Origin of the sequence: Puia dinghuensis, from assembly GCF_014642875.1 — a bacterium.
Taxonomy (GTDB): Bacteria; Bacteroidota; Bacteroidia; order Chitinophagales; family Chitinophagaceae; genus Puia; species Puia dinghuensis.
In genome coordinates, this window is the sequence record NZ_BMJC01000005.1 from 1 (window position 1) to 779,812 (window position 779,812).

Consider the following 779,812-nt stretch of genomic DNA (forward strand, 5'->3'; position numbering starts at 1 on the left):
CGGGTCGTGTCGCTGATCGTCCAGTTGCCGCTGCCATCGGCCTCGAAGCTGGTATAGGCAAAATTATGGGTGGGACCTGTATTGGTAATCTTTGCAATGGGGTATAGTCCACTATAATCCCATAGGTACCCTGAGGTCAGGTCGCTCGAAAGCGAGTCCAGCAGGAGATTCTGGTACGCATCGTAAGCAATGAATGCCTGCCGGGTCTCCACGGGATTTGATCCGACCTGGAGTTCGACATATTGGGGCATGGCCGTATTATTACTCCAAATAGTATAATCATTCCGGACCCTGCTGGCCTGAAAGCTTCCTTTAGTAACCGTTTGTTCCAATAAAGGGGAGAGCCTTCCCGCGGCGAGCAAATTTCCTTTAGCTGTTTGTGCGGATGAAGATAGCCCGGTAAGACTATCACAGGGATACTTATTGCTGGTGGTAATGGCTTGACCGATGCTATTGGTGGTTATAGCCGTCTGTTGTAAATAGTTAGCCGTATCATAGGTGTAGATCGTGGAATCTATCACGGGGTTGGTGCCATTTACATCATATCGGGTATGATATTCCCCCGCCATCAGGAATGGGTAGGTATAATTCTTATAAGAAGTTCCTTCACAAACAAATTGGTTGGAGTTATCGCAAGTGGTATAGACGCTGGCTTTAACTGCCCGCACGTAATTCTGGTTGAGGGCGAAATATCCGAATGAATCCACATTTACGATTTGTCCGCTGGTGTTATAGGTGGTCTTCTTGACCAGCTTGCCCCGTTCAAAGGCCTTGCTGGCATAGGGCTCATACGGTGACTTAGTGCGTTGCAGGTTGTTGATAAAAGACTCATCCATATGCCCGTTATCGAAATTGGTAAACTGATAATCCACCAGGCTGCCGTCCGCATATTGTTCCTCGACCTCGCTATATCCGAGATGAGACCCGGCAGTATTCTCGCTCATGGGCATGACCGATTGAGTAGAAAATATCTGCTCTGTATACACCTGGTTGGGATCAATATCCGACACGGTAGTATAAGTGTCCCAATAATATTGCGATTTTCCGCCCAGGATGCCGCTGGACGCACCGGTAAGGCCGGTAGACGGGCTATAATTTTTAAAATAATAGTATTGCCTTATCAGCGGGCTATTGGGGTAGTTCACGTCATAACTGGTGATCTTTTTTATCCGCAAGCCGCCGGCCAGCTTGATCGTGCTGCCATAGTCAATGAGGGGACTACTCCGGAAAGTGTCCAGTTCCATGGAATACATGTTCGCTTCATAGGCCAGATCGGTTATTCCGCCTGTGGGATAGGTGACTCGCACCAGTGTTCCGGCCCGTAGATAATTGGAGTCGGCCTGCCGGTAATTGTAATAGGTGGACAGGGTATCCAGGGAATGGGTGGCATCCTTCCCGTTATAAAACCCCCAATGATCCGTCCACCCGGTAGCCGTCAGGTAATTCGGAAGGGTGTGGGAAGAGTCATAATAAAACCGATAAGGAGACGGCGAAATGGTCTGCTGGTTCATCGACAATTGCTGAAAGCTTTGCAGCATGAGTCGTTTGGTGGTGTCATGTGTATAACCAAAGGCATATTCGTTTAAGAGGGTATTTGTTCTCTTATTGGTTACGTAGATACTATCCAGCTCCAGCCATTGCAGATTATTGAAGCGGGCATTGCCGCCCGTTCCGCCACCTCCGTTGCAAAAAGCATTGCCGCCACTTACTGGATATAGGAAATAATAATAATCGTCGATGGTCGAACCCTGGGAGATTTTATAGCTATCGAAATAGGTATACGCGATAAGACCTATCCGCAGCTCGGTTGTGATGGAAGTTTTAAAACTCACGCTGGCATAGGAGGAGTTGATCTGGCTCAAATACAAGGGTGCAATCAGCTTGCCTGTGAATTGTCCCGTAGGAGGAATTCCGCTGGTACTGTTGGAACAGCTTGGGGTTAGAAAATTGTTTGCAGATGCTAAGCCGAAGGTCTCAATAAACCAAAAATAATTGGTCGTATTTTGGGGATATACCTTTTTATTCCGTATCTCAATAGAATTGGTGATCTGGCTGACCAAGGGCCCACGAGTGTAAGTAAAGGTGACCACCCGACCGTAGGCGTCTTGTATCCTGGAGAGATTCCAGGAATTGGCGATCCACGTATCCGTGCCTTGCGCATAAAAATTTATGCTGTACTCGATATGCGAGGTGTCACCGCCGAAAGTGTACTGAGTACCATCCTCTGTAGTCAGGATAAATCCTGAAAAGCTGCTTGGATACCCGGTATGCCAGGGATTGTTTAGCGTGCAAGAGCCGGGGCTGTATGGGGGAGACAGGGCCAGGCTTTGAGTTGGATGGCTGGGGTCAGGTATAAGGGTCACTTTTATTCGTTGGTCGCATTGCACCTGCCAGGTATTGATGGCCGTATCCAGGAAGAATTTGCCGGAATACCCCAGGAAGCTAAAATCGAACTCATCCGGCTCCGTATCGTATTTATAGGTGATGCCTTGATTACAAATCGTATCCCGTATGTAAGAGACGCTGCTCCAATTCCCATGCAATATGCAGGTATTATTAAAATAATACCCGGCCCCGTTTACGCTCCTGCCCTGGCATAATGGCTGACTTCCCAGTATTTCATTGTCATCATCCGGAATATCCTTTACGATACGGGTAATGGCCCCTCCGGCACTCAGGTTCCAGTTCAGGCCAACCCAGCCGGGATGCTGATCCGGGCGAACGCCGCTAGCATGATAGTCTAATGAAATGGGCACTTTGATGCCTCCTTCTTCTACTGTGTAAATGGGTATATTTATCTGAGGTAATCCAGCGTATAAAGACACGGGAACCTCACCGAATTTTCCCAGCGAAGCGGCATTTGGGCTGGATATCGCAACAGGGTCTTTTCGGATCTGGCAAAAGATTTCTTTGAAAAAAAGATTGAAAATAAGGAGTGCCAAAACCGTTTTTTTCATATTTCGCATAAAATGATTCATCATGGAATGATCGTTAGAATGAGTACCCTAATCGATAAACAATTGCTGGGGTTTGAGGCCTTTGCCGGTAACTGAGAAAGTCCCACAGCAAGCTCAGCTTCGTCTTCTTGAATACCCGGCTCTTCACCGACACGGTCTTGGTGATTCCGATAAGCCCGCTGGTCGTCCAACCGGACAGCCGACGGATATCCTGGTACGACCGGAGGGCCGAAGTGTGATTGTATTCCAGTCCGCCGCTGGCGAAGAAGCTCCCTTTAAGCACAATGTCCACGTAGCTGCGCAGGCTCGCACCGCTCGCCGTCAGCGCCATATGCCGGAAATCGCTGCCCAGGCCGATCTTCAGACTGGTCCCCACGCCGATGGTGCTTTTGTCCGTGAGCCGGTAACCGAGTGAGCCGCCGAGATCCAGGACATTGGGGTAATAGCGATTGGTGCGGCTCGTCTGCAAATTGACACCGGCTTCGAGTCGCCGCCACAGGCTTTTCGTCCGCTGTCCATTGGGTTTGAAGTTGGGCATATCGATGTCGCCGCTGCCACTCCCAAGATGGTTCAGTTTGTCCTTGAACCCGTCCAGCTGTTGCTCGGCCGACTGGAGATTTTGATGCAGCGCGCTCAGCGCACCCTGTCCGCCCGTTGCCAGCTGGCTCTGGATAGCTTGCGTCACCTGGTCGCGGGTCTGCAACCCTGCCAGCGCTGTGGGCGAGCCGTAACCCGCGGGGACACCGAACAGCCCCGCGAGCTGACCATTGTTTTTCATGAACTGCCGGAAGGCAGGCAATTGCCCTAAAAGCGATAGGGCCTTTTTCTCCAGCCGGTCAGGGTCGTTTAACAATTGCTTGTACTCCCGCACCTGCTCCGCATAATAATACGCCTCCCGGTTGAGCCCCTGGTATTCGCCAGCGATGCCGGGTGGCAGGTTCGTATACCGGCTGAGATATTGTTTGATGGCTTCTTTCCGCTGGCGGATGAAGGCCTTTATCTGGTCGGCATCCCCCAGCTTTGCCTGCAATTGCTGGAACTGGGCCATCGATCCTTGTACTTGCGCCAGTTGCGTGGGCGAAGCTGCCCCCACCCACTGTGGATTTTGTTGGAGGAAAAAAAGGCTACCCTTCAGGGAGTCGACATACGGTAGGTACTCCCCGCTGAGCGGGATCGCAACACTCCCCGAATCCATGACGATACTTCGGGCCAGGGCCGCATACTGCTCTGCCGAACCGGCAAAAAGGCGTTGCGCGCTTGCGCTATCAATGCGGGAGAGCCTGCGGCGTAGCCGCTCTTCCCGCCTCGCCATTCGCTCAAGCATCTTGTCCGTCTGCCGTGCAAGCTGCCTGTCCAGGCTGGCTGTCTTGCCCTGTATCCGGCTGAAGAGCCTCGCCGGAAAGCGAATCACCTTCTCCGTAAGCGAGTCGGCTACCTGGCCATGGGAAATAGTCCGAAACAAGAGCATCCCGGCCAATAAGCATAGCAGGCATTTAAGGGAAAGCATGGAAGAATGATTTATTGCTTGACTAATTTTTCCAGCCGTTCGATCCTTTCTTCAAGGGCTTTTACTTGTTGTTCCTGCGCCTTTGCCTGCTCGTCCTGCGCTTTGAATTTTTCCTTGTATTCCTGTATGGTCTTGTCCTGATCGATAAGGTACAAAGTCAGCTCTTCGATCTTCTTGAGCAGCGCCGCCTGGTTGCCGCCGATATCGATGCCCCTCTTCGCAACCGTCTCCGCAGAAGGCACCTCCGGAAGATGGCTGTTGGCCGCTATGTACCTTGACACGCTGTCCAGGCTGGGCAGCCGGTAATCCTTCCCAAATACATAATCAGGCCAGTTGGGATACGGCTTTATCCATGCGGCGGTGAAAATAGCCGACCCATTCACCGCTAACGCATATCCCTGTGCGTTCGTCGTGTTAATGCACACGCCGCCAGTAGCGGTAATCCGCATCCGCTCCGTATTGTTCGTGATGATTGGCAGATCGTAATTGTCGATGGTGCCGATGGTCTTAACAGCGCCGACTGTATTGCCGCCCAACACCCAGCCGGACGAAGAACCTGCCGTTTGCCAGGTGGCATTGCCGTTCCCGTCCGATGTCAGCACCTTTCCCGCAGCCGCACCGGTGGGCAGCACCAAACCGGTAGCCCACAAATTGCCGTTCACCTGCAATAAGTTGCCATTATCCGACGTCTGGCCAATAGCGACATTCCCGCCCCCGAAGACGCGCAAACGTTCCATATTATTCGTCCCCAACACCAACGGCTGTGCCGTCAGGGTTCCAACGCCCAGACCTAAACTGTTTGCTCCCTGAGTCACTAAATTGGCTCTGTTGGCGGGGGAAAGGCCAAAAAAGTTTGAATAGGGGTTTGTCGAACCACCAACAGATAACGAAACGGTGGAACTAAGACCACCAAGATTGTTCTCCATAAGCAGCGTAGCGAATCCGTTTGCGTTGGTATTCTGTATATAGATCCCTCCGCGGCCTCCCCCACTGCCTGTAATACCGAGGATATCATTGACAGACCCAACCAAATGCAATGGAAAAGTTGGGCTACTCGTCCCGATCCCTACATTTCCGCTATTGGTATTGTAAATATTATTCCCGCTGGTCGACCATTGCGACAGCGCGGTCTGCCAGGCCAGAGCGGCGAGGCAAAAGAAGGAAAGTCGTTTCATTTTATTTCAAAACGGTTTGGGTTCCACAATTGATTTTTATAGAAATAAGGGGTTACTTGCCGGCTGCGTAGAATAGATACGCAGTCGGACACCAGCTATTCAAACAAAGGTTATAGGACATAGCATCACGCTACTAAGATGCGACAAGGTCCGTGGGTCGGGTACTGGTTAGAGTTGAGAACAGCGAGAGAAATGAATACAGGTCCAATCTAAATACTTTCTTTCTAAATTACAAGCGTCAACCCTCATAAACGGATAGAAAAGTCCGGAAACCGTTTTTACACCTATTTTTGATGGACGAAGAGAACATGTCCTTGTTTTTTCGTATATGCAATAAATCGGCAAAAAGATTTATCTTTTGGATAAAACCACCGCCGCATGAGGAAGCTCTCTCTTTATTTGTTGGTCTTCTTTACACAAGGAATTTTCACCGCAGCCCCCGCCGCCCCCGCCACCGACACCACCGGGATGCGCCAGGAGATAATGGCCGTCTTCTCCCAACAACCCCAGGCAACCTATGCCGTCGCCTTCCACGATCTCTCCACCGGAACGCAATTCTTCATCAACGAACATGCCTCTTTTCATGCAGCCAGTACCATGAAGACCCCCGTCCTCATAGCGGCGTATAAGCTCATCTCCGAACATAAACTCTCGCTTCGCGACTCCATCCTCATCCACCAGGATTTTATCAGCATCGCCGACAGCAGCCGGTTCATCCTCGACTCAGCCACCGACAGCGAGAAAGACCTCTATAGTCTCGTAGGGAGCAAGCTGCCCTTGCAGCGCCTCCTGTACAAAATGATCACGGAGAGCAGTAACCTCGCTACCAATCTGGTGATAGAGCTCGTGGGCCCTAAAAACGTAATGGCCACCATGCGGTCGATGGGCGCTAATGATATCCGGGTCCTGCGGGGTGTGGAGGACAACAAGGCCTTCGATCAAGGACTCAACAACACCACCACGGCCTACGACCTGATGCTGCTCTTCAGCCAGCTCGCTCTAGGAAAGGCCGTCGATCCCGCTTCCTGTGAGGCAATGATCGCCATCCTCAAGGACCAGCATTTCAAAGAATCCATCGGGGGAAAATTACCCGCCGATGTCCAGGTGGCCACCAAAAGCGGTTGGATCACGGGCATCTGTCATGACTCGGGCATCGTTTTCCTCCCGGATGGCCGCAAATACGTCCTAGTACTCTTATCAAAAGGCATCGATGATGAAAAGACAGCCCAGGACCTTCTGTCCACCGTTTCAAAGATCATCTACGACCACGTCACCCAAGATATCACCGCCGCCATCCCCACTATCGACCGGCTGTATAGATCATACGCCCAACACAACCACTACCCCGCCCTCGTCTATGGCATCGTCGCTGGTGGAAAACTCCTCCACACCGGCGCCACCGGCTTTAGCAACCTGCAAAAAAAGATCGCCGCCGATTCCACCTCCGACTTCCGCATCGCTTCCATGACCAAAAGTTTTACGACCGTGGCTATCCTCCAACTCCGCGATGCAGGGAAGCTAAAGCTGGACGATCCCGCCTCCCTTTACATCCCCGGGCTAACTCGTCAAAACAGATCTAATTCTGATGCACCAGCAATCACTATTCGTAATTTGCTGACCCATTCGGCGGGTTTCCCCGAAGACAATCCCTGGGGCGACAGACAGCTCGAAGCCACGGATGATCAGCTGATGGCCCTCGTGCAACAAGGAATATCTTTTTCCAACAGCCCGGGGATATATTATGAATACAGCAACCTGGGATTTACCCTGCTCGGGCATATCATAAAAAAGGTCACCGGCCAGCCTTATGAAGAATACATTACCGATCATATCCTGAAGCCACTGGGCATGACCCATACCTATTGGGAATATACCCGCGTCCCGGCGGACAAGCTGGCGCATGGCTATCGCTGGCTCAACGGCGATTGGGTAGAGCAGCCGATGCTCCATGACGGCGCTTACGGCGCGATGGGCGGACTGATCACAACCATGGAAGACTTTGCCAGGTACACCACATTTCAACTGGCGGCCTGGCCTTCCCGTGATGGCGGCGATGAAACCGTGCTCAAGCGCAGCTCGCGCCGCGAAATGCAACAACCCTGGATGTTCAACAATTTAAACGCTGGCTTTAGTTACAATGGTGTCGATGTCTGCCCCATGGTCTCGATGTATGCCTATGGCATCCGCTGGTCGAAGGACTGCAAAGGCCGGACGATGGTCGGCCACACAGGAGGCCTCCCTGGTTTTGGCAGCAACTGGATGATCCTCCCCGACTATGGCGTCGGCGCCATCTGCTTTGCCAATCTCACTTATGCAGCAACGGCCGGTATCAATATGCAGGTGTTGGATACGCTCATCACGCTGGCTCATCTGAAGCCCCGTGCCGTACCGGTGTCGGCGATCCTGCAGCAACGGCAAAAAGAGCTGGTAGCGCTGCTGCCCGGCTGGGACAAGGCAAGAGAAAGCGACATCTTTGCCGTCAATTTCTGGCAGGACTATTTTGTCGATTCACTACGGCAGGAGGCCACCGCCTTGTTTGCCCGCGCCGGCAAGATCATCCGCATCGGCGAGTTCCATGCCGAGAACAACCTGCGGGGCTCGTTCCTGCTGATAGGAGAAAAAGCCGATCTCGAAGTGCGGTTCACCCTGACACCCGAACATTCCCCCCGCATCCAGGAATACCACATCCGGTGGGCGGGAGGACGATAAGCGGGCAATGCCCGGCGCTATCCTTTTTCAATGATTTTCTTTTCTCCACCGTCAGTCAACAAGAATTGGATCCTGTTGCCACTTTTCCTGGTTTCCAGAATGCCTTTTGATACTAAGTAATTTAAGTCAGTTCGGGCCGTCTGATTACTCACTCCAAATTTATTTTGTACCTCCTGCACCGAAAAAACAGCTTTCTTATTATTTATTATTTCCTCGATGAGCACTATCTGTCTATCGTTATAGGTTGTATTCCTTAGGAGGGCGAGAATGTTCTTTTTCTCGCGGTTTTTTCTTTCTATATATTTTTTTAGCTCATTCAAGGAATTTTCAATGCATTTGAGATTATAAAGGATAAAATAGGTCAGGTCATTCCCGTCCTTTTCAGTATATTGATAAGCGCGAGCGTATTGGGCTTTAGACCCCAGTATTATTCTTGAGACAGACATGTATTCTATCAACCAATATCCCTTTTTAATGAGATACCAATAGAACAGTGCCCTGGCTGTTCGTCCATTGCCATCTGCAAAGGGATGGATATATCCGATTAAAAAATGGACAATGATCGCCTTTGATATAGGATGCAGGAAGAAATCTTCCTTTTGTGTGTCATTGATGAATTTGCAAAGCTCAGCCATCAAACTTTCCAGATCTTCTTGTGGAGGGGGCGTATGTAAGATGGCTCCTGTCTGTACATCTACAATACGAACATCGTTCGATCTACGAAATGCTCCTTCTTCATGTTTGTCAGCCAGGGTATTGGTAGTTATGATCCGATGTATCTGAAGGATGGTTTCTGCATTGACGGTTATATCTTTATTCTTTACGATCCATTGCATCGCCGCGTAATTGTTAACAATCATTTGTTCGGAGACGTTCCTTGGTTTCCTATTGCTTTCGAGCATCTCTTTTGCGACTTTTCTTGTCGTGGCTGCCCCTTCCAACTGACTTGATGCTATTGCTTCCTCCATTAAGGAGCTGATCAGGTACCGGTGCTTTTCTTCGGTTGGAATGATGTCATTGGCACTGAGGTTGCCGCCAAGACTCAGATCAAGCTCGTGCAATTTCTGCTGTACAACAGATGGAGTATTTATGTAAAGATTGAATTTGCCACTACTATTAAATTTGATTCGCTTTTGTGTGAGGCTGCGCTTCACTTTTACGATCTTCCATAGCGTTTTGGCGGCACATTGCCAGTCCTTCGCCAGGTATTTCCATTTTTCCCAATAAGGATAGGTAGAATCGTTTATTTCAGATATTTCTGAAAGCTTAACTTGAGGAATAAGCCCATGCCGTAATTCAATAAATTCCCATGTTTCACTTAGGAATGGGGGGGGTTCCACTTTTCTCATTTTCTCCTAATTTTGTGCAAATTAGGATATTTTGATAATTTTACTCCTAATTTTTGCACTTTTAGGAGTCTTTGGCATTTATTTATTAATTGAAAATCAATATATTAACAAGAATGTGGTTCAAAAAAACCAGAATCGCACCCACCCCCAGCGGATTCTTACACGTGGGGAACATATTATCCTTCTCCCTCACCGCCGCACTCGCCAGAAACAACGGCGCCTCCATCCTCCTGCGGATAGACGACCTCGATCGCGAAAGAGCCGACCCGCAATATGTAGAAGATATCTTCGAAACGCTGCGTTTTTTGAACATCCCCTGGGATGAAGGCCCGACCGACGCCGCCGGCTTCGAAAAAAACTACTCCCAGCTCCACCGGATCACCTTGTACGAAAAGGCATTGCAGCTACTCAGATCCACCAACTCCATCTACGCCTGTTCCTGCAGCCGTGCACAACTACTCCGGGCCGGCAATGTTTGCACCTGCCGCGACAAAGGAGGCTCACTCGATGCCCCCGACGTAAACTGGCGGCTACGAACCCCACCCGATGCAAACCTCCCACCCGAATTGCATGATTTCGTCGTGCGGAAAAAAGATGGCTTCCCCGCCTATCAACTATCTTCAGTTATAGATGATCTCCATTACGGGGTCGATCTCATCGTTCGCGGAGAAGACTTGCGCGATTCAACGCTTGCACAGTTGCACCTCTCGACCATCCTGGCAGCAGCAGGCTTCAACGAAGCAGCAGCCTTTAAAAAGATCACCTTCTATCATCACTCCCTATTGACAACGCTCACCGGTGAAAAGCTCTCCAAGTCCGCCGGGGCAACATCCATCCAGCATCTGCATAAGCAGGGTCTCACACCCGCAGCTATCTTTTCCCTTATTGCACAGTTGTCAGGTCTGGCTGAGCCGGCTGAGGATTGGGCGAGTCTAGCCAGACTACTTTTTGCTCGGCAACATGCGGCTGGCCAATAATGTCTTTGTAGAGTTCAGGCCGGCGCGCCTGTCTGTAGCGGTACCCACCCGAAAGTCGGAGTTTTTCCGGCGTCAGCACCGCCAGGGCGATATCGTTCCCGAGATGCCGGCATTCGGCAATAATGTCCCCAAAAGGATCGACGATCATCGAACAGCCGTTCTTCAATTGATCGTCATCCATACCAATGGCGTTGGAGAAGATGGCATAGATTCCATTATCGTAAGCCCTCGCAGGCAACCATTTCATCAGCCAGGCACGCCCCTTCAGTCCATCGAATTCGATCCGCAGCGGTGTCGGGTTCGTCTCCCTCTCCACCCAGAGTTTCGGGTCTACAAAACCGGCGCCGGGACGGGTGGAGGGCGTACACATGGTGACATGCGGCATAAAGATGATGTCGGCGCCAAGCAGCGCGGTAGCCCTTACATTCTCGATGATATTGTTGTCATAACAAATGAGGATGCCGCATTTCCAGCCTTGCAGCTCGAAGACGACATATTCATTGCCGGGATTGATATATGGATTGATAAAGGGATGAAGCTTCCGGAATTTTGCAATAACCCCATCAGCGCCCACGGCCACATACGCTTTGTAGATGCTATCCGTCTCGTCTTTTTCAAAAAGCCCGGCCAGAACGACGATCTTGTTCTCCCGGGCGATCGCTGTCAGCGCCCGAATACTGGGCCCATCGGGGATCATCTCGGCCAGGTCGATCATTTCCTGTATCGACAACCGCCGGGCAAAAGTATACCCGCTGATACTACATTCATGGAAGGCGATGGCGTCGGCCCCCGCAGCGGCGGCCTTCGCAGACAAGTCCCGGATGATGGAAAGGTTATACTCTTTGTCACCGTTGGCCATCTCGAACTGTGCCGTAGCAATGGTGATATTTTTCATGCTATAAAAATAGGCTTTTTGTCTCAAGCCCGACTGCGCTCACTTGCCTCAAACCCGACTCCGCTCGTTCGTCTCAAACAAGGCAGCACCCCTTCATCTCAAGCCAGGCTCCCCTCCGCTCGTACCTGCGGCTGTAACAGCGCATCGACACTCCAGCGATAGCCCGGCAACGATGCAAGCAGCAGGCTGGCCGCGCTCACGGCAAATACCGAGTAACCAAGCGGCGATGTAATACCTTCCGTAATCGCCATACAGATACCAAAGCAAAAGGAGAGCCCACAGCTGGCAAATGCAGCCCAGCGAGTGAAGAGACCGATCGTCAGCAGGATGCCACAGCTTATCTCGAACATGGTAGCGACGACGGCGAACGTCTCGGCGACACCATAGGGGAGAAAGAACATCAATTGATGGGCGCGGGCGGAGAAGTGCTGCCAGTCGCCCCAGCTGACCCAGGGTTTCCCATAAGGACCCCAGACCCCGAGTCTGTCGAGTCCGAAGACGGTATAACTTATGCCCATGGCAAGGCGTAGATAGAATTTTGCGAAGGAAGGAAGCATGATCGTTGTTTTTGTAACACAAATATCCCTGTTTCCCGCATGCCTTTAGTACGCCAGAACCAAGAAACCAGGTAGGCCAGTGGGACATACCAGGCCCAAACCAGCGCCGCGCCTACCCCTTGTAACACAAAAACACCGACTCCTTCTCCTGGATGGCGTGCCCGCGAAACACCGCAAGGTCCTCAGGGCTAAGGACCCGGACCTTGAAACCAGCCGTTTCCAGGCGACGGACATAGTCGGCAAAGCTATAGATCCGGACATGATCCCTTTGACCATAAAGCGCCGCCTGCCGCCTGGGGTCGTCGATACCGGGGTCCTCTATTGTCGTAGCAAGCGTGGTGGAATAAGGAACCTGAAGGATGGCGACCCCACCTCCCGCCAGCACCCGGTGTATCTCCCGCATAGCCTTGGCGTCATCAGGGATATGTTCCAGAATGTGGTTGGCGATGACAAGCTCAAAACTATTGGCCCCAAACGAAAGCTGCGTGGCATCGGCATATCGAATCTGCTTATCGATAGAAGTATAAAAGCGCGGCGCAATATCCACGCTGGTCACGGCCGTCTGCCCACGCAGCCAGCGATGCAGATGTTTCTCCGGTGAGAAATGAAGGACACGGGCAGCCTCCCCCAAAACAACATATTTCCCAATAACGGCTTTAACAAGCCGCTCCCGGTTTTTGCTAAGACACTGGGGGCAGTATACATTCTCCCCAAATCCGGCAATAACATGATTATCGTTGATGGCCCCGGCAATAGCAGACCCCGGATATTCAGGAACAAACCTTCCATAAGTGGCCCCACAGTAATTGCAGGTATACCCGCGGCCCTTATAACGACCATAGCCCACCCTGTAATATTGCTTCGCGATGAAGCTGCGGCCTCCCCGGTAAGCGGTTTGTAAAGGATAATAAATTCCCAGCTTTTGCAAGAGAGACTTGAGCCGCGCTTTCATTCCCCAAGATACGGATTTTACCGAGCCGCATCGCCCCGACCGAAACCGCCTCACCCCGAGCCGCATCAACCCGACCCGAGCCGCATCACCCCGACGGGAACCGCGTCACCCCGACCAGCACCGCATCACCCCGACCCGAAGCCGCGTCGCCCCGGTCCGCTCACAGCCCGTATCTCTTCAGCACCTCCGGCGGCACCCCCTCCCATTTACCCGGCGAATTCCCTTTATAACCCAAATCCTCGATCCCCATCTTACTCGTAAAAAATCCAATCGCCGTCAGTTCCCGCATCTTATTAAAGAACGTAACCCCCGGCTGCATCCCAGGCCCCGCCTTAAAAGGATACGCAATATCATTCAACACCTCGATCCGCTGCTCCGGCGTGCAACCCACAAAATCCTTTCCCCACCTGTCCAGACATTCCATATCCAGCCAGCGAAGCCCACCCCGCATCGGCAACTGGTGCTGCGGCTCGTCCTTGACGATGAACTCGATAAAGGCAGGCACACCCGCATCAGTTGCGCTGCCGCTCTTTTCATCCCGCGGAATGATAATATCAGCCAGCATAGCGATAGTCGCCATCTCTTTAGCGTCAAAAAATCGCTCACCCACAAGTGTCTTATCCCGCGCGATCTCAAAGTCCTGCCTGCCCGTCGTGTCGGCAACCGGGTGATTCCCGGTGCCACTGGAGGCCGCCGCCTCAGTCGTCCCTGACTTGCACGCCTCAAGCAAAGCCGTTGCCGAAATGGCACTAAGGCCGATCGCTTTTATACTATCACGACGGTTCATATATTTTGCTTTTTACGTTGATCAATAAGATATTCAGTGGTGCGCATCGCCAACGCGAGAATCGTCCACGTAGGGTTCTTCTCCGACTGCTGCGTGAATACCGATCCATCCGTTACAAAGAGATTCTTGCAATCATGCGCCTGCCCCCATTTATTCAGCGGCGCTTTTTTGGCATCGTCCCCCATCCGAATCGTGCCCACTTCGTGTATACCTTTACCAGGTTTATCAAGGCCATAGTTTGTTTCAGGCCCCGCCGGCACGCCAAGCGGAATACCCCCCATCCCCTTGATTATCGCCTGGGCCGTCTCCTGCATATGTTTCGCTTGGGCGACATCATCGCTGTTCCACTTATAACGAAACCGTAGTACCGGGATTCCGTATTTGTCCACTACGGTCGGATCTATCTCGCAGTAATTGTCTTCCCTCGCCGTGGAAGCCCCATGACAGCCTACCCCCGCCATCGTACCATATAGCCGCCGGTAGTCATTCTTGAGGGCGAGGCCGAATCCCCCGGCGGGCTTTGTCTTACCATCCGCCCCGGGAAGATATCCATTCAGATACGGAACGATGGCCCCTTCGAAGCCAAAATACCCGCCATAGCCCGGCATAAACATCCCGCCGAATATCTCGAGGTGATAGCCGCGGGTAAAGCCCTGCTTTTTGCTGTCCAGCCACCACGGCGCATAGAGGTGGAGACTCCCGACGCCGTCTTCATTAAAACGCGGCCGGTCGAGCAATTGCGGAAGCACCGCTGCACCACCACCCTGCGTGGAATCATGGAGGTATTTACCCACGGCATTGCTGCTGTTGGCAAGACCGTTAGGATGTCGCGCAGATTTGGAGTTCAGCAGTATCCGCGCAGATTCACAAGTGCTCGCAGCAAGGATGACGGTCTTTGCCTTGACCCGGTATTCCTGCATATCGTCTTTGTTGATATAGGAAACGCCGCTGGCCAGACCCTCTTTGTCGGTAAGGATCTCGCGGACCACGGCGTTGGTCACCACCGTGAGGTTACCGGTCTTCATCGCTGGGATCACGAGACAGGACGAGGAGGAGAAGTCACCGTATATCTTACAGCTCCGGTTGCACTGACCGCAAAAGAAACACGCCTGCCGGTCACTGTTCCCCGGCAGGGGCGCCGTAAGCACAGAGCCGCGACCGGCGATAACGGGGATGCCAAGACCGGTGGCGGCTTTTTTTACAAACAACTCGTTGAGCCGGGGCTGTGGCGGTGGGAGGAATATCCCATCCGGATCGTTCTCCAGCCCTTCCATCGACCCATAAACACCGATAAGCCTGTCCACCCGATCGTAAAAAGACTTTATCTCATCATAGGTAACCGGCCAGTCATCGCCAACCCCATAATTTGTCCGGCATTTGAGATCCTTTGGTCCCATCCGCAACGCGATCCTCGCCCAGTGGTTAGTGCGGCCTCCGAGCATCCGCGAACGAAACCATTGGAATTCCGAACCCTCTTTTTGCGTGTAGGGTTCGCCATCTATCTGCCAGCCGCCATAGGCTGCATCAAAATCGCCCATGGGCCGGGTAGCATTACCTCCGCGACGGGGCGACTGGTACGACCATTTCAGTTGTTGTGAATCCTTGGCAGGGTCAAAAAACGGACCCGCTTCAAGCATCAATACCTTGACACCAGCGTTGGCAAGGACATAACCCGACATGCCGCCGCCTGCGCCGCTTCCGATGATGACCACATCGTATACAGTGGAAGATTGGATGAGTTGCATAAGTTTACCCTTTTTGTCCGGCCAACTCGACTAACTTCTTCGTAGCAGTCGTGCCGGCATAATCATCGAGATATTTATTGTCTTTCGTATACATCTTGAACAGCCCGCCTTCATATTCGATGCTCACCCAACCCGAAAAGCCCGATTCTTTAATGATCTTGAACATACGGTAGAAATCCGTTTCCTGGTCGGTGCCGTCAGCATTGAAAAGATGGCTCTTCGCATGAACGCCTTTTGCATACGGCATCAATTCGGTTATACCCTTATACCGATCGTATTCTTCGAGACATTTCGTCTTCATATACCCCGCGATATCCATCGTCTCTGGTTTTGTGCGATTGATACAGAAGTTGCCAAAGTCGGCGAGTGTGCCGCAATGCGGGTTGTTCAGTTGTTTCATCACCCCGGCCAGCCAGGCGGCGTTGCACGAGATGCCGATATGGTTCTCGACGATGACATCGACATTTTGCTTGCGGCCGTAGTCGATGAGGCGACCCAGGCTGTCCACCGCGGCGTTGGCAACTGCTGAAGGCTCACCCTCTCCTTCTACATTGACCCGGATCATGGGACACCCCAGCATGGCAGCAGCATCTATCCATTTATAATGGTTCTCGATCGCCTTGGCGCGCGTCCCTTCGTTGAGGTCACCGAGTACCCCTTCGCCATCGACCATAATGCGCAGGTTATAAGTACCCGCGTCGGCCGAACGTTGTTTCAATTGGGTCAAGAAGGACTGGTCCTTTGCCTTATCGGCAAAAAACATCGAGCAATAGTCCAGACCGGGGATGCCCAGCTCTTTTGCCTTCGCCGGGAAGTCGAGTGGTTTCAGCTGCTGGGTCCAGAACTGGCTGGCAAAGGAAAATTGCGAAACGGCAAGTTTAAAGAAGAGGTCGCCCTCCGCCCCACCCGCAAAAAATCCCGGCAGCGAAGCGCCAAACCCCACCCCCATGGCGCCAAAGGTGCCACTCTTAATAAAGGTTCTTCTATTCATATGCAAGCATTATTTAGTAAATTTTACAAAATGAAGATAAGTAAAAGGCTCTATATTTAGTAAGATTCACTAAATAATTTATTTTTACCCAATGAACATAAATGAGGAATTGAAGGAATTCATCCTACACGGTTACCGGCAGTATATCCCGCATGTATCGATAGACTGCGCCATATTTGGCTATCACGATCGGCAGTTGAAAGTCCTTCTCATCAAGCATAAGTTCTTGAATGGCTGGTGTTTGCCCGGAGGATATATAAAAAGGACGGAAAAGCTGGTCGAAGCAGCCGGCCGCAACGTAAAAGAACGGACAGGCATCGAAGGCTTATTCCTCCAGCAGTTCAAGACCTTCGGCGACCCGAACCGGGCAAACACGGACAAGTTCGACGAGGAGAAGTGGTTTGCGCTCACCGGTATACGGATGACACCGGATAACTGGCTTGTTGACCAAACGATTTCCGTCGGTTTTTATGCGATCACGGATTTTTCCCTTTCCGTCCCCCAGCCGGGCATCATGGCCGAAGCCTGCACCTGGTTTGACATCCATGCCATCCCCCATCTCGAATTCGACCATGATGAAATGGTAAAGGAAGCCCTTCATACGATGCGGGTGCAATTGTATCATTACCCCATCGGCTACAACCTGTTGCCGGAGAAGTTTACGCTGTCGGATATCCATTCTTTATACGAAACGCTCCTGGAGAAAAAACTGGACATCAGCAATTTTCCTAAAAAGCTGATCACGCTGGGCCTGCTGAAGAAAACAACCGAGAAGCGAAACATCGGCGCGCATCGTTCGCCCCATTTATACCGGTTCGATAAGGCCCGCTACGACCAGGCCCTCAGCGAAGGCCTCGTCCTCAGCTGAAGGACAAACCCCCACATCCCAGGGACAGAAAGGTGGCCGTCCCCAAATCCACCGGCAGGAAGATGCCGTAAATTTAGGGTAACAAGCAATTGCCGTGCGCCATATAAGGTTCAGCCATTTCTATCCGGTCTTCTTCATCGCTGTTGCTTTTACAGCAGGTCATTGTTATAAACCCCCTCCACTTCCCCTCGGGATCAGGCATCCTTTCAGCAGCGACTCTGCCGCGATAGGGTTCATCAACAACTTATACCTGAATTGGGACGCTGCCCTCTCGGGAGCAAACCTCTCCGTGCTCGCGGGGTTGTCCGCCGACGAACTGATCGCATCTCCCACGGCTACCCGGCAGTATCCGGCCTATTATCTCAATGTCCTGAATGAAAGGACATATGGTTTTGAGTTCTGGCGGCTCTTTTACCGGAATATTGCCACAGCCGACAGCGTCATCATCGGGGTCGATTCTGCAAAGGCCCTGTCGACCATGGCAAAGACCCAGCTATTGGGCGAAGCCAAATTCGTGCGAGCCCTAAGTTATTTCTACCTGGTCAACCTCTATGGCGACTGTTCCCTCGTGACCGATACGACCGTCAACCGTCTGCCACCCCGCGCACCGGCAGCGCAGGTCTGGGCACAGATAAAGGCAGATGCGAACGATGCCCTGCATTTGTTGAGCGCGGACTACCTGGGTGGTCCCACACTCAGCCCAACGACCGAACGGACCCGGCCAACCAAATGGGTGGCCAGTGCGCTGCTTGCCAGGGTCTATCTGTATACGGGGGAATATGACAGCGCCGAAGCGGCGGCGACTGCCGTGATCGGCAATTCGGTCACCTTCAACCTGGCGCCACTCCATTCCGTATTTGTAAAGAACAGCAGCGAAGCCATCTGGCAATTGCCGCCGGCAAACACCACATCTGTCCCAACTGATGCCCTCTATTTTACCCCCTCCTCTTCAGTCAACATGCCGCAAGTCTATGTCTCGGCGCAGTTGCTGGCGGCTTTCGAACCCGGCGATCAGCGGCGGACGGAGTGGCTCGACAGCATGACCATCAGCGCCACCCGGTATCTCTACCCTTACAAATACAAAGTGATGGTTCCACCATTCACGGAATATGAAACGGTGTTTCGGCTCGCCGAGCAATACCTTATCCGGGCCGATGCCCGGGTCCATCAGGGCAATAACCTCAGCGCGGTCGCCGATCTGAATGTGATAAGAACCCGGGCCGGGCTTCCTGCTTACACCGGTCCCCCGGACGCGGCATCGATCTTCAACGCGATCCGGCACGAACGCCGGGTAGAACTCTTTTCCGAATGGGGACAGCGCTGGTTCGACCTGAAGCGAACGGGAAAGATCGATTCCATAATGGCCGTATACGCACCGTTGAAAGGCGGAGTCTGGAGCCCTGACTGGGCGTTATACCCGCTTGCGCTTGTCGATCTGCAAAATGACTCTTACCTTACGCAGAACCCGGGGTACTGAACAAAAAGGCAACCTTCCTTTTATTTTCAGCGTTTCGGGATTTTAACTAACCTGATCGTTTGACTGCCTGAAGCAAGTCTGCACCTATGAGCGTAAAGAAAGTTGTCAAATGAATAAGGACCAATTCGAGTTTGAGTTTATACTGTGCGGCCTGCGGTATCGCTGCCATGCCACTTGTCTAAGGGACGGCTTACATTTCCAATATGCAATAGAGTTTACCCTCAACGGCCAGGCCGGCCCCTGCAGCCGCATCTTCGTCCGCCCCGCACTTAATGACTCCGAGAATTGGCATTTCACCTGCGAGAACGGCGAAAATGCAGCATGTCACTATCCGCTCACCCTACTCGAACGCTTCGGAGTAGAAGTCGACAAACACAATCTGCAATCCCTCATCTAGCCGTCGCCCCCCGCCCCCCCTCATCTAACGGCCCACACTATAAGTGAGATGACTCACCAGTGGCGTATGACTGGCGCCGATCGTCTTCAAAGAAAAGGTAGTCCTGTCGATCCCATCAAAAAACCGGATGCCGCTGCCGAGCAGAACCGGCGCAACATGGATCGTAAACTCATCAATATACCCCCCATTAAAATATTGCCAGATAAGATTGGCCCCACCCTGTACCCGGATATCCTTCTTCCCCGCGCTGGCGCGTGCCTTTTCAAAGGCGCTTTCCATACCATCGTTGATAAAATAAAAAGTGGTCGACCCTTTTTGCACCCAGGGTTCCCGCTTTTCGTGGGTCAGCACATACACCGGGGCCATGAAAAGATCTTCCGGCCAGCTGACTTCCCCTTCTTCGAACATCCGTTTTCCCATGATGTAGGCGCCTGTGCGGGCGAATACCTGGCGGATGCGATCCCCGTCTTCCGTGTCTTCTTCACCACCTGTTGTCTTCAGATGTTCCCAAAAGGCCTTTTGGTTAAACATCCACTGATGAATGGCCGGAGCAACACCCCCCATGGGATTTTGAGGGCTCCGGTTCTCCCCTGCGATGAACCCGTCCAGGGACAGGCCAATGTCGAAAAATACCTTGCTCATGGTTGAACTTTTCACAAAAGTATTCCATTCCGGCTAACGGAAAAACCTCCCGTTCCGACATTTCCCGGGGGTCATTGCGACAGTTTGCAGCCTGCTAACGCAGGCGAGTCGTGCCCCCTCCTCCCGCAGCTTCTCCCACGACTCACCCAACGGCCAACCACCAGCGATTTCCACATTGATAACTAACCGATTAATTTCTCAGGACGTCCGCATATACTGTTTGGCCCTCTTCCCCTGTATATTAGTTCAAAAAAAACATGGCACCAATCAAAGGACGGCCCAAACAGGCCAAAAGACAAGAGAAGTTCCTCGGCTTCTTCGTTACGAAAATGCAGGACTTCGTCATCCAGCAAAAAGCGGCGAAAGCCGGAGTGACTATTTCCGACTATATGCGGCAAGTCGCCATCGACAGCCAGATAAAGCCCCGGTGGACCGAGGAAGAGCGCAGCATGGTCAAACGCCTCATCGCGATGTCGGGGGATATCCAAAAACTGGCGGCGGAAGCCCGGAAGGAGGGGGCGCTGAGGACAGCGTTGTCGTTTGCGAAGTACGGCGAAGCATTAGATGAAATCTTAAATAAGTTGTGCCATGATCGCTAAAACATTTCTTACCGGCCAAACCTTTGGCCGAACCTGCGAATATCTCTGCCAGGACCAGTCCCGGGCAGAAGTTCTGGCAGCAGAAGGCGTCAGGATGCATGACTATCGCTTAATGGCGGCCGATTTCGAATGGCAGCACCGGTTGATGCCGGGAAAGGAAAAGCCCGTATACCACTGTGCACTGACCTTTCCTCCTGGTGAACAGGTGCCCGACGAACAGCTGGTGCAGCTGGGGCAGCGGTTCCTGGAAAAGGTCGAGCTGGTCAATACGCAATACGCTTTTGTCAAGCACACCGATAAAGAGCACCTGCATATGCACGTGATTGCCAACAAGGTGGACAACGATGGCGCACCTACCGGCAAGGGGCTCATCATCGAACGCGGGATAAAGGCAGCGGCGCAGCTCACCGCCGAGTATGGCCTTCGGCAAGATGCGGGCAAGCATCTCGATCAGACCCACCGCGAGGCCTTGCACGAGCCGGATGCCAAACGGTACCGCATCTACGAGGCCATCCACGGGCAATTACCCCAATGTCATACCCTGGACGATCTCGAGAAGGCCCTCCTTCAGCAGGGTATCACGGTGAGGTATCGCTGTCATCCGGACACCGGTGAGCGCCAGGGCATCAGTTTCCGGCTCGAAAACCGCAGCTTCAAAGGTAGCCGGGTGGACGAGGAGTATTCACTCGGCGGGTTGCAGCGGACCCTGGCCTTGCAGGAGCAGCAGCGGCAGGAAGAAGAACTGCGCCAAGGCCACCGTCACGGCATGCGCCACGGGTTCTAAAACAATTGTAAACAAGTAAAACTTCATTTTATGCAAGTGAACAGTAAACCAATGGAGGCAACGGGTGTATCCATGGAGAAAGAAGAAGTATTAAAGGCATTGGTCGACAAGGTCGTCGAAAATGGGTCAGCCATCCGCGAACTGAATGAGCTTCTCCGCAAGCAGGCCCAGCCAGACCCGGCTGCGGCCGAACTGCACCAGCGCCTCGGCGAACTCGAAAGCCACATCGGCGCCATCGGCAAGGACATCACAACGCTGACCATGCAGGTCGGCCATCCGGCCAACCCGCTGCTCTCGGGTATGCATAGTCTGCAAAACAGCCTGGAGCAATGCAGGGACTTTTTTTCACAACCGCTGAGAAAGGAGGTGCATTACAAACACATGCTCGGCTGGCCGCTGTGGGTCTTGTTCGGGCTGCTGATCATCGCAGGACTCGAGTTGGCGGGATTGACCAGCGCGAATAACAAAGCGGACTTGTACCAGCAGAATGACCTCTTATGGCGGGCGGTGCGGTTGTCCGAGGATTCGCTGGTCACTCACGCGTTGGATAAGACGGTACGCGATTATCAGGCTAATCCCGATCAGTTCAGAAAGGATGTGGCCGCCGAGGAAGAGCGGCTGGCCGAACTGGCCGAACGATTGCGACAGGAGCAGGACAATATGGGGCACATTCACGAACTCCAACGGACAAAGAAGCGCTAAGGCGCCCGCTTGGCCTGCAGCTCGTGGACCTTTTTTTCTGCCGCAGCAGTAACGGCCCGAAGCCCGGCAGCATGCGTGAATTCAGCGAGATTGGTTAGCACCGAGATGAGATTCTCGATCTCGTCCGACGTGTGGCATTCGTAAAGGCCTTTGCGATAATCCCTCAGCGTCTTCAGCCAGGTCTCTACCCCTTTGCTGGTGAGGGCCCGGAAAAACTGGGCCTTCGCCAGCAAATTAATGGGCGGGTCGAGAGCGATGCGGTCTATAGGAGGTGATTGGGCCAGGAGATCGAAGAAGATCAGCACCTGCCTCTTGGAGAACACGTCCTTCTCCTTTCCGGCGATCGCCTTATCGGGGGCGCCGGGGACGGTCTCTTTGATGATCACCTCCTTCACCATCGTCTCTTTCTCAACGATGGGATGAATGTTCAGTTCGTTGTGGGCATCGGTTATCATGTTGTGTTGGTCTACCTGCACGAAGAGGCTCGAATGCTGATGCTGCGTGAGGGCTGCGGTGTTCAGGAATTCGGGAGAATAGATCTGGTCGATAGCACGCCCGAACGCTTTTTCGAAATCAGCGTCCGCACTCGCCAGAAACTCATAAAGGATGGCCGCGCGTTCGTAGAGCAGCATCTTGTTGATGGCGTATATCTCGATAGTCCGATCCGGAAACCCCAATATGGCCGGAAATCGCGAAAATAACGTAGCGAGGCGGAATTTTATCCCGTTGGAGGCGCGGTATTGCAGGATATAGCCGTGGATAGGCGGGACGTCTCTCGATCGTCCGTAGCGGTGCTTCCTATATAATTGGTAAAGCCGGTAATGCCCCAGCAGCCGCAGTCGAACCGAACTGGTGTACCATCCGGTCCATTCCAGCAATCGGCAAGGCTGCAACCGTGTCCACGAGTTCAGCCGGTCAAACGTTTTGAATTTGAAGTTGTGCTTCGTGTTTTCAGTCGGTCGGAAAATTCGTACGTCCATCAACGATAAGGTTTCCCCTGAAATTAAGAAAATTTTTTAAACACTTTAAACCTATTTACTATGTCAATCAGATTAAATGTAAAAAAGAGCGATCGGAAACGGATAGCCGAATTGGGTGCCATTTTATTGCAGGATGGCAAGACCTGGGTGATCCCGGATACAATAACCGATATTAACCGTTTTATGCCCTGGCTGCCCGCAACAGAAGGCCATATCGTTCAGCGGCCGTATTTTTCTGTAAGGGCAAAATGGCCCTGCTGGAAATGCGGCCAGGAGACCCCGATAGTGGGCCTGGGGGCCAGGGCATTTCAATCGCTGGAATTTCAGAAGGATAACCCGGTCTGGATCAAGGATGAAGGTCCTTTGCTGTATACGGAGATCCAGCGCATGGATGACGAGGTAGCCGAATTGATGAAAAGCAATTATCCTTTCTTTCAAAAGCCCTATTCCGGGAAGCTGCGAAAGAAGCAATGGGGTAATTGTTGCGTCCATTGCGGGACTCTGCAGGAGGAAGACGATGACTACAGGTTTGACTTTGGAGGACCGTTTTTCCCCGATTCTGCGGAAGCCGCCCGCGAAATAAGGATCATCTACTTTAAGCTGCAATTCGATTACTATATCGACGCCTGCTATGGGTTAAACCCCTTTTACCTCGAGATCTTTAAATGAATGCCATGACTCATCTTCCTTTTTTTGGTCGTTCCCCGCCGCCTCATTGGGACGCTTGTTATTTCGACTCTTCTACAACATAAGCTAATTATGCGCTTGGCTAATTATGGCCGCTGTTACCGGCGGTAACGAATGCTGCCAATCTTAAAGTGGGGAATGCCTGCCCATAGTCCCATTACTTCCAGTCCTTAGCCGCCACCCCGCCTATCGCGAAGACGCCGACGACTAGGCCCCGCGCCCCCGGAGATCATCACTTCTTACTCAGTTGTTCGACCAGTTGCTCCAGCCGGTCGATCCTTTCCTTCTGCGCTTTTAGTTGAGCATTCTCCTCCTTCAGCGTCTCTATCTCCTTCTTCTGGTCTATCAGGTAAAGCGTCAACTCTTCTATCTTCGCCAGCAGCCGGGTCTGGTTGTTCCCCAGGTCGACACCTTTCAGTTGCATCTCGCCAGCCGGTGCGATATCCGGAAGGTGGTGATTGGTCTGGATATATTTTTGCAATTCAAACAGGGATGGCAGGTGATAGGCGGAATCGAAGACGAAGTCTGCGCCGCTGGTATTCACCACCACCTGGTTGAAGCGGCCGTTGCCGTTGACGTCGAGAATGTAGCCGGAATTGGTTTGCGAGGTCTTACCGATGAGCACGTTGCCGCCCGTGAAATACGTTGTACCCTGCGCATTAAGCTGAAGGGTAACCACGTTGGATGTGTTATAAAGAGAGGCTATCGCTCCGACGGAATTGTTTCCGCCAACCTGCATCACGTTATAAGAATTTCCGGTGGGATCCGATCTCGTAAACGAGACCGCAGTTCCCCATCGGGTACTGTGAAGATCCAGGTTTGACGTTCCATTATCAGAGGTATTGAACTGAAAGGACGGAACCGTAGTCTGCGACCCGCCCCAGTTGCCCAGACTCAACGGGTTCTGCGTAGCCCCTGTCGTGTTGCCGTTGGCCAGGAACAGGCTGGACGTAGGCAAACTGGATGCCGCTTGCCAAGTGGCGTTGCCACTGGCATCCGACGTGAGCACCATGCCCGCCGCTGCTCCGGTAGGCAACACAAACCCCTTGGCCCAGAGGCCGCCGTTCACCTGTAAGAGATTGCCATTGTCCGACGTCGTCCCGATAGCGACATTCCCACCTCCAAAGACACGCATGCGTTCGGCATTATTCGTCCCAAATACCAACGGAGTCGCCGGCAACGTCCCAACACTCAGGCCTAAATTGGATGGCCCATCTGCAATTAAAAATGGCCTGTCGGCACGGGAAAGGCCAAATATGTTGGAAGAAGTGTTTGTCGAACCGCCAATACAAAACGCAGCATAGGAAGCAAAAGAACCATGATTGTTCTCAATGATCAGATCGGCGTTTGAACCTGAGTTGGTATTTTGAACATAATAACCCCCTCGCACTGGTCCGTTGGCAAGGATGCTTACAATTTCAGTGGTGCTGCTACTTATTTGCAGCGGTGCAGTCGGACTCGTAATCCCGATGCCCACGTTGCCTGTTGTACCGTCTATACGCATACGCTCAAGATTATTCGTCCCAAATACCAACGGCTGCGCCGTAAGAGTACCCATTCCCAATCCTAAACTGGTAGCTCCGTCCGCGATAAAAAAACCCCGGTCAGCCCGGGAAAGACCAAAGAGACTGCTATAGGCATTGCCCGACCCGCCTTGTAAAAACCCGCAATACGAGGAAAATGAACCCCGGTTGTTGTCCGCATAACTGGTGGCTTGCCCACTGGCATTGGTATTCTGAATATAAATGCCGCCACGGCCCGAACCACTGCCGGTAACACTGATGAGATCATTGACAGTTCCGCTTACGTGTAACGGTGAGATCGGACTCGTCGTACCGATCCCCACATTCCCGGTATTGGTATTGTAAATATTATTCCCGCTTGTCGACCACTGCGACTGCGACCGGGCCGAAAGACAAAGAAAACAGGCAAAAAAGCACCAGGCTAATTTTTTCATAACACAGTTGGAGTTTTATATGTGTAAAAGAGATCAGCAACTCGACTTACCGAAATAATGAAATCTTTTCATGATTTCACAAGGGCAATGGTCTCCCCATCTCACAAATAACAATTCGGTTACACATAAAGGACACACCACTAAACAATCGGCCTGCGCATAATCGATCCTGCGTGTGTTGAAATCCCAAAAACGCGTGCGTATAGTGGAATGGCCGTGCACCGCATCATTACTCCGAAAAGGAAAGCCTTAGTCGCTTTACTACAAAAAATACCGTTAAAACACCCATGTCATTAAGTTAAAAGACGGTATTCTATTATTGTGGGGAAATCCAAGGCGTTAACGAGACATTACAACCCTACCGGCGGCTGGCCCGCTACTTTTGTGTACAACTTACTGGGAATGAAAAACACCACCACTGTCCTGCTGTTTGGACTTTTTGTACTTGCGGGCTGTACTACAACCGGGGGCCATTTATTTGTGAAGACCAGCATAGCCTGTCCTCCCCTGTCTGACACGGTTATGTTTGTCCTACTTCCAAAAAGACCTAAAGGACCTATCGACGGTATCAAGATCGGCAGGGCCTTCTACGCGGAGCGACTACATTACTCCATACCCACCTCCTGGACACGCGACCTGTTTGTCGACAGCCTGCGGAGCTTAGCACTGCAACATGGCGCCAATCTCGCCAAGGTCACCGGATTCATGTGGGCGACTATGCGCGATGGAGAATATTTCGACGTCGATCTTTACCGAGTACCCGATATACAACGCTATAAAAATGACGATGAGCTCGACTGGTCGACTCGTCATCAACTGCGTTTCGACGATTTCAAATTTCCAGGACCGATCCTGGACGACCCGTCGATCGGACAAAGCAGGGGTACCTACGAACTCACCACCGTCGCCAAATTCCATTGCCAAACCAGCTGGATCAACAGGGCGTCCAAAGACTCCGCGGAACTGCTGCTGCATGAACAGGGCCTTTTCGATTTGTGTGAGATCTATTGCCGCCAATACCGATATGCGATACTAAGGCAAAACGACTGGTGGCCAACTGAGTTCGATAAGATAAATAAAGCCTGGATGGCGAAACGGTCCCAGTATGAATGGCAGACCTTTCACGGTCTGGACTCGGCTCGGCAGGCTGAATGGACGGCAAAGATCAACCATGCGTTGCTATATGGGACGGGCGGGTCCGACGCAGACTTTAAAGTGAATTAGCTTCCGCAATCAATTCATCCGTCATACATATTCCCCCTCAATCTCCTCCCTCATCTTCCGCACAAACATCCTCAACCATTCCGCATTCTTCTCCGCCAGCCGCCGGCCGGTAGCCGTATTCATCATCGCAGGCAATTTCAACAGCTTCGCCTCGAAATGATCGAGCGCAAACCTTTTGTCATCCAGCTCCCGCGCCTCCGCCATCGGGTCCCCGGCATGAAATAACTGCGCATTCATCTGCCCCGCTATATAGAAAGTCCGGGCAGCCCCGATCGCTCCAAGCGCCTCCATCCGGTCGGCATCCTGCAGGATCTTCGCCTCCAAAGTCGTCGCCTCAACTCCCGCGGAAAAACTATGCGCATGAATAGCATGCTGCACCCCTTCCACCTTCGTGGCCGGGAAACCGGCAAACACGTCCGTCAACAACTCCCCCGCCGCTACAGCACTAAGCCGCGAAGACTCCCGGCGTTGCGGATGATCTTTGGGCAACGCCACCCAGTCATGAAAATAGGCGGCCGCAATCAGGATCAACTCATCGGCCTTCCCGCCTTCTTCCCTGTTGATAAACCGCGCCGTCTTCCACACTCGCTGAAAATGGCCGAGATCATGCGAGCCGTCCTTCTTATCGCCATGCTGCCGGATATACGCAGTAAACTGCGCCTCCCATTCTGCCAAAAACCGATCTTCCGTATTCATTCAATCCGTAATTTTAAATGTAAAGGAGAAGCAAAGATCATGGGGCTGCAGGAAACATCCATCATTTTTCAAAATATTCGTCACCGGCATTATTATCTCTGTGACTATCTTCCGCTTACTTCCGGTATCGACCCCGTCTCCCGCAGCCTGCTGAAATTCAAACGCGGTGTCCAACCCGATCTCGACAACTGGCTCAGCAAAACACGCTGCGCCCTTCACACAAAACCACTCACCCTCCCACCCGATACTATAATTATCCGCGCCCTCCATCACAAGGAGACCCGCGCTGCACAAGACCGCCCCTCCACCCTCGACCTGCTGGGACAAACCCTCTCCGGCCATTTCCATTTTCCCTACCATCCCCAACTCCTCCATAAAACCCGCCCCACCAACACCGTCCAGGGCCTCACCCGCCGCCAGCGCCAGGCCGAACTACAAGACGTCTACCAGGTAAACCTCCCCGTCACCATAAACATCACCACCAACCTCCCGGCCGCCGCACCCCCCACCTCCCTCCTCCTCATCGACGACATCCTCACCACCGGCACCACCATCCGCATGATCATCAAAACCCTCCACTCCACCCTCCCCAACTCCACCATAACTATCTTCACCCTCGCCAAAGTCGCCACCGCTCACCCCCACCCAATCCCCGACTGGCTCCTCATCTGATCCCGCACCCAAGACCCCACCCGCAAATCACCGCACCTCCATACTCCCACACGCCACGAGCGCACTCACCCGCGCTAAAAAGCTAAAAATCCATCCACTACATATGCTAATTCCTTTTAGCCCAAAAAGAGTCGTTTTTCTTGCAGCAAAAACCCGCAACTGACTGTCCATACCGATAAGCACCAATAATTTAGATCGGACAAAATAAATTTGTTAAGTAAAATTTAATTTTTTTACCTTCGATCAATAATTGCTAAACTTTTGCTTTATGACCATTCAACGACTGCTTGCCAAATCGGTAAGTCTCCTGCTGCTTTGTGTACTTTTCACACAATCGGCTTTTTCCCAAACAAAAACAATTACAGGTAAGATCTCAGACGACAAAGGCGCCCCCATTCAAGGCGCAACCGTCACAGCTAAGGGTACTAAGCTAGGAGCCTCTACCGGCGCCGACGGTACCTTCTCCCTCTCCGTCCCCTCGACAGTAACAACCCTGGTGATCAGTTCCGTCGGATTCTCCACCCAGGAAGTGTCCATCGCCAGCCAAACTTCGATCAACATTTCCCTCGCCGCCGCCCAAAACAACCTTAATGAGGTCGTTGTCGTCGGTTACAACACCGTCAAACGAAAAGACCTCACCGGTTCGGTCACGACGGTCTCCGCGAAAGAGTTCAACACCGGCGTCATCACCTCTCCTGACCAGCTGCTCCAAAACAAGGTCGCCGGCCTGGAGATCATCAACAACAGCGGCCAGCCGGGTTCGGCTACCACGGTTAAGATCCGCGGTAACACTTCCATCCGCGGCCTCAGCAACCCCATCTATGTCATCGATGGCGTTATCCTCGACGGGAGAAACGCCCGTCCTTCGGTCAATCTCAACATCGGCGGTTTCGGAACTACCCCGGACGCCAATCCGCTGCTCTTTATCAACCCTTACGACATCCAGGACGTCACGATCCTCAAAGACGCCTCGTCTACCGCAATTTACGGCTCCCGCGGCGCCAACGGGGTCATCGTCATCACCACCAAGAAAGCTTCCGCCGGACCGGCAAAACTGGAAGCGGGCGTCTCCGAAGGCTGGAACATCGGGTATATGCAGAAATTTGACATCCTCAACACCAGCGAGTTCAGGTCCGCACTGACGAAATATTCCATCAACAACCAGGATAAAGGCAGCAACGTCGATCCGCTGCATGACATCACCCAGCACAGCACCATCCAGAATTACTACCTGGCCATGAGCAGCGGAAATGATGTCGGCAAATTCCGCGCCTCTGCGCTGGCCTCCAAAACGCCTGGCTTCGTCAAGACGAACAACCTTAACAAATACATCGGGAATTTGGGCGGAAGCTATAAATTCCTCGATAAGCGGGTAACGCTCGATTTCGACGTGATAGCCGGCCGCACCGAAGAGAACATCGTCAACATCTCCAATACCGCCGGTTCCCAGGGTAACCTCATCAGCGCCGCCCTCCAATGGAATCCCACGGCGCCCTATTACGCCGCCAACGGGATGTTCAATGTGTTGGGCAATGGCGTCGGTAACCCGATGTCCCTCATCGCAGCTTATAACGATATTGCCTATGTCAATACCGTCCTCGCTAATATGTCGGTTACGGTGAATATCATCAAAGGACTCGACTACAAATTCCTCTACTCCATCAACCAGAGCGATGGCACCCGTAATACGAATATCGATGGCTTCCTCCGCGGCTTCAACCCCATCGATGGAAATGGCCTGGGCATCCATTCCGAGGCAAACCTCACCTCCCAGATCATGACGCACACCCTCAACTACCACGTCAATTTAACGCCCGACCTCACCCTTAACGCCCTCGCCGGTTTCGAATATTGGAAATCCAATTTCGGCAACAGCAGCTACAGTGGCCAGGGCTTCAACTTCAACCTCAACGAACTGCAATTGACCGACGCTCAGTATACCGATATCCTCGGCAACGCCAAGACCGTCGGTCAACCCAGCGTCTTCCGTGACATCACCACCGAAGTACAATCCCTGTTTGCAAGGGCGGAATTGAATTACAAGGACAAGTATTACCTCACCGGTACCATTCGCGATGATGGTTCGAGCAAATTCGGCTCCAACAATAAACACGGCTATTTCCCCTCCTTTGGCGCCAAATGGAACATCGCCAACGAAGACTTTATGAAGAATGGTACCGCTTTCTCCCAACTGGGTCTTCGGGCCACCTGGGGCATCACGGGCAGCCAGGACTTCCCTGCCGGTTCGGCCATCAACCAATTCGAAGTTCTTGGCTACAACTCGGTAGCCCAGGTGAACGCGGGCAATCCCAACCTGAAATGGGAACAGACCACACAATTCGACTTCGGCCTGGACTTTGGTCTCATGAATAACAGGATCTACGGTTCGATCGACTATTATAACAAGAACACGACCAATATCCTGTTTCAGAACGTTGCCATTCAGCCGGGTCCCGCCGCCACCTATTGGATAAACCTCCCCGGTCATCTGAAGAACAACGGAGGCGAATTGACCATCGGTGCAGCAATCGTTAAAACCAACGACCTCGATTGGAACCTCACCTACAACATGGCCTATAACAGCAATAAGATCACTGACTTTCCCACCGGCCTCAGCATCTACACCGGTCAGATCAACGGTCAGGGTGTCTCCGGAACATTGGGCCAGATCATCACGAACAACCAGCCTGTCGATGAGTTCTATCTGAAGCAATTCACCGGCTTCGACCAGAAAGGCAACCAGACCTACGCCAATAACCCCAGCTTCCAGGGTGACCCCAATCCGAAATGGCTCTTTGGCGGATCCACCACCGTGCGCTATAAAAAAGCGACGCTCACCCTCAGCGGTGGCGGTTCCGGTGGCTTCCTGATCCTCAACAACACCGCTATCTCGGTGACCAATCTCGCAGGCATCGCCAACGGCCGCAACGTCGACAAGTTGGCCTATAACTCGGCTGAACAACCCGGCAGCCCGGTTGCCGCCAACTCACGCTTCCTGGAAAAAGGCAACTTCTTCAAATTGCGCAGCGCCAACCTCAGCTACGCCATCGGGAACATCGGTCAGTACATCAAGAACGCCAGTGTCTTCGTAGCCGGGTCCAACCTGTTCGTCATCACCAAATTCTCCGGCTTCGATCCGGAGGTCAACATCGACAAGCAGAATAACGGCTATCCTTCGCAGTCGATCGAATACATTCCCTATCCCACGCCACGGAGCATTGTAGTCGGCTTAAACTTCACACTCTAACACACTATTTAAACAACAATAGATTATGAGAACTTTCAAATATAAAACGCTAACCGCCATCCTCCTGGCAGCAATGGCGATCGGTGGTTGTACCAAACTCAACGAAGGCTATCGACAGACGGTGACCCAGTCAGAAGCCGCCCAGGCCTTCGCGGCCTCCTTGTTCCTCCAAACCGCCTATAACGATATCCCCACACCTTTTGTCAACCAGGACCGCGTCTTCTCTCTCGAGGAGAACAGCGCCGATGAATCCCTGGTTCCCACCCGCGGTGGTGACTGGGATGACAACGGTGTTTGGCGCGTCGTGCATAACCACACCTGGAATGCCGATCACGATCAGGTGCTCCAGGTATACAACCTGCTCAACAAGATGAATTTTGACGCTACCAATGTGCTGCAATTCAACCCTTCCAAAGAGCAGATCGCAGAAGCCCGGTTCCTCCGCGCCTTCGCCCTGTACTACCTGTTCGATCTCTACAACCAGTTCCCCTTCCGTAATCCCGGAGAAAACCTGCTCAATCCGCCGAAAGTTTATTTTGGTGACAGCGCGGTCCAATTCATCATCAGCGAATTGACTGCCGCATTGCCAGACCTTGGCACGAGCAACACCATGACCCAGGCCAACCAGGATGCCTGCAAAGTACTGCTCATGCGCTGCTACCTCAACCATGGCGCCTTCCTCAACCGCGCCCATCCGACCTTTGCCGATGCGGATATGCAACAGGTGATCACCCTGGGCAATTCGATCATCAATGGCGGGAAATACAAATACATGGCCAACTACTTCGGCAACTTCAGTTACCAGAATGGGAATTCGACGGAAGGCATCTTCGCCTTCCCTTCCTCTTCCGGCCTGACAGTCAATAACCCCAGCCTCCAGGCCCGCTGGATGATGACCTTCCACTATAATGAGTACGATGGTCAGGCGCCCAATGCCGGCTGGAACGGCTTCTCCACCATCAGCGATTTCTACAACGCCTTCTCCGTCGGTGGAACGACCAACTACTCGCTGGCTGATACCTTGCTGGATACCCGCATCGGCCGCAGGTGGACCTCCGATGCCACCGGGACCGTTACTCTCAACTCCGGCATCCGCCCCGGCTTCCTGGTCGGCCAGCAATATGACCAAAATGGCGTGGCCCTGAAGGACAGAAAGGGAAATCCCCTCGCATTCGACCCGAACATCGCACCCGACATGAAGGAAACAGGCTCCAACCTGGAAGTCACCGGTATCCGGATAGCAAAATATTATCCTGACTTCTCCGACCCCGGCGGTAAGTATTTTTCTTCTACCCCCGGCAACTGGCTGATGCTGATGCGCTACTCCGAAGTAGTGCTGATGGTAGCCGAAGCTAAGATGCGGGCAGCTGCCCCCGACAATGCCGGCGCACTGACCCTCATCAATGGCCTCCGAACCGCCCGCGGCGCATCTGTCGTCACCTCGATGCCCCTGGTCAACACCGCCAATTCCGAAGACCCTAAGACCCTTCTTGCAGAGCTCGGCCGGGAATTCTACTGGGAGTCGCACAGAAGGACCGACCTCATCCGTTTCGGCGTCTTTAACAACCTCTGGCAATACAAGCCCGCCGACGACCCGAAATACCTGGTCTTCCCCGTACCCAACCAGGCCCTCGCCGTCAACCCCAACCTGAAACAAAACCCCGGATATTAACATTCCGGATTTAAAAGGAATCGATAAATTGCCGAAGGCCATTTCCCAATGGCCTTCGGTTTTTTTGTATGAGCAATACCATCTTTAAAGTCGCCATCATTGCCTGCTTCCTCTGCTCCTGCCATCATGAACAGACCCCGGCACTCTTCACCCTGCTCGACAACACCGGCATCGATTTCAACAACAAGGTCGTAGACGGCAAACTGGCCAACAGCTTCCTCTTTCGCAACTTCTACAACGGCGGCGGCGTAGCCATCGGCGACATCAACAACGACCACCTCCCCGATATCCTCTTCACCTCCAACATGGGCGAGAACAAACTCTATCTCAATAAAGGTAACTTCCAATTCGAAGACATCACCGAAAAAGCAGGCCTCCGCCAGGACAGCATGTGGAGCACCGGCGCCGTGATGGCGGACGTCAACGGCGACGGCTGGCTCGACATCTACATCTGCAACTCCGGCCACATGAAGGACGGCTACCGGAAGAATAAACTCTATATCAATAACCACAACGGCACCTTCACCGATTCCGCCGCCCAATACGGTCTCGATATCTCCGCCTACACCACGCAGGTGTCTTTCTTCGACTACGACGGCGACGGCGACCTGGACTGCTTCATGATAAACAACAGCCCCATCCCCGTCAATACCCTCAACAATGCCAACCGGCGCGACCTCCCCGACGCACAATGGCCCGTAGCGCCATTCCTCAAAGGCGGCGGCGACCATCTCTACCGCAACGATCACGGCCATTTCACCGAAGTCACCAAAGAAGCCGGCATCCACGGCAGCCTCATCAGCTTCGGCCTCGGCGTCTCCGTGGGCGACATCAATGGCGACGGCCTGCCCGATATCTATGTCTCCAACGACTCCTACGAAAGGGACTACCTCTACATAAACCAAGGCAACGGGACATTTAAAGACGAGCTAGAAGATCGCATCGGCCACACCAGCTTCAGCTCCATGGGCGCCGACCTCGCCGACATCAACAACGACGGCTACCCCGAGATCTTCACCACCGACATGCTCCCCGAAGATGACAACCGGCTAAAAACCCTTGGCGCCTTCGACAACATCGATCTTTACAACGCCAAACTCAAGGCAGGCTTTTATCATCAGTACATGAAGAACTGCCTGCAGCTCAACGATGGCACCGGCCACTTTATGGACATCGCCAACTACAGCGGCGTCTCTGCCACAGACTGGAGCTGGGGCGCGCTCATCTTCGATATGGACAACGACGGCCTCAACGACATCTTCGTCTGCAACGGGGTCAACAAAGACGTGACCAACCTCGATTTCATGGATTTTTTCGCCAACGAGGTCATCCAGAAAATGGTCCTCACCGGTAAAAAAGAGGAGATCGACGAGATCCTTAATAAGATCCCCGTCAACCCCATGCTCCACAAAGCCTATTGTAATAAAGGCAACCTGCGCTTCGAAGACGCCTCGGCCACCTGGGGCTTTACCCGCCCCTCCTTCGCCAACGGCGCCGCCTACGCAGACCTCGACAATGATGGCGACCTCGATCTGGTGATAAACAACGAAAACGGACCGGCCTTCATCTACCGCAACAACGCCCGCGAGACCAACGGCAACCATTTCATCGCCTTCTATCTAAAAGGCAAAGCCCCCAACACCTTTGCCATCGGCGCCAAGATCAGGGTCTATGGCCCCAACGGCCTCGCCTACCGCGAACTCATCCCCAGCCGGGGCTTCCAGTCATCCATGGACTACAAACAAGAAATAGGCATCGGCAAGGAAACCCGCATCGACTCTGTGCTCGTTATCTGGCCCGATCAGACCTTCACCCGCCTCGACCAGCCGGCCCTCGATAGCACCTACACGCTCTCCCAGGTCAACACAACCCAACACATTCCGCCTCCCGTAAAACCCGACAGCGCCAGCTTTCTACTCCAAAAAACAACCAGCTCTTTCGACAAACACACCGAGCACGAGAACACAGATTTCTACTATGAGCTAAACCTCCCGAAAATGCTTTCCCGCGAAGGCCCGCATGCCGCCGTCGGCGACCTCAATGGCGACGGTCTGGACGATATCTTCATCGGCGGCGCAAAAGACCACCCCGGACAAGTATACCTGCAGCAACCAAACGGCCGCTTCATAAAGAAACCCGAACCCGCCCTCAACGCCTTCCCGGATTTTGAGGATGGAGCAGTCGTCTTGATCGACGCCGACAAAGACGGCGATCTCGATCTCTTCATCGGCCCCGCCGGCAATGCCGATCAACCCGACACCCGCCAGATGCAGTTCCGCCTCTTCAAAAACGATGGCAAAGGCAATTTCACCCTGGCCCCGGACGCCTTTTCAAACGTCACCAACGGATGTAACACCAGCGTAGCCCTGGCCGCCGATTTCAACAACGACGGATTCCCCGATCTCTTCATAGGCGGACGTAGCGTGCCCCGCGAATACGGCTCCACCCCTGCAAGCCGCATCTTTATCAACGACGGCAAAGGACACTTCACCGACATCGCCCCGGCAAAAAACCCGGATATCGCCGCCCTGGGCATGGTCACCTCCGCAGCCTTCACCGATCTCCAGGGAGACAAAGAGCCAGAACTCCTCATCGCCGGCGAATGGATGGCCCCGCACATCTTCACATGGCAAAAAGACCACTTTGTCGAAAGGCCAACCAACCTCAGTCATCTCTTTGGCTGGTGGGAATCCCTGGCCGTTAAAGACGTCAACGGCGATGGAAAACCCGATCTTATTCTCGGCAACATCGGGGAGAATTTCTATCTCCACCCCGACTCCGCCCATCCGGTCAAACTCTGGATAAATGATTTCGACCACAACGGCATCCCGGATATCATCCTCACCCGATCTGTCGACGGCAAAGACGTGCCCGTCTTCCTAAAGCACGAAATGGAACGGCAGCTGCCCATGCTGAAAAAAGAGAACCTCAAACACGCCGACTACGCCCAAAAGACGATCCGCGATCTTCTTCCCGCCGATCTGCTCGACAACGCTCTCGTCCGGCAGTTCAACTACTGCGCTTCCATCATCGCCATTAACCAGGGCAACGGCCGGTACGTGGTCCAACCCCTCCCCAACATGGTCCAGTTGTCGTCGGTCAATGCCATTCAGTGCACCGATATCAATTTTGACGACATCCCCGATCTCGTCCTGGGCGGCAACGAATTCGGTTTCCTGCCCCAGTTCGGCCGCCTGGACGCCAGCAAAGGCCATATCCTGCTGGGCAACGGCAAAGGCCAGTTCACCTGGATACCACCCTCCCGGTCAGGACTGCAACTGCCCGGCATGATCCGCGATATCGAAAAAGTCCCTATGGAAGCAGGCCAGCCCCCGGCGCTCCTTTTCCTCCGGAATGACGAAGTACCCGTATTATACCGCATCAACCCCGGAATCCAACACCCATGACCAGTCGCACACTTCACCTGCTCACCGCGGTCCTGTTCCTCCTCATCTCCTGCAATCAAAAACAGGCAGGCCCTCCACCCCTGTTCCAATTAATGACCAACACCGGCATCGACTTCCAGAACAAAGTGGTCAATACCGACTCCGCCAACATCATCAACTACCGCAACTTCTACAACGGCGGTGGCGTAGCCATCGGCGACATCAACAACGACGGCCTGCCCGACATCTTCCTCACCTCCAACATGGGGCCCAATAAACTCTATCTCAACGAAGGCAACTGGCATTTTAAGGACATCTCGCAAGAGGCCGGTTTCCCCGCCAACAAACAACAATGGAGCACCGGCGTCGTAATGGCGGACGTCAACGGGGACGGCTGGCTCGACATCTATGTCTGCAATGCCGGACATATGGAGAACGGCGCCCTCCGGAAAAACCAGCTCTTCATCAACCGGCACGACAATACCTTTATTGACTCCGCCGAAGAATACGGCCTGGCAGATTCCGGCTATACGACACAAGCCTCCTTCTTCGACTATGACGGCGACGGCGACCTGGACTGTTTTATCATCAACAACAGCCCCATGGTCAATACCCTCGACTACGTCAACCAACGGCAGATGCCCAACTTCGCCCCGGCGGCCGCAAACTCACCCGCCGCCCGCCGAACCACCGGCGGAGGCGATCACCTCTTCCGCAACGACAACGGCCACTTCACCGAAGTCACCCACGAAGCCGGCATCCACGGCAGCCTCATCAGCCTCGGCCTGGGCGTCATGGTTGGTGATGTCAACGGTGACGGCTGGCCGGATATCTACGTATCCAACGACTTCTTCGAACGCGACTACCTCTATATCAACCAGCGCAACGGCACCTTCCGGGACCAGCTGGAAGACTGCATGCAACATATCAGCCTCGCTTCCATGGGGGCCGATATGGCCGATATCAACAACGACGGTTACCCCGACATCTTTACCACCGACATGCTGCCGGATGATGATTACCGGCTGAAAACGACCTTTTCCTTCGAGACCGAGGACGTCTACCGGCTAAAACAGGAAGCCGGATTCTACCACCAGTTCTTCCAAAACGCGCTACAGCTCAACAACAGAAATGGCAAATTTCTCGACATCGCCTGCTATAGCGGCGTCAATGCCACCGATTGGACATGGGGCGGACTACTCTTCGATATGGACAATGACGGTTACAACGATATTTTTGTCACCAACGGCATCGCGCAAGATCTGATCAACCAGGACTTCCTGGACTTCTTCGCCAACAATATGGCCCGGGAAATGCAGTCCACCGGCAAAAGGGCCGACCTCCATGCACTCCTCGACAAGATTCCCGCCCATCCCCTGTTGAAAAAGGTCTTCCACAACAACGGCCACCTGCAATTCGCTGACAGCGCCCGCCCATGGGGCTTCACCACACCCTCCTTCTCCACCGGAGCCGCATATGGCGATCTGGACAATGACGGCGACCTTGACCTCGTCGTCAACAACGTGAACCAGCCCGCCTTCATCTATCGTAATAACACCACCGAAACGACCCACCATCACTATCTCGCCCTCAACCTCAAAGGCGCCGGGAAGAACCGCTTCGCCATCGGCAGCCGCATCCGGGCCTTCCGCAAAGGCGATGTGCTTTACCGGGAGCTGATGCCCGCAAGAGGGTTCCAGTCCTCCGTCGATTACCACCTGATCATCGGACTTGGCACAAACCCCCAGATAGATTCCCTGGTCGTCGACTGGCCTTCCGGCGCCACCACCATCATCCACCACCCCCGCGTCGACACGTCACTCACGCTCGACCAGCCACCATCACCCCCGAAAACTCCCCATCCACTCGCCCCCACCGCGGACATCCCGACCCAGCCCAAAAGCTCACCCCGAACCTTGCTCACCCCCATACCCTCCGCCTTCCAACGCCACCAGGAAGACGACAACATCGACTTCTACAACGAACACAACCTTCCCAAAATGCTCTCCCGCGAAGGCCCGAAAGCAGCTGTCGGCGACATCAACGGGGACGGCCTCGAAGACATCGTCATCGGCGGAACGCAAAACCACCCGGCCCAGGTCTATCTCCAAACCCCCGGCGAAAAATGGATAAAAAAACCCATCCCATCCATCGACCAGTTCACCGATTTTGAAGATGGCGCCGTCTTACTCTTCGACGCCGACGGCGACGGCGATCTCGATCTCTTCCTCGGCCCCGGCGGCAACACCGCCCCACCCTACAGCCGTCAACTCCAGTTCCGGCTCTTTAAAAACGACGGCAAAGGAAATTTCACCCTCGACCCCGACGCCTTCCCGGCAAACGGCAACAACTCAAACACCTCCGTGGCCATCGCCAACGATTTTAACCACGATGGTTACCCCGATCTGTTCGTAGGCGGCAGGTGCATCTCCCGGGAATATGGCGCCACTCCAACAAGTTACCTGTTTATCAACGACCGAAAAGGCCATTTCAAAGACATCGCCGCCACTAACAACCCCGACATAGCTAACATCGGCATGGTCACCGGCGCAGCCTGGACCGACCTCACCGGCGACACCGCAAAAGAGCTCGTCATCGTCGGCGATTGGCTCACTCCCCGCATCTTCACCTGGCAAGGAGATCGCTTCAAAGAAATACCCACCAACCTTTCGCAACTATCCGGCTGGTGGAACACCGTCGCAGCTACCGATCTCGACGGCGACGGCAAAACCGACCTCATCCTCGGCAACCTCGGCGAGAATTTCTACCTCAAGCCCGACAAAGAGCACCCAGTCAAACTATTCATCGCCGATTTCGACGGCAACGGCATCACAGATAAGATCCTCACCCGCACCATCGACGGAAAAGATATGCCCGTCTTCCTCAAAAAGGACATGGAAACACAATTGCCTTCCCTCAAAAAAGAAAACCTTAGATATTCAGAATTCGCCGGCAAGTCCATCCAGCAGTTACTCGGAGCCACCGCCCTGGAACATGCAAAGACCCTGCTATTCAACTACCCTTCGTCCATCGTTGCGCTCAACAGGGGAAATGGGCAATTCGATATCCGCCCCCTCCCGGCGACGGCCCAATTCTCTTCCGTCAACGCCATCCAATGCCTTGATCTGAATGGAGACGGCATCACCGACCTTGCCCTCGGCGGAAATGAATATGGGTTCCTGCCCCAGTTCGGCCGGCTCGATGCAAGCCTGGGCCAGGTGCTGCTCAACGATGGTAAAGGAAAGCTGACAGCCATCGGCACGGAAACTTCAGGCCTCAACCTCACCGGGCAGGTCAGGGATATCGTCCGGATAAAAGGAAAAGACCACGTATTTTTACTCTTCTTACGCAATGACGATTCGCCGCAACTATATCGATTACCATGAGCATTAAACAATATATCGCCTTCCTATTCACCGTACTGCCGGTCACCCTTCGTTCATCCGTCGCCCTGCTCCTGCCGGTCGCCCCTCGCCTCCCCATCACCCTGCTCCTGGCGCTCACCCTGCTTGCACAAGGCTGCCATTCCCCAAATCCGGCGACACCGCCAGTCCCGCCCCCCTTCAAAGCCCTCGATCATTCCAACACCGGTCTCAATTTCAGCAATACCCTGCACCCCACCACCGGGTTCAACGTATTCGACTACATGTATTTTTACAACGGCAGCGGAGTAGGCGCCGGCGATTTCAACAACGACGGCCTCATCGATCTGTTCTTCGCTTCCAACCAGGGAGACAATAAGCTGTACCTCAACACCGGCAACCTCCGGTTCCGCGACGTCACCGACAGCGCCCGCATCCCGCAGGACCATGGCTGGTCTACAGGCGTTTCCGTAGTAGACATCAACAACGACGGCCTGCTGGACATCTACATCTGCAGAGTGGGCCAGTTAGAGGGACTGCCCGCAAGCCGCAACCAGCTCCTCATCTGCCAGGGCATCGGCAAGGATGGTATCCCAATCTACCGCGACGAAGCCGCCGAATACGGCCTGGATTTTTCCGGCTTTAGCACCCAGGCCGCCTTTTTCGACTATGACGGTGATGGCTATCTCGATATGTTCCTCATGAACCATTCCATCCATCAGAACGGTACTTTCGGACCGCGGCAAGAAAAACTCGCCACCTTTAACCCCCTTTCCGGCGACCGCCTCTTCCGCAATCAGGGCAACGGCAAATTCGTTGACGTGACAAAACAAGCAGGTATCCATAGCTCGGTCATCGGGTACGGCCTGGGCCTCGACATAGCCGATATAAATCTTGACGGCTATCCCGATATCTACGTAGGTAACGATTTTCACGAGAACGATTACCTCTATATCAACCAGCACAACGGCGCCTTCCACGACGAAGGCACCGACCGGATGATGCACACCAGCCAGTTCTCCATGGGCGTGGACATCGCGGACGCCAGCAACGACGGCTTCCCCGAGATCATCACCATGGATATGCTTCCCTACGATCCATACATCCTCAAACGATCGGAAGGCGAGGACACCTGGGACATTTTCAATCTGAAGATCAGCTATGGCTACAACTATCAGTATACCCGCAATAATCTTCAGTACAACCGGCGCAACGGCCACTTCAGCGAGATAGGCCTGTACTCAGGCGTGGCCGCTACCGACTGGTCCTGGTCCCCGCTATGGGTCGATTTCAACAACGATGGGCTGAAAGACCTTTTCGTCTCCAACGGCATCCCCAAAAGACTCAACGACATCGACTACATAGATTTTGTCCTCGACGACGAACTGCAACGCAAAATGGCAAACCGCGATCTCACCGATAAGGACCTTGCCATGATCAACAAATTCCCGGAAATAAAACTGCCAAGCAAATTCTTCGACAATACAGGGCAGATGCAGTTCACGGACATCAGCAACACCGTCCAGGGGATACAGCCATCCTTCTCCAACGGAGCCGTCGCCGTCGACCTCGACAACGATGGCGACCTCGATCTCGTTGTCAATAATATCGACCAGCCGGTGACCGTTTACCAAAACCTCCAGAACGAACACGCATTCCGGCCCGCAGCCGAGATATCCCTCCGTGGTCCTCAAAACAACATCAATGCCCTTGGCGCCAAACTTTTCCTGTTTACAGGCGGCGAGATCCACTCATATGAGAAGTACCCCGTCCATGGATTTCTCTCCAGCGCCGAAACCCCATTGCATGTAGGACTCTATGGCATCCACCCTGATTCGGTCTTCCTCGTCTGGCCCGACAACAGCTTCCAACGGATAAGCCTGCCTGCCAAAGGCGGCAAACTCAACTTCACATATACCAAGGGGCTGCCGCATTTTGATTACTCCATCGTAACCAACTTCCGGAAGAACCCTACCCGTCCCATGGAAGATATCACCAGCAAGACAAATCTCCTCTACCGGCATGAAGAGAACCAGTTCCCGGAATTCGACCGCGAACCCCTCATCCCCCACATGCTGTCTACCGAGGGACCGGCAGTAGCCGTTGGCGATCTCAACCACGACGGCCGGACAGACGTCTTCATCGGCGGCGCCAAATGGAAAAAGCCTGCGGTGTTCATCCAGGATGCAGCAGGCAGATATAGCCGCCTCCCCGAGCCCGATCTCGACACGGACAGCACATACGAAGCCGCCGATGCCTGCTTCACCGATGTCGATGGGGACGGAAATCCCGATCTGGTCGAAGCGCCCGGCGGAAACGAATTCTATGGGCAGGAGCCCTGGCGCCGGCCACAGGTATACCTCAACGATGGAAAAGGCGGGCTCCACCGGTCCGAACAGGCCTTCCCGGACATCTGGCTTAACGCGTCCTGCGTGGCGCCCTATGACTTCAACAAGGACGGCGCAGTCGACCTGTTCATCGGCGGCAGGTCCGTGCCATTTAATTACGGTCAGATCCCTCAAAGCTACCTGCTCCGCAACGATGGCAAAGGACACTTCACCGACGTCACAGCCAGATACGCAAAAGAACTAGCCAACATAGGGTTCGTCACCTCAGCCCAATGGTTCGACCTGGATAATGACGGTACAAAGGACTTGCTGCTCAGCCTCGAATGGGGCGGCATCATCGCCTTTCTCGACAAAGGCGATCACTTCGAAAAAAAGGTGCTTTGTGACAAAAAAGGCTGGTGGAACTTCATTCTGCCGGTTGACCTCGATCGCGATGGCAATGTCGATCTGGTCGTTGGCAATCTCGGCCTCAACAGCCGGCTCACAGCCTCCCCCGGGCAACCTGTACGGTTATATTATTACGATTTTGACGGCAACGGGAAGAAAGAACAGGTTCTCACCTACTACCTGGCAGGCCGCGAACTCCCCTTCGCCAATAAGCAGGAACTGGAAAAACAAATGCCTGGCCTCAAAAAGAACTTCCTCTACGCGGGAGATTTCGCAAAAGCTACCCTGGAAGACATGTTCACGCGCAGCAGCCTGGAAAAGGCGGATACCCTCACCGCCGAATATTTTGCCAATGCCATCCTCGTCAACCAGGGCAATCTCACCTTCAACCTGCAAGCCATGCCCTGGGAAGCCCAACTGTCCTCCTTCAGGGACGCAGTAGTTGTCAATGCGAACAACGATAGCCTCCCCGACCTTCTGCTCGTAGGGAATTACTTTGAGAATAATATCCAGATGGGCCGCTACGACGCCGACTACGGCACCATCCTCATCAACCATGGCAAGCACAGCTTCTCCGCAAACCCGCTCAACGGCCTCGTGTTGAAGGGACAGGTAAGACATCTCCGGGAGATCGACGCCATCGGCAAAAAAGCCTGGCTTGCCGTCCGCAACAACGACAGTGCATTCATCTTCCGGTTCACCCCCTAAGCAGTCGCCCGCCGCCCCCCAAATCACATTACAGGGTAATAAATCCTCGTCATCCACCGCGAACTATCCGTCTCCTGCTGCCTGTCGGTGACCAGCGATTGAAAAGGTATCGCCATCACCGTCCGATCGTAGTCCCGGATATAATCCTTCATCCCGGCCAACGCCGCGGCCACCGTAGAGTCACCACCCTTCACATCCGCCACCAGGTATTTCCCGGGTATCAGCCGCATATACGTAATATCTCCCTTACCTGCCAACCTCGCCCCGACAGGAAGGGCGACCATCAACCGATAAGCCCCCTGCTTGTCAGCAGAAGCCGTAACATTCACCATCGGATACCCGGTCTGCGACACATGCTCCTCCTTGATATAGTTGACCAGCCTGCCTATCTGAACATAGATATCCGCGTTGGTGGGGTAGCCTGGTTTCTCTGTTCGGGTAACGACAAGTAAAGTGTCGGTCGTCGAAGTTTCCCGGATGTCAACGCCATATACATTCTCCTTCTTTCCAAGGAATGCACTGGCATGAAGCAGTATCTCGTCCATCACCCCCGCAAGCCGCCTGGCCTCCCGGTATCGACTGACCCGCTCCACCGGGTTCCATCCCGATCGCAATGCTGTTTTCCACTCAAGCAGCATCGAATCCCGGTTGTTCATAGGCAACAGGCTCAGCTTGCTCGGCAATTCCTGCTGGCCCTCCCGGATACCGATATCGACATTCTGATACGAAAGCCCTTCGATGCGGAATCCCATCTCCTCACCCGCCGCCAGATGGTCCGGCCACCACGTCTTCCACTTATGCTCATCACTGAAAAAAGGAAAAGCGGCTACCGCCCTGCATCGCGCAGGTACTACCCGAACCACCTCAAGCGTCGAAGGAATAAATAACTCTACACCAACCACCGCGATCACCAAGATCGCAAAAAATACAAGACCCAACTTTTTCATATAGCGTACTAAAAGCTAAAAATAAACAATAATGTGTAAATTGTACCCATGCGTGCCATCATCCTTCTTCTAACGATTTGCCTCAGCCTCCCCGCCATTCTCCCGGCGCAATCCAACACCGACACCTGGACCATCCATGCCGACACCATCAACCCCACTAACTACTATGGCGTCACCGTCGCCAACGGCATGGTCGGCCTCGTCTCCTCCACCGACCCCTTCCGCGCAAAAGACGTCGTCCTCAACGGCGCCTTCGACCTCTATGGCCGCGGCCGCGTCAGCAACATCCTCAAAACATTCAACTTCATCAATCTCTATCTCGACATCGACGGCCGCCGCATCGACAACTTCAAACAGACCACCCACCTCCGGCAGACCCTCGATATGCGACGCGCCTGCCTCACCACCACCTTCGACTACCAGGACAAAGCAACGGTCACCTACACCTGGTACGCTCTCCGTCAATTGCCCTATACGGCCCTGGTAGACGTCACCATCACCGCACATAAAGACATAGATATCGTACCAGCCAGCGTAATGGAAGCCCCCGACATGCTCAAAGACGTCGAGAACTACTACAACGAGATCGACCGGCCCCATGTCACCATATCGCTCCTCACCTCCACCGCCAAAAGCCCCACCGGCCGCCTGCTCATGGCCGCCTCCAACAGCATCCTCTTCGACGAACCCCACGGTTCCGAACCCAACGTCATCCACGAGATGTGGGATAACAACATGCATCTCGTCAAATTCAAAAAGAACCTCAAAGCCGGCACCACCTATCATTTCGCCGTCGTCGGCTCCACCCTCACCTCTGCCCACAACGACGACCCCCTCAACGAAGCCGAACGCCTCACCCTCTTCGCCACCCTCCAGGGAAGCCAACAACTCATAAAAGCACACGAACAGGCCTGGCAACAACTCTGGCAAAGCGATATCGTCATCGATGGCGATGACACCCTGCAACGCGACATCCGGCTCATGCTTTACCACCTCTACTCCTTCGCCCGCGAAGGCACCGCCTACAGCCTCTCCCCCATGGGCCTCAGCGGCCTCGGCTACAACGGCCACACCTTCTGGGACACCGAGATCTGGATGTACCCTGCCCTGCTGCTGTTGCAACCCAAGATCGCCGCTTCGCTGATGGAATACCGCTACCAGCGCCTCCCCGCAGCCCTCAAAAACGCGGCCAGCCACGGCTATAAAGGCGCCATGTTCCCCTGGGAAAGCGCCGCCAGCGGCAACGAAGAAACCCCGGTATGGGCCCTCAGCGGCCCCTTCGAACACCATATCACCGCCGACGTAGGCATCGCCGCCTGGAATTACTATTGCGTCACCCGCGACAAAACCTGGCTGAAAGAAAAAGGCTACCCAATTCTCGAGGCCACCGCCGACTTCTGGACAAGCCGGGTAGAAAGAAAGGACCCCGGTCATTATGACATACGCAACGTCGTGGCCGCTGACGAATGGGCCGAAAATGTCGACAACAACGCCTATACCAACGCCGCCGCCCGGGCCAATCTACAGGACGCCACCGAAGCCGCCCGCGTCCTCGGACTCACTCCCAACCCCGACTGGATCAATGTCCGCAACAATATCCCCATCCTCCGCTTCCCCGACGGCGTCACCCGCGAACACGCCACCTACAACGGCGAATCGATAAAACAGGCCGACGTCAACCTGCTCTCCTATCCGCTAAAAGAGATCACCAGCCCCGCCGACATCCGCAGAGACCTGGACTATTATCAACCTCGCGTAGGCGAAGGCCCCGCCATGACCCACGCCATCTTCTCCATCCTCTACGAACGCCTCGGACTACCCGCCAAAGCCCTCTCCGTCCTAAAAGAGGGTTATACCCCCAATCTGCGACCACCCTTCGGAGTGATAGCAGAGACCGCAACGGGTAATAACCCTTATTTCGCCACCGGCGCCGGCGGCGTCCTCCAGGCCATGCTCAATGGCTTTGGCGGCCTGGACATCACCAACACCGGCATCATTCAGCTCCCCACTCACCTCCCCACCGGCTGGAAATCGGTAAAGATCACCGGCGTTGGTCTAAATCGACTTACATTTGTGGTTAAATCGACGAATTAAGACAAATAAGAGCAAATACTAGTATTTGTACTAGTGTGGAAATAATAATAATTTGATTAAACGTTATAGTCCCGTACTTATCCAATATCAAAATCCTTTAAGACCAACCGATGCGGTATCCTAGACTGATCCTCAGAAACCTGCGCAGGAATGCCTATTTCCTGATGTTCCTTAATGGTTTCCTCTTATCTTCACTGATTTATTTCAAAACGCAATCTTCTTACGAAGACGGCCTTTTTGCATCTATAAAAGCCAGCGTCAACGAAAGCCTCGATAGCAACGACAACGCCGACTCCATCGTCGTAAAAGCCATGAATACCTGCTATCACCTGATGAGCCCCCGCCTGAACACCTTTGCCGGCATGTCCTCCGCCGAACTGGGACTCCAGGCCGGCATCTTCCGCTCCGCTGCGGTCGATCTCATGACCACCGACGGTGCCTGCGGCAGCTATTCCATGGTACTGGCCCGCGTCCTCGAAACCTACCACTACCCCGTACGCATCGGGCAAATGGAAAACAATGGGAAATACGGGGTCCACATGATCGTAGAAGTTAACACCGGCACAACATGGAAAGTCCTCGATCCCACATACAATCTCTATTTCACAAGACCCGACGGCCGCCTCGCCTCCTTCCAGGACGTTGAACAAGACTGGAACTACTATGCACACCAGGTTCCGCCCGGTTACGATCCCCACTATCGCTATGAAGGTGTCCGCTACACCAACTGGAGCAAAATACCCGTCATCATGCCGGGCATCAAAAAGCTCTCGACCCTCGTCTTCGGCGCCGAAGAGACCAACAGCTTCTCCATGCGCACCCACTTCCTCAACACATTTAAGATCTGGTTCAATATTCTCCTGATCCTCGAGATCGGCCTGGCCCTCTATACGTTCAAACAAATGACCCGCAACTCCAAATGGCAGCCATTTCGTTATTTTAACCTCGACCTGTCCACGGAGCCCAATCCCCTCAATAGCGCCAGCGCCCACGAACCCGGCAAACAGGACCCCGCCCGCCAACGCACATAAGCCCCCGGGCGTCCACTCCTTTATAAACACCACTCCGGACCCCCACCCAATAGCTGTCCCGGTCCATCGCCTTCTCATTGTCTATTCACCAGAATACCGTAGGTTTGACCCCGGAACAAAATGTAATAAATGCTTAAAGTCGGGGTTTTTGGAGTCGGTCACCTGGGAAAATTTCATCTGAACAACTGGAAAGAGATCAAATCGGCACAACTGGTAGGGTTCTATGACCCCGACGACGACATGGCCCGCCTCGCCACCGAAAAATACCAGATACCCCGCTTCACCGATGCCGACGCACTCATCGACTCCTGCGACCTCATCGACATCGTCGCCCCCACCCCACAACATTTCCGGCTTTGCGAAAAAGCCATCCGCAAGGGGAAACACGTATTCGTCGAGAAACCCCTCGCCAATACCATGGACGAAGCCCGCACCCTCGTAAAACTAGTCCGGGAATCCAACGTAAAATTGCAGGTCGGCCATGTCGAACGCTTTAATCCAGCCTTTCTCGCCGTAGATTCCATCCCGCTGAGCCCCCTGTTCATCGAAGTACACCGTCTCGCCCAGTTCGATCCCCGCGGCACCGAAGTCAGCGTCATCCTCGATCTCATGATCCATGATATCGACATTATCCTCAGCCTGGTCAAAAGCGAAGTCAAAAGCATCTCCGCAAGCGGCGTCGCCGTCCTCACCGACACCCCCGACATCGCCTCCGTTCGCATCGAATTCAACAATGGCTGCGTAGCCAACCTCACCTCCAGCCGCATCTCGATGAAGCGGATGCGAAAAATGCGATTATTCCAGAAAGATGCCTATATTGGCATCGATTTCTTAAACAAAAAAAGCGAGATCATCAAGCTGAAATCGCCACAAGACCTGGACGTCTTTGCCTTCGATATCGAGACCCCCAACGGGAAAAAAACAATCGCCCTTTCCAACCCCGTCGTCCCAGAGGTCAATGCTATCCGATTGGAATTGGAAAAGTTCTGCGAGGCCATCCTGACAAACACTCCAACCCAGGTCTCCGAAGTAGACGGATTCAGGGCCATGGATATTGCTCACCAAATCCTGCAAAAGATAAAACACAACACGATCAACACCTGATAGGGGCATGCCGGCGTCCAAAAAAACACATACCATCTCCACCCTTTGGTATATCCTCAGCGACTATCTCGCCGCCCTGCTGTCTGCCAATATTTTCCACTTCAGCCGCCGGTTCCTGCTTTCGGAACCTATCTTCGTCGACCATCATCTCCTGCTTACCCAACGGTTCTGGCTGGGGACTTCGACCATCCCGTTCGGCTGGCTCATCCTCTTCACCATGGTGGGGTCCTACCGCTCCCTCTATCAGAAATCCCGGCTCAACGAGATCACCAATACCTTTGTCTATTGCCTCATAGGGTGCACCATCATCTTCTTCGCCATCGTCTTCAACGACCCCGTCAAGGACTATCATTACTTTTATCAGACCTATTTCATCTACCTGTTCGCCCAATACCTGCTCACCCTCACCGGCCGCATCGCGATCCTCAACATCGTCCGCAGGCAGGTACGCCGGGGAAAGGTCGTCTTTAACGCTCTGCTGGTCGGTAGCGACGACATCGCCACAAAAATATACAAGGACACCTGGGAAGCCCTGTCTTCCTCCGGGTATCGCTATAAAGGCTATGTCACCAACCACAACCAGCAAAACAATGGCATCGCCCACTACCTCACCCACCTGGGTGACTCCGAAGACATAGAAAAGGCCATCGATCAGCACCATATCGAACTCGTCGTCGTCGCACTCGAAGGCAGCGCAAGGGAAGAAGTTGGCGCAATCGTCGAAAAGCTAAGCAACAAGGATGTCCGGATAAAGATCATCCCAAGCACCCTCGACATCCTTTCCGGATCGGTAAGGACAAACAACGTCCACGAAGCCATCCTCTCCGACATCTATACCAGCCCGATGCCCGAATGGCAGCTGAACATCAAACGCGTCATGGATGTAGGCATCTCCGTGACAAGCCTCGTCCTCCTTTCTCCCCTCATGCTGTACTCCGCCATCCGCGTCCGCCTATCTTCTCCCGGCCCCGTCTTCTATCAACAGGAAAGGATCGGCTACAAAGGAAAAAAATTCCAGATCTATAAATTCCGCTCCATGCTCCGCGACGCGGAAAAAGAAGGCCCCGCCCTGTCCTCCCTCCAGGACACCCGCATCACCCCCTGGGGAAAGACTATGCGCAAATGGCGCATCGACGAGCTTCCCCAACTCTGGAATATCCTCAAAGGCGAAATGTCCCTCGTAGGTCCCCGGCCCGAACGCGAATATTACATCGAACAACTATATCATCGCACCCCCTATTTTCGTTATCTCCTGAAAGTAAAACCCGGTCTCACCTCCTGGGGAATGGTGCAATTTGGTTACGCGGAGAACATCGAGGAAATGATCGATCGAATGAAATATGATCTCATGTACATCGAAAATAGTTCATTGCTTGTCGACATGAAGATCATGCTATATACCCTAAGGATCATCTTCCTGGGACAAGGTCGCTAAACCACACCATGAAAAAACTCATCCTCTTCCTGATCATACTCCCGTATACCCTCATAGCACGGGCCCAATCCTACTTTCAACAACAGGTCGGCTACACCATCGACGTCACCCTCAACGACGCGGATAAAAGCCTCGATGGCTTCGTCCGCATGGAATATACCAACAACTCCCCCGACACCCTCACCTTCCTCTGGATCCACTGCTGGCCCAACGCCTACAAGAACGACCGCACCGCCTTCAGCGAACAGCTGCTCGCCAACGGCCGAACCGATTTCTACTTCGCCGATAAACAACAACGCGGCTATATCAACCGCCTCGACTTTCGCGTCGACGGCCAGGAAGCCAAAATAGAAGACCATCCCAGCTACATCGATATTATCAAGGTCGTCCTGCCAAAACCCCTCCTCCCGCAACAAACGATCACGATAACTACCCCCTTCCACGAAAAACTCCCCTACAACTTCTCCCGCGGCGGCTGGACCTACACACCCCCAACCACCTCCTACCAGATAACCCAATGGTACCCCAAACCCGCCGTCTACGACAATAAAGGCTGGCACCCCATCCCCTACCTCGATCAGGGCGAGTTCTACAGCGAATTCGGCCGCTTCGACGTCCGCATCACCGTCCCCAACAAATACATCGTCGCCGCCACCGGCGAATTGCAGGACACCACCTATCCATCCGCCAACACAAAAACATTTCATTATAAACAAGACCGCATCCACGACTTCGCCTGGTTCGCCGACCCCCGCTTCCACACCGAACACGATACCCTGCAGCTTCCCTCCGGCCGCATCATCGACATCTACTCCTACTATACTCCTGCCGCTCCAAAAGGGTTCGTCGGCAGCACAGCCTTTATAAAGGACGCCGTCCGCTTCCGCTCCGCCCTCATCGGCGAATACCCTTACAACGTCGTCACCGCCGTCGAGACAAAAATGGGGTTCTCCGGCGGCATGGAATACCCTACCATCACGGCGATCAATACCCCCGGACCGGCAAAGGACATCGACCTCACCATCGAACACGAAGTAGGCCACAACTGGTTCTACGGTGTCCTCGGGACAAACGAACGCCGCTACCCCTGGATGGACGAGGGCATCAATACCTATTACGACAACCGCTACACCGCACAGAAATACCCGCCCGAAGCCGATGGCAGCCTCGCCTCCCTATTAACCCAGGCCGTCGAAAAGAAAGATCAGCCCATCTCCACCACTTCCGAAGACTTCACCGTAGAGAACTATTTCGACATCGCCTACACCAAGACTGGCGCCTGGATGCGGATGCTCGAAGACACGCTCGGGACGGCGCTGTTCGATAGCTGTATGCGACAATATTTCCGCGAGTGGCAATTCAAACACCCTTATCCCGCCGACTTCAAAGCCGTCATCACCAACACCAGCGAAGGCGCCCCCGACAGCACCAGTCGCTCCTTCATCACCCGCCGGCGTGCCCTCGACACCCTCTTTGCTCTGCTCGACCGGAAAGGCCCCCTGCCGCCGATGCCCGCCCATCGCAAACTAAAACCCACCTTCCTGTTCAACACCCAATCGACCGACAAATATCACTATCTCGGACTCGCACCGGCCTTTGGCTATAACTTTTACGATCGGTTCCAGATCGGAATGCTCATCCATAACTTTAACCTGCCCCCCGACCCGTTCCAGTTCATCCTCATCCCGCTCTATGCCACCACCAGCCACCAGCTCAACGGCGCCGGCGGATTCATCTACACCTGGTATCCCGACCACGGCCTGCAAAAGATCCAGGCCACCATCGGCTTCCAACGCTTCTCCACCATGAGTGGCACCGACAGCAATGGCAACCGGCTCACCGGCGGCTACTATAAGCTCACCCCTGGCCTCCGCATCGTCTTCCCAAAAGCCTCTCCCCGCAGCACCCTGGAAAAAACCCTCGAATGGAAGACCTACCTCATCGGCGAGAAGAACCTGGACAACTATGTACTAAAAACAACGGACTCCCTCTACTACCCTACCCCCGGCAAATACAGCTTCCGCTATCTCAACCAGCTGAGCTTCGATATCCGCGACACCCGGGCGCTCTACCCCTATAGCGTCCGTCTCCAGGTGCAACAGGCCGCCAACTGGTATCGCGTCAACTTCACCACCAATTATTTCTTCAACTATGAAAAAGGCGGCGGCCTCGATCTGCGCGTCTTTGGCGCCAAATTCGGCTACCTCGGCAGCCGCTCGATATACGAAGACCTCTCCCGCTACGAACCAAAACTCACCGCCCTGCGAGGTAATGAAGACTACACCTATAATAATTTCTTCGTCGGCCGCAATGAATTCACCGGCGCCGCCAGCCAGCAGGTCCTGATGCGCGACGGCGATCTGAAGCTGCGCACCGATCTCTTCCAGGGACTCCAGGGCCGCTCCGACAACTGGGTAGCCTCCATCAACCTCCGCAGCACCCTGCCTCGCAGCATCGCCCCGGAATGGTTCCCCCTGCGCCTCTTCTTCGATGCCGGAACATACGCCGAAGCCTGGGAGAACAATCCCCCCACGGCCCATTTCCTGTACACCGGCGGCATCGAACTCTCACTGGCCCACGACGTCGTCCGCATCTACGCGCCCCTGGTATACAGCAGCGATTTCTCCACCCAGCTCAAGACCGTTCCCGACCAGAACACCTTCTGGCAAAGAATATCTTTTAGCATCGACGTACAAAACATTGACTTCCGGAAGCTTTTTGGTAATATGCCGTTATAATGATCACCGGCTCCATATCCGCATGACCACTACCGCCCATATCCGCTATCTGCAACGGCAGGCGATCGACGTCGCCCGCTGGGACGCGTGTATCGAACGGTCGGCCAACCGGCTCATCTACGGTTTTCATTTTTATCTCGACCATCTCACATCGGGCCAATGGGCCGCCCTCGTCCTGGAAGACTACAAGGCCGTCATGCCCCTCACCTGGCGCCGCAAATGGGGAGTCACCTATCTCTGCCAACCCGCATTCACCCAACAAACCGGCATCTTCTTCACCGAACCGATCTCACATGATAGCATAAATTCCTTCCTGGGCATCCTCACCCGGCACTATCGCTTTGCAGAGATCTATCTCAACTACGCCAGCGGCCTCCCCACCCTTCGCATCCATGATAACCTCATCCTCCCCCTCGAAAGACCCTATCCCCAGCTGGAAGCCCGGTATAAAAAAGACCTCGTGCGCAACCTCCGGCTGGCAGCCCGCAGCGGCCTCACCTATACGCCGGATATCGATCTCGACACCGCCATCGAAGCCTATCGCAGCCAGTATGCCGCCCGCCACCCCGCTATCCGCCCCGAAGACTATAGCCGCTTCCGGAAACTCTGCCTCCACCTGCAGCCGAAAGGACAGCTCATCCTCAGGGCCGCATTCGCCGGCGACCAACTACAAGCCACCGCCCTGCTCGTCCGCGACGCGTCAAGGCTCTATCTGCTCCAATCCACCACCCTGCCCGCCGGCCGCATGACAGGCGCCAATCATTTCCTCATCGACCAGCTCATCCGCGAATGGGCCGGCAGCGGACTCACACTCGACTTCGAAGGTTCAGACATTCGGGGCATCGCTTACTTTTACGCCAACTTCGGAGCCCTCCGCGAACCCTATTTCTTCTATCGTCATAACCATCTACCCTGGCCCTGGAGACTGTTAAAATCTTGATCGCCCAACCCCCATACGGCCCAACACTATGAACACCCAAACTCCACATACCCGCACGCTCTGGCCGGCGATAGCCGAACCCCGCCGCACCATCCTGCTCCTGTCAGCCGCCAGCCTGCTGCTAAGCCTGCTTTATTGCCCCCCGGTCGATCTCTTCTATGACGATACCGAGATCTTCCGCTACTTCGGGCGGCTCATCGTTGCGGGCGGCGTTCCCTACCGGGATGTATTCGATCACAAACCGCCGCTCATCTTCTTTTTCTGCACGGCCGGTCCCTGGGGACTCTGGCTGCTCAATACCGCGCTCGTCCTCACCGCCACCCTGCTCTTCCTCCGCCTCTGCCGCCGCTGCTCCCTGCCCTGGCCCTGGCTTCCGCCGCTGTTCTTCAATTTGCTGATCCGCAATTACATGATCTGCATCGGCATTACCATGACCAGGGCCTACACCGCCATCTTCCTCCTGCTGTTCTTCTGCCTGATGCTCGACGACAACCGCCGCTACCGCCACTACTGGTTGGGCCTCCTCGCCGCCGCCACCTTCTTCATGCAACAGGATGGCCTCATCGTCCTCCTACCCCTCCTCCTCTACGCCTTCCTCCCCGCCCCGAACCGAGCCCCGACTACGCTCATCCGCACCGCCTGGTTCCCCGCCCTCGCCGGCGCCGCAACGATCACCCTCCCCCTTTTAGGATACTTCGCCGCCCACCACGCCCTCACACAACTATGGCAGGACGCCTTCGTGTTCAATTTCCGCTGGTACATGTCCAAACCCACACCTGGCGAACATTTCAGGGTCGTCAAACAAGCCCTGCAAGACACCGATCTGCAGATGCCCTTTATCCTCGCCACCGTCCTCGGTGCTTGCGCCCTTCTGTATAAGCATAAAAAAAAGCGGCTGCTCGTGGCCGCGCTGGCTACCCTCATCCTCTCCTTCGCCGCCGAAGGCCTGTCGGGGATGCTGGAATATGGGCACGCATTCTGGTACTACTTCCTGCCCCTCTCCGTCTCCCTGCCCATCCTGGTATTCGTCGTTTGGGCATATACGGAAGAAAGCTGGCTGCGGGAAAAAAAGAGCCAGCTGCTCTATGGCTTCCTCCTTTGTTGTATGCCCCTCTATGATGCGGGCCAGCACGCCACCCATCTCGCGAATAACCACAGCGGCTGGGTCACCGATCTACCCGAATATCGATACCTCCGGCAGCACCGCCCCACCGATCGGCAGCTATATGCTTTCGGCGACAACAACTGGGTCCGCGCCTATAATGAATTTGGAATTTTTTCGCCCTGTCATTGGATCTATCACCATTTCTGGGGCTGGTATCCGGGATGGGACCCCGGTCATAAGCAACTCTCGCGCATAGAGACCGACCTCCTGCACTACCATACAAAATATCTCATCTATAACCCTGCCATCAATTACTTCAAAGACGCATCCGCCCGCACCGAATGGGAATCTTTTCTGGCAAAATACTACCGGCTCCAACTCCTCTCCGGTTCTACCCCGTCACACCTCTGGATATCCCTTACAGATTCATCTCCAGCACAACCCGCTCCGCAAACACCAGATCTGCCGGCAAAGTGATCTTTATATTATTCACCTCTCCCTCCACCAGGTGCACCGGATGCCCCGCCGCCTCCACCACCGTCGCCTCATCCGTAAACCCTGCACCCTCACCAACCCGCTCAAACGCCCCCATCAAAATAGAACTCAAAAACGTCTGCGGCGTCTGCACCAGTTTGATCCGATCCCGATCCAACGGCTTGCTGCCCTCTCCTTCCACCCACCGCACGCTGTCCTTGCAATCCACCACGGGAATAGCCGATCCCATCCGCATAGCCTCCTCGAAACACCGCCGCACCAATCCAACGCTCGCCAGGCACCGCACCCCATCATGAACGGCCACAACAGACTCTCCTTCCACCAGCTTAAGCCCGTTCCGAACGGAATGAAACCGCGTCTCCCCACCCACCACTATCACCACCCTCTCCGGCGCGATCGTCGAGCCGGCAATCGCCTGCGCCGCCTCCCAATACGCCGCCGGCACGACCAGCACGATCGCGCAATCATCATAAGCCGACAAAAACGTATTCAGGCTGTACCACAGAACAGACTTGCCCTGCAATAACAAAAACTGCTTGGGAACAGGCTTTCCCATCCTCGAACCCGACCCACCGGCAACAATGACCGCATATTTCTTCATGCCCGCGAATCTACCGAATTTCCTACTTATATATCGCAACTACATTCGCCCCATCGCTGCTCTTATACCCCCGGTACATCCCCTGGCTGTTGAACACCAGGGCCGCATTCCCCTGCGCATCCACCCCGATCATCCCCCCTTCGCCATCGATAGCGATCAGCTTCTCATGCACCACGATATCCATGGCCTCCTGAAGACTCAGCCCCTTATACTCCATCAGGCAGCTGACATCATGCGCAGCCACCGCCCGGATAAACAGTTCGCCATGTCCCGTACAGGAGATGCCGCAGGTCTTGTTGTTCGCATAGGTTCCCGCGCCGATGATCGGGCTGTCCCCGATGCGGCCATATTTCTTATTGGTCATCCCACCCGTACTGGTAGCCGCGGCAATATTACCCGCCTGGTCGCAGGCCACGGCGCCAACCGTACCAAATTTCTTGTCCCGCATCATTTCTTCCAGCGCCTGGTGCGTATGATCCAGCGAATACGTATCCGAGTCGCGAATGGACTTCCATTGATCATACCGAAATTGAGAAAAGAAATATTCGTCGGGTTCCAGCTTTATCCCCTGCTTGATCGCAAAATCCTGCGCCCCTTTGCCGCTGAGGAACACATGGTTGCTGTTCGTCATCACCTCCATCGCCAGCTCTATCGGATTGCGGACATTACGGACACCTGTAACCGACCCGGCATCCAGCGTCCTCCCATCCATGATAGCCGCATCCATCTCCTGGACACCCTTCTTGGTAAACACGGACCCGCGTCCCGCATTGAACAGCATATTGTCTTCTAAAATGACGATCGTCGCCTTGATGGCATTTATCGCCGATCCGCCCTGCTCAAGAACGGCAAAGCCGGCATTCATCGCCTGCTGCAGGCTGTCAAAATAAGCCTGCTCCAGCTCCGGGGTCATATCCTCTTTCAGGATGGTGCCTGCCCCGCCATGGATTGCGAGTGTATATCTGGACATAGCGCGAAGCTACTCCAAATAGCGACTAATATTTTTGAAGATTATTTGCAGATGTTTAAACAGCCGCTAACAGCCGCCGTTCTTTGTTCGAAACTCATCAACGCAGCAACCTCCCACACTCCTCCATCAACCTCACCCTATCGATAGCCGCCGTCCCCACCTCCTCACAAACAAGTCCCCCGGCAATATTAGCGATCTCCGCCATCAGCCGCACATCCCGTGTAACGGCATAAACAAGCGAAGCCACCGCTATCACCGTATCTCCGGCGCCCGACACATCCGCAATATTGCGCAGATGCGAAGGTATCTGCTCAGCCTGCTCCCCATTTTGGAAAAAGACCCCTTTCTCCGACAACGTGATAAAGGATATCTGATGCTGCAATCGCTCCATCAGCTGCTCATGTATCTTCCGCAACACCGGCAGCTGCACTTCATCCAACAAAAGGTTCAATCCTTCCTTCACCTCCTTGAGATTAGGCTTGAAAATGGTCACCCCTTCATAGGAAAAAAAATTCTTTCGCTTCGGGTCCACCGCCGTAATCACCTCATGCCGCCGGCACAAGGCCACCGCCTCACGAATCACCCGCTGCGTCAATACCCCCTTGTTATAATCTTCGAAGATCACCACCTGTGGCCGCTCCATCTCGAGATAACGGCGCAACTCTCCAAGCAGTTCATCCTCGGCGCCAGCCGTCAGATCGACCGTCATCTCCGAATCCAGCCGCAGCATCTGCTGATTACGGCCCATCACACGAGCCTTGGTCGTCGTGATCCTGTCCCTGCTGGTGATCAGATAGCTCGTGTCGATGCCTTCTTCCCGCAACAATCCCTCCAGCTGTTCCCCATCCGGATCCGCACCGATCACCGAGAAAGTAGTCACCCGGGCCCCAAGCGACGCCAGGTTCAACGCCACATTACCCGCCCCCCCGATCCGATGCTCCCGCCGCTCCAACGCCACCACCGGCACCGGTGCCTCCGGCGAGATCCGTTCCACGTGCCCCCATAAATAGGTATCCAGCATCATATCGCCGATAACACCCGCCTTCACCTGCTGGAACTGTTCAAACAACTTATTTAGATTCACCATAACAGTCATTAATTTATCGCCTCCACTCCACCCTTCCTCCTCGCCACCGCGATATAATACAAAGGTATGCCCGCCAGTACAATGGCCAAACCCCACGTCGCATAGGTAGGCTTCTGAATGATCAGCGCCACACAAAACACCAACGCCAGTACGATATAGACTATTGGCAGTACAGGATAGCCAAACGCCTTGTACGGCCGCTCCATCGCCGGCTGCTTCTTACGCAGCACAAAGATCCCCAACACCGTCAGGGCATAGAAAGCGACGGCAACGAACGCGATCATATCCAGCAAATCTCCATATCTTCCACTCAGACAAAGGACACAGGCCACCACGCATTGCGCCCAAAGCGCCCACCCCGGCACGGCATTCTTATTCAACACACCCGCCTGCCGGAAGAAAAGACCGTCCCCCGCCATCGTGTGATACACCCTTGCCCCCGCCAGGATCAGCCCATTGTCGCATCCAAAGGTCGAGATCATGATCATAATGGCGATAACGTAGGTTCCCGCATTACCGAAGATCACATTTGCCGCAGCGACAGCCACCCGGTCCTGCGGCGCCGTAGCGATCTGGTTCAGCGGCATCACGCTCACATACATGAGGTTGGCGGACACATAAATGATCGTAATCATCAGCGTCCCCAGGAAAAGGCTCAGCCCTATATTCCGCTTGGGATTCTTCATCTCCCCCGCGATAAAAGTCACATTGTTCCAGGCATCGCTGGAAAAGATCGACCCGGTCATCGATGCCGCAATGGCCCCTACCACCGCCAGTCCCACCACCGGGCTGGTCGTCGCAAATATGTCGTTCACATTCAATTTATGCATATGCCAGGCATTCGTCCAGTTCGCCTGCCATACGTTATGCTTCGCGCCAAGCAAAAAGCCAAAGACGATCAGCCCAAACAGCGACACGATCTTGGTCATCGTAAATATCCGCTGTATCCACTTCCCGCCCTCGAGTCCCCGGGTATTGACATACGTAAGAAAAACAATTAATACGATCGCGACCAGCTGCGCCCAGTATACCTTGAAGCCGCCCAGCATAAAGACGACATTCGCATCGGTTAGCTCCAGCGACGGAAAGAAATAACCCGCAAACTTCGAGAAAGCCACCGCCACGGCAGCAATGGTTCCCGTTTGAATGACGGCAAAAAAGCTCCAGCCATACAAAAAACCTGTAAGGGGATTATACGCTTCTTTAAGGTAGACATATTGACCGCCGGCCTTGGGATACATCCCGCTCAGCTCCCCGTAGCTCACCGCTGCCGTGATGGTCATAAAACCGGTTATCAGCCAGACGAAAATGAGCCAGCCGGCACTACCGACATTACGCGTGATATCGGCGCTCACGATAAAGATACCCGACCCGATCATCGACCCGGCGACGATCATGGTGCCATCCAGCAAACCAAGGGTCGGTCTAAAGGAGGAGGTTGTTTTGGTTGATTCTGCCATAATGCCTCAATATAGGAAAAATTCCCTAACGCACCTCCGCGGGGCCTCCATCCCATGTGCCCCACCGCCAGCCCCTACTTCTTCTTATAAGCCGCATTCAACCCATCCACAAGGTCGGAGGTAATATTGTAAAGGCTGTCCTTGGCGTAAATAAAGGAATTGGCGTCGTATTGGATAATATAAGAAAAGCCCTTTTGCTTATTGTACTCCTTAAGAAAGTCCTCTATCTTTTTCCGCAAATTGGTCTTCAGGTCCTCCGTACGCTTATACAAGGCCTGTTCCAGCTCCTGCTTGCGGCTCGCAAACTGCTGCTGCATCTCCTGGTATTCCCGCTGCGCCTGCTCCCCCTCCGCCTGTGTCATCGTATTCGACTGCTGCTTCTGCCGCCAGCCATCTATCTTCTTCTGGTTGGAACGGTCAAGGCTGCTCAGTTCCTGCGTCATCCTGTTATCCTGCTCCTTCACCTGTGCCTGCGCATCCCTGAACTCTTCATAATGCGTCTCCAGGCTGTCCATATCGAAATAGGCCATCTTGAACCCGATGCCGGGATTCTTCGGCTCGCCACCCGTATTCTTCTTCATCTGCTCCAACTGACGGGTCTGCGTAAGGTAAAGAACCGCAACAAGCCCCAAAGCAACAACACTTAAAATGGTAGAGATGTACTTCATAACCGCGAATATAAAAAAGTAGGAGGTTATTAACCTCCTACATCACACTTTTTAACATTCTTATAAATGACTGTATCTTATTCTTCCTCATCGAATTGCATAGCCTCACGGGTCGTTTGCAGCAGTTCGTACTCTTCCTTGCTGCCTACGATCATATTCTCGAAGTCACGCAGGCCTGTACCCGCCGGTATCGGATGACCCGTGATGACATTCTCTTTCAGTCCGAGCATATCATCACTCTTACCCTGGATGGCCGCAGAAGACAACACCTTCGTCGTTTCCTGGAAGGAAGCCGCGGAGATCCAGCTTTGTGTACCCAGCGAAGCTTTGGTGATACCGAGCAGCAGCGGCGCCGATGTAGCAGCCCTCGCATCCCTGAACTCTGCCAGTTTTTTGTCATTTCGACGTAAGATCGAATTCTCTTCCCTTACTTCCCGCAGACTCACGATCTGGCCGGCCTTCAGCTTGCCGGACTCACCCGGATCGGTAACGACCTTCTTGTCGAAGATCCAGTCATTTTCTTCCAGGAACTCGAATTTATCCACCGTATCTTCTTCAAGGAAGCGGGTGTCACCCGGATCGACGATCGTCAGCTTACGCATCATCTGGCGAACGATCACCTCGATATGCTTGTCATTGATCTTCACACCCTGCAGGCGATACACTTCCTGTATCTCGTTCACTACGTATTCCTGAACGGCAAATGGCCCCTTGATCGACAAAATATCCGCAGGCGCCACCTGGCCATCCGACAACTGCGCGCCAGCCTTGATAAAGTCACCGTCCTGGGCAAGGATCTGCCGCGTCAGCGGAACCAGGTATTTCTTCACCACCCCATCCTTTGCTTCCACGATGATCTCTCTGTTACCACGCTTGATGTTACCAAACGCGACCACACCATCGATCTCGCTCACAATGGCAGGGTTACCCGGGTTACGCGCTTCGAACAGTTCCGTTACGCGGGGCAGACCACCCGTGATGTCCCGCAGCTTGCCAAGCACCCGCGGTATCTTCACGATAACCTGACCGGCTTTCACCTCTTCGGCTTCTTCGATGACGATGTGCGAACCAACCGGCAGGTTGTAGCTCTTCACCTCTTTCGCACCCTCGATATTGATAGAAGGTATCTTCGTCTTATCCTTCGTTTCGATAACCACTTTCTCGCGGTGACCAGTCTGTTCGTCGGCCTCTTCCCGGTAGGTGATACCTTCCAGGACGGCATCGAATTTGACGCTACCGGCGATCTCGGAGATCACGACGTTATTGAAGGGGTCCCAGGAACAGATCACATCGCCCTTCGCTAACTTCTGGCCATCCTTCACGCTGAGCGTGGCGCCATACGGAACGTTGTTAGTGATCAGCAGCCGGTCGTTCTTCACATCCATGATCCTCACCTCACCCGTACGGCCGATAACAACCTGTATCTTGTTACCCTCGTTGTTCTCTGCAGTTACCGTCCGCAGACCATCGAACTGGACGGTTCCTTCGAATTTGGCGATCATTGTCGACTCGACCGAGGCGCTACCCGCAACACCACCCACGTGGAAGGTACGCAGGGTAAGCTGGGTTCCCGGCTCACCGATGCTCTGCGCAGCGATGATCCCGACGGCATCCCCCTTCTGGGTCGTATAACCCGTCGCCAGGTTCTTACCATAACATTTTACACAAACCCCACGCTTGCTTTCACAAGTGAGCACCGACCTGATCTCCACGATTTCGATACTGGCATCCTCTATCGCTTTGCCGATCTCTTCGGTGATCTGGTCACCAGCCGCCACGATCAGCTTGTCGGTCTGCGGGTCATATACATCATGCAGCGACGTACGCCCCAGGATTCGATCGTATAAAGGTTCTACGATGTCTTCATTGTCTTTCAGCGCCGAAGTAGCGATGCCGCGCAGCGTACCGCAATCCTCTTCGGTGATCACCACATCCTGGGCCACGTCCACCAGACGACGGGTCAGATAACCGGCATCCGCCGTTTTAAGCGCCGTGTCGGCAAGACCCTTACGGGCGCCGTGCGTGGAGATGAAGTAATCCAATACGTTCAATCCACCCTTGAAGTTGGACAGAATGGGGTTTTCGATGATCTCGCTCCCCGTAGAACCCGACTTCCTCGGCTTGGCCATCAGACCCCTGATACCGGCAAGCTGCTTGATCTGCTGCTTGCTGCCACGGGCGCCGGAGTCCAGCATCATGTACACCGAATTGAAACCCTGTTTGTCCGAGCTCAGCTCATGGATAAGGGTCTCCGTGATCCGGGTATCCACACGCGACCAGATATCGACGATTTGGTTATATCGTTCGTTGTTCGTGATAAGACCCATATTGTAGTTGTCCCAAACTTCATCAACCTCACCCTTCGCATTATCCAAAAGCTCTTCTTTTGTATCGGGAATGATCAGGTCATTGATATTAAAGGACAATCCACCACGGAAGGCCATCCGGAAGCCCAGCTGCTTGATATCATCCAGGAATTTCACCGTCTTCGGGATATTTGTCCACTTGATGATGTTACCGATAATTTCCCGCAGCGACTTCTTCGTCAGCAGGGCATTGACAAACCCTACTTCAGCAGGCACAAACTGGTTGAACAGGACGCGGCCAACCGTCGTCTCGAGCAGCTTGTTCTCCAGCGTATCCTGGGGGGTGCGTACCCGCGTCTTCACCTTGATATAAGCGTGAAGATCGACCCGGCCCTCGTTATAGGCGATGATAACTTCTTCTGCACTGTAGAAGATCTTGTTTTCGCCTTTCACTTTGTCGGCGCCGGCCGTCTTCTTGCCTTTGGTGATATAGTAAAGCCCAAGCACCATGTCCTGCGAAGGCAGGGTAATAGGCGTACCGTTCTGCGGGTTGAGGATATTGTGCGAAGACAACATCAACAGCTGCGCTTCCAGGATGGCGGCGCTGCTCAACGGAACGTGCACGGCCATCTGGTCACCGTCAAAGTCGGCGTTGAACGCCGTACACACCAGCGGGTGCAGCTGGATAGCCTTACCTTCGATCAGCTTAGGCTGGAAGGCCTGGATAGACAGCCGGTGCAGCGTAGGGGCCCGGTTCAACATCACCGGGTGGCCCTTCAGAATATTTTCGAGGATATCCCAAACGATAGCTTCCTTCTTATCGACCAGCTTACGGGCGCTCTTCACCGTCTTGACGATACCGCGCTCGATAAGCTTCCGGATGATAAAGGGTTTAAACAGCTCAGCCGCCATATCTTTCGGCAGGCCGCACTCGTGCAGCTTCAGCTCAGGGCCTACCACGATAACGCTACGACCAGAGTAGTCGACACGTTTACCAAGCAGGTTCTGACGGAACCGGCCTTGCTTACCCTTCAACACATCACTCAGTGACTTCAACGCCCGGCCGCCCTCAGCCTTCACGGCATTGGACTTACGGCTGTTGTCGAACAGCGAGTCGATGGCTTCCTGCAACATCCGCTTTTCGTTACGAAGGATCACCTCGGGGGCCTTGATCTCCAACAGCCGCTTCAACCGGTTGTTCCGGATGATCACGCGCCGGTAAAGGTCATTGAGGTCCGAAGAGGCGAACCGGCCACCATCCAGGGGAACCAGCGGACGCAGCTCGGGCGGGATCACAGGGATATATTGCATCACCATCCACTCGGGACGGTTGGTGATACGCGAATTGGCGTCCCGGAAAGCCTCCACCACGCTCAGCCGCTTCAGGGCGTCGGCCTTACGTTGCTGAGAGGTCTCATTGGCGGCAGCATTCCGCAGATCGAACGACAACTGGTCGAGCTCGATCCGCTCCAGCAGATCATGAACGGCCTCAGCACCCATCTTGGCGATGAATTTGGCAGGGTCCTCGTCCGGCAGGTACTGGTTATCCTTGGGCAGCGTGTCCAGGATTTCCAGGTACTCTTCTTCCGTCAGCAGATCGCCATAATTCTGCCCCTTATCCGTCCTGATCCCGGGCTGAATTACCACATACCTTTCATAATAGATGATGCTCTCCAGTTTCTTGGAGCTCATCCCTAAAAGATAGCCTATTTTATTGGGCAGCGATTTGAAATACCAGATATGAACTACGGGAACCACCAATTTAATGTGGCCCATCCTCTCCCGTCTTACCTTCTTCTCCGTCACCTCTACACCGCAACGGTCACAAACGATACCCTTATACCGGATACGCTTGTACTTTCCGCAGGCGCACTCATAATCCTTTACGGGACCAAAAATACGCTCACAAAACAGGCCATCCCTTTCCGGCTTGTACGTGCGGTAGTTAATGGTTTCGGGCTTCAAAACCTCCCCATAGCTCCTTTCCAGGATGCTGTCAGGTGAAGCGAGACCGATAGTGATTTTTGAGAAAGTGGCTCTTGGACGATTTTCTTTTTTAATAGCCATATTGCAATATGCGGTTTTTATACTTGGCCTAAACCCTTCAAAAACAAAAATTTACATCACCCGACGAACCATCGGACAACGTAATTGGAAATCAATATTTGCTTGTTGGGCCCAAATCAAGGAGGGCAAAGGTACGATTTTATGTTGAAAAAATTGTTTTTTCTCGGGTAATACCAGGCACTAACACAACCCTACGTACAATTTCTTTTTTTTATACGTACAATTCCCCTTACCTTTACACCCAATCCACCAACCACACCCCCCCACATACAAACCACAGCTTAGAATATCAATATGTATGGACAGCAAAGTCACACTCAGCTTTGATGAAGAGGTCATCCGCCAGGCCAAGGAATATGCCGCAAGTCAGGGCATCAGCCTGTCCCGTCTGGTAGAACACCTCCTGCGCCAGGCAACCATGGAACAAAATGGTTCATTGGAAGACTTTCCTATTGCAGACTGGGTAAGACAGGTCTCAGAAGGGCCCGCCGAATACCGCACTCGCAAAAGGAGCCGTAAGAATTCCAAAGACGATTTCTTTTCTTCCAAAAAATGAAGGCCTTCGTCGACGCTAACATACTAGTCTCGGTAATCAATAAGGAATACCCGCTTTTCCCTTATACATCCCGCATCCTGAGCCTGGGAGATAAAAGACATTTCCGCATCTATACGTCACCCATATGTCTGGCCATCGCCTTCTATTTCGCCGAAAAAAAATACAAGGCCGCCACAGCCAAAGAAAGAATACAGCTGCTTTCCATGAATATAGAGATCACCGATACAGATACCCTCACAGTACGCCGCGCTTTTGCTGATCCTGCCGTATTAGACCTCGAAGACGGTCTCGAATATTATTCTGCCCGCGAAGCCGGATGCAGTTGCATCGTCACCGAGGACAAGAACGATTTTCATTTCTCAGAGATAGAAGTACTGTCAACCATGGAGTTCTACGAAAAATATATGATCCGAAAGGCCTGATCCCACCTCTTCCCGGTGAGCCGGACAACCCGGGCTATAACCTCGATCTTATCACCGACAGCCCCGCCCCCGTCGCCGAATAAATAGTCGTCCCCCGCAGCACCGATCCATACACCAACTCGGTCCCCAGCCCGATATCGGCGGTAATAGTCGCAAAATGTGCCCCGCCATCCAGCGAATAAGAAAGCCCGCCATTGGTCCCTACCCAAATCACTCCATCCTGCACATCCACCCCATTCGTCCAGTTCGCCCCCAGCCCGGCGGCCGAATAATAATTGGTAAAACTCACCCCACCGTCGGCAGACACCGAAAAACCCCCGATCGTGGCAACATACACATTCGACCCCTGCACGGCAAGCCCGTTACACTGGTATTGCCCGCCAAGGCTGCCAAGCCCGTTATTGGTATAGTTCGTAAAGGAAACACCGCCGTTTGGCGAGATAGCCAGCCCATTAGCCGTCCCCGCATACACCGTACTCCCCCGCGCATAGACCGCCAGCGTTTCCCGGTTGCCCATCCCCACAACGGAAGTAGTATAGTTCATCCCCCCATCCCGCGAGATATATACCCCGCCATCCGTACCGGCATAAACCGTATCTCCCTGCACATACACGGAATAAACCGGGTTCCCGCCTAAAAGATGATTCGTAAAATGCTGCCCCCCATCCGTCGAGACCGACAAGCCACCCACCGTGGCCGCATAGATCACGCCACCCCGCACATATACCCCGTTCACGATCGAATCCCCAAGCCCGTTGCTGGGCAGCAGTATCGAAAAATGCCCCCCGCTGTCGGCCGATACATACAACCCCGCGGAAGTCGGTATATACAAGGTGTCGCCCGCAAAAAATACCCCCCGCGGAAAGGCCTGCACCCCACCCGTCATCAGCGGCTGGGTGGAAAATACATAATCATACACGATGGCGTAGGTTCCCGAATTCCCGTTCGCGGCGGTCACCGTCACAGAAACAACCTTGTTCCAGCTCAGCGTGACACTCGCGCTCCAGGTAGAATCATCCATCTGGTTACCCAGACTGCTCCGCGCGCCCTTCGGGATATGCAGCTCGACAGGCAAAAGGATACAGGCCTGCGGATTGTTCAACCGCACCACAAAAGTATCGGTCGCGCCCAGCCGGCTCACACTGCCAAGCGCAGCATCGACCGTAACAGTCAGCTGAAAACTGCTTTCAGGCGGTGCATTATGCTTCGTGCAGGCAGCCGCGCCGGCCAGCAACAAAAAAAAGCAAGCAATATATCTCATCAGCTCCCCCTTCTTTTCCCACTCAGGTATTTCTGGCGGATCACATCCTGCACCGGCACATCCTGTATCTTACTCTCCAGCCAGGAAATAATATCCAGGTACATAAAAGCCCGCGTCTCGAACCGGTTCTTCTCATGCCTCTTCAACTTCTCCAGCAGGTTCTCAAACTCCGGCTTCAGCTGCCCCGGTGACAAATTGATCGACTTCCTTAAAAACCGGAAGACCTCCTCCTCCACCAAACTAAGGTTCTCCATCTTCGCCATAAACCGGTACACCGACTTGGTCAGATACTCCAGCAAATCGAAATTCCCCAGTTCATAATGCGCGATCAGGTGCAGCAGCCGCGAATAACACTGCAGATCGGTACGCAGATCCATCTTCCAGTTAATGATCTTATTCAGATAATCGATCGTCGCCCCATAATCTCCGCTGCCGAAATAAAGACAGGCGATCTTGTAATAGAACACCAGTATCCGGTGCCGGTCAAGATAGATCCAATATTCCTTCAGCTTCTCCTCGATATACGGCACAAGCGACAAACCTTCCGTGAACGTTCCATAAATAAAATGCTGATTCAGCTTGGAGATATAGAGGTAAACAAAGGTCTGTATCTTGTTATTCACATTATTTCGCACGATCTCCGACTCCGAAAAATCCTCGAACTGCTTCAACGTCTCCGCAAACTTCTGGTCGTTCAGCAGATCGAAATGCGCCCCCAGCAGGTTATGCATCCCCTTGATATAATGTGAACTCTCGATCCCGATCATAAACGGCTCCCTCTCAAAAAGATCGACCCACTTCTGCGTATACCGGTAATATAGCAAAAAATCCTGCCGGATAAAAGCATACCAGCAATAGCTCTGGTATTGATAAAGCCGCTCATAAAACCCCACGCACTTTCCAAGATCTTCCGGCAGGTTCTTCTCGAAGAATTCCTGCACCGCCGCTTCATCCTTCTCATTCCGCGCCACACCATGGCGGATATACCAGCTATAAAGCTCGAGCGACAAATTCGACCAGCTGCTGATCAATTGCATATGCTCATTCACCTGGTTCACCTCCGTGGCCAGCTGCTCAGCCCGGTCCTGCATGCTTCGCGTAATATGCAACGCCTCGATCGTCTTTTCGAAGAACAATATCTGCAACAGGAAAGTGACCTGATTCCGCGCCCTGGCATTCTCCTTTATCTTGTCCAACGTCCGCAAACTCTGCAGGTAAAGCCCCTTGTTATACAGGATACGCGCAAAATCAAGCTGCTCATGTAATTGAATATCAATGTTTTCTTCTTGCCTTATAAGCCGCAGGCTGGAAAGTATCTCCCGGTACAGGTGCGCCTTGGCGTTCGAAAGCTGCTGTTTGCGTAAATTTTTGTTTTTATTTAACAATTCCGCCTCGTCATACTCCTCCATCTTGTCGATGGCATCGAATAACTGGATGCTTTTCAGGTTCTCACTGCTGGAATTTCGCTTGATATACAGCTTAAAATTCCTTTTTTCGGACTTTTCCAAAGACTTGATCAACTGAAAGAGAGCATCTGACGATCGGTTGGGCATCGTAATTTAAAATTGTAAGATTCGCAACAGTAGCGGGTTTCAGGCGATTTGACCCCTATTAAGGTGCGTAAAACTCTCCTTATTATGATTTTAGAGGAGAAATTTCCAATGCTAAATTTAGCCATTATTAAATTAAGCGCATGCCCGATCAAAAAATCTTCATCTTCGACACCACCCTCCGCGATGGCGAACAGGTACCCGGTTGCAAGCTAAACACAAAGGAAAAGATCGAATTGGCCCTGCAGCTGGAGGCCCTCGGAGTCGACATCATCGAGGCCGGCTTCCCTATCTCGAGCCCCGGCGATTTTCACTCCGTGGAAGAGATCTCCAGGATCATTAAAAACGCCAGCGTGTGCGGCCTCAGCCGCGCCGTTCAAAAAGACATCGAAACAGCCGCCCAGGCGCTCAAGCACGCCCGTAGGCCCCGTATCCACACCGGCATCGGAACATCAGACTCTCATATCAAAAGCAAATTCAACTCCACCCGCGAAGAAATTCTCACCCGCGCCGTCCAAGCCGTAAAATGGGCCAAAAACTTTGTCGACGATGTCGAGTTCTACGCCGAAGACGCAGGCCGCACCCAAAACGACTACCTGGCCCGCGTCATCGAAGCCGTGATCGCCGCCGGCGCTACAGTCGTCAACATCCCCGACACCACCGGCTACTGTCTCCCCGATCAATATGGCGAAAAGATTGCCTACCTGGTCAACAATGTTCCCAACATCGACAAGGCCGTCATCTCCTGCCACTGTCACAACGACCTCGGCCTGGCAACCGCCAACTCCATCGCCGGCATCCGCAACGGCGCCCGCCAGATCGAATGCACCATCAACGGCCTCGGCGAACGCGCCGGCAACACTTCCCTCGAAGAAGTAGTGATGGTGATCAAACAACACAAAGACCTTGGATTCTACACCGGCATCAACACCAAAGCGTTAAACCCCATGAGCCAACTCGTTTCGGATACGATGCGCATGCCGGTACAACCCAATAAAGCCATCGTCGGCGCCAACGCCTTCTCGCATTCCTCCGGTATCCACCAGGATGGATTCCTGAAAGACGCTTCCACCTACGAGATCATCAACCCTGAAGAAGTCGGCGCCGAAGGCTCCAAGATCGTGCTCACCGCCCGCAGTGGCCGCAGCGCCCTCGCCTTCCGCTTGCACAAGATCGGTTACTCCTTCACCCGCAACGATATCGACACCCTTTACGAACGCTTCCTGCAGGTAGCCGACACAAAGAAAGAAGTAATGGAAAACGATCTGCATGAATTAGCAAAAACATACCAGGCCTCGGCCGTAGCAGTATAGATAGTAATAAATCACACGCATGCCAAAAACATTATTTGAGAAGATCTGGGACCGTCACGTCGTCAAAACCATCGAGGGCGGCCCTTCCGTGCTCTACATCGACAAGCACTTTATCCATGAAGTAACCAGCCCCCAGGCCTTCAAGGGGCTCGAAAAACGCGGTCTCGAAGTCTTCCGACCCAAACAGATCGTAGCAACCGCCGACCATAATGTCCCCACCATCGACCAGCATCTTCCCATAAAAGAAGAACTGTCCCGCATCCAGGTACAGGCGCTGGTCGACAATACAAAAAAGCATCATATCGATCTATACGGCCTCGGTCATCCCTACCAGGGCATCGTTCACGTCATCGGACCCGAACTGGGCGTCACCCAACCCGGTATGACCATCGTCTGCGGTGATAGCCATACGTCAACACACGGTGCTTTCGCAACGATATCTTTCGGCATTGGTACATCAGAGGTGGAAATGGTCATGGCTACCCAATGCCTGCTACAAAGTAAACCGAAGCTAATGCGTATCAATGTCGAGGGGACTCTCAACAAGGGAGTGACTTCGAAAGACATCATCCTCTACATCATCGCTCACATCTCCGCCAGCGGCGCCACCGGCTACTTCGTCGAATATGCAGGCTCCGCCATCCGCAGCCTCTCCATGGAAGGCCGGATGACCATCTGCAACATGAGCATCGAAATGGGCGCCCGCGGCGGCATGATCGCCCCCGATCAAACGACTTTCGATTATCTCGAAGGCCGGGAATTTGCACCCGAAGGCGCCGAATGGGAGAAGAAGCTAACCGAATGGAAACAGCTCCATTCCGATGAAGACGCCCTCTTCGACAAGGAGATCACCATCGCCGCCGCCGACATCGAACCCATGATCACCTATGGTACCAACCCGGGCATGGGCGTCAGCGTCACCGGTCGCATCCCGGCAGAAGCAGACCCCAAATCCCTTGCCTATATGGGCCTTCAGGCCGGCGCCGCGATAAAAGGCAAAAAAGTAGACTATGTCTTCATCGGCAGCTGCACCAACTCCCGCATCGAAGACCTTCGCCTCGTCGCCTCCTTCGTCAAAGGCCGGAAAAAAGCAGATAATGTCGAAGTATGGGTAGTACCCGGCAGCAAGCAGGTAGAACAACAGGCCATAAAAGAAGGTATCGACAAGGTCTTCGCTGAAGCCGGTTTCAATCTGCGTCAACCCGGCTGCTCCGCCTGTCTGGCGATGAACGAAGACAAGATCCCCGCAGGGAAATATTGCATCTCTACTTCCAACCGCAACTTCGAAGGCCGCCAGGGACCAAACGCCCGCACGCTGCTGGCCAGCCCGCTGACAGCAGCCGTCGCAGCCATCACCGGCGAAGTAGCCGATATCCGAGAATTTATCTAAGCCAAAATCATGTCCAAAAGCATCAATAAAATAACATCCACCGCCGTTCCCATCCACCTGGAGAACATCGACACCGATCAGATCATCCCTGCCCGCTTCCTAAAGGCCACCAGCCGCGACGGATTCGGAGACAACCTCTTCAGGGACTGGAGATACAACGCGGACGGTACCCCCAAAAAAGATTTCATCCTAAACAACCCAACATACTCCGGCCGCATCCTCGTAGCTGGCAAAAACTTCGGCTGCGGCTCCAGCCGCGAACACGCCGCCTGGGCCATCAAGGACGCAGGGTTCGACGTCGTCGTCAGCAGCTTCTTCGCCGACATCTTCAAGAACAACGCGCTAAATAACTTCCTCCTCCCGGTCACCGTAAGCGAGGAATTCCTGCAGCAAATATTCGCCGCCATCGAAAAAGACCCGAAGACGAACATCAGCGTCGACCTGGAAGCCCAAACGATCACCCTCGGCGGAAATATCACCTCATTCGATATCAACAACTATAAAAAAACCTGCCTCCTCAACGGCTATGACGACATCGACTACTTGCTGAGCATCCGGCCGGAGATCGAAGCTTTCGAACAAAAACCGCAAACTATCCAATAAAAAATTTACCCTTACCCAACAACAAAATCTATGCAAAAGAACATCGTAGTCATTGAAGGTGACGGCATCGGGCCCGAAGTGACCCGACAGGCGGTGAAAGTGCTGAATGCCGTTGCAGAACAAGGCGGTCACGAGTTCAACTATCACTACTGTCTGATGGGCGCATGCGCTATCGACAAGACCGGCACCCCCCTTCCTGACGAAACCATCGAAGCCGCCCTCAACAGCGACGCCATCCTGTTCGGCGCCATCGGTCATCCCAAATACGATAATGACCCCACGGCAAAGGTTCGCCCTGAACAGGGACTCCTCAAACTGCGGAAATCCCTTCAGCTGTTCGCCAACATCCGTCCCGTCACCACCTACCCGTCCCTGCAGCATCTCTCCCCCCTGAAAGGAAAGATCCTCGAAGACGTCAACTTCATCATCTTCCGCGAACTCACCGGTGGCATCTATTTCGGAAAGAAAGAGCTCAATGCGGAAGGTACCCAGGCATCCGATGAATGCATCTATTCCCGCGAAGAGATCGAACGCATCGCCCACCTCGCATTCAAACAGGCGCAACAACGCCGTAAGAAACTGACTCTCGTCGACAAGGCCAATGTATTGGAAACCTCCCGCCTCTGGCGCAAGGTCGTCCAGGACATCGCAAAACAATACCCCGATGTAAAGGTTGACTTCCTGTTCGTCGACAATGCCGCCATGCAGATCATCCTCAACCCAAAACAATTCGACGTCATTCTCACGGAGAATATGTTCGGGGACATCATCAGCGACGAAGCCAGCGTCATCAGCGGCAGCCTGGGCCTGCTGCCCTCCGCCTCCATCGGCAAGGGCTCCGCGCTCTTCGAACCCATCCACGGCTCCTATCCCCAGGCCACCGGAAAGGACATCGCAAACCCCTTGGGTAGCATCCTCTCCGCAGCCATGCTGCTGGATCACTTCGGGCTACGCACCGAAGCAAACAAAGTGCGGGAAGCAGCCAACTGGACCCTGCAGAATGGCTTCGTAACAAAAGATATCGATCCCATAAATTTCTATTTCACCTCCACCATCGGCGAACTCATCAGCGACTACGTCAGCGGTAAGACGCCGGGTGATATCCATCGGGATAACATCGAGTTGAGGAAATCGACTATAATATAAAATAGTCACCTAGTTCTTTGTTTTTTTCAATTGACCGGAGTATATTCGCAAAACAGAACATCCTCCGTGAACAAACGAGTAATAAATATCACCAAGCGACTTTTGACCGCAATAATTATTGTGGTAGTGGTGATTATTATTCCTGCATCTCTGGGAGGAGGGTGGTAAAATAGCATAAACTAAACAACAATACCGCGGCCCGCCTCCCAAAGGCGGGCCGCTTATTTTTTAATAACTATATATGGCATCATACTATAACGAACACACGGTCCTCTGGCTCGACGGCAAGATCCTCAAGGCCGCGGACACAAAGACAGACCTCTACGGTCAGTCCCTCCACTACGGCTACTCCGTATTCGAGGGCATCCGCTCCTATCGCACCGCCGCCGGAAAAACAAAGATCTTCAAGGCAATCGAACACTTCGACCGCCTCCAGCGCTCCGCGACAACCCTCAACATGCCCTATCGCTACACTACCGAAGAGCTCATCAAAGCCTCCTACGACGTCCTCGAAAGCAACAACCTACAGGACGCCTATATCCGTCCCGTCGTATACGGCCCCGCCAACATGAGCTTCAACCCCAACACCGAATCGTTCACCGTCATCCAAACCTGGGAAATGGCGCCCTTCCTCGGCGAAAAGCTCCTCAGGGTAATGACCTCATCCTTCCAGCGCCCCAATCCAAAAGGCTTCAAGATAGAAGCAAAAGCCGCCGGTCACTACGTCAACTCCATAATGGCAAGCCACGAAGCAAAAGGCAAGGGCTTCGACGAAGCACTGCTCACCGATATGAACGGTTTCATCGCTGAAGGTCCCGGCGCCAACATGTTCTTCGAAAAAGCCGGTCGGCTACACACCCCCGCCACAGGCAATATCCTGCCGGGTATCACCCGCGCCACCGTCCTCGAACTCGCCGAAGACCTTGGCATCCCCGTCGAACAAGGCCAGTACACCCCCGCCGACCTCAAACAAGCCGACGCCGCCTTCTTCTGCGGCACCGCCGCCGAAGTCATTGGCTGGCATTCTATCGACGACTACACTTTCCCGATCAGCTGGAAAGACACCCAAAGCAGAAAGATCCAACAAGCATATAAAGACTTAGTCATAGAAAAACAACCCAAACTCGAAACGATATAATGGCAACGGTACTCAACAAATACAGCAAGACCCTCACGCAAGACACGACACAACCCGCCGCACAGGCGATGTTGTACGGCATCGGACTGACAGACGAAGACCTCGCAAAAGCACAGGTCGGCATCGCCTCCATGGGCTATGACGGCAACACCTGCAATATGCACCTCAACGACCTCGCCCGGATCGTAAAAAAAGGCGTCTGGGAAAAAGACCTCGTCGGCCTCATCTTCAACACCATCGGCGTCAGCGATGGCATGGCTAACGGAACGGATGGCATGCGCTATTCCCTCGTCAGCCGCGACATCATAGCCGACTCCATCGAAGCCATCTGCGGCGCACAATACTATGACGGCATCGTCGCCATCCCCGGCTGCGATAAGAATATGCCCGGCTGCATCATCGCCATGGGCCGGCTCAACCGCCCCGCCATCATGGTCTACGGCGGCACCATCGCCCCCGGTCATTATAAAGGACAAGACCTCAACATCGTCTCCTCCTTCGAAGCCCTCGGACAAAAGATCGCCGGCAAACTCGACGAAGCCGACTTCAAAGGCATCGTCCGCAACTCCTGCCCCGGCGCCGGCGCCTGCGGCGGGATGTACACCGCCAACACTATGGCCGCCGCCATCGAAGCACTGGGCATGAGCCTCCCCTTCTCCTCTTCCAACCCCGCCCTCAGCCAGGATAAAAAAGCCGAATGCCACGCCGCAGGCGCAGCCATCCGCCACCTGCTGGAAAAAGATATAAAACCCCGGGACATCATGACCCGCAAAGCATTCGAAAATGCCATCACCACGATCATGATCCTCGGCGGCAGCACAAACGCCGTACTCCACCTCATCGCCATGGCCAAAAGCGTCGGCGTCCCCCTCACCCAGGACGACTTCCAGGCGATCAGCAACCGCATCCCGGTACTCGCCGATTTCAAACCCAGTGGCAAATACCTGATGCAAGACCTTCATGAGCATGGCGGCATCCCCGTCGTAATGAAATATCTACTGGAAAAAGGCTTACTCCACGGCGATTGCCTCACCGTCACCGGCAAGACCCTGGCAGAAAATCTCAAGGATATCCCATCCCTCGATTTCAAGAAGCAAGATATTATTAAGCCTCTTGAAACCCCCATCAAAGCCACCGGTCACCTCCAGATCCTCTACGGCAACCTCGCCGAAGGCGGCAGCGTAGCCAAGATCAGCGGCAAAGAAGGCGAACGCTTCGAAGGCACCGCCCGCGTCTTCGACGGCGAACACGATCTTATCAACGGTATCAACACCGGCAAGATCAAACCCGGCGACGTCGTAGTCATCCGCTACGTCGGCCCCGTCGGCGCCCCCGGCATGCCCGAAATGCTCAAACCCACCGGTGCCCTCATCGGAGCCGGCCTGGGTAAAAGCGTCGCCCTCATCACCGACGGCCGCTTCAGCGGCGGCACCCACGGCTTCGTCGTCGGTCACATCACCCCCGAAGCCCACCTGGGCGGCGCCATCGCCTTCGTCAAAGACAACGACATCATCGAACTCGACGCCGTAAAAAATACGATCACGCTGAAAGTACCCGCGGACGAACTGGCAAAACGTAAAGCCGCCTGGAAACAACCGCCATTGAAAGCAACAAACGGCATCTTATTTAAATACGCAAAACAAGTCAAAAACGCCGCCGAAGGCTGCGTCACCGACGAACTATAAAAAAAATCGTATGAGCAATACAACCGCAACTCCCGCGAAATCGCAATCCAAGCCAAAGACCGACGGCGAAGCCGTCGCAAAAAAGGCAGTACCACGCGAGTTGACCGGGTCCGCCGCCGTCCTCGAAGCCTTCCTCGCCGAAGGCGTTGACACCATCTTCGGTTACCCTGGCGGTGCGATCATGCCGATCTACGACGCCCTCTATGACTACCGCGATCGGCTGAAACACATCCTCGTCCGCCACGAACAGGGCGGCATCCATGCCGCACAAGGTTATGCCCGCACATCCGGCCGCACCGGCGTCGTCTTCGCCACCAGCGGCCCCGGCGCCACCAACCTCGTCACCGGCCTCGCCGACGCAATGATCGACAGCACACCCGTGGTTTGTATCACCGGGCAAGTATTCGCCCACCTCCTCGGCACCGATGCCTTCCAGGAGACCGACGTGATCAACATCACCACACCCATCACCAAATGGAACTACCAGGTCACCGACGCCACGGAGATCCCGGCAGCCCTGGCAAAGGCATTTTATATCGCCGGCAGCGGCCGTCCCGGACCTGTACTCATAGACATCACCAAGAACGCCCAGGTGCAGAAATTCAAATACGAAGGGTATACCAAATGCGAACACATCCGCAGCTACCGGCCCAAACCCATCGTAAGAAAAGAATACATCGCAAAAGCGGCAGAACTCATCAACGAAGCAAAGAAACCTTTCATCCTCTTCGGCCAGGGCGTCATCCTCGGTAAGGCCGAACAGGAATTCAAAGCATTCGTAGAGAAGAGTGGCATCCCCGCTGCATGGACGCTCCTCGGTCTCAGCGCCCTGGCTACCGACCACCCCCTTAATGTTGGGATGCTCGGCATGCACGGCAACTACGGCCCCAACTTACTGACAAACGATTGCGACGTACTCATCGCCGTCGGCATGAGATTCGACGACCGCGTCACCGGCCGCCTCGACAAATACGCCAAACAGGCCAAAGTGGTCCACCTGGATATCGACCCGGCCGAGATCGATAAGAACGTAAAAGCCACCGTACCCGTCTGGGGCGACTGCAAAGAGACCCTGCCCCTGCTCACGGAACTGGTCGAACGCAAGACCCATCCGGAATGGCTCCAACGCTTTAAGGATTGCTACAAACAGGAAGAAGAGGCCGTTATCAATGACGAACTGAATCCCACTACAGCAGACATAACCATGGGCGAAGTGATAAAGACACTCAACGAGCTCACCGGCGGCGACGCCGTCATCGTCACTGACGTCGGCCAGCACCAGATGGTCGCCAGCCGTTATGCCCGCTTCAACCAGTCCAAGAGCAACGTCACCTCCGGCGGCCTCGGAACGATGGGCTTTGGCCTGCCCGCAGCCATCGGCGCCAAATACGGCGCACCCGATCGCACCGTTGTAGCCATCATCGGCGACGGCGGCTTCCAGATGACCCTGCAAGAACTCGGCACCATCATGCAATTCGGCGCGGAGGTAAAGATCCTCATCCTCAACAACCGCTTCCTCGGCATGGTACGCCAATGGCAACAGCTCTTCCACGACAAACGCTACTCCTTCGTGGACATCACCAGCCCGGACTTCGTCACGCTGGCAAGCGCCTACCATATTGAAGGCAATAGCATCACCGATCGTAAAGATCTCAAAGCGGCCCTGCAAACCATGCTCGACCACAAAGGCTCCTACCTGCTGGAAGTCTTCACCGGGAAAGAGAACAACGTCTTCCCCATGGTTCCCCAAGGCTGCAGCATAAGCGAGATCAGGTTAAAATAGCAGAACATGAAAGCCACATCACACGATACACACTGGAACGCCAGCCTCTACGACGACAAACACAACTTCGTCTTCAAATACGGCGAAGACGTCGTCCAGTTGCTCGCACCCCAAATCGGCGAACGCATCCTCGACGTCGGCTGCGGCACAGGTTACCTGACTAATCTCATCGCCAAAGCCGGCGCTCGCGTCATCGGCATCGACAAATCTAAATCCATGGTCGACCGGGCCCAGGCCGTCTACCCCGATCTCGACTTCCGGGTGATGTCCGCCACCGACTTCGGGTTCGACACCCCCTTCGATGCAGTCTTCTCCAACGCCACCCTCCACTGGGTGCTTGACAAAGAAGCAGCCGTCGATTGCATCGCCCAGGCCCTCCGCCCCGGCGGCCGCCTCGTCCTCGAAATGGGCGGTAAAGGCAACGTGGAAGAGATCGTAGTGGCCACCCGCAAAGTGCTGACCCGCCATGGCTATTACAGCAACGCCGCCACCCAGCTCTGGTACTTCCCGTCGCTGAGCGAATACACCACGCTGCTGGAGAAAAAAGGCTTCCGCGTCCGTTTCGCCGCTCACTTCGACCGGCCAACCGAACTCAAGGATACCGAAAATGGCATCAAAGACTTTATAAAAATGTTCGGCAATGCCTTCTTCACCGATATCCCCGATACGGAAATAGAAACCATCCTCACCGAGATCCAGGACGCCGTCCGCTCCACCAACTATCGCAACGGCAGCTGGTACGGTAATTACAAACGCTTGCGCATAGCAGCAGTAAAAAACTAAGAAATGAACAACCAAGAGTATACCATCACCGTCTATACGGAAAACCAGATCGGCCTCATCAACCGCATCGCCATCCTGTTCTCCCGCCGCAAGATCAACATCGAAAGCCTCAACACCTCCCCCTCGGAAGTGGAAGGCATCCACCGCTTCACCATCGTCATCAACGAAACCGAAGAAGTGGTCCGTAAACTGTGTCGGCAACTCGAAAAACAGGTCGAGATCCTGAAAGCCTATTACAACACCAACGACGAGATCATCTGGCAGGAGCTTGCCCTCTATAAGGTTCCCACCGACGAGATTGCCGAAAAGGTAAAAGTGGAAAGGCTGCTCCGTGAATATGGCGCCCGCGCCGTTGTCATCCGCAAAGACTACACCGTCTTCGAGACCACCGGTCAGCGCGAAGAGATCGACCGGCTCATCACCGTGCTCGAACCCTACGGCCTAATCGAATTCGTCCGCAGCGCCCGCGTAGCCATCATAAAGGAAAGCGCAGGGTTCCATAAAAAACTAAAAGAATTCGAACTCACCGAACCCGGCGAAGAGGTAGTGGAAAACCAATACCTCAACAACCAAGAGGAAATATTCACCATGTAAAAGTCCGGTCCCGAAGGGGCCGCAAAAACAGTCACTTAAAAAACCAAATAAAAACGGTAAACAATGGCAAAACTCAATTTCGGCGGCGTGGAAGAAAACGTAGTCACCCGCGAAGAATTCCCCCTCGCCAAAGCACAGCAGACACTGAAAAATGAAGTGGTAGCCGTCATCGGCTATGGCGTACAGGGCCCCGGCCAGGCGCTGAATCAGAAAGACAACGGCATCAATGTTATAGTCGGTCAACGCAAGAACTCCAAAACCTGGGACAAAGCCGTCCGCGATGGCTTCGTTCCCGGCGAGACCTTATTCGAAATAGAAGAAGCCCTCCAACGCGGCACCATCATCTGCTACCTGCTCAGTGACGCCGCACAGATCGCACTGTGGCCCACGGTGAAAAAACACCTCACCCCAGGCAAAGCCCTCTATTTCTCCCACGGCTTCGGCATCACCTTCAACGAACAAACCGGCATCGTCCCCCCCAAAGACGTGGATGTATTCCTGGTGGCGCCAAAAGGCTCCGGCACCTCCCTGCGCAGGATGTTCCTCCAGGGCCGCGGTCTCAACAGCAGCTACGCCATCTTCCAGGACGCTACCGGTAAAGCAAAAGACCGCGTCATCGCCCTCGGCATCGCCGTCGGCAGCGGTTACCTCTTCGAAACCGACTTCCGCAAGGAAGTATATAGCGACCTCACCGGCGAACGCGGTACCCTCATGGGCGCCATCCAAGGCATCTTCGCAGCCCAGTATGAAGTCTTACGTAAGAAAGGTCACACCCCCTCCGAAGCTTTCAATGAGACGGTGGAAGAGCTTACCCAATCACTGATGCCCCTGGTCGCAGAGAATGGTATGGATTGGATGTATGCTAACTGCTCCACGACAGCGCAGCGAGGAGCCCTCGACTGGTGGAAGAAGTTCCGCGACGCCACCCTGCCCGTCTTCACCGAACTGTATGAAAGTGTCGCCGCCGGCAAGGAATCCCAACGCAGCATCGACTCCAACAGCCAGCCCGACTACCGTGAAAAACTGGAAGCCGAACTCAAAGAACTCCGCGAAAGCGAACTCTGGCAGGCCGGCAAAACTGTTCGCAGCCTCCGTCCCGAAAATCAACCCGCCAAATCAAGCAAAAGTGAACCAGTCGCCTAGCATACCAATAAATTCCAACCCCTTGCGGGGTTGGAATTTAGATTTCCATGCCGCTGCCCACCGGCTCAGCAAGGTCGTCTACCATACCCCCCTTTCCTATAACCATACCCTGTCAAAAAAATACAATTGCCGCGTCTACCTCAAACGCGAAGACCTCCAGGTCGTCCGCTCCTATAAGCTCCGCGGCGCCTACAACATGATGGTCTCGCTCCCCTCCGGCCAACTCCGCAAAGGCGTCGTCTGCGCCAGCGCCGGCAACCACGCCCAGGGCTTCGCCTGGTCCTGCCGCAAACTCGGCGTCCGGGGCGTAGTCTTCATGCCGGTCATTACCCCACGGCAAAAGATCAACCAGACCCGCATGTTCGGCGAAGACTTCATCGAGATCGTCCTCACCGGCGACACTTTCGACGATTGCGCCATCGCCGCCCGCAAGTACACCGAAGAAAAAGGCCTCACCTTCATCCCACCCTTCGAAGACCTCCGCATCATCGAAGGCCAGGGCACCGTCGCCGTGGAGATCCTCGAAGACCTCCCCCCGGACGAAGCCGGCATCGACTACCTCTTCGTACCCGTCGGCGGCGGCGGTCTCGCCTCCGGCGTCGGCGCCTGCTTCAAAACCTATTCCCCCGCCACCCAGGTCATCGGCCTCGAACCCGAAGGCGCTCCCTCCATGGTAGCCGCCTTCAAAGCCGGTCACCCCGTCACACTCGACAACATCGATCGCTTCGTTGACGGCGCCGCCGTCAAACGCGTCGGCGACCTCACCTTCAGCATCTGCCACGAAGTCCTCGACGGAATGACCACCGTACCCGAAGGCCTCATCTGCTCCACCATCCTGCAGCTCTACAACGAGAACGCCATCGTCGTCGAACCAGCCGGCGCCCTCAGCATCGCCGCGCTCGCCCATCACGCTGCACTCATCGAAGGCAAAACCGTCGTCTGCATAGTCAGTGGCAGCAACAACGACATCGACCGGATGCAGGAAATAAAGGAAAGGTCCCTGCAATACGAAGGGCTGAAACACTATTTCCTGGTCACCTTCGCCCAACGCCCTGGCGCGCTCAAAGAATTCGTGAACCATGTCCTGGGCCCCCACGATGATGTCACCCGCTTCGAATACATGCAAAAACACAACAAGGAAACCGGACCGGCCCTCGTCGGCATCGAGCTCTCCGACAAAGAAGATTATAAAACCCTCATTCACAACATGAAAAAATACAATATCCAATACACCGAACTGAATAAGGATAACACTCTGTTCAACTATATTGTATAGATCACATAATCCACCAATCCTATGGACAAATAATAACAAGAAATATTATCGAAAAATTAATTTAAATTGATTTTTTCCGTAATTTTAGCGACTTGATCACTGCTAATGCCATAAGAAAATCTAACAAAACAACATTTTTTTTGCAAAACGTCTAATCTTGCTAGCAAAAATGATCAACGAAGGATTATACTCACCTGAATTTGAACGCGATGCGTGTGGCATTGGCTTTGTCGCCAACATTAAGAGCAACAAGTCTCACCAGATCGTTTCCGACGCGCTGACCATCCTCGAGAACATGGAACACCGCGGTGCCTGCGGTTGTGAGAACAACACCGGCGACGGCGCCGGCATCATGATCCAGACACCCCACGAATTCTTCTTCGACGAATGCGTGCGTCTCGGCATCCACCTCCCCGCCTATGGCAAATACGGCGTCGGCATGCTCTTCTTCCCCCGCGACATCCGGCTGAAAGAAGAATGCCGCGACATCTTCGCCCGCAGCGCCGAAAAACTCGGCCTCGAGATCCTCGGCTTCCGTAAGGTTCCCGTCAACCCCGATGGCATCGGCGCCACCGCATTGTCCGTCGAACCGGAAATGGAACAGGTATTCATCGCCTGTCCCGACCACATCAAACAACCCGACGATTTCGAACGCAAACTGTTCCTGCTGCGCAACTACGCCAGCAACACTATTTTCAATACGATAAAAAGGGATGCCATTGGATTCTATGTCGCATCTCTCTCTTATAAGACCATCGTATACAAAGGCCAGCTCACCAGCGGCCAGGTCCGTAACTATTTCCCCGATCTCAGCAACAAACGCGTGGTCTCGGCCTTCGGCCTCGTCCACTCCCGCTTTGCTACCAACACCTTCCCCTCGTGGAAACTCGCTCAACCCTTCCGCTATATCGCCCACAACGGCGAGATCAATACCTTACAAGGTAACCTCAACTGGCTGAAGACAAGCATAAAAGGCTTTACCACCCCCTACTTTACAAAAGAGGAAATGGACATGCTCCTGCCCCTCATCGCGGAAGGTTCCTCCGACTCGGCCTGCCTCGACAACGTCATCGAGCTGCTCACCCTCTGCGGCCGCAGCCTGCCCCACGTGATGATGATGCTTATCCCCGAAGCCTGGGACGGCAACGACCAGATGGACCCGGTAAAGAAGGCATTCTACGAATTCCACGCTTCCATCATGGAACCCTGGGACGGCCCCGCCTCCATCTCCTTCACCGACGGTAAGATCATCGGCGCTACCCTCGATCGCAACGGCCTCCGCCCGTCCCGCTACTGCGTGACAAAGGACAACCGCGTCATCATGGCATCCGAAACCGGCGTCCTGCCCGTCGATCCCAGCCTGATCATAGAAAAAGGCCGGCTTCAACCCGGCAAAATGTTCATCGTCGATCTCGAACAGGAGCGAATCATCAGCGACGACGAACTAAAGTCAAAGATCTGCTCTCAGCAACCCTACGCGGAATGGCTGAATAAATATAAGATCCGGATGGAAGAGTTGCCCGAACCCCGGGTCCTCTTCACCCATCTCGAACACGAACAGATATTCAAATACCAAAAAGCCTTCGGCTATTCCACCGAAGACCTCGATACCCTCATCGCCCCCATGGCGATCGATGGTAAAGAACCCGTTGGCTCGATGGGCACCGACGTCCCACTCGCGGTCCTCAGTGATCAACCTCAACATTTAAGCAGCTATTTCAAACAGCTCTTCGCCCAGGTGACCAACCCTCCCATCGACCCCATCCGCGAACGGCTGGTCATGTCCCTGGCAAGCTTCGTCGGCGGCAACGCCAACCTGCTCGAAGAAGACCCGCTCGCCTGTCATAGCGTGGCCCTGAAACATCCCGTCCTGAGCAATCACGAACTGGAAAAGATCCGCTCCATCGACACCGGCATCTTCCAGGCAAAGACCTTACAAACCTACTTCCGCGCCGACGGGAAACCCGGCTCCCTCCAGGCAGGCATCGACCGCCTCTGCCGCTACGCCGTAGACGCCGTGGAAGACGGATTCGAAGTGCTCATCCTCACCGATCGCGCCATCGATTCCGACCACGCCCCCATACCTTCCCTGCTGGCGTGCTCCGCCGTCCACCACCACCTCATCCGCAAAGGCTATCGCGGACAAGTGGGTATCATCGTGGAAGCAGGCGACGTTTGGGAAGTACACCACTTCGCCTGTCTCATCGGCTTCGGCGCCACTGCTATCAACCCCTACCTGGCCATGTCCAGCATCCGGGATATGAAGCTCGCCGGCAAGCTCCAGACCGAACTCGACGCCGAACAACTAAAGAAGAACTATACCAAAGCCGTCTGCGACGGTCTTCTGAAAGTCTTCTCCAAGATGGGCATCTCTACCCTGCAATCCTACCAGGGCGCGCAAATATTTGAGATCATCGGCCTCAACCGCAGCGTAGTCGACAAATACTTCACCGGTGCCACCTCCCGCATCGAAGGGATGGGCCTCGACGAGATCGCCAAAGAAACCCTGGCAAAACACTTCTTTGCCTTTAGCAAGAAAGACATCCCTGTCGAACGCCTGCCCGTCGGCGGCATCTATCAATGGAAACGGAAAGGGGAATTCCACCTCTTCAATCCCAACACCATCCACCTGCTGCAATACTCGACCCGGACAAACGACTACAACACATTCAAGAAATATTCCCGGCTCGTCAACGACCAAAGCGAGAAAGCCGCGACCCTGCGCTCCATGATCACCTTCAAGCGCAACCGCCCCGCCATCCCGTTGGAAGAAGTAGAACCCGCCGAGAACATCTATAAAAGGTTCGCCACCGGCGCCATGTCCTTCGGCTCCATCTCCCACGAAGCCCACTCCACCCTCGCCATTGCGATGAACCGGCTGGGTGGAAAAAGCAACACCGGCGAAGGCGGCGAAGACGAACTGCGCTACGAACCGCTGCCAAACGGCGACTCCATGCGCTCGGCGATAAAACAGGTAGCCTCCGCCCGCTTCGGGGTGACGAGCCACTACCTCACCATGGCCGACGAACTCCAGATCAAAATGGCGCAAGGGGCAAAACCCGGCGAAGGCGGCCAGCTGCCCGGGCATAAGGTCGACGAGTGGATCGGCAAGGTACGCCACTCCACCCCCGGCGTTGGTCTCATCTCCCCGCCACCACACCACGATATCTATAGTATCGAAGACCTGGCACAGCTCATTTTCGACCTCAAGAACGCTAACCGCGCCGCGCGCATCAGCGTAAAGCTGGTGTCCAAAGCCGGTGTCGGCACCATCGCCGCCGGCGTCGCAAAAGCAAAGTCGGATGTCATCCTCATCTCCGGTCACGACGGCGGTACGGGTGCATCCCCCATCAGCTCGATCCGCCACGCCGGCCTGCCCTGGGAACTCGGCCTCGCCGAATCCCACCAGACCCTGGTGCGGAACAAACTGCGCAGCCGCGTCGTCCTCCAGGCCGATGGCCAGATGAAGACCGGCAGGGACATCGCCATCGCTACGCTACTGGGCGCCGAAGAATGGGGCCTTGCTACCACCGCGCTCGTTGTAGAAGGGTGTATCATGATGCGCAAATGCCATCTCAACACCTGCCCCGTCGGCGTCGCCACCCAGGACCCCGAACTGCGCAAACGCTTCACCGGTGATGCCGACCACGTGGTCAACTTCTTCAAGTTCATCACGCAGGAGCTGCGCGAGATCATGGCCGACCTCGGCTTCCGCACCATCGAAGAAATGGTCGGCCAGGTCGACAGCCTCGAGATCCGCGATAACATCACCCACTGGAAATACAGCAAACTGGACCTCTCCCCCATCCTGTACAAAGAACCGGCTTCCCTTTACACCGGTCTGCACAAAATGGAGGATCAGGATCATGGCCTCGAGGCAGTGCTCGACTGGAAATTGCTGGAAGCCGCAAAACCCGCCATCGAACACCGGCAAAAGGTTTTTGCAGCCTTCCCGATAAAGAACACCGATCGCACCGCAGGTACCATCCTCTCGAACGAGATCACCAAGAAGTACAAATCGGCCGGTCTCCCGGACGACACCCTGCACTTCAAGTTCACCGGTACCGCCGGCCAGAGCTTCGGGGCCTTCAACACCCACGGGGTTACCCTCGAACTCGAAGGCGACGCCAACGACTACTTCGGTAAAGGCCTCTCTGGTGCAAGACTCATCGTCTATCCAAGCCAGAACGCCGGGTTCGTCCCCGAAGACAACAGCATCATCGGCAACGTCGCCTTCTATGGCGCCACCTCCGGTGAAGCCTTCATCCGCGGCAAGGCCGGCGAACGCTTTGGTGTCCGCAACTCCGGTGTCAAAGCCGTAGTAGAAGGGGTGGGCGATCACGGATGTGAATACATGACCGGCGGACGCATCGTCATCCTCGGCAACACAGGCCGCAACTTCGCAGCTGGTATGAGCGGTGGCATCGCCTATGTATACGATGTACGCGGCGTCTTCAACCGCAATGTCAACAAGGAGATGGTCGACCTCGATCCCGTCACCGGCGACGATATCGTCGAACTGAAGGACATGATCCAACGACACTATGCCTTCACCGGCAGCACCGTCGCCAAATTCGTCCTCGACGACTTCGAGAACCAGCTACAACATTTTGTAAAGGTCTTCCCTACAGACTATAAAAAAGTATTATTGGAAAAAGCAGCCCGGCCACAGAGAACTACTCACAAGTAGAAACGCTTGAGAACGCGGAGTAGGCTCTCATGTGTGACTCAGCCACTCCGTTGTTCTCTGTGACCGTGCGCCAATCCATCAACTACTAACAATACAAACAGCAATATAGAAAATGGGCAAACCCACAGGATTCTTAGAATTCAATCGCGAACTTCCTTCCAAACGCCCCGTGCACGAGCGCAAGACCGACTATAAGGAATTCGTCAACACCTACAACGGCCAACAGCTCAACCACCAGGCCGCCAGGTGTATGAACTGCGGCATCCCCTTCTGTCATAGCGGCTGCCCCCTGGGTAACGTCATCCCCGAATTCAACGACGCGGTCTATCGCCAGCAATGGCAGGAAGCATACGAGATCCTCACGTCGACCAATAACTTCCCCGAATTCACGGGCCGCATCTGCCCCGCTCCCTGCGAAAGCAGCTGTGTACTGGGCATCAACCAGCCCCCCGTCGCCATCGAAGAGATCGAACGCCATATCATCGAAATTGCCTTCGACAAAGGCTTCGTAAAGGCCAACCATCCTGCCCTCCGCACCGGGAAAAAAGTAGCCGTCGTCGGCTCAGGTCCTGCCGGCCTCGCCGCCGCCGATCAGCTCAACGCAGCCGGTCATTCCGTCACCGTCTTCGAACGTGATGACGAACCCGGCGGCCTCCTCCGCTATGGAATCCCCGACTTCAAACTCGAAAAATGGGTCGTCGCCCGGCGCATCAAATTGATGGAAGAAGCCGGCATCGTCTTCAAATGCAACGCCGAGGTCGGCGCCAACATCAGCATCAACGATCTGCTAAGGGAATTCCACGCCATCGTCCTGGCCGGGGGCTCCACCATCCCCCGTGACCTGTCCATCCCGGGCCGGCAGCTCAAAGGTGTCCACTTCGCCATGGATTTCCTCAAACAACAAAATAAACGCGTCAGCAACCTGCCCACCAACACCAGCTACCCATCCGCAGGTACCGCCCACCTCGAAGACATCTTCGCCACGGGTAAGAACGTCGTCGTCATCGGCGGCGGCGACACCGGCAGCGACTGTGTAGGCACCTCCAACCGGCACAAGGCGGCATCCGTCACCCAGTTCGAACTGATGCCCAAGCCGCCCCACACCCGCACCGACTTTATGCCCTGGCCCACCTATCCCATGATCCTCAAGACCTCTTCCTCACATGAAGAAGGGGCCGATCGCCACTGGGCCATCGCCACGAAAGAATTCGTCGGCGACGACAAGGGCAACCTCAAAGGACTAAAAACCGTAAAGCTCGAGTGGAAAATGACCGAGGACGGCAAAGCCGCCCAGTTCACCGAAGTCGCCGGCAGTGAAGAAGAGCTTCCGTGCGAACTCGCCCTGCTTGCCATGGGCTTTGTCCATCCCCAGCACCACGGACTACTCAAAGAACTCGACATCGAACTCGACGAACGCGGCAACGTAAAAGCCTCCGATCGCGGCTACCAGACTAATATTCCCAAAGTCTTCGCAGCCGGCGACATGCGCCGCGGCCAGTCCCTCGTGGTATGGGCCATCAGCGAAGGCCGTGAATGCGCCCGCAAAGTCGACGAATACCTCATCGGCGCCTCCCTGCTCGAAAGAAAAGACCAAAGCTTAATAGCCCTTTAGAACGTTTGCACCCCCAATAAAGAGGCCGGCTCCTGATGGAGCCGGCCCTTCTCTTTTCAAAGGGTATTATTCAAAACCGCACGATCAAATCCATCGCCGCCGTAAACTGATCCTTCTTCGCCCCATTATCATATGGCGTAACCCCGGACGCATACGCCGTCTCATACCTCACTTCCGGACGTATCCGGATAAGATCGGTGAAATAATGGACGAAGCCGATAGTATGGCTCGTATACAAAGTATTGAAGCCCGTCCTGTTCCCCTGCGGGTCATTCAGCAAGTCGTTGCGGATCGACAGATAGTTCTTCTTATCGATCAGCATCTGGAAATAATTCACCAGGCCAACCGCTGAAGAGGTACCCGGGACCAACGTGCCCGGTCCCACTCCCTCCAGGTAATAATGACTCGGACCGTTGATAACGGTACCACCCTGCAGCGCATTGAACTGCCACATATAGTAGGCCTCCGTCATCATGTGAAAGGTCTCGTTGAACTTATGCCCCCAGGTGGCGACCACCATCTGCAGGTCATCATGCTGGTCTTTATACTGTCCCGAACCCAGCGAGTTGATCCCACCGTAAATGGAGTTTTTGTTGTTCTTCGACACCCAGCGGGCCATCAGCAATCCATTCAGCTGTGCTGATTTGCTCCAGGGCGCCATATCGTTCCCCGCATGGGCGCCTACTTCCAACTGCCAGTAAGAACCAAGCTTGAACGTTGCCTGTACCCCTGTGAACGTATACGGGTCAACCGTAAACATCAGCGAGTGCGAGTACAGGTAATTGTCCGGGGCCCATTGTGCCTCGATATCTGCGGGAGAAATAAACCGGCCCGCCTTGAGGATCATCCCATCCGCGATCTTTGGAAAATACAACAAAGCATACAGCTCGGCGGGGTCAAACCCATACAGCTGGTTATGCGCCAATAACTGGTTGCTGAACCAGCCCTTGGCCGTAGTATACCGGTAATCCGTACCAAAGATGGTGGTAGAAAGAAAACCCCAGTCGAAATGATCGGTTTGAACAGTATTAGGATCCTTCTCGATCTTGATCGCCGCCTGGTCCAGCTGTACCGAATTCGGAACGATATCATAGGAAGTCGGTGCATTGGAATTCTTCGAGGTGCTGGCATTATAGCCAAAATCCACCCAACCATATATTTTTACCTTGTGGTTGCTGAGACCCAAGGCCTTCGTCAACGGGTAATTAGGCGGAGTAGCATCGACCCCGATCAGCGGCGCGCCATCCCAATCCGAGGTGGGAAAAGGCGGATTGGGCAGCGGCGAGGGTAACGAACGGTATACAGTATCCTTCTTCGAATGTGAAAGGGTGTCCTGGCTATACCCATGTATAACGGCCATGAACACACTAAAACAAATAAGTAATCTCTTAACCATACATTTAATATTGTACCCCCACCTTTGCCAATCGCATACCATATCGTCATGATTTATCTAAGTCATCGACTATCAAGGATTAAGAGATTCTAATCAGCTCAAATCCGCCCCAATCACCTCATCAATTTGAAAAAGATTACCAAAACAAAAGGGATGAACCATAACAGCTCATCCCAAAACATTTCAGCTCATCCCTAAACATTTCAGCTCATCCCTAAACAAAAAGCCGGCTCATTTGTATATGAGCCGGCCTCCATTTGAAAGAAATTATTTCTTCGCTAAAACCTTACCAACAGCGCGAGAATGATCCGCGACTCCGAATTCACCATATCAGGCTGCCATCCACCCCAACTGCTCAACGGCGGCGCAATCGACGCCCCATTCGACGCATACGTATAGGCGCCACCCGGTCCGCTCGTATTGGTATAGCCCGAAGGCGAAGTCACCCCGCCATGGCCGGCAAAGTAACCCGTCAACTGCGACCCGGGAGCACTCGCATCCGCGGGGCTTATCGCATTCACCTTCCGGTGTACAAATTCGCACTTTATCGTAATGTTATCCTTCGGCATATAATCCAACGATGCAGAATAATCCCAGGCATCGAAAGTCGAACCCGGACCCGTCTGGTTCTGGAACAACGTATCGGCATAGCCCGTCGGCGCCAGCACCAGGTACTGACCTGGGTTGTGCATATACCCGCCGCCTACCGTAACCGCAAATTTCTGGTTGTCGCCCAGCCACAGCCGGTTGTAGATCATCCCGCTGATGAAATTCTGTGCCGGCTTGTAGTCGGCCTTACCCTTCAAACCACTGCCAAACGGACTCACCCCATCCCCATTCTCGATCCCGATGTCGCCGGTGATCGAAAAGGCCGCCTTCGTCACAAACCCATGCTTGCGGTTGATGTAGCGCAATTGATAGCTGTTGTCGCTATGGAAACGATAGCGGTGGGGCGCACCCTCGTCATCCTTCCCATAGTAGAAGTTGGAGACATAATCCACCGTTTCCTTCGGCCGGTAATAGATCGAGAAACCCAAACCCGGCGAATGGTTGAATGTCCCATAGCTCTGCCAGCCGTTGATCAGCCACAACTCCACCTTTAACTTATCGGTGGGGAAGGTCTGCAACCGCAAGCCGTTGAAGAACCAGGGCGTATTGTCGGAAGTATAGGAAGGCTGGTAACCCCAGTTCTCGGTATTGTTATAAGAGAACAACCCGATATAGGACATGAAGATACCCGCATCCAGGTTGATCCCGTGCCAGGTGTCCCAGTGGTAACCTGCATACGCCTCGCTGATATACCGGTAAATGGTCTGCAGGTCATACTGACCCTTGTACGAGCTTCCGTCATTACGCGGAACCACCGTACTCCGGGTTCCATACTGCATCATCACCCTGCCCCGGACGTTGTTGACGTGGATGTCCCCGCCAAAACCCAGGAAGGAAAGCTGAAGCTCGTTGTTCCGGGACAAGGCCGTACTGCCTACTACGGTATTATCTATCGGATCGTTATACGAGTGCGTAAAGTTCAGGTCGAACGTAACATCACTGGTAAACCACTTGCTGTCGATCAGCGGCGGACTCGTCTTCCGGCTCTGTCCATTCAGCCAGGAAAAATCCCCGAAGGCAAAAGGCGCACTCGCCGGCGTACTCGCCTCGATACCCGCCGTATCCTTTTTCTTGAACAAACGCTGGAGAAATCCCGGTTTCGCTCCACTCCCCCTGACCGTCGAATCCGTCTTGGTTAAAAATTCTGTTTTCGTAGTCGTGTTTTGGTTCATTGCCAGAAATGCTCCGGACGTGGACCCCTTATCCTGGGCATGTCCGTAACAAACAGCTAATTGTGCACACAAGCAGATGATGATTCTCTTAAGCATACTGAAAGTCTGGTTTTAATTGTAAATAATGACAGGCAAGCAAACCGATAGTATGTGCGGGCAATGCCCTTCGAAAAAAAATGGGGCATTCCCCGCAAAGCGCTTATGTCGGTCCTTTGGACAAAGGGCCTCCGGCGCCTTTAGCAGTCACGCAAACTATCCCAATCCCATACCATTTAGGGCGTCTTCGGCTGCGAAAAACTACCAAAAGCCCGGCCCGCCAGGGTTTGGCATTAATTTTTTCTAACCCTACCCTTAAGCGAAAACCACCGGAACACTACCCATTTGAAAAAATCATTTCATATAAAAAATTAGATTATATGTGTTTACGCCGAATTTAATTTTTCGAAAAAATTAAATTCTCCCTCTTAGAGTGTACTCCAAAATATATTATAAATAAAATGCATAATATATTTTAGAAAATGTTCAACATGTAACATTTACACTCTATCCAAAAAAACTAAATATTATTATTTATTTTAATGCACCCCTTCCAAAATGGAAAAAGCCTCCTCCCGCCGGTTCCGGCGCCAATCCTCCTGCTTCTCCGGGTCGAACAACATCGCCGTACAAAGGCAACGCTTCCTCCCCTGGCCCTGCAAAACAGGATAATTCACACACGCCTTACACTGATCCCAAAACCTTTCGTCGGTCGTGATCTCCGAATACACAACCGGCTCAAAACCCAGCCGGCTGTTCATTTTCAAAATGGCAGCCCCGGTAGTGATACTGAAGATCTTCGCACCCGGGTACAACCGTCTCGCCAAATCAAAGATCTCCTGCTTCATTGCCGAAGCCACCCCACCATTGCGGTAAGCCGGATTGACGATCATCCCACTGTTGGATACAAACTCTCCGCCACTATATACATCGAGATAGCAAAAGCCGGCCCACTGCCCATTGTCGGCAACAGCGATCACCGCCTTCCCATCATAGATCTTCTGACAAAGGGTCTGCGGCTTACGCTTCGCGATACCCGTCCCTCTGGCCTTGGCGCTACGTTCCATCTCTTCGAGGATAGGATATACATACTTGATATCGGCGGGTACGGCAATTCTTATGCTGATGGCCCCGCCTTCGGGTTCTTCTTCCATGATCAATTTGTTTCCCCCATAGAGGCCAAACCCGTTCCAAAACAATCAAACCATTGATAATCAACAATCTAAAATCGGGCGCCCGAAACTCCACCCCTCTATTTTGAAAAACTTTTTCATTCCTGCATACCTGCTAACCCCCTCAACCATCCCTTCCCCGTTTAAAACCCCGTTTGGCATCTCCTTTGGCATCCTCTATATACAATCATTATAACTATGTTCTCGCAACAAGAAATGCCCGCCCTCATCCAGCTCCTCACCGACTTCACAAAAAGAATGGCGCTGGAGCACGACTTTCAAACCGTAAGAAAATGCATGACCCTAATGGGAAGACTCTATGAGAAAGGCAATATGCAAACCCGCAACGCAATAGAGAACATCTTCATCTACTCCTTCTCGACGATGATGTGCAGTTGTAATATTGTGGAATGGAAGGTCATCCGGGCCGCAATGCCCGAACCCCTGTACGCCCTCTACGTCCAACAGGTCTCAAAACCCTAGGGCTTTCCCCTTCGGGTCGGGTGTTCAGCTCATAGTCCTCGCCTTGCTCCGGGCTATCCGCTTCACCCCCTAACGCAGGCCGCGCAGAACTTCGTCGGGCCTGCTTCGCCACGGTCCTCCTCGTTCGCAACCTTCGCCTAAGGGCTCGGTTGTGCTGTAGCCTCGACGCTAATTATCCGGGCTGCCGCTTCGATCGCTAACGCTCCGTCGCTTCTTGCCGATTATTGCTTATTTTGGGTGCCTAACAACCTGTGTCTCACCCAATGCAAGATACTTTTATAATCCCCCAAGACTTTACCCTCGGCGAATGGTATAGCTTCGCCTACGCCTCCCTGTACAAGTCAAGATGGATGCGAATGGTGCTCCTCTTCATCACCGGCATCAACCTGATACCGCTGGCGCTTGAGATCCCGTCAATAGTACTGGAAGGAAAATTCCACCCGGCTGACATTTTAACCGCCTTCATTGGCCCGCTCTTCTTTCTCGCCTTTATGTGCGTGGGCCTGCTCGTAGGGGGGCCGCTTATCTTTACGACCAAACCGGAACTGGTTCATGACATCACCAACCGGTTCACCCACTGGGGACTGGAAATAGATACAAAGACAAAACAAACCTCCATTCCCTGGCGCAATCTGGACAAGCTGAAAGAAACAAAGAATTTCTATTGGCTGGATGGGAAAAAAGGCAAACCCCCAGTCCTCATCGTCATCCAGAAAAGAATGTTCGCCTCAGAAGAACATCGCGCCGCCTTCAAAGCATTCGTAACCCAAAACCTTACGCCGCCATAACGCCAGGCCCCTACTCACACCTCGGGCGTTCCCCTTCGGGTCGGGCCAGGAACGGCAGGAAGCCGTTCGGCCGAAGGCCAATCATTAGACTCGCTGTAGTCCCGCTCGGGCTGCCGCTGCGATCCCTAACGCTACGCGCTATTCCTGGCGGCATTAATAATCCCAAAAGAGCTCCTCATAATCAGCTTCTCATACACCTCCTTCATCGGCTTATTATCACCGCTCTTCTCTATCGCCTGGAATTTCGTCAGCGCATATTGCTGTATCGTATTCAACGGCAGTGCGATCCTCTCCCTCATCTGGATGGACAATTGCTCCACCGGGTAGTCCGCCATCAGCTCATTCTTACCCGAGAGCTTGAAGATATATTTTTGTGTCAGCTCAAACTCATCATAGATCAGCGTCCATATCTCCCCATACACCGGATGCACCGCAAAATGCTCCGTCAGCGGAAAGAAACATTTCTTCATCGCCATCTCACAATTGTCCAGCAGCGTCTTGAAGAACAGCGAATTCTCATACAACCGTTTCACCCCCGCCCACTTCCCCTGCTTGTCCAGGCACTGCAAGGCCTTGCCCACGCCATAATAACCGGTGACATTCTGCTTCAGCTGACTCCAGGAACCAACAAATGGAATGGCCCGCAGGTCCTTCAGCTCCAACCGCCCGCCGCTCTTTCGCTTCGTAGGCCGGCTGGCGATATTGGTCTCGCTGTAAAACCGCAGCGGACTCACCTCATTCAAATAGGACAGAAAATAGGGGTGCTCCTTCAGCTTCGAATACGCCTTATAACTCTCCACCGACAACGCCTGCAACAACTCCTCCTCGTCCGGCTGCAACGTCACCTCCTTCGAAGAGAACAGCTCATTGGATATCCCCGCGTGTATCAGTTGCTCGATATTATACTGCGCCGAGTCGATCGTCCCGAAATTGGAGCTCACCGTCTGTCCCTGGATGGTCAGCTGTATCTGCTTATTGGCGATATTCTTCCCCATCGAAGCATAAAACTTGTGCGTCTTGCCACCGCCACGGGCAGGAGGACCGCCACGGCCATCAAAGAATACCACATCCACCCCATACTCCTTCGAAATAGCCGTCAGCTCTTCCTTCGCCTTATAGATCGCCCAATTCGCCATCAGGTAACCGCCATCCTTCGTCCCGTCCGAAAAACCGAGCATTATCGTCTGCGTATGTCCCCGCCGCTGCAGGTGCTGGCGATAATCCTTGTGCTCATACAAAGTCTTCATCACCCCCGCGGCCGCCTGCAGATCATCCACCGTCTCGAAAAGCGGCACAATATCGACGGTCAGCTCTTCTTTTGTCCAGCCGCAAAGCAGGTACAGCCCCATCACCTCCAACACATTCACCGCACTCGTGCACTGGCTGATGATATACCGGCTACAGCCATTCTCTCCGTTCATCCGCTGGATGGTCTTCATAGCGGCGATCGAATCCAGCGTATCCTTCACCAGCGGGTCATCATACAGCTCAGCCTTCACCTCGCCACTCAATTCCGTCAACAGCTCCAGCTTTCGCGCATCCGGCAGTGAAGCATAATGCTCCGGCACCAGCCGTTCCTTTGCCGCAATAGCCATTAGTACCCCGCCATGCACACTGCTATCCTGGCGGATATCCAGCGTAGCGAAATGCAACCCAAAGATCATCACCTTCCCGATCAGGTTATCCACCAAACCCAGGAATAGACTATTATGTTGATAAATAATTATCTCCCTTATCTGCGTCAGTTGCTCCAATATCTCCTCCCGCGTCAGCTCCGTCTGTAGTCCCGGCACAAAAATATTATTGTACAGCTTCTGCTCCAGGTCCGCGACAAGCACATCCACCCCCTTGAAGGTAAGCCTGCGCTTCAACCTGCGCACATCGAGATAATAACACTTGACTATCGCCCCACGCAAGGCCTCCGCCACCCGCAGCGTCGTATCGGCTTTCACAAAAGGATTGCCATCCCTATCACCGCCAGGCCAGAAACCCATCTTGATCAAGGCATTGTTCTTATTCACCGCATCCGGGAATTGATCTTTCAACGCGGATATGATCCTCCCGCTCGCCTGGTAAAAGACATTCTCCAGGTACCAGATCAGGCTTATCGCCTCATCATAAGGCGTTGGCCGCTGCTTCTTCAAAAAGGGAGTCTTCCCCAATTGCTGGAGATAAAGATTGATGTCAGCCGCATTATTCTCGATCACCGCCCTCGACAGATCGTTGATGATCCCCAGCACCGCCCCGGGGTAGAATTGCGTCGGATGCGCCGTCAACACCAATCGCACGGAATAATCGGTCAATTTCTCCGTCAGCTCTTCTTCCTTCCCCGTCTGTATCACTTCCGACAACAGATGCTTCATCGTCCCCGCGCCACTCATATCATTTACAAAACGAAATGCCGCATCCTCCAGCGCGTCGAAAAGCACGATCTGCCTTTCGACATACTGCACAAAACGAAAAAGCGTATCCGCCTTCTCCCGCTCACCCACACAAGCCGTATGCTTCCGGAAGAAATCTTCCAGGATTTGCTCCGGACTCTGCTTCTTCTTATACCCGTCCTCGCAGATCGTCAGCAACAGCGACAACAGTATCCCCGTTTTCTCTATTCGATGAAACGGCAGGGAAGTGAACAGGCTGTTGTATAACTGGAATTTGATACCCACCAGGTTCTTGAATTGCGCCAACCCCTGGGACGGTTGATAATTCATAAAAGGAAATTAATACTGTTCAAAGAATGCAGCCAACGGCCAATAACCATTCAAAACAATCGCAAAATTACTTCATTCACGCTAAGAAATAAGGAAAAAATTGTTTTTACATTCATTTCTTCCTACCTTAGCAACGTGATCCTACATCACCATCATATCGCCCCCTCATCCATAGTTGTTGAAATTACAACTATTATCTCCTCCACAACCCGTTAAGGGTTGCCAATTTCCATATTACCCCCGGGATTTCCTTCCATCATTTACAAAACTCAACTATTGTATGCAGGTTCTAAAATTCGGCGGCTCTTCCGTAGCAAACGCCGAAAACATAAATAAAGTAATAGCATTAGTCAAACAGGCACTCGCAAAAGACAAAACCATCCTCGTCGTTTCCGCATTGGGTGGCATCACAGACAAACTCATCCAGGCCGCCCAATCCGCAGCTACCGGCGACGAATCGTATAAGGAAAAACTCCAGGAGATAGAAAACCGCCACATCGAAACAGTCCGCGCCCTCCTGCCGCTCACCGGCCAGAGCAGCGTCCTCAGCGCAGTAAAGACCCGTTGCAACGAGATCGAAGACATCTGCAGCGGCGTATTCCTGCTCGGCGAACTCTCCGCCCGCACCCAGGACAAGATCGTCAGCTATGGCGAACTGTTATCCTCCTTCATCATCGCCGCCCGCTTCGAATCCGCCGGCATCGCCAACGCCTGGAAAGACTCCCGCGAACTCATCCGCACCGACTCCCGGTTTGGCCACGCCGCCGTCGACTTCGTCACCACCAACGCCCGCATCCTGGGGTACATCCTCGAGAACCCGGCCGTCAACCTATTCATCCTGCCCGGCTTCATCGCCAGCGATAGCCACAACGTTACCACCACTCTCGGAAGAGGTGGCTCAGACTACACCGCCGCCATAGTAGCAGCAGCCCTCGACGGGCATACGCTCGAGATCTGGACAGACGTCTCCGGTATGATGACCGCCGACCCCCGCCTCGTCTCCAACCCGCGGCTCATCCCCAACATCTCCTACCAGGAAGCCATGGAGCTGTCCCACTTCGGCGCCAAGGTCATCTATCCGCCAACCATCCAGCCCGTGATGCGAAAAGGCATCCCCGTCTGGATAAAAAATACGTTCGCCCCGGCCGACCCGGGCACCGTCATCGAATTCGAGACCACAAACAACGGCAGCAGCATCCGCGGCATCTCAAGTATTGCCAAGGTCGCTCTCCTGAGCCTCGAAGGCAGCGGGATGGTCGGCATCCCCGGCTTCTCCAAGCGCCTCTTCGAAGCCCTCTCCGGCCAACAGATCAACGTCATCCTCATCACCCAGGGCTCTTCCGAACACAGCATCTGCGTAGGCGTCGATGAAAATAGCGCCAGCGCCGCCAAACAGGCCGTGGACAATGCCTTCGACTATGAGATCAACACCGGCATCGTCGAACCGCTCATCATCGAAACCGGCTTGGCCATCATCGCCCTCGTAGGCGATCACATGAAAAGCCACCCCGGCGTCAGCGGCAAAATGTTCGGCGCCCTCGGCCGCAACGGCGTCAACGTCCGCGCCATCGCCCAGGGTAGCTCGGAAAGAAATATCTCCGCCGTCGTCGCCGCTGACGATGTCCGCAAGGCCATCAACGTCCTCCATGAAGAATTCTTCGAAACCTCCTATAAACAAATAAACCTTTTCATCACCGGCACCGGCAATGTAGGCCACCGCCTCATCGCCCAGCTCCTCCAGCAAAGATCCTACCTCCAGGAACACCTCCGCATCCAGATCCGGATCATCGGCCTCGCCAACAGCCGCAAAATGGTCTTCAATAACGAAGGCATCTCCCTGGACAACTGGCAGCATCATCTCGACAACGGTCAGCCGATGCAGCTCGACGAATGGATCGCCGGCATCACCAGCCGCAACCTGCGCAACACCGTCTTCGCCGATGTCACCGCCAACGCCGACGTTGCCTCCCGCTACGCCGCCCTCCTGCAAAAAAGCATCTCCGTCGTCGCCTGCAACAAAATAGCCTGCTCGTCTATCTACGGCAACTATAGGCTGCTAAAAGACCTGGCGCGGGAATTCAACGCCCCCTTCCTCTTCGAAACAAATGTCGGCGCCGGCCTCCCCGTCATCGGCACGCTCAACGACCTGCTTCGCAGCGGCGACAAGGTCCGTCGCATCCAGGCCGTCCTCAGCGGCACCCTCAACTTCGTTTTTAACAACTACAACGGCCAGCGCCCCTTCTCCGACGTCGTCCGCCAGGCCCAGGAAGAAGGCTACACCGAGCCCGATCCGCGCCTCGACCTCAGCGGCACCGACGTCATGCGCAAGATCATGATCCTCGCAAGGGAATCCGGCGAAAAGACGGAAATGGAAGACATCGGCAACCGTAGCTTTATGCCCGCCTCCTGCATGCAAGGAAGCGTAGCGGACTTCTATGCCGCCATGACCAAAGAAGAAGCCCATTTCAAACAGCTCTACCAGGCCGCGGCCAGCGAAGGAAAGAAACTGAAATTCGTGGCAAGCTATGACAACGGCAAGGCCTCCGTCGGCCTCGAGCACATCGGCCCCGAACACGATCTTTACCATCTCTATGGAAAGGATAATGTAGTACTGTTCTATACCGATCGCTATCCCGAACAACCCCTCGTCGTAAAAGGCGCCGGCGCGGGTGCGGACGTCACCGCCTCCGGGGTATTCGCCGACATTTTACGCGCTATCAATTCTTAACCGTGAAGCAGCACACCATACACGTGAAGCAGGACACCATACATATGCAGCAGCACACCATACAATTATGAATAAGGTCACTATACAATCTCCGGCCACCGTCGCCAATCTCGTATGCGGGTTCGATATCCTCGGCATGGCGCTCGATCAGCCCTATGACATCATGGAAGTCCGCAAGCTGGACAAGCCCGGCGTCATCATCACCAGCCTGGACGGCTTTCCACTCCCCGCCGACCCCGCAAAGAACACCGCGGGTGCCCCCCTCATCGAGATGCTGGCCGAACTCGACCAGCCCATCGGCTTCGAAGTCATCATCAACAAACAGATAAAACCCGGCAGCGGCATCGGAAGTAGCGCCGCGTCAGCGGCCGGTGCAGTGGTCGCCGCCAATCACCTCCTCGGCAACCCGTTCTCCAAGGAAGACATGGTCCGCTTTGCCCTCTTTGGCGAAAAAGTCGCCTCCGGCGTCAAACACGCGGACAACATCGCCCCCTGCATCTATGGAGGAATCACCCTCATTCGCTCCATCTTCCCCCTCGACATCGTCTCTATCCCCGCTCCACGCCTCTACGTCACCGTGGTACATCCACAGATAGAGGTCCGGACATCCGACGCCCGGCAGATCCTGCGCAAACAGGTATTGCTGAAGGACGCCATTCGGCAATGGGGCAACATCGCCGGCCTGGTGGCCGGCTTTGTCAAGAACGACTACGATCTCATCGGCCGCAGCCTCGAAGACGTCATCATCGAACCTGTCCGCAGCATGCTCATCCCCGGCTTCGACGAAGTAAAAGCAAAATGCAAGGAAGCCGGCGCCCTCGGCGGCGGCATCTCCGGCTCAGGACCCTCCATCTTCATGCTGAGTAAAGACCTCGCCACCGCCCAACAGGTCGAAACCACCATGAAAGCGATCTACACCCGCATCGGGCTCGATCACCACACCTACGTCACCACCATCAACCAACAAGGAGTAAAGATCATCGAACATGCAATACTATAGTCTAAATAATCCTACAGGCGCCCCCGTCAGTTTCAAAGAAGCCACCATCCAGGGTCAAGCCCCGGACAAAGGCCTCTACTTTCCCCAGTCCATCCCTGCCCTCCCCAAAACCCTTCTCGATAACATCGACACCCTGTCCCGCGAAGAGCTCGCCTACCAGGTGATCCGCCCCTACACCGGCGACACCATTCCGGAACCAGAACTCCGCCGCATCGTCGCCGAAACCATCAACTTCGACTTCCCCCTCGTCCCCATCTCCCCGGCATCATCTACCCCCGGCGAACGCCCCATCGCCACCGTATCCCCCGGCGAACCCCTTCCGGCATCCGCCAACCCCGCCACCACTCCCTCCGCCGCCGCATCCTCAGGCAAAACCCCCGCCACCAATAGCTGGGCCCTCGAACTCTTCCACGGCCCCACCCTCGCCTTCAAAGACGTAGGCGCCCGCTTCATGAGCCGCTGCCTGGGTTACTTCGTCCGCGACACCCACCGCCCCGTAACCGTCCTTGTCGCCACCTCCGGCGACACCGGCGGCGCCGTTGCCAGCGGCTTCTATGACGTCGAAGGCATCAACGTCGTCATCCTCTACCCCTCGGGAAAGGTCAGCAGCGTCCAGGAACTCCAGCTCACCACCCTCGGAAAAAATATCACTGCCCTCGAAGTAAATGGCAGCTTCGACGACTGCCAGCAAATGGTAAAAGAAGCATTCGCCGACCAAAGCATAAAGCAAAAACTCTTCCTCACCTCCGCCAACTCCATCAACGTCGCCCGCTGGCTGCCCCAGCAGTTCTATTATTTCTTCGCCTGGCAACAATGGGCCGATAAAGCCCATCCCCCCGTCATCTGCGTTCCCAGTGGCAACTTCGGCAACATCTGCGCCGGCATCCTCGCCCACTGCTCCGGCCTCCCCGCCAGCCACTTCATCGCCGCCTGCAACGCAAACGACGTCATCCCCATGTTCCTCCAAACCGGTGAATTCCAAACCAAGCCCTCCGTGCCCACACTCTCCAATGCCATGGACGTCGCCAACCCCAGCAACTTCGTCCGCATCCTCGAACTCTTCGGGAAACACCTGCCCTCCCTGCAAAAAACCCTCACCGCCTACAGCATCTCCGACGAGGAAACCATCACGGCCATCCGCCGCCTCTTCACCGATCACCACTATCTCGCCGATCCCCATGGCGCCGTAGGCTGGCTCGCGCTACAGCGATTCCTGGAAGCCCACCCCGGCGAAAAAGGCTACTTCCTCGAAACAGCGCACCCGGTAAAATTCTACGACACCGTAGAACCCATCATCGGCCAACGGATACCCTTACCCGACTCCGTCGCCCCATTGCTCGACAAACAAAAACAAAGCAAAAAGATCGAAGCGCACTACACTATTTTGAAGGATTTCCTGTTATCTTAGAGCAAGCTCTTGGCGATCTCCCCGGCGACGATCATCTCCGGGCCCCGGACATCATCGTCGCCGTACTGGCCCTATACCTCGATCATCTCCGGGCCCTGGCCATCGCGCCTGCTCACCTTCACCGCCGTCTACCTCACCCAAAAACACCTCACCCACAAACCCCTCATCCATCTCACCCTCCAATTATTACGACCATCCCTAGGTAACAATACTTACCTCCCCTTTTTTGCGGGTGCCGGCGTGGCCTTTTTAGGCGGCTGGCTACTCCATATTATAGTCGAAAAATCGTTCCTCTGGCTTCGCGATCGCCTATTGTCCAAACCCGTCGAAAATTCCTTGTCCTCAGCTATGAACTCTCGATAATTTTTATCATTTTTCGGCGTTTCACAAAGTATCCAATGAAAAGCCGCCCCAACATCCTCATCACCTGTCTGCTAGGACTTCTGACCCAATGTTCCTTTGCCCAACCCATCTGCGGGTTCGACGGCGCCCATGCCCAATTAATGAAGGAGAACCCTCAATATCTCCGAAACGTACAGGAAGGCGAAGCCTCCCTCCGCACCTACATCCAGCAGCATCCCGAACTCATGATCCGGCGGAATTCGCGCAAGATCGTCACGGGCGGCCGGGGCGCATATACGCTCAGCAGCCCCTACCAGATCCCCGTTGTCGTACACGTGATCCACACCGGCGGTGATGTCGGAACGATCTATAACCCCTCCGACGCCCAGATCCTCGGCGCTCTCAGCTACCTTAACCAGGTCTACAACGGCACCTGGCCCGGCACCGTCACTACTGGCTATGGAGCCGGCAACCTGGGCATCCAGTTCGTCCTCGCCCAACGCGATCCCACCTGCAACCCTACCAATGGCATCAACCGCGTGGACGGCTCCGGCGTCGCAGGCTATGTCGCGGGTGGGGTCAACCGAAATACCACCAATGGCGCTCCCGAGATCAACATAAAAAACCTCAGCCGCTGGGACAACACCCAATATTATAATATCTGGATCGTCAACAAGATCGACGGCAATGACGGCACCCGCGGTCAGTTCATCGCCGGCTATGCCTATTTCCCCGGCGCCCCATCCACCCTCGACGGCATCGTCATGCTCGCCACCCAGATGGTCGCCGGTCAGAAGACCCTTCCCCATGAGATAGGCCACGCTTTCAATCTATATCACCCCTTCCAGGGTTCCACCGATGCAAGTCTATGCCCCGCCAGCACCGGCAACTGCGCCGCCGATGGCGACCAGATCTGTGACACCGACCCCATCTCCGAAAATATCAATTCCGCCACTGGCGTAGTCGACTTCACCTGCCGCACCGGCACCAATCCCTGCAGCGGCAACCCTTACACCATCGCCACCGAGAGCAATTACATGAACTATACAAATTGCTACACCCTCTTCACCCCTGGCCAGTCGGCCCGGATGCAGGCCTCCGTCATCAGCGTCAACCGCGCCAGCCTCACCACCTCTCTTGGTGGAACGCCGCCCGACGCCAGCTGCACCCCCAAGATCGACTTCCAGCTCCAGGGTGATAGGCAGACCGAAGCAACGGCTGCTACCACCGGCTGCCGCTCCTATAAAGATTATTCGTATAATATGGTCATCGGCGTCGCACCCTCTGCCAACGCCACGGCAACCCTCGCCGTCAATGCCGGCGGCACCGCCACACAGGGCATCGACTTCGACATCACCACCAACGGCAGCTTCACCAGTCCAAGCCAGCAGCTCACCTTCGCCGCCGGTTCGACGTCATCGCAGCCCTTCACCGTCCGCATTTATAACGATGCCAGCGTCAAAGGTACCCGCAGCGCCACCCTCAGCTACACCCTCAACAACGGCGGCGGCAATGCGGTAGTAGGCGACGGCCGGCCCAACTTCGTGCTGACCATCGACAACAACAACAAAGCCCCCTATGGCCCCACCACCGACACCGCTGCCATCGGCAGCGACCAGGGTACCCTTCAAAGCCCATTCATGGCCGCCAACGCGCAGAACAAAACGCAGGTGCTATACTATGCAAGTGAACTCACTGCCCAGGGTGTCAAGGCGGGCAATATCGTAGGCCTTTCCATGCTCATCGATAAGAATAGCGGCTCATCCTTCGTTTACCAGGGCCTGACGATAAAAATGGGCCTCACCACCGCAACCGCGGCATACAACGGCGCTCCCCTCAATGACGCCGCATTCACCACCGTCTATAGCTCCAACTATACCACCACCAACGGGTACAACTGGTTCACCTTCTCCACCCCCTTCACCTGGGATGGCACGTCCAATATTGCGGTGGAGATTTGTTACAGTGGAAGCACCACCGACAACAGCGACTATGTAGAAGGTTACGTGGACGGCTCCGGCAACACCAACTTCATCTTCTCCCCGGTTTCCTGCTCCGCCGCCTTCGGCGGCCTCAGCGGCTATACCGGTGGGGTAAAACCTCTCATCAAGTTCGCTTACCCCGACCCCGGAACCCTGGTCCAAACGGTCGTCAACTCTTCGCAATCCCAATGGCTAGGCCCCAACCAGGACATCTATTTCTACGACCAGACCAATGGCGAACTGATGGCCCGCATCCAGAACCTGAGCAGCTTCGACTACGGCTGTACCCAGGTCGTCATCGATCGCGCGGGCGCCAGCACCACGCAGTTTTGGAATAACACCCCGGCCAACTACCTGATGAATAAGACTTTCCACGTCATACCCACGACGAATAACCCATCGGGCAGCTACAACATCACCCTCTACTATACCCAGGCCGAAGTGCAGGGCTGGCAGACCGCCACCGGCCAAAGCATCACCAGTATCCAACTGGTAAAGACGCCGAATCCGATCTCGCTGGTCACCCCGTCCAACCCCAATGCCGCGGGTACCGTCACCATCGTTACGCCAACCATCACCAGTCTCGGCACGAATACCGGCCTCACCTATAATTTCACCAACGGCTTCTCCGGGTTCGGGGCAGGCGTACCCAGCCTCTCCGTGCTACCCGTAACCTTGTTACAATTCAATGGCCGCCTCGTCAATGGCAACGCCGTACTCACCTGGTCAACCGCCACCGAACAGAACAGCGCCGGCTTCGAAGTCGATCGGTCCGCGGATGGCACGCATTTCTCGAAGATCGGTTACGTCCCCGCCGCCGGCAACAGCAGCACCCAAAAGGACTACACTTTCACCGATCCATCCATCACCGGAGACAGCATCTACTATCAGCTAAAAGAGATCGACCTCGATGGAAAAGGCACGTATAGTAATATAGTCCTCTTAAGAGACCCGTACGCTACGCCGGCCATCACCATCTTGCCCAACCCCTTCACCACCGGCCTCGACATCCTCTTCAGCCATGTCCAGCCAGGCCCCGTCGAGATCCGGCTGCTCGACATCACCGGCCGCGAACTCCTCCGCCAATCCGGCGTCCAGTCAGACGGCAGCCGCCTCCACCTCGACCTCTCCGGCTCCCGCCTCGCCTCCGGCGTCTACCTGCTCCAGGTCAACTCCACCACCGGCACCCATATCCAACGCGTCATCAAAAAATAAGAAAAAACAAACGCCCGCGGCCTCCGGCCGCGGGCTGTTCTCCCAACTCATTCAGCATTATTCCTAACTCATTCGGCCTCACCGGCCGCATGATGCCTTATGGTATTCAATTCCTCCAGCTTCATCGTTTCTCCCTCTTCCAGATCATAATCATCCTGCAAACCCAACCAAAACCTTGGAGTAGTCCCAAAAAACCTCGACAAACGCAATGCCGTATCGGCAGTGATTCTTCGCTTGCCCTTTATAATCGCGGAGACCCTGGTCTGCGGAATAGCAAGTTCCCTAGACAGCCTATAAGCAGTAATATGCAACGGACGAAGGAATTCTTCCAAAAGAACCTCCCCCGGATGGATGTTCTTAAGCTTTTTCGCGGCACTCATTTTATTATAGTTTATTAATTTATTTGTGATAATCCAATATCTCCACCTCCAACGCATTACCCTTATCCCATTTAAAAACGATCCTCCACTGGTCATTTATCCGAATAGAATAAAAATCCTTCCCTTTACCCGATAATTTTTCCAACCTGTTTGCTGGCGGTATGCTTGCGTCGATCAAGTTTTGGCAGTTATTGAGCATTCTTAACTTCCGCCTTCCAATCTGTTGTATCTCAATAGGTAAAGATTTGACTCTAAATCCATTCCAAATGTTCTCCGTTTCTTTGGACCCAAAAGACAGAATCATACTACCGTTTTACGTTACTAATGCTAAAGGTAAGTATTTTCCCGATTACAAAAAAACGATCCTTTCCACAAAAAAAGCCACCCGCAAGGGTGGCTTTCCTTTTATATACATAAATAGGATTAATCGAACTTCAGATCCAGACCCAATCCCCTCAACTCATGCACAAGCACGTTGAAGGACTCAGGAATACCCGCCCTCGGAATATTATCCCCCTTCACGATCGACTCATAGGTCTTCGCACGACCGATGATATCATCCGACTTGAGGGTCAGCAATTCCTGCAGGATATTCGACGCACCATAGGCTTCCAGCGCCCACACTTCCATCTCACCAAACCGCTGGCCACCGAACTGCGCCTTACCACCCAACGGCTGCTGAGTGATAAGACTATACGGCCCGATGCTCCGGGCGTGCATCTTATCGTCAACCATGTGGTGCAGCTTAATGATATAGATGATCCCCACCGTCGCCTTCTGGTCAAACCGCTCACCGGTCTCCCCATCATACAGATAGGTGTGACCAAAACTCGGCAGACCCGCCCTCTCGATATGCTCGGCAATTTCTTCCACCGTCGCTCCATCGAATATCGGCGTGGCAAATTTCACCCCCAGCTTCTCGCCGGCCCAGCCAAGCACTGTCTCATAGATCTGACCCAGGTTCATACGCGAAGGTACACCCAGCGGGTTCAGCACTACGTCCACCGGCGTCCCATCCGACAGGAACGGCATATCCTCAGCTCTTACGATCTTCGCAACGATACCCTTGTTACCGTGCCGGCCGGCCATCTTATCCCCTACCTTCAGCTTACGCTTAACGGCCAGGTAAACCTTCGCCAGCTTCAATACACCTGCGGGCAACTCATCACCGATCGAGATATTGAACTTCTCCCGCTTGTAACGGCCCAGTTCCTCGTTGTATTTGATGCTGTAGTTGTGCAACAGAATATTGATCGAATCGTCGGTCTTCGCATCACCCGTCCAACCCAGGGGGTTCACGTTCAAATAATCGATGCCACTCAAATTCTTAGCGGTGAACTTCGCGCCCTTGCCGATCTGCACCTCGCCGAAGTTGTTGTTGACACCGGCAGATACATGCTCTTTCAGCAGCACCGTCAGCTTGCTGAGCAACACCTCCATCAGATCAGCCGTATTCTTCTCGTGCACCTTCTCGATCTTTTCAAGCGCAGCCTTCTCGCGCACCTTCGCATTCTTATCTTTCTTGGCGCGTTGGAACAGCTTCTTGGAGATAACCACGCCTTCCGTTCCACTCGGAGCCTTCAAAGAAGCATCCTTCGCATCACCGGCCTTGTCGCCGAAGATCGCGCGCAACAGCTTCTCTTCCGGGGTCGGATCGCTCTCGCCCTTCGGCGTGATCTTACCGATGAGGATGTCGCCTTCCTTGATCTGGGCGCCCACCCGGATGATCCCGTTCTCGTCCAGGTCCTTCGTAGCTTCTTCAGAAACGTTGGGAATATCGGGCGTCAGCTCTTCTTCGCCCAATTTCGTATCCCGAACTTCCAATTCGTATTCGGAAATATGAACGGAAGTAAACAGGTCTTCCTTCACCACCTTCTCGCTGATCACGATCGCGTCCTCGAAGTTGTAACCCTTCCAGGGCATGAACGCCACTTTCAGGTTACGCCCCAGCGCCAGCTCACCATCCTGAACGGCATAACCTTCGGTGAGGAAGTCGCCCTCTTTCACCTTCTGGCCCTTCTTTACTGCCGGCTTCAGGTTGATACAAGTCTCCTGGTTGGTCTTGATGAATTTCGTGAGTCTATATACTTTCAGGTCTTCCTCGAAGGAGACGAGCTTCTGCCCTTCGCTGCGGTCGTAGCGAACATGGATCTCGTTGGCATCCACGAATTCTACTACCCCGTCGCCTTCGGCATGTATCTGTATCCGTGCATCGCGGGCAGCCTTTGCTTCCAGCCCGGTACCGACTATCGGCATCTCAGGACGGATCAGCGGCACTGCCTGCCGTTGCATGTTCGATCCCATCAGCGCACGGTTGGCGTCATCATGCTCCAGGAAGGGGATCAACGAAGCACTCAGACCCACGATCTGGTTGGGCGCAACGTCCATGAATTCCACCTCGTGCTTGTCGAGGATGGGGAAGTCACCCGTTTGCCGGGAAACGATCTTATCTTCAACGAAATTCCCCTTTTCATCCAAGGCTATGTTCGCCTGTGCGATCTTCGCTATATCTTCCTCTTCGGCGCTCAGGTACGTCAGCTTCTTCAGATCGACCTTACCATCCGACACCTTACGATAAGGCGTCTCGATAAAGCCCATCTCATTGATCTTCGCATGAACACAAAGCGTCGAGATCAATCCGATATTCGGTCCTTCCGGCGTCTCGATCGTACAAAGCCGGCCATAGTGAGAGTAATGCACGTCACGAACTTCGAAGCCCGCCCGCTCACGGGACAGACCACCAGGTCCGAGTGCGGAGATACGACGCTTATGCGTGATCTCACTCAGCGGATTGGTCTGGTCCAGGAATTGTGACAGCTGCGACGTCCCAAAGAAGGAATTGATAACCGAAGACAATGTCCGCGCATTGATCAGATCCACCGGAGTGAACACCTCATTGTCACGGACGTTCATCCGTTCCCTGATGGTACGCGCCATACGCGCCAGGCCCACGCCAAACTGCGCATATAATTGTTCACCTACCGTACGCACCCGGCGATTGCTCAGGTGGTCGATATCGTCGATCTCGGCCTTGGCGTTGGTCAACCGAACGAGATACTTGATGATCTCGATCATGTCTTCCTTCGTCAGCGTCTTCTGATCCAGCGGCTGGTTCAGGTTCAGCTTGCGGTTGATCTTATACCGGCCTACTTCGCCAAGATCATAGCGCTTGTCGCTAAAGAATAATTTATCGATAATACCCCGTGCAGTCTCGTCATCCGGAGCGTCAGCACCGCGCAGCTGGCGGTAGATATGCTGGACGGCTTCCAGTTCAGAGTTGGAAGTATCTTTATTAAGCGTGTTGTAGATGATTGCGTAGTCACCGCCGACATCCTCCTTCTGGATAAAGATGCTCTTCACCTCCATGTCCACTACCATCTCTATGGCTTCATCATCGAGTATCGTATCCCGCTCGAGCACGATCTCGTTACGCTCGATGGACACAACCTCACCCGTATCCTCATCGACAAAGTCTTCCACCCAGGTGCGCAACACACGGGCGGCAAGCTTCTTGCCAAGGTATTTCTGGAGTGATTTTTTATCTACTTTAACCTCGTCGGCCATGCCGAACAGTTCGAGGATATCCTTGTCGGTCTCATAACCGATGCTCCGCAACAGCGTCGTAACCGGGAATTTCTTTTTCCGGTCGATATACGCATACATCACATTGTTGATGTCTGTTGCAAATTCCATCCACGCGCCCTTGAAGGGGATCACGCGGGCAGAATAGATCTTCGTGCCGTTCGGGTGGATCGACTGGCCAAAGAATACACCGGGGCTGCGATGCAGCTGGGAGACGACGACACGCTCAGCGCCGTTGATGACGAACGTCCCGCGCGGCGTCATATAAGGAATGTTACCAAGGAACACATCCTGGACTATCGTCTGGAAGTCCACATGTTCCTCATCGTTACAACTCAAACGCAACTTCGCCTTCAGCGGAACCGCATACGTCAGACCACGTTCCATACACTCTTCGATAGTGTAACGGGGCGGATCGATGAAGTAATCCAAAAATTCCAGCATGAAAATGTTCCGCGTATCAGTGATCGGGAAATTCTCTTTGAAAACCTTGAACAAACCTTCGATATTGCGTTTGTCCGGCGTGGTCTCTAACTGGAAAAATTCTTTGAAAGATTGGATCTGCACTTCCAGAAGGTCAGGAGTTTCGGCAAGATGCTTGATTTTACCAAAGTTGACCCTGTTTTGCAATTTTGTTGAAGACATATATGTAAAAACCGGTTTTTTAATGTTTCGAACGTCCAGCTCGCCTGTCTAAACAATAAATCCAACTCATTGACTATCATCTACTTACATGCGTAATAGATTATCAATGAGTAACTTAGCTACGGGAAACGGACCGCAAAAATAGCACTTTTTCAGTTCCCGACAAAAAAATAACCCCGACTGGCGTCGGGGCTACAAACCGTTCGGTTATCGCAAAGATTACTGCATCTCAACTTCAGCACCGGTCTCCTTCAGCTTCGCAACAAGTGCTTCAGCGTCAGCCTTGCTGATACCTTCCTTGACGGGCTTGGGAGCGCCATCAACCAGGTCCTTGGCTTCCTTCAGACCGAGGCCGGTCAGGTCCTTAACAACCTTCACAACGTTCAGCTTGTTGGGGCCAGCGGCTTTCAGGATCACGTTGAAGGAAGTCTTTTCTTCAACAGCAGCGGCGCCACCACCAGCAGCAGGACCAGCAGCAACCGCTACAGCAGCAGCCGCAGGCTCGATACCATACTCTTCTTTCAGGATCTTTGCTAATTCATTTACTTCTTTTACAGTCAGCCCAACCAGCTGCTCTGCAAATGCTTTTAAATCTGCCATAATTGTAAATTTTTTCCGCCTTCACTGCTTTGTTTACGTCGCTCCGGCGGAGAGTTTAAAAAAATTTGTTCCGTTCCGGTCAACAGCCCCCGAAACCTGGGCTTTATCTTGGTAGGAACCTCCCGGCCCCCAACAATTCTTAATTCGCTGCCCCAGCGCGATCTTCCAGCGCCTTGATCAACCCTGCCAGCTTCGCACCCGCATTCAGGCCGCTGATAACATTCTTCGCCGGCGACTGCAACAACCCGATGATCTCGCCGATGAGATCGTGCTTGCTCTTCAGCGTAGTCAGCGCCTTCAGCTGATCGTCACCCTCGAACACATCCCCGTCGATAAAGGCCGCCTTCAGCACGGGCTTCTCCGTGTTGGCATCCTTACGAAACGCAGAAATGATCATCGCCGGCTCCTTCGCATTCTCGGAGAACAGCAGGGCAGTAACGCCGTTCAGGGACTCATACACCCCCGTAAAGCGGGTGCTGTCGATCGATTCCAGCGCCTTCTTGATCAGCGTATTCTTAGCCACCTTCATCTCCACCTTCTTGTCGAAGCAGATGCGGCGCAGCTTGCCAACCTGTTCTACCGTCAGCGACTCCGTGTTGGTGACGTAGAAGTTGTTATATTGATTGAACTTGTCTTTCAACAGCTCAATGACTTCATTTTTTTGATCTTTGTTCATAACTTTTTCTTTGCGGACCACCTAAAGCGAGGCCCCATTAATCAATTATTGGATGAATGCTTTAGCGTCCAATGCAATACCGGGACTCATCGAGCTCGCCATGAACACGCTCTTTACGTACGTTCCCTTGGCGGTAGCCGGCTTGGCCTTGATGATCGCGTTGATCAGCTCCTGGCTGTTCGCGACCAGCTTGTCCGGGGAGAAACTTACCCGGCCGATCGAAGCATGGATGATCCCTGCCTTGTCCACCTTAAAGGCGATCTTACCGCCTTTTACCTCATTTACGGCGGCAGCGACATCATTGGTCACCGTCCCCGTCTTGGGGTTGGGCATCAGGTTACGGGGACCCAAAACCTTACCCAGTTTACCGATCTTCGGCATGACAGAGGGCGTGGCGATGATAACATCCACATCCACCCATCCGCCTTCGATCTTCTGGATAAACTCATCCAGGCCAACAAAATCGGCCCCTGCTGCCTTGGCGTCGGCCTCTTTATCAGGGGTGCAAAGCACCAATACCCGTTTGGTCTTACCCGTGCCATGCGGCAGGTTAACCGTTCCACGGATGGACTGATCGGCTTTCTTCGGGTCCACACCCAGGCGGACATGCAGATCGACGGAAGCGTCGAACTTAGTGGTATTCACCTCCTTCACCAGCGTGGAAGCCTCCTTCAGCGTATAAAATTTATTCTTATCAACCTTCGCAGCGGCTGCTTTTCTTTTTTTAGTAATAGCCATATCGCAATGTTTTTGTGTGCGTCGGGTCTGGCTTGTTTCGCAAAATAACCCATCCCCTCTGCACCGTTAATGATTGGCCTTTCGGCCAGCGGTCCTCCGGTCCGCTAGTTAGGATTTAACAGGAAACGGGGCAGTACCCTCGACAGTGATACCCATGCTACGGGCCGTACCGGCAACCATACGCATCGCACTTTCGACAGTGAAGCAGTTCAGGTCGGGCATTTTGTCCTTCGCGATCGCTTCTACCTGCGTCCAGGTAACTTTTCCAACTTTGTTACGATTAGGCTCCTTCGAACCGCTGTGCAGCTTGGCGAGTTCCAACAGCTGAACGGCTGCAGGGGGAGTCTTAATAATGAATTCGAATGATTTGTCCGTGTAAACCGTGAGGACAACGGGGAGGACTTTTCCCATCTTATCCTGGGTCCTGGCATTGAACTGCTTGCAGAACTCCATGATATTCACGCCTTTAGAACCCAATGCCGGACCAATGGGAGGTGCAGGATTGGCTTGACCGCCTTTCACCTGCAACTTGACATAACCGGAAATCTCTTTTGCCATGTTACTTGTTTTTGGTGTTAACGTCCCCTGCATCCCGCTAAGGACCGGCGAACTCCCAAACCAATAATCTTAATAAGAACTTCTATTTGGGGACGCAAAGTTAAGTAAAATCCCCACAAAAAGGAACAAAAATCCCAAAAAATCTCCGGGCTTTCCCCGCCGCCCCGCCCACAAAGTCTGGCCAAGGCCGGGGCGGCGGGTCGGGTGTTCCGCTCATAGTCCTCACTTCGCTGCGGGCTATCCGCTTCACCCCCTAACGCAGCCTCACCTCCCTCAACCAAACCCAGTTCCCAACCCCCAACCACACCCCACCTCTCGCCTTCCCTCACCCGAACCACCGCAAGCGCTCTCGGTTATCCACTTCGGTGCGAAGCTTTTATAAAGAAATTTCCGCCTCATTTTTTTATAATTCGAATTTTCTACCTAACTTTTGCACTATTAATCCATTACAATTCTTACTAACAACTTAAAACGCTCAACAAACTATGGCAAAGTCTAAAAAAGCGGCCAAAAAAGCGCCCAAAAAGGCAGCCAAAAAAACTGTGAAAAAAGCAGTAAAAAAAGCGGCTCCTAAAAAGGCTGCGAAAAAGAAAGTGGCGAAGAAAAAAGCTGCTCCTAAAAAAGCCGCGAAAAAGGCCGCCAAAAAAGCAGTGAAAAAAGCTGCTCCCAAAAAAGCTGCGAAAAAAGCTGCTCCGAAGAAAAAAGCTGCTCCGAAAAAAGCTGCTGCGAAACCTGCTCCGAAAAAATCAACTCCCAAAAAACCTGCAAAGAAAAAACCGGCTCCAAAACCCGTAGTGACTTCTATGCCAGCGCCAATGCCGGAACCCACTTCAACTCCGTTTGAAGAATCTCCCGCGCCTCATTTCGATTTCGACAATGACAATGGCAATTAATTAATAAGCTACCAGCACAAAAAAACCTTCCAGCAATGGAAGGTTTTTTCTTTTTCAGGCGAAGCGATCCATTACGAGATCTTCTCCACCTGCATATAATTCAGTTCTACCGGTGTACTCCGGCCGAAGATCTTCACCGTCACTTTCAGTTTCTTCTTCTCATCATTCACCTCTTCGATGATCCCATTGAAATCATTGAACGGCCCTTCGATGATCTTTATCGTCTCACCGATGATGAACGGCTCGCTCATGCTCATGCTGCCCGACTCCGCCATCTCATCCATCTTCCCAAGCATCTTGTTCACCTCCGCCTTACGCAACGCGATCGGATTCTCCTTTCCAAGGAAATGAATGACACTATTCGTATTCTTGATCACCTCTTTCAGATCATCACCCAGCTTCCCTTCCGTCACTTCCACCATTACATAACCCGGGTAATAGTTACGCTCACGCATAACTTTTTTACCGTTCTGAACCTTATAAACCTTCTCAACGGGCAGGAACACCTGCTTCACAATTTCGCTCCACCCGCCACGGGAGATCTCCTTATCAAGGTATTCCTTCACCTTGCGCTCTTTCCCGCTTACGACCCGCAGAACATACCATTTGGTTTCCGGCTGGGTCTTTGTTTCCTGTTGTTGATTGACTGTTTCCGTCATATGTAGAGTTTTATCCACGCTACCTAGGAGCCGAATAAAGAATAGACAAAATGCAGAATGCTGCTCGAGATCATATCCATGATCCAGACAACCAGGGTGGTCAGCAAAATAGCCACCAGCACGATCACTGTCGATTGCTGCAATTGCGACCAGGAAGGCCAGGTCACTTTTTCCAGCAACTCCCTGTACGACTCCCTGAAATAGGTCGTGATTTTGTTCATGTTTTTCAATTTTCGCCGGTCCGCTCAGCCTCATCGGCCGCCACAGCCCCGACCATCGCACGGGTACTAGGATTCGAACCCAGACTGAAGGTTTTGGAGACCTCTGTACTACCGTTATACTATACCCGTAGAAGCTAAGAGCTATTCCGAATAGTCGGAACAGCTCTTATTAATCACAAAGATATAAAAAATCTGCAGATTTTGATCCGCATCTTTTACTTCAGAATCTCAGTCACCTGACCTGCACCAACCGTACGGCCGCCTTCGCGGATAGCGAATTTCAGACCCTTTTCCATCGCAATCGGCTGGATCAGCACAACATGCAGGGAAGTGTTGTCACCAGGCATCACCATCTCGGTACCGGTCGGTAGGGTAACCTCACCGGTTACGTCCGTAGTACGGAAATAGAACTGGGGACGATACTTGTTGAAGAACGGAGTATGACGACCGCCTTCTTCCTTGCTCAGTACATAAACCTCACCCTTGAACTCGGTGTGCGGAGTGATCGAGCCGGGTTTGCAAAGTACCATACCACGGCGGATCTGGGTCTTTTCAATACCACGGAGCAGCAGACCTGCGTTGTCACCAGCTTCACCCTGATCCAGCAGCTTGCGGAACATTTCAACACCGGTTACAGTAGAGCTCAACGGAGCGTCCTGCAGACCTACGATCTCGATAGCCTCACCAACCTTGATGCGGCCACGCTCGATACGACCCGTAGCAACAGTACCACGACCCGTGATGGAGAATACGTCTTCGACAGACATCAGGAAAGGCTGATCGACAGGACGGGGAGGCAGGGGAATATAGCTGTCAACGGCTGCCATCAGCTCGTCGATCTTCTTTACCCACTTGTCTTCACCAGCAAGGGCGCCGGTAGCACTACCCTGGATGATCGGCGTATTGTCGCCGTCAAAACCATAGGTAGACAGCAGCTCGCGGATCTCCATCTCTACCAGTTCCAGCAGCTCGGGGTCATCAACAAGGTCAACCTTGTTCATGAATACCACGATACGGGGAACACCTACCTGACGCGCAAGCAGGATATGCTCCTTCGTCTGGGGCATCGGACCATCAGTGGCAGCAACTACCAGGATAGCGCCATCCATCTGAGCAGCACCGGTGATCATATTTTTTACATAGTCAGCGTGACCGGGACAGTCCACGTGAGCATAGTGACGGTTAGCTGTCGCATATTCAACGTGTGCTGTATTAATAGTGATACCCCGCTCCTTCTCTTCCGGCGCAGCGTCGATCTCGTCATATTTTTTTGCCTCCGCCAAACCTCTCGAAGAAAGGATGGTGGTAATGGCAGCAGTCAAAGTGGTCTTACCATGGTCAACGTGACCAATCGTACCAACATTAACGTGGGGTTTGTCCCTCTTGAAGGTCTCTTTTGACATTGTTATCTGTTTTTAAAGTTGTGTTTAAAGTTGCAATTTAAAATTTTAGCAGGTCCCCCACCCCCTTCAAGGCGACGAAACCTGTTGATTCATCATCTATAATCCAAAAACTTGAGCCGTTGATGAGAATTGAACTCACGACCTCTTCCTTACCAAGGAAGTGCTCTACCCCTGAGCTACAACGGCGGTTCACTCAAAACGGCCTCACGTTGAGCGGAAGACGAGGTTCGAACCCGCGACCTACAGCTTGGAAGGCTGTCGCTCTACCAACTGAGCTACTTCCGCAGTTTAACATTACTGCACAATACTTTACTCCACTTTGCTCTACTTCACTTTACCGTGTGGGCAAGGATGGATTCGAACCACCGAACTCCGAAGAGGACAGATTTACAGTCTGTTGCCGTTGGCCACTTGGCTACTTGCCCGGCTATCAACACTCGGGAGGTCGCACCTCCCATGAGCCAGAGAAGGGACTCGAACCCCCGACCAGCTGATTACAAATCAGCTGCTCTACCAACTGAGCTACTCTGGCTGGTAACTCACCCCACCTCTTATCACACTGATCTACTGCTTTTTTTGGGAAGGCAAAGGTAGGTAAAATCATCAACTTCAAAAATTTTCAACCCCTTTTTTTAACTTATTCCTTTCCACCGCCCCCCAATAGCACCCATAAACAAAAAAAGGCCCCCTAACGGGGGCCTTACTTATATTTCTGCGCCGGAAATCCATCCGGTTTACGCAATCTGCTTTTCTTTTTTCTTTTTTACCTGATTAACCAGCGACTCAAACGCGCTGTCAAAGGACTCTTCAAATGATTTAGAGGAACATTTCACGAAAAATTGGTGTTTGGGAACATGGACCCTGATCTCCGCGATCTTGTCCTTGATGTTGTGAACCACATTGTCTAATTTGAGGAAAACGTCTACTTTGATGATCCTGTCATAAAACGTGTTTAATTTGGACATTTTTTTGTTTACATACTCAACTAACTTACCGTCTGCATCGAAGTGCACAGTTTGAATGTTTACGTTCATACATCCCAAATTTTAATCAGTGAACAATAAATGAAAGAACTACTTCTGCCGCAGGATAAGGTTCTGTATTTCGCGGTACCTGAAGCCGCATTACAGTAGACAATGAAGTTAATCTTTCGAAAGGGGATTTCCAAACAAAACGCAGCATTTTTAACAGTCGTCAACTCTACATTTTAACTATCACGCTACGCTAAAATTTAGTACCCCATCCCGCCACTTCACACCGCATCCGCTCTACGTTTCCCGCCGTGCACTCCCCTACGCTTTAGGATGCGCTTTCTTATAGATATCCTTCAATTTTTCGATCGTATTGTGCGTGTAAACCTGCGTCGCCGCCAGACTCGCATGCCCTAACAACTCCTTCACCGAATTGAGCTCTGCTCCCGCATTCATCAAATGAGTAGCAAACGTATGCCGCAACACATGCGGACTCTTCTGATCTATCGTCGTCACCTGCGCCAGATAGGCATGCACCACCCGATACACATATTTGGCATACAATTTCTTCCCCTTTCGCCCCACCAGCAGAAACTCCACATCCGGCGCCTCCAGCTCCACCCGCTTCAAGTGCTTATATTCCTCGATCATCGCCATCAACACCGGACTCACCGGTATCACCCGCTCCTTATTCCCTTTACCCAAAACCTTTATCGTCCTGTTGCCCGTATCCGCCTGCCGCTCCCGCAAATTCACCAACTCACTGAGTCGCATTCCCGTATGATAAAGTATCGCCAGCAACAACCGGTCCGTCCACCCCTCCCAATCATCCGGAAACTGTATACCGGCAAAAAGCTGCGCAATATCCCCCTCCTCCACAAAAACCGGCAAGCGCTTATTTTGACGCGGACCCACGATCGCCCCCATCGGCGACACCTCCACCGCCCCCACCCGAAGCTGGTATTTGTAAAAGCTGCGCAGCGAAGAGATCTTCCGGTTCACCGATCGGGAAGAAAGCCCCCCATCCTTCAACGCCGCCAACCAGGTCCGCACCACCGCCGGCGTAATCTCCCTCAACCCCATCTCCCCAAACTCATCCCGCAGAAAGACAAAAAACCCCTCCAGGTCATCCCGATACGACCGGATAGTATGCGCCGAATAGCGCTTCTCAAACTTCAGATAGTCAATGAAAGGGGATATAATAGCCTCCATCTCACTAAATTACAAACAAAAAAGGCTGTCCCCCTCGACAGCCCAAAAAAAAGGCTGTCGAGTCATATAGACTCGGACAGCCTCGAAGAAAAATATGTAGAGTACTACTTTTAATCAAGCTTGCCGCTGGCAATCTGTTGCTTGTAGACCGCCTTCAACACTACTTCGCGCCGGCGCACGGACGGCTTCGTATACGACTGGCGCTCACGCAGTTGTACCAATACTTTCGCTTTCTCGAACTTCTTCTTGTACTTCTTAAGCGCTTTGTCAATGTTTTCGCAATCTTTGGAATCGATGATCAGCATAATTTTTATATACCTCCTTTGGGATGGCAAAGATAAAAAAATCTTCCGAAAAACCTAAATTTGCCCACTATGTTCACCGGAATCATCGAATCGCTCGGCAAAGTCCACTCCATCGAAACCCTCGGCTCCAATAAGATCTTCTGGATAGAATCTTCCATTTCTCCCGAACTAAAGGTCGACCAAAGCATCTCCCACAACGGCGCCTGCCTCACCGTCGAAGAGATCATCGAAGGCCGCCATCGCGTCACCGCCATCGAAGAAACCCTCGAAAAAACAAACCTCGACACCTGGCAACCCGGCCACCTCGTCAATCTCGAACGCTGTATGGTCCTCAACGGCCGCCTCGACGGCCACATCGTCCAGGGCCACGTCGACACCACCGCCGTCTGCATCAACCGCCAGGACCAGAACGGAAGCTGGGAGTTCCGCTTCGAATCCCCCAAAAAATACAGCCACCTTATCATCGAAAAAGGCTCCATCAGCCTCAACGGCATCAGCCTCACCATCTTCAACGTAAAAAAGTCGAAATTCGACGTCGCTATCATCCCATATACCTTCGAACACACCAACATGCAGTCGATCGTCCCCGGCAGCATCGTCAACCTCGAATTCGATATGATCGGCAAGTATGTCCACCGAAATCTCGACACCCACGCGCGCCGTTAACCCCCCGGGCAGAACCAGCAGTCCGGCGGCCACCGCAGGCATCGTTATAGGCTGGCTCCTGGTCAACGGCCTCTTCCTGCTCAAGAATGGCATCGTCACCACCGGCGAAGCCGCAAAATACATCTGGCAGGCACAGGTATTGACAGGCACACACCATTTCGAAACTCCCAACTTCGTCTTCTATTCGGTCATCATCCTACTCATCTCCGCGTGCCTTAAATTCCACCTGAGTTTCGCCTGGATAGTGGCCATCCAAGGCGGCTTCGCCCTGGCCGCAACACTCTATTTTCACAAGACCGCCCTCCAGTTGCTCAGATCCCCCGGCGCTGCCCTCATCGCCACCTCCCTGCTCATCCTAAGCTTCCCCTACCAGGCATTCAACACCTTCCTGCAGACCGAATCGCTCTTTCAAAGCCTCAGTCTGCTGCTCGTCTGCCGGCTCATCCGGCAAACCGCCTGGTCGGGCCGGTTCATCATAACGCTGATTTTTGGGCTGATCTTCCTGTCGCTGCTAAGACCCACCGGCCTGCTCTACTGGCCCCTGGCGGGCATCTATGTATTTGGCTTCGTCCTCGCAAAAAAGTCCACCGCAACAAAGCTCATCACGGCATCGGTCGCCGCACTGGTACTAGTATATGTGATCGATCTGGCCATGAACAGCGGCGGCGAACTGGATTTTACCCGCCCCTTCCGCCAGGAACATATCATCTGCGGCGTCCCCACCCTGCTGACCCCCACAACGATCACCCCGGCAGTCAGCTCAGGCAACCAGCTGTCTGCCCTCATCACCTGGCTCTACCATCATCCCGGCCGTTTCTTCCGCCTCGCAGGACTAAAGACGCTCTCGTTCTGGGGCATGTACAGAAGCTACTACAGTCTTCCCCACAACCTTTACCTCATCGCTTATTTCTGTCCTATCTCGATCCTGGCACTAATGGCTATCCCATCCTGGCGGCGCAATGGACTCCTGCCCTTCTTCTACCTCGCAACACCGGTCCTCATCACCTGGCTAACCGTCGTCTTCACCTGTGACGACTGGTCCAATCGCTTCTTCCTCAGCATCTCCCCCTTCCTCATCCTGCTAGGCGCCCGCATCTATGCCCGGAAGCCCCAGTCATCCCGCTAATCCCGGTCCACCAGTTAACTATTTCATGAGATACATCTTCCCATATCCGTTGTTAAAGAACTTATCCGTATTGTCACCCGCGGCAGTATACTTGGACAACCCCTTCCCGTTCAGGTTGGTCACCACATGGTAGAGATACACCCCATTCGCTAGCCGCTGCCCATACATATCCGTCCCATTCCACTTGAACTCGGTGATGTTCCGCCCCACATGCAACGGCCCAAGCTCTTCCTTCGTTATCTCCCGCACCACCTTCCCGGTAATGGTAAGTATCTGTATCTTGATATTCTGCGGAACCTCACTGCCCGTGATCGTAAACACAAAGGCCGTGGAAGTAGTAAACGGATTGGGATAGTTCAGCATGTTCGAGATCATCGGCTTCGAAATGATCTTGAAGCTCACCCGGTAAGGCGTGAGACCCGCCTGGTTGCCCAACATATCCTTCCCCGAAACGATCAGCGTGTACACATCCCCATTGGGGTTTATCTGTTTCAGGAAAGCGGGGAGGAAGTCCACAGTAGCCGTATTGTTCGTTCCGTTCGTCGCCGGCGTGAACCGCAACGTGTCATTGGAAAAATTATACTTGTGAAGCGATCCGTCGGGATATTGCACCTGTACGTTCACCAATGACGTGTCGGTAAGCAGGATATACTGCGACTGGCTTTTCAGCCTTATCTGGATATGCGGCTTCGCCGAAACAATATCCTCATTGAGGATATGCACATTGTCGAAAGTGACATCCAGCTGCGGACCCCGGGCATCCCCATTCACATAGATGCTCTTGTACAGGAAGTTATTGAACAGGTATTGCTCCGGCTGTGCAAAGTTGGGATTGAAGTCCATATAGAGCGTATTGCTCCCGCTCAGACTCTTGGTGTTGATAGGGAACACCACTTTCACCGTATCCCCGCTCACCAGCGGCTTCGTTTTCGGCAACACGATCGTATGAGGCGTATTGGTCCTATCCGTGATCACCGCCTTCACCTGAATGCTGTCAAACGGCGTCGGACTCACGTTCTTGAAGGCAATCCCGAAATTCACCGTCTGGCCCAGGGCTACGGTATCCTGGGATTGCAGGAAGAGGTTCGGTGCAAGCGCTCCCTCGGGCACCGGGTCATAGTTGAGCCGCCAGTACTTCAGCTGATACGGCGAAGCGTTTATCGTGTCGCTGGTAGCAAGCCTCAGCTGCAGCCAGGGATACTTGGTGGCGCTGATACTCGAAATATCTACATCCTGGCTCGCCGTACTCAGGGAGAACAACGGCGCCGAAACATTACCCGAAGTATCTACCCCCAACACCTGCACCTGGATGGAATCCGTGGACGGCGCCTCCTCGCTGTAGCCCCGCCAGTGCAACATTCTCCACTTCTTGGCCGGACCCAGCTGCGGCGAAAGCATCACTCCAAGCGTATCCGGTGTATAGGTAGTGGCCTGCAAAGAAATATGATCCGACACCCCCTGGCTGAATGTAGACCTGGGAGCGAAATTCGCCGCGTTATTCTTCTGGTAAATAAAGATGAACGCCCTTGGCCGGTTAAAGGAATCGATATTGGCGAACCCCTGCGCAAACAGTCGCTGGTACATCGAATTGCCCGATCCGAGATAGGAAGTATCGCCTTTCCAGTCACTCGCATAGGTGTTCGACGCCTGATAATCGCCGCTACAATTATTCACCACCACATAGTCCCCGTTGGGTATCGCATCCATCAGCCGCACTACCCCTCTGCGTTGAGCAGTATCGAGGATATTGTACATAAACTGGTACTCCCGGCTCGATCCGCAAGGCGACAAGCTTCCATATCTCCCAGGCGTACCGGTAAGCGCATTATACCAGGGATGGAAAGTATTCTTGTCGATCACGGTAAAGATCACTTCTCCCGCTCCGCACACACTCTGGGTATTGTTATTGTTGCCGTTGATAAGCACCGAGATGTCCTGGGCCACCTGGTCTGCCTCAGGATATACCCCGCACTTCACCGACAAAGTATTGGTCAGCTGGTCGAACTTGAACTGCCGGCCGGTGGTATCACCCACAAGCCCGGCCAGGGTCGATTGAGTATGCTGATAGAAATGGGACATGTTCTCACCGGTGCTGCTGCTCGCCGGGTCGATATACACAAACGAAGCTCCGTTCCAGTTGTAGCTGTCGCCGGAAGTAGTCGGCACCCTGGATACCCGCCAGTAATATACCACGCTATCCATGAAGCTGATGCCCGGGTCGAACTCGAGCAGTCCGCCCGACGAAGTAGCGGTCCTCGTCACCAGCAGAGGAGAATTGAACAACGTGGTCGTATCCAACTGCATGGCGTATTGGCTCGTGGTAACAAAGGGGTCGGCCGTCGAAGCGAACAAATGTTGCGTATTCGTATTGATGATCGCATAATTGTACGGATACGCCGGCGTCGCGCTGTTGTCGTAGATGAACACCGGCGCCGTGACGCTGTTATTGGCCGTCGTCACCTCCGTTACGGTGTTGTCGGAATTGACGGTCACCGTAATATAGTTCTGCCCCTTGTCACGGGTCGCCACAATGGGGACATTGATGGTCACCGAATCGCTATACCTGATCCCGGGTATCTTCTTCTTCAACAGCACCGTGCTGGTGCCATTCGGATATTTCCGCGTGAACAATACCGATATTGAATCCCCTACCGCCTTGCCAAGATTATAAAACCTTGCCTTGACGGTGAACGAATTGTTCGCCACCGTCACAAGCGTGGGGCTTATAAATATCTGTGGGATCTCGATATCATAATCCGGCAGGTTCGACGTATTCAGCCGAAGCGCAGGGTCCCCGCCAATATCCATCTGCTCTGCGTGCTGCCTGGCGAAGAAATCACCCGGCACGGCATTGACCATCTGGGTCAACGCATCCTTTTCCAGGATCCCGATCGATTTCCCATAATCCTGCCCGTCCATGAGGATATACTGCGCGTTCAGCAGGATGTTCAGGTAGTTGACGATACCAAAGCTCGTCGCAGCCACAACGGCTATCGACCCGCGCTCCGGCGCCAACGTATAGTTCTCCGAAATGGTATTTGTCGAGCTCATCCGCTGCGAACCATATACAAAGAAATTCCCGGCGTCACACCCGTTGAGATAGAATACGGGATACTTGCCCGGGTTGTTATACACAAGGGGGTTGTCCAGGTCATAGCTCAATACGGAATTGGAAGAGTGCCCGAAATAGTTCAGGATGCTAAACCCTTCGTTGAACAAGGTGCTGATAAAGCCACTCGGTACCTGGGCCACCGCGGAAGCATTTCCATCACACAACATATAGGTATTGGCGCCATACAAGGTGTCGGCGATCAGTTGCCGGTAATAACCCATATAGTTACAAATGATGGTGCCCAGGTAGGGCTCGCTCACCCCCGTCAGATGCAGTGCGTTCTTCATCCACAACCGGCCGTCGACCGTATTGGGTGACGTTGCCTGCGCCTGCTCATATTCCTTCAGCTTGCTCAGGTAGATCTCTATTTCCGGACCCGACACCACCGACAAGCGGCCTATCGGGGTCACCGGCGTCGCGTCGACGCCATTGTCGGCGCTTAGCTTGTTATCCGAACCCGGATAACCAAAGGTAGGCACCAGGTTCAGTTGATCGGCCAGCGGCTGGTGCAGGGCCTCGCTGTAGTGGTAGTAATCCGTATACATCAATCCATGCCCGATCAACAGCACATATTGCGGCTTGGCCGCCCAGTTGGCCCGGGCATACCGCAGGAAATTCTGAATGGACAGCGGGTGCTTCTTGATACCAAAAGCAAACTGATCCTGCAGCTCGTTGATATCATATACCTGCGCGTTGAAGCTACCCCCCGCAGAACTGCTCCGGTAATTCTTGTAATCCACCACCGGGTTGTTGCCGCTGCTTCCGGTATACAACACCGGGTTGCTGATAATAATATAATTCCCCTGGTTGGCGGGATTGGCAAAGTTGACAAAGGTCTTGGAAGTCAGCCCCGTCACCGTCTTCACGATCGATGGGTCCTCGTTCACCAGCACCAGGTTCGTGTTCGTCGAAGAACCGTTTAGCGCGAATTCAAGCGTACTGCCGTTGAGCACCGCCGTATACCGCAATCCGTTGGTAAGATCATAAAGCACGGGGGTCGCGCTGCCGGATATCGAAAAATTGGTGATATTCAACAGGTAACCCGCCGACCTTGCCGGCAACTGAAAGGCAAAGGTCGACTGGCCGCCGAAATTGAACTGCCGCGGATACGTAAATTCAATTACGGATGCCATCATCCTGTCCGTACCCACCGTAGAATTATCGATAAAAGCAAACGGAACAGTACTTCCGCTCATCAGGCTCAACGGAACAGGGCGGGTGGTCAGCAGGTCATTGAAACTGTTCATCGTCGTGTCAAGCACCACATTCCCACTTACGGCCAGTTGCACTGTTCTCGGGTTGTCCGCCGTACCCACCATGCCCACTTTGACGCTGGCTGCCGGCCCCCCGCTATACACAAAAAGGTTTCCAAACGCATCGCTGATGGGTGCCCCCGGACTGGCGGGGCCGTACGACCAGAATTCACCAATATCATAGGAAGAGGAATAGATATACTCGCCTACCACCTGCGCAAACCCCGGGTTCATTGTCACGTGATAATCCGCCGCAGCAGTATATATGAAATACGGCTCCACGGGCAGGCTGCTGCCGGAAACATTGTTGGGGGTGTTCACGATGCGAAGAGGAGTACTCGTCGTAGTATAGGTGAGAAAGTACACCGCCGTATCCGATTCCAGGCTCCACTTGGTCGTATGCTGATAGGCAGGATTACGGTACAACCGCTGGTCAGGCACCCCGTCGTTCATCAGCCCCCAGAATTCGATATAATCGCTGCCCCCCATCACCCCGCTTCCATTGGTTACATAGATCGGCACCTCCTGGCCATTCCGGAAGAGCTGGAATTGCTCCGCCGGTATACTGCCAAGCCCCGCGCTCGCCAACGTGGACTGGGGGATGCGGTAGACACCGTTACTGCCGACCTTGAACTTATAGTAGGTCTTGCTGAAATCGATCCACTCGTTATTGTAGGCCTGGGCGGCAGCACCCAATGTCAGCACCAACAAGAAACAAAAAGTAAATAATCTTTTCATACCTTTTAGGGTTTATCCCGCTTTATCACCTTTTCTTCTCCTTCCTCCGAAGGTCGATCCGAAGTGAAAAAACATGGGTATACAACGGATACGATTGGTTCGCCAGATTGACGAAGGCATAATCTATCTGTACATCTCCTACCTTAAAACCGGCGCCTACACTGGGCTGATATATCCATATCTTCTTGTGATTAAGTGTATCCCGGTCGTCCAGCACCTGCTGGAAATTATTGATCCCGCCTCTTACAAAAAATACATCCCTGAAGGAAAGCTCCAGGCCCGCACGCGGATCGATGCTCACCGGGTTGCTGCTGATCAGCGTATTGCGCCTGCCGTCAAACGTCACATCCAGATCGGCTTCCGCCAGCAGGTTCAGCTTCCTTCCCACCCGGAAATTATACGAACCGCCCACCAGCAGCTGGGGAGCGGTCAACTCTATCGATTTCCCGGGTATCTCGTTCTGCGTCTCGTAGAACACCTCTCTGATAGCCTGGTCAAGCGTAAACGACCAGGCATTGAAGGTTGTCGTTATATCCTTGGCGACGATCCCCACCTTCCAGCGATTACCCGTTATCTGTGTCGCCGCGTCAAACCCAAAACCCCAGGCGCTGGCAAAACTCCCCGCCTGCCGGTGGATGATCTTGGCGTTGACGCCAAAATTTATCTGCTTGTCCCCCCACACCTTCTCCCGCTGCGCCAGCGAAAGGATAAAGGCATAGTCGGCCGAAGAAAAGGTGGAGATATTGTCAAAATTCACCGTCCCATCCGGCTGCACAAGAAATATCGTGTTGGGGATATCGTCCACCGCAAACCGCAGCAACGTAAGCCCCAGGGTTCGTTTATTGTCCTTCAGGGGCAGGGCCAGGCTCGCAAAATCATACTTGCCCACCCCCGCATAATATTCGGCGTGCATCAGGCTCAGCTGGGGATTGTCCCGGATATAGGTCAGCGCAGCCGGGTTCCAATAGCCCGCAGTTGCATCCGAAACCGAAGCCACCTGGGCGCTGGCCATGGCAAGCCCCCGGGCCCCGGCGCCGATATTTAAAAACTCATTGGAATATTTTGTGAATTGGGTATACGCAGACGAATGAACCAATAAACCCGCAATCATCAGTAAAATGGAGCAGAGGGTACTACCCCGCATTCTTTTCAACATAAGCCAACGGTTAAGGTATTTATACTCATAGCCTTCAACGGTGCGGATCATCTGGATATAACGTCCCTTTAATCACAATATTGTACCATTGACATCCCCCAACACAAACTGCAAGGAATCCTTTACTTTTGCGAAAATTATGAACCTCATAGCAGAACTTAAATGGCGCGGCATGCTCCAGGACATCATGCCGGGGACGGAAGAACAGCTGGCAAAAGAAATGACCTCCGCATACATTGGCTTCGACCCTACCTCCGATAGCCTCCACATCGGCTCTCTGGTGCCCATCCTGCTGCTCGTACACCTGCAAAAGGCTGGGCATAAGCCATTTGCACTCGTCGGCGGCGCCACCGGCATGGTCGGCGACCCCAGCGGAAAAAGCGAAGAACGAAACCTGCTCAGCGAAGAGACCCTCAACCACAATCTTTCCTGTATAAAAAACCAGCTCGAAAAATTCCTCGACTTCAACCCAGCCCTCCCCAATAAGGCCGAAATGGTCAACAACTATGACTGGTTCAAGAACATGCGCTTCCTCGACTTCATCCGGGATGTCGGCAAACATATTACAGTAAATTATATGTCTGCCAAAGACAGCGTAAAGAAGCGGCTGGAAGGCGAAAATGGCATGAGCTTCACCGAATTCTCCTACCAACTGGTACAGGGCTTTGACTTCTACTGGCTATACACCCATAAGGGCTGTAAGATGCAAATGGGCGGCAGCGACCAGTGGGGTAATATCACCACGGGTACCGAACTTATCCGCCGCATAGGCGGCGGCGAAGCCTTTGCCTTCACCTGTCCCCTGTTGACAAAGGCCGACGGCGGGAAGTTTGGCAAGACAGAGAAAGGCAATGTCTGGCTCGACCCTCAAAAAACCACCCCCTACCAGTTCTACCAGTTCTGGCTCAACGCAACCGATATCGACGCCGAAAAATGGATAAAGATCTTCACCTTCCTTCCGGCTTCGGAGATCGAAGCGCTCACCCGCGACCATGCCGCCCGGCCCCAGGACCGGCTGCTGCAAAAAACGCTGGCCCAACATGTCACCAGCTTTGTCCACGGCGAAGAAGGATATAAGAAGGCGTTGGCCGACACCGAAAAAATGTTCGCCAACCAGTCGGCGACCGCCGAATCCCTCAGTGAAGAAGACCTCCAATCCCTGGATGGCGTCACCCGCTTCGATTTCGCCGCCGGCAAAGTAGCCGCTGGCATCGATGTCGTCAGCTTCCTCGCCGAGACCGGCATCGCCCCCTCCAAGGGTGAAGCGCGCAAACTCATCCAGGGCGGCGGCATCAGCATCAACCGGAAAAAGATAGACAACATCAGCCACATGGTCGATGCATCACACCTCCTTCATAACAAATATATCCTGGTCCAAAAGGGAAAGAAGAATTACTATCTCGTCACCGCCGCCTAACCACCCGCTCCACCCCCAACCAATTTTATTTTGCCCTAATTATTTTTATTCCTTACCTTCACACTAACAGTACGCACCACGCTACCCATAAGAACAGCGTCCCAGGGTGCGTCTTTTGCTTTTAACCCATATGAATTCGCTATACCCTCCCGAAAATGTACTCCAAGCCCGTCACCACCATAGCTCAGCAAATTCAGCAATTAAAAGATAGAGGTCTGTCGATTCAGGATGACGGCAGTGCAGAGCATTTTCTTTCCAATATCAGCTACTATCGCCTGGCAGGTTATTGGTGGCCCATGCAATCCGATAAAATAAATCACATTTTTAAGCCCAACAGCAAATTCGACGATGTCATTGCACTATACAATTTCGATAGGGAGCTCCGGATTTTGCTGTTTGATGTTATTGAAAGGATTGAAATTGGACTCCGAACTCGAATGATCAATCATCTGTCGTATGAGCACGGATTCTGGTGGTTTCAAAAAACGGAAATATTTTCCAACACCAGGCAGTTGATTGTGACCTTGGCCAGTCTGGAAGAAGAATTAGAAAGATCCAAGGACACTTTTATCAAGGAACACAAGAAAAAACATGCAGACGATCTCCGGTTCCCACCCTGCATTAAAACCCTGGAAATCGCAACCTTTGGAAGCCTTTCACGACTATACGGAAACCTTAAACCTAATGTCGCATCCAAAGATATAATTGCATCTGAGCTGAAAACAGTCAATCATACTTACTTGCATAGTTGGTTACAGTCGATATCCCAAATCAGGAATATCTGCGCTCATCATGGGCGCTTATGGAATAAACATCTGACTATTAAACCCAATCTCTTACCCAAACCACCTGCGCCCTGGATTGGATACGTACCACCTGTAACCGAACACCATAAGCTATACATTCATGCCTGCTGTATGAAATACCTGCTGGATGTGGTCAGTCCCGGTCATCATTATAAAGTAAAACTTGCTCACTTGTTTGACAAATATCCGAGCATTGACTTGATGGCACTCGGCTTTAACACACAGTGGCAGCTGGAACCATTGTGGAATTAAGTCCCGCCAATCCGCCGCCAGCCCCCGCAGCCGCCGCCTAACTCAGCAACGCCGGCTTCTCATGATATAGTTTAAGCACAAACTCCCCAAAAAGAGTATTGGCCCAGGCAAACCACTTGCGCGTGAAATTCGCCGCATCATCCTTATGGAAGGACTCATGCATAAAGCCCGTCCCCGCATGACTCTGCTGCAGCATCTTCAGGCAATGCGCCATCTCCTGCGAATCATGGCTCGTCAGGCCGCGGATGATAATGCTCAGCGGCCAGATCATCTCCGTGCCCACATGCGGCCCCCCGATCCCTTCCCCGGCCTTGCCTTTGAAGAAGAACGGGTTTGATTCGCTAAGCAGCATCCGGCGCGTATTCTGGTAAACGGTATAGCCCCGCTGCTCGGGATGAATTACCGACAACGGACCCGTAAAATGACTTGACTGAAGATAAGGTAATCCCAACAGGCTGGGAACATTGGCATCATCCATAAACGTGTGATTGCCGAACCCATCCGCTTCATACGCAAACACCTCCCCGAACACCGGATGTGTCACTATCGCATGTTCGGTGAGCGCAGTGCTCACCTCTTCTATCAACTTATAGGCCGCATCATCCGCCGGCTTCCCATGCATCCCGATCTCCCGGAACAACGTACGCATATCCGTAAGGCTATTCACCGCAAACCAGTTGGAAGGGATCAGGAAAGGATAGATCGTCGCGTCATCACTCGGCCTGAACATCGAATGGATAAGCCCCACCTTCTTCGTCGGATACCCATACCCTTTCATCGGAATGCTGTCCGTCGCAAACTGGCTCTTTCGCTGGAAGGTATAGGGACCCACACCCTCTTTCCGCTGCTGTTCCTTGAAGGTCTGCACGATCCTGCCCATCGCGGCAGCCCAATCCGCATCGAAGGGCGAAAGATCGCCCGTCGCCGCCCAGTAACCATGTGCCAAACGAATGGGATAACAAAGACTGTCGATCTCCCACTTCCGTTCGTGGATGCCCGGCTTCATATCCGTCAGGTCGGTAGCCTTCCACTCGCTCACCCTCGTCGAATCCTTATAAAAAGCGTTGGCATACGGGTCGAGCAGGATACACTTCACCTGGCGGCGGATAACCCCACGGATCAGCTGCTGCAAGTCCTTGTCCTGCTTGCAAAGCGGGAGATAAGGCCACACCTGCGTGCTGCTGTCGCGAAGCCACATCGCATCGATGTCGCCCGTGATGACATACGTATCGGGCTTGCCATCCGGCACCCCGAAATCTACCGTCGTATCCAGCGTATTGGGAAAACAGTTCTCGAAAAGCCAGCCGACCTCTTTATTGCCGACTGTCGTCCGCACCTCATGAATCACCTTTTCTATCGTCTGGCTCTTGAATTTCCGCTGCGCCTCCGCCACCCGCACCACCGGGAAATCGGTGTTAACCGCCGCCGAATCCACGGCCGCGGCTCCCATCGCCATTCCTTTCCGGGCCATCATCACTCCCGCCGAAGCAAGCATACTTTGTTGAAGAAATCTTCTGCGTTTCATCATATGGAACAAACTTTCCGCCGAAACTACGTTATTTTCTTTTTAGCACCCGCGAGCCACGTATCCCGCGCCACAAAAAATACCACCGTCCCGAAACCCATCAAAAGCAGCCCCAGCAGCGCGGCCAGCCCGGTGGAGAACCAGACGAAAAGCCATATGGAGATAGACAATATCACCGGCAACGGATAAAGCCACATCCGGAAAGGCAGACCTTCCGTTCCCTTTCGTCGCCGCAACAGCACCACCCCAATCGCCTGCGCGACAAATTGCACCAGGATACGCATGGCCAATATCGCATTTATCGCATCTTCCAATCTCAGCAGCAGGCTGCACACAAAACCGAGTCCCCCCACAAACAGCAGTGACACATAAGGGAAATCCTTACGCGGATGCAACCGGGCAAACCAGGGAAAGAAATTTCCATCCGCCGCCGCGGCATAGGGAACCCGCGAATAACCAAGCACCACTGCAAACAGCGAGGCAAAGGCGATCCACAGCACCAGCATCGTCGCCACCTGCGCCGTCCGCGTACCATACATCTTTTCCATAAAAAGGCTGATGGCGAACTTCGAATGCATCGCCTCCTGCCAGGGGATGACCCCGACGACGCTGAAATTCATCGCCAGGTATAGCACCCCGATACACACGATCGAAATAAAGATACTGCGGGGGATATTCTTGCCCGGATCGCGGATCTCCCCACCCAGGTGGCAAACATTGTAATACCCGAGAAAACTGTAGATCGTCTTCACCGACGCATGGCCCAGAAGGAGCATAAACGACCAGTTGAACATTGCCCCGCCTTTTTCCGGCAGCGGCGAATAGGCCACCCGGTGATGCGTAAAACCGCTTATGATGATCCACAACAGGATGATGATCACCCCTGCCCAAAGGAACACCGCCATCTTCCCGATGGTGCGGATATTCCGGTATAACAAGGCGGTGATGACGATCACCAGCAGGCCGGAAAGCGCTTTTTCTTCCCAATACGTAAGGGGGATCAGGTAGTTGAAGTATTGCGAAAAGCCTATCGCCGCCGACGCTACCACCAGCGCTGATTGCAGACAGGTCTGCCAGACGAAGAGAAAGGACATCAGCGGTCCGCCCTTCTTCCCGTAAGCCTCCTTTAGAAAATTGTAGCTGCCACCCGCCAGGGGATATGCCGCACCCAGCTCACTCCAGATCATCCCGTCGATCAGCGCCGTTACCGCGCCGAATACCCAGGCCCAAAGGAAAAGGTTGCTGCCTACCAGGCGGATCACCAGGGAGAACATCACAAAAGGCCCGATCCCCACCATATCGATCATATTGATGGAGGTAGCCTGCAACAAACTTATTTCCCGCTTCATTCCCTGGCTCATGCTTTCGCGTACTCCCCTATCGCAGTGATCAGCTTGTCGAGATCTTTGGTGGTGGTATATACGTTGGGGGTGATCCGCACTCCATGGACGTCCTGCCAATCGATATGGACAGAATGTATCCGGTATTGGCCCCACAAATAATCGTCCAGGTCACTCGGCTTCTTGCCTTCGATGCCGACTACCCCGATGGCGCAGCCGAAACCCGGTTTCATACTGGTATAGAACTTTACTTTGGGGATGTCCTTCACCGCCTTCATCCAATAACTCTTCAGGTAAAAGAGCCGCTGCTCTTTCCTTGCCGCCCCGATCATATCGTAAAAATTGATCGCCTTCCCGATCGCCGCCTCGATAAAAAAGGGCCGCGTGCCAAGGTTCTCGAATTTCCGGATATCGTTCGCCTTTGCGTCGGGTGCGGCCATCAAGGGATACAAGGGGGCGATCTTGTCTTTTCTGACATAGAGCATCCCCGTGCCGATGCCGGCTGTCAGCCATTTGTGCAGGCTGGTGCCAAAATAATCCGCACCCGTGGCAGGAATGGTGAATTCCAATTGAGCAAAAGTGTGCGCCCCGTCAACGATCACCTCGATACCCCGCTGGTGGGCGGCGTCCGCGATCCTCCGCACCGGGAGTATCTGGCCGTTCCAATTCATCATGTGCGTGACATGAACCACCTTCGTCTTTGCGGTAAAGGCCTTTGTATATTGGCTGACAAGATAATCGTTGTCTTCACTCGGTAAGGCAAGCTCTACCCATACAAGCTTGATGCCCTCGCGCTGCTCCCGCTGCTTCCAGGCATTCATGCAATTGGGGTAATCGTATTTGCAGACTACCACCTCGTCGCCGGCTTTGAGGTCCAGGCCGAAGATCACCGTCTCCAGCGCCTCGGAAGCATTGCGGTGAATGGCGATCTCTTCGGCAGAGCAGCCGGAAATGCGTGCCAGGTCGGTGCGCAACGGTTCGCGTGCCTGATCGACTATCCGCCACATATAGTAGCTGGGCCCTTCGTTGGAAAGATCGGCAAGCCGCTTCATGGCCTCCTGCACCACCTTCGGCGCGGGCGATACACCCCCATTGTTGAGGTTGATCATCTCAGCATTCGTGGCAAAAGACTGCTGTACAAAATACCAGAAATCTTCATCTCCCGCCAGTTCCTCGGGCGTCCTGCTTTCTGCATGCATCAGCGCCTTATCCAGGTTGCGGCTCCAGGCGGGTTTGGTAAGGGTTGCCAGAAAGGCAGTGGCAGAAAAGGTTCCTAGCGCATCCAGGAAGGACCGGCGATTGTAAACAGGCATAATTGTGTAGCAGGGCGGGTTAGGCTCCGCCTCAGGCGGGACAAGATAAGAAAAAACTATCTTTGCCCCACATGAAGTACTATATCATTGCCGGCGAAGCCTCCGGCGACCTGCACGGCAGTAATCTCATAAAAGAATTGAAAAAACAGGACGCGCAGGCCGACATCCGCTGCTGGGGGGGCGATCTGATGCAGGCAGCCGGCGCCACCGTCGTCAAGCATTACAAAGACCTCGCCTTTATGGGATTTGCCGAAGTACTCATGAACCTCCGTACCATCTTTCGCAATCTCGACTTCTGCAAACAGGATATCCTCGACTATCAGCCCGACGCCCTCATCCTCATCGACTATCCCGGCTTCAATATGCGCATCGCCAAATGGGCCCACCAGCAGCGCTTCCGCACCACCACCGCCCCCACCCCCGCCACCACGCAGGGCTCTCCCGCCGGGGGCCCCGCCTTCCGCATCATCTACTACATCTCCCCCCAGGTCTGGGCCTGGAAGGAGAACCGCGTAAAGCAGATCCGCGAATGCGTCGACAAAATGCTCGTCATCCTGCCGTTCGAAAAAGAATTTTACCGAAAATGGAACTATGATGTCGAATACGTCGGCCACCCTCTCGTGGAAGTCATCGATGGCTACCAGGCCCCGGCCGGCGCCATCCCCGCTTTTTCAAAACCCGTCATCGCCCTGCTGCCCGGAAGCCGCAAGCAGGAGATCCTCAAAAAGTTGCCGGTTATGCTAAAGGTGAGCGAAAGCTTCTGTGAATATCAATTCGTCGTCGCCCAGGCGCCCGGCCAGGACCAAAACTTCTATAACGAACTCCTGGCTCCCTACCCCAACGTGGCTACAGTCACCAACCAAACCTACGCCCTGTTACAGACCGCCCAAGCGGCCTGCGTCACGTCCGGCACCGCAACCCTCGAAACCGCCCTCTTCGGCGTCCCCGAAGTCGTCTGTTATAAAGGCAGCAACATTTCCTACCAGATCGCCCGCCGCCTCATCAAGGTAAAGTATATCTCCCTCGTCAATCTTATTATGGACAAGCTGGTGGTTCGCGAACTCATCCAGGACGACCTCACCCCAGCCAACCTCCGGCGCGAACTCAACACTCTCCTGCAGGACAACAGCCGTCGCCAGCAGCTCGCCAGCGACTACCGCGACCTCAGGCACCTGCTCAGCCAGGGCGGCCACGCCTCCGCCAACGCCGCCCGCAGCATCCTCCACTATCTCCGCGAGCTATCCACCGCGAACCATCCACCCCGGCCCACTAGCCTCCCTTAACATCCACCCCTAGCCCAATCACCTCATAACCTTCCCCGCTAAGGCGCGTTGGCCCCCGTTCTTCCCGCCCCGCTAGCCTCCCTCAATGTCGTTTGAAAACAAAAATCTTCAGGATCAAAAGAATAAGCCCCACCAGGAACATAAAAATGGATATCCGGTTAATCCCATGCATATACCGCATCCACTGGGTATTCGGCGCTTTCGGGTCCCTTTTCTTAATGTAGAAGTATTCCGCTATCTGTCTCCAGACTCCCATACATGCAAGTAACACCAATTTTTTTGAATTGTTTTGACCAAAAATCCTCTATATTTGCACTCCCATTTCCGATCTCACGATCGGCCCACACACTCGGGGAATTAGCTCAGTTGGCTAGAGCGCTTGCATGGCATGCAAGAGGTCGTCGGTTCGACTCCGATATTCTCCACCCGCAATTGCAATGCCTTGTACAACTCCGTACAAGGCATTTTTTTTAAAGCGTCCCGGGTGTTACATCAACAAAATTCCCATCGGTCAGCCTGTAGATCAACCCATGGATTTTGATAGTCTCCCCCTCCTTTAGCTCCGAAAGCCTGTAAATATCTTCTTCGATCAAATGAAGGGACCCCTTCGTATCCCTTGCTAATTTCAGATAGTCTTTATTGATCCTGTCAAAGACGCCACATAAAATAACTTTCACCGGTCGGTGATAACTCGAAAGAAGGGATATATCCTTTATCGGCGCCCAATTATCGGCGATCATAACGATCGAATCACAGCCCTTACAAACCTTTTCGCTTTCCAGCAAGGCCTCGATATTGTTCTCGGGCGCATCACCACCACTCCCGTTCTCCATTGCCCTGATGATCGTTTTTTCAACCCGGTCATATTCGTTCGTATACACCGGGTAAATACCTCCCGTCCTCCCGATAACCTTCTTATCGTCGTCCTTATTATCGCCATCATTGAAAAAAACAAAATACCTGTTTTCCTTATCCGTAAGGGTAAGTTGCACCCATTTCAACAGTTGAGCCGAATACGGATACATACTACCGGTGACATCCGCTACTATAAGGGAATGACTCCATTTGTGTCTTTTGAGCACCTGCGTGACGGTAGAATCTGGCAGATCATAGATGGAATAATCACCAAGATCACATCCACCATCGCGCTTGTCCTCGATGCAAAAAACAGTGTCCATCAACTTTTTGTATTCTTTTGCCGTTTCTTTTTCCAGATACCCACGGGAAACCGCATCCTCTACAGAGATCCTTGTGATCTCCCTTGTGTAGTTGGCCGGCAGATCCGGCAACGTGGCCCCGGCCGTATCTCCCATTATCATACTTTCCGAAAACCAGACAGTACTGCTCGAGTCGCGCGCGGGCCTCTCCAGCGAGGTATCCATCAACAACGATTTTAAGACGCGCGCCTCTTTTTCCCCGGAAGTCTTTGTCGGCAAAGGCCGGAAGTAAATAAAAAACCCATGTTGCAAACCGGCGGCTACCGCTTTGGTTGTCGCTAACGTTTGCCTGATCTTTCTGAATTCAATGTTCTTGTCGGAAAAGATCGCCGGCAGCATCTTTTGCAACGTCTCAAGCCTTCTTTTGGTCAGCAGCGAAAAATCCGCCTTGGCAGGATAGTCCGAATAAACCAGGTCTACCCGCACCACAGTCGCATTTTTCAAACTCTTCACCGCCGCTTCCTGCTTATAGGAAAAAGCCGATCTGCCGTAATTCATCGGAAGATACAGCACCTTGCCGCCTGCCGACGTCATTTCATAATAGGGAGTAAAGATCTCCCGCTGCCGGACTATGGACGATAGGCCGCTTTGACAAAAAGCGCTGCCCGGGATACAACTTATCAGGATAACAAAAACAAGAATTTTCATCGGTTACAGGGTTTAGAAAGGAATATGACAATAAGATGCAAGATCGCGGACATTTGCATAATTCTTTCCTTCAATCCGCCTATTTCAACCCCAACCCCGGATTACAACCTCACACTCAACAACTCTCGCCCCAAATCATGCAACCCCTTCTCAATCTTCTGTTTCTGCTTATCAGAAGCTAAGGTATGCCCAGTCTTATACTGCCGCAATAAAGAAGGATTCATCCCAATCTTTCTCGCCAATCCCGTCGCATCCAGCATCCCAAAATGATTGAATATACTGGCAATATCATACTTAAAGGAAAACTCCAGGTTACCCCCATTCAAAGCCGGATCAGGCTTTTGCCCCTCTTTCTTATAATGATCCAAAACATCAGCAATAGCACTTTCCAGATCTTTCTTGGCAGCGTCAACTGTCTCACCATATGCCGTCACAGGAAAGTCTTCACCATAAATACCAAATCCGGTGGAGGAAGCTTCAATAACAAGGTTCACTTTCTTCTTTTTCATTTTATTATAATTTAAAGAGCAGCTATTATTTCAATCCAGCCTGTTTCAAAATCTTATTAGCTGTACCATAGGGAACCTCTTTTGTTCCATGTTTGCCCAAAGGAATGACACCAGGTTTTGTCGGATGAACATAGATCAAATGGCCGCTCTTTCGCTTAACATACCACCCATCCCTTTCCAGGAGACGCTGCAATTCCGAAAATTTCATAAGGAAGCTGGTTTAAATCGCTTCCCCAAATATAACATAAACGTTATTATTTAAGCCATTTTTTATAACATTTTTGCAATATTTCAGACCAGTCTCCTTGGACGCTTGCAGGATGCAGCTCATCTTCCCCCACCCCCCGCACACAAACAGGGGTACCCCCCGGAGTACCCCTGCCTGATCATAAAAATAAAAGCTTAGATGTCCGAAGCCAGAATACCGGCTGCCTGGCGGTTAATATTATCTTTTACATGCTGTTTCAAGCTCAAGTTGTTGAAATGTGTCGAAATATCCCTTGCCGCCATTTCCGCAGCCTGAACATCTCCCGATCGCTGGTATGACTTCGCCAATATATGCATCGCCTTGTGGTGGTTGATATTGTCCAAACCACCTCCTACCTTGGATTTACCAATGACGGCCTTAAGCAATGCCTGTCCCCATTCAAAATCGGGCTGGCGCACCCTGATCTTCTTATCGGCCGTCATCGTCTTGAATGTGCGTAGCGCGTTGACGCCTTTTATATACTGCACGAATACGGCAAGAGGATGATCCTTAAACTTGTCGCTAAGTAATAGATCCAACGATTCGTTGGCCTTTTGCAGATACGGGGCATCCGATCCCATAAATGCCAAAAGATAGCCGACATCATTGTTTAGCATCAGGCTGGCTATTTCATTGTCATCGGCATTCGTCGGGTTGGCTACACGAACAGCCAATGTATCGGAAACGATACGTGATCCATCGCGATGATAGTAAACAGCCCGCAATTGGTATGTACCTGTCTGATCAAAGATGAATCCATCCTTACCAAAACCAATATACGAACTTTGATAGATCGCGGGATTGGAAGCATTCAAAACGGTATAAGTAGGTTCTGCATCCATTTCTGCTACCGGCTCATACACCACCACCTCGCCGCCGGGTTTCCTTATACCAATGGTAACAAATCCAAAGTCTGCTTGCAGGTTGCTGATCACCTGTTGATCCAGCATGCTGGTCGTTTTAAGTTGTGTTTCGAGGTAAACTGGTTCACCTAGGAGAAATGCCCGTTTCGATTCCAGCTTTAACATCAGGTTCGAATTGTTCTCGATGTTGTCTTCAAATAAAGCGCCGACATCGAATGACGAGCCTGCCGGCGTGAATGGGTTTCTCTTTCTGATCAGATATGGCCTGAAACCATGACGCAGATGTGTCAATTCAACCGGATCGAACTGGAAGGAAAACGTATTCCAGAAAGCAGAAGCCCCGCCCGGATAGAACCGCGGATAATTCATCCATGAAAGGGAATCGGCCATATTAGGCTTTGGCGGCGTGGCATAGCTCTTTTGCCAGGTGTGCTGCAGGTTAAAGCAATGTCCCAGTTCGTGGATGCAGGTATACAACTGTTGCCGTTGCATTTCGGGAGTCGCACCCATCATATTTTTGTAAAATATTGCACAGCCGTGTCTTTGCAACCCCGTCTGGTCGAACATTATTCCCCGCAAAGATGGACCATGGCTATGTTCACAGGCATGCAGCAGCCATATGGCCCATTCAGGTTTTTCTTCATAAACACTGAAATGATTCACCATCGCATTATGCAACTCGGCATTCGTCCACCTGGCTTCGGGGCCTGTCGGGTCCAGATGGATGACATTGGATATTCCCGATGTAACCATATCGATCCCTGCTTCCTGCCAGACTGAATTGATGGAAAGTACCCGGTCGGGCCCTCCCGAAGGCAGTGATGCCGTATTGTAGGAGATCGTTGGGATCACACCTTCAATACAATCCTGTTCCAACTGTGCCGTGCGGAATGCCCTGCCGGTGTTGTGGCATACATACATGGCGCCCGGAGTATTGGTGCTTTTATGATACCACTGAAGCATAGCTGGAGAAAGCGCCTGGAAAACGGATGTTTGCTTGATGGCAATGCTGAGTTTGGTAAACGACGTAGGCCAGCTTGTTTTTGCAGTGGTATTGATCGTGATCATCCCATCCACCACTTTGGCGGTAATGCTATCGGCAAGGAACGAACCAAAATAGGATTTGGTTTGTCCGGAGATCAAAAAATAATCACCGCTTACCTTAAGCAATGGATTGAATCCATCGATATCGACTCTCAATACTATTTCAAAAGGCCCGAACTGACCTGTATAACGGCCAAACACTTTGTTTTTCTCGATAAGTAGGGGAATTTGTCTTTCAACGATCATCTCCGCGGTTTCCAGCCCTTCTTCCATTTCGATCTCCGGTTCAGTTAATGTCGGTGTCAGTGTTTCCTCTTGTTCACGAAAAACGGGTCGTTTTCGTCTTTCCGCTGATTCTTTTTCTTCCCTTGTGGGAGTCCTTACTTTTTGAGGTGTGGAAAAAGTCCCCGTAATGGCGGCAGCTACTGATGATTGAGTAGGAGAGTTGGGCTCCGCCAATGCGTTGGTGTGCCCATTGGTTTGAAGATAACTCATAGGTAACTTATTTGGAAATGAACAAACTCTACACCACTTCGCAGGTGAGATTTACGCTTCATTTCAGGAGAATGAAGAACCATCAGAAATCACCTTTAGTAGGATGCGGGATGCCTTGCCTGTAGGAGTAGGAGTAAAAGGAAGGAGTAACAATTATACCCCGCAAAATTAATATCAAAATGAGGCCAGATGCAAAAATACTTTTGCACTGTCAATGCCGGAAATGCGCTCGCCAACCGCCTATTTCCCCGCCCGCTCTCCCATCGCTCACTTCCCCGTTCGCTCCACCGGCGACACCTTCGCGATAAAGAACAACCCGTCAAAAACCTCCGGCCATATCCCCCTCGCCTCGCCATAATCAGCCAGCGTCGCCTGCTGCAACTGTCGCAACGGCCCCGTCGCCCGCCTGTAATCCACAAAAGCATAGGTATAACCCGCGCCAGCCAATGTCCCTTCGATACTGCCGGCCGGTCTGGCCGCAACGTTGACTATTTGGTCGTTCACATAATTCATATAACTTCCTTCCGATCCCGAAAAACCGATGCAATAGGCCCGGCTGCCAAAATAATGATGGATCGTCGCCCCCATCGGTACAAAAGCATCCTCACCCTTGGGTGGTGGCTGGCTGCCCGTCACAAGACTGCTCATACCCTTGGCTACATGGCCATTGTGCGCCCATACGATGATCTTTTTACCCGGATACGCCTTCTCCGCCAGCCAGATCAGGTTCTTTGCCATCTGCAGGTCGCGGACACTCACCTCGTTGCCGGTCACCATCTGCCAATACCGTGTCGTTTGCGATTCGATGCTGTTCAACACCTGGTACCAGAACCCCATGCTGCTTGTCAGCGAGTCGGTAACCTTGCCGTCCTCGTTCAACAACCGCTGCAGCGCTGTCAATTTCGCAAAGAACCGCGATCGCTCCACGAGTGAAGGCCGGTAATCCCGTGAAGCAAAAGTCGCGATGCTCACCCGTCGAAACAGGTCCCACTCTTCATCGAGCGCCGCCGGCTGCTGTTTTCGCATGAATCGTTCAAAGTCATCGAACAATTGCGTCTTTGCCTTGACACCCGTATGCTGGCTCTCAAAACCCGTCAGCACCAGCGGCTGCGCGCCATGCAGTCCCCCCTGCCTCCCATTCGCCCCCGGCTGCCCATGCAATCCCGGCTGCCCCCCATCCGCCCCCGACTGACCTCCATGCCACTCCGACTGGACATAGTCGAACAACGGTTGCATCTGCACGCTCGTCGCATACATATAGAACAAGCTGCCGATCACCTCCTGTGACAACGCCCCTCCCTGCTCCACATTTTCCCAGATGCGTGCACAGTCATAGAACCCGCTCTCGAAGGCCAGGACATCAAAACCCATCTTCTCATGCAGGAATTTTATCAACCTGATCTTTGCCCCGAACGTCGACCCTTCACCATGCGTCTGCTCCCCAAGCAGCACGATCCGGGCCCCGCCGATAGCCGCGCGCAAGCCGTTCAGGTCGGAATAATCACTATCGTCCGGCGCAATCGATCGCACGCTCGAAGTACAATGCCGGAGGCTCGCCGCCAGATCCTGCGCCCGCGCCGCAACAGCAAAACACAAGACAAATAAGAACACGAACATCTTTTGCATAAAATCGTGCATTTAGACAACGAAACAACCAACTCCACCCGACTCTGCCAACAGCGCAGTTGCTAATAATTAGTTAATCTGGACTACTTACTATTTCCAATCTGGCCGCCCATGATTGCCCATAGCCATCGTATTTTCGACACCGCATAACCACCAAACGCATGAACATTCAATACAAATCCGGCCACACCCCCTCCGCCGCGGAAGTGATAGCCGTCTACGACAGTTCCGGCATCAGGCGGCCGACAGACGACCCCGCCCGCATCGGCGAAATGTACCGCAACTCCAATTGCATTCTCACCGCCTGGGATGGCGACCTGCTCGTCGGTGTCTCCCGCGCCATCACCGATTTTCATTTTTGCTGCTATCTCTCCGATCTCGCCATCAGGAAAGAATACCAGCATCACGGCATCGGCAAAAAACTGGTGCAGCTGACAAAGGAAGCCATCGGCCCGCGCTGTATGCTCCTTCTCCTTGCTGCGCCCACTGCCATGGAGTATTATCCAAAGATCGGGATGGAAAAACTCGACAACGCCTTCATGATAAAACGTGAGCAATAAAGCCCGCGTCCGCCATAACCGCATCCGCAGCGGAGCCTTCATCCGCATCACCGCAACATCCGCCACGCCCGCCCATACCCTTCATTCGCGCAATTGCTGCCGCAGCCCCGCTGTCGCAATTCACCCCAAATTCGTCTTATTCCCCACCCGACGCCAACAAAATTTCTCGTTAGCTTTATATCATCATTGCTAACAGTAAAAAATCATCCATCATGGCATCCTTTAACTTCTATTTGAATTTTCCCGGCAACACCGAAGAGGCTTTCAACTTTTACAAATCCGTATTCGGTGGCGATTTTTTGACGATCATGCGCTTTGGCGACAACCCCGGTCCTATGGAGATACCTCCCGCGGTAAAGAACAAAGTTATGCACATCGCCCTTCCCGTCGGAAATGGAAGTCTCCTGATGGGTACCGATGCCATCGATGGATTCGGACCCTATAAATATGCTGCCGGCAACCACATGCATATCAGCGTTGCGCCCGACAGCGAAGCGGAGACCCGGAGGATATTCAACGCCCTTTCCGCTGGCGGCACGGTCACGATGCCCCTCGAACAGCAATTCTGGGGTCTCTACGGTGCCTTCACCGACAAGTACGGCATCAACTGGATGGTGAACTACGCTCCCCAGCAACAACAATAACCATTATTCGCGGCAGCGCTAATCCTGCCGCAAACACTACCCCGCGTATACCGCCCCCGCTCACACCGGCATCACCCCCACCGGCACGAGCGGGGCTTCCCCCCGGCAAAGTCCCTTTGCCGGACATAATGTAAAAAAGCCCTGCCCACTTTTCCTGATAGGCGGGGCTTTTTATTCTCCACCTTTGTCCGTAAATTGTAGCAGATAATGTACTCGTCGTGAAAGTTTATTGTACCTCCGGCATTGGAGCCGACTACAGGCTGTTTACCCATCTCCGTCTACCTGAAGGATTCGAAGTAGCCTATATTCATTGGATCCCACCGGTGGAGAATGAAAAACTCCCCGCCTACGCCCTTCGGCTTACTCAGCAGATCGATACATCAGAACCCTTCATCCTCCTGGGGCTATCCCTCGGCGGCATCATGTCCGTTGAAATGGCCAAACACCTCCATCCGGTCTGCACTATCATTATCAGCAGCGTTCCGGTATCAGCCCAGTTGCCCCGCTTCTACCGGATGGCCGGCAACCTGGGCCTGGGCAAACTGGTCCCCGCCTCGCTGTTAAAAGCCGTCACCACGGTAAAACATGCACTTATGATGCGACCGGCTGTCAATCGGCAGCTGATGATGGACGTCATCCGCGACGGGGACGATCAGTTTATACGTTGGGCCTTAACCGCCGTGCTGGAATGGGAGAACACCGAGATCCCCCAACCCCTCTTTCACCTCCATGGCACCCGGGATGAGGTCTTCCCCTTCCGCCTCACCACCCCCACTCATATCATTAAGAAAGAGGGTCATATGTTCTTGGTTAGTAGCCCGGACATTGTCAACCGCATCCTCAGCGACATCCTGCTCCCTTTCGCGGCCGCCGCTTCGCCCGGTTCGGCATTGCCATCCATCCAAAACCGGACACCGGCCTGATCAAAACCGGACGGTCTTCCCATAGCAAAAAATACATATAATTGATTTTCAATGCCACCGCTTTATGGCATCGGGCTGGCATTTCCCCTATCGTCCCCGGCAGCCACCCAATCAACCCCCGGCGACACAAAAACATTCAATTATGAACCCGTCTAATATATACCATCACACCCGCCACGACTTCACCAACCGCCCCGTCAGCACCCTGGCACATCAATCAGCCCCCGTGCCCGCCAACACCCCGACCCACCCGATGAGCGCCCCGGCCCCGAATCAGCCGGCCAACCCCGCCGTCCGAACCCCTAACAACCTCACCGTCAACCCATTCGCCCTCATATCCGCCAGCACCCCGGCCCTCTCCGCAGCCCAGCCGACCCACATCGTCAGCACCACGGCCAACCTCGAAAACCCGGCCGCCAACACCCCGACCTACCCCAAAAATACCCCGGCCCCCCAACCCGAACCCCACGAAAAAAACCCTTCATCCCGCTTTTCCTACCGTCCAAAACAGTATTATGCCTTTCACGGTACTATGTATTGTAAAGTACCTGCCACAAGCACTATCTTTGTTATGCAAACAATCAGTAATCAACCAACATTAAAACGTAAGTATATGTCACTCGCAATCCAAACACTCCGCCAGACCATCATAAATGGGAGTAAAACAATCGCCCTCGCAACAGCCCTGCTCCTGACAGTCGGCCTCAGCAGCAGCTTCGCCACCCCCACCGGGAAACATGACATCGTAAAGACCTCCTTCAAGAAGGACTTTAAAAAAGCCGAACTCATGGAAACCCAGGAAGGACGCAACTTCACGAAGATCACCTTCAAAATGAACGACGTCATCATGTACGCCTATTATTCGGAAAACGGTGAGCTCCTCGCCGTCACCCGCAACATCACCTCGAACCAACTGCCTATCCAGTTGCTGCTGGAAGTAAAACGTAGCTACTCCAATTACTGGATCTCCGATCTGTTCGAACTCACCGGTGACGGCGCAAGCAACTACTACATCACCCTCGAAAACTCCGACACCCGCGTTACCCTGCGCTCCATTGGCACCGACGCATGGGAAGTCTACAGCAAAACCGCAAAGGACTAGCACCCGGCAGCCGAATCAACCCGGCCGTCCACGCAACCGGCGCCACGCAAACAATCATCCGTCACCCAACCGCCGCACAACAACCCGGCGTCCACCCAACAGTTCCCAGCCGTTGCTAACAGCGCCAAAACAACCACACCTATCCATATACCAATCCCGGCTCCGCATCACCGCGGGGCCGGCTGGTTTTATCCCCCGCCCACACACCCTTGGCCCCGCACTGCAAAAACTTACTTACAGGTAAGTAAGGAAATTTTTTTCAAAAACACACCCCCGCCCGACCCCCCGCCACAGTCCCCGCACAGAACACCAGGCCCCGCAGAACACCAAGCCCCGCAAAAGCCCCGCAAGCCCCACCCCTAATACAACTCCTTATTCCCCTTCTCCCGCCAAAGCCCAAACAACTCCCGCGTCTGCTCCACAGGCGCATGCACAAACGGTATCTTCCGTTCATCCCCCGGTAAGTTGATCTCCCGATAAATAAAGTCATCATCAAACCCCGCCTCTGCCGCCTCGTTCCGGGTAGCCGCATACACCACCCGCCGCGGCCGCGCCCAATACAACGCCCCCAGACACATCGGACATGGCTCACAGGAAGCATACACATCACAATCCGTCAGCTGAAAATGTCCCAACCGCTGACAAGCTTCCCGAATAGCTACTATTTCGGCATGCGCCGTCGGATCGTTCGTAGACGTCACCCCATTACACCCCTTTCCCACTACCTCGCCATCTCTGACGATCACACACCCGAAGGGTCCGCCCCTCCCCTCCTCCACACCGGCACGCGCCAGCGCAATCGCCTGTTTCAAATACAGAATATCCGTTTCAGTAATCATACTCAAATTTATAATCCGCAATGCTCCATCGCCCGATCCCTCACAGCAATCCATTTTGCATCTTGAACAGCAGCTCCAGCCCAAACCCGCTGATCAGCAGCCGCTCCTTCCTGTTCTCCAACATCCGCTGCGTCCAATCCACAAAACCGCCATCCGCAATCTCCCACTCCACCCCATTCACGGTGATATATAACTTAAACTGAAGCCCCTTATAATATTCATTCGCCGCCGGCACATCTTCCCGCTCAATAACTACTTCCCGCCCTCCAGCCACCCCACCCAAATGTGCGCGCAACGCACCCTCCACCCGGTCAACCAGGGCCCCATCATCTCCCCCGCGTCCCCCATCGTCTCCTCTTTCCCGCTCCATCAGGGCCCCCTCATATCCCCCGCGCCGCTTCAACACCAGCCGAATATATGCCGGAAATGCGTTGCCGGGAAAATAACGCATTTCCGGCAAAGCGAGAACTTCGCCCTTGCCACCGGCAAGGCCTCGTTCGCAACCTTCGCTTCGCTCAGTTGTGTCTGAGGCCTTCGTCGGGCCTGCTTCGACACGGCCCTCCTCGGTCGCAACCTTCGCTAGCGCTCGGTTGTGGTCGAGCCGCGTGTCCCGCGGCTCCCGCCCAACCCCATACACCTCCCGCAGCAGATCGATATAACTCCCAATATGCTCAACCAGCCCCTCACACTCAAAAGCATAACCCCCGGTATCCCTCCCCCCGGAAACCATGCAACCGAGAACAAAGTGCGGCAAATATCGCGGATTCGCAAACGCCTGCGTCCGTACATGCCGGTGCACCGTGCTCAAACGTATTAGCCCCTCCTCCCCACACCTCCGCCTCCCGGCAATAACCAAAGCAAGGGCGTTAGTTGCATCCGCCACGATCTCCGTCCCCCTAACGGCAGAAACAACCTTATCCTGGCTCACCGCCGCTACCACCGAACAGCTCCCCAGTGCAGCAACCGGCGACAACTCCACCGGCAAAAAACCGCGCTCACGAAAAAACCGCAACACAGCTAATGATGACTCCATCAGCGCGATCATATCCAAAGGCGCAGGCTGCACCAGCCGGTTCTGCCGGAACTGCGCCAGCAAGTCAGCCGGCTTCAACCGATCTGTCTTACGCCGGTATACCTCCAGCAACAGCGAACTCAACTCGCTCCCCGACAACCGGTCCGCCAGCAGCGAACCGATACCCGCAACCCCGATCTTCTTCTCGATCCCCGCTAAAACGTTTTCATGCATACTAACGGTCCTCCCTCTTCTCAATATAGGAATTTCCCCCGGCATTCGTCCCATCTGCGTATATGCTGAGGAAATAACTCTACACCCGTCTACAAGATTCCTCAACTTTTACCGCGCCAAAATCCCCGCTCCCGTTTAGCCGCCACTTGGACCATCGTTTGCGGTGTTATCTTGGCTTTTAATAGGATATTGGATTTTAGCAACGGCCTGGATTTTTATCTGGGCTTCTTTTTTTATTTTATGGGCGTTACCCTCGGGCTCGTCCCTCGCCCTTCGGGTCGGGCCAGGAACGGCGGTAGCCGTTCGGCCGAAGGCCAATCATTTGACTCGCTACAGTCCCCGTCGGGCTGCCGCTCCGATCGCTAACGCGGCTTCTCTCCCAAACGCGTATCTTTGAGCACCAAAACTACTCCTAACAACGTGCTCAGCCGAATCCTTCTCCTCCTCATCTGCATAAATCTCCTCCTCACCGCAAAGTGCCAGGATAACACAGCACCCGGCTCAGCCAACCTATCCACCCTCAACACCGCCATCGCCTCCTCCCCAAAATATGACACAGCCAAACAAGCCGTCATCCAACAGCTAAAAAACACCCTCGCCGCCACCCCAAAAGACAACCTCCCGGCGCAATTCGAAGATCACCGCCGGCTTTACGAAGAATACAAGGTTTTCAAATATGATTCTGCCTTCACCTATGCCCGGGCGCTCCGGTCGATAGCCCTGAAACTGGACGATCCCGTCAAAACTACCTATGCCCGGCTACAACTTGGTTTCTGCCTGCTCTCTTCCGGCCTGTTCAAAGAGACCCTCGATTCGCTCGCGGAAATTCAAATCGGCACAGCACCCGATAGCCTCCAGGCGGAATATTATGCGCTCATGGGAAGGTATTACTACGATCTGGGCGACTTTGACAACGACAGCTACAATACCCCCGTCTACACCCAAAAAGGCAACGTCTATATTGATTCAGCCCTGCACCGCTATCCGCCAGGCTCCTTTAATGCATCCTACTACAAAGGTCTCAAGGATATCAAGTCGGGCGAGAGAGCCCGGGCCCTCGCCGAATACCGGCAACTGCTCCGCCGCCCCGATCTCACCCTTCATCAATTAGCCGTCACCACCTCCACCCTCAGCGACATCTATATCACTAATGGTCAGCCGGACACCGCCATACAACTACTCATCCGCGCCGCCATCGCCGATATCGAGTCCTCGACAAAGGAGACCGCCGCCATCTTCAATCTGGCCCAGCTGCTCTACAAGAAAGGCGACGTTCGCAACGCCTCCAACTATATCGAAACCGCCATCCGCGACGCTGTGTTCTATGGTGCCCGCCAGCGGAAGGTACAGGTCAGCGCCATCCTCCCCCTCATCGAAGGCGAAAAGGTCCGCCGGGTCGAAGACCAGAAAAGCATCTTCGTCACCTGGTCCGTCATCGCCACCATCCTCCTGGGGGTCGTCGTCGTCCTCGCCATCACCGTCTACCGCCAGGTAGGCCGGCTCAAAGCGGCGCAGGCCATCATCACCCAGGCGCATATAAAGGAACAGGCGATCAACCAGCGACTGCTGGAAACCAACAACAAACTCTCCGAAGCCAATAAGATCAAGGAAGAATACATCGGCTACTTCTTCAACGCCGACTCGGAATCCTTTGCAAAAATTGAAAAGTTCAAGCGATCGCTCGAGCAAAAGATCGCCTACCGCAAGTGGGACGAGATCATCGCCCTCGTCAACAACACCAACTTGAAAAAAGAAAAAGAAGAAATGATCCACAACTTCGACATGGTCTTCCTCCGGCTCTTCCCCGATTTCATCAACCGGTTCAACGCCCTCTTCCGCCCCGAAGACCAGGTAGAACTAAAGGACAACCTCAACACCGATCTGCGCATCTTCGCGCTCATCCGCATGGGCATCCACGAGAACGAAAAGATCGCCCGCATCCTCGAATACTCCGTCAACACTATCAATACCTACAAAACAAAGATCAAGAACCGGTCCATCGTCCCCAACGAAGAATTCGAACAACGCATCATGGAGATCAAAACAGTCTGATGGGCGTTCCCCTTCGGGTCGGGCTCTTCGGTCCAAGTCCTCAGGCCTTCGTCGACGCTGCTTCGACACGCGTCTCCTCGCCCGCAACCTTCGCCTAAGGGCTCGGTTGCGTTCCGGGCTTTCCCCTTCGATCCCTAACGCGGCCCCTACAGCGGCCTTATACTCACCGCCGCTCCACCCCCCGGCGCCAGCTGCACCCTCAACCGGCCCTTACTATCCACCGTCATCGTCTCTATCGCATACGCCTCTGGATTGGTCTTCCAATCCGCCCCCACGCCATCCTTATAAATGGTCGCCTTATACTTCCTCCCGGGCTCTAAAAACGCCAGCGGCACATCCACCGTCCGCGCATTCTCATCCGTGATCGCCCCCAAAAACCAATTGGCCGCCCCCTTCTCCTTCCGCGCAATCGTCACATAATCCCCAGGCTCCGCCTCCAATATCTTCGTATCATCCCAATCCACCGGCACATCCCGGATAAACTGAAACGCATCCATATGCGCGGCATAATTCTCCGGCAGATCGGCCGCCATCTGCAACGGGCTGTACAAGGTAACGTACAAGGCCAGCTGCTTCGCAAGAGTCGTATGCACCTGCCGGCCCGCAACGGTAGAATACCCCCGAAGCCGGAAGATCCCCGGCGTATAATCCATCGGCCCGCCCATCAGTCTCGTGAACGGCAGGATAGTCTCATGCTCCGGCGCATTCCCGTCGCTAAAAGCATTGTATTCATTGCCCCGCGCCGCCTCACACGCCAGCCAGTTCGGATACGTGCGCTGCAAACCCGTCGGCCGCACCGGCTCATGCGCATCGAGCATAATATGGTAAGCCGCCGCTATCGAAGCCACCCGTACATAGTGCTCCGCCATCCATTGGCCGTCATGATGTTCCCCCCGCGGGATGATCCGCCCGACATACCCCGTCTTCACCGCCCCATACCCCCAACCCTTCATAAACCGAAAAGCCGTATCCATCTGTCGCTCGTAATTCGTCGCCGACCCCGAAGTCTCATTATGCATGATCATCGCCACCCCCTTCGACGCCGCATACGCCGTCACCTCCCGCACATCAAAATCCGGGTAAGGCGTCACAAAATCAAAGACGTTCTCCTTCCAGTTGCCGAACCAATCCTCCCAGCCCACATTCCAACCCTCGACAAGCACCCCCCCAAGATGATTGGCAGCCGCAAAATCGATATACCGTTTGACATTCGCCGTATTGGCGCTGTGACGACCACTCGGGATCAACTGCCCACGCGCATCCACGCTGTCCGGATAATCCGAATAGCTCCACGTCCCCTTACCCGTCTGCATCTCCCACCATACTCCGCAAAACTTCATCGGATGTATCCAATCGGTGGAAGCCAGCTTCGACGGTTCATTCAGGTTCAATATCATTTTGGAAGCAAGGATATCCGCCGCCTTGTCGCTGACAATGATCGTCCTCCACGGCGTGGCAAAAGGGGCATGCAGATACGCCTTATTACCCACACAATCCGGCACCAGCGAAGCCCTCAACGTCAATGAAGCGTGGTCCACATGCAGCTGCATGGCGGGGTACCCCACCAGCGCAGCCTCATGGATATTCAAATAAAGCCCATCGGCGCTCTTCATCATCAACGGCGTCTGCACCGCATACCGGTCCGGCGCCACCCTCACGGCAATAGCCGTCGACGCCGCCACCAGCGCCGCATTGTCCACCGAACTCAGCGACGAGGTCGTGTAGGGGTACTCGTTGGTATCATAGTCTCCCGGGATCCAAAACGTCTTATGGTCACCCGCCATCCTGAACTCCGTCAGCTCATCCCCAACCACAAAATACCGCAACCCCGCCTGCTTCGGAAATACATAGCGGAATCCAACCCCATCGGCAAACACCCGGAACACAATGTCCAGCCAGCGCCCCATTCTCTCCAAATGAACAGTCAGCTCCTCATAATGATCCCTTATCGCCGCCACCTCCCCCCACACCGGCCGCCATACCGTATCCACCACCCGCCGCTCCTGGCCCCGCAACACGAAACCGGTAAAAAAGCTGCTGTCCGCCGACAGCACAAATCCAAGCCGCGACGGCAATACTACCGGCCGGCCCGCATAACTGACGGAATAAACCGGGCGCCCCTCTCCATCCAACACAAACGTCAACCCCACCCTCTCCAACGACACGGTCAGTCGCTGCTGCGATCTGACCGTGTAACAAAAAATACAAAAGCAAAAGCAAGCAATAATCCTTCTAATCATAATGTGTTAAATATACATAATAGAACCCGCACTCCCCAAAAATTCCCGCACCCCCACCGCAGTTCTCACCCCACACCTCACCCGCACCCCCACCGCAGCCATTCTCCCGGAAAACGCCGTAAACTCAATACCCCGGATTCTGCTGCCCCGCAATCTTCGCATTCGCATTCACCTCCTGCAGCGGTATCGGCCACGCATAACTCTTATCCGGAAAAGCCAGCGCCGGCGTCGCCATATCACTCCCATAAAAACTCGCCTCCGACGCCCCCAAATGCCACCGGCATATATCTATCCACCACTGCCCCTCATTGAACAACTCCGCCCACCGCTCATAATACAACGGATTATGCCCCAACACCGCATCACCCGCCGCCGCCGCACTCGTCGCACTCGTCAGCGAAGCATAATCCACCGGCGACGCCCCATTCACCGGATACCCATACGCCCGCCGCTTCACCTTATTCAGATACTCCAACCCCGTCACCCCATCATTCGTATTGATACTCGCCTCGGCATACAACAAATACACATCCGCCAGCCGCAACAAATAAATATTCGCCCCATCGGCCTGACCACCCGGAACATTATTGACATTGGAATATATAGGCGCATACTTCCGGAAACTCCATTGATAAGCATTGGCCTTCGTAGGCCCACTCGGCCGCGACACCGGCACAAAACCTGCCGTCGGTATCGTCCCCGGGATATAACCCGCCGCAGGCGTATTGATCGCTGAATCCACCCACGGCTGCAAACAGCTCACAAAAAGCCGCGGATCACAAGTCTGATTAGCCCGCACCTGCAACGATGCCGTCTTATACGCCGGGTCCATGATCATCGCCGGATTCGCCGGCGACGCAGGCTTAGAAGAGTTATACGCCGGATTGGCGACAAGACTGTACGGCCCCAGCGGGAACCCAAACCGCAGGATATTCTTGTCATGAACTACCTCATTTCCATACCCCAGCGGTATCGCATCCGTCTCCGCGCCATCCGTACCAAGCACCCACGGACTCCAGATCAGGCCGTTGATACTCGTGGAATTGGGCGCACCCCCATACACCCCATAATCTCCATTGGACGCATAATCGATATTGAGCTCGAACAGCGATTCCTCATTGAACTCATTCGCGCTGATCCCGATAAAGGCATTGCGATACTTCGCATACGGCATCAGTGACTTGCCGCTATTCGTGATCACATCCAACAGCGTAGTCTTCGCATCGGCATAATCCTTCGAATACACATACGCCTTCCCCAACAGCCCCTTCGCCGCCCACTCACTGGCCCGCCCCTCTTCATTACCGGTCCACACCTGGCCATGCAGCAAGGCCGCCGCCTGCTTCAGATCGCTCTCGACGAGCGCCCACACATCCTTTGCCGGACTGCGGGCCACCTGCGAACCCGCCAGGCTCGTAGGAAGAACGGTATCAATAGGCACCCCAAGCCCCGACCCGCCACTGGGCACAAAATCCTGCCCGAACAAGCTCTCCAGCCATAGGTAGTAATAGCCGCGCAGACAATAGGCCTGACCGCGTATCAGATTCACCGGGCCCCCATCATTGGGCGAAGCATACTTAGCCATATACACATTGCAAGCCTGCAACACCGCATTGCAATTCTTTATCCCCGCATAACAAACCGCCCATGCCCCCTGCGCATACGAATTGGCCGCGGTAAAGCTGGTCTGGCACATCTCCACCCAGCCCGCATCGTAACCCCCGTCATCGGCGGCATGCGTGCAATTAGCCATCGCCTTGGGCAGGAAATTGAACCCGAACATATTCGCATCCCGCATCGCCGAATAGGCCGTAGCCAGCACACTGTTCAACCCATCGATCGTATTAGGATAGGTCGATACCGAAAACAGGTTCGTAGGCGCCACCTGCGAAGGGTCTTTCGAACAACCGGCAAACAAAACCACCGGTATCATAAAGGCAACAATCTTCTTGATCATTTTTATATATTTTATACTTCCCCGGCCTACCGGCCAGGGCGAATAGTTTAAAAATTAAAATCCACACCCGCCGAATAGATCCTCGTCTGCGGATACTGCGACACCCCATCCAACCCCCGCGTCGTCACCCCAACAGAATTGCCTACATAACCGCTAAGTGAAGCATGCGAAAACCCGCTACCCACCTCCGGATCCAGCCCCGAATAGTGCGTAAGCACAAACAAATTATTCGCCATCACAAAAAGCCGCGCACTCTTGATACTGGCCTTCTGCAACAACGCATCCGAGAACGTATACCCCACCTGCACATTCTTCAGCTTCACATAACTGCCGCTCTCGACGAAATAACTGTTCACCTTAGTATAATTGCCATTCGGATCATACACAAACGTCCCACCTGCACCTACAACCCCCATCCGCGGCTGCGAAGTCAGTCCATTGCCGCCGAAATACGAATCGTTCAACGCCTTCGTCGTCACATTCGCATCACCCGTAAAAGGATACAACTCATAAGCCTTCACCCCATTGAACAGATCGACACCAGCCACGCCGTTGAACAGCAACGCCGCATCGAAACCCTTATAGGTAAGCCGGATATTGACCCCGTACACCAGTTTGGGATTGGGATTGCCGATCACCTGCTGATCCTTCGAACTCAGCGTAGCGCCATTCTTGGTATCATGCGCAAAGATCAGATCGCCCGCATGCGCATTGGGCTGCGCACTCGCCGCCGCCTCTGCATCGGTCTTGAACATCCCGATCGCCTTATATCCATAAAAAGACCCGAAGGGCAGCCCGTTCCTGGTAATCGTTATCGGCTGGTTAGCCATCACCCCATACCCCTCATTGCCATTGTTGTAATAATTGTAGCCGTCGTATAACGCATCCGTCGCAATCCCGTCGAGATTGGTCACCTTGTTCGTATTGAAACCCGCCGTCACACTCACATCATACCCCAGCTCGCCCGCCTTGTCACGATACCCCGCGAGCACATCGACCCCCTTGCTGCTGACACTGCCGATATTGGTAAAGAACGGCGAAGAAAAACCCGAGTTCAGCGGCAGCGGCAGGGCATACAACATGTCCTGCGTCGTCTTGTTATACCATTCCACACTGAAATAGATCCTGCCCTTCAGCAACTCTCCATCCAGGCCGATATTCGTCTCCTTCACCGTCTCCCAGTGCAGGTTGGGATTGGCGAGCGTGTTGATGGAAGACCCGATATACAAAGGGGCGCCCGGAGCGAAATTCGCGGCGTTCACCGAGGTGTTCCCAAAACCCGCTATCCCGGAATAGGGCCCATAGAACGATGCAAACGTGTATGCCGGAACATTACTGTTGCCCAGCGTCCCATAGCTGCCGCGCAACTTCAGCAGGTTCACCACCGGCAGCGCACCCGCGAAGAAAGCCTCATCACTGATCGTCCAGCCCGCCGAACCCGCCGCAAACACCCCACGCTGTTTATTCGGTCCAAAGACAGTAAAATTCGCATCCTGCCGGATGCTGCCCGACAGATAATACCGCTTGTCATAGTTATAATTGATCCGCCCAAACTCCGACTTGATCAGTCCATTCCCATCATAACTCCCCGTAGCCGTCGTCGTCGACTGCGACGTCGTGATGATCGAATAATCCGGTAGCCCATTGGCCGACACCGTCGCGTTAAGGTTATTGAACTTCGTCGTTATCTGCTCATAACCCGCCACCGCATTGATCGTATGCTTACCGAACTCCTGCTCGTACGTCAGCACATAGTTATCCAGCAACTGACCGCTCTGGACATACAACTTATTCAACGCGTTCGTCGAATTCACCACCGCCCCGAAATTGAACGGCGACTGGTAAAAATCCATGGTTTCCAAATAGTAGGAATATCCATGCGTCGTCCTGAAATTCAAATGCAAAGGCAGTTTTATCTCCGCATACACATTCCCCTGGAAGTTATTCTGGAAATCAATCGCCGTAGCCGATTCTGCCGCCCCATAAGGATTGGGCGCCCCGAACTGGATCCCATAACCAGGCGGCACAGTGCCCCACGTTCCATCCTCGTTACGTATCGGGATAACAGGCGAAGTACGGAACGGCGCATTATGCAGCTGCGCTTCATCCCCCACCAGCGGCGCCGTCTTCCGTTGCGAAAAAGCGATCTGCTCGCCCACCTTGATCCAATTGCCCAGCTTATAATCTGTGTTGATCCGCGCTCCGCCGATATTCGAATAGTTGCGGACAAATATCCCCTTCTGCGCATTGTAGAAACCCGAAAAAAGGTAGTTCACCGCCGGCGTGGACCCTGACACCGACAGGTTATAGTTCTGTTCATACGCATTTCCATACAAAGCATGCACCCAGTCCGTATTGGCCAGCGTATCCGTATGTGCCGCCCCCTTGAAATAGGAGGGATTGATAACATTCTCGAGCTTCATATAGTCATCCTTGCGCAGCAGATCAGTCACCAGCTTGGGATGGGTGACGCCATAGCGCATATTGAAATTGACCACCGGCTTCGCGCCTGCCCCCCGCTTCGTCGTGATGAGGATAACGCCGCCTGCGGCGGCCGACCCATAGATAGCTGCCGCACTGGCATCCTTGAGGATGTCCACCGTGGCAACGTCCTGGATATTGATATTGTCCCCCGGCACCCGCACCCCGTCGACGATGTATAAAGGCGCCGGCTGGTGCAGCGAAGAAAGTCCCCTGATAATGATCTCCGGAGTCGAGGCGCCCGGCTCACCGGAATTATTGATCACCTCCACCCCCGCTGCCCTACCCTGCAACGCCGCTGTCAGACTGGTCACCGGCTGCTCCTTGATGGCCGATCCGCTCACCGACGCGAGACTCCCCGTCACATCCTTGCGTTTCTGGGTGCCATACCCCACTACTACCACCTCGTTCAGGTTCGACCTGCCGGGCGCCATCGCAACAGTCAGCTCCACCCTGGTGCCAGGTCTCACTAATTGCGTTTCAAATCCCACATAGGAAACCTCCAGCACCGCCCCCGCAGCAGGCACCCGCAGGGAAAACCTCCCGCCCGCATCCGTCGTCACGGCGGCAGCACTGCCTTTAACTTTTACCGTCGCACCCACCAGTGCAACACCCTTATCATCGGTGACTGTCCCGGATAACCTCCTGTCCTGCGCCCGGGCATAAAAGAAGAAGAGTGAAAAAATGCCAAGTAGCATTTTGCACAGCAATCGTTGTTTTGTCATAAACAGTATTTAGGACGAAACAACAAATTGGCGCAGAGGCATAAAAGTTATATTCGGTTTGTATAAGAAATATCCCCGAAATCTGGCGCGCACGCCAAACTAACAACCTGTATCCCAAATCCTTAAAAACATATTAAAAAATTGAAAATATAATGCATTTGTAAGCCTCACCCCACCATTCCCCCGCCCCAGGGGGCCCCGCCTCGCCCCATCATTCCCCCGCCCGCCTCATCACCCTCACCCGCCTCATCACCCTCACCCGCTTCACCCCATCACCCCTCATGGCCCTCCCCGCGCGAGCCACCCCCCTACACCTTAAAGATCTTATCGATCAGCAGGTTCAACACCTCCAAAAACACCAGCACAATAATGATCCACTCTAAAAACGTACTGTTCCTATACTGCAGCAGATCTTTAAACAACTCCAGATTCTCTTTAATAATCTCCAGCCCCTCCCGCACATCCCGGTAGCGCTCCTGCAGGTCGAACGTTCGCTTGAGCCCCACGTCTATCCGGTTAAGGTTCTCATCCTCCCAGGTCTCGGGCGGCGAGTCGAAAATATACAGGTTCTCCGAAATACGATTCTTTAGGTTCAACGTCTTACCTATATACTGCTTCAGCGACTTCCCCGTGATATCCAGCCGCCCCTTCCGCTCCAGGCTGTTCGTATGACTGTTCGTTTCCTCCAGGAGCACGTTCGTCAACTCCGCAAAATAATCCAGTGACACCGACTGGCTCACATTCAACATGATCAGCCGAAACACCTCGATATCCGGCTGCACGATCTCTATCTTATTGTACCCGAACTTATTCTCCCGCGCATTCGTCTCCACCTCGAACTCTTCGCTCAACTTCAGCTCGAAGCTGTTCTTGCAAAATGGAGCGATCCGTTGCAAAAAAGCCTCCCGCTCCGCCTCATTATAATTAAGGAAACAAACCACCCCGTATTTGAAGACATAGACAAAGGCCTCTTCCCCGGTCTTATAAAACAGCTCGTCGGCATCGTAGTGGTGAATGCCCTCTTTATAGCTTGACCTGAACGCCCTTACGTCGATACTGTCAGCTATTTGGTAAGACACAACGTACAGCATAGACCTTCAAGGTAAGCGATCTGCCCTCCAAAATAAAATACTAAAATAATTACCATATTGACTAACTATTTTAGTATATTGGCCCCAAAACCAACAACCATGCAATCCCTTGCTCCCAACATCTTCGTAAAAGACATCAACGCTACGCTCGACTTCTATCGCAACCTTGGCTTTCAGCTCACCATGTCCGTCCCCCAACCCGGCGAAGGCGATTTTGTCTGGGCCATGATGACCAATGGCAAGGTCACGATGATGTTCCAAACCATCGAAAGCCTGGGCGACACCCTGCCGGCCATCAGCCGCACCGCCGACGGCGGCTCCCTGCTGCTCTATATAAACCTGGAGAACATCCGCGCTTTCTTCGATAGCATCAAGGACAAGGTCACCATCCTCCAGGGCCTGGAAAAGACCTTCTACGGCGCCACCGAATTCTCCATCCTGGATAACAATAATTACGTCCTCACCTTCGCCGAACACGAATAGCCCTCATCACATAAAATCTCCACCGTCCCCCGTCCTTCTCCACCGTCCCCCCGTCCCCCCATCCTCCACCAAACACGCTAACCGATCGGCAATTTCCCGCAAATCGGTTAGCTTTACGGCATGACAGGCCGCATACACCCTCTTTTTCTCCACCTCGCCGGATGCGTGCTGTTCCTGTCCCTGCCCATTCTCTTCTCACCCGAATCCTTACCCCTCAAATCTTATCTGTCCAACCCGCCCACCCGGCGCGAACTCCTCATCTATGTACTCGTGCTGGGTGTCTTTTACGCCAATTACTTCCTGCTCATCCCTGCTTACTATTTCACCCGGCGTTACCTGGCCTTCGCCTTGTTCAACCTCCTTTGCTTCGGGCTGCTCACTTTCATGCCCCTTTTACTCGCCCCCATCTCCCCCTTACCCCGCCCCGGATTCAACAATACTCCACCCCACACCGCCGCACCCAACAGGCCCGAATACTCCCCGCCCCCTATCGACCATCCACACGGGCGCCCCATCTTCCGCGACATCAGCCAATACCTCTTTCTCTTCCTCGTCGTCCTCTTCCTGGCCCTGCTGCTGAAGATCCGCGATCGCTGGCGGCACGCCGAAGAAGAAAAGCTCCACGCCGAACTCGCCTATCTGAAAGCCCAGATCAACCCCCACTTTCTTTTTAATATCCTCAATAGCATTTACGCCCTCGCCCTCGAACGATCCGACCGAACCGCAGGCGCCGTCGTCAAACTCTCTTCGATGATGCGCTATGTCCTGCTCGAAGCCGGCCAAAACCGGGTCCCCCTCGAACAGGAGATCACCTATCTCACCGATTATATCGAATTACAGCAAACCCGCTTCGAAGACGAAGACACCCTCCAACTCGACTTCACCGTCACCGGCCAGCCCGAAGGAAAGACCATTGCGCCACTCCTGCTCATCCCCTTTGTGGAAAACGCCTTTAAACATGGGATCAACCCCGAACAACCCTCCGCCATCCGCATCCGTATAGACATTGGGGAAAAAGAGTTACGACTGGCGGTCACCAACAGGAAGGTAGCCCCCAAGCTGCTCCCTACCGGACCGGCAGGTCTTGGCATCAACAACACCCGCCAGCGCCTGGGCATCCTCTATCCCGCGCAATACACCTTATCCATCGAAGACAACGCAGATGATTTCCATGTTTTGCTAACTTTGCACCTGACATGATCAAAGCCATCGCAATAGACGACGAAGCGCCGGCCTTAAAAGTGATCGAGAATTTTTGCGACCGGACGGATACCATCACCCTCGAGCGGACCTTTCGCCGGCCCGCCGAAGCGCTGGGCTACCTGCAACAATCGCCCGTCGACCTGCTCTTCCTCGACATCCATATGCCTTCCCAGTCGGGGCTCGAACTCTACAAGACCATCGGCCCATCCACCCTTGCCATCTTTACGACGGCCCATAGCGAATATGCGGTAGAAGGCTTCAACCTCAACGCCATCGACTACCTGCTAAAACCATTCACCTTCCAACGGTTTCAACAGGCCGTGAACAAGGCCGCCGATTACCTCGCCTTCCGCAGCACCCAGCAGAACCAGGGGCAATATTCCGAAGCCCTGCTCATCCGCTCGGACTACAGCCTCATTCGCATCAACACCGCCGGCATCCTCTTCATCGAAGCCGCAGACGACTATTTAAAAATATACCAGGAAAACAAACCCCCGCTCACCGTTCGCATGACCATGAAAGGCCTCATCGGCATGCTACCCCCCACCGATTTCATCCGTATCCACCGCTCCTATATTATCTCCCTCCGCCGCATTGACAACGTTCGCAACAAAACCGTCTCCATCAACGGCCGCGACCTCCCCATCGGCAACAACTACGAAGCCGCCTTCTTCAAACACTTCAGCCGCTGACCCACCCCGGCCCCCCACTGCCCCGGCCTCCTGATCACCCGCCTCCGCCGTGGCGCCCCTACTTCTCCTTCAACTTCTCCAACTCAGCCGGACTCAACTTCTCCTTCTCCATCAAATCGATATCATGATTGATCATCACCATCTCCCCCGCCCCAAGCGTCTCCGGCTCATTATCCGTGTCGGAATGATACGACTTCGTTGCCCGTAACCGGCCCTCCAGCAGATCGACCTCCTCCCCCGGTTTGGACCGGTACGCATCCGCATGAAACCGCGCACCGCCCCCCGCGCTGTCCAGCACCTCGACCATCAGGTCACGGGTATGAACGATAAAAGGTCTCCCCGGCATCCCCACCACCTCGAACACCGCCTCTCCATCCAGCTGTATCTCCCGGTTATCCTTGCCAAACCCCTTCGCCACAAAAACGCTTGTCCCCGGGTTCAACACCACAGTACTGCCATCCGGCAGGCCGAACGTCCTCGGATAGCCCGCCCCGACATGAAAAGAAGTTCCTTCACCCAAAGCACTTCCCTGTCTCCCATGACAGGCCGCAACCACCAGACCCATCACCAGAGTCGAATAGACCAAACCGTGTCGTATTGTTCGCATAGCATTCAACAGTTAATGAACATTTGAATCACCGCTATCGGTTTCTTTACGTGTGAGGTGTACCCTTTGTTTCATCAACAACGCCTCCGGAATTACGACCTCATTGGATTCCACCAGAATGACGCAGATCTTCTCGTACTTTATCTTCACATCGTTCAGCCTGATCGGTTCCTCTTTTTCAAGATGATCCAGCAAGGAATAGATATCCTTCTCGAATGCATCGTTCTTTTCAAACAGTCGAACGCATGTTTTCCCGATCTTCCCGTCCTTATCGAATTTCATATCTGCAAATATCCATCCGCTATAGTCACTGTAGTTGCGCCGTTTTAGGATATTTTTGATTCCCTGGTCAATCTCAGCGAGAATGTGTTCCGATCTCGTAAAAGGTGATCCTCTCATGCGTTTCCCGTACGCCTCGCAAAAGTCGTCCTGCGTATATTGGTCCAGGCCTTTATACAGGGGTAAATTTTCGAACCGGCAGAAATACTCCTCGTAATAATCGCGTGTGCCTGTAAGCGAATACGAACGCCCCTTTTCAAACCGACCGTTAAAGAATATTTCGATATTGGCAGGTCCGCTGAGATACTTGTTGTACATCTTCCACTCACCCTCCTGCAAGCCGTCTTTGACATCACCCTCCATATCGCACTCCTGGGGGCTCGTAGCCGTACCAAACAGCACTTTGCCTTTAAAATGCCCGTTGCCATTCCTCACCAGGGCGTGCCCATTTTCCGTGAAGTATTCCAGTAGGAATGTCCCTGAATCCGTAAAGTTGATGGTCTTGGCCTTTTGACCATTCTCATAATAGTAAACCCAAATGCCTTTCTTCTCATTTTTTATGTACGCGCCATCCTCCCGGATATGTCCATTCTTGTAATAGAACACGCAAGGTCCATCCAATTGCCCGGCCTTATACTGGAGAGTGGCTGCCAGAGCGTCATTTGCTACATAATGATCCGTAGCCGGCCCATCCAATTGATAGTATTTATTGATCCTTGCCTGACGATAGAACACTGCACAGCTACGGTCGGACAATCTTGAGGCATATTGATTCAGATAGAAAAAGATATTATCCCCATCTACAAAAGCCAGTTGTCTGCAAAAGAAAAGCGAGTCGGCCGGGATGACGGTGGAATCAACCGGCTTCATCTTATTTTGAATCGTTCCATCCACCTTGCCTGACAGCGAAGAGATGAACAAAAGACATAGAGTAAGGCTACCAAGGAATCCAGTCGTTTTCATTATTAGCAGATAATTTACAAAAGCTAGGTCACATCAAAGACCAAGATAAGCTATCTCGGTATATAATCGTAATCTGACCTCTAAGTCCTACCCTGACCTTATCCCGCCCAATTGCCTTACCTTTACCCCCATGATCCGCGTCGGTGAATACAACACACTAACGGTAAGAAAGCAGCTCGCCTTCGGCCTCATCCTGGAGGACGGCAAAGATGGCATTCTCCTGCCCAAACGTTTTGTTCCCAAAAACGCAAAACCGGGCGACGAACTCACCGTCTTCCTCTATCATGACAGTGAAGACCGCCTCATTGCCACCACCCAACACCCCAAAGGCATCCTCGGCGACATCGTCCTGCTCCGCGTCGTCAGTCTCACCCCCCAGGGCGCCTTCCTCGACTGGGGACTCATGAAAGACCTCTTTGTCCCCAAATCGAAACAGCTCAGCGGCATGAGACTCGGCGGCGACTATCTCGTAAAGATCTACCTCGACGAACAAACTGGCCGGCTCGCCGCCACGGAGAAAATAGAACCCTTTCTCAGCAACGCAGACATCACCCTTAAGGAAAAAGACCTCGTCGACCTCACCGTATACCGCCGCACCGACATCGGCTATCTCGTGATCATAAACAACCGGCACACCGGCGTCCTTCACTTCAACGAGATCTTCCGCGACGTAAAGTCCGGCGACCGCTTCCCCGGCTTTATAAAGAACATCGTCCCGCCCGATCGCGCCGCCTCCGGCGAAACCGAGATCGACGTCGTCGCCGGCAAACCCGGTTACGAACGTACCGAAGACGCCGCCGCAAAGATCATCCGCCTCCTGAAAGAAAATAAGGGCCGGCTGCCCTATCATGACAAATCCGACCCTGAAGCCATCTATGCCTTCTTCGGCATGAGCAAAAAGACCTTCAAAATGACCACCGGCCGGCTCTACAAGGAAAAAAAGATCCTCATCACCGACACCGGCATCAGCCTCATAACACCCTGATCACCTCACCCCACCGCTGACTCCGACCCCCGCCCCATCTTACGGCCCCACCGTCCGCGTCCACACCTCCGTCCGCCCCAGCAGCGATATCCCCACATATCCCCGCACCTTCAATGTATTCATATCTTTCAACGACATCGTACAACTATACGTCTTCCCACTCTGCGGATCATAGATCTTCCCCCCGTTCCACTCATCCTCATCGAACTTGAACCCGCTCAGCAACCCCAGCCCTAGCAAAGGCCGGCTCCGAAGCCGCTCATCCGGGTTATTCTTATCTACCCTCGGCTTCCCGTTATCTTCATTAGGAAACTGCAGATACACTATCTTCCCAAAATACTGATCGCCGCTGCGATAGATCTGAATCTTCGCCGGCCTATCCCCATGCGTCATCCACACCCCCGTCACATCATCCGGCTTCACCGGCCCGGTAGCCACCACCCCCACCACCAACAACAACCCCATCCATCCCTGCCGCTCCACACTTCCACTGCGCGCAGCCTGCCCCACCACGCTCGTCTCCCGCGCCTCACCAGTCCCCGCCACGCCGGCCTTCCGCCCAGAACTTCGTCGAAGCTCCGGGCCCTCGCTTCGGCCTTCGTCGGAACTGCTTCGCCACGTTCCTCCTCGGTCGGGTCCTTCTCTTTCGCTCGGACCCGTTCGCAACCTTCGCTCGAGAGGCTCGGTTGCTTCCGCAAACGACTCATCATAGTCCTTCCGCAGCGTCCCCATCATCCGGTCCCAAAAAAGAAAATACAATCCATAGTTACCCTTGAAATATCGGTGGTGCAGATTATGACTCACCGAAGTATTGATCCACTTCCCCAGCCAGTTCCGGCTAAAGGAAGCAGGATACAACTCGAACCCCAGGTGGCCGTATACATTGTATACAAGGCTGATCACAAAAAACGCAAACAAATGCCACCCGTTTATCGGCAGCGTAAAAAGAAAGATAACAAAGATCAGCGATTCCAGTACAGCCTCCAGTGGGTGGAAGGCATACGCCGCCCACGGTGAAGGATTCACGCTCCGGTGATGGACAAGATGAAACAGCTTGAACAGCCGCGGGTGATGGATCAACCGGTGCATCCAGTAAAAGTAAGCGTCGTGTATTACCAGCATCAGCGGAAAGGCAGCAAAGAAATACCCCCACCCATACCGGGAAACATCGGCATAATAAGTCGTATGCGGCCGCAGGCTGTCATTCTCCACCAGCAACAGCGGCGGCAGCGCAAAGATCACGATCGAAATGGTAGAGAAAACTATCTCCCGCACATAATCCTTCCTCGCGGGAAACTTCGTCTGTATCTTCTTCCACGTTATCCGCTTCCTCAACAGGACATAAAACACCAGGAAAGCAATCCCGGCGATGATATAATATTTGTCGGCAACATCCAGCAGCGATCGGAAAAAGGTTGGCCAGCTCATATCAGTGGTTTAATAGACCAAATTTACTCGCCCCACCCCAAAAAATCGTTAACCCCGGTTAATTTCTGGACGTTCCCCGGCGCCGCAAACCAAAGCGAAGCGCCGGGCCGGGCAGACCTTCGTCGAAGCTCCGGGCACTCGCTTCTCCTCGGTCGCAACCGCTGACGCTAGGTTGTACTATAGTCCTCGCCCCCGCTTAACAACTCGGGCTCCGGGCTGCCGCAGAACTTCGTCGAAGCTCCGAGCCCTCGCTTCTCCTCGTTAGAGCTTCGGCCCGCAACACCGTTGCGGCCTCTCGCTCGCATCCTTCGCTTCACTCGGATGCCTTCACTGGCGTTCGGATGTCCCTAACGCACCCCCACATTCTACTTACATGTAAGTAAGGAAATTTTTTCCAAAAACACCCCCTCCCCTTCCCACCCGCGAATGTCCTGCCACCATAACGAAAAAGCGCACCTTTAGTTAAACGCCGAACTATATTTATAGATAAATTCAGCGAAACTGGTTGGTCTTATGCCCAATCGCCTGTGGGTGTCGAGCTTGACATAAGACTCGGTGCACCTCATTCTTCCTTTCGATAGTTGGTTCAGGATTTCGATCCCTGCCGGTGATATGCCCAGTTTGGTCAGCAGCTCGTGGTACTCGACGAAGCCGATAGGCATATAGCTTATCTTTTTACCGATCACATTCGAGATGATCTCAGCGGCTTCATACATCGTCATGGCATCTGGCCCTGTCATCTCGTAATATTTTTTGTCGTGCCCCGGCTGACTAAGGATGGCCACACAGGCCTTGGCCACGTCTTCGATAGCGACGGGAGTTTCCATTGCGTCCCCTATCGGGAGCATCAATGCATGCTGCTGCATGTTGACGCCTGAATGCGTGCCGGGCAGGTACAGCTGCATGAATTGGCTAGGCCGGACGATGGTCCATTTTAGCCCTGAGTCGATCAGGTAATCTTCTATTTTTTCATGGTCGAGCCCGGGCTTAAAATTGTATGTCTTGAACCCTATGCCTGCCGCTGCCCCGGAATACTTGACGACATGCGGTATGCCGGCCATTTTAGCGGCATCGATAAATGTCTCCTGTGTTTCCACCATTTTTTCAAAGGCCGAAGATAGCAATAGCGCTTTTTCCACGCCCTCGAAGGCCTTATGCAAGCTACCCGGCTGAAGCATATTCCCTTCCACTATTTCCACATTCGGGTGGCCCTCAAACCAGCGTGCCTTTTCGCGATTTCTGACGAGCGCCTTAACAGGAATGCTCTGCCTGATGAATTCCTTGATTACCAATGATCCGCTGAGGCCGGTGGCGCCGGTAACCAGGATCTTTGCTTTTGATTTGACATCATTTGACATTTCCATTGTTTTGTTTTTACAAAGGTATGGCATGAAAATACCACCAATGGGGTGTGAATTTTACAACTTAAGGGGTGATTTGTTTCATTTGCGCCCTAACTTTACCCCCATGAAGCAAGTCAGCATTTTATTAACGGAGGGCATGCTAAAGCCGAGCTCCTTGTTTACGGCTATAGAGATCTTTGAAAAGGCAAATGAGTTCTATGCCAATTCGGGAAAGCCCGATTATTACGATGTACAAATTGTGGGGCAGGATATAAACCAAAGCCTACTGAATGCCCATTTTACGATCAACACGATAAAAAACATTTCCGACATCCGGAAAACCGATTTGATCCTGATACCCGGTTTTCATGACAAGGACGACTATGCCATTGCAGGGAGCAGCCAGGCGATCGCGTGGATGATCGACCAGTACAAGGAGGGGGCGGAGATAGCCAGCTTATGCACCGGGACCTTTTTGTTGGCGGCGACCGGCCTCCTGAAAGGCAAGGAATGTTCTACCCACTGGAAGGCCGGGGATTCGTTCAGGAAAATGTTCCCGGACCTGAAATTGCGTACCGACAAGATCATTACCGACTGCAAGGGGCTTTATACCGCGGGCGGCGCTATTTCGTGCTTGAACCTCGTGCTGTACCTGGTGGAAAAATATAACGGGAGGGAGGTAGCCCTGTATTGCGCAAAAGTGTTGCAGATCGAGATCGAGCGAAACTCCCAGTCGCCTTACATCATTTTCAAGGGCCAAAAGAGGCACGATGATGAAGAAATAAGAAGTGTGCAGGAATTCATTGAAAATAATATTGAAGAGAAAATATCGGTGGATTCTCTGGCCGATAAATGCAGCATGAGCAGGGGGACCTTTATCCGGAGATTTAAAAAAGCCACCAAAAACGCCCCGGTAGAATATATACAACGGGTCAGGATCGAAGCGGCAAAAAGGAGCCTTGAAGCGAGCAGGAAAAATATCAAAGAGGTGATGTATGCCGTCGGGTATACGGATATGAAGGCTTTCAGGACGACTTTTAAGAAAATAACGGGGCTCACCCCGGTAGAATATAAAATGAAGTTTAGTAAGAATTAAAACGGTTCCCGGCAGCAAAAACTCAAGCAGAGGCTCATTTCCCCGCCAGCCTCTTCCTCATCCTGCTCAAACTCGGCGCCGCTACCCCCAGGTAACCCGCAATAAACTTCAGCGGCACCCGCTCCAACAGCTCAGGATGCGTAACCATCATCTTCACATACCGCTCCTCCGCCGACTGCATCTGCTTCTCCTGCGCATACAACATCATCCGGTGCAAGTCCTCCAATATCACCCGGTTGAACAACGTCTCAAAGGCCGGATGGATGGCAAACACATCCGGCAGCTGGCTCTTGTTCAATAGCAACACCGAACAATCCTCCAGTGCGACAAAATTCTTATGGGAAGGAATATTGTCGTTGATACTCTCCACATAGGTAAAGAACTCATTCTCAAAACAAAAATTACAAATCACCTCCTTCCCCAAATCATCATGCAGCGTCACCATAATAAGCCCCGAATTCAAGAACCCGATGAAGGAGCAATACTCCCCAGCCCGCAGGATAACCTCCCCCTTAGCAAATCGAACCTCCCTGCTAAAAAGAAACGCCCTCCCCAGCGCCTCATCGGACACGACCACCCTCCGCCTGATATATTCCGTCACCCTATCGTACATAGAAAATAATTTACGCCAGCGCTCAACTAAACAAATACGCCACATCCTCACTCGTCAGCTGCTTCACAAACCCCGCCTCATCGGCCACCAGGTCCGCCGCAAGGCTGCGCTTCTTCTCCTGCAGCTGCAATATCTTCTCCTCCACCGTATCCTTACAGATCATCCGGTACGCAAACACCTTCTTCACCTGCCCGATCCGGTGACTCCGGTCGATGGCCTGCTGCTCTGCGGCAGGATTCCACCACGGATCGACAAGGTACACATAATCCGCCGCCGTCAGCGTCAACCCCACACCCCCGGCCTTCAGGCTGATCAGAAACACCCGCATCCCCTCTTCCTCCTGAAACCGCTGCACCGACTCCCGCCGCTGTTCCGCCGCCACACCCCCGTCCAGGTACAAATACGGCACCCCCATCTCCTCCAACGCCCCCCGGATCAACCCCAGCATCGACGTAAACTGTGAGAACACCAGGCACTTATGGTTACCCGTATTCTCCGTTATCTCCCGCACCAGCTCCTCCAGCTTCACACTCACATTCGGAAACGGATCGGCAAGCAACGCCGGGCTGTCACATATTTGCCGCAGCTTCGTCAAACCCTCCAGGATATAGATACTACTCTTTCCCATCCCGGCTGAAGCAATCCGTTCGAGCAGGCTCTCCCGGTAATGGTCCTTATGGCTGTCATAGATCTTCCGCTGCTCTTCTCCCATCTGGCACCAAAGGATCATCTCCGTCTTGTCGGGCAGATCGCGCGCCACCTGCTCCTTCGTCCGGCGCAGGATAAAAGGATAGATCAGCTTACGCAGCCGCAAAGCCGCTTCCCTGTCCCCGTTCCGGTCGATCGGCCCGGCAAACTCCGCCCGGAAAAAATCCGCGCTTCCCAACATCCCCGGGTTAAGGAAATCCATCTGTGCATACAAGTCGAACGTATTATTCTGCACCGGCGTCCCGCTCAGCGCCAGCCGGTTACGCGCCTGCAGCTGTTGAATCGCCTTACGCACCTGAGAACCCGGGTTCTTTATCGCCTGACTCTCATCGAGGATAACATATCCAAACCGCCACCGCGAAAAATGCTCGATATCATTGCGCACCATCCCATAGCTGGTAATGATAATATGCGCCCGCCGAAACCGCTCCTCATCCAATTCCCTGTCGGCTCCATAGTGCAGGTAATAGTCCAGCCCCGGTACAAACTTGCGAAGCTCCCCTTCCCAATTATAAAGTAACGACGTCGGGCACACCACCAAATGCGTTTCCTCCGGGTACCGCTCCACAACGTGCTGTAAAAAGCTCAACGTCTGTAAAGTCTTTCCCAGCCCCATATCATCCGCCAGGCAGCCACCCCAGCCCATCTCATCCAGCAGGCACATCCAATGAAACCCGGCCAACTGGTAATCCCGCAACGTTGCCTTAACGGCAGCCGGCACCAACCACTCCCTCCCCGTATCGAGCGAAGCCCACCTCCGCTTCTTCTCTTCCAGCTCCCGCTCCAACGCCTCATCCGCCGAACCCCCACCCGCCTCAGCCAATATCGTCCAGTGCAGCGCCGGTAGCCTGACTCCACCCTCCCGCAACTGCCCCATCCGCAGCAGCAACGAATACTTGTCCAGCCACTCCTTCGGCAACATCCCCAAGCTCCCATCCGACAACAGGATATACTCCTGCCGCCCCAAAATAGCCTTACGCAACTCCGCCAATGGCACGACAAGCTCGCCATAACTCACCCTTATCGAAAGATCGAACCAGTCGATCCCCCTGCCCGCCACCATCTCGAACGTAGGAACGTTCGTATTGTACTTGAACTTCCGCAAAAAATTCATCCCCAGCACCGGGATATCCATCTCCTGCATCCGCTGATAGAACCGCAGAAACCAGCTCTTCTCCAACGCCTCCTTAAAATTCAGGTAGAAATACCCGTTGCTCTGGCTGCCGAACTTCGGATGCAATTCCCGAAGCGCCTCCATCAGCCTCGCCTCTTCCTCTTTTCGACGGGCAACCACCAACACCCGGTCCTCTTGCTCCACCCTTGTCTCCAGATCTTCATCATCCTCCACCTCCAGATCAGCATACAGCCACTTGGGCCTTATCATCAAAAAATTCTCATTCAGCTCACTTACATACACCCGGCCGGAAGGCAACTCTTCGATCCGCTCCATTCGGATCACGGCATCCATATTCACCGGATAATGTTCCGCAAGCGGCCGCACCACCGTCGCCATAAACCGCGGCATCCCCTCTTCTCGCGCCTCCAGCTCCCCAGCCCGATGCTGCTCCAGCACCTCCCGGTCTTCCTTCTTCAACAGGAAGAACTCATTACCGCTTTTGAGGAAATAAGGCCATTGTTGAAAATCAGCCAAAGGAAAAATGCCGCTACCCACGACCACCATCACCCGCAAATGCAGCATTCCCGTCTCTTTCTCCAGGCGAAACTGCAAGCCTGGGGTGGCGGTACTTAGAGAAGCCGGGCGAATCGCCGTGGAATGATACGCCTCACCCGGCGGCAGGTAGAAGAAATACTTCATCGCCGGCGCCAATGGCTTCAGCGCCTGCAGAACATCCGCCATCCACTGGCGCAGCAAGGTATAATGTCGATCATCCAGCAGCTCAAAAGGCTTTTCCGTATCCCGCAGCCAGCCAAATCCGCTCCGCACCAACTGCTCGATAAGCGCTTCATCCGCCGCCCGGCGCACCACCGCGGCCACCGGCGCCGGCAACCCCTGCAAATAAGCTTTGTAATGACCTCCCGTCAGCGGGATCCGCTGATAACTCCGCCCCTCTTTCTTCTCCATCACCAACAGCAGCTCGAGGGCAAGTCCTCCCCTTTTTTCCTGGTTGAAATTCAATAAAATACCCGTAGTCAGTTCCCTGGGCAAAATGACGGTCTTCTTTGATGGCTCCAATTTTGCTTTTTGTTAATTAATTGTCAACGGCCCAAAAAAAATCATTCAGGCCGAACACAAAAATAATAACAAATCGTTGTAGTATATTTGTACCCAGATTGCCCTTGCCAGCTAACCGTAAAAATTTAATGTTATGAACTCTGTAGTAAGCAAGCAATCCACCATCACCTCGAAGGTGAAAACAATCTTCCACGAAAAATTAGGCATCGACGAAAGCGCCATGGCCGACACCGCCAACTTCCACACCGATCTCGGCCTCGACTCCCTCGATGTGCTCGAAACATTTATGGCGCTCGAAAAAGAATTCGGCATAAAAATAAGTGACGAAGACGCCGAAAAGCTTACCACCGTCGGCTCCGTCATCGAATATATCACCCAACACGCCCACTGATGCGGGTCATCATACGCATATTAAAAGCCATCTTCATCCGTAAAAAAGAGTGCTGTAAATAATACCCGGGCGTTCCCCGCCGCCGCAAACCAAAGCGAGGCGGCGGGTCGGGCTCTTCGTTCCAAGTCCTCGGCCTCGTTTAACAACTCGGCCTCCGGGCTTTCCACTGCGATCCCTAACGCGCGCCCTACCAGCCCAAAATTGTCGTTTCTCCTTCTGTGAGCAATTTTGTATATTCGTTCAAATTGCTAGAAAATGAATACCGTTATTATTGAAAATAAATCCTATGTGGTTGTACCTGCGGAAAGCTATCATGCGCTGCAAAAAAAGGCTGCTTTGAAGGCACGGCCAGAAAAAACATTGACAATTAAAGAGGCAAGAGCCCATAGCAAAAAGTTGATCAGAAAGTGGGCCACAGGGAAATAATCATCAAGGAATCCGTCGCTGATAGCATCGCCGAAATAGCATGGTATATTGAATCGAAGGGCTTGGTGTCTACTGCCGAAAAATTTGCAGACGGAATCTACGATTTTCTTATCAAATTGGCCGATTCGCGCAGAAACCATGCCATCTGCCGGGACCCTGAACGAGCACTGATAGGATACAAGTGCATTCCATATAAACGAAAATACACCATAGTTTTCCTGGAATCCGACGACGAATTGATCATCTGCGAATTTCTTCCTTCAAAAAATATCCATTGGTAGAATTTACCAATACACCGTATACAACGTGATCAGCAGCGCGCAGATTACCAGCGCGCCAATCGCAAACGACTTATTCACCCTGAACATACTCGGATCCACCACCAACCCCTTGTTCTCAACTCCCCGCCGGTTCTCAAAGAAGTTGATGATCGCCATCCCTATAAAACAAAACACAAACACAAAACCCATCCTGTCGATGAAGGGAATCTCATATTTCCCCTGATTCTCCGGGTTAGCCTGGTAAAACCCGTACGGCGTCAGCCACGACAAGTTCACCCACATCGGCAGGAATTTCAGGATACAGCTCATGACAAATCCACCGATCGTCGCAAAAAGCGCCGCATTGGAGGTAGTCCGTTTCCAGAAGAACCCCAGCAGGAACATCGCCAGAATACCCGGCGAGAAAAAGCCCGTATACTCCTGGATATACGTAAACCCTTGCTTACCCTCACCCATCAGTTTCTCCCCGATCACCAGCGACAGCAGAATCGCCAGGAGCATCGATACCACCACCGCGATCTTCCCCGTGGAGACAAGATGCTTCTCATCTGCATCGGGCTTCAGCGCTTTCTTATAAATATCAAGGGTGAAGATCGTAGCGATACTATTGGCCTTACCCGCCAGCGAAGCGACGATGGCCGCCGTCAAAGCCGCAAACGCGATCCCCTTGAAACCCGCAGGCAGCAGGGTCATCAGGTTGGGATACGCCTTGTTCACATCCACCGCTCCCGAAGAACTCAGCATCGTAGTATGGAACATCCCATGCTGGTACAACACATACGCCCCGATACCCGGCAATACCACGATCACCGGCATCAGCAGCTTCAGAAAAGCCGCAAAGAGGATACCGCTGCGCGCCGTTGGCAGGTCGGCCCCAAGCGCCCGCTGGGTGATATACTGGTTACAGCCCCAGTAGTTGAGATTGACGATCCACATCCCGCCAATGAGCACTGACAGTCCGGGCAGGCTCACATAATTGGGCGAATCCTTCTTAAAGATCATATGGAAATGGTCACCCGCCTGCGACGTCATGATCTTGAAACCCTCCAGCAACCCCGAATGACCCGACTTCTCGGCCAACAAATGCAAAGCTATATAGGTAGCCACAAGCCCGCCCAGGATCAGGAAGAAAACCTGGATGACATCCGTATAACCGATCACCTTCATCCCGCCAAGGGTGATGATGACGGCGAAAACCGCCAACGCGATGATACAAGTGTAGATACTGATCCCCGAAATACTGCTCACCGCCAGCGCCCCCAGGTAAAGGATGGACATCAGGTTCACCACGATGTACAATGCCAGCCAGAAAATAGCCATGATCATCGCCACCGTATCGTTATACCGCCGCCGCAGGAACTGCGGCATCGTATAGATCTTGTTCTTCAGATACACCGGGATAAAAAAGATCGCCACGATCAGCAGCGTCGCCGCCGCCATCCACTCGTAGGTCGAGATCGCCAGCCCCAGCTTAAAACCCGATCCGCTCATCCCGATCATCTGCTCTGCCGAGATGTTGGAAGCGATCAGCGAAGCGCCGATAGCCCACCAGGTAAGGGCCCCCTCGGCAAGAAAATAATCTTTGGAATTGGTCTGCGCAGCCTTTTTCCGGTTGTAGATCCAAAAACCATAAAGCGCAACGATCACGAAATAGATGAGGAAAACGACATAGTCCAGCGGTTGTAACATCTGCATATGGCAAATAATATTATTATAACGCCCCCCGCGCTAGCGAGGGGCTACCAAAATCTAAATATAGCGATTTATCAGATTCTCCAAATATTCCTGCCGTCCGCTGCTCACTTTCGGCTCGCCGTTAGCAACGGCATAATTCCGTAAGTCTTCCAGGCTTAGTTTTCCCTTCTCGAACGCTGCCCCATCACCCCCATCGAAAGACGCATACCGCTCCGCGCGCACCTTCCAATAGTCCGATTTCTGGAGAATGGCATCCGCCACGAGCAGCGCCCGGGCAAACGTATCGATCCCCCCGATATGCGCATAGAAAAGGTCTGCCATATCGGTAGAGTTCCGCCGACGCTTGGCGTCAAAATTGATCCCGCCACCCTGGAAACCACCACCCTCGAGGATGATCAGCATCGCCTCCACCAGTTCGTTGATGTTGTTCGGGAACTGATCGGTATCCCAGCCATTCTGGTAATCCCCCCGGTTGGCATCCATCGAACCCAGCATTCCGGCATCCACCGCCACCTGCAGCTCGTGGGTGAATGTATGACCCGCCAACGTAGCATGGTTCACCTCGATATTCAGCTTGAAGTCTTTCAGCAGGTCATACTGCCGCAGAAAACCGATCACCGTCGCGGAATCATAGTCATACTGGTGCTTGGTCGGCTCACAGGGTTTAGGTTCGATGAAGAAGGTGCCGGTAAATCCCTGCTTGCGCGCATAATCCTTAGCCGTATGTAAAAAGCGCGCAAGATGCTCCTGCTCCCGCTTCATATTCGTATTCAGCAGGCTCATATAGCCTTCGCGACCGCCCCAAAACACATAGTTCTCGCCACCAAGCGCAATCGTCGCGTCAAGCGCCGCCTTCACCTGTGCGCCCGCATGCGCCAACACATGAAAATCAGGGTTGGTGGCCGCGCCATTCATATACCGGCGATTCGAGAACAGATTCGCCGTACCCCACAACAACTTCACCCCGCTGGCCGCCTGCTTCTCCTTTGCATAAGCCGTCATCGTCTGCAACCGCTTCTCGTTGTCGGTAACATCATTCGTATAATCCACGACATCCACATCATGAAAACAATAGTAAGGCAGTCCCAATTTGGTGATGAATTCAAAAGCAGCATCCATCTTATCCTTCGCCCTGCCTATCGCATCGCTCTTCTCATTCCAGGGATAGAGATGGGTCGGCTCGCCAAAAGGGTCCGCGCCATTACCGACAAAAGAATGCCAATAGGCAACCGCAAACCGCAAATGATCTTTCATCTTCTTTCCGGCCACAACCTTGTCCGCATCATACCAACGATAAGCAAGTGGATTGTCCGAACCCGGTCCCTCGTATTTAACAGCCCCTATTCCTTTGAAAAATTCCATAACAATGTGTTTTATATAAATAAAGATAAATGTTCCTTCCATTCTCCATACAGCTCATCATACACCGCGGCCCTGGCAGGCTCGATCAGCTTCACCGGCTTCAGTCCCGCAAAAGCCTCCCGCCCATCCCGGTAGATACCCGCACCCATACCCGCACCAATTGCCGCCCCGATGCTGCCATCGCTGTTATACAGCTCCACCGGCACATTCGTAGTATTGACAAACGCTTCGACAAAAACCGGGCTTTTGAACATATTCGCATTCCCCGCCCGGATAATACCCGGGTTCATCCCGCTGCCCCGCATAATATCGAGGCCATAACGAAACGCAAAGGCAATCCCTTCCTGGCCCGCCCGGTACAAATGCGCTTCACTGTGCACATTCAAATCGACATCCAACACCTGCGCCCCCACGATCTTGTTGTAAAAAATGCGCTCCGCGCCATTCCCAAACGGCAGCACTTTCAACCCCGCACTCCCCGGCTCCACGGCACTCGCCACCGCATTCAACGCTTCATAATCTCCCCCGGTAATATCCCGAACCCAACGGTTCAGGATACCTGTTCCGTTGATGCAGAGCAACACCCCCACCCGCCGCGCCTCCGACACCCCCACCTCCGACACCCTCACTCCCCTTGCCTCCGATGAAGCAGCGGTATAATTGACATGCGCAAAACTGTTCACCCGCGAACCCGGGTCATAGGTCAGCGCATCGCTCACGCCATAGATCACCCCCGACGTTCCCGCCGTAGCCGCCACCTCACCGGGTTCCAGCACATTAAGCGACAATGCATTATTGGGCTGATCCCCGGCCTTGTAACTCACAGGGATGCCCTTCTTCAAACCAAGGGCCGCCGCAACATCCGCGGTCACCCCGCCATGCGCGCCGAACACCGGGCGAACCGATGGCACAACCCCTTTATCAAAACCAAAATAACGGAAAACGTCATCCGAAAGCGTATCGGAAGCAAAATCCCAGAAAATACCCTCCGACAAGGCGGAAATGGTCGTCGTCGCCTCACCCGTCAGCCGCAGCGCGATAAAATCGCCCGGCAGCAACACCTTATCTATCTGTTCATACACGAAAGGCTCGTTCTCCTTCACCCAGGCCAGTTTCGCCGCCGTAAAATTTCCCGGCGAATTCAGCAGCCGCTCCAGGCTCCGCTGCTCACCGATCGCCGCAAACGCCCGATCCCCATAAGGCACTGCACGGCTATCACACCAGATGATGCTATCCCGCAACACCCGCTGCTCCTTGTCCACCAGCACAAGGCCGTGCATCTGATAAGCGATGCCGATCGCCCCTATGTCCATCGGATCGTAGTCCCCCAAAGCATGAGCGCGACGAATCGCCTCCTGCACATACTCCCACCACAAGTCGGGCGACTGCTCGGCCCAACCCGGTCGTTTCGACACAATAACAGCCTCCGTATCCGGATACTGCGCAGTAGCCAGCACCCGGTGCGTAAGCGCATCCGTAACAGCAACTTTGATGGAAGAAGTACCCAGGTCAATGCCTAATAACAACATGCAGCAATCATTTAATTAATTCCGGCTTATCGGCCCCACCCATCTCATCCGCCCCCCCAAGACGCTATCCCCACCGCACTCACCAGGCGCACCTCCAAACCCTAAACCCGGCAGCCCGCCCCCACCGCGCTCACGCTCACCAAGCCAGCTCCGCCGGCTTTGGCCGGTAAATATACCCCCCTTTTTCGAAATTGTAACCGATTGCATAAATTTTTTTAAAATCCTTAATTTTAAGCACTTATTTTCGGTCCGGCATCCCTGGATCCCTGGCGCCGCTCACTTAACCGATCCGCTTACTTATGTTGGGAAAAAAAGACATCACCATCTATGACATCGCAAGAGTCCTCGGCCTCTCCCCCGCTACCGTCAGCCGGGGCCTCAAGGACCATCCCGCCATTAATATAAAGACCCGCAAACGCATCATGGATACTGCCCGGGAAATGGGTTATCGTTCCAATAGCTTCGCTTCCAACCTCCGGATGCAAAAAACCAATACCATTGGTATCATCGTCCACGAACTGAAAAGTCAGTTCATCAGCTCCGTCCTCGCCGGCATCGAAAAGGTCACCACAGAAGCCGGGTACGATCTCATCATTGGTCATTCGTCCGAAACCTGGCGCAAAGAAGCGTCCAACGCCCACAACCTCTTCCACAAACGCGTCGATGGGCTCATCGCCAGCCTTGCCTTCGACACCCGCGACATGGATCACTATGATCCCTTCGTCCAAAAAAATATCCCCATCGTCTTCTTCGATCGGGTGGAAGACTTCGCCTACGGCACCCGGGTCGTCATCGACAACAACAAAGCCGGCTACGAAGCCACCGCCCATCTTGCCGCCCAGGGCTGCCGCCGCATCGCCCACATCACCGCCAATCTCGCCAGGAATGTCTATGCCGATCGGCTCAAAGGCTACCAGCAAGCGCTCGCGGACTTTGGCCTGTCCTATGATGCCGAATTGGTCATCGTCAACGATCTCAGCGAAGCCGCAGCCATCCGCGCCGCCCGCCAGATCATCGCCATGCCCCAGCCCCAGCGTCCCGATGGCGTCTTTGCAACAAATGACTTCTTCGCCGCCGTCTTCCTGCAAACGCTAAAGGAAGGAGACGTCCGCGTACCCGAAGACATCGCCATCGTCGGCTTCAACAACGACGCCATTGCCCGGATCATCCAGCCAAAACTCACAACGATCAACTATCCCGGCGAAGAAATGGGCGAACAGGCAGCCCGCAGTCTCCTGGAGCAACTGGCCGGTCTCTCCGCTGCCCGCACCACCGACACCATCATCATCCGCAGCGAACTCATCATCCGCGACTCCTCCCTCCACCGCAAGGTCTAACGGCCGCCCATGGATCAGCTCATCAAAATATTCACAGTAGGTCCGGCAGAATCGGAGAAAATAGCACACTCCGTCAACGAACCGCATAACCATGACTTCGAAGAGCTCATCGTGGGAAAAGCGGGGCAATTGGAACATTTCATCGATTTCCGGTCGCAGCTCATGGATGCTCCCTTTGTCAGTTTTGTTACCCGGGGTAAGATCCACCGGTTGCAGCCTTTGCCAAAAGACGGCAGGTGCGATATGTGGGTCATCCGTTTCAAGAGTGAATTTGTCCCCGAAATGGCCTTTCAGCTGTACGCCTCTTTTCACAACGATGGGCATATCGGCATGCAGCCCGATTTCCGCTTCGAGCGGCTCGATGTCTTATGCAGACTCATCTTCCAGGAATATCAACAGCCGTCCCCGGACTATTCGGTGATGCGGCAACTGCTCACCACCCTCCTCACCATCATCGAATCCGAACGGAGAAAACAAGGGCCTGATGAAGCAAAAAAAACGCAAAACACCACCTTCATCAACTTCCTCCGCTTGCTGGAAGAGCATTACAAAACAAATGAAAGCGTCGGCTTCTATGCAGAGAAATTGTTCATGACACCCCGAAATCTAAACCTCATTTGCCAGAAGATTCTACACCAAAGCGTTTCGGAGATCATCGAGACCCGTTGTCTCATCGAAGCCAAGAATATGCTGGTCACTACCAGTCTAACCGTTTCGGAGATCGCTTATCAACTGGGCTTCAAAGAAAAGACCTACTTCACCCATATCTTCAAAAAGAAGGCCGGGCTAACGCCCACCGAATTCCGGGAGGAAATGGCACGGCTGATTTCCTGAAAACACAACAGTTCTTCCGATAACTATTACCACCCGGCCGGGTGGCTTACCGAACTTTGTATCATTAATACTTACAATGATGCAAACATCAATGCTCAAAAAATCGGCTATTACTATCCTGGTTATCACTGGATTATTTACTTCTGTCAACGCACAGCAGAAGGAAAGTAAGGAAGACCTCTTAAAGCAGGTAAAAGCGCTCACGGCGGCCAACGCGGCGATCCAGAAAAACCTGCAGGTCTTCGATACCCTGGATTTTACCGTATTCAGCAATCGGGATTGGCGACGCCTGCATGAAAGCCATGCCAGGGATATCCTCGTGCATTTCCCGGACGGGCATGTCGAAAAAGGGCTTGATCAACACATTAAGACCCTGGACGCCATGTTCGTGTATGCTCCCGACACCCGTATTAAGGAACACCCTATCCGCATCGGCAGCGGGAACATCACCGCCGTAATGGGGTGGATGGAAGGTACCTTCACCGAACCTATGCCTGCGGGGAACGGTCAATTCATCCAACCCACCGGTAAAAAATTCCGTATCCCCATGGCCACCATCGGCATCTGGAAAGATGGGGTCATGACCGAAGAATACCTGTTTTGGGACAACAAAACCTATATGGATCAAATCCTCGGAAAATAACTCCCTTCATTTCGCCGCCAAAACGCCCGGTCCCCGGGCGTTTTTACCCTACACCCTCACCCTCAACACCACCCCCCACTTCTTCAACAACCGCATCAACTCATCCAGCCGCACCGGCTTGCTGATATAATCATCCATACCCGCCCGGATACATTCCTCCCTATCCCCGCGCATAGCATTCGCCGTTAATGCAACAATCACCGGCCGCCCCCACCCATGCCCATTCGCCCGCGCAACTCCATTACCCGACCCCGTCACACCCCCAAAACCCGCCGCCGCATCCCGCGAACCCGACCCCCGCCCATCCGGAGCCTCCGCACCCCGCGCACCCGCGGCGTCCCTCCTGATCCTCCTCGTCGCCTCCAACCCATCCATCTCCGGCATCTGCACATCCATCAATATCAGATCATACTCCTTCTCCCCCACCGCGGCAACCGCCAACTCCCCATTCTCCACGCAATCCGGCTCATATCCAAGATTCCCAAGAATCTGCCTTATCAGCTGCTGATTGATAATATTGTCCTCCGCCACCAATATCCGCAGCGGAAACGCCACCGCAAAATCCTTGCTCATCACCTCACTACCGCCGCCACCCTCGGGCGCCTGCACCACACCCGGCTCACCAGCCCGGCTCATCAAAGTAAAACTAAACACCGTCCCCTGCCCCGGCCGGCTCTTTACCGTTATCTCGCCACCCATCAGCGACACCAGCTTCTCTGTTATCGCCAGCCCCAGGCCCGTCCCGCCATACTTACGCGTAGTCGACGAATCCACCTGCGAAAAAGATTTGAACAGCATCCCGATCTTCTCCTCCGGTATCCCGATACCCGTATCCTTCAACTCGAAACAAAGCTGTAGCCCGCCCGAATCGTCCTCCCGTAATAAATGAACGCGCAAAAATATCTCCCCCTCATGCGTAAACTTCACGGCATTGCTCACCAGGTTCATCAATACCTGTCGCAATCGCAACGCATCTCCCACGATAAAAGACGGAACCTCGGCCCCGATATGGTACCGCAAGGTCAGCCCCGACTGCGCAGCCTTCTCATAGAACAGTCCAAGCACGCTCTCGATACACTTCAACAACTCGAAGGACTGCTGCTCTATCTCCATCTTACCCGAATCTATCTTGGAATAATCGAGGATATCGTTGATCACATTGAGCAGGCTCTCGCCGCAACTCAGGATCGTGGAATTATATTCCCGCTGCCGCGGTGTCAACGACGTCTCCGCAAGCAAAGACGCCATCCCGATAACGCCGTTCATCGGCGTGCGTATCTCATGACTCATCGTCGCCAGAAAGATACTCTTCGCCTTGTTAGCCGACTCCGCCTCCTGCCGCGCCTTCCGCTCTTCCTGCGTAAGACTGGAAAGCCGCTCGGTCCGCTCCTGCACCTGCCGCTCCAACTCCCGCGTCAGCGAGTTCATCGTATTGATGCGCAGCCGGTAGAAGACGATCACACTCCCGATGACAATCATCACCAACATGATCCTGAACCACCAGGTCATCCAGAAAGCAGGCGTAATCCTTATCTGCAGGCTAAGCACCCTCCCCGACCACGCCCCGTCATTGGTCAGCCCCTTCACCTTGAACGTATAATCACCCGGATCGAGATTAGTATACGTCGCGCTGCGGTCAGTACCCACATAGTTCCAGCCCTTGTCAAAACCCTCCAGCATATAAGCATACTGCTTCTTCTCCTTATTGGTATAGTTAAGCGAAGCAAACGAAAAAGAGAATACGCTGCTCTTGTACGGCAGTACCACTTGCTGCGTCTCCGTAATAGCCATGCTCAGCGGAGAAGCCGCCTTGCCATTACCCCCGATCGGAACCTCCCGGTTGAATATCTGGAAACTTGTCATCACCAGCGGAGCATCAAACGGCTCTATGGGTACATGGTGCGGATCGATAACATTAAACCCGTTCACCCCGCCAAAATATAACAGCCCGCTCCGGCTCTTACAATACGCATTCTCCTTAAACTCATTAGCCTGCAACCCATCCGCGACGTCAAAATTCTTCATCCGGTGATGCGCCAGATCCCAGTGGCAAAGCCCCTTATTCGTGCTGACCCAGAGACTGCCAACCGAATCCTCGATAACGCCAAAGATGACATCATCGGGCAACCCATCCTTAACGGTATAAGAAGTAAACCGGTTCGCATTCACCTCGTAATGGCTCAACCCACTCGCCGTACTGATCCAGAGATCGCCGGCCCTGTCCTCCGCAATATTGTTGATATAATTGTTGCAAAGGCTGTTCTGGTCATCCGTATGCTGGTGATGGGCAAAAGTTCCCGTTAGCTCATCGAAAAGGTCCACCCCGCCCCCATCCATCCCGATCCACAATCTGCCCTTACTATCCAGCATCAACGCATGTATCTTGTCGTTAGCCAGGCTGTGCACATCGTCATCCCGGTGACGGTAATGGACAAATGTTCCCCGATCGGGGTCATAACGCTCCAGGCCCCCGCCATACGTTCCCAGCCAGATCTGGTGTTGCCGGTCCTCGCAAATCGCCCAGACATTATTGCAACTCAACCCCTTGGGATCATCCGGGTTCGCCCTTATCTGCTTGAAAGTATGATGGAGCCGGTTAAAGATCGTCAACCCGTCCGCCCAGGTGCCGAGATACAGGTTGCCCCGGCTATCCTCCATCACCCTTAGAATATAATTCCCGCCGATACTCCGGGGATTGGCCGGATCATGCTGGTAATGCGTAAACCGCTCCGTCTTCCGGTCAAAAAGGTTCAGCCCACCCCCATCGGTGGCGATCCACAGGTTGTTGTGCGAATCTTCGTAGATGCAAAGAATACGGTTGTCACTAAGACTATAGGGGGAAGAACTATGCCGGTAAACGACAAACTTCCGCACGTCCCGGCTGACCAGTTCGATACCGCCGGCAAAAGACCCGATCCACATATTCTTCTTGGAATCCCGGTACATCCCATAGAGGGAGTTCGTCCCCAGACTGGCGTGATCCACATCGTCGTGCAGGAAGTGATGCAACACACCCATCGTGTCGAGGACGACAAGCCCGTCATTCTCCGTCCCGACCCACAGGTTGCCCTCCCCATCCTCGGCCAGAGAGTTGACCGTCTTGTCGGTGATCTTCACCTGCTCGTGGCCCCAGCTCTCCTTCTCGTAATGAATAAAACTCCCCGTCTGCCGGTCAAAACGATCGAGCCCGGTCATCGTGCCGACCCAAAGCCGGTGATGGCTATCCTCCAAAAGCGCAGAAATGGAATTATTGTTCAGCGATCGGGGATCATGCGGGTCATGTGCATGATGACGAAACGTCCCGGTCGGCCGGTCTAATTGATCAAGACCGCCGGCCAGCGTCCCGACCCATATCTGGTGATCCGCATCTTCACAAAGCGCCTTCACACTATTCTCGGAAAGACTGCCCGCATCGCCGTCCCGGTGTACAAAATGCACAAACTGCCCCGTGGAATCCATCCGGTCCAGCCCACCCCCCTCCATTCCCACCCAGAGAAACCCCCGGCTATCCAGCAACAAGGAAAGAACCTGGTTATCCGCAAGGCTGGCCGGGTTGCCGGGGTCGTGCCGGAAATGGACAAACTCATCGGTCTTTCGGTCATAGCGGTCTAATCCCCCACCCCAGGTACCGATCCACAGATACCCCTTCGCATCTTCGACGATCGAATTCACCAGGTTATTAGCCAGGCTCTTATCATCCCCCGCCTTGTTCTTGTAAACGGTAAACGTGTAGCCGTCATACCGGTTCAACCCCTCCCGCGTCCCAAACCACATAAATCCCCGGCTATCCTGCAACGTGCAGATAACATTGCTGTGAGAAAGCCCCTGGGCCGTCCCCAGATGCTCAAAAGAGAGATGCATACTTTGAGGGTGGACAACAACCGAAAGGAACAAACACGACAAACACCATAAAAATCGTCTGGACTTAGTCCAGTTTCGGGGGCGCGGCAAAAACATAGTAGGAATACGACCGGGTTCGAAACAAAACGGAACACCGATCGTATTTATTGTAATTTTTTACTCCACATCATACGTCACCCGTATGAAATCATCCCCTCAATACTGAAACCCCAATTTCACCACCGCCACACCCCCATCCGACCCCTGCCCATAGCTGGCCGAAAGCACCAGCCTGCTCAGCGGGCTTATCCAAAACCCACCCCCATACCCATCATGCCACTGCTTGCTCGCCTCCCCCTGCTGCCACACCCGACCCACATCATTGAACAGGATCAGCCCAAACGAACCCGGAAATAAGTAGGTATTAAACTCCGCCAGCTTTATCCGCAAATCGATGTTGTGATAAAACAACTCTCCACCCGCAAACCGGTCCTTATGATACCCCCGCAGGTTCTCCAGCGTCCCCAGAAACTGAGCCTGGTAGAACTGGTAATCCCCAAAATTCTTACCCCAGCCCACCCGATTGGCGACAACCACATTCGCCCGCGTATTGAAGCTCGTATACAAAGACAAGTCGGTATTCAGCTGCGAATACGCATGACTGTTACTATTCAATCCCCCGTAACTGCCAAACTTCGTCTCCCACAGGATACCCCTGGATGGCTGCAAGACATCATTACGATCGTCGACCACCACATTCACCCTGCCCCCGGCATAGGTCCTGTCCTTGTACAAAGTGGCCGCATCCAGGCCATTGATCGCCGTCTGATTGATAAACCGGCTGAAATTGCTGGCACTGTCCATCGTAAAGTACTGGAATACCGGACCCGCCGCCATCGAAAACACCCTGCCAAACCGCTTCCGCAGCTGCACATCCACATCATAGCTGTTATACCGCGCCCGGTAATAAGCCACCCCTTGCTTCCCATGTTTGTCGAAGACCGTCTCATTGCCATACCCGAAGAAATTGATCGTATTATTCGGCGCCCGCACCTCCGCATGCGCCAGCAGGTCCAGAGACCCGATAGCCTCGGTCGCCTCGAACGCATATTTGAAGACATACGCCTTCGTCGACAACGAATGCGCCGCCGACACCGTCTGCATGGTCTTGAAAGGCTCCTTGTGAAACCCATGCGTCGTATACCGGAAACCCGCGCCAATGAACACCCCGTCGTCAGGGTTGTAGGCCACGCTCACCAGCGGCGCCAGGATGTTGTAGTGGAAACCCAGTGTGGAATTCCCGATATACCCATGTCGCACAATAGCATTCACAGCGGGGTCGCTGGATAAGAACTTTCGTTCCGCACCGTTGCCTTCAAACGTATTCTTCTCCGTGTTGAGATCATAGATCTTTGTCTTCCCCGCTGGTGCGCTTACTTCGTTTCGGAAGTCATCATTGCCCGGGCCGCCGATGATCCGTACTACCGTCCTTCCCCCGTCCTGGCCATGGATATAGAACCGGTCGTCACCACCCTCTCCGTAAAGCCTGATCTCCTTCGTCACCTCCGAATAAAAGGTCCGGCTATAAAGCTTCTTGCCCGCCTCCCCTTCTTTATTCAGCTTATAGACATTCACGATGATCGAATCCCCGCTCCGCCGGTCGACGTCGAACAACTCCCGCTTGTCGCTGCCATATACGCTCACTACCTTCGAAATAAAAGCATAATAGCGCATCACCTCATCAACGTAATAATGCCGCCGCGCTTTCAATGTCGCAATGATCGCATCCATCGAATACCCATGGATGGCGGGCGGCTGCAGCCGCAGCGCCGCCTCGATCAGCGAATCCGTCATCGTTGCCACCACCGCCTCCGCCGCATCACGCCACTCTGTCGAAGTCAGCTCGTTGAGATAATTCCGGTCGAAATTCCGCGGCGCATAATTGAAGCCATAGATATTCCTCGCCTTCGGCCGGAAACCTTGCAACTGCGAAATGGCCCAGGAGGAGGCAACCAAATAGGAGAGCGCGCCATTGTTGATAAAGAACGGCTGGTCCCGGTCTCTCGGCACCGGGGACAGCGTCTTTCCCTTCCCGTTGTCGACCGCCAACCATCGCCACTGATCCTCATGCCGGTCGAAATCCATCACAAACATATCCAGCAGCCTTGCCCGCAACGTCGCGGGCTGGTCGATAGTATTGTCATTATCCTCCTTCAGCAGGCTCTCCAGGTCCCACATATTGTACGTCTTCTTCCCGTTGCCCGGCTCGCGCTCTTCCAGAAAGGCGAGGAGATTGCCAAAATCCGCACGAAACCGGCCCAGCCGGGGATCATCCGGGATATACACAAGCTGCGGAGTGGCGTGCGGTACACCCAGCGCCTGCGCCAGCGGAGGAATCGACAGGCAAGCATAAGGATACGAGGCCGATACCCCGTCACTCACGATATCCCTGACAAACTGATCCCCATGCAAGGCCTCCGGAAGCGCCAGATCGCTGACATGTTTTTTCACCCCGCGCAGAACATATTGACCGCCATCGGGACTCTTTATGCGCAAGGAAAGCGTCTGGGTGCCCCCTCCCCGCTGTAGCGGCGTCCAGCCCGTCATATCGAAAACCTTTGCCTTCACCGGCACCGACCACTCCTTCCGGTAGTTGGCGCCCAGCAGCCACCGGTGAAACCCACCCGCCAGAAATTCGGAATCGGCCACCACGGTCACGCTATCCGGGAAGCGCCCCACCACAACCGAAGTAGCCACAGGTTGTGGTAATGGCGCAACAGCAGCCGCATAGAACGCCTGGTCCAACCCCGTTGCCCCCACGTTGTAAAAACGGATCTCGCTCTTGCCACTGGCATGCATTTCTATCGTCGCAAACCCCAATTCCTCCTTGGCCATCAGCGAATGCTGACCCATTTTCACCCTCGTCTCCTTCGACCCCGCCCCGCTCACGACATAATACACACTATCGTGCTGCAATAGCTGCAACGTATGCTCATGACCCGCGACATCGATAATATTGCTGTGCCCCTTGATAACATCCTCTATCGCCTCCCGCATCTCCTTATACCGGGGATTCTTCGTGTCCTGCACATTCCCGAACACTCCCCGCGATATGGGATAGATAGACCCGATCACCGGCAGGGGAATATATAACCCCGGATTCAGATCGGTCAGCGGAAAGATATGCTGCTTCAACGTATAGTAACCGCCATGCTCCCCATGCGTATAGAAAGGATGATGCATGGCCAGAACGATCAGCTTGTCAGGATACAAGCCGACGATATCCTTTAGGGCATCCACGATCGTCTTCTGGTCCTTGCACTCACACGAAGACTCGAGTCCCGGCCTGTCCCGCCGGTCCTGCAGCCACCACTCGCTGTCCATACACACCAGCACCATCTTGTCACCAAGCGGTACCGCCACCGGTCCCGGACATCCCTCCCCCGGCAAAAGCGCCACATTAGCCAGCCCCAGGCCCTTGATATAAGCCTCTTCATTCCGCACCTGCTGCCAGCCACCGGGCTTCCCCTGTTTCCAGTCGTGGTTCCCTGGAACGAAAAAGACCCTCGCCCTCTTCCCTGCCACCACCGACACCTGGTAATCTAATATCCTGCGGGCCTCATCGTAACCCGCAGCCCCATCCGGCGGCATCCCCATCGGGTAAATGTTATCCCCCAGGTACACAAGGACATTACTGCTGTCATCCCAGTCGACATGTGTCTTAAGCCAATCACAAACGGGATGGTGCCCGTCTTTCAGCTGCCCGGCATCGCCCACCAGGAACATCCGTTGCACCACCGGGTCGGTCTGCCCATACCCACTGAAAATTCCTCCACTGGCAACCAAAACCAGGCTGATGATTCTTAGTATTCTTCTCATAAACGTTGTTTTAAGGTCCTGTCCGGCCCCTATGGCCGATAGGCAAAATACAACACATTCGCATTCCCCTGCTGCCCCTCATTGGAAATATACATATTACCCTTCGCATCGAATGCCAACCCCTCCGGCTGTTTGAACAGCATCGGGTCCAGCGGATACCATCCCTTCACCTTCCACTCATCATCCAGGGTGATCAGCACCTTGTTCACGGACGAAACGATATACCACTCCTTCGTCAACGGATGGCGCGAAATAGCGGACGGATGAAATTTCACCTTCTCATGGATACTCGTCAATTTCTCCCCGGGCACCGTCACCAGGAAATGATCCGTCACCCGCAGCACATGCTGCTGATCATACTGCAACACAAAACCTGACACCTCGACAGACTGATTGTCACCGGGACAATTCTTGCACAAGGCGATAAGCCGGCCGCCCTCATCCCCATACAAGCCCTCGTATTCCCCCTTCGGCAGAATATGAATATAACTCTTCACCCCTTTGTTGTCCCCTTTCCCCACCATCACCACCGGAATAACAAACAAGCTCCCGTCACTGCGCAGCACCACAAATTCATTATGGTTCAGCACCGTCACATCCTCATAGTCGCCATGCTTCCCAAACTTCCAGGATGGATATCTCCCGTCACCCAAATGAAAATGAAAAAGCCGCCCATGCTCGTCTTCGATCGCATAAAGCGTATCCACGTCATTACGCAGGAAACTCATCCCCGAGATCTCGTGCAATGGTTCGGGCAATACATATTTTTTGGGCGACCCAAGGTCATACCCATGCGGCGAAGGCACCGCCGTGGCAGCAGCTTTCACCACCCCCGCCTTATCCTTCTCCTTCGGCGGTTGCTGCCCTCCCCCGCAGGAGCTGGCCACCATACCAACCAGCACCAAAAGGATTATCATCATTCGATTCATCATCATTCTCATGTCCCCCGCGACCTCACCAGATCACCCCCACCCGCAACGCCCTCAGCCCGCTCACCCCCTGCAACTCCTCCAGGTCGAGTCGTTCTACCTCCCCGGTCAGGACATTCAACTCCTGCAAATACTTGATATACCCCTCATATTCCTCCGCCTCCCGGTCATTGAAATAAATGATCGCGACCTTCCCTGGTTGCGTCAGCCGCTCATTCGTATCCTGTACCCGCACCTTGTCGATCCGCTTCTTCACCACCTGGTAGCGGATATTATATCCACCTTCGACATCGAACCGGCGTTCGTCCTTCCGGAAGCTGATATCTATCGGCGAAGAATGGACAAAGATCAGCTGCGTGGTCTGCAACGCCTCAGGCAGCTCCGGCAACAGCTCATGCGTCCGCCGCGCCACCATCGCCATCGACTTCAACTGCCAGAGCCGGAGATTACGCAGATACAACAGGTCGAAAGAATGAGTCGGGGCGATCGATGCGCCGATATAGACATCATACTCCACCCCATCCGTCCTGAACTTCTCAAAATAGAACGGATAAGATTTTTGCAGCTCGACCATCGAATCCTCCAGCAGACCGTTGATCGTCTTGTTGACAAGCTGTATCGAGTTCTCCAGCTCACGCCGGTATTTGAACGCTTCCCCCGCCGTCTCTTCTATCGCCGCCAGGTAAGGCGTTATAAGCCGTTCAAGATCGGGCCTCGTCTCCTTGAAATGCGTCAGAAAATGGCCCGCCTTATCCCGGAGAAAGAGATTCAGGTTCAGCTCGTCGGCCGTCGTTAGCGCCCCATTCAACGCCTGCACCCATTTCTGGGTCTGGTGCAGCAATCCTTCCAGCAATTCCAGGTTCGCCGCCGCCTGTAAGGCCGACAGTGTCTCCGTCAATAACCTGAACTGCGTCTGCAGATCCCGCCGCAACGCGCCGTTCCGCTCCATCGTGGAATTCCGGATATCCACCGCCCCATATAAAGGATACACATCTTTAAAATAGATGGTCTCCACCGAAGGTAGCTCCAGCTCCGGGGAAGGCGCCGAACCGTCCTCCACCATCCGCTCGTAATGCCACGCCGCTTCATTGAACTTCCACTCCACCGCCGGCTGGATCGAGGTAAAGTTCTCCTTGACGATCGCCTTTATGCGCGCATCGAACTCATCGATACCGCGCCGCAACAACTGGGCCAGCAGGGGGATCACAACGTCCAGCCGGTCCAGCAGCTCCTCACTCACCGGCCCCTGCTTGCGGGAAGAGACCTCCAGCACCCCCGAAAGCCGGTTATTATGATACACCGGCACAATCCCATAGGAGGCCATACCAGCCCGCCGCAAGGTCTCCAGGAAGAAAGGCTCCCCTGGTTCATGCGCAGGAATGGTCTCGTACAAAATAAGGCGCGGGTCCTTGACATAGCGGTCCGCCAGGCACAGATAAGTCTTCTCCATCACCGCGTTGCTCCCGGCCGCCTCCCAAAGGATACTGCTGTTACATGTCAAAGCCGAATACACCGGCCGCCCGTTCACCATCAGCAGGGGCAACAGCCCAAAATGCAGTTCGCTGCACCCCACCAGGATATTCAAATAGCGTATCACCTCCTGCTGCAAGGCCGCCTCGTCACTGTGATCGGGATTTAGAATAAGATTCTTGATACTATCCACTACATATTCCCTTGTAATATCCGTCACCGTGATCGCGGAGATCCCTTCGAAGCGAAAGGCGCTCAAGGGCAGCTGTTCCAGCAGCCACTGTATCAGCTGTGGCCCCGGGTGCCGCCGCTGCAGCTCTTCAGGGTCCAACGGCGGAAGCTCACCCTTCGGCACCACCTCCATAAACCGGCTGTCGACATTCAGCTTGTAATAGCTGGGCAGCCCCGTCGCCACATTATGCATGCTTCGGATCATGGAATTGCCGGCCGGCAGGTCATATCCATACAAATGTTGCAGGACAATGGAATAGATCAGCTCCAGGTTCATCTTCGTCCGCTCCTGGTTCTGATCATCGATCATACAGGCCCTGATCTTGTGCGTCACCGGGTCCCGCAGCTTGTCATAGAAGGCATCCGTGCCATAAAAGACCACCGGCTTCACCGGTACCCCCAGGGCCCAGGCGAAATCCCGCTCGTCGGCCACCACCGGGAAGGCCGCGGTATAGACCAGTTCCAGCAGATCGGCGTACTGGCTCATTTCCTCCTCTTCGAAATAACGCTTTCCTCCAAGCCGCTCCTCGAAATAATGGATCATATAATCCAGCATTTTCACCCGCATGGTCGTATCTTCCGCACGCCGCCGCTGCAGGAAATGGACGAATCCGTCGAAGGAAAGCCGGGAGTCCAACTGCCCCGCCCCCTCCAGCTCTTTAATTATATAGATAACAGAGTTCTGCATGACTAATAAGGTTTACCCCCCGAACGACCGGCCGGGGCTCGTTCTCACTTGGACGGAAAAGCAAGCGCCCCGATCAGAAAGGCCACCACCGAAGCGATAAGCCCCCACATGAACACGTCATACGAAAGCCGCAACCACCGGTACTTCTTCCCAAGCGCGATACCCTGAAAATACACATCCCTGATCAGGCTGCCGTATAAAAAATCTGAATCATCCATCATCACCAGCATCCCGCTGGCATACTGCTCCAGGCTCATCCGGTAGTAATTACCAAAGAACAACAAGTTCACCTTTTTTTCATCCAGGTCCGCCTGGTTGAACGTCCCCGGCGGAATATGCGGCCGCGTGGCCAGAATAGAGAAGATTATCGTAACAAGGTTCACCGTCAGCAGCATTATCGCCGGTATCGTAAGATTCGTATACTCCTCGATCCTCCTCAGCAGCACGCTCAGCACGACGGAAATAATGATCGCGTTCACCTGGATGAGAATATGCGCCTTGCTATCCGCCTGCGAACTCAGCCGCTGATTATTATTGGAAGTAATGCGAAACACCGTGTCGATCCCCCTGCCCGGATCCTTCTTCTTGTCTTTTTTATCTTTCGTCACCGGCTTATGCTCCGCTTCATCATCCACCCCATGCTCGTGCAGCAGGGTATCGAGGGAATTACCCGGACCCTCCGGGTCCTTTGCCCGCAACTTCATCAGATTCTCATGCTGCTTTTCATTCAACAGCAGCCGGCAATAGTCCGTATAATACCGGTGAGCTTCCAAAAACCGGATCGTGCTCCGCCGCCACTCGTCCTTGCTGATCTTCCGGCCCGAAATCTCCTCCGCCTCCTTACGCATCAGCTTATTACGCTCGCTGAAATCATCCGTCCCCAGGTGAAAGAGGTCGGCATCACAAACGATCTGCTCGGTCAACCCAACCGCCCGCTGTGGCAGCTGCGTAGCGATGATACAACGGCTGACAGCTTCGATGATGGGGTGCTCCAGCCCCGTACCCTCCAGGTAACTCTGCGCCATCCGTGCACCCCGCTCTTCATGCCCCGTCCCCTCACCGGTGAGATATCCGATATCATGAAACCACGCCGCCACAACGACAGTGAAAAAGTCCACATCGTTCAGCTGGTAATGCTGCGCGATCTGTGTCGCCGCCCCCACCACCTTCTCCGTATGCAGCAGGTTATGATAATGCAATTTCTCATTGACATGCGTGCCAAATAAACTCCGTACGTAATGCTGCGCCTGTTCTAATGTGCTTCTATAATCCATGCAGACAAATTTACTCTTTTTCTACGCCCGCCGCCTCACCCTCAGCATCCATCCCCTTACCCCCCGCATCCATCCCCTCACTCGTCTTCGCGCCCCTCACCTCACCGCTCCCCCGCACATCTCCCGCCTCCGTCCGCACCCCCGCCACATCCTTCCCACCCAGCTTCACCCCCACCGCCGCCGCCACCTTCTTCCGATACTTCACCAGGTTGATCAGCAACACGCTGGTCAATATCACCACCAGCCCCAACAACTGCACCGGCGATAGGCTCTCCCCGGCAAAGAACACCCCGAGCAAAATTGCCACCACGGGGTTGACATAGGCATGCGTGCTCACTTGCGTGGCGGGCCGCACCTGCAACAGCCAGACAAAGGCGCTATATCCCGCCAGCGACCCCATCGTCACAAGATAGGCGATCGCCAGCCAGGACGAGACCGGAACATCCCGAAAATGGAACCCCGTCCACTCGCGGCTGACCAAACTCGCCGGAAGGAACACAAGCCCCGCCAGCAACATCTGCCAGCCCGCATTCACCGAATTCGACACCGGCGCACTATGATATTTGGAATAAAGCGAACCCGCCGCCCAGGAGATCGACCCGACGACAAGCACCCCCAACGCAATGGAGCTAATACCCGGCAATCCCGTACCCGCCCCCGCAACTCCCGAAGCCCCAGCAACACCCGAAGCCACCGCTCCCCCCTTCAGCCGCTCGGAAAAAAGCAACAGCACTCCGATGAACCCGATCACCAGCCCCGCCAGCGTGCTCCGGCTCCGGAAATTCACCGCCCACTGCCGCTTGTCCAGCAACACAAACCAGATAGGCCCCGACGCCAGCAACACCGCCGCCAGACTGCTCGGAACATACTGCTCGGCCCAGATAAGGATCCCATTACCGCCGCAAAGCAAAAAGAAACCCGACACAAAAGCCGGCCCGACAACCCCGCGTGAAAAAATATTCTCCCCCCGCACCACACACCACGCCAACAACAGGATACCCGCAAACAGATAGCGCAACACCCCCACCAACATCGGCGGAATATGCGCTACCGAAAGCCGGATAAAAAAATAAGTCGAGCCCCAGACAAGATAGACGGTGGCAAAGGCTATCACCACCATCATCATCGGGGCGGGTCTCTTCACAACATCGGCAGCAGGTCCATTCTCAACAGTTGCCATAGGCCTAAATTTTATGTGTCCCTTGCATCGTCTGAGTCCCTTCCGTCACAGCCGCCACTACCCCCTCCGCCCCCGAAGCATGACTCCCCCGCCCGCGCCGGTGACTAATATAATGAATAACCCGATGCTCCAACCAATGATGCAGCGGCACCAGTCCCGCCGCAAGCACGATCTTGATACAAAGCACCTTCCATGGTTCCTCATGCGTCCACGCCTGGATGGTCCTGTCCAGCAGCAGAATGATAAACTCAAAGAGGAAAATAAAGGACAAGAACACCACCGTACGAATCACCCCCACCGACACCGGCAGCCGCCCCAGCATAACAATAGTGATAAACAGCAGCACCAGCCCCGCCGTGAACCCCATATACTGAATATTATGGCGGCGCTCCTTATTCAGCTCCTCGTCCCGCGCCTGTCGCTCCTTACGCCGGTTCTCCGTCTCCACCTCCAGCTTCATCAGCTCCGTCTCCTGCGTCTTCGCCCGCAGGCTGTCTCCCTCCGCACTCGCCAATCGGTTATATACAAGGGCACTCCGGTAATCCCCCACCTGCTCGTACAACCGCTGCAGCGAGTCCGCAAACCCTTGCTCGTTATCGAGGTCCTTCTCCGCAGCCACCAGGTCAAAAGCCTTTCTGTAATAACCAATCGCTTCCGGGTATTGCCGCCGTTTGATATAATAGTCGCCGAAAGACTGGCAGAACCCGGCCTTCACCTCGATATTCCCCCGCTCGGAGACCAGGGGCTCGGCCAGCCGGAAATAATACATCGCGCTGTCATACCGGCCCTCCTCAGTAAAGGCCACCGCCTTTATCTGCATGAGATAAAAACCATACCCGAAATGCAGGAGGTAATCGAACAGCACCCGCTGCCCGAGAAGATAATGCAACGCTTTTACATACTCCCTGGTCTGAAAATAATACAGGTTGAATATCCGGAAATAGGAAGTGATCTTCAACAGGTCATAATGCAACGTGTCCGCCAGCGCAAGCGAATGCTCATACACCTGCAGCGCCAGGTCATGCTGCTTGTTATTCCCAAACAGCTCGCCAAGCCGGTTGAGGTCCATCAGCATATTGCTCCCGTCCCATAGCCGGCGATCCACTTCATACGCCTGCATCATTTCATCTATCGCCTTCCCGTATTCAAGCATCGCGCCATAAAAGTAGGATAACCCCAGGTACACGCGCCGCAACAGCCGGCCATCCCTGCTTTCTTCCGCAAGCGACAAGGCTTCCGAATAATGCTCGAAAGCCATCGGCATATTCTTCATGTCCCGGTATACATCCCCCATGGTAGCATAGGCCGTCACCTTCGCACTGTCGTTGTCCGTATTCACCGCAGTGGCCATCGCCAGGTTGCTGAAAGAAAGCGCCTTCTCATTGTCACCCTTTATCCGCCACATCCGCGAAAGTCCGGCATAACTCTCGGTCAGCAGCCGCAAAAGACCATCCTCCTTTGCGCCCTGCTCTGCCAGCTCGAAACAATGTTGAGCCTTTTCCAGGTTGCCCTCGAGCCCCTGGATGTTAAGATAGCGCTCCCCATTGCGCAGGTAGGTCGTGGCCATCAACCGCCTGTCGCGGCTCAGCTCCGCATCGGTCACCGCCTCCCTGGCATAGACCTCCGCCTGCATCGAATCCGGCGCAGTAGTCGCCAGGTCCATCAGAAAATGAACCTTGTCGGCGGTCGTTTGCGCCCCCGCCAGCCGCTTCTTCAGGCTGTCCCCGAAAAACGCGGACGAGTCCTGCGCAAAGCCAACCAGCCCCATCCGCAACAAAAGAATAAGGAATAGATATCGCATGCCCTAAAGATACCATCCTCCAGGGAGTTCAGTTCCCCTTCCCGTCACATTATAAAAACCGCAATGCTTCAGCGCTCCACACCACCCCATAAAATAATCAGGAACGGGGAGTTTGACCCACAATAAGACAATTTTTAAGGCTGCTGTCAGATCACTCGTGTAGGAATCAACAACTCCCGGATATCCACATCCAGTGCCAGGGCAATCTCCCGAAGTAATTTTAGTGTAGGTTGAAATTCGTTGTTGCAAATCCTGGTAACACTGTTGGGCGCAATGCCGACTCTGATCGCCAACTCCTTATGCGATATATCTTTCTCTGCTAAGACGGCTTTGATCCTGTTGATCTTAAGTTTTTTTTCCATTTTCTCCAGCGGTTTGAGGGGTAAGACAATTTAGGTTATTTCTCGTATAACCAACACGCAAAAGCGAAGATAAACTTCTAGGAATCAATGCCTTTTAGATATATCAAATACTTCTAAAGTATTTTTTAATCACTATACCGTATTATAAAATAATTTTTACGTATTTTACACGGTCTGATAAATTTGGTTAAGGCTCTGGCATTTTATTTTGCGTAATGTATCCGAAGATGGCCCCTCAGCCCATCTTCGGATTTTTTTATATGCGATCTCCACATCCTCCTGCAAAAAACCGGCCCACCCCCTTCCCCGCAGCCATACTGCACCGAAACTTCCCCCACTCCACCCCCACATCAGCCCCCAATCCCCCCTTACCACCCCGGTTCTTTCCCACCGCAGACCCCACTCCACAGAATTACAACCTTTCCCCGGCATCCGCCACCCACACAAATCAAAGTGCCAACCCATCGAGGCTTTTCTCCCCCATCCCTCATCCCCCATCCATCATCCCACTGAACCCCCGCATACAACCTCCCATCCCTCATCCCGCAACACCCCTGCATACTACCCCTCATCCCTCATCCCGCAGCGCCCACACATACTCCCCGAAATATATTTTTAAAAACAAAAAATTAAATGTTATTTTGACAAGTCTTCGTCAAAAAAATGCCGAATACCGCAACCAGCCATATGGGAAAAGATCAATTCGTTATAGGAGTAGACTACGGCACAGACTCCGTCCGTTCACTCATCGTCAACGCCGCCAACGGCAACGAGATCGCCTCATCCGTCTTCTTTTACCCACGCTGGAAGGACGGACTATACTGCAACCCCGCGGAAAACGTCTGGCGACAACATCCCCTCGACTACATCGAAGGACTCGAATCCACCATAAAAGCCTGCCTGCAGCAGGCCGGCGCCGCCGTAGCCCAAAACATCCGGGCCATCTCCGTAGACACCACCGGCTCCACCCCCGTGGCCGTCGACGAATCGGGCACCCCACTGGGCCTGCTACCCGGATTCGAACAAAACCCCAACGCCCAGTTCGTCCTCTGGAAAGACCACAGCTCCATAAAAGAAGCCGCCGCCATCAACACCCATTCCGCCACCTTCGACGTCAACTATCTTCAGTTCGTCGGCGGCATCTACTCGTCGGAATGGTTCTGGGCCAAGTTGCTGCATATCCTTCGGGTGGACGACTCCGTTAGAAAAGCCTGCTACTCCTGGGTAGAGCATTGCGACTGGATCCCCTTCCTGCTCACCGGCGGCCGTCATGCCGCCGCGATGAAACGCGGGGTCTGCGCGGCAGGCCACAAAGCCCTCTGGGCAAAGGAATTCAACGGCTACCCGCCCGACGAATTCTTCTCATCCCTCGATCCGCTGTTAAAAGCCTTCACCACAAGACTGCCCAAAACAACCTACACGGCCGACCAGGCCGCCGGTCCCATATCACCCGAATGGGCCCAACGCCTCGGTCTGAACCCCAACGTCATCATAGGTGTAGGCGCCTTCGACGCCCACATGGGCGCCGTCGGCGGCCAGATCGAACCCTACCACCTCAGCAAAGTGATGGGCACCTCCACCTGCGACATGCTCGTCGCCCCGCTGAAGGAAGTAGAAGGACTGCTGGTAAAAGGCATCTGCGGCCAGGTCCCCGGCTCCGTCATCCCCGGCATGATGGGCATGGAAGCCGGCCAATCGGCCTTCGGCGACGCCTACGCATGGTTCCGCAACCTCATCGCCTGGCCCCTCCAGCTAATCGACAACCCCGCCGCATCCGGCAACTCCGCCACAAACAACGTCGACGCCATCATAGATAAGATTATCCCCCAACTCAGCCGCCACGCCGCCGCCCTCCCGCTCGAACCCAACGACGAACTGTCCCTCGACTGGTTCAACGGCCGCCGCACCCCCGACGCCAACCAATTGCTAAAAGGGGCCATCACCGGCCTTTCCCTGGGTAGCGACGCCCCCAGGGTCTTCCGCTCCATCGTGGAAGCTACCTGCTTCGGCGCCCGCACCATCGTCGACCGCTTCATCAGCGAAGGCGTCCCCGTAAAAGGACTCATCGGCCTCGGCGGCGTAGCAAAAAAATCGCCTTTCATCATGCAGATGATGGCCGACGTCATGAACCGACCCCTGCGCATCCACTCCTCCGAACAAACCTGTGCCCTGGGCGCAGCCATGTTCGCCGCCACCGCCGCCGGTCTCTATCCAAAAGTAGAAGAAGCCATGAACGCTATTGGCCAGGGCTTCGACGCCACCTATACACCCGACCCGGCCCGCGCCGCCATCTACGAACTCCGCCTCCGCAGATATGGGCAATTGGGCCAATTCGTTGAACACACAACAAAAGACTATGAGTAAATACGATCATATCCAGGAAGCCGCCTACGAAGCCAACAGGCAGCTTCCAAAGCTTGGCCTCGTTCTCTTCACCTTCGGCAACGTCAGCGCCGCCGATCGCGATCTGGGCGTCTTCGCCATCAAACCCAGTGGGGTCCCCTACAGCGATCTCTCCCCGGAGAAAATGGTCATCGTCGACTTCGAAGGCAAGACCGTAAAAGGGAAATTGCGCCCCTCATCCGATACCCTCACGCATGCCGTGCTGTACAAACATTGGCCCAACATCGGGGGCATCGCCCACACCCACTCCACCTATGCCACCGCCTGGGCCCAGTCCCAACGCGATATCCCCATCTTCGGCACCACACACGCCGATCATAACACGGTAGACATTCCCTGCGCCCCGCCGATGAATGACGAGATGATCCTCGGAGATTACGAATACCAGACAGGCTTCCAGATCCTCAACGCCTTCCGCGACAGGGGCCTCAACTATGAAGAAGTGGAAATGGTCCTCATCGGCAACCACGCCCCCTTCACCTGGGGTAAAACACCGGAAAAAGCCGTCTACAACAGCGCCGTCCTCGAGTCGGTGGCCCAAATGGCCTATCTCACCGAACAGATTCGCAACGACGCCCCCCGGCTAAAAGATTCCCTGATAAAAAAACATTACGAAAGAAAGCACGGCCCACACTCTTATTACGGACAATAACCAACAATATTCCACCTCTACCATCAACTTACACATGGACTTAAAAAAACTCGAGGTCTGGTTCGTCACTGGCAGCCAACACCTGTACGGCGAAGAAACCTTAAAACAGGTAGCCGCCCATTCCCAAACCATCGCAAAAGCCCTCAATGACGCCTCACAGATCCCGGTAAAAGTCGTCTTCCGCCCAACCGTCAAAACCCCGGAAGAGATCTATCACACCTGCGTCGAAGCCAATACCACCCAAAACTGCATCGGCATCATCGCCTGGATGCACACCTTCTCCCCCGCAAAGATGTGGATCGGCGGCCTCCGCACCCTCCAAAAACCCCTCGTCCACCTGCATACCCAGTTCAACCGCGACATCCCCTGGGGCGATATCGATATGGACTTCATGAACCTCAACCAAAGCGCCCACGGCGATAGGGAATTCGGGTTCATCATGAGCCGCATGCGCCTCAATAGAAAAGTAGTCACCGGCCACTGGCAGGACCCCGAAACCCTTGCCCACCTCGGTGCCTGGTCCCGCGCCGCCGCCGGCTGGCATGACTGGCAAGGTGCAAAATTCGTCCGCTTCGGCGATAACATGCGGCAGGTAGCCGTCACCGAAGGCGACAAAGTAGAAGCTGAAATGCAATTCGGCTACTCCGTCAACACCCATGGCGTAGGCGACCTCGTCACAGTGATCAACTCCATCGCCGGCAGCGCCGTCGATACCCTCATCAACGAATACGAACAACGCTACCAATTAGCCGACACCCTCCGCAAAGGCAAGTCGCAACACGCCTCCCTCCGGGAGGCCGCCAAAATCGAGCTTGGCATAAAAGCCTTCCTCGAAAACGGCAACTTCAAAGGTTTTACCGACACCTTCGAAGACCTCCACGGAATGGTACAGTTGCCAGGCATCGCAGCCCAGCGCCTCATGGCCGCCGGGTACGGCTTCGCCGGTGAGGGCGACTGGAAAACAGCCGCCCTTGTCCGCGCCATGAAAGTAATGGGCAGCGGACTACCCGGCGGCAACTCCTTTATGGAAGACTACACCTACCACTTCGAACCCGGCAACAACCTCGTCCTCGGCGCCCATATGCTCGAGATCTGCGAATCCATCTCCACCGGCCCCGTCTCCTGCGAGATCCACCCGCTGGGCATCGGTGGCAAAGCCGATCCGGTGAGACTCGTCTTCAACTCCGCCGCCGGCCCGGCCCTCAACGCCTCCATCATCGACATGGGCAACCGCTTCCGCCTCCTGGTCAATGAAGTGGAAGCCGTGGCGCCAACCCATCCCCTGCCAAAACTGCCCGTCGCCCGCGTCCTCTGGAAGCCCTACCCGGATATGAAGACCGGCTGCACCGCATGGATCCTGGCAGGCGGCGCCCACCACACCGGCTACAGCCAAAACCTCACCGCCGAACACCTGCGCGACTTCGCCGACATGGCCGGCATCGAATTCGCCCTCATCGGCAAACAAACCGAACTATACCAGTTCCGCAACGAACTCCGCTGGAACGAAGCCTACTATCGGCCCTAAATCCTTATAACCAGAACCGCAACGCCCATCGCAAAACCATCACACCCACCAACCACCGCAAAACCACCGATTGCTCATGAACAAAAGTCTCGTCGCCGCCGACTACATCGTCTTTCTCATCTACTTCGCCCTGGTAGCCTCCTACGGATATTGGATCTATCGCCGGAAGAAAAAAGCCGTCACCGATACCCATGACTTCTTCCTCGCCGAAGGCTCCCTCACCTGGTGGGCCATCGGCGCCTCCCTCATCGCCTCCAATATCTCCGCCGAACAGTTCATCGGCATGAGCGGTGACGGATTCTTCGCCGGCATCGCTGTCGCGGCCTATGAATGGATCGCCGCCATAGCCCTCATCATCATCGCCATCTGGTTCATTCCGGTCTACCTGAAGAACAAGATCTATACGATGCCGCAGTTCCTCAAAACACGCTACAACGAGACGGTCGCCCTCATCATGGCTATCTTCTGGCTGCTGCTCTATGTCTTCGTCAACCTGACATCGATCCTCTATCTCGGCGCCGTCGCCATCAATGGCCTCGTTGATGGTCAGCATCTCCACACCATCATGATCGGTCTCGCCATCTTCTCCCTTCTCATCGCCCTCGGCGGCATGAAGGTCATCGGCTTCACCGATGTCATACAAGTAGGCGTCCTCATCATCGGCGGCCTGGCCACGACCTATCTCGCCCTCACCGTCGTGTCGGAAACCTTCGGCCTCGGCTCCAACGCGCTCGCCGGCTTCACCGCGATGTTGAAAGACGCCCCCGAACACTTCAAGATGATCTTCGACAAACCCGGTCCCACCACCAGTCAGCTCGAGATCAACAAATACCTCGTCCTGCCCGGCATCTCCATGTATTTCGCCGGCCAATGGATCGTCAACCTCAACTACTGGGGCTGTAATCAGTATATCACCCAACGGGCGCTGGGCGCTAACCTCCAGACCGCCCGCACCGGCATCCTCTTCGCCGGCTTCCTCAAACTGCTCATGCCCATCATCGTCATGCTCCCCGGCATCGCAGCCTTCGTTCTGTACAAACATGGACACCTCAACCTCGCAGGCGGAAGCAAAGACTACGCATACTCCGCTATGCTCGGCTTCCTGCCCGCAGGCCTCAAGGGGCTCTCTATCGCCGCACTCACCGCCGCCATCGTCTCTTCGCTGGCAGGAAAGATCAATAGCATCTCCACCATCTTTACACTGGACGTCTACAAGAAATATATCAGGAAGGACGCCGACGAACAGAAAATGGTGTGGACCGGCCGCGCCGCCATCATCGTCGCCTTGCTCGTCGGCATCATCTTCACCTGGAAAGACCTGCTCGGCATCAGCAGCAGCGGCGGCTTCACCTACATCCAGAAATACACCGGCTTCATCTCGCCTGGCGTACTCGCCATGTTCTTGCTCGGCATGTTCTGGAAACGCACCACCGGCGCCGCCGCCGTCGGAGGCCTCATCACCGGCTTCGTCCTCTGCGTCTTCTTCAACGAATTCGCCCCGCAGGTGCTCGGGCATGAGAACTTCCTCTACACCGCTTATCCTACACAGGAAGTAGTCAACGGAGTCCTCACCACGGTATGGGAGATCCCCTTCCTCATTTGCATGGGCCTGGCTTTCCTCTTCACGATGATCGTCATGATCGGCATCAGCCTCGGCGGCCCCCGCATCAATCCAAAGGCCTTCCAGCTCGATAGAGCCATGTTCAAGGTCAAACCCTCGATCATGGCCCTCATCGTTGCAACCCTTATCATCCTAATGGGTCTCTATGTAAAATTCTGGTAGTTGTTGGTCTAAAAATACTATATTCACAAAAGCGTAATATTCACACTAACTACACTTAAACCATTCTAACTAAATGACTCGATACACGGGGGAATCCCGCATGCTGGTAGCCGTAGACTGTATCATCTTCGGATTCGACGGAACAGACATCAAACTCCTGCTCATCCAACGCGGCCTCAAACCCGAAAAAGGCAAATGGAGCCTCATGGGCGGCTTCCTCCAGGAAAACGAAAGCCTCGAACAAGCCGCCAACCGTGTCCTGAAAAAACTCACCGGACTCGAAGGTGTATATATGGAACAGATGAAGGCTTACGGCGAACCCCTCCGCGACCCCGTCGAACGAGTCCTCAGCATCGCCTACTTCGCCCTCATCGATATCCACCAGTACGAAAAACAGCTGAGCACCGAATACCACGCCGAATGGGTGCACATAAAAAAACTGCCCGAACTCATCTTCGATCACAAAAAGATGGTGGAGAACGCCAAAAAACAACTCCGCTACAAAGCCGCCCTGCACCCCATCCTCTTCGAATTGCTCCCCGCAAAATTCACCATCCCGCAACTCCAGATCCTCTATGAAGGCATCTATGACACCACCTTCGACAACCGCAACTTTAGCCGCAAGGTGCTCTCCACCGAACTCCTCATCAAACAAAAAGAAAAGGATAAAGCCAACTCGAAAAAAGGCGCATTCTATTACAAACTGGACAAACGGAAATACAAGGCCAACTTCCAGGCCTTCCTCAACTTCATCCCCAATCCGGACAAATTACTACTCTGATACGGGCATCCTCTTACTCCCAAACACTATTCCCCTCCCCACAAACAATGCACATCCCCTCCCCACAAACGGTGTACACCCCCTCACCCCTATCACCGTACCCCCTAACCACAACCTGTGTACACCCCCTATCACTGCACCCCTCCCCCTAACACTGTTAGCAACTAATGCAAACGTTTCCGTAACGTTAATTCGCGCGCAGGCAAATGCGTAGCAAGTACGCAAACCCTTAATTTTCATGCTAAAACCCGTAATTTAATATGCCGGAGATTTGTATAATCCAATGAGAATGGTAAATTTGACAGTTATCTGACTCGACCAACAAATTAATCTTCTTCTATATTTTTAGTTTTGAATGGTCACAAAAGTCGTGACGCGAGGGCAATTTCTATTGCCCTCTTATTTTTACCCCACCCCAAGGGCCAAAACAAAAAACCCTCGCCCATCGGCGAAGGTTAACTATACTGTCCCCATCACTATTATCAGTATCTTGAGCATAATATTAAAAAACATCTCCAACATCTCCCTAACCCGAATATGCACTCCCTGTGCATAACACCCGCACACCGTCCTCCATCACCACCTTCTGCCCCTTCAGGAAAAATTCCAATTCTGAGGAAAAATTCAACAAAATTTCAGTTTCATAGAAGTTAATAAACTTCTTTGACATTATTAAGAAATAATCATTACCAAAAAATTATCCTACAGTTAACATAGTCTTATCAATCAAAGAACGCCTTTTTCCCTCTCTTCCTCCTTCTACTTTTGCGAAAACTTATTTTGAAATGCTTATGATAAAAAGGACGCTCCTCTCCTTCGTAGCAATCTGCCTCGCATTCATCTCTCAAGCAGGTACGATCAAAGGAAAAATTCGCGACTCCAAGACGGGTGAACCGATGACCGGCGCCACCGTCACCCTGGCCAACACCCGTTATTGGACAACCGTTCAACTCGATGGTACCTTCACCTTCCGCCACGTCCCGGCAGGTAAATACCAACTCACCGCAAGCGCAGTAGGCTATCAGCGATCCACACCCGTAGAAGTTGTTCTCTCATCCGACAACGATGAGAAGGACCTCGCTCTTAGCCTCTCCGTCTCTACCACCACGCTCGAAGAAGTACAGATCTCCGCCGCAAGCGGTGGCTCCGACAACACTGCCCGCCGCATCGAACAGCGCTCGGACATGGTGCAGAACATCCTGTCCGCCCGCACCATCGAGATCTCTCCCGACATCACCGTCGCCAACGCCCTCCAACGCGTCAGCGGCGTCGTCATCCAGCGCGACAACACCGGTGACGGCCGCTATGCCATCATCCGCGGCATGGACCAACGGTATAACAACACCCTCGTCAACGGCATCAAGATCCCCAGCCCCGACGACAAATACCGCTTCGTTCCGATGAACATCTTCCCCGCAGAAATGCTCGAAAGACTGGAAGTCATCAAAGCACTTACTCCCAACATGGAAGGCGATGCCATCGGCGGCACCATGAATCTCGTCATGAAGAACGCCCCCGATAAATTCATCTTCAGCGCCAATGGCTCACTCGGCTATTCTACCATCTTCAATGACAATCCCTTCGTTGCCTTCCCTCATGCGGGCATCAATAAGCAATCACCCGCAGAGATCCACGGCAATGACTATGGAGCGGCTGTTTCCGACTTCACTACCAACAACCTGAAGTTCTACAACAGGGCCACCCCCATCAACAATACCCTTGGTTTCACCATCGGCGATCGCTTCCTGGATAAGAAACTGGGCATCATCCTTTCCGCCAGCTATCAGGATCTGTACAAAGGTGCAGTATCCGAACGCCTCGTCCCCGACGCCCAACCGCTGCCAAGCCCTGACCCCAATACCCTCAATCCTTCGGACTCCTATGTCAGAACATATAGCACCCGGACCAACCGCATCGGCTTACAAAATAAGATCGACTATCTCTTCAACGATCGCAACCGCATCTCCCTTTTTAACCTCTACCTCCACCAGGACCAATTCGAGACCCGCTATACCCCTGACAGCAGCTCGGCCGGTCTCAACTCGACGGCTACGCAAACCCTGGTCAAACCCGAGTACCGCAGCCGCTGGCAGATCCAGGACATCTACAATGCCACCCTTCAGGGCAACCACCAGCTCAGCAATAAGGTAAGAGTGGATTGGAGCGGCGTCTACTCCATCGCCAAACAACAGATCCCTGACATGGCTTCCTATACCTGGGACCAGGTCGTCTATCGCGAAGCTTCCGGCAAGACCGATAGCATCCGCAACACTATCCCTCAGGGCACCTCCAACGCCGTCACCCATCGCTGGCAGCATAACAAAGACCAGGATTGGGCCGGCTATGGCAACGTAGAATACAAACCCTCCCTCTTCCAACGCGAATTTGCTTTCCAATTGGGCGGCCTCTATCGCTATAAGACCAGGGATAGCTACAACAACGACTACGCCTTGCAAGCCGTCAACGGCGGCGCTCCCTACTCCGGCCTCGATGGTGAGGAACTCTATTTCCAGGCCACCGGCCAAAACAAGGGCAGCTACACCGCCATCAATGCGCAGAGCTACACGGCACATGAAAAGGTAGCCGCCGGGTACATCATGACAAGATTCTTGCTGGTCCCCAAATTCCAGGTTCTCGGTGGGGTACGCGTAGAGAATACCCAGGACGACTATACCACGGTGCTGCCTAAAACCTCTACCATCGGTGCATCCGGCACCATCCACTACACGGATGTCCTGCCCAGTGTGCACCTCAAGTATAGCCTCCAATCCAACCAGAACCTGCGTCTGTCCTATTTCAAATCCATCAGCCGCCCGGGCTTTGGTGACCTGGTTCCCATCACCGACAATTCCAACGAAGAATTCACTTTCCTTGGCAACCCCTACCTGAAACACGTAAGGGCGGACAATCTTGATCTCCGGTACGAACTCTTCCCGGGGCTGGCCGACCAGTTCCTGGTGGGCGCATTCTACAAGCATCTCACCAATCCCATCGAGTACTATGTAACCAACGTCAACGGTCCCAGCTCTCTCTATCTGAGACCCCAGAACACCAATGAAGCCACCAACTATGGCGCTGAGATCGTCTTCACCAAATATTGGGGCGTATTCGGCATCTCCGCCAACTACACCTATACACACTCCGAGGTGACAACGACCAAACGTCTCTACGGCCTTGTCTCAGGTAGCATCCAGACCCAAAACATCAATCAATCCCGCCCCCTCCAGGGCCAGGCAGACCATGTCGGCAATTTCTCGCTCCTGCTGAAAGACCCGCGCTGGGGCCTCGATGCGCAGTTGGCGCTCGCCTATACCGGCACCCGCATCGTCCAGGTATCTCCGTACTATGGTCTCGACATCTGGGGAAAACCTATCGCCCAATTAGACCTCTCCGTGGAAAAACGCCTCTACCGCCGCCTGGTCTTCTTTGCCAAGATCAACAACCTGACCAATTCTCCGAACAAGGAATACATCAAATTCCCGTACACCAAGGTTAATGCCAACCTGCCGAGCGGATACACCATCCCCTTCCAGGACGGTGGCAGCAATTACACGGTCGCGCAAAAGGATATCTACAAGATCAGCTACCTGGGTGGCCTCCGGTATAAATTCTAATAATGAAAACAAACACATTTAACAATACGACTATGTATAAAATAAATCTTGCTCTTCTCATCCTGTCCAGCGCCCTGGTCTTCTCCGGTTGCACCAAATGGGCGGAGGACAAACAGAACATCTATGTCTACCAGGCCCCGCCCCCGCCAGGCGGCGCCATCCCCACCAACACCCCACTCTGTGGCTCCATCAAAGGCGTTATGCAGACCGGCCAGACCTATGTCCTTGGTTGCACGATCAACGTTCCCAAGGGTGACACGCTTATCCTCGAGCAAGGGGTAACCGTTTATGCCGACACCACCTCGGGCATCATCGTCCACGGCACCCTGATCAGCCTCGGCACCCAGGCGCAACCCAACGTCTTCACAGTTAAAGGGATTACCAAAGACAATACGCCCAACCTGCCGCTGAACCAGGACCCGGCACACAAAGGCCTTTGGAAGGGCATCATGTGCGACACCAGCTGCCGCCTGCTGGTGCTTAAATGGACCCACCTCGACTTCGCCGGCGCATCTTATGGCAATGTCGACGGCCCCGCCGTGGAAGAAAGCTCCGGCACCTCCTTCAACATCGTTTTCCAAAATCCCAATGGCTATTGCATCATAGAAGACTGCTGGTTCTATGGCGGCACTGATGACTGTATGCGTATCTCCAACGGCAAGCTCCACATCTTCCGCAACACCTTCGAGAAATGCGGCGGCAGCGGCGGCGACATCGTCAACTGCAAAGGTGGGTCCGTTGGTACCATCGCTTACAACTTCTTCATCGGCACGGCCTACAACGGACAAAAAGCCTCCAATAAAGGACAGCCCGTCGGTGCACCACAATGTAACATCGTCATGTACAACAGCACCTTCGTCAACGGCGGCGTCCGCATCACGGCCGGGTCAAGGGCAGGTGGCATCGACTACGAACAAGGCGCAGAAGGTGCTTTCTATAACAATGCCTTCATCAACTGCCGCGTAGGCTATCGCGTGGTCAATAACCCCGTTGCCGACACCCTGCACCTCACTTACGGCAACAACTACCAATGGGCCGACTCGCTGGTCATCGCCGACCAGTTCTTCACCTATGGAGGTGTATGTACAAAACCGCAGCCCACCGACATCCCCAGGCCGTCGCTCTACCTGCCGGCCAATTTCTATTATCCCAACCCGCCGGCCAATGCTTATGACGGTACTCCGGTGGTCCAATACGAGAACCCCAAATTCGTCAACTATCCCCTGCCGGTAGTAGGTCAGCCCCTGTTCGCCTACACCTCCATCGGATCGTTCAACTTCCACCTGCTGCCCGGCTCATCGCTCATCGGCAAGGGCAACACTACTATAAAACCGCTGGTAGTCGTACCTATCGACCCCATTTATGGCGCGACCGAAGTAACACCTCCCGGTGCCGACATTGGCTGCTACCAGATCAACGGATCAGGCAACCAGCATTAACAAGCTCCCAAACCCACCCAACAAAAATCCCCGCTGCGGCGGGGATTTTTCATTCATTTAAACACCACAAATCTTCTAGTCGTATTGCCCCCCTCATCACGCAGAAAATAAACTCCGGGCGCAACATCGCTCATCGACACACTATTTCTACCCGCAACAAGCGTAAGCGTCTTCAACAGCTGCCCGGATGCCCCCACGATCGCCGCCCGGCTGGACTGCTGCACCGTAACCTGCAATTCTTTTCTGTCGGCATCAAAAAAGAAGCGCAGCCCACTCGTCACCTGCGGTTGTATGGCTATGATAGAGGAATAAGTATAATGATCGTCGTCGGTGAACAGCTTAAGCCGGTAAAAATTAGTATTGGCAATGTCAGCCTCATCGCTATAGGTAAACGAACCGGTATCCCCCGCCGGTCCCGATCCATCCACGCGGCCAATATCCGCAAACGTGCTGCCATCCGTACTTCGTTGGACTTCAAAATACCGGTAATCATCCGCCGCGGAGGTTGTCCATACGAGATCGATCATTCCGCCGGCAACGAAACCCCGGAAGCTGGTCAAGGCAACGGGCAAGACAACATTGCTCAATCCCGTAGTACCGCAAAAACAATAGATCCCTGTACGCTGGGAAACCGGGTGAGCGCTGCCGAATATTCGGAAGTAATACAGTTGCCCCGGCTGAAGACCAGTAAGGTTTAATTGAACACCACTACTGGGTCCGCCTGCCAATGCACAACCGATCTCGGTCAGTGAGCCGCAGGCCGGCCCTCCCGAGAAAGCCTGGATACCGATCACAAGGGAAGAATTCTGAAAACAGGAGATCGTCGCAGTAGGGCCGAGCGGATAAAATTTGAACCAGATATTCGACGCATTATAGGCTATAGTACCGCAGGACGGCGCCGGAGCGCAGGCATCCATTGCTGTAGTGGGCTGACAGGAGGTTGTATTATCGAAGTGTACACCACCGTTGCAGGATGTGCCCGTATTACAACCATAGATCCAGTTAGGGTCGAAGGTTACAGCGGAGGAAAAATCAACTCCACCCCCGGGGCACATCTGAGCCACAGAAGGCAGGCTCAGCAGAACAGATATCAGGTAAAGCAGGATTTTCACAAGGATCGAATTTCTCTTCCTTGTAAAACAAAAAACATCCGCCCGCAATTGCGCGGCCGGGATAGTGTACTTATTTTTTTATAGGTAACTACTTATTGAAATAAAGCAGATTGTCATAAATCCGGGGAAAATGCCCTCCACGGTTACGTAATGCCCCTCACGGCCGGATATGATACGCCTTCGGTTGCACAAACGCCCTTATCCCCTGGTAACTCAGCGTCATCCCAAGACCCGAATGCTTCCTCCCGCTCCACGGCAACGCCGCACTCACCCGGTCGCAACAGTTCCAATACACCGTCCCCGTATTCAACTGCCGCATCACCTGTTCTGCCCGTTCAAAGCTCTTCGAATACACTGCGGCCGTCAACCCATATTCCGTATCCCCCATCAGCGCCACCGCCTCCGCATCATCCTTGACGCGCTGAATACCAACCACGGGCCCAAAAGACTCCTCCGTCATCAGCTTCATCCGGTGATCGACATCCACCAAAACCGCCGGCTCGATAAAATATCCCCGGCGATCCACGCGGTGCCCGCCAAACAGCACCTTCGCCCCCTTCGCCACCGCATCGTCTATCTGCCCCAGTAAGAACTCCAGCTGTCCCGAACGCGTCAAAGGTCCCACTTCCGTCGTCCCCTCCATCGGGTCTCCCACCACAAGGCGACGCGCCTGCTCCGTATACGAAAGCACAAAAGCATCATAAACCCCTTCCTGTACATAGATCCGCTCCACCGCACAACAGCTCTGGCCGTTGTTATACACCACACCCTCCAAAGCCGCCGCCGCAACCGCCTCGATATTGGAAACATCATCCATCACATACAACGGGTCCTTACCCCCAAGTTCCAGCTGGCAGGGCACCATCTTCCCCGCCACCCGCTCGGCAATAAACCGCCCCGTCCGGTAACTGCCGGTAAAAAAGTAGCCATCCAGCGGCAACTGCAGCAGCCACTCGCCCGCCGTCCCCTTACCGACCACAACCGCGAACACCTCTTCCGGCACGCCGCTCTTATACAGCAACCGCTGGATATGCAATCCTGTGAGCGTAGCGTATTCCGAAGGCTTATACAAAACCCCGTTGCCTCCCAGCAAGGCCGGGATAAACACATTCACCCCCACCAGGTAAGGATAATTCCAGGCGGAGATATTGGCGATGATGCCCAGCGGCTCGTAAACGATCTTTTCGCGTGTAGCCCCCTCCGTTACTATCCACTCTTCTGCCAGCCACCGCGCCGTATTGTCCAGGAAAAACTTTATCCGTCCCCTCGCCCCGTTCAGCTCGTTATACGACTGCTGCAACGGCTTGCCCGACTCACTCGTCAGCGTCTCCGCCAACACCTTTTTCTCCTCTTCCAACGCCGCATAAAACTTCCCGATACAAGCCAGCCTTTCCTCCACCGTCCTCGCCGCCCACGCCGCCTGCCCCGCCCTCACCAACTCATACTTCTCCTTCACTGTCTCCTGGGTGTCTTCTGTTACTTCTGCGATAACCTCTTCCGAAGCAGGATTAATGATCTGCATAGTATTTCAAACTATTTTTTATGGAAAATATCTGTAAATTTCCTTCCGGCCTAATACGCGTACTAATTCAATAGTCTCCTTTTCAAAAAGAAACCCGATCCGATAGGTTCCCATTCGAATTCTATACGCATTCTTATATCCGGATAACTTCTTACAAGATGAAATCTCCGAAAGCTGTTTCGCCTGGATCAACGTTTCAATTAATTTGCTAAGCTGCACCTGCATAGGAGCCGGAAGTCTCAAGGCATCCTTTTCAAAAGACTTGCGAATCTCAATATTCACTTGGCGTGCTTTAACCGCTTTAGGAAAGCAGTCTTCTCGGTTTTAGTAAGCAAGGCGGTCTTACGCCCCTTTTGCATCGCATTCACCAAAGCTGCATCTTCCTCAGCCTCAGAATAAAAGCCGATGTTAAGGCTACTCAAAAACGCCTTTACCACCTTTTCCTGTTGCTTATTACGGGGATTGATTATTAGTGCCATTCGGTAAATTTACAAATTTTTTCCCTTCCCCACCTCCCTCACAAACCGCTCCCTTATCGCCGCATACAATGCCGCATCCCCCACCCCATTCACATACATCCGCTCCGGATGCCACTGCACCGCCAGCAAAAAGGACTTGCCCCCTGGCTCCGCCCATTCCAGCCCCTCGATCGTCCCATCCGCCGCCCGGCAATTCACCCGCAACCCATTTCCCAGCCTGTCCACACTTTGATGATGCGCACTGTTCACCACACCCTCCCCTTCACCCACGACGGCACGCAACACCGTTCCCGCATCCACCACTACCGTATGCTGCTTATCATCCGGTGTGTTCTGGTGAACGGCATCCCCCACAGGCCCCAGGTCTTGCACCAGCGTCCCCTTCCGATAAACATTGATCAGCTGCAGCCCCCGGCAGACCCCCAGCACCGGTACCGCCTTGGCAAGCGCCGTTTCCAGCATCTCCAACTCGAAGGCATCCCGCTCCGGCTTCCATCCGCCACTCCCCGGATAATCCACGCCCCCTTCATAAAAACCGGGATAGATATCCACTCCACCTGACAACACCAGCCCGTCACAACCGATCATCGATCCGCCGCCACCGGCCTCCAGTCGCACCACCTCGATCGCCTCATCCCCCGCCTTCAACCAGCGGACATAATTCTCATGCTTCCAGTCTGTTCCCGTATACGTCAACCCGATCCTCATAATAGTTGTCTTTTTACAGCCCTCCTTCGTCGGACCTGAAGGGCCTCCTGTCGGGCCTAAAGGGCCTCCTTATACAATGTAAAAAAATCATCCCTGCTCACCGGCTTCGGATTATTCGGATGCGCAAAATCCGCAATCGCCAGATCAGCAAGCGTCTCCAAATGCTCTTCCCGCACTCCCACATCCCGCAACCGCGTCGGCAGCCCCAGCCACTTGTTCAATTCGAACAACCTCTCCACCACCGCCTCACCCGCAGCCCGTCCCGCACTAGCCGCCGCAATAGCCTCACCCGCAGCCCGCCCCGCAATAGCCTCGTCCGCAGCAGGCCGGCCGCCGCTGCCCCACCTTTCCGCCATAGCCCTGGTCCCGGGACCTTCATCCACCGGCAACTCCATCACCTGCGCGATCACCCTGAACTTCTCTTCACACCCGCCAATATTAAACCGCATTCCATATGGAAGGTTCACCGCATTGGCCAGCCCATGATGGGTATCCAGCAAAGAAGACATCGGATGCGCCAGCGAATGCACAACTCCGAGCCCCTTCTGAAACGCCACCGCCCCCATCAGCGAAGCGATCATCATCTGGCTGCGAGAGGCAAGATCAGGCCGGTTTGTCGCCTGCACGATGCTGCCACAGATCAGCCGTATCCCCTCCAATGCTATCCCTTCAGCCATCGGATGCCACATTTTAGCCAAATAAGCCTCCAGGTTGTGCGTCAGCGCATCCATCCCCGTGGCCGCCGTGACAAAGGGCGGCAGCTCCATCGTCAGCAAAGGGTCGGCATACACCATCTTGGCTAACAACTTCGGAGAAAACAGGATCCGCTTCCTATGCGTCTCATCTTCAGAAATAATCGCGCTCCGGCCCACCTCACTGCCCGTCCCGCTCGTCGTCGGAACGGTAACAAAATAGGGCACCTCCTCCGTCACATACACATCACCCCCGATGAGATCATCATAGTCAAAGAGGTCCCGGTGATGATTTATCCGCAAAGCAATAGCCCGCGCCACATCCATCGCCGCACCACCGCCGATACCGATGATACTGTCCCGGCCCGTAGTCGTAAAGGCCACACCCCCCTTCTCCACATCGGACTTCACGGGATTCTTGTGGATGTCCGAGAACACCTCCACGGAAAGCCCCTTCGCTTCCAGCTGCTTGCGGAGTCCGCTAAAAAAATCCAGCTGCGCCACCATCGGGTCCGTCACCAGCAACGGGCGGGATAACCCCACACCCCGCAAATGATCCGGCAACTCGGCAATAACACCCGGGCCAAACCTTATCGTCGTCGGAAAATTGTACTGTCTTATGGTCGTAAAATCTATCATATATTTTGCGCCTTCGGCCAAAAGACCTCCGGTCTTTTTTCATATTATTTCAAGATACCGCTGCAACTCCCAATCCGTCACCGCCTGCCCAAACTGCCTCCACTCCCACTCCCTCGTCCGCACAAAATGATCCGTAAACTCCGCCCCAAAAAGCTCCACCGCCAGCGGCGACGCCCTCATCGCCTGCGTCGCCTCCCACAAATTGCGCGGCAACACCCCATGACTCTTATCGGCATATCCATTCCCCTTCGTCGCCGCCCGCAAAGGTAATCCATGACGGATCCCATACAACCCCGCAGCCAGACATGCCGCCATCGCCAGGTAAGGATTGGTATCCGATCCCACAACCCTCGTCTCCAGCCGCGTCGATGTCGACCCACCCGGCAACGACCGCAACGCCACCGTCCGGTTATCGATGCCCCAGGTCAGCGTCGTCGGCGCCCAGGCCCCCTCCACCAATCGCTTATAACTATTCACCGTCGGCGCCATCATGGGTAAAATATGCGGCAGACAATGCAGCTGCCCCGCAATATAACACTCCATCAACACACTCATACCCGTCTCGCGGTCCGCGTCATAAAACAGGTTGCGGCTCCCATCTATCGACCAAAGACTTTGGTGTACATGACCGCTACACCCCGGCAACGACTCATTGATCTTCGCCATAAAGGTCGGCAGGATCCCACGGCGGTGACCGATCTCCTTCACCGCCGTCTTGAACAACACCGCCCGGTCGGCCGCCTCCAATATATCGGCATACATAATAGCGGCTTCATACACTCCCGGACCCGTCTCCGTATGCAATCCCTCCAGTGGCACGCCAAATCGCCCAAGGTTGTCAAAAAGGTCATGAAAAAAAGCACTCCCCTGCGACGCCCGAAGAATAGAATATCCAAACATCCCTTGTGTCATCGGCCGCAGATCGGCAAAAGACCATCCCCCCGCCATCGCCCCTCCGGTCGGCGTCCCCCCAGCCATCATCCCTCCGGACACACCCGGCAACTCCCCTGCCACACCCGGCACTCCCCTCGCCATCGTCCCCCCGTTCGGCGCTCCCCCCGCCACAGCCGGAGCTATAAAATTAAACCACTCGAACTCCTGCGAAAAAAACGCCGAATACCCCGCTTCACTCGCCTGCCCGATCACCCGCTTCAACAAACTCCGCGGACAAACCGGCGCCGCCCCCGCACTCACCGCCGCACCTCCAGCCGCCCCAAACTCACCCCCGGCATCTGCCCGCGCAGCCCCCCCAAACTCACCCCCCGCTTGCGAACGCGCCGAACTAAAATCTGCCAGGAAAAAAGGCAGCCCCCCCTCCCACGGCACCCGTCGCATCGTATGCACATCCACCACCGCCACCGCATCCGGATAACCCGTATGCCAGCCCGTAAACGCCCCATTATCATACGCCCGATCTGCCGAATCCCAGCCAAAAACAACATCACAAAACCCAAAACCCTTCGAAGCGATCGCCTTGAACTTCTCAAAGCTGATCACCTTACCCCGCAACACCCCATCGATGTCCGCAATAGCCAACTTTACCTTTTCAATTTTTTCCTCACCCATCCGGGCAAGCAGCTCAGGAAGCGATTGATCGTTGCGCATCATTCATAAATTTTAATGTCCGCCCCTCGTTCGCGGCGGCCGGAAGCCGTCAGGCGAAACCAAATATAACTCACCAACAGAACGCAAAAATAGATAAGAAATAATTTAATGTTAAGACTCACCATCGCCACCAGGCACACCGCCGCAATCGCCAGCGCCACCACCGGGAAAACCGGATACCACGGCACCCGGAACGGCCTCACCAGCTCCGGCTCCTTCCGCCGAAGCACCAGCAGCGTCACCATCGACAACACATACAACGTCAGCGCCCCAAACACCGAGATCGTAATAATATCCTCCGTCCTGAACAACACCAACACCACGATCCCGATCACCATATTCGCAAGCAGCGCAGTGGCCGGCGTTCCACGCCGCTTATGCACCCGACCCAGCACCGCCGGCAGATAACGCACCCGCCCAAACTCCAGCGTAGCCCGCCCCGCCGCCAGCACAAGCCCATGAAACGACGCCACCAGTCCCATCAACCCTATCGTTATCAACATATGATAGACCCATCCGCTCGTCCCCGTGATCTTCCCCAGCGCCAGCGGCAGCGGCGAATCCGACGTATCGGTGGCTCCCGGTACAGGATACACGATGGCCTCCCACCCGGCAACACCCACCGCGGCAACGAACACCAGCACACACAAAATGATAAGGGTAAAAAGCGCCGAACCAAAACCAAGCAACACATCCCGCTGTGGCCGCTTCGCCTCCTCCGCCACATTCGCCACCCCTTCCAGTCCCAGGAAGAACCAGATGGCGAAGGGCACCGCCGCCCACACCCCCGTCCAGCCATGCGGAAAAGCATTCCTGTCCAGGTTTTTCCAGGAAAAATGCGGAAAGCAGACCCCCGAAAAGAGCAGCAACTCTGCGACGGCAAGGATGGTCACCACCAACTCGAAGCCCGCAGCCGCCTTCACCCCGTAGATGTTGAGGGCCGTAAAAATAAAATAGGCGCCGATGGCAATCACTGTCACCGGCACCCCTGGTAAAAAGATATGGAAATAAGCGCCAATCGCTGCAGCTATCGCCGGCGGACCGACCACAAACTCGATCAGCTGCGCCATCCCGGCCACGAACCCCCAATCGCGGTTAAGCCCCCGCGTGGCATAGTCGAAGACACCCCCCGCCCGGGGAATCGCGCACGCCAGCTCGGTATAGGAAAACGTAAAGGTGATGTACAGCACGATCACCGCGGCCGTCGCGATCGCCAGCCCCAGCGTCCCCCCTTTCGCCAACCCAAGGTTCCAGCCAAAATACATCCCGGAAATAACATAACCTACTCCCAGGCCCCATAACATCAGGGGGCCCAGCGTGCGGGTAAGCGAAGTCTGTTGGTCCATCCTTAAAGATAGCCATTTTCCCGAGCTTCTCACCCGGACGCGCCCCTCAGTCTCCCATCTCACCCGGGCGTTCCCCTCAGGCTCGTCCCTCCCCCGCGGGTCGGGCTCTCCATTACAAGTCCTCGCCCTCGCTTAACAACTCGGGCTCCGGGCTTTCCACTGCGATCCCTAACGCGGCTCCAGCAACCCGCACCACCCGGCAGCCCAGGTGTACTTCAAAAATTAAGAAAAAAATGACGAGGAAGTAGATATATTGCTTCAATGAAAACGACCTTATTTCTATTCTCCCTTTTAATCTCTATTGCAAGCAAGTCTCAGCTGACAGATTCTTCCTGGTTAGTCACAAAATACCTTCCCCGATTTTATACTGACACAGGAAAATACCTCCCTGACACCAGGTTTATTGACACAAATCACAATGAAAAAACCCTAAAAGACTATAAAGGCAAAATTTTGTATGTAGACATTTGGGCGACATGGTGCGGAAGCTGCCTGGTTAAATTCCCATATGAAGCGCAGCTCCTGAAACGACTAAAAAACATCCATCTTGACTCCTTAATTCAATTCATTAATATCAACATAGACGATTCTGAGCGGCAATGGACCAACGCTCTAAAAAAGTATGGTCCGGTCGGCATCAACCTTTACTGTAACGACACAGCACTTCTTACCAAATGGAATCTTGCAGCAGTACCTGTCTATATACTTTTAGACTCATCCGGTAAAGTGTTAGGCAAAAATATCTCTCAGCCGGATGAAGCCGGAACGATTGATTATATTCTTTATGCCGCTACAAAAGGCTTACATCCCGTACAAGCATTATGGAAAATGAACGAACAGCATCAACTAATGGCGAAATACCGAACATCCAAAGCATTTACTGATCCAGAGTACGCAGAATGGTTTAGTATGACTATACAATCATTTATTGAATTTCAAGAGTGGCGGCAGAAACTGCATAGCCGCTAACCGCAGCTAGCCCCATGCACCAAAACGACCCATACCTCATTTATAAACTGACAAGGCAGCATTGCTACTGCCTTGTCCAGTTTAGTCACCCCTACGCGCCCTCGCCTAACGGCTCGGGCGCCGCAGGCGCCCCCTACCTGCTAAACAACCACATATAAGTCGCCGAATTCCCACTCACGATAAGATTCTGCCCCGTATTCGTCGAAGCACTCACAATCGCCAAAGGCAACGCATAACTATGATGCGCCGGAAACTGGCTCATATTAAGGACAACATCCAGCCGCCCCACCCGGTAACCCGGATTCACCGTAGCCGTGGTCTTCAATGTATACAAATTGGAAGGCAATACCGTAAACGAAGTACCATTCGCCGTATTATAAGCGGAGATCTGCGACGTATCCACCTTCACCGTCACCGTCACCGTACTGCTCAGCACCTGCGGCGAAGCCACCACGACAGCCACCGCAGTATCGATATTCGCAGAGGGACCACCCACCGAATCCGGAACATACGCAAAAGGCCCCGTAACCCCATTCGCCGGACTCAACCCAAACTCAATTATCGGCTGGGAATTGGAGACATCGATATAGGGAGTGTCCTTCAGGCACGAACTCATTCCCACCGCGAAGCAGCAGCAAAGGCAGACTATAATTAAATTCTTTATTTTCATAATTCGTTTTTTAAGTGTTAAATCCAGGAAACATCATTCGCTCCCCGCAATCACTGCCCCCAAAATATTTTCGTCCAGAGATCCGAAGCCTGCTGATGCTGCGCATCCACATTCGCCGTATTCTGCGTATACTCCGTTTCTGGATAAAGCAGCCGCTTAGGCATAGGCGTACCCGGCACCGCTTGAGAAGGCGTAGCGATCACCGGATAACCCACCCGCCGGTAGTCGCAATACGCCTCAAACCCATCCAGCTCACACTCGGCTACCCATTTCTGGTAAAATATCGTCTGCAACGGACTGGGCGAAGTAGCAATATTCACATACTGACTCGTCGAACCCGCAATAAATGCATCCGCCGACGCCGTCGGATTGGCCACGCCCAGGTAACGGAACGACTCCTCCACCCCCTTCTGAAACAGCGTCTGATAATTACCGGTCATCAACCCACGCTGCACCGCTTCCGCCTGCATAAAATAGGACTGAGCGGCCGAGAACAACAACGCCGGCATCGCAGCGCTTTGCAGGATGCCTGACCCTATCGAACTCAGCTGAGGCGTAGAAGTAAGCCCGCTGCCGAAGAAGTTCCCGCCAAAACCACCCACCGAATTCTTGGTATAGAAATAACCGATCCGCGGGTCGTTCGTCGAGGTCAGGAAATTCAGCATGAAGGTATTCGCAATGAAAAAGTTGTTGTTCTGCGTAGGCGTCGTCGTGCCGGGCAGGAACCCATAGTTCGCCCAAAACGGATTCTGCTTCAGGTTCTGATCCACAAAACCCGGATTGATAAGCGCATCCTGGCCTGCGCCAAGAAAACCGCCCCCCTGCGCTACGATTGAACTGATCACCGACCCTGCATACGTCTGGTCGCCATTGGGCACCAGGCGCAGCGCCATCCGTAATTTTATCGTATTGGCAAACTGGATCCACAGCGTCTTGTTCCCCTTGAACATGATGTCGGCCGCATCGTCTGCCGTGGACTGGGAAGCCGACAGCTGCGTAATAGCCGAATCGATCTGTGTCACCAGCGACTTATAGATAGTCGCCGCGTCATCATAGGCCGGCGTGATCGTGACACTGGGCTGGCAGGCCTGGCTATAAGGAATATTGCCAAACTGGTCCACCAGGTTCTCGAAGAGCATGGCCCGCATCACCCGGGAAGCACCAGGCAATACAGAATGAGCGGTACTGTTGGCCATCACAAAATTGAAGTCATAAATATTGTGGTAATTGGACGCCCAGTTGCCATCGGAAAAGCTGGTGGTCAGGCCAAACGTCTCCATCTGCTCCTGCGACCCCGATGGCGCAAAAGAAGTGGTCCTGGCAAAGTACTGCATCCACTGCGTCGCATAGTCATAATTGTCGGTAGCGTCCGATATATTGAACCCCAGTTTATCCTGAGCCACCGTCACCATCGCCTGGGCAAAAACGTCCGCTCCCTTCAACTGCGCAATTGGAAGGCCATTCGGGTCGGTCTGGTTCGTATTGAGCTCCTTATTGCAGGAGGCAGCCGCAATGGCCACCACACAAATAAATAACAATTGTTTTCCCATATAATATGTTTATCGGATTAGAAGATATTAGCCGTCAACGAAAAGCTGATGATCCTCGTCGGCGGTGTCTGGAACTCTGTCGTATAGCCCACGGCATTCCCCGCGCCATTCGTGCTGAACTCCGGATCCGACCAGATATTCGTCTTCGGTCTCCACATAAACAGGTTCCGGCCGATAGCCGACAGTTGTAACCCCCTGATCACCTGCTGCGTTCCAAGCCACTTCTTCGGGAAGTCATAGGTAAGCGAAAGCTCCCGCAACTTGATGAAAGCAGCGCTGACAGTATAAGGCGTCCCTATCTGGTTAAGATAATTCGCCCACCAGAAGATCGAATTGGGCAAACCGGGGAACCCCGACGTGATGGGAACATTCGTATTCGGAGTATACTTCCCCGGCGAGGTCTGGATCACCGAATTCGGATAGATAAAGGCCTGCCGGTTCTGCGCGTCGAAGGAAGAGATGCCCGCGAAATCCATCGCATTGCCTTCCTCGTTCAAGATCTTGGCGCCTCCCCGGTAGTCGAACACCGCATGCAGCGAAAAGCCCTTATACTGAAGCGTGGGTGATATCCCCACGAAATATTTGTAGTTGGTGTTCCCGGCATCGATCAGGTCCGGGCTGAAGGAAGGCAGCCCCGTCGTCCCATCCACGATCACATGGCCGGTGGGGTCTCGTTTGAAATCCGTTAACCGCAGCTGGGCATAATCCTTGCCCGGCACCGCAAATACCCCACCAAGCACCACCGTCCCAAAGTTGATCTGGTCCAGCTCGGCCTGGCCCCCTGCAATACTCACCACCTTCGAATTCTGGTAAGCGAAATTGGCCGAAATATTCGCCCGGAAATCGCCTATTCTGAACAAGGGCGTCAGGTTAAGGTCTATTTCCACCCCGTTGTTATCGATCTCCCCGGCATTGGTTAAATAGGAATTGATGCCCGCCGCATTCGACGTCTGCAGGGGGATGGTCTGATTCTTGGCCTTCTGGTCATAGTAGTTGACTTCCAGGTTCACCCGGTTGGCAAACAATCCCAACTGGAAACCGCCTTCGAAGGATTCGGTCTTCTCAGGCTGCAGGCCGTTCTGCACCGCTGCCGTACTCTGCGAGAACCCGCGCAGCGCCCCGTAGGGAAACCCGCTTCCCACCGTCGTGATCGGATAGATAGAATAGGCGCCAAAATTGGGCAGCGCCACCGAATATCCGCCAAGATTCTTACCACCGGCGATATTGCCCATGACACCCAACTCATTATAGCCCTCCAACGAAACATTACCCGTCCCGGCATATCCCACCCTCACCTTCAGGAAGGACACCGTGTTGCTGTTGTGCAGGAAAGCCAGCTTGTCGCTCAACACCGCAGACATATCCACCGAAGGATAGCTAAAGCTCCTGTTCCCCGGAGAAAGAATGGACGTCCAGTCATTCCTGAACGATCCATGCAGGAAAAGCCAGGAGTCATACCCTATGGACAGATCGCCATAGACAGACTGGTCATAACGTTTGTAGCTGAAGATCGCATCCGCGCTGCCATCACCATGCGTAGTCTTGGTATAGAAAGAAGGAATGAGGTTCTGCCCTACCACAGGTCCCGAATTCACCTGGTTGGAATTCCAGTCGCCATAGCTCGACCTGCGCCGCCAGTTGCCGCCCGCAATAAGCGTGAACTTGAAATGATCCGTTTTCCTGACAGCCGTCAGGAACCCATCCACATTCCCGTCGTCATAATGCGAAGTAATGTCCTCCTTTTGGTATCCTACATTTCCGGGGAAGACCGCCAGGTTGCTGAATCCCCAGGGACCCCCACTGGCCGATAGCCAGGAGGGGAAGTTGATGCTGTCTATAAAGGCCGGCGCATCTATCGTAGTCCGGCTGTAGCCCCCTCTCGCCGTCAACGTAAGCCACGGGTTCACCTTGTAGCTCACCGAAAGATTGCTGATCAGCTGATCGGTCTTTTTCTTCGATCGGGCATCGAACACCTGCACCCAGGGGTTGGGGAAATATGCGTCCACAAAACCCTGGTTATAAGCGAAATCGTTGATATTCTTTATACTCTTCAGGTCTACGCTCGGCAGCATGTTCATGACGTTCCAGTACACCGGCCTGTTCTGGAAGTAGGAGTTGCCGGCAATGTCGGTCTGTACACTATTATAACTGACACCCCCGCTGAGCTCGAACCGCCCGGCATGCAGGTTCCCATTGATCCGGCCACCATCCCTTGAATAAGTATCATATGGCACAACCCCCTGCTTGCTGGTGTGCTCGCCCGAAAAATAGACCCCGCCGATCTTCGCATTCCCAAAGGAACCAGACAACTTGTTCTGGTCACCTACCCCCGTTTGGAAGAAATCCTTTCTGCCGTTAGGCACCGACCGGTACGGGATAAACCGCCAGGTCTGATTCGCATTCTCTCCTATCGGAATGGAATCCAGGTGGAAATCCTTGCTGTTATAGGCTTCCCCAAAACTTTCATTCTCGAATGGCACGGTCTGCACCAGACCGGTCCAGGGATTGATAAACTGGATAGTGCCCCCCGTGGACGGATTTGGCCATGTGCCCGGCGGCTCACCACCCCAGCCACTATATTCATTTTGAAGCGATGGGAAATAAGAAATAGATTCGAAACTGACGGTGTTCTGGTAAGTCAGCGACAACTTACCCCTTCCTTTTCTCGTTGTAATGGCCATCACACCGTTGGACGCCGCCATTCCATAAAGAGCCGCTGCATTAGACCCCTTCAGGATGGTCACATCCTCGATATCGCTGGGGTTCAGGTTCGCCAGATAGGTCTGGTCAACCGGGATACCATCTATGACGATCAGCGCCGAATTGCTGCCTTCGATCGACCGGCTTCCCCGGAAGGTCACCTTTACCTGCGGGTCTACTCCATTGTCCGCCAGCCGGATATCCACACCGGACACCTTGGCGGCAAGCCCCGTCGCCGTGTTCACCACTGCCGCCTGGTTAAGTTCGGCCGTTTTTATAGAAGTGGTCGCATAACCAAGCTCCCTGGCCTGCCTTCGGATGCCCAGCGCCGTTGTAACGGTGACTTCCGACAGATTCTGCGTCTGGGGAACAAGCCGCGCATCCATCCGGAGCGCCTGGCCCACCCTTAATTCCTGGCGCGCCATCCCCGTCGACGTGACGACAAGCACCTCCCCGGGCGCTACTTTAATAGCAAATTTGCCGTTGGCGTCAGCCACGGCCGTAGTCTTCGTTCCTTTCACTTGGATTGTTGCAAATGGAATGGGTGTCCCCGCGGTATCCGTGACCGTCCCGGTCACTTCCCGGGTCTGGGCATGGAGCACGCCCGCAACCCCCATCCAACCGCAGAATAGCAGCAGTAGTCTCAGCAGCAGTAGTTTTCTCATTTCCGTTCGGTTTAAATAGTAGATAAATAAATGTTTTCTTTACCGGCTTTTGGCCGGTAACAGCAGTCTCAGCTGTTAACTTTACAAGAGAGACAAAAAAATTTAGCGAAAGATTGCAAACGAGCACTCGGTTTCTAACCGAAGCAAGAAAATTGAAAACCCAATGCTGATTTTCACCTACCGAAATGGCGAAAGAAACACCTACTCTCCGTTCGGCCGGCAAATAAGAGCGAGTCCCCGACGATACCGTTGAAGAAAACCGCCGAACGGTTGAAACGAAAACGCAGATGGAATTAGATGAATGGCACTCGGTCGAAAAAGAAGGTGGAAAAAAGAGCAGGTGGTAGAAACCACCTGCGGGTCACATGAGAAAACTTCTAAGGACAACTCGTAATTGAATCCGGGGAAGTTGCCCGTTAGTGAAATACCTTTCCCCCGGAATAAGTTTTATTAACACGGAAAGATAATCACATTTCACACGGGCAATCGGGTAAACTGACTCAAACGGGAAATTTCCGTGTCCAATGGTTCTATTGGCGGTATGAACGTCCCGCCGCTCAACCCTCTGCTTGTCCGCTCGTACCTCGCTTAAATTCCTTTTGCAATTAATTAACTTTTCTATCACGTCACAAATTGATTACTTGCCGTTATTCCATTCTACTACACCGCCGTTTCAACCAAAGGAGAGGAATCCGCAGCTTACCCAACTTCCAAATTATCAAAAAGCATTTGCTCAGGCTTCGCCGCCAGGGCCCCAACCTGCTATGAATAAAAAGATCGTTTTGAACGACCGTGTTGTCAAGTCGATAGGCATCCCTGCCCTGGGCCTGTTTATCCCTAACCTATCCGGTCTCATCAACAATCGCCTCTACACATACTCCGAACTCGCCGCCTGCTACCTCTTCTTCATCGTCGTCGCCTTCCTCGTATGGGAAGGCAACGTCCGCCTAATGTACTTCATCCGCGAGCGATTCCCCTGGTCAAAAAAATCATACTATAAGATCATCGTCGCCCTCTTCTTCGCCAACATCGTCTATTCCGGCGCCATCTCCCTGCTGCTGCTCCGCCTCTGGCAGTACTGCTCGCGCGAAACACAAGGCGACAACCAACATCTCATCAACACCGTCCTGATCATCATCATCGCCGCCTGCTTCATCACTAACATCTATGAGATCCTCTTCCTCAATCTGGAAAAGGAATACAACGAATCCCGGGTCGAACAGCTCAACGTCGCCAAAGCCCAGGCCGAACTGGAAGCCCTCAAGAACCAGATCGACCCCCACTTCATCTTCAACTCCCTCAACACCCTCTCTTTCCTCATCACCCGTGACCCCAAAAACGCCCGGCTATACAACGACACCCTCGCCCGGGTCTACCGTTATATCCTCAGCAATAAGGAAAGAGACCTCGTCCTGCTGCGCGAAGAAGTAGAGTTCATCAGCAATTATTTCTATCTCCTGAAAATCCGATTCGCTGATGCAATAAGCATGTCTATTGAAATAACTGACCTGTCCGCTGAAAATTTCCTCATCCCCCCGATATCCCTGCAGGCCCTCGTGGAAAACGCCATCAAGCATAACGAGTTCAGCGAAAAAAAACCATTGGCCATCGATGTCTCCATTTCGGCCGATTATGTCATCGTCCGCAACGTCATGAATCGCCGCAGCAACCCACAGCCAACGTCCAAAATAGGACTGAGCAACCTCGACAACCGCTATAAGCTAATAACCAAACGAAATATCCAGGTAGAGAACAATTTTGAATCGTTCGTTGTTAAGCTGCCGATCGTCAGGTTCTAGAACCGATCGCCCCGCAGCATTATATTAATCTCGTCCCCGGTGCAACATTTCCCTATGTGACTACGTCTTATAATTACTCCTTGGCTCCCCTTTACACCAACGGTAATTAAACCAATAGAATAGTAATTAATTTTGAAAATCAAAACCACGCCACATGAAAGTCCTTATCGTCGAAGATGAACGCCCCGCCTCGGAGAATCTGGTGGAAGAATTGCAGGCCATCGATGACAAGATAGACGTGGTCGCTGGTTGCAACAGCGTCGATGAGACCATTCGGTGGTTAAACAAAAACCCCGCCCCCGATCTCATCCTGATGGATATCCAACTGTCCGACGGACTCTCTTTTAATATTTTCAAAGCCTGCGACATCACCTGCCCCGTCATCTTCACCACAGCCTATGATAAATACCTCACCCAGGCCTTCGAATATAGTAGCATCGACTATTTGCTAAAACCTATTAGCCAGGACAGATTAAAACACGCGATCAAAAAATACAAGGCCCTCCGCAACCATTTTGTAACCAATCACGAACAATGGGCTAACGGAACCAACGGCGACTACGGGCACCATAGCGTAAGATCCCGCATCCTCGTCAGAAAAGGCGTGGAATTCCAGGCCGTCCGCGTCGAAGACACCGGCTACTTCTTCACCGAACATAAGTTGGTCTTTTTGGTAGACAAAGAGAACCGGAAATACATGGCGGAAAAGAACAACCTCAGCGAGCTCGAGGAAGAGCTCGATAAGAATATCTTCTATCGGGCAAACCGTAAATTCATCATCAACGCCAACTATATCAAACGCTTCAAACCCATGGAAAGAAGCAAGATCAGCGTCGAGCTCACCCTCCCGGTCAGCGAAGAGATCATCATCAGCCAGGAGAACGCCGCCTCCTTCAAAAAATGGATCGCGCAATCCTAAAAGTGCAGCAAAAACGAGCTCCCCACCCCCTCGATCGACTGAACCTGTATATTACCTTTATGTAATAAGAGTATCTGTTTACAAAGGGATAAGCCGATCCCACTGCCCGTCTTCTTCGTACTAAAGAAAGGAATAAAAATATTGTCCATCACCTCCGGCGACATCCCCATCCCATTATCCGCCACCTTGATGATAGCCCGGCCACCCGCACCCGCCGTCGCCGACAACGTGATCGTCGGCTCCGCACTCTCCTTCACCGCATCGATCGCATTCACCACCAGGTTGATCAACACCTGCTCGATAAGACTGGAATCCGCCTCCAGCGTCAGATCCGGATCAGGCAGGATAATATCCATTTCGATATGCTTCTGATCCAGTGTAGGCTGCATCAAATGATGCAGATTCTCGAAGAGATCACGCGCATACACCTTCTTAAGATTAAGCGTCGTTATCTTGTTCAAATTCCGGTACGTCTCCGCAAACTTCAACAACCCTTCACTCCGTCGCCGGATGGTGCCGATACCCAGCTCCAGGTCCTCCAACGCCCCGGCCTCGCCATCCCCCTTCAACAACCTCGCCGACTCCTGCAGCCGCACCAGCATCGTCTCCGCCAATGAGGAAATAGGCGCCACCGAATTCATGATCTCATGCGTCATCACACTCAACAGCTTCTGCCACGCCTTGGACTCCGTCTCATCCAACGCCTCATTTACATCCTGAAACGCAATAAGCTTATACACCCGTCCATCCGTCTGAAAGGCCGTCGCCGCCATCAAGGTCTTGAACACATTCCCCGCCCTCGTCAGCGAGACGATCTTGTTGCTCCCCGGCCGCAGGTTCAAGATCTCCTGGTACAATACAGGATCCCGCCGCTCCAGCGAACCGATCGTCTTCAGATAAGGCACCCCAAGCATATTCTTGATGGCCTCATTCATCCAGCCAATCTCCCCACTCTTATGCTCATAGGAAAGAATACCCGTATTCACCAGCTCCAATATCTTCTGCACATACTGGAATTGCGTCTCCTTCTCGCGGCTTATCAGCTTGAAAGTAGAGTTTATCTCGTTGAACCCCCGGCGCAATACCTGCAGCTCCAACGGCGCTTCCTTGACATCGAAATAGCGTGAAAAATCCCGGTAGTGGATGGACTCCACAAATTGCTCCACCTCCTGCTGCGCCTTCCGGTGAAAATTGTAAAAATCTATCAGCTGGAAAATGATGACCACGATTACGGGCACCAGCTTTTCATACATCCCCTTCACCAGCAGGAAAGAAGCCAGGGACAATGTCAGGAACATCAATAGCACCCGGAGCAGTATCCTCTCCTGGTAGCGTTTAAATATCATAGCAAATGCATTAAATGTCGTATTTACTAAGCCGCCGGTACAACGCCGTCCGGGTCAAACCCAATTCCTTGGCAGCCTTAGAAATATTTCCATTGTGTTTTTCAATGACTTTCAAAATGGCGTTCTTCTCTATCGTGCTCAGCTTCAGCTCCTGCGGCTCGTCGGCCTGCGGCTGCACCGACTCTATCGGCGAGAAAATAAGATCCTTCGCCTGCAACACATCCCCCTCCGCCATGATCACCGCCCGCTCGATCGTATATTGCAGCTCCCGTACATTGCCGGGATAATGATACGATCGCAGCTTCTCAATCGCCTTGCTGTCAAAATCATGCATCGGCTTCATATACTTATTCGTATATATCCGGTCGAAATGCTTCGCCAGCAGCACGATATCATCCTCCCGCTTCCGCAGCGGCGGCACCACTATCTCCACCGTATTTATCCGGTAAATAAGGTCCTTTCTGAACCGCGCCTCGTTGGCAAGCTCCGTCATCGGCACATTCGTCGCGCAGATAAGCCGGATGTCGATAGGCACGGCCTGATTGGTCCCCAACCGCGTCACCTGGCGGTTCTGCAACACGCTCAACAGCTTCGCTTGCTGATGCAGCGAGATATTCCCTATCTCATCCAGGAAAAGCGTCCCCCCATTACCCGACTCGAAACGCCCTACCCGGTCCTCCCGCGCATCCGTAAAAGCCCCCTTCTTATGGCCAAACAGTTCACTCTCGAACAGGGTCTCCGTCAGCGCGCCCACATCCACCTTGATATAAGGCTTCTCGGCCCGCAGCGAATGCTGGTGGATGGCCTTCGCGATAAGGTCCTTCCCGGTTCCGTTCTCCCCAAGGATAAGGATATTCGCATCCGTCGGCGCTATCTTGGAAATTTTAAAAAAGATATCCCGCATGATCTCCGACTCCCCCAGCAACTCGCTCCCGATCACCGAATCCGACACCTCCTCATAACCTGCCTTCTTGGGATCATTCCTTTTCAACGCCTCCTTGATGGTCGTGATCAACCGCTCGTTATGCCAGGGCTTCACCACAAAATCCGCCGCCCCCTCCTTCAACGACCGCACGGCAAGATCGATATCCCCATAGGCCGTGATCATGATCACCGCCGCATTCGACCCAAACTCCTTTATCTTCCGCAGCCAGAACAACCCCTCGTTGCCCGTATTGATACTGCTGTTGAAATTCATATCCAGGAGGATAAGATCAAAACTCCGCTTCGAAAGAATCGAGCGCATATTCTCCGGGTTCTTCTCGGTCACCACATCCGCCGCCTCGGTCTTTAATAATAAGCGTACAGCCGTCAGGACATCCGGATCATCGTCGATAGCTAGTATGGAAGCATTTTTCAAATTCATAAAATTAATGTTGTTTGAATGCAACATTTGCCAACTACAAGTATACCTTAAATATAAAAGTATGGCAATTAATTTTTTACATATTCCGGCCTATAAAACCAAGTGTATCAAAAACGGACACTTCTTGTATCAAAAATGAACTACAAAAACAGCCTGACGTGTCTAAGAAACTGTAAATCACTGGTATTGCATTCTGGCATGTCTTTGATATATTCCTGATAAGAATTTTTAGAATTTTCTCATGTGTAGTCTCCCGGTATCTTTATACCGGGGGGTTTTTTCAAAAAGATCAAAAACAAAATTAAATTCTTTATCGTGGACATAGCTAGACCTAAAAAAACTTGGACGACAAAACGCCTAATGACCATCGGAGGAGTGGTAGCCCTTGCCCTGCTCATCGCCGGCAGCTTTTACTTTACCTCTGGGAAATCAAAATATAACGTTGATTTAGATCGTGTTACAATTTCAGACATAACCAAAGGCCGCTTCCAGCAATCCATACCCATCAATGGCACCGTATTGCCGCTGACCACGCTTTACCTCGTCAGCACCGACGGGGGCCGGGTAGAACAGAAATATGTCGATGACGGCGCCATCCTGAAAAAAGGCGACCCCATCCTCCGGCTGTCCAACCCCGAGGTGCAATTCCAGTTGGCCGGCCAGACCACCCAGGTATCCACCATGCTTGCCAATATGCAGCTGGCCCGTGTCAACGCCGAACAGAACACCGTACAAAAACTCAGCGCCATGGCCGATATCGAAGGGCAATTTATCGAAGCCGAACGCCTGTATAACGTCGACAAAAAGCTCTTTGCCCAAAAGGTCATCGGCTCCCAGGAAATGCAGACGGCAACCAACAACTATAACTACCTGAGGCAGAAAAGAGACCTCCAGGCGCAGATCCTTCACCAGGATACCGTTTCCCGTACCCAGCAGGAGCAGCAGGACCAGGAATCCTTCACCCGCGCAAAGAATACCCTGCAGATCCTCCAGCAAAAGGTCGATGCGCTCATCATCCGCGCCCCGGCTGACGGCCAGCTCACCTCCCTGGATGCGGAAATAGGCCAGTCCCGTACCCCCGGCTACCAGTTAGGCCAGCTCGACGAGCCGGATGGCTACAAAGTAAGATGCTCGGATGTCGACGAACACTATCTCAACAATGTCATCGTCGGCCAGACAGGGACATTCTCACTCGGTGATTCCACTATCTATACCCTCAAGGTCTCCAAGGTCTTCACCGCCGTAGCCAACGCCCGCTTCCAGATCGATATGGTCTTCGTTGGTAAGCAGCCGCCCAAAGGCATGCTTCGCAAAGGTCAGACCCTGCAGATCACCCTGGCCCTCAGCGACGAAACGACAGCCGTACTCGTGCCCAAAGGCGGGTTCTACCAGCAAACCGGCGGCAACTGGATCTTCAAGGTCTCCGAAGACGGCAGAAGAGCATATAAGGTTCCTATCCAGCTCGGCCGCATGAACATCGACTACTACGAAGTGCTCGATGGCCTGAAACCCGGCGACAAAGTAGTCACCAGCAGCTATGAGAACTATGGAACTATCGAGGAATTAGTGTTTAAAAAGTAATATTTTGTAGCAACCCGTAACAGACACTCCCAATTGAGCGTCTATTACAAAAAACCAACTATATGCGCCTGCGACTCCTCTTCACACTTGGCCTCGTCCTCGCACTGAGTACGATCGCCACCTCGAATGAATGCCGCCGTTTCTGTGGCTGCCCCCACGCAAGCAAGGCATCCATCGGAAGCGCCACCAGCCGCGACAAGACCGCTGCCCCGGCCCCGGCCGCGAATGAAGAGTATTCCATGCTTCTCACAAGCAAACTCCTATACATATAATCTAATTACACATCAAATTCTAAACAGCTCATCGTTTATGATCAAGATCACCGAACTCCAAAAAACATATCGCACCGAAGAGGTGGAGACCATCGCTTTGAACAAACTCAGCTTCGAAGTAAAAGAAGGTGAATTTGTCTCCGTCATGGGCCCCTCGGGTTGTGGTAAATCTACCCTGCTCAATATCCTCGGCCTGCTCGACGACCCCGATGGCGGCAGCTTCCTGTTCAACGGCATCGAAGTCGCCCACTTCAACGAACGTAAAAGGGCCGACCTCCGCAAACGTAACATCGGCTTCGTTTTCCAGAGCTTCAACCTCATCGATGAGCTGACCGTATTCGAAAACGTCGAACTCCCCCTCATCTACCTCGGCGTAAAAGGCCCCGAAAGAAAACAACGCGTGGAAAAAGTGCTCGACAAGATGCAGATCATGCACCGTCGCAACCACTACCCCCAACAACTCTCCGGTGGTCAACAGCAACGTGTCGCCGTAGCCCGCGCCGTCGTCAATAACCCCAAACTCATCCTCGCGGATGAACCTACCGGTAACCTGGACTCATCCAACGGCAACGAAGTAATGACACTGCTCACCGATCTCAACGAACAGGGCACCACCATCATCATGGTCACCCACTCCGAACACGACTCCCGCTACAGCCATCGCATCATCCGCATGCTGGACGGCCAGACCGTGACGGAGAACATATTAATTTGATTCAAGCCCCGTGTACCGACCCTAGCAAGCCGGCGCACCCCAGCGTCAACCAACGCCGCATAAATGATCTTTGTACTGGCCGGTAACGGCCCAACCCAATCGCCATGCTTAAAAACTATCTCAAGATCGCCTTCCGCAACCTGACCAAGTACAAGTTCATCTCGTTTATCAACTTATTCGGTCTCACCATCGGCATCACCTGCTGCCTGCTCATCCTCACCTACATCGTCCACGAGGAAAGCTACGACCGCTATAACACCAAAGCCGACCGCATCTGGCGCGTCACCCGCAGCTTCAACAACAAGGAAGGCATCGTCTCTCTCCACCTCGGAGCCGTAGCCCCGCCCTTCGCCCCCTACCTGCAAAACGACTTCCCCGACATCCAGAAGATCACCCGCATCCTTCCCAACGGCACATCCGCTTTTCACTACGAGGACAAGATCTTCAACGAAAAAGACATCAACTTCGCGGACAACAACCTCTTCAGCGTCTTCGACGTTCCGCTGATAAAAGGCGACCGAACCACCGCCCTCGAACAGCCCTTCACCATGGTGATGACCGAAGCCATCGCCAAAAAATACTTCGGCGACGCCGACCCCATCAACAAGGTCGTCCGCCTCGACAACCAGTATAACTTCAGGGTCTCCGCCATCATGGCCCCCCTGCCCGAGAACTCCCACTTCCACGCCGACATTCTCCTGTCCTTCAATACCCTGAAGGACTCCGCCATCTACGGTGAAAAGGGCCTCATGACCAACTGGGGCAACAACGCCTTCTACACCTACCTCCTCTTCCCGGAGAACTACCCGGCCAAGACCCTCGAAGAGCGCTTCCCCGCCTTCCTCGATCGTCACATGGCGGGCGACGACGGTTACGGCAAAGGTTCCAAACCCTCCACCCTCACCAGGCTCTACCTGCAGCAGCTAACCGACATCCACCTCCACTCGCACCTCGATGAAGAGCTCGAGCAAAACGGCGACAGCGGCCGTGTCACCATCTTCGGCGCCATCGCCCTCTTCATCCTCCTCATAGCCTGCATCAACTATATGAACCTCTCTACGGCCCGAAGCACCCTCCGGGCCCGCGAAATCGGCATCCGCAAGGTCTCCGGCGCACAACGCGGGGAAATTATTACCCAATTCCTCACCGAGTCCGTCCTCATCTCCTTTGTAGCTACCCTCCTTGCCGTCGTCCTCACCATCCTCACCCTGCCCTCGATCAACGACCTCACCGGGCTCCACCTGTCCGCGCATATCCTCCAACAACCAACCATCATCGCCCTGCTAGTGGTCACCCCCATTGTCGTCGGCATCCTCTCGGGCCTCTACCCCGCCCTCTTCCTGTCCTCCTTCCAGCCTGTCAAAGTGCTGAAAGGCCTGTTCAAAGCCGGCAGCAACACCGTCAATTTCCGGAAAGTGCTCGTCGTCCTGCAGTTTGCCATCTCCATCGTCCTGCTCATCAGCACGGCCATCGTCTTCCAGCAGCTGCATTACATGCAAAACGCCGCCCTGGGCTTTGACAAAGAACATATCCTCACCATGGGCTATCCCAACGGCCTGTATAAAAACTACGAATCCTTCCGCACCACCCTCCTGCAGGACCCCCATGTCCTGCAGGTCACCCGCTCCTCCCGCATCCCCACCGGCCGCCTCCTCGATGAACAAGGCGCCTCCACAGAAAGCGGCGACTCCCTCCGGCCCGTCACCGCCGACATCAAATACGTAGCCGTCGACCACGACTTCCTGAAGACCTATGGCATCCCCGTCGTCGCCGGCCGCGACTATTCCCGCGACTACTCCACCGACAGCACCGGCTTCCTCCTCAACGTAGCGGCCACCAAAGTTCTCGGTGTAAAAACCCCGCAGGAAATGGTCGGCAGACACTTCTCCTACGGCGGCGTAAAAGGCAGGGTCGTCGGCATCATGAGGGATTTCAACTTCGAATCCATGCACCAGGCCATCCTGCCCATCATCTTTATCATTCCGTCCGCAGCCCAGGCCGCCAACAACTATGGCAATATCTCCATAAAGCTCGCCGGCAGCGATATCAAAGCCTCCGTCGCCTATGTGGAAAAGACCTGGAAACGCTTCCTCCCCGAGACGCCTTTCGAATACACTTTCCTCGACGATCGCTTCGACAAACTCTATAAATCCGAACAACAACAGGGCTCGCTCTTCACCACCTTCGCCGGCATCGCCATCTTCATCGCCTGCCTGGGATTACTGGGCCTCAGCGCCTTCTCCATCTCCCAACGGATAAAGGAGATCGGCGTCCGCAAAGTCCTTGGCGCCAGCACCGGCAGCATCGTCACCCTGCTGTCGACCGACTTCCTCCGGCTCGTGGCCATTGCTTCCCTCATTGCCTTCCCCATCGCCTGGTATGCGATGCACAACTGGTTACGTGATTTTGCCTATCGCATCTCCATCGAATGGTGGGTCTTCCTCGGAGCCGGCATCCTGGCAGCAGCCGTAGCCCTGGTCACCATCAGCATACAAGCCATAAAAGCAGCCGTGGCCAACCCCGTGAAAGCATTGCGTTCCGAATAAGGTGATGCGCGGCCGGAGGCCGCGCAACTCCCCCGCAGTATACGAATCAACGCCTCCGCATATGTTCAAGAACCACCTGAAGCTCGCCTGGCGCGGCCTCCTGAAAAGGAAAGGCTATTCCGCGCTCAACATCTTCGGTCTCACTATCGGCATCACCTGCTGCCTGCTCATCTTTAACTATGTCGCCTACGAACGCAGCTACGACACCTTCCAGCCCAACAGCGGCCGCATCGTCCGCCTCCGGATGGACTCTTACCAGGAAGGCAAGCTAGCCTGGAAGTCCGCCACCGTCTACCCCGCCATCGCCCCCGCGATGAAAAAGGAATTCCCGGAAGTAGAAAAATTCTGCCGCCTCATCGACGCCAACCTCCTGCTCACCAACCCGGAAAAGACCGTAAAATTCAACGAGCTCAAAGGCTACTACGCCGACCCCAGCGCGCTGGACATGCTCGATATCCATCTCACAAAAGGTAACCCCGCCACCGCCCTTGACGGCCCCGGCAAGATCCTCCTGTCGGAATCCATGGCAAAGAAATACTTCGGCAACGAAGACCCCATGGGCAAACGCCTGACAGGCCAGGGCGGGTTCGGCGGCGGCCTGGAAACCTACGAAGTCACCGGCGTTTTTAAGGAATACCCCGCCAACTCCCACCTCATCCTCCACCACCTCGTATCCTACTCCACCCTGGGCAAGATCACCCGCGAACAATGGCACGACTCCACCAATCTAACCGAAACCTCCTGGGGCTGGTATGACTACTACGACTACGTGCAGCTACGGCGCGGCGCCGACTGGAAAGCCCTACAGGCCAAACTCCCCGCCTTCGCCGATCGCCATATGAACAACGAGCAATGGCACAAAAAGAACAATGTCCGCTCCGAACTCTACCTCATCCCGATGCCCGACATCCACCTCTGGTCCAACTACAACCAGGAAGCAGAGGTCAACGGCAACGGCAAAGCGGTCGGATTCCTCTTCCTCATCGCCTTCCTCATCATCGCCATCGCCTGGATCAACTATACCAACCTCGCCACCGCTCGTTCCCTCGAGCGGGCAAAAGAAGTAGGCCTCCGCAAAGTCCTCGGCGCCATCCGCATCGACCTCATCAGCCAGTTCCTCATCGAAAGTTTCCTGCTCAACACCCTCGCCCTCGCACTCGCCATCCTCCTGTCCATACTCCTGGCGCCCTCCTTTGCCACCCTCATCGGCAGTGACGCCGGCCCGTTCAGCTTGCCCGCCCCCTACGCACTCGGCTTTGCAGGCATCTTCCTCCTTGGCTCGTTTTTATCCGGCCTCTATCCCGCCTTCATCCTCTCGGGCTACCACCCCATCACCGTACTCAAAGGCCTCTTCCGCAACACCACCCGCGGCCAGGTGCTCCGCAAAGGCCTCATCATCGGGCAATTCGCCGTCTCCGTCATCCTCATCACCGGCACCATCCTCGTCTATCAACAGGTACAATACATGCGCCGCCAGCAACTCGGCTTCAACATCGACCAGACCCTCGTCCTCGACGGCCCCGGCTCCTCCCAGCAGGACTCCACGTACAAGACCATCTTCCAGCCCTTCACGACCGGCCTCCTGCAGCAGACCGGTATCAAAAGCATCACCGCCTCCTCCAACGTCATGGGCCAGGAGATCTATTGGACCAATAGCGTCAACCGCGTCGGCGCCAGCACAAAATCCGCCATCACCCTCTACATCCTTGGCATCGACTACAATTTCATCCCCGACTACAACCTCCACCTCGTAGCCGGCCGCAATTTCTCGCCCGACTACCCAACCGACAAGCAAGCCATCCTCATCAACGAAACCGCCCTCCCCCTCTTCGGCTTTAAAAATGCAGCCGACGCCCTCAACGGAAAATTAGTATGGGGCGACACCGGCCACATCATCGGGGTTGTTGCCGACTACCACCACCAGGGACTGCAAAAAGCCATCAACCCCCTGCTCATCCGGTGCATCCCCGATATGCGCAATTACTATTCGATAAAATTCACTTCCACCGACGTCCACCAGACCATCACGGCCATAAAAAAGGCCTGGGACCGCTACTTTCCCAACGACCCCTTCAACTATTTCTTCCTCGACGAATCCTTTAACCAGCAATACAAATCCGATACCCGCTTCGGCGCCACCTTCGGCATCTTCGCAACCCTTGCCATCATCATCGCCTGCTTCGGCCTCCTGGGCCTTTCGGCCTATAACGTCCTGCAGCGCACCAAGGAGATCGGCATCCGCAAGGTCCTCGGCGCCACCGAACAAAGCCTGGTATTTCTCCTGTCAAAGGAATTCCTCTACCTCGTGTTGATCTCCCTCGTCATCGCCATCCCCCTCGCCTGGTGGGTCATGCACTCCTGGCTGCAGGACTACGCCTACCGCATCTCCATCCAATGGTGGGTCTTCGCCCTCGGCGGCCTCCTCGCCCTCGCCATCGCCCTCACCACCGTCGGCATTCAGGCGTTACGGGCGTCTCTCGCTAACCCCGCAAAATCTCTGCGAACTGAATAACACCCCAACACCGCCACCCAAAAACACAACATCCAAACCATCCAGCCATCACCAAACCACCACCCATGCTCACCAACTTCTTCACCATAGCCCTGCGAAACCTCCTCAAACACAAGATATTCTCGATCATCAACATCGCAGGCCTCGCCATCGGCATGGCCGCCGCCCTCCTCATCTTCCAATATGTCCGCTTCGAGCTCAGCTACGACAAATTCGAAGCCCATGCCGCCGACATCTACCGTATCCAGATGGATCGTTACAACGAAGGCAAACTCTCCACCCGCTGGGCCGCCGGTACCGCCGGCATCGGTCCCGTCGTAAAAGACGCCTTCCCCGAAGTCACCTCCCTTGCCCGCCTCTATGACTGGCGTGGCGTCATGTCCTACCAGGACAAGGAATTCCGCGAAGAGAACATGTACTTTGCCAACGACGGCTTCCTGCCCATGTTCTCCTCCGCCACTACACAAGGTTCCATCACCGGCGCCCTAAGCAACGTCAATACCGCAGTACTCACCACCTCGGCTGCCCGAAAATACTTCGGTAGCGAGAACCCCATCGGGAAGAACCTCCTCCTGAACAAAAAAGAGCCCTTCACCGTCACCGCCGTCGTACCCGATCCCCCCGCCAACACACACCTCAAATTCAACATCCTCCTTTCATGGCCCACCTGGGTAAAATGGGTCGGCGACCCCATGACCACCCAGTGGGGCTGGGACGGATTCTTCGCCTATATCCAGCTCCGCCCCGGCGCTGATCCGCATCAGCTCGAAAAAAAGATCCCCGCCGTCATCCAGGCCAAATGGGGTGAAGAAATGAAAAAATCAAAGGAAGGAATAGTCGTCCACCTCCAGTCCCTCGGCAACATCCACCTGTCCCCCAACTACATGCTGGAAGCCGAGGCCAATGGTGACGGAAAAGCCGTCAAATTCCTCTCCATCATCGCCCTCTTCATCATCGCCATCGCCTGGATCAACTATATCAACCTCTCCACCGCCCGCTCTATCGAGCGGGCAAAGGAAGTAGGCATCCGCAAAACCCTCGGCTCCATCCGCCGCGACCTCATCGGCCAGTTCCTCTTCGAATCCTTCCTCATCAACAGCTTCGCCGTCATTCTCGCCCTGTTGCTGATCCTCGCCTGCCTGCCCATTTTTAACGCCGTAGCCGGCCAAAGCCTCAACCTGTCGATGCTCAGCACCGCCAGCTTCTGGTCCATGCTCATCGGCATCTTCCTCGTCGGAACCGTGCTGTCTGGCCTCTACCCGGCATTCGTCCTGTCTTCCTTCAAACCCATCGCCGTATTAAAAGGCCGGTTAGCCACGACTTCTCATGGCTCCCTCCTGCGCCAGACCCTCGTAATCGGACAATTTGCCGCCTCCGTCCTGCTCATGGTCGGAACATTCACCGTCTACCGGCAGCTGAATTATATGCAACACCAGGACCTGGGCGTACAGATCACTCAGACCCTCGTGCTCAAAGGCCCCCGCGTCATGGATTCCACCTATGACAACAAGCTCACCGGGTTCCGGGATGAAGTACTGCGCGTCCCGGGCGTGAACAGCATCAGCGCCTCCACCGAAGTGCCGGGACATAAAGTAGGCTGGAACGCCGGCGGCATCAAAGAAGTAGGTGCCGACGCCACAAAGGCCCGCCAATACCGCGTCATCGGCGTCGACTATGACTTTGCCACCGCCTTCGGCATGCATTTCCTCGCCGGCCGCAACTTCTCCCGCGACTTCCGCTCCGACACCGGCGCCGTTCTCTTCAACGAATCGGCCGTAAAGAACATGGGCTTCAACAAGCCCGAAGACGTGCTCAACAAACGCATCGATTTCTGGGGGAAACAATATACCATCGTCGGCGTCGTCTCCAATCACCACCAGGAATCCCTCCGGGAATCCTATGACGCCCACATCTTCCGGCTCATCCCCGACGCCAACACCTACTATTCCCTAAAGCTCACGGGTAGCCGCGACAGCTGGCCCGCCACCATCACCGCCGTAAAGACCCAATACAAAAGCTTCTTCCCCGGCAACCCCTTCGACTACTTCTTCCTCGACGATCGCTTCGCCGAACAATACAAGGCCGACCAACAATTCGGCGAAACCTTCGGCATCTTCGCCGGTCTCGCCATCTTCGTTTCCTGTCTCGGCCTCCTGGGCCTGGCCGCCTTCGTCACCAACCAGCGGACAAAAGAGATCGGCATCCGCAAGATCGCCGGAGCCAGCGTAGGCAATATCCTTTCCCTGCTTACCAGGGACTTCATGCGCCCCGTCCTCCTGTCCTTCCTCATCGCCATACCGCTAACCTGGTATGCCCTGGAAAAATGGCTGGATAACTACGCCTTCCGCATCTCCCTCACCCCCTTGCTGTTCATCGGTCCGGCCCTGCTGATCCTGGCCATCGCCCTGCTGACGGTCACCACCCAGACCCTGAAAGCCGCCAATACCAACCCCGCCCGATCACTCCGTACCGAATAAGATAAGGGCGTTCCCCGCTGCCGCGGGTCGGGCTCTCTGTCGCACATGGTGCTCCTGCCGATCCCTAACGCGAACCCACCAAAAAACCTTAGTTTTAATTATGAACACACTGATAAAACCTGCCCTCCGCCAACTAAAAAGATACCCCGTATTCTCCCTGATCAACCTGGGCGGCCTGGCCATCGGCATCGCCGCATCCTTCATCCTCCTCGTCTACACCCAACGCGAACTCAGCACCGACCACCATTTCCGCGACGCCGATCGCATCGCCCGCATAGGCACCGACTTCTTCCAGCTCGGCCCCTTCGCCTTCAGCCAGCCCATGCTCCGCCCCCTGGCCATCGCCTCCTGCAAAGACGTCGAAGACGCCACCGGCTTCGACACCAAGAGTGACCCCGTCCGCACCAACCGCCAGGACAGGGCCTTCACCGGTATCATCAGCTACCTCATCGACTCCTCCTTCTTCCATGTCTTCTCCCACGAAGCAGCCGCCGGCGCCCTCCCCCAAAATGGTCTCGCCCCCGGCCAGGCCATTCTCTCGGCATCCCAGGCACAAAAATTCTTCGGCGGCAAACAAGCCGTCGGCCAAACCATCTATGTCGGGAAAGACCTCACCCCCTACACCGTCGTAGCCGTCCTCAAAGAGACCTTCGCCAAATCCACCATCGACCCCCAGTTGCTGCTGCCCCAACCCCGACGGACAGCCGAAGAAACCTCCTCCTGGTGGAACGTCAAAACCTATAACTATGTCAAGCTAAAACCCCAGGGCTCTCTTGCCGGCCTCAATGCCTGGCTCGAACGCCTCCGTCAAAAGGTCGTCTACCCCGCCAGCGGCTCCACCGACACCTACGCCCAATGGAAAACAAAAGGCACTTCCGTCTTCTTTTATACCGAACACCTCACCGACATCTACTTCCACTCGAACCTGAAATTCGACGATAACCCCGGCGGTAACCTCACCCAGGTCCAGCTCCTCAGCGCCATCAGCATTCTCCTCATTTTGCTGGCCATCATCAACTACATCAACCTCGTCACGGCACGCTCCTCCATCCGCGCAAAAGAGATCGGCCTCAAAAAAACCTTCGGCGCCCCCCGCCGGACACTCATCGCCCAACTCCTCAAGGAATCACTGCTCTTTAGCACATTAGCCATGCTCCTGTCCTGCGGGCTCATCCAGGTCATCCTCTTCCTCTATCAATATTCGACAGGCGCCGCACTCACCGGCCCCATCCCCTTCCTCTCAGCGAATTACCTTTGGCTCATTCTCTTCTCTGTCGCCATCGGTCTGCTCGCCGGCATCTACCCCGCCATCTATCTCACCGGCTTTCGGGCTGGCCTCACCGTTCGCTCCACGGCAGGCAGCGGCAGGAATACGCCCCGCCTCCGCAATAGTCTCGTGACCCTCCAGTTCGCCATCGCCATCGGCCTCCTCTTCGTCTCCCTGGTCGTCTACAGCCAGTTGCAATACATGAAGAACAAGGACAAAGGCTTCCGCTCCGACGGCGTCATCCTCCTGCAGGACGTCCAGGCCCTCAACAACCTCGACATCACCCGGAAATTCCAAACGCTCCGCCACCTCATCGACCAGCAATCCCAGGTAACGAGCACCAGCCTCTGCGCCGGCGCACCCACTGGCAGCACATTGATGCGGGGTAGCTACCGCACCGCAGCCATGCAAAAAGAAGTACTCCTCCAAACCTTCCCGGTAGATGAACGCTATATCACCACCCTCGGACTCCACCTCACCGACGGCCGGAATTTTGATAAGAACCTGCTCTCCGATACCAACTCCCTTATCCTCAACGAATCGGCCGTCGCCGCCATGGGCCTGTTCAAACCCATCGGCGCCCTCCTCAACGGCAGCGAACGGGTCATCGGCGTCGTCAAAGACTTCAACTACACCTCCCTCCGGGATAAGATCGGCCCGGCCGTGCTGCGCTTCAGCCCCCAGGGCAATTCCATCCTCGCCATCCATATCGCCGGCGGCCACCCCGCAGCCTTCCTCGACTGGCTGCAACAGACAGAACAGAATATCCTCCCGGGTGAAAACCTCGAAACCAGCTTCATCGACGACAACTTCGGCCGCCTCGCCGCAAAAGAAAAACTCCTGGGCCAGGCCATCAGCTTTTTCACTGTTCTGGCGATCCTTTTGGCAACATTGGGCCTCATCGGGCTCACCCTGTTCACCATCGAACGCCGGACAAAGGAGATCGGCATCCGCAAAGTCCTCGGCGCCGGTAATGGAAATATCCTCCGCCTCATATCGGGCAACTTCATCCGCCTGGCGCTCATCGCCTCGGCCATCGCCCTGCCGCTCAGCTGGTGGCTCATCCACCGCTGGCTGGATAACTTCGCCTACCGGGTCACCATCAACGCCGGCCTCCTCCTGCTCACCGAAGGCCTCATACTGTCCATCGCCTTCATCGTCATCGGCGCTCTCACCCTCCGCGCCCTTGCCGCCAACCCCGTAAAAAACCTGCGAACGGAATGACCACGCCACTCAATACCCGAACTGTATCAAAACCGTACACTTCTTGTATCAAAATCGCACTACAATGAGGCCCACACCCTCACAAAAACATAATTATCAAACACTTATAAACCGGCACACGGTTGCAAGTATAGTAAACCCAAGTACAAATCTCTAACAGAAGAAACTATGATCGATCTCAAGCGCATCTCGAAATGGGTAAATGTCGGCGGAAAACCCAATTTCATCCTCAAGGACATCAACCTGGATATAAAAGAAGGGGAATTCGTCTCTATCATGGGGCCCTCCGGCTCCGGCAAATCGAGCTTACTCAACATCATCGGCATGCTGGACGACTCCTCCGAAGGCGAATACTTCTTCCTGGGCCAGGGCGTCCATGGACTAAAAGAAAAACAACGCTCCCAACTGTACAAACAATACATCGGCTTCGTCTTCCAGGCCTACCACCTCATCGACGAACTCACCGTATACGAAAACATCGAAACACCCCTCATCTATCAGAATATAAAAGGCTCCGAACGCCAGGCCATGGTCGCAGATATCCTCGACCGGTTCCAGATCGTCGGAAAAAAAGACCTCTTCCCCACCCAGCTGTCCGGTGGCCAGCAACAACTCGTAGGCATCGCCCGCGCCCTCATCGGCAAACCCAAACTGCTCCTGGCCGACGAACCTACCGGTAACCTCAACTCCCGCCAAGGCGAAGAGATCATGGATCTGTTCAAACAGCTTAACAACGAAGGCGTCACCATCATCCAGGTGACTCACTCGGAAAAGAACGCCGCTTACGGCTCACGGATCATCAATCTGCTGGACGGCCGCATCGATAATTTTAATTGACCGCCCGCGACCGCCCGGCACAGATAATATAATAACAACTATGCGCTATTCATCTTTTTCTCTCCTGCTTCTGTCCTTTGCCCTATGCACCACAAGACTGGATGCCCAATCCCCGGCAGCGGACTCCATCGGTTCTCTGCTTACGCTGCACCAGGCCGTGGACATCGCCATCCGTAACAATCTCGTGGTCAACCAGGCCGACCTCCAGTCACAAACCTACAAGGTCGCTTTCGACCAGTCCTGGGAATTGATGCTGCCCACCCTCGGCGCCAACGCCGGCCAGGGTATCAACTTCGGCCGAAGCCTCAACACCACCAACTATACTTATGTCACCGCTCAGACCGGTAACGGCAACTATAACCTCAACGCCGGGCTTACCATCTTTGCCGGCCTGCAACTGCAGAACGGGATCAAGCAGGCCCGGTATGTCTATGACGCCAGCAGGCTCGACCTCCGATACCAAAAAGATAATATCACTCTCAGCGTCCTGCTGGCCTATCTTTCGGTCCTGAGTGCCCGCGACCAGCTGGCCACCATCCGCGAACAGGAGAACGCCGATACCGTTCAGCTCAGCCGGCTCGAGAACCAGAACAGGGAAGGCGCCCTGCTGGTGGTTTCCGGACTCACCGATCTCCGGGGCCAGGTGGCCCAGGACGAGGTCAATATCGCCACCGCCGTCAATAACCTGGAAGCAGCCAAGGTCAATCTTTTCCAATTGATGAACGTCCCTTACAAACGGGATATCGATTTCGAAAATAGCGTTGCCACCGCGAACATCACCGACTACCAGGCTTCACCCGACAGCATTTATAACAGCGCCCTGCAAACCGTTCCCAATATCCAATCGACATCGTTAAAGGTAATGGGGTTTCAAAAAGCCCTTGCAGTGGCAAGAGGCGCATACTTCCCCACCCTGAGCTTCAATGGTAATGTCAATTCTTACTACAACAGCGCGGCCACGGCACTCAACAGCAACAACAAGATCCCCTGGGGCACCCAATTCCACGACAACCGGTCCGAGTACGTTGGTCTCTACCTCAACATCCCGATCCTCAACGGCTTTAAAGTGCGCAACAATGTCCGCAACGCAAAGATCAACCTGAAAAATGCAGAGCTCACCGCGGGCAATACCCGCCTGGCCCTGCAACAGTCCGTTGAGCTCGCCTTCCAGAACATGATCGCCGCCTATAAAAGTTATAAATTTTACACCGACCAGGCCACTGCCTATGCCGAATCCTTCCGCATCCAGAACATCCGGTTCACCGAAGGCGTGATCACTGCCGACGTCTATATTCCGTCCAAGGCACGCAGCGACCAGGCAGCTATCAACCTGGCAGCCGCCAAATACGCTTACATCTTCCGAACAAAAGTGCTGGATTACTATCAGGGAAAACTGCAGATCCCCTAGCGGGTCACATAACTTCTAACCAGCCGATAGCCAGTCACGCAGGTGATTGGCTATTTTGTCTCCCTCCACCATAAACCCGTCATGGCCATAGGCCGAATCTATCTCGATAAACCGCGAATCCGGCAGATGCTCGGCCATATGCCGCTGCTCCGCCACCGGACAAAGGATATCGCTCGTGATCCCGATGATCAGGGTCTTCTGCTTCATACCGCGCAGCACCGCCTCCACATCCCCCCCTCTTTCCCTACCAATATGATGACTATCCATCGCCTTCGTCAGCAGCCAGTAACAATACGCATTGAATCGCTCCACTAGCTTCTTCCCCTGGTACTCGATATAGGAAGCAGCCCGATACCCATCCAGCTTTTCAGCATCCATATCCGTCTGCTTCTGCACCATGATACCATAGTTACGATAAGTGAGGATACCGATGGCCCTCGCCGCCTTCAATCCCTTCTGCCCCGCCTCCGGCGACCGGTCACGCCAACTGGTATCCGCTTCTATCGCCAGCCGCTGCGCAGCATGCACCGCGATCCCCCAGGCGCTCTCCGTCGGGGAAGTGGCGATAAGGAACAAACGCTCGATCACCCCCGCCTCTATCACAGCCCACTCCAGCGCCTGATAACCACCCATGCTTCCCCCCATCAATAAATGTACCTTCCCGATCCCCAGATGCTTCCGCAACAAAATATGCGCCCGCACCATATCCCGGATCGTGATCATCGGAAACGCACTATACAACGCCCGCTCCCCCCCATTTTCCGGCCTCCCCACCCCATTCTCCCCAACGCCGGGACCCGCGCCAACCGGTCCCGTGCTCCCATAACACGACCCCAATATATTCGCACAAACAATAAAATACTCCTCCGGCCGGATGGCCCCATGCTCCCCCACCACCCCCGGCCACCAGCGGGCAACATCAGAGTTGGCAGTCAGCGCATGACAAACCCATACTACATTGCTGCGGTCCGCATTCAGCCGTCCATAGGTATGATAGGCTATCGTAATCCCGGGCAGAGACCCGCCCGCTTCCAACACAAAAAGGTCTTCAGAAATAAAATAATTCATTAAGCCAATCTTCAATTTTAATTTCGGCAAAAAATGGAGAAAAAATAATTTTTTGCCGCAATTCGCATAATGTCTGTTCATTTCGGCCTCCGGCCTCGTGAACAAAATTGGACTCCGTCCAATTTCGCTGCAAAATAAGGCCTTAACACCCGTAAATTTGCAAAAATCTTCCAATTATGACTAGGATCGAGCTGGATAGGGTTAGCGGAGACTTCGGTTTCGAAGCAAAAGACGCCTTTGGACATACCGTACGCTTGGATAGCAGCCCTGAAACCGGTGGCGCCAACTTCGGCGTCCGCCCCATGCAACTACTGCTGATGGGCCTTGGCGGCTGCAGCGGCATCGACATCGTTTCCATCCTCAACAAACAACGACAGGCCGTAGAAGACTTTCATATGACCATAGAAGGCGAACGGGAAAAAGGCAAAGAACCCACCCTCTGGGAAACCGTCCACATCCATTTCGCCCTCAAAGGTGACATAGACCCCGATAAGGCAAAAAAAGCCTGCGAACTGTCCATGGACAAATATTGCTCCGTCGCCGCCACTCTCCGCGAAGCCCGCTGCATTATCACCTGGCAGGTGAGCGTCAACGGCGAAACCGTCTATAATAACAATACGCTTCACCACACCAAATAAATTACATGTCCACTCACCGCATAACTCAAGCCATCCGCATCCGTGCCGGCCAGACCCCCGAAATGGAACATACTACCCCCCTCTTCCTCACCAGCAGCTTCTGCTACGAAGATGCCGAAGAGATGCGGGCCGTCTTCGCCGATGAGAAAGAAGGCAACATCTACAGCCGTTTCAGCAACCCCACCGTACAGGAATTCACCGACCGCCTCGCCGCCCTCGAAGGCACGGAAACCGGTTTCGCCACCGCCTCCGGCATGAGCGCCATCGTGGCCTCCTTTCTTAGTTTCCTGAAAAAAGGCGACCACCTGCTCGCCTGCAACGCCATCTTCGGCAGCACCCACACCGTTATTACCAAATACCTCCCCAAATACGGCATCGAATATTCCTATGTAAGCACGGATACATCCACCTGGGAAGCCGCCATCCGGCCAAACACCCGCATGATCTTCCTGGAGACACCTACCAACCCCGGTCTCGATATCGTCGACCTGGCCGCCGCCGGCGCCATCGCCCGTAAGCATAACCTGCTTTTCAACGTCGACAACTGCTTTGCCACCCCCATCGGCCAAACCCCCATCGACTACGGCGCCGATCTCATCATCCACTCCGCCACTAAATGGATCGACGGCCAGGGCCGCGTCCTCGGGGGAGCAGTGCTCGGCCGCAAAGATCTTATCAAAGAAGTCTATCTCTTCTGCCGCAGCACCGGCCCTTCCCTTTCCCCCTTCAACGCCTGGATCCTCAGCAGAAGCCTCGAAACCCTCGACGTTCGGATGGAACGGCATTCGGCCAACGCCCTCTACCTCGCACAAGCCCTCGAAGACCATCCCGCCATCGCCAGCCTCCGTTATCCCTTCCATCCCGCCCATCCCCAGTACGACATCGCCCGCCGGCAAATGAAGAACGGCGGCGGCATCGTCTGCTTCGAATTGAAAGGCGGACTCGAAGCAGGACGGAAATTCCTCGACAACCTGAAGATGCTGTCCCTCACCGCCAACCTCGGCGACACCCGCAGCATCGCCTCCCACCCCGCAAGCACCACCCACGCCAAACTCACCCCCGAAGAACGCGCCGCCGTGGGCATCTCCCCCGGCCTCATCCGCATCTCCGTCGGCCTCGAACACCGCGACGACATCCTCGCCGACATCCGCCAGGCCCTCTAGCCAGCCCGCGGCAAACCATCCCGGCCCCCCAAAGGGCCACACGCCCTTTGGACGTAAGCCCTAGGCCCTTCAAAGACCCGGCCCCAACGCAAGAGCGGCCGTCTCACTTAATTAGGAGACGGCCTTTTCGCCGCGGAGGAAGCGTTGATTTTTTGAGTTTGGATGTTTTGTATATACAAATCATAATTTTTGGGCGTCAGGCATCGAGGGCTTGGCAGCAAAGGTTGAAAATGAAGGATTTCGCGGGTAGGCCTCCAACTGAGTTATTGGATTTCTTGATTTGTATATACAAAACTTGAAAATCGCATTTTGCACCCCCTATTAAAGAGTGAGGCTGTCTCCTATGTTTGCAAGAACAGTACCTCTTTTTCATAGATTTGTAAAAATCTTCAAATGGAAAAGCCTATCTATAAGCATGTAAGGTCCGAATTTTCGGAGCCTCAATTCACTGGTGAGTTTAAGGGTCAGGGTGCGCCATTCTTAACATTCATAAGAGCTGTGAACCAAGAAGGAATTCCGGCAATAGTCCAGTTAACGTTAAATTATGAGGTCCAGGGTGTCGGAAATTCTTTCCATTTTAATTGCAGCAGCATAGCCTTATTTGAGGTTTATCAATCTGAAAATCTACGTTTAAATGAAGTTTACGAGATGCACACGATCATAGTAAATGGTCTGGAAGCTTATCTAAAGGAAAAGATAGGGAGAAATGGCGCTTTGCCTGTCGTTGTTCCGAAGCCCACAATTGAGCAACTGCAAGATGAATTACATGCCTTTATTTTCAGGTATCACTTCGGGCCGCAAGCCACCAATCAATTAAATTAATTTATTATGTTATCGGATGCAGAAAAACAAAGGGAAATTTCTAATCAGCTTGCATTACTTCCTTATTTTGGTGGAGATATGTCTAAACACATATTGGTTGAAGTAGGTCCTTACGGGAATGAACAGGATGCTGAAGTAACAGCTTTGAGATATAGGATAATTTCTGACCTGAAACATCAGCCGGGGGTCTCAGACAAAATATTTGAGGCGCTTACTAAGGCTGCTCATAAATTAGGCATTTCAGTTGTAGCCTCATTTTGAGGATAATTAATCCTTGAACGATGAATCATTCATCTTCTGGCCCGGTAAATAAGAAATCCCTTGCCTCAGAATTGATCAACATACCATTGGAAAAAGCCCCAAATTGGCTCAAGTGGATTCTCATTTTACCTCTGTCTATATTGACGTTTGCCATCTGGTTTGGAGCACTATCATGGATAATAAGGACATTTTTCCGCGAGATATTTAATTGGAAAAGTCAATTGGCAATAAATATTTCTGAAATGTTGCCAGCCGTTTTAGGAGCCTACTTTTATATCCACACTGGCTTTACGGTTGCACCAAAATACAAACGCGCAAGTGCTTTAATCCTGTTGGTATTGTTGATTTTTATAATGTCTGGGCTTATTTTCGAGCAAATTGACCTTTTAAATAGGGCCAATTCCTTTCAGCCTTATGAACTAATCCGCTATGTTATTACCTGCGTTGGGACAATCATTGGATATCTATACTTACCGAAAGATTAAAATAAGTTGATTTTCAAACCAAAGTTCAAAATATATGCCGATCAATCCACAAGATGTCATTTATCCAATGAATCGTATTAATAGGGTCATTAGAGTTCTTCATGATGGAACCACCAATGAACCTTTCGAATTCTCTATAGCCGAATTGGAGTTTCATGACGGGTCAACTGCCTTTGGGATCAGACACAATGTCAATGAATGGAACGAAGAAAATCCAGATTTGGGATATCCCACCTGTAGACCTGGAAACCCCACATGGTTCATTCTGCCAGACCCGGAAACATTGCTACCAGTTCTACAACAGTATTTTGGCAATAATCATCCCGGCTGAATTTCAAAATGAGACATTACCTAAAAGCGGGACATTTGGTTTTATTAATTAAGACAATTCGTTTTGCCGATTATACCATATAAAACCAATACACCCTATGATAAAAAGTATTTACAGAAACAGGAACCAGAAAATGGGCAGCAGCATAAAATAGCCGAATAAAAATTAGGGAGCAGCCGAAGCTGCTCCCTAAACAGGCTGGCTTAAAACCGCCTAAAAGACAAAATTAGAAAAAATAAAATTAATTGGGTCTTAACACAGGATCTCATAATTAAGAGAGACAGTTTCTCCAAATTTCTTTCCAGGTACCCACCGGCCCCCTACTCCCCCCAAATCTCCCCTTCTCCCTTCAACCAATCCTTCACTAGTTCGGTTGTCACGGACTTTGGCCGCTCCAGCGGGAAACCCAACGCCCGGTCCCAGCAAAGACTCGCCAACACCCCAAGCGCCCGGCTCACCCCAAACAACACCGTATAAAACTCATATTCCACCAACCCATAATGCACCAGCAATGCGCCACTATGCGCATCCACATTGGGCCAGGGATTCTTTATCTTTCCAAGCGACTGCAGAATAGGCGGCACCGTCTCATAGATGTTCCACACCGTCTGGACGAGCGGATCATCCGGTAAATGCCGCTTACCAAATGCCATCTGCGCCGAAAACCGCGGGTCCGTCTTCCGCAGCACCGCATGCCCATAACCTGGCACCACGCGGCCTTCGCTCAGCGTCTTGCGTACATACGCATCGATCTGCGCACTCGAAGGCAGCTCAACACCCAGCTCCTCCCGCATCTCCAGTATCCACTTGATCACCTCCTGGTTGGCCAACCCATGTAAGGGCCCCGCGAGACCGTTCATCCCCGCGGCAAGACACAAGTACGGATCGCTCAACGCCGAACCCACCAGGTGGGTCGTATGCGCACTCACATTACCCCCCTCATGATCGGCGTGTATCGTCATATAAAGCCGCATCAATTCGCGGAAAGTCTCATCCTCATATCCCAGCATGTGGGCAAAATTCCCCGCCCAGTCCAGCAGACCATCAGGATGGATATGATCCTCGTCCTTATACTTCCGCCGGTAGATATATGCCGCTACCCGGGGCAGCCGGGCGATCAGGTCCATCGAATCATCAAATACAGCCTCCCAGTAATCCTTTTTGGCCATCCCCTTGGCATATCGGTCGGCAAACTTGCTTTCGGTCTGCAACGCCATGATCGCGATGACAAACTGCGTCATCGGATGAGAATCCTTTGGCAAAGCCTCTATCGCGGCAAATACATGGTTCGGCACGTGGCTGCGGCGCTGCCAGTTTGCCGTAATATCGTGCACATCTTCTTCCGTAGGCAGCTCACCAAGCAACATCAGGTGAAACAACCCCTCCGGCAGCGGCTCCGTCCCGCCATTCGCCTTCGGCAGCTTCTGTTGCAGCTCGGGGATGGAAAAACCACGAAAGCGTATCCCTTCCTGGGCATCGAGCAGCGACGTCTCCGTCACCAGACCCGTGATACCCCGCATACCCTGGTAGATCTGCGAAAGCGTAACTTCTCCAATCTTCTTACTGCCATGCTCCTTCAGAATATCCTTTATCTCGGCAGCCACGCCATCGGCCTTCTCTTTAAACCTTTCTTTCGTATTTGCCATGAAAACTCGTTTATCGGTTAAAGGTACTGTACGAAATATTGAGTAACAAATGATTTCTCCGTGAATTCTACTTCGGTGTCTTCACATATAATATACCCGCCACCCCGCTGAAAATGATATTCGGCAGCCAGGCCGCCAGCACCGGCGGCAGGTTCCCCTTCGTGGAAAAGGTCACCGCAAACTTGTCCATCACCACGAAGATCGCCGCCAATACGATCCCCACCGCCAGGTGCACCCCACTGCCTCCCCTTATCTTGCGGCTGGCGATAACGGCTCCTATCAACGCCATGATGATGACGGAGAAAGGCGTCGCATCCCGGTGATACAGCTCCACCTTGAAGGTATTGAGTCCTTCCGACCCCCGCACCTCCTCCATATGAATAAATTGCTGCAGTTCCGGTGTCGTCAGCTTGTCCTTCAGGTAATCGTCCCGTCGCAGCTCCTTGGGCTGAACATTGAGATTGACATGCATCGTATCATCCCGCTTCATCGTCTCCTTCAACCCATCGATCGTCCGCTCTATCACCGTCGTCAGCTTCCAGTCTTTCCGCGCAGGGTCCCACCGCACCGACTCCGCCCGCACATTGTAATACACCTTATTCCCCTTCAATTTCTGCAGGAAAAAATTGGTCGCCACCTTGTTCGCGGTATCATAATAGCGAAATCCGACAAACGTAACGGGATCCACCCGCAGATAGAAGTTATTGTTTCGGTAAGGGTCCCCGTTGTAGCTGCTGTTACGGTCCACATACACCGCCTGGAAATCGGTCCTTATCTCATTGGCCCTGGGCACCCAATACTGCGAAGCAAGCCAGAAGATGAGTGAAAGAAAAGCGGCCCCTATCAGGAAAGGCCTTAGCATCCGGTTGTATCGCACCCCGCCCGCCAGGATGGCGATGATCTCCGACCGGCCCGCCATTTTACTGGTAAAATAGATCACCGCGATAAAGACCATCAGCGGATAGATCATCGACATGATAAAGGGTACGAACCCGATATAATAGTTCATGATCAATTGCTTAACGGTCAGGCCACTACGCACCATATCATCGGCCTTCTCGCTCGTATCGATCACCACCGCAATGGACGTGATCACTAACATCGTGAAAACAAAGGTTCCGAGAAATTTTTTTAATATGTATCTATCAAGCAATTTGATCATACGAAGGCAAACCCTTGGTCCGCCGTGGCCGCAAGTTACTGCATCTCCCCCATTTTCCTCCGCTGCAAAATCCTAAAACCCGGCCCGGGGTATGGAAATTGCTGTTAAAAATTGTATATTGAGTTATCCTCACTTCTTTCGGCCACTTCTCCCGCTAACATTGCCCGCCTCATCTAACATTGTCTGCATCATCCGTCACCCCATTTTCCCTATCGATTGCCTGCGTCACCTTTTAAAAATCTGACAAATGCAAAAAACTTTGTTAATCCTATGGGGTATCTACCTCGCCTATCAGGTATTCCTCGCCTCCTATCTGGTGCAACCATTCCTCCTGTTGCTCATCTACTCTGTATCCAAGGCCCTCGGCATCCGGCCACGATCCACCCCCTACGAATCCGTCACCCGCGACTACCAGTTCGGCATCATCATCACCGCCCACCAGTCCACTGAATTCATCCCACCCATCGTGGACTCCCTGCTGAAACAGACCTACGACAAGTTCAACGTCTACGTCGTCGCCGATGACTGCGATGTCCGGCAACTACGCTACTTCGACCCCCGTATCCACATCCTCGTCCCGCCTGCGCCCTTACACGACCAGGTGGCCTCTCTCGAATACGGCCTCCGGCAGCTCAGCAATAACGATGAGGTCGTGGTCATTTTCGATCCGGACAACCTCGCCCACCCCGATTTCCTGCGGGTGCTCAACGTCTGGTACAACAATGGATTCCGGGCAGTCTACGGCCATATGCAATCGAAGAACAAAAGCACCACCTATGCCCAGATAGACAATTGGGGAGCAGCGTTGAGTAATTTCATGGAACGGGACATGCGTTCCCTCCTCGGCCTTTCCGTCAACATCTCTGGCAGCGGCATCTCCGTCCACAAAGCGGTCTACGGAAACATTCAATACGATCAGCGGAGCCGGACAGGTGGCTTTGACAAGCACCTCCAGATCGATGTCGCCAAAGGCGTCGATCGCATCGCCTTCGCCCGCGAAGCCATCTTCTACGACGAAAAGGTCAGCGACGCGGGCAACTTCGAACGCCAGCGCATCCGGTGGATTGCCGCCCACTTCAAATTCCTCGGCAATGCCTTCGGCCTGCTCTTCACTGGCCTGCGTCGATTCGACTTCAATCTTATTTACTTCGGCTACAACCTCATCCGGCCACCCTATTTCCTCCTGATGGCCCAGTCCTTCGCCTGCATGGTCATCGACTGGTTCATCCTTCGCTCGCTCAGCGTGGCCTGGTTCATCGCCTTCACCCTCTTCGCCCTGTCCTTCCTGGTCATCGTCGCAAAGGAAAGCAAGGGGAGATCCATCATCGATACTATCCAATTTATTCCCCGCATCTTCTACCGGCAACTACGCGCCCTGCTCAAGCTGCGTGTCAGTAAAAAGAAGCTCCTTAAAACCGAGAACACCCATGTCGTATACATCGATGAGGTCATAGTCGCGTCTTCAGCAGCTCCACCTGTTCGCGCTTCCAGCTAACAAAGTCGCCCTGAAGGATATGCTTCCGCGCCTCCCCCACCAAGTGGAGGTAAAAGGCCAGATTATGTACACTGGCGATGGTCAGGCCAAGGATTTCCTTCGCCTTTATCAGATGCCGTAAATACGCCTTGCTGTAATAGTTGCTGACGGCGCAATCGATGCCGTCATCGATGGGCGAAAAGTCCATCTCCCATTTCTTATTGTCGATATTGATCACCCCCTTCGAGGTAAAAAGCATCGCATTCCGTCCGTTGCGGGTCGGCAGCACACAATCGAACATATCCACCCCCAGGGCGATGCACTCCAGGATATTCCAGGGCGTACCCACCCCCATAAGATAACGGGGACGGTCCACCGGCAGTGCCTCGCAGCACAATTGGCAGATATCGTACATCTCCTGCTCCGGCTCGCCCACGCTAAGCCCGCCGATAGCATTCCCCACGGCCCCCTTGCCGGCGACATACGCACAGGAAGCCTTGCGCAGATCGGGGAATACACTTCCCTGAACGATGGGGAACAAATTCTGCGTATACCCATACTTGTCCGGCGTCTCATGAAAATGCTCCCAGCACCGGTCAAGCCAGCGATGCGTCAGATGCATCGACTTATTGGCGTATGCATGATCGCTTGGATAAGGCGGACACTCGTCGAAAGCCATGATGATATCTCCCCCGATGCTCCGCTGGATGTCCATCACCTTCTCGGGGCTGAAAAGGTGGCGGCTGCCATCGATATGGGACTGGAAAACGACCCCCTCCTCCTTTATCTTCCGCGTACCCGAAAGCGAGAACACCTGGTATCCCCCGCTATCGGTCAGTATCGGCCGGTCCCACCCGTTAAACCGGTGCAACCCGCCCGCCTTTTCCAACACCTCCAAACCGGGCCGCAGATAAAGATGATAGGTATTCCCAAGGATTATCTGTGCCCCCACATCCTGCTTCAGCTGCTGCTGGGTCACCGCCTTGACGCTGCCCACCGTCCCCACAGGCATAAAGATCGGGGTCACTATCTCTCCATGATCGGTAGTGATCCGCCCCGCCCGCGCCGCCGACTGCGGACACGCCCCCTCCAGTGCAAATTGTAATACAGCCATACTCGTTCGAACCGCTTCCAGCGGTTTGGGCCGCAATTTACATTAACAATCCTATACCACGTAAGTGGTATCCCTTGGGTTGGTGATCTCCGCCGAAAATGTGTACTTTCGTACGGCAAACCACTTATGACTAAATTGTTTTGGAGTTTCCCCTGGCTCGAACTGTTTTTTATTGTTTTTTGCCTGATCACCCTGGTACAACTATTCTACTACGGTTGGTTCTTCAGAAGGCTGGCCTTCTATTCCCCCCCGCCAAAAGAACACTCCCAGCAACACCCCGTCAGCGTCATCATCTGCGCCCGTGACGAAGCCGCCCGTCTCGTCACCCACCTGCCCGGCGCCCTCGTACAAACCTACCCCAGTACCCACGAAGTCATCGTCGTCAACCACAACAGCCAGGACGACACCCGTTTCCTCCTCGATGAGTTCAAAAAAACCTTCAAGGGGCTGCATGTAGTCAACCTCGAATACGAAGCCATCGGCATCCCCGGTAAGAAATACCCGCTCAGCATGGGCATCAAGGAAGCCCGCCACGAGATCGTCCTGCTCACCGACGCCGACTGCGTACCCGCCAGCGAATTCTGGCTCCAGAAAATGCAGGACGGCTATCGCGACGGCATTGAAGTGGTCCTCGGCTATAGCCCCTATAAGAAAGGCCCTGGCTTCCTCAACAAGATCATTCGCTTCGACACCTTCCACACTGCCCTCCAATATCTCTCGTATGCCCTCGCCGGATACCCATATATGGGGGTCGGCAGAAACCTCTCTTATAAAAAAGACCTCTTCTTCCGCAATAAAGGATTCTCCGCCCTCAACCATGTACCCGGCGGCGACGACGATCTCTTCATCAACAAGGTGGCAAAAAAAGAAAATACCGCCATCGTAGTGGACCCCGACACCTTCACCCTCTCCGAACCCAAAAAAACGTTCTCGGAATGGTACCGCCAGAAGGCCCGTCACTACACCACGGCTAAATATTACAAGCCCCTGCACAAATTTCTGCTCGGCCTCTATTCCTTCTCTCACCTGTTGTTCTATCCCCTGCTGGTCGTCAGCCTGTTCTACGACTGGCGCATAAGCCTCATCCTGTTTGGCGTCCGTTTTCTTATCCAGGGTTTCATCTACAACAGGGCCATGCGCCGCCTCGGCGAAGAAGACCTCTTCCCCTGGTGGTGGCTGCTCGACATCTGGATGTTCGGCTATTATCTCATCTTCTCTTCGACGGTATGGAAAAGACCCCGGAAGGCCTGGAAATAGTCCTGCAATACTTTGCAGACTTCACCCCGGCGCAACTCGAACAGCTCACTGCCCTCGGCCATCTCTACACCGAGTGGAACGCGAAGATCAACGTCATCTCCCGTAAGGACATCGACAGCCTCTACGAAAAGCACGTCCTGCATTCCCTCGCCATCGCCGCCGCCTTCACCTTTACGCCCGGCATGGAAGTCATCGACATCGGCACCGGTGGCGGCTTCCCCGGCATCCCCCTGGCCATCTTCTTCCCCGACACCCGCTTTCACCTAGTCGACAGCATCGGCAAAAAGATAAAGGTCGTCGACGCCGTGCGCGAAGGCGCCGGCATCCGCAACGTCACCACCCAACACGCCCGCGCCGAAGAAATAAAGAACCGCAAATTCGACGTCGCCGTCTCCCGCGCCGTCGCCCCGCTGAAAGAGCTCCACACCTGGTCGCGCCCCCTCCTCCGCAAACCAAAACACACGCACCAAACCACCAACCCCTCCGGCCCATACGCCCCCAACACTGATCCCGACGCCCCACACGCCCCCACCACCGCCAACCCCTCCGGCCTCATCTGCCTAAAGGGTGGCGACCTCACCACGGAAATAGCCGAAAGCAACACCCGCCCCCGCATCATGGAAGTCTACGAACTCTTCCCCCTCGACGACTTCCGCGACAAATACCTGCTCAACGTCCCCTACTAACCCTCGCCCCATCACCCTCACTACTAACCCTTCACCCTCCCCACTAACTTTCGCCTCTCCCAACCCTCACCCGCCACACCACAACACCCACACCCCCAGCCGCTAACACATTCACCAAAACTACCCCCTCCGGGTTCGCCCCCCTGCGCGCAACGCATATAAAACTACCACAATGTGGTATTGTCATCTCGCCAAAGCAGCAGAACTTTGCTGCATGACAATATCTGTTTGCATTGTAGATGATAACAAAGACATCCGCTCTGCCCTCGAACAGATCATCCTGATGGCAGAAGGCTACACATTGGCTGGCTCCTATGCAGACGCAGAAGAGGCCCTGGCGAAAATACCCGCGGCAATGCCAAATGTAGTCCTGATGGACATCAACTTAGGAGATGGAGAGAGTGGCATTGATTGCGTACGTCAACTGAAACCGCAATACCCGGAGATCCTTTTCATGATGTGTACCATCTATGAAGAAGACGAAAAAATATTCGAAGCCCTGAAAGCCGGCGCCAACGGCTACATTCTGAAAAAGACAGCCCCCAACAAACTCCTGGACGCCCTGCGCGAACTACACGAAGGCGGCGCCCCCATGAGCAGCCAGATCGCCCGCAAGGTCGTCAACGCCTTCCAGGTAAAATCCCCCGCCGACCCCGCTGGCAGCCCCAGCGCCGCCGGCAAGGCCATCAGCATCCTGTCCAACCGGGAGAACGAGATCCTCCAACTCCTGGCCCAGGGCATGCTCTATAAGGAGATCGCCGGCCGGCTCTTCATCAGCCAGGAAACCGTCCGCAAACACGTCTATCACATTTACGAAAAACTACATGTGAACAACCGTGTCGAGGCCATTAACAAATTCTACGGTAGATAAGGGCTTACCCTATCCCTCACTCCTATCCGAACTACCACAAAGTGGTATTGTTTCACCTTCCGGGAGCATCTACCTTTGCCTCCGGGCTGTCTGCTAATCAAAGCCGTTAGTCATTATAACCTTATCGCATTGAAGAATTAATTTGCTAAAAAAAAGAGGCCTTGTGGCCTCTTTTTTATTACCAGTTCAACTCTAATTTATTATTCTTTCGATCCACATCCGCCATCCGCTGTGTCGGATCGATCTCCACTACCTTCATATCCAGTAATTTCCGGTTCACCGAAAACGTATACGTCGGACTCGTCCACTTCCAGGGTTCAGCCACCGTCCTCGGCATCGAAGGGTCTTCCACCGGCTTCTCCCCGAACATGATATACTGCGGAATATACACCATCTCCTTACTGCCATCCTTGTACTGTATCACCACATCCAGCGGCATCGGCATATACCCTATCATCTTCAACCGGATATTCGACTTCCCATTGTCCTCCCAAAGGCTGTCGATGCCATAATCTATCGTCTTGGTCGTATTCACCCAGTACTCCTTATACCAGTCCAGCTTTATCCCGCTCATCTTCTCTGCGATCCGCACGAAATCATTGGCTTTCGGATGCTTGAACCGCCACTCCCGGTAATACTCCAGCAGGATATTATCCCGCGTCGCATCCCCTACAATATACCCCAGCTGCTCCAGGAACATCGCGCCCATGGAATAGGAGGCAGTGCCGTAGGCATAGTTCGTATTGAAATGATCCGCATGCGTCGTGAGCGGCTCCTGCAGCCCGCTCTTCACCAGGTTGAAATAGGACGCATACGAATTATACTGATTCAGCGGCAACTGTGTCCGGTCCCGCTCCACGATGTCCTGCAACCCCTGGTTGCCGGGATGCAGCTTCAGCATCTCTTCATAATAATAGGCGCTTACATTCCCTTCTGCCCAGGTGGTCATCCCTTCGTCCATCCAGGGATACACCGACTCATTGGTCCCCAGCATCCCCTGGTACCAGCTGTGCATCCACTCGTGGAAGGCGCCACCAAGCGACGGACCGACAAGCAAGGTGCTCATCGGGTATTCCATCCCGCCATCACCCCCATGGATAAAAGAATATTGTTTGTAGGGATATTTTCCAAAATGTTTCTCTATATACGGCAGCACCAGCACCGCGGCATCCGCCAGCGTAGTCCAAAGCGTATCCTGGCGCGCATCGCCCGACTGGTTCTTGTACAACACATGGATCACCGGTCCACCCGGTATCCGCCGTACGAGGTGCTTGTAATCCGGGTCCGCGGCCCACATAAAATCATGGACGTTTGGCGCATTGAAATGCCACACCAGCCGGTCACCAGCCGGCCGCACCACCTGCGTCCCCGGCGACTCATAGCCATACCCGACGGCGGAGGCGTTCTCGAGATATCCCGTCCCGCCAAGGATATAATGCTTGTCGATGGAGATCGTCACATCGTAGTCGCCCCATACCCCGTAGAACTCCCGCGCCACATACGGCGTGGGATGCCAGCCCTCATAGTCATATTCACATAGCTTCGGATACCACTGGCTCATCGAATACCGAACCCCCGTCTCCGGGTTGTCCCTGCCGCTACGGCGTATCTGCAACGGAACCTGCGCCTCGAACTTCATCTGGAACACCACCGTCGTATGGGGCAATATCGGCCGGGTAAGCTTCACCTGTAAAATAGTCTCTTCCTCTTTGAAGGGCTGTGCCACCCCGTTCATCGTCAGCGACAACACCTTCTGATAGCCGATCTCATCCGGTTTCAGGTTCAGAATGCGGTCCCTCACCCGGGAGTCCCAATCCTGTTGTTGCCCCCCGCCGCGCCTGCCCGAGGAATACACAATCTTCCCCAGTTCGCGGCTGCGCGTATCCATCATGCTGTTCGGCTGAAAGGCGTTCCAGTAAAGGTGGTAAAAAACGGTTGTCAGGGTGTCCGGCGAATTATTCGTATAGGCCAGGGTCTGGTTGCCCGTAAAGCGGTTGGTGTTCACATCCATTAGCACATTCATCGTATATTTCACCCGCTGCTGCCACCGGTCGGGTTGCGCCGATACCCACGGGCTCACCCCCAGGCATATCGCCAGGAGCATCATGCCCGCAAGCGCCCTGTCCCGCCGCCGTATCCCCCCGAGCCCGATCCTCCCCGCGGCCCCCCAACCCTTCGTCGCCTTTCCCGCCGGCTGCATTTCCGCCGACCCACGGCCCGCCATGTCCACCCGCCGCGCGTAATTTGCTCGTATCATATGGCTTGTGCGGTTAAATGGTGCTGGAGTCTTTTAACAATTGCCCCTCACTGCTGAACAGCAGATGCTTCTGATTGATCCCGCTCTTCTTAACGAGAATCTCATACTGCACCACAGTGCCAGGCAGAAACTTCATCGTCACCTCCTTCACCTCCCATTCCGAACCCGCATACTTGCTCTTGGCCAGACCGTCCTTCACCGGCGCCGGGAGATCGTTTTGTGTGATCTTCTTCGTCGAATACTGCCATACCCCCTCGTTGTTGAACCGTGCCGTATACTTGTCCTTGTCCATCGTAAAGGTCGCCACGAACGCACCCGCAAGCATCTTATCCGACCAGCTCACCGCCGTCGCACTCGGATAGCGGGCCTTAAAGGAATCGGTCACAGCAGCCGGAACACTACGAAACTGCGCCTGAGCGCCCCCGGCCACAAACAAAAAACCGCAAACAAAAAGCATTTGCAATAGCTTTTTCATAAAAACATATATTTAAGTTAATATTCACAAACCTCACTCGCCAGCCTCATCCCCCACCTCATCCTCTTCCTCCGGTCCCGGCAAATCCTCACCCGCCGGCCTCATCCTCCCACGTCCATCCACCCCCTCCACAACAATAACGATCTCCCCCTTCACCCCCTTCTCCCGGTAATGCGCACACACCTCCCGTAGCGTCCCCCGGCGATTCTCTTCATATAGCTTCGATAACTCCCGGCTCACACAACACTGCCGCTCATCACCGAAATACCCGGCCAGTTCCTCGAGCGTCTTCACCAGCCGCAGCGGCGACTCATAAAAAACCATCGTCCGCTGCTCGATAGCCAGCTGCTTCAACAACGTCTGCCGTCCTTTCTTCACCGGCAAAAAACCTTCGAAACAAAACCGGTGCATCGGCAAGCCACTGTTCACCAGCGCCGGAACAAACGCCGTCGCTCCCGGCAAACACTCCACCTTTACACCGACCCGGATACATTCCCGCACCAATAAAAAAGCCGGGTCTGACACACCCGGAGTACCCGCATCCGTCAACAGCGCTATCTTCTTGCCCTGCACCAGCTGATCTGCCAGATGATGCAACACCTTATGCTCGTTGTGCTGGTGATACGGTGAGAGGGGCTTGATTATCTGATAATGGTTCAACAACCGGGAAGAATTTCGCGTATCCTCCGCCAGGATCAGATCGACGCTTTTCAGCACATCCAAAGCCCTCAACGTAATATCCTGCAGATTGCCGATAGGAGATGGAACGATATATAACATTAATTCACTGAGATCTCAAAGTATTCCATAACAGGATTGGCCAGCAGCTTCTGCCCCGCCTCTTCCGCAATCTTCTTCGCCTCTTCAGCAGAACCCGCCTCTATCTGCAGGTAGATATTCTTCCCGATCCGCACATCATTCACGCTCCTGATCCCCAGATTCTGCAAACCACCCATCACCGCCTTTCCCTGCGGGTCTAATAATTCCTTTAACGGCATAACCTTCACCTGAACCGAATACGTCATAGTTTTTTTATTTATGCCCCCCGACAGGTTGCTTTGGTCCCTCGAGCTCCTGTTAAAAATACCTCTCGGGCCCAAAGCATCTAATGATTGGCCTTCGGCCCGCGAACCTGTGGTTCGCGTTGGGGTTGGGCGACCACCAAAGATACAATAATATAAATGACGAACACCACCGGCACCGCCAGCCATCGCAAAAACACCGCCGCCAGCAAGGCCAGCACCAGCAGCGCCAGCTTCGGCAGGTTGTTCCGCAGGCCATAATCTTTAAATTTCAACGCCATCAGCGGCAGCTTGCTCACCATCAGCCAGCCCACCACCACGATGAGGCCATATAACACCCATTTGTTAACGATCAGGGCCGCCACCGTCGGGCTCGTCGTATACCAGGAGATCAGTGGCAGCGACGCGATCAGCAGACCCGCAGCCGGCGCCGGCATACCCTTAAAACCATAGGCCTGCGACTCGTCGATGTTAAAGCGCGCAAGCCGGTACGCCGTACAGCAGGGGAAGAGCAATGCCGGTAACAACCAACCCACCGATACATCGAGCCCATCTTCCTGGCTGGCGAAGCTCAGGCGCAACAACTGGTACAGGATCATCCCCGGCGCCACACCAAAGCTCACCAGGTCGGCCAACGAATCCAGCTGCTTGCCAAGCGGCGAGGTCGCCTTGAACAAGCGCGCCACCAGTCCGTCAAAAAAATCTACCAGTCCCGCCAGACCGATGAAAAGCGAGGCCATCCCTACCCGCTCCGGCATGCTGATATACTGCGATCCATCCGGGTTGTACAACACCGCAATCCCGTTCTGCAGGATGAGGATCACCGCAATACATCCAAAAAACAAATTCAGCAAGGTGAAAAGGTTCGGTATATAATGCTTCATGCCTGAAAATTATGACTTTATTTGGATCGCGCCTCCGGTTTCCCCACCGAAAATAAACCTCCGGCGCGCCCGATCTATTTGTCCGACCTTCGGTCAGCGGCCCCGTGGTCCGCTCTGATGCGCCATCACTCCCTCTATCTCCTCCACCGTAATCGGCACCTTCTTCATCAGATCCACCACCCCATCCGCCGTGATCCACACATCATTCTCGATCCTTATCCCCATCTGTTCCTCCTCGATATAGATACCCGGCTCCACCGTCAGCACCATCCCTTCGCGAAAAGGCTCATGGCGCGGCCCCAGGTCGTGCACATCGATGCCCAGGTGATGCGAAACGCCATGATACATATACTTCGTATGCGCCGGACTCTCCTGCCCCCCATTTTTAACATCTGCTTCTGTTAACAAGCCGATGCGAACCAGCTGACGCGCCGTCTCCTCCCCCACCTGCCGGACATAATCCGCCGGCAACAACCCGGGCCGCAACAGCCCCTTAGCAAACTCCTGAACGGCAAGGCAAGCATTATACACCTCCGCCTGTCGCCGCGTGAACCGCCCGTTCACCGGTACCGAACGTGTCAGATCGGCGCTATACCCTCCAAACTGCGCGCCAAAATCCATCAGCACCAGCTCCCCATCGCGGCACTCGCCGTTATTAGCAATGTAATGTAGCGTTCTTGCCGAATCCCCGCTCGCAATAATACTTTCGTACGCCGGCCCCGGGCTGCGCCGCGAAATAAAGCCCCGCCAGATCTCCGCCTCGATCTCATACTCCATTACTCCCGGCCGGATAAAATGCAACAAATGGCGGAACGTCTCCCCCGTGATATCCGCCGCCCGCTGCATCAGCGCCACCTCGGCCGCGCTCTTTATGGCCCGCAATCGCCGAAGCACCGGAGCCGCGCGCCGGACATCGTGAAGCGGAAACTTTTCCTTCATCTCCCGGATGAACCGGTATTCTCGCGTAATAAGAGGTCCTCGCTTCCTGTCATTCTCATTCGTGTTCAGGTAGATACTATCGGCCATGTGTATCCACTGTTGCAAAAATCCCTCTATAGTATCCGTCCACAACACCGTCCCGACGCCCGATATCGCCCGGCCCTCTTCGGCGCTAAGCCGTTTCCCATCCCACTTCTCTTTCATCGGGTTCGGCCGCGCGAGCACCAGCACCTCCCGGTATCTCGGCTCGGGGTGGCCCGGGAAAAGGACGAGCATCGTATCTTCCTGCCAGACACCCGTCAGCCAAAACAGATCGCTGCTCTGGCGAAACGGGTAATGCGAATCCCCATTCGCCGGCATCTCATCGTTGCTGACAAACACCGCAACCGACCCGGGCTCCATCGCCCCCGCAAACCTGCCCCGGTTGGCCGTAAACAGCTCCGGATCATTTGGAAAATATCTCATAGTACTATCTTTTATTGGGCGCCCCCTCCGCCGCATCCCCGCTATCCCAAATCCCCGCATCTCCCCCGTCAGCCCTCAAACCCCGCGGCTCCGGGCCGGGCTCTCCACTATAGTCCTCGCAGCCCTCCACTTCGTTCCGTTCTGCTCCGGGCTGCCGTTCCGATCCCTGGCGCGGGCGACAAAAATACAATTGATCAACAAATTCCCCCATTTCGCCAAATCTCCCCAAAACTAACGCCCGTTAGTTTAGCAATATTTTAACCAAACCTACCCTAAATTTAATAATATCTAATTTCGCACCCCCACAGCCCCATGCTATAAAAAAATTTATTTTAGCTTTGCGGTAAACAAACGATTGCCCTCTATGTCAGTGCCTGTTTTCGCAATCCCCACGGACCACCTGGTTCGCCTGGGGCTCAAGATCTCCGACTCTCTACACTATCAGTTGCAACCACACGAACTCGTGCGCCACAGCCTCCGCCGCAAAGAAGGCGTACTTAACGATACTGGAGCGCTGGTCATCCGCACCGGCGCCTATACCGGCCGTAGCCCCAAAGACCGTTACATCGTCAAAGATGAACTGACATCAGGCTCCATCCACTGGAACGACTTCAACCAACCCATCGACGAAGTCCATTTCAATCGCATCTTCGACTCCATCACCGCCTATCTCAACCTGCTACCCGAACTCTTCGTCCGCGACTGCTACGTCTGCGCCGACACCCGCTTCCGGCTCAACATCCGCGTCATCAACGAACTAGCCAGTACCAACCTCTTTGCTTACAACATGTTCCTCCGGCCTACCGAGGACGAACTGGAAAACTTCCACCCCGACTGGCAGATCCTCTCCGCCCCCGGCCTGCAGCTCGACGCCGCCCATTGCGGCGCACGCAGCAACATCGCCGTCGTCATCTCCTTCCAACACCGGCTGATCCTCATCGCAGGAACAGGCTACACCGGCGAAACAAAAAAGGCTGTCTTCACCATCCTCAACTACCTTCTCCCCCACGAGAAAAAGGTCCTCAGCATGCACTGCTCGGCCAACAGAGGACCGAAAGGCGATACCGCCATCTTCTTTGGCCTCAGCGGAACGGGTAAGACAACCCTCAGCGCCGACCCCCGCCGCAGCCTCATCGGCGATGATGAACATGGGTGGACCGCCGACAACGTCTTCAACTTCGAAGGCGGCTGCTACGCAAAATGTATCAATCTCAAGGAAGAGAAAGAGCCCGCCATCTTCCGCGCCATCCGGCCCGGCGCCCTCGTCGAGAATGTCAAATTCTTCCCCGGTTCCGATCGCATCAATTTCGATGACGGATCCATAACGGAGAACACCCGCGTCTCCTACCCCTTGCATTATATCAGTAATGCCCTCGAACCCTCCCTCGGACCCACACCAAAAAATATTTTCTTTCTCACCTGCGACGCCTACGGCGTCCTGCCACCCATCTCCCGGCTCACCCCCGGCCAGGCCATGTACCAGTTCATCTCCGGTTATACGGCAAAGGTTGCCGGAACCGAGACCGGTATCACCGAGCCCAAACCCACCTTCAGCGCCTGTTTTGGCGCCCCCTTCCTCCCCCTGCACCCCGGCCGCTATGCCGAACTGCTGGGAGCAAAAATGCGGCAGCATGGAGTGAAGGTCTGGATGGTCAACACCGGCTGGTCGGGTGGCGTCTTTGGAAAGGGCAGCCGTATCCCCCTGGCGTATACCCGCGCCATGATCACCGCCGCCCTGGAAGGCGCGCTCGACGAGGTGGAATACACTTCGCATCCCGTTTTTGGAATGGCTATGGCCCTCTCCTGTCCCGGCGTGCCCGACCAGCTGCTGCACCCTCGCAACACCTGGCCCGACCCGGCAGCCTATGACGAGATGGCGGAAGAAGTAGCCGGCTGGTTTATCCGCAACTTCGAAAAATACGCCGACGGCGTCGACCCAGAGATCCTGGCCGCCGCCCCACGGGTAGCCGGAAAAAAATAGGACGCACCCCGTCTGGCAAAGAGCCCACCCGGCCTGGCGATTCGCGCCCCCCGGTTGCGGCAATCCGTTCCCCCAGGGTCCGGTAATCCGCTCCCCCAGGTGTCGGCAATTCGCTCCTTCCGGTTATGGTAATTCGCTCCTCCCGGTCAGGGCAATTCGCTCCTCCCGGTTGCGGCAATCCGTTCCCCCAGGGTCCGGCAATTAGCTCCCCCCGGCCCCGGCAATCCGTTCCCCCAGGTGTCGGCCAAAAAAAAGTAGCTAAAAAAGTGGTTAAAAATTTTGTTTATTCGGGAAAAAACCTGAGCTTGGCAGCACTTTTTTTTGAAGGCCACGTGCCTCTCAGGTCTTCGATTGTTTGCCAAAACTAACTCCATCCCACGGTGGAGTTTTTGTTTTTGCGGCCACCCCTAATGATGGCCCTACGGGCGCCGGCCTCCGGCCGGCCAGGCTAACGCCTACCTGCCCCACCCCTAAAAAAGTCCATACAACTGCGAATCTATCCGCGTAATAATCTCCCCCAAATGCTCCTCATTCTCCGGAAACTTATTCTTATCGATATCCACTATCAACAGCGGCCCCTCTTTATACCCCTCTATCCACTTATTATAAAAGTCATTCAGACGCTTCAGATAATCCAGCCGGATATTCTCCTCATACTCCCTTCCACGCTTCTGTATCTGCGCCACCAGCGTCGGCACCGACGCCTGCAGATAGATCAGCAGATCGGGCGGTTGTACCATCCGCTTTAAGGTCTGGAAGAACTGGAAATAGTTGTTGTAGTCCCGCTTGCTCATCAACCCCATCTCATGCAGGTTGGGCGCGAAAATATGTGCATCCTCATAGATCGTGCGGTCCTGTATCACCGTCTCCGTACCCGTATGTATCTCCAGCAGCTGGTTGAGGCGGCTGTTGAGAAAGAATATCTGCAGGTTAAAGGACCAACGCGGCATGTCCTCGTAAAAATCATTCAGGTACGGATTATGGTCCACATCCTCAAACTGCGGTATCCACTTGTAATGCTTGCTCAGCATCTCGGTCAGCGTCGTTTTGCCGGCGCCAATATTGCCCGCTACGGCGATGTGCTTGGGCTTTTTATTCTTCGTCATAGTAGAAAATTCAATATGCTCTCTCCGACGCCCCAGGGTCTATTCCCTCACCGAACCCACAGGCCTAGCCCTCGAATCCCCGGCACCTGTCCCCTCACCGGTCTCTTCAGGCCTACCCCCCGGTCTCCCCCGGCGAAACCCAGCCCCCCGGCTCCCCCGCCGGGCCAATCAATAATAATTCAATCCGATCGCATCCTTCACCAGACCGATCGTCACCTTCGCGCTCGACCGCGCCTTGGCCGCCCCCTCCTCCATCACCCGCCGCAGGTAGGCGTCATCGTTTTGAATGGCCTCCGCCTTCTCCCGGATAGGGGCAACAAATCGCACCATCCCCTCCGCCAGCTCTTTCTTCATATCCCCATAACGGATCGTACCCGCTTCATAGTCTGCGGAAAATTTCTGCACCACGTCTTCACTGCTCACCAGCCGCAGCAACAGGAAGAGATTCGCCACACTTTCCGACATTGGAATACCGGGCATCATTCCCCGCTGCACCGCCCCGGACTTTCCTCCCGACCGCCCCGCTCCGGATTCCCCTCCCGACTGCACCCCGGACGCCCCGGACTCTCCTCCAGGCTGCACCACCCCGGACGCCCCGGACACCGCCGGCCCACTATCCGTCTTCGCCTTGGCGATCTTCTTTCTGATCGTAGCATCATCATCGGCAAGATAGATCGTCGCCATCTGGTTCTCGCTCTTGCTCATTTTACCCGCCCCATCCAGGCTGGGAACCTTGATCAGCGCCTCCCCGAAGTTGAAGGCATACGGCTCGGGAAACACTTCCCCATATCGGCCATTGAACCGGTTCACATAGTTCCGCGCGATCTCGAGGTGCTGCTCCTGGTCCTTCCCCACCGGCACAAGGGTAGCCCGGTGCAAAAGGATATCTGCCGCCTGCAGGACAGGATAGGTCAGCAGCCCTGCATTCACGTTCTGCGGCTGCAACCGAACCTTCTCCTTAAAGGTCGGCGTCTTCTCCAGCTCACCCACATAGGCAAGCATATTCAAAAGGAGGTAAAGCTCAGAAGTCTCCGGCACGTGGCTCTGACAGTAAAAGGCAACCCTCTCCGGGTCCAGCCCCGAAGCAATATTCTCCGCCATCACCCGCCGGACATGCCCCTTCAGCTCCCTGGTCTCGTTCAGCGTGGTCAAAGCGTGAAGATCGGCGACCATAAAGTAGCAGGTATAAGCATCCTGCATCCGGACATAATTGCGCACCGCACCAAAATAGTTCCCCAGGTGGAGGAATCCCGTCGGCCGGATGCCGCTCATAACAATATCTTTCTTTTTTTCCATCGGACCGCGAAGATAGCTATTTTTGTCCCAAAGCACCGGCATGGAAGTCAACGACGCACTCATCGATAATCTGTCTAACCTCGCCCGCCTGGAATTCAACGCCAGCGAGAAAGAATCCATAAAAAAGGACCTCGAAAAGATGATCCATTTCGTGGAAAAGCTGGGCGAACTGGATACTACCGGCGTCGAACCCCTGCTGCACATGAGCCCGGAGATCAACGTCCTCCGGGAAGACATTCCCCAGGGCTCCGTCAGCCGCGAAGCAGCCCTGTCCTGCGCCCCCGTCACCGACGGCCAGTATTTTGAGGTCCCTAAAGTTATCAGAAAATAACGCTTATCCTGCATAATGACACCCACTCGCATCATACACCTTGAAAATATCCACAAAAGCTATTACATGGGCAAGCAGGCCCTTCCCGTACTAAAAGGCGTTTCCCTGGATATCCTCAAAAACGAATATGTGGCCCTCATGGGGCCCTCAGGCTCCGGTAAGAGTACCCTCATGAACATCCTGGGCTGCCTCGACACCCCCACCTCCGGAGTATATGTCCTCAACAACCAGGATGTCAGCGAGATGTCCGACGACAGTCTTGCCGATGTCCGCAATGTCGAGATCGGGTTCGTCTTCCAGCAATTCAACCTCATGCCCCGCCTCACGGCAGCAGAGAATGTCGCCCTGCCCCTGGTCTATGCCGGCGTACCAAGAAAACAGCGGATGCAACGGGCCATGGACGTTCTGGAAAAGGTCAGCCTCACCGATCGCAGCCATCACAAACCCAATGAGCTCTCCGGCGGCCAGTGTCAGCGCGTAGCCATCGCCAGGGCCCTTATCAATAATCCTTCCCTTATCCTTGCCGATGAACCCACGGGTAACCTCGATACAAAGACCTCCATCGAGATCATGGACATCTTCAGCAGCATCCAGGCCGCAGGCAACACCGTCGTTCTCGTCACGCATGAAGAGGATATCGCCAACTACGCCCACCGCATCGTACGGTTGCGCGACGGGGAGATAGAAAGCGACCGCCGCCGCCACGCACAGGCAGTAATGCCCTGACATCTCCAACCATCCTAACCGCAACCGCTCCAACCATCCTGACCCCAACCGCCGCAACCAAAAACACAAAGGTCCCAAACCAGCCGGAAACCATAACACCAATACCCAGCCCCGCGACCCAACCGGAAACCATAATACCATGGCTATAAGAATCTATACCAAAACAGGGGACAAAGGAACCACCTCCCTTATTGGCGGCACAAAAGTCTCCAAGAGCAACCTCCGCATCGAAGCCTATGGCACTGTTGATGAACTCAACTCCTTCATCGGGTTGCTTAGCGATCAGCTACACACCGCCACTGCAGCCCATGCCGCCGCTGCCATCCTCGCCGGCGCCTCCAACCCCGAACCCCTCTTCTCCGAAGCCCAAACCATGCTCCGCGAGATTCAGGATCGGCTCTTCACCGTCGGCTCCTCCCTCGCCTGTGACCCGGAGAAAGAGCCAAAGTTGAAAATACCCGATCTCTCCGAAGACGATCTCCAACTGCTGGAGGCTACAATAGATGCTATGGAAGCCGACCTCCCGCCCATGAAGTCCTTTCTCTTACCGGGAGGCCATCCTGCCGTCTCTACCGCCCATATTGTTCGATGTGTCTGCCGCCGCGCCGAGCGATGCTGTGTCCGGATGCAGGACGAACAACTCTTCCTCGAACCCCTCGTCCTGCGCTATCTCAATCGGCTCAGCGACTACTTCTTCGTACTCGCCCGCTTCATCGGCCACCACCTCGGGGTCCCGGAGATCCCCTGGAAGCCCCGCGTATGACCTGGGCGTTCCCCTTCGGGTCGGGCTTTCCGCTACAAGTCCTCGCTTACAGCTCCGGGCTTTCCGCTTCAATCCCTAACGCATCCTCTCCCGCAAGAGCCCCATAAAAATTTGATTATCAATTAACAATCATCCCATCCTTCATGTGGAGTACCCGGTCGCTCATAGTGGCCAGCTCTTCGTTATGGGTGACGATAAGAAAGGTCTGTTGAAACCGGTTGCGCAGGTCGAAGAAAAGCTGATGCAGCTCCTTCGCATTTGCCGTGTCCAGGTTGCCGGTCGGCTCATCGGCGAATACGATATCCGGGTTGTTGATAAGTGCCCGGGCCACCGCCACCCGTTGTTGTTCCCCGCCGGATAAGGCCCCGGGCTTGTTCTCTATGCGATGGTCGACACCGAGTACCCGCAGCAATTCGAGTGCCTGTTCTTCTACCTCCCGTTTCTTTCGGCCGGCGATCCACCCCGGAATACACACGTTTTCGAGGGCGCTAAACTCCGGAAGCAGGTGATGGAACTGGAATACAAAACCGATGTGTTTATTACGGAACGCCGCCAGTGGCCTGCCTTTGAGGTCATGGATCTTTTTATTTTGCAGGAATATCTCACCCGAAGCCGGTTCATCCAGGGTGCCGAGTATATGCAGCAGGGTACTTTTTCCTGACCCGGAAGGGCCGACAATGCTAACGATCTCGCCTTTTGCAATATTCACCGTTACCCCCTTCAAAACCCACAGATTCCCATAATATTTTTGTATTCCCTTGGCTGTTAACATACTATTAATTTAGTCGCGGCGTTGTACGATAGCCGGCGGCAAAAAATTGCAAAATAAAATAATTTTTTGCCTTGGCACCTCTAATGTCGGTCCACTTCATGGACGAACCGGACTCCGCCCGGTTAGGACATGCGGCGGCTGCACCGTAAACGCATAGCACAAACGTACAAGTTAGCCCTCAGAATCGATAAAAAATTTACACATAGGCCTCCGTTGGTCAAAATAGGAAAGGAGAAATTTGGAGAAATCATTTTAAAAATTACTTTTGCGAAAAATTAAGAACGATGTTTTGGACGCTTGAATTAGCCAGCTACCTGGAAGATGCCCCCTGGCCGGCTACCAAAGATGAATTGATCGATTATGCTATTCGTTCCGGTGCCCCCATCGAAGTAGTAGAGAATTTACAGGAGTTGGAAGACGAAGGAGAGATTTACGAGGGAATAGACGATATCTGGCCCGACTATCCCAGTCAAGAAGATTTCTTTTTCAACGAAGACGAATATTAACAAAGTGGCGCTCCTCCGGAGCGCCACTCTTTTTTTATTTCTCCATCTGATTGATCACCGCTTCCGTCACACCGATCGATGAGAACCCGCCATCATGAAACAGGTTCTGCATCGTCACCATTTTCGTCAGATCGCTAAACAAGGTTACACAATAGTCGGCACACTCGTCGGCCGACGCATTCCCCAACGGACTCATCTTCTCCGCATAGGTAATAAATCCGTCAAAACCCTTTACTCCGCTGCCCGCCGTAGTCCGCGTCGGTGACTGCGAAACGGTATTGACCCGTACTTTCTTCTTCATTCCATAATTATATCCAAAGCTCCGCGCCACACTCTCCAGCAGGGCCTTTGCATCAGCCATTTCATTGTAATCCGGGAAAACCCGCTGAGCGGCGATATAGGTCAGCGCAACCACGCTGGCGCCTTCATTCAGCGCATCCATATCCCAGGCCGTCCGCAACACTCGGTGCAGGGACATCGCCGAAATATCCAGCGTCTTCTTGTTCCACTCATAATCTATCTCCGTATAGCTCTTCCCCTTCCGCACATTCAGACTCATTCCGATGGAATGCAGCACAAAATCGATGCCCCCGCCAAAATGTTTCATCGATTCCTCAAACAGCTTCTTCAGATCTTCCATGCTGGTGACATCAGCACCGATGACAGGAGCTTTCACCTCTTCGGCTAATTTGTTGATCTCGCCCATCCGCAAAGCCACGGGCGCATTCGTCAGTACCAGCTGCGCACTTTCTTCGTGACATCTCAAAGCCGTCCGCCAGGCAATGGACTTTTCGTCCAACGCGCCGAATATGATTCCCTTTTTCCCCTTAAGCAGGTTATATGCCATAGATTGAATTTTGCGCCAAATATATACAATTATCGCCCAAACAACCTCACCATCAGTCCAACGATAAGAACGGTATACACCACGATGAGTATAAAATTCGAAAAGAGGAAGAGGAAGAATCTACCCGCCGATTCGCGGGGCCGCATCACCCCCTGCAACCAGCGATTGAGATAGTACACCGGAACCAGCGCCAGCCCGATGATCAGTAATATAAGTAAGGAACGAAATTTCATAATCTCATCCAGGCATGATCCGCCAGCCATCATCCCAACACCATTTCCCGGGCATTTTCCAACGCCGCCGCCGTAGGCTTCTCCCCGCTTAGCATCTGGGCGATAGCGGTGATCCGCTCATCCTGATTCAACAGGCGTATATTGGTTTTAATGGCTTCCCCTTTGACAGCCTTGTATACAAAATAATGCGCATCGGCCTTCCCGGCAATCTGCGGCTGATGGGTGATACAGATCACCTGCCGCTTCTTCGCCAAACCTTTTAAAATGACCCCGACCTGCCTTGCCGCTTCTCCGGAAATACCTGTGTCGATCTCGTCAAAAATAAGCGTCGGCAGATCGATGGATTCTGCCACAAGGGATTTGATGCAAAGCATCAGGCGGCTCAATTCACCACCGGAAGCTACTTTGCGGATGGGTTCATATCGCTCGCTCTTGTTGGCGTCAAAAAGGAATTCGACAGCATCCGCGCCAAAAGCATTGAGCTCGGCCGGCGCCACCTGAACTTTCAACCGGGCATTGGGCATACCCACCTGCTTGAGCAGCTTATTCACTTTTTCCTCCAACGGTGTGGCCTGCGCCTGACGGCTCTTGGACAACACCGCGGCCTTTTGCTGCACCTCCTTCAAAATCCTGGCGACTTCCTTCTCACCGGCCGCTATACCTGCTTCTACCTGCAGGGTGTCCTGCAGCTTATGTTCCAGTTGCCCGTATATATCCAGCAAGGCGCCGGTAGTTTGCACCCCATGTTTCTTTAATAGCTTATACCCGGTAGAAAGTCGTTCGTTTATCTCTTCTATCCGGCGCGGGTCATAGCTTACTTCTTCATTTATCCGGTCTACCTCTCCCGCAATATCCTGCAACTCTATCTGCACCGACGACATCCGTTCGGCCAGCGCGGACAGTTCCGCATGATACCCCGCATAGGTCTGCAGGGAATGAAGAAGGCTCCTCAGCTGTTGTACCAGCGGCTGCTCGCCTTCCTGCAGATCGTAATAGATTTTGGATAATGCCGTCTTGATCCCCTCCGAATTATTCAACAGCTTCAACTCCTGATCCAGCTCTTCCAATTCGTTTTCTCGCAGACTCGCCTCGTTGAGCTCATCAAAAAGGAATTTGTTATAGTCCAGCTCTTTATTGAACTGTGCCTGTTGTTCCCGCAGGGTCGCCAGCTCCCGGGCCGCAGCCTGCCAATTACGGTACAGCCCACGGTATTCCTCCAGTACGGTACCCTGACCCGCAAGCGCATCCAACACCTCCCTTTGAAAATCCGATTCACCCAGCTCCAGCGTATCGAATTGACGATGCAGATCGACTAATAACGAGCTCAACCCCCTCAGCTGTTCGAGATTCACCGACGTGTCGTTTACAAACGCCCTGGACTTACCCGAAGGTGCTATCTCCCGCCTGATCACCACCTCATCTTCGACGTCCAGATCATTAGCCGTAAAAAAAGCCGCCACTTCTTTCTTCCCGCCAAGCGCAAAGACGCCCTCCACCACAGACTTCTTATCGCGCTGAAGCAGCACCGCCGTGTCGGCCCGGTCGCCAAGAATCAGCGAAAGTGCACCCATCAGGATGGATTTACCCGCGCCTGTCTCGCCCGTGATCACATTCAGCCGTTGCGAAAAATCGATATTCAACGCATCGATGATGGCGTAGTTCTGTATTTGCAACCTTTGTAGCATACGTGTAGGCAAATTAAAGAAAATTCTTTCTATTCACCTTTACATCTGGCGATGCCGGCCTTCGCCCGCTGGTCGAGCGAATTCTTATAGTCATGATCCTTAAGGGAAAGGCATTTTTCGAAGAAGGAGATCGCCCGCATTTTATCCCCACGCTGTTCATAAATATATCCGATCTGCAACGCCGACCTCGCCGCATAGTACTCCCTCAGCTGTTCGCCTGTCTTGATGGTTGTGAGATAGGCTTGAATAGCTTCATCGCTGCGGCCCAATCCATCATAGATACGTGCCAACCGGTAGGAATATTCACATTTTTCCTCCGCCGTCGCAAAACCCGCCGGATTGGTTCCCTGCAACAAGGATAAGGCTTCCGTAAAATAACCACCGTCACTCAACAGCCGCGCCCGCAACAGCTGCTTGTTGGACCACTGCTGGCTCCGCGCCTCCTTCAGGGCCTGCCGGTCGGCATCGGATTCCGTATTCCCCCTTCGCAGCACCAACAGCCGGAAACTATCGGCCTTCGATTGGTCTCCCTTCAGATAGTAAAACCAGGACAGCTTTAACAGGGCATCCTTGACATAGAACCGGCCTTGAAATCGCTGTAGGAATCGCTCCAGGTAGACCGCGGCCCCCGGCTCCAGGTGGTTGACACAGGCATAGCCCATTTCCAGGTCCCAGACAGGCATATCCAGGTAACCCGGGGCATTGCTCTTCTGGCTCATTATCTGTATTGCCAACGCGCTCCGGTGATCGTTGATACACAGGTTCGCATACAGATAGGTGTAAAGATGGTTATGCTGTACATCCAGCTGGTGCTGCCGGATATAGGCAAATACTTCCTCCCGCTTGTTCTCGATATAAAACTTCAGATAGAGATAGTAAAAAATAGCCTCATCCCGGTAGAGCCGGGCCCATTCATCATTGGAAGCCAGAAATCGCTCCAGCTGTTGCATTCCGGCCGTGATACTGCCCCTGATGCCCAGCAGGCTGCTAAGCCATTTATACCCGTCAGGAATCGTCCCTGCCACCACCTGCATGGCCCCGCTAAGCATAGTGGCTGCAGCAAAATCCGGAAACTGTTTTGCACAATCCCGGCTTTGCAGGAAACTGCGGCGGAAATCCCAGCCCGCATCCCAGTTGTTACCAAATTTTATCCGGATAGCCGCCCATTGAAAATGGATCACGCTTCGCGTAAAGAGATTCCATGGTGAGGACTCCGGCCCCTGGCTCATCAATTCCAGCCGCTGGTCCAGCCGGTCCTTCCAGGCTTCATACTGCCTGGCATCCTCATTAAAAAAGAGTTGAAAAAAATCGATGTAGTTATCAAGGAAAAAAGGGATCAGATTATTCGGATCCCTTTTCTTTTCATTTTGCAGAAGCCGGCTGCCATCTTCCAGCCGCAACTCGATGATGGACTGGTAAGCCTGCCGGCAGGTATTGTTGAAATCGTAATGCTTTTGCCCGACGCTTAAAATAGGAATCAAGAGGCAGGCCGCAAGCGCGATCCTATTTAACCTCGATGGCATCGTTCAGCTCATTGTCGACCAGGATACGGCCGCAGTTTTCGCAAACGATGATCTTCTTACGCTGGCGAATCTCACTCTGACGCTGGGGCGGGATAGCATTAAAGCAGCCGCCGCAGGCATCACGCAACACCGGCACCACGGCCAGCCCATTGCGGTAGTTGCTCCGGATACGGTCGTAAGAATGCAACAACCGGGGCTCGACCTTTTCCCGTGCTTCGCCGGATAATTTGGTGAAATGCTTCTCTTCCTTCTCCGTAGTAGCGATGATCTTGTCCAGCTCGTCCTTCTTGTTCTTCAAAACGGACTCCTTGCTGCCGATGTTCTTCTTCGCCTTCTCCAGCAACAACACCTTCTCGGCAATCTCTTCATTGGCGTCCTTGATATGCTTCTCGGCAAGCTTAACCTCCAGCTGCTGCATCTCGATCTCCTTATTGATCGCCTCGAATTCGCGGCTGTTCTTTACGTTCTGGCTTTGTTTATCGTATTTCTTGATCAGCGCATCGGCTTCTTTGATAGCCTCTTTCTTTTGGTTGATGAATTCCTGGATGCCGTTGATCTCTTCCTCCACCCGGGTCTGACGGGAATGCAAACCCGTGATCTCATCTTCCAGGTCGCTTACTTCCATCGGCAGTTCGCCTTTCAGGATCTTGTACTCGTCCAACTTCGATTCGACCTTTTGGAGGGTCACCAGAGAGATGAGCTTTTCCTCCACAGAGAATTCTTTTACGCTTGACATAGTTGAGTTTAATAAAAATATTTTATCGGATTCGTTTTGACCACCGATTTAAGGACCGCAAAATTACGAAATTTTTCCCGCAAAACGTCAAAAAGCAGATCGACAGTGAATTGCTCGCTTTCAAAATGCCCTATATCGGCAATAACCATCTGGTCATTCGCATCAAAAAACTCATGATATTTAACATCCGCCGTAATGTAAAAGTTGGCGCCAGCCGCTAAAGCCTTGGAAATGAGAAAACTACCTACCCCTCCACAAACCGCTACCCTTTTCACCGGCCGCCCCGTCAGCCGGGTATGGCGGATCACCGGCACCCCAAAAGCCCGACGCACCAGTTCCAAAAAGGCATTTTCCTCCATTTCCACGGGCAGCTCACCCACCAGGCCAGACCCCACCCCCGCGTCGGTATTGGCTAGGGGCACAAGATCATAGGCTACTTCCTCATAGGGGTGGGCCGCGATCATGGCCCGCACCACTTCCCGGCTAAGATGTGCCGGGACGATCACTTCCAGCCGTGCCTCCTTCTCCGTATGGCGGCTCCCCAACTCCCCTACAAAGGGTTGCGCCCCTTCACCGGCTTTAAAGGTGCCCAGGCCCTCAACGGTATAGCTGGCCTCGCTGTAATTCCCGATATGCCCCGCACCGGCGGCAAACACCGCCGCCCGAACGGCTTCCAGGTGATTCACCGGTACAAAACAAAACAACTTCTGCAGCGTCCCAACCCTCGGCAGCAGGGCCCTGCCCCCCATGATGCCCAACTTCGCAGCTATCCGCCCGTTGACGCCTCTGACTACTACATTATCCAGGTTGGTATGGATGGCATAGATGGCAATATCACGTTTGATCGCTGCGATAACCGTCCGCTCCACGTAGTTATGTCCGGTGATCTTCTTCAGTCCGCCAAAAATGATGGGATGGTGGGCGACAATGAGATTAGCCCGGCAGGCAACAGCCTCCATCACCACCTCTTCGGTGGCATCCAAAGTCGTAAGTACACCCGTGCATTCCCACAGCCCGCTGCCCGTAAGCAACCCGGCATTGTCATAAGACTCCTGCCAGGCCGGCGGCGCCAGCGTGTCCAGGAAACGAACAATATCTAAAATTTGCGTACTCATTGCACGATCTGTTCGATATGCGTCAGCTTTCCATCCTCGTTAAATCCTTCCAGCACAATCCTCAGCTTCCTGGTGATATCGTTATTGAAGAAATCGACGTTGACATGTCTGTTGTCCTTATCCGTCAGCACATAAGGCTTCCAGTAGAGGGTCGTCCGCAAATCTTCACCCTCATTGCGCGGATCGTTCTCCAGGTAGTTGGGCGAATAGAATTCCTTCGGCATGGAATACCCTAACAGGATGGCCCTGTCCAGCCCCTTGAAGCTGGGATCGTTGCCCCTCTTCTCATCGCCTCCCTTCTTGGTATAGATAGCGATAGTCCCGCCCGAACCACCACCAAAGCCGACACCCGATCCCGGGCGGAAGACCTTCACCATGGCGACATCCGTCACCGGGGTGCTTTGAAGTTGCTGGGCATCCACTTGCATTTCGTTGAGATAGAGCCCGGGTCTGCCACCCCGCCAGGAAAGCGAAGGCGTCCCTCCGGGACCATTGCCCGGCGTGATCTGCAACCCGGGTACCTTCCCCTGCAGGTAGGTAAAGATGTCCGGATAGGCCGACGCAAGATTGTCATTCACCAGGTCGAAGGTATACGCATCCCCACCGGAAAACATTCCCGAAGCATACTTCTCGTCCAGCTTTTCGGCATCGGTCTTTACACGCGCTGTTTTCGTCACCGTAGCCAACGTCTTCACCTTCTGATCCTCTATCGGTTGCACCCTGGCTTCCTCCTGTACAATATACCGGTTGCGCCGCAGATAGGCGGAGTCTTCTGCCGTCCAACCCTCAAAAGCATTCGTCAACGGCTTGGCCGCCCTCATCCCCGGCACCAGTCCGGTGTTGAAGGTCACTGCTGCCTGGCTGGACAGGGAATGGTTGACATTGAACATATAAAAGGCTTTCACCGTATCGTAAAAGACAAGACCCGTCACACCGAATTTCGACCCCGAAATATGCGGGATGGAATACATTTGGGTGCTCGAATCCTTCCTGCTCATGATGACATTAAGGGACTCATCCTTGGCAATCTTATAAGGGTCTACTCCCAACACCTCTACCCGCATCGAAAGATAATCCTGCTCAGGGTTCTTGATCACCGGCACCTGTCCCCGCACAAGCGACTCCCATTTAAACCGGCGCCAGCCATGCGTCAGCATGACGAGATCGAGTTGCGACATCAGGCTATCGGCAGTACCGGAAAAATAATAATACGGATCATGTATTATCCCCCGCAATTCCCCCGTCACCAACAACCGGGAAACGATATTGTCTTCATCGGGGAAATCCCCATCCGCTGTGGCATCCGTCACCGAAAGGGAAAGGTTGCTGCGCAGCGTATCCGGGACATCGATCATCAGGCTGTTCTTCCCCCGCCGGGTCACACTTTTCATTTGCATCCCGATCTCAGGCTTGAACAGGTATTCGTGGTTGTTGACAAACACCACCCGCTCGGCCACAGGCATCAGATCAGATCTGAAGACAGTGAGTTGCAGGACGCCACTGGGCAGCTGCCCGGTCGGGATGGTGCCTCCACTCATAAAATTATCTTCCAGGTTGATCTTTGCCTTATACACGAGATGCTGATGCATATGGGCGATAATGATAAGATGTTTGTATTCCGGCCCCCCTTCGGCGCTGCGGGCCACGGAAAAAAGGACTTTCTGGTTGCCCGAAATAGCCCTCATCACCACCCCGATGGACTTCACCGCGGGCAACGGCGTGCGATGCTCGATCCCTTTCTCATCCTGCCATACGGCCGTCAGGGAATCGCCTTTGTCCGGCGTAACAGGAAAGCGGCCCATCCCATCATGTTCCGACGTAAAGTTCATCACCTCCTTCCCGGTCTTATCCTGAATCGTCCCCTTTACGTTCACCGGCAGCCCAAACTGGTCATCCGCTTTGAATGCCACCATGCCCTCTACTCCCGCGACAAGATCACCGCCTTCGGGAAAGAACTGAAGCCGCGTCTGCCGGGGGACAATGGTCACCGTAAGGACGCTGTCTTTTTTATCATAGATACGGATATCCTTTTCAAAATAAAAAGCAGTATCGAAATTGGTCATCCACGTAGTATAACCCCTGAAATGCAAATGCCGGCCCTTTACTTCTTTTGGCAGATCGAAATTACCCGCCGTGCTCGACTCCGAAATGGGATAGACCTTTCGCTGGATGATGGCGCCCGAAGCATCCGACAGCTCGGCATAAAAATTTTTACTATATAAGGAAGGATCGGCGCCTGAAAAAATATAGGCCTTAAACCAGATGGTTTCTCCCGAATTATAAAGATTCTTGTCAAAATGAACATATACCTTTTCCTGGGGATAATGGTCAGCATACACATTCATCATGGAATCCAGCTTTTGCGCATGCATCAACAGGGGGGACAACAACGGCAGGCAGAACAAAATGGATTGCGCCAAAAGGCAGCGAATTTTTTTCATACTATATTCAAAATGAGATTAATTTCGGAATGTTTTCCCTCTTCGAGGGCGAAAAAATTGTTAAAATGGTTTTAACAAAGTCATCCCAAGAGCTCTACAGCGAATATACAGCTCGAATGCAAAAGATCGCCGATGTAAAATTTTCGGCAGCCGTTCTCCAATGGGACCAGGAAACCTATCTCCCGCCAAAAGGGGCGGAATTCCGTGGCCGGCAACTGGCTACCCTTTCCGAGATAGCGCACGAATGGTTCATCGACCCCCAGCTTGGCCAGCTGCTCGAAGAGCTGCATTCCCGGCACGATTTGCAGGACGATCAGCAACGAAACGTTGCCCTGAGCCTGGAAGACTATAACAAGCAAAAGAAGTTCACCCCAGCCTTTATCCGGCAGCTCAGCGAAGCCAGCTCCCGCTGCTTTCATTCCTGGCTGCAAGCCCGGTCGGCCAATTCTTTTGCCCTCTTCAGCGCCGACCTGGAGCACATGGTACAGCTGAAAAAAGAAGAAGCCCAATTAGCCGGCTACAAGGAACATCCCTACAACGCCCTTCTCGACCAATATGAGAAAGGCGCTACCGTCGCGCTCCTCGACAGGGTCTTCACCGAAGTACGCCAGCCCCTGAAAGACCTGCTCGGGCGCATCGCCGGCGGCCAGTCCGTCGATGATCGTTTCCTACGCCAGGATTACCCCAAACAAAAACAATGGGATTTCGGTATGGAGCTCATCCGGCGAATGGGGTTCGATTTTGACGCAGGCCGCCAGGATATCTCCGAACACCCCTTCACGACCAACTTCAACAGCCTTGACGTCCGAATAACCACCCGCATTGACGAGCATGATTTCAACCACATGACCTGGAGCTGCATCCACGAAACCGGGCACGCCCTTTACGAACAAGGCCTGTCTGCGGATTACTATGGCCTGCCCCTGGGTGAATTTGCCAGCCTCGGCATCCATGAGTCCCAATCCCGGCTGTGGGAGAACAATGTCGGCAGAAGCTATAATTGGTGGCAGGCGATCTACCCCCGCTTACAAAGGGTCTTCCCTACACAGTTGAGCGACGTTTCCTTGCAACAGTTCTACCGGGCCATCAATAAGGTTCAACCCTCGCTCATCCGCACCGAAGCCGACGAGGTTTCTTACCACTTTCACGTCATGATCCGCTACGAGTTGGAAAAACGGCTCATCGAAGGCAGCCTGGCCGTTGCCGATATCCCTGCCTGGTGGAACGAACACTATGCCGCCTGGCTGGGTGTCACCGTCCCCGACGATAAAAGAGGCTGCCTGCAGGACGTACACTGGAGCCATGGCAGTTTCGGCTATTTTCCCACCTATAGCCTGGGCAGTTTCTATGCCGCTCAGTTCTTCGCAGCCGCTGAAAACCAGCTTCCTGGGTTGCATGAGGCCATCGGCGCAGGAAATACGGCCCCGCTGCTCGCCTGGCTGCGGGAAAATATCCACCGTTGGGGCCGCCGCTATACCAGCGAGGAATTATGCCAAAAAGCGACCGGAAAAACTCTGGAAATCAGGTATTTTTTAGACTATTTACTTGATAAATACGTTAATATTTATAAATTTTAACCTGTAAGAAACTGCTAAAACGATAGCCTATGAAGCGTCTGATCTTGATAGTCCCCGTGCTACTCGCCTTTTGCACCTTTTCCTGTAAAAAGTATATCCAGCAACAGGAGCAGAATGCGGCCACTGCCGCCATTACCAACGGGTTATGGTATGTGTCTGACTATAAACAAAATGGTAGCGATATCACCACAGCTTTTTCAGGTTATCTCTTTAAATTTGACCCCAATAGCACGGTAACGGCGTTTACAACCAGTATCACGGTCACCGGCCAGTGGTCAGATAACATCATCGCCCGCACCGTAACTGCTAACTTTCCCGGCGCAGGCGCTCCACTGGTGTACCTCAACGAAACCTGGAAAATCACCGATAGCTATACCGACAGTGTCGCGGCAAACTGCACCGATACCGTCAACCATACAACCAATATCCTACAGTTGAAAAAGCAGTGATCCGCCCCTTCGAATGCTTCCCTAATTTCCTATTCTAAACGGTCGGCCGCCGGTCGATCGGGAATAACCAGCTACTATTCGTTTACCTAAACACACGTGTTGTTGAAGCGAAGACCTTTTATTGCCTTTTGCGGTCTCTTTCTGCTTTTATCCATGAAAGTGAGCGCACAGGCACCCGGAACCGACTTCTCCGCTACCCCTACCTCCGGCTGCGGCCCTCTCGTCGTCCAATTTACCGATCAATCCTCCAACGGCCCCTTGTTCTGGGCCTGGGATTTTGGCAACGGTCTAACCTCCAGGCAACAAAATCCAACCACCACTTACACTTCACCGGGATCCTACACCGTCACCCTCATCGCCCGCAATAAGGATGGCGCCAATGCCATGCGCAAGACAGGATATATCACCGTCTTTCCCTATCCTACCGCACAGTTCGGCTCAAACCTGACCCTGGCCTGCGCTCCTGCAGATATCCAGTTCAACGACCAATCCACCCCCGGACAGGGTTCCATCACCTCCTGGAGCTGGACTCTCGGCGACGGCTCCACCTCCAACCAGCAGAATCCCACGCATGCTTATAGCCAAACCGGCTATTATACGATAAGCTTAAAAGTCACCAATTCCGGCGGCTGTTCCAACACACAAACCGCCGCCCGCTATCTGCGCGTTGTCGACGGAGTACAGCCCAATTTCAACTATCAATTGGCGTCAGCCTCCTGCATTGCCCCCTTCCTGGTCAATTTCATCGACCAAACCGCCGGCCCGGGTACGCTCACCTATAACTGGACGCTGGGCAACGGCGCCACTCCGGCCAACTCCAACAGTCAGAATCCTTCCGGCGTCACCTATCCCGCCAGTGGCAGCTACAACGTTTCGCTACAGGTGCAAAGTAGCCTGGGCTGCAGCCAGACAGTTCAAAAGACCCTGTCCTTCAACAACAATACCGCCGTGCTCAACGGCCCGGACTCGGTCTGTGTCAATTCCCCGGCCACCTTCACCAACGGTTCGGCCCCGCCACCTGCATCGATGGCCTGGAATTTTGGCGACGGCACGACGGCAAAGACAAGCCCCGCAACCAAGACCTGGTCCACCATCGGCAGCTATAGCGTCAAATTGGTCAACCGATACGCCACCTGCGCCGACTCCACTACAAAGACTGTGTCGGTAGTCAACCCACCAACAGCAGCCTTCATGGCCAGCCCCACTTCTGCCTGTAAGCCTAGCCTCACCGTCAACTTTACCGATCAGTCCACCGGCGGCCCAACTTCGTGGCTCTGGGATTTCGGCGACGGTCAGACCTCCACCCAGCAAAGTCCCAGTCATACGTATACGACCAGCGGTACCTTCGACGTAAAACTAACGGTCTCCAGCGCCAGCAACTGCTCCAATACCATGACGAAGACGGGCTTTGTTACGATCAAGGCCCCCACCGTCACCATCAATGGGGGAGGCCGCCTGGGCGCCTGCATCGCCAGCTATTCGTCTTCCAACACCGTCAACCCCACCGCAACAGTAAATACCGTAGACAACATCTCTGGCTACAACTGGTCGGCGCCCGGCTCCAACGAGGGTAGTTCCACCGCTACTAACCCCAGCTTCACCTATAACACGCAGGGCAACTATACCATCAGCGTCACCGTCACCACCAGCGGCGGCTGCACCGCCACCGGCTCCGCCCCGGTGGCAATCGGCACCCCCACTACCCCAAGTTTCACCATCAGCAGCCCCGATGGACCCGCCTCCGTCTGCGGCCGGCATTCCGTCAAATTCACTGCCAGCGGTATACCCGCCGATAGCTATTCCTGGAATTTCGGCGACGGCGACACGGCGACGGTTCCGGCAAGCCAAACAGCGATTTCACATACCTACAGCCAACCTTTCAATCCCGCCACCGTCACCCTTACCCTGAGCAATCACGGCTGCCCCACCACCGCCTCAAACTTATTGGTTGTCAAACCACCCTTCCCCAAATTCGGCTACAAGGTCAACTGCCCGGCGTATAATTCCGTCACCTTTATCGATTCTTCGCTCGTCGATGCCGGTGCTTCCAACTACACCTGGAATTTTGGCGACGGCAGCCCAGCACAAACCACCCCTCCCAACACGGGTACTTCCCACATCTATCCCACCGGGGGCGCATATCCTGTCATCCTGGGCATGTCCGACGGCGCCTGTGCCACACAGTTTGATACCGTGACCATCACGCTCGCCCAGGTAAATCCAGTTTTCGTCGTCATCGGGACCCCACCCGGGAACCAGCCCACCGAATGCAAACACAAAACATTCGAGCTGACATCCCAGACAACCACCAACCCGAACCCTCCCACTGCCGCGAATTTTATCAGGGCCTATGTCTGGCAGATCACCAAGCAGCCGTCGGATACCACCACCGCCCCGACATTTGCTACTATTATCGATACCAACGGCGTCTATAACGCAACCCTCACCACCATCGACATCAACGGCTGCACCAACACAAGCGCAGCCGTCCCCATCCGGATCATCGGCCCTACCGCCCATTTCAATCCACCATCACCCGATGGCGGTTGTATGAACAGCCCTACCAGTTTTACTGAAAATTCCGCACTCGACCCTGCCGGCGCCAACATCACCACCTGGAACTGGAATTTCGGCGACAACCAGTCCTCCAGCCAGGGCCCAACCACCACCCACGCCTTTACGGACACCGGCTACTATTTTGTCCACCTAACCGTCATTGACAACAACACCTGCTCCGACACCTATACCCAGCCGGGTCCTATCCAGATCACCTCGCCCCAGGCCAACTTCGCCGGGCCCGACAGCTTCTACTGCCCCGGGGTACCCCTCAACTTCATCGACTCCTCCCAGGGTTATGGCCTGACGGAGAACTGGTCCTACGGTGACGGAAATTCGGGCTCCATTCCCACGCATACCTACGCCACACCCGGGCAGACCTACAATGTCACCCTCAAGGTCACTGACAAATACAACTGCACCAACTCCATCACAAAGACCGTCAACATCCAGAAGCCCGTCGCCGCCTTCGACATCGCCGACACTACGGCCATCTGTACCCCCCTGCAAACGCAATTCACCTCCCGTTCGCAATACTACGATTCCCTATACTGGAATTTTGGCGATGGCTCCACCTCTACCCTGCCCGTTACCTCGCACTTTTATAATACGTACGACACTTTCACCGCAAAACTCTATGTACAAGGCCCCGGTGGATGCCTCGATTCCGCCAGCCACCGCATCCTGGTATTGAACCCCAACACCACGACACAGTTTTCTTACATTCCCCTGCAGGCCTGTGACTCTGTATACGCCAAATTCACCATTGTCCCGCCGGGTTATACCACCTTTACCCTCCAATACGGCGATCTGACGGGAGACTCGTCCGGGAACAACCCCAGTTTCCACATGTATCGCGGCGTATCCACATACAGGCCCATCCTCACCCTCACGGATGCTACGGGCTGCGTCGTGACGATCAACGGCAACAGTTTCGTCACCGTATTGGGAGCCATCCCCTTCTTCACGGCCGACAAACATGCCTTCTGCGACAGCAGCATCGTCAATTTCACCGACTACACCATCACCAACGATGGCTTCTCTACCGAGACGTACTCCTTCAGCGACGGCTCACCTTCCCAAACCCAATCTCCGGGTAATGGCCAGTTCAACGTCTCCAATGATTTTACCAGGATCGGCACCTGGCTGGCGACCTTGAAGGTGACCACCACCAACAATTGTACAGAAAGCTATACCGATACGATAAAGGTTTTCGAGACCCCACACCCCGCTATCTCCATTTCCAGCCTGCTTTGCGCCGGTATGATCCAGTTCGACGGGTCGACCACTAACCAGCAGGTCGATAGCATCACCTGGGCCTGGAATTTTGGCAACAGCCAAACCTCCAGACAACAAAACCCGTCCATCCACATGGACCCTGGTAGTTATACCGTTATCCTTCAGGCCTCCACGGCTTTGGGCTGCACCGATACCGTATCCGACCATTTCACCATCAACCCTATACCCGTCATCAAGGGCCCCAAAGAGATCACCACTCCGCTGGGCATCCCCGTCACTCTGCCCTTCACGTACAGCAGCGGCATCGTCAGCTATACCTGGACACCGGCAACAAACCTCGACTGCCCCACCTGCCCCAACCCGATTGCAACGCTGATCCTGAGCACTCAATACGAGGTGACCGTTTCGGATAGCAACAAATGCACCGCGTCGGATACCATTCTGGTCAAAACACTTTGCACGGATAAGAATTATTGGCTGCCGAACACCTTCTCGCCAAACGGCGACGGCGTCAACGATTATTTCTACCCGCGCGGCACCAGTCTGTACAATGTCCAGTCATTCACCGTATTCAACCGCTGGGGACAAATGGTCTTTCAGCGCAAGGATTTCCCGGCCAACACCCAGAGCATGGGTTGGGACGGCAATTTCAACGGCCGGCCCGCTCCGGCGGACGCCTATGTATATATAGTGGAAGTGGTTTGTGACAACGCACAGGTCGTAGCCATACATGGCTCGGTTACCCTTGTGCGATAGCGGCTTTAGTAAACGAATAATATTATTTCGCTTGAGAAATTTTGTACGGTATAGCCTTGTTCTCCTTTTCCTTGGCGCCTCTGCCCGGGCGCAGGACATTCATTTCTCCCAATTCTATGAAACACCGCTGCTCCGTAATCCTTCTCTTGCAGGCATCTTCACCGGAGACTATCGCATCCAGACCGTTTTTCGCGACCAATGGAACAGCTTCGCCGACGCCTATCGCACCGGCTCGCTCAACGCAGAGATGAAATGGCCCGTAGGTCAGCAGGACGATTATTTCACCACCGCTCTCCAGGTGCTCTACGACAAAGCCGGCACCGCCGCCCTGACGACAACCGAACTGCTCCCGGCCATCAACTACCACAAATCCCTGAGCAATGAAAGACCCATGTACCTCGCCGTAGGGTTTATGGGCGGACTGGTGGAAAAAACACTCGATCTCTCCAAGGTAACCACCAACAGCCAGTACAACGGCACGGCCTATGACCCCGCCCTCCCCAATGGAGAGACCATCCTCTCCCCGAATGTCCACTACCTCGATGGCAGCCTCGGCATCAGCTTCAATACCGCCTTCGGTACCGACAATGAGAATACGATGTATTTCGGCTTCGCCTATCATCATCTCAACCGGCCCAAAAATTCCTTTTATAAAAACCCGGCCATCGAACTCGATCCTAAATACGTCTTCTCCTTCGGCCTCAAAACCGTTGTCAACGACTTCTCCTACTTTACCTTCTACGCCGACTACTCCCACCAGGGCCCCGCGGAAGAAGGCATGGGCGGCGTCCTCTATACGTACAAAATGGGAAATGACCCCGACAATTATCCTTATGCCATCACCCTGGGCACCTTTGTCCGCTGGAACGATGCCCTCATCCCCGTCGTGAAGCTGGAGATGAATTCTTTCAACGTCGGCCTCAGCTACGACGTCAACATATCTCCCCTCAATACGGTAAGCAACAGCCGCGGCGGCTTCGAATTGTCCATTTCCTATTCGGGCCTGCTAAACAATCGCGACCACGACAGAAGCCGTAACGGAAAATATCACGATCCGAGATTTTAGCCTACATTTATCGCCTAAAATCGAACTATGAGCACTCCATCCATTCAGGTGGGCCAGCAAGCCCCTGATTTCACTCTCTTCAACTCCGAAAAAGAAAAGGTTACCCTTAGCGACTATAAAGGCAAAAACGTCCTGCTCCTATTCTTCCCCCAGGCCTTCACCGGAACTTGTACAAAAGAGCTCTGCAACACTCGCGACAACATCGCCCTCTACAACAATGCCAATGCCGTCGTCCTCGGCATCAGTGTAGACTCCGTCTTTACCCTGGCCAGGTACAAGGATGACCAGCAGCTCAACTTTCCTCTTCTCAGCGATTTCAATAAAACGGTCTCCTCCGACTACGGCACCCTCTACGACACCTTCGTATTTGACATGAGAGGCGTCGCCAAAAGATCGGCTTTCGTCCTGGATAAAGCTGGTATCGTCCGCTATGCGGAAGTCCTGGAAACGGCCAGCGACCTGCCCGATTTCACTGCGATCCAGAAGACCCTCGGCGACCTCAACTAAGTATAAATCAACTACTTACGAAAATGACCGGCGCCAGCCGGTCATTTATTTTGTTGCATTATTCTCAGGGCTAATTTGTATCTTTGAAAAGATATGACTATTTTGGGTTCACAGGTAAAATTTACCTAAAGCATGAAGGTTTTTTACATCCTGTTATCCATTATTCTACTGACATCCACCCAGGCTAAAAGCCAGGCAAGGGGCCCGTTGTCCGAACCCGAGCATAAGGTCATAAAGTTCTATCCTAACCCTGCAGTCTCTTATATAACCTTCGAGCTAACCAAAGAAGCGAACAAGACCTATACGCTGCAGATCTATAGCTTTCTGGGAAGGAAAGTGAAAGATGTGCCAGATGTGGCCGATAAAAAAACGGTCAACCTGAGCGACCTTACCCGCGGCCTTTATACCTTCCAATTGAAGGATGAAGATGGGCGGGTCACCGACTCAGGCATCTTTCAGGTCAATAAATAAATGATAGACACCCTATCATCTTTTCCACCTCACTGTGAAATTCCCGTAGATCCAAATCCCTGAACGATCTTGATTGTTTAGAGCATCACCCTTTTATTCTATACCCCTAAGCCAGCGTATCATGAAACGTAATTTGCAGCACATCGATGAGATCCGTTTTCTCGTCATTCACATCGTACTGATCAATCACTGGAACATTAACCTTTACCTGTCCCATGCTCAATACGATCGTAAGATCTTCGATATCTGGTTCGATTTTACCTCTCCCTGCCTCGCGATATTATCCGGATATCTCTTTTTCTATAAAACAAAGGATAGCTTCCCCTATTTCAAAAAGCTGAAGAATCGCTTTCACAGCCTCGTAGTACCCTATCTTTTCTGGTGCCTGTCTTTCTTTGTGGTCTACATCGTGATAAAGGATGTTTATGTCCGCATCTTCCACTCTACCTTCTGGTATGCCCCGGAAGAATCCCTCTCTTTCAAGAACATGCTCAGCAATTTGCGCAATCCAACCCTATCCAACTTCTGGTACCTCCAGAACCTGATCCTGATACTGCCCTTCAATTTCTTCATCTATTATTTGTTGAAAAACAGGTGGGTCTATCTCGCCTTCTTCCTCCTGGTACTCTCCTGCTATTCCTTTAACTGGATCGATCTCGAGTCGTATTTCCATTCCCGCTTCCTCCCCTACTATCTCATGGGCTGCTACTTTGGATACAACGAGAAATATATGCCCCGCGTGCCGATCAGCAAATTAGGCGCCATCATCCTGATCCCGGTGCTCGTATGGGTGACGTTGTCCAGCTCCTTCTGGAAAGACAATGTATTTCCCTTCCTGGAAATAAAAATGTGTATCGCGATGCTCTTCCTGTTCTCTGTCTACAATCTGGTGGATAGTAATCAGAATAGTCTTGCCTTCAAATACCTGGCGAAATACAAGCCCTATTCCTTCTTCCTCTTCGCCATCAATATGTTCCTATTCACCCTGATACAGCGCGGACTCCTGAAACTGGGTGCGGAAAGATACCTCCACTACGAAGGCTTCCTTTGGCTATTCCTTGTAGGTTCGTTTCTCGCTGTGATCGTTCTGGCCTTCGGGATTGCGGCCCTGCTGAAGCGGTATAGTCCGAAATTTTTCTATACCATCACCGGCCGGTAGTCGCTTACAGCACCTGTACGATAAGGAATTTCAGGTAATTGGTATTCTCCCACCCGTCGATGATGGGATGGTCGCTCGCCTGCGCCTGGAAGGTTACCTGGCGTAACCTGCGCCGCGCATCTTTAGCTGCAAGATGGATGGTCTCGAGGAACAACTCCGGCTGCACAAGGTTGGTACAGGAAGACGTCACCAGAAAACCACCCTTCTTCACTAATTTCATACCCCGAAGGTTGATTTCCTTATAGCCGGTAATAGCCTTTTGTATCGTCTCCCGGCTCTTGGTGAAGGCAGGCGGGTCGAGCATCACCACATCATACTGCCGTCCATCCTTGCTCCATTGCTTGAGGGCATCAAATGCATTCACGGCCTCATAACGGCATACCTCGCCAAGGCCATTCAACTCCGCATTACGCCGGGCCTGCGCCACGGCATTCTCCGAAATATCGAGTCCCAGTACAGACCTGGCCCCATAAAAACCCGCATGGGTCTCAAAACTCCCCGTATAACAAAAAGCCCCCAACACATCGCCATCTTTGACGATATGCCGGATAGCGCGGCGGTTATCATGCTGGTCAAGAAAATAGCCCGTCTTCTGACCATTCTCCAGGTCTACATGCAATCGCAACCCATTCTCTTGAATAATGATCTGCGTATCAAAAGGCGCAGACAAAAAGCCCTTCTGCTGGGGCAACCCTTCCAATTCCCGCACAGGCACATCATTACGTTCATAGATACCCTTTGGCTGGAAGATCCGCTGCAAGGCATCGACGATCGCCGGCTTCCACCGGTCCATCCCCAACGCCAGCGTCTGCAATACAAAATAATCGTTGAATTTATCGATGATGAGGGCAGGCAGATAGTCCGCCTCGCCAAACACAAGGCGGCAGTTCTCCGTATAACCCAATTTCTGCCGGTAAGTCCAGGCCTCCTTCAGGCGGGAATAAAAAAAGGCATCGTCGATGGTCTCGGCCTTGTCCCGGGTCAACAGTCGCACCGCAATCTGGGATTGCAGGTTGATATAGCCCCTTCCCAGCAACTTCTTATCATGTGTATAGACGTCTACAATACTGCCCCCGGCGCTGTCTCCTTCCACCGTCCCCACCTCATTACCAAATATCCACGGATGCCCATTCTCCACCCGCCGGCTGATCTTTTTCTTCAAATATACCTTTGTCATGGCCGCAAAGGTACGACGCGGCGCGGGCACCAGCAAACTACCACACATACGTCCCCACCGCACCCGCATTCAGGGAGGTAGAGAAGTTCTTTCCATTGAATTGCACGGTAAACGTCTGCGCAGCAGTGTTATCGTTCAGCACGATCAACACCTTCTTCCCCGCCGGCGTCATAAACGCCACATTCTGCAGGTTGCCGGTGAGATTCGAACTTATCCGGAGAGAACCCGGCCGCACAAATTTGGAGGCATGCGCAATGATATAATAGGAAGTATTCCGGCCCACCGATGATCCGTCGATGGTAAACGCGCCCTGGCAAACGGTACACCCTCCAACGGTATGTGGCCCATAATTGGGATCGGCCGCCATATTCCACTCGAGCACATTCCGGCTCCAGTTGCGCGAAGCGCCGACAATAAGATTTCGGATCGCCCAGTCCAGGTCGCTGCCGAAATTACCCGGACCAGCGACATACTGTTCCGTGAAATATACATTCTTGTTCGGGTAGGCATTGTGAACTGTGGAAAGGGCCGAAATATCTCCCGCATACAGGTGAAAAGCGCTGCCATCCACATATTGCGCCGCATTCGCATCCGCAAGTATCGTCAATGGATAAGAAGCCACATCACAGTTGTGATCCCAGATAATGATCTTCGTAGTAATGCCGGCCGCCTTGAATGCCGGCCCCATCCAATCCCGGACAAACCGCTCTTCCGACGTATCCTGCATCACCATGCTGGGCGTGTTATAAGGGTTCAATGGCTCGTTCTGCGGCGTCACGGCATCGATCGTAATACCATTGGCCTTCATCGCCTGGATATAACGGACAAAATAGTTAGCATATACTCCGTAATACTGCAACAACAGCGACCCCGCCTTGCTGTTGTTATTGTTCTTCATCCACAGAGGCGCACTCCAGGGGCAGCCCAGTATCTTGATGGAAGGATTTATGGCCAGAATCTCTTTCAACAACGGCACCAGATACGTTTTGTCATCGGCGAGATCAAAGTTGGCCAGCGTCGTATCCGGCTGTGAGGGACTGGCATTGTCATCATAGGAAAAGACCCGCGCACTCATATCGGACGCGCCGATGCTCACCCGAAGATAGCTCACCCCGATGTGCGTGGTGTCCGTCCCGAAGAGTTCCTGCTCCAACGCCGTCCGTTGCGCCGCCGGCAGGCTATAGATCAGCTGCGCACTTCCCCCCGTCAGGGCATACCCAAAGCCATCGATGGTCTGATAGGTTTGGGTCGAATCGACGGTGATCACCGGCTCCACGGCAAGACCACTGCCAAAGTTCAAGGCAACGTTCTGTTGCTGGAACAGCGCGGTCTTGTCGGGATTTGTCAACCAGAACGCCACCTGGGAATTCACCATCGACTTTGTGGTATCCGCTGGCGGCGTCACCGGTGGAGCCGGATTATTGCTTCTTTTGCTACAGGCGGTGATCCCGCCAAGGTACAGGATAGAAATCCCAAACCATATCTTCGTGATGGTTTTCATATAATGCGTTTATTGAAACACTCGCACATAATCTACATACATCCGCTGGGGGAAATTCGTCGTCCCATCGGGCGATCCTGGCCAGTCGCCACCCACCGCTACATTAAATATAAAGAAAAAGGGGCTGTTAAAGGGATAGGTTCCGCTCGTAACATTAGCCGAACTTCCATTCACATACACCTGGTCATCCACCAGGAATTGCACGCTGTTGTTCTGCCAGACGATGCTAAAGACATGGAATTGCTGGGAGAAATCCTGCCCCGACGGGAGGAAATAATTGTTATTATACGTGCCCTCGCTGCCCCCCGCCTGTTGCCAGTGAAGCGAACCCGTCACCCGGTTGGGATTACTGCCCACCAATTCCATAATATCCGTCTCACCACAGCCGGGCCAGGGCACACTCGAAATATCGGTACCCAACATCCATAAGGCGGGCCACATCCCCTTCGCCACCGGCAGCTTGGCCCGGATATCGATCCGCCCAAATGTAAAAGATCGCTTACCCTGTGTCGTTAGCCGTGCCGAAGTATAATTGCTACCACTATAGGACTCCTGCCTCGCCTCGATGATCAGATTCCCGGCCGACACAAAAGCATTCTGGGTGCGGTTGGTATAGTTTTCCAGTTCGTGGTTGCCCCAGCCGTTGCCCCCCTGCTCATAGTTCCAATCCCCCGTATTGAGGGAATTACCATTAAACTCATCGCTCCACACAAGAGTGTATCCGGGATAGCTCTTGGGAGTTCTGTACCCCGTCGTATCTGTCGGCAAGTACAACAGGTCGGAATTGATGATGGTAGCCGTAGCCTTGGACGTCCCTAGGGTACTGTTGACGGGATTGCTCAATTGCATGTAGAAAGTCTGGTCGGCCTGTCTCAGGCTATCGCCGGCGACGGATACGTCGACATACACCTCCGTCTGACCAGCGGGGATCGTCACCGTCCCCGAAGCCGCCGTGTAATCGGCGCCCGCCTTTGCCGTGCCATCCGCCGTCGTGTAACTGACAGTAACAGCCTGCTGACTGGCGGTGCTGAGGTCGATATAGAACCGGAATGCCGAAGCCTGTGTCTGCCGGGCCTGCGTCACATCGCTCACCTTCACCGAAGGCTGATTGCCCGTCGTGCTACCGCCACCGCTGCTGCCCTTCGAACAGGCTGCCACGCCAAGGACAAGGAATATCCAAAGAAATCTCATATTAACGTGAAGGCTTGTTTAATCCAATATTCGTGAAAGTGACCCCGCCCGTGCCAAGGCTACCGCCTGCACTACCGGCCTTGATCACCAGGTACACCGTTCCGCTTTGGGCAAAAGTGATCTGCCCGCTTTTGGGGCCGGAACCCGAACAACTCAAAGAATCAATATTTCCGCTAAAAGCGCTCTTACCACACCCCGACCAGGTATTCAGCGACCAAAGCTTGGTATCGGTATAATCCTTGCCCTGCGTCGGCTGCGTCCATCCGATATAAACCTCCACCCAGGTATTCGTCGCCCCCGCCCCCTGCACATTGGCGTGGAAGGTATAGGGCTTTCCCGCAATGACAGCCACCGGCTGGTAAACACCGCTATTGGTAAAACCGCTGTTCGGAGGGTTCGACAAATTCAGGCCCGGTGCATTCAGGGTAGTGGTAGTCACCGGCGCCCCCGTATTCAGCTTCGTCCAGGCCGTATTCGAGGTAAAGGTCGTATCCTGCAGGATATTGATCCCCGGGTCGTTGGCCGCTACCTGTACGATCTGCGACACCGTATCATACCCGCCTTGACCCAGCACCAGGAGGGTCACGCGGTAATTGCCCGCCTTCGCGTAATACAACGTGTCATTGGCTGTACCCTGCGTCCGTTGCGATCCATCACCGGGATCCCAAAACCAGGAAAAAACACCCGACGTCGAAGCCGTCGCGGCAAATAAATTCACCGCCCCGCTGACAGGCGCAACAGTAAAGCTGGCCTTGGGTAAAGCGCCCAAACTGGCAGAATTTTTATCAGGGGTACAGCCGCTGAACCAGGCCGTCCCAATCAATACAAGAGAAAAAAGAACAGTTCGCATATGGCAAAAATTTACTCTTTGTTTTAATATTCCCGGTCGTGAGCCGCCTCCGGCGGCTCATTCAACACAATTAATTGTAGCCCGGGTTTTGTACCAGTTTCGTATTATTCAGCTCCTGCAGCGGAATCGGCAATATCTCATTCGTCCCTGCCTTGAACCCTTTCTTTGCCAGCACCGTCGGCGCCTGCCCGGTACGCACCAGGTCGAACCAGCGATGGCCTTCCGTGGCCAGCTCCAGCCGCCGCTCGTTGTAAATATTGTCCAGCGTGGCCGGTACCGACGCCAACCCTACTCGCGCTCTCACCGCATCCAATAACGATTGCGCCCTGGCCTGGTCGCCTCCGCCCCTCACCTGGGCCTCGGCTTCCAGCAGATAGGTGTCGGCAAGCCGGATCTCGATCTCATCATTCGGCCAGTTCAGTTCGATATTGCCTACCGTACCCTGGTTTGCCGTCAGCGGCGCATATTTCCGAATGAAATAACCAGTGTTCATATAGCCCGGAGTGTAGGTACATTTCCCGGCCTTGGCCAGACTGTCGATATTCGCAATGGTCGCGGAATACCGTGGATCACCCTTCATCGCAGCGACCAAGTCGGGCGTAATCGGGCAGAAGCTCCAGCCGGCTGCAGCCGATTCGAAGGTCGGCCCACTATAGCCGCGGGGACCTACCATCTGCACACCCACATTGCCATCGAAATTGGGCCAGTTGCCCCAGGATTTCCCGCCGGCGGAGGTATGCACGATCTCAAAGATCGATTCCGAATTGAACTTATTGTTCGGGTCGAAGATGCTCGCATAGTTGGCCAACAGGGCATAGTTGGGCGAGGTGTTCACCTGCTTCAGATCATTCGCGGCCTCCTGCATCCTGGAAGTATTATTCTCGTAAATAATGGCCTTACCCAGCAGCGCCTGTGCGGCCCCCTTGGTAGCCCGCCCGCCGTCCGTGGCAGTGTTCACGGTTGCCGGCAGATTGGGAATAGCGGCATTCAGGTCCTTCTCTATCTGCGCATAGATGTCCGCCGGCTTGGCCTGCACCTGTGTGAACCATTCACTTTGGCCCAGGACATGCGTGATCAGCGGAACATTCCCGAACAGCCGTACGAGGTCGAAATAATAGTAAGCCCGCAGAAACTGCATCTCCGCCGTATACCTCGTCTTAAGATCGCTGGTGAGTCCGGGAACGTTCCCGATCTTCTCCAGCATTGTATTGACCCTGGCAATACCCGTAAAATTGCGGCTCCACAAATCGGCCAGGATATTCGGCGTAGCCGAACTCAGGGTGTAGGTGTTCCACTGTTGAAAACCCGTCATGTCCGACGACGAACCCCCGCCCGCATAGGCCTCATCCGAAGCCAGGGTCAGTTCCACCGTCAAAGGTGAGTACGAGCTGACTACCGTCCAGCCCAGCGGATTATAAGCTGCTACCATCCCCGCATAGGCCTGGGCAGGGGTTTGGTAATAATCGCTTTCGAGGGTCGTTCCTTCCGGTTTTGCGGTCAGGAAACTCTTCTTACAGGCGGTGCCGCCCAATACTACACCTGCCAGAAGAAAGGAATATAGAAAGTGTGTTCTTTTCATACAATTCGTTTTTTTAATCGTTAGAATCCGACACTCAAGCCTGCCTGCAGGGTCCGGGCCTGCGGATAAAAGCCCCGGTCGATACTTGTATTTTTGCCGCCGCCAATCTCGGGATCGTAACCGGTATAGTGGGTAAACGTCACCAGGTTATAACCAGTCAGGTATACACGAACTTTCTGCAGGGTCCACCGGCGCAACAGGCTCTGCGGAATGGTGTACCCGAGCTGCAGGGTCTTGATGCGGAAATAGGCGCCCGGTTCCAGGTAGAAACCGGAAGGATTGGTAAAGTTGCTGTTGGGATCACCGTCCACCAGTCGGGGAAAGCTGTTGGTGCTTCCGGGTCCGGTCCACCGGCCTAATGCCTTAGTGGAATAATTGGCGCTTTGGATATCCAGCCGGCGCAAGCCCTGGAAGATCACATTGCCACCTGCCCCCTGACCGAATACCAGGATGTCGAAGCCCTTCCAGGCAGCAGTTGCCGTAAATCCATACGTATAGTGAGGCGTGGGATCACCGATAAAGGTCCGGTCTTTTGACGTTATCTGCCCATCCCCATCCAGGTCGGCCCATTTAAAGTCCCCAGGCTTGGCATTGGGCTGGATCAGCTGCCCGCTCTTGTTGACATAATTATTGACATCCGCTTGGGTCTGGAAAATGCCCAGGGTCTTGAAGCCGTAGAACGATCCGATGGCATGTCCGGGAGTATTCCGGCTTATCTCATAGGCGCTGCTTTGGAAAGTTGAAACCACCGTGTAAGGCGTGACTCCCATAGAGTTGATCCGGTTCTGCAGCAGGGAGCCGTTGGCTCTGAATCCCAGCTGTACCTGGCCCACCTTCTTGGTATAGCCCAGCTCGAGTTCCAGGCCCTTGTTGGTCATGTCAGCGACATTACCCGTCGGCTGCCCGCTGGCGCCTACATACTCCGGCAACTGCTCGGCCAGCAGCATACCCGTCGTCTTCTTATTATAGGCATCGAATGTAACGGTGATATTGTTCATCACCACGGCATCGAAACCCACATCCGTCTGCTTCGTCTGCTCCCATTTCAGGTTGGGATTGGGCGGCGCATTGGGGCTGTAGCCAATGGCGTAACCGTTACCCATCATATAGTTGCGGCCGCCACTCACTGTCGACTCATACAGGAAATCCCCGATATTATCACTACCGGTGACCCCATAGCTGCCGCGGACCTTCAGGAAAGTGATGGGATTTCTGTCAGTCGGGAAGAAACTCTCCCGGGACACCACCCAGCCGACGGATCCACCGGGGAAATACCCATACTTGTTGTTCGGGCCGAATTTGGTGGACCCATCCCTCCTGATCTGGCCTTCCAGCAGGTACCTGTCATCATAACTATAGACCACCCGGGCAAATTCCGAGCTTACATGATGGACGATGCCATCATAACCGTTGGCGACCTTGTCGGCATTGGGCAGACTATAGTTCGGCGTGGCCTGCCCCAGGGTGTTCACCGGCATGTACTGGAAACTACCGCTGATCCCCGTGCCCTGGTTGTTCTCCCAGGCACTGGTACCGATCAACGCCGTGAGGTTATGCAGCCCGAAATGCCGGTTGTACGATGCCGTATTCTCCCAATCCCAGATGAAAAGGTTCTCATTATCCCGGTTAAAGGTCGGAATGGCATTGCCGGTCGAACCGTTGAGATAAAAGGAATCCGTGAAACTGTTGGAGCCCCAAAAGGCCAGTTTCGTGCCGATGGAGGTCCGCAGTTCGAGACCCTTGATGGGCATCACCGCGAGATAGCCGTTGGCTACGATATTGTGCGACCAATTGTAGCCTTGTTGTGTCTTGATATAAGCCAGGGGATTGGTCTCTTCCTGACCGACATAGTTGGATATGGCATAAGGCCTTCCCAGCGCGTCCCGCTCCACTGGCTTCCTGTTGTAAATGCTGTTTTGATCGTTCAGGATGGTCGGATCGGTGATCACCACCGGCGTCACCGGATCGAGATTGATGGCCGAGCTCAGCGGCCCGCCGAACTCACTGTTCGTATTCCCGAGCCCCTGGTTCTTGATATAGGAATAGCCGATGTTCTCCCCAAAGCTGAGCCACGGGTTTATCTTGTGAGACCCGTTGAACCGTGCGGTGAGCCGCTTGTACCAGGAAATGGGATCGGCAACGATACCATTCTGATCGAAATAACCCAGCGATGAAAAGAAGGTGCTCTTGTCCGTTCCGCCGCTGAAACTCAGTTGATGGCTCATTTCACTGGCGCTGTTGTCAAAGATCTGGCTCTGCCAGTCCGTGCCCTGACCCAGGGACGCAGGATTGGCAAAAATGATCCCATGCCCGGGCCCGGCCGCGAGTGAAGACTCATTACGCAGCGTGGCATATTGCGTAGCATTCAGCAAATGCAGCTTTCTCGACGGAGCCTGTGTACCGTAATAACCGTCATAGGCTACCCGCATCGTCCCCGCCTTGCCTTTCTTCGTCGTCACCAGGATAACGCCGGCAGCCGCACGCGCCCCATAAATGGCCTGGCTTGCCGCATCCTTCAACACTTCAATAGATTCGATATCGGCCGGGTTGAGGTAATCCAATCCGCCCCCGTCCAACGGCACTCCGTCCACTACATACAACGGATCGCTGTTATTGATAGAGGTCGTGCCCCGTACCCTTACCTGCTCCGAAGAGCCCGGCTGACCGGAATTGGCGGCAATGGTCACCCCGGAAGTGCGGCCTTGCAACGCATCTTCCAAACGGTTGACAGGCTGGTCTTCCAGGTCACTGGACTTCACGCTGGAAATGGCCCCCGTAACCACGCTCTTCTTCTGTGTACCATATCCCACCACGATGACTTCATTGAGCCCCTGGCTCTGTGTGGCGAGGGTAAGCTGAATATCCGTCTGCCGGCCCACCAGCTCTTCCTTTGTCTGGTAACCGACAAGCGAAAAGACAAGCACGGCATTCTCATTCTGGACATCCAACCGGAAATTCCCCTCCTTATCCGTCAGGGTTCCCTTGTTCGAGCCTTTGATCGTTACGCTTACTCCTTCCAGCGGCGCCCCCTTTTCATCGACCAGGCGCCCCGTGACGACGATCGACCGGGCATCCGCTCCGCTGGTATGCAACAATTCGGTAGTCATCTCTGTATTCCCATGGACAAGACCGGAGACGAGCTTCTTCAACTCCGTATTGCTGGAATAGATGACATAGGCCTTGGCCAGCACCTTCTTGTATTTAAGGTTATAGGGCCTCAGTAATTCATCCAGGAAATCCTCCACGGTCTTGTATTTCTCCACATCTATCACCAGCCGTGCTTCAGGCAGGATCCGGGACTCATAGATGAAATCCACGTCGAACACCTTGCGGGCATCGGCCAGAATATTGGAGATACTACGAGCCTGGGCTCGGGGTTCCTGTGTCTGATTGGCTACACTCAAACTCACCTGTGAATAGGAGGTGAGCCAGGCATTTGTCTGCGAACGGGCGTTCATCAGGTTGCTGCCTCCAAGAAAGAATAGTACAAAAAACAGCAACTTACCTGTAAAAGGTCTTCTTCTCATATGGCGTTATGTTTTACTAAAAACTTTTAATGAAACGTTACGTAAATAGTTTTATCCTTGATCCGCATTGCATAACCCGAGGATGCTGCGAGTACCCGCGTCATCTCTTCGACATTTTGTACCCGCACATCTCCCGATACCTTGTACTGGGACATGGTGGCAGAGTCCTCCATTTCCATCTTATATCCATAGGTGTCTTCCACAATATGGGCCACCTCTTCCAGTGAAGTATTATCGAAATGGAATTCATGCCGCGTCCAGCCGGAATGGGTCGTCACTGCCTTTTCCTCGTTGAGCGTGGTCTGCTGCGCCGAATTGACGACAGCCACCTGGCCCGGCCGCATCACCATCGACGTCTTCTGGCCTACAACCGTAGCACCGGCGCTAAGTACCGACAACCGCACCTTCCCTTCTTCCAGCGAAACCACCGCCTGCTGCCGCCGGGTATTGACGTTGAACCGCGTCCCCAACACCTCCACATCCACCTGCCGGGTATGAACGACAAACTTTTTCACCGTAGCAGGCTGCTTCTTCACCTGGAAATAAGCCTCCCCTTCCAGCCAGACCTGCCGGTCGGCGGCCTCCGTCCATTGTTCAGGGATGGTTAGGGAAGAATTACTATTGAGAATAACAACCGAACTGTCGGGCAGAACGATCGTCTTCATCTCGCCGAATCCAGTCATCTGTTTGGCATATTGCGGATGACCCGTGCGCGTACCGATCCACCAGATGCCAAAAGCAAAGGCGATAAGCGAAGCCGCCGCCGCAAACACCCGTACCAAACGGACGACCCTTCTCCCTGTACGCCAGCTTTCATCCACCGGCATACCTTCCGATTGCCGGATAGCTTCTTCCACCGCTTTCCAGTTCTTCTCCCGCAGCTCATCACTCACCGGCCGGTGGCGAAAACCAAAAGGAAACTCATCCTTATTGTTCTTTGTAACCTCGTCCATGAAGCACGTTTATCCCAGAAGACACGCAAACGGGATTTTCATACTCTCTTTTCTCAAAAAATCTTTCCGTACCAACGATAAAGGGCCGCGAGCGTTAACAAGACCTGGAGTAAATTGGCCTGTCGCAGTTTCTGCAAGGCCTTTTGTGTGAGATTCAAGACTGACTGATAATTGATCCCCATCACCTCTGCTATCTGCGAGTAATCCATTTCTTCAAAGTAATGGAGGTAGATGACTTCTTTCTGTCGCTTGGGCAATTCATTCAGCAAAGCGGCGATCCTGTCCTGCAAGGTTTCATACTCTTCATTGCGCACGACGATCTCCTCCGGGGAAAAATCGATATCCGGCGAAGACAGCCCACTGATTTTCAGGGCTCTCACCTGGTTATCCCGCAATTGGTTGAGCACCTGCCGCCGCAAGGCCGTAAAAAAATAAGGCTTCACCTTTCGCATCTGGCCAATGCTCGCCCGCCGTACCCAAAGACGGACAAATAGCTCTTGCACGGCATCACTGGCCAACTCTCCATCCTGCAATAATTTCAAAGCATAATTGTAAAGGCCCTTAAACAGCTCCCCGTGGATACTTTTAAAGGCATACGTATCCCCTTCCAAGGCCCGGATCCACCATTGCTCTAATTGATCTGTATGTAAAGGATTAGTATCCATTCAGTTAATGGCCTATCACCACCACTCTGGCAATCATTTTTCACATAAGCAGCAGCAAAAATAACCACTTACAGAGCAACAAGATAACTTTTAGGCCCGAGCATTGTAACTAAATTTATCGCAATCGATTACGAAGAATCTTTCGACCTGTCAGCCGGCACTTTTTTTTAAGACATTTTGTCTTTAAATCCGGCTTGGCAGGAATATTGACAATCTTACCTTTGTGCCAATTTTATAGCTATGATAAATCCCAATATAAACGATCAGGACCGAAACGACCCGGATAACATGAACACCGATGAAAATATAGCGGGTACCACCCACCTCGACGAGCTTAGCGCCCGGGAGGAAGAGCTGGACAAGCTAAAGGAAGAGCTTCAGGATCAAAAAGACAAATACCTGCGTCTCTTTGCCGAATTCGACAATTTCAGGAAACGCAGCGCACGGGAAAACCTCGAATTGCGGCAAACCGCCGGAAAAGAGGTCATCATCTCCCTGCTTGATGTGCTGGATGATTGCGACCGCGCCGAAAAACAATTACTGGCAGCGGACGACAGCCCCCTGAAAGAAGGCGTACAACTGGTCTTCTCCAAGTTGCGCTCTGTGCTCCAGGGCAAAGGACTCAAACCCATGCAAAGCATCAACACGGACTTTGACGTCGAAAAACACGATGCCATCACCGAGATTCCTGTTCAGGACCCCGCCCTCAAAGGCAAAGTCATCGACGAAGTACAAAAAGGATACTACCTCAACGACAAGATCATCCGCCATGCTAAGGTCGTGGTAGGTAAATAAAACCCCAACATCCCTGTCAAAGATTATGTCAAAAAGAGATTATTATGAAGTTCTGGGGGTAGCAAAAGGAGCCGCTGCCGACGAGATCAAGAAGGCCTACCGCAAAGTGGCCATGCAGTTCCATCCCGACCGCAACCCTGGTGATAAGGCCGCCGAAGAAAAATTCAAGGAAGCTGCCGAAGCCTATGAAGTTCTCAGCGACGCGGACAAAAGAGGTCAGTACGACCGCTATGGACATGCCGGCCTCTCCGGCAATGGTCGTGGTGGATTCAGCGGTGGCAGCATGAACATGGATGATATCTTCAGCCAATTCGGGGACATCTTCGGCGACGATCTTTTCGGCAGCTTCTTTGGTGGTGGCCGCAGAGGCGGTGGCGGTGGTCGCGCCCGTGGCGTCAGAGGCAGCAACCTGCGCGTAAAGATCAAGCTCAACTATGAAGAAATTGCCAAAGGCGTTTCCAAGAACATCAAGGTAAAGAAATACGTCGGCTGCACCACCTGCAACGGCAGCGGCGCAAAAGATAGAAACAGCGTCCAAACCTGCTCCACCTGTGGCGGCAGCGGCCAGGTACGTCGGGTCAGCCAGACCTTCCTTGGCCAGATGCAAACCGTCACCACCTGCCCAACCTGCAACGGCGAAGGCTCCATCGTTACGGCAAAATGCTCCGTCTGTAAAGGCGAAGGCCGCGTCTACGGCGAAGAAACCGTCAGCATCGACATCCCCGCCGGCGTCCAGGAAGGCATGCAACTGAGTGTCAGCGGCAGAGGCAACGCAGGCGAAAGAGGCGGCCCTCCCGGAGACCTCATCATCCTCATTGAAGAAGAACAACATCCCGACCTGCACCGCGACGGGCTCAACGTCGCTTACGAACTCCATATGTCTTTTACCGACGCCGTCTTCGGTCTCCAGGCCGAAGTACCCACTATCGACGGGAAAGCAAAGATCAAAATACCCCCCGGCACCCAAAGCGGTAAGATATTCCGCCTGAAAGGCAAAGGCTTCCCGGGCGTCAATTCTTACGAAAGAGGCGACCAGCTCATCCATGTCAATGTCTGGACACCCCAGCACGTTACCCCGGAAGAAAAGGCCATGTTGGAGAAATTGAACGACTCACCCAACTTCCAGCCAAAGCCGGATAAGAATGAGCGTAGCTTCTTCGATAAAGTAAGGGAAATGTTCAGTTAATAGCCCGGGCAGCTCGCTTTAACCCCGGCGCTGCGCCGCGGCCAGCCCCGTTAGTCATCATCCTTGCGATGATGCTTGCTGCGCCCATAGATCTTGCGCGCTTTCTCGATAAGGGAGATAAATTCCTGTTGAAGCCCATCCTGCGGATCACTCGACTCATGGGCTATTTCGATGGCATCCTTCCAGTCCGCCTGGCGGGTAAACCGCGATCGCTTCAGCAATCCGCCAAATAAAGCGATGGAAGAAGCAAACCGGTAACAAGGCTGCAGCTCATTAAAGGGAATCGGCTGGTTCTCGCACTCATATACACTGGTCTTCGTCAGGGAATCACGCGGCAAACGGTAATTCAGCTGGACATGCGCCAGCCACCCCTCATCCTCAACCTCCTCACTGCCCTGCTCAGTTGGGATGATCTCGAACAAGGCCAGCAAGGAATGCCCTGACCCCACTTCCCCGCCTTGTATCTGGCTCAGGGAATCCGATAAAACCTTTGCCTTATTGTCGAACCCAATAAGCCGGTAGTCTTTCACCAGCGTCGGGTTGAACCGGATGTTCAAAAAAGCGTCATCCGCCACCGCATACACGGTCTGCGTAAACTCCCGCACCAACACCTTCTCCGCCTCCCGTTCATCATCCAGGTAGGCAAAATTGCCGTTGCCTTTCTTTGCCAGTATCTCCAGCTTGGAGTCTTTATAATTGCCCATCCCCACCCCCAAACACGTCAGATAGACCCCCCAATCCTTATATTGCAAAACCAGTTTCTCCAACTCTTCTTCCGAGGTCTCGCCCTCGTTGAAATCCCCATCCGTAGCCAGGATCACCCGGTTATTACCCCCCCTGATAAACTGGCTCTTCGCTACCCTGTAAGCCGCCCGGATACCCGCTTCACCCGGTGTGGACCCACCCGGCGCCAGACTGTCGATAGCTTCCAATATCTTATTCTTGTCCTTTCCCGAGGTCGGCTGCAGCGCCACTGCCACCCCACCGCCATAAGTGATGATCGAAACCGTATCAATCTGTCGTAAGTTATTGATTAACAATCCAAAAGCCGATTTCAACAAGGGCAGCTTATTGGGCAGATCCATCGATCCGGAATTGTCTATTAGCAACACCAGGTTGGCTGGGGGTATCTTGGCCGCATCGATCTTGCGCGCACTCACCTGTAAAAAAAGCAGCCGGCTATCGGGGTTCCAGGGACAGTCGGACAACCGCGAATGGAAGGCAAAACAACTGTCTGCCGGCGGATCAGTATACCCAAAATTGAAATAATTGAGCAGCTCTTCTATCCTCACCGCATCAGGCGGGATCGTACTGCCCATATTCAGAAAACGACGAACATTACTATAAGAAGCCTTGTCGATGGTGACGGCAAAACCCGTCTCGGGAAACCTTTTAGCAGGAATAAAATCATTTTCAACAAGCGAACTGTAGGTCTCAGCACCAACAGTCCATCCCTTCCGGTCGGAAGCCTTTAGATCCTTGGTAAATGATAAAAGGCCCTTACGCGGCGGTGGGGGCAGGGAAGAACGGCTTAGTTGCCGCAAATGAAGATTTTGATATTGTGTGGCGTCAACGGATACAACCAGCGTCTGAAAACCGTCCGCAGAAAGCGTCAGCGTATCCACCGCCGCGGGGACAGGGATCCCAAAAGCCCCCGAACTACCCGAGTGATACAAGTACCCGCTCGAATGAACCAGTATCCGCACATCTGGCAATAGGCTGTTGTTCTCATCTTTCACTTCTCCGCGCAAATAGAACTGGGCATGCGCAGAGATCAATACCAGAGAACAAAGAAGCCATAGTATTGCACGTTTTATCTCCATCTCACTCTACCAACTGATAAATCGACGGAATATTGCGTCCTAACCCATCATAATCAAGCCCGTAGCCCAGCAGAAACTTGTTAGGAACCGAAAATCCGAGATAATCCACCGCAATCGGATATACAGTAGCCTCCGGCTTGTGAAGCAGGGCTGCAATTTTCAGCGATGCCGGCTGCTGATGCTCCAGTTGCGGCAGAAATTCACTCAGGGTCTTCCCCGTATCTACGATATCCTCCACAATGACGACATGCCGCCCGTGCAGATCGGTATCCAGCCCGATGGCCGTGATCACCTGCCCCGACGATTTCGTCCCCTTATACGAAGCTAATTTGATAAAGCTGATCTCCGCCTCGATGGTGATCTTCTTGAACAGATCGGAGGCAAACATAAAAGCCCCATTCAGGATAGCGATAAATAACGGTTTCTTGTCCGCATAATCCCGGTTCATCGCATCTGCGATAGCTTGTATCTTCCCGTCAATAAGCTCTTCTCCTAAATAGGGACCGAATTCTTTGTCATGCACCCGAATAATGGACATATGGTGGAAATAGTTTTATCGTTGACTGTCTGTTACCAATCTCGGCCGCGATGGCGCCGACCGCTGCAAATAGATCCGCTCTCCTGCCACCGGCTTCGAGTCGGAACTCAGCTGATTCAGTTCGAGCAGGTCTTGCAGGCGAATACCCTCCGCCTGGCAAATATCATATACACTCTCGCCATCTCTCACCACGTGAATTTCGATGGAGCCCGTCCGCCGCTTCCGTTGCAGGAAGATCAGCTGCCCCTTCACCAGGACATCCTGCTCCCGCATATCGTTAAATTCCAGTAGCCGTGGCAGCGACAGGTCGTATCGATTGGCGACAGCCAATAGGGATGTTCCCGCCTGCACATAGACCACTTTTGTCCGGTTGATCGCAAATTCTCCCTCGGGATATGCCACATCGGTCACCTCCGTACCCGCACCACCCGCAGCCCGCCCCAAGCCGCCGCCCCCTGTGGAAACCGTTCCACCCCCCGAAGCCGTGCCACCGGCGGCCACTTCCACCGGCTTCACGATAGGCGCACCAGGCATCGTCAACACCACCTCCTCCGACGGCTTCATCTTACCCATCGCTATCAGCGTATATTGTTGCAGGTTATAATCCTTGATGAGTTTAATAAGGATTTGGGAGTATCTGATATTCGTGGCATATCCGGCCTTCCTCAATCCATAGGACCAGCCTTCATAATCCGTAGGGTCCAGCTGGAAAAGAAAGGCATACCGCGTACCGCGGCGCAGGAAATCGGAATGGTCCCGGTAAGAATCCGCTGCCGTAGCATAGCTGCGAAAACATTCCTGCCGGGCGTCATCGTCATGATAGACCACCGGCCCCTTCCAGTCATCTTTGCATTTTATGCCAAAATGATTGTTCGATTGCTTCACCAGCTCACTGGTGCCGGCTTCCGATTCATGCAAGCCCTGCGCCAGGATGATCGCAGCGGGTATCCCCGACCGCTGCATTTCCGCCATCGCAATCTCCTTGTAGGTATTGACATAGATAACCCCGTTGACACTCATCTGCGCCGGCAGCTGCTTCACCGCCACCATCAACAACAATCCCGCTGCAATATTTTTTATTGGCATCCTCCGCTTATTTCTTATTTCTTCCGGATAAAAAACAATCCATCCCGCACCGTTAGCATCACTTTTTCTACCCGATCGTCCGCCGCCACCATTTCATTAAAGGCCTGAATAGCCCTGGCGCTCTTCCCCTTCACCTCCTTCTCGAGCACTTCACCATGAAAGAGCACATTGTCCGCGATGATCAGGCCCCCGCTTCGCACCCGGGGGAAAACCAATTGATAATAATCCATATATCCCACCTTGTCCGCGTCTATAAAAACAATATCCCAGACCTCATCAAGGGCTGGGATGATGGCTAACGCATTTCCCCGGTGCAATATTATCCTGTCCTGCCAATTTGCCCGACGGAAGTTTTCCTCTGCCCTGTCCGCATCTTCGTCGCGCAATTCGATGGTGTGCAACCTGCCATCCCGGGTCAGACCAGCCGCGAGACAGAGGGCACTATACCCCATAAAGGTTCCGATCTCCAATACCCGCCGCGGCTGGAGCAAATGGCTTATCACTTCCAGCAGCTCGCCTTGCAGCGGCCCACTAAGCATATGGGCTTCGGGATGATTCGCCGCCGTATAAGCCGCAATATCCTGCAGCAATGGATTCAGTTTGGAAGAATATTTTTCCGCGTATTCCTGAGCGCGGGCATCGATAAGTTCCATAGTGGCGCAAATATACACCTATCCTTTCTTCGACAATCCCCACAACCCTAAAAACGTCAGCAATCCATTGATAACCAACAACTCCAACCCGATTTGGAATCCCCCAAACCACTTGGCGGAATACTGGCTGAGGAAATAACACCCGACGGGCGCCAGCAGGCAGAGCACCGTGATCATACCCGTATTGGGCAATACCCGCTTTGTAAAGATACCAAAGGCAAAAAGCCCAAGCAAAGGGCCATAAGTATACCCGGCCAATTCGAGGACGGTATTGACGATGGATTTATTATCCACCCATTTGAACACAAGAATGCAAAGCAGGAAAACGACGGCAAAACTGATATGAACGGTCATCCGGACACGCTTTTTCTGCGCCTCGCTCAGATCATCCCGCCCCTGCAAACCCAACAGGTCGATGCAAAAAGAAGCAGTCAAAGCCGTCAGGGCGCCATCCGCACTGGGAAACAGGGCCGAGATAAGCCCGATGATAAAGATGATCGACACCGCGGCAGGCAGATAATGCAGGGCCATGGTCGGAAACAGATCGTCTCCGATGACATTCTTCCCTCCCAGCATCAGGGCATGTCCCTCGTACACCGCCCCCTGCTGCAACGAATACAGGTAAAGCAATCCTCCCAGCAGCAAAAACAGAAAACTCACCAACACCATGATAAAACTAAAGGTCATGACATTCTTCTTGCTGTCATGGACATTCTTTACACTGATATTCTTCTGCATCATCTCCTGGTCGAGCCCCGTCATGGCAATGGCGATAAACATCCCGCCAAGGATTTGCTTGCCCCAAAATCCCTTGCTGTTGACATCTCCGTTAAAGACATGCGTAAACCCTCTCACGTTCAACGCCTGAAAAGCCCCGCCCAGGGAAAGATGAAGATGTTGCAGGATATAGACGGTACAGACACAAAGCCCCAGCAACATAAATGTAGTCTGCAATGTATCGGTATACACGATGGTCTTTACCCCGCCTTCGAACGTATACAAAAGTATCATCAGCAGGATGACCAGAGTGGTTAGCCCGAAAGGAATTCCAAGGTCTTTGAGAATAAAGATATGCAGTACATTGATCACCAGGTAAAGGCGCGCCGTGGCGCCCACCGTGCGGGATATGATGAAGAACAATGCTCCCGTACGATAGGCCACCGAACCAAACCGGGTGTGCAGGTACCGGTAGATAGAAGTCAGCTGCAGGCGATAATACAACGGCAAAAGGATAAAAGCGATCACCAGGTAGCCAAACCAATAACCGATGATCACCTGGAAATAAGTCCACGCCTTATGAGCTTCTCCCGCCCAATCCCCCACCGTACCCGGCACACTGACAAACGTAACCCCCGAAAGACTGGTCCCGATCATCCCAAAAGCAACCAGCATCCAGTTCGATTTGCGGTTGCCGATGAAGAAAGCCTCGTTGTTGGAATGACGCGACGTCCGCCAGGCTACAGCCAGCAACAATAGGAAATAACCGATGACAAAAGCAAAAAGCAGGAAAGTGGGCATCTTTCAAAAATAAAAAAAATACCTATCTCTTATGCAGGTAAAAGTCAAATCCCGCCCGTATCACCGGCAACGGATGCCCATAGACATCGTTATAGGGGGAGTTCTTGTTGTCAAGAACGTCGAATAGCAAGGCAATATAAAATCCACTCTCCCCTACCATGCGCCGCCCATATCCTACCCCCAGCAGCAGACTCGGCGCATTGGCATTGTATTTATACGTTGTCCCCGAGGTCATGTCCGTTTCCTTGACATTGGTCCAGTTGAATTCGGGCTGCGCCGTCAGGAAAAGAAAAGGCAGCACATAGGCCCGGCCAAACAGCCCGCCGCCATAAGTAAATTGCTTGCTGCTGACATTGAGGTTGTAGACAAGGCTGGGGTCGGCCTTGACGCTGGTATAATTGAAATTCACCACCGCTCCTACATCCAGCCACTGATTCAGTGAATATCCTACTTCCGGATTGACGCCAACATCGAAATTATACGAACCAAGACCAAGCCCCAGGCTGCCACCCAGAAAAAGGTTCTGTTTCAAAAAGCCCGTTCCGGGGCCCTCATCCGAATACGTATAGGTACGGTTTGGCATATGATCCTGCGCCATTCCTGCCAGGGACACCATCCACAAGCTGAGCGCGATTACGACCTTTCTTGTCATTATCAATTATTGGTTTGTTTTATCGAATATCTTCCCCGCATTCAGTATCCCGTTAGGGTCGAACACGGCCTTGATCCCCCGCATCAGCTCCAACTGAACATCAGTAAACACAATATCGAGATACCCTTTCTGCACAAGCCCGATGCCATGTTCCCCGCTGATCGTTCCACCAAGCTCCTTTACCAGCCGAAACAGCGCCCGCAGGCTCTCTACTATCAACGGATCGTCCTGGCTATTCGTACTTCCCGCCTTTTTGATCCGGATATGCAGGTTGCCATCTCCGGCATGCCCATAACAAACGGCCTGAAACCCATATTGCTTCCCCAACTCCTTCACTCCCCTGATCAATGCCGGCAAGGCCGCCCTTGGAACGACGGTATCCTCCTCTATCGTATATCCGGCCGCCTTCACAGCCTCGGCTACCCGCCGCCTCACCTTCCAAAGCTCAGCCTTCTGTGCAGCATCCTCCGCCAGCAGCATGTCTTCACCGGCGCCAAGATCACTAAGCAGGACAGCTATCGCTTCTATATCCTTCATCAAGACTTCCGGGTCATTCCCATCCACTTCGATGATCAGCTGCGCCTCGATATCCTCCGGCACCGGCAGGGTACTGTCCAGATAGCGGGCCGTGATCCGCAACGCATCCACTTCCACCAATTCCAGGCCACTGGGGGTAAACCCCGCCCGGAATATAGCCGCCACCGCCTCACCCGCCTTCTCCAAACTCCGGAAAGGCGCCAGTAGCAACCGGTCCAGACGCGGCAGGGGAATCAGCCTGAGAACGATCTTCGTCACGATGCCAAGCGTCCCCTCACTGCCAACTACCAATTGCGTTAGATTGTATCCCGTAGAGTTTTTCAACACATTGGCGCCCGTCCAGATGATGTCCCCGGTTGGCAGGACAAGTTCCAGATTTAAAACGTAGTCCTTCACCACTCCGTATTTCACAGCCTTGGGGCCGCCGCTGTTCTCCGCGATATTTCCGCCGATAAAACAACTACCCCTGCTGCTGGGATCCGGCGGATAAAACAAGCCCTTCTCCTTCACCGCATCCTGTAATACTTCCGTGATCACACCCGGCTCGGTCATCACCTGTCCGTTGCGCTCATCTATCTCGAGGATGGAGTTCATCCGCTCTGTCGAAATAACCACACCTCCCAGATGCGGTAGCGCTCCGCCACTCAACCCCGTACCCGCCCCCCTGGGCGTCACCGGTATCCGGTGCTCATTGCAAAGTCGCATAATCGCACTGATCTCGGCCGCCGTCCTGGGCTTTAACACAATATCGGGCAAAAAGACCAATTCCTCCGTTTCATCATGCGCATAGCGCTGCAGCGGCTCCGCCTCTGTCACGACATTGGCAGCCCCGACTATTTTGCTGAATGCATCAGCCAGCGATGGATCGACTATCCCCATTTGTTTAATTTCCGCAAAAATAATGGAATTCTGCCGCCGCCCATCCCTTGGCATCTCATGGTTTGAAATTCGGGCACAGCGACTGGCGCTTGTCCCCATTGTATTGACTGTAAAAGCCCTGGTTGATCAATGCAAACTCCCAGGAGCCATAGCCACCATCATAATGTTTCAATCCCGATGTGGTGACATCATAGGTGAAGCTTAACTTGATATTCTTGTAAACAAACCCGACCATCACGATCAATGCATCTCCTGGCCGCATATACAGCCCCCCAACCACCTGCTGGTCGCCCTCATCCTGGAGATTGAACTGGGCATTCATTCCAATCACCATCTCATTGGCGCCCGCCATCTGGGTATAATACCCCATCGGATTGAGGATCACCTGGTCACTATACTTTATACTGGCATTGACAAAACCCGTATACCGGGGCGCGATGCGGCTGTCATAACCCACCGGGTCGGTATTGAAAAAAGATTCCCGCGGCCGGTTGATATGCTGCACCGAAAACCCGCCGTTGAGATAGATTTTGTTCGTGGGAAAATAAGCATAGTTCATCCCGATCTGCATATCGAAGAAATTATCCGACGGATGATCGATGATGACACTCGTCGGCAGCGTATTGTCAAAGAATTTCCCGTCAAATTGATCCGGGAATTTCAGGTTGGCGGTATTGATCCGTTTGTTCACCCAGCCGGAATTGAACCCAAGCGTGATCAGACTCGCATAACCCACCATCTGGTGATAGGCCACCGAGCCGTAGACAGAGGTCGAGGTCAGCGTGCTCGTTCCGGCATCATCCCGCAGGATTACCCCGCCAAGCCCCATCCAGCCGTTCTCTATCCGGTTGCGAAAAACCTGCGCATCCCCCCAGATGCTCATCGTCCGGTAAGGCGCCGCCATGATGGCCGACCATTGGTCCCGGTAATTGGCTCCCAACCGGTAATCGGCGTCGGGAATAAACCCGGTATTGGCAGGATTGGTTAACAGGGGGGCATTGAACCACTGCGAAAAGTGCAAATCCTGGCCGTAGGCCCCCAGTATCCCCAGGGTGAGCCCACAGCTCAGCAGAACTATCGTTTTCAATCCCCTCATTGTTTGTATTAACGTAGGTTACCTGATTTTGGTTGTCCATTCACCACCCATTAACAGGAGCCGCTGGAAGCGGCTCGACCCTTCCGCCCCCTATCCGCAACTACCTTACCAAAGTTATGTCTCCTTTCTTGGTTACATGCTTCCCATCCGAAAATTCTGCTTCCAGGGTATATGCATAGACATCCATCGGCTGCGGCACTCCCAGGTAATTACCATCCCATCCCACATTGGGACTGTCAGACTCGAAAACCAGTTTACCCCATCGGTTATATATTCTAAAATCCATATGTAAGATACCAAAGCCCACCACTTTCAGAATAGCGTTCTGCCCAAACCGACCGGGGGTAAAGGCATTGGGCACATCCAGCAGCGGATTGATCAGGGTCGCCACAGGATGACAGACCGTATCGGTACAACCAAACTGGTTGGTCGTCATCAGGCAGGCCGGGAAGCTGTCCGTCGCATTATACAAGTGCTGCACCGTATCAGTCGTCGTCGTCACTGTAGAATCTCCGTCACCAAACTGCCAGACGTAACTGACACCCCCCTGCGACCCGTTGGTAAACACAATCGGCACATTCGCTACCGGCGGTGAAGGCGCAAAAGTAAAAGCAGCCTTCGGCTTGACGCTCACCGTAATGGTAAAGCTGGTGTCCGAAGTCTTGTTACAGGTGGTCGGGTCTTCCTCTTGAAGGGTGATGGTATAAGTTCCGGGATTCTGGTATAGGTGCACCGGGTTCACGTCATTGGACGTATTGTTCACGCCACTGGCCGGGTCCCCGAAATTCCAGGTAAAGGTGATACCACCAAGGGACGTATTGTTAATGATGGCTGTATAGGGCGCACAACCCGTCGATGGCGTAACAAACTGCGCTTTGGCTGTCGGCGATACCCGCAAGGCCTGCGTCGCCGTGTCGGGATAGTTGCAATAGGAAGTGTCCACCAGTATCAGGCTGACAAGATAGGTTCCCGGGCTTTTATAGCTGTAGTTCACCGGGCCATTCCCCGTGGTAAGCGGCGGTGATCCATCCCCGAATTCCCAGGTAAACGAACTTGGTCCAAAAGGCTTGCCCACCGGGGCAAGGGATGTATTGGTGAAATCATAGTCCAGCGAGGTACAAGGCGCATTCGGGTCCTTCATAAAGGTAAAGCTCACCGGCGCCTTATCCGTCCGGGCAATGACATGACGATAGGTGGTGTCGGATACATTACAGCTGTTCGAATCGATGGCGATCATCATCACTTTATACACACCCGGGTTGGGATAGGTATGATCCACCGCATAATTGGTAGTAGCCAACTGCGGGCTGCCATCGCCAAAATCGAAGATATACTGCTTGGCATTACGGACAGTATCCTGCAGATAGGCGTCCATCGGAATACAACCGGAGGTATCCCCCTGCCGCCCGTTCACCGAAACCCGCAGCCCACCCGCGACCCCGGCAAAATTAAAAGCGATCTTTATCGCCGCCATATTACAGCCGTTGTTGCCGGCTCCGTTCACCGGCGCCCAGACACCCGGTGTCGTAGGATACCGCCCCGTCGCCTGCGGACCCATGCAATTCGCACAAATGGCCTGGTAGATCACCCCATTCTGGTCGTACCGGCTCGTCCCCCCATCCACATGCTCGCTGATACTCTTGGAATTGTCGTTCTCCCCAAAGAAAGTCCCATACAATAGTCCCGCACAATTCTTCGAGAGCACGATAAAATAAAAATCCCGGTTGTCACTAAGCCGTTTATAGGCATCCGGCGTAACCGCCATCCCCGCCGTCCCGGCCAGCCCATACGGATCGGTCTCGTTGCCGATGATCCAGCCACCCCAGCCGCTGACATAGACATTCTCACAACGGTCGACAAGAAAAGCCACCGGCGAAATGTTCGGTAAACCCCGCGCCAGTCCCGAAGGAGTGCCAAAAGTGGTAGAATAGATATACCCCGAAAGATCGGGCTTCAACTTGCTGATGAATTGCCGGGCCCCACCTACAGAATAAGTCACGTTCATCACCGGCCAGGTGCCATTGGTAGTCCCCATCACATAAGGGAACCCCTTTTTATCAAACTGCAACCCGTAAATGGCCTCGCCCGCATCCGTCCCCAGGTAGGTGCTCCGGATAACCCTCGTACCATCGGCCGACAACTGGGCCACATACCCGTCAGAAGAGCCACCGGCATAATTGCTCTGGATCACCCCACCCGCATTGCGGCCGGGAAAGTCCGAACTGGTAGTGGCGCCACCTACATAAATATCTCCCGTCATCGGGTCGGATTTAAGCACAAAGGCGGCATCCGATCCCGTGCCACCAAGAAAACTCGACCAGATGAGATGATTACACGTTGGGTCTATCTTCAACACGACACCATCTTGCCGGCCACCGGCAAAGGCCGGCTGGAACACCCCGCCAGTCACCGGGAAATCCCGGCTTTGCGAAGACGCGGCGACAAGAATATTATTCTGTCCATCCAACACCACTTCACTGCGGGAATCATCGCCATAATTGCGCACCAGCGAATCGGCCCGCTCATAATGGGTCCTCACCTGATCTTCCATATTCACACAATCGTCAGCAGTACCGCCGATACGCATAGACCCGAGCAACTTTGTTCCGCTCGCATTGAGCCTGGCGACAAACATATCCGCCCCGCCTCCCGGGCCTACCGAGGTAAGAACGGGGAAATTACTGGAATAGGTTCTGCCCAGCATCACCAGGTTACCCTGAGCGTCACAGATAAGGCTATGCGGAGTCTCCGAATCATCGCCGCCGAGATAGGTCGCATACACCTTGTTCGAGCCGCTGGAATTCAACTTGACTAAGCCCACATCAAACTGCCCGCCGCCATAACCAGGTTGGATGGCGCCCGTGGTAAAAGGAAAGGCCGACCCAAAAACGATACCCGCAAAAAAGAAGCCGCCGTCAGGCCCCGGCGTCGCCGTAAAACCCCAATTACTCACCTTACTGCCCGAGAAAGAACAGAAAACCACCGTCGGGTCGATGATCAGCGTAGCGCTCGAATCATGATCGGGCACATCGAAGCTCACCGTATTCCCATTGTGAATAGTATACCGGCAACGGATATCCGTCCGCCCCTGCTGGTTATAGAGATAGGAATACGGCGACAGATTGGTCACCGCGCCCACCGAGGTTGCTACGACCAACTGGCCCTTGCGGATGCTCAACCGGTCGGCGCCTTCATAATGCATCCTGATCCGCCGGACATCGCCGCCGGGATGGACAATAATATCATATTTTAATTGCCCCTCATTGGTATAATACCGTACATCGATGTTGGGATAGAGATTCCGGTAGGTTACCCCCTGAAAGACCCTGCAGTTAGAGGCCCATTTGCTTTGGTCATTCCCTATGAAATAGTTATTATACCCGGGAAGTATCTTGTCCGGAACGATGGTCACATCATCACTGGCATCGGCAAAGCTCACCCGGTAGGCATGCGCCCGCAATTGGTCCACCGGCGCAATCCCGGCCGCACCGCCTTTTAGCGCCGCACCCACGGAAGCAGCCATCTTCTGATTCTTGGTGTCGGCGCCCATCATCCCTCCTTGGATCCCATGATGCGCTTCCGACAGCCGCTGCAGGTCATCAGGATGGTAGAGGACAGCCGAAAAACCCTTCTTCTCCAGGAATAAGGCACCCGTAGGCAGCTCTCCTTTAAACTGGACACGAGGATCCCACTGACCTTTGTTCTCTACAAACTCAATGTTGGAAGCTCCCGGCTGAGCAACTGCCCTAAGCACGGTCGCCGTCAAAATAACGATATAGAACGCTCGCTTTTGCAAACAGTGTATTTTACAATGTACAAAAATCCTGGCGTAACTCACCGGATCAACGTAATATCTCCTTTCTTCGTCGCATGTGTCCCATCGGAAAACTCTGCCTCCAGGGTATATGCATAGACATCCATCGGCTGCAACGTCCCATGATAAATGCCGTCCCAGCCGACATACGGATCGATGCTCTCGAAGACCAGCTGTCCCCAGCGGTTATATATCCGCCATGTCATATGCGTGATGCCGAATCCGACCACTTTGATCACCCCATTCACCCCAAACCTGCCGGGAGTAAAGGCATTGGGCACATCGAGCAGCGGATTGATCACCGCCGGCACACTGTGACAGGCTGTATCCGTACACCCCGACGCATTCGTAACGACCTCGCACACCTCAAACGTATCCGTCCTATTATACTGATGGATAACAGTATCCGGCGTGGTCTTCGTTTCTTCCGTCCCATCCCCGAAAAACCATTGATACTTCACCGCGGGGGTAGATTCGTCCGTGAATATCGTTGGCGTATTCGGCGGCTGCGGCGGCACAGGTGTATAGGTAAAGCCCGCTGTTGGCTTACCCTGCACTGTAATAGTAAAGGAATAAGTGCTGGTGATATTACAGGTCGTCGAGTCCACCGCTGTCAGTGTCACCGGATACGAACCGATATTCGAATAGAGGTGCATGGGCGAGATATCGACACTGTCTATCGGACTTCCATCTCCAAAATTCCAGTAGAAGGTCTGGCCCGCTATCGACGTGTTGGTAAAGACCGCCGTATAGGGGGCACAGCCATATTTGGGCGTAGTAAACCGCGCCGTATCGTTCTGCGCAACATACAGGATGCGGGTGGTATCCAACGGGAAATTACAATAGGACGTATCCATCAGCGTCAGCGTCACCTTATAAGGCCCCGGCGCCGCATAAGAATGGGTGGGCTTGCTCGTCAGGCCCTGCCCCCGCAACACCGTCCCATCCCCAAAACTCCAGGTAAAGGCCGTGTCGCTAAAAGGCGGCGAGGTCTGCCCCAGCGTCGAGAGATTGGTAAATACATAATTGAAGTCCTGGCAGGGGCCTGTTTTATCATATCGGAAGTCAAGAAAAGCAGGGTCATTCTTCATCTCTACCAAATGAGTCACGGTGTCGGCTACATTACAGGTATTGCTGTCGATGGCGATGAGCGTCACCTTATAAGTGCCGGCACTGGTATAAGTATGATTCTCCGTATAGCTGGTGGTGTTGTTGATCACCGTGCCATCCCCGAAATTCCAGATATAGGATTTGGCGTTGCGAATCGTGTCGGAGAAGGTCGCCGTCAGCGGCACACAACCCACGCTGTCACCGCGCCCATGCGTGACCACCTTTAGCCCGGCCGCTACTCCCGCATAATTAAAGGCGATCTTCACACCCGCCTCATTACAGCCAAGCCTGCCCGCGCCATTGGTCGATGCCCATACCCCCGGGGTAGTAGGAAAAGTGGCGCCGAGATAACAATTGGCACACACCCCCTCATAAATAACTCCCTGTTGGTCAAACCGGCTGGTGCCACCATCCACATGGTCGCCAAAGTTGCCGTACTGCTGCCCGAAATAGCTCCCGTACAACTGGCTCGCAGCATTCTTCTGCAAAACGAAAAAATAAAAATCCTCCCCGTCCGTGATCGTCTTTAGAGCGCCGGCGGTGATCGGCAGATTCCACGTTCCACTGTTGGCATAATGGTCGGTACTATCCGGTCCCCCACCCCAGCCGGCCACATACACATTCTGGCAGCGATCGACAAGAAAAGCAGTAGGGGATATATTCGGATGACCAACATTGCCGGGACCAAAATTCGCGGAATACACGACACCGGAAAGGTCTTGCTTCAGCTTGGTGATGAATTGCTTGCCGTTGGATTGGCTGGGAGTGTTGTTGTTAAAGGGAGAAGCCACTACGGGGACAACCCCGTCGGTGGTGCCTACGATATAGGGGAAACCATATTTATCAAAATCCAACCCATAGATCATATCGTTGGCCGTCGTCCCGAAATAGAGGGTCTTCAACACCGTACTCCCATCATTACTGATCTGCGAGATAAACCCGTCAATACCGCCATGATTACCGGCCACCCGGGTGTTGCCCGTGCCCATCAGATCGTTGCTCAGCGTCCCGCCCGCAACCCATATGGTATTGTCCAGTGGATTGAGCGCCAGCACAAACGCGGCATCAGCACCTGATCCACCGAGATAACTGCTGAAGATGACTGTGCCCAAATCCGGACTCAGCTTCATCAGAACGCCGTCCTGCCCGCCGCCGCTGCTGCCCTGGAATACGCCACCTGTCACAGGGAAATCCGCAGACTGCGTACAGGCAGCGATATAGACATTGCCGGCATTATCAAGAATCACCTCGCTTCTGCCGTCATCACCATAATTCAGCCGCAACTGCTGCGCCCCCTCAGGGTACTGTCCGTTGATAAGATACTTCGGACCAAAATTCACTCCGTCCCAGCCACTACCGCCGATGCGCCTGCTCCCCAGCAATGCCGTTCCGTTGGAATTGAACTTGGTGACAAAAAGATCGAAGCTTCCGCCACTGGGGTTACCCGATGTATTCGGAAAATTGGGAGAGCTGGTCCTGCCCGTTACGATGAGGTTACCGCCGTTGTCGACGATCATACTGTGCGGCTGCTCATCTCCGCTGCCCCCCAGATAAGTAGCAAATACCCTTTTGGTACCGCTGGAATTCAATTTCATGATCGCCACGTCGTAGTTGTACCCGTCCCCCTCACTCCCGTCACCGCCTTGAAAGGTGGTCTGGAAAGCCCCGGGACTCGCCAGCCAGCCCGAACCGTTGGGTCCCTGGTAATTCTGGTCGCTCTCGTCCAGCACAATGCCCCCCATGTAGAAATTCCCCCCACGATCATACGTGGCCGTATATCCCCAATTGTCCGATCTGCTACCGGTGAACGAACAGAACACTTCCGTGGGGTCGATCACCAGCGTAGCGCCGGGAGAATGATTTTTTACTTTGAATTGGATCCGGTTGCCACTCAACAACGAATAACTGCATTCCACATCCGTCCGCCCGCTGTCACTCACCTGGTAGCTGCGGGGCTCCAGCTCGGTCACCGTACCCACCGAGGTCTGAACATAGATCTTGTTCTTACGGATGCTCAGCTTATCCTGCCCCTCATACTTCAAAATGATCTTGCTGGGGTCCGCCCCCGGATGCACGACAATATCGTATTTGACAAATCCCCTGTCGGAATAATAATGGACATCGATGCCGTCATACATGTTGCGATACCAGATGCCCTGGAATATCTTGCACTGGGCCGCCCAATGCTTCTGGTCTCCGATGAAATAGTTGTTGTAGGAATCGAGCACCTTGTCGCCTGTGATCTGAACCCCGTCATTCGCATTCTCGAAACTCACCCGGTAGGCATGGGAATGCAAGAGGAAAGGATCACCTCCATTTCCCGGGTTACCCGGCTTCACGGGGTAATTCATACCGGGCGATATCGACGCCGCCTTCTTCCCCCCTCCATACCCTGAATACGTCTCCGTCACCCCCGCCGCAGCAAGATCGCCATGCATCACAAGACCTATGCGCTTCATATCATTCGTATCGTGAAGTAATACGGTAAAACCCTTCCGCTGCATGAACAGATTCCCTGTCCCGATGCCGGCATTAAACCTGATCGTCGTATCCCACTGTCCCTTGTTCTCAATAAACTCAAGATTAAAATTGCCCCCGGACTGTGCTGCAAGCTGTACAACCGATAAGAAAAGAGAGCTAAAAAATAGGCTTATTCTTAGCAAGGGGGCTAATTTATATTATGAAATCTTACTCCAGGCCGTTTTACCATGCTGCGATTGCAGAAAAGCCTTCAACGCTCTATTCTCTTCCATCGCCAGGTCGGGGTCCTTATCCAGCAGCTCCATGACCCTGTCCCGGGCCAGTTCGAGCCAATACTTGTCCTGAACAATATTAGCGAGCTTAAAGTTCAATAACCCGCTCTGCCGGGTTCCTTCTATATCGCCAGGTCCCCGGATTTCGAGATCCTTTTCAGCAATTTTGAAGCCATTATTGGTCTCAGTAAGAATGCTCATCCGCTCGCGTGCCTCCTTTCCCAATCGGGGACTCGTTAATAAGATGCAAAAGCTCTTCTCCGTACCACGCCCTACCCTCCCCCGCAACTGGTGCAGCTGGGACAACCCGAATTTTTCCGCACTTTCGATAACCATCACCGTCGCATTCGGTACGTTGACCCCGACTTCGATCACCGTAGTGGCTACCATGATCTGTGTATCTCCCTTGAGAAAACGTTGCATATTCGTATCCCGCTCTTCATTGCTCTGCCGTCCATGCACCATGCTGATCCAATACTTCGGCTCGGGAAACCAGGCTTTTACATTTTCATAGCCTTTCATAAGGTTCTCATAATCCACCTTTTCTGACTCCTCGATAAGCGGAAAAATAACATACACCTGCCTCCCCTTCCCGATCTCGTGCCGGATGAAATCCATCACCTGCGGCCTCCTGTCTTCGTAACGATGAACGGTGGATATTGGTTGCCTTCCGGGGGGCAATTCGTCCATGACACTATAGTCCAGATCGCCATAGGCCGTCATCGCCAGGGTACGTGGAATAGGGGTAGCCGTCATCACCAGAACATGCGGCGGGACAGCCGCCTTATTCCAAAGCCGCGCTCGCTGCGCCACCCCAAAACGATGCTGCTCGTCGACGATCGCCAACCCCAGCCGCTGAAACTGCACCGCCTCTTCCAGCACCGCATGCGTCCCGATGAGGATATGCAGCCTGCCCTCACTGGCCATCCCCAACACCTCCTTCCTGCTCTTCGACCTCGACGACCCCGTCAACAACCGTACTTCCACCGGCATGTCCTTTAACAAGGCCGCAATACCTTCATAATGCTGGCGCGCCAAAATCTCAGTGGGCGCCATCAGACAAGCCTGAAAACCATTGTCCAGCGCCAACAGCATGGACAACAAGGCGACCATGGTCTTTCCACTGCCGACATCCCCCTGCAGCAACCGGTTCATCTGCCGCCCGCTGCCGGTATCCCGCCTGATCTCCTTCAACACTCTTTTCTGCGCACCCGTCAGCTCGAAAGGTAAGTAATGTGTATAAAACCGGTTGAAGAATTCCCCCACCTGTCCAAAAACAACTCCATGCGAAGACCGGTGCCGCTTCGACTTTATCAGCCCCAACCGCAGCTGGGCCATAAACAATTCCTCGAATTTGAGCCTGTCCACGGCCTGTCGAAACAACATCGGCTGAGTCGGAAAATGAGCCTGCCGGTAAGCCTCATACCGCGAAAGGAACCCCATCGGCCGGCCCGTCTCAGGGTCTGGCCAGGTCAAGGCAGAGGCCGGCAGATTCTCAGGCAAATCTTTCTCTTTCAACATATTGAAAAGAGTCTGCGTAAGCTTGCCCAATTGCCGCCCCCCAAGACCCCGAACCTTCAGCTTTTCCGTCGTCGGATACACCGGCTCCAGGAAATCCGGCGGGGTCACATGCTGGCCATGTAAGACCTCGATCTCGGGATGCGTCAGCTGCGGACTACCCTGGAAAAAACTCACCCGGCCATAAACAAGAAATTCCCCACCCACCTGCACCAGCTTCTGTACTCCATGGATACCCTGAAACCAAACTAGCTCGAGCACACCCGAACTATCCCGCAGCCCGGCCACCAGTCGCCGGCTCCGTTTGTCGCCAACCAGGTCCACACTAACGATCCGGCCCACCACTTGTATAAACTCCGTCGATGCATCTATCTCCCGGATGAGATTGATCTTTGTCCGGTCGACATGGCGATAGGGGAAATGTTCCAACAGGTCTTGGAAAGTATGAATTCCCAATTCCTTTTGCAGCAGCTCAGCCCGCAATGGACCTACGCCTTTGAGATATTCTATCGGATTCGAAAGTATGGATGCCAACGTGCTGATGTAGCGGAAAATTTACACAAAAATAAGTTATAACTATTGTCGTTTTGTTCGTATTTTGACACATAATTTATTGTTTTGGTGTACCTTAAACTGCTAAGACCGAAAGACTGGGCAAAAAACCTGTTTTTATTTATTCCTCTCTTTTTTGCGGGTGAATTTCTCGACCGGACAAAGCTTTTACACCTCCTTTTCGGCTTTTTCGCCTTTTCCTTCATTGCCAGCAGCATCTACATCATCAACGATTACCGCGACCGGGAAGACGACCGCAAGCATCCCACGAAGTGCAAACGCCCCCTGGCCTCCGGCGCCGTATCCCCCACCACCGCCATCGTCATCTGCATCCTGCTCATCATCGCCGGCTTTGGCATCGCCTGGGCAACCCGCCAGGAATTCGCGATCGTCCTGGCCGTCTACTTCCTGCTCAACCTCGGCTATTGCTTCGGCCTGAAGAATATCGCCATCCTCGACATCTTTATCCTGGCCGCCGGCTTCGTGCTCCGCATCAAATCCGGCTCCGTCATCGCCGATGTCCCCCTCTCCGAATGGATCATCATCATGGTGCTGCTCCTGGCGATCTTCATGGCCATCGGCAAACGCCGGGATGACGTGCTGCTAAAGGTCAGCTCCGGCATGGACATGCGCAAATCCATAAAAGGCTACAACCTCGAATTGCTCAATGTCCTGCTGGCCGTCGTTTCTTCCATCATTGTAGTATGCTACCTGATGTATACAATGGATCCCGACGTGAAAGTAAGACTCGGAACGTACCGGCTCTATTACACCGGCGTATTCGTCCTTGCAGGCCTCATGCGCTACCTGCAGCTGATCTACATCTCGGAAGACTCCGGATCCCCGACCAGGATCCTTTACAAAGACCGGTTCATCCAGATCACCCTCATTCTTTGGATCATAAGCTTTGCGATCATCCTGTATTTCAAAGATGTTCCTATTTTTAATATTTTAAGGAACCTATTCTAAATAATCTTTCATGCCTTCTCTTTTATTACTCGGAGCTACATCAGATATGGCTACCGCCCTGGCGCGGAAATTCGCTTCTACAGGATATGATGTGTTACTCGCGGCAAGAAATACCCACCGGCTTGAACCACTTCGCTCCGACCTCGCCATCCGTTATGGAATTACGGCATCCCTCCTGGAGTTCGATGCCCGCGGCTTCGACTATCACGCCGCTTTCTGGGAAGCCCTGCCCGTCAAACCCGACCTCACCATTTGCGTCTTCGGCTACCTGGGTGAGGAAGCCATTGCAGAATCCGACTGGGCCGAATGCCGCAACATTCTCGAAGTAAACTACGTCGGAGCCGTATCCATCCTCAACATCGTTGCAAATGATTACATCACCCGTGGCAAAGGCGCCATCGTCGGCATCAGTTCGGTAGCCGGTGAAAGAGGTCGCCAGAGTAATTACCTTTATGGCAGCGCCAAAGCCGGCTTCACGGCCTATCTGTCCGGCCTCCGCAACCGCCTGTTTCATCATGGACTGCACGTCCTGACAGTGAAACCGGGCTTCGTTTATACCCGGATGACGGAAGGCCTGACCCTGCGACCCCTGCTGACAGCAACCCCCGAACAGGTGGCTACATCAGTCTGGAAAGCCGTAGAAAAAAAGAAGAATGTCGTCTACGTAAAATGGTTCTGGCGCTGGATCATGCTCATCATAAAAAGCATACCCGAATTCCTGTTTAAAAAACTCAAAATGTGAATCGACGCATCGCCTTTTTTGATTTTGACGGCACCATCACTACAAAGGATACTTTGCTCGAGTTTATCCGCTTCAGCAAAGGGACGATGCGCTTTGCCCTGGGATTCCTGCTCAACAGCCCCTGGCTCGTTGCCATGAAGCTAAAACTAATTTCCAACCAGGCAGCCAAAGAGCGGATCCTTACGTTCTTTTTCGGAAAGCAAACCCTATCCTTATTCGAACAACAATGCGCTGCCTTCTCCAGCGATATCCTGCCGGGCCTCATCCGTCCAAAAGCGCTCGCCGAGATCAATCGCCTCCGGGAAGGGGGAGCCACGGTCGTCATCGTTTCCGCCTCACCAGAGAATTGGATAAGGCAGTGGGCTTCACAAGTGGAAGCAGACCTCATCGCCACCCGCCTTGGCATCTTCACCGACAAAAAAGGGGAAACAAGACTCACCGGCAGCATCGATGGCGCCAACTGTTACGGCGAAGAAAAAGTCGACAGGATTCGCCAACGATTTGCATTGCCTGATTATACGGAAATTTATACCTATGGAGACACCGGCGGCGACAAACCGATGCTGCTATTGGGAACGGTTTCTTTTTATAAACCCTTCCGCTGACAACCGGTCGACCATAAAAAACAAAACTATGGATTTTGTAATCGTAGGTCTGCAGGCCTGGTACTATGAATTGGGAAGCAATTGCAAGAATATTGCACTCGAACTATCCAAACAACACCGCGTCTTATATATCAATATGCCGCTCGACCGGCGTACCATCTTCCAAAAAAAAGACGACCCCCGCATTGCCAAACATCTCGACCTCGTCCGCCGGCGCCATACCGAAGTCGTACAACTGGGCCCCAATCTATGGAACTATTCTCCCACCACCGTCCTGGAATCCATCAATTGGCTGCCCTCTAACTTCCTGTTCCGCTTCTTCAACAAGATCAACAACCGCCGGCTGGCCGCCGATATCCGCAAGGCAGTGGATATCCTCGGTTTCAAAGATTATATCCTGTTCAACGACAACGATATCTTTCGCTCCTTCTACCTGAAAGAGCTGCTCCAACCAAAATTATACATCTATTATAGCCGCGATAACCTCCTTGCCGTCCCCTATTGGAAGAAACATGGCACGGCCTTCGAACCCCCGCACATCGCAAAAGCCGACGTCGGTGTCGCCAACTCCATCTACCTGGCCGGCTACCTCCGCCAATACAATCCGAAAAGCTACTATATCGGCCAGGGTTGCTCGCTGGCCGTCTTCAATCCGAATGCAAGTTACCCGCTGCCGGACGATTTGCAGGGCATCCCCCATCCCATCATCGGGTATGTAGGAGCCATCGTCAACATCCGCATCGATATCCGCATCATCCTCGAGATAGCCCGAACCAGGCCGGATTGGCACATCGTAATGGTTGGACCCGAAGACGATTTCTTTGCCGGCAGCACCCTGCACACCCTTCCCAATGTTCACTTCCTGGGACGAAAGGACCTGGCCACCCTGCCCGCCTATATCGCCCACTGCGACGTCTGCATTAATCCACAGCTCATCAACGAAATGACTATCGGCAACTACCCCCTGAAGATCGATGAATACCTCGCCATGGGCAAACCCGTGGTCGCCACCCGCACCGTCACCATGAAATTATTCGAAGCGCATACCTATCTCGCGGACACCCCCGAAGAGTATGTCCCGCTCATCGAAAAAGCCATCACCGAAAATAACGCCACGCTTCAGGCAGAAAGGATCCGGTTTGCCAATGAACATACCTGGGAGAATGTTTTAAAAGAATTCTACCGCGTCATCTCAAACCACCACGCCTATGAATAAGACTTCGGGAAAGACTTCGGGTGCCCTGGACCAAAAAGAGGCGCTCATCTTTATTCTCATCGTCGGCTTCCTCCTCCGGGTGCTCATCACCTTCTTCACCTGGCTGCCAAACATGCAGATGGACAGTTATGAGTACTACAACCAGGCAGACACCCTGCTTTCCGGTGGCTACACCAATTACTTTCCCAACGGCTATCCCCTGATGATCGCCATCGCCAAATTCTTCACCTCCGGCGATAGCGAAATCCTGCTGTTGTGGATCAATGTCGTTTTTTCCACCCTCATCATCTGGTTCATCTACGACATCGGCAACAGAGTATACGCCAGCCCGCGGATTGGCCTGGTAGCAGCCGCCATCCTGGCCGGCTTTCCGGCGCAGCTCAACTATGTACGGTTGCTCATGACCGAAGTGCCAACCGCTTTTTTCCTGGTGGGCGCCTATTTCTTCTACTATCGGAAACAATACTTTTGGAGCGGACTCTTTTTCGCCTTGGCCATCTTCGTCCGCACCAACGTGGCCCCCATCCCCATCCTGCTGCTCGCTATCCAGACCATCCGCAACAAAAGGGTCCCGTGGCGCCTGCTCACCGGCTGCCTGCTTCCCCTGCTGGCCATCTGCCTCTACTGTCACGCAAAGACCGGAGAGTTTTCCGTCGCCGGCAACAACCAGATCAATATTCTCTATGCCGTCACCGCCAAAGGGAGCTATATAGACTTCAGCCTCAATCGCAAACACCCCGAGATCAATACCAGCGGCAAAGCACTGAGGATGTACGTCGATCACATGAAGGCCGACCCCCTGGGATTCATCGGTCAGAAATGGGCCAATTTCTGGGAGCTATGGGCATTCTACCCCGATTCGGTCCATAATACTCGCGGCGTCGCATCAAGACTCCTGCTGGGGATAGGCCATTTTTTTATGGTGGTATTCGGGATAATAGGCTGGTGGCTTCACCGGCGCTCGCTTTCGTCCAATCTCCTGATGCTGCCCTTCGTCACGGTCACCCTGATACACACGGCCTTGTTCGCCATGTCACGATATACCTATCCCGTAGAGCCATTCATGATCTTGCTGGCCGCAAGCGCCGTCGTATCCTTGACCATAGATCGTAATCGCGCCAGGCCCGTTCGATCCTGACCCATACCCCCCGCATCCGGTACAGCAGGAATAAGACACGGCTATGCTTTTCATTCACCCGCTGAAGCCGCCCATATTCCACATAGTTCTGCTTCCGGGCATCGAATTTGGCTACGACAGCCTCCCAATCCTTATGCGGATCTACCTGTATCTTGGTGTACAGCTCCCCACCCCCCACCGGCAAGGTATGCCGCATCACTACTTCGTCAAATACAATAAGCTGGTCCTTTGGATAACCAAGCATCTTCGACCACACAGAGTCTATCCCCCAGCTGCTGCGATTGCCGGTAAAGGAGGGTAGACAAAGCCGCAGGGCCTCGCTGCTGAAAAGGGGGGCCATCACCTCTATCTGCCCTACGAACCGGCAGAAACTATTGGGTTTCTGGCGGAAGATCGGCCAGCTGCAAAAAGAATCTTTGCTGAGGGAAGCACAACTGATGGAAGTCCGAAAAGCCCGGCTCAGGGCAAAAAGCCGGTTGATCTGCATCGTGTCGATATCGATGTCATCATCCAGGAAATAGAAATAATCATATTGATCCAGCCACTCCGGCCGGATTTTCGTCAAAACTTCATTGAGCATGAAATACTTGAACCCCTTCAGGTGATAGAAATACTCCACCCCTTCATACAATGTCGGGTTATTTATCTGCTCATGATAGAACAGGAGACATACATCAAAGTCCTTTTTCCCCTTTTCCCTCAACCAACTTTCCTGAAAGAGATATGATTTATTACCACAAGGCGCAATGATGATATTCCTCGTTGCCATTAGGTCATTAGTTTAAAAATCGAGGTGTAAGATAGCCAATAAATTTGGAAAAACTAAGGGCTTCCCCCAATGCAGGAAGCCACTCCCACAAGGGGAATGGCTTCTTCTGCTTCATTCACATAAGCGATGAGACGATGTTATTGTTTCATCAACTTTATTTGAGACGTTGTATTGTTACCATAGGAAGCCCGGATGATATACATACCCGCCGCCAGGTTTGATACGTTTATCGTAGTGGTGTTCGTCCCTGGGGTCACGTTTACCTGCATCGCCTCGACGAAATGTCCATGCAAGGTGAAGATGCGGAGGTCCACCGGCCCCGATACGTTACCCGTCATGGTCAGGGTCGTTTGGGTGTGGGCCGGGTTGGGATAGAGGGAGAATTGTTCAGTCAACGAATCCTTGCTTGAAGAAGCCAACCGCGTATTACTCATTACAGTCACTTTCACCGTGGCGCTGGCCGTATCCCCCAGCTGATCTTTCACTGAGAGGCGGAACACATACAACCCGGCTGCCAAGTTGTTCGCCTGCGTGGCAACTGCATCCGGCGAACCCAGCGTCACCTCTGTGGGGCCGCTCACCTGCGACCACGTATAGGTCGAGATCGTACTACCCACATCCGTGGAGGCACTGCCATTCAGATCTACCGAATTGGCCGGCAGGGTGATGATCGTATCCTTACCCGCATTGGCAGTAAGGGTGGAAACAGGCGTAATAACGGTTGCTGCAGTAATGGTTATCGTTATTTCGGCCTGGGCGGTGGAGCCGCTGTTGTCGGTAACCAGCAGGACAAAGACATAGGTTCCGACTTGCAGTCCATGAATGGTTGGCGTCGCCGTATTCGAATTGGCGATGGTTACCCCACCCTTGCCGGATAGCTGATACCAATCATAGGAGACAATGGTTCCATCCGGGTCGTAGGAAGCAGAGCCATCAAGGTTCACCGCCGTATCACTGCCCGTCAGCGTAAAGGTCTGGTTGGGACCAGGATTGGCAATAGGCGGAATATCCACTCCCTTATTGACGGTAACATTGACAGAAGACGTGGCCTGTATGCCATTGTTATCCGTAGCGGTCAGCTGGAAGGTATATTTTCCAACCACCAGGCCGGACACCGTCGTAGAAAGGCTTCCCGCCGAGCCGATCGATGCCGTAGTAGGTCCGGCCGTCTGAGTCCAGGACTCCGAGACAATGGTTGCCCCACCATTACCCGTAGCCGTACCCGTCAGCGTCGTCGCATTGGTCGGTAAAGTGATCGTCTGGTCGGCACCGGCATTCACATTCGGCGCCGCCGGCGCCGGCAATACCGTAACATTCACGTAGGCAGAGGCTATCTGTGCGTTATTATCAGTCACCGTAAGCTCAAAAGAGTAGGTTCCGGCTACCGTAAGGCCCGTTATGGTGGTCTGGGCAGCCGTGCCCGTACCAAAGGTCGCGGCGGCCGGTCCGCCCATCTGTCCCCAGTGGTAGGAAGTAATCGTAGCACCGTTGGTCCCGGAAGCCGTACCAACCAGGGTCACCTGACTGGTGGGCAGCCTGATCGCACTCACCGGAGTAATGCTCACGATCGGCGCCGTCACCGGCACCGGCGATGGCGATACCGTAACATTCACGTAAGCAGAGGCTAATTGCCCATTATTATCAGTGACCGTCAACTCAAAAGAGTAGGTTCCGGCTACAGTAAGGTTCGACACGGAGGTCTGTGTAGCCGTATTGGTTCCCAACGTCGCGGCGGTCGGCCCGCTGATCTCGCCCCAATGGTAAGAAACGATCGTAGCACCGTTGGTCCCCGCAGCCGTACCAACCAGGTTCACCTGACTGGTAGGCAGCGTGATCGCGCTCACCGGAGCAATGCTCACCGTCGGCGGTGTTATCGTCACCGGAGCCGGATTCACCGTAACATTTATATAGGCAGAAGCCAATTGCCCATTATTGTCGGTCACCGTCAACTCAAAAGAGTAGGTTCCGGCTACAGTAAGGTTCGACACGGAGGTCTGTGTAGCCGTATTGGTTCCCAGCGTCGCGGCGGTCGGCCCGCTGATCTCGCCCCAATGGTAAGAAGCGATCGTAGCACCGTTGGTCCCGGCAGCCGTACCAACCAGGGTCACCTGGCTGGTGGGCAAAGTGATCGCGCTCACCGCGGCAATGCTCACGGTCGGCGGCGTCACCGGCGCTGCATTCACCGTTATTGTTACAGTCGCGGATGCCGACTGCCCATTATTATCCGTAGCAGAAAGCTGGAAGACATAATTGCCCTGGACCAGACCGGATACTGTCGTAGACAGGCTGCCGGCGGTACCGATCGTCGCACTGGCCGGGCCGCTCACCTGGGTCCACGCAGTAGAAGAGATGGTCGCCCCATTGTTGCCCGTAGCCGTACCCGTCAGCGTCACCGAATTGGTCGGTAAGGTAATCGACTGTGCGCTGCCTGCAGCCACCGTCGGCGGCGTAGCGGCCGACGCATTCACCGTCACCGTGACGGTAGCAGATGCCGACTGTCCGTTGTTGTCCGTAGCCGCAAGCTTGAAGACATAGACACCCTGCACCAGCCCGGATACAGTCGTAGACAGGCTGCCGGTGGCGCCGATCGAGGCAGCGCCAGGGCCACTGACCTGGCTCCAGGTGGTAGAAGAAATGGTCGCCCCATTATTGCCCGTAGCCGTACCCGTCAGGGTCACCGAATTCGTCGGTAAGGTAATCGTCTGCGCACTGCCCGCAGTCACCGTGGGAAGCGCGGCCGCATTCACCGTAATAGTCACGGACGAGGACGCACTCTGCCCGTTATTATCAGTGGCAGTAAGCGTGAAGGTATAGGTTCCCTGTACAAGGCCGGAAACGGAAGTAGAAAGACTGCCGGCCGCACCGATAGTCGCGGCAGATGGCCCGGCCGTCTGCGTCCATTGCGAAGAGCTGATCGTGGCCCCGCCATTACCGGTGGCCGTCCCTGTCAGCGTCGCCGAATTCACCGGCAACGTGATCGTCTGTGCACTGCCCGCACTCACCGTAGGCGCAATGATCACCGCGGCATTGACGGTAATCGTCACGCTCGAAGACGCCGACTGTCCGTGATTGTCGGTAGCAGTAAGCGAAAAAGTATAGGTTCCTTGTACAAGGTTGGAAACAGAAGTAGAAAGACTGCTGGCCACGCCTATCGTCGCAGCGGAAGGACCCGACGTCTGCACCCATTGTGAAGAGCTGATCGTAGCCCCGCCATTGCCGGTAGCCGTGCCGGAGAGCGTCACCGAATTCGTCGGCAAAGTGATCGTCTGCGCACTGCCCCCACTCACCGTAGGTGGCGGTGTAGCCGCAGCCGCATTCACGGTGATCGTTACCGTGGAAGAAGCCGTTTGCCCATTGTTGTCAGTAGCCGACAGCGAAAAGGTATAGGTACCCTGCACAAGCCCGGATACCACCGTGATCAGGTTGCCAACAGAGACAATGGTCGCAGCGGAAGGCCCGCCCGTCTGCGTCCAGGTGGTGGAAGCAATCGTCGCGCCATTGGTCCCGGTCGCGGTGCCGCTAAGTGTTACCGTGCTGATGGGTAGCGTAATGGTCTGCGCGGCGCCCGCACTCACCGTAGGCGGTGTTAAAGCGGCAGCTAACACGACTACCGTATCAGCTGCAGTACTGGTAGCACCCTGATTGTCAGTTACGGTTAAAGAAAAAGTATAGGTACCTGCCACCATCCCACTGATACCAGTTTTGGCCGCGGTAGGCGTCGCAATGGTAGCGGAGTTGGGTCCGCTGTTTTGCTGCCAGGCGTAGGATGTTAGCGTCCCTCCGTTGGAATCCACAGAAGCGCTGCCATCCAGCGTGGCGCTATTCACCGGAAGTGTAATGGTGATCTTGGAGTTCGTTTTAGCCTTCGGGTATGTCTTTGGAGTGCCGCTGCTATTGACCACAACAGTCACGGTGGACGTGCTCGTCCGCCAGTTGTTGTCCGTCACCTGCAACTGAAACACATATGTCCCCGTAACAAGATTGCTCAGCTGCGCCGTGGGACCCGAAGGCAGGCAGATCAGCGCCGTGGAAGGCCCCGATACCTGCGTCCATAACCAGTAATTGATATAGGTATTGCTGCTCGCCGTCGTTGCCGACCCTGTAAGCGTGGTCGTCGACGTGGTGATATTCTGGTTGGGACCGGCATTGGCGACAGGATTCGCCGCTGCCGGAATCGCATATTCATTACAGGGAGCTCCCGACGGATTCAATACACAATAGGGAGAAGAAGTGAGCGAAAGATGTGGCGAGCCAAACGGATCGACCTTAGTCACCCAGGGTACATCCCAGGAATTGGGATAGATGGACAGGATGTCGCCGGTGGCGTTCATCTCCCCATTGCCCAATACCCCGCCCTTGTTACGGCCCCAGGAATACAGGTTACCGTTTACATCTTCCGCATAGGTGTAGAATACGTCCCCAAGCCCGTTAAAGAGATTGGTAAAAGAGTGCAAACCGACGGCTATCTGTATCGGCTTCGGCACCAGCAGTTCGGCTTCACCCCAGTCCCAGGCATAAGGAGCAAGAACGCCCGAAGAGTTGATGTAGGTAGCCCAATTCAATTGCTGACCGTTGCCGATGGTTCCACACGCATTGTCCCCCCACGCCCAGATCGTACTGTCGGCAAGAAGAACAAAGTTGCTTTCGTTATTGATAGAGATCTGTTTTATCGCCTGCGTGAAACCCAATATCGAGTTCATCTTTGTCGGCGTAAGAGGAGCCGACGCAGTCGCGCCCAGCCCGAGGTAGTTGGCATAATACCCCCAACCGTAGAGATCGCCATTGGCGCAAAGCGCAAAGTTGGCGGTGCTTCCCCCCTCGATATCGACCACCGGGGAAGGAATGGATATCATGGTCGGCGTGGTTATAGAAGGAGTAGGCGTACCTTGCGACAACAGATAAGGAGCTTCATACCCGGTGTTACCACCCCAGGTCCAGACATTGCCATTGGCATCGAGACCCATGGCGAAAATATCCATCTGCACCTTCTTGATCACTACGCCGGCAGGGAAAGGAACCTGCACCGGTTTTGGTGCGGGGCCTCCCATCGTTCCATTACCACGGTTACCCGTGCCGACGCCCCCCCATACCCATACCGTACCATCACCCTTCAGCGCTATGGTTTCATAACCCGAGGCGCTCGCACCAGGAACCACCTGCACAATATTATTAAAAGGATTGCCAAGACTATCTACCGTCAGCTTCGTCGGCTGGGGTATGTTTCCACCAATGGTGCCCAATCCCACCTCACCATACGCATTGTCACCCCAGCAATAGCAATTGCCTGCGTTATCCAGCAGACAAAAGTGATGCAGGGAAGCGGCGACCGAAGTCACTACGGAAGGCTGACCCGGTACAAGCGAAGCCACACCACCAGCCATATCATAGATCTGATGCGTGGCTGTAGGCATAATAAAGCAATTGTATTCCCCCGGCCCAACGATATATTTGGGCGTGTAGGACTGAGAATGTAAGACGGAGGAAAAGAGTAGCGTGACGAGTAGGGCCGTGATTAAATGTAAAATTCTGGCTTTCATGATTTGGATTTTAGCAACAAATAACACAAAGTACTCAAACAGTCGGTTTTGCTTTGATCAAATAGGATTACCAAAAAAACTACAGTAGGATATTACAGTAGTGCCTTAAAAAATACGATCAGAGAAAACCTCGCTTTTAATAGTCTTCGTAATTTTGACAATATTCATGCCAAAACGAATATGTTCAAAATAATATTCCTTCGTTGGGAAAAGTTTCCCATATACTAGGTAAATGTTTTACCATAATGTAAATACGAAATTGTCAAATGTCTGAAGAACAATAAATATTACAACAAAGCGTTATTCGAATGGAAAGTTTTAGAATACCTGAAAACCGGTACGAAAAAATCAATGTTTTTACCGTAAGTTTGGCTCCATACTCCGAGAGGCTTGCCAGATAGCTTTAAAAATTAACCGTTGAAAAAACATTTCTCTTCATACTGGATCCGCTCGGCTTTCTTTTCTATTCTCCAACGCTTTTCTGTCACCCTCTTCGGGCTCATCAATTTCATAGTGCTCATCCGCTGGTCGCTCACCAAAGAACAGATGGGTACATGGTCGCTGTTCCTGGCCATCACCACCATCTTCGAAACGACAAAAAGCGGGCTGCTGAAAAATGCACATATCCGGTACGTCAGTACCAGCAACATCACGGACGAAAAAACGGTCATCGCCTCTTCTTCTTTGTTAATTAACGCTTCCATCAGCATCGTTTTCATTCTCTTGATCGTCTTCTTCTCAGGCAACCTCAGCAACTGGCTCCACACCGGGGCCGAACTGGGTACCACCTTGAAATGGTTTATCCCGGGTCTGGTTTGCATGGTTTTCTTTTCGCATATGGAAGCTATCCAGCAGTCTCATCTCGATTTCAAAGGGGTATTCGCCGGCTATTTTGTCCGCCAGGTACTCTTCTTTGCCCTCATCCTCGGCACTGCCCTGCTCCACATCCCCTTTTCCCTCCCCTGGCTGGCCCTCTACCAGTCGGCGAGCATCGCCGTCGGCGCCATCGTCATCACCATCGATAGCCGGAAATACCTCGTGGGCCGGTTCAACCCCTCCCGCGCCTGGATAAAAAGGATAATCAACTACGGCGGCTTCATCTTCGGTTCGGGACTCGTCGGCAACATCTTTGCCAGCGTCGACCAGTTCATGGTCGCCTCCTTCAAACTGTCCAACGCCTGGGTGGCCAACTACAGCGCCGCCTCCAAGCTCAACCAGGTGGTCGACATCCCTTCCTACGCCGCCGCCGAGGTGCTCTTCCCCAAAGTCTCCAAAGCTTCCGTCGATGAAGGTCTCGTGAAAGTCCGGTACCTCTACGAAAAAATGGTAGCCATCCTCCTGGCCTTCACCATCCCCATGGCCATCTTTGTTATCGCCTTCCCCAAACTCGTTATCCTCGTCATCGCCGGAAAGAACTATATGGCAGCAGCCCCCATCCTCCAGATGTATATGATCACCGGCCTCCTCCGCCCCATGCAGAACCAGGGGGCCAACCTCCTCAACTCCATCGGCAAAGCCAGGCTGTGCTTTATTATTAACGCCATTTCACTGGGAGTTAACCTCCTAATTAATTATATTTGTTTATCCAATATCGGATTCTACGGGTCCGCCGTAGGAACTATGATTACTTGCCTATTAGGAGCCATATGCTGGTATTTCGTTATAAAAAGACAGATCGGAGCGGTTTTGCCCACTATGGCCCGGCACATCGCCGAGTATTATAAAATCTTTTTTATGTACGCGAAAGGCTTTCTCGCAACCCAACCATCCGGTAAATAGATGAGAATAGCACATTTGATTTTGACGCATAAGAATCCGCAGCAATTGGCTCGGCTCATCAGCGTGCTGGACCATCCGGCTTTTGATTTCTATATCCATGTCGACAAAAAGGTCGACCAGGCCCCATTTGACTTCCTTGCGCAAAAAAAAAATGTCTTTTTCATCAATAACCGGGTCCGCATCTACTGGGCCGGCTATGGCACCATCCAGGCCACCCTCAACGGTTTCGAAGAGATTCTGCCCAAGAAATACGATTACATCAACGTCACCTCCGGCCAGGACTTTCCCCTCCAGTCCCCGGATCACATCTACCGGTATATCGCCGATCGTAAAGGCCTGGAATTCATCACTTGCGAATCTATAGAAGACGAATGGAAGGACGCCGCACCCCGCGTCTATAAATACCATCTCATCAACTGGCGCATCCCCGGCAAACACCGCCTGGAGATCCTCACCAATAAAATGCTGGCGAAAAAACTCCTGCCCTCCCGGAAATTCCCGCTGGACTACAAGATCGTCGGCCGGAGCAACTGGTTCACCCTTACCTCCCCGGCCGTCCAGTATGTCTTCGATTTCCTCAAACAGCACCCCAAAGTAGTCCGCTATTTCAAGTTCTGCTGGGGGGCCGATGAGTTCATCTTCGCCAGCGTCCTTTATAATTCTCCCTTTAAAGACTGCATCCGGGACAGCCTGGTCTACGTCGACTGGACAGGCAAGTCGGACGGCCACCCGCGAATCCTCGAAGTCCGTGACTTCGAAAAAATGAAAGCTTCAGGAAAACTGTTTGGTAGAAAATTCGACGCGGACACCGACCCACGCATCCTCGATATGCTGGAAGAATCCATCCAAAAAGCTAACCTAATAACCTGACAGATATGCTTTTTAACTCCCTGGAGTTCCTGATATTCTTCCCGGTAGTTACGCTCCTCTTTTTCCTTATCCCGCACTCCTGGCGCAGCTTCCACCTGCTCGTCGCCAGCTGCATCTTCTACATGGCCTTCATCCCCGTCTATATCCTCATTCTCTTCTTTACCATTATCATCGACTATGTAGCAGGGATCATGATCGCAAAAGCCAGCGGGCGAAAAAGAAAATACTACCTGGTGATGAGCCTCATCGCCAACATCGGCGTACTCTCCATATTCAAGTACTTCAACTTCTTCATCGATAACATCAACACCCTCTTCCATATCGCGCATCTCACCACTTATTCCCTCCCCTTCCTGAACATCATCCTGCCCATCGGCCTCTCCTTCCACACCTTCCAGGCCATGAGCTATACCATCGAGGTCTACCGCGGCCACCAGCAACCCGAAAAAAACTTCGTCACCTATGCGCTCTACGTGATGTTCTACCCCCAGCTGGTCGCCGGACCCATCGAACGGCCACAGAATATCATCCACCAGTTGCACGAAAAAAAGCGCTTCGATTATTACGAAGCCACCGAAGGCCTGAAGATGATGATGTGGGGTATGTTCAAAAAAGTGGTCATTGCTGACCGGCTGGCAAAAGTCACAAGCCCCGTCTTCAACGACGCCCATCATTACTCCCCCACCGCCCTGCTGCTGGCCGCCTTCTTTTTCTCCTTCCAAATCTATTGCGACTTCTCGGGTTACTCCGACATCGCCATCGGCGCCGCCCGGGTAATGGGCATTAAGCTCATGACCAACTTCAACAAACCTTATCGCAGCAAAAATGTAGCGGAATTCTGGCGGCGCTGGCATATATCTCTCTCCACCTGGTTTCGCGACTATCTCTATATTTCATTGGGTGGCAACCGCGTTTCCGTTCCCCGATGGTATTTCAATCTCTTCTTCGTCTTCCTGGTCAGCGGCTTCTGGCACGGCGCCAACTGGACCTTCGTCGTCTGGGGCGCCCTTCACGGGTTCTATCTCATCTTCGCCATCGTCACCCAAAAGATGAGAGCCCGGCTCAATCATCTCACCCTGCTCGACCGCCATCCCCGGCTGCTCGGCGTCCTTCAGATGATCACCACCTTCTGCCTCGTCCTGGTCGCCTGGGTATTCTTCCGGGCCAATACCATCCACGACGCCTTTTATATCCTCGGCCGCTTCCCCGTCGCCCTTGCCGATATTGGCCACTGGCTCATCCGGGCCCATTTCTCCACCGAAAGCTTTAAATCCCTCATCGGGTTCATGCCCGTCTTCGTGATAGATATCCAATTGTCCTTCCTGCTGATCGCCCTGTTACAAGGCATCGAATGGGTGCAAACACACAAAGACCTTTCCGCCCTCATCCGGCAGCGCCCCATCTATATCCGCTGGACCCTATACTACCTGATGATCGCGGTGATCATCTTCTTAGGCGTATACGAAAACCGGCAATTCATCTATTTTCAATTCTAAAGCCTTTATCCCATGACAACCCGCGCTTTTGTCATAAAACTGTTTCTCTTCTCCCTGCCTTTCCTCTTTCTCGTGGGGCTCTATTTCTTTTGGGACCCTTTCAAGGTTTTAAAGCACTACGACCGCTATTACCAATCGGGCAAACCCAGCTACGTAAGCATCAACAAAGACGTGGTCTCCACCGAGAACTGGGTTAACCATTCTCCCGAATTCCAATACGACTCCTACATCTTCGGCAACTCCCGATCGATCTATTACCAGGTGGAGACCTGGAAGAACTGTATCGACCGGGGCGCTTCCCAATGCTATCACTTCGACGCCTCCGGCGAATCTCTTTACGGCATCTGCAAAAAGATCAGCTTCCTCGACAGCAGGAATATCCACATCGCCAACTCACTCCTTGTCATCGACTATGATTGCCTGGAGGGGTACAAGAATTCCGAAGGCCACCTTTTCGCAAAAGACCCAAAGATCTCCGGCCAGAATCCCCTGGCCTTCCAGATGGACTGCCTGAAAGACTTTTTCGACTTCCAGTTCCTCACCGCCTGGCTCGACTTCAAACTCTCAGGCAAGGTAAAAGACTATATGAAAAAGGATTTCCTCCTGGACGACCGGCCATTCATATATGATTATGTCACCAATGAAATGCGCCAGGATTATTTCGAGGAAATGATTAAAAAAGACCCGCAGGAATATTATAACCCCCGGAAGGCCATGTTCTACAACCGCGATACCACCACGCAAAAGATCGCGGAGGCCTCGCTCCAAAAACCCCAGAAAATATTACTCGATACCATCGCCGCCATCTTCAAAAGGAACAGCACAAACTACCGCATTGTGATCAGCCCGCTCTACGACCAGCTAAAGCTCAACCCGGCCGACCTGCTGTTCCTCCGGCAGCGCTTCGGGGAGAATACCGTCTTTGATTTCTCCGGCATCAATGCCATCACCAACAACGAACAGAATTATTATGAGACATCGCACTATCGGCCCCACGTCGCCAATGCGATTATGAAGATCATTTATGGCGGAGAAGGATCTTCTCCTCGTATAGCCGCCCAAAACCCTCCGCCCACTTATCCCAATTGAGCGTTTCTTCAAACCGCTGCCGGCTCGACTGCACAAGGGCATGATAGCTTCCTTTATCCGCCCATATCGCCGCTATCTTCTCCGCATAGGCCTCTCCCCGGGCATCGTAAGGCAGACAAAAGCCATTGACCCCATCCCGAACCACATAAGAGACCCCGCCGGTGTCCGTGGTTATGGCCGGCACCCCATAGGCATTGGACTCACAGGCCACCAGCAGCGAACAGTCCGCCCGCGTGGGCAACAGCAGGAAATGAACGGAAGACAACAGCCCGATGAAACGTTGGTGATCTTCCTCCTTGTTCTTGTTTAAAAAAGGGATCACGGTCATATCCGCATCGGCAAACTCCGGCGGCGGCACCACCCCGCAAACGATCAGTTCTGCATCCACACCCCGCCGCTTCAACGCCTGCAACGTCTCGAAAGCGATCTTTCCGCCCTTTCGCTCCCATTCCACAGCAAGGTATAACATGGTCAACCGCTTATTCTTCTCTTTTTCAAAAATGGACGCCCTGTCCGGTATCCGGTCCATATTGGCGCCAAGCGTCATCAGCACGATCCTGTCCTCAGGGATCCCATAGTCCCTGACAGCGGAATCCGCCGCCCACTGCGAAGAATAGATGATGGCCGCACTCTTCTCCAACGACCGCTTTTCCAGGTGGTCGCCTTCCCAGCGCGAAAAACGACTGATACGCTCAAACTCATTCCTGTAATAGTTGCTTATCAACCGGAAGGTCGTATCCGAAACATACACCATCGGTATCTTACTGTCCAGGTAGGCCACACCGGTAGAAGCCGCCGGCGCCACGATACAGTCATATTGCTTTCCCTTCATCCTCCGCCGGAATTCCCGCCGCGCATACCAGCTGCTTAACAGGTTATACTTGGTAGCATATTCTGTCCGAAAGACCATTCGATTCACCTTGGCCATCCCCCTGAGAACAAGGTCGATCCACCGGGGGAATTTTATTGGCCCGATGAAGTCCACGTCTCCGACGTGTTTGACCAGCGACTGCCCAAGGTAATACGTAATGCCGCTCCACGAACGTTTGTCCAGCGGGTCGTTGATGGTGAGATACGCGATTTTAATCCTTTTCAAACCTTACTGTTTGTCGTAGTTCTTCAATACCGGGTTGCTCACCTCGGTCTTGGTATGCACCGTATGAATAAATGTCTTATTGGCTTTCTTCAAATGCAACAGGGTGCCGAACATGATGAACACCGCCCGCGGAAGATTCAGCAGCGCCCGCCAAAGGTCCTTGTTCACAAGGGTAGAAGGGACGCCCATCACCATCGATAACAAAAAGAGCACCAGCAACACCCCCGAAGCAGTCACCCAGGCCACAGCCGGATGGACAAAAAAGCTCAACGCCACCAGCAGGGGCAACAACACAAATAAGAACGACCGGGGCGGCACTAAATTATGCAGGATGCCAAGATTGAAATAGTTGACATTTCCCCGCAGCAGCTGGCGGATGGATGGCAGGAAATATCTATTGAGATACTGATGCTGGCTCGATACCCAACGCTTACGCTGATCCCCAAACGCCTTGGAATTGCCGATCTTCTCGTCAAATACAAGCCCGTCGTCCAGGTACCGGATCGAATGCCCCCGCTCGACCACCTTCAACTGTAATATTTTGTCAAAGCCGCCGGTGGCATCGATCCCGCTCATGATCTGCCGCATCTCGGCAAAGTCAAAGGCCATCCCCGATCCGATCACCGAAGAAGACAGCCCCAACGCATTCGACCCCTTCCGGAAGATATGATTGCCTATCGCCTCGCTGCAGGCATCCAGTATGGCAAAAGAACTATCCAGGTTTTTGGCTACGCGCTTACCCTGCACAGCCCTCTCCCCCCGGGCGAACTCGCCGTCTATCTTCCGCAGAAAGTCCTTCTCCAGCATATTATCCGCATCGCAAATAAGGGCAATAGTGTGCTCGCGCTCTATCCGGGTAAAGGCGGCATTCAGCGACCTGGCCTTCGTACTCTTGTCAAAAACAACTTCGATCACCTCCACCGGCATTTGCCGCAACTGTTGCAATGTCTCCGGCTGGAAAGAATCGGCCAGAATATATACCGTATACAGCTCGGCCGGATAATCCAGGGCCAATAGGTTCGCGGCCGTGGACAGAATGATCCCATCCTCCTTATACGCCGCCACCATTACCGCAATGTTATTTTTTGGCGTCTCCGCAACAACCGATGGCTTCACACGGCGAAGTTTCCCGGCAAGCGATAGCACAAACAGGTATAATACTGAAAATGCCAGGAACACGAAAAACAGAAGATAAAAGAGATAGACGATTTTTTCTAAAAATGCCACTTACTTATATAATTTTATGCACGATACGCGTTCTGACGGCTCAAAAGTAATACAAAAAAATTAGGACATGCATTCGTGGCAATTGATTTTCTACATCTCCTGTGGACTGGTCTTCTACAACTACGCCGGATATGCCATCATCGTCTATCTCCTTAATAAAATCACCGGCAGCAGACAGCCGGCCGAAGAAGATGCTGCCTTTCGCCCCACCGTTGCCTTCATAGTCGCCGCCTACAATGAGCAGGATGTCATAAAGGAGAAGATAGTCAATTCGTTAGAACAGGAATATCCCAGGGATAGAATAGAGTTCATCTTCGTCACCGACGGCTCTTCCGATCGCACTGCCGAACTGATTACCCAATCACCCGGGGTGCGCCTTTTGCATCGTCCCGAAAGAGGCGGCAAGTCTGCCGCACTCAACAGGGCCGTGGCTGAAACAACCCAGGATATCATCATCGCAAGCGATGCCAACACCCTCCTCAATCCGGACGCGGTGAAGAATATCGTCCGCCACTACCGCTCGGAAAAGACCGGCGGCGTTGCCGGCGAAAAGAAAGTATTATCGTCCACCGACGATGCGGAGGATGTCGGCGCAGGCGAAGGCCTTTACTGGAAATATGAGTCCGCCCTCAAAAAGCTGGATGCGGATTTCTATTCCGTAGTAGGCGCCGCAGGCGAACTATTCTCCCTGCGCAGGACGCTCTACGAACCCCTGCCCGATAACGTCATCCTCGATGACTTTGTCCTTTCCCTCAAAGTCACGCAAAAAGGCTATCGCATCCGCTATGAACCCGATGCGTATGCCATGGAGCTGCCTTCCTTTTCTATGAAGGACGAACAGAAAAGAAAGATCCGCATCGCCGCCGGCGGCTTCCAGGCCATCGGCATGCTGACGCCTTTGTTCGCTTTCTGGAAATATCCCCGCCTCACCTTCCTCTATGTCTCCCACCGCGTGCTCCGCTGGACCCTAAGCCCCCTTTGCCTCATCCTCGCCCTCGTCGCCAACGCTTTCCTGCTCACCACCAACCGCTGGTATATTGTATTCTTTGCCGCCCAGCTCTGCTTCTACGGCCTGTCCCTTCTCGCCGCCCTCTCTCCCTCCATCCGCAACGGCGTCAAACCAGCCAAACTGGCCTACTATTTCACTTTCATGAACGTTTCGGTGATCCTGGGTTTCTTCCGGTTCCTCCGGGGCAGACAGTCCGCCACCTGGGAAAAAGCCCGGCGCTCACTGTCGCCATCACCCGGCGATTAAATCAACCTGGTTGCTAAGCCCAAAAACTTGCACTAAAGAAAATATGGCATTATATTTACAGCTGCAATCTCATAGGTACGCACCAATTTTCCATCCAAGTTCCTATTTCCTTATCATTCAATTATTTACACTAGCATTTTTAAGTTAATGGATTTTCTGTATTATATCCGGGTTGTACTCAAAAGAAAATGGGTTATTCTATTGGTGGGAATCATCGCTGGAGGGGTAGCTTACTATTTTATGCGCAACGAGCCTAAGACCTACAAGTCGGTCTCGCAGATCTCCACAGGCTTCACTATCAACGATGAGTTCAGACTTGGCGATAACAACTTCTCCCTCTTCGATGCCGATGTAAAGTTCAACAACGCCATCGCGACCTTCAACTCTCCCATCGTCATCAATCTCCTTTCCTATACCCTTATCCTTCACGACCTGGAAAACCCCAATCCTTTCCGGGTTCCTACACCGGAAAGCAGAAAACTTCCACTTTACCAGTCCGTCAACCAGGAAAAAGCCCGGAAAGACTTTTCCGACAAACTGGAAACCGTGACCATGCTCAACAGCTTCAATCCCGACGAAAAGAAGCTGCTGGAATTCCTGGCTCTCTATAAATATGACTACAAATCCATCACAAGCAAACTGACGGTCCAGCGCCTGCAGGGGACAGACTATATCCAGATCGAATTCCTTTCGGAGAAACCCGAGCTGTCCGCCTTTGTCGTCAACACCATATTCCAGCAATTCCTCCGGTATTATAATACGACCCGTAGCAACAGGTCGCAGGAAGGCATCGACACCCTCCGCAGCCTGATGGAAAAAAAGAAAATTGAGCTCGATGCGAAGAACGCATTGCTGCGGGGAGAAGCCCCTGTCGGTGCGGCGGCGGATACCCGAAAACTGGCCGACCTTACCAATCTCGAGCGGGCACTCACGGATGAAAAATCCCGGCAGGTGAACCTCTACTCCAACCTCCGGAAAGTAAACCAGCGCCTCGCCAACATGGGCGTCGATGCGCAGGCGACAACGCAGAACACCGCCACCACGACAGACCAGACCAACAGCGAGGTGTTGATCCTGCGCAAAGCAAAGGAACAGGCCTACCTCGACTATGTCAACAGCGGTTCGAGTGATAAGAATCTCCTGGCGAAATACAACCAGCTCAACAAGGAATACCAGAATAAGATCATCAATTCCAACCAGTCTCTTGCCAGAACCGATCCGGGCACGGGCAAGATAGACGATCCGACGACGAAAAAAGCCGACCTCCTGCAGGAAAAAAGCGATATCGATTTCGACATCCAGGAAAGTACAAGATACATCGACTCCCTCCAGACCCGCATCAACATGCTCAGGGGAAATTCCGACCGTGACGCCTCGAAGGAAGTAGCCGTCGAAAGCCTTATAAAGGACGCCGACCAGGCCAATAAAGACTACCTGGAGATCAAAAAGAAATACAACGACGCTATCGACCTCACCAGTTCGTCCCTGAACAATTTCCGGCAGATACTGTTGGGCCAGCCGGCGATCACGCCCGAGCCTTCAAAAAAACTGCTCATTGTCGGAGGGGCTGCTGTAGGCGCCATGGTCACCGCCATTCTCATTATCCTGGTGCTGGCCTATCTCGATTCTTCGGTAAAGACCCCCCGTCTCTTCGCCCGGGTGGTTAACCTGAAGCTCATCAGCATGATCAATTTCATGAACCTGAGACAGAAGAGCATCGCCGAACTGGTTACCACACTCGACACGACCTACGATACCAAGGACAAGATACGCCACAACGTCTTCCGCGAATCGCTGCGCAAACTGAGATACGAGATAGAGACCAGCGGTAAAAAGATATTCCTCTTCACCAGCACCAAAAAAGGCCAGGGCAAGACGACCATCATCCAGGCCCTCTCCTATAGCATGAGCATGAGTAAGAAAAAGATACTCATCATCGATACCAACTTCTGCAACAACGATCTCACCACAGCGCTCGATGCGCCACGCATCCTCGAGAAGATCGTCCCCAACGACCGCACCGAGGATAGCCTCGCCGAACAGATAAGAAACCTTTCGAAGGATATCGGCGTCGATACGGTCTTTATCATCGGCTCCGAAGGCGGTGATTATACCCCCTCTGAAATTCTACCACGCAAACACCTCCTTCAGCACCTGAAGAGCCTGTCCAACGACTATGACTACATCTTCCTGGAAGGGCCGCCCTTGAACGATTTTTCTGACAGCCGTGAGCTGGCACAGTATGTAGACGGCGTCATCGCCATCTTCTCTGCCGACCAGATCATCAAGCAAATTGACAAGGAATCCCTGGAATTCTTCAATGAATTGAACGGGAAGTTCAGCGGTTCCATTCTGAATAAGGTGGACCTGGAAATGGTCAACGTTTCCTGAGCCGTGAGCCGAAAACCATGAATCATACCAAACTCGTATATTCCATGAATCTCAGAGCTTGTTTATTGATCGCCCTGACATTGTTGATCGTTTCCACATCCGTCCGAGCCCAGGTTCAGACCGAAGGTCATCAGGTACAATCACCCTATACGCCGCCTGTCAGCAAACGCCCTATCCGGTCGCTCCCCATCAAGGACACCGGCGTGGAAGAAAAGCTGGTCCAGCTGGCCCTCCAGAATGTCGGCTACGACGCGGTCACCCGCGGGATCACTATTGCCCAGTATAAGGTGAAGAAGGAAAAACTTTCCTGGTTCGATCTGCTCCAGATCTCCTCCCAGTTCAACGACCAGTCTTTCAAACATTATGCAGCTAACAGCAACATAGCTTACATCTATCCCAAATACTTCTACGGCATCACCATCCCCATCGGTACCCTGCTCTCAAAAGGCGGCTCGGTAAAAGCAGCAAGAGAAGAAGTAAAGATCGCCGAAGACAACCAGATAATTGCCGCCCTGAAGCTCAGGACCGATGTTCTTTCCAAATACAAACAATGGCGGTCGAGCAATGCCCTGGTCAACCTCCAGCGACAGGTAGCCGACGACATACACGCCGCCTTTCTACAGGTAGAAAAACGATTCAACGATGGGCAGGTAACCATCGAAGCGTATAGTGACGCCTCGCGCAGCTATACCACCGAAATGACAAAACTTATCACGTTTCAACTACAGGCCGATACGCAAAAGCTGGAGATCGAACAGATCATCGGTGTGCGATTGGAATCAGTCCTCAACTAACATGAAAAGACGTACAGCCATTGGCCGAATCGTGCTCGCCGGCGTCGTTGGCGCAGGAGCCTTCTCCGGGTACAAATGGTACGAATGGAACAGGACCCCTGACATGGACTATCTCGACCGGCGCCGGGCTACCCTCGCCGCGCTCGTCCAGACCATCCTCCCGCCGAGCCCTACCATCCCCGGTGCTGCCGACGCAGGCGTACATGACTATATCATCCGCTACGTAAAAGATTGCGTAGACGCGCACACCGCCAATACCTTTATCGATGGACTGAAAGATGTCGCTCACTATAGCCGGAGCCACTTCAACAAAGAGTACGAAGCCTGCACTCCGGAAGAACAAACCTCCATCCTGCAACACTTCGAAGAAAAAGGCCGCCCCTTCAACGGTGTCCTGGGCAAGGCGGAAACCAAATTCCTGGGCCCGGCCTTCTTCCCTCTCCTGCGCGAATACACTGTGCGAGGCTACTGTACATCAGAAGCGGGTGCAACCAAAGGACTGACCTATGTCCCCGTCCCCGGCAGTTTCCACGGCTGCATCCCGAAAACCCCCGGCCAAAGGGCATGGGCAACCAAATAAAAACGTATGGGCGATCAGCAACAAACTCCGAATCTCAATACAAAAGGCGTCCAGGCAAATACCTATGACGCCATCGTAGTAGGCTCCGGCATCAGCGGCGGCTGGGCCGCAAAAGAACTCTGCGAAAAAGGCCTGAAGACCCTCGTACTGGAAAGAGGACGCAACATCACCCACATAAAAGATTATACCACAGCCTTCATGGCCCCATGGGAATTCCCCCATCACCTGGCCAATACCCTCAAAGACAAAGAAGCGGACCCCGTGGCAAGCGGTGCCTACGATGAAGCCTGCAAACAATTTTTCGTCAGCGACCGCGAACATCCCTACATCCAGGAGAAACCCTTCTACTGGATCCGCAGCTACCAGGTCGGCGGCCGGTCTCTCACCTGGGGAAGACAATGCTACCGGCTCAGCGACCTCGACTTCGAAGCCAATGCCAAAGAGGGCATCGCCGTCGACTGGCCCATCCGGTATAAAGATATAGCTCCCTGGTACGACTATGTGGAGTCCTTCGTCGGCATCAGCGGAAAAGCCGAAGGTCTCCCCCACCTCCCCGACGGGGTCTTCCTGCCACCGATGGACATGACCTGTGTCGAGACCGAATTCGCACAAAAGATCAAAGAGAAATATTCCGATCGCCTCGTCACCATAGGCCGCGTCGCCAACCTCACCGAGGCCTGGAAAGGCCGTGGGCCCTGCCAGTTCCGCAATCTCTGCTACCGGGGCTGCCCCTTCAGCGGCTACTTCAGCAGCAACGCCGCCACCCTCCCCGCCGCACAGGCCACCGGCAATATGACCCTCCTGCCAGACTCCATCGTCATCGAGGTGCTCTACGACAAACAACAACACAAGGCCAGCGGAGTCCGGGTCATGAACGCTCATACCAAAACCGTCACCGATTATTTCGCCCGCATCATTTTCCTCAACGCCTCCACCATCGCCACAGCCTCCATCCTGCTGCAGTCCACCTCCCGCAGCTTCCCCAACGGCCTGGGCAACTCCAGCCAGCAGGTGGGCCATAACCTCATGGACCATTTCAGCAGCACCGGCGCACAAGGCGAATACGAAGGCTTCGATGATAAATACTACTCCGGCAGACGCCCCGTCGGCATCTATATGCCCCGCTTCCAAAACCTGGGCCCCTCCACCGCCCGCAAGGACTTTCTCCGCGGCTACGGCCTCCAGGGCAACGGCTCCCGCCTGCGAGGCATCGATCAGTTACCCGTTCTAGATGGCTTCGGCCCCAAATTCCGCGACCAGCTGGTACAGCCCGGTCCCTGGACGCTATGGCTCGGCGGCTGGGCCGAGGCGCTTCCCTATTACTCCAATAAGATCACCCTCGACCAGAATAAAAAAGATTCATGGGGCCTCCCCCTGGTAAAGATCGACTTCGAATACAAGGAGAACGAGACCAATATGCGAAAAGATATACTGGCCTCCACGGAAGAAATGCTGACAGTCGCCGGTTTCAAAAATATCAGTTCCTACAACCACACCCCCATCGGCGGCGCCACCGTCCACGAAATGGGCACCGCCCGTATGGGCCGCGACCCAAAGACTTCCGTCCTCAACGCCTTCAACCAGATGCACGACGTGAAGAATGTCTTTATCACCGACGGCAGCTGCATGACCTCCGGAGCCTGTCAGAACCCATCCCTCACTTATATGGCCCTGACAGCCCGCGCCTGCGACTACGCCGTCACAGAAATGAAAAAAGGAAATTTGTAGGGCTCACCGGATCACCGCAGTCGCGGCGTTTCCTCCGGAACATAGTTAGCCCTCAGCAGAATCGCTATACAGGGATAAAAGAACTCTACCATAGTGATCTCGCCGATGCCTTCCTGCGCGATATCGCCGACAACAAAGGTGAAGATACAGGCAAGACAGGCCGCTATCACCGTTTTGTTACGATCACTTGGCGCAGTGAAATACTCCCTTATACCCGTCCGCATTACCATGAATAAAAGGATCACGCTGATGATGAGGCCGATCCACCCCATCTCCAGGGCCGTCTTCAGATAATTGTCATCCGTCGCGAAACCCGCCAGATAATGCCCCGGGTTATAGGTTACCCCGTTGGCATTGGTGGTACCAAGCCCGCCGCCTATCGGATGCACAAGGATATAGGGCTGGATCATATGCCGGTTTCGCTCCCGTACCAGATTGGATTCGTCATGCTGGCCTTCGAAACTGGTGCGAAACCGATTGAGCGTAGGACTCCCGTAATAGGGAAGCCTGATCATTATCAGCAGGAGGGCGACAGCCGCGATGGCCAGCATCCGCGTTTCCTTCCTGTCCATCCTCAACAGGACATACAACCCCAAACCCGCCACCATCATGATGTTCGAAGTGCGCGTCCCCGAATAGGTACTGGCAAGCAACATGGGGATCACTCCTATAAGGTAAAGCCGCTTCCGCGCTTTTCTTTTTTCATTCAGCCCGATAATCGTATACAGCACCACCATGGCCGCCATATCCATCCCAAAGGCCGTCGGCCCTGACGTGGTCGAGAATTTCCTCACCTGGCCGGCAAAAAACACCGAGGCGCCCTTGTTCTTAGCGATATACACCATCTCGAAGGGGAACAATCCATGCCATTGCTCGATACAACCATACAGACCGCAAAGGAAAGAAGCCCAGAAAAGCACCAGCAGGAATTCATCTATCCGCTTCCAACTGCTAAAGACGTGAAACGAAATAAAAAGCAGCAAAATAGCTTCCAGATAAAGCCGGAAGGTGGTATACCAGCCAAACAAAGAGTGAGCCAGCGGGTTAAAAAATTCCAAAAGACCCATCAGAAACAGGATAAGGGTCCAGACCATCACCTGCGACCTGAACAAATAGGCCGATGCCTGTCGCAGATTGTCTCTTCTCAATACAAAACCCAGCATGGCTAAAACAAGCAGGGCATCATAGCCGATCCCCGGCTTCGCCACCTGGGCGTCCACGTCCAACAACCGCGGAACGACATATATAAAGTAATTGAAGAAAACGATGAAATACAGCGCTATCCTCGCGCTGGCCAGACAGGGAAGGGCGACGCAAAGCCCAAACACCACTGCAAGAACGACTCCCCCGAGAACCGGCTGCCTGGGCATAAGATAGCCAAGCGTCGCCGCCATCAACCCTAACAGAATGTACCCGAACCAGTTGTTCAATTTCTCGTCGAGAAAGGTCTTCGCCAGGAATTTGCTGAACCGGCCGCTTACCCGCTGTTTCCGCCGAATTGCATAATTGTTGTCCATGGAAAGGTCAGAGAAATACGACTTTTAAAACAATGAAAATAAAGGTTATGACAATACAGGCGACCACCAGTTTCTCATGCGTGCTGACTACCCTATCTGCGGTATTTTTTTGCTTATTCATAAAAGAACCCCTTCATTATCAATCTCCCTGCAAAGGGAATACCAGGCTACCCCCCTGAAGGGTTTAATAATTCATAAAAATATGTATATCTTGGCAAACTTAATAATTGTAAATCCCTATGCTCACCGTAGACCGCCGTACAAACCTCTCTTACGAAGAGTTCAAAAATGAATACCTGATCCCCAGAAAACCCGTCATCATCACCGACGCAACCGCGGCCTGGAAAGCCTCCACATGGACCCCGGAATTCTTCAGGGAAAGATACCCTGACAAAATGCTCTCGACAGACCAGGGCGAAATGCGGATGGGGGATTTCATCGACGCCATCACCAACAACAGCGATACCCCCGGACCATTCCTCCGCGAACAACCGCTAAAAGACGTTTTTCCCGATCTTATAGATCATGTAGAACCTACCCCCTCTTATGTCACGCCCAATTGGCTCGGCGGCAACTATCTCGTCGGCTCCGTAACGCGCCGGCTCAACCGCGAATCGCATATCGAAGTGAATTTCTGCGGCCGCAGGATCTTTCCCTACCTGCATATCGACGACCTGGGTGTCCATGCCTTCATCACCCAGCATTATGGCGACAAAGAGTTGATCATCTATCCCCCCGACCAGGAACCCTTCCTCTACCGGAAACCTGACACCCGCTTCTCCGAGATCGTCGACGTCGACAACCCCGATCTGGAAAAATATCCGCTCTTCGCAAAAGCCACGGCTATCCGCGTCGTCGTCAAAGCCGGTGAAAGCGCCTTCATGCCCTCCGGCTGGTGGCACACCACCCGCGTACCAGGCACATCGCTTAGCACCGTGATCAGCCTTTCCAATGCTTCCAACTGGGCCGACCTGGTAGATTACATGCAAAACACCAGCTACAGCCCCCGACTCTTCCGCATCTATTCTCTCTACCTCAAGAGCGCCGGTTACCTGAAGTCGCGGTTTAGTTAATCCGTTGGAGGATACAAATGGTTCCCGATGCAGCGCCCATCCATCGGCGGTAGGGATATTCTTTCACCACCCGATAACCGGCCACCGGTCCGAAAGAGACCAGCCATTCGTCGTCTTTCACCCACCACCAGCTCTTTCGGGCCGGGTCTTCCTGCCAGTCATAGGTATCATCGAATAAATAGTAGCCGTTGAAAGCCGGTCCTCCATCGATCTTCGTGGGCGGCAGATGCTGCTCGTCCGTCAGGTAATGCAGGGCTTCCCACCGCGCGCGGTTCCAGGAAAAATAATTATACGTCTCGCCCACCGATACTACTGCAAATACCACCAGCACGGTAAGCGCAATTCCGATACTCAACGGCCGGAAGGAGATAGCCGGCGCCAGCCGCATCCCCACAAGCGCACATAACAAGGGCAGCATAGGCAAGAGATAGCGATCGAACGTCCCGCCGACCAGCATGACCCCGAGATAAAGGACCAAAAAAGCTACCAGGAACACAACCCCGGGTTCCGCTTTCACCGTCGCGGTCAACCTACGCAGATACCGTATCGCCTGTACCCCCGCAACCGCCAGCAGCCCCGCCCCGATGGCGCCCGCCACCGTCACCAGCACCCATACGCTATGTGCGATCAAAGGAGTGTTCGGCAAATGCAGGATCATCGTATCCCGCAGATCGGTTACGCCTACGCCTGCCGGATTGATGATATTCCCGAAAAAGGGCATCACCTTCTTCGTACCCACACAATATCCCAGCACAACCAATACCGTCAGCGCATACCAGACCAGCATCCGCCGGCTGACCCTGAACAGGAACAACAGCGGCAGGATAAACAATCCGCTGTAGACGAGTACGCCGAAGACCTGCTTTGTCAGGAAGAAAGGAAGCGGGTATTCCTTATTGGTGAAATTCATCCGGATATGGTTGAACCCCTCATCATACAACAACGGCCGGCCGGAATAATGATAAAGCAGGCTATTGTACACCAGGTAAGAAACAACCACCGCAGCCACACCACCGGCCGCCATCAGCAAGGACTTCCGGCTCCAACTATCTTTCACAACCACCACCAGGGCCCAACTTACGATGACCAGCAGCCCCAGTTGCCTGATCAATGTAGCGCAGATGCAAAAAAAGACGCCCCAAAGGATGTACCTCCGGCCGGCGCCCCTCATCCCCTTCAACAGGCAATACACCGACAACCACAAGGCGGCAGCAAAAGGGACATCCGTCATAAATGAATTGGCAAGATTAAGATAGAGCGGGTTCACCAGCACGATCAGCCCCGTAAAAAAGGCCAATCGATTATTTCCCGTCAGTTCCTTCACGATACCATAGCTGCACAGCACACCAACAAGTCCCAGAACGATAGTGGATAACCGTACTATGAAAAAAGAAAAACCGAACAACCGGCAAAACAACATGCCCCAACCTAATTGGGCGATGAGCGGCATCGAGGTGAAACCACAGATGCTAAAGGAATGAAGCCGGTAAAGATTCTCCAGGCTGCGGGTGTAGGACCAATCGTCATTCAGCGGGAATTCCCCCAGGGGGCGGATAATGATCTCGATCAATATCCATAATAGGATCAAGATCAGAAAATAATTTCTAGCGCTTTGCTTCATCATTTAAGCAAGGAAGATATAGCTTTTTTCGCAGTAAATGTGTAGATTTGTCCTATTCGATATCCTCCTTCCTCCGATATCCCCACACGCCCGATATCCTCCCTTTACACCTGGATAGACACCCAAACATAAACCCCATTATGACCCCATCAAACGACATCCCTAAAACAGGAAGACTCGCCCTTATTGCGGCTTGTGTGCTCATGCTTGTGCTGGCCTTCATCCAATGCTACAACGCTGCTGATGGCATTCATTGGTTCTTCGATCCGGACTATTATCGTGACATGTCCTGCGTTCAGGAAAATCTCTACGGTCATTTTGGCAAAGACCCCAATTACCTCAACAATTATCTTTGGTATAACCCCCTGCTCACCGGGGTCGAGACGCTTATCGTAAAATTCACCGGCCTGCCGCTCAATCTGGCCTTTGCAAAAGCGGGCGTCTATCTCAACCTCCTTGCCCCCATTACTTTCACCCTCATGCTGGTCACACTTTTCGACTGGCGCATAGCTGCTGCCGGGTTGCTGTCCTATCTCTTCCTCGCCTCCGGTAACCACTATACCTTCGACGCAGCTACCTACTCTCCCTGGCTCTACCCGGGGTCCTTCACCCAGGCCATCTTCTACGGCAACGTCATCTTCTGCTATAAGGCCTTCACCACGCAAAAGTTTTACTGGTTCCCCATCCTCGGGGCCACGCTTGGCATCAGCTTCCTCGGCCACACTGCGCCGACGATAATTATCATCCTCATCCTGGTGATCCTTCAAACCGGCAACATCCTGAAAAGCTTCCGCGAAAAAGACTATGCAGCCATAAGAAAATATATTCTGCAGGGAGCCGTCGTCCTCATCCTGTTCGTCCTATTCTCCATGCCCCTGTTGTATTTCATCGTTGGTAAATATCACCTGAAATTTATCAATCGCATACCCTTCGAATTCGTGGAAGACCTGTTCATCTTCCGTAACCTGCCCACCCTTTTCCGCATGAACGTCGGAATCGCCCTCCTCATCGCGGTCATCGGCGTGGTCTGGTTCTTCCGCAACATCCATCAACCCGTGAGCCGAAAGATCTTTCTGGCCTGGCCCGCACTCGCCATCCTGCTCTTCGTCTATTCCACCGCAGTAAGCTCGCTCGACCGCAACTATAATATACACCTGCCCGGCACCGTCCCCGCCTTTCATTATTTCTTTTACCTGAAGGCAGCGCAATCCGTCTTCTATGGCTTTGGTCTGGTGTTCCTCCTGCAATACGGCTTCAGCAGGATAAAAGCCATTCGCGCCCCACAGCTAAAGGACGGACTCCTGGCCTTTGCCGTCCTCCTTTGCGCGATCATCTACTACCCCTTTTACCGCAACCGCCAGGACTTTGTTTTCTATCGTACCCAAAACCTGCTCATGGACAAGGCCACAGACAAGATCCAGACCTATGATTATATTCTAAATAACGTCCCACAGGATAAAGTGATCCTCTGCGAAGAGACAACCAGCATCTTTCCCGTGATGGCGACGGCAAGAAAGATGGTCTCCAACGGCATCACCTACTCCAACCCCTACGTGGATTTCTGGCAACGGGAGAACGCCCGCAACAGCATGTTGTCCTACCTGAAGACGGGACAGCCTTCATCCGCAAAGAAATTGTTCGACGACTACCAGGTCAACTTTATCCTGCTATCTAATGCAACTTTTAGTAATCCTGCTACGCTCTCCGGGTTCGACAGCCGGTTAGTCTATAAAAACGATTCGTACTCGCTATATTGCATAAAAATGTAGCCAGACGGAAAGGCTTACAATACCATGACTACATCTAATCGGCGCTATTGGCTTCAATCCGGGTTCCTGAGCCTGATGATCAATTTCCAGAATCTGCTCTTCGGGTTTGGCAGCTTTTATCTCCTTGTCCGCATGCTGGACAAACATACCTTTGGCATCTGGTCCCTCTTCATCGCCACCACCACGATCTTCGACTCGGCACGCAGTGGCATGATCCAAAACGCACTCATCAAATACCTTTCCGACCACACCGAAAAAGATCATCCCGCCATCCTTTCGGCCTCCTTTTATCTCAGCGGGGCCCTGATGCTGGTTTGCATCATCGTCAACATCAGCATTGCCGGCTACCTGGCCCACATCTGGCATGACAACCAACTCATCGGCATGTTCTATGCCTTCAACCTCGTCTACCTGCTGCAGGGTATCCTTTATCAGTTGCAATGGGTTGAGCAGGCCAACCTCAGCTTCAAAGGCGTACTCACCAGCAGCGTGATCCGGCAGGGCGGCTTCTTCGTCTACATCGTGCTGGCCTTCTTCCTGCATTGGCCCGGAAGATTGATGAACTTCATCTGGGTACAGGCTGCCTGCGCGTTGGTCGCACTGTTCGTTCAATATGGCTTCGTCCGCAAAAACCTGATCCTCACCAGGAAGATCGACTACGCCTGGGCAAAAAGACTATTCGGCTATGGCAAATACGTCTTCGGCACCAACATCAGCGGCATCCTCACCGGCACCATCAACCAGATGATGCTGGGCGCCCTCCTGTCGGCCGATGCGGCAGGGGCCTTCAACGTAGCCATCCGAATCACCACGCTCACCGAAGTTCCTACCAATGCCCTTGGAACCATCGTCTTCCCCCAAAGCTCCAAACGCTTCGCCAGCGAAGGCAAGGGTGCAATAAAATACCTCTATGAGAAATCTGTCGGCACGCTGCTGGCCATCCTCATTCCATCACTCGCCATCCTCTTTTTCTTTCCGGGCTTCGTAGTCCACGTCATCGCTGGTAGCAAATACCCGGAAACCATACCCATCATCCGGCTCACTGTCCTCTATTGCCTGCTGACTCCCTTCAGCCGGCTCTTCGGCACCATCCTCGACTCCATCGGCAAACCCCGCATCAACTTCATCATCATCATCCTGTTCACGACAGTCGAACTGGTTCTCACCTGGTATTTCATCATCGCCTTCGGAATATTGGGCGCCGTATACGCAACGCTCACGGCCTGCATCCTTTTTTTCATCGTGATGCAGATTATCCTCGCACAGCTGCTAAAGATAAACTTCCTGAATACCTTTGTTTACGCAGTCCAGTTCTACCCTGATTTTTATCAGAACTATATAAAAAAAAGAAGTATTTTTCATTCATAAACCCCGCAAAATGGAAGTGCAGCGAGTCGACGACATCACCCCCAAAGAATTTTATAACGAGTTCTACATGACCGGAACTCCAGTCGTCTTTAAGAATGCATCCAAGGTCTGGAAAGCAAATGGTCTCTTTACACCCGATTGGTTCCGCGAAAACTATCCCGATCGCACGACAGAAGTGAAAGGCAAGAACTACACCATGCGCGAAGTGCTCGATCTGGTGCAGAACAGCACCGAACAAAACCCTGCTCCCTATCCCATTATCTTCAATATCCCGGAAACGCTGCCCGAACTCACTCCCCTGCTGCAACCCCTCAGCCTCAACTACGCCGTGCCTAATTGGTTGGAGAGTAAATGGTTCAAAAGAGGCCACTGGGGCGGCGTCACCGAACTCTTCATCGGGGGCCCCGGTGGAAGGTTCCCTTATGTCCACCTCGACTACTATCATCTCAGCGCCTGGATAAACCAGCTCTATGGCGAAAAACGCTTCACCGTTTTCCCCCGCGGCCAGGAAGAATTCCTCTATCCGAAACCCGACGATCCCTGGCGCTCTGATATCAACATCTTCGAACCCGACTTCGGGAAACACCCCAAATACCGCAACGCCACTCCCATCCACTTCACCGTTGGAGCCGGCGAAACGCTCTTCATTCCCTTCGGAACATGGCACAGCGCCTACTCGCTGACGCCAACTATCTCCGTGGCTTTCGATCAGCTGAATCGAAAGAACTACAAAGATTTCATGAAAGATGTTTGGATGTTCAAAAAGCGGCAGGGAACAATGAAGGCGATCACCATGTACAGCTATGCCTGGCTCGCCGGCCAGACGTGTAAACTAGGCGATGCACTGGGGACAAAACGATCTTAGCAATGGTAGCCCCCCGGGGTCTATCATCAGCGCACAAATGATTCCTGGATGTCCATGATCTTCCCGAGCACTTTGCCATACGCCAACACAGCCAGCGCCATAAAGGATGATGTAGCGTTTTCCTTCCGCCGCCACACCTTGGCTTCATCCCGGACATAGGCATCCCAGTTAGCGTGACTTAAATGACAACGCCCAATGGAGATGGAAGGCTCATGTATCTGGGTAATATGCCACCACCCGGTAGGGAATAACAAGGTCTCACCAGGGTATATCGTCACCCGCATAGGCCTCGTTTCCCGAAACAAGGGGAAGCGCTCGTAATCCGGATTCACCGCATCCACCTGCGACACTTTGGGATTGTGCGGCTGCGGATACATATATGGAGCCTGGTCGGGGGAATAAAGAATAAATTCCTTACTGCCATATAACATCGTCGCCTGGTTGTGCAGGTATAGTTCATCGATATGCAGGAAAGGAAAAGCCGCCCCTTTGCCGCCAACAAATATTTCGTACACCTCCGTGCCATGCATCATAAACCGGGGGAGCAGTGGATGGTTGATCCGGTCGATCTTACTATACACGATCTCCGGCTTGAATTCTTTTCTTAATTCGGGGCAATAATACTCCACATTGATACTAAACGGGTAGGGCGCCGGATTCTCGGCAGATGAGACCAATACCCTATCGATCAGGTCGGCAAAACTGTATTCTACCCCCTTGATCTTCTTCTTAAGGTGACCGTAATTTTCCTTGATGAATTCAGGCGTGACCTTCCCCATCCCGGGCCATTTATTTGCAGTGTCCGTAAGGATCACCGGCCGCGAGGGTTCGATATATTCTTTTATCAGCTCTTTCCGGGACAGGTTCTCCCGGCGGTCGATGGACCCGGCGGTCTTGGAAAAGGTTGACTGCTGTACTTTTTCCTGCAGCATAAAAGGGGTTACTGGTTTTGGGTATTCTGTCTACAAGATAGGCATTTTTACTTAATTTTTTATGCCCAAATGAACCAAAAGACTAAAAAAATCGCAATGCAATTCGTATATTTGATAGTCTATCAAAACCCCTAAAATACGCGGCAGACATAGATTCTGCGCGGAGATGCTAACCGCTTTATCGTAGTAGCTATGGAACTGTCCATTCATTCACTGTTTGATCGTCAGTTTCGTCAGACTCCCGGCCTCCCCGCCGTGCGCTTTGGCGATCGCATCCTCACTTACGCAGACCTCGACCGCGAAGCAACCCGCCTTGCACAAGCTATCATCACCCGATCGCCCAACTCCGCAGCCATAGGCATCAGCACCATCCGCCGGCCCGAAATGATCGTCGGTGTCCTCGCCATCCTCCGTTCGGGGAAAGCCTATCTGCCACTCGATCCTTCCTACCCGGTGGATCGCTTACAACAGATCGTTTCGGATTCCGGCATCGACACCTGCCTGTGCATGCGGACGGAAGAAGAAGCCGTTCTCGCTTCCCTGCAAGGGCTGGAGCCTATGCCCTTCGACGCCGAAGCTTCTTCGGCGGCTGATCTAACGGTTACACCTCAGCGTAACCCGTTCCTTGCTTATATCCTCTATACTTCCGGCTCCACCGGCAAGTCGAAAGGCGTCTGCATGGGGCATGGCCCGCTGGTCAACCTGCTGCAATGGCAGCAACGCCATTCCACCGCCACAGCCGGCACCCGCACCCTCCAGTTCGCCCCCCTTACCTTCGACGTTTCCTTCCAGGAGGTATTCGCCACCCTCACAACCGGCGGGACACTGATACTCATCGAAGACGAACTGCGCCTCGACCCACAGAAATTACTCCGTTTCATCGGGACGGAAGGCATCAACCGCATCTTCCTCCCCTTCGTTGCACTTCAATACATCACCGAAGCGGCGGACGCTTCCAACCTTTTTCCTTCCTGTCTCCGGGAAGTAATGACAGCCGGCGAACAATTAAAAATAACTCCGCAGGTGGTCAATTTCTTTTCGGCCCTCCCCGGCGCCACACTCTTCAACCAGTATGGCCCCACCGAGACCCACGTCGTGACGGAATTGGTTCTCCGTGGAGAACCCGCCTCCTGGCCCCCTCTCCCCACCATCGGCACACCCATCGACAACACCGGCGCCTGGATCCTCGATCCTGAAAATGAGCGAAAGCGCCTCATGCCCGACGGCGCCATAGGCGAACTCTGCTTCAGCGGCGACTGCCTCTCCGAAGGCTACCTCCACCGCCCCGAACTCACTGCAGAGAAATACCAGCTGTGGACCCATCCCGAAAAAGGACAACTACGCATATATAGAACAGGCGACCTGGCCCGCTACCTGCCCGACGGCAACATCGAATTCCTCGGCCGCATGGACCACCAGGTGAAGATCCGCGGCTACCGCATCGAACTGGGTGAAATAGAGGTCGTCCTCAACCAGGCGGCAGATGTAGGACAGGCTGTAGTGGTCGCAAGAGAAGATGTCCCCGGAACAAAAAGACTAGTGGCCTATCTCGTCAGCAGCAACGGCAGGAAAGATACCCCCGCTCTACGGCAGCACATCGCCCGCACCCTACCTGATTATATGATGCCGGCAGCCTTCGTATGGCTCGACGAGCTCCCCCATACTACCAGCGGGAAGATCGACAAGCTTTCCCTTCCCAAACCCGAGATCCGGCGACCTGACCTGGCCGTTCTTTATAAAGCACCTGTCTCCAAAACCGAGACCATCATTGCCACCCTCTGGGCCGCCTTCCTTCAGCTGGACAGAATAGGCACGGAAGATAATTTCTTCGAGCTGGGCGGCAATTCTCTGGTGGCGCTGAAGACCGTAGCAGCCCTTCAACAACAACACGGACTCGATCTGCCCATCACCCGGCTCTACCAGTTCCCCACCATAAAGGCGCTCGCCGCCTGGCTGGAAGACGGCGTAACTACCCGGCTGCGGCTGCCCAAAGATCATGGCCGCCGCAACACCGGTAACGCCGCGGATGACGACATCGCTATCATCGGCATGGCAGGCCGCTTCCCCGGCGCTTCCACCATCGAAGAGCTGTGGACCCTGCTGAAAGAAGGGAAAGAAACCGTCTCCTTCTTCACAAAAGAAGAACTGGATGCTTCCATTCCCAAGGACCTCCGCAACGATCCCGACTATGTGCCGGCCCGCGGCATCATCGATGGCGCCGACACCTTCGACGCGGGTTTCTTCGGCATCAGCCCCCGCCTCGCCGAGCTGATGGACCCCCAGCAACGCATCTTCCTCGAAATAGCCTGGGAAGCCCTCGAAAAGACAGGCTATCTCCCGGACACGGATAGATTCTCTGGCTCCATCGGCGTCTTCGCCGGCTCGGGCAATAACAGCTATTATCTCAACAACGTCATCCCCAACAAAGAGCTGGTCGATAGGGTAGGCGGCTTCCAGGTGATGACTTACAACGAAAAAGACTATGTCGCCAGCCGCACTGCATACATCCTCGACCTGAAAGGCCCCGCCGTCAGCGTCCATTCGGGTTGCTCCACTTCCTTGCTGGCCGTCGCCCAGGCCATGGACAGCCTGCGCAAAGGCTATTGCGACATCGCCCTGGCCGGCGGCGCTTCCGTCACCGCCCCCATCCGAAGCGGTCATGTTTACCAGGAAGGCGCCATGCTCAGCCGCGATGGCCATTGCCGGCCCTTCGACGCAGAAGCCCAGGGCACCACCTTTAGCGACGGCGCAGGCGTCGTCCTGCTGAAGACAAGGCAACAGGCCGAAAAAGACGGCGATACCATCTATGCAGTGATAAAAGGCGCAGGCGTCAACAACGACGGCGGCGGAAAAGGAAGCTTCACCGCCCCGAGTGCTGAAGGACAGGCGGGCGCCATCGCTATGGCGATCGCCGAAGCCGGCATCGACGCATCCTCCATCAGCTACGTAGAAGCCCACGGCACCGCAACTCCCCTTGGCGATCCGATAGAGATCGAAGGCCTCCGGATAGCCTTTGGCGAACAGGAAAAACAACAATATTGCGCGCTGGGTTCCATCAAAAGCAACATGGGACACCTCACCGCCGCAGCAGGCGTCGCCGGTCTCATCAAAACAACCCTGGCGCTCTGGCACCGGCAACTTCCCCCATCCATCAACTTCAGCTCGGCCAACCCCGATATCGACTTCCGGCAAACCCCCTTCTTTGTCAATACGACCCTCCGCGACTGGCAAAGCACCGGCCCAAGAAGGGCTGGCGTCAGCTCCTTCGGCGTCGGCGGAACAAACGTACACGTCATCGTAGAAGAGGCGCAGCAACCCGCCCAACCTTCTTCTACCACCACCCGGCCCCTGCAACTCATCACGTTCAGCGCCAGGACCCCGCAAAGCCGCGAAGCCTACGCCGGCCGCCTGGCCGCTTTCGCATCGGCAACCCCCGACCCTGCTACGGCGTCCCGGGAACTCGCCGATATCGCCTATACCCTCCAAACGACCCGTGCCAACTTCGCCGCCCGCCGCTTCATCCTGGCCACCGACGAAAAACACCTGGTCGGCCAGCTGCAACAACCTTCCCCGGCTCCTTCCACTTCAGGGATGCTGGAGGAAGCCCCGGCAGGTGTCGTCTTCCTCTTCCCGGGCCAGGGTTCACAACAAGTGAACATGGGCCTCGAACTCTACCAGCATGAGCCCGTCTTCCGGCAGGCGGTAGACGAATGCGCCCGACTGCTCCAGCCCATCATGGGAGAAGATATTCGGGAGGTCCTCTACCCCGCGCAGGTTACCCCGGAGACGGCCGGCCGCATCAACAATACGCTCTATGCCCAACCCGCGCTCTTCGTTATAGAATACGCCCTGGCATGCCTCTGGAAAAGCTGGGGAATCACCCCCGCCGCCTTCGCCGGGCATAGCATCGGGGAGTTCGTAGCAGCTCATCTGGCAGGAGTCTTCAGCCTCGAAGCAGGGTTACAACTCATCGCCACCCGTGGTCGGATGATGGCCGAACAACCCGCCGGCAGCATGTTGAGCATCCGCGCTCCGCACCATAAGATCACCCCCCTGCTGCCTTCGACACTTTCGCTTGCCGCCGTCAACAGCCCCGAGCTCTGCGTCGTATCCGGGCCAACCGACGAGATTACGGCTTTCTCCATTCTGCTCGAAAACCAGAGCGTCCAAAACAAAACACTCTATACCAGCCATGCCTTTCACTCTGCCATGATGGACCCCGTCGTGGAGCCCTTCCGGCAACTGGTGGCATCCATACCATTAAGCCTGCCCCGGCTGCCCATCGCATCTACCGCCACCGGCAAATGGCTCAGCGACGCTGAAGCCACCGACCCGGCCTACTGGGCAGGACACCTGCGGGCAACCGTCCGGTTCTCCGACGCCATCATCACCCTGTTGGACAACGGCAACCGCCTGATGCTCGAGGTCGGCCCCGGCAAGGTCGCTTCCGTCCTCGTCCGTCAGCACCGCACGGCAAAACCGGCTGCCGCTATAAGCAGCCTCGATACCGAAGAAAGCACCTCTCACTACTACGCCATCCTCAAAGCGCTCGGGCAACTTTGGCTCAACGGCATCCAGCCCGACTGGAAAACCTTTTACACCGGCCAGCACCGCCGCCGACTGGAACTCCCCGCCTATGCCTTCGAAAAACACCCTTGCTGGGTCAACCCGCCGCAACCACCAACTCAGGTGCAGCCGACCATCGAGGCCGCCCCTGCTCAACATACTCCCGCAACCGATAATTCGACTCAACACACCCCCATGCGTACACGAGAACTCCTCCTCCGGAAAGTAAAAGAGATCATGGAAGACGCTTCCGGAATTGAACTGCAAACCGCCGACGCCGACGCAAGCTTTGTTGAACTCGGGCTCGATTCCCTCCTGCTGACCCAGGTGGCCCTCAACCTCAAAAAAAGCTTTAACCTGCCCATCACCTTCCGGCAGCTGAACGAAGAATATGGCAGCTTCAGCCTCCTGGTAGCCTACCTGGACGCCAACCTGCCCCCCGACCCGGTGCAACAACCCCAGGCAACGGCCCCAATGCCACAACCAGTCGCCGCAACCGCCCCCGTGAACTACATCCCTGTGGCCGGCAACAACAACACAGTCATCGGCCTCATCTCCCAACAGATACAACTACTGGCCCAACAGATCGCCCTTCTCCAGGGCGGCGCACCAGCACCGGCCCCCGTCGTTGCGACGCCGCAGGCATCGGCAGCCCCAACATTCACACCGGCTCCATCCACCAATGGCAAACCCAAAACAGACGGCGAGCTCACTGCCGAAGAAGTAGTCGAACATAAGAAACCCTTTGGCGCCACTGCCAAGATCGATAGATCCGCTCGCGAACTCGACGCCAGGCAACAGTCCTTCCTCGATGACCTGGTTGCCCGCTACACCACAAAGACCGCATCCAGCAAAGGCTACACGGCCGAGCATCGTTCCTACACGGCCGACCCGCGTGTGGTCACCGGCTTCAAACCCCAGACAAAAGAGATCGTCTATCCCATCGTCGTCAACCGTTCGAAAGGCAGCCGCCTCTGGGATCTCGACGGCAACGAATACATCGACGCCCTCAACGGTTTCGGCTCTAATATGTTCGGCTATCAGCCCGACTTCATCGTCAAAGCGATAAAAGAACAGATGGACAAAGGTTATGAGATAGGTCCACAACACGAATTGGCCGGCCCCGTAAGCAAGCTCATCTGCGAATTCACCGGCTTCGACCGCGCCGCCCTTTGCAACACCGGCTCCGAAGCCGTCCTGGGCGCTATGCGCATAGCCCGCACCGTTACCGGCCGCAGCACCATCGTCGCCTTCGCGGGGTCCTACCACGGCATCGTTGACGAAGTCATCGTCCGCGGCTCCAAAAAGCTCAAATCCTACCCGGCCGCCCCCGGCATCATGCCCGAAGCAGTACAGAATATGCTTATCCTCGACTATGGTACGGAAGAAACCCTCCGCATCATAAAAGAACGGGCACACGATCTCGCAGCCGTCCTGGTAGAACCTGTCCAAAGCCGCCGCCCCGAATTCCAACCCGTGGAATTTCTGCAACAGTTGCGTACCATCACCGAGAATGCAGGCGTTTGCCTCATCTTTGACGAGGTGATCACCGGCTTCCGGATGCACCCCGGGGGGGCCCAGGCCCTCTTCGGCGTAAAAGCCGACCTCGGAACATACGGCAAGGTCATCGGCGCCGGCATTTCCATCGGGGTCATCGCAGGTAAGAAATTGTATATGAACGCGCTGGACGGCGGTGACTGGAAATATGGCGATACCTCTGTTCCGGAAGCGGGAGTTACGTATTTTGCTGGTACCTTTGTACGACACCCGCTGGCCCTGGCCGCCTCCAAAGCCTCGCTGGAATATATGAAGGCAAAAGGCCCGGCCTTGCAACAGTCGCTCACCGACAAGGCAAAATACCTGGCCGATGCCTGCAACGCCATCTGCCAGCATCATGGCCTGCCGCTGTTTGTAGCTCAATTTGGCTCTCTCTGGAAGCTTAAATGGAAAGAAGATATCTCCTATGCCGAACTGCTCTTTACCCTCATGCGAGACAAAGGTATCCATATCCTCGACGGTTTCCCCTGTTTCCTCACCGAAGCGCACAGTCGGCAGGACGTGGACACCATCATCGAAAAGTTCGGGGAAAGCATCGCCCAACTCATCGACGCCGGCTTTCTCCAAACCAAAATTACCAATCCAACGGTCCTTTCAAAGAACCCTGACATTAAAGTAGAAGAAACTTCGTTGATCCCCGGCGCCAGATTAGGCCGGGACAAAGAAGGTAACCCCGCGTGGTTCATCAACGATCCTGATCGCCCCGGGAAGTATTTGCAAGTGAACTAAATAGTAACCATTGGACCAGGGAAATTTAACTAACGACCTTTTGCCGGTAGAATTCGACCCATTCAGCGGACCCGAGATACTCCGGATATTGCCTGCCATCGAGCCCCAACTCGAGATCTACATCTCCTGCCGCCTCGGTGGCGAGGACGCCAACCGATCATACAACGAGTCGGTGTCCCTGCTGCTCACCGGTGCCTTCGACCGCGAAGCCATGGACCGCGCCCTGCAAGATATCATTGCCCGGCATGAAGCCCTCCGCTCGGCTTTCAGCCCCGACGGCCGCAAGATCATCGTCTTCAGGCAGCTGCCGGTCAACCTTTATTTCGAAGACCTGTCCACCCGCTCGAAATACGAGCAACAGGCCTTCATCGACAACTTCTCGCAGCAGGAGGCATGCAAAGCCTTCGATCTGCTCAACGGCCCCCTCTTCCGGATGGCCTTGTTCCGGCTGGGCAACGAAGAACATTTCTTCAAGCTCACAGCCCATCACATCATCTGCGACGGATGGTCCCTGGGCATCCTCCTTCAGGATTTGGGTAAGCTCTATTCCGCTTATGCAAAAGGTCTCCTTCCCAACCTGCCGGAAGCCACGCGGTTTAGCCAATACGCACTCGAACAATGGGAATCCCTCGAAAGCCCGGAATATATCGGGACGGTGCAATACTGGCTCGACCAATATAAAGGCAGCATTCCCGTCCTCGATATGCCCACGGATTTCCCCAGGCCCACCCTGCGCACCTATAAAAGCCAGCGGGACGATTACCCCCTCGAAGGGTCGCTGGTGCAATCCATAAAGAAACTGGGCGCCGGCGCCGGCTGCAGCATCGTCATGACCCTCATGGCCGCCTTCGAGGTCTTCCTCCATCGGTTGACAGGGCAGGAAGACATTATCCTTGGCCTCCCGGCCGCCGGCCAATCCAACTCCGGCTACCAAAACCTGGTCGGTCATTGCGTGCACCTCCTGCCCCTGCGAAGCCAGCCAAAGGGAGATATCTCCTTTCTTGCCTACCTCCGGCAACGGAAACCAAAGATATTCGACGCTTACGACCACCAGCAGTTCACTTTCGGTAGCCTTCTGAAGCGGCTGCCCATCGCCCGCGATCCTTCCCGCATCCCCCTCGTCCCCGTCGTCTTCAACATCGACATGGGGCTCGACAACGGAGTGGCCTTCCATAACCTTCATTACCGGATGACTTATAACCCCCGGGAATACGAGAGCTTCGAGATCTTCCTCAACGCCTCGGGCTCCGAACAGGCCCTCACCCTGGAATGGTCTTACAATACCCAGCTCTTCAAACCCTCTTCCATCAGCAGGATGATGGACGGTTTCGAACACCTGCTGCGACAGCTCACCACCCAGCCCGATGCTCTCATCAGAGACCTGCCGGTGATGGATTCCTACGCCCGTAACCACCGGCTCGATACCCTCAACGATACTTCGGTCGACTATCCAAAGGATAAGACCCTCTACGCCCTCATCGACCAACAGGCCGCGGCAACCCCCGATCACCCGGCCCTGCTTTTCGAGGGCATCAGCATCAGTTATAAAACCCTGGCCGAAAAGTCCAGCCGCCTGGCGCACTACCTCCAATCCTGTGGCGTCCATAAAGGCGATGCCGTGGGTCTCGCCCTCGACCGCTCGGCGGAGATGATCATCGCCCTCATCGCCATCTGGAAGGCAGGCGCCGCCTATATCCCCCTGGACCCCGCCTACCCCGACGAAAGAATCGAATTCATGTTAAAGGACGCCGCAGCCGGCATCCTGCTCACCACCAGTAAATACCGCACCCGGTTCCACTCCCAGGCAAAAAGCCTCACCCTCGAAGATTGCTGGGATAAAATAGCGCATAACCCGGCAACCCCACCCGTCACGGGCACCGGAGCAGACCTGGCCTACATCCTCTATACCTCGGGGTCTACCGGCACACCCAAAGGCGTGGAGATCGAACACCACAACCTGGTCAACTTCCTGCTCAGCATGCAGCGTGAACCCGGCATCACCGGCGCCGACCGCCTGCTGGCCGTAACGACCATCTCCTTTGATATCGCCGGACTGGAATTATACCTGCCCCTCATCAGCGGCGCCACCCTCGTCCTGGCAGACGCCGAGTCGGCAAAGGACGGCCGTATCCTGCTGGACATGGTCCGCATGGAAAAGATCACCATGATGCAGGCTACCCCCTCCACCTGGCGGATGATGCTGGACGCAGGCTGGAACAATCACCTGCCCCTGAAAGCGCTTTGCGGCGGCGAAGGCCTGCCAAAAGACCTGGCAGAGACCCTCGTAACTAAATGCAGCTCCCTGTGGAATATGTACGGTCCTACCGAGACGACCATTTGGTCCACCCTAAAACAGATTCAGCCCGGCGATGATACGATCACCATTGGCCGGCCTATCAACAATACGCGTGTTTATATGCTGGATGAATCCGCCAAACCCGTGGCCCTTGGCGCCATCGGCGAGATCTACATCGGCGGCGACGGCGTAGCCCGTGGCTATCACAACCGCCCTGCCCTCACGGCCGAGCGCTTCTTGTCCGATCCCTTCGCAAAAGACGGCTCGAAGATGTATCGCACCGGTGACCTCGGCCGGCTCCTCGAAACCGGAGACATCCTTTGTCTCGGCCGCATCGATCACCAGGTGAAGATCCGCGGCCACCGCATCGAACTGGGCGAAATAGAACACAGCCTCGTCAAACAACCCGGAATAAAAGAAGCCGTCGTCATCGCCCGTGAAGACCGGCCCGGCGATCAGCGTCTTGTCGCCTATATCGTTCCGACAGGAAACAGCCTTCCCGAAGGCAGCCATTTCCCCTTGAACGAGCAACGCGAATGGGAAAAAGGCCTGCACAATCTGCTGCCCGCCTACATGATCCCCAACGACTTCATTGCAATGCAGCAGTTGCCGCTGACAGCCAACGGGAAGATCGACCGTAAGGCCCTCCCCCGCCCCGTGGCAAAAACAGGCGCCCTGCCAAAAGAATACACCCCTCCTGCCACCGAGCTGGAAAAGATAATCGCCGCCTCCTGGATCCAATCCCTCGGACTCAGCAAGGTCAGCGTCCACGACGATTTCTTCGAACTGGGCGGCCACTCCATGATCGCCATCCAGGTAATGACCCAATTGGAAAAAACGCTGGACAAACGCCTGCCGCTGACGACACTCGTCGAATGCCCCACCATCGCCCAATTGGCCGGACGGCTCGAACAAAAAGATAAAGACCTGTCCTGGAGCTCCCTCGTTGCTATCCGGGCAGAAGGCTCCAAAACCCCGCTTTACATCGTCCATGGCGGCGGTCTTACAGTGCTCATCTTCCATGCCCTGGCTATGAGCATGGACCCAGACCAACCCGTCTATGGCCTGCAAGCAAAAGGACTCAACGGCATCGACGAGCCCCTCGACAATATGGATGCCATCGCCGCTCACTATGTTGCGGAGATCCTTGAACATAACCCGGATGGCCCCTTCTGCCTGGCCGGCTACTCCTTTGGCGGCTTCATAGCCTTTGAAATGGCGCGCCAGCTCCAGGCCATGGGAAAAGAGGTAAAAATGCTGGGCATCTTCGACACCGCCGCCGACAATACCTCGGTACAGTTCGATCCGCTGTGGAAGAGAATGCTCCGCAAGTTCGGCCGCCAGTTTCCAAAACTGCTCTTTATCCTGCAGTCCCTGGGCAGGCATCCCGGTCAAACGATAAAATACCAATCCTCCTTCTTCCGGCGGAAAATGCGTGTTCCCCTGGAAAAAGTGGGGCTCCTTCACCATATGCCGAACGAATTGAACACCCTCGAAAATGCCGGTAAGGTCAATGAAAAGATAGAGATCGCCTATCGCGATTATAAGATGGAGCCACTCAACATTTTAGTCGACCTCTTCAAGGTAAAGACCCGGCTCTATTTTGTAAGCGACCCCGATTGCCTCAGCTGGCGGCCCTATGCCCTGAAAGGCGTTGCTGTCCATGAGGTTCCGGGTGACCACAAGACTTTCCTGATGGACCCGCATTACCGCGAAATGGCTGGCATCCTGCAAAGATGCCTCGATCAGCGCACGGCGGCTCCCCGCAAGGAACAAAAAGACCCCGTAACCCTGCGGCCCATCATCACCTCCCGCGGAAAGCTTACTGGTTCTTAGCCTTTTCCCAAACGGAGACAAAGCCACCAGTCAGCTGGTAAGGCAGCACTTCCGCCAGGGCGCAATCCCACTTTTGCAGGATCTTGATCTTTTTGGTAACAAAAGAGAAAGGGAATACATCTTCGATAAAATTGGTCTTTCCAAACCGGACGATACGGAACGTATTGTCACTGGCCAGCTTCTCCAACGAAGGCCGGGTGAAGAATTGAATATGCGTAAGGTCGTCGGCGTCAGACTGCACCGTCGTCCCCTTGTAGCCCATGGACTGTTTGAAATTGTTGACGGTCCGCCAAAGCCAGCCGTTCTTCTTCTGCATCCGCTGCACCGGCTTCGTCACCAGGCTCTCCCGCGGCCCCTTGCCGTTGGGAACCGTCACCACCAACACGCCATCGTCATGCAATATCTGGTGCAACACCTTCAACAGCTTCCCGGGATCATTCAAATGTTCCAAAACCTCGCTGCACACCACCGCATGATAGCGTTGCCCGTCGGCAACCAGTTGCTCGGCGCTGACCACCTCAAACCGGACATTGGGGAAAGTGTTAAGACTACGCGCCTTCTCGATGGCCTTGGGACTGACATCCACTCCCCGGACAACAAACCCCTTCTCGCCAAGATATCGCGAGATCACCCCGTTGCCGCAGCCCACATCCAACACCTCGGCCCCTTCGGGCAGGTTGGCCTTCAAGGCATCCACAATAAAGTTCACCCGCTTGATATCGACAGCTTTTTTAAATTCCATTTTATGCTAGAGGTTTATTTAACACATTGGTATATATATCTTCTATCTCCCGGGCCATCCGGATTACGTTAAAACGCCCGCTGATCGTTTCTATGGCCCTTTGTTGAAATTTTTTCTGCATCTCCCGGTCGTGGCCCAATTGCACCAGCGCCTCCGTCAGGGAAGGCACCAGCTCCCCGGTCTGCACCAGCAACCCGTTCTCCCGGTGCTTAAGCACTTCTCCCGTCCCATCCACATCCGAAGCAATGATTGCCTTTCCCATAGCCATGGCCTCCAGCAACCCGATCGGCAGGCCTTCCCAAAGCGAAGGCAATACAAAAATATCAGCCGCCGCCAGAACATCGGGTACATCCTGCCGGAAGGTCTGGAAAGTGATCCTGTCCCCAAGCCCCAGGTCGGCGCTGAGCCGCAGGGCTTCCTCCCGCAACTCTCCATCCCCCACCATCAACAGGTGCATCCCCGGCACGGCATCTGCCGCCTCCTTAAAAGCCCTGATCATGGCCAGCGGCTGTTTCTGCTTGGTAAACCGGGCAATAAAAAGCACCAGCAGGGCGTCGGGCCCGATGCCCAATTCTACCCGCACATCCTTGGAAACACTGGACGGAGAGAATTTTTTCTGATCAATTCCATAATTCACCAGCACCGACTCGAATCCCTTTATATGCTGCTTCCCCGAAACCTGGTTGGCCCGGGATACCGAGATGTTCACCGCCGTCCGGGAGGTAATATAGGTCTCCCCCGCTATCCGCATCCGCCGTAATAACGTCTGCTGATCGGGGTGAAACGACCAGCCATGAATCGTATATACAACGGGAATCCCAAGCGACCTCGCAGCCCAGAGAACATTGCTGGCGGCACGCGTACCATGCGCATGAATGAGATCGACCTTCTTCTCCTTTAACAGCTCCTTCACCTTCCTCCACTTGGTCAGGTCGAAGGGCTTTTCCGTATAAATAACATCCGTCCCAACACCCATCTGCTGCAACCGGTCGATCATCGGCCCCTGGGTAAAAGATAACACCACAGGCTCAAAACGACTCTTGTCGAGGTATTCTACCAGATTCAGTAAATGTGACTCGCCGCCGCCGATCTTCCCCTGCCGGATACATTCCAATACCCTTATTTTATTGCCCATAGTTACAACTTTTCAATCCAGCGATCATACCACAATTGAAACATCAACACCTGCCACAGCTTCTGGTAATTCACCTTTTTACCTGCTAAATATTCGTCACGTAATTGAATGATCGGGCCATGTGCAAATACCCCGGTCGCCGAAAGACAGCGCTCACTAAGATAATAACGCAGCTGTTCTTTGAGGTCTTCCCTGAACCAGACCATCAGCGGTGCGATAAAGGGCCGCTTGGGCCTTTCCATCAGCGCTTTGGGGATATACCGGTGCACCACTTCCTTTAACAGCCACTTGTTCACCCCATTCCTGATCTTTAACGAAGACGGCAGCTGCGCCAGGAATTCGATCACCCGGTGGTCGAGCATCGGCTCACGTCCCTCCAGGCTCACCGACATAGTCGCCCGGTCCATCTTCACCAGGTTGTTATCGACAAGAAAAGTCTTGTAATCGATGGCCAGCAGGCGGTTGACGGTGCCGTCATTATGCTCCAGCAGCCTGCCATCCTCGAAGAAGGTATGATAGCGCTCAAAAGACTGACCAAGAAATGACTCGGCTTCTTTCTCGGTGATGTACTGGCTGATATACTTGACGGCGCTCACGGGGTCATGGCTCTTCCAGATGAGCCGCATCTTCTCATAGCGCGTCGCAAAGTTATATTTACTGTTGAAAAAGGGAATATACTGGGGATTGATCAGCGACATGGTCCCGCTGAGCAGACTCTGGACAAAAGGCGGCATCTGGCTGGTATAGCGCTCCGCCTGGTTGAACTTGTTATAGCCGCCAAAGATCTCGTCTCCTCCGTCGGCACTGAGCGCTACCTTCACCTGCTTGCGCGCAAGCACGCTCACCAGCACCGTCGGAACAGTGGAATTGTCCGCAAACGGCTCGTCATATATCTCCGGCAGCCGGTCGAGCACGCTTCCCGCTTCCTTTGCCGTGAGATACCATTCCGTATGATCCGTCCCGAGATATTCGGCTATCTTCTTGGCCTCGGGCGCCTCGTTGAATTCATTCTCGTGGAATCCTATGGTAAAGGTCTTCAGCTTCTCGGCCCGGCCCGTCTGGAGCAACGCGGCCACGCTGCTGCTGTCATAGCCACCGCTGAGAAATAGCCCCACCGGCACATCGGCCACCATCCGGTATTCATAGGCATTCTTCAGCAGCTTATCGGTCTGTTCTATCGCTTCCGCGTCGGACAACGATAGTTTGGGCTTATTATAATGATCGAATACCTCCCAGTATTTCGTCAGCTGCTGCCGGCGGCTGGAAAGATCGATCGTCAGGTAATGACCGGGCAGCAACTTGAACGTCCGGTGAAAGACGCTATGCGGGGCCGGGATATAGCTGAATTGCAGGAAAAGCGCTACACTGTTGACGTCTATCTTCTTCTCGAATGCCGGATGGGCATACAAGGCCTTCAGCTCGGAGCCGAATAACAGCACTTCCTCATTCCAGTAGTAATATAAAGGCTTCACGCCCGCCCGGTCGCGCAACAGGATTATCTGTTGCTTCCGCTTGTCATAAAGGGCAAAGGCGAACATGCCGATAAACTTTTGCACTACATCGATGCCCCAGCAATCATATCCCTTCAGAATAACTTCCGTGTCCGACCAGGAAGTGAAAGTATACCCCTTTTCCTCTAGTTCCTTCCTTATCTCCTTGAAATTATAGATCTCCCCGTTGAAGTTGACGATGAGGTCGCCAAAATGCATCGGCTGATGTCCCAGGGGGGACAGATCGAGGATCGACAACCGGCGCTGACCAAAGCCGATGGCCGCTTCCGGCGCCTCATACACTTCACAGCCACCGTCATCAGGTCCACGGTGAAGCAGCGCATCCGACATTTTGCGCAACACGTCGATGCCGCTATTCTTTTTAAAATCCACAAAGCCGGTGATTCCACACATAGATTGTCAGTTAAAGGTAATGGTGCGATTGAATTGCCATAAAATGCCTTTCCAGAAGGAAGTCAGATGTGCCTTCTGGCCCTTCACCAGGAAACTCAGGGTATTCTTGGGTATGGTGAAGCAAACAAAGTAGAGGATAAACAGGGAAAACGCCAGCGGAGGCGTATTGCGGCGCATAAACAGGATGCGGTTGCGCGTCAGGTAAAAAGTTTTCAACGGGCTCGACTTACCCGTCGTCATCGATTCCTTATGATAGATCAGCGACTTGGGTTGGTAATAGACCTTATAGCCCTGCCGCTTTATCTGTTCGGACCAGTCGAACTCCTCATAATACAGGAAGAATTCCTCCGGCATGGCGCCTACTTCGTCGATGATCCGTCTCGGCACCATCATGGCGCCGCCATGGGCATAATGCGTCTCCTTCATCTGGTCGTACTGGCCATGATCCTTCTCCCGGCACCCGATCATACTGTTGCGCCCGGTGAAAATATTCACCGGGTAATAACCGGCATATTCGATCGTCCCTTTGTCGAAAAAGTAATGGAATTTGGGGCAAACGATCCCCGCATCGGGATGCTCCCGGTACGCCTCCAACAGCCCTTCCAACAGGCCCGGAGTGAATTCAGTATCGTTATTGACAATAAAAAGATAGTCGCCGGATGCTTGCCGGATACCCGCGTTATTACCCGCCGAGAATCCAAGATTGGCGGAATTGCGAACGATCTTTGCCTGGGGACACACGTCAAGGAAGGCCGCGGTAGGGTCTTCATTCGAAGCGTTATCGACCACGATGATCTCGATGTGGGGATAGGTGTTCTGCTCCCGGATGGATACAAGAAAATCACACGTTATTGCGGTATTGTTCCAATTCAGCGCAATAATGGATATTAAAGGGTTATCCCTCAACATGATTGAGACTTTCTTTTAGCTAAGGTACGGTTCTTATTTCTTATACATTTTCCCAGGCGACCGAAAAGGGAGCCTTAGACATTTTCTTTCTGCAGGAGGGCGCCGGGAGTATTAGCGATTATCCAGAAATCGGTGGCAAAATTACAGTTGGTGGCATAGTCGATATCCAGGGAAATCCGCTCTTCTACCGACATATCCTTTGTCCCTCTCTTCTTCACCTGCCAGAGTCCGGTGATCCCCGCCGGCGCCATGAAACGCGCGGCATAATGGTCCGTAGTCAACGTTTCGGCCTCATACAACGGCAGGGGCCGGTTACCGACAAGAGACATATCCCCCAACAACACATTCACCAGCTGCGGCAATTCATCCAGGCTGCTATTCCGCAGGAAACTACCCACTTTCGTGATCCGCGGGTCATTGTTGATCTTAAAGAAGACCGGGCCTTTTACTTCGGCATTATACTGGTTCAGATGGGCCAGATCGGTGATCTTCTTGTCGGCCCCATGAACCATCGTACGAAACTTGTAGAAGTTGAATATCTTATAACCACGGCCGGCACGCTTTGCGATATAAAAGATAGGGCCGCGCGATTCCAGCCGGATGGCAAGGGCGATCAACAGAAAAAGGGGACTCAACAGCAAAAGGGCGACGGAAGCAACCAGGATGTCGAAGGCACGCTTGGTCATCAGGCCAAAACGCAGACTCCGCAGCGACTTCTCCTCGATCTTCGGCGCGACAGTCTCCACATTGGTTTGCGCCTTCATCTTGCGAAGGAAGCGGATCTTCGATACCAGATCCATCTTTTCACAATCTTCCACGAACAGCATCTCATCTGGCCTGACATGCTTGCGGTAAAGCAGCACATCCCTCTCCCCTAACCCGGAGATATCCAGGATAAAAGGGATCGAACGGAGCACAGCATGCTGACGCAGAAATTGATTGAAATGGCTGATAGTGGCAAAATCAAAACGTGCTTCACAGAGGATGACCTCGGGTAACTTGTTCCTACCCTGCTCCACAGTTTTCAGGAGCTCGGCCTTTGTTTTCTCCAATCCTTCCAATACGGATCCTTCTTTGTAAAGCTCTACCAACTTCATAATGTTGGCGCTGTTTCTTCCAATATAGCAGAAGCCGCTGAATTGGAAGTTGCCTGTCTGAGGCAGGTGATAGGACCTAAAAATTACCCGTGAGGAAATTTTTTTGGCCTTTTGTACAGTTTGGGGTGTTAATAATAAATCCATACAACAGGTTTATGTAATCATATATACGGTGGCTCAGAAATACGAAGCTGACTTTCTCATGGCAAGAATAAAATCCGCTTCTTTTTACGATTCAGGGTTATGTTTGCTGTACGCTTTTAATGGGATTAGATTTACCGGTTGAGAACAACCGAGCCCAGGAAGCGAAACTTCCCGGACATTGTGAATCTAACTCGCTAATACGCGATCTTTATCGAACTGTCCGCTGTTCACCAGGTCTTGTATGGCTACCACCAACTCAACCGGGTTAAACGGTTTCATGAAATATTTCAAGACCCCATATTCGACACACCTGGCATCTGTTTCCTTCACATCTGCACCGGATAATACCACAACAGGTATGTCTCCGTACATTCCGCTGCTTGCCAGCTGCTGAATCAGTTCCCAATTCTCCATATCCGGCAACTGGGGGTCTGCTATGATCAGATCGGGTTGTTCCCGATGAGATAAGTAATACATCGCTGAATATCCATCAGGTACTGTCACCACCTGGTAGTCTCTTCCTAATACGGTCTGCAGCAAGAATCTGATAGCTTTGCTATCATCGATAGCCAAAATTTGTTTTTTCATGTCCACTGTGCATTTTGAGGGTTCAAGTAGTTACTTGATCTTTCAAGGATGGCAATGGAAATACTCCGGCTAACACGAGGTATTGGCTTCAAGAAAAATGCTTCTGATAAGTTAGAAGCTGGCTTTACAAAATAGCAATGTGGATTATGGCTTTCTTACTAATTCCAGACCTACTTTAAGATCACGGGAATTTCAAGGATGGTGGGTTGATCAAAAGCTATACATGAAAGAGTTATAATTAGCCCAATATTCAGAGGATTATTAGAATATGGCAGGCGTTAATAGTGAGGTGAAGGTACACATTACTTTTTTACTTTTCAAATTATTTGGTGAATATTTTTGGTTTCGAACGCTAAATTGGGACTTTTTCCCGAATTGAGGAATACCCTGTTTAGAGTATTTTTTTCTACAATATGAGTGGGTTCAAATCCGACATCGCCAGCCTTCCGGGCGGCAGCCCGCTCAACCACATATTCAGCTCGTTCACCTGCGCAGGATGCACCGGCTGCGCAACCCTGGCGCCATCCGCCATATACGTAATCGTCATCATCTCCCGCCGCCGGTCGGACAGATTCGCCGAAGTATGGTGCACCGTATTCCCATAATGCCACGTGGCATCGCCGGCCCTCATCCCCGCCGCCCGGCTAAGGGGAAAATGCTGTTCGCGGATATATTTCCGATAGGTAGAGTCCGGTTCGGACGATAGCTTGGGGTCCATAATCGTGCCATACTTATGCGAACCCGTAGCAAAAACAAACATCCCCATTTCGATACTCTGGTCCGTCAGCGCCATCGCCATCGTCACGGTATCAGCCGTATCCAGAGGCCAATAATATTGGTCCTGGTGCCAGTACGTAGCGCCGCCCCCTGCCTCCTTGAACAATGCATGGTCATGATAGATTCTCACATTAGCCACACCAAGCAAATCTGCTGCCACCTTGCCCAGTCGTTTCGAAAGAACCAGCTGCCGCACCCCTTCATCATGTCGCCACAGGTTCACCATCTGGCCAAATGCCCGCCCATAGATGCCCTTCTCCGGCAACCTCCGCTTCTCCCGGCTCTGCCTCTTCACCGCCTCCACCACCTGTTGGCGGTAGACGGCAACCTCTACTGTGGAAAGGACACCCCGAACCCGCACATGCCCATTATTGCGGAATTCATCCCGTTGTGCCGTGGATATCTCCCGGAAGCCCTCCAGGGAAGGTATGGTTTTCACCTGCGCCATATCGGCTTGTAAATTAGCCTATCCTTATTTCATTTGCAACACCGTGTCCCAATCCTTCCACACCGCATCATACCCCTGCCGCCGGATCATCGCAGCAATCTCGGCCGGGCTCCGGTGATCATGGATCTCAAATTGCTCCAACGACGCCCGATCCACCGCATAACCACCCGGGTTCGTACGTGACCCGGCACTCATCGACGTAATCCCCAGCCGCACCACATGGTCCCGGAATACCGGGCTTTCCCGCGTAGACAGGGAAAGCTCCACCTCCTCGTCAAGCAAGCGGTAGGCACAGATGAGTTGCACCAGCTCCCGGTCGGACATCTCCACCTTTGGCGTAATTCCCCCGGAAGAGGGCCTCAACCGCACATCCTCCTCCCCCGCATGCGGCCGTAACCGCGGAAACGAGATCGAATACCTCGTCCGCCAATACCTGTTCTCCAGGTACCGCAAATGCAACCCCGTAAACCAGCTGTCAGTCCGCCAGTCCTCCAACCCGATCAACACGCCAAGCCCCATCTTGTAGATCCCGGCCTTCCCCAGCCGGTCAGGCGTCTCCAGGCGGTAGCCAAAGTTGGATTTCCTGCCCCTGGGATGATGCAGCCTATAGTCCTCCCGGTGATAGGTCTCCTGGTAGACCAGTACGGTATGCAGCCCGTGTTCCATCAACAGGGAATACTCCGCCTGGTCCAGGGGCTGTACTTCCATGGACAAATGCGCGAAATGGGGTCGCACGACATCCAGGGCCCTTACAAAATAATCCACCCCAACAGTCTGGTTGGCTTCGCCGCTGACCAATAACACATGCTCATATCCCATCTCCTTAATAGCCGACACCTCGGTAAGCAATTCCCCCGCGCTAAGTGTACGTCGGGCAATCCTGTTCTCATAGCTGAACCCGCAATAAGTGCAAATATTCTGACACTCGTTGGAGAGATACAGCGGGATATATAGCTGTATCACCTTCCCAAAACGTTTTTGCGTCACCTGCTGGCTCAGCCGTGCCATCTCTTCCAGGTAGGGGGCCGCGACAGGCGAAAGCAACGCTTTAAGGTCCTCCAGGTCACGCGCCGGCTTACCCAACGCCCGCTCTACATCCCGGGCCGTCTTGCTGTAGATGTCCTGCTTTACACGGCCCCATTCATACTTATCAAATACTTCCGAAAACATACGCAGTTGATTAATCCAAAAATGCCGTCAGCGGGCTGCTCGCCACGGCTTCCGTAGCAACTGGAGCCAGCCGGGCCTCGAAAGCCATCCGCCCGCTCTCTACCGCAAGACGAAAAGCTGCTGCCATCTTCACCGGGTCGGCACTCACCGCAATAGCCGTATTCACCAGCACGGCGTCTGCACCCATCTCCATCGCCCTGGCCGCATCGGAAGGCGCCCCGATACCCGCATCTACCACCACCGGCACCCGGCTCTGGGCAATAATGATCTCCAGAAAATCAGCCGTCTTTAATCCCTTATTGCTGCCGATAGGCGAACCAAGCGGCATCACCGCCGCTACCCCTACTTCTTCCAGCCGCTTGCAAAGCACCGGATCGGCATGGATATACGGCAGCACCACAAACCCTCGCTTGACCAACTCTTCCGCCGCGATGAGGGTTTCCACCCCATCAGGCATCAACCAGCGTGGATCAGGATGTATCTCCAGCTTGAGCCAATTGGTGCCAAGGGCTTCACGCGCCAGCTCAGCCGCGAACACCGCCTCCCGGGAATTACGCACCCCCGAAGTGTTGGGCAACAAATGCAGGCGCGGATGCCGCAGGTATTTTAACAGCTGGTCTTCCTCACTCCCATTCTTATGTGCTCGTGCATCTACCCGCCGCAACGCCACCGTCACCAATTCACTCCCGCTGGCCAGCAACGCTTCCTCCATAATAGCAAGCGCTCCGAATTTCCCGGTACCCGTAAACAACCGGGAATGAAATGTTTTATCTGCTATGGTCAACATCATCGTATAGTTTAATTTCTTCCTCCAATGTCCTGACAACCTGCCGCCGGTCGCCCGCATGCACCAGCATCCCCGAAAAAGCAATGCCATGCAAACCCGCCTTCAACAGCGGAACAGCATCCTTCATCCCGATGCCGCCGATGGCCACCACCGGCAGATGCATCGCCTCCTTCCTCATCTGGTTCATCGTCCGCTGGTAACCCTCCAACCCAAGCGTCGGGCTAAGATTCTTCTTGGTGGTCGTATAACGGTAAGGACCAAGACCGATATAGTCCGCCCCCTGCCGCAAGTGCTCCCGGATGTCTTCTACCGTATTGGCCGTCCCGCCGATGATGGCACCTCCACCCAGTATCCGCCGGGCCTCGCTAACCGCCATATCCTGCTTTCCAAGATGCACGCCATGCGCCCCCACCTCCGCTGCGACGGCCACCCGGTCGTTGATGATCAGGACGGAATCCCAGTCGGAACATATCTTCTTCGCCGCCCGCGCCGCCGCCAATACTTCCTCATCCGAAGCCAGCTTCATCCGCAGCTGTATCCACCGGATACCCGCCTGACAAGCCTCTTCCACCTGCCGGACATGACCCACCGGCACATCATCCATCGTCAAAAAATGTAATCGGGCGATCATTGGTGCCATCCTAACAAACTTTTATTACTGCTTAGAAATCGTTCGACATATTCCTTGGCCTTCGCTGCCGCCTCGGACAATGGCCTCTCCAACGCCAGGTTCGCGGTCAAAGCAGATGCCAGCACACACCCCGAACCATGTTTGGGATGAACCGCCAGGCCACCCACCGGCTCCAACACCTGCACCGCCCCGCCGGCGAACAAATAATCCCTGCCCGGATGCTCAGGGTGATGCCCGCCCTTCAAAAACACCCGGCAACCCGATTGCGTCGTTAACATCCGGCATCGCTCAAGCACATCGCCATCGGCATACAACCACCCCATCTCCTCCCAATTGGGCGTCATCAGGTAACATTGCGCCGCCACCTCCTCCCAACCCGCAGTCTTCCTCCAGAAATCAGTTCCACTACTGGCCCTGATCACCGGGTCCCAAACTACCCGCACCGAGGGATTATGCTGCTTCAAATGCCGGATGATGCTCCCCGCCGCCTCTGTGGAATCGGTGATCCCCATCTTCACCCAGTCAAAACCGGCTGCGTCAAAACAAACATCTATTTGTTCAAACACGCTTGTCTCCGGCAGCCAATCCACCCGCCGGATCACCCGTTCGTTCTGGAAGGTCATCGCAGTACATACCGCATAACCATAGACGGCATGCGCTTCCAGCGTCTTGACATCCGCCAGCACACCCGCCCCGCCACTGGGGTCATAACCCGCCACCACCAAGACTCTTGGCCGCTCCATCTATCGCTGTTTTTAATTGTTCGTAACGCTGCACCGCCTTCCCCGGCTCCTCCCATATCCAACCCAACACCGCCGCACCCTGCCATCCCCGCCGCACCAGCTCTCCGATGGTCTTCGCCCCAATCCCGCCAAGCCCGACAGGCTTGCAGGGTAGCGCGACCGCCGGAATCGACAACAAGGCCGGATTCGCCCGATAACCTTTTTTGGAAATACTATCGAACAAGGGGCTGATAAAGGCATACTCCAGTCCATCCGGCAACACGCAAAACGCTTCCCAACTATGCACCGACATGGACGCCCGGAGCCCCATCCCCTCACCGATACCCACCGGTCCATGAATTTGAGGGACACCAAAACGTACCGCTAGATCCGGCTCATAATGCAACACAAGCCGGGAAGCCCACCGCGGCGCCAGCCGCTCCACCAACCGCGTTAATTCCACCTTGCTCATCTCTGGCTTGCGCAGATGCAATCGCTCCACCCCCGCTTCGAGTAATTCCTCTAACCGGTCGGCCTCTCCTTCAAAACTTCCCGGCAAGGTCAGCACCGCTATAAAAAAGTTACTGCTCAGCATACGCTCTCACTTCCTGGGTGATTTGCATACTACAGAAATGTGGCCCGCACATCGAACAAAAATGTGCAATCTTCGCGCCTTCCGCCGGCAACGTCTCGTCATGAAAGCTCCGCGCCGTATCCGGATCCAGTGAAAGATTGAACTGATCCTGCCAGCGAAACTCAAACCGGGCCTTACTAAGCGCATCATCCCTCAACCGCGCACCGGGATGCCCTTTCGCCAGATCGGCAGCATGCGCCGCTATCTTATAGGCAATGACGCCATCCTTTACATCCTTCTTATTGGGCAACCCCAGATGCTCCTTTGGCGTCACATAGCAAAGCATCGCCGTCCCATACCAGCCGATCATCGCTGCCCCGATCGCCGACGTGATATGATCATACCCCGGCGCAATATCCGTCGTCAACGGCCCTAACGTATAAAAAGGCGCTTCCTGGCAAATTTCCAGCTGCTTGTCCATATTCTCCTTGATAAGATGCATGGGGATATGCCCGGGTCCCTCGATGATCACCTGGCAGTCCTGCTCCCAGGCCTTCTTCGTCAATTCTCCCAGCGTTTCCAGTTCGGCAAACTGCGCCGCGTCATTGGCGTCGGCGATAGAGCCGGGCCGCAATCCATCTCCCAGCGAGAAAGAAACATCATAGGCCTTCATGATCTCGCAGATCTCGCCAAAATGCGTATAGAGAAAGCTTTCCTTATGATGGGCCAGACACCATTTGGCCATGATAGAGCCCCCACGCGATACAATACCCGTCACCCGCCTGGCCGTCAGCGGGATATAACGCAACAGGACACCCGCATGTATCGTAAAGTAATCCACCCCCTGCTCGGCCTGCTCGATCAGCGTGTCGCGATAGATTGGCCAGGTAAGTTCCTCGGCCTTGCCGCCTACCTTTTCCAACGCCTGGTAGATCGGCACCGTACCCACCGGCACCGGCGAATTACGCAGTATCCATTCCCGGGTCTCATGGATTTCCCGCCCGGTGGAAAGGTCCATAATCGTATCCGCCCCCCAACGACAGGCCCACACCGCCTTTTCTACTTCTTCCTCGATGCTCGAACGGACAACCGAATTACCGATATTGGCATTTATCTTCACCAAAAAATTCCGCCCGATGATCATCGGCTCGGTCTCCGGATGGTTGATATTGGCAGGGATCACCGCCCGCCCCCTCGCAACCTCGTCCCGAACAAACTCCGGCGTGATACCGCCTCCCTCACGAACAGCAATGTACTCCATCTCCGGGGTAATGATCCCCTTCCGCGCGTAATGCATCTGTGTCACATTCCCTCCACCCCTTCTTTCATTCACCCACGCTTCCCGCACCTTCGGCAACCCCTTGTTCACATCGATGTCGATGTCAGGGTCTGTATACGCGCCACTGGTATCATACACCGTTACAGGTCCATCACCTGTCTGTATCTCTCGCATGGCCACCTGCATAGGATGCAGCTTCCCGGGGACATAAATTTTCCGCGATGCGGGAAAGGGCTCCCGGCTGATGATTGTTTGATTCATATCGATAAAATTTGTCAGCCCCCCTGCGTCGCCCTGATGACAAAAACCCTATCCCCGGCCTGCAACCGATAGTTCACCCACTCCGGACGGGGCACCACCATCTCATTGACGGCAATAGCTATTCCGTCCGCTTGCACGATCTGCAAAAGCGGGAGCACATCGGCGACTCGGCCGCCATCAGGTAACTCGAAGGACTGCTGATTAATAAACACCTCTGGCATAGAAAAGGCATAAAATAGAGGTGCTGCGAAACGCAAAAAGAGGAAGTCCGTCTTTTCCCTTCGCCGGTATTATCCGGATCAGGTTTTGAGGGTATCATCTCAGCCCGAGTAAACGAGCACCCCTAAAGTACGCCCTAAAGGTAGGGAAATCTTACTAACGAGAAATAATTTTTAAAAGTGCACATCCATGTGCAGGCAACATCCGCTGATACCGCTTCCGAAATACTCCCACATCCTGCTGCTGCCAGCAATCATGCACCATCACCGCATGCCGGAAGCCTAACATAGTCATATCCACTCCTACTTCCTTCGCGGTATCACTGATATTGAACAATCCAACATACTTTGTCCCGGCATCCCCATCGGATACCCACACCATCTTCCCATCCGCTTTCTCCACCTGCCGCGGATTCGACCCATGCTGGTTCACCTCGACAACTTCTCCATTGCTGAACAATCGTTTCTCCACGTCCCTATTCTCCGGCAGATTGCCCCCGATGATCAACGGCGACCGGTAGATACACCAGAACGTAAAATGTGTCATCAGTTCATCCTCCGTAAACCGGCTATATCGCTCTGGCCCTACCGGTCCACGCTTCGAGACCTTCCCTATCTGCAACATATCGCAATCCGGCCAATGACCCGGTCCACCAACCCCCTGCCACTTCCTGGCATAATCGAACATCTTCAACATCTCCGGCCAGCTGTCCCAAAAATCATCCGCCATCCGCCACATATTCCCAAATGTCTTCACATGCACCGAGTCAGCCAGCGGAGTCTCACCCGGCGAAAGGCTAAGGGCAATAGGTCTCCCGCAGGCAGCGATCGCCTTCCGGTATCCTTCAATCTCAGCTGCGCTGTACGGCCTGGAAATATCATCCACCTTGATAAAATCGACATCCCACCCGGCATAAAGGGCCAGCAAAGAATTCAGATATTCCTGTGCCCCCGGCTTCCGCATGTCCAACCCATACATGTGATTCATCCAGGGACATTTCGAATTGGTATCCGCAATCGCATCGGCCGTAATACCACCTGCTCCCATCACCGGGCTATGCGCCCATACAGCCTGGCGCGGAATACCCCGCATAACATGGATACCGAATTTCAATCCCAGCGAATGCACATAATCCGCCAACGGCTTAAAACCCTTGCCGCCAAATGCAGAGGGAAATTTGTCGACATGCGGCTGCAACCGCCCCCATTCATCCATGGCCAGCCAGGGCACATAACTTCCATCCTGTAACCTCAGTTGAAAGGGATTACCGATATGGCTTCCCGGCGGGTTATCATACGCCCAGAGGAAGTCGACCACAATATATTGCCAGCCGAACCGGCTCAGGTTTTGCGCCATATACTCCGCATTGGCCCTCACTTCGTCTTCATGCACCGCCGAGCCAAAACAATTATAGCTGTTCCAACCCATCGGCGGGGTCATCGCCACCTGTGCCTGCACGCGGGTCGCAAACAATAATAAAAACAACCAGCTCCACTTTCGCATAGCATCTTATTTCAATTCCAGGACTACTACCGACATGGCCGGCAATTCTACTACAAGGTCTGCCCCTTCTTTCTTCGCCCCGTTGAATACCGCCGGCTTCACCCGGTTGGGGTCATCAAATGTATTGACATCGGTAAATTTGGCGGAAGTAAGTACCTGCCCTTCCACCGTCTTGAAGGCAATACCCGGCAGATTGACCCGGACATTGATCTTTTTCGCCGGGTCCAGGTTGACGAAAGAGACATGCACCGTCCCGCTGCTGTCCTTGGAAGCAGAGGCATTCACAGCCGGGATCTTCTCCCCGCCATGCACATAGTCGGGACTCCACAAATGTATCGGTAACGACCGTGCATCCTGGTGTATTTTGTAGAGGTCGAAAACATAGTAAGTAGGAGTCAACACCATCTTATCCTTCTCGGTCAGCACCAGCGACTGCAGGACATTCACCGTCTGTGCCAGGTTGGCCATCTTCACCCTGTCCGCATGGTTGTTGAAAATATTGAGCGTCGTGCCCGCGATGAGTGCGTCCCGCAAACTGTTCTGCTGATAGAGGAAGGCGGGATTGGTGCCCGGCTCCGCATCCGTCCAGATGCCCCACTCATCGACGACAAGCGCCATCCGTTTGCGGGGATCGTACTTGTCCATGATGGCGGAATGCCGGCTCACGATCGTCTCCATCCGCAGACAAGCGGCCATGGCCCGGAAATACAGGTCCTCATTGAACTGCGTTGCCGAACCCTTATGCTCCCAGCTGCCCGCCAGGGTATAATAATGCATCGAGATGCCCCAGGTGTGCCCACGGTTGATATTCTTCATCACGGTCTCCGTCCAGTTATAATCGTCGCTGTTGGCCCCGCTGGCGATGAGCTTCAGCTGGCTGCCGGGATAGTTTCTGCAGAACTCGGAATACCGGTTGTATTCACCCGCATAATACTCGGGCGTCATACCGCCGCCGCAACCCCAGCTCTCATTTCCCACACCCCAGAAAGAGACATCCCAGGGCTGATCCCGCCCGTTCTGCCGGCGCAGGTCGGCCAGCGTACTCTTTCCGCCATAATTGAGGTATTCCAGCCAGTCGGCCATTTCTGCAGGCGTACCGGAGCCTACATTCCCGGCGATATAGGGTTGACAGCCCAGCAGATCGCAGAGCTGAAGAAATTCATGCGTGCCAAAACTGTTGTCTTCCGAGACCATGCCCCACGTGGTGTTCACCGTGTGCTTGCGCTGATCGCGCGGACCGATGGCATCCCGCCAGTGGTACATATCCGCGAAACAACCTCCCGGCCAGCGCAACACCGGAACCCGAATTTTCTTCAACGCCTCCACCACATCCATCCGGATATGATCACCCGTCCAGAATCCATCATAAATACATCGCCCGAGATCTTCGGAAAAATGCCCATAAATATTACGGCTGATCACCGGCCCCGAAGTATCGCGTATCGTCACTCCTGCGCCATTCTGCGCGAAAAGCCCGACGGAAAAGAAAAGAAACAAAAGGGAGAAAAGGTTCCTGGCATGTTTCATATGCATGATCGTTTTAGGAACCCTAAATTAATCGTTTTTTTGACAATTAATAATTTTTTTCTGCTGGCGGCTCACCCCCTTATCTGCCCCGTCCCCCGGATGATCCATTTCTCCGTCACCAGCTTCTCCAATGCAAACGGCCCGCGCGCATGCAGCTTCTGTGTCGAAATGCCGATCTCCGCCCCAAGCCCGAGTTCCTCCCCATCGGTAAACCGCGTGGATGCATTCGCATACACCGCCGCCGCATCCACTTCTGCCAGAAACCGCTCACAATGTTGCTTATTCCGCGAAACGATCGCCTCCGAGTGCTTCGTTGAATACGTATCGATATGCTCCAACGCCTCATCTATGTCCTTCACGACCTTCACAGCGCATTTCAGGTCAAGCCACTCCCTTGCATAATCCTCCGCTTTCGCCCGCTGCAGGTGCGGATACCCGGCCAGCAGCCCTGCCGCCTCTTTATCCGCAAATACCTCTACCCCAAACCGGCCGAAAGGCTCCCGCAAAAGCTTCAACAGCTTCGGCGCAATCGCTTTGTCGACCAACAGCGTATCCATCGAATTGCATACGGAAGGTCTCGACACCTTCGCGTTGACGACGATGTCCACCGCCTTGTCCAGGTCGGCTTCTTTCTCGACATAGACATGACAAACCCCCGCCCCCGTCTCGATCACGGGGACAAGGCTGTTGGCTCGCACATAGCGGATCAACCCCTCCGAACCGCGTGGGATAATTACATCCACCCAACGCGTAGCAGTGAACAACTCCTGCACCACTTCCCGTTCGGGCGGCAGCAACGTCACACAATCCGGATTGATCCCGGAGGCTTTCAATGCTTTTTTGATTAGAACCAGCGCCTCCCTGTTGGTATCAGCCGCTTCCTGGCTGCCCTTGAGCAGACAGGCATTACGGCTCCGCAGGCAAAGGGCTGCAATATCGAAAGTAACATTGGGTCGCGACTCATAGATCGCCCCCACTACCCCCAGCGGCACTGCCCGCTTCTCTACCTTCAATCCATTGGCCAGGGTCCTGCTGTCCAGCAGCCGCCCCGAAGGGTCCGGCAACCGGCTCACCTTACGGATACTCTGCGCAATCGCTTTTATCCGCTTCTCATTCAGCAGCAGCCGGTCATTACGTGGGTTGTCGGGGTCCTGGCGCAAGAGGTCCTTGGCATTTGCCCTCATCAGGCCCGCACTATCATCTTCCAGGCTCTTCGCCAGTGATTGTAATGCCGACTTTATCTGCCGGTCACTGGCCCGTCTCAACTCCACGGCCGCACGATGGGTCTTCCTGATCAGCGGCTGTATACTCTTTGTTTCCATATTAAAATAATACTATGTCGTCCGCATGCGCGGCAATCGTATTCTTACTCTTCAGGGTTGCGGTCATCTCACTCACCCCCAACTTGACTTTGGCTACTCCCACAATCTGCTCTTCCTCGTCTTTCAGCTGTACTACCTCCCCGGCTGCAAACTTCCCCTGTAGCCGCCGGATCCCGACACTCAGCAGGCTATGCCGTTGCTCCAGGGCCCGCACAGCCCCCTTGTCCAGGTAAAGGCTCCCAAGCGTGATAGACCCACTGGCCAGCCATTTCTGCCGGGCCCTGAGATTGGACACCCGGGGCGTAAAACTCGTACCCGATCGCCCCGCCAGCGCTTCGGCAAAAGGTTCCACACCGCCAAGCCCACAGATCACCACCCTGATCCCCAGCGATGTAGCCAGTCGCGTAAAGGTTAACTTGGACAGCATCCCCCCCAATCCCAGGCTGCTCTTGCCCTTCTGGACAAATCCCATGATGCGGCCATCTACCTTTTCCACCTGGGGGATTATCTTCCCATCTCCATCCATAAATCCACCTACGGATGTACAAAGCAGCAACGCCTCGGCATCGAACCCGATAGCGGTGAGCGTAGCTAATTCATCGTTGTCGGAAAACTTCAGCTCCACATTGCTGACGAGGTCGTTCTCGTTCATCACCGGCAGAATGCCGTTCTTCCAGAATTCCTCAAAGGTCTCTTTTAATTGCAGGAAACGCGGCCGGCTCGAGAAGTGATGCCGCTCGCACAGGGCCTGCGCCACCGGTATGTTATATGCGGAAAAATGCTTTTGATAATCTCGGATGAGGATGGGATTACCAACCGCCGCCGCAGCCTTCCTTTCAGCCAACGTACCCTTATACCCGGAAAAGAAACCGCGGCCGCTGCCTACTGCCCCGCTCGACACCAGGATCATCCTGTACCTGCCGGTAAGGGCGGCAATCCCCGCCGCCACCTTCTTGATCGTCGCCTGGACGATCTCTCCCTTCTCATTCGTAAGAACCGCCGTACCTAATTTTATAACCAATACAGGTTTTTGCATCCCGCGAAAATAAGCAAAACCCGTTACTTCTGCCTCACCACCACGCCGTTCATGATCAGCGTGCTCCCTTCGTTGGCGACGATATTGTACACGCGCTGCATCCCCCCAGCCGCCTCCGTCTTATCCCAAACCTCGAATTCATCATACCGCCCCGCATCGAGACACAATACCTTGTCCCCAACCTTCACCTCTCCCGCCTTTTTCTCGCCGGCCGCCGTCGACATGGGGTGATTGGGCGTCGCTTCCAACACCCGTGACGACAACACCACTTCCCGCTCCCCCGTCTCCCGGACAGCAACCAGCAACAGCCGCGTAATGGCGTAGTTCTTTGCTTCATGCATCGTCAGCTCCTTCACCACCACCATCTTCTCAAGATGTGTGGCAGGGTCCACCGTCACCACTTCATCCCCGGCTCTGACTTCGGAAAGCGGTTTCTTCAAGCCGCCCGCCAGCACAACCTCCATGTCCCCGGGAAAACAGATGTCATTGCCATATGTTCCGGCCTCCCGGCTCACTTCCTTACCCATGGCGCCCGTCGCGCTCCGGTATAGCTGGTAACCCAGCTCCTTCGACAACACATAAGACAGCTTGAGCACAAAGAACTGCTCCTCCTTATCAATGGCATGAATGTCTTCAAAGTACTTTTCCCATACTTTCCCATCTGCTTTATACCCCGGCAGACAGGCCGTATAACGCTTGCCGTTCTCCGTAGTGTAATAGATGACAGTGCCCAGCTCTATCCGCCCTTCCTTGAGGATCAGCCTGTACAAGTCGATCCGCTTTCTTTTCCCATCATCTCCCGTAATAAAATAGGGCCTGCCAAAACCATTGTGATCGAGGATATAGGCATTTTCAAATTTGACATAGGTGTCTTTGTCGGGATCGCCGACGGCAAAGGTCTTGGCCTTCTCATACTCCGCCATCGTAAGGGCCCGGCTGGCCGCCGAATCCTGGGCGCGCACAGCGATAATGCAGGCCACCAGCAGGCAGCCCGATACAATGAATTTCTTCATCCGATGAATTTAGCTTATTTCCTTAAATGCGGTAGCAAACGCTTCCATCTCGTCCATCCTTCCAATACTTATCCGGCACCATTCCTGGTTATTGAATTTCCAGAAACGCACGCCTACACCCCGCTTCATCATCTCCTCGGTAAATTGTTTGCCTTCCATCTTAATGGGGAAAAGCACAAAATTCGCACTCGAGGGAATATAGGTATAGCCTTCCTTCTTCAACACCTCGTAGAGAAATTCCTTGGAGGTAACGGTCTTCTTCAACGCAGCGTCGAGATATTCCCGATCCTGGTAAGTAGCAATTGCTGCCTGCAGGGTAGTCGCCGTAATCGACATCGAAGCCTCGGTATACAGCGACAGTTTCTTGATGATATCCGGCTGTGTCACCACGTAACCAAGACGCAGCCCTGCAAAGCCGTACAGCTTGGAGAAGGTTCTGGCGACAATGATATTGGGCATCGAATTGGCCATCGGGATCAGGGTCGTACCCTGCGGATCGGGCAAATAATCGATATAGGCTTCGTCGACAAACACCGGCACCCGTTTGGACACCCGCTCTACAAACGCTTTCAGCTGCGCGGTATCGACCACGGTGGCCGTCGGATTGTTGGGATTACAGACATACACAAGACCCGTATTCTCATCGATAGCCTTTTCCATCGCCACCAGGTCGAGTTTATAGTCAGCCGTCAGCGGAACCTTCACCCACTTCTCTCCCATCCGCGTAGCCTTGGTCGGCAGGTCTTCGTATGAGGGGTCGCCGGTGATGATATTCCCTCCCGGCTTACTGTAATACAAGGCCGCCGCCATCAACAAAGGAGAAGAACCCGAAGCCATCAGGATGTTCTCTTCCTTGATACCTTCGAAATCAGCGATCTTCTTGGTCAGATCGGGCATCGAGCGGAAAGGGTATTGGTAACTGGTCGGCAACGCTTCCATAATGGCTTTCTTTGCCTTGTCGGAAGGGCCAAAAGGATTTTCATTGGCAAAGAGCCGGGCCTTCAACGGCGCCGGTGCATTCAGGGCAATCGTTTTTTCTGTCCAGGCTTCTTGGTAAAGGATCGGCGAATCCCCCGGTTTTACGATCACCGGGCTGGCCTGTACTTTGTCCAGCATGCCGGCTCCAAAAGAAAGCCCACCGGCTAATAAAGCGCCCCTCTTAAGAAGGGTGCGACGACTGATTGTGCCCATAAGAGTATATTTTTGGTGGTTGAATACTTAGCTCCCAAAAACCGGATACGAAAATCGCTGCCCCGTCACCCGGCTATGCAGGGCCGCCACTACACTCCGCGCCGACTCCAAAGCCCCCGCCATCCACGCATTCAGATAGGTCATGTGCTCACCAGCGAAATACACCTGTTTGTCCGGTTGCAGCAACGCCTTGTACAACGTCTGACGCTCATCCGCCGAATACAGCGCCCATCCGCCCATATTGTATTTCGTCTTATGCCAGCTCACCGAAAAAGAACGCTCAAACTCCTGCCGGTACTGTGGATGGATCAGGCTGCCCTTCTCCAATGCCAATTGTTCGCGCTGTTCATAAGTCAAATTACCCGTCGCTACTGCCTTCTCATTAAAGTTATAATATCCTATCAAGATTCCCTTACCGCCCAAATAATCGTAGGAGGGATAGAAAATTTGTGTCAACTGGTTGTTGGTATGAGTGATACCACCATAAATACCTTCATCTTCCTCCCAGAAACGGCGCTTAAACTGCAGTCCGATCTTCCCGGTGGACATATATACGATAGAGTCGATGGCCCGGCTGGCGTCGGATGAAAAGTTATGGTCGATATTGCTCAGCACCGGCAGCGGAATCGTACAAATGCAAAGATCGGCCTGCATCGTCTTCTCCCCAGTCTTATCCTTATACCCTACCTGCACCCCCTTCTCCAGGTTACGAATGTGGCGCACCTCCGAGCCCATGCGGATCAGCCGGCCCACCTTCTGCTCGAATGCCGCCGCAATCCTGTCCATCCCACCTACAGCCTGGAAAAGGGTTCCCTGCAATTCATAGGTATATTCCGCCACATTATAAAAATCCGGGTCCAGCAAACCCGACTGCAACATCGCCAGTAACGTCATCGGCTCCCCGATCTTTCCTTCCCGGTCGCCCGGCCCCGGCGATTCGCTATATCCCCGGCGGGCAGACGCTTTATATAATTTGTCGATATCCAACCCGCCTTCCGCTCGCAGGTATTCTATCACCTTCAACGTATCCTCCTTGCTCATCTCTACATCTATCTTTCCGCCATCCATCGCCTTGGCAAGCAATTCCGCCATCCACCCACGCACATCACTATGCGCTTCCCTTACTCTCACCTTCTTATTAGACAAAGGCCCCTTGCCCTCACTGTAGTAATAGGTGTTCTCGTTGACATTATTATACACCTGAATGGGCACACTCAGTTCCTTACAGTAATGCAGCGTCAGCCCATGGTGATGAGGTATCCGCGACGGACCGGCATTGAAATACTGCCCTGCATCGAACCCGGCTGTATGCAGTCCTCCCCCCGTTTCCTCATTCGTCGCTCCCTTGCGGACACTCCAGCAACGCCCGCCTGTCCTTTCCCGGGCCTCCAATATCGTACATCGATAACCCAGCTTATCCAACTCATAGGCTGCCGCCATTCCGGCCAGTCCCGCCCCCAGGATCACCACTTCCTTCCCATCACCACTCCCTTCCAGCCGGAAAGGATGCGCCGGTGCAGCCGGCACCAACCCCATCGCCATCATCGCCGGATAAGCCCCCCCGGCTAAAACTCTCGTTCGCCTGATAAATTCCCTGCGTGTTAAATTCGTCAAATAATAAAATATTAAAATACTTATTTGAAGATACAAAAAAAGCCGGATGCAAATGCATCCGGCTTGCAAAAACCATTTTAGCATATTAGTAACCGGGATTTTGATACATTTTTACCGGGTCAAGTATCGTCTCGTTATAGGGTATTGGATAGTATTCATCCTTTGTACTGAAATTCGCAATCTGCGCCAGCCCCCAATCCGCCTGGTTCTTGGAATGGATATAGGTTACGAGGTCGTTGATGCTGAAGAATCGAAGCAGGTCGAACCATCGATGGTGCTCGAACGCCAGCTCACTCCGCCGCTCATGCAATATCGCCAGCTTCAGATTAGGAAATTTTTGCATATAGTTGGGGTCCGTACTGCTGGAAACCTCATAGGTAGGCAGCCCCGCGCGAGTCCTCACAATATCGAGGTATTGAATGGCCTGCGCCGTTTTGCCATAATACATATTCACCTCCGCCAGCATCAGGATGACATCGGCATACCGCATCATCGGGAAGTCATTACCGCCATAACCATTCTGCCCGGCCGCCGCACTGGTATCCCGGAATTTGGAAACATACCAGTCCTTCACCGTGTGGAAGGTGTCATAGGTCATGTTCCAGGTAGCCCGCGGATCATTCGCCTCGTATTCCTTCACAAGGTCGTGAGTGACATTATACCCTACACCGCTGGACACCCTCTTGAAGTAGACGTTGACAACCTCTCCCTGTGCCTGCGCATCGGCAGCGATATGCGAGTAATAGGTAGGATCACCCTGGATGAAGACGATCTGCCAGATCAGCTCGGGGCATGTCGCCTTCTTGGCTACATTGAAATTATCCGTATAAGGAATACCCGACAGATTGGTAAAGGTCCGCTCATTATAGCAGGTGGTCAGGTAATAGTTGGCACTGTCAAGATCGCTGTTGGGCGCCGCTCCGCTATTGCCTCCATCCAGCGTAGCAAACTTCGTCAGATAAACCTGCCCCAGCAGGAAATTCACCGCCTGCAACGACGCATGCCCGCGGTTGGCCGAAGGCTGCACCACCGGCAGACCACTGTGAGCGGCAGCAGTGAGGTCGGCGATGATTTGATTATACACCAGTGGAGTCTTCACCCGGTAGGTGGAGTCGGTTATCTGGGCCGGCGTAGTCAGCGGAACGGTAGTCATAGGAATATCCCCCCATTTCCTCACCAGATGGAACAGGATCAGCGCTCGCAGGAATTGAGCTTCCGCAGTATACTGCGGCCGGAGACTGTCGGTAAAAGTCACTTTGTTGATATTGGCCAGCACCTGGTTGCACTGGGCAATCACGGCAAACATGGCCTTCCAATGCCCATAGAGATAGGAATTCGTAGGCAATAAAGAAAAATTATTGAACTGAAACGGCTCCCCCGCATTGGATTGGTTGTCGTTGGTGCCGGTGTCATCCGACCGCTGGTCAGTATAGAGATCGCTCTCTTCCCCAAGAGCACTATTACTCCGCATCAGGTTGTAACAGCCGTTGAGGGCTAACAGCACATCCGTCTCGGAAACAAAGTATTGAGATACGGTTATCGCATCAGGGTTGGACTGCTCCAGGAAGCTCTTCTTGCAACTGCAGAAGAGGATGAGGAACATGGCTATCGCCTGGACAAATTTCTGTTTCATCGTATAAGTTTTTTAATACTGGTTCATCAGAATGTTACGTGTACACCCATGTTATAGCTCCTCACCAGGGGATAGATCCCGTAGTCGACACCGGGGGTCAGGTTGGCCGCGGCGTTGTTGATGCTATAGTTATAGTCGACTTCCGGATTATACCCCTTGTATTTGGTGATCGTAAACGCATTATTCACCGTCCAATAGACCCGGATCGCGCTGACGCCCGCCTTGTGTAATACCGTTATATCCGGCAGGTTGTATCCCAGCGCGATATTCGTACACCGAAAGAAGCTGCCATCCTGCAAATAGAAGGAGGAAAGCCGGGTGCTGTTGCTCTGTGTGCCTGCCCGCGACGCCCGATAGACATGGCCATCTCCGGGTTGCGATTCGCTCCGGTAGCGGTTGGCCACCTGTACATACTGGTTGCCCGATCCCTCCATGTTGTAGAGATAATAGTCCTGTCCGTCCAAGACCTGGTTGCCATAAGAACCTGCAAAAGAAGCACTCAGATCGACGGCGCGATAGCTGGCCGACAGATTGAAGCCATACGTAAATTTCGGATAGGGTGTGCCGATAATACTGAGGTCTTTGCTGTTCACCACACCATCCCCGTTGACATCCTGGAAATACAGGTCGCCCGGACGCAGCGGGTTGGTCTGTGCGGTCGACCGGGGCGGGCCTTTCAGCACATACCCCTTGGGGAAGGACTGGGTTGCAGCGTTGTAGTATTGATTGTCGATATTGATATTGGCCGTATCCTTGGCCCGAACCATACCGGCCACCTTATAACCATAGAACATCCCGATGGGCTGCCCGGCTTCCGTGATATGCGTGATATACTGCCGCTCGGCCCCGTTACTGATAATCGTACTGGCCCCGCCCAGGTTGAGTACCTTGTTCCGGTTGATGCTGATATTCCCGCTCACATTGAAGTTGAATCCGCCGCGCTGAACCACCTTCGCGTCCACCTGGAAATCGAAACCCCGGTTCATGATCCGCGAATTCCGCAGATTGGTGAGGATGGTGGGATTACCCGAGACAGCAGAGATATTATTATTGATCAGCAGGTTGTAAGTACGGCTGTCATAGTAGTTGGCGATAAGGGAGATGCGGTCGTGGAAGAAGCCTACGTCGACACCCACATTGTACTGCGAGGTAGACTCCCATTCCAGGTTGGGGTCCACAACATTTCCTTCCTGGTAAGCCTGTGTCGTCCCACCACCAAAAGTCGTAAGGACGGGGGAATTGAACGTTTGCACAGTATTATAGTTCCCGATATTGTTGTTGCCGCTCAACCCCCAGCTTGCCCGGAGACGCATGGATGTATTATCCGCCAGCCACCCTTTGTAGAAGGACTCCTTGGAAATATTCCAGCCACCGCTCACGGAGGGATAAACAGCCCATTTGTTCTTCTCCCCAAACCGTGAAGAGCCATCTGTCCGTAGCGAACCGGCAAGATAATATTTGCCGCCATAGTTGTACTGGGCCCTGCCTAAATAAGAATTCAGCGTCCACGTGGCCGTCGAAGTGCCACCAAACGAAGCCAGCGTAGGGTTACCCGCTGTAATATTGGGGATCAGGTCGTTAGAGAACCCCTTTATGTTGACGGCAAATATATCGTTGCTCGTCCACTGGGCCGTATATCCACCCAGGATATTGATGCTGTGTTCACCGAATTTCTTGTCATAGGTGAGCGTAAATTCTCCCAGCTCATCCTTGAAATTGGTCGTTTGCTCTGTGGCGTTGGCCGCCGCGATAGACTGAGCCGAAAAGGGCGGATTGGTCCCGTTGCTCAAAGAAGAAGGCAGGTAATAGTCATACGTTTCCCCATAGGTCTGCAAACCCAGGTTGGCCTTGAAGACTAAATGGGGGATCAGCTCATAAGACGCAAAAGCATTGTAAGTAGCCCGGTTGCCTTGACGCTTTATCTGCGTAAACTCAGCCGTGGCGATAGGATTCTCGATGGACTGATACCCGTATTGGGCCGACTCGGCATCGGCAAGAAATTGCGCAATGGTGCCGTTCGGGTTATAGGCCGGGAACACGGGCATATAGATCAACGCTCCAAAAGCAGGGCTATGATCCCAACGGCCCTCCTGGGTCTCATGATTGGTGATACCCGTATAGGCGATGCTGGCGCCTACTTTCACCTTGTCGTTGACATCGCCATCGACATTGGCCCGGAAATTCACTCGCGTCTGACCGGTATTCAGCATGATCCCATCCTGGCTTTGGTAGTCGCCGCTGATCATATAGCGCACGCTCTGGTTGCCGCCGGAGAAAGCAAGGTTATGCCGGAGAAAAGCAGCATTCCGGTATAGCTCATTCTGCCAGTCAGTATTGTATTTCTGGGGTATCTCCTTACCGGTGGTAAAATCATACAGCTCTGTAGGAATGCTGATGCTCGAGCCGTTGCCGACCCTGCCCACCCGTGTAGCATTGTTATCGAGATACATATTGTCATTCCATATAAGCCCCTGGTTCTGTACCAGGTCTTTATAGCTATCATTGCGTCCGTCGATGACCAGTTGTGCAAATTGGTCGCCGTTGAGCAATTTCACCTTATGCGCCAACTGGTCGATACCATACTGGTAATCGTATTCCAGTTTGCTTTTGCCGGCTCGGCCACGCTTGGTGGTGATCATCACCACACCACCGGAAGCCCGGCTGCCATAGATGGCAGCGCTGGCTGCATCCTTAAGGATATCGATGGACTCGATATCATTGGGATTGATATAAAGGTCGTTGCCGGCGGGATATCCGTCGATGACATACAGCGGATCTGTGCTGGCATTCAGCGAGCCGACACCACGCACCCTTATCTTAGGACTGGCATAAGGCGACCCGTCCGTCTGCGAAACAACCACCCCCGCTACTTTGCCCACCAGCGACTGACCGACATTAGGCGCAGAGACATTCAGCTCAGCTGCCTTTACGCTGGCGACAGCCCCGGTGAAATCACTCTTACGCATCTTTTGGTAACCGATGAAGACAACCTCGTTGAGGGCATCCGTACCCTGATGCAAGCGTACATCCAGGGGGCCGTTGCCTCTCACTGGCACATCCTGCCGGGCAAACCCTACGGAAGTTACCACCAGGTGCGCCCCCGGATTAGCCATTATCATATAATGCCCCTCCTCGTTGGTAGCTGTTGCAGCCCCCGCTCCCCTCACCTGCACCGTGGCGCCCTTCACCGGTTGGCCATTTTCGTCAGCCACCGTACCCTCGATCTTCCGGGCCTCAGTCATCGGCGCCTCCACCGGCGGAGCCAGGGGAACATATTTCAACGTCACCGTATTGCCATCCATCAGGTAATGCAGTCCATACTTCTTCTGCAGCACCTGCAATGCGTCCTCCAGCCGGCTGGCCTTGAACTGCACCCTGTCCAACTTCACCTTTTCCAACATTTCCTGACTGTAACTGAAATTCATCGAAGGCACCTGTTGTTGCAAGGCCGCCACCACCTTTGCCAGATCCGTTTGTCTAAGATCTAGCCGGATGTTTTGAGCTATTACCCTTTGCCCCATGCCGAGGAACAACAGTAAAAACCCACACACCATAAAGCCGTGTTGAAATTTTCTTATCATACCTTAAGAATTAATTGATTGTTTGGAATTATCTGACATGTATGGTATCGCTTGTCCGGGTGAAATGCATATCCCAACCAAAAGACAAGGACTGAAGCACTTTCTCCAGCGCAGTATTTTCGAACCTGGCCGTAATGGTCCGGTCCTTTATAGTCCGATCATATATGATATGCACCCCATACCGTGCTTCGATCTGAGCCAGCGCCTCCTTCATCGGCGTCTTATAGAACAGCATCCGGCCCGCCGTCCACACATCCATCTCTCCCGGCGCCTGCTGCAACACTTCCCCATTTCTCGACTTCTTATCATAGATCATCAGTTGCCCCGGCAGCAGCGTTTTCTGCTCCGCAGCCCCATATGCGATCGCTATTTTTCCGCTCTTCAACGAAATGCGCAGCTCTCCGGCCTCGGGATAGGCAGATACATTAAAGGCAGTACCCAACACCCTTGTAGAAGAATTCCCTGCCAGCACAACGAAAGGGTGCTCCGCCTCGGACGCCACTTCGAAGAAAGCTTCTCCGCTCAGCCGCACCTCCCGGTGCGTCAAAAAATCCGCCGGGAAAGATAGATGGGTAGCAGAGTTGAGCCATACGATCGAACTATCCGGCAGCAACACCTTGCGCACCTGCTGATAACCGGTAACGATCGTCGTATACTCCATCGCCTTTCGCGACGCCGGCCGATTCCCCCTCCTGTTCCATTGCATCCAGACACCACCGGTGACCATGATCATCCCGGCCCAGACAGCTACAAACCGCAGCGCCCGCCGGCGACGAAGATGAAGAAGCCGGTTCTCCGGTCCCTGCCCGGCGCCTGGCTCCTCTTTCGACCCGATACGCTCCCACAACTCCCGAACCAGCCGGTTTTCCTCGGCCTCCGGCAGCAACCGTGTCGTTCCTTTTTCCATGGCAATCCGGTCATACCATTTTTCCAGCAGGGCAGCCTCTTCATCCGTACACTCCCCTTTGATATACCGTTCCAGCAACTCCTTGATTTGATCTTGATGCATACGCATCTAAGTCTGAAGAATAAAAAGAAAGGACTACTTGCGAAGAAGGAATTAATACTCGCGTAACATTAGAGAAATAAAACCGACAACCGCACTGCGGCATTCCGAAGTCTCTTGCGTATTTTTTGTAAATGATTCTTCACCGTATAGGGACTCACTAACAATTCTTCCGAGATCTCCCGGATACTCTTACCCTGCTCCGCGCTAAGTAAATAGACGCGCCTCATCTGCGCAGGCAACTGCTCCAGCTCGGAAGATACCAGCGCCTCCCGGTTCGCCAGTTCTTCCTCAACAAAAGCCGTCGTAGCCACGGCCTCTTCCTGCATCACCAGGGTCCATGCCCTCAGCTGCTTTTCCGTCAGCTGTTTTGCCCGCAGCCGGTCGAAGATCTTATAGCGGGCCATACTATATAGGTAGGAAAAAACTTCGTTCTTGATCTTGATCTTTGCCCGTTTCTCCCAGAGATCGAGAAAGACTTCCTGCAGGATGTCCTCCGCTTCCCCCGCATCATCCGTCCACTTATAGATCGCTCCCAACAGAGCATGCAGGGTACGCCTGTACAATTGCTCAAATGCAGGTCGGTCGTCCTCCTGCGAAATAAGCCGCCAAAGGTCTTTATCACTGCGCCGCTCGGATTGCATGTCGCCTTACCAGTTTATATCTATAAAATTGACATTCCCCTTCCGGGAAGATGTCACTGCTACTCCTTTTGAAAGGGTGGATAGAAAGGAAAAACCTTCCAGCTCATCCGCCCGGTCGATATTGTCTGCCATCTTCACCACTTCCGCCTTGCCCGATTCCAGGGATTTGTCCAGGTCGACATACGTGAATCGCCACTTGCGCCCTTCCACCTGGTTCTGGATCAGCAACAACAGCCCTTTCTCCGCAATCCACTGCATGTTCTGCACCCAGGGGCCACAGGAGAACTTCTTATACAACACTCCCTTATCAGTGGTCTTTTTGGCATGCTGCAAAATGGCAGGATCATACAACCGCACTTCATTTGCCCGGTTGCCATAGTCCGCCGTAGCCACATACCATTTGTGATGGTATTCTACATATTCTGGCCGGGTGCCCTGGATACAGGCATCATCTTCTATCACATTCATCAGGTTACCGCCATCCAGGGTCCTCGTCCGCTGCAACCCGGGCCAATCGATACAATAGATGATAGCCTTCCATTTGTTGGTTGCTCTGTCGAGCAGGACGCTGTTACCCATAAAGACCGGGTCCTTCCCATGGACGGCAAGCCCGGTGGGATGGTTGATGACATCGGTATCATGAAGAGTGAGTCGATACTCCTCACCAGTATAAAAAAGGGAATCGCCCTGTAATGTGAATTGGCGGATCATACCCACCTCCCTGTCCCCATATAAATAAGCCTTACCCTTCAGCCAGGAGATACCTTGACAGGAGCCCAGGGAATCGATCGTAAACGAATGGGATAATTGCATCTCCGGTCTGCCCGGGTCAAAAGCAACGGGCTCCATAAAAAGCCCGGAGAGCAGCAGAAGAAGTAAAGGTCTCATAAGTTTTGCAAAGATTGCCCATTTTCATTCGCCCCCTGGTTTTGAAGTATTATGATTGGATTAGGGAATGATAAAATAATTATTAATTCCTCCCATCCGGGTAGTTCTTTTTTCTCTTTCGCAGACTACTAAAAAAATCACTAAAAAATTATGAAAGACTTCCTGGCCCTCCTGTTGGCTTACATCATAACATCAGGCCTCTACGCCCAACCCGGCTCGGGCTACCAGAAAGAATACCACTTCCTTCATTCTACTAACCTCGTAGGAGACAAGAACTTTTACCTGCTCACCGTCATAGACCAAACACCTGCTGTTCAAAACCTCCTGGCAGGTGATGCGACCCTGAAATCCATTTTTCTTCGCCGCCTCGATCTGCTAAAAGCACACGTCGCTGACACCTGCACCTGGGCCGCATCTCTCGTCACCGACTTCCGCTTCACAACGACCGACTCCGGCGATGTCGCGAGCGCCCTGCATACACTCTATCAAAATAACAAGGCCGCTTTTGATCAGCTCATCGACCACCACCTTCGCCCCTCCGGCTATTACCAGCGCTTCGTGCCCCTTTCCAATGAAGACCTGCTCCTGCACGCCTGGGGACAGACCGTAACGGGTATCAATTACATCATCGACCAGTTCGGCCTGGGGAAAAAATTACGCTATCCCCGCATCGACTCGGCAAGCTACGACGTCAACGGTCGCTATTATCGCACCGCATTAAAGGATATGTTCGCTTATCTCAGCGAAGCCACCGTCAGCATGTCCGTCTTCTATCATCCCTCCCTGGCCATCGCCCTGCAGTTGATGGACCTCAACGACCGGGATGAGCCGGCCCGCTTCGAACCCATGGAGAAAGGAGAGAACCAGGCCGCCTGCCGCGAGATCCCACACACCGACTGGTCCAGATACAAATACGCTACCATCGTCATCCCCGGCCAGGGACCGGAATTGACCACCACCCCGATAAGTCCTATCAACAAAATGCATTGCTCCATCGCAGCCATGCGTTACAAAGAAGGCTGGGCTCCCTTCATCATCGTCAGCGGCGGCTACTGCTATCCCTTCCGCGGACCTTATTGTGAAGCCATAGAAATGAAAAAATTCCTCATCGAACGTTTTGGCATTCCCGCCCAGGCGATCATCATCGATCCCCATGCCCGCCATACCACCACCAACATCCGCAATGCCGATCGCCTCATCATTCGTTATGGCATCCCGATCACAAAACCCTCTGTCTTCATTACAACCCGGTCGCAGTTGACCATGGCCGCCTCGGATGGCTTCGACCGGCGCAATCTCCACGAACTCGGTTATCTGCCCTACCGGGATAAACAGCAACTGTCCATCCACGATATTTCTTTCTATCCCGTAATGGAATCCCTGCATATGGACCCCTATGATCCCCTTGACCCGTAGGTGTCTCTCCCCAACGCCGCGCCCCCGGATCCACAAATTGCTTACCTTCCACAACTAAAACCTTCTATATGAAAAAGCAGACCTTTTCCATTGCACTTATCCTGTCTTTACTGTCCATTACCTGTACCAAGTATGACAACAAGAGCACCACGTCACAGGCCTTGAGCACCACGCCGGTCAAAACAACCGCAAGTCTCCTGGCAACCGCTCTGACCACTCCTTTCACCACCGCCTATGTGGAAGTCAACTCCAACAGCTTCCACAATCCGGGTTGCTTCACCTATGGCAGCCCGGCCAAACAGGTCTTTGGCTTTGCCGTCATCTTCGCCGCCAACATCAACGCCGATGCCAACGGGAATGCCGTGTTGTATTTCAACCCCCAGGTGCAAAGCACCCTCAATTCGGGCAATATCGCCTACCTGAAGTCCCTCGGTATCAAAGTGCTCCTGACCGTACTCGGCAATCATGAGAATGCGGGCTGGGGCTGCTTCACCACCTATGCCCAGGCCGACAGTTTCGCCGTTCAATGCGCAAAAGCCGTTACCCAATATGGACTCGACGGCATCGACATCGATGACGAATACTCCACTTGCACGACAAACACCAGCTCTCTTGTCATTGCCTTATCCGCCCTTCGCGCCGAACTGGGCACCAGCAAGTACATCACCAAGGCGCTTTTCAACGACACCCAGTATTTCAGCGCCACCTATAATGGCAAAAAAGCCGGCGATATTCTCGACTATGGTTGGGAAATGAGCTATGGCAACACCAACTACTCCGGCCGGCTGCAGCCCTATGTCAGCGCCGGTATGGCAAAAAGCAAATTGGGCATTGGGATAGATATTGGCGGAACGGATGAGGCCACTGCCGCCAAATTCGTAAAGAACAACGGCTATGCCGCCGTCATGGTCTACAATGTCAGCACTACTTCGCAGACCAATCTTAGCAAAGTGACCAATACCCTCTTTGGCAAGGCTACCAACGTGACCGCCAATTGCCTGCAATAGTAGTATCGTCATCTACCAAATCTCCGGTAGAGAAAAATACCGGGGATTTGGTATTTCATGCAGTCCATCTGCGGGATATATTTACCTATCCGCCGATTGGATTACTTTATGAAATTAATACCCCTACCACCAGCCCTGCCGGTATGCCTCTTACTGGCCCTGCATCTTTCCGTACGTGTCGACGCTCAACATACCGATCGCGTCCAGGTCACCCCCCAGCATTGGCGATTCAATTCAGGTATAGACGTCGGAGCATGGTGGGGAGGCACCGGAGTAACGCCCCTATCGGCTGTAGGCAACCCCATGTTGCATTCTAAACTGTCGGTCCAGGCGGCCTATTCGGGTGACTTCTACCTGGAATGGCTGCACAAAAAGGATAAACCCGGGCAGGTGGGTCCCAACATAGGCATCAAGACCAAACTCGTATGGGATTATTTCACCACCAACAACAATGCAGCATCGACGGACAGCTATGAGTCCCTCACGCTCAATTATGTCAACGTCCCTTTGTTATTCGAATATTGTATATCCTTCAAGAACAAGGTTACACGGCCCGCGTATTATGCCCCTACTTCCAACACCAGCACCTATGTATACGATCACGGGTACTACTATCATATCATCAGTAACACGACCACTACGCCTGGCGGATGGACCCCGGGCGGGATACCTTATACGAATGCGATCTTCGTCTATGTCGGACCCCAACTCTGCTATATGGCCAAAGGCTTCCACAATTCCGGGGGCACGGAAACCGTGATCACCGACCCCGCTCTGGAAAAGGCTTATGCAGGTTTCATCGGCGGCTTTTGTTTCTATCTGGCCAACCTGAACCTCGACATCTCTTACCAGCGAAGCCTAACCGACATCTACAGCGGAAGTAACGTGGCCGTCAGCGGATTTCTTTTCCGCGTGGGATTTAACGTGACGCGGAGGAAATTCTAAGGCCCCTTTCACCCCACGCCATTGCCTCATTTCAATCCATTCATCAACGCTGTACCGATCGGCGACCCCCATCCCGTCACCGCGTCATATCCCGGTCCGGCCGAATAGCCACCTATCGACGCCGTATCATTATTTCCAGAAGTGATATCCCGGCAGGCGGATTCGCCCAGCGGCTGTCCATTTGCTCCCGCCTGGTACAAGAGCGGACTCAGATAGCCAACGGGCTTGCCAAGGACGGCGTTAAGCCGCGCTATCAGCGAAGCCCATAAAGGCGCCGCAGCACTGGTGCCACCTGTCGCCCCACCCTGTCCATCTACTACCGTCCAATAACCCGTGTTGGCGCTGGCATCCGCAGACACATCTGGTACCACCCGGCCTACGATCGATCCAGGGTTCACCGAGTCGATATTCACCGTCTGCCAGGAAGGCCGGGCGAAATACGTACTCACTCCGCCGCCGGTGCTACCGCCATTATCTTTTCGCAAACCGTCGCCATCTTTCCAGGCAGTCTCCGTGGTAGACCCTGAACCTGACCGCTTTAATGTCGTACCACCCACTGCCAGCACATAAGGGCTGGAGGACGGGAAATCCACATGCGCATGTCCGTCACCTACTTCATCATCCGACCCGTCATCCCCGGCCGCAACACATATCGTCACTCCCATCAGCGCTGCCGCCTTCAGCGAATCGTTGACGGCATCGAGCGCCGCAGGCGACCAGGCGCCCGTCGCATCTTCCGCATAACCCCAACTGATAGAAAGTACATTCAGTGGGTTCTGTTGATCGTGCACCGCCGTGTCGATAGCAGTGACCCAGCCGCCCTCATCGAAAGTGGAAAAATAAACCACGATCGTGGCCTTCGGGCAGACACCCGCCACCACTTCCACATCCAGCATAACCTCGCCTTCCGCACCATCGCGCTGGTTGGTAGGCGTGTTGTTGACAGATATCGGTTTGACCGTAGGCACATCAACTTTAGCATTCTGACAGAAGGTAGCCAGGTCATCCGGAAAAAAGCCACCTCCGAACTCCAATAGCCCCACCGTCTGCCCCTGGCCATCGCCGGGCGGAAAGGAGTATGCCGTCGCCAGTTCGGCCGGGTAAAACCAGCTCCGGCTCGCCGCTGCCCGCTGCGCCTGTTCCAACGAACTGACACGCCTTCGCAACGGCCGCCTTTTCACCAGCTTCCGGTTATCCAGGCCAAACACCGCTACGATGATGCCCGCCAGCTCAGCCGGCACATGCAGGTCTCCCTTTCTGCCCCGGTAATTTCCCTTTGGATGGGAATAGTGAAACAGCCGCACCTGGAAGATCGATTCTACCACCGCCGCTCTCCCGCCGGCGCGGATGGTACAGGTCATCGCATCTTCTTTCAATATCTTCAATCCGAGTCCCGTGAGCACCGTACTCACTTTCTCCATATCCGCAGGATCAGCGCCATACTGCGCCTCCAGTTCAGCGCGGGTAAGCGGTGCTGCCTGCTTCGCCCCGGAAGCCGTTGCCCCTGCAGCACCCGGCTCGGGTAAGGGTTTCTTCCTCCTCAACTTAATAGTTAACTCCAACCATTCATCGGGATCCGCAACCCCCAAAACCTGCGCCCCGGGCCGCATCTCCCGGCGGCTTCCTGGTAAAAGAACATGTGATCCGGTGTTGCCGGCAGAAGAACCAGCCGGCTGTTGATGTGATTGTGATTTCATACGATGTGTTTTAATAAAGTTCCTTCATTTACCCGTTCACATCCATTAAATAAAAGTTACCTCACTCACTTTATTTATTCACATACCCATTCTCCCCTGCGCCAAGCTCCCTTTCCAATTCCTCTATCGACGGCAAGTCTCCTCTCAGATTCTCTGGAATGGAATCCGAGATCCGATACTCTGCAACCCCTAGCGGATTCAAAATATCCTTTAAGGCATACTCCACGATCACCTTATTCGGCGTTTTACACAACAAGATGCCAATACTTTGCTGATCCTGTTCATGCTTCAACTGCGCATTGACAACATTTAAATAGAAATTCAACTGCCCCGCATGGCCCGGCTCAAAGGCGGTTGCTTTCAATTCCACGACAACATAGCAACGCAAACGCGTGTGGTAAAATAGTAGGTCCAGATAAAAATGTTCCCCACCCACTTCAAGCGGAAACTGCCTCCCCAAAAAAGCAAACCCCTGTCCTAATTCCAAAAGAAAATGCTGAATATGTCCGGCCAAGGCTAGCTCCAAATCCCTTTCTTTCGCCTTGTCGCCAATGGACAAAAAGTCAAAACTATAAGGATTCTTCAGCGTCTCCCTGGCCAGGTCCGCCTGCGGCGCAGCCAAGGCCTTATCAAAATTGTTGATGATCTTGCCGCTGCGCTCATAAAACTTACTTTCTATCTGCATCACCAACACAGCCCGCGACCAGTTATTTTCAATAGTCTTTTGCACGTAAAACAGAGCTTCATGAAGATTCTTGCATTTTGAAATGATTATCACATTATGTCCCCACGGAATTCGTGCAACAACTTGTTGCACTTTTCCCAATCCATCCTTTTGTTGCCTCATCCCAAATAATCCAACAGCTTGTTGGACAATTTCCTCATTCCGGTAGAATTGATACCACTTCTTGATATAGAATAAGTTAGCTCTCGAAAACCCTTTCATCCCCGGAAACGCCGCCGTCAAATCTTTCGCTACCTGCCCGATCAACCCATCCCCCCATTTTGCTCTATCCTGCTTCTCGCAAATCTCCCGGCCCAATTCCCAATATAACTCCAACAATTGCCGGTTAACCGTAACGGCCGCCTTTATCTGCGCCGTCTGAATCCTCCCCTTTAATTCAACGATCCAATCTTTATACTGCTTGTTCGGTAAAAATGTCTGTCCCATAGGTAAGATATTTAGGACAGCAATATACTAATAAAATTAGTATTAAACCCAAAATAATTGGCAAAATAATTTTCGAAAAAAACTATTCCTCCCCCGGATGATACTTCTTCTCAACATGCTGCATCACATCCTCTGGATAGAACAGCACGTCTTTAAACCGCCCGCTCAGATACATCGCCGCCTGATCGGTGAAATGCGCCGACGCCGGATCACTGCCCTCCCCACCGGTGACAATGGTCCTGGCCTTTAACTTCTTTCCAAACTCCACCGCGGCAATAAAACTATTCCCCGAGACGCCATAACGTTTCCTCGTATTCGGCATCACCCGGCTCACAAAAGAAGGCAGCTCGCCAAACGCCGAAGAAACAAGCCCCACTGCAAGGCTCGGTTTCCTGTCATCATAAGTCTCGACGATCTTCCCCGTCAGCCGCTGATAACGACAAATTTCTCCCCATTCTACCTTCCAGCTGCCATAACGCTGCCGCAGATCGCTGATAGCAGCCCTCAACTCCGTCAACTTTTGCTCCGGTGTACTGCTCGCCATTTCCATCCTGATATTGTCCACCTGGTGCGATGCTTCCTCCGGACTCTTTGGCAGGGGCGCATACTGGACCATCCGGGTACCCCATTCCACTGCAAGAGTGGTTGCAACCGACCGAATGGCCGACCGGCGATCCCATTTTTGCAGGATGGCGATGGGTTCCTGCAAAACCTTACGCACACTGTCGGCAGCAGAAGCATACGCGTCGAACAAGGGTGGGAGCATCACGTCAAATGCCGTCAGATAATGATCATACCCTTTGGCGGTGAGGCTGTCCAACGTAAAATCATTGGCGCCGCTGAGCAACTGCATTGCATTCAACGCCCGGAAATTCTCGCCATCGGGCGCCATATAAGCAGGATACTTCTTCCGCTCGGGGCTGCTGTTGCCGGAGACGGAATAGGGTGTGGAATTACAGTTCTCTATCCACCCGGTGGCGGGATTATAAACATGCACCAGCTCATCCAGCTCATGAACGCCTTTCCATTCCGTTGCGGCAATGCTGCCATCTACCGGTTGAGTCCAGTCGTAGGAGCTGTCCCGCCGAGGCATAAAATTCCCATGCCAGTAGGCGATATTACCCCCATCGTCTGCATAGACAGTGTTGTTTGTCGTATTGGCCCGGATGTTCATGGCCGTCCTATACTGCTCCAACGTATTGGCCTTGGTGATCAGCCAGGCTTCCTCCAATGCATCGAGACTCCGGTTATATTCCCGCAGACTAAGCCACCTGCCGTCACGGCCGGCCATCACCGGACCGTGATGGGTATAATAACCCGTCAGCTGCAAGACCTGCAGCTCATCGTTCTTTTTATAATAGATCGTAAAAGGCTTTGCCGTCACCGGTCTGGTCTGTCCTTCATATTCGTAGACCCAGCCTGTACCATCCTGCTTTACTTTTTCCGCATAGACATCGGCCACATCCGCAAAACTGGAGGTATGCATCCAGCCGCAATGAGCATTGAAGCCCTGATAGACAAAGAACTGCCCCCAGGTCACCGCTCCATAGGCATTCAATCCTTCTTCACTCGCTACCTGGCATTCCATCCGGAAATAAAAAGGAACATGGGGATTGATATAGAGTTCGGTCGCTTCCGAAGCAGTCCGGAAACCAGCGAGGGCAAATCCGTTGGAACCTTGTTCGTCTTCATCCTTCGGCCAGTCCTGCGGTCCGCCTCCGCCATCATCATTCACCCCATCCCCGCCCTTCGAAGGAGGCGCGATGCCTCTATCCATCAAAACCATCTGTTCTACCGCCGATACCTCATGCGCCCTGCGCGGATGACCCATTCCTAAAGCGGGTGATTGGCTATAAAAATTGCGGATCTCATCCAGTCTCACTCCACCCGTACTGGTAGCAGATACGCTCCCATCGGTAAACATCAGGGCATACCAGGGCTCGAAGCGCTTTAGCAACAATGGCTTCACCTCCGGATGTTTATACAGATAGTAATTGACGCCATCAGCAAAGGCATCCAATAATCGATGCATCCAGGCCGGGCTCTTTTCATAATCTGCCATCGCCTGCACACTGTCATAGATAAGCCGCATCATAACGTCTGTATAGAGGTAGTTCTCCCCGTAGGCCTCTGCCTGCCGGCCCAGCATCTCCAGGTAGTTCTTCTCTACCCGGCTGAAATCTTCCTGGCATTCGGCATAGAGCAGGCCGAAAACGGCATCGGCATCCGTCTTGCCATAGATATGCGGTATGCCCCAATTGTCGCGAACGATCGTCACCTGCTGCGCTTCCTTTTCACAACGCTGCCGCTCCTCTGCGGAGAGTCCTTGTGCAGAAACGATCATCGGTAAAACAAGTCCGGAAAATAAGGTGAATAATAAACAACGGCGGTAACCCATCCTTCGTCCGCCTTCTCTCATTGACAGTTTATCCATCCCCTAATTTAACGTAATTTTGGATATGCCAGACTCATCCGATAGTTCAACATTGTTATCCGGCATCACCCGGCTCCCCGTGCGAAAGATAGCACCAGACAGCTTCCTGGAGGCAATCGACCCCGTCGTCATCGAGGAGCCATTGGCCATCCGGCTGCAATTTGGTCCGATCGCCGCGCGACTCGAACAGGACATCTCCATCACGATGCGTACCCCCGGCCATGACGAAGAGCTGGCCTTGGGTTTTCTCTTCACCGAAGGCATCCTCCCCGCAACAACAGCCGCATCCACGTCATCCGGCGCCATCCCGGCAAGAACAACCGTCACCACAACCTCCGGCCCCAACGGAAACACGATCACCGTTTCCCTGCCCGCATCTATCAATCCCGATCTCAGCAAATCGGCTCGCCATTCCTACACCAGCTCGAGCTGCGGCGTCTGCGGTAAGACATCCCTGGAAGCCCTCAACATCCCCGGAATACCCAACACGCCCGACGATCTATCTATTCCCGCAAGCATCCTATACGACCTTCCCGCCCTCTTGCGCGAAGGACAAGACCTCTTCGAGATCACCGGGGGCCTCCATGCCGCAGGGCTGTTCGACCGGCAGGGTCATCTCATCGCCCTCCGCGAAGACATCGGCCGCCACAACGCCCTCGATAAGGTGATCGGTCACGCCCTGCAACAGCATTGGCTGCCGATGTCAAAAACCATCCTCCTGCTCAGCGGCCGCGCCTGCTTCGAACTGATCCAAAAAGCAGCCATGGCTGGCATAAGAATAGTAGCAGCTGTAGGTCCGCCCTCGAGCCTGGCCGTTCGGTATGCCGAAGAGTCCGGCATCACCCTGGTTGGCTTTTTGCGGCAACAGCGATTCAACATCTATTGCGGCGGCCACCGCATTCGTTTCTAAAACGTACAACCATGAGCAAAACAAAACACCCTGACATCGATATCAAACCCGATGGGCACCCCAACGGCCACCCATCTGCCGAGAACCCGGACGACCTCACCGGTCTTCACACCGGCAGCATCCGCCATAAAGCCGTCGGACTCCCTGCCATCGTATCCAGCTTCCGCCATGCCATCGGCGAAGCCGGTCTCACCCGCGGCCTCAAAGCTCTTGCTCATGTCAACCAGAAAGGCGGCTACGACTGCCCCAGCTGCGCCTGGCCGGACCCCGACGACGAACGGTCGGGCTTCGCCGAATACTGCGAGAATGGAGCCAAGGCCATAGCCGAAGAAGCAACGACAAAAAAGCTAATCCCCGAATTCTTCCAAAAGCATTCCGTCACAGAGCTTGCCAGCCTGACAGACTACCACCTGGGCAGCCAAGGCCGCATCGCGCAGCCAATGTATTTGCCCAAAGACGCAACCCACTATCAACCCATTTCCTGGGACGAGGCCTTCAGCCTCATTGCTCGCCACCTCAACGCACTTTCTTCGCCGGATGAAGCCGTCTTCTACACTTCTGGCCGCACCAGCAACGAGGCTGCCTTCCTCTATCAGCTTTTTGCCCGCGAATACGGCACCAATAATCTCCCCGACTGCTCCAATATGTGCCACGAATCCAGCGGCGTAGCCCTCGGTGAATCCCTGGGCCTCGGCAAAGGGTCCGTTACCCTCGACGACCTTTACCAGGCGGAGGTGATCATCATCATGGGCCAGAACCCTGGTACCAACGCGCCACGCATGCTCACCGCCCTGCAAAAGGCAAAGCACAACGGCGCCACCATCATCTCCGTAAACCCACTGCCGGAGACGGGACTGATGGCTTTCAACAATCCGCAACAGGTAAAAGGTATCCTCGGCCTTGCCACTCCACTCACCGACCTCTACCTGCCGATAAAGCTCAACGGGGATATGGCCCTGCTACAGGCCATCGAATTATTACTCTGGCTGGAAGAGGAAAAAGCCCCCGGGACGGTCTTCGACATGGATTTCATCCATCAGCGCACCACCGGCTACGAAGCCTTCCTCCAACACCTGCAACAGGTATCGCTACCCGATCTATCGGAAGCCTGCGGCATCCCCATCGCCGATATCGGCAAAGCCGCCAACATCATAAAAGATAAAAAGAAGATCATCTTCTGCTGGGCCATGGGCCTCACCCAACATACCAATGCCGTGGATTCGATAAAGGAGATCGCCAATCTCCTGCTGCTGAAAGGCAGCATCGGCAAACCCGGCGCCGGCACCTGCCCCGTGCGCGGCCATAGCAATGTCCAGGGAGATAGAACGATGGGCATCTGGGAAAAACCCACTCCGAAATTCCTGGACTCCATTGAAAAAGTATTCGGCTTCCAGCCACCGCGCAAACATGGGTATGACGTTGTGAGCGCCATCCGCGCCATGTACGAAGGCAGGGCCTCCGTCTTCTTTGCTATGGGCGGCAATTTCCTCTCCGCCACTCCCGACACGGAGTACACCGCGGAAGCCCTTCGCCGCTGTCGCCTTACCGTACAGGTGTCGACAAAGCTCAATCGCAGTCACCTCGTACACGGCGAAGAGGCCCTCATCCTTCCCTGCCTGGCCCGCAGCGATCGCGACTTCACCGGCGACCGCGAACAATTTGTCTCCTGCGAAAATTCGATGGGTGTCGTCCAGTCCTCCAAAGGCGTGTTGCAGCCCGTTTCATCTCACTTGCTCAGCGAACCCGCCATCGTCTGCCATCTGGCCAAAGCCACACTAAAGGCAAGGCCAGGGGCGACCAAGGTCAACTGGGATGCCTACCTGCAGGACTATGACTTTATCCGTGATGCAATCGAAAGCACCATCCCGGGCTTCGACCATTACAATAAGCGGGTACGTGAACCAGGTGGCTTTTACCTGCCCAACGCACCCCGTGAAGGGAAATTCAATACTCCGGACGGAAAAGCACAGTTCAACATCGCATCACCCGCAACCATCGCTCTCGAACCGGGACAGCTCATGATGATGACCATTCGCAGTCACGATCAGTTCAATACTACCATCTATGGGCTCGACGATCGTTATCGTGGCGTCTTCAACGAACGGCGCGTCATCTTCCTCAACCAGGAAGATATGCACCAACAGGGTCTTCAGCCCCGTGACATCGTAGATATTTATAATGATTATGGCGGCACGCGTCGCATCGCTCATCGCTTTGTCGTCATCCCCTATCCCATCCCAAGGCAATGCGCCGCCACCTACTACCCCGAGACGAATGTCCTCGTCCCCATCGACAGCGTTGCGCAAAAAAGCAATACCCCCGTGTCTAAACTGATCCTCATCCGTCTCCAAAAATCGTCTACTCCACTCCCTTAACCTCCATCCTCAATACATAAACTCCCTCCGATGCAGTGATAAAAAGCGTCTTCCTGTCCTTCCCGCCAAAGCAGAGGTTCGCTGTCCACTTCTCCGGAACGGCAATATGCGCGATCTTCTTTCCCTGCGGGTCATATACCGTCACCCCGTCTCCCGTCAGGTAGACATTCCCACGCGCGTCCAGCGTCATGCCATCGGAGCCTTGTGAACAGAACAGTCGCCGATCCGACAACTGCCCGTCCGGACCTATAGTATACACATACGTCTTCCAATCCCCGATGTCTGCCACATAAAGCAACCGTCCATCCGGCGTACCCACGATCCCGTTAGGCTTGCGGATATCGGCTGCCGCCACCACAGGCTGCTTCGCGCCATGCGGCAGATAGTATACTTTTTCCCCATCCAGATCGGAATGCGTCCGCGTCCAGTAAGGCCGTTGGTAATACGGGTCAGTAAAATAGATACCTCTCCGGGCATCGATCCACAGGTCGTTCGGCCCATTAAGCCGATGCCCGCCGAGATCCCGCAACAGCACTTTCACCTTTTTATCCTTACCGATCGACCACAGCTGCTCATTTTCATCCGCACAGGTCACCAGCCGGCCGTCACGATCGAAATACATCCCGTTCGATCTGCCTGCACTATCCATAAAAATGACAAGCTTTCCAGCCAGGGTATACTCCCATATCTTGTTATTCGGCTGATCGGTAAAAAAAATATTCCCCGCCCGGTCTACCGACGCACCTTCTGTAAAAGCAAACTGGTGTGACACCAGCGTCGGACTCATCGCACCTTCAGCAACGACATGCCCCGAATCAAAAGCAGGCGCCTGCGCATTCACTCTTCCCAACACCAAAAGGCCCACAACCAAAGCAAATAGATACCGCATAAAGGTTATTTTTTCACAAGATAAATCATCCCAACATCCGCTTCAGGAAGGCGCCCAGCATGTTCAATAGAAATACCCGCCACTTCCAGTCGATACTCAAAAAAAGCAACAGGATCAAGGTAATATCACGCATATTATAACAATTTTGTTCTAATTCAGCCCTAAACTAAACAATTTCGCTCTAATAATAAAACATTTTTGTTTAATTTTTTCTTACCTTACATCAAAATTGTTGCAATGGCCGGCATCGCCACCTCTGTAATCCCTTTATTATCAGCATGGGAGAAATATATCAATGAGCACCCAAACGGCGACATGCCAGGATTCGCCCGTTGGGTCCTCGCACAACAACCAACCCAGACGCCTCAACAAGCCCAACCTCCCGCCACCCCACCGGAAACCCTAACCTTCCCCCCCGCTCCTACCCTCCCTACAACCGCCCACCTCGGCCTCCTAATCGATCGCCTTCACCGGTTCCTGGGTCTGCGCTCAAAGCCCATCATAAAATCCCTCGGCTTCACAAAACCTATGGAATTTGCCCTGGTCGCTTACGTCGCCATCCTCGATCACCCCAATAAAAAACAGCTCTGCCAGCAACTGCTCATCGAAAACTCCACCGGTGTCGAGGTCACCAGGCGCATGGCTAAGAAAGGGATAATCGCCGAAGAACCCAACCCCAACGACCGCCGCTCGGCCCGCCTCAGCATCACCGAAAAGGGGAAAAAATTGCTCATGAAGGGAAGCGAACCGTTCACCACGATGCACACGACCTTCTTCGAGGCCCTCACCGGCGAAGAACAAAAACAGCTCGTCACCCTGCTCAGCCGCATCAACCAGTACCAGTCCGCCCGGCTCAACGACATCCCCGATTTAGCTGGAATAGCCCCGTGATTTTTATATCTTTATAGTAGGTAAAAACCCCTACGTCGGTGCTAAACAGAGGAATCATGACACTCGGCCTGCTGGTCCTCTACACCCTCCCCTTTGCGGTGATCGCACAGGGCATACCTCATTTTGTTGAAAAACTCACCACTGCGGAAGGCCTCAGCAGCAACATCATCACCGATCTCGTCCAGGACGACAACGGTTTCCTTTGGATCGCCACCCCCGACGGACTCACTCGCTTCGACGGCACAGAGACCATTCACTACCCCGAGGGCGCCAATTCCCTTCCACACAGCTATGTCTACTGCCTGAAAAAACTCCCGGGCCACTATCTGGCCATCGGCACCCAGGCCGGGCTTAGCTTTTACAACGAGACCACCGGCGCCTTTCAGAATTTCTACTCTCATCACCAGCCTCCACTCGATCTCTACAATAACATGATCATACAGTTGGAGACAGACGCACACGGCAATTGCTGGGCTGCCTCGAACAACTGTATCTACATCTTCAATCCGCAACACAAACTAAAGAAGATCATCTGCTCCCCCTTCACCGTGACAACAGCCCTTAGAGAAAGGATCAGCTTCGTAAGACAGATACTCCCCCTCTCAAGTGGCGATGTCCTTCTCCACTTGTACAACGGCTGGACCCGCTTTTCGATATCAGCGGATACCCTTCTCCCCTTTCGACAACGACCGGCCTTCCTGCCAAAGGTCTCGGAGTCCTTTCTGATCAACCATACCTTCAAAATATTCGACAAACATGTTATTACCATCCCATCGGGCAAAGACAGCCTGATCATCTTCGATGAGACCGGCCGGGAAGAAAGCAGTTGCTACTTCCCCTATAACAAGTACCCCTACATCTTCTGGTCGCAGCAGATCATCCCCCTCGACTCGACCCATCTCCTGCTCCTTTTCCACAACGACGGCCTGGTCATCATACCGGTGCACTGGCAATCAGGTATACCCCTTCTCTCGCCGCTCTCACCCATGCTCTTTGACGGCGCTAAATACAAGACGGCTCTGCGCGACGACCAGGGCAACTGGTGGCTGGCTACGACAAATGAAGGACTCCAAAAGATCTCCCCGTCCCACCAGTATTTCACCGGAACGACCCTCATCGACCAGCAATCCCGAAACCCCATCCGCTATGAGGTCACCTCCCTCATCCGCCAGGGTCGCCGCTTGTGGGTCTCCACCTATGGGAATGGCTTCTTTGATATCGATCTCTCCACCGGGCATCAATCCCAGCACCAGTTGACAGCTACAGGCGACGGGAGGTGGGCAAACTTCGTCTGGAACATCACCCAACAGGAGAAGGACACCTTATGGCTCGGCACGCAGATTGGCCTGTTCTGGTACAACCTCTCCACGGGGAAGCATGGCCGCCTTCCTAACCGATCAGGAAAGCCACCAATCCTCGACTCGGTCGCCATCACGACCCAGTTCCTGGACAGCCATGGCCTCCTTTGGATGGGTCTCGGCAAAGGCATGGGCCTCTGCTGCTACGACCGGCAAAGCCGCCTGTTCACCTGGTATCCGGGCAATACCGCCGGCGCCTACCCGCTGCGATATCCCACCGGTGTCACCGAAGACGGTAAGGGCAACCTTTGGTTTACCAACGACGCCAGCAACCAGCTCGTCCAATGGAACCGCCAGACCCGCCAATTCACCGTCATTTCCGTTCCCTATACCGCACAAAAACACATCGGCGGCCTCGGGGCCATTTGTTGTCAGGCCGATTCCATCCTGTGGCTGGGCGACATCACGGGCGGCCTGATTAGATTCAACACCCGCGACCACACGGCATCCCTCTACAACCAGGACAACGGCCTGAGCAATTGCCACATCAGCGACATTTATGCCGATCGCCAGAAACGGCTTTGGCTCGTAACGGAAGGCGGTCTCGTCTGCTTCGATCCACGACGGACCACCTTTACCAACTACTCGACAAAAGACGGCCTGCCGGTAAGCTACCCGACCGCCAATTTCTTATACGACCCGCAGGACAGCTGTCTCTACACCGGCGGTCATGGCAGCTATTTCTATTTCAACCCGGACAAGGCCTTCCCCGGCCGATCGGCAAAACGGATATTCATCACCGATATGCGGGTCAACGGCGCCCCCTGGCCGCTCAACCAGGCGGAACCCGCCGTCTTTCGTTCGCAGCAAAACGATATCACCATCCAATACGCCGCCGTCGATCTCAGCGACGGCCCCTCCACCCGTTATGCTTACCGCCTCATCGGAGCCGACACGGGATGGATGACGGCCGGAAAGCAGCGCCAGATCAATTTCAGTCACCTCCCGCCCGGCCACTATACTTTCCAGGTGCAGGCCGTCGACGGAAACGATACCGCAAACGCACCGGTAGCCGGCATCAGCTTCCGCATCGATCCGCCCTTTACCCGGACTGCCGGCTTCTATATCCTCCTGCTCCTCGTCACTGCAACGGCAATCCTCATCCTCTACCGCTATCGGTCGAGACAGTTGAACCGCACCCGGCAGATCCGCAGTGAGATATCCCGCAACCTCCACGACGAGGTAGGCGCCAACCTCACCGATATCAGCATCAGCAGCCTGCTGGCGCAACGGCAGCTACACGACGAAGCATCGGTCAACAGGATCCTCGAACGCATCTACCAGGACAGCCAACTGGTATCGGAATCCATGCGCGACATCGTCTGGAGCATCAACCCCGACATCGACACCCTCGGCGAAGCCCTGCCACGAATGTTGCACTATGCCTCCAGCCTGCTGGAAGCAAACTGCATCGAGCTGCAGGCAGAGATCGCCCCGGAAGTGGAACGCCTCCACCTGACGATGAAACAGCGCCGTGATGTTTACCTCATCTTCAAAGAAGCGATCAACAACATGGTCCGGCATTCCAAAGCCACATGCGCCATCGTCAAGTTTTATCTCTCCGGCAAAGCCTTGATCATGAAGATCGCCGACAACGGCGCCGGCTTCGACCCGATGACCCCCACGACAAACAACGGCTTGAAGAATATGCACGAAAGGGCCCGGCAACACCGGTGGAAACTGGAGATCAATTCCCGCCCCCAATACGGGACAACCATCATCCTGAATACCGCCTAGCATAAATATGCTATTGACCGGCGATCATCCGGCCTTAATTTTAGAGAACCTATGGCCATAAGTATTGCGATCTTCGAAGATAATTCCAGGCTGCGCGAATCGCTGACGGTTTTGTTAAGCGGAGTGGAAGGCTATACCGTATGCGGCAGCTATGAGAATTGCGCCCACGCCGCCCGCATCATCCAGGAACATCTCCCCGATGTGGTCATCATGGACATCGATATGCCAGGAGTGGACGGCATCGAAGGGCTGCGCATCATCAAAGAACAGCGGCCTGAGACCTATATCATCATGCATACGGTGCTGGAAGACGACGAGCGCCTCTTCCAATGCCTCTGTGGCGGAGCCAACGGCTACATCCTCAAAAACACCTCCTTTGTCCAACTCCTGGAAGCCATCGAGAACGTACTCCATGGCGGCGCCCCGCTCTCGCCGGTCATCGCCAAAAAGGTGCTGCAGTTCTTCCGTCCCGTCAACCCCGGCCGCATACAATACCACCTTTCCGAACGCGAGAAAGAAGTACTGAAATATCTTGTAAAAGGCTACAGCTATAAAATGATCGCCGGTCATTGCCATATCAGTCTCGACACCGTAAGGGGTCACATCCGCAACATCTATTCCAAATTACACGTCAACTGCGGCCGCGAGGCCGTATCCAAGGCACTTCGGGATAACATCCTGTGAACAGCATCATCATGCCATTGACGCTCTCTGGTCACGCCCCTAATTTTACGCGAAAAGCTACTATGCAACATCACCTCTCCGAATTGAATTCGACAAATCAACGGCGTAAGTTCCTGGGAACGCTGGCCGCCGGCGCCGCCACCCTCGCTGCTCTGAGTTCCCCCTTCAACCTGCCAGCCATGCCCGGCGAGGCCACAACTCCACACACCTTCGGCACATCAGACCCTGACGCCTGGTTCAACCAGCTCAAAGGCAAACACAAACTGATAATTGACGTCCCAGCCCCCCACGAGATTTTTCCCTTCGCCTGGGCAAGGGTATTCCTCATGACCAATATCGCAACCGGGACACCCGAAAAAGAGAACAACGTCGTCATCATCCTTCGCCATGAAGGCATCCCCTATGCCTTCGAAGACCGCCTCTGGGCAAAATACAAGTTCGGAGAATTTTTCAAGGTCACCGACCCCAAGACTAAAGCTCCATCTACCCGTAATCCTTTCTGGAAACCCATGCACGGGGACTTCACTGTGCCCGGCCTCGGCCCCGTGGATATTGGCATCGATCAGCTGCAAAACAGCGGAGTGATGTTCGGCGTCTGTGACGTAGCCATGACGGTGTACAGCGCCGCAATGGCCGGCAACAGCGACCCGGCTGAAGTGAAAAAAGATTGGATGTCCGGTCTGCTGCCGGGTGTAGTACCCCAGCCCTCCGGTATCTGGGCCGTTGGTCGCGCCCAGGAACACGGTTGCAGTTACGTCTTCGCAGGTTAAGCTATGCAACGGGCACTTCTGTATACGGGCCTCCTGGTCATCATAGTCTGTGCCTGCCACTCCACAGACAAGAAAATCTTTTCATGGAAGGTCCCTGACACGGCCCTGATCCCGGCCACCGATGAAGGCAGGCTCATTCGGTACGGCCGGGATCTTATTGCCAATACCTCCCACTATCTTGGCCCAAAAGGGACAATAGCCGTCCTCTCCAACGGCATGAACTGCCAGAACTGCCACCTCGACGCCGGCACAAGACTTTGGGGAAACAACTATAGCGCTGTATTCTCCACCTACCCGAAATTCCGCGATCGCAGTGGCACCACCGAAACGATCCAACGCCGGGTCAACGATTGTATAGAAAGGAGCCTCAACGGTCATCCCCTGGATACCAACAGCGTGGAAATGAAGGCCATCCTTGCCTATATGCAATGGCTGGGACAGGACGTCCCTAAAGGGACAAAACCACAGGGCGCAGGTATCAGGGACCTGCCCTTTCTCGAACGGGCAGCCGACACCGCCAGGGGCCACATGGTCTATCTGCAAACCTGCCAACGCTGCCACGGCGCGGAAGGCAGCGGCCTCTTCAACAAGGACAGCACCGCCTATGTATACCCGCCACTCTGGGGGGATCATAGTTTCAACACGGGCGCAGGGCTCTACCGCATCAGTCGCCTGGCCGGCTATGTCAAGGAGATCATGCCCTTCGACCGGCCCCGCAATGCTCCCCAACTGACAGACGAAGAGGCCTGGGATGTCGCCGCATTTGTCAACAGCCGGCAGCGACCGGAAAAAGCCTTCCCAAATGACTGGCCCAACATCGCCAAAAAACCCTACGACCATCCCTTTGGTCCCTACGCCGATAGCTTCACTCCTCTCCAACACAAATTCGGGCCATTCAAGCCCATCCAGCGCGCACACTGAACTGTTATTTTAATCTTACCAATTACTCCCCCTAAGTGGTTATCACCGCTTAGGCTTATATTTGATATGCAAACCCCACTTATGGTCTGGTACGAAAACGAGGTGCAAAGGCTCGAACAGGAAAGAGCAGCCCTTACCTACGAACCAAAACTGCTTTTTTACGGCAGCTCCTCCATCCGGCTCTGGGAAAGCCTCAACGAGGATTTCGCTGGTTATCAGCCCGTCAACCTGGGTTTCGGCGGCTCTACCCTGGCCGCCTGCGATTGGTTCTTCGATCGCCTCGTCGCACCTTTCCACCCCGAATCCATCATCGTTTACGCAGGAGACAACGATCTGGGCGACGGTCGTCATCCCGAAGAGGTATTCATCTTCTTCCAGCAACTCATCAGCCGCACCCGCCAGCAGTTCGGCGACATCCCCCTCGCTTTTATTTCGATAAAACCCAGCGTCGCCCGCTGGAACATCGTCGACAGTATTCGCTATACGAATAAGATCATTGAAGCAGAGATAAAAAGGCAGGCTAACAACCTGCATTTTATTAACGTCTATAACCGGATGACCGATAACTCCGGCTATCCGAAAAGGGAGTTCCTCGACCCCGACGGACTCCACATCAACGCTAAAGGCTATGCTTTATGGAAAGAGATCATTCTGCAATACCTATCGGCGAGGACCACATGAAACGAGAATATCACAAATGGTTCAGCAAACAGCTGGGCAGGGATATGGAACTGCTGGTCTTCGGCCACGCCGGTGACCCCGTACTCTTCTTTCCTACCCGGACGGCCCGCTTCTACGACTATGAGGACTGGCAGGTCATCGAAGCCATGCGCAAAAAGATTGAAGCAGGCTCCCTCCAGGTCTACTGTCTCGACAGCATCGACAGGGAAAGCTTCTACGCAAAAGACCTGCACCCCGCCCAACGCATCTGCCGCCACCTCGACTACGAAAAATACATCCTATACGAAGTCCTCCCCTTCGTAAAGCAATTGAATCCCCACCCCAGTGTCGTGGCCGCCGGCTGTAGTCTCGGCGCCTTTCATGCCGCCAACCTTGCTTTCAAATATCCCACGCTCTTTCATAAAATGGTCGGGCTCAGCGGCCGCTACGACCTCACCACATCCATGGATCATTTTGATGATCTCTTCGACGGCTACCGCGACGAGAACATTTATTTCAATATGCCGGGGCTGTTCATTCCAAACCTCACCGATCCCATCATCCTCGCCCAGCTCAAGAGCGTCGAGATCATTTTCGTCGTCGGCGAAAAAGACGTATTCCTGGATAACAACAAAGCCATCAGCAATGCCCTCTGGGAAAAAGGCGTCTGGAATGCACTGCACCTCTGGGACGGAGAATCCCATAAGGCCCGCTACTGGCGGCACATGGTGCAGCTGTACTTATAATTTCTTCCTCACCTCCACTGTCCAATCGCCCCCGCTGGAAATCCCATTGGCCGCCGCAAAATTCCCCTGGTTCAAGGCAAACGACAATTGCAACAGGCTATTCAAATAAGCCAGCGGCTTGCCCACCGCCACCGCGCCAAACGTCTCCGTATAAGGCATCTCACCCTGGTAGACGACCTGGCCGCCATGCAATACCCGCACCGCAACCATCGCTCCGAACGAGACTCCAAGCCGCTGAAACAACTCCCCCGGTATATTCGTCCACACATTCCCGTATTGCACGTCCAACACCGGGATCGTCCCCTTGATGGTCGCCCCCTCCATCACCGCATGCTGATAAGGAAGGGCCACCACTTCCTGTTTTGCCAGCAACGGTCCCACCTGTTCAAAAGTGATGACTCCTGCCGCCAACCGGGCCGCCGTATAGGCATACACATCCCGGCCATGAAAAGTATATGATTTTTTGGACTCCTGCCGCCTGTTCACCGTCTCGTCGATCTCTCTGATCGCTCCAATACCCTGCGTCTCGGCGATCAAGGTCAGCGTACCGTTGTCTGGGGTCACAATGTATTGCCCGGTCTTCGTCAACAGGACCACCGACTTCCTCGACGTACCGACACCCGGGTCTACCACCGAGACGAATACCGTCCCTGCAGGCCAGTACGGCACCGTTTGCTGCAACCGGTAAGCCGCTTCCCAGATATTGAATGCAGGAATTTCGTGCGTAAGATCAAAAAGTCTCAACTCTGTCGATACTCCCATCGCTACTCCCTTCATCTCCGACACCGCCCCATCCTTCACCCCAAAATCCGACTGAAACACGACAATCTTTTTCTGTGCAGGGCACCAAAGGCCGAGTAAGAGGACAACGATCAACGCGAATGGTCGAATCATAGCGAAAATTTGCCCCAAAATACACCATCTCACTCGCTCCGCAAACTCCTTACGGGATTTGCCAACGCCGCCTTCACAGCCTGGAAACTCACCGTCATCAGCGCGATACCCATGGCCAGCAGCGCCGCCACGCCAAATATCTCCCACCCGATGGTGATCCTATACGCAAAATCCTGCAACCAGCGATGCATCGCCCACCAGGCCAGCGGGAACGCAATCGCCATCGCCACCAACACCAACCGCAGAAAATCCTTCGACAACAACGAGATAATGCCTCCCACCGAAGCACCCAGCACCTTCCGGATACCAATTTCCCTCGTGCGTTGCTCAGCCGCATAGGCAGTCAGCCCGAACAAACCAAGACAAGCAATAAAAATGGCCAACAGGGAGAAGGAAAGCGATATTCCCCCCATCCGTTGTTCGCTGCGATAAATATTATTGAACTCTTCGTCCATGAAAATATAGGTGAAAGGCTGCGACGGCGCCATTTTCCGCCACTCATCTTCCATCTGCCCCACCAGCCGGTGTATATTGCCGCTATGTACCCGCAGCGCCATCCGCCCATCGTCCGGCCTCAGGAAAAGCATCACAGGCGTGACCACCTCTCGCAGCGAGTTGAAATTAAAGTCCTTCACCACTCCAATGATGTGATATTCCCGCAGCTTCTTGGTCTTTAGATCATCTATCTCATATAGCTTCGACTCCAACGGCTTTTGCCCCTGCATCAGCCGCACCGCCGCCTCATTGACGATTACCGCGTTGGAATCGGTCTTCATATCCCTTGAAAAATTCCTCCCCGCAGACAACTTCATCCCCAACACCGGGATATACTGATCATCCACCGGCCAGGTCTGCATGCTGATCGACTTCTTTATATCCAGATCGGGCGACTCGAAAATAGCATCGTCATTCCGGTTGTCCGAGGTCGGAAGATACCCGGTCATCGTCGCCCCTTCTACCCCCGGCAAATGGAGCAGCTTCTCCTTGAAGACCCTTGCCTCGTCACCCATTACATACGGGTTGTTGATCACCAGCACCTGGTCTCGATTGAAGCCCAGTTCGCGGTTATGGATATACTGTAATTGCCGGTAGATCACCGCCGTCCCCACGAGCAGAAAAATAGAGATGCAAAATTGAAATACGACAAGCGAATTGCGCAGCCAGCTCGTCTTGAAACCCGCAGCAACATGCCCTTTCAATACGAGTATCGGCCGGAAAGCCGAAAGGAACAATGCCGGATAACTGCCGGCCAGCACCCCGACGATCAATACGAGCCCTACCATCGCCGGCAAAAGCCAGGGGCGGGAGAAGAGCCCGATCTCCATTTGCTTGGCCGAAAGCTGGTTAAACACCGGCAATAAAAGATATGCAAGCCCCAACGCCAGCGACATGGCGATAAAGCTGACCACCACCGACTCCATCATAAACTGCGAGATAAGATTTCCCCGCAACGACCCCAACACCTTCCTTATCCCCACTTCTTTCGCCCGGCTGGCCGATCGCGCCGTGGACAAGTTCATAAAATTCACACAGGCGATCAGCAGGATGAAAGCTGCAATAGCCGAAAAAATATAGACATACTGGATATTCCCGTTCGCGTCCAGCTCCGCGGTCTTATTACTATGCAGGTGGATATCTGTTAGCGGAGTGAGTGAGAAACCCACCGTATTCCCCGCCTTGAAAAAATCATCCACAGAGATATTCACCGCACTCCGCAACAACGGCGCAATATATGTCGTGATAATCCCCTTGTTGAGTTTGGCTGCAAACCTCTTCGGGTCCGTCCCCTCCTGCAATAGCAGGTAAGTGTTGAAATTGTTGCTAAGCCAGGCGTCTTCCGACCGTTTCGCCTCTTCGGACTCCGTCAAGGACAGGAAAAAGTCAAAATGAAAATGCGATTGCGCCGGAATATCCTTGATCACCCCGGTGACCTTATACGGGATGGAATCGTTGATCATCAGGGTACGACCAACGACATTGGTAGCATCGAAATATTTTTTAGCGATCTTCTCCGTGATCACCACCGTCCGGGCATCCTTCAACGCCGTATGCGGGTCGCCTTCGATCATCGGCAGCGTAAAAACCTCAAATAAGGTGGAATCTGCCATGACCACCGACTCCTCCTTGATATTCTGGTTGCCCTTCTTCACCAGCCTTCCCCCATTCATCCGGAAACGAACTTCCTTCAACACCTCGGGATAATCCCGCAACAGGGTGGGACCCGCCGGGGCCGGCGCCACGGCAAGGATAAAATGGTTCCCGCCAAACTTTATCTCACCATCCAGCCGGTAGATCCTATCGGCATTCTTGTTATAGCGGTCATAGCTCTGCTCATCCATGACGAAGATCAGAATCAGCAGACAGGTGGCCAGGCCGATAGCCAGACCCACAATGTTGATAGCAGAAAAACCCTTGTTCTTCCAAAGGTTACGAAGCGCAGTCTTGAAGTAGTTACGTATCATGGAGATAGGTTGAACATCTATGACGCCCATCCCCGGCAAAAGGTTACAATCACCTGCCGGGCACGGGGACAACAGGAAGCCCCTCATTACCCGACTCCGACACCGACTGCACCGCAAAAAAGTAGTTATCCTTCGAATAAGGAAGATTCACTTCCGTCCCTGTGACAAAGATCTTCTTCTGCCACACCGGACTAGTCGTCTCCCGCACCAGCACATAATATCCCTTCGCCTTACCTGCCACCGGCACTTTCCAGCCCAGTTGTGTTCCATTCGTCAGATTCCTAACCTCCACTTTCACCTCCTGCGGCATAGCCGGCGACTTGGCAAGATTGGCAAGATTCGCCAGATTGAGGACCGTATTCTTAGTAAGGTACCCAAAATCCATGAATTCCGGCAGATCGCCATAAACAATCCCTTTGTCCGTCCGCACATCCTGGTGCTGGTGATTAAAGTTCTCATTCATCTCCGTGATCCGCACAGCCGCATATCCATTCTCTACATAGGGAGTATGATCACCCCCCCGCAAAAACCGGTCATTACGATAGATCATCACTACTTCCAGGTTGTCGACATACCGCTCGCCTACCTCCTTTACATATCGGGCCAGTTGCCGGGCCTTCCCGTCACTCTCCAACCCCAGCTGCCGGATCCGCTGCGCCTGCTTGTCCAGATCATAGGCCGGCAGTCCCTCACTAAAGACCCTAACCCGGGTATTGTCGATGATATTGGTCTCATTGCTGTTGTTGCTCCCCATGATGTCATTGTTCAGCACGGCCTCGATATTCCAGCCGGCAGCCTTCGCCTTCTTTGCCATATACCCGGAACCCAACAACCCCTGTTCTTCCCCGCTCACCGTCACAAAAATGATCGTCGCCGGGAAAGCATGTTTGCTCATCACCCGTGCACACTCCATGACGGCCGCACTCCCACTGCCGTCATCATTGGCACCTGGCGAATCATTGGTTCCATCCAAGACATTCGTCCGCCGGCTGTCGAGGTGACCGCTGATGATAAATATCCGGTTGTCATTGGGGTCGGCGCCCTTCAGCGTAGCCACTACATTTCCCAGGTTTATGGGCTCCTTCACCCTATTGCCATCCGCTGCATAGGTCGTCGTATCGAGCATCGCGGTTAGCCGCCCCCCTGAAGCCGCCGCCCATCGTTCGAACTGACTGAGCACCCAGTTGCGGGCAGCCCCGATGCCCCTCTTCCGATCGGTGACCGAACTCACCGTGCTCCGCGTACCGAAAGAAACCATCGTCTTGATATAAGATTGCAGGCTGTCCGGGCTCACTTCTTTTATCATGGCTTCTATCTCGGGGTCACGGACAATAGTAGTTTGAGCCTGGCAACAACCAACAGCGCCCGCCAGCAGAACAAAAAGCAACGTCTTTTTCATGAACAGTAGTTTCCGGCAAATTTCATTTTTTTTCACAACTACGTGATTTGTTAGTATGTCGATACTCTAAAATTTAGTAGTCGCTGCAGACAGGCTTCACTTCTTATTTAATATCTTACTTCAACCAACATCAAACCAATAACTACATTATGAGACGACTGCTTTTTGTAGCCGTAGCTATCCTTTTTGCCTGGATGCAAGGGATGGCGCAGCAGGCTATCACTGTCACCGGAAAAGTTACCGACGAAAAGGGCGCCTCCATTGCAGGCGCCACCATCACCGAAAAAGGCTCGCGCAACGCAACCTCCACCAACGCAGACGGCACATGGTCGCTCCAGGTAAGACCCAAAACAAAACTGATCATCAGCTATGTCGGCTATGAGTCCATTGAAACCGAGGCGCGGTCAGGCCTGACCATCAGCCTTACACCGGACGTCAAATCGCTTTCCGATGTCGTCGTCACCGGGGTAGGCGTGGCCACTAACCGGAAAAAGGTTCCGATCGACGTGGCCTCGGTCTCTTCAAAGGATTTCGCACCTAGTGCCACTGCCAACGTCCAGCAGGCCCTGGACGGCCAGGTTGCAGGCGCCTATATCCAGCAGACCAGCGGCACACCCGGCGCAAGCTACAATATCACCCTGCGCGGCATCAACAGCCTGGATGGCACCAACCCCCTCATCATGGTCGACGGGGTGGAAATGGAAAACCTCAACAATATCGACCCCTCCGTCGTGGATCATATCGAAGTCGTAAAAGGCGCCGCCGGCGGTATGCTCTATGGGGCCCAGGGGGCCAACGGCGTGATCCAGATCTTCACAAAGAAAGGCACGCTCAACGGCAAAATGACCATCAATTTCAATTCCAAGGCCAGCATCGACAATATCCTGACAGGCAAACATCCACTCCTGAGTACGCATCATCACTACGTTACGGATAACAATAACAATCTGCTCGATGCAAGCGGCAATCCGGTAGTGAAGGATGCAACGGGATTATGGAGCGATCCACAGGTACCCATCGCCACGGCCCCCGCCAACGCTTTCGTGACGAACGACAAGACGTACAACCTCCCCATCTACGACCACCTCAATCAAGGATTCCGTCAAGCCCTGACCTTCACGAATTCGGTCAGCCTCACCGGTGGGTCCCCGACTTCGGACTATGCCATAACCGCTTCACAGCTCACTCAACAGGACGTGATGAGCAATGCGTTTAGCCGCACCAACTTCGCCGTCAACCTCGGTCTCCATCCCTTTAAAGGGTTCACCTTCCGGACGATCACCCACGGCATCGCCGGCTATGAGAACCTCATCAATGGCAACCGGTTCAATATGCTCACCGCCTACAACTTCATCGACTTTACCTGGAAGGACTCCACGGGCCACTATCCGTTCAAAACGAACAATTCCTCCAACCAATTCAATACCCTCTCGGAAAACCAATGGCACCATCAGAACAAGCAAACGCTCCAGATCTTCGAGGATCTCGATTTCAATTATAAGTTCCCGCGCTTCTTCGAACTGGATGTCAAATACGGTCTGGATTACAACGGCGACGAGGGAACCAATTATTACCTGAATCAGACTGCGAACCTCCAATACATCAAATTCAACACGTATTGGGGACCAAGCGGCAACGGCGCCCTTATGGACTCTACTACCAGGTATTTCAATCAAAACGGGTTGTATTCCGGGTTCTTCCGCACCGACTGGCAGAAAGACTTCCACTCCAATCTCCCGGTAACCACCACCACGGAGTTCGCCTACGACTATCGTAAATACCAGGTAAGACAATTCTATGCCATTGGTATCGGACTCCCCAACTACCCCCCACCCACCATCTCCGGTGCGACCACCAAGCAGGCCGGCGATTACTACCAGGAATCCATCACCTACGGTTTCCTGGTCAACCAGACCATCGATTGGGGCAACCTCTTCGGTATTTCCGGCGGGGTCCGTTCGGATTATGGCAGTGCTTTCGGCGCCGCCTACAAGGCTGCTACCTTCCCCCGCGGGACCGTCTATTTCAGACCTTCGGAGCTCATGACGGCGCAGCAGGGCTGGCTCAAGGACTGGAAGGTACGGGCCGCTTATGGTGCGGCTGGCATCCAACCCAACCCCTACGACCGGCAGATCACGCTCAACTCACCTACGCTGGGCAACGGCGTGGCCCTGGCCCTACAGTCACAGAATACCAATGACAGTCTGAAACTCGCTACCAACTATGAGCTGGAAGTCGGCACGGACGCTACCATCACGCCTTTTGAGGGCGAATGGCTGCCCCGGTTGGTATTCAGTGGCAGCTACTGGCACCGCAAATCAAAGGACATCTACCAGAACGCCCAGGTAGCACCTTCCACCGGCTACGCCACCCGGCTCGACAACCTGAGCACCATTGTCTCTCACGGCGTGGACATCTCCCTCGACGCTTCTGTATATAACGGGCGTAATATCTCCTGGGACCTTAGCGCCCGCTGGGGTTATAGCCGTGCCATTGTGACAAAGGTCGCGAATGGCCAGAGCATTGTCGATTTCGCTTTCGCAGTCAAACAGGGCCAGCCCCTTGGTTTGTTCTATGTACAGACTCCCTTGCACTCCATTACTCAGGTAGGACCGGATGGAAAGACACCCCTCATTCCCGTGGCAAACCAGGGAAAATATTCGCTTACCAGCACCGGCGTTGTGGTGCTCAACAGCGACAACTACGTGCAGTATACGCCATCCTCCGACCTATCGATCATCGGCCACGCCTACCCCGACTTCACGTCCTCATTGACCAATCGCTTTACGTTCTTCAGGAAGTTGAGCCTTTCCTTCCAATTTGATTGGGTCTATGGCAATAGCATCTACAATGTCACCAGGCAATGGCTGTACAGACCCACAGGCGGAACAGGCGGACAAGGTGGTGAATCCCGCGATCTGGACCAGAAACTCACCATCCAGGGCCAGACCGGATCATTTGTCAACTATTACAACTCCCTTTACAACGTCGGTCTGCCCGTCTCGCCCTTCATCGAGAATGGCTCTTACATCCGTCTGCGCGATCTGTCCATTGGCTACGATCTGTCCCGTTACGTTGCCGGCAGCAAGGCCATCAAAAGGCTGACCATTACGGCATCCGGCCGCAACCTGCTCACCTTTACAAAGTATAGCGGTCTCGACCCGGAAAATACCGGGGCATTCGACGAAAATGGGAACGATCTCTCCAGAAGCAGGACCGGGGCCTTCTCAGGGGTCGACTATTACGGCACCCCGAACCTTCGGTCTTATCAGTTTTCATTGAACGTCGGATTCTAATCGATCACTCAAATCTTGAAATAGTATGAAGAAGCAACTATATAGCCCCCGCCTCCTGAAACAGGCCCTCTTGCCGGTGCTGGCCTCCACGCTGCTGCTGGGCGCCTGTAAGAAAGACATCCTGCAGCTCCCCAACCCAAACCTGCCTACGCCACAGAGCTCCCTCGCCACGGAAGGTGGCATCGATGCATATGCCCAGGGGATGTTCTACAAATGGATCGCCTTCGAGACGGGTGACGGCAACCTCAATTTCTTCGATATCGCCTGGTACATGGAGATGAACATGGGCGACGAAGACTTTACCCCCTATTCGAACTACGGCTCCCGCTACCCCATGAATATCGCCAGCATTACCCTGCCGCCGCCGTACAATACGGTGGTCAATAATCCGTCCGGCTTTGCCACTCAGCTGAATATCCTGGAATCTTTTAACAGCCGCAGCGCTGGCGATGGCAACTCCATCCAGTACGAATGGGATTGCTTTTACTATGTCAATGCGCAGGCCAATACCCTCCTGCAGGCGTTGAACAATCCTGCACTCAAGTTCAGCGGCAACGCTACCACCAAGAAACAGCTGCTCACGGCCTGGGCCTATTACTGGAAAGGCTATGCGTATTCGAAGCTGGGTTCGATGTATATCGCCGGGCTCATCGATGACTCTCCCGACAGCACCGCCAAAGGGTTGACCAGCAATGTCTACGTCGCACATGACCAGGTGATCGCCGCGGCCAATCGCAATTTCGATCAGGCAGCCTCCATCTTCTCAGGCATCACCGAGAACAGCGATTATGATACGACGTTCAAGGCGATCATCCCCAGCTTCAACCTGCCCGGTCAGGTGATCACCCCCTCGATGTGGGTCCGGCAGATCCACAGTTTCGAAGCCCGCAATTATCTCGCGAACCATAAGGTGGCCGCCATGCAATCGGCCGACTGGACTACCATTCAGAACCTGGCGGCCTCCGGTATGAACCAGGGTGACTACACGCTCCAGTGGGGGATGGCGCCCGCCGGGGTGCCCGACCTCTCTAAATTCGGGTTCATACTCCACCCCCTGATGCTACACACCAATGTCGGCGGCCAGCTGTCGTTCGTAAGCGAACGGCTGATCCAGGATATTATGCCCGGAGACCAGCGTTTTACAAAATACTTCGAACCGTTCCCCACAGGTACGGTAGTCAACGTGCTCAACCGCGGCATCCAGTTCGGCACCCGTTATGCGGCGGTTGATATCGAGAAAGGCGGGCGATACGCCACCGAGAATTACCAGGGTACGGTTCCCATTGCTCCCACCTGGGAAGAGACCGCCCTCATGATGGCGGAGGCCGACATCAACCTGGGCAACGTCGACGCGGGTCTCCAGTTGATCGACAAGGTACGCGCTTCGCAAGGGGCCGGCCTGCCCACGCTCGCAGGGTCCGGCATCTCCGCGGACTCCGCTCTCGTCCAGCTCCACAGCGAACGTCGCATAGGCCTCTACCTGCACAACGTATCCTGGTATGATGCGCGTCGCTGGGGTATTACGGCGCCCGCATCACAGGGCGGCGGCAGAATCGGAAATATAGTAGTGCCAGGCAGCCTCATCGGCGGCACCGCCGCCAAGGTACTTCCCTGCTTCATCAATTATTCTTTTTCCGACTATTGGAACGTCCCGCAAAACGAACTGGACTTCAACCCCGCAGCCGCCGGCTCGGCACCCATCACCAACTAAAAACAAAATAGCCCCGCAAAAAAATTGCGGGGCTTTCCATATCAAAATACTAGTTAACGAAAACTCACGTGTACACTCCCACCATTCCCATCTACCTTCACCGGGATACCCCCGCCATTTATCGTACCACTAATATGGTGTTCATCCTGGTCTCCACTAAAATTGTTCAGGGCCGTAGCATGTACCTGCTCTCCGCTGATCCGCAGATCCATACCCTGGTTCTGCGGCAATTGTACCGAGATATCTCCGCTGGAATTGGTCAGATGTACATATTTTCCCATCGCCAAAAAGTTGACGCGGATATTACCGCCACTGGTGGCAGCGTCAAGGCTGGCGCTCACATCCGACAGAACGACATTGCCGCCCGAGGTGCCCGCATGCAATTCTCCGGTGATCTGACTGCCATCCACCTGACCGCCGGAAGTCGCTGCGTGGATAATGCCCTTTACACTCATCAGCCCCACATTGCCGCCACTGGTCGTTAGCTGTATCTTCCCATCACACCGAAGGGCATCCATATTCCCCCCACTTGTCGCCAGGTCGATATCATTATGACTATCGCTGATACGTACATTACCACCGCTGGTCCTGCCAACAATCGTCCCGGTGAGATGATCGACATCGATATTCCCGCCGCTGGTCGTGAAATCCTCCTTTCCGGAAAGATCCTTTAATACCAGGTTACCCCCGCTCGTGACAATATGCGAACCCACCACCTCGGGCGTATAGATGCAAAATGAGATTGACAACCCGTGACGCCAATTATCCATATTCCGTTTGGGCCTGGCTATCGCCTTCAATACATTCCCATCCATGGCAACGGTAAGATCATATTGCTCATTGAGCCGTTGCTGTATCTCATCCTTGCTGAGATTCCACCGGCCGTTGTCCGATTGGATATATACCTCCACCCGCGCATCCCCGGACGCCGATCCATAAACGGAAACATTGCCCCCGGACGTCTCGGCAACCAACTGATGTACCGACCCGCGGGGAAAACTTTTTTGTAAAAATGGCTGGTGTTCGTCATGCTGCGCTTTCAGGCCAAGAACAGCGACACCGCTCAGAATTAGCAAGGCTATTTTTTTCATATGTCATGGTTTTATTTTCTATTGCTTTTGTCCATTACCGGACAGTGGTTGTATCAAAAACGAACATTCTATTCCCTCCAGACCACTCAAACTCCCTATAATTCAGCAATTACCGGCCTGGCACTAACTATGTCGCACAATTACCATGCTGAAAAACTTCCTCACCGTCGCCATCCGCAACTTCTTCCGGCAAAAGACCTACAGCTTTCTCAACGTGCTGGGTCTCTCCCTGGGTATCGCTTGTATCCTGCTGCTCGGACTCCACGTAAAAGAAGAGCTCAGCTATGACAAGAATTTCCCAAAACACGACCGCATCTATCGCGTCGTCTCCACCGAATGGTCCAAATCCTCACCGCCCCTGGCAGGTGAAATGATGAAATACTTCCCGCAGATCAGCACCACCGCCCGCTTTAGCGGCGCTGGCCAAAACGTCTGGCACACCACTGACGGGAAAAAAGGCGTCATGCAAGGCTATTTCGCGGACTCCTCCGTCATGCAGGTCTTCGATCTGCAAACAGTGCTGGGCGACCCTTTCAGCGCCCTCTCCATACCCGGCTCCATCGTCCTCACCCGGTCGGCCGCCTTCCGATTCTTTGGAAAAGCCGACCCCATCGGACAAAAACTGGTCTTCGACGACAAAAATGACCTGTTCGTAAAAGCCGTCATCGAAGACCTCCCCGCAAACACCCACCTCCACTTCGACTACCTGATCCCGATGCACTCTTTCTATAACCCGGGCGCAGTCCAAAACAGGAATTGGATGTTCGGCTGGACCTATATCCTGCTCCGACATCCCGAAGACATCCAAAAGGTCAACGCCCGGCTAAAAGATTTTTACACTGCCTACCGTCACGACATGAGCCCCACCGACGCTGCCGCGGATGCCGCCAAAGCCCGCTTGCAGCCTATCACCGATATTCACCTCCATTCCGACCTCATCCAGGAAATGGGGCCCAACAGCAACATCCTCTATATTTATATCTTCATCGCCGTCGCCATCCTCATCGGGCTCATCGCAGGTATCAACTTCGTCAACCTCTTTACCACCCAGGCCCTCAAACGGCTGAAAGAGATAGCCGTGCGTAAGGTGTTGGGCGCTGCCCGCTGGCAGATCACCGGGCAATTCCTGGGGGAAGCACTGCTCCTGACCATCCTCTCCGGCTGCCTCGCCATCCTGCTCGCCCAAATAGCCCTTCCCTTCTACGACGATCTAACCGGCCGGCATGTTACACCCGCCTGGTTTTTCCTACCGGCTAACCTGCTCATCATTGCCACCCTCGTCTCCGGCATCGGGCTGCTCTCGGGGCTGTTCCCCGCCCTGTTTATTTCCGGCTTCGACACAGCCGCTTCTTTAAAATCCAATAAAACCCCAGGCTCCCCCGCCTCCCTGCTTCGGAAAAGCCTTGTCGTCTTCCAATTCATCGCCGCCGGCTTTCTCATCGTCTCCACCTTCCTGGTCTATCGCCAGATGACCCTGTTTCACGACAAGCAGTTGGGTTTTGACAAAGAACAGGTGGCCGTCATCCGCTATTATGGCGATATGAAAGACCGGCTGCTCAGCCATCCCGATTGGTTGAATACAGAATTTCTCAGCAATCCCGACATCCTCGCCGCCGGCACGACGACAAACCTCATCGGTGACGATCTCAGCCAGGAAAGCGTCATGCCCGTCCACCGGGAAGCCGGCAAACAATACCCGGACGTCAACCTGATGCGCATCGATGATCATTACCTCGACGTCTTGCATATTCCCCTGGCAGAAGGCCGCAATTTTTCGCGAAGCTTTCACGACACGACCAACTTTATCATCAACGAAACAGCCGCCCGCGTCCTCGGATTGCAACATCCCCTGGGCGCCGACATTGAAAACACATCGGTAGGTAGAAAAGGAAAAGTGGTAGGCGTCGTAAAAGATTTCAACTTCGCCTCCCTCCACCACCAGATCGAACCGCTGGTAATGGAATACAAACCGGAATGGAACGGCAATCTGCTGGTGCGCATCCGCGCAGGCAGGACGCCGCAAACCATCGCCTGGCTGCGGAATAAGATTGCAAAGATCGCTCCTTCTGACTTGTTTGATTATGGATTCCTCGACGACCGCATTTCCGGTCTCTATCGGAAAGAAGATAATATGAGTACGATCCTGAAAACTTTTTCCATTTTCTCTATTCTCATCTCCTGCCTGGGGCTCTTTGGCCTGGCCGCCTATGCAGCGGAGATCCGCACCCGCGAGATCGGCATCCGCAAGGTCATCGGCGCCAGCACCACCGGCCTGGTCCGCCTGCTTTCCCTGGATTTCATTACCCCGGTGCTAATCGGCAACCTACTTTCCTGGCCATTGTCCTGGTGGGCCATCCATGTCTGGCTCCGGGAATTTTCGTATCGCATCGACGTCGGCTGGTCGGTATTCGTTCTTTCGCTGGTGCTGACCCTGGTGATAGCCTTGCTTACCATCGGGTTCCGCTGCTGGCGCGCCGCCACCGCTAACCCCGTCCAGGCGTTACGCAGTGAATAATTTGTCCCTTCTTCACCCGCAGCATCAACACCCACTCATTTCCTTCCGGCCGGGATTGCTCACCCGTCCCCTCCACTCGCAAGGGCACAGCCGTCCTCACCCGGCAGACGCCATCCACCCGTGGCACGATCGTCGCCTTTACCACCTGTCCCTTATCCCACTCGGCATCCACAACAAACCCGCCGCGCGCCACCAGTCCCCTGAAGGCACCCGTAGCCCACGCCCCCGGCAACGCGGGCAACAAATGAACATCCCCATCCTGGCTCTGCAACAGCATTTCGGCAATCCCCGCCGCCCCGCCAAAATTCCCGTCAATCTGGAAAGGCGGATGCGCATCAAAAAGATTGGGATAAGCGCCCCCGCCGCCATGATACTGTATATCGTTCTCCCGCGTCAGCCGCAACAGGTTTCTAAACAACCGATAAGCGTGGTCCCCATCTTGTAGCCTCGCCCACAGATTCACTTTCCAGGCCATGCTCCAGCCCGTCCCTTCATCCCCCCGCAGTTCCAGCGCCTTCTTCGCCGCTGCTGCAAGGGCCGGCTTTCCACTCACGGAGATCTCGTTGGCCGGATACAACGAATACAAATGCGATACATGCCGGTGATGCGGGTCCGGCGAGGGATAGTCCTTATACCACTCCTGCAGCTGGCCCTGCGAACCCACCTGGTAAGGGAATAGCCAGCGCTGGGCCGCTGTTATTTGCGCTACAAAAGCCGCATCGCCACCAATCACTTTTTCGGCCGCTAATATATTATCGAACAGATCACGGACAATCCCCATATCCATCGTCGTCGCGACCGAAACATCCGCCACTTTCTTGTCTCCATAAATAAAATCATTCTCCGGCGACATCGACGGCGCCGTCACCAACCGGCCCGCACTATCAGGCACCAGCCAGTCGAGAATAAATTCCGCCGCTCCCTTCATCAAAGGATAGGCCGTATCCCGCAAAAAGCCGATGTCACCCGTATACCGGTAATGCTCCCACAGATCACGCACTATCCAGGCTCCGCCCATCGCCCAGTTGGCCCACTTGGGCTCTCCTTTTCCTTTGTCACCCACCGGCGTCGCCAGAGCCCAGATATCCGAATTATGATGCACCACCCATCCCGCGGCGCCATAGAATTCGGTCGCCGCCCGCTGGCCCGTCACCGCCATCGCCTGGATCAACCCGAACACCGGCGCATGCATCTCGGATAAATTACATTCTTCTGCAAGCCAGTAATTCATCTGAACATTGATATTGGTCGTATAGTTGGATGACCATGGCGCCCGCAGTTCCTCGTTCCAGATGCCCTGCAAATTGGCCGGCACACCCGGCGTCCTGCTACTGCTTATCAACAGGTATCGTCCATACTGAAAATACAGCGCTTCCAAACCAGGGTCACTTCCACTCTTCGTATACGCCGCCAATCGCTCGTCGGTAGGCATCCCCTCCGCGGCAGCCACCGTCCCCAGCCGCAACGCCACCCGGTCGAAATATCGGTGCACATCCGCCTCATGATCCGCCCACAACGAAGCATATGGTTTCGCCGTCGCCAGGTCCAGCCACTTCCGCGCCCGCACCATCTCCTGCCCATCCGGACACCGCAAAGCCCCATTAAAACTCGTCGCCATCGAAATATACAGCACCAGCTCGGAAGCCCCTTTCACCGCTATTCCACCCGTATCCACAGTCACCTTCCCACCTTTATTCACTACCTTGGTCATCATCGTCCACCGCATCCCCCTGCAGCTATCGGCATCATCATAGATCACCGGGTTATTGCTGTTCACATAACTTGGCTCCACATGCGCCGGCGCCTTTCCAGCCATTCCCCATAATACCCCCTGCGCCTTCTTCTCACATCGCAACTGACTCGCCCCACCGATGCGCACATCGAGTCCTCCATCCTTGCTGGAAGTCCATCGTACCACCATCACCTGGTCGGGCGCCGAAGCAAATACCTCGCGTGTATACTTCACTCCATTGACGGTATAAACAGTCCTCGCCACCGCATCCCGGATATTCAACTCCCGGTAATACGTCGATGGCGCCTGCCCACCCAGTTCCTGGTGTATCCGCAGATCGCCCAGCGGCAGATAACTCTCCGACCACACGCCTTGCATCATCCGCGCCAGCCGTTCAGCCTCGGGGTAATCCTCCGCCATCACCGCCTTCCGCAAAGCCGGCAGGTATTGTTTTGCATCGGGATTGATCGAAGCCGGTACCGGTCCACCCGACCACAGTGTAGCCTCATTCAACGCGATCCATTCGTCTTCCGCTCCGCCAAATACCATGGCCCCAAGCCGTCCATTCCCCACAGGCAAGGCCTCCGTCCACACCGCCGCCGGCTTCCGGTACCAAAGCCGGTTCTCATTCGACCGGGCCACCCCGCCCATCTGCGCCATCCCCGGGAAGCAAACAAACCAACTCAGGGCAAATACTAACCAACATCTATAGTGCATATATCTTGTCTTTTAAGCCGGGGAAGTTAACCAATATCCGGTACATTTGCAGCTATGTCGTCCAGGATCAAACTATTTATAGTCTGCCTGTTATGCTCGAACACAGGGTTCACCCTCCCGGCCCCCGCCGACATCACGTGGCGTCTCTCTTCCGACACCATCTGGCGTCTCCCTCCCAACACCGGCCACGTCTCATCCACTCCTGAGCAGGCACTTCTGCTGCTGAGAAACACCAAACTCCCCGATTCCAGCATCTGGTGGCCTAATGTCAAGCTGTCCCTTTTCATCGAAAACCTTAAGGCCAATATCAACTTCCCCCTAAAGATCTATCAAGGCAGCAATACCAACTTCTGTGGCTACGCCGCCCTGTCCTACCTCCCGCTGCAGGACGATCCCCTCAGCTATACCCGGTTCATGCTGTCTCTCTATCTCGACGGGAAAGCCACCTGGAACAATATTTCCTTCGAAACTTCACCCGCTATCCACCAGGCGGCGGGAACCCTTCACTTCAAAGGCATCCTCGACATCCGCCACGCAGATCAGATCTGGTTCCTCATCCTGGCCGATCATTTTCGCAGCTATCTCAACTTCTTCAACCGCCGCTTTCACCCCGGCTCAGAAGACACCTTCTGGGCAGCCGTCAACTATGGCAAGTTCAACCGCATGATCCGCCAGCTGCTGGGCTGGCAGGTGGAAGCCCGCGGCTCCGATGTCCTTCGCCCGCATATCCCCCATTTGTTCGACTATCTCACTAACTGCCTCACCACCGGCACGACGTATCTTTATGTCAACAATACCTATCTGCATAAGAAAAACCACAATAAGTTCAAAAGCAGGTTCCCCACCCATTATATCGTCCTCGAGCAGATCCACAGGATCCCCGGCCAGGAAGACTGGGTCGACATCGTATATTGGGATTACGGCGGCAGGACGCTGCGGCAGATGGACCTCCACTTCCTGAAAAGAATCCTCTTCGGCGTCAGCCATTGCACCCCTCCAACGGACAACAAATGACCAACCGCTCTCCATATTACTTCATCATCGCGGCGATGCTCGTCCTGGTAACCTCCTGCACCCGCCTCAACATTACCAACTATTACCATAAACATCACTCTGCCCTGGACAGCATCGAAGACACCTATCGCCGCGCCTATCGCAACAAACCTTTTTCCATCGAATTCACGGACCGCCCCTTCGACCGCGTCTCGCTCGAACTCATCACCGACACCCTCACGTACATCTATGAATACCGCGTAGGCGAACCCCGGCTCCAGGATACCCTGCTGAAATTCGGCTACGATACCGTTCCCGTCAATTGGCTCATCAACCGGATGCGCACAATGGAATGCACCTGGATCGACAAGCTCGACTATTATGTCGAAGACCAGAAACACTCGCTCATTTATCTCTCCCTCTGGCCCCGGGCCTTCAACTCCCCCTTTGTAAATAAGAAATACTACATCCTCACCTACTTCCAGCAACCGCAATATTACGACAGCAAAGGCCGCCTCTTCGCCAGCCGCCGCCGCCGCCACCTCCGCAAGATCAACGCAGAAGTCTTCTTCCGCCTCAACGACAGGGTTTTTTACACCATCTCCGACCGGTTCAGGTAGGATCTAGCTCTTCAAATCAACGATCACATTGATCGTCAACGCCACGATCACCGTATTAAAAAGAAAGGAAAGCAGCCCGTGCACCAGGGCCAGCCGGCGTATCAGCCGTGAAGAGATCTCGATATCGGATACCTGGAAGGTCATCCCGATGACAAAAGAAAAATAGGCGAAGTCAAGATAATCCGGCCACAGCTCATTCGGTATCTGCAGGCCCACAGTATGCTGATCGGGGTCCAACGGATGCTCCCCATAGTACAGCAGGGCATACCGGTAGGCAAACATGATATGCAGCAGATTCCAACTGCAGATGACTCCCGTAATGTAAATAAACGTCTCCATCCCCTTGCTTAGCAGCCAATGTTCCTTGTTCCCCAATAACAACAACACCCCCAGCAGGCTGCCCAAAATAGCCGCCAGCACGATAAGGAATACAATAATCCGCCCGGCATCTTCCTGTTTGGCCAGCACCCGTATCTGCCTCGGCCGCATACTGGAAAAGATGACCACAGAAATAATGATCATGCAAACGCTAAAACAATCCCACCCGATCATGACCCTCGTCATACCTTCCATCGGGATCGACAGTAAACAAGCAGAAATGATTGTGGCGACGACAAGACTGACAATCAGCTTATAAATCGAAGGCAACCGGTGAAACCACTTGGGACAATTCAAATATTCTGCCACGCTAACGAAATTGTGAGTCGCTAAAATAGCACAATTTAGGGTATATTTATACTAAAATCTACGCTATGGCCATCCACTCATTCACTGTTAACAACCGACCTGTCCAGGTGGACGCCGAACCGGATATGCCCTTGCTCTGGGTGATCCGCGATCTACTGGGGTTGAAGGGTACCAAATTCGGATGCGGCATCGCTCAATGCGGCGCCTGTACAGTCCATCTTGGTTCCAGTGCGGTAAGATCCTGCAGTATCCCCGTTTCGGCAGTAGCAGGCCAGAAGATCACAACCATCGAAGGACTCACGGGCAACACCCTGGGGGAATCCGTACAGAAAGCCTGGATAGACGAACAGGTTCCCCAATGCGGTTATTGCCAGTCGGGCCAGATCATGAGCGCCGTCGCGCTGCTCAAACACACGCCAAAACCTACCGATGCCGATATCGACATCGCCATGCAAGGCAATATCTGCCGCTGCGGCTGCTATTCACGCATCCGGAAAGCGATCCACTCCGCGGCTTCCCACCAGGCCCCGCCGGCCTCCCTGAAAAAACCGGTGCTCCATGGCTGACCCCGGTAGCACCCACAAGCCGCGACAAGGGCCGCCCCAAGCCGCAGTCTTATTCACCAACCAAATCGCCAATCATGTCTTCTGAAAAACATACCATTGCCCGCCGCGAATTCCTGAAACATACAGGCCTCTCCGGGCTCGCCTTCATCCTGGGCATCACCGCCGTCGACACAGCAGAAGCCGCCATCACCCGCATCAACGCATCCTCCCTGCCGCTGACCGGCCTGCCCGGCATCGGCAACGCCCCACCGGCAAACGCCAACATCACACCCTATATCATCATTGAACCCACCGGTAAGATCACCCTTATCAATCCCAAGCCGGAAATGGGCCAGGGCACATACCAGTCGGTACCGTCCCTCATAGCCGAAGAGTTGGAGGTGAGTCTCGACCAGGTGACGATCATCACCAGCAGCGGCCAGAAAGATATCCCCGGCCAGTCCGCCGGCGGCAGCTCATCCGTCAGAGGCCAATATGCAAATCTGCGAAAGGTAGGCGCCACCGCCCGTGAAATGTTACGCAGCGCCGCCGCAACCCAATGGGGTGTCCCCGTGGAAGAATGCTATGCAGAAGATGCACAGATCATCCACCGGCCCAGCGGCAAAAAACTGGGATATGGCGATCTGGCCTCCGCCGCAGCAAACCTGCCGGTACCCGCCAATCCAGTCTTGAAAGACCCCAAAGATTTCAAAATACTCGGTAAGTCGGTGGCCCGGCCGGATGTCCCGCTAAAGGTCAACGGCAAAGCAGTCTACGGCATCGATATGGAAGTACCCGGCATGGTCTATGCCTCTGTAGAAAGATGCCCGGTCTTCGGCAGCAAGCTGGTTAGCTACGACGACACCGCCACCCTCAAAGTCAAAGGGGTCATCAAAACGGTAAAGGCTGAACGCGTCCTGGGAAAAAACCGCTACGAAGGCGTGGCCGTCATCGCCGAAAATTATTGGGCCGCCCTCAAAGGCCGCAGAGCCCTCAAAGTACAATGGGACCATCAGGGCTTCGATTCGTTCAATACAAAGGATTACGAACAACACCTCCGCGACCTCGCAGCAAACGACGGCCTCACCGTCAAAGACACCGGCGACTTCAACAAAGCCATGACAGACGCAGATGCCACCCATAAACTGGAAGCCCTATACGAAACACCCGTGGTAGCCCACGCAACCATGGAGCCCATGAACTGCCTCGCTCACTGGCAGGAAGGCGACAAGGTGGATATCTGGACTTCCTGCCAAGGCGCCGACATCGTCAAACGCGAACTGGCTACCACCCTCGGCATCCCCGCCGACAATATCACCCCCCACATCTCTTTCCTGGGCGGCGGGTTCGGCCGCCGGCTCGCTGCCGACTATGCAGGCGAAGCCGCCGGCATCTCAAAAGCCATAGGCAAGCCAGTAAAGGTCATCTGGACCCGCGAAGACGATATCCAATTGGGCCCCTTCCGTCCCATGACCTTCTCCGCGATGAAGGGCGCCGTATCGGCCGATGGGAAAGCTCTCGCCTTCCAGCACAAGGTCATCTCCCCCTCGATAAGCGCGACAAAATCGGACAAATATGATAAGACCAAGCCCGATCGCTCCATGACCGAAGGCATCGCCGACCAGAAATATGAGATCCCCAACATGCATACGGCCTATGTCTTCGCCGATATCCATATTCCCATGCAGCCCTGGCGATCGGTCACCAGCAGCACCCTGGCCTTCGCCCATGAGTGCTTTATCGATGAAATGGCGGTTGCCGCCGGCAAAGACCCGCTGCTGTTCCGCCTGGATATGCTGACACAGGATTCCGACACAAAGAAAGTGCTTAACAAACTCAGAGAGGTATCCAATTGGGATAAACCCTTGCCAAAAGGCTGGGGACGGGGCGTCGCCCAATATGAATTCTTCGCAGGACTATGCGGGCAGGTCGTAGAAGTCTCTACCCGAACGGATGGAAGTATAAAAATCGAAAAGGTCCATTGTGTCATCGATCTGGGAACCGTCGTCAACCCCGACATGGTTCGTCTCAATACCGAAGGTGCCATCATCATGGGCATCATCGCCGCAACAAAGGACGCCATCACCTTCGAAAAAGGTCAGTCGATCCAGACCAACTTCCACAATAACCGCATGCTCCGCATCAACGAAGTACCGCAAGTAGAAGTGCATGTGCTGGCCGACGGCGGACCGAAGATCAAAGGCGTAGGCGAACCCGGCCTGCCACCCATAGCACCGGCCCTCTGCAACGCGGTCTTCAATGCCACAGGCAAGCGCATCCGCAAACTACCCTTCAACCTGGCCAAGGTCTAGCCCGCGGCCTCACCCGCCGCCAGATCGCCCCCGCTGTCCGCGAAACCCGCGCCGGACCACTATTTTAGCAACCCCTTGCTATACGCATACCGCAGCAGCCCGGCCAGGTTGCTCGCACCCGTCTTCTGCATCATATTCTTCCGATGCGTCTCTACCGTCCGGAAACTGATATTCAGCGCATTCGCAATATCATCGTTGGTGTACTCCTGCGACAACAGGTCCAATACTTCTATCTCCCGCCGGGTCAGCATCACCTCCGGCTCTCCCTTCGATGGTTTCTCTGCCTGCGCATAATCATTCAGAATGGAAGTCTGCACCTCATCACTAAAATAAAACCCGCCCTCCGCCACTTTCTTAATCGCATTCACCAGCTCCTGGCGGGTCGAATTCTTCAGCACATACCCCGCCACCCCAATCTGCAACAGCCGGTTGATGATCTCCTTTTCATCATAGGTCGTAAGAATGATGATCTTCACTTCCGGCCGCTCCTCTTTTAACAACCGGGTCGTTTCGATCCCATCCAGTTCCGGCATATTAATGTCCAGCAGGCAGATATCAAAAGGATGACGCCGCACAAGCTCCAGCACCTGTCTGCCGTTGTGGGCGGTGGCCTCTATCGAAAAACTACTCTCTTCCTGCAACAACGCCACCAGGCCGTCCAGCACTACTTTGTGATCATCCGCGATCAATAATCGTATGGTTCTATCAGTTATCATTTTCAACAAGGTATTTCTATTAATACGGTCGTTCCGGTCCCCTCTTTCGAATCGATCTCCATCGTTCCCTTCAGATAGCCCACCCGACTCCGAATATTCCCCAATCCCATTCCCTTCCCCGGCCCCGAACCCTGCGCAGCCCCCAGCCCGACCCCATCATCTTCCACAATAATATTGATATACGCCGGATACTTTATCATCTGGACGGTCAGCAAACTCGCACCCGCATGCTTGATCACATTGTTCACCAGCTCCAGCAAAATTCGGTATACGCTGATCTCCACCTCCTCGGGCAGCCGCTCTTCAAAACCATAAAAGCTATAGCTTACCTTCAATCCCGACGGGTTTGCCAGCGAATCCAACAACCCTTTCATGGCAGCAGGCAAACCTATCTTCGACAGACCCGCAGGCATGATATTATGAGCGACATTCCGCAGCTCGGCCGAAACCTCATCCAGCAACTTCAAACTGGTCCTGTATCGCGGTACCTGATCGGAACGAAGAAAGCCCTCATCCAATGCTGAGAGGTTGAGCTTGGCCGCCGAAAGCAACGACCCCAACGTATCATGGATATCCTGCGCTATCCGCTTCCGCTCGTTCTCCTGGGCCATGATGACAGCGCCAAAAAGATCGTTCCGCTGCCGGCTCAGCTTTACTTCATAATCCGCCCGCTGCTTCAGGCGTCGCCTGTTATACAACAACAGGATAAAAGCGACGAGGAAAACGAAGGAAACCAAAAGTATATTCTTCCAGAGACGCTGCCGGGCCAGCAACTCCTTTTGCAGCGCGATCTCTTTATCCTTCCTGTCCGCCGCATAACGCTCGTGTATCTCCGCAATCTCCTGCCGGCTCCGGTCATTGATGATCGAATCCTTCAACGCCGCATACAGTTTATAATAAAAAAAAGCACTGTCATACCGGTGCTGCCGGGCATAAATGTCAGCCAGCGAACACCAGGCATCCTGCACATCTTCCCGGTGCCTGATCCGCAGGGCAATGGCCAGCCCACGGCGCGTCATGTTCACCGCGCGCGGGAAATCACCCAGGCCTTTGTAGATATCCCCGGCATTGATATAGTAGAGCGCCCGGTCGTATTCATTGTACCAGGGGGCCGTTTCAATATCCTTCAACGTCTTTTCGGAAAAGATCAGCGCCTCTCTATAATTCTGCATCCCCTTGTACACCTGGCTTATCCTGTACGCAGTATGCACCACCCTTTCCGTAGCTCGGAGATACGCATACAGGTCATAGGCCTTGAAAAGGGAGGCCAGCGCCTCGCCAAAGTGATTCCCTTCGGCTTTCAGCTCCCCGATGCTGGAATAGGCATCGGCCATCAGTAAGCTGTCCTTCGCCTTCGCCGACAGGTCGAGGCATAAGGCATAGTAAGCTCCTGACTCGTGGATATTGCTCTGCCGGCTGTAAATAAACCCGATCGTATTATAGGACTTCGCCATCTGCAAGGAGTCGCGTCGCTCTTCGGCCAGCGCAAGCTCCTCGGTAGCCGCCTTCATCGCTGCGGGGTAATCGCCTAAATAGAAATAGATGTTCAGGACTGTCGCATAATCCGTCAGCATTCGCCTATAGGAATGGGCCGCCGCATCGAGCGCAAGCGCCTGCCGGTAATGGGCAAGCGCCGTGGAGTAGTCCCTTTTATCTTCTTGTGCCCGCACCCCCAGTGCATACAGGCATCTGGCTCGTTGACTGTCGGTAGTGGCATGCTCCAGCGCCGCTCTCAACGAATCATCCCGGCCCTGGGAAGAACACACCGCTGTGCCCAGGAACAAACCCAGGCATACCACAAACGTAATCCTGCTTTGGTACGACATCAGGTCATTAAGATAACAAAAAACACCAGAATATCCTCGCCAGGTACACCCGCCAGGGCGCCATACCATATACCCGGCATTTCCGCATACCGGGATTTTGGTATAACTTTCCTGGTCTAAATGACTCCCGATGCGCCGACATTTCATCCGTCTTACCCTCGTCTTCCTCCTGGTTCTCCCTTGCTGGCTGTACGCACAACCATACAACCCGGCCATCGACGTACAGCACTATGAATTCTCGCTCACACTCAGCGACAGCACCAACAATATCCACGGCGAAGCAGCGATCACGCTCACCTTCAGGGAGAATATCCCCGAATTTGCCCTCGACCTCACCCGCCGCAACAGCGAAGGAAAGGGCATGACCGTCACAACTATCAAAGAAGGCAATACTCCGATTCGCTTCACCCAGCAAAGCGAGCAGCTGATCATCCATACCCCGGGCGCTCCCGGCGGGCAGCATACTTATAAGATCAAATACGAAGGTATTCCCGCCGACGGGCTCATCATCTCGCTTAATAAGTTTGGCAGCCGCGGCTTCTTTGGCGACAACTGGCCAAACCGTGCCCACAACTGGCTGCCCTGCGTCGACCATCCATCCGACAAGGCAACCGTCTCTTTCAACATCACGGCTCCTGATCACTATACGGTAGTAGCCAACGGCGAGCTTGCAGGCGAGCAACCCCTCCCCGGTCATCGTAAACTTACCCGCTGGAAAGAATCCCAACCCCTCTCGCCAAAGGTGATGGTCATCGGTGTAGCCGACTTCGCCGTCGATCATCCCGGCGACGCCATGGGTGTACCCGTTTGGAACTATGTCTATAAGGAGAACAAAGACCGGGGTTTTCACAGCTACGCCTACGCGCTGGAAATCCTGCCATTTTACATCAGCCACATCGGCCCCTATCCCTTCGAGAAATGCGGCAACGTCCAATCAAAGACGCGCTTTGGCGGACTGGAGAATGCCAGCGCCATCTTCTACTACGAGGGATCGGTAGGCGCCTCGGACATCGAGTCCCTCATGGCGCACGAGATCGCCCACCAGTGGTTTGGTGACGCCGCCACCGAGACTCAATGGAAACACCTCTGGTTGAGTGAAGGCTTCGCCACCTATATGACCCTCTGCTATCTGGAAAATAAATATGGCGCCGACACGTTGAAAAGCAGTCTCCGGCTCGATCGCCAAAAGGTCATCGACTTCGAGGATCAACGGCTCACCCCCATCGTCGACACCACGGTGAAGAGCGATTACATGCAGCTGCTCAACCCCAACAACTATGAAAAAGGCGGCTGGGTCCTCCACATGCTGCGCCGCACCATCGGCGACAGCGCTTTCTGGAAAGGCATTTCCACCTATTATGCCACCTATCGCAATACCAACGCATCCAGCGCCGACTTCGAGCAGGTAATGGAATCCGTCAGCGGCAGGGACCTCCACGGCTTCTTCCATCAATGGCTGGAAACCCCCGGTCATCCCCGGCTCACCATCGCATGGAAATATGATGCCGGTAAAAAAGCAGTGATCATCGACGTTACCCAACAGGGTGGCTACCTCTTTACCTTCCCGCTCGAATACTCCCTCGACGGCGTCCTCCAACATATCGACATCCACGACAAGACCACCCACGTCGAAATACCCTTCCCCGAAAAACCCGCCAGCCTCATCCCCGACCCAAACACCAATCTCCTGGCAACCTTCGAAGTCATTCATTCCTAAGACTCCTCACCGGACTCACCCTGGCGGCCCTGAGTCCCTGCATCCCCACCGTCAAAAAAGCAATCCCCACTGCAAGCAACCCGGCAGCAGCGAAGAACCACCAGCTAAGCGTGATGCGATAAGCAAAATCATGCAACCACCGGTTCATCGTCCACCATGCAAACGGTATGGAAATCAACAAGGCAAGCACGGCCAGCCGGAGAAAATCGCTGAACAACAACACCACCACGCTGGCGACAGAGGCGCCCAACACCTTCCGGATACCGATCTCCCGCGTCCGCTGCGTCGCCATGAACGCCGCCAGAGCGAACAGCCCGGTGCAGGAAATAAAGATCGCGATCAGCGCAAAATAACGCACCAGTCGGCTCAGGTTCTCCTGCACATTGTACAGCGCGTTGATATTCTCATCAAGAAAACTATATTCAAACATTCGTTCCGGAAAATATCGATCCCACAGCCGGTGGATCTCCCCAATCGTCTCCGGCAAATGATCCGGTCTAACCCGAACGGCAAATGTGGTAAATCTCGGCACATTCACATCCAGTATCAACGGTTGCTGGGGCCGGTCGAGGCGGCCGAAATTGAAGTCCTTTATTACCCCGATGACGTGCCCCTTCTTCCCGTCCTCCATGCTGCCGCGGATCATTGTCTTCCCGATGGCGTCCCCCGCGCTCTTCCAGCCAAAGGTCCGCACCGCAGATTCGTTGATCACAAACGCCTGCAGATGATCCGTACCGGTCGCCTTCGAAAAATCCCGCCCTGCTACAAGCGGCGCCCCGAGGGTCGGAATAAAATCATAATCCACCGATGCCCAGGGGATAAAAATATTATCCTTCTCTGTATGGCCTTCGGGGATGACAAGACCGCTCACAAAAAAATCCCCCGGTAACACCGAAGAAAGGGTGACGGCCCGAATAGCGGTATTGGCCCGCAGGTCGTTCTCAAAAGCTTTCATCCTGGCGCGTAAAGGGCCGTCCACCCCGCTGTTGATCAGCGAAGGGTTCTTGCCGAACAAAGGCAGCACCACCAGCTGCTCCTTATCAAATCCAAGCGGTTTGTTCCGCAGATAGCTCAGCTGCCGTTGGATCACGATCGCGCCGGTGACCAGCGCAATAGCGATCACAAACTGTGTGACGATCAGCGACTGCCGGATACGATTGCCGCTGATCCGGTTGTCCCCCGGCTGTCCTTTCAACAAGGCGGTGAGGCGCATCCGGGTGATAAACACCGCCGGATAGATCCCCGCCAGAAGCCCGCTCCCCAATAACAATCCCGCAAATACCAGCAGAACGCTTACCCGCAACAACACATCCGGCTGCAGGGATTTACCCGTAACGGTATTCAGCAAGCTCAGCCCTGGCAGCGTCAGCAGCAGGGCCACGACAAAGGCGATGCCACTCAGCAAAAGACCCTCACCCAGGAACTGCAACAGCAATTGGCGGCTGTCGGCCCCGGACACCTTCCGGACCCCGATCTCCGCTATCCGCGTCAGCGACTGCGCATTCGACAAATTGATAAAATTGATATTGGCCATCAGCAAGATCAGGAAAGCTATCGCCGAGAAAATATAGATATAGGTAATGCTGTTGGTACTGGGATTACCCTCCACCCCCGAAGCATGCAAATGCATCGCTGCAAGCGGCTGCAGGGAGAAGAAATAGGATTTTTTCAGGCGTTCGTCGCCATATCGCTGGGTCAGCTGTTCAACGGTAGCCTCCGCGGCGGCCAGGGAGGCAGAGGGTTTTAGCAGAACATAAGTTTCGCAGGGGTTATACAACCAGTTGCTCCGCAGGAAGTCGGCAATTCCTTTGGGCTCTACGGTGTAAAGCGTTTCAAAGGAGATTAGTGCGTCAAAATGAATATCGGAATTGGCCGGCAATGCGTCGACAACACCCGTCACCCGCAATAGGGTGCCGTTTTCGTAGGTCATCGATCGGCCTATGACGTCCTGCCTGCCAAAATATTTCCGGGCCAGTTCCTTTGTCAGCACAATGGAATTGGGGGCTTTCAGATCGCCTCCCTGGATGGAGAATACGTTAAAAACTCCCTCATCCGCAAAATAGACCCGCGGCTCCTGGAATCGTTTCACCTCTCCTCCTTCCTTCACCTCCAGGATCCCGCTCCGATTATATAGGCGGCCTACGGCCGCCACCTGTGACACGTCTTTGGCTATCGCCGGCCCTACGGAATTTGCCGACCCCGCCATTACTCTCGTCTCCCCATCTCCATGCTTGACAAAGTTCACGCGATAAATGTCACTATAATGCGGGCAGAAGGTATTATAGCTCAGCTCATCATTGATATAGATAAGGATGAGCATACAGCAGGCCATGCCGATGGCAAGACCCGAAAGCTTCACCAGTGACGCACTCTTGTGTCGCATCAGGCTTCGCCACGCCGTTTTTAAATAGCTTTTAAACATATGGCAGAACGTGTTGAGTTACTTGGGAACAAACTTGGGGGCCATCCGCATCAATAACCGCGGCGCCAGCCGGTTCAGCACCAAAGCCATCTTTTCCGCTCCGGGCTTCCCGATATACGCTTCAAACTTCCCCTTTTCAATCGCCCTGAACATCTTCATCGCCGCCTTGTCGGCTGACAGTCCCTTTTCGATATTCTGCGAAGCTTGTCCCAGCTTCGACCCATCCTTAGTGAGCGCATTCTGGGCAATGTTCGTCCGGATATAGCCAGGTGTCAGCAGGGTTACTTTGATATTCATCGGTGACACCTCTGCTCGCAGGCAATCGAAGAAGCCATGAAGGGCATGTTTCGCTGCGGCATAAGCGCTCCGCATCGGCGTCCCGATCTTTCCCATGACACTGCTCATGACGACAAAATGCCCGGTCTTGCGCTCGATAAAATGCGGCAACAGGGCCTTTGTCAGCGCGACGTAGCTAAAATAGTCCAGTTCCATCACCTGCCGTTGGACGGACAGTTCGGTATCCAGGACAAGTCCCCGCTGGCTGACGCCTCCGTTGTGGATCAGGACATCTATGTGTCCAAAAGCGCCAAGGGCCTCTTTCACCCGCTCGTCGAAGGAAGCGATGTTCAGCAGGTCCATCGGCAGTACTCGTGTCTGGTCGGGATGTGCGCATTGCTGCTTCACCCTTTCTAATTCTTCCGTCCGCCGGCTGGATAACAGGAGCCTGGCCCCTGCGGCCGAATAAGCATAGGCGAGCGCTTCGCCGATCCCCGAGGAAGCGCCAGTGATCCAAACGACTTTGTTGTTCATGCAACAAAAATAAAGAAGCCGCCCGTGCCTGTGCAACGAAAGCGGCCTCTTTATTTTATCAACAAACCCTAGGTATTACCGTCCACCTGCCTGTGAAGACTTATCTTGGTATTCCGGACCGTCACCGGAAGAATTGTTATTGTTCTGTGGCTGATCATTCTGGTTCGGTTGGTTCGAATTGCCGTGATGATCATTGTAATTCCTTCTGCTCCGGTCGAAATAATCATGCCGTGCCTGGACGATAGCATTATCCCGATCCATTTTCAACTGGTTTATCTTATCTCTCTTTTCCCTATGCGTAAGCGCCTTATCATGCCTTACATCCTTGATCCGCTGAGAATAATCGTTCCGGATATCCTGTACCTGCAGCTCCAGCTGGTTGGGCATGGGGCCGTAACCGTAGTAATAGCCGGGATACGGTCCATACCAGGGGCCATACCAGCCATAACCCCAACCCCAATAGGGGTAGCCCCAACCGAATCCTACACCGTAATATGGGCGGGAAACAATGACAGTTCTGCCGCCGCCATAGTAATGTCCGCCGCCACCGACAAAATGGCCTCGCTGAGCCGAAGCGCCAAAGGCGAGGCTGAGCGAGAACAGTAAAATGAAAATCTTTTTCATATCTCGAGTTTTTTTGTTTTTGTATCTACTGTAAGAAAGCAAATTTGGTACAAGGTTAAATCCCCAAATGCGTATATAACTAATCTATAACAATCTATTTACCACTCAATAACGTAAAGTATTGTTAAAACCGCTGCGCTCAGCAACCTTTCGGCCTCCCCTCTGCCGCTCCCGTAATTTTTTTCCACGGCGTCAATAAATTAGCTAACTTTTATGTCCGCCAAACACACCATCGCCATGGGAAAATACACGCTTAACATCAACGGAAAGAACATCTCCATCGAAGCCGACGAAAAAATGCCACTTCTCTGGGTCATCCGTGAAATCATCGGCCTCACAGGCACAAAATACGGCTGCGGCATCGCCCAATGCGGCGCCTGTACGGTGCTGCTCAACGGCAATCCCATCCGATCGTGCTCTATCCCCGCATCATCAGTGGCCGGCCAGCCCATCACTACTATCGAAGGGCTCTCCCCGGACAACTCCCACCCGGTGCAAAAAGCCTGGATCGATGAGCAGGTTCCCCAATGCGGCTACTGCCAAAGCGGCCAGATACTCGCCGCAGCAGCCCTGCTGCAAAAGCATCCACACCCCACCGACGACGATATCAATATGGCTATGCAGGGAAACCTCTGCCGCTGCGGCTGCTACACCCGCATCCGCAAAGCCATAAAAACAGCCGCAGCCTCCGCCAAACCAGCCTCCACACTCAACTAACCAACCATGCAACCCAGAGCTTTGAAATCCCGTCGTCAATTCATACGAGACACCAGTCTCTCCGGCCTTGCGCTCGTCCTCGGCGCCTATCTGCCCGGCTGCAACACCGGCTCAGCTCCAAACATCATCAACGCTTCCGGAGGCACCCTCCCCACCTCCATCGAACTGATGACCTGGATATCCATTGACAGATCCGGCAAGGTGTCGATACTCACCCACCGCGCCGAGATGGGTCAGGGCGCCTACACGGTTGTCCCGCAGATGATCGCCGAAGAACTCGAAGTCGACCTCAAAGCGATCAACATCGTCTTCGCCCCGGGAAACCAGAAAAAATATGGCAGCCAGGTCACCGGCGGCAGCTCCACCGTCCGCGGCTCTTATAAACATCTTCTCCGCATCGGCGCCTCCGCCCGCGAAATGCTCACAGAAGCAGCAGCAAAAAAATGGAACGTCAACCAGGCCGACTGCTACGCGGAAAACGGCAGCATCATCCATAAGCCCACCGGCAAAGCCTTCACTTACGGTGATCTCGTCGCAGACGCCGCAAAACTCCAGCCGCCAAAAGAACCCAAACTAAAGGCCCGCAGTGAATACAGACTTGTCGGCAAACCTCTCCCTCGCAAGGACACTCCGCTAAAGACAAACGGGGCCGCCATCTTTGGCATCGACAAAAAGATCCCCGGCATGCTCTACGCCGTCGTCGAACGCAGCCCCCGCATCCGCGGCAAGGTCAAAAGCTTCGATGACACCCAAACAAAAACCATCCCCGGCGTTCGCCACGTCATCACTGTACAGCGAACGGTCTTCGACCACCTCCAGGAAGGTGTAGCCGTCGTCGCCGACAACCTCTGGGCCGCCATGCAGGGACGCCAACTGCTAAAAGTTGACTGGGATGACAGCGGCTTCGAACACCTCAGTTCCGAACAGCTGTTCGCCCGCATGCACGAAGACCTCAAAAAATCCGGCCTCAACGACCGCACGAGCGGCGACTTCGAAAGGGCCTTCCAAAAAGCAACCACAAAGGTCGAAGCCGTATACGAAGCCCCCTACGAGGCCCATGCCTGTATGGAGCCGCTCAACTGCATCGCCGACGTAAAAGATGACTCGATCACCATCTGGGGACCCATCCAGGGACCCGATTGGGTCCAGTCCGACCTCAGCCAGCGCATGGGCGTCCCCCTTGATAAGGTTACCGTCAACATGACCTTCCTCGGCGGCGGATTCGGCCGCAAAGCTTTCCTCGACTACCCCCATGAAGCTGCCGTCATCTCAAAGGCAATAAAGGCTCCCGTCCAGGTCGTCTGGACCCGCGAAGACGACATGACCCAGGGCCCCTTCCGCCCAGGCGCCGTCTACGCCTGCAAAGCCGGCCTCAGCAAGGAGGGCCGCGTGGAAGCCTTCCATACCACCACCGCCACTCAGAACATGAACCACGAAAACCCGGGTGTTGACCCCCACTCCTTCAACGACAGCACCACCGAGGGCCTGTGCAAACCGTATTTCGACTCCTTCACCAATTACAGCTTTGCCGACATCCCCACCGTTTCGCCTATCCCCGTCATGTGGTGGCGTTCGGTCTATGCCTCCACTAACGGCTTCGCCTACGAGAGCTTCATCGACGAGCTGGCGCATGCGGCAGGAAAAGACCCGCTGGAATTCCGCCGCCAACACCTCGATGACGATCGCTACCAGGCCCTCATCGATCAGCTCATCACCCTTTCGGGCTGGAAAGACCGCGGCAAAAACCAGGGATGGGGCGTCGCCATCACCGAATGCTTCAGCAGCATCGTCGGCGAAGTGGTAAAAGTCTCCCGCAAACCCGACGGAAAGATAAAGGTCGACAAAGTCATCGCCCTCATGGACTGCGGCTGGTATGTCAACCCTGACATCATCCGTCAACAGGTGGAAGGCAGCATCGTCATGGCCCTGGGCGCCGCTACCAAACATGATATTCACTTCAAAGACGGCATGGCCGTGGAAAAAAACTTCGACACCTACAGCATGCCACGCATCCACGAGATCCCCGAAATTGAAGTGCATGTCGTAGATAATGACGAAAGAGCCGGCGGCGTCGGCGAACCCGGACTCCCACCCCTGGCTCCCGCCCTTTGCAACGCCATCTTCGATCTAACCAACAAGCGCATCCGGAGGTTGCCCTTCAACCTGGACGAGGTCTGACCACCCGGCGCCAACCAACGGCTCCACTCCAAGAAGCCTAAAGGGTTCCCTTATGCGCATACCCTTAGGGAGCACACAGCCCTTCCCGTCAGTGTCTATCCTACGATTTGAAGAGCAACTAAGGAGAAACCCCTATAGTGGTCAAATAAACCCAAAAGGCTAAAATACAAGCACCCCCATACCGTTTTCAAATAGATAGACCCCAAGGTCCTTTCCTATGAATTTATATTTTGTTATGCTCTGAAACCCAAGCCGATGCTGTCCATACCCCTTAACACAACGGTACTGGCCTGCCTCTTTCTGTCCTGCTTGTCATACTGGCTGTTCCGCATCAGTCAGCTGAAAAGAAGGACGAGGAGCCTGCAATTACAAGCAGACCAGCAAGCTCGCCTGGCCGAAGAAGCGCTGCGTACAAAAAGCCTCTTTCTTGCCAATATGAGCCATGAGATCCGTACACCCATGAACGGCATCACCGGCATGGCCTCTCTCCTTGGTCAAACCACGCTCACACGAGAACAGAAGGGATACATCGACATCATCCACAGCTGCACCGATACCCTGCTCGCCGTCATGAATAATATCCTTGACTTTTCTACGATGGAATCCGGGAAGATCATCCTGGAAGAAAAAGAGATCGACCTCCGGCTTTGCGTGGAAGAGGTGCTGGAAGTCTTTATGGCCCGGGCGCTAAAAGCCGGCGTCCTGCTCAATAGCCACATCGAAGAAGACGTCCCCACCCATATCATCACCGACGGAAGCCGTCTCCGCCAGATACTCATCAACCTTGTTGGCAACGCCATAAAGTTCACCCCACAGGGAGAGATCCGCATTCGCATCTTCCTCCCTACCACGCCCCTGCCCGCAGATACGCCACCCGGTCATATCCAGATAGGATTCGAAGTAAAAGACACCGGCATCGGCATCGACCCCGGAGAGTTCAGCCATCTCTTCCAGTCCTTCTCACAAGTGGATTCCTCCGTAAGCCGCAGATACGACGGCGCCGGTCTGGGCCTCACCATCTCCGACAAACTGGTGCAACTGCTCCACGGCCACATCACCGTGGATAGCCAACCCGGCAAAGGCTCCACCTTTACGTTCACTATCCTTGCCCACCCCGTCCTGCTTAAGACCACGCCCCCCAACACTGCCAGTCTGCCAAACCTTGCCGCTAAATATCCGCTCTGTATCCTGCTGGCGGAAGACAACCCCATCAACCAGCAGCTGGCGCTGATCATCCTGACAAAAATGGGTTACAATCCTATTCTTGCCGTCAACGGAAAGGATGTACTGCAACATTTGGAGAAAGCCCCTTTCGATCTTATATTAATGGATATCCAGATGCCGGAAATGGATGGGCTGGAAGCCACGCGGCTCATCCGGAAAAGCAACGGTCATCAACCCGTCATCATCGCCATGACTGCCAACGCCACCCGGCAAGACCGTGACGAATGTCTCGCCGAAGGCATGAACGACTACCTTAGCAAACCGGTAGACCTCGAAGAACTTACTTATGTGCTGAAAAAATGGGGCCACCTCATCAATGCCCCTCACAAAGTCTGATCCACAATCCACACTACGAAAAGGCAGGCTGTTGCTGCTGCATATCCTTGAAGCGATAACGGATCAGCAGTTTCATATACATCTTACAAACAAAGAACAGGGTTGTGAGGTTCATGTCCATCTGCAAAGCGCTCTTTGCCTGCGCCAGCGCCTGGTGCGGCTGGTGATAACTGTGGTAGACCATGTCCGACGTCCGGGCAAAATACCTCGAATAATGACGCTTCGCGCGGTCGTACAAAAGCTTGCGCTTATCCGCAGGCAGATAGTCCTGCACAAGCTCTATCGCCCTGGCTATATCCCGGATACTCTGCCCGCTGACAAAATAATTGCTGGTGATGTTCTTCTTGTGAACCCGGTATTTCGCCAGATGCCTGGGCGAATGCACCACCGGGTAATGCGCGGCGATGCGTACCCACATCTCCCAATCCTCCCCATAATGAAAGGCATAAAAGCTTCCTAAGTGCTCATAGACGCTGCGCTTTACAACCATTGCGGGCGTTTGCACCCGCTGACCTTCCGCTATCAGGTTCAACCAGTCCTTGAGTATACCCGGCCGATCGAGCAAGGGATCATTGGGATAAAGCACCTCCGCCCGTTCGTCGACATGCAAATATCCGGTAAAAGCAGCCCCGGCTTCGGGAAACTGTTGGAACAGCGATTCTATCTCTTTGTAAAAACCCGGCTTCACCAGGTCGTCCCCATGTAACAAATGGACCCACTCACCAGTGCTACGGTTCAGGCAGGTCTCAAAATTGCGTAGACTGCCTACATTCCGTTCCTGGCGGAAATATCCTACCCGTCCTTTTCCGATCTCTGCGACAAGCGCCCGGACATCCGCGTCCGTACTGGCGTCATCCACTACTTCTATCTGCATCTGCTCCGCGCCCAGGTCTTGTGCAAGGACACTCGTCAAGGCCTCCCGCAGGTAGTTGCTGCAGTTATAGGTCGGTATCATCACCGAAAACAGAGGTCTGGCGATCCCGGCTTTGACGGGCGCTATGACAGGGGGTACCATAGGTATGCGATCAATACTCATAGGGAGAACATATAGGATAACTGTAAACCTGAACACTAACTCACGCGCATACAAGATAATAACCTTTTTCCAAGTGTTCAAAATGGGGTTGGTTATCATCCTGGAATCACCTTCAATCGGCTATAAACCAACATATTAATCAAACCCCTCAACCGGTTGGCATAATAATTGACAGACAAATACGGTTTGCCGGCGCCTTTATCCCGGCATACATTTGTGTAACAAAAGAGCAAACGGCTTTCTGCCACAATTCAAATCTGAATAATTGCTCGCCCGATTGTCTCCGCCATATCTTCGATTGTCTCCCGCCATCTACTTCAACGCTATTGCCTGCCGACAAATTTTTTTGTTAACAATTTTGTAAAATATAAAATAGTAATAGTATGAAAACTGTAGCAAAGATCATCGCAGTAGCAGTAACCGCCGCCGTAGTTGTAGTTAGCAATCCTCTGGCCTCTTTCGCAAATGGCGGTAAGAACGAAAAAGTAGCTCCTTCTCAGGAACAAGTATCTGTAAAGTATCAGGGCACCACCAACAACACCATCGCCTTCAAAGTAGAATTTGACAACACCACTGGCGAGAAGTTCACCCTGATAATCAAGAACGACAATGGTGACGTAGTTTATCACAACCAGTATAGCGAAGCTCACTTCTCCAAAAACGTATACTTCGAAAACACGGATGCTGATATTCACCCTACCTTCATCATCCGCACGGCTAACAACTCCGAAATCGTTCGTCAGTTCCAGGTTACCAAGACCCTGACCGAGAACACCACTGTAACTCAGTTATAATCAATAATCATATAAAAAAAACCGGGCGATGCCCGGTTTTTTTCATTTCTTCATCTCCGTCGTCCGCCTGAACTTCACATTCAACGCATCGGCCCGCTGGTTACAAGGGTCTGTCACCAAAATAAAGTTCAGCCAATCGCCGTCGATAGTATAGCGGTAAACACCCTCCCCATCCTTACAGGGATATGCTCCATCCAGGTCATTTATCCTCACCGTATCCTTCGCCTGCCTCCAAATCGATCGCACGATCAGCTCCCCCGAACTCGAGGTGCAAAAACTGGTATCGGCGCCGATATGCATAGTCAGGGTATCGTGCAAAGCGTCGACATAGAATTTCCAGGCAGTATTGGTAAGCGATTGAGCCTGCAGGCGGCTACCCCCTGCCGATAAAAAAAGGAAAAGAACAGCAATTACGAGTGGACGCATAAAAAAGAAGGTTTTAATCCGCAAAATAACCGTTCGCCCCCCATTATCCCCTCCGGCCAAAAAGATTAGCGATAAGGTAACAGCCATATCGCTTCATCTATCACTTTCACCGCCTCATCCCGGCACTTCACCGGCATTCCGCCCAAAATAGCCGCCCCACCCTTGTCCCGGCGCGGCTATCGCTTTATCTTAGTAGCATGAATACGCCAACCAGCCAATACCAACCTGTCCTTCGGGTAGAGAACCTGGATGTTCGCTACGGCAGCTTCCAGGCAGTCAAAAATGTCTCCTTCTACGTGCATCCGGGTGAGATCTTTGGCCTGCTCGGTCCCAACGGCGCCGGGAAGACAAGCACCCTCAGCGCCGTGGAAGGCCTTCTAAAGCCCGACAGCGGCACTATCCGCGTGGCCGGTTACGACTACCGCAAGCAGCCCCTCCATGTCCGGGCATCCATGGGCGTACAACTGCAGTCTACAAGCTTTCAACCCGAACTGACGGTCTCGGAGATCATTCAATTATATGCCGGCATTTATGGCATTCCGCTTACCCCCGAAAAGATCGTCGCCATCCTCGCCGGCATCAAGCTGGAGGACTCGGCAAACAAACGCTTCGGCCAGCTCTCCGGCGGCCAACAGCAACGGGTATCCCTGGTCATCGCCACTATCCATCACCCCCCGCTCGTACTGATGGACGAACCCACCACTGGCCTGGACCCGCAGTCCCGGCGACAACTCTGGGAAAGGATAGAAAGCATGCGGGATAAAGGACACGCCATCCTTCTCACTACCCACTCGATGGAAGAAGCAGAATCCGTCTGCGACCGCATCGCCATCATCGACCACGGCCAGATCATCACCACCGATAGCCCGCAGGCCATCATCGACAGCAACCGCGACAAACCCGAAGTCATCCGCGCCTCCCGCAGAGGCAAGATCACTCTCGAAGATGTCTTTATCGGCCTCACCGGCGCCGCCGTCAGGTCCTGATCATAATAACACCAAAAACCAGCAACATGTCATCCACAATAACTTCCACCGCCACCACGATCACCCCGGGTCAAACGATACAACCGCCCGTCAATCTGCCGTCCACCGCCGCGGTTTTCTCCGGCCTCCTGCGCGCCGATCTCACCACGCAATGGCGCAACCGCCGCGCAAGCATCATGGTCATCCTCATCCCCACCATCATTCTAATGGCCTGGAAAGGCCTCGTGGCAAAATTCGGTGGAGCCTTCGTCCTGTCCAATTGCATCACGGTAGGCCTCAACGCCATCGGCCTGATGGGCTATACCAATACCGTCGCCCGTGACCGTGACAAAGGCATCTTCCAACGCCTCCGCGTAACACCCGCCCCGCGCTGGATCATCATCGCCAGCCGCCTGGTCGTACAGCTCGCCATGATCATCATCTCCACCCTCATCCTGTTCCTCATCGGTTATCAATTCGACCATATCACCATGCCGGCTACCGGTTACATATACGCCTTCCTCGCCGCTATCGTCGGCGGCGCCGTCTATCTCAGCCTGGGACAGGTCATCGTCGGGCTGATCTATAACCCCGAGACGGTTCAGGTCACCACTCGCCTGGTGTACTTCGCCTTTATCATGATCGGGATGTTCGCACAATTCGGTATGCTCGGCAAAGAGCTGGGCAACATCGCAGACTGGTCGCCCTATGGCGCGGTAAGAAATATCATCTCCGCATCCTTGAGCCCTGCAACATGGAATAACAAAACATCGACGGCCCTCCTCATAACCTTTGGCTACACCGCCGTCTTCACCATCCTCGGCATCCGCTGGTTCCGCTGGAGCAACAAATAACTACAAACTAAAACTTCCGCCAACGGTATAATACCGGCGATTATCCAGCAGATCAGAGCTCTTGCTGCGCACCAGTCCCCGGCTTTCCACAAAGAGTTCCAGCACCTGCGCATGCGGTAATCTCCACCTGTAATCCATGTAGATATTGGGCACCAGCACGGAGTTAAGTTTCGGCCCCTCCACAGTGTAGTTATTGGCATATATCTGCGTCGGCTGGCCAAAATGGTACAACAGGTCGAGGCCGGCAGTGAAGTCCTGCACCTGCCAGCGGTTCACCCATCCGCCAGTCCAGGACAGGTGCTCATTGTCCAGATCTCCTGTTGGCGGGTACGAGGAATAAGAGAAGAAAAGCGATCCAAAAAAAGGTGGGAATGAGGTATAATTCTTATACTTCACAGCCGTAGCATTGAGCCCTGTCTGCCAAACGACTCCGGTCCGATCCACGACTTTGAACCGGACATCGATATGATGCAGGGTACTTTTCCATTCCAGCAGATTAGCCGCACTACTGTCCGGACCGTTACCGATCGTACCCAATTCCCCCGGCGTGGTAAATTGCCGTCGCTGATAAGTATATCCCAGTTGCCACTGGCCGTTCGCCGTGGTAAAGGTGGCGCCCGCCTCTTCTGTCCAATACACCGGTGGAGGTTGCAACCGGACATAGTAGGTGTTTATCGTCGTACCAAAACCAAAGGACGTATTGACAAATTTCGGATGATTGACATCCGCCAGGGAATAAGGAGCCCCTGCATGGTAAAAATCAGATAACGAATAATCATCCACAAAGACCCGCGGCCGCTGCGCATACGAGCCGAAAAACCGTAGGCTGGCCCCACCGGCCTTCTGGTTGAAACGAAGCACATCCACCCCCAGGCCCACATATGGATACACCGTCCTGCTCCCCGAATCCCGCCCATGGCTCAGGTTCATTTGCACCCCGCCCTGGAGGTCGAACGCCCGCCCAAATCGAAGTTCGGCGCCCGGCGAGAGGTAAAGCAGGTCGCCCTTCTGCTCGTTAAACGAACCCAGCGCCGGTGGTTGCGGCGTCGTGAGATTGCTAAAACCAGCTATTCCGTAATAGCCCGTAGCATACGCACTCTTCTCATGGATGTGCTCATACAAAAAATTCACGGCAGGCACAAAATGCCAGTTGCCTGCCCTCAGGTCATAGCTCAACCGGTCGCGAACCAGCAGCTGACTCACCTTCACCGCCGTCTCTGCTGCAACAAACGTCACCTGGCGCTGCGGGGTAGTAAGTGAAGAATCATACGTCTGATAGGAGAAGTTCTCAGAATGCTCCAAATACTGCGCCTGCAACGTGTTTGTCAGTCCCGGCAACAGATCGCTATACCAGGCCAGGGATGGCATCAGCAGATGGGCAGGTTCATCCCGCGTCACATGATAAGAGGTCTGATAGCTCACAGTATCCAGATCGACCTTCACCGACTGCGGAGCATAGCCCATCCGCAATTCGACGACATTACCCTTCGCCGGCCGCCAGGTAAAATAGCCATTCAAGCGCCAGCGCTGCAGGTTCACCGGCGTCGTCACATGTACCTGCGCCCCATCATGCTCAGGCAACACATCCCGCACCCAATCCGCCGAAACGCCAACGCTCACTTTGTCCAGGTTGCGGTAAGCACCAAGATAATATTGATGGTATGCGCGGTTAAAGGTGTTATACCCATTCCCGTTGGCATTCACAATCCCCGCTTGTCCCGCAACCCGCAAGCCACTCTTCCCCTTCCCCCGCTTCGTAGTGATCACCACCAGTTCTTGCTGCGTGCCGCCATAAGCCGCGGCGCCGGCGGCATGCTCCACCAGGGTCACTTCCTCGATATCGAAAATGGGATAGATATCGACGTCCGTCACCGGATTGCCGTCTACCACATAGGCAACTGTCATCGGTTGGGTATAAGCGCCATAAAACCACGCGGCAATGGCGTCACTAAGGTTTGTGAAAGGCATTTTCTCCAGGGCGGCGCCCTTGATGGTCAGGGTCTGGGTAAGCCCCTTGTCCAGGGATAACCAGCCTATATCTATGCGCGCACTGTCTCGTTGGCTCCAACCGGTCAGGGCAGGAAGCAGGGTCATAAGTAGTAAGGAGGTCTTTTTCATATGCAGTTTTGAGTACGACAATATAGGTCGTATCCCCGATTCCGCAAAACTCCCCCATCCTAATCAGCCGTTAACACCCTTACATACTCTACAAACGCCTCTATTCGCTACGCAAACTCCTCGCCGGATTGGCCAGCCCCGCCCGGATAGCCTGATAGCTCACCGTCAGCAAGGCGATAGCCATCGACAGAACAGCCGCCAGCGCAAATACCCACCATTCTATCTTCACCCTGTAAGAATAATCCTGCAGCCACTTGTACATGGCATACCAGGCGATCGGCGCCGCCACCACGAAAGATACCAGCACCAGCATCAGGAAATCCTTCGACAACAGGGCCGTGATCCCCGCCACCGAAGCCCCCAACACCTTACGCACTCCTATTTCCTTCACCCGGTTCTCCGCCATATAGGTCGCCAGCCCAAACAACCCCAGACAGGAGATAAAGATCGTCAGCACCGCAAAAAGCCCGGCCAGCGTGCCGATTCGCTTCTCTTCGTCGAACTTCTTCGAATAGTCCTCATCGACGAAATGATGTTCGAAAGGATACTGGCGATTGTACTTCTTGAAGATGGCCTCCGCCATCCGCAGGTTGTCTGCCGTCAGCCGCGCCGGATTCAGCCGCATATTAATGACGCTGAACCAGGTCTCCCTGGCTCCCAGGATCACCAGCGGCCGGATAGGACTATATGGCGACTCCATGATATAATCCTTTACCACTCCCACTACATGGAAATGTATAGTATCATCTGTAATGATCTGGCCGATCGGGTCTTTGAAATGCATGGCCTTCACCGCCGATTCGTTCAGCAGGATAGCATTGCTGTCCGTAGGGTACTGTCGCAGGTCCAGGTCTCTGCCCTGAATTAACCGCATACCCGTGGTAGTTACCAACCCCTCGTCTGTCACCACCCGGTTGAAATCGGTCTTGTCGTTGGGATCCTTTCCCGTCCACCCAAACCCCCAGGTGTCACTCCAGCTATCGGTCAGCGGCGCGCTCGTTTTGCACACCGACAACGCCACACCGGAAGATAACAGCTCCTGTTTGATCAGCGCGTAGTTCTTGTATATATCCCCCTCCATAAAATGAAAGATCAGGTTGGCCCGGTTATAACCCACCTCCCTGTCCCGCGCATAGTTGATCTGCTGCGTAACGATTATCGTACAGATGATCAGCGTGATGGCAAAGGTAAACTGCAACACCACCAGCACCTTCCTCGGCGTCACCAGCGCATTCGCCGCCCTAAACGTACCCTTCAGCACCTTCACCGGCTGAAAGGAAGAAAGGAAAAAAGCCGGATAGCTCCCCGCCAGCAGCCCCGTGAACAGGATGAACACCAGCCCCGACAACCAGAACCAGGGATTCCCAAACGGAATATACAGCTGTGCCCCCGTAAGCGTGTTGAAGCCCGGCAGGCTCAGCAGCACGATACCGATCGCCACCAATGCCGCCAGAAAGGATAACAACACCGACTCGCCGATAAACTGACTTATCAACCGGCTCCGCGGCGCCCCCACCACCTTGCGGATCCCTACTTCCTTCGCCCGCCGCTCGCTCCTTGCCGTACTCAGGTTCATAAAATTGATACACGCGATCAGCAGGATAAAACCCGCAATGACACCAAACAACCGGACAAATACGATTAGGCCCCCATCCTCCACCGTCCCCTTGAAACTGGAATAAAGCCTCCAGCGGCTGATGGGGTAAAGAAACATCTCCCAATGCTTCTCCGAACTGTCATACCGCGTTTTCATCACCTTCACTTTTGGCGCCGCGGAAGCCAGCGTGGCGTTGGATTTCAGGAGTACATAGGTACGCGTCGAATTATTCCCCCAGTTGACGTCATCCCCGAATAACCTCCGGTTGTAGCTCCAGGGAAGCAGATACTCGAAGTCAAACCGCGTATTGTGGGGCAGGTCTTTCAACACTCCGGTCACCGTAAAATTCTCCTTATCATCGATGCGGACCACCTTCCCCATCGCCTCTTCCCTGCCAAACAGGGTCCGTGCCAGCGACTGGGTGATGACGACCCCATGAAAGTCCATCAGGGCCGTCGCCGGATTACCTTCCACCAGCGGGAAACTGAATACCTGCAAGAAAATGGAATCCACCACATTCCCCAACGACATTATCCGCTTGTCCCCCACGCTGAACAGCCGATGGTTAGCCCAATCCACCCGGCATGCGTGCTCTACTTCCGGCAGATCGCGCTGCAGGGCCGACGCCAGCACCCTGGGAGTAGTATTCCAGCAATGCATCTCTCCGCTGAATTCCGCCCGGTTCCAGGCCTCGTAGATCCTGTCCCGCTTCTCATGAAAGCCATCATAGCTCACCTCATTATGGATCCATAACAAAATGAGGATTGCGCTGGCCATCCCAACCGCCAGACCGGTAATATTGATAAAAGAAAAACCCTTGTTTTTCCAAAGGTTGCGAAAAGCTACTTTTAAATAGTTCTTAAACATGGGAAAAGCGGTTTCCTATAGGACGGCCGTCAAAATGAAATGTTGCAGCAATTCTAACAAAATCATCACTTTTCATCCTTTAACAAACCCTTCCCCTCTTTCTTTCGTTAATTTGATATACAAACAAAATATCATGAGACTCGCAATCCTGGCTTTCGCCATTCTTTTATCCCTCAGCGTCCTGCCCGCAGCAGCGCAATCAAAAAACCCGAAATATCCCGATCCGCCGGTAGCCACCTCGGCGACAAAATACCCCATGGTCCTCCCCGATGCCGAATGGAAGACCCGCCTTTCTCCCGAGCAATATTATATCCTTCGGCAGCAGGGCACCGAAAGGGCCTTCTCGGGAAAATATGATCACTTCTACGAAAAAGGGACATACTATTCCGCCGCATCCCTTCAGCCGGTGTTCAGCTCGGAGACCAAGTTCAATTCCCACACCGGCTGGCCCAGTTTCTTCGCCCCGATAAACCCCGATGCGGTCCGCCTCGTAAAAGACGACAGCTATGGCATGGAAAGATGGGAAGTAGTGGACAGCAAAAGCGGCTCCCACCTCGGGCATGTGTTCGATGACGGCCCCGCCCCCACCGGCAAACGGTATTGTATGAATTCGGCAGCCCTCATCTTCGTCCCCGAAGGCGGCAAGCCCCCCGTCAGCTCAAAAAATTGATCCAACAACAAGTAACATAACAATGAAAAAATTACTCTTCACACTCAGCAGCTTCTTCCTCCTGGCCGCCTGTGGTAATTCCCAGCCGGTGAACATCCCGGTAAAAGAATCCGACAAGCCATCCCCCAATGAAGCCGTTGCCTATTTTGCCGAAGGCTGCTTCTGGCACACAGAGATCGTCTTTCAAAGCCTTGTCGGCGTTCGCGACGCAGTATCCGGCTATGCCGGCGGAACGGACAAACATCCGGATTACGAAACGGTCTGCACCGGCGCCACCGGCCACGCCGAGACTGTTGCAGTTTACTACGATCCCTCGAAAATTTCTTACTCCACACTCGTAGCCGCCTTCTTCGCCAGCATGGACCCCACGGAGTTGAACCGCCAGGGCCCCGATGAAGGCACCCAATACCGGTCGATCGCCTTCTACCGCAACGAACAGGAGAAAAAGATCATCGAAGCCGAGATCGCAAGGCTCACGGCTGCCAAAACATACCCGCGCAAGATCGTTACCGAGGTGGCCCCCTTCGCCGCATTCTACCCCGCGGAAGCCTACCACCAGGAATACATCAAGAACCACCCCGGCAATCCCTACGTCGAACACGTTTCCATCCCCGACTGGCTCCGGTTCAAAGAAGCCAACAAAGGAAAATTCAACTTCAAATCCTGACGATGGTGGTAGGGGGCGACAGCTCCCTACCACCCTATCCCATAATCCTCCCCATTATTACTACTCCCACCCCATATAGTCCCATGCTTCGCATCGAGAAAAATAGCGTTGATAGGCCCACTCGTACGATCCCCATACGTCGGGATATATCCCATCTGTCGCAACTCTTTCCGCACATAGGGCGGCGTAACATTGCCAAGCAGGATATGCCCCGGCCGGGGCCGCCGGTCTTCCAGCCGCTCGCCGCCAAGCGATAACCACAACTGGTCAGAATTGATATTTGGGGCCTCCGTCGCCTCCTGCACCGTCATCCCAAACTCTGCCATGTCGAGGAAAAATTGCAACAGGTTCTGATCCTGCGTATCCCCACCCTGCACACTAAAACAGAGATAAGGCTTGCCGTCCCTCAACGCCAGACTCGGGGTCAGCGTCACCCGCGGACGTTTATGGGGAGCTACTACATTAAAAGGATCGATAATAGAATCCAACACAAAGCTCTGCATCCGCTGGCTCATCCCGACACCCGTGTGCCCCGCGATACAGGCCGGCGTCCAACCCCCACTCGGGGTCACTGAAATAACCCAGCCATCCTTGTCCGCAGCCTCGATACTCGTCGTCCCTCGCCACAGCCTGTCATGATATAGTTCTTCATCTACCATCGCCGTCTCATTCATCGCCCCACTCGCCCCCGACCCGCCCCGCATCGACGGCTTACCAAACGTTGCCCGTTCTTTCAACAGATCGGTAAAAGGATTCACGCGCCCCTCGAAAGGATAGGGGTCTCCCGGCTGAATATCCGCCGCCACATGATCGAAATTGATCAGCTTCGCCCGCTCTTTCGCATACTCCTTGCTCAACAATCCCTTCATCGGCTGCCCCGTCGAAAAATACGGATCGCCATAGTAGAAATCCCTGTCGGCAAACGCCAGGTTCATCGCCTGGCACACCGTATGGATATACCGGCTGCTATTATACCCCATCCCCTTCAGATCGAAATTTTCCAAAATATTCAACGCCTGCAACATCGCCGGCCCCTGTGTCCACTGCTGCAACTTATAAACTTCGACACCCCGGTAATTGACATGCAACGGTTCTTCTTCCATCGGCTTCCACGCGGCCATATCTTCGAGAGTGATCAATCCACCCTGCTCCTGGCAGCCCCGCACAAATTCCCTGGCGATATCGCCTTTATAGAAACGGTCATACGCCGCATAGATCGCTTCCTTACGCGTCTTCTTATGTTTCAGCGCATCCTGCTCCGCCTCCACCATCCTGGTAAGGGTCTCGAGCAGGTCTTTCTGCACAAAGACCTCCCCCGCCTCGGGCGTTTCTCTTGCCTCTCCGGGATGCGTAAGGAACAAAGCCTTGCTATAAGGCCATTCCTTCAACCGCCGCTTCTGTGCCTCGAAGCTGTTTGCTGTCTGCGCTTCTATCGCATAACCCTTCGCCATTTCCATCGCAGGCGCCAGCACCTCCTTCAGGCTCATCGTCCCATATTCGGCAAGCATATAACAAAGCCCACCCGGTGTACCCGGAGTGACGGCGGCCAGGGGTCCATATTCCGGCGGGAAATTATAACCCTTGCTCTTGAAAAAAGCCGGCGTAGCGCCCGTAGGCGCAAATCCCAGCGCATCGATGGCGATCACCTTTCCCGTCTTTGGATTATAAATAAGGGCCTGCGTCTCCCCACCCCAGCACAACACATCCCACATCGTACACACCGCCCCCAGCATGGCACAGGCAGCATCGATGGCATTGCCGCCCTTCTGAAAGATCTGCGCACCGGCCTCGGCCGCCAGCGGCTTACCGGTCACCGCCATCCAGTGATTGCCATGCACCGGCGGCTTTTCCGTCAACTGCCCACGCGTCACTAAAGATACAAGCAGCAATGCCGCCCAGCTGAGCCTACTTTTGTGCGTCCACATCTTTTAGAAATTTTATAAGTCCCGGAAAATAATGTTGCTGATCATCCCACATGTCACAATGACTCCCCTCAGGACAATATACATAGCTCCCCTGCTTCACCTGGTGACTCATCCATTCCATATACTTGGGGTCCATCGTATCGAATTCCCCGCCGATGGTCAGGGTAGGAACGGTTATCTTCCCCAGGTCTTTACTCCTGTCCCACCTGATCAGCCGTCCCCCCGTCTTGAACTCGCTCGGCCCCTGCATCGTCACATAAATACCCTCGCTTAGATGCTTAAAGAGCCGGTTCAGGGGATCCGGCCACTCCGCCAACCGGCACAAATGCTGCTTGTAATATTCATTAAAGACCAGCGCCTGGTATACACTATCCTTATAAAGCCCCTTGTCTTCATAACGCTTCAGCGAGTCGACAAGCGATTGACGCATCTTCGCCCTCAGAACACCGTTGTATTTCTCATACTCCGGCATGCTGGCCATCATATTGGAAATGATCAATCCCTTCAGATTAGCCTGGTATTTAAAGGCATATTCCATCGCCAGGATACCACCCCAGCTATGACCCAACAGGTAAAAATTATTCTTGTTCAACCCCAGCGCCTGTCGCACCTGTTCTACTTCCTCGACAAAATGCTCCGTCGTCCACAGGCTGCTGTCGTTTGGCTGATCACTATACCAGGAATCCAACTGGTCATAATAAATAAACTCGACCCCCTCCTTCGGCAGGAAGTTCTCGAAACACTCGAAATACTCATGGGTACCGCCGGGTCCTCCATGCAACAACAACAACCTGATCTTCGGATTACTCCCAAACCGCTTGGTCCAGACATGGAATTTCCCCTTGGGCGTGGTGATCTCCACCATCTTTATATTCCCTGCCTGCACCCCGCTATCCTGCGTGGCGAAATAGTCCGCCAACGTCGCTTCCTGCACCGGCTGGGCGCACCGGGTCAGGCAAAACAAGGCCATGGCAAGTAAACAGCAATATCTCATAAGACTCATTTTTTACGTAGTAAAATACAAAATCCTACATTCATCTCTCTAACTACTCCATTTATGAGAAAGCTTCTCCTCCTGCTTCCGGCCCTCCTGCTGGCCGCTGCCCATCTTTCTGCACAGCTGCCTGACTCCACCGAAGTGGACTACCAACTGCCAAACTTCACCTTCCAAAGCGGTGAAACCCTCCCTGTACTCCGGCTGCATTATACTACCTTCGGCAAGCCCATAAAAGACAACACCGGGAAAGTGATCAACGCCGTCTATATCATGCACGGAACAACTGGCAACAGTCATAATTTCACCAACTCACTCTTTGCCGGCCACCTTTTCCAAAAAGGGCAATTGCTCGACGCAACCAAATATTACATCATCCTCCCCGACGGCATCGGCCATGGCAGATCCAGCAAACCCAGCGACGGCCTGCACATGAAATTCCCCCAATACACGTATGAGGACATGGTCAGGGCGGATTATACCGTCCTTACCCAAAAAATGGGTATCAATCATCTTCGCTTAATCATAGGAACCTCAATGGGTGCAATGCATTGTTGGCTCTGGGCGGAGACCTACCCCGATTTCATGGATGCCTGCATGGCCAATGCCAGCCTGCCAATAGCCATCGCCGGCCGCAACCGCATGTCCCGCTACGCAGCCATCCAATGCGTCGAATCCGACCCGGCCTGGAAAGGCGGAGAATATACAACGCCTCCGGTGGTCGGCCTGCGCGGCGCCTACACTTCGCTGTTCTGGATGACAAGCAGCCCCTATAACTTGCAGAAAAGATCACCCACGCGCGAACAGGCGGAAAAAGCCTATGATATCGCTGTTGAAAATTTCATCCGCAGCCAAGACGCAAACGATATGATCTATGCTTTCGATGCCTCGCGATACTACAACCCCGAACCAAAGCTGTCCACGATAAAATGCCCCTTCTTCGCCGTCAACTCCGCCGACGACGAGGTCAACCCGCCGGAATTGGGCGTCATGGAAACAGCCATAAAAAAGGTTCCCAAAGGAAGATATATCCTCATCCCCTGGTCGGAAAGAACTTCCGGCCACGGCACCCACACCAACCCCACTGTATGGGGCGATTATCTAAAAGAATTAATGAACAGCAGCGGACCAAAATAGCCCCGCATCCTACTGCTCGCCGGCCGGTCACCGGAATAGCACCACGGCAAACCCTACCTTCCCATTCGCATTCCCGTTGACATAGATATCATAGGGAATCACCACCTGGTCGGGTGCCACCTGTCTCGACTGCTGGAAGTCAAGCGTATTCTTCAACCCCCAAAAAAGAATACCTTCATTGGTCACCTGCTCGCCGCGCGGGTCGATCACGGTCGTAGAGGCATAGATCTTCTCGCCATGGACAAAACTGTTGTAGAGAAAGACGATCCGGTCTTGCATCGGCACCATCATATAGGAAAGATTGGGGGAATTCAATTCCGTCACCTGCTCCTGGCTGATCATCCCACTCCAGCAGCTGTCTCCCCGGCTGGCGGGGAAATAATAAAGGCTCAGATCGCCGCGATCATGATAAGGCGGGTTAGCAGTCTCACGATAACGCGCATATCCATACCGTGGCCCCGGAAGCCGCATCCGGGCAAAGGATGGCCCCGTATTGGGGTCGGGGATATCATTGGAAGCGAACAGGAAGGCCGGGTCCCACCCATCATCATATGGGTTATCATCCAGTTCCTCATACTGCCTGCCGTATTCTTTCATCAACAAAAAACCCTTCCCCGGCACAGACACAAAATTCTCCTTCACCAGGTTGTCATTCCGCACCCGCTTCCCGCTAAGCGTATTCAATCGGTAGGAAGAATCAAAACTGAAAGTCTTTGTATGCATCGAATAGTGCACCACCTGAACATTCTTCAACGGCGCATAATGGAAGTTCGACAAGATACCCGCTACGGCTTCCCTGGTAGTATTGTCGACAGACAAGCAAACGTCCTCCATCGACGAAGTTCCGGGTAACATGATCTCCTTGTAGGAAACAACCGTATCCAGGGGAGAGAATTGGAAAAGCAGGAAATTACTGTTCTGGCGCGAAGGCGACATCATCAGCCATTCTCCGTTATCGGCCAGTTTAATGGGGGTCTTATTGAAATCCTCCAACGGATAGGTGGAAAAATCGTCCTGTATCATCGGCTGGCTCAGATAGGGATGCCGGTAGATCTTCTGCGAAAGCAAATGCCAGTCCTCATCGTATAAATAAGCATGGAGATAGGGCGCAGAAGAAGCAATGAATTGAAAACCCAACAATAATATCCGCGTCCTGTCCAGGCTCCGCACCAGCATAAAACTGGTGCCTGGTTCGTTAAAGGGAAATACCCCGATAGTATGATCGGGCTCCAGGGCCTCGCCATCAGGTTCATACCGTTGTAGCCGAACCTCAGTTTCTTTTCCATCGGCGGTCAACAGGTTCACCCGGTCGAAATGTTCATCCGTCATCACCAGGTATTCTCTGATGGATTTGTTCGTATAAGGCGGATCATCGATCATCCCCTTCACTCCCATCCGACCGTCATACACGACAAAGTTACGTTCTTCCGTACCCGAAATTTCGTTACCATGACGCACTGCCTTCTTCCGGGTCGTCGCCGACACCCAATAAAAATCCCCCACTTTGCCCATCATCTCCTGTCGCAGCGTAAACCGGTCACTGTATGGCTCACAATACGACACCTGTTGGGCAAACAGGGAAGAACAGCTTAAAAGCAGATAAGTGTGTAGTGTTATCGTCGTCCGCCATCCCATACGAACTCCTTCTTCTTGAAGTTAACGAATTTTTTAATGCATTCCACCAGGTCACATTTCCTTAATACGGATTGCGCCTCCGCCGGCAAGCATTCCGGCAATGGGAAAATTTTTCCTTTCCTGGGAGCAAATTCACCACACTCCGGTGAGAAGAATTTTCCATAACAACTCATCCAAAAATGTAAAGAACTAAAAATCAACCTGCTAAAAAAGTTTTTAAAACCCTCCGCCCCCGGCGTGCCTTCCGGCACGTTGGTTGCCCTACACTACTCGGTTTTTCATAGGATATTGGATTTAAAAACGGGGCTGGATTTCTATCCTGGCCCTTTTTTATTTTGCACCCCGGTCCCTTTTTGTTGTAAGTTTGAAACTTTAATGACCCTTTTTTCATGCGTATCGCGTTGTCCATCACACTGGGCTTACTCCTAACCTTATGCCTCTCCGCCTCTCCCAACGTAAAAACCGGTGCCATTCCCACCTGGCTGTACGCCATCCATCCCGATCTCAACAAGAAACCCGCCCGGGACGAAATCAGCGATGGCTATTATTATCAGCTCTTCGATCTCCAAACCAACCTACCTCTCAAGACCAGGTATACCCATTATATTATAGATATTACCAATGAGTCCGGCGTCCAAAATGCCTCGGAAGTATCCGTAACCTTTGCTCCCGAATTCCAACAGGTCGTCTTCCACCGCATCAGCGTTATCCGTGACGGCGCCGTCCTCAACCAGCTCGATCCTTCCCGTATCAAAATTGTCCAGGAAGAAAAGGAGGCTGGCCAATTCGAATACAACGGACTGAAAAGAGCCTTTCTCACGCTGAAAGATATTCGCACGGGCGACCACATCGACGTCGCCTATTCCGTCGTCGGCTTTAACCCCGTTTTCCAAAACAAATACTCGGACGACTTTTCCTTCAGCTGCTCCACCGCGGTCTCTAATTATTACCGCACCATCCTCACCACCACCGATCGTCCTCTGCATATCCTGCCGTTTAACAACGCGCCGCAACCCACCCAACAACACCTGGGCAATATGCTCATTTACACCTGGGACAATCCCGGATTGGAGTCCGGAGAATCCGGTTTGGACGAACCTTCCTGGTATGCAAAAGCCCCCACCGTCTATGCCACAGAGTACAAGGATTGGGCGGAAGTCATCGACTGGGGTCTCAAGACCTTCAACTATTACCATTTCCCCCTGCCACCCGGCCTCCAACAAAAGATCACCGTCTGGCGCGCCCAGGCAAAAGGCGATAAAGACCTCTTCGCCAACATAGCCAACCGCTTCGTACAAAACGAGATCCGCTATCTCGGCCTGGAGATCGGCGTCAACACTCATCAGCCCCATGCACCCGGCGGCGTTTTCACCCAGCGTTTCGGCGACTGTAAGGACAAGGCGCTACTACTCACCACCATCCTGCAACAAGAAGGCATTCCGGCTTTCGTAGCCCTCGTCAGCACCGAGACCCGCAGGGAACTTGCCAACATCGCACCGTCTCCCGGCGACTTCGATCATGCCATCGTAGCCATCCGGCGATCAAAAGGAGTATATACCTATATAGACCCAACCAATTCCGGCCAACGCGGCGAACTCGCCGATCTCTTCATCCCTGCATATGGCTACGCCCTGGTATTGGAAGAAGGCGCCACCGGCCTCCAACCCGTCACTCCCGGCCACATAAACGACTATACCATCACAGAGCAGCTCGATACGAAGTACTATGACAGCAGCCAGCTCACCGTTACCTCCATTTACACTGGCGGTGCAGCCGACGATATTCGCAGTGCATTCGCAGAGAACAGCATCAAGAGTGTCGGAGATACCTACCGCAAATATTATGCGAATCTCTTCGAAGGCATCCGGCAAACAAGCGCCGTCACCTATAGCGACGACAGCCTTAAGAACCAAATGACGGTGCTCGAACACTACTGCATTCCACAACTCTGGAGCACCGATAAAAAGGGTAAGAAATATTTTGAGTTCACGGCAGGCATTCTCGACCAGGCCTTTCCCGACCCCGCCGACATAGCCAGTGATGCCCCGCTGGCACTCACCTATCCCTATAATGTTCACTACACGCTAAACATCTCTCTTCCCGAAGACTGGGAATTCGGTGGTGGCGAACTGCATGTCAAAAATGACGCCTACGAGTTCGACTTCGTTCCCATCGTCCATGGAAGCAATATGAGCTTGCACTATCTCCTGAAAACCTTTGACGATCACATCCCTGCTTCTGCTCTCCGTCAGTATAAAGAAGATTATAAGAGCATCTCCGGGAAGATATCCTTCCAGCTCTATAAAACCATTTCACCGGAAGGCTCCACACCAGATGAAACACCGGCTTCAAAGGAAGCCGTTTCTACCACCTCCCTCACAAAAGACTGGAAGGTCTGCTGGCCCGCCATCTGGCTAACCTTTTTCTTTTCCCTCTTCTTCTCCCGGCTCTTCGTCTGGCTCAATGCCCGCAGCGAAGAAACCCTCTACGCTGCCGGCACCGGTTATCCGCTGGGCGGGTGGCTCATCCTGTTGGGAGTAAGCATCGGGGGCACCCTGCTGCTCGAAATTGCCCAGCTCATCCGTAGCAACTACTATAGCTATAGCAATTGGGCGGAATATGGCAATGCCGGCGGCTCCCGGCTACAATACTTTCTCATGGCGCAACTGGCCATCCATCTCGGCTTCATCGCCGGCGGCGGCGCCGTCCTGTACTGGTTCCTCCATAAAAGGGACATCTTCCCGCGGATGTTTCTCTGGTATGCCGGCATCTTGCTGTCAGGGCGTATCCTGCTGCTTCTCCTCGCCTCCATCATTCCCATCCCGCCGGCTATGCTCTCCGATTATAAATTCTCACTGACAAGAGATGCCATTCGCACCGGCATTTACATCACCATATGGGTTACCTATATCCTCCGCTCGGGTCAGGTAAAAAGCACCTTCCTCGAACCCTTCCGCGAACGCATCCGCTGACGCGCCGCTGCTGCATACGCTACTTCACCTCGCTGCGAATAGGCTTGAAACTCCTGAAATAAGCATAGATAGCCTCCAGGTCCTTCACCCTCATCCCCGCATACGACTGCCATGGCATCGGCGTATTCACCTCACCCATCGCCAACGGCTTCGGCACATAACCACTATCCGCATATTGCTTAAACTTCCGGACGAATAACTCCTTACTCCAATTGCCGATGCCGGTCTCCCTGTCCGGAGTGATATTCGAGGAAACGATCGTCTTCCCACCCACAATAAATTCCCGCCCCCCGCCAAACTCCGATCCGGCAACAATTTTACCCCTGTCCACCTTGCTGTGACACTCGATACAGCTCGCCATCCTCACCAGGTATCTCCCGTAGGCAATCGCATTGTTACTATCCGGCAGTTGCTCCATCGCCGCACGCGCAGGGATGGTATTGACAATAAAACTCACCGGGAAATCCAGTTCCGTTGCCGGTACTTCATTGGGTATGGAAGGAAGGGTACGCAGATAAGCGATGATGCTGAAGATATCTTCCTGGTCAAGCTTGCCATAGGTCGGATAGTTCATAAGGGGAAAAAGCGCATGCCCGTCGCGGCTTTCACCCGTGGTGATGGCCCGGAAAAGCTCTCCGTCACTCCATGTATCCAAATGATAAGGAGTGAGGTTAGGCGCATAGATGTTCCCCGGGAACCCTTCACTCTTGCTAAACAGTTCGCCACCCTTGCCAAGCGTGCTGTCCTTTATAGGACCCGCATAAAGGCTGGTATCCCGGCTGCTGTGACAGGCCATACAAGCGGCCACATTATTGGCGAGATACTTTCCGCGTTGCACCCTTCCCGGGGTGATCTGTACATGCAGATCGGCAGGTGGCCCCACATTGGGCAATACTTTCTTTACAAACAATCCCAGCGCCACTACGGCGAGAACAAGGATACCCAGAAGGGTTAGGAAGATCTTGGTGGACTTTCTCATAGTATAAGCTATATATGTTAGCCCACCAAGATACTTATTGTTTGAGCAAATATCCAAACAGCCCATCAGCCTGATTCACCGGTCCCGCGGTAAAATACAACCGCATATGATTGACGGCCGTGTCCGTAGTGGGCGGAAAACCAAGGGCCCAAAGCCCGTCGATGACGATGGTCTTTTTGTTACTCTGCAACTGCCCCTTGAACGTTCCATTCTGCAAAAAGACATTGATCCGTCCATCCCCAAGGTTTCCTACCAGGATCACCGGCTCATTCAGATTGCCATTACCTTGATCGTTGTCATCACCTTGATTATTATGACCCTCATCATCGCCTTCATCGTTTCCCATGTCCGCACTCGCCAGGAAATTGGCAGGCGTCATCGTAATCCCCCAGGGCGCATTCAAATCACCACCAGTAGCAAACCGCTTCACAAAAGAACCATCCCCCTTGAAAATATCTACGATACCCAGGCCGACACCGAAGACCGGAAAGCCGCCTGCTTTCACCTTGGCATAGGTTACATACAGCCAGCCGCCCACCGACTGGATATTATAAGGCGCATAACCCATGGGAAGCGACCCATCCGTAAACGTCATGGCCACCGGCTTCCAGGCCGTATCCCATACGACGATCTTCCCTGACAAGATATCGGCAGCATAGATAAAGGTCTGCCCTGCAGCGTTGGAATCGATCGCCAGCCCGGTAAAGACCGAAGTCGAATCGTGCCCGATCTTCTGGGCATTGTTGCCCGAACCCCCGTTCCAGGCCGACAGGACGCCATCCAGGCCTACAAAAATGAAGGCAGCAGGCTTCCCATTGGCGATCCTGAACCCCTTGGTAGAATTGAATACGATACCCGTTGGATTCCCGCCGATCGTATCTCCGGGCGAGGGAATGGCCACCGGTGGGCGCACGATGGCTCCATCCGCCGTATACAATTCACTGACATGCCCCGCTTGCGAATTCACCCAGGCAATACCCGAGGGCGACCAGGCCAGACCCCAGGCGTTCTGCAGGGTCGAGTCGGTGAGCCCCGCGCCATACGAGCTTTTATTGGCCACCAGGTTCACCTGTTGGAAACTCCGGAGATGATGGTTGTTAATGAAGATCAGCTTGTGACAGGCAGTTGCCAGTAGAAGGCAGGCCAGCAGCGGCCAGCGTCTCTGAATGGACGGCAGCCGCATAAGCAATCGTTGAATAGTATTCATAATCAGCAATTTTGACGTTTGACGATCTCCCAGGGGCGCGGGAGTTAAGCAGCGCAAAACCGGCTTTCTACGTAGGGGTCAAAAAATTCTTGTGGAGAGAGGTCTATGCAGGCATGTAGAACAAACGGGGCTTTATAATAGGCGGTTGCCTTGCGGCTTTCTTCATTTAAATACGGCAACCCATGCCCCCAGGATGTTTTCTATCGTATATTTTTTCGCTTCTCCGGACGCAAGCTGCCGCGACCAGCCCAACCCTTGCGGCAGTGGCCCCGCCAGGCCCCGAACTCTCGTATTCAGCATAATAGGCGGTCTTCTCATTCTCCGGGTTTCGCCAGTTATCCCATCCCGCCGGGGCAATATGTTCGCCCATCTCCGTCCGGATATATACCGTCCGGGCAAAAGGTCGCCAGGGCCTCCCAAGAAAAACTTTCTTCGCCGCCGTATCCGCGACAAGTCTACAATCCACAAAAACAAAGCCAAACGCCTGCCGGGGCGTCGTGGCGGCAGCCGGGCTGGCCCATCCCCTGTAAAGCAGCAAACAGGGGCCAAAACAAAAAGGCCATGAGAACAAACTGTTTCATGGCCTAAAAATACAAAGCTATTTATTATCCGCGTCTATCTGGGACGATGGTCACCACCACCGCCGCCACCGGGCCTGCCACCACCACCTTGCGGCATAGGCCGCGACATCTGCGGTTGGGGATGAAATTGCGGTTGCGGGCGAAATTGCTGTGGCTGCGGCCGGCTCATCTGACTAAACTGCGGCTGCGGACGATACTGAGGTTGCGGACGATATTGCTGCTGCGGCTGCGGGCGATACTGCGGCTGCGGCCTGTTCATCTGACCAAACTGCGGCTGGGGATGATATTGAGGCTGCGGGCGATACTGCTGTTGCGGCTGCGGCCGATACTGCGTTTGAGGCCGGTACTGCGGCTGCTGATGAAACTGCTGTTGTTGCGGCCGGTACTGCGGCTGAGCCTGCGGCCTGTTCATCATTGGCGACTGCGGGCGATATTGCTGTTGCGGTCTGCTCATCTGGTTAAACTGCTGCTGCGGTCTGTTATACGGCTGCCGTACCGACGCCGCAGGACGAGTGGTGTTCAAACTCACCGGCCGCGCCGTCGCCATAGTCATCGGCCGGCCGTGGTTCACACTGGCAAAAGCGTTCCGGTCGTGCATAGCCGTCTGCTGATGCTGCAACTGTCCATCCGTACGCTGGATATGCCGTTCGTTCATCGCCATCTGGTCCCGCGCACCCGGCCGGACCTGGATACCGCCGGGACCGCCATTATAGCTTACGCGGTTGTTGACATATACATTATTATTGATCACCGTCCGGTTGATATACGTATTGTGAATGATCGTGGTATTGACATTCGTAATGGCTGTATTATACCGGAAACGACCGCCATACCATTCTCCACCGACATACCCTATACCACCATAACCACAACCATAGTTGATACCGCCATAGAAACCTACGTGCGGACCCCAATAACCGGTGTGCCAGAGATAATAACCTTCTGACCAACCCCAGTAACCAGGCGTCCAAAGAAAACCGATCTCCGGCGGTGCAGCCCAATAACCCGGTACCCAATAATATCCACCATCATCGTCACCATAATAGTCATCATCCCATGCCCAGTAACCGGGTATCCAAATATATCCTTCTACAGGACAGGGCGGCTGATAATAAACAGGTATAGCGGGAGGGGCAAATTCTACGGAAACGCCGAAGCTTACTTGTGCTTTCACTCCTGCAGCCATGAAAATCATGGCTAACAATAAACTGAGTGATAGAATGGTCTTTTTCATATATTTAAATTTGAAGCTCTTATTACATAGATGCAATAACACCGCCAGAGTTTCATAACAAATCCTTACTTGTTGCAAATCATATGTTAATAAGCAAACAACCGATATGATAATCAACGTCTTCTATCAGAGAACCCTGTGTATTTTGTTTGCCTGCATTCTTGCATCCACAGCCCCGGGGCAAAAGATTCTACGCGTGGGAGTCGCCGGACTCACACACGACCACGTCCACAACATCATGCACCAATACAAACGCGGAGAGGTGATCATCGCCGGCATCGCCGAGGCCGATGCACAGCTCATCGCCCGCTATAAGAAAAGCTATCAGTTGCCCGACTCCCTTTTCTACAACAACCTTTCCGACCTCATCACACATACCCATCCCGACGCGGTGCTGGCATACAACGCCATCTCCGAACACCTCGGCGTAGTCGAGACCTGCGCCCCGAAAGGCATCTCCGTCATGGTGGAAAAACCGCTTGCAACAACCGTAAAAGATGCCGAACGCATCGCCGCCCTCGCGGCGCAATACCATATCCAGGTGCTAACCAATTATGAAACCACCTGGTATGATACCAATCAGCAGATCTTTGAAATGGTCAACAGCAACATCATCGGCGTTACCCGCAAAATGATCGTACACGACGGCCACCAGGGCCCGAAGGAGATAGGCTGCAGCCCTGACTTCCTCAATTGGCTCACCGATCCGGTAAAGAACGGCGGCGGAGCCCTCCGCGACTTCGGCTGCTATGGCGCCAACCTCATGACCTGGCTCATGCACGGCAAAGCACCCATCGCCGTCACCGCCGTCACCCACCACATAAAACCATCCATCTACCCAAAAGTAGATGACGACGCCACCATCCTGCTGGAATACCCCGACGCCACCGGCATCATCGAAGCCTCCTGGAACTGGCCTTATAGCATAAAAGATTGGGAAGTATTTGGAACTACCGGCTACCTGCACGCGTTGAATGACAGGCAACTCCTTCAGCGGGTCAAAAACACCTATGACAGCGTCGCCGTCCACCCCGCCGTCTATCGCGATAATATCGCCTATCTTTCCAGCGTCCTCTCGGGCAAGACCGACCCCGGAAACGACCTCTCTTCCCTTGCCAATAACCTCATCGTCGTCCGTATACTCGATGCGGCAACCCGGTCGTCTAAAGAGGGCCGCCGCATCGAACTGCACTAAGGGAAATTTCCTTCTTTGTTCAAAAAAACACCTATCTTAGCGCGTCCACATACGTGCCTCCCCTTATTCCTGGCAACTTCCTCTGTCACCCACAACTGGTAATTGATCCTCAACGCAATCTGGCTTCACCTCATTATACCCCGACCCATACCGGCTGGGATGCTCCGGAGGATATCCGTTGCTGTCCTGGTCGGTTTTTTTATGGTGCGCCCTCCACGCTCACACCTTTCACATCATCAAATACCATCGCCGGCCGAAAACTCTCCTGCTGATGCCGCAGCGTCACCTGCCGCAACTGCAGCCCGCTGACATGCCGGACATAAAGGCCCCATGCCGGCAGTTCACCAAACATAGAGTACTCCGGGTACGCCGATTCATTCTCCGGCACGTAGGCGAGCGAATCCAACCCATACCGGCCCAAACTTTTGTCTTCGACACCCTTGTAAACAATCTCTACATTTTCAAAGACAACATCCTCCACCGGGTGCCCGGGGATCCCGACTATCGAAGCCGGGAAAAAATTATGGGCATAGCCCATTTCCGGTCCTTCCATCTCATACCCCTTGTCCGGCTTCCCCGCAGGGACCTCGACATGCAGGTTCTTAATCGTCACATGCCGGACGCTCCCCGGCGGCAATTGCTGATTGCGATGCCCCAATCGGATAAAAAGAGCATTACCTGTGTTCACCGCCGCCACATTCTCCACCGTCACATTCTCCATGGCGCCCCCGTCGACACACTCCAGCGCAAGAGCGCTCCGGTACGTATCATGAACGGTGACATCCTTTATCGTAATATTTTTAAATCCCCCAAAAGACGCCGTCCCGAATTTGATGCCGCTGGCGCTGCTCCGGACATCACAGTGCGCAACAAGAATGTTCTCACAACGGCTGGCCGGATTGCTCGATTTCAGGCAAATGCCATCATCATCGGCATTCACCACACAACCCGTAATCTGTACGTCCTTACAGTCCACAACGTCGATACCGTCATTGTTCCAATAGGCCGTACTCTGCACCCGCAGATTGGTCAATGACAGATGGTCGCACTCGGTATAGGTCTGCACCCAACAGGCCGCATCCTTCAGCAGCACACTGTCAAGACGCACATTGGTGCAATGGGTAAAATGGATGATCCCCGGCCGGTTGTATTCATTGGGTCGCTTCTGATGCCAGGGGTTCTCCTTCTGCCAGTCGGGGTCCTGCAAGGTACCCGCCTTCAACATCCGGTAAACATCTTCTACCACTTCGCGTCCCTCACCGTCGATGACACCGCCGCCGGTGATGGCAATACCCTGCTGCCCGTCGGCCACGATCAGCGCCGAAGCACGCTCACCGCCATAGTCGCTGCGCCGCGTACTCCCCAGCAACACCGCATCCGCCGCAAGATGCAGTTCCACGCCCGACTTCAGCGTGATCACCCCAGTCAGAAATTTCCCTGAAGGTACAACTACAATACCGCCGCCTGCGGCGGCCGCCGCATCGATAGCCCGCTGAATCGCCCGGGTATTCATCGTCTTCCCATCCCCCTTCGCCCCATAATGGGTAATAACAAAGGAAGGGCCACCGGCAACAGCTACATCCGTCGCCAGCACCAACACAAACATCATCGATAAAAGGCTAAGTCTCATCCACCGAAGATAGCTCAATCCGCCCAAAAAATCAGCGCAAAGCCCGCAACACCTGGGGCACAAATGTATCAGGACTCAATTTGTTCCCATGCTCCATCGCCAGTCGCACTATCACCACATCCCTTGAAGGAATAACCCAGGTATACTGCCCTTCATATCCTTCACTCGAAAAACAATCGGCCGGCAATTCGGGATGACGGCGGCCCTCCACCGGGCCCCGGTTCAACCACCACAACGCGCCATACCCCTCTCCCGACACCGTCCACCTCACCCAGCCCTCCGGAAGCACCCGCTGCCCGTTGAACATTCCATCATGCAGGTACAACAGCCCAAATCGCGTCCAGTCCCGCGCCGTGGCATAACAATACGAGGAGCCAACAAAGGTGCCATTCGCATCCAGCTCCATCACAGCACTGTACATGCCCGTCTTCTCAAACAGCTGCTGATAGGGAAAATGATAATAATCGTCTTCGCCGGCAGCCTTCCGGATAATGGAAGAAAGGATATTCGCCGTCCCGCTGGAATAATTGAAAACGGTGCCCGGGGCATGCCGCGGAAGACGGCGCATGGCATATCCACCCATATCCGCCTCTTTAAAAAGCATCTGGGTGGCATCACTCGGGCCCCCATAGAATTCCCACCAGCGCAACCCACTATTCATGTGCAGCAGGTTCGCCAGCGTAATGTCACGCCGTTCGTCGATCGCCCATTCGGCAACAGGCGCCGGCTCTTCGATATTCAATTTATGCTGCCCCGCCAGGATACCGATCAACGCATTTGTGATCCCCTTTGTCATCGACCAGCCCAACAATCGCGTATGCCGGTCGAAACCCGGTGCATATCGCTCGAAGATCAATCGCCCGTGATACACGATCAGCACGGCCCTCGTCCCCGTCACCGGCGCCCCGCCTTCCCCAAAAGCAAGCCCCAACGCGGCCTGTAGCTGAACCGTGTCGATGTCCGTCAACCCTTTCCCTCCTTCATCAAAAGCAATCCCATTCGTCCTCATCGCCCCGACCCGGTCGCCCATCGGCCAATCGATGGTATCAGTGTTGACAACAGGAGCCGCCCACCGCGGGATATGCTGCTCGCGCAACGATTCCTCACTCACCCCATTGCTCACCAGCGTAGCCCCAAGCTTCCACCGGTAAATAGCCTTACGGCTCGCCAAACCCAACACCGAAGCGGTGACACTGCTATCCTGCAGGTCGACCGTACAGGAAGCCAGGTTTGCCGGAAAAGAAGCAAGGTCCTGCCGCAACACCTGGTTGGGTTGCCGCCCGGCCACAAAAATGCCCGAACAGGCTACCTTCGCCGCATAACCGCTGATGATAGGGAGACTCTCCCATATGAATACAACGATGGCAATCAGGAAAACAAGAAATAAGAATTTGAGGACGAGCTGGATCCGCTCCCGCATCTTTTGATGATTTAATCCTAAGGTAATAATTGTATCCTACTTTTAACCAATAATACTACTGCCATGCGCCGCCTCCCCCTCTTTCTCTCCGCCATCTTCTTCGCCCTCATCACCCAGGGTCAGCAGAGACAAACCTACACCGTCCTCTCCGTGCCCGGCGTCGCGGCCTACACCCACATCGATACGACAGGCGCCAGCATCCTGCCCAGTGGCCGTTTCTGCACACCCGCAGGCCAAACCATCACGCTGACCCATGATCCCTTCGGCATGGCGGTCTCCCCCGATGGCGCTACCACCGTTACCATCCACGACGGCGTATTCACCATCATCAATAATTCCACCCTCGCGAATATAAGAGTTCCCTCCTACGATGGCTCGATCCGCTCGCCCCTCTCCGGCAGTTCGTTCCTGGGCGTGGCCTTCCTCCCCGATTCGAAGACGGTCTACCTCAGCGGCGGTGACAACGGCGCCGTCATCGGCTACGATCTCACCACCCTCCAACGCATAGACTCCCTTTCACTCAACGGTCATAACCCCTCGGACACCGTTGACTATGAAGATAGCTTCACCTCCGACCTGCTCTACAACGCGGACAACAACGAACTGCTGGTGCTCGACCGCGGCAACTTCCGCCTCGTCCGCATCGATCTCGCTACAAAAAAGATCACTGCCTCCATCCCCACAGGCAGACAACCCTTCGGCCTTGCCATCAGCCCGGACCACAAAATAGTGTTCGAGGCCAATGTCGGTATGTACGACTACCCTCTGCTACCCGACATAACCCCGGCCAACTACAACAATAAGGTGATCCCGTTTCATCCCTATGGCGACAACACGCCGGAGTCAAAAAATGGGTATACCTTCAACGGTAGGAAGATCCCCGGCGTTGGCGATCCGCTGGCCCCGGAAGCCATGAGCGTTTATGCCATCGACCTCGCCACCAACACTATAACCGATCGCTACAAACCCGGCCACCAGATCGGCCAAATGGTGGAAGGGGCCGAAGTCGTAGGCGGCGCCAGCCCCAATTCCCTCGCAGTAGGCAGCAACTTCGCCTATGTCACCAACGCCACCAACGATAACATCTCCGTCATCGACTATCGCAACCACCGCATCGCCGCCACCATCCCCATTCACGTCGACCCGGTGATCGACCGCTATCGCGGCCTGCTCCCCTTCGGCCTCACGCTAAGCAAAGACGAAAAGACACTCTACGTAGCCCTGCTCGGCTTCAATGCCATCGCCGTCATCGACCTCCCCACCGGCAAAACCACCGGGCTCATCCCCACCGGCTGGGGCCCCACACGCGTGCTGCTCAGCCGTGACGAAAAACACCTGTATGTCATCTCCTGCCGTGGCTACGGCGCAGGCCCCAACGGCGGTCAACACTTCGTTCGGCCCATCCAGGGAACGTACATCGGCGACATTCAACTCGGAACATACCAAAAGATCGTCACGCCTGACTCCACCCAATTAGCGCTCTATACCCGGCAGGCCATCGCCAATACCTTTGCAAAGACCAGCGTCACCGACGACGGCCGCAATCCCCTGCCGCCTCTCCAGCATATCCGCAAGAGCCCCATCGAATACATCGTCTACATCACAAAAGAAAACCGCACTTATGATGAGGTGCTGGGCCAGATGCCTACTGGCAAAGGCGACTCCACCCTGGCGCGGTTTGGCATCGACGTCAACCTCATCGCAAAAGACAAGACGCTCGTCCATATGAATATTGCGCCCAATCATCTCAAGGTGGCGCGGCAATTCACCTACTCGGACAACTATTACTGTGATAGCGATGCCTCCATCCATGGCCACCACTGGATGCTGGGCGTCATCCCCAACGAATGGGTGGAAGCTAATTCCAGCGTCGATAAGACGGCAAAGATCTTCTCCAAAGCCTCGGGCCGTCGCTTCCCCGGCTCCACCGGAAGCATGGACCCCGAAGACTATGCCGAACGCGGCGGCCTCTGGGAAGCGCTCGATCGCAGCCACATTTCCTTCTATAATTTTGGTGAAGCCAACGAGACGGCCCATGTCCGCGAAGAATGGATGGACACGGCCACCGGCGCCTCCCATGCCGTAATGGTGCCGATGCAAAAGGCGCTCTGGCCCCGCACCAGCCACAACTACGCCGGTTTTAATACCAACATCCCCGATCAGTTTCGTATGGAGCAGTTCGAGTCGGAATTCACAAAAATGTGGCTCGACGGCAAACACAAGATGCCACGGCTGATCACGATGCAGGTGCCCAACGACCACACCGCCCGCCCCCGCCCCGCCGACGGCTATCCTTTCATCCATTCCTATGTAGCCGACAACGACATCGCCGTGGGTCGCATTCTGCACTTCCTGTCCCGTACACCGTACTGGAAGAAGATGCTGGTCATCATCACCGAAGACGACCCCCAGGGCGGAGTAGACCATATCGACGCCCACCGCAGCATCCTGATGATGGCCGGTCCCTACGTAAAACGGGGGTATACCTCACACGTACACGCCAACTTCGGCTCCATCCTGAAAACGATCTACACCATCTTCGACGTCCCCTATGTCAACCAATACGACGCTACGGCAACCCTCCTGCAGGATTTCTTCACCGATAAGCCCGACTTCCGTCCCTACGACCTGATCTTCCCCTCGACCGAGGTCTTCGACCCGCAGGTGGCGATGAAGCGGTACAACAAGACCATCGACTGGCGAAAAATAGAGAAGGGCCCCGAAATGGACGATGAGAAAGAACAGCGCAAAGAACACTATCAGCAGCAGAAGCAAGGCCTCAACTAAACCGCATTTCTTCAATCCTCACCGGCTCATTAAAATTACTATACCGTATCCACTGCGGCCGCACCACAAAGTGTACCAGGCCCTCCCAGGTGGCCGCTCGCTGCCTGCCATCCGGGTAGACAGAGTAGTACACCTCCCGGTACACATCATCCTCCGCACCCGCCAATTCCCTGGCCACCCCCTCATATTGGACAGTCGTTTCATGCTTCCAGCCAATCACTAGGGCCACCCGCGGGCATTCGATCAGGTTGGGATACTTACGCGAACCCCGCACAGTGTCGAATACGATCTCGAGGTCGTCCGTCACCGCAATACCGACAATAGCGGCCTCCGGCTGGTGGTTCCCGGAGGTGGTAGCCAGCGCGGCTATCGAGTGCCGGCGGATGAATTGAACCAGGAATTCGGTCGTCATATGGTCATTAAAATAAAATTAAAAATACTTTTAAACTTTTATCCGCACCCTAAGTCTAAACCCCCACGGTATCATAATGGCTAATTGCTAATCTTCATTGCTATGGCTGCTCCCCCTTCCAGTGGACTGACGCCCTACAATGGCCCATGGACAGACAATGAGGTTACTCACCTGTTGAAGCGTTGCCTGTTCGGAGCCAGCGTATCGGACATCGCGCATTTCAAGAATAAGACGCTGTCGGCCGCCGTCGCCGAATTACTAACCCCCGCCTCTACGGCTCCCCCACCACCCGTAAAAGAATATACCACCCCCGCTACCGCCACGACCCCGGACAATAACATCGCCATGGGAACCACCTGGGTCAACGATGCAAACAATGACGGCAGCGTCGACAGCTACCGGCGGGCGTCTTTCAAAAAATGGTGGATGGGGCTGATGATCAACCAGGACCGCAGTCTGCTGGAAAAAATGACGCTGTTCTGGCACAACCACTTCTCCACCGAGACTACCACGGTCGGCAACTCCCAGTTCGTATACAAGCATCACGCCATGCTTCGCACCAACGCCCTGGGTAATTTCCGCACCCTCGTGCTGCAAGTTACCACTGATCCGGCCATGCTGGTCTACCTCAACGGACAATATAACACCGCCTCGGCGCCGGACGAAAACTATGGCCGGGAATTGCAGGAGCTGTTCACCGTCGGCAAGGGGCCGGGCTCCCAATACACCGAAGCCGATGTAAAGGCCGCCGCCCACGTCCTCACCGGCTGGCAGAACAATTCCACCACCATCTCATCCTTCTTCAATCCTAAAAGGCATGATTCAACAGACAAACAATTCTCAGCCTTTTATAACAATACCGTCATAAAGGGACAGTCGGATGCGAATGCAGGCGCCACCGAAATAGCCGCTCTCATAGATATGATATTGGGCACCGACGAATCCCCAAAATACATCTGTCGGTGCCTCTATCGTTATTTCGTTTACTATGACATCGACGATACAGTCGAAGCAAACGTCATCACTCCCCTGGCCGCCATCTTCCGCGCCAACAACTTCGAACTAAAACCCGTACTCTCGACCCTGCTGCAAAGCCAGCATTTCTTCGACGCCCTTATACCCGGCTCCATGATCAAGAGCCCATGTGACTTCGTAGTAGGCCTCTGCCGGGAGTTCAATATAACCTTTCCCCCTGCAAGCGATTATGCGAGCAACTACGGATTTTTTAATTGGCTGGTCGGCATCGTCACCAATATGGCGCAAAACATCGGCGACCCACCCAATGTCAGCGGCTGGCCGGCCTATTACCAGGAACCCAACTTCTACGAACTCTGGCTCAACTCGGACATCCTGCCCAAACGCAATCAATACTCCGACGCCCTCGTGGTTACCGGCTATTCCCTCAATGGACATAGCATAAAGATCGACTGGGGCGCATTCGCCAAATCCCTGCCCAACCCCTCCGACCCCAACCAGCTGCTGCTGGATTGCATCAACATTCTATATCGTATCCCCCTCTCCGACGACGCCCGGGCAACTATCAAGACCGACATCCTGCTGGGCGGACAGACCAACGACACCTACTGGACCACCGCCTGGGCAGAATATGTCGCAAACCCCGCCGATATGGCCAATACGACAATCGTCCTGGGCCACCTCCGCGACCTGCTGAAATACCTTATGGACCTGTCTGAATATCAATTGATCTAAAGACCGGCCTCAGTCGGCACCGTAATCCAAAATCGGCCCCGGTTCGGGCCGCAAACCAAAATACGCTGATATGCATCGCAGAGAATTCCTAAAGAACGCCGTACCGGCCAGCCTGGCTATCCCTTCGCTGTTCAGAGGCTTTCAACTGTCCGCCCTGGCAGCCGGCCATCCCCTTGTCCGGGCAATGATGGGTCCACCCCAAACCACCGACCACGTCCTGGTCCTGGTCCAGCTTCAGGGTGGCAACGACGGACTCAACACGGTGATCCCCCTCGAATATTACTCGGAATACATCAACGCCCGACCCAATATCTATATCCCGAAGGAAAAAGCGCTAGCCCTCACCGGCGTGGATAAGATCGGCCTCCATCCTGCATTGACTGGCCTGCAAAGCCTCTATAACGAAGGCAAACTGAACATCATTCAATCCGTAGGCTATCCCGCCCCCAGCTTCTCGCATTTCCGGGCGACAGATATCTGGATGACGGCATCGGACAGTGCCACAGTGCTGGACACGGGCTGGAATGGCCGTCAGCTGGACTATGAGTACCCGGGCTTCCCCAACGGCTATCCCAACAACAATATGCCCGACCCGCTCGGCATCCGCATCGGCTCTGTCTCCACCCTCAACTTCCAGGGCCCCAACATCAACATGGCGATGAGCATAACCAACCCTACCAATTTCTATAACCTGCTCAACGGCGTCCAGGACCCCGCCCCAAATACTCCCGCCGGAAAAGAACTCACCTACGTTCGCACCATCGCACAGGAGACCCAGCAATATGCCCAGGTGATCAAGGCCGCCGCAAATAAAGTGCCCCAACAATCCACCTACCCTTCCAACAACCCCCTCGCCGATCAGCTCAAGATCGTCGCCCGCCTCATCGCAGGCGGCCTCCGCACCCCGCTCTATCTGGTCAGCTACGGCAGCTTTGACACCCACTCGCACCAGGTGAATTCCACCGACACCACAACAGGTACGCACGCCAACCTCCTGCAAAACGTCGGGGACGCGATCAAGGCCTTCCAGGACGACCTCAAATATCTCCAGGTCGAACAGCGGGTGCTGGGCATGACCTTCTCCGAATTCGGCCGCCGGATAAAAAGCAACGCCAGTACCGGCACCGACCACGGCAGCGCAGCCCCGGTCTTTGTCTTTGGCAACGGAGTAACCCCCGGCGTCACCGGCAATACGCCTGTCGTACCCGCTAACGTCAACGTCAACGACAATCTCGATTTCCAATATGATTTCAGGAATGTCTACTCTACCATGCTGAATAATTGGTTCTGCGTAGACGAATCAGGGCTGGAAGCCATTATGTATACGAATTATGATCCCCTGCCCATCATCAGTGACAGCGCCTGCCATCCCAGCGCCCCCACCCTCTCGGGGAATGCGCTCATCAGCAATTATCCCAACCCTTTCAGCAATACGACTACCATCTTCTTCAAGACCACGGGCGGCCACGTGTCTATCCGGCTCGCGGACGACGAAGGCCGGTGGCTCGAGACCCTGGTAGATGGCGACTACCCGCCCGGAAATTATTCTATTTACTTCAACGGATCCAGGCTGGGCAACGGGATGTATTATGCGCATTTCCAAAGCGCCAACGGAAAGCAAACACGAACCATCTCTAAGATCAAATGATCTCAACCCACTTTCATCACCCCTGCCTTCGATCCAACCCAATCAGGAAATAATACTTTATCATCGGAGATCCGCAGATGCGCATCCGCCACCGCGCTGAACACACTCCGGAAATCCGTCGTCACCGGCAGGTCACGGCCATCTTCGAGATTCTCCATCGCCAACTCGGGTACATTTCCATAGACCTTGCCCCCGGCAACATTATTACCGAGAATAAAATTGCAGCTGCCGCGGCCATGATCCGTTCCTCCCGTCCCATTCTGATGCACCGTCCGCCCAAACTCCGTCATCGTCATCACCGTCACATAATCCTGGTTGGCGTCGAGATCGCGCCAGAAAGCGGCAATACTATTGCTGAGATCGGCTACATTCCTGGCAAAGATGCCGTTGTCAGTGCCCTGGTTGAAATGCGTATCCCAGCCGTTGGACTCGGTAAAGGCCACCTCTAGTCCTACATCCATCTTGATCAGCTGTGCTATCTGCCGCAGCGAATTGCCAAGTGGACTATTGGGATATACGGCGCCGTTGGCCGGCACATAGTTCCGCAGATCGGCCTGCTGCAACAGTTTCATTGCTTCAAAACTTTCTTTCCCCGCATTATGTAGCAACCCCGGCGAGGTCTGATCGTACAGCTCCTCAAAACTTTTCGCCGCCACATTGGCGCCTGCCGGGTTCCCCTTCAGCTGGATGGCAAAGTCCTGCAGGTTGCTGATGGCCACTGTCGGGTGTTCCCCATAAAACGACCGTGGCAACGCCGGGGTAAGGCTCACTGCAGTGAAAGGCGTCAGCGTATCATGTCCCAGCAGTCCCACAGCCCTGTTGAGCCAGCCGCTGGCAGTCCCCTTGTTGAAAGGAGTACCGGATTCCATATAGTCCTGCGCATCGAAATGGCTGCGGGTATTGTTGGGACTGCCGATGCCATGGACAATCCCCAGCCTGCCCTCCCGGAACAATGGCTCGAATGCCTTCAGACCGGGATGAAGCCCCCAACGTCCATCGAGGTCGATAAGCGAGCTACCCCGCCCGCCCGCAACGGCCGGCAACGACAAGCCAGGCCGCGCCGCTTGCAGCCAGGTATCTGAAAAAGGCGTCACGGCCATCAACCCATCCATCGCCCCACGCTGGAAGATACACACCAGCACCCGCTTCCCCTTATAGAGCATCAGCCTCTTGTCACGCGCCGCGGCTTCCGCCAGAAAACCCGGGATACCACCCATCAGGCCTACGCCAAATAGTGCCAGGCCACTACCCTTCAAAAAACCTCTTCTGGTTATCATATTTACCTCCTTTGAAATTCAGGTGATCCAATAATGATCCCCACCGTCTCCGCCAACCCCTTATCGTAAAGCATCGGCCCCACCCGCTTTTCCGTCGCCGTCAGATCGCGCTCGGGCAGCAATATCCGTCCATACACCTGCAGGGCCGCCTCTGCACTCTCAGGCTCATGGCCATTGTTCAAAGCAAGCAGGTTGATCTGCAACCCCGGTATCTGCCCTTCCGCCAGCGCCAGTCCAAAATTCATCCGGTTCAATAAAGAACCCGTATTGATCCAGTATGTGCCCCGGTCGGGATAACCGGTAGGCGCCATGTAATAATACTCCTTTTCTCCCATCCTTGTAACCCAATTGTACAAAGGCATCGGCTGCCGGATATCCCCATTCAACGCACGCACCGCGCCAATGGCCACCTCGAATGGCGACTTCGTCTTCTCACGTAAGGCCAAAGGACTCCAGAATTCCGGCGCCGACACCATTGTGATCAACACCTGCCGGATATCGCCATTCCGCTCCATAAAGGTCTTTGCCATCCTGTCGATAAGCGAAGCTGGCGGATCGTCACTGACAAATCGAACAGCAATCTTCCGGCTGATAAACTTCGCTGTGGCAGGTTGATGCGCCAGCATATTCAAAAGGTCAACTCCTTCCTGGTATCCGCCGCCCGCCGGGAAGACATGCCCAAGAACCACCTTCTCCCCTTTGTCATGCCTGTTGGCATTGAAGAAGAAATCCCCGTCATGCACAAACCCACGTCGTGCTATCTGCTCATCCGTCCACCGATTCAGCTGGGCCGCTCTCCCGGCCTTCGCAAACTCTCCTATCGGGTAAACACCCCAACCGGTCAACACCCGCGCCGCCTCCGTCACATCCTGCTGGGTATATCCACCATCGACACCAAGCGTATGCAGCTCCATCACCTCCCGCGCATAATTCTCGTTGAGTCCCCGCGCCCGCTGCGCCGATGTGTCGTTTTGGACTGGCGCACTACTGATAAAATTATCCAGATAATAAAGCATCGCCGGCGATTTGGCTGTCTTCAACAACAATTCATTAAACCGTCCCAGCGCGTTCGGCCTGATCACATCCCGCTCGTATGCCGGAATAAATTCAGCACAATCATTCTTGGTAATGGAAACATTGAAATGGTTGAACCAGAAATCCGTCATCACTTCCAGCAACTGGTTCTCGGAGTAGGCCGCCCGCAGCATCTTCTGGCAACAGAACTGCCTGAACAGCTCCTGCTCCCGCTTATAACCCTTCTCCTGCATATAATTTTGTAAAACATCCCGATAGGCCGCACGATCCACCTTTACCGAATCCTTGTCGATCACGCCATCCCGGATGGCCATTCGCAACACCTGCCCGTTGCGCGGATAGGTATTGGCTACTTCTTCGTTGGTAAGAGTCAGGGCATCATACTGTGTCAGCCGCCGGTCAACCGAATCATCCGGCAGCGACGCTTCTAATTGCCGGGCAAACCAGCTTTCCAATCCCATCTGCACAACCGCATCCACTTCACCAGGTCTCGCCCCATAAGTAAACCTGCTCAGCAGGTGCGCCGCCGCCTGCCGCTCCGTAAGCCCCGCCTGACGATAAGGGAAATGATACAGCGGCGGGATCCGGGTCCCGGAAAGCACATGCGGCGATACCGGTACTGCCATAAACCCACTCAACAGGAAATATCCTCCCATTGCCGCCAGGACGACAGCGGCCATCTTGATCACAACTTTCATCGAAAAGGAATTTTGTCCAGTTTGGAAGCTGCCGCTTGCCAAAGGTTTAAAACAACAATGATTAAACCTTTTCGTTAATATTCCATCTTATAGCTGTAAATCTGCTACAAATGAAGCGATCCCTCGGGTTCATTATGTTTGTCCTCGGCCTCAACCTTATCGTTCACGCCCAGGCCCCCGACACAACCGGGCAACCTCAGAAAAAACCTTCCCCTGCAAAGCAGGCAGCTCATCAGCTGCAAATATTGCAACAACAACTAAACCTGTCGGAAGACCAGGTCCAGCAACTCCAGGTCATCCTCATCAACCGCGACGTTGCCCTCGACAGCATCCGGAACAACCCTTCCAGCGATGCGCGCACCGATAACCGCTCCCGCCGCGACATCAACCGCGACGCAGACCAAAAGATCAACGCCCTGCTCACCGATCAGCAGAAACCCTTATACCAGCAGTGGAAACAACAACAAAGGGAAAAAGCACAGGAGAAAGCAATGGAAAAAAGACTCCAGGCAACCCAGCCCCAGCCTGGCTCATAAAGATCAAAAAACGTATCTTTGACCAAACCTGGTTATGAAAATATCCAACCTGTTTTTAGCCTGTATAACCACTATAGCCGTCTATACGGCAGAAGCCCAAACCCCACCACCCGGCAACCCGTCGACGCAAACCACGCAGGTCGTACAGCCGCCAAAAGCGCCACCCACCCAACGCGCCGTCCACCAATTGGAAGCCCTCCAGGAAAGGATCGATCTGTCGCAAGACCAGGTGATCAGCCTCAACTCCGTTCTGCTAGCCGAAAACATCGCCCTCGACAGCCTCCAGGAGCACCCATCCGGGGATCAGAAATTGGATGGCAAAGCCCGCTATGATATCTTTCACGAAGCCGATGTCCGCATCTATAGTTTTCTAAATGACTCCCAACAATATCAATATGTGATTTGGAAACAGGAACAGCGGATGAAGAACCTCGAGAAAAGGAACCAGACCATGCAGGCCGCCCTCGATTCCCTGTCACGGCAACAGCCCCAAAACCATTAATCTTTTCAAAATCTACACTTTACACCTGCGCGCAACCCAAATCCGGATAGCGCTGCTTCATTAAGCTGTGTTTGCTGCGAAGGCGAATCAGGATGGTATAGCTCGTCGATACCCTTACCCGTCGCCCAGGTAAAACCCTTCGCCGCCAACAAAACAGTCAACCATCGCCCCGCACGATATTGCACTCCCAGCTCCCCTTCCACCCCATACCCATCTGCTGTGTGACGAAAGCTGAGGGGATGACTAAAAGCCGAGATCAGGTTCCAATCCGCATCGGCCCGGTAATTCACCTGGTGATAGGTGATCACCCCACTCACCTCCCATTTCCCTCCTGGCGTCCACGACACGACACCTCTCACCAACGGTCCGTACCAGGAGGTCTGATAACTGCTATTGAGAAAATCATACAACCCGCCTGGATCCGTGATCGTAAGATGCTGCCCGCTTACCCCATAGCCAACATACGGCGTAAACCGCCACCGCCCACTCGTCCATAACCGGTAGCCGGCCCCCGCCGCAAATGCATAACTATATCCATTACCACCATTAAAATTCTGGTTATACAACGGAAAGGTGCGATTATTCCCGGCGTAATCCATGTCCGAGACCCGGCCCGTACTGGTAAAGACCCGTGAACCTTCCGCAAAGAACACCCACCGCCGGCCCATCCCATAACGCAGGGCCGCATCGACGGCCAGTCCACCGACATGCCGCCACTTCAGCTCGGAATAAATGTTCGGGTTCGTCCCGGCGCTGTTGCCGGCAATGGACCAGCGCAGGTTTTCCTGGTGATAACCGCCCGTGACGACGGCTTCCACCCCCTGCCCACTGGCCCACTGCCCAGTCAACAACAACAAAAAGCTTATTAATTTACTACACGAAAATCTTCCCATAGACCCGCTGATGTTCGATTACAATTCATCCCTGTCGACGCCCCATTCTCTGACGAAACATAATTTCCATTGCTTCCCTGCAACGAGAATGTTCCGTCCCCATTATCTATCCAGTTAAACTCTTCCCATGCCTGGAATGTCGTCCGGTTACATGTCATCGCCTGCGTCCCGTTCTCCGAAGACACATAATTGCCGTTATTCCCACGCAGCGCGATCTTTCCGTTTCCGGCATCCACCACCGTAAATTGTTCCCATCCCTGTGCTACAGTCCTGTCGCAGGTGATGGGACCCGATCCATTATTGCTGCTCACAAAATCATTGTTGTTCCCCATGATCTTGATCGTTGACCCAATTGGCGGACCGGAATTCGGGTTCATGCTGTACACCCGCACATAATCCACCAGCATCTGCGTCGGCAGGCTGCCGTTATCGATGTTGTTGCCGGGCAGATTCCCGCCGATCGCTAAGTTAAGAATGATATAGAAGGGATTGTGAAAAGCGCCCGTATTATTGATATTGTTCTGAATATTCCCTGTCGAATAGAGGCTGTTATCCACATACCAGCGTATACCATTAGCATCCCATTCTACAGCATAAACATGGAAGCTACCAGGCGTAGTGGTCGTGCTGTTGCTATATTGCACATGCCCGTTGCCGCCATTCCAGTGCATCGTCCCCAGGATGGTGTTGGTGGTGTTGACATGCTCCATGATGTCGATCTCCCCGCAGTCCGGCCACGGCGTCCCCGTGTTGATATCGGTGCCCAGCATCCAGAAAGCCGGCCAGGTGCCCTGCACCATCGGCAGCGCGATCCGGGCTTCGATCCGCCCATAAGTGGTGGAAAACTTGTTGTACGTCTCCAGCTTGGCAGACGTATACGGCTGACCATCCGGGCTCTGCTGGTGTATGGCCGTAATCACCAGATTACCATTGCTCACTGTCGCATTGGCAGACTGATACGACTCCTGCTCGTTGTTGACGTGCGGATTGCCAATGTCGATGTTCCAGTTATTAGTGTTCACACTGCTGCCGTTGAACTCGTCATCCCACACCAGGTTGTAGGTAGTCGCCCGCGGCGTCGTTTTGACATCGGGCGAAGAAGAATGAATATCTTTTTTACAGGAAAAAGTGGCGGTAAGCACCAGGAAAAGGCAGGCACAGGAATGCCCCCATGTGATAGTTTTGAATTTCATAAGCAAACAATTTTTTAATATGACACCCTGATCCTGAAAATCTACCCCAATATTTTTACCTTTTTTTCGTTATCCACCCAACCTATCTGTAAACCTAATGAGCGTTAGTAAGATGCACCTATCTCTCTGCGCCGCCATTGTACTTGTAGCAACCGGCGCTTTCGCACAATCCAATTCCCTGTACTCCTATCAGGACCTGTCCCATTTCTACTATAGCAAACAGCGCGATTCCCTGAAAAAAGCCTGGGTCTGCCCCAACTCCTTCAAAGACAAGGCCGCTCAGAAAAAATACAAAGACATCTGGGACGTACGCACCGACGGCATCGTTGACGCCATCAACAACGACGACTATGTGCATGACAATGAGGTCTATAACTATATTGATGGCATAGTCCGGCAGATAACCGATGCCAACCGGCAGCTGGTGCCGCAAAAACCTTTCCTTCTCATCGACCGCAGCCCCTCGGTCAACGCCTATGCCACAGGCGGCAATGTCCTCGCCGTCAACCTGGGCATCATCACCTATGCCACCACCCGCGAAGAGCTGGCCTTGGCCATCGCCCACGAAATGTCGCATAACATCCTCCACCACGTGGAGAACGCCATGTACGAAAAGGCCGAATGGCTCAGCTCCGACGAATACCGCCAATCGCTCAATGCCGTCATTGACTCCAAATACGAACGCCTGTCCCGGCTGAAAAAAGTAGTAGAAGGTTATACGTTCAGCCGCAGCCGCCACCAGCGTTATCATGAGAGTGAAGCCGATTCCCTGGCCATCATCCTGCTGAAAAAAAGCGGCATCGCCTTCCAGGCGAATTATTTTCTGCGCCTGGACAGCTCCGATCTCGAATACCGGCAGCCACTGAAACACTCGCTCTCTGCCTTTTTCACCGCCTATCACCTCCCTTACGAGGAAGCCTGGACGCAGAAACGGACCCACGGCCTTTCCTCCCGGGCCTACTCCTTCTCGGATACCACCACCCTGGCCGACTCCTTGAAGACCCACCCTGACTGCGTCGATCGGTATAAAAAGACCAACTCCCTCACCACGCTCAACCCCCATCTCACGCCCATCCCGGCTTCCATCCAGGATAAGGCCAATAAGATGCTTCTGTGGAATATGTACTCCAGCATGAGCCTTACCCCCTGCCTCTACCGCATCCTGCTGATAAAGGACAAGGGCAACACCGACATCTGGTATGATTTCATGCTTAGCAACATCTTCGCCGGCCTTTACTACGCCGACCGTATGCTCAACCGATTCAACGCCATAGGCATCGTGCCAAAAGAAGTCATCTCCAAAGACTACTACGGCCTGCAGACCCTGCTCGAACAGATGCCCCGCGACAACCTCAAACAGGCCTGCCAGAACCTGCAGAACGAAGGTTTCTGGAAGAATATGCCCTCAGCCGAAAAAGACCTCAAGTCTTTTGTCTTCACCCTGGCCCTCGACCCCGATGACTCGGATAAGAACAAGGCTCGCGCCGCCCATCTCTTCACTACTGGCAACGGCAATAGCATGTACAATGAACTAGCACAAAATTTCGAAAAAAAATAGCATGAAAACCCTACTCCGCCTACTGACACTCCTGTTGTTAACCGCAACTACAGCGCACGCGCAGACAAAAGTCTTTAAAGCCGTCGCCGAAGACATGGAACAAGAGTCCGAACCCATCATCCAGGACAACAACCTTGTCGGCTACCTCACCTTCACCCAATTGGAAAAAGCCAGCGCCGATTCCTTCAACTACCGTCTCTCCATCATGGACGAGAACCTCAATGACATCGGCACCGTCAATTTCCGGGATGAAAAACTCAACCTCAAAGGGGTCTCCTTCGACCAGGACGTCCTCTGCCTGACGTATATAAAAAGTAATTTCGTAGGCAAAGTATACCGGAATGGAAAGGAATTCCGCCGGGACGTCGACAACGCAAGGACAGCCCTCTTCACCCAATTCCTCAACCTCAGTGGCAAGGTTATCGCAACCAGCACCATAAAAATGGAAATAAAGCCCGAAAGCGACCAGGTGTGGGGCAGCAGCCGGAAAGTGGTTGGCAACGGGAAACTCAAACACGCAGTAGAGCTTAAGAATATCACCGGCAAAGGATTCGCCTGCTTTTATGGCGACGACAACAAGAACAACCTCGTCGTTTTCAACACCGCCGGCCAATTGATATGGCAGAAACCCATAAAAGAGGATGTAACCGCCGTAAATATGCTTACCTCCGGCCCCGAGGTCTCCCTGCTTATAAAAACGAAAGAAGAAATGAAAGAAGGCGGCTTCGCGATTCTCAGCTACAACGTATTCGACTCCACCGTCTATCCCAAATTTCTCCTGAAAGATAAAAAAGGCAACTCCCTCAAACCGCTGGCCTTCGAAAATGACCCCATCACCGGGAAACCCTATGTCGCAGGCATGGTCATCGACCCTCGTCGCGGCAACAAATACGTCGCCGGAAAGGATCTCGCCCGAAGCCCCTATTGTGGCTTCTTTACCATCAATCTCGAAGGCCACACAAAAAAAGATATCAAGGCGCAGTTCTCCTATTGGGATGACGGCGCCCAGAGCATCATGGACAAATACGGCTATTACGCCGAGCCACGCGAATTTGCCTATGTCGAGCGGGCCTTCAAGGATTATGAAGGCAACACCATTTTCGCCGCATCCGGGGTCGTCCGTAAAACCAAATGGGGCACCATCACCGCTGCTGTTATCACCTCACCCCTGATCCTTCCGCCCATTTTCCTGCTCGGTACAGGAACCCATAAATTCGCTGTTCGCGACGTACTGCTGGTCAAACAGGACGCCGCCGGTAAACTAAGCCTGGCAACGACCGTCCCCACCAAACGAAGCATTTACTTCCAGGGCGGAGATGCCATCTACTTTTATGACCCGAACAGCTATTTCAAATTGAACAATTCGGCCACCCGCACCCAATTCCTGGTCATCGATAAGGCAAAGGATATCGACATTTACAATGTCAACCAGAAAAAGGTCGCTCGTACCATCCTCCACAAGGACGGAAATAATCTCGTGGCCGTCCTGCCGGCAAAGGAAGGCTCCATAGCGGTGAGGGAATACAACACAAAAGATAAATCTATCCGCATGTCCATCGAACCACTGTAAATAAAATATTGTATCTTCAGAGCATGAGATTCCTCACGGGCCTCATCCTCTTACTTACGTCACCCTTTCTATACGCCCAGCCGGCCTTCATAAGCCGGCTGGACTCTTTTTTCCACCACCAGCCCGCAGACAGCCCCGGCTTCGTCCTGTCCATCGAAAAGAACGGCCGGCCCCTCTATCGCAACGCCACCCACCCCCTCGACTCCACCACTAACTTCCGCATGGCCTCGGTGACAAAACAATTCACCGCGATGGGTATCCTCCTGCTGGAAAAAGCCGGCGTCCTCCACATCGACGACCCCATCGGCCATTGGCTGCCCGAACTCCCTACCCGCGTCGGCAATCAGGTGCACATCCGCCACCTGCTCACCCATTCCTCCGGCATCCTCGACTACGAAGACCTCATCCCCACATCACAGACCACCCAGGTGCTGGACGCCGACGTGCTCCGCCTGCTCTCGACCCACGACTCCACCTTATTTCCACCCGGAAGCCGCTTCCGTTATAGCAATTCCGGCTTCTGCCTCCTGGCCCTCATCATCGAACGAGCCTCGCACAAATCCTATCCCGAATACATCAGGGACAACATCTTTCTTCCCCTGCACATGGACAGCAGCACCGTCTATGTCCCCGGCGCCCGAATCCCTCGCCGTGCCATGGGCTACCCCAACGATCAAAGCATCACCAGCGCCACAAAAGGTGACGGCGGTGTCTACACTTCCCTAAATGATTATGCAAAATGGACCCGCGCCCTTCAACACAATACCCTCATCAATCTCTCCGCGGCTATCAAAAAACTTCGCTTCCCCATCACCGGCAACCCCGGATCGTACTATGCAGCAGGCTGGTTCCTCACTCCCGGTCCACCCCTCATCCTCTTTCACTCCGGCGGAACATCAGGCTTCACTAATTTCGTCGTACAGCTACCCGGCGACGGACTCAGCATCGCTTTCTTCTCCAATCTCGCCGACAATAGCGCCCCTTTCCGTATCATCGTCAACATCCTCAAAGACTCCAACTTCGCCGACCTCACCCCCATCTTCCACCTCCACGATCTCACCCGATAGCCCACCCCCTGAGCCCTCGCGCCGCTAATACCCCAGTAAGGCCAACATCCCCTGTGCATACCATCGCGCCATATAATCATTGGGATGCAATGGGTTCACCAGGCAATCCTTTGCCTTCTTACGCCGGTAAAGCACATCACTGATGGCATGCATATCCAGGCCTATTACACCCTCTCCCTCCAGCCGGCGCAGTTCCCCGGCATATCCAGCCAGGTTACCCATATAGAAGGCCTTCGAGGTATCAGAGTTAAGTACATAATCCGGGTCGAACCCCATATTCGCCAATAATAGAAACTCCACCCCAGGGTTGCCCTCTCTCACCTTGCGCAGGATAGTCCGCACCGAATCTCCAAATGCCTGCGGCGTCAACCGCCAGAAATCGTTCATCCCAAAATCCACTACGACGACATCGGGTCGCAACGGACAAACATACGGCCTCGCATGCTGCGCACCCCAGGCTACCGTAGAGCCGGGGAGACCGGCATTGTATAGCCGGATAGGCGTGCGGGGATACCGCTGCCGCAACCCCTGTACAAACATATTTACATAAGTGGGCATATATGGCGCTACCCCGTCATAACCACTGACATCCATCCCGCGGGTAATGCTCATCCCATAGGCGACGACCACCAGCGGCCGGCCCGAACGCAGCCAGGCCATCGTCCGGGGCAACCGATCACCGGCATACGAAGGCACCGGCCCCACCCATTTGTCATGATGCGTATAGGTAACTACCACCCATTGGGATTGCAGGTTATACCAGGCCAGGTCCCGCTGACGGTCAAAAGAGCTGTCCGCTCGGAAACGCATAGCCGAACCTGGCAGCCGGGCTATCGAATCCCCCCTCACGCTATAGTCGACACCTTCCCGGTAGATCGTATCCAGCCCATAACTACGCACGGCCAGGATCCGGTCCGGCCGATACAGCAACCGCCCACTGGCCTCCGCCCCTTCTGCCGCGTACAATAACACCGTTTCATTAAAAACGGTATCCCCCTTCCAGAAAGGCCGCAGATACTGCCGCACATCGCACAACGGCTCATGTTTCACCGCCTTCTCTCCAACATCGACAGTCACCTGCACACTGTCCACGGCAGGCAACTGCCCATCTCCGCCAACTCCAACAGTAAGAAATGCTGTTCGCGGCGGTGCCTCGGTATAATCGCCTCCATCCGCCTTGTACTCCAGCAACAGGCTATCCTTCGCATTATAAAACCTGATAAACGACCAGTACCGGCCCTTTCCCTCCTGAAGACGCATTGAATAGCTCACCAGGGACAAAGGCCGCGCATCCACCCGCCGGTACACCCTCTCTCGCTTATCCTCGATCATAACCCGCCCATCTTCCACCCGCAACGGCAACCAGAGATATTCTGAACGCTCCAGATCGGTCTTGTTCCACCGGTCTGCCATAAAAAGAAAGCCCGCCCCCGCCTGGCCCCCGGCGCTCCCGCCCACCGGCAACACGAACGTACTCTGCGAATGAAACGTCGTAGCCGAATCCTCCCCCACACAAGGATTACCCTGCTGCCTCCATTCTCCCAACATACTGTCCGCCACCGCCCATCGTGCCGCATTGGGGTCCCAGCCACTACATAAAGAAGTTATGAGGAAATACCGGCCACCCTGCTTGAAAACAGCGGGCGCCTCGCGTCGCTGACCAATCAATATTCGTTTATAAACAGGCGTCGGCTTCAGGTAATCCGAAGACAGCAGACACACCTGCATCGTATTGTTGTTCTCGGAAGTATACACCAGGTAAGCCCGCCCATCCTCGTCCTGGAAGACAGTCATATCGCGGGACATTTGCCCGTTGGGCCGGCAACTGCCAAGATACCGGTAGGGCCCCTGCGGCTTGTCGCTCACCGCCACCCCCGCCCGCGCATAACTGTAATCATCCTTGTCGATATGCATCCAAAGCACAAACTGCCTGGTGCGCGAATTATAGATCACCTTGGGCCGTTCGATAACCCGGTCGACAAACAAATCACTTCCAGTGTCCCGCGTTTCCGGCGCCAACGCAACCCCCTCATATTTCCAGTGCTTCAGGTCATGCGACGAATAACAGGAGACGCCCCCGGCCTTTACCCGGTAATCCTCCCAGGACTGCCCGGGCACCAACCGCGTCGCCCCCTTCTTGATCTCCCCAAACAAATAGTAAACACCCTTGTAAGCAAGTACCCCCGCCCCGTGGGCATTGATAGTGTGCCCCTCCGTATCTATCAACTGCGCCTCCACTCTAAACCCAATCCCCACAAAAAGTAACAAAATAAATATCCTCATGCACGAAAATTTAATATTCCACCGCATACACCCGCGCCTCCAATCGCAACTCATCCTGCTCGGCCGACACACACTCAACATCTAATGGTAAAGCAGCATCGAACGTACCGGCCGTCAATTCCCCGGCCGCCCACGACAAACCGCTCCAGATCATCTTGTCGTTCTCTATCGCCAGCGGCAAGGCCGCCCCACCCTGCCGCACCCGGATTCTCAACAGCTCATTCATCTTCTTCCCATCGGGCGGCGCCCCACCCCAACTGCGCCTCGGCAGCCCATCGGACCCATATTGCTGAAAAAGTATCCGCAAACCCTTCCCCTTCACCGCATTCACCATCGCCCCCACGCGATTCTTCCCACGAGACTCAAACCGCACATCCACCCGCTCTTGCATCAGCGGAATGCGGACTGTATCATCCGTCCCCAGTGCATATTGCTCACTGGCATAGGCGCCAACACCCACGACAACCAGTTGCTCCGTCCCCATCCTCAACCTCCCATTCTTCACAGTCGGCACAAAACCACCATCGGCATAGAGTACCCGCGTAACGCCTGCAGACGGCAACTCCACTTCCGCCACCTCCTGCGAAGGGTTCACCACCGTATACACCATGCCCTCCAACATCCGGCCACTAAAACCATACGGCTTACTCTCTCCCGGCACCGCGCCAAATACGCTGATTCCATCTGCCCGCTGCAACGGCTCATATAACCGCTGTACCCGCGCAAACCACCGGGCATCATCGGCATTCAACAACTCCAGGTTACCATGATAGACGTTCATCCATCCCCCACGCGCAAGCTCCAATATCAACATGCCTTTCCACGCATGCGTAGCCCGGTAATAACAGGTTCCCGTTGTGCCGATCATAAACGCACAGTTGTCGATGCGCCGCACCGGCAGGCCGTTGAAAGCAAACTGCCGCACCATATGATCGGAATAGTTGTCCTGGCTCCGCCAGATATTCATCATCGGCACATCCGAAAACCGCGGATCACCGCAATACAAGGTATCGAACACTTCCAGCCACCGTTCATCCACCGTCTTGCGAAAAGGCAGGAACGTATTTTCCATCTCCCCGCCAAACCCGTTATAACCGGTGATCAGCACATCCGGGTTTCGCACCCGGAACCGCCGCAACATCCCCATGAATGCAGTCTTATTCTTTTCTTTTATCTCCTCCAACGTAAACTTGCTCTTGCTCGCCGGCGTTACCGCCTCGAAATAGGCAAAGTCGAACTTGAACAGCCGCACCCCCCGATCATACCAAAGCTGCAACGTATCGGCAAGATGCGCCAGATACCCACCTTCGAAGAGACAAAGGATATTGGGGTCGGTGGCTATCGAATCCTTCCACTCGGCCACCGGCTCCAGGAATCGCCCATCATGTGTAGCAATAAGATTAGTCGAGAACCACATACCCGGCCGGATACCATGCTCCCGGCAGTCGGCCAGCCATTTGTCCGGACCGTTAGGCCAGTGCTCCCTGTGCCAGGTGCGATAACCACCCATCTTGTCGAACCAGAAGGCGTCCATCACATAATAATCCAACCTGACACCTCCATCGCGTAACCGCAGCATCTCACCCAATTCCCGCATGGCCAGCACCTCGGTCTGCACCACTTTGTCGGATAGCTCGTCATACGCAGACCAGTTGTTGTAAACAAACACTGGCCGCTTCGGACCGACTATCGGCCCCACCCCCATACCACGCACACCCCGAACCAACGGATGCAAAGCGATGCCCGCCCCAACCGTCTGTTTTATAAAATGTCGCCTTTCCATCTTCTTAAAAATTCGCCCCAACCCGCCGCTCTCCCTTCTTCCACCCCGCACCTACCCCCTTCAACAGCGAACGCCGCGGGTCTACATACATTGCCTTCCCGCCTTCCGCCGCATCGGCATGACGACTATCCTCCCCATGCAGCACCCACCACGCATTCGCCCGAAACACATCGCCACCCCAACGCTGACCCCGGATCAGGCTGTCGCTCCCCACAAAAATGTTGTTATGAAAAACAAATCCCTTGTGCGCGCTCTTCTCGGAAAAACTGACTGCCGCCTCCCTGGTATTGTAAATCGTATTATTATACACCTGGCAATCGTGGAATTGAACGCTGTCTCCACTGCTGTTCCAGATATAAAGCCCCCCACGGGAATCGGAGACGAGGCCGTCATCCTCGCTGATATTATACCGGATGATATTGTCATACCAGGGACTGGCCAGCCAATATTGAAAGATACAATACCCCGCCCCCTGGTTCTCATAGGAAAGACAATACTGAATAATGGAATGGGTTACCCCGCCATCCAGGTCGAACCCGCCGCCGTCAGCGCCGCCTACCGAGGTCTTATTCCGATAGGCCAGGCAGTTTTGAATGGTCACACTGTCGGCTTCATAACACCAAATACCTACCGGGCCGTTCCCGATACGGGGCATATCCCAGCCATTATTAGTAGCCGAACACTGGTCGATCAACAGGTTCGTACAATGACCCGCGACGATACCGTTGCCGCTGTGGTTAGTAAGATTTGTCGGGTCACCGGGATTGTCATCCGCCCGGCAATCGACGATCGTCAGATCGCGGCACGAAAGTTTACCCGCCGATCCCTCCACGTTGATCCCCGCCGCGCCGTTCTCATGGGCATATACCCGCGTGATCGCTACTTCCTTCGAAGCATAGATCAGCAGCCCGGCCTTCTGAAAACCGCTTATATCGACTCCATCGACTTTCACCTGCTCACATTCGATCAGCGCAAGCCCCTCCTTCACATTCCCGCTCTTCCGGCCCGCACCCACCAGCCGCAGTCCCTGCAGCCGGACCCAGACCGCTTTATAACACACCACCGCCGAAGAATCACCGGCCATGATGGTCGCCGCCCCCTGTCCATAAACACCGATCCAGGCGGGATGCGCAGCACTCCCACCCTCGCCTTCCACCCGCAGCACGCCCTCAAACGAGCCTCCGCCCTGGAAGAACACAGAATCCCCCGGCTGGATCCTCAGCTGGTTCACCCGGACAATCGTCTTCCAGGGATGCATCCGGCTGCCATCCGCAGCGTCATCCCCGCCATCGTTGACATAATAATTCCGCCCTGCTGCCATAACCAGCTGGCTCATCAATACCAGCGCTGCTAACAACCCCGCCGGCCGATAATAAAAGTGCTTATACCTGTCAAAAAGACGATTAAAGGTAGGATCATGAAGAGAAGAAAACTCCGAAGAGATCATGGCAGCAATTTTTTAATCATTAGCAATCGAGGGATAAATGTAACCATTTAATACAATCGTTGTATCAAAACCGTACATTCCCCTGTCCGCGCGCATTCTAAACCCTTGATCCTCCGCCGTCTGGTAACCGGCACCGTCTTTGGAGGAAAATCGCATAACCATTCATATGAAAGGAATCGCCGTTCAAAGCAACTTCCAACGCCTCAATCTCATCACCGGCTGGATCGTAGGCCTCATTGCCTGTACCGTCTACATCCTCACCATGGAGCCAACCGGCAGCTTCTGGGACTGCGGCGAATTCGTCGCATCCTGTGATAAGCTCCAGATCCCCCATCCCCCCGGAGCCCCGCTCTTCATCCTCATGGGTCGTTTCTTCATCATCCTCTTCGGCGATAATCCGCATACTGCTGCCCGTGCCGTCAATTGTATGAGCGCTCTGGCCAGCGGGTTGTCCATCCTCTTCCTGTTCTGGACCATCACTCACTTTGCACGCAAACTCGTGCAGACCGATACAACCAAAGAGCCCGATAGCCAACAAACCTTCACCATATTAGCCGCAGGGGCCATCGGCGCCCTCGCCTACACCTTCTGCGACTCCTTCTGGTACAGCGCCGTCGAAGGCGAGGTCTATGCTTCTTCCGCCTTCTTCACCGCCATCGTCTTCTGGGCCATCCTCAAATGGGAACAAAATCAAACCGATAATAAGCGCGGCGCCGATCGGTGGCTCATCTTCATCTTCTACATGATGGGCCTTTCCATCGGTGTCCACCTGCTCAACCTGCTGACCATCCCCGCCATCGTGATGGTCTACTACTTCAAACGCTATCGCCCCACCCGCCTGGGTACCCTGGCTGCCTTCCTCATCGGCTGCGCCATCACCGGCTTCGTGCAGGTAGTCGTCATCCAATATACGATCAAATGGGCCGGCAACTTCGATGTCTTTTTCGTCAACTCCCTCAACCTGCCCTTCTTCAGTGGCTTCGCCACCTTCTTCGTGCTGCTGGCCGCCGCCTTCATAATGGGCATCCGCTGGGCAGTAAGACGCAACAAGTATTATCTCAAAATAGGTCTCTGGGGCGCCGCATTTATGCTACTGGGTTATTCCACCTATTTCACGACGATGATCCGCAGCAACGCCGACACTCCCGTGGACATGTATAACGTAGACAACCCCGTCAGTCTCGTAGGTTACCTCAGCCGCGAGACCTATGGCGATTGGCCCATCCTCTACGGTCCGGACTTCACCGACCCGCCACCCACCGTCGAAGCCGGCGACCAATATGCAAAAGGCGAGAACCGCTACGAGGTCACCGGGAAAAAATACGCCCAGGACTGGGCCCACAGCCCTTCTTCCCACCTCTTCCCCCGGATGTACAGCAGCGACAACACCCGCGGCGAGATCGACACCTATAAAAAATTCTCCGGCATGGTCGATGGGGACAACCCTACCATGGCGGATAATATAAAATACTTCCTCAACTACCAGACCAACTGGATGTATCTCCGCTATTTCCTCTGGAACTTCGCCGGCAAACAAAACGACCTCCAGGGCTTCGGCAATCCGCGGGATAGCAACTGGGTCAGCGGCATCTCCTTTGTAGACAACCTGCTCTACGGCGATCAAAGTAAGCTGCCCGATACCGCGCATAAAAACAACAAAGCATACAACCGGCTCTATATGCTTCCGCTCCTGCTGGGGCTGTTAGGTCTCCTGGTGCAATATCGCCGCAACAGGCGCGACGCACTCGTCACCGGAATGTTGTTCTTTTTCACCGGCTGGGCCATCGTCATGTACCTCAACCAGGCCGGGCTGCAACCCCGCGAAAGAGACTACGCCTTCGCCGGCAGCTTCTATGTCTTCGCCATCTGGATCGGCCTCGGCGTCATCGCCGTCCAACAGCTCATCCAACGGCTCACTCCCCGCATCCCCCGATCAGCCGCCTCCTGGTCAGCCGCCGCCCTCTGCCTGCTCGCCGTCCCCATCCTCATGGCGTCCCAGGAATGGGACGACCACGATCGGAGTAAAAAGACCCTGGCTCGTGACCTCGCCGCCGACTACCTCGAATCCTGCCCGCCAAACGCCATCCTCTTCTCCTTCGAAGACAACGACACCTATCCCATCTGGTACGCCCAGGAGGTGGAAGGCATCCGCCCCGACGTCCGCGTCATCATCAATACCCTCTCCGGCACCGACTGGCTCATCAATTCCTTGCGCTATAAGGTCAACAATGCCGCCCCCGTCGACCCGCTCTTCACACCTGACGAGATCATGGGAGACAAAAAAGCCGTCGTCTACTTCACCGACGCCGTCCCGGGTTTCGACAAGAATGCCTATGGCTATAACAAAGATGCTTACTACGACCTCTACGATACCTTCACAACCGTCCTGGCAAAGGATGATCCGCGTTTCATGGCGGAATCCTCGGGCGGCACGGCCATCAATCTGCTACCGGCCCGCAAATTCTCCCTACCCGTCGACGCCCGGCAGGTGCTGGCTAACGGCATCGCACATCCGGGAGAGCAGGTCGTTCCCCAACTGCACCTCGACATCTCCCCGCAAAAGCGCATGCTAATGAAGAACGAACTGACCATGCTGGCGATCATCGCCGCCAACAAATGGCAACGCCCCATCTGCTTCACCAATACCTCGGAAATAAATGCCCTCGGATTAGGAAAATACGCCCGCAACCGCGGGCTCACCTACGAGCTGACACCGATAGAGGATAGCCACGTAGATAACGATGTGGCCTATAAGAACATCATGACAAAATTCCAATACGGCCATGCCGGCACCCCCGGCGTCTACTTCGATGAAGATAATCGCCGTTACCTCAATTTCATAAAGTTTTCCCACGCCGAGATCGCCAGCAGTCTCGCAGCCGCCGGCCGTAAAGAAGACGCCCGCCGCGTCCTGGAGAACTACGACCACAACGTAGACATCACCAACTTCCCCTACGGCTTGACGAGCAGCCGGGGGAGCTTTGACAACTCATACTCGCTCTACTTCCTCCAGGCCTGCTACGCCGCCGGCGACGACGCCCTCGCAGCAAAGGTCTCGGCCTCGATGAAAAAGGACCTCCAACAGCAAATGCAATACTATCAATCAAGGGGGGAAAGGATGACGGACGAGCAACTCGCCATCAGTGCCCAGCAGGCGCTGGAAGGAAAACCCAACAACTTATCGGACAAACAAGGGGAATTTGCGCAGGATATTCTATCTGCGTACACCCTCCTGCTGCAGATGACTCAATTGGAAAATCAATACAAGGCTTCCTTGATCAAACCATCGATGTAGGCGTTGAAACCCGCCTTGTTTACGCCCGTGGTCTTTTCCAGCGCGGCAAAATAATTTTCGTCACCCACCTCCTTCGGCCCACAACACAACAAGGGCAGGGAGGCGGCAAACCCATTCTCCTTTTCCAGTCTTTGCACGATCAGCGCATTGATGGCATAGGATATCTTGACGACCTTGGGTGGCGGCATCAAATTGACGCCATCCTTATAAAGGGCCAGCCAGTCGGCGCCAGGATGCGCCGTCTTGTAATCTTGTATCATCTTCAGGATATCCTTCCAGCTATAGACTCGCCAGCTCCCCCCATACAAATAGGCCATTCCTTCGTCTACCGGGCGATTGATCTTCGCCACCGGCACCATCCGGTGCAACCGCCCATGCCACCAGTCATGCGGGTCCCAGGCATTGAACCCGTTGCTGGGTTTTTCGCCGGATACAACAACGGTCCGGTTGCCATAGTCCGAAGAGAATTCATCAAATGCTACCCCATTATAGTCCCACCGGTAGTCTACACCAATAAGCTTCATCGCCTCCGTTGAATTGTCACAGCTATAGAAATCGATCGCCGTTGCTCCCGCCCCCAGTCGCCTGTCATAGAACCCTATCCTCTTTACAAATTCAGCGGCCTTCTCCGCATTCAACGCTGTTTTGTAATGGAACAAACAGTTTCCGATGGCTTTGGTCTTCCAGCCCTGCGTATAGGGTTCCAGCATCGATGAGACCACCCACCTGTCACCGACCCGCCGGGTCAGCACCGTACAGCAGGCCCTCAGCATCGGCGTATCCCCCCGCATTTCCATATAGTTCACCTGTGCCAGCCAACGCAAACTATCCAACGACGAAAGATTACCCAGATAACATCGACAGCTTTTCGCACTATCCCGCTTGATATACCAGTCGATGTTACGCAATTCATCCATCAACACGGACATCACCGGCAGTTCTTCCCGCAACAGATAAGCATTCAAACTGTCAGGCTTGTTCCGCTGCTCCAGCCAACCCGTAAGACTCCCAATAAGCCCCGTCCGAACGGCCGGATCCTCCGGCAGCCTGACCCCCGGAGCCACCAGCAATCCCCCGGGTTGCGCCACACCATTAACAACAAAAAGTAAGAAAAGCAGTACAGGAAAGGTTATCTTTTTCATACTCTCAATGTACAAATAATAATGGGATCTGCTCCGGTCACCGGACTAACACTACCGTCCCCTTCCTCCCCTCTACCTTCTTCGTCAACGGGTTGACAAATACCAGCTCCCACACATACACACCCGAAGGCTGAACAGCGCCATTAAATCTTCCATCCCACCCTTCCGCCACATTGGTCGTATAGAACACCTGCGCGCCCTGGCGGTTATAAACAGAAAAAGAAAGTATCGTCACAGGAAAGGCAGGCGGCACCCGGAACACATCATTCCGCCCATCCCCATTCGGAGTAAATGCCCCGGGCATCTGCAAGGGATAATACACCTCCACCCACTCTGCCGCCGAAGCATGACAGCCCTCCGCCGTCGTCACAGTCACCTGGTACAACGTCGTACTCACCGGCGAAGCCCAGGGATCAGCCGCCAAAGCATCATCCAACCCCATGGCAGGATTCCAATCCCACCTCACCACATCCGCACTGACCACCGGCGTCAATCGAACTCTCGTTCCCCCGCCGATCACAACCGCCGAATCCAACCGCACCTCCGGCAAAGGATAAACAGTCATCGCCACAGGCTGATCAGCATTCACCGGCTGACTACAGGTCAGACTGCCGGTCATAATACAGTTCACCACATCCCCATTCTTCAGCCCGGCACTGCTAAAAACCGGCCCGCCACTACCCGTATCCACTCCATTCACCTGCCACTGAAGAGCAGGAGCACTACCGCCATTGGAGGGCACGGCCACAAACTGCACAAGACTATCCTGGCAGATAGACGTCGCCGATGCCTGAATGCTGACCCCTTGCACAGGCACAGCCACCACCGGCAAAGCCAGCGTATTGGACACCGCCATCGGATTCAACACACAAGCGGCATCACTGGTCATGACACACTTCACTGCATCCCCGTTTTGCAAAGCAACGGTAGTAAACCCCGTCGAGTCCGTCCCCGCTGGCTGCCCGTTCACCAGCCATTGATACACAGGCTGCCCACCCCCATCAATAGGTGCAGCGGTGAAGGTTATCGGAAGATTCTGGCAAATGGTAGGCAACGAAGCAGTGATCGACACCACCGGCGACGGTTTCCGGATGACATCGACCATAATAGGTTTAGAAGCCACTTCACAGGTGGAAATCCCGATATTCCCCGTCTGTGCGGCAAGAAGGCGGTACAAATAGACACCCGGCGCAGTGGTACTCCGCGTATACGTATTAGTCGTCGCCCCCGAAATATCGGACCAGCTCGCACCACTATCGGTGCTTTCCTGCCATTGCTCTTGCTGCGAAGGATAGCAGCTCTCCACCAGCGCATTGAAGTTCATCACTTGCTGCGCATAGTCGCAAACCGTGATGCTGTCGCTGGGAAAGCCGGCCGCATTCAGCTGAACCGACGACCCTGCCGTCCGGAAAGTAATATCGTCAAGGCAAAGATCATTGCCGATGCCCCCGGGTGCATTATTGGTCATCCTCAACACCACCGTGGAAATGCCGGGCGGCGTATTGAAATAAAAAGCATACTGGTTCCACACCGGCGTGTTCGACTGCTTGATATCCCCCGTTCCATAGGTCGCCAGCTCCGTACCATCGGTCTTCTCTATGTGAAAGGTAACATTGGGCAATATCTGCCCCGGATGGGCCGCCAGGTTTAATATCCACGCCGCAAACTGATAGCTCGTCCCGCCGCAAAGCCCGTTCACCGTCTGAACATAAAAATCACTGGGCTGATAGGAAGCGTTGATACACATAAAATATCCGGCCTGGTTGCCGGTATGGTCTTGCTGGATGTCCAGCCAGGTATAACCAAAACAACCCGACGTGTGACTCAATATCGCATATTGTCCATCATTGGGGCACTGGTTGTCCACCCACGTCATGTTCGTTATCCCTCCCGCCAGCGGGGGCCCGGGCGCTATTCCCTGCCCGAATGTAATATCTACAATAGGGTCACCCAGCCCTCCGGTACAGGTCTGCGCCATAGCCCCAAAACAGCCCAGCAAACAAAGCGTAAGAACAAAAATTTTCATGACAGGTCTCCCCTCCGATACCAAGACACCAACGGTCTAAATTCCTACTCTACCGATGCAAATTACTCCCGAACGCCGAAGTCTACTCCGCCACGCCCGTATTATTAGCCGGCTTCTCAAAATTCCATTCACTCCTATCCAACATCCGCTGTACCGGATAGATCTCACCACCCGTATTGCCGTCATACAGCCGGCCATTCTTCATAACATACTTCACCGTATTGGTATTGCGGATATTCTCCAGCGGATTCTTATCCAGTATCACGAGGTCGGCCAGCTTCCCCGCCTTCAGACTGCCGAGATCATGGTCAAGCCCCAGCCCCGTCGCGCCAAGGATCGTTGCGACCCGCAACACGTCCATCGGCTTCATCCCACCCGAACCCATGGCCCACATCTCCCAATGATAGCCGACACCCTGGAATTCCCCATGACTGCCGATACCCGCCAGCGCTCCCGCCTCGACCATGGCCTTCATCGATTTCGCATGCTTGGGAAACACCTGCTCTTCCGGCATAAACCAGCCTGCCTTGTCACGCCGTGTCTTCCCCGCCACTTCCTCATAAGGCATGAAGTATTGAACCTTGGGGTCATGATAAGGGTTCTCCGTCTCCCACCAATAGTTTTCCGCAAACGGACCGCCATAAGACACTATCAACGTCGGCGTCACACACATCTGCGCAACAGCGATGGTCTTCACCAGGTCGTTATACAGCGGATAGATGGGAATGGCGTGCTCATGACCTGGATACCCATCCAGCAGGTTGGTCATATTGAGCTTCGTATTCAACCCACCCTCTGTAGTGGGCATCAGCTGCTGGTTCCGCGCAGCCATGATGATCCACTCCCGCTGTTGCCTGTTACCCGTTAAATACATCTTGATATAATGCGTATTGTAATATCTGCTGTACTGGCGCAGGATATCTTCAGCCTGTGCAGAATCTTTGACATTATAATCCCAGAAACCAACGCCCGGACCCGTACTATAAATCCTCGGCCCCTCAACCATCCCCGCATCGACTTCGTCGCCATAAGTCAGGACATCCGTCGTAGCCGTTTGCGGGTCGCGCGTCGTCGTAACGCCATAAACAAGGTTCATCGCATACTTCCACACCTGGCTCTTATGAACGCCCCACTGCGGCCACATGTGAGCGTGAGTATCCACAAAACCCGGAACAATGGTCTTCCCCGCCACATCGATCACCTTGGCCCCCGACGGTACGGACAGCGTCCCCGACGCCCCCATCGCCTTGATCCGGTTATTCTCGACAAGGATATCTCCATTCTCGATCACCTCATCTCCTTCCATGGTAATGATGCGCGCACCCTTCAGCAGCACGGTACCCTGCGGCATGTCCCGCTGATAATATACCTTGACAGCCGTCTCTACAGCTTCATAGGAAGGCTCCTTCTTGGGGCCGGCCGCAGGCTTCTTCTTGGCAGTTGTATCAGCCTTTGCGAGACTATCGGTCTTCGCTTTAGCCAGACTATCAGTCTTCGCCTTCACAGAATCCGCCGCCGTGCCCGGTTTGATGGCCGCCAGGGAATCGGCGATGCGCTTGGCCTCCGCTTTCTTCGCCTGCTTTACGCTGTCCTCAAAGGCCTGGGCCGCGTCCAGGTCATATACAAAATGCGCATTGCCAAGACTCCAATGCACCTTCTTCCCATCAGCCTCCCAGTAGGCAAACTCCCCACCAAGCTTGGTCAGCTTCCGCGCCGGGAATGCTGCACTACCGGCATCGGCAACAGATATCGTCACCATCTTGCCCGTCATGGGGATCGTCGCCATATAGATCTCATTATTTATCTGCGCAATAACCCTCTTCCCCGTAGGCGACATAGTGATCACACCCGCCGGGCTGGGCAGATTCATCTCCATAGCTTCCGCCGCCTGCTCGCTCATCATACAGTTGTCCCCTACTTCCGGCCGGCCATGCTTATAGATGCTGATGCCATAGGTCGTAATGCCGGTAATATGCGCCACCGTCTTTTCATCGGTGCCGTCCCACTTGATGGACAGCAGGTCACCATTGCCATTATTGAGATAGATGCGGTCCTCACCCTGTACAAAATGCGGGTTGCCTCTGCCACCGGCCTTCACGATCGTGGTGATCTCTCCACCACCAGCCTGCATCCAGCATAGGTCTTCCTCGCTATCATCATAGCTCACCTCAAAAGCGTCCTTGTATTTCTGCGCCTGGCTCCGCAAAAAGACGATGCGGTTACCACTGTTGTCAAAAACAGGGCTCTGATAGAGGGCCAACGCCTTCGTCAGCTGCTGCACCGGTCCACCCGTCGCCGCAACCTTATAGACCTGTCCACCCTGCGGCGTCCAGCTCACAAAAACCAGGAATTTACCATCCTTGCTCCACGCAGGCTGCGCCTCGGTAAAATTGTGAGTGGTCAGGCGACGCGCCGTACCCTTGGGATAATCCATCACATAGAGCCGGTCAAGAACGGTAAAAGCCAGCTTCTTGCCATCAGGCGAAGGCACGGCGTCCCTTATCTGCGTAGCCAGTCCATATGCCGAATCCGAAACGGGATATTTAAATTCCAGCCGCGGCCCCAGCTCCAGCCGCAGGTCGACACTAAAAGGTATCTCCGCAGGCGCGCTGCCATCCAGGGGAACCCGATGTATCTTCCCGCCATAGGCCGCAATCACCGCCTTGCTGTCGGGCGTAAAGGCCATCCCGGGTAATACGCCCATCGTTGCAATGGACTCCTGGTCATCCCGCTGTACAGGATAAGCAAGCCATTTCTCATCCCCCGTAGCCAGGTTACGTAAGACCAATCCTGTCTTGTCCTCGAACCGGCTGCCATAGACCAGCCACTGTCCGTCCTTGGACAACACGGGCGTAAAACCACTGCCATATCTGCTGGTGATAGTATTCACCTTGCTGTTCTCGCGATCGTACACACCCACCTGGTACTGTGGCATGGCGGCATTGTACTGCCAGGGACCAAACCGGCGCGAGAAATAGACATACCGCCCATCCGCACTCACCGCCGGATCGATCGTCTTCAGACCCGGAGGCGCTGAGATCAGCTGCGTACCGGCGCCCCCGTCCTTATGCACGAGATACAGCTGTACATTGAGCCTGCCCTTGGAATAGATGATATAGTCGCCATCGGGGGTCCAGGTCGCGCTGGGGAAGTTCTGGTCTCTCTCCTTCGTCACCTGGAAGGTGTCCTTTTTCTCCAGGTCGATCCACCAGAGGTTTTCGGCGCCGCTGCGATCGGAGGAGAAAAGTATTTTTTTGCCATCCGGGCTCCAGCGGGGATGAGAGTCGAAGGCGAGGCCCTGGGTCAGCGGCGTGGCCTTACCACCCGTGATAGGCAGGGTAAAAAGATCTCCCATCATGTCGAAAACAAGGGTCTTGCCATCGGGACTCACATCCAGCGAAGTCCAGGTCCCTTCGGTGGTCGTAAACTGAACCGTCCGTTTAGGCTTCAAGGGAAGGTCCTTGAAAGTGGTATATTTCGTGGTGTCTTTTCCGGTGGAGTCCGCTCCCCGCCAGGAAGCTGACGCCCGCTGGCTAACGACGAAAATGAGCAGAACAGCAATTGTTGTGGTTATTCGGTTCATTGAATGGAGTTGAAGGGAGGAAATTACTAAAAAGGCGAACGCCCCATCCACCCATTCATGTATTTTTTGGGCCAGAACCCCAAATATCAATACTTTCAATGATAAACCAACTGCACATGAGACTAGCAGCCCTCCTTCTCCTGCTTCTGGGCTTCACCACGGCCCAAAGCCAGCAACCCGATGCCTCCATCCCCACCCCAAAATCGCACTTCGGCTTCACCATCGGCGACAATTATCAGTTGGCTACGTACACGCAGACGGAAGCCTATTTCCAAAAGATAGCCGCCGCCTCACCCCGGGCAAAATTCACCATCATCGGCAAGACCGAAGAGGGCCGCGATCAGTTTATGCTCCTCGTCTCCTCCCCTGAAAATATCAAAAACCTCGATCACTATAAGGCCATCTCCCAACAGCTGGCCCACGCAGAGAACCTCACCGACGAACAAGCCCGTGCACTCGCCGCCGAAGGCAAGGCCATCGTATGGATCGACGGTGGCCTCCACGCCAACGAGGTCGTCGGCGCTCATCAGCTCATAGAAACGGCTTATCAGCTGCTCAGCCGCACCGATCCCGAAACGGTCAACATCCTCGACAAAGTCATCATCCTCCTGACCCACGCCAACCCCGACGGTCAGCAGCTGGTCTCCAACTGGTATATGCGAAAACCCTCTCCCGAAAGCCGCTCGCTCGATGCACTCCCCCGGCTCTATGAAAAATACGCCGGCCACGACAACAACCGGGATTTCTACATGCTCAATCTGAAAGAGACCCAAAATATCGCCAGGCAGCTCTTCGTCGAATGGCTCCCCCAGATCATGTACAACCACCACCAGGCAGGCCCCACAGGGACCATCCTCGCCGGACCTCCCTATCGCGATCCCTTTAACTATGTCTTCGACCCCCTCGTCATAACCAGTCTCGACGCCGTCGGCGCAGCCATGGTCAACCGGCTCAACGCCGAAGGGAAACCGGGCTATACCGAACGCACCGGAAGCAGCTACTCCACCTGGTACAACGGCGGGCTGCGCACCACGACGTATTTTCACAACATCATCGGGCTGCTGACGGAGATCATCGGCAGCCCTACGCCTTCGGATGTCCCACTGGTACCCAACCGGCTTATCCCCAATGGCTCCACCCCCTTTCCCGTTACTCCGCAGAAATGGTATTTCCGTCAGTCCATCGACTACTCCATCTCCCTCAACTATGCCGTCCTTGACTATGCCATGCGCTACCGCGACGAGCTGCTGTACAACATCTACCGGATGGGCCGCAATTCCATCGAAAAGGGCCAAAAAGACTACTGGACCCTCTCGCCCAAACGCGTCGACGCCATCAACCAGCTATACACCGCATCCAATCACCGTCGCAATGACTCCGCAACAGGCGCCACCGGCAACGCCATCAACCTCGGCGGCGGACGCGGCGACACCATCCCCGCCCGCTTCTATGACAGCATTCTGAAAAACCCCGCCCTCCGCGACCCCAGGGGATATATCATTCCTTCCAACCAGCCCGACTTCCCCACCGCCACGAGGTTCATAAACGCCCTCATCGGCACGGGCATCGCCATCTCAAAAGCAACCGCCCCGTTCACGGTAAAAGGCATAACCTACCCCGCCGGCTCGTATATCGTCAAGACCGACCAGGCCTTCCGCCCTCACGTCCTCGATATGTTCGAACCGCAAGACCATCCAAACGACTTCGCCTACCCCGGCGGCCCACCCATCGCACCCTATGACGCCGCAGGCTGGACCCTCGCCTATACCATGGGCATAAAATTCGACCGCTTTCCCGATGGGTTCGATGGTCCCTTCGAACGCATCCCGTATGGTCAGTTACAATCCGCCACTCCGCCCTCACCAAAAGAAGGTTGGCTCGACGCGCGCAGCAATGCCGCTTACACCATCGTCAACGATAACCTTAAAGCCAAAAAACCTATCTACCGCAACACCACCAACGGCAATTTCTATGTCGGCGGCAGCCACCAACCCCGCAACGCCGTAAAGCTCACCCCCACCCGCATCGCCCTATGGGATACCTATGGCGGCTCGATGCCTTCCGGCTGGGCGCGCTATATCCTGGAGCAATATCATTTCCCCTTCGATGTCATCTATTCCGCCACCGTCGACTCGGGCCACCTCAAAGAAAAATACGACGTCATCATCTTCGTCTCGGGCGCCATTCCGGCGCTCGCCGGTGAAGGCGGCGGCGGACGCGGCGGCTTCCGCATCGAGCAGCCCAAACCCGACAGCATCCCCGCTGAGTACCGCTCCCTTCTTGGCCGCATCACGGCACAAAAGTCGATCCCTCAGCTAAAAGAATTCCTCCAGGCCGGTGGTCACATCGTTACCATCGGCAGCAGCGCCAACCTGGCCTATCAGCTCGGCCTCCCCGTACACGATGCCCTCGTGGAAATGACGGGCGGAAAAGAAAGGCGCCTGTCAAACGACAAATTCTACATCCCCGGCAGCGTCATGCAAGTCACCCTCGATACCACCAGCCAACCCGCCTGGGGCATGGCAGCGGAAGCCGATGTCTACTTCGAAGAAAGCCCCGTCTTCCATATCAATCCCGAAGCGACCGCAAACGGCAGCGTCCGGCCCATCGCCTGGTTTGCCAGCGACAAGACGCTCCGCAGCGGCTGGGCCTGGGGGCAGGCCTATCTCCGCGACGGTGTCGCCGCCTTCGAAGCAAACATCGGTAAGGGGAAACTCTACGTCTTCGGCCCCGAGATCACCTTCCGCGCCCAGACCCATGGAACATTTAAACTACTCTTCAACCAACTATATTCCTATCATTGATTCACCCTAAACTCTTCCCATCCCTGCGCCACCGGCCGGGTACAAGTCATCGACTTGGTCCCATTCTCACTCGAGATATACAAGGCATTGGTCCCCCGCAATGTGAGGTTGCCATCCGCCGCCGGTATCCAGTCAAACACCTCCCATGTGCCGTAAGCGCTGCGGTTACAGGTAATAGGATTTAACCCATCCTCGGAAGAAACATACATGTTCATACTCTGTAGCGCTACCTTGCCATGACCGGCATCGACGACAAAAAAGTCCTCCCAGGCCTGTGGCGTCGTCCGGTTGCAGTTCATCGCCTTCGTTCCGTCCTCACCACTGACATACAATCCATTGTTACCCTTAAAAGTAACCGTCGTTCCAACCGGCGCATTGGTAGGCACCGCTCCACCCGCATTGACCACCGTATTGATGGCCGCAAGTAGCGAGTTGGCGCCCGTAGCATCCCCGGACAGCTCCCAGATGCCTACACCCCCACCTACACTCATCGCATAGCTGGTCTTGCTTTTCATCGTAAGCAGCCCGTTATACCCGAACGTGCTGAACGCATCGAGACTGGGATTAGCCCCATGCGAAAGAATGGTATTGTATTCCACCTCGGCATTGGGGCCGTTCGGGTCCTGCGAAGAATCATGCCCGTAGAAGGGCACCCCCAGGATAGCCTTCGAAGCCGGGCAGCCGCGACCTTCCCAATAGGCCATACACTGGGTACCCAGCTCATAGGTGGAGTGCAGGAAATTGTTGTCATCATAGGCCATGATCATCACGATATCCACTACATTGAAGATCCCACTGACAATCTGCCCCCCATCATTATCTCCGATAACGGCCACACTCAACACCCGCCCGCTGTTATGCAGCGCGGTCGACAAAGCCGTCATCATCGTCAGAAACTGATTAGCCTGGGTACCCGGATTCGGATACTCCCAGTCGATATCGATCCCATCCAGCCCATACTGATTGCAGAGGTTGATCGTATTGTTGACAAAATTGTCGATGTTCCCCTGACTGGCTACAATCCCGGCAAATCCACCCCCGCCGCCACCGCCGCCTACCGAGAGCAGGGCCTGTACCCCCGAGGCATGCGCGGCGCTGACCATACTGGACAGCTTGGACGTGTTGTCAATGCCCTGATAGCTGCCGTCCGAATTGGGGATGGCAAAGGCATAATTGATGTGGGTCAGATCGTTGAAGGGTATCGAAGAAACGCTCCCCGACCAGGAAGGCAGGTAGCCGATCACCTTAAAGGAGGTCGCCGCCCGGCGGGAGGTCTTCCCGGTGGCGTTACTGGCGATGTCTTTGCGGCAAGAGGTGGCAAACAAAAAAAGGACCGAAACACCGGTCCACGCTAAAGCATTGATTTTTCTCATGGTAGAATAGGTTTATTTCCTTTTAAGACACGCCCCCCCGTTATTATATACCCCCTAAATACCAATAAAAATCCCGGATTTATCTTAATTTTGTTTCCGCCATTCGTAAAGGCCAGGAATGCCATGCCCGAAAACAGTGAGTTCTATCCCCAGGTGATGCAGCGTTATACAACCACGCCCCCATCGCCCGGTGAGCAGACCGAATTTATAAGCGCCCTGTTGCGTGTGTTTGATGAAAAGGTTTTCAACGCCAGGGATTTTGACTCCTTTTCCGTAGAGCTGATCTTGGATTATATCCAAAGAACCCATGTATTTTACTTGGAGAAAAAGCTACCGGAAATAGAGCAAAGCATCCTTTTGCTGTCCGGTCACTATGAGGCACAGCACCCCATTCTCACCGCCTTGCAGAGTTTCTTCCACCGCTATGTAAAAGACCTCTCCGAACACATCAATGCGGAAGAAACCCTCCTTTTGCCCTATATTCAGCTGTTACGCGAAGCCGGCCGCAGCCCCCTCGACTTCTCCCGCTTCCTGCTGCTGCGCAAAGAATATTCTGTAGAGCGCTTCCTCAGCGATCACCACGACACCGAGGATGAGCTAAAGGATATCCGCCAGACCATCCGCCTATACGAGCCGCCGCAGACAAACGAATCTCTCTATCGCATCCTGCTTATGCAGCTCCAGGTCTTCGAACAAGACCTCTGCGTCCATGCGCACATCGAAGAGGAAGTCCTCATCCCCAAGGCCCAAAATATGGAACGGGACCTCAATACGCATCTCGAGATCGTCTCGCCGTTCAACTAAGCATCCCCACCTAATCCACTGGTCTCACAAGGATATTCTTAAAATACACCTTGCTGTTCGGATCATGCCCCTGCAGTGCAAACGTCCCACTCGACAACACCCGGCCCTCCATGCCCTTCGGCCGCTGCACATTCTCGGGTTCGGTATAATCCACCACCGTCTTATCGTTTAGCTTGATCACGATCCGCTTACCCCTCACGCTAACGGACTCGGTGAACCAGACATTATCCGGCACATACACCTCCTTTATGTCCTCTATCGCATACAGGCTCCCCGTCCGACGCCAATCCGTATGCGAATTATTCACCTGCACCTCGTACCCCTTGCTCGGCCAGCCGCCCTCCTGGTATTGGGTATGGATATAAATACCCGAATTGCTCCCCGGCCGGGTCATTACATCGGCCTTGAAATCAAAATCTTTAAAATCATGATGATGCACATCTCCCTCATAAAAAAGATGCGCCGTCTTGCCATGCGCGATAATACACCCGCTGTCGACGGAAAACGTTTCGGCATTCTCACCGACCTTCCAACCGTTGAGGGTCTTTCCATCAAAGAGGGATATCCACTCGGCCTGTTTCGGCCTCGCAGCCAAAAGACTAACGGCTGCCAGTGTCGTAAGGATTATTTTCTTCATATGATTCCACATTAAAATGCTTTAATAAACATGCATTAAATGTATCAAAATCTTCCTTTAGCAAAATAACAATCGCGAACTTTCGTTCCTCATGCAATATCACTATCATGATCTCTTCTAAGCAGTTATACCTAGTCCTGATTGGTGTGAGCCTAAGCGCATCCCTCCACGCCCAGCTCGAAGTCGCCCAGCTGTTTACAAATGGACACTCTCATACCGGGTTCGGTGCTAACCTGCACGTCGGCTTCCCTGTCAACAAAGGCGACGAGATCAGCGGCGAAGTTGGCCTCTACTACTTCGCACCGGACCAAACCCATATGGTCCTTGTCCCCCTCCTGATAGGCTACCGGCACACCTTCAACAACAGCGGCACCGGATTCTACGTCGAGCCCTTCGCCGGCTATAGCGCCGGGGGCACCGACATCCCCCACCTGGATGCCAACGGCAACCCCGTCTATAATTCCGACGGTTCAGCGGTCGATCAGAAGATCTCCGGCGCCACCACCGGCATCGGCTTTGGCTATATCCTCCCCAACCCAAAGCTCCCCCTCAACTTCGGGCTCCGCTACGAACACACCTTCGTGTCCGGCGACCCCTCGCCCAACATCCTGGCCTTACGGGTCTCCTGGTCCCTTCTCGCCGGCCGGCGGCTGTCGAAATAGACTTTAGATGGTCTCCAGGTATACCTTCAACTTCTCAAATTCTTCCTTGTTTGTTGGATTTGCCTCGGCCAACTCCTCTTCATAAATAGAGCGCAATTGGTAATAATCGGGATTTTTAACCAGTCTGGCAGCGATGAGACCCATCGTCGCCTTCAATGGATATATCCAGTTATGCGGTGAGAGATCCCTTGGATGCTCATTGAGCAAGGCATCAGCCCTTTCTACAGAGCTATTCTCATTAAAATAAGGAAGGACATACTGCTTAAAACGTATGGGAATGACTTTCACCAGGGTGTCGACATCGGCCGGGCTCTCGATCACAAATTTCATCGACTTCACTGCCGGGTCCGATCCCTTATCCATATAGTAGATCAATCCCCCCAGGTTATTTTCAAATACATAGGTATCCGGAAAAAACTCTTCCTTTTTAAGCGTAATATGGTGATAAATATCCACTATTTTATCAAGCCGGATGCCCCACCAGGGCTCTACAATGATCTGCGGTTTCCGTTGGTTGACGATCAGATAAAAAATTTGTTTTCCTCCGGGTATGACTCTTTGAAAAGATTTGTCTTCAACATCCAGCTGAAAGCCGACCCCCTGCAGCGAATCCGTCATTCCGGCTATCAGGCTTTTCGTAACATCATTCAATTTCATCATTATAGTTCAATGTAGTGATATTCTCCGGTCAAAAAATCAAGCCGGGTTACTTTGTATGGTGTTGTTTTTGAGCTTATCGTTTGCCCCTTCAAGCCCTTTGGCAGCTTGTCGCCAACAAGGGTCGTTTGCTCCCCGTTCATAGCTCTTACCTGGGCATCACTAAAATTAGCACCTCCTGATTTTGTTTCATTTGTAAAGGATACCTTATTTGTTTTCGTATTATAAACCACGTGATCGTAAACCGTTTCCGTGCCATCGGCAAATTTGCCTGTCACTTGCTCCAGGACGACTTCATCCGCTGATTTTATCGAATTGAGATATTCAGTGGTGATTTGTTCCGCAGTCCTCCCGGCTATCTTATTTGCCTCAAAGATAGCCGCTTTTATATCCTCCGCATGCGCAAGATCTTCCATCTCGAGCCCCAAAAATTCAGCTTCCCCTTTCCCACTTACAAACTCCATTGGATTGCGCAAAAAGGCCGCCGCCGCCCGCTGTGGAATAGTATGCCCCGCATTCCAATTCTTCTTGGCGTTATCCATCATCTCGGCCCACACATTCTGGATATGACCCCACTCATTCCTTGAATTCTCCTTGAATTTATCAACCCTGCCTTTGGCATATTCACTTATGCTCTTCCATAACCAGGAAAGATCGATCGTATCCCCTTGCGGATCACTATACAGAATGGGGTTATTTCCCATCGCAGCATAGGGACTTTCCGCTTCGTTCGGTTTAGGATCGTTCTGCCACCACCTGCCTAATTGCGGATCCAATTCCCGTAAATGTGTCTCGTACATCTCCAACCCCGTTCCATCGGAGAACTCCTGGTGCTGTAATTCCGATCCCTTATTAAATCTGAACTTGTTCTCGGCATAATTTGACTTCAGCGCCTTATCACTGATCCCCGCCATCGCCAACCCAAACGCATAATAATGATTCTCCTCCACCAACGGCCCCCTCGTCTGCACCACCTGCAGATTGTCGAAATATACATCCACCGGACTCTGATTACTCACATATACATAGAGATATCCATTTTTTGTTACGGGGATATTCTGCAGGTCGGCGTGGTGGTCCTTCAAGGCATTATTGATGTCGGTGCTCACCTGGCTGGCACCGCTGCCGGCAGGCCTGAACTGATCGTCGAAGAGGATATAGTTGATATACGCGACGGGCACCGGAGCGCTGTTATTACGGTTCAGGAAGTTGTTCAGTGGGGCGATCGTACCGGCATTATCGGAGCCGATGCTGGCGGCGTCGGCCCCATGGATAATGGCTCCAGCCGTAGGCGTAGCCAGCAGGCTCGAGATCAGGGAGGTAGCGGCAATGGGCACCGGCGAATTGCCCGAACCGGTAGGCGCACTCGTAAACCAGTAGGACTTGCCATAAATGTCGATCTTGTCGCCCGCCATCACCTTCGAGACAAATCCCAGCCCCGTCGGGTTGGCGTTGCCGTTAAGCTTGTACATCGCCAGACTGGTGGCGGTGGAATTGCTGTTAGGATTGTTGTTGAATATCCCGTTGTTGTTGGCATAATTACTCGGGAGGGAGGACGGGTTACCGGTTATTTTCGAGGGGTCGATAGTATAATAGGTCTTTTCCACATCCACGGCAGCCGTCCCGGATCCATAGGTCCCCTCGAGCGTCGCAGCGGGGTAGATATCCTGCTCCAGTTCGTCCGTCAGCACTTCCCGGGTATTGCCAAGATTATCCTTGACGAAATAATCATAGGCAAACGCGGACTGGTTATTGTAAACCGTCGGCGTGATGGGCCGCACCCGGCCTTCCTCCTGGGGAAAAAACTGCAGGGCATTGTTTTCGTATACCCAACCTGCCAGATAACTGTCCGTCGTCTGTTTGGCGACATTATTATTGAAGGAAGATTTCAGTTCGTTCACCCGCTTCTCCAGCTTATTGCCCACTGCATCATAGATATAGGTGATCGTTCCCTTCGGACTGCCGTCACTGTTGGTAAAGCTCATCTGCCAGGGCTGGTTCAGGAAGTTGTAAAGGATACCGCCACCCGAGGCCAGGTCCGGCCCGGTGAGTCCCGTGATCCGCTTATTTAAGTCGGTGATGAGGTTGCCATTCTGATCATAACCATAGTCGTCCCCGGACGTATTGTTGTCAATAAAGTCGCCGAGGTTCTGGCCCGGCGGTTCTGTCGCCGCATCCGAGACCGAGCTCAGCTTGTTGCTGCCGCCCCCCAATTCATAATGATACGTGAGGTTGTCTATCGGTTGACTGGTCAGCTGGTTGCTGGTGAACACCAGGCCGTACTGCTGCAACTGTTGGATATTCCCGTTCTCATCATAAGCCGTGGTAGGGTCCTGGCCATTGCCCAGGATGGTGCTGAAGTTGATGGTGAAGCCGCTGTTGTTGGGGTCCGTCTTGTTCCAATTGCCACCGAAATTCTGGTTGAAGTCTGCAAACAGAAGCCTGTCCGTCGCGTCATAACCATATCCGTAGGCCCGCTCGGCTCCATCCCCGCCACTCATCCACCGCATCCCGGCGATGTTGCCATTATATTGGTTGGTGTTGAAACCCCAATCATAGCTCACGTCCATGCCAAACCACTTGGTGCTATTGTTCACCTGTGCACTGGTAGCGCCGGAAGTAGGGTAGTTCCAGTTGATCCCTTTAAGCCAGCCGCGAATCATATAGCGATAACTGTCATCTTCCAGTGGCGTCGAAGAAGGAGCACTGCCATAAGCAGTCTGTTGACCCACCTGATTTTCCTTTAGCTGTCCCAGAGCATCATAAGTATTCCGCGAGACAAGCCGCTGGGTAGTGTTAAGAGCCGAAGCGTTGGGGTCATTGTTGAGGTTCTTTTTCACTGTCAGCAGCCGGCCCTCATGGTCATAGTCGTAATTCGTCTTCACCGCAAACTGGTTGATACCCGCCAGGCTATTGTTGTGAACCTCATAATTGCATAGCACCCGATCAAAGAAATTATAAAGATGGGTCGTAACATCCACCCCGCCCTTGTAATTGTCCGCCTGATCCTGGATGACCCGGCCCTTGTCGTCATAAAAATCGACGGTTTCCAGCCAGTTGCCCTGCGCAAGATTGCTGGGATTCTCGATGATCCGGATCAGCTTGGAGGTAACCACTCCCTTGGTCATCGTGCTGGCCTGCGACTGTAAAGGGTCCGCATAAGGATTCGCACCGGCATCAAGACCACTGTTTTTAGAGTTGTCATAAGCCTTGGATGTATTGGAATAATCATCGTAATTCGTCACCGTCAGTGCGATAAACGAGGTGCTGGCAGATGGAATGGGATTGTCGGATATGGTCACCGCGTTGGTAAAACTCGTGGGACTCGGGGGGACGATCTGGGCAATGAAATTCGCTCCCGGTTCGGCAGTAAAACCCGGAGCGAACACAATACTATTGCTGGCCTGGTATAAGGTCTGGCCCACCAGCCGGTTAGTGACAGTTAAATTGGCCGATACAGACTGCCCGGTAATCGTACCCGCTACATTCTGAGCCGAGCTCGCATAATTTCCCGTGTTGGCCATCACATAGGCCTCCAGAGAAGCCGGATCGATATTGTATACCATCATGCCCGTCTCGCATTGCCTGTCCAGCAGATCAAAGAGAGTAGTCTGCCACTGGTTGTTAAGGTGCAAATTGGCATCCTGTGCGAATACCATCCGGTTCCGCTGGTCGTAGATCATATAATACCATCCTTTTCCAGGCGCCTTCTTGGCGATCATCCGCTTACGGTCATCAAACTCATATCGGTAGCAAAGCTCGTTGATGATGTTGGCCGTCAGGGTCCAGTTCCCCGCAGTGAGAAGGGCGGCCACAGCCTTCGGTGGAATGACAAAGCGCAACATTCCCCGGTCATCATATACATAGTAGGTGCAAAGAAAACCGGAATAGCCGCTATAATCGCTGGCGATCGTCCCGATCTGAACTTTTCTGAGGACGACATGCCCATCAAAATCCTTGTATTCCACCGTGGCGATGCCCCTCTCGTCGATGGTGACGTTCTTATACAGGGCCCCAGCCGAATAAACGGTCGAACTCGAGGTCGTGGGAATATTCGTAGTTACATCGCTGTTCGCGTAGGTCAGGGCGTTATAGGTGATGCTCCATATCTGCACTTCATTCGCCGCATTGGTCAGATATTGAAACGTGGCAGCTTTTTCTGCACTGCTGCCCTCGCTGCCTGCCCAACTATTGCCCGGCGTAAATTTCTTGGTTATGCGGTTCAGCGGCGAAGACTCGAAATCCGTATGACTATAGTAGAAGGTCTCATTCTGGTAGGCCGGTTGGTCCGCTGGATAAGTGCTGCTGTAGAAGGCGCTCTGCTCGTTGAAGGGACTGTACTTTAAGGTCCCGCTCTGGTTGGAGGAATTGGGCGCATAACTGTAGTTCAGGTAGGCATACTGCTCCCGGCCGAAGGCATCGTAGTACACTGGGGTCACGATATCCTGTTTGGTAGGAGAACCCTGCCATTCCACGGTCTGGATAGGTCTGCCAAGACCATCTACATAGGTCGTGGTAAGCGTCACCTGGGTGATATTGTTTGCACTGGTCACCGCGGCCAACGAAGTATAGGGTTGCTGCGGCACCCATGCGTGGGAATAGTTCAGCGGGGCGCTCGAAGGATAGGCCGGCGGGAGGGCGATGGGGGTCTGGCTTGCCGCCGGAACCATGGAGTTATTACCTGGCACCGGCGAATTGGTCTGGCTGAAAACCTGCCCGGGCAAGAAGAACAAACCCGCGGCTACCATTATTCCTGTCAAAAATGAACCTTTAATTAGCATATAGCTGCTTTTGGGCTTAATTGAAGTAGGATTTGAAGACTATAAACTGCAGCCCACCCTGAACTGCAATGGCTGGGCATGTGGCGTCTGCTGCCCCGCGAGAAAATCATACAGCAGCTGCATACGCCCTTCTTTATGCCGGGAAAGTTGGTATTTCTTAGTAATCCCGAGCAAGGCGCTTTTCTGCCAGGCCGCAATACGTGGGTCGAGTTGCCGCAGGTTCTGGAAGTCCTGATAATAATTGCCCTCGAGTCCGCCGCTGATCCAGATGCTGCCCTTTGCCTTGATATCGACATAGCTGCGGATACCGAGCCCCTGGTTACTGAGCCGGATATGGCTTATGCTGCTGCCCCAGCCAAGCCGGTAACTCCCGCCTATCCCCAGGCTGGCCTTGTCACTGAGCCGGTAGCCCAGGCTCAGACCGAAATCGGTAGCCGCAGGCAACAGGGTCCTCGCACCCTGGGACTGCAGGTTCCAGCCAAACTCCAGCCTTTGCAGGAATTTCTTCGTCTTCTGCCCGTCCGGTTGAAAATTGGGCATAGTCATATTGGTACTGCCACTCGTGGCGCCCAGCTGGTTCAATTTGCCCTTTAGCTTATCCAGCTCTCCTTCCGCCGCCTGCACCTGTTGCTCCAGGTATTGTCCCGCGTTACCCTGGCCGCCTTGACCACCTTGGTCGGCCTGCATTCCCGTGACGCGGCCGATCGCCTGCCGCACCTGGTCGCTGGTTTGCAAACCGGCAAGAGTCTTTTCAGAAGCGGCATCAGCCGGCGCCGGGCAGAGCCTCGCCAGGATTCCATATTTCTGCATGTAGCGCTGAAAGGCAGGCAGCTGGCTGACACCGGCCAAAAGCATCTCCTTCGCCTTTTCGCGGTCGTTTAGCGCCGACTTGTATTGCAGCAGCCTTTGCTGGTAGTAATAGACCTGCTTGTTGATGCCGGTCAGCTCTTTGTCGAATCCATACCTGGAAAGTTGGGCTTTTAACAACTGCTCCCTTTGCCTTACGAAGTCCTGCACTTCATTGGCCGCCTGAACCTTGCCCTCCAGTTGTTGCAGTTGAGAAGAGAGACCTTGCAGCTGCTGCAATTGCCCCGCAGGAAGCGCAGAGCCTTTTGCCAGGAGAAAGCCAACAGCCGTATGCATACTGTCGAGCCCCGGAATATATTCTTTCAGTGGAGTTTTATCGGCGGGAGACTTCAGCCTGGCGGCCAGCCGGCTATAAGCAGTTTCACCCTGCGCCAACAGCTCCCGGGCGCCGGTGCTGTCCCTGCCAGGTAATTTTTTCTGGAGGCGGCTTTCCTTATCACGGAGGTTCTCCAATAAGTGAAGTGATTGCTGATCCAGGTCGTTTCCAAGACTCTGATAGGACGCCTGCAATTTTTTCAAATCGCCGTTGCCAGGTAGATCCTGCGCAGCAGCACCCGGGGATGCAGCTAAATTGCAATACAATGCAAAGAAAAGCACCATACGCTTTTTAAAGAGCAGCTTCATAAGAGAGTTTTAGAGTCTGGTAGTTATTTGATCAAATAAAAACAAAATTTTTTTAATTCCCCTATTAAGATATTGTCAACACAACAGCAAGACACCTATTCTTAGTCGTCATGCGCGTGTGTCGAATCTGTATAATCGTGCAGGATTTTTAAACAGTCGTGAACATTACGGCATATCTGTGCATCCCACAGGCCCACCGCCCCCCCAAAAACTTTTTTTTGGAAACCACCGTCTGGCAACTGTACCTTTACTCCCCCACCAATTTTCTCCATTCTAAAACAAAAGGAGGATTTATGATTTGCCGTCTCACCTACTTCGGCGTCCATCCAAAAGATGCAGAAGAACTCAAAAAAACGTACAATGAAGAAGTCGTTCCCATCATCCGGTCGCAAAAAGGGAACATGGGCGCCTGGCTTCTCGAACCAACCAACGCCCAGGACGATTACATCTCCCTCACCGAGTGGATCACCCAGGAAGATGCCGACGCCTATGAATCCAGCGGAACTTATCACGAATTGGTAAACAGGGTCCGCGGCAGGTTCATTAGCGGACCGTTATTAAAAACTTACACGGCTGTAGACAGCAAGATCATCGCAACCGCCTGATCCCTTTTTCACCTCATCCCTGACCCGGGACCGGTTACCTCCGCCCGGGTTTTTTATTGCCCCGGCCCGGCGCCATCGCCCCGACGTTAAAAATTAGGATAGCCAGATGCCCGAAGGATACTATCGCAGGTTTTCTTGGTGTAAGAACATTTGTTATTTCTAAGCCAGGCCTTAAGCTTTTTTACATCTTCTTCATAAACAGACTTGTCTCTATATCCGACGGTACTACTATATTCCGCTCTCGGAAGAAATCCTGTTATTCTATAAAAGAACATCAAAGAATTTCGATAATCGTCCACGTTCACACTATCCTTTTTCTCTTCCTTTATAATTATTTGGAGTTGTTGATTGTACTCCTTAACAAATTCCTTATCAACCAAACAATGCCTGGAAGAACAATTTCCAAAAAGAAATAAGCAGCATGCTACGATTCCATTTTTCATCACTTTTTTATTAGTTGCTTCTTTGTGATCTCCATTGATTTAGTACCCTCAGTGGCGCTTTCCTGCAAAAGGGAACCATCCTTATTTCTAAAAGTCTTGTAATAAACTCCATTCTGTTGCCATTCCCGTCCCTCTATATAAGGATAGCCATGTATCCTTTCATTACCATTAATTTTATTTTCCAACTCAATACCAGCTTCATGAGCCGCTCTAAAAAATGGGAATTTTTGTTCATCGTTTACAACCTTCTCATGACCAGGTGTCTTTTGGTACTGATACTCTTCCGCTATTTCATGGGCAAATAACCCTTCACTTGTCGACCCATTGTGTCCCGGATCGGAAACCGAATTATATTTTTCCATGTCGCCTATATCTAAACGGTTGCCAGTAAATGAGCCCCAATCAGTATGTTCATCATTTAGAACTACATTTCTCCCGACAACCACGTCATGATCATTCGCTATATCATTTAATCCGGTATAGAATGCTTTCTGGCCTTCGCTAAGCTTCGAAACGTCACCGCCTTTGTCCGTTTTCTCAAAAGTCAACAAGAACCCGTTGCCACTTACACTTTTAAAAACAGCTTTAAACTGTCCGCCTAATCCCTTGTTAATTAATTTTTCCACTTCATCTTTCCCTACAAAGATGTCTTTGCCGTCCGGGCCTGTTTCGCGTTTAAACGTCAGCACAATATCCCGACCATCTTTGTCATTAATTAATACGGGGTTATTGGCGGCATAATTATAGGGAGAGAATCGATTGTATTTATCCGCCATTGGGTCTGGCGTTGTCCATCTGGCGATCTGATCGTCGTACATTCTTGCTCCATAATCATACTCCTCCAACCCGCTTCCATCACTGAACTCCTGATTCTGCAACTCCTTTCCATTATACCGGTATTTATTCGTCGCATACTGCGTCTTGATCGCCTTGTCCGATATCCCCGCCATCATCAATCCAAATGGATAATAATGATTCTCCTCCACCAGCGGCCCACGGGTCTGCTGCAGCTGCAGGTTGTCGAAATACACGTCCACCGGGCTCTGGTTGCTTATGTAGACGTAAATATACCCATTTTTAGGCACGGAGATATTTTGCAGTTCGGCATGATGGTCCTTCAGTGTGCTGATGGTTGCGTTGACCTGGCTGGTCCCGCCGCCGGCAAATCTGAACTGGTCGTCGAAGAAGATATAGTTGATATAGGCCACGGGTGTCGGAGCGCTGTTGCCCCGGTTCAGAAAGGTGTTCAGGGGGGTGATCGTACCCGGACCGTCAGAGCCGATGCTGGCAGCAGTGGGACCATGCATCGAGGCCCCTGCCGTAGGCGCGGCCAGCAGGCTCGTGATGAGGGAGGTGGCCGCGATGGAAACGGGCGAACTGCCCGTACCTGTGGGTGCGTTGGTGAACCAGTAGGACTTGCCGTAGATATCGATCTTGTCTCCCGCCATCACTTTCACCACGATGCCCAGCCCGGTCGGGTTGACGCTCCCGTTGAGCTTGTACATATTCTTGCTGTTGGCGGATGAGTTGCTATTGGGGTTATTGTTGAAGATGCCGTTGTTATTGGCATAGGTCGGTACCTGGGGCGGGGCAGACACGATCTGGGCGGGGTCGATGGTATAATAGTTCTTTTCCACGTCAACTGCAGCAGTCCCCGATCCGTAGGTCCCTTCGAGTGTGGCCGCAGGGTAGATATCCTGTTCCAACTCGTCCGTCAGTACCTCCCGGGTATCCCCGAGATGATCTTTGACAAAGTAGTCAAAGGCAAAGGAGGACTCGTTGTTATAAACCCCTGGCGTGATAGGACGCACCCTTCCTTCTTCCTCCACGAAATATTGCAACGCATTGTTTTCGTATACCCAGCCTGACAGATAACTGTCGGTGGTCTGCTTGGCTACATTGTTATTAAAAGAAGAGGCTTGCTCGTTAACTCTTTTCTCCAGCTTTTCACCTGACGCATCGTAGATATAGGTGATGGTCCCCTTGGGGCTGCCGTCGCTGTTGTTAAGACTCATCTGCCAGGGAAGGTTCATATAATTGTAGACGGTGCCGCCACCCGAGGTAAGGTCCAGGCCGGTGCTGCCATTGATCCTTCTGTTGAGGTCGGTGATGAGGTTGCCGTTCTGGTCATAGCCATAGTCGTCGCCGGAAGTATTGTTTTTAGTGAAGTCGCCCAGGTTCTGGGCCGGCGGTTCTGTCGCCGCATCCGAAACAGAGCTTAGCTTGTTGCTGCTGCCCCCAAGTTCGTAATTGTAGGTGAGGTTGTCGATTAGTTGGCTGGTCAGCTGGGTGCTGGTGAACACCAGCGCGTACTGCTGCATCTGCTTGATATTTCCGTTCTCGTCGTAAGCCGAGGCCACGGTCTGACCATCCCCCATGATCGCACTGAAATTGATGGTGAAATTACTGTTGGACGGGTCCGTTTTGTTCCAGTTGCCGCCGAAGTTCTGGTTGAAGTCCCCGAACAGGACCCTGTTGGTCGCATCATAACCATATCCATATGCCCGCTCAGCGCCGTCCCCACCGCTCATCCACCGCATCCCGGCGATATTGCCGTTGTACTGGTTGGTATTGAAGCCCCAATCGTAGCTAAGGTCCGTGCCAAACCACTTAGTGCTATTGTTCACTTGAGAACTGGTAGCACCGGACGTAGGATAGTTCCAGTTGATACCTTTGAGCCAGCCACGGATCATATAGCTGTAATTGTCGTCTTCCAACGGTGTGGAAGATGGAGCACTGCCATAGGCCGTCTGCTGACCTAATTGCTTTTCCTTGATGAGTCCCAGGGCATCAAACGAACTCCTGGAGACCAACCGTTGGGTAGTGCCCGGAGCCGAGGCATTGGCGTCATTGTTGAGATTCTTCTTCACCGTGAGCAGCCGGCCTTCATGATCAAAATCATAATTCGTTTTGACAGCAAACTGGTTGATGCCCGCAAGGCTGTTGTTGTGCACTTCATAGGTGCAGAGCACCCGGTCGTAGAAATTATACAGATGGGTGTCAATATCTACCCCACCTTTGTAATTGTCGGACTGCCGCTGAATGACCCGGCCCTTGTCGTCATAAAAATCGGCAGTCTCCAGCCAGTTGCCCTGCGCGAGGTTGCCCGCGTTTTCGATGACCCGCACCAGTCTGGAAGTGGTCATTCCCCTCGTCATGGTGCTGGCCTGCGATTGCAAAGGGTCCGCATAGGGGTTCTGATCCGCGTCCAGGCCGCTATTCCTGGAATTATCATAGCTCTTAGCCGTATTGGAATAATTATCGTAATTGGTCACGGTCAGCGGGATAAACGAGCTGCCGGAAGGGATGGGGTTGTCGGATACGGTCACCGCATCAATGAACCCCAAGGGGCTCGGGCTGACTATCCGGGCGGCAAAGTTGGCTCCCGATTCCGATGAAAACCCCGGTTGGAATACAATGCTGTTGCTGGCCTGGTATAAGGTTTGGCCTGCCAGCCGGTTAATAACGACTAAATTGGCCGTTACAGCCTGTCCGATACTAGTACCCGACACACTCTGGGAAGAATAGGCATAATTCCCCGTGTTGTTATTCACATAAGTCTGCAAAGAGGCAGGATTGCCGTTGTACACCATCATACCCGTCTCAATGAGCCTGTTCTGCAGATCATACAAAGTGCACATCCACTGGCTGTTCAGGCGCATATTGGCATCCTGCGTGAATACCGGCCGGTTCCGTTGATCGTAGATCATATACACCCATCCCGCTCCTGGCACCTTTTTGGCGATCATCCGTTGACGGGGATCGAATTCATAACGGAAGCAAAGCTCGTTGATCATATTTGCCGTCAGCGTCCAATTTCCCACGCTGACGAGAGCTGCCACGGCTTTTGGCGAAATTACGAAGCGCAGCAATCCGAGATCGTCATACACATAGTAGGTACAAAGGAAGCCGGAATAGCCGCTATAGTCACTTGCAATGGCGCCTATCTGCACTTTTTTTAAGACCACATGCCCCTCGAAATCCTTATATTCCACTGTAGCATTGCCCCTTTCATCGGTGGTCACCGTCTTATTTAGACTGCCTGCCGGGTAGCCAGCCGAGGTCGTAGGGATATTCGTGGTCACATCATTATTCGTATAGGTCAGGGCACTGTAAGTGGTGCTCCAAATCTGCACTTCATTCGCCGCATTGGTCAGGTATTGGATGGTCACGGCTTTTTCCGCGCTGCCTCCTTCGCTGCCCGCCCAGCTATTGCCCGGCGCAAATTTCTTGCTCACCCGGTTCAGGGGCGAAGGCTCGAAATCTATATGACCATAAAAGAAAGTCTCGTTTTGGTAAGCAGGCTCATCGGCGGGATACGTGCTGCTATAGAAGGTGCTCTGATCGCTGAAAGGGCTGTTCTTAAAAGAGCCCGCCTGGTTGTCGGTATTGCTGGAATTGGCAGGGAAACTATAGGGCAGATAGGTATATTGTTCCCGGTCAAAGGCATCGTAGATCACCGGTGTCACGATGTCCTGCTTGCCCGGCGAGCCCTGCCATTGGACGCTCTGAACAGACCTGCCCAGCCCGTCTATATAATGTGTGGTATGTGTCACCTGGGTGACACTACCTGCATTAGTGACGGCGGACGCCGATGTGTAGGGTTGCTGCGGCGCCCATTCACGAATAAAGTTGATAGTCGCTCCCGAGGAATAGGCGGCCGGAACGCTTACGTGGGTTCCGCTTGCTGCCGGCACCGTGGAGTTATTGCCTGCTACGGGTGTATTGGTCTGGCTAAAGATCTGCCGGGGTAGGCAGAGCAGGCCCGCGAAAACCAGCATTCCTGTCAAAGAAGAACCTTTCATTAGCATAGTGCTTCCTTATTGGTGATTTAAGGTACATTAACGATATAGGGACTGGATAATATCCCACTTGAGCAGTTGGGCCCCGCATTGAGGATCTTTACGGAATACTGTCGTCCCGTATTGGCCACGGTAACCGTCCCGCTGCCATTGCAATTCAATGTGGTCGACGATGTAGCACCTGTCGTCTGATCCGTGACCAGCGCAAGGCAGGTCGTGCTCCCGGTATTATAGGTGTAGCTTATCGTGAGCGTAGCCCCGCTCACGGTGATATTGGTGATCAAAGGCATCATACAGCTTTCCTGGCTATTCCCGTACTCATAGTCGTATTGTTTTACGATATTGCCATTTTGATCCATCACCGTGACCAGCCGTCCATATTGATCGTAGGAGTAATAGTTGAAATGGTCGCTTTTGTCACACACGGAAGTCAGACCGACCACCGGATCATAAGTATAGCTGGTCATCTGTGCGCTGGCAGGGTAGAAGCGCAGCTCATCCACCTGGCCGGAAACGCTGATGGTATAGCTGCCCGTGGTCACGGCGACGACAGAGCTTTGTAGGGTCCAGGTCCCGCCATTCTTTTGCCAGTAGGAAAGATTATAGTTAGTATTAGTCAGGTTGCTCAGCGTGATGCTGTATCCACCCGTACGGCTCAGCTGGCCGGCTTTGGAGTCACCCACCGAACCGTTACCGTCGGTATTCTCGAAACCATTGTAAAAGATGTCTTTTTGCTGGGCGCCGGCAACGGTGGCTACAGGCCGGCTATTATTATAGCCCCAGAGATAACTGGTATAGATGTCATAAGCCGGTTGCGAATAGGTCATGTTGCCGTTAGCATCGAAGTCTACTGCTCCCTTGAGCTGGAACTGCGAAGGCAGATTACCCGAGGGCGCGCTGGAGGTGATATTCTGCGGCGAATTGGTCTCGATCTTATAGACCTGGTTGGGAGTGAGGATATTATCGTGGCTGCGATAGGTAGTATAGGTACCATCGAAGACATTGCCATTCCTTTTTACCAGGGTTTCGATGGGGATGCTGATCATGTTCTGGGCATTCATCTGGGCAATGAACCCCGAGCTGACCCCGGTATAGTCGGGCGCGTAAGCAAAGTCCGTCTCTAGCACCGTCCCATTGCTGCTGGTCATAGTGCTGGTCTGCGGGTCGCCATTACCGTTATAGGTAAACTGTTTGGTCGTTTGCACGGAGCCCCCCGTAGTATAGTCGGTCTCCCTTGTCGTTTGCGTCAAAAGTTTTCCGATCTGTACGGGATAAAAAGAGAACTGGCCGCTGTTGAAAAAATCCGTAATTCCGTCTTCGGAAGATCCGGTCCCCTGGCTACAAGTACCATCCTTACATCCGCCACCATTGTGGTCATGGGTCCGGTATTTAAAGTTCCAATAGGTCTGTGTAAGCCCTATCGTCTGAAAATTGTCGACCTCCCGGAGAGTTTGGCCAGCGCCGTTATAATCTATCTTATGTAGGAGAAAACCATTGTCCAGCTGTGGAGTAGTAGGGGTGCCGGGCAGATAATTATTAAAATCCCCGGCAAAATGGTCCGCATTGCAGACGAAATCGTACTCCGTTTTACCGTTGCTGCCGCCGCTCACGGTCTCGGTGACGGTGGGATAACCGACCGCGCTGCCATTAGCCGAGAGGGAATAGGGTAGCACTGGCGAATTGTACATGTAATCCGTTCGCCACACGCAATTGTAAAAATCGGTGACCTTACTATCCCCTAAACTGTTTGTCACGGTGAAGATATAATTGTCCTGGGAACTATAGTAAAACATTGGGTAGTGCATGATAACCCCGGGGGCATAGGAGAAATCCCTTTCGATGGTCTGATTGGTTAGCGGGTCGAAATTCTTGATGGCATTTACCCGAAGTCCACCGCCGATCGCCTGCTGGCCGGGAGCGGGCGGAACCTGCTGGTAGTAGGACAGGCCGATATCCGCAAACTTGGTGCCGACGCTGCCTGGCGCCTTATTGTCAGGGTAATTGGCCAGCAGTTGGTAGGTCCCCGCTGCCAGGGAAAGGTTAGTGATGGTAAAGACACCGTGCCCCGCCGAAACGATAGGAGTATTCACATCCCAGATAATATAATTACCGTTATTAAGTGGGGCGTGCGTGGTCGGATCCACCTGCGTCAAAGAGACATAAAGACTGTTCGAGGGATTGCCGGCAATGAAGCCCACGCAGTCATAGGTCGTACCGTTGCTCGTATTGTCATCCGCCGAACTGTTACAGAACAAAAGCCCGTTGATATTGACCAATGTAGCGGCGGAAAGCGTGAAATAGGTTGTTTGCGTGCCCACCCCCACGTCGTAAACGGATGCCGTCACCTGTTGCACCTGATTGGCCTGCCCGTACTCAAAATTACTGAAGCTGTTAGATTCATAGTCGAACTCTGTGCTTCCGCCTGTTGGATAGGTGATCTTTTGCAAGCTGCCTTGCACTGCATAGGTTGCATTCACCATCCTGTTGGCCCCGGTGAAGGATTGCAGGTCGGAAGGCAGCGGTTGCACATTGGAGTAAAGCGAGAAATCGGGGATCAGAGTGGTATTGGTAGTCTGGTTGTTGTAATATCCCCAATAATCCTGCTGATAAGAGCTTTTGTAAGGAAGCGTGTACCCATTACTGCCGGTATAGTAAGAGAAAGAATATACACCACCATCTTTCTGGATATAGGAGAGCTGAAGACGGTTAGCGCGGTAATCGGGCGGATAGGCGTTCTTTAGACCGAGATAACTGGTGACATCGAATTGATCGTTGCCCTTCTGCGATGTGAAATAGCCATAGTTGAAATTGATGCTCTTGACCAGGCTGTTGTCCGACCTGTAAATATTGATGGCGTCGAGTTTGGCGCCATAGAGGTCATTGCGGGGCCCTTTCTGAAATTGGATATAGCCGTCATCGAATATTATCTTATCGAGATAGAACTCCTGGTTGTAGGGGCTGTTGAAGATAGGGACGCCGTTGGTGAGGGTCGGGGCCGAGCAATAGGAACCAACCGCGATCGGGTAATCGTTCACATACTGCTCGTTCATATTCGGTAGCTGCGCCACATAGTCACCGTTCTCGAAAATAGTGGCATTGCTCATGCTCTCGAATGCGTTGCTCCACCCGTTATTCGTATAAAGGTTATAGAAGCTGGCATACTGGAAGGTGATCGTCTTACCTTTGGGACTGATTATCTGGGTCAGGTACCAGGCCAGAGTGGTGGGTATGCTGGGATACGCCTGGGAAAGGGTCTTCTCGGGTTGCGCGAAGACATAAGTATATCCATCAGGGGCCACGGCCGTGATGCTCGTACCATTGTTGGTGAACTTTATGTTGTTGTGGTTCAGGTCCACAAGGTTGCCCCCTATACCATTTGTCCAAAAGAATTTACCGGTGTGGCCTCCAAAATTATACAGGTAGAGATCAGGCTCGCAGTCAGTTGTCGAAGGGGCAGAGTTCAACACGGAAAAAAGATTGCTGGCGGTATAAGAATTACCTGAAGGATCGTAAATAGTAGAATTGTACACCCAATCGTTGACCCAGGTAAAAGTAGATTGATAGGTGTTACCTGATGCATAAGGAAAGACCTTATTGTAACAGGATTTTGTCGGTCCGGCCTGCCAATCGTCCAGCCCTTTTACATCGTGGATAATACTGCCCCCGGCATTCAACGTCCAGCCCAGGCCAACCCAGCTCGCCTCTTCGCTGACCTTTATCCCTCCGGCATGATAGCTCAGGGTAATAGGCAGGTCGATGTCTCCTGAACGGATCTCGTAGATCGGCAGCGAGATATCCGGAGTGCCGTTAAAATAGCTCACGGGGTATTCCACATATTTCGCCAGCGAGGCGCCATTTGGAGTCTGCACCGGCGACTGGCTCAGCTGTGAGAAAACATCCGCGGCCGCGGCTTGTGCCATACAGGTCCTGGCAATAAAGATCAGGGCGATCGGCAACAACAATCTCTTTATCATTTTCCTTTTAACTTAATTAAGACGAATGGATTTGAAGACTATAAGCTGCACCCCACCCTGAATTGCAGGGGCTGGGTGCGAGGTATCTGCCGGTCGGCGAGAAAATCGTACAGCAGCTGCATCCGTCCCTCTTTCTTCCTGCCGATATTGTATTTCTTTGTCAGCCCAAGCAGGGCACTTCCCTTCCAGGCCGCTATGCGCGGATCAAGCTGCCGCAGGCTTTGGAAGGCCTGGAAATAATTATATTCCATTCCGCCGCTGATCCAGATGCTGCCCTTCGCCTTGATATCGACATAGCTGCGGAGTCCTAGCCCCTCGTTGCTGAGTTGGATATGATTGATGCTGCTGCCCCAGCCCAGACGGTAGCTGCCGCCTATTCCCAAGCTGGCCTTGTCGCTGAGCCGGTAACCCAGGCTAAGACCGAAATCGGTTGCAGCGGGCAGCACGTGAGATGAGCCCTGAGATTGCAAATTCCAGCCGAATTCCAGCCTTTGCAGGAATTTCTTCGCCTTCTGGCCGTCCGGCTGAAAATCCGGCATGGTCATATTGGTACTGCCACTCGAGGCGCCCAGCTGATTCAGCTTGCCCTTAAGCTTATCCAGCTCCCCTTGCGCTGCCTGTGCCTGTTGCTCCAGGTATTGCCCTGCGTTACCTTTATTGCCTCCATCGGTTTGCACTCCTGTAAGATGGCTGATCTGCTGACGAACCTGGTCACTGGTCTGCAGCCCTGCCAGGGTCTTTGTAGAAGCGGCATCAGCCGGCGCCGGACACAGCCTCGCCAGCATTCCATACTTCTGCATATAACGCTGGAAGCCAGGAAGCCGGCTCACACCACTCAACAGCAGCTCCTTCGCTTTTTCGCGGTCATTCAACGCCGTCTTATATTGCTGCAGCCGTTGCTGATAGTAATACACCTGCCTGTTTACGCTGGTCAGCTCCTTCTCAAACCCATACCGGCCCAACTGCGCTTTCAATACCTGCTCCCTTTGCCGAACGAAGTCCTGCACTTCGTTGGCCCCCTGGATCTTGCCTTCCAACTGCTGCAGCTGGGAGGAAAGCCCCTGCAACTGCGCTAATTTCCCGGCAGGGAACGCTGACCCATTGCTAAGAAGGAAACCAACTGCCGTTTGCATGCTGTCAAGACCCGGGATATATTCTTTCAGCGAAGCGTTAGCGGAGGGAGACTTAAGCCGGGCGGCCAGCCGGTCATAAGCAGATTCAGCCTGAGTCAGGCAAGTTTTCGCCCCTGTGCTGTCACGGCCGGCTAATTTTTTCTGGAAACGGTTTTCCTTTTCACGAAGATTTTCCAATACCTTCAGCGATTGCCGATCCAGGTCATTGCCAACTTCCTGGTAGGAAGACTGCAATTTCTTCAAATCAGCATTGCCGGGCAGTTCCTGTGAAGCCGCTGCCAGCGATGCGGCTAAGCAAGCGATCAGGCCGACAAGCCTCAGACCGGGGTGTCTCATGGGAAGGAGGGTTTAGAAGGTTTATTTTATTGCTTACTATCCAATCTGGCTTGCAATTTCAACAACAACTTCCGCTGCTCTTCCAACATCCGCTGCTCTTCCTGCAGGATGTTCGCCTGCTTCGCATTAGTCTCCTGCAGCTGCTTGATCTGTTCGTCCGCCTTGATGGCATACAAGGTGAGTTCCTCCACCTTTTGCAGTAGTTTTATCTGGTTATTCCCAAGGTCCAGCCCGTTTTTTTCCATCTCCGCAGCCGGTTCAACCTGCGGCAGATGATGATGAGCCTTTACATAAGCGGCAACCTCCGACAAAAGAGGCAAAGCATACCCCGGATCGAATACAAAATCCGCCCCCGTCGTATTGACCGTCATTTCGTTGGCCCTCGCCTGACCACCTACGTCCAGCTTATAGACAGAATTGGTTTGTGTAAGCTTACCGATCAATATATTGCCGCTCCCGCCCAACATGACCAACCCGTCGCTAAACTGACTATGGCTGGTAGGGATCGTACCCGTCTCATTGATATAACTGAGAGCAACATCTGCTGCCATTGGCGAAAATATTCTCGTTCTATATCTGCTGCAAGCGTAATTATAACCCAGGTCGATACCATAATCAAACCATCGATCGCCATATACCAGCAGCCCTGGATTCATATTGACGGATGATCCGGGAATATTGGTATTCGTCACCATGTACGTGCTGAACCCGGTCGAACTGGAAGGCGTCCCCCCGCTTTGGGTTATCGTTCCATTGGTTATAAGTGTGCCGTTGACGGTTAACGTATTGGGAGAAGAAGAAGTGCCCACGGTGACATTACCGATGGAAGGAAAATTATTACCGCCGTTTTGACCAAGTCCGGAAATGGAGAAAAGTAAACAATTGGTTGCAATGCAAAGCAGTATAAGCTTTACGGATGAAGGTCTCATAAGTGAATTTTAGAGTTTAAATGTTACTAATGATCAGGAAAGGTTACACGGGTAGGAATCGAATATTCAAATAAAGAATAATTTCTTCAATTCTCCTAGTAACATTCGCTTAAACCATAAGCAACGTCCTCATTTCTAACCATCATGCGTGTGCCGGATCAATAAACCGCCGTGTGGAAAATTCTGATAACTGCGACAAATATTGTATAACCGCGCAAGCAACGCTCGATAAAAATTTTTTTTCCACATCCCATAAAAATCCGTGCAAATGCCGCCCCGCCCATCCCTCACCTTTCAATACTCAACCCATCCAGGTCATCCAGCCTCGCCACTATACCCCACGTATAAAAATTATTCCCCACCCGCATCATCAGTACATTATCCCCCGCCTGCAACGGGATGCTGAAAGTCGCATTCTCCAGCGACATCCGCCCATTCGGAACTTTCGCTATCGGCGTCCCGAAATAGTTCTTATCGACATAGACCAACCGGTCATTCACAAACACCGCCACATCATCGAGAAAACCCAGCCGCATCTGCACCGTCCTCGCAGCCTCCGCATGAATCGTCGTCTTCAACCAGATACTCCTGTACTGCCTGCCTCCGCCATAAGTTCGACTCAGGTTAACAAACCCCCGGCGCTCGGCATTCATCGGCTTCCAGTCCACCTCCCTTTTAGCCAAACCGGTAACCCTGGCTCCCATCGCCTCCTGCATCGTATCCGGCTCGCCCACCTGCCAGTGCCGCAGATAACGCGGATCGTATTCCGTCTCATCGGGGCCCGCCACCGGCGAAAGCCCCTCCACCTGCCCTGGCTTTAACACCAGGTTGGAGACGATCGCCTCACCCGCAAAAGCCAGCGTACCATGCGTCGTATTACCTTCCATTCGCGTTACCTCGAGCGTCGGCCGCTCCATGTTGTTCACCCACACCCGCATCCGCGCCCCCGACAGCACAATTTTCACATGGTTGGCCGTCTGGTTCTGATAGGTGGCAAAAGTCTGATACTGCGGAAGCGCATCCCACATCATCACCCCCTTCACTATCGGTGTATACTGCACCCCCGTCATGGCATACGGATGCCCCACGCCCCGCGCCGTCCGAAAATAAAAGCATTCAGCCTCCAGGCTGTCCTGCCACCGGAAATAGATCTGTGAAAAAGAGGGATCTGTCGGGATATCGTCAAACTCGATCGTTCCATCCCCAAAATCGACATTTTTCAACACTACATACCCGCGGCCATCCACCACCTTCATCCTTGCCACCCCGGCGCTGTCATCAAATTGCACCGCCCCCGGCCTGTACGTCCAATGTTCGGGCCGCAAGGACACCGGCACCGGCTTCGACTGCGTAACGACTTTTGACTGCGCAACAACCGCCACTCCCCAGGCCAACATCCCCCCGACGAGAAAGAGCATTCTTTTCATAGCTTTTTCTACAAAGTTGCCCTGCTCCTTCCGTCACCCCCGTTCAAACGCGGTTCAAATCCGTTCAACTTACTCCCCGGCATCATTATTCATGCAACACCAGGATCGCCCAAAGAATATCGGTCGCGCTGGCTGCGAGCTTAGGTTCACCTCCCCTATGAATGGAGCCGCCAAGCCGGACAACTTAATTCAACGCCTCTTTATTATACTTATTCCGGTAATCCACAGGCGACATCGACGTCACCTTCTTGAATATATCCCTAAATGCTTTCGTATCATTATACCCCACCTCATACATCACTTCACCCACCGTCTTGCGGCTCATCTCCAACTGTCGCTTGGCCGCCTCTATCTTCACTCGCTGCCAGTATTCCAGCACGGTATTGTTGGTGGCCTTTTTAAACCGCCGCTCAAACGTCCGGCGGGCGATCCCAAACTTCTCACACAACTCATCCACCGTGATCTTATCCTGGTAGTTGGACTCGATAAATTCCTGCACCCGCACGATGTCGGGGTCATTATGGATCTTCTGCCCTTTAAAGATGCTGAAAGGAGACTGGCTGCTACGATCGATATCCAGTACAAAGAATTTGGAAGCCAGGATAGCCATCTCCCGATCGGTATATTTCTCCACCAGGTACAACAATAAATTCCAGTAGGAATTCGCACCGCCGCTGGAATAAAGCCCGTTCTCATCCGTGACGATCTTGTTATCCACCAGATCGACATCGGGATACCGGCTCCTGAATTCATTAGCAAAAAGCCAGTGGGTCGAACAGGATTTGCCATTGACCAATCCGGTCTCGGCCAGGAGAAAAGCGCCAAGGCAAAGACTGGCCACTTCCGCTCCACTCTTATACTGCTCAACTATCCATGGCACAAAATCCCGGTTCAGCCGCATCGCCGTATCCAGGTTGCCGCTGACAGCAGGGATGATGATAAGGTCCGGCTTCCGGGCAGTGGAAAGCACGGCATCCGTGTGAATGGAGAAAAGCCCATCCGTCACCCGCACCTCGGGTGAAAGACCCACCAGCTGCACATAAAAGACAGGAGGCTTATCGGCGCTTTTTAAAAATTCGTTAATGGCCGTAAAGATATAACGGGGATCCGCGACGGCTTCCACTACAGCGGTCTCCGGGACAAGGATGGCAATATGCTTCATAGCGCTCGTTTTTTGAGTTTCATCCGGGGCCCCGGATTCCGGGTGGCCCTGGTCAAGGCACTATAAAGATAGGCCCATTCGCTGGCGCAAACAACCCCTTTAATTGACGGATTTGCACATTTTAAAAGCCATAAGGAGGAACTAGCTTTGATGTAGAAAAAAAACAACAATTTATGGAACCTTTTCACCTGGACAACGACATCCGGCTCTGCTGCGTCTCCGCAAAGAGCTTCCCCGATGGGGTAATGGCCGCCTTTCAGCAGCTCATGAACATCTTTCCCGATCAACAAGGCAAGCGCCGGTTGTTTGGCATCTCCTGGCCCGACGGACATGGCGGAATGGTCTATAAGGCTGCTGTAAATGAAACCTATACCGGCGAAGCGGAAGCATTAGGCCTGGAAACCTACCTCCTGAAAAAAGGCGAATACCTAAGCCTCCTCGTCCACAATTTCATGAGCGATATCCCTTCCATCGGCAAGGCCTTTGGCCAACTGGTCGAGGCGCCGGGCGTACACCCCTACACCGTCGGCGTGGAAGAATATATAAACACCGCCGACGTCCGCTGCATGGTTCCGATGTTCGCCGAAACGGCTCCGTCGAATAACTAAGATCGCCTCATCCTGTAAATCAGCGCCATGCCTACTCAACTCAACGTATACCTCAACTTCAACGGCCGCTGCCGGGAAGCGATGACCTTCTACCAGCAATGTCTCGGCGGCGACCTGGCTCTGCAAAGAATAGCCGAGTCCCCGATGGCGGCGCAGATGCCTTCCGCAGCCGGGGCCAACATCCTCCATAGCAGTCTCACCCGCAACGGTACGCTGTTGCTGCTGGGCTCCGATATGATAGGCGCCAACATAAAGCAAGGCAACTCTGTCGCACTCTGCCTCAACTGCAGCACCGACCAGGAGATCAACACCTTTTTCAATAACCTTTCCGCCGGCGGCGAAATAAGAATGCCTCTCCACCAAAGTTTTTGGGGCTCCACCTATGGCGAACTCACCGATAAATTCGGGATGAACTGGATGCTCAATTACACCAAAAATTAACCATCTCAAGCCCTCAGCGCGGATCCCCAACTTTAAGCAATCGTTTGCATCTCCAAATCCCTTCCGATTCCTTTAAGTTTGACCAAAATAGCCGCCCATCATGAACAGGAAAACGTTCCTCCGCAACAGTAGCATGGCAGCCCTCGCCCTCGCCACAACTCCCACAGCCCAGGCCCTCCCCCGCAATACCCCGGTCTCCACCCCGCAAAAAGACACCCCTCTCCACTTCGAAGGACCGAAGGTGCGTCTCGCCATCATCGGTACCGGGCTGCGCGGTCAAAGCCACCTCCACCTGCTGCTGCGCCGCGACGACGTCGACCTCATCGCCATCTGCGACATCGATGACTATATGCTCTCCCGCGCGAGATCCCTCGTCACAAAAAGCGGTAAAAAGATGCCCCAGGTCTACACCGGCTCTCCATATGCCTGGCAGGATATGCTCAAACAACAACAATTGGATGGTGTCATCATCGCCACTCCCTGGGAATGGCATAAACCTATGATCGTCGGTTCACTGGAAGCCGGAGTGAAATATGTTGCTACTGAAGTCATTCTCGGTATCACCCTGCAAGATCATTGGGACGTCGTCAAAGCAGCCGAAAAATACAACGCCCACGTCATGATGCTCGAGAACGTCTGCTATCGGCGCAACGTCATGGCCGTTCTCAACATGGTGCGGCAGGGCCTCTTCGGCGAGATCATCCACCTGCAAGGCGGATACCAGCACAATCTGCAGGGAATAAAATTCAACAACGGACAACCCGGTGGTGGCGCCGGCTGCGAGTTTGGCGAGAAAGCCTTTTCCGAAGCCCGCTGGCGGACAGAACACTCCGTACATCGTAACGGCGATCTGTATCCTACACACGGCATCGGTCCTCTGGCGCATTATATCGATATCAACCGCGGCAACCTGTTCACCACTCTCTGCTCATTCTCTACAAAATCCCGCGGCCTCCACGATTATGTCGTCAGACATTGCGGTAACGATCACCCCAGCGCAAAAGTGCGATTCAAACTGGGCGATGTCGTCACCACCTCTATCAATTGCGCCAACGGCGAGACCATCCTTCTCCAACACGATACAAACCTCCCCCGGCCATATTCGCTTGGCTTCCGTGTCCAGGGAACAAACGGCCTTTGGATGGATGTTGCGGGTGGCATCTACGTAGAGGGACAGTCAGCAAAGGAAGACGAATGGGATGCGGCAAAAACCTGGCTGGACAAATATGACCACCCCCTGTGGAAGCGCTGGAACAACGAAGCGGAAGGTGCAGGACACGGAGGCATGGACTTCTTCGTCATCCACGCCTTCATCGAGTCCATCAAACGAAAGACCCCGACACCCCAGGATGTATACGATGCCGCCGCCTGGAGTGCCATCACTCCGCTAAGTGAACAATCTATCGAACTGGGCAACATCACTGTCCCATTCCCCGACTTCACCGGCGGACAATGGATGTACCGAAAACAAACTTTTGCCCTCTCGGATGAATACTGACCCGGCCCATCTCACGGCCATTGCGACTCCGGCAACACCGCCCGCATCCACCACCGCCACCCCCATCCCAAAAGCCGCCGCCGGGTCCATCACCGGACCGTATACCACAATCTTCCCCTGAAGCTGAAACTGCCGCCAATAGAGCGCATGCCGCTGCATGATCCCCTTTTCCTCATCGGTCATCGTCTGGACAAAATCCGGCCTGACGGGATTCAGCCGGAGAAAGAAATACATTTTTTGCATAATATCAGCCGGTTTAGTCAACCCAATCTACCCAAATTCCCTTAAAACGCGAAAGGCGGTCCCCTTTAAAAGAGGATCCGCCGATGGCTGAAAGTGAAAACCGTCCGTAATAAGTTTTGTTTAAGGATAGGTGAGCAACGGTACACAAAAGTACCCCACTCATACTTCCCGGAAAATACCACTTTAATGTTATTTTTTCGTTGTGCTCCCCAATCGCCCCCCGCTCGCGGGTCTAAACTCCCAATCCGTCTCCCCGGTTTGGGCTACCTTCATATCATTCATTCATCACAAACCTTAAGCTATGGGAGTCATCATGCAGGCATTCTATTGGGACTGTCCAAAATCAGAAAACCAGGAATATCAATGGTGGATCTATCTCAAACCCCGCATGGCGCCCCTGGCCACCGCCGGATTCACCGCCATCTGGCTCCCACCCTTCTATAAAGCCGCAAACATCGGCGGTCCTTCCATGGGCTATGATCCCTACGACTACTGGGATCTCGGGGAATTCGATCAGAAAGGCAACACCCCCACCTGGTTCGGCACAAAAGACCAGCTCACTGCGCTCATCACCGAAGCCCACACCCATCAGCTCGACGTATATGCCGATCTCGTCTTTAACCATAATTCCGGGGCCGACGCGGAAGAGCTCAATCCCATGACCAAACAGATGGGCTGGACAAAATTTACCCCCGTCAGCGGTAAATTCCCCCGCAACTGGGAATGCTTCCACCCCAGCTACTATGAGACCACCGACGGCTTCACCTTTGGCAATATGCCCGATCTCTGCCATCGTAACCCCGACGTCTATACGGCACTGTTGGAATACGTCCGCTACCTCCTCGAACAGGTCGGCATCGACGGCTTCCGCTATGACTGCGTAAAAGGCTATGGCGGCTGGATGGTCCGTGCCATCCAGGAATTGCGGGGCCTCCGCATCGACCAACCCTACCGCCCCTTTGGCGTCGGCGAATGCTGGGACACCGATCGCGATATCCTCGACTGGCTGGCTGAAACCAACGCCTGGTCAGACAACCCCTGTGCCGCCTTCGACTTCCCCCTGCGCGAACTCTTACGCGGACTCTGCGACGACTACGGCTTCAGCCTGAAAAATCTCGCTCCGGGCGGCGTCACCACCAGCGAGCTCCTGGCCTCGCCAGCACATGCTGCAACTACGGACAGCCAACCGAATCCCGGCGACGGCCAGCCGCATCCCGAGGGCGTCGCCACCACACCGCAGCCCGCCGTCGTCACTACAAGCCGGTCCATCCCCACCGGTCCCGACAACACCGTTCTTGCCAATAACCCCGCACTGGCCGTCACCTTTGTCGAAAATCACGACATTGTTCGCAACAACCCGGTCATCAATGATAAAATGTTGGCGTATGGCTATATCCTCACTCATGAAGGCTATCCCTGTGTCTTTTGGCAGGACTACTACACCTGGAACCTCGCCGGTACCGGCACCCCTAACGGCATCGACGCACTGGTAAAAGCCCATGAGTCCAACGCCGGCGGGCCCACCAATGTCCTCCACGTCGACGACAATCTCTATATTATGCAACGCACCGGCGCCGGCAACCAGCACGGCCTGATCTTCGTGCTCAACAACACCGCCGAATGGAGTGGCGTCAGTGTCAAAACTATCTGGCCCGACACCTTCTTCCAACCCGTCGCCTGGTACAGCCACGATCACACCGCCGCCGCCCCCGAACCAAAAACCACCGGCGCAGACGGCGCCATCGACTTCTGGGCTCCTCCACGTGGCTATGTCGTCTACCTGCCCGTCAATCACCCGAACCCCGCCTGATCCTATTTCACCTTATTCGCTTTCAGCACCCTAATAAAATTTCCTCCCAATATCTTCCTGATATCGGCATCCTTGTACCCCCGCTTCAACAACTCCCGCGTGATCAGCGGGTACGTCGTGACATCATCCAACTGCTGTGGCGGCGACTCTATTCCATCAAAATCCGACCCAAGCCCCACATGATCCGGCCCAATCAATTTCACAATATAATCGATATGATCGATCAGCAGCCACAACGGCGCCCGCAACGAATCGCGCCGATAATTGCTATCCAGAAACGCGGAATAAAAATTCACCTGGATAACCCCGCCATTCTGCCCAATGGCCTTTATCTGGTCATCCTTCAAATTGCGAAATACCGGGCACAGCGCATACACCGAACTGTGACTACAGATCACCGGTTTGTTCACCGTATGGATCACATCCCAGAATGTCTTTTCCCCCACATGCGAAAGATCGACCAGCATCCCCAGCTCGTTCATATGCCGCACAATGGCCTTCCCCCGTTCCGTCAGCCCATAAGGCGTCACCGTAAAAGCCTTCGAGGTCTCATCCATCGCCGACGTCGCCCACGAAGTGCTGTTATTCCAGGTAAGCGTCATATAGCGGACACCCCGTGCATAAAAGCTATCCAGGTAATCCATCCGGTCCTCGATCATATGCCCGCCTTCTACACCCATCATCGCCGCTAGCTTATGCGCCTTCACTGCCCGCTCCAGACCCGCCACATCGGTGACGATAGTCATCTTGTCCGGGTTACGCGCCGCTATGGCATACAACGAATCGATCTCGCGCGTGGCAGCATGAAAAGCGCTCCCCGTCCCAAACCGGTCATCACAGAAGATGGAAAACACCTGCACATCCACACCACCCTTCTTCAACCGCGCCAGGTCGGTATGCGTCTTTCCGGTCAGGTCATTGCCAAAGTCAAGCCCTTGCTCTATGGTCGCCGCCGACAGCACATCATTATGTGTATCCACGACAATCGCCTTCTCATGCAATTGCAGATACGATTGGGCGCCAGCCCTCAGCCCACCCAACAAAGCCGCCACAATCAAAAAATACTTTATCATAAAAAACTGCTTTATTCCCGTCTCAAACCCAAATCCCTCTCTAGCCCCCTCACATCACCCCCTTCAATCGCACATGCTGCAACAGCATGATCGTCTTCCCATCCTTGATCTCCCCGCTAGCGATCATCTCCATCGCCCGCGCAAACGGCAACTCCAACACTTCGATGTCTTCTTCCTCATGCTCCAGCCCTCCACCCTCATTCACTTTCATCAAAGGCGTATACTCCGCAATAAAAAAATACAGCACCTCCGTCACCGATCCCGGTGACATATAGGCCTCGAAAACCTTTTCCACTTCGCCCAACTGATACCCCGTCTCCTCTTCCGTCTCCCGTCGGATGGCCACCTCGGGATGGTCCTTGTCAAGCAAACCCGCACAAGCCTCGATCAGCATCCCCGTCGGATTCCCATTGACATAAGTTGGCAGCCTGAACTGCCGCGTCAGTATCACCGTCCCCTTCTGCCGGTTGTACAACAGGATGGTCGCACCATTACCGCGGTCATACGCCTCCCGCTGCCGGGTCACCCATTCGCCGTTTCGCTGAAATTTGTACGTAAACTTCCGGAGCACATACCAGTTGTCCGAAAGTATCTCCGTGTTCGTTATTTCGATATTCTTCATCTATCTAAGATATCGATAATCCCTTAATGCAACGTTTCAACTTATTCATTTGTCAAATCGCAAAAAAGCATGAAACAAGCCGTCCTTATCCTCGGCGTGATCATCTATTGCACTGCCTGTAAAACCTCCGTCCACGACAACGGCTGCATCATCCGCTATACAGGGCCAGGGGCCTATTCCTATCTCAAACAAGGCCAGCTCGACACCATCCAAAGCCTCTTCAGAGCCAACGGCCTTTCAATGGACAACCTGCAATTCACCTGGTACAGCGGCGATACCGTCGTGGATTCCGGCTTTCACCTGTTCGTCCAATACGCCGACGCCTCCCCCGTTCTCAACGGCCTGCCCGTCTTCTCTTCATACAGATACTGGGCCTTCCGCAACGGCGTTTTTTACAGGCCCAACAGCAACACCGCCCCCTTCCCTCCCACCAGCGGTGATACCACCACCCACCAAACTCTCCTGGGCCTGCGCAGCCTTTTCTTCAAGATCTATGAGGCTGCACTCTTTTCCCTCCAGAATACGGCCCCCCATCTCCGCCGCCCGGGTTACTATTACCGGGATTCCTGCCTCTTTGCCCAACTGGGTTACATCGACGCCTCCAGCCAGCCGGGAAGCGCCACAGCTTATGGTACCCAATTGCTAAAAGTATGGGAAATTGTTCCGCAACAGGAGGCCCTCCCAGGTATCACCGGAGTCCATACGCTTGCACCCACGGTCTACGTCATCGACAGCTCAGGCACTGGCTGGTGTGCGTTTCCCTACTACCCCGGCGACCCCATCCTCATCTACTCGCCTATAGAGTAACCCGCAGCCGATGGATCAATAATCGATCAAAGCTTCAGTATCTTCACCGTACTGTGAATCGATCCATCTTCACTGTATATCCGCACATCATAAACTCCCTTGGGTATGCCTGTAACGTCGAGCACCGACCCGTTCGTCGCATGGCTGAACATCCGCACCTGCCGCCCGCTAAAGTCGGAGATAACTATATCCAGTATAGGATTACTATTGATATTCCAGTAGATATTCAAACTGTTGTGCACCGGGTTGGGGTATAGGTTGATATATTGCCCATTCCCAAGATTAACCAGCCCGTTCGCCACAAACACAAAAGGCGTAGAAACATCCGTCGGACATCCATCCACCGTAGCCTGAACGGTATAGCTACCCGTCTGGTTCGGATGATAGACACTACCCGTCGCACCGGGAATGGCCGTACCATTCAACATCCATTGATTGCCCGTCGAATCGCTCGATAGGAGATTATTACTCTCAAAGGTGATCACCGGCGCGGCGCCGCTCAGGATAGTCACCGTAACGGCAGAGTCGGCAGTAGTAGTGATCCCATTGGCCGTCACCTTCACCGTATATACGCCACTGGCAGTCGCCGTCACCGACGCCGCAGTATCTCCCGTCAACGCCGTGTCATTCTTATACCACTGGTTCCCCGTCGTCGCACTGGACGTCAGCACCACCGACCCCTGTCTGCAAATAACAACAGGCCCCCCGGCCTTTATCTGCGGGATGAACCGGAATCCAGCCAGCGTATCGGCCCCAATCGGAGTCACCACCGTTACATTTCCCGAACTACCACCGGCCACCACCGCTTGGATCGTCGTCGCATTCACCACCGTAAAACTGTCAGCCGGCAATCCGCCAAACAATACAGCACTAGCGCCCGTAAACCCGTTTCCATTGATGGTCACCGTCTGGCCTTTCATTGCACTATCCGGAACAACCGACGTGACCACCGGATCCCCGATACGGTTGCGCCACACCATCATGGTACCCAAAGGCTCGTTAACAGATAGTATGTCGGGTTTGCCATCACCATCGAAATCAGCCACCGCCGTAGATACATCTGAGCTGCCCGGACTAAAATCGACATTATTATCGAAGGAGAACAACCCTACACCGGCGGACGTATTCTGAAACACCGAGAACTTACCCGTTGCCGGTTCTCCCGAACAGAGGTCGATCTTACCGTCTCCGTTCAGGTCGGCGAAACTAAGCGTCGTCGGCGGATGCGTCAGATTCTCCGTCAGGAAAAGCGAGGGATTCCCGGCCGTGCTTGTATTCCGGAAAAGGCTGATGGTATTCAGAGAAAAATTCGAAACCCCCACATCAGGCAAACCATCCCCATCCAGGTCAGCCGTCGCGATATAGGTGGAGTTCGCCCCCGGGGCTAAACTATAATAAGCAGGGCTCCCTAGCACGAGACTACCGCCGGTACTCTGATTCATATACACAGAAATATTGTCCCCGCTGAAATTAGCGGTAAAAAGATCAGGGCGCCCGTCGTTATCCAGGTCGGCCACCGCAAGATGATCGGAATGATTCAACGCAGTAAAGTCGACCTTCGGCGCAAAAGAGATTACTCCCGGCCCCGAAGAATTGTTCAAAAAGATCGAGAAGATGCCCGAATTCCCGCTGGGCACCAGCACATCCGTCTTCCCATCCCCGTTCATATCAGCCAGGACGACATCAACCGAACCGTCGCCGGTCGCAAAATCCACCCGGGGGGCAAAGCTGATAGACCCGCCCGTACTCGTGTTGCGGTATACGGAGAACATACTCTGATTCCCACTATTGAAGAGCACCACTACGATATCGAGCTTGCCATCGCCGTCGAGGTCGCCAAGCGCTACTTTGCCGGGCCCGGACCCTGTCCCCAGATTAAACGGATGCACGAAAAGCACCCGCCCGGGCGAACTGGCATTGGGCACCACCGTTAAGAGATTCTCTGTAGTACTCGAAAACACAATATCGGGCTTGCCGTCGCCATTGAGATCACCCACTGCGACACTCTCAGAACTCCCCGACACCTGGCCGGCCACCACAAACGAGCTGCTGGTAATGGTAGGGTTGGCCACTGTGAAAACAACATGAAAAGGCTGCGACGTATAGGCCGTAAGCCCACGCGTCGTGACACTCACCGGCTGGTAGGTCGCACCTGCCGGCACCGTCACCGTCAACGACGTCGCACTCGCCGCCGTCACCTTCGCCTGTACAGCCCCGAAATAAACAATATTATCCGCCGGAGTAGCCCCAAGATTCGTACCCGTCAGCACCACGCTGCTCCCCACCATACCCGAAACAGGCGTCATCGCCGTAATGGTGGGCACATCAAAGACAAAACCACTCAGCGAATCTGTCCCCAACGCGGTGGTCACCTTCACAAAGCCACTCGCGCCAGCCCCGACCGTAGCCGTTATGCTCGTAGCGGAAGTCACCGTAAAGGAAGTCGCAGCCACCCCGTCAAAGGTGACCGCCGTCGCCCCGGTAAAATTCGAGCCTGTTATCGTCACCACCGTTCCGGCAACACCAATAGCCGGACTAAAGCCACTGATAATCGGACCCGTAAACGTAAATCCCGGCATCGTCACCGTACCATACGGCGTCGTCACACTCACATTGCCGCTGGCCCCGGACGCCACAGTAGCCGCAATACTCGTCGAAGAATTCAAGGAGAATGAAGCCGCAGGCACCCCGCCAAAACTCACCGCCGTCGCGCCGTTCAAATTGACGCCGGTGATCGTCACAGTCGTTCCCCTTGCCCCGCTCGTCGGGGAGAACCCCGTCACCTCCGGCGCCACATTGGCGCCGATGATATTACGCAGGAGACTCACGTTCGTACTGCTGCTGTTGGCCACCAACAGGTCGGGCCGCCCATCGCCATCCACATCCCCGACGGACACCCACAAAGGGTCCTGGTCCACTGCATAGTCGACGTGCGTATCAAAAGTAATGGTCCCGGCGCCGGGGCTGGTATTATGAAAAGCGGAAACGTTATTGCTAAATCGGTTGGCGCACACCATGTCCAGCTTCCCATCCGCATCCAGGTCGCTGATCGCCACACTCTCGGTATAACTGGCATTATAGAAATTCTGCGCCGCACCAAAAACAAGACTGCCGGCGGTCGATTGATTCCGTACCACTACTACCGCAGAAAACGCCGCCTCGGCAATATCGGGCTTCCCATCCCCGTCAAGATCACCAATGGCTATCGTAAACCCTCCGCCCGACGCCAACCCTATTGGCGTTCCGAAAGAAATAGAACCCGTCACCGAAGTATTATGCAACGCGTATAAAGCAGCCCCCGACCCCTGTGTACTTACCACAAGGTCGGCCTTTCCGTCTCCGTCCAGATCACCTATTGCAACGCCATACGGCGCCGGTCCAACGTTAATATCTACCCGCGTTGCAAAGGAAATGGTGCCAGCCACACTCGTATTTCGGAAAAACGATACTTGTGTACCGCCATTGTTGGCAACCACCAGGTCGGGCTTCCCATCCCCGTCAAGATCACCGATCGCAACCCCATAAGGACCGTTCACCACCGCAAAGTCCACTTTCGCCGCAAAAGAGATCGCTCCGCCCGTACTCGTATTGCGATATACCGACACCGAATTGGCGCCGATACCATTTGTCACGACAATATCCGGCTTGCCATCCCCATCCAGATCGCCTACCGCGGCCCCTTCTTCATCTGAAGCGGTCCCCGGCAGGTCCACCTGCGTACCCCAGGCGATAGTCCCCGGCGTGCTGGCATTGGTCACCACGGAATTCACTGACGAACTCCCGCGCGAAACAAACCAATCCGGTTTACCATCACCGTTAAAATCACCCATCACCACACAATGCGGGTAGATCCCGGTGGAATCGGCTTTTTTAGGCATAAAAGAAGTGGAAATAAAGGGACCGCCCGATACAGGTAATTGGGCGAATCCATAGGCGGTTAGTAGGCAGCCGCTCACTAGCAAGACTAATTTTTTCATGAGGCGGTATAGGCAGTTAGATAGTCTATCCAACACCAATTTACTACAAATTGTACCTCTCTTCAAAAAACCGCTCCCACTCCTGAATATATTTATAAAATTCATAATTCGTTCCGCATCCCCGTTCCTCCAGGAAAACAACTTGTTATTTAATAGTTTTTTAATTTGGTGCTACAAATGAAAGACAAGCTCCCCACCATCAAGGAGATCGCCCGGCAGCTCAACGTCTCCATCTCCACCGTCAGCCGCGCGCTCCACGACCATCCGGGCATCGGCCTGCGGACAAAGATGCGGGTGCAGCAACTCGCCCGGCAACTCGAATATGAGCCCAACCAGACGGCCATCTTTTTTAAGCAGCGCAAGACCTTCACCATCGGTGTCGTTCTTCCCAATCTGGGCGAAGAATTCTTCTCCCAGGCCATCAACGGCATAGAAGAGATCGCCACCCAAAACAAATACAGCGTCCTCATCGGCCAGTCAAAGGACGATGTCGCCCGCGAACGCCAGATCGTCACCACGATGAAGAACAACCGTATCGACGGCCTCATCGTCTCTCTCAGTAAGAACACCACCACCTACGATCATTTCACGGCCCTGAAAAAATTCAATATCCCCGTCGTCTTCTTCGATCGCGTCCCCACCTCACCCGACTTCAATAAGGTCTATTCCAACATGAACAGCGGCACCCGTGAAGCCATCGAATTTCTCATCGACAAGGGTCATCGCCGCATCGGCGTCATCAACGGACCGGATCAGATGCGATCGTCCCGCGAACGCACTGAAACCTATAAGCAGGTGCTCATCGCCCGGCGGCTAAAGATCGACCTCCGCCTCGTCACCTCCACCGATCTCACAAAAGAAGGCACCCAGCGGGCCATGCAACACCTTCTCAGCCAGCGGCCAAAACCGACGGCCATCCTCGTCATCAATGACTACATCGCCCTCGACGCCATCCAATATGCCAAACAACAAAAACTAAAGATCAACAAGGATATCTGCTTCGTCAGCTACGCCAACCTCCCTATCACCCACTACCTCGAAACCCCACCGATGGCCTCCGTCGAACAATTCCCCTATAAGCAAGGCGCCAAGGCCGCCGAAGTCCTTATGCAATTGATGGCCAATGACAACAAAAAGGAAGAACCCGGATCCTTCCTCAACATCGTCATCAATGGACAGCTGATCGTCCACTCCCGCCGCTGATCCTCCCCGCCGCCCCCTATTTCACGCAATCGTTTGCATAACGCACCCCTCGCGCCGCCGCATTACCTTTGCCTTTTCAAATCGTCGTGCATGTTGGACTCCGTCCTGAAGGCCTATGGCTTCCCTCCTGATACCTCCGTCACCCCTCATGGCAGCGGCCTCATCAACCACACCTGGTTCCTGAAAACCCAAAAAGGCAAATTCATTCTCCAACGGATAAATCAACAGATCTTCCCCGCACCCGATCTCATTGCCCAAAATATAGAAATGGTGGGCAGCTATCTCTTAACCCACTATCCGGATGCCGTTTTCCCCCGACCAGTGTCCACCAGAACAGGCGACACCCTGGTAGACGCTGGTCCCGACGGCTATTTCCGACTCTATCCTTTCATCGAAGACTCCGTCACCGTCGACATCGCCGACACCCCCGCCCGGGCCTTCGAAGCAGCAAGGCAATTCGGGCTTTTTACCCGAATGCTGTCAGGCTTCCCCGCTGGCAACCTCCACGAAACCCTGCCCGACTTTCACGATCTGCCGCTACGCTACACGGCCTTTCGTCGCTCCTTGCAAAACGGCAACCCCGATCGCATCCGCAAAGCAGGGCAACTCATCGGTTTCCTGGAATCCCACAACCACATCGTCACCGAATACAGCCAGTTGCTCGCCGACCCCGGCTTCAAACGCCGCGTCACGCATCACGACACCAAGATCAGCAACGTCCTGTTCGACGATCAGGGAAAAGGCATCTGTGTCATCGATCTCGATACGATGATGCCGGGTTATTTCATCAGCGATGTAGGGGACATGCTCCGAACCTACCTCTCACCTGTATCCGAAGAGGAAAAGGATTTGACCCTCATCCAGGTACGCGAGCCCTGGTTCCAGGCCATCGTGGAAGGCTATCTCGGCGAAATGAAAGACCAGCTGACCCCGACGGAAAAGAATGCCTTCGTCTATGCCGGGTCGTTTATGATGTATATGCAGGCGCTCCGCTTCCTTACGGACTACTTGTATGAAGACGTATACTATGGCAGCAGGTATAAAGACCACAACTACAACCGCGCCCTCAACCAGGCTGCCCTGCTGGGACAATACCTGGAGAAAGCTCCTCAACTAAAAAACATCGTCCGCAAGGTCATTGCACAACCACCTGCCCGCCTTTCATCACGAAATGCACCTTTAGAATAGCATGAATATCCGTGTCGAGGTCCCCATCTACAGCAATGATATCTGCATAGTAACCCCGCTTTAGCACCCCGATCTCCCTGCTCCAGTTCAATTGCCTGCTACCATTTATCGTGGCAAACTGCAGCACCCGCGGAATAGGAACTCCCGATTCGGCATATCCGATAAGCGTTCGTTTCGAAGGCTCCGAAAAAGGTAGCTTGAAATCGACATAGTCATCCGATCCCGCCGCAACCATCACCCCATCCCGTATCGCCGCCCGCAACCGCGACCCCAGATAACGCCTGAATCCCATCACATTGGCCGCGGCACTCTTGTCATCCGGGTTGGCGATCTGAGCATATCGGACAAAGGTGACGCTATCCCCATCCGTCGGAACAAGTATCGTCCCCTTCCTGGCCATCAGTTGCATCGTCGTATCGTCCATACTATATCCATGCTCGATGCCATCTACTCCACCGATCACCGCATTGTATACCGCTTTATTATCAGTGGCATGGGCCGTAACCCTCAGTCCATAGCGATGCGCCTCCCCAACGATCGCCTTTATCTCGTCCACGCTCAGCATCGTATTATTCGGGGTGTTGTTGGCGTAGATCTTTATTACATCCGCCCCCTGGGTGATATTCTCCCGGACAGCCTGAATAGCATCCTCCGGCCCTTTAATGATCCGGTACTCATCGTCGACAATATCCCGGTGCTTGTAGATAAGGCCCGGAAGCTGGCCGCCTTCGGAAGCAAGTCCCCGGCCGGCACACCGCATTCGCGGACCGGGCGCCAGTCCTTCGTTGATGGCCCGTCGCAAAGCAATATCTCCATATTGACCCGAATTGCCGAGGTCCTGCACCGCCGTGATCCCCGCCAGCAAATAAGCCTTGGCCCGCGCCGCCCCATAAAGCGCCCGGTAAGCGTCTCCCTCCGTCGTCAGCTCCTTTATCAGATCCATCGACTGAACGGTATTTCCCGGGTGAATGACTTCCCGGTACAACAAATGCGTATGTGCATCGATAAGTCCGGGCAGTACGGCGTAGGAAGAAAGATCGACAACCGTATACCCGCTTTTTTCGGCCTCGGTAACTTCCTGTTCGGGTTTCACCGCCTCTATCCGCTGGTCCTTTACGAGAATAACCATCCCGGTCTTGAATTCACCCGTTTCGCTGTCGAAAAGTTTGCCGGCCTTTATCAGGTAAGTAGTATGTGGGTTCTGTGCCATCACCATTCCCGATAACAGTAACAGCAACCCAAAGAAACATTTTTTCATAAACAGAGGATTTAACATCGGCTAAAATAGCAAATCATCCCCACTTACAACGCCGCATCTACCAACTGTACCAATTCCATCTCCCTGTCCTGTCGCCCCTTATTATTCAAATTCACAGTCATAAGAAATGCACAATACCCCCGCGCATTGACAATCCAGGGAAAACTGCCAAACAACCCAGGACTGCTCACAGCCTCGCCCATGATCCATTCACCATAGCCATACCCTACCCCTGCACCCCCGTTCTCCGCCGGCGTATACGCGATCCGTACCTCCGGGCCAAGTCGGTTCACCTGCATCTCGCTGACACTTTGTTCGCTAAGCACCCTGACGTCATGATAAACACCCCGGTTGACGATCATCTCGAGAAAATGGATATAATCTTCCGGCGTACTGCTGGCTCCACCCGCCGGTAAGGCCACCGGCCCCTTCCCAAAATCCGTATGGGTCATCTCCAACGGGCGCGCGATCCGTTCCCCAAACAACGTCTCGAAGGACTCACCGCTCACCTTCTCAAGAATCGCCCCCGCAATCTGTAATCCCGCATTGCTATAATGAAACACCTTCCCCGGCTCACCCTCCATCGGCAGCTTCCCCTCATCTACAAAGGTCATGATAAGGGCAGCGCTAAGCCACTTGCTACAGCTGGCGATAGGCTGTCGCGTCGCCACCGAATAATCATCGAAACTCGCCTCCTGGTGCTGCTGCCGCGCTATCCACCGGTCTACCATCCGCTGCCCCGAACTCATATCATTCACCGACTTCGTATGCACGATCTGCCCATCCTTAGCCACCACCAAAATGGCCCGCCCACCCATGTCCCGCGCATTCTCCTGCAACCACGCATCCACTTTAGCAAACGGCTCCTGCCCCCGGCAAATCCCCAATAGGCCCATGGCCACTATAAAAAATATATATTTCATATCTTGCAATCTATGAAAAATCTTACCCTCTTCCTATCCGCCATCATCGTGCTCCACACCGCCACTGCCCAAACTCCCAACCCTACCCCTATCACTTCCGGCAACCCCATCTTCCCAGGCTGGTACGCAGACCCCGAAGCCGCCGTCTTCGACAACGCCTATTGGGTCTACCCCACTTATTCGGACAAATATGACAAGCAAGTCTTTTTCGACGCCTTCTCATCGCCCGATCTCATCCATTGGACAAAACATCCCCACATCCTCGACACCGCCTCCATCCACTGGGCACACCGCGCCATGTGGGCCCCGGCCATCACCTGCCTTGCCCACCCGCCCTCTGGCTCCCCCAAATATTTTCTCTTCTTCGCCGCCAACGACATCCAGAACGACAGCTCCGTCGGTGGCATCGGTGTCGCGGTCGCAGACAAACCCGAAGGTCCCTATAAAGATTATCTGGGAAAACCCCTCATCGATAAATTCCACAACGGCGCCCAACCCATCGACCAGGCCGTCTTTCACGACAAGGACGGGCAATATTATATGATCTACGGCGGATGGGGCCATTGCAACATCGCCCGGTTGAAACCCGACTTTACGGGCTTCGAACCCTTCCCCGACGGAACGACATTTAAAGAGATTACGCCAAAAGGCTATGTAGAAGGCCCCTGGATGTTCAGCCGCAACGGCAAATATTATTTTATGTGGTCTGAAGGCGGCTGGGGCGGCCCTGACTACTCCGTGGCCTATGCGATGGCCGACACTCCCACTGGGCCCTTCCAGCGCATCGGCAAGATCCTGCAACAGGACACCGCCGTCGCCACCGGCGCAGGGCATCATTCCGTCATCCACATCCCCGGCACAGACGACTATTACATCGTCTACCACCGCCGCCCCCTGGGTGAAACCGACGCCAACCACCGCGTCACCTGCATCGACCACATGGTCTTCAACCCCGACGGCCTCATCCGCCCCGTCACCATCACCAAAGAAGGCGTCACCGCCCGCCCCCTCCACTAACGGCCGGGGTGCATTTCTTTTATCTCAAGACACCTCTGCGGATGAAAATTCTGTTCCTTAGTTCCTCTACCCTTACTGCTATCTCTTTAAAGGAATCATGCATGGCAACTTCGATCCTCTTGACTGCATAAAGCCTGTCTGTAGCATCTAAAATCTTCAAATTAGCTTCCGGCAAATTGTCTTTTTCCCAGTATTGCAATGCCTCATAATATTCTATCTCAGCCTCTGTGAAGTTATAGATAGCAAGGCTGGAATAGTCGAGACCCGCATCTCCACAGAATATCTTAAGCTCTTCAATAGCCCCCCGGGCTTGTTGTAACAGCGCATCCTGAGAAAAATTCATTAAAGCATATTTCCGGGTGCTGGTATCCGCTATTGAATTGCAAAGAGCGATCAGGTTCTTCCGAATAAGCAAACGGGCAAACTCATTATCGACTTCCGCCAGAAGCTTGCCATAGCCATCCTTAGCTTTCTGCTCGAATACCAGGGCATTGGCAAAAAGCGCGATACAAGTCTCTATTGCATCCCCGGTTGCATTTCCCTCTAAAAGGATATCATATGCCTGCGAAACATAGCCCAGCGCCAGGCCATGGCAAAACCGCGGATCGTCACTCTTCGCCAACAATTCATTTCCCATCCTGATTGCCTCTGAAAATTGTTTGTTCCGCCTTAACAACCAAAGAACCACGTAGTCGAACTCCTGGGCGAAAACAATATTTTTCTTCCGAATTTTAATCTTGTTCCCACCGGGCTCCAGCGCTAAATTAATGGCGGCATTTTCCAGAATCCGCTTTTGCTTTCTTAAAACCTCTATTAATTCCAGCTCTTTCGAACTGTTATCTTTCTTTTGACTCGCCCCCGCATTACCGACATCGGTAATCAGATAGAAATAAGTTGTCAGCAGGAATTGTAATGAAATATTTCTTATGTTGTCGCTATCTTTGGATATCTCCTTGAAGATATTGTTTAAGTTAGGGACGATTTCCTGGATATCGGTTTCCTTATTATTGAAAATCTCGCAGATCATCTCCAACACGGGATAAAGATCCCTGGCACATTCCTCTTCACCATCTTGTATCAGCAGCAAAAAAGGTAATTGATGAAAGCTATCCCGGACGATATCCAGTCCGAATCTGATCCTTATCGTGACAATACTTTTGTTACGATTTAGAATGTTGTAGAGTAAATACGTTTGCTTATATTGACTGATATTGAACAGGATATCGCTCCCTTCCGTCATAATATTCTCCTGGTCTATATATCTCCTCACCTTTGACAATATCGAGTTTACTTCACTCATTTTCCCTGATATATTCAAATCGAGAATCGCTTTGTATTTATTGTAGATCTTAAAGTAAAAGTGATTATCGATATTCGCGGAGTATCGACCCAGTATCCGGTCAAGCATATTCATCATCTCATCGTCTCCATAAGCGTCTGCACCTGCTGAATCACTCTTTGAAAGCTGCCTCACCTGCGTGATCAATTTTTCCAGCGACTGAAGTATAAGAATAGGTGTGTCATCATTTGCGTCCGGAAACTCTTCTGTCAATATTTTAAAAAGGAAACATTGAAATATATTTCTATGAAAATTATAATGCAAATATCCGCTCTCATTATCGACATTTTGTTTAAACAAGGAAAAGATCTCTCTCGACTTCAGCGGGGCAGATGACAGATAAATAAAGTTCACCTTTCTTTCCGGGTACTCAAGCCGGAGTTTGTTATTGATGCTATTCAGCCTGTCGATTACTTCTACATCCCGGTAAGAGTTGGACAAATAAGTATATCTATCCGTGTCGGAGTTGAGCCTTGTCAGATAAAAAGCGTTGTTTTCAACAAACAGGTCATATATCTTTTCTACATTGTCCGTTGGCGTTGCATCAGCAAAAACAGTGTTTAAAATGTGGTCTAATTCGCTGTCTGACGTATTGAAATCGAAAACGGAAAGCTTATTTTCTAAAAAGGAAAAGAAATTCCTGTTTATATTCCCTTTGTTTTCGCTCAGTATCAGTAAAAAAAGAACCAGTTCTATATTTTTCCGCAGCTTTTCCTTATCGATGCTCTCACCCTTTTCTAATTTGCCGATCTCCTCGGATAGCCTTTCCATATTCGAGGTAAGAAATCCGCTGTTCTTTATCTGGCGCTCTATATGGTTTTTCGCGGCTAATAATTCTATTTTATACTCATCAAGTACGATAAGCCTGGAAGTCAGGAAGGTGTTGAAAAATTTATCATAGGCAATTGCCCGTTGAGCGATCATGTTCTTGTTCCCCGAATTCAGGAATCCGCTCTCGGTATAAGGCAAAAAATGATTCATGATATCATAGGTATCTATCGCATAAAAGAATTGAAACCCCTCTTTTCGCATCTGAATATCCCGCTTGATATCATGAATCTCTTCAATCCTGAAGTTTACAATAAAATTATTCTTATCCACGATTTTCCCGCTCATATCTTATTGCTTTATGTCTTTTTTTTACATCATCACGCATCCGGTAAATATTATCATTTTTCGCATAATCACCGGTATTCCCCTCCATGGATAGCCTGTGCATCTCATGTTCCATCTGAAAGCTTCTCACAACAGTGGACTGTCCCATCAACCCGGGGTCCAGTCTGTCGGAATAGGTCTTGGAAAGTAGTCGCATGAATACAATATTGTTCAGCCAGGACGTATCTTTGACAAAAATATCCCGCCGGTTGAAGATATCTCTTTCCTGCATGAACGTCGGCTCGCTCTGATACTCGCCCAACACATCCAGCAAAATGATCCTATGATCGGAATTCGCTTCTTCTTCATAAATATATTTAGCTAATACGTCGTTGGAAATTCTGTACTCATTAATGTAAGTGAACCGGTCATTGCTGTAAATGAAATCCCGGTAATTCAGTCGATAGGAAGACCTTATTTTATTAAATAAGGCAATAACTTTTTCCAGGGCATCGTCTATACGTTTCAAATCGCCTTTAATGTCTTTGTGTGCCAGGTAAAGGTCCGGATCAACAGTAAAGACCGGTGAGGCATTCACTTTCCCGATCAATTGATGGGTAATTCCATTGAGTTTAAAAAAGGAAGAAATGATGAGTTTCGAAACATCATTGCCCATTTTATAAGGCAGCGAAGGCACAATTTTTAGAAAAAGTGTCTCGAAGGGCCCTGCCTCGATCCTGCCTTCCTGAGTGACATAGCTAAATATTTCCTCGCCGGATTTTTCAGCCCGCATCTCCTTCCCCGTATATCTCAGGCAATCTTCCAAAGTCAGATCACCCGCCGATTCGAAGTCAATCATCGTTGAATTCCCGGCAGCCTGGAAGAACAATTGCTCATCCTCGTTTATGAAAACACTTTCACAAAACGCATTCACCGGCATAAATGGCCTCATCACACCGTAATACCTCATTTTCACAAATTTTTATATATATCACTTATTTTATTATTCACCTCCTCTACTATATAGTTATAGATAACGTCAGCTGTCCTATCCTCCCGGTAAAGCAGTATCTTCTTATCATATTCGTTACCTGAAAGATGAAACGCACTCATCACCTGTTGCTTGGCCTCTTCTGTAGAACCAAATCTATCCGGAAGTATGATAAAGAGGGGCGTCAACGGCAAGGAATCGACAAATTGTATTTCTATCGTATATGCCTGATCTCCGAATTCTGTCTCCGCCTGACGGTCTTCAAGAAAAGAATACAAATGTTTCAACCATCCTATCGGTGAACACCAGGGATAGTGTTCAGGTTTAATGGTCAACTTCTTCTGCAAATAGTTATCATTACACGAAAAGAGATGCCAGATGAACATCTTGATCTCATCGCTCACTGAATCAGGTTTAATCAGAAATTCTTTCAGGGGCAGATTTATTTTATACCGTTCATAACCGCCGGAATCAAATGGAACGAGCCTTTGGGGACATCGCTGAAACGACTCGAGATCGAAAATAAACCCTATTGGCGGGTTTCGTCTGTCATAGCGGTGGTGTAACTGTTCTTCCGGGATATAGGGCGCCCTGCCGTAAAAGAAAAATAACAAACACTCATTAAATTCCTCATAAAATTCGACAGCCCGCATTTCTTCGTGCTCCAGCATTTTTCTGACAGCTTCGAGATTGGTTGTATGGCAGACGGGCAGCAACGGAATCCTTTTGTAGGACTCTTCCCCCCGATTTCCAAACAGATCCGAAAATTTAACCACCTGTTTCATTTTCTTCAGATTTCGTATAGTTGGTATATGCGTTATCAAGGTCGATGATTGCCCATCGATGATAGGTGGATGCTTTGAATAATACCACCATGGAAAGGGCAATCCCGCCGATAAAATGAAAAATAGTAAAGGATTTTATGGAGACGAGGCATTGAACATCTATACAAATAAGTGCTAAAGCCAGGGATGAGGAAAAATTCTTTAGCACATTCCATTGCTCTACATATCTGAAATTCTCCTTGCTCTTTTCTCTTACGACAATGTATTTTTGTGAGTTACCCGCACTGGAATTTTTTGGTTTTGGTACAGGCCATAACCATTCCTTTAAATTAAGCAGGTAGTTGCCGAAGATGCATAAGATAAAGCCGGTACAATACGCCGCCAGGATGAATAAAAAAGTCACCAGTAAACCGGCATCGCCCAATGCTTCTTTAACATCGTCCGGGGTAGGCCCTGCCGGTGAGTGTGCAGGAATTATAAAAAGGGATGAAATTAATAACCCGCCTGGAATGGCATAGGAAAAGAGATCAAAAAGAGTGTATTTTAAGTTTTCCATATCCAAAGAGGTATTAAAAGCACCTCTTAAGATACTCGATACAATCCGCTGAAAAAACGGGAAAAAAACGGTTTTTTTATCTCAACTATTTCACTACAAAATGCGCCGCGTCGGTAACCACAATCTCCGGCTTCCCCTTATATAGAATAATCTTCCCCGTCGCTTCCACCGTCTTCCCCTCGATGCCGGTATAAGCATCCTTCACATCCCCCTTCAACACCACGGTCAGCAGCTGATTGGGGTACGCCGCACCCAGATTCACCAATGTAAGCCCCTCAAAAGCCTTGTAGCCGTATACCTTCGCGCTTACCACCACATTCTCCCCCACATGCGCCCCGGCATCCGCAACATCAATCCTCACCGCAGCCGAAGAACCCGCCGCACTCACCGCCGCCTCATTCGCAAACAAACTATTCAACACCCCCGCCAGCCGTATCCCCGCCTGCTCCAACCGCTGCTCCACAATACCAATATGCTCCTGGTAATACTGGTCGCCAACCGCCCGGCTCTTCATCGCATCCACCTCCGCATACAGCTTCGATGAGATAGTATAACTCTCCCACATCCACTTGACAAGCGGGTCCTTCTGCCATTGGCTCATCTGTTCCGGCGTAGCATGATCCACCCTCTCGGCCAGCTGCTCATAGCTAAGCCCCAGGCCGTCGATCAGATTCCCATCCCAAACGCTGTGAAGATTTGTCCCATTCCCCTTATAATTAAGCTGAATCGTATTACCACCCCTATCCTCGGCGCGGCTGACATGCATGGGCTGGTGTAAGTCGCCCACAAAATGAACGATAAATTTCAACGCCTCCACCTTCTTCTCCCGTGGCGTCGCCGGATCCGCCACCTCCCGCTCCAACTGGCGCAACGCACTATACACATTCTCCCCGCTCATCCCTTCCACCTGTTGCCGGAATTCGTCATAACTCAGTCCCAGCGGCAGGTTAATATAATGCCAGGGGCTGGTATGCCGGTACTCCGCCTGCCCGCGAACCTCATCCGCCCAGGTGCTGACATCGGCAAGCGTCTCACTGCCCAACAACTCCTGCACCGCCGCTCTCGCCGCAGGCGTCAGGTGTTTCTCGGCTATCTTCCCCACAGTCCGGTGCCCCGTGACACCCCAGGAAAGCAAACCGACAGCAACGATAACAATAGCTAAAATGGCTAACCGCGGTGACTCCATTCGGGCCAGACAAAGTCTCTTTTTCATAGCCGCCAAGATACGACTATTCCCACTTAAACGCCTTCACCGCCCATACCCCAATCCCCACCGTCCACAACAACAATCCTCCTAACTGCACCGGCAACTTCCAAAAATGCATCCCATCAAAAGCAATCTTCCTCAACCCTTCCACAAAAAAAGTTAACGGTAAAATATTACAGAAATCCTGCAACCAATGCGGATAACTCTCGATCGGAAAAAACAACCCACACAGCAAGATCTGCGGCAACGTAAGCGTATTAGCCACCGGCGTCACCGAATGCTCGTTCTGCACCACACCGCTTATTATAAACCCGATCCCCATAAAGATCCCCAACCCGAACAGCGAGAACAACAACATCTCCACCACCGTCGCCCAGCCATTCACCAGCGTAAAATCGAATATAAAATACCCCAACCCCACCATGATCATGAAGCCTATCACGTGAAAGAACAGCCGGCTCAACATTTCTCCGCCGATGATCGTCCGCTTCCGCACCGGCGTCGCCCGCAGTCGCTTCAATACAAAATTTTGCCGCAGGCTGAACAACAGAAAAGCCGACCCATACACCCCCGCCATCAACAACGAAAACCCAAGCTGCCCTGGCAATACGAAATCGATTGTCTTATGCAGGTGCCCCGGCACCCGAACCATCGTAAACGCGGCAAGCGAAGGATTCTTCGGAAAAACCCGCCGGTCCAATTCCCTGATCGTCGCATTGATCACCGGCCGCAACAAGGTCATCCCCCTGGAAGTGGAATCAGTTCCACTCAAGGTAACCCGGTAATGCGGGATCATCGCCCCCACACCTCCATCCGAAACGATATTCAATTCGGTACCGATCGTCCCCTTCTTCATCGCCTCGCTGATCTCCGCCGCCGAAAGTCCCGTCTCCAACCGCACGATCCGTATCTGCCCAATCGCCTTGTAGATAGGATTCACTGTATCACATCCCGGCGCCACGGCCACCTTTATCGGTCCACCACTATCCCCCACAAGCGACCCGAAAACGATAATAAAGAAAATAGGGAACGCCAGCGAGAACACCACCGAAGTAGGACTCCGCAGCGTCGCGATCAGGCTATACTTCGACAATGTCAGCGTAGCCCGCAACTGGCTCACCCTATTGACCGTTCCTTGCATCTGCCCTCGGCTTCATCAGGTACTCATGCGGCGGCTCCGCCCCCATCAGGTTCTTCACAAAATAATCCCACCTCCGCCGCATCATATAAGGCGCCATCGGCCCATATCCATGCGGACTGTTGGGGAAGACCACCAGGTCATAATCCTTATTAGCCCTCTCCAGTGCCTCCACCACCAGCAGGGTGTTATACGGCGGCACATTATTATCCATCATCCCATGCGCCAGCATCAATTTCCCTTTCAGATTCTTCGCATAGTTCTCGTTCGCCCCCTCGGCATAATTATCCGTCCCATCCGCCTTCTTAACCAGCAACCCGTTGTACCGCTCGCCCCAGTCATCCTCATAATTACGATTATCGTGGTTGCCTGACTCCGAGATGCCTACCTTGAAAAAATCGGGGTATCTAAACATCGCACCCGCCGTTGCAAATCCGCCACCCGAATGCCCCCAGATCCCAACCCGGTCGACGTCGATAAACGCATACCGCTGCGCCAGCTGCTGAATGCCCGTTACCTGATCTGCCAACGTATTCGTCGACATATCCCCATAGCTCATATCATGAAAACTCTTGCTCCGGTAAGGATTGCTCGTCCCCTCGATAGCTACTACGATAAAACCGAGTTCCGCCAGCGCCTGGTGGTCGATGCGCGAAGCGGCAAATCCCCAATTGCCTACACTCCCTCCTTGCGGACCGGGATAGATATAATCTATTATCGGATATTTCTTCGAACTATCCATCCGGCTCGGCGTGAACAACAACCCATACAGGTCCGTCTTGCCGTCATGCGCCTTCACCGTTATCACCATAGGCGGTTTCCAGCCCGTAGCCGCCAGCCGCGACACATCCGCTTTCTCCAGCGGCAGCAGCAGCTTCCCATCTACATTGCGCAGCACCGTCACCGGTGCCACATCCGGCTGCGAATAGCTGTCGACAAAATAATCGCCGTTGCGCGAGAAGCTGATCATATGATTCCCTTTCTCCGGCGTCAGCAATTCCATATGTTTGCCGTCAAAACCGATCTTATACAGGTAATTAAAATAAGGGCACCCCGGTTCGCGGCCCGCACCCATAAAATACAGTTCCCGTTTCTTCTCATCCACCCGCACCAGCCGCGACACGATCCATTCTCCTGAGGTGATCTGGTTCTTCACCTTACCCGTCGTCGCGTCACAGAGGTAGAGATGTCCCCAGTTATCCCGTTCGGAATACCAGATTATCTCGTTTGATTTAGCCAGGTATCGCCAATCGATCGTCCCACGGCCCGACTCGAACTGCGTAGGCACATCTTCTTCAAACACCTCCCGCACGTCGCCCGTCGCCGCATTCGCTATCCGGAATTTCTCCTGCTTATGGTCCCGGGAGGTTGAAACAAAAGCTAATTGTGCATCATCCTCCGTCCAATCTACATCGTCGAAGGTTCCGCTGCTGGCAATATCATCACTCAACGTAGCCCGGTGCGGATCCGGTGGCACGTTGAGCGCCACCACCTTCCGGTCATCCACGTCGACGATCACCCGCTGGATCATCGGGATCACGGAATCTCCCGGCAGTGGATATTTCCAGGTCTTCAGCGTAGGCTTACCCACATTCGTCGTCACCAGGTACATATCGGTCACACGGCGTTGATCGTCTTTAAAGGTGGCAATCTTCTTGCCGTCGGCGCTCCAGCGCAGAATGGGTCCGTCCCCGCTCTTCCAGCCGGCATTGTCCGTCGCATAGCCAAAATCCTTTACCCCATCGGTGGTAAGCTGCACCTCCTGGCCTGTTGCTACATCGCGCACCCACAGGTTATAATCCCGGAGAAAGGCCACCCGCTTGCCATCCGGTGAGGGAACCTCGTTACCACCCCCTCTGCCGCCCCTGCCGCGCCGTTCTTCCCCATCGCTCAGCGTTACCGAATTGTGAGTCGAAGTCGCAAGCCCCGAAGCAAGGGCCGCCCGGCTGTGATACACCGTCCGTGTCTTCTTCGCCGCATCTACGAGCACATACTCGCTACCCGTCGGCGTCAGCACCCGGTACCAGAACAAAGCCCCCGGCAACCAAACGGGCATCACATTCGCCCGGTCGACCAGCGGCTCGGTATTATAGCTCAGCATACTTTCAGCGCGGGCATACTCTTCTGTAGTAACAACACGGGTCGATTGCGCCCGCCCGGCCATCATTAAGGCAAGACAAGTCGTCGTCAAAAATATTTTAGTCATAATATGATATGGAAATTAGCAAGGTCACCTGTATATGGTCCAGGCGAAAATAGCGCATTTCGCGCAAAGCACTCTACCGCCCGTCCCCCGGGCTGCCGCTCCTGTCCCTGACGCACCCCTTCCACGATCCCAAAACTCTCCTTATCTTCCAGTTATGAAACACCCCCTCCTCCTGCTACTGACCTTTTACACACTCGCAACCTGTGCTCAAAAAACCGAAAAGTATTATGACTTTGAATGGAAAGAGACTGACGTAGGTCACGCCCGGTTTTATTCCACTGGCGAACTCACTGACTCCGGCTGGCACCGTCAGGATCTTTTTATAAATGGCTTCAAGCTGCAAATGGACGGAGTATACGAAGACAGCACATGCAAGACTCAAAACGGAAAATTCACCTTCGCTTACCCAAATAAAATAGTGGAATCCACCGGTCGCTATCTCCACGGTAAGAAACAAGGGCTTTGGCTCGACTTCCACCCCAATGGAATGATGGCCGATTCGGTAGTCTATGAGGCAGGTAACCCTATCGGGATAAAGCGCGGCTGGTATCCAAATGGATATCCCTCCGATTCGGCCATCTACAATGTCGATGGAAGCGGCATTGAGGTAGGGTGGTTCGACAACGGCAACGTCTCTTTTGCCGGTGTCCTCTCAGCCGGGTTCAAAAAACATGGAAAATGGCAATTCTTCCATAAGAATGGACACATAAGCGCGATCGAAATCTATGTCCACGGACAGCTTAAGGAAAAACAATACTACGATGAGCAGGGTCAGGCCATCGCAGATACCACCAGCAGAGACCGCAAGGTCGCCTTTCGCGGTGGCTCGAAAGATTGGCTAAAATATCTGAATGGCCATCTCTATTGGCCTCCGGATTACAAGATCACCAACACCGATGCCGTTGCAGTCGTCATTTCGATGACAGTCGATGAGGACGGTAAAGTCGTCGATGCCTATGTCAGCACCCCTTTCTATCCCCCATTCGAGAATATCGCCCTGAATGTTATTCGTCGCTCACCGGCATGGACCCCCGCCATTGAACACAACCGCAGGGTAAGAAGCCAGCTCCGGCAACCGGTCATCTTCAGCCAGCCGGAATAGCTGGGCGCTACCGCTGCGCAAAACTCACATCCATCCGATTCTTATACGCCAGCGCAAAATGGCCTCCATCCAGGTCCATCCGGTAAATATTCCCTTTGCCGGCCGCCTTGCCCTTCTTTCCATTGCAAAAAACCGTATCCCCCTTCAACACCGGCTGCCAGCAATCATATCCCTTCGGGGAGATCCGCACACTCTTCCCCGAGCCCAGATCATGGACAAACACCGCGGCCGGCGGCTCGTCATCACCAGCCTCCCCCTCCATCTCCGCCCAATATATCAGTTTATCTTCTTTCTTGCTAAGCACAAAGCTCGAAGCGCTCGAAAAAGACACCGCCGTATCCATCTGCTCAAAAGGTACACTCTGTAATATCTTCCCATCCAGCCCATAGATATACACCGCATTCATATTCTGTACCACAATCTTCTTGCTGTCGGCGCTCCAGGTCGGCGAAGTATACCCCATCAGACTGTCCGTCGGCTCAGCCAGCAACACTGCGTGCTGATTGTCTTTATCGATGTATTTGATGCCCCAATCCTTGCCCGTCCAGGCATTGTAGACAAGATAGTCACCGTCGGGCGACCACATCGGCCCATAACAGTTATGACACCCCGTATCCAGAAAATTTACCTTCCCGGCTTCCAGGTCGAACACCGCGATCCTCCGCTGACGATCGGGCGCACCAGCATCCGTATAGGCAATCTTTTCGCCGTCCGGCGAAAGGCACGGATCGGTTCCATTGATATACACCCGCGTGGGCGTCTTCCCATATCTCCCTACATACACGCCCTTACTGGTCGCATAACAATAATCAAACCCCCCTTTGGGGTTCGAAAAAATACCACACCCCGCGCAAAAAACCACCATTGCTGATAAATACAGATATTTCATAAGTACGGATTTTCAATTTTCGCGGCTCTTCGCCAACGTCTTCATATGGCGGCCGGCCGCCTACTTCTTCACAATATGACGCAATATCTTCCTATGCATCTCATCCGGGCGAAACGGCTTGTGCAGATACCCATTGAACCCATGTTTCTGCAGATCATCATACATATTCTCATACACCGCCGCCGTAAACGCTATCGCCGGCACTTCCTTATCCACCTCTCTTATCTGCGACAACAACGCCTTTCCATCCATCAACGGCATCTCCAGGTCTACCAGCAACAGATCATACGGCTGCTGCTGAAAAAGGTCCCATGCCACCTGCCCATTCTCCGCCGTATTGATACTCGCGCCCCAGCTATGAAGAAACCGTCGCGCAATTCGCATATTCACCGCATTGTCTTCCACTAATAAGATCCGTATCCCGTTCAGCTTCTGTAACCCCCGCAACTTTTCCTGCGGTACGATCATCATCGGCTGTTGGAAAGGCAGGGATACATCGAAGAAGAACACACTCCCCACTCCCGGCTCGCTTGTCACCTGCAGCTCACTATTCATTTTCTTCACCAGCTCCCGGCAGATGCTAAGGCCCAATCCGCTGCCGCCATACTTACGCGTGGTCTCCGCATCCGCCTGGGTAAAGCTCTCGAAGATCACCGGCAGTTTCTCCGCCGGAATGCCGATACCCGTATCCATTACAGAAAACCGGATGTCTACCCCGCTGTCGGTGATCTTATTGATCCGCGATTGCAATGTCACCGACCCCGACTCCGTAAACTTTACAGCATTGGAAAGGAGGTTGAGCAACACCTGTTTCAGCCGCATCTCATCTCCCACCACCTTCTTTCCGGCGGGCAGCTCGTCCGTCTCCAGGTAAAGCCGGATATTTTTTTGATGAACGACAGGGATAAAGGAGTCTGCCGCCTGTTGCATCGTCCGGCCAAGATCGAAGGTCTCCTGCACAAACTCCAGTTTGCCCTCATCCAGCTTGCTGAAATCCAGTACCGCATTCACCAGTTGCAGCATATGCTCCGAAGAATCCTTTAATACTTTAAAATGATCGCTGGTATGCAACGACTCATGCTCCTGGATCAGCAAATGCATCGTTCCGATAATGGCATTCAGCGGTGTCCGCAACTCATGACTCATATTACTCATAAACCGGGCCTTCGTCGCCGCTGCCTTCTCCGCCTTGTCCTTTGCCTGCGTGATCTCTATCTCTGCCAGCTTCAGGGATCGGATATCCCGCTTGATCCGCCTCTCTTTAAAATCCAGCAACCGCAACACAAAGTAGAAGAAGACACATACCAGAATAAAGGTGACGACGATATTGAGTACGAGATGCCGGTGGTACACTGCCTCCGATACAGGCTGCCGAACGGATTGATACGGCATCGCCAGGACTATCGAGAGCAGGTTCAATGTCGTGGCAATGATAAAGAAGCTCACTACGAGATCGTTCTTGCGCACCCGCAAAAAATAGATCATCGCCATCACAAAAGGAAACAGGTAGAGATACGAACCCTGAGCCGTCCCCTCGAAATAACAAAGGAAAAAAGAGTGAGCATTGACAAAAAAAATGCTAAGGATCTTTGGCGCCTCCAGGTAACCCTTTACGTTAAGCAGGATAAATCCAAACAATACAAAGATGCCGGATATTTCGATAACGGCGCTTGCCATCATCCGGTCGGCAATATCAAAAAGGAAATTGATGAAATTACAACCCATTGCCAGCACAATAAAGGTATTGAGCTGCCAGAAATTCGCCCGGGTAAGAGGTGCGACGGGGGGGCCTGCTTGCGTTTGGTTCAAGGGATCAAGTTGGATTTTAACTCTTAAATATATAGCAAAAACCGTGCATACGCAATACCGTGACCTAACTCGTTATGTCTCATGCAAATGCAGCCCTGCTGCGGCCTCACCCTACCCTTCCTTGCGTAATATCTCCAGGGGAGGCTTGTTCAGCACCTCTCTGCTATTGGACCACCCTATCAAAACCGTCAATCCGCAGACAAATACAAAAATCTCTATCACCCCCATCCAATGCACCGTAAAAGTGCTCTCCAGTGCAAGCCGGGCCATCAGTTGGGTCATCCCCAGCGCTAGCAGGATACCCGTCGCGGCAGCAAGCGAACCCAGGAAAAAATACTCCAGCAGCTGAATCGTCCGCACCTGCCGCCGGCTCGCGCCAAGCGTCCGCAATAACACACTCTCCTGCACCCGTTGGAATTTACTGATCAGCACCGAAGCGATAAGCACCACCACACCCGTCAATATGCTAAACCCGGCCATAAACCGGATGACAAACCCAATCTTCCCAAGGATATCATTCAAAACCCTGAGCACCAGCCGCAGGTCGATCATCGACACCGTGGGGAACCGCCGCACTACGGCCTGCTGAAAACGCGCGGACTGCTCCGGTGAGGATACTTCGGTGATCAGTACCCGGAATTGCGGTGCCTGCTCCAAAACTCCCGACGGGAAAACGATCCCAAAGTTCGGCTGCAACCGTCGCCGGTCAATCGTCCGCAAGCTGCCCACGATGGTCGTCATCGGTATGCCCTGTACGTCAAATACGACCGAATCTCCCACCCCCACATGAAACTGCCGGCGGGCAAACTCTTCATCTAGGCTGATATAGATCGGGTCGGCCGCGCTCTTCACCGGTTTTCCCAACTTCCCCGCGACAAGCTTCTCCGACGACAACAGCGAATCCCTGTAGGTTACCCGCTCTTCCCTATTGAATACCCAGGGCGCAGGCAGTCCTCGCCTCCCGCTTCCGGCCCTCACACTATCCTCTCCACCACCACTCTCTGCCCCGTTCGATCCTCCACCATCCCTGTTCTCACTCCTTCCCCCGCCAAAACCACCCCTCGGCCCACCGCCAAATCCTTCCCGCCGGCGCTCTCCATCGGCCTCCCTACCCGTATCCTGCGCCACCGCCATTTCCGCGGTCACCCCCCGGATGGACTGCACCCTCATCGTAACGATCGGCACCTCCTGCAGTATCGGCAGCCCTGCGCTCCGTACCAGGCTGTCCACACCCGCCAGCTCATCCCGCTGGATATCGAAAAGGATCATATTCCCTTGATTACTGTTGGCCGCAAGCGTTACCCTGTCGATCAGCATCTGCTGAACAAAATATAGCGTACCGATAAAAGTCGTTCCAAGCCCGATCGTCACCACAAGTATCAACGTCTGATTATTCGGCCGGTATAGGTTGGCAAAACCCTGCCGCCACAGATAGCTCCAGCGCATGGGGAAGAAACGGCGCACAAGGAACATCAGCAACCGGGCCATCCCGGCAAGAGCGAGAAAGGCGACAACCAGGCTGACGGTAAAGGCTATCGCCTTCCCCCAGCTCTGCATCCGCAGAAAGGCAAAGCCGGTGATAAAAACCAGGATGGCGGCGAACACCAGCCATTTCAATGGGTCCAAACGGCCACCCACACCCTCTACCGCCGATCGCAAAATGTACATCGGGGATATCTTCCTTATCGACAACAGCGGCACCAAAGCAAATAACACAGAGATGCCCAACCCCACCATCACTCCTTCCCCCACCGCCGGCCACGAGACCTGGAAGCGGGTCTGTAGGGGCAGGATATCCTTCAACACCCCGGGCAACAGCTGTTGGATGGCTACACCCAGGATAGCGCCCAGAATTCCGCCGATCAGCCCGATGCCCATCACCTGTATCAGGTAGATAAAAAAAGCCTGCCGGGCCTTTATCCCCAGGCAACGCAGGACGGCGACATCCATTATCTTTTCTTTGATGTAGATATTCACGCTGCTCCCCACGCCCACGCAGCCCAGCAACAACGCGACAAAACTGATCAGTATCAGGAATTGTGTCAGGTCGCCAAAAGCCCGGCCCAGATTTCGCTTCCTTGTGTCAACGGTATCAAATTGCTGATCCGCCTTCTCCAGCCGTGGCGTAATGGCTGCCATCAACTTCCTTATATCTGACTTCGGGTATTGATAATAGTACCGGTAATCTACCCGGCTGCCCATCTTCAGTAAACCCGCCTCTTGCAGGTAACGCAACGGGATAAACACCGGTGGCGCCACCGTCGTTGAAATTTCGTTCCGCCCTGGCGCCTGGTCAAGACTACCCGCTATGACAAAGTTCAGGGTACCAATACGGACGCTGTCGCCGGGATGGCCCCCATACTGCAGCAGCAGGGTTTTATCTACAAGCGCCATCCGCCCGTTTCTGAAATCGACGCCCGCTGACGCGGGCGTCGTCTGCAAGGTTCCATAAAAAGGATAATCCCCCTCCAGGGCCCTCACCTCCACCAGCCGGCTCTGCCCGCTCTTGACAAATAAGATCATGGAAGCAAAACTCCGTTCCTCGGCATGCCGGTTGGGCGCCGAATCTACAAGGGCGAGCAGCTTGGGCGCAGGAGGCCGGAAGCCCCTCATCACAAGATCGGCCCCGACGAGGGTCTTCGCCTGGTCGTCGATCCCTACACGAAGGTTATGTCCAAAAGAAAGCGTAGATACAAGGGCTGCAATACCCAATATGATAGATGAGATGAAAAGAAACAACCGGCCCCGGTTGCGGCGGCTATCCCTCCAGGCCATAAGAAAATACCACACCAAACCCGGCCCCCTACCACCACCAGCCCCTGACTCCCCATAAAAGCCCCCACCCGCACCGGGCCCGTCGGCGTTCCCCCCTCCACCCCCAGGCCCGTCGGCGTTCCCCCCCGCACCCCCCGGCCCGCTCGCGTCAAATAATTTATTGTTTCTCATCGGCGATAATACGGCCTCCTGCGAGCCGGATAATGCGCTGCGTGCTTGCCGCCAGCTCCGTATTATGCGTCACAAGGATAAGCGTCGTACCCGCCTGCCGGTTAAGTTCAAAAAGAAGCTGCGTTATCTTCCCGCTCGTCTCCGCATCCAGGTTGCCAGTAGGCTCATCCGCAAAAAGGATCCTCGGCTGGTTGGCAAAAGCTCGCGCAAGCGACACCCGCTGCTGCTCACCACCGGATAACTGAACGGGATAGTGCGTCAACCGGTCCCCAAGTCCTACCCGGTCAAGCAACTCCTTGCCCCTGGTCCGGACATTCTTCTCCCCCCTCAGCTCCATGGGAACCATCACATTCTCCAACGCGGTCAGCGTCGGCATCAACTGAAAATTTTGGAAAATAAACCCGATATAACGGTTGCGGACAGCCGCTCGATCGTCCTCGTTCAGATCGCCGAGCGGAATATTGTTTAGTTCGATCGTCCCGGACGTGCTGCGATCGAGACCAGCGCTAAGTCCCAGCAGGGTCGTCTTCCCGCTGCCCGACGGACCGACAATAGCCGTCGTCGATCCCGCCTCTACGGAGAAGCTGACATCATCCAACACGCGCAACGTTTTGCCGGCTAAATAATAGGTCTTACTGACATTGTTTAACTTTAGGGCGGTTTCCACAAATACAATTTACAACTATGCCGGTACAATTGTTGTTCTTTATCCTTTTCTTTTCCGCATTCCAGTCGCACCCGCAAAAACACATCATATTCTTTGGCGACAGCCTCACCGCCGGCTATGGCGTCAGCCCCGACCAGGCCTTTCCCGAAGTGATCAAACACCGCATCGACTCCCTTCACCTGCCCTACCAGGTCACCAATGCAGGCGTCAGCGGAGAAACCACTTCGGGCGGCAAAAACCGCATCGGCTGGGTGCTTCGTCAACCCGTGGACATCTTCGTCCTCGAGCTCGGCGCCAACGACGGCCTGCGCGGGATCCCTGTAACTGGCACCACCGCCAACCTCCAGGCGATCATCGACTCGGTAAAAGCCCGCTACCCCTCTGCGCGCATCGTCCTCGCCGGAATGCAGGTGCCTCCATCCATGGGCAGCGTCTACGCCACGGCCTTCCGCAACCTCTTCCCCGCCCTCGCCGCCAAAAACAACACTGCGCTCGTCCCCTTCCTTCTCCAAAACGTGGGCGGTATCCCCCGGCTCAACCAACATGACGGCATCCACCCCACCGCCGAGGGCCACCGCCTCGTCGCCAACAACGTCTGGAAGGTCCTCAAACCCCTCCTTTGACCCATCTCATGTGACCATCTCAAGTGTGAAACCCCACCCCTATTTCACAGGCGTCAACTGCGCCTGCACGCACCTCCATACCCCGTCCTCCTTAACATACGTATCCGTATATAAACTATTCCCCTTCACCTCCTTCCCATCCAATAACTTAGTATATACCGTCTTACTCCTTACCAGCGCGGTATTCCCAAATATCTTTATCACCTCATCCGTATACCCGAACGACGTATACCCACTACGCCGGTACGCCGTCGCCCACCCCTTCAAATACTCATCCCGCCCGACAATATGCCCGTCAGACTCTATACAAACAAAATCACGATGGATCATCGCGGCATGCCGCACCGCATCCTGGCGTACAAAATTTTCGATAAACTGCTTATTCAAGGCACTCAGCGCCGCACTGTCCGCAGCCCGCGGTCCCTGCTTCCATTCGGCGCTCCCATAAAAGGCCTCTTCCTGTCGCTGCCGTTCCTCCAAACTCGGATATGCGCGGATAAGATAGTAGCTACTATCTTCCTGTAACGAGGCGCCGTAACCCAGGACAGCAATCTTCCAGCGGTTGAGCATCGGCAGCGATCGCTCCACAACAAGCCGGTGAAAACTGTCCCGGGTCCCCGGTCGCACTGTGTAAGACCTAAACTCAATGACGGCAGTCTGTGCCCGCACCCCGCCAGCCCCACAAACCATCGCAACGCAAAAAACACTCCCGGCAATGGAATTTCGGCAAGCGGCGAAAAGGCTTCGCAAATTTTCCGTTATATTCATTCTCGAAAATAATCCTCACCTCTGCAAAACAGGCCTTATTTTATAAGAAATTCACCACCGAAGTCCTTGCTTTCAATCTTTCTTTATGGGAAAACCATTAAATAATAAACTGCTCGACTCTCTGAACCGAAACATCCTGGAAGAACTACAAAAAGACGGCCGTCTGCCCGCCGTGGAGATCGGCAGAAGAGTCGGCCTCTCCGCCCCTGCAGTAGCCGATCGCATTCAAAAACTCGAAGACCTCGGCTATATAAAGGGATATCGTACCGTCCTCGACCTCGACAAACTCGGCCTCACCATTCGCGCCTTCATCTTTTTCAAAACATCTACGGCGCAACTAAAACACCATGAAATAATCCGCCTCGTCGAATCCATCCCCGAGATTACCGAATGGTATACCGTCACAGGCAATTATTCCATTCTCCTAAAAATCGTCACCTCCTCCAGCGAACGTCTCGCCGCGCTCATCCAACAACTCGAACAATACGGCGAAACCAACACCTCCCTCATCCTCGAAGAAAACTCCGATCCCAAATCCGTCACCTGCCCCGCCGACTAACCCACCGCCCCAGCCGCTCCCCACCAACCGTCCCGCCCCACCGCCGCAAGCCTGCCCCATCCCTGGCTTTGACTGAAAATAATTTCGTATCTTCATCACCTGCTCTTTAAGCACATACAACCAAATATCGCAGTGCCCCGGCACTGAACAACTTCCTTGCATTAAAGAAATGATCCAGGGAGAGTGCAGACAAAAATCCCGATCATTTCACCAACCAACGCAATGGCAACGAAAGCTATCAGCTTATCGGGCATTAACGACCTCGTTCAGGCAATACAGAAAGCCAACAAATTCTTTTTAGATCAAACACAACGACAGGTCAACACATCTCTCACCCTTCGCAACTGGGTAATTGGCTACTATATCGTAGAATACGAACAAAGAGGAAAGGACAGGGCAAAATATGGCGATCAATTACTGGAGAAACTGGCGCAACGGTTAAAGAAAACAAGAATAAGAGGCTTATCCTTTCCAGTATTGCATGTATACGTCCAATTTTATCGTACCTATCCCCAAATTTTATTGACACTGTCAAGAGAATTTCAAACAGCTATTAACCGATCAAATAAAATTTATCCGACACTGCCATATAAATCTCAGAAGATTCCACCCACCCCCGCCGACATTCTATTAAACAAACTTTCCTTCAGCCATTTCGTCGAATTACTCCACGCTGACTCTCCCCTCAAACGCACCTTCTACGAAATCGAATCCATCAAAAACAACTGGTCCGTCCGTGAACTCCGCCATGCAATGGACAGCATGCTATTCGAACGCACCGATCTCGAGCAGGCAATCATCGATCATCTCCAAAAATTTCTCCTCGAAATGGGCAGGGGCTTTTGCTTCGAAGCAAGGCAAAAACGAATCACCTTCGACAACACCCACTACCGCATCGACCTGGTCTTCTACCACCGGCTCCTGCGATGCCATATCCTCATCGATCTCAAAATGGGCAAATTCACCCCAGCCGACGCCGGCCAAATGCATATGTATCTGAATTACTTCAAGGAGAACGAAGCAGCCGAAGGCGACAACCTTCCCATCGGCATCATCCTTTGCACCGACAAGAGCGAAACCCTGGTCAAATACGCGACTTCGGGGTTGGCTCAAAAGGTCTTTGTCTCGAAGTACATGACAAAACTCCCTTCCGAAAAACTGCTCCAACAACTCATCTCAAAAGAACGCGAAAAGCGCGGCAATAATCCCGCCTCACGCAAAAGCCTCCCTACCTCTCCTTCGAAATCGTAATATTCCTAAACTCTATCGGCCCATGATCCCCCTGCAGATAGATCGGCCCCGGCTCTCCCTCATTACTATCCAACGCCCCACCCGTGATCCCCGGGATCTCCTGGTGGCAGATCACCGTCTTCCCATTGAACACAACCGTCACCATCCGCCCCACCAGCGTCACATCATACGTCTGCCATTCCCCCGCGGACTTCCCGGCCTTCTCTGCCGGCGAAAGGAATCCATAGATCGCCCCGATCTCATTATTCGGCGGCTCCTGCCCACCCGTATCTTCTATTTGCAACTCATAGCGCCCACGCAGGTATACCCCACTGTTGCTGCCCGCCGGATAGCGGAACTCGATATGTAACTTAAAATCACTAAATTTCTCATCCGTCGCGATATTCGCCCCGCTATGGGGACTGCGCAGCACGCCATCGACGGCCTGCCACTGGTTATTCCCAAGCGCATGCCATCCCTTTAGCGACACCCCGTCAAATATCTTCACAGGCGTCCCCCACACCGGCTCCCTCATCCGCTGCATCGAAGGGCACCGCCTGCCTACCCAGGAATACTGCTTCCCGTCGGGCATCACCAGCTTTCCCGCCAGGCTGTCTCCTCGCAAACTCCCCTCGACAGACAAGTCCCTGTCCTCCCGCTCCCACTGCGGCGGAATGGTAAAGCTAAACCGCGCACCATCGTAATTGATCTTCGAAATAGGTCGTGCACTCCCGCCTCCGCCAACCCAGCGCCCCACAAGCGTCCGAGTCCCCGACGTCTGAATCTCCAGCCATGAAGGAACCTCTCTTCCGGGATAATGTACGGTCACATCCCACCGTCCCAAAAACGCAACAATCGTATCAGGGACAGCGTCCCCCGCCGCACAGTCTCCCACAAAAACTCCTACCATCAATCCAACTAACAAAATAATCTTTTTCATAAGCAAATCTTGAATCGAAAAGTTACACCAAATTCCTTTATCTTAATCCCACCCCGGCCACCCCGCCGCGATCACCCCCACCGCAATCTCCCCCGAAGCAGTGACCCCCACCGCAATCTCCCCCAAGGCAATCCCCCCGCACCATCCAACCAAAAAAATCCTTAAATTTAGCTACTGTCACACTCAATCTTGCTATCATGAAAAAAGACTCCACTACTCACACCTCATCCAGCCTCAGCCCGGCTCCATCCGGCCTCAGCCGCCGCCAATTCGTAGAAATCACCTCCACCGCCGCCATCGGCATCACCATCCTGCCCCGCCACGTCCTCGGCGGCAAGAACTACACCGCCCCCAGCGACAAGATCACCATCGCCTACATCGGCTGCGGCACCCAGGGTATCCGCGAACTCCTGCCCCTCCTGGCCTCCCCTCAATTCCAGGTCGTAGCTGTCGTCGACCCCAACCGCGACGCCGTCGGCTATCGCGACTGGGCAAAAGACTGGCTGAAGAACGAGATCCGTACAGCGATAAAAAAATCCGACTGGGAACCCGGCGGCGACAACACCATCCCCGGCGGCCGCGAAAACGGCAAATCCATCGTCGAGACCTTCTATGCCAACGTCCGGCCCGAACTCAAATACAAAGGCTGTCATACCTACGCCGACTATCGCGAATTGCTCGATAAAGAAAAAGACCTCGACGCGGTAAAGATCATGACCCCCGATCACCTCCATGGCGTCATCTGCATGGCCGCCATGAAAAAAGGCAAACACGTCATGGTGCACAAACCCCTGTCCAATCGCCTGCTCGAAGGAAAAAAGGTCATCGAAATGGCCCGCAACAGCAAGGTCATCACCCACCTCATCCCCTGGGATTCCAATGGCGACATGACTCCCGTCATGGCCATGATCAACAGCGGTGCCATCGGAACGCTAAAAGAAGTCCACAACTGGACTAACCGTCCCGTATGGCCGCAATATACCACCCTGCCCACGGACACCCCACCCGTCCCCCAGGGCCTCGACTGGGATCTCTGGCTCGGACCCGAAGCCCAACGCCCCTATCATCCCGACTACACCAATATGGTCTTCCGTGGCTGGTATGATTTCGGTGGCGGATCTATGGCAGACATGGGCCACTACAGCCTCTGGACCGTCTTCAAAGCCCTCGAACTCGAATCCCCCATCCTCGTCGAACCCTGCCTCAGCCATTTCGTCGGCATGAACGAAGTCGTTCCCTTCCAGATCAAAAATGACTTCTCCTTCCCCACAGCCAGCACCGTGCGGTTCAAATACCCGGCAAAAGGCTCCCGCCCCGCCATCGATCTCTGCTGGTATGACGGCGGTATGCGCCCGCCCATCCCCACCCAACTGCTGGAAGACAACAAGCAGCTCCCTGCCGAAGGGATGATGTTTGTCGGTGACAAAGCCAGGATCCTCGCCGGATTCAATGTACAAGACCCAAAACTGATAGGTGGAAATGCGGCGTCGCAAGCGCAACCCGCTAATCCTGCCACAGCCGATCGCCGCAGCCAGGTCGAACACGGTGCAGCCGCCCTCCAGGCCTTTGCCGACGCAGTAAAGAGCGGCCAGCAATTCCCGGGCAACTTCCGTGAAGCCGAATTTATAACGGAGGCGATCAACCTCTACGCCGTCGCCCTCCGCTCGGGACGCATGTTGAAATATGACGCTGGCAACCGCAGCATCACCAATGCACCCGAAATAAACAAATATTTGTCAAGGGAATATCGCCCCGGCTGGGACCCCGCCACAACCTGATCCGTGTGGCCTCAATCGCCAGCCTTCCGATCGTTGCGCAACGTTCATCCGTCCCCCATTGCCACGGCGGACATCTCAACCGCGCAGACCCCTTATAGCGTCCTGATCGCCGCAATCATCTTGTCGGCCTCCGTCTGCTGGAAATTCGTCACCGGACCGTCGTTGGTCGTCACCGAATACCAGATGGTTCTCTTCTTATCCCCTTCCTTCTTCACATCCACCCGCTTGATCGTATAATCCTTATAATTCGCCATCTCCCCGTTGTCACCGGTCCTCAGCGTCGACAACCCTTTTTCAAAATATCTCAGCTGCTCGAGATTCCCGAATTTCAGCGTAGCCATATTCACATCATCGGTCACCTGCTGATCGCGAAACGTCAGCACATAACAGGTGTCGTTGTTCTTTATAACCCTCTGCAGATCCAAAGGCCACGTCCCCGTACGCAACTCAACGATACTCGTCGTACTGCTGTTCGAGATCGTAAACTGTGACTTGGCGAAAAAAGGTGCAAAGAAAAATAAAAGAAGGAGCTTTTTCATAGCGTTGAAATTTTTTCTAATTGTGGATAACGAAAACCGATAATATTTATTATCTGCCCGGCTCCTTACAAGCCCTTTATAGTTTTCCCCATAATATCGGCCTCCGGTTGTTGAAAACTCGTCGATCCGAACTGATACCGCAGCAAATACCAAATCCCGCCATCGTACTTCTTGTCCGTCCGGGATATCGAATAATCCTTAAAATTTGCAATATCCCCGCTGTGTCCCGCCTTCAACGCCTGCAGCCCCTTGGCAAAATATCTCAACTGCTCAAGATTCGGAAAGGTCAGCGTATCCAGACTCACCTCACTCATAACTTCCTGATTCCGATAAATAAGGGAATACGTCCCAACCCCATCGGCATTCCGCTCGAGGTTGATCGGCCACGCACCCGATCGCACTTCAACAATATTTTCTGTTGGAACATGAAAGGCCGCAAAGGGCAACAATAACACGCTGAGGAATAGCTTTTTCATAATGATTGGATAATGCAATATATAAACTCAACGCAACATTTCCAAACGAGCAAGTATGCATAAATCATGCCGACCATGGCTTTCCCCGCCGCCCCGCCCACAACGTCGGGCCAATGGCCGGGGCGGCGGGTCGGGCTCTCACTCCAAGTCCTCGCCCGAAGCTCGCTTCGCTACGCCGGGCTCCGGGCTTTCCATTCCGATCCCTAACGCGTCTTCTGATACACCCTCACATAATCAATCTCATACCTCCGCGGAAACACCGTCCCCTCCAGACTCCCCCCTGCATCCCCACCAAGCGCCAGATTCAATATAATGTACTCAGGCTGCCGGAAAGGATTCACCCCCGAGGCATCACGATTATTCAAACTATCCACCGGCACCGCAAGCAGTGTCCGCTCATCCACCGACAGCCGGATCATCGCAGAGTCCCAATCCATCCGCCATACATGAAACTCCCGTGCCCATCCGGGTCCGCCAAGACTATCCAACGGTGTCCGCCGGCTAAACCACAACGGCGCATGCGGCTTACTCGTACCCGTCGCAATATTGGCCAGTAATATCCGCCGGTAATACTCCATGATATCGATCTCTCCATTGGAAGGCCATTCCCCCTTCACTCCAAGTGTCCAAAACGCCGGCCATAATCCCGCGTCGACATCGATCCGCGCCCGCATCTCGAACCGGCCATATTGAAAGCTGTGCAGTCCCCGCGTCAGCAGACTCGCGGAAGTATACCGGATAAGCGAATCCTTCCGCTTCCAATCCGTACTCCCCGCAACATACAGCGGGTTCGGCTTGCTCTCCTTTCTCGCTTCGATGATCAGTCGCCCGCCGCTGCACCACGCATTCTCCGGCTGATACCATTGCGCCTCATGGTTACGCACAAATCCCCTCTCATACCCCCAATTCTTCGGGTCCGGCGCCCCATCGGCATTAAACTCATCCGCCCAAACCAGCTTGTACCCATCCTCCATCCCCGCTTCTCCCGGTCCATCTTCATGCCCCACCGTCCCGTGCACTCCCGATCCACCCCCCGGTCCCGCCGCTACAACCAGATCAAGCGCATGATCCACACCCACACTATCGCTCCCACCCCACACCTTCACCGCCGTCCACGGCGCCGCAGGCGCCGCCCAAAACACATCGGAATCCGGCAGTCCCAACGGCTGAAACACTTCCGTACACAAATACTCACTCCCCATCGTGATATACCCATCGGCAAGATTCTCCTGGTGCCCTGCCAGACCGATATTCAACCACCCCTGCACCGTAAAAGTTCCCGGAGCCCCCAGCGTCCGCCTAATCACCGCCGTCAACGCACTCCGCACCTGGCCCGGCAACAATGAAGCCGGCAGCTCTCTTCGCGCCGCCACATCCGCCAACGCATGAAAGGCCCCACATCGATAGGTGATCGATCGCCCCGTCACCGGGTAACTCCCGTCAACCCCAATCATCCGTTCCTGCAACTCGGCATATCGTTGCGCAATCCGCTCCATCTTCGTCGCAAACGCCCCATACTTCGCACGAAAAACATCCAGCACCGCCAGCAAAAAAGGCTGTATCACATAACTGTTGTAATAGTCCTGGTGCATCGCCGGCCCATCGGCAAACGTTCCATCCCCTAAATACCAATGTTGGGAGAACTCGCGCACCGCAAACTCTATCCGCATCGGATCATATTCGAGGCCATACTTGCAGAAAAAGGCCTCTATAACGGCAGGAAAAAGTAGCCAATTACTATAGGCCGGCACCGTAGCCCGCGTCTGCAACAACGCAGCAACCACCTGCTTCTGCACCCCCGCATCGAGGTGCTGCCACAGCCAGGGACAACGGATAAGCCCAAGCGCAAAAAAAGAAGCATCGACAAGCGGCTGTCCGCCCGTCCACACCATATAATCTTTCGCAGCAGGGTTCACAGCATTAGCAACGGCCCTCAACATCCATTCGCGATATTGCTTTCTCAACGCCACCTCCTGAGGCGACCCGCCTTCTCCATCCAGCCAGCGCCCCATCCCACTCAGCGTCCGTCCAAACGCCTCCAGGTACATCACCCGGCGACGCTCCACCGCATTGTCGATCCGCGGAGACAAAACCACAGGCATGGTCGCCCGCAACCGGTCCTCCGCCAGCGCAGAAACAACCGGTCTCGCCACCTTGTCCATATACCTCAGCCACATTCCCCGGTCATCACCCTGGCCCTCACAGGCAAGCACACTCATCAAAAACACTCCCAAAAACCATCTTTTCATATTTTCTGATTATTGCGCGATTTCATCCAACACCGCATGATCCAACCCACAACCTTTCCTCCAATCCCGCACATAAAAATAAGTATCCGTCGCCTCATCCAACACAAAACTCTCCTTCCGCCTCGAAATTTCGCTACCTTAGCCACTATGAGAAAACTACTGCTCGGCATCGGCCTCATCGCGCTGACCACCACCACGCACGCCCAACTCACCACTCCCGAAAAAAAGCTCGTAGACTATATCGACCACCACATGAATGAGGCGATGCAGTTGCTCATCAGCTCCGTCAACATCAACAGCGGCACCCTCAACATCGCCGGTGTAAAAGCAGTAGGCGAACTCTACGCCGCCCAGCTCCGCAAACTCGGCTTCACCGTCGAATGGATCAGCGAACCCGACTCCCTCCACCGCGCCGGTCATCTCGTCGCCACCCACATCGGTCTTTCCCCCACCCTCGCCGGCAAGAAAAGTAAAAAAATCTTCCTCATTGGGCACCTCGACACCGTCTTCGAACCCGACATGCCCGCAGGTCCCTACACAGTCTTCAACGACACCATCGCCACCGGCCAGGGCGTCAACGACATGAAAGGCGGTGACGTCGTCATGATCACCGCCCTGCAGGCCCTCGAAGCCGCGGGGCAGCTAAAGGACATGAATATCATCGCATATTTTACGGGGGACGAAGAGCGGTCCGGATCGCCGCATTCCGTAGCAAGAAAGGATTTCGTAGAAAGAGCAAAGACCTGTGACATCGCCCTGGGCTTCGAGTCGGCCATGGGTCTCCATACAGTTGCCGCCGCTCGCCGCGGCGCCAGCGGCTGGATGCTCGATGTCACCGCAAAGACCGGTCATTCCGCCACCGTCTTCAGCGATTCCGCCGGCTATGGCGCCATCTATGAAGCCGCCCGGGTGCTCAACACCTTCCGTGAACAACTCGGCGGCGAGAAATACCTCACCTTCAATCCCGGCCTCATCGTCGGCGGCTCCGGCATCACCGTCGATCCCCAGGATGCCCGCGGCGAAGCGCTGGGCAAGACCAATATCATCTCCCCCGCGACTCACGTCACCGGCGACCTGCGTTTCCTCACCGAAACCCAATTGCAAGCCGCCCGCGAAAAAATGCGGGCCATCGTTGCCAATTCGCTGCCCGGCACACATTCCACCATCCGCTTCACCGATGGCCTGGCCGCGATGGAACCCACCCCCGGTAACCTCCGCCTCGTAGCCCAGCTCGACAAGGTCACCCAAGATCTGGGCATTGGCGCCACCGTAGCCGGTGATCCCGGCGCCCGCGGCGCCGGTGACATCTCCGACATCGCCCGCTATCTTGATTGCCTCGACGGCCTCGGCGCCTCCGGCCAGGGCGCCCACAAAGCCGGTGAAACCATCAACCTCAAAGAATATCCCCTCCTCATCCACCGCGCCGCCGTCTTCCTCTACCGCCTGACCCGGTAACGCCCCGTCTTACACAACCGCGCCGCCCCTGACGGGGCGGCGCCGCTCTTATCCCTTCACCTGCTGATATCGCACAATCCCCTGCAATATATCCCGCGCAATCTTCTCCTGGTTATCCGCACTACCGATAAACGCCCGATCCCTCTCAGAATCGATATCCCCGCACTCGATCAACACAGCCGGAACAGTTGCGTGACGCAACACCCAGACACCCTGCGTAGGTTCCCGCAAGTTGTCCCCGGTAGTATAGCTCGGCTTCAACGCGTCGATCAACACCCCCCCGAGCCGGGCGCTCTGTTGAAACAATGAATTCTCCTTCGATACATAGATTTGAAATCCCGCTCCATCGGCTACACTCCCCCTATTTACATGCAGTGAGATGAACAGGTCAGCCCCCTTTTCGCCGGCAAGCGCACTCCGGTAGTGCAGCGACTCCTCGATGGTATTCTTTCCACCCGACAGCTCATCTCCATCCCGGCTCAGCACCACATTCACGCCGTACTCGGAAGCCAGTTGCTTCACCTTCCGCGCCAGCGACAAATTGATATCTTTCTCTTTCACGCCATTCGAGGCGACGGCCCCATCATCCGATCCGCCATGACCGGCATCGATGATCACCGTCAACGGCTTAGACACAGGATGCGGCTTCCTTCCGGAAAAAGCACAAAACAGCAAAAAAGACAAAGGCAATACCATCCACCGGCACAGGCGGCCGGGATTAATAGAATTTAATTGGGTGATCATGTTGATACGACGTTTTATTGATGAAGAAAAAAATGAATGAACCAACCCATGCTGACTATCCAGCGTCTGCCACAACAACAGCTCCGCATACGCATACCGGTCCCCATCACCAAGCGCACATGCGTCGGCCTCGAATTCATGGATGGTCCGCAGCTCCCGGTAGATGAGGTAAAAGAAAGGATTAAACCAGAAAACGATCAACAACGGCCGCAACAGCAACAGGTCTATCGTATGCCCCCGCCGGACATGCACCAGCTCATGGCGCAGCATCTGCCGGCCAGACGGACTATCCCTGTCAATCTCCAAATTCCAGAAAATGACCTTTAGAAAAGAGAAAGGCGTCCCCGGCTCCCGCGTCAGCAGCAGAACACAATCTCCCCATCTCTCCCGGGGATATTTCCGATATGATCGAAGAATAAAAACAAGCTGCCGTAAAAAGATTCCCCCCAGAACCACCATCACCAGCGCATAGCCCCCCAGCACCCATAGCTGACCATCCACAACACCCGCCGAAACATGATGCCCCGCACCACCCGTCACTTCCTTCCAGTCACCAGCCACTATCGCATGCATGACACCCGACCACACCGGCGTCTCCTCCGGTCCGCTCCAAAAAGCAAGCCCCGGCAAAGGGACCAACGGCATCACCACGGCCAGCAACACCGTCAACAGCAGGTAGACCCGGTTATATCCGTGGAAGCATCGGTTGCGCAGCAACAGCCAATAATACCCGAACAATACGGCGGAGATACAAACCGACTTCAGCGCATACACCAGCGCACCACCAATAGACAGGCTCATCATGGCTTTGGATTTTTGGCTGACTTTATCTGTTGCAACAGCTCTTCCAGCTCCTGCAGGCTGAGCTTCTTGTCGTTCACAAACTGCGACACCAGTTTCGCCGCACTCCCCTCGAAATATCCCTTTACCAATTGCTGGGCGCTCTTCCGGCCATATTCTGCTTTCGTGATCCGCGGTTCATAACAATTGTTCCGCCCCACTATGGAATAAGTCACATACTCCTTCTCCACCAATATCTTCAACAGCGTGGCAATAGTGTTCGGGTGCGGCTTCGGCTCCGGCGTCTCTTCTACAATGTCTTTCAAAAACCCCTTCCCAAGCCGCCACAACACCAGCATCACCTGCTCTTCAGCCTTTGTCAATGGTTTCATCAACTAAGTTTTTAGTTATACAACAAATATAATAACTAAATTCTTAGTTATCCAAATTTCAATGCAACTTTTTTTGCATCTTTGTTCTACTCCAAACCAAAAAATGAAACTCCTCCCATACGAAAAGTATACCCTATCTACTCCTCTGACCATTCCCGAAGCTCAACAACACCTCCTCACACAACTGGAGGCAACAAGATACTGGTCGATTAGCATACCAAAGGAGAACAAACCCTATATAGGGACCCTCACCGCCGACGGTTTCACCATGAAGCGCATCATCACTGGACGCAAAGCCTTCCTCCCCATCATCACCGGCCGCTTCTCAAATGCGGATGGCAAAACCACAATTGCCATCCGCATGCGACCCCATACCTTCGAACTCGTCATGGTGATCGTCGGGATGGGCTTCCTCGGCGCCGCCGGCATCTCCGCACTACTCACCGCCCTCAGGGATGTCCGGAACCATGCCGCTGATATCGCATATAGTGCGTCCATACCCATTCTAATGTTCTTCGGTATTTATGCACTCATGACAATGCTCTTTCAATCGGAGGTTGCACAGTCGAAAAAATTCCTCGCCGGTCTCTTCAAACCAGAATAACCTTCAATCATCCTCACAGCCCCACCTACGCCTTCCTATTCCTCCCCGTATACTCCAACATCCACCCCGGATATTCCGCCGGCAACTTACTCACCTCATCCAGCCGTTGGAGCTCTTCCACACTAAAGCTCACCTCGGGCGAGAGAAGATTATCCTCCAGCTGCTCCATCGTATTGGCGCCGATAATGACAGAAGTCACCGCCGGCTGATGCAGCAACCAGGCCAGCGCCAGCTGCGCCACCGACGCCTTCTTTGCCTTCGCCATCGGCTCCAGCACATCGATGATGTCAAAGGCCCGGTCTTTATTCACCGGCGGGAAATCGAACCCGATGCGCCGCCCGCCTTCCGTGCCCTTGTTGTCACGCTTGTATTTGCCGCTCAGCAAACCACCGGCCAGGGGACTCCACACCATCAGCCCTACCCGCTGATCCGTCAACAAGGGTATGATCTCCCTTTCCAGGTCGCGCCCTGCAATCGTATAATAGGCCTGCAACGAAATAAAGGCAGCCTGCCGGGTATAATGGGAATGGTCCAACGCCTTCGTCAATTGCCAGGCGGCAAAATTGCTGGCGCCGGTATACCGCACCTTGCCCGATCGTACAAGATCGTCCAGCGCCCTGATCGTCTCTTCCACCGGCGTCAGCGGATCGAAGGAGTGAACCTGGTACAGATCGATATAATCCGTCTGTAATCGCCGCAGGCTCTCCTCCACCTGAAAGAAGATATGCTTGCGCGTGAGCCCAACATCATTCGGTCCCGGCCCCATCTCGCCCCGCACCTTCGTCGCCAGGATAAGTTCATCCCGGCGCAGCCCAAGATTACGGATAGACTGTCCGGTCAGTTCTTCGGACAACCCCTCCGAATAAACATTAGCCGTGTCGATAAAATTGATACCCGCATCTATCGACCGCTTCACCACCTTGTCCACCGCCTCCTGGTCCAGGTTGCCGATCATCTTGGCCCAACCCTTGCCCCCGAAGGTCATCGTACCGAGACAGAGTTCAGAAACTTTTAGTCCTGTGTTCCCCAACAATTTGTACTTCATATTTGTATTGTTATATTTAATTCTTCAAACCAACCACCCCAACATGCAACTTTCGAATAATACTATCCTCATCACCGGTGGCGCCACCGGCATCGGCCTGGGATTGACGCGCCGGTTCATTCAACACAAGAATACCGTGATAGTTTGCGGCAGACGGGAAGATGTCCTAAAGGATGCTGCCGCAGAGCTTCCAGGGCTAATTACAAAAAAATGCGATCTGGAAGATCCCGCCGAAAGAGAAGCCCTGTATGCCTGGGTTACAAAGGAACATCCCGGTCTCAACATACTCGTCAACAACGCCGGTATCCAAAACTGGATGAACATCACCGACAAGGATTTCTATTCGCGCGCCAGACAGGAAATAGCCATCAACATCGAGGCGCCCCTCCACCTCACCTCTCTCTTCCTCCAACACCAGCCACTGACGACAGTCATGAACGTCACTTCCGGTCTCTCCTTCGTCCCCGTGTCCAAGGCGCCGGTCTACTCCGCAACGAAAGCTTTCTTTCATTCCTTCAACCTATCGCTTCGCCACTCCCTGAAGGCCCGCAACATCGAGGTTATCGAGATCATCCCGCCCGCCCTCAACACCGACCTCGGCGCAAAAGGCATCCACGACAGCTTCCCACCCGTGAGCGACTTCATCGAGGCCATCTTCACGCAGCTGCAGGCCGGCATGACAGAACTCACCTTCGGTTTTAGCGAGGCCATGACCAAGGCTGGTCCCGCCGAACTTCAGGCTGCCTTCACCCGCTTGAACCCTTAATGCCCCTCACCAAAAGCATATTTTAGTCCCCATTCCCTCATAGAGAGAATTATCGGCCGCAACGTCCGCCCCTTCTCCGTCATATAATACTCCACCCGCGGCGGCATCTCCGCAAAGACCTTGCGCTCGATGATCCCATCCCGCTCCAGCTCCCGCAGCTGATCGGTCAGCATCTTCTTGCTGATGCCACAGATCATCCCATGCATCTCGCCAAACCGGTTTATCTCATGACTGATCAAATAAAGGATCACCGGTTTCCACTTGCCACCGATCACCGCGATCGTTGCGCTTACCGGGCACCCGCCGGTTTGCATGAAGTCCTGGCGCAGCTCTTCCCAAAGCCCCTTTTTTTCTGTTTTCATGATGAATATGTAATCGGCTGAAACCCAGTATTGGTCACCTTTTCCTCACCAGGTAACCATTTTTTTACTACTGTAAAGAGTTAGAAGCAATCCCTACCTTCATAAAGTTAACACAAAATCCATGGATAAAATATCCGCAACAGCCGCTCAACCGGTGGCCCTTTTCCCTCCCAACACGTTTCTCGAAAATCTCGCCATCGACGAATCCGGCATCATCTACTTCACCAACCTCGAAGCGGGCGCCATCCATCGGCTCGACCCAAATCAAACCACCGCCGAAAACGCAACCGCCGCCACCGAAACACCCGCGCGTATCGACACAATCGCCCGCATCGACGGCAAACCCGCCGGCATCCTCCACCTCGGGGCCAACGGAATACTTATCAACGGCTGGGATGCCAACGGCATCCCCACCATCTGGCTCCTCACGGACAACACCGTCACACCGGTGCACCAACCCGCCGGCGCCCAATTCCTCAATGGCATGACCATCCTCGAGGACCACACAATCCTCATCTGTGATTCCTATACCGGCTGCATCTACCAATACGATCAAAAAGCCAACACCTCCACCATTTGGCTGCAACATCCCTTATTGGAAAAAGCTCATCCACAAACCCCCATGCCCGCAGCCAACGGCATCAAACGGCATGGCGATGCAATCTTCATCTCCAACACCGATAAAAAGCTCCTCATCCGCATCCCCATGACCAACGGCCAGCCCGGGGAGCCGGAAATCCTCCTCGACAACATCAACCTCGATGATTTTGCCTTCGATGAAGAAGGCAATCTCTACGCCGCTACCCATATTCATAATAGCGTGGTAAAAATAACTCCACAACGATCAGTCACCACCATCGCCGGAGAGCCCCAGGGTCTCGCTGGCTCCACCGCCGTAGCCTTTGGTCGCACCGATAACGACCGGCACTGCATCTATGTCACCACCAACGGTGGCATGACGTTGCCTCCCGCCGGTGGCATCCAACAGGGCCGCGTCATAAAGATCCCCATCCGCATCCCCACACCTTGCGAATGGGCAGGCGGCATAGCTGCCTTCGAAAAACTGACCGGTGTCTTCTACAAAAAAGTCCTACAGGACCCAATCCTCGAACCCGTCTTCCGCCATATGCCGCCCAACCATCCCATACACGTCGCGCACTTCCTGGCAGAAGTCCTCAAAGGCCCAAAAAAGTATAGTGAAGAATATGGCGAAGACGCCTTAAAACATATGGTCGGCAAACACCTCGGCCGTCACCTCAACGAAGTCCAACGAAAACAATGGGTCCGCCTCATCATGGAGAGCGCAGACGAGATTGGTTTCCCCGACGACCCGGAATTCCGGTCCACCTTCACCGCGCATATCGAATGGGGCACCCGCATCGCCGTCATCAATTCTCAAACAACCGAAAACCCGGTCACTCCCGAAGACCACCTCCCCCACTGGGGCTGGGGCGAGGTCAAAGGCCCCTTCGACGTCGTTGGTTCCCTCTTCCGCCAAAAACCCGCCGACAGCGATCCCGACTAACCCGCCGCAAACCACCCACCGCCGACCATCTCACATCCTCCCACCGCCCGACCGCAATCCGCCTCCATCCCATCCCAGGAAAACCGCCCATTATGGGAAATCATGATAAAATAAGTGTATTTCCCTCACACCCTGGCGTAGAAATTCTTATCTTGTCATCGGATTCGTACTAGACATATCCTAAGAAATCCTAAATCCAATTATCGTGAATCCGTATCCTGTCCGGAATTTGTGCTTATTGGTCACCGTGATGACGGTCACGCTCACTGCAAATGCACAGTTTCAACCCTCGCTCGAGTTCGCCAGCGGCGCAGGCCCCGCAGGCCCCGGACCGTCCGTCGCCAACCAGGTCATCACCTTCAAGGATAACACCAACAACCCCACCGGCAATACGTTCGTCGCTTATACTACCCCGACCGTCACCTGTACGTACTCCCTCAGCAACCAGCAATATACGCTGCCATCCACCGAACTGTCCACTCAGACGGGTGTCTGCTTTGGCGCCGCGATCAACAATGGCGGCATCAACGCCCTCGCGTCCAGTCTATATCCGCAGATGAGCTTCATCAGCGCTGCCCCAAACAACGACTTCACCTCTCTGCCAACCGTTCCTGTCGGGACAGGCATCTCTACCACCAACAACTACGCCACGCAAGTATTCACTTCAGCTATGCCCCTCTACCATGCCAACCTCTCCACCACCGGCAGGTTCTACATGGCCAATCTGACTATCACCTTCAGCAGTCCCCTGGCCAACCCAGTCCTGCACATCGTCGGCATCGGGGCCTTTTACAATACGCAGGGATTCACCACCGAACTCGAATGTCAGACCCCTGGGGTCACCCTATCGGAATTATCCGGCTCCCCCGAACTCAACGTCACTGCCAATAAGATACTCAACTCCTCCGCAACCCCTTCTTCCGTAACGGGCTCGGGTGCTGCCTCGGGCTCGATCCTGGTCGCGGGCACCGTCACCCAACTGGTATTCAAGCTGTATGTACGCGGAGACGGCGGCGGCCCCTGGGCAAGCGGCTCCAACCATTCCGGCGACCAGTGGCTCATCGGCGTTTCCGAAGCCGTGACGAACGTCGTCCTGCCCGTAAGCCTCGAAGATTTTACAGCTACTGCGCAGGCGGGCAAAACCGGTCTGCAATGGACCACCGCCACGGAAAACAACACCAGCTACTTCGACGTCCAATACAGCACCGATCAGCTCAGCTGGCAAACCATCGGCCGGGTGACAGCCGCCGGCTACAGCAGCCTCCCGCGCAACTATGGCTTCATCCACTCCAACCCCACCGCTGGCGAAAACTACTACCGGCTAAACATGGTCGATCAGGACAATCATTCCGTCTATTCTCCCGTTCGCGTGGTGTCCTTTGCCTCTACCGCACAGCTGAGCTATTACCCCAACCCCACCAGGAACAGCTGCACTATCACCACCGACGGAACCCCGCTGGCCGGCGTCACCCTATTTACCCTGGATGGAAGACTATTACAACAGGTGAATAATTTCGCCTCCGGCGGCAGCCTCGACCTGAGCCCCTACCCCAACGGCATCTATCTCATTGCAGTAAAAGACACCAACGGCCACACCCAAATCCTCAAAATCCTTAAAAACTGACGCGCCGGTCAACCCCAAAACCTCCATTTCATCCCCGCACCATCCACCCCCACACCACCGCCGCACCCCCGGCATCTCCTCGCGCACCCGAACCGCCACCCCGCACCATCCACCCCCAAACCTCCGCCACACCCCCGGCTGTCCCACCGCCGCTCATCAAAATCACCATTGGCAGGCGCCAAAAAGTTCAGTAAATTTAGGTATGACACTCGCTTTCTTCTTTTTCCCATTCCACTTTGGCTGGGGCCTCTTCGGCCTCTTCTTTATCCCTTATTTCCTGCCGACCATCGTCGCCCTTATCCGCAGGAGCAACAGCACCGGTGGCATCTTCGCCCTCAATTTCTTCCTGGGGTGGACCTTCATCGGATGGATCATCTCGATCGTCTGGGCCTTAACCAGCCGGACACAGCCATCCACCGTCATCATCAACAACACCTACCCGGTAAGTGGCCCCCAGACCTACAACCCTCCGCCGAACTATAACCCACCGCCTTACACCACCGAACCATCACAGCCGGCGCAGCAGACGTCCCCAACCCTGCGCCGCAACTCGCCAAATCAAGGTCAAGCCAACGGATAAGGCGGCCCGCTCACCGTTACCTCCATCCACCGCTCCGGATGAGCAATTGCTGCCCAGCCAAATTGCCGGTACAATCCATGTGCATCGCCCGTCAGCAGGATCCATCTGCGCAAACCCTGCAACTCCGGGTGCTGCATCACCGTCCCGATAAGCCACTTGGATAACCCCCGGCCACGAAATTCAGGCAACACATACACATCACCCAGGTACGCGATCGTACTCCGGTCCGAGATCACCCGCGCATACCCTATCTGTTGTCCTCTCGGGTCATACAATCCAAAATTCAGCGAATTTTCCGCCGCTTTCTTCACCTTCTCAAAAGGAATGTTCAAACACCAATAGGCTTCCGTCGAAAGAAAATGGTGAATCGCGCGTAAATTTAATTTGTCAAAATCCGTCGAAATACAAAATCCATCTTGATAAACCTTCATAATGCCGTTTATTTTTTAACTTCAATATAATGAAAAAGCTAAGCCATCTAACGATTGTCCTTCTTCTGCTGGGAAGCACCCTTCTCGCACAAAACACTACCACGCCAACCCGCACCATCTTCGCCTATGGCGGCGCGTTACAAAAAGCCTTTATAAAAGAGGTCATCACCCTCACCGGCAAACCCAAGCCGAAGATATGCTTTCTTCCCACTGCCTCCGCCGATAACCCCTACGCCATCATCCAATTCTTAACGCTCTGTCGTGAACTCTCCGTCGAACCTTACTATCTCGGCGTATGGGTCAACGCCTCTCCCGAACAACAAACCTTCGAAGAACGGCTCATGAGCATGGACGCCATCATCGTCGGCGGCGGAAATACGCTTAACATGATCGCCATCTGGCGTGCACAAGGCATCGACACCGTCCTGCAGAAGGCCTACCGCAATGGCACCGTGCTGGCTGGCGGCAGCGCCGGCTCCCTCTGCTGGTTCACCGGCGGCTACAGCGATTCGCGCCCCAAAAATATGACCATCGTCAACGGACTCGGCATCCTGCCTTATAGCCATTGTCCGCACTATCACAGCGAGCCCACCCGCAAACCGCTCTATGTCTCCGCCCTCCTCGACGGCAAAATGGGCCCCGGCTATGCCTGTGACGACAAAGCAGGCATCCTCTTCCAAAACGAGCGCTATACAAAAGCCTTCTCGCTGGACAGCGACGACCACTGCTACTTCTTGTCCGTAAAATCCGGGAAAATAGACGAAGAGCTGCTGCCCACCGAGATCATCGAATAATCCCCCGCCCACCCGACAGCACAGGACAGCTAATCCCCCCAAAAACATAAAATTTGCAAACACCAACGTTTGCATATGAACCCGAGCACCACAAACTTCGACTCACAAGTGCATGAACTGCGAGGCTCCATCCGACCATTGAATAGACTTTATGTCCGGATGAAACAGCTGTCCCTCCTCCTCATTCTCACTACCCAATTCCTCCACGCCCTGCCCGCCGTCCTCTACATCGCCCCCGACGGCAACGACAAAAACCCCGGCACTATCAGCCAACCCTTCGCCACCCTTCAAAAAGCACAATCCGCCGTCCGGCCCGGCGACACCGTCTACATCCGCGGCGGCATTTACCACATGACGGAAGCGCAGATCTCCCGCATCGAACGCATCTATGCCTGCGTAACCTTCCTCGACAAAAATGGTCACCGCGGCCGTTACATCAACTACTGGGCCTATCCCGGCGAAAAACCCGTCTTCGACTATTCCGCCGTAAAACCCGCCGGTCTCCGTGTTGCCGCATTCTATGTCACTGGCTCCTGGATACACCTCAAAGGCTTCGAGGTCACCGGCGTCCAGGTAACGATAAAAACCCACACCCAATCGGAATGTTTCGAAAATCACGGCAGTAACAACATCTACGAACAGCTCAGTATGCACGACGGCATGGCCATCGGCTTCTATCTGCTCGAGGGCGCCGGCAATCTCATCCTCAACTGCGACGCCTATCGCAACTTCGACTATTACTCGGAAAATGGCCGCGGCGGCAACACCGACGGCTTTGGCTGTCATCCCGCAGCGGGTGGCAAGGGAAATATTTTTAGAGGATGCCGCGCCTGGTTCAACAGCGACGACGGCTATGACGTGATCAATTCCCACGAGGCCACCACCTTCGATCACTGCTGGGCCTTCTACAACGGCTTTACCCCGGACTTCACCAGCGAAGGCGATGGCAACGGCTTCAAAGGCGGAGGTTACGGCCACCGGCCCGCCAGCGAGATCCCCGATCCCATCCCGCAGACCACCGTGCAATTCTGCGTGGCCGTGCGCAACAAGGCAAGCGGCTTCTACTCCAACCACCACCCGGCCGGCGGCTTCTGGTACAACAACACGGCCTATAAAAATAATATTGATTTCAACATGCTCAACCGGGAGCCCAATGGCGATAATATCAATGTACCCGGCTTCAAACACGTGCTGAAGAATAACCTCGGCTACAAAGGAAGCCGCGAACTCGCCAACATCGACACCGCCGCATGCACACTCACGAACAACTCTTTCGACAGCCCGCAAACCCTCACCGACGCCGACTTCATCAGCCTCGACGAATCGCAGCTCACCGCTCCCCGCCAGGCCGGCGGCAGCCTCCCCGACATCACCTTCCTCCACCCAAAACCCACCAGCCCCTTCGCTACCATGGGCGCCTTCCCTGTCAGCCCCAACTCGGCCGCCGCAACATCCCCTGCCAACAGCGCCGCCGCAACATCAGCCGCCAACAGCGCCACCTCAATCTCCCCCGCCAACACCACCACCTCAACCTCCCCCCAAACACCTTCAGCCGCCCCCAACTCCGCCGCCCTCCTCTTCGCCGACGACTTCACCCAACCCCTCGACCCCCACACCTGGATCGCCGAGATCGAGCCCAAGACCCCCTCCACCGTCTACACCCACAACAGCGCACTCATCCTCGACACAAAAGGCGGCGTCACCGTCTGGCTCAACAAAAAACTCAGCGGCAACATTCAGATCGACTTCGATCGCAAGATCCTCGTCGACACCGGCCATAACGACCGCCTCTCCGACTGCAACCAGTTCTGGATGGCCACCGATCCACACAACGACAATCTCTTCACCCGCAGTGGCAAACTCGCCGACTATGAGAACCTCCAGCTCTACTACGTTGGCATGGGCGGCAACACCAACAAAACCACCCGGTTTCGCAAATACTCCGGCGGCGCCCGCACCCTCATCGCTGAATATCTCGACCCAACTCACCTCCTCCAACCCAACCAAACCTATCATATCCGCATCACGACCCACAACGGCACAACCAACTTCCTCGTCAACGACCAACCCTGGTTCACCTACACCGATCCCTCGCCCCTCATCACTGGCTACTTCGGCTTCCGCTCTACCTGGTCCCGCCAGGAGATCAAAAACTTTACAGTCTCTCAATTGCAATAACAAATCTCGGTTCAAGCCGTCAATCTGTCCCGGGTCGTACCCGAAACCTGCGTCACCTTACCGGTCGCCGTATCATAGATCAACATCCCCTCATACGAACTGCCCAGCTTTGCCAGCACCTCCCCCTTGTCGTTCATCACCGCCGACTGCCCGCCACATTCCGCTCCGTCACAGGGCCCCACGGAGTTGCTTATCAATGCGATCATCGAATAGGTGCAGGCGATCCCCGTCAGGGTATTCAACGCCTTGTCCATCCCCTCGGCCGTCTTGGCACTACTCGAAAGATAAATATTCGCCCGGTTGCTATAGGCATTGACGGAATGCTCCGGTACAGACAGTTCGTAACAAAGCGACAAGGCTATCCTGTTATCGTCGATCGACAAGAACACCTGCTCATTCCCCGGTACAAAGAACGGTACCTCATCGGCATGTAAATACTGCTTCGCATACACCCGCCGCGGCCCATCCGGCTGAAAAATAATCATCCCGATCATCACCCCCGCCTCGCCGCCCCCCGCTCTATCCCCATCCGTCTCACTCGCCCATATCGGCATCCCCATCCCAATAACGATCCCATACTTATCACTCATCCACTGAAAGGCATCGAACCGCTCATCTTCCTTAGTCGTAGCCAGCTCCCTGGCCAGGGTAGGCTCATACCCGGTGATGGATAGTTCGGGAAAAACGAGCAGATCCACACCCCGCTCCACAGCCTTGCCTATCCACTTCTGGTGATCCGCAAGATTCGCCACCACATCACCCTTAACTGGTTTTGTTTGTACAATTCCAATTTTCATATCGCGTTATTTTTTCTTTCTGATCCTGCTCAGCGACTCCGGCGTCATCCCTATCATAGAGGCAAGATACTTCAGCGGAACGGTGTCGAACAGTTCAGGATTCTGCCCCTGAAGGTAGGAATATCTTTCTTCACCCGACATCGACAACAACGAAAAGATCCGGGTCTCCAGAAACCCGAAACACCGGGTGATCAGCACCCTTTCCAACTCCGGCCAGCGGGCGATATGCCGGTGGAGGCCAAGATATTCTTTCTTATCGATGGTAAACAATTCACAGCGGGTCAAAGCCTGCATCGTAAACCGCGCCGGCTCGTCACAGACAATCCCCTGCAGATCGGTGATAAAATTACCTCTAAAGGATATCCATTGCGTCACCTCTTTTTCCCCATGCACGGCAAACACCCGCATCAGCCCCTCCCGGTGAAAACTCAGCTTTTCACAGACCCGCCCCGATCTGAGAAAGAAGTCGCCCTTTTCCAGCGTCTCAGGATAGAACGCCGATACCAGGGCCTGCATATCCTCATCAGACACGCCCATGTACCCCCGAAGATATTGTTCGAGTTCGGTCATGCCGCTAATTTCTTACCATTTATCAAGAAAACCTGCCGTTCCAGCCACTAATTTACACCGGCATCTGATAGAAAAATATCTTACATCCAATTATTCAATAATATGGTCCTCGGTCACTTCGGCGTCGGCTTCGGCGCAAAAAAATTCGCCCCCAAAGTCTCTCTCGGAACACTATTCATAGCCATACAATGGGCCGATCTGCTTTGGCCCGTTCTCTTGCTGCTCAACGTCGAAAAAGTAACCCTCAATCCCGGCAATCCCAAATTCCCGCTGGACTTCACGTCCTACCCCATCACCCATAGCCTGCTCATGGGCATCGTATGGGGAGCATGCTTCAGCGTCATTTACTGGCTCCTGCGCAAAGACACCCGCAGCGCCCTCATCCTCGGTATTTGCGTAGTAAGCCATTGGGTCCTCGACCTCATCGTCCATGCGCCCGATCTCCCCTTGTTTCCAGGCGACTCCCCGAAGGTCGGCCTTGGCCTCTGGGACAGCCCCATCGCTGCCGCGTTGGTGGAAGGCCTCATCTTCATCATCGGTCTCACCCTCTATCTCAAAGCCACCCGCGCAAAGAACACCACCGGGAAGTGGAGCCTCTGGCTGCTCGTCATCCTGCTGGTGCTCAACCAGGTCGCCGGCAAGCTCTCCCCACTGCCCCCCTCCGCGCACGCCATCGGCTGGGCCGCCCAATACCAATGGATCTTCGTGCTGCTCGGCTACTGGGTCGATAGCAATCGCACCCCCGCCGCCACTACTTCTCCTCGCCTCCAACAACCCGCGTCGCCTCGAACGCCCGCGCGTCCTCAGGTGTAAACCGTTTTTTGAAATCGAACGCATAAGGCGTCGGCCCATGTGTGCGGATGTGGTCGATCCGTTCCCACGCCTCTTCGACGGTCGGAACATGCCCCACCGGCACATACCAGAAGGCCAGAAAGTGCTCTTTCATCCGCTCGAACCACTCGCCGCGCCGCCGCACATATGCCGTATGATCGCTCCGGTACGTAAAAGCAAAAAGGTCGTCGATGCTTCGCCACACCGACATGTTCAAAATAATAAAAGGATCGTCCGACACCTTTATAGACGTGGCATTGTTGGACTCATCCTTCAACCGCCAGACAAAACCTTCGCTACCCTCCGCAAGCGCATTGATCCGGTCGAGGTTCGCCGCAAACTCCGCCATCACCGGGCTGTCCATCGGCCCGAGTATCCTGCCGATATTCACCTGCGCTAAATAATATCCCATTTTAAATCAATTGAGGTGCGCACAATTTATCGCTTTCTCCACCCTTTTTTCCTAAATTCCCTAACCAAAATACTCTTATGCTCCCCCAACGCATTGCCGCCGCCGCCATCTTCCTCCTCCCACTGATGGCACTCTTCCCGTCGGAACCATCCGCCCAATCTCCCGGCTCAACCCCCGCCGCCGCCACATTCACCGACACCACCTACGCCGAACGCCTCGGCTACCCCAAAGGCGCCCGCGTCCTCATCCTCCACGTCGACGACGCCGGCATGAGCTTCGAATCCAACGAAGGCGCCATCAACGCTCTCACAAAAGGCGTCGCCACCTCGACAAGTGTCATGATGCCCTGCCCCTGGGTCCCCGCCTTCGTCGGCTGGCTCCACGCACACCCGGATATAGACGCCGGCCTTCACCTCACCCTCACCTCCGAATGGACCGGCTACCGCTGGGTCCCCCTCGCCGGCCGCACCGCCGTTCCCGGACTGACCGATTCCACCGGCTGCCTCTGGGCAAACGTATTCCAGGTAGCTACCCGCGCCAGCCCCGATGAGGTCGAAACCGAACTCACCGCCCAGCTGCAACGCGCCCGCGCCATGGGCTTCGAACCAACCCACCTCGACACGCATATGGGAACGGTATATGCAACCCCCGCCTTCCTCACCCGCTATATGAAACTGGGCATCACCAACCACATCCCCGTCATGCTGCCCGGCGGCCATGATAAGCTCATCCAAAAACAGACCGGCCTGCCCGACACCCAGCTCAGCAACTTCCGCACCCTGGGCAGAACGCTCTGGGACGCCGGTCTCCCCGTCCTCGACGATCTGCATAATTTCAGCTACGACTGGAAGGTTCCCGACAGCATCGCCCACGACGACAAAAAGCTCACCCACTACCGCACGGCGCTCTACATCGACGCGCTCAAGGTCCTCCAGCCCGGCGTCACTATGATGATCATGCACTGCACCAACGCCGGCGAACACTTCACTCACATCAGCGACAGCGGCCCCCTCCGCCGCGGCGACATGCTCGCCATGATGGACCCCGCCTTCAAAAAAGCCCTAACCGATCAGCACATCATCCTCACCACCTGGCGCGAACTCATGAAAAGACGCCAGGCCGCCACTACCCTCAAATAACTTGAAATAGCTGAATATTATTCCCGCAGGTATCATCCAACACCGCGATCTTTGTCACCCCCATAACTGTCGGCGACATGCTGAAAACCACCCCCGCCGCCTTCATCCGCGCATACTCCGTCTCCACATCCTCAACATAAAAAGCCGTCCAGGGGATACCCGCCTTATACAACGCCTCCTGGTACACCGCCGCCGGCGGGAAACCCAGCGGCTCCAGCACCACTTCGACCCCATCGGGCTCGTCTTTCGAAACCACCGTCAGCCATCTATGTTCCCCCATCGGAATATCCCTCTTTTTCACAAAACCCAATGCCTCCGTATAAAAACGAAGTGCCTTCTCCTGGTCTTGTACCAGTACACTTGTCAGTTTTACTTTCATGAAAATTGTATTTAAGCACCCAAAGATATTCGTAAGGCCTTATCGGATATTGCGCTTTCCGTCGCGGTACGTCGCAGGCGTGCACCCACTATATCGCTTGAACAGCGTAGAAAATGACGGCACACTGCAAAACCCCACCCGATAACAAGTCTCGGCAACACTCACCCCCGCATCCAGCAACACCTTCGCCTCCTGCATCCGTCGCTCCGTCAGATACCGGTACGGCGTCACGCCATAACAGCGACTGAACTGCCGGATAAAATGGAACTTCGAGACAAACACCCCACGCGCAATCCCATCCAGGTCAACACCGCCGCAACACCGTTCATCGATCAACCGCTTCGCCGCCCGGCACTGATCGACCACCGCCCGGCAGGGGAAATGCTCCCGCTCGATCCGCATCACTTCCATCTGGTAATACGTCATGATAACACCCTTTCAGGAAAGCTAAACATTTTTTCGTTACCTTACTCATTCAACGATTGCCATATGAACACTTACGATGCCATCGTCATCGGCTCCGGCATCAGCGGAGGCTGGGCCGCAAAAGAACTCTGCGAACACGGGCTCACTACCCTTCTTCTCGAACGCGGCCGCCCTGTCCAACATCTCAAAGACTACCCCACCGCCACAAAGAATCCATGGGACTTCCCGCATCGCGGCCAGCTCCCCCTCCACATCACGAGCGAAAACCCCGTCGTATCCCGCTGCTATGCCTTCAGCGAAGCAACCCAGCATTTCTTCGTGAAGGATAACGAACATCCCTATGTCCAGGAGAAACCTTTCGACTGGATCCGCGGCTACCAGGTCGGCGGCAAATCCCTCTTATGGGCTCGCCAGACCCAGCGCTGGAGCCCCTTCGAATTCGAAGGCCCCGCCCGCGACGGCATCACCATCCCCTGGCCCATCGGCTACGATGACCTCGCCCCCTGGTATAGCTATGTAGAAAAATTCGCCGGCATCAGCGGCAACAAAGACGGCCTGCCCCAACTCCCCGACGGGGAATTCCTGCCGCCATGGGAAATGAACTGTGTAGAAAAGCACATCAGCGAAAAGATCATGCAGCACTACCCCGATCGCCCCGTCATCATTGGCCGCTGTGCCCACCTCACAAAGCCACAACCCATCCATATTGAACAAGGCCGTGGCCAATGCCAGGCCCGCGATCTGTGTGAACGAGGTTGCCCCTTCGGTGGCTACTTCAATTCCAACTCCACCACCATCCCCTGGGCGCAGCGGACTGGCAAGCTCACCCTGCAAACCTTTAGCGTCGTACACTCCATCCTCTACGACGAAAAAAAAGGCCGCGCCACCGGCGTCCGCGTCATCGACACCAACACAAAAGCCGTCACTGAATACCAGGCCCGCATCATCTTTGTCAATGCCGCATGCCTCAATACCAACCTCATCCTGCTCAACAGTATATCCAACCGCTTTCCCCACGGCCTGGGCAACGACAACGGCCTTCTCGGCCACTACATCGCCTTTCATAACTACCGGGGCAATGTAAACGCCCAGTTCGATGGCTTCCCCGACGGCTATTATTATGGCCGCCGCCCTACCGAGGTCTTCATGCCCTCTTTCCGCAACCTGCATAAATCCGAAGGCCTCGGTTTTCAACGCGGTTATATGAGCTATTTCTCGGCTTCCCGCGCCGGATGGTGGCGGGGCGAACAGACGGCCGGCATCGGCAGCGCCTGGAAAGATGCGCTCACCGAACCCGGCTCCTGGTTCATAAATATGGGCATGCAAGGCGAGACCATCCCCAAATTTTCCAACCACGTCCGGCTCAGCCCCGACAAAAAGGACGAATGGGGTATCCCCCAGCTCATCACGTCCGTAGCCTACGATGACAACGATGATAAAATGGCCGCCGACTTCGTAGCCCAAGGTTCCGAAATGCTCGCAGCAGCCGGCTGCACCAACATCACCGGCGGCAACAACCACCAGAACCCAGGCCTCGACATCCACGAAATGGGCGGCGTCCGCATGGGCAAAGACCCCAAAACCTCCCTGCTCAACGAATGGAACCAGCTCCATGCCTGTAAGAACGTCTTCGTCACCGACGGCTCCTGCATGACCTCCACCGGTAATCAAAATCCATCCCTTACCTTTATGGCCCTAACAGCCCGCGCAGCCAACCACGCCGTCGAACAAATAAAAAAGAAAAGTCTCTGACACGCCCACTTCGCTACATAGGCCGCTCATGCACACGCCCCTTCTGGCTGCTTATCCTCCTGCTCGTCACATGCGCCACCCCCCGCGCGCAGAATCCCACGGGCATCACGCGCACCGTCGGCAAAGAACACGCGGCAAAAAAAGACACCTTGGCCATGCATCATGCACCCGTGCCGCAAAAAGACATCACCGACGTCCTCCATTTCCTCTTCCCCCACAAAAAGGACAAACCGCCGGACACCCTAACGGACGTCCGTAAACTCACCATATCCGGGCTCCCGGCCGTCGGCTACACCCTCACGACCCGCACCGCCGTCACCCTCACCGGCAACGCCGCCTTCCGTGTCGATACCAACGCTAAGATCTCTACCATCACTTCCAGCGTCGCCTATACGCAAAACCGGCAGTTCACCTTTCCCCTCGAAACCAGCATCTGGACAAAGAACAACAAGTACAACTTCGTCGGTGACATCCATTACATGAACTACCCCCAGAGCACCTTCGGCCTGGGCTCCAATTCATGGATCGGCAACGAAGACCCCATGACCTACAACTATATCCGCTTCTACGAGATCGTCCTGCGCAAGATCACCGCCGACTTCTTCGCGGGTGCAGGCTATATCCTCGACTGGCGGTACGAGATCGCCGAATTCAACCCCACCCCCGCTGTTCCTTCCGACTATCAGAAATACGGCTCGCCCGAAAACACCCTCTCCACCGGCCTTACCCTCAACGCCCTCTACGACACCCGCGACAACTCCATCAACCCCTATAAAGGCTTCTATTCGAATCTCCAGTATCGTAACAACTTCACCTTTATGGGTAGCACCAGCAACTGGCAGTCGCTCATCATCGACGTCCGCAAATTCCTCAACTTCCCCGTCGGCTCCCACAATGTCCTCGCCTTCTGGAACTACGACTGGCTCATCCTCGAAGGCAAGCCACCCTTTCTCGATCTGCCCAGCACCAACTGGGACACCTACTCGAGCACCGGGCGCGGCTACATCCAGGGCCGCTTCCGCGGCGACGAAATGGTCTATCTCGAATCCGAATACCGCTTCCCCCTCACCCCCGACGGACTACTGGGCTCCGTTATCTTCCTCAACGGCGAATCCTTCTCCGGCCTCAACTCCCACCGCCTGCAATCGGTCCAACCCGGCTATGGCGCCGGCATCCGCATCAAACTGAACAAAACCTCCCGCACCAACGTCGACATCGACTACGGTCTCGGCAACCAGGGCTCCCGCGGCCTCTTCGTCAACATCGGCGAACTATTCTAATAAAAAAAGCCGCCAGTTAAGGCGGCTTAAAGTCTTTAAAAAAAATTGACCAAAAACATTCCACTATTTCCTTGCCACTACGAACAACATGATAGCATAAGCGATCCCGATCACCCAATAAACAACTTTGATCTCATTGCTCAACTTGTCGTGAACCATCTGGATCTTGTCATTGCATATCTGTATCTTGGCTTCCAATCTGGCTTCCAATTGTCTTATCTCTGCAATCACCTCCTTCATATCTCCGTTGATTTTTGTATCAATTAAAAATAGTAACGCTGTCTTCTGTTCCGCCGGTAAAGATATATTCTCCAGGGTCCTGCCAATCTCCGTCAATTCCATCACTTCACAATTTCCCCCCAATTTACAAACATCTTCCATGTCTTCCAAATCTTCCCCCACCTATCTCACCCTCACCCCCCTCACCTGCGACGTATGCGCACTAAAATATCCCAACGCCCCTCCACTGAAATTCGTAACCGGATTCCCCGGAAAAGCCCCACCCGCCCCAATCGCCGCCGCATCCATACTCTTCCAATAATCATACATCGGCTTATCTATACATTGCATCTCCACTTGAACGGTATCCCCACTATGCAACGTGCTGTCCTTACTGTTACGCTCCAGGGAAAACGTATTCGGCTGCCCCATCGCATAGGCATTGTCCCAGTAATAAATCGTCTGGTCAAGGTAACCGTCTATCGTCTGGTTGAACAAATAATACGCCGTCCCCGGACCATCAGGATTGACAAAATGCGGCAGCGCCGTGATCACCGTCTTACCCCCATTCAGCACCGGCTGGATCGTAACACTGTCAAGATTAACCCGGTATGGCATGGTGGACGTCGCAAAAAAACTATCCTTCCCCATCACCACAGACAAATAATACGTCATCCCCTGCACTCCCTGCAGGCTGCTCGCAGTGTACAAACCCCCACCCTTGTCAGCCAACACCTCCGAATCACCGGCAGCATCCCATAGCTTAACCACAGCCCCTGAAAACCCCGGAAAACTGTTTGGCGAATAAAAACCCGTCGTTCCACTGATCTTCACCGTATACGGACCAGGCCGATCAGTAATATTCCCATCGATAACATATTTGTTGGCCACCGTGCGAAGATCGAGCTTGATCACCTTCGTACACGCAGTCAAAAAAAGGCCGGCAGTCAAAAATAACCCGCACAAAGTAAAACAAACTATCTTTTGCATAAAATTAGAATTTAATAGTAAAAGCAACAGACGGAACGATCCCAAACAAAACAGTCTTCACCGCCTGCGTCTGCGTAGCATCGTTGGGGTCCTGCCGGAAATTGATAAAATAAGCGTTCAGCCGGTCATACGCATTGTAGATAGAAAACACCAGCTCCTCGGAGAAATGCTTCTTTTTCTTCAGCTCGTCGGTCGCGCTCAGGTCTAGCCGGTGATACGCCGGCATGCGATAACCATTGCGCTCGGCATAATAGTAGACGATGCGGCCCCCGGCTTCATACTTGCCGCTGGGATAGCTGATCGCGGCGCCGGTATAATACACCCAATCCGCCGAAAACGTCCATTTCGGATTCGGCTTGTATATCCCAACGACGGAAATATTATGCGTATGATCCTGCGTGGCGTCATACCAGCGGCCATCATTGATGCCACCAATCTGCAATTGCGATCTGGACAGCGTATAGCTCAACCAACCGGTAAGCTTGCCCTTGTTCTTCCGCAGCTCCAGCTCCACCCCATAGGCCCGGCCCTTTCCATATAGCAGCTCGGACTCGACCATATCGGTCAGCTCCGGGTTGGCGCCGGTGCGAAAGTCTATCTGGTGCTGCATCAGCTTGTAGTACGTTTCGAGACTCCAGGTATACCCTCTGTCGGCCGTTTCCCGGTAATAACCCAATGACACCTGATCTGCTATCTCCGGGAGAATATTGTTAGTCGTCAACGTCCATCTGTCGGTAGGAAAGCTTGCCGCCGAATTCGTCAGCAGATGCACATTCTGGACATTCCGGTTATAAGAAGCCTTTAGCGTCGACTGGTCGTCAAGCTCATAGCCAATGGCAAGCCGCGGTTCGGGATTAAAGTAATTCACCACCGGCTGGCCGCTCCGGTAATGCAAAGTATCCTTCGCATTGCCCGCCGCATCGAAATGATAAAAGTTGCCCCCGCCATATACACGGAAATCCGTCAGCCGCAGGCCATAGGAAAGCGTCAGCCTGTCCGTCGCCTTCCATTCGTCACCTGCATAAAGGACATTCTCCCAGCCATAACGCGATTGATAGGTCGTGTCGTTCAGCCCCGTTCCGGGCGGAGCATTAAGCCGCGCCGGCTGAATGGTATGATATATCGAACCAAGACCGAATCGCATCGTATGACCGACACCGGCATACCATTCCCATTCCTGTTTAACACTATAGTCATTGAGGGAAGCATCGACGGTATAAGGGCTCTTGCTGGAGTTGACATAGCCCGTTATCTGGTTGCTGTAATTGCTGATGGCAAGTGTGGTGTTGGAGAACAGCCGGGCGCCCACTACATGGTTCCACCGCAGGTTGGCGATGCCATTCCCCCATTTCAGCCCGAACTGGTTATACACACTCAGGTCGTCCCGACCATAATACCCTGATACATAGAGATGGTCCCGGCGACCCAATGCAAAATTGAGCTTGGCATTGAGATCATAAAACCCGATGTCGTTTCGGTTGATCGTGGTGTCCCCGGAAGCGTGAAGCGCGGCATTGATCCTGGTCGTTCGCCCCGCCACCAGGAAGCTGCTCCTATCTTTCTCTATCGGCCCCTCCACTTCCCCACTCACCGTCAGCAACCCGGCGGTCGCCGTGGCATGATAGCCTTGGTTATTGCCTTCATTCATCCGGATATCAGCCACGGATGAAAGCCTCCCGCCATATTGCGGCGGCATGGCCCCCTTGTACAGGGTCAGATCGCGAACAGCATCGGGGTTAAACGTCGAGAAGAAACCCAACAGGTGGGAAGGATTGTACACCGTAGTCCCATCCAGCAGGATAAGGTTCTGATCCGCCGCGCCGCCCCTGACATAAAACCCCGTGTTCCCATCCCCCGCCGAGGCAACCCCCGGCAACAGCTGAACGGATTTCAACACATCCCTCTCGCCCAGCAGCACGGGCAGGCTACGCATGGTCGATATCGTTAGTCTCTCGGTGCCTATCTGCACCCCTGAAAGCTTCCGGTCCCGATCGGCGGCGCTGACGACGACTTCCTTTAATTCGGTGGCCCCTTCCTCCAGGGAAACAGCCAGCGACAGATTCTTCCTCAACTCCACCGCAACCATCTGCGATTGCAACCCCACCGCGGAGACCACCAGGGAGTACTCCCCCTCAGGCAGCGTCAGCGAGAAAAAGCCATATTCGTTGGTAGTCACCCCAACGGTCTGGCCGGAAACAGCAACGGTAGCCCGGATCACATTTTCACCGCTGCGCTTTGCCCTAACGGTGCCGCTAACGGTATACCGTGCCTGCGCAACGGCGGGCAACGGGAGCCCCTGCATCAGCAGGGAAAGACAAGAAAAGAAAAAGGTCAAAATGTTCTTCTTCATGGATGGTTATTTACCAGAAGAAGACAACCATACAAAACAATACCCCTACGCCGTCCCTGAAAATCGTCTACGCCGCCCCTGAAAATCATCCCCGCCGGGCTGCCTCAGAAAAAACCGGTCAGAAAAAGCTGATCCCTACATCACCGTCTATCCACGCGCTCGTTCTCCCACCCCTGAACGCAGTAATATAAGGCGCCCCCGGCAACTCCACCTGGTTCGTGCTCGCAGGAAGGGTGGAGGGCGCGACATATATAGTAAAGGAAGGCCCCGCAAATAGCGAGATCTTCCTCGCGATCCGCCAGGTAAATAGCGGTCTCGCCCGATAGATACTGCCGAAGTCTTTCCAATCCGTCGTGAAGAGATGCTGGGCCGTGATCTCACCATACATTCCCCAATGGGGAGAAAAAGGCAAGGCCTTCCCCAGGCCAAAACCATACGAAAAATTATGCTCATCGGGAAGAGGGTTATACCCGATCATGAAGATGCTGTTGAGCTTTTGGTTACCCTGGATATATTCTATTGTCAGTCCCGTCACCCGGGATGTCGAAAGGGTCAGCCGGTGCACTCCGCCGTGTTTGATGATGCTCACCAACCCGAGACTGTAACCCGTGGACGTATCGGCGAAATTGAACAGCCCTATCTGCACCCCTTTCAACACCCGCGCCCGGTTCTCAAACGCGCTTAACTGCAACCCGCGAGCCGTATCGCGGCAGAGATTGAAATCACCCGCCACCTGTACCCCGCTCATATTCTTCATCGCCATATTGCCGCCACCGGCAAGCTGCACGCCCTTCACCGAACCCACCGCCCGGTTCAGCAAACCCGCCGCCTCAACGCCATGGACTTCACCCCCCGTCAGGTTCATTACACCCGCTAGTTGAACGGCACGGACATTCTTCTTATCGATATTGAAGACACCACCCATCTCTACACCATTCAGTCCCGCACCATAACCGCCAATAATATTAAGAGATAATACATTGGTCACCTGCCCGCTCATCGAACCATGGGTTCCCAGCCAGGGCAACAGCGACACCTGTGTCTGCCGGCTGGTAAAGAAATGCGCGAGGTTGAGGCTTTGCATCCGCTGCCGGTACGAGAGAAAAAAGCGCACAAACTTGCTCCTTTCAACCCCGTTGACAGTAGCCGGGGCGAGCAGGCTGGGGTTGACGGACGCAATAAGGATAGTCAGCGACTGATCATAACCGGGGTGAACGACAACATCCGTATCGCCATACCATTCCTTGCTCACTGTCAGCGCCTGATCGTCAAACCGCGTTTTTAGCCGAAGCTTGAAATACCCCTGGCTGTCGGTAAGCGCCGACTGTAGCTGCGCCTTGGCGTAGACACTCGCATTGGCAATGCCGCGCCGCGTAGTACTGTCGAGGACGACTCCGGTCACCGTGTAGATGCGCTCGGCCTGCGCATCGGGCGGCTTGTCCTCGGCCGCGTTAGCCGTTCCGTATGGTAAGATGATCACGTACCTCCCCTGTTCGATATAGGTATAATGCTTTCCCAAAAGGCTGTCCAGCGCCTTCTGAACGGTCACCCGGACAAAGCTGCAGGTCACGGGACTGTCCCCCGGTAGGATCCTGCTGTTATAGGAAAATTCAACATCCGCCCGATGCGCGATCGAGTCGAGCACCTGCGCCAGGGGAAGGCGGCGCACCCGGATCGTTATAATACGATCAAGCAAATGCTGCGAAGAAGTCGCCAGGGGCAACGTCACCAGTAACAATATGTGTATAATGCCGCGCAATCAGTTCTTAGGTTGAAAAATTATCTCCTGTCCGGCCCGTGTATGGATGATGGTTAAACTCTTGTCGATAACACTCAGGATACTGTCCAAATCCTGATCTCTGAAATAAGTAGCCGTCAGCGTCATCTCCTGCACCTCCTTACTGGGGATGACGATATGAACATTGTAGGCCTCGCTGAGGACGGCCGCCAGCCTCCACAGGGGCGTTTGGCGACACACGAATGCCGAAGTCCGGTAATACTGATACAGCTGGTCAGCAGCTGCGATCTTTCGCGACGCCGCAGGCTGTGCAGCCACTATCACTTTTTCCCCCGCGCCTGCCTTTACGTCAAAGCTCCCGCTGGACACCTCCACTTCACCCGATTCGACAACAATTTCCGTCTCATCTTTGCCGGCCTTTACGTTGAAGGAAGTGCCCAGGTCACGAATCGTCACCCCGTTCAGCCGCACGACAAAAGGCTGCGACCGGTGCTTCACCTGGAAGAAACCCTCGCCGTCCAGCCTCACCGTACGGGCGTCACCACCGAACACCCGGGGACACACCAACGCGGAATGCTTGTTCAGCGTCACCTGCGTTCCGTCAGGCAGCGTGTCGGTTCGCACCACCGCTCCAGCCTCCAACCGCAACGCGTCCCCACCTCCCAACAGCCCACCCGTCACCGCCCACCAAACGCCAATCCCCGCTAACACCACCACCACCGCCGCCACCATCAGCCGCAGCGATCGCACCCGGCCGTTGGAAGCTCCGTCCTCACCCGGCCGCACCCTCCCGCGAGAAGCCCCCTCATCACCCTGCCGCACCCTCGCGGACCCCGCCCTCCCGGGAAACCGCTCACTCTGCTTGAACCGCTCCCACGCCTCCACCTCATCGACGCTTACCTCCGGCGTCAGCCGCAGACTCTCCGCCCAGATGCGCCGGAAGTCCTCGAAGTACTGCCGGTTCTCCGCACCAGCGGCACACCAGCCGTCCACCTCCGCGCGCTCGGCATCCGTCGCCTCTTCAAGGAGGTATTTTACCAGCAGCCGGTCCATATCGGGTTTTGGGTTCTTCTTCACCGGTTCTTGTTTAATATGAATAAAATGATCACCACCAAATACGGCAGCAGCTTGTCCCGCAGTATCCGCAGCGCCTTGCCCATCTGGTTTTCAACAGTCTTCACGGAAAGGTCCAGCCGGTGTGCAATCTCCCGGTATTTAAGCTCCTCGAAGCGGCTCAGCTGGAAAATGGTCCGGCATTGCTGCGGCAGCTCATTCAGCGCCTGATGAAGCCGGGCCTCCAACTCCCGGTGGTCACCACCTTCCCCGGGCACACTGGTCCCTTCACCGTGCCGTTCCGCATGTTTCCGGTATTCCCGGCGGACCTTTTCCCTGCGCCGCTGGTTCAGGCTCTCGTTATACACCGCACGGTAGAGATAGGCCTCCACGGAAGCCTCGATCGTTATCCTCGCCATCTTCTCGTAAAAGCGGGCAAAAACCACCTGCACCACCTCCTCCGCGAGATGGCCGTCCCGCAGGATCGTGCAGGCATAGGTGTGCAGCCCCTTGAAATGGGTTTTGAATAGTTGCTCGAACGCAAGATCGCCGGCTTCGTCGCTCCGGACCATAGGACCCGCTTTCCTTATTTCCATTCCTGTACCTTGAATAGGGGCATTAAAAATACCGATTGCTTCCAAACCGACCCATTTCAGGAAAGACACCCGGGCCGGAATAAACCCCTACGCACAGAAAAAAATATTTCTCGCCTCATTTGGACGTTCCAACTACCGGCATGGGCGGCCGCACCGGCTCCGTCTGCGGATGCTCAGCCAATTGCTGCATCACCACCTGGATAGCCTTCTCCAGCTGCGGATCACGCCCCTTGATCACATCGGCCGGCGTCTGCTCCACCTCGATATCCGGCGAAACCCCCACATTCTCCACCACAAACCCATCCTTCGTCCAGATACCAACATTCGGCGCAGTCACCATTCCGCCATCCAGCAATATCGGGTACCCCAGAATACCCACCAATCCACCCCAGGTGCGCTTGCCTACGATCGTCCCCAGCCCGAACTTATGAAACATCCACGGCAGCATGTCCCCACCCGAACCCGCCGTCTCATCAATGATCATCACCTTCGGCCCGTCGATAGACGCAAAAGGCGACTTGAAATCGTGACCATACCGGGTATGCCAGTGCGACTGATAAGGCCGCGTCAACAGCGTAATATAATAGTCGGCCAGGTCGCCGCCACCGTTGAAGCGCTCATCTACAATTATCGCCTGCCGGTCGGCCTGCGGGAAGAAATAACGTTTGAAATAATCATGCCCCGCCTGGGCAGTATTAGGCACATAGACATAAGCTACCTTGCCGCCAGTGGCCGCTTCCACCTTCTTCAGGTTGCCTTCGACCCAGTCGCGGTTGCGCAGCGCAAATTCATTGGGCACCGGCACCACCTTCACCACCCTCGACCCGCTGCCATCGGCATTAGGCCCGATCGTTAGCTCCACGATCTTGCCGGCCGTATTCTCGAAGAACCGGTAGAAATTATCCTCCGCCTTCACGTCCTGCCCGTTGACGGTAAGGATATAGTCGCCCACCTGGGCATTGACCCCCGGCTCGGTCAGCGGCGAACGCAGACTGGGATTCCAATTCAACCCCCCATAGATCTTCTTGATCCGCCAGCGGCCATTCGAAGCCTCATAATCTGCACCAAGCAGACCCCCATTGACAAACTTCGCCACAAAAGGATGATCGCCACCGCTCAGGATAAAATGATGCCCGATAGACAGTTCGCTCCCCATCCACTGGATCAGCTGGTTCAAATCATCCCGACATGCAAGATCAGGCAGAAACGCCGTATATTTCTTCTTCACCGCGGCCCAATCCACCCCATGCATATTGGGATCATAGAAATAGTCCCGGTTGACACGCCAGGCCTCGTCGAAGATCTCGGCCCATTCCGCCGCAGGGTCCACCTTAACCTGGATATCGACCGCCACAGGGTTTTTGCCCGGACCAGGCTTCTCGCCCGCGTCGACCACCCAGATCGTCTCCCCCTTCACCAGCAGCATTTTCTTTCCATCCGCAGAAAGCTTATAACCACCAACCTCCATCACCTCCTGGTCACTACGCTTCTTCAGGTCATATTTATGAAGAGTGCCGCCACCCTGGCCATCCGCGCCGCGAACGATATAATATAAGACATCATTCTTCCCAACACCAAGTTGCTCCATATCCGCCACCTTGACGGGCAGATCGATGATCCTGTCCTGGATACCCTCCCAATCGATCCGCAATTGTTCCCGCTTCTTTTCTGTCGCCGTATCTTTTATCTCTTCATCATTCTCTTTCGCAAACGGCGAAATCGTTTCCTTCTGCAGCGTCACAAGGTAGATAGCCTTGGTCTGGCGCATATCGATGCTGGACTGGTCGAACCAGTTGAGAACAGGACCAGCATCCGTAGAAGCAAAGAAGTATACATATTTTCCCTTCGCATCGAATTTCGGCTCTTCGACATCACTGAGCCCATCGGTCAGCGGATAGGATTTCCCTTCCGTCAACGAATAGAGATAGATCCGCTTGAACTGTGTGCCGGTCACCTTCGTATACGCCAGCCAGCGGGAATCATAAGACCAGTCGCTCGCCATCTCCCGGAAAGCGCCGGGCCCGTAAAGCTCGTCGGAATCCACCTTGCGCATTTCGCCGCTGGCGACATCCAGGACATAAAGTGTTCGCGAATTATCCGTAAAAGAAAGTTTCTTGCTGTCAGGCGACCAGCGCAGATGATCATAGAATCCGGCCCCTTTCAGCGGGATCGTCCTCACCGCACCCTTCCCATTCTCAGGCTGGATGCAGAGGACATTCTCACCCGAGGCATCTGAAAAATAGGCAATGGACTTCCCATCGGTCGACCAGGCCGGTGAGGTCTCATGGATAGCCGTCGTATGTGTCAGGTTGCGCGCATCACCCTTATCAGCCGGCAGCGTGACGATATCTCCGCGGAAATCGACCACCAGCCGTGCCCCGGAAGGCGAAATATCTCCGCTGCGGATATAATTAAACCCGCTGACATAGCGGGACCGCAGCTCCAACAGATCGGCCGCAATCCCGATCACCAATCTTTTCTCGGCAGAAGCCTGCCCCCCGCTCAGATCGATTACGTGTAAATAGCCGGCCTGCTCGAACACCAGTTTTCCATCCCTCCCCGCCAGGTTCAGCACCGGGAAATCGGTAAAGCTCGTCAACGCCCGCACCTGCTTTGTGGCAAGATCATACGCATACACATTGAACTCCCCATCCCGGTCACTGCGGAAATAGACGGTATTCCCTATCCACACCGGCGAAGCATCATTGCAGCCCCCTGCCGGTTGCGGTATCTTTTCAAGAGACATGTCGCCAAAGGAAAAGAGCTGGATATGCGTAATCGAGCCCCCACGGTAGTGCTTCCATTGGCGGAAAGCATCGGGAATGGGCGTATAGGCCATCCGGCTGCCGTCAGGCGAATAGGCCGCGTAAAAAGCATTGGGTATCTCGAGTTCCGTCTCCGGTCCACCAGTCACCGGAACGGTAAATAATTGCAGATACCGGTTGGTGAAGCTGCTCCGTTGCGAAGCAAACAGCACCGACTTCCCATCCGGGGTAAATCCCCGCACAATATCCGCACCGGGATGATACGTAAGCCGCTTCGGAACACCACCTTCCACGGGGATAACGAATACGTCTACATTCCCGTCATACTGCCCGCTGAAAGCGATAAGCTTTCCATCAGGTGAGAACACCGGGCTCGACTCGACCCCTTCACTGACGGTCAACCGCCGGGGCTGCGAACCATCCGTATTGGCAACCCAAAGGTCCTGCGCATAGATGAAAGCGATATGATCTGCACTGATAGCCGGCTGCGATAGCATCCGGGTGTCCCTGGTGTTGATAGCCATAGAGGCCAGGGGCATGCCAAGGAAGGCACAAGCAAGGAAAAGGTTGGGGATTCTCATAAAATTAGTTATAAAATTTCCATAAGTTACACCAAATAACCATCCGGTGTCCACTCATTTCGATCCCATAACCATCGACCTCACCTCGCAGGGCCGGGCAGTTCGCGTCCATCTCTTCTCTGCAGGCGCCATCGCCGAAAAAATAAAATTCCATGAATCCCGCAACCGGCTGTCTGCATTAGCCGCAATCATCGACAGTCATTTCACCGGCTGGCTACCCATTTGGGTGATGGTCATCCAACATCCCGAAGGCACTTACCTCGTCGACACCGGCATGGACCCGGCAGTCATGCGTCCCGGCTACTTCCGATCCTCGGGCTTCCTCGTCAACTGGTTTGATACCACCCAATACCGGTATGCTATTGACTCCGAAGAAGTCGTCCATCAGCAACTCGCCGCACTCGACATCCCGATAGCAGACATCAAAGCCGTCATCCTCACCCACCTGCACTTCGATCACGTCGGCGGCCTGGCTCATTTCCCAACAACCCCCATCCTCGCGGGCGAAGCGGAAGCCCGGCATCCCTACGGCGCATTACCAAAACTCTATCCACCCTGGTTCAAGCCTACCCTCATCACGCTCGATACGCCACTCGGCCCTTTCAAAAAAACCCGCGCCCTCACCGCAGCCGAAGACCTCGCGCTCATCCATACCCCCGGTCATACCCCGGGTCACTGCTCGGTGTTATTACACGCCGACCAGGCCAGCATCTTCTTCGCCGGCGACAGCTGCATCTCCCAGGATCAATTACTACAGGAAAAATATCCCGCCGGACTCGCAAGCCGCCGGTCGGCCAGACAAACCTATGCTGCAATAAAAGCATTCGCCCGCCATCATCCTCTCGTCCTCCTTCCCACCCACGACCCCGGCGCCGCAACAAGACTCCGGCAACTCCAAACGCTCCCTTAAGCCGCCGCTCCCGCAGGCTTCCGCCTGCTCACCATCCCCCGGAAAGCAAAGAATATCACCAGCGCCGTCAGCAGGATAAACACCAGGTAGCTATATCCCAGGTTGAGCGCATCCTTCGCAGGGAAGAAGTTGACGATGCCATAGCTCAGGCTGCTGACGATCAAAAACGTAACCCCGCCCGTAAGCCCGCTGGCAACACCCGCATTATGCGGAAATCGTGTCAGACAGAAGGTCATGTAATTGTTAAAGGTATAGCCCGCGCACACATGGATAAGAAAAGCAAAGATCACCAGGGAAGAAAGCGTCTCCACCTGGCGGACACACACCAGCATCACAAGCACCAGCACCATCTGTATGGTATTATTCACCAGCAATTTCCGGAAGAAAGGCAACCCGATCGTCGCCTTGCTGATAAAGCCACCCACCATCCAGGCAAAACCCATGATCAGCGAACAATAGCCCGCCGTCACCACGCTCAGCTGCAGGTGATGTTCGATAACAAACGGCCCGGTCATATTGTACACCATCACCATGGAATATGAAAGCCCAAGCAGCACGATGCCCAGGATAAATTCGCTCGTCCGGAGCATCCCCGCATACACATTCACCACCTGTCCCAACCGGAAAGGCGTGGGGTTGGGTAGCGTCTCGCCGCTAAATAACAATTCCGCGATCGTAAACCCCGCTCCGACAACGGCTAGCAGATAAAAATTCATCTCCCACCCAAACGCCGTTTGCAACCAGCCGCCGACAAAAGGCGCGACGATGGGGCCCGTCGACCAGATGATAGAGAAAAGGCTGAGGTAATGTTTCAACCGGTCACCGGTGAACAGGTCCACAAAATAGGCCCGCTTCCCCGCGATCACCGCTCCCACGGTCACCCCCTGGACGATCCGCATGGCATAGATGACAGAAAGGGAATGCGTAAGCGCGATGACAAGACTCGCCAGCGAGAAGAGCATCAGCGAGGCCAGACCGATCCGGTAGCGGCCAAGACTGTCCAGCACGCTGCCGATAAACAATTGACTGATCCCATAACTCACCAGGTAAAGTGTAATAGTAACTTGTATTTGCAAACCACTCACATGAAGCGATTCCGCCATCCTGGGCAAGGCGGGAACATAAATATCCGTAGCAAATCCCGAAAGGGGAAGCAACGCCAACGCAAGAAAATTCGCAATAGATTGATGCCGTTTCATGCCACAAAGCTACCCCGGCCCTTCCGCTCCGTCGTTTCAGTATCCAAACGGATCATTATAAAAATCAAACAATGGCATTCCTCGCCTGCAGGGGCGTTAGCCCCGTATGCTTCTTAAAAAATATATTAAAATAAGCAGGATATTCAAAGCCAAGTCCATAAGCGATCTGGGCGATATTCCAGTCCGAATGTCGCAACAGGGCCGTCGCTTCCTTCACCACCCGGGCGGAGATATGTTCGGTGGTCGTCTTACCCGTCACCTCCTTCAGGGCCCGGTTGAGGTGGTTTACATGCACGGACAGCTTTTCGGCAAAATCATTGGCCGTCTTCAACTGCAGCTCCGTCTCCTCGGTATCGATCGGGAACTGCCGCTCCAGCAGCTCGAGGAATTGCTGGGTGATCCGGGCCGCCGCCCCGGCCGGTCGCTCGACTTCCTCTGCCGGTCGCAGCTTCATCGCCTGGTGGATCAGCAGGTGCAGGTAATTCCGCAGCAGGTCGAATTTGTGGGAATACTCGGAGGCCATTTCCTCCATCATCTTCCGGAAGAGATAGGACACTTCTTCCTGTTGGCGCTCGTCCAGGAAGAACACCGGCATCCCGCCCATTTGGAAAAGCGGCGAATCCTGCAGGGTTTCCTTCCGCTCCACCGGGTGGACGAACGCATCGGTAAAAAGGCAGTACCAACCTTTCTGCTCTGTCGAAACCGCTTCCCAGGAATAGGGCACCACCGGGTTGGAAAAAAGCAGGGCGGGCCTGTCCATCTCGATCGTCTTGTCGGCATAATGCAGCCTCCCCGTCCCCAGGACAAGCGACACCTTGTAAAAATCCCGCCGGCCATACGGCGTCGTCCGGTAACAGGTATCGCGCGGAAACACATTGAAATGCCCCGATCCCGCATTGTTCAGCGGGAGACCCTGCGCCTCGGTCTTCCGAAGCCGGGCATAGAATTGATGTATCGTCTCAGTCGGCTGCATCCGTGAACAGAGCCACAAAGGTAGCGGAATAATTATAAAATTCAATCAACCGCCCAACAAGCCAAGCCGTGTCCTCCCGGCCCTCATTCACCCCTTCTCCCTTTCCTCCAGCCACTTGTCCAGCGGCACCCACCAGATATTGAGCATCCCCGTTTCCCATTCGCTGCAAGCCATAGCCCGCCGCTTACTCCCGGCTTCACCAGGGTCGTCGGTTTTCGGTACCCAGGTGCTGGAAAAATACAAACGCCGGTGGTCGGGACTAAGCCGGGCTTCAATATTGCCGACGCTCCGGTTCACTTCCACTCCAAGCGAACGGGGCACACCCCAAACCGCACCATTGCGGAAAACAATAAAGAGCTCGTTTTGTGTCGCGGGCGGTCGCCGGCTGCTGAACACCAGGAAGGACTCATCCGGCGCCACCGCCGGATCTACATCGCCCACCGTATCAGCCGAACTGAACGGCGCCGCAACGGGCTGCTCATAGCTCCCATCACGATACGCACTGCGATAAAGATGGAACTTCCCGCTGTCCCCAACCGGTCGCATAAAGTAAAGCGTACCGTCTCCCGTGATGGCCGGGCTGAACACGGAAGCGTCGCGGTTGATCATATCGGGAAGCCGGTAGGGCTCACCCCAACCCTCACCCTTACGATCTACCCGCCAAAGGTTCCCTCCCCCGGTGGGCCACACCTTTCCATTCCAGACACCATCCAGGCGCTTTCCACCCGGGACGACAGGGCGATTGGAAGAAAATATCAAATAAGATCCGTCAGGGGCCATTGCCGGTTCGATATCCTGCCAACTGCCGGAAAAGGAAGCGATATCCGGTGCAGACCACACCCCGTTGCGCAATCGCGAGACAAGGATGACAGCGGACAAGGCCGGACCGCTTCGATGAAAATACACCGTTTTCCCATCCGGACTAAAGGCAGGCGCAGCGTCATGCACCGCACCGGAAATGATCCCCGGCGCAAACAGCTCCGGCTTGACAGGCTGCCCGGCAGCATCCATCAGTGCCGAAACAAAGAACACAACAAATAAATAGCGGTTGATCATATAGCTCATATAGCTGTTTTAGCTGCCAATATCCATTGCCGCCAGAACTTCACCAAGCAGATTCAATCCCTTCCGCATGCATTTCAATCAATGGCCCGTTCGCCGCCACCCGCCCCATCGTCCTCCTTTCCACCCACGACCCCGCCACCCGCCCCGTCATCGGCCATATTACCAAACCGCGATGATTCTTGAAAACCCACCGGTTGCTTTTCCTACCTTGGGCGCGCCTACTATGATTGTTGCTCCCGTTTTCGGGATGTTGGAAAGATTTGCCACACATTCCACAGCCCATTTCCCGGCCGCAAAAAGCATTTTATGCCCGGTATATTTTTCATCGATGCCAGGGTCGATCGACAGATCGTCCACCCCAATTCCTGCAATACTTCTTTGCGTTAATAAAAATTGAATGGCCGCACTCGAAAATCCGGGATAATGTTTTACTTGTTGACTGTCCAGTCCAACGAACATCGGGTCTTTCAAATGAGCCTCCCACCCTGAATACATCATTACACAGGAATGATCCGGTATTTTGCCGTACTGCGATTCAAATGTTTTAATGTCATCAACAGTCAGTTCCGCATCTCTGTTCTTCGATGCTTTATCTGAAATGTCGATCACTACCACCGGAACGATCAGGTCTTCCAAGGCAATTTGATCAAGCGATTTTTGATTCTCGATAAAGTGATTTGGCGCATCGGTATGTGTACCTAAATGTTCGTGTATTTTCCATGAGTTGGCTGCGACACCATTTTCCTTGAGTGTAGCCATGGGAATAAGCTGAAAGGGATAGGTCATGTTTTTCACCGGTATATACGGGAAATCAGGGGTCAACGTGTGTGTCAGGTCCACAATGTGATTGATGTGAAGGATACGGTCGTTGTTCTGATTAGATCGATCATGGCAACCAACAAAAAGTATCCCCAGGAATAATACAGAAATCTTTGTTATCATATCGATTGGCATTTACTCTATAAAAATATAATGAATTACCTTCGTACAAGGTAACTTTTTGCTTCTTCCATCGACGTATCTATCAACTCCACGAACTATGCGTCAAAGTAGAAGGAATTTTATCAAAACAGCCGGTTGCCTTACCATCGGTTTCTGCCTGGGTGGACCCTCCTTCACCTGGCCCAGCCCCTCACAATCCCTCCCCGGCGACCTCCGCGAGAACCCCCACATCAACGCCTGGCTTGAGATCCTCGCCGACGGCCGCGTACGCGTCCTCACCGGTAAGATCGAACTTGGCCAGGGCATCCGCACGGCCGTAGCCCAGATGGCCGCGGAAGAACTGAACCTCGACATGTCACAGGTAGAAGTCACCATGGCGGAAACCGGCGTCACCCCCGATGAAGGTTACACCGCAGGCAGCAACTCCATTGAAATGAGCGCAGTGGCCATCCGCTACGCCGCCGCCGCCGCAAAACAACGTTTACTCCTGTTGGCTGCCGAAAAATGGGGCGTCCCTGCCACCGGGCTTGTCTTCACACAAGGCAAGGTCAGCACGACGGACGGCGGCCACACCATCAGCCTCGCCCAATTGCTGGACGGCCGCCAGATCACCGATGAGGTCCGCATGCCCGTCACCCTCAAACCCAAAGAGCAACACCAACTGGTAGGCAAAGCCGTTCCGCGCGAAGACAACATCCGCATCGTCTATGGCCAACCGGTATATGTGCAAGACCTCACCTTCCCCGGTATGCTGCACGGCCGCGTCGTCCGCCCACCGGGATATGGCGCGCAACTGCTCCATTTCGATGAACAGGCGGCTAAAAGCAAATCACCCGGTCTCCTGAAAACAGTAGTGAGCGGCAGCTTCCTCGCCGTCATAGCAGACAACGAATACCATGCCATCCGCGCCCAACAAGCCGCACACGCCGCCGCAAAGTGGTCGGCCGGCCCGCCTCTTCCAAACCTGCAAGGCACTGATCTTGCCACCTATATAAAAACCCTCCCGGTGCAACCCGAAAAGGTCGCCGAAAAAGGTGATCTCTCCACCTTGCCAAACGGCACCACCATAAAGGCCACTTATTTCAAACCTTATATCATGCACGGCTCCATCGGCCCCTCCTGCGCCGTCGCCCGCTATGACAACAACAAACTCGAGATCTGGACACACAGCCAGGGAGTATACCCGCTACGCGAGACCCTGGCCGATTTCCTCCACCTTCCTGCTGAAAACATCCATATAAAAGGCACCCCGGGCTCAGGTTGTTATGGCCACAACGGTGCCGACGACGTCGCCGCCGATGCCGCCTTGCTGGCGATGGCCCTGCCCGGTAAGCATATCCACTTACAATGGTCACGGGACGACGAACACGCCTGGGAACCCTACGGCAGCGCCATGATTATGGAATTAGAAGCCGCCATGCAGCCATCAGGCAACATCACGCATTGGAAATATACCCTATGGTCGGACACCCATGGTACCCGCCCCGGCGGCCAGGCGGCCAACCTGCTGGCCGCACATTATATCGCAAACCCGGTTTCCCAACGCCCCTCCGGCTTCAGCGGCGGGGCTCACCGCAATGCCGAACCCTATTACGCCATTCCCAACCAGCGGGTAGACGCCAATTTCTTTAATGGCCCGCTCCGCACATCCTCCCTCCGGAGCCTCGGCGCCTATGCCAACCTCTTCGCCATCGAATCATTCATGGACGAACTGGCCGCATCAGCCGGGAAAGACCCCTATGAATTCCGGTTACTCAACCTCGACGACGACCGCGCCAAAGCCGTCCTCCGCCAACTACAACAACGCACATCTACACCCTCATCCACCACCGCAACCGCTACCACAAACTCCACCACCCCGAACCAACACCCCGCCAACTCCACCACACCAGACCAACACCCCGCCAACACCAAAACCGCTACCGGCATCGCCTTCTCCCGCTACAAAAACGCCGGAACTTACTGCGCCATAGCCGCCCGCGTATCGGTGGACACCAAAACCGGCAATGTCCGCGTCCAAAAAATGTGGGCCGTCATCGACGCCGGCGAAGTCATCAACCTCGACGGCCTCAAAAACCAGATCGAAGGCGGCATGGTCCAATCCGCCAGTTGGACGCTTTTCGAACAAGTAAAATTCAACGAAAAACACATCACCAGCCGCGACTGGACTACATACCCCATCATGCACATCGACCAGGCTCCCGAACTCGAAGTCACTGTCATCGATCGCCCACAAGAACAACCCTTCGGCGCCGGCGAAGCAGCCCAGGGTCCCGCAGCAGCCGCCATCGTCAATGCTATCTACCACGCCTGCGGTAAAAGGATCCGCCATCTACCCGTCGGCTCCATTAACATCTCCCCAACATCTCTTTAACAACCGCTAAACGCACATCCACAAAAGCTTTTCCCATCTTGCAGGAGCCGTCCGGCAATACCCTCCGGACCCAACCCTGAAAAAACACCCCGTATGAATAAAACACTCCTCACTGTCCTTCTCTTGCCCTTTCTTTCCATCACCATTTCCCATGCCCAGTCCCGCAACGCAGTACCCGATCTTTCCCCTGATAAAGTCACCCTCGGTATAGGCGGCGGTCAGGACTACGGCGGCCTGGGCCTCAACCTCACCGTCTATCCGCAAAAGAACATCGGCCTCTTCGCCGCCGGCGGCTACGCCCTGGCAGGCTTCGGCTACAATGTGGGCGTAAAGCTCCGCCTCCTGCCCAATGAAGGCGTTTCCAAAGTCAGGCCCTTCCTCGCGGCCATGTATGGCTACAATGCGGCAATCGCCGTCTCGGATGCATCGCAGTACAACAAGCTCTTCTATGGCCCTACCGTCGGCGGCGGCCTCGACATCGGCTCCCTCTTTATGCATAAGGGTTATATTTCCCTGGCGATTTGGGTGCCCATCCGCGGGGATGACGTCGATAATTATATCAACAACCTGAAGACCAATTACGGCGTAGCATTCAACAACCATTTGCTGCCCATTTCGTTCTCTGTCGGTTACAAATTCATCCTCGATTAACCCCCGGGAATTTGGTAACTTACAGGGCATGCTTAGCCCGCTCGCCAACGGCAATTCAGAGGACGCCGGTCCAACGTACTGGCTCACTCGCTTCCTCATCCTCCGGCTGCTCGGGGTGGTCTATGCCATAGGCTTTCTCGTGGCGATCAACGAGGTTATTCCCCTCATCGGCGCGAATGGCCTCCTTCCCGCAGGCATCTTCGTACGGCGCGTCTCCGCCGTAGTCGGGTCGACGGGCGGTTTCCTCCGGCTGCCCTCCATCTTCTGGTTCACCCACTCCGACACGGCTCTCCTGACTGCCGCCTGGGTCGGGTTCCTCTTATCCTGCGTCGTCGCGGCCGGCTTCGCCAATGCGCTGACACTCTTCGTTCTCTGGTTCCTGTATATGTCCTTCATCAATGTAGGCCAGGACTGGTATGGCTATGGATGGGAGATCCAGCTTCTCGAGACCGGCTTCCTTGCCATCTTCCTTTGCCCCCTGCTCGACATGCGCCCCTTTCCCCGGCGCGCGCCGCCGTTGCCCATCATTGTGCTTTTTCGCTGGCTCATCTGCCGCATCATGTTGGGCTCGGGACTGATCAAGCTTCGCGGCGACGAAGTCTGGCGCAACGGGACAGCACTCTATTATCATTTCGAGACCCAGCCCCTGCCCGGTCCGCTCAGCCGTTGGTTCCATTTTCTGCCCCGCATAGTGCTGCGAATAGGCGTCTGGTATAATTGGCTGGCCGAAATAGTAGCGCCCTTCTTTGTTTTCTGGCCCCGCCCCGCCCGCCACATCGCAGGCATCGTCATCGTCGGGCTCCAATTCATCCTCATCCTCAGTGGCAACCTGTCCTTCCTGAATTGGCTCACCATCATCCCCGCACTCGCCTGTTTCGACGATGGTTTCTGGTCCAGGCTCCTTCCCCGCGCCCTCGTTCGCCGCGCAGAAGCCGCCGAAGCCAAGGCCGAACCTTCCCGGCCCATGACCACCATCGCCTGGGGCATCACCGTCATCATCGCCCTGCTGAGCGTCGAACCCGTAGTTAATATGCTGTCGCCGCAACAGATCATGAACACCTCCTACAATCCCCTCGATCTCGTAAATACTTATGGCGCCTTCGGCTCTGTAGGGCAAGAACGGTTCAATGTCGTATTCGAAGGGACGATGGACGACATCCCCAACGACAGTGCCAACTGGAAAGAATATCCTTATAGAGGGCTGCCCGTCGCCCTCGACAAGCGGCCGCCACAGGTCGCCCCCTACCAGCTGCGTCTCGACTGGCAAATGTGGTTCGCGGCTATGTCGACACCCGACGAATATCCATGGACGTTAACCCTAATCTTCAAGCTCCTCAATAACGACCCCGGGGCTGTCAGCCTTTTCGCCGGCAACCCTTTCCCGGATAAGCCTCCACGTTACATCCGGGCAGTACTCTATCGCTATAGCTTTGCAAGATCGGGCAACTCCGCCGGTCTCTGGTGGACGCGCCAACGCATCGGCAACACCTGGCTTCCTCCCATGGCCGCCGACGACCCGCGCCTTATCATTCCCGCCGAGGGCCAGGAGGCACAGATCCCTCGCTACCATCGGCACTCCACCGCAATCAATGCGCAACTTTTATATAACCCCATCCTTCCCGCTGCTTCGAGATGATCTCATAGATCCCATCCGGAACTACTTCCACACCCGGTACCAATTGATCCTTGTCGATATTGTTCCGCTTCATCGTCATCGCACACACTTTAAAACTGGCCTTATCGTCGGCTATAAGCTTTTCAACAGCCCCCTGCTGCCCCGAACGTCCCTTCACCGCCATGTCCAACCCCTGCCCATAGATCACTACCTCCAATTTCGCATCCGGGTTGGCCCCCTTGATAAGCCCGATCTCCCGGATGATGGCCTGCTGGTTCACACTATCTCTGCTGGTCAGGTCGAATACAACCCTATAATCCTTAGTCTGCGAGAAGCCAGTCGCAGTCACCAGCATAAACAGACTACTAAAAAGAAGGTGCTTTTTCATAATGAAAGTATTTGAGGATAAAATTACCCTCGCCTTTAAACTTTCCAATAGCATGTTTGGGGGGGATACGCTAAGACCCTTCAAAAAACAAAAGGTTTAACCCACTTTAATAAATTCCATGAAAGGAAAATTTTTCATACGTCCGGGTTAAACCATTACGATCGACGCGCATCAGACCTTCAACAAATCGTTAAAAACAAAAATTATGAAAACGAAATTTTTCTTCTCGCTGGCGTCTGTTGCCGTGGCCGCCGGCCTGATCATCGCGTGCAGCAAGAGCAATTCCAACAATGGAACCAACGGCACTACTGGTAACACCAGCACTACACAGGTACAAACAACAGCGGATGACGAAAGCCAGGTCTCCACTGAAATGAACGCCGCCGAAAATGATGTCAACAACTCCCTCAATGCCAGCGCAGCCTTCAACGGCGTAGGTACTACCGATGCTAAGAGCGGCGTCGTCACTGACGGAGGATCGACAGGCCTCATCATCGACTACGGCATTTGTGATGCTACCGTTACTACAGATACGGCCAACGGTCTTCGCCAGATCGTCATCACTTACAACGGCGCCAATTGCTGGGGCAATCGCATCCGCACCGGCAAGATCATCATCTCTATCCCCGTGGGCACACATTGGCGGGATAAGGGCGCTGTCGTTACGGTCAACATCGACACCTTGAAGATCACCCGCGTGAGAGATCACAAAACTATCACCCTCAACGGAACCTATACCTTCACCAACGTCACCGGCGGATTGCTGCGCGACCTGGCCAGCCTGGGTACCATCACCCACACTATTTCGGCCAATAACGTGACGATCGAATTCGCCGACAGTGCTACCCGTACCTGGAGCGTAGCAAAACAAAGAGTGTTCACCTACAACAACGGCGTTGTTATCACCACCACCGGTACTCATTCCGATGGCACCAACTCCGATGTCGCTGTCTGGGGCACCACTCGCTATGGCAACTCCTTTGAAACCCTCATCGTTCAACCTATGGTCATCGAACAGTCCTGCGACTGGCGGCTCACCAGTGGCCAAACCGAGACCATCCGCCCGGATGTCACTGCCACCATCACCTATGGCCTTGACTCCAATGGCAACCCCACCAGCTGCCCCGGCACCGGCTACTATTACTACAAAGCAGTCTGGACCACCGACGGCAAAACCTATACCTTCATAGCTCCGTACTAAATTCAATAACCCCTTCGTTTTCATGAGCCGCCTCCGGCGGCTCGTCCGAAAGGACAGACATTAGCGATCCAGGTCGTTCCGCTCATCGGAACGACCTTTTTGCGCTCATGCCCGCATGCAACGTTCGATCCTCTCTCATTGTCAAAAAAGCAAAAGAAAAAATATGCGCCACTTATCCCGTAGCCTCATCCTCGCCCTGGCGGCAGGTTGCCTCGTCACTGCCTGCAGAAAACATAACACCAACCCACCCCCCGACTCCCTGCTGCAACACAGATGGCAGGTCGTCTCCCTCAACGGGGAAGCATTACGTTATGTCGGCAAACCCGCAGATTATTGGGACTTCCACTATGGCGACACGCTGATCCAATTCATCAGCGGCAAATACGACACAGCCAGATATACATATGACAGCGCTGGAAAAAGGCTCGTCCTCAGTCCCTTTGCCCCGTGGCCCTATGCCCTCGCATTCAATATCAGCACCCTCACCAGCAGCCAGCTGATTCTGACCAGCGCCAACCAACAGCCTAATTTCCCCATCCTGGATTCCCTTCGCCGCTAAACCGGCGAAGGGGTCCCCCACATTATTTCTCCGGCACCAGCACCTTCTCCAGCTTCCTCTCCCGGCACAACGCATTGAAGCCCGCCACCTCCTTATCCAACAACGCCTTCATCTGCCCCTTGAGCACCTGCCACTGGGCATCCAGCTCGGCATACCGCTCCTTCTGGCCGTCGGTGACATAAGGGATATTCACATCCATCTCCCCCTTGAGGAAGATATAATCAGCACTCAGCTTATTGATAAAATTGATGATATCATCATTGCTCTGGGCCTTGTTCTGCACCAGCTCTTCCTCCCATTTCAATAGCCGCCCCGAGATCTTCTTCCCGCTATCCGCCACATCCTTCATATCCGCCCGGTCCCCCAATAGGTCCACCACTTCATTCATCTGCCTTCTCACCTTCCTGATCCGCAGCACCGATTCATGAATTTCGCGGATCCCCTTCTCCGTCTTAGCCATCCATTCCTGCTGCGCCGCATAATCGGCCGCGGTAGCATTGATCCGCGGATCACCTAATACGACGAACGACACCGTCCTTACCATCGTATCATACTTCAACCGGGCCTGGTACTGCCCCGGCGCTACCTTCCGCCCTGCATAATCTCCCTCGATGAATACCGTTGGCACCCCGGGCAAAGTAGGATAACGCATATCCCATACCATCCGGTTGAGTCCGGCCTTCAACGGCAACACAGGGTCCGGCGACGGACCACCCGGAAAATGAACAAATCCCTCATCTTCTTTGCTTGAATACTGCCGCACCGTGTCCCCGCTCTCATTCAATATTGCCAACGTCAGCTTCTTTGACGTGTCCGCAGTCGACGGCAACTGGTAATAAAGTACCACCCCGGTGGCAGGGTTGGTCCCCGCAACGGCAGCCCTCGGAGCTTCCTCATCCTCATCCTTCACCACCCGATCGAGCTCGCTCCCCCCTGACACCCGGTAAGTCACTCCCGGTGGATAAAAAAGAACATCATTCCGCGAAGTAGCCGCATTATAACCCCGCAGCACATTCAGATCGTCCAGTATCCAAAAACCCCGGCCCATGGTGGAAGCTATCAGGTTTCCCTTGTGCAATAGCAGGTCGGTCACCGGCGTCACCGGGAGATTCAATTGCAGCGGCTGCCACTGATTCCCGCCGTCATAAGAAATATAAAAACCGGTCTCCGTCCCGGCATACAACAGGTCTTTTCTTACATCATCCTCCCGCACCGTACGCGTATAGGCGCCATAGGGAATGCCGGCAGAGATCTTTCTCCAACTCTTCCCATAATCCGTCGTCTTATAAATGGCAGGCGCCAGGTCGTTGAACTTATACCGGGTGGTGGCGATATAGGCCGTTGCCTTATCATGCGGCGAGACCTCGATACAGTTCACCAGGCACTCTTCCAGTCCCGGCGGGGTAACATTGCTCCAGGTCTTGCCGCCATCCCTGGTAAGAGAAACGACCCCGTCATCGCTCCCCGTCCAGATGACCCCTTTCTCCTGCGGTGATTCCTTCACATAAGCCAGCGTGCAATAATTCTCCCCGCCTGCACCCTCGTTGGTATACGGTACGCCGCTGATACCCATATGCGCCGTATCATGCCGCGTAAGGTCCGGCGAAACAACTTCCCAATGCCGGCCCCCATCGACGGTCTTGAACAGCCGGTTGCCGCCATGATAAAAGGTATACGGCTCCCATTGGGAGCAGACGATCGGGGCATTCCAGTTGAACCGGTATTTCATATCCTTCGGCGCCAGCGACTGGTATTGTATCGGCGCGACCATGATAGACTTCCCTTCTCCGCTCACCCTATCCAATATTTCTATCGTACCCTGGTAACTCCCCCCCATAATATACCGGGGACTGTCAGGGTCAAACGCCAGAAAAGCGCTTTCGCCACCCGCCGAATAGAACCAGTTCTTATCGCCAATGCTTCCACCCGCCGTATTGCGGCTCGCGATCATCACCGAAGTGTTGTCTTGCTGACCGGCATACAAATTATACGGGAACAAATTATCCGCATTCACCCGGTATAACTGTGCCGTAGGTTGGTTATTTTGCGTGCTCCAGGTGGCTCCGTCATCAAAAGTAATGGCCGCTCCGCCGTCATTGGAGATGATCATATTGCGATCATTATGCGGATTGATCCACAACTGGTGATAATCCCCATGCGTTCCGCCAAGATTCGACCACGTTCTGCCGCCGTCGATGGACTTCAATCCGGGGGAGTTCAAAACATATACGACATTCTCATTCTGCGGGTCGGCAAAGACTTCTATATAATACCACGCGCGCTGCACCAGCCGGTGGTCTTTGCTCACACGCGTCCAGCTCTTGCCCGCATCATCGGAAGCGAACAATCCTCCTTCTTCCTTTTCCGACGAACTTTCGATCAGCGCATATACTTTATTGGAGTTGGCGCCCGAGACGGAGATCCCCATCTTCCCCATCTCCTTGGGCAAGCCCTTTTCCATCCGGGTCCAGGTCTGGCCGCCATCGATGGATTTATATAGCCCGCTGCCCTTGCCCCCGCTGCGCATCTGCCAGGGCAGCCGCCGGTAATCCCACATCGCCGCATACAACACCCGGGGGTTATTCTTATCCATGCTCAGATCGACACAACCCGTATTCTCATCGACATAAAATATCTTCTTCCAGGTTACCCCTCCATCCGTCGACTGGTACACCCCCCGGTCTTCCGTTGCTCCGTACATGGCGCCCTGTGCGGCGACATAGACAATATCGGAATTTTGCGGATGAATGCGGATAGCGGAGATATGCATCGTCGCATCGAGGCCCATCTTCTTCCAGGTCTTGCCCGCGTCCACGCTTCTATACACCCCATCCCCATACGAACTCATCACCCCGCGCGGCGCATGCTCACCCATCCCCACATACACCACATTGGGGTCGCTTTCCGCTACCGCCACGGCGCCTACCGACCCCGTTTTAAAAAACCCATCCGAAATATTGGCCCAGGTCCATCCCGCATTCACCGTTTTCCATACGCCCCCACCCGTCGTTCCCATATAATAGACCATCGGATTCCCCGTCACCCCACAGGAGGTAACAGAACGCCCACCCCTGAAAGGCCCGACATTCCGCCATTTAAGGGGCTTGAAATACCCATCAAGCGCTGCCTGCCCTCCGGCCGCAGCCGCCGGCGCCATTCGTTTTTGCGCCTCTACGGTCATAAAAAAGGAAAGCATGCAAACAAACAGCAGGAGTTTCATCATGTGAAGTGCGTTTAGGTGTTCATGTTGAAGATACAACATTTCACCCATACCCCTACCGCCCATCCCCGTCTCATACCCCCGGTGAGCCGCCGGTCACCTCATCTCATTCCAGCGGAAGTTCTCCGTACTGCTCATAAGCAGGTTTTAGTTGATACTGCATGATCAAACGGGCGCAGGTATTCCATCGCAGAATGGAGTCATCGTTGCCCGCGGGACGTATCTCTTCTGCTTGTTCGAAAAAGCCCATCGCCTCCGTCAGCCATTCGTATACAGCCCCATAAGACGCAGGCCTGCCCTGTTTCAGATTCGCCAGTCCCTCCCGCTCACAAATAATGCCGGAGTAATAATGGCGGTCATATTCGTTATCGATCAGTTGTAGGAGCTCGCGCGCCTTGTGGAGATTGGTGGAGGCATATTCCCCAAACTGATCCGTAATAGAAAGCAGCAGCGTTACAACAGCCTGCTGGTTATCCGGGTCGATAGCCAATATATCCTTGCAAATGCTCTCCGCAAGGTCGGGCTCATTCAGCAGGCGGTAACGTTCCGCCTTTTGCAGCGCCAGCGGGATGCCTTCCCTCGAGATGGATTTAAGCTGGATCATAATACACAGTTTTAATTTTTTTTGCGTCCCCTCAGGGCCCGAAACAGCCGTTTCAACGGATCATAGTAGCGGTCAGCCACTCTTTCTTTCATGGGTATGATCGCATTGTCAGTTATCCTGATCTCCTCCGGGCAAACTGTCGTGCAACACTTGGTTATATTGCACAAGCCGATGCCCTGGGCGCGCTTCAGGTCCTGCAGCCTGTCCTCCACATCCAACGGGTGCATTTCCAGCGCAGCAGTATATACGAGCAACCGCGGACCGGCAAACTCATCCTGCAAATGGTGTTCTCGCAAAACGTGACAGACATCCTGGCAAAGGAAACATTCGATGCATTTCCTGAACTCCTGTACCCGGTCGATATCACTTTGCGCAATCCGCCAGGTACCGTCCGCCGCATCCGCAGCCCTCGGCCGGAATGGCTTGATTGTTTTCTTCACCCTGAAATTCCAGGACACATCCGTCACCAGGTCCCTGATAAGAGGAAAGGCCTTCATCGGCTGTATTATAACAGGCTTGTCCAACGGCAGATCCTTCAGCCTGGTCATACACATGAGCCGGGGTATCCCATTGATCTCCGCAGAGCAACTTCCGCATTTGCCTGCTTTACAATTCCACCGTACTGCCAGGTCATTCGCCTGCTCAGCCTGTATCTTATGAACTGCGTCGAGGACCACCATTCCTTCCGACACCGGGATGGAATAATCCACCAGTTTCCCGCCACCCGCCAGGCCGCCCCGGCGCGCCGGGCCTCCCCTCCATATTTGAAATGTTACTGTCTCCATGGCTTATTTCATTTCTTCGATCAGCTTAACCAGGTCAGGCCTCATCTCAGCCAGCGCTTGTTGAACCACCTGCATTTGCCCGTCAGCCCCCTTTCGAACGATCAGGTTGTACTTGCCGTTCTTATCGTCCTTATTGGGAAAATCTTCCCTGAAATGCGCGCCCCTGCTCTCCTTCCGGCGGATGGCCGAAAGGGCGATGGCCTCTGACACCGTCAGCAGGTTGAAAAGGTCGAGCGCGGTATGCCATCCGTTGTTGTATTCCCTGTTGCCATGCACTGCAACCCTTCCCATCCGCTCCTTCAATTTCTCCAGCTGCAAGACGGCCTCCGCCAATTCCTCCTCTTTCCGGACGATCCCCACGAGGTCCTGCATCATCTCCTGCAAGTCGTACTGCACCTGGTATGGGTTCTCCCCCTGCACCCGTTCGAAAGGCTCCAAAGCACGCCGCATCATCGAGTCCACCACTGCGTCGTCAATAGCCCCCTGCCCATGTTCTCTCGCCCACTGACCCGCATACTCACCCGCCCTCTTGCCGAAGACCAGCAGGTCCGATAAGGAATTGCCCCCAAGACGATTGGCCCCATGCAATCCCGCCGCACATTCTCCCGCAGCAAACAACCCGGGCACGGTCGACATCTGACTGTCCGCATCTACCCTGATCCCTCCCATAATATAATGCGTCGTCGGCCCTACCTCCATCGGCTCCTTCGTAATATCGATATCAGCCAGCTTCATGAATTGGTGGTACATGCTGGGGAGCTTCTTTCGGATATGGTCGGCCGCATGGGGTATCTTGTCCTTGATCCAGGAGATATCGAGATAGACCCCCTTATGCGGGCTACCCCTGCCTTCTTTTATTTCCCTGACGATACACCGGGCCACATGGTCCCTCGTCAATAGCTCGGGCGGTCTCCTTGCCTCTCTGTCCCCCTGGGTATATTTCCAACCCTCTTCTTCATTATCCGCCGTTTGGTTACGGTATAGCTCAGGGATATCGTCGAACATGAATCGCCGTTTATCGTTGTTGAGCAGTATCCCGCCCTCTCCCCTTACTCCTTCCGTCACCAATATGCCCTGAACACTGGGAGGCCACACCATGCCGGTAGGATGAAATTGTACAAATTCCATGTCCATCAGGTCAGCTCCTGCATGATACGCCAACGATTGGCCATCACCGGTATATTCCCAGCTGTTGCTGGTGATCTTGAATGCCCTTCCCACACCCCCCGTCGCAAGGACGATGGCCTTGGCACGGAAAACAAACCACCGACCTTTCTCCCGCTCATATCCCAATGCCCCCACTACCCGCCCGCCGTCATTTGACAAACCCACGCCCCCCGCCGCACCTTCTTTCAACAACCCGATAATAGTAAACTCCATGTGCACGCCGATCTTCTGATGAATGGCATGGTCCTGCAGGGTCCTTATCATCTCCAGTCCCGTCCTGTCGCCAACATGCGCCAGCCTCGGGTATTTATGCCCGCCGAAATTCCGCTGCAGTATCCGTCCGTCCCTGGTGCGGTCGAACAAAGCTCCCCAGGCCTCCAGTTCCTTCACCCTGTCTGGCGCTTCCTTGGCATGGATCTCCGCCATTCGCCAATTGTTCAGGTATTGCCCGCCACGCATCGTGTCCGTAAAATGAACGCACCAGTTGTCCCGTTCATCCACATTCGACAGGGCAGCAGCTATCCCTCCTTCGGCCATCACGGTGTGCGCCTTCCCCAGCAGCGACTTGCAGATCAGCCCCACGGAAACGCCTGCCCCCGCGGCCTCCACAGCCGCCCTCAACCCGGCGCCTCCGGCGCCGATCACCAGCACATCATAGTCGACAACATCGTATAACGCCATATTCTTTAATGCTCATATTATCCTCCAATCCCTCCATACCCCCGTCGCACACAGCCGGACATAAATATCCGTAAACGCTACCCAGAACAAGCTCATCCAGGCCCAAAGCATATGCCTGCGGTTAAAACAGCCTGCACATCGATATATCTGTCTCTGTACAGGAGATCCGGATAGCCGGTCCTTGATCCCACCCACCCAATGGCGCAGGGAATGACATCCAAACGTGTAGCCGGCCAGGAACACGACATTGGCTGCCAGCACCATCGTCCCGACACCGATCCCGAAGGAAGACGACCCCGTCCGGGTATCGGTGAACCACATCGCCGTCCAGACATCATGCGCGAGGATGACGAGAAAGATCAATGCGATATACATTAAATAGCGGTGCACATTCTGCAGCACCAGCGGAAAGGCTCTTTCACCGGTATAACGCCTCCGCCCCTCCGATACGCTGCAGGCGGCAGGAGACACCAAAAAAGCTTTGTAATAGGCCCCCCGATAATAATAGCAGGTCAGCCGGAAAAGGCCTGGAGCCCACAGGATCAATAAAGCCGGACTCCAGGGCAGAAAAGAAGGCCAGCCGCCGGGCTTAGGGCCCAACCAGCGGTGCGGCGAGTCCCCAAAGAGCTCTGGCGAATATAAGGGGGATAGATAGGGACCGTACGCATAGTTCTTCCCCTGGAAGGCAGCCCAGGTGACATAGATGACAAAGGAAGAAAGACAAAGGAAGACAATCAATGGCTTCACCCACCAGGCATCCCTGCGGGCGGTTCGACCAAATCGACGTGTAATACCCGATAGATCGACCTCATTCATAGCAAACAATTCAAATAAACTGCGTCTACCGTAAGTTACTTCAAATTTCGAAAAAATGTTACTTTCGGCAAGTAATAAATCTAACTGCATGAACCGTCTCCTGCTCTTCATCGCCTTCCTCTCCGCCGGTCTCTTCACCCGCGCCATCGCTCAACCCAGTGCTGCTTCCCCCGCCACCGGCGCCCAACCCAAAACGGCAGCCCCCGCCGAAAAGCCGGTACCCGGCAGCCGCATATTGAACATCGACTCCGCCGTTACTACACACGCAGAAGTCACCATCAAGGGTCAGCGCATCCCATACGAAGCAACAGCAGGGACGATCCCTGTCTGGGACGAAGACGGCAAACCCATCGCCGGCGTCTTCTACACCTACTACCAACGCTCGGACATAACAAATCGCGACTCCCGCCCGCTGGTCATCTCCTTCAATGGCGGCCCCGGCACACCGTCCGTCTGGATGGAGATCGGGTACACCGGTCCCCGCCGCCTCAACCTGGATGAGGAAGGCTATCCCATCCAACCCTACGGCGTAAAAGAAAATCCCTATTCCATCCTGGATGTCGCCGATATCGTATATATAGACCCCGTCAACACCGGCTTCTCCCGCACCGTAAACAAGGATATCCCCGGCAGCAAATTCTTCGGGGTCAACGAGGACATCAAATACCTCGCCGAATGGATCGCCACCTTCGTCTCGCGGAAGAACCGCTGGGCTTCACCAAAATTTCTCATCGGGGAAAGCTATGGCACCACCCGCGCTTCAGGCCTGGCGCTCGAACTGCAAAATGCACAATGGATGTACCTCAATGGGGTCATCCTGGTGTCGCCCACGGAGTTGGGCATCGATCGCAGCGAATACGTCAAAACCTCCCTGCTGGTGCCTTACTATGCGGCCACAGCCTGGTATCATAAAGCACTCGCACCCGATCTACAAAAGAAAGACCTCACCGACTATCTTCCCGAGGTCGAAGACTTCGCGGTCAACGAGCTGATCCCGGCCCTCGCCAAAGGTGGCTTCATCGATTCCGCCAAAAGACAGGCCCTGGCCGCAAAACTCGCCCGCTATACCGGGCTCTCCGAAAAAGCAGTGCTGCAATGTAACCTGGAGATCCCCACGCATTTCTTCTGGAAGGAGCTGCTACGCGACAAAGGGTTCACCGTGGGCCGCCTGGATTCGCGGTATAAGGGCATCGACCGCCAGGACGCAGGAGCATCACCCGATTATAATGCAGAGTTGACTTCCTGGCTCCACTCCTTTACCCCGGCAATGAACATCTATCTGCGGGAAGACTTGCACTACCACACCGACCTCAAGTATAACATGTTCGGACCTGTATTCCCCTGGGACAATCAAAATGACCACGTCGGCGAAAACCTGCGCCAGGCCATCGCCCAGAATCCATATCTGCATCTTCTCATCCAGTCAGGCTATTATGACGGGGCCTGCGACTACTTCAACGCCAAATACAGCCTCTGGCAACTCGATCCCAGTGGAAAACTCAAAGACCGCCTCCATTGGGAAGGCTACCGCAGCGGCCACATGCTCTACCTGCGAAAACCCGACCTGGAAGCAGCCAATGAAAACCTCCGCCGCTTCATCCGCGAGTCAACCCCCAAACCGGGCGAAGCCGCGAAATATTAGCCCCCGCCGGGCCCGCGAAATACTCAGCCGCCCCGGGGCCACCGACAGCATTATTGTCCCTGGTAATGATAGTCGTAGGCCTTTACGATGTTCGCATTCTGGTCCCTGACGAGCTTCAATCTCCCCAGGCCATCATATTCGTAATAGGTCGTCCTTCCGGCAGGATCAGTCTGGCTCGTCATTCCAATAAAAGGTTGATAGGTATAGCTGGTGACGAGCGCTCCCTTTAACCTGGGGTCGGTCCGCAACTGGTTCAGCGCGGCCCTCACCTGGTCATCCGTACCGGGCGCGCTCCCGCTCAGCTGATTGATCACGGTCTGCCCCAATACATTCACCAGGTCCTGGTAATGCGCTTTCTTTACTTCCGCCAGCGGATAAGAGCCATTGTAACCCCAAAGTATAGCCGTCGGGATATCGTTCGCCGGGAGATATTCCTGAGCTTTGGCATTGGACGTATAGTTCAGACTCAGCTTCAAATTGAAAGAGGGGGGGTACAGCGTGGCCGGATCATGCGCCGGCAGCGCCTGCAACGTACTGCTCTCATACCGGTGGATACCCGTCACATTACCGGAATTATCAAAGTCGCTCACGGTGCCGTCGGTAATATTCCCGTTTCTGCTGGTCGTGGTCTTCACCGGTAGCCCGACCATATGATTGGTCACAAGCGTAGCCATGTTGGCCACATTGCTGTTATAATCTCCCGGATACCAGATATCCTGCTCCACCGTCTGGCCCTTCGAATTCGTCGTGGTCACCTGGGAGGGGAGGAAATAATTGGCGTTATAACTATAGTTGGTCACCTTGGTTATGGGACCACCGCTGCTTGTATTTTGCGTTTCCGTCAACTGCGACCTGTCAAACCGGTCAGCGGGATAATAGACCTGCCCACTGTTATAATATTGGCCATAGTCATTCGGATCAGGCTGCCCCGCCATGATGTCGCCGGCGTTGCCGAATTTCACCCCTTGCACGATCTGCGGCGTATTCCAGACAGGCGGGTCCGTATACTTATAAGCGGTACTATGCAGCACAGAGAAATTTCCATTCCCCTGGTTGACATAGTCATCCTTCTGCTGTTCCGTAGCCCGCCAGGAGAGGTTCATTATCGGCGGATACGGCGACTGAGTATAAGAACTCGCATACCACAGCTGATACGGATAAGAATACACCGTCTTTCCATTCTCGCCATTCTCCCCGAGATTTTCGGTCACTGTCCGGTAATAGATGGTACTGCCATCGAAAGGCACCACACTTTGCGCCCCGATGAAATATTGGGGACCACAGTCGGCATTCGCTGGAAGGTTAAGCAGCCCCGCCGACGCCGTCGTTATCATTTCTACCTGCGACACATAATTGGGTATCTGGTAAAATTCCTCATCGGCGTAACTAAGCTTCTTCACAGTGGTCTGGTTGGCAACAGGGTCGTAGCTCGTAACGCGAAGGACGCGGTCACCCCCGATAGAAACCGGGATGTTGCCGGCCGGCAAAATTTGATATACCTGAAAACTGACAGAAGGGTTGTCCACCCCTTGCTGCGCGAATGCACAACCCGGGTCGATCGTATAAGTATAGGTATCAGCCGGCAGCGTTATAGTGACGCTTCCAGTGCTCGTATAGGCAAATTCTTTGACATAGGGATTGCCACCGCTCGTGCTGCTGATAAGCAGCTCGCAATACGCACTATTGTCGACAACCGACACAAATTGCCAATCTACCTGTACATTCATTGCCGTGGAGATCGTAAAGGTCCCGGTCTTCATACCGGACTCACCCTCCGCACTGGGGCAGCTGGTGGCATCCGAAGCGCCGGGCACGTTCACAAGATTGTTACTGTAATTGAGATTATAGTTGAGGAAGGCTGGAATCCCCTGCACAAATGGGTAGATTATCTGGTTGCCCTCATAGTCGAAAGTGGTATACCCGCCGGTAGGATAGGTAATTTTTTGCAGCATCCCCATCCGGGCGGCATCCCAATAAGCGGTCCGGTCATTGTCCCCCGGAATAGACCAATTGACATTATAATTGTTGTTAGGTATGGCAAGGGCATAATTGGCTTTAGGTACCCCGCTGAAGGTATTGCCCGTAATCCCATTATAATATCCCCAATGGTCGATGGCGTAGGTCCTGTTGGCGCTGGTAATAAGGGGAATGCTGGTCAGATCATTACTATTATACTGATAATAGCTAAAAGTATAGTTCTGCACCGGCGCATTCGTGCCATTGTCCAGCACGGACAGGCCGAGCAGCTTCAACCGGGCGTTGTTATCATAAGAAAAGTTGATATTCTTCACCAGTTGACTGTTATCATTCAACACCTGTATCGAAGACAAGGCATGCGCCACCGTGCTATTGATGGTTGTAAGGTCGTTCCTGGCAATGGTATTGAAAAGCACCTTCCTTCCCTGGTAACTGATGCTCTGCAACACCTCCTGGTTTATAAGGGAAATGGACTGCACCTGGTTGGGACCGGTGGCGCCAAATATGCATCCGCTTTGCTGGATGCCGGTCGCCCCTACACTATAAGAATTGTTGGTAGTAATTGTCTGATACTGCGCATCCTGCTGCCACGTAAGGTCGGCCTCCGTGCCATAAGGTGTGACGATCTTGGTAAGCCACCAGGTATTGCTCCCACCCTCCACCACCTGGTTGAAAGGGTCATTGTTGATACTGCCCGAACTGAAGGTCCTCAACCCGAAGGTGTATTGGTATCCTTTTTCGTCGGTGACGATAAAATTCCTATTGTTATCCAGTACCACCGAATAAGGCATCCACTTGAGGAACTTGATCTGGCTGCCGTCAAAATAAAATTTGGCTGACTTGCCCAAAATGTTCAGGGAAAAGATATCCTGCTGCGAATCGTTAAGCCCTCCCAAGGCATCATGGATGTATTGATATCGGTTGGCCACCGGCATTGCCCCCGTCATAAAGCTCACCGCTGCCGCTTTAGCGTTCGGATCGGCCATCCCGTTTATCCCAAGGTCATCCAAACCCCGGATATCCTGCACGATATATCCACCCGGCATCAGATCCCATCCATGCCCTACCCAGGAAGGAACCGCGTCCGGCTTCATCCCGTTGTTGTTATAGCTCAAGTCTATCGGTATGCTCACGACATTGTCTATCGGAAAAGTATACAAGGGAATCGTCTCCGCCACCTGCCCGGTATTATAGCTCAACGGCACATCGCCGTATTTTTCAAACGAAGCCACATTGGGCGGCATCGTATTTACATACTTCTTCAGGTCGTCCTGGGCATGCAAGACACAAAAAGGGAAGCAGAACAAACTTATAACCGGCAGGAGATACTTCATATGATTTTACTTTTTCCGAGGTCATCGAAATAAGCAAAAGAATTTGACTCCAGGCATTACTAAATTATTAAAACCCATCATCGCGTAGAAAAACCACAGCGGCGTGCATAAATAACCCACAAGTGTGTTTCGGCTGCCGATCGGCCCACTCCATAAAATCCTACCTTTATCGTCTTTTATGCCAACCATCCATCTCCTCATCAAAGGAATAGTCCAGGGCGTCTACTACCGCGCCTCCGCCAAGGAACAGGCCGACCGCCTCCACCTCACCGGCTGGGTCAGGAATACTCCCGAAGGCTATGTCGAGATCACCGCCACTGGCGAAGCAGCCGCCCTGGACAAATTCATTGCCTGGTGCCGCCAGGGCCCAAGCCGCGCCATCGTCTCGGAAGTGGAAAGCCGCCCGCTCCCCGAAACCCGTTTCGAAGATTTTGCCATCCGCCGCGGATAACCGACAAGCACCGGCCCCATCTCAGGGCTTCACCGCCTCCCGGCTTGCCACCTTCTCCATCAACTCCTTAATAAGCGCAAGGTTGCCAGGAGTCGACACGGTAAAGCATTGCATATTGGCTAACAAATTTATCTGCTGCGGCGTCAGCATCAACACCTCCGGTATGTCGTCATAGCTGTTCTGGCCCACCGTGGCATAGTTGGGGAAATTGGCCATGTAATTGGTCGGGTCCGTACTCGTCAGCAATTCCTGGATAGCTGTCGGCAGCTCGTTGTACCATTGCCGATTCATGTCATTGTAATACCAGACAATAAAAAAGCTCCCAGCCCCGGGATAAGCCGGCACGCCAAAATAATTGCCTTCGTAAACGGTATACAGATCGGCATAGACCAGCGGCTCGCCGTTAGCCTTCTTGCTGGCCAAAGCAGCCGCCAATTGGGCAAACTTTCCATCGTCATTCAGCACCTGTGTTTGTACAATGGGTGGCATCACTGGGTTCTGCTCCGGATAATGTCCAAAAAGGCTGCTGATCTGCGCATCGACGCCATCCACATAATAATAGGGGTCCGTTCCACCCAACGGCAAAGAAGTATTGACAAAGGCCAGGACAATAGGATACTGCCTTCTCAGCAGTGGGATAATGCCGGTATTTTCCAGGTCGCCGCCATCCACATAGCTGTACACCGTAGCAGGGTCATCTACATACGTCGGACACCAATAATTGAATTGCGGGAAATAATCCGGGTTGTCGTCAAAATAATCCAGGTCGGCGCCCGGTGCGCTGCTGCTGCTGCCCATCTGATCCGATAGGGTGAAAAGCAGGAGTTGTCCATTCTCGGGGTTGGTGTTCAGATTGGCCGTAACCTCGTCAAACCCCGTCGCGCCCTGGCCCACCGTGTCGAACAACAGGTTGTCGACATACCCATACCCAAAATGTTGGCCATCAACCCCAATAGTACCCCACATCTGCGGAGTCCCGGTATACATCGCCGTATTTTCGAAATGCCGCATCACCATACCATCGCCCATCGGATAGGCCTGCGTCGACCCGCCGATATAGAACGGCCGGTTATCCCGTTGCAGGTAGAAGTTACTTGGCGTAAGCGATGGGTTAAGCGAAAGCAATTGGGCCAGCGTAGTGGGATTCAGGGTAAAGAAAGTGTTCGTATCACCTATACCCAACGGTAGCAGAATAAAGAAATTCAGCATTCTCGACCAAAGCCGGTTATAGGGCACCCCAATGAGATAAAGGAGGCCCAGCTCTGCCGACACCCAGCCGTTCGTCATTTGTGGAAGTGCCGAACAGATATTATTCGTATTCAGGTTCTGCAATCCTTCCACCGTCAGTTGCGAAGGCGGGGTTTGCAGCCCCAGCAGCGTGTCGTCGTCATACTTGGACGAGGCATAGGTGAATGGCGTTCCAAACCACGAGCCGCCCGATACGCAGGAGATGGCGCCGATATCGGTGTAGCCAAGGCTGTTCCTGAGACCACGCATCTGCCCCATAGCGGCCGACATAGCCCTGGCGCCGCCGCCGGAGAAGGCCACGCCGACAATGGCATTAGCAGGATTGAACGCTGGAAATAGCTGCTCCGGGAATTGTGGATTGGGGTTGTCTGGGTAAATGTTACCAGTAACCGAAGTCGGGAAATTTGCCGAGTTGGCCATAAGGTTTATGGTTTTGGAGTTAAAAAAATGATTCAGGCCGGTAAAGCTACTCCCGGCTAATGCAATGAATCTGCCGCCATTCAGAAAAAATAAATACCTTGGTGGATGTAACCAATACCACCTATGATACAGCAGCACGTCAACACCAGACTGATGGGGTCGGATTTCGAGCTCATCGTAGTTGAAAAGGACTACGCATCGTCCTTGCTGCAATTGCAGCAAGGAGTTGAAGAGATCCGCCGCATCGAACACCTGCTGACGGAGTTCAGCGACGACTCCCAAACAGCCCTTCTCAACCGCTACGCCGGCACACAGGCCCAAACGGTCGGCACGGAAGTCTATCAGCTGATCAACCGGTCTCTTCACCTCTCCGCACTCACCCAGGGCGCCTTCGACATTTCTTCAGCAACACTGCGATCCCTGTATAATTTCAAGGAAAGAGGCAAAGAGCTCCCCTCCCCCGAAAGACTCGCAGCAGCCATGCAAAGCATGGGTTACCAATATATCCAGCTCCTGCCGGAGCATCAGGTCTTCCTTTCCCGACCGGGCATGCGCATCGGCTTCGGCGCCATCGGCAAAGGCTATGCCGCAGATAAGGTCAAGGCACTGTGGAAGGCAGGCGGCGTCACCGCGGGCGTCATCAACGCCAGCGGCGATCTCACCGCCTGGGGATGCAAACCGGACGGTCACCCCTGGAAGATCGGGATACGCGATCCCCACGATCCCGACGCTTACCTGCTCTGGCTGCCGGTGGACAATGCATCAGTAGCTACCAGCGGGAATTACGAGCAATACGTCCAGATCGATGGGGTCCGTTATTCGCACAACATCGACCCCCGAACAGGCCATCCCGTCAGGGGGGTGCAGAGCGTAACCATCATCAGCCCCTCCGCCGAACTGTCGGACGCATTGGCCACCGCTGTCACGGTGATGGGAATCGAGGCCGGCATCCACCTGGTCGACCAGCTCCCCGACACCCACGCTATTCTGATAGACGATAACAACGAGATATTTACGTCAAAAAAGATCAATTTCCATGTCGCTTCGTAAAGGCATCCTCATTATCCGATGGGCGGCCATCTCCGGCCTCGCCGCAACCGTCACAACCGCGGGATGCAAAACCGTCAAACCCTACCAGCACATATACCTCAACGATGCCAACATGCAATTGGGTCGGGCAGATATTGACAAATTCGATGAAAGCGTACACGCCTATCGCGAAGCAGCCAGCGGCGGCGGCAATGGAAAAGCCAGCGGCGGCTGCGGCTGCAATTAACCTATGAAAAACAAATACCTCACATTAGCCATGCTCTCCGCCGTCCTGCACGCATCCTCCCAAAAACATAACGCGATGCCGGACAGTCTTTATAAAAAGCAACGCATCTCTACCCAGGAGGTCCAGGTGCTCTTTTCCTATTATGCCCAGGATGGAAACCACTCCGCCATCACCGGCGGCATCGGCACGGAATGGCTGCATGTCTATGCCCCGGAATTCACCATCACCCACCGGCCCGACTCCATCCATACCTATAAGCTCAATGGTGGCATCGATGTGATCACCTCCGCCTCGATGGACAAGATCGACTTCGATGCCGGTACAGGAGCCTCCAGGGTCTCCGCTCGCATGCACCTCAGCCCTGCCTTCAGCTATCAGCCCCGCGGCTCACGCACAACCTACGGTGTCAACACCGGCTTTTCCATCGAATCCGCCTACCTGTCTATTCCTGCGGGCATCTCCATCAGCCATGTCAATAAAACGGGTACCCGCGAGGTCAGCGGCTCCGTGCAGTGCTATTTCGACGACCTCCGTTATGGCCGCCTGGCCCTGACCTACCACGGCCCCCTCGAACTCGTCTATCCGGTAGAGCTCAGGGACACCAGCTGGTTCAACATCTATCGGCGATATTCCTACAACTTCGACTTCGCCTTCTATCAGGTGATCAATGCCCGGATGCAACTGGCTATCTTCCCGGAATTCGTGCTGCAAAAAGGGCTGCTCTCTACGCCTTACCATCGCGTCTTCTTCAACGATGATCATACCGAACGCGTAGAGAACCTCCCCCGCGAAAGAACAAAATGGCCCATCGGCCTGCAACTGAATTCCTTCGTGGGCGACAGGGTTATCCTACGATCCTACTATCGCTTCTATCACGACAACTTCGGCATCAACGCCCATACCTGGCAACTCGAAGTCCCCATCGAGCTTACGCAGACACTCACCCTCGCGCCGCTGGCAAGGTTCTACATGCAGACGGCAGCTGACTATTTCCGGCCCGACAAAGCAGCCGATCCAAAAGAACGCTATTATACCTCCGATTACGATCTGTCAAAGTTCACCAGCTACAAGGCAGGGGTGACAGCCCGCTATGCTCCCCGGCAGCCCCTCGGCCACCATTTTTTCTTCGACGCCATCACCGTAAGATATTCTTATTACCGGCGTTCGGACGGCCTCTACGGGCACACCCTTTCGCTCCTGCTCGAAGCAAGCCATACCCACCCGGCCGAAGCGTCGCCTCGGTCGCATCACCGGTTTCCCGCCGGTTAATGCACCCCCAGCGCCTTGTTGATAGGCGCCCGGTCCACGTAGGCCACCACCCGGTCGACCTTGTCGGCAGCGTTGTAATGGGAAGCCGTATGGGCCCAAAAACCAATCCTTTTGCCATTCTTGAATTTTAAATGCACTTCACGCCAGTTCAACAGCCAGACACCTGCAATGTCCGGCCCTTGCTGCGGCCTGTTAACCTTCATCGGCAACCAGATATCATTGAGGTATCGTACGGAATCGGTCTCCCCACGTCGCTCCGTCCAGTACTTCGCAATCGCCGCCTTTCCGGAAAGGCTATCGCCGGAAGACCAGATATACACCGCATTGTCTGCATAATTGTCCATCCAGGCCGGAATGTCACCGGCAGCGAACTGAGCCATCATCTTCTTCCCCATCTCCGTATACCGGGCATCGGCAAATTCGGATTGCGGCGGAGTGGCAGGGGCCACCGGGGCAGCAGCAGTCGTATCTTTAGCCGCGGAAGTGGAACCACCACTATTGCAAGAAAACAACAGGCAGCACGCAGCCACCCAGTAAAGAGAATTTTTCATGGCAAAACAATATTTAATTAGGAAAATCTATTTTTTCTTCCGGGTCATCTTCGGTGACATCATTTTCTGGCGCCCCAACGGTCTGGCGTATTGATACACGACATCGGCCTTTCCATCCTTGTTGAACCGCCAGGTCTCCTGCAGATCGGTGGAATCTATCTTCCCATCCTTATGCGTGTCCGTTTCCGTTCCCCAGATCAGGGCCCAATGCTCATTCTTATCCGTGCTCTTGACAGCCATCACCGCATCAACCCGGGAGACGGCTGCTGCAAACGAGTTCCGGAATGCCTGTACGGCTGCGGTCATGCTATCCCGGCTGCCACGCATCTCCGTCCCATCTCCAAGGTAGATCCTGATCGAGTCGGCGATCAGGTCCTTACCGGCGCTGAGATCACCGTTATCATAAACCTTCCAAAGCTTCAGCACAGACTCGGCATTTTTGTTGTCATCGATGACAAACTTCGACGAATAGGCGATCTGGTAAGGAGACTCAATAGGCTTCATCATAGCAGCAGAATCCGTTTTTGCCATGGTCGAATCAGTCGCCGGAGTGGAAGGCGTGGAATGGCATGCGGCAAGAAATACCAGCAATGCCAGGGCGGGGGTTCTGGGCATAATTTTAATTTTGAATTAAAAAGTAAAAAAGTCGTCCGCGATAAGATCGAAACGCAGGTTGACAAAAGGTAGGAAAAGACAATAAAGGTCTAACTCAAGGAAAGGAAAAGCTAACCTAAAGTAAATAAAAATAATATATCAAGCAAAAAATACTCCGCCCCGGATTAGCGCCCAACCTTCGCTCCGCTCACCACCGGCCCCGGATACCGCTCATCTCCTTTCGCGGCAAACCACAGTATCTTATTCATCATCTCATCATCACCCCCATCCACATCCTTAAAGGCCTGGTTCGCGGAGACCCGGGCGTAATACGCCGCCTTCCCGCTCAGCGCGGCCAGCGGTTTATTCATTTTGTCCAGCGGGATCATATTCGGAACATGGGCAAATAAATAAGGCGACTTTACATCCGAAAAACAATCGAACAGCGGCAACGCCGTAGCATCCATCACATTCATCGGCGGAATACCCAATATCTGCTCGATCGTCCGTACCATCCCCGTCTGGTTATAATTCGTATGGATGGCGCGGGATAGCACCGAATAAGGACTGATCACAAGACCCGTCGTCCGGTAAGGTGAGATATGATCCCAACCCGACTGGGAATCATCTTCTGTAATAAAGACCACCGTGCTGTCCCAGAATCGGCTATGCGTAATAGCCTCGATGATCCGGCCTACCGCCAGATCATTGTCCGCAACCATCGCTTGTGGAGCGGGAAAACTCGGCGACAACCCCGCCGTATGGTCATTGGGCAGCGAAAGTACCATTAGGTCAGGAAGGCTGTCACCCGCCGCCCCATCGGCCCGCTTCAGGTCGTCGATAAAGATATCGGCCCGCAGTTGATCCGTAAACACCAGGTTATCACAATCCGGGTACGCCGGCGAGATAATGGGCCTTAACCGGGCAATGGTCGTGGTATTGGTAAATCCCTGGTCCTCGTGGTTCAGCCAGCGTTGATAAATATCGCTCCAACGCAGCGAATGATCATACTTCGTCGTACAAGCCTCACCGTATACCCGTACCTTCTTCCCATGATCGAGTGCGTTATTCCAGATAAACCCATTGCGGTTATACACCATCGCATCTTCCTGCCGGTGCGGATAACTTCTAAACCAGGCCCGAACGCTTTTTTCAATATAGTCGGATACCATGGCGGCGTCTGTCCACTGATGGCCCTCTGCCGAGCACTTACCCGAAGCATAGTAATTATCCAGCAGGGAAAAAGCTTCCGAAAGCCTGTGCTGGTTCGGAGTAACACTGTCACCATACACACACAGTTTCGACATCCCCCTGCCCCGGGCAAAATCCCCGTACACCTGGTCATAAGTCTTGTTCTCTTTGATAATGTAGACCACATGCTTAAAAACAGAAGGCTCGCCAATCCGCTCCGGTACAGGCCTGGGAGCTATACGCTGGCGCGCCGGCTGGTTGGTCAGCGCAAGCCGGAAGAACAGGCTTTGCTCCTGTACTTTTTTGGTGTACGCCTTCAATTCTTTTTCCGTGGGTACGGGTATGATGCTCAGGGAAGCGAGTTCCTGGTGAATGGTATAAGCCGTCAGCCGTTCGCCACCGCCTGGTCCTTCCTGGCCTTCCTTTAATCCCCGCACCGGGGAGAGCACCCGCGAACCCTTTGCCTCGATATTGGCGACATAGAGATCGTTATTCAGCAGCGTGATCCCACCAGGATAAGCTTCCGTGGGGATGTACCCTTCTACCACGCTCCTGCCCCGGCCATGAGCAGCGGCATTGTCGCCCAGCCGGATCACACACACCGCATTGTCAAATCCATTGGTAACATATAAGGTTGTCCCCGTCTTATCCGGCTGCAGGGCGTTGGGGCTACTGCCATAGTAGGTGATACTGCCCGAGAATAACCCTACGGGGATGCTGTCGGTCACGACACCACGCCGCACATCCACCACGCTGATGTTGTCGCTGTTGCCATTACAGATATACAGGTAGAGACTGTCAGGGCTACAGGCAATGGCATTGGGATGCAGGCCCAGCGGAAGCTCGTTCAGCAATCCTCCGCTTTGCGCATCGATGATGGATAGGCTGCCCCTCGCCGTACCACCCGTCACCGGGTTGGTATAGGCGCTGCCCCAGGGCGTACCGGCATTTTCCAGGCTGGTGTCGGTGACAAGCGGCCCCGCCCAATTGGTGACATAGACCTTCCCGCCAACAACCTTCACCCCATAAGGCGCTACTCCCGCAGGCGCAGTCCATACCACCTGCCTGTCCGTAAATCGTATCTTCAACAATTGATTGTTCCCATTCAACACTACATATAGATAGGGAATACCGGCCTCCACCTGTACGGCAACATCGTTCGGCAATGCAGTCGCCGCCGGCGCCACCGCGTCCACCCGGATGCTGGTGACATTGGTAAGCCCCGTCCCATCCCATTCGGCAATCATAATGGCAGACTGGCGGGTGTTCCCCGCGCCCCAGGCGATATAGGTATGCCCCTCGTACCCAAAGGCCTTGATCCCCGAATAAGTGCTCATCAATCCCCTCGTAGCCGGGTCGCCCCCCCGGTAGCTCCAGCGATGCACGATCTGCCGGCTTTGGATATCCAGTACGACGACGTCATAGCGGCCTTCCACGGCTATATGCTGGCTGTCCGGTAAAATAGCAAAGTCAAGGGTATGATTCTCCAGCGTCGAGTCGCCATAGGTGATCACCTGGCCCGCAGACTGGATCAGCCGGTTAAAAGACATCAGCGTCGCCGGGCCTTGCAGTTGCAGCGTACTGTCGTCGTATTCGTAGCGATAATTGGCGGTCTTTTGTGCTATAAGCGTGCTAAAAGGAAGGAAGAAGAGAAGGGATACGAGAGCCTTTTTTTGCATCATGTTGACTTTAGTAGCCAAATATAAGGGCTTCTGTTTTCTCATCCTTTTGTCCGCGATAAAACTTATCCAGCACCGCCGCAAACACCGGGTCCGCACCCGGCGCCAGCGAAAAAAGGGTCATACTGCTCCGCAGCTTGAGATCGTCCGGGCTCCCCATCACTGCGGTAGCATCGTGGCCCGGCAGCGCAAGCAACGCGCGCGATATCTCGACGAGCCGCGGCCCCAGCGTCTCATGAGAAAGATAAGCCTTCGCCTCCCCGAGGTCCCTGATCGCATAGAACCGCGCCGTCGGACTATAGCCAAGCCCCTGCAGCTGCGGAAAAATATACCACATCCAATGGCTCCGCTTCCTCCCTTGCCTGATCTCGGCAAGCGCGGTCGGATAATCCCTCTCCTGGGCCACAAGAAACCGGTTCAGCTCGTTGTCCATATTCGAACTATTCGCAGCGCCTCGACGTCCCCAAAGAAGGTTGGGCTGGGCAATCTATATGCAAACCGTTGAAAGCTTTGACGCGGTAGAAAAGCAAAATTTCGCGGCCATCGAATCCTTTCTGCGGGAAAAGAGCCCGCATCCTTAAGCCTTCACCATTTCCGCTCACTTGGGAAACCCCGGGTCCGCCATCACCTCCGCCATTTGCTGCGAATGCCGGTTGCTGTGGGCGCCAATGAATAAGATCATCTGATAGCAATCGACCATTCCGAATGGCATCGCCGCCACATGATCCCGCAGGTCTTCCTGTGTACCCTTTACATACGCGATCAATTTTGCCCTGTTCTCCTTGAAAGAAGCAAGCGCCTCATCCATCGACTTGTAAGGAGTGTTCTCCGGCTTGAACGGGTCCATGGTTTTCACTCTATGCCCTTGCGACCGGTCCTCGATCATGGAGATCAGCTGTGCGTCGGTCATTTTGATCCCACTCCGTTTTTCCGGATTGGCAGTTTGCTTCAACGAATCCGAACACATCTGCCATAGCGCCTGCTCGGTAATAGCGATATGCTTTACACATTCTTCTACACTCCAACGGTCGGGCGCAGGCTTATATTCCAGCTGTGCCTGGCTCAACCCCTTCACTTTGTCCAGCACATCATTTTCCGTCTCCTTCAGGAATTTGACAGCATAATTCCTTTCTTTCTTAGAGAGGGTATCCGCTGCCGGTGAGGTGGCGCGCTTGGTGGGAATAAAGGAAAGACCCATGAATACGAATGCAAACAAAAGGAGCTTTTTCATATGCGAATCGATTTTGGTGAGTAGATCAGACTTATGTAGAGGTTGCGATGCAGAGGGGGTCCCACTCCGCAGGGAAGGTCACATTAAAAATAAGATTAAATCGTCAATTCCTGAAAAGTTCTTTCAGCGCGGACTCCCAAGCCCACCACGGGCCATTTTCTTATTCGAAGAATTTGCTCTCCAGGCTCCATAGATCCCGCAAAAGAGCGCCGCTGCCGGAACCAACAATTCTTCACCAATGACGGTAGGCAGCAGAATACCAAAAAACAAAACAAATATGCCCACACAAACAAAAAAGTCTTTCCAGCTTTCCAAATACAAACCGACTCCGATACCTTGTAACAAAAAGCCGAGAATAAACGCAATCACCGGGTTCTTCCTTTGTTTAAGCGGCTTCATTTTACGAAGCCCTTTACGAATTTCTTTCGCGACACGCGGTACATGCTGCCAGTGATTCTCCGGCATAAGAGTGTTGTTTAGAAGCTTAAGTTACACAATTATATTCATCACCGGTACAACACCAGCCTCTTGCCGATAACTCCACCGGGTGAGTCAGAGAACCCGGTCCCAATGACCAGGATATGGGCAACAGATCCACCAAAAGTACAAAGGTGGTAATCCATGCCTATAGTGATCCTGAAAGTGTTGTTACCCGCAGCCGAATCGGGTAGGAGGGTATATTCTACCGTTTCATCAACCAGGCCTTCCCTGACATGAACATTTCCGTTCGCCGAGAATTGATAATAATCCGCCGGTGTCCCTCTATAGGCGATGACCTCGCTCGACAAACCCACTCCCCTCGAGCTCGAATCATACATAACATGCCATGTCCCGACTATGGCCTGTTTCGCTTCGGCATAATTGTCAACCACTGCCGTTTTCCCGCAGCCAACAGCTATGATAACCACCAGCCCAAAGATCATAAGGAATTTCATAAGTGCAGTTATTACTCCTGGTCTGACATAAATTCACCATAAAACGTTGCACAGAAAAATCGATACTTTTGCCATCCATAACTATTCCTCTATGAGATATAAATTACTCGGACGCAGCGGATTAAAAGTATCTGAACTATGCCTCGGAACAATGGGTTTCGGCACCGAAGCCGGGTGGGGCGCCGACAGGGAGACCAGCTTCGCTATCATGGAAGCCTTTGCCAATGCCGGTGGCAACTTTCTGGATACCGCCAATTTGTACAAGTTAGGCACCAGCGAAAAATTCATCGGGGAATTCATCAACCCGCGCGACCGCGACTATTTTGTAATAGCTACCAAATATTCGCTAAAGGATAATACCACTAATCCCAACGCCAGCGGCAACAACCGGAAGAACATGATGCGCAGCGTCGAGCTAAGCCTGCGGCGACTGCAAACCGATTTCATCGATGTCCTGTATCTCCATATCTGGGATGACCTTACCCCTATCGACGAAGTGTTGCGGGGAATCGACGATCTGATCCGCCAGGGCAAGGTCAATTATGCCGCCATCAGTGACACCCCGGCCTGGATCGTCAGTAAGGGAAATACCCTTGCCGAACTCATGGGTTGGAGCCAATTCATTGCCTTACAGGTCGAGTACAGCCTCATCCAGCGCACGCCCGAACGCGATCTGATACCCATGGCCAGGCATTTTGGTATGACGGTGACCCCATGGGCGCCCTTGGCTGGCGGCGCGCTGACGGGTAAATACTTGCGTGGTGGGCAGGGACGGGTAAAGCCGGAAAGCAACCGGCGGGATGAGAACAGCATCCGCATAACCCAGGAAGTAATGGCCGTAGCGGACAGACTAGGCGTAGAGCCAAGCCATGTGGCGCTGCAATGGACGCGGCAGCAGGGCTTCGAATGTATCCCCATTGTGGGCGCCACCCGTGTCGATCAATTGGAAGAAAACCTCAAATCTGTCGACCTCGTGCTATCCCCCGACGATCTTAAAAAACTGGACGAAGCCAGCGCCATCGACCTCGGCTTTCCCGGTAAGTTCTTCAGAGAAGACGGCGTCCGCCAAAACAGCTATGGGGGCTTTTACGACAGGATCATCCCCCGGTCGTAAATGCAACCCACCCGGCACAACTCAAGCCCCCCGCCCGAACCCCTTCCGGTACAACCCCCTCACGGCCGGGTTCCATCCGGCACAACTCCACCCCACGGCCGAGTCCCGGCACAACTTTTGTTCTATTGCATTAGGGCAAATATCAAGAGATATTTGTTCCAACAAAATGAAAAATGCCATGTACACAAAACCCATCCTAAAGCTACCCCTCTTCCTGTCCGCCATCCTTTTCTGCTGCCTGATGGCCTGCAGTAAGAGCAACAACAATAATAACTCGAACAACGGCAGCAGCTCGCTGAAAGCCACTGTCGACGGCACTAGCTGGCAAGCCACCTATGTCTATGGAGTAGATTCCACCAGCGCCCATCTTATAGCCATGGCGGGGTCTGACAACAACCAGACTAATACCCTTCTCATCGCCTTCCCGGATACGCTTGGTACCGGCACCTACAGTATGAATATTGCGGCCGGCATCATAATGGAATATGTCGTAAAGGTCAGCAGCAGCTCATCCACAATTTATATAGCAGATCCTGCTATCGGCGGCTCCGGCACCATCACCATCACCTCTTACAATAAGTCAGCCAAACAGGTGCAGGGCACTTTCAGTGGCGTCGCAAAAAATGTCACTAACGACGGCACTTCGAAGACCATCGCAAGCGGCTCCTTCTCCGTTACTTATCACTGACCGGGGTCTGCAAGTCAGACCCTCCTTCTGATCAGCCTGCTGATCCAGACCAATAAGACAGCACCAAAAAAAGCAGTAACAAGATACCCGATCTTGCCGCCCAGATGTACTCCCATCTTTTGTCCAATATAGCCACCGATCCATCCACCCAGTAATCCAAGAATAATGTCTATGATCACCCCATATCCATTTCCCCGCATGGCTTGTCCAGCCAGCCATCCGGCTATGCCGCCAAGTAGTAGATGAAGTAACATGTTTATAGGTTTTGTGATTGAATATAGAGCAATAATCCTGAATATGCAAGCCCGCTTACTTGTCACTAATATTATTCAACATCATCGATTTCCCATCCGTAATGATAACCTTGGCATTTGGCGATTTCACCAGCTCTTTTGTCACCTCGATGCTTTTATATTTCAACAACTTGTCCGTCAGCGATGCATTGATGGTATTTTGATAGTTCTTTATCGCGTTGGCATCGATCTGCATCATTAAGGAATCATTCCTTTGCTTGTCCAGCGAAAACTTTAATTCTTTTTCCCTGGTCTCGAGATCAAAATCTTCCTGTTCCCGTTTTGTTTGCAATTCAAGCTTGGTCAGCTTGGCTACCTGATCCGCTTTAGCCTTGTTCTCTATCGCCTGGAGCACTTGTGCCGGCATGTCTATATCTTTAACCAGCACATCATCCAGGACAATTCCGTAAGCCGAAATTGCAGCTCGCAGTTTATCTTCAATATTCTTTTCTATAACCTCCCGCTCGCCAAGCAGTTCTACGGCAGAATAGGTCATCGTATATTCCCTGACGATCGCCATGAAATTATTGATAACGATCTTATTCCCATAATCCATCCCAACATTGGAGTATATCTCAGGAGCGGCTTCCGGTTTAATGTGATACAAAACCGTCAGATCCACCTTCACTTCCAGTCCTTCTTTGGTCGGCGGCCGCATAACAACAGAATACTCGGTTATCCGGGTATTGAACGTATGAATGCTTGATGTAAAAATATTGTAATGATGACGGCCCTGTGTCAAAATACCTGGTTTTATCACACCCTTGTGGACAACGAAACCAACTTCTCCCGGACCAATGGTTTTACAACCTGAGATGGTAATGGCGGACAATAATAGTGTACCAGCACATTTAGTAAATGTGTTTTTCATAAAAGGCAGCTTTTAATTTATTTAAAAATTAGCAACGAGGACGAAGATATACCAGCCCCCGGTTAACCCGTGGTTAAAAGCTGTCTCCATTTACTAACCGATAGTTAATAGATTGTATTTTGTTCAGTGCAACGACTGATCCCAAAAGCGGCCTTTCCCGCAAAGAAAAAGATAAGATAGCCAGGAGCCTCACGCCTGCGGATGGGAAAGCTCTCGTGTATATCCTTCGTCCATCCGGGTTCGGCGCGCTTATCAAGATGGGTGTCAGATGCGACAGCGTACATATCGGTTCAACGGGCGCAGGGCAATACGTCTATACCATGCTGGACCCCGGCACACATTCGCTGATGTCTACAGCCGAAAATAAATCGAGCCTTAACATTATGGTGGAGGCAGGAAAGATCTATTATATAAGACAGCAGGTGAAGATGGGTTTTGCCTTTGCCGAGACTGGGCTCAAATTAGAGGATGATCAGCAGGGCCAAAAGGATTTGAAGAAATGCAAGCTTGCCAAAGATAATGTAGCTTCCAATTAGTCCTTCTCGATACCGGCCTTTACAAAAGCCGCCCTCCGGGGCGCAGGGACCCTTGCGTCCATCCCCTTGATCCCCCTCCACAGTATCTCATTGAATAAACCATCCGGGATCCGGTCAATTTTCGTGAAGTCCAGTTCAGCCGATCTTTTTACCATTTCGTTCCAGGCAGTAGTCTTCTCCGTAAGATCGACATTCGAAGGCAAACTACGGAATGGGGACATATCCGGCGTAGCCGAAAAACAATTCCACATCGGTGTGGCGGCAGCATCGTACTGGCTCATGGGAGGGATACCCAGTATCAGTTCCATCGTCCGCAACATAGAAGTAGTGGAATACATCGTATGATCCACGAAACGTCTTTTTACGAACCCTCCCGCAATATACGCAGGGCTGCGATGGGCATCTACATGATCGGGTCCGTTTTGCGCATCGTCTTCCAGGACGAACACTACCGTTTCCTTCCAGATAGGGCTGTTGCTAAGGTATTCGATAAATTTTCCCACCGCCAGGTCATTATCCGCAACATGAGCGAATGGCGTAGGCCTTCCCCTTCTCACCCCTTCCGTATGATCGTTTGGAAACCGGACGGTATTGAAATGGGGCACCACTCCCGCCGATAGCAGGGAATCGAAATCCCTTTTCCACCTGCTAAACCTGGCAGTATCCGTAATACTCAGATCCCCGCCGGCATAGCCGGGACAATAATGCCCCTGCAGCACGCTGATACTCGGCTTATAATGATCCGCAAATTCCCCATAGGTCCTGAAAGAAACACCCGCCTTCTGACAATGATCCCAGATGAACCCACCTTTATTATTGGCAACTTCGCGGTTGCCCTCCCCATCATAACTGCCGCCCCGGCCGCCATAACCGGTAGGCCAGGTCTTTTCCAGGTAATCCGTCGCATAGGCGCCCATGCTCCAGTTGTGCCCATCGCTGCTGACCTCTGCATCTACATAGAAGTTATCCAATAAGACGAACTCGTTTGCCAGCGCATGCTGATTAGGAGTGACACGCTCGCCGAACAGCACCAGGCTCGTATCCCCATTGCCTTCCTTCATATCGCCCAATACCTGGTCATAGGTCCGGTTCTCCTTGATGATATAGAAAACGTATTTAATGGGGGAAGGATCACCAACCTTCATAGGTATTGGGTTACCCGCTTCCCCGGCAGCCACCAATTCCCCTTTCTTGTTATAAGGTGTATTCTGATAAACCTGCGCAGAATACTGACTCAGCAATTGATCATCCGGCTCATCGATAATGCTCATCGCTCCTTTGAACAGCCCCCCGATATATTGTACGGGCTGCGCCTGCTTCAGATCGCCCTGCTGATAATTCACTTCCTGGCGGCGGCCGATCGGATTCGGACCGAAAGGATTGGCCATGGAGGAAAGCCCCTTTCCATTGGCTACCCAAATCTTTTTTCCTATAACCTTCACCGCCGTCGGATACCAGCCCACGGGTATAAAACCTTTCGACTTAGCTGACCCCGGCTCCCGCACATCGAATACAGCCAGGCAATTATTATCCGCATTCGCCACATAGAGCGTCTTTTCGTCAGCGCTCAAAGCAAGCGCATTACTGGTTGATCCGGGAGGCGCATCCGGATACAATGCCGCATTGAGGGTCTCGACGACTTTTCTGGTACGGACATCGATCACCGACACGCTATTGTCATTGGCATTGGCAACGAACAGCCAGCGACCGTCCTTTGTCAGGCAGAGATCATTGGGATTGTCGCCAACTGCAATCTCTCCCGAAAATTGGCGATGTTCGGTATCAAAAACCAAAAGCTTATCACAACCCCAGCAGGTAATGTACAACTCTTTCCTATTGGGAGAAAGAAGACAGGTATACCCTTCTCCCCCTAACCCGATCTGCTGAACGATCTTCTTCGTGGTAAGATCAACGATATACAGCGAATTATTCTCCTTGGCGACGACATACAACAGTTGCCGCTTGTCATCGATGTCCAGCCCCGCGGGCGAGATCTTTTCCGGCCATCTTTTCCCCAACGGGATGGTATCGGCAAAGCTGAGGGCATGACCACCGTCCCGCGCTGCGGCTGCCTGGTAGTCGACAGCATATTTCAGTATCCAGTTATCATTGCCGCCGGACGCATAAAGAAATCTCCCGTCAGCGCTGAATTTCAGCCCCAGCCATGATTTTGGGAGAACCAGGCTGTCTACCACCCGCTCCTTGCCCACATCTATCAGCTGGATCGTCTGGGTGCTTTCCCCGTTATTGGTCACCGCCACATAATGCTGCGTCGAGACAGCAATATTCAAGGGCAGATCGCCAAGCGGGAGAGCATGTCCCGCCGGAGTAAGCGTCCATCCATTGGGCAGCAGAACCTTCTTCGGTACCACCTCGGACGATCCATCTGTGCCGGCTCCCATATTCGCGCTGCTCCCGGAATGCACACTGGTCCTCACTCCCACTGGGGTCCCCGCATTCGCACCCGCACCCGCCGCGGTCCCCGCATATTTCGAAGGAAAATCCTTGTCCAGCTGCGCCAGCGTCTTTGCAATGTCTGTCTGCCCCTCATAATCGACCACCGTTTTTATACGCCTGGCAGTATCATATTGAGAAGCATATTGCATTGCCAATTGAGCTCCAACACCACTACCCATCAGCGCAAACTCCTTACCGTTATAATGATATTGATCCGCATAGCCCGACACAAAGGTCAATACCTCCCTGACATCCGCCACTTGCCCCGGGCGATAATTCATCGAAACCACTATGTATTTCCTCCGGCCAACAAGCGCTGCAAGCAGGGCATCGGGAATCTGATCTTTGTCGCCACCCTTCCCGTGGATATAGACAACTACCTTGGCATTCTCGATTTCATCCGGAACATAGGAATCCACCAGCTGATCTCTCCCTCCCGGACCATAAGCAAGATCCGGTAGTTTTCTGTAAACCGAGGGAGCCGGCGGAGCAGACTCCGCACTTCCCACCGAGCCGGCGGCATCTGCCGGCATCCCATCCCGCCAATGATGTTGCCGCAGGTAACTATCCATGGCCTCAGGATGATCTGTCTGCATCCCCTGAACAGATTTCCGCAGCACCATATCCCACATCGCAGGGTTCTCACCCGGCCCTTCTACATCCAACCATACGGCGACCCCTTTCTCCCTCGTGACAGCCAGCAGCGCCGTATCCGTTACATTGTCCAATACCGCCAACGAAGCCCGGCCAAGGAAAGCCCGCAGCTGCTCGGGGTTCTTTACGTCACGAGGTACGCTCGCCATCAGCGGCATTGCCGGCGCTACAGCTCTCCATTTACCATAATCCGAGGCCTTATTCAGGTACACCACCACCTGCCTTTCCATCCCCGCGGCCTGTATCTGCCGGTAAGCGGCGGCAGGATCAGCATCCTTAAAATCCAGGTATATATTAATATGGTCTTTACAGGCGCGCAGGATATCCTTGAATTCCGGGATACGGTAAGCACCTCCTTTAACAGTCAGCTTCTCTATCTCCTCCAGCGTCAGGTCACTTACGCGACCTTTACCATTGGTCATCCTGTCTACGGTAGCATCATGACTCAGTACCAGGAAGCTGTCCTTGGTCGTACGCAAGTCCATTTCCGTATAATCTGCCCCGACCCGGATAGCTTCCTCGACAGCAGCCAGGGTATTTTCCGGAACATTGACGTGATTGCCCCGGTGAGCGATTACAACAAATCCGTTTTTCACCGCCGGCAAAAGGGTCTGGGCAACAGCAATCTGCCCGAACAGCAATAGGTGCGCAAAAGGCAAAAAGATCTTCTTCATATATAAAAAATTAACTTGCTACATCACCAGGGTTTCCCCGTCCCCTGGCAGACCCACGGTTTCGACCAGGCGCTGTTTTGATAACTATTAGTGGCATCCGCGCCATATCCCGAATAACTCGTCAGCTGAAGGTTATTCTCTGCTGACTCCGTATTAGCCCAATTCAGGTTCCGTTCATCCAGCATATAATACAATCGAACGGGCAACACCGGGCATTTTGCGTGTGGACCTGACACCAGCACCGGGTATCCTGTCCGCCGCCAATCAAACCAGGATTCGGTGGCTGCCGTCCACGAGGCTATCCATTTCTGGGTGATCAGTTGTTGCAACGTGCCATTGAAGGCTACCGAAGGTTGGGCAATATAAAAAGAGTAGGCGCCTGCAAGTCCCCAGGCTACAAAGGAAGCCTGGATCGCTGCATTATAATGTGTTTGCGCATCCCCGGCAGCCCAACCCTTTAATGCGGCCTCAGCGAGGATGAAATGAACCTCGGCAGCCGATAACAACCTCACTTTTAACAGTGACCCATTGGCGCCCGTATAAATAGTGTTCAACCAGGACACATGAGGATTGTGAGCGCCCTGGGAAGGGTCGGGTCCCAGATTATACACCGGCCCCCCTTGGATGGCAGGCGGAAGACCTACATAATTGGGGTCCTGGTTGATAGCGTTTACCGTTAACCCTTTTGCAGCAAGCACATCTGGTGACAGGTAACGTACTTGCCGGCTTTCGCCTCCTACAATAGTGTCCACGATCTTATCGGTGCGGGCAGGGAAATTGTTCTGCACATGGAGGAATATCTGCACTTTGTTTGCCCATACACCCAGCCTGGGATCATTCATAGACTCCAGAGTTTTGACGAAAGTGGCGCACATTTTAGTCTGCCGGTAGTGCCCGCTATCCGAATTGTAGGCGACTGCGTTTGGCCAGGAATCGTTAACGCTGTTGCCCGCAAAGCCCATCAGGGCGTCATCGTTCGCAGAGGTGATGATTGGATAGGTAGTGGGATCGGCAACGATCTTTTCAATCCCGGCTTTGGCAATAGCAGGCAGCTTGTCCGATATCCGTAGATAGTACCGCAAAGCCAGGGAGTTGGCCAGCTTGCGCCATTGAGCCGGATTCCCGTTATAATAGACATCCGCCGTCCCTATCGCACCTGTATAGGCATTTGCCGGCTTGGCAAGAAGCGTATTGGCTTTTTGAAGATCCGCCAGAATACCCCTATAGATGGATTGCTGGCTGTCATAAGGAGGGAAGGTATTGCCGGCATCCCCTTCCAGGGCTTGGGAGTAAGGCGCGTCTCCCCATACATCAGCGATCAGTCCAAAGATCATGGACTTCATCGTCAGGCTGATCCCCTGCTGAAATTCGAATCCAAGCGCTACACTTCTGTCATAGACGTATTTGTTGTTTCGCAGGATATCATACCAGGGAGTCCAGGTATTGGTCCCGCTCCAATCGTATTCATTGTGCGGACCGGTCCCCCCGTCGTTCTGGGTATGCTGCATGACCCCCGCAATATCCCCATATCCCAAGTTGACATATTGCTGCCCGGTAGTCGTCAGAACAGTAGATAATACTAAGTTGGGGCTGGTGGTAGAAGGATCCGCTCCATTGGGGTTCTGATTCAGCCGCTCCAATTGCTTTTTGCAGCCGCAGAACATCACGACCAACACCAATACCGCAAGAACATGTCTCATAGTAGTCACTATTTAAAATATTACGTTCAACTTAAATCCCACAGGGATCACCCATGGATAGACATTATATCTTTCAATTCCCTGTTTGAACTGAATACCATTCCCTTGTACATTCGTGGAAGGTTGGTAAGCATTCTCCGGATCGATATTGATCTTTGCAGCCGTCCACAAAATGATATTCCTGCTATATACCGAAATGCTGGCATTCTGTGCTTTCAAAACCTTGACGACCCTCGCCGGCAATGCATAGGCCACGGATATTTCACGCAGCTTCAGGTAGGAGGCAGGAAAAAGATAAGCGCGGGTAAAACCAAAGGCCGTCGCACCCGCAAAAGGGAGTATAGCCGTACCGTTACGCGCGTTGATGTTCTGTCCCAGGTTTTCGATATAGCCGGTGGGATGGCCAGTTGCATCATATCCGGACGCCCGTACCCCGGGAATGAACACCCCGCCATAGGGAAGGGTATATGGCCCATAGGTAAAAGGATATCCATTGTATTCCGGAGTAGGGCCCCCCACCAGGGGGAAATTATTACCCGTACTGCGGATCAGCTTGCCCGAATTGGCCACCAGGTAATCGTGAAGCTGCTGACCGGTCTTGTTACCCGGATTGATAAGATGGTCATAGAACAGAGAGGACTGCCCGAACTCCTCACCATAGCGATAGGTCTGGGAGACAAAGTCACCGCCATTCCGCCAATCGAGCGTGAAGCTCAGACTCCACTGCTTGTAGGAAATAGAAGACTGGAACCCCATGATAAACTTGGGATTGAAATTGCCGATCTTATTACGCGCATTGATAGCGCTGACGGATTGCCATTTACCCGTATTGTCAAGCAGCGGATACCCATAATAGGGAGACCCCTTATCTGTGACCGTGACCATCTGGGCGTCATAAATATCCCCGATCTCATCGCCAACATAGGTCCAGGCGCCACCCGCAGCATCAGTCCATAGAGTGAAGTAAGGCAAGCCGCTGTATAATTTAACAAGCGTAGTCCGGCTCCGGGTAAAATTGGCGGTGGCATCCCATCGCCAGTCCCGGCCCAGAACGGGGGTGCCGCCCAGGGATAACTCGATGCCCCTGCTCCGGAGCAGTCCGGCATTGATACTCCTGGAGGTGTAACCGGAAGAAGGTGGCGTTTCAGTGCTGAATATCTGGTTTTTATTTTCCACTACGTAGTAGGTCGCCGCCAGCCTGAGCCTGCTCTGGAACATATTGAGATCGACCCCGCCTTCATAGGAAGTCGCGATCTCGGGCTTAAGGTTCTGGTTAAGTAGGTTAGCGGAAGTAGACAGTCGGGGAATGCCGCTCCAGGCGCCCGTATCGGATAATACGGCAAGCAGCTGATAAGGACCGGCATCATTCCCAACCTGGGCAACGCCACCCCTCAGCTTGATCATATCGATAGCCCGCGAGTGAATGCCGGCAATGGCATTGACCAGCAGGCTGAGAGAAGCAGAGGGGTAAAAATAAGGCTGCGCATTCGGCAGGGTGCTGGACCAGTCGTTGCGGCCGGTAATATCCAGGTAAGCCATGTCCTTATAACCGATATTCATCAGGCCATAGAGACTCTTGACTCCCTTCTGATACGAAGTGCTGGAATAGCTCAGGTTATTGGGCAGTATATTCTGGATCGTGAATACGCCGGGCACGATCAGGCCGCCCGCGCCATCCACGGTAGCCGTCCGGACTGTTGCGCCTTTCTGATAACGGGTATTGCCACCGGCCGAAACGGACAGACTGAAATGAGAAAATGCATGCTTGTAGGTGAGCAGGAAGTCGGCATTATTTTCAAAGGAATTGAGATTGATAATACCATAGCCTCCCCCGGGATCATCCGTATAGCTCTCTGGGATCTTTAGTTCCCGCTTTTCATTATAAGTGTCCAGGCCATAGCGGGCCATCAGACTAAAAGCAGGGCTCATCTGCCAGTCCGCCTTGATATTGCCGAAAACCCTGTCGCGGACAAAGCTGTTCTTCACTTCATATGCGAGGAAATAGGGATTGTTGAAGGCGCCTTTATACTGGGTGCGTTGTTGGATGCCCTGCTCACCGGGAAGCCAGTAACTCGTCAGGTCACGGATGTCGATATGCGGAGATACATCATAGGCCGCTTCCAGGGGATTGGATCCCCGCTCCCCTGCCGGACGATTATTGGAATTGTTCCGGCTAAAATCGATGCTTGTGCTAAGACGCAGGGTCTTGTAAATACGCAGCCCGGAGTTCAGGTTGAGGCTGTTGAGATAAAGGTCCGAAATGGGGATGATTCCCCTGTTGGACATATTCGCATAGGAAAGCCGGTAGTAGGAAGACTCATTGCTATTGGCGATCGCAACGCCGTTGGTGCTGGTAATACCTGTCTGTACGAAATGTTTGACATTATCCGGATGAGAGATGAGAGGTAAAGCAATTGGATTACCGTTCGCATCGAGGGGGCTATTCCACTGCACTGCAGTATACCCCTTGTTCAGCTCTGGCCCAAAAGTATGCGCATTCTCCTGGATCAGGCTTCCGAAAGGGTTGGATAGTGGATTGCCGCTTACGGAGACCGGAATAGCAGAAAACGCACCTGATCCAAAGGTATGCTGGAACTTCAGAAACTTATACGGTTGATCAAAAACCGTACTCGAAGTCAGGCTCACGGTCATCTTTCGGACATCGCGCCCGGATTTGGTGGTGATCAGGACAACTCCATTACCCGCCCTTGATCCGTACAGGGCTGCCGCGCTGGGCCCCTTCAGCACGGTTACACTTTCAATATCATCCGGGTTGATGCTGGAGAGGGCATTGCCATAATCGACCCGGTTATTGATACCTACATCACTTATATTATTCAAGGTGTTGGCAATAGGGACGCCGTCCACCACAAATAAGGGTTGATTGTCGCTGCTCAGGGAAGTGGCTCCCCGGATGATGATGCTCACGGATGAACCTGTGCCGCTGGTGGAATTGATGGTGACTCCGGCGACCTTGCCGGACATGGCGCTCAATATATTTTCCTGGTTCACCCGGGTAAATTCCTTCCCGCCTACTTCCTCGACAGAATAGCCCAGGGAACGTTTTGCCCGGGTAATACCAAGGGCGGTGACGACTACACCGGAAAGCTCCTGTGACGATGTCTCCAGCACCACTTCCACCTGTGTACGGCCCGCAAGCGGTAGCTCTACCGTTTTAAAACCAACGGACGTAAATACCAGCACGGCATCGGGTCCGGATACCCGTAAATGGAAGCTGCCATCATTGAGGGTATGTGTGGCGTTGGAGGTTCCTTTCTCAGTGACGGAAATACCTTCCAGGGCAGCTCCGCTCGCCGAGCGTACAACCCCGTTTATCTCTAACTCAGCCACGGGAGCCGCTGCTGGCGGGATCTGCCTGATAACAAAACTTTTACCTACCAATTGATATCCAATTTGCCTGCCTTTAAAACAAGCATCGAGCACGGCTTCAATGGTGGCGTCCTTCACTTGGATACTAACAGGAGCCACGCCTTCCAGCAGAGACTCTTTGTATACAAACGAGACGCCGGTCTGCCGGGTGATCTCTCTGAAAACCTGTTGCGGGGAAACGTTCTTGACAACCAGCGTTACCTTTTGTGCATAGCCGCCCATGCTGAGCTGCAGGCAAAAGGCCAGAATGCAGAAAGCAGTTAATTTCATAGCCAATAAAGTTTATGGAAGCACCAATACTTTTTTACCTTCTATCTTAAAATGATTGGTTCCACTGGCTTCCAGCAGAGCAAGCACATCTGCCAGATCCAGGTTCTTGCTGATATTGCCGCCAAGCGGCGCCTTATCAGGCTGGACACGGTAAACGATCTCTATATCATACCACCTGGAAAGCTGTCGCATGATAGCGGTCAGATCAGTATTATCAAATTCAAACAGCCCATTTTTCCATGCCGTCGCCTGAAGGGTATCGACCTGCTTCACCCGCAGTTGATGATTGACGCTGTCAAAGGCAGCCTGCTGACCAGGCATTAATCTTGTGACCAGTTCGCCCTTGGATACGGCAACAGCGCCCTGTAGTAAGGTGGTATTGATCGTTTGTTCATCGGGGTAAGCCATAATATCGAAGTGTGTCCCCAGCACATTGACCCGCCCTCCATCCCCGGAAGGTGTACGTATATTCACGATAAAAGGCATGTGAGGGTTCTGCTCTATCTCAAAATACCCTTCACCCGTCAGCTCGACCGCACGTTCGTTGCCTTGGAAAGTAGCTGGGAATCGCAGCGAGGAAGCGGAGTTGAGCCATACCCTGCTGCCGTCGGGAAGGACAACCCGGTATTGTCCACCCCTGGGTGTCATGATCGTATTATAGTATAAGCCCGCTTCGTCAGGCCCAGCCATAGCAACCAGCGAAACTGTACCATTGCCCTTGATGATCCGCGTAATCCCCTGCTGTGCAATCTGCCCATTATGAACGCTATCCAGTGCTATCCGACTCCCATCGGCAAGCAAAAGCACAGCTTTGTTGATATTGCCCGGTGCAATCCTGGCAACTTGCGGCCGATGAGAGTCGCCTGCATCAGGCTGTTGTCGCATTTTTACAAGCCAGATCGATAAAACGAAGCCCATTAAAGCCGCGGCAACAGCAGTAGACCGCACCAAAACCCGACGAACAGCCTTCCGCTTGCCCGCCGCGATTACATCGTGCTCTGTCAACACTCCCTGCCACATAGCTGCAAAATCCTTCTGCCAATATTCTTCAAAGCCTCCTTCAAGGATAGCCGTCCGCAGTTCCTCCCATTCCGGCTGTGAAAGGCCATCGTTCCGGTATAATTGTAGCAGATGGGAGAAACGTTCGGGCGTCATATAGCATAAAGACGATGCACAGGAAAGATCGGCCCAATCGAAAAGCAAATAAATTAAAATAATCCGCCCAGGTGGTGTAAGCATTTGCGGACGAAGCGGCGGGCCAGCTCCAGGTGCCGCTTCACCGTGAACCGGGAAATGTGCATAGCAGCAGCTATCTCGTCATAGCTCATCTGCTCTTCGCTGGAAAGCAGGTAGACTTGCTGCTGCTGGGAAGGTAGGCGGGCAACGACCTGGCGAAGCAGCTGCCTACCCTCTTTTTCCTGTAGGCTGGCCGTCACCAGGTCTGAATGTTCCGGGGATTGTTGCCGTAGGGCAGCCAGGTGTTTATGCTCCGCGGCAACCTTTCTGAAGTAATCAAATACCGTATTGCGTGCAAGGATATAGAGATAATCGTCCGGGTCCTGCACCTGTATCAGCCGTTCCCGGTATTCCCATATCTTAATATATACCACCTGGACGATCTCTTCAGCTATCTGCGGGTCTTTGACATAAGCCATAGCGGCCTTATAGATCATCGCATTGGTCTGGTGATAAAATCTGTTAAAGGCAGATGTGTCGCCCTTGGAAATGAGTCGCAGCAGCGCTTTATCTATATGAAAGGGAGTCGCAGACATCCTGGTAGGAGTGCGACAAAACTAAGAAAAGGACAAGCCATTTATTTTTAGCAAAAATCAACGTAACAATAACTTAATCCGCCCCTCCCCTCTCTAATTGAGATGGCGGAACTCACTCGGCGACTTGCCTGTCTTGGCCTTAAAGATCTTTGTAAAATGAGAAGGATGTTCAAAGCCGAGTTCGTAGGCGATCTCGCTGATCGAATTTTCCGTTCCCCATAATAACGACTTGGCTTTTTCGACCAATTCGAGGTGAATATGTTCCATGGTGCTCTTTCCGGTAAATTTCTGCAGCAGATCGGAAAGATAAGTGGGTGACAAGTGCAGCTTTGAAGCAAAATAAGTGACGGCGGGCAAACCGGTTTCTATTAATGTGCTCTGGTTGAAGTATTCTTTTAGTAAGGTTTCAAAGCGCTGTACAACGTCGGAGTTCACTTTGGCCCGCGTATAGAACTGCCGGTCATAAAAACGGTTGCAATAGTTCAAGAGCAGTTCCAGGTTGCTGACGATAAGGCCCTGGGTATGCTTATCGATGGATTGCATATATTCTCTGGCGATCTTATCGACACAATCTTTAACAAGCCTTTTTTCTTCCTCCGAAATGTGCAGCGCTTCATTCACCTCATAGTGAAAAAAGGAATACTGATGCATCTTTTTGCCTAGATCCGTTCCATACAACAAGTCCGGATGAAAGAACAAAGCCCATCCTTCCTCCACCTTGACGTCAGGACCCGGACCGATCACCTGTCCGGGTGCGGTGAATAATAGCGAGCCTTCTTTAAAATCATAATGACCTTTACCGTAATGCAGCAACCCCTCGAATTTTTTGCAGGAGATCGTGTAAAATCCAAATCGGTAAAGGGAATCATCTTTATGCCGCATGGCGTAAAAATCCGTATGGTCAATTACCCCGACTAGGGGATGCCGCGGCCGGGGAAATTTTACCAGATCGTACAGGTCGTCGATCGATTCCAGGTCAATATAAGGTTTGACTGCTCTTTTCATTAGTGACCTAAAGTTACCGCTTTCACTCAGACACCCAATTGTCCTGCCATCATTGTTTTGAACGCCACATCGTCCATTTGCCGCCGGGCCTCCAGCAATTGTGCTGTGTCGTGGCCAACTGGATAACGTAACTTATCGGTGCCGTCCGAGGCAGCCTCATAAATAGCTTCGGCCACCTCGCCGATATTCTCTGACAAGGGCCACTGCTGTATCTTCTCCTGGAACCGGTCGTAGGCTACTTGATAACCGTCCAGGTCACCAACACCGTAAAAATTTAACCCGCCATCGATAAAGTTTGTTTTATAACCGCCCGGTTCGACCAATTTCAGTCGGATACCCAGTGGGTTGAGTTCGTATTGCAAGGATTCGGTCAACCCCTCTATGGCAAATTTAGTGGCGTGATAGAGGGACGAGAATGGGAAGCCAAGCCTTCCGCCAACGGAAGACACATTGACAATGGTACCGGCCTTCCGCGCCCGCATGCCAGGCAAAATGGCCTTGGTGACTTCGATCAGCCCGAAGAAGTTGACCTCAAACTGCTGCCTGATCACTTCCTCTGACGCAGCTTCCAGTGCGCCAAGCGTTCCGAAGCCGGCGTTATTCACCAGTACATCGATCGCCCCGAACTGACGAATACCCGCAGCTACCGCCGTCGCAATGCTGGTCTTGTCCGTAACGTCCAGCCTGGTCACGTGCACACCACCGAGTGCGGATAGTTCCGTTTCTTTTCCGGGTCTACGCATGGTAGCGATCACATTCCAGTCTTTTTGATGAAATAGCTTAGCGGCTTCTCTTCCAAAGCCGGAAGACGCGCCGGTAATAAATACGGTCTTTTTCATTTGAACTTGTGTTTATTGGTACCACACAAAGCTCTCATTACCGATCCGGCGCCACTTATACGTTTCTTCTGAATGCTTATATATTTCTTCGATCAGTACTAAGGTTAATGACCCCGGCTTTCTCATTCGCCGGGGTCATGCTGTTTATTGAGAACCTAATTTCTTAGGAACATTCGAACTATTCGCGGGAAGATTCAGCAATTTCGTGATCGCCGGATAAGGCATACTTTTAATTTGCTGTGGACCCATTCCCTTGAACATCGTAGTGGCGATAGCGCCGGGAATAACGACAAAGCGGTAGTTGTAACCGGAATAATTGAATCCGGCCGAGTTACTCGCAGCAGGTGGCAACGATGCAACATATATATCGCCCACATAATAGGTCTCCGTCAACGCAGTCGCGGCATTAAAAATGAGCTGATTCCCCTGGTTATCGACGGTTTCTAAATAGGTTGCTATCGTCCCGGTATTTAAGATATTACTCGTTATCGCATCGGCAGTGAAATTCTGATAATAAGTCGTGTCGGAATGGGCATCGATGGTACTAGACATATTCACAGGCATCCAGCTGCTATAAAGCACACTGTCGGGGCCCGGAGCGCCATCTGCGCCGTTTGCACCGTCTGCACCCGCAGGCCCCGCAGGACCGGCAGGACCAGTATCCCCTTTGACACAGCTAATGAGCGCACAAGTAATAACAAAAAACAGGCCGTAGAAAAAATGAAGTTTTTTCATCTTTGATTAATGATTAAAGAAGAATAGTTAATAATGTAGTTGATTCGAATGTCCGGACGGATATACTAGACCGATAGAATTGTTAATGGTTTATTGCGCTCACCACTAACAAAAAACAAAGCCGTGGATGACAACGGCTTTGTAAATAGAAACATATAGAAATTATTATAGTAACTTCCCTCTATGAAACCCGGGAGGGCATACCTGATTGCTGCCATGATTGCCGTCTTTTTCTCCGGCAGTCCGGCATATACACTATCGCTCTCCCCCGTATTCCCCCACCGGGTTCAACGCACGTTCCCCGGCGATCCTGCTATCTCCATCGATCCTGTCATATCCAGCGATTCTGCTTCCTGTACCATTCCCTTTACCCGCATAGGAAATCTGATCCTCATCCGGGCGAAGGTGGATACCACCACAGGTTACTTCGTCCTGGATACCGGGGCCCCGGGGCTGGTGCTGAACATAACCTATTTCCGTCATTACCCCGCCTCCAGTGCGACAGAGGGAGGGGGAATCACCGGTTCGGCCGCTATCTCCGCCCGGACTGCTGTGGACAGCCTCCGGATGGGGCCGGTCAGGTATTCCCATGTGGATGCTGATCTGATCAACCTGGGCCATATAGAAAGCAGCAAAGGAGTCAGAATATACGGTTTGCTGGGTATGGAACTGCTCATGCATTTTGAAATGATCATAGATTACGGCGCCAGCGTCATTTACCTGCACCTGCTGGGGAAAAAAGAGTCGGGCGTTTACCATAACCCGCAATTGACGGACACCAGTGCCTACAGCACCATCCCCATCGATATCGATGGTAATAAGATCATTGTAAATATTTACCTGAAAGGGAAAAAACTGAAATTCGTCATAGATAGCGGGGCCGAAACCAATGTTCTGGACAGCCGGCTGCCTGACAAAGTGTTTCAGCAGGTGGAAATCACCCGCAAGGTGCTATTGGGTGGCAGCGGGAGTCATAAGGTGGAAGCATTGTACGGAGATATCAAAGGCCTTCGCATCGGAGACAGGGATATCACCAATCTTCCCATCCTCATCACGAACCTGCAGAGCATGTGCGACTCCTATAATACAAGTTGTTTGGACGGGGTGTTGGGCTTCGACTTCCTGTCGCTTCATAAAATAGGTTTTAATTTTGTGAACCATAAGATGTATATATGGAAATGAGAGGAAACAGACGACGGATCGGACGGCTGGCGGGCATTGGGTTGCTTGCTTGCCTGCTGTTCGTGGTGTTTCCCGGACAGCTGTTCTCCCAGAAAAACCCGAAATGGACCTCCTATACCGTCAGCGATGGCAGGATGGTTATCAGCCTGAGCAGGAATCTCGATAAGGCCTCGTTGGACAGGTTCATTGAACAGTACGACCTTTCGGACCTCGATCTGCCCAAATTGCTCTTTGGTCACTACGGGAAGGAGGCTGGAGAACAAATGTTCCGGCAACTGCAGAAAATGGGTTGGAGAGTGGATGCGAACAACCAGCGGATGATCATCCTGAGCAAGCAGATGCTGGCGGTAGGTAACCTGAATGACCCTGGCCGGCGAATGAGCCTTATAGAAGATCATCCCAATACTTATGACCTTTTCCCCGCACAAAACGACAACCTGGTATTTGGGTTCAACCGATTCGTTGGAAAATACCCCTTTGCAGTGAAGGATTCCCTCGTCTCCTTCTTTTTGAGAGGTCATACCTCAGCCCGTCAGGTGCTCTTAGCCGGCAGCTTTACCAACTGGCAACATGCAGCCCTGGAGATGAAGAAGACGGACAGCGGATGGACGACCCTCGTACCATTGGGTCCCGGAAAGTATTGGTATAAATTCATAATAGATGGCGGATGGACGATAGACAGGGATAATCAACTGAATGAAGACGACGGGATGGGCAATACGAATTCTGTTTATTACAAAACCAATACGATCTTCGTCCTTCCGGGAGTCAATGCCGCCCGGGATGTCTACCTGGCTGGCAGCTTCAATAAATGGAATCCGGGAGAATTGCCCATGTCAAAAGGAGCTTATGGTTGGACTATTGACCTTTACCTGGCGGAAGGCACGTATACCTACAAGTTCCTGGTAGATGGGAAATGGATGGAAGACCCGGCCAACGGCGCCCGGCTGCCGGACGGACATAATGGATTCAATTCCATGCTCCGGTTGGGGGAGCCGCATCGTTTTTTCCTGAAAGGCTATACATCGGCTAGATCGGTGGCGCTCGCGGGCTCCTTCAATGAATGGAGGACTAATGACCTGCTGATGCATCGGACGCCGGAAGGTTGGGAGTTGCCCTACACCTTAGGCCCCGGCAACTACCAATATAAATTCGTGGTGGATGGAAAATGGATCACCGATCCTGCCGATTCCTTATTCGTCTTTGACAGGGACAACCATTCGGTCAATTCCTACCTGATCGTACAACCGAACTATATTTTCCGGCTGGAAGGCTACTCGAATGCCAGAGCCGTATACCTCGCAGGGGATTTTAACGACTGGACATCAAATTCACTAAGGATGACCCGGGCCGGGAATGCCTGGGTCGTCAGCGTGCATCTGTCCGTCGGCAAGCACCTCTACAAATTTGTCGTAGACGGTAAATGGATCAAAGACCCCGCCAATCCCCTATGGGAGGAAAATGAATCTCATACGGGCAATTCGATCATTTGGATGGAAGAACACTGAACAACCCTGCTTCTGCCTAAGATCGGAGTTCAGTTAAAGTAGCCACATTTCCTGGTTTGTTGACGTTAAAAGCAGTAATGCTATATGATCCCGGAGTTACCTGCACAAACCCGGAAGCCGCTCCATAAGCTATATTCGAACCTACCACGTTATTTCCTACTGCGGCAGTAATGGAAGTAGCCGTGGAATCCGAAGAAACATTGACGAGGCGGGCAAATGCATTGTTTGCATCCGATGCAGGAAAATTATCAGTTATCAGAACAAGGGAATCGGCTAACACAGTGCCACAGTCGAAAACGGAATAACTCGCATTGGCACTGAGTGTCGCGGTAAGGCTTCCCAGGGATCCAACGCCATTGAGCATGTCATTGAGGGTCACGTTTCCTGGAGCAATACCCTGATAACCGGAATTACCCAGATAAGCGACGGAACCAGCATTGGGTAGATTAGTCCCGTTTACAGTCAGGGATGTAGCCGTAGCGCCTACGCAACCATTTGCTAATAATATTCTGGCGCTTGAAGATGACGAGTTTGATTTACTGCAGGAGGAAATAGCAATGAAACCTGCTCCTGCAAAGTCAGACTAACTGACATTCATGAAGTAAATCTCCGGTTGGTTAATCACGTGTTAATGCAAGGAATACCCGCCATTGCGCCCTCATCGATCCTCAGCGATTCATACTCTTCCTTCCAGGCATGTTTCCATCTCCGGTGGCTCCACAGCCACATGTCTGGCCGGCTACGGATCACGGATTCCAGGTATCGTACATATTCGCGGGTCAGCTCGCCTTCCGGCAGCGCGGCTGCATCCATACAAGCGAGCTTGATGGTAGCGTGATAATGACCACGCCGGGGTTTGTCGATAGCTGCAAAGACCACCGGCAGGTGCCCGCTGCGCGCCCCTTTTTCCGGTCCGCTGGCAAAAGGGGTAGCGCGTCCCATGAAGTCGATCCAATAAGAGGTTTGCATATTGCCAGGGCATTGGTCGGCGACCAGCCCAAGCAAGTATTGGCTGGGGAGATACGGAACAATGGCTTCGCGCATATTGGGCGCCGGCAAAAATACATTGCCGCTGCGGGTTCGAAGCCGGTAGAAAAGCTTTTCAAATACCTTATTGCCGATGGGCATATATACGACCAATATCTGGTATTTCGTCAACGCAGTCAGCACGATCTGACCCCATTCCCAATTGAAAGTATGCCCCAGGTGCATCTGGCAGGCCTTACCCGACGCGTACACGTCTTCCAGCACGCGCGCATCTACCGTGAATCGTTTGTGCAACCAGGACTCATTCGCGGATACAAGCTTGATGACCTCCACAAAAGAATCGATGAAGTTATGATAGAATTTTTTCGCGATGCGGATACGTTCGGCTTCCGTTTTCTCAGGGAAAGCTTGCCGCAGATTGTCCATGACGACTTTCCTTCGATAGCCGATGACGTAATAGACTATCCCATAAATGCCGTCTGACAGCAGATAAAGGATCCGCATGGGAAGAAGAGATACAAGGTAGAGGAACCCGTAAAAAAAATAATACATGACAGAGCCAATGGGGTTTCCATGGAGGGACCATGGAGATTAGTGTTATGGAAATGAGTTAAAGATTCGTCGGGGTCGTTTCGCTCGTCTGAAGGTATGTTGGGGCGCCTCATCGGAGGTGCCGGCGTCGCGCTAAAGATAGAGGTAATTATTGTAAATAAACCAACAATTTTTGTATTTGTAAGCTCCCGGAGGATAAAATGCCCTAATGACGCTTGAGAAATCCATTGCAGAGGTCCAAAGAAGATATCCCGTATCAACCGCGATCCCAGTCACAAATTAGCTATGGCTGATAATGCTCGTTTTCTATGGTAAAAATATAAACCTTAACGCCTTCACCCTGATCCATCTCCTCATAATCTATGCGTAGCCGGTCTTTTTGATAATGGACCGACTTGGAAGGGCTGTTCCCACCAATATCCGGAGTTGAAACAGTATGCTTGGTAAATCCTTGCTTTAAAAGCTGGTCGATAAAATCTACGGCCTCTTTCTTTTGCCAGAGTCCGTACTGCAGTTCCAGGATGTTCAGCTTTTTCCTCCAGCCCACGTGGAGGCTTCGTTGAATGGCACCCGAGTCCGTCTTAGCCAGATAAGAATAATTGACAATGCTGAAGTCGTCATTGGACGAAAACACCTTCTTCTCAAATCCCTTTTGAGTCATAAAGGAATCGACTTCCAGAGCTTTTTTTGTAGCTAGGGAAATGAATGCTGCGGGGCTTAGCGTCTGGGCGAGGCCGGAAGCCCATCCGCAAACCAGAAGGAGAGTGAGCGCGAGGGTCATAAATTTCTGCATGAACAAATTTATGAATTATCTTTACCCCAATGAAACTCCTTCTCTTCTATAAACTACGTCCGAAACACCACCATGAACCTAACTCTGATTTATGAAATTTCTGTCCTTTAGCATACTGCTGATGATTCTCCATTTCACAACGTATAGTCAAACCATCGATACGGCCGGCTATATCCGCGGCGAAATGCATTCCAGTGATGATTCCCTTGTGGGCTATTTCAAGTTTGATCACACTTTCGGTCAAAATGGACAATCGGTCTGGTATAAGAAAGATCTCCAGACTACTAAGACCAAGCGGTTTCAAACCTATAAATATGATTATTTCACCTCTGACAGTCTCTATATGGAACTCTTTGAAGTAATGCCCTATGGATTTGGTGAAATAAGGGTGATGGTTCCTCGCGTGATCAATGGCCCTATCCAGTTATTTTATTTCCCGCATAGCACTCCATTTGCCATTATTCAGCCAAAAAACGAACCTTATTTGATTAAAACGGCAAATTGGAAAAAACGCGTAAGTTATCGGAAATTCAAGCGGGACATGAGGGAAGTACTCGGGGAGTCGTCGCTGGTTTACAAACAAATAGAACAAGAGACATTGAAGTACGATGACATCCCGATGATCGTTCGATTGGCTAACATGAATGCGGATGAGAGTACTATTCAAGACTATATAGCACACAAGAAATCAGCTGCTACTTCTACGAATTAGCGTTACCGGGACCCGGCGAAAGCTCCCCCGCCCCCCTGGAGATCACGCCTTTTTTGCCTATCTTGTACCCACTCTATGCGGCTGACCCTGACCCTACTCCTCTTGACCTGGACCCTCTCCGCCTTGGCGACAACGTTCACCGTGACCACCAATGCCGACAGCGGACCCGGTTCCCTTCGTGACGCCATTAACCAGGCCGCCGCCAATGGTGCCGGCCCCAACCTTATCGTCTTCAATATTGCAGATCGATCCCGGGCAGGCCGGACCATCACCTTGGCATCCACTCTGCCCAAACTGCCCTCCAATACCACGATTGACGGAACCACCCAACCCGGTGCACCCTTTGGCATAAGCGCCGCCCGCGTCATCATCACCGATGTAAGCGCCTCAGATCATTTTTACTATTTTAATATCGTTGGGGTCGATAATATTCAGCTTTACGGCCTCTTCCTCCAAAGTGTCTCTTATTATTTTGGCATTTCTGTCCAGCAGTGCAACAATGTTAACATCGGCGCCGCCGGCAAGGGAAATATCATCCAGGGCTTCGCGGCGGCCATTAGCATCGTCAATATCCCGGAAGAGCCTTTCACCACCGACAACATAACCATTCAGGGAAACATCATGGGGACCGATGAGAGCGGAACGAGCGCCAGTACCGCGCAACTTAACGGCACCAGCATTGCTACCATTGAGGTCACCAATCTGCAGATCGGGGGCCTCAACCCCGGCGAAGGCAACCTGATGAATCAAACAATCGAACCTTTGGAATATTCCACCATCACCGATCAGAACTTCGGCTATCTCAATATCCAGGGCAACAAAGTGGGCGTTGATGTCACCGGCAACAAAAGACTATCTCCCAATAACGCACCTTTCCTCATCGATGGCAATTGGAATACCGGAAAACCCACCATCCTCGTCAACATCACGGATAATGTCAGCGTCGGCGGTTACGAGCTCACAGACATCTTCAATCCTTTTGTCATCCAGGGCAATCACATCGGCGTAGCCCTGGACAACGTCACCAACCTTATCAGCGGCGCCACCAACAGTAATGGAGACAATATTTCACTGAACAATTGCAGCCAGGGTCTCATTGGCGGCCCCGGCGCTGGCCAAAAGAACTATATTGCCAATAATGTTGAAGGCGTTGTCGAAGCCAACTGCGGTCCCATTACAATCTCCCAAAACAGCTTTTTCTGCAATACCTCCATCGGAATCGTATTCGACGCTGCTCATTACAGCCACCCCGCTCCCTATGTGAACATTTCCGTCCTGACCACCGGCACGGTCGGCGGCACCGCCCTGCCCAATTCCACCATCGAGCTGTTCTACGACGACCTATGTCCCGGCTGCGAAGGGAAAACCTACATCGGCGCCACCACCGCCGACAACAACGGCAACTGGAGCTATTCACTCCCGGCCACTGGCGCTATCGTCGCCACGGCTACCGACACCTATGGCGCTACTTCCGCCTTTTCCACCGCCACCATCAATACGACCAATATTGTCGTGCAAAACGCCACTTGCGGCCGCAACAACGGCTCCATTAAAAACATCCAGGTCTCCAGCGGAACGCAGTGGTACTGGCAGGATGCTAACGGCAATATTATCTCCAACAGCCTCGACCTCACAAACCTCGGCCCGGGCACCTATACCTTCGTCACCTCCATCGGCGGCGAAGCCTGTAACGCCAGCAGCACACCCTATACCATCACCAACGTTACCTTGCCTCCATTCGATCCTGCCTCCATTACCGTAACCCAACCCAGTTGCGGACAGGTCTCTGGTTCGCTTTCTTATTCCGGCACGTTCGATGCGGCTACAAACTATAGTTGGCTAAGTGCCGGGGCCACGGTATGCCCCGATTTCAGCGCGGCCAATCCCTTGCAGGGACTCGCACCGGGGGCCTACACGCTGCAGCTCGCACTTAAGCAGGACCCCACCTGCTTAGTGCAATACGGTCCCTACACGCTCGCCATCCAGCCAGCGCCCTCGCTTATTACGACAACGGTCAATGTGATCGGCACTACCTGCGGCAATGCCAATGGATCGGTGACCGGCATTACGTACCAAAACGCCATACCGCCTGTGTACTTGGCATGGCTAAACGATCAGGGCACGACGGTTTCGACTGCCCTTGACCTTCAGAACGTCAAAGCCGGCAAATACCGCCTCGTATTTAAGGACGGTGGCACCTGCGATACCATTTTCTCCCTCTGGTATCCGATTGTTGATAACGGCACGATCTCGTACGATACCAGTGGAATGGTCATTACACCTGCCTCCTGTGCCACGCCCAACGGCTCCATCACCGGTATAGTTTTCACAAATGCTTCCACCTTCACCTGGACGAGCGTAGGCGATGCAACTGTCATCGGCAATACCCAGGACCTCACCGGCCTTCCCGGCGGCGTCTATCAGCTCGGCATGAGCAACGCATATGGCTGCCAGGCCCAGATACCACGCCTAACCGTCCCGCAGGTCCCTAAACCGGCTTTCAATTATGCCGATCTCCAGTTGCAGGACGACACCTGTAATGCCGGTACCGGCTTCATCCGGTACCTGACCATGATCGATATAACCAGGACCTACACCTGGAACTGGTACAACAGCGAAAGTCCTTCCACACCCATCGGCACCACCGCGGGCTACCTGGGCAACCTGAAAGCTGGCGTGTATACGGTTACCGTCACTGACCAGTATTCCTGCGTCGTCACAAGTAAACTGCTCACTATCACCGATATCGAACTCACACCCCCCGTCCCGCAGGTCATCGATCAATACATCCCAAGGAATACTTCGACTGTCATCACGGTAGGCAATCCCCAAAAGGGACTATATCAACTACTCGACGGCCCCACGTCCGGCGCAACGATCCTGGACAGCTCAGCATCAGGCATTCTGCACACCCCCGATATCTCACAGGATGAGACCCTGTATGTTATTTTCACCAGGGGAGATTGCGAGAGCGTCCTGGCGCCCGTGAACATCAAAGTTTTCGATTCGGTCCGCATCTTCGTCCCCAATGCATTCACCCCCAATGGTGATGGAGCGAACGATCGCTGGCATATCAAGATCCAGGGGCTCACAAAGAAGATACAAATAAGCGTATTCGACCGTTGGGGCACCAATGTCTTCACCAGCAACGATCCCAATCTTTCCTGGGATGGCACCGCTGGCGGCCATCCACTTTCCGGAACCTTCGTCTACATCATCTCCGGAGTCGATTATTACAATAAGCCGTTTCGGATAAAAGGCACCGTCATAATCATTCGTTAACGGGTTACCATTAATGGGTCGGTGTAGTTACTGGACTCATGGGTAGTTTTTCGGAAAAGTTAAAGCAACCGGCCACGAAACTCCATTATTATCCTGCACATAGACGGGAGGTTCACCGCTCAGTGGAGAGACTCTCCAAACTTTTATAAGGCCGGCATTGGGCCTGACGCTGCTCCCTGGAGCCCATGCCGCGTCTATATATCCCAGCTTTGCCACGAAGCAAGAGTCGTGATAGTTCAACGGGTGGTATGGTGAATCAGCCAACAGCGCGGGACCGCCGGGGTTGACATACTCTGCAAGTCTTTCAAAGAATGCGCTTCGCAGTGTAGACAAGGCTTGGTGACCGGAGGTGTCCGCATCGGGGGCAGGGCCATCGTAGCCGTCCCAGTAATGCGGTGGTGGGGGCTGCAACTGCCCGCCATTAAATAGAAAGATTTTATCGCCTGCAACACTAAAGAGGGGCAAATTACGGTAGAATTGAACCGCCAGTATTTGTTCCTGGATTCCGTTGTACGTGCTGTCATGTACCGTATAGACCTTGAATGAATAGAATTGCAGATTAGCCGTAGAAAGATTGTTCTCCCGGAATAACCTGTTGATCGAATCAATCTCGTCCCGGGGCAGGAGGGTATCCGTCAGCATGGGTACGACCCGGGTGATGCACCCGCAGTCGGAGTCATGGGAAGCCGCATGTTTGGAGCAGGAAGCCCAAAAAAATATCAACCCGGATAACAGGAGCCAGCCATATCGTAGCGAACCGTTCATATCACTTAGTTATGTAGGCTTGACAACAAAGAATTCCGCACCGTTGCATCCCGTTATAATACATAAATTTGGCAATGCGCGCAACTCAACTCAACCTTAAGAATCGCCTGGTTAGCATGTTGCTGGACCACGCGATTTCTGTCCTGGCGGCGGTCCGTCACTTCCAATACAGAAAATGAAAAGGCTTGATCTACCAGCTTTTCAAATTTGCATCAATTTCTCTATACTTTCGAAATCCTTTGTTTAGTCTAACTCATAGATCCTTCGATAAGCCTCCTGCATTAGCTGAATTTCTTCGTCGGTCAGTTTCTCAAAATATTCGCGTCTCCTTTTTGGAAATATGCCTTTGTTCTGATGAAGAAACGTAAGCATCATCGTGATGTTCTTATCCGGCATATCTACTATCTGCTGAACCGCCCGTTTAGCTTCATCGAAGCGTTGAACGAAGGTCAGTTCGTTGGGCATATCCTCCCGTATCGTTTCATGGATGGTACGGATTAGGTAAATGCACTGATCGGTAAGGTCGGGATATCTGAAGTAGCCTTCTATTTCCTCCGGATTGAGGATTTCTACTTCTCCTATTCCAGACGTCGAATATTTTACACGTTGCATCAGCGGCTTGGAGTATTTTTCCAGGATCACGTCATACTCCCTGATATGATTGAGCATATGAGCGGACACAGGAATGATCAAACCTTTTGGCACTTTTTCATCGTGGGCTAGTACATCGTGTATTAGAAACCGATGCAAGCGACCATTGCCATCCTCAAACGGATGAACAAATACAAACCCAAAGGCGATTAAGGTCGCCCTTGCTTCTGCGGGGGTCTGTCCTGCCGTTTTAAGTGTCAGCGCTTGTAGTCCCTCCATTAATGAAGGCATCAGGTTAGGAGGTGGGCAGATATAGTGAAAGATTTCCTGGCCATTGCTCATCGACTGGCCGACATAATTCTGAAAATTCCGAAAAGCAGCGGCGGCAAAACGAGGATCGACAATAGCATTTTGCAAGGCTACGAGCCGACTTTCCTGGAGCATTTGTTCATTGGGCTCAGAGCCCGCCATTTGCAGCAAACCAACAAACTTTTGTGTCCGGTCTGCGGAAGGCTGTTCCTTTTCTATTTCGTAGGACGATTTCGTCTCCTTGGTGTATAGGTAATTTGTTGCCCGCCTGAAAATATCTTCAGGGTAGTTCGCCTTAAGCTCTTCTAATTTTGTTGTGAGGTCTTGTCCTAATAAGTCGTCTAGTTCCCTGGTTTTCCGGATAATCGGGCAATACGCACTCGTACCGAGAAGATTGTTATTAAGTCGCCAGCGGGAATTCTTTTCCGTTCGCCCGGTCAGATATTTATCGGAATCCATCAGGTCAATGTAATTACCGGAAACCGATCGGTTAAGCGTGAGGGACTTCCCCATCAGGAATTCGTACCAAAAGCCAATCTTTCGCCCCGACCGGCCGGCAGGTGATTCACCGATAAAAGCCTCGATCTCCATTTTCGGGACCAGCTGAAAAATAGCTTGTAAGAAGTCCAGATTGAGATCGTCGTATTTTAGGTAAAACTCAATCTGGTGCACCACATTGTTTTCAATTGTAACAGCATACTTAATACCGTAATCTTGTTCTATATTCCCTTTCGAGGTTAGCCGAATCGATGCATTATTCGCTATATAGGAACTGTGTGTCAAGGTGTAATTCACCAGGTTAAAGTGTTCTTTCAGCCATTGTCCTCCCACTGGTCTTGCGTCCATAAGTGCTCCTTTGTTATAACTGTAAAATTGATTGGCTTAACTATAAAATTGATCAAAAGGAAGGTTTTACTTGTAAAACTGATAAGGTTGTTCCGATCAAAGTTACTGTAAAAATGATACAATATGCAGTAAACATGATAAACATTGGGTAAAATTACCGTAAAATTGATTAAAGAAGGCTTTCTGCGTAGCTCTTATTGCTTCCTCTTGCATTAAAAGATCAACAGAAGAAGTTGGAAGCCGATCTGGATGTCCAAAAAAAAGCCGCCATTCGCCTAAATGCAGAATATGCGACGAAGATTCAGGGGCTTCTTTATAGCATAAGTGAGCAGAATCAAAGCCTGATGATGACCTTGCGAAGCGCTTATATTGGGTTTCAAACAAATCCGTGTGAAGGTGACGGCTTTTTTCTTCGGCATGTTGAATCCGTTAACCAGGGACAATACCGATTGATGGAACTGAAGGCACAAATTGCCGGGTTGATCGCGCTTGCTCAGGCGTATCCCAATTCACCTGAAAAACTGGTTCCGGTGTACCTGGAGATCGTTGGAAAGTTAGGAGGATCGGCCTTCAATGAAGTGGTCAGGGCGGAAATCGAGAGGAATAGGGAAATAGCAAAAAAATGGACGGGGGGTAACCATGAGTAAAATAATTTGCATGGTCAGCCCGAAAGGAGGATCAGGAAAAACGCTGCTGACGTGTACTTTTGCCAGTTTTCTCAATTCGCTTGGCAAAAAGGTGCTGATCGTCGACGTTGATCCTATTACTAATGGACTTACCTTATTTTATTTAAAGGAGGTGTATTCGCAATGTAAAATTGCGGCATCGGAGCTAAGAAAACCTTCAGGGACATTCGACATGACAACAGTACTAACACCGTTGGAGATTGTCAAACTCCCCGATGGAGTGCATATGATACCTGCGACCTTTTCCTTTTTCAAAACTGAATCAACAGATATTTCTACATTTCATGCGAGACTACTACAGATAGAAGGAGAATTTAGCGATAAATATGATTACATTTTTTGGGACACCTCCTCTGGATCAGGTATTCACACAAATGTAGCAATGAGAAGAGAGATATCAGACGCAGTAGTAATTGTAAGCGAATATGATGCTTTGTCGACTGTAGGTGTTGATAGACTAAAAGCTTTATTTGGAGAAGAACTTACCAGTAACAGAATTTCGGTTTTGCTGAATAAGATGTTGCCTGATTTTGTCCGGACTTTCGAAATTCTTCTTAAATCCGATCGGCATTTGAGTCCTATACCCTGGTACGAAGAAGTGATGAATGCGTATTCGCTAGGAAGGCTTCCCTTAGACCTGCAGGATGGAAATGATTTTACACTGGCTATCATGCAAACGTTAAGATCACTACTAAGAGATTCTATTTCGGAGGAAATCGAAAGATGGACCAGGGAGAGGCCGGTGCGGCTCCGGGAACCTATTAAAGTGCAGTATGAAGATGCCAAACAGGAATTAAAGAATCTTCTTTCTGTCAGTGGAAAGAATGGAAATAAATGGTTACGCTGGATGCTGAATTTGATATTTGCTTACCTGTTTGGAGATCTTCTTTTTTCGTTTTTATGGAGGAATGACAAACCATATGACAAGCTGCAGATCGTCGGGATTTTCTCAATAATATTAACCTTTATGCTAGTGATCCGCTTAAATAAATTCTTAATCCTGGAAGATAAGATCAACCGAGATGAAGTTAAGCGACTCCAACTTAAAATAGAACAACTGGAGGTATTGATCTCGGCTGAACAGGTGGGTCAGCAGGGCGAATCATTCCGTCCGAAGTGATTTGACCGGGTCGCCCCTATAAGTATCCCTGGATCGCAGGAGTTTGACATTCTCATTTCTTCTGCCTATATTTATAGCCGACTCCTCGACTTATGAACCGCATTTCTGCCCGCCTATTGCTCTCATCTCGCGCAAGTCGCGCAGTTGCAGGCTTCCTGGTATTTCTGGCCGGCTGTACCCGAACCATTACTCCCCCCACGCCGAGCACTACCCCAACTCCGGTTCCGCCCCCCAGTTCAGCCAAGGTTATCACCTCCTTTATCATTAAAGCAACCGACAATCCTGCTATATTAACAGCGGATATCACCGCCTCCATCACCTCCGACAGTATAAACCTTGTTTTCGCAAAAGGCGTCAACATCACGAATCTCATCCCTACGATCAGTTTTACCGGAAAAACGGTGAGCCCTGCCAGCAAAACCAGTCAAAACTTCGGCACCACGCTGAACTATATTGTTACGGCTCAGGACAGTAGTAATAAAATATATCATGTCCTGGTGAACTTCGTATCCAGCGATAAGAGCATTACGGGATTCTCCTTCCGCGCATCGGACAATTCCTCCAATCTAAGCGCCGACGTCAGTGGCTTCATCGGGGCAGATACGATTGCATTGACAGTACCCTTTGCGACGAAACTCACCGCTCTGGTGCCCTATATTACGACAACCGGCAAAACAGTCTCCCCGACTAGTTTAACCCCGCAAGATTTTACCAACCCGGTCAAGTATACGGTAACAGCCACAGACGGAACGACCAAAACTTACATGGCTGTCGTCACTGCGGCCCTCCCTCCGCCGGCGGGAACCATCTTCGTGGCTGCGCCCAACCAGACCGCCTTTGTTAAGAACGGCTATCTATATGCCATTGATGCCGCAACGGGAAAAGCAAAGTGGAGTTATTACGATAATTCGGCTCCGATTTGGCCGGCGCCGACAGTGGCGGGCGGCAAAGTGTACGAGGCCGATTTCACCGGTAACTTGCTGGCTTTTGATCAGACTACCGGTAGCCTCCTGTCGAGCTACTTGACGAGTCCGAACAACCATCTCCAATCCAATCCCACGGTAGTCAATGGGACACTGTACATCGGCGGTGCAGATTCCTTTTTTTATGCTGTCAATACAAATCCGTGGACGCCCGACTGGAAAATAAAGCTCGGGAAGGCCTCCTCCGGGTCACCAACTGTCGATAACGGCGTTGTCTATTTCGCGAACGACCAACTGTATGCCGTGAACAGCAGTACCGGCGCGATCATCTGGGGCGTCAACCCCTCCAGTGATTCGTCTGCCGTCTACCCCGGCAACCCCGCAGTCGCCAATGGGATCGTTTATTTTGGCAGTTCGGATAGGAATGTATATGCAATGGACGCAGCTACCGGCCATCTCGTCTGGAAATATTACACCGGGGATGTGGTCAACGCAAGCCCCACGGTTGCCAATGGAATAGTATACGTTACGGGCGGTTTCGACAACCTCTATGCGCTGAATGCAGCTACCGGCACGCTAAAATGGAGCTATTCTGACGGCTACGTATTGGCCAGCCCGTGCGTAGCCAACGGCTCGGTTTATATCGCCAGCACCAGCCAATACCTGCATGCCCTCGATGCAGGCACCGGTAATCTAAAATGGAGTTACCATTCCGTGGTGGGTCTTGAGAATACCCCGCTATATTTCAACGGCTCGGTCATTTTCAGCAGCGCCAATAATTTGTTATCGGTCAATTCCACTACCGGCACGTTGAACTGGACATTTTCCACCGGTAATCCTTATCCTTTTACAGGCCTATGCGCAGTCGATACAGCCGGAAATATCTTCCACACCTCCGATTCCGGCGATCAGAATTGACCCCCGAGCAGCTATTTACTCATAACACTTGACGACATTAGCGTTTTCACGCTTGATAATAGGGGGATATTGGCGTAAATTCACCGAATGGGGGGAAGTAAACTATGCACGTTACAAAGGCAATATTGCTATTGACGGGGCTTTACGGACTGGCCTCTTTTCAAAAACCGGCAATTGAATACGAATTTAATATTTCCGCTCACCGGGTGGGAAAAGTGCCTCAAAATATTAGTGTGCACTTTATTAATCATTCAAATGCTGCTCTAAACTTCTCCAATCTGGTACTTAACTTCTATGTAGACGACGAAGGTTTTTGGGGAACATGGGAGAAGGCAAGGTTTCTCAAAAAGGATTTACGGCTGGCCCCAAAGCAAGCTTTCAACATATCTATTCCTTTCGACTCCCTGACTATTGTGAGTTTCAAGGAAGAGCGTGCTTTTCCCAATAGTGAGCTACAGCATAAAATACAGCGATGTAAGAAAATAAAAATCAAAGCATCTATAAGTGACTGGCGGAGGTTAGAAAACCCTTTAGAGTCGAGTAGTTTAATATGGTCGAATTCGATTGAGTTTTGAAAATCAGGTGTCAGGAAATCGGCAGTGTGCCCCGCCTACTTCCCGTGAAATTCTTCCCTTTTTGTAGTTCTTCGTGCTCGTCAATTGAATATTTTTTATCTTGGAGCATGACCAACAAGAACCCCTCAAAAGTCGACTCTGAAAGCACGACGAACAAATTGACAGCAGCCGGCGTCTTAATTTCCATAGGTATTGTCTTCGGTGATATCGGGACTTCTCCACTTTACACCTACAACGCGATCCTGGACAAAACGGCCGTCAACGAAACGATTGCCCTGGGCGGCGTTTCCGCCATTTTCTGGACGCTCTTGTTTCAGACGACCATCAAGTATGTCATTATCACCTTGAGAGCGGACAACAACGGGGAGGGTGGCATCTTATCGCTATACGCGCTGATCAAGCGGTATAGCAAATGGCTGATCGCTCCGGCCATTCTGGGCGCCAGTTTCCTTTTGGCGGATAGCATTATTACCCCTCCGATATCCGTCACCTCGGCCATCGAAGGCCTGAAGATCATTCGTCCTGACATTCCCATCATTCCCATAGTGCTGGCCATTATCATTATCCTTTTCCTCATTCAGCGGGCCGGAACCTCCTTCATCGGAAAATTGTTTGGGCCCATCATGTTCGTATGGTTCACGATGATCGCCGTCATCGGTCTCATTGGCGTTTGGCAGGACCCCTCCATTATCAGGGCGCTTAACCCGGTACGGGCCTATGACATGATCGCCCATTATCCGGGTGGGTTCTATTTGTTGGGCGGCGTGTTCCTTTGTACGACAGGAGCGGAAGCCTTATATAGTGATCTGGGGCATTGCGGAAGAAAGAATATCCGGGTAAGTTGGTCGTATATCCAGGTTTGTCTCGTCCTGTGCTATTTGGGCCAGGCCCACTGGCTGATGCAGCACCTTGGACAGCAAGGGGACACTTTAAATCCCTTTTTTGGCCTGGTCAGCCGGCCGCTCTTAATACCCGCGATCGTGATAGCGACATTGGCCACGATTATTGCCAGCCAAGCCCTTATAAGCGGCACGTTCACGTTGATCAGTGAGGCGATCCGCCTGAACCTCTGGCCCAAAATGCGGATTATCTTTCCTACCGACATCCGCGGTCAAATGTATTTACCTTCAATGAACTGGCTGCTGATGATCGCCTGCTGTGCTGTGGTGTTGGGTTTTAGATCGTCCGACAATATGGTGGCTGCCTTTGGCTTATCTGTCACCATCACGATGCTCATGACCACCTTTCTCATCACCGGATATCTCTATTTCAAACGGACCAACCGGTTCCTCGTCTTGTTGATATTTCTAACCTATTTGATCATCGAAGGGTCATTCCTCACCGCCAACTTACAAAAATTCACACATGGCGGTTGGGTTACCTTACTGCTGGGGGTAGTCTACGCTTTCATAATGTTTGTATGGTATCGCGTCACCAATTTGAAAGGATCACTAACCCAATATGTCAGCGTCCAGACCGTCCTCCCGAAATTGCGGGAATTAAGCAACGATGACACCATTCCCTTATTTTCCTCCAACCTGGTATATATCACTTCCAGTACCACACCAAATAAGATCGAGGATAAAATAGTCCAGTCCATTCTTGATCACCAACCCAAGCGAGCCCTCCTTTATTGGTTCGTTCACGTAGAGGTCCAGGATCATCCTTACACCACCGCCTATGAATGCCATGTCATCGCTCCCGAAGATGTCATCTATGTCAATCTCAAGCTGGGCTTCCGCATCGCCCCAAGGGTACAACTGCTCATGCAAAAGGTAGCCGCTGATATGATCCGGAGAAAAGAAATTACCATTCAGCCCAAATATTGCTTTTCCGATCTGACTACCACGATTGGGGATTTCCGTTTTGTCGTCATGCAACGCTTCCTAAGCTATCAGAACGAATTGAACCTGATCAACACGCTATTTCTCAATGTGTATTTCTTGCTAAAAAGCATCTCCCTAAGCGAAGAAAAAGAGTACAGCATTGATGACAGCAACGTCGTACTGGAGCGATACCCCCTCATCATTTCCCCGCCAAAAAACATTGAGATCGTAAGAGTACCCTAACCCGCCTTTTCCGGCAGCACCCCCCATTGGTCAACCACCCACATCGATTGCCCAGGGCATTACCGATGACAAATGGTTGACGATACATTGGAACGGCCTCTCCGGCTTGCCACAGGCCCTTGAATGGAAAAGATATTTCTGGCCACAGTCGTTGAACGCCGCAATGGCCGAGATCAACCATAAATTTTTTCCCAAGGCAACCTCCATCGACAGTGCCGCGATCGATTCGTTGGAATCCGCTATCCAAGCTTCGTTCGCCGAAAAGCCGGAAGTTATCCAACGCTCTTCCACTTTCGGAGCCTCCGTTGCAGATGCTGTTTTCAATTGGTCCGAGACGGATGGATATAAGCATGCAAGCGATCCCTACACTCCTCCGGTAGGCTCGGGTCTTTGGGTGCCAACGCCACCCGCATTTGCGGCAGCAAGCACGCCATATTGGGGCAACCTTCGGCCAACAATTGCCGGAAGTATCGACAATACCCAGTGCGGCCCCCTGCCTTTCCCCTATTCTACAGACCCTAGTTCTGGTTTTTTTAAAATGGTGTTGCAGGTCTATACTGCCTCTCAAAACCTCACCGCGGGCCAAACGGCAATGGCCTTATACTGGAGAGACATTCCAGGTGTCACATCCCCCGGGCATTGGCTCAATATCCTTCACGAGGTGTTGCAGCAAACTGGCGCCCGGCTGGGACAGGCCGCGCTAGCCTATGCCCTGACAGGCGCCTCTATCAATGATGCGAGCATTAGTTGTTGGCAATCCAAATACAAATACAACCAGGTGAGGCCAATCACATATATTCGGGGAGTAATGGGCTATTCCACCTGGAATTCTCTGCTGACCACTCCGGCTCATCCGGAGTACCCTTCGGCCCACGCAATCATTTCTTCGGCTACAGCTGAAGCTTTTACAAAACTTTTCGGCAACATCGGCAGTTTCACAGACCATACTTATGACTACCTGGGTTTCGCCCCAAGAACTTATTCATCTTTCAAGGCCATTGGCGAAGATGCAGGCAATTCGAGAATTTATGCGGGCCTCCACTACCAACCCTCCATAGATACCGGGCTGATCCAGGGAACCAAAGTAGCCCTTAACATTTTCGATCTTATCTCAAAAAATACGTCAAAGTCCGACTACTAAACTTGTTTACCCCCTAATCTCTCCAAATGCAGAAACTGAAACGTCCGATTGGCGGGCGTTTCAGTCTATTAGCCCATCCACGCCTCTTCAACAACGACCTGGATCCGGTTCATAAAAAGCGGTAAAAATGATACATAATTTCATCAGCGCTTGCAACCAAATATTTAGTACATTTAGATTAAACCCTGTTTTTATGAGAACCGCATTCCTAACCGCCTGCTGTTTGCTGCTGTCAGTATTCAGCCACGCCCAGGGAGGCAATGAGGATTTAATGCGCGCCGATTTCGCCGACGTTGCCAAATACGGTACCCGGCAGAGCGGGTTCGAAGGATTACGAAGCCATTCATCCGGAGTCAAGGGAAGTCAGTTTTTTTATCCTACCTGGAGCAAAGGTTCTCTTATAACTAATTCCAACGAAAAACTGGGCGACAAATATATGTATCTGTTTGACAAGGTGCGCCAGGAGCTCTTTATCCAGGTGCCGGATTCTAATGCCGTCTACCTGGTGAATAAAAGCCAAATTCATGCATTCACGCTTAACACAGACAAACCGCATACATTTGAGATCGCTTCAGATTATATCCCGGGGCGTACGACGGACTACTTTGAGATTCTGATAAAGAACGATAAATATTCATTGCTCAAATTCACCAAAACCACCTTAGTCAAGTTCGATCCTCACGACATGATGAGAGTGAAGAACGGCGAATTATATGACGAATTCGTTGATGAATACACTTATTATCTCACCCTCAAGGGTGGATCCTTACAGGCCATCCCCTTAAGGGCAGGAGTCATAAAGAAGGTTTTGTCCGCGGAGAAGTCAAAAGTAAACGACTATTTCGACACCAATGCGAATGAGGAATTGGATGAAAAATTCCTGGTAGGGCTCATCGGGTTCCTCAATTCCTGAGTTGAATTAGTCAAGACTTGATCTGACAATAGGGGTTAACTTTAATTGGTAACAACTTTTTGGCTAATAAAGGCAGAAAAGGCACATAAAAGCAAAAGAAAACCCCTGATAATCAGAGGCAAAACTAATTTGTAGCACCCTGGCCGAATTGTTGGAAATATGCTTTGGTAAGCTGGTAAAATTCGTTTGCTTTCCTGATTAAGATTGCCGCTTCTTCCTGCGTGATATCTTCATCCAGGTCATAATCTGCTTCCTGCCGATAATCAAATAGCATAGCAATAGAATCAGAAATTTCAACAGGAAAAATGGAAGTCTTTATGAATAGTTCGGAAAATTTGGCCCTGGCTCCCTGGTGTGTTTTTGCATATACATCCTGAGAATAGAGTAAAGCAATTATGCAATAATAACAAACATAATAAGCTCGATTAGCTGTTGCCGCAATGAACCCACCTTTTAGATTGTATTCTGCATTTTCAAGGGCATCAGCGGCTTTGGCCAAGGCTTTCAAAGATTCGGTATATGCCGAAGACGTCATATAACAATACCGTCCTTTCTGATCTCCCGGTAAATACCCTGCATGGATGTCTCTTTTTTCTCTAATGAGGTGGGCAAAGATGAAAGCATCAATCCATACTTCAAAGATAATCTTGAGCCAATAGCGGAGGTTTTAGCAATTTCCGCAGATGTGCGAGTGTTCGGATCGCGCAATACCACTGCAAAATCCAGGTCCGATTCTTCGCGGTTATCGCCTCTGGCATAAGACCCAAATAAAATCACCTCCACCAGCTTATCTCCATAAAGTTGTTGAAGATTAGCTTTGTACTCATTGGCGATCCGGTGAACAATTGGCAGCATTTGCTAATAATTTGATCAAATTTATGAATTTTTTGGCAGTTTTTTACAATCCTTGCCCACAATCAGCCATCCGGGATACGACGTGCAATTGCTCGATCACCTGATTATTCCAGCGGAGGGGTATTTGTCGATGAAGTTGGAAGGGTTGTTGTGAATAATGATTTTCGATTTAAACCGTCGAATGCCCGTGGATCCTTTGTGTTTCGCAGTAGACAATCCACAATTGCTTTGTCTTAAGTTAAGATATTCTCTTCCCCTATCTGTTAGGGTACCCAATTAGGTTCGTACTTTCTACTTTCACCAAACGCTATTTTTGCAAAACGAAATTCGCCATATAGGCAAGACAAATAACACCCACCGTATATATAAGTACAATATAAATGGTTAATACTTTATTTTTATACTTCAATTTCTCCATTTTCAACGTAAGGCGAAAAAAAAATACCTACTGTATAAATTAGGCTATACCACCATTTGGTGGCGATCTTCATATCAGTTAAACTTGGCAAATTTTCCATCTCGTATACGTGCTCGTTTAATTTTGACAAAATAAAAAAATTAATTGTCGTGAATATCACATTGAATATTACAGCCCAAAAGAAAACCAATCCTTTTGTATATCCGTCATTCCACCATATTCTATTTATTAAAGCCAGCAGTCTTAAGTACCAATGTCTCCTAGACCTATAATCTCTGTATTCATGATCCAGCCGTTCATAACTCTCCAACTGTCCTCTACTTTTAAAGTTATTCAGCAACGATTCATAAATTGATACTTTGTCTTCACTAGAGAATCTTTCAACTGACCTACCCATTTTATATCGAATAGAATCGGGCAACCATAAAGTAAAATGTGAATAATCCATTTTAATTTTAGACACATCAGTGTTATATAAGCAAATAAATATTCTGTTATCTTGTGTATTCTCTGCAAAATTGGCAACGGTTAAATCAATCTCAGTGGGGATATTTACTAGTTGTGAAAGATCAAAAAAGTGTGGGAATTCTGTCGCTTGGAATATGAATTTAACAGAAGGATCTAATTTCAAATCTGAAAAATCTGCGCTATCCGTAATCTTACAATACTCAAAATCAACTATTCCTCTCAAAAAGCAAGAATAAAAACTAGGGCAGTTAAGTGTCGTGGATATAAAGTTTAAAGTATCAACTGTGCATCCTGTGAAATATGGATGGTACAAATAACAATGAAACAGATTAAGACGACCAATTTCTGAAGAAAAAAATGATGCATAGTTATTCAGATTGCATTTGATAAACGATAGCTTTCTAAATTGGTTTAGAACACTTTCAATATCCTTAAATTGACAACTTTCGAAGGTAAACACGCGCTTCGATGGATAATCTTGGAAAAAAAACTTATCAAATGAGTTCCCACTAAAATAAATTGATTGTTCCAGCCTGTTAGAAGAGTTTTTAGGTTGTGCGGAAACAGATTGAAATGAGGCTAAGAATATGATACAGACTAAAATCCGTTGAAATCCTCTTCTCATACTGCAAAATTTATTAACAAACCTACGGAAGTGGCTTAAAACAGCCAGCACAGTCAAATATGGGTTATTCAAGGAGACAAAAGAAAACCCCTGAAAATAGGGGGCTCATAATATAATGCACCGGCACAACATGCCTGGAAGCATGTTCACTCCCCAATACAGAAAATGAAAACACCCGATTCCCGGGCGTTTCAGCAAATTTAGTCCCAGATTAGTAACAAAATGTATTGGGCATAACTTGAGCCAATATATGGAAAATACTAGTCAACAATTAATCTTACAAACCTAAAGTCAGCATCATTCCGATCGCAAACTTTTTACGGGGTTCATCAGTGCGGCCTTTAGCGACTGGTAGCTCACCGTGAGCAGGGTAATGACGATGATCCCTGCGCCGGCGGACACAAAGATCCACGAAGACAGCGGAGCGTGATAGAGATAGCCCTCCAGCCATTTGCTCATGAAATAGTAGGAAAACGGTACGGCGATCAGGATCGCGATGCCGGTGAGCTTCAGGAATTCTTTTGAGAGCAGGCCCCAGAGGTTGACCATGCTTGCGCCGAGAACCTTGCGCACGCCGATCTCTTTTGTGCGCTGTTCGGCTACGAAGGCGGCGAGACCGAAAAGCCCGAGACAGGAGATAAAGATCGCAAGACCTGTGAAGACCGCGGCGAGGTTGCCTATATGCTCTTCGGCTTCGAATTTGGCGGCATAGGCCTTGTCGACAAATTTATAGATAAAGGGGCTCGAAGGATTATATTTTTTGAAGACCGATCCCATGGCGGCGAGGGTCTTGTGCAGGTCATTGCCGGGTTTCACCTTTACGATCATCTCGCCGGTGTACCGGCCTCCTACGAAGATGGCGTTTTCTGCGGTATCGTAGGGGTCATTGGTCACCATGTCAGCGCAAACGCCTACGACAGTATAGGGTTTCCCGAAGAGCTTTACGATCTGGCCAATGGGTTCTTTGAAACCGATGGACCTGACAGCTTTTTCATTGAGGATCGCGGCGTTGCTGTCCGTAGGGAAATCGCGGGACATATCGCGGCCGCGGGTGATGGTCCAGCCGATGGTTTTGCCGTAGTCGGGTGTGATGTTGACGTTGTAGAAGCCAATGGTATTCTGATCGGGGCGTTTGCCGGCCCAGTCGATACCGTTTCCATCCTCAAAGTCGGTGGGTTTCATGTCCGAGGCGGCAACGTTTGCGGCGAGACCTTTCTGAATGAGTTCGGCGCGAAGGGCCTCGTAATGGTTGCCGATTTCGGGGGTGTTCATGTCTACCGTGAAGAGGCCTTCGCGGTTGTAGCCGACGGGTCGATCTTTTGTGAAGAGTATTTGGCGGTAGACGATGGCCGTCCCGATGATGAGGATGAGCGAGACCGCGAATTGCAGCACGACGAGGATCTGGCGAGGCAGGGAAGCCGATTTGCCTACCTGGAGTTTGCCCTTGAGGACCTTGACGGGACGGAATGCCGAGAGATAGAAGGCAGGATAGGAGCCGGCGAGCAGGCCGGTGAAGACTGTGAAGCCAACCATCGCGATGATAAACAACGGGTTGTCCCAGGGGATGGACATCTGTTTGGCGGCGAGGTTGTTGAAGAAGGGCAGCGAGGCTTGTGCAAGAACCAGGGCGATGAAGAGGGCAATGACGGCCAGCAAAACGGATTCGCTGAGGAATTGGGCGATGAGCTGGCTGCGGAGCGAGCCGATGGTTTTTCTTATGCCGACCTCTTTTGCGCGTTTTTCGCTGCGGGCCGTGCTCAGATTCATAAAATTAATGCAGGCGAGCAGCAGCACGAAAACGCCAATGATGCCGAAGAGCCAAACAATGGTGATGCGGCCGCCGGCGGGTTTATTAAATTCAAATTGGCTATATAGGTAAGCTTTATCCAGCGGGTAGATCAGGACCTCTTCGTGGACGTCTTTTTCGTAGGGAGTAATAAGGTTTCTTACCCTTGCGGTCGCTTGTTCGGCGGTGACGCCCGGGGCCAGTTCCACGTAAAGGCCGCCGCAATGGTCCTGCCAGCTGCTGTTGTCGCGATGGTAGCTATTTTCGGCATTGCCCCAGGGGAACACGGCCTGAAGACCATTGAAAGTGGTATTCTTTGGCAGATCGGCATAAGTGCCGCCGATTCGGTATTCCAGGGTGTTATCGACTTTTACGGTTTTGCCCAGGGGGTCGCCGTTACCGAAGAGGGCCGTAGCCAGGGACTGGGCGATGATAATGGTGGAAGGGTCTTTTGTAGCGTCGGCATTGCCATTAAGCATCCGGTAGCCGAACATCCCGGGAAGGTCAGCCTGGGCCGTCAGGGCCTTGCCGCTAACGGTCTTGTCGCCGTAGTTGAAGAGGCGGCTGCCGTTAGGGTGCGTCATGGCAACGCGAGTGAAGAGATCTTTGTACTCGGTGCCGAGGGTCTTCCCGAGGGGCATCATGATCATCCCGCCGGTGAAGAATTCTCCCTTTTTGACGGCATTATTCAGATGCATGTTGACCATGCCGGCGGCGAGGCGGCTGTGGTTGGGGGCATAGTGATCGAAGGTTGCTTCGTCCGTGATCCAGAGACCGATGACGAGGGCGATGCCCATGCCAATGGAGAGGCCGGCAATATTGATGGCGGTGTAGCCCCGGTTCTTGCCGAGGTGGCGCCATGCGATCCTTAAATAGTTTTGGAACATGCGTTTTGTTTATGAATACCGCTGATTGCGGCCAAAAATATGCCCAATTGCTTACGATTTATCAATCAATTAGTTAAGAATTCCCGTTGATTATTACCTGTTCGGTTTCGCACACTTTAATGTTCAGTTTTATCGGGTATTTTGGAAAACACCTCGCCTTTGCAGCGCCCCAAATATTACTATTGACAACGATATAAGCGACGGCGGGAATTCCCTTTATTGTTTCGGTTTAGGAGCCTTTATTAAATATGCTTTGATGTCTTGCCGCAAAATGTTTAAAGCTATTTCCTTAGTTATCAGAAAATTATTATCGACAGGATTTTCCGTGTATTGATACCAATAACAATTTTCATTAAGAATAAAAATATTTTTAGGGAGCTTTTTGATTTTTACAAAATTAGGTTCTCCTGTTGGCGTCTCTTCACAGGAGAAATAGTCAACGCCTCTGTCGCTTTGTTGACTCAACTCCCTTCGGTGTCTTTTCGAAGGTGGAACTTCGTGACCTTCTATATAGAGAAAACCAAAATTTGACTTACGACTATAGGCGGCAAGAACAACATACTGTCCCGAATCTACTTTGAAAAGCGTGTTATCATAAAGCCAGTCAAATCCTCCTTTTTGGAGTTCATCCATAATCACAGGTATTGCCTCATTTTTTCTCAGCCAGTTCGTTGTCAGTTTCCGTCCCCGAATGTTTTTATTTGTTTGATAAGAAGAAAAATAATCATAGTAATTACTTGTGTCGGCTTTTTGAGCAAGTCCTTGTCCAATCACAATTTGCTCTGTTAGCAATAGCGCAACTAGAAGTTTAAGTTTCATTAAATAATTTTTTTGAATCAGAATCTTTAAATTACTCATGAATTTCACATAAGCAAATTATTCAAAGACCTTTTTTCAAACAAATGCTTCTTACCCACCTTTTCCGATCTCATCTTTCCAGCCAGCACCCACCTTCTCAGCGTCAGCGGCGACACATTCAACAGTAAAGCTACCTCCTTCAGGGATAACCATTCCTTCACCTGAATCACCCGAACTTGATCCTCCGTTATATACCCATCCGGCTTTCTTTTAACCTCCGTTGGTTTTATACGCTTACCTTTTCCCATAAAATTGACTATTTTAGATGCACAAAAAAATGTGCCGCTATGAGCATGATCGGACAATTTATCAGGATACCAGCCGCCGAGCTTCAGACCTATCTAAAGGATAGCGCCCTATTGGAAGAGCGACTTGACAGCGTCGAAGGAGATGAGGAGGAATTCTTCGATATCGATAAGTCGTGGGATGCACTTTCCTTTCTGTTAACAGGTCACACACTGGAAAACGTGAGTAGTGCCACGCCTCCCCTTTCCTGGACCATCTTTGGCAATGGTACAGTGGATCCTGAGCAAGAGTTAGGCTACGGCCCAGCAAAGTATTTGACGTCAGAAGAAGTACAGGCCGTTCATCAGGCGATATCTTCCCTTTCTGCCACTGCACTTATGGAGCGGTATGATGCGGAAAAGCTGAATGCGCATCATATTTACCCGGAACAGTGGGACGACAGTTCGGATTGGACAACCTACTTGGCGGATAATTTTGAAGCTTTAAAAGACTTTTATGCCAAAGCAGCAATAGAACATCAAGCTATGATCCTTTTTCTCACCTAATTATACATTCCTCGTAACTTCCGTCTCCACCTTCGCGCGGCTAATGGCCTTCTCCATCTTCGGCAATCTTTTGGTCTATATGTTACAGGACTCTTTTTCATCCTTCTCTATAAGGCACTGGGTACAGACCTGTTTTACGCGGACCTTTCTTCCTTGAGCGTGTTAATTCCTCTCCTGATCTTATGGTTTCTGGGTTTCAAGGCCGCTATGCAAGACAAAGAGACCCCCATGCCACTCGTGGGACGATTTTATCAAAAGTGCTTTGGTTTTGTTGGGCGGTAAGCCATCAGGGGCAATCTCTCGGATTCGTAGGAAACGTAGGATTTGGAGGAAACCCGGCAACAATTGAAAACCAATGTGCCTCACGGGCCCTACACGTTCCCTGTAGTCACTACATTGATGTACTGATTTTCAGGTTCAAACCAGCGCCGTAGGCGGAGAGTCTACTTCCCAATACAGAAATTGAAAAGACCCGGTTTTAGGGGATTTGAGAAAAATAAGTAACAGATTAGTGACAAAAATCCAGTTCCTTTAAAAGCTCGTAAAAATAATTTACCCATTCATTCGTTGTAAACAACTTAAACCCATTCCCATGAAAAATAATCGATTTCTGGCATTTTTAGGTTGGTTTTTCGGCATATTTTTTCTTTTAGGGGCACTTGGATCAATACAACATCCTTTCCTTGCATTACTCTATTGTCTCTTGGGTTTTATCCTCCTTCCACCAGGACACCGTTGGATTGAGAAAACATTAAGATTTCGATTAACAATAAAGGTAAAGTCTTTTATTGGAGTGGCGCTCTTTGCGGCTGCTATTCCTTTAGCATTTCATTATGCCGAAATTGACAAGCAGGACGAAAAAGGCAAATCGGAGATTGCAAGGAATGACCAACAAAAAAAAGACAGTTTAAACTTTTATATTCAGGTAAGCACCAAACTTGAGAAAGAGCACAAGACAGATGAAGCATCCAACGAATTACATCGTGCCTTAGGTTTTGCATCATCAAAAGATGAGAAAGATCTCATAGCAAAAGACAGCCTAGATATCGCTATAACAGAAGCCATTGACCTTGTCAAATCCAGAAAGTATCTACCTGCGCTTGATAAGCTTAACCGGTTAATCGGAGAAAATTCGCCTAACTCTAATCTTCTTTACAACAGAGCGATCTGTTATAGCAAAACAGGAAAAATACAGGAGGCAGTCACCGACTGTAAATCAGCCATACAATTGGGTAATAAAGATGCTGTAATCCTTCATGACAAAATAAACCCTATTCAAAAACGTATCGCTTATTATACAACTCAATGTTGTGATGGCACTACATCAACTGCTAAAGGTAGGGGCGCCTGCTCCCATCATGGAGGCGTCTGCAGTTGGAATGCACCTGTTTATGAGGAATCCCGAAAATATGAATAAAAAAGTGGAGTTTGGAAAAAAGCATCCTCCCAAACAGGAGCGAGCGCTGTTGTTTTTTACCTGAATAAGGTAATTTTTTTGGTGATGGTCTGATTAGCAGTGGTAATTTGAATGAAATATACTCCAGTCTTATCAAGCTGCAGGGAAAGGTTTTTTTCATTGGATCTCCTGTGATAAACAATTTGCCCAGCCAGATTTGAAATTTTCATTTCCTCAATGATGTCGGAACTTGTAAGCCTGATTTGACCATTGCCCGGATTGGGATAAATATTAATTGACAAATTGCTCAACTGAGGGCCTGTTACAGCGATGATTTGCGAGTAAGTTAGCTTACCGTCATTATCGGTTTGGATGAGGCGGTAGTAGTTTATTCCATTAAGCGGATACCGATCGACAAAAGAATAAGAATATGGTTGCGCTGCATCACCGGCTTCATTCACAACTCCGATCGCTTCAAAGTTCCGGGAGTCTTTGCTTCTTTCTATTTCAACGTGATCCTTGCTGGTCCCGCCGACGGTTTGCCATTCGAGAAAGTTATAACTGTCCTTGCTCTTCCCGGTAAAAGATAGCCATTGTAACGGCAAGGGCGTGCACCCTGTAAACCCACCCGTAATTTTTCGAACACGATTATTAACATAATCCCCGATATACATATTACAGTTGGGCGTGTCAAAAAGTATATAAAAAGGAAGATTCAATTGGGCAGTGGTAGCAGGGATGCCATCCCCATTATAGCCCGCCGTTCCCGTACCTGCTATCGTGCTGATGATCCCGGTGCCGGCGTTTATTTCACGCACCCGTTGATTGGCGGCGTCTCCGATATACATATTTGCCGCGCCATCGAATTTTATATAGGCGATCCCATGCAATTGGGCAGTGGTAGCAGCGATGCCATCCCCATTATAGCCTGCTGTCCCGGTTCCTGCGATCGTGCTGATAATGCCGGTGCTGATGGTTATTTTGCGGATGCGCTGACCTCCATATTCCCCGATATATATATTCCCTGTATTGTCAAAAACTATCCCGCAAGGGGCATTGATCTGCGCAGCGGTAGCAGCAATTCCATCCCCATTATAACCGCCTGTTCCTGTTCCCGCGACGGTGCTGATAATTCCTGTGAGCTTATCTACTTTCCGAACACGGTGATTCACCCAATCTGCGATATACAAATTCCCGCCTGCATCAAAAGACACTTCATTGGGCCAGTTCAATTGTGCAGCAGTGGCAGCGATCCCATCCCCATTGTATCCTCCCGTTCCTGTTCCAGCGATGGTGCTGATAATGCCTGTACTGATCGTTATTTTTCGGACGCGATTATTGGCCCGGTCGGAGAAATACAAATCTCCGGCCCCATCAAAAGCCAACGCAGAGGGAGACGCTATTTGAGCGGCGGTAGCGGAAATCCCATCCCCATTATAACCCGCCGTACCTGTTCCCGCTACAGTGCTTATCGTTCCTGTCACGATGTCTACCTTGCGAATACGGGAATTTACCAGATCGGCTATATATAAATTTCCTGATGCATCAAGCGCTAGTCCTTGCGGACCCTGCAATTGCGCGGAAACAGCGCTAATACCATCCCCATTATACCCTCCGGCGCCGGTTCCAGCCACGGTGGTTATATTTTGGGCAATAATAAATTGCGGTAGCAAGATTAAAAAAGTGATGATGATTTTCACAGTCAAGGCAGGTGGTAGTTTTTCATATTAAATTTTCCAAAAATAATAACGGAATTACCCTTTTATTAGTATTTGTCCAGAGCCCCTGGAAACGGGAGGCCGTCATTTACCAATACAGAAAATGAAAACGTCCGGTTTTACAGCGTTTCTATAAAGTGCTGGAACAGGCGCCTCAACAAAAGGGCGGACGCCGAGTGCTCTCCCTTTCTGGAAATGATCAGGAAGCTGCCAATGTAGTGGCTGCCCTGATCGAATCCTTCGAATTCGCCGCCGTATACCTGGGTTCACTCTCTACGGGCGGTAAATTGCAACAGGCGAAAGGGCCTCCCGCATCCTTCAACCTCATTCAACTCTAATCACCTCCCGAATGTCGTCCCCTGGCGGCGGGGAATTATTTGCAAAGGTCCTTCAAAAAATACCGGATTATTGGTATGTGCCGTTACGTTTAAGCCGCTTATTTTCGTATCGTCTATTTATGAAACCCCGAACTCAAATGAAATCGCTCCTCATCATTACCCTACTCCTGGTACTACTCATATTCAGTTGCTCAAAAGGTTCGAACTCCTCATCGCAGAATACTCCAGCTCTGCATTTCAAAGGCACTTTAGTTGGATCAACAGGCTATTTGGATGTTCATCTGCAGGGAAGTAACCTCGGCGGAACAAATCCCAGCTATATCCTTGTAAATTATGTGGACAGCAGCAAAAATCCGGTGAAAACCATCAGCGATTCCCTGATAACTAATTCTTTAAACAACTGGCAGCCCGGGCAGGCTATCTCGAATGCGATATTTTCCGGTGCGTCCGGGATCATGGTTACCCTGGTATCCGTTGACGCCGATGGGAGCAATACGGTAACCACGATGACAGTGCCCAATGACCCATATGTAAAAACATTCATTGCAAAGGAGACGGTTTCCAATGCTCCCCTGCTTGTTTATTTGGGCAAGGCAGTACCATCGGGCAGTGGTATCAGCGGGGCCGGGGGAGGCTGTACCTGCTATACAAAAACAATTAATTTTGTAATCAATCCCGCATACGTAGGAAGTTCCTATGCCGCAGCAAATGCCATTTACATAGATAGTTCGACTCACTGGGCCGGTTTTCTGAATGCCCAAATTTTAAGTTCGAACCCCAACCAGTTAACGCAGATCATTAATAATAATGATACCGCAGGATTGCACGTAAATAACGGCCCCGGCGGACCAAATAGTAATAATGGCAGCGGTCCGGTAAACGGAACCCTTCAGATAAGCGCAGATGGGAAAACCTTAACCGGAACTATTTCCGGTATGTATAAGCCGAACTATGGAAGCCAGGCTAATTCCTGCTCCTGCAGCTACAACATAACTGCTGCGAGGATACAATAAGCAACAGGAAAGTACACCCACTCATTCTGTCCTCAAATTCCTTACCGGATTAGCCAGCGCCGCCCTCACTGCCTGAAAACTCACCGTGGCTAACGCTATTACTAACGAAACGAATCCTGTAACTACAAACACCCACCACTCGATGGCGATCCTATACGAATAGCTTGCCAGCCATTTGTGCATCACCAGCCATGCAATGGGCGAAGCAATGACAAACGAAATGCATACCAGTCGTAGAAATTCTTTTGACAATAACCCCGCGATATTGGTAACACTCGCCCCCAGCACCTTTCGGATACCAATCTCTTTTATCCGGCTTTCCGCCATATACGCCACCAGCCCAAAAAGCCCCAGGCAGGAAATAAAGATCGTCAGCGACGCAAACAAACCCACCAGCGTACCCACCCGCAGCTCATCTGCAAACTTCAGCTCATACTCCTTATCGTAAAACCGCACGTTGAAGGGATATTGCGGGTTATACTTCGTAAATACTCTTTCCGCTTTCGCCAGATTCTCCCCATACGACGGGTGCTCGTTTATCCTGAAATTGACGACCATATAGCCCATAACAGGTCCCGCGATGATCATCGGCGCTACCGGCTCATAGGGATTCTCGAGGATGAAATCCTTGATCACGCCGATCACATGCAGTTGCGGACCGCCATACATATTTCGGATGATTTCTCCTATTGGATGCTTCAGGCGCATCATTTTAACAGCCGTCTCGTTCAGCAGGACTGCCGTCGAATCCGTTTTATAGCGATCGTAATCGATGTTTCGTCCCTGCAGAACCTGCAGGTTCATCGTAGCAGAAAAATCTTCATCCGCGCTGAAGAGATTGAAATTCGACTTCGTGTCCGCGGTATTGCTTTCCTTCCAGATAAACCCATTGGAGTTTCCCCAGCTTTCCGTCATCGGTGCACTGGTTTGTGCAACAGCCGTCGCCGCTCCGCTGGAAAGCAAACCCTTTTTGATCAGCTCGTAATTCTTTCTTGCGTCTCCGAACATGATCAAAAAGGCGAGATTATCTCTCCGGTAACCCGCGTCCCTGTTTTCCGCAAACCTGATCTGCCCCTCCACGATGATCGTGCAGATGATCAGCGCGATCGCAAACGTAAACTGTAAAACGACCAGTATTTTCCTAGGCGTCAGCAGCGCTTTCACCGGCTTGAACGAGCCTTTCAATACCTTCACCGGCTGGAAAGAAGAAAGATAAAAGGCCGGATAGATACCCGCCAACACCCCCGTCAGGACAACAAACAGCAAAGTCCACATCCAATACCACGGATTACCATAATCGATGGATAGGCGCGTACCCACCACCTCGTTAAAGCCCGGCAGGCATAGTTGAACGATACCCACCGATAATATCCCTGCTATCAGCGCCAGGAGGATGCTTTCGCCAATAAACTGCACTATTAGAGAAGAACGCAAAGCCCCGGATACCTTCCGGATGCCCACTTCCCTCGCCCGCTTCTCGCTTCGTGCCGTGCTGAGATTCGTGAAATTGATACAGGCGATCACCAGGATAAATACGGCAATCAGGATGAACATCCTTACCAGCTCGATCCGCCCGCCCACGTACTGACCATTTTCTGCCTTCGAATACAACCATGCGTCTTTATAAGGCTGCGCAAAAACCTTATTCGTCGCTTCCCCCGGCTTCAAGTGTGAAATAATAATATTTGCCACCTTTTTGTCAAACTCCGCCAAGGGAACCCCCGGTTTCAGCGTCACAAAAGTCAGCAGGTTGCTATTCCCCCAATTGTTGTTGCCATTGGGAAAGATCTTGAGAAAATAGGAGAAGGGCAGCAGGTAATCGAATTGAAAGCTCGTATTGGCCGGCAGGTCCTTCAGGACTCCCGTCACCGTCAGATAATCTACGCTATCCACCCGTACCGTCCTTCCCATGGGGTCCTCGTTGCCAAACAGCTTCCTGGCCAATTGCTGCGTCAATACGATATTCTTCACACTGTTTAAAGCCGTAGACGGGTTCCCTTCCAATAGCGGAAAATTGAATAGGCTGAAAAATCCCGTATCCACAAAATTCCCATGGATGCTGAAATGCTTGTCTCCTGCGGAGATCAGAAAATTAGCGCCGGAATTGTTAACCCTCACCGCCCGCTCCACCTCGGGATAATCTTTTTGGATCGCGGGTCCCAATGGAACGCAGGTGTAATTCCAGACATAGACGCCGCCATTGTTCTGATCGCGGTTATTCAGCAAGTATAGCCGGTCTATATTCGGATGGAATCGGTCGTGACTCACCTCACTCTGTATCCACAGACAAATAAGGATGGCACTGGCCAGACCGACAGCTAATCCCGAAATATTAATAAAAGAATAAAGTTTGTTCTTTAGCAGACTGCGCAGCGAAAGGCGAAAATTGACTCTGAACATAGGTTTACCAGTTATGCCCAAAATCGTCCAAAAGCTCGGCCAAAACCATAACAAATTTAAAATCAAAATATTGCCATCATGGAAACCCTCTCCTGGTGTCCGCTTTCGAACAGCCGTTGTTCATTCCTGGCCTAACCGAATGCGGGTTTTCGCGGGTAGAGCATGTGACCGCTGCGATAGCCTTCCCAAGAGTGAAATCACCTGATTCTCAGTCCAAAACCCGTGCCCCTCGCACCCCGCCTCCTTCCCAATACAGAAAATGAAAACGCCCGATTCCAAGGCGTTTCAGCGAATTTAGTCCCAAATTAGTAACTTATTTTTCCTCGGAAATCTACAACTGCCGAACCCTTATTTTCTTGGTCGTGATAGTCGCAAAAAATGGACGCTTAACCCTTTTGCATGATGGGCAAATACCCATTCACCAAAATCTTTATCTTCTGTGAGCAGGATGAAATCATACTTCACCGCCATTTCAATTACTTGTTCATCACTTATTCCTCGCGCGGCTTCATAAATCGAAGTGACCTCGAAACCTTCACCCCGAAGAGATTTTGTAATCTCAAAAGGGATGTTTTCGTCAGCAAGGATCATGCAACAGCAATTACCGTTTCGTTAGAAATGACATCCGAGGCATAAGCAAGAGCGGCGTTAATAGCAGCTTCGGAAAGACCAGGATATGATGCTAAAAGCTGGTGTTGAGTAGCTCCTTCCGATAATTTCTTCAAGATCAAAGCTACCGTAATCCTGGTTCCTTTAATAACAGGCTTTCCCAGCATGACCCCTGCATTGGATTCGATATAATCAGTGTATAGCATAACCTAATATTGTATTTCAAAGATCGTTACTCTTCTTTGAGTTTCTAATTACAATATTTTAGAATATAAATACTTGAATATCCTTAAATTATAAGCAAACTTGATTCAGCAATAACACCTTGACACTTTGTAATTCATAAAATGCTTGTTCTCAAACTCAGACTCCTTTATTTTGATCCGTTGATTGCTTTCCATAAAGTCGACTAATATCACTTTCTAAATCAATTTTGAGACTAGCGATTAGATTTAAATCTAAATGTTCATCCATCCTACTGTTTACACTTCTTTTGAAAGTAAATTCTTTCAGAATATTATAAACTTCATCCAAAATATGTTGCTCTTTGTATTGAATTTCTAAATCATAGCTCAAGAAAGACATAAATGGTTGACGTAAGATAGTTATTGCGCCCTGGCCCCTATTAGACTTAAGTAACGTATAAATGTTCCTATCTTGTGTAACAAAATACTGCTTATTATTTGCTTCTACATTTATAGATACGTAATGGATCATGCGAATATGAAAAAAATCCCAAGCCGTTCCCCAAATTGACTGTAAAATGTCATTTACATTATCTCCGACTTTGTCAAGGGCAATCATTTTTTATACTCAGAATTTCCTCCAAAAATTTTAATGGCAAGCTGAATTTCCGATGCCATTGACGCATTTAAATGTTTGTCACACCAATGAAGCAAGAGCTTTAGATTCTTGAGTACATTTCCCTTTTGAGGGTTATTCTTTTTACACAGCACGTAAATTTTCAAAAGTGTTACATAGCTGGTAAGAATCAAAGGAAAAAATGTCTCAAAAATTTTACGATCCATTTCTCCTACTTCTATTTCATATTTAAAGTCAATCTGATTTAGTTTTACTGAGTTATCAAATTGCTTATCAAAAGCATAAGTAATTTTATTAACAAATTCCTTACATTTTAAGATATCAAGATTCCTAGAAACCTTATTATGACATAGTTCAAGGGCTCCAAATTTAGGTACAACTTCAATTTTATTTTGTTGGCAAAACACAATAAGAGTTTGCACATTAATAAGGGCTTTGTCTAATAGTCCTTTATTATCAAAATAACTTACAATATCTAAACATAGATTCGCGTCAAGGTAAAAAACAATTTCATGCTTGCTCAAGTCAACTGAATTTGGCAAGACAGATTCGCCTTCGTATGTAAGTATGAAAAAGGAAGATAAATCCATAGGCTTATCAATTGGGGAGCTTTTGATGGAAAGAATAGGTAAATTTTATTATTTACCAATACAGAATATACTTTTTCGCATGGGACGCGGGTTTGGCAGGAATTAGTGACAGATTAGTAACAAGAAATTAGTTCGATTCAGACACCTTTGACAACAAATCCTCGACAAGTAATCCGCTATTTGAAGACGATGGCGAACGGGATACTCCCGCCAACAAAAGTTGAATAGGACCATTTGCCCGACGGATAGTTCTTACTTGCTATATTTCAACTGAATATACAAAAGTTTTTTATCCCATTTGAAAGAGGCTAACTTTATAAAAAAAACCATGAAACTCTCTTTCTTTTGCGTGGGCATGGTTTTACTACCTTGCCTGGCTTCCTGCATCAAAACTGCTAATAAAACCGCTAGTCAAACAAACAAATGCGGGGACGCACAGGCCACCGCCATTACCGTTGCAACTTATTCCGACTGGAAAAAATTTAAGACTCCTATAACCGTAGGAGATGTCATTTACCATGTTAACTATAAGGAAAACATAAATGGTTCTCACCTATCGCGGATGAACCTAATCACAGAAGTTGATGTTCTGTGCCTTTCTGAACCGCCCCTCATCAACAGTATTGTAACCTTAAAGCAAGTCGACACGAGCATTCATAATAGGGTGGTCATTTTTGAAGATACGAATCAATTAGTTATTCCCGAATCCTTTTCCGGGGCTACATCCAGCCATAGTGATTATTATGCCTGGCATAACACTACTAATCCCGATACCATTGTAGTCGTTAATTCTATTAGCTTTCCCTGGCTAGGTGGCTGGAGTTACGATAGTGCTTTCATCTTTTCCAGGCTGGACCAATGGTCTCTGAGTATCAACTACAAATTGCCAAAATAACCATTCAACACCGTTATACTCAACAGGTTTGCTATGTTCCATTCATCCTCAAAGCCTGCGTCATCTTTCTGGCCTGACTTAGGCTGTCAAAGGCATAGTTATCCAGGATCTCTTCCCGGTAGGTTCGATTGAATCGTTCGATGTAGCCACTCTGGTGAGGCTTACCCTTTTGAATAAATAAATTTGATAATATTGACTCGCCCCTGCTCCCTATAAAGGCTTTCCATCCAATATGATGACTTTTGCCAACACGGAGCCATTGGGAAGCGGCGGTGGAGTCGCTATATTCGATTCAGTGTAGTAACCGATCGTCAACGTACCGGCCTGGTGTAATGCATTGTATGTAATGCCGGATATCGTTTCGGGTATTGCATCAAATGTAGTTCCGCCATCGAATGAAAGGTAAACCTCTACGCCCCCATCCTGAACCACCAAATTGTCTATTTCCGGAACGCTAAGGTCTACCTTGTAGTAGAACAGTCCTGAATTGTCCAGCGCCCAATCCGTCGGTTTGATCGTGTAAGTAGCTGAATATACCTGATTGACAGCCTGCGTAACCGTCTTGGTGCAAGCACTGAAAGAAAGAACAGTGAATAGCGTCAAAAGGGCATTAAGGATCCTGGTGATTTTCATGTTAAAGTGTTTGCCTTTAAGATGTGATTGAGATACTTAGGTTTAATCCGACTGAAAAAAAGCCGGTAATGTTGCATTTCCACGTGTCGGTCTGCAACAAATACTTTCCCTGACATGGAAGGCTGAGCCGAGGTCTCCACCGATTGTGCATATAGGTTAAAAAAAATACAATATTTGCTGTGAGTACTATTTCAACCCCATTGATGGTTACTCGCATTACGGTAGGCAGTCAACAATATGGCGCTTAGCATCATTGTTGCGGGGAACAAGAGGTTATAGTGCTTTATTCTAACAATTGATGGAAAGAATAGGTAAATTTTATTATTTACCAATACAGAAAATGAAAACGACCGTCAATAGGGCATTTCAACGATTTTAGTAACAGATTAGTAACAAGATATTCAAGTTCCCATTTTCATGGAAAGTATTTTTTTATGCGAACATGCGCTCAAATTCCGCTTTTGTCAGGATGGTAAGTTTCTTATGTCGCCTTCCCAGGTTTTTCTTCTCTGACAGAATATCGTCATCGCCCGAAGTGATATACCCCGAAGATGTCTGTAATGCCAGGGCGATTAGATAATCATCGTTTTCGTCCTGTGGAATGTACTGCTTTATAGGACATTTCGATGAATGGATATTGCCTACAGTCATAACGAATTTAACTGCCTGCTTGATGTCTATTTTGAACTTAGCCAACCTGGGATATCTCAGATGCAAGATTTATTCGTAAAGCATATAGATTTTATCAGCAAAGCTTTTCCTGAAAACTATCACATAATGTTCTGATGTATCTTGCAAGGTTAAAATGCTTTTTAGACGGTCAAATTCTTTTTTCACAGTCGGAGTGATTTTATAGTCTTTCAACCTTTGTTCTATTCTTTTGCCTTTTGCTGTAGTCCCGGTTGTGTCGTTTGGCATTACAAAGAAAGAACCCAAAGACTGATTTTCCTTTTCGCGCCCGGTTACACTGTCAGCCAATAGCTTTTTGAATAAAAATGAACCCGAGTGAGTTACATTGTAAAAAGTATAAGAAGTGTCAGATAAAGAAACATAGTTGTTGCTTGTGTTGTATAGTGGCATAATGAAAATCATCCCACTTGACTTAGGGTGTGTACGGATAAAGTAATCCCAGAAATCTTTACTGAAATGAATGGATTGCGAACCGTCTTTTAGAATTGACTTTCCATGCACATCAAAACCTGTATCAAAAGAAGAAATAAAAATGTCGCTTCTTATCTCATTTGATTTTTCAGCAGAGCAGGCGGTCAATAAAACAAGTATTAAAATGGAAAGTAAAATTCTCATAGCCAGTCTTACTTATTGTATACAACGTTGGATGGCTTGCTACCGTGCTGATATTTTACTGACCAGCCTGGAACTGAAGCCGAAAACGATTACTGATGACGAAAGTAACAACTTAAAGCCAAAAGCCAAAGAACTGAAAATAGCAGAAAACTGTATCCTAATTTTTTATTTACCAATACAGAAAGTGAAAACGCCCGGTTCGAGGGCGTTTGAAAAGAATTAGTGAAGGCATTATTAAGAGCTCCTTTGGCCACTAACCTTCGGCCCGACGTACAGCAGTTGGAACACGAGCTAACAGTTGCAAATGGTAACAGCCGAACGGATGGCTCCTTTATTTACGTTTCAAGGTGATCACCGCCACTTCCGGCCACATACCGATCCGCCCCTTTAATCCCAGGAAGCCAAAACCCCGGTTGACATAGAGAAAACGCCCATTATTCCGGTAAAGGCCGGCCCATTGCTTGTACACATATTTTATGGGGCTCCACTTGAAGCCGAAAAGCTCGATGCCAAATTGCATGCCATGCGTATGCCCCGACAGGGTAAGGTGGATGTGCTGGTGATGATCGAGCGTTACGGCCTCCCAGTGTGAGGGATCATGTGACATCAGGATCTTAAAGGCATCATCTGGCACAGTCGCGGTGGCCCTCTTTAAGTCGCCATATTTATGGAAACCGCCCTTACCCCAGTTCTCCACGCCTAACAGCGTAATGGACTGGCCATCCTTTTGAAGGGTGATCGCCTCATCCAGCAGGAGGCGAAAGCCGATCTCGGCGTGTACCTGTTTCAACCGGGTCAGGTTTGCATCTTTGGCGTCGTGCGATGCCCATTGAATATAGTCACCGTAATCATGATTCCCCAGCACCGAAAATTTTCCCATCGGCGCTGTCAACCCTGCAAAAGCAGGGATCCATCTGTCCATTTCAGACGCATGGTTATTGACCAGATCGCCGGTGAACAGAATGACCTCGCTTTGCTGGGCGTTGACAAGGTCCAGCCCCTTTTGCACTCCGGCGCCGTTAGTAAAGCTGCCGGAGTGGACGTCTGTGATCTGTGTGATGGAAAAACCGTCAAACGCCTCGGGCAGGTCCGGGAAATAGATCGTTTCACGTCTTACCCGATAAAAATGCCGCCCGCGGGTAATACCGAACAACACAAGGAGGAACAGCACCGCCGCCGTGCCCAGGGTCAGCTCGCTTACCCAGAGCACCCTCGGCGGAAACCCGCGAAACAGCCGGGTAATGTCTTCGACTAACAAAAAGGGGAAGGAAAATAACCGGGGAACCCACGCCAGTAGCATCAGTCCCATCAGCCAGGCGATCAGCGTTTGCTGCGTGCGTGAGCCTCGCCGCACAAAAATTACAGCAACTATGCCGCTCATCAACAACAGGTCGATGAGCCAATATGCCCATAACCAGGCGCTGGAATTGACAAAGGGTCTTACAGCCTGATAAAAGTAGAGGTCCGTACCCAGCCACAGCAGGAGGATCAGAGGGAGTCTTTTCGCCATATAGAGGGTAGACGATCGAACGCAGGAAATATTTTATCCAAATCCCACTTTATCACCACGTTTGAGTGCGGTTTCGGCCCAGATCCGTCCAAAACCCCGGGATGCGCCGTTGGGGGCTTGTAGCTTAACCGGGGGATCTTGTAGCCAAAATGAGAAAGGCAGATCAGGTTTGGAGCAATTGCCCTACTGCAGCTTCCTTGCGTCAGCCAAAAGAATACTATTGATGCCCTCTATCATCTGCCGTCTGGCCTGGCTAAAGCATTCCTCTGCTTCTTTTTTTTGTGCGCCTCTAATGGCTTGTCTGATGGCTGTTTCGATCTCAGGTAGCGCGGACCGGACCGGGGAGCTTATGCTGGAATAGCTTTGACCCAGCACCTGCAGGATGTGTTTATAGTTCTCGTATGACGACATCATTTTGCGGGCGCCACTCTGCGAATATTGCAGCGGGAGGTTTTCGCGTATCGCCGTGAGCTGAACTTTTACTTCGCTGCTGGTCATTGGCCGTTTTGTTCAAAGTTAGTTTATTTGGCGAAGAACGCTGGTGGAGTCGAATCCAGTATGCCAGGTTCCGATTTTACCGGTGCGACATCCGCCTTTGACGAAAGTGTCGGTAAGTCTCATATAGGAGGCAATCAGCAATAGCAATCCCAGGGCTGGGACCTTGCTTTATTCAAACTTATCGATACGTTCAGTTAAGCACACAGTCACGGCATCGCCCGCCTCTTTAGCGATCAAATTCCTTATTTCCTTGTTAAAGGACAATTTTTGCTTTCCATCACCTAATGCCATAAAAGAGCCTTGAAAAGGCTGCCCGTCTACGGTGCCGCGAACCTTTACTAATCCCTTCGTTTTGAAAAAACTAACAGACTCCGGCCATACGACGTAAGTCCAGCCGCCTTTCGCAGGGCTCTTCTGAAGGACCGCTGTGAATTTCTTTTGTAATGTGCTCATAACATTCCAGTTAATCGGTCCAAATTTACGAGGTGCTATGTTTCCGGAGAAGCCGGCTTTGCGACATTGTAGGGTGCCGATTGAGCCAAACTTTCACAATTAGAAGACTGAAGTACCTTCCGATCCAAACTTGAGAACATCTGATTGTGGGCTGGTTGAGCAGGGAATTCCTGACTATTTACAGAGATAATTAAAGCCTTTCCCTTAACCTGACTTAAAATGGAACATTTTCAACCCAATCAAAAGAATAATTAATGGGTAAAGTCACTATTCGCCGCGAACTCATGTGCTTCATCAGTCTTCCGGATCAGATGTATAAGCGAAAAACCCATCCCTCCAAAAGGCTCACAAGTATACAGCTCAAACCAGGGGCGGGATACTTTTCTTATACTTTTCTTCGGATGCAGGTACACCGATTGCTCGCATTGTCGGTAGTTGACCTTCATTTCAGGCAGCCTTCCCCCGATCAGGGACTTTACGGCGCCTGTCAGCCCGGAGGAGAACAGGTGGGGCCGTTCATTCAATACAAGCGCAAAAAAATGACCATAAGGCTTGACGACAAGGGCAAGGTTCCTGAACAGCAGGCCTATATCCTGAATGGAATTGATGACCGCAAAATTGGACAAGATAGCATCTACCTTTTGTTCGAATGGCATCATCTTTCCCCAGGTGCTGAAATCCGTCCTTACATCTTCCAGGAATATCACCTGCTTGCTGCCAAGCAGGTCCATGTTGCGCATGATGGCCTGATCACGCATCCCCCTCGAAGGTTCGCAGAAAATGACGTTATACCTGTTCTTAGTCAGCCATTTCAGATCGAGCCCTGTGCCTCCTCCGAAATCGAGCACACATCCGGCAGGCACAGTTTTCATGAACCTGGTTGCAACAGCCTGCCTGATGCCACGGTTGGATTCCTCCTTATCCAGTATCGCATCATATTCAGCAGCGATGGCATCGTAAAAACGGATGTTGGATTCCCGGGAAGAATTTTTCCGGAAAAGCGACATGACCGCTTTTGCGCAATCATCCATCGAATTCAGAAGTATCTGATCATGTTCCCTGCCAGGGTCCTGCAGGATCGAGAGCACTTGTTCAGTCATTTCCTTCTGGCTATCGGCAATATGCCATTGCCTGATCAAGCCTGATCCCGGGTTACAAAAGCTGCAGACGTGGGCGCCCGCATAGAGGGCCTCAAGGCAAGCCGTACAATATCCCTCATAAGAAGAAGGATGAAGCAGGATCCTGGAGCGACGCATCAACTGCAAAACTTCCACATGAGGCTTCTCCCCTGTTAATGATATATGGCCGGCCAGCCCGAGTTTATCGATCCGCTCCTTTAAACGATCCATCTCGGGGCCTTTCCCGCATACGACTGCTTTAATACCGGGTACATGGGGGACCAGCGAAGCGATGACCGAAATAAAAACATCATACTGCTTCAGCGGTATAAGCGAACCTACTCCCAGCACATCGATGTCCCGCGCTATAGGCGAAGTGTCAAACAAAGAAGAATCTATCGCATTGCGTATGATATGATCCGGACGGACTCCATGATTCCGTTCAAACTCCTTCACCAGGAAATCGGACAGCGCTACCAGCTCGCCGGGCTTCGGACGGATGAATTTGATGAAGCGGTTGTCTTTTCGTGCATCCTGCCCCAGTATCCATATATAATGGGCAATGCCGTAGCGCTTGCCATAGCACTTACCGATGAGGGCGCATTCGGTACACCAGAAACTGAAAATACCTGTTAGATGATGGAGCTTTTGCAGATGGCGGAGGGTTCTCCATACTTTTCTCCAGGCCTGCAGTTTATATAGCTTGCCCTTGTTGTATGTATCAAAAGGGATCACCCGGTTGCCATTCCAGGTATATGGGGCGCGACGATAAGGATATTCCATCGTGAGAATGACGATCCGTGTATCCGGATAATTCCTGTTGAGGGCCAGCACCAATAACTGCTGCGAGGTCAGGCAGGTGCTGTCGGCCTCGTCGGCGGGAAAACCGGGAGTCAGTATCACCAATATATCCTCGCCTGGATTCTCCTGATGGATTTGTCCGCGTTCGTTCATTTTTTAATCATTATCCAGGGAAATGGGTCTTTCCCACCCCGGATCCTGTTCATTAATGTATACGGTCTGAACAAAATCCGGTAGTGGAAGGACAGCCAGTCATCAATGCAATGATGAAAATAAAAATCTGCCATTTCAAGATCGCCGAGGGAAGAATAGTAAGCCGCGGTTCTTCTTTTGGCGCCTTCGATTTCTCTCCGTCGGTAGAAAAAGGTATCCATAATATGTATCTCTCCGTCCGGTTTCAACTGGGAGAGGCAGAAATAGACGATCTTTTTCAGGGAAGGGAAGTATTGAATGGAAGCGGCAAACAGAATGCAATCAAAAAGCTGGTCCTGCAGTATCCCTGACCGGATGTCTCCCTGAACGAACCGTAGATTGGGATCGCCATTAAACACCCTGGCGGCCTGATGCAATTCGGTAAAATTGATATCGAGCCCCGTGACTTTTGTATCAGGTATACCTGCCAGTTGATGGGATAGCCATCCGTTACCACAACCTATTTCCAGGATTTCCAGGTGTCTCTGTTTAGAGGTCAGGTATTGGATAAGCCTGCGGGCGGAGCATTTGCGGATCTGCCATTCTTTATAATGGCAGTGTTCCGGACTGATATCGGGCAACCGGATCAGTTCTTCGTCCGTATAAATTCTGTTCTCCAGGCTTCGGATGAAAATGTATTTCTCTTCGAATAAGATATCACCCGCGGTAGGATAGCCCCGCACCTGGAGATTGGTTAATATGGATGAATCGGGCCAAGTCATGTTTTGATTTTTAGAAGCCCTGAATTTCAGGCTGCTTGTACTTCCAGAGCAGTGTAGCCCGGCCATGATGCGGATCATCTTTCGTTTGAACCTGCTCAACCGGGTATCCGATATAGTCGGATAATAGCCGTTGAGCTCCGTTTCGAAATCCCGGATCTTTGGACCATATCTGGATAAAGCCAAGGTGTAAGGGGGTTCTTCTTCAGGTCGAAATTTTACCAGTGAGGATTGATCTAATTTTCCAGCTTTTGAGGGAATTGAAAACCGCTGGACAGTATATGTTTATTCAATTCGGAGCCTTCAGTCGGGGCGGGACACTAGATATTAAAAGGCGGAAAGGAAGCTCATCTCCTATAGAACGCAGTTTTTCCGCTAGAGGATGCCCAACTCCAAGCAACGGATTCTCCCGGACCTGCGTTCTACCTTCTATGAATATTCCAGCCCGGAAATGGAATAAGGATGTCCTCCCCCGGCGTATCCTGGCGATACGCCTCCAGGCCATGGGGGACCTTGTGATAACCCTCCCCTACTTGCAGCATCTGAGAAATAGCCTGCCTGCCGGAACACGCCTGGACCTGTTGACAAGGGAAGAAGTCAATGCCATTCCCAAGGAAATAGAGCTTTTTGACAAAGTATACACAATCAGAGGCGGTCGGAATACCAAGAAACAATTGATTTATACCGCTTTGCTGTTACCTGAGCTATGGGCCAGGAGATACGGGATAGTCATCGATCTCCAGAATAATATCATCAGCCGGCTGGTCCGTAACAGCCTGCTGCCCCGGGCCTGGTCCGAATTCGACAGATTCTCTCCTGTTCCGGCAGGGGAAAGTACCCGTCTCACTATTGAGGCGGTTGGATTGGGAAAATGTGATATTTCGTCCCGGTTTAAAATCAGGCACAAGGATGCAGGACGGGATCTCTTAATAGCGCATGGATGGGATGGCAATAAGGAGCTCATCGTTCTTAACCCCGCAGGAGCTTTCCCTACCCGGAATTGGGCAATGGACAAATATGTGGAATTCGCCCGGTTGTGGTTGCAACGGCGGCCCGCTTCCCAATTCCTCCTCCTGGGCACTTCATTTATCGCAGCCAAGTCAACCTTCCTGAAAAATGCCCTGGGCGGTCATCTTATCAACCTGACAGGAAAGACCACCCCCGCACAAGCATTTACTGTCCTCCAACAAACAAGCCTGGTCTTATCGGAAGATTCAGGGCTCATGCATATGTCCTGGGTATCCGGCATTCCGACCCTCGCCATCTTCGGCTCTACCCGTGACCGTGCGAGACCGCTGGGACCTCATGCCCTGCTGTTGAACTCTTCCGACTTGCCATGCGGAAACTGTATGCTGGAAGAGTGCAAGTACGGAGACACGCATTGCCTCAGTAGGTATACGGCAGATATGGTCTTTGACAAGGCACTATCCCTGCTGCAAAAAGCAAAAGAAAACCCCTGATAATCAGGGGCAACGAAATATAACCCGCATCAATCGCGCACCCCGCGCAATGCGGTCACTTCCCAATACAAAACTTCGAAAAAATATAATCAAGCCTATCCTCCGTCGTAATCTCCCCCGTAATCTCCCCGAGATAATGCAAGCAATGCCGGATATCCAGCGCCAGCAGATCCCCCGGCAGCAACTCATCCAGCCCCTTACGAATCGCCGAAAGCGATAGCTGGATCAGCTGCAGTGCATGATAATGCCGTGCATTCGTCACGATCGTCCCATCGCCCGCCCCGGCCCCTTGCAGTACCTGGTCCACCAATCGCTGTTTCAACACATCGATGGAATGTCCATCCCGTGCCGAGATCAGCAGTTCCCCCGGAAACCGGCCCCGGGCCGCCGCGCCTTCCGCAGTGTCGACCTTGTTCCCCACCAACAGGAAAGGCTTCCCCTTCGCCACCAATTCTTCTCTCACCGCCGCAACACCCGCGATAGGATCAGCAACATCAAAAAGATAAACAACAATATCGGCCTGATCCATCTTCTCCAGGCTCCGCCCCACCCCAATCTGCTCTATCACATCGGAAGTATGATGTCTTATCCCCGCCGTATCGATAAGTCGAAACAGCACCCCATCGATATTCAGCACTTCTTCTATCGTATCCCGTGTCGTTCCGGCAATCTCCGAAACGATAGCCCTATTCTCATTCAGCAGCGTATTGAGCAGCGTCGACTTCCCCGCATTGGGCTTTCCTACGATGGCCACAGACACCCCATTCCTAATAACATTCCCCAATCGAAAAGACGCCAACAGGGCCGAAGTCATCTGTTCCGCCTCACTTATCAGGTGGTACAACTGTTTCCGATCGGCAAATTCCACATCTTCCTGGGAAAAATCGAGCTCCAGCTCTATCAGCGCGGAGAAGCTGATCAGTCGTTCGCGCAGGTCCCGAAGCTCTCGCGAAAATCCACCCCGCATCGTATGTAACGCGGTACGTGCGCTCGCAGCCGTATTCGCAGCGATCACATCCGCCACCGCCTCTGCCTGGGTCAGATCGAGGCGGCCGTTCAGAAAAGCTCGTTGTGTAAATTCTCCTGCGCGAGCCAGGCGGGCGCCGGCGTGCAACAGGGCCTGCATCACACGTTCCAGGATATAGGGACTCCCATGACAGGAGATCTCGATCACGTCTTCACCAGTGTAGCTTCGCGGCCCGCGAAAGAGTGACACCACCACCTCATCCAGCGTCTCCTCCCCTTCTTTCAGCAGTCCCACGTGCAGCGTATGCGAAGGCTGTTCGCGCAGGTCTTTCGCCGGAAACAGCCCGCCAACGATCCCAAAAGTCTTCGGCCCACTTACCCGTATCAGCCCGATTGCGCCGATTCCCGGTGGGGTCGCAAGGGCAACGATCGTATCATCCCAGCCAGTTAACTTACCTAACATCTTACAAAGATATGCCAGCACCCGGTTCAAAACCACCACTTCTCCTAATCTCACTCGGGCTTTCCCCGGCGCCCCGATCATAAAGTCCGGCCAACAGCCGGGGCGCCGGGTCGGGCTATCCGGTCCAAGTCCTCACCCCCGCTAACGCAAGAGTTCCGGGCTTTCCCCTCCTATCCCTAACGCAATCCCCTCCACCCTCCAGTCGCCGCAAACATCTACTTCACCTCCTTCCCAATCTCCTCAATAATCTTCTCACAATCCTCGATCCCCCGCTCATATGCCGCGGCATTATTCTGCCACAGGTTAAGCTCGTTGAGCAATATCCGCATCTGCGACTGCTTCAGCACCTCTTCGAAATTGGTGACTTTCATATTATCATGGGCATCCAATTGCAGGTGAGCCGCCAAATAAGGGATTAACGAATTCATTAACAACGAAGTAGCATTATCATTCAACGAGATGATCCAGGGAAAATCCTTTGTATACAACGCCGTTATCCGGTTGAGCAGATCTTTATTCTCAATAATACCCAGGCGCCCGCTCCCCGCGGCAGCGCCCCCTATCTCACCAACAGCACCGTCCCCCGCCTCTCCACCGTCCTCCCCTTGATATCCACCCCCACCGCCAACCACACATACGTACCCGGCGGCAGCTCCTTCCCATTCCTCGTCCCATCCCAGCCCACTCCCGTATTCGTACTCACAAACACCGCCGTCCCCCACCTATCCCAAACGCCAAAAGACACCACCCTCATCCCCGGCGCCGTCACCCGCAACACATCATTATGGCCGTCATGGTTCGGTGTAAACGCATTAGGAACAAAGATATCCCCCACCGAATACACCTTCACCACCACCGTATCCACCCCCATACACCCATCGGCCGTCGTCCCCGTCACCACATACTCCGTCGGCAGCAACGCTTCCAGCACCACCGGGTTGGCTGAATAAGGATCGCTAAGCCCATCCGGTGGCGTCCACTGATACGCGACAAACCCGCTGTTGCTCACATCGATCGCATGTAGCGGAACGGGTTGCCCGGCCACCACATTCGTATCATCACCCGCCAACAGCTGCGCCGGCGGCAACACGTTCACCGTCACCGCGGCATTGTTCAGCGACACACAGCCATTCACATCTTTTACCTGGAGAGAATAGGTCGTCGTGGCGGTTGGCTGCACCACGGTGGGGTTCGCTAATTTAGCGTCATTCAAAAACGTGAACGGCTTCCAGCTATACGTAAACGTACCGCCACCCGCACCACCAGCCGCCGCCCCAGTACCCTGAAGCACTACTGATTTACCATAACAAGTCGTGTCGGCCGTCGTCGCCGCACTGGCAACAGGCGCCGGGTTCACAGTCACCGTTACGGCAGCGGTCTGCACACACGCCTCCCACGTCGCCGTCACCGTATACGTGGTCGTCACATCCGGGCTGGCCACGGGCGAAGCGCTCGAAGCATTGCTAAGACTCGCCGCAGGGCTCCAGGAATAAGAAACATTGCTTTCGTTCGTGCCCGCCTTCAGCCGGGCACTCTTCGATTCACAAATAGTCGCATCGCCACCCGCCGTCAGAACAAGCGAATTGGTCAGCGGCACCGTCACCACAGCCGTCGAAACACAGCTATTCCCATCCTCCACATATACCGTATGTGCACCCGAAGTGACCCCGCTAAAGTCAGGCGAAGACCCATATGCACCGGCATCGATCTTATAGGTCAAAGGCGGCAGGCCGCCCGTAGCCGAGACCGTCACCGTGCCGTCATTACCCGCGCAGGAAGCAGCCTGCGGAGTCGCCGTCACCGACGGTCCCGCAATACCGCCAAGGATGACCGACGCCCGCTGGATCGTATTCTGCGCATCCTCGACCACAATGTTGTAAAGCCCCCCGGGAATATTGGAGAAGGTATAACTGGTGTTGGTAGTCGACTGAAAGGTCTTCCCGCCATCGATGGAATAGCGGATAGTGCCAACGCCGCCGCTCTCGGTTAACAGCCAAGCACCATTGGCGCCCCCGCAGGTCGCCGTGGTAGGCGTCGTAAGCAAGGTGATACACCCGATATTCACGGTGACGGAGATCGTCACCGGAGCATTGACGCCATCAGCCACCGTCAATGTATAGGTCCCGGACCCCAGATTGTTATAATAATTGTTCGGCGTGAAGCCGGATGTATAACCCGGACCGTTGAGGGAGTACGTGTAGGCCCCCGCACCTCCGGCCCCCGTCGCGGTAACCGTCCCATCCGGATGACCGCACTCCGCACTCGTCGCCACCGCCGTCACCGACAAAGGCGCCTGCCCATCGCACCGCCCCGCACACAGCAGCAGCAATGCAATGACGCACACACACAGGCCCCTGGACCTGCCTAGGCCAAAAAAGATAGAACGTCGCGACATATAAGGGTAACTTGCGTTAAAAATAGCACTTATCCCTTAGATGCACAACGTTCTTCCCACGGGCCTTCGTCGATCCTGCGCCGCGCTCACTCTTTACTTATCTCAAACCCCACCGGCTGCATCCTGTAAGCCTTCACATACCGCCCATTCTGCAACGCGGGGATCCACTTCCCGCTCTTCTTTATCACCCGCACCGCCTCTTCCCGCAGTCCACCCGTCTCCGGACCCGACACCGCTTCTACATCACTCACGTTCCCCTCTTTATCAACAATAAACCGCACCATCACCTTTCCCGATATCTCATTATTCAATGCGTCCTCGGGATAACGCAGGGTCTTGTTCAGAAATCGTACCCACGCCTGCATTCCCCCGGGAAAAGAAGCATCGACCTCAACCTTGACAAACAGCTTATCCGCATCCTCCTCCTGCCTCTTCGGCGCCTCTATAACCCCCTTCCCGCCATCGCCAACCGGTGGCGTCGTCACTCCATCGTCTTTAACGCCTTCCTGGTTCACCGTCCCGATCTTCACATCATCCAGCTTGTCCTGTTCCGGCGGCTTCTCGTCGGGCTTCACATCCTCCTTGACAATTCTCGGCGGCGTAAACTGCTTTATCTCTATCTTCTGCTGCGGCAATGCCGGCGGCGGCGGCGTTGGTGGCGGCGTCTCCACCTTTTCCTTCACTGCCTCTAACATGACATCATCCACTGGCATCGCTGTCTTCACCTTCCCGCCATCGCGGCCCCATACAAACCCGGCAACAAACACCGTCAGGATCACCCCTGCCGTCACAGACAACGCCCGGACAAGCCGCCGGTTATAGGTCCTGCGCAGCTGGTACGCGCCATAATCCTTATTTCTGCCCTCGAACACGATATCGAGGATATCAGCTTCAAGTAATTTTTTCGGCTCCATAAGTAATAAGTTTATTACTAAGATGCCAAACTAACCCGAATCCATAACCGCAAATAAAAAGACCCGCGCCTAACGGCGCGGGTCTCACAATCTATTTTAAGATCTTATTGAGCCTCCAGCTTGAACACAATCGGCTGCTTCTTGTAAGACTTCACCTGCCGTCCATTCTGAACAGCCGGCGTCCACCTACCACTCTTCTTGATAACGCGAACCGCTTCCTCACGCAAGCCGCCCGTTTCCGGACCGCTTATCGCATTCACATCACTCACGTTACCTTCCTTATCCACAATGAACTGTACAACCACCGTACCCTGAATCTCGTTGTTCACAGCGTCGTCAGGATAACGCAGGTTCTTGTTCATATACCGCAACCATGCTGCAGCACCACCAGGGAATTCGGACTCGATCTCCACCTTCGTAAAGGTCTTGTCATAGTCTTCTTCGTCCTTCTTGGGCGCTTCGACTACCCCTTTACCGGCATCACTAACGGGGGGAGCAGTAATCCCTTCGTCCTTGATACCTTCCTGGTTGACGGTACCGATCTTGGTGTCCTCCAGCTTCTCTTGTTCCGGTGGCTTCTCTTCTTCCTTCACCTCATTATCCTTCACGATCTTGGGAGGCGTAAACTTGGCCATTTCCACCTTCGGGGGTTCCACCTTCGGCGGCGGAGGAGGCGGCGGCTCATTTTTCTTTTCTTCTTTTACGTCTTCGAGCTGCACATCTTCCACTACCATCGCCTGTTTCTTCGGGCCGCCATTCAAATTGGATAAAAAGTATCCAAGGAATAGCAACAGGATCACGATGGCAGTACCTATAATCGCCTTCATCAGACGCTTATTATAGGTCTTGCGCAGTTCGTAAGCGCCGTACTCCTTGTTCTTACCCTCAAAGATGATATCAAGGATATCGGCGTTTAGTATTTTGTTGACTTCCATTGTAAATGGTTATGTATTAATTAGATGCAAAACCTCCCGGATTCCATAAACCCGGAAAAATTATTTTATCCCGTTCGCCTGCTCCGTGGCCGCTATGAACTTATACTCGTCCGGCGTAATATCCACAAGGGCATAACGCTTCACGTCGTCGATCTTCATCTCATCCAGGATGTTTACCGTATTCTTATAGGTAGCATCCTTGGTGGGCTTGATGATCACCATGAAATCCTTCGGGTCCGTCCTCCGCTTCTTGTCCAGGATCACATCCCGGATAGCATTCTTGCTGAAGGAAGAACTCTGCAACTTGGAAGGATCCAGACCTTCGTAATAATATACCATATTATTTTTCGAAGGCATCACTGTCAACGCAGCAGACTCTTTCAGTTTGTTCTGCTCGTCCGGCTTATCCACATCCTTCGGCAGGTTGAGCTTCATGGCTGTCGGCTGACTCATCGTAGTCGTAAAGATAAAAAACGTGATCAGCAGGAAACCCAGATCTACCATGGGAGTAAGATCCACCCGTGTGGAGAGCTTTTTCGCTTTCTTCACGCCGGGTTTACCTTTATGTCCACCCCCGCTTGAAGTATCCATTTCTGCCATAACAATAGCTTTTTTTAAAGTTACAAAAATTTGCCCGGTCCTCCCGGCATTTCCCGGTCTCCCCGGATCATCTTTTCACCGGCACGGGGCCTCAACTCCGTTCACACCAACAAAGGATGGTTTTCTCATGTGTGTCATACTTCAATAATTTATTGAACCTTAACACCTTAAACATCTCATTGTCGTCGCCTCGGCCCCAGCCCGATCCTATTGCTCCGAACTCTTGTTGCCCGTCTTCTGCTGCAGCTTATCCAGTTCCGACCCCGGAGGCGGCGCCACCGGACTGGTCACCAGCTGGAATTTCAGCTGATCGTTTTTCTTAAAGGCGATGATAGCCCCCTGAAAAGCAGGGTATTTGGCGGCATCGTCACCCTTCACCAGGATATTCATATGTCCACCGTTAAAACCGCCGCCCGCAGACACGGTTACAGCCGCCCGGACCCAATCGGTCAGTTCATTGTTGGTGCTGTCCTGCGCGGGGATCCCCGGTAAAGCCAGGTTCTTCAGCTGATCAGGCCCCAGGTCGAGGTAGTGCTTCAGCCCGGTAAACGGTACCCCGATATAAGAGCTCGGATTTGCATAGAAATTCTTTTTCTCGGCATCCGTCAGGGTAATGTTCTTTGACGTCGCAATAGCCTCGAGAATCTCCTTCTTTTCGGTCGCGTTCGCGTCACTTACGCTGAAATAGACCTTTCCATCATGATCTATCGTGACCATTATGACATTCTTGTCGGGCGCCACCTTGGACGACACCGAACTCGGCGTGACAACGGTCAACGCCTCAGCCGGCTTGAACTTGGTCGCCAAAATGAAGAACGAAAGCAGCAGAAAAGCGACATCGCACATCGCGGTCATGTCGATATTCGTGCTCTTACGCGGTATTTTTGCTCTTCCCATTGTAAATATTGTTTATAGTGTTACGCGTGTCTCATTTCCTATTACAAGGGATAAGACCCACTTTTTCCTGATTTCCACAAGGCGTTGGCAAATTTTAACAATACTGTGCCGCAACCCATCCTCTCCCCACCTTATTTGTACAGGGAAGCAAAGCTCTGCGTCAGCGTGAAACCGCTCTCGTCGATACCATAAGTAATACCATCGATCTTGGTCGTGAAGATGTTATACATGATGATGGAGATGGCCGACGTACCGATACCAAGAGCCGTGTTGTAAAGGGCCTCGGAGATACCTTGAGAAAGGCGTTGAGCAGCTTCCCCGCCACCAGCTTCACCAAGCGCGGCAAAAGACCTGATCATCCCGAGTACCGTTCCAAGCAGACCCATCAGGGTAGCCACCGAAGCGATCGTCGAAAGGAATACAAGATTTTTTTCCAACATGGGCAGCTCCAAAGCGGTAGCTTCTTCTACTTCCTTCTGGATAGCCAGTACCTTTTGCTCAGTATCCAGTTCGGCGCTGATCATTTCTTTGTATTTGCGCAGACCGGCCTTCATTACATTACCTACTGAACCCTTCTGCTTGTCGCATTCGGCGATAGCGGCATCGACGTTCTTGTTGGCAAGATGATATTGCACTTTGCGGATGAATTCAGCGATATTGCCGCTGCCAGTAGCCTTGGAGATCGTCATGAAGCGCTCGATCACAAAAGTCAGCACGGTCAGGAAAGCGCCGATAAGGATAGGTACGATGATCCCACCCTTGTACATCCGGGCAATCGCCGACTTCGGTCCCTCCTGCGTAGGCCAAAAGCCGCCGGAAGCGTCGGGTTGTGTAAAGTTGCTGTCAGCGCCGATAATAAATCTCCAGATCAGATATCCGGCAACAACACACACCAACGGTGCGACCCAGGAAATGGAATTGCTCTTTTTTCTTGGTTGAACAGATGAGGAACTTTTAGCTGCTGTCGCTGTCGCTGCAGTCGGTTTTGTTTCAGCCATGATCGTTTGTTTTTAGTGTTTTTTAAAAAAATTGAAGTATGTAATAGAAAATGAATGTACAATTCTAAGGAAAAAAGCCTTTCAATAGACGAAATTGGATAGATAAAATTTTATGGGCCACACAAGATAAGGAATTTTAACAATGTAAAAATCCCATCTCGATCCGCTCCGTCGGAGATAGCTGTCCCCCGGAATGGAAACCCTTTCATACGATGGTAAATGGTTATGCAGGATGCGATCGATAGCCCGCCACGACAGAGTACGCGTCCCATTGGGGAAGGATAATGTGCCGCAAATCCGCTGTTCAAAAAAGTAGCGGATTTCCGGCAAACCACATATGTCTGAAGAACTTCGTCGGGCCTGCTTCGCCACGGCCCTCCTCGTTCGCAACCTTCGCTTTCGCTCGGTTGTGGTCGAGCCACCTCCGCGGCTCTTGGACAGCCCTAAAACCAAAATTCAAAAAGGTAAATCTACGGGATTTTACAATGCAGAAGAAACGATTGCACACTTATTAATTCCTTTTAATTCTCTCTCCATCGGCTATTCATCTTGGTACAAGTTCGTACAAATCCCCCGGCCCGCCGCCACAAACTCCTCCGCCTCAAATATCACCCGCGAAAACGCCCCTATTCATATCTCAACGCCTCTATCGGATTCAGCCGCGCCGCCTTCAAACTCGGATACAAACCCGCCGCAAGCCCCACCAGGCTGCAGATAAAGATTCCCCCCAGCATCCACGCCCAGGGCATCACAAACCCCGTCGACAACACCAGGGAAAATACATTCCCCACCAACACCCCCAGCACCACCCCAAACCCGGCCCCGATCAGGCTGATCAGCACCGACTCGAACAAAAACTGCTGCCGCACATTCCGCTGCCGCCCACCAATCGCCTTTACCAGCCCTATCTCCTTCGTCCGTTCCGTCACCGCCACCAGCATGATATTCATCAGCGCCACCGCCGCCCCCACCAGCGTGATCAACCCAATGATCACCGCCGCTCCGGTTATAAAGGCAAGATTCTTCAGCAGCAGGTTCACAAACGTATCACTCTTGTCGATATTGAAATTGTCCCCCTCCGTCACTTCCAATCGGCGGATCGGCCGGAAGACCCCCTCGGCCTGGTCGATCGCCCCGTCGATCAGCTTCACATCCGCCACCTTCACCTGGATGTTAAAAGAAGTAGCACCCCCGCCGCCAAAAGGACTACTGCCACCCACATTAAAAAACCGGCGAACGTTATTATAGGAAGTAATGATCACATTGTCCTGGTTCATCCCCAGCGTCGACCCCTTCGTTTCCAGCACCCCTACCACCCTGAACGGCAGGTTATTGACATTGATGATCTTCTCCAGCGGCGCCTCTGGATTCTTCCCGAAGAACCGCTGGGCGATCGTACTCCCGATGATCGCCACATTCCGGCCTGTCCGGACATCCAACGTGTTCAGATTACGGCCCGCCGCCAGGGAGAACCCGTTGAGATCGATATAATTCTCATCCCCGCCCAGGATCCGGACATTAGGGTTCGTTTTGACGTCGCCCATCGACACCACCGCATCCTGCGACCCGTTTATGTTCAGCGACACCGTAGCCGGGTATTGAAAACGCGCCTGAAACGTCTCCGCCTGGTATTTGGTTATCGATACATTGGAATTGGACTTCTTCTCCCTCAACCCCTTACGTTCACGTTGCGGCCCATCGTGGAAATTGAACCACTTCTTATTATGGATGGTAAAGCCATTAGCCCCCATCGCCGAAAAGCTCTCGGTAAATTTCTGCTTCATTGCGTCGATGGCAGTATTGATACCCACCAGCGCCATGATGCCAAAGGCAATAATGGAAACTGTAATACCCGTCCGCAGACGGTTGCCCCGAAGGTTGCGATAGGCGAGGGAGATCGTGTCAATATACCTCATGCCCCCAATTTACAACAATATTACCACGTATAAATCAGTCGCGACAACTGCCCCAGCAGGCTCTGTGGCCAAACCCCCAGCACCACCACGATCACCGCCAGCACTACCAGCAGGCCCTTGAATCCAAGCCCCGGCTCAGCCTCGGTCGCCCCATCGCCGTCCTTAAAATACATCGCCTGGATCACCCTGAAGTAGTAGTAGACGCTCACCGCCGCGCATAACACGGCAAAAATTACCAGCCAAAGGTAGTGGCCGGTCGCTACGACGGAAGAAAGCATGTAATATTTAGCGAAGAACCCGCCGGTCAGGGGAATACCCGCCAGCGAGAGAAGAAAGATCGTACAGGTAGCTGCCAGCACCGGTTGCTGCCGGGCGAGGCCGTTAAAGCCCTCAAAAGTATAGTCCTTCATCCTGATCAGAACCGCAAAGATCCCGATCGTCGCAATGCTATACGCCGCCGCATAGAGGATAATCCCTTCCTTGGCAACCCCATTCAGCGCCAGCAACGCCAGTAACATAAACCCGGCCTGAGCGATAGAAGAATACGCCAGCATCCGCTTCACACTCTGCTGAAACACCGCCGTCACATTCCCGATGAACAAGGTCGCCGCCGCGATGATGGCCACAAACACCTGCCACTTCTCCTGGCTGTCCCCAAAAGCCTCATCGAACAACCGGATAAAGCCCACAAAGATCGACACTTTCACGATCGTCGCCATAAAGGAGGTGAACACCGTCGGCGCACCGTCATATACATCGGGCGTCCAGAAATGGAAGGGCGCCGCACTCACCTTAAAGGCCATGGAAACAAGCAACAACAGCAACCCGGCCATGAATAGCGGAGTCACCGCCGTTTTCCCGCTCCACAGGTCATCGATAAAGAAGGTCCCGGTTTGGGTCGCGCCGTAAAGAAAGGCGATCCCCAGCAGCATCAGGCCCGTCGAAAAGGCCCCCATGAGAAAATATTTCAGCGAAGCCTCATTGCTCTTCAGGTTGCGCTTGTCGGCGCCGGTCAGGATATACAGCGGGATGGAAATGATCTCGATCCCCAGAAACAGCATCAGCAGCGTATTGAACGTCGTCACTATCGCAACCCCGCACAACACGAAAAAGATCAGCGCAAAATATTCGGCAAGATGATGCCCCACCTTCTCCATGTCCCGCCCCGACAGCAACACATACAGCAGCGTACTGCCAAACGCGATCAGGTTTCCCAACAGCCCGAACGTGTCAAAATACAACATCTTGTGCACGTTCACCGTCATCAGATGATACCCGATCATATCCGCATAGTTCCCCAGCACCAGCAACACCAGCCCTACAACGGCGACATTGCGGATCGCGGTCTTACTCGTCGTAAAAATGCCGCTAAACATCATGACGATTCCCCAAACAGCAGAGAGCAAAATTGCATTCATACTTTACTTATAATTCATCTTAGTCAAAATAAAATCTGCCGCATCCTTCGTCAACTCCAACACCGGCTTCGGATAAACCCCGATAAAAACGATCATCACCACAATCACTCCAAGCGCCACCTTCTCATTCAACCGGATATCCACCGCCTTCTCCGTCAGCGCATTCGTCTTGCCATAGAACACCCCCTGGATCATCTTCAACGTATACACCGCCGACAAGATCACCGACAACATCGCCACCGCCGTAAACACCACATTATACTGCGTTGCAGTGGAAGTGAACACCCCGCTGAACAGCAGAAACTCCCCGACAAACGCATTGGTCAACGGCAACGCCACATTCGCCAGCGCAACGATCACCAGCAATATCGCCAGACCCGGCGCCTTCGTCGCCAGCCCGCCCAATTGGGAGATCTTCCTCGTCCCAAACTGCCGCTCTATCAGGTCGACGACTATCCACATCCCCAGTATATTGATCCCGTGATTGAACATCTGGATCATCACCCCCTGCATCCCGCTCTGATCCGTCGCAAAGATCGCCAGCGCCATCAGGCCAACGTGCGCGATCGAAGAATAAGCCACCAGCCGCTTCAGATCGTCCTGCTTCATCGCGATCAGCGACGCATAGACCATCCCGATGATACACGCAACACTCACCGTATCTCCCCAGGCCCAGGTGCCGATGGGCAGGACAGGCGCCAGCCAGCGGATCACCCCGAATACCCCCATCTTCACCATGATCGCACTCAGCACCATCGTCGTCGCGGTCGGCGACTGCTCATACGTATCGGGCTGCCAGGTATGCAACGGCCATATCGGCATCTTTATCGCAAACGCCACAAACAGCAGCCAGAACACCCAGGTCTGATCGCTGTTCGAGATCGTCGACCGTAGCTTATAAAAGGACTCCATCGAGAAGCTATGATCCGGCGTATGGAAATAGAGCCAGATGATCCCGACCAGCATCAGCAGACTCCCAACGAACGTATAAACAAAGAATTTGAACGTAGCCGCGATCCGCCGCTCTCCGCCCCACTGGGAGCAAAGGAAATACACGGGGATCAGCGCCAGCTCCCAGAAGAAGTAGAACAACAACGCATCCGTCGCCACGAATACCCCCAGCAGACCCGCCTGTGACAACAACATCAGCGCGTAAAAATTCCACGCCCGTTTGTACTGATCCCGCCACGTGGCGATAAAGATCAGCGGGAAGCTCACCGCCGTCAGCAGGCTCAGGATAAGGCTAAGCCCGTCCAGGCCCACGGCAAACCGGCTTCCGAGATCTGGCAGCCATTCGACATTGGCTTGCAAAAGCGGACTCGTCTTGTCAACACCCACGCCCCACAACGTAACGGCAAGCGTCACCAGGGACGACAACAACGCCCAGCCCCGGGCCGTTTTCTCACTTCGGAGAAAGAACCCCAAAAGCCCGGACACCAGCGGAATGACGATCAGTAGAACAGGAATCATAAATATCTTTTAATGTCCAACAACAGCCTTTGTAACAGTACCACTTCCACCTGAGAACAACTCTACTAAAAATAAAATAAGGATACCCAGCACCATCAACAGCACATACCCCCCAACCTGCCCGCTCTGCAACAACCGCAGCTGGCGGCTGCCATACTGCACAAGCCGGCCAACCCCATTCACAATGCCATCGACAATATTTTTATCAAAGAACACCAGAAACTGCGCAAGCAGGTCCAGCGGCCGGACAATCATCGCATTATAGAACTCATCCACATACCACTTGTTGGCCAACACCTTCCCAAAACCCGTCGGCTCGCCCAACTCGGGTTTCTTGCTAAACCGGGCCCACGCTCCAATACTCCCTATCAACGCCAGCACCACGGATGTCGCGATCAGCCCCCACTCCGTCCCCGAAGCCAGCTCAGCGCCCGTTCCTTCACCGACCACCGGCCCGAGAAACTTCGCCAGCCAATGTGCATTCGGCGCGATCACCGCGGGGATCCCCACAAAACCACCTACAACAGAGAGTATAGCCAGCACCCACAGCGGAATGGTCATCGCCGCCGGGCTCTCATGCAGGTGGTGTTCCTGCTCATGCGTCCCGCGGAACTTCCCTCCAAAGGTCATGGCAAACAGGCGGAACATATAAAAAGCCGTCAGCAGCGCGGTAAACACGCCTACGGCATAATAAACCGGGTTCTTCGCATACGCCGCCGTCAGTATCTCATCTTTCGAAAAGAATCCCGCGAACGGCGGGATACCCGCAATGGCGATACATCCGATAAAGAACGTTCCCGTCGTTTGCGGCAGCGCCTTGCGCAGGCCGCCCATCTTCCGGATATCCTGCTCCCCTCCCATGGCATGGATCACCGAGCCCGCACCAAGGAACAACAACGCCTTGAAGAAGGCGTGTGTCATCACATGAAATACAGCGCCTGTGTAGGCGCCGACGCCAAGCCCGAGGAACATATAACCCAGCTGACTCACCGTCGAATAAGCCAGAACCTTCTTAATATCATTTTGCTTCAGCGCTATCGTCGCCGCCAGTAATGCCGTCGCCAGACCGATCACCGCGACCACCGTCTGCGTCACCGGCGCCAGATCGTATAGGACATGGCTTCGGGCGATCATATAGATCCCCGCCGTCACCATCGTAGCAGCATGGATCAAGGCAGACACGGGGGTCGGACCCGCCATCGCATCCGGCAACCACGTGTACAACGGTATCTGTGCCGACTTACCCGTCGCGCCCACAAAGAGCAACAGCGTTATCACCGTTGCAGCACCCGTAGACAAGGTCGACGCCTTCCCAAACACCTCATCAAAGCTCACCGACCCAAACTTGTTCACCATGTAAAATATCGCGATCAGGAAAGCCACGTCACCGATCCGGTTCATGATAAACGCCTTCCTCGCGGCATCATCATAATCCGTGTTTTGAAACCAGTAGCCGATCAGCAGGTACGAACAAAGACCTACACCTTCCCAACCGATGAAAAGAATAATAAAATTCGCGCCCAGCACCAGCAGCAGCATCGAGAAAACGAACAGGTTTAGATAGGAAAAATACCGCGCAAACTGCGGGGCATTCTCTTCGTGCATATACGCCGTGGAATACAAGTGGATCAGAAAACCGACACCCGTAATGATCAGTAAGAACAAGGCCGAGAGTGAATCCACCTGGAAAGCAAACGGGATCGACAGTTTGCCCACGCTGATAAAGTCGAACAAGGTCACCACCACCGGTTGGAAGCCCTCCTGGCGCACCTCGCCAAAGATCAACAAGCTAACCACAAACGCCCCCAGCACCGTACCGCTCCCGATGATCCCGGTCAGCGATTTGGATAATTGATTCCTGAAGAGCCCATTGATCAGAAATCCAGCAAGGGGCAACGCAGGCACCAGCCAAACTAATTGTGTCATATATGTTTTAATCTATTTCCCCTGCGCCCCGGCTTCGCCGGGGCCGCAGCCAGGGGTCTAATGTTTCAAACGATTCAGGAAATTCACGTCTATCGAATGCGTATTCCGGTACATCATCACGATGATGGCCAGCCCCACACTCACCTCCGCCGCCGCTACCACCATGATAAAGAAGACGAACAACTGCGCGTCGATACCCGCACTGGGCATAGCGGCAGACATCGCATGGTAATGCATCTTCGAGAAAGCCACCAGCAGCAGGTTCACCGCATTCAGCATCAATTCCACGCACATGAAGATAATAATCGCATTACGGCGCGTCAGCACACCGGCCACCCCGATGCAAAACAACGCCACAGACAGGAAAATATAGTAGTTTATCGGCATAGTAAAAATTAGCCCCCGTACTTCTGCGAACCCAGGGTCGTCTTGTCTTCTTCCGCCTTCTTACCAATCACCACAACCCCCACCATCGCACTAAGGAACAACACGCTCGAGATCTCGAACGGAACAACATAATCCTTGAACAACACCAGACCCAGATTATGGATAAGCCCGATATCCCCCTTACCCATCTCCGCCATCTGCGCCTTCAGATCGGCCTTCTTCAACGCCGCCACCAGCACCAGCAGCAACGCTCCGCCCGTTACGACCCCCGCGATCTTCAGCCACCTGTTCTTCTGCGGCTCCGTATCCGCGTTCAGGTTCATCAACATAAAGACGAAAAGGAAAAGCACCATGATGGCGCCGGCATAGACGATCAGGTTCACTATCGCTAAAAACTGCGCATCCAGCAGAATATAATGGCCCGAGATCGCCACAAAAACAACGATCAGCCACAGCACACTGTGTACGGGGTTCTTGCTCGTCACCACCAGTATCGCGCCAAGGATAGCCAGTATGCTTAAAAACCAGAACAATAGTTGCGTAGTACCCATATAAAATTTTATGTCTGACCTTCGGTCGATCCGCTTCCAGCGGCTCCTAATGTCTTTGTCCTTTTGCCTTTGCGTACTCTTCCGGCTGCGTCACCGGATCGGGAATCAGCAGCTCATCCTTCCCATAAATAAACCCTTTCCGCGTATAGTTCGACGGAGCAAACGTCTCCGACAAATAGATCGCATCCTTCGGACAGGCCTCTTCACAAAGGCCGCAGAAAATACACCGCAGCATATTGATCTCATACTTCGCCGCATACTTCTCCTCCCGGTACAGGTTCTCCTCGCCGGGCAGCCGCTCAGCCGCCTCCATGGTGATCGCCTCGGCAGGACAGGCTACAGCACAAAGCCCGCAGGCCGTACACCGCTCACGACCCTGCTCATCCCGGTTCAACACATGCAATCCGCGGAAGACAGGGCTAAAAGGCCGCTGCTTCTCCGGATAATTCACCGTGGGCTTCTTCTTGAACATATGCCCGAAGGTGATCGACATCCCCTTCGCTATCGCCGGGAGATACATCTTCTCCCACATCGTCATCGGCTTGCGGTCAACCGCTTTCGCCCGGCTCGTTAATGGTTGCATATAATTAGTTTAACGTTCGCAAAAGTATTTTTCTCGTTTCAATCCACCAACTTTTATCCGCGCCATAGCACAATCGCCCCCGTCGCCAGCATATTGAACAACGCCAGCGGAATAAGCACATGCCACCCCAATTTCATCAACTGATCATATCTAAACCTCGGAATCGTCCAGCGCACCCACATAAAGAAGAAGATAAAGATGATGATCTTCGCAAACAGACTCACTATCTGTAAGATCGCCACCGGGTTCTGCCCGATATGCTGTGCCAGCGTAGCATCATTCACAAACGGAATATCATATCCACCCCAATACAACGTCGCCATCACGGCGCTGCTCACAAACATATTGACATACTCGGCAAAGAGATAGAATCCCAGTTTCATCGAAGAATACTCCAGGTGATATCCCATGTTCAATTCACTCTCGGCCTCCGACAGGTCGAACGGCGTCCGGTTACACTCTGCAAAAGCGCAGATAAGAAAGATCAGGAAGCCCAACGGCTGCACCAGCACGTAATAATAATGCGCTTGTTGCTGCTCCACGATCGTTCGCAGGCTCAGCGACCCGCTGATCATCAGCAATGCAATGATGGACAAGCCCATCGCCAGCTCATACGAGATGATCTGCGACGCGCCCCGGATGGCCGCCAGCAGGGAGAATTTGTTATTGGACGCCCAACCCCCGATCATGATCCCATACACCCCCATGCTCACCACACCGAATATATACAGGATGCCGATGTTGACATCCGCAATCTGCATCGAAATATCCCGGCCCCAAAGATGGAAATGGCTGCTCCACGGCACCACGGCGCTCGTCATCATCGCCGTCAGCATCGCCAGACCCGGACCCAGTACAAAGAGGAAGCGGCTCGAACTCAGCGGAACGATCTCCTCCTTCATAAAGAGCTTCAACCCGTCGGCCAGGGGCTGCAAAATACCCCCCGGACCCGCCCGGTTCGGCCCCCGCCGGTCCTGCATAAAAGCCGCTACCTTCCGTTCGCCCCAGGTCTCATACATCGCGACCAGCAGCGACACACTGATAATGATCAATATCAGCACAGCCTTCTCTAACAATAAAGCCCAATCAAAAGCCAGTAACGTTAAATGCATTATCAATCATTTTTAAAATCCGTGGAATGTGCAGGCCCCTCGATCTTCGACAAATCTATATCCGGTCTATTGACTTCACTCACCGAATGAATATCCATCAGCAGTTTCGGCTTCCGTCCATCCAGCACATCGTACAACACCTCTTGCGGCCGCTGAACCCCGACATAATGGCCCTGCGAAATAACACTGTGCCGGCTCACCTTCGTCGGACCCTCGATCGTCCAATCGCTCGTCTTCTTTTTTTCGAAGCGGCACTCGTTACAGATCCAATCCTCGACTTCGCCCCACTGATCCTTGCGGGCCGTGACGCGGAAAACCTCATCGCCCCGGTACCAAAGAGTTACCTTTCCCTTGCAACCCGGGTGGTTACAATCGCGATGCGCATCCACGGGCTTGAGGAACCATACCCGGTTCTTGAACCGGAAGGTCTTATCCGTCAACGCCCCCACCGGGCAAACATCGATGATATTACCGATAAAATCATTGTCCAATGATTGATGGATGTAGGTCGCAATTTCCGAATGGTCGCCCCGGTCCAACACCCCATGCACCCGCTTGTTCGTCAGCTGATCGGCCGTAAACACACAGCGATAGCAAAGGATACACCGCGTCATATGTAATTGGATATACGGACCAAGATCGTGCTTCTCGAACGTCCGGCGGGCAAACTCATACCTGGTGCCCGGCCTGCCGTTCTCATAACTAAGGTCCTGCAGGTGGCACTCGCCCGCCTGGTCACAGATCGGGCAGTCCAGCGGGTGGTTGATCAGCAGCATCTCGACAACCCCGTTACGCGCATCGATCACCTTCTCGCTTGTGATATTCTTCACCACCATCCCGTCCATCACATTCGTGCGGCAGGAAGCCACCAGTTTCGGCATCGGCCGCGGGTCCGCCGTGCTACCCGCTGCTACCTCCACCAGACAGGTCCGGCACTTTCCGCCGGTACCCTTCAGCTTCGAATAATAACACATCGCCGGCGGCGCCACATCTCCCCCGATCTTCCGGGCCGCCTGCAAAATGCTCGTCCCCGGCTCCACTTCTACCGTGATATTGTCGATCGTTACCTTCAATAATTTCTTTTCTTCAGCCATGTTTATCTTTTTATAGCCTTGTCAAATCTTCATCGGGGCCAGCCCCCCACCTACGCCGGTGTCGCAATTTCCAGCGGGTCCGCATAATGCGCCAACCCATAGTTGCGCACCAAACACTCCTGCGGGTTATCCACATGCCACTCGAACTCATCCCGGAAATGCCGGATAGCCGCCGCAACAGGCCAGGCCGCCGCATCCCCCAGCGGACAGATCGTATTACCCTCTATCTTCCGCTGAATATCCCAAAGCAGATCAATATCACTCTTCTTCCCCTTCCCCGTGTCGATATTCTTAAGGATCTTCTCCATCCAGCCCGTCCCTTCCCGGCAGGGCGAACACTGCCCGCAGCTCTCATGCCGGTAGAAACGCGCCAGCGTCAGCGTATGCTTCACCACACACTGGTCTTCATCCAGCACGATAAAGCCACCCGACCCCATCATCGACCCCTTGGGAAACCCGCCATCGGAAAGGCTCTCATAATTCATCATCCGCTTCTCCCCCTTCACCGTCTTCAATAACAAATTCGCCGGCAGGATGGGAACCGACGATCCGCCCGGGATACAGGCCTTCAGCCTTTTCCCGTTAGCGATGCCGCCGCAATATTCATCCGAATAAATAAATTCTTCTACCGAGATCGTCATATCGATCTCATACACGCCAGGCTTATTGATATTCCCGCACGCCGAGATCAGCTTCGTCCCCGTAGACTTGCCCACCCCGATCTTCGCATATTCTTCCCCGCCGATATTCATGATCGGCACTACAGCCGCCAGCGTCTCCACATTGTTCACCACCGTCGGGCAATCCCAGGCGCCCCTCACAGCCGGGAACGGCGGCTTGATCCGCGGGTTACCCCGCTTGCCTTCCAGCGACTCGAGCAGCGCCGTCTCTTCGCCGCAAATATAGGCCCCTGCGCCCCGGTGTACATAGATCTCGCAGTCGAAGCCCGTTCCCAGGATATTTTTTCCCAGGAACCCAGCCGCCCGAGCCTCCGCTATCGCCTGTTCCAGGATATCGGGGATCCAGGCATACTCGCCCCGGATATAGATATAGGTAGCCTTACTGCCAAGAGCATAAGACGAAACGATCAATCCTTCGATCAGCAGGTGCGGGAGGAATTCCATCAGATACCGGTCCTTGAACGTCCCCGGCTCGGACTCATCCGCATTACACACCAGGTAACGGGGAACACCCTCGGGTTTCGCAAGAAAACTCCACTTCATCCCTGTCGGAAAGCCCGCACCGCCACGACCCCGCAACCCGCTCTTCTTCACCTCATCCGTCACCTGGTCGGGCGTCATATTCTTGAGGGCCTTCTCGACACTGGCATACCCACCCTCGCGCCGGTACACCTCGTACCCCCGGATCCCCGGGACATTCGCCTTCTCTAATAATAACTTCCTTGCCATAACAATTTTCAATTTATATAGCGCCGAGCGCAGCGAGGCGCCTAAACTAATTATTCGCCGCCGCGGTCCTCCGGCATTCTTCGATAATTTGATCCACCTTCTCCGGCGTCAGATGTTCCCGGAAATGTTTGCCCAGCTGCATCATCGGAGCATACCCACAGGCGCCAAGACATTCCACCGTTTTCAGCGTAAACAACCCATCCGGCGTCGTCTCACCAACCCCGATCCCTAATTTCTTCTTGATATAGTCGATAATATCATCACTCCCGCGAAGCATACAGGGCCCAGTCTGGCAAACCTCGAACATATACCGGCCCACCGGCTTCAGGTTATACATCGAATAGAAGGTCGCCACCTCATATACCTCTATAGGCTCCAGCTTGAGCAGGGTCGCAACATAATCCATCGTCTCCACACTCAGCCAACCTCCGAACTCTTCCTGTGCCAGATGCAGCACAGGCAGCAGGGCGCTCTTCTGCTTCCCCTCGGGATAGCGGCCGACAATCTCGTTCACCTTCTTTAGCTTCTCGTCTGAAAATTGTACCATAATAATATCTTAAGCATCCATCTCCCCCGCAATCAAATTCAGGGAAGACATAACAATAATAGCATCACTCAACATCGCCCCCTTCGTCAGCTCCGAATACGCCTGGTAATAAATAAAGCAGGGCCGCCGGAAATGCAACCGGTACGGCGTCCGCCCTCCGTCGGAGATCAAATAAAACCCAAGCTCTCCATTCCCACCCTCGACGGCCTGATAAACCTCACCCGGCGGGATCTCCGTCTCACCCATCACGATCTTGAAATGCCAGATCAGCGCCTCCATCTTCGTATACACATCCTTCTTCTCCGGCAAATAATATTCAGGCGCATCCGCATGATACACATCCGCTTCCGCCCCCTTCATATCCTGGATCTTGCGATAAGCCTGCTCGATGATCCGCAGCGACTGCCACATCTCCCCGTTACGCACTAAAAATCTATCATAGCAATCCCCCGTCGACCCGACAGGAATATCGAATTCAAAATCTTCATAGCTGGAATACGGCGTATGTACCCGAACGTCATAATCCACACCTGCAGCCCGCAGGTTCGGACCCGTAAAGCCATAATTCAACGCCCGTTCAGCGCTGATGGGACCCGCACCGATCGTCCGCTCCATAAAGATGCGGTTTCTATTGAACAAATGCTCGAATTCCTTCAACACCGCCGGATATTCCGCCATAAAGCGCTCCAGCTTCTCCCAGGCCACATTGGTGAAATTGCGTTCGAAACCACCGATCCGGCCCATATTCGTCGTCAGGCGGCTCCCGCAAACTTCTTCATAGATCTCATAGATCAGCTCCCGGTACTGCATCACATAAAGGAAGCCCGTAAAAGCTCCTGAGTCAACCCCCACCACCGAATTACAGATCAGGTGGTCGGATATCCTCGATAGCTCCATGATGATCACCCGCAGGTAATCCACCCGCTTCGGCGTCTTCACCCCCAGCAACTTCTCGCAGGTGAGATGCCAGCCCATATTATTTATCGGGGAAGAACAATAGTTAAGCCGGTCCGTCAACGTCGTTATCTGGTACAACGGCCGCCGCTCGGCAAGCTTCTCAAAAGCCCGATGGATATAACCCACCGTCTGCTCGGCGGAAACGATCCGCTCCCCATCGAGCTCCAGAATATTCTGAAATACCCCATGGGTAGCCGGGTGCGTGGGACCCAAATTCAGCGTGGTCGTGGTCTTTTCAATGCTGCCTTCCGGAAGCTTTATGTGGTGCTCGGTGCTCATGTGATCGTTTTTTTATTGTATGTGTCCGCCGCGTCCAAACATCGCATCATCCTTGTCGATCCTCGTCTGGTCCTCCAACGGAAACTCCTTCCGCATCGGGAAATACTCCATCTCATCCACGTTCAATATCCGCTTCAGATTCGGGTGACCCACAAAGTTGATCCCAAAAAAATCATACGTCTCCCGCTCCATCCAGTTGGCAGCCGAATACAACTGCGTTGCCGTAAAGATATCGGGTTGCTCAATCGAAGTAAACACCTTAAAACGCAACCGGATATTGTCGGTAAGATTATGCAAATGGTAGACAACCGCCAGTTCCCTGCCCACCTGGTCCGGGTAATGCACCGCCGTCAGATCGGTCAGAAATTGAAAATGCAACTCCTCGTCATCGAAAAGGAATTGCATCACTTTCAGATTAAGCTCCTTGGGTACCTCGAAGGTCAGTAAACCGTAAGGCTCTTCAAAGTGGGACAACTGCTCTCCAAATTTGGCTACAAGCCGGTCCTTGATCGTTTCGTTGGTTAATGCCATATACAAAGGGCCGCCCCCATTCGGGACAACCATATTTTATTCTTTTTTCAGCCCTCCGCCACTCCAGCCACCAGTCCCGCCGCTACTGTATTCCATAACTCTGCATCAACGCCTTATACTGCTCGCCATTGCGCCGGCGGATGCTCTCCTTCCCCACCAGGTCCTGTATCCGCATGAACCCGTCCAGCACCGCCTCCGGCCGCGGCGGACAACCGGGTACATATACGTCCACCGGTATCACCTGGTCGATCCCCTGCAGCACCGAATAGGTGTCGAAAATGCCGCCGCTGCTCGCACAGGCGCCCATAGCCAGTACCCAGCGCGGCTCGGCCATCTGCAGGTACACCTGCTTCACTATCGGACCCATCTTCTTTGCGATCGTTCCCATCACCATCAACAGATCACACTGCCGGGGCGAAAACCCAAGCCGCTCCGCGCCAAACCTGGCCAGATCATAGTGGCTCGCCATCAGAGCCATAAACTCGATACCGCAACAGGAAGTAGCAAAAGGCATGGGCCAAAGGGAGTTCTTACGGGCCAACCCTACAACATCACTCAATTTGGTGGTGAAAAAACCCTCGCCCGTATAACCCTCGGGCATATTGGCAAGGCTGATATTGTCTTTGATATCGGCCTGAATGGGATGAATATTGAACCTAACCGGACGTGCCATATACTCAAATATTTTAATTTAATAAGGTCAGTCTTCCCAAGTCAAAGCTCCCTTCTTTATAATATAGATAAAACCCGCCAGGAAGAAACCGACAAACAGCAACACCTCAACGAATCCGTTCCACCCCAATCCACGGAAATTCACCGCATAAGGGTAGAAGAAGATCACTTCCACGTCAAAAAGCACAAATAGAATAGCTACTAAAAAATATTTAATGGCCATCGGATGGCGGGCATTGCCCACCCCTTCGATCCCACTTTCAAAGTTTTGGAGTTTTTCGGCAGTCTTCCGTTTTGGTCCCAACAGGTGGGTGACGCCAAGTACAAGACCTACAAAGCCAAGAGCGAATAAGAGCTGGACACCGATTGGAAAATAACTAAAACTACTGTTCTGATTAGCACCGGTTGTAAGGGTATTGGCCTGTAGAAGGATGATGTCCATGTGTTAACATTTATCTCGAAATCAACGTCTTTTCAACGGTCTCGATGAACCAGCTGGAGCTGGTTTCACCCGGCAAAAATAAGCCAGCATCCCGAATTTCCAACAAAAAAAGAAGCCGGCGCAAAATTAATATCAGCGCCGGCCCCTTTTATTCAATTAATTGTCAAATTTACCTCGTCGCAGCCTTCTTGGTACCTGCAGCAGGCCTCGGCGCGGGCTTCCGGCTAAGTATCTCCTTATACCTCCTTGCATCCGCACTCGCCGGATCTACCGCCAGCCACTGATCCAGATAGTAGAGCGCCGATTCCTTATCCTTCTTTTGATTATTATAAAAACTTGCCAACTGGGAATAAGCCTCTACCACATACCGCTTGTATTTTATCGAATCCGGGCTATTGGCAGCCTTGGCCGTCGAATCCAGGCCACGTGCGATGGTCGCTAACTTCTGGTAAGCCTCTATCGGCAACCCCTTCGACCAAACGGAGTCGTCCCACGCCAGCGCCGAGTTCTTACACCATAGATACCCGAATATCTCATTGGGCCATTTGGACTCATAAATGCCGCAGAAAATGCTGTCAGATGCCTGGTAGTTCCCGGCAGCATAGTTTGCTAAACCCCAGTTGAAAACATCGTTCTGGTTGGGATTCTTGCTATACTGATACGCGACCCCAAGCCAGTAAGCATACGCACCTTTAGCCTTCATATCCTTGGCCGCATCGGAAGCCTCCTTGATGATCCGGAGTTTCTCGTTCATGGTCGTATCCAGGCCGATCGCCTTCATATAAGCGTCGATTGCCGCAACGCTGTCCTCGTGGAAATGCGTCAGCACCTTGCCCCTGAACTCATAGTCTGCCGCACTCAACGCATCCGGTTTCTGCTTGCCGAAATATTGATTGATATAATCCTTTGCGCTGGCACTGTCGTTCTTGCCGTCATAGGAATAGGCCATCAGCAGATAATATTTGGGATAGACCTTGTCCCCCTGGGCCTGGATGGCGCTCTTGGAAGCCGCGATCAGGTCGTCGTATTTCTTCTGCAGCAGGAGCAGCGCGGTCCGGTCATATGCCAGCTCGGGAGTCTGGTCCGTCACCGCGATATACTTGTTCAGATAGTCCGTTGTCTTGTCCAGGTCACCGTGGTCGAAATAATGCACATACAACGCATAGTAGGCAGGGGCATAGTTCGGGTCCATCTGAATGGCATCCTGGTAAGCCGGCAGATAGAACTCCGTGTTATGCTGCGTCTCATAGATCTTCCCGATCTTATACTTGGCCTCCGCTAACTTGGGATCCAGTGTCAGCGCCTTCTGGTAAGACTGAACGGCATTCCCGCCATCGATCAGTTTCCGATAGGCATCCCCCATCAGCAGATAGGTCTCCGCATTGTTGAAATTCTTGATCTGCGTAGCCTGGGTCAGCTTTTCGATCGCATACTGCGCATCCCCGCTATGGGCATCGATATTATTGTCGGCAACGGCATTCAGGATAATGATATCCTTCCCCTTCGTCAGGGAAATAGCCGTCTCGAAACGCTGGCGGGCATCCTGGGTCTTGCCCATCCGCAGCTCACATCCACCCATGCCGGCAAGCAATAAGGGCGCATTGCCGTTGGTCTGCAGCGCCTTGGAATACAGGTCGCAAGCAGCGCTGGAATCATGCGTCGCAAACAAGGCCTGGCCTTTCCAGTATATCGCTTCTATATTGTTGGGATTTCCCGCTAATATTTTGTCAAAAACATCGTTGGCGCTCTTGTAACGCTGATAATAGAGGAATCTCTTGCCCTGATCCACCGCCTGAGCAAATGTTATATTGCAGAGACCTGCAAAGCTTGCCACCAGTAGAAAGCCGATTCGCATCTTGTTCTTCATTTCTGTAAGACTTTGTTTTAAGAAGTGTGTAAATTTATTGAAATCTGGTTTAAACTTTTGTGAAATCTCACTTACTCATTTACTCATCTGCACATCCTGTACCTGGAAGTTCATCCTCGCCGGCCAAAGATAGGCCTTGCTAAAGATCAGTTGTCCGCGTTCGTATTGCAGAAAGTTGACGAAATTATTCCCTACCCCGCTGAAATTCTCCTTTAAAATATAATACAAAGACTGCACCAGGGGGTACCTTCCCAGCGCAATATTGGCCTGGACAGGTCGCACATAGGTCTCCCCAAGGCAGTTCTTGCAGCGGATAGCCCCCACGATCACATTTTTGTTGAAACTCGTATCGCCCGGATCGTTCCGGTCCGCGATCCAACTGGCCCCGATGAAGCCCACCGCTCGTGGATTATCCGCTACATAATTAATGACATCCTCGCTGCTGCGGGCCGCGGTCACATTCTTGCCCAGCGGCTTGCCCCCCAGGATCGAATCTATCGCATACCGCACCGTACTGGTGGCCGAAACTCCATCCATCACCGGCAGGTGTTTGGTGTCCGCCCCGCTGAGCATATTCCGGAGGTCCTGAAGCTCAAAAATGGAATCTTTGGACGACTTATTGACGATGACGGCTATTGCGTCGTAGGCCAGCACCCCAAAGGCGGGCCGCATATGAAAGGAATCCTCGTAGAAATTGCCCTCTTGCCGGGTAAGCCCCCGCGTCACCAGCACCATCCGCGTGCTGTCCGTGCTCAGATCGCGGAGACACTGCGCCTCCGGCCGGTAGTCGGCAATAATATGGGCATTAGGAAACGAGGACTCGAAAACTTTTATCTGGGAATCGATCACCGGCTTAAAGGACTCGTCCACACTGATGTGAATGGTTCCACTCGTGGGGGTTTCTTGCAGCTTCTGGGGTCCTTTACCGCCACAGCCGCTTAACAATGTGCAAACAATGATGCCAGTCAGAATACCTTTACCAATCATATTAATTAAAATAGTTCTTTCTCGCTCCGCGATACACACGAAACGCTCCGTATAGCAAGCAAAGACCCGAAAAGATATAACGGAAGGTATCATCTATCCCGACAGGAAGCCCAACCTTCGGCGCTACCAGGAAAAGAACCCCAAATCCAAAAATGATCACCCCCATCCCATAATCCAATATCGACCTCCGCAGCTGATAACTCTTCTTTCGCCTGTCCTGAAAATAGTTCTGTGCCTCCTCCGACTCCAGGTCCCGATTCACCCGTTCCTGATCATCCTTTTCCATTTTAAGTATGTTTAATACTGCCTTGGCCGGGCAAATTAAGGAAATCCGCTCAATTCCAACCACTGTTCCAGAATAAGATGCCCCCGTCACCGACATTCCATAAACCGCCCACCCCCGCTTCCCCAATCCTTCTTACCTTTGCGCCCGTGGAAACAACAACGAAAACATCGCCTTCTTCCTCCCGGGCAACCGCCCAACGGGCGCCTTCCCGCTTTCTCATGGTCTGCCTCGGCAACATCTGCCGCAGTCCGCTGGCGGAAGGCATCCTCCAGGAAAAAGCCCGGACCGCCGGACTCGACTGGACCATCGACAGCGCGGGCACCAATGGCTACCACATCGGGGAAGCCCCCCACCACCTGTCCCAAAAGGTAGCCCGTCACCACGGCATCGACATCAGCCGCCAACGCTCCCGCCGCTTTACAGCCGCTGATTTTCAACACTTTGACAAAATCTACGCCATGGCCGGCGACGTCATCGACGACATGCGCCGCATCGCCGGACATCACTTCGATCCCTCCAAGGTCGAATTGCTCATGAACGAGGTGCACCCAGGCAAAGACGAAGACGTCCCCGACCCCTGGTACGGACCCGAACCCGGCTACCACGAGGTCTATGACATGATCGACACCGCCGCCGACCACATCATCGCCAAATACAATGAGCAAAAATAAACCCACCCTTCCGCAAGGCACCCGCGACTTCGACCCATCCACCGTCCGCAAACGACGCTATATCTTCGATACCCTTCGCGAAGTCTTCGAACTATATGGCTATCAGCCCCTCGAAACCCCCGCCATGGAAAACCTCGACACGCTGATGGGGAAGTACGGGGAGGAAGGAGATAAGCTTATTTTCAAGATTCTCAACAACGGCCTGGGCGACCCCAAAAACATTGAGAAGTCCAAAACCGCCTTCGAAAGGGTCCTCGAAGGCAAAAACGACACAGATCTCACCGAACGCGCGCTCCGCTACGACCTCACGATTCCCTTCGCCCGCTTCGTTGCGATGAACCACAATACCCTCACCTTCCCCTTCCGGCGCTATCAGATGCAACCCGTCTGGCGGGCCGATCGCCCCCAGAAAGGCCGCTACCGCGAATTCTACCAGTGCGACGCAGATGTCGTCGGCAGCTACTCGCTGATAAATGAGGTCGAACTGGCCTCCATCTACTACACCGCCTTCAAAAAACTCGGCATCAACGTCGAGATCCGCATCAACAATCGAAAGATCCTCGCCGCCCTTGCGGAAGTCTGCGGTGGCGCCGATAAACTGACGGGCATCACCGTCGCCATAGACAAGCTGGACAAGATCGGCCTCGCCGGCGTCACGCAAGAGCTCGCCCAACGCGGCCTCAGCGACATCCAGGTCACCACCATCGAAAAATACCTCGGCCTCGCCGGGTCCAACGAGGAAAAACTCGACGCCCTAAAAGCCCTCATCGCCACCAGCGCCACCGGCGCAACAGGCATCGCCGAACTGGAAACCATTCTCAACTACCCCGGCTCCCCTGTCATGACGGTCGACCTCACCCTCGCCCGCGGCCTCAACTATTACACGGGCGCCATCTTCGAGATCAAAGCCCTCGACTACCAGATAGGCAGCATCGGTGGCGGCGGCCGCTACGACGACCTCACCGGAACATTTGGCGTCCCGGGCATCCCCGGCGTCGGCATCAGCTTCGGCGTCGATCGCATCTACGATGTCATGGAAGGGCTCAACCTCTTCCCCGCCGATGTCCACACCGGTGCCCGCATCCTCTTCTTCAACCTCGGCGAAGCAGAGGCAAAAGCCGCCTTCGGCCTCCTGCAACAGCTCCGCGCAAAAGGTATCGCCGCCGAACTCTACCACGAAACCGCCAAATTCGATAAGCAATTCAAATACGCCGAGAAAAAGGGCATCCCCTACATCGTCATCCTCGGCAGCGAAGAGTTGGCAACCAGCACAGTAAAACGAAAAGATTTGACCACCGGCAGGCAAGAAACGCTTACATTTGAGCAATTGTTAACTTCCTTACTATGATTCGCCTTCGCCTCGTAGCCCTGACCATCCTGATTGGCATCAGCACCCTTTCCCAGGCCCAACCCGCCGTCGACAACCCGATCTACCGCCATATCCCCGCGGACGCCCAAAAAGTCTATCACATCAATTTCCCCGGCATCACCGGCAAGGTCGACTGGAAAGCCCTGGTCACCAGTTTTCCTGCAAAGGAAAAGAATAAACAGATCGCCGCCTTCCTCAGCGACCCTGCACAGGCAGGCATCGACGTTACCCAGGGTATCTTCATAGCGGAGAGCAACACCTTGAACATCGACAGCCCCCGGCTTACTACCATCCTCATCCCCCTCACCGATTCGGGCAAATTCATAAAATTCTTAAAAGAGCAGGACAACGGCACCTTCGTCCACCTCCCGGGAAAGCCCCGGATGGCAAGGGAGGGAACAACGACCGGCCTTTCCTGGAATGCAACATTGGTAGCAGTCACCTTTGTCAAGCCACCGGTGAAGACCAAACCGGCCGTCCTCGACACCAACCACTTTGGATGGGTAGCCGCCCGCAGAAGCGCGGCCGCCATCAAAGGTTTCGACAAAAGCCCCTTCCTCACCGACCCCTTCTTTCGCAACAGCATAGCCGATGACGGCGATTTTCACCTGTACAGCCGGATGAATGCCGGCCTCAGCTTTGTGACTTCCCTCATGCAGATGGCGCATGCCCCGATGGATTCTAATTTCCTGAAAGCATCCCAACAACTGAAGAACAACTTTGCCCGCACCATGGGTACCCTCCGCTTCGAGAATGGCCGCATCAGCTATCGTAGCAAGGTCATCTACGACTCCATGGGTAACATGGACTTTGCATCCCGCCCCCTCAACACCGGGCTCATCGAACACCTTCCCCAGGGCAACCTCCTGGGAATGGCTGTCATGCACTTCAATCTGGGGAGCTACCAGGATATGATGGGAAAAATGCAGAACGGCAAGTCGCTCCACATGCTGGATTCGATATTGGCCCTAAAAGGACTGAGCACAAAGGACGTGTTCTCCGCCTTTACTGGTGATCTCGTTTTGGCCGTCATCGATAACGGAAAAACCCCCGATCCGGCAACGGACTCGATGGGCAAACCCCGGCTCAACAAACCGGACGTCTATATTGTCTTCCCTATAGGGGATATGGCCGCCTTTACAAAGATCAGCAATGTGCTGAAAGTATTGAAAGACTCCACGGCCCAAGCCTCCACCGATACAGCGACCAAATCTCCCTTTGGTAAATGGCATCCCGCCCACACCATCCATGACAACATTTATGTTCTTGGACCGAACCAACAAGCCACCGATGACTATTTCAACAAACCCGGTCGCGGCCCCAGCCGTCTCGTGACGGACGAGGTTCTTGCTAGCCCCTTTGCCTTGGTGATCGATATAAAGGCCCTCACCGCCTACCTGCAACCCGTCCTCTCAGGCTCGGGCAAAAACCAGCAGGCGCTGATGATCCTCAATATGTTCGATCAGATCACCATCACATCGGCCCGAATCCAGGGCAATACCATGGAATCCCTGGTGGAGGTCAGACTGACCGATCAGCAGCAGAATAGCCTCAAAACCCTCCTGCAGCTGTTCCAGGGTCATTAATAAGGCCCCAGCGCGATAAGCGCCGCGGTGCCCCGGCCTACCTCACATGCCCGGCCCCGACCGGGATATCCTCATGCCGGTAATACACCGGCAGCCCACGCTGTTTTGCGAGCGCGACATCCTGGTCAGCCCCCTTCGACGCGCCCTCGATACGATACACCGCATCGCATTTCTCCAGCAGGTGATGCGCCACCGGGTACTGGATCGACTCCCAAACTTCATCCCCCGGCAATCGCGACCCCGCAAGCCGCATCAATGGCAACGCCAACCACTCGCCGATCATCGGCAGATGTCCCAGCTCCCACACCGTCAGCGCAGCGGCCTCCAGCCGGGCAAGATTCTCCTGCATCAACCCCGGATCATCCTGGGTGCCGCCTCGATACGGACCCGCAATAAGTATCAGCATAACAAAAAGATTTGCGCAAAGAAAGCGCCCCGCAGGATAATAAATCTTAAACTATCTTAAGCCCCCCGCCTCTTTCCCTGTTTTTTGAGTATCGCACTCAGAAACTCCGGCGTGATCCCTAAGTAAGACGCAATCTGCTTCTGTGTCACCTGGCCGGCAATAAGCGGATACTTCTCCACGAAACGGACATATCGTTCCTCCGCTGACAAAGACAGATTGTCTATCGCCCGCAACTGCTCCCTTGTATAGGCATTCTGCATCAGGATGCGAAACCACCGCTCGAAGGTCGGCCACCGTCCCAACAGCTCATCCAGCTGCGGCTTGCCGATCCGAAACACCTCGCTCTCCACCAACGCCTCGATATACATCATCGCCCGGCGCCCGTTCAGAAAACAATACATGTCCGTCACCCACCAATCCGCCGGCGCGAACATGATCGTCGACTCCCGCCCACGGGCATCCATACAATAAGCCCGCAGCGTCCCCGAGTGGACAAAATAGAAATGCTTACAGGCCTGTCCCTCCCGCAACAACAACGCCTTCCGCGGCAACCGCTGGAATTTCAACAATGAAATAAAATGCTCCGTCTCCTCCGCATCAGGCGCCACATGCCGGCCCACATTCTTCAATATAGCATCATAATCGATCATTCGCTACGCAGTGCCACCACGGGATTGGCCCGTGCGGCCTTCAACACCTGGAAACTCACCGTCGCCAGCGCGATGAGCATCGCCATGACCCCTACCACCCCGAACATCCACCACCGGATATCGATGCGATAGGCAAAGTCCTCCAGCCACCGGTTCATTATCCACCAGGCCAGCGGCATGGCGATGGCGATCGACAAAACCACGAGCGACAGGAAACCCGACGCCAGCATGGCCACCAGGTCGCGCACACTCGCCCCCAACACTTTCCGGATACCGATCTCCTTGGTTCGGTTCGCCGCGGCGATGGCGCTAAGCCCGAACAACCCCATGCACGCGATCACGATCGCAAAAAAGCTGGCCGCCTTCATCGCCCGCTGCCATCGCATATCCGCCTCATATCGCTTTGCAAGCGACGCATCGAGGAAGTCGTAGGAAAAGGGATAACCATTGGTTACCCGCTTCCATTCCGTCTCAAAGGCGCTGATCGTCGAAGCCACCTGCCCCGCCCTGATCTTAAAAAGAAAATCCGCGCAATAGGTTGTCAACAACCGGTGTTGCTCGGGTTCTATCTTTTTGGTCAGGCTTTCAAAATTATAATCCTTCACCACCCCGATGATCGTCCCCCTCATATCTTTATTATACACCCCAAGCCGGGCATCTTTTCCAAGCATCTTCAACATCGTCTCGTTTACCACGACAGGCCTCATCGTCGTTGAAGTGTCGCTAAGAAAGGCCGGCGAAAAACCCCGTCCCTGGACAAACTTCAACTTCAACAGCTCGAAATAGTTGTAGTCCACGGTTATCATTCTGTACCATCCCTGTTTCCCATTGAGAATAATGCTGTTGGTATTACTGGCCCCCGTCGGGCCGCCGTTCATGCTGGAATACGCCAGCACATCCGGCCGGGAACGGGCAAAAGCATACAAGGCGTCCCGCGTTTTCCTTACAAAAGCCCCATCATAGGTAGGATTGTGAACGATCAACACCTGGTCCTTATCAAAACCCAGGTCTTTATTCATCACAAACACCATCTGCCGGTCGATGACAAACGCCGCCGTCATCAGCACCACGCAACAGGTGAATTGCACCACCACCAGCACCCGGGAAAATCGCGGGTTGATACGCACACTGCTAAAGCCTTTCATGATCGACAGCGGCTTCAGCCGGGAGATCAGCAGGGCGGGATAATACCCGGCCAGTAACCCCAGCGCGACCGCCAACACCAGCGCCGCCGCAACCACCTCTTTCCACGAAAGCGCGCCAAAGCTCACTTCACTACCGATGACGCTGCGCAGCAAGGGCAATCCCAGCCAGGAAAGCATAAGCCCGAAGCCCACCGCGATTCCCGCCAGCAGCTGGGTCTCTACCCACGATTGCAGGATGATCGCCCGTCTTCCCGCACCCATCACCTTCCGCACGCCCACCTCCTGGCTACGCGCCGCTGCATTCGATACGGTGATCAGCACATAATTCAGCGAAGCCAGCAACACGATCACCACCACGATACAAAACAACTGATAGATAGCCTTGGCATCGGTATAATGTCCCCATGCTGCGGCATTGTAGTGGCAATCCGCCAGGGGACGCAGGTTCCAGTGGTAACTATCGCGCACTTCCGCCGGCACTCCCTTGAACCATATCGTATCGAGAAAAGGTCTGATATAGGTTTTTACCCAGGCATTCATCTTGCCTTCGAATTTATGACGGTCGGTTCCGGGCTGCAGTTCCACCAGCAAATCGTAGCTCATCTGATTGAAACCCGCCTCTAGCCGTTCCCGGTAGTCATGTTCCGCTTCGATAGGGAAGACAAGGCCGAACTGGATGCTCGAATTCGCCGGCGCATCCGCGGCTACCCCGGTCACCCTGAAAAGCCGGGTGCTATCTTCCAGCAGCCTGACGGTCTGCCCCATGGGGTCCTTGTTCCCGAAATACTTCTTTGCCACGCTTTCCGCCAGTACAACATTATTCGGACTCGCCAGCGCCGTCCGGGCATCCCCCTTTAGCAAGGGAAACGAAAAGGTCTGAAAGAAGTTAGCATCGGTCCAGACTATCTCGGACTCTTTATATACATCCGGGCCCGCCCCTACCAATCCCGGCCAATGGAACATGATCCGGTTATAGGCGGCTACCTCCGGAAAATTGCGCCGCAGGTCGGGGCCCACGATGAGGGGGAAGGCCAAATCATTCTCCTGGTCATTGTTCCCCAACAGCAGGTCAAAAACCCCCTTCCGATCCTTCGATTCTGATTGTTTGCCCAAGCCGCTCATCTCGCAACGATAGAGCCTGTCCTTTTTCTGGTGGAAGGTGTCGAAGGACTGCTCCCATCGGATATGGTAAAAGAGCAACAGGCAAAAAGCGACGGAGACGGAGAGACCAAAAAGATTGATAATGCTAAAGGTGCGGTTGCGGAAAAGGTTCCGCCAGGCGACGATAAGGTAACTTCTTAACATAGGCAGGGAGTAAAATTGTGAGACTTCTGTGATACTCTAATATAGGCAAAATCGTCCTTATTATAGTAAATTTGTACGAAGCCCACACATGAAAAAGCTAGTCCCAAAGCACCCCTTAGCCATCCGCTGGATGCACTGGATCAATTTCCCGGTGCTCTTTGTCATGATCTGGAGCGGGATGCTCATCTATTGGGCCAACGACGTGTTCAAGATCCATCTCGGTCACAACATCATCTTCAGCTTCTTTCCAGACGGCTTTTACAAGACCCTCCACCTCTCCCGCCGGCTCGCCGAGGGGATGGCCTTTCACTTTATTTTTATGTGGGTCTTCTTCCTCAACGGGCTGGCCTATGTGCTGTACACCCTCTTTTCGGGGGAATGGCGCTATCTTTTTCCCAATAAACATTCCTTCAAGGAAGCCTGGCAGGTATTGCTCCACGATCTCCATATCCGGAAACACTCACGTCGGTCCACATCGGCAAGCCTCGTGGACGGATCGGACTCCGCCCGATCTGGCGCCCCGCCGCAAGGCAAGTTCAACGGCGCGCAGAAGATCGCCTACACCGGCATCATCGTCATGGGGCTCGGCTCCGTGCTTACGGGTCTGGCCATCTATAAGCCTATTCAGTTCCAGTGGCTTTGCCTTTGTTTCGGGGGATATGCGGCCGCCCGCATCATTCATTTTATCCTCACCCTGTTATATTGCATCTTCTTTCTTGTCCATGTCTTCCAGGTGATCCTTGCAGGCTGGAACAACTTCCGCGCTATGGTCACCGGCTGGGAAGTGGTCAATATAGCGCCGCCCCCCGTCGTCGTCGCCACCGCAACGGTCCCCGCGCCATTAGCCGCCGCGCCAACCGCGCCAACTCCCGCGCCATCCACACCCATCGAACCGCCACTCACTACCCCCATATCCGACCCCGTCGCGCCACCACCCCCTCCAGTCGATCACCCTCAAACCCCATCCCATGAATAACAAGGCCCACACACCACCCTCCGGCTCCAACCCCGCCCCCATATCCCCCCGCCCCACCTTCCGCGACCGGCTCCGCAAAGCCATGGGCCACAGCGACGACCTGTCCATTCAGAAACAGATCAACCGCCGCACCTTTATCAGCTTCTCGGCTTTCTTCTTACTCGGCGCCGCGGCATGGAAATCCTGGTTCTGGATAAAGGACGCAGCGCAAAGCGACGGCGTCCAGGCTCCCCTTCGCAAGGGCCTCAACATCAACGAAAAAATTCTCAAGCCGACGCTCAGCCCCAACCATCTCGCCAAAACCTATCCGACGAGCCAGGCCGCGCGTAACGTCCGGCCCAACGGCAATATCGGAACGCATGCTCAGGGCTTCGATCCATCTACGTGGCAGCTCGAGGTCGCTACCCTCGACAGGGGCGTCCTCACCATCGGCATCGATGAGTTGAAACAGCTGCCCAAAACCGAATTTGCTTTTGAATTTAAGTGTATCGAAGGCTGGAGCCAGGTCTCCTGGTGGGGTGGGGTAAAATTCAGCGACTTCATCCATCATTACGGCCTCGAAAGGGAGGCTGCCCTCACCTATGTCGGCCTCAGCACCCCCGATGACAAATATTATGTAGGGATCGACACGCCCAGTGCCCTCCACCCCCAAACGCTTCTCTGCTACGAAATGACCGGCCAGCCCCTGCCCCCCGAACACGGGGCCCCTCTCCGCCTGATCATCCCCGTTAAATATGGGGTCAAAAACCTCAAGCGCATCGGCAAGATCTTCTTCAGCAACGACCGCCCCCGCGACTACTGGTTCGAGCGCGGCTACGACTACTACTGCGGACTCTAGCCCTCCCCCACCACCGCACCGCGCCAGGCCCCTTTTATTTTTTTGACATTATTCCTTTTGCTAAATTTATTGTCCGGCAAAACCCTTTTTGCCCAAAAGACCATCTTATGCAAACATTCGAGATATTGCTGTATACGGCGCCCGAGGGAAAGACACATATCGAAGTCTTCTACGAAGAAGAAACCTTTTGGCTTTCGCAAAAGAAAATGGCCGAATTATTCGGCGTAGAAGTCCAAACGATAAACTACCATCTGAAAGAAATATTCAAAACCAGCGAGTTAGAAGAAAAATCAACTATTCGAATTTTTCGAATAGTTCAAATAGAGGGCACCCGTGAAGTCTCCCGGGAAGTCGACTTCTACAACCTCGACGCCATCATTGCCGTCGGCTATCGCGTCAACTCCATCGAAGCCACCCGTTTCCGCATCTGGTCCACCAAAACCCTCCGGGAATACATCATAAAGGGTTTTGTCCTGGATGACGAACGCCTGAAACAAGGCAAAAACTTTGGCAAAGACTATTTTGACGAACTACTCGAACGTATCCGCGAGATCCGCGCCAGCGAAAGAAGGTTCTACCAAAAAATAACCGACATCTTCGCCCAATGCAGCATGGACTACGATCCCCGATCCGAGATTACCCGCACATTCTACCAAACCGTCCAAAACAAACTCCACTGGGCCATCACCGGGCACACCGCCGCAGAGATCATCGCCCAACGGGCCCAGGCCGCCAAGCCCAACATGGGCCTCACCACCTGGAAACACGCCCCTAAGGGAAAGATCCAGAAATCCGACGTCACCATCGCTAAAAATTATCTCGAAGAAAAAGAACTGGACGAACTCAATCGCATCGTAAGCATGTATCTCGATTATGCGGAGAACCAGGCCAAACGAAAAATCGCGATGACCATGAAAGACTGGGCCACTCGGATGGATGCCTTCCTTCAATTCAATGAATATGCCGTATTAAAAGACGCCGGCCGCATCAGCGCAGAGATCGCCAAAAAATTAGCCGAAGAACAATTCGCACATTACCGCGTTATCCAGGACCATCGCTACGAGTCAGACTTCGACGAAGCAATCAATCATCTCAAAAACATCCCAACCGGCGAATAAATAAAATGGCCCCTTCGCCAGGAATGGGTGAGGGGCTTTGTCAGTTCTTGTGTTTTAACTGTTTAAACTGCCTTCGCTACCAACCGGGAGCCAAATAACCAGTTAAACCTTCACACCGTATAGACATACGGCGTTCTTCCTATGAAAAAAATGAAAAACATTGGTCACCTGGAATTGTAGAAATGAAAAAAGCGCGGAACTCTCATCTTACCGTCTTAGAGGCCCTAGGAAGCCTGGAAACGAATAAGAGAGAGCCCGCGCACGAACGCGAGCTCATCACCTTATCATCCCGTTTCCTTCGAAATTTCCTAGGTTTCTAAGACGAGAATCAAAAGCGAGTAGCTTCAATAAGTTGAAGTACCGCGAATATCGTAAAACGGGCGGCATTCCACAACCGCCCGGCGCTAATCAGGTAGCCATAGCCTTCTAAAACCTTATCTTCTAATAAACACCAAGATACATCTTTTTAATAACCATATGTCATTTTATGACGTATTTTATGTCAGCTTTTGACAGTAAATGAGTAAATATCAGACGCTTTTAGTGTCCGACTAAGACTTTGCCCGTTTCTTTGCCGAATGCAACGGGATGAGCGCTATAAAAATGTAAAAAATCTAATCGAGGCCGGGAAGATCACCGCCTTCCGGCAGATATTTACCAGCAAAGCCCTCCCAAAGACGGTCCTCGCCCAGGATTTGGGAATGCATCACCAAACCTTCAATAAGCTGCTAAAGACTCCCCAGCGATTTACCTATGAAAATGCCTTTCACATAGCGTCCCTCCTTGAAATCGACAAAAAGGCAGTTGTCGATCTTATCTACAATCAATGTATTGAAGACCTAAAAGGCAAGAAAAGAAAGTAATCCTTGTCATCCGACGCACCACCCCCTCACGCATACCCATACTTCCGCTTAAACTCTTCCAACGCCACGCCGCTCAAATGCTGAAACAAATACGTCTGCCGCCCGCGGTTGCGCTCGATAAAAGGCAAATGCGCCCGGTAAAACGCGTCAAACACAAGGCCCAGCTGCTGCACATGCTCCTTGCTATCCAGGTAAAACCCCACCGAGACCTTGCCACTCCCCGACTCGAAGGATAGATCATTGGTCATCCCATCCGAATTACTGCCCGAAACCATCGCCCCATCATTCACATACAGTCCGTTATAGGCCTCCACATTAAAATTCATGTTCCGAACCATCCGCAGCGGATAATGCACCGCCCCCACCGTGATCCCCTCCGTGCTAACCACAAGATCATCGGCCGAAAACCCATAATTGCGGACATCACCTCGCGCGACCACCGCCCCAATGATCACCACCGCAATCCCAGCCCCAAAAACATAAGGATAATATTCGTTAATTGATGAAGGAATAAAAAACACCAACAACGACGAGGCGGCAATGATCAGTCCCGCATAGGCTATATACGCCCGCTTGTTCCGTCGCCGGATAACGATTTTTGTACGAAATTCCATCCCCCAATTTACAAATTTTCACCCACCCTCTTTTACCAGATAGCCGGCATTAATCCTTAAATTCGAACCCATAAACCTCTATCATGCAAATTCTTTCTCTCGAACCGTTTGTACCCTCCGGCAGCGACTTCCATCGCTCCAAACAACTCTTCCAGGATCTGGGCTTTCATATCAATTGGGAAGTGGATGGCTATGCCGGCCTTCAATGTGACGGCTGCCGGTTCATCCTTCAGCACTTCGATAAAGTAGAATTCGCCCACAATTTTATGCTTAGCGTTAAGGTCAGTGATGTCGGCGAATTCAGAAAGATGGTCCTGGATAAGCAATTGCCCGAAAAGTATGCTATCCGCATCGGGGAGATCCGGCAGCAACCCTATGGCCGGGAGTTCAACCTCATTGATATTGCCGGGGTGTGCTGGCATTTTGTCCAGCAAACGAGGTAGTAGCGTTGCACCGGCATGTCGCCCCATCCCATCTCCCCGCATCCCCTACACCCGTCACCCCACCATCTCCCCGCGCTTCCGCCTCCCGCCGGCCTAATCTCCCGACACCCCGCCCCGCATCCTCTACACCCGCTCGTAGACCATCGCCGCCCCTTGCCCCACGCCCACACACATCGTCGCCAACCCATACCGCACCTCCGGCCGCCGCCCCATCTCATGAACGAGCGTCGTCGAGATCCGCACCCCGCTACACCCCAGCGGATGCCCTATCGCTATAGACCCGCCATTGACATTCACGACGGAAGCATCGAGGCCAAGCTCCTGCATACAGACCAGCGCCTGCACCGCAAACGCCTCATTCAACTCGACCAGCCCCAGGTCGCCAACCGAAAGCCCCGCCCGCGAAAGCGCCTTCTGCGCCGCCGGGATCGGTCCAACTCCCATTATTGCCGGGTCCACCCCCGCCACCGCCATACTCACCACCCGCGCCCGCGGCTTCAATCCAAACCGGCTCACCGCCGCCTCACTCGCCAGTAGCATCGCCGCCGCTCCATCATTTATGCCCGAAGAATTCCCCGCCGTCACCGACCCATCTTTTGCAAAGGCCGGCCGCAGCGCCGCCAGTTTCTCCAGCGAAGTCTGCCGCGGCGGTTCATCCACCGAAAAATAGATCATCTCCTGCTTGCCCCCCAATACGGGAACAGGCGCGATCTCGTCGTTCCACTTCCCCGCCTCCAACGCCGCAAAATATTTCTGCTGCGAGGCCAGTCCAAACACGTCCTGCGCCTCCCGCGATACCTTCCACTGCCGGGCCACATTTTCCGCCGTCTCCCCCATGGAATAGGGATGATGCATCTCCGCCATTCGCTTATTGACAAACCGCCACCCGATGGTCGAATCGAATACCTCCGACTGCCGGCTATAAGCAGAAGAACTCTTGCCCATCACAAACGGCGCCCGCGTCATGCTTTCCACACCACCCGCGATAAGCAGGTCGCCATCTCCACACGCGATAGCCCGCGCAGCGTCCATAATGGCTTGCAGACCCGACGCACAGAGCCGGTTCACCGTCGTCCCCGGAACCGTCACGGGCAACCCCGCCAGCAACGCCGCCATCCGCGCAACATTCCGGTTGTCTTCTCCCGCCTGGTTCGCATCCCCCGCGATGACATCTTCTATCGCCGCTTTGTCGACGCCCGGGTTACGCTCCATCAAGGACACTATTACATGGGTAAGCAGGTCATCCGGCCGGATGGAGCTAAGCGCCCCGCCATACTTCCCGATCGGCGTCCGCACACTATCGATTACATAAACAGTATTCATAGGCGGCAATTTACGGAATTACCACATTTCGGGTATTGTCACGCAGGACAATCCGTCTTATCTTGCACTCGAATCCAGCCCCAACCTTCTCCGCCTCCCTCAAACCACTACCTCCGCCTGCCACACCTCATCCGCAACAACCCGAGAGTCGAACGGTCCATATAGAACGTCCCTTTAAACACCCCCAAGCCCTACACCCTTGTCGAATACCCCTAGCCCGACACCGTAGCCCATTAATCCCTTGTTGAACGTCCCTAGCCCAAACCGCGACTATTGATCTCTGTGAGACTCTTCCACGCCCGGAAGGGTCTCCAGGATCATTCCGTTATAGTAATTATGGCACCAGCATCACCGCCCGATGAAGCCCCGGTTGCGACGCTCCGTTCGTCGGCATCAACAACCTCATCCCGTCTGAAACACCGGCATCCGCACCACGAACACATTCTCCCCCTCCTTCACTTCAACATGGAAGGCAAACCCATGCAACAATAATATCTTCCGGACAATAGCCAGTCCAATCGCACTTCGCCCGGGACGCACCGCATCCGTAGTATTGATCCACTTCACCAGATCGGCCGGCAACGGCGCCCCCGCATTCGAAATTCGAAAGACCAGCACCTCACCCAAACGCTCCAGGACTATTTCAATCCGTCCGCCAGACGGTGTATAGGCCAGCGCGTTGACAACAAGGTTCTGCACCACCCGCTCCATCATCGACACATCCGCCTCGATCCAGCTGCCATCGGTGCCATTCAACAGCTCAACGCGTCCCCCGGTCCCCAACGCATGCAACACCTCCTGCATCATCTCCGAGAATACAAAGGGCTCGCGATGCGCCTCGAAACTCGCCGACTCCATCTTGGATAGCTCGAACAGTTGGTTCACCATTTTGTCCATCTGCCGCAGCTTCGCCACCACCAGGTCGCCATAAGCCTGCTCCTCGTCAACCCTCAACTCCGACTTTCTCAGCGCCAGCGTCTCCGCATAGCCCAGGGCGATAGCCATCGGCGTCCGCAGATCGTGCGAAATATTCACCATGAAGTCGCGCCGCTCTTTCTCTGACGCCTTCACCCGCCGGATATTATCCTGCTCCCGCAGGCGTTGAATATACAGTATCGTGATCAGCAGCGACACCGCCAACAGCAACATCACCGACCCTGTTACCATCGGCATGATCCGGCTGTTAAAAAGCATCTGGGTTACGCTGCGGTATTGTTGGCTCCCCAGTATCACATAAATATACCCTAGCCTTCCCGTCGCGCCGGCTACTTCCGACACGGAAAAGATCTTCGGTCTGTCCCGATCACGTGGATCCACCCCCAACACATGCATATTCCCCCCCGACGCCAGGTATCGCTCGATCGGCCCCAGCGACACCTGGTATTCTTTTATCTCCTCCGGCTGCCCATGGTAATAGATCACCCGGCCTGTCGTATCGAGGAAGTACACTTCCGCGCTCGGGCTGATGACCATCGCGTCATAAAAAACGGAATCCGCCTTGTGCCGGTCGAAACCCTCCCGGCCATAGGGACTCGTGAACTCCGCAATATGCCCCGCCACATCCTTATTGAGCAATTGCGTGCTCGCCTCGTAGAAATTGGTGATGGCAAGATAGGTGATGCCGGTAAACAGCAGACCCATCACGAGGATAAGCAAAAAGACAACGAGATAGACCCGCCTGAACAGGACGATACGTAGGGTTTTCATTCTGCAAACCGGTAGCCGGCCCCCCAGGTAGTGAGTATGTATTCGGGTTTATTCAGGTTGGGCTCGATCTTTATCCGCAGGCGGTTGATATGGGAGGTCACCGTATGCTCATATTCCTGGAAGGCGAAGCCCCAGATGATCTCAAGCAACTCGTGCCGCGAGAACGTCTTGCCAGGGTGTTCGGCCAGCAAACATAACAGATCGAATTCCTTTGGCGTCAGTTCGAGGCGCTGTCCCCGCATGGTCACCTTGCGTTTGGGCCGATCGATCATCAGATCGCGATATTCAATGATCCCCGGGCCCTGCCCCGCCTCAGTCGCCGGACCACTCGCCGATCCCCCCTCCGTGCCCGCCTGCACCCCCATCGCCCCACCTTCACCCAACCCCTGGCCCTGCCCCTCTACTACAGGCCGCCGCCGCAACAAGGCGCGCACCCGCGCCATCAGTTCACCCACCCCAAACGGCTTCGTCAGATAATCATCCGCCCCGATTTCCAGCGCCAGCACCTTGTCCGATTCATCCGACAACGCACTGAGCATCAGCACCGGCGTCCAGTTCTTTTCCGCGCGGATGCGGCGGCAGATCTCGATCCCATTGCCATCCGGCAGCAGGATATCGAGGATGATGAGGTCAAAAACCATCGACCGCAGCCGCTCCGGGGCCTTCGCCGCCTCTTCGCACACCGTCACTCGAAAATCCGGTGCCCGCAGGTGCAGATTGAGCAAATTGGCAATGGAAGGATCATCCTCCACCAGCAAGATTTCATACATAACAGGAGCAATTTACGGCTCAAATGTAACGCGCTCCGCCGAGACATATCTCACGGATATATAACGATTACTCCCCATCCTTCGGGCACTCCGATCCGCACGCAAACGAAAAGGCCCCCCGTCTAACCCCTCCGCCGCCAAAAAAAGTTGTCGAATTCGACTGCACTATCTTTTCCGTGGGCGATACTTTCTTTGCTGCGGTCATTCTTAACCACCTATGCCCGGTTTCAAAAAGCACCGCATCTACTTTCGTCCACTGCAACTCTCCGATGCTATCTACATCAGCCAATGGCTGGCTGATGCCTTAAGGCAGCCCCCGGGTTGGGAGCGGCGACTCCGCCGGTTGTTGAAGGAAGAATGGCAAAAGACGGACAAGCTGTCCCGGCAGATGAGCTGGATGTGTATGTCCGGCAACGATCCTCTCTTCTTCCTCGAGATCGCCGGCGCAGACGAGGTCTTCCTCACCGCCCCGCGGGGCGTCCTCAACAACCGCCCTGCCGCGCTCGCCGCCTGGCGGCGCGTTATCGTCCACCTCCGCAGCCTCCGTGTTAACGGCCGCCGCACCCTCTCCGGCATCCACGTCAAACTCGAAAATTCCCGCCACATCGAGTGCGAATGCCTGCTGCAGCTGGGATTTACGGAAATCCCCCACTCCGAAGCGCCCAACGGCACCCTGAACCACCGCAGCTTCCAACTTACGTGGTAACCGCCACCCCCCACCCAAAAAAATTGTACCTTTGCCGCCTAATGGCAACGATAAAGGAGAAAAAGAATATCAGGCACCTGAGCCTGAGTGAGTTGGAACAATACTTCGAAACCCTGGGCGAAAAGAAGTTCCGGGTAAAGCAGGTATGGGAATGGCTGTGGCAAAAGCATGCCCATAGCTTTGACGAGATGACCAATCTCAGCAAAGACCTCCGTCATATGCTGGCCGACAACTTCTCCTTCCCGGCCATCAGCGTCGACGCCACCCAATACTCCGCGGACGGAACCATCAAGAGCCGCTTCCGCACCGCCGACCACCACCTCGTCGAAGGCGTCCTCATCCCCACCGACGAACGTAAGACGGCCTGCGTCTCCTCGCAGATCGGCTGTAGCCTCAGCTGTAAATTCTGCGCGACGGGGTATATGGATCGCAAGCGCAATCTCGACTACGACGAAATTTATGACGAAGTCGTGCTCATCAACCAGCAGTCGGAGCGCGTCTTCAACAAGAAACTCACGAACATCGTTTTTATGGGTATGGGTGAACCCCTGCTCAATTATAAGAACGTCCTCAAGGCCATCGAGAAGATCACGTCCCCCGACGGGCTCGCCATGAGCCCCCGCCGTATCACCGTCTCCACCGCCGGCGTCGCCAAAATGATCCGCCAACTGGGCGACGATAAGGTAAAGTTCAAACTGGCCCTCTCGCTCCACGCCGCCAACGACCGCAAACGCAACGAGATCATGCCCATCAACGAGACTAATAATATAAAGGCCCTCGTCGATGCGCTGAACTATTTCTATCAACAAACCGGCAACGAGATCACGTTTGAATATATCCTGTTCAAAGACTTCAACGACAGCCATCAGGATGCCGACGAACTGATAAAGATCTACCGCCAGGTCCCCGCCGATCTCATCAACATCATCGAGTACAACCCCATCGATCAAGCCCTCTTCTCCAAACCCGACGAAAACGCCATCCAGCAATTCATGCAACACCTGGAGCGCAATCGCGTCAACGTCCGCCTTCGCCACAGCCGCGGAAAAGACATCGATGCCGCCTGCGGTCAACTGGCAAACAAAGAATAATGCTTATGGACGCCACCTTGCTCCTCCAAAGTATCGCCCGCCATATCACCCTTACTGAGGAAGAGCAGGCCCGGTTTGTTTCCGTTCTCCAACACCGCACCATCAAAAAAAAGCAATTCTTTTCCCGGGAAGGCGAGATATCCAAGGGACCCGCCTTCGTCACCGCCGGGCTGCTCCGCAGCTACTCCATCGATCACAACGGCTTCGAACACGTCATCCAGTTCGCACCGCCCGGCTGGTGGGCCGCCGACATCGGCAGCTCGATCCGTCAAACGCCTGGCATCCTCAATGTCGATGCCCTCGAAGACAGCGAAATATTCTGGCTGCGCCAATCCGATCTCGAAGGGCTCTTTATCAAAATACCGAAGTTCGAACGCTTCTTCCGCATCATCTCCCAGAATGCCCTCGCCGCGCACCAGGCCCGCCTGGTCAGCATCCTCAGCCTGCCCGCCAAAGAACGGTACGCCCAGTTCTGCCAGCTCTACCCATCCCTCATCGGCTGCCTGCCCCAAAAACAGGTGGCTTCCTACATCGGCGTCACCCCCGAATTCCTGAGCAAAATGCTTAACACCCGCGCTTAATCTAGGTTATTCGTACCCCACCTCCCATGCCCTAACTTCGCATTATGAAAAAAAATATCGAACGCATCATAGCCCAACCCGCTGCCCCCGGCATGGTAGGCGACGGTTTCCGGGTATATAATTACATTCCCGGCGACACCATCCCGCAACAACGGATCAGCCCCTTCCTGTTGCTCGACTTCAACGCCGAGATAGACTTCGCGCCATCCAATCGGGTTCGCGGCGTCGGCGTCCATCCGCACAAAGGGTTTGAAACGGTGACCATCGCCTACAAAGGCAGCGTCGCGCATCATGACAGCGCGGGCAACAGCGGCGTCGTGAATCCAGGCGACGTCCAGTGGATGACGGCAGGCGCGGGCATCTTACACAAAGAATATCACGAACAGGAATACTCCAGGTGCGGCGGCCCCTTCGAAATGGTGCAGTTGTGGGTCAACCTTCCTAAGAAACACAAGCTTACCCCGCCTCACTATCAGGCCATCACCGCCGGTCAGATGAATAAATATTTCCTGCCGGAAGACAAGGGTCATGTCAACATCATTGCAGGCACCCTCAATGGCATCACCGGACCCGCACAGACGTACAGCCCCGTCGTCGTTGCCGACCTTCGGCTGCACAAAGACGCCACATTCACCACTTCCCTGCCCGCCGGCTATAACACCGCCCTCCTGGTCGTCGACGGCAGCGCAGAAGTCAACGGTCAATCCGCGCCCAAACACAGCTTCGTTTTATTCGCAACGGACGCGCCCAACTCCGCCTCCCCCACTGCCGGCGAAGAGATCACCATCACGGCCACCGAAGAAGCCGTCATCCTGTTGATCAGCGGCGAACCACTCAACGAACCCATCGCCAGCTACGGTCCCTTCGTCATGAACACACAGGAAGAGATTATCCAATCCATCCGCGAAGCACAAACCGGAAAGTTCGGCGTCCTCGAAGACTAACCTCAAACATCCACTCATGCAAAAGAAGATCACCCATATCCTCAAGGCGCGCGAAAAAGAGATCGCCCCCGGCGAAAAAGTCCTCCAACCGCTTCCTCATGCTGAGTTCCGCTTCGCCAACCCCTTCATCGTCCTCCACCACATGCCTCCGCGCACCATCGAGCCCGGATCGCAAATTCGCCTGCCTATGCACCCGCACCGCGGCTTCTCCCCCGTCACCTTCCAGTTGCAGGGCGAAGGCTATCACCTCGACAACGCCGGCAACGAAGGGTACACCGGCGCCGGAGACGTCCAGTGGATGTTTGCCGGGAGGGGCATCATTCATAGTGAAGGGCCGACACCCGGTATGCTCGAGCAAGGCGGCGTGCAAGAGCTGATCCAACTATGGATCAACGTCCCCGCGGCGCACAAATTCGACGAACCCTTTTACCAGTTTGCACCCCGGGAGCTGCAACCTTCCGTTCTTGAACAGGAGGGCGTGCACCTGCGGCTTGCCAGCGGATTGTTTGAAGGCCATACCGGACCGCTAAAAAGTTTCACTCCCGTCATCACCATCTCCGGCGACATCGAAAAAGGCCGCCGCGTGCAGCTGAGCGCCACGGCTGGCTACTGGACACTTTTATACATCGCAAAGGGTACGGTCTGCGTCAACAGCGAAAGCATCGCCGAACACCACCTCATCGTCTTCGAGCAGGAAAATGAAGAGCTCATCATCACCGCCGAAACCGACACCCGGCTGCTCTTCCTCTCCGCCCTGCCCATCGACGAGCCCATCGCCGCCCGCGACAACTTCGTCATGAACACCCCCCAACAGATCGACGAAGCCATCGCCGACTTCTACGCCCACCGCAACGGCCTCTGATCCGCCCCCGCCCAGCACCGGCTATGCCAAATCCATCGGCCTCAACTGCATGCGCGTCTTTTTGCATCACGTCGCCTGGCAGGAAGACCCCAAAGGGTTCCGGCTTCGCATGGCGCGCTACCTCAACATCGCCGCCAGACATCATATCCTCACCATTTTCGTCTTCTTCGACGATTGCTGGAACGCCACCTACCACGCCGGCGCCCAGCCACAACCCAAACCTGGTATCCACAACTCCGGCTGGCACAACACCCGCATCCTCTTGTGGGACCTCTACAATGAACCCGGCAACTCCGGCTATGGTGACAAAAGCCTGCCGCTGCTGGAAAAAGTCTTCACCTGGGCACGCGAGATCAACCCCGATCAGCCCCTCTCCGCCGGCGTCTGGAACGCCAATCTGAAAACCCTCAACGCATATCAACTATCCAACTCCGACGTCATCACCTATCACGACTACGAGGCACCGGAAGCTCACCAGCACTGCATCGACACGCTAAAACAATATGGCCGCCCGCTCATCTGCACCGAATATATGGCGCGACTGCGCAACAGCACGTTCTTCAATAGCATGCCCATGCTGAAAAAGGAAAACGTCGCCGCCATCAACTGGGGCCTTGTCACCGGGAAGACCAACACAAAATATGCCTGGGATACCCCCATGCCCGACGGCGCGGAGCCAAAGGTCTGGTTTCATGATATCTTCCGCCCCGACGGATCGCCCTTCGACCCGAAGGAAACGGCCTTCATCCGCGAACTGACATCAACCCAATAAAAAATCGTATCTTTGGCGCTTACTGTTGTAAAACAGCAACTCATGAAGCGCAAAACAGACAACTTCAGCAAGTTCTATAACAAAAAGAGCAACGCTGCCATCAAGGAGGAATTCCGCCAGGAAAAGAAAGCCGCCAAACGCGAACGCAAGGCGGCCATCGAACGGCATTTTGAAGAAAAACGCAAGGCCCGCACCCAGCAGGAGACCGGCCGCCCCGCAAAGCCTGCCATCACCCGCGGCCCAAAATTACCCGCAGGCCCCGCAAAGCCCGCCTCACCCGGCATGCCCACTGCCAAACCCGCGATCGCCAAACCCGCAAAGCAAGCCTCACCCGGCGCACCCCCCACAGGTGAACAGCTCCCATTAAATAAATATATCGCCCACGGCGGCCTCTGCTCCCGCCGCGACGCCGCCGACCTCATCCGCCAGGGGAAAGTCACCGTCAACGGCCAACTCATCACCGAACCCGGAACAAAGGTCACCCCTGCCGATGTCGTCAAGGTCAACGGCAAGAAAGTCACCATCTCCCACAACTTCGTTTATATCTTACTGAATAAACCAAAGGACTACATCACCACCACCGATGACCCGCAGGGGCGGCGCACCGTCCTCGACCTTATTCGCAACGCAACTACCGAACGCGTCTTCCCCATCGGCCGCCTCGACCGCAACACCTCCGGCGTACTGCTGCTCACCAACGACGGCGACCTCGCCCAGAAACTCGCTCACCCCAGCCATGAGATAAAGAAGATATATCACGTCGTGCTGGACAAGCCGCTTACAAAGGCCGACTTCGACAAGATCATCGCCGGTGACATAACATTGGAAGATGGTCCCGCCCAGGTGGATGTCCTCGCCTATGCCGATCCGAAAGACAAGACGCAGATCGGCCTCGAGATCCACAGTGGCCGCAACCGCATCGTACGCCGCATCTTCGAACACCTTGGCTATGACGTCCGCGGTCTCGATCGCGTCATGTACGCCGGCCTCACCAAAAAGAACGTCCAGCGTGGTCATTGGCGCCTGCTCACGGAGAAGGAGATCCGCATTTTAAAATACCTCAATTCATCCTTCAGAGGCTCCCTCGCCCCGGCGAAGCCGGCCCCCACAAACGTCAAAGCGGCTGTCGCTTCGACAAAGGCCGCCCCTGCCGGACCCGAATCCCACGCCAAACGCCCCTCAGGCCCCGGTGTCCAGGCTCCTGGCAAACGCCCTACCCCCTCCATCCCGCCAAAGGGCCGCAAGCCCGCAGCGCCACCCAAAGGCCGCAAACCGTATAACCCCAAATCCCCCCGCCCCGAAAGCGATTGATCATGTACAAACCTGAGATCCTCTTCGAGAACGACGCCTTTGTCGCCATCAACAAACCCGCCGGATTGCTTAGCATCCCCGATCGGCAAGGCAAGGAACCCTCCTTAAAATCCTGGCTGAGGGAAAAATACGGCAACATCTTCACCGTTCATCGCCTCGACCGCGACACCAGCGGAGTCATCGTCTTTGCAAAGGACGAAGCGACACATAAATATCTGTCCGGTATCTTCGAAGACCGGGAGGTCGAAAAGGTCTACCAGGGTCTTGTCCAGGGCATCCTCCCCCAACAAAAGGGCAGCATCGATTTGCCCATCATGGAACATCCCGCAAAGCCGGGCGTCATGGTCATCAACCGCCATGGCAAAGCCTCCCTCACCGACTATGAAGTCATTGAAGAGCTAAGCTTATACTCGTTGGTTCAGTTTCGGATCCATACCGGCCGCACGCACCAGATCCGCGTTCATATGCAGAGCCTCAGCCATCCCATCGTCTGCGACGAACTCTATGGCGACGCCCGCCCCGTCTTCCTCTCATCGATAAAACGCAACTTCAAACTCTCCAAAGACGAGGAACACGAACGCCCCCTTCTCTCCCGCCTCGCCCTGCACTCCCATCTTCTCCGCTTCACCGACGGCACCGGCGCCACCCACACCCTCGAAGCCCCCCTGCCAAAAGACCTCCGCGCCCTTCTCCAGCAACTCCGCAAGTGGAAGAGCTGACGCGCACAACAACCGCGGTCTCGAAAAAACGCTCAACCGCAACACGACCCCAACAACTGTCGCAAAATCCCAACAACCGCATCGGTTTCACCAATAGCTGCAACCCCCTTATTTCTATCCGCCAAAACAATATTTTTGTCCCTGCAATCCATTCGCATGCATCGAGCCCTCCTCGTCATCATCTGCATATTCGCCACCGCCGCAACCCACGCGCAGGAGCTGGCCTACCGGCAGTGGACGGTAAAGGACGGCCTGCCGGGCGCCATCGTCTACCATTGTCTTCAGGATCGGAAAGGGTTCATCTGGTTCGCGACCAACCAGGGCGTAACCCGCTTCGACGGCCGCACCTTCCACACCTACACAAAGGAAGACGGTCTCCCCGATAACGAGATCCTCCAGTTGTATCTCGACCGACATGACAACATCTGGTTCCTCTCCTTCGTCGGCATCCCATCGGTGATGTATCATGATTCCATCATCCGTTTCGACAATTGCCCACGGGCAAAAGGCTTCATCGAGGACCAGCGCACCGACTCTATACTCTTCACATCCTATGATCAGGTAACCGAACTGACCGGCTATTACCGGTCGCCCAACATCCCCGGCCGGTGGAAGTTCACAAGCGATCTCCGCCCAAGAGTGCTATACAACACACAACTCGCTATCCTGCGGGCCTCCACACCGGGTAAGACCAACTTCTACTTTTCAAACTCAAGTACCTCCAACGGAGGTAGCCTCCTGGTACAGAACAGCCATGCAAAGAGCCGCTTCCACTTTCCAACGATTCACCGCCACGATGACCCGGTGATTTCAACACAGCACTTCATCGGCCTCCTCCCCGACAGTAACGCGATCGTCTTTTTCACCTATGATTCCGCCTGGTACGCCAGCATGTCGCAGATATCTTCGCTTTTTTCCCTCCATGCCCTGGGGCTCAATGTGGGCGGTGTCAACAGCTATGTCAACAACATCTATTGCGAGAACGATTCCACGCTCTGGCTATGTGCCCGAAATCAGGGATTACTCCGCATCAGGAATTTCAGGACCAGGCACGCTACCGTGACCCATTTTTTCCCCCGAAGCAATTGCACCTCTATCATGAAGGACCGGGAAGGCGGGTATTGGGTCACGACGTTCAGCGATGGGGTTTTCTATCTGCCCAATCTTTGCTTCAGCACCATTCCCGGTCCGCCGGATCTTAGTGTTTCCAGCGTCCGAAGCCTTCATGTTCTGGATGACCATCGCCTGGTGGCTGGATTCGACGATGGCAACATAATGGAGTTCGACAGGAATACCTGGCGCTACCGGCTATTCCCACACTGGGCCGCAAACAATAAGAACAATCGCATCATGGATGTCCGGCCCTACCTCCACCACAGCCTGCTCGTAGCAGCCGACATGGGCCTCCACCGCTTATTCCCGGACGATACTCATACGCTGTTGCAGCACAACGCCCACAAAGAACTCCTGATAAGACCCGATCATACCATCGTCGCGGCTTTCTCGACAGGCGTCTTCTTTTTCGATACATCCGGCCGGCAGGTCAACCAAATCGTGCCCGAACGCGCCACCTGCATCACAGGACTAGGCGATAATATCTACTGGGGCACTCTCCATGGAGTATACGCCTTGCTCAACGGCCGCGTTACCCCCCTCGGACAGTCCATCCCCGCATTATCGGGCATCATAAATCACATCGATGTCGCCCCTGACTCTACCCTGTGGGTCTCCACGCAAGACGGCATCGTTATCTGGAAGGCCGGCTCGGTTCACCGCATTGGAAGAGCGCAGAATCTCGCGAGCGATCTCTGCAAACAGGTCAGCTTCGATGGCAATACCGCCTGGGTAGCAACCGACAAAGGCATCTCCCGCATCGGCTACTACTGGCAGGACACCGTCCTCCGCTATAGCATTTTCAACATCACCGAGGAAGACGGCCTCCGCGCCAATGACGTTAATCGCACCGTCATCGCAGGGGGATACGTCTGGGCCGGCACCGCAAGGGGCATCTGCTCCTTCCCGGAAACCTACACCGGCCGCTCTCTCACTCCACCCGGCATCGTCGTTACCCGCATCCTGGCGGATGGCCGGCCGGTCGATGTCGCCGACAGCCTCATGATCAATTATTCGTCAGGGAAGTTGCTTATCGAAATGGCCGGCATCTCCTACCGCAGCGGCAGCCATGTCGGTTATGAATACCGGCTTGAGGAAGCCGATAGCAACTGGAACCGGCTCGCCGGCAATACCCTCGAATTCCCTACCCTTCCTTTTGGCCGCTTCGTCCTGGAGTTAAGATCTATCGATCGGTGGAATAACAGGAGCAACCCGATAGCGATCCCGATAGTTCATCCTTCTCCCTTCTACCGGTCAGCCGCTTTTCTCGTGGTTACCTATGCCCTCATCGTCCTGCTCACCGCCGCCGGATTCTATCTCTACTTCCGCCGGCGCCAGAACAAAAGAGAGAAAGAATTCCAGCTCAGGAAGAAAATGCACGATCTGGAGTTGTCCGCCCTCCGGGCACAAATGAATCCACATTTTATCTTTAATTGCCTCACCTCCATCCAATACCATGTCCTCAGGGCCGACACGGTGAATGCCAACAGCTTTCTCCATAAATTCTCCAACCTCATCCGCCTGACCTTAAACTACAGCAGTTCGCCGTTCATCTCCCTGAATGAAGAGATCAAAATGCTCAATCTTTATCTCGAACTGGAAAAACTCCGGCTGGGCCATCGGATGAACTACCAGCTCATCTCACCACAGCAGGTAGAAACAGAAGGCCTCTTCATCCCACCCATGATCATCCAGCCCTATGTTGAGAACGCCGTCCAGCACGGCATCGCACCGCTGGAGGACCGTATAGGGGAGTTATCCGTAGAATTCCGCCTCTCCGCCCGTTACCTGCATTGCACCATCGAAGACAACGGTCAGGGCATCGACCACAGCCACGCCCGGAAGCAAAGCACCGGCCATATATCGCAGGGCTCTGGTATCACTGCGCGGCGTATCCGGACAATAAACTCCATTTATAAGCAACAGATTATCCTGGAGATTCTGGACAAAAAGTCGGCCGGCCTTCCCGGCAGCGGAACCATCGTGAATCTTTCCTTTCCCTTAAATATTGACTAACTATGGCCATCAACACCGTAATCATCGAAGACGAAGAAAAAAGCATCTATGTCCTCCGCGAATTCCTCAGGCAATTGGCCCCTGACATGGAAGTCACCGGCGTCGCAGGACATGTTGAGAAGGCTGTCCGGATCATCGAAGAAAAGGCGCCGCAGCTCGTCTTTCTCGACATCCGCATTGGGAATGGCCTGGGCTTCGACGTGCTCAAGCAGCTGGAAAAACGCGATTTCGAGCTCATCTGCATCACGGCCTACGATAGCTATGCCCTCGAGGCCTTCCGGTACTCGGCCATCGACTACCTTCTCAAACCTATCGGCATCAACGAACTGGCGGAAGCCCTGCTTCGCGTCCGGCAACGCCTGACCGAACGAAACACCCACAATGGCATCGGCGCACTGCTTCATAATCTTTCCGGCCACCCCAACAAAAAGATCAGCATCCCCACCGCACAAGGATACGAGTTTGTCGATCTGGAAAACATCATCTGGTGCCGTTCGGATGGCAGCTATACTACCCTTTATCTTACCGACGGATCGAAACTCGTGTCGTCGCGCAACATCGGCTACTATGAGGACCTGCTCTGCAAAGGCAGCTTCTTTCGTATCCATCACAACACCATCATCAATCTGCACTGGATCAAGAGTTATATAAAAGGGAAAGGCGGCTATGTCGTCATGAGCAATCAGGTCGAGCTCGAGGTCTCCTATCGCCGGAAAGCAGAATTCCTCCGGAGGCTGATGCCGTGAGGCCTCTCAATGATGCATCCCGCCCGCATCGAGCTTAAAATACGGGCTGTAATCCGCAAGCCGCTTCAGCAGGCTTTTCCCATCCGCTTCTATTTTCGCCGTCACTGCCTCATTAGCAGGAACGATAAAATACCCTTCCGGCCCCTTCCGCTCACCCAAAACTGTATTACCCGAATTTACCAGCCAGGGACCGGCAGGGGAGTTCGGATCAGTGCCTACATCCGAATCCGTTACATAGGGCGCATAAAACATATAATGGGGCATCTGCATCGTCATTACATTTTTATCACCGGGTTTGCCGGTATATACCCGCATGATGGGAGCCAGCATATAGGAGACACCGCCTTTTGCCGGCGCTACGTAGTACCCTTTCCTCACCCTCCTGATCACCGAGTCCTTTATCTGCAGAGGAGTCAACTTTCCCGAAGCCCGCATGGCCGCTACATCCCGGTAGATCGGAAAGATCGTCCTGGCGCCTTCGGGATCATAGGCCATGGGCGCAAACACGTCCTTCCGGAATTCCTCCCATTCCCAATTCGTCCTGGCAATAAAGCATACGAATCCGTTCGATCCCTGCTGTGCTACGTAATAGCCCTTTGCCGGATCCAACAGGTAAACGGTAGCCGCCGCGCGCAGATGAGGTGGCAGGGCTCTTAAGGCAAGGTCCTTCTCGAGGTCTGCCGGCATTTTATCGAGCTCCCATCCCACGACTTTTTGAGCCCTGCCCGGGACAGGCAGGAACGAACTACTGGCGCAGATCAGCACCATCGCCTGGAGCAATAACAGGCCCCGGCATTTCTTCGTTAGGTTCATCAAATAATGCATAAACAGGATTTTTGGTGAGTTGACGTGAATACTTCTCACCAAATTACGCCCCAAAACGCACCCTTTTAGGGGGCAAACGCGACATATACGCAGGCTATTTAAGACAATCCCTCAAGATGGAAAGCCTTGATCCTTTCTTATTTCCCGATCCCAAATACATACATATCAATACATTACATTAACAAAATGCTATAAGATCACAATAATGATCTTATTTCCTAGCTTTGCATCTTTACAACGCACGCCATGAGAATACCCTTTTCCAAAGATCAGATCATCGAAAGAATAAGATTCGAAAACCCCTGGTGGAGCTCGCAGAAAGTAGATGGCTATTATTCGAACATGAAAAGAAGGGAATATTTCCATCTTTTCTATCCACTGGTGATAGAGAAAAAAATAAAAAGAGCTGTCGTTTTGATGGGGCCAAGAAGAGTGGGAAAAACAGTCATGCTTTTTCACACCATACAGGAATTAATTGACAGTAATGTCCCTCCCCCCAACATTTGTTATTTTTCTGTAGAAACTCCCATCTACAACGGAATAGGGCTGGAAGAACTGCTGAAAATATTTATTGAGATCAACGGGGCTAAAAGCAGATCAAACCTGTTCATATTTTTTGACGAAATACAATATCTCAAAAATTGGGAAGTTCATCTAAAAAGTCTGGTCGACTCCTACCATCAAATAAAATTTGTTGTCTCAGGCTCTGCAGCAGCAGCTTTAAAGCTTAAGAGTAATGAGTCCGGTGCCGGTCGATTTACTGAATTCTCATTACCTCCACTCACCTTTCACGAATATTTGTCCTTAAAGAATATTGATGAGTTGATCGAAGGGAAAAACCACGGGACCATCGATGACAAAGAATGGCATTATGAATATGGAACAAATAATATTTCCAGGTTAAATCAACATTTCATTGACTATATTAATTTTGGGGGGTATCCTGAGGTGTCTCTATCTCAAACTATTCAGGAGGATCCCGGCCGTTATATAAGGAATGATATAGTTGATAAAGTTCTCTTAAGAGATTTACCCATATTATATGGCATAGAAGATATACAGGAATTGAATTCTTTGTTCACGTATATTGCCTATAACACAGGAATGGAAATGTCTCTTGATTCTATTTCTAAATCATCAGGAGTAGCAAAAAATACTATCAAGAAGTACATATCATACCTGGAAGCCGCTTTCCTGATCAAGATCGTCCATCGGATTGACAACAACGGAAAGATATTCCAGCGTGCAAACTTTTTTAAGATTTACCTAACTAATCCTTCCTTAAGGTGCGCTCTCTTTTCCCCGATCAAGGAAACTGACAATTTCGCCGGCAATTTGGTTGAGACGGCTATTTTTTCACAATGGCATCATTCCGACTCTACTTTGCATTACGCAAGGTGGGAGAAAGGAGAGATCGACATCGTATCCCTTTCCAGAGAGAGCCAAAAACCGAGTTGGGTTGTAGAGATCAAATGGACGAATAGAATGGCAGAGGACAAAAAGGAATTAAAAAATATTATCTCCTTTTGCACGCAACATAAGATTCACAATCCAAGCGTTACAACGTACGACCTCGAAAGAACAGAGAATATAGAAGGGCTCATCTTTGATTTTATTCCAAGTAGTTTATATTGTTACACAGTTGGCAGGAACATAATCACCTCAAAAATACAAACGCCTCCAACCGGCCTATGGAATGATCCGAAGATCACCGCCGAATGATTCACAACTCCAGCTCCACATCCGTCTCCGCATAACCCACACAAGGAAGCACCAACCCCGCCTGCAGGTCCTTCTCGGTCAGCACCTCGTTGATACTCATCTTCACGCTGCCGCTGACGCAACGCGCCACACAGGTGCTGCAACGGCCGCCCCGGCAACTGTACGGCAAGGCGATATGCCGCGCCAGCGCCGAATCGAGAATGGTCGACGGCCAGGCCGTGTCGAATTCATAGCGCTGACCGGCCGAATGAACCACCACCCGCTTTGTCCCCTTATCGACCAGCAAGGGCGCCGGCGGCACATATTCCACCGTAAAATTCTCTTTCTTTATTTGTCCCGCCGCGACTCCCATCGGCCGCAACGTAAAGGTCACCATCCGCATAAACGCGGGCGGCCCGCACAAATAGAACAGCGCTGACCCCAGCCCGCCACCCAACCGCAGCTCTCCCAACAGATCCCTCAACAATCCATTACTCAACCGCACACCCCGGCTACTCAACAAACTCACCCATTCAAAAGCTCCGGCATACTCCCGCCCCAACGCAGCCAACTCACCTCTAAACGGCACACTCTCCTCATTCCGGTTCTGCGAGATCAGCACGATCCGCTTCACCGCCGCCGAAGTCACCCCGCCGAAGCTCACCGCCGCGCGCCGCAACGCCTCCTTCATCAAGCTAAAAACCGGCACCATCCCACTCCCCGCCGCCACAAACACCAGCGTCCCGCCAGAAACCTCTTCCAGCAAAAACTTCCCCGCCGGCGGCAAACTCGTCAACACATCCCCGACCTTTAGATGATCGATCAAATACCGCGACACCTCACCATTGACGATCCGCTTCACCGTAACCGCCGGCAGATGATCCACCCCCGGCGTCGAAGAAAAAGAATACGATCGCCGCAACTCGCGACCCCGAAACGAAAACAAAAAGGTAAGAAACTGCCCGGCCTGGTATTCCAGCGGCCGTCCATCCTGCCGCCGCAGCACGATCGTGACCATATCCTTCGCCTCAGCGCGAATATCCACCACCTGTAATGCAATTGTCGTCATGCGTCCCCCTCCTTGAACAGCTCCATCATCTCCCCATCCCCCTTCCGCTTCGCCCACTCTATCGGTCGCGCCCACGGCCTGTCGAGAGGCATCCCCACATCCGCACCCTGCGCCAGCAACCACGCCGCCATCTCCTTCTGGCCCAGCCGCACCGCCCAGCCCAATGGCGTCGACGACCACTCACTCTCTACCGCATCGATGTCCGCGCCAAACTCCAGCAGCACCTCCGCGATATCGATGAGCCCCTTCGCCGCACAGCGATGCAGCATCGTAATGCCAAGCCAGTTGCGCAGCCGCGGGTCCAAACCCCGTTGCAACAGCCAACGCGCCTGCTCAGCCGAAGCAAAGGTCGCCTTATCCCACCATGCTGCGGACAACATCGTCTGCCGCCGAAAGATATCCTGCTGATACTGCAGGATCAGCTCCAACTGCGGCCGGAGGTCTTCACTTATCAATCTCCCCAGGTAATGCTCCACCGGAGCCGCCGCATCCGCAGCCAACGTCCGTGCCAACACCTCCGCATCCGCCTCATACGCGATGATTTCCTTATCCCGGTTCGTGGCCCGCGCAGCGATCAGATCGATAATTTCTTGTGGGGCCTTGACACGCCGCGCCGTGTAAAGCACATCACCCGACGACTCCACCATCGCATTCGCATTCGCGCCATGCTCGAGCAACAACCGAACTATCACATAATGCCGGCCGCTTACCGCCGAATGCAAGGCCGCGCCGGAAGGCGCGATCCCCGGCTCGGGTTCGTTGGGATTGGCGCCGCGCGAAAGTAATAGCTTCACAACTTCCAGATGGCCTTCCGCAGCCGCATTCCGCAATGGCAGGCCGCTATAATAACCCACATGATCGGGCAATCGATTCGCCAAACCCGGGTCCGCATCCAGCAACTCCTTCACCCGATGGTGCCACCCGATCTTGGCCGCTACGGAAATATCGCAATAGGCGCCACGCGCCATCAGATAGCCGATCAACACTTCGTGCTGTTGTAATCCCGTCGGTGGCAGGTCGCGATACCAGCTTCGGTAATAATAGTCCCCGTTGGTGAGGTCCAGCGGTCGCGCCCCATCAGGCCGCCGCGCATTGATATCGGCGCCGCGCGATAACAGGTAGTCGATCAACCCCATCTGTCGCGTCAACACCGCCCAATGGATTGGCTGATTCCCCCGCTTATCCGCCGCGTGCACAAGCTCTTCCTCAATCAAGTCTTTCACACCATCGACATCAAAGTCCCTGATCGCCGCCGCGATCACCCCCCCTTCCGGCCTGATATGATAATGCTCCCGAACCCACTCCTCCAACAACACCGCCATCTCTTCATGTCCCCTCATCCTCGCCGCCTCCCACACCGGCTCTTCAAAATCCATCACCGGCACAACACCGCTTTCCAACAAATAGCGAACCGCATCAACGCGATTCTCCCGCACCGCAAAATGCATCGGCGAAAAATACTCCAACTCACAATCCAACAATCCGGCATCCTTAGCCTCCAGTTTCTTCATCGTCTCCACGTCCCCATTCATCGCCGCAACCAGCATCGCCCACACCTCTACACCGCGCCCTCTGCTCCACGGCAGGTACTCCTGGGTATCCAACGCCGGCGGCCGCATCATCCCCTCGGGCAGCGGCGACACATCCAATAAATTTGACATACTCATACTAATTAACTCTCAAAAGTTAGCCAAAGCGGGCCATTAATTTGCACCCCCACAGGTAAACCATTATTTTTCTGGCAGGTAAGATCGTATTCAAAATTATAGCAAAACCTCTATGTGCCCTGCTATTATCCTTAAGAAAAACCGTGTATTCCTGGCCTGCCTGTGCCTCCCCCTTTGTTTTCTCGCTCCCTTGAAAAGCACCGCCCAGGTCACCGTCTTCAGCGAGAACTTTGACGGCACGGTCCAACCCTATACGACAGCAGCAGCCTATACGAATGCTAATTGCTCCAACTACATCACGCCCGACAACACCTTGTCCAGCATATGCGGAGGTGAGTTCTGTTGCTCACCGGATATCACCGATGCGACAGGCGGTAATTTTTTATTCGAGGGGACAACTATGGGACCCAACTATGCAGGGGCAATTTATCAAATAACCATCAACGGCACTATGGTCGCCGGAAATGTTTTTACCGTCACTTTCAATGTATGGCTGGCGAATAATACCAATCCCCCTGTACTCGTGCCGCAGTTAAATGGGGCCAACGCGGGCTCGCCTATCACCCCCAGCTCTACCACGGGATGGCAAACCCTGACCTTCACCTATACTCCCGCCGCCAATATCTCCAATCCCGTTTTCAGCATTTATAATGCACAATCCAACGGCATCGGCAATGACTTCGGTCTCGATGATATCCTGGTCACCACCACCGTTCCGACCGGGTTCATATTAGCCCTGGATTTCACCGGGTTCTCGGCATCATCCGTCGCCAATAAAACGATGTTGTCGTGGCAGATGGGCCCCGGCGGCGACGCAGATCATTTCACGGTGCAACAATCTACCGACGGCGCCCATTTCACCAACATCGCGGAAGTGGCCTCCACCGACCAAGGCTCCACCTATAACTACGTCGCCGCCACCAACAACGACGGCCTCTACTATTATCGCATACTCGCCGTGGACAACGACGGCCACACCAAATACAGCGAAATAAGAACCGTCGCCATCGACAACCATCAGCAGGCCCTCCAGCTGCTCGCCAATCCTGTCGTCGGCGGGCAGCTCACCCTGGCGGTCAACACAACAACGGCCGCCACTGCCACCATCCGCATCATCAGCACTGATGGTAAGATATTGCACCATCTAAGTACAGCGCTCCACGCGGGGTATAATTCCATAGATGTCGATCTAAGGAAGCTCCCTCGCGGCATCTACATCGCACAAGTCGAATACAACACCCGCATCGATCACGTCAAATTCATCATCCCGTGACCCCCGGCGTCCGCGCCCGCATAGCTGCCCCCGTAAACCCACCCCCCCGCAGCATCCCCACCCCCATAAACGTTGAAGCCGCTGACGGCTCATCTTCGGGGGATGAACTGCCAGCGGCTCCTGGGAGGCGGCCAACAATGGCGCCTGCCAACTAGAAATTAAATTACTCGATCGCCCTCTCCTTCACCGATTTAAGAAATTTGCCCTTCCCATCAAAGATGAGATCCAGCTCACTTACTTCTGCCTCATAAATGCGATTGCCAGCCTCATCGGCCGAGGTCACCGCGTCCGTTATCTTCTTGCCGGGATAATGCTTCGCAATGTATTCCTTCGCCTCCTTGGGCAGCTCGGACGGATGGATCCTCATTTCCGTCTTATAGTTTTTCGCATCCGGAGCGATAAAGATGGTCATCTCCTTCTTCTGATCCATGAATTCCGCCACATAATTGGCCCCTTCCAGCGACCAGTATTCCACTTTCGACCCAGGATAAAGGGCGCTGAATTTCGCTTTCACCACTTGCGGAACGGACGATTCACTTATCTTCTTCTGAGCATAGGCGCTGATCGCCAAAATAGAGAGCGCACAAACGAACAAAAATGCCTTTTTCATACAGTTTGGTTTAAATCAAAGGTTAGTTACTGATTGCTTGCATAATTATAGTCCACAGGCTGATGCTTCACAACACGCCCCGTCTTGCGGTCCCTGCTGCGGCCGATCAAATAACCCGCGCCTGATCCCACAGCAGCCCCAAGGAGCCCACCGACAACCCGGCTGTTCTTATCCAACAATGCACCGGCTACAGCACCGGCGGCGCCACCGATCGTCGCGTCCTTGGCAGCAGCACTCCATCCTTTTTTCTTGGGCGCTTCCTGCTGAGACACAGGCGTCGCAGCCTGACTTTCAGCAGGGGCCGTACTGGAAGTAGCAGTACTGGCAGGCTGTTCGGAAGCGGAGGCACTGCCCTCTCCTCCTTCGTGATGCCGATGATGGTGCCCGGACTGAATTGCCACCGTATCCCGAACTACTACGGTGTCTTTCTTACCTCCACTACCATTGGAATTACAACTGGAAAAAACACTGGAAAAAATTGCCGCAGCGGCCAAAAGAGACAAAATTGCTTTCATTAGTTTTTCTTTTAGTTAGCGATCCAAAAAATACTCATCTGCAAAGATTATGCCGTCTCCTTGCAGCCGGGCGCAAAGCTAGTACAAAACAACAAATTATATATTACAATTTATCTTCTCGACAAGCCATGCAACATTCCCCCGATCCCCTCGTCCTTACCCCATCATCCCCATCCAAATCACAACTATGCTTAAATCTTATCTGACCATCGCCTGGCGCCATCTCCGCAAGAACCGCGGCTTCTCCCTCATCAACATCACTGGCCTAGGCATGGGCATGGCCATCACCCTCATCATCGGCCTGTGGGTCGCCGACGAATACAGCTTCGACCACTATCACGCTAACCACGCCCGCATCGCCGAGGCAATGTGCCTGCAAGCCCAACCCAACCATCCCTTCTATACCAATCGTATCGCCTCCACCCCCATGGGCGTGGCGCTGCACGGCTACAAAGACCTCTTCGACAAGGTGGCCGAGGTGGCTTTCTGTGGCAACCGCATTCTCGCCGTCGGCGATAAGTCCTTCTCCCGCCAGGCCGCCTGGGCGGAACCGGAATTCCCGGAGATGTTCACCTTCCGGATGATCCATGGCTCCCGATCGGCATTAAAAGACCTTTCCACCCTGATGATCTCCCAATCGATGGCCACGGGCCTCTTTGGCAACGCCGACCCCATCGGAAAGACCGTGAAGCTCGACAACGAACACTCCCTCAGGGTCGGCGGCGTCTTCGAAGACCTGCCCGCCAACACCAGCTATCACTCTCTCCAGATAGTCCTGCCCTGGTACAGCCCGATCAACAAATACTACAATACCAACACCGACTGGAACGATCACAACCAGGAGGTTTTCGTACAACTCGCCAAAAATGTCACGCCCGAACAGGCCACGGCCCGCGTTCACAACCTCCCGACACCCTTTGCCAAGGACTACCGGGAAGAATACATGCTCTATCCCCTGGACAAGCTGCACCTCTATGACCATTTCACCAATGCAAAAGCCGACGGCGGTCGCATCAGCACGGTGCGGCTCATCGCCATCATCGGCGGCTTCGTCCTGTTGCTCGCCTGTATCAATTTTATGAACCTCAGTACGGCCCGTAGCGAACGGCGGGCAAAAGAGGTCGGCATCCGCAAGACCGTCGGGTCGCTCCGGTCGCAGCTCATCGGTCAATTCCTCGGCGAATCTATCCTCGTCGCATTTCTTTCCCTCATCCTGGCGCTGCTACTGGTATTGGTCTCGCTGCGGTTCTTCAATGAGCTAACGGATAAGGACATGCACATCCCCTGGACAAATCCATTCTTTTTCGCCTCCATCCTCGGCTTCACCCTGCTGACGGGACTGCTCGCCGGCAGCTACCCGGCCTTTTATCTCTCCGCCTTCCGGCCCGTCAAGGTGTTGAAAGGCGCTTTCAAAGCCGGCCGCCATGCTTCGCTCCCGCGCCAGGCCCTCGTCATCCTGCAATTTACCGTGTCCCTCACGCTCATCATCGGGACCATCATCGTCTACCGCCAGGTGCAATACACCAAGGGCCGGGAGATCGGTTACTCCCGCGACGGGCTTATCACCGTCGAGATCAATACGCACGACCTCGACACCCACCGGGATGCGGTGCATGAAGCGCTCTTGCATAGCGGCGTCGTATCTGCCGTCGCCGAATCCTCCATGCCGACGATAGGCTTCTGGAACAACAACGATCTATTCTGGGAAGGAAAAGACGCCAGCAAGAACATGGTCTTTTTCCGCAATGTCAACGTCTCACCCGAATTCGGTAAGACCATCGGCTGGAAGGTACTCGAGGGCCGCGATTTCTCGCACGACTTTGCAACGGACTCCGACGCCCTCATCCTCAATGACACCGCGGCCCGGTTCATCGGATTCAAAGACCCCATCGGCAAGGTGGTCACCTTCTGGGGTAAACGCCGCCACATCATCGGCGTCGTGGGAGACATGGTCACCAATTCTCCCTATGCCCCCATCGAACCCGCCATCTTCCTCGGCGACGGCTGGCGCGGCATCTTCACCATCCGCATGAAACCCGGTGTCCCCGCGGGCAAGGTCATCGCCGCCATCGAACCCATCTTTAAAAAGTATAACCCCGGCAGCCCCTTTCTATATAAGTTCAACGACCTGGAATACGCCAACAAGTTCGAGGCCGAAGAGCGCATCGGCAGTCTCGCCACGGTCTTCGCCGGCCTTGCCATCTTCATCTCCTGTCTGGGTCTCTTCGGGCTGGCCGCCTTCGTAGCAGAGCAGCGCACAAAGGAGATCGGCGTTCGCAAGGTGCTCGGCGCCGGCGTCCTGAGCCTCTGGTCCCTTCTCTCCCGCGATTTCCTCCGCCTCACCCTCCTGTCGATGGGCATCGCCATCCCCCTGGCCTGGCTTGGTATGGGCAAATGGTTGCAAAACTATGAGTATCACGCGCCCCTCTCCTGGTGGATCTTCGTCGCCGGCAGCCTCGGCCTCCTGCTGATCACCCTCATCACCGTCAGTTTCCAATCCCTAAAGGCCGCCTTCATGAACCCGACAAGAGCCCTGCGCAGCGAGTAGGGTGGGGCCAGCACTACTCCACCACCGGAAACGCGGAGATGCGCAGGCGGGCGGCGCCCATGGGCAGAAGCTCGATGTTCGCCACCGGGCCGGCCTCCCGCACCGGACTCTGCGGCAGGACGCCGCAAAGGCCGTTCTTATCGAGTATCCACTCGGGGATCAGCTTACCCTTGGCTTCGATGAGCAACGGCACAGCATTTTGCGTCCACGGAAAATTATCCGCCGGCCAGGGCCGGCGCACTAGCTGCAACTGATCGCCAAGCGGCCGGCCATCCAGCACCAGCCCATAATTCCATAAGCTCCCGGGAAATATCTCATACGACGGCCATTGCGAAGGATCAGCCCCCGCCTGCCAATGCGAATCACCCATCGCCGCCAACCGGCCATCCATCACCTTATAGGACTCGGCGATGCGGAGAGAATACGTCAATGGCCCATAATTGATACTCACACTATTCTTATTCGCCGTCCACTGCCGCTCCACCAACCGCATCGGCAACCGCAACTCCACCCGATCACCCACCACCCACTTCCGCGCGAGCCGCAGCCACGATCCCCCGTCGGCCTTCACCGAAAGCGACGCCCCATTCACACTCACCTCAGCGCCTTCGCACCATCCCGGCACCCGCAGGTACACCGGGAAAACCTCCCCGGTGCGTGTTCCACCTCCCGCCCCGGCCCGTCGCACGGAATCCACGGTGATCACTACCCGATCGTCAAACGGATAATGTGTCTCCTCGCTCAACACCACCGCGGCGCCCTTAGGGCCAACCCTCGCCCGCACCGCGGAACTGCTATACAACACCGCCGCCACCCCTTCATCGGGCGTCGCCATCCACAAATGCTCCGCATAATACGGCCAGCCCTGGGAATGGTTGTGCTGACAACACCGGCTGCTAAAAGGATTCATCATCAAAAAAGGTCCTTGATTCTGAATACCCGGCGCATGATTGGTGCTATCACTCACGACCATATTCGGCGCCGTCAGATAGCGCAATGCTTTAAAATCCGGCATCACCGCCGCCGGATAGGTATTGAAAGCCACATCCTCGCAATTGTCCGCCCAGGAAACATCCCCTGTGATGCCCGTCAGCAACTCATCGGATGCCATCTGCTCCACCAGCCCACAGGTCTCGACCGCCTGGTGCGGATCGGTATACCCTGTACGCGCATCCTCATCGGCGCCAAACATCCCACCCGGCACCTGCCCGTACATCGCACGAATCATAGCAAAATCATTGTATGTCGATCGCAACAATCCACTGTCCCCCGTTTGCATATAATACGTCGCCGGCTCCCGGAAACACTGGGCAACGTTTACATTATGCCAATTCGGCAACCTGTCTTTCTGCGTCCAGTCAGCCGTATGCCGATGGATGCGGTCCGCCAGCCCAAGCAACCACTTTTCCCCGGTACGGTTATACAGCCAATAAATACTGTAGAGATTGTCCCCGCCCCGGCTGTTCTCCCAATAGGTTTTGAGCAGCGAACTGTCCGGCACCGTCATCTCCCACCGGAAATACCGGGTCATCAACGGCAGCACCCGAGGGTCATGGCTATAGTCATAATAGGATTGCATACACCACAACATGATCATATTCGGCCACAGATCGGGCGTCTGCCCCGCGGCTGCGCGGCCGTCACCTCCAATGCGCGGCCCAAAATACCCATCACTCCCCTGACTCTGAAACACCTTCTCCAACCACGACTTCGTCTCCGCGATCATCGCAGTATCACCCAAAATATAGCCCAGATCGCCATACCCCTTCAACCAATACGGAACTTCTTCCCAGCCATGATCCCCCTGCCCGTTGCCGCTATACCATGCATTCCCCTTTTTATCCAACCAGGCACTAAGCGTACCCAGCTTCCCCGTCAGTCCATCCCGCTGCAATTGCAGATACCGCAACACCCAACCCTGCGGGCGGATACTACCTACCGGCAGCGGCACCAGATCCAACGGCATCAGCGGCCGCCGGTTATCTACATAATGCCGGTTCTCCATCTTTGCCGGCAGGCGGCTAACTACCTCGACCGTCACCTGCCCTTGTGCCAGCAGCCCCGTGATACAGGCCGCCGCGAGCATAGTATTTTTCAGCATATTCATCCCCCAATTTACATCTACTCATTCTTATACACCACCCCCTCCTTCATCACAAACCGCACCTGCCCCATCGCATGGATATCCTTCGTCGGGTCTCCCTCTACGGCAATAATGTCCGCCCACTTGCCCGGCTCGATCGTCCCCGTCTTATCACTGAGGCCCAACAGCTCCGACGCATTCACCGTCGCACACTTTATCGCCTCCAATGCCGGCATACCCGCTTCCGTCATATACACAAATTCCATCCAGTTCTTCCCATGCGCATAGACCCCCGCATCCGTTCCAAAAGCGATCTTCACGCCGGCCTTATAGGCCTTGCCAAAAGTGGCTTGAAGCGTCGGACCGATAGCCAGCGCCTTCCCCGCGATCACCGGCGGAAAGAACCCCGGCTTCTTCGCCGAGTCTGCCACCGACTTGCCTGCAATGATCGTCGGGACATACCATGTCCCGTATTGCTTCATCAACGCCATCCCCTCATCGTCCATAAACGTCCCATGCTCTATCGACGTCACCCCCGCCCTGATGGCCCGCTTTATCGCCTCCGCGCCATGCGCGTGCGCGGCCACCGCCATCCCATAGTCTTTTGCCGTTGCCACTATCGCCCTCAGCTCTTCATCGGAAAACTGCGCCCCGCTGCCATCCTTTTCAAGGCTAAGCACCCCACCCGAGGCCGTGATCTTGATCAGATCGGCGCCCTCCTTATACATCTGCCTGACGGCCTTGATACAGGCATCCTTGCCGTCGACCACCGTTTCGGTGAAGGAAGGTTCAGTATACAACCCATCTCTATAGCCATGCGTCGGGTCCCCATGACCGCCCGTGGACGAAATGATCTTCCCCGCGGTCAGCATATGCGGCCCCACGACGATACCCCGGCGGATCGCATTCCGCAGCGCGATATTCACCCCCGTCCCACCGACATCCCGCACCGTCGTGAACCCCGCCATCAAAGTCGTCTTCGCATAAACGGTCGACTGAAAGGCGATGTCCGCCGTTCCATCCGTGAAACGTTTTAGCTGGGCATTCTGCCCAAACTCACTTTCCAGGTGGACATGGGAGTCGATAAGGCCGGGCATCACCGTCCGGTTTTTCAGATCGATGGTCTTATCACCGGCCGCGGCGGCGATATAACCCTTCTTCACCTCGACGATGCTGTTGCCGGCGACGATCACCGACATCTCGGTCAGCACTTCGCCTGCCTTCGGGTCGATAAGGCGGCCGCAATAAATGATGGTTTTCTGGGAAAAGACAAAACAGGCCCAAAATAAGGTGGGGATAAGCAGTAGTTTCTTCATACTTGAATATACGACACTCTCCTCCAAAAACGTTATATTTACAGAAGCCCCATGTCCTTAAAACCCTATAAAAACCACTTATATGAGAAATTTTTACATTTGTATCGTTCTCATAATCTCCATCTTCACCCTCTTTTCCGGGGTGTCCGCCCAAACCTGGCGCCTCCAGGAATCCGCCTCCACCTTGAAGGGCCCCAAACATGAGATCCTGCCCCGTCCCGACGGCGACATCCTGACCATTACGCATCCCAACGCAGGCGACAAGGGCCCGATGACCATTTGCCGCTTTGACAATCAATTGAACGAGATCTATACACGCAAGATCACCCTGCTTAGCCACGAACGCTACCAGGCCGCCTGGTACGACGACGACCGGCTCTTCCTCTTCTGCACCGATCGCCGCGGCGGCCTCACCCGCTATACTATTGACGACCGGTTCGGCTCGCTCACCGGCCAGCCGGTGCCCCTTACCGGGCTGCTAAGCCCCGCAGAGGATCAAAAGGCCGTCACCTTCCATGCCGGGGCCTCCCGTGACGGCAGCTATCATTACATCGTTGCTGTCACCAGCCAACCAAAAGATAGGGACAATACTATCCGGGGCATCCTGCTCAACCGCCAGGGCGATCAGCTCTCCCGGTTCCAATTCGGCACCCCCGCCGTCAAACCGCTCGACCTTGCGCTCGTCCAGTCCGACGACGGCACCCTGGCCATCATCTACCGGCTTACCTCCGCTTACACCCTCACCCGCATCACCACCGACGGCAACGTCAAGGCACTTCCCCTCACCGGTCTGCCCGAGGGTGATCTGCGCAATATTTCCTGGGTAACAGCGGGAACGACGCTTCGCTTTTCCGGCCTGATCAGCCGTGGCAAACAGGCCAATTACGCCACCATCGTCACCGGCAGCGTCGATCCGGTCACCGGCTCCGTATCCGATCTGAAGCAAACGGACGTAACCACCCTCATGGCCCAGGCGCCGGTGCTGCAACGGGAGCTGATGCAAAACGGGTTCCCCGCCAATCTGACCCTCTTGCGCACTATGCCCCTGGCGGATGGTTCCAGGGTCGTGCTCTTCGAAAGCAGCGGTGAACGGCTGGTCCAAAACCGTTTTTCCCCCGCCATGCGCAATCCCGCCTCCGTCTTTGGCCATACGGGTACATTTACCCCTATCAGCCCTTCCACTCAAGGCATCTCCTATCACAGCCGTGGAGACGTCTACGTGCTGAGGCTGGACAGGGACAATAACCCGCAGTGGCTCAATGTCCTGTCCAAGAACCAGGAAGAGTCGGATGGGGTCACCGCCATCGGCGTCGGTTGTCTTGTCGACCGGCAGGATAACCTCCATGTCTTCTTCTACGATAGCAAAAGCAATCCCGAGGCCTGCACCGCCAACCCGACACCCATTCGGGCCAACGACCCGCGAGGTTACGAATTTGCCTGTATCTCCATCACCCCCGATGGATCGATGAAAAAACAATTTATCGAAGTCACGGACAATCGCTACCGCCTCATGCCCGAGATCGCTTTCGTGGATAACAAGAACGAAGCCTGCTTCCTGGCCGTAAAAACGAAGATGAGTCTCACCGAAGAGCTCGCCGCCGACCGCGCCGGATACAAGCTCGGCACCATCGCAATAAAATAGCGCGCCATCGTCCAAAACGCGCCATCGTCCAAAAAAAAGACCGCCCGGGATACTCCCCAAGCGGCCCATATAGAAACCCATTCAACTTTTAACAATTTGCGCCCCCACTCAACCGGCGGGGCGGCGGCCTACTTATTCGGCTGCGGCGTGTAGCGCAGGTAAGGCTTGACCACCTTCACCCCTTTCGGGAATTTCTTCTGCGCATCTTCCGTGCTGATCGACGGAACGACGATCACATCCTCCCCTTGCTTCCAGTCAACCGGCGTAGCCACACTGTAATTGGCTGTCAGTTGCAACGAGTCGACAACGCGCAATACCTCGATGAAATTGCGGCCCGTAGAAGCGGGATAAGTAATGATCAGCTTCACCGCCTTGTCCGGCCCGATCACCACCAGGCTCCGCACCGTAGCGGTTGCAGATGCGTTCGGGTGAATGAATTCATAAAGTGTGCTCACTTTCCGGTCGTCGTCGGCAATGATGGGGAAATCAACGGTGACATTTTGCGTCTCGTTGATATCCTTGATCCATCCGATATGACTGGCGACGGGGTCAACGCTCAGGGCCAGCACCTTTACACCCCTTTTGGCAAACTCGTCCTTCAGCGACGCCGTCCTGCCCAGTTCGGTCGTACACACAGGAGTATAATCAGCAGGATGCGAAAAGAGGATTCCCCAGGAATCACCCAGAAATTCGTAGAAGTCGATGTCGCCAATCGATGTCTTGGCTTGGAAGTTAGGGGCTTTGTCCCCGAGACGAAGTGACATAATCAAATGTGTTTTGAAGTTTAAAAAAACCGTTAGACTTGCCCAAACGGAGGGTAAAGATATTAATTCCCTATCAAAATAGTAGACTTACATTTTTATTTTTTGATGAGGTGCCGCCCCTCCGGGGCGGCACCTCATCCCAACTCACTGTCTATCAAACTTCTTCTGCATCAGATAATCTTCCAGCGTATGCTCCGTCCCCAACTGCGTCATCACCTCCGCCGCAACAAAATAACCGTTCTTCTTATACAGCCCCACGGCGCCTTCATTCTTGCGCAGCACCAGCAATTGTATCTCCTTCACCCGCAGCTCCGCCGCCTCGCGGTGGATAAAATCCATCACCCGCTGCCCAATACCCTTGCCGCGAAATTCCTTCAGGAGATAGAACTGCGTCAACACCATCGTCCGGTCTTCCTCATGCAACGCAAAATAGCCGATGACCCGGCCGTCCATCTCCACCATATAATGCCGATACCCCTCCCCCACCTGCGCCTCGAAAGCCCCGATGGTATGCGACGACCTCATCAGGTAGTCACCACATTCCGGCGGGAGGTACTGGGAATAAAAGTCCGGGACGATCTGGCGGCCCAACGCCTCCATCGTCTCAAACTGCTCGCGTGTGTATGCTGCTGTGATTTTCATAGCAATTCCGCTATTGATCTTCCGCCTTCACCGCCGCGTCCGCCTACTCATCTGCCTCCCGGCCCGCATCCTCCACCGACTTCCGCAAAAACCGGGACACCGCCTTCCCACTGCTCTTCTCTTCCTCCCCAAGCCGCCCCCCGGCCTTCACCACCGCCCCTTTGCCCCATTTATTCTTCACCTCATCTATCGCCTTGTACAACTCGGTCTTCTTCCGTGTATCCTCGAACAGATTCGTCTGGATCGCTTCTCCTGTGAGCTCACTTAATCGAACGCCCAGGAGACGGATAGGGTTGCCCTTGCGCCACAACTTATGAAACAGCTCTTTCGCTTTGGCGATCAGCTCATCGTCATAAAAGGTGTAGGGGATGGTCACCTGCCGCGAAGTCGTCTCGAAATCCGGGTACCGGATCTTCACCGCCACACAACCCGCTGTCTTGTTGTCCTGCCGGAGTTCGTACCCGACCCGTTCGGTCATCCGCACCAGCTCGGCCATCAGGAAGTCTACATCGGTCTTGTTCTCTTCAAACGTATTCTCCGTGGAGATCGACTTCGCCTCGTGATACGGGATCACTTCGCCATTATGGATGCCGTGCGCCTTACTCCATAGTTCGGCCCCATACTTGCCAAACCGGCTTTCGAGTACTTCCACCGGCTGCTCGCTCAGATCGCGGATGGTCATGACACCCATCTCCTTCAGCGCCTGATAGGTATGTTCCCCGACACCGGGGATCTTGTTCACGGGCAGCGGGGCGAGGAATTCCCGTTCCATCCCCGCCGGGACCTCGATGTAACCGTTTGGCTTGGCTTCCTGGGTCGCGATCTTGGAGATCATCTTATTCGTTGCAAGCGCGAAAGAGATAGGAAGTTTGGTCGCGGTGATGATCTCTTCACGCAGCGCAATGGTCCATTGATAGGGATCGAAAAAGCGGTTCATCCCTGTCAGATCGAGATAAAACTCATCTATCGACGCTTTCTCGAACAGCGGGGCCTTGGCCGCGATGATTTCCGTCACCCAGCGCGAATATTTGCTGTATTCTCCCCGCGCATTCCCCACCACCGTTGCATGCGGACAAAGGCGCAACGCGGTCTTCATCGGCATGGCGCTGTGGATGCCATATTTGCGTGCTTCATAGCTGCAGGCCGCCACCACTCCCCGGTCGCTATGCCCACCCACGAGCAATGGCTTGCCCTTCAACGAGGGATCGTTGATACACTCGACACTCACAAAAAAAGCATCGAGGTCGAAATGCGCAATACAGCGTTGGGGTGTCGTCATTGGCGGAAACAAATATACTAAAAATATTAGCCGCTCCTCCCGATTCGCCGAATCTTCGCCGATTCACGATACGCCCGGTGCTCCCGGCGCACCTATCCGGGAGACTGGGTATTTCGGCAAGCGCCACCAAAATACTCCTACCTTTGCCTTGCTAAACAGAACACCTATGCGCAAGATCTTTTCCTACGCCGCCACGGCAGTATTAGTGGCGACAACGACCTTTTCCGTCCAGGCTCAAAACGCTGTCGATCAAGTAAATAACAGCGTCGACAAGACAACCAACACCGTCAACAAAATTGGCGGCCTGTTCAAAAAGAAGAAGAAAAACACCGACTCCACCGCAGCAAAACCCGCCGCCTCTCCTAACACGAATATCACCATCAATTCCGGCTACGACTTCGTGCCGGGCGCCACCGTGCTATTCTTCGATCCCTTCGATTCGACGGTGATGGGTAACTTTCCCGCCAAATGGGTCACCGACGCCAGCGGCGAAGTGGTTACGTTGCAGCAATACCCCGGCAAATGGTTTAACATCACCGCTAACGGGATGTATATTCCGAAACTGAAAGGCGGTTTGCCAAAAGATTTTACCGTGGAATTCGACCTCATCCTCGCCAACGTCAGCGGCAATCACACGTTTTATGTGGACTTCGAAGATGCGCTCAACCACAATTTCGACCGCTATCCCTCTAATCCTTTCCTGCAATTCCGCATCTACGACCACGGCAATGCATATGTCGACTGCAAAGGCAAGAACCTGAGCACCGATGTCAAAAGCAGCGCCTACAATGAGGGCGGCAAGATCAACCACTTCGCCATCCGCAAACAGGGCGAACGCCTCCTCATCTACATCAACCAGGAAAAAACATTCGATATCAACCACGCCTTCGAGGACCAGCGCACCTACAGCACTTTTAAGTTCAGCGCCGACTTCACCAACCCGTCGCATTTCTTAGTATCCAACGTTAAGATAGCCGCTTTATAACCATACCTTCCTATCAGCGACAGCCTCCTGGAAGCAGGGGGCTGTCTTTTTTTGCTCCCCCGCCGCCGCCGGCCATGCCCAAGCAGCCCAAGCCCGGCAAGGGCCGTATGCAGCTACTCGAAGCAATAAATGAATTGGTGAAATAAGACTGCCGGGCAGCCGCGGTCGCCGGCGCCATCCGTGACTTTCCACTGACTATAACAGGCTATGAACAAAAACAAAAGCGCCAGAAGAGAAGCGGGATGGCGATCCGGCGATAGGGCTGCGTCTTGAAAGGATCTCGGTCTGTAGGTCTTCCCCTTTGACAAATCCGATCGGTGAAACGCGGCCCGCCGATCGGGAGGTTTTTCCAAACACTATGTTAAACCTTAATTCCCTATCATTGGAAACTCCGATACACTAACAGAGACCACCACCCGCAGCTAGAGCCCTCCCCACCGCTGCCCGGCTGCATCCCCCGGCTGCATTACCGCATCCGCCATCCGCCGTCACCGCCCCGTCACCGCCCCGCCGCCGAACAAACCGCCAAACAAACCGCCAAAAAATAAAATAACCTTCCTAAATTTAATCATGCCAACGACCAGCCAGCCATACGAACTCATCCGGCAATACCTCGACACTTACTTCGAAGCCCTCCGGCAGGAGGGCCCCTATGCCCTCGCCCATCCTGCCGACCTCATCCCCAGGAGCATGATCGACCTCGCGCACCCGCTGGAAGGCGACGAGGAATATGCCTGCTGGAAGCCCATTCCCGGCACGTTCAACGATAAGGACCTTAAGGCGCTGGAATCCCTCTACGGCCATCCCCTTCCCGTCTCATACCTGTATTTCCTGCAGCAACTGCATTTTATCGAACTCTATATGGATCAGAACAGTCTGGCTTTCTTCCCCAGTTTTCCCAGGCAGCTCGCATCCGGCTTCAGGGACATCCTGAAGAAATACTATCCCGAACTCCCTGCCCGCGGCTTCCTGCCCTTTGCCAATTACGGCGATTGGGGCGTAGCCTGTTTCGATGCCCGCCAACCCGCACCCGCCAACGACTATCCCGTCGTGGTCCTCGATCACGAAGACGGCTACACCAACCCCATGCCTTACACCGCCTCCTTCCTCGAAATGTTCGAACGTGCCCGCGACGGCTTCATCTGGCTCGGCGTCCCCGGCTGGCAGCCCGATCCCAACAGGCATCATCATCATGAACACTAATGGCCTGTTGGTTAATCCGGGAGGGTCGCACGTATTAGAAGAAAACAATACGTGAGAATCGAAAAAGTTCAGATTCTGGACAAGAAAAAGCCCTCTCGTTCCGTAAGTAGATTTCTAGTGAACGGAGTACTGGATGAACACACTGTCATCTCCAAAAATGCAATCAATATTCAATCGGAGGCAACGTTCCATGCTCTACTGGAATTACCCTACGAACGATTGTTGGAATGGAGCTGTGTCTATGAATATAGCGGCCTTACAAAAGAAGACTATCCATTCCCGCTAGCCTTAGTCTTAATTTTAGATGAAACCAAGAGAGGATTTTCCTCTTTGACCATAGAAGCTCTTCTCAATTTCTTCCATTGGGACAAGCCCTACTCCGTTACCGAATTGGCCACCTGTTATAGAAATGCTTGCAAAAGGATTCGTGGAGTCAAGCTTAATATAGATTTGGAATCGAATGACGATCCTAACATTACTTTCGATTGTTTTTTCCGAAGCAAAAAAATACCAGTCAAAAAGTATTTTGACCTGGCCATCACCGCTTTGAATGAAGCGCATGCATCAACTCAACATCTACTTGAAAGAAATCATGAAGACGGCCTCACCTCCATATTCTGCTTTCCGCCAGAGATAAAAACAGCCGCTACCCAATACCTGCTGTACTTCGGCCAATTCCTTGAAGACCTCGGCATCGAAGCATTTACCTCGCTCAAAGAAGAACTGAACCGCATCCTGTTCACAGTAACCCCCAAAGACAAAGACCAGGCATTGGACTGGATCCGCCAGGTGCTGGCCATCTATCTCCAGGCGCCTGCCTCCGGCTTTGCCGATGACCTGCAGGATTCGTCTATAGCGCACTTTCAATGGAAGGCTAATATTCACCATCTAAGGAGTCAACTGGAACTCGCTCGCGCTATGATACAGGTGAAGGAGGCCACAATCGACGCACTCCAACTCACTAACTATCGCCTGCAGGATCAGCTTAACGTCCAGCAGCAGGCATTGGCCGATTCCAACACAACAGAGAAGACAGAAGAGGAAATATTCGGAGGCGCCGCCTCGATCACCAAGGTCAAATTGAAAGGATTGACAATCAATCTTCCCTACATTTTACGGCGTCTTAGAAGAAAATGACCGATCGCCGCCGAGCCGCCGGGCATCCGATCACCCGGCCCGCACCGCCATCCCTATTGATAAATTTCCAACAACCCATCCGGCAACTCCACATGCACCTCCCGCTTCCGCGCATCCACCTTGCGCAGCGTCTGCTCATGAACGGGTATCAATGCCTCCTTCCCCCCCAGATCGATGCGACACAACACCTGGTGCGGCTGCTCGATCACCTCGAGAATCTCCCCCAGATCGCGCCCGGCATCAAAAAGCCTGAACCCAACCATCGAGATCGGCGCCGACTTGCCCGCAAAGTGCTCGAAATCGCTTTCGGCCAGCCACACCTCTTTTTGTACTACCCGCCGCGCAGCCTCCTTGGTATCCAGCCCCTCCAGCTTGACAAAGATCTCGTCATCGCTCTTTACGCGCGTGCTCTGAATAAACCACGGAAGCATCTCGTCGCGCCGCTCCTCCAAAAAAAGCGTCTTCAACCCCTTCAGGCTGGTCTTGCGGCCAAGGCGGTGGAGAAGCACCAGCTCCCCTTGCAGTCCATGCACGGCAACGAGCCGGCCGATATTGCGGTAATTGTCACTCATGGTTCCGTACTCCCGGGCTCCCAGGCGAAAAAAAACAGGAGGCGTCAGCCTCCTGTTGATACATTTAGATTGTCTAAGGCCAAAAAAACTATGCCTCCGCAGACGCCGTAGGCGCTCCACCTTCGGGCTTGCGCTCGGCTCTTTCCACCCTTCTTACGGGAGGACCACCGGGACCTCTCCGGCCGCCGGGGCGGGCTTTGCGGTTCTCTTCCTGGCGTTTCTTCATTTGGGCTTCGTGCTCGCCATGCCACTTCTGGAATTTCTCCATCGCAGCCGCGTCATCGAATAACCCTAATTTCACACCACGCA

The 779,812-nt window shown here is 53.4% G+C and carries 601 protein-coding genes, 6 tRNA genes, 2 pseudogenes and 1 riboswitch; of the genes and pseudogenes, 256 read left to right on the forward strand and 353 right to left on the reverse strand.

Going from position 1 to position 779,812, the window contains the following annotated elements; genetic code table 11:
* The 3 genes from IEY39_RS21815 to IEY39_RS21825 all read right to left on the reverse strand — a co-directional run.
* The coding region (locus IEY39_RS21815; protein WP_188935689.1) for a hypothetical protein at positions 1-2,825 on the reverse strand (2,825 nt) is incomplete at its 3' end.
* A 166-nt stretch (positions 2,826-2,991) separates the two neighbouring features.
* Complete coding sequence (locus tag IEY39_RS21820) at positions 2,992-4,464, reverse strand: hypothetical protein (RefSeq protein WP_188935690.1); 1,473 nt, start codon at positions 4,462-4,464, stop codon at positions 2,992-2,994.
* Positions 4,465-4,475: 11 nt separating this feature from the next.
* Positions 4,476-5,639 (reverse strand): hypothetical protein, encoded by a 1,164-nt coding sequence (locus IEY39_RS21825; protein ID WP_188935691.1) that lies wholly within the window; start codon positions 5,637-5,639, stop codon positions 4,476-4,478.
* A 378-nt stretch (positions 5,640-6,017) separates the two neighbouring features.
* Between IEY39_RS21825 and IEY39_RS21830 the strand changes: the two genes are divergently transcribed.
* Positions 6,018-8,348, forward strand: coding sequence for a serine hydrolase (locus IEY39_RS21830; RefSeq protein ID WP_188935692.1), 2,331 nt, complete (start codon positions 6,018-6,020; stop codon positions 8,346-8,348).
* A 17-nt stretch (positions 8,349-8,365) separates the two neighbouring features.
* On the opposite strand, the gene IEY39_RS21835 is transcribed toward IEY39_RS21830, so the two are convergent.
* Positions 8,366-9,697 (reverse strand): Fic family protein, encoded by a 1,332-nt coding sequence (locus IEY39_RS21835; protein WP_188935694.1) that lies wholly within the window; start codon positions 9,695-9,697, stop codon positions 8,366-8,368.
* Positions 9,698-9,810: 113 nt separating this feature from the next.
* Between IEY39_RS21835 and IEY39_RS21840 the strand changes: the two genes are divergently transcribed.
* Positions 9,811-10,674 carry a glutamate--tRNA ligase family protein gene (locus IEY39_RS21840; protein WP_188935696.1) on the forward strand — a complete coding sequence of 288 codons (864 nt, stop codon included), beginning with the start codon at positions 9,811-9,813 and terminating at the stop codon, positions 10,672-10,674.
* Here IEY39_RS21840 and IEY39_RS21845 read toward each other — a convergent pair.
* The 6 genes from IEY39_RS21845 to IEY39_RS21870 all read right to left on the reverse strand — a co-directional run bounded on the left by IEY39_RS21845 (position 10,580) and on the right by IEY39_RS21870 (position 16,601).
* Positions 10,580-11,569 (reverse strand): nitrilase-related carbon-nitrogen hydrolase, encoded by a 990-nt coding sequence (locus tag IEY39_RS21845; RefSeq protein ID WP_188935698.1) that lies wholly within the window; start codon positions 11,567-11,569, stop codon positions 10,580-10,582. The two genes, IEY39_RS21840 and IEY39_RS21845, sit on opposite strands and share 95 nt — an antisense overlap.
* A 98-nt stretch (positions 11,570-11,667) precedes the next feature.
* The gene (locus tag IEY39_RS21850; protein ID WP_188935700.1) at positions 11,668-12,126 is read right to left on the reverse strand and encodes a DoxX family membrane protein; all 459 of its coding nucleotides are present in this window, start codon (positions 12,124-12,126) and stop codon (positions 11,668-11,670) included.
* A gap of 112 nt (positions 12,127-12,238) precedes the next feature.
* Entirely contained in the window at positions 12,239-13,078 is an 840-nt protein-coding gene (locus IEY39_RS21855) for a class I SAM-dependent methyltransferase (protein ID WP_188935702.1), read from the reverse strand.
* 160 nt (positions 13,079-13,238) lie between these two features.
* Positions 13,239-13,865, reverse strand: a complete 627-nt coding sequence (locus tag IEY39_RS21860; protein WP_188935704.1) for a gluconate 2-dehydrogenase subunit 3 family protein — start codon at positions 13,863-13,865, stop codon at positions 13,239-13,241.
* Positions 13,862-15,610: a GMC oxidoreductase gene (locus tag IEY39_RS21865; RefSeq protein WP_188935706.1), complete on the reverse strand. Its 1,749-nt coding sequence runs from the start codon at positions 15,608-15,610 to the stop codon at positions 13,862-13,864. The genes IEY39_RS21860 and IEY39_RS21865 overlap by 4 nt, the downstream gene beginning before the upstream one ends.
* Before the next feature lie 4 nt (positions 15,611-15,614).
* Positions 15,615-16,601, reverse strand: a complete 987-nt coding sequence (locus tag IEY39_RS21870; protein ID WP_188935708.1) for a sugar phosphate isomerase/epimerase family protein — start codon at positions 16,599-16,601, stop codon at positions 15,615-15,617.
* Positions 16,602-16,692: 91 nt separating this feature from the next.
* Between IEY39_RS21870 and IEY39_RS21875 the strand changes: the two genes are divergently transcribed.
* The 3 genes from IEY39_RS21875 to IEY39_RS21885 all read left to right on the forward strand — a co-directional run bounded on the left by IEY39_RS21875 (position 16,693) and on the right by IEY39_RS21885 (position 19,343).
* Entirely contained in the window at positions 16,693-17,469 is a 777-nt protein-coding gene (locus tag IEY39_RS21875; RefSeq protein ID WP_188935710.1) for an NUDIX hydrolase, read from the forward strand.
* 94 nt (positions 17,470-17,563) lie between these two features.
* Entirely contained in the window at positions 17,564-18,946 is a 1,383-nt protein-coding gene (locus IEY39_RS21880; RefSeq protein ID WP_188935712.1) for a RagB/SusD family nutrient uptake outer membrane protein, read from the forward strand.
* Between the two features lie 109 nt (positions 18,947-19,055).
* Complete coding sequence (locus IEY39_RS21885) at positions 19,056-19,343, forward strand: hypothetical protein (RefSeq protein ID WP_188935714.1); 288 nt, start codon at positions 19,056-19,058, stop codon at positions 19,341-19,343.
* Positions 19,344-19,367: 24 nt separating this feature from the next.
* Here IEY39_RS21885 and IEY39_RS21890 read toward each other — a convergent pair whose 3' ends face one another.
* On the reverse strand, positions 19,368-19,985 hold the full coding sequence (locus IEY39_RS21890) for a dihydrofolate reductase family protein (protein ID WP_188935716.1): 618 nt from the start codon (positions 19,983-19,985) through the stop codon (positions 19,368-19,370).
* A gap of 257 nt (positions 19,986-20,242) precedes the next feature.
* Between IEY39_RS21890 and IEY39_RS21895 the strand changes: the two genes are divergently transcribed.
* From IEY39_RS21895 to IEY39_RS21905, 3 genes are read left to right on the forward strand one after another with little or no spacing between them, the layout of a single operon-like run.
* Positions 20,243-20,584 (forward strand): plasmid mobilization protein, encoded by a 342-nt coding sequence (locus tag IEY39_RS21895; RefSeq protein ID WP_188935718.1) that lies wholly within the window; start codon positions 20,243-20,245, stop codon positions 20,582-20,584.
* Positions 20,574-21,368 (forward strand): relaxase/mobilization nuclease domain-containing protein, encoded by a 795-nt coding sequence (locus IEY39_RS21900; RefSeq protein ID WP_188935720.1) that lies wholly within the window; start codon positions 20,574-20,576, stop codon positions 21,366-21,368. The genes IEY39_RS21895 and IEY39_RS21900 overlap by 11 nt, the downstream gene beginning before the upstream one ends.
* Before the next feature lie 30 nt (positions 21,369-21,398).
* A complete protein-coding gene (locus tag IEY39_RS21905) occupies positions 21,399-22,070 on the forward strand; it encodes a hypothetical protein (protein ID WP_188935722.1) in 672 nt (223 codons plus the stop codon).
* On the opposite strand, the gene IEY39_RS21910 is transcribed toward IEY39_RS21905, so the two are convergent.
* On the reverse strand, positions 22,067-23,050 hold the full coding sequence (locus IEY39_RS21910; RefSeq protein ID WP_188935724.1) for a hypothetical protein: 984 nt from the start codon (positions 23,048-23,050) through the stop codon (positions 22,067-22,069). The genes IEY39_RS21905 and IEY39_RS21910 overlap by 4 nt on opposite strands.
* 60 nt (positions 23,051-23,110) lie before the next feature.
* Between IEY39_RS21910 and IEY39_RS21915 the strand changes: the two genes are divergently transcribed.
* Positions 23,111-23,719, forward strand: coding sequence for a hypothetical protein (locus tag IEY39_RS21915; RefSeq protein ID WP_188935726.1), 609 nt, complete (start codon positions 23,111-23,113; stop codon positions 23,717-23,719).
* A 250-nt stretch (positions 23,720-23,969) separates the two neighbouring features.
* On the opposite strand, the gene IEY39_RS21920 is transcribed toward IEY39_RS21915, so the two are convergent.
* Positions 23,970-25,694: an FtsB/FtsL family cell division protein gene (locus IEY39_RS21920; protein ID WP_188935727.1), complete on the reverse strand. Its 1,725-nt coding sequence runs from the start codon at positions 25,692-25,694 to the stop codon at positions 23,970-23,972.
* A 402-nt stretch (positions 25,695-26,096) separates the two neighbouring features.
* Between IEY39_RS21920 and IEY39_RS21925 the strand changes: the two genes are divergently transcribed.
* A complete protein-coding gene (locus IEY39_RS21925; RefSeq protein ID WP_188935729.1) occupies positions 26,097-26,918 on the forward strand; it encodes a hypothetical protein in 822 nt (273 codons plus the stop codon).
* Between the two features lie 21 nt (positions 26,919-26,939).
* On the opposite strand, the gene IEY39_RS21930 is transcribed toward IEY39_RS21925, so the two are convergent.
* A complete protein-coding gene (locus IEY39_RS21930) occupies positions 26,940-27,614 on the reverse strand; it encodes an HD domain-containing protein (protein WP_188935732.1) in 675 nt (224 codons plus the stop codon).
* A 39-nt stretch (positions 27,615-27,653) separates the two neighbouring features.
* Here IEY39_RS21930 and IEY39_RS21935 point away from each other — a divergent pair, with 39 nt between their 5' ends.
* The 6 genes from IEY39_RS21935 to IEY39_RS21960 all read left to right on the forward strand — a co-directional run bounded on the left by IEY39_RS21935 (position 27,654) and on the right by IEY39_RS21960 (position 43,396).
* Complete coding sequence (locus tag IEY39_RS21935) at positions 27,654-28,286, forward strand: ComF family protein (RefSeq protein ID WP_188935734.1); 633 nt, start codon at positions 27,654-27,656, stop codon at positions 28,284-28,286.
* A 268-nt stretch (positions 28,287-28,554) separates the two neighbouring features.
* Positions 28,555-31,533 carry a SusC/RagA family TonB-linked outer membrane protein gene (locus tag IEY39_RS21940; RefSeq protein ID WP_188935736.1) on the forward strand — a complete coding sequence of 993 codons (2,979 nt, stop codon included), beginning with the start codon at positions 28,555-28,557 and terminating at the stop codon, positions 31,531-31,533.
* A 25-nt stretch (positions 31,534-31,558) separates the two neighbouring features.
* Positions 31,559-33,205 (forward strand): RagB/SusD family nutrient uptake outer membrane protein, encoded by a 1,647-nt coding sequence (locus IEY39_RS21945; RefSeq protein WP_229689026.1) that lies wholly within the window; start codon positions 31,559-31,561, stop codon positions 33,203-33,205.
* 68 nt (positions 33,206-33,273) lie between these two features.
* Entirely contained in the window at positions 33,274-36,612 is a 3,339-nt protein-coding gene (locus tag IEY39_RS21950) for a VCBS repeat-containing protein (protein ID WP_188935737.1), read from the forward strand.
* A complete protein-coding gene (locus IEY39_RS21955; RefSeq protein ID WP_229689027.1) occupies positions 36,609-39,977 on the forward strand; it encodes a VCBS repeat-containing protein in 3,369 nt (1,122 codons plus the stop codon). Before IEY39_RS21950 ends, IEY39_RS21955 begins: the two co-directional genes overlap by 4 nt.
* Positions 39,974-43,396, forward strand: coding sequence for a VCBS repeat-containing protein (locus IEY39_RS21960; protein ID WP_188935739.1), 3,423 nt, complete (start codon positions 39,974-39,976; stop codon positions 43,394-43,396). Before IEY39_RS21955 ends, IEY39_RS21960 begins: the two co-directional genes overlap by 4 nt.
* A gap of 23 nt (positions 43,397-43,419) precedes the next feature.
* Here IEY39_RS21960 and IEY39_RS21965 read toward each other — a convergent pair whose 3' ends face one another.
* Complete coding sequence (locus tag IEY39_RS21965) at positions 43,420-44,343, reverse strand: GyrI-like domain-containing protein (protein ID WP_188935741.1); 924 nt, start codon at positions 44,341-44,343, stop codon at positions 43,420-43,422.
* A gap of 48 nt (positions 44,344-44,391) precedes the next feature.
* On the opposite strand from IEY39_RS21965, the gene IEY39_RS21970 reads away from it, so the two are divergent.
* From IEY39_RS21970 to IEY39_RS22000, 7 genes are all read left to right on the forward strand, one after another.
* A complete protein-coding gene (locus IEY39_RS21970; RefSeq protein ID WP_188935743.1) occupies positions 44,392-46,437 on the forward strand; it encodes a kojibiose hydrolase in 2,046 nt (681 codons plus the stop codon).
* A 110-nt stretch (positions 46,438-46,547) separates the two neighbouring features.
* A complete protein-coding gene (locus IEY39_RS21975) occupies positions 46,548-47,468 on the forward strand; it encodes a hypothetical protein (RefSeq protein WP_188935745.1) in 921 nt (306 codons plus the stop codon).
* Between the two features lie 129 nt (positions 47,469-47,597).
* Entirely contained in the window at positions 47,598-48,572 is a 975-nt protein-coding gene (locus IEY39_RS21980; RefSeq protein ID WP_188935747.1) for a Gfo/Idh/MocA family protein, read from the forward strand.
* A 7-nt stretch (positions 48,573-48,579) separates the two neighbouring features.
* The gene (locus tag IEY39_RS21985) at positions 48,580-50,007 is read left to right on the forward strand and encodes a sugar transferase (protein ID WP_188935749.1); all 1,428 of its coding nucleotides are present in this window, start codon (positions 48,580-48,582) and stop codon (positions 50,005-50,007) included.
* 8 nt (positions 50,008-50,015) lie between these two features.
* A complete protein-coding gene (locus IEY39_RS21990; protein WP_188935751.1) occupies positions 50,016-52,745 on the forward strand; it encodes a M1 family metallopeptidase in 2,730 nt (909 codons plus the stop codon).
* Between the two features lie 22 nt (positions 52,746-52,767).
* The gene (locus IEY39_RS21995; protein ID WP_188935753.1) at positions 52,768-53,685 is read left to right on the forward strand and encodes a GNAT family N-acetyltransferase; all 918 of its coding nucleotides are present in this window, start codon (positions 52,768-52,770) and stop codon (positions 53,683-53,685) included.
* Positions 53,686-53,713: 28 nt separating this feature from the next.
* Entirely contained in the window at positions 53,714-55,267 is a 1,554-nt protein-coding gene (locus IEY39_RS22000; RefSeq protein ID WP_188935755.1) for a hypothetical protein, read from the forward strand.
* On the opposite strand, the gene ispD is transcribed toward IEY39_RS22000, so the two are convergent.
* The 6 genes from ispD to rpoC form a co-directional block, all read right to left on the reverse strand.
* Complete coding sequence (ispD, locus tag IEY39_RS22005; protein ID WP_188935757.1) at positions 55,209-55,886, reverse strand: 2-C-methyl-D-erythritol 4-phosphate cytidylyltransferase; 678 nt, start codon at positions 55,884-55,886, stop codon at positions 55,209-55,211. The two genes, IEY39_RS22000 and ispD, sit on opposite strands and share 59 nt — an antisense overlap.
* A 22-nt stretch (positions 55,887-55,908) precedes the next feature.
* Positions 55,909-56,856, reverse strand: coding sequence for an isoaspartyl peptidase/L-asparaginase family protein (locus IEY39_RS22010; RefSeq protein WP_188935759.1), 948 nt, complete (start codon positions 56,854-56,856; stop codon positions 55,909-55,911).
* A gap of 97 nt (positions 56,857-56,953) precedes the next feature.
* Positions 56,954-57,943, reverse strand: coding sequence for a bifunctional heptose 7-phosphate kinase/heptose 1-phosphate adenyltransferase (locus IEY39_RS22015; protein WP_188935761.1), 990 nt, complete (start codon positions 57,941-57,943; stop codon positions 56,954-56,956).
* Between the two features lie 8 nt (positions 57,944-57,951).
* Positions 57,952-59,403 (reverse strand): APC family permease, encoded by a 1,452-nt coding sequence (locus IEY39_RS22020; protein WP_188935763.1) that lies wholly within the window; start codon positions 59,401-59,403, stop codon positions 57,952-57,954.
* A gap of 74 nt (positions 59,404-59,477) precedes the next feature.
* Positions 59,478-60,071, reverse strand: a complete 594-nt coding sequence (locus tag IEY39_RS22025) for an OmpH/Skp family outer membrane protein (RefSeq protein ID WP_188935765.1) — start codon at positions 60,069-60,071, stop codon at positions 59,478-59,480.
* Positions 60,072-60,148: 77 nt separating this feature from the next.
* Positions 60,149-64,444, reverse strand: coding sequence for a DNA-directed RNA polymerase subunit beta' (gene rpoC, locus IEY39_RS22030; protein ID WP_188935767.1), 4,296 nt, complete (start codon positions 64,442-64,444; stop codon positions 60,149-60,151).
* Positions 64,445-64,742: 298 nt separating this feature from the next.
* Here rpoC and IEY39_RS22035 point away from each other — a divergent pair, with 298 nt between their 5' ends.
* Positions 64,743-65,000 (forward strand): DUF6364 family protein, encoded by a 258-nt coding sequence (locus IEY39_RS22035; RefSeq protein ID WP_188935769.1) that lies wholly within the window; start codon positions 64,743-64,745, stop codon positions 64,998-65,000.
* Complete coding sequence (locus tag IEY39_RS22040) at positions 64,997-65,422, forward strand: PIN domain-containing protein (protein WP_188935774.1); 426 nt, start codon at positions 64,997-64,999, stop codon at positions 65,420-65,422. Before IEY39_RS22035 ends, IEY39_RS22040 begins: the two co-directional genes overlap by 4 nt.
* A gap of 34 nt (positions 65,423-65,456) precedes the next feature.
* Here the strand turns inward: IEY39_RS22040 and IEY39_RS22045 are convergent, their stop codons facing one another.
* Positions 65,457-66,683, reverse strand: a complete 1,227-nt coding sequence (locus IEY39_RS22045; protein WP_188935776.1) for a beta propeller repeat protein — start codon at positions 66,681-66,683, stop codon at positions 65,457-65,459.
* Entirely contained in the window at positions 66,683-68,236 is a 1,554-nt protein-coding gene (locus IEY39_RS22050; RefSeq protein WP_188935778.1) for a hypothetical protein, read from the reverse strand. Before IEY39_RS22050 ends, IEY39_RS22045 begins: the two co-directional genes overlap by 1 nt.
* Before the next feature lie 140 nt (positions 68,237-68,376).
* Between IEY39_RS22050 and IEY39_RS22055 the strand changes: the two genes are divergently transcribed.
* From IEY39_RS22055 to IEY39_RS22115, 13 genes are all read left to right on the forward strand, one after another.
* Positions 68,377-69,546 carry a 2-isopropylmalate synthase gene (locus IEY39_RS22055; RefSeq protein WP_188935780.1) on the forward strand — a complete coding sequence of 390 codons (1,170 nt, stop codon included), beginning with the start codon at positions 68,377-68,379 and terminating at the stop codon, positions 69,544-69,546.
* Between the two features lie 19 nt (positions 69,547-69,565).
* On the forward strand, positions 69,566-70,936 hold the full coding sequence (leuC, locus tag IEY39_RS22060) for a 3-isopropylmalate dehydratase large subunit (RefSeq protein ID WP_188935782.1): 1,371 nt from the start codon (positions 69,566-69,568) through the stop codon (positions 70,934-70,936).
* Between the two features lie 9 nt (positions 70,937-70,945).
* Entirely contained in the window at positions 70,946-71,539 is a 594-nt protein-coding gene (leuD, locus tag IEY39_RS22065; protein WP_188935784.1) for a 3-isopropylmalate dehydratase small subunit, read from the forward strand.
* 30 nt (positions 71,540-71,569) lie between these two features.
* Positions 71,570-72,685, forward strand: coding sequence for a 3-isopropylmalate dehydrogenase (gene leuB / locus IEY39_RS22070; RefSeq protein WP_188935786.1), 1,116 nt, complete (start codon positions 71,570-71,572; stop codon positions 72,683-72,685).
* 241 nt (positions 72,686-72,926) lie between these two features.
* The gene (gene ilvE / locus IEY39_RS22075) at positions 72,927-73,823 is read left to right on the forward strand and encodes a branched-chain-amino-acid transaminase (RefSeq protein WP_188935788.1); all 897 of its coding nucleotides are present in this window, start codon (positions 72,927-72,929) and stop codon (positions 73,821-73,823) included.
* The gene (gene ilvD, locus IEY39_RS22080; protein WP_188935790.1) at positions 73,823-75,508 is read left to right on the forward strand and encodes a dihydroxy-acid dehydratase; all 1,686 of its coding nucleotides are present in this window, start codon (positions 73,823-73,825) and stop codon (positions 75,506-75,508) included. The genes ilvE and ilvD overlap by 1 nt, the downstream gene beginning before the upstream one ends.
* Positions 75,509-75,518: 10 nt before the next feature.
* Entirely contained in the window at positions 75,519-77,291 is a 1,773-nt protein-coding gene (gene ilvB, locus IEY39_RS22085) for a biosynthetic-type acetolactate synthase large subunit (protein ID WP_188935792.1), read from the forward strand.
* 6 nt (positions 77,292-77,297) lie between these two features.
* Complete coding sequence (locus tag IEY39_RS22090; protein ID WP_188935794.1) at positions 77,298-78,074, forward strand: class I SAM-dependent methyltransferase; 777 nt, start codon at positions 77,298-77,300, stop codon at positions 78,072-78,074.
* A 3-nt stretch (positions 78,075-78,077) separates the two neighbouring features.
* The gene (ilvN, locus tag IEY39_RS22095) at positions 78,078-78,668 is read left to right on the forward strand and encodes an acetolactate synthase small subunit (protein ID WP_188935796.1); all 591 of its coding nucleotides are present in this window, start codon (positions 78,078-78,080) and stop codon (positions 78,666-78,668) included.
* A gap of 63 nt (positions 78,669-78,731) precedes the next feature.
* Entirely contained in the window at positions 78,732-79,811 is a 1,080-nt protein-coding gene (gene ilvC / locus IEY39_RS22100) for a ketol-acid reductoisomerase (protein ID WP_188935802.1), read from the forward strand.
* On the forward strand, positions 79,795-81,087 hold the full coding sequence (ilvA, locus tag IEY39_RS22105) for a threonine ammonia-lyase (protein ID WP_262892873.1): 1,293 nt from the start codon (positions 79,795-79,797) through the stop codon (positions 81,085-81,087). The genes ilvC and ilvA overlap by 17 nt, the downstream gene beginning before the upstream one ends.
* Positions 81,088-81,244: 157 nt before the next feature.
* The gene (gene gltB, locus IEY39_RS22110; protein WP_444544441.1) at positions 81,245-85,777 is read left to right on the forward strand and encodes a glutamate synthase large subunit; all 4,533 of its coding nucleotides are present in this window, start codon (positions 81,245-81,247) and stop codon (positions 85,775-85,777) included.
* A 112-nt stretch (positions 85,778-85,889) separates the two neighbouring features.
* Entirely contained in the window at positions 85,890-87,389 is a 1,500-nt protein-coding gene (locus IEY39_RS22115) for a glutamate synthase subunit beta (RefSeq protein WP_188935804.1), read from the forward strand.
* A gap of 70 nt (positions 87,390-87,459) precedes the next feature.
* Here IEY39_RS22115 and IEY39_RS22120 read toward each other — a convergent pair whose 3' ends face one another.
* The 3 genes from IEY39_RS22120 to IEY39_RS22130 form a co-directional block, all read right to left on the reverse strand.
* Positions 87,460-88,785, reverse strand: coding sequence for an outer membrane beta-barrel protein (locus tag IEY39_RS22120; protein ID WP_188935806.1), 1,326 nt, complete (start codon positions 88,783-88,785; stop codon positions 87,460-87,462).
* Between the two features lie 278 nt (positions 88,786-89,063).
* On the reverse strand, positions 89,064-90,662 hold the full coding sequence (locus IEY39_RS22125) for an outer membrane beta-barrel protein (RefSeq protein ID WP_188935808.1): 1,599 nt from the start codon (positions 90,660-90,662) through the stop codon (positions 89,064-89,066).
* A 479-nt stretch (positions 90,663-91,141) separates the two neighbouring features.
* Entirely contained in the window at positions 91,142-91,756 is a 615-nt protein-coding gene (locus IEY39_RS22130) for a GNAT family N-acetyltransferase (protein ID WP_188935810.1), read from the reverse strand.
* Between the two features lie 216 nt (positions 91,757-91,972).
* Here IEY39_RS22130 and IEY39_RS22135 point away from each other — a divergent pair, with 216 nt between their 5' ends.
* On the forward strand, positions 91,973-92,257 hold the full coding sequence (locus IEY39_RS22135; protein ID WP_188935812.1) for a DUF7674 family protein: 285 nt from the start codon (positions 91,973-91,975) through the stop codon (positions 92,255-92,257).
* Between the two features lie 263 nt (positions 92,258-92,520).
* Positions 92,521-93,045, forward strand: a complete 525-nt coding sequence (locus tag IEY39_RS22140) for a YcxB family protein (RefSeq protein WP_188935814.1) — start codon at positions 92,521-92,523, stop codon at positions 93,043-93,045.
* A 131-nt stretch (positions 93,046-93,176) separates the two neighbouring features.
* On the opposite strand, the gene IEY39_RS22145 is transcribed toward IEY39_RS22140, so the two are convergent.
* The gene (locus IEY39_RS22145; protein WP_188935815.1) at positions 93,177-95,756 is read right to left on the reverse strand and encodes a phosphoenolpyruvate carboxylase; all 2,580 of its coding nucleotides are present in this window, start codon (positions 95,754-95,756) and stop codon (positions 93,177-93,179) included.
* Positions 95,757-96,036: 280 nt separating this feature from the next.
* On the opposite strand from IEY39_RS22145, the gene thrA reads away from it, so the two are divergent.
* The 5 genes from thrA (at position 96,037) to IEY39_RS22170 (ending at position 104,431) form a co-directional block, all read left to right on the forward strand.
* Entirely contained in the window at positions 96,037-98,484 is a 2,448-nt protein-coding gene (thrA, locus tag IEY39_RS22150; RefSeq protein WP_188935817.1) for a bifunctional aspartate kinase/homoserine dehydrogenase I, read from the forward strand.
* 67 nt (positions 98,485-98,551) lie between these two features.
* Entirely contained in the window at positions 98,552-99,484 is a 933-nt protein-coding gene (locus tag IEY39_RS22155) for a homoserine kinase (protein WP_188935819.1), read from the forward strand.
* Positions 99,471-100,892 (forward strand): threonine synthase, encoded by a 1,422-nt coding sequence (thrC, locus tag IEY39_RS22160; protein ID WP_262892874.1) that lies wholly within the window; start codon positions 99,471-99,473, stop codon positions 100,890-100,892. The genes IEY39_RS22155 and thrC overlap by 14 nt, the downstream gene beginning before the upstream one ends.
* A 9-nt stretch (positions 100,893-100,901) precedes the next feature.
* Complete coding sequence (locus tag IEY39_RS22165; RefSeq protein ID WP_188935821.1) at positions 100,902-101,255, forward strand: hypothetical protein; 354 nt, start codon at positions 100,902-100,904, stop codon at positions 101,253-101,255.
* A 35-nt stretch (positions 101,256-101,290) separates the two neighbouring features.
* On the forward strand, positions 101,291-104,431 hold the full coding sequence (locus tag IEY39_RS22170; RefSeq protein ID WP_188935827.1) for a zinc-dependent metalloprotease: 3,141 nt from the start codon (positions 101,291-101,293) through the stop codon (positions 104,429-104,431).
* A gap of 68 nt (positions 104,432-104,499) precedes the next feature.
* On the opposite strand, the gene IEY39_RS22175 is transcribed toward IEY39_RS22170, so the two are convergent.
* The 7 genes from IEY39_RS22175 to rplK form a co-directional block, all read right to left on the reverse strand.
* The gene (locus IEY39_RS22175) at positions 104,500-104,811 is read right to left on the reverse strand and encodes a HigA family addiction module antitoxin (RefSeq protein ID WP_188935829.1); all 312 of its coding nucleotides are present in this window, start codon (positions 104,809-104,811) and stop codon (positions 104,500-104,502) included.
* 19 nt (positions 104,812-104,830) lie between these two features.
* On the reverse strand, positions 104,831-105,115 hold the full coding sequence (locus IEY39_RS30270; protein ID WP_188935831.1) for a type II toxin-antitoxin system RelE/ParE family toxin: 285 nt from the start codon (positions 105,113-105,115) through the stop codon (positions 104,831-104,833).
* 119 nt (positions 105,116-105,234) lie between these two features.
* Positions 105,235-109,038: a DNA-directed RNA polymerase subunit beta gene (gene rpoB, locus IEY39_RS22185; RefSeq protein ID WP_188935833.1), complete on the reverse strand. Its 3,804-nt coding sequence runs from the start codon at positions 109,036-109,038 to the stop codon at positions 105,235-105,237.
* A 219-nt stretch (positions 109,039-109,257) separates the two neighbouring features.
* On the reverse strand, positions 109,258-109,638 hold the full coding sequence (gene rplL / locus IEY39_RS22190; protein ID WP_188935835.1) for a 50S ribosomal protein L7/L12: 381 nt from the start codon (positions 109,636-109,638) through the stop codon (positions 109,258-109,260).
* 139 nt (positions 109,639-109,777) lie between these two features.
* A complete protein-coding gene (gene rplJ / locus IEY39_RS22195) occupies positions 109,778-110,314 on the reverse strand; it encodes a 50S ribosomal protein L10 (RefSeq protein ID WP_188935837.1) in 537 nt (178 codons plus the stop codon).
* 45 nt (positions 110,315-110,359) lie between these two features.
* Entirely contained in the window at positions 110,360-111,052 is a 693-nt protein-coding gene (gene rplA, locus IEY39_RS22200) for a 50S ribosomal protein L1 (RefSeq protein ID WP_188935839.1), read from the reverse strand.
* 108 nt (positions 111,053-111,160) lie between these two features.
* Positions 111,161-111,610 carry a 50S ribosomal protein L11 gene (gene rplK, locus IEY39_RS22205; RefSeq protein ID WP_188935840.1) on the reverse strand — a complete coding sequence of 150 codons (450 nt, stop codon included), beginning with the start codon at positions 111,608-111,610 and terminating at the stop codon, positions 111,161-111,163.
* A 485-nt stretch (positions 111,611-112,095) separates the two neighbouring features.
* On the opposite strand from rplK, the gene IEY39_RS22210 reads away from it, so the two are divergent.
* A complete protein-coding gene (locus IEY39_RS22210; protein WP_188935843.1) occupies positions 112,096-112,503 on the forward strand; it encodes a histone in 408 nt (135 codons plus the stop codon).
* A 71-nt stretch (positions 112,504-112,574) separates the two neighbouring features.
* Here the strand turns inward: IEY39_RS22210 and nusG are convergent, their stop codons facing one another.
* The 11 genes from nusG to rpsU all read right to left on the reverse strand — a co-directional run bounded on the left by nusG (position 112,575) and on the right by rpsU (position 117,274).
* Positions 112,575-113,162, reverse strand: coding sequence for a transcription termination/antitermination protein NusG (gene nusG, locus IEY39_RS22215; protein ID WP_188935845.1), 588 nt, complete (start codon positions 113,160-113,162; stop codon positions 112,575-112,577).
* 23 nt (positions 113,163-113,185) lie between these two features.
* A complete protein-coding gene (secE, locus tag IEY39_RS22220; RefSeq protein WP_188935847.1) occupies positions 113,186-113,383 on the reverse strand; it encodes a preprotein translocase subunit SecE in 198 nt (65 codons plus the stop codon).
* 58 nt (positions 113,384-113,441) lie between these two features.
* Positions 113,442-113,512: transfer RNA gene (locus IEY39_RS22225), tRNA-Trp, on the reverse strand.
* An 86-nt stretch (positions 113,513-113,598) separates the two neighbouring features.
* Complete coding sequence (gene tuf / locus IEY39_RS22230; protein ID WP_188935849.1) at positions 113,599-114,786, reverse strand: elongation factor Tu; 1,188 nt, start codon at positions 114,784-114,786, stop codon at positions 113,599-113,601.
* Between the two features lie 114 nt (positions 114,787-114,900).
* Positions 114,901-114,972 (reverse strand) — tRNA-Thr (locus tag IEY39_RS22235).
* 26 nt (positions 114,973-114,998) lie between these two features.
* Positions 114,999-115,071 (reverse strand) — tRNA-Gly (locus tag IEY39_RS22240).
* Between the two features lie 57 nt (positions 115,072-115,128).
* A tRNA-Tyr gene (locus tag IEY39_RS22245) sits at positions 115,129-115,211 on the reverse strand.
* Between the two features lie 34 nt (positions 115,212-115,245).
* Positions 115,246-115,318: transfer RNA gene (locus tag IEY39_RS22250), tRNA-Thr, on the reverse strand.
* 202 nt (positions 115,319-115,520) lie between these two features.
* Positions 115,521-115,820, reverse strand: coding sequence for an HPF/RaiA family ribosome-associated protein (locus tag IEY39_RS22255; RefSeq protein ID WP_188935851.1), 300 nt, complete (start codon positions 115,818-115,820; stop codon positions 115,521-115,523).
* 258 nt (positions 115,821-116,078) lie between these two features.
* Positions 116,079-116,969, reverse strand: a complete 891-nt coding sequence (locus IEY39_RS22260; protein WP_188935853.1) for a tyrosine-type recombinase/integrase — start codon at positions 116,967-116,969, stop codon at positions 116,079-116,081.
* 110 nt (positions 116,970-117,079) lie between these two features.
* Entirely contained in the window at positions 117,080-117,274 is a 195-nt protein-coding gene (gene rpsU / locus IEY39_RS22265) for a 30S ribosomal protein S21 (protein ID WP_188935855.1), read from the reverse strand.
* 69 nt (positions 117,275-117,343) lie between these two features.
* Here rpsU and IEY39_RS22270 point away from each other — a divergent pair, with 69 nt between their 5' ends.
* Entirely contained in the window at positions 117,344-117,940 is a 597-nt protein-coding gene (locus tag IEY39_RS22270; protein WP_188935857.1) for a riboflavin synthase, read from the forward strand.
* On the forward strand, positions 117,903-119,066 hold the full coding sequence (locus IEY39_RS22275; protein ID WP_188935858.1) for a hypothetical protein: 1,164 nt from the start codon (positions 117,903-117,905) through the stop codon (positions 119,064-119,066). The genes IEY39_RS22270 and IEY39_RS22275 overlap by 38 nt, the downstream gene beginning before the upstream one ends.
* An 18-nt stretch (positions 119,067-119,084) precedes the next feature.
* Here the strand turns inward: IEY39_RS22275 and porU2 are convergent, their stop codons facing one another.
* Together porU2 and IEY39_RS22285 are read right to left on the reverse strand one after the other, a co-directional pair.
* Positions 119,085-124,169: a putative type IX secretion system sortase PorU2 gene (gene porU2 / locus IEY39_RS22280; RefSeq protein WP_188935860.1), complete on the reverse strand. Its 5,085-nt coding sequence runs from the start codon at positions 124,167-124,169 to the stop codon at positions 119,085-119,087.
* A 25-nt stretch (positions 124,170-124,194) separates the two neighbouring features.
* Positions 124,195-125,325, reverse strand: coding sequence for a putative type IX sorting system protein PorV2 (locus IEY39_RS22285; RefSeq protein ID WP_229689028.1), 1,131 nt, complete (start codon positions 125,323-125,325; stop codon positions 124,195-124,197).
* Between the two features lie 139 nt (positions 125,326-125,464).
* Here IEY39_RS22285 and tyrS point away from each other — a divergent pair, with 139 nt between their 5' ends.
* On the forward strand, positions 125,465-126,742 hold the full coding sequence (tyrS, locus tag IEY39_RS22290; protein WP_188935862.1) for a tyrosine--tRNA ligase: 1,278 nt from the start codon (positions 125,465-125,467) through the stop codon (positions 126,740-126,742).
* Between the two features lie 155 nt (positions 126,743-126,897).
* On the forward strand, positions 126,898-127,800 hold the full coding sequence (locus tag IEY39_RS22295) for an Abi family protein (protein ID WP_188935864.1): 903 nt from the start codon (positions 126,898-126,900) through the stop codon (positions 127,798-127,800).
* A gap of 37 nt (positions 127,801-127,837) precedes the next feature.
* On the opposite strand, the gene IEY39_RS22300 is transcribed toward IEY39_RS22295, so the two are convergent.
* Genes IEY39_RS22300 through IEY39_RS22310 form a run of 3 tightly spaced genes read right to left on the reverse strand, consistent with a single transcriptional unit; the run spans position 127,838 to position 131,978 of the window.
* Positions 127,838-129,328, reverse strand: a complete 1,491-nt coding sequence (locus IEY39_RS22300) for a glycoside hydrolase family 125 protein (protein WP_229689029.1) — start codon at positions 129,326-129,328, stop codon at positions 127,838-127,840.
* A 23-nt stretch (positions 129,329-129,351) separates the two neighbouring features.
* Entirely contained in the window at positions 129,352-130,674 is a 1,323-nt protein-coding gene (locus IEY39_RS22305) for an APC family permease (RefSeq protein WP_229689030.1), read from the reverse strand.
* A gap of 8 nt (positions 130,675-130,682) precedes the next feature.
* Positions 130,683-131,978: an aminotransferase class V-fold PLP-dependent enzyme gene (locus IEY39_RS22310; protein ID WP_188935868.1), complete on the reverse strand. Its 1,296-nt coding sequence runs from the start codon at positions 131,976-131,978 to the stop codon at positions 130,683-130,685.
* A 71-nt stretch (positions 131,979-132,049) separates the two neighbouring features.
* Between IEY39_RS22310 and lpxB the strand changes: the two genes are divergently transcribed.
* A complete protein-coding gene (gene lpxB, locus IEY39_RS22315) occupies positions 132,050-133,261 on the forward strand; it encodes a lipid-A-disaccharide synthase (RefSeq protein WP_188935870.1) in 1,212 nt (403 codons plus the stop codon).
* A gap of 82 nt (positions 133,262-133,343) precedes the next feature.
* On the opposite strand, the gene IEY39_RS30140 is transcribed toward lpxB, so the two are convergent.
* Positions 133,344-133,517 carry a DUF6728 family protein gene (locus IEY39_RS30140; protein ID WP_308423254.1) on the reverse strand — a complete coding sequence of 58 codons (174 nt, stop codon included), beginning with the start codon at positions 133,515-133,517 and terminating at the stop codon, positions 133,344-133,346.
* A 95-nt stretch (positions 133,518-133,612) separates the two neighbouring features.
* On the opposite strand from IEY39_RS30140, the gene IEY39_RS22320 reads away from it, so the two are divergent.
* Positions 133,613-133,686, forward strand: a tRNA-Ala gene (locus IEY39_RS22320).
* 45 nt (positions 133,687-133,731) lie between these two features.
* Here IEY39_RS22320 and IEY39_RS22325 read toward each other — a convergent pair.
* From IEY39_RS22325 to IEY39_RS22345, 5 genes are all read right to left on the reverse strand, one after another.
* On the reverse strand, positions 133,732-135,126 hold the full coding sequence (locus tag IEY39_RS22325; RefSeq protein WP_188935872.1) for a hypothetical protein: 1,395 nt from the start codon (positions 135,124-135,126) through the stop codon (positions 133,732-133,734).
* A 101-nt stretch (positions 135,127-135,227) separates the two neighbouring features.
* Positions 135,228-135,635 (reverse strand): hypothetical protein, encoded by a 408-nt coding sequence (locus IEY39_RS22330; RefSeq protein ID WP_188935874.1) that lies wholly within the window; start codon positions 135,633-135,635, stop codon positions 135,228-135,230.
* A 25-nt stretch (positions 135,636-135,660) separates the two neighbouring features.
* Positions 135,661-135,843, reverse strand: coding sequence for a type II toxin-antitoxin system HicA family toxin (locus tag IEY39_RS22335; protein WP_188935876.1), 183 nt, complete (start codon positions 135,841-135,843; stop codon positions 135,661-135,663).
* A gap of 194 nt (positions 135,844-136,037) precedes the next feature.
* Positions 136,038-138,248 (reverse strand): hypothetical protein, encoded by a 2,211-nt coding sequence (locus IEY39_RS22340; protein ID WP_188935878.1) that lies wholly within the window; start codon positions 138,246-138,248, stop codon positions 136,038-136,040.
* A gap of 303 nt (positions 138,249-138,551) precedes the next feature.
* Positions 138,552-139,910 (reverse strand): erythromycin esterase family protein, encoded by a 1,359-nt coding sequence (locus IEY39_RS22345; RefSeq protein ID WP_188935880.1) that lies wholly within the window; start codon positions 139,908-139,910, stop codon positions 138,552-138,554.
* Between the two features lie 161 nt (positions 139,911-140,071).
* Here IEY39_RS22345 and IEY39_RS22350 point away from each other — a divergent pair, with 161 nt between their 5' ends.
* The 4 genes from IEY39_RS22350 (at position 140,072) to IEY39_RS22365 (ending at position 143,139) form a co-directional block, all read left to right on the forward strand.
* The gene (locus IEY39_RS22350; protein WP_188935882.1) at positions 140,072-140,470 is read left to right on the forward strand and encodes a GNAT family N-acetyltransferase; all 399 of its coding nucleotides are present in this window, start codon (positions 140,072-140,074) and stop codon (positions 140,468-140,470) included.
* A gap of 212 nt (positions 140,471-140,682) precedes the next feature.
* Positions 140,683-141,114: a VOC family protein gene (locus tag IEY39_RS22355; RefSeq protein WP_188935884.1), complete on the forward strand. Its 432-nt coding sequence runs from the start codon at positions 140,683-140,685 to the stop codon at positions 141,112-141,114.
* Positions 141,115-141,332: 218 nt separating this feature from the next.
* The gene (locus IEY39_RS22360) at positions 141,333-142,037 is read left to right on the forward strand and encodes an alpha/beta fold hydrolase (RefSeq protein WP_188935886.1); all 705 of its coding nucleotides are present in this window, start codon (positions 141,333-141,335) and stop codon (positions 142,035-142,037) included.
* Between the two features lie 142 nt (positions 142,038-142,179).
* Positions 142,180-143,139 (forward strand): hypothetical protein, encoded by a 960-nt coding sequence (locus IEY39_RS22365; protein ID WP_188935888.1) that lies wholly within the window; start codon positions 142,180-142,182, stop codon positions 143,137-143,139.
* Between the two features lie 359 nt (positions 143,140-143,498).
* Here the strand turns inward: IEY39_RS22365 and IEY39_RS22370 are convergent, their stop codons facing one another.
* The gene (locus tag IEY39_RS22370) at positions 143,499-143,978 is read right to left on the reverse strand and encodes a nucleoside deaminase (protein WP_188935890.1); all 480 of its coding nucleotides are present in this window, start codon (positions 143,976-143,978) and stop codon (positions 143,499-143,501) included.
* Positions 143,979-144,018: 40 nt separating this feature from the next.
* On the reverse strand, positions 144,019-145,224 hold the full coding sequence (locus IEY39_RS22375; protein ID WP_188935892.1) for a hypothetical protein: 1,206 nt from the start codon (positions 145,222-145,224) through the stop codon (positions 144,019-144,021).
* A gap of 393 nt (positions 145,225-145,617) precedes the next feature.
* Here IEY39_RS22375 and susR point away from each other — a divergent pair, with 393 nt between their 5' ends.
* Positions 145,618-147,276 (forward strand): SusR family glycan utilization regulator, encoded by a 1,659-nt coding sequence (gene susR, locus IEY39_RS22380; RefSeq protein ID WP_188935894.1) that lies wholly within the window; start codon positions 145,618-145,620, stop codon positions 147,274-147,276.
* Between the two features lie 146 nt (positions 147,277-147,422).
* Here the strand turns inward: susR and IEY39_RS22385 are convergent, their stop codons facing one another.
* From IEY39_RS22385 to IEY39_RS22400, 4 genes are all read right to left on the reverse strand, one after another.
* A complete protein-coding gene (locus IEY39_RS22385; RefSeq protein ID WP_188935896.1) occupies positions 147,423-149,516 on the reverse strand; it encodes a glycoside hydrolase family 97 protein in 2,094 nt (697 codons plus the stop codon).
* 124 nt (positions 149,517-149,640) lie between these two features.
* The gene (locus IEY39_RS22390) at positions 149,641-151,473 is read right to left on the reverse strand and encodes a RagB/SusD family nutrient uptake outer membrane protein (protein WP_188935898.1); all 1,833 of its coding nucleotides are present in this window, start codon (positions 151,471-151,473) and stop codon (positions 149,641-149,643) included.
* Between the two features lie 47 nt (positions 151,474-151,520).
* On the reverse strand, positions 151,521-154,679 hold the full coding sequence (locus IEY39_RS22395; protein ID WP_188935904.1) for a SusC/RagA family TonB-linked outer membrane protein: 3,159 nt from the start codon (positions 154,677-154,679) through the stop codon (positions 151,521-151,523).
* A gap of 308 nt (positions 154,680-154,987) precedes the next feature.
* On the reverse strand, positions 154,988-155,770 hold the full coding sequence (locus IEY39_RS22400; RefSeq protein ID WP_188935906.1) for an RMD1 family protein: 783 nt from the start codon (positions 155,768-155,770) through the stop codon (positions 154,988-154,990).
* A gap of 99 nt (positions 155,771-155,869) precedes the next feature.
* Here IEY39_RS22400 and IEY39_RS22405 point away from each other — a divergent pair, with 99 nt between their 5' ends.
* From IEY39_RS22405 to IEY39_RS22415, 3 genes are all read left to right on the forward strand, one after another.
* Positions 155,870-156,253 carry a VOC family protein gene (locus IEY39_RS22405; protein ID WP_188935908.1) on the forward strand — a complete coding sequence of 128 codons (384 nt, stop codon included), beginning with the start codon at positions 155,870-155,872 and terminating at the stop codon, positions 156,251-156,253.
* A 120-nt stretch (positions 156,254-156,373) separates the two neighbouring features.
* Positions 156,374-157,453 (forward strand): sensor histidine kinase, encoded by a 1,080-nt coding sequence (locus IEY39_RS22410; protein ID WP_188935910.1) that lies wholly within the window; start codon positions 156,374-156,376, stop codon positions 157,451-157,453.
* Positions 157,450-158,148: a LytR/AlgR family response regulator transcription factor gene (locus IEY39_RS22415; RefSeq protein WP_188935912.1), complete on the forward strand. Its 699-nt coding sequence runs from the start codon at positions 157,450-157,452 to the stop codon at positions 158,146-158,148. The genes IEY39_RS22410 and IEY39_RS22415 overlap by 4 nt, the downstream gene beginning before the upstream one ends.
* 58 nt (positions 158,149-158,206) lie before the next feature.
* On the opposite strand, the gene IEY39_RS22420 is transcribed toward IEY39_RS22415, so the two are convergent.
* Complete coding sequence (locus tag IEY39_RS22420; protein ID WP_188935914.1) at positions 158,207-158,755, reverse strand: FecR family protein; 549 nt, start codon at positions 158,753-158,755, stop codon at positions 158,207-158,209.
* A gap of 12 nt (positions 158,756-158,767) precedes the next feature.
* Positions 158,768-159,997, reverse strand: coding sequence for a toxin-antitoxin system YwqK family antitoxin (locus tag IEY39_RS22425; RefSeq protein ID WP_188935916.1), 1,230 nt, complete (start codon positions 159,995-159,997; stop codon positions 158,768-158,770).
* 130 nt (positions 159,998-160,127) lie between these two features.
* Here IEY39_RS22425 and IEY39_RS22430 point away from each other — a divergent pair, with 130 nt between their 5' ends.
* Positions 160,128-160,982, forward strand: coding sequence for a CvfB family protein (locus IEY39_RS22430; RefSeq protein WP_188935917.1), 855 nt, complete (start codon positions 160,128-160,130; stop codon positions 160,980-160,982).
* A gap of 39 nt (positions 160,983-161,021) precedes the next feature.
* On the opposite strand, the gene IEY39_RS22435 is transcribed toward IEY39_RS22430, so the two are convergent.
* Both IEY39_RS22435 and IEY39_RS22440 read right to left on the reverse strand, forming a co-directional pair.
* Complete coding sequence (locus IEY39_RS22435) at positions 161,022-162,410, reverse strand: DUF2147 domain-containing protein (RefSeq protein WP_188935919.1); 1,389 nt, start codon at positions 162,408-162,410, stop codon at positions 161,022-161,024.
* A 458-nt stretch (positions 162,411-162,868) separates the two neighbouring features.
* Positions 162,869-163,768, reverse strand: coding sequence for an NmrA family NAD(P)-binding protein (locus IEY39_RS22440; RefSeq protein ID WP_188936874.1), 900 nt, complete (start codon positions 163,766-163,768; stop codon positions 162,869-162,871).
* Between the two features lie 109 nt (positions 163,769-163,877).
* On the opposite strand from IEY39_RS22440, the gene IEY39_RS22445 reads away from it, so the two are divergent.
* Positions 163,878-164,849: a GlxA family transcriptional regulator gene (locus IEY39_RS22445; RefSeq protein WP_188935921.1), complete on the forward strand. Its 972-nt coding sequence runs from the start codon at positions 163,878-163,880 to the stop codon at positions 164,847-164,849.
* Between the two features lie 34 nt (positions 164,850-164,883).
* Here IEY39_RS22445 and IEY39_RS22450 read toward each other — a convergent pair whose 3' ends face one another.
* Both IEY39_RS22450 and IEY39_RS22455 read right to left on the reverse strand, forming a co-directional pair.
* Positions 164,884-165,462 (reverse strand): Crp/Fnr family transcriptional regulator, encoded by a 579-nt coding sequence (locus IEY39_RS22450; protein WP_188935923.1) that lies wholly within the window; start codon positions 165,460-165,462, stop codon positions 164,884-164,886.
* Positions 165,463-165,484: 22 nt separating this feature from the next.
* Complete coding sequence (locus IEY39_RS22455) at positions 165,485-168,364, reverse strand: DEAD/DEAH box helicase (protein WP_188935925.1); 2,880 nt, start codon at positions 168,362-168,364, stop codon at positions 165,485-165,487.
* Positions 168,365-168,497: 133 nt separating this feature from the next.
* On the opposite strand from IEY39_RS22455, the gene acpP reads away from it, so the two are divergent.
* Together acpP and IEY39_RS22465 are read left to right on the forward strand one after the other, a co-directional pair.
* On the forward strand, positions 168,498-168,755 hold the full coding sequence (gene acpP, locus IEY39_RS22460) for an acyl carrier protein (RefSeq protein ID WP_188935927.1): 258 nt from the start codon (positions 168,498-168,500) through the stop codon (positions 168,753-168,755).
* Between the two features lie 255 nt (positions 168,756-169,010).
* The gene (locus tag IEY39_RS22465; RefSeq protein WP_188935929.1) at positions 169,011-169,181 is read left to right on the forward strand and encodes a hypothetical protein; all 171 of its coding nucleotides are present in this window, start codon (positions 169,011-169,013) and stop codon (positions 169,179-169,181) included.
* Between the two features lie 284 nt (positions 169,182-169,465).
* Here the strand turns inward: IEY39_RS22465 and IEY39_RS22470 are convergent, their stop codons facing one another.
* The 3 genes from IEY39_RS22470 to IEY39_RS22480 are packed head-to-tail and all read right to left on the reverse strand — an operon-like array spanning position 169,466 to position 174,048.
* The gene (locus tag IEY39_RS22470) at positions 169,466-171,157 is read right to left on the reverse strand and encodes a sodium:solute symporter family transporter (protein ID WP_188935931.1); all 1,692 of its coding nucleotides are present in this window, start codon (positions 171,155-171,157) and stop codon (positions 169,466-169,468) included.
* Positions 171,158-171,211: 54 nt separating this feature from the next.
* A complete protein-coding gene (gene xylA / locus IEY39_RS22475; protein WP_229689031.1) occupies positions 171,212-172,519 on the reverse strand; it encodes a xylose isomerase in 1,308 nt (435 codons plus the stop codon).
* An 11-nt stretch (positions 172,520-172,530) separates the two neighbouring features.
* Positions 172,531-174,048 (reverse strand): xylulokinase, encoded by a 1,518-nt coding sequence (locus IEY39_RS22480; RefSeq protein ID WP_188935935.1) that lies wholly within the window; start codon positions 174,046-174,048, stop codon positions 172,531-172,533.
* 299 nt (positions 174,049-174,347) lie between these two features.
* Here IEY39_RS22480 and IEY39_RS22485 point away from each other — a divergent pair, with 299 nt between their 5' ends.
* From IEY39_RS22485 to IEY39_RS22495, 3 genes are all read left to right on the forward strand, one after another.
* Complete coding sequence (locus tag IEY39_RS22485) at positions 174,348-175,385, forward strand: LacI family DNA-binding transcriptional regulator (RefSeq protein WP_188935937.1); 1,038 nt, start codon at positions 174,348-174,350, stop codon at positions 175,383-175,385.
* 9 nt (positions 175,386-175,394) lie between these two features.
* Complete coding sequence (locus tag IEY39_RS22490) at positions 175,395-176,219, forward strand: helix-turn-helix domain-containing protein (RefSeq protein WP_188935939.1); 825 nt, start codon at positions 175,395-175,397, stop codon at positions 176,217-176,219.
* 76 nt (positions 176,220-176,295) lie between these two features.
* Complete coding sequence (locus tag IEY39_RS22495) at positions 176,296-176,862, forward strand: ester cyclase (RefSeq protein WP_229689032.1); 567 nt, start codon at positions 176,296-176,298, stop codon at positions 176,860-176,862.
* A gap of 48 nt (positions 176,863-176,910) precedes the next feature.
* On the opposite strand, the gene IEY39_RS22500 is transcribed toward IEY39_RS22495, so the two are convergent.
* The 8 genes from IEY39_RS22500 to IEY39_RS22535 all read right to left on the reverse strand — a co-directional run bounded on the left by IEY39_RS22500 (position 176,911) and on the right by IEY39_RS22535 (position 192,516).
* Entirely contained in the window at positions 176,911-180,723 is a 3,813-nt protein-coding gene (locus IEY39_RS22500; protein WP_188935941.1) for a hybrid sensor histidine kinase/response regulator, read from the reverse strand.
* Between the two features lie 195 nt (positions 180,724-180,918).
* Positions 180,919-184,581, reverse strand: a complete 3,663-nt coding sequence (locus tag IEY39_RS22505) for a BamA/TamA family outer membrane protein (protein ID WP_188935947.1) — start codon at positions 184,579-184,581, stop codon at positions 180,919-180,921.
* 29 nt (positions 184,582-184,610) lie between these two features.
* Positions 184,611-185,501 (reverse strand): SdiA-regulated domain-containing protein, encoded by an 891-nt coding sequence (locus IEY39_RS22510; protein WP_188935949.1) that lies wholly within the window; start codon positions 185,499-185,501, stop codon positions 184,611-184,613.
* A 34-nt stretch (positions 185,502-185,535) separates the two neighbouring features.
* Positions 185,536-187,899 carry a GAF domain-containing protein gene (locus tag IEY39_RS22515; RefSeq protein ID WP_188935951.1) on the reverse strand — a complete coding sequence of 788 codons (2,364 nt, stop codon included), beginning with the start codon at positions 187,897-187,899 and terminating at the stop codon, positions 185,536-185,538.
* A gap of 44 nt (positions 187,900-187,943) precedes the next feature.
* On the reverse strand, positions 187,944-189,173 hold the full coding sequence (locus tag IEY39_RS22520) for a Pycsar system effector family protein (protein ID WP_188935953.1): 1,230 nt from the start codon (positions 189,171-189,173) through the stop codon (positions 187,944-187,946).
* Positions 189,174-189,183: 10 nt separating this feature from the next.
* Positions 189,184-190,353 carry an EamA family transporter gene (locus tag IEY39_RS22525; protein ID WP_229689033.1) on the reverse strand — a complete coding sequence of 390 codons (1,170 nt, stop codon included), beginning with the start codon at positions 190,351-190,353 and terminating at the stop codon, positions 189,184-189,186.
* 4 nt (positions 190,354-190,357) lie between these two features.
* Positions 190,358-192,154 (reverse strand): tetratricopeptide repeat protein, encoded by a 1,797-nt coding sequence (locus IEY39_RS22530; RefSeq protein WP_188935955.1) that lies wholly within the window; start codon positions 192,152-192,154, stop codon positions 190,358-190,360.
* Between the two features lie 146 nt (positions 192,155-192,300).
* Positions 192,301-192,516 carry a helix-turn-helix transcriptional regulator gene (locus IEY39_RS22535; protein ID WP_188935957.1) on the reverse strand — a complete coding sequence of 72 codons (216 nt, stop codon included), beginning with the start codon at positions 192,514-192,516 and terminating at the stop codon, positions 192,301-192,303.
* Positions 192,517-193,179: 663 nt separating this feature from the next.
* Here IEY39_RS22535 and IEY39_RS22540 point away from each other — a divergent pair.
* The 7 genes from IEY39_RS22540 to IEY39_RS22570 all read left to right on the forward strand — a co-directional run bounded on the left by IEY39_RS22540 (position 193,180) and on the right by IEY39_RS22570 (position 204,713).
* On the forward strand, positions 193,180-194,880 hold the full coding sequence (locus IEY39_RS22540; RefSeq protein ID WP_229689034.1) for a ribulokinase: 1,701 nt from the start codon (positions 193,180-193,182) through the stop codon (positions 194,878-194,880).
* Complete coding sequence (locus tag IEY39_RS22545; protein WP_188935959.1) at positions 194,873-195,571, forward strand: L-ribulose-5-phosphate 4-epimerase; 699 nt, start codon at positions 194,873-194,875, stop codon at positions 195,569-195,571. Before IEY39_RS22540 ends, IEY39_RS22545 begins: the two co-directional genes overlap by 8 nt.
* Positions 195,572-195,605: 34 nt before the next feature.
* Positions 195,606-197,096 (forward strand): L-arabinose isomerase, encoded by a 1,491-nt coding sequence (gene araA / locus IEY39_RS22550; protein WP_188935961.1) that lies wholly within the window; start codon positions 195,606-195,608, stop codon positions 197,094-197,096.
* A gap of 76 nt (positions 197,097-197,172) precedes the next feature.
* On the forward strand, positions 197,173-198,879 hold the full coding sequence (locus IEY39_RS22555) for a sodium:solute symporter family transporter (RefSeq protein WP_188935963.1): 1,707 nt from the start codon (positions 197,173-197,175) through the stop codon (positions 198,877-198,879).
* Between the two features lie 73 nt (positions 198,880-198,952).
* Positions 198,953-199,660, forward strand: a complete 708-nt coding sequence (locus IEY39_RS22560; protein WP_188935965.1) for an NUDIX hydrolase — start codon at positions 198,953-198,955, stop codon at positions 199,658-199,660.
* Between the two features lie 785 nt (positions 199,661-200,445).
* Positions 200,446-203,274, forward strand: coding sequence for a TonB-dependent receptor (locus tag IEY39_RS22565; RefSeq protein ID WP_188935967.1), 2,829 nt, complete (start codon positions 200,446-200,448; stop codon positions 203,272-203,274).
* Between the two features lie 2 nt (positions 203,275-203,276).
* A complete protein-coding gene (locus IEY39_RS22570; protein WP_188935969.1) occupies positions 203,277-204,713 on the forward strand; it encodes a hypothetical protein in 1,437 nt (478 codons plus the stop codon).
* A gap of 53 nt (positions 204,714-204,766) precedes the next feature.
* Here IEY39_RS22570 and IEY39_RS22575 read toward each other — a convergent pair whose 3' ends face one another.
* The 8 genes from IEY39_RS22575 to eat all read right to left on the reverse strand — a co-directional run bounded on the left by IEY39_RS22575 (position 204,767) and on the right by eat (position 212,816).
* Positions 204,767-205,825, reverse strand: coding sequence for a T9SS type A sorting domain-containing protein (locus IEY39_RS22575; RefSeq protein WP_188935971.1), 1,059 nt, complete (start codon positions 205,823-205,825; stop codon positions 204,767-204,769).
* 157 nt (positions 205,826-205,982) lie between these two features.
* Positions 205,983-207,347, reverse strand: coding sequence for an aldehyde dehydrogenase family protein (locus IEY39_RS22580; protein ID WP_188935974.1), 1,365 nt, complete (start codon positions 207,345-207,347; stop codon positions 205,983-205,985).
* 18 nt (positions 207,348-207,365) lie between these two features.
* Positions 207,366-207,629, reverse strand: a complete 264-nt coding sequence (locus IEY39_RS30275) for a type II toxin-antitoxin system RelE family toxin (RefSeq protein WP_188935976.1) — start codon at positions 207,627-207,629, stop codon at positions 207,366-207,368.
* The gene (locus IEY39_RS22590) at positions 207,626-207,826 is read right to left on the reverse strand and encodes a hypothetical protein (protein WP_188935978.1); all 201 of its coding nucleotides are present in this window, start codon (positions 207,824-207,826) and stop codon (positions 207,626-207,628) included. The genes IEY39_RS30275 and IEY39_RS22590 overlap by 4 nt, the downstream gene beginning before the upstream one ends.
* A gap of 9 nt (positions 207,827-207,835) precedes the next feature.
* On the reverse strand, positions 207,836-208,534 hold the full coding sequence (locus tag IEY39_RS22595; protein WP_188935980.1) for a gamma-glutamyl-gamma-aminobutyrate hydrolase family protein: 699 nt from the start codon (positions 208,532-208,534) through the stop codon (positions 207,836-207,838).
* Between the two features lie 56 nt (positions 208,535-208,590).
* Positions 208,591-209,865, reverse strand: a complete 1,275-nt coding sequence (locus IEY39_RS22600; protein WP_188935983.1) for an iron-containing alcohol dehydrogenase — start codon at positions 209,863-209,865, stop codon at positions 208,591-208,593.
* Positions 209,866-209,904: 39 nt separating this feature from the next.
* Complete coding sequence (locus IEY39_RS22605) at positions 209,905-211,473, reverse strand: glutamine synthetase family protein (protein ID WP_229689035.1); 1,569 nt, start codon at positions 211,471-211,473, stop codon at positions 209,905-209,907.
* Positions 211,470-212,816, reverse strand: a complete 1,347-nt coding sequence (gene eat, locus IEY39_RS22610; RefSeq protein ID WP_188935984.1) for an ethanolamine permease — start codon at positions 212,814-212,816, stop codon at positions 211,470-211,472. The genes IEY39_RS22605 and eat overlap by 4 nt, the downstream gene beginning before the upstream one ends.
* A gap of 261 nt (positions 212,817-213,077) precedes the next feature.
* Between eat and IEY39_RS22615 the strand changes: the two genes are divergently transcribed.
* Positions 213,078-213,785, forward strand: coding sequence for a TlpA family protein disulfide reductase (locus IEY39_RS22615; protein WP_188935986.1), 708 nt, complete (start codon positions 213,078-213,080; stop codon positions 213,783-213,785).
* Between the two features lie 133 nt (positions 213,786-213,918).
* Here IEY39_RS22615 and IEY39_RS22620 read toward each other — a convergent pair whose 3' ends face one another.
* From IEY39_RS22620 to IEY39_RS22630, 3 genes are read right to left on the reverse strand one after another with little or no spacing between them, the layout of a single operon-like run.
* Positions 213,919-214,455 (reverse strand): DUF1735 domain-containing protein, encoded by a 537-nt coding sequence (locus tag IEY39_RS22620; RefSeq protein WP_188935988.1) that lies wholly within the window; start codon positions 214,453-214,455, stop codon positions 213,919-213,921.
* Between the two features lie 50 nt (positions 214,456-214,505).
* Positions 214,506-216,005 carry a SusD/RagB family nutrient-binding outer membrane lipoprotein gene (locus tag IEY39_RS22625; protein WP_188935990.1) on the reverse strand — a complete coding sequence of 500 codons (1,500 nt, stop codon included), beginning with the start codon at positions 216,003-216,005 and terminating at the stop codon, positions 214,506-214,508.
* Between the two features lie 17 nt (positions 216,006-216,022).
* Positions 216,023-219,370: a SusC/RagA family TonB-linked outer membrane protein gene (locus IEY39_RS22630; RefSeq protein WP_188935992.1), complete on the reverse strand. Its 3,348-nt coding sequence runs from the start codon at positions 219,368-219,370 to the stop codon at positions 216,023-216,025.
* A gap of 764 nt (positions 219,371-220,134) precedes the next feature.
* Here IEY39_RS22630 and IEY39_RS22635 point away from each other — a divergent pair.
* Positions 220,135-221,169 carry a sensor histidine kinase gene (locus IEY39_RS22635; RefSeq protein ID WP_188935994.1) on the forward strand — a complete coding sequence of 345 codons (1,035 nt, stop codon included), beginning with the start codon at positions 220,135-220,137 and terminating at the stop codon, positions 221,167-221,169.
* Positions 221,170-221,323: 154 nt separating this feature from the next.
* Positions 221,324-222,088, forward strand: coding sequence for a LytR/AlgR family response regulator transcription factor (locus tag IEY39_RS22640; protein WP_188935996.1), 765 nt, complete (start codon positions 221,324-221,326; stop codon positions 222,086-222,088).
* Here the strand turns inward: IEY39_RS22640 and IEY39_RS22645 are convergent.
* Together IEY39_RS22645 and IEY39_RS22650 are read right to left on the reverse strand one after the other, a co-directional pair.
* The gene (locus tag IEY39_RS22645) at positions 222,085-223,434 is read right to left on the reverse strand and encodes a sensor histidine kinase (protein ID WP_188935998.1); all 1,350 of its coding nucleotides are present in this window, start codon (positions 223,432-223,434) and stop codon (positions 222,085-222,087) included. The two genes, IEY39_RS22640 and IEY39_RS22645, sit on opposite strands and share 4 nt — an antisense overlap.
* 10 nt (positions 223,435-223,444) lie before the next feature.
* Entirely contained in the window at positions 223,445-224,800 is a 1,356-nt protein-coding gene (locus tag IEY39_RS22650; protein WP_188936000.1) for a sigma-54-dependent transcriptional regulator, read from the reverse strand.
* Positions 224,801-225,160: 360 nt separating this feature from the next.
* Between IEY39_RS22650 and IEY39_RS22655 the strand changes: the two genes are divergently transcribed.
* From IEY39_RS22655 to IEY39_RS22695, 9 genes are all read left to right on the forward strand, one after another.
* The gene (locus IEY39_RS22655) at positions 225,161-226,381 is read left to right on the forward strand and encodes an efflux RND transporter periplasmic adaptor subunit (protein ID WP_188936002.1); all 1,221 of its coding nucleotides are present in this window, start codon (positions 225,161-225,163) and stop codon (positions 226,379-226,381) included.
* A 62-nt stretch (positions 226,382-226,443) separates the two neighbouring features.
* A complete protein-coding gene (locus tag IEY39_RS22660) occupies positions 226,444-226,653 on the forward strand; it encodes a hypothetical protein (RefSeq protein ID WP_188936004.1) in 210 nt (69 codons plus the stop codon).
* Between the two features lie 37 nt (positions 226,654-226,690).
* Positions 226,691-227,368 (forward strand): ABC transporter ATP-binding protein, encoded by a 678-nt coding sequence (locus tag IEY39_RS22665; protein WP_188936006.1) that lies wholly within the window; start codon positions 226,691-226,693, stop codon positions 227,366-227,368.
* 104 nt (positions 227,369-227,472) lie between these two features.
* On the forward strand, positions 227,473-229,914 hold the full coding sequence (locus IEY39_RS22670) for an ABC transporter permease (RefSeq protein ID WP_188936008.1): 2,442 nt from the start codon (positions 227,473-227,475) through the stop codon (positions 229,912-229,914).
* Positions 229,915-229,975: 61 nt separating this feature from the next.
* Positions 229,976-232,426 (forward strand): ABC transporter permease, encoded by a 2,451-nt coding sequence (locus tag IEY39_RS22675; RefSeq protein ID WP_188936010.1) that lies wholly within the window; start codon positions 229,976-229,978, stop codon positions 232,424-232,426.
* 65 nt (positions 232,427-232,491) lie between these two features.
* Entirely contained in the window at positions 232,492-234,903 is a 2,412-nt protein-coding gene (locus tag IEY39_RS22680) for an ABC transporter permease (RefSeq protein ID WP_188936012.1), read from the forward strand.
* Between the two features lie 100 nt (positions 234,904-235,003).
* On the forward strand, positions 235,004-237,394 hold the full coding sequence (locus tag IEY39_RS22685; RefSeq protein ID WP_188936014.1) for an FtsX-like permease family protein: 2,391 nt from the start codon (positions 235,004-235,006) through the stop codon (positions 237,392-237,394).
* 168 nt (positions 237,395-237,562) lie between these two features.
* Positions 237,563-238,231, forward strand: a complete 669-nt coding sequence (locus IEY39_RS22690; RefSeq protein ID WP_188936016.1) for an ABC transporter ATP-binding protein — start codon at positions 237,563-237,565, stop codon at positions 238,229-238,231.
* Positions 238,232-238,271: 40 nt separating this feature from the next.
* On the forward strand, positions 238,272-239,639 hold the full coding sequence (locus IEY39_RS22695; RefSeq protein WP_188936018.1) for a TolC family protein: 1,368 nt from the start codon (positions 238,272-238,274) through the stop codon (positions 239,637-239,639).
* A 15-nt stretch (positions 239,640-239,654) separates the two neighbouring features.
* Here IEY39_RS22695 and IEY39_RS22700 read toward each other — a convergent pair whose 3' ends face one another.
* Positions 239,655-240,707 carry a homoserine O-acetyltransferase family protein gene (locus IEY39_RS22700; protein ID WP_188936020.1) on the reverse strand — a complete coding sequence of 351 codons (1,053 nt, stop codon included), beginning with the start codon at positions 240,705-240,707 and terminating at the stop codon, positions 239,655-239,657.
* A 176-nt stretch (positions 240,708-240,883) separates the two neighbouring features.
* Here IEY39_RS22700 and IEY39_RS22705 point away from each other — a divergent pair, with 176 nt between their 5' ends.
* The 5 genes from IEY39_RS22705 to IEY39_RS22725 all read left to right on the forward strand — a co-directional run bounded on the left by IEY39_RS22705 (position 240,884) and on the right by IEY39_RS22725 (position 244,076).
* Positions 240,884-241,345, forward strand: coding sequence for an OsmC family protein (locus IEY39_RS22705; RefSeq protein WP_188936022.1), 462 nt, complete (start codon positions 240,884-240,886; stop codon positions 241,343-241,345).
* A 5-nt stretch (positions 241,346-241,350) separates the two neighbouring features.
* Positions 241,351-242,508 (forward strand): trans-sulfuration enzyme family protein, encoded by a 1,158-nt coding sequence (locus IEY39_RS22710; RefSeq protein ID WP_188936024.1) that lies wholly within the window; start codon positions 241,351-241,353, stop codon positions 242,506-242,508.
* Positions 242,509-242,901: 393 nt separating this feature from the next.
* Complete coding sequence (locus IEY39_RS22715) at positions 242,902-243,330, forward strand: hypothetical protein (RefSeq protein ID WP_188936027.1); 429 nt, start codon at positions 242,902-242,904, stop codon at positions 243,328-243,330.
* A gap of 6 nt (positions 243,331-243,336) precedes the next feature.
* Positions 243,337-243,591 (forward strand): hypothetical protein, encoded by a 255-nt coding sequence (locus tag IEY39_RS22720; protein WP_188936029.1) that lies wholly within the window; start codon positions 243,337-243,339, stop codon positions 243,589-243,591.
* Positions 243,592-243,611: 20 nt separating this feature from the next.
* Complete coding sequence (locus IEY39_RS22725) at positions 243,612-244,076, forward strand: hypothetical protein (protein ID WP_188936032.1); 465 nt, start codon at positions 243,612-243,614, stop codon at positions 244,074-244,076.
* A gap of 651 nt (positions 244,077-244,727) precedes the next feature.
* On the opposite strand, the gene IEY39_RS22730 is transcribed toward IEY39_RS22725, so the two are convergent.
* Both IEY39_RS22730 and IEY39_RS22735 read right to left on the reverse strand, forming a co-directional pair.
* Positions 244,728-246,053 (reverse strand): citrate (Si)-synthase, eukaryotic, encoded by a 1,326-nt coding sequence (locus IEY39_RS22730; RefSeq protein WP_188936033.1) that lies wholly within the window; start codon positions 246,051-246,053, stop codon positions 244,728-244,730.
* A gap of 67 nt (positions 246,054-246,120) precedes the next feature.
* A complete protein-coding gene (locus IEY39_RS22735; RefSeq protein WP_188936035.1) occupies positions 246,121-247,215 on the reverse strand; it encodes an LptF/LptG family permease in 1,095 nt (364 codons plus the stop codon).
* Positions 247,216-247,462: 247 nt separating this feature from the next.
* Between IEY39_RS22735 and IEY39_RS22740 the strand changes: the two genes are divergently transcribed.
* A complete protein-coding gene (locus IEY39_RS22740; protein WP_188936037.1) occupies positions 247,463-248,710 on the forward strand; it encodes a glycosyltransferase family 2 protein in 1,248 nt (415 codons plus the stop codon).
* Here IEY39_RS22740 and tgt read toward each other — a convergent pair.
* Positions 248,664-249,803: a tRNA guanosine(34) transglycosylase Tgt gene (gene tgt, locus IEY39_RS22745; RefSeq protein ID WP_188936039.1), complete on the reverse strand. Its 1,140-nt coding sequence runs from the start codon at positions 249,801-249,803 to the stop codon at positions 248,664-248,666. The two genes, IEY39_RS22740 and tgt, sit on opposite strands and share 47 nt — an antisense overlap.
* A 126-nt stretch (positions 249,804-249,929) precedes the next feature.
* On the opposite strand from tgt, the gene IEY39_RS22750 reads away from it, so the two are divergent.
* The 3 genes from IEY39_RS22750 (at position 249,930) to IEY39_RS22760 (ending at position 252,617) form a co-directional block, all read left to right on the forward strand.
* Positions 249,930-251,060: a glycosyltransferase gene (locus IEY39_RS22750; RefSeq protein WP_188936041.1), complete on the forward strand. Its 1,131-nt coding sequence runs from the start codon at positions 249,930-249,932 to the stop codon at positions 251,058-251,060.
* Positions 251,030-251,746: a 16S rRNA (guanine(527)-N(7))-methyltransferase RsmG gene (gene rsmG, locus IEY39_RS22755; protein ID WP_229689037.1), complete on the forward strand. Its 717-nt coding sequence runs from the start codon at positions 251,030-251,032 to the stop codon at positions 251,744-251,746. Before IEY39_RS22750 ends, rsmG begins: the two co-directional genes overlap by 31 nt.
* A gap of 214 nt (positions 251,747-251,960) precedes the next feature.
* The gene (locus tag IEY39_RS22760; protein ID WP_188936043.1) at positions 251,961-252,617 is read left to right on the forward strand and encodes a response regulator; all 657 of its coding nucleotides are present in this window, start codon (positions 251,961-251,963) and stop codon (positions 252,615-252,617) included.
* Between the two features lie 178 nt (positions 252,618-252,795).
* Here the strand turns inward: IEY39_RS22760 and IEY39_RS22765 are convergent, their stop codons facing one another.
* The 6 genes from IEY39_RS22765 to IEY39_RS22790 all read right to left on the reverse strand — a co-directional run bounded on the left by IEY39_RS22765 (position 252,796) and on the right by IEY39_RS22790 (position 258,659).
* Positions 252,796-254,874, reverse strand: a complete 2,079-nt coding sequence (locus IEY39_RS22765; protein WP_229689038.1) for a M1 family metallopeptidase — start codon at positions 254,872-254,874, stop codon at positions 252,796-252,798.
* A gap of 13 nt (positions 254,875-254,887) precedes the next feature.
* Positions 254,888-255,349: a PepSY-like domain-containing protein gene (locus tag IEY39_RS22770; RefSeq protein ID WP_188936048.1), complete on the reverse strand. Its 462-nt coding sequence runs from the start codon at positions 255,347-255,349 to the stop codon at positions 254,888-254,890.
* Positions 255,350-255,382: 33 nt separating this feature from the next.
* Complete coding sequence (gene rsmI / locus IEY39_RS22775) at positions 255,383-256,129, reverse strand: 16S rRNA (cytidine(1402)-2'-O)-methyltransferase (RefSeq protein WP_188936049.1); 747 nt, start codon at positions 256,127-256,129, stop codon at positions 255,383-255,385.
* A complete protein-coding gene (gene purS / locus IEY39_RS22780) occupies positions 256,129-256,374 on the reverse strand; it encodes a phosphoribosylformylglycinamidine synthase subunit PurS (RefSeq protein WP_188936050.1) in 246 nt (81 codons plus the stop codon). The genes rsmI and purS overlap by 1 nt, the downstream gene beginning before the upstream one ends.
* An 80-nt stretch (positions 256,375-256,454) precedes the next feature.
* Positions 256,455-257,255 carry a CDP-alcohol phosphatidyltransferase family protein gene (locus IEY39_RS22785; protein WP_188936051.1) on the reverse strand — a complete coding sequence of 267 codons (801 nt, stop codon included), beginning with the start codon at positions 257,253-257,255 and terminating at the stop codon, positions 256,455-256,457.
* 93 nt (positions 257,256-257,348) lie between these two features.
* Positions 257,349-258,659: an aminopeptidase P N-terminal domain-containing protein gene (locus IEY39_RS22790; protein ID WP_188936053.1), complete on the reverse strand. Its 1,311-nt coding sequence runs from the start codon at positions 258,657-258,659 to the stop codon at positions 257,349-257,351.
* Positions 258,660-259,023: 364 nt separating this feature from the next.
* On the opposite strand from IEY39_RS22790, the gene pckA reads away from it, so the two are divergent.
* A complete protein-coding gene (gene pckA / locus IEY39_RS22795) occupies positions 259,024-260,640 on the forward strand; it encodes a phosphoenolpyruvate carboxykinase (ATP) (protein WP_188936056.1) in 1,617 nt (538 codons plus the stop codon).
* 470 nt (positions 260,641-261,110) lie between these two features.
* Here pckA and IEY39_RS22800 read toward each other — a convergent pair whose 3' ends face one another.
* Positions 261,111-261,746: a deoxynucleoside kinase gene (locus IEY39_RS22800; protein ID WP_188936057.1), complete on the reverse strand. Its 636-nt coding sequence runs from the start codon at positions 261,744-261,746 to the stop codon at positions 261,111-261,113.
* Positions 261,747-261,914: 168 nt separating this feature from the next.
* A complete protein-coding gene (trpS, locus tag IEY39_RS29905; RefSeq protein WP_229689039.1) occupies positions 261,915-263,042 on the reverse strand; it encodes a tryptophan--tRNA ligase in 1,128 nt (375 codons plus the stop codon).
* A 40-nt stretch (positions 263,043-263,082) separates the two neighbouring features.
* On the opposite strand from trpS, the gene gatC reads away from it, so the two are divergent.
* From gatC to IEY39_RS22820, 3 genes are all read left to right on the forward strand, one after another.
* Positions 263,083-263,373 (forward strand): Asp-tRNA(Asn)/Glu-tRNA(Gln) amidotransferase subunit GatC, encoded by a 291-nt coding sequence (gene gatC, locus IEY39_RS22810; protein WP_188936059.1) that lies wholly within the window; start codon positions 263,083-263,085, stop codon positions 263,371-263,373.
* A 15-nt stretch (positions 263,374-263,388) separates the two neighbouring features.
* Complete coding sequence (locus tag IEY39_RS22815) at positions 263,389-264,099, forward strand: ABC transporter ATP-binding protein (protein ID WP_308423256.1); 711 nt, start codon at positions 263,389-263,391, stop codon at positions 264,097-264,099.
* A gap of 139 nt (positions 264,100-264,238) precedes the next feature.
* Positions 264,239-264,862: a cob(I)yrinic acid a,c-diamide adenosyltransferase gene (locus tag IEY39_RS22820; protein WP_188936061.1), complete on the forward strand. Its 624-nt coding sequence runs from the start codon at positions 264,239-264,241 to the stop codon at positions 264,860-264,862.
* Between the two features lie 118 nt (positions 264,863-264,980).
* Here the strand turns inward: IEY39_RS22820 and IEY39_RS22825 are convergent, their stop codons facing one another.
* Entirely contained in the window at positions 264,981-265,634 is a 654-nt protein-coding gene (locus IEY39_RS22825) for an ABC transporter ATP-binding protein (protein WP_188936063.1), read from the reverse strand.
* Positions 265,635-265,918: 284 nt separating this feature from the next.
* Between IEY39_RS22825 and IEY39_RS22830 the strand changes: the two genes are divergently transcribed.
* Positions 265,919-266,140 carry a DUF2795 domain-containing protein gene (locus IEY39_RS22830; RefSeq protein WP_039131553.1) on the forward strand — a complete coding sequence of 74 codons (222 nt, stop codon included), beginning with the start codon at positions 265,919-265,921 and terminating at the stop codon, positions 266,138-266,140.
* Between the two features lie 34 nt (positions 266,141-266,174).
* Here IEY39_RS22830 and IEY39_RS22835 read toward each other — a convergent pair whose 3' ends face one another.
* Genes IEY39_RS22835 through IEY39_RS22865 form a run of 7 tightly spaced genes read right to left on the reverse strand, consistent with a single transcriptional unit; the run spans position 266,175 to position 274,699 of the window.
* The gene (locus tag IEY39_RS22835) at positions 266,175-266,987 is read right to left on the reverse strand and encodes an enoyl-ACP reductase FabI (RefSeq protein ID WP_188936064.1); all 813 of its coding nucleotides are present in this window, start codon (positions 266,985-266,987) and stop codon (positions 266,175-266,177) included.
* 29 nt (positions 266,988-267,016) lie between these two features.
* Positions 267,017-267,220, reverse strand: a complete 204-nt coding sequence (locus IEY39_RS22840; protein WP_188936066.1) for a hypothetical protein — start codon at positions 267,218-267,220, stop codon at positions 267,017-267,019.
* Positions 267,221-267,249: 29 nt separating this feature from the next.
* Positions 267,250-268,905: a DNA repair protein RecN gene (gene recN / locus IEY39_RS22845; protein ID WP_188936068.1), complete on the reverse strand. Its 1,656-nt coding sequence runs from the start codon at positions 268,903-268,905 to the stop codon at positions 267,250-267,252.
* A 29-nt stretch (positions 268,906-268,934) separates the two neighbouring features.
* On the reverse strand, positions 268,935-270,428 hold the full coding sequence (locus tag IEY39_RS22850; RefSeq protein ID WP_188936070.1) for a tetratricopeptide repeat protein: 1,494 nt from the start codon (positions 270,426-270,428) through the stop codon (positions 268,935-268,937).
* Positions 270,409-271,164: a zinc ribbon domain-containing protein gene (locus IEY39_RS22855; protein WP_188936072.1), complete on the reverse strand. Its 756-nt coding sequence runs from the start codon at positions 271,162-271,164 to the stop codon at positions 270,409-270,411. The genes IEY39_RS22850 and IEY39_RS22855 overlap by 20 nt, the downstream gene beginning before the upstream one ends.
* Positions 271,165-271,172: 8 nt before the next feature.
* Positions 271,173-272,279, reverse strand: a complete 1,107-nt coding sequence (locus IEY39_RS22860; RefSeq protein WP_188936078.1) for a Nif3-like dinuclear metal center hexameric protein — start codon at positions 272,277-272,279, stop codon at positions 271,173-271,175.
* Positions 272,276-274,699 (reverse strand): hypothetical protein, encoded by a 2,424-nt coding sequence (locus IEY39_RS22865; RefSeq protein ID WP_188936080.1) that lies wholly within the window; start codon positions 274,697-274,699, stop codon positions 272,276-272,278. The genes IEY39_RS22860 and IEY39_RS22865 overlap by 4 nt, the downstream gene beginning before the upstream one ends.
* A gap of 137 nt (positions 274,700-274,836) precedes the next feature.
* Between IEY39_RS22865 and IEY39_RS22870 the strand changes: the two genes are divergently transcribed.
* From IEY39_RS22870 to IEY39_RS22900, 7 genes are all read left to right on the forward strand, one after another.
* Positions 274,837-276,297: a carboxypeptidase M32 gene (locus IEY39_RS22870; RefSeq protein WP_229689040.1), complete on the forward strand. Its 1,461-nt coding sequence runs from the start codon at positions 274,837-274,839 to the stop codon at positions 276,295-276,297.
* Positions 276,298-276,326: 29 nt separating this feature from the next.
* Positions 276,327-276,746, forward strand: coding sequence for a hypothetical protein (locus IEY39_RS22875; RefSeq protein ID WP_188936084.1), 420 nt, complete (start codon positions 276,327-276,329; stop codon positions 276,744-276,746).
* Between the two features lie 102 nt (positions 276,747-276,848).
* Complete coding sequence (locus IEY39_RS22880; protein ID WP_188936086.1) at positions 276,849-281,297, forward strand: PKD domain-containing protein; 4,449 nt, start codon at positions 276,849-276,851, stop codon at positions 281,295-281,297.
* A gap of 31 nt (positions 281,298-281,328) precedes the next feature.
* Positions 281,329-282,363 (forward strand): PorP/SprF family type IX secretion system membrane protein, encoded by a 1,035-nt coding sequence (locus IEY39_RS22885; protein ID WP_229689041.1) that lies wholly within the window; start codon positions 281,329-281,331, stop codon positions 282,361-282,363.
* A 27-nt stretch (positions 282,364-282,390) separates the two neighbouring features.
* Positions 282,391-282,870 (forward strand): redoxin domain-containing protein, encoded by a 480-nt coding sequence (locus IEY39_RS22890; protein WP_188936090.1) that lies wholly within the window; start codon positions 282,391-282,393, stop codon positions 282,868-282,870.
* Positions 282,871-283,002: 132 nt separating this feature from the next.
* Positions 283,003-283,341 (forward strand): T9SS type A sorting domain-containing protein, encoded by a 339-nt coding sequence (locus IEY39_RS22895; protein ID WP_188936092.1) that lies wholly within the window; start codon positions 283,003-283,005, stop codon positions 283,339-283,341.
* A 121-nt stretch (positions 283,342-283,462) separates the two neighbouring features.
* Positions 283,463-284,500 carry an acyltransferase family protein gene (locus IEY39_RS22900; protein ID WP_188936094.1) on the forward strand — a complete coding sequence of 346 codons (1,038 nt, stop codon included), beginning with the start codon at positions 283,463-283,465 and terminating at the stop codon, positions 284,498-284,500.
* A 4-nt stretch (positions 284,501-284,504) separates the two neighbouring features.
* On the opposite strand, the gene IEY39_RS22905 is transcribed toward IEY39_RS22900, so the two are convergent.
* From IEY39_RS22905 to IEY39_RS22940, 8 genes are all read right to left on the reverse strand, one after another.
* Complete coding sequence (locus IEY39_RS22905) at positions 284,505-285,677, reverse strand: class I SAM-dependent rRNA methyltransferase (RefSeq protein ID WP_188936096.1); 1,173 nt, start codon at positions 285,675-285,677, stop codon at positions 284,505-284,507.
* Positions 285,678-285,714: 37 nt separating this feature from the next.
* Positions 285,715-287,178 carry a glycoside hydrolase family 30 protein gene (locus tag IEY39_RS22910; protein WP_188936098.1) on the reverse strand — a complete coding sequence of 488 codons (1,464 nt, stop codon included), beginning with the start codon at positions 287,176-287,178 and terminating at the stop codon, positions 285,715-285,717.
* Positions 287,179-287,187: 9 nt separating this feature from the next.
* Positions 287,188-288,369 (reverse strand): family 16 glycosylhydrolase, encoded by a 1,182-nt coding sequence (locus tag IEY39_RS22915; protein WP_188936100.1) that lies wholly within the window; start codon positions 288,367-288,369, stop codon positions 287,188-287,190.
* A gap of 1 nt (position 288,370) precedes the next feature.
* Positions 288,371-289,219, reverse strand: coding sequence for a PKD domain-containing protein (locus IEY39_RS22920; protein ID WP_188936102.1), 849 nt, complete (start codon positions 289,217-289,219; stop codon positions 288,371-288,373).
* A 70-nt stretch (positions 289,220-289,289) separates the two neighbouring features.
* Positions 289,290-290,798, reverse strand: coding sequence for a RagB/SusD family nutrient uptake outer membrane protein (locus IEY39_RS22925; protein WP_188936104.1), 1,509 nt, complete (start codon positions 290,796-290,798; stop codon positions 289,290-289,292).
* 20 nt (positions 290,799-290,818) lie between these two features.
* A complete protein-coding gene (locus IEY39_RS22930; RefSeq protein ID WP_229689042.1) occupies positions 290,819-294,325 on the reverse strand; it encodes a SusC/RagA family TonB-linked outer membrane protein in 3,507 nt (1,168 codons plus the stop codon).
* A 26-nt stretch (positions 294,326-294,351) separates the two neighbouring features.
* Entirely contained in the window at positions 294,352-295,278 is a 927-nt protein-coding gene (locus IEY39_RS22935) for a FecR family protein (RefSeq protein WP_188936106.1), read from the reverse strand.
* Positions 295,279-295,331: 53 nt separating this feature from the next.
* Positions 295,332-295,943, reverse strand: coding sequence for an RNA polymerase sigma factor (locus tag IEY39_RS22940; RefSeq protein ID WP_188936108.1), 612 nt, complete (start codon positions 295,941-295,943; stop codon positions 295,332-295,334).
* A gap of 240 nt (positions 295,944-296,183) precedes the next feature.
* Here IEY39_RS22940 and IEY39_RS22945 point away from each other — a divergent pair, with 240 nt between their 5' ends.
* Positions 296,184-296,738 carry a nucleotide exchange factor GrpE gene (locus IEY39_RS22945; RefSeq protein ID WP_188936113.1) on the forward strand — a complete coding sequence of 185 codons (555 nt, stop codon included), beginning with the start codon at positions 296,184-296,186 and terminating at the stop codon, positions 296,736-296,738.
* 25 nt (positions 296,739-296,763) lie between these two features.
* On the forward strand, positions 296,764-297,924 hold the full coding sequence (dnaJ, locus tag IEY39_RS22950) for a molecular chaperone DnaJ (RefSeq protein WP_188936114.1): 1,161 nt from the start codon (positions 296,764-296,766) through the stop codon (positions 297,922-297,924).
* A 50-nt stretch (positions 297,925-297,974) separates the two neighbouring features.
* Here dnaJ and IEY39_RS22955 read toward each other — a convergent pair whose 3' ends face one another.
* From IEY39_RS22955 to recG, 11 genes are all read right to left on the reverse strand, one after another.
* Positions 297,975-299,747, reverse strand: a complete 1,773-nt coding sequence (locus IEY39_RS22955; RefSeq protein ID WP_188936116.1) for a YfbK domain-containing protein — start codon at positions 299,745-299,747, stop codon at positions 297,975-297,977.
* A gap of 1 nt (position 299,748) precedes the next feature.
* Positions 299,749-300,285: a hypoxanthine phosphoribosyltransferase gene (hpt, locus tag IEY39_RS22960; RefSeq protein ID WP_188936118.1), complete on the reverse strand. Its 537-nt coding sequence runs from the start codon at positions 300,283-300,285 to the stop codon at positions 299,749-299,751.
* 15 nt (positions 300,286-300,300) lie between these two features.
* Positions 300,301-301,371, reverse strand: a complete 1,071-nt coding sequence (locus IEY39_RS22965; RefSeq protein WP_188936120.1) for a glucosaminidase domain-containing protein — start codon at positions 301,369-301,371, stop codon at positions 300,301-300,303.
* 14 nt (positions 301,372-301,385) lie between these two features.
* Entirely contained in the window at positions 301,386-302,024 is a 639-nt protein-coding gene (locus IEY39_RS22970; RefSeq protein WP_188936122.1) for an O-methyltransferase, read from the reverse strand.
* 18 nt (positions 302,025-302,042) lie between these two features.
* Positions 302,043-303,542, reverse strand: coding sequence for a sodium:solute symporter (locus IEY39_RS22975; RefSeq protein WP_188936124.1), 1,500 nt, complete (start codon positions 303,540-303,542; stop codon positions 302,043-302,045).
* A 22-nt stretch (positions 303,543-303,564) separates the two neighbouring features.
* Complete coding sequence (locus IEY39_RS22980; protein WP_188936126.1) at positions 303,565-304,194, reverse strand: hypothetical protein; 630 nt, start codon at positions 304,192-304,194, stop codon at positions 303,565-303,567.
* 6 nt (positions 304,195-304,200) lie between these two features.
* Positions 304,201-305,610, reverse strand: coding sequence for an FAD-binding oxidoreductase (locus IEY39_RS22985; protein ID WP_188936128.1), 1,410 nt, complete (start codon positions 305,608-305,610; stop codon positions 304,201-304,203).
* Positions 305,611-305,665: 55 nt separating this feature from the next.
* A complete protein-coding gene (locus IEY39_RS22990) occupies positions 305,666-306,697 on the reverse strand; it encodes a PorP/SprF family type IX secretion system membrane protein (protein ID WP_229689043.1) in 1,032 nt (343 codons plus the stop codon).
* Positions 306,698-306,806: 109 nt separating this feature from the next.
* Complete coding sequence (locus tag IEY39_RS22995) at positions 306,807-310,502, reverse strand: DUF7948 domain-containing protein (protein ID WP_229689044.1); 3,696 nt, start codon at positions 310,500-310,502, stop codon at positions 306,807-306,809.
* Between the two features lie 38 nt (positions 310,503-310,540).
* Positions 310,541-314,293, reverse strand: a complete 3,753-nt coding sequence (locus IEY39_RS23000) for a DUF7948 domain-containing protein (RefSeq protein ID WP_229689045.1) — start codon at positions 314,291-314,293, stop codon at positions 310,541-310,543.
* Between the two features lie 15 nt (positions 314,294-314,308).
* Positions 314,309-316,435: an ATP-dependent DNA helicase RecG gene (recG, locus tag IEY39_RS23005; RefSeq protein WP_188936133.1), complete on the reverse strand. Its 2,127-nt coding sequence runs from the start codon at positions 316,433-316,435 to the stop codon at positions 314,309-314,311.
* 87 nt (positions 316,436-316,522) lie between these two features.
* On the opposite strand from recG, the gene IEY39_RS23010 reads away from it, so the two are divergent.
* The 5 genes from IEY39_RS23010 to IEY39_RS23030 are packed head-to-tail and all read left to right on the forward strand — an operon-like array spanning position 316,523 to position 321,123.
* Positions 316,523-317,422, forward strand: coding sequence for a decaprenyl-phosphate phosphoribosyltransferase (locus tag IEY39_RS23010; RefSeq protein ID WP_229689088.1), 900 nt, complete (start codon positions 316,523-316,525; stop codon positions 317,420-317,422).
* A gap of 10 nt (positions 317,423-317,432) precedes the next feature.
* Positions 317,433-318,164, forward strand: a complete 732-nt coding sequence (locus IEY39_RS23015) for an SDR family oxidoreductase (protein WP_188936137.1) — start codon at positions 317,433-317,435, stop codon at positions 318,162-318,164.
* Positions 318,161-318,769: an HAD-IB family hydrolase gene (locus tag IEY39_RS23020; RefSeq protein WP_188936139.1), complete on the forward strand. Its 609-nt coding sequence runs from the start codon at positions 318,161-318,163 to the stop codon at positions 318,767-318,769. Before IEY39_RS23015 ends, IEY39_RS23020 begins: the two co-directional genes overlap by 4 nt.
* A gap of 28 nt (positions 318,770-318,797) precedes the next feature.
* Entirely contained in the window at positions 318,798-319,985 is a 1,188-nt protein-coding gene (locus tag IEY39_RS23025) for a glycosyltransferase (protein WP_188936141.1), read from the forward strand.
* Positions 319,978-321,123: an ArnT family glycosyltransferase gene (locus tag IEY39_RS23030; RefSeq protein ID WP_188936143.1), complete on the forward strand. Its 1,146-nt coding sequence runs from the start codon at positions 319,978-319,980 to the stop codon at positions 321,121-321,123. The genes IEY39_RS23025 and IEY39_RS23030 overlap by 8 nt, the downstream gene beginning before the upstream one ends.
* Here the strand turns inward: IEY39_RS23030 and IEY39_RS23035 are convergent.
* Together IEY39_RS23035 and IEY39_RS23040 are read right to left on the reverse strand one after the other, a co-directional pair.
* A complete protein-coding gene (locus IEY39_RS23035) occupies positions 321,047-321,892 on the reverse strand; it encodes a hypothetical protein (protein WP_188936145.1) in 846 nt (281 codons plus the stop codon). The genes IEY39_RS23030 and IEY39_RS23035 overlap by 77 nt on opposite strands.
* Positions 321,893-322,029: 137 nt before the next feature.
* A complete protein-coding gene (locus IEY39_RS23040) occupies positions 322,030-327,429 on the reverse strand; it encodes a PKD domain-containing protein (RefSeq protein WP_188936151.1) in 5,400 nt (1,799 codons plus the stop codon).
* 417 nt (positions 327,430-327,846) lie between these two features.
* Here IEY39_RS23040 and IEY39_RS23045 point away from each other — a divergent pair, with 417 nt between their 5' ends.
* Genes IEY39_RS23045 through IEY39_RS23060 form a run of 4 tightly spaced genes read left to right on the forward strand, consistent with a single transcriptional unit; the run spans position 327,847 to position 332,663 of the window.
* On the forward strand, positions 327,847-329,208 hold the full coding sequence (locus IEY39_RS23045; protein ID WP_188936153.1) for a flippase: 1,362 nt from the start codon (positions 327,847-327,849) through the stop codon (positions 329,206-329,208).
* Positions 329,209-330,078 carry a beta-1,6-N-acetylglucosaminyltransferase gene (locus IEY39_RS23050; RefSeq protein ID WP_188936155.1) on the forward strand — a complete coding sequence of 290 codons (870 nt, stop codon included), beginning with the start codon at positions 329,209-329,211 and terminating at the stop codon, positions 330,076-330,078.
* Positions 330,079-330,083: 5 nt separating this feature from the next.
* A complete protein-coding gene (locus IEY39_RS23055; protein WP_188936156.1) occupies positions 330,084-331,574 on the forward strand; it encodes an MBOAT family O-acyltransferase in 1,491 nt (496 codons plus the stop codon).
* Between the two features lie 12 nt (positions 331,575-331,586).
* Positions 331,587-332,663, forward strand: a complete 1,077-nt coding sequence (locus IEY39_RS23060) for a hypothetical protein (RefSeq protein ID WP_188936158.1) — start codon at positions 331,587-331,589, stop codon at positions 332,661-332,663.
* On the opposite strand, the gene IEY39_RS23065 is transcribed toward IEY39_RS23060, so the two are convergent.
* Positions 332,593-333,759 carry a glycosyltransferase family 4 protein gene (locus IEY39_RS23065; RefSeq protein WP_188936159.1) on the reverse strand — a complete coding sequence of 389 codons (1,167 nt, stop codon included), beginning with the start codon at positions 333,757-333,759 and terminating at the stop codon, positions 332,593-332,595. The two genes, IEY39_RS23060 and IEY39_RS23065, sit on opposite strands and share 71 nt — an antisense overlap.
* A 3-nt stretch (positions 333,760-333,762) precedes the next feature.
* The gene (locus IEY39_RS23070) at positions 333,763-334,875 is read right to left on the reverse strand and encodes a glycosyltransferase family 2 protein (RefSeq protein WP_229689046.1); all 1,113 of its coding nucleotides are present in this window, start codon (positions 334,873-334,875) and stop codon (positions 333,763-333,765) included.
* A gap of 178 nt (positions 334,876-335,053) precedes the next feature.
* Between IEY39_RS23070 and IEY39_RS23075 the strand changes: the two genes are divergently transcribed.
* The 5 genes from IEY39_RS23075 to IEY39_RS23095 all read left to right on the forward strand — a co-directional run bounded on the left by IEY39_RS23075 (position 335,054) and on the right by IEY39_RS23095 (position 341,734).
* Positions 335,054-336,241, forward strand: a complete 1,188-nt coding sequence (locus IEY39_RS23075; protein WP_188936161.1) for a glycosyltransferase family 2 protein — start codon at positions 335,054-335,056, stop codon at positions 336,239-336,241.
* Between the two features lie 240 nt (positions 336,242-336,481).
* On the forward strand, positions 336,482-338,632 hold the full coding sequence (locus IEY39_RS23080) for an AAA family ATPase (RefSeq protein ID WP_188936163.1): 2,151 nt from the start codon (positions 336,482-336,484) through the stop codon (positions 338,630-338,632).
* A 44-nt stretch (positions 338,633-338,676) separates the two neighbouring features.
* The gene (locus tag IEY39_RS23085) at positions 338,677-339,426 is read left to right on the forward strand and encodes a TolC family protein (protein ID WP_229689047.1); all 750 of its coding nucleotides are present in this window, start codon (positions 338,677-338,679) and stop codon (positions 339,424-339,426) included.
* A 1-nt stretch (position 339,427) separates the two neighbouring features.
* Positions 339,428-340,006 (forward strand): gluconate 2-dehydrogenase subunit 3 family protein, encoded by a 579-nt coding sequence (locus tag IEY39_RS23090; protein WP_188936167.1) that lies wholly within the window; start codon positions 339,428-339,430, stop codon positions 340,004-340,006.
* A 6-nt stretch (positions 340,007-340,012) separates the two neighbouring features.
* Positions 340,013-341,734: a GMC oxidoreductase gene (locus IEY39_RS23095; RefSeq protein WP_188936169.1), complete on the forward strand. Its 1,722-nt coding sequence runs from the start codon at positions 340,013-340,015 to the stop codon at positions 341,732-341,734.
* A gap of 11 nt (positions 341,735-341,745) precedes the next feature.
* On the opposite strand, the gene IEY39_RS23100 is transcribed toward IEY39_RS23095, so the two are convergent.
* Complete coding sequence (locus tag IEY39_RS23100; protein ID WP_188936171.1) at positions 341,746-343,251, reverse strand: O-antigen ligase family protein; 1,506 nt, start codon at positions 343,249-343,251, stop codon at positions 341,746-341,748.
* A 239-nt stretch (positions 343,252-343,490) separates the two neighbouring features.
* On the opposite strand from IEY39_RS23100, the gene IEY39_RS23105 reads away from it, so the two are divergent.
* The gene (locus tag IEY39_RS23105) at positions 343,491-344,324 is read left to right on the forward strand and encodes a cupin-like domain-containing protein (RefSeq protein WP_188936173.1); all 834 of its coding nucleotides are present in this window, start codon (positions 343,491-343,493) and stop codon (positions 344,322-344,324) included.
* On the opposite strand, the gene IEY39_RS23110 is transcribed toward IEY39_RS23105, so the two are convergent.
* Entirely contained in the window at positions 344,317-345,912 is a 1,596-nt protein-coding gene (locus IEY39_RS23110; protein ID WP_188936175.1) for an ArnT family glycosyltransferase, read from the reverse strand. The genes IEY39_RS23105 and IEY39_RS23110 overlap by 8 nt on opposite strands.
* Positions 345,913-346,085: 173 nt before the next feature.
* Between IEY39_RS23110 and IEY39_RS23115 the strand changes: the two genes are divergently transcribed.
* The 3 genes from IEY39_RS23115 to IEY39_RS23125 are packed head-to-tail and all read left to right on the forward strand — an operon-like array spanning position 346,086 to position 349,947.
* Positions 346,086-347,714 (forward strand): hypothetical protein, encoded by a 1,629-nt coding sequence (locus tag IEY39_RS23115; RefSeq protein WP_188936177.1) that lies wholly within the window; start codon positions 346,086-346,088, stop codon positions 347,712-347,714.
* A 24-nt stretch (positions 347,715-347,738) separates the two neighbouring features.
* Positions 347,739-349,082, forward strand: a complete 1,344-nt coding sequence (locus IEY39_RS23120; RefSeq protein ID WP_188936179.1) for a flippase — start codon at positions 347,739-347,741, stop codon at positions 349,080-349,082.
* A 10-nt stretch (positions 349,083-349,092) separates the two neighbouring features.
* Positions 349,093-349,947 carry a cupin-like domain-containing protein gene (locus tag IEY39_RS23125; protein ID WP_188936181.1) on the forward strand — a complete coding sequence of 285 codons (855 nt, stop codon included), beginning with the start codon at positions 349,093-349,095 and terminating at the stop codon, positions 349,945-349,947.
* 26 nt (positions 349,948-349,973) lie between these two features.
* Here the strand turns inward: IEY39_RS23125 and IEY39_RS23130 are convergent, their stop codons facing one another.
* A complete protein-coding gene (locus IEY39_RS23130) occupies positions 349,974-350,879 on the reverse strand; it encodes a cupin-like domain-containing protein (RefSeq protein WP_188936184.1) in 906 nt (301 codons plus the stop codon).
* Between the two features lie 192 nt (positions 350,880-351,071).
* Here IEY39_RS23130 and IEY39_RS23135 point away from each other — a divergent pair, with 192 nt between their 5' ends.
* A complete protein-coding gene (locus IEY39_RS23135; protein ID WP_188936186.1) occupies positions 351,072-357,731 on the forward strand; it encodes a polyketide synthase in 6,660 nt (2,219 codons plus the stop codon).
* A gap of 40 nt (positions 357,732-357,771) precedes the next feature.
* Entirely contained in the window at positions 357,772-361,863 is a 4,092-nt protein-coding gene (locus IEY39_RS23140) for a non-ribosomal peptide synthetase (protein ID WP_229689048.1), read from the forward strand.
* Here IEY39_RS23140 and IEY39_RS23145 read toward each other — a convergent pair.
* The 26 genes from IEY39_RS23145 to IEY39_RS23270 all read right to left on the reverse strand — a co-directional run bounded on the left by IEY39_RS23145 (position 361,850) and on the right by IEY39_RS23270 (position 392,208).
* Complete coding sequence (locus IEY39_RS23145; RefSeq protein WP_188936190.1) at positions 361,850-362,605, reverse strand: class I SAM-dependent methyltransferase; 756 nt, start codon at positions 362,603-362,605, stop codon at positions 361,850-361,852. The two genes, IEY39_RS23140 and IEY39_RS23145, sit on opposite strands and share 14 nt — an antisense overlap.
* A 1-nt stretch (position 362,606) precedes the next feature.
* Positions 362,607-363,740 (reverse strand): glycosyltransferase family 4 protein, encoded by a 1,134-nt coding sequence (locus IEY39_RS23150; protein WP_188936192.1) that lies wholly within the window; start codon positions 363,738-363,740, stop codon positions 362,607-362,609.
* A gap of 2 nt (positions 363,741-363,742) precedes the next feature.
* On the reverse strand, positions 363,743-365,644 hold the full coding sequence (gene asnB, locus IEY39_RS23155) for an asparagine synthase (glutamine-hydrolyzing) (protein ID WP_188936194.1): 1,902 nt from the start codon (positions 365,642-365,644) through the stop codon (positions 363,743-363,745).
* Between the two features lie 6 nt (positions 365,645-365,650).
* Positions 365,651-366,553 (reverse strand): glycosyltransferase family 2 protein, encoded by a 903-nt coding sequence (locus tag IEY39_RS23160; protein ID WP_188936196.1) that lies wholly within the window; start codon positions 366,551-366,553, stop codon positions 365,651-365,653.
* A 74-nt stretch (positions 366,554-366,627) separates the two neighbouring features.
* Positions 366,628-367,650, reverse strand: a complete 1,023-nt coding sequence (locus IEY39_RS23165; RefSeq protein ID WP_188936198.1) for a sugar transferase — start codon at positions 367,648-367,650, stop codon at positions 366,628-366,630.
* Positions 367,651-367,980: 330 nt separating this feature from the next.
* Positions 367,981-368,382 carry a response regulator gene (locus IEY39_RS23170; RefSeq protein WP_188936200.1) on the reverse strand — a complete coding sequence of 134 codons (402 nt, stop codon included), beginning with the start codon at positions 368,380-368,382 and terminating at the stop codon, positions 367,981-367,983.
* Between the two features lie 406 nt (positions 368,383-368,788).
* Positions 368,789-369,607 (reverse strand): phytanoyl-CoA dioxygenase family protein, encoded by an 819-nt coding sequence (locus tag IEY39_RS23175; protein WP_188936202.1) that lies wholly within the window; start codon positions 369,605-369,607, stop codon positions 368,789-368,791.
* A 24-nt stretch (positions 369,608-369,631) separates the two neighbouring features.
* On the reverse strand, positions 369,632-370,777 hold the full coding sequence (gene thiH, locus IEY39_RS23180; RefSeq protein WP_188936204.1) for a 2-iminoacetate synthase ThiH: 1,146 nt from the start codon (positions 370,775-370,777) through the stop codon (positions 369,632-369,634).
* Between the two features lie 10 nt (positions 370,778-370,787).
* Positions 370,788-371,564, reverse strand: a complete 777-nt coding sequence (locus IEY39_RS23185; protein ID WP_188936894.1) for a thiazole synthase — start codon at positions 371,562-371,564, stop codon at positions 370,788-370,790.
* On the reverse strand, positions 371,545-372,204 hold the full coding sequence (locus tag IEY39_RS23190; RefSeq protein ID WP_229689049.1) for a thiamine phosphate synthase: 660 nt from the start codon (positions 372,202-372,204) through the stop codon (positions 371,545-371,547). The genes IEY39_RS23185 and IEY39_RS23190 overlap by 20 nt, the downstream gene beginning before the upstream one ends.
* Positions 372,192-372,938: a hydroxymethylpyrimidine/phosphomethylpyrimidine kinase gene (locus IEY39_RS23195; protein WP_188936206.1), complete on the reverse strand. Its 747-nt coding sequence runs from the start codon at positions 372,936-372,938 to the stop codon at positions 372,192-372,194. Before IEY39_RS23195 ends, IEY39_RS23190 begins: the two co-directional genes overlap by 13 nt.
* Positions 372,901-373,512, reverse strand: a complete 612-nt coding sequence (locus IEY39_RS23200) for a thiamine phosphate synthase (RefSeq protein WP_188936208.1) — start codon at positions 373,510-373,512, stop codon at positions 372,901-372,903. Before IEY39_RS23200 ends, IEY39_RS23195 begins: the two co-directional genes overlap by 38 nt.
* Entirely contained in the window at positions 373,499-375,031 is a 1,533-nt protein-coding gene (gene thiC / locus IEY39_RS23205) for a phosphomethylpyrimidine synthase ThiC (RefSeq protein ID WP_188936210.1), read from the reverse strand. Before thiC ends, IEY39_RS23200 begins: the two co-directional genes overlap by 14 nt.
* 14 nt (positions 375,032-375,045) lie before the next feature.
* Positions 375,046-375,252 carry a sulfur carrier protein ThiS gene (gene thiS, locus IEY39_RS30280; RefSeq protein WP_188936211.1) on the reverse strand — a complete coding sequence of 69 codons (207 nt, stop codon included), beginning with the start codon at positions 375,250-375,252 and terminating at the stop codon, positions 375,046-375,048.
* A gap of 38 nt (positions 375,253-375,290) precedes the next feature.
* A riboswitch (TPP riboswitch) is annotated at positions 375,291-375,386 on the reverse strand.
* Between the two features lie 20 nt (positions 375,387-375,406).
* Positions 375,407-376,753 (reverse strand): glycoside hydrolase family 27 protein, encoded by a 1,347-nt coding sequence (locus IEY39_RS23215; RefSeq protein ID WP_188936214.1) that lies wholly within the window; start codon positions 376,751-376,753, stop codon positions 375,407-375,409.
* A 6-nt stretch (positions 376,754-376,759) separates the two neighbouring features.
* Positions 376,760-378,280 carry an alpha-N-arabinofuranosidase gene (locus IEY39_RS23220; protein WP_188936216.1) on the reverse strand — a complete coding sequence of 507 codons (1,521 nt, stop codon included), beginning with the start codon at positions 378,278-378,280 and terminating at the stop codon, positions 376,760-376,762.
* A 71-nt stretch (positions 378,281-378,351) separates the two neighbouring features.
* Complete coding sequence (locus tag IEY39_RS23225) at positions 378,352-379,602, reverse strand: glutamate-5-semialdehyde dehydrogenase (protein WP_188936218.1); 1,251 nt, start codon at positions 379,600-379,602, stop codon at positions 378,352-378,354.
* A gap of 1 nt (position 379,603) precedes the next feature.
* Positions 379,604-380,638: a glutamate 5-kinase gene (proB, locus tag IEY39_RS23230; RefSeq protein ID WP_188936219.1), complete on the reverse strand. Its 1,035-nt coding sequence runs from the start codon at positions 380,636-380,638 to the stop codon at positions 379,604-379,606.
* A 23-nt stretch (positions 380,639-380,661) separates the two neighbouring features.
* On the reverse strand, positions 380,662-381,651 hold the full coding sequence (locus IEY39_RS23235; protein ID WP_188936221.1) for a Hint domain-containing protein: 990 nt from the start codon (positions 381,649-381,651) through the stop codon (positions 380,662-380,664).
* A gap of 9 nt (positions 381,652-381,660) precedes the next feature.
* Entirely contained in the window at positions 381,661-382,842 is a 1,182-nt protein-coding gene (locus IEY39_RS23240) for a pyridoxal phosphate-dependent aminotransferase (protein ID WP_188936223.1), read from the reverse strand.
* Between the two features lie 27 nt (positions 382,843-382,869).
* Positions 382,870-384,456 (reverse strand): flavin monoamine oxidase family protein, encoded by a 1,587-nt coding sequence (locus tag IEY39_RS23245; RefSeq protein ID WP_229689051.1) that lies wholly within the window; start codon positions 384,454-384,456, stop codon positions 382,870-382,872.
* Between the two features lie 85 nt (positions 384,457-384,541).
* Complete coding sequence (locus IEY39_RS23250; RefSeq protein WP_188936227.1) at positions 384,542-386,089, reverse strand: RagB/SusD family nutrient uptake outer membrane protein; 1,548 nt, start codon at positions 386,087-386,089, stop codon at positions 384,542-384,544.
* Positions 386,090-386,115: 26 nt separating this feature from the next.
* Entirely contained in the window at positions 386,116-389,670 is a 3,555-nt protein-coding gene (locus IEY39_RS23255) for a SusC/RagA family TonB-linked outer membrane protein (RefSeq protein ID WP_229689052.1), read from the reverse strand.
* Between the two features lie 28 nt (positions 389,671-389,698).
* Positions 389,699-390,679, reverse strand: a complete 981-nt coding sequence (locus tag IEY39_RS23260; protein WP_188936229.1) for a FecR family protein — start codon at positions 390,677-390,679, stop codon at positions 389,699-389,701.
* 68 nt (positions 390,680-390,747) lie between these two features.
* On the reverse strand, positions 390,748-391,320 hold the full coding sequence (locus IEY39_RS23265; protein ID WP_188936231.1) for an RNA polymerase sigma factor: 573 nt from the start codon (positions 391,318-391,320) through the stop codon (positions 390,748-390,750).
* Positions 391,321-391,326: 6 nt separating this feature from the next.
* A complete protein-coding gene (locus IEY39_RS23270; protein WP_188936232.1) occupies positions 391,327-392,208 on the reverse strand; it encodes a hypothetical protein in 882 nt (293 codons plus the stop codon).
* A 150-nt stretch (positions 392,209-392,358) separates the two neighbouring features.
* Between IEY39_RS23270 and IEY39_RS23275 the strand changes: the two genes are divergently transcribed.
* From IEY39_RS23275 to IEY39_RS23285, 3 genes are all read left to right on the forward strand, one after another.
* Entirely contained in the window at positions 392,359-393,624 is a 1,266-nt protein-coding gene (locus IEY39_RS23275) for a YdcF family protein (RefSeq protein ID WP_188936234.1), read from the forward strand.
* 68 nt (positions 393,625-393,692) lie between these two features.
* Positions 393,693-394,631: a glycosyl hydrolase family 18 protein gene (locus tag IEY39_RS23280; RefSeq protein ID WP_188936236.1), complete on the forward strand. Its 939-nt coding sequence runs from the start codon at positions 393,693-393,695 to the stop codon at positions 394,629-394,631.
* 108 nt (positions 394,632-394,739) lie between these two features.
* Entirely contained in the window at positions 394,740-395,576 is an 837-nt protein-coding gene (locus IEY39_RS23285; protein ID WP_188936238.1) for a hypothetical protein, read from the forward strand.
* A gap of 26 nt (positions 395,577-395,602) precedes the next feature.
* Here the strand turns inward: IEY39_RS23285 and IEY39_RS23290 are convergent, their stop codons facing one another.
* The 3 genes from IEY39_RS23290 to IEY39_RS23300 form a co-directional block, all read right to left on the reverse strand.
* Positions 395,603-397,273, reverse strand: coding sequence for a S53 family peptidase (locus IEY39_RS23290; RefSeq protein WP_188936240.1), 1,671 nt, complete (start codon positions 397,271-397,273; stop codon positions 395,603-395,605).
* Between the two features lie 70 nt (positions 397,274-397,343).
* Positions 397,344-398,444, reverse strand: a complete 1,101-nt coding sequence (locus tag IEY39_RS23295) for a PDDEXK nuclease domain-containing protein (protein ID WP_188936247.1) — start codon at positions 398,442-398,444, stop codon at positions 397,344-397,346.
* Positions 398,445-398,526: 82 nt separating this feature from the next.
* Positions 398,527-400,878 (reverse strand): penicillin acylase family protein, encoded by a 2,352-nt coding sequence (locus IEY39_RS23300; protein WP_188936249.1) that lies wholly within the window; start codon positions 400,876-400,878, stop codon positions 398,527-398,529.
* Between the two features lie 25 nt (positions 400,879-400,903).
* On the opposite strand from IEY39_RS23300, the gene fdhD reads away from it, so the two are divergent.
* The gene (fdhD, locus tag IEY39_RS23305) at positions 400,904-401,788 is read left to right on the forward strand and encodes a formate dehydrogenase accessory sulfurtransferase FdhD (RefSeq protein WP_188936251.1); all 885 of its coding nucleotides are present in this window, start codon (positions 400,904-400,906) and stop codon (positions 401,786-401,788) included.
* Positions 401,789-401,799: 11 nt separating this feature from the next.
* Complete coding sequence (locus IEY39_RS23310; RefSeq protein ID WP_188936253.1) at positions 401,800-404,163, forward strand: FdhF/YdeP family oxidoreductase; 2,364 nt, start codon at positions 401,800-401,802, stop codon at positions 404,161-404,163.
* Here IEY39_RS23310 and IEY39_RS23315 read toward each other — a convergent pair.
* Positions 404,147-405,052: an SMP-30/gluconolactonase/LRE family protein gene (locus IEY39_RS23315; RefSeq protein ID WP_188936255.1), complete on the reverse strand. Its 906-nt coding sequence runs from the start codon at positions 405,050-405,052 to the stop codon at positions 404,147-404,149. The genes IEY39_RS23310 and IEY39_RS23315 overlap by 17 nt on opposite strands.
* A gap of 237 nt (positions 405,053-405,289) precedes the next feature.
* Between IEY39_RS23315 and IEY39_RS23320 the strand changes: the two genes are divergently transcribed.
* The 7 genes from IEY39_RS23320 to IEY39_RS23350 all read left to right on the forward strand — a co-directional run bounded on the left by IEY39_RS23320 (position 405,290) and on the right by IEY39_RS23350 (position 412,819).
* Positions 405,290-405,943, forward strand: a complete 654-nt coding sequence (locus IEY39_RS23320; protein ID WP_188936257.1) for a MarR family winged helix-turn-helix transcriptional regulator — start codon at positions 405,290-405,292, stop codon at positions 405,941-405,943.
* A 56-nt stretch (positions 405,944-405,999) separates the two neighbouring features.
* Positions 406,000-409,038, forward strand: coding sequence for a sensor histidine kinase (locus tag IEY39_RS23325; RefSeq protein WP_188936259.1), 3,039 nt, complete (start codon positions 406,000-406,002; stop codon positions 409,036-409,038).
* A 51-nt stretch (positions 409,039-409,089) separates the two neighbouring features.
* Complete coding sequence (locus tag IEY39_RS23330) at positions 409,090-409,722, forward strand: response regulator transcription factor (protein WP_188936261.1); 633 nt, start codon at positions 409,090-409,092, stop codon at positions 409,720-409,722.
* A 62-nt stretch (positions 409,723-409,784) separates the two neighbouring features.
* Complete coding sequence (locus tag IEY39_RS23335) at positions 409,785-410,492, forward strand: twin-arginine translocation signal domain-containing protein (protein WP_188936262.1); 708 nt, start codon at positions 409,785-409,787, stop codon at positions 410,490-410,492.
* 3 nt (positions 410,493-410,495) lie between these two features.
* Positions 410,496-411,413, forward strand: a complete 918-nt coding sequence (locus tag IEY39_RS23340; RefSeq protein WP_188936264.1) for a c-type cytochrome — start codon at positions 410,496-410,498, stop codon at positions 411,411-411,413.
* Between the two features lie 66 nt (positions 411,414-411,479).
* On the forward strand, positions 411,480-412,094 hold the full coding sequence (locus IEY39_RS23345; RefSeq protein WP_229689053.1) for a GDSL-type esterase/lipase family protein: 615 nt from the start codon (positions 411,480-411,482) through the stop codon (positions 412,092-412,094).
* Complete coding sequence (locus IEY39_RS23350; protein WP_188936268.1) at positions 412,091-412,819, forward strand: esterase family protein; 729 nt, start codon at positions 412,091-412,093, stop codon at positions 412,817-412,819. The genes IEY39_RS23345 and IEY39_RS23350 overlap by 4 nt, the downstream gene beginning before the upstream one ends.
* Here the strand turns inward: IEY39_RS23350 and IEY39_RS23355 are convergent.
* Genes IEY39_RS23355 through IEY39_RS23365 form a run of 3 tightly spaced genes read right to left on the reverse strand, consistent with a single transcriptional unit; the run spans position 412,814 to position 417,574 of the window.
* Positions 412,814-413,713, reverse strand: a complete 900-nt coding sequence (locus IEY39_RS23355) for an SAM hydrolase/SAM-dependent halogenase family protein (RefSeq protein ID WP_188936269.1) — start codon at positions 413,711-413,713, stop codon at positions 412,814-412,816. The genes IEY39_RS23350 and IEY39_RS23355 overlap by 6 nt on opposite strands.
* A 29-nt stretch (positions 413,714-413,742) precedes the next feature.
* A complete protein-coding gene (locus IEY39_RS23360; protein WP_188936270.1) occupies positions 413,743-416,175 on the reverse strand; it encodes an ABC transporter permease in 2,433 nt (810 codons plus the stop codon).
* 49 nt (positions 416,176-416,224) lie between these two features.
* Complete coding sequence (locus IEY39_RS23365; protein WP_188936271.1) at positions 416,225-417,574, reverse strand: M20/M25/M40 family metallo-hydrolase; 1,350 nt, start codon at positions 417,572-417,574, stop codon at positions 416,225-416,227.
* A gap of 149 nt (positions 417,575-417,723) precedes the next feature.
* On the opposite strand from IEY39_RS23365, the gene IEY39_RS23370 reads away from it, so the two are divergent.
* Positions 417,724-420,870 carry a SusC/RagA family TonB-linked outer membrane protein gene (locus tag IEY39_RS23370; RefSeq protein WP_188936277.1) on the forward strand — a complete coding sequence of 1,049 codons (3,147 nt, stop codon included), beginning with the start codon at positions 417,724-417,726 and terminating at the stop codon, positions 420,868-420,870.
* Positions 420,871-420,895: 25 nt separating this feature from the next.
* A complete protein-coding gene (locus IEY39_RS23375) occupies positions 420,896-422,581 on the forward strand; it encodes a RagB/SusD family nutrient uptake outer membrane protein (protein ID WP_188936279.1) in 1,686 nt (561 codons plus the stop codon).
* A 53-nt stretch (positions 422,582-422,634) separates the two neighbouring features.
* Here IEY39_RS23375 and IEY39_RS23380 read toward each other — a convergent pair whose 3' ends face one another.
* A complete protein-coding gene (locus tag IEY39_RS23380) occupies positions 422,635-423,672 on the reverse strand; it encodes a DUF4097 family beta strand repeat-containing protein (protein WP_188936281.1) in 1,038 nt (345 codons plus the stop codon).
* A gap of 145 nt (positions 423,673-423,817) precedes the next feature.
* On the opposite strand from IEY39_RS23380, the gene IEY39_RS23385 reads away from it, so the two are divergent.
* Positions 423,818-426,187 (forward strand): FtsX-like permease family protein, encoded by a 2,370-nt coding sequence (locus tag IEY39_RS23385; RefSeq protein ID WP_188936283.1) that lies wholly within the window; start codon positions 423,818-423,820, stop codon positions 426,185-426,187.
* On the opposite strand, the gene IEY39_RS23390 is transcribed toward IEY39_RS23385, so the two are convergent.
* Positions 426,156-428,636: a glycoside hydrolase family 95 protein gene (locus IEY39_RS23390; protein ID WP_188936285.1), complete on the reverse strand. Its 2,481-nt coding sequence runs from the start codon at positions 428,634-428,636 to the stop codon at positions 426,156-426,158. The genes IEY39_RS23385 and IEY39_RS23390 overlap by 32 nt on opposite strands.
* Positions 428,637-428,690: 54 nt before the next feature.
* On the opposite strand from IEY39_RS23390, the gene IEY39_RS23395 reads away from it, so the two are divergent.
* Positions 428,691-429,650, forward strand: a complete 960-nt coding sequence (locus IEY39_RS23395; RefSeq protein WP_188936287.1) for a hypothetical protein — start codon at positions 428,691-428,693, stop codon at positions 429,648-429,650.
* Positions 429,647-430,249 (forward strand): hypothetical protein, encoded by a 603-nt coding sequence (locus IEY39_RS23400; RefSeq protein WP_188936289.1) that lies wholly within the window; start codon positions 429,647-429,649, stop codon positions 430,247-430,249. Before IEY39_RS23395 ends, IEY39_RS23400 begins: the two co-directional genes overlap by 4 nt.
* A 3-nt stretch (positions 430,250-430,252) precedes the next feature.
* On the opposite strand, the gene IEY39_RS23405 is transcribed toward IEY39_RS23400, so the two are convergent.
* A complete protein-coding gene (locus IEY39_RS23405) occupies positions 430,253-430,771 on the reverse strand; it encodes a DUF1345 domain-containing protein (protein WP_229689054.1) in 519 nt (172 codons plus the stop codon).
* A 230-nt stretch (positions 430,772-431,001) separates the two neighbouring features.
* On the opposite strand from IEY39_RS23405, the gene IEY39_RS23410 reads away from it, so the two are divergent.
* Both IEY39_RS23410 and IEY39_RS23415 read left to right on the forward strand, forming a co-directional pair.
* Positions 431,002-431,502 carry a (2Fe-2S)-binding protein gene (locus IEY39_RS23410; protein ID WP_188936291.1) on the forward strand — a complete coding sequence of 167 codons (501 nt, stop codon included), beginning with the start codon at positions 431,002-431,004 and terminating at the stop codon, positions 431,500-431,502.
* 74 nt (positions 431,503-431,576) lie between these two features.
* Positions 431,577-433,793: a xanthine dehydrogenase family protein molybdopterin-binding subunit gene (locus tag IEY39_RS23415; protein ID WP_188936293.1), complete on the forward strand. Its 2,217-nt coding sequence runs from the start codon at positions 431,577-431,579 to the stop codon at positions 433,791-433,793.
* 59 nt (positions 433,794-433,852) lie between these two features.
* Here the strand turns inward: IEY39_RS23415 and IEY39_RS23420 are convergent, their stop codons facing one another.
* Together IEY39_RS23420 and IEY39_RS23425 are read right to left on the reverse strand one after the other, a co-directional pair.
* Complete coding sequence (locus IEY39_RS23420; protein ID WP_188936295.1) at positions 433,853-434,509, reverse strand: response regulator; 657 nt, start codon at positions 434,507-434,509, stop codon at positions 433,853-433,855.
* Between the two features lie 2 nt (positions 434,510-434,511).
* Entirely contained in the window at positions 434,512-436,335 is a 1,824-nt protein-coding gene (locus IEY39_RS23425) for an ATP-binding protein (protein ID WP_188936297.1), read from the reverse strand.
* A 130-nt stretch (positions 436,336-436,465) separates the two neighbouring features.
* Between IEY39_RS23425 and IEY39_RS23430 the strand changes: the two genes are divergently transcribed.
* Positions 436,466-438,052 (forward strand): M1 family metallopeptidase, encoded by a 1,587-nt coding sequence (locus IEY39_RS23430; RefSeq protein WP_188936299.1) that lies wholly within the window; start codon positions 436,466-436,468, stop codon positions 438,050-438,052.
* Here the strand turns inward: IEY39_RS23430 and IEY39_RS23435 are convergent.
* From IEY39_RS23435 to IEY39_RS23445, 3 genes are all read right to left on the reverse strand, one after another.
* Positions 438,039-440,474 carry an ABC transporter permease gene (locus tag IEY39_RS23435; protein ID WP_188936301.1) on the reverse strand — a complete coding sequence of 812 codons (2,436 nt, stop codon included), beginning with the start codon at positions 440,472-440,474 and terminating at the stop codon, positions 438,039-438,041. The two genes, IEY39_RS23430 and IEY39_RS23435, sit on opposite strands and share 14 nt — an antisense overlap.
* A gap of 18 nt (positions 440,475-440,492) precedes the next feature.
* A complete protein-coding gene (locus tag IEY39_RS23440; RefSeq protein ID WP_188936303.1) occupies positions 440,493-441,284 on the reverse strand; it encodes an SDR family oxidoreductase in 792 nt (263 codons plus the stop codon).
* Positions 441,285-441,359: 75 nt separating this feature from the next.
* Positions 441,360-441,908, reverse strand: coding sequence for a hypothetical protein (locus tag IEY39_RS23445; RefSeq protein WP_188936305.1), 549 nt, complete (start codon positions 441,906-441,908; stop codon positions 441,360-441,362).
* A 213-nt stretch (positions 441,909-442,121) separates the two neighbouring features.
* On the opposite strand from IEY39_RS23445, the gene IEY39_RS23450 reads away from it, so the two are divergent.
* From IEY39_RS23450 to IEY39_RS23460, 3 genes are all read left to right on the forward strand, one after another.
* Positions 442,122-442,625, forward strand: a complete 504-nt coding sequence (locus IEY39_RS23450) for a (2Fe-2S)-binding protein (protein ID WP_308423260.1) — start codon at positions 442,122-442,124, stop codon at positions 442,623-442,625.
* A 6-nt stretch (positions 442,626-442,631) separates the two neighbouring features.
* Positions 442,632-444,803 carry a xanthine dehydrogenase family protein molybdopterin-binding subunit gene (locus IEY39_RS23455; RefSeq protein WP_188936307.1) on the forward strand — a complete coding sequence of 724 codons (2,172 nt, stop codon included), beginning with the start codon at positions 442,632-442,634 and terminating at the stop codon, positions 444,801-444,803.
* Between the two features lie 255 nt (positions 444,804-445,058).
* Positions 445,059-446,363, forward strand: a complete 1,305-nt coding sequence (locus tag IEY39_RS23460) for an ATP-binding protein (protein ID WP_188936310.1) — start codon at positions 445,059-445,061, stop codon at positions 446,361-446,363.
* Positions 446,364-446,376: 13 nt separating this feature from the next.
* On the opposite strand, the gene IEY39_RS23465 is transcribed toward IEY39_RS23460, so the two are convergent.
* Complete coding sequence (locus IEY39_RS23465) at positions 446,377-447,399, reverse strand: glycosyltransferase family 2 protein (RefSeq protein ID WP_188936312.1); 1,023 nt, start codon at positions 447,397-447,399, stop codon at positions 446,377-446,379.
* 383 nt (positions 447,400-447,782) lie between these two features.
* On the opposite strand from IEY39_RS23465, the gene IEY39_RS23470 reads away from it, so the two are divergent.
* Entirely contained in the window at positions 447,783-448,193 is a 411-nt protein-coding gene (locus tag IEY39_RS23470) for a hypothetical protein (protein ID WP_188936314.1), read from the forward strand.
* Positions 448,194-448,235: 42 nt separating this feature from the next.
* Here IEY39_RS23470 and IEY39_RS23475 read toward each other — a convergent pair whose 3' ends face one another.
* On the reverse strand, positions 448,236-448,619 hold the full coding sequence (locus IEY39_RS23475) for a hypothetical protein (protein WP_188936315.1): 384 nt from the start codon (positions 448,617-448,619) through the stop codon (positions 448,236-448,238).
* A gap of 197 nt (positions 448,620-448,816) precedes the next feature.
* On the opposite strand from IEY39_RS23475, the gene IEY39_RS23480 reads away from it, so the two are divergent.
* A complete protein-coding gene (locus tag IEY39_RS23480; protein ID WP_188936317.1) occupies positions 448,817-449,605 on the forward strand; it encodes an ABC transporter ATP-binding protein in 789 nt (262 codons plus the stop codon).
* A 26-nt stretch (positions 449,606-449,631) separates the two neighbouring features.
* The gene (locus IEY39_RS23485) at positions 449,632-450,438 is read left to right on the forward strand and encodes an ABC transporter permease (RefSeq protein ID WP_188936319.1); all 807 of its coding nucleotides are present in this window, start codon (positions 449,632-449,634) and stop codon (positions 450,436-450,438) included.
* Here the strand turns inward: IEY39_RS23485 and IEY39_RS23490 are convergent, their stop codons facing one another.
* The gene (locus IEY39_RS23490; protein ID WP_188936321.1) at positions 450,439-452,556 is read right to left on the reverse strand and encodes a hypothetical protein; all 2,118 of its coding nucleotides are present in this window, start codon (positions 452,554-452,556) and stop codon (positions 450,439-450,441) included. It lies immediately after the preceding gene.
* Between the two features lie 100 nt (positions 452,557-452,656).
* Complete coding sequence (locus tag IEY39_RS23495; RefSeq protein ID WP_188936323.1) at positions 452,657-455,020, reverse strand: ABC transporter permease; 2,364 nt, start codon at positions 455,018-455,020, stop codon at positions 452,657-452,659.
* Between the two features lie 133 nt (positions 455,021-455,153).
* On the opposite strand from IEY39_RS23495, the gene msrB reads away from it, so the two are divergent.
* Both msrB and msrA read left to right on the forward strand, forming a co-directional pair.
* The gene (msrB, locus tag IEY39_RS23500) at positions 455,154-455,690 is read left to right on the forward strand and encodes a peptide-methionine (R)-S-oxide reductase MsrB (RefSeq protein WP_188936325.1); all 537 of its coding nucleotides are present in this window, start codon (positions 455,154-455,156) and stop codon (positions 455,688-455,690) included.
* Between the two features lie 22 nt (positions 455,691-455,712).
* Positions 455,713-456,357 (forward strand): peptide-methionine (S)-S-oxide reductase MsrA, encoded by a 645-nt coding sequence (gene msrA, locus IEY39_RS23505; protein ID WP_188936327.1) that lies wholly within the window; start codon positions 455,713-455,715, stop codon positions 456,355-456,357.
* Between the two features lie 26 nt (positions 456,358-456,383).
* Here the strand turns inward: msrA and IEY39_RS23510 are convergent, their stop codons facing one another.
* Both IEY39_RS23510 and IEY39_RS23515 read right to left on the reverse strand, forming a co-directional pair.
* Positions 456,384-458,282: a gamma-glutamyltransferase family protein gene (locus IEY39_RS23510; RefSeq protein WP_229689055.1), complete on the reverse strand. Its 1,899-nt coding sequence runs from the start codon at positions 458,280-458,282 to the stop codon at positions 456,384-456,386.
* Positions 458,263-459,276, reverse strand: coding sequence for a proline iminopeptidase-family hydrolase (locus tag IEY39_RS23515; protein WP_188936329.1), 1,014 nt, complete (start codon positions 459,274-459,276; stop codon positions 458,263-458,265). The genes IEY39_RS23510 and IEY39_RS23515 overlap by 20 nt, the downstream gene beginning before the upstream one ends.
* Positions 459,277-459,339: 63 nt before the next feature.
* Between IEY39_RS23515 and IEY39_RS23520 the strand changes: the two genes are divergently transcribed.
* Positions 459,340-460,413, forward strand: a complete 1,074-nt coding sequence (locus tag IEY39_RS23520; protein ID WP_188936331.1) for an alpha/beta fold hydrolase — start codon at positions 459,340-459,342, stop codon at positions 460,411-460,413.
* 27 nt (positions 460,414-460,440) lie between these two features.
* Here the strand turns inward: IEY39_RS23520 and IEY39_RS23525 are convergent, their stop codons facing one another.
* Positions 460,441-462,048 carry a hypothetical protein gene (locus tag IEY39_RS23525; protein ID WP_188936333.1) on the reverse strand — a complete coding sequence of 536 codons (1,608 nt, stop codon included), beginning with the start codon at positions 462,046-462,048 and terminating at the stop codon, positions 460,441-460,443.
* A 389-nt stretch (positions 462,049-462,437) separates the two neighbouring features.
* On the opposite strand from IEY39_RS23525, the gene IEY39_RS23530 reads away from it, so the two are divergent.
* Positions 462,438-465,020: a DUF3857 domain-containing protein gene (locus IEY39_RS23530; RefSeq protein ID WP_188936335.1), complete on the forward strand. Its 2,583-nt coding sequence runs from the start codon at positions 462,438-462,440 to the stop codon at positions 465,018-465,020.
* Between the two features lie 19 nt (positions 465,021-465,039).
* On the opposite strand, the gene IEY39_RS23535 is transcribed toward IEY39_RS23530, so the two are convergent.
* From IEY39_RS23535 to IEY39_RS30095, 4 genes are all read right to left on the reverse strand, one after another.
* Positions 465,040-465,999 carry a c-type cytochrome gene (locus IEY39_RS23535; protein WP_188936337.1) on the reverse strand — a complete coding sequence of 320 codons (960 nt, stop codon included), beginning with the start codon at positions 465,997-465,999 and terminating at the stop codon, positions 465,040-465,042.
* 34 nt (positions 466,000-466,033) lie between these two features.
* Entirely contained in the window at positions 466,034-467,206 is a 1,173-nt protein-coding gene (locus IEY39_RS23540; protein WP_188936339.1) for a TIGR03118 family protein, read from the reverse strand.
* Between the two features lie 166 nt (positions 467,207-467,372).
* Positions 467,373-467,744 (reverse strand): pectinesterase family protein, encoded by a 372-nt coding sequence (locus tag IEY39_RS23545; protein ID WP_229689056.1) that lies wholly within the window; start codon positions 467,742-467,744, stop codon positions 467,373-467,375.
* 77 nt (positions 467,745-467,821) lie between these two features.
* Positions 467,822-469,021, reverse strand: a complete 1,200-nt coding sequence (locus IEY39_RS30095) for a hypothetical protein (protein ID WP_262892878.1) — start codon at positions 469,019-469,021, stop codon at positions 467,822-467,824.
* Positions 469,022-469,127: 106 nt separating this feature from the next.
* Here IEY39_RS30095 and IEY39_RS23555 point away from each other — a divergent pair, with 106 nt between their 5' ends.
* Positions 469,128-470,216, forward strand: a complete 1,089-nt coding sequence (locus tag IEY39_RS23555) for a Gfo/Idh/MocA family protein (RefSeq protein WP_188936341.1) — start codon at positions 469,128-469,130, stop codon at positions 470,214-470,216.
* Between the two features lie 199 nt (positions 470,217-470,415).
* On the opposite strand, the gene IEY39_RS23560 is transcribed toward IEY39_RS23555, so the two are convergent.
* Together IEY39_RS23560 and IEY39_RS23565 are read right to left on the reverse strand one after the other, a co-directional pair.
* Positions 470,416-471,846 carry a glycoside hydrolase family 28 protein gene (locus IEY39_RS23560; RefSeq protein WP_229689057.1) on the reverse strand — a complete coding sequence of 477 codons (1,431 nt, stop codon included), beginning with the start codon at positions 471,844-471,846 and terminating at the stop codon, positions 470,416-470,418.
* A gap of 31 nt (positions 471,847-471,877) precedes the next feature.
* On the reverse strand, positions 471,878-473,266 hold the full coding sequence (locus tag IEY39_RS23565) for a serine hydrolase domain-containing protein (protein WP_188936344.1): 1,389 nt from the start codon (positions 473,264-473,266) through the stop codon (positions 471,878-471,880).
* A gap of 63 nt (positions 473,267-473,329) precedes the next feature.
* On the opposite strand from IEY39_RS23565, the gene IEY39_RS23570 reads away from it, so the two are divergent.
* Positions 473,330-476,053, forward strand: a complete 2,724-nt coding sequence (locus tag IEY39_RS23570) for a YncE family protein (RefSeq protein WP_188936346.1) — start codon at positions 473,330-473,332, stop codon at positions 476,051-476,053.
* Here IEY39_RS23570 and IEY39_RS23575 read toward each other — a convergent pair.
* Positions 476,046-476,465, reverse strand: a complete 420-nt coding sequence (locus IEY39_RS23575; protein ID WP_188936348.1) for a pyridoxamine 5'-phosphate oxidase family protein — start codon at positions 476,463-476,465, stop codon at positions 476,046-476,048. The genes IEY39_RS23570 and IEY39_RS23575 overlap by 8 nt on opposite strands.
* A 102-nt stretch (positions 476,466-476,567) precedes the next feature.
* On the opposite strand from IEY39_RS23575, the gene IEY39_RS23580 reads away from it, so the two are divergent.
* Positions 476,568-478,175, forward strand: a complete 1,608-nt coding sequence (locus IEY39_RS23580) for a DUF1800 domain-containing protein (RefSeq protein WP_188936350.1) — start codon at positions 476,568-476,570, stop codon at positions 478,173-478,175.
* A 70-nt stretch (positions 478,176-478,245) separates the two neighbouring features.
* Entirely contained in the window at positions 478,246-479,823 is a 1,578-nt protein-coding gene (locus IEY39_RS23585; protein WP_188936352.1) for a DUF1501 domain-containing protein, read from the forward strand.
* Between the two features lie 2 nt (positions 479,824-479,825).
* Here IEY39_RS23585 and IEY39_RS23590 read toward each other — a convergent pair whose 3' ends face one another.
* Positions 479,826-481,100 (reverse strand): DUF1501 domain-containing protein, encoded by a 1,275-nt coding sequence (locus IEY39_RS23590; protein WP_188936354.1) that lies wholly within the window; start codon positions 481,098-481,100, stop codon positions 479,826-479,828.
* Positions 481,101-481,102: 2 nt separating this feature from the next.
* Complete coding sequence (locus tag IEY39_RS23595) at positions 481,103-482,833, reverse strand: DUF1800 domain-containing protein (RefSeq protein WP_229689058.1); 1,731 nt, start codon at positions 482,831-482,833, stop codon at positions 481,103-481,105.
* A gap of 110 nt (positions 482,834-482,943) precedes the next feature.
* Here IEY39_RS23595 and IEY39_RS23600 point away from each other — a divergent pair, with 110 nt between their 5' ends.
* Together IEY39_RS23600 and IEY39_RS23605 are read left to right on the forward strand one after the other, a co-directional pair.
* Positions 482,944-483,369 (forward strand): hypothetical protein, encoded by a 426-nt coding sequence (locus IEY39_RS23600; protein ID WP_188936356.1) that lies wholly within the window; start codon positions 482,944-482,946, stop codon positions 483,367-483,369.
* 34 nt (positions 483,370-483,403) lie between these two features.
* Complete coding sequence (locus IEY39_RS23605) at positions 483,404-483,871, forward strand: hypothetical protein (RefSeq protein WP_188936358.1); 468 nt, start codon at positions 483,404-483,406, stop codon at positions 483,869-483,871.
* A 5-nt stretch (positions 483,872-483,876) separates the two neighbouring features.
* Here the strand turns inward: IEY39_RS23605 and IEY39_RS23610 are convergent, their stop codons facing one another.
* Both IEY39_RS23610 and IEY39_RS23615 read right to left on the reverse strand, forming a co-directional pair.
* A complete protein-coding gene (locus IEY39_RS23610; protein WP_188936360.1) occupies positions 483,877-484,728 on the reverse strand; it encodes a hypothetical protein in 852 nt (283 codons plus the stop codon).
* Between the two features lie 8 nt (positions 484,729-484,736).
* The gene (locus IEY39_RS23615) at positions 484,737-485,957 is read right to left on the reverse strand and encodes a family 16 glycosylhydrolase (protein WP_188936362.1); all 1,221 of its coding nucleotides are present in this window, start codon (positions 485,955-485,957) and stop codon (positions 484,737-484,739) included.
* Between the two features lie 97 nt (positions 485,958-486,054).
* On the opposite strand from IEY39_RS23615, the gene IEY39_RS23620 reads away from it, so the two are divergent.
* The 3 genes from IEY39_RS23620 to IEY39_RS23630 are packed head-to-tail and all read left to right on the forward strand — an operon-like array spanning position 486,055 to position 490,152.
* The gene (locus tag IEY39_RS23620) at positions 486,055-487,515 is read left to right on the forward strand and encodes a M48 family metalloprotease (protein ID WP_229689059.1); all 1,461 of its coding nucleotides are present in this window, start codon (positions 486,055-486,057) and stop codon (positions 487,513-487,515) included.
* A 1-nt stretch (position 487,516) separates the two neighbouring features.
* A complete protein-coding gene (locus IEY39_RS23625; protein WP_188936364.1) occupies positions 487,517-489,085 on the forward strand; it encodes a DUF6770 family protein in 1,569 nt (522 codons plus the stop codon).
* 23 nt (positions 489,086-489,108) lie between these two features.
* Positions 489,109-490,152, forward strand: a complete 1,044-nt coding sequence (locus IEY39_RS23630; protein WP_188936366.1) for a serine hydrolase domain-containing protein — start codon at positions 489,109-489,111, stop codon at positions 490,150-490,152.
* A 24-nt stretch (positions 490,153-490,176) separates the two neighbouring features.
* On the opposite strand, the gene IEY39_RS23635 is transcribed toward IEY39_RS23630, so the two are convergent.
* From IEY39_RS23635 to IEY39_RS23645, 3 genes are read right to left on the reverse strand one after another with little or no spacing between them, the layout of a single operon-like run.
* Positions 490,177-492,435 carry a family 43 glycosylhydrolase gene (locus IEY39_RS23635; RefSeq protein WP_188936368.1) on the reverse strand — a complete coding sequence of 753 codons (2,259 nt, stop codon included), beginning with the start codon at positions 492,433-492,435 and terminating at the stop codon, positions 490,177-490,179.
* Positions 492,436-492,445: 10 nt separating this feature from the next.
* On the reverse strand, positions 492,446-494,218 hold the full coding sequence (locus tag IEY39_RS23640) for an alpha-galactosidase (RefSeq protein WP_188936369.1): 1,773 nt from the start codon (positions 494,216-494,218) through the stop codon (positions 492,446-492,448).
* A 4-nt stretch (positions 494,219-494,222) separates the two neighbouring features.
* Positions 494,223-495,665 (reverse strand): right-handed parallel beta-helix repeat-containing protein, encoded by a 1,443-nt coding sequence (locus IEY39_RS23645; protein WP_188936370.1) that lies wholly within the window; start codon positions 495,663-495,665, stop codon positions 494,223-494,225.
* A 166-nt stretch (positions 495,666-495,831) separates the two neighbouring features.
* Between IEY39_RS23645 and IEY39_RS30100 the strand changes: the two genes are divergently transcribed.
* A complete protein-coding gene (locus tag IEY39_RS30100; protein WP_188936371.1) occupies positions 495,832-498,960 on the forward strand; it encodes a glycosyltransferase family 117 protein in 3,129 nt (1,042 codons plus the stop codon).
* Here the strand turns inward: IEY39_RS30100 and IEY39_RS23655 are convergent.
* From IEY39_RS23655 to IEY39_RS23665, 3 genes are all read right to left on the reverse strand, one after another.
* Positions 498,924-500,102, reverse strand: coding sequence for a hypothetical protein (locus IEY39_RS23655; RefSeq protein WP_188936372.1), 1,179 nt, complete (start codon positions 500,100-500,102; stop codon positions 498,924-498,926). The genes IEY39_RS30100 and IEY39_RS23655 overlap by 37 nt on opposite strands.
* A 37-nt stretch (positions 500,103-500,139) precedes the next feature.
* On the reverse strand, positions 500,140-502,128 hold the full coding sequence (locus tag IEY39_RS23660; RefSeq protein WP_188936373.1) for a T9SS type B sorting domain-containing protein: 1,989 nt from the start codon (positions 502,126-502,128) through the stop codon (positions 500,140-500,142).
* Between the two features lie 82 nt (positions 502,129-502,210).
* A complete protein-coding gene (locus IEY39_RS23665) occupies positions 502,211-505,711 on the reverse strand; it encodes an amidohydrolase family protein (RefSeq protein ID WP_188936374.1) in 3,501 nt (1,166 codons plus the stop codon).
* Positions 505,712-505,827: 116 nt separating this feature from the next.
* On the opposite strand from IEY39_RS23665, the gene IEY39_RS23670 reads away from it, so the two are divergent.
* On the forward strand, positions 505,828-508,515 hold the full coding sequence (locus IEY39_RS23670) for a M14 family metallopeptidase (protein ID WP_188936376.1): 2,688 nt from the start codon (positions 505,828-505,830) through the stop codon (positions 508,513-508,515).
* On the opposite strand, the gene IEY39_RS23675 is transcribed toward IEY39_RS23670, so the two are convergent.
* Positions 508,509-509,888 (reverse strand): glycosyl hydrolase family 18 protein, encoded by a 1,380-nt coding sequence (locus IEY39_RS23675; RefSeq protein WP_188936378.1) that lies wholly within the window; start codon positions 509,886-509,888, stop codon positions 508,509-508,511. The two genes, IEY39_RS23670 and IEY39_RS23675, sit on opposite strands and share 7 nt — an antisense overlap.
* Positions 509,889-510,011: 123 nt before the next feature.
* Here IEY39_RS23675 and IEY39_RS23680 point away from each other — a divergent pair, with 123 nt between their 5' ends.
* Positions 510,012-510,692, forward strand: coding sequence for a hemerythrin domain-containing protein (locus IEY39_RS23680; protein WP_188936383.1), 681 nt, complete (start codon positions 510,012-510,014; stop codon positions 510,690-510,692).
* 10 nt (positions 510,693-510,702) lie between these two features.
* On the opposite strand, the gene IEY39_RS23685 is transcribed toward IEY39_RS23680, so the two are convergent.
* The gene (locus tag IEY39_RS23685) at positions 510,703-511,329 is read right to left on the reverse strand and encodes a 3-keto-disaccharide hydrolase (protein ID WP_188936385.1); all 627 of its coding nucleotides are present in this window, start codon (positions 511,327-511,329) and stop codon (positions 510,703-510,705) included.
* Between the two features lie 107 nt (positions 511,330-511,436).
* Between IEY39_RS23685 and IEY39_RS23690 the strand changes: the two genes are divergently transcribed.
* On the forward strand, positions 511,437-511,991 hold the full coding sequence (locus tag IEY39_RS23690) for a hypothetical protein (protein ID WP_188936387.1): 555 nt from the start codon (positions 511,437-511,439) through the stop codon (positions 511,989-511,991).
* 3 nt (positions 511,992-511,994) lie between these two features.
* On the opposite strand, the gene IEY39_RS23695 is transcribed toward IEY39_RS23690, so the two are convergent.
* The 3 genes from IEY39_RS23695 to IEY39_RS23705 are packed head-to-tail and all read right to left on the reverse strand — an operon-like array spanning position 511,995 to position 518,920.
* Positions 511,995-512,651, reverse strand: a complete 657-nt coding sequence (locus IEY39_RS23695) for a hypothetical protein (protein WP_188936389.1) — start codon at positions 512,649-512,651, stop codon at positions 511,995-511,997.
* Complete coding sequence (locus IEY39_RS23700) at positions 512,651-517,429, reverse strand: DUF6443 domain-containing protein (RefSeq protein WP_188936390.1); 4,779 nt, start codon at positions 517,427-517,429, stop codon at positions 512,651-512,653. The genes IEY39_RS23695 and IEY39_RS23700 overlap by 1 nt, the downstream gene beginning before the upstream one ends.
* Before the next feature lie 39 nt (positions 517,430-517,468).
* Positions 517,469-518,920, reverse strand: coding sequence for a hypothetical protein (locus IEY39_RS23705; RefSeq protein ID WP_188936391.1), 1,452 nt, complete (start codon positions 518,918-518,920; stop codon positions 517,469-517,471).
* Positions 518,921-519,213: 293 nt separating this feature from the next.
* Here IEY39_RS23705 and IEY39_RS23710 point away from each other — a divergent pair, with 293 nt between their 5' ends.
* Complete coding sequence (locus tag IEY39_RS23710) at positions 519,214-519,525, forward strand: antibiotic biosynthesis monooxygenase family protein (RefSeq protein ID WP_188936392.1); 312 nt, start codon at positions 519,214-519,216, stop codon at positions 519,523-519,525.
* Between the two features lie 442 nt (positions 519,526-519,967).
* Here the strand turns inward: IEY39_RS23710 and IEY39_RS23715 are convergent, their stop codons facing one another.
* The 6 genes from IEY39_RS23715 to IEY39_RS23740 form a co-directional block, all read right to left on the reverse strand.
* Positions 519,968-524,773 (reverse strand): DUF6443 domain-containing protein, encoded by a 4,806-nt coding sequence (locus IEY39_RS23715; RefSeq protein WP_229689060.1) that lies wholly within the window; start codon positions 524,771-524,773, stop codon positions 519,968-519,970.
* A gap of 26 nt (positions 524,774-524,799) precedes the next feature.
* Positions 524,800-528,744, reverse strand: a complete 3,945-nt coding sequence (locus IEY39_RS23720) for an RHS repeat domain-containing protein (protein ID WP_188936393.1) — start codon at positions 528,742-528,744, stop codon at positions 524,800-524,802.
* A gap of 38 nt (positions 528,745-528,782) precedes the next feature.
* A complete protein-coding gene (locus IEY39_RS23725; RefSeq protein WP_188936394.1) occupies positions 528,783-530,213 on the reverse strand; it encodes a hypothetical protein in 1,431 nt (476 codons plus the stop codon).
* 26 nt (positions 530,214-530,239) lie between these two features.
* Positions 530,240-531,142: a hypothetical protein gene (locus IEY39_RS23730; RefSeq protein WP_188936396.1), complete on the reverse strand. Its 903-nt coding sequence runs from the start codon at positions 531,140-531,142 to the stop codon at positions 530,240-530,242.
* A 287-nt stretch (positions 531,143-531,429) separates the two neighbouring features.
* Positions 531,430-532,569 (reverse strand): hypothetical protein, encoded by a 1,140-nt coding sequence (locus IEY39_RS23735; protein ID WP_188936398.1) that lies wholly within the window; start codon positions 532,567-532,569, stop codon positions 531,430-531,432.
* Between the two features lie 184 nt (positions 532,570-532,753).
* Positions 532,754-533,731, reverse strand: coding sequence for a GlxA family transcriptional regulator (locus IEY39_RS23740; protein WP_188936400.1), 978 nt, complete (start codon positions 533,729-533,731; stop codon positions 532,754-532,756).
* A 173-nt stretch (positions 533,732-533,904) separates the two neighbouring features.
* On the opposite strand from IEY39_RS23740, the gene IEY39_RS23745 reads away from it, so the two are divergent.
* The 5 genes from IEY39_RS23745 (at position 533,905) to IEY39_RS29930 (ending at position 538,331) form a co-directional block, all read left to right on the forward strand.
* On the forward strand, positions 533,905-534,339 hold the full coding sequence (locus IEY39_RS23745) for a transcriptional regulator (RefSeq protein ID WP_188936402.1): 435 nt from the start codon (positions 533,905-533,907) through the stop codon (positions 534,337-534,339).
* A 27-nt stretch (positions 534,340-534,366) separates the two neighbouring features.
* Complete coding sequence (locus IEY39_RS23750; RefSeq protein WP_188936403.1) at positions 534,367-534,780, forward strand: VOC family protein; 414 nt, start codon at positions 534,367-534,369, stop codon at positions 534,778-534,780.
* 100 nt (positions 534,781-534,880) lie between these two features.
* On the forward strand, positions 534,881-536,278 hold the full coding sequence (locus IEY39_RS23755; RefSeq protein WP_188936405.1) for a Gfo/Idh/MocA family protein: 1,398 nt from the start codon (positions 534,881-534,883) through the stop codon (positions 536,276-536,278).
* Positions 536,268-536,399, forward strand: coding sequence for a hypothetical protein (locus IEY39_RS30105; protein WP_262892879.1), 132 nt, complete (start codon positions 536,268-536,270; stop codon positions 536,397-536,399). The genes IEY39_RS23755 and IEY39_RS30105 overlap by 11 nt, the downstream gene beginning before the upstream one ends.
* Positions 536,400-536,822: 423 nt before the next feature.
* Entirely contained in the window at positions 536,823-538,331 is a 1,509-nt protein-coding gene (locus IEY39_RS29930) for an alpha-amylase family glycosyl hydrolase (protein ID WP_229689061.1), read from the forward strand.
* A 2-nt stretch (positions 538,332-538,333) separates the two neighbouring features.
* Here IEY39_RS29930 and IEY39_RS23770 read toward each other — a convergent pair whose 3' ends face one another.
* The gene (locus tag IEY39_RS23770) at positions 538,334-539,404 is read right to left on the reverse strand and encodes a dipeptidase (protein WP_188936409.1); all 1,071 of its coding nucleotides are present in this window, start codon (positions 539,402-539,404) and stop codon (positions 538,334-538,336) included.
* 49 nt (positions 539,405-539,453) lie between these two features.
* Entirely contained in the window at positions 539,454-540,026 is a 573-nt protein-coding gene (nudK, locus tag IEY39_RS23775) for a GDP-mannose pyrophosphatase NudK (RefSeq protein WP_188936411.1), read from the reverse strand.
* 69 nt (positions 540,027-540,095) lie between these two features.
* Between nudK and IEY39_RS23780 the strand changes: the two genes are divergently transcribed.
* Positions 540,096-540,833 (forward strand): hypothetical protein, encoded by a 738-nt coding sequence (locus IEY39_RS23780; protein WP_188936413.1) that lies wholly within the window; start codon positions 540,096-540,098, stop codon positions 540,831-540,833.
* A 26-nt stretch (positions 540,834-540,859) separates the two neighbouring features.
* On the opposite strand, the gene IEY39_RS23785 is transcribed toward IEY39_RS23780, so the two are convergent.
* A complete protein-coding gene (locus tag IEY39_RS23785) occupies positions 540,860-544,810 on the reverse strand; it encodes a T9SS type A sorting domain-containing protein (RefSeq protein WP_188936415.1) in 3,951 nt (1,316 codons plus the stop codon).
* A gap of 177 nt (positions 544,811-544,987) precedes the next feature.
* Here IEY39_RS23785 and IEY39_RS23790 point away from each other — a divergent pair, with 177 nt between their 5' ends.
* Complete coding sequence (locus IEY39_RS23790; protein WP_188936417.1) at positions 544,988-546,013, forward strand: LacI family DNA-binding transcriptional regulator; 1,026 nt, start codon at positions 544,988-544,990, stop codon at positions 546,011-546,013.
* 90 nt (positions 546,014-546,103) lie between these two features.
* Positions 546,104-547,201, forward strand: coding sequence for a phosphotransferase enzyme family protein (locus tag IEY39_RS23795; protein ID WP_188936419.1), 1,098 nt, complete (start codon positions 546,104-546,106; stop codon positions 547,199-547,201).
* Here the strand turns inward: IEY39_RS23795 and IEY39_RS23800 are convergent.
* Together IEY39_RS23800 and IEY39_RS23805 are read right to left on the reverse strand one after the other, a co-directional pair.
* Positions 547,149-548,459 carry an amidohydrolase family protein gene (locus IEY39_RS23800; protein WP_188936421.1) on the reverse strand — a complete coding sequence of 437 codons (1,311 nt, stop codon included), beginning with the start codon at positions 548,457-548,459 and terminating at the stop codon, positions 547,149-547,151. The genes IEY39_RS23795 and IEY39_RS23800 overlap by 53 nt on opposite strands.
* 44 nt (positions 548,460-548,503) lie before the next feature.
* A complete protein-coding gene (locus IEY39_RS23805; protein WP_188936423.1) occupies positions 548,504-549,382 on the reverse strand; it encodes a serine hydrolase domain-containing protein in 879 nt (292 codons plus the stop codon).
* A 12-nt stretch (positions 549,383-549,394) separates the two neighbouring features.
* Here IEY39_RS23805 and IEY39_RS23810 point away from each other — a divergent pair, with 12 nt between their 5' ends.
* Complete coding sequence (locus IEY39_RS23810) at positions 549,395-550,399, forward strand: glycoside hydrolase family 43 protein (RefSeq protein ID WP_188936425.1); 1,005 nt, start codon at positions 549,395-549,397, stop codon at positions 550,397-550,399.
* Positions 550,400-550,418: 19 nt separating this feature from the next.
* Here IEY39_RS23810 and IEY39_RS23815 read toward each other — a convergent pair whose 3' ends face one another.
* The 7 genes from IEY39_RS23815 to IEY39_RS23845 form a co-directional block, all read right to left on the reverse strand.
* Positions 550,419-552,854: a hypothetical protein gene (locus IEY39_RS23815; protein WP_188936427.1), complete on the reverse strand. Its 2,436-nt coding sequence runs from the start codon at positions 552,852-552,854 to the stop codon at positions 550,419-550,421.
* The gene (locus IEY39_RS23820; protein ID WP_188936429.1) at positions 552,832-553,803 is read right to left on the reverse strand and encodes a hypothetical protein; all 972 of its coding nucleotides are present in this window, start codon (positions 553,801-553,803) and stop codon (positions 552,832-552,834) included. Before IEY39_RS23820 ends, IEY39_RS23815 begins: the two co-directional genes overlap by 23 nt.
* Positions 553,804-553,805: 2 nt before the next feature.
* Positions 553,806-554,609 (reverse strand): hypothetical protein, encoded by an 804-nt coding sequence (locus IEY39_RS23825; RefSeq protein ID WP_188936431.1) that lies wholly within the window; start codon positions 554,607-554,609, stop codon positions 553,806-553,808.
* Complete coding sequence (locus IEY39_RS23830) at positions 554,593-555,165, reverse strand: hypothetical protein (protein ID WP_188936433.1); 573 nt, start codon at positions 555,163-555,165, stop codon at positions 554,593-554,595. Before IEY39_RS23830 ends, IEY39_RS23825 begins: the two co-directional genes overlap by 17 nt.
* An 85-nt stretch (positions 555,166-555,250) precedes the next feature.
* Positions 555,251-556,378, reverse strand: a complete 1,128-nt coding sequence (locus tag IEY39_RS23835; protein ID WP_188936435.1) for a S1/P1 nuclease — start codon at positions 556,376-556,378, stop codon at positions 555,251-555,253.
* Positions 556,379-556,394: 16 nt separating this feature from the next.
* Positions 556,395-557,513 carry an ABC transporter permease gene (locus IEY39_RS23840; RefSeq protein WP_188936437.1) on the reverse strand — a complete coding sequence of 373 codons (1,119 nt, stop codon included), beginning with the start codon at positions 557,511-557,513 and terminating at the stop codon, positions 556,395-556,397.
* On the reverse strand, positions 557,494-559,716 hold the full coding sequence (locus tag IEY39_RS23845; protein WP_188936439.1) for a S9 family peptidase: 2,223 nt from the start codon (positions 559,714-559,716) through the stop codon (positions 557,494-557,496). Before IEY39_RS23845 ends, IEY39_RS23840 begins: the two co-directional genes overlap by 20 nt.
* A gap of 154 nt (positions 559,717-559,870) precedes the next feature.
* Between IEY39_RS23845 and IEY39_RS23850 the strand changes: the two genes are divergently transcribed.
* Positions 559,871-560,818, forward strand: coding sequence for an energy transducer TonB (locus IEY39_RS23850; RefSeq protein ID WP_188936441.1), 948 nt, complete (start codon positions 559,871-559,873; stop codon positions 560,816-560,818).
* A gap of 7 nt (positions 560,819-560,825) precedes the next feature.
* Here IEY39_RS23850 and IEY39_RS23855 read toward each other — a convergent pair whose 3' ends face one another.
* The 4 genes from IEY39_RS23855 to IEY39_RS23870 form a co-directional block, all read right to left on the reverse strand.
* Positions 560,826-561,707, reverse strand: a complete 882-nt coding sequence (locus IEY39_RS23855; RefSeq protein WP_188936443.1) for a TolB family protein — start codon at positions 561,705-561,707, stop codon at positions 560,826-560,828.
* A gap of 60 nt (positions 561,708-561,767) precedes the next feature.
* Complete coding sequence (locus IEY39_RS23860; protein WP_188936445.1) at positions 561,768-563,516, reverse strand: ATP-binding protein; 1,749 nt, start codon at positions 563,514-563,516, stop codon at positions 561,768-561,770.
* Positions 563,517-563,627: 111 nt separating this feature from the next.
* Positions 563,628-566,462: an ABC transporter permease gene (locus IEY39_RS23865; RefSeq protein ID WP_188936447.1), complete on the reverse strand. Its 2,835-nt coding sequence runs from the start codon at positions 566,460-566,462 to the stop codon at positions 563,628-563,630.
* Positions 566,449-567,129, reverse strand: coding sequence for an ABC transporter ATP-binding protein (locus IEY39_RS23870; protein WP_188936449.1), 681 nt, complete (start codon positions 567,127-567,129; stop codon positions 566,449-566,451). The genes IEY39_RS23865 and IEY39_RS23870 overlap by 14 nt, the downstream gene beginning before the upstream one ends.
* Before the next feature lie 17 nt (positions 567,130-567,146).
* Here IEY39_RS23870 and IEY39_RS23875 point away from each other — a divergent pair, with 17 nt between their 5' ends.
* Positions 567,147-567,752: an arylesterase gene (locus IEY39_RS23875; protein WP_188936451.1), complete on the forward strand. Its 606-nt coding sequence runs from the start codon at positions 567,147-567,149 to the stop codon at positions 567,750-567,752.
* A 39-nt stretch (positions 567,753-567,791) separates the two neighbouring features.
* Here the strand turns inward: IEY39_RS23875 and IEY39_RS23880 are convergent, their stop codons facing one another.
* Positions 567,792-568,520, reverse strand: a complete 729-nt coding sequence (locus tag IEY39_RS23880) for a DUF4440 domain-containing protein (protein ID WP_188936453.1) — start codon at positions 568,518-568,520, stop codon at positions 567,792-567,794.
* 85 nt (positions 568,521-568,605) lie between these two features.
* Here IEY39_RS23880 and IEY39_RS23885 point away from each other — a divergent pair, with 85 nt between their 5' ends.
* The gene (locus IEY39_RS23885) at positions 568,606-569,079 is read left to right on the forward strand and encodes an Lrp/AsnC family transcriptional regulator (protein ID WP_188936456.1); all 474 of its coding nucleotides are present in this window, start codon (positions 568,606-568,608) and stop codon (positions 569,077-569,079) included.
* 222 nt (positions 569,080-569,301) lie between these two features.
* Positions 569,302-570,330 carry a PDDEXK nuclease domain-containing protein gene (locus IEY39_RS23890; RefSeq protein WP_188936458.1) on the forward strand — a complete coding sequence of 343 codons (1,029 nt, stop codon included), beginning with the start codon at positions 569,302-569,304 and terminating at the stop codon, positions 570,328-570,330.
* On the opposite strand, the gene IEY39_RS23895 is transcribed toward IEY39_RS23890, so the two are convergent.
* Complete coding sequence (locus tag IEY39_RS23895) at positions 570,308-571,249, reverse strand: 3-keto-disaccharide hydrolase (protein WP_188936460.1); 942 nt, start codon at positions 571,247-571,249, stop codon at positions 570,308-570,310. The genes IEY39_RS23890 and IEY39_RS23895 overlap by 23 nt on opposite strands.
* A gap of 197 nt (positions 571,250-571,446) precedes the next feature.
* On the opposite strand from IEY39_RS23895, the gene IEY39_RS23900 reads away from it, so the two are divergent.
* Positions 571,447-573,027, forward strand: a complete 1,581-nt coding sequence (locus IEY39_RS23900) for a Gfo/Idh/MocA family protein (RefSeq protein ID WP_188936461.1) — start codon at positions 571,447-571,449, stop codon at positions 573,025-573,027.
* A gap of 92 nt (positions 573,028-573,119) precedes the next feature.
* Here IEY39_RS23900 and IEY39_RS23905 read toward each other — a convergent pair whose 3' ends face one another.
* From IEY39_RS23905 to IEY39_RS29935, 3 genes are all read right to left on the reverse strand, one after another.
* Complete coding sequence (locus IEY39_RS23905; RefSeq protein WP_188936463.1) at positions 573,120-573,566, reverse strand: hypothetical protein; 447 nt, start codon at positions 573,564-573,566, stop codon at positions 573,120-573,122.
* A gap of 65 nt (positions 573,567-573,631) precedes the next feature.
* On the reverse strand, positions 573,632-574,042 hold the full coding sequence (locus tag IEY39_RS23910) for a hypothetical protein (protein WP_188936465.1): 411 nt from the start codon (positions 574,040-574,042) through the stop codon (positions 573,632-573,634).
* Between the two features lie 203 nt (positions 574,043-574,245).
* The gene (locus IEY39_RS29935; RefSeq protein WP_229689062.1) at positions 574,246-576,291 is read right to left on the reverse strand and encodes a DUF2264 domain-containing protein; all 2,046 of its coding nucleotides are present in this window, start codon (positions 576,289-576,291) and stop codon (positions 574,246-574,248) included.
* Between the two features lie 147 nt (positions 576,292-576,438).
* Here IEY39_RS29935 and IEY39_RS23925 point away from each other — a divergent pair, with 147 nt between their 5' ends.
* Positions 576,439-577,746: a M20/M25/M40 family metallo-hydrolase gene (locus IEY39_RS23925; protein ID WP_188936467.1), complete on the forward strand. Its 1,308-nt coding sequence runs from the start codon at positions 576,439-576,441 to the stop codon at positions 577,744-577,746.
* Between the two features lie 48 nt (positions 577,747-577,794).
* On the opposite strand, the gene IEY39_RS23930 is transcribed toward IEY39_RS23925, so the two are convergent.
* Both IEY39_RS23930 and IEY39_RS23935 read right to left on the reverse strand, forming a co-directional pair.
* Entirely contained in the window at positions 577,795-579,294 is a 1,500-nt protein-coding gene (locus IEY39_RS23930) for an N-acetylmuramoyl-L-alanine amidase (RefSeq protein WP_188936469.1), read from the reverse strand.
* On the reverse strand, positions 579,291-579,662 hold the full coding sequence (locus IEY39_RS23935; protein ID WP_188936471.1) for a BlaI/MecI/CopY family transcriptional regulator: 372 nt from the start codon (positions 579,660-579,662) through the stop codon (positions 579,291-579,293). Before IEY39_RS23935 ends, IEY39_RS23930 begins: the two co-directional genes overlap by 4 nt.
* 103 nt (positions 579,663-579,765) lie before the next feature.
* Here IEY39_RS23935 and IEY39_RS23940 point away from each other — a divergent pair, with 103 nt between their 5' ends.
* Positions 579,766-580,266, forward strand: a complete 501-nt coding sequence (locus IEY39_RS23940) for a hypothetical protein (RefSeq protein ID WP_188936472.1) — start codon at positions 579,766-579,768, stop codon at positions 580,264-580,266.
* A gap of 25 nt (positions 580,267-580,291) precedes the next feature.
* Here IEY39_RS23940 and IEY39_RS23945 read toward each other — a convergent pair whose 3' ends face one another.
* Positions 580,292-581,311, reverse strand: a complete 1,020-nt coding sequence (locus IEY39_RS23945; RefSeq protein ID WP_188936473.1) for an aldo/keto reductase — start codon at positions 581,309-581,311, stop codon at positions 580,292-580,294.
* 43 nt (positions 581,312-581,354) lie between these two features.
* Here IEY39_RS23945 and IEY39_RS23950 point away from each other — a divergent pair, with 43 nt between their 5' ends.
* Positions 581,355-582,077 (forward strand): SDR family oxidoreductase, encoded by a 723-nt coding sequence (locus tag IEY39_RS23950; RefSeq protein ID WP_188936474.1) that lies wholly within the window; start codon positions 581,355-581,357, stop codon positions 582,075-582,077.
* Here IEY39_RS23950 and IEY39_RS23955 read toward each other — a convergent pair.
* Positions 582,074-582,439, reverse strand: coding sequence for a winged helix-turn-helix transcriptional regulator (locus tag IEY39_RS23955; RefSeq protein ID WP_229689063.1), 366 nt, complete (start codon positions 582,437-582,439; stop codon positions 582,074-582,076). The genes IEY39_RS23950 and IEY39_RS23955 overlap by 4 nt on opposite strands.
* A gap of 121 nt (positions 582,440-582,560) precedes the next feature.
* Between IEY39_RS23955 and IEY39_RS23960 the strand changes: the two genes are divergently transcribed.
* Together IEY39_RS23960 and IEY39_RS23965 are read left to right on the forward strand one after the other, a co-directional pair.
* The gene (locus IEY39_RS23960; protein WP_188936475.1) at positions 582,561-583,964 is read left to right on the forward strand and encodes a globin domain-containing protein; all 1,404 of its coding nucleotides are present in this window, start codon (positions 582,561-582,563) and stop codon (positions 583,962-583,964) included.
* Between the two features lie 205 nt (positions 583,965-584,169).
* A complete protein-coding gene (locus IEY39_RS23965) occupies positions 584,170-585,588 on the forward strand; it encodes a T9SS type A sorting domain-containing protein (RefSeq protein WP_188936476.1) in 1,419 nt (472 codons plus the stop codon).
* A gap of 28 nt (positions 585,589-585,616) precedes the next feature.
* Here IEY39_RS23965 and IEY39_RS23970 read toward each other — a convergent pair whose 3' ends face one another.
* Positions 585,617-585,757 carry a hypothetical protein gene (locus tag IEY39_RS23970; RefSeq protein WP_188936477.1) on the reverse strand — a complete coding sequence of 47 codons (141 nt, stop codon included), beginning with the start codon at positions 585,755-585,757 and terminating at the stop codon, positions 585,617-585,619.
* A gap of 33 nt (positions 585,758-585,790) precedes the next feature.
* Here IEY39_RS23970 and IEY39_RS23975 point away from each other — a divergent pair, with 33 nt between their 5' ends.
* Entirely contained in the window at positions 585,791-586,168 is a 378-nt protein-coding gene (locus IEY39_RS23975; protein WP_188936478.1) for a superinfection immunity protein, read from the forward strand.
* On the opposite strand, the gene IEY39_RS23980 is transcribed toward IEY39_RS23975, so the two are convergent.
* Positions 586,153-586,599: a GNAT family N-acetyltransferase gene (locus IEY39_RS23980; protein ID WP_188936480.1), complete on the reverse strand. Its 447-nt coding sequence runs from the start codon at positions 586,597-586,599 to the stop codon at positions 586,153-586,155. The genes IEY39_RS23975 and IEY39_RS23980 overlap by 16 nt on opposite strands.
* A gap of 29 nt (positions 586,600-586,628) precedes the next feature.
* On the opposite strand from IEY39_RS23980, the gene IEY39_RS23985 reads away from it, so the two are divergent.
* Complete coding sequence (locus IEY39_RS23985; RefSeq protein WP_188936482.1) at positions 586,629-587,393, forward strand: Type 1 glutamine amidotransferase-like domain-containing protein; 765 nt, start codon at positions 586,629-586,631, stop codon at positions 587,391-587,393.
* A 75-nt stretch (positions 587,394-587,468) separates the two neighbouring features.
* Positions 587,469-589,571, forward strand: a complete 2,103-nt coding sequence (locus IEY39_RS23990) for a right-handed parallel beta-helix repeat-containing protein (protein WP_229689064.1) — start codon at positions 587,469-587,471, stop codon at positions 589,569-589,571.
* Between the two features lie 11 nt (positions 589,572-589,582).
* Here the strand turns inward: IEY39_RS23990 and IEY39_RS23995 are convergent, their stop codons facing one another.
* Both IEY39_RS23995 and IEY39_RS24000 read right to left on the reverse strand, forming a co-directional pair.
* Positions 589,583-590,368 carry a carbon-nitrogen hydrolase family protein gene (locus IEY39_RS23995; protein WP_188936484.1) on the reverse strand — a complete coding sequence of 262 codons (786 nt, stop codon included), beginning with the start codon at positions 590,366-590,368 and terminating at the stop codon, positions 589,583-589,585.
* A 6-nt stretch (positions 590,369-590,374) separates the two neighbouring features.
* Complete coding sequence (locus IEY39_RS24000; RefSeq protein WP_188936485.1) at positions 590,375-590,938, reverse strand: Crp/Fnr family transcriptional regulator; 564 nt, start codon at positions 590,936-590,938, stop codon at positions 590,375-590,377.
* Positions 590,939-591,040: 102 nt separating this feature from the next.
* Here IEY39_RS24000 and IEY39_RS24005 point away from each other — a divergent pair, with 102 nt between their 5' ends.
* Positions 591,041-591,751: a metal-dependent hydrolase gene (locus IEY39_RS24005; protein ID WP_188936486.1), complete on the forward strand. Its 711-nt coding sequence runs from the start codon at positions 591,041-591,043 to the stop codon at positions 591,749-591,751.
* On the opposite strand, the gene IEY39_RS24010 is transcribed toward IEY39_RS24005, so the two are convergent.
* Positions 591,690-592,181 carry a DUF3291 domain-containing protein gene (locus IEY39_RS24010; RefSeq protein WP_188936487.1) on the reverse strand — a complete coding sequence of 164 codons (492 nt, stop codon included), beginning with the start codon at positions 592,179-592,181 and terminating at the stop codon, positions 591,690-591,692. The genes IEY39_RS24005 and IEY39_RS24010 overlap by 62 nt on opposite strands.
* Positions 592,182-592,258: 77 nt before the next feature.
* On the opposite strand from IEY39_RS24010, the gene IEY39_RS24015 reads away from it, so the two are divergent.
* On the forward strand, positions 592,259-593,320 hold the full coding sequence (locus tag IEY39_RS24015) for a polysaccharide deacetylase family protein (protein WP_229689065.1): 1,062 nt from the start codon (positions 592,259-592,261) through the stop codon (positions 593,318-593,320).
* Here IEY39_RS24015 and IEY39_RS24020 read toward each other — a convergent pair.
* A complete protein-coding gene (locus IEY39_RS24020; RefSeq protein WP_188936488.1) occupies positions 593,313-593,699 on the reverse strand; it encodes a VOC family protein in 387 nt (128 codons plus the stop codon). The genes IEY39_RS24015 and IEY39_RS24020 overlap by 8 nt on opposite strands.
* Before the next feature lie 39 nt (positions 593,700-593,738).
* Positions 593,739-594,125, reverse strand: coding sequence for a helix-turn-helix domain-containing protein (locus IEY39_RS24025; RefSeq protein ID WP_188936489.1), 387 nt, complete (start codon positions 594,123-594,125; stop codon positions 593,739-593,741).
* 63 nt (positions 594,126-594,188) lie between these two features.
* On the opposite strand from IEY39_RS24025, the gene IEY39_RS24030 reads away from it, so the two are divergent.
* Positions 594,189-595,877: a GMC oxidoreductase gene (locus tag IEY39_RS24030; protein ID WP_188936491.1), complete on the forward strand. Its 1,689-nt coding sequence runs from the start codon at positions 594,189-594,191 to the stop codon at positions 595,875-595,877.
* Between the two features lie 155 nt (positions 595,878-596,032).
* Positions 596,033-597,157, forward strand: coding sequence for a BamA/TamA family outer membrane protein (locus IEY39_RS24035; RefSeq protein WP_188936493.1), 1,125 nt, complete (start codon positions 596,033-596,035; stop codon positions 597,155-597,157).
* Between the two features lie 63 nt (positions 597,158-597,220).
* On the opposite strand, the gene IEY39_RS24040 is transcribed toward IEY39_RS24035, so the two are convergent.
* From IEY39_RS24040 to IEY39_RS24070, 7 genes are all read right to left on the reverse strand, one after another.
* Positions 597,221-597,397, reverse strand: coding sequence for a hypothetical protein (locus IEY39_RS24040; RefSeq protein ID WP_188936494.1), 177 nt, complete (start codon positions 597,395-597,397; stop codon positions 597,221-597,223).
* Positions 597,398-597,559: 162 nt separating this feature from the next.
* A complete protein-coding gene (locus IEY39_RS24045; RefSeq protein WP_188936496.1) occupies positions 597,560-598,366 on the reverse strand; it encodes a DUF4249 family protein in 807 nt (268 codons plus the stop codon).
* Positions 598,367-598,370: 4 nt separating this feature from the next.
* Complete coding sequence (locus IEY39_RS24050) at positions 598,371-600,716, reverse strand: TonB-dependent receptor (protein WP_229689066.1); 2,346 nt, start codon at positions 600,714-600,716, stop codon at positions 598,371-598,373.
* Positions 600,717-600,834: 118 nt separating this feature from the next.
* Entirely contained in the window at positions 600,835-602,445 is a 1,611-nt protein-coding gene (locus IEY39_RS24055) for a peptidase associated/transthyretin-like domain-containing protein (protein ID WP_229689067.1), read from the reverse strand.
* A gap of 30 nt (positions 602,446-602,475) precedes the next feature.
* The gene (locus IEY39_RS24060; protein ID WP_188936500.1) at positions 602,476-603,531 is read right to left on the reverse strand and encodes a FecR domain-containing protein; all 1,056 of its coding nucleotides are present in this window, start codon (positions 603,529-603,531) and stop codon (positions 602,476-602,478) included.
* Positions 603,528-604,079: an RNA polymerase sigma-70 factor gene (locus IEY39_RS24065; protein WP_229689068.1), complete on the reverse strand. Its 552-nt coding sequence runs from the start codon at positions 604,077-604,079 to the stop codon at positions 603,528-603,530. Before IEY39_RS24065 ends, IEY39_RS24060 begins: the two co-directional genes overlap by 4 nt.
* Positions 604,080-604,218: 139 nt before the next feature.
* Entirely contained in the window at positions 604,219-607,449 is a 3,231-nt protein-coding gene (locus IEY39_RS24070; protein ID WP_188936503.1) for a S41 family peptidase, read from the reverse strand.
* Between the two features lie 46 nt (positions 607,450-607,495).
* Here IEY39_RS24070 and IEY39_RS24075 point away from each other — a divergent pair, with 46 nt between their 5' ends.
* The gene (locus IEY39_RS24075) at positions 607,496-608,359 is read left to right on the forward strand and encodes an N-acyl homoserine lactonase family protein (RefSeq protein ID WP_188936505.1); all 864 of its coding nucleotides are present in this window, start codon (positions 607,496-607,498) and stop codon (positions 608,357-608,359) included.
* Here the strand turns inward: IEY39_RS24075 and IEY39_RS24080 are convergent.
* From IEY39_RS24080 to IEY39_RS24095, 4 genes are all read right to left on the reverse strand, one after another.
* Entirely contained in the window at positions 608,356-609,558 is a 1,203-nt protein-coding gene (locus tag IEY39_RS24080; protein WP_188936507.1) for an MFS transporter, read from the reverse strand. The genes IEY39_RS24075 and IEY39_RS24080 overlap by 4 nt on opposite strands.
* Positions 609,559-609,622: 64 nt before the next feature.
* Positions 609,623-610,549, reverse strand: coding sequence for a helix-turn-helix domain-containing protein (locus IEY39_RS24085; RefSeq protein WP_229689069.1), 927 nt, complete (start codon positions 610,547-610,549; stop codon positions 609,623-609,625).
* Positions 610,550-610,618: 69 nt separating this feature from the next.
* Positions 610,619-611,596: a PD40 domain-containing protein gene (locus tag IEY39_RS24090; RefSeq protein ID WP_188936509.1), complete on the reverse strand. Its 978-nt coding sequence runs from the start codon at positions 611,594-611,596 to the stop codon at positions 610,619-610,621.
* Between the two features lie 159 nt (positions 611,597-611,755).
* Complete coding sequence (locus IEY39_RS24095) at positions 611,756-612,538, reverse strand: cyclase family protein (protein WP_188936510.1); 783 nt, start codon at positions 612,536-612,538, stop codon at positions 611,756-611,758.
* Positions 612,539-612,635: 97 nt separating this feature from the next.
* Between IEY39_RS24095 and IEY39_RS24100 the strand changes: the two genes are divergently transcribed.
* From IEY39_RS24100 to IEY39_RS24110, 3 genes are all read left to right on the forward strand, one after another.
* Positions 612,636-614,912 carry a xanthine dehydrogenase family protein molybdopterin-binding subunit gene (locus tag IEY39_RS24100; protein WP_188936511.1) on the forward strand — a complete coding sequence of 759 codons (2,277 nt, stop codon included), beginning with the start codon at positions 612,636-612,638 and terminating at the stop codon, positions 614,910-614,912.
* 93 nt (positions 614,913-615,005) lie between these two features.
* Positions 615,006-615,563 carry a hypothetical protein gene (locus IEY39_RS24105; protein WP_188936512.1) on the forward strand — a complete coding sequence of 186 codons (558 nt, stop codon included), beginning with the start codon at positions 615,006-615,008 and terminating at the stop codon, positions 615,561-615,563.
* A gap of 28 nt (positions 615,564-615,591) precedes the next feature.
* Positions 615,592-617,199, forward strand: a complete 1,608-nt coding sequence (locus tag IEY39_RS24110; RefSeq protein ID WP_188936513.1) for a lipase maturation factor family protein — start codon at positions 615,592-615,594, stop codon at positions 617,197-617,199.
* On the opposite strand, the gene IEY39_RS24115 is transcribed toward IEY39_RS24110, so the two are convergent.
* Positions 617,150-617,566, reverse strand: a complete 417-nt coding sequence (locus tag IEY39_RS24115; protein WP_188936514.1) for a DsrE family protein — start codon at positions 617,564-617,566, stop codon at positions 617,150-617,152. The genes IEY39_RS24110 and IEY39_RS24115 overlap by 50 nt on opposite strands.
* A 205-nt stretch (positions 617,567-617,771) precedes the next feature.
* Here IEY39_RS24115 and IEY39_RS24120 point away from each other — a divergent pair, with 205 nt between their 5' ends.
* Both IEY39_RS24120 and IEY39_RS24125 read left to right on the forward strand, forming a co-directional pair.
* A complete protein-coding gene (locus IEY39_RS24120; RefSeq protein ID WP_188936516.1) occupies positions 617,772-618,767 on the forward strand; it encodes a hypothetical protein in 996 nt (331 codons plus the stop codon).
* Between the two features lie 163 nt (positions 618,768-618,930).
* A complete protein-coding gene (locus IEY39_RS24125; protein ID WP_188936517.1) occupies positions 618,931-619,326 on the forward strand; it encodes a hypothetical protein in 396 nt (131 codons plus the stop codon).
* Positions 619,327-619,348: 22 nt separating this feature from the next.
* On the opposite strand, the gene IEY39_RS24130 is transcribed toward IEY39_RS24125, so the two are convergent.
* The 5 genes from IEY39_RS24130 to sdhC all read right to left on the reverse strand — a co-directional run bounded on the left by IEY39_RS24130 (position 619,349) and on the right by sdhC (position 626,599).
* Positions 619,349-622,549 (reverse strand): WD40/YVTN/BNR-like repeat-containing protein, encoded by a 3,201-nt coding sequence (locus tag IEY39_RS24130; RefSeq protein ID WP_188936519.1) that lies wholly within the window; start codon positions 622,547-622,549, stop codon positions 619,349-619,351.
* 103 nt (positions 622,550-622,652) lie between these two features.
* On the reverse strand, positions 622,653-623,150 hold the full coding sequence (locus IEY39_RS24135) for a hypothetical protein (RefSeq protein ID WP_188936520.1): 498 nt from the start codon (positions 623,148-623,150) through the stop codon (positions 622,653-622,655).
* An 11-nt stretch (positions 623,151-623,161) separates the two neighbouring features.
* Entirely contained in the window at positions 623,162-623,935 is a 774-nt protein-coding gene (locus IEY39_RS24140; RefSeq protein WP_188936521.1) for a succinate dehydrogenase/fumarate reductase iron-sulfur subunit, read from the reverse strand.
* A gap of 3 nt (positions 623,936-623,938) precedes the next feature.
* Positions 623,939-625,783, reverse strand: coding sequence for a fumarate reductase/succinate dehydrogenase flavoprotein subunit (locus IEY39_RS24145; protein ID WP_188936522.1), 1,845 nt, complete (start codon positions 625,781-625,783; stop codon positions 623,939-623,941).
* 12 nt (positions 625,784-625,795) lie between these two features.
* Positions 625,796-626,599, reverse strand: coding sequence for a succinate dehydrogenase subunit SdhC (gene sdhC, locus IEY39_RS24150; RefSeq protein ID WP_188936523.1), 804 nt, complete (start codon positions 626,597-626,599; stop codon positions 625,796-625,798).
* Between the two features lie 88 nt (positions 626,600-626,687).
* Here sdhC and IEY39_RS24155 point away from each other — a divergent pair, with 88 nt between their 5' ends.
* Complete coding sequence (locus tag IEY39_RS24155) at positions 626,688-628,241, forward strand: S10 family peptidase (RefSeq protein WP_188936524.1); 1,554 nt, start codon at positions 626,688-626,690, stop codon at positions 628,239-628,241.
* Positions 628,242-628,291: 50 nt separating this feature from the next.
* Here the strand turns inward: IEY39_RS24155 and IEY39_RS24160 are convergent, their stop codons facing one another.
* Positions 628,292-631,552 (reverse strand): RHS repeat domain-containing protein, encoded by a 3,261-nt coding sequence (locus IEY39_RS24160; protein WP_188936526.1) that lies wholly within the window; start codon positions 631,550-631,552, stop codon positions 628,292-628,294.
* Between the two features lie 178 nt (positions 631,553-631,730).
* Between IEY39_RS24160 and IEY39_RS24165 the strand changes: the two genes are divergently transcribed.
* Complete coding sequence (locus IEY39_RS24165; RefSeq protein ID WP_188936527.1) at positions 631,731-632,003, forward strand: acylphosphatase; 273 nt, start codon at positions 631,731-631,733, stop codon at positions 632,001-632,003.
* Positions 632,004-632,024: 21 nt separating this feature from the next.
* Here the strand turns inward: IEY39_RS24165 and IEY39_RS24170 are convergent, their stop codons facing one another.
* Complete coding sequence (locus tag IEY39_RS24170; protein ID WP_188936529.1) at positions 632,025-633,671, reverse strand: hypothetical protein; 1,647 nt, start codon at positions 633,669-633,671, stop codon at positions 632,025-632,027.
* Between the two features lie 123 nt (positions 633,672-633,794).
* Here IEY39_RS24170 and IEY39_RS24175 point away from each other — a divergent pair, with 123 nt between their 5' ends.
* From IEY39_RS24175 to IEY39_RS24185, 3 genes are read left to right on the forward strand one after another with little or no spacing between them, the layout of a single operon-like run.
* Positions 633,795-634,721 carry an FAD:protein FMN transferase gene (locus IEY39_RS24175; protein ID WP_229689070.1) on the forward strand — a complete coding sequence of 309 codons (927 nt, stop codon included), beginning with the start codon at positions 633,795-633,797 and terminating at the stop codon, positions 634,719-634,721.
* Entirely contained in the window at positions 634,708-634,947 is a 240-nt protein-coding gene (locus IEY39_RS24180) for a DUF4266 domain-containing protein (RefSeq protein ID WP_188936530.1), read from the forward strand. Before IEY39_RS24175 ends, IEY39_RS24180 begins: the two co-directional genes overlap by 14 nt.
* A 3-nt stretch (positions 634,948-634,950) precedes the next feature.
* A complete protein-coding gene (locus IEY39_RS24185) occupies positions 634,951-636,216 on the forward strand; it encodes a DUF3570 domain-containing protein (RefSeq protein WP_188936532.1) in 1,266 nt (421 codons plus the stop codon).
* Here IEY39_RS24185 and IEY39_RS24190 read toward each other — a convergent pair.
* The 7 genes from IEY39_RS24190 to IEY39_RS24220 all read right to left on the reverse strand — a co-directional run bounded on the left by IEY39_RS24190 (position 636,213) and on the right by IEY39_RS24220 (position 642,397).
* Positions 636,213-636,767 carry a nuclear transport factor 2 family protein gene (locus IEY39_RS24190; protein ID WP_188936533.1) on the reverse strand — a complete coding sequence of 185 codons (555 nt, stop codon included), beginning with the start codon at positions 636,765-636,767 and terminating at the stop codon, positions 636,213-636,215. The two genes, IEY39_RS24185 and IEY39_RS24190, sit on opposite strands and share 4 nt — an antisense overlap.
* A 27-nt stretch (positions 636,768-636,794) precedes the next feature.
* The gene (locus IEY39_RS24195; protein ID WP_188936534.1) at positions 636,795-637,382 is read right to left on the reverse strand and encodes a hypothetical protein; all 588 of its coding nucleotides are present in this window, start codon (positions 637,380-637,382) and stop codon (positions 636,795-636,797) included.
* Positions 637,383-637,546: 164 nt separating this feature from the next.
* Positions 637,547-640,252: a bifunctional YncE family protein/alkaline phosphatase family protein gene (locus IEY39_RS24200; protein ID WP_229689071.1), complete on the reverse strand. Its 2,706-nt coding sequence runs from the start codon at positions 640,250-640,252 to the stop codon at positions 637,547-637,549.
* On the reverse strand, positions 640,242-640,664 hold the full coding sequence (locus tag IEY39_RS24205) for a DUF1810 domain-containing protein (RefSeq protein ID WP_188936537.1): 423 nt from the start codon (positions 640,662-640,664) through the stop codon (positions 640,242-640,244). Before IEY39_RS24205 ends, IEY39_RS24200 begins: the two co-directional genes overlap by 11 nt.
* A gap of 165 nt (positions 640,665-640,829) precedes the next feature.
* Complete coding sequence (locus IEY39_RS24210) at positions 640,830-641,462, reverse strand: DinB family protein (RefSeq protein ID WP_188936539.1); 633 nt, start codon at positions 641,460-641,462, stop codon at positions 640,830-640,832.
* A 123-nt stretch (positions 641,463-641,585) separates the two neighbouring features.
* Complete coding sequence (locus IEY39_RS24215; protein ID WP_188936541.1) at positions 641,586-641,927, reverse strand: hypothetical protein; 342 nt, start codon at positions 641,925-641,927, stop codon at positions 641,586-641,588.
* A 41-nt stretch (positions 641,928-641,968) separates the two neighbouring features.
* On the reverse strand, positions 641,969-642,397 hold the full coding sequence (locus IEY39_RS24220) for a hypothetical protein (protein WP_188936543.1): 429 nt from the start codon (positions 642,395-642,397) through the stop codon (positions 641,969-641,971).
* Between the two features lie 91 nt (positions 642,398-642,488).
* Between IEY39_RS24220 and IEY39_RS24225 the strand changes: the two genes are divergently transcribed.
* Both IEY39_RS24225 and IEY39_RS24230 read left to right on the forward strand, forming a co-directional pair.
* On the forward strand, positions 642,489-643,511 hold the full coding sequence (locus IEY39_RS24225; RefSeq protein ID WP_188936544.1) for an aldo/keto reductase: 1,023 nt from the start codon (positions 642,489-642,491) through the stop codon (positions 643,509-643,511).
* 178 nt (positions 643,512-643,689) lie between these two features.
* Positions 643,690-644,199 (forward strand): hypothetical protein, encoded by a 510-nt coding sequence (locus tag IEY39_RS24230; protein WP_188936546.1) that lies wholly within the window; start codon positions 643,690-643,692, stop codon positions 644,197-644,199.
* A 14-nt stretch (positions 644,200-644,213) separates the two neighbouring features.
* On the opposite strand, the gene IEY39_RS24235 is transcribed toward IEY39_RS24230, so the two are convergent.
* Together IEY39_RS24235 and IEY39_RS24240 are read right to left on the reverse strand one after the other, a co-directional pair.
* A complete protein-coding gene (locus IEY39_RS24235) occupies positions 644,214-644,453 on the reverse strand; it encodes a GlsB/YeaQ/YmgE family stress response membrane protein (protein ID WP_188936548.1) in 240 nt (79 codons plus the stop codon).
* Positions 644,454-644,508: 55 nt separating this feature from the next.
* On the reverse strand, positions 644,509-645,363 hold the full coding sequence (locus IEY39_RS24240) for a prohibitin family protein (protein WP_188936549.1): 855 nt from the start codon (positions 645,361-645,363) through the stop codon (positions 644,509-644,511).
* Positions 645,364-645,482: 119 nt separating this feature from the next.
* Here IEY39_RS24240 and IEY39_RS24245 point away from each other — a divergent pair, with 119 nt between their 5' ends.
* On the forward strand, positions 645,483-645,899 hold the full coding sequence (locus tag IEY39_RS24245) for a DUF2846 domain-containing protein (protein ID WP_188936551.1): 417 nt from the start codon (positions 645,483-645,485) through the stop codon (positions 645,897-645,899).
* On the opposite strand, the gene IEY39_RS24250 is transcribed toward IEY39_RS24245, so the two are convergent.
* The 8 genes from IEY39_RS24250 to IEY39_RS24285 all read right to left on the reverse strand — a co-directional run bounded on the left by IEY39_RS24250 (position 645,896) and on the right by IEY39_RS24285 (position 659,395).
* Positions 645,896-649,684 carry a glycerophosphodiester phosphodiesterase family protein gene (locus tag IEY39_RS24250; RefSeq protein ID WP_188936552.1) on the reverse strand — a complete coding sequence of 1,263 codons (3,789 nt, stop codon included), beginning with the start codon at positions 649,682-649,684 and terminating at the stop codon, positions 645,896-645,898. The two genes, IEY39_RS24245 and IEY39_RS24250, sit on opposite strands and share 4 nt — an antisense overlap.
* A 23-nt stretch (positions 649,685-649,707) precedes the next feature.
* Positions 649,708-651,384, reverse strand: coding sequence for a SusD/RagB family nutrient-binding outer membrane lipoprotein (locus tag IEY39_RS24255; RefSeq protein WP_188936553.1), 1,677 nt, complete (start codon positions 651,382-651,384; stop codon positions 649,708-649,710).
* A gap of 12 nt (positions 651,385-651,396) precedes the next feature.
* Complete coding sequence (locus tag IEY39_RS24260) at positions 651,397-655,044, reverse strand: SusC/RagA family TonB-linked outer membrane protein (protein ID WP_229689072.1); 3,648 nt, start codon at positions 655,042-655,044, stop codon at positions 651,397-651,399.
* Between the two features lie 12 nt (positions 655,045-655,056).
* Complete coding sequence (locus tag IEY39_RS24265; RefSeq protein ID WP_188936554.1) at positions 655,057-656,247, reverse strand: FecR family protein; 1,191 nt, start codon at positions 656,245-656,247, stop codon at positions 655,057-655,059.
* A gap of 5 nt (positions 656,248-656,252) precedes the next feature.
* Complete coding sequence (locus IEY39_RS24270; protein ID WP_188936555.1) at positions 656,253-656,816, reverse strand: RNA polymerase sigma factor; 564 nt, start codon at positions 656,814-656,816, stop codon at positions 656,253-656,255.
* A gap of 93 nt (positions 656,817-656,909) precedes the next feature.
* The gene (locus IEY39_RS24275) at positions 656,910-657,821 is read right to left on the reverse strand and encodes a helix-turn-helix domain-containing protein (protein WP_188936556.1); all 912 of its coding nucleotides are present in this window, start codon (positions 657,819-657,821) and stop codon (positions 656,910-656,912) included.
* Between the two features lie 26 nt (positions 657,822-657,847).
* Complete coding sequence (locus tag IEY39_RS24280; RefSeq protein ID WP_188936557.1) at positions 657,848-658,660, reverse strand: SDR family oxidoreductase; 813 nt, start codon at positions 658,658-658,660, stop codon at positions 657,848-657,850.
* 144 nt (positions 658,661-658,804) lie between these two features.
* Positions 658,805-659,395, reverse strand: coding sequence for a hypothetical protein (locus IEY39_RS24285; RefSeq protein ID WP_188936558.1), 591 nt, complete (start codon positions 659,393-659,395; stop codon positions 658,805-658,807).
* Between the two features lie 183 nt (positions 659,396-659,578).
* Between IEY39_RS24285 and IEY39_RS24290 the strand changes: the two genes are divergently transcribed.
* Together IEY39_RS24290 and IEY39_RS24295 are read left to right on the forward strand one after the other, a co-directional pair.
* The gene (locus IEY39_RS24290) at positions 659,579-660,577 is read left to right on the forward strand and encodes an aspartyl protease family protein (RefSeq protein ID WP_188936560.1); all 999 of its coding nucleotides are present in this window, start codon (positions 659,579-659,581) and stop codon (positions 660,575-660,577) included.
* Positions 660,574-662,085, forward strand: a complete 1,512-nt coding sequence (locus tag IEY39_RS24295; RefSeq protein WP_229689073.1) for a glycogen-binding domain-containing protein — start codon at positions 660,574-660,576, stop codon at positions 662,083-662,085. Before IEY39_RS24290 ends, IEY39_RS24295 begins: the two co-directional genes overlap by 4 nt.
* A 16-nt stretch (positions 662,086-662,101) precedes the next feature.
* Here the strand turns inward: IEY39_RS24295 and IEY39_RS30285 are convergent, their stop codons facing one another.
* The 3 genes from IEY39_RS30285 to IEY39_RS24310 form a co-directional block, all read right to left on the reverse strand.
* Positions 662,102-662,644 (reverse strand): DUF4397 domain-containing protein, encoded by a 543-nt coding sequence (locus IEY39_RS30285; protein ID WP_188936932.1) that lies wholly within the window; start codon positions 662,642-662,644, stop codon positions 662,102-662,104.
* Positions 662,645-662,706: 62 nt separating this feature from the next.
* A complete protein-coding gene (locus tag IEY39_RS24305; protein WP_188936563.1) occupies positions 662,707-663,624 on the reverse strand; it encodes a lysophospholipid acyltransferase family protein in 918 nt (305 codons plus the stop codon).
* A 283-nt stretch (positions 663,625-663,907) separates the two neighbouring features.
* Positions 663,908-664,417 carry a hypothetical protein gene (locus IEY39_RS24310; protein WP_188936564.1) on the reverse strand — a complete coding sequence of 170 codons (510 nt, stop codon included), beginning with the start codon at positions 664,415-664,417 and terminating at the stop codon, positions 663,908-663,910.
* Positions 664,418-664,508: 91 nt separating this feature from the next.
* Here IEY39_RS24310 and IEY39_RS24315 point away from each other — a divergent pair, with 91 nt between their 5' ends.
* Together IEY39_RS24315 and IEY39_RS24320 are read left to right on the forward strand one after the other, a co-directional pair.
* The gene (locus IEY39_RS24315; protein ID WP_188936566.1) at positions 664,509-665,129 is read left to right on the forward strand and encodes a hypothetical protein; all 621 of its coding nucleotides are present in this window, start codon (positions 664,509-664,511) and stop codon (positions 665,127-665,129) included.
* 75 nt (positions 665,130-665,204) lie between these two features.
* Positions 665,205-668,411, forward strand: coding sequence for a T9SS type B sorting domain-containing protein (locus tag IEY39_RS24320; protein ID WP_188936568.1), 3,207 nt, complete (start codon positions 665,205-665,207; stop codon positions 668,409-668,411).
* Positions 668,412-668,447: 36 nt separating this feature from the next.
* Here IEY39_RS24320 and IEY39_RS24325 read toward each other — a convergent pair whose 3' ends face one another.
* Together IEY39_RS24325 and IEY39_RS24330 are read right to left on the reverse strand one after the other, a co-directional pair.
* On the reverse strand, positions 668,448-669,176 hold the full coding sequence (locus IEY39_RS24325) for a hypothetical protein (protein ID WP_188936570.1): 729 nt from the start codon (positions 669,174-669,176) through the stop codon (positions 668,448-668,450).
* A gap of 243 nt (positions 669,177-669,419) precedes the next feature.
* Positions 669,420-670,922 (reverse strand): Fic family protein, encoded by a 1,503-nt coding sequence (locus IEY39_RS24330; protein WP_188936572.1) that lies wholly within the window; start codon positions 670,920-670,922, stop codon positions 669,420-669,422.
* Between the two features lie 233 nt (positions 670,923-671,155).
* On the opposite strand from IEY39_RS24330, the gene IEY39_RS24335 reads away from it, so the two are divergent.
* The 7 genes from IEY39_RS24335 (at position 671,156) to IEY39_RS24365 (ending at position 679,267) form a co-directional block, all read left to right on the forward strand.
* Positions 671,156-671,569, forward strand: a complete 414-nt coding sequence (locus tag IEY39_RS24335) for a hypothetical protein (RefSeq protein WP_188936573.1) — start codon at positions 671,156-671,158, stop codon at positions 671,567-671,569.
* A gap of 10 nt (positions 671,570-671,579) precedes the next feature.
* Positions 671,580-672,728 (forward strand): ParA family protein, encoded by a 1,149-nt coding sequence (locus IEY39_RS24340; protein WP_188936575.1) that lies wholly within the window; start codon positions 671,580-671,582, stop codon positions 672,726-672,728.
* A 92-nt stretch (positions 672,729-672,820) separates the two neighbouring features.
* Positions 672,821-674,569 (forward strand): outer membrane protein assembly factor BamB family protein, encoded by a 1,749-nt coding sequence (locus IEY39_RS24345; protein ID WP_188936577.1) that lies wholly within the window; start codon positions 672,821-672,823, stop codon positions 674,567-674,569.
* A gap of 104 nt (positions 674,570-674,673) precedes the next feature.
* Positions 674,674-675,144: a hypothetical protein gene (locus IEY39_RS24350; RefSeq protein WP_188936579.1), complete on the forward strand. Its 471-nt coding sequence runs from the start codon at positions 674,674-674,676 to the stop codon at positions 675,142-675,144.
* Positions 675,145-675,251: 107 nt separating this feature from the next.
* Positions 675,252-677,213 (forward strand): KUP/HAK/KT family potassium transporter, encoded by a 1,962-nt coding sequence (locus tag IEY39_RS24355; protein WP_188936581.1) that lies wholly within the window; start codon positions 675,252-675,254, stop codon positions 677,211-677,213.
* A gap of 76 nt (positions 677,214-677,289) precedes the next feature.
* Complete coding sequence (locus IEY39_RS24360; RefSeq protein ID WP_188936583.1) at positions 677,290-678,354, forward strand: vanadium-dependent haloperoxidase; 1,065 nt, start codon at positions 677,290-677,292, stop codon at positions 678,352-678,354.
* Positions 678,355-678,547: 193 nt separating this feature from the next.
* The gene (locus IEY39_RS24365) at positions 678,548-679,267 is read left to right on the forward strand and encodes a hypothetical protein (RefSeq protein ID WP_188936585.1); all 720 of its coding nucleotides are present in this window, start codon (positions 678,548-678,550) and stop codon (positions 679,265-679,267) included.
* Between the two features lie 124 nt (positions 679,268-679,391).
* Here the strand turns inward: IEY39_RS24365 and IEY39_RS24370 are convergent, their stop codons facing one another.
* The 6 genes from IEY39_RS24370 to IEY39_RS24395 form a co-directional block, all read right to left on the reverse strand.
* Entirely contained in the window at positions 679,392-679,775 is a 384-nt protein-coding gene (locus tag IEY39_RS24370) for a HEPN domain-containing protein (protein ID WP_229689074.1), read from the reverse strand.
* A 23-nt stretch (positions 679,776-679,798) separates the two neighbouring features.
* A complete protein-coding gene (locus IEY39_RS24375; protein WP_188936589.1) occupies positions 679,799-680,122 on the reverse strand; it encodes a nucleotidyltransferase domain-containing protein in 324 nt (107 codons plus the stop codon).
* Between the two features lie 398 nt (positions 680,123-680,520).
* Positions 680,521-681,633, reverse strand: coding sequence for a hypothetical protein (locus IEY39_RS24380; RefSeq protein ID WP_188936591.1), 1,113 nt, complete (start codon positions 681,631-681,633; stop codon positions 680,521-680,523).
* 297 nt (positions 681,634-681,930) lie between these two features.
* Positions 681,931-684,306, reverse strand: a complete 2,376-nt coding sequence (locus IEY39_RS24385) for an ABC transporter permease (protein ID WP_188936592.1) — start codon at positions 684,304-684,306, stop codon at positions 681,931-681,933.
* Between the two features lie 216 nt (positions 684,307-684,522).
* On the reverse strand, positions 684,523-685,125 hold the full coding sequence (locus IEY39_RS24390; RefSeq protein WP_188936594.1) for a hypothetical protein: 603 nt from the start codon (positions 685,123-685,125) through the stop codon (positions 684,523-684,525).
* 44 nt (positions 685,126-685,169) lie between these two features.
* Positions 685,170-685,412 (reverse strand): helix-turn-helix domain-containing protein, encoded by a 243-nt coding sequence (locus tag IEY39_RS24395; protein ID WP_188936595.1) that lies wholly within the window; start codon positions 685,410-685,412, stop codon positions 685,170-685,172.
* 39 nt (positions 685,413-685,451) lie between these two features.
* On the opposite strand from IEY39_RS24395, the gene IEY39_RS24400 reads away from it, so the two are divergent.
* Positions 685,452-685,955 carry a YfbM family protein gene (locus tag IEY39_RS24400; protein WP_188936596.1) on the forward strand — a complete coding sequence of 168 codons (504 nt, stop codon included), beginning with the start codon at positions 685,452-685,454 and terminating at the stop codon, positions 685,953-685,955.
* Positions 685,956-686,547: 592 nt separating this feature from the next.
* The gene (locus tag IEY39_RS24405; protein ID WP_188936597.1) at positions 686,548-687,372 is read left to right on the forward strand and encodes a DUF3761 domain-containing protein; all 825 of its coding nucleotides are present in this window, start codon (positions 686,548-686,550) and stop codon (positions 687,370-687,372) included.
* A 56-nt stretch (positions 687,373-687,428) separates the two neighbouring features.
* On the opposite strand, the gene IEY39_RS24410 is transcribed toward IEY39_RS24405, so the two are convergent.
* Positions 687,429-689,051, reverse strand: coding sequence for an NHL domain-containing protein (locus IEY39_RS24410; protein ID WP_188936598.1), 1,623 nt, complete (start codon positions 689,049-689,051; stop codon positions 687,429-687,431).
* A gap of 194 nt (positions 689,052-689,245) precedes the next feature.
* Here IEY39_RS24410 and IEY39_RS24415 point away from each other — a divergent pair, with 194 nt between their 5' ends.
* Together IEY39_RS24415 and IEY39_RS24420 are read left to right on the forward strand one after the other, a co-directional pair.
* Positions 689,246-689,407, forward strand: coding sequence for a hypothetical protein (locus IEY39_RS24415; protein WP_188936599.1), 162 nt, complete (start codon positions 689,246-689,248; stop codon positions 689,405-689,407).
* Positions 689,408-689,418: 11 nt separating this feature from the next.
* Positions 689,419-690,420, forward strand: coding sequence for a hypothetical protein (locus IEY39_RS24420; RefSeq protein WP_229689075.1), 1,002 nt, complete (start codon positions 689,419-689,421; stop codon positions 690,418-690,420).
* A gap of 21 nt (positions 690,421-690,441) precedes the next feature.
* Here the strand turns inward: IEY39_RS24420 and IEY39_RS24425 are convergent, their stop codons facing one another.
* The 5 genes from IEY39_RS24425 to IEY39_RS24445 form a co-directional block, all read right to left on the reverse strand.
* A complete protein-coding gene (locus tag IEY39_RS24425; RefSeq protein ID WP_188936605.1) occupies positions 690,442-692,820 on the reverse strand; it encodes an ABC transporter permease in 2,379 nt (792 codons plus the stop codon).
* A gap of 348 nt (positions 692,821-693,168) precedes the next feature.
* Positions 693,169-693,411, reverse strand: a complete 243-nt coding sequence (locus IEY39_RS24430) for a DUF5615 family PIN-like protein (protein ID WP_188936607.1) — start codon at positions 693,409-693,411, stop codon at positions 693,169-693,171.
* Positions 693,408-693,635 carry a DUF433 domain-containing protein gene (locus IEY39_RS24435; RefSeq protein ID WP_188936609.1) on the reverse strand — a complete coding sequence of 76 codons (228 nt, stop codon included), beginning with the start codon at positions 693,633-693,635 and terminating at the stop codon, positions 693,408-693,410. Before IEY39_RS24435 ends, IEY39_RS24430 begins: the two co-directional genes overlap by 4 nt.
* 157 nt (positions 693,636-693,792) lie before the next feature.
* A complete protein-coding gene (locus IEY39_RS24440) occupies positions 693,793-694,233 on the reverse strand; it encodes a hypothetical protein (RefSeq protein ID WP_188936610.1) in 441 nt (146 codons plus the stop codon).
* The gene (locus tag IEY39_RS24445; protein ID WP_188936612.1) at positions 694,230-694,841 is read right to left on the reverse strand and encodes a hypothetical protein; all 612 of its coding nucleotides are present in this window, start codon (positions 694,839-694,841) and stop codon (positions 694,230-694,232) included. The genes IEY39_RS24440 and IEY39_RS24445 overlap by 4 nt, the downstream gene beginning before the upstream one ends.
* 328 nt (positions 694,842-695,169) lie before the next feature.
* Here IEY39_RS24445 and IEY39_RS24450 point away from each other — a divergent pair, with 328 nt between their 5' ends.
* On the forward strand, positions 695,170-695,736 hold the full coding sequence (locus IEY39_RS24450) for a hypothetical protein (RefSeq protein ID WP_188936614.1): 567 nt from the start codon (positions 695,170-695,172) through the stop codon (positions 695,734-695,736).
* Positions 695,737-695,791: 55 nt separating this feature from the next.
* Here IEY39_RS24450 and IEY39_RS29940 read toward each other — a convergent pair.
* The 4 genes and pseudogenes from IEY39_RS29940 to IEY39_RS24470 all read right to left on the reverse strand — a co-directional run.
* Positions 695,792-695,914 (reverse strand): annotated as a pseudogene (locus IEY39_RS29940) (integrase core domain-containing protein); the annotation flags it as partial.
* A gap of 32 nt (positions 695,915-695,946) precedes the next feature.
* Positions 695,947-696,369, reverse strand: coding sequence for a hypothetical protein (locus IEY39_RS24460; RefSeq protein ID WP_188936615.1), 423 nt, complete (start codon positions 696,367-696,369; stop codon positions 695,947-695,949).
* 432 nt (positions 696,370-696,801) lie between these two features.
* The gene (locus IEY39_RS24465; protein WP_188936616.1) at positions 696,802-697,020 is read right to left on the reverse strand and encodes a hypothetical protein; all 219 of its coding nucleotides are present in this window, start codon (positions 697,018-697,020) and stop codon (positions 696,802-696,804) included.
* Between the two features lie 69 nt (positions 697,021-697,089).
* Positions 697,090-697,674 carry a hypothetical protein gene (locus IEY39_RS24470; RefSeq protein WP_188936617.1) on the reverse strand — a complete coding sequence of 195 codons (585 nt, stop codon included), beginning with the start codon at positions 697,672-697,674 and terminating at the stop codon, positions 697,090-697,092.
* Between IEY39_RS24470 and IEY39_RS24475 the strand changes: the two genes are divergently transcribed.
* Positions 697,655-697,897, forward strand: coding sequence for a hypothetical protein (locus IEY39_RS24475; RefSeq protein WP_188936618.1), 243 nt, complete (start codon positions 697,655-697,657; stop codon positions 697,895-697,897). The genes IEY39_RS24470 and IEY39_RS24475 overlap by 20 nt on opposite strands.
* Before the next feature lie 108 nt (positions 697,898-698,005).
* Here the strand turns inward: IEY39_RS24475 and IEY39_RS24480 are convergent, their stop codons facing one another.
* From IEY39_RS24480 to IEY39_RS24500, 5 genes are all read right to left on the reverse strand, one after another.
* Positions 698,006-699,184, reverse strand: a complete 1,179-nt coding sequence (locus IEY39_RS24480) for a metallophosphoesterase (protein ID WP_188936619.1) — start codon at positions 699,182-699,184, stop codon at positions 698,006-698,008.
* 183 nt (positions 699,185-699,367) lie between these two features.
* Positions 699,368-699,682 (reverse strand): hypothetical protein, encoded by a 315-nt coding sequence (locus tag IEY39_RS24485; protein WP_188936621.1) that lies wholly within the window; start codon positions 699,680-699,682, stop codon positions 699,368-699,370.
* A gap of 168 nt (positions 699,683-699,850) precedes the next feature.
* Positions 699,851-700,135, reverse strand: coding sequence for a DUF1905 domain-containing protein (locus IEY39_RS24490; protein ID WP_188936623.1), 285 nt, complete (start codon positions 700,133-700,135; stop codon positions 699,851-699,853).
* Positions 700,136-700,386: 251 nt separating this feature from the next.
* On the reverse strand, positions 700,387-702,207 hold the full coding sequence (locus tag IEY39_RS24495) for a glycosyltransferase (protein ID WP_188936625.1): 1,821 nt from the start codon (positions 702,205-702,207) through the stop codon (positions 700,387-700,389).
* Positions 702,204-703,151, reverse strand: coding sequence for a class I SAM-dependent methyltransferase (locus IEY39_RS24500; protein WP_188936627.1), 948 nt, complete (start codon positions 703,149-703,151; stop codon positions 702,204-702,206). Before IEY39_RS24500 ends, IEY39_RS24495 begins: the two co-directional genes overlap by 4 nt.
* A gap of 245 nt (positions 703,152-703,396) precedes the next feature.
* Here IEY39_RS24500 and IEY39_RS24505 point away from each other — a divergent pair, with 245 nt between their 5' ends.
* Positions 703,397-704,425 carry a glycosyltransferase family 9 protein gene (locus tag IEY39_RS24505; RefSeq protein WP_188936628.1) on the forward strand — a complete coding sequence of 343 codons (1,029 nt, stop codon included), beginning with the start codon at positions 703,397-703,399 and terminating at the stop codon, positions 704,423-704,425.
* Positions 704,426-704,480: 55 nt separating this feature from the next.
* Here IEY39_RS24505 and mnmE read toward each other — a convergent pair whose 3' ends face one another.
* The 26 genes from mnmE to IEY39_RS24635 form a co-directional block, all read right to left on the reverse strand.
* Complete coding sequence (gene mnmE / locus IEY39_RS24510; protein ID WP_188936630.1) at positions 704,481-705,854, reverse strand: tRNA uridine-5-carboxymethylaminomethyl(34) synthesis GTPase MnmE; 1,374 nt, start codon at positions 705,852-705,854, stop codon at positions 704,481-704,483.
* Between the two features lie 215 nt (positions 705,855-706,069).
* Entirely contained in the window at positions 706,070-706,282 is a 213-nt protein-coding gene (locus IEY39_RS24515) for a hypothetical protein (RefSeq protein ID WP_188936632.1), read from the reverse strand.
* A gap of 131 nt (positions 706,283-706,413) precedes the next feature.
* Positions 706,414-708,249 (reverse strand): T9SS type B sorting domain-containing protein, encoded by a 1,836-nt coding sequence (locus tag IEY39_RS24520; RefSeq protein WP_188936634.1) that lies wholly within the window; start codon positions 708,247-708,249, stop codon positions 706,414-706,416.
* An 86-nt stretch (positions 708,250-708,335) separates the two neighbouring features.
* Entirely contained in the window at positions 708,336-709,163 is an 828-nt protein-coding gene (locus tag IEY39_RS24525) for an energy transducer TonB (RefSeq protein WP_188936636.1), read from the reverse strand.
* Positions 709,164-709,267: 104 nt separating this feature from the next.
* Positions 709,268-710,098 (reverse strand): energy transducer TonB, encoded by an 831-nt coding sequence (locus IEY39_RS24530; RefSeq protein ID WP_188936638.1) that lies wholly within the window; start codon positions 710,096-710,098, stop codon positions 709,268-709,270.
* Between the two features lie 60 nt (positions 710,099-710,158).
* Positions 710,159-710,698: an ExbD/TolR family protein gene (locus IEY39_RS24535; RefSeq protein ID WP_188936640.1), complete on the reverse strand. Its 540-nt coding sequence runs from the start codon at positions 710,696-710,698 to the stop codon at positions 710,159-710,161.
* A 207-nt stretch (positions 710,699-710,905) separates the two neighbouring features.
* The gene (locus tag IEY39_RS24540; protein ID WP_188936642.1) at positions 710,906-711,595 is read right to left on the reverse strand and encodes an ExbD/TolR family protein; all 690 of its coding nucleotides are present in this window, start codon (positions 711,593-711,595) and stop codon (positions 710,906-710,908) included.
* Between the two features lie 131 nt (positions 711,596-711,726).
* Positions 711,727-712,593 carry a MotA/TolQ/ExbB proton channel family protein gene (locus IEY39_RS24545; RefSeq protein ID WP_188936644.1) on the reverse strand — a complete coding sequence of 289 codons (867 nt, stop codon included), beginning with the start codon at positions 712,591-712,593 and terminating at the stop codon, positions 711,727-711,729.
* A gap of 626 nt (positions 712,594-713,219) precedes the next feature.
* Positions 713,220-714,509 carry an ABC transporter permease gene (locus tag IEY39_RS24550; protein WP_188936646.1) on the reverse strand — a complete coding sequence of 430 codons (1,290 nt, stop codon included), beginning with the start codon at positions 714,507-714,509 and terminating at the stop codon, positions 713,220-713,222.
* Between the two features lie 20 nt (positions 714,510-714,529).
* Positions 714,530-715,927 (reverse strand): NADH-quinone oxidoreductase subunit N, encoded by a 1,398-nt coding sequence (locus IEY39_RS24555; RefSeq protein WP_188936648.1) that lies wholly within the window; start codon positions 715,925-715,927, stop codon positions 714,530-714,532.
* A gap of 3 nt (positions 715,928-715,930) precedes the next feature.
* Positions 715,931-717,397, reverse strand: a complete 1,467-nt coding sequence (locus IEY39_RS24560; protein WP_188936650.1) for a complex I subunit 4 family protein — start codon at positions 717,395-717,397, stop codon at positions 715,931-715,933.
* Between the two features lie 9 nt (positions 717,398-717,406).
* The gene (nuoL, locus tag IEY39_RS24565) at positions 717,407-719,323 is read right to left on the reverse strand and encodes an NADH-quinone oxidoreductase subunit L (RefSeq protein WP_188936652.1); all 1,917 of its coding nucleotides are present in this window, start codon (positions 719,321-719,323) and stop codon (positions 717,407-717,409) included.
* A gap of 57 nt (positions 719,324-719,380) precedes the next feature.
* Entirely contained in the window at positions 719,381-719,710 is a 330-nt protein-coding gene (gene nuoK, locus IEY39_RS24570) for an NADH-quinone oxidoreductase subunit NuoK (RefSeq protein ID WP_188936653.1), read from the reverse strand.
* 8 nt (positions 719,711-719,718) lie between these two features.
* Positions 719,719-720,261, reverse strand: coding sequence for an NADH-quinone oxidoreductase subunit J family protein (locus IEY39_RS24575; RefSeq protein WP_188936655.1), 543 nt, complete (start codon positions 720,259-720,261; stop codon positions 719,719-719,721).
* A 46-nt stretch (positions 720,262-720,307) separates the two neighbouring features.
* Positions 720,308-720,844, reverse strand: a complete 537-nt coding sequence (nuoI, locus tag IEY39_RS24580; protein WP_188936657.1) for an NADH-quinone oxidoreductase subunit NuoI — start codon at positions 720,842-720,844, stop codon at positions 720,308-720,310.
* Positions 720,845-720,897: 53 nt separating this feature from the next.
* The gene (gene nuoH / locus IEY39_RS24585; RefSeq protein ID WP_188936659.1) at positions 720,898-721,956 is read right to left on the reverse strand and encodes an NADH-quinone oxidoreductase subunit NuoH; all 1,059 of its coding nucleotides are present in this window, start codon (positions 721,954-721,956) and stop codon (positions 720,898-720,900) included.
* 2 nt (positions 721,957-721,958) lie between these two features.
* A complete protein-coding gene (locus IEY39_RS24590; RefSeq protein WP_188936661.1) occupies positions 721,959-723,050 on the reverse strand; it encodes an NADH-quinone oxidoreductase subunit G in 1,092 nt (363 codons plus the stop codon).
* 50 nt (positions 723,051-723,100) lie between these two features.
* Positions 723,101-724,459, reverse strand: a complete 1,359-nt coding sequence (gene nuoF, locus IEY39_RS24595) for an NADH-quinone oxidoreductase subunit NuoF (protein WP_188936662.1) — start codon at positions 724,457-724,459, stop codon at positions 723,101-723,103.
* Between the two features lie 46 nt (positions 724,460-724,505).
* A complete protein-coding gene (locus tag IEY39_RS24600; RefSeq protein ID WP_188936664.1) occupies positions 724,506-725,006 on the reverse strand; it encodes an NADH-quinone oxidoreductase subunit NuoE family protein in 501 nt (166 codons plus the stop codon).
* 9 nt (positions 725,007-725,015) lie between these two features.
* Entirely contained in the window at positions 725,016-726,242 is a 1,227-nt protein-coding gene (locus IEY39_RS24605; RefSeq protein ID WP_188936665.1) for an NADH-quinone oxidoreductase subunit D, read from the reverse strand.
* Positions 726,243-726,254: 12 nt separating this feature from the next.
* Positions 726,255-726,806, reverse strand: coding sequence for an NADH-quinone oxidoreductase subunit C (locus tag IEY39_RS24610; RefSeq protein ID WP_229689076.1), 552 nt, complete (start codon positions 726,804-726,806; stop codon positions 726,255-726,257).
* 49 nt (positions 726,807-726,855) lie between these two features.
* Positions 726,856-727,446 carry an NADH-quinone oxidoreductase subunit B gene (locus IEY39_RS24615; protein ID WP_188936667.1) on the reverse strand — a complete coding sequence of 197 codons (591 nt, stop codon included), beginning with the start codon at positions 727,444-727,446 and terminating at the stop codon, positions 726,856-726,858.
* Between the two features lie 27 nt (positions 727,447-727,473).
* Entirely contained in the window at positions 727,474-727,887 is a 414-nt protein-coding gene (locus IEY39_RS24620) for an NADH-quinone oxidoreductase subunit A (RefSeq protein WP_188936668.1), read from the reverse strand.
* A 169-nt stretch (positions 727,888-728,056) separates the two neighbouring features.
* Positions 728,057-729,754 carry a tetratricopeptide repeat protein gene (locus IEY39_RS24625; protein ID WP_188936669.1) on the reverse strand — a complete coding sequence of 566 codons (1,698 nt, stop codon included), beginning with the start codon at positions 729,752-729,754 and terminating at the stop codon, positions 728,057-728,059.
* A 75-nt stretch (positions 729,755-729,829) separates the two neighbouring features.
* Positions 729,830-730,741, reverse strand: a complete 912-nt coding sequence (locus IEY39_RS24630) for a PstS family phosphate ABC transporter substrate-binding protein (protein WP_188936670.1) — start codon at positions 730,739-730,741, stop codon at positions 729,830-729,832.
* 1 nt (position 730,742) lies between these two features.
* Complete coding sequence (locus IEY39_RS24635) at positions 730,743-731,027, reverse strand: hypothetical protein (RefSeq protein ID WP_188936671.1); 285 nt, start codon at positions 731,025-731,027, stop codon at positions 730,743-730,745.
* A 146-nt stretch (positions 731,028-731,173) separates the two neighbouring features.
* Between IEY39_RS24635 and IEY39_RS24640 the strand changes: the two genes are divergently transcribed.
* From IEY39_RS24640 to IEY39_RS24650, 3 genes are read left to right on the forward strand one after another with little or no spacing between them, the layout of a single operon-like run.
* Positions 731,174-731,698: a low molecular weight protein-tyrosine-phosphatase gene (locus IEY39_RS24640; RefSeq protein ID WP_229689077.1), complete on the forward strand. Its 525-nt coding sequence runs from the start codon at positions 731,174-731,176 to the stop codon at positions 731,696-731,698.
* Positions 731,685-733,046 (forward strand): histidine--tRNA ligase, encoded by a 1,362-nt coding sequence (gene hisS / locus IEY39_RS24645; RefSeq protein WP_188936672.1) that lies wholly within the window; start codon positions 731,685-731,687, stop codon positions 733,044-733,046. Before IEY39_RS24640 ends, hisS begins: the two co-directional genes overlap by 14 nt.
* Positions 733,043-734,653: a hypothetical protein gene (locus IEY39_RS24650; RefSeq protein ID WP_188936673.1), complete on the forward strand. Its 1,611-nt coding sequence runs from the start codon at positions 733,043-733,045 to the stop codon at positions 734,651-734,653. Before hisS ends, IEY39_RS24650 begins: the two co-directional genes overlap by 4 nt.
* 37 nt (positions 734,654-734,690) lie before the next feature.
* On the opposite strand, the gene IEY39_RS24655 is transcribed toward IEY39_RS24650, so the two are convergent.
* Genes IEY39_RS24655 through IEY39_RS24665 form a run of 3 tightly spaced genes read right to left on the reverse strand, consistent with a single transcriptional unit; the run spans position 734,691 to position 738,159 of the window.
* On the reverse strand, positions 734,691-735,059 hold the full coding sequence (locus IEY39_RS24655) for a TIR domain-containing protein (RefSeq protein ID WP_188936674.1): 369 nt from the start codon (positions 735,057-735,059) through the stop codon (positions 734,691-734,693).
* Positions 735,060-735,115: 56 nt separating this feature from the next.
* Complete coding sequence (locus IEY39_RS24660) at positions 735,116-735,709, reverse strand: Crp/Fnr family transcriptional regulator (RefSeq protein ID WP_229689078.1); 594 nt, start codon at positions 735,707-735,709, stop codon at positions 735,116-735,118.
* Positions 735,706-738,159, reverse strand: a complete 2,454-nt coding sequence (locus IEY39_RS24665; protein WP_188936676.1) for an ABC transporter permease — start codon at positions 738,157-738,159, stop codon at positions 735,706-735,708. The genes IEY39_RS24660 and IEY39_RS24665 overlap by 4 nt, the downstream gene beginning before the upstream one ends.
* Positions 738,160-738,247: 88 nt before the next feature.
* Here IEY39_RS24665 and IEY39_RS24670 point away from each other — a divergent pair, with 88 nt between their 5' ends.
* The 4 genes from IEY39_RS24670 (at position 738,248) to IEY39_RS24685 (ending at position 741,954) form a co-directional block, all read left to right on the forward strand.
* Entirely contained in the window at positions 738,248-739,135 is an 888-nt protein-coding gene (locus IEY39_RS24670) for a cytochrome b/b6 domain-containing protein (RefSeq protein WP_188936678.1), read from the forward strand.
* Positions 739,128-739,973, forward strand: coding sequence for a molybdopterin-dependent oxidoreductase (locus IEY39_RS24675; protein ID WP_229689079.1), 846 nt, complete (start codon positions 739,128-739,130; stop codon positions 739,971-739,973). The genes IEY39_RS24670 and IEY39_RS24675 overlap by 8 nt, the downstream gene beginning before the upstream one ends.
* Before the next feature lie 107 nt (positions 739,974-740,080).
* On the forward strand, positions 740,081-741,091 hold the full coding sequence (locus IEY39_RS24680) for a virulence RhuM family protein (RefSeq protein ID WP_188936679.1): 1,011 nt from the start codon (positions 740,081-740,083) through the stop codon (positions 741,089-741,091).
* A gap of 578 nt (positions 741,092-741,669) precedes the next feature.
* Positions 741,670-741,954, forward strand: a complete 285-nt coding sequence (locus tag IEY39_RS24685) for a hypothetical protein (protein ID WP_188936681.1) — start codon at positions 741,670-741,672, stop codon at positions 741,952-741,954.
* A gap of 26 nt (positions 741,955-741,980) precedes the next feature.
* On the opposite strand, the gene IEY39_RS24690 is transcribed toward IEY39_RS24685, so the two are convergent.
* The gene (locus IEY39_RS24690) at positions 741,981-742,568 is read right to left on the reverse strand and encodes a hypothetical protein (protein ID WP_188936683.1); all 588 of its coding nucleotides are present in this window, start codon (positions 742,566-742,568) and stop codon (positions 741,981-741,983) included.
* An 83-nt stretch (positions 742,569-742,651) separates the two neighbouring features.
* On the opposite strand from IEY39_RS24690, the gene IEY39_RS24695 reads away from it, so the two are divergent.
* Positions 742,652-743,011, forward strand: coding sequence for a VOC family protein (locus IEY39_RS24695; protein WP_188936685.1), 360 nt, complete (start codon positions 742,652-742,654; stop codon positions 743,009-743,011).
* Positions 743,012-743,134: 123 nt separating this feature from the next.
* On the opposite strand, the gene IEY39_RS24700 is transcribed toward IEY39_RS24695, so the two are convergent.
* From IEY39_RS24700 to IEY39_RS24710, 3 genes are all read right to left on the reverse strand, one after another.
* Positions 743,135-744,334, reverse strand: coding sequence for an acetyl-CoA C-acyltransferase (locus IEY39_RS24700; RefSeq protein ID WP_188936687.1), 1,200 nt, complete (start codon positions 744,332-744,334; stop codon positions 743,135-743,137).
* Between the two features lie 402 nt (positions 744,335-744,736).
* Positions 744,737-746,041: a sensor histidine kinase gene (locus IEY39_RS24705; RefSeq protein WP_188936689.1), complete on the reverse strand. Its 1,305-nt coding sequence runs from the start codon at positions 746,039-746,041 to the stop codon at positions 744,737-744,739.
* A complete protein-coding gene (locus IEY39_RS24710; protein ID WP_188936691.1) occupies positions 746,038-746,811 on the reverse strand; it encodes a response regulator transcription factor in 774 nt (257 codons plus the stop codon). The genes IEY39_RS24705 and IEY39_RS24710 overlap by 4 nt, the downstream gene beginning before the upstream one ends.
* 217 nt (positions 746,812-747,028) lie before the next feature.
* On the opposite strand from IEY39_RS24710, the gene IEY39_RS24715 reads away from it, so the two are divergent.
* The 10 genes from IEY39_RS24715 to IEY39_RS24760 all read left to right on the forward strand — a co-directional run bounded on the left by IEY39_RS24715 (position 747,029) and on the right by IEY39_RS24760 (position 757,672).
* The gene (locus IEY39_RS24715; RefSeq protein WP_188936693.1) at positions 747,029-747,517 is read left to right on the forward strand and encodes a hypothetical protein; all 489 of its coding nucleotides are present in this window, start codon (positions 747,029-747,031) and stop codon (positions 747,515-747,517) included.
* Between the two features lie 41 nt (positions 747,518-747,558).
* Positions 747,559-748,608 carry a dual-specificity RNA methyltransferase RlmN gene (gene rlmN / locus IEY39_RS24720; RefSeq protein ID WP_188936694.1) on the forward strand — a complete coding sequence of 350 codons (1,050 nt, stop codon included), beginning with the start codon at positions 747,559-747,561 and terminating at the stop codon, positions 748,606-748,608.
* Positions 748,609-748,613: 5 nt separating this feature from the next.
* The gene (locus IEY39_RS24725; RefSeq protein ID WP_188936696.1) at positions 748,614-749,189 is read left to right on the forward strand and encodes a Crp/Fnr family transcriptional regulator; all 576 of its coding nucleotides are present in this window, start codon (positions 748,614-748,616) and stop codon (positions 749,187-749,189) included.
* A 44-nt stretch (positions 749,190-749,233) separates the two neighbouring features.
* Positions 749,234-750,133 (forward strand): pirin family protein, encoded by a 900-nt coding sequence (locus tag IEY39_RS24730; protein ID WP_188936698.1) that lies wholly within the window; start codon positions 749,234-749,236, stop codon positions 750,131-750,133.
* 16 nt (positions 750,134-750,149) lie between these two features.
* A complete protein-coding gene (locus tag IEY39_RS24735; RefSeq protein ID WP_188936699.1) occupies positions 750,150-750,995 on the forward strand; it encodes a pirin family protein in 846 nt (281 codons plus the stop codon).
* A 49-nt stretch (positions 750,996-751,044) separates the two neighbouring features.
* Positions 751,045-751,767 (forward strand): glycoside hydrolase family 2 TIM barrel-domain containing protein, encoded by a 723-nt coding sequence (locus IEY39_RS24740; RefSeq protein WP_188936700.1) that lies wholly within the window; start codon positions 751,045-751,047, stop codon positions 751,765-751,767.
* Positions 751,768-751,809: 42 nt separating this feature from the next.
* Positions 751,810-753,078, forward strand: coding sequence for a pseudouridine synthase (locus IEY39_RS24745; RefSeq protein WP_188936701.1), 1,269 nt, complete (start codon positions 751,810-751,812; stop codon positions 753,076-753,078).
* Between the two features lie 2 nt (positions 753,079-753,080).
* Positions 753,081-753,797 (forward strand): RluA family pseudouridine synthase, encoded by a 717-nt coding sequence (locus IEY39_RS24750; RefSeq protein ID WP_188936702.1) that lies wholly within the window; start codon positions 753,081-753,083, stop codon positions 753,795-753,797.
* Between the two features lie 156 nt (positions 753,798-753,953).
* Positions 753,954-756,926: a sensor histidine kinase gene (locus tag IEY39_RS24755; RefSeq protein WP_188936703.1), complete on the forward strand. Its 2,973-nt coding sequence runs from the start codon at positions 753,954-753,956 to the stop codon at positions 756,924-756,926.
* 2 nt (positions 756,927-756,928) lie between these two features.
* Complete coding sequence (locus tag IEY39_RS24760; protein WP_188936704.1) at positions 756,929-757,672, forward strand: LytR/AlgR family response regulator transcription factor; 744 nt, start codon at positions 756,929-756,931, stop codon at positions 757,670-757,672.
* Positions 757,673-757,678: 6 nt separating this feature from the next.
* Here IEY39_RS24760 and IEY39_RS24765 read toward each other — a convergent pair whose 3' ends face one another.
* Positions 757,679-758,497, reverse strand: coding sequence for a hypothetical protein (locus IEY39_RS24765; protein ID WP_188936705.1), 819 nt, complete (start codon positions 758,495-758,497; stop codon positions 757,679-757,681).
* Between the two features lie 246 nt (positions 758,498-758,743).
* Between IEY39_RS24765 and IEY39_RS24770 the strand changes: the two genes are divergently transcribed.
* Complete coding sequence (locus tag IEY39_RS24770) at positions 758,744-760,219, forward strand: ATP-binding protein (protein ID WP_188936707.1); 1,476 nt, start codon at positions 758,744-758,746, stop codon at positions 760,217-760,219.
* Between the two features lies 1 nt (position 760,220).
* On the opposite strand, the gene IEY39_RS24775 is transcribed toward IEY39_RS24770, so the two are convergent.
* Positions 760,221-761,267: a flavin reductase family protein gene (locus tag IEY39_RS24775; protein WP_188936708.1), complete on the reverse strand. Its 1,047-nt coding sequence runs from the start codon at positions 761,265-761,267 to the stop codon at positions 760,221-760,223.
* Positions 761,264-762,928, reverse strand: a complete 1,665-nt coding sequence (locus tag IEY39_RS24780; protein ID WP_188936710.1) for an ankyrin repeat domain-containing protein — start codon at positions 762,926-762,928, stop codon at positions 761,264-761,266. Before IEY39_RS24780 ends, IEY39_RS24775 begins: the two co-directional genes overlap by 4 nt.
* A 118-nt stretch (positions 762,929-763,046) precedes the next feature.
* Between IEY39_RS24780 and IEY39_RS24785 the strand changes: the two genes are divergently transcribed.
* A complete protein-coding gene (locus tag IEY39_RS24785) occupies positions 763,047-764,207 on the forward strand; it encodes a T9SS type A sorting domain-containing protein (protein ID WP_188936712.1) in 1,161 nt (386 codons plus the stop codon).
* A gap of 163 nt (positions 764,208-764,370) precedes the next feature.
* On the opposite strand, the gene IEY39_RS24790 is transcribed toward IEY39_RS24785, so the two are convergent.
* Positions 764,371-764,817, reverse strand: a complete 447-nt coding sequence (locus IEY39_RS24790; protein ID WP_188936717.1) for a PepSY-like domain-containing protein — start codon at positions 764,815-764,817, stop codon at positions 764,371-764,373.
* Positions 764,818-764,843: 26 nt separating this feature from the next.
* Positions 764,844-765,332, reverse strand: a complete 489-nt coding sequence (locus tag IEY39_RS24795) for a glycine zipper 2TM domain-containing protein (RefSeq protein ID WP_188936719.1) — start codon at positions 765,330-765,332, stop codon at positions 764,844-764,846.
* A 187-nt stretch (positions 765,333-765,519) separates the two neighbouring features.
* Between IEY39_RS24795 and IEY39_RS24800 the strand changes: the two genes are divergently transcribed.
* Positions 765,520-767,880, forward strand: a complete 2,361-nt coding sequence (locus tag IEY39_RS24800) for an ABC transporter permease (protein WP_188936720.1) — start codon at positions 765,520-765,522, stop codon at positions 767,878-767,880.
* 13 nt (positions 767,881-767,893) lie between these two features.
* On the opposite strand, the gene IEY39_RS24805 is transcribed toward IEY39_RS24800, so the two are convergent.
* A complete protein-coding gene (locus tag IEY39_RS24805; RefSeq protein WP_229689080.1) occupies positions 767,894-769,981 on the reverse strand; it encodes a beta-L-arabinofuranosidase domain-containing protein in 2,088 nt (695 codons plus the stop codon).
* 20 nt (positions 769,982-770,001) lie between these two features.
* Positions 770,002-771,279 carry a metal-dependent hydrolase family protein gene (locus tag IEY39_RS24810; RefSeq protein WP_188936724.1) on the reverse strand — a complete coding sequence of 426 codons (1,278 nt, stop codon included), beginning with the start codon at positions 771,277-771,279 and terminating at the stop codon, positions 770,002-770,004.
* A gap of 82 nt (positions 771,280-771,361) precedes the next feature.
* Between IEY39_RS24810 and IEY39_RS24815 the strand changes: the two genes are divergently transcribed.
* Positions 771,362-772,921: a hypothetical protein gene (locus IEY39_RS24815; protein ID WP_188936726.1), complete on the forward strand. Its 1,560-nt coding sequence runs from the start codon at positions 771,362-771,364 to the stop codon at positions 772,919-772,921.
* 128 nt (positions 772,922-773,049) lie between these two features.
* Here IEY39_RS24815 and IEY39_RS24820 read toward each other — a convergent pair whose 3' ends face one another.
* The 3 genes from IEY39_RS24820 to dinB all read right to left on the reverse strand — a co-directional run bounded on the left by IEY39_RS24820 (position 773,050) and on the right by dinB (position 775,606).
* Positions 773,050-773,685: a peroxiredoxin gene (locus IEY39_RS24820; protein ID WP_188936727.1), complete on the reverse strand. Its 636-nt coding sequence runs from the start codon at positions 773,683-773,685 to the stop codon at positions 773,050-773,052.
* Positions 773,686-773,829: 144 nt separating this feature from the next.
* The gene (locus tag IEY39_RS24825) at positions 773,830-774,327 is read right to left on the reverse strand and encodes a GNAT family N-acetyltransferase (protein WP_188936729.1); all 498 of its coding nucleotides are present in this window, start codon (positions 774,325-774,327) and stop codon (positions 773,830-773,832) included.
* A 43-nt stretch (positions 774,328-774,370) separates the two neighbouring features.
* Positions 774,371-775,606: a DNA polymerase IV gene (dinB, locus tag IEY39_RS24830; protein ID WP_188936733.1), complete on the reverse strand. Its 1,236-nt coding sequence runs from the start codon at positions 775,604-775,606 to the stop codon at positions 774,371-774,373.
* A 166-nt stretch (positions 775,607-775,772) separates the two neighbouring features.
* Here dinB and IEY39_RS24835 point away from each other — a divergent pair, with 166 nt between their 5' ends.
* The 3 genes from IEY39_RS24835 to IEY39_RS24845 all read left to right on the forward strand — a co-directional run bounded on the left by IEY39_RS24835 (position 775,773) and on the right by IEY39_RS24845 (position 778,931).
* Positions 775,773-776,591, forward strand: coding sequence for a hypothetical protein (locus IEY39_RS24835; RefSeq protein ID WP_188936735.1), 819 nt, complete (start codon positions 775,773-775,775; stop codon positions 776,589-776,591).
* A gap of 570 nt (positions 776,592-777,161) precedes the next feature.
* Complete coding sequence (locus tag IEY39_RS24840) at positions 777,162-777,794, forward strand: SMI1/KNR4 family protein (protein ID WP_188936737.1); 633 nt, start codon at positions 777,162-777,164, stop codon at positions 777,792-777,794.
* A gap of 51 nt (positions 777,795-777,845) precedes the next feature.
* A complete protein-coding gene (locus tag IEY39_RS24845) occupies positions 777,846-778,931 on the forward strand; it encodes a hypothetical protein (protein ID WP_188936739.1) in 1,086 nt (361 codons plus the stop codon).
* Positions 778,932-778,984: 53 nt separating this feature from the next.
* Here the strand turns inward: IEY39_RS24845 and rimM are convergent, their stop codons facing one another.
* Together rimM and IEY39_RS29945 are read right to left on the reverse strand one after the other, a co-directional pair.
* On the reverse strand, positions 778,985-779,503 hold the full coding sequence (gene rimM, locus IEY39_RS24850) for a ribosome maturation factor RimM (protein ID WP_188936740.1): 519 nt from the start codon (positions 779,501-779,503) through the stop codon (positions 778,985-778,987).
* A gap of 88 nt (positions 779,504-779,591) precedes the next feature.
* Positions 779,592-779,812 (reverse strand): annotated as a pseudogene (locus IEY39_RS29945) (30S ribosomal protein S16); the annotation flags it as partial.

Coding starts and splice junctions, on each gene's coding strand:
- IEY39_RS22295 (WP_188935864.1), top strand. CDS start 126,898: ATGTACTCCAAGCCCGTCACCACCATAGCTCAGCAAATTCAGCAATTA.
- IEY39_RS23680 (WP_188936383.1), top strand. CDS start 510,012: ATGCCCGAAAACAGTGAGTTCTATCCCCAGGTGATGCAGCGTTATACA.
- IEY39_RS22470 (WP_188935931.1), bottom strand. CDS start 171,157: ATGCAGATGTTACAACCGCTGGACTATGTCGTTTTCCTCATCTATTTC.
- IEY39_RS23350 (WP_188936268.1), top strand. CDS start 412,091: ATGAAACGAGAATATCACAAATGGTTCAGCAAACAGCTGGGCAGGGAT.
- IEY39_RS23950 (WP_188936474.1), top strand. CDS start 581,355: ATGCAACTTTCGAATAATACTATCCTCATCACCGGTGGCGCCACCGGC.
- thrC (WP_262892874.1), top strand. CDS start 99,471: ATGCAATACTATAGTCTAAATAATCCTACAGGCGCCCCCGTCAGTTTC.
- IEY39_RS24505 (WP_188936628.1), top strand. CDS start 703,397: ATGAATATTCCAGCCCGGAAATGGAATAAGGATGTCCTCCCCCGGCGT.
- IEY39_RS23470 (WP_188936314.1), top strand. CDS start 447,783: ATGAAAACTGTAGCAAAGATCATCGCAGTAGCAGTAACCGCCGCCGTA.
- IEY39_RS22565 (WP_188935967.1), top strand. CDS start 200,446: ATGCTTATGATAAAAAGGACGCTCCTCTCCTTCGTAGCAATCTGCCTC.
- IEY39_RS23075 (WP_188936161.1), top strand. CDS start 335,054: ATGCATTCGTGGCAATTGATTTTCTACATCTCCTGTGGACTGGTCTTC.
- IEY39_RS23475 (WP_188936315.1), bottom strand. CDS start 448,619: ATGCGTCCACTCGTAATTGCTGTTCTTTTCCTTTTTTTATCGGCAGGG.
- IEY39_RS24315 (WP_188936566.1), top strand. CDS start 664,509: ATGAAATTTCTGTCCTTTAGCATACTGCTGATGATTCTCCATTTCACA.
- IEY39_RS24650 (WP_188936673.1), top strand. CDS start 733,043: ATGATTCGCCTTCGCCTCGTAGCCCTGACCATCCTGATTGGCATCAGC.
- IEY39_RS24030 (WP_188936491.1), top strand. CDS start 594,189: ATGAACACTTACGATGCCATCGTCATCGGCTCCGGCATCAGCGGAGGC.
- IEY39_RS22665 (WP_188936006.1), top strand. CDS start 226,691: ATGATCAAGATCACCGAACTCCAAAAAACATATCGCACCGAAGAGGTG.
- IEY39_RS22595 (WP_188935980.1), bottom strand. CDS start 208,534: ATGAGGATCGGGTTGACGTATACGGGAACAGACTGGAAGCATGAGAAT.
- hisS (WP_188936672.1), top strand. CDS start 731,685: ATGAGCAAAAATAAACCCACCCTTCCGCAAGGCACCCGCGACTTCGAC.
- porU2 (WP_188935860.1), bottom strand. CDS start 124,169: ATGAAAAGATTATTTACTTTTTGTTTCTTGTTGGTGCTGACATTGGGT.
- IEY39_RS23890 (WP_188936458.1), top strand. CDS start 569,302: ATGGCAACGAAAGCTATCAGCTTATCGGGCATTAACGACCTCGTTCAG.
- IEY39_RS29930 (WP_229689061.1), top strand. CDS start 536,823: ATGGGAGTCATCATGCAGGCATTCTATTGGGACTGTCCAAAATCAGAA.
- IEY39_RS22515 (WP_188935951.1), bottom strand. CDS start 187,899: ATGCAGAACTCTGTTATCTATATAATTAAAGAGCTGGAGGGGGCGGGG.
- IEY39_RS22050 (WP_188935778.1), bottom strand. CDS start 68,236: ATGCCCAACCGATCGTCAGATGCTCTCTTTCAGTTGATCAAGTCTTTG.
- IEY39_RS22730 (WP_188936033.1), bottom strand. CDS start 246,053: ATGGCAAATACGAAAGAAAGGTTTAAAGAGAAGGCCGATGGCGTGGCT.
- IEY39_RS23585 (WP_188936352.1), top strand. CDS start 478,246: ATGCATCGCAGAGAATTCCTAAAGAACGCCGTACCGGCCAGCCTGGCT.
- IEY39_RS22965 (WP_188936120.1), bottom strand. CDS start 301,371: ATGCCAATAAAAAATATTGCAGCGGGATTGTTGTTGATGGTGGCGGTG.
- IEY39_RS22920 (WP_188936102.1), bottom strand. CDS start 289,219: ATGCGAACTGTTCTTTTTTCTCTTGTATTGATTGGGACGGCCTGGTTC.
- IEY39_RS23375 (WP_188936279.1), top strand. CDS start 420,896: ATGAAGAAGCAACTATATAGCCCCCGCCTCCTGAAACAGGCCCTCTTG.
- IEY39_RS23675 (WP_188936378.1), bottom strand. CDS start 509,888: ATGAGAAAAATCAATGCTTTAGCGTGGACCGGTGTTTCGGTCCTTTTT.
- IEY39_RS22410 (WP_188935910.1), top strand. CDS start 156,374: ATGACAGGCCGCATACACCCTCTTTTTCTCCACCTCGCCGGATGCGTG.
- IEY39_RS22785 (WP_188936051.1), bottom strand. CDS start 257,255: ATGAAGCATTATATACCGAACCTTTTCACCTTGCTGAATTTGTTTTTT.
- IEY39_RS22625 (WP_188935990.1), bottom strand. CDS start 216,005: ATGGGAAAACAATTGTTATTTATTTGTGTGGTGGCCATTGCGGCTGCC.
- IEY39_RS22925 (WP_188936104.1), bottom strand. CDS start 290,798: ATGAAAAGAACACACTTTCTATATTCCTTTCTTCTGGCAGGTGTAGTA.
- IEY39_RS22870 (WP_229689040.1), top strand. CDS start 274,837: ATGCAAAAGATCGCCGATGTAAAATTTTCGGCAGCCGTTCTCCAATGG.
- IEY39_RS23315 (WP_188936255.1), bottom strand. CDS start 405,052: ATGCGGTATCTATTTGCTTTGGTTGTGGGCCTTTTGGTGTTGGGAAGA.
- IEY39_RS23670 (WP_188936376.1), top strand. CDS start 505,828: ATGAGACTAGCAGCCCTCCTTCTCCTGCTTCTGGGCTTCACCACGGCC.
- IEY39_RS22520 (WP_188935953.1), bottom strand. CDS start 189,173: ATGGATTATAGAAGCACATTAGAACAGGCGCAGCATTACGTACGGAGT.
- IEY39_RS23595 (WP_229689058.1), bottom strand. CDS start 482,833: ATGAAAGTTGTGATCAAGATGGCCGCTGTCGTCCTGGCGGCAATGGGA.
- IEY39_RS24290 (WP_188936560.1), top strand. CDS start 659,579: ATGAAACCCGGGAGGGCATACCTGATTGCTGCCATGATTGCCGTCTTT.
- IEY39_RS23190 (WP_229689049.1), bottom strand. CDS start 372,204: ATGGCACCAATGATCGCCCGATTACATTTTTTGACGATGGATGATGTG.
- IEY39_RS23785 (WP_188936415.1), bottom strand. CDS start 544,810: ATGAAAAAATTAGTCTTGCTAGTGAGCGGCTGCCTACTAACCGCCTAT.
- dnaJ (WP_188936114.1), top strand. CDS start 296,764: ATGTCAAAAAGAGATTATTATGAAGTTCTGGGGGTAGCAAAAGGAGCC.
- IEY39_RS23015 (WP_188936137.1), top strand. CDS start 317,433: ATGCCTTCTCTTTTATTACTCGGAGCTACATCAGATATGGCTACCGCC.
- thrA (WP_188935817.1), top strand. CDS start 96,037: ATGCAGGTTCTAAAATTCGGCGGCTCTTCCGTAGCAAACGCCGAAAAC.
- IEY39_RS22415 (WP_188935912.1), top strand. CDS start 157,450: ATGATCAAAGCCATCGCAATAGACGACGAAGCGCCGGCCTTAAAAGTG.
- nuoF (WP_188936662.1), bottom strand. CDS start 724,459: ATGGCAAGGAAGTTATTATTAGAGAAGGCGAATGTCCCGGGGATCCGG.
- eat (WP_188935984.1), bottom strand. CDS start 212,816: ATGGACCAACAGACTTCGCTTACCCGCACGCTGGGCCCCCTGATGTTA.
- IEY39_RS23810 (WP_188936425.1), top strand. CDS start 549,395: ATGAAAAATCTTACCCTCTTCCTATCCGCCATCATCGTGCTCCACACC.
- IEY39_RS23300 (WP_188936249.1), bottom strand. CDS start 400,878: ATGGATAAACTGTCAATGAGAGAAGGCGGACGAAGGATGGGTTACCGC.
- IEY39_RS24405 (WP_188936597.1), top strand. CDS start 686,548: ATGAAAAATAATCGATTTCTGGCATTTTTAGGTTGGTTTTTCGGCATA.
- IEY39_RS23575 (WP_188936348.1), bottom strand. CDS start 476,465: ATGACGACCGAATTCCTGGTTCAATTCATCCGCCGGCACTCGATAGCC.
- IEY39_RS24695 (WP_188936685.1), top strand. CDS start 742,652: ATGCAAATTCTTTCTCTCGAACCGTTTGTACCCTCCGGCAGCGACTTC.
- IEY39_RS24215 (WP_188936541.1), bottom strand. CDS start 641,927: ATGCCGGAGAATCACTGGCAGCATGTACCGCGTGTCGCGAAAGAAATT.
- IEY39_RS22570 (WP_188935969.1), top strand. CDS start 203,277: ATGAAAACAAACACATTTAACAATACGACTATGTATAAAATAAATCTT.
- IEY39_RS21840 (WP_188935696.1), top strand. CDS start 9,811: ATGTGGTTCAAAAAAACCAGAATCGCACCCACCCCCAGCGGATTCTTA.
- IEY39_RS24070 (WP_188936503.1), bottom strand. CDS start 607,449: ATGAGAATCCCCAACCTTTTCCTTGCTTGTGCCTTCCTTGGCATGCCC.
- rplL (WP_188935835.1), bottom strand. CDS start 109,638: ATGGCAGATTTAAAAGCATTTGCAGAGCAGCTGGTTGGGCTGACTGTA.
- IEY39_RS22695 (WP_188936018.1), top strand. CDS start 238,272: ATGCGCTATTCATCTTTTTCTCTCCTGCTTCTGTCCTTTGCCCTATGC.
- IEY39_RS22700 (WP_188936020.1), bottom strand. CDS start 240,707: ATGAATTATTTTATTTCTGAAGACCTTTTTGTGTTGGAAGCGGGCGGG.
- IEY39_RS22345 (WP_188935880.1), bottom strand. CDS start 139,910: ATGCAAAAGATGTTCGTGTTCTTATTTGTCTTGTGTTTTGCTGTTGCG.
- IEY39_RS22910 (WP_188936098.1), bottom strand. CDS start 287,178: ATGAAAACCATCACGAAGATATGGTTTGGGATTTCTATCCTGTACCTT.
- IEY39_RS22510 (WP_188935949.1), bottom strand. CDS start 185,501: ATGATGATAATCCTTTTGGTGCTGGTTGGTATGGTGGCCAGCTCCTGC.
- IEY39_RS22580 (WP_188935974.1), bottom strand. CDS start 207,347: ATGCAGATCATTAATCCTGCTTCGGAAGAGGTTATCGCAGAAGTAACA.
- IEY39_RS21950 (WP_188935737.1), top strand. CDS start 33,274: ATGAGCAATACCATCTTTAAAGTCGCCATCATTGCCTGCTTCCTCTGC.
- IEY39_RS22905 (WP_188936096.1), bottom strand. CDS start 285,677: ATGACAAAGGTATATTTGAAGAAAAAGATCAGCCGGCGGGTGGAGAAT.
- IEY39_RS22325 (WP_188935872.1), bottom strand. CDS start 135,126: ATGAAAATTCTTGTTTTTGTTATCCTGATAAGTTGTATCCCGGGCAGC.
- IEY39_RS23175 (WP_188936202.1), bottom strand. CDS start 369,607: ATGGCGCAGGTGAAAACCATACCTTCCCTGGAGGGCTTCCGGGAGATA.
- IEY39_RS22655 (WP_188936002.1), top strand. CDS start 225,161: ATGACCATCGGAGGAGTGGTAGCCCTTGCCCTGCTCATCGCCGGCAGC.
- IEY39_RS22260 (WP_188935853.1), bottom strand. CDS start 116,969: ATGGAGGCTATTATATCCCCTTTCATTGACTATCTGAAGTTTGAGAAG.
- IEY39_RS23390 (WP_188936285.1), bottom strand. CDS start 428,636: ATGCACTATAGATGTTGGTTAGTATTTGCCCTGAGTTGGTTTGTTTGC.
- IEY39_RS23105 (WP_188936173.1), top strand. CDS start 343,491: ATGCTCACCGTAGACCGCCGTACAAACCTCTCTTACGAAGAGTTCAAA.
- IEY39_RS23280 (WP_188936236.1), top strand. CDS start 393,693: ATGAAAAAGCAGACCTTTTCCATTGCACTTATCCTGTCTTTACTGTCC.
- pckA (WP_188936056.1), top strand. CDS start 259,024: ATGTCAGTGCCTGTTTTCGCAATCCCCACGGACCACCTGGTTCGCCTG.
- IEY39_RS24120 (WP_188936516.1), top strand. CDS start 617,772: ATGAAAACGAAATTTTTCTTCTCGCTGGCGTCTGTTGCCGTGGCCGCC.
- fdhD (WP_188936251.1), top strand. CDS start 400,904: ATGCCAGACTCATCCGATAGTTCAACATTGTTATCCGGCATCACCCGG.
- IEY39_RS24660 (WP_229689078.1), bottom strand. CDS start 735,709: ATGATCGATTATGATGCTATATTGAAGAATGTGGGCCGGCATGTGGCG.
- IEY39_RS23510 (WP_229689055.1), bottom strand. CDS start 458,282: ATGTGGACGCACAAAAGTAGGCTCAGCTGGGCGGCATTGCTGCTTGTA.
- IEY39_RS22540 (WP_229689034.1), top strand. CDS start 193,180: ATGCCGAATACCGCAACCAGCCATATGGGAAAAGATCAATTCGTTATA.
- IEY39_RS23185 (WP_188936894.1), bottom strand. CDS start 371,564: ATGTTGACCATAGCAGATAAAACATTTCATTCCCGGTTGTTTACGGGT.
- IEY39_RS22480 (WP_188935935.1), bottom strand. CDS start 174,048: ATGTTGTTATTAGGCATTGACCTGGGTACTTCTTCCATCAAAGTTGCT.
- IEY39_RS22955 (WP_188936116.1), bottom strand. CDS start 299,747: ATGGAGATAAAACGTGCAATACTATGGCTTCTTTGTTCTCTGGTATTG.
- IEY39_RS24190 (WP_188936533.1), bottom strand. CDS start 636,767: ATGAAAAATTCTCTTTACTGGGTGGCTGCGTGCTGCCTGTTGTTTTCT.
- IEY39_RS24545 (WP_188936644.1), bottom strand. CDS start 712,593: ATGGCTGAAACAAAACCGACTGCAGCGACAGCGACAGCAGCTAAAAGT.
- IEY39_RS22820 (WP_188936061.1), top strand. CDS start 264,239: ATGGCTATAAGAATCTATACCAAAACAGGGGACAAAGGAACCACCTCC.
- IEY39_RS22970 (WP_188936122.1), bottom strand. CDS start 302,024: ATGGAACTTATCGATGCCCGCGCTCAGGAATACGCGGAAAAATATTCT.
- IEY39_RS22800 (WP_188936057.1), bottom strand. CDS start 261,746: ATGACGAAGAATAAAAAGCCCAAGCACATCGCCGTAGCGGGCAATATT.
- IEY39_RS23385 (WP_188936283.1), top strand. CDS start 423,818: ATGCTGAAAAACTTCCTCACCGTCGCCATCCGCAACTTCTTCCGGCAA.
- IEY39_RS24325 (WP_188936570.1), bottom strand. CDS start 669,176: ATGAACGGTTCGCTACGATATGGCTGGCTCCTGTTATCCGGGTTGATA.
- IEY39_RS24380 (WP_188936591.1), bottom strand. CDS start 681,633: ATGAGAAGAGGATTTCAACGGATTTTAGTCTGTATCATATTCTTAGCC.
- thiH (WP_188936204.1), bottom strand. CDS start 370,777: ATGTTTTCGGAAGTATTTGATAAGTATGAATGGGGCCGTGTAAAGCAG.
- IEY39_RS23605 (WP_188936358.1), top strand. CDS start 483,404: ATGAAAATATCCAACCTGTTTTTAGCCTGTATAACCACTATAGCCGTC.
- hpt (WP_188936118.1), bottom strand. CDS start 300,285: ATGTCCATTATTCGGGTGCATGACAAAGAATTCGGTCCCTATTTAGGA.
- IEY39_RS24655 (WP_188936674.1), bottom strand. CDS start 735,059: ATGCTGATACTTATTGCGGGTCCGTATCGAGGCGGCACCCAGGATGAT.
- IEY39_RS22025 (WP_188935765.1), bottom strand. CDS start 60,071: ATGAAGTACATCTCTACCATTTTAAGTGTTGTTGCTTTGGGGCTTGTT.
- IEY39_RS23655 (WP_188936372.1), bottom strand. CDS start 500,102: ATGAAAAAGATAACCTTTCCTGTACTGCTTTTCTTACTTTTTGTTGTT.
- IEY39_RS23640 (WP_188936369.1), bottom strand. CDS start 494,218: ATGGAAAGGCGACATTTTATAAAACAGACGGTTGGGGCGGGCATCGCT.
- IEY39_RS23240 (WP_188936223.1), bottom strand. CDS start 382,842: ATGGGCACAATCAGTCGTCGCACCCTTCTTAAGAGGGGCGCTTTATTA.
- IEY39_RS24295 (WP_229689073.1), top strand. CDS start 660,574: ATGAGAGGAAACAGACGACGGATCGGACGGCTGGCGGGCATTGGGTTG.
- msrA (WP_188936327.1), top strand. CDS start 455,713: ATGAAAAAATTACTCTTCACACTCAGCAGCTTCTTCCTCCTGGCCGCC.
- IEY39_RS24615 (WP_188936667.1), bottom strand. CDS start 727,446: ATGGCACGTCCGGTTAGGTTCAATATTCATCCCATTCAGGCCGATATC.
- ispD (WP_188935757.1), bottom strand. CDS start 55,886: ATGAAGAAATATGCGGTCATTGTTGCCGGTGGGTCGGGTTCGAGGATG.
- IEY39_RS24820 (WP_188936727.1), bottom strand. CDS start 773,685: ATGTCACTTCGTCTCGGGGACAAAGCCCCTAACTTCCAAGCCAAGACA.
- IEY39_RS21875 (WP_188935710.1), top strand. CDS start 16,693: ATGAACATAAATGAGGAATTGAAGGAATTCATCCTACACGGTTACCGG.
- IEY39_RS23530 (WP_188936335.1), top strand. CDS start 462,438: ATGCGTATCGCGTTGTCCATCACACTGGGCTTACTCCTAACCTTATGC.
- IEY39_RS22495 (WP_229689032.1), top strand. CDS start 176,296: ATGATGCAAACATCAATGCTCAAAAAATCGGCTATTACTATCCTGGTT.
- IEY39_RS23875 (WP_188936451.1), top strand. CDS start 567,147: ATGCCGGTACAATTGTTGTTCTTTATCCTTTTCTTTTCCGCATTCCAG.
- IEY39_RS24095 (WP_188936510.1), bottom strand. CDS start 612,538: ATGATAACAAAGATTTCTGTATTATTCCTGGGGATACTTTTTGTTGGT.
- IEY39_RS23720 (WP_188936393.1), bottom strand. CDS start 528,744: ATGATAAAGAGATTGTTGTTGCCGATCGCCCTGATCTTTATTGCCAGG.
- IEY39_RS23395 (WP_188936287.1), top strand. CDS start 428,691: ATGTCGTCCAGGATCAAACTATTTATAGTCTGCCTGTTATGCTCGAAC.
- IEY39_RS23620 (WP_229689059.1), top strand. CDS start 486,055: ATGAGCGTTAGTAAGATGCACCTATCTCTCTGCGCCGCCATTGTACTT.
- IEY39_RS21820 (WP_188935690.1), bottom strand. CDS start 4,464: ATGCTTTCCCTTAAATGCCTGCTATGCTTATTGGCCGGGATGCTCTTG.
- IEY39_RS23420 (WP_188936295.1), bottom strand. CDS start 434,509: ATGATAACTGATAGAACCATACGATTATTGATCGCGGATGATCACAAA.
- IEY39_RS23495 (WP_188936323.1), bottom strand. CDS start 455,020: ATGTTTAAGAACTATTTAAAAGTAGCTTTTCGCAACCTTTGGAAAAAC.
- IEY39_RS23400 (WP_188936289.1), top strand. CDS start 429,647: ATGACCAACCGCTCTCCATATTACTTCATCATCGCGGCGATGCTCGTC.
- IEY39_RS23780 (WP_188936413.1), top strand. CDS start 540,096: ATGAAACAAGCCGTCCTTATCCTCGGCGTGATCATCTATTGCACTGCC.
- IEY39_RS24590 (WP_188936661.1), bottom strand. CDS start 723,050: ATGGCTGAAGAAAAGAAATTATTGAAGGTAACGATCGACAATATCACG.
- IEY39_RS23465 (WP_188936312.1), bottom strand. CDS start 447,399: ATGAGTATTGATCGCATACCTATGGTACCCCCTGTCATAGCGCCCGTC.
- IEY39_RS23340 (WP_188936264.1), top strand. CDS start 410,496: ATGCAACGGGCACTTCTGTATACGGGCCTCCTGGTCATCATAGTCTGT.
- IEY39_RS24690 (WP_188936683.1), bottom strand. CDS start 742,568: ATGGAATTTCGTACAAAAATCGTTATCCGGCGACGGAACAAGCGGGCG.
- IEY39_RS23030 (WP_188936143.1), top strand. CDS start 319,978: ATGAATAAGACTTCGGGAAAGACTTCGGGTGCCCTGGACCAAAAAGAG.
- IEY39_RS21985 (WP_188935749.1), top strand. CDS start 48,580: ATGCCGGCGTCCAAAAAAACACATACCATCTCCACCCTTTGGTATATC.
- leuD (WP_188935784.1), top strand. CDS start 70,946: ATGTCCAAAAGCATCAATAAAATAACATCCACCGCCGTTCCCATCCAC.
- IEY39_RS23335 (WP_188936262.1), top strand. CDS start 409,785: ATGCAACATCACCTCTCCGAATTGAATTCGACAAATCAACGGCGTAAG.
- IEY39_RS22040 (WP_188935774.1), top strand. CDS start 64,997: ATGAAGGCCTTCGTCGACGCTAACATACTAGTCTCGGTAATCAATAAG.
- IEY39_RS22135 (WP_188935812.1), top strand. CDS start 91,973: ATGTTCTCGCAACAAGAAATGCCCGCCCTCATCCAGCTCCTCACCGAC.
- IEY39_RS23865 (WP_188936447.1), bottom strand. CDS start 566,462: ATGAGAAACAATAAATTATTTGACGCGAGCGGGCCGGGGGGTGCGGGG.
- IEY39_RS23880 (WP_188936453.1), bottom strand. CDS start 568,520: ATGAATATAACGGAAAATTTGCGAAGCCTTTTCGCCGCTTGCCGAAAT.
- IEY39_RS24700 (WP_188936687.1), bottom strand. CDS start 744,334: ATGAATACTGTTTATGTAATCGATAGTGTGCGGACGCCGATCGGGAAG.
- IEY39_RS23730 (WP_188936396.1), bottom strand. CDS start 531,142: ATGAGACCTTCATCCGTAAAGCTTATACTGCTTTGCATTGCAACCAAT.
- IEY39_RS22335 (WP_188935876.1), bottom strand. CDS start 135,843: ATGAAATTTTCGGAATTGCAGCGTCTCCTGGAAAGGGATGGGTGGTAT.
- IEY39_RS24520 (WP_188936634.1), bottom strand. CDS start 708,249: ATGTCGCGACGTTCTATCTTTTTTGGCCTAGGCAGGTCCAGGGGCCTG.
- lpxB (WP_188935870.1), top strand. CDS start 132,050: ATGAAGTACTATATCATTGCCGGCGAAGCCTCCGGCGACCTGCACGGC.
- IEY39_RS22130 (WP_188935810.1), bottom strand. CDS start 91,756: ATGGAAGAAGAACCCGAAGGCGGGGCCATCAGCATAAGAATTGCCGTA.
- IEY39_RS30105 (WP_262892879.1), top strand. CDS start 536,268: ATGAATACTGACCCGGCCCATCTCACGGCCATTGCGACTCCGGCAACA.
- IEY39_RS23525 (WP_188936333.1), bottom strand. CDS start 462,048: ATGGGATGGCGGACGACGATAACACTACACACTTATCTGCTTTTAAGC.
- IEY39_RS22840 (WP_188936066.1), bottom strand. CDS start 267,220: ATGAAATTTCGTTCCTTACTTATATTACTGATCATCGGGCTGGCGCTG.
- IEY39_RS22715 (WP_188936027.1), top strand. CDS start 242,902: ATGGAAAAGCCTATCTATAAGCATGTAAGGTCCGAATTTTCGGAGCCT.
- IEY39_RS23910 (WP_188936465.1), bottom strand. CDS start 574,042: ATGAAAAAGCTATTCCTCAGCGTGTTATTGTTGCCCTTTGCGGCCTTT.
- IEY39_RS23750 (WP_188936403.1), top strand. CDS start 534,367: ATGCCTACTCAACTCAACGTATACCTCAACTTCAACGGCCGCTGCCGG.
- IEY39_RS22370 (WP_188935890.1), bottom strand. CDS start 143,978: ATGATTACTGAAACGGATATTCTGTATTTGAAACAGGCGATTGCGCTG.
- IEY39_RS24430 (WP_188936607.1), bottom strand. CDS start 693,411: ATGATCCTTGCTGACGAAAACATCCCTTTTGAGATTACAAAATCTCTT.
- IEY39_RS21900 (WP_188935720.1), top strand. CDS start 20,574: ATGATCGCTAAAACATTTCTTACCGGCCAAACCTTTGGCCGAACCTGC.
- IEY39_RS24735 (WP_188936699.1), top strand. CDS start 750,150: ATGCAAAAGAAGATCACCCATATCCTCAAGGCGCGCGAAAAAGAGATC.
- IEY39_RS21990 (WP_188935751.1), top strand. CDS start 50,016: ATGAAAAAACTCATCCTCTTCCTGATCATACTCCCGTATACCCTCATA.
- IEY39_RS23540 (WP_188936339.1), bottom strand. CDS start 467,206: ATGAATACTATTCAACGATTGCTTATGCGGCTGCCGTCCATTCAGAGA.
- IEY39_RS24250 (WP_188936552.1), bottom strand. CDS start 649,684: ATGAAGAAGATCTTTTTGCCTTTTGCGCACCTATTGCTGTTCGGGCAG.
- IEY39_RS22790 (WP_188936053.1), bottom strand. CDS start 258,659: ATGAGATATTTTCCAAATGATCCGGAGCTGTTTACGGCCAACCGGGGC.
- IEY39_RS21835 (WP_188935694.1), bottom strand. CDS start 9,697: ATGAGAAAAGTGGAACCCCCCCCATTCCTAAGTGAAACATGGGAATTT.
- IEY39_RS24225 (WP_188936544.1), top strand. CDS start 642,489: ATGAGATATAAATTACTCGGACGCAGCGGATTAAAAGTATCTGAACTA.
- IEY39_RS23615 (WP_188936362.1), bottom strand. CDS start 485,957: ATGAAATTCAAAACTATCACATGGGGGCATTCCTGTGCCTGCCTTTTC.
- tuf (WP_188935849.1), bottom strand. CDS start 114,786: ATGTCAAAAGAGACCTTCAAGAGGGACAAACCCCACGTTAATGTTGGT.
- IEY39_RS21920 (WP_188935727.1), bottom strand. CDS start 25,694: ATGAAAAAATTAGCCTGGTGCTTTTTTGCCTGTTTTCTTTGTCTTTCG.
- IEY39_RS22170 (WP_188935827.1), top strand. CDS start 101,291: ATGAAAAGCCGCCCCAACATCCTCATCACCTGTCTGCTAGGACTTCTG.
- IEY39_RS23955 (WP_229689063.1), bottom strand. CDS start 582,439: ATGAAAACAGAAAAAAAGGGGCTTTGGGAAGAGCTGCGCCAGGACTTC.
- IEY39_RS23935 (WP_188936471.1), bottom strand. CDS start 579,662: ATGAAACCATTGACAAAGGCTGAAGAGCAGGTGATGCTGGTGTTGTGG.
- IEY39_RS23690 (WP_188936387.1), top strand. CDS start 511,437: ATGATCTCTTCTAAGCAGTTATACCTAGTCCTGATTGGTGTGAGCCTA.
- IEY39_RS23945 (WP_188936473.1), bottom strand. CDS start 581,311: ATGAAGTACAAATTGTTGGGGAACACAGGACTAAAAGTTTCTGAACTC.
- rplA (WP_188935839.1), bottom strand. CDS start 111,052: ATGGCTATTACTAAAAAAAGAAAAGCAGCCGCTGCGAAGGTTGATAAG.
- IEY39_RS24475 (WP_188936618.1), top strand. CDS start 697,655: ATGGAAAGTAAAATTCTCATAGCCAGTCTTACTTATTGTATACAACGT.
- purS (WP_188936050.1), bottom strand. CDS start 256,374: ATGACGTATTCGGTTCAGGTGAAGGTTATGCCGTTAAAGGAATTATTA.
- IEY39_RS23250 (WP_188936227.1), bottom strand. CDS start 386,089: ATGAAACAGAAATTTGTCCAGGCGATAGCCATGTTCCTCATCCTCTTC.
- IEY39_RS23705 (WP_188936391.1), bottom strand. CDS start 518,920: ATGAAGCTGCTCTTTAAAAAGCGTATGGTGCTTTTCTTTGCATTGTAT.
- IEY39_RS24140 (WP_188936521.1), bottom strand. CDS start 623,935: ATGGAGACAGTAACATTTCAAATATGGAGGGGAGGCCCGGCGCGCCGG.
- gatC (WP_188936059.1), top strand. CDS start 263,083: ATGGAAGTCAACGACGCACTCATCGATAATCTGTCTAACCTCGCCCGC.
- IEY39_RS23805 (WP_188936423.1), bottom strand. CDS start 549,382: ATGAAATATATATTTTTTATAGTGGCCATGGGCCTATTGGGGATTTGC.
- IEY39_RS22855 (WP_188936072.1), bottom strand. CDS start 271,164: ATGTCAAGCGTAAAAGAATTCTCTGTGGAGGAAAAGCTCATCTCTCTG.
- IEY39_RS21980 (WP_188935747.1), top strand. CDS start 47,598: ATGCTTAAAGTCGGGGTTTTTGGAGTCGGTCACCTGGGAAAATTTCAT.
- nuoI (WP_188936657.1), bottom strand. CDS start 720,844: ATGCAACCATTAACGAGCCGGGCGAAAGCGGTTGACCGCAAGCCGATG.
- IEY39_RS22525 (WP_229689033.1), bottom strand. CDS start 190,353: ATGGCAACTGTTGAGAATGGACCTGCTGCCGATGTTGTGAAGAGACCC.
- IEY39_RS22275 (WP_188935858.1), top strand. CDS start 117,903: ATGTCCACCGAAATCTCGACACCCACGCGCGCCGTTAACCCCCCGGGC.
- IEY39_RS24815 (WP_188936726.1), top strand. CDS start 771,362: ATGAGAAATTTTTACATTTGTATCGTTCTCATAATCTCCATCTTCACC.
- IEY39_RS23215 (WP_188936214.1), bottom strand. CDS start 376,753: ATGCGAAAGTGGAGCTGGTTGTTTTTATTATTGTTTGCGACCCGCGTG.
- IEY39_RS24685 (WP_188936681.1), top strand. CDS start 741,670: ATGCAACGGGATGAGCGCTATAAAAATGTAAAAAATCTAATCGAGGCC.
- IEY39_RS23120 (WP_188936179.1), top strand. CDS start 347,739: ATGACTACATCTAATCGGCGCTATTGGCTTCAATCCGGGTTCCTGAGC.
- IEY39_RS22850 (WP_188936070.1), bottom strand. CDS start 270,428: ATGCCATCGAGGTTAAATAGGATCGCGCTTGCGGCCTGCCTCTTGATT.
- IEY39_RS22725 (WP_188936032.1), top strand. CDS start 243,612: ATGAATCATTCATCTTCTGGCCCGGTAAATAAGAAATCCCTTGCCTCA.
- IEY39_RS30270 (WP_188935831.1), bottom strand. CDS start 105,115: ATGATTCTGTCTTTTGGGTCCAAAGAAACGGAGAACATTTGGAATGGA.
- IEY39_RS24280 (WP_188936557.1), bottom strand. CDS start 658,660: ATGAAAAAGACCGTATTTATTACCGGCGCGTCTTCCGGCTTTGGAAGA.
- IEY39_RS24535 (WP_188936640.1), bottom strand. CDS start 710,698: ATGGCAGAAATGGATACTTCAAGCGGGGGTGGACATAAAGGTAAACCC.
- IEY39_RS24345 (WP_188936577.1), top strand. CDS start 672,821: ATGAACCGCATTTCTGCCCGCCTATTGCTCTCATCTCGCGCAAGTCGC.
- IEY39_RS24020 (WP_188936488.1), bottom strand. CDS start 593,699: ATGAAAGTAAAACTGACAAGTGTACTGGTACAAGACCAGGAGAAGGCA.
- IEY39_RS22675 (WP_188936010.1), top strand. CDS start 229,976: ATGTTCAAGAACCACCTGAAGCTCGCCTGGCGCGGCCTCCTGAAAAGG.
- IEY39_RS22660 (WP_188936004.1), top strand. CDS start 226,444: ATGCGCCTGCGACTCCTCTTCACACTTGGCCTCGTCCTCGCACTGAGT.
- IEY39_RS21855 (WP_188935702.1), bottom strand. CDS start 13,078: ATGAAAGCGCGGCTCAAGTCTCTCTTGCAAAAGCTGGGAATTTATTAT.
- IEY39_RS24125 (WP_188936517.1), top strand. CDS start 618,931: ATGCGCCACTTATCCCGTAGCCTCATCCTCGCCCTGGCGGCAGGTTGC.
- IEY39_RS22350 (WP_188935882.1), top strand. CDS start 140,072: ATGAACATTCAATACAAATCCGGCCACACCCCCTCCGCCGCGGAAGTG.
- IEY39_RS23480 (WP_188936317.1), top strand. CDS start 448,817: ATGAATACGCCAACCAGCCAATACCAACCTGTCCTTCGGGTAGAGAAC.
- IEY39_RS23715 (WP_229689060.1), bottom strand. CDS start 524,773: ATGAAAGGTTCTTCTTTGACAGGAATGCTGGTTTTCGCGGGCCTGCTC.
- IEY39_RS22900 (WP_188936094.1), top strand. CDS start 283,463: ATGAAACGTAATTTGCAGCACATCGATGAGATCCGTTTTCTCGTCATT.
- IEY39_RS22555 (WP_188935963.1), top strand. CDS start 197,173: ATGAACAAAAGTCTCGTCGCCGCCGACTACATCGTCTTTCTCATCTAC.
- IEY39_RS21890 (WP_188935716.1), bottom strand. CDS start 19,985: ATGAGCAAGGTATTTTTCGACATTGGCCTGTCCCTGGACGGGTTCATC.
- IEY39_RS22330 (WP_188935874.1), bottom strand. CDS start 135,635: ATGAAAAAGAAGAAAGTGAACCTTGTTATTGAAGCTTCCTCCACCGGA.
- IEY39_RS23665 (WP_188936374.1), bottom strand. CDS start 505,711: ATGAACCGAATAACCACAACAATTGCTGTTCTGCTCATTTTCGTCGTT.
- IEY39_RS22090 (WP_188935794.1), top strand. CDS start 77,298: ATGAAAGCCACATCACACGATACACACTGGAACGCCAGCCTCTACGAC.
- IEY39_RS23565 (WP_188936344.1), bottom strand. CDS start 473,266: ATGCGGGAGCGGATCCAGCTCGTCCTCAAATTCTTATTTCTTGTTTTC.
- IEY39_RS21895 (WP_188935718.1), top strand. CDS start 20,243: ATGGCACCAATCAAAGGACGGCCCAAACAGGCCAAAAGACAAGAGAAG.
- IEY39_RS24465 (WP_188936616.1), bottom strand. CDS start 697,020: ATGACTGTAGGCAATATCCATTCATCGAAATGTCCTATAAAGCAGTAC.
- IEY39_RS22705 (WP_188936022.1), top strand. CDS start 240,884: ATGACTAGGATCGAGCTGGATAGGGTTAGCGGAGACTTCGGTTTCGAA.
- IEY39_RS22140 (WP_188935814.1), top strand. CDS start 92,521: ATGCAAGATACTTTTATAATCCCCCAAGACTTTACCCTCGGCGAATGG.
- IEY39_RS23700 (WP_188936390.1), bottom strand. CDS start 517,429: ATGCTAATTAAAGGTTCATTTTTGACAGGAATAATGGTAGCCGCGGGT.
- IEY39_RS22010 (WP_188935759.1), bottom strand. CDS start 56,856: ATGTCCAGATATACACTCGCAATCCATGGCGGGGCAGGCACCATCCTG.
- IEY39_RS22635 (WP_188935994.1), top strand. CDS start 220,135: ATGAATAAAAAGATCGTTTTGAACGACCGTGTTGTCAAGTCGATAGGC.
- IEY39_RS22600 (WP_188935983.1), bottom strand. CDS start 209,865: ATGATAGATTTTACGACCATAAGACAGTACAATTTTCCGACGACGATA.
- IEY39_RS24425 (WP_188936605.1), bottom strand. CDS start 692,820: ATGTTCAGAGTCAATTTTCGCCTTTCGCTGCGCAGTCTGCTAAAGAAC.
- IEY39_RS24135 (WP_188936520.1), bottom strand. CDS start 623,150: ATGATCCAGCTTAAATCCATCTCGAGGGAAGGCATCCCGCTGGCGCTG.
- xylA (WP_229689031.1), bottom strand. CDS start 172,519: ATGGAATTTTTCAAAGGAATAGGGGCTGTTAAATACGAGGGACCGGGT.
- IEY39_RS22365 (WP_188935888.1), top strand. CDS start 142,180: ATGAACCCGTCTAATATATACCATCACACCCGCCACGACTTCACCAAC.
- IEY39_RS24760 (WP_188936704.1), top strand. CDS start 756,929: ATGGCCATCAACACCGTAATCATCGAAGACGAAGAAAAAAGCATCTAT.
- IEY39_RS23320 (WP_188936257.1), top strand. CDS start 405,290: ATGGCCGGCATCGCCACCTCTGTAATCCCTTTATTATCAGCATGGGAG.
- IEY39_RS23200 (WP_188936208.1), bottom strand. CDS start 373,512: ATGCTGAGCAGTAACTTTTTTATAGCGGTGCTGACCTTGCCGGGAAGT.
- IEY39_RS24255 (WP_188936553.1), bottom strand. CDS start 651,384: ATGAGACATGTTCTTGCGGTATTGGTGTTGGTCGTGATGTTCTGCGGC.
- IEY39_RS23345 (WP_229689053.1), top strand. CDS start 411,480: ATGCAAACCCCACTTATGGTCTGGTACGAAAACGAGGTGCAAAGGCTC.
- IEY39_RS24440 (WP_188936610.1), bottom strand. CDS start 694,233: ATGATTGCCCTTGACAAAGTCGGAGATAATGTAAATGACATTTTACAG.
- IEY39_RS21915 (WP_188935726.1), top strand. CDS start 23,111: ATGTCAATCAGATTAAATGTAAAAAAGAGCGATCGGAAACGGATAGCC.
- IEY39_RS23840 (WP_188936437.1), bottom strand. CDS start 557,513: ATGCAAGGAACGGTCAATAGGGTGAGCCAGTTGCGGGCTACGCTGACA.
- IEY39_RS22255 (WP_188935851.1), bottom strand. CDS start 115,820: ATGAACGTAAACATTCAAACTGTGCACTTCGATGCAGACGGTAAGTTA.
- IEY39_RS24005 (WP_188936486.1), top strand. CDS start 591,041: ATGGTCCTCGGTCACTTCGGCGTCGGCTTCGGCGCAAAAAAATTCGCC.
- IEY39_RS23885 (WP_188936456.1), top strand. CDS start 568,606: ATGGGAAAACCATTAAATAATAAACTGCTCGACTCTCTGAACCGAAAC.
- IEY39_RS22270 (WP_188935857.1), top strand. CDS start 117,344: ATGTTCACCGGAATCATCGAATCGCTCGGCAAAGTCCACTCCATCGAA.
- ilvC (WP_188935802.1), top strand. CDS start 78,732: ATGGCAAAACTCAATTTCGGCGGCGTGGAAGAAAACGTAGTCACCCGC.
- nusG (WP_188935845.1), bottom strand. CDS start 113,162: ATGACGGAAACAGTCAATCAACAACAGGAAACAAAGACCCAGCCGGAA.
- IEY39_RS24130 (WP_188936519.1), bottom strand. CDS start 622,549: ATGATGAAACTCCTGCTGTTTGTTTGCATGCTTTCCTTTTTTATGACC.
- IEY39_RS24515 (WP_188936632.1), bottom strand. CDS start 706,282: ATGAATTCGTTAATCCCTTATTTGGCGGCTCACCTGCAATTGGATGCC.
- IEY39_RS22375 (WP_188935892.1), bottom strand. CDS start 145,224: ATGCATGAAAACGTTTTAGCGGGGATCGAGAAGAAGATCGGGGTTGCG.
- IEY39_RS22285 (WP_229689028.1), bottom strand. CDS start 125,325: ATGTTGAAAAGAATGCGGGGTAGTACCCTCTGCTCCATTTTACTGATG.
- IEY39_RS22425 (WP_188935916.1), bottom strand. CDS start 159,997: ATGAAAACGACTGGATTCCTTGGTAGCCTTACTCTATGTCTTTTGTTC.
- IEY39_RS23460 (WP_188936310.1), top strand. CDS start 445,059: ATGCTGTCCATACCCCTTAACACAACGGTACTGGCCTGCCTCTTTCTG.
- IEY39_RS22390 (WP_188935898.1), bottom strand. CDS start 151,473: ATGATCAAGAAGATTGTTGCCTTTATGATACCGGTGGTTTTGTTTGCC.
- IEY39_RS24320 (WP_188936568.1), top strand. CDS start 665,205: ATGCGGCTGACCCTGACCCTACTCCTCTTGACCTGGACCCTCTCCGCC.
- IEY39_RS24210 (WP_188936539.1), bottom strand. CDS start 641,462: ATGAAAAAGCTCCTTTTGTTTGCATTCGTATTCATGGGTCTTTCCTTT.
- IEY39_RS23035 (WP_188936145.1), bottom strand. CDS start 321,892: ATGGCAACGAGGAATATCATCATTGCGCCTTGTGGTAATAAATCATAT.
- IEY39_RS23735 (WP_188936398.1), bottom strand. CDS start 532,569: ATGAAAAGAATGCTCTTTCTCGTCGGGGGGATGTTGGCCTGGGGAGTG.
- IEY39_RS23365 (WP_188936271.1), bottom strand. CDS start 417,574: ATGAAAAAGACGTTGCTTTTTGTTCTGCTGGCGGGCGCTGTTGGTTGT.
- IEY39_RS21960 (WP_188935739.1), top strand. CDS start 39,974: ATGAGCATTAAACAATATATCGCCTTCCTATTCACCGTACTGCCGGTC.
- IEY39_RS23560 (WP_229689057.1), bottom strand. CDS start 471,846: ATGAGACTTAGCCTTTTATCGATGATGTTTGTGTTGGTGCTGGCGACG.
- asnB (WP_188936194.1), bottom strand. CDS start 365,644: ATGTGTGGAATCACCGGCTTTGTGGATTTTAAAAAGAATAGCGGCATC.
- IEY39_RS22310 (WP_188935868.1), bottom strand. CDS start 131,978: ATGCCTGTTTACAATCGCCGGTCCTTCCTGGATGCGCTAGGAACCTTT.
- IEY39_RS24800 (WP_188936720.1), top strand. CDS start 765,520: ATGCTTAAATCTTATCTGACCATCGCCTGGCGCCATCTCCGCAAGAAC.
- IEY39_RS22860 (WP_188936078.1), bottom strand. CDS start 272,279: ATGAGTACGCAAATTTTAGATATTGTTCGTTTCCTGGACACGCTGGCG.
- IEY39_RS23355 (WP_188936269.1), bottom strand. CDS start 413,713: ATGATTCGACCATTCGCGTTGATCGTTGTCCTCTTACTCGGCCTTTGG.
- IEY39_RS22015 (WP_188935761.1), bottom strand. CDS start 57,943: ATGGTGAATCTAAATAAGTTGTTTGAACAGTTCCAGCAGGTGAAGGCG.
- tgt (WP_188936039.1), bottom strand. CDS start 249,803: ATGGCTGTATTACAATTTGCACTGGAGGGGGCGTGTCCGCAGTCGGCG.
- IEY39_RS30100 (WP_188936371.1), top strand. CDS start 495,832: ATGAAAGGAATCGCCGTTCAAAGCAACTTCCAACGCCTCAATCTCATC.
- IEY39_RS22640 (WP_188935996.1), top strand. CDS start 221,324: ATGAAAGTCCTTATCGTCGAAGATGAACGCCCCGCCTCGGAGAATCTG.
- IEY39_RS22720 (WP_188936029.1), top strand. CDS start 243,337: ATGTTATCGGATGCAGAAAAACAAAGGGAAATTTCTAATCAGCTTGCA.
- IEY39_RS22385 (WP_188935896.1), bottom strand. CDS start 149,516: ATGATTAGAAGGATTATTGCTTGCTTTTGCTTTTGTATTTTTTGTTAC.
- IEY39_RS24240 (WP_188936549.1), bottom strand. CDS start 645,363: ATGAAAAACACATTTACTAAATGTGCTGGTACACTATTATTGTCCGCC.
- proB (WP_188936219.1), bottom strand. CDS start 380,638: ATGCAAAAACCTGTATTGGTTATAAAATTAGGTACGGCGGTTCTTACG.
- IEY39_RS24285 (WP_188936558.1), bottom strand. CDS start 659,395: ATGAAAAAACTTCATTTTTTCTACGGCCTGTTTTTTGTTATTACTTGT.
- IEY39_RS24635 (WP_188936671.1), bottom strand. CDS start 731,027: ATGGAAAAGGATGATCAGGAACGGGTGAATCGGGACCTGGAGTCGGAG.
- IEY39_RS24670 (WP_188936678.1), top strand. CDS start 738,248: ATGAAAAAGCTAGTCCCAAAGCACCCCTTAGCCATCCGCTGGATGCAC.
- thiS (WP_188936211.1), bottom strand. CDS start 375,252: ATGCCAGAGGTGTTTATTAATCAGCAGTCCTTCGAGTTACCTGATGGC.
- IEY39_RS22680 (WP_188936012.1), top strand. CDS start 232,492: ATGCTCACCAACTTCTTCACCATAGCCCTGCGAAACCTCCTCAAACAC.
- IEY39_RS22035 (WP_188935769.1), top strand. CDS start 64,743: ATGGACAGCAAAGTCACACTCAGCTTTGATGAAGAGGTCATCCGCCAG.
- IEY39_RS23980 (WP_188936480.1), bottom strand. CDS start 586,599: ATGAAGGTTTATCAAGATGGATTTTGTATTTCGACGGATTTTGACAAA.
- IEY39_RS23380 (WP_188936281.1), bottom strand. CDS start 423,672: ATGAAAAAAATAGCCTTGCTAATTCTGAGCGGTGTCGCTGTTCTTGGC.
- IEY39_RS22175 (WP_188935829.1), bottom strand. CDS start 104,811: ATGAGTGCCGCGAAAAAGCTTAAGAACATCCATCCGGGGGAGGTTCTT.
- IEY39_RS21830 (WP_188935692.1), top strand. CDS start 6,018: ATGAGGAAGCTCTCTCTTTATTTGTTGGTCTTCTTTACACAAGGAATT.
- acpP (WP_188935927.1), top strand. CDS start 168,498: ATGAACTCTGTAGTAAGCAAGCAATCCACCATCACCTCGAAGGTGAAA.
- IEY39_RS24390 (WP_188936594.1), bottom strand. CDS start 685,125: ATGAAACTTAAACTTCTAGTTGCGCTATTGCTAACAGAGCAAATTGTG.
- IEY39_RS22115 (WP_188935804.1), top strand. CDS start 85,890: ATGGGCAAACCCACAGGATTCTTAGAATTCAATCGCGAACTTCCTTCC.
- IEY39_RS21825 (WP_188935691.1), bottom strand. CDS start 5,639: ATGAAACGACTTTCCTTCTTTTGCCTCGCCGCTCTGGCCTGGCAGACC.
- rsmG (WP_229689037.1), top strand. CDS start 251,030: ATGGAAAAGACCCCGGAAGGCCTGGAAATAGTCCTGCAATACTTTGCA.
- ilvE (WP_188935788.1), top strand. CDS start 72,927: ATGGCATCATACTATAACGAACACACGGTCCTCTGGCTCGACGGCAAG.
- IEY39_RS22445 (WP_188935921.1), top strand. CDS start 163,878: ATGAAGCAAGTCAGCATTTTATTAACGGAGGGCATGCTAAAGCCGAGC.
- IEY39_RS22120 (WP_188935806.1), bottom strand. CDS start 88,785: ATGGTTAAGAGATTACTTATTTGTTTTAGTGTGTTCATGGCCGTTATA.
- IEY39_RS24010 (WP_188936487.1), bottom strand. CDS start 592,181: ATGGGATATTATTTAGCGCAGGTGAATATCGGCAGGATACTCGGGCCG.
- secE (WP_188935847.1), bottom strand. CDS start 113,383: ATGAACAAAATCACGACCTATTTCAGGGAGTCGTACAGGGAGTTGCTG.
- IEY39_RS23740 (WP_188936400.1), bottom strand. CDS start 533,731: ATGAAGCATATTGCCATCCTTGTCCCGGAGACCGCTGTAGTGGAAGCC.
- leuB (WP_188935786.1), top strand. CDS start 71,570: ATGCAAAAGAACATCGTAGTCATTGAAGGTGACGGCATCGGGCCCGAA.
- IEY39_RS23485 (WP_188936319.1), top strand. CDS start 449,632: ATGTCATCCACAATAACTTCCACCGCCACCACGATCACCCCGGGTCAA.
- IEY39_RS23590 (WP_188936354.1), bottom strand. CDS start 481,100: ATGATAACCAGAAGAGGTTTTTTGAAGGGTAGTGGCCTGGCACTATTT.
- IEY39_RS24105 (WP_188936512.1), top strand. CDS start 615,006: ATGAATAAAACACTCCTCACTGTCCTTCTCTTGCCCTTTCTTTCCATC.
- IEY39_RS22945 (WP_188936113.1), top strand. CDS start 296,184: ATGATAAATCCCAATATAAACGATCAGGACCGAAACGACCCGGATAAC.
- ilvD (WP_188935790.1), top strand. CDS start 73,823: ATGGCAACGGTACTCAACAAATACAGCAAGACCCTCACGCAAGACACG.
- IEY39_RS22630 (WP_188935992.1), bottom strand. CDS start 219,370: ATGAGAAAACTACTGCTGCTGAGACTACTGCTGCTATTCTGCGGTTGG.
- IEY39_RS23040 (WP_188936151.1), bottom strand. CDS start 327,429: ATGAAAGCCAGAATTTTACATTTAATCACGGCCCTACTCGTCACGCTA.
- thiC (WP_188936210.1), bottom strand. CDS start 375,031: ATGAATCAAACAATCATCAGCCGGGAGCCCTTTCCCGCATCGCGGAAA.
- ilvB (WP_188935792.1), top strand. CDS start 75,519: ATGAGCAATACAACCGCAACTCCCGCGAAATCGCAATCCAAGCCAAAG.
- IEY39_RS23085 (WP_229689047.1), top strand. CDS start 338,677: ATGAATCTCAGAGCTTGTTTATTGATCGCCCTGACATTGTTGATCGTT.
- IEY39_RS23635 (WP_188936368.1), bottom strand. CDS start 492,435: ATGAGGATATTTATTTTGTTACTTTTTGTGGGGATTGGGTTTAGAGTG.
- rlmN (WP_188936694.1), top strand. CDS start 747,559: ATGGCAACGATAAAGGAGAAAAAGAATATCAGGCACCTGAGCCTGAGT.
- IEY39_RS23275 (WP_188936234.1), top strand. CDS start 392,359: ATGAAAGACTTCCTGGCCCTCCTGTTGGCTTACATCATAACATCAGGC.
- IEY39_RS23995 (WP_188936484.1), bottom strand. CDS start 590,368: ATGAAAATTGGAATTGTACAAACAAAACCAGTTAAGGGTGATGTGGTG.
- IEY39_RS21860 (WP_188935704.1), bottom strand. CDS start 13,865: ATGAACCGTCGTGATAGTATAAAAGCGATCGGCCTTAGTGCCATTTCG.
- IEY39_RS24460 (WP_188936615.1), bottom strand. CDS start 696,369: ATGAAAATCACCAGGATCCTTAATGCCCTTTTGACGCTATTCACTGTT.
- IEY39_RS24550 (WP_188936646.1), bottom strand. CDS start 714,509: ATGAGGTATATTGACACGATCTCCCTCGCCTATCGCAACCTTCGGGGC.
- IEY39_RS23430 (WP_188936299.1), top strand. CDS start 436,466: ATGCGCCGACATTTCATCCGTCTTACCCTCGTCTTCCTCCTGGTTCTC.
- IEY39_RS23630 (WP_188936366.1), top strand. CDS start 489,109: ATGAGATTCCTCACGGGCCTCATCCTCTTACTTACGTCACCCTTTCTA.
- nuoL (WP_188936652.1), bottom strand. CDS start 719,323: ATGACACAATTAGTTTGGCTGGTGCCTGCGTTGCCCCTTGCTGGATTT.
- IEY39_RS21945 (WP_229689026.1), top strand. CDS start 31,559: ATGAGAACTTTCAAATATAAAACGCTAACCGCCATCCTCCTGGCAGCA.
- rpoB (WP_188935833.1), bottom strand. CDS start 109,038: ATGTCTTCAACAAAATTGCAAAACAGGGTCAACTTTGGTAAAATCAAG.
- rpsU (WP_188935855.1), bottom strand. CDS start 117,274: ATGCTGATCATCGATTCCAAAGATTGCGAAAACATTGACAAAGCGCTT.
- IEY39_RS24395 (WP_188936595.1), bottom strand. CDS start 685,412: ATGGGAAAAGGTAAGCGTATAAAACCAACGGAGGTTAAAAGAAAGCCG.
- IEY39_RS23445 (WP_188936305.1), bottom strand. CDS start 441,908: ATGAAAAAGATTTTCATTTTACTGTTCTCGCTCAGCCTCGCCTTTGGC.
- IEY39_RS24840 (WP_188936737.1), top strand. CDS start 777,162: ATGCCAACGACCAGCCAGCCATACGAACTCATCCGGCAATACCTCGAC.
- IEY39_RS24490 (WP_188936623.1), bottom strand. CDS start 700,135: ATGAGCACATTACAAAAGAAATTCACAGCGGTCCTTCAGAAGAGCCCT.
- IEY39_RS21940 (WP_188935736.1), top strand. CDS start 28,555: ATGACCATTCAACGACTGCTTGCCAAATCGGTAAGTCTCCTGCTGCTT.
- IEY39_RS24825 (WP_188936729.1), bottom strand. CDS start 774,327: ATGAAAATCACAGCAGCATACACACGCGAGCAGTTTGAGACGATGGAG.
- IEY39_RS23645 (WP_188936370.1), bottom strand. CDS start 495,665: ATGATCTCTTCGGAGTTTTCTTCTCTTCATGATCCTACCTTTAATCGT.
- IEY39_RS24025 (WP_188936489.1), bottom strand. CDS start 594,125: ATGACGTATTACCAGATGGAAGTGATGCGGATCGAGCGGGAGCATTTC.
- IEY39_RS23685 (WP_188936385.1), bottom strand. CDS start 511,329: ATGAAGAAAATAATCCTTACGACACTGGCAGCCGTTAGTCTTTTGGCT.
- IEY39_RS23450 (WP_308423260.1), top strand. CDS start 442,122: ATGTCCGCCAAACACACCATCGCCATGGGAAAATACACGCTTAACATC.
- IEY39_RS21975 (WP_188935745.1), top strand. CDS start 46,548: ATGCGGTATCCTAGACTGATCCTCAGAAACCTGCGCAGGAATGCCTAT.
- IEY39_RS23025 (WP_188936141.1), top strand. CDS start 318,798: ATGGATTTTGTAATCGTAGGTCTGCAGGCCTGGTACTATGAATTGGGA.
- sdhC (WP_188936523.1), bottom strand. CDS start 626,599: ATGAATGAGGTCGATCTATCGGGTATTACACGTCGATTTGGTCGAACC.
- IEY39_RS22430 (WP_188935917.1), top strand. CDS start 160,128: ATGATCCGCGTCGGTGAATACAACACACTAACGGTAAGAAAGCAGCTC.
- IEY39_RS21955 (WP_229689027.1), top strand. CDS start 36,609: ATGACCAGTCGCACACTTCACCTGCTCACCGCGGTCCTGTTCCTCCTC.
- IEY39_RS23570 (WP_188936346.1), top strand. CDS start 473,330: ATGCGCCGCCTCCCCCTCTTTCTCTCCGCCATCTTCTTCGCCCTCATC.
- IEY39_RS23260 (WP_188936229.1), bottom strand. CDS start 390,679: ATGCATCAAGATCAAATCAAGGAGTTGCTGGAACGGTATATCAAAGGG.
- IEY39_RS21845 (WP_188935698.1), bottom strand. CDS start 11,569: ATGAAAAATATCACCATTGCTACGGCACAGTTCGAGATGGCCAACGGT.
- IEY39_RS22125 (WP_188935808.1), bottom strand. CDS start 90,662: ATGCTTAAGAGAATCATCATCTGCTTGTGTGCACAATTAGCTGTTTGT.
- IEY39_RS24375 (WP_188936589.1), bottom strand. CDS start 680,122: ATGCTGCCAATTGTTCACCGGATCGCCAATGAGTACAAAGCTAATCTT.
- IEY39_RS23405 (WP_229689054.1), bottom strand. CDS start 430,771: ATGATCATTATTTCTGTGGTCATCTTTTCCAGTATGCGGCCGAGGCAG.
- IEY39_RS23515 (WP_188936329.1), bottom strand. CDS start 459,276: ATGAGATATTGCTGTTTACTTGCCATGGCCTTGTTTTGCCTGACCCGG.
- IEY39_RS24600 (WP_188936664.1), bottom strand. CDS start 725,006: ATGGTACAATTTTCAGACGAGAAGCTAAAGAAGGTGAACGAGATTGTC.
- IEY39_RS24715 (WP_188936693.1), top strand. CDS start 747,029: ATGCCCGGTTTCAAAAAGCACCGCATCTACTTTCGTCCACTGCAACTC.
- IEY39_RS22670 (WP_188936008.1), top strand. CDS start 227,473: ATGCTTAAAAACTATCTCAAGATCGCCTTCCGCAACCTGACCAAGTAC.
- IEY39_RS24765 (WP_188936705.1), bottom strand. CDS start 758,497: ATGCATTATTTGATGAACCTAACGAAGAAATGCCGGGGCCTGTTATTG.
- IEY39_RS23825 (WP_188936431.1), bottom strand. CDS start 554,609: ATGAAACAGGTGGTTAAATTTTCGGATCTGTTTGGAAATCGGGGGGAA.
- IEY39_RS24100 (WP_188936511.1), top strand. CDS start 612,636: ATGCGTCAAAGTAGAAGGAATTTTATCAAAACAGCCGGTTGCCTTACC.
- IEY39_RS24555 (WP_188936648.1), bottom strand. CDS start 715,927: ATGAATGCAATTTTGCTCTCTGCTGTTTGGGGAATCGTCATGATGTTT.
- IEY39_RS22020 (WP_188935763.1), bottom strand. CDS start 59,403: ATGGCAGAATCAACCAAAACAACCTCCTCCTTTAGACCGACCCTTGGT.
- IEY39_RS22650 (WP_188936000.1), bottom strand. CDS start 224,800: ATGAATTTGAAAAATGCTTCCATACTAGCTATCGACGATGATCCGGAT.
- rplJ (WP_188935837.1), bottom strand. CDS start 110,314: ATGAACAAAGATCAAAAAAATGAAGTCATTGAGCTGTTGAAAGACAAG.
- IEY39_RS24665 (WP_188936676.1), bottom strand. CDS start 738,159: ATGTTAAGAAGTTACCTTATCGTCGCCTGGCGGAACCTTTTCCGCAAC.
- IEY39_RS24575 (WP_188936655.1), bottom strand. CDS start 720,261: ATGGGTACTACGCAACTATTGTTCTGGTTTTTAAGCATACTGGCTATC.
- trpS (WP_229689039.1), bottom strand. CDS start 263,042: ATGGAAAAAAAGAAAGATATTGTTATGAGCGGCATCCGGCCGACGGGA.
- IEY39_RS23815 (WP_188936427.1), bottom strand. CDS start 552,854: ATGAGCGGGAAAATCGTGGATAAGAATAATTTTATTGTAAACTTCAGG.
- IEY39_RS22980 (WP_188936126.1), bottom strand. CDS start 304,194: ATGACAAGAAAGGTCGTAATCGCGCTCAGCTTGTGGATGGTGTCCCTG.
- IEY39_RS22420 (WP_188935914.1), bottom strand. CDS start 158,755: ATGCGAACAATACGACACGGTTTGGTCTATTCGACTCTGGTGATGGGT.
- IEY39_RS22750 (WP_188936041.1), top strand. CDS start 249,930: ATGACTAAATTGTTTTGGAGTTTCCCCTGGCTCGAACTGTTTTTTATT.
- IEY39_RS22465 (WP_188935929.1), top strand. CDS start 169,011: ATGAATACCGTTATTATTGAAAATAAATCCTATGTGGTTGTACCTGCG.
- IEY39_RS22155 (WP_188935819.1), top strand. CDS start 98,552: ATGAATAAGGTCACTATACAATCTCCGGCCACCGTCGCCAATCTCGTA.
- nuoK (WP_188936653.1), bottom strand. CDS start 719,710: ATGCCGATAAACTACTATATTTTCCTGTCTGTGGCGTTGTTTTGCATC.
- IEY39_RS23930 (WP_188936469.1), bottom strand. CDS start 579,294: ATGATGAGCCTGTCTATTGGTGGTGCGCTGGTGTATGCGCTGAAGTCG.
- IEY39_RS22045 (WP_188935776.1), bottom strand. CDS start 66,683: ATGAGATATATTGCTTGCTTTTTTTTGTTGCTGGCCGGCGCGGCTGCC.
- IEY39_RS24630 (WP_188936670.1), bottom strand. CDS start 730,741: ATGATTGGTAAAGGTATTCTGACTGGCATCATTGTTTGCACATTGTTA.
- IEY39_RS24145 (WP_188936522.1), bottom strand. CDS start 625,783: ATGGCGTTATACGATGTTGTCGACTATGATGTGCTGGTGATCGGCGCC.
- IEY39_RS22895 (WP_188936092.1), top strand. CDS start 283,003: ATGAAGGTTTTTTACATCCTGTTATCCATTATTCTACTGACATCCACC.
- IEY39_RS23970 (WP_188936477.1), bottom strand. CDS start 585,757: ATGGTGATTTTGATGAGCGGCGGTGGGACAGCCGGGGGTGTGGCGGAG.
- IEY39_RS22405 (WP_188935908.1), top strand. CDS start 155,870: ATGCAATCCCTTGCTCCCAACATCTTCGTAAAAGACATCAACGCTACG.
- IEY39_RS23410 (WP_188936291.1), top strand. CDS start 431,002: ATGGCCATCCACTCATTCACTGTTAACAACCGACCTGTCCAGGTGGAC.
- IEY39_RS22985 (WP_188936128.1), bottom strand. CDS start 305,610: ATGGGGATAGTCGATCCATCGCTGGCTGATGCATTCAGCAAAATAGTC.
- IEY39_RS24620 (WP_188936668.1), bottom strand. CDS start 727,887: ATGGACATCATCCTTCTACAGGCCAATACCCTTACAACCGGTGCTAAT.
- IEY39_RS21970 (WP_188935743.1), top strand. CDS start 44,392: ATGCGTGCCATCATCCTTCTTCTAACGATTTGCCTCAGCCTCCCCGCC.
- IEY39_RS24710 (WP_188936691.1), bottom strand. CDS start 746,811: ATGTATGAAATCTTGCTGGTGGAGGATGATCCTTCCATTGCCAATTTG.
- IEY39_RS21965 (WP_188935741.1), bottom strand. CDS start 44,343: ATGAAAAAGTTGGGTCTTGTATTTTTTGCGATCTTGGTGATCGCGGTG.
- IEY39_RS30095 (WP_262892878.1), bottom strand. CDS start 469,021: ATGAAAAAGACCATTCTATCACTCAGTTTATTGTTAGCCATGATTTTC.
- IEY39_RS23255 (WP_229689052.1), bottom strand. CDS start 389,670: ATGATAAGAAAATTTCAACACGGCTTTATGGTGTGTGGGTTTTTACTG.
- IEY39_RS23145 (WP_188936190.1), bottom strand. CDS start 362,605: ATGGAATTTAAAAAAGCTGTCGATATCAAGCGGGTGAACTTTATTGTG.
- IEY39_RS22530 (WP_188935955.1), bottom strand. CDS start 192,154: ATGCGATATCTATTCCTTATTCTTTTGTTGCGGATGGGGCTGGTTGGC.
- IEY39_RS23745 (WP_188936402.1), top strand. CDS start 533,905: ATGGAACCTTTTCACCTGGACAACGACATCCGGCTCTGCTGCGTCTCC.
- IEY39_RS24750 (WP_188936702.1), top strand. CDS start 753,081: ATGTACAAACCTGAGATCCTCTTCGAGAACGACGCCTTTGTCGCCATC.
- IEY39_RS22490 (WP_188935939.1), top strand. CDS start 175,395: ATGGATCAGCTCATCAAAATATTCACAGTAGGTCCGGCAGAATCGGAG.
- IEY39_RS21850 (WP_188935700.1), bottom strand. CDS start 12,126: ATGCTTCCTTCCTTCGCAAAATTCTATCTACGCCTTGCCATGGGCATA.
- IEY39_RS24755 (WP_188936703.1), top strand. CDS start 753,954: ATGCATCGAGCCCTCCTCGTCATCATCTGCATATTCGCCACCGCCGCA.
- IEY39_RS24205 (WP_188936537.1), bottom strand. CDS start 640,664: ATGGACAACGAGCTGAACCGGTTTCTTGTGGCCCAGGAGAGGGATTAT.
- IEY39_RS22395 (WP_188935904.1), bottom strand. CDS start 154,679: ATGACAAAACAACGATTGCTGTGCAAAATGCTACTTGGCATTTTTTCA.
- IEY39_RS23295 (WP_188936247.1), bottom strand. CDS start 398,444: ATGGGACAGACATTTTTACCGAACAAGCAGTATAAAGATTGGATCGTT.
- IEY39_RS23820 (WP_188936429.1), bottom strand. CDS start 553,803: ATGAGGTATTACGGTGTGATGAGGCCATTTATGCCGGTGAATGCGTTT.
- IEY39_RS22760 (WP_188936043.1), top strand. CDS start 251,961: ATGACAATATCTGTTTGCATTGTAGATGATAACAAAGACATCCGCTCT.
- IEY39_RS22740 (WP_188936037.1), top strand. CDS start 247,463: ATGCAAAAAACTTTGTTAATCCTATGGGGTATCTACCTCGCCTATCAG.
- IEY39_RS23135 (WP_188936186.1), top strand. CDS start 351,072: ATGGAACTGTCCATTCATTCACTGTTTGATCGTCAGTTTCGTCAGACT.
- IEY39_RS24680 (WP_188936679.1), top strand. CDS start 740,081: ATGCAAACATTCGAGATATTGCTGTATACGGCGCCCGAGGGAAAGACA.
- IEY39_RS24835 (WP_188936735.1), top strand. CDS start 775,773: ATGCGCAAGATCTTTTCCTACGCCGCCACGGCAGTATTAGTGGCGACA.
- IEY39_RS22620 (WP_188935988.1), bottom strand. CDS start 214,455: ATGAAAATAAAGAATTTAATTATAGTCTGCCTTTGCTGCTGCTTCGCG.
- IEY39_RS24080 (WP_188936507.1), bottom strand. CDS start 609,558: ATGAAACGGCATCAATCTATTGCGAATTTTCTTGCGTTGGCGTTGCTT.
- IEY39_RS24530 (WP_188936638.1), bottom strand. CDS start 710,098: ATGGAAGTCAACAAAATACTAAACGCCGATATCCTTGATATCATCTTT.
- IEY39_RS23235 (WP_188936221.1), bottom strand. CDS start 381,651: ATGAAGAAATTCATTGTATCGGGCTGCCTGCTGGTGGCCTGCATTATC.
- IEY39_RS22055 (WP_188935780.1), top strand. CDS start 68,377: ATGCCCGATCAAAAAATCTTCATCTTCGACACCACCCTCCGCGATGGC.
- IEY39_RS23370 (WP_188936277.1), top strand. CDS start 417,724: ATGAGACGACTGCTTTTTGTAGCCGTAGCTATCCTTTTTGCCTGGATG.
- IEY39_RS22000 (WP_188935755.1), top strand. CDS start 53,714: ATGAACACCCAAACTCCACATACCCGCACGCTCTGGCCGGCGATAGCC.
- IEY39_RS24090 (WP_188936509.1), bottom strand. CDS start 611,596: ATGAGCTATATGATCAACCGCTATTTATTTGTTGTGTTCTTTGTTTCG.
- IEY39_RS24385 (WP_188936592.1), bottom strand. CDS start 684,306: ATGTTCCAAAACTATTTAAGGATCGCATGGCGCCACCTCGGCAAGAAC.
- IEY39_RS23905 (WP_188936463.1), bottom strand. CDS start 573,566: ATGAAAAAGCTCCTTCTTTTATTTTTCTTTGCACCTTTTTTCGCCAAG.
- nuoH (WP_188936659.1), bottom strand. CDS start 721,956: ATGCATTTAACGTTACTGGCTTTTGATTGGGCTTTATTGTTAGAGAAG.
- IEY39_RS24015 (WP_229689065.1), top strand. CDS start 592,259: ATGCTCCCCCAACGCATTGCCGCCGCCGCCATCTTCCTCCTCCCACTG.
- IEY39_RS24560 (WP_188936650.1), bottom strand. CDS start 717,397: ATGATTCCTGTTCTACTGATCGTCATTCCGCTGGTGTCCGGGCTTTTG.
- IEY39_RS24045 (WP_188936496.1), bottom strand. CDS start 598,366: ATGCAAAAGATAGTTTGTTTTACTTTGTGCGGGTTATTTTTGACTGCC.
- IEY39_RS24780 (WP_188936710.1), bottom strand. CDS start 762,928: ATGTCAAATTTATTGGATGTGTCGCCGCTGCCCGAGGGGATGATGCGG.
- IEY39_RS24270 (WP_188936555.1), bottom strand. CDS start 656,816: ATGTCTGCGACTCCCTTTCATATAGATAAAGCGCTGCTGCGACTCATT.
- IEY39_RS23220 (WP_188936216.1), bottom strand. CDS start 378,280: ATGAAACATGCCAGGAACCTTTTCTCCCTTTTGTTTCTTTTCTTTTCC.
- IEY39_RS29935 (WP_229689062.1), bottom strand. CDS start 576,291: ATGAAAAGATGGTTTTTGGGAGTGTTTTTGATGAGTGTGCTTGCCTGT.
- IEY39_RS23755 (WP_188936405.1), top strand. CDS start 534,881: ATGAACAGGAAAACGTTCCTCCGCAACAGTAGCATGGCAGCCCTCGCC.
- IEY39_RS24110 (WP_188936513.1), top strand. CDS start 615,592: ATGCTTAGCCCGCTCGCCAACGGCAATTCAGAGGACGCCGGTCCAACG.
- IEY39_RS22355 (WP_188935884.1), top strand. CDS start 140,683: ATGGCATCCTTTAACTTCTATTTGAATTTTCCCGGCAACACCGAAGAG.
- IEY39_RS24610 (WP_229689076.1), bottom strand. CDS start 726,806: ATGGTTGTCCCGAATGGGGGCGGCCCTTTGTATATGGCATTAACCAAC.
- IEY39_RS24400 (WP_188936596.1), top strand. CDS start 685,452: ATGAGCATGATCGGACAATTTATCAGGATACCAGCCGCCGAGCTTCAG.
- IEY39_RS24330 (WP_188936572.1), bottom strand. CDS start 670,922: ATGGACGCAAGACCAGTGGGAGGACAATGGCTGAAAGAACACTTTAAC.
- IEY39_RS24195 (WP_188936534.1), bottom strand. CDS start 637,382: ATGCCCAGAACCCCCGCCCTGGCATTGCTGGTATTTCTTGCCGCATGC.
- IEY39_RS23055 (WP_188936156.1), top strand. CDS start 330,084: ATGCTTTTTAACTCCCTGGAGTTCCTGATATTCTTCCCGGTAGTTACG.
- rsmI (WP_188936049.1), bottom strand. CDS start 256,129: ATGTTATATATCGTTCCATCTCCTATCGGCAATCTGCAGGATATTACG.
- IEY39_RS23770 (WP_188936409.1), bottom strand. CDS start 539,404: ATGATAAAGTATTTTTTGATTGTGGCGGCTTTGTTGGGTGGGCTGAGG.
- IEY39_RS23435 (WP_188936301.1), bottom strand. CDS start 440,474: ATGTTTAAAAGCTATTTAAAAACGGCGTGGCGAAGCCTGATGCGACAC.
- IEY39_RS22500 (WP_188935941.1), bottom strand. CDS start 180,723: ATGCATCTCTCTTTTGAGCATCTGGGGACGGCCCAGGGGCTTTCTCAC.
- IEY39_RS23830 (WP_188936433.1), bottom strand. CDS start 555,165: ATGGAAAACTTAAAATACACTCTTTTTGATCTCTTTTCCTATGCCATT.
- IEY39_RS24180 (WP_188936530.1), top strand. CDS start 634,708: ATGTCGCTTCGTAAAGGCATCCTCATTATCCGATGGGCGGCCATCTCC.
- IEY39_RS24450 (WP_188936614.1), top strand. CDS start 695,170: ATGAAACTCTCTTTCTTTTGCGTGGGCATGGTTTTACTACCTTGCCTG.
- IEY39_RS24495 (WP_188936625.1), bottom strand. CDS start 702,207: ATGAACGAACGCGGACAAATCCATCAGGAGAATCCAGGCGAGGATATA.
- IEY39_RS22710 (WP_188936024.1), top strand. CDS start 241,351: ATGTCCACTCACCGCATAACTCAAGCCATCCGCATCCGTGCCGGCCAG.
- IEY39_RS23150 (WP_188936192.1), bottom strand. CDS start 363,740: ATGGGCAATAAAATAAGGGTATTGGAATGTATCCGGCAGGGGAAGATC.
- IEY39_RS23050 (WP_188936155.1), top strand. CDS start 329,209: ATGAGAATAGCACATTTGATTTTGACGCATAAGAATCCGCAGCAATTG.
- IEY39_RS24220 (WP_188936543.1), bottom strand. CDS start 642,397: ATGAAATTCCTTATGATCTTTGGGCTGGTGGTTATCATAGCTGTTGGC.
- IEY39_RS22145 (WP_188935815.1), bottom strand. CDS start 95,756: ATGAATTATCAACCGTCCCAGGGGTTGGCGCAATTCAAGAACCTGGTG.
- recN (WP_188936068.1), bottom strand. CDS start 268,905: ATGCTACAAAGGTTGCAAATACAGAACTACGCCATCATCGATGCGTTG.
- IEY39_RS24725 (WP_188936696.1), top strand. CDS start 748,614: ATGGACGCCACCTTGCTCCTCCAAAGTATCGCCCGCCATATCACCCTT.
- IEY39_RS23555 (WP_188936341.1), top strand. CDS start 469,128: ATGATAATCAACGTCTTCTATCAGAGAACCCTGTGTATTTTGTTTGCC.
- IEY39_RS23695 (WP_188936389.1), bottom strand. CDS start 512,651: ATGATGAAATTGAATGATGTTACGAAAAGCCTGATAGCCGGAATGACG.
- IEY39_RS22825 (WP_188936063.1), bottom strand. CDS start 265,634: ATGTTAACAGCCAAGGGAATACAAAAATATTATGGGAATCTGTGGGTT.
- IEY39_RS23960 (WP_188936475.1), top strand. CDS start 582,561: ATGGATAAAATATCCGCAACAGCCGCTCAACCGGTGGCCCTTTTCCCT.
- IEY39_RS24340 (WP_188936575.1), top strand. CDS start 671,580: ATGGTCAGCCCGAAAGGAGGATCAGGAAAAACGCTGCTGACGTGTACT.
- IEY39_RS24730 (WP_188936698.1), top strand. CDS start 749,234: ATGAAAAAAAATATCGAACGCATCATAGCCCAACCCGCTGCCCCCGGC.
- IEY39_RS23115 (WP_188936177.1), top strand. CDS start 346,086: ATGACCCCATCAAACGACATCCCTAAAACAGGAAGACTCGCCCTTATT.
- IEY39_RS21930 (WP_188935732.1), bottom strand. CDS start 27,614: ATGAATACGGAAGATCGGTTTTTGGCAGAATGGGAGGCGCAGTTTACT.
- IEY39_RS23900 (WP_188936461.1), top strand. CDS start 571,447: ATGAAAAAAGACTCCACTACTCACACCTCATCCAGCCTCAGCCCGGCT.
- IEY39_RS23985 (WP_188936482.1), top strand. CDS start 586,629: ATGAAAAAGCTAAGCCATCTAACGATTGTCCTTCTTCTGCTGGGAAGC.
- IEY39_RS23600 (WP_188936356.1), top strand. CDS start 482,944: ATGAAGCGATCCCTCGGGTTCATTATGTTTGTCCTCGGCCTCAACCTT.
- IEY39_RS24175 (WP_229689070.1), top strand. CDS start 633,795: ATGATACAGCAGCACGTCAACACCAGACTGATGGGGTCGGATTTCGAG.
- IEY39_RS22485 (WP_188935937.1), top strand. CDS start 174,348: ATGTTGGGAAAAAAAGACATCACCATCTATGACATCGCAAGAGTCCTC.
- IEY39_RS23455 (WP_188936307.1), top strand. CDS start 442,632: ATGCAACCCAGAGCTTTGAAATCCCGTCGTCAATTCATACGAGACACC.
- IEY39_RS24035 (WP_188936493.1), top strand. CDS start 596,033: ATGCATCATGCACCCGTGCCGCAAAAAGACATCACCGACGTCCTCCAT.
- IEY39_RS24165 (WP_188936527.1), top strand. CDS start 631,731: ATGCCAACCATCCATCTCCTCATCAAAGGAATAGTCCAGGGCGTCTAC.
- IEY39_RS22435 (WP_188935919.1), bottom strand. CDS start 162,410: ATGAGCTGGCCAACCTTTTTCCGATCGCTGCTGGATGTTGCCGACAAA.
- IEY39_RS22505 (WP_188935947.1), bottom strand. CDS start 184,581: ATGAGAAGAATACTAAGAATCATCAGCCTGGTTTTGGTTGCCAGTGGA.
- IEY39_RS23425 (WP_188936297.1), bottom strand. CDS start 436,335: ATGTCGTACCAAAGCAGGATTACGTTTGTGGTATGCCTGGGTTTGTTC.
- IEY39_RS22645 (WP_188935998.1), bottom strand. CDS start 223,434: ATGATATTTAAACGCTACCAGGAGAGGATACTGCTCCGGGTGCTATTG.
- IEY39_RS21910 (WP_188935724.1), bottom strand. CDS start 23,050: ATGGACGTACGAATTTTCCGACCGACTGAAAACACGAAGCACAACTTC.
- IEY39_RS22890 (WP_188936090.1), top strand. CDS start 282,391: ATGAGCACTCCATCCATTCAGGTGGGCCAGCAAGCCCCTGATTTCACT.
- IEY39_RS23080 (WP_188936163.1), top strand. CDS start 336,482: ATGCGCAACGAGCCTAAGACCTACAAGTCGGTCTCGCAGATCTCCACA.
- IEY39_RS24470 (WP_188936617.1), bottom strand. CDS start 697,674: ATGAGAATTTTACTTTCCATTTTAATACTTGTTTTATTGACCGCCTGC.
- rplK (WP_188935840.1), bottom strand. CDS start 111,610: ATGGCAAAAGAGATTTCCGGTTATGTCAAGTTGCAGGTGAAAGGCGGT.
- IEY39_RS24350 (WP_188936579.1), top strand. CDS start 674,674: ATGCACGTTACAAAGGCAATATTGCTATTGACGGGGCTTTACGGACTG.
- IEY39_RS24675 (WP_229689079.1), top strand. CDS start 739,128: ATGAATAACAAGGCCCACACACCACCCTCCGGCTCCAACCCCGCCCCC.
- IEY39_RS21865 (WP_188935706.1), bottom strand. CDS start 15,610: ATGCAACTCATCCAATCTTCCACTGTATACGATGTGGTCATCATCGGA.
- IEY39_RS24770 (WP_188936707.1), top strand. CDS start 758,744: ATGAGAATACCCTTTTCCAAAGATCAGATCATCGAAAGAATAAGATTC.
- IEY39_RS22930 (WP_229689042.1), bottom strand. CDS start 294,325: ATGAGAAGAAGACCTTTTACAGGTAAGTTGCTGTTTTTTGTACTATTC.
- IEY39_RS23125 (WP_188936181.1), top strand. CDS start 349,093: ATGGAAGTGCAGCGAGTCGACGACATCACCCCCAAAGAATTTTATAAC.
- IEY39_RS23290 (WP_188936240.1), bottom strand. CDS start 397,273: ATGAAATCACAATCACATCAACAGCCGGCTGGTTCTTCTGCCGGCAAC.
- IEY39_RS23225 (WP_188936218.1), bottom strand. CDS start 379,602: ATGGAAACAAAGAGTATACAGCCGCTGATCAGGAAGACCCATCGTGCG.
- IEY39_RS23360 (WP_188936270.1), bottom strand. CDS start 416,175: ATGATACGTAACTACTTCAAGACTGCGCTTCGTAACCTTTGGAAGAAC.
- nudK (WP_188936411.1), bottom strand. CDS start 540,026: ATGAAGAATATCGAAATAACGAACACGGAGATACTTTCGGACAACTGG.
- IEY39_RS23850 (WP_188936441.1), top strand. CDS start 559,871: ATGAAACACCCCCTCCTCCTGCTACTGACCTTTTACACACTCGCAACC.
- IEY39_RS23325 (WP_188936259.1), top strand. CDS start 406,000: ATGACACTCGGCCTGCTGGTCCTCTACACCCTCCCCTTTGCGGTGATC.
- IEY39_RS22560 (WP_188935965.1), top strand. CDS start 198,953: ATGACTCGATACACGGGGGAATCCCGCATGCTGGTAGCCGTAGACTGT.
- IEY39_RS22940 (WP_188936108.1), bottom strand. CDS start 295,943: ATGGATACTAATCCTTTACATACAGATCAATTAGAGCAATGGTGGATC.
- IEY39_RS23265 (WP_188936231.1), bottom strand. CDS start 391,320: ATGCAATCCGAGCGGCGCAGTGATAAAGACCTTTGGCGGCTTATTTCG.
- leuC (WP_188935782.1), top strand. CDS start 69,566: ATGCCAAAAACATTATTTGAGAAGATCTGGGACCGTCACGTCGTCAAA.
- IEY39_RS23975 (WP_188936478.1), top strand. CDS start 585,791: ATGACACTCGCTTTCTTCTTTTTCCCATTCCACTTTGGCTGGGGCCTC.
- IEY39_RS23725 (WP_188936394.1), bottom strand. CDS start 530,213: ATGAGACACCCCGGTCTGAGGCTTGTCGGCCTGATCGCTTGCTTAGCC.
- IEY39_RS21905 (WP_188935722.1), top strand. CDS start 21,399: ATGCAAGTGAACAGTAAACCAATGGAGGCAACGGGTGTATCCATGGAG.
- IEY39_RS23845 (WP_188936439.1), bottom strand. CDS start 559,716: ATGACTAAAATATTTTTGACGACGACTTGTCTTGCCTTAATGATGGCC.
- IEY39_RS23625 (WP_188936364.1), top strand. CDS start 487,517: ATGAAAACCCTACTCCGCCTACTGACACTCCTGTTGTTAACCGCAACT.
- IEY39_RS24625 (WP_188936669.1), bottom strand. CDS start 729,754: ATGAAGAACAAGATGCGAATCGGCTTTCTACTGGTGGCAAGCTTTGCA.
- IEY39_RS23940 (WP_188936472.1), top strand. CDS start 579,766: ATGAAACTCCTCCCATACGAAAAGTATACCCTATCTACTCCTCTGACC.
- IEY39_RS23520 (WP_188936331.1), top strand. CDS start 459,340: ATGAGAAAGCTTCTCCTCCTGCTTCCGGCCCTCCTGCTGGCCGCTGCC.
- araA (WP_188935961.1), top strand. CDS start 195,606: ATGGACTTAAAAAAACTCGAGGTCTGGTTCGTCACTGGCAGCCAACAC.
- rimM (WP_188936740.1), bottom strand. CDS start 779,503: ATGAGTGACAATTACCGCAATATCGGCCGGCTCGTTGCCGTGCATGGA.
- rpoC (WP_188935767.1), bottom strand. CDS start 64,444: ATGGCTATTAAAAAAGAAAATCGTCCAAGAGCCACTTTCTCAAAAATC.
- IEY39_RS23710 (WP_188936392.1), top strand. CDS start 519,214: ATGATTTGCCGTCTCACCTACTTCGGCGTCCATCCAAAAGATGCAGAA.
- IEY39_RS24420 (WP_229689075.1), top strand. CDS start 689,419: ATGTCGTCCCCTGGCGGCGGGGAATTATTTGCAAAGGTCCTTCAAAAA.
- IEY39_RS22935 (WP_188936106.1), bottom strand. CDS start 295,278: ATGGACGAGGTTACAAAGAACAATAAGGATGAGTTTCCTTTTGGTTTT.
- IEY39_RS22690 (WP_188936016.1), top strand. CDS start 237,563: ATGATCGATCTCAAGCGCATCTCGAAATGGGTAAATGTCGGCGGAAAA.
- IEY39_RS23990 (WP_229689064.1), top strand. CDS start 587,469: ATGAACCCGAGCACCACAAACTTCGACTCACAAGTGCATGAACTGCGA.
- IEY39_RS23440 (WP_188936303.1), bottom strand. CDS start 441,284: ATGAACAACAAAGTCGTTTGGATCACTGGCGCTTCCTCGGGGATCGGC.
- IEY39_RS24485 (WP_188936621.1), bottom strand. CDS start 699,682: ATGACCAGCAGCGAAGTAAAAGTTCAGCTCACGGCGATACGCGAAAAC.
- IEY39_RS23330 (WP_188936261.1), top strand. CDS start 409,090: ATGGCCATAAGTATTGCGATCTTCGAAGATAATTCCAGGCTGCGCGAA.
- IEY39_RS22735 (WP_188936035.1), bottom strand. CDS start 247,215: ATGATCAAATTGCTTGATAGATACATATTAAAAAAATTTCTCGGAACC.
- IEY39_RS24540 (WP_188936642.1), bottom strand. CDS start 711,595: ATGGGAAGAGCAAAAATACCGCGTAAGAGCACGAATATCGACATGACC.
- IEY39_RS22210 (WP_188935843.1), top strand. CDS start 112,096: ATGGCAAAGTCTAAAAAAGCGGCCAAAAAAGCGCCCAAAAAGGCAGCC.
- tyrS (WP_188935862.1), top strand. CDS start 125,465: ATGAACCTCATAGCAGAACTTAAATGGCGCGGCATGCTCCAGGACATC.
- IEY39_RS22300 (WP_229689029.1), bottom strand. CDS start 129,328: ATGATGAAACGCAGAAGATTTCTTCAACAAAGTATGCTTGCTTCGGCG.
- dinB (WP_188936733.1), bottom strand. CDS start 775,606: ATGACGACACCCCAACGCTGTATTGCGCATTTCGACCTCGATGCTTTT.
- IEY39_RS23170 (WP_188936200.1), bottom strand. CDS start 368,382: ATGAAAAAACAAATTTTGGCTATCGATGATAGCAAAGCTATCAGATTC.
- IEY39_RS24050 (WP_229689066.1), bottom strand. CDS start 600,716: ATGAAGAAGAACATTTTGACCTTTTTCTTTTCTTGTCTTTCCCTGCTG.
- ilvN (WP_188935796.1), top strand. CDS start 78,078: ATGAACAACCAAGAGTATACCATCACCGTCTATACGGAAAACCAGATC.
- IEY39_RS23095 (WP_188936169.1), top strand. CDS start 340,013: ATGGGCGATCAGCAACAAACTCCGAATCTCAATACAAAAGGCGTCCAG.
- IEY39_RS24065 (WP_229689068.1), bottom strand. CDS start 604,079: ATGGTCCGGAGCGACGAAGCCGGCGATCTTGCGTTCGAGCAACTATTC.
- IEY39_RS23060 (WP_188936158.1), top strand. CDS start 331,587: ATGACAACCCGCGCTTTTGTCATAAAACTGTTTCTCTTCTCCCTGCCT.
- IEY39_RS22770 (WP_188936048.1), bottom strand. CDS start 255,349: ATGAAAAAGCTATTGCAAATGCTTTTTGTTTGCGGTTTTTTGTTTGTG.
- IEY39_RS24040 (WP_188936494.1), bottom strand. CDS start 597,397: ATGAAGGAGGTGATTGCAGAGATAAGACAATTGGAAGCCAGATTGGAA.
- IEY39_RS24235 (WP_188936548.1), bottom strand. CDS start 644,453: ATGTTACTTCATCTACTACTTGGCGGCATAGCCGGATGGCTGGCTGGA.
- IEY39_RS23790 (WP_188936417.1), top strand. CDS start 544,988: ATGAAAGACAAGCTCCCCACCATCAAGGAGATCGCCCGGCAGCTCAAC.
- IEY39_RS23165 (WP_188936198.1), bottom strand. CDS start 367,650: ATGAAGTTGGTAGAGCTTTACAAAGAAGGATCCGTATTGGAAGGATTG.
- IEY39_RS24230 (WP_188936546.1), top strand. CDS start 643,690: ATGTACACAAAACCCATCCTAAAGCTACCCCTCTTCCTGTCCGCCATC.
- IEY39_RS24310 (WP_188936564.1), bottom strand. CDS start 664,417: ATGCAGAAATTTATGACCCTCGCGCTCACTCTCCTTCTGGTTTGCGGA.
- IEY39_RS24000 (WP_188936485.1), bottom strand. CDS start 590,938: ATGACCGAACTCGAACAATATCTTCGGGGGTACATGGGCGTGTCTGAT.
- IEY39_RS22450 (WP_188935923.1), bottom strand. CDS start 165,462: ATGTACGATAGGGTGACGGAATATATCAGGCGGAGGGTGGTCGTGTCC.
- IEY39_RS22545 (WP_188935959.1), top strand. CDS start 194,873: ATGAGTAAATACGATCATATCCAGGAAGCCGCCTACGAAGCCAACAGG.
- IEY39_RS21870 (WP_188935708.1), bottom strand. CDS start 16,601: ATGAATAGAAGAACCTTTATTAAGAGTGGCACCTTTGGCGCCATGGGG.
- IEY39_RS23535 (WP_188936337.1), bottom strand. CDS start 465,999: ATGAGAAAGTCCACCAAGATCTTCCTAACCCTTCTGGGTATCCTTGTT.
- IEY39_RS24805 (WP_229689080.1), bottom strand. CDS start 769,981: ATGCTGAAAAATACTATGCTCGCGGCGGCCTGTATCACGGGGCTGCTG.
- IEY39_RS24445 (WP_188936612.1), bottom strand. CDS start 694,841: ATGGATTTATCTTCCTTTTTCATACTTACATACGAAGGCGAATCTGTC.
- IEY39_RS24155 (WP_188936524.1), top strand. CDS start 626,688: ATGAACCGTCTCCTGCTCTTCATCGCCTTCCTCTCCGCCGGTCTCTTC.
- IEY39_RS24795 (WP_188936719.1), bottom strand. CDS start 765,332: ATGAAAGCAATTTTGTCTCTTTTGGCCGCTGCGGCAATTTTTTCCAGT.
- IEY39_RS23415 (WP_188936293.1), top strand. CDS start 431,577: ATGTCTTCTGAAAAACATACCATTGCCCGCCGCGAATTCCTGAAACAT.
- IEY39_RS24355 (WP_188936581.1), top strand. CDS start 675,252: ATGACCAACAAGAACCCCTCAAAAGTCGACTCTGAAAGCACGACGAAC.
- IEY39_RS23270 (WP_188936232.1), bottom strand. CDS start 392,208: ATGAGACCTTTACTTCTTCTGCTGCTCTCCGGGCTTTTTATGGAGCCC.
- IEY39_RS23660 (WP_188936373.1), bottom strand. CDS start 502,128: ATGAAAATTTTTGTTCTTACGCTTTGTTTGCTGGGCTGTTTTGGGGCT.
- IEY39_RS22535 (WP_188935957.1), bottom strand. CDS start 192,516: ATGGAAAAAAAACTTAAGATCAACAGGATCAAAGCCGTCTTAGCAGAG.
- mnmE (WP_188936630.1), bottom strand. CDS start 705,854: ATGTTAGGTAAGTTAACTGGCTGGGATGATACGATCGTTGCCCTTGCG.
- IEY39_RS24170 (WP_188936529.1), bottom strand. CDS start 633,671: ATGGCCAACTCGGCAAATTTCCCGACTTCGGTTACTGGTAACATTTAC.
- IEY39_RS21885 (WP_188935714.1), top strand. CDS start 19,056: ATGAATAAGGACCAATTCGAGTTTGAGTTTATACTGTGCGGCCTGCGG.
- IEY39_RS22605 (WP_229689035.1), bottom strand. CDS start 211,473: ATGATGCGCAACGATCAATCGCTTCCTGAGCTGCTTGCCCGGATGGGT.
- IEY39_RS24260 (WP_229689072.1), bottom strand. CDS start 655,044: ATGAAATTAACTGCTTTCTGCATTCTGGCCTTTTGCCTGCAGCTCAGC.
- IEY39_RS23580 (WP_188936350.1), top strand. CDS start 476,568: ATGGCTGCTCCCCCTTCCAGTGGACTGACGCCCTACAATGGCCCATGG.
- IEY39_RS23490 (WP_188936321.1), bottom strand. CDS start 452,556: ATGAAAAAGACCTCCTTACTACTTATGACCCTGCTTCCTGCCCTGACC.
- msrB (WP_188936325.1), top strand. CDS start 455,154: ATGAGACTCGCAATCCTGGCTTTCGCCATTCTTTTATCCCTCAGCGTC.
- IEY39_RS22615 (WP_188935986.1), top strand. CDS start 213,078: ATGAAAACGACCTTATTTCTATTCTCCCTTTTAATCTCTATTGCAAGC.
- IEY39_RS24185 (WP_188936532.1), top strand. CDS start 634,951: ATGAAAAACAAATACCTCACATTAGCCATGCTCTCCGCCGTCCTGCAC.
- IEY39_RS22815 (WP_308423256.1), top strand. CDS start 263,389: ATGACACCCACTCGCATCATACACCTTGAAAATATCCACAAAAGCTAT.
- IEY39_RS24745 (WP_188936701.1), top strand. CDS start 751,810: ATGAAGCGCAAAACAGACAACTTCAGCAAGTTCTATAACAAAAAGAGC.
- IEY39_RS23800 (WP_188936421.1), bottom strand. CDS start 548,459: ATGAAAAAATGTTTCTTTGGGTTGCTGTTACTGTTATCGGGAATGGTG.
- IEY39_RS24480 (WP_188936619.1), bottom strand. CDS start 699,184: ATGGCGAAAAGACTCCCTCTGATCCTCCTGCTGTGGCTGGGTACGGAC.
- IEY39_RS22590 (WP_188935978.1), bottom strand. CDS start 207,826: ATGGCACTAATAATCAATCCCCGTAATAAGCAACAGGAAAAGGTGGTA.
- IEY39_RS22915 (WP_188936100.1), bottom strand. CDS start 288,369: ATGAGATTTCTTTGGATATTCCTTGTCCTTGGCGTGGCAGCCTGTTCG.
- IEY39_RS22875 (WP_188936084.1), top strand. CDS start 276,327: ATGAAGCGTCTGATCTTGATAGTCCCCGTGCTACTCGCCTTTTGCACC.
- IEY39_RS23855 (WP_188936443.1), bottom strand. CDS start 561,707: ATGAAATATCTGTATTTATCAGCAATGGTGGTTTTTTGCGCGGGGTGT.
- IEY39_RS22400 (WP_188935906.1), bottom strand. CDS start 155,770: ATGCTGTACGTTGTGTCTTACCAAATAGCTGACAGTATCGACGTAAGG.
- IEY39_RS21925 (WP_188935729.1), top strand. CDS start 26,097: ATGAAAAACACCACCACTGTCCTGCTGTTTGGACTTTTTGTACTTGCG.
- IEY39_RS22830 (WP_039131553.1), top strand. CDS start 265,919: ATGTTTTGGACGCTTGAATTAGCCAGCTACCTGGAAGATGCCCCCTGG.
- IEY39_RS23795 (WP_188936419.1), top strand. CDS start 546,104: ATGTTGGACTCCGTCCTGAAGGCCTATGGCTTCCCTCCTGATACCTCC.
- IEY39_RS24705 (WP_188936689.1), bottom strand. CDS start 746,041: ATGAAAACCCTACGTATCGTCCTGTTCAGGCGGGTCTATCTCGTTGTC.
- IEY39_RS22440 (WP_188936874.1), bottom strand. CDS start 163,768: ATGTCAAATGATGTCAAATCAAAAGCAAAGATCCTGGTTACCGGCGCC.
- IEY39_RS22975 (WP_188936124.1), bottom strand. CDS start 303,542: ATGCCCACTTTCCTGCTTTTTGCTTTTGTCATCGGTTATTTCCTATTG.
- IEY39_RS24365 (WP_188936585.1), top strand. CDS start 678,548: ATGAGAACCGCATTCCTAACCGCCTGCTGTTTGCTGCTGTCAGTATTC.
- IEY39_RS21935 (WP_188935734.1), top strand. CDS start 27,654: ATGGGGCTGCAGGAAACATCCATCATTTTTCAAAATATTCGTCACCGG.
- IEY39_RS23160 (WP_188936196.1), bottom strand. CDS start 366,553: ATGTTGAGGGATAACCCTTTAATATCCATTATTGCGCTGAATTGGAAC.
- IEY39_RS24605 (WP_188936665.1), bottom strand. CDS start 726,242: ATGAGCACCGAGCACCACATAAAGCTTCCGGAAGGCAGCATTGAAAAG.
- IEY39_RS23130 (WP_188936184.1), bottom strand. CDS start 350,879: ATGCTGCAGGAAAAAGTACAGCAGTCAACCTTTTCCAAGACCGCCGGG.
- IEY39_RS23100 (WP_188936171.1), bottom strand. CDS start 343,251: ATGGACAACAATTATGCAATTCGGCGGAAACAGCGGGTAAGCGGCCGG.
- IEY39_RS22685 (WP_188936014.1), top strand. CDS start 235,004: ATGAACACACTGATAAAACCTGCCCTCCGCCAACTAAAAAGATACCCC.
- IEY39_RS23835 (WP_188936435.1), bottom strand. CDS start 556,378: ATGAAAAAGAGACTTTGTCTGGCCCGAATGGAGTCACCGCGGTTAGCC.
- IEY39_RS23195 (WP_188936206.1), bottom strand. CDS start 372,938: ATGGAGCGGCCAAGAGTCTTGGTGGTGGCGGGTTATGACCCCAGTGGC.
- IEY39_RS24740 (WP_188936700.1), top strand. CDS start 751,045: ATGCGCGTCTTTTTGCATCACGTCGCCTGGCAGGAAGACCCCAAAGGG.
- IEY39_RS24810 (WP_188936724.1), bottom strand. CDS start 771,279: ATGAAGAAACTACTGCTTATCCCCACCTTATTTTGGGCCTGTTTTGTC.
- IEY39_RS23925 (WP_188936467.1), top strand. CDS start 576,439: ATGAGAAAACTACTGCTCGGCATCGGCCTCATCGCGCTGACCACCACC.
- IEY39_RS21995 (WP_188935753.1), top strand. CDS start 52,768: ATGACCACTACCGCCCATATCCGCTATCTGCAACGGCAGGCGATCGAC.
- IEY39_RS24790 (WP_188936717.1), bottom strand. CDS start 764,817: ATGAAAAAGGCATTTTTGTTCGTTTGTGCGCTCTCTATTTTGGCGATC.
- IEY39_RS24305 (WP_188936563.1), bottom strand. CDS start 663,624: ATGTATTATTTTTTTTACGGGTTCCTCTACCTTGTATCTCTTCTTCCC.
- IEY39_RS23310 (WP_188936253.1), top strand. CDS start 401,800: ATGAGCAAAACAAAACACCCTGACATCGATATCAAACCCGATGGGCAC.
- IEY39_RS23285 (WP_188936238.1), top strand. CDS start 394,740: ATGAAATTAATACCCCTACCACCAGCCCTGCCGGTATGCCTCTTACTG.
- IEY39_RS24525 (WP_188936636.1), bottom strand. CDS start 709,163: ATGGAGCCGAAAAAATTACTTGAAGCTGATATCCTCGATATCGTGTTC.
- IEY39_RS24775 (WP_188936708.1), bottom strand. CDS start 761,267: ATGACGACAATTGCATTACAGGTGGTGGATATTCGCGCTGAGGCGAAG.
- IEY39_RS24160 (WP_188936526.1), bottom strand. CDS start 631,552: ATGAAGTATCTCCTGCCGGTTATAAGTTTGTTCTGCTTCCCTTTTTGT.
- IEY39_RS24785 (WP_188936712.1), top strand. CDS start 763,047: ATGTGCCCTGCTATTATCCTTAAGAAAAACCGTGTATTCCTGGCCTGC.
- IEY39_RS22305 (WP_229689030.1), bottom strand. CDS start 130,674: ATGAAGCGGGAAATAAGTTTGTTGCAGGCTACCTCCATCAATATGATC.
- IEY39_RS30140 (WP_308423254.1), bottom strand. CDS start 133,517: ATGGGAGTCTGGAGACAGATAGCGGAATACTTCTACATTAAGAAAAGG.
- IEY39_RS24435 (WP_188936609.1), bottom strand. CDS start 693,635: ATGCTATACACTGATTATATCGAATCCAATGCAGGGGTCATGCTGGGA.
- IEY39_RS22765 (WP_229689038.1), bottom strand. CDS start 254,874: ATGATACGAGCAAATTACGCGCGGCGGGTGGACATGGCGGGCCGTGGG.
- IEY39_RS22835 (WP_188936064.1), bottom strand. CDS start 266,987: ATGGCATATAACCTGCTTAAGGGGAAAAAGGGAATCATATTCGGCGCG.
- IEY39_RS24275 (WP_188936556.1), bottom strand. CDS start 657,821: ATGAAAAGAGCAGTCAAACCTTATATTGACCTGGAATCGATCGACGAC.
- IEY39_RS24115 (WP_188936514.1), bottom strand. CDS start 617,566: ATGAAAAAGCACCTTCTTTTTAGTAGTCTGTTTATGCTGGTGACTGCG.
- IEY39_RS23090 (WP_188936167.1), top strand. CDS start 339,428: ATGAAAAGACGTACAGCCATTGGCCGAATCGTGCTCGCCGGCGTCGTT.
- IEY39_RS23895 (WP_188936460.1), bottom strand. CDS start 571,249: ATGAAAAAGATTATTTTGTTAGTTGGATTGATGGTAGGAGTTTTTGTG.